Source organism: Leeuwenhoekiella sp. MAR_2009_132, from assembly GCF_000687915.1.
In the GTDB taxonomy this organism is placed as follows: Bacteria; Bacteroidota; Bacteroidia; order Flavobacteriales; family Flavobacteriaceae; genus Leeuwenhoekiella.
In genome coordinates, this window is sequence record NZ_JHZY01000002.1 from 1,038,086 (window position 1) to 1,905,000 (window position 866,915).

The 866,915-nt window shown below is 36.2% G+C and carries 718 protein-coding genes, 4 tRNA genes and 8 pseudogenes (2 of these 730 running past the window's edge); 313 read left to right on the forward strand and 417 right to left on the reverse strand.

Annotated elements, in window-relative coordinates:
- The 3 genes from P164_RS04490 to P164_RS04505 form a co-directional block, all read right to left on the reverse strand.
- Positions 1-500, reverse strand: the 5' portion of a protein-coding gene (locus tag P164_RS04490) for a membrane protein (RefSeq protein ID WP_028375273.1). Its footprint begins 16 nt before the window's first position; 500 of the gene's 516 nt are visible here — the first part of the coding sequence; it begins with the start codon at positions 498-500; the stop codon falls past the left edge of the window.
- Between the two features lie 174 nt (positions 501-674).
- On the reverse strand, positions 675-1,169 hold the full coding sequence (locus tag P164_RS04495) for a peptide-methionine (S)-S-oxide reductase (RefSeq protein WP_028375274.1): 495 nt from the start codon (positions 1,167-1,169) through the stop codon (positions 675-677).
- A gap of 271 nt (positions 1,170-1,440) precedes the next feature.
- Positions 1,441-3,003: a protein adenylyltransferase SelO gene (locus P164_RS04505; RefSeq protein WP_028375276.1), complete on the reverse strand. Its 1,563-nt coding sequence runs from the start codon at positions 3,001-3,003 to the stop codon at positions 1,441-1,443.
- 295 nt (positions 3,004-3,298) lie between these two features.
- Between P164_RS04505 and P164_RS04510 the strand changes: the two genes are divergently transcribed.
- Positions 3,299-3,571, forward strand: coding sequence for a hypothetical protein (locus P164_RS04510; RefSeq protein WP_035899340.1), 273 nt, complete (start codon positions 3,299-3,301; stop codon positions 3,569-3,571).
- 147 nt (positions 3,572-3,718) lie between these two features.
- Positions 3,719-4,618 carry a DUF6268 family outer membrane beta-barrel protein gene (locus P164_RS04515; RefSeq protein WP_028375277.1) on the forward strand — a complete coding sequence of 300 codons (900 nt, stop codon included), beginning with the start codon at positions 3,719-3,721 and terminating at the stop codon, positions 4,616-4,618.
- Here the strand turns inward: P164_RS04515 and lpxD (P164_RS04520) are convergent.
- The 6 genes from lpxD (P164_RS04520) to P164_RS04545 form a co-directional block, all read right to left on the reverse strand.
- Positions 4,615-5,607, reverse strand: a complete 993-nt coding sequence (gene lpxD, locus P164_RS04520; protein ID WP_028375278.1) for a UDP-3-O-(3-hydroxymyristoyl)glucosamine N-acyltransferase — start codon at positions 5,605-5,607, stop codon at positions 4,615-4,617. The two genes, P164_RS04515 and lpxD (P164_RS04520), sit on opposite strands and share 4 nt — an antisense overlap.
- Before the next feature lie 195 nt (positions 5,608-5,802).
- Positions 5,803-8,112, reverse strand: a complete 2,310-nt coding sequence (locus P164_RS04525; RefSeq protein WP_051621197.1) for a beta-glucosidase — start codon at positions 8,110-8,112, stop codon at positions 5,803-5,805.
- 77 nt (positions 8,113-8,189) lie between these two features.
- Complete coding sequence (locus P164_RS04530) at positions 8,190-8,756, reverse strand: Crp/Fnr family transcriptional regulator (RefSeq protein ID WP_028375280.1); 567 nt, start codon at positions 8,754-8,756, stop codon at positions 8,190-8,192.
- 38 nt (positions 8,757-8,794) lie between these two features.
- Positions 8,795-9,019: a VF530 family DNA-binding protein gene (locus P164_RS04535; protein ID WP_035899341.1), complete on the reverse strand. Its 225-nt coding sequence runs from the start codon at positions 9,017-9,019 to the stop codon at positions 8,795-8,797.
- A 3-nt stretch (positions 9,020-9,022) separates the two neighbouring features.
- On the reverse strand, positions 9,023-10,573 hold the full coding sequence (locus P164_RS04540) for an SDR family NAD(P)-dependent oxidoreductase (RefSeq protein WP_028375282.1): 1,551 nt from the start codon (positions 10,571-10,573) through the stop codon (positions 9,023-9,025).
- 123 nt (positions 10,574-10,696) lie between these two features.
- Positions 10,697-10,891, reverse strand: coding sequence for a cold-shock protein (locus P164_RS04545; protein ID WP_028375283.1), 195 nt, complete (start codon positions 10,889-10,891; stop codon positions 10,697-10,699).
- 512 nt (positions 10,892-11,403) lie between these two features.
- Here P164_RS04545 and treS point away from each other — a divergent pair.
- Positions 11,404-14,715, forward strand: coding sequence for a maltose alpha-D-glucosyltransferase (treS, locus tag P164_RS04550; protein ID WP_028375284.1), 3,312 nt, complete (start codon positions 11,404-11,406; stop codon positions 14,713-14,715).
- 76 nt (positions 14,716-14,791) lie between these two features.
- Here the strand turns inward: treS and P164_RS04555 are convergent, their stop codons facing one another.
- The 5 genes from P164_RS04555 to P164_RS04575 form a co-directional block, all read right to left on the reverse strand.
- Positions 14,792-15,847, reverse strand: coding sequence for an NAD(P)-dependent alcohol dehydrogenase (locus P164_RS04555; protein WP_028375285.1), 1,056 nt, complete (start codon positions 15,845-15,847; stop codon positions 14,792-14,794).
- Positions 15,848-15,975: 128 nt separating this feature from the next.
- Complete coding sequence (locus tag P164_RS04560) at positions 15,976-16,830, reverse strand: DMT family transporter (RefSeq protein WP_028375286.1); 855 nt, start codon at positions 16,828-16,830, stop codon at positions 15,976-15,978.
- Between the two features lie 16 nt (positions 16,831-16,846).
- A complete protein-coding gene (locus P164_RS04565) occupies positions 16,847-17,296 on the reverse strand; it encodes a KTSC domain-containing protein (protein WP_028375287.1) in 450 nt (149 codons plus the stop codon).
- 190 nt (positions 17,297-17,486) lie between these two features.
- A complete protein-coding gene (locus P164_RS04570) occupies positions 17,487-18,536 on the reverse strand; it encodes an MBL fold metallo-hydrolase (RefSeq protein ID WP_028375288.1) in 1,050 nt (349 codons plus the stop codon).
- Positions 18,537-18,543: 7 nt separating this feature from the next.
- Positions 18,544-19,113 (reverse strand): PepSY-associated TM helix domain-containing protein, encoded by a 570-nt coding sequence (locus P164_RS04575; RefSeq protein WP_028375289.1) that lies wholly within the window; start codon positions 19,111-19,113, stop codon positions 18,544-18,546.
- A 145-nt stretch (positions 19,114-19,258) separates the two neighbouring features.
- Between P164_RS04575 and P164_RS04580 the strand changes: the two genes are divergently transcribed.
- Complete coding sequence (locus P164_RS04580; RefSeq protein ID WP_117434297.1) at positions 19,259-19,837, forward strand: pseudouridine synthase; 579 nt, start codon at positions 19,259-19,261, stop codon at positions 19,835-19,837.
- Between the two features lie 155 nt (positions 19,838-19,992).
- Here the strand turns inward: P164_RS04580 and P164_RS04585 are convergent, their stop codons facing one another.
- The 4 genes from P164_RS04585 to P164_RS04600 all read right to left on the reverse strand — a co-directional run bounded on the left by P164_RS04585 (position 19,993) and on the right by P164_RS04600 (position 24,491).
- Positions 19,993-20,871 (reverse strand): GIY-YIG nuclease family protein, encoded by an 879-nt coding sequence (locus P164_RS04585; protein ID WP_028375290.1) that lies wholly within the window; start codon positions 20,869-20,871, stop codon positions 19,993-19,995.
- Between the two features lie 2 nt (positions 20,872-20,873).
- Complete coding sequence (locus P164_RS04590) at positions 20,874-22,583, reverse strand: GMC oxidoreductase (protein WP_028375291.1); 1,710 nt, start codon at positions 22,581-22,583, stop codon at positions 20,874-20,876.
- Positions 22,580-23,152 carry a gluconate 2-dehydrogenase subunit 3 family protein gene (locus P164_RS04595; protein ID WP_081817313.1) on the reverse strand — a complete coding sequence of 191 codons (573 nt, stop codon included), beginning with the start codon at positions 23,150-23,152 and terminating at the stop codon, positions 22,580-22,582. Before P164_RS04595 ends, P164_RS04590 begins: the two co-directional genes overlap by 4 nt.
- 79 nt (positions 23,153-23,231) lie before the next feature.
- A complete protein-coding gene (locus tag P164_RS04600; protein WP_028375293.1) occupies positions 23,232-24,491 on the reverse strand; it encodes an NAD(P)/FAD-dependent oxidoreductase in 1,260 nt (419 codons plus the stop codon).
- Positions 24,492-24,692: 201 nt separating this feature from the next.
- Here P164_RS04600 and P164_RS04605 point away from each other — a divergent pair, with 201 nt between their 5' ends.
- The 3 genes from P164_RS04605 to P164_RS04615 are packed head-to-tail and all read left to right on the forward strand — an operon-like array spanning position 24,693 to position 25,758.
- A complete protein-coding gene (locus P164_RS04605; protein WP_028375294.1) occupies positions 24,693-25,040 on the forward strand; it encodes a DoxX family protein in 348 nt (115 codons plus the stop codon).
- Positions 25,040-25,384 (forward strand): DoxX family protein, encoded by a 345-nt coding sequence (locus tag P164_RS04610; RefSeq protein ID WP_035899346.1) that lies wholly within the window; start codon positions 25,040-25,042, stop codon positions 25,382-25,384. Before P164_RS04605 ends, P164_RS04610 begins: the two co-directional genes overlap by 1 nt.
- A gap of 14 nt (positions 25,385-25,398) precedes the next feature.
- The gene (locus P164_RS04615; RefSeq protein ID WP_028375296.1) at positions 25,399-25,758 is read left to right on the forward strand and encodes a DUF2237 family protein; all 360 of its coding nucleotides are present in this window, start codon (positions 25,399-25,401) and stop codon (positions 25,756-25,758) included.
- 6 nt (positions 25,759-25,764) lie between these two features.
- On the opposite strand, the gene P164_RS04620 is transcribed toward P164_RS04615, so the two are convergent.
- The 3 genes from P164_RS04620 to P164_RS04630 all read right to left on the reverse strand — a co-directional run bounded on the left by P164_RS04620 (position 25,765) and on the right by P164_RS04630 (position 29,127).
- Positions 25,765-27,111, reverse strand: a complete 1,347-nt coding sequence (locus P164_RS04620) for a DEAD/DEAH box helicase (RefSeq protein WP_028375297.1) — start codon at positions 27,109-27,111, stop codon at positions 25,765-25,767.
- Between the two features lie 88 nt (positions 27,112-27,199).
- Positions 27,200-28,237 (reverse strand): agmatine/peptidylarginine deiminase, encoded by a 1,038-nt coding sequence (locus tag P164_RS04625; RefSeq protein ID WP_028375298.1) that lies wholly within the window; start codon positions 28,235-28,237, stop codon positions 27,200-27,202.
- 2 nt (positions 28,238-28,239) lie between these two features.
- Positions 28,240-29,127 (reverse strand): carbon-nitrogen hydrolase, encoded by an 888-nt coding sequence (locus P164_RS04630; protein ID WP_028375299.1) that lies wholly within the window; start codon positions 29,125-29,127, stop codon positions 28,240-28,242.
- Positions 29,128-29,369: 242 nt separating this feature from the next.
- Here P164_RS04630 and recQ point away from each other — a divergent pair, with 242 nt between their 5' ends.
- Positions 29,370-31,487: a DNA helicase RecQ gene (gene recQ, locus P164_RS04635; RefSeq protein ID WP_028375300.1), complete on the forward strand. Its 2,118-nt coding sequence runs from the start codon at positions 29,370-29,372 to the stop codon at positions 31,485-31,487.
- Here recQ and P164_RS04640 read toward each other — a convergent pair.
- Positions 31,484-32,155 carry a hypothetical protein gene (locus P164_RS04640; RefSeq protein WP_028375301.1) on the reverse strand — a complete coding sequence of 224 codons (672 nt, stop codon included), beginning with the start codon at positions 32,153-32,155 and terminating at the stop codon, positions 31,484-31,486. The two genes, recQ and P164_RS04640, sit on opposite strands and share 4 nt — an antisense overlap.
- 464 nt (positions 32,156-32,619) lie before the next feature.
- On the opposite strand from P164_RS04640, the gene P164_RS04645 reads away from it, so the two are divergent.
- Complete coding sequence (locus P164_RS04645) at positions 32,620-33,129, forward strand: peroxiredoxin-like family protein (RefSeq protein WP_028375302.1); 510 nt, start codon at positions 32,620-32,622, stop codon at positions 33,127-33,129.
- Positions 33,130-33,208: 79 nt separating this feature from the next.
- Here P164_RS04645 and hisIE read toward each other — a convergent pair whose 3' ends face one another.
- The 9 genes from hisIE to hisG are packed head-to-tail and all read right to left on the reverse strand — an operon-like array spanning position 33,209 to position 40,851.
- Positions 33,209-33,832: a bifunctional phosphoribosyl-AMP cyclohydrolase/phosphoribosyl-ATP diphosphatase HisIE gene (gene hisIE, locus P164_RS04650; protein WP_262490362.1), complete on the reverse strand. Its 624-nt coding sequence runs from the start codon at positions 33,830-33,832 to the stop codon at positions 33,209-33,211.
- Between the two features lie 6 nt (positions 33,833-33,838).
- Positions 33,839-34,594, reverse strand: coding sequence for an imidazole glycerol phosphate synthase subunit HisF (gene hisF / locus P164_RS04655; RefSeq protein WP_028375304.1), 756 nt, complete (start codon positions 34,592-34,594; stop codon positions 33,839-33,841).
- Between the two features lie 54 nt (positions 34,595-34,648).
- The gene (hisA, locus tag P164_RS04660) at positions 34,649-35,374 is read right to left on the reverse strand and encodes a 1-(5-phosphoribosyl)-5-[(5-phosphoribosylamino)methylideneamino]imidazole-4-carboxamide isomerase (protein ID WP_028375305.1); all 726 of its coding nucleotides are present in this window, start codon (positions 35,372-35,374) and stop codon (positions 34,649-34,651) included.
- Between the two features lie 51 nt (positions 35,375-35,425).
- A complete protein-coding gene (locus P164_RS04665) occupies positions 35,426-35,818 on the reverse strand; it encodes a four helix bundle protein (protein ID WP_028375306.1) in 393 nt (130 codons plus the stop codon).
- Positions 35,819-35,848: 30 nt separating this feature from the next.
- Complete coding sequence (hisH, locus tag P164_RS04670) at positions 35,849-36,430, reverse strand: imidazole glycerol phosphate synthase subunit HisH (RefSeq protein ID WP_028375307.1); 582 nt, start codon at positions 36,428-36,430, stop codon at positions 35,849-35,851.
- A gap of 26 nt (positions 36,431-36,456) precedes the next feature.
- The gene (hisB, locus tag P164_RS04675; protein ID WP_028375308.1) at positions 36,457-37,614 is read right to left on the reverse strand and encodes a bifunctional histidinol-phosphatase/imidazoleglycerol-phosphate dehydratase HisB; all 1,158 of its coding nucleotides are present in this window, start codon (positions 37,612-37,614) and stop codon (positions 36,457-36,459) included.
- A gap of 9 nt (positions 37,615-37,623) precedes the next feature.
- Positions 37,624-38,676: a histidinol-phosphate transaminase gene (hisC, locus tag P164_RS04680; protein WP_028375309.1), complete on the reverse strand. Its 1,053-nt coding sequence runs from the start codon at positions 38,674-38,676 to the stop codon at positions 37,624-37,626.
- Entirely contained in the window at positions 38,676-39,968 is a 1,293-nt protein-coding gene (gene hisD / locus P164_RS04685; protein WP_028375310.1) for a histidinol dehydrogenase, read from the reverse strand. Before hisD ends, hisC begins: the two co-directional genes overlap by 1 nt.
- A gap of 22 nt (positions 39,969-39,990) precedes the next feature.
- Positions 39,991-40,851, reverse strand: coding sequence for an ATP phosphoribosyltransferase (gene hisG / locus P164_RS04690; protein WP_028375311.1), 861 nt, complete (start codon positions 40,849-40,851; stop codon positions 39,991-39,993).
- 268 nt (positions 40,852-41,119) lie between these two features.
- Between hisG and P164_RS04695 the strand changes: the two genes are divergently transcribed.
- Positions 41,120-41,833, forward strand: coding sequence for an OmpA family protein (locus P164_RS04695; RefSeq protein ID WP_028375312.1), 714 nt, complete (start codon positions 41,120-41,122; stop codon positions 41,831-41,833).
- Between the two features lie 35 nt (positions 41,834-41,868).
- Positions 41,869-42,441 (forward strand): hypothetical protein, encoded by a 573-nt coding sequence (locus P164_RS04700; protein WP_125411749.1) that lies wholly within the window; start codon positions 41,869-41,871, stop codon positions 42,439-42,441.
- A 49-nt stretch (positions 42,442-42,490) separates the two neighbouring features.
- On the opposite strand, the gene P164_RS04705 is transcribed toward P164_RS04700, so the two are convergent.
- From P164_RS04705 to P164_RS04755, 11 genes are all read right to left on the reverse strand, one after another.
- A complete protein-coding gene (locus P164_RS04705) occupies positions 42,491-43,306 on the reverse strand; it encodes a prohibitin family protein (protein ID WP_028375313.1) in 816 nt (271 codons plus the stop codon).
- 17 nt (positions 43,307-43,323) lie between these two features.
- The gene (locus tag P164_RS04710) at positions 43,324-45,363 is read right to left on the reverse strand and encodes a hypothetical protein (RefSeq protein WP_028375314.1); all 2,040 of its coding nucleotides are present in this window, start codon (positions 45,361-45,363) and stop codon (positions 43,324-43,326) included.
- A gap of 25 nt (positions 45,364-45,388) precedes the next feature.
- Positions 45,389-46,135: a 3-oxoacyl-[acyl-carrier-protein] reductase gene (gene fabG, locus P164_RS04715; protein ID WP_028375315.1), complete on the reverse strand. Its 747-nt coding sequence runs from the start codon at positions 46,133-46,135 to the stop codon at positions 45,389-45,391.
- Positions 46,136-46,253: 118 nt separating this feature from the next.
- A complete protein-coding gene (gene sucD / locus P164_RS04720; protein WP_028375316.1) occupies positions 46,254-47,126 on the reverse strand; it encodes a succinate--CoA ligase subunit alpha in 873 nt (290 codons plus the stop codon).
- 59 nt (positions 47,127-47,185) lie between these two features.
- Positions 47,186-47,599, reverse strand: coding sequence for a hypothetical protein (locus P164_RS04725; protein ID WP_028375317.1), 414 nt, complete (start codon positions 47,597-47,599; stop codon positions 47,186-47,188).
- Between the two features lies 1 nt (position 47,600).
- A complete protein-coding gene (locus P164_RS04730) occupies positions 47,601-48,533 on the reverse strand; it encodes a UDP-3-O-(3-hydroxymyristoyl)glucosamine N-acyltransferase (RefSeq protein ID WP_028375318.1) in 933 nt (310 codons plus the stop codon).
- A gap of 2 nt (positions 48,534-48,535) precedes the next feature.
- Positions 48,536-49,102 carry an elongation factor P gene (gene efp / locus P164_RS04735; protein ID WP_028375319.1) on the reverse strand — a complete coding sequence of 189 codons (567 nt, stop codon included), beginning with the start codon at positions 49,100-49,102 and terminating at the stop codon, positions 48,536-48,538.
- 40 nt (positions 49,103-49,142) lie between these two features.
- Complete coding sequence (gene lpxA, locus P164_RS04740) at positions 49,143-49,928, reverse strand: acyl-ACP--UDP-N-acetylglucosamine O-acyltransferase (protein WP_028375320.1); 786 nt, start codon at positions 49,926-49,928, stop codon at positions 49,143-49,145.
- 4 nt (positions 49,929-49,932) lie between these two features.
- Positions 49,933-51,342, reverse strand: a complete 1,410-nt coding sequence (locus P164_RS04745; protein ID WP_035899347.1) for a bifunctional UDP-3-O-[3-hydroxymyristoyl] N-acetylglucosamine deacetylase/3-hydroxyacyl-ACP dehydratase — start codon at positions 51,340-51,342, stop codon at positions 49,933-49,935.
- Complete coding sequence (gene lpxD / locus P164_RS04750; protein ID WP_028375322.1) at positions 51,332-52,360, reverse strand: UDP-3-O-(3-hydroxymyristoyl)glucosamine N-acyltransferase; 1,029 nt, start codon at positions 52,358-52,360, stop codon at positions 51,332-51,334. Before lpxD (P164_RS04750) ends, P164_RS04745 begins: the two co-directional genes overlap by 11 nt.
- A gap of 24 nt (positions 52,361-52,384) precedes the next feature.
- The gene (locus tag P164_RS04755) at positions 52,385-53,614 is read right to left on the reverse strand and encodes an HD domain-containing protein (RefSeq protein ID WP_028375323.1); all 1,230 of its coding nucleotides are present in this window, start codon (positions 53,612-53,614) and stop codon (positions 52,385-52,387) included.
- Between the two features lie 82 nt (positions 53,615-53,696).
- On the opposite strand from P164_RS04755, the gene P164_RS04760 reads away from it, so the two are divergent.
- The 6 genes from P164_RS04760 to P164_RS04780 all read left to right on the forward strand — a co-directional run bounded on the left by P164_RS04760 (position 53,697) and on the right by P164_RS04780 (position 58,270).
- Positions 53,697-55,247, forward strand: a complete 1,551-nt coding sequence (locus tag P164_RS04760; RefSeq protein WP_028375324.1) for a PglZ domain-containing protein — start codon at positions 53,697-53,699, stop codon at positions 55,245-55,247.
- Between the two features lie 26 nt (positions 55,248-55,273).
- Positions 55,274-55,681 (forward strand): tRNA (adenosine(37)-N6)-threonylcarbamoyltransferase complex ATPase subunit type 1 TsaE, encoded by a 408-nt coding sequence (tsaE, locus tag P164_RS04765; protein WP_028375325.1) that lies wholly within the window; start codon positions 55,274-55,276, stop codon positions 55,679-55,681.
- Between the two features lie 255 nt (positions 55,682-55,936).
- Entirely contained in the window at positions 55,937-56,074 is a 138-nt protein-coding gene (locus P164_RS18790) for a hypothetical protein (protein ID WP_199907769.1), read from the forward strand.
- Complete coding sequence (locus tag P164_RS04770; protein ID WP_028375326.1) at positions 56,022-56,585, forward strand: hypothetical protein; 564 nt, start codon at positions 56,022-56,024, stop codon at positions 56,583-56,585. The genes P164_RS18790 and P164_RS04770 overlap by 53 nt, the downstream gene beginning before the upstream one ends.
- An 85-nt stretch (positions 56,586-56,670) precedes the next feature.
- On the forward strand, positions 56,671-57,867 hold the full coding sequence (locus tag P164_RS04775) for an alanine dehydrogenase (protein WP_028375327.1): 1,197 nt from the start codon (positions 56,671-56,673) through the stop codon (positions 57,865-57,867).
- A 19-nt stretch (positions 57,868-57,886) separates the two neighbouring features.
- Positions 57,887-58,270 carry a hypothetical protein gene (locus P164_RS04780; RefSeq protein ID WP_028375328.1) on the forward strand — a complete coding sequence of 128 codons (384 nt, stop codon included), beginning with the start codon at positions 57,887-57,889 and terminating at the stop codon, positions 58,268-58,270.
- Between the two features lie 57 nt (positions 58,271-58,327).
- On the opposite strand, the gene P164_RS04785 is transcribed toward P164_RS04780, so the two are convergent.
- The gene (locus tag P164_RS04785; RefSeq protein WP_028375329.1) at positions 58,328-59,500 is read right to left on the reverse strand and encodes a proline dehydrogenase family protein; all 1,173 of its coding nucleotides are present in this window, start codon (positions 59,498-59,500) and stop codon (positions 58,328-58,330) included.
- A gap of 88 nt (positions 59,501-59,588) precedes the next feature.
- Here P164_RS04785 and aroB point away from each other — a divergent pair, with 88 nt between their 5' ends.
- Together aroB and P164_RS04795 are read left to right on the forward strand one after the other, a co-directional pair.
- Entirely contained in the window at positions 59,589-60,668 is a 1,080-nt protein-coding gene (gene aroB, locus P164_RS04790) for a 3-dehydroquinate synthase (RefSeq protein WP_028375330.1), read from the forward strand.
- A gap of 75 nt (positions 60,669-60,743) precedes the next feature.
- Positions 60,744-61,088 (forward strand): hypothetical protein, encoded by a 345-nt coding sequence (locus P164_RS04795; RefSeq protein ID WP_035899348.1) that lies wholly within the window; start codon positions 60,744-60,746, stop codon positions 61,086-61,088.
- A gap of 80 nt (positions 61,089-61,168) precedes the next feature.
- Here the strand turns inward: P164_RS04795 and trxB are convergent, their stop codons facing one another.
- A complete protein-coding gene (trxB, locus tag P164_RS04800) occupies positions 61,169-62,125 on the reverse strand; it encodes a thioredoxin-disulfide reductase (RefSeq protein WP_028375331.1) in 957 nt (318 codons plus the stop codon).
- A 159-nt stretch (positions 62,126-62,284) separates the two neighbouring features.
- Here trxB and P164_RS04805 point away from each other — a divergent pair, with 159 nt between their 5' ends.
- Both P164_RS04805 and P164_RS04810 read left to right on the forward strand, forming a co-directional pair.
- Entirely contained in the window at positions 62,285-63,412 is a 1,128-nt protein-coding gene (locus P164_RS04805) for a PQQ-dependent sugar dehydrogenase (RefSeq protein ID WP_028375332.1), read from the forward strand.
- Positions 63,409-63,855 carry a c-type cytochrome gene (locus P164_RS04810; RefSeq protein ID WP_028375333.1) on the forward strand — a complete coding sequence of 149 codons (447 nt, stop codon included), beginning with the start codon at positions 63,409-63,411 and terminating at the stop codon, positions 63,853-63,855. Before P164_RS04805 ends, P164_RS04810 begins: the two co-directional genes overlap by 4 nt.
- 1 nt (position 63,856) lies before the next feature.
- Here P164_RS04810 and P164_RS04815 read toward each other — a convergent pair whose 3' ends face one another.
- Positions 63,857-64,306 carry a hypothetical protein gene (locus P164_RS04815; protein WP_028375334.1) on the reverse strand — a complete coding sequence of 150 codons (450 nt, stop codon included), beginning with the start codon at positions 64,304-64,306 and terminating at the stop codon, positions 63,857-63,859.
- 258 nt (positions 64,307-64,564) lie between these two features.
- On the opposite strand from P164_RS04815, the gene P164_RS04820 reads away from it, so the two are divergent.
- Both P164_RS04820 and P164_RS04825 read left to right on the forward strand, forming a co-directional pair.
- Positions 64,565-64,639 (forward strand) — tRNA-Pro (locus P164_RS04820).
- A gap of 245 nt (positions 64,640-64,884) precedes the next feature.
- Positions 64,885-66,093: a site-specific integrase gene (locus tag P164_RS04825; RefSeq protein ID WP_028375335.1), complete on the forward strand. Its 1,209-nt coding sequence runs from the start codon at positions 64,885-64,887 to the stop codon at positions 66,091-66,093.
- 512 nt (positions 66,094-66,605) lie between these two features.
- Here the strand turns inward: P164_RS04825 and P164_RS04830 are convergent.
- From P164_RS04830 to P164_RS04925, 20 genes and pseudogenes are all read right to left on the reverse strand, one after another.
- On the reverse strand, positions 66,606-68,726 hold the full coding sequence (locus P164_RS04830) for a TIM-barrel domain-containing protein (protein WP_028375336.1): 2,121 nt from the start codon (positions 68,724-68,726) through the stop codon (positions 66,606-66,608).
- Positions 68,727-68,735: 9 nt separating this feature from the next.
- A complete protein-coding gene (locus P164_RS04835) occupies positions 68,736-70,583 on the reverse strand; it encodes a glycoside hydrolase family 13 protein (protein WP_028375337.1) in 1,848 nt (615 codons plus the stop codon).
- Between the two features lie 70 nt (positions 70,584-70,653).
- Positions 70,654-72,096, reverse strand: a complete 1,443-nt coding sequence (locus P164_RS04840; protein WP_028375338.1) for an alpha-amylase — start codon at positions 72,094-72,096, stop codon at positions 70,654-70,656.
- 42 nt (positions 72,097-72,138) lie between these two features.
- Positions 72,139-73,281: a SusE domain-containing protein gene (locus P164_RS04845; RefSeq protein WP_028375339.1), complete on the reverse strand. Its 1,143-nt coding sequence runs from the start codon at positions 73,279-73,281 to the stop codon at positions 72,139-72,141.
- A gap of 15 nt (positions 73,282-73,296) precedes the next feature.
- Positions 73,297-74,921, reverse strand: a pseudogene (locus P164_RS04850) (RagB/SusD family nutrient uptake outer membrane protein).
- Between the two features lie 4 nt (positions 74,922-74,925).
- Positions 74,926-77,868, reverse strand: coding sequence for a SusC/RagA family TonB-linked outer membrane protein (locus tag P164_RS04855; RefSeq protein ID WP_234405816.1), 2,943 nt, complete (start codon positions 77,866-77,868; stop codon positions 74,926-74,928).
- 311 nt (positions 77,869-78,179) lie between these two features.
- Positions 78,180-79,862 (reverse strand): DUF6377 domain-containing protein, encoded by a 1,683-nt coding sequence (locus tag P164_RS04860; protein WP_028375341.1) that lies wholly within the window; start codon positions 79,860-79,862, stop codon positions 78,180-78,182.
- A gap of 458 nt (positions 79,863-80,320) precedes the next feature.
- Positions 80,321-81,238 (reverse strand): helix-turn-helix domain-containing protein, encoded by a 918-nt coding sequence (locus tag P164_RS04865; protein WP_028375342.1) that lies wholly within the window; start codon positions 81,236-81,238, stop codon positions 80,321-80,323.
- Positions 81,239-81,331: 93 nt separating this feature from the next.
- A complete protein-coding gene (locus tag P164_RS04870) occupies positions 81,332-82,054 on the reverse strand; it encodes an SDR family oxidoreductase (protein ID WP_028375343.1) in 723 nt (240 codons plus the stop codon).
- 129 nt (positions 82,055-82,183) lie between these two features.
- Positions 82,184-83,080, reverse strand: coding sequence for an NmrA family NAD(P)-binding protein (locus tag P164_RS04875; RefSeq protein ID WP_028375344.1), 897 nt, complete (start codon positions 83,078-83,080; stop codon positions 82,184-82,186).
- A 17-nt stretch (positions 83,081-83,097) separates the two neighbouring features.
- Entirely contained in the window at positions 83,098-84,018 is a 921-nt protein-coding gene (locus P164_RS04880; protein ID WP_028375345.1) for an alpha/beta fold hydrolase, read from the reverse strand.
- 71 nt (positions 84,019-84,089) lie between these two features.
- Positions 84,090-84,653: a Crp/Fnr family transcriptional regulator gene (locus P164_RS04885; RefSeq protein WP_028375346.1), complete on the reverse strand. Its 564-nt coding sequence runs from the start codon at positions 84,651-84,653 to the stop codon at positions 84,090-84,092.
- 607 nt (positions 84,654-85,260) lie between these two features.
- Positions 85,261-85,440: a hypothetical protein gene (locus P164_RS04890; protein WP_028375347.1), complete on the reverse strand. Its 180-nt coding sequence runs from the start codon at positions 85,438-85,440 to the stop codon at positions 85,261-85,263.
- A gap of 76 nt (positions 85,441-85,516) precedes the next feature.
- On the reverse strand, positions 85,517-85,648 hold the full coding sequence (locus tag P164_RS19085) for a hypothetical protein (protein WP_262490353.1): 132 nt from the start codon (positions 85,646-85,648) through the stop codon (positions 85,517-85,519).
- A gap of 133 nt (positions 85,649-85,781) precedes the next feature.
- Entirely contained in the window at positions 85,782-86,579 is a 798-nt protein-coding gene (locus tag P164_RS04895) for an HNH endonuclease domain-containing protein (RefSeq protein WP_125411750.1), read from the reverse strand.
- A 480-nt stretch (positions 86,580-87,059) separates the two neighbouring features.
- Positions 87,060-87,821 (reverse strand): hypothetical protein, encoded by a 762-nt coding sequence (locus P164_RS04905; RefSeq protein ID WP_028375350.1) that lies wholly within the window; start codon positions 87,819-87,821, stop codon positions 87,060-87,062.
- A 192-nt stretch (positions 87,822-88,013) separates the two neighbouring features.
- Positions 88,014-92,648: an NACHT domain-containing protein gene (locus P164_RS04910; RefSeq protein WP_028375351.1), complete on the reverse strand. Its 4,635-nt coding sequence runs from the start codon at positions 92,646-92,648 to the stop codon at positions 88,014-88,016.
- A 281-nt stretch (positions 92,649-92,929) separates the two neighbouring features.
- Entirely contained in the window at positions 92,930-93,637 is a 708-nt protein-coding gene (locus P164_RS04915) for a hypothetical protein (protein WP_028375352.1), read from the reverse strand.
- Positions 93,638-94,541: 904 nt separating this feature from the next.
- Positions 94,542-96,020, reverse strand: coding sequence for an AAA family ATPase (locus P164_RS04920; RefSeq protein WP_028375353.1), 1,479 nt, complete (start codon positions 96,018-96,020; stop codon positions 94,542-94,544).
- Between the two features lie 309 nt (positions 96,021-96,329).
- Complete coding sequence (locus tag P164_RS04925) at positions 96,330-96,938, reverse strand: hypothetical protein (RefSeq protein WP_028375354.1); 609 nt, start codon at positions 96,936-96,938, stop codon at positions 96,330-96,332.
- 285 nt (positions 96,939-97,223) lie between these two features.
- On the opposite strand from P164_RS04925, the gene P164_RS04930 reads away from it, so the two are divergent.
- A complete protein-coding gene (locus tag P164_RS04930) occupies positions 97,224-97,682 on the forward strand; it encodes a hypothetical protein (protein ID WP_028375355.1) in 459 nt (152 codons plus the stop codon).
- 11 nt (positions 97,683-97,693) lie between these two features.
- On the opposite strand, the gene P164_RS04935 is transcribed toward P164_RS04930, so the two are convergent.
- Positions 97,694-98,014 carry a hypothetical protein gene (locus P164_RS04935; RefSeq protein ID WP_028375356.1) on the reverse strand — a complete coding sequence of 107 codons (321 nt, stop codon included), beginning with the start codon at positions 98,012-98,014 and terminating at the stop codon, positions 97,694-97,696.
- Positions 98,015-98,773: 759 nt separating this feature from the next.
- Here P164_RS04935 and P164_RS04940 point away from each other — a divergent pair.
- The 3 genes from P164_RS04940 to P164_RS04950 are packed head-to-tail and all read left to right on the forward strand — an operon-like array spanning position 98,774 to position 105,781.
- Positions 98,774-101,776, forward strand: a complete 3,003-nt coding sequence (locus P164_RS04940; protein ID WP_028375357.1) for a SusC/RagA family TonB-linked outer membrane protein — start codon at positions 98,774-98,776, stop codon at positions 101,774-101,776.
- An 18-nt stretch (positions 101,777-101,794) separates the two neighbouring features.
- On the forward strand, positions 101,795-103,222 hold the full coding sequence (locus tag P164_RS04945) for a RagB/SusD family nutrient uptake outer membrane protein (protein ID WP_035899350.1): 1,428 nt from the start codon (positions 101,795-101,797) through the stop codon (positions 103,220-103,222).
- Between the two features lie 9 nt (positions 103,223-103,231).
- Positions 103,232-105,781 carry a prolyl oligopeptidase family serine peptidase gene (locus tag P164_RS04950; RefSeq protein ID WP_028375359.1) on the forward strand — a complete coding sequence of 850 codons (2,550 nt, stop codon included), beginning with the start codon at positions 103,232-103,234 and terminating at the stop codon, positions 105,779-105,781.
- Between the two features lie 72 nt (positions 105,782-105,853).
- On the opposite strand, the gene P164_RS04955 is transcribed toward P164_RS04950, so the two are convergent.
- The 4 genes from P164_RS04955 to P164_RS04970 form a co-directional block, all read right to left on the reverse strand.
- Entirely contained in the window at positions 105,854-106,138 is a 285-nt protein-coding gene (locus tag P164_RS04955) for a DUF6520 family protein (protein WP_028375360.1), read from the reverse strand.
- A 77-nt stretch (positions 106,139-106,215) separates the two neighbouring features.
- Positions 106,216-107,709, reverse strand: coding sequence for a MauE/DoxX family redox-associated membrane protein (locus tag P164_RS04960; RefSeq protein WP_051621202.1), 1,494 nt, complete (start codon positions 107,707-107,709; stop codon positions 106,216-106,218).
- A gap of 84 nt (positions 107,710-107,793) precedes the next feature.
- Positions 107,794-108,705 carry a helix-turn-helix transcriptional regulator gene (locus tag P164_RS04965; protein WP_028375362.1) on the reverse strand — a complete coding sequence of 304 codons (912 nt, stop codon included), beginning with the start codon at positions 108,703-108,705 and terminating at the stop codon, positions 107,794-107,796.
- A gap of 27 nt (positions 108,706-108,732) precedes the next feature.
- Positions 108,733-109,101, reverse strand: a complete 369-nt coding sequence (locus P164_RS04970) for a hypothetical protein (RefSeq protein WP_035899352.1) — start codon at positions 109,099-109,101, stop codon at positions 108,733-108,735.
- A gap of 232 nt (positions 109,102-109,333) precedes the next feature.
- Between P164_RS04970 and P164_RS04975 the strand changes: the two genes are divergently transcribed.
- The 5 genes from P164_RS04975 to P164_RS04995 all read left to right on the forward strand — a co-directional run bounded on the left by P164_RS04975 (position 109,334) and on the right by P164_RS04995 (position 114,546).
- On the forward strand, positions 109,334-111,739 hold the full coding sequence (locus P164_RS04975; RefSeq protein ID WP_028375364.1) for an aminotransferase class I/II-fold pyridoxal phosphate-dependent enzyme: 2,406 nt from the start codon (positions 109,334-109,336) through the stop codon (positions 111,737-111,739).
- Between the two features lie 56 nt (positions 111,740-111,795).
- Entirely contained in the window at positions 111,796-112,677 is an 882-nt protein-coding gene (locus tag P164_RS04980; protein ID WP_081817315.1) for an RteC domain-containing protein, read from the forward strand.
- A gap of 284 nt (positions 112,678-112,961) precedes the next feature.
- Complete coding sequence (locus P164_RS04985) at positions 112,962-113,231, forward strand: helix-turn-helix domain-containing protein (protein ID WP_028375366.1); 270 nt, start codon at positions 112,962-112,964, stop codon at positions 113,229-113,231.
- 9 nt (positions 113,232-113,240) lie between these two features.
- On the forward strand, positions 113,241-113,906 hold the full coding sequence (locus P164_RS04990; RefSeq protein ID WP_028375367.1) for a hypothetical protein: 666 nt from the start codon (positions 113,241-113,243) through the stop codon (positions 113,904-113,906).
- Positions 113,890-114,546, forward strand: coding sequence for an ATP-binding protein (locus P164_RS04995; RefSeq protein ID WP_028375368.1), 657 nt, complete (start codon positions 113,890-113,892; stop codon positions 114,544-114,546). The genes P164_RS04990 and P164_RS04995 overlap by 17 nt, the downstream gene beginning before the upstream one ends.
- A gap of 258 nt (positions 114,547-114,804) precedes the next feature.
- Here the strand turns inward: P164_RS04995 and P164_RS05005 are convergent, their stop codons facing one another.
- The 7 genes from P164_RS05005 to P164_RS05035 all read right to left on the reverse strand — a co-directional run bounded on the left by P164_RS05005 (position 114,805) and on the right by P164_RS05035 (position 123,418).
- Positions 114,805-114,939 carry an N-acetylmuramoyl-L-alanine amidase gene (locus tag P164_RS05005; protein WP_081817317.1) on the reverse strand — a complete coding sequence of 45 codons (135 nt, stop codon included), beginning with the start codon at positions 114,937-114,939 and terminating at the stop codon, positions 114,805-114,807.
- A 187-nt stretch (positions 114,940-115,126) separates the two neighbouring features.
- Entirely contained in the window at positions 115,127-116,452 is a 1,326-nt protein-coding gene (locus tag P164_RS05010) for an alkaline phosphatase family protein (RefSeq protein WP_028375369.1), read from the reverse strand.
- 13 nt (positions 116,453-116,465) lie between these two features.
- The gene (locus P164_RS05015; RefSeq protein ID WP_051621206.1) at positions 116,466-117,869 is read right to left on the reverse strand and encodes a hypothetical protein; all 1,404 of its coding nucleotides are present in this window, start codon (positions 117,867-117,869) and stop codon (positions 116,466-116,468) included.
- An 11-nt stretch (positions 117,870-117,880) separates the two neighbouring features.
- On the reverse strand, positions 117,881-121,045 hold the full coding sequence (locus P164_RS05020) for a TonB-dependent receptor domain-containing protein (RefSeq protein ID WP_028375371.1): 3,165 nt from the start codon (positions 121,043-121,045) through the stop codon (positions 117,881-117,883).
- A gap of 73 nt (positions 121,046-121,118) precedes the next feature.
- Entirely contained in the window at positions 121,119-121,712 is a 594-nt protein-coding gene (locus P164_RS05025) for an RNA polymerase sigma factor (RefSeq protein ID WP_051621208.1), read from the reverse strand.
- The gene (locus tag P164_RS05030) at positions 121,705-122,664 is read right to left on the reverse strand and encodes a FecR family protein (protein WP_125411751.1); all 960 of its coding nucleotides are present in this window, start codon (positions 122,662-122,664) and stop codon (positions 121,705-121,707) included. The genes P164_RS05025 and P164_RS05030 overlap by 8 nt, the downstream gene beginning before the upstream one ends.
- A 184-nt stretch (positions 122,665-122,848) precedes the next feature.
- Positions 122,849-123,418 carry an N-acetylmuramoyl-L-alanine amidase gene (locus P164_RS05035; protein ID WP_081817319.1) on the reverse strand — a complete coding sequence of 190 codons (570 nt, stop codon included), beginning with the start codon at positions 123,416-123,418 and terminating at the stop codon, positions 122,849-122,851.
- Positions 123,419-123,612: 194 nt separating this feature from the next.
- On the opposite strand from P164_RS05035, the gene P164_RS05040 reads away from it, so the two are divergent.
- The 7 genes from P164_RS05040 to P164_RS05075 all read left to right on the forward strand — a co-directional run bounded on the left by P164_RS05040 (position 123,613) and on the right by P164_RS05075 (position 130,476).
- The gene (locus tag P164_RS05040; RefSeq protein WP_028375373.1) at positions 123,613-123,900 is read left to right on the forward strand and encodes a hypothetical protein; all 288 of its coding nucleotides are present in this window, start codon (positions 123,613-123,615) and stop codon (positions 123,898-123,900) included.
- Positions 123,901-124,208: 308 nt separating this feature from the next.
- Entirely contained in the window at positions 124,209-126,614 is a 2,406-nt protein-coding gene (locus P164_RS05050; protein ID WP_028375375.1) for a TraG family conjugative transposon ATPase, read from the forward strand.
- 41 nt (positions 126,615-126,655) lie between these two features.
- Positions 126,656-127,198: a conjugal transfer protein gene (locus tag P164_RS05055; RefSeq protein WP_035899537.1), complete on the forward strand. Its 543-nt coding sequence runs from the start codon at positions 126,656-126,658 to the stop codon at positions 127,196-127,198.
- A 2-nt stretch (positions 127,199-127,200) separates the two neighbouring features.
- Positions 127,201-128,043, forward strand: coding sequence for a hypothetical protein (locus P164_RS05060; RefSeq protein WP_028375377.1), 843 nt, complete (start codon positions 127,201-127,203; stop codon positions 128,041-128,043).
- 10 nt (positions 128,044-128,053) lie between these two features.
- Positions 128,054-128,671 carry a conjugal transfer protein TraK gene (locus P164_RS05065; protein ID WP_028375378.1) on the forward strand — a complete coding sequence of 206 codons (618 nt, stop codon included), beginning with the start codon at positions 128,054-128,056 and terminating at the stop codon, positions 128,669-128,671.
- Positions 128,672-128,693: 22 nt separating this feature from the next.
- Positions 128,694-129,614, forward strand: a complete 921-nt coding sequence (traM, locus tag P164_RS05070; RefSeq protein WP_028375379.1) for a conjugative transposon protein TraM — start codon at positions 128,694-128,696, stop codon at positions 129,612-129,614.
- A gap of 10 nt (positions 129,615-129,624) precedes the next feature.
- Positions 129,625-130,476 (forward strand): DUF4138 domain-containing protein, encoded by an 852-nt coding sequence (locus P164_RS05075; protein ID WP_028375380.1) that lies wholly within the window; start codon positions 129,625-129,627, stop codon positions 130,474-130,476.
- Positions 130,477-130,499: 23 nt separating this feature from the next.
- On the opposite strand, the gene P164_RS05080 is transcribed toward P164_RS05075, so the two are convergent.
- From P164_RS05080 to P164_RS05120, 9 genes are all read right to left on the reverse strand, one after another.
- Positions 130,500-131,753 carry a type II toxin-antitoxin system HipA family toxin gene (locus P164_RS05080; RefSeq protein ID WP_028375381.1) on the reverse strand — a complete coding sequence of 418 codons (1,254 nt, stop codon included), beginning with the start codon at positions 131,751-131,753 and terminating at the stop codon, positions 130,500-130,502.
- A gap of 5 nt (positions 131,754-131,758) precedes the next feature.
- Positions 131,759-132,046: a helix-turn-helix domain-containing protein gene (locus tag P164_RS05085; protein ID WP_026753008.1), complete on the reverse strand. Its 288-nt coding sequence runs from the start codon at positions 132,044-132,046 to the stop codon at positions 131,759-131,761.
- Between the two features lie 74 nt (positions 132,047-132,120).
- Positions 132,121-133,701, reverse strand: coding sequence for a type IV secretory system conjugative DNA transfer family protein (locus tag P164_RS05090; RefSeq protein ID WP_028375382.1), 1,581 nt, complete (start codon positions 133,699-133,701; stop codon positions 132,121-132,123).
- Between the two features lie 10 nt (positions 133,702-133,711).
- A complete protein-coding gene (gene mobB / locus P164_RS05095; RefSeq protein ID WP_028375383.1) occupies positions 133,712-134,743 on the reverse strand; it encodes a MobB family relaxase in 1,032 nt (343 codons plus the stop codon).
- An 11-nt stretch (positions 134,744-134,754) separates the two neighbouring features.
- A complete protein-coding gene (locus P164_RS05100) occupies positions 134,755-135,135 on the reverse strand; it encodes a BfmA/BtgA family mobilization protein (RefSeq protein WP_028375384.1) in 381 nt (126 codons plus the stop codon).
- A gap of 438 nt (positions 135,136-135,573) precedes the next feature.
- Positions 135,574-136,023 carry a RadC family protein gene (locus P164_RS05105; protein WP_028375385.1) on the reverse strand — a complete coding sequence of 150 codons (450 nt, stop codon included), beginning with the start codon at positions 136,021-136,023 and terminating at the stop codon, positions 135,574-135,576.
- 16 nt (positions 136,024-136,039) lie between these two features.
- Positions 136,040-136,420 (reverse strand): DUF6876 family protein, encoded by a 381-nt coding sequence (locus P164_RS05110; RefSeq protein ID WP_028375386.1) that lies wholly within the window; start codon positions 136,418-136,420, stop codon positions 136,040-136,042.
- A gap of 70 nt (positions 136,421-136,490) precedes the next feature.
- Complete coding sequence (locus P164_RS05115; RefSeq protein WP_028375387.1) at positions 136,491-136,835, reverse strand: single-stranded DNA-binding protein; 345 nt, start codon at positions 136,833-136,835, stop codon at positions 136,491-136,493.
- 1,051 nt (positions 136,836-137,886) lie between these two features.
- Positions 137,887-138,255: a hypothetical protein gene (locus P164_RS05120; RefSeq protein WP_028375388.1), complete on the reverse strand. Its 369-nt coding sequence runs from the start codon at positions 138,253-138,255 to the stop codon at positions 137,887-137,889.
- A 73-nt stretch (positions 138,256-138,328) separates the two neighbouring features.
- Between P164_RS05120 and xerA the strand changes: the two genes are divergently transcribed.
- The 17 genes from xerA (at position 138,329) to P164_RS05205 (ending at position 152,701) form a co-directional block, all read left to right on the forward strand.
- On the forward strand, positions 138,329-139,456 hold the full coding sequence (gene xerA / locus P164_RS05125) for a site-specific tyrosine recombinase/integron integrase (RefSeq protein ID WP_199907770.1): 1,128 nt from the start codon (positions 138,329-138,331) through the stop codon (positions 139,454-139,456).
- Positions 139,457-139,539: 83 nt separating this feature from the next.
- Complete coding sequence (locus P164_RS05130) at positions 139,540-140,091, forward strand: hypothetical protein (RefSeq protein ID WP_028375390.1); 552 nt, start codon at positions 139,540-139,542, stop codon at positions 140,089-140,091.
- Positions 140,092-140,423: 332 nt separating this feature from the next.
- Positions 140,424-140,795 carry an ArsR/SmtB family transcription factor gene (locus P164_RS05135; RefSeq protein ID WP_009780794.1) on the forward strand — a complete coding sequence of 124 codons (372 nt, stop codon included), beginning with the start codon at positions 140,424-140,426 and terminating at the stop codon, positions 140,793-140,795.
- An 11-nt stretch (positions 140,796-140,806) separates the two neighbouring features.
- Positions 140,807-141,403, forward strand: a complete 597-nt coding sequence (merTP, locus tag P164_RS05140) for a mercuric transport protein MerTP (RefSeq protein ID WP_009780795.1) — start codon at positions 140,807-140,809, stop codon at positions 141,401-141,403.
- Between the two features lie 11 nt (positions 141,404-141,414).
- The gene (locus tag P164_RS05145) at positions 141,415-141,765 is read left to right on the forward strand and encodes a heavy-metal-associated domain-containing protein (RefSeq protein ID WP_009780796.1); all 351 of its coding nucleotides are present in this window, start codon (positions 141,415-141,417) and stop codon (positions 141,763-141,765) included.
- A gap of 87 nt (positions 141,766-141,852) precedes the next feature.
- Positions 141,853-142,080, forward strand: a complete 228-nt coding sequence (locus P164_RS05150; RefSeq protein WP_028375391.1) for a hypothetical protein — start codon at positions 141,853-141,855, stop codon at positions 142,078-142,080.
- Positions 142,081-142,102: 22 nt separating this feature from the next.
- Positions 142,103-142,504 (forward strand): hypothetical protein, encoded by a 402-nt coding sequence (locus tag P164_RS05155; RefSeq protein ID WP_125411752.1) that lies wholly within the window; start codon positions 142,103-142,105, stop codon positions 142,502-142,504.
- Positions 142,505-142,524: 20 nt separating this feature from the next.
- On the forward strand, positions 142,525-143,493 hold the full coding sequence (locus P164_RS05160) for a hypothetical protein (protein ID WP_028375392.1): 969 nt from the start codon (positions 142,525-142,527) through the stop codon (positions 143,491-143,493).
- Positions 143,494-143,609: 116 nt separating this feature from the next.
- Positions 143,610-144,239, forward strand: a complete 630-nt coding sequence (locus P164_RS05165; protein WP_051621212.1) for a DUF2652 domain-containing protein — start codon at positions 143,610-143,612, stop codon at positions 144,237-144,239.
- 60 nt (positions 144,240-144,299) lie between these two features.
- Positions 144,300-144,908, forward strand: coding sequence for an organomercurial lyase (gene merB / locus P164_RS05170; RefSeq protein ID WP_026775753.1), 609 nt, complete (start codon positions 144,300-144,302; stop codon positions 144,906-144,908).
- A 52-nt stretch (positions 144,909-144,960) separates the two neighbouring features.
- Positions 144,961-146,694, forward strand: coding sequence for a mercury(II) reductase (gene merA, locus P164_RS05175; protein ID WP_051437537.1), 1,734 nt, complete (start codon positions 144,961-144,963; stop codon positions 146,692-146,694).
- 342 nt (positions 146,695-147,036) lie between these two features.
- Positions 147,037-147,417 carry a helix-turn-helix domain-containing protein gene (locus P164_RS05180; protein WP_028375393.1) on the forward strand — a complete coding sequence of 127 codons (381 nt, stop codon included), beginning with the start codon at positions 147,037-147,039 and terminating at the stop codon, positions 147,415-147,417.
- Positions 147,414-148,277 (forward strand): IS3 family transposase, encoded by an 864-nt coding sequence (locus tag P164_RS05185; RefSeq protein ID WP_028375394.1) that lies wholly within the window; start codon positions 147,414-147,416, stop codon positions 148,275-148,277. The genes P164_RS05180 and P164_RS05185 overlap by 4 nt, the downstream gene beginning before the upstream one ends.
- A gap of 54 nt (positions 148,278-148,331) precedes the next feature.
- Entirely contained in the window at positions 148,332-148,937 is a 606-nt protein-coding gene (locus P164_RS05190; RefSeq protein ID WP_051621214.1) for a hypothetical protein, read from the forward strand.
- 217 nt (positions 148,938-149,154) lie between these two features.
- Positions 149,155-150,090 carry a hypothetical protein gene (locus tag P164_RS05195; protein ID WP_125411753.1) on the forward strand — a complete coding sequence of 312 codons (936 nt, stop codon included), beginning with the start codon at positions 149,155-149,157 and terminating at the stop codon, positions 150,088-150,090.
- A 1,324-nt stretch (positions 150,091-151,414) separates the two neighbouring features.
- Entirely contained in the window at positions 151,415-152,023 is a 609-nt protein-coding gene (locus P164_RS05200) for a hypothetical protein (RefSeq protein WP_028375397.1), read from the forward strand.
- A gap of 213 nt (positions 152,024-152,236) precedes the next feature.
- A complete protein-coding gene (locus P164_RS05205; RefSeq protein WP_028375398.1) occupies positions 152,237-152,701 on the forward strand; it encodes a hypothetical protein in 465 nt (154 codons plus the stop codon).
- Positions 152,702-152,838: 137 nt separating this feature from the next.
- Here P164_RS05205 and P164_RS05210 read toward each other — a convergent pair.
- A pseudogene (locus tag P164_RS05210) lies at positions 152,839-153,801 on the reverse strand (IS110 family transposase).
- A gap of 450 nt (positions 153,802-154,251) precedes the next feature.
- Between P164_RS05210 and P164_RS05215 the strand changes: the two are divergent.
- The 3 genes from P164_RS05215 to P164_RS05225 all read left to right on the forward strand — a co-directional run bounded on the left by P164_RS05215 (position 154,252) and on the right by P164_RS05225 (position 158,181).
- On the forward strand, positions 154,252-155,277 hold the full coding sequence (locus P164_RS05215; protein ID WP_028375399.1) for a S41 family peptidase: 1,026 nt from the start codon (positions 154,252-154,254) through the stop codon (positions 155,275-155,277).
- A gap of 176 nt (positions 155,278-155,453) precedes the next feature.
- A complete protein-coding gene (locus P164_RS05220; RefSeq protein WP_028375400.1) occupies positions 155,454-156,920 on the forward strand; it encodes a S41 family peptidase in 1,467 nt (488 codons plus the stop codon).
- A gap of 220 nt (positions 156,921-157,140) precedes the next feature.
- A complete protein-coding gene (locus tag P164_RS05225) occupies positions 157,141-158,181 on the forward strand; it encodes an IS30 family transposase (protein WP_051621218.1) in 1,041 nt (346 codons plus the stop codon).
- A 217-nt stretch (positions 158,182-158,398) separates the two neighbouring features.
- Here P164_RS05225 and P164_RS05230 read toward each other — a convergent pair whose 3' ends face one another.
- Positions 158,399-158,755, reverse strand: a complete 357-nt coding sequence (locus P164_RS05230) for a winged helix-turn-helix transcriptional regulator (RefSeq protein ID WP_028375401.1) — start codon at positions 158,753-158,755, stop codon at positions 158,399-158,401.
- A 93-nt stretch (positions 158,756-158,848) separates the two neighbouring features.
- On the opposite strand from P164_RS05230, the gene P164_RS05235 reads away from it, so the two are divergent.
- The 5 genes and pseudogenes from P164_RS05235 to P164_RS05255 all read left to right on the forward strand — a co-directional run bounded on the left by P164_RS05235 (position 158,849) and on the right by P164_RS05255 (position 162,076).
- Complete coding sequence (locus P164_RS05235; RefSeq protein WP_051621219.1) at positions 158,849-159,634, forward strand: alpha/beta hydrolase; 786 nt, start codon at positions 158,849-158,851, stop codon at positions 159,632-159,634.
- A pseudogene (locus P164_RS18925) lies at positions 159,633-159,761 on the forward strand (short-chain dehydrogenase); the annotation flags it as partial. The gene P164_RS05235 and the pseudogene P164_RS18925, both read left to right, overlap by 2 nt.
- A 277-nt stretch (positions 159,762-160,038) precedes the next feature.
- Positions 160,039-160,884: an SDR family oxidoreductase gene (locus tag P164_RS05245; protein WP_028375403.1), complete on the forward strand. Its 846-nt coding sequence runs from the start codon at positions 160,039-160,041 to the stop codon at positions 160,882-160,884.
- A gap of 3 nt (positions 160,885-160,887) precedes the next feature.
- Positions 160,888-161,145 carry an Atu4866 domain-containing protein gene (locus tag P164_RS05250; RefSeq protein ID WP_028375404.1) on the forward strand — a complete coding sequence of 86 codons (258 nt, stop codon included), beginning with the start codon at positions 160,888-160,890 and terminating at the stop codon, positions 161,143-161,145.
- A 16-nt stretch (positions 161,146-161,161) separates the two neighbouring features.
- Positions 161,162-162,076: a helix-turn-helix domain-containing protein gene (locus tag P164_RS05255; RefSeq protein ID WP_028375405.1), complete on the forward strand. Its 915-nt coding sequence runs from the start codon at positions 161,162-161,164 to the stop codon at positions 162,074-162,076.
- A gap of 541 nt (positions 162,077-162,617) precedes the next feature.
- On the opposite strand, the gene P164_RS05260 is transcribed toward P164_RS05255, so the two are convergent.
- From P164_RS05260 to P164_RS05335, 18 genes and pseudogenes are all read right to left on the reverse strand, one after another.
- Positions 162,618-163,466 carry a universal stress protein gene (locus P164_RS05260; protein WP_028375406.1) on the reverse strand — a complete coding sequence of 283 codons (849 nt, stop codon included), beginning with the start codon at positions 163,464-163,466 and terminating at the stop codon, positions 162,618-162,620.
- 11 nt (positions 163,467-163,477) lie between these two features.
- Positions 163,478-164,326 (reverse strand): universal stress protein, encoded by an 849-nt coding sequence (locus tag P164_RS05265; RefSeq protein WP_028375407.1) that lies wholly within the window; start codon positions 164,324-164,326, stop codon positions 163,478-163,480.
- Between the two features lie 183 nt (positions 164,327-164,509).
- Positions 164,510-165,343 carry a universal stress protein gene (locus P164_RS05270; RefSeq protein WP_028375408.1) on the reverse strand — a complete coding sequence of 278 codons (834 nt, stop codon included), beginning with the start codon at positions 165,341-165,343 and terminating at the stop codon, positions 164,510-164,512.
- A 205-nt stretch (positions 165,344-165,548) separates the two neighbouring features.
- Positions 165,549-166,649 (reverse strand): cation-translocating P-type ATPase, encoded by a 1,101-nt coding sequence (locus tag P164_RS19130; RefSeq protein WP_316930197.1) that lies wholly within the window; start codon positions 166,647-166,649, stop codon positions 165,549-165,551.
- Positions 166,550-168,085 carry an HAD-IC family P-type ATPase gene (locus tag P164_RS19135; protein WP_316930183.1) on the reverse strand — a complete coding sequence of 512 codons (1,536 nt, stop codon included), beginning with the start codon at positions 168,083-168,085 and terminating at the stop codon, positions 166,550-166,552. The genes P164_RS19130 and P164_RS19135 overlap by 100 nt, the downstream gene beginning before the upstream one ends.
- A gap of 211 nt (positions 168,086-168,296) precedes the next feature.
- Positions 168,297-170,684, reverse strand: coding sequence for a phosphoketolase (locus P164_RS05280; RefSeq protein ID WP_051621221.1), 2,388 nt, complete (start codon positions 170,682-170,684; stop codon positions 168,297-168,299).
- Positions 170,685-170,808: 124 nt separating this feature from the next.
- Positions 170,809-171,465, reverse strand: a pseudogene (locus tag P164_RS05285) (F0F1 ATP synthase subunit gamma); the annotation flags it as partial.
- Positions 171,466-171,476: 11 nt separating this feature from the next.
- Positions 171,477-171,689, reverse strand: a complete 213-nt coding sequence (locus P164_RS18795; RefSeq protein WP_199907771.1) for a F0F1 ATP synthase subunit gamma — start codon at positions 171,687-171,689, stop codon at positions 171,477-171,479.
- On the reverse strand, positions 171,689-173,206 hold the full coding sequence (locus P164_RS05290; protein WP_028375410.1) for an alternate F1F0 ATPase, F1 subunit alpha: 1,518 nt from the start codon (positions 173,204-173,206) through the stop codon (positions 171,689-171,691). Before P164_RS05290 ends, P164_RS18795 begins: the two co-directional genes overlap by 1 nt.
- A gap of 1 nt (position 173,207) precedes the next feature.
- Positions 173,208-174,005, reverse strand: a complete 798-nt coding sequence (locus P164_RS05295) for a hypothetical protein (protein WP_035899357.1) — start codon at positions 174,003-174,005, stop codon at positions 173,208-173,210.
- 2 nt (positions 174,006-174,007) lie between these two features.
- Positions 174,008-174,277 (reverse strand): F0F1 ATP synthase subunit C, encoded by a 270-nt coding sequence (locus P164_RS05300; protein ID WP_028375411.1) that lies wholly within the window; start codon positions 174,275-174,277, stop codon positions 174,008-174,010.
- A 10-nt stretch (positions 174,278-174,287) separates the two neighbouring features.
- The gene (locus P164_RS05305; protein ID WP_028375412.1) at positions 174,288-174,989 is read right to left on the reverse strand and encodes a F0F1 ATP synthase subunit A; all 702 of its coding nucleotides are present in this window, start codon (positions 174,987-174,989) and stop codon (positions 174,288-174,290) included.
- Complete coding sequence (locus P164_RS05310) at positions 174,979-175,296, reverse strand: ATP synthase subunit I (protein WP_199907772.1); 318 nt, start codon at positions 175,294-175,296, stop codon at positions 174,979-174,981. Before P164_RS05310 ends, P164_RS05305 begins: the two co-directional genes overlap by 11 nt.
- Positions 175,286-175,645, reverse strand: coding sequence for an AtpZ/AtpI family protein (locus P164_RS05315; RefSeq protein ID WP_234405818.1), 360 nt, complete (start codon positions 175,643-175,645; stop codon positions 175,286-175,288). Before P164_RS05315 ends, P164_RS05310 begins: the two co-directional genes overlap by 11 nt.
- A complete protein-coding gene (locus P164_RS05320) occupies positions 175,611-176,000 on the reverse strand; it encodes a F0F1 ATP synthase subunit epsilon (RefSeq protein WP_028375415.1) in 390 nt (129 codons plus the stop codon). Before P164_RS05320 ends, P164_RS05315 begins: the two co-directional genes overlap by 35 nt.
- A 13-nt stretch (positions 176,001-176,013) precedes the next feature.
- A complete protein-coding gene (gene atpD / locus P164_RS05325; RefSeq protein ID WP_035899359.1) occupies positions 176,014-177,528 on the reverse strand; it encodes a F0F1 ATP synthase subunit beta in 1,515 nt (504 codons plus the stop codon).
- 23 nt (positions 177,529-177,551) lie between these two features.
- A complete protein-coding gene (locus tag P164_RS05330) occupies positions 177,552-177,764 on the reverse strand; it encodes an SHOCT domain-containing protein (RefSeq protein WP_028375417.1) in 213 nt (70 codons plus the stop codon).
- 297 nt (positions 177,765-178,061) lie between these two features.
- The gene (locus P164_RS05335; RefSeq protein ID WP_028375418.1) at positions 178,062-178,622 is read right to left on the reverse strand and encodes a helix-turn-helix domain-containing protein; all 561 of its coding nucleotides are present in this window, start codon (positions 178,620-178,622) and stop codon (positions 178,062-178,064) included.
- Between the two features lie 267 nt (positions 178,623-178,889).
- Between P164_RS05335 and P164_RS05340 the strand changes: the two genes are divergently transcribed.
- Positions 178,890-180,350 (forward strand): glycoside hydrolase family 130 protein, encoded by a 1,461-nt coding sequence (locus P164_RS05340; protein WP_028375419.1) that lies wholly within the window; start codon positions 178,890-178,892, stop codon positions 180,348-180,350.
- A gap of 49 nt (positions 180,351-180,399) precedes the next feature.
- On the opposite strand, the gene P164_RS19170 is transcribed toward P164_RS05340, so the two are convergent.
- The 21 genes from P164_RS19170 to P164_RS05440 form a co-directional block, all read right to left on the reverse strand.
- Positions 180,400-180,660, reverse strand: a complete 261-nt coding sequence (locus P164_RS19170; protein ID WP_199907785.1) for a glycosyltransferase — start codon at positions 180,658-180,660, stop codon at positions 180,400-180,402.
- Positions 180,661-180,960: 300 nt separating this feature from the next.
- Positions 180,961-183,243 (reverse strand): glycosyltransferase family 4 protein, encoded by a 2,283-nt coding sequence (locus P164_RS05350; protein ID WP_028375421.1) that lies wholly within the window; start codon positions 183,241-183,243, stop codon positions 180,961-180,963.
- Between the two features lie 9 nt (positions 183,244-183,252).
- Positions 183,253-183,381, reverse strand: coding sequence for a hypothetical protein (locus P164_RS19090; protein WP_262490354.1), 129 nt, complete (start codon positions 183,379-183,381; stop codon positions 183,253-183,255).
- A gap of 172 nt (positions 183,382-183,553) precedes the next feature.
- Positions 183,554-184,078 carry a hypothetical protein gene (locus P164_RS18805; RefSeq protein WP_199907773.1) on the reverse strand — a complete coding sequence of 175 codons (525 nt, stop codon included), beginning with the start codon at positions 184,076-184,078 and terminating at the stop codon, positions 183,554-183,556.
- Positions 184,079-184,182: 104 nt separating this feature from the next.
- Positions 184,183-184,893 carry a rubrerythrin family protein gene (locus P164_RS05360; protein WP_051621223.1) on the reverse strand — a complete coding sequence of 237 codons (711 nt, stop codon included), beginning with the start codon at positions 184,891-184,893 and terminating at the stop codon, positions 184,183-184,185.
- A 94-nt stretch (positions 184,894-184,987) separates the two neighbouring features.
- A complete protein-coding gene (locus tag P164_RS05365; protein WP_028375423.1) occupies positions 184,988-185,443 on the reverse strand; it encodes a DUF2231 domain-containing protein in 456 nt (151 codons plus the stop codon).
- 53 nt (positions 185,444-185,496) lie between these two features.
- The gene (locus P164_RS05370; protein ID WP_028375424.1) at positions 185,497-185,877 is read right to left on the reverse strand and encodes a hypothetical protein; all 381 of its coding nucleotides are present in this window, start codon (positions 185,875-185,877) and stop codon (positions 185,497-185,499) included.
- An 80-nt stretch (positions 185,878-185,957) separates the two neighbouring features.
- Positions 185,958-186,425, reverse strand: coding sequence for an OsmC family protein (locus P164_RS05375; protein WP_028375425.1), 468 nt, complete (start codon positions 186,423-186,425; stop codon positions 185,958-185,960).
- A gap of 26 nt (positions 186,426-186,451) precedes the next feature.
- A complete protein-coding gene (locus P164_RS19175) occupies positions 186,452-186,580 on the reverse strand; it encodes a DUF2892 domain-containing protein (RefSeq protein ID WP_117434298.1) in 129 nt (42 codons plus the stop codon).
- 278 nt (positions 186,581-186,858) lie between these two features.
- On the reverse strand, positions 186,859-187,398 hold the full coding sequence (locus tag P164_RS05385; protein WP_028375426.1) for a helix-turn-helix domain-containing protein: 540 nt from the start codon (positions 187,396-187,398) through the stop codon (positions 186,859-186,861).
- Between the two features lie 227 nt (positions 187,399-187,625).
- Positions 187,626-188,498 (reverse strand): shikimate dehydrogenase, encoded by an 873-nt coding sequence (gene aroE / locus P164_RS05390; RefSeq protein WP_028375427.1) that lies wholly within the window; start codon positions 188,496-188,498, stop codon positions 187,626-187,628.
- A gap of 34 nt (positions 188,499-188,532) precedes the next feature.
- Complete coding sequence (locus P164_RS05395; protein ID WP_234405819.1) at positions 188,533-189,387, reverse strand: sugar phosphate isomerase/epimerase family protein; 855 nt, start codon at positions 189,385-189,387, stop codon at positions 188,533-188,535.
- Between the two features lie 17 nt (positions 189,388-189,404).
- Positions 189,405-190,808: a carbohydrate porin gene (locus P164_RS05400; protein WP_028375429.1), complete on the reverse strand. Its 1,404-nt coding sequence runs from the start codon at positions 190,806-190,808 to the stop codon at positions 189,405-189,407.
- Positions 190,805-192,151: an L-fucose:H+ symporter permease gene (gene fucP / locus P164_RS05405; RefSeq protein WP_028375430.1), complete on the reverse strand. Its 1,347-nt coding sequence runs from the start codon at positions 192,149-192,151 to the stop codon at positions 190,805-190,807. The genes P164_RS05400 and fucP overlap by 4 nt, the downstream gene beginning before the upstream one ends.
- Positions 192,152-192,189: 38 nt before the next feature.
- On the reverse strand, positions 192,190-193,101 hold the full coding sequence (locus P164_RS05410) for a carbohydrate kinase family protein (RefSeq protein ID WP_028375431.1): 912 nt from the start codon (positions 193,099-193,101) through the stop codon (positions 192,190-192,192).
- A gap of 225 nt (positions 193,102-193,326) precedes the next feature.
- Entirely contained in the window at positions 193,327-194,334 is a 1,008-nt protein-coding gene (locus P164_RS05415; RefSeq protein WP_028375432.1) for a LacI family DNA-binding transcriptional regulator, read from the reverse strand.
- Between the two features lie 186 nt (positions 194,335-194,520).
- Positions 194,521-195,402, reverse strand: a complete 882-nt coding sequence (locus tag P164_RS05420; protein ID WP_028375433.1) for a Brp/Blh family beta-carotene 15,15'-dioxygenase — start codon at positions 195,400-195,402, stop codon at positions 194,521-194,523.
- 1 nt (position 195,403) lies between these two features.
- The gene (locus P164_RS05425) at positions 195,404-196,564 is read right to left on the reverse strand and encodes a DUF2254 domain-containing protein (protein WP_028375434.1); all 1,161 of its coding nucleotides are present in this window, start codon (positions 196,562-196,564) and stop codon (positions 195,404-195,406) included.
- A gap of 6 nt (positions 196,565-196,570) precedes the next feature.
- Entirely contained in the window at positions 196,571-197,398 is an 828-nt protein-coding gene (locus P164_RS05430; RefSeq protein WP_051621225.1) for a bacteriorhodopsin, read from the reverse strand.
- 183 nt (positions 197,399-197,581) lie between these two features.
- Entirely contained in the window at positions 197,582-198,985 is a 1,404-nt protein-coding gene (locus P164_RS05435) for a DASH family cryptochrome (RefSeq protein WP_028375435.1), read from the reverse strand.
- A gap of 128 nt (positions 198,986-199,113) precedes the next feature.
- Positions 199,114-200,442 carry a hypothetical protein gene (locus P164_RS05440; protein WP_028375436.1) on the reverse strand — a complete coding sequence of 443 codons (1,329 nt, stop codon included), beginning with the start codon at positions 200,440-200,442 and terminating at the stop codon, positions 199,114-199,116.
- Positions 200,443-200,498: 56 nt separating this feature from the next.
- Between P164_RS05440 and P164_RS05445 the strand changes: the two genes are divergently transcribed.
- From P164_RS05445 to P164_RS05465, 5 genes are all read left to right on the forward strand, one after another.
- On the forward strand, positions 200,499-202,562 hold the full coding sequence (locus tag P164_RS05445; protein WP_028375437.1) for an ATP-dependent helicase: 2,064 nt from the start codon (positions 200,499-200,501) through the stop codon (positions 202,560-202,562).
- A gap of 147 nt (positions 202,563-202,709) precedes the next feature.
- On the forward strand, positions 202,710-203,378 hold the full coding sequence (gene gntA, locus P164_RS05450; RefSeq protein WP_051621227.1) for a guanitoxin biosynthesis heme-dependent pre-guanitoxin N-hydroxylase GntA: 669 nt from the start codon (positions 202,710-202,712) through the stop codon (positions 203,376-203,378).
- Between the two features lie 6 nt (positions 203,379-203,384).
- A complete protein-coding gene (locus tag P164_RS05455) occupies positions 203,385-203,972 on the forward strand; it encodes a DUF1989 domain-containing protein (RefSeq protein WP_028375438.1) in 588 nt (195 codons plus the stop codon).
- Positions 203,973-203,974: 2 nt separating this feature from the next.
- Positions 203,975-204,238 (forward strand): SemiSWEET family sugar transporter, encoded by a 264-nt coding sequence (locus tag P164_RS05460; RefSeq protein WP_028375439.1) that lies wholly within the window; start codon positions 203,975-203,977, stop codon positions 204,236-204,238.
- An 8-nt stretch (positions 204,239-204,246) separates the two neighbouring features.
- Positions 204,247-204,789 (forward strand): hypothetical protein, encoded by a 543-nt coding sequence (locus P164_RS05465; RefSeq protein WP_028375440.1) that lies wholly within the window; start codon positions 204,247-204,249, stop codon positions 204,787-204,789.
- A gap of 77 nt (positions 204,790-204,866) precedes the next feature.
- Here the strand turns inward: P164_RS05465 and P164_RS19095 are convergent, their stop codons facing one another.
- The 10 genes from P164_RS19095 to P164_RS05510 form a co-directional block, all read right to left on the reverse strand.
- Positions 204,867-204,992, reverse strand: a complete 126-nt coding sequence (locus tag P164_RS19095) for a hypothetical protein (protein ID WP_262490355.1) — start codon at positions 204,990-204,992, stop codon at positions 204,867-204,869.
- Positions 204,993-205,022: 30 nt separating this feature from the next.
- Positions 205,023-205,337 (reverse strand): hypothetical protein, encoded by a 315-nt coding sequence (locus P164_RS05470; protein ID WP_028375441.1) that lies wholly within the window; start codon positions 205,335-205,337, stop codon positions 205,023-205,025.
- Positions 205,338-205,735: 398 nt separating this feature from the next.
- Complete coding sequence (gene uxuA, locus P164_RS05475) at positions 205,736-206,917, reverse strand: mannonate dehydratase (RefSeq protein ID WP_051621229.1); 1,182 nt, start codon at positions 206,915-206,917, stop codon at positions 205,736-205,738.
- Between the two features lie 13 nt (positions 206,918-206,930).
- Positions 206,931-207,671 carry an SDR family NAD(P)-dependent oxidoreductase gene (locus P164_RS05480; protein ID WP_028375443.1) on the reverse strand — a complete coding sequence of 247 codons (741 nt, stop codon included), beginning with the start codon at positions 207,669-207,671 and terminating at the stop codon, positions 206,931-206,933.
- A 31-nt stretch (positions 207,672-207,702) separates the two neighbouring features.
- Positions 207,703-210,522 (reverse strand): glycosyl hydrolase 115 family protein, encoded by a 2,820-nt coding sequence (locus tag P164_RS05485; protein ID WP_117434309.1) that lies wholly within the window; start codon positions 210,520-210,522, stop codon positions 207,703-207,705.
- Positions 210,523-210,619: 97 nt separating this feature from the next.
- Positions 210,620-212,293, reverse strand: a complete 1,674-nt coding sequence (locus tag P164_RS05490) for a RagB/SusD family nutrient uptake outer membrane protein (RefSeq protein WP_028375445.1) — start codon at positions 212,291-212,293, stop codon at positions 210,620-210,622.
- Positions 212,294-212,304: 11 nt separating this feature from the next.
- On the reverse strand, positions 212,305-215,358 hold the full coding sequence (locus P164_RS05495) for a SusC/RagA family TonB-linked outer membrane protein (protein ID WP_028375446.1): 3,054 nt from the start codon (positions 215,356-215,358) through the stop codon (positions 212,305-212,307).
- Positions 215,359-215,650: 292 nt separating this feature from the next.
- The gene (locus P164_RS05500; RefSeq protein WP_028375447.1) at positions 215,651-216,682 is read right to left on the reverse strand and encodes a LacI family DNA-binding transcriptional regulator; all 1,032 of its coding nucleotides are present in this window, start codon (positions 216,680-216,682) and stop codon (positions 215,651-215,653) included.
- Between the two features lie 153 nt (positions 216,683-216,835).
- Complete coding sequence (locus P164_RS05505) at positions 216,836-219,376, reverse strand: ABC transporter permease (RefSeq protein WP_028375448.1); 2,541 nt, start codon at positions 219,374-219,376, stop codon at positions 216,836-216,838.
- Complete coding sequence (locus tag P164_RS05510; protein WP_028375449.1) at positions 219,369-220,058, reverse strand: ABC transporter ATP-binding protein; 690 nt, start codon at positions 220,056-220,058, stop codon at positions 219,369-219,371. The genes P164_RS05505 and P164_RS05510 overlap by 8 nt, the downstream gene beginning before the upstream one ends.
- A gap of 184 nt (positions 220,059-220,242) precedes the next feature.
- Here P164_RS05510 and P164_RS05515 point away from each other — a divergent pair, with 184 nt between their 5' ends.
- The 4 genes from P164_RS05515 to P164_RS05530 all read left to right on the forward strand — a co-directional run bounded on the left by P164_RS05515 (position 220,243) and on the right by P164_RS05530 (position 223,669).
- Entirely contained in the window at positions 220,243-220,914 is a 672-nt protein-coding gene (locus P164_RS05515) for an arylesterase (protein ID WP_234405820.1), read from the forward strand.
- Between the two features lie 86 nt (positions 220,915-221,000).
- Entirely contained in the window at positions 221,001-222,314 is a 1,314-nt protein-coding gene (locus tag P164_RS05520; protein ID WP_028375450.1) for an MFS transporter, read from the forward strand.
- A 55-nt stretch (positions 222,315-222,369) separates the two neighbouring features.
- Complete coding sequence (locus P164_RS18650; protein WP_159106005.1) at positions 222,370-222,519, forward strand: hypothetical protein; 150 nt, start codon at positions 222,370-222,372, stop codon at positions 222,517-222,519.
- Between the two features lie 316 nt (positions 222,520-222,835).
- On the forward strand, positions 222,836-223,669 hold the full coding sequence (locus tag P164_RS05530; protein ID WP_028375451.1) for an alpha/beta hydrolase: 834 nt from the start codon (positions 222,836-222,838) through the stop codon (positions 223,667-223,669).
- Between the two features lie 33 nt (positions 223,670-223,702).
- Here P164_RS05530 and P164_RS05535 read toward each other — a convergent pair whose 3' ends face one another.
- Complete coding sequence (locus tag P164_RS05535; RefSeq protein WP_028375452.1) at positions 223,703-224,998, reverse strand: NAD(P)/FAD-dependent oxidoreductase; 1,296 nt, start codon at positions 224,996-224,998, stop codon at positions 223,703-223,705.
- A gap of 122 nt (positions 224,999-225,120) precedes the next feature.
- Here P164_RS05535 and P164_RS05540 point away from each other — a divergent pair, with 122 nt between their 5' ends.
- The 6 genes from P164_RS05540 to P164_RS05565 all read left to right on the forward strand — a co-directional run bounded on the left by P164_RS05540 (position 225,121) and on the right by P164_RS05565 (position 234,898).
- Positions 225,121-225,615 carry an RNA polymerase sigma factor gene (locus P164_RS05540; RefSeq protein ID WP_028375453.1) on the forward strand — a complete coding sequence of 165 codons (495 nt, stop codon included), beginning with the start codon at positions 225,121-225,123 and terminating at the stop codon, positions 225,613-225,615.
- 6 nt (positions 225,616-225,621) lie between these two features.
- On the forward strand, positions 225,622-226,263 hold the full coding sequence (locus tag P164_RS05545) for a hypothetical protein (protein WP_028375454.1): 642 nt from the start codon (positions 225,622-225,624) through the stop codon (positions 226,261-226,263).
- A 179-nt stretch (positions 226,264-226,442) separates the two neighbouring features.
- Positions 226,443-229,349 carry a PEP/pyruvate-binding domain-containing protein gene (locus P164_RS05550; protein ID WP_028375455.1) on the forward strand — a complete coding sequence of 969 codons (2,907 nt, stop codon included), beginning with the start codon at positions 226,443-226,445 and terminating at the stop codon, positions 229,347-229,349.
- Between the two features lie 77 nt (positions 229,350-229,426).
- Positions 229,427-230,701 carry a serine hydrolase gene (locus P164_RS05555; RefSeq protein WP_028375456.1) on the forward strand — a complete coding sequence of 425 codons (1,275 nt, stop codon included), beginning with the start codon at positions 229,427-229,429 and terminating at the stop codon, positions 230,699-230,701.
- Between the two features lie 367 nt (positions 230,702-231,068).
- On the forward strand, positions 231,069-234,479 hold the full coding sequence (locus tag P164_RS05560; RefSeq protein WP_028375457.1) for a PAS domain S-box protein: 3,411 nt from the start codon (positions 231,069-231,071) through the stop codon (positions 234,477-234,479).
- A 2-nt stretch (positions 234,480-234,481) separates the two neighbouring features.
- Entirely contained in the window at positions 234,482-234,898 is a 417-nt protein-coding gene (locus P164_RS05565) for a response regulator (protein WP_028375458.1), read from the forward strand.
- A 108-nt stretch (positions 234,899-235,006) separates the two neighbouring features.
- On the opposite strand, the gene P164_RS05570 is transcribed toward P164_RS05565, so the two are convergent.
- A complete protein-coding gene (locus P164_RS05570) occupies positions 235,007-237,322 on the reverse strand; it encodes an FdhF/YdeP family oxidoreductase (protein ID WP_028375459.1) in 2,316 nt (771 codons plus the stop codon).
- A 363-nt stretch (positions 237,323-237,685) separates the two neighbouring features.
- Between P164_RS05570 and glp the strand changes: the two genes are divergently transcribed.
- The 8 genes from glp to moaA all read left to right on the forward strand — a co-directional run bounded on the left by glp (position 237,686) and on the right by moaA (position 243,506).
- Positions 237,686-238,861 (forward strand): gephyrin-like molybdotransferase Glp, encoded by a 1,176-nt coding sequence (glp, locus tag P164_RS05575; protein ID WP_028375460.1) that lies wholly within the window; start codon positions 237,686-237,688, stop codon positions 238,859-238,861.
- A gap of 2 nt (positions 238,862-238,863) precedes the next feature.
- Entirely contained in the window at positions 238,864-239,196 is a 333-nt protein-coding gene (locus P164_RS05580; protein WP_028375461.1) for a winged helix-turn-helix domain-containing protein, read from the forward strand.
- A 17-nt stretch (positions 239,197-239,213) separates the two neighbouring features.
- On the forward strand, positions 239,214-239,807 hold the full coding sequence (locus P164_RS05585; protein ID WP_028375462.1) for a molybdenum cofactor guanylyltransferase: 594 nt from the start codon (positions 239,214-239,216) through the stop codon (positions 239,805-239,807).
- Positions 239,791-240,030 carry a MoaD/ThiS family protein gene (locus P164_RS05590; protein ID WP_028375463.1) on the forward strand — a complete coding sequence of 80 codons (240 nt, stop codon included), beginning with the start codon at positions 239,791-239,793 and terminating at the stop codon, positions 240,028-240,030. Before P164_RS05585 ends, P164_RS05590 begins: the two co-directional genes overlap by 17 nt.
- Positions 240,031-240,039: 9 nt before the next feature.
- Positions 240,040-241,086 carry a HesA/MoeB/ThiF family protein gene (locus P164_RS05595; protein WP_028375464.1) on the forward strand — a complete coding sequence of 349 codons (1,047 nt, stop codon included), beginning with the start codon at positions 240,040-240,042 and terminating at the stop codon, positions 241,084-241,086.
- A 7-nt stretch (positions 241,087-241,093) separates the two neighbouring features.
- Complete coding sequence (locus P164_RS05600; protein WP_028375465.1) at positions 241,094-241,522, forward strand: molybdenum cofactor biosynthesis protein MoaE; 429 nt, start codon at positions 241,094-241,096, stop codon at positions 241,520-241,522.
- Positions 241,523-241,588: 66 nt separating this feature from the next.
- Positions 241,589-242,506 carry a bifunctional molybdenum cofactor biosynthesis protein MoaC/MoaB gene (gene moaCB, locus P164_RS05605; protein ID WP_028375466.1) on the forward strand — a complete coding sequence of 306 codons (918 nt, stop codon included), beginning with the start codon at positions 241,589-241,591 and terminating at the stop codon, positions 242,504-242,506.
- Positions 242,499-243,506 (forward strand): GTP 3',8-cyclase MoaA, encoded by a 1,008-nt coding sequence (moaA, locus tag P164_RS05610; RefSeq protein WP_028375467.1) that lies wholly within the window; start codon positions 242,499-242,501, stop codon positions 243,504-243,506. Before moaCB ends, moaA begins: the two co-directional genes overlap by 8 nt.
- A 17-nt stretch (positions 243,507-243,523) precedes the next feature.
- Here moaA and P164_RS05615 read toward each other — a convergent pair whose 3' ends face one another.
- The 3 genes from P164_RS05615 to P164_RS05625 form a co-directional block, all read right to left on the reverse strand.
- Positions 243,524-244,129, reverse strand: a complete 606-nt coding sequence (locus P164_RS05615) for a hypothetical protein (RefSeq protein WP_125411755.1) — start codon at positions 244,127-244,129, stop codon at positions 243,524-243,526.
- A gap of 93 nt (positions 244,130-244,222) precedes the next feature.
- A complete protein-coding gene (locus P164_RS05620) occupies positions 244,223-244,816 on the reverse strand; it encodes a DUF4202 domain-containing protein (protein WP_234405821.1) in 594 nt (197 codons plus the stop codon).
- Between the two features lie 114 nt (positions 244,817-244,930).
- On the reverse strand, positions 244,931-246,469 hold the full coding sequence (locus tag P164_RS05625) for a glycogen synthase (RefSeq protein ID WP_028375470.1): 1,539 nt from the start codon (positions 246,467-246,469) through the stop codon (positions 244,931-244,933).
- Positions 246,470-246,899: 430 nt separating this feature from the next.
- Here P164_RS05625 and P164_RS05630 point away from each other — a divergent pair, with 430 nt between their 5' ends.
- The gene (locus P164_RS05630; protein ID WP_028375471.1) at positions 246,900-248,645 is read left to right on the forward strand and encodes a mechanosensitive ion channel family protein; all 1,746 of its coding nucleotides are present in this window, start codon (positions 246,900-246,902) and stop codon (positions 248,643-248,645) included.
- A gap of 33 nt (positions 248,646-248,678) precedes the next feature.
- Positions 248,679-249,314, forward strand: a complete 636-nt coding sequence (locus P164_RS05635; RefSeq protein ID WP_028375472.1) for a Crp/Fnr family transcriptional regulator — start codon at positions 248,679-248,681, stop codon at positions 249,312-249,314.
- Here P164_RS05635 and P164_RS05640 read toward each other — a convergent pair.
- Positions 249,311-250,606: an anthranilate synthase component I family protein gene (locus P164_RS05640; protein ID WP_028375473.1), complete on the reverse strand. Its 1,296-nt coding sequence runs from the start codon at positions 250,604-250,606 to the stop codon at positions 249,311-249,313. The genes P164_RS05635 and P164_RS05640 overlap by 4 nt on opposite strands.
- A gap of 78 nt (positions 250,607-250,684) precedes the next feature.
- Complete coding sequence (locus tag P164_RS05645; protein ID WP_028375474.1) at positions 250,685-250,870, reverse strand: CsbD family protein; 186 nt, start codon at positions 250,868-250,870, stop codon at positions 250,685-250,687.
- Positions 250,871-250,988: 118 nt separating this feature from the next.
- On the opposite strand from P164_RS05645, the gene P164_RS05650 reads away from it, so the two are divergent.
- On the forward strand, positions 250,989-251,534 hold the full coding sequence (locus P164_RS05650) for a histidine phosphatase family protein (protein ID WP_035899361.1): 546 nt from the start codon (positions 250,989-250,991) through the stop codon (positions 251,532-251,534).
- Here P164_RS05650 and P164_RS05655 read toward each other — a convergent pair.
- Positions 251,512-252,264, reverse strand: a complete 753-nt coding sequence (locus P164_RS05655) for a DUF6503 family protein (protein WP_028375475.1) — start codon at positions 252,262-252,264, stop codon at positions 251,512-251,514. The two genes, P164_RS05650 and P164_RS05655, sit on opposite strands and share 23 nt — an antisense overlap.
- An 82-nt stretch (positions 252,265-252,346) precedes the next feature.
- Here P164_RS05655 and smpB point away from each other — a divergent pair, with 82 nt between their 5' ends.
- The 5 genes from smpB (at position 252,347) to P164_RS05680 (ending at position 257,808) form a co-directional block, all read left to right on the forward strand.
- Positions 252,347-252,811 (forward strand): SsrA-binding protein SmpB, encoded by a 465-nt coding sequence (gene smpB, locus P164_RS05660; RefSeq protein ID WP_028375476.1) that lies wholly within the window; start codon positions 252,347-252,349, stop codon positions 252,809-252,811.
- A 48-nt stretch (positions 252,812-252,859) separates the two neighbouring features.
- The gene (locus P164_RS05665; protein WP_028375477.1) at positions 252,860-255,319 is read left to right on the forward strand and encodes a DUF5686 and carboxypeptidase regulatory-like domain-containing protein; all 2,460 of its coding nucleotides are present in this window, start codon (positions 252,860-252,862) and stop codon (positions 255,317-255,319) included.
- Positions 255,320-255,363: 44 nt separating this feature from the next.
- The gene (locus P164_RS05670; protein WP_125411756.1) at positions 255,364-255,750 is read left to right on the forward strand and encodes a hypothetical protein; all 387 of its coding nucleotides are present in this window, start codon (positions 255,364-255,366) and stop codon (positions 255,748-255,750) included.
- An 11-nt stretch (positions 255,751-255,761) separates the two neighbouring features.
- Positions 255,762-256,277, forward strand: a complete 516-nt coding sequence (locus tag P164_RS05675) for a DinB family protein (protein WP_035899362.1) — start codon at positions 255,762-255,764, stop codon at positions 256,275-256,277.
- Positions 256,278-256,377: 100 nt separating this feature from the next.
- Entirely contained in the window at positions 256,378-257,808 is a 1,431-nt protein-coding gene (locus tag P164_RS05680) for an aldehyde dehydrogenase (protein ID WP_234405822.1), read from the forward strand.
- Here the strand turns inward: P164_RS05680 and P164_RS05685 are convergent.
- From P164_RS05685 to P164_RS05720, 8 genes are all read right to left on the reverse strand, one after another.
- The gene (locus P164_RS05685; RefSeq protein WP_028375481.1) at positions 257,805-258,452 is read right to left on the reverse strand and encodes a response regulator transcription factor; all 648 of its coding nucleotides are present in this window, start codon (positions 258,450-258,452) and stop codon (positions 257,805-257,807) included. The genes P164_RS05680 and P164_RS05685 overlap by 4 nt on opposite strands.
- Positions 258,453-258,512: 60 nt before the next feature.
- Positions 258,513-259,307 (reverse strand): sensor histidine kinase, encoded by a 795-nt coding sequence (locus P164_RS05690; RefSeq protein WP_051621231.1) that lies wholly within the window; start codon positions 259,305-259,307, stop codon positions 258,513-258,515.
- 140 nt (positions 259,308-259,447) lie between these two features.
- The gene (locus P164_RS05695; RefSeq protein WP_028375483.1) at positions 259,448-260,113 is read right to left on the reverse strand and encodes a hypothetical protein; all 666 of its coding nucleotides are present in this window, start codon (positions 260,111-260,113) and stop codon (positions 259,448-259,450) included.
- 12 nt (positions 260,114-260,125) lie between these two features.
- Positions 260,126-260,623: a hypothetical protein gene (locus P164_RS05700; RefSeq protein ID WP_035899364.1), complete on the reverse strand. Its 498-nt coding sequence runs from the start codon at positions 260,621-260,623 to the stop codon at positions 260,126-260,128.
- A gap of 177 nt (positions 260,624-260,800) precedes the next feature.
- On the reverse strand, positions 260,801-261,655 hold the full coding sequence (locus tag P164_RS05705; protein ID WP_028375485.1) for a biotin-dependent carboxyltransferase family protein: 855 nt from the start codon (positions 261,653-261,655) through the stop codon (positions 260,801-260,803).
- A complete protein-coding gene (gene pxpB / locus P164_RS05710; RefSeq protein ID WP_028375486.1) occupies positions 261,648-262,376 on the reverse strand; it encodes a 5-oxoprolinase subunit PxpB in 729 nt (242 codons plus the stop codon). The genes P164_RS05705 and pxpB overlap by 8 nt, the downstream gene beginning before the upstream one ends.
- On the reverse strand, positions 262,373-263,125 hold the full coding sequence (pxpA, locus tag P164_RS05715; RefSeq protein WP_035899365.1) for a 5-oxoprolinase subunit PxpA: 753 nt from the start codon (positions 263,123-263,125) through the stop codon (positions 262,373-262,375). Before pxpA ends, pxpB begins: the two co-directional genes overlap by 4 nt.
- Positions 263,122-264,345, reverse strand: coding sequence for an Nramp family divalent metal transporter (locus P164_RS05720; RefSeq protein WP_028375488.1), 1,224 nt, complete (start codon positions 264,343-264,345; stop codon positions 263,122-263,124). Before P164_RS05720 ends, pxpA begins: the two co-directional genes overlap by 4 nt.
- 140 nt (positions 264,346-264,485) lie before the next feature.
- On the opposite strand from P164_RS05720, the gene P164_RS05725 reads away from it, so the two are divergent.
- Both P164_RS05725 and P164_RS05730 read left to right on the forward strand, forming a co-directional pair.
- On the forward strand, positions 264,486-265,223 hold the full coding sequence (locus P164_RS05725) for a hypothetical protein (RefSeq protein ID WP_035899367.1): 738 nt from the start codon (positions 264,486-264,488) through the stop codon (positions 265,221-265,223).
- A 77-nt stretch (positions 265,224-265,300) separates the two neighbouring features.
- Positions 265,301-266,125, forward strand: a complete 825-nt coding sequence (locus P164_RS05730; protein WP_028375490.1) for a hypothetical protein — start codon at positions 265,301-265,303, stop codon at positions 266,123-266,125.
- Positions 266,126-266,198: 73 nt separating this feature from the next.
- Here the strand turns inward: P164_RS05730 and P164_RS05735 are convergent, their stop codons facing one another.
- Entirely contained in the window at positions 266,199-269,069 is a 2,871-nt protein-coding gene (locus P164_RS05735) for a M16 family metallopeptidase (protein ID WP_035899560.1), read from the reverse strand.
- A 400-nt stretch (positions 269,070-269,469) separates the two neighbouring features.
- Here P164_RS05735 and P164_RS05740 point away from each other — a divergent pair, with 400 nt between their 5' ends.
- The gene (locus tag P164_RS05740) at positions 269,470-270,195 is read left to right on the forward strand and encodes an SOS response-associated peptidase (RefSeq protein ID WP_028375492.1); all 726 of its coding nucleotides are present in this window, start codon (positions 269,470-269,472) and stop codon (positions 270,193-270,195) included.
- A 174-nt stretch (positions 270,196-270,369) separates the two neighbouring features.
- On the opposite strand, the gene P164_RS05745 is transcribed toward P164_RS05740, so the two are convergent.
- Positions 270,370-271,908, reverse strand: coding sequence for a YifB family Mg chelatase-like AAA ATPase (locus P164_RS05745; RefSeq protein ID WP_028375493.1), 1,539 nt, complete (start codon positions 271,906-271,908; stop codon positions 270,370-270,372).
- A 248-nt stretch (positions 271,909-272,156) separates the two neighbouring features.
- Here P164_RS05745 and P164_RS05750 point away from each other — a divergent pair, with 248 nt between their 5' ends.
- On the forward strand, positions 272,157-272,618 hold the full coding sequence (locus P164_RS05750) for a hypothetical protein (protein ID WP_051621233.1): 462 nt from the start codon (positions 272,157-272,159) through the stop codon (positions 272,616-272,618).
- Position 272,619: 1 nt separating this feature from the next.
- Here P164_RS05750 and P164_RS05755 read toward each other — a convergent pair whose 3' ends face one another.
- Positions 272,620-274,371, reverse strand: coding sequence for an FAD/NAD(P)-binding protein (locus P164_RS05755; RefSeq protein ID WP_028375495.1), 1,752 nt, complete (start codon positions 274,369-274,371; stop codon positions 272,620-272,622).
- 283 nt (positions 274,372-274,654) lie between these two features.
- Here P164_RS05755 and P164_RS05760 point away from each other — a divergent pair, with 283 nt between their 5' ends.
- Positions 274,655-275,458: an MIP/aquaporin family protein gene (locus tag P164_RS05760; protein ID WP_028375496.1), complete on the forward strand. Its 804-nt coding sequence runs from the start codon at positions 274,655-274,657 to the stop codon at positions 275,456-275,458.
- Here the strand turns inward: P164_RS05760 and P164_RS05765 are convergent.
- Together P164_RS05765 and P164_RS05770 are read right to left on the reverse strand one after the other, a co-directional pair.
- Entirely contained in the window at positions 275,455-277,332 is a 1,878-nt protein-coding gene (locus P164_RS05765) for an alpha-amylase family protein (RefSeq protein WP_028375497.1), read from the reverse strand. The genes P164_RS05760 and P164_RS05765 overlap by 4 nt on opposite strands.
- 100 nt (positions 277,333-277,432) lie before the next feature.
- The gene (locus tag P164_RS05770) at positions 277,433-278,449 is read right to left on the reverse strand and encodes a LacI family DNA-binding transcriptional regulator (RefSeq protein WP_028375498.1); all 1,017 of its coding nucleotides are present in this window, start codon (positions 278,447-278,449) and stop codon (positions 277,433-277,435) included.
- A 223-nt stretch (positions 278,450-278,672) separates the two neighbouring features.
- On the opposite strand from P164_RS05770, the gene P164_RS05775 reads away from it, so the two are divergent.
- The 5 genes from P164_RS05775 to P164_RS05795 all read left to right on the forward strand — a co-directional run bounded on the left by P164_RS05775 (position 278,673) and on the right by P164_RS05795 (position 288,597).
- Positions 278,673-281,591, forward strand: a complete 2,919-nt coding sequence (locus tag P164_RS05775; RefSeq protein ID WP_028375499.1) for a SusC/RagA family TonB-linked outer membrane protein — start codon at positions 278,673-278,675, stop codon at positions 281,589-281,591.
- Between the two features lie 10 nt (positions 281,592-281,601).
- A complete protein-coding gene (locus P164_RS05780) occupies positions 281,602-283,206 on the forward strand; it encodes a RagB/SusD family nutrient uptake outer membrane protein (protein WP_035899562.1) in 1,605 nt (534 codons plus the stop codon).
- Between the two features lie 19 nt (positions 283,207-283,225).
- Complete coding sequence (locus tag P164_RS05785) at positions 283,226-284,296, forward strand: SusE domain-containing protein (protein WP_028375501.1); 1,071 nt, start codon at positions 283,226-283,228, stop codon at positions 284,294-284,296.
- A 5-nt stretch (positions 284,297-284,301) separates the two neighbouring features.
- Complete coding sequence (locus P164_RS05790) at positions 284,302-285,747, forward strand: SusE domain-containing protein (RefSeq protein WP_051621235.1); 1,446 nt, start codon at positions 284,302-284,304, stop codon at positions 285,745-285,747.
- A gap of 63 nt (positions 285,748-285,810) precedes the next feature.
- Positions 285,811-288,597 carry an alpha-amylase family glycosyl hydrolase gene (locus P164_RS05795; protein ID WP_028375502.1) on the forward strand — a complete coding sequence of 929 codons (2,787 nt, stop codon included), beginning with the start codon at positions 285,811-285,813 and terminating at the stop codon, positions 288,595-288,597.
- A 1,109-nt stretch (positions 288,598-289,706) separates the two neighbouring features.
- On the opposite strand, the gene P164_RS05800 is transcribed toward P164_RS05795, so the two are convergent.
- Genes P164_RS05800 through tilS form a run of 4 tightly spaced genes read right to left on the reverse strand, consistent with a single transcriptional unit; the run spans position 289,707 to position 296,743 of the window.
- Entirely contained in the window at positions 289,707-291,530 is a 1,824-nt protein-coding gene (locus P164_RS05800; protein WP_028375503.1) for a DUF885 domain-containing protein, read from the reverse strand.
- 5 nt (positions 291,531-291,535) lie between these two features.
- Entirely contained in the window at positions 291,536-293,380 is a 1,845-nt protein-coding gene (locus P164_RS05805; protein WP_028375504.1) for a CocE/NonD family hydrolase, read from the reverse strand.
- A 56-nt stretch (positions 293,381-293,436) separates the two neighbouring features.
- Complete coding sequence (locus P164_RS05810) at positions 293,437-295,437, reverse strand: protein-disulfide reductase DsbD family protein (protein WP_028375505.1); 2,001 nt, start codon at positions 295,435-295,437, stop codon at positions 293,437-293,439.
- Positions 295,430-296,743, reverse strand: coding sequence for a tRNA lysidine(34) synthetase TilS (gene tilS / locus P164_RS05815; RefSeq protein ID WP_028375506.1), 1,314 nt, complete (start codon positions 296,741-296,743; stop codon positions 295,430-295,432). The genes P164_RS05810 and tilS overlap by 8 nt, the downstream gene beginning before the upstream one ends.
- Positions 296,744-296,982: 239 nt before the next feature.
- Between tilS and P164_RS05820 the strand changes: the two genes are divergently transcribed.
- Positions 296,983-298,698, forward strand: a complete 1,716-nt coding sequence (locus P164_RS05820) for a SulP family inorganic anion transporter (RefSeq protein ID WP_028375507.1) — start codon at positions 296,983-296,985, stop codon at positions 298,696-298,698.
- A gap of 1 nt (position 298,699) precedes the next feature.
- Here the strand turns inward: P164_RS05820 and P164_RS05825 are convergent, their stop codons facing one another.
- Positions 298,700-299,650, reverse strand: a complete 951-nt coding sequence (locus P164_RS05825; protein ID WP_410503382.1) for a lipid A-modifier LpxR family protein — start codon at positions 299,648-299,650, stop codon at positions 298,700-298,702.
- 177 nt (positions 299,651-299,827) lie between these two features.
- Here P164_RS05825 and P164_RS05830 point away from each other — a divergent pair, with 177 nt between their 5' ends.
- Positions 299,828-300,793 carry a tRNA dihydrouridine synthase gene (locus P164_RS05830; protein WP_028375509.1) on the forward strand — a complete coding sequence of 322 codons (966 nt, stop codon included), beginning with the start codon at positions 299,828-299,830 and terminating at the stop codon, positions 300,791-300,793.
- A 39-nt stretch (positions 300,794-300,832) separates the two neighbouring features.
- On the opposite strand, the gene P164_RS05835 is transcribed toward P164_RS05830, so the two are convergent.
- The 4 genes from P164_RS05835 to P164_RS05850 form a co-directional block, all read right to left on the reverse strand.
- The gene (locus tag P164_RS05835) at positions 300,833-303,667 is read right to left on the reverse strand and encodes an Npt1/Npt2 family nucleotide transporter (protein ID WP_028375510.1); all 2,835 of its coding nucleotides are present in this window, start codon (positions 303,665-303,667) and stop codon (positions 300,833-300,835) included.
- Complete coding sequence (locus P164_RS05840) at positions 303,660-304,598, reverse strand: serine hydrolase (protein ID WP_028375511.1); 939 nt, start codon at positions 304,596-304,598, stop codon at positions 303,660-303,662. Before P164_RS05840 ends, P164_RS05835 begins: the two co-directional genes overlap by 8 nt.
- A gap of 160 nt (positions 304,599-304,758) precedes the next feature.
- Entirely contained in the window at positions 304,759-305,562 is an 804-nt protein-coding gene (locus P164_RS05845) for a lysophospholipid acyltransferase family protein (RefSeq protein ID WP_028375512.1), read from the reverse strand.
- A 67-nt stretch (positions 305,563-305,629) separates the two neighbouring features.
- On the reverse strand, positions 305,630-306,274 hold the full coding sequence (locus P164_RS05850) for an NUDIX hydrolase (protein WP_028375513.1): 645 nt from the start codon (positions 306,272-306,274) through the stop codon (positions 305,630-305,632).
- Between the two features lie 2 nt (positions 306,275-306,276).
- Between P164_RS05850 and P164_RS05855 the strand changes: the two genes are divergently transcribed.
- Positions 306,277-307,005 (forward strand): peptidylprolyl isomerase, encoded by a 729-nt coding sequence (locus P164_RS05855; RefSeq protein ID WP_028375514.1) that lies wholly within the window; start codon positions 306,277-306,279, stop codon positions 307,003-307,005.
- A 253-nt stretch (positions 307,006-307,258) separates the two neighbouring features.
- Here P164_RS05855 and P164_RS05860 read toward each other — a convergent pair whose 3' ends face one another.
- The 4 genes from P164_RS05860 to P164_RS05875 form a co-directional block, all read right to left on the reverse strand.
- Positions 307,259-308,362 carry an erythromycin esterase family protein gene (locus P164_RS05860; protein ID WP_051621240.1) on the reverse strand — a complete coding sequence of 368 codons (1,104 nt, stop codon included), beginning with the start codon at positions 308,360-308,362 and terminating at the stop codon, positions 307,259-307,261.
- Between the two features lie 65 nt (positions 308,363-308,427).
- On the reverse strand, positions 308,428-308,970 hold the full coding sequence (locus tag P164_RS05865; RefSeq protein WP_028375515.1) for a pyridoxamine 5'-phosphate oxidase family protein: 543 nt from the start codon (positions 308,968-308,970) through the stop codon (positions 308,428-308,430).
- Positions 308,971-308,993: 23 nt separating this feature from the next.
- The gene (locus tag P164_RS05870; protein ID WP_028375516.1) at positions 308,994-309,626 is read right to left on the reverse strand and encodes a trimeric intracellular cation channel family protein; all 633 of its coding nucleotides are present in this window, start codon (positions 309,624-309,626) and stop codon (positions 308,994-308,996) included.
- Positions 309,627-310,349 (reverse strand): RDD family protein, encoded by a 723-nt coding sequence (locus P164_RS05875; RefSeq protein ID WP_028375517.1) that lies wholly within the window; start codon positions 310,347-310,349, stop codon positions 309,627-309,629.
- Between the two features lie 156 nt (positions 310,350-310,505).
- On the opposite strand from P164_RS05875, the gene P164_RS05880 reads away from it, so the two are divergent.
- The 10 genes from P164_RS05880 to rplT all read left to right on the forward strand — a co-directional run bounded on the left by P164_RS05880 (position 310,506) and on the right by rplT (position 320,105).
- Entirely contained in the window at positions 310,506-311,474 is a 969-nt protein-coding gene (locus P164_RS05880) for a stage II sporulation protein M (RefSeq protein ID WP_028375518.1), read from the forward strand.
- Positions 311,471-312,385 (forward strand): hypothetical protein, encoded by a 915-nt coding sequence (locus P164_RS05885; protein ID WP_028375519.1) that lies wholly within the window; start codon positions 311,471-311,473, stop codon positions 312,383-312,385. Before P164_RS05880 ends, P164_RS05885 begins: the two co-directional genes overlap by 4 nt.
- Positions 312,385-313,131: a DUF4129 domain-containing protein gene (locus P164_RS05890; RefSeq protein ID WP_028375520.1), complete on the forward strand. Its 747-nt coding sequence runs from the start codon at positions 312,385-312,387 to the stop codon at positions 313,129-313,131. The genes P164_RS05885 and P164_RS05890 overlap by 1 nt, the downstream gene beginning before the upstream one ends.
- Complete coding sequence (locus tag P164_RS05895; protein ID WP_028375521.1) at positions 313,128-314,360, forward strand: DUF4350 domain-containing protein; 1,233 nt, start codon at positions 313,128-313,130, stop codon at positions 314,358-314,360. Before P164_RS05890 ends, P164_RS05895 begins: the two co-directional genes overlap by 4 nt.
- Positions 314,344-315,393 (forward strand): AAA family ATPase, encoded by a 1,050-nt coding sequence (locus tag P164_RS05900; RefSeq protein WP_028375522.1) that lies wholly within the window; start codon positions 314,344-314,346, stop codon positions 315,391-315,393. Before P164_RS05895 ends, P164_RS05900 begins: the two co-directional genes overlap by 17 nt.
- Before the next feature lie 5 nt (positions 315,394-315,398).
- The gene (locus tag P164_RS05905) at positions 315,399-316,733 is read left to right on the forward strand and encodes a DUF58 domain-containing protein (RefSeq protein ID WP_028375523.1); all 1,335 of its coding nucleotides are present in this window, start codon (positions 315,399-315,401) and stop codon (positions 316,731-316,733) included.
- A gap of 83 nt (positions 316,734-316,816) precedes the next feature.
- Positions 316,817-318,763, forward strand: a complete 1,947-nt coding sequence (gene thrS, locus P164_RS05910; RefSeq protein ID WP_028375524.1) for a threonine--tRNA ligase — start codon at positions 316,817-316,819, stop codon at positions 318,761-318,763.
- 49 nt (positions 318,764-318,812) lie between these two features.
- On the forward strand, positions 318,813-319,340 hold the full coding sequence (gene infC, locus P164_RS05915; RefSeq protein ID WP_051621242.1) for a translation initiation factor IF-3: 528 nt from the start codon (positions 318,813-318,815) through the stop codon (positions 319,338-319,340).
- A gap of 113 nt (positions 319,341-319,453) precedes the next feature.
- Positions 319,454-319,651 (forward strand): 50S ribosomal protein L35, encoded by a 198-nt coding sequence (gene rpmI / locus P164_RS05920; protein ID WP_028375526.1) that lies wholly within the window; start codon positions 319,454-319,456, stop codon positions 319,649-319,651.
- A 109-nt stretch (positions 319,652-319,760) separates the two neighbouring features.
- Positions 319,761-320,105: a 50S ribosomal protein L20 gene (gene rplT, locus P164_RS05925; protein ID WP_028375527.1), complete on the forward strand. Its 345-nt coding sequence runs from the start codon at positions 319,761-319,763 to the stop codon at positions 320,103-320,105.
- 331 nt (positions 320,106-320,436) lie between these two features.
- Here rplT and P164_RS05930 read toward each other — a convergent pair whose 3' ends face one another.
- Complete coding sequence (locus tag P164_RS05930) at positions 320,437-322,422, reverse strand: LysM peptidoglycan-binding domain-containing protein (RefSeq protein ID WP_028375528.1); 1,986 nt, start codon at positions 322,420-322,422, stop codon at positions 320,437-320,439.
- A 193-nt stretch (positions 322,423-322,615) separates the two neighbouring features.
- Entirely contained in the window at positions 322,616-324,148 is a 1,533-nt protein-coding gene (guaA, locus tag P164_RS05935; protein WP_028375529.1) for a glutamine-hydrolyzing GMP synthase, read from the reverse strand.
- A 412-nt stretch (positions 324,149-324,560) separates the two neighbouring features.
- Between guaA and P164_RS05940 the strand changes: the two genes are divergently transcribed.
- Complete coding sequence (locus P164_RS05940; RefSeq protein ID WP_028375530.1) at positions 324,561-325,295, forward strand: XRE family transcriptional regulator; 735 nt, start codon at positions 324,561-324,563, stop codon at positions 325,293-325,295.
- 79 nt (positions 325,296-325,374) lie between these two features.
- Here P164_RS05940 and P164_RS05945 read toward each other — a convergent pair whose 3' ends face one another.
- The 5 genes from P164_RS05945 to P164_RS05965 form a co-directional block, all read right to left on the reverse strand.
- Positions 325,375-326,256, reverse strand: a complete 882-nt coding sequence (locus tag P164_RS05945) for an anti-sigma factor (protein ID WP_028375531.1) — start codon at positions 326,254-326,256, stop codon at positions 325,375-325,377.
- A 117-nt stretch (positions 326,257-326,373) separates the two neighbouring features.
- Positions 326,374-328,638 (reverse strand): aconitate hydratase, encoded by a 2,265-nt coding sequence (locus P164_RS05950; RefSeq protein WP_028375532.1) that lies wholly within the window; start codon positions 328,636-328,638, stop codon positions 326,374-326,376.
- A 246-nt stretch (positions 328,639-328,884) separates the two neighbouring features.
- Positions 328,885-329,838, reverse strand: coding sequence for an AAA family ATPase (locus tag P164_RS05955; protein ID WP_028375533.1), 954 nt, complete (start codon positions 329,836-329,838; stop codon positions 328,885-328,887).
- A 4-nt stretch (positions 329,839-329,842) separates the two neighbouring features.
- A complete protein-coding gene (locus P164_RS05960; RefSeq protein WP_316930186.1) occupies positions 329,843-331,273 on the reverse strand; it encodes a peptidylprolyl isomerase in 1,431 nt (476 codons plus the stop codon).
- Positions 331,257-332,123, reverse strand: a complete 867-nt coding sequence (locus P164_RS05965; RefSeq protein WP_028375535.1) for a hypothetical protein — start codon at positions 332,121-332,123, stop codon at positions 331,257-331,259. Before P164_RS05965 ends, P164_RS05960 begins: the two co-directional genes overlap by 17 nt.
- A 202-nt stretch (positions 332,124-332,325) precedes the next feature.
- Between P164_RS05965 and P164_RS05970 the strand changes: the two genes are divergently transcribed.
- The 3 genes from P164_RS05970 to P164_RS05980 all read left to right on the forward strand — a co-directional run bounded on the left by P164_RS05970 (position 332,326) and on the right by P164_RS05980 (position 333,666).
- Positions 332,326-332,769, forward strand: a complete 444-nt coding sequence (locus P164_RS05970; protein WP_028375536.1) for an SRPBCC family protein — start codon at positions 332,326-332,328, stop codon at positions 332,767-332,769.
- A gap of 38 nt (positions 332,770-332,807) precedes the next feature.
- Positions 332,808-333,044, forward strand: a complete 237-nt coding sequence (locus P164_RS05975) for a hypothetical protein (RefSeq protein ID WP_028375537.1) — start codon at positions 332,808-332,810, stop codon at positions 333,042-333,044.
- A 112-nt stretch (positions 333,045-333,156) separates the two neighbouring features.
- Positions 333,157-333,666, forward strand: coding sequence for an OmpH family outer membrane protein (locus tag P164_RS05980; RefSeq protein ID WP_028375538.1), 510 nt, complete (start codon positions 333,157-333,159; stop codon positions 333,664-333,666).
- 77 nt (positions 333,667-333,743) lie between these two features.
- Here P164_RS05980 and guaB read toward each other — a convergent pair whose 3' ends face one another.
- Positions 333,744-335,216 (reverse strand): IMP dehydrogenase, encoded by a 1,473-nt coding sequence (guaB, locus tag P164_RS05985; protein ID WP_028375539.1) that lies wholly within the window; start codon positions 335,214-335,216, stop codon positions 333,744-333,746.
- A gap of 182 nt (positions 335,217-335,398) precedes the next feature.
- Between guaB and P164_RS05990 the strand changes: the two genes are divergently transcribed.
- Positions 335,399-337,618 (forward strand): TonB-dependent receptor family protein, encoded by a 2,220-nt coding sequence (locus P164_RS05990; protein ID WP_028375540.1) that lies wholly within the window; start codon positions 335,399-335,401, stop codon positions 337,616-337,618.
- Between the two features lie 51 nt (positions 337,619-337,669).
- On the opposite strand, the gene P164_RS05995 is transcribed toward P164_RS05990, so the two are convergent.
- Genes P164_RS05995 through P164_RS06005 form a run of 3 tightly spaced genes read right to left on the reverse strand, consistent with a single transcriptional unit; the run spans position 337,670 to position 341,617 of the window.
- Positions 337,670-338,536: a hydroxymethylglutaryl-CoA lyase gene (locus P164_RS05995; RefSeq protein ID WP_028375541.1), complete on the reverse strand. Its 867-nt coding sequence runs from the start codon at positions 338,534-338,536 to the stop codon at positions 337,670-337,672.
- A gap of 57 nt (positions 338,537-338,593) precedes the next feature.
- Positions 338,594-340,540, reverse strand: coding sequence for an ATP-binding protein (locus P164_RS06000; protein ID WP_028375542.1), 1,947 nt, complete (start codon positions 340,538-340,540; stop codon positions 338,594-338,596).
- 57 nt (positions 340,541-340,597) lie between these two features.
- Entirely contained in the window at positions 340,598-341,617 is a 1,020-nt protein-coding gene (locus P164_RS06005) for a quinone-dependent dihydroorotate dehydrogenase (RefSeq protein WP_028375543.1), read from the reverse strand.
- A gap of 325 nt (positions 341,618-341,942) precedes the next feature.
- On the opposite strand from P164_RS06005, the gene pepT reads away from it, so the two are divergent.
- The gene (gene pepT, locus P164_RS06010; RefSeq protein ID WP_028375544.1) at positions 341,943-343,178 is read left to right on the forward strand and encodes a peptidase T; all 1,236 of its coding nucleotides are present in this window, start codon (positions 341,943-341,945) and stop codon (positions 343,176-343,178) included.
- Positions 343,179-343,235: 57 nt separating this feature from the next.
- On the opposite strand, the gene P164_RS06015 is transcribed toward pepT, so the two are convergent.
- Entirely contained in the window at positions 343,236-343,778 is a 543-nt protein-coding gene (locus tag P164_RS06015; RefSeq protein ID WP_028375545.1) for a DUF421 domain-containing protein, read from the reverse strand.
- 203 nt (positions 343,779-343,981) lie between these two features.
- Between P164_RS06015 and sbnA the strand changes: the two genes are divergently transcribed.
- From sbnA to P164_RS06040, 5 genes are all read left to right on the forward strand, one after another.
- The gene (sbnA, locus tag P164_RS06020; protein WP_035899369.1) at positions 343,982-344,959 is read left to right on the forward strand and encodes a 2,3-diaminopropionate biosynthesis protein SbnA; all 978 of its coding nucleotides are present in this window, start codon (positions 343,982-343,984) and stop codon (positions 344,957-344,959) included.
- The gene (locus P164_RS06025) at positions 344,959-346,719 is read left to right on the forward strand and encodes an FAD/NAD(P)-binding protein (protein ID WP_028375547.1); all 1,761 of its coding nucleotides are present in this window, start codon (positions 344,959-344,961) and stop codon (positions 346,717-346,719) included. The genes sbnA and P164_RS06025 overlap by 1 nt, the downstream gene beginning before the upstream one ends.
- Position 346,720: 1 nt before the next feature.
- Positions 346,721-348,139: a Y4yA family PLP-dependent enzyme gene (locus P164_RS06030; protein ID WP_028375548.1), complete on the forward strand. Its 1,419-nt coding sequence runs from the start codon at positions 346,721-346,723 to the stop codon at positions 348,137-348,139.
- A 67-nt stretch (positions 348,140-348,206) separates the two neighbouring features.
- Entirely contained in the window at positions 348,207-348,626 is a 420-nt protein-coding gene (locus P164_RS06035) for a hypothetical protein (protein ID WP_028375549.1), read from the forward strand.
- Between the two features lie 277 nt (positions 348,627-348,903).
- Positions 348,904-351,045, forward strand: a complete 2,142-nt coding sequence (locus P164_RS06040) for a catalase (RefSeq protein ID WP_028375550.1) — start codon at positions 348,904-348,906, stop codon at positions 351,043-351,045.
- Between the two features lie 60 nt (positions 351,046-351,105).
- Here P164_RS06040 and P164_RS18655 read toward each other — a convergent pair whose 3' ends face one another.
- The 3 genes from P164_RS18655 to P164_RS06050 form a co-directional block, all read right to left on the reverse strand.
- A complete protein-coding gene (locus P164_RS18655) occupies positions 351,106-351,243 on the reverse strand; it encodes a hypothetical protein (RefSeq protein ID WP_159106006.1) in 138 nt (45 codons plus the stop codon).
- 134 nt (positions 351,244-351,377) lie between these two features.
- Entirely contained in the window at positions 351,378-351,761 is a 384-nt protein-coding gene (locus tag P164_RS06045; RefSeq protein ID WP_028375551.1) for a response regulator, read from the reverse strand.
- 11 nt (positions 351,762-351,772) lie between these two features.
- Positions 351,773-353,659 (reverse strand): PAS domain S-box protein, encoded by a 1,887-nt coding sequence (locus P164_RS06050; RefSeq protein ID WP_028375552.1) that lies wholly within the window; start codon positions 353,657-353,659, stop codon positions 351,773-351,775.
- Positions 353,660-354,272: 613 nt separating this feature from the next.
- Between P164_RS06050 and P164_RS06055 the strand changes: the two genes are divergently transcribed.
- Positions 354,273-358,391 carry a hybrid sensor histidine kinase/response regulator transcription factor gene (locus P164_RS06055; protein WP_028375553.1) on the forward strand — a complete coding sequence of 1,373 codons (4,119 nt, stop codon included), beginning with the start codon at positions 354,273-354,275 and terminating at the stop codon, positions 358,389-358,391.
- Between the two features lie 191 nt (positions 358,392-358,582).
- Here P164_RS06055 and P164_RS06060 read toward each other — a convergent pair whose 3' ends face one another.
- The 5 genes from P164_RS06060 to P164_RS06080 all read right to left on the reverse strand — a co-directional run bounded on the left by P164_RS06060 (position 358,583) and on the right by P164_RS06080 (position 369,528).
- Entirely contained in the window at positions 358,583-360,766 is a 2,184-nt protein-coding gene (locus tag P164_RS06060) for an endo-1,4-beta-xylanase (protein WP_028375554.1), read from the reverse strand.
- Between the two features lie 16 nt (positions 360,767-360,782).
- Entirely contained in the window at positions 360,783-362,147 is a 1,365-nt protein-coding gene (locus P164_RS06065; protein ID WP_028375555.1) for a glycan-binding surface protein, read from the reverse strand.
- Positions 362,148-362,178: 31 nt separating this feature from the next.
- Positions 362,179-363,813, reverse strand: coding sequence for a RagB/SusD family nutrient uptake outer membrane protein (locus P164_RS06070; RefSeq protein ID WP_028375556.1), 1,635 nt, complete (start codon positions 363,811-363,813; stop codon positions 362,179-362,181).
- A 10-nt stretch (positions 363,814-363,823) separates the two neighbouring features.
- A complete protein-coding gene (locus P164_RS06075; RefSeq protein ID WP_051621244.1) occupies positions 363,824-366,991 on the reverse strand; it encodes a SusC/RagA family TonB-linked outer membrane protein in 3,168 nt (1,055 codons plus the stop codon).
- Between the two features lie 599 nt (positions 366,992-367,590).
- Positions 367,591-369,528 carry a sialate O-acetylesterase gene (locus P164_RS06080; RefSeq protein WP_081817322.1) on the reverse strand — a complete coding sequence of 646 codons (1,938 nt, stop codon included), beginning with the start codon at positions 369,526-369,528 and terminating at the stop codon, positions 367,591-367,593.
- Between the two features lie 247 nt (positions 369,529-369,775).
- Here P164_RS06080 and P164_RS06085 point away from each other — a divergent pair, with 247 nt between their 5' ends.
- Both P164_RS06085 and P164_RS06090 read left to right on the forward strand, forming a co-directional pair.
- Positions 369,776-371,926 carry an alpha-glucuronidase family glycosyl hydrolase gene (locus P164_RS06085; protein WP_028375559.1) on the forward strand — a complete coding sequence of 717 codons (2,151 nt, stop codon included), beginning with the start codon at positions 369,776-369,778 and terminating at the stop codon, positions 371,924-371,926.
- Between the two features lie 23 nt (positions 371,927-371,949).
- Complete coding sequence (locus tag P164_RS06090; RefSeq protein ID WP_028375560.1) at positions 371,950-374,751, forward strand: glycosyl hydrolase 115 family protein; 2,802 nt, start codon at positions 371,950-371,952, stop codon at positions 374,749-374,751.
- A gap of 63 nt (positions 374,752-374,814) precedes the next feature.
- Here P164_RS06090 and P164_RS06095 read toward each other — a convergent pair whose 3' ends face one another.
- The 3 genes from P164_RS06095 to P164_RS06105 are packed head-to-tail and all read right to left on the reverse strand — an operon-like array spanning position 374,815 to position 378,786.
- Positions 374,815-375,777 (reverse strand): glycoside hydrolase family 43 protein, encoded by a 963-nt coding sequence (locus P164_RS06095; RefSeq protein ID WP_028375561.1) that lies wholly within the window; start codon positions 375,775-375,777, stop codon positions 374,815-374,817.
- A 46-nt stretch (positions 375,778-375,823) separates the two neighbouring features.
- Positions 375,824-377,557 (reverse strand): glycoside hydrolase family 43 protein, encoded by a 1,734-nt coding sequence (locus P164_RS06100; protein ID WP_028375562.1) that lies wholly within the window; start codon positions 377,555-377,557, stop codon positions 375,824-375,826.
- 59 nt (positions 377,558-377,616) lie between these two features.
- On the reverse strand, positions 377,617-378,786 hold the full coding sequence (locus tag P164_RS06105; protein ID WP_028375563.1) for an endo-1,4-beta-xylanase: 1,170 nt from the start codon (positions 378,784-378,786) through the stop codon (positions 377,617-377,619).
- Positions 378,787-379,226: 440 nt separating this feature from the next.
- Between P164_RS06105 and P164_RS06110 the strand changes: the two genes are divergently transcribed.
- Entirely contained in the window at positions 379,227-380,654 is a 1,428-nt protein-coding gene (locus tag P164_RS06110) for a DUF1593 domain-containing protein (protein WP_028375564.1), read from the forward strand.
- A gap of 31 nt (positions 380,655-380,685) precedes the next feature.
- On the opposite strand, the gene P164_RS06115 is transcribed toward P164_RS06110, so the two are convergent.
- From P164_RS06115 to P164_RS06155, 9 genes are all read right to left on the reverse strand, one after another.
- Complete coding sequence (locus tag P164_RS06115) at positions 380,686-384,732, reverse strand: hybrid sensor histidine kinase/response regulator transcription factor (protein WP_028375565.1); 4,047 nt, start codon at positions 384,730-384,732, stop codon at positions 380,686-380,688.
- A gap of 13 nt (positions 384,733-384,745) precedes the next feature.
- The gene (locus P164_RS06120) at positions 384,746-386,596 is read right to left on the reverse strand and encodes a metallophosphoesterase family protein (protein WP_028375566.1); all 1,851 of its coding nucleotides are present in this window, start codon (positions 386,594-386,596) and stop codon (positions 384,746-384,748) included.
- A 3-nt stretch (positions 386,597-386,599) separates the two neighbouring features.
- A complete protein-coding gene (locus P164_RS06125; protein ID WP_035899372.1) occupies positions 386,600-389,560 on the reverse strand; it encodes a glycosyl hydrolase 115 family protein in 2,961 nt (986 codons plus the stop codon).
- Positions 389,561-389,566: 6 nt separating this feature from the next.
- Positions 389,567-390,706: an acyltransferase family protein gene (locus P164_RS06130; protein ID WP_028375568.1), complete on the reverse strand. Its 1,140-nt coding sequence runs from the start codon at positions 390,704-390,706 to the stop codon at positions 389,567-389,569.
- Positions 390,707-390,711: 5 nt separating this feature from the next.
- The gene (locus tag P164_RS06135; protein ID WP_028375569.1) at positions 390,712-392,949 is read right to left on the reverse strand and encodes an alpha-N-acetylglucosaminidase; all 2,238 of its coding nucleotides are present in this window, start codon (positions 392,947-392,949) and stop codon (positions 390,712-390,714) included.
- A 23-nt stretch (positions 392,950-392,972) separates the two neighbouring features.
- Entirely contained in the window at positions 392,973-394,535 is a 1,563-nt protein-coding gene (locus tag P164_RS06140) for a glycoside hydrolase family 28 protein (RefSeq protein WP_028375570.1), read from the reverse strand.
- Positions 394,525-396,882, reverse strand: a complete 2,358-nt coding sequence (locus P164_RS06145) for a GH92 family glycosyl hydrolase (RefSeq protein WP_051621246.1) — start codon at positions 396,880-396,882, stop codon at positions 394,525-394,527. The genes P164_RS06140 and P164_RS06145 overlap by 11 nt, the downstream gene beginning before the upstream one ends.
- Before the next feature lie 142 nt (positions 396,883-397,024).
- Positions 397,025-398,632: a RagB/SusD family nutrient uptake outer membrane protein gene (locus P164_RS06150; protein ID WP_035899373.1), complete on the reverse strand. Its 1,608-nt coding sequence runs from the start codon at positions 398,630-398,632 to the stop codon at positions 397,025-397,027.
- A 27-nt stretch (positions 398,633-398,659) separates the two neighbouring features.
- Positions 398,660-401,719, reverse strand: a complete 3,060-nt coding sequence (locus P164_RS06155) for a SusC/RagA family TonB-linked outer membrane protein (RefSeq protein WP_028375572.1) — start codon at positions 401,717-401,719, stop codon at positions 398,660-398,662.
- 719 nt (positions 401,720-402,438) lie between these two features.
- Here P164_RS06155 and P164_RS06160 point away from each other — a divergent pair.
- The 3 genes from P164_RS06160 to P164_RS06170 all read left to right on the forward strand — a co-directional run bounded on the left by P164_RS06160 (position 402,439) and on the right by P164_RS06170 (position 410,769).
- Complete coding sequence (locus P164_RS06160; protein WP_081817346.1) at positions 402,439-405,528, forward strand: SusC/RagA family TonB-linked outer membrane protein; 3,090 nt, start codon at positions 402,439-402,441, stop codon at positions 405,526-405,528.
- Between the two features lie 17 nt (positions 405,529-405,545).
- The gene (locus P164_RS06165; protein WP_028375574.1) at positions 405,546-407,135 is read left to right on the forward strand and encodes a RagB/SusD family nutrient uptake outer membrane protein; all 1,590 of its coding nucleotides are present in this window, start codon (positions 405,546-405,548) and stop codon (positions 407,133-407,135) included.
- Between the two features lie 97 nt (positions 407,136-407,232).
- On the forward strand, positions 407,233-410,769 hold the full coding sequence (locus P164_RS06170; RefSeq protein WP_028375575.1) for a VCBS repeat-containing protein: 3,537 nt from the start codon (positions 407,233-407,235) through the stop codon (positions 410,767-410,769).
- 713 nt (positions 410,770-411,482) lie between these two features.
- Here P164_RS06170 and P164_RS06175 read toward each other — a convergent pair.
- Complete coding sequence (locus P164_RS06175) at positions 411,483-411,773, reverse strand: DUF4172 domain-containing protein (RefSeq protein ID WP_028375576.1); 291 nt, start codon at positions 411,771-411,773, stop codon at positions 411,483-411,485.
- A gap of 304 nt (positions 411,774-412,077) precedes the next feature.
- Between P164_RS06175 and P164_RS06180 the strand changes: the two genes are divergently transcribed.
- Positions 412,078-414,312 carry a xanthine dehydrogenase family protein molybdopterin-binding subunit gene (locus P164_RS06180; RefSeq protein ID WP_028375577.1) on the forward strand — a complete coding sequence of 745 codons (2,235 nt, stop codon included), beginning with the start codon at positions 412,078-412,080 and terminating at the stop codon, positions 414,310-414,312.
- Positions 414,313-414,413: 101 nt separating this feature from the next.
- Here P164_RS06180 and P164_RS06185 read toward each other — a convergent pair whose 3' ends face one another.
- From P164_RS06185 to P164_RS18940, 8 genes are all read right to left on the reverse strand, one after another.
- Positions 414,414-415,058: a hypothetical protein gene (locus tag P164_RS06185; protein ID WP_051621250.1), complete on the reverse strand. Its 645-nt coding sequence runs from the start codon at positions 415,056-415,058 to the stop codon at positions 414,414-414,416.
- A 20-nt stretch (positions 415,059-415,078) separates the two neighbouring features.
- Positions 415,079-415,543: a (2Fe-2S)-binding protein gene (locus tag P164_RS06190; RefSeq protein ID WP_028375578.1), complete on the reverse strand. Its 465-nt coding sequence runs from the start codon at positions 415,541-415,543 to the stop codon at positions 415,079-415,081.
- Positions 415,544-415,598: 55 nt separating this feature from the next.
- A complete protein-coding gene (locus P164_RS06195) occupies positions 415,599-416,750 on the reverse strand; it encodes a carboxymuconolactone decarboxylase family protein (RefSeq protein WP_028375579.1) in 1,152 nt (383 codons plus the stop codon).
- A gap of 11 nt (positions 416,751-416,761) precedes the next feature.
- On the reverse strand, positions 416,762-417,367 hold the full coding sequence (locus tag P164_RS06200) for a flavodoxin family protein (RefSeq protein WP_028375580.1): 606 nt from the start codon (positions 417,365-417,367) through the stop codon (positions 416,762-416,764).
- A gap of 7 nt (positions 417,368-417,374) precedes the next feature.
- Positions 417,375-417,830, reverse strand: a complete 456-nt coding sequence (locus tag P164_RS06205) for a nuclear transport factor 2 family protein (protein WP_035899375.1) — start codon at positions 417,828-417,830, stop codon at positions 417,375-417,377.
- A gap of 11 nt (positions 417,831-417,841) precedes the next feature.
- The gene (locus P164_RS06210) at positions 417,842-418,297 is read right to left on the reverse strand and encodes a nuclear transport factor 2 family protein (RefSeq protein WP_028375582.1); all 456 of its coding nucleotides are present in this window, start codon (positions 418,295-418,297) and stop codon (positions 417,842-417,844) included.
- A gap of 84 nt (positions 418,298-418,381) precedes the next feature.
- The gene (locus P164_RS18935) at positions 418,382-418,969 is read right to left on the reverse strand and encodes an aldo/keto reductase (RefSeq protein WP_410503383.1); all 588 of its coding nucleotides are present in this window, start codon (positions 418,967-418,969) and stop codon (positions 418,382-418,384) included.
- A 149-nt stretch (positions 418,970-419,118) separates the two neighbouring features.
- Positions 419,119-419,301 carry a hypothetical protein gene (locus tag P164_RS18940; RefSeq protein ID WP_234405824.1) on the reverse strand — a complete coding sequence of 61 codons (183 nt, stop codon included), beginning with the start codon at positions 419,299-419,301 and terminating at the stop codon, positions 419,119-419,121.
- A 157-nt stretch (positions 419,302-419,458) separates the two neighbouring features.
- Here P164_RS18940 and P164_RS06220 point away from each other — a divergent pair, with 157 nt between their 5' ends.
- On the forward strand, positions 419,459-420,352 hold the full coding sequence (locus P164_RS06220) for a helix-turn-helix domain-containing protein (protein WP_028375583.1): 894 nt from the start codon (positions 419,459-419,461) through the stop codon (positions 420,350-420,352).
- Between the two features lie 90 nt (positions 420,353-420,442).
- Here P164_RS06220 and P164_RS06225 read toward each other — a convergent pair whose 3' ends face one another.
- The 4 genes from P164_RS06225 to P164_RS06240 all read right to left on the reverse strand — a co-directional run bounded on the left by P164_RS06225 (position 420,443) and on the right by P164_RS06240 (position 426,001).
- On the reverse strand, positions 420,443-421,012 hold the full coding sequence (locus P164_RS06225) for a site-specific integrase (protein WP_117434300.1): 570 nt from the start codon (positions 421,010-421,012) through the stop codon (positions 420,443-420,445).
- Positions 421,005-421,634 (reverse strand): hypothetical protein, encoded by a 630-nt coding sequence (locus tag P164_RS06230; RefSeq protein ID WP_159106007.1) that lies wholly within the window; start codon positions 421,632-421,634, stop codon positions 421,005-421,007. Before P164_RS06230 ends, P164_RS06225 begins: the two co-directional genes overlap by 8 nt.
- Positions 421,635-421,853: 219 nt before the next feature.
- On the reverse strand, positions 421,854-423,560 hold the full coding sequence (locus P164_RS06235) for a helix-turn-helix domain-containing protein (protein ID WP_028375584.1): 1,707 nt from the start codon (positions 423,558-423,560) through the stop codon (positions 421,854-421,856).
- Between the two features lie 11 nt (positions 423,561-423,571).
- Complete coding sequence (locus P164_RS06240) at positions 423,572-426,001, reverse strand: aminotransferase class I/II-fold pyridoxal phosphate-dependent enzyme (RefSeq protein ID WP_028375585.1); 2,430 nt, start codon at positions 425,999-426,001, stop codon at positions 423,572-423,574.
- A gap of 225 nt (positions 426,002-426,226) precedes the next feature.
- Between P164_RS06240 and P164_RS06245 the strand changes: the two genes are divergently transcribed.
- The 4 genes from P164_RS06245 (at position 426,227) to P164_RS06260 (ending at position 428,459) form a co-directional block, all read left to right on the forward strand.
- The gene (locus P164_RS06245) at positions 426,227-426,601 is read left to right on the forward strand and encodes a hypothetical protein (RefSeq protein WP_035899377.1); all 375 of its coding nucleotides are present in this window, start codon (positions 426,227-426,229) and stop codon (positions 426,599-426,601) included.
- Positions 426,602-426,645: 44 nt separating this feature from the next.
- Positions 426,646-427,584, forward strand: coding sequence for a helix-turn-helix domain-containing protein (locus P164_RS06250; RefSeq protein ID WP_028375587.1), 939 nt, complete (start codon positions 426,646-426,648; stop codon positions 427,582-427,584).
- Positions 427,585-427,658: 74 nt separating this feature from the next.
- The gene (locus P164_RS06255) at positions 427,659-428,099 is read left to right on the forward strand and encodes a MauE/DoxX family redox-associated membrane protein (RefSeq protein WP_051621252.1); all 441 of its coding nucleotides are present in this window, start codon (positions 427,659-427,661) and stop codon (positions 428,097-428,099) included.
- 81 nt (positions 428,100-428,180) lie between these two features.
- On the forward strand, positions 428,181-428,459 hold the full coding sequence (locus P164_RS06260) for a DUF6520 family protein (protein WP_028375589.1): 279 nt from the start codon (positions 428,181-428,183) through the stop codon (positions 428,457-428,459).
- Between the two features lie 54 nt (positions 428,460-428,513).
- Here the strand turns inward: P164_RS06260 and P164_RS06265 are convergent, their stop codons facing one another.
- The 3 genes from P164_RS06265 to P164_RS06275 are packed head-to-tail and all read right to left on the reverse strand — an operon-like array spanning position 428,514 to position 435,712.
- Positions 428,514-431,333, reverse strand: coding sequence for a M16 family metallopeptidase (locus tag P164_RS06265; RefSeq protein WP_028375590.1), 2,820 nt, complete (start codon positions 431,331-431,333; stop codon positions 428,514-428,516).
- Entirely contained in the window at positions 431,320-432,714 is a 1,395-nt protein-coding gene (locus P164_RS06270; protein WP_028375591.1) for a RagB/SusD family nutrient uptake outer membrane protein, read from the reverse strand. The genes P164_RS06265 and P164_RS06270 overlap by 14 nt, the downstream gene beginning before the upstream one ends.
- A 4-nt stretch (positions 432,715-432,718) precedes the next feature.
- Complete coding sequence (locus P164_RS06275; protein WP_028375592.1) at positions 432,719-435,712, reverse strand: SusC/RagA family TonB-linked outer membrane protein; 2,994 nt, start codon at positions 435,710-435,712, stop codon at positions 432,719-432,721.
- 764 nt (positions 435,713-436,476) lie between these two features.
- On the opposite strand from P164_RS06275, the gene P164_RS06280 reads away from it, so the two are divergent.
- The 15 genes and pseudogenes from P164_RS06280 to dctP all read left to right on the forward strand — a co-directional run bounded on the left by P164_RS06280 (position 436,477) and on the right by dctP (position 453,689).
- Positions 436,477-436,701 (forward strand): helix-turn-helix domain-containing protein, encoded by a 225-nt coding sequence (locus P164_RS06280; RefSeq protein ID WP_028375593.1) that lies wholly within the window; start codon positions 436,477-436,479, stop codon positions 436,699-436,701.
- Between the two features lie 396 nt (positions 436,702-437,097).
- A complete protein-coding gene (locus P164_RS06285) occupies positions 437,098-438,711 on the forward strand; it encodes a type I restriction-modification system subunit M (protein WP_028375594.1) in 1,614 nt (537 codons plus the stop codon).
- Positions 438,712-438,827: 116 nt separating this feature from the next.
- The gene (locus tag P164_RS06290; RefSeq protein ID WP_028375595.1) at positions 438,828-439,799 is read left to right on the forward strand and encodes a TIR domain-containing protein; all 972 of its coding nucleotides are present in this window, start codon (positions 438,828-438,830) and stop codon (positions 439,797-439,799) included.
- A gap of 8 nt (positions 439,800-439,807) precedes the next feature.
- Entirely contained in the window at positions 439,808-443,050 is a 3,243-nt protein-coding gene (locus P164_RS06295; protein WP_028375596.1) for a DEAD/DEAH box helicase, read from the forward strand.
- Positions 443,051-443,187: 137 nt separating this feature from the next.
- Positions 443,188-443,982, forward strand: a complete 795-nt coding sequence (locus P164_RS06300) for a DUF5677 domain-containing protein (protein ID WP_028375597.1) — start codon at positions 443,188-443,190, stop codon at positions 443,980-443,982.
- A gap of 114 nt (positions 443,983-444,096) precedes the next feature.
- Positions 444,097-445,365 carry a restriction endonuclease subunit S gene (locus P164_RS06305; protein WP_035899378.1) on the forward strand — a complete coding sequence of 423 codons (1,269 nt, stop codon included), beginning with the start codon at positions 444,097-444,099 and terminating at the stop codon, positions 445,363-445,365.
- Positions 445,362-448,364, forward strand: a complete 3,003-nt coding sequence (locus P164_RS06310) for a type I restriction endonuclease subunit R (protein WP_028375598.1) — start codon at positions 445,362-445,364, stop codon at positions 448,362-448,364. Before P164_RS06305 ends, P164_RS06310 begins: the two co-directional genes overlap by 4 nt.
- Positions 448,365-448,386: 22 nt before the next feature.
- Positions 448,387-448,776, forward strand: a complete 390-nt coding sequence (locus tag P164_RS06315) for a hypothetical protein (protein ID WP_028375599.1) — start codon at positions 448,387-448,389, stop codon at positions 448,774-448,776.
- A 779-nt stretch (positions 448,777-449,555) separates the two neighbouring features.
- Positions 449,556-449,861, forward strand: a complete 306-nt coding sequence (locus P164_RS06320; RefSeq protein ID WP_028375600.1) for a hypothetical protein — start codon at positions 449,556-449,558, stop codon at positions 449,859-449,861.
- On the forward strand, positions 449,848-450,219 hold the full coding sequence (locus P164_RS06325) for a hypothetical protein (RefSeq protein ID WP_028375601.1): 372 nt from the start codon (positions 449,848-449,850) through the stop codon (positions 450,217-450,219). Before P164_RS06320 ends, P164_RS06325 begins: the two co-directional genes overlap by 14 nt.
- A gap of 100 nt (positions 450,220-450,319) precedes the next feature.
- Positions 450,320-450,538 carry a helix-turn-helix domain-containing protein gene (locus tag P164_RS18945; RefSeq protein ID WP_234405825.1) on the forward strand — a complete coding sequence of 73 codons (219 nt, stop codon included), beginning with the start codon at positions 450,320-450,322 and terminating at the stop codon, positions 450,536-450,538.
- Positions 450,539-450,813: 275 nt separating this feature from the next.
- On the forward strand, positions 450,814-451,053 hold the full coding sequence (locus P164_RS18660) for a hypothetical protein (protein WP_159106008.1): 240 nt from the start codon (positions 450,814-450,816) through the stop codon (positions 451,051-451,053).
- Between the two features lie 17 nt (positions 451,054-451,070).
- A pseudogene (locus tag P164_RS06335) lies at positions 451,071-451,541 on the forward strand (transposase); the annotation flags it as partial.
- Between the two features lie 171 nt (positions 451,542-451,712).
- Positions 451,713-452,627: a helix-turn-helix domain-containing protein gene (locus tag P164_RS06340; protein WP_028375602.1), complete on the forward strand. Its 915-nt coding sequence runs from the start codon at positions 451,713-451,715 to the stop codon at positions 452,625-452,627.
- 12 nt (positions 452,628-452,639) lie between these two features.
- Complete coding sequence (gene dctP, locus P164_RS06345) at positions 452,640-453,689, forward strand: TRAP transporter substrate-binding protein DctP (RefSeq protein WP_035899379.1); 1,050 nt, start codon at positions 452,640-452,642, stop codon at positions 453,687-453,689.
- Between the two features lie 167 nt (positions 453,690-453,856).
- Here dctP and P164_RS06350 read toward each other — a convergent pair.
- Positions 453,857-454,306: pseudogene (locus tag P164_RS06350) on the reverse strand (transposase); the annotation flags it as partial.
- A 92-nt stretch (positions 454,307-454,398) separates the two neighbouring features.
- Between P164_RS06350 and P164_RS18810 the strand changes: the two are divergent.
- The 3 genes from P164_RS18810 (at position 454,399) to P164_RS06360 (ending at position 455,965) form a co-directional block, all read left to right on the forward strand.
- Positions 454,399-454,692 carry a transposase gene (locus P164_RS18810; protein WP_051621258.1) on the forward strand — a complete coding sequence of 98 codons (294 nt, stop codon included), beginning with the start codon at positions 454,399-454,401 and terminating at the stop codon, positions 454,690-454,692.
- Between the two features lie 7 nt (positions 454,693-454,699).
- Positions 454,700-455,542 (forward strand): IS3 family transposase, encoded by an 843-nt coding sequence (locus tag P164_RS06355; protein ID WP_234405838.1) that lies wholly within the window; start codon positions 454,700-454,702, stop codon positions 455,540-455,542.
- A gap of 156 nt (positions 455,543-455,698) precedes the next feature.
- The gene (locus tag P164_RS06360; protein WP_035899380.1) at positions 455,699-455,965 is read left to right on the forward strand and encodes a CBU_0592 family membrane protein; all 267 of its coding nucleotides are present in this window, start codon (positions 455,699-455,701) and stop codon (positions 455,963-455,965) included.
- Here the strand turns inward: P164_RS06360 and P164_RS06365 are convergent.
- Positions 455,939-456,541, reverse strand: coding sequence for a TetR family transcriptional regulator (locus P164_RS06365; RefSeq protein WP_028375605.1), 603 nt, complete (start codon positions 456,539-456,541; stop codon positions 455,939-455,941). The genes P164_RS06360 and P164_RS06365 overlap by 27 nt on opposite strands.
- Positions 456,542-456,700: 159 nt before the next feature.
- Here P164_RS06365 and P164_RS06370 point away from each other — a divergent pair, with 159 nt between their 5' ends.
- The 11 genes from P164_RS06370 (at position 456,701) to P164_RS06420 (ending at position 471,619) form a co-directional block, all read left to right on the forward strand.
- Positions 456,701-457,945, forward strand: coding sequence for an alkaline phosphatase family protein (locus P164_RS06370; protein ID WP_035899381.1), 1,245 nt, complete (start codon positions 456,701-456,703; stop codon positions 457,943-457,945).
- Between the two features lie 28 nt (positions 457,946-457,973).
- Positions 457,974-461,066: a SusC/RagA family TonB-linked outer membrane protein gene (locus tag P164_RS06375; protein WP_028375607.1), complete on the forward strand. Its 3,093-nt coding sequence runs from the start codon at positions 457,974-457,976 to the stop codon at positions 461,064-461,066.
- Between the two features lie 19 nt (positions 461,067-461,085).
- The gene (locus tag P164_RS06380; RefSeq protein ID WP_028375608.1) at positions 461,086-462,525 is read left to right on the forward strand and encodes a SusD/RagB family nutrient-binding outer membrane lipoprotein; all 1,440 of its coding nucleotides are present in this window, start codon (positions 461,086-461,088) and stop codon (positions 462,523-462,525) included.
- Positions 462,526-462,789: 264 nt separating this feature from the next.
- Positions 462,790-463,611, forward strand: coding sequence for an RteC domain-containing protein (locus tag P164_RS06385; protein ID WP_035899383.1), 822 nt, complete (start codon positions 462,790-462,792; stop codon positions 463,609-463,611).
- A 257-nt stretch (positions 463,612-463,868) separates the two neighbouring features.
- The gene (locus P164_RS06390; protein WP_028375609.1) at positions 463,869-464,150 is read left to right on the forward strand and encodes a helix-turn-helix domain-containing protein; all 282 of its coding nucleotides are present in this window, start codon (positions 463,869-463,871) and stop codon (positions 464,148-464,150) included.
- A gap of 164 nt (positions 464,151-464,314) precedes the next feature.
- On the forward strand, positions 464,315-464,827 hold the full coding sequence (locus P164_RS06395) for a hypothetical protein (RefSeq protein ID WP_316930189.1): 513 nt from the start codon (positions 464,315-464,317) through the stop codon (positions 464,825-464,827).
- A complete protein-coding gene (locus P164_RS06400; protein ID WP_028375611.1) occupies positions 464,811-465,473 on the forward strand; it encodes an ATPase in 663 nt (220 codons plus the stop codon). The genes P164_RS06395 and P164_RS06400 overlap by 17 nt, the downstream gene beginning before the upstream one ends.
- A 1-nt stretch (position 465,474) precedes the next feature.
- Positions 465,475-466,596 (forward strand): hypothetical protein, encoded by a 1,122-nt coding sequence (locus P164_RS06405; protein WP_028375612.1) that lies wholly within the window; start codon positions 465,475-465,477, stop codon positions 466,594-466,596.
- A 158-nt stretch (positions 466,597-466,754) separates the two neighbouring features.
- Positions 466,755-469,721: a class I SAM-dependent DNA methyltransferase gene (locus P164_RS06410; protein WP_028375613.1), complete on the forward strand. Its 2,967-nt coding sequence runs from the start codon at positions 466,755-466,757 to the stop codon at positions 469,719-469,721.
- Between the two features lie 2 nt (positions 469,722-469,723).
- A complete protein-coding gene (locus tag P164_RS06415; RefSeq protein WP_028375614.1) occupies positions 469,724-470,395 on the forward strand; it encodes a hypothetical protein in 672 nt (223 codons plus the stop codon).
- A gap of 54 nt (positions 470,396-470,449) precedes the next feature.
- Positions 470,450-471,619 carry a HEPN-associated N-terminal domain-containing protein gene (locus tag P164_RS06420; RefSeq protein WP_028375615.1) on the forward strand — a complete coding sequence of 390 codons (1,170 nt, stop codon included), beginning with the start codon at positions 470,450-470,452 and terminating at the stop codon, positions 471,617-471,619.
- 47 nt (positions 471,620-471,666) lie between these two features.
- Here the strand turns inward: P164_RS06420 and P164_RS06425 are convergent, their stop codons facing one another.
- Positions 471,667-472,314, reverse strand: coding sequence for an N-acetylmuramoyl-L-alanine amidase (locus tag P164_RS06425; protein WP_028375616.1), 648 nt, complete (start codon positions 472,312-472,314; stop codon positions 471,667-471,669).
- Positions 472,315-472,486: 172 nt separating this feature from the next.
- Between P164_RS06425 and P164_RS06430 the strand changes: the two genes are divergently transcribed.
- The 9 genes and pseudogenes from P164_RS06430 to P164_RS06470 all read left to right on the forward strand — a co-directional run bounded on the left by P164_RS06430 (position 472,487) and on the right by P164_RS06470 (position 479,738).
- Positions 472,487-472,774 carry a hypothetical protein gene (locus P164_RS06430; RefSeq protein WP_028375617.1) on the forward strand — a complete coding sequence of 96 codons (288 nt, stop codon included), beginning with the start codon at positions 472,487-472,489 and terminating at the stop codon, positions 472,772-472,774.
- A gap of 37 nt (positions 472,775-472,811) precedes the next feature.
- Positions 472,812-473,105, forward strand: coding sequence for a hypothetical protein (locus P164_RS06435; RefSeq protein WP_028375618.1), 294 nt, complete (start codon positions 472,812-472,814; stop codon positions 473,103-473,105).
- Positions 473,083-475,484 (forward strand): annotated as a pseudogene (locus P164_RS06440) (TraG family conjugative transposon ATPase). The gene P164_RS06435 and the pseudogene P164_RS06440 overlap by 23 nt, the downstream one beginning before the upstream one ends.
- 4 nt (positions 475,485-475,488) lie before the next feature.
- Entirely contained in the window at positions 475,489-476,109 is a 621-nt protein-coding gene (locus P164_RS06445) for a hypothetical protein (protein WP_051621259.1), read from the forward strand.
- Positions 476,110-476,129: 20 nt separating this feature from the next.
- Positions 476,130-476,954: a hypothetical protein gene (locus tag P164_RS06450; protein ID WP_035899385.1), complete on the forward strand. Its 825-nt coding sequence runs from the start codon at positions 476,130-476,132 to the stop codon at positions 476,952-476,954.
- 9 nt (positions 476,955-476,963) lie between these two features.
- Complete coding sequence (locus P164_RS06455) at positions 476,964-477,578, forward strand: conjugal transfer protein TraK (protein WP_028375621.1); 615 nt, start codon at positions 476,964-476,966, stop codon at positions 477,576-477,578.
- Positions 477,579-477,605: 27 nt separating this feature from the next.
- Positions 477,606-478,535, forward strand: a complete 930-nt coding sequence (gene traM, locus P164_RS06460) for a conjugative transposon protein TraM (protein ID WP_028375622.1) — start codon at positions 477,606-477,608, stop codon at positions 478,533-478,535.
- Positions 478,532-479,365: a DUF4138 domain-containing protein gene (locus P164_RS06465; protein WP_028375623.1), complete on the forward strand. Its 834-nt coding sequence runs from the start codon at positions 478,532-478,534 to the stop codon at positions 479,363-479,365. Before traM (P164_RS06460) ends, P164_RS06465 begins: the two co-directional genes overlap by 4 nt.
- Positions 479,366-479,372: 7 nt before the next feature.
- Positions 479,373-479,738: a hypothetical protein gene (locus tag P164_RS06470; protein WP_028375624.1), complete on the forward strand. Its 366-nt coding sequence runs from the start codon at positions 479,373-479,375 to the stop codon at positions 479,736-479,738.
- 18 nt (positions 479,739-479,756) lie between these two features.
- Here P164_RS06470 and P164_RS06475 read toward each other — a convergent pair whose 3' ends face one another.
- Entirely contained in the window at positions 479,757-480,482 is a 726-nt protein-coding gene (locus tag P164_RS06475) for an SOS response-associated peptidase (protein WP_028375625.1), read from the reverse strand.
- A 97-nt stretch (positions 480,483-480,579) separates the two neighbouring features.
- On the opposite strand from P164_RS06475, the gene P164_RS06480 reads away from it, so the two are divergent.
- Genes P164_RS06480 through P164_RS06490 form a run of 3 tightly spaced genes read left to right on the forward strand, consistent with a single transcriptional unit; the run spans position 480,580 to position 482,519 of the window.
- The gene (locus P164_RS06480) at positions 480,580-480,789 is read left to right on the forward strand and encodes a hypothetical protein (RefSeq protein ID WP_028375626.1); all 210 of its coding nucleotides are present in this window, start codon (positions 480,580-480,582) and stop codon (positions 480,787-480,789) included.
- Between the two features lie 49 nt (positions 480,790-480,838).
- Positions 480,839-481,258, forward strand: a complete 420-nt coding sequence (locus P164_RS06485) for a LexA family protein (protein ID WP_035899386.1) — start codon at positions 480,839-480,841, stop codon at positions 481,256-481,258.
- A 1-nt stretch (position 481,259) separates the two neighbouring features.
- The gene (locus P164_RS06490; protein WP_028375628.1) at positions 481,260-482,519 is read left to right on the forward strand and encodes a Y-family DNA polymerase; all 1,260 of its coding nucleotides are present in this window, start codon (positions 481,260-481,262) and stop codon (positions 482,517-482,519) included.
- A 31-nt stretch (positions 482,520-482,550) separates the two neighbouring features.
- Here the strand turns inward: P164_RS06490 and P164_RS06495 are convergent, their stop codons facing one another.
- The 23 genes from P164_RS06495 to P164_RS06600 all read right to left on the reverse strand — a co-directional run bounded on the left by P164_RS06495 (position 482,551) and on the right by P164_RS06600 (position 518,410).
- The gene (locus P164_RS06495; RefSeq protein WP_028375629.1) at positions 482,551-484,131 is read right to left on the reverse strand and encodes a type IV secretory system conjugative DNA transfer family protein; all 1,581 of its coding nucleotides are present in this window, start codon (positions 484,129-484,131) and stop codon (positions 482,551-482,553) included.
- 6 nt (positions 484,132-484,137) lie between these two features.
- Complete coding sequence (mobB, locus tag P164_RS06500) at positions 484,138-485,169, reverse strand: MobB family relaxase (RefSeq protein ID WP_028375630.1); 1,032 nt, start codon at positions 485,167-485,169, stop codon at positions 484,138-484,140.
- 40 nt (positions 485,170-485,209) lie between these two features.
- Positions 485,210-485,626: a BfmA/BtgA family mobilization protein gene (locus P164_RS06505; protein WP_028375631.1), complete on the reverse strand. Its 417-nt coding sequence runs from the start codon at positions 485,624-485,626 to the stop codon at positions 485,210-485,212.
- A gap of 456 nt (positions 485,627-486,082) precedes the next feature.
- The gene (locus P164_RS06510) at positions 486,083-486,463 is read right to left on the reverse strand and encodes a DUF6876 family protein (RefSeq protein ID WP_028375632.1); all 381 of its coding nucleotides are present in this window, start codon (positions 486,461-486,463) and stop codon (positions 486,083-486,085) included.
- A gap of 92 nt (positions 486,464-486,555) precedes the next feature.
- Entirely contained in the window at positions 486,556-486,894 is a 339-nt protein-coding gene (locus P164_RS06515) for a single-stranded DNA-binding protein (RefSeq protein ID WP_028375633.1), read from the reverse strand.
- 18 nt (positions 486,895-486,912) lie between these two features.
- Positions 486,913-487,215, reverse strand: a complete 303-nt coding sequence (locus tag P164_RS06520) for a hypothetical protein (protein WP_125411757.1) — start codon at positions 487,213-487,215, stop codon at positions 486,913-486,915.
- 1,046 nt (positions 487,216-488,261) lie between these two features.
- Complete coding sequence (locus P164_RS18950) at positions 488,262-488,912, reverse strand: SUMF1/EgtB/PvdO family nonheme iron enzyme (RefSeq protein WP_234405826.1); 651 nt, start codon at positions 488,910-488,912, stop codon at positions 488,262-488,264.
- A gap of 23 nt (positions 488,913-488,935) precedes the next feature.
- The gene (locus P164_RS18955) at positions 488,936-489,385 is read right to left on the reverse strand and encodes a formylglycine-generating enzyme family protein (RefSeq protein WP_234405827.1); all 450 of its coding nucleotides are present in this window, start codon (positions 489,383-489,385) and stop codon (positions 488,936-488,938) included.
- A 65-nt stretch (positions 489,386-489,450) separates the two neighbouring features.
- Positions 489,451-490,923 carry a sulfatase gene (locus P164_RS06530; RefSeq protein WP_051621260.1) on the reverse strand — a complete coding sequence of 491 codons (1,473 nt, stop codon included), beginning with the start codon at positions 490,921-490,923 and terminating at the stop codon, positions 489,451-489,453.
- A 10-nt stretch (positions 490,924-490,933) separates the two neighbouring features.
- A complete protein-coding gene (locus P164_RS06535; RefSeq protein ID WP_081817329.1) occupies positions 490,934-493,732 on the reverse strand; it encodes a sugar-binding domain-containing protein in 2,799 nt (932 codons plus the stop codon).
- A gap of 3 nt (positions 493,733-493,735) precedes the next feature.
- Positions 493,736-495,259, reverse strand: coding sequence for a sulfatase family protein (locus P164_RS06540; protein WP_117434301.1), 1,524 nt, complete (start codon positions 495,257-495,259; stop codon positions 493,736-493,738).
- A gap of 23 nt (positions 495,260-495,282) precedes the next feature.
- Positions 495,283-497,277, reverse strand: a complete 1,995-nt coding sequence (locus tag P164_RS06545) for a sulfatase (RefSeq protein ID WP_081817330.1) — start codon at positions 497,275-497,277, stop codon at positions 495,283-495,285.
- Between the two features lie 2 nt (positions 497,278-497,279).
- The gene (locus P164_RS06550) at positions 497,280-500,591 is read right to left on the reverse strand and encodes a DUF5107 domain-containing protein (RefSeq protein WP_028375637.1); all 3,312 of its coding nucleotides are present in this window, start codon (positions 500,589-500,591) and stop codon (positions 497,280-497,282) included.
- Between the two features lie 50 nt (positions 500,592-500,641).
- Positions 500,642-503,488 (reverse strand): sugar-binding domain-containing protein, encoded by a 2,847-nt coding sequence (locus P164_RS06555; protein WP_035899388.1) that lies wholly within the window; start codon positions 503,486-503,488, stop codon positions 500,642-500,644.
- Between the two features lie 10 nt (positions 503,489-503,498).
- On the reverse strand, positions 503,499-504,212 hold the full coding sequence (locus tag P164_RS06560; RefSeq protein WP_028375639.1) for an SGNH/GDSL hydrolase family protein: 714 nt from the start codon (positions 504,210-504,212) through the stop codon (positions 503,499-503,501).
- Entirely contained in the window at positions 504,202-505,611 is a 1,410-nt protein-coding gene (locus tag P164_RS06565) for a sugar porter family MFS transporter (protein WP_028375640.1), read from the reverse strand. Before P164_RS06565 ends, P164_RS06560 begins: the two co-directional genes overlap by 11 nt.
- Before the next feature lie 18 nt (positions 505,612-505,629).
- The gene (locus P164_RS06570) at positions 505,630-507,255 is read right to left on the reverse strand and encodes a glycoside hydrolase family 30 protein (RefSeq protein WP_035899389.1); all 1,626 of its coding nucleotides are present in this window, start codon (positions 507,253-507,255) and stop codon (positions 505,630-505,632) included.
- 4 nt (positions 507,256-507,259) lie between these two features.
- Positions 507,260-508,855, reverse strand: coding sequence for a sulfatase (locus tag P164_RS06575; protein ID WP_028375642.1), 1,596 nt, complete (start codon positions 508,853-508,855; stop codon positions 507,260-507,262).
- Positions 508,856-509,188: 333 nt separating this feature from the next.
- The gene (locus tag P164_RS06580; protein ID WP_028375643.1) at positions 509,189-510,832 is read right to left on the reverse strand and encodes a glycoside hydrolase; all 1,644 of its coding nucleotides are present in this window, start codon (positions 510,830-510,832) and stop codon (positions 509,189-509,191) included.
- 37 nt (positions 510,833-510,869) lie between these two features.
- Entirely contained in the window at positions 510,870-512,348 is a 1,479-nt protein-coding gene (locus P164_RS06585; RefSeq protein WP_028375644.1) for a hypothetical protein, read from the reverse strand.
- On the reverse strand, positions 512,348-513,928 hold the full coding sequence (locus P164_RS06590; RefSeq protein ID WP_028375645.1) for a RagB/SusD family nutrient uptake outer membrane protein: 1,581 nt from the start codon (positions 513,926-513,928) through the stop codon (positions 512,348-512,350). The genes P164_RS06585 and P164_RS06590 overlap by 1 nt, the downstream gene beginning before the upstream one ends.
- A gap of 4 nt (positions 513,929-513,932) precedes the next feature.
- The gene (locus tag P164_RS06595) at positions 513,933-516,950 is read right to left on the reverse strand and encodes a SusC/RagA family TonB-linked outer membrane protein (RefSeq protein ID WP_051621262.1); all 3,018 of its coding nucleotides are present in this window, start codon (positions 516,948-516,950) and stop codon (positions 513,933-513,935) included.
- Positions 516,951-517,012: 62 nt separating this feature from the next.
- Entirely contained in the window at positions 517,013-518,410 is a 1,398-nt protein-coding gene (locus P164_RS06600) for a hypothetical protein (RefSeq protein WP_028375647.1), read from the reverse strand.
- A 297-nt stretch (positions 518,411-518,707) separates the two neighbouring features.
- Here P164_RS06600 and P164_RS06605 point away from each other — a divergent pair, with 297 nt between their 5' ends.
- Positions 518,708-519,619 carry an AraC family transcriptional regulator gene (locus tag P164_RS06605; RefSeq protein ID WP_028375648.1) on the forward strand — a complete coding sequence of 304 codons (912 nt, stop codon included), beginning with the start codon at positions 518,708-518,710 and terminating at the stop codon, positions 519,617-519,619.
- 22 nt (positions 519,620-519,641) lie between these two features.
- Here the strand turns inward: P164_RS06605 and P164_RS06610 are convergent, their stop codons facing one another.
- The 8 genes from P164_RS06610 to P164_RS06645 all read right to left on the reverse strand — a co-directional run bounded on the left by P164_RS06610 (position 519,642) and on the right by P164_RS06645 (position 532,708).
- Positions 519,642-520,973: a sulfatase-like hydrolase/transferase gene (locus P164_RS06610; protein ID WP_159106009.1), complete on the reverse strand. Its 1,332-nt coding sequence runs from the start codon at positions 520,971-520,973 to the stop codon at positions 519,642-519,644.
- 442 nt (positions 520,974-521,415) lie between these two features.
- Positions 521,416-522,642, reverse strand: a complete 1,227-nt coding sequence (locus P164_RS06615) for a DUF4998 domain-containing protein (RefSeq protein ID WP_028375649.1) — start codon at positions 522,640-522,642, stop codon at positions 521,416-521,418.
- Positions 522,643-522,667: 25 nt separating this feature from the next.
- Positions 522,668-523,867 (reverse strand): DUF5000 domain-containing lipoprotein, encoded by a 1,200-nt coding sequence (locus P164_RS06620; protein WP_028375650.1) that lies wholly within the window; start codon positions 523,865-523,867, stop codon positions 522,668-522,670.
- Between the two features lie 35 nt (positions 523,868-523,902).
- Complete coding sequence (locus tag P164_RS06625; RefSeq protein WP_028375651.1) at positions 523,903-525,840, reverse strand: RagB/SusD family nutrient uptake outer membrane protein; 1,938 nt, start codon at positions 525,838-525,840, stop codon at positions 523,903-523,905.
- A 32-nt stretch (positions 525,841-525,872) separates the two neighbouring features.
- Complete coding sequence (locus P164_RS06630) at positions 525,873-529,091, reverse strand: SusC/RagA family TonB-linked outer membrane protein (RefSeq protein ID WP_081817332.1); 3,219 nt, start codon at positions 529,089-529,091, stop codon at positions 525,873-525,875.
- 1,136 nt (positions 529,092-530,227) lie between these two features.
- Positions 530,228-531,451 (reverse strand): site-specific integrase, encoded by a 1,224-nt coding sequence (locus tag P164_RS06635; protein WP_028375653.1) that lies wholly within the window; start codon positions 531,449-531,451, stop codon positions 530,228-530,230.
- Between the two features lie 231 nt (positions 531,452-531,682).
- Positions 531,683-531,756 (reverse strand) — tRNA-Arg (locus P164_RS06640).
- 133 nt (positions 531,757-531,889) lie between these two features.
- Entirely contained in the window at positions 531,890-532,708 is an 819-nt protein-coding gene (locus P164_RS06645) for a dolichyl-phosphate beta-glucosyltransferase (protein WP_028375654.1), read from the reverse strand.
- A gap of 186 nt (positions 532,709-532,894) precedes the next feature.
- Here P164_RS06645 and P164_RS06650 point away from each other — a divergent pair, with 186 nt between their 5' ends.
- From P164_RS06650 to P164_RS06665, 4 genes are all read left to right on the forward strand, one after another.
- Positions 532,895-535,996 (forward strand): membrane protein, encoded by a 3,102-nt coding sequence (locus tag P164_RS06650; protein WP_028375655.1) that lies wholly within the window; start codon positions 532,895-532,897, stop codon positions 535,994-535,996.
- 41 nt (positions 535,997-536,037) lie between these two features.
- On the forward strand, positions 536,038-537,225 hold the full coding sequence (locus tag P164_RS06655; RefSeq protein WP_125411758.1) for a hypothetical protein: 1,188 nt from the start codon (positions 536,038-536,040) through the stop codon (positions 537,223-537,225).
- A complete protein-coding gene (locus tag P164_RS06660) occupies positions 537,222-538,754 on the forward strand; it encodes a cellulase family glycosylhydrolase (protein ID WP_028375657.1) in 1,533 nt (510 codons plus the stop codon). The genes P164_RS06655 and P164_RS06660 overlap by 4 nt, the downstream gene beginning before the upstream one ends.
- A gap of 82 nt (positions 538,755-538,836) precedes the next feature.
- On the forward strand, positions 538,837-539,445 hold the full coding sequence (locus tag P164_RS06665; RefSeq protein WP_028375658.1) for an alpha-ketoglutarate-dependent dioxygenase AlkB family protein: 609 nt from the start codon (positions 538,837-538,839) through the stop codon (positions 539,443-539,445).
- A 69-nt stretch (positions 539,446-539,514) separates the two neighbouring features.
- On the opposite strand, the gene P164_RS06670 is transcribed toward P164_RS06665, so the two are convergent.
- The 3 genes from P164_RS06670 to P164_RS06680 all read right to left on the reverse strand — a co-directional run bounded on the left by P164_RS06670 (position 539,515) and on the right by P164_RS06680 (position 542,855).
- Positions 539,515-540,729, reverse strand: a complete 1,215-nt coding sequence (locus tag P164_RS06670; RefSeq protein WP_028375659.1) for a glycosyltransferase — start codon at positions 540,727-540,729, stop codon at positions 539,515-539,517.
- Positions 540,730-541,153: 424 nt separating this feature from the next.
- Positions 541,154-541,462, reverse strand: a complete 309-nt coding sequence (locus P164_RS06675) for a hypothetical protein (RefSeq protein ID WP_028375660.1) — start codon at positions 541,460-541,462, stop codon at positions 541,154-541,156.
- A gap of 136 nt (positions 541,463-541,598) precedes the next feature.
- Positions 541,599-542,855, reverse strand: coding sequence for a sugar isomerase (locus P164_RS06680; RefSeq protein WP_028375661.1), 1,257 nt, complete (start codon positions 542,853-542,855; stop codon positions 541,599-541,601).
- Between the two features lie 330 nt (positions 542,856-543,185).
- On the opposite strand from P164_RS06680, the gene P164_RS06685 reads away from it, so the two are divergent.
- Together P164_RS06685 and P164_RS06690 are read left to right on the forward strand one after the other, a co-directional pair.
- Positions 543,186-545,234: a tetratricopeptide repeat protein gene (locus P164_RS06685; RefSeq protein ID WP_035899391.1), complete on the forward strand. Its 2,049-nt coding sequence runs from the start codon at positions 543,186-543,188 to the stop codon at positions 545,232-545,234.
- Positions 545,235-545,574: 340 nt separating this feature from the next.
- Positions 545,575-545,799, forward strand: a complete 225-nt coding sequence (locus P164_RS06690) for a hypothetical protein (protein WP_028375663.1) — start codon at positions 545,575-545,577, stop codon at positions 545,797-545,799.
- Between the two features lie 396 nt (positions 545,800-546,195).
- On the opposite strand, the gene P164_RS06695 is transcribed toward P164_RS06690, so the two are convergent.
- From P164_RS06695 to P164_RS06740, 10 genes are all read right to left on the reverse strand, one after another.
- Positions 546,196-546,924, reverse strand: a complete 729-nt coding sequence (locus P164_RS06695; RefSeq protein WP_028375664.1) for a LytR/AlgR family response regulator transcription factor — start codon at positions 546,922-546,924, stop codon at positions 546,196-546,198.
- An 11-nt stretch (positions 546,925-546,935) separates the two neighbouring features.
- Positions 546,936-547,256: an Hpt domain-containing protein gene (locus P164_RS06700; protein WP_125411759.1), complete on the reverse strand. Its 321-nt coding sequence runs from the start codon at positions 547,254-547,256 to the stop codon at positions 546,936-546,938.
- A complete protein-coding gene (locus P164_RS06705) occupies positions 547,240-548,322 on the reverse strand; it encodes a sensor histidine kinase (RefSeq protein WP_028375666.1) in 1,083 nt (360 codons plus the stop codon). Before P164_RS06705 ends, P164_RS06700 begins: the two co-directional genes overlap by 17 nt.
- Entirely contained in the window at positions 548,323-549,456 is a 1,134-nt protein-coding gene (locus P164_RS06710; RefSeq protein ID WP_028375667.1) for an FIST signal transduction protein, read from the reverse strand.
- Between the two features lie 2 nt (positions 549,457-549,458).
- The gene (locus P164_RS06715; protein WP_028375668.1) at positions 549,459-551,822 is read right to left on the reverse strand and encodes a PAS domain-containing sensor histidine kinase; all 2,364 of its coding nucleotides are present in this window, start codon (positions 551,820-551,822) and stop codon (positions 549,459-549,461) included.
- Entirely contained in the window at positions 551,794-552,360 is a 567-nt protein-coding gene (locus P164_RS06720; RefSeq protein WP_028375669.1) for a heme NO-binding domain-containing protein, read from the reverse strand. Before P164_RS06720 ends, P164_RS06715 begins: the two co-directional genes overlap by 29 nt.
- A complete protein-coding gene (locus P164_RS06725; RefSeq protein WP_028375670.1) occupies positions 552,360-552,776 on the reverse strand; it encodes a response regulator in 417 nt (138 codons plus the stop codon). The genes P164_RS06720 and P164_RS06725 overlap by 1 nt, the downstream gene beginning before the upstream one ends.
- Positions 552,777-552,982: 206 nt before the next feature.
- A complete protein-coding gene (locus P164_RS06730) occupies positions 552,983-554,353 on the reverse strand; it encodes an alanine/glycine:cation symporter family protein (protein ID WP_028375671.1) in 1,371 nt (456 codons plus the stop codon).
- 72 nt (positions 554,354-554,425) lie between these two features.
- Entirely contained in the window at positions 554,426-555,379 is a 954-nt protein-coding gene (locus tag P164_RS06735; protein ID WP_028375672.1) for a phosphoribosylaminoimidazolesuccinocarboxamide synthase, read from the reverse strand.
- A 19-nt stretch (positions 555,380-555,398) separates the two neighbouring features.
- Positions 555,399-556,352, reverse strand: a complete 954-nt coding sequence (locus tag P164_RS06740; RefSeq protein WP_028375673.1) for a PhoH family protein — start codon at positions 556,350-556,352, stop codon at positions 555,399-555,401.
- Between the two features lie 109 nt (positions 556,353-556,461).
- Between P164_RS06740 and P164_RS06745 the strand changes: the two genes are divergently transcribed.
- The 8 genes from P164_RS06745 to miaA all read left to right on the forward strand — a co-directional run bounded on the left by P164_RS06745 (position 556,462) and on the right by miaA (position 563,047).
- Entirely contained in the window at positions 556,462-557,292 is an 831-nt protein-coding gene (locus P164_RS06745; RefSeq protein ID WP_028375674.1) for an S-adenosyl-l-methionine hydroxide adenosyltransferase family protein, read from the forward strand.
- A gap of 16 nt (positions 557,293-557,308) precedes the next feature.
- Positions 557,309-557,605: a putative quinol monooxygenase gene (locus P164_RS06750; protein WP_028375675.1), complete on the forward strand. Its 297-nt coding sequence runs from the start codon at positions 557,309-557,311 to the stop codon at positions 557,603-557,605.
- A 90-nt stretch (positions 557,606-557,695) separates the two neighbouring features.
- The gene (locus tag P164_RS06755) at positions 557,696-558,583 is read left to right on the forward strand and encodes a 3-hydroxyacyl-CoA dehydrogenase family protein (protein ID WP_028375676.1); all 888 of its coding nucleotides are present in this window, start codon (positions 557,696-557,698) and stop codon (positions 558,581-558,583) included.
- A gap of 249 nt (positions 558,584-558,832) precedes the next feature.
- Positions 558,833-559,495, forward strand: coding sequence for a YggS family pyridoxal phosphate-dependent enzyme (locus tag P164_RS06760; RefSeq protein WP_028375677.1), 663 nt, complete (start codon positions 558,833-558,835; stop codon positions 559,493-559,495).
- A gap of 40 nt (positions 559,496-559,535) precedes the next feature.
- Positions 559,536-560,903: an exonuclease domain-containing protein gene (locus tag P164_RS06765; RefSeq protein ID WP_028375678.1), complete on the forward strand. Its 1,368-nt coding sequence runs from the start codon at positions 559,536-559,538 to the stop codon at positions 560,901-560,903.
- Positions 560,904-561,284: a hypothetical protein gene (locus P164_RS06770; RefSeq protein WP_028375679.1), complete on the forward strand. Its 381-nt coding sequence runs from the start codon at positions 560,904-560,906 to the stop codon at positions 561,282-561,284.
- A 13-nt stretch (positions 561,285-561,297) separates the two neighbouring features.
- Entirely contained in the window at positions 561,298-562,143 is an 846-nt protein-coding gene (locus P164_RS06775) for an ion transporter (protein ID WP_028375680.1), read from the forward strand.
- A complete protein-coding gene (gene miaA, locus P164_RS06780) occupies positions 562,136-563,047 on the forward strand; it encodes a tRNA (adenosine(37)-N6)-dimethylallyltransferase MiaA (protein ID WP_028375681.1) in 912 nt (303 codons plus the stop codon). The genes P164_RS06775 and miaA overlap by 8 nt, the downstream gene beginning before the upstream one ends.
- 20 nt (positions 563,048-563,067) lie before the next feature.
- On the opposite strand, the gene P164_RS06785 is transcribed toward miaA, so the two are convergent.
- From P164_RS06785 to P164_RS06845, 13 genes are all read right to left on the reverse strand, one after another.
- On the reverse strand, positions 563,068-563,787 hold the full coding sequence (locus tag P164_RS06785) for a response regulator transcription factor (protein WP_028375682.1): 720 nt from the start codon (positions 563,785-563,787) through the stop codon (positions 563,068-563,070).
- 3 nt (positions 563,788-563,790) lie between these two features.
- Positions 563,791-565,362, reverse strand: a complete 1,572-nt coding sequence (locus tag P164_RS06790; RefSeq protein WP_028375683.1) for a sensor histidine kinase — start codon at positions 565,360-565,362, stop codon at positions 563,791-563,793.
- A gap of 66 nt (positions 565,363-565,428) precedes the next feature.
- On the reverse strand, positions 565,429-566,022 hold the full coding sequence (coaE, locus tag P164_RS06795) for a dephospho-CoA kinase (RefSeq protein WP_028375684.1): 594 nt from the start codon (positions 566,020-566,022) through the stop codon (positions 565,429-565,431).
- Entirely contained in the window at positions 566,019-566,963 is a 945-nt protein-coding gene (locus P164_RS06800; RefSeq protein WP_028375685.1) for a CdaR family protein, read from the reverse strand. Before P164_RS06800 ends, coaE begins: the two co-directional genes overlap by 4 nt.
- Before the next feature lie 22 nt (positions 566,964-566,985).
- Positions 566,986-567,984 carry a glycosyltransferase gene (locus P164_RS06805; RefSeq protein WP_028375686.1) on the reverse strand — a complete coding sequence of 333 codons (999 nt, stop codon included), beginning with the start codon at positions 567,982-567,984 and terminating at the stop codon, positions 566,986-566,988.
- Between the two features lie 103 nt (positions 567,985-568,087).
- Entirely contained in the window at positions 568,088-568,909 is an 822-nt protein-coding gene (locus tag P164_RS06810; RefSeq protein ID WP_028375687.1) for an enoyl-ACP reductase, read from the reverse strand.
- Positions 568,910-568,948: 39 nt separating this feature from the next.
- Positions 568,949-570,601, reverse strand: a complete 1,653-nt coding sequence (gene recN, locus P164_RS06815; RefSeq protein ID WP_028375688.1) for a DNA repair protein RecN — start codon at positions 570,599-570,601, stop codon at positions 568,949-568,951.
- An 87-nt stretch (positions 570,602-570,688) separates the two neighbouring features.
- The gene (locus tag P164_RS06820) at positions 570,689-571,573 is read right to left on the reverse strand and encodes a DUF4835 family protein (RefSeq protein ID WP_028375689.1); all 885 of its coding nucleotides are present in this window, start codon (positions 571,571-571,573) and stop codon (positions 570,689-570,691) included.
- Positions 571,566-572,777, reverse strand: coding sequence for a bifunctional phosphopantothenoylcysteine decarboxylase/phosphopantothenate--cysteine ligase CoaBC (gene coaBC / locus P164_RS06825; RefSeq protein ID WP_028375690.1), 1,212 nt, complete (start codon positions 572,775-572,777; stop codon positions 571,566-571,568). The genes P164_RS06820 and coaBC overlap by 8 nt, the downstream gene beginning before the upstream one ends.
- 2 nt (positions 572,778-572,779) lie before the next feature.
- Positions 572,780-573,106, reverse strand: coding sequence for a DNA-directed RNA polymerase subunit omega (locus P164_RS06830; protein ID WP_028375691.1), 327 nt, complete (start codon positions 573,104-573,106; stop codon positions 572,780-572,782).
- A gap of 18 nt (positions 573,107-573,124) precedes the next feature.
- Positions 573,125-573,931, reverse strand: coding sequence for an outer membrane protein assembly factor BamD (locus P164_RS06835; RefSeq protein ID WP_028375692.1), 807 nt, complete (start codon positions 573,929-573,931; stop codon positions 573,125-573,127).
- Positions 573,932-573,967: 36 nt separating this feature from the next.
- A complete protein-coding gene (gene dapA, locus P164_RS06840; RefSeq protein ID WP_028375693.1) occupies positions 573,968-574,849 on the reverse strand; it encodes a 4-hydroxy-tetrahydrodipicolinate synthase in 882 nt (293 codons plus the stop codon).
- A gap of 1 nt (position 574,850) precedes the next feature.
- A complete protein-coding gene (locus tag P164_RS06845) occupies positions 574,851-575,366 on the reverse strand; it encodes a DUF6913 domain-containing protein (RefSeq protein ID WP_051621265.1) in 516 nt (171 codons plus the stop codon).
- Positions 575,367-575,432: 66 nt separating this feature from the next.
- Between P164_RS06845 and P164_RS06850 the strand changes: the two genes are divergently transcribed.
- Positions 575,433-576,182 (forward strand): 5'-nucleotidase C-terminal domain-containing protein, encoded by a 750-nt coding sequence (locus P164_RS06850; RefSeq protein ID WP_028375694.1) that lies wholly within the window; start codon positions 575,433-575,435, stop codon positions 576,180-576,182.
- Positions 576,183-576,187: 5 nt separating this feature from the next.
- Positions 576,188-577,096 carry a metallophosphatase gene (locus P164_RS06855; RefSeq protein ID WP_028375695.1) on the forward strand — a complete coding sequence of 303 codons (909 nt, stop codon included), beginning with the start codon at positions 576,188-576,190 and terminating at the stop codon, positions 577,094-577,096.
- A 3-nt stretch (positions 577,097-577,099) separates the two neighbouring features.
- Here P164_RS06855 and P164_RS06860 read toward each other — a convergent pair whose 3' ends face one another.
- The 6 genes from P164_RS06860 to P164_RS06885 form a co-directional block, all read right to left on the reverse strand.
- A complete protein-coding gene (locus P164_RS06860; protein ID WP_125411760.1) occupies positions 577,100-577,624 on the reverse strand; it encodes a hypothetical protein in 525 nt (174 codons plus the stop codon).
- 301 nt (positions 577,625-577,925) lie between these two features.
- The gene (locus tag P164_RS06865; protein ID WP_028375697.1) at positions 577,926-578,615 is read right to left on the reverse strand and encodes a hypothetical protein; all 690 of its coding nucleotides are present in this window, start codon (positions 578,613-578,615) and stop codon (positions 577,926-577,928) included.
- 96 nt (positions 578,616-578,711) lie between these two features.
- The gene (gene ligA, locus P164_RS06870) at positions 578,712-580,703 is read right to left on the reverse strand and encodes an NAD-dependent DNA ligase LigA (RefSeq protein WP_028375698.1); all 1,992 of its coding nucleotides are present in this window, start codon (positions 580,701-580,703) and stop codon (positions 578,712-578,714) included.
- Between the two features lie 53 nt (positions 580,704-580,756).
- The gene (locus P164_RS06875) at positions 580,757-581,347 is read right to left on the reverse strand and encodes a TIGR00730 family Rossman fold protein (RefSeq protein ID WP_028375699.1); all 591 of its coding nucleotides are present in this window, start codon (positions 581,345-581,347) and stop codon (positions 580,757-580,759) included.
- Positions 581,347-582,195: a peptide chain release factor N(5)-glutamine methyltransferase gene (gene prmC, locus P164_RS06880; RefSeq protein WP_028375700.1), complete on the reverse strand. Its 849-nt coding sequence runs from the start codon at positions 582,193-582,195 to the stop codon at positions 581,347-581,349. The genes P164_RS06875 and prmC overlap by 1 nt, the downstream gene beginning before the upstream one ends.
- Positions 582,196-582,675, reverse strand: coding sequence for a GNAT family N-acetyltransferase (locus P164_RS06885; protein ID WP_028375701.1), 480 nt, complete (start codon positions 582,673-582,675; stop codon positions 582,196-582,198).
- 34 nt (positions 582,676-582,709) lie between these two features.
- Between P164_RS06885 and ribD the strand changes: the two genes are divergently transcribed.
- From ribD to P164_RS06905, 4 genes are read left to right on the forward strand one after another with little or no spacing between them, the layout of a single operon-like run.
- The gene (ribD, locus tag P164_RS06890; protein WP_028375702.1) at positions 582,710-583,762 is read left to right on the forward strand and encodes a bifunctional diaminohydroxyphosphoribosylaminopyrimidine deaminase/5-amino-6-(5-phosphoribosylamino)uracil reductase RibD; all 1,053 of its coding nucleotides are present in this window, start codon (positions 582,710-582,712) and stop codon (positions 583,760-583,762) included.
- Complete coding sequence (locus tag P164_RS06895; protein ID WP_028375703.1) at positions 583,755-584,369, forward strand: HAD family hydrolase; 615 nt, start codon at positions 583,755-583,757, stop codon at positions 584,367-584,369. The genes ribD and P164_RS06895 overlap by 8 nt, the downstream gene beginning before the upstream one ends.
- Positions 584,366-585,238: a membrane protein gene (locus P164_RS06900; RefSeq protein ID WP_028375704.1), complete on the forward strand. Its 873-nt coding sequence runs from the start codon at positions 584,366-584,368 to the stop codon at positions 585,236-585,238. Before P164_RS06895 ends, P164_RS06900 begins: the two co-directional genes overlap by 4 nt.
- 2 nt (positions 585,239-585,240) lie before the next feature.
- Complete coding sequence (locus P164_RS06905; RefSeq protein ID WP_028375705.1) at positions 585,241-585,858, forward strand: IMPACT family protein; 618 nt, start codon at positions 585,241-585,243, stop codon at positions 585,856-585,858.
- Here the strand turns inward: P164_RS06905 and P164_RS06910 are convergent.
- Positions 585,855-586,253, reverse strand: a complete 399-nt coding sequence (locus tag P164_RS06910; protein ID WP_028375706.1) for an acyl-CoA thioesterase — start codon at positions 586,251-586,253, stop codon at positions 585,855-585,857. The two genes, P164_RS06905 and P164_RS06910, sit on opposite strands and share 4 nt — an antisense overlap.
- A gap of 200 nt (positions 586,254-586,453) precedes the next feature.
- Here P164_RS06910 and dnaA point away from each other — a divergent pair, with 200 nt between their 5' ends.
- From dnaA to P164_RS06925, 3 genes are all read left to right on the forward strand, one after another.
- Positions 586,454-587,884 (forward strand): chromosomal replication initiator protein DnaA, encoded by a 1,431-nt coding sequence (dnaA, locus tag P164_RS06915; RefSeq protein WP_028375707.1) that lies wholly within the window; start codon positions 586,454-586,456, stop codon positions 587,882-587,884.
- A 76-nt stretch (positions 587,885-587,960) separates the two neighbouring features.
- Positions 587,961-588,416, forward strand: a complete 456-nt coding sequence (locus tag P164_RS06920) for a low molecular weight protein-tyrosine-phosphatase (protein WP_028375708.1) — start codon at positions 587,961-587,963, stop codon at positions 588,414-588,416.
- A gap of 18 nt (positions 588,417-588,434) precedes the next feature.
- Positions 588,435-589,154, forward strand: coding sequence for an SAM-dependent methyltransferase (locus tag P164_RS06925; RefSeq protein ID WP_028375709.1), 720 nt, complete (start codon positions 588,435-588,437; stop codon positions 589,152-589,154).
- Between the two features lie 53 nt (positions 589,155-589,207).
- Here P164_RS06925 and P164_RS06930 read toward each other — a convergent pair whose 3' ends face one another.
- The 4 genes from P164_RS06930 to dapF all read right to left on the reverse strand — a co-directional run bounded on the left by P164_RS06930 (position 589,208) and on the right by dapF (position 592,436).
- A complete protein-coding gene (locus P164_RS06930; protein WP_028375710.1) occupies positions 589,208-589,864 on the reverse strand; it encodes a hypothetical protein in 657 nt (218 codons plus the stop codon).
- A gap of 231 nt (positions 589,865-590,095) precedes the next feature.
- Positions 590,096-591,139 (reverse strand): endolytic transglycosylase MltG, encoded by a 1,044-nt coding sequence (mltG, locus tag P164_RS06935; protein ID WP_028375711.1) that lies wholly within the window; start codon positions 591,137-591,139, stop codon positions 590,096-590,098.
- Complete coding sequence (locus tag P164_RS06940; RefSeq protein ID WP_028375712.1) at positions 591,139-591,672, reverse strand: GNAT family N-acetyltransferase; 534 nt, start codon at positions 591,670-591,672, stop codon at positions 591,139-591,141. Before P164_RS06940 ends, mltG begins: the two co-directional genes overlap by 1 nt.
- On the reverse strand, positions 591,660-592,436 hold the full coding sequence (dapF, locus tag P164_RS06945; RefSeq protein WP_028375713.1) for a diaminopimelate epimerase: 777 nt from the start codon (positions 592,434-592,436) through the stop codon (positions 591,660-591,662). The genes P164_RS06940 and dapF overlap by 13 nt, the downstream gene beginning before the upstream one ends.
- 132 nt (positions 592,437-592,568) lie before the next feature.
- On the opposite strand from dapF, the gene P164_RS06950 reads away from it, so the two are divergent.
- The 9 genes from P164_RS06950 (at position 592,569) to P164_RS06990 (ending at position 603,403) form a co-directional block, all read left to right on the forward strand.
- Complete coding sequence (locus P164_RS06950) at positions 592,569-593,966, forward strand: trypsin-like peptidase domain-containing protein (RefSeq protein ID WP_028375714.1); 1,398 nt, start codon at positions 592,569-592,571, stop codon at positions 593,964-593,966.
- A 308-nt stretch (positions 593,967-594,274) separates the two neighbouring features.
- On the forward strand, positions 594,275-594,889 hold the full coding sequence (locus P164_RS06955; protein WP_028375715.1) for a hypothetical protein: 615 nt from the start codon (positions 594,275-594,277) through the stop codon (positions 594,887-594,889).
- Between the two features lie 54 nt (positions 594,890-594,943).
- Complete coding sequence (trmD, locus tag P164_RS06960; RefSeq protein ID WP_028375716.1) at positions 594,944-595,621, forward strand: tRNA (guanosine(37)-N1)-methyltransferase TrmD; 678 nt, start codon at positions 594,944-594,946, stop codon at positions 595,619-595,621.
- Positions 595,622-595,754: 133 nt separating this feature from the next.
- Positions 595,755-596,105, forward strand: a complete 351-nt coding sequence (rplS, locus tag P164_RS06965) for a 50S ribosomal protein L19 (RefSeq protein WP_028375717.1) — start codon at positions 595,755-595,757, stop codon at positions 596,103-596,105.
- A gap of 635 nt (positions 596,106-596,740) precedes the next feature.
- Positions 596,741-598,966: an NADP-dependent isocitrate dehydrogenase gene (locus P164_RS06970; protein ID WP_028375718.1), complete on the forward strand. Its 2,226-nt coding sequence runs from the start codon at positions 596,741-596,743 to the stop codon at positions 598,964-598,966.
- A gap of 172 nt (positions 598,967-599,138) precedes the next feature.
- On the forward strand, positions 599,139-601,505 hold the full coding sequence (locus tag P164_RS06975) for a TonB-dependent receptor (protein ID WP_234405828.1): 2,367 nt from the start codon (positions 599,139-599,141) through the stop codon (positions 601,503-601,505).
- On the forward strand, positions 601,505-602,314 hold the full coding sequence (locus P164_RS06980) for a DUF4249 family protein (protein ID WP_028375720.1): 810 nt from the start codon (positions 601,505-601,507) through the stop codon (positions 602,312-602,314). The genes P164_RS06975 and P164_RS06980 overlap by 1 nt, the downstream gene beginning before the upstream one ends.
- A gap of 52 nt (positions 602,315-602,366) precedes the next feature.
- The gene (gene murQ, locus P164_RS06985) at positions 602,367-603,179 is read left to right on the forward strand and encodes an N-acetylmuramic acid 6-phosphate etherase (protein ID WP_028375721.1); all 813 of its coding nucleotides are present in this window, start codon (positions 602,367-602,369) and stop codon (positions 603,177-603,179) included.
- On the forward strand, positions 603,179-603,403 hold the full coding sequence (locus P164_RS06990) for a DUF6095 family protein (protein WP_028375722.1): 225 nt from the start codon (positions 603,179-603,181) through the stop codon (positions 603,401-603,403). The genes murQ and P164_RS06990 overlap by 1 nt, the downstream gene beginning before the upstream one ends.
- 96 nt (positions 603,404-603,499) lie before the next feature.
- Here the strand turns inward: P164_RS06990 and P164_RS06995 are convergent, their stop codons facing one another.
- Complete coding sequence (locus P164_RS06995; protein ID WP_028375723.1) at positions 603,500-603,751, reverse strand: type B 50S ribosomal protein L31; 252 nt, start codon at positions 603,749-603,751, stop codon at positions 603,500-603,502.
- A 208-nt stretch (positions 603,752-603,959) separates the two neighbouring features.
- Here P164_RS06995 and P164_RS07000 point away from each other — a divergent pair, with 208 nt between their 5' ends.
- From P164_RS07000 to P164_RS07035, 8 genes are all read left to right on the forward strand, one after another.
- Positions 603,960-604,490, forward strand: coding sequence for a DUF4199 domain-containing protein (locus P164_RS07000; protein WP_028375724.1), 531 nt, complete (start codon positions 603,960-603,962; stop codon positions 604,488-604,490).
- A gap of 6 nt (positions 604,491-604,496) precedes the next feature.
- Positions 604,497-605,444 carry a glycosyltransferase family 2 protein gene (locus P164_RS07005; protein ID WP_028375725.1) on the forward strand — a complete coding sequence of 316 codons (948 nt, stop codon included), beginning with the start codon at positions 604,497-604,499 and terminating at the stop codon, positions 605,442-605,444.
- Positions 605,445-605,504: 60 nt separating this feature from the next.
- Positions 605,505-607,223, forward strand: coding sequence for a phospho-sugar mutase (locus P164_RS07010; protein ID WP_028375726.1), 1,719 nt, complete (start codon positions 605,505-605,507; stop codon positions 607,221-607,223).
- 112 nt (positions 607,224-607,335) lie between these two features.
- Positions 607,336-609,159: an ABC transporter ATP-binding protein gene (locus P164_RS07015; protein ID WP_028375727.1), complete on the forward strand. Its 1,824-nt coding sequence runs from the start codon at positions 607,336-607,338 to the stop codon at positions 609,157-609,159.
- 217 nt (positions 609,160-609,376) lie between these two features.
- Positions 609,377-609,874, forward strand: a complete 498-nt coding sequence (locus P164_RS07020) for a hypothetical protein (protein ID WP_028375728.1) — start codon at positions 609,377-609,379, stop codon at positions 609,872-609,874.
- 497 nt (positions 609,875-610,371) lie between these two features.
- Positions 610,372-611,118 (forward strand): hypothetical protein, encoded by a 747-nt coding sequence (locus P164_RS07025; protein ID WP_028375729.1) that lies wholly within the window; start codon positions 610,372-610,374, stop codon positions 611,116-611,118.
- A gap of 56 nt (positions 611,119-611,174) precedes the next feature.
- On the forward strand, positions 611,175-612,206 hold the full coding sequence (locus P164_RS07030; protein WP_028375730.1) for a sensor histidine kinase: 1,032 nt from the start codon (positions 611,175-611,177) through the stop codon (positions 612,204-612,206).
- Positions 612,203-612,967, forward strand: a complete 765-nt coding sequence (locus P164_RS07035) for a LytR/AlgR family response regulator transcription factor (RefSeq protein WP_028375731.1) — start codon at positions 612,203-612,205, stop codon at positions 612,965-612,967. The genes P164_RS07030 and P164_RS07035 overlap by 4 nt, the downstream gene beginning before the upstream one ends.
- A 239-nt stretch (positions 612,968-613,206) precedes the next feature.
- Here P164_RS07035 and dnaK read toward each other — a convergent pair whose 3' ends face one another.
- Complete coding sequence (dnaK, locus tag P164_RS07040) at positions 613,207-615,114, reverse strand: molecular chaperone DnaK (RefSeq protein WP_028375732.1); 1,908 nt, start codon at positions 615,112-615,114, stop codon at positions 613,207-613,209.
- 240 nt (positions 615,115-615,354) lie between these two features.
- Between dnaK and P164_RS07045 the strand changes: the two genes are divergently transcribed.
- The gene (locus tag P164_RS07045; RefSeq protein WP_028375733.1) at positions 615,355-616,035 is read left to right on the forward strand and encodes a CPBP family intramembrane glutamic endopeptidase; all 681 of its coding nucleotides are present in this window, start codon (positions 615,355-615,357) and stop codon (positions 616,033-616,035) included.
- A 23-nt stretch (positions 616,036-616,058) separates the two neighbouring features.
- Here P164_RS07045 and P164_RS07050 read toward each other — a convergent pair whose 3' ends face one another.
- Entirely contained in the window at positions 616,059-617,306 is a 1,248-nt protein-coding gene (locus P164_RS07050; protein ID WP_028375734.1) for a cystathionine gamma-synthase family protein, read from the reverse strand.
- Between the two features lie 158 nt (positions 617,307-617,464).
- On the opposite strand from P164_RS07050, the gene P164_RS07055 reads away from it, so the two are divergent.
- Positions 617,465-617,929: an Lrp/AsnC family transcriptional regulator gene (locus P164_RS07055; protein ID WP_028375735.1), complete on the forward strand. Its 465-nt coding sequence runs from the start codon at positions 617,465-617,467 to the stop codon at positions 617,927-617,929.
- Between the two features lie 45 nt (positions 617,930-617,974).
- Here the strand turns inward: P164_RS07055 and P164_RS07060 are convergent, their stop codons facing one another.
- Both P164_RS07060 and P164_RS07065 read right to left on the reverse strand, forming a co-directional pair.
- Complete coding sequence (locus P164_RS07060) at positions 617,975-619,255, reverse strand: Y-family DNA polymerase (RefSeq protein WP_028375736.1); 1,281 nt, start codon at positions 619,253-619,255, stop codon at positions 617,975-617,977.
- Positions 619,255-619,623: a S24 family peptidase gene (locus P164_RS07065; RefSeq protein WP_035899395.1), complete on the reverse strand. Its 369-nt coding sequence runs from the start codon at positions 619,621-619,623 to the stop codon at positions 619,255-619,257. The genes P164_RS07060 and P164_RS07065 overlap by 1 nt, the downstream gene beginning before the upstream one ends.
- 116 nt (positions 619,624-619,739) lie before the next feature.
- Between P164_RS07065 and P164_RS07070 the strand changes: the two genes are divergently transcribed.
- Entirely contained in the window at positions 619,740-621,173 is a 1,434-nt protein-coding gene (locus P164_RS07070; RefSeq protein WP_028375738.1) for an L-serine ammonia-lyase, read from the forward strand.
- Here P164_RS07070 and P164_RS07075 read toward each other — a convergent pair.
- Both P164_RS07075 and P164_RS07080 read right to left on the reverse strand, forming a co-directional pair.
- A complete protein-coding gene (locus P164_RS07075; RefSeq protein ID WP_028375739.1) occupies positions 621,170-624,544 on the reverse strand; it encodes an ankyrin repeat domain-containing protein in 3,375 nt (1,124 codons plus the stop codon). The genes P164_RS07070 and P164_RS07075 overlap by 4 nt on opposite strands.
- Positions 624,545-624,646: 102 nt before the next feature.
- Positions 624,647-625,096, reverse strand: coding sequence for a 3-methyl-2-oxobutanoate hydroxymethyltransferase (locus P164_RS07080; RefSeq protein ID WP_028375740.1), 450 nt, complete (start codon positions 625,094-625,096; stop codon positions 624,647-624,649).
- Between the two features lie 73 nt (positions 625,097-625,169).
- On the opposite strand from P164_RS07080, the gene panB reads away from it, so the two are divergent.
- Together panB and P164_RS07090 are read left to right on the forward strand one after the other, a co-directional pair.
- Entirely contained in the window at positions 625,170-625,988 is an 819-nt protein-coding gene (gene panB / locus P164_RS07085) for a 3-methyl-2-oxobutanoate hydroxymethyltransferase (RefSeq protein ID WP_028375741.1), read from the forward strand.
- A 46-nt stretch (positions 625,989-626,034) separates the two neighbouring features.
- Complete coding sequence (locus P164_RS07090) at positions 626,035-626,739, forward strand: RluA family pseudouridine synthase (RefSeq protein ID WP_028375742.1); 705 nt, start codon at positions 626,035-626,037, stop codon at positions 626,737-626,739.
- Between the two features lie 53 nt (positions 626,740-626,792).
- Here P164_RS07090 and P164_RS07095 read toward each other — a convergent pair whose 3' ends face one another.
- On the reverse strand, positions 626,793-627,665 hold the full coding sequence (locus P164_RS07095) for a DMT family transporter (protein ID WP_028375743.1): 873 nt from the start codon (positions 627,663-627,665) through the stop codon (positions 626,793-626,795).
- Between the two features lie 116 nt (positions 627,666-627,781).
- A complete protein-coding gene (locus P164_RS07100; RefSeq protein ID WP_028375744.1) occupies positions 627,782-629,344 on the reverse strand; it encodes a hypothetical protein in 1,563 nt (520 codons plus the stop codon).
- 128 nt (positions 629,345-629,472) lie between these two features.
- Here P164_RS07100 and P164_RS07105 point away from each other — a divergent pair, with 128 nt between their 5' ends.
- From P164_RS07105 to leuB, 4 genes are all read left to right on the forward strand, one after another.
- Positions 629,473-630,645, forward strand: a complete 1,173-nt coding sequence (locus P164_RS07105) for a 2-isopropylmalate synthase (protein WP_081817335.1) — start codon at positions 629,473-629,475, stop codon at positions 630,643-630,645.
- Between the two features lie 161 nt (positions 630,646-630,806).
- Positions 630,807-632,192: a 3-isopropylmalate dehydratase large subunit gene (gene leuC / locus P164_RS07110; RefSeq protein ID WP_028375745.1), complete on the forward strand. Its 1,386-nt coding sequence runs from the start codon at positions 630,807-630,809 to the stop codon at positions 632,190-632,192.
- 1 nt (position 632,193) lies between these two features.
- Positions 632,194-632,778 (forward strand): 3-isopropylmalate dehydratase small subunit, encoded by a 585-nt coding sequence (leuD, locus tag P164_RS07115; protein ID WP_028375746.1) that lies wholly within the window; start codon positions 632,194-632,196, stop codon positions 632,776-632,778.
- Positions 632,779-633,034: 256 nt separating this feature from the next.
- Entirely contained in the window at positions 633,035-634,150 is a 1,116-nt protein-coding gene (gene leuB, locus P164_RS07120; protein WP_028375747.1) for a 3-isopropylmalate dehydrogenase, read from the forward strand.
- 205 nt (positions 634,151-634,355) lie between these two features.
- On the opposite strand, the gene P164_RS07125 is transcribed toward leuB, so the two are convergent.
- From P164_RS07125 to ilvD, 20 genes are all read right to left on the reverse strand, one after another.
- Positions 634,356-635,801 (reverse strand): TolC family protein, encoded by a 1,446-nt coding sequence (locus P164_RS07125; protein ID WP_410503384.1) that lies wholly within the window; start codon positions 635,799-635,801, stop codon positions 634,356-634,358.
- On the reverse strand, positions 635,779-638,985 hold the full coding sequence (locus P164_RS07130; protein WP_028375749.1) for an efflux RND transporter permease subunit: 3,207 nt from the start codon (positions 638,983-638,985) through the stop codon (positions 635,779-635,781). The genes P164_RS07125 and P164_RS07130 overlap by 23 nt, the downstream gene beginning before the upstream one ends.
- Before the next feature lie 23 nt (positions 638,986-639,008).
- Positions 639,009-640,091: an efflux RND transporter periplasmic adaptor subunit gene (locus tag P164_RS07135; RefSeq protein ID WP_028375750.1), complete on the reverse strand. Its 1,083-nt coding sequence runs from the start codon at positions 640,089-640,091 to the stop codon at positions 639,009-639,011.
- A gap of 153 nt (positions 640,092-640,244) precedes the next feature.
- A complete protein-coding gene (locus P164_RS07140; protein ID WP_028375751.1) occupies positions 640,245-640,628 on the reverse strand; it encodes a hypothetical protein in 384 nt (127 codons plus the stop codon).
- 310 nt (positions 640,629-640,938) lie between these two features.
- Positions 640,939-642,237, reverse strand: coding sequence for an argininosuccinate lyase (gene argH, locus P164_RS07145; RefSeq protein WP_028375752.1), 1,299 nt, complete (start codon positions 642,235-642,237; stop codon positions 640,939-640,941).
- A 127-nt stretch (positions 642,238-642,364) separates the two neighbouring features.
- The gene (locus tag P164_RS07150) at positions 642,365-643,429 is read right to left on the reverse strand and encodes a M20/M25/M40 family metallo-hydrolase (protein WP_028375753.1); all 1,065 of its coding nucleotides are present in this window, start codon (positions 643,427-643,429) and stop codon (positions 642,365-642,367) included.
- The gene (gene argB, locus P164_RS07155) at positions 643,429-644,205 is read right to left on the reverse strand and encodes an acetylglutamate kinase (RefSeq protein WP_028375754.1); all 777 of its coding nucleotides are present in this window, start codon (positions 644,203-644,205) and stop codon (positions 643,429-643,431) included. Before argB ends, P164_RS07150 begins: the two co-directional genes overlap by 1 nt.
- Before the next feature lie 9 nt (positions 644,206-644,214).
- Positions 644,215-645,165 (reverse strand): N-acetylornithine carbamoyltransferase, encoded by a 951-nt coding sequence (locus tag P164_RS07160; protein ID WP_028375755.1) that lies wholly within the window; start codon positions 645,163-645,165, stop codon positions 644,215-644,217.
- A gap of 55 nt (positions 645,166-645,220) precedes the next feature.
- On the reverse strand, positions 645,221-646,354 hold the full coding sequence (locus tag P164_RS07165; RefSeq protein WP_028375756.1) for an aspartate aminotransferase family protein: 1,134 nt from the start codon (positions 646,352-646,354) through the stop codon (positions 645,221-645,223).
- Positions 646,354-647,154, reverse strand: coding sequence for a pyrroline-5-carboxylate reductase (proC, locus tag P164_RS07170; RefSeq protein WP_028375757.1), 801 nt, complete (start codon positions 647,152-647,154; stop codon positions 646,354-646,356). The genes P164_RS07165 and proC overlap by 1 nt, the downstream gene beginning before the upstream one ends.
- Before the next feature lie 136 nt (positions 647,155-647,290).
- Entirely contained in the window at positions 647,291-648,268 is a 978-nt protein-coding gene (argC, locus tag P164_RS07175) for an N-acetyl-gamma-glutamyl-phosphate reductase (RefSeq protein WP_028375758.1), read from the reverse strand.
- Positions 648,265-649,452, reverse strand: a complete 1,188-nt coding sequence (gene argG, locus P164_RS07180; protein ID WP_028375759.1) for an argininosuccinate synthase — start codon at positions 649,450-649,452, stop codon at positions 648,265-648,267. Before argG ends, argC begins: the two co-directional genes overlap by 4 nt.
- A gap of 44 nt (positions 649,453-649,496) precedes the next feature.
- On the reverse strand, positions 649,497-650,141 hold the full coding sequence (locus P164_RS07185; protein WP_028375760.1) for a GNAT family N-acetyltransferase: 645 nt from the start codon (positions 650,139-650,141) through the stop codon (positions 649,497-649,499).
- Positions 650,142-650,230: 89 nt separating this feature from the next.
- The gene (locus P164_RS19100; RefSeq protein ID WP_262490358.1) at positions 650,231-650,365 is read right to left on the reverse strand and encodes a hypothetical protein; all 135 of its coding nucleotides are present in this window, start codon (positions 650,363-650,365) and stop codon (positions 650,231-650,233) included.
- Between the two features lie 152 nt (positions 650,366-650,517).
- On the reverse strand, positions 650,518-652,113 hold the full coding sequence (locus P164_RS07190) for an NADP-dependent glyceraldehyde-3-phosphate dehydrogenase (protein WP_028375761.1): 1,596 nt from the start codon (positions 652,111-652,113) through the stop codon (positions 650,518-650,520).
- Between the two features lie 54 nt (positions 652,114-652,167).
- Positions 652,168-653,433, reverse strand: a complete 1,266-nt coding sequence (gene ilvA, locus P164_RS07195; protein ID WP_028375762.1) for a threonine ammonia-lyase IlvA — start codon at positions 653,431-653,433, stop codon at positions 652,168-652,170.
- Between the two features lie 89 nt (positions 653,434-653,522).
- A complete protein-coding gene (ilvC, locus tag P164_RS07200) occupies positions 653,523-655,022 on the reverse strand; it encodes a ketol-acid reductoisomerase (protein WP_028375763.1) in 1,500 nt (499 codons plus the stop codon).
- Between the two features lie 33 nt (positions 655,023-655,055).
- A complete protein-coding gene (ilvN, locus tag P164_RS07205) occupies positions 655,056-655,583 on the reverse strand; it encodes an acetolactate synthase small subunit (RefSeq protein WP_028375764.1) in 528 nt (175 codons plus the stop codon).
- A gap of 2 nt (positions 655,584-655,585) precedes the next feature.
- Positions 655,586-657,319: a biosynthetic-type acetolactate synthase large subunit gene (gene ilvB, locus P164_RS07210; RefSeq protein WP_028375765.1), complete on the reverse strand. Its 1,734-nt coding sequence runs from the start codon at positions 657,317-657,319 to the stop codon at positions 655,586-655,588.
- A 10-nt stretch (positions 657,320-657,329) separates the two neighbouring features.
- Positions 657,330-659,012, reverse strand: a complete 1,683-nt coding sequence (gene ilvD, locus P164_RS07215) for a dihydroxy-acid dehydratase (RefSeq protein ID WP_028375766.1) — start codon at positions 659,010-659,012, stop codon at positions 657,330-657,332.
- Between the two features lie 497 nt (positions 659,013-659,509).
- Between ilvD and P164_RS07220 the strand changes: the two genes are divergently transcribed.
- A complete protein-coding gene (locus tag P164_RS07220) occupies positions 659,510-660,496 on the forward strand; it encodes an aldo/keto reductase (protein WP_028375767.1) in 987 nt (328 codons plus the stop codon).
- Positions 660,497-660,623: 127 nt separating this feature from the next.
- Here the strand turns inward: P164_RS07220 and P164_RS07225 are convergent, their stop codons facing one another.
- A complete protein-coding gene (locus tag P164_RS07225; RefSeq protein ID WP_028375768.1) occupies positions 660,624-661,097 on the reverse strand; it encodes a GNAT family N-acetyltransferase in 474 nt (157 codons plus the stop codon).
- Positions 661,098-661,268: 171 nt separating this feature from the next.
- Positions 661,269-662,627 (reverse strand): NAD-dependent succinate-semialdehyde dehydrogenase, encoded by a 1,359-nt coding sequence (locus P164_RS07230; RefSeq protein WP_028375769.1) that lies wholly within the window; start codon positions 662,625-662,627, stop codon positions 661,269-661,271.
- Positions 662,628-662,877: 250 nt separating this feature from the next.
- Between P164_RS07230 and P164_RS07235 the strand changes: the two genes are divergently transcribed.
- Positions 662,878-663,285 carry a hypothetical protein gene (locus P164_RS07235; RefSeq protein WP_028375770.1) on the forward strand — a complete coding sequence of 136 codons (408 nt, stop codon included), beginning with the start codon at positions 662,878-662,880 and terminating at the stop codon, positions 663,283-663,285.
- A 132-nt stretch (positions 663,286-663,417) separates the two neighbouring features.
- Here the strand turns inward: P164_RS07235 and ychF are convergent, their stop codons facing one another.
- Positions 663,418-664,512 (reverse strand): redox-regulated ATPase YchF, encoded by a 1,095-nt coding sequence (gene ychF, locus P164_RS07240; protein ID WP_028375771.1) that lies wholly within the window; start codon positions 664,510-664,512, stop codon positions 663,418-663,420.
- Positions 664,513-664,836: 324 nt separating this feature from the next.
- Here ychF and P164_RS07245 point away from each other — a divergent pair, with 324 nt between their 5' ends.
- Positions 664,837-667,521 (forward strand): TonB-dependent receptor, encoded by a 2,685-nt coding sequence (locus tag P164_RS07245; RefSeq protein ID WP_028375772.1) that lies wholly within the window; start codon positions 664,837-664,839, stop codon positions 667,519-667,521.
- A gap of 70 nt (positions 667,522-667,591) precedes the next feature.
- Here the strand turns inward: P164_RS07245 and P164_RS07250 are convergent, their stop codons facing one another.
- Positions 667,592-667,942 carry a 4Fe-4S dicluster domain-containing protein gene (locus tag P164_RS07250; RefSeq protein ID WP_028375773.1) on the reverse strand — a complete coding sequence of 117 codons (351 nt, stop codon included), beginning with the start codon at positions 667,940-667,942 and terminating at the stop codon, positions 667,592-667,594.
- A gap of 169 nt (positions 667,943-668,111) precedes the next feature.
- Between P164_RS07250 and P164_RS07255 the strand changes: the two genes are divergently transcribed.
- From P164_RS07255 to P164_RS07280, 6 genes are all read left to right on the forward strand, one after another.
- Positions 668,112-669,173, forward strand: a complete 1,062-nt coding sequence (locus P164_RS07255; protein ID WP_028375774.1) for an acyl-CoA reductase — start codon at positions 668,112-668,114, stop codon at positions 669,171-669,173.
- Between the two features lie 186 nt (positions 669,174-669,359).
- Positions 669,360-670,424, forward strand: coding sequence for a 3-phosphoserine/phosphohydroxythreonine transaminase (gene serC / locus P164_RS07260; protein ID WP_028375775.1), 1,065 nt, complete (start codon positions 669,360-669,362; stop codon positions 670,422-670,424).
- Between the two features lie 103 nt (positions 670,425-670,527).
- Positions 670,528-671,481: a D-2-hydroxyacid dehydrogenase gene (locus P164_RS07265; protein ID WP_028375776.1), complete on the forward strand. Its 954-nt coding sequence runs from the start codon at positions 670,528-670,530 to the stop codon at positions 671,479-671,481.
- A 132-nt stretch (positions 671,482-671,613) separates the two neighbouring features.
- Positions 671,614-672,246, forward strand: a complete 633-nt coding sequence (locus tag P164_RS07270) for a DUF937 domain-containing protein (protein ID WP_028375777.1) — start codon at positions 671,614-671,616, stop codon at positions 672,244-672,246.
- Positions 672,247-672,340: 94 nt separating this feature from the next.
- A complete protein-coding gene (locus P164_RS07275) occupies positions 672,341-672,772 on the forward strand; it encodes a DUF6146 family protein (protein ID WP_028375778.1) in 432 nt (143 codons plus the stop codon).
- 42 nt (positions 672,773-672,814) lie between these two features.
- Complete coding sequence (locus P164_RS07280) at positions 672,815-673,330, forward strand: DUF6787 family protein (protein WP_028375779.1); 516 nt, start codon at positions 672,815-672,817, stop codon at positions 673,328-673,330.
- Between the two features lie 91 nt (positions 673,331-673,421).
- Here P164_RS07280 and P164_RS07285 read toward each other — a convergent pair whose 3' ends face one another.
- Complete coding sequence (locus P164_RS07285) at positions 673,422-674,951, reverse strand: bifunctional ADP-dependent NAD(P)H-hydrate dehydratase/NAD(P)H-hydrate epimerase (RefSeq protein ID WP_028375780.1); 1,530 nt, start codon at positions 674,949-674,951, stop codon at positions 673,422-673,424.
- Positions 674,952-675,284: 333 nt separating this feature from the next.
- Between P164_RS07285 and thrA the strand changes: the two genes are divergently transcribed.
- The 8 genes and pseudogenes from thrA (at position 675,285) to P164_RS07325 (ending at position 687,576) form a co-directional block, all read left to right on the forward strand.
- Positions 675,285-677,723, forward strand: a complete 2,439-nt coding sequence (gene thrA / locus P164_RS07290) for a bifunctional aspartate kinase/homoserine dehydrogenase I (protein WP_028375781.1) — start codon at positions 675,285-675,287, stop codon at positions 677,721-677,723.
- Between the two features lie 98 nt (positions 677,724-677,821).
- A complete protein-coding gene (locus P164_RS07295) occupies positions 677,822-678,751 on the forward strand; it encodes a homoserine kinase (RefSeq protein ID WP_028375782.1) in 930 nt (309 codons plus the stop codon).
- An 86-nt stretch (positions 678,752-678,837) separates the two neighbouring features.
- A pseudogene (gene thrC, locus P164_RS07300) lies at positions 678,838-680,135 on the forward strand (threonine synthase).
- Positions 680,136-680,188: 53 nt separating this feature from the next.
- Entirely contained in the window at positions 680,189-681,271 is a 1,083-nt protein-coding gene (gcvT, locus tag P164_RS07305) for a glycine cleavage system aminomethyltransferase GcvT (RefSeq protein WP_028375783.1), read from the forward strand.
- A 35-nt stretch (positions 681,272-681,306) separates the two neighbouring features.
- Positions 681,307-682,116 carry a sugar nucleotide-binding protein gene (locus tag P164_RS07310; protein WP_051621267.1) on the forward strand — a complete coding sequence of 270 codons (810 nt, stop codon included), beginning with the start codon at positions 681,307-681,309 and terminating at the stop codon, positions 682,114-682,116.
- Positions 682,117-682,127: 11 nt separating this feature from the next.
- Positions 682,128-683,201, forward strand: a complete 1,074-nt coding sequence (locus P164_RS07315; RefSeq protein WP_028375785.1) for a DUF3810 domain-containing protein — start codon at positions 682,128-682,130, stop codon at positions 683,199-683,201.
- An 89-nt stretch (positions 683,202-683,290) separates the two neighbouring features.
- Positions 683,291-686,275: an amidohydrolase family protein gene (locus P164_RS07320; RefSeq protein ID WP_028375786.1), complete on the forward strand. Its 2,985-nt coding sequence runs from the start codon at positions 683,291-683,293 to the stop codon at positions 686,273-686,275.
- 2 nt (positions 686,276-686,277) lie between these two features.
- Entirely contained in the window at positions 686,278-687,576 is a 1,299-nt protein-coding gene (locus P164_RS07325) for an amidohydrolase family protein (protein ID WP_028375787.1), read from the forward strand.
- Positions 687,577-687,902: 326 nt separating this feature from the next.
- On the opposite strand, the gene P164_RS07330 is transcribed toward P164_RS07325, so the two are convergent.
- Both P164_RS07330 and gyrA read right to left on the reverse strand, forming a co-directional pair.
- Positions 687,903-689,171 carry a tetratricopeptide repeat protein gene (locus tag P164_RS07330; protein ID WP_028375788.1) on the reverse strand — a complete coding sequence of 423 codons (1,269 nt, stop codon included), beginning with the start codon at positions 689,169-689,171 and terminating at the stop codon, positions 687,903-687,905.
- A gap of 29 nt (positions 689,172-689,200) precedes the next feature.
- A complete protein-coding gene (gene gyrA / locus P164_RS07335; RefSeq protein ID WP_028375789.1) occupies positions 689,201-691,750 on the reverse strand; it encodes a DNA gyrase subunit A in 2,550 nt (849 codons plus the stop codon).
- A 246-nt stretch (positions 691,751-691,996) separates the two neighbouring features.
- On the opposite strand from gyrA, the gene P164_RS07340 reads away from it, so the two are divergent.
- Positions 691,997-694,543 carry an ATP-dependent Clp protease ATP-binding subunit gene (locus tag P164_RS07340; RefSeq protein ID WP_028375790.1) on the forward strand — a complete coding sequence of 849 codons (2,547 nt, stop codon included), beginning with the start codon at positions 691,997-691,999 and terminating at the stop codon, positions 694,541-694,543.
- Positions 694,544-694,651: 108 nt separating this feature from the next.
- A complete protein-coding gene (locus P164_RS07345) occupies positions 694,652-695,044 on the forward strand; it encodes a hypothetical protein (protein WP_051621268.1) in 393 nt (130 codons plus the stop codon).
- Positions 695,045-695,073: 29 nt separating this feature from the next.
- Here P164_RS07345 and P164_RS07350 read toward each other — a convergent pair whose 3' ends face one another.
- Genes P164_RS07350 through msrA form a run of 3 tightly spaced genes read right to left on the reverse strand, consistent with a single transcriptional unit; the run spans position 695,074 to position 696,597 of the window.
- A complete protein-coding gene (locus P164_RS07350) occupies positions 695,074-695,385 on the reverse strand; it encodes a hypothetical protein (protein WP_028375791.1) in 312 nt (103 codons plus the stop codon).
- 43 nt (positions 695,386-695,428) lie between these two features.
- Complete coding sequence (folE, locus tag P164_RS07355) at positions 695,429-696,028, reverse strand: GTP cyclohydrolase I FolE (protein WP_028375792.1); 600 nt, start codon at positions 696,026-696,028, stop codon at positions 695,429-695,431.
- Positions 696,029-696,045: 17 nt separating this feature from the next.
- On the reverse strand, positions 696,046-696,597 hold the full coding sequence (gene msrA / locus P164_RS07360) for a peptide-methionine (S)-S-oxide reductase MsrA (RefSeq protein ID WP_028375793.1): 552 nt from the start codon (positions 696,595-696,597) through the stop codon (positions 696,046-696,048).
- 229 nt (positions 696,598-696,826) lie between these two features.
- Here msrA and P164_RS07365 point away from each other — a divergent pair, with 229 nt between their 5' ends.
- The 8 genes from P164_RS07365 (at position 696,827) to P164_RS07400 (ending at position 705,098) form a co-directional block, all read left to right on the forward strand.
- The gene (locus P164_RS07365; protein ID WP_028375794.1) at positions 696,827-697,489 is read left to right on the forward strand and encodes an ABC transporter ATP-binding protein; all 663 of its coding nucleotides are present in this window, start codon (positions 696,827-696,829) and stop codon (positions 697,487-697,489) included.
- Positions 697,470-698,261 (forward strand): TIGR02757 family protein, encoded by a 792-nt coding sequence (locus tag P164_RS07370; protein ID WP_028375795.1) that lies wholly within the window; start codon positions 697,470-697,472, stop codon positions 698,259-698,261. Before P164_RS07365 ends, P164_RS07370 begins: the two co-directional genes overlap by 20 nt.
- 109 nt (positions 698,262-698,370) lie before the next feature.
- A complete protein-coding gene (locus P164_RS07375; RefSeq protein ID WP_028375796.1) occupies positions 698,371-699,582 on the forward strand; it encodes a GAF domain-containing sensor histidine kinase in 1,212 nt (403 codons plus the stop codon).
- A 45-nt stretch (positions 699,583-699,627) separates the two neighbouring features.
- Positions 699,628-700,866, forward strand: coding sequence for a GAF domain-containing sensor histidine kinase (locus P164_RS07380; RefSeq protein WP_316930198.1), 1,239 nt, complete (start codon positions 699,628-699,630; stop codon positions 700,864-700,866).
- Between the two features lie 73 nt (positions 700,867-700,939).
- Positions 700,940-702,859: a BatA domain-containing protein gene (locus tag P164_RS07385; RefSeq protein ID WP_028375798.1), complete on the forward strand. Its 1,920-nt coding sequence runs from the start codon at positions 700,940-700,942 to the stop codon at positions 702,857-702,859.
- The gene (locus tag P164_RS07390) at positions 702,856-704,109 is read left to right on the forward strand and encodes a dihydroorotase (protein WP_028375799.1); all 1,254 of its coding nucleotides are present in this window, start codon (positions 702,856-702,858) and stop codon (positions 704,107-704,109) included. The genes P164_RS07385 and P164_RS07390 overlap by 4 nt, the downstream gene beginning before the upstream one ends.
- Positions 704,110-704,113: 4 nt before the next feature.
- On the forward strand, positions 704,114-704,443 hold the full coding sequence (locus P164_RS07395; protein WP_028375800.1) for a membrane protein: 330 nt from the start codon (positions 704,114-704,116) through the stop codon (positions 704,441-704,443).
- A gap of 1 nt (position 704,444) precedes the next feature.
- Complete coding sequence (locus tag P164_RS07400) at positions 704,445-705,098, forward strand: alpha/beta hydrolase (protein ID WP_028375801.1); 654 nt, start codon at positions 704,445-704,447, stop codon at positions 705,096-705,098.
- 2 nt (positions 705,099-705,100) lie between these two features.
- On the opposite strand, the gene P164_RS07405 is transcribed toward P164_RS07400, so the two are convergent.
- Together P164_RS07405 and P164_RS07410 are read right to left on the reverse strand one after the other, a co-directional pair.
- Complete coding sequence (locus P164_RS07405) at positions 705,101-705,589, reverse strand: hypothetical protein (protein WP_028375802.1); 489 nt, start codon at positions 705,587-705,589, stop codon at positions 705,101-705,103.
- A 4-nt stretch (positions 705,590-705,593) separates the two neighbouring features.
- On the reverse strand, positions 705,594-706,358 hold the full coding sequence (locus P164_RS07410) for an MBL fold metallo-hydrolase (protein ID WP_028375803.1): 765 nt from the start codon (positions 706,356-706,358) through the stop codon (positions 705,594-705,596).
- 108 nt (positions 706,359-706,466) lie between these two features.
- Here P164_RS07410 and P164_RS07415 point away from each other — a divergent pair, with 108 nt between their 5' ends.
- Positions 706,467-707,921 (forward strand): hypothetical protein, encoded by a 1,455-nt coding sequence (locus P164_RS07415; protein ID WP_035899403.1) that lies wholly within the window; start codon positions 706,467-706,469, stop codon positions 707,919-707,921.
- A 70-nt stretch (positions 707,922-707,991) separates the two neighbouring features.
- On the opposite strand, the gene hisS is transcribed toward P164_RS07415, so the two are convergent.
- A complete protein-coding gene (gene hisS / locus P164_RS07420) occupies positions 707,992-709,362 on the reverse strand; it encodes a histidine--tRNA ligase (protein WP_028375805.1) in 1,371 nt (456 codons plus the stop codon).
- Positions 709,363-709,531: 169 nt separating this feature from the next.
- Here hisS and P164_RS07425 point away from each other — a divergent pair, with 169 nt between their 5' ends.
- Positions 709,532-710,773 (forward strand): ABC transporter permease, encoded by a 1,242-nt coding sequence (locus P164_RS07425; RefSeq protein ID WP_028375806.1) that lies wholly within the window; start codon positions 709,532-709,534, stop codon positions 710,771-710,773.
- A 54-nt stretch (positions 710,774-710,827) separates the two neighbouring features.
- On the opposite strand, the gene P164_RS07430 is transcribed toward P164_RS07425, so the two are convergent.
- From P164_RS07430 to rpsF, 4 genes are all read right to left on the reverse strand, one after another.
- The gene (locus P164_RS07430; protein ID WP_028375807.1) at positions 710,828-711,304 is read right to left on the reverse strand and encodes a DUF6495 family protein; all 477 of its coding nucleotides are present in this window, start codon (positions 711,302-711,304) and stop codon (positions 710,828-710,830) included.
- 67 nt (positions 711,305-711,371) lie between these two features.
- Positions 711,372-711,821 carry a 50S ribosomal protein L9 gene (rplI, locus tag P164_RS07435; protein ID WP_028375808.1) on the reverse strand — a complete coding sequence of 150 codons (450 nt, stop codon included), beginning with the start codon at positions 711,819-711,821 and terminating at the stop codon, positions 711,372-711,374.
- Positions 711,822-711,833: 12 nt separating this feature from the next.
- Positions 711,834-712,133, reverse strand: coding sequence for a 30S ribosomal protein S18 (gene rpsR / locus P164_RS07440; protein ID WP_028375809.1), 300 nt, complete (start codon positions 712,131-712,133; stop codon positions 711,834-711,836).
- Positions 712,134-712,135: 2 nt separating this feature from the next.
- Positions 712,136-712,474 carry a 30S ribosomal protein S6 gene (gene rpsF, locus P164_RS07445; RefSeq protein WP_028375810.1) on the reverse strand — a complete coding sequence of 113 codons (339 nt, stop codon included), beginning with the start codon at positions 712,472-712,474 and terminating at the stop codon, positions 712,136-712,138.
- A 211-nt stretch (positions 712,475-712,685) separates the two neighbouring features.
- Here rpsF and P164_RS07450 point away from each other — a divergent pair, with 211 nt between their 5' ends.
- Positions 712,686-713,387, forward strand: coding sequence for a LytR/AlgR family response regulator transcription factor (locus P164_RS07450; protein WP_028375811.1), 702 nt, complete (start codon positions 712,686-712,688; stop codon positions 713,385-713,387).
- 56 nt (positions 713,388-713,443) lie between these two features.
- On the opposite strand, the gene priA is transcribed toward P164_RS07450, so the two are convergent.
- The 4 genes from priA to nadC all read right to left on the reverse strand — a co-directional run bounded on the left by priA (position 713,444) and on the right by nadC (position 718,282).
- On the reverse strand, positions 713,444-715,900 hold the full coding sequence (priA, locus tag P164_RS07455; RefSeq protein ID WP_028375812.1) for a primosomal protein N': 2,457 nt from the start codon (positions 715,898-715,900) through the stop codon (positions 713,444-713,446).
- A 67-nt stretch (positions 715,901-715,967) separates the two neighbouring features.
- Positions 715,968-716,396 (reverse strand): DUF2147 domain-containing protein, encoded by a 429-nt coding sequence (locus P164_RS07460; RefSeq protein ID WP_028375813.1) that lies wholly within the window; start codon positions 716,394-716,396, stop codon positions 715,968-715,970.
- A gap of 89 nt (positions 716,397-716,485) precedes the next feature.
- The gene (locus P164_RS07465; RefSeq protein ID WP_028375814.1) at positions 716,486-717,424 is read right to left on the reverse strand and encodes a YihY/virulence factor BrkB family protein; all 939 of its coding nucleotides are present in this window, start codon (positions 717,422-717,424) and stop codon (positions 716,486-716,488) included.
- The gene (gene nadC / locus P164_RS07470) at positions 717,425-718,282 is read right to left on the reverse strand and encodes a carboxylating nicotinate-nucleotide diphosphorylase (protein WP_028375815.1); all 858 of its coding nucleotides are present in this window, start codon (positions 718,280-718,282) and stop codon (positions 717,425-717,427) included. It abuts the gene before it with no gap.
- 125 nt (positions 718,283-718,407) lie between these two features.
- Between nadC and rlmH the strand changes: the two genes are divergently transcribed.
- Positions 718,408-718,881 carry a 23S rRNA (pseudouridine(1915)-N(3))-methyltransferase RlmH gene (rlmH, locus tag P164_RS07475; RefSeq protein ID WP_028375816.1) on the forward strand — a complete coding sequence of 158 codons (474 nt, stop codon included), beginning with the start codon at positions 718,408-718,410 and terminating at the stop codon, positions 718,879-718,881.
- Positions 718,882-718,924: 43 nt separating this feature from the next.
- Here rlmH and P164_RS07480 read toward each other — a convergent pair whose 3' ends face one another.
- The 6 genes from P164_RS07480 to P164_RS07505 all read right to left on the reverse strand — a co-directional run bounded on the left by P164_RS07480 (position 718,925) and on the right by P164_RS07505 (position 728,661).
- Positions 718,925-719,410 carry a GyrI-like domain-containing protein gene (locus P164_RS07480; protein WP_028375817.1) on the reverse strand — a complete coding sequence of 162 codons (486 nt, stop codon included), beginning with the start codon at positions 719,408-719,410 and terminating at the stop codon, positions 718,925-718,927.
- A 256-nt stretch (positions 719,411-719,666) separates the two neighbouring features.
- Positions 719,667-724,577, reverse strand: a complete 4,911-nt coding sequence (locus tag P164_RS07485; RefSeq protein WP_028375818.1) for a DNA repair ATPase — start codon at positions 724,575-724,577, stop codon at positions 719,667-719,669.
- A gap of 158 nt (positions 724,578-724,735) precedes the next feature.
- Entirely contained in the window at positions 724,736-726,802 is a 2,067-nt protein-coding gene (locus P164_RS07490) for an SPFH domain-containing protein (RefSeq protein ID WP_028375819.1), read from the reverse strand.
- A 15-nt stretch (positions 726,803-726,817) separates the two neighbouring features.
- Positions 726,818-727,534, reverse strand: a complete 717-nt coding sequence (locus P164_RS07495; protein WP_035899406.1) for a hypothetical protein — start codon at positions 727,532-727,534, stop codon at positions 726,818-726,820.
- Positions 727,534-728,253: a PspA/IM30 family protein gene (locus P164_RS07500; RefSeq protein WP_028375821.1), complete on the reverse strand. Its 720-nt coding sequence runs from the start codon at positions 728,251-728,253 to the stop codon at positions 727,534-727,536. Before P164_RS07500 ends, P164_RS07495 begins: the two co-directional genes overlap by 1 nt.
- Positions 728,254-728,265: 12 nt before the next feature.
- Positions 728,266-728,661: a hypothetical protein gene (locus tag P164_RS07505; protein ID WP_028375822.1), complete on the reverse strand. Its 396-nt coding sequence runs from the start codon at positions 728,659-728,661 to the stop codon at positions 728,266-728,268.
- Between the two features lie 277 nt (positions 728,662-728,938).
- Here P164_RS07505 and P164_RS07510 point away from each other — a divergent pair, with 277 nt between their 5' ends.
- Positions 728,939-729,694, forward strand: coding sequence for a helix-turn-helix domain-containing protein (locus tag P164_RS07510; RefSeq protein WP_028375823.1), 756 nt, complete (start codon positions 728,939-728,941; stop codon positions 729,692-729,694).
- A 2-nt stretch (positions 729,695-729,696) separates the two neighbouring features.
- Here P164_RS07510 and P164_RS07515 read toward each other — a convergent pair whose 3' ends face one another.
- From P164_RS07515 to ruvX, 5 genes are all read right to left on the reverse strand, one after another.
- A complete protein-coding gene (locus tag P164_RS07515; RefSeq protein WP_028375824.1) occupies positions 729,697-730,644 on the reverse strand; it encodes a sterol desaturase family protein in 948 nt (315 codons plus the stop codon).
- A 76-nt stretch (positions 730,645-730,720) separates the two neighbouring features.
- Positions 730,721-731,506: a nucleoside triphosphate pyrophosphohydrolase gene (gene mazG / locus P164_RS07520; protein WP_028375825.1), complete on the reverse strand. Its 786-nt coding sequence runs from the start codon at positions 731,504-731,506 to the stop codon at positions 730,721-730,723.
- Positions 731,507-731,582: 76 nt separating this feature from the next.
- On the reverse strand, positions 731,583-732,131 hold the full coding sequence (locus P164_RS07525; RefSeq protein ID WP_028375826.1) for a DUF5606 domain-containing protein: 549 nt from the start codon (positions 732,129-732,131) through the stop codon (positions 731,583-731,585).
- Positions 732,132-732,253: 122 nt separating this feature from the next.
- Entirely contained in the window at positions 732,254-732,841 is a 588-nt protein-coding gene (def, locus tag P164_RS07530; protein ID WP_028375827.1) for a peptide deformylase, read from the reverse strand.
- Positions 732,842-732,884: 43 nt separating this feature from the next.
- Positions 732,885-733,292 (reverse strand): Holliday junction resolvase RuvX, encoded by a 408-nt coding sequence (ruvX, locus tag P164_RS07535; protein WP_028375828.1) that lies wholly within the window; start codon positions 733,290-733,292, stop codon positions 732,885-732,887.
- 134 nt (positions 733,293-733,426) lie between these two features.
- On the opposite strand from ruvX, the gene P164_RS07540 reads away from it, so the two are divergent.
- Genes P164_RS07540 through P164_RS18960 form a run of 3 tightly spaced genes read left to right on the forward strand, consistent with a single transcriptional unit; the run spans position 733,427 to position 737,147 of the window.
- Entirely contained in the window at positions 733,427-734,242 is an 816-nt protein-coding gene (locus P164_RS07540) for a 2,3,4,5-tetrahydropyridine-2,6-dicarboxylate N-succinyltransferase (RefSeq protein WP_028375829.1), read from the forward strand.
- 9 nt (positions 734,243-734,251) lie between these two features.
- Positions 734,252-735,325, forward strand: coding sequence for a glycosyltransferase family 9 protein (locus P164_RS07545; protein WP_028375830.1), 1,074 nt, complete (start codon positions 734,252-734,254; stop codon positions 735,323-735,325).
- Positions 735,315-737,147: a glycosyltransferase gene (locus P164_RS18960; RefSeq protein WP_234405831.1), complete on the forward strand. Its 1,833-nt coding sequence runs from the start codon at positions 735,315-735,317 to the stop codon at positions 737,145-737,147. The genes P164_RS07545 and P164_RS18960 overlap by 11 nt, the downstream gene beginning before the upstream one ends.
- A 4-nt stretch (positions 737,148-737,151) precedes the next feature.
- Here the strand turns inward: P164_RS18960 and P164_RS07555 are convergent, their stop codons facing one another.
- A complete protein-coding gene (locus P164_RS07555) occupies positions 737,152-737,910 on the reverse strand; it encodes a lipopolysaccharide kinase InaA family protein (RefSeq protein WP_028375831.1) in 759 nt (252 codons plus the stop codon).
- A gap of 87 nt (positions 737,911-737,997) precedes the next feature.
- On the opposite strand from P164_RS07555, the gene P164_RS07560 reads away from it, so the two are divergent.
- On the forward strand, positions 737,998-738,945 hold the full coding sequence (locus P164_RS07560; RefSeq protein ID WP_028375832.1) for a hypothetical protein: 948 nt from the start codon (positions 737,998-738,000) through the stop codon (positions 738,943-738,945).
- 13 nt (positions 738,946-738,958) lie between these two features.
- Here P164_RS07560 and P164_RS07565 read toward each other — a convergent pair whose 3' ends face one another.
- A complete protein-coding gene (locus P164_RS07565) occupies positions 738,959-739,738 on the reverse strand; it encodes a glycosyltransferase family 2 protein (protein WP_028375833.1) in 780 nt (259 codons plus the stop codon).
- A gap of 116 nt (positions 739,739-739,854) precedes the next feature.
- Here P164_RS07565 and P164_RS07570 point away from each other — a divergent pair, with 116 nt between their 5' ends.
- The 5 genes from P164_RS07570 (at position 739,855) to P164_RS07590 (ending at position 744,709) form a co-directional block, all read left to right on the forward strand.
- Positions 739,855-740,442, forward strand: coding sequence for an L-threonylcarbamoyladenylate synthase (locus P164_RS07570; RefSeq protein WP_035899410.1), 588 nt, complete (start codon positions 739,855-739,857; stop codon positions 740,440-740,442).
- 6 nt (positions 740,443-740,448) lie between these two features.
- Complete coding sequence (locus P164_RS07575; RefSeq protein ID WP_028375835.1) at positions 740,449-741,879, forward strand: CCA tRNA nucleotidyltransferase; 1,431 nt, start codon at positions 740,449-740,451, stop codon at positions 741,877-741,879.
- Positions 741,880-741,889: 10 nt separating this feature from the next.
- Positions 741,890-742,903: a COX15/CtaA family protein gene (locus P164_RS07580; RefSeq protein ID WP_028375836.1), complete on the forward strand. Its 1,014-nt coding sequence runs from the start codon at positions 741,890-741,892 to the stop codon at positions 742,901-742,903.
- Between the two features lie 138 nt (positions 742,904-743,041).
- Positions 743,042-743,569, forward strand: a complete 528-nt coding sequence (locus P164_RS07585) for an IS1096 element passenger TnpR family protein (protein WP_028375837.1) — start codon at positions 743,042-743,044, stop codon at positions 743,567-743,569.
- Positions 743,570-743,650: 81 nt separating this feature from the next.
- Positions 743,651-744,709 (forward strand): nucleoid-associated protein, encoded by a 1,059-nt coding sequence (locus tag P164_RS07590; RefSeq protein ID WP_028375838.1) that lies wholly within the window; start codon positions 743,651-743,653, stop codon positions 744,707-744,709.
- Between the two features lie 62 nt (positions 744,710-744,771).
- Here the strand turns inward: P164_RS07590 and uvrB are convergent, their stop codons facing one another.
- The 4 genes from uvrB to P164_RS07610 form a co-directional block, all read right to left on the reverse strand.
- Positions 744,772-746,772, reverse strand: coding sequence for an excinuclease ABC subunit UvrB (uvrB, locus tag P164_RS07595; protein ID WP_028375839.1), 2,001 nt, complete (start codon positions 746,770-746,772; stop codon positions 744,772-744,774).
- Positions 746,773-746,960: 188 nt separating this feature from the next.
- Positions 746,961-749,690 carry a T9SS type B sorting domain-containing protein gene (locus tag P164_RS07600; RefSeq protein WP_035899414.1) on the reverse strand — a complete coding sequence of 910 codons (2,730 nt, stop codon included), beginning with the start codon at positions 749,688-749,690 and terminating at the stop codon, positions 746,961-746,963.
- A 95-nt stretch (positions 749,691-749,785) separates the two neighbouring features.
- A complete protein-coding gene (locus P164_RS07605; RefSeq protein ID WP_028375841.1) occupies positions 749,786-750,616 on the reverse strand; it encodes an ABC transporter permease in 831 nt (276 codons plus the stop codon).
- A gap of 8 nt (positions 750,617-750,624) precedes the next feature.
- Complete coding sequence (locus tag P164_RS07610) at positions 750,625-751,524, reverse strand: ABC transporter ATP-binding protein (RefSeq protein ID WP_028375842.1); 900 nt, start codon at positions 751,522-751,524, stop codon at positions 750,625-750,627.
- A gap of 94 nt (positions 751,525-751,618) precedes the next feature.
- Here P164_RS07610 and P164_RS07615 point away from each other — a divergent pair, with 94 nt between their 5' ends.
- Positions 751,619-752,692 carry a hypothetical protein gene (locus P164_RS07615; RefSeq protein ID WP_028375843.1) on the forward strand — a complete coding sequence of 358 codons (1,074 nt, stop codon included), beginning with the start codon at positions 751,619-751,621 and terminating at the stop codon, positions 752,690-752,692.
- Between the two features lie 50 nt (positions 752,693-752,742).
- Here the strand turns inward: P164_RS07615 and P164_RS07620 are convergent, their stop codons facing one another.
- Complete coding sequence (locus tag P164_RS07620; RefSeq protein WP_028375844.1) at positions 752,743-754,542, reverse strand: glycoside hydrolase family 15 protein; 1,800 nt, start codon at positions 754,540-754,542, stop codon at positions 752,743-752,745.
- 105 nt (positions 754,543-754,647) lie between these two features.
- Here P164_RS07620 and P164_RS07625 point away from each other — a divergent pair, with 105 nt between their 5' ends.
- The 4 genes from P164_RS07625 to P164_RS07640 all read left to right on the forward strand — a co-directional run bounded on the left by P164_RS07625 (position 754,648) and on the right by P164_RS07640 (position 760,585).
- Positions 754,648-756,855, forward strand: a complete 2,208-nt coding sequence (locus tag P164_RS07625; RefSeq protein WP_028375845.1) for a bifunctional alpha,alpha-trehalose-phosphate synthase (UDP-forming)/trehalose-phosphatase — start codon at positions 754,648-754,650, stop codon at positions 756,853-756,855.
- Between the two features lie 21 nt (positions 756,856-756,876).
- Positions 756,877-758,226 carry a M28 family peptidase gene (locus tag P164_RS07630; protein ID WP_028375846.1) on the forward strand — a complete coding sequence of 450 codons (1,350 nt, stop codon included), beginning with the start codon at positions 756,877-756,879 and terminating at the stop codon, positions 758,224-758,226.
- A 162-nt stretch (positions 758,227-758,388) separates the two neighbouring features.
- A complete protein-coding gene (locus P164_RS07635) occupies positions 758,389-760,014 on the forward strand; it encodes a M1 family metallopeptidase (RefSeq protein WP_035899602.1) in 1,626 nt (541 codons plus the stop codon).
- A gap of 1 nt (position 760,015) precedes the next feature.
- On the forward strand, positions 760,016-760,585 hold the full coding sequence (locus tag P164_RS07640; protein WP_028375848.1) for a YdeI/OmpD-associated family protein: 570 nt from the start codon (positions 760,016-760,018) through the stop codon (positions 760,583-760,585).
- A 66-nt stretch (positions 760,586-760,651) separates the two neighbouring features.
- Here P164_RS07640 and P164_RS07645 read toward each other — a convergent pair whose 3' ends face one another.
- The 8 genes from P164_RS07645 to P164_RS07680 form a co-directional block, all read right to left on the reverse strand.
- A complete protein-coding gene (locus tag P164_RS07645) occupies positions 760,652-761,830 on the reverse strand; it encodes an aldose epimerase family protein (RefSeq protein ID WP_028375849.1) in 1,179 nt (392 codons plus the stop codon).
- 20 nt (positions 761,831-761,850) lie between these two features.
- A complete protein-coding gene (araA, locus tag P164_RS07650) occupies positions 761,851-763,362 on the reverse strand; it encodes an L-arabinose isomerase (protein ID WP_028375850.1) in 1,512 nt (503 codons plus the stop codon).
- 31 nt (positions 763,363-763,393) lie between these two features.
- Positions 763,394-765,043 carry a solute:sodium symporter family transporter gene (locus tag P164_RS07655; RefSeq protein ID WP_028375851.1) on the reverse strand — a complete coding sequence of 550 codons (1,650 nt, stop codon included), beginning with the start codon at positions 765,041-765,043 and terminating at the stop codon, positions 763,394-763,396.
- A 33-nt stretch (positions 765,044-765,076) separates the two neighbouring features.
- Positions 765,077-765,775 carry an L-ribulose-5-phosphate 4-epimerase gene (locus tag P164_RS07660; RefSeq protein WP_028375852.1) on the reverse strand — a complete coding sequence of 233 codons (699 nt, stop codon included), beginning with the start codon at positions 765,773-765,775 and terminating at the stop codon, positions 765,077-765,079.
- A complete protein-coding gene (locus tag P164_RS07665; RefSeq protein ID WP_028375853.1) occupies positions 765,768-767,465 on the reverse strand; it encodes a ribulokinase in 1,698 nt (565 codons plus the stop codon). The genes P164_RS07660 and P164_RS07665 overlap by 8 nt, the downstream gene beginning before the upstream one ends.
- Positions 767,466-767,610: 145 nt before the next feature.
- Positions 767,611-769,986 (reverse strand): glycoside hydrolase family 127 protein, encoded by a 2,376-nt coding sequence (locus tag P164_RS07670; protein ID WP_234405832.1) that lies wholly within the window; start codon positions 769,984-769,986, stop codon positions 767,611-767,613.
- 12 nt (positions 769,987-769,998) lie between these two features.
- Complete coding sequence (locus P164_RS07675) at positions 769,999-771,003, reverse strand: glycoside hydrolase family 43 protein (RefSeq protein WP_234405833.1); 1,005 nt, start codon at positions 771,001-771,003, stop codon at positions 769,999-770,001.
- A 2-nt stretch (positions 771,004-771,005) separates the two neighbouring features.
- On the reverse strand, positions 771,006-772,559 hold the full coding sequence (locus P164_RS07680) for an alpha-L-arabinofuranosidase C-terminal domain-containing protein (protein WP_028375856.1): 1,554 nt from the start codon (positions 772,557-772,559) through the stop codon (positions 771,006-771,008).
- 228 nt (positions 772,560-772,787) lie between these two features.
- On the opposite strand from P164_RS07680, the gene P164_RS07685 reads away from it, so the two are divergent.
- From P164_RS07685 to P164_RS07710, 6 genes are all read left to right on the forward strand, one after another.
- A complete protein-coding gene (locus tag P164_RS07685) occupies positions 772,788-773,477 on the forward strand; it encodes an NUDIX hydrolase (protein WP_028375857.1) in 690 nt (229 codons plus the stop codon).
- A gap of 204 nt (positions 773,478-773,681) precedes the next feature.
- A complete protein-coding gene (locus P164_RS07690; protein ID WP_028375858.1) occupies positions 773,682-774,584 on the forward strand; it encodes a MerR family transcriptional regulator in 903 nt (300 codons plus the stop codon).
- Between the two features lie 9 nt (positions 774,585-774,593).
- Positions 774,594-776,054, forward strand: a complete 1,461-nt coding sequence (locus P164_RS07695) for a phytoene desaturase family protein (protein ID WP_028375859.1) — start codon at positions 774,594-774,596, stop codon at positions 776,052-776,054.
- 7 nt (positions 776,055-776,061) lie between these two features.
- Entirely contained in the window at positions 776,062-776,901 is an 840-nt protein-coding gene (locus tag P164_RS07700) for a phytoene/squalene synthase family protein (RefSeq protein ID WP_028375860.1), read from the forward strand.
- 1 nt (position 776,902) lies between these two features.
- Entirely contained in the window at positions 776,903-777,352 is a 450-nt protein-coding gene (locus P164_RS07705) for a sterol desaturase family protein (protein ID WP_028375861.1), read from the forward strand.
- Entirely contained in the window at positions 777,353-778,066 is a 714-nt protein-coding gene (locus P164_RS07710; RefSeq protein ID WP_028375862.1) for a YqjF family protein, read from the forward strand.
- Here the strand turns inward: P164_RS07710 and bshC are convergent.
- Complete coding sequence (gene bshC / locus P164_RS07715; RefSeq protein WP_028375863.1) at positions 778,056-779,660, reverse strand: bacillithiol biosynthesis cysteine-adding enzyme BshC; 1,605 nt, start codon at positions 779,658-779,660, stop codon at positions 778,056-778,058. The two genes, P164_RS07710 and bshC, sit on opposite strands and share 11 nt — an antisense overlap.
- A 125-nt stretch (positions 779,661-779,785) precedes the next feature.
- Between bshC and P164_RS07720 the strand changes: the two genes are divergently transcribed.
- The 4 genes from P164_RS07720 (at position 779,786) to P164_RS07735 (ending at position 786,775) form a co-directional block, all read left to right on the forward strand.
- Positions 779,786-782,266, forward strand: a complete 2,481-nt coding sequence (locus P164_RS07720) for a M14 family metallopeptidase (RefSeq protein WP_028375864.1) — start codon at positions 779,786-779,788, stop codon at positions 782,264-782,266.
- A gap of 94 nt (positions 782,267-782,360) precedes the next feature.
- Positions 782,361-782,849, forward strand: coding sequence for a mechanosensitive ion channel domain-containing protein (locus P164_RS07725; protein ID WP_159106010.1), 489 nt, complete (start codon positions 782,361-782,363; stop codon positions 782,847-782,849).
- A gap of 3 nt (positions 782,850-782,852) precedes the next feature.
- Positions 782,853-785,708, forward strand: a complete 2,856-nt coding sequence (locus tag P164_RS07730) for a M16 family metallopeptidase (RefSeq protein WP_028375865.1) — start codon at positions 782,853-782,855, stop codon at positions 785,706-785,708.
- Positions 785,709-785,776: 68 nt separating this feature from the next.
- The gene (locus P164_RS07735; RefSeq protein ID WP_028375866.1) at positions 785,777-786,775 is read left to right on the forward strand and encodes a carboxypeptidase-like regulatory domain-containing protein; all 999 of its coding nucleotides are present in this window, start codon (positions 785,777-785,779) and stop codon (positions 786,773-786,775) included.
- Between the two features lie 23 nt (positions 786,776-786,798).
- Here the strand turns inward: P164_RS07735 and rimO are convergent, their stop codons facing one another.
- A complete protein-coding gene (gene rimO, locus P164_RS07740) occupies positions 786,799-788,106 on the reverse strand; it encodes a 30S ribosomal protein S12 methylthiotransferase RimO (protein WP_028375867.1) in 1,308 nt (435 codons plus the stop codon).
- An 85-nt stretch (positions 788,107-788,191) separates the two neighbouring features.
- Here rimO and P164_RS07745 point away from each other — a divergent pair, with 85 nt between their 5' ends.
- Positions 788,192-789,265 carry a serine hydrolase domain-containing protein gene (locus P164_RS07745; protein WP_028375868.1) on the forward strand — a complete coding sequence of 358 codons (1,074 nt, stop codon included), beginning with the start codon at positions 788,192-788,194 and terminating at the stop codon, positions 789,263-789,265.
- A gap of 17 nt (positions 789,266-789,282) precedes the next feature.
- On the opposite strand, the gene P164_RS07750 is transcribed toward P164_RS07745, so the two are convergent.
- From P164_RS07750 to P164_RS07845, 20 genes are all read right to left on the reverse strand, one after another.
- The gene (locus tag P164_RS07750; RefSeq protein WP_028375869.1) at positions 789,283-790,929 is read right to left on the reverse strand and encodes an amidase family protein; all 1,647 of its coding nucleotides are present in this window, start codon (positions 790,927-790,929) and stop codon (positions 789,283-789,285) included.
- Between the two features lie 86 nt (positions 790,930-791,015).
- On the reverse strand, positions 791,016-791,969 hold the full coding sequence (ftsY, locus tag P164_RS07755) for a signal recognition particle-docking protein FtsY (RefSeq protein ID WP_028375870.1): 954 nt from the start codon (positions 791,967-791,969) through the stop codon (positions 791,016-791,018).
- A gap of 128 nt (positions 791,970-792,097) precedes the next feature.
- Positions 792,098-792,250 carry a DUF4295 domain-containing protein gene (locus P164_RS07760; protein ID WP_081817337.1) on the reverse strand — a complete coding sequence of 51 codons (153 nt, stop codon included), beginning with the start codon at positions 792,248-792,250 and terminating at the stop codon, positions 792,098-792,100.
- Between the two features lie 3 nt (positions 792,251-792,253).
- Complete coding sequence (rpmG, locus tag P164_RS07765; RefSeq protein WP_028375871.1) at positions 792,254-792,436, reverse strand: 50S ribosomal protein L33; 183 nt, start codon at positions 792,434-792,436, stop codon at positions 792,254-792,256.
- A 23-nt stretch (positions 792,437-792,459) separates the two neighbouring features.
- A complete protein-coding gene (rpmB, locus tag P164_RS07770) occupies positions 792,460-792,699 on the reverse strand; it encodes a 50S ribosomal protein L28 (RefSeq protein ID WP_028375872.1) in 240 nt (79 codons plus the stop codon).
- Positions 792,700-792,779: 80 nt separating this feature from the next.
- Positions 792,780-794,027 (reverse strand): competence/damage-inducible protein A, encoded by a 1,248-nt coding sequence (locus P164_RS07775; RefSeq protein ID WP_028375873.1) that lies wholly within the window; start codon positions 794,025-794,027, stop codon positions 792,780-792,782.
- Positions 794,027-794,368 carry an Hpt domain-containing protein gene (locus P164_RS07780; protein ID WP_028375874.1) on the reverse strand — a complete coding sequence of 114 codons (342 nt, stop codon included), beginning with the start codon at positions 794,366-794,368 and terminating at the stop codon, positions 794,027-794,029. Before P164_RS07780 ends, P164_RS07775 begins: the two co-directional genes overlap by 1 nt.
- Before the next feature lie 2 nt (positions 794,369-794,370).
- Positions 794,371-794,982, reverse strand: coding sequence for a fumarylacetoacetate hydrolase family protein (locus P164_RS07785; RefSeq protein ID WP_028375875.1), 612 nt, complete (start codon positions 794,980-794,982; stop codon positions 794,371-794,373).
- A gap of 3 nt (positions 794,983-794,985) precedes the next feature.
- The gene (locus tag P164_RS07790) at positions 794,986-795,936 is read right to left on the reverse strand and encodes a carboxypeptidase-like regulatory domain-containing protein (RefSeq protein WP_028375876.1); all 951 of its coding nucleotides are present in this window, start codon (positions 795,934-795,936) and stop codon (positions 794,986-794,988) included.
- Between the two features lie 4 nt (positions 795,937-795,940).
- A complete protein-coding gene (locus P164_RS07795) occupies positions 795,941-796,717 on the reverse strand; it encodes a 3'-5' exonuclease (RefSeq protein WP_028375877.1) in 777 nt (258 codons plus the stop codon).
- A gap of 188 nt (positions 796,718-796,905) precedes the next feature.
- The gene (locus tag P164_RS07800) at positions 796,906-798,270 is read right to left on the reverse strand and encodes a dihydrolipoamide acetyltransferase family protein (RefSeq protein ID WP_028375878.1); all 1,365 of its coding nucleotides are present in this window, start codon (positions 798,268-798,270) and stop codon (positions 796,906-796,908) included.
- Between the two features lie 84 nt (positions 798,271-798,354).
- Positions 798,355-799,473 (reverse strand): glycosyltransferase family 2 protein, encoded by a 1,119-nt coding sequence (locus P164_RS07805; RefSeq protein WP_028375879.1) that lies wholly within the window; start codon positions 799,471-799,473, stop codon positions 798,355-798,357.
- 3 nt (positions 799,474-799,476) lie between these two features.
- On the reverse strand, positions 799,477-800,094 hold the full coding sequence (recR, locus tag P164_RS07810) for a recombination mediator RecR (protein ID WP_028375880.1): 618 nt from the start codon (positions 800,092-800,094) through the stop codon (positions 799,477-799,479).
- A gap of 53 nt (positions 800,095-800,147) precedes the next feature.
- On the reverse strand, positions 800,148-800,996 hold the full coding sequence (rfbD, locus tag P164_RS07815) for a dTDP-4-dehydrorhamnose reductase (RefSeq protein WP_035899419.1): 849 nt from the start codon (positions 800,994-800,996) through the stop codon (positions 800,148-800,150).
- Positions 800,989-801,543 (reverse strand): dTDP-4-dehydrorhamnose 3,5-epimerase, encoded by a 555-nt coding sequence (rfbC, locus tag P164_RS07820; RefSeq protein WP_028375882.1) that lies wholly within the window; start codon positions 801,541-801,543, stop codon positions 800,989-800,991. The genes rfbD and rfbC overlap by 8 nt, the downstream gene beginning before the upstream one ends.
- Positions 801,543-802,400 (reverse strand): glucose-1-phosphate thymidylyltransferase RfbA, encoded by an 858-nt coding sequence (gene rfbA, locus P164_RS07825; protein ID WP_028375883.1) that lies wholly within the window; start codon positions 802,398-802,400, stop codon positions 801,543-801,545. The genes rfbC and rfbA overlap by 1 nt, the downstream gene beginning before the upstream one ends.
- A 9-nt stretch (positions 802,401-802,409) precedes the next feature.
- The gene (rfbB, locus tag P164_RS07830) at positions 802,410-803,459 is read right to left on the reverse strand and encodes a dTDP-glucose 4,6-dehydratase (protein ID WP_028375884.1); all 1,050 of its coding nucleotides are present in this window, start codon (positions 803,457-803,459) and stop codon (positions 802,410-802,412) included.
- Entirely contained in the window at positions 803,456-804,583 is a 1,128-nt protein-coding gene (gene wecB, locus P164_RS07835; RefSeq protein WP_028375885.1) for a non-hydrolyzing UDP-N-acetylglucosamine 2-epimerase, read from the reverse strand. Before wecB ends, rfbB begins: the two co-directional genes overlap by 4 nt.
- Entirely contained in the window at positions 804,570-805,841 is a 1,272-nt protein-coding gene (locus P164_RS07840; RefSeq protein ID WP_028375886.1) for a nucleotide sugar dehydrogenase, read from the reverse strand. The genes wecB and P164_RS07840 overlap by 14 nt, the downstream gene beginning before the upstream one ends.
- A gap of 6 nt (positions 805,842-805,847) precedes the next feature.
- Positions 805,848-806,849, reverse strand: coding sequence for an SDR family oxidoreductase (locus tag P164_RS07845; RefSeq protein WP_028375887.1), 1,002 nt, complete (start codon positions 806,847-806,849; stop codon positions 805,848-805,850).
- Between the two features lie 212 nt (positions 806,850-807,061).
- Here P164_RS07845 and P164_RS07850 point away from each other — a divergent pair, with 212 nt between their 5' ends.
- From P164_RS07850 to P164_RS07865, 4 genes are all read left to right on the forward strand, one after another.
- Complete coding sequence (locus tag P164_RS07850; protein WP_028375888.1) at positions 807,062-807,553, forward strand: Dps family protein; 492 nt, start codon at positions 807,062-807,064, stop codon at positions 807,551-807,553.
- Positions 807,554-807,580: 27 nt separating this feature from the next.
- Positions 807,581-808,528 carry a mechanosensitive ion channel family protein gene (locus P164_RS07855; RefSeq protein WP_028375889.1) on the forward strand — a complete coding sequence of 316 codons (948 nt, stop codon included), beginning with the start codon at positions 807,581-807,583 and terminating at the stop codon, positions 808,526-808,528.
- On the forward strand, positions 808,528-809,397 hold the full coding sequence (locus P164_RS07860; protein WP_028375890.1) for a hypothetical protein: 870 nt from the start codon (positions 808,528-808,530) through the stop codon (positions 809,395-809,397). The genes P164_RS07855 and P164_RS07860 overlap by 1 nt, the downstream gene beginning before the upstream one ends.
- A 92-nt stretch (positions 809,398-809,489) precedes the next feature.
- Positions 809,490-810,632, forward strand: coding sequence for a pentapeptide repeat-containing protein (locus tag P164_RS07865; RefSeq protein ID WP_028375891.1), 1,143 nt, complete (start codon positions 809,490-809,492; stop codon positions 810,630-810,632).
- Between the two features lie 52 nt (positions 810,633-810,684).
- Here P164_RS07865 and P164_RS07870 read toward each other — a convergent pair whose 3' ends face one another.
- Both P164_RS07870 and P164_RS07875 read right to left on the reverse strand, forming a co-directional pair.
- Positions 810,685-812,247, reverse strand: coding sequence for a bifunctional GNAT family N-acetyltransferase/carbon-nitrogen hydrolase family protein (locus P164_RS07870; RefSeq protein ID WP_035899422.1), 1,563 nt, complete (start codon positions 812,245-812,247; stop codon positions 810,685-810,687).
- A 33-nt stretch (positions 812,248-812,280) separates the two neighbouring features.
- A complete protein-coding gene (locus P164_RS07875; protein ID WP_028375893.1) occupies positions 812,281-815,991 on the reverse strand; it encodes a metallophosphoesterase in 3,711 nt (1,236 codons plus the stop codon).
- Positions 815,992-816,050: 59 nt separating this feature from the next.
- Between P164_RS07875 and P164_RS07880 the strand changes: the two genes are divergently transcribed.
- Positions 816,051-817,256, forward strand: a complete 1,206-nt coding sequence (locus P164_RS07880) for a Pycsar system effector family protein (RefSeq protein ID WP_035899425.1) — start codon at positions 816,051-816,053, stop codon at positions 817,254-817,256.
- Here P164_RS07880 and P164_RS07885 read toward each other — a convergent pair.
- A complete protein-coding gene (locus tag P164_RS07885) occupies positions 817,248-819,620 on the reverse strand; it encodes a cell surface protein (protein WP_028375895.1) in 2,373 nt (790 codons plus the stop codon). The two genes, P164_RS07880 and P164_RS07885, sit on opposite strands and share 9 nt — an antisense overlap.
- A gap of 195 nt (positions 819,621-819,815) precedes the next feature.
- On the opposite strand from P164_RS07885, the gene P164_RS07890 reads away from it, so the two are divergent.
- The gene (locus P164_RS07890; protein WP_028375896.1) at positions 819,816-820,958 is read left to right on the forward strand and encodes a TlpA disulfide reductase family protein; all 1,143 of its coding nucleotides are present in this window, start codon (positions 819,816-819,818) and stop codon (positions 820,956-820,958) included.
- A gap of 88 nt (positions 820,959-821,046) precedes the next feature.
- On the opposite strand, the gene P164_RS07895 is transcribed toward P164_RS07890, so the two are convergent.
- The 5 genes from P164_RS07895 to P164_RS07915 all read right to left on the reverse strand — a co-directional run bounded on the left by P164_RS07895 (position 821,047) and on the right by P164_RS07915 (position 830,831).
- Complete coding sequence (locus tag P164_RS07895) at positions 821,047-822,615, reverse strand: SusD/RagB family nutrient-binding outer membrane lipoprotein (RefSeq protein ID WP_028375897.1); 1,569 nt, start codon at positions 822,613-822,615, stop codon at positions 821,047-821,049.
- A gap of 12 nt (positions 822,616-822,627) precedes the next feature.
- Positions 822,628-825,720, reverse strand: a complete 3,093-nt coding sequence (locus P164_RS07900) for a SusC/RagA family TonB-linked outer membrane protein (RefSeq protein WP_028375898.1) — start codon at positions 825,718-825,720, stop codon at positions 822,628-822,630.
- Between the two features lie 539 nt (positions 825,721-826,259).
- On the reverse strand, positions 826,260-827,519 hold the full coding sequence (locus P164_RS07905; protein WP_028375899.1) for an aminotransferase class I/II-fold pyridoxal phosphate-dependent enzyme: 1,260 nt from the start codon (positions 827,517-827,519) through the stop codon (positions 826,260-826,262).
- A 127-nt stretch (positions 827,520-827,646) separates the two neighbouring features.
- Positions 827,647-828,687, reverse strand: a complete 1,041-nt coding sequence (locus tag P164_RS07910) for a PLP-dependent cysteine synthase family protein (protein ID WP_028375900.1) — start codon at positions 828,685-828,687, stop codon at positions 827,647-827,649.
- 83 nt (positions 828,688-828,770) lie between these two features.
- A complete protein-coding gene (locus P164_RS07915; protein ID WP_028375901.1) occupies positions 828,771-830,831 on the reverse strand; it encodes a S9 family peptidase in 2,061 nt (686 codons plus the stop codon).
- Positions 830,832-830,964: 133 nt separating this feature from the next.
- Between P164_RS07915 and P164_RS07920 the strand changes: the two genes are divergently transcribed.
- From P164_RS07920 to P164_RS07930, 3 genes are read left to right on the forward strand one after another with little or no spacing between them, the layout of a single operon-like run.
- Complete coding sequence (locus P164_RS07920) at positions 830,965-831,288, forward strand: YbaB/EbfC family nucleoid-associated protein (protein WP_028375902.1); 324 nt, start codon at positions 830,965-830,967, stop codon at positions 831,286-831,288.
- Between the two features lie 3 nt (positions 831,289-831,291).
- Entirely contained in the window at positions 831,292-831,600 is a 309-nt protein-coding gene (locus tag P164_RS07925) for a DUF6122 family protein (protein WP_028375903.1), read from the forward strand.
- An 18-nt stretch (positions 831,601-831,618) separates the two neighbouring features.
- Positions 831,619-832,002, forward strand: coding sequence for a VOC family protein (locus P164_RS07930; RefSeq protein ID WP_028375904.1), 384 nt, complete (start codon positions 831,619-831,621; stop codon positions 832,000-832,002).
- Here P164_RS07930 and P164_RS07935 read toward each other — a convergent pair.
- Positions 831,999-833,030, reverse strand: coding sequence for an LLM class flavin-dependent oxidoreductase (locus P164_RS07935; protein ID WP_028375905.1), 1,032 nt, complete (start codon positions 833,028-833,030; stop codon positions 831,999-832,001). The genes P164_RS07930 and P164_RS07935 overlap by 4 nt on opposite strands.
- Positions 833,031-833,225: 195 nt before the next feature.
- Here P164_RS07935 and P164_RS07940 point away from each other — a divergent pair, with 195 nt between their 5' ends.
- Together P164_RS07940 and P164_RS07945 are read left to right on the forward strand one after the other, a co-directional pair.
- The gene (locus P164_RS07940) at positions 833,226-833,609 is read left to right on the forward strand and encodes a hypothetical protein (RefSeq protein WP_125411761.1); all 384 of its coding nucleotides are present in this window, start codon (positions 833,226-833,228) and stop codon (positions 833,607-833,609) included.
- Between the two features lie 225 nt (positions 833,610-833,834).
- The gene (locus P164_RS07945) at positions 833,835-834,875 is read left to right on the forward strand and encodes a LacI family DNA-binding transcriptional regulator (RefSeq protein ID WP_028375906.1); all 1,041 of its coding nucleotides are present in this window, start codon (positions 833,835-833,837) and stop codon (positions 834,873-834,875) included.
- Positions 834,876-834,881: 6 nt separating this feature from the next.
- On the opposite strand, the gene P164_RS07950 is transcribed toward P164_RS07945, so the two are convergent.
- Positions 834,882-835,994: a GAF domain-containing protein gene (locus tag P164_RS07950; RefSeq protein ID WP_051621271.1), complete on the reverse strand. Its 1,113-nt coding sequence runs from the start codon at positions 835,992-835,994 to the stop codon at positions 834,882-834,884.
- Between the two features lie 263 nt (positions 835,995-836,257).
- Here P164_RS07950 and P164_RS07955 point away from each other — a divergent pair, with 263 nt between their 5' ends.
- From P164_RS07955 to P164_RS07980, 6 genes are all read left to right on the forward strand, one after another.
- Positions 836,258-836,623, forward strand: coding sequence for a hypothetical protein (locus P164_RS07955; protein ID WP_125411762.1), 366 nt, complete (start codon positions 836,258-836,260; stop codon positions 836,621-836,623).
- Positions 836,624-836,663: 40 nt separating this feature from the next.
- Positions 836,664-837,092, forward strand: a complete 429-nt coding sequence (locus tag P164_RS07960) for a hypothetical protein (protein WP_028375907.1) — start codon at positions 836,664-836,666, stop codon at positions 837,090-837,092.
- 9 nt (positions 837,093-837,101) lie between these two features.
- Positions 837,102-837,476, forward strand: coding sequence for a hypothetical protein (locus tag P164_RS18575; RefSeq protein ID WP_125411763.1), 375 nt, complete (start codon positions 837,102-837,104; stop codon positions 837,474-837,476).
- Positions 837,477-837,605: 129 nt separating this feature from the next.
- Positions 837,606-838,412, forward strand: coding sequence for an MbnP family protein (locus P164_RS07970; RefSeq protein ID WP_035899427.1), 807 nt, complete (start codon positions 837,606-837,608; stop codon positions 838,410-838,412).
- Between the two features lie 49 nt (positions 838,413-838,461).
- Positions 838,462-839,517: a cytochrome-c peroxidase gene (locus P164_RS07975; protein WP_035899428.1), complete on the forward strand. Its 1,056-nt coding sequence runs from the start codon at positions 838,462-838,464 to the stop codon at positions 839,515-839,517.
- A gap of 9 nt (positions 839,518-839,526) precedes the next feature.
- A complete protein-coding gene (locus P164_RS07980; RefSeq protein WP_117434302.1) occupies positions 839,527-840,528 on the forward strand; it encodes a transporter in 1,002 nt (333 codons plus the stop codon).
- A gap of 539 nt (positions 840,529-841,067) precedes the next feature.
- On the opposite strand, the gene P164_RS07985 is transcribed toward P164_RS07980, so the two are convergent.
- The 13 genes from P164_RS07985 to P164_RS08045 form a co-directional block, all read right to left on the reverse strand.
- The gene (locus tag P164_RS07985) at positions 841,068-841,736 is read right to left on the reverse strand and encodes a bifunctional 4-hydroxy-2-oxoglutarate aldolase/2-dehydro-3-deoxy-phosphogluconate aldolase (RefSeq protein WP_028375912.1); all 669 of its coding nucleotides are present in this window, start codon (positions 841,734-841,736) and stop codon (positions 841,068-841,070) included.
- Positions 841,737-841,749: 13 nt separating this feature from the next.
- The gene (locus P164_RS07990; protein WP_028375913.1) at positions 841,750-842,760 is read right to left on the reverse strand and encodes a sugar kinase; all 1,011 of its coding nucleotides are present in this window, start codon (positions 842,758-842,760) and stop codon (positions 841,750-841,752) included.
- Positions 842,761-842,812: 52 nt separating this feature from the next.
- Complete coding sequence (locus P164_RS07995; protein WP_028375914.1) at positions 842,813-843,574, reverse strand: SDR family NAD(P)-dependent oxidoreductase; 762 nt, start codon at positions 843,572-843,574, stop codon at positions 842,813-842,815.
- Between the two features lie 24 nt (positions 843,575-843,598).
- Complete coding sequence (locus P164_RS08000; RefSeq protein WP_028375915.1) at positions 843,599-844,876, reverse strand: MFS transporter; 1,278 nt, start codon at positions 844,874-844,876, stop codon at positions 843,599-843,601.
- Between the two features lie 151 nt (positions 844,877-845,027).
- Positions 845,028-845,735, reverse strand: a complete 708-nt coding sequence (locus P164_RS08005; RefSeq protein ID WP_028375916.1) for a FadR/GntR family transcriptional regulator — start codon at positions 845,733-845,735, stop codon at positions 845,028-845,030.
- A 185-nt stretch (positions 845,736-845,920) separates the two neighbouring features.
- Positions 845,921-846,823 carry a polysaccharide lyase family 7 protein gene (locus P164_RS08010; protein ID WP_035899429.1) on the reverse strand — a complete coding sequence of 301 codons (903 nt, stop codon included), beginning with the start codon at positions 846,821-846,823 and terminating at the stop codon, positions 845,921-845,923.
- Positions 846,824-846,837: 14 nt separating this feature from the next.
- Positions 846,838-847,710: a PKD domain-containing protein gene (locus tag P164_RS08015; RefSeq protein WP_051621272.1), complete on the reverse strand. Its 873-nt coding sequence runs from the start codon at positions 847,708-847,710 to the stop codon at positions 846,838-846,840.
- A gap of 19 nt (positions 847,711-847,729) precedes the next feature.
- Entirely contained in the window at positions 847,730-849,151 is a 1,422-nt protein-coding gene (locus P164_RS08020; protein ID WP_028375919.1) for a RagB/SusD family nutrient uptake outer membrane protein, read from the reverse strand.
- 28 nt (positions 849,152-849,179) lie between these two features.
- Complete coding sequence (locus P164_RS08025; protein WP_028375920.1) at positions 849,180-852,233, reverse strand: SusC/RagA family TonB-linked outer membrane protein; 3,054 nt, start codon at positions 852,231-852,233, stop codon at positions 849,180-849,182.
- 289 nt (positions 852,234-852,522) lie between these two features.
- The gene (locus P164_RS08030; RefSeq protein WP_028375921.1) at positions 852,523-852,867 is read right to left on the reverse strand and encodes a cupin domain-containing protein; all 345 of its coding nucleotides are present in this window, start codon (positions 852,865-852,867) and stop codon (positions 852,523-852,525) included.
- A gap of 10 nt (positions 852,868-852,877) precedes the next feature.
- Positions 852,878-855,145: an alginate lyase family protein gene (locus P164_RS08035; protein ID WP_035899430.1), complete on the reverse strand. Its 2,268-nt coding sequence runs from the start codon at positions 855,143-855,145 to the stop codon at positions 852,878-852,880.
- A 178-nt stretch (positions 855,146-855,323) separates the two neighbouring features.
- Positions 855,324-855,737 carry a hypothetical protein gene (locus P164_RS08040; RefSeq protein WP_028375923.1) on the reverse strand — a complete coding sequence of 138 codons (414 nt, stop codon included), beginning with the start codon at positions 855,735-855,737 and terminating at the stop codon, positions 855,324-855,326.
- A 9-nt stretch (positions 855,738-855,746) separates the two neighbouring features.
- Positions 855,747-858,056: a chondroitinase-B domain-containing protein gene (locus P164_RS08045; protein WP_028375924.1), complete on the reverse strand. Its 2,310-nt coding sequence runs from the start codon at positions 858,054-858,056 to the stop codon at positions 855,747-855,749.
- A 103-nt stretch (positions 858,057-858,159) separates the two neighbouring features.
- On the opposite strand from P164_RS08045, the gene P164_RS08050 reads away from it, so the two are divergent.
- Together P164_RS08050 and fbp are read left to right on the forward strand one after the other, a co-directional pair.
- Positions 858,160-858,879: a ribonuclease activity regulator RraA gene (locus P164_RS08050; RefSeq protein WP_035899618.1), complete on the forward strand. Its 720-nt coding sequence runs from the start codon at positions 858,160-858,162 to the stop codon at positions 858,877-858,879.
- 4 nt (positions 858,880-858,883) lie between these two features.
- On the forward strand, positions 858,884-859,882 hold the full coding sequence (gene fbp / locus P164_RS08055; RefSeq protein WP_028375926.1) for a class 1 fructose-bisphosphatase: 999 nt from the start codon (positions 858,884-858,886) through the stop codon (positions 859,880-859,882).
- Between the two features lie 96 nt (positions 859,883-859,978).
- On the opposite strand, the gene P164_RS18665 is transcribed toward fbp, so the two are convergent.
- The 4 genes from P164_RS18665 to P164_RS08070 all read right to left on the reverse strand — a co-directional run bounded on the left by P164_RS18665 (position 859,979) and on the right by P164_RS08070 (position 862,760).
- Complete coding sequence (locus P164_RS18665) at positions 859,979-860,131, reverse strand: hypothetical protein (RefSeq protein ID WP_159106011.1); 153 nt, start codon at positions 860,129-860,131, stop codon at positions 859,979-859,981.
- 260 nt (positions 860,132-860,391) lie between these two features.
- Positions 860,392-860,466 (reverse strand) — tRNA-Pro (locus tag P164_RS08060).
- A gap of 23 nt (positions 860,467-860,489) precedes the next feature.
- Positions 860,490-860,573 (reverse strand) — tRNA-Ser (locus P164_RS08065).
- A gap of 141 nt (positions 860,574-860,714) precedes the next feature.
- Positions 860,715-862,760: an HD family phosphohydrolase gene (locus P164_RS08070; RefSeq protein ID WP_028375927.1), complete on the reverse strand. Its 2,046-nt coding sequence runs from the start codon at positions 862,758-862,760 to the stop codon at positions 860,715-860,717.
- Between the two features lie 254 nt (positions 862,761-863,014).
- Here P164_RS08070 and P164_RS08075 point away from each other — a divergent pair, with 254 nt between their 5' ends.
- Together P164_RS08075 and P164_RS08080 are read left to right on the forward strand one after the other, a co-directional pair.
- Complete coding sequence (locus P164_RS08075; RefSeq protein ID WP_028375928.1) at positions 863,015-864,190, forward strand: acetyl-CoA C-acyltransferase; 1,176 nt, start codon at positions 863,015-863,017, stop codon at positions 864,188-864,190.
- Positions 864,191-864,278: 88 nt separating this feature from the next.
- The gene (locus P164_RS08080; RefSeq protein WP_028375929.1) at positions 864,279-865,028 is read left to right on the forward strand and encodes a C40 family peptidase; all 750 of its coding nucleotides are present in this window, start codon (positions 864,279-864,281) and stop codon (positions 865,026-865,028) included.
- A gap of 64 nt (positions 865,029-865,092) precedes the next feature.
- On the opposite strand, the gene P164_RS08085 is transcribed toward P164_RS08080, so the two are convergent.
- Positions 865,093-866,259, reverse strand: a complete 1,167-nt coding sequence (locus P164_RS08085) for a class I SAM-dependent RNA methyltransferase (RefSeq protein ID WP_028375930.1) — start codon at positions 866,257-866,259, stop codon at positions 865,093-865,095.
- Between the two features lie 75 nt (positions 866,260-866,334).
- Here P164_RS08085 and P164_RS08090 point away from each other — a divergent pair, with 75 nt between their 5' ends.
- Positions 866,335-866,915, forward strand: partial view of a ZIP family metal transporter gene (locus tag P164_RS08090; RefSeq protein WP_028375931.1) — the 5' portion only. It continues 88 nt past the right edge of the window; 581 of the gene's 669 nt are visible here — the first part of the coding sequence; its start codon is at positions 866,335-866,337; its stop codon lies beyond the right edge, outside the window.

Consider the following 866,915-nt stretch of genomic DNA (forward strand, 5'->3'; position numbering starts at 1 on the left):
ATAACAGTTAAGACAATTCCCGCCGCTGCAAAATACATTCCTTTTCTAAAAATACTGGTTTTAGGTAAAAACATATAGAATGACGAAATCACAAAAAACAGCAAAGAAACTCCGAAAAATATATTCATAAAGAACAACGGGTCACCCGATTTTGCTTTGTGAAAGTTGGTCATATTTTTTAAAATAGAAGGTAACTCTGCTTTTGTATATTCAGCCTCTCCTGTTTTTGAATTGTAATTTCCACCTTTAAAATAATAAGTACCGTTTTCTTCTTTATCAATTTTAAGATTGCGCAGACCCAGTGGTTTTGCTATTTCGGTGGTGCTTAGGTTTGCAGCTATAGTTTTTGTTTCTATAGTTTTAATCTTCAGAAAATCTGAATCTCTAAAAATTAATACGATACCACTTATAGAATAAACAGCCATTATACCGGCCAGGAAAAAACCTAAGTAACGGTGGTATTCTCGCATTTTTAAAGAAAGTTCACGTTTTGAAATCATAGTTTAAATTAGATTAATTGTAATGTGTTCAATTAGACGCTATCAGTTACTCCAGGTTTAAATACCTAAAAATTTTTGATATAATCTGATATTTAATGCCTTTTAAATATTGATTTAATATATCCCCGCACTCTTTTTGAACGATTGCTTTTTAAAAATTAGAAATAATTGCAATTATACAGAAGTTCTTGAACTAAATTTCTCTTTTAGAAGTTTAAGTTTTGGTTGTATGTAGCGTTTGCAAAAAGGTTTATCAGGATCTTTTAGATAATAATCGTGTAGACTTTCACGCGAAGCCTCAAAACTTGCAAAGGGAAGTATTTGAGTAATAAGCTGTTCTTTAAACAGAGGCTGTAAATCGATTTTTATTTGAGAAATAATCGCTTCTTGATATTCTGAAAAATAATAAACCGCAGATCTGTATTTAGTTCTAAAACTATGATCTGAAGTACTTTTATGTGTGTAAAGATGTATTTCTATAAGCACCGCTAATGGAATGATATCAGGATTATAATGCACGATTACCGCTTCAGAATAATCCGTATAGAATCCCGTTGATGCAACATAGCCCTGATCTACTTTAAGAACACCATTTAATGATTGAAACACGGCTTCTGTGCACCAGTGACACCCGCCACCTAAAGCTATTTTTGAAATAGATTTGCGCATCAACTTTTAATTTTTTTTTCAGTAATAAGTATACTTTCTTTTAAAAATGCAATAACTTTTTCTTTTGGCATTTCGCAAGGTTTTAGAAGTGTGCCATTAGTGGTTATATAGTAGTTAAGGCTTATAAAGTCTGTGCCGCCTAGCTCTTTGGCAAAGATTTTTATGCTTTTTCCGTTGTTAAAATCAGTACGGGTTACGCCGTATTTTTTAGCGAAATACTTGACTTCAGAATAACCGATAGGAATTTTATTAATATACTTTAAAACGCTCACTACGAACTGCACGAAAGCATGGAACAGCCTACTTTATCTCGCGCCCAGTCTGGCCGCTTCGCAAACCATTGTTGGTATTCCAGTTGCTCATCGTAAGGTTTTTTTAGCATTTTATAAAACGTATCAATAAGCGTATAATCTCCTTGATCTGCAGCATCTATTGCCAGTTGCGCCATATAATTGCGTAAGACATATTTAGGATTTACCGCATTCATAGCAGTTTTACGCTCAGCATCAGACCGCGAGTCTTGCTGTAAACGCTTTGAGTAGCTTAAAAACCAGTCATTCCATTGTTTTTGAATATCATCACCTGGTGTTTCTTTTGTGTACAATGCAGGGGTAATTAACTCAAATCCTTCGGCAGGCTTTTCTTTTTTAAAGTCAGCAAGATTTCTGAAGATTATAGTCATATCGGTCTCCACAAGCTGTAGACATGTTTCAAAATTTGCAATTAATTCTAAATCTGCTTCTGTGGCTTTTACAATACCTAACTTGTCTGCCATCATTTTAAGAGACTTCACGGCATACTCCTTTTTATAAATATCTAATATTTCTTCAAAACCTTCTGAGGCTTCCACAAGTGGATATAAAGCATTAGCGAGCTGGTATAAATTCCACAAACCTATATTGGGTTGGTTGCCATAACGATAGCGCTTATGTTGACGATCTGTCGTGTTGGGTGTCCATCCCCAATCAAAACCCTCTAACCAGCCATATGGACCATAGTCTATCGTAAGTCCCAAAATAGACATATTATCGGTATTCATTACCCCATGTACAAATCCTACGCGCTGCCAATTTATAATCATAGCTAAAGTGCGCTCTGAAACTTCGGCAAAAAATTTTAAGTAATTTTCTTTGGAAGGTTTACCCAGGTAGGAGAAAAAATAAGTGATGGTATAGTCTACCAGTTTTTGAAGACTCTCTTTATCATTTCTGTCTGTAAAAATCTGATAATTACCAAAACGTAAAAAGGATTCAGCCACCCTACTTACAACGGCACCTTTTTCATAATCAGGATTACCATCATACATCATATCCCGTAAAACTTGATCACCTGTTAATGAAAGTGAAAGTGCACGTGTGGTAGAAATACCTAAATGATGCATCGCCTCACTCATTAAATACTCGCGTATAGAAGAGCGTAAAACGGCAAGCCCATCTGCAGATCTCGAGTACGGCGTCTCCCCCGCTCCTTTAAGTTGTAGTGCCCAGTGGTTACCCTTATGATCTGTTTCAAATAAATTTATTGCTCTACCGTCTCCCAATTGCCCGGCCCAGTTTCCAAACTGATGCCCACCATATAGCATAGCATAAGGTTTAGTTTGGGGTAAAACGCTATTACCAGTTACCATTTTTAAAAATTCCTCAGATTGCGCTTCTTCCTGCGAAATGCCTAATTCTTCAAGCATTTTTTCAGAAACATGAATCAATTGCGGATTTGCGGTGGCCTTAGGTTCTACAAATGAATAGAACCCTTCAGTTACCTCCCTGCGCGCATTCTCTGTAATGGGATCTGCCGGAAGATTATCTGTAAAGAGGTTATTAAACTTAAACTGCATCTGATTTATTTTAGATTTTGGCTTACGCCGAAGGCACTACAAAGGTACAGATGATGAGTCGGTTTAGGTACTAAAACCTGTCAGTTAAAAAACTTATGAATTTTATGACAGAGCTTTCATTTTATTTAAAGTTTAAGAATATGATTTCTAAGATTATGGATTTGAGTTAGGTATACAGGCATTACGACGTATTTCTAAGATCACAGTATTAAACTTATATTAAAGTATACTGACAATCAGAATAATGGAATATACTTTGCACCTATAAATTTGAACAATTAAAACCTTTGAAAATATGAATTCATCTAACAAAAAAACAGGATTAGTAGCACTTTTAGGACTTGCCGGTGGTCTTTTTGCCTGGTATAAATACAAAACAGCAACTCCTGAAGAGAAAGAAAAAATCAAAAATAAAATTAGTGAAGCCGGTACTAAATTGAAAGAAACGTATCAGGAAGCTGAAGCTCGTATTAAAGATACCTATACAGAGGTTGAAGATACCGTTGCAGACAACTACGCTAAGTTGAAAAATAACGTTAAAAATGAAGCTGATAAAATTTCAGGATAATTTTTAATCACCTTATTATAAGCGCGATCTTTATAGTTCGCGCTTTTTTTATGCCCAATTTTTTAGAGATGTGATTACATAATTTAATTTATTTTCTGAATTAATAAGGAAAATCCAACCTATTCTTAATTTAGCTATATTCGTTTGATGAATATTAGAAACCTCTTAGTAGCCTTGCTGGTAACAATCACCTCGCAGGCACAAAACTATATAGATCTGGCAAATCTTTCCTATTCTACAACACCTCAAAATGATTTTGAAAATTCTGAAGAATCAACGGCTGTAAATGAGCTTGAATTTCAATTTACGTTTCCGAAGGTTTTAGACCAAAAAAACACATTTATATCTAATGTAATGATAGAATCTAATGCATTACGCTTAGATCCTACTTACCGTAAGAAAACTACATTAGCCTCTCTTAGTTTAGCTCTGGGCTTAAATCATAAGTATTCAGACCGTTTAGCGATAACGTATTTAATAATTCCTAAAATAGCCTCAGACCTTGATTTAATAACTTCAGATGGTTTTCAATTAGGAGGTTTGGCGTTGGCTACGTTAAAGAAGAATGAAAATTTTAGCTGGAAAATGGGTTTATATGCAAACACAGAAGAATTTGGTCTATTTCTGGTACCCTATGCAGGATTTTACTATTTGAGCCCTAGCAAACGTTTTGAAGCCTATATAACTACGATTAACGGAGATATCAATTTTATGCTTACCAATAAAATAAATATAGGTGGCGATGTAAACGGACTAACATCTAGCTATGCCTTGTCAGATCCCTATTTTGGTTCTACAACCGAATATTTTGCAAAAAATACAACCGAGTTTTTTGCATACCTACGCTATCCCCTATATAAAGGATTGTATTTAAAAGCCAAAGCTGGCTACTCAATAACCCGAACTTATAAAGTCTTTAAAGAAAGTGATCAGGTAGATTTAGGATTGAGCCTTTTCTATCTGGGTGACGACCGAAATCAACTGAACACACCTTTAGCTAAAGGTGCGTTGTTTAAATTAGAATTACTCTATAGATTTAATCTTTAGCTTCTACCCAGTTTACGTACTGCAGCCCATTCTCTCAGCTTATCGCGAGATTCTGTTGCAGGGTAGCCCAGCATAGTTTTACCTGCAGCGACATCACCCATTACACCAGATCCGGCAGCAATTACAGCTCCAGAATGAATTGTTGTATGGTCTTTAATTGAAGCGCTTCCGCCAATTATAACGCCATCGCCTAGGGTAACAGAACCGGCTAAACCACTATGACCTGCCATTATACAGCATTTACCTAAAATACAGTTGTGTCCTATTTGTACCAGATTATCTATTTTACAGCCATCGCCAATAATGGTAGAATCAAATTTTGCACGATCTACACAAGAATTAGCGCCTATCTCTACCCCATTACCAAGAATTACATTACCTATATGTACAATTTTAATTAGACCACGACCGTCTTCACTAGGTCTGTAACCAAAACCATCTGCACCTATGCTAACATTGTTATGTAAAATACAATATGCGCCTATTTGAGAACGCTCTCTTATTACTGTACCCGGCCAAATTATAGTTTTAGTACCTATTGTAGAATCATCTAGTATCGTCACATTAGGATAAATCACTACTTCATCCCCAATTATAACGTTAGCGCCTATATAACAGCCTGCCCCTATAGATGCATCTTTTCCTATTGTAGCAGAATGATGTACGGTCGCAAGCGGATGTATATCAGCCTCGATATAAGGTGCATCGGGTTCAAATAAAGACAATAATTTTGCCATTGCCAGATCTGCATTAGGTACGACTAATAAAGGAATTTCACCAGAAACCAGGTGTGCCAGGTTTTCACTAATTACAATCGCACCTGCTTTTGAATTGTTGTATAATTTTGCGTATTTACTAGATCCTATAAAACTTATCTGATCATTTGATGCTTTCTCTAAATGGTTAAGCCCGGTAAACTGTTGGCTAGAATTACCTAATTGTTTGGCAGAAAGTAAAGTGCTAATTTGCTCTAATGAGAAGTTGATCATTATACGTTTTAAGTTAGTTTGTAATAATTTTTTGACACTACCAAGAGGAATTATCCTATTAAAAGCAGTGGAAGATACTTATAAAAATTAACTCCTAGATTATTGAAAACTTTATAGAGCGCTATTTTCTATAAAAAAAGCAGCTTACCTGTAGTTAGTAAGCTGCTCGCTGTAAAATATAAGGGGAATAGTTTATTAATTTCTTGATAGATTAGAAATCTCCTTTGTTGGAGCCAACAATTTTTTAGTTTGGCGCACAACCGAAGCATTAATTTTTAATTCGGCTTTCAGATTAATAGTTTTTGAATCTGTAGCAACGAGAATTTTGTAAATACCCTCATCTAATTTCCAGGCATTAGTTGTACTGTCGTAGGAAGCTAATTCTTCAGGAGCTAACGCAAAGCTAATAATTTGTGATTCGCCGGCAGCCAATTCCTCTGTTTTAGCGAAAGCCTTTAATTCTTTATTTGGCTTTTCCAGACCGGTAGCGGGTGCGGCTACATAGAGTTGTGCAACCTCCTTCCCTGCTCTATCGCCGGTATTAGTAACCTTAAAACTTACATTGATTCCATCTTCATTTGTTACTTTTAAATCAGAATAGGTAAACGTACTGTAGGATTTCCCAAAACCAAAAGGAAACGAAACCGGTACCTCAAAACTATCAAAATAACGATATCCCACATAAATATCTTCTTGATATAGTTCTTCTGAAGGCACGCCCTGCATTATATTCTGGGGCTTAGGAGCATTTGGATCAAGTACAGTTCCCGGAAAATTCTTGCTAGATGAAACATCTGCTATTTGAATGGGGAATGTAACCGGTAATTTCCCGGAAGGATTAGATTTTCCGCTTAAGATATCGGCAATGGCATTACCAGCTTCCTGACCCGGCTGCCATGTTAATAAAATAGCATCTGCATAATCTTTCCAGGAAGCTGTTTCAATAACACCACCTATATTCAGAATTACAATAAATGATTTTCCCTGAGCGTTAAAAGCGTACTTAATATTTTGAATTAAATCTTTTTCTAGTGTTGTTAAACTAAAATCACCTTCATCTGTACGATCTTGAAATTCTCCCGAAGTACGTCCTAACGTAAAAATGGCAACATCATTTTCTTTAGCAATTTCTGAAAGTTCTTCCTTAGTCCAGCTCTTTTCAGGGACTAATTCATCTTTTAGAAAAAACATTGCTTTTGGTGGAATTTTAGCACGTTCTTCTTTCATATATATAGAATACGCAGAGGTCAAATGCTCATCAAGTTTAAGATTAGCATTTTGTAAACCTTCTAAAAGCGATACACTGTAGGCCTTATTTACATCACCACTTCCAGTACCTCCTGCAATGGTCTCATAGGAAGACGAACCAAACAAAGCTATTTTTACATCTGCAGCTAATGGAAGTACAGCCTCATTTTTTAATAAAACCATTCCCTCTGTAGCTGCATTGCGGGCAATTAGTTTATGACCTTCTAGATCTGTTTTTCCCGAAGGATTGTATCCTTTAAATGCAAAAGTGTTTTTGTATGCATTTAAAATGGCAATAACATTTCGGTCTAAAATAGCTACATCCAATTCTCCATTTTCTACAGCCTCTTTAATTGTATTTGCCTGGAGGTCTGTTCCCGGCATAAGCAAATCATTACCAGCTATCATTTGTGCAACAGGATTAGTACCTGCAAACCAGTCGGTCATCACAAAACCATCATATCCCCATTCTTCTCGTAAAAGCTGATTAAGTAACTCTTCATTTTCAGAAGCATAAGTACCGTTTATTTTGTTGTAAGACGACATTACTGCCATAGGATTACTTTTGTCTATTGCAATTTTGAATCCTTTAAGGTAGATTTCACGAAGTGCGCGCTCACTTACAACAGTATTTAATGCAGTTCGGTTAGTCTCTGAGTTATTAGCTACAAAATGTTTAATAGTAGCACCTAAACCTTCAGCCTGAACCCCATTTACAAAACCTGCTGCAATATTTCCTGACAAAACAGGATCTTCTGAGTAATATTCAAAATTTCTTCCGCCTAAAGGGTTTCGTTGAATGTTAAGTGCCGGTGCCAATAGCACATCTACCCCATAATCACGACCTTCAATACCAAAAGCTTTTCCTATTTGTTGCGCTAAGTCGACATTCCAGGAAGATGATAAACTACTCGCTGTAGGAAAACCGGTAGCATAAAACGTTTGATCTGGACTATCTGGACGAGTAGGACTAATACGAATTCCCGCCGGGCCGTCTGCGAATACAACTGCCGGAAAGTTAAATTTTTTAATGGGATAACTTGTTCCCGCAGCACCTGCAACTTTATCTTGGGTAGCGCCTACAATTGCTTGCGGAGCTTCTGCCCCTTTGGGAACACCAGGAACATTCATACCGGTTCCTATTACTAAATAAATTTTTTCTTCGAGGCTCAATTGAGCTACTTGTTCTGCTGTAGTTTGCTGTGCAATAGCACTACTACAAATCAAGAGTAAAAACGCAAAAGACTTTAATTTCATAATTAGAATATTAATTAGATTCTAAATATGTAAAATTTAATAGCCAAAACCTTTGACAATTATCAAATAATCAAATGCTATATTTTTGATCTGATACGACTTAACGTTTCCTGAGTAATTCCTAAAAAGGAAGCAATGTGTGAGAGTGGTACTTTGTGAAGGATTTTAGGTTGTTGCTCAATGAGGTATAAGTAACGTTCTTTTGCACTTTGAAAATGGATACTTTCCATACGTCGCTGAGATGCGATTAGTGAATTAGAAAAGAAGTTTGTAGCCAACCGGGAGATTTCTATATTATTTTTATCTAGGCCCATAAGACCTTCTTTAGAAAGAAAAATAACTTTTGAAGGCTCAAGGGCCTCAATAATTAAATTACTGGGCGTATCATTAAAATAACTCTCAATTGAAAAACAAAAACTTCCGGTACCCGCAAACCATTCAGTGACATCCTTGCCTTTTTTAAAATAGTATTCTCTGGCAAATCCGCTTTGTATATAAAAGAGATCTCGACAAATTTCTTCCTGCTTTAATATAAAATCACCTTTTTCAAAAAATTTGATACTTATAAACGGTTTAAGCAAATCTCGTGTGGAATCACTTAAATAGCTTAGGCTGCTCAATTTATTGAGAAATTGATCTATCATAAAACCAGTATTTAAAAATAGATTTAACTAAACTTAATTTAAGAGTCGCTAATATTTTTAGTCTTTAAATATAAGTTTTCTACTTTATTTCTAGCCCAGTCTGTCTTTCTCAAAAACTTTAAACTAGAGTTTATTGAGGGATTTGTCTTAAAACTATTTATTTTAATGCGATCTGCTAATTCTTCCCAGCCATAATGAGCAACAAGACGTTCAAGTATAACTTTTAGAGTTAAACCGTGTAAGGGATTATTGGGTTGTTCCATAATTTACCAGTCTATGGGGAAATAATCTTTTAAAAATTTACCGCTCCAGTGTTTACCGGTATTAATACCATCAAACAACGGGTCAATTACACGGGCAGCACCATCTACAATATCAAGTGGCGGTTGAAAATCGTGTTCTTCAATTTTACGCTTTGCCAATTCTGCAGGGTCTTCATCTGTTACCCAGCCTGTATCTACAGCGTTTATAAAAATACCTTCTTTAGCAAGACTCCCGGCAGCAGTATGTGTCAACATATTCAAGGCTGCTTTAGCCATGTTAGTATGTGGGTGACGATCTTCTTTAAAAAAGCGATGAAATTTACCTTCCATAGCAGATACATTTATGATGTGCTTTTTGCCAGTATTTTCTTTCTTCATTAGTTCTGAAAGACGGTTACACAAAACAAATGGAGCGACTGAATTAACCAGTTGTACCTCAATCATTTCTGTAGTTTCTATCTCTCCCAGCTTTAAGCGCCAGCTATTTGTCTTACGCAAATCTACCTGCTGTAAATCTGCATCTAGTTTACCTTCAGGAAACACTTCTGAAGCTTGCAACGAGTTGTCAAAACTATAGGGTATCTGCGATAATTTTGCTGAAGCCCGTATTCCTATTCCCGGTTCAGGACCATGCCAGGTTACAGGCATATTTCGGTTTGCACTTGCTGTAGTCCCCAAGGACTTAAGTTCATCAAGACATTCTATATGATCCTCTAGAGTTTGTCTAATAAATTTAGGTAGTTCTGCTAATGGTTTTTCTTCATTAGGCATTAAATGCTGATAGAATCCTGCAGGTCTTCGCACAGTTTGTGCTGCATTATTTATAAGAATGTCCAGACGGTCATAGCGCTGCTCTATATAATTACAGAAAATTTCAACACTGGGAATATGACGTAAATCAAGCCCGTGTATTTTTAAACGATCTGCCCAGACGTGGTAATCATCTTCTTTAGAAAAACGTATTGCAGAATCTACTGGAAACCGTGTGGTTGCAACAACTGTTGCCCCTGCACGTAATAACATTAATGTGATGTGATAGCCTATTTTAAGACGCGATCCGGTAATTATAGCTACCTGCCCAGTCAAGTCCGCATTTTGAAAACGCTTGGCGTAATTAAAATCTCCGCATTCGGTGCACATAGTATCGTAGAAGTGGTGCAATTTTGTGAATTCAGTTTTACAAACATAGCAATTGCGAGGTGTCTGTAATTCTTGAGTTTCTATAGCACTAAGATCTGCTGCAGCAAGAAGTTTAGGAGCCGTAAATATTGAAGCCTCACGAGCGCTGCGAATACCGGTTTCTTTGCGAGCCGCTTTATCTCGTGCAGCCTGTTTGCGCTTTTGCGCTTTTTTAGCATCTTTTTTTCTACGTGAAAACTCGTCACGGTTAGGCCTTGACAATTTTCCTGTAGACTTTAAAAGTGCAATACGCTGCTCTTTAGGTAATTCAAAAATGAGGTTTGTATTGGTATTTAGATGTTCTAAAACTTCAATACATTTAGCAATATCTTCTGCAGAATATGCATTAGATAATTCTGATTCTTGTTGTGACATTGGCATTATAGGGTACTAATAAAATTTCAAAATTAACTGAAATTATCGGGTATTGTAAACAAAATAAGGCATAAAAAAAGCCCTCATAAAGAAGGCTTTTTAGCATTTTAATTGTCTATATGATTAGTCAATCACACGTACATTAATCGCGTTGATTCCTTTTTTACCTCTTTCGGTTTCAAATTCTACACGGTCGTTTTCGCGTACTTCGTCAATAAGACCACTTGCGTGTACAAAAACATCCTCGTCAGACCCTTCAGGTTTAATAAATCCAAAACCTTTAGCGTTATTAAAAAATTTTACTGTTCCTTCTTTCATTACGTTTACTCTATTATTAATTAATTTATTTACAAATCGTTGTATTGCATTCATACTTAAAAATTACAATTAAAACCTATATATGCTTTCTGGTCTTAATTTTTATTTTACAGGGATTTTAAAAGGTTCTGATGTATTTAGAACTATGGAAGAAGTAGTATTTGAATCTCATAAATGAAGAAAGATCTTCACCCGTATTTAAATTGAAACTTGCCTCGAGAGCTTTTATTTACTTATAAAATATGTACTGCACTATTGCTATTAAAAGATTTATTTGCAGTTTTAAATTGTCACTTAAATAATTTAACGATACAAATATAGTCTAAATATACTACACACAACAATTAATTCTATTTATCTGTTTTTTAATACACAAAAGAAATTTTAAGATTCTAATTATTCCCTTTTAAGCCTGCTCACTGGTACGCTTTAGTTATTATTTAACGACTTCTTTAAAGTCACTTCTTTAACTTTATCAACTTATTAAAGAATTTTAAATTAAAAAACCTCACATGGCAAACATACTCACCGAAAAAGATCAAAAAAACTGGTATAAAGATGCAATCATATATGAGTTACATATAAAAGCTTTTTTTGATAGCAACGGTGATGGCATTGGTGATTTTGAAGGCTTGTTACAGAAGTTAGATTATCTTGAAGATTTAGGGGTAACAGCAATTTGGTTACTCCCATTCTACCCCTCTCCACTACGTGATGACGGTTATGATATTGCAGATTACTACACCATTAATAAATCATATGGTGAGATTGATGACTTTAAACGCTTTATAGAAGAAGCTCACAATAGAGGATTAAAGGTAATTACAGAACTTGTTATCAATCATACATCAGATCAACATGAGTGGTTTAAATTATCACGACAAGCCGAAAAAGGTTCTAAATACAGAGATTATTATGTGTGGAGTGATTCAGTAGAAAAATACAAAGACGCACGTATCATTTTTACAGATACAGAACCCTCAAACTGGACCTGGGATGCCGAAGCAAATGCATATTATTGGCATCGTTTCTTCTCGCATCAACCTGATTTAAATTTTGATAATCCCGATGTACAGGAAGAGGTTTTTAATATTATGGATTACTGGTGTGAACTGGGTGTAGATGGTTTTAGACTGGATGCGGTTCCTTATCTATTTGAGCGAGACGGTACTAATTGTGAAAATTTACCCGAAACGCATGTTTTTCTAAAAAAACTAAGAGCACGTATAGATGCTAAATATGATGGTAAATTACTGCTTGCTGAAGCTAATATGTGGCCAGAGGATTCTGCTGCCTATTTTGGTGATGGTGATGAGTGCCATATGAATTATCACTTTCCTATTATGCCACGTATGTTTATGTCGGTTAAGATGGAAGACCGCTACCCTATTATAGACATTATAGATCAAACCCCAGAAATACCCGAAGCTTGCCAATGGGCAATTTTCTTAAGAAATCATGATGAGCTAACCTTAGAAATGGTTACCGATGAGGAACGGGATTATATGTATAAAGTATATTCTCAAGACCCTAAGGCAAAAATAAATGTGGGTATTAGAAGACGACTAGCTCCCTTACTCGATAATAACCGTAGCAAAATAGAATTGATGAATGTGCTGCTGTTTTCATTACCGGGAACACCGGTTCTCTATTATGGTGATGAGATTGGGATGGGTGACAATTTTTATTTAGGTGATCGCGACGGTGTGCGCACGCCCATGCAGTGGACTGCAGATCGTAATGCCGGATTTTCAATGGCAAATCCTCAGAAACTGTATTTACCTACTATTATTGATCCGCAGTATCGTGCAGAATCAGTTAACGTAGAAGCTCAGCAAATGAATCCATCTTCCCTCTTGTGGTGGATGAAGCGCATTATGAATATGCGAAAAAATTTCAAAGCATTTGGGCGTGGGGATATTCAGTTTTTAGCCCCTTCAAATGCCAAAATCCTTACATTTACACGTACTTACGAGGATGAAACGATTCTTGTAGTTGCCAATTTATCTCGTTTCTCACAAGCAGTAGAATTAGAACTTGAAGACTATAAAGATTACATACCGGTTGAAGTTTTTAGCCGAAATAAATTTCCGAAGATAACCGCTAACCCTTACCTATTCACGTTGGCTCCTCACGGGTATTATTGGTTCTCTTTAAGTAAACCCGAGGCAGAACATCAGGATAGACCGCTATCGCAATTAAAAACAAAAAATTGGGATACGTTATTCAATACCAAAAACAGAAAATACCTAGAAGAACAGCTACTTCCCGGCTATTTTAAAGGTAAATATTGGTTCGGTGATCGGGAGCGTACCATTCAATCTATGCATATCACTAATTTTTTTGATTTACCTGTGGAAAATTTACAGGTTAAAAATCTAATTGTTGAAGTGATTTTTAATGAAGGCTTACCTGAAATTTATCAATTACCGGTTTGCTTTATTGAAAATATACACGAGAGTTTATTAGAAGCTGTTCCTCAAAATGGAATTCTGGCAGAACTAATACTAGATTCAGCAGAAGGCCTGTTTGTAGATGCGGTGTATATTGAGCCATTTAGATCCTATTTATTTTACAGTTTGCAACACGGTAAAACGCTCAAATTAGACAAAGAAGCTCTTCTGTTTGAGAAAGGTACAATTACTCCTGATGCAGATATAGAGCACGTAGGGTCGCGACTTATAGAAACTAAACAAAGTAATACTTCTATAATTTATGATCACCGTTACTTTTTAAAATTATATAGAAGATTAGACAGTACCATAAATCCCGATGCTGAAATCGCTCGATATCTTACGGAAGTCGTAAAATTTGAATATACCCCAGATTATATGGGTAGCTTGATTTACGCAACAAAACATAAAAACAGAGCCGTTTTAGGAATGATGCAGGATTTGGTTAGTAACACCGGTACTGGTTGGGAAAATACGACAGATGCGGCCCACAGGTATATGGAGCGAGTTGAGACTCAGGAACATCCACAGACACCAGAACTTGATGTTTCTAAACGCACGAAGGTGCTTGTTTTTGAAGATTTGAATGAACAGGACCAACTCTTAATAGATAATATTATTCCTGAAAGGCTGAGTTTATTAGGTAAGCGTAGTGCAGAAATGCATATTGCGCTTTCAAATTTAAAAGGATTTATGGGCGTTGAGCAAGAAGAATTTTCTTTACACTACCAGCGATCATTGTATTCTGCTTTGCAGAGCCTTACGCGAGAGGCCTTTGAAAAATTGAAAAAAGCAATACCAACACTTCCGGAAGCTATAAAACAGGAAGCAAAAGTAGTTTTTGCTCGCAAAGGCGAGGTGCTTTCTTGTTTTAAACGTGTTTTTGATCACAAAATAGATACGTTTAAAATACGTACTCACGGTGATTTTCAGCTTCAGAATTTATTATGGACCGGGAAAGATTTTATCATCATCAATTTTGAAGGTGATCCTTCAAAAGCTTTTAGTGAGCGTCGTATACTTAGATCAGGCTTACGCGATGTCGCTTCAATGATTCGCTCATTACATTATGCTGCGTATTCGCCAATTTTAGAACAAAATTATATAGACTCGTACACTCCTTCAGATTTGGAGAAATGGGCCGAAGCATGGTATTATCATACGACCCGTTTTTATTTAAATGGTTATAATGAAACCATGCAAGATTCGCAATTAATACCGCAAAATGAAACTGACTATAAGGTGGTGCTCAACACTTTTTTACTAGAGAAATCACTTATAGAACTTACTACCGAATTAGAAAATAGACCACACTGGTCTCTGGTAGCATTACGCGGTATTCTGGCAGTTTTAGATAGCTGTAAAAATTAGTTAAACCAGAATTAAAGAACAAAAAACCCCCGATTCTCAAAAGAATCGGGGGTTTTTAAATTTACTTGAAGGATAATTATTCCGCTTTACGCAAAGATTCCATATCAATTACAAAACGATATTTTACATCACCCTTAATAACGCGTTCGTAAGCTTCATTAATAGTGTTCATATCGATTATCTCAATATCACTTACAATATTGTGTTTTCCACAGAAATCAAGCATTTCCTGAGTTTCTTTTATTCCACCTATTAGCGATCCTGCAATACTTTTACGTCCTAAAATTAAGTTACCTCCATGCATAGGCTCGAGCGGCTCTACAGCTCCTACCATACACATTGTAGAATCAATTTTAAGTAAATTTAAATACGGGTTGGTATCGTGTCCTACAGGTACAGTATTTAATAAGAAGTCAAAAGTACCGTTATGTTGCTTCATTGCTTCGGCATCCTTAGAAATCAACACTTCATCAGCACCTAAACGTTTTGCATCTTTACCTTTTTCAGGACTTGTGGTAATCATCACAACATGTGCTCCCATAGCGTGGGCAAATTTGATACCCATATGTCCTAAACCACCTAAACCTATAACGCCTACTTTATCTCCTTTTTTCACATTCCAGTGATTTAGTGGAGAAAATGTGGTAATACCAGCACATAATAAGGGTGCTACGGCTTTTTCGTCTAGATTTTCAGGAACGCTTAAAACGTAATAGTTATCTACAATGATTTCTTCAGAATAACCACCAAAGGTATGCCCTCCTAGATGCTTATCTTTGCCGTTATAAGTACCTACCATTCCCTGCTCACAAAATTGCTCTAAATCGTGTTTGCATGGTTCGCACTCACGGCAAGAATCTACCATACATCCTACACCTACCGTGTCACCTACTTTAATGTTAGTAACCTCGTTTCCTACTTCAAGTACTTTACCTATAATTTCGTGCCCGGGAACTACAGGGTATTTTGAACCACCCCAATCGTTACGTACCGTATGTATATCACTGTGGCAAACACCACAATATGTAATTTTAATTTTAACGTCACGAGGCTTTACGTCTCTACGTTCAATTATTATTTGTTTTAATTCCGCTTTGGCATCTGCTGCGCCATATGCTTTTACTTCGCTCATACTAATATTTATTTTAAGTAAAATAACGCTATTACAAAGCGAAAATTAAAATGAATAGATCTATTTAAATTAAGTTTAACGCATATACCTAACCTAGGTTAATAAACCAGGTTATTGTAAGTTATTTTTTAGGAAGTAACCTTTCGGTTGAGACGGGAAATAAAGAAACTACTTATTAAAATTAAACTTCCTCCTAGGTAGGTATTCCACGTTAGTTTCTCATCTAAAACTAAAAAACTTAGAATCACAGCACTTAAAACTTCTAGATACATTAATGAAGTTGCTGTTGTGGCGTTTAAATGTTTTAAACCAAAGAAAAACAAACTAAAAACAACGATACCAATGAGTAATGCATAAAAAACTGCAATTCCTAATTGTGCCGGTACGGGTGTTTCCATAGTAAACAAAAAGGGTAGAAATAATAAGGCTCCACCTAAATTTTGAAAGAAAAGTAATTGTTTTTTATTATAGTTTGGGGTCTGTCGTTTAAAAATACAAACAAAAAAAGCATAACCTACAGCAGACATAATAGATGCCATCATCCCTACAAAATCATTAGATTCAAAACTAAATGGCTTGTTGAGATAGGTAATAGCTATGCCCACAAAGGCGAGAACCATTAAATATATCTGAGTTCTTTTTATTGGAGATTTATAAACTAAAGTTTCAATAAGCGTAACAAATAATGGGTAGACATAAAAGAGAACCACCGCATTACCAATTGAGGTATAAATAAAGGCAACTAGGTAAAAATATAGGCGTACAGCATTAATCACTGTCGCAAGAATGAGCATTTTATAATCTCCTGTAATCTTAATTTCTCTGTTGTAAATAAGAGAGGGAAGTAAAAAAAGAACGGGTACCCCAACTCTAAACCAGCCGATGGTACCCGTTGTTAAACTAGGCATTGCTTTTATAAGTATACCATTAAAACCTGCAATACAGGCCGCTATTACCACTGCGAATATTGCTTTTTTAGTCACTTATAAAATATATAGATTATGCTTCCTGCAATTCGCGTTTAGATTTGCGATAGGTATAGCTTGTGTAAATATTACGTTTTGCAAAACGCACTTGATTACCTGCATTGTGAAACTTTAAAAAGACATTACGCGGTACACCAAAATACTCATAGGTACTGCCATCTGTAAAGGTAATTTCAAGAAGAACTCCCTTATGCTGATAATCAACAATACCTTCAGAATTAATTACTGCTGTATAATTTTCTAAATTGGCAGCTGTAGTTTCTGGAGCGATACTTACTAAAAAGTGATATCCATCTATAATCTCCCGACTTTTTAACTCTGCTTCTTCTTTTAGTACGTCACCATCCTGAAATTTATCTGGATGCCATTCTTTTACAAGATTCCGGTAAGCCGTTTTAAGTTGCTTAAGATCAGCATTCTTATCTGTGTTAAATAATTTTCGGTAGGCTGTAATACGTTTCATTGCGTCATTTTTTAGAAGCCGCAAATCTAAGCTTTTTAAATCACGTAAAACATAGGTGTCATTATTATTCCCAAAGAGTTTATTTAAAACGATTAATGATGCTTATCAATTTAAGTTCAAATAGTTAACGTTGCCTAATCTATAAAGTATTTATGATTAATGAATAGCACATAATAAAAGGCTGTTGGGTCTAGTCTAAATCTTTCCACCACATATGAGTTTGACAGGTATTATTTAGATGCATAAGCTGTCCCAGTCTGGGTAATGTGTAGTTTAAATTATTTTCTATCGCATACCTTACAAACAAATCAGCTGGTTCTGTCCAACTGTGAAAGGCTAATTTAAATCCTGCCCAATGATAAGGCGTGGCAATTTTTACTTTTGCGTCTATTGCAGCTATAACACTTTCTCTAGGAAACATATGAATCTGGCTCCATTTCTCTCCGTATTGACCGCATTCAATAAATCCAAAATCAAAAGGTCCTAATTTCTCTCCTATATCTTTAAAATGAGCTCCAAATCCCCCATCACCAGAATGAAACAGGTTTTGGGTAGCTGTCTTAAAAACCCAACCACCCCAAAGAGATTTAGCACGATCCCGTAAACCCCGTCCCGAAAAGTGTCGGCTTGGGGTAAACGTAATTTTAATACCACTAAAAATTGAAACATCCCACCAGTCAAATTCTGTGATTTTATGATTAGGAACACCCCAGGCTTCCAGGTGTCGCCCACAACCCAGGGCGACATAATAGGATTTAATCTTTGGGATAAGTTTTCTAATACTGGCTAAATCTAAATGATCATAGTGGTCGTGCGTTAACAGCATCAGATCTATTTCGGGGAAATCATCAATTAGGTCTAGTGGATTTGCCGAAAAACGTCGTGTTTTCGCCGGAGAGATAGGTGAAGAATCCGGTCCTAGCATAGGATCTATTAAAAGTGTTTTGTTATTTATACGCATTAGATAAACCCCGTGCCCATACCAAATATATTTTATATCGTCTGAAGGTTTTAAGAATGCATCTAAATCAAAACTTTCAATTGCTAAATCTTGATTAGGAGCAGCCTGAGGGTCTTTCTCAAAGAATAATTTATATAACAGTCCAGGCATTTCAGTAATACCTACATCCATTGAAGTTTCTTCTAAATTTTGAAAGCTGCCATTGCGCCAATTTGGAGACTTCTCGTATCTGGCTTTTAATTCTGCAGTAATTTTACCACCAAATTGTTTAAACATCATTTTAAATTTAAGATCTGGATTTTCGCATACGTTTAGGACCATACCATAACCAGAAGCCGGTAATGGTAAATAAAATTAAAGAGAGACTCATAATAAGCGTATAAATAAGTTTTACATATCCGCCGGTACCTAAATAACTATCAATTATAGAGCCGTCGTGAATATTTTCTACCACATCAGATCTACGCTTTCCTATGCTTAAAACAGCTCCCGTGGCGCCATCTAATTGAATACCGTAATAGTGATTGGCAAAGATAAATTTGACAATACCTTTTTCATTCCGCACATCTATCCTATCTAATTCTTGAGATAATTCTGGTGATATTGATTCTCTTAGTACAGTCATTGCTTTTTCTTTTAGCTCTGATAATGGTAACCAGCGACTTAAATCTGAAGTAGTGCCCGTTTGAGTTTTAGGTAGTAATACATCTCCGCTATTCTTTTTAACACCTAAAAGTAATCCTGAAACTGAAATAATAAAAAAGAATACAAACAACACCGCTCCCATTGCTCTATGTACAGCGCGAAATTGCCTGAGTATCTTAGCCTGATTCTTTCTTTTTTGTTGTGAAGGCATACTTAAAAAAACACTTTTTATAATTTAGAAAAATCAAAAATAAATCATTGGTACAAGCCAGATTCCTAGTTCGTGTTAAACATCTGTACTATTCTGATTAATCTTAATTAGATTACTTTCGTAAAGCGAAAAAACACGTATTACATTGACAGATCATTCTCATTACTTACTTTTTAAACCTTACGGATATATTAGCCAAATAAGCAGTAATGATGAGCGTCAGGCTCGCAAAAAAAAATTTCTCGCAGAACTATATCATTGGCCTGATGGTATTATGCCCATTGGCCGTCTAGACGAGAAATCTGAAGGTTTATTGTTGATGACTACAGACGGTAAACTAAGTGATTACATAAACCGAAGCGGCATTGAAAAGGAATATTATGCGCTTGTAGATGGTGATCCTAGCGAAGAAACACTTGATTTATTACGCAGGGGCATTGAAATAGGTTTTGACGGAAAAAAATATACGACAAAACCGGCGGCTGTTAGGCGTCTTCAGGAAAAACCAAATTTTCCGGAACGCACAAAGAAAATACGCGATGCGCGCCACGGCCCTACAACCTGGTTAAGTATCACCATAAAAGAAGGAAAATTTAGACAGGTGCGTAAAATGACATCGGCTATAGATTGTCCTACATTACGCCTGGTACGCGTGCGCGTAGGTGATTTAAAATTAGAGAATATGAAGCCCGGTGTAGTTTTGATTTGGGATGGGGAAATATAGTTAAATGTAATACTATTATTTCTCTCAAATTAAGTACTAAAATATTTTAGGTATATTAAAAAACTTATTAACTATACAGATGAAACTATTAAGGTAGAGACTATTCATTTAGTGATGAATAGTCAGCGTTTTAATTACAAAATTCAAAGCTGAAATTAAATGTTTATTTTTTCTTGAATATCTTTAAATGACTCGCCAGTATTAGTTATCCATTCTGTCAAGCCGTTTGAATTTCTACCTAAAATCATATTGGATGCAGCGCTAGGACTATTAAAGACTGTGTCTTCTGTAAAGATTAGTTTATCTTCATAGTTGATTAATACATTAGTTTCCAAAAGTCTCTTCCTCATATTTCTATATGTTTCAGTACAAGATGGTGAAAGTTCTTTTTTGGCCACACTTCCCTTCTCTACTATAAACCCTTGATCCGTTTCTTTCATAATTGCAGAGTAGCTACTAGATTTAATTTTATAACTCTCGTGAACTTCAGGTTTATTATATTGTTCGAGAACAGTATTTGACTTTACAGTTGATGATATTAAAAATTTAAAACCCATTACTGGGAGTATTAGTTTCATTTGTTCTAAAAAATATTCCATATCAGAAATATCGGCCTCGTGAAGTGTAGGTATGCTAGGCGAATTTCCATTATCTATTTGAGCAGTTTTTGCATCAATAGCTAATTGAACTAGTCTTGATTCTAAGTATCTAATTTGTGTTTTGGTTAAAAGTTCATCTTTACTTATAAAAAATATTAGTTCTTTAAAATCCTTAGTACCGTCACCTAGGTGCTGTTTCAATCTTGATTTTACATTTTCAGCTTCACCTATATAAATTTTTTCATCAAATGCCTCGTCGGTAGGATCACCTTTAAGACAATAAATTCCAGGATTATTGAACTCATCACGATTAATTATTTTATTTATTGATGCTCGCGAACAATAAATTGCTTTTCCAACCCAATTACCTATTTCAGCTAGCCGTGGTCCATATGCTGTTCCATCAATCATAAAAACAGTTAGTTTTTTTCCCATATTTACAATTTCCCTGCTTCTATTTGTTTATGTGCATAATCAACTGCTCGCGCCGTTAATGCCATATAGGTAATACTAGGATTTTGGGTTCCGCTGCTGGTCATGCACGCACCATCGGTTACAAATACGTTAGGCACAGCGTGAATTTGATTCCATTTGTTAAGTACACTGGTCTTAGGATCATTACCCATACGAGCCGTTCCCATCTCGTGAATGCAAGCTCCGGGAGCCGTTACATTATTGTAATAGCTAATATCTTTACAACCTGCCGCTTCAAGCATTTCTACAGCGCATTTAACGCCATCCTCTCGCAATTTCATTTCATTGTCACGCAATTTTGCATCAAAAGTTATTATCGGGAGGCCGTGTTGATCTTTTTTATCGTGATTTAAAAACATACGATTCTCGTGGTAGGGTAGCATCTCGGCAAAACAAGCTACATTTATCTTATAAGGCCCCGGTTTAAAGATTTCAGCTTTTAGCGCTTCTCCTATTTGTTCTGGTGCAATATCAGTTTGTCTGGCAACCTGACCCTGATACCCAAACCCTCGTAAATATTCTTTTTGTTCTGTTTCTTTATCAATATTTCTAAATCGCGGAATATAGAATCCGTTAGGTTTACGGCCTTGATAATACGTATCTTCAAAACCTTCAAAGGTAGCGCTGGCTCCCATACCGTAATGATGATCCATAAGATTATGACCCAATTCACCACTATCATTGCCTAAACCGTTAGGAAAACGCTCAGAACGGCTGTTTAACAATAAAGCCGTGGTACCTATAGTGCTCGCGTTACAAAATATAATTTTTGCGTTGTATATAAATTCTTCTCCTGTATTTGCATCAAATACACGTACGCCGGTTGCACGCTCTGTATTGGGGTCATAAATTACTTCTGCTGCAATACTATCTGGACGTATGGTAAGATTTCCGGTCTCTTTAGCTACGGGTAATGTAGCTGACTGACTACTAAAATAAGCTCCAAACGGACAACCTCGCCAGCAACGATTGCGCGTTTGACATTGTCCTCGTGTTCCTAAATGTATTTCGGGATTGTATTCAGATAAATTAGCAACACGCCCCGGAGTAATAATACGCTCAGGATATTTTTCTTTTACCTTTTCTCTAAATGATTGCTCTGCACAGTTTAACTCAAAAGGCTTTAAAAATACACCGTCAGGAACCTGCTTTAAGCCTTCGGCCTGCCCGCTTACTCCTACAAATGTTTCTACTTGAGTATACCAGGGTTCAATATCTGCATAGCGTATAGGCCAGTCTACCCCAATGCCTTCTTTAGCATTTGCTTCAAAATCTATATCACTCCAGCGGTAGCAATGACGCCCCCACATAAGTGAACGACCACCTAAATGATGACCGCGAATCCAGTCAAAACGCTCTATCTCATCATAAGGATAATCGCTGTCTTTATTTATAAATGGTTTATTGTCTTGATTTACCCACCAGTTTAAGCGGTTTTGTTTAGTATAATGATCGTTAATCTCCTCTACCGGTACGCGCCCGTTATAAGGTAATTCCCAATTATCTTTATGTGCAGTATCATAATCTGTTATGTGTTCTATATTGCGACCACGCTCCAGAACTAGTGTTTTGTAACCTTTTTTACACAACTCCATTGCTGCATAACCGCCGCTGATACCAGATCCTACAACGATTGCATCATAAGTTGTAGGTACGTCTTTTTGAGTACTCATATTGCCCAGGCTTTTCCGTTAAGTTCTTCTAAGGATACACACGGCAAATAAGGACCGGGAACCGGAAGATAATTTAAATTATTTTTAGCTACTTTTTCTGTATTTAAATAGTAGTTAATTGATTGATTTTTAATATTATAAAACGACTCACGCGCAGTTTTAGTTGAAGTGTTTTTTTCTGAAAGTAAAGCGGTAACAATTAACTTTTGATCCTCAGGTTTTAAATCAATAAAATTTGAATCCTTTGCTGAATTTAAATAGGATTTTAAATCTGAAAATTGTGAATTAAATACATCTTGTTGCTTAGAATCATAAACTCCTGCAATCATATGGTCTATCATAGTATCTACCCCTACTGTAGATGCAGCCGGACTATCTTCACTTTCGGGAATAATAATATCTACCAGAACAGATACGATTGCAAAATCTTCTTCAGAGAAAAATTCAAGATTTGCATATTTTGGCTTTGTTTCTGTCTTACAACCTACTAGAAGATTGCTCACTAAAGGTGTAACAAAAAAGGCTCCTGTGCCCAAAGCCATTAATTTAATTGTATTCCTACGTTTCATAATTTACTTAAGATTCTAAACAGATTAAAAAGTACAAATATTAATTGGAAACCAATGAATAGGTGAAAATTAAAAATGGTTAATCTACTAAACCACCTTCTAGAACTTTAATTGCTCCTAATGCTGCTCGTTCTCCACTTATCATGGCTGCATTAAGCGAACCATTAAGCTGCTGATCTCCGGCTAAAAATATATTACTACTTAATCTGGTTTCAGTAGTTGCCATACTATAGCGCAAGTTAGATAGTTTAGGTAAGGCCTTAGTAATGCGGTAACGTTTTAAAAATCTACAATTCTCTATTTTGGCTTGTTGACTAAGCTCTTTTTTTATAGCATTTACGAGCTCTTGTTCAGAAAATTGATGCTCTTTAACCACCGACACCGAAAGTAAAGTCTTTGTCCCTTTAGATTGTGTTGCTATTGCTGTAGGATAGAAAATATTATTAATCAAACTATTTTCTTCTTGAAATAAACCAATTATAGGTTTTTCTAAAACCATTGTATCTACTTCAAAATATAAATTATCTACGCCTTTCCATTCAATTTGTTGGTTACTCAAATTGGCAATGAGAGGGCTTGCCTCGGTCGCAATAATAGTGCTGTCTGAATTAAGTAGACTACCATCTTCAAGAATTATAGACTCATTAGTTATCTGTTTAACTTTTGTATTAAATTTAAACGTTGTGTTCTTTAAGTTCGATTTTAATTGCTCTGAAATCGCTCCTATGCCCGCCTTAGGAATCACAGCAAGACCTTCACCAAACATTTTATATACAAACTCAAACATACGGCTTGAGGTCTGTAAATTTACTTCTAGAAAAATACCGCTAAAAAAAGGCTTGAAGAATGTATTAATTATGCGATTTGAAAAACCAAAATTTTGTAAATATTCTAAAGTGGTTTGCTCATTTGTACTAAATATTTCTTCCAGACTTTTAGCTGCAAGGTCATAATTGAGTTTTAATATTTTTATTTTATCTCGTATACTCCCTGCTGAAGCTAAAACTGTAGGTATTGCAAGACTTAATGCTCGTAAAGGATCGCCTAAGGTTTGTGAAGTACCATTTTTAAAAATTACTGCACCCGGCAATAATTTTTGTAAATCAAGTTTCTCATAATCTAAATATTCTTTGGCTTTAGGATATGCTTCTAGCATAACTTGAAAACCGTGATCTAATTGGTATCCTTCAATAATATCTGTCTTAACCCGCCCACCTACACGGTCTGTAGCTTCTAAAATTATAGGTAAATAACCGTGATTTTCTAGAATTTGAGCAGCAATTAAACCACTTATTCCTGCACCTACTATATAAATATTAATTTGATTTTTACTTTTCATAAAATGTGTGAGCTCTTTTTTTCTTGGGGTAAGCAACTAATAATTAAAGACCAATTTAACAATCAAAATCCGATTTTGATATCAAAAATGTATAGAAATAAATATTCATTCATTTTATTTGAAAGTCTTTTAACTAAAGATTAATCCTAACTTATTGACCATTAGAAAACATATCAATAATTTCATCAAAAATTATAACTTATGGATTTACTTGCTACTATTGCACAAATTGTTATCGCCGTTTCAATTGTTATCGTTTGGGTTTTTAGATGGGATAATATAGTAAAAGAGTTTAAGCAATATGGTTTATCAGACCTCACTCGTAATTGTGTAGGAGCATCTAAAATCGCATTATCTACTTTATTAATTGCGGGCATTTGGTATGAAGATTTAGCCGGAGTTCCTGCTTTGTTAATGGCCCTTTTAATGGTATGTGCTCAATTTGCGCATATTAAAGTGAAAAATCCTTTTCATAAATACATACCATCTCTTTTTCTTCTAATTCTAAGTCTATTTGTAGCTGCAGTACACTTAAACGTAATTAACTAGTGATCGTATATCAAGGTTTAGCATTAATTTCCGGTTTTAGTTTTTTAATTTATGGTATAAGCTGTTTGAGCACAGAGCAAATGAAAAATGAATTCATTCGCTTTAAACTTGCGAAATGGCGTACGCTCGTAGGTTTATTGCAAATTTTAGGAGGTCTGGGTCTTATTATCGGGGTTTTCATAAGCAATACACTCGTAGTGATTAGTGCCGGCGGGCTTGCTCTACTAATGCTTATGGGTTTTGTAACTCGCCTGTATATTAAAGATAGCGTGATTGCTTCATCCCCAGCTTTTATTTTTATGATTATCAATAGCCTGTTAGTTTTTGCATTTTCAACAACCTAAAAGAATTTAAGTTAATGAAAACACTTAATATTTACGGAAAACCATTACAGGCCTGTTGTTTCAATCCTAAAACAGGTTACTTTAGAGATGGTTACTGTAGAACTATTGAAGAAGATTATGGTACACACATACTTTGTGCAGTTGTCACTGAAGAGTTTTTGACATATTCTGCGTCTAAAGGAAATGACCTTATGACACCTATACCACATTGGGATTTTCCCGGTTTAAAACCCGGTGATTCCTGGTGTTTATGTATTAGCAGATGGCTTGAAGCAGAAAAGAAGGGAGTAGCTCCCAGATTAAATCTGGAAGCCTGTCACCAGGATGCTTTAAACTACACTACGCTAGCTAAATTAGAAGCGTATGCTATTTAACTAAAATTATTTTTTATTCCGGCGGTTGTAGTTTTTATCACCACGGGTCTTTGGCTTTTTATACTTTTTAGCGATTTCCCTGCGGTAGCTTCCACCCTGATTAACTTTCTTGTTTTTTTCACTTTTCTCGTGAAAACTTGCACCTCGCTCGTCATTGCGTTTTGAAGGATTATTAATTTCAACATATTCTGGCTCCTCTTCAGGTAGCAGACGTATTGAAGTTTCTAGATCTTCAGGCAACTCATATTGGGTAATTTTCATTCCCATTAATGCTTCAATCTCTTCTCGTTTTTCAAGCTCTGAAGGAGTACCCATCAGAATACTTTTTCCGGTCTCTCCAGCCCTACCGGTACGACCTATACGGTGCATATAATTTTCAGGAAAACGAGGTACATCCATATTAAATACGTGGGTAACCTGATCTAAATCAAGACCACGAGCCATCACATCTGTCGTCACCAGAATTCGGTAACTTCCTGCATCAAATTGCCCAATTGCATTTATACGGTAGTTTTGAGTTTTATTTGCGTGTATTACTCCTACTTCGCTTCCGTAGACCTCTTGTAGAACGGTGTATAGTCTATCTGCGTGCTTTTTATTAGAAACAAAGACAAGGTTTTTAGAATATTCTTGTTTGTCTTTTAAAAGCTTTATAAGCAGATTTGCTTTTGTGTAAAAGTTGGTCAATTCATAATATCGTTGCTCAATAGATTCTAGTGGAGTACCACTTAACGCTACCTGAATACGTTCTGGAGCCGTAAAAAAAGTGTCCATTAGTTCATCAACTTCATCAGTCATGGTTGCAGAAAACATGATATTTTGTCTGCGCGGAGGCATTAGATCAAAAATATTAACCAGTTGATATCTAAAACCAAGATCAAGCATTACGTCTACTTCATCTATAATAAGCTGTTTAACAGACTTAAGTTCTAGATTACGACTTACAACAAGATCATATAAACGCCCTGGTGTGGCAACTACGATATCACAACCCTGCGCCACCTCTTGCCTTTGTATATTAATATTTGCACCACCATAAATACCTAAAACTCGAATTGAGCTGTATTTACCATAGCTTTCTATCTGCTCCACAACCTGTATAACCAGTTCACGAGTGGGAACCATTATTAAGACACGCGGATTAACTTGCTTTGAAAATTTTAAACCTTCAAGTATAGGTAGCATGTAAGCAAAAGTCTTACCAGTACCTGTTTGAGCAATACCTACAACATCGCGTCCAGAGCGCACAACAGAAAAGGCTTCTTGTTGTATAGGAGTGGGTTGTGTAAAGCCAAGATCTTCTATGGCGTATCGTAATTGCTTATTTATTTTAAAATCTTCAAAAGACTGCATGTAAGTAATTTTGCCGCAAAGGTACGTTTTTAAACCTGTAGGTTTTTCCAGAATTTAAAACCCATTTATCGCTAAAGCAGAAACTAGCCTAAGAAGGAATCTGTTGACTCAAACAATGTAAGGTTCCCAGTCCCCAAATAAGGTCAAGTGCGCCAATGCCTATTATCTTTTTATCTGGAAAGATTTCTGCAAGCGTATTTAACGCAATTCGGTCATTAGGGTCATTAAATGTAGGGACCAAAACAGAATTGTTAAGTATCAAAAAATTAGCATAACTCGCCGGAAGCCTTAATTTATCATAATCTATTCGTTTAGGCATAGGCAATGTTATGATTGTAGGACTGCTTCCATCCTCAAGCTTTGCCTCTTTTAAACGTATGAGATTTTCTTGTAATGGAGCGTAATTAGCATCTGAAGGATCTTCCTCTACCACAGCTACAATAGTTGTAGCATTAACAAATCTGCAAATGTCATCTATATGGCCGTGTGTATCATCACCTGCAATACCTTTATTTAACCAGATGGTATTTGTAATCCCAAAGTAGGTATTAAAAATAGCCTCATAATCTTCTTTAGTGAAATCGGCATTACGCACTTGAATCTCAGTATCGAGCAGGCATTCTTCAGTAGTGATTAATGTTCCTCTACCATTTGTGTCTATTGCGCCGCCTTCAAGAATTACAGATTTACCGTTATAAACTACAGGTGTTAGTGGTATTCCTAAAAATTCTGAAACCCGCTTCGGTATTTGCTTATCAAGGCGGTAATTTCCATACTTTGCCCACCCATTAAAGTTGAAGTTTAAAGCTTCACGTTCTCTATTATTTTTAACTATAATAGGGCCGCTATCGCGCATCCAGCTTCGGTTTGTTTTTTGTACAATAAATGTAACCTTACTTAAATTAGCGTGTGCAGCCTCGAGAAGTTCGACAACCTTAGCCTTAAGGTTTTCACTCTTTACAATTAGAAAAACTGTTTCAGTCTCTGCTATTTTTTTAATAAAATCTGCAAACACAAACTGAATGGTTTGATATTTACCCGGCCAGTCGTCTCCATTGCTAGGAAAACACAATAAAATTCCTTGCTGATTTTCCCATTCTGCCGGTAAACGTCTGGTGTTTTTCATATTTAATCGAGTGCTCGCTTAGTTATTTCTCCGTAAAAATCTATTCTTCGATCTCTAAAGAATGGCCAGTTTTGGCGCACATTTTCTTGTAAATCAAGATCTATTTCAGCCATTAAAATCTCTTCTTTATCTGCAGAAGCCTGTGCTAAAATTTCACCCTGGGGCCCACAAATAAATGATTGCCCCCAAAACTCAATACCCTTTGTACCCGGTACATATTGCTCTAGACCTATGCGATTTGCTGCCGCTACATATACCCCATTTGCAACGGCGTGACCTTTCATAACATTCATCCATGCTCCGTGTTGATTAACCCCGTACTGTTCTTTTTCTTGCGGATGCCAGCCAATTGCTGTGGGATAAAATAAAACTTCAGCCCCTTGAAGTGCGGTTAGTCGAGCCGCTTCCGGGTACCACTGATCCCAACATATTAAGGTACCCAGATCGGCCTTTTTAGTTTTTATAGTTTTAAAACCCAGATCTCCCGGTGTGAAATAAAATTTCTCATAAAAATGAGGATCATCGGGAATATGCATCTTTCGGTATAACCCTGCCTCGGTACCATCTGTATCAATTATATAGGCACTATTGTGGTAAATACCACTCATTCTCTTTTCAAAAAAAGGGACAATTAACACTACTCCCAGTTCTTTAGCAAGCGCACTAAATGCTGTAAATGAAATATCATAAAGAGGTTCTGCATATTTAAAATTTGCTACATCCTCATCCTGACAAAAATAATGGCTGCTATACAACTCTGGTAAGCTAATAACTTCAGCCCCTTTAGCCGCAGCATCACGCACCCACGATTTACACTTTTCAAGGTTATTTTCTGGAGTGTTATTTAAGTTCAATTGCAATACTGCAATCGTATATTTTCTAGCTTTCATATGAAACAAGTTTACTAATTAATTTGATTCTCAACTCAAGATAAATATTGAATATTAAGGCTCTGTGCAATAATTATTTTATTATTATTTAAACGCAGTAAAAATGCAAAATGTTTAAAAAGAAACAACTGTTTTTAACTAATCTACACTTCAAAACATGACCTGATGATTTTGAAATGTATTTCAAAGTCAAAAAGAATGCGGTCTGCAGAAAAATACCGTTTTTTACAAAAAAAGTTTTTATGCAATCCCAGATAGATAAAACCACACTTTTAACCACGCTAAAGACCTATTTTGGTTACGATAGTTTTAGAAATCAACAGGCTGAAATTATACAAACGGTACTTGATGGGAAAGACGCTATCGTTATTATGCCTACTGGTGGTGGAAAATCTATTTGTTTTCAGCTGCCTGCATTGTTATTTAAAGGTTTTACGCTGGTAATATCTCCATTAATCGCGCTGATGAAAGATCAGGTTGATGGGTTAAAAGCTAATGGTATTGAGGCAGACTTTTACAACAGTAGCCAGACTGCACAAGAACAGCAAGATATTATTGCACGTGCTGCAGAGGGTAAACTGAAGCTTTTGTATGTAGCTCCAGAAAGTTTATCTGGTTTAACACCATTATTAAGTGAAACCTACATAAGTATGATTGCCATAGATGAAGCACATTGTATTTCTTCCTGGGGACACGATTTTAGGCCTTCATATCAGCAATTGGGTTTTTTAAAGAAATCCTTACCAAATACGCCGGTAATCGCTTTAACGGCTACAGCAGATAAAGCAACACGACGTGATATTGCAGACCAACTTACGATCTCCAATGCGCAGCAATTCTTAAGCTCTTTTGACCGTCCTAACATAGAATTAGAAGTACGCGCAGCAGATAAGCGTTTAGATCAAATCAAACAATTTTTAAAAAAGCGACCCAACACCAGCGGTATAATTTATTGCCTAAGTAGAAAAACCACCGAGAGCGTATCAGACTCGCTAAATGCTATAGGTATAAAATCTACTTCATATCACGCAGGTCTAGATTTTGAAGAGCGCACTAGTGTACAGGAAGACTTTATTTATGACAAAACTCAGGTAGTCTGTGCAACTGTAGCCTTTGGTATGGGTATCGATAAATCTAACGTTAGGTGGGTTATACATTATAATATGCCTAAAAACCTTGAGGGATATTATCAGGAAATTGGACGAGCAGGACGTGATGGTTTAAAGTCAAACGCACTGCTTTTTCACAGTTATGCAGATGTTTTACAATTAAAGCGATTTACGCAGGGTGCAGCTAATGAAGAAGTACAAAATGCAAAGTTAGACCGTATGAAGCAATATGCTGAAGCTACAACTTGCAGAAGAAAAATTTTATTGAGTTATTTTGGTCAGTTTTTAGAAGAAGATTGTGGCAATTGTGATGTATGTAAAAATCCGCCTCAATTTTTTGACGGTACCGTAATTGCACAAAAAGCATTGTCAACTATCGCCAGAGCTAAAGAAACTCAACCTATAGGAACCTTAATAGATGTGCTTAGAGGAGCTAAAAATGCAGCTGTATTGGATAAAGAATTAGACACATTAAGTACTTACGGTATAGGTGCAGATATATCGTGGAAAGATTGGCAACATTATTTTTTACAATTAATAAATCAGGGATATTGCGAGATAGCCTTTCATTTGCGTAACAGTTTACATCTTACTACATCTAGTAAAGCCGTTTTATTTGAAGGAAAAAAAGTAAGACTCACGGAACCGGTTGATAATCCTACTCCAGAAGTAATCACCTCAGATAAACCAAAGACTAAAAAGGCTAATGCCCTGTTTGAAAAGTTACGCATGCTTCGGGCGGAAATTGCCAAAGAAGAAAATATTCCTGCATATCTTGTTTTTAGCGATAAAACACTTCAGGAAATGGAGCGTGCACGACCTACTACTGAAATGGAACTTTTAGAAATAAGTGGTGTTGGCCAGCGTAAATTAGAAGTTTATGGTGATGAATTTATTAAAGCAATTTTAAAATTTCAGTCTGAAAAACTAAAGAAAAAGGGAAGTAAAACCGCTACCCATCAGGTCACTTATAATCTTCTTAAAGAAGGCCTTTCTATTGAAGAAATCTCCAAAAAGCGTGACTTAAAAGACACAACCATTTATTCACATATTGCTAAATTAGCTTTGGATGGAGAACCTATTGATTTGTTTCAATTTGTAAGCAATACTGAAGTAGAACAAATTAAAAAAGCAAAAATTGCCCTTGAAAATCCTGAAACCTTAAAGGCCTATTATGAATATTTTGAAGAAAAGATTGAATATTATAAGATAAGATTGGGGTTATCTATTTTAGAAATGTCTAACCTTTAACGCACCTGTTCTATAGTACAAAACGAGTCGTAGCCTGCTGCAGCACCCGCAATACTCACATTCACTAATGAGTATAACCTAAAATCTATTTTTTCACCGGCGGTCAGTTGTACCAAGGTAGATACAGAACGTGTAGGTGGTGAGACATTAGTTAAAACCACTGAAACATTAACAAAACGCTCTTCGGCTATTTTTGTTGAACTTGTGCCGGCAGAATTAGTTTTATAAATAGCCAAACCCAAATCACCCACACTAAGGCTTGAGGTTTTTATCTGTGCAGCGACACGATATATGCCCGCATCGGTTGCTGTAAAAACACCTGTTGTAGCATTAAATTCATCTTTAATATCAAAATCTTCAGAATTAAAAACAATCGGAATATATGATAATAGAGCTACAGCAAAATTTGACGTTAATTTTGCTTTTACGAGCGATTTTTCAACATTAGCTAATATTTTTTTTGCTGCCACACGATGTAATACACCCCTCCCATCAAAAACAGCTATAGAATCTTTAGCTGCAAAATCATTACCTTCATTATAATTGCGCACTCGTAGTGCACCATTCACATCAAGCATAACATCTGGATGAGGCACAGTCGTTCCGATTCCTACTTGAGAAAAAAGTGAGGCAGAATACAGAGTAAATAGTATTAATATTTTACGCATAATAGCAGTATTTAATAACTACTCTAAATTCTCAATAAATGCGTTTAAAAGCAAATAATACAGTTTAAGTGCTTTATTGATTCAAAAATGATTAACTAAAACATTTTACTAAACACGTCTAGCATTTGAGATTTTCCGAGTTAAATTGGGAGTTCCCTGTTTGTACAAGTATTAATTTAGATTTGTAGGCATATTCTTTCGTTAATAATTCATAAAAAACGCAATTTTGAATATTTTACTTGTAATTACCTATGAATTTTTAGACTTTCCCTAATTTGTATGGAATTGGCCTAATTTTTATACTACTCCACTACTCTTGACTCAATTTTATGCTTATTTAAAATCGGATTCTGCCGTAAATCGCAAAATGTGATTGTTTAATTTTAAGATTACTTAACGGAGTTTTAGCAAATAATTGACTCTGCTAAGATTTTGCATGAATTACTTTTAGAAAAAATAGACAAATGATAAAGCCAGATACACAAGTACCCGAATTAGAAATTGACTTAATTAATGACACTACCTGGAAATTAAGCGCACAGAAACCTGAAAAATATACATTAATTGTATTTTACAGAGGTCTGCACTGTCCTATATGCAAAAAACAACTTCAGGATTTAACTTCTAAAACAGAAGATTTTAAATCTAGAGGTGTAAACATTATTGCAATAAGTATGGATACCCAGAAAAGAGCCAAACTTTCTCAAGAAAAATGGGAAACCGATAACTTACCAATAGGCTATGGATTAAGTGAAGATAAAGCTCGTGAATGGGGATTATACATTTCACACGCCGTTAAAGATGCCGAACCCGATGTATTTTCAGAACCCGGTATGTTCTTAGTTCGTACCGATGGCACACTATATTTTTCTTCTATACAAACCATGCCTTTTGCAAGACCAGATTTAGAAGCCGTTTTAAAATCCATAGATTTTGTTGAAAAAGAAGATTATCCTGCTCGCGGAGGAAAATAGAAGATGTTTTTATAAAATAAAAAGCCCTGTAAATATGATTTACGGGGCTTTTTTAGTTTTACAATAAACTTTTCTTGGTTTACTTCTTTCTATTTAACAGTACCTGTTCAATATCATTGAGACCAAAACCTTTTGCCTTAAGAAGTATTAAATAATGAAAAAGCAAATCTGCACTTTCATTAAGAAATAAATTATCGTCATTATCTTTCGCCTCGATAACTACTTCTACGGCTTCTTCTCCCACCTTCTGAGCTATTTTATTGATTCCTTTTCTAAACAAATCTGCAACATAGCTTTTCTCGTTATCCTGGTTGGCTTTACGTTCTGCAATGGTTTTTTCAAGATCGCTAAAGAACCCAAAATCTTGTGTATTTGTATCACCCCAGCAATTATCTGTACCTGTATGACAAGTAGGTCCTTGTGGATTTACAGTGATTAATAAAGTATCATTATCACAATCATTTTTTATAGAAACAAGATGTAAAAAATTACCACTTTCTTCACCTTTTGTCCATAAGCGTTGCTTACTGCGGCTAAAAAAAGTAACCTTCTTAGTCTCATTTGTTTTGAGATAGGCCTCCTCGTTCATATAACCTAACATCAATACCGTTTTGGTTTTGGCATCTTGTATAATTGCAGGAACTAAACCCTTCTCATTGTATGTAATTTTCATAATACTGGTATTATTTCGCCGCTGCGAAATTTCTAGTTATATCCTTACCGGAATATTTTTATTTTTTAATTCGAGTTTTAACTCGGGAATATCAATCTCGTGAAAATGAAATACACTTGCAGCCAGGGCTGCATCAGCTTTCCCATTTATAAATGTATCTGTAAAGTGTTGCATATTTCCTGCACCACCCGAAGCGATAATTGGAATGTTAAGCAAATCGCTCAATTTTGCCAGCGCATCATCTGCAAATCCATTTTTTGTACCGTCGTGGTCCATCGAAGTAAATAAAATCTCCCCGGCTCCACGCATTTCAACTTCTTGTGCCCACTCAAAAAGATCTAATTCTGTTGGCACTTTACCGCCTACTAGATGCACCGTCCATTTACCTTCAATCTGTTTTGCATCAATGGCTACAACAACACATTGCGAACCAAACTTAGCCGCAAGATCATTGATTAACTGCGGATTTTTAACTGCGGAAGAGTTAATAGAAACTTTATCTGCACCATTCTGAAGCAAAATATCTACATCCGCTACAGAAGAGATACCACCACCTACTGTAAACGGTATATTTATTTTTTCAGCAACTCGCAAAACCAAATCTGCTAATGTTTTACGACGCTCCTCAGTTGCCGAAATATCGAGAAAAACGAGTTCGTCTGCACCTGTTTCAGCATACTTCGCAGCCAGTTCTACCGGATCACCGGCATCGCGTAAATCGACGAAATTAACCCCTTTTACAGTTCTGCCGTTTTTAATATCTAAACAGGGTATGATACGTTTTGTAAGCATTTTATATCTATTCTTTAATTTCCGCTTGGGCGGAAAACTCATTTCTAACCGTAATTATTTATTCAGAATAAAACCTTCCAATTGCTTCATTGAGATTCTACCCTCATAAATAGCTTTTCCTATTATGGTTCCTTCGCAGCCCAGTTCTGCAAGTTTAGGAAGTTCATCAAATGTAGAAATTCCTCCTGAGGCGATAAGTTTTAAATTTTCAGTTTCTTCTAAAATACGCTTATATAAATCAAAAGAAGGTCCTTCTAACATCCCGTCTTTACTGATGTCTGTGCAAATTACATAAGAAACACCTTCTAACTGATAGCCTTGTATAAAAGGAATCAATTCTTCTTTTGATTCTTCTAACCAGCCACTTACCGCAACTTTTTCATCTTTAGCATCTGCTCCCAAAATTATTTTTTGATTTCCAAATTTTGACAACCAACTCTTAAAAGTCTCCCGATCTTTAACGGCAATGCTTCCACCGGTAATTTGGTTTGCTCCACTTTCAAAAGCCACTCGTAAATCATCATCAGTCTTTAAACCGCCACCAAAATCGATTTTAAGGCTGGTTTGCGACGCTATTTGCTCTAAAACCTTATGGTTTACAATATGCTTGCTTTTAGCACCATCAAGGTCTACCAAGTGTAAATACTGTATTCCGTGGGCTTCAAATTCCTTTGCTACTTCAAGCGGATGTTCATTGTATATTTTCTTGGTATCATAGTCGCCTTTAGAAAGACGCACGCATTTACCATCTATGATATCTATTGCCGGGATTAATCTCATTCTATAATCTATAATTCATTATTTATTGTTTCTAATTCAAAGTGTTAGGCTCTAACGTTTAAACTTTGAACCTTTAAATTCAGAATTCTTGAGGTAATTCATAAAACCACCTATTTTATTTTGTAATTCTTGGCATTTAGAGCTGCATTCATCAAACTGATTTTTCGAAATTAATGCTTTATCAGAAGATCTATAAAGTTGAGATTTCAATTCTCCGGCACTACCTTTTGAGTAACTTAAAAAAACAATAAACTCTCTGTTTCCATCACGATCAAAACCTTCGGCTATATTATCCATAATTGAACCTGAACTTCTTTCCATTTGATTTCTAAGCGAATAATTTTTTCCTAAATCAGTATTTAAAAAAAGCTGCTCTATATCAATACATATTAAACGTGCAAGTTGCCATATTTCTAAATCCTCAAAGCGTTTAATCGTACCCATTTTTTAATAACAAATTAGAAATAATAAATTCTAAATATTTAAAAAATTCTTCAAAATCTGTTCTCCTACAACACCTGACTTCTCGGGGTGAAATTGCACGCCGTAAAAGTTATCTTTTTGTAATGCGGAAGCATAATCTACCTCATAATGCGTTGTCGCGATCATCTCCTTGCATTTTGGTGCATAAAAACTATGAACCAAATACATATGCGCATTCTCAGAAATATCTTTAAATAATTGACTTTCTAAACTCGAAATTTCATTCCATCCTATTTGCGGTACTTTGACACTTTTTGAAAATTTAATAACTTCTGTATCAAATATTCCTAAACCACTTGTATCTCCTTCTGTAGAATGTTTACACATTAATTGCATACCCAGGCAAATACCTAAAACAGGTTGCTTTAAAGTTGGTATTAATTTATCTAATCCGGTAGATCGCAGTTTTGCCATTGCACTACTCGCCTCTCCTACTCCCGGGAAAATCACCTTATCGGCTGCTTTAATTTCTTCAGCATCATCAGATAGAACTGCTTCAATACCCAACCGCTGAAAAGCAAACTTGATACTTTGTATGTTTCCGGCACCGTAGTTTATAATTACTAATTTCATTTTTAAATCTTAGGTTTTGCTTCTGCTTACAACATCCCTTTAGTGCTGGGTAATATCATTTTTTCTGAGTCACGTTTTACAGCCACTTTTATTGCTTTCGCGAAAGCTTTAAATATCGCTTCAATCTTGTGATGCTCATTGGTTCCTTCTGCCTTTATATTAAGGTTTGCTCGTGCACCATCTGTAAACGATTTAAAAAAGTGGTAAAACATTTCAGTAGGCATTTCACCTATTTTCTCTCTGTTAAAATCTGCTTCCCAAACCAACCAGTTGCGACCACCGAAGTCTATCGCTACCTGCGCTAAGCAGTCATCCATAGGTAAACAAAAACCATAGCGCTCAATGCCCAGTTTATTTCCTAACGCTTTAGCAAACACCTCTCCCAGCGCAATTGCTGTGTCTTCTATCGTGTGGTGTTCATCAACTTCCAGATCACCATCTACGTAAATTTTAAGATCCATAGAACCGTGACGTGCAAGCTGATCTAGCATATGATCAAAAAAGGCCAGACCGGTTTTAATATCGCTCTTTCCTGTTCCGTCAAGGTTTAATTCGATTTCAATAGCCGTTTCATTTGTTTTTCTTGAAATTGAAGCGGTACGCGCTTCTAATTTTAAAAACTCATAAATCTTTTGCCAGTCATTACTCTCAAGTGCAATTACTGCGTCGAGTTCGTCACGTTTTACGGTTATTTCTCCTGTGCCTAATTCGGTATTATCGTTGATAAAAATCCCTTTAGCACCCAGGTTTTTGGCTAATTCTATATCTGTAAGACGATCTCCAATAACAAAGCTATTAGCAAGATCATACTCTTCAGAAAAGTACTGCGTTAGCATTCCTGTTCCCGGTTTGCGGGTATTTGCATTCTCGTGCGGAAACGTACGATCTAAATAAACTGCATCAAAAACAACCCCTTCATTTTCGAAGGATTTCATAATAAAATTATGCACCGGCCAGAAGGTATCTTCGGGAAAAGAGTCGGTACCCAGACCATCTTGATTCGTAATCATAACCAACTCGTAGTCGAGCTCCTGAGCAATTTTACTCATATAGGTAAAAGCTTTGGGGTAGAAAATCATCTTTTCAAAAGCGTCTATTTGTTCGTCTACAGTTTCTTTAATTAAAGTTCCGTCACGATCTATAAATAAGACTTTACGGCCGGTATTGTATGGGTTAGAATTCATTATTGTATTTTATGCAAGTTCTTTAAGAGCAGCTATTAATTTTTTGTTTTCTTCTGATGTTCCCACGGTAAATCGCAAGGTGTTCTCACACAATGCCTGCGTACTTCTATTGCGAACGACAATTCCTTTTTGTATCAATTGATCATATCTTTTGTTAGCATCGTCTACACGTGCCAGCACAAAATTGGCTTCAGAAGGAAACACAACTTTTACAAAATCTACTTCAAGTAATACTTTAGATAACTCATCTCTTTCTATTAAAATTGAGTTGATTTCTTTTTCTACATTATCAGTATCCAGAATACGCTCTAAGGCTCTTTTCTGAGTAAGTTCGTTAACATTATACGGTGGTTTTATTTTATTAAGTACTGCTATAATTTCTGCGGAAGCATAACAAATACCAAGTCGAATTCCTGCTAAACCGTATGCTTTAGACAGGGTTTGAATAATTACCAAATTAGGATATTCATGGAGTTGAGTTGACCAGCTTTCGCCTTCTGCAAAATCTACATAAGCTTCATCTACAATTACGAGTCCTTTAAAAGATTCTAACAGTGTTTTTATAGCTGCTGCTTCAAAGCTATTTGCTGTAGGATTATTAGGCGAACATAAAAAAATCATTTTTGTCTGATGATCTACCTGATCTAAAATCTTAGTAACATCTGGCTGAAAATCGTGAGTGAGTAGTACTTCTCTGTTTGCTATGGCATTTGTAGCCGCTAAAACACCATACATTCCGTATGTGGGAGGTAATGTAATCACATTATCTACATTAGGCTCGCAGAAAGCTCTAAATAGCAAATCAAGCACTTCGTCACTACCATTACCTAACAAAATTTGATCTACGGGAACACGTTTTGCGGTAGACAAATGCTGCTTTAAAGTGACCTGCTGAGGATCTGGGTACCTGTTTACTCCATTATTATAGGGGTTCTCATTTGCATCTAAAAACACCATATCATCGTGAAAATCCTTAAACTCATCTCGAGCCGAGGAATAGGGCTTCAATTTAGCTACATTATCACGTACCAATTTTTCTAAATAGAATGTTTGATTGGGCATTAGTTCTCTTGTTTAAGTTTATTTAAACGCAGCGTAACAGCATTCTTATGAGCTTGTAAACCTTCGGCAGCTGCCATAAGTTCTATTGCGTTACCTATATTTTGTATTCCTTCTGGCGACAATTCCTGAAAGGTCATATTTTTCATAAAACTATCCAGATTTACACCGCTGTATTGTTTTGCATAGCCATTAGTGGGTAAGGTATGATTAGTCCCCGAGGCATAATCACCGGCGCTTTCAGGTGTGTAATTACCAATAAAAACAGAACCTGCATTGGCAATATTATCTACATAATACGCGTTATCATCTGTTGCTACTATAAAGTGTTCAGGACCATACTCATCTATAAGTTCAAGTGCAATTTTATGCGTTTTAACAAAAATTAATTTGCTGCTAGCAATGGCCTTTTCTGCTATTGCTTTTCGAGGAAGCACTTCAAGTTGTTTTTCCAGTTCTTTTTCTACGGAACTAATTAGATTTTTTGAAGTAGAAACTAAAATTACCTGACTATCAACTCCGTGTTCTGCCTGGCTCAGTAAATCTGAAGCTACAAAAGAAGCATCTGCAGTATCATCTGCAACTACGAGCAATTCGGAAGGGCCGGCTGGCATATCTATACTTACATTATATTTCGTAGCCATTTGCTTAGCAACCGTTACAAATTGATTACCCGGGCCAAAAATCTTATATACTTTAGAAATGGTTTGAGTTCCAAAGGTCATCGCGCCAATGGCTTGAATGCCTCCTACTTTATAAATTTTGTCTATACCACATAAGTGTGCGGTAAATAAAATCGCCGGATTAATATTCCCTTCTTTATCTGGTGGGGTGCATAATACAATCTCTTTACAGCCCGCTATTTTAGCAGGGATTGCAAGCATTAAAATTGTAGAAAATAAAGGCGCTGTACCGCCTGGAATATAAAGACCAACTTTTTGTATAGGTCTCTTTTCTTGCCAGCAGTTTACACCAGCAGTAGTTTCTACACGTACCGGAGCAGTTTTTTGAGCTTCATGAAATCTTTCAATATTACCCTTAGCTAAACGTATCGCCTCTTTTAAATCAGAATCTAAATTTGTTACGGCAGCTTCAATTTCAACAGCAGATACTTCAAAATTGTTTATTTCAATACCGTCAAATTTTTTAGTATAAAAATTTACAGCCTTGTCTCCTTCTGCCTGTATCGCTTTAAAAACTTCAAGAACAGTACCTTCTATCTGATCATAGGTTTGAGTAGGTCTTTCTAGTATAGTGGCCCACGTTGATCGTTCTGGATTATCTATTTTAATCATAGCAATTGATTTTCAAAATAAATTATAAGACCATTTTTTCAATATCGCTAACCAAAATACCCTGTGCACCGGCATCTTTAAGATTATCTATTACCTCCCAGAATGCCTGTTTGTCAATTACAGAATGAACACTACTCCAGCCTTTTTCGGCAAGAGGTAATACGGTAGGACTTTTCATTCCCGGAAGCATTTTTATGATATCATCAAGACGTTCATTAGGTGCATTGAGCAATACGTATTTGTAATCACGCCCTTTTAAAACTGCTTGAATTCTAAATAAAAGTTTATCTAAAATTACCTGACGCTCTGTATCTATCTTAGGAGAAACAGCAAGTACTGCCTCAGATTTCAACATTACTTCTACTTCCTTGAGATTGTTCTTAAATAGCGTACTTCCACTTGAAACAATATCACAAATCGCATCTGCAAGGCCAATATTAGGTGCAATTTCTACCGAACCATTAATGATGTGTAAGTCTGCTTTCACCCCAAATTGTGATAAATAATTAATTACAGTATTGGGATAGGAAGTTGCTATTTTCTTTCCGTCAAAATCTTTAACCGAATCATATTTTGTGCCTTTAGGCACAGCAAGTGAAACGCGACATTTTGAAAAACCTAATTTTTGTGCGATTGAAATATCTTCCCCTTTTTCAAACAATACATTTTCTCCAAGAATAGCGATATCTACTACCCCATCTCTTAAATATTGCGGAATATCCCCATTTCTTAAGTAAAAAACCTCTAGAGGAAAATTTGCAGCACTTGCCTTAAGTTGATCGCGGCCATTATCTATAGAAACTCCGCAGTCTTTTAAGATTTGTAAAGATTCTTCATTAAGTCGACCCGACTTTTGAATAGCAATTCTAATTTTTTGTGTCATTTTTTCTTTATTATGCTTAAGCTATTCAAACAGAAAACCCGTTTGAATGACTCAAACGGGTTACTGTTATTTATAAGCTAGCTATACACAACATTTCTACCTCGCCTGAACGCGTGAATAAAAATGATGATGATGTAAAGCTGTTCTTTTCATATAGGAATGCGAATTTATAAAAAAAAAGAATAAACCTATATATGATTCGGATTGTTTTTAGAAGTAAAGTAAATTATTTAGTGTAAAGTATTATTTTTGAATAAATTCAATAAGGATGAAGAATTTTTCTATTGCTTTTTTAGTGTTTTTAGGGTGGTGTGCTATAGGCTTTTACTTTTTAAAAGCAAGCGATGCATTAAACAGAAGAAGTATCTTTAGCAATTATTTGCCACCTTCGCAAAATTCAGGTGTTAATTTTAATCAATTAGATAGTTTAGAAAGTCAAAAAACACTAATTAAGCAAGAACTTGAAGATTCTAATATCAATTCTTTTGTAGAAAGCAATTTAGCCCGTGGGAATGAGCAGCTTATAGAAACATTAAGTAAAAGCATAGAGGCAAAAACCCGTGCTATAGAAAAAGATAAAGAACGTTTAAGAGAAGCAAAATTAAATGCTGAATCGCGCAAAAAAAACACTGTACCGCGACGTGTAGATTATACATTTTATCCCGAATTTTCTATAGGTGGTAGAGTTGTGGATGATTATTCTTCTCAGGAGTTTTTAGACTATATTAAAATAAGACTTGAGAAAAAGCCGAACGCAAAAATTAAAATAATAGGGTACACAGATTACGTGGGTAGTGATATAGATAATTATAAAGTAGCCTTTAAAGAGGCAATTCAAGTTAGAAATTATATCTTAGTACGACTAAAAATACCTGAAAATCAAGTTTTTGCATATTCTAAAGGTGAAAATGATCCTATTGTTTTAAATACAAATGAATCTGAGAGAAAGAAAAATAATAGAATAGAAGTAATTATAGAATGACCCATTATATACTTTTTATCCAGAAAAATTCAGATATGATTTCAATTCCATTGATTTACATTGAGGTCTTCTTTTTAATGTTAACCTCTTTTTTAATTGGTTATTTTTTCGCATTTTTTTATCAGAAATCAAAATATCTTAGAAAATTAAATAAGCTTCAACGCCTAGTAAATCTTGATAAAACGGAAGACGATTTTGCACAAGCTCCTATTAGCGAAGAAGACCATCTTGAAAAGTTTCGTAAAGTTGCTAAACTTAAACAATTAGGTAAAAGCAAAAAGAGTCACGTAAAAGAGAAGACTGTTTCTGTTGTTAATGATGGTGAATTAGATTTTGAGAGAATTGGTAAAGCAGATGAGACCGATGCTGATAATCTTCAAAAAATAATAGGTATTGGTCCCTTTACGGAAGAAAAATTAAACGATATAGGTATTTATACGTTTGAACAAATAAGTAAGTTTAATTCTAATGATATAGAGATTGTTACAGAGCTCATACAGTTTTTCCCAGATCGAATTATAAATGATCACTGGGTTTCTAAAGCTAAAATGCTAGCCGAAAGCAAACGTAGAACGTTTAAGGAACCTATACGTATGAAAAAAGCATAAAAAAAGCCCCGAATTTTTTCCGGGGCTTTTTTTATACTAGAATTTAGGTTTAATCATTTCCTAATATAATAGGCAAACCACCATCACCAGCGCCTATAACAATAACTTTAGAGTTATTAGATTTAGCAAGCATTAACGTTGCTTCTATACCTTTATCTTTTAAAATTTGATCATTTAAAGACTGACTCAAAATACGGTTTGCATCAGATTTACCTTGCGCTTCAATAACTTGTCTCTGTGCCTCTTTTTGTGCAGATATTAGTCTAAACTCGTACTCAAGAGATTCTTGTTCCTGCTTTAATTTGCGTTCAATAGCTTCTTTAATTGTAGCAGGTAATGTCACATCACGTACAAGAACTTCATCTAACTGAATGTATTGATTTTTAATTATCTTTTTGGTCTCATCAAAAATTTCAGCCTGTATAGCATCTCTTTTAGATGAATACAATTGTTCTGGTGTATATCTACCTACAACCGAACGTGCTGCAGAACGTATTGTAGGTAACAAAATCCTATTTAAATAATCACCGCCTATTTCCTGATGTAATTTACCCAGATTTTTAGCCTCGGGCTGATACCATACTGATGCTTCTAACTTTATATCTAGACCATTAGATGATAAAACATTCATAATCTCTTTTAATTCCTGTCTACGTACTTCATATATAAAAACTTTATTCCAGGGTGCAACAACGTGAAAACCTTCTCCTAATGGAGGAGCATCTGTTACGACACCACCACTAAAAGGTTGATACAGTACACCTGCTTCACCAGAATCAATGGTAACCGCAGATTTAGCAATTATGATGACGAGAATAATTATTCCTATAATTATAGGTATTCCTACTTTTGGTAATCTATCCATATATTTAAAATTTCAATTTATATTAATCCGTTGTATTTTCTGAGAAACCACTCTGCTGTAAGACTAGAAATAATAAGAGCCAGCAGGTAAATGAAGTTGACTAAAGGTACGCTTTTTTCCACGGCTCGCTGAATGGGTATAAAACGATCATCATTAATAAGTTGATTTACTAATTCATCAACATTATCTAAAGTATTTATATATCCATTTGTCTCCGTAGTTACCACTTGCATCTTCGCAAAGTCAGCGTTCAGATTTTGGCGCTCTAGATTAAAAGGAATTAATGTAAAAGCTCCAGAAGTTTTAATGCCGCTAGATAACTCGCTAATAATAAAACTATATTCGCCAGCTTCTAAATTTGTAAGGTTTGATTGATAATCATTCCCCTTAACAACCATAGGAGCTTCATAAGTATATTCAGAATTCTTATTTTGCAATTTAATTTGTAATTGAGCACCGGGATCAAATACATAATTCTGATCAAAATAACGAGCATTAAGTTTGATAGCGTTTCCACCGTAATAAAAACGCTCATAATCCACTAGTAACCGATCTCGTTTTTGATTTGAAGCAGCATATTGAACAAGTTTATCTATCAAATTATCAAAATCTTCAAAATTAGAATTGTTTAAAAAACTTTGAATACGCCATTGAAAAACACCCATTCCAAACAAAATAATCTCTCTTCTACCATCAGTTTCTGTTACAGCTAATAAGGGGTTTTTAGTAGAAACACCATTAACGCGTTGATAAAATAATACATCGCTATTACCGGCAATTTTAGAAGTTCCAAATTGTGTTTTTACAGGAGGATAATTTGAAAAATCCAAATCGTCTAATTGAAATGAAGTAAAGGATTTGTTTAGCAGTGGTTGAGATTCTTCAGTTTGATTATTTAACGGTAGGGAAAATGACTTCTGAATACTATTTGTATAAGTACGATTGGTTACTGTACCAATTATCGTAAATCTATTTTTATTCAGTTTATTTAATTCAGCATATACACTTTTAAATTTAGTATCGGGTTCAAATAAAATCACCAGATCTGATTCATTTATGTCTTCTGATTTGATGTTGAATACTTCTTTTAATTCTACAGAACGTAATTGATTGCTTTCAATACTTTTTTTTAGTGTACCTAAATCAGGGTGCAACACCGAATAGACTATCAAAACTTTAGAGCGTTGATCAATCACTTCAACAGCAAAATTCTTTGTATTGTTTTCTGTGTTTTTTTCATTAGAAATCGCGCCTATAGTAACAGCATAATTCTGAACACCTATTGCGTTGGCCTTTAGAAATAAATTAAAGCGTTGTGTATTTTGCGAGGCAGAAAACTGTTTGTTTTCTTTAAAAGCTACAGAACCATTTTTTGTAATGGAGAGTTGCGCATTTATTTCATTGTCACCCTGATATTCAGCTATAATCTCAACTGGAAATTCATTATCTAAGTAAGCATATTTATTTACATTAGTACGTATGATTCTTAAATCTTCGTATTGCGTGGTGTCCCCCACAACTAGAAAATTTACAGCTGTATTCTTTATGTCTGTTGAAATATAACGGTAGTTGCCTCCTAAATTAGCGTTACCATCTGAAATGAGCAGCGGCGTGTATGTTTGATCTTTATATATTTTATTTAAGGTCTGAAGGGCTTTTGATATGTTTGTCTGCTCATCTGTAAAATTAATACTATCAAGTGGTTTAATATTTGCACCAAAAATATATTGATCTATATCAAAGCGTTTGTTTAGTTGCTCATTAGTAACTAATTTTTGAACCGTATTATTTACATCTTTTGAAAAACCTAAATAATCTATAGAATTAGAATTATCTACAGCTAGAGCCAGATTAGGTTTAACAGTTGTGTAGGTTACCTGTTTAAATTCAGGATTTAATAATAGTAGAAGTACCGAAAACAAGGTAATAAAGCGTAAGCTACTTAAAATAAGCCTAAGCTTTTTTGAGCGTTCCGGTTTGTAGAAATAAAAAAATATGGCAGTAACCAATGCTATTATCCCAATAAGGATAATGTATAGAATAGTGGATACTGCCATAAATTAGTACATTTTATTTTTGAATTTAGGTAAGCATACCTCCGTCTACCTGTAGTACTTGTCCTGTTACATAAGCACTCATATCACTTCCAAGAAATACACAAGCATTTGCAATATCTTCTGTGGTACCACCTCTTTTAAGTGGAATTGCTTCGCGCCATCCTGCAACGGTTTTCTCATCAAGTTTTGCCGTCATTTCGGTTTCTATAAAACCGGGAGCCACTACGTTTGTACGTATATTACGTGAACCTAATTCCAAAGCCATAGATTTAGAAAAACCTATAATACCTGCTTTAGACGCTGCATAGTTTGCTTGGCCGGCATTACCTTTTACACCTACTACAGAACTCATATTTATAATGCTACCTGAACGCTGCTTAAGCATGGTACGCTGTACTGCTTTAGTCATATTAAAAATGGACTTCAGGTTAACTTCAATAACCTGATCAAAGTCTGCCTCGCTCATACGCATGAGTAAATTATCTTTTGTAATTCCCGCATTATTTACAAGAATATCAATAGAATCAAAATCTTCTGATATCTGCTTAATTAACTCTTGACAATCGTCAAATGAAGCAGCATTAGATTTATAAGCTTTTGCTTTTACTCCTAAGGCTGTAAGTTCTTTTTCAAGTTCTTCTGCGGGTCCTGCAGAAGAGCTGTATGTAAATGCAACGTTAGCTCCGTTTTGAGCAAACACCTTTGCGATACCATTACCTATTCCGCGGCTGGCACCGGTTATAATTGTATTTTTTCCTTCTAAAAGTTTCATTCTAAATTTGTTGAATGGTTAGTTTCGACGAACGAGAGTAAATATAGCAAACTTGAAGAGTTTGCGCATAAAAAAACCGACACATTACGTGTCGGTTTTAACGTATTTGAAAAAAAGCTTATGCTAAAAGTTCAGCAACTTTTTTACCTATTTCTGCAGGAGAATCAACAACGTGTACTCCACACTCTCTTAATATTTTTTTCTTATCTGCAGCAGACTCACCTTCACCAGAAACAATAGCACCGGCGTGACCCATTGTTCTTCCAGCGGGAGCAGTTTCACCAGCGATAAAACCTATTACCGGTTTTTTAGTTCCACTAGCTTTAATCCATCGTGCAGCTTCTGCTTCTAATTGACCACCTATTTCACCTATCATTACAACAGCATCTGTATCGGGATCATTAATTAGTAACTCTACAGCTTCTTTTGTAGTCGTACCTATGATTGGATCTCCACCAATACCTATAGCAGTAGTGATACCTAAACCTTGTTTTACAACTTGATCTGCAGCTTCATAAGTTAGGGTTCCTGATTTAGAAACGATACCCACTTTACCTTTTTTGAAAACAAAACCTGGCATAATACCTACTTTTGCTTCACCCGGAGTAATGACACCAGGACAGTTAGGGCCAATTAACCTACAGTCTATATTTTTTATATAATTAGAAGCCTTGATCATATCTGAAACCGGAATACCTTCAGTAATTGTGATAATTACTTTAATACCTGCATCAGCAGATTCCATTATAGCATCTGCAGCAAATGCAGGCGGTACAAAAATAATAGAAACATCAGCTCCTGTTTCTTTTACTGCTTCAGAAACAGTATTAAATACAGGCTTGTCAAGATGTTTTTGACCTCCTTTACCGGGAGTTACACCACCAACTACATTAGTGCCATAATCTATCATTTGACCTGCGTGAAATGTACCTTCACTACCGGTAAAACCTTGTACAATAATTTTGGAATCTTTATTTACTAAAACGCTCATGTGTTGTTTAAATTTTGTGGTACAAAAGTAATTTTTTAAAGGAGAAACCTAAAGGAATTTTAGGACTTTATGCGTATGTGTGCATCTAAATTTTGAGGGTCCTGATCACTAGGCTGACTTATTTGATAGCCTTTATAGAGTAAACTATCCTTTAGTTCCCAGATAGCCATAAAATGAATAATGCCTACCTCTTCTTCAGGATTTTCTACAGTTTTTATATAATATGTAAGGCGTATACTTACCTGATTTTTATCTGCTAAAAGATGTGTTATCGAAGATCTTAAAGATATAAACGATTTGCCCATCTCCGAAGACATTTCTGTGATGTCCTTGTAGGTCATTTTAGAAAAACCTGTAGATGCGTTCCAATACAATTCTGCATCTTTATGCAAATATTGCTTTAAAACACTTGAATCATTAAAAAAGTCTGACTCATATAAACCTCTTACGAGATCTTTAGCTGATTTACTCATTTTACTTTTTTATTTGTTCTAAAATATATGGTATTTGACGAATTGATGCCAATTCTCTAAATTTTTTCTTGCTGTCTTCTGCGGGTGATCCCAGGTAAGACTTACCTCCTTCTAAGGTTCTTCCTACACCACTTTGTCCAAAAATAACAGCCTTTTCTTTAATAGTAACCCCACTAGCTATACCTACCTGACCCCAAATTACAACATCATTTTCTACAATCACGCAACCGGCAATACCTGTTTGAGCTGCAATTAGCACGCGCTCCCCTACTTGCGTATCGTGACCTATATGAACCTGATTATCTAACTTAGAACCCCAACCGATTATTGTATCTCCAGACACACCTTTATCTATTGTGCAGGCAGCACCTATATCTACGTGATCGTGTATAACAACTCTACCGCCAGAAAGCAGTTTATCAAAACCAGTCTCGCGCTTTTTATAATAAAAGGCATCTGCACCTAAAATGGCACCTGAATGAATGGTCACATTATTCCCAATTATAGTGTTGTCATAAAGAGTAACACCAGAGTGTATTAAACAATTATCACCAATTTTTACATTGTTTCCTATAAAACAGTTGGGTTGAATAATAGTATTGATGCCAATTGAAGCTGTTTCAGCAATAGCATTAACCGCCTTTTCAAAAGGTTTAAAAAATTTAGTTAACTTATTAAAGTCGCGAAAAGGATCATCAGAAATAAGCAAAGCCTTTCCACTAGGACAATCAACTCGTTTATTAATTAGAATAATTGTTGCTGCAGACTCTAAAGCTTTATCATAATATTTAGGATGATCTACAAAAACGATATCACCGGGCTCAACAACATGAATTTCATTAAGACCAAAAACCGGAAATTCTGAATCGCCTACATATTCTATATTTAGAATAGTAGCAATTTGTTCTAGTGTATGTTTCTGCGGAAATTTCACAATTATTCTTTAATTCGCTCTTTGTACGTTCCTTTTTCAGTCTCAACCTTAATCTTATCCCCTTCGTTAATAAATAAGGGAACATTAACTTCTGCTCCTGTTTCTACAGTGGCAGGTTTTGTTGCATTAGTTGCAGTATTACCTTTAAGACCAGGTTCTGTAGCAGTTACCGTAAGTATTACGTGTGCCGGCATGTCTACCGAAAGTGGCATATTATCTTCAGTATTAATTGCAATAGTTACTACTTCACCTTCTTTTAATAATCCCGGTTGATCTAATGCTGATTCTAATAAGCGTATTTGTGTATAATCTTCAGTATTCATAAAATGAAACCATTCGCCATCATTATATAAAAACTGATAGCCTTTAGTTTCTACACGTACTTCTTCAATTTTATGTCCTGCAGAAAATGTATTGTCCAATACTTTTCCGTTAGTTACACTCTTTAACTTGGTACGCACAAAAGCTGGACCTTTACCCGGTTTTACGTGCAAAAATTCTATAATTTTATAAATATCGTGATTGTAATGAATACACATTCCGTTACGAATATCTGAGGTAGTTGCCATAATTTTAATTATTTCTTAAGTTTTCGCCAAGGCGAAATTTTTAATTAGTTGTAAAATATCCTTTCATAATACCACGCTGCGAATTGCGTATAAATTGAAGAATCTCATCACGCTCTGGTGTGGCTTCCATCTCTACTTCAATAATATTAACAGCTTGTGTATTATTATAATTTTTCTGGTATAATATTCTATAAATATCCTGAATTTCTCTAATCTTTTCAGTTGTAAAACCTCTTCTTCTAAGACCTATCGAGTTAATGCCCACATAAGATAAGGGTTCTCTACCGGCTTTCACATAAGGTGGTACGTCTTTACGCACTAAAGATCCTCCCGTTACAAAAGCGTGATTACCTATTGTACAAAATTGTTGCACAGCTGCCATACCGGCAAGAACAACATAATCGCCTACTGTTATATGTCCTGCAAGAGTACTGTTATTTGAAAAAATACAATTATCTCCTACGATACAGTCGTGAGCAATATGGCAATATGCCATAATCCAGCAGTTTTCACCTATTTGTGTTTTCATACGGTCAGAAGTACCTCTATTTATTGTAACACACTCTCTAATCGTTGTGTTATCACCTATAATAGTAACTGTATCTTCATCTTCAAACTTTTTATCCTGAGGAACCGCAGAGATTACTGCACCGGGAAAAATATTTACATTTTTACCTATTCTGGCACCTTCCATTATGGTCACATTCGATCCTATCCAGCTGCCTTCACCTATTACTACGTTATTATTAATAGTTGTGAATGGCTCAATTACTACGTTTTTGGCAATTTTAGCTCCAGGATGAACGTATGCTAAGGGTTGATTCATAAATCTAATCTTTCTTTACTTTAACTATCTGAGCCATAAGCTCAGCTTCAGAAACTAATTTTCCATTAACATAAGCGCTACCCTGCATATGGCAAATTCCTCTGCGTATAGGAGAGAGTAAATCTAATTTAAAAATTAGTGTATCTCCCGGTAGAACCTGTTGTTTAAATCTAACATTATCTATTTTCATAAAATAAGTAAGATAATTCTCAGGATCTGGCACGGTACTTAAAACAAGAATACCTCCTGTTTGAGCCATTGCCTCAACCTGCAAAACTCCTGGCATTACTGGTGCGCCCGGAAAGTGACCTACAAAAAATGGTTCGTTCATAGTCACATTTTTTAAACCGATTACCTGAGTGTCTGTAATTTCTAAAATTTTATCTACCAATAAAAACGGAGGTCGATGTGGCAACATAGCCATTATTTGATTCACATCCTTAACAGGAGGTTTATTAAGATCAAAAACAGGGAGATTGTTCCTTTTCTCAGTCTTGATAATTTTCTTTAATTTTTTTGCAAACTGTGTATTTACATAGTGTCCCGGTTTGTTTGCAATAACCTTACCTTTTATAGGCATTCCTACAAGAGCTAAATCACCTATTACATCTAGTAATTTATGGCGTGCCGCTTCGTTAGGATGGTTTAAGGTAAGATTATCAAGTATCCCATTAGATTTAACAGAGATAGATTCTTTATTAAAGGCTTTTCTCAATTTAGCCATTGTTTCTTCAGATAATTCTTTATCTACATAAACAATTGCATTATTTAAATCACCTCCTTTAATAAGACCGTGCTCGAGAAGCATCTCTATCTCATGTAAAAAACTAAAGGTTCTAGAATCTGATATTTCATCTTTAAATTCTGTAATACTCTTAATGCTCGCATTTTGAGTACCTAATATTTTTGTTCCGAAGTCAACCATAGTGGTCAACTGGTATTCATCTGCAGGCATAAGTATAATCTCACTACCAGATTTTTCATCGAGATAGCTAATTACTTCTGTAACAACAAATTCTTCTCTACAGGCTTCTTGTTCTACAAGGCCTACTTTCTCTAATGCTTCTACAAAGAATTTTGAAGAACCATCCATAATAGGTGGCTCTGGAGAATCTATTTCTAAACAAATATTATCAATTCCTAAACCTACGCAAGCTGCAAGAACGTGCTCGCTGGTTTGAATATGAACTCCCAACTTCTCTAAATTAGTGCCACGTTGCGTGTTAACAACGTAATCTGCATTGGCTTCGATGATAGGTTGCCCTTCAATATCAACACGTTTAAAATACATTCCTGTATTTTCTTCTGAGGGTTTGAATGTAAGTGTAACATTCTTACCCGTATGTAAACCAACGCCGGTCAAGGAAACCTCACCGGCGATTGTTTTTTGCTTTCCTATAGCTTTACTTATCATTGGATTTTTGTTTTTCCAAATTATTTATTTGTTGAACCAGACTTGGTAAATTTTTAAAATGAACATACGATTTGTTGTAATCGCTATAGGCTAACGCAGGAGAACCCTGCACTGCCTCATCATCCTTTAAATTACGACCTATACCTGATTGTGCTTGTATTTTTACGCGATCTCCTATAATTAGATGTCCTACAATGCCTACCTGACCACCTATACGGCAGTACTTTCCTATTTTAGTAGAGCCTGCAATACCTGTTTGAGCCGCTATAGCAGTATGTTCTCCTATTTCAACATTATGAGCAATTTGAATCTGGTTATCAAGTTTAACTCCTTTTCTAATAATGGTAGATCCTAATGTTGCCCTGTCAATCGTGGTGCCTGCGCCTATATCTACATTGTCTTCTATTATAACGTTTCCTATTTGTGGTACACGACTGAAGCTTCCTGACTCATCTGGAGAAAAACCAAAGCCATCTGCACCTATTACAACCCCGCTATGGGCGTAAACTGTATTGCCGAGTATGCAATCTGAATATATTTTTACTCCAGAAAATAAAACGCAATTATCACCTATTACACAATTGTCACCAATATATACATTAGGATAAATCTTCACATTATTTCCTATACGCACATTTTCTCCTATGTGAGCAAAAGCTCCCAGATAAATGTTTTCCCCATAAGTAGCACTATCTGAAATGTAAACAGGACTTTCAACACCAGATTTATTTAATTTTACCTGATTGTAATATTCTAAAAGTTTAGAGAATGATGAGTAAGCATTTTCAACCCGTATGAGTGTAAGAGTTAACTCATGTTCTGGTTGAAAATCGTGATCAACTATAGCGATTGTAGCTTTAGTCTTATATATAAATGGAGTGTATTTAGGATTAGCTAAAAATGTTAGCGACCCTTCTGTTCCTTCTTCAATCTTCGAAAGTCTAGAAACTTCAACATTAGGGTCTCCATCAACAGAGCCTTCTAAAATTCCTGCAATCTGTTCAGCGGTAAATTTCATCTTGACAAAAATAGAAAAAAAGCCTTAATTTAAATGCTTAGGGTAACATATATAGTTTTTGGTGATCACCTTAGATAAAGCTTTTAAACTTAGTTGATCACTGGCAGAAACCACATCTATTACCTTTCCTTTTCGGGTTAAAATAGTTATCGCTTCCTTTTTAAGAGTATAAGCCTGGTTTGTAATTGTACCTGTAAAAACAAAATAATTCACTTCATGATCATTCAAACCGCACATCTGTTTAACCCTATTTTTCTCTGCTTTCACAAAATCTTTATCAAAAGGTTTCTTTTTAATTTTGATTCTGGGAAGGTTGCGGTAAATTATAATTTGAGACAATCTGCTTAACACGTAATCGTCGTGATCACACCATGCTTTCATTGCAGCTATAATATCATAATCATCAAGAGACGAGAAAATATCTAAGGCTTGGGTATCAAAAATACCTTCTGCATTTTTCTTTTTAAGAAAAAATGCGAGTGACTTGCTGGCTTCAAGCTCTATACCAGCATTAGTAAGTTCTTTAGCTCGCTTGAGAACACGCACTAAAACCTGCTCTGCAACTAAACTTGTTTTATGCAAATAGACCTGCCAATACATTAATCTTCGCGCTACGAGAAACTTTTCAATGGTATAAATCCCTTTTTCTTCAATCATCAAAACATCATCCTTTACATTTAGCATTGCTAAAATGCGATCTGTATTGATATTTCCTTCCGCCATGCCGGTATAAAAACTATCTCTTTTAAGATAGTCTGTACGATCCATATCAAGTTGCCCAGAAACCAGTTGATGTAAAAAAGGTCTGGGGTAACTTCCTTTAAAAATATTTAGGGCAAGGGTTAAACTTCCGTTAAACTCTCTATTAAGTGTCTCCATAAACTGGAGCGAAATTTGCTCGTGATGTACATCTTCAACAATACTGTTTTCCATAGCATGAGAAAAAGGACCGTGTCCTATATCATGCAGCAATATTGCAATCATTGTCGCTTCTTTTTCCTCTTTTGATATCTTAACACCTTTCTCATCAAGCTTTTCAAGCGCTTTTTGCATAATATGCAAACATCCTATTGCATGATGAAATCTTGTATGATGTGCTCCCGGATAAACAAGATAAGACAATCCCATTTGAGAAATACGGCGCAAACGCTGAAAGTACCTGTGTTGTATCAGGTCAAAGATGAGACCCTTGGGTATAGTAATAAACCCATATATAGGGTCGTTAATTATTGTAAGTTTGTGGCTGGTCTGCAAACAGAAATCCTTTTTAGTTTTTATAAATACTTCACGTATTAAAATTGGGGTTTTAGACCAATTATTTAACAAATATACTATTATGAATACTATAAAAATACTTTGGGTAGATGATGAAATTGATTTACTCAAACCACATATACTTTTTCTAGAAAAGAAAAATTACGAAGTTTCGACCTGTCAAAGTGGTACAGAGGCTATTGAACTTGTTGAAGAAGAAAATTTTGATATAGTTTTTTTAGATGAAAACATGCCGGGCTTAACAGGATTAGAAACCCTAAGTGAAATTAAAGCCAAGCGCGACACCTTACCGGTAATTATGATTACTAAAAGTGAAGAGGAGTACATAATGGAAGAAGCAATAGGTTCTAAAATTGCAGATTACCTTATAAAACCGGTGAATCCTCATCAAATTTTGTTGAGTTTAAAAAAGAACTTAGATACAAGTAGATTAGTTTCAGAAAAGACTACACTCAATTATCAACAAGAATTTAGAAAAATAGCTATGGACATGGCTCAGGTTAATTCTTTTGAAGAATGGTCTGAGTTGTATCAAAAACTTATTTACTGGGAGTTAGAGCTTGAAGGGATTGAAGACCAAAGTATGCAGGAGATTTTAGAATCTCAAAAGACCGAAGCTAACAATCAATTTTTCAAATTTATAGAGCGCAATTATGAAGACTGGTTTACAGACGAGGAAAAACCTACAATGTCTCATACACTTTTTAAAGAAAAAATTGCTCCGCATTTGGCAACCACAGAAGCTCCAGTTCTTTTAATTGTAATAGATAACCTAAGGTACGATCAATGGAAATCTTTTGAACCTATTATTAACAACTATTATAAAAAAGAAAGTGAAAGTACTTATTACAGTATACTTCCTACAGCTACACAATATGCACGTAACTCTATATTCTCTGGCTTAATGCCTAGCGAGATGGAGAAAAAACATCCTGATTTGTGGTTAAATGATACTGAAGAAGGTGGTAAAAATATGAATGAAGACAAATTTCTGGAAGCTCAACTAAAGCGATTGGGATTGAATCTGAAATGGGAATATCATAAAATCACCAACTTAAAAAGTGGAAAAAAATTAGTCGAAAATTTTAACTCACTAAAAAACAATGATTTAACAGTTTTAGTTTATAACTTTGTAGATATGTTAAGTCATTCTAAAACCGAGATGGAAGTTATAAAAGAACTTGCTTCTAATGATAAATCATACCGTTCATTGACAGAAAGCTGGTTTAAAAATTCACCATTGCTTGAAATGATTCAAAAATCTCAGCAATTAGGATTTAAAATAATTCTTACTACCGATCATGGTACTATAAATGTAAAGAATCCTTCAAAAGTTATTGGAGATAAAAATACAAGTCTCAACCTACGTTATAAAACGGGTCGAAGTCTTACCTATGAAGAGAAAGATGTACTGTCTGCAAAAGACCCTAAGGCAATACACTTACCCTCGATAAATATGAGCAGCTCATTTATTTTTGCAAAAGGTGATTTGTTTTTTGCATATCCTAATAATTACAATCACTACGTGAGCTATTACCGTAATTCATATCAACATGGGGGAGTTTCACTTGAAGAAATGATTATTCCTTTTGTGGTTTTAAATCCGAGATAGAATTAATTACGTAAATAATTAAAAATATGGAAATAACGTATGATCTGTCTGCCATTAATGATGTGGCAAAACAGCTTATAGAATCAGCTACTCACAAAATCATTCTATTTTATGGCGATTTGGGAGCCGGTAAAACAACGTTAATAAAGTCATTAGTAGAACAATTAGGTTCTAATGACACTGTATCGAGTCCTACATTTTCAATTTTAAATGAATATTTGGGAAAGAATGAGGAATCAATATTACATTTTGATTTATATAGATTAAAAACCGAAGATGAAGCTTATGATTTAGGAATTGAAGAATATCTGCAACGCGATTGTTGGAAATTTATTGAATGGCCTGAAAGAATTAACATTTTTGATCAATATGACGTCCATTCAGCGAAAATAATTTCGTTGAATGAAAACAGTCGTTGCCTATATTTTATTTAAAATGTTAAAATTTAAAAAATATATAAATTCGGTTTTGTAAGATTTTACTTACTTACATTCTTTTTTTAAAGTTGGAATGATTTTTTTTTCTGTTAAAACTATAATTGTTAACTTGGTTGAAATTTATAAGCTGTTTTAAATATTTTAATGTATTCTAAACACTTGCGAAAGTAGGCATTATTTTGAATTATGTATTGTGTTCTGTGTTGAGCATCTTTGTATCAACAAATCATTAACACTCAAACACATTACATTATGAAAATTAAAGCTTTACTCCTAGGCCTTTTAATTGCAGGTGCAACAGCAGTTACTTACACGGTACAAAACGACAATGCAGATTATGCAGCAAAAAAAATCGAAAAAAGTAGAATCATTGTCCCTACTCACGGGTAGTTTCATTGCGGCTATATTAGTCTCATCACCCTACTTTTTTTATTTATATGAAGGCTTCCCAGATGTCAAAATTTGGGAAGCTTCTTTTTTTGGATTTCACCTTAAATATGATAGTGCTCATTACCAGAGCATTTATGTTGTTGCTTGGACACTAACGGGAAAAGTTGTACCGTTAGTATTTATGCTTATTTGGTTTTTTACGTGTAAACATTGGTGGTATCACGCTATTTTAATTCCCATTATAATGTTATCACTCCAAATCTATTATACTCTAAATGATGATTTATCATTTGTTGATAGTAATGAAATTTTCATATTAGCGCCCTTAATTTTAATAATGCTAATATTTAGTTACGGTATTAGAATGAAAATTTTTGATCGCATTCACAATATTGACTTATCTGAACTTGAACGCGTAACTATTAAAGGAGAAATCAAAGACGAAAACCTAAAAAGTTTCCAAAATGAGGACATTGACGATGACGATGATGAGCCTTTATTTATGGGCTAATTCAATTAAAATATCCTTTCCTTAGGTCTTTTTTCCTTATTATATTTATCCGTATTTTGAAAAGTAGAATACGATAAACTCTCAGATGATATCAAACAGTCCGTTTACTCGCGAAGAATTACTTCCTCAAGAAGAAAAACTCGAAATAGAACAGCGTAAAGGCTCACTTTTTATTGGGATTCCTAAAGAAAATCACTTTCAAGAAAAACGTGTTTGTTTAACACCAGACGCTGTAGGAGCTCTTGTTGCACACGGCCATCGTGTACTTATGGAAACGAATGCCGGTGAAGACGCTCGGTTTTCTGATCACGACTATTCTGAAGCTGGGGCAGAAATTACTTCCGATAAGGCAAAAGTTTTTGGATGCCCTATGGTTCTTAAAGTAGAACCTCCTTCTCTTGAAGAATTAGAATTAATAAACCCACAGACGGTTCTAATTTCTGCATTACAATTAAAAACACAGAAAAAAGAATACTTTAAAGTCTTAGCTACAAAGCGAATTACTGCTTTAGCATTTGAATTTATTAAAGATGCTGATGGCACCTACCCTGCCGTTCGGGCTTTAAGCGAAATTGCAGGAACTGCTTCTATTCTATTAGCTTCTGAGCTTATGTCAAGACAAAATCAGGGAAATGGTCTTATGTTTGGCAATATAAGTGGCGTCCCTCCTACTGAAGTCGTTATTGTAGGTGCAGGAACCGTAGGTGAATTTGCAACGCGCTCTGCATTGGGATTAGGAGCAAATGTAAAGGTGTTTGATAACTCCCTCACAAAATTAAGAAGTTTACAAGTAAACGTAGGTAGACCTATTTACACCTCTACCATTCAGCCTAAAAATCTTTTAAAAGCCTTAAGACGCTGTGATGTGGCCATTGGTGCCGTTCGTGGTAAAGACAGATCACCAGTCATTGTTACAGAAACGATGATTGAGTATATGAAACCAGGTTCTATAATTATTGATGTAAGCATTGATATGGGTGGCTGTTTTGAAACCAGTGAAGTTACAACACATGATAAACCTACTTTTATCAAGCACGGAGTTATTCACTATTGTGTACCCAACATACCTTCGCGATACGCACGAACTTCTTCAATATCAATAAGTAATATTTTTACACCGTATTTACTTGAAATAGGCGAACACGGAGGATTAGAAAATAGCCTGCGTATGAACAAGGGTTTAAAAAATGGATTGTATTTTTACCGCGGAATCTTAACCAGTAAATCTGTTGCAGAATGGTTTGATTTACCCTTTAGAGATATCAATCTCTTGTTTTTCTAAATTCTATTTAAACTTACGTATGAGAGTTCTACATCGCACCGGTTATTATTTAGGTGGTTTTTCTATTGGTCTAATCTTGCTCGCTTTTTTTGTAAAAGGCAGCGGTGTCGAACTTCCGTCTTGTGACTATATGCCAAATGCACGTGTTTTAAAGACTATAAGAAATAACGGATATTCGCTATCTGAGAATGCCGAAAAAGAACTCCAGGCATTACAATTAGACACAACAGATTTAAATGTATTATTTCTTCAAGGAGAGGTAGACTTTAGTAAAAGTGACACCCGCAGAGAGCCTTGTGGTTTTTACAGTATTTATTCTCAAGAATCTGTAAAAATACCTATTACAGCAACTCTAGAAAATTGTGATGAAAAATTTACAGTGCTTAGCGTAGAAAAAAAATAGACTGTTTAGGTTGCTATCTAAACAGTCTATAAAATTTTTTAAGAAATATTTTATTTATTAAATATCTCTTCTTTTACGCTCTTGCTTTAATAAACTTAATTCCCGGTTAGTTTGACCAGCCACAGATGTATTTTCTTCCGCTCTGCGTATTAAATAAGGCATAACATCTTTAACAGGCCCAAATGGAACATATTTAGCTACATTATAACCATTTTCGGCAAGATTAAAACTAATATGATCACTCATACCGTAGAGTTGTCCAAACCATATACGGGGGTCTTCATGAACAATTCCTTTTTGTTCCATAATTTCTATGGCCAAATAGTTGCTCTCTTCATTATGTGAACCTACAAAAGCCCAGATATCATCTAGATTATCTAAAACATATACGAGCATCGCATTAAAATGTGCATCTGTTTCGGGTTTATCTTTACAAATAGGAGATTCATATCCTTTCTCTTCTGCACGAGCTCGCTCTTTTTCCATATAAGCCCCACGTACAATTTTCATTCCCAGTTTATATCCTTTCTCAATAGAATCTAAATGCAATTCTTTTAAATAAGCAAGACGATCCCAGCGATAACATTGTAACGTATTAAATACAATAGGTTTTTCTGTATTGTATTTACGCATCATACTTAAGACCAAATCATCTGCAGCACCCTGCATCCAGCTCTCTTCAGCATCTACAAGCAATTTTATATCACATTCCTTAGCAATCTTACATATGCTATCAAAACGAGCTACAATACGTTCCCATTCTTGTTGTTCTGCAGATGTAAGTTCTTCTTTTTCGGTAACTTTTCTAAAGACTTCAAATCTTCCAAAGCCGGTAGGTTTAAATACCGAAAATGGCATACCCGGCTTATCCTTAGCAAAACGAATAAGACTAATAACACGATCTAAGGCCTCATCAAATAAATTTTCGGTCTCTTTACCCTCAACTGAAAAATCTAAAACAGAGTGAACACCTTTGTCATACATCTTTTCAATAACTGAAACACAATCTTTTTCACTTACACCACCACAAAAATGATCAAAAACAGTTGCCCGTATAAGACCTTCTACAGGAAGATTTGCATTAAGAGCAAAACGCGTAACAGCGGTCCCAATTTTTACAAGAGGTTGCTTTGAGATCATCTTAAAAAGAAAATAAGCACGCTCTAGCTCACTATCTGTTTTTAAAGAAAATGCATTTTTTGTATTATCAAATATCTTTTGTTCTAACATAATTCAACTTTAGGCGCCAAATATAATCACAATCGCAAACCTAGTTTTACAAAAAGATACTAATTTCACATTTTTAAAGTACTTTAACATGCAAGCTATAAAAGCAAAAAACTACGATGTAGTTTTTACAGATTCCGGTTATCAAAATTTAAATACGCTACTAAAGAAAAAAGAATATAGTATCCTCTTTATATTAGTAGACAGTAACACGCATGAAAGTTGTCTTGCACATTTTTTACAGCGGGTTGAAACCTCACAAACAATTGAAATTATAGAAATTGAGCCGGGTGAAGAATTTAAAAATCTAGAAACTTGTGAAGGCGTATGGAGTGCATTATCAGAGCTTAATGCAGACCGCCAGAGTCTACTTATAAATTTAGGTGGTGGCGTTGTTACAGACTTGGGTGGATTTGTTGCGTGTTGCTTTAAAAGAGGCATAGACTTTATAAATGTACCTACTACCCTACTTGCAATGGTTGACGCTTCCGTAGGAGGAAAAACCGGAGTAGATCTTGGTGCTTTAAAAAATCAAATTGGGGTGATTAGTAACCCTCAGTTAGTACTCGTAGATTTTACTTTTTTAAATACATTGCCCGTAGAAGAACTACGTAGTGGTTATGCAGAGATGCTCAAGCACGGTTTAATTAATTCTGAATTGTATTGGAATGCTGTCAAATCTGCTACCTATTCAGATATTGATAGTTTAGCAGAACTTGTTTATCAATCTATTAATATTAAGAATGAAGTTGTATTAGAAGATCCTTTCGAAAAAGGAATTCGTAAAAGTCTTAATTACGGTCATACACTGGGTCACGCCATAGAATCTTATTTTATGGAGTCTATAGATAAAACCAGATTATTGCATGGAGAGGCCATTGCCATAGGTATGATTTTAGCTAATTATCTTTCTACGCAGTTAACAGGATTTGACACACAAAAAGCTTTAGAATTATCTAAATCAATTTTAAGTTTTTACGAGCCCGTGTCTTTTAACGATTCTGATATTGAAGCAATCATTACTTTGCTTAAATATGATAAAAAAAATAGCCACGGAAATATCTATTTTGTTCTTCTGGAAGAAATAGGTAAACCAAGATTAAATCAAATAGCTTCTAATGATTTGATTTTCAATGCTTTTGATTATTATAAAAATTTAAGTAATAAATAATACAATTGTGTTGTCTATGCAAAACGTTTTTTTTTACATTTAACCTCAAATAGGAATAACTTTTAAATACTATATATGCGACGCGTTATCGTTGATTATAAAAAGCTTACACCAGAAATACTTGCTCTCTTAGTAGATAAGTATCCTTACGGATATGATGATGATCAGATCATCTCTTTTAAAAATGCTAAAAATGAGCTAATAGAGTGTGTTGAAGTTCGTACAGCTGATACAATTTACCTCGTGAAGGTGAGTAAAAAATTAGAAACATCTATGGAGAATTATGATGTAGATGATTATGATGTTGATGATTTAAATGAACCCATTGTTGATTTACCAGAAAAGATAGTTAATGATGACGATGATGATATCGTTGAACCTATTGATGAGGATATTGATGATGAAGATGACATTGATTAATTTCATTTGAATAAGATTCATAAAAAAAGCTCCCAATATTTTAAATATTGGGAGCTTTTTTATTTAACCTGATTCGAAGATTAAGCCTCCACAGGTTTTTCTATATCAGATAAATAACGCTCGGCATCAAGAGCGGCCATACACCCGCTGCCCGCTGCTGTTATTGCTTGTCTATAATCTTTATCCTGTACATCACCACTGGCGAATACACCAGGTTTTCCGGTTTTAGTTGATTTAGGTTCGGTTATAATATAACCAGTCTCATCCATCTCTAATTGACCTTTAAAAATGTCTGTATTTGGTTTGTGTCCTATCGCAATAAATAAGCCGGTAATTTCTATTTGAGTAGTTTCTTTAGTCTCATTATTAATCATTTTGAGACCTTCAACAACTTGTTCTCCTAGAACTTCTTCAACTTCAGTATTATATAGAACTGTGATGTTTTTACGAGAATTTACACGGTGTTGCATCGCTTTTGAAGCGCGCATCTCATCTTTACGTACCAGCATGGTAACGTGCTCACAGATATTAGCTAAATAAGTTGCCTCTTCTGCTGCTGTATCACCACCACCTACAATTGCTACGCGTTGATTGCGGTAGAAAAACCCATCACAAACTGCACAGGCAGATACGCCCCCACCACGTAGTCGCTGCTCACTAGGCAAGCCGAGGTAACGAGCTGTTGCACCAGTAGAAATTATTACTGATTCTGCTTCTATTTCAGTTGTATTATCAACAACGGCTTTATGAATTCCGCCTACTTCCTGAGATAATTCAATTTTAGTTATCATACCTATACGTACTTCAGTACCAAAACGCTCTGCTTGCTTTTGCAACTGCATCATCATGGTAGGGCCATCAATTCCGTCAGGATAACCGGGAAAATTATCAACTTCAGTAGTTGTTGTTAATTGCCCTCCGGGTTCCATCCCGGTATACATTATAGGTTTTAAATCTGCTCTTGACGCATAAATTGCTGCGGTATATCCCGCCGGGCCAGAGCCTATAATTAAACATTTAATTCGTTCTACTGCCATTATATATTTTTTAAACTCTTACAAAAGTACCCTTTTAAAAACACTTTCTAAAAAGTACGTTCATCCTTTTGTAAGTCGTTATTAACACTATTTATTTACAAATTTTAGCCAATTACACTAAAAGTAACTTTGTACTTATTTATATTTAAACAAAAAACTATGAAAGTATTTACACTCTTCTCCTTTGTATTTCTCTGTACGTTTATAGCATGCGCTCAAAATCCGAAAGAGACTAAAGCCAATGATATAGAAATTAAGGTTTCTAATAGTTACAGTTACGAAGTACTGGTCCCCGATCTTATCAACCCCTGGGGAATGGCATTTCTTCCAGATGGAAGTTTATTGATTACTGAAAAAGAAGGAAAACTTATTCATTTTAAAAATGAGACGAAAACCGAAATTGAAGGTATTCCTGAAGTATACAATCGAGGTCAGGGTGGTTTATTAGATTTAAAATTAAGTCCAAATTATACTAATGATGGCTATATCTATATTACCTATGCTTCTACACAAGGTGAGGGAAAAGGTGGTAATACTGCCTTGATGCGCGCTAAGATCACCGGGAATACGCTTACTGCTCAAGAAGTTTTATATAAAGCATCTCCTAATACTACAAAGGGACAACATTTTGGCAGTAGAATAGCTTTTGATACAGATGGGCATGTATTTTTTAGTGCAGGAGAACGTGGCGAACGCGATATAAATCCGCAAGATATCACCCGTGATAACGGCAAGGTTTACCGTCTCAATTTAGATGGTAGTATTCCTAATGACAATCCGTTTGTAAATAAAAGCAATGCTAAAACTGCAATTTGGTCGTATGGTCACCGTAATCCACAGGGAATGATTTTTAATTCTCAAACTAATGAAATCTGGGTAAATGAGCACGGACCTCGTGGTGGCGACGAAATCAACATCATTAAAAAAGGAGCAAATTATGGATGGCCAGTTATAACTTATGGCATTAATTATAGCGGAACAGATATTACAGAGGAGACTAAAAAAGAAGGGATGGAACAACCCTTGTATTATTGGGTTCCCTCTATCGCTCCCAGCGGTATGGCTTTAGTAACGAGTGATAATTATCCTGAATTAAAAGGTAGCTTACTCGTAGGCTCACTAAAGTTTGTGTATCTGGAAGCTCTTTATCTCGACAATAATAAGGTTGTCAAACGCGAAAAGCTACTAGACGGTATTGGTAGAGTGCGCAATGTAATACAAGCAGCAGACGGCTTTATTTATGCTGGCGTTGAAGGAGTAGGAATAGTAAAACTTGTGAAAAATTGAAAACAACAGTACTCATAACAGGAGCGATTACATTAATAACTCTATTGAATTTAAAAGAAAATAAACTCAAATTTTCTGAAAAATCTCAAGTAAACCAAACCATCATTGATACTGTGCTTACAAATAGTATAAAACGAGGTGCTGTACTTTATGAAGATTTCTGTATGCAATGTCATATGGCACAGGGTGAAGGTATAAAAGGAACCTTCCCACCTTTAGCACAGGCAGATTATTTACTTAAAAACAGACAGGCAAGTATAAGTGCCGTTAAATATGGTTTGAACGGAAAAATAATAGTTAATGGAACTCCTTACAACAGCATCATGCCTGGTTTAGGGTTGTATGATGATGAGGTCGCAGACGTTATGAATTTTGTCTTTAATAGCTGGGGCAATACTGGAACCCGTGTTACCGAAGAAGAAGTAAAGAAAATTTCAAAATAATTTATTCAATACGTATATAATTTTCTGAAAATATGCGGTTACCTTCAGCATCTGTACTTATTTGGCTATACTCATTTTGTGAGAGTTGAAGCTCAAATGTAAATATTCTTAAAGTATCTAAAACTTCCATCATACTTTCAGATCCGTATTCGAGAGTTTCAATCAATTTATCTTGTTGAACACTATACGTTCCGTAGCCAAACCATTCTACTGAGTCTTTTGGTACATAACGTGTCCACATAACTCGATTTTTAGTATACATTTTAATCTGGCGGTAACCATCTGTAGCTCCTACAGTATCTATGATTATATTGTTATCATAATAATAAAAGTTTTTTAGTTCCCAGGTTCCCTGAATACTTGGTTCAATCTCATTTTTAATTGTTGGAAAAACTAATGTAATTGATGATAGTAAGACTCCGGCGATGATACTTAGAATATAGGGTTTCATAATGTAAGTGTTTAGTAATTAGCACTATTAAGTTACGTAAAATAAATATCCATTTAACGAAAACGTTATAATTAATTACTCCTTTAAAATTTCTATTAAACTATGTTATATAATAATGTCATTTTTACCAGCTACCTGTTTTGAGAATAGAATCAATAAATTTAAAATAGTCACGGTTTCTTCTACAATTTCACTTTGTGGTCTTCTGCATTTATTTATATTTGCACTCCTTTAAAATGTAGCTGATTTATAAGAATTCGGGATGTAGCTTAGTCCGGTTAAAGTGCGCGTCTGGGGGGCGCGAGAGCGGAGGTTCGAATCCTCTCATCCCGACGAACTGTTAAAGTAAATTTAACACAAATCAAAGGTAATTATATGAAAATCATATAATTACCTTTTTTTATGACGCTAATTTAACACAAAGAATGTTAAGGAAATCGTGAGCTAATCGTGAGTTATTTGCCTTAATAGTGAGTTAATCGTGAGTTCTTTTTTTGTAAATTAGTGGTATATCTCCTAGAGATAAATCTTGTTTGACTTTCGTAATTCAATCAATGTTTAATTAAACAGAATTGGTTATGCGCAGCAAGCAAACATTTTCAATTTCATTTTTTGTTCGAAAAAAGAAAAACCAACCAGAAAAAGCGTTACTCTATACAAGAATAACAATCAACGGAAGAAGTAGAGAAATAAGTTTAAAACGAGAAGTACCCACAGACAGATGGAATACTTCAGGATCCAGAATGATGGGTAGTAACATAGAAAGCCAGCAGATAAATCGCAAGGTTGATGATGTTCGTTCAAAACTATACCAATCCTACGATGATTTAAAAAAGGAAAACCAAATCATAACCATTGATGCACTTAAAAATCGTTTTTTAGGTAATGATATTAAAAACATCACTTTAATAGAATTGCTAAATTATCACCAGTGTAAAATGGAAAAGGTTCTAAAATATGGTACTTTAAAAAACTATAGCACCACAAAAAAATATTTAATAGAATTTCTGAAAGTGGAACTCCGAATCGATGATATTTACCTAAAACAAATCGATTATAAATTCATTCTAAATTTTGAAGGTTTTCTAAGAGTAAAACCAGGACTTCACAATAACGGAGTCATGAAGCACATGGAGCGTTTCAAAAAATTAATGCGTCTGGCACTAGACCTTGATTGGATTGATAAGAATCCAGCCGCTAGATTTAGATTAAATTTTAAATCTGTGGATATGATTTACTTGAGTAAATCAGACCTTAAACGTATTGAAGAAACGACTTTTGAAACAGAAAAATTAAATCTTGTAAAAGATATATTTCTCTTTGCGTGCTACACGGGCCTGGCTTATGTCGACGTTAAAACCTTAACCAAAGATCACCTTAAAATTGGTATAGATGGTAAGAAGTGGATCTTTAAAAGAAGAGTGAAAACAAACACCCCAATTAGAATCCCTCTTCTTAAACAGGCGGATTTGATACTTCAAAAGTATTCAAACCATATAAAAATTTTGGATTCTGATATACTATTACCTGTTTATTCCAATCAAAAAATAAACAGCTATTTAAAAGAAATTGCAGCAGAATTAAATATAAATAAGAGATTAAGCTTTCACGCAGCCAGACATACGTTTGCTACAACAGTAACTTTATCAAATGGTGTTCCCATTGAAACAGTTTCAAAACTTTTAGGACATCATAATATTACTACTACACAAATTTATGCTAGGGTTATTGATTCGAAAGTTTCTAGTGATATAGATTCTTTAAGAGAAAAATTAAATCAATTATAAATATCACAACAAATATTAATGCTCTGGAATTAAAACAAACCTTCCCTCCTATTAGGATCGATACATCCTCTAAGAACAATTACCATTATCTAATGGGGTCTCAATCGGTCAGTAAAATGCTCGATCATAAAACGGGATAACACCTCATTATTATACGTAAATATGAGCTGAAAATCAGATGAAGATATATTTACTTTGCAAAAAAAAAATCAAATTGATGAATGAGTTTGAATTTTAAATGTCGTTAGAGTTCGTACAAAACGGCTTTAATCATACTCAGAGTTATAAAATAAAAGAGGCTATACCTAACTAGATCATTGATAACTAATTTTATTTCCTGTCACCTATGTTTATTTTTATAATGGAAATTTATGCACCTGTTAATTTCGACGCAAAAAATTTATTTATTGAGAGTTTTGTAAGTATTAGTAATATAAAAAAACCTTAAAATAAATTCAATAAGAAAGGCTTCCATACTAGAAGCCTTTACTTTTTTACTAAAATGTGATTGTTTATTTTAAATCTATTTTAATAGTATCTTTTGACGACCAGTCTGAATAATTGACTTTACCATCTTTTACTAAACCAATTCGGTATTCGTGTGCAGTTTTACGAGTACCTTCAGTTTGTTTTACGCTTACTTCTAAGGTGTTTTTAGCATTTTTAGAAGCTGAAAAATCTAAGATTGCATAATCTCCTTCTTGATAGCCAAAACCTTCACCGGCATCGTCATACAGACTTCCGGAAGCATTTCCCATTTCATCGGGGTTTATCAATAATGTCAGTTTTGCAGTACCGTAATCTTCAGTGCTTTGAATCACTGGTCCTACAGGAACAATCGCTCCATCACGTAATTTTACTATCGCCTGATAGTTATCATCACTTTCCTCAAAGGCTATATTTTGCCAGTCTCCTTCAGGCATTTTTAAATCTTTTGCCCAACGTGGAACGATCAATAGATTTTCACCTAACAGAAAACTTTGTTGTTCTTGACGAAGCTTTACATCTTGAACATCGGCAAAAAAGGTAGGTCGCATAATCGGCATTCCTGTAGTTGCTGCTTCGTGAAACAAAGTATATAAATAGGGCATCAAACGGTACCTGCGGTTGATCGCTGTTCTCGACACGTTTTCGATCTCTTTGCCAAAAGCCCATGGCTCTTGACCTTCGGTTTCATTAGAGGTGTGATTTCTAGAAAACGGGTAATACGCTCCCAAAGCAATCCAGTTTCCGAATAAATCTGCACTCGGACTTTTGGTAAATCCACCAATATCAGGACCGTTAAACGGCTGACCTGAAAGACTAAGGTTTATTGACATCGGGATAGACATTTTTAAATTGTCCCAAGTTGCAGAATTGTCACCTGTCCAGGTGGCAGCATAGCGTTGCCCGCCAATATAGTTTGCTCTGGAGAGTACAAAAGGACGCTTCTCAGGATTCACTTCCATTATACCCTCACGGCTAGAACGCACCATTAAAAGTCCGTATACATTGTGATAGCGCAAATGCACATCTTGCGGCAAATCACCTCCACCTCGGTGAATATTGTTATCTGGCATAGAACCTCCCGGACCGTCAAAAACTGCCGGTTCGTTCATATCATTCCATACCCCGTCGATTCCCAGATTCATAAAATCAGTATATAAAGAAGCCCACCATTTTTGAGTTTCAGGTCTAGTATAATCAGGAAAAGCAACCTGACCCGGCCACACTTCGCCGTTATATTCATTCCCTAAAGAATCTTGAACCCAGTGATTACCGGCTTTTCCTTCTTGATAAACCGAATAGAGTGAATCTTGCTTTACACCCGGGTCTATCATAAATACCGACTTGAAGTCTCTGGCGTGTAAATAGTCATTCAATCCTTTTGGATCCGGAAAGCCTTTAGGATCAAAGGTGAATACCCGGAAACCTTCCATATAATCAATATCCATCCAGATCACATCTGCCGGTATTTTTCGATCTCTAAACTCGTCTGCAAGTTCCTGTACATTCGTGTCCGGAAAATAAGAATAACGCGACTGCTGATACCCCAAAGCCCATAGTGGCGGCATTGCCATCGTACCGGTAAGTTCGCCAAGTGCTACCATAATCTCCTGCGGAGTTTCCTTCTCGATAACAATAACCCTAAAAGAAGGTCCTTCACTGACTATATCAACTCCGTTTTCTAAACGAATTTCCTGTCTCCAAGAGTTATCTGCTAAAATACCAAAAGAGCTTCCGTCTGCACGTACGCCCAAAACCCAAGGGTGTGCCTGATACAATTGTTTTCCTTCAAATTTACCGTACTCGTAATTATCGGTATTCCATAACGTAACATCAGAGCCGTTGCGGCGTAAATCGCCTATAACTTCTCCGGTTCCATATAAATCTGTTTCTGGATTTAAGTCGAAATGAACCGAGCTCTTTCCATCCATCTGAATGAATTTTGGCTTCACCCTCCAGGCTGCAGGAAGCGAATCGCGCTTTGGTAAATCTTTAATAACTGCCAGAGAAGGAAGCGTATGAATCGAGTCAAAATCTTTTGGATAAAACACAGCAACGCCTGGTTCTGCTAGACTTGCCGATTGAGCAAAAACAGTTTGTAATCCTGCCGTTAATGCTAAAATATATAGTAATGTGATTTTCTTCATTTTAAAAAACTAGTTTAATTGAATGATCAATGGTGTTTTTGCCGCTACCGTAAGTGTTTTGTTTAGCGTAATATTTTGAGAGGTAATGATATCTGTTCCGTTTGTGGTTTTAAGATCTGCCGCAAAACGAGCAAGATCTAATGTTTGATCGGCTTCATTATTGTTCAAAACCACCATCACTTTATCTGCACCTAAACTTCTGAAATAGACATAGACATTATTCTCCGGAATATACTGAGTAAGTTCTCCCGTGTGCACAGCTTTTGATGATTTTCTCCAGTTTAAAACCTTCTTGGTAAAATCAAAAAAAACTTTTTGTTGCACTGTTCTTCCTGAAGCGCTAAAAGCATTTTGCGCGTCGGCTTCCCAGCCCCCGGGAAATTCCTGGCGAATTGCGCCGTCGCCTTTAGACTTATCTCCACGCATCCCTATTTCTGAACCATAATACAACTGCGGAATTCCTCGGGTGGTCGCAATAAGCGTAAGACCTAATTTATAAGCACTCAGGTTTTTATCGTAAATATCATTGAATCTACGCGTATCATGATTCTCTAAAAAGACTAAAAGATTATCTGGATTTGGGTATAGAAAATCATTTACAAAATTGTCGTAAGCTTTCATAATACCACTTCCCCAGCCACCACCTTCGGCAAACATGTGTTCTACAGCATTATGCAAGGTAAAATCCATTACAGAAGGCAAATAGGTATTGTAATTTTGAATCGCTCCGATCTTACTGTCTTTTTGCCAATAAGCGATCTGTGCTTGGTTGTGCAACCATACCTCACCTACAATGTTGAAGTCAGAATATTCATCCATAATGGCTTTGGTCCACGTAGCTATACCTTCTTTATCATTATAACTATAAGTGTCTACACGCAAGCCGTCAAGGTCTGCATATTCAATCCACCAGATTGCATTTTGAATAAGATAATTCAACACTAACGGGTTTTTCTGGTTGAGATCCGGCATGGTTTTTACAAACCAGCCGTCAACGCAGTATTTAAAATCGCTATCTGATTTATGTGGGTCAAATTGGGTTTCCATGCGGTAGTTAGATTGCTCATAACCTGGAAACTGATTGATCCAATTGTAACTGGGTAAATCTTTAATCATCCAGTGTTGTGCTCCCCAGTGATTGGTCACGTAATCCATAATGAGCTTCATATCGCGTTTATGCAATTCTGAAGCTAGATTTTTATAATCTACATTGCTTCCGTAGCGGGGATCAATTTTATAAACATCGCTCTGCGCATACGTGTGGTACGAATACGCGGGATCATTATCTTCAAGAAGTGGGGTACTCCAGATAGCCGTAACGCCCAACTCCTCTAAATAATCCAGATGATCTATAATCCCCGTGATATCACCACCGTGTCTTCCACCGCTTTTGCTTCGGTCTAACTTATCTTCTAAACCTTTTACAGAATCATTATTAGGGTCTCCGTTAGCAAAACGGTCTGGCATCAGCAAATAGATCACATCGCTGCTGGTATAACCTTTGCGATCTGCAGAATTTTCAGCTCGCTCCTTTAGCTCATATTCTCTTGTAAACTGCAACTTTCCTTTTTTCTTAAATTGAAAATGAATAGTTCCGGCTGCTACATTTTGAGTTTCGATACTTACAAAAATGTAATTGGGATTTTCGGTTTTTACCACTCCGGTAACCAGAATTTCTTCTTGTACCGAAACACTAAAATCTGCAATATTGGTTCCGTAGAACATCACCTGTATTTCAGACTTTTCCATTCCTGCCCACCAAAACGGTGGTTCTACTTTTTCTAGTTGCGCGTAAGTGCCGTAATTAAACACACAACTAATTGCCAGCAGCATAAAATATCTTAATGTACTTCTCATAATTCTTGCTGTAAATGCAGCCTCTTGTTTTTAAAAAATGAGAGACTGCATAATATTTTTCTGTCCTGAATTATTGCATAACAGACCATACCGCATAACCATTTGCAGGGGCTTCTAACTGTGCGCCGCCATCTTCACCAGTGATTGGTGAGTAGGTTGAGTTTTCAGAATAGTCCATCAACTGTACATCATTCCATCCTGTAGCGATTGTACGTCTTTTTGTACTGCTGTTAGACGTGATATATACAATCAAACCGGGATTGTCTCCTGTTCCTTTTCGCTTTGCGATATACTCATCTTCATCTGTGTACAAAACTTCAAGATCTCCGGTTGCTAAAGTATTGTGAATTAAAATAAGCTTATTCAATTGCTCCTTAAAAGCTTCGTTCTCATAATCCAGATAAAAAACCGTAGGATAACCGGGATGCGTCATTATAAAAGCATAGGCCTTTAATTTGTTTGAAGACTCAATGTAGTTATCGATGTTTCCATCTTTCTCTGTATCGTGATTTGCTGTAAAGGTCACCGCTTTGTCAGGGTGCGTTTGCCATACCTGATCTCTGGTCAAATAGGTTAAATCATCATTACGGTCAAAGGCTTGCTCCATTCTGTAAAAAGCTGAAAAATCAAAAGCATTACTCCCGGTAGCTTCTATGTGCTCACGGATAAGATCTGGATCTCCATCCCACAATTCACTTACTGAAAAACCACCAACTTCTGCCAGCCAATCTTTGATCACAAAAGATTCAAAACCTAATACATAATCAAATCTCCAACCGTCAAAGCCCATTACGTTTTTATAATATTTAGCTACGGAATTGTCCTGTTTCCACAACCAGTTTTGAACGCGTTCTCTGTGGTGATCTAAATTGGTTTCTGCATAAAACAAACTACCCGGATCATAATTACTCACGCTATTGGGGTAAAAATCTTCATAGTTTCTATTGAACATTCCCGAAGCATTGCCATGGGTTTCATCAAACAAGCTATACGTTTCTTTGTCGCGATACGGATTGTATTCCAAACCACCACCTGAATTGTGATTGAGTACAATATCTGCAATAACCTCAAGGTTATTTTCGTGAGCTGTAGCGATCAAATTCTCCAGATCTTCGCGAGTCCCAAAACGGGTTGGAGTTGTTCCGTGTTGCTCAAAATTCCCGAAATCAAAATAATCTGAAACATCATAGCCCATAGAATAACCACCTGATTGTCCTTTTGTAGCGGGCGGCAACCAGATACGGTTAATACCGGCTTCACTCCAGTCGGCAACTTTACCTGATAAAGTATTCCACCATTCAAAACGGGGCTCAACATCCCAGTAAAAAGCCTGCATCATTACACGACTACCGTTATCGTAGTCCATCAAATTAAGAGCTGTAAATTCTACAGGGTTTGTAACTCCACCATCGTCATCAGTTGTAACATCGGTGCCTTCATCTGATAGACATCCTACATTAAAGAGCAAGATTAACAGATAAAGCAACGGGTTTTTTAATACGTTTTGTTTCATATTTTCTGTTTTAAAAAGGCTGCACTGGGCAGCCTTTTATAATTAGTTTTTAGATATAGAATACTTGTATTGTCTTGGGTTGCTCAAATCTAAAGTGATCGTATAGTTCCCATCTGCCGGGACACCGATATTTTGATCCGTATTAAATTCTAAGCTACCATCTGCATCAGTATCACCAAAATTGATCTCCCAAGCATCGTTAGCTCTAAATTTGATACCGTTATTTGGAGCTTCTTGCTCTGTAAGGTCAAGAGTTACACTCCATATTTTGGTTTTTGAATCATAAACCATATCGGTATCGCTATCCCAACCAGTAGGTGTAGCATTACCTATCACACCCCAGCTAGTTTCAGTAAGGTCATAAGTCAATGCATTAGTATCTACATTTACTAAGTAATAACCCCCAGTTCCATCTGGAGTGCCCGCGTTTACTTCACCTTCTTGCTCAATAGTCCCCGAGAACGTACCGTTGTCTGCTCCGGTATCCCCATAATCCCCATCAAAAGCTTCGTTTGTAGGTAAAAATTTAAATTCTGGCGTAGCCGAATTGATAAATACAAAACCTTCATAATCTGTATTTCCTTCAGCAGAAGCTGCAAGTGGCACTGCATCAGCCGGTGTCCAGTCTGATCCGTAACCGCCAAGTGATAAGAAATTACCCACAACAAATAGTTTAGGTAGATCTAAATTCTCTTCAGCCTCTTCTGGTAAGGTTACAGAAATTGTAAGCACTTCAGAAAGCTGTTCTACAACATTACCTGCATCTGCTCCTACATAAGCACGCACTCTAAAGTAAACAGAACCCGTGTTTGGCTCTGCCGTAGTAGGATCGTTATCTAGACCGACCTCTTTAGCCAGTGCCAACATATTTGCCACAGTAACAGCCTGATTGGTTTGAGTACCTACCCCTATTACAGAAAAACTCTCAAAAGTCTCAACAGAAGATCCTTGAACTTCGTAGTTTACTGGAGTTTGTACATTAAAATTAGCGGCATTCCACACAAAGCGTTCTGCAATATTAGCGGAATTTGAAGCTGTTAAATTATAAGTTTCTAAGGTTGAATTTGTAAACGCAATACCTTCAGGATCTGGCTTTGCTGTAAAGGTAAAACCATCATCGTCTGAACAAGCAGTAAAATTAATTAGTGCGATAAATGCTATGAATACTAAAGTTATTTTTTTCATTGTAGTTCGTATTTATTAATAACCTGTATTTTGAGTCAGGTTAGGATTAATCAAAATGATGTTACTAGGTAATGGGAATAATTTTCTGAAATCATCAACAGCAGTTCCTGATTTTGAACCGCCTTTAAATGGCCACAGGTAATTACCGGTAGTATAGTCGTTGAAGCGAATCAAATCTGTTCTGCGTTGCCCTTCCCAATACAACTCTCTTGAGCGTTCATCTAAAATAAAATCAAGGTCTAGATCTCCGGAAGAAATATTACCTGCTGTAGAACCAAATGCACGGGCTCTCAACTCATTTATATAACTGGTAGCTGTATTGAGATCACCACCAGAACCTCCTCTTAGTAAGGCCTCTGCATAGTTTAAATAGATCTCTGCAAGTCTGATGACCGGCAGATCTGTATCAACAAAGTCACCCCCTTCATCTACACCGGCGGCACCGTTAGAATCAACATTTTTAAACTTAGTAACCGCATAACCATCTGTAAAGGTGTTTGCGATAGTATTAATCTCAAAGCTTTGCCCGTCTGTATAAAACAAGGCTCTGCTATCTTCCCATTCAATAGGGTTACCGTCTGCATCTGTATTGGTAATTGAGTAATCAAACTTATTCACCAAAGCTTTTGTGGTACGTAAACCACTCCAACCCCCATTTACGCCAAAGTTGAAGGCATCCATTGCCCCCCTATTGCAGCGTGAACCAAAAAGGTTGTACCCCCGTAGGTTCGGGAATTGTTTCCGTCAAAATTGAGTGTAAAAATAAATTCGTTCTGTGCTCCGTTACTGTTATTATCAGCTAAGAAGAGTTCGTCATAAGCAGACCCGTTTCCGTTAGCATCAGTCGTGTTGATGCTGTACGAAGAATTGATCGTAAGGTTTGAGAACGTAATCGCATCCGTATACCGATCTTCACCCGTGAATACTTCAGCATTCAAATACAACTTAGAAAGTAAAGCCCATGCCGCAACACGATCAACCCGACCGTATTCATTGGCGCCGCTATCTTTAAGCAGATCTTGAATTGCTAACAATTCAGACTCCACAAAATTGAAGATCTCTGCTTTTGTGTTTTGCTCAGGCAAGTCTGTAGAAACTACAGTGACTAAAGGTACTTCACCGTACAAATCTAAAAGATTATAATAGGCAAATGCACGTAAAAAACGAGCTTCAGCTATGTAGGCTTCTACTTCTACATTTTCATTAAGCGCCGACGCGTTTTCTATAAATGAATTGGTAAAAGATACTTCTTGAGCCAAACGGTAATACATACCTGTGGTAAAGTCATTGCCCGCACCCCAGTTCATTGCGTGTAGATTAGGCAATCCCGGATCCCCCCATCCTATTACAGCATGGTCTGTTGTGAGTTCATTTAAGCTAAAAAGCAAACGGGAGTATTGAGAAGTACCTTCATCAATTCCGGTGATATCGGGTTGTCCCGAAGGTCCCTGCTGACCGGTTAAAGCTAGGCTCGCATAGAGTTTTGCCAAAGCTCCTTTAGCTTCGTCAGCATTCGCAAAAACATTGGTTTCCGTAAAACTGTCTGGATCTATAGGGGATTGATCTAAATCATCATGGCAAGACACAATTAGGAGCGTTGGAATAACGAAAAGTAATTTTTTTATATAATTCATGTTCATTTTTTTAGAAGTTTAGATTTACACCAAAAGTGAAAATTTGCGGTCTTGGATAAAAATTGTTATCTATACCGCCATTGATTTCCGGGTCTAAACCTTCATAATCAGTAATGGTAAACACGTTTTGTGCAGAACCGTATAGTCTAAGATCTGAATCTTTAAATACCTGAGCAAAGGTGTATCCTAACGTGATGTTATCTAGTCTGAAGAAGGAAGCATCTTGAATATAGTAATCACTTTGTAAACTGGTTTCTGTTATAGACTGAAAACCTGTATTGAAATAATCCCTGTGAAGGTTGGTCAAAATACTATTTTCGGTAGCACGCACTTCATAAGACTTACTTGAAGCCATGTTGTTGTAAGCATAATTCCCTAAGCTAGCTCGAGATACGATTGCCAGATCCCAATTCTTATAATTAAGATTTGTATTTAGACCCATCGTTACGTCTGCAAACGGACTCTTATACAAATAGCGGTCGTCATCATTAATCTGACCATCCCCGTTGCGATCTACAAATGCACCTTCAATAGGTCTGCCAGATTCATCATAAACTTGTTTATACACCCAGTAGCTAAACGGGGAGTAGCCTTCCTTATGGAGTTGTACATTGTTACCAGTACCCCCAGAAATACCTCCCACTTCTACCTGATCAGGTAGATTAGTAATCGTGTTATCGTTATACGCTATGTTATATCCTATTCTCCAGGTGAAGTTCTCAGTCTGAACAGGCGTTACGTTTAATTCAAATTCAATTCCTTTGTTCTCCATATCACCAATATTTTTATTGATCTTGTTAGAGAAATTAGTAAATGGATCAACCGTTACAAAACTGATTAAGTCTTCTGTTTTCTTTAGATAGGCATTAATAGATCCGCTAACTCGGCTATTAAACAAAGCATAATCAATACCCGCATTAAACGTCTTTCCCACTTCCCAGCGTAAGTCTTCATTATAAGCATCCGGGCGATAGGTCTGGTAATACGTATTTCCAAACTGATAGTTCGCATTAGAACGACTGCCGGTATAGTTGGTCAAGAATAAATAATCACCCAGACCATTCACGTTTGCAATCTCACCATAACCCACACGCAACTTAAGCTGATTAATTGTTTTGGAATTGAAGAAATCTTCGTTATTAATATTCCACCCGACAGCAAAAGAAGGGAAATAACCCCAGCGATCATCTGGATTTAATTTTGAAGAAGCATCCGCTCTCACGGTAGCGGTTAACAGATAGCGGTCGTCATAATTGTAATTTGCTCTTCCAAAGTAAGAAAGTAAGGTACTGCGCCATTTATCAATGAATTCTGCATCGTTTCCTTCTTCTTGTGCCTCGCTGTCAAAACTATAATTATCATACTCAAAGCTTTGATACGAATACCCCAAAACAGCGTTTAAAGAACTCTTACCGAAGTCTTTGTCATACGTAAGGTAGGCATCAAAAAGCTTATTGGTAGCTTGATTGATGTAGTTAGAATAAGAGCCGTTCCAGTCCAACTGAGAAGAAGGCATCTGGTCAGAAAGAATCGTTCTTCCGTGGCTGTTTGTTTTGTCCATTCCTACATTTACCGTAGCTGTTAGATCTGGAAAGAAGTGCAATTTGTAATCTACTTTTGCATTACCAATAAATCTTCTAATTTCTGCAGAATCGTTTTTCTCGTTAAGTAATGCAATAGGGTTTGTAGGTGCAAGGCTATTTTGAATAAACCGGTCTGCATCTGCGCTATATACATACCAACCGTTGTAGTTCGAAAACGGAGAGTCGTCAGTGTAAACACTTTTAGTAGGGTCAAAATCTACCGAGGATCCAATAGCATCCCGGTTAGCAAATGTATTTTCGGTATACATCCCTCTCCCATTGATTTCTACTTTAAGATGACCGTCCATAAACGTAGGTCTTAAACTTACAGAACCTGTAGTTCTAGAGAAATTATCTCCTCTTAGAATACCGTCTTGATCCGTGTGACCTACCGAAGCTCTTACTGGCATAAAACCGCCAATACTTCCAGTAGCACTCAAGTTATGCTCAGAACCAAAAGCCTCTGTATAAATCAATTGTTGCCAGTCTGTAGAAGCAGTCCCTAAACGGGAAATTGCAGCATCAGAACCTACATTGGTAACTAAAGATCTAAACTCATCCCCGCTCATCACGTCTACATAATTAGTAGGACGATAAGTCGTTGTAGCACCCGAATAGTTGAATTTAAATTCTTTTCCTTTTCCCTTCTTGGTTGTAATCAGAATTACACCGTTTGCGGCTCTAGAACCGTAAATAGCAGCAGAAGAAGCATCTTTTAAAACCGTCATGGTCTCAATGTCTGCAGGGTTGATAAAGTCTAACGGGTTTCTGGACCCCCCCACATTAGTATTATCTAACGGAATACCATCTACTACATACAAGGGCGAACTATTTAATGAAATAGAACCAATACCACGTATGTTGATGTTTTGACCTTCTCCAGGAGCACCGCCCCCAGAGGTTACCGTTACCCCTGCAATTTTACCGGTAATCAACTGCGTAGCCGTATTAACCTGACCTTTATTAAAGTCTTCTGTAGAAACCTGATTAACTGCACCTGTCGCATCTTTTTTAGTCACAGTTCCGTAACCGATTACAACAACCGCATCAAGACTGGTTTGGCTCTCTTCTAACGCTACATCAACAGTAGGCTGACCAGCGTAAGCAATCTCAACTTCTTTAAAACCAAGAAAAGAGAACATTAACACATCTCCTTCTTTTACATTGTTAATAGTATAATTACCATCAAAATCTGTTGTAGAACCGTTGCTCGTTCCTTTTAAAATAATGTTTGCTCCTGGTATAGGAATGCCGGTAGCACTTTCGGTCACTGTACCCTTCACAACATTCTGGGCAAAAAAGCTCATAGGCAGTATGAAGAATAAGAGCCGTAAGCTTTTAAATAATTCTCTCATAAATTTCTTAATCATTTAATGAATTTTAAAATTGTTTTTACCCCAAATAGACCTTGCAAACGTTTGCGCTATGTAGATCAATAGCTCGTGATTTTTTACAAAAGCACAAGTTGTTTAAAGTGAATACTGAGATGGAAAATGTATTTGATTAAATTAATAATCAACTTACACCACAAAAATGAAGAAATAAGATGCTCTTAAAACTGCTCTAAAATATCATATAGAAAAAAGAAGGATTTTTTTTAATTAAAATATTGAATATCAATTATTTATTAATATAAAGAACCTTTTTTTATATAGAAATTTATACCATGAAATGTGCTTTTTTAGAACTTAAGGCGGGTTTTTTCGAGAAGCATTTGGTCAAAATCTTTCTTATCTAAGAATGATTTATTCCTAATTTTTGTTTTATAGGCATAAATAGAATTTACAGAATAGCCTAAAACCTGGGCTATAATTTCATTATGTTTAATTCCCAAACGAATTAAAGCGAATATGCGGAGCTCTTTATTTAATAATTGCCCTTTTTTGATTTCTATTTGTTCTTCTTCTTTTAAAAGGGAATTGAATTCATTTATGAAATCAGGAAATAATTTAATAAAAGCTTCATCGAAACTCTGCAAAAGTTTCTTTTTTTCTTTCTTAAGGTCATAAGCCTTAGAAAGGTATTTTATACCTTCCAGATTGTTGCTTTTGAGGTTGTGGTCAATACGCGTTTTGAACTCTTTAAACTTCTCAAAAATATCTGCATCCTGAGTGAAAAAGAAGCCTATATACTCTTCTTTAATCTTATTTGCCTCCAGTAGCAAATCATTCACTCTGTTTAGTTCTCCATTTTTATTATTTATGGTCTCGTTGACCTCAACAATTCGCTCATTTTTGACTTGAAGATCTTTATGCGCTACTAAAAGTGCTCTTCTTGCAAGTTTCAATCTGCGTAATTGAATATAGGTTACAATTGCTAGCATTAATAAAATAGCCAGTAAAACACTCAGCATTATGTTTTGTTGTGATAACCTTTCTCGTTGTTTTTCTACTTGATTAATTATTTGCTCTTCAATGAGCGGTAAGATTGCGCCCACTCTTATTTTTCGTTGCTGAGCTCCATAAGCTTCGGCATCTTCATTAGCTTTTTTGATAAATACGGAAGCTAATTTTACATCTCCTTTTTGGAATAGAAATTCTGCCAGTTGAATCATAGACAGATTCTCTTTCGCAGAGGATTTGATATCTGCTATTGAAGATTGTGAAAGGTATTTTATAGCTTTTTCACGATCTCCTAATTGTACATAAATATCTCCTAAAACCGAATTCACTACAGCCTGTGATCGGAGGTCCTGACGCATATCTAATGATGGAATAAGGTCTTCAAGTGCTTTTTGAAGTTTTCCATATTTATAATTTAGATAGCCTCTCAGCATAATATAATCCCAAGTATCTGGAGTTGCCAGTTCTAAAGACTTCTGATGGTATTCTTTAGCCTTTTTTCTGTAAAGATTAGAGAAGTAAGTTATAGTACTGTAATCTGCCATATCACTATAACAGCGCCCTAATAGTCCATATAAGGAAAAACGTATATCTTCTGGAATGTTGACAAGATCTGTACCATTTAAGTAAGCTAAAGCTTCGCTAAACGCACCGGCAGATACACAAACATTAGCAAGATCTAAAGTTGTCTCTGCTATGAGCCGCTTATCTCCTAATTTTTGAGCTAGATTTTTTGATTGTATACCATATTTAAAAGCAGAGTCTTGTTTAAATATTCGGTATTCAAAAAAAAGGGACCTATTCAGGTCAAACCTGTTTTGTAAAGCTCCAGCTCTTTGTGAAACAAGTTGATGATATAAAGAATCTATTCGTTCTACTTTAATAGCATCGTATTCAGCAGACTTTTCAATATGCACTAGTAGTTCTGCTAGATCCTCGTTTTGTTGACTAAACCCTATCCAAGACTGAAAAAAGAAAAACAAAACTAAATTCTGTAAAAATAATTTTCTAGTAATGTTCATATAAATGGAGTCTCATTAAAATTCAAAACAATATAACAAAAATGCTTTCTAAAAATTACGTTGAAGTATTATGGGCTTCAATAACACCTAACCATCGTTCAAAGTAAATTAGGTTTGGGTATTAAACTAATTTGAATTATGTTAAAAAAAATCCAAGATTAGAGCTAAAATACACGGCTTGTCTTTGGAATTAAAAACAGTATTAAAGGACTTCATAAATCTATTTTAACAAACCTAAGAGTGCTATGAGACAAATTAGATGACTTAAGAAGTGAAATATCGTCGTAGGCACTAAACTGTTTTATACAAACCGCTTTTAAAGGCAATAGGCCTTTAAAACGATCTATTCTAGAATCCTAAATAGAGTTTGCAGATGCAGCTCAATAAGTTGTGTCGCAGCTGAATTGACATTATACTTCATATAAACAATCCTTAGAAAGTCCCGCCATCGGTGGTATTTATTGAATAAAAGATTTTCTAAATTGAAGCGGAGATAATTCTGTTTTTCTTTTGAAGAGCTTATTAAACGATTGAGGATGTGCGAATCCTAAATTATAGGCTATTTCATTTACTGATTCTTCTGTGCTTGATAGTTTGAATTTTGCGAGTTCAACTACCTTTTCTTGAATATGTTGCTGAGGACTTTGTCCTGTAATTCCTTTTAAAAGCTTACTTAAATATTTAGGCGTAATATGAAGCTGTTCAGCTAAAGACTGAACACTAGGCAGACCATTTTTCAGCGAGACATCTGAGTTAAAATAATCTAATATCAGATATTCAAATCGCTCGACAAGTTTACTATTAATGACTTTTCGGGAAGTAAATTGGCGTTGATAAAAGCGTTCTGAATACTGAAGTAAAGTTTCTATGTGAGCCGTAATAATATTTTGACTAAATTGATCAATATCAGTTTGATATTCTTTCTTTATTCCATTTAAAATGGGTTCGAATGTTTCTTCCTCTTCTTCTGAAAGAAATAAAGCTTCATTTATTGAATAATCAAAAAAATCATATTTAGATATTGTTTTAGCCAGAGAAGTATTCCAAATAAAATCAGGGTGAATTAATAACATCCATCCTGATCTATCCTCATTAGGACTTGGGTCTGGCTGAATACGAAAAACTTGTTTAGGTGCCACAAAAAACATAATACCCTCGTCGCAATCATACTCCTGCTGACCGTAATACATTTTCCCCTGCAGACCACGTTTAATGGCAACAAGATAGAATTCAAGCATCCATCTAGAATCTCGTTCTTTTTGGGAGATGGTCAAACCAGAATAATTAATAATACTTACCAAAGGATGTTTCGGCGACTCCAGCCCCGATAAAAAATGAAATTCTTCTATCGTTTTTACCTTGCAAATGTTTTGCATCTGTATACTATTCTTTTTTTAGGATAAAGAGTAAATCTACACATCTAATTTTTACTATTCATAAAAATCAAATCGGGATCCATACAAATTAATTTACCAGCTAACTTCCCCTTGTTCTCCATAAAATTTTCCGGAAGTAAAACGCGATGATTCAGTCGCTATTATAACAATAGGGGTAGCGCCTTCTTCTACAGTTTTTGTTCCCTGATGATCATTAAGATCTGTTGCTGTATATCCTGGTGTTACACTAAAAATTTTGAATTTACTACCTTCTAATTCATTTGCAAGCATTACGGTAAAAGCATTAACTGCTGTTTTTGATGCTCCGTAAGCACTCCAAATTTCTAAGTTAGGATCTTTACCTGATGACGAATGAATTTCTAAAGATCCAACTTCACTAGAAACATTGATAATGATGGGCTGTTTTGCTTTTTCTAATAATGGTAAGAATTGTTGCGTTACTTCAACAGTACCAAAGAAATTAGTATCAAATAGATTTCGTAGGGTTTCAATATTAGGTGTAGAAAACTTTTGGGGTTGAACGCCGCTTATACCAGCATTATTGATTAATAGATCTAGAGAATCGATTTTGGAGGCTAGTTGCGTTTTGGCCTGTTTAATTGATTGGCTGTTTGTCACATCAAGCACGATCCAATTTATACATTTCAAGCCTAACTTTTCAAGCTTCTCTACAGCTTCCTGTCCCTTACTCTTGGTTCTACAACCTATATAAACCTTGTAACCCAGTTCACCCAGCTGCTTAGCTGTTTCAAATCCGATCCCTTTATTTCCTCCTGTAATTAATACTGTTTTCATTTTTTGATAAATCTTTAAATTGATTTGCAAATTTATCCGGTATGAAATGCTTAAAAGTAGTTCAACAGCTCAAGTTTGTAGCCCAATGTAACTTATATGGGTTTGCTATTAACGTGTAAGAGCAAAATCCTATCTCAAAAAAGATTGTAAATAAGTTAAAGCTGAAGTCCAGGTAAGGTTTTCATACCGCCGGTAAGCTAAGTGCTGATGCTGAGTTGAAAACATTGAATACATATATTGACTTTGCTGCCATTTAGCGTACAATTCCATTTCCCCGGCAGGATTATCTGCTCTTTGTTTTTTAATGAACACCGCGAAATTTTCCATACTCGATAGTAGCCTAAGATTAAAACTTTTGCCTGTTAGTTCTTTTACAGAATCCTGCAGCATATTAGGGCTTATTTGAAAACTTGCAATCTGCAAGTCTCTGGGAGCCTCATCGTCCAATGCTACTTCCGCAGTAAATGCAGCGGTATCATCCATCGTAGTAAAGTCCAGTTTCCAGTCGGCTTTCTCCCCCCAATAACCAATGCTTAGTTCCTTCCGGTTTAATACCGGAGTATCGTATTGAAGTATATCTGCAAAAGCACCGTTAAACACGGAAGATGCCTGAATGGAAGTGCTGTCCAGATAGGTTCTGAATACTCGTCTTAGATCAAAGTTCCGGTTTTTGCCCGGTAATAAATCCGTATAATTGGTACAAAAATCAGAAGGAATAAATCGCTTCACTTTTGCTTTTAGGGCAGCATCTAAGATTCTTTTTTGTAAATCAACAATCACATCCTCGAGGCCTGACAAAGCGGAAACAACCAGATCTTTCCCTTCGCACGCATCGGCTATTTCTTCGGTACTATTGAGGTCTACCTTTTGAATAAGTACACCCATTTTGGAAAGTGCTTCTATTTTTTGAGGGGCGGTCGTGGGACGTACTATAGCAGTCACGATGGCCTCTCTGTTTAACAGTTCCCGGCATATTCTCATTCCTAAATTACCGGTAGCACCTGCTACTAAAATTGATTTGTTCATAATATATCTTCTTATTTTTAATTTTCAGTTAAGAAGTTTACCACCGCTTGAATAACCTGCTCCGGCTGTTCCTCGTACATATAATGGCCGCTATCCAGAATTCCTATAACTTTTAAATTGTTTGCTACGTATGGCAAAGCCATCTTCATATAATTATAGCTTACATAACTGCCGATGCCTAATACGGGCATTTCCAGTTGCTGATAGGATTTGGAATCGTCTATATCTTTTGCAAAAGTCTGATACCAGGCATTAGATGCTCTAATGCTCTCGGGATCGTTGTAAACGGCAGCATAAATTTCACGCTCAAATGAACTCATTTTCGTTCCATCTATCATCACATATTCAAAAAGGTAATCAAGCAAAAATTGAAAACGTCCTTCCAATAATTTTTCGGGCAACCCTTTAACCTGATTAAACGCCATCCACCAGGGGTAGGGCATTTTTGCATCCATCTTACTCGCAAAAGTACCTTTGGCCGGTATCAGTGGCATATGCAGCATTCCCTCGCCGGGATGTGCTCCATCCAATACGATAAGCTTATCACAAAATTCAGGATAGTTAAAAGCGAAACTCATGGCTACCATTCCGCCTATGTCATGCCCCATCAGATTTACTTTACCAAAACCTAGATGCTTTACCAATGCTAAAATATCGGTCGCCATAGATTTTTTATCATAACCCGATTCCGGTTTCTCAGAGCTTCCCATTCCTCTAATGTCCACGACAATTACCTGAAACGATTCTGAGAGTTTCTGGGCAACAGGACGGTAAGAATACCAGGTTTGCGGCCATCCGGGCAGGCAAATCAGCGGTTTTCCCTCACCTCCTGTTACATAGTGGAGTTGTACCCCGTTTACGGTAGCATAGTTATTGACAAAGCCAGGCCAATTTTTTATGAGCTCAGCATCCGCATATTGATTTTGCATATTCATCATTTGTAATTTTAAATTTTTACAAATGTATAACGGTAAAATCCTGTAAAAACTACCAAATGGTAGGTAATGAATCACTTGATTTCTTTGCGGATTCTGCTAAGTGCATTTGGAGTGATACCCAGGATAGAGGCTAACTGCTTGATGGGTATTTTTTTTACAAAATCAGAATTTTTGAGTAGTTCGAGGTAGATCTGTTTGGCAGATAAGGTTTGATAATTCAGGTTTTGATCTACCTGTCTGATACACATCTCTTCCCAAATTTTTCTTCCGAACTCCTGCCAAACCGGAAGCTTCTCGTATAGCTGATCCATATCAGCCTTACTGATTACCAAAAGTTCTGTGTTTTCTATCGCCTCAATGTTGAAACGCGAAGGTACTTGAGCGTGTAAACTCGATATATCGGTAAAAAAGTCATTTTCAAAAAATACCCAGGACGTATGTTGCTCCTCAAATGCTCCGTAATGAAGTCGCAACCCACCAGATTTTATAAAAAAGTATTGATTGGCAATTTGTCCTTTTCTTAATACAAGCCCCCCTTTCTTAACTGTTGTATTCTTAAACTTTGAGAGAACTCGTGTTAGGTCGGCTTGGCTAATATGCACCCGGGATTTTATAAAGCCTGAAAACTCTTCCATTTATATTTCTTAGAGCTAAACTTGATAATTTAAAAACGGGATTTTAACCGCTAATGAGACCTTGTCTAAAACCACCTGTGTATTCTTAAAGTTATTGTAGTCGCGAAGCTATCCTATTATATTTAATTACGGAAAGTCTACAAACTTTTTTGAGGTCCTTAAATATTTATACCATCCCAAACCTCAAAACCTCGGGTTTCAATCAGGTAATTACAGCTATTTTGTAATTGTGAAATACCCTATCGTTTCCAGGTGTCAGAGTCATGATTTCCCAGTAGTACGATCTGAATTTCTTATTCAAAGCGTTGTTGATGATCTCGTGCAGCATTTCTTAATACTCAAGTACAGATGGTTTCTGACGCTATAAGGTCAGCAAATGTGATCTTATCGCGTTTCTGAGATTTACCTTGACTACTGAAGGCAAAAGGTTCCAGAGATCTTTATTTTTCCAAACCGCTTCGCTATCCCATCCTCCACATCCAGTGCTGCTGCCTATGCTTTTTTTACTAAATACCACAAAAAAAACTGGGCCTGCCCTAAAAAATTAGAGCTTTGTAAATTTCATAACTATTCTAAAATTTAAGCTAGCTCAAAACCTAAAGATTCCTTAATCCTTATGATTGTTTCGCTTTCGTTTCCAAATGATGTAACCTGCAATAAGAAGTACGGGTAGTATAACATATACAATTAAATCAAAGGGATCTTTGAAATCCACAGGAAGATTATCATCCGGATTTTGAGTGCCCGGAGGTAATTGAAGAATTGCTAAAAAGATTTTAATCAACATAAGTTTAAATTAAATATTTTCAAAATACCGTAGTACTAAAGAAAACACAAACTTAAAAAGAGAAGCTCAAATAAAACTAATCTCCTTTCTTATGATTATGTTTCTTTAGCGACGGAGTATTTCCTGGAGTGCTTTTATTATCGCGTTGTCGTCGGTCTGGTTTGCCTGTTGAATCGGCAATACGCTTAGGTCCTGGTTTGATTCCCATGATGGTTTTATTTAAGTTATAACATGACCCTATTTAAGGCTTTATTTAAATATACAAAGAGAGAAATTCACAAATAACTAAAAAACAAACACTTACCAACAAACATATTAACACTAGAATAGTTTAAATGCCTTCAAGGTTTTCTTATATCCCACTCCTCAAAACCTCGGGTTTCAATCAGATACTTGCAACTGTTTTGTAATTGGGAAATACCCTTTTGTTTCCAGGTGTCAAACCCATGATTCCCTAAAAGAGCCACCTGAATCTCTTTTTGAAAGCGCTGTTCCTGATTGTGATAAAGCAGTTCCCAATACTCGAGTATATGTTCTTTCTGACGCGCTATAAGGTCAGGAGATGGAATCTTATCCCGTTTCTGAGCATTCACCTTGCCCGCTGAAGGCAACAGGTTCCAGAGGTCGTTATTTTTCCACACCGAAAATGGAATGACGTGATCTATAGCATAGCTGGTGATACGTTTCCCGGTCCATACGCAATATACCTGACCTTGGGTGTTGAGTATATCTTGATACAGTTTTTTAGACTCTGCAATATGACGTGCGGTTATCGGACTTTTTAAAACTTCGTTTAGTACACGATTTACAGAAAGTTCCTGTCCCGAAGCTGTAACCGAAAACTCCGCCCATTTAAACAATATAGCATCTTGCCCACCAATAAAACTACCCAATACCTTAAATGCCTCGTAATACTCCAAGGGAATGGTAAAAGAACCGAATTCCGTAATCAGGTACTCCAAATCCAGATGTTGCGATTTTCTCAGCGGTTTATTTTGATACTCAAATAGGGAATAGTATTCATTAGTGATCGACCGGCCTATATATTTCATAGGCATCTTAGTCACCGTATCCCGTATTTTTTTAATTAGTTTGAAGAATACATCCTGTAAATCTTCTGGAATCCCTGTAATCTTCAAGTCGTTGTAAAATGCAGAAAAACCACCTCAAGAACAATAGCCCTCAATCAATTTCTTAAAGGGTTCACTAAAGGCCAGATTCGCACTCCCGTTAATCTGCGGGATGCTGGTATCTGATTCTAAAATAGTATAATAATACAAAAGCCACTTTTCGATAAGTAAGCCTGTAGGGATTTGTACTCGGTCGCCGCTTACAAGAAGATAGGGAGAGTTTTCCTGTATGAGATCAATCACCCCCCGTAAAGTGCAAACTTATACGTTGTACTTTTACTATCCCGGGCTATAATTTTGCTGATGTTGTAAAAGGTCTGATTGTCCAAAAAAAAGTCTCTGTGGTTAATGGATTGATAATTCTATAATAGAATTTTTAATCCTTAATTATTAATGTCAATTCCCATTCATTCTTGAATTAAAACCAATTACTAATTTTCCTTAGAGATCTACGAACTGTTTATAAATGAATAGTTTGTTTTCAGCTTCTTATTTTAGCCTCTCAAGCTTATCTATATACTCATCTATAGAAATATTTGGATTTTCTTTAAATAGGTTAATAGCCTCTTCGGTACCACCACTAAAAAAAACTTTCATTTGCACTTCAATCATTTCCTTAAAATCGGAAGTTTTTGATAGCTCCATAAAGTCTTTAAAATTTGGCACATATTCATTTTTGGGAATTAAGGAAATAAATATTTCGTAATACTTTTTATCAATTTCTCTTAGAACCTCCGTAAAATCTTTCTGGAGGTAAACATCGATATAATTATTTATTTCTTTTGCCGTTTTTTTACTTATCTGTTTAGCAACAATTCTTAAATACTCTTCAATATCTTTTAAAATCTCATCGATTAAAACTTCAGATCCTGTGTTTAAAACTTGATCTTCAAAATTAGGGGTTTTAAAAAAAGGAAGTAAAAATTGTTTTCTTAGAGAATCTAATCTTTTTCCTACCCCTTCTAATTGATAGTAGGTAATTGGATCATATTTTTTGAGTTGATTATTTGCTTCATCTAAATCTTTAAAACAATCATCATTTATAAATTCAGTATTTAGTATTAAGCCAGGTAAATATTTTTTAGGGAGAATTGTTTCTATTTTATCATCAGAAAAAATCCTGCTTAGAGATTCAAGCTTTGTTAGATAATGCCATACATTTAAGAGGTTGGAAAGGATTGTATTCAATTCCTTTTCTTTCTCAATGTCAATATCCTTTCTCTTGCTTTTTATACCTAAAAAATAAGTCAAAAAAGCAGCTATAAAAGGGCCAATAAGTGCAACAATTTTAAATGTAGTTTCGATCGTTTTTATTTTTTTAAATATTAAGACTCGCTTTCTAAATCAGAAATACTTTAAACCTATTATTCTTGAATTTTTTTAATTAAATGCCTAATAAACAGAATGGCTACAGGTTATTTGCTAAATTCCATTATCTAATAACTATTTTTCAACCTGATCAATCACTTTGTTTGCCGCACCTCTGAATTTTTGAGTTTTGAGCATTTTATCGAATAGAGCTATGGTTTTGTTTAGGTACTTTGGATTCTTTACTTCTAAACTAGATAGTGAGTTGTAAATTCCGATCAGGACTTTAACAGGTTCGTCATCATAATAGCCTGCTTGAGAAATATCCGGTTTGTCGTAGGTGTTCACGTGTCCTAGAATTTCAAGACATTCAACTGGATGTTTTTTGGCACATTTAAGCAGATATTCGAAATAGTAGTGCGGCTCTTTTCTGGCGACATTTGATCGGGCGTATTTTTTAAGCAATGGGTAAACCTCTAAGAACATTTCTGGCGTAAGGTCGAAAAATGTAGACGAATACTCTTGTATTACTCTTTGATCGGTGGAGTGACGAAACCTCAGAAAGATTTGGCGGCATTTTGCCCGAACACTTTCTTTTTTATCTGCAAGATTTTTGACGGCCATATCGACCAGCTTTGCTTTTGCTTCATCACTGATTTTAAGCAGTGAGTTTAAAAGTTGATAGCTTCCTTTTTTTTCTTTCAACCATGCTCCGCCCAAAACAACGGCAATTGAACCGTGTATGGACTCTATTTTTATTGCTCGTTGGAAGTAGTCGCTAAGCTTATCGAAATTGTTGTTGATTAAGTATTGAACCGACCAGATGGAATGCTTCATGATTTCTGGCTCGTTGGTGTTTACCAGTTTTAGAAATATTTCTAGCGTTTTTTGCTCATTGAGGTGCATAAGCATCGCAAGACGTGGCATTATTGCAACGCGAACACTAAGATTTGGGTCCTCTGCTATTTGGTTAAGTGCTTCAAAAACAAGGTTTTCAAAAGTGGGGTTGAAATAGACCTCACTGATTCTCCCTGCGGCTGATCCGCGTACACTATTTGCGCCATCCATTAATACGTCATTGCGTATGGTGTTCCCTTCCGGGTCAGGGTGATTCTTGGCAATTTCGATCAAGTATTTCAGTACTTGCTGATCCAGAATTTTGGCTTCTATGAAGTATGAGGATACCCAAACGAAGTAAAGCGTGTATTCCCGATCAAATGGAATGGACATGGCTTTTTTGTAAATGCGCTGCACTTCGGTGGGGTTGTATTTCGAATCTTTTAAACCCGTAAGGCCTGCGATTATATATTGGTAGGGTACTTCGTTCTCGTCAATCAGTTCTTCGATGAAAGGAAAGAAATGTGACCCCTTATTTTGTACCTCTGCCTGAAATGCTCGGGAGTGCTCTGAAAGTGACCCTCTGGAAGATGCTAACTCGGCTTTATATTCTGCATTATATTTTTTAAATGTTTGCTCCCATTGATCGAATGTCATCTTATCATATGCCGAACTGTCCATTGGCGGACCAACGCCATATGTTTTAATCTTATTTGGTTCTTCATCCATGACAGTCTTAAACTTTCTTTGAAGTTCTTGGAAGCTTTTTTTTAGTATTGGTTTTGCCATCACTTCGCTTAGTGGTAAGGAAGTTAAATAGAGGAATTGATGGTAACCGTACCACTTTAGCCTATGATGTTTTTTCCCGTTTTCATCCTGATAAATATCCAGTTCATATTTTGATTTAATAGAAAGCAGAATCCTGTCTATTTGATCTTTCTGAGAGTTATCAAAATGTGGATAAACTGTAGTTAATACCTGCCGGAACTGGAATTGAATCTTATCGTCACCATCCAGTCCATCTTTTTGATGAAATAGCTCCATTAGCTGAAATATATCGTTTACGTAATGGGCGGGGTTTGCCGATAACCCGTAGAACAATAATCTTAATATGGTAATGGAATTACTGTTCAGATGATCAGCAAAAAACTGGTCGAACCACGGAGTAGTCTGTTGTGCTTGCTCTTGCACTTTATCTACAAGCAGATGATATATAGCGTCGTATCCATGAGAACGGCCATTAAGCTCATAGTTGAACAACCAAAAGCTAAAGTCAATGTATAGTTTTGATTTATCTTCGCCACTTGTCTTTGCTATAATCTGATTGATAATGTCCAGAGTCAAGTCAAGCGTTTTATTAGTGTCAACCTCGAACATCCTTTTTAATAGTTTTTCGTCTTGATGTTCAAAATTGGGTTTGTCTTTTCGATCCTTGATTGCTTGAATTTTTTTAAGGCAAATATCCTTGTACTTCTGTTTGACCCAATCAAAATCAAATTTTAATGCATCCTTGAGTATATTATAGTAACCAAAACTATCAAAACCAGCTTTGACATCATTTTTTTCAAAGAGCTGGAAAGCCGCTGGAATATCCCACTCTTTAACGTGATAGAGCAAACGTGAAACGAATCTCGCTTTTCCTTTAAATTCAGGACAGTTCAATAGAAAGTCACAAACAGATTGTCTGCTTTTTGGTAATTGTTTAACTAAAATCTGCCACAACAGGTTTATCTGTGCATCCCATTTTTCAGAGGTATTTTTATAGTGTACAAGGGTTTTGATTTTGTCCACAACCTTATTCGCTTTTCCCCAATCGCGTTCAGCGAGTTTGTTGTGCCAGCCAATCTTTTGAGTAATCAGCTTATTCAGTTCTCCTTCTCTAATAAGGAATGAAAACCAACTATTGCCTGCAACCGATTCTAAAAAAGGCAGTTTCAGCTCTTTGCTTGGTAGAATTCGCGATTTCACAAGCTGCTTTTCCTCTAACGTTGGGGCTTCTTCAAAACCAAGCAAGTTTAACAGCATTAGCTTAATATGGAAGCGATACTTTGAGGAAAATAGGATAGCATTAAGGGCTTTTATAAATTGAGCGTGATCCTCTTCGCGCAGAAAACCCAAGATCATTTTCAGGCTGGACCGAATGAAAAGACCTTGATGGTTTTCAAGTATATATCTTGTTACTGAATTTCCATTCTGAACGAACTGCTTCGCAAAGACAAAATCAAAAAATGTTTGATGGAAAAACTGGACTTCCTTATCCGTTTCGGTTATGATCCCATTGCTTCTTAAATAGTCGAACTCGTCTTTGAAAGACAAAGAAAATTGCTTTGCGGGGGTGCTAATTCTCTGCTCTTTGTGCATCTGATCCGCGATGGCAAAGACTAGGCTTGTGCACTTGTCAGAACAGGTTGGTGATGTAATTGTAACCGTAGTTATTTGTTGAACCCAAAGACTTTCGTACAGGTCATGCAGCGTGGTTATTGATTGAAGGTTCGTTTGGGAGTCGTACACCTTGCAAAACACATTTAGATGATGTGGCGTTTGCAGAAGGTTGAGCAATTGCCCGGGTAGTTCATTCTCTCTTATTCCGAGCTTTGCAAGCACTTGCTTAACATCACCCACATTTAATAAATCAACTTTAAAGCTTTTTTGATTTTTATAGAACTTTAGCTCGTTGTCATAATAGAGATCGTAAGCTCTAACGGAAATAACCACTCTTACTCGATCAATATCAATGAGCTTCCTTACAAGAAGATTGTAGGCATCGAGAAATTCCCTTTTAGCTGATAATGATTGCGAAAGCGCATCTATCTGGTCAATTAGCACAACTACCCGTTCGCTGGCTTCGCTTAGAGTTCGAACTACTTTTTCAAATGAGTCTCCGAGATCAATTTTATTTTGCAGTTCATTAATACTTTCAGCATAAAGCCTATCAGCTTTTAAGGCAATTGTAGGTATGCCGGTTTCCTTAAGTCTCAGAAACACATCCTTTATAATAACCGTTTTTCCACTTCCAGCACTGCCAACCAGTAAAACTACAGCTTTCTCTTTTTCTCCCAATGGTGATTTAATCCAGTGAAGCAAATCATTCGTTTCTTTTCTTTTAATGTGCGAATTAGCTACCCCTTCAAAAGAGCTGTTGTAATCCGTTAGGTAGTGGGAGGCATGATCAAATTTTTGCAGAATAACCTGAACTGGAATATTGGAAGTGTTTTGGTATTTGCTCTGCTTTTTTAGTTCTTCCATTAGCTTTTCTACTGGCTCCGACTCAACTACCATTTTAACCTCGAAAAAGGTTTTGATTATTGATTGGAAACCGTTAGAGTTTAGCAACGTGTCTAGGTCTTGTGGAATAACCTTCTTAATTGCTATTGACGCGAGTACTGTTTTTAATTCCTGTTCAATGTCGTTGTATTTGAGGTGTTTAAGTTCTTCATTGGCATTTATTACAGTTTCTGTCCAGTCTTTTAGTTCTGTCTGTTTTAGTATCTCTCTGTTGAAGTCATCCAGTAAATCTTTAGCCTTTTCATTGAAACCGTATGAGACGGCAAACCAGTATGTAAAATTCTTAGGGTTGTAAATCAACCGCTTGTCCAAAAGATAATGCAGCACAAACTTGATGATCTCCCTTGCACATTCTGGCCTCGAAATTCTGTTGCCGCTATCAATACTATGCTTGCACTGAATCAGCCCAAGTGAGTTGCCATTCAAATGCAAACTACAATCTCGCCCTCGTTCTCGAACTCCTTGCAGAAGGTTGATTTCGTCATACTTATCTTTCCAGTCTTTTTCAAGTCGCAGTTTGCCAATTGAGTATAGCAGTTCTTCAAACCTTCGGTGGTCAAGGGCAGAATAAGGGTAGCCTTTATTGGAGGAAGTAGCAGGCCTATTTTTTGCTTCACTTATTTCTGGTTGATTGTAAGATAAGGCCATAGAGAAAGCTACATGTTTTTTTTAGCTACTATCAGAAGGTTATTAAAATAATGACAATTGATTATTTCCCGATAATCTACCTAATTTTTCAGGTAATTCGGAACTTGTATTCCTATTTATTAATTGATAACACTAAAATACCACATCCCTACAAACCATATTAGGTTTACTTTAATAATTTATAAAGTAAGCCTAATCTAACAGTCGATTAAGTTAACACGGCGTTCATGCTAGGTCGTACCGACCGCACGAACGCTAGTTATTGTGAGCAGTTTTTTTCGCTATGAATTGAAACCAATCGATACAAGTTTATGTTCAATACAATCACTTTCAGGTATTACATTATTCATTTTTAATATTAACTTGAAAATTTGCTCTTGTAATAAAATTGATTTTTCAAAATCCAATGAGTTGGCTGAATTCAAAGTTAAATCGATTATTACCTTATTCTTATTAATAACCGAACTTGCGTCGTTAATTATTAATTGTTGGTCAGGTTTTGATTGAAATCCCATATTGTGTATGGTATTTCTTAAGTAGCAATAAAAGTCAAAAAGTTCTTTGTCCTTAATATTCAAATTTGAGAAAAATAAGGTTTTATTTGAATTCATTAAATTTTTAAAAGTTGTTGATATTGAGTCAACTTTAATTTTGTTTGTTGAACTTTCGTAAAATTCAGCAATCTGTCGAATATGGTTTTCTGCCAATGCAAAAAGTTTAATAAAAAATGAATCTTTCAAAAATCCGTCGAACACATATTCGAGTACAGGCAAATAAGAATCATCTATGGCAGGATTAATCTTTTCCTTGCAATATTGTAAATCGGAAAGATTTTCAGATAAAATCAGACCTATCATAAAGCTTTCACTTATTTGGTAAAATGAATAAGCAGTTACACTTCTAATATCGTCTTGATTCTGATAATTATCATTCTCTTGAATAAAGGTTATCAGTTCTCTTACCAATTTAGTTTTTGATTCCAAATCCATTTTTTACTTGTTACGGTTTTTGTTCAAAATTGTTCACAACTTGTAATATCAGGTATATCCCCACAAAATCCACAGGATATCAATCTTTTAGCGGTTTGTTTATAAAAATAGGCCATTGTCTTAAAACTATTTTACAGAATCCTGTATTCCCCTCATTCAAACTAAAAAAAAGGGGATAAATCCCATAAAACACCTTTCGTTCAATACTACTTCCAGTTTCCTTCGGGTGTTGTTCGAGAAACACCCCCTTTTACCGAAGCCCTCTCGAAGGAGACCCGAACTAGACTCGAAGCAAACCCCTCTAAAAATCGAATTGCTATGCGGGAGGAGGCAGTAGTATGTAAAAGGATGCTCCAATATGCAAGACCGTGCAATTGCGTGCAAGAGCATGCATTTAAAATAGCTTATCGTATTGGGAATTTTAGAAATTGTATTTCTTAAAAAGGTAGCATTACATCCACAACTATTGGATGAGAACCGCTACCCTGCCGTTCCCATAGCGTTAGGGTACCGTTACCCTGCCTTTGCTATGCTTTATCCTTGGGTGAAACACCGGTGAACCTCGGGTGAACTTCGGGTGAACGGAGTTCTGGGAATGTTTAAAATGGAATACTTACAGCACGGTGTGCTCTTGGCAGGTAATTGGGTAAGCTCGTCGTGAAGAACCAACTTTCCCCCTACCCTACTGCGTGCTGGTTAAGCGAAAGGCATCTTTATCTTACATTTGCTAATATAGCGTATTTATAAGGCCTTGTCAAGAGGTATAGCCCATAGGCTAAATATATTTTTTTAACTAGCAGCGTTAACTCAAACGCTGCATATCTGCCGGAGCGTTAGGGTTCCCGTTATGCAACGGGACCGGCTGTACCGACCGTACGAACGCTAGTTATTAGGCAATCGGTTTTTATATTTTTTGAATTAGATTTAATGTCATATTTACATATATCTTTAATTCTTCGTCATTGATTAAATCTCCCCACGGATTAGTTGGGTCACTATGATGAAAGGACTTAGAATAATCGTTAATATCAATTAATTCATCTAAAACTGGCCTTAGTCTATACATTGCATCTGTCTCTGAAGATTCTCTAATTTTCTTGATAGCATCTCCTAGCCATTCATTATGTTTTATATGCGTGAAAAACTTAATTCTAATTATTCCTTCAATTATTGGACGAATACACCTAATAACATCTCTTTTTTGAATATTTGAATCAACTCCATTTTCGATATAGTTTTTTAAGATACTAATATCTTTAAATATACCAGAAAGGGTTTCTTCTTCTATGTCTTGTTTTGTGATGACACTTGAATCTTTTGATTTAACTATTTTTAGATTCAGTACATTCTTGCTTCCAAACCTACTGGATAAAGTTTTTGCGAAATTAATATCGTGTGTTAATACAATAATTTGATTACACTTTTCTCCAAGTCTTTTTAGATGATTTATTGTTGCATTTCTTCTTGAGTAGTCAAAACTTGATATTGGATCATCAAAAATGATAATTTTTTTCTCAAGGTTACCAGAGATATTTAATTTAGCTAAGAAAAACGAAAATGCCAAGGCACTTTTATCTCCTTCGCTTAATGTATATTTTACTGAAGAATAGGTTTTTTTGTCCTTTTCAAAGCCAACGCTGAAACCACTAACATTAAGATAATAAGAGAGAAGTTGTTTCCCGTGTCTATTGTTACCTGTGAACTTTTTTATTTGTAGATACGGTGTAAAAAAAAGTAATTGCTTATTGATTTCTTCAATATGATTACTGAATATATCTTTTGTGGATTCTCCAATTTTCTTATTTAGGTCTCTTATTTTCAGACCTCTTTTTTTTACTTCCTCTTTGATAAAGTTTAATTGAATTTTTATTTCAGAAATGTCATCACCTGTAAGTTCCTGCTTTTTAAATTTCAATTTATTATTTAATGATTTTCTCTTTTTTTGAAATGTTTTTTGTTCTTGAATTAAGCTAAGAGCTTCTTTCTTCAATTTAATACCTTCTTCTCCAACAACTATTTCAAATAAATTTGACCTGCTTGAATCTGGTAAAAGAGAACCCGTGATTAAGTTATCCTCAACGTAGTGAATATCGAAAACCTCAATATTTTTGTTGGATTTATTCCATTTTCCATCTTTAAATTGAATAATTCCCTCGTCGCTTAATATTTTAATTTTTTGTTCTTCTTCTGTTCCAAATGTTTGTTTCTTTTTAATAAGTTCATTATTACCTCGTAAAGATTTTAGAATTAAAGATAGAGTAGTCTTTCCATTTCCGTTATTTCCGTAAATAACAGTATTGTTGGATAATTCACTAAATGTATTATCAGCATTATAATTTTTATATCTACCAACATTTTTAATTTGAATTATCTTTTTTATCATTTTTGTTATTCTTTGCTAGCTTTTTATATCAACACAAAATATATACTTACCCCTTCAAAATTTACAGAATATCAATACTTTAGAGCTGTATTTATAAAAATAGACATCTAGATTAAAAGAAGTCTACAGAATCCCGTAAACCCACCCGTTCTTATAAATAATCATACAATCTAAAATTTAAGGCTAAATTCATCTTTTCTCAGCAACCTTAACTCAAACGCTACTTATTTGCCGGAGCGTTAGAGTTAACGTTATACAACGGGATAGGTTGTAACGTCCGCAAAGAATCTTAGTTATTAGCCGCGGTATTTATTCAGGTTTCACCTCTGTAATTTTAACACTTGCTCCTTTTCCCTCAATTTTTGCAATAAATTTATTCTCTAAAACATCTTTATACTTTACCTCAATTTGGTAAGTAGCATCATTTATAGATTTCCCATTTACGGCTCTACCGAATATAAATCTTTCCTTCCCCTTTTCAAGTTCATAGGGTAGGTGTTTACTATGTAACTCTATTTGGCCTGCAATCAAATTAAAATCAGTTAAAATTGCTGTCTCTCCTTTATTGTTAAGCCAAATTTTTAATTCGCCAGTCATACCCATAGTGGTCGCTCCGTTTAGCCATAAATTTGGTCTTACAGATAATTTCATCTTCTTTTCCTCAATCTCCTTTAATTCTTGATAGGCCTGGTCATTTTGTTCTGTTAAAAGAGATGTATTTCTAAAAATATCTATTTGTTGACTTAATAAATCATTTTGTTTGTTCAGAGATTCAGCTTGATTTTCGAGAACAGCAGCTATTGATGTCAACTTATTTATTTGAACCTCTTTATTCTTGTCTCTTTTGAATAACATTAGGAACGCGCCGAATGTTGCAAGAGAACCAATTGCTGCACATATTTGAAGAAATAGCTCCATAGTTTATTTTTTAGTTTGAGTGTATTTGTATTGCTGCGAACTAGTTATATCAACATTACGTTATAAAATATAACCTCATTATTTTCTGAATTTTAACATTTTATATTTATAAAAATAGACCTTTATCTTAGAAGTAGTTTACAGAATCTCGTAAACCATAAAAATAAAGGCAAAACCCTCTCAAATCCCCAGAATAGGATATAAAGAGTCCATGAAAACTAATTTTAAAAAACGTATTCAAAAATTTATTAAATTACTGAATATTAATGCGTTAATAATTTTAGTATGATTAAAGAACTAACGATGTCCTGTTTATTTATTTTTATAAGTATCAGTACTACATTTAGCCAATATCAGGCTAAAACAGATTTAAAAAATAGAGGTATTGCTAAAATCATAGAGAATGATCAGGTTTTAGCAAAATCATTTAGAGAAGAAGCTGTCTATACTATTGAATACTTGAACCAGCTAGAGTTAGAATTAAAAGGCTATGCCAGTTTTTCGTTTGAAGAGAAAGGGAGTACAGCTGAAAAGATTTATAAATTAGTAAGTGGTAGATTCAAAGAAAAGTCTCCACAACCGGTCTCCTTTACTACACTTAAAGGAGTAATTAGGTTTGAGTATGGTCTATCAGAAGCAGACTCCATTGTGGTAAGATTAGCACAATACAACCTAAATAAAACTATAGAAGCATATTCGATATATCTTACAAAAGCTAATTTAAAACAACTTTTTGATCAGTAGTTAAATAGATTTTATTTTTGATTTTTATAAGCCTGCTTTACTAGTTTACCTTTCCTTTCTTCTTTATATTTTAAAATCTGATTTTCCTCCTCAACGAGTTTAAAAAATTCTGAAAGAGATATTTCAAGAAAATCGCAAATAGCAAACAACTTACTGCACGTAACATTATGATCAGTAGAAGTATATCTTTCTAATCCTAAACTTTTACCTATCTCAGTGTAATAGCTATTATTAAGTTCTAGAAGAGCTTGTTCACCTTTATTTTTGTATAGCCTAGTTATCACTGCTGAGATTGCAGTAGTGAGTTCTGGTATTTTTATTTGTTTACCCATTAAAACAAATGGACTAATAAAAAATAACTACCACAATTACACATGTGTAATTGAATTTTATTATATTTGATTTAGAATTATATATTTGCGAAACTTCTTAGTATAAAATATTAGAAGCATTCGCTTTGAATCTCGCATTAGAAAACTGGTAATTTTAATAGTGTACGAGAGGATAAGCATGAATGCCTACGACCCGGGCGTAGGTTCATGGCTTATTTGTACACAGGTATACCAGTACCTCTAATGCAGTAAGTTGAGCCACGCCCTTTTTTGTATTCAGGGATTTGCAACACTTCAACTTCCATTTTCAAAGTCGTATTCTTCTCTAAAAGCTTCGTAAAAAAGCATTCCCCCCTACTTTAAAAAGACCATAATGGTCGCCGCTCGTTGTAGCGTAATGTAAAATTGGGTATGCCTTAGCATCCTTAAATTAAATAAAGTATGACAAACGTGCTAACGGGAGCACACCATTCCGCTAATGCACCCGTGGGTTATGGGTTGCTTCTCTAGGAAGTAATCTGTAATTGGGTTGGGAGCCGCCGCTGTCTTTGGTCAGTAGCGCGGGCTTATACCGGGTACGGTTTAAGCGCACCGGTGAATTAGCCATAAAAAAAAAGCTGCAGACCTTACGGTCTGTGAAGAAGAGAAACACCCGGTTGTACGGGTATTAAGCTCAAAAACCTTCCCCTACGAGTGGAATCCCGGGGAAGGCGTGAGCTTAAATAAAACGATTGTTTCATTTATTAACACGACGAAGATATGAAAATTTTGACTACGCGCCTTACGGGGGCTGCGTGGATACTTGTTACCCTATTTTGGGCAACAGGAAATCTACTCTGGGCAGCAATGCCTCAACAACCAATACGCGGTACCGTTACCGATACGCAGCGAAATCCCATACCGGGCGTGAGCATCCGACTGCTCAACAGCAACACGGGTACGCAAACCGATCTACAAGGGGTCTTTAGCATTCAAGCACAACCTACTGATACCTTAAGCATCAGTTACCTTGGTTTTAAAACCTTGACCCTGCCGGTGGGGAATCAAACCACATTTACTATAGCATTGCAACAAGACGTTACCGCTTTAGGCGAAGTGACCATCAATGCGGGGTATTACAACACCACCCGTCGCGAGCAAACGGGGAGTATCGCCCGGGTAACAGCCGAGGAGATCGAGCGGCAACCGGTGACCAATCCGCTGGCCGCCTTGCAAGGCAGAATGCCGGGGGTATTTATAACACAGAATACCGGAGTTCCCGGTGGAGCATTCCAGATACAAATACGCGGACAGAACAGTCTGCGAGCAGAGGGTAATGCTCCTTTGTATATTATAGATGGGGTTCCTATTTCTAGTGACGACCTGGGTGACAGCCGTACAGCCGTCGCATTCCCTGGTGGCGTGAGCCCACTAAATAGTATTGACCCTAATGCAATAGCCAGCATTGAGGTGCTTAAAGATGCCGATGCTACGGCTATTTATGGCTCTCGTGGTGCTAATGGTGTCGTGCTTATTACGACAAAAAAAGGGAGTTCCGGTTCAACACAATTCAATTTGGGATACCGCTATGGGATTGGTACGGTTCAGAGCCACTTAGAGCTCTTAAATACCCAGCAATACCTTGAAGTACGACGGGAAGCTTATGCTAATGATGGCATTACCGAGTACCCCGCCAATGCGTATGACGTAAACGGCACCTGGGATCCCAACCGGTATACAGACTGGCAGGAGGTCATAATTGGTAATAAAGCCAAGTATCTGGATATTAATGGATCGCTATCGGGAGGAACGGAGCACTTACAATTCAGACTCGGTGGTAATTATCACAGAGAAACCACGGTGTATCCCGGTGATTATGCCTATAACAAAATAGGTATTCAAACCCGTACCAGTTATATCAGCAAGGATAACAAATTCAACGCCAGTCTTTCCGGGAATTTTACGTATCAGACTAACAACCTACCGGAGATGGCAACGTTGATGACAAACATTTATCAATTGCCTCCCAATGCACCGGCCTTATATAAGGCAGATGGAAGCCTTAACTGGGAGGGTGGCACGTGGCAAAATCCATTTGCTTTACTCGAAAACAACTATAATTCGGATAGTTATAACTTGATAATGAACACCCAGTTGTCCTATCAACTTGTAAAAGGTTTAGAATTAAAGACCAGTTTAGGATATACCAATACGTATTTTTTGGATCAATATATACAACCCTCCACGAGTGCAAATCCTGCCTTTGGGTACACTCCTGCTCAATCTAGTATTCGCAAAAACCAGCTTATACGCAATTCTTGGATACTCGAACCTCAGCTATCCTATACCCTTAATTTCAACGATTTTAAAATTCAAAGTTTAGTAGGAAGCACCTTTCAAAGCAATACGGCTTCTCAACTGCACTTATTTGGTCTAGGCTTCTCTAGCAATCGTCTTATTGAAAATTTAAGCGCCGCAGACCGCCAATTCATCAGCACAGACACAGAGACCAACTATAAATACATCGCTATATTTGGACGCGTTAACTTTTCCTTACGTAACCGCTATTTTTTAAATCTAACAGCACGAAGAGATGGCTCCAGCCGCTTTGGACCGGGCAAGCAATTCTCAAATTTTGGAGCTGTGGGTGCTTCTTGGATTTTCTCATCCGAAAATGGAATCAGGGATTTAGCGTTTTTGAGCTTTGGAAAATTAAGAGGAAGCTACGGCATAACCGGTAATGATCAGATTGGAGATTATCAATACCTCGATACCTACTCCTTGAGTGCTTCCAGTTATAATGAGACCACTGTACTAGAACCTTCCCGATTATTCAATCCCGATTTCAGTTGGGAGATGAATAAAAAACTGGAATTAGCCTTAGAGACCGGTTTCTTTAAAGACAGGTTGCTTCTTACTGCAGCCTGGTACCGAAACAGGTCTTCTAATCAATTAGTGGGAATCCCTTTGGCCGGGACCACCGGGTTTTCATCAATTCAGGCCAACTTAGATGCTACCATTGAGAATCGTGGATGGGAATTTACACTCCAGTCTAAAACTATAAATAAAGCTGATTTCTCTTGGGAAAGTACCTTTAACCTGAGTATCTCCAGAAATGAGTTACTGGCATTTCCTGATCTAGAGAGCTCTACCTATTCAAACAGATACGTTATTGGCGAGCCGCTGAATATTCGAAAGACCTATAATTATGAAGGCCTGGATCCTGAAACAGGCTTGTATCAATTCACAGATTATAATGAGGATGGCCAATTGACTTTTCAAGATGACCGAGAAGGAATTACAGATCTCAATCCCGTCTATTACGGAGGATTCCAAAATAGTCTTCGTTATAAAGGATTTACTCTTGATTTTCTTTTTCAGTTTGTCAAACAGCAAAACTATAATGCGTTGTACTCCCTGGGACAGCCGGGTAGGATGGGTAATACAATTCCCGAAGCTTTTGATCGCTGGCAACAGCCCGGTGATCAGTCTACCTATCAGGCCTTTTCAACAGGCGCTAACCGCCCCTTGTATTTACGGTACCTCAATTACAATCAAAGTAATGCGATGATTACTGATGCTTCGTATATACGGCTTAAAACCCTGGCCTTATCCTACAGCCTGCCTGAAAACCTGATACCGGGGGTTAACTGCAGTATTACCGTACAAGGTCAAAATCTGCTCACCATTACCGATTATAAAGGTTTTGATCCGGAATCTATTTACCCCAACAGCTTACCTCCTTTGCAGGTATTTACTACGGGGGTTCAATTAAACTTTTAATTTCTAAACTATAATTTGATGACCACACCTATATCTAAAATTATTCGGAACAAATTACGAGAATTCTCTACCAGTAGTATGGCTTTTACAGTCGGTTTGGTTTTGATGCTGAATCTATTAAGTTCTTGTGAACAATTTATTGAAGTAGACCTTCCGAATTCACAATTAACGACAGAAGCTGTTTTTACCGAAAAGGCTACTGCAGAGGCTGCATTGCTGGCCATTTATGCACAGATGCGGGACAGGGGTATTTTGAGAGACCTCTATTACGAAATGGGTCTATATACAGATGAGCTTGAATTTTACGGAAGCTCAACCTCCAGTAAAGAGGCCTTTCATAAAAACAACTTGATTCCCTCCCACCCTACAGTTAGCAGCTGGTGGAACACTACGTATACCCAAATCTATGGAGCTAATGCATTGCTCAAAGGACTGGAAGAATCAGCATTAGATGAAGCGTTTAAAAAGCAGCTTAATGGAGAAGCTCTATTTATTAGAGGTTTAAATCAGTTTTACCTCACCGTTCTCTATGGCGAAGTACCTTATGTTACATCTACAGATTATCAGCAAAATACGGTACTGTCAAAAATCCCGATACAAGAAGTTTTCAAAAAGGTTGAAGCGGACTTGACACAGGCCATTGCCCTGCTTGATTGGGAATATTCCACGGCAGACCGCACACGGGCAACTAAAGGGGTCGCCTTGGCAGCACTAGCACGGGTATCTCTTTACACGGGTGATTGGCAACAGGCGGTTGATGCCACAACTGCGATTATCAACCATTCTGATTTGTATGAATGGGAAACCGATTTGAACAAGGTTTTTCTGAAGGAAAGCAGGTCTACGCTGTGGCAGTTTTCGCCTAGAGGAGCCGGAGTCAATACCCCGGAAGCAATCTCTTTTATTTTTAATACAGCTCCCCCACCTACGGTTGCCTTAACCCCTAACTTGGTCTCTAGTTTTAAGGATGCTGACCAACGCTTAGCACAATGGATTCAGGAGGTGTCTAATGGTTCGCAATCCTATTACCATCCTTTTAAATACAAAACCCGGGGAAATACCAGTAGTTCTGTAGAGTATTCCATTCTATTTCGAATGGCCGAAGTCTATTTGATTCGCAGTGAGGCCTATGCGCGCCTGGACCAATTGGAACTTGCTAGCCTCGATTTGAATATCGTACGCGGGCGTGCAGGCTTGACTGATGTGGAGTATAGCACTAAAGAAGAACTGTTAGAACAAATACTAATCGAGCGCAGGCACGAACTTTTTACCGAAGCAGGACAGCGCTTTTTTGATCTGAAACGAAGCAATCGTTTAGATGCTGTTTTAGAGCCTTTAAAAGCGGGTTGGAAACCCACTAACCAACTCCTGCCGCTTCCTGAAAACGAATTGATTATCAACCCAAACCTGGCACCTCAAAACCCAGGCTATCAGTCCGGCAATTAGTCTTAAACTATGCAATTTAAACAGGCACTACTATACATACAGCCAGCAATCCTGATTATCGTTTCAGGATATTCCCTGTGGGCACAGCAGCCCAAAAGATCTATTCCTCGGGAGGATTATAAACGCTGGTACACGCTGAGTTCGACTTCTTTCTCGGATAATGGCGAATGGATAGGGTATACCAAGTATTATGATGAGCAGGAAGATACGCTTGTGATACAAGATACTTATTTAAAGCGCAGGTATAGCTTTGCGGCCGCATCTCTTGGAGGATTCATAAGTTCAAAAGCGGTAATGATCAATAGTGGTGATCATTCTCTACACGTTGATTTGGAGACCGGAAAGACCATTATACTACCCAATAAGGCGAAGCTTGTGGACGCGATGCCAACAGGTTGGTATGCCATTTATTATAAAGGTCTCGGAAAATTGATCATTACGAGCACGACTTCAGCCGAAAACTTAACTATTGACGGGCTTATAGCTTACGAATACGCACCCACTGCACGGTCGTTTTTAATTACCCGTCAAGTAGACGGTTCGCAACTACTGGAATTAATTTTACTAGATCGATTACAGGAAGTTGTTCCAATTCAAGACCTCAAAGGTTATAAACTGATGGAAACCACTTGGCAGGACAACGGCGAGCGTCTGGCCTATACCCTAGTACCCAAAACAGAGGATTCAGATCCTGTAGTTTTTGGAAGACTAGCCGTCTACACCTTAAAAACCGGGCAAAAAAAGTGGTTGCCACAGAAATTAGATTCAGCAGAGTTTAAAGGTTATCAACTTAAACAGGAGTGGCAAAATCCTTTACACTTGGCTTCAGACGGCACTAAAGTAGCCTTTAGCTATAGACGAAAACCCCTACTAGAATCTGATGAAATCCCGGAAATCTGGCACAGTACAGATCCCTATTTAGTAGCAGGAATGCGCTACCGCATGGGGGGTGCCAACTTAAACCGGGTGGCATTATGGGATTTAAGCACAAACGAAATTACAGCAGTTACGAATGATCGCTTTACGGAAGTGGTTTTTGATCCCGGTTTAAACTATGCAGTAGTATACGATCCCAGCTCCTACCGCCCCAGTGTGCTACAAGAACCACCGATTGACCTCTATTTAAAGAACCTTAAAACCGGAAGCACACAGTTACTGGAAACGTCCTACACGGGGCATAAACTGGATATTGCATTTAGTCATCAGGGAAGGTATCTGGCTTACCCGAGCAAAGGAAAAGTAAATATCTATGATCTTTCTGTACGGCAAGATGAGATGCCTGGTCTCTGTATTGCTCCAGACCAAAACGATTTAGGAACTAGCGAGCTGGTTGCGTGGTATTTGAATGAAGAGTCGGTGCTTTTACAGGGTAAGTTTGACCTTTGGAAACTAAATCTAAAAACTCAAGAGCTCAAGGCATTAACTCAGGGTAGAACCTCTGGAATTGTTCACAAACTGATTAAACCCAATCGGGAATGGATGCCAGAAAAAGACGATCCACTTTTCTTGGAAATGAGCCGGGACTATGCTCAGGGTTATACGGTAATTAATCCCGGGAAGGAGCCTAAACTGATTACCTTCGGAGCAGATTATGTAAAATGGCCTAAGATATCACCTGATTCCAAAACCCTGATTTATTTGTCTGAAGCTTATAATCGCCCTAAGGCTTTGGAGGTATTTCACTTAGGAGCATCTAAACCACAGCGCATCTTTCAAAGCAATCCGCAGTATAGGGACTACGAACTTCCGAGGCAAGAACTCATCCACTACACGAATGCGCAAGGTGATAGCCTTCAAGGGATTTTACGCTATCCTACCGGTTATAATGAAAATAAACACTACCCCATGGTAGTTTATGTGTATGAAAAGCAGAGTCAAACCTTTAATCACTATACCAACCCGGGATTTAACACCACTATTGGATTTAATCCGGCCAATATGGTCAACCGGGGGTATTTTGTATTACAACCCGATATTGCATATAAGCCCGGAGAAACCGCTTTTTCAGCAACGGATTGTATTCTCGCAGGTACACATAAAGCCTTGCAACAAGTTCAGTCCATCGACCCGCAACGTTTAGGCCTTATAGGGCATTCGTTTGGCGGTTTTGAAACCGGTTTTACCGTGACCCAAACTGATCTGTTTACCACGGCTATTTCCGGAGCAGGCATTTACGACAACCCTTCTTTTTACTTATTTGTACAAGATCATACTAGTCCTGCTTATTATCAATATGAAGAAGGTCAATTGCGTATGCCCAAAAATCTATTTAATGATTATCAAGGGTATCTGGAAAATTCAGCACTCTATCATGCACGAGATATGAATACTCCCCTACTCTTATGGTCTGGCCGGGAAGATCATCATGTTGATTTTAACCAGACAATTGATTTTTATATGGGGTTGAAGCGCCTTCAAAAATCGGTAACCATGTTGCTGTATCCCGGGATGGGTCATTCTGCAAATAAGCCAGAGGACCAAAAGGATCTCAGTCTAAAAGTAGAACACTGGTTTGATCATTATCTTAAAGGTATTCCTGCCGAAGATTGGATGCGTTAAGTAGTAAGTAATATAAATTAGAAAGGTGAACCAAGAGGTTCACCTTTCTTTTTACACAATCAGTTTATAAATCTACTGATTGGGACGATACAGAACTACTGTACATCTTTGCGCCTCATCTAAACCAAAAATTTGGGCATTAGCAGGATCAAGATCTACCGTACACAGATTTCCTGTGTTGATCGTGGTACAGATGTCGTGAGGTTCACATTCCATCTGGTTTCCGTTTACGCGCTCATAACCTTGCTGGTCTGTCGCAAGTTCAGAACGTTCAGCCATTGCCTGTGTGGCAAAGGCACCGGTTAGGGCTACTACAACAGCAAGTGCTCCTAAACGTTTTTTTACTTGAATTTTCATAATACTAAAATATTAATTAATGATCTACTCTATATTTTAGCAGGTTTTCGATCTTACCCCTGCAATCATGATTATCGTTAGTGGGTGACATTCAGTAATGGGTTGAGATCATAAACGACCAGATGCTCTCCAGAAAATCCGTAAAACGCTTTATCGCTTACAAAAAAGCGGGTCAGTCGCTGCTCCTTTTCCGGGTAAACATAAAAGCTGCTGCGGTAACTGCCGTCTTTCAGACTATACACATCAATGGTTTCGGTCTGCTCCCAGGGTTTGGTCGGTTCATACCTTCCCTTAACTTTAGAGAGTATATACAATAGGTTATTATGACTGTAGGTAGTTGCATTAACAAGCAAGGAACCGGTAAGTTTATGCTGCCCGGGTTTAGAGATGGAGTCTATACGCAGTTGCGCTTGTTCCAGTGTATCAAGTGTATGACCCGTATACTGCAGATTTACATCCTGATCCAATACCTGGAAACTGTTGCGGTAATTGTAGGTATATACCCAGTGCTCCGTAACGGAGTCATAATTCAAATGCCCGTCTACATCAAAATAGCCATCAACTTGTTTTTCTAAGATTCCCGTTAGGAACTGATAGGGTAAAGAATCCTTCAGTTGGATTGATAATAAATCCTGTTGGAGGGTTTGAGGATGATAAGCTCTTGCAACTATTGCCGTGGTATCCCGAAGTACATACTCATTAAAAGAAATTTTACCATTAAAGTGTTGGTAGCTTTTCCACGCTCCTACATCCCCTCTTAGTACCTGTGAGATTTGTCCGTCAATCAAATAAAAATAAGGTGGGTTTATCCGCAACTGTACCGCTGTAGAAGGTAAATCGGCTTCGGGAACTTCAATGGTTTTCACCATCAGACTATCGGTTACCCGGTTTAATAACCCAATTCTAAGGGGGGTGCGGTAATTACCCAGATAGAAAAATGCAGAATCCTTGCCGGCTAAGTAATAAGATGCACTTTTTAAATCAATGCTTTTCATTTTTTTAACACCGTGAGAATACCGGCGTATAAATGGGTTTTCGGTGTGCATCAACTGTTCTGAATTCCAAAACAACAGCAGGACGCTACTCGTTGATAGCAGCATAATACCTAAAGACAGGGAGATTGAAGTGATACGAGTTCTACTACTCGTTCTGTCGCCTTTACACACCAGAGCGATCAGGACCAATACAACACAAACCCCATTAAAGATTAAATGTTCCGTCCATCCCAGAGATTCCAAAATTCCCCCGCATGAGCAAGGAACAAAATCAGCATAGTTGAGGATGATCACTATATAAGCTGTAAAAGCGCTCATCAAACCCAAACTTCCGTATAAACCTACTTTACGTAAACTGGAAAATAGCAACATACTACCTAGCACATATTCACTAAGCGGTACTAGCCAAGCCAGCACTCCGGCATAGGCACTTAATAGCGGAGATTGCGCCAGTTGCACCTGAAACTGCTCACAGTCTATAAGCTTACTCGTTGCCGCATAGACAAAGAGCAGGATATAGAAGTAACAAACCAGATCAATAAAAATGTGTGAATAGTTAGTTTTTTGAGTGCTCATCCTAATTAGTATTAGGTCTCAAAGTTCTAAATACTTGTTGGTTATGGGGTTGCCCCATACGGCCTCAAAATAGTCTAAATAGCCCTATTTTAAATTAGTGGAACGAAACAGACGTGGGGAACTCGAATAAAACTCTTTAAATTTTCTTGAAAAATGGGCTAGGCTTTTATAACCACATTGATTGGAAATAACACTTATAGGGAGTTCTGTCGTTTTTAATAACAATGCAGCCCGTTCTAAACGTTTTTTATTATGAAATTGATGAATGGTTAATCCATAGGCATTTTTGAATTCCGACTTGAGTTTCGTTTGATTGGTTTGGTGTAGCAGACCTATTTGTTTTAAAGCGGGTAAAGGTTTATTTAGGTTACGTAAAACGTAAAGTCTTACATTTTTAACCAGAATACGATTTGAAGCACTTTTTGATTTTAAGGATTTATAATTTAATTCACCTTGATGCGTATTTGATTTGAGGCTTTGATTTTTAAAATCCTCATATATACTCAGTACATAGGCTTTCTTTTTATTCTTTTTAAAAAGGATTCCTAGTGTACAATTTGCTCTTAGAATACGATTGTCGGCAGTTTTAAAATCAAGTGAAAAAAGGTCCTGATTTAATGGTTCACTCATACTACTTTGCAGTTCTTTCTGGAGTAAGGGTATTGAATATTCCGTTAAAAGCTGATTGATGGAAGTATTGATGTTTTTACGTAATTTTTTATGTCCCAACCTATCTAAAAAGGCAAATGAATAGTTGCTAATTTTACCTTCTTGATCAAAAACCACAAGTACGGGTCTCGTGTTTGTAGCTAATTGGGATACATTTTCGTAATTGAAATAGGCAACTTCTTCCGCCATTATATTTAATAACTCCCCTAAGGTATCAAGTGCATCCCTACGTCCAGAAATTTTATGGCGGTATTCAAAATTCCCTCCAGCGATTTCAATAATTTGCTCAAATAGCTGATTAAAGCGTTCCTTGTCATTGCGTTCCATAAAATGTAAAAACTAAAGTGAATACCATCACTTGAATTTTTTCAAGAATTCAAGAGCCTCTATTTTATTCATAAAAATTTGTGTTGGGATTTTCACTGTGGTAGTATGCAGATACATTCTTAAGATCAATAAAGAATGTTCATCTTTCACTAAAAAAGCCAAGGCTTTAGTCATCAATGAACCTTCTAATGCCAGATAATCTCTAGCTTCCTTTTGTGCGCTATGGACTTCTCGTAAATCACAGAAAATAGGATAAGCTATTTCATTCTGTAATTCTAAACGCTGATGCACTAAAACTTTAGCGCGTTTAATATCAATTAAACATACAGGCTTATAGACGAAAAATAATATTCCGTCTACAATCCACATTTTCGCAAATTCTCCATCCACTACCATCCCGCTAAAGTTTTGGATTACTCGAATTTATAAAATTCTATTTAATATCAATTTGATCTAAAAGTCATCATACTTCTTCAAAAAGACTTTTTGCTAATTTAATTTGCGAGATTTTGATTCTATTTGACTTATTGGTCTTAAAACTTGTCTCAAAAGACCAACTTATAAAAGCTTAACGCACTGCTTGTGAAATAATATTTAGCTTCAATTAGACAATCTAAAACCTATTAAAATGGCTAAAATAAAACACAACAATTTTTTGGACACCGTAGATAATGTTATTGCGGATGCCAAATCGGCTGGAATTATACATCTGCATGCGGAAGACTCCAGGTTAAGTGGAAGGTATATTACAATCAATGGAATTCAATGCTATCATTTTGGTACCACGGGATATTTAGGTTTAGAGCAGGACAGCCGAATTAAAACAGCTGCGGTACAAGCCATATTAAGGTATGGCACGCAGTTTCCACTTTCTAAGACCTATATCGCTCATCCACTGTATGCCCAATTGGAAGAAAAATTAGAGCTGCTTTTCAATAACCCGGTTATCGTAACCAAAAACAGTACGTTAGGGCACCTGGCCGTGATTCCAACTGTTGTTCGGGATGAGGATGCTGTTCTTTTAGATCATCAGGTTCACTGGAGTGTTCAAAACGCAGCTCAACTTTTAAAAGTCCGAGGAATTCCCGTTCATCTCATTCGGCATAACAATTTGGAAATGTTAGAATCGCTGCTGAAAAAACTCTCTTCCAAAGTTTCTAAAATCTGGTATATGGCAGACGGGGTTTATTCTATGTATGGCGATTATGCTCCGGTTAAAGAACTTTTAGCACTTTCTATAAAATACCCCCAACTCCACCTCTACTTCGATGATGTGCATGGAATGAGCTGGAAGGGAAAAAATGGAATGGGTTATGTGATGAGCCAATTGGAAAGTCTTCCGGAACATGTACTTGTTTTTGGCACCTTGAGTAAAACCTTTGGTGCTTCTGGTTCCGTCTTAGTATGTTCCAACAAAAAATTATACAATCAGATTAAAAATTTTGGAGGCCCTCTAACCTTCTCGGCACAATTAGAACCCAGTGCTGTAGGTGCTGCTATCGCTTCAGCTGCTATTCATTTATCGGATGAAATTTATTCTTTACAAGACGAATTAAAACAACGTATTGATTACTTCAACAGGTTGCTATCCAAGACTAAATTACCGCTGATCGCTACAAATGACTCTCCTGTATTTTATATCGGAACGGGTCTGCCTGCAACCGGATACCAATTGGTAAAGCGCTTGATGGATGGCGGTTTTTTTGTCAATTTAGGGCTGTTTCCTGCTGTACCTGTTAAAAATACCGGAGTGCGCATTACCATTTCCACTCATAATCGTTTTGAAGATATTAAACTTCTTACAGAAGCATTAGTTATTCATTACGATAAGGCCTTAGCCGATACGGGCAATTCAACCACCCGAGTAGGCAAGGCGTTTCGAATGAACTTTCAAGAAACACCGCCACTTCCCATAAAACACGAGGTATTGAGGCTTGAAGAATTTACTCGTATTTCTGAGGTAGATAAATCCCTTTGGAATGATACAGTAGGTAAAAACAATATGATGGACTGGGACGGGCTGCAGTTTCTGGAAAATACGTTTCAGGGCCAAGCAGCTCAAGAACACAATTGGAACTTTAAGTACCTACAAATTATGGACGACTTGAATCAACCGGTTTTAATGGGTTTTGTGACAGAAAGTTTATGGAAAAACGATATGTTATCCCCACCTGCAGTTTCGAAAAAACTGGAAGAACAACGCGAACAAAACCCTTATGCACAAACTTCCCGAGTTTTGGCCTTGGGTTGTTTATTTACAGAAGGAGAACACCTCTATGTTAATTCAAAACATCCACAGGTAAACGAAGCGCTTGCCTGCTTTTTAGAATACCTAGAGGCCTTAAGTCAAAAGCTGGAAGTATCCCTTACGGTATTACGGGATTTTGATACGGGTTCAATCTGGTCTAAAACCTTTCAAAATCAAGGATATATTCCTATTGATATGCCCGACTCGTGTGTCGTATTTGAGTTGGATCAAAAAAACGATGCAGCCTATTCGAACTACCTCTCTAAACGCTCTCAAAAACACTTTAAAAAAGATATTCAGCCCTATGAAGAGCTTATTAAAATGCAAATCATATCAGCTCCAGGTACTAAAACGATTCAACTCTTTTATGGACTTTACAAGCAGGTAAAAGCTAAAAATTTTGGTTTGAATACGTTTACCTATCCTTTGGCTGTTTTTCAAAATATGTCCAAACATCCCAATTGGGAGTTTATCGTTTTAAAAGCGAAATCTGATGATCGGATTCTGGGAGTGATGTTTTGTTATAAAAATTATTCGGGGACCTATGTGACCAGTTTGATTGGAATGGATTACAGCTATCTTGAGGCGTTTCAAACCTATCGCCAACTGCTCTATCAATCGATTCTAAGGGCACGACAACTGAAATTTACACAGATTGATTTTGGGGTAAGTGCCAGCTTTGAAAAAAGAAAACTGGGAGCTACTCTTATCCCCAAACAGGCATTCCTGCAAACCGACGATAACTTTCTTTTGGAACAATTGGAAATGATGAGAACAAGTAACTAAGTGAATGTAGCGTTGAAAAAGTCAACGTGTTTGATTGTCAACTAATCCATTGCTCTTTGAACATACTTCTCCCTCATTATTTATTAACCCGCCTAGTTAATAATACGATGTTTGACACTGAAATACACAACTTTCACACGATGCTAAATACACAGGTATTGTGTATTATAGACCCGTTAAAAAAGGCAGATGCAGGTATAGAGATTGCTAATACCTCCCTGTCCAAATTAAAAGAACTGGTGGAACAGGAAGATTTTGAAAACGTTCCTGAAGAAATTGATTTTTTTAAAAATATCAAGCCTTGTCCGATGAGTTATCTCATCTATTTCTCAGAGATGCGTTCGTGTGAATCGCGAAAACCAAAAGCCGGAGAAAGCTTTCAACTTCGATTTTTTGAAAAAGAACTGCGCAAGATCAATAAATTTTTTTACCGAAATAATGATTTCGTTCAATATATGGAACAGGGGCATTCCTATATGGACCATCAACTTTTTACACGCAATCACCGCAAAAATTTCCCATTTACTCCAACTATCAATTATTACCAGTATCCCGAGTTTTCGAGTTCTCATGATATGCTCTGGGCAAAAATACAAGCGATGTATCGTTTGATCCATTATATCCGGGAAGCTATAGCATCTTTAAAGCCCGGGATGATTGAAAATTTTGCTTCGCAACAACATCCCGTACTCTTATGGTCAGGCTCCAAAACAGCTTTGGTCGAATTAATCTATGCATTATATGCCTCTGGAGATCTCAATCACGGTACCTCAGAAATAAGTAGTATCGCAGCTTCTTTCGAAGACTTCTTCAACATCAAACTCGACAACATTTACAAAACCTATTCAGAAATCAAAGCACGTAAAAACAGACGTTCAAAATATCTTGAAAATCTCATAGTGAATTTAGAAGCGAAGATGAATAAGGATGATGAGTAGGCATATTAAAAAAATCCCACCGGTTCGTAACTACGAAAAATAATTGTTTTATAATATTCCTTAATTTCTGAGGTTAAGAGGATATTTCTAGATACTAACCCCCTGTAAAACCATTCAAATTTCAGGATTTTTAAAAATGTTAATTTTTTTCCCACTACGAAAGCCCTTGTGAATAATTCCAATCAAAACCCATCAATTTCGAAGAACGAAAGTCAAACCTTGATGGGGACTATCAAACAAAATAACTGAATTCAGATAGTCCCCTTCTTTTAAACCGATGTCTTATGCCAGCAACACTTATTACCACAGACGATCTTCGCGAATTCAAAATGGAATTACTGGAAGATCTTAAAGCCCTTCTTTCCAATCAAGCTCCCGGAAAACTCAAAAAGTATTTAAAGAGTGCTGAAGTAATGAAGTTACTTCAAGTAAGTCCTGGAACCTTGCAAAACTTGCGCATCAACGGGACACTACCCTATACCAAAGTAGGCGGAATCATTTACTATGATGCTCAGGAAATTCAACACGTGATGGATACCAATCGTGTTCAATAAAAAGTTCTTATGAATTACATCAAACATCTAAATGCTGTCTTTCAGGCTTTTTATACCGATAATCGGTTGAATACGGCACACATTAGTCTGTATATGGCAGCATTTCAATTTTGGAACGTAAGTCGGTTTTCACCTCAATTTTATGTCAATCGAGAGGAACTGCGGCGGATGGCTAAAATAGGATCCAATCGCACGTATCTGAAATGTATGAGAGATCTTCATACGTGGAAGTATCTCAAATACACCCCTTCCCATAATCCTTTTAAAGGAAGCGAAATTAAGATGTACACTTTTGCACCAACTGCTACACCAAGTAGTGCACCAACAACTACACAAACTGGTAGTACAGTAGAGCACCAAGAAGTGAACCCTTATATAAAACATGATAAAACAGATAAAAACGATTTAAACAAACCTAAACATGCCAAGGCGGTTTTTGATTTTTTTAAATCTAAAAAATATCCTGTAGAAGAAGCAGCAGCTTTTTTATTACACTACGATCAGGCAGATTGGTTAACCTCAGGAGGTGAACCAATCCGAAACTGGGAGGCTATTGCGGTACACTGGATGGCTCAAAGTAAAACTGCTGATGAAAGAAAAAAAAGAAAGCCAGACGTAAACTTTAACGATCCATTACAGGTCAACAATTTCAAAAACTATGGAGAACCCTTGTAAAATAACCGAAGGTGGAATTACGTATGAGCTTGGAAAAATGCAAGGCAAGAAAATTATTTATGATTTTCAAAAAATGCTCTTGTTTTTAGATGCCAAAGGAAAACTGCTCTTTGGAGATCACTTTAAAATTTTTGAGCAAGACCATCCCCTTTTATTCAAACTCTGTAATTATTATATCGCGGATAAAACCAATTGTGAAGCACTGCATATCGACCCTAAAAAGGGGTTGATTCTTTCGGGTCCTGTTGGTTGTGGCAAAACCAGTCTTATGAAATTGCTCCGTTATTTGGTGCCTCATCAACGCCAATACGAAGTAATACCTTGCCGAAATATCACTTTCAGCTTTAATCATTTGGGCTACAAAGTTATCCAAGAGCATGGGGATGGCCATTTTTATTGCTTTGACGATCTGGGAACTGAAGCTATTGGCAGGCATTATGGTAAAGATTGCAATGTGCTTGGAGAAATCATCTGCAATCGCTACGAGCTTTTTCTAAAAACAAGAATCAAAACGCATATCACAACCAATTTAAATGCCAGTGAACTGGAACAACGCTATGGTTTAAGGGTACGCAGTAGAATGCGGGAGTTATTTAATCTGGTAAATTTTGAAGAGGGTACTCCAGACAAAAGAATTTAATCCTCCCATCCGCAAATTCCCCTACCCATTTCTTTAGCTTTCCCTCTTGTCACTTCGCTAATAGCAGTAGAGCAGTTACTTAAACCCCTACAATTCTTTTTCAAATGATACTTCTTACTGCTTTTGCCTTTGCAAATATAAACAGTATCCGTAGTTAAAGAGACCGCGCTTAACGAGCAGACAACTGTAATACCTAAGAGGAAGGATTTCATTTGATTCTAATTGATCGGAAAGATATAGTATTTATTCTAGTATACTTCAATTAGATACAAAACCTAATTCCACCAAAACTGCTGGACAAAAATCCTGTAAATCTCTTAGTACTTGAAAATTTGCAAACTTGACTCCCCTACTTTTTTGATGGGTTAATTGTATGAATTTCTGTTCTATCATAGGTACTTACTCTTGTACACTAAGATTGACAAGAACATAAATCATCTTTCAATGTCTTATATGATAGGCACTAAAAACGAGGGTTATTTGACCTAGACGCTTAAAGATAATACTCGAGTTAGCCTATATATAAAAAAGGCTGCCTGAATTAACAGGGCAGCCTAAAAAAACTAAATAAACAAACTTACTAGTGCTTTAATAAACCGGGATAAACAGTTCCTGAAGAATCTTTTAATTCCAAGTTTAATAATTTTGCCACAAGTGGTGCTATATCTTCAAGTTGCATATGTTTAATTTCAATACCACTTTTAAAACCAGCTCCATAGCCAACAAAACCAGTATATATATTATAAAAGTCTGGAAAATAGCCGTGCTTACCTCCTACTTTACTTTTCAATAATTCACCATCAGTATCATTATCAAAAGAGAAACCTTCGTTAGCAGAGATAGCTAACTTAACACGGGGATCACTCTGCATTTCTCTTAATTGTGACTCTTCAATAATGCGAAACATATTCCGTTGTGCTAAAGGTAAACTGTCTAAAACGGAATGTATCTTCTCTAATATTTTTGGAGAATTCCCATTTTTCAAATGTAAAAAAGCAGATCCTCCAGTAGAAAAGAAAAAGGCTTTATCTGACAAGCCATGTTCTTTTAACCACAAATTAGCAGAAATACTGGTATGAGTAGTTACAAACCCATGATCACCTGTAACTAGGATAGCCGTTTTTTCAGCTATCCCTGCACGTAAAACGGCATCATAAATTTGCCCCACTACTTGATCTGCTCCTGCAATCGCCCGTTCAACCTCAACACCCTCTCGTCCTACACTGTGCTGTGCTCCATCTGTATTAGGCAAATGAATGGTCAATAAATTAGGCTGATACTTTTCAATAAGATAAGTAGCCATTCTACCTAAATTTTGGTCCATACGCAGACTACTCAAATTGTATTCCTCCTTTTCCAAAGTTCCTGTTATTTGTGAAGTAATTTCCTCGAACAAACCCTTAGGATTTGCTGCTTTTGAAGTTGCTCCTCTTCGATCTGAAGCATCTTCAAAAGACCAAATTTCAGGTATATTGTAATCGATATACGGATTATTCATGGTGATAGGCCAAGAGATCGAAGCTGTAGAAAGATTTTTTGACTTTGCAACTTCCCAAATAGTTTTACTAGTTATTTGGTTATAGTCGTAAACCCATCCACTTGGTTGTCCATCATCTCCAATAGTCGTATTATAATAAATCCCATGTTTTTCAGGAAAAACCCCAGTTACGAGGGTTGTATGCGAAGGATAAGTTACTGAAGGAAAAATGGTTCGTACCTCATCGGCAAACACGCCCTCTTTAGCAAGCATTTTTATGTTAGGTGTAGGCCATTTAGCATCGGTATAAAAGTCAGGTCTAAAACCATCTATGCTAATAAGAATTACGTGTTCTACTTCCTGCGCATTAACCGTTCTCATGCTCGTAATTGCTAGTAGCAACAAAACATATTTTATCGTATTAATCATAATTATTTTGTGTTTAAAAGAAGGGAATAACAAAAGGAGAGGTTTTATTTGCAACTAGGACTATATTTAGATCTACGTCAATAATTACATTTCCTGATTCATCGATTACAAAATTGTCAAGCTTACCACTACCACTAATAAAATCTGGTAGTTGTGATTTTGTAAAATTGGCTGTTACATTAGGGTTATTTTCTTGCTCTATTTGAGAAATAGGATATTTAATTCCTAAGTCGGTTACTCTTCGACCTTCACTCATAAAAATTTCCTGCCTTAATCGGTAAACCAAATACAATAGTTCATCAACCGTCTCTTTATTAGAAATGTCAACAGCTTTAACAAGAGTACCTGAAATAGTATGTGCCTTTATAGGTCCTTCTTGTCTATTCAATACATAACCGTCTTTAAACTCATCATTAGCATCAAATTTGATTTTAACTATAGTTAATGGGTAATCAGTGCGGTTTCCACCATTTCTAGTTTCATTACTATCATCGATTTCCACTACCGGTCGTGTTGCCACCAAGTCAAGCAAATCAGTTAAAGCTTGTTTGGCTTGTGTTACCTTATTTTGAGACAGGTAAGCTTCTGCCAGAATAAGATAAGCTTCTTCCGCTTTAACTAGAGTAACAGGCTTCTGATTGGTTTCTGGTGTACCTACGGAATAATATTTAGGGTCTAGAAAATCTAACCTTGGCAAGGGCGCCAGACGATTAGGTAACGCGTCGAATGTTGCTGTCTGCATAGTGTTAGATATGCCATTCTGACCATCAAATTCAACCTGATAAACCAACTGTGGTGTTTTCAAAGCATCTGTCGCTAGATTTATTGCATTAGTTACATCTCCCAAATCATAATAAACCCGTGCTTGTAACAGTTTGTAAGCTGCTTGTTTAGCACTTGAAGTTTCTAAAGCATATGCACTCTCAAGATTTGTTAAGGCTAATTGAAACATTTCTTCAGAAGTAATTACCGTTCCAAGATTAGAAGCCGGTAATCCCGTAAAAAGCTCCCCTCCTAAAACATTGGCATATCCCAAACAGAAATACAGATAAGCCTCATCCTCAGCTGTTGCTGATTCATCTGAGGGTAGGATCGTTTCAATACCATAAGTAGCCATTTCCCGTAAGGCTTGTACATCGGCCTGTAAGGTATTTACATCAACATCTATATAGGAGATTTGAAGCGCATCAAAGACTTTACTGTACTGTGTGTAATTATTAAAATAGTTATCTGAAGTAATGGCAACGTTTATATTTACCGTATTTGTTGTAATAGCGAGTTGCCGTTTTAGGCCTGTTACCCAGCTACTAGTCGCATTTGGATTTCCTAAATATACCTCCTCTGTTACGTTTGGATTCTCGACACAGGACGTAAATAAGAAAGCACATAAAATGGTGTTAATTATGTATTTTTTCATTTTGGTGAGTTTTAAAAATTAATTTTTACTGATCCTAAGAATTGTCTCGGTGCAGAATATGTAGCATACGAAATACCTCCGGTACTTGCTCCTCCCTGTCCTTGAGCTGCACCACTTATAGTTGCTTCCGGATCAAAAGTAGAAGAGGTTATATTTATTGGATTTAGAGCTGAAATACTAAACACGATACTTTTATAAAAGCTAGGGCCACTAGGAATCAGGGTATAGCTAGCTCCAATAGTCCTAATTTTTAAGAAGTCTGTTTTCTCAACAAATTTGTTTGTAAAGTTGAGCCAATTAGATCTGCCGTTTGCATCAATCTCTCCCTGGGGTATAAAATCTTCAGAAGCCCCATAATAAAATCGAAACTGTGCATCCCAGTTATGTGCATAACCTCCAGCTTGATAAGATCCGTTTGTGAATAGATTAAAATGCTTGTACGAGAAATTTAGACCTACATTTCCAAAAACGTCAGGAATAGTTGATCCTAAAAAAGACTGAGGTGTTGTTTTTTCCAAGGTACCATTTGTATTAAAGGTTCCTAAATTACCTCTTAAAAAACCGATAGGATACCCTTCCTGTACCACGGTCTGAAGTGTTCTAGAACTAAACCCGTTAATATTAAAAGCAGGAGCCCCTCCAGAATCAATAACCTCGTTGTGTAAGGTATTAAAGGAAGCGTTTATACTTAGGGAAATATCATTAGTTTGAATAGGCACAAAAGTGGTACTTAGTTCAAGACCATAATTTTCGATCTCTCCAATATTATAAAGTTGGCTTACCGAATATCCACTAGAAGGAGCTGAAGGAACGTAGAAGAGCGCATCGCTGGTTAAAGATCTATAATATCCGGCAGAAAATTTAATCCGATTATTTAACAAGGCTAAGTCCACCCCACCCTCAAAGGTTGTTGTTTTTTCAGGTTTCAAATTAGCGTTACCAGGTTGTCCAAAGTAAGCTGCTTGATCACCAAGATATCCGTCAAATTGAACCGTCTTTTCATTAGCAAATGCTGGAGGCAAATTTCCAGCTCTACCAAAACTACCTCTTAATCGAAGGGAGTTTACGAATTCAGAACTATACCAAGGTTCTGAGGAAAGCATATACGATACTCCGGCTTTTGGGTAATATTGAGTCCCTATATTATCACCAAAAGAGGGGTTTCTATCTCCTCGAATTCCTAGATCTAAAAACAATTTATCTTTATAGCCTAGATTCTCCTGAACATAAACACCATAATTAAGTACTTGAGCTAAATACTCATCACTATCTTTTACCGCAGCATCACTTATCGTTTGGGCACCATCTCTTATGTTTGAACCACTGTATAAAATTTGATGGTCATTTGTTCTGAAAAATTGCCCCCCTACAGTAGTTATAAAAGAGAAATCATCCACCTCATAGGTATGTTGAGCTGTTAATTCTAAAGTAATTCCAAGATAATTTCTTTGCACATTTTGTATACTTCCTTCATCAATAACTGCTGTTCCTCTCGTTGCAGATAAATATTCGTTGGTTACTACCACACTTTGATCTTGGGCTCTATAATCTATACCTCCTGTAAAACGTATAGATAAGCTTTCGATAGGCTTGTATTTAAAAATTTGGGAAGTCGTAAACCTATTGACAACGATTTGATTGTCCTGTAAAGATTCTGCATTGGTTACAAACTTTTTAATTACTTCAAATTCCTCTGGAGAAAGTTCATCCAACCTGTTATTAAATCCTGGGCCTGTAATTTTAGAAGCTCCATCTTCAGCAAACCAGAGTCCTGTGTAACCTCCCTGATTCCCATTTCTATTCCGTTTATATTCGTTATGCACATAAATAAAAGAACTCTCATAATCAATTTTATCTGTAAGGGATGCTTTGAAACCAGTGCTAAAGTCTGCCTTTAGGTTATTATTCTGATCTTGAATTTGAACACCCGTACTGTTTCTATAACTACCGGAAAACGTATATCTGAAACCAGATTCACTCTTTCCATTTAAGTTTACACGGTATTTTTGATAGAGTCCATTTCTAAATAACAAGTCTTTTGTTTTTTTGAAATGAAAAAAATCTGCCGTCGGAGTCTCAATGCCGCTTTGTGCCTCTACGGTTACACTCGTACCTCTACTACCTCCTTTTTTAGTAAATATTTGAATCACTCCGTTGGCTGCATCTGAACCATATAATGTTGTTGCCGCTCCCCCATTTATATACTCTATTTTATCAATATTATCCATCGGAATATCTGCTATAGCGCTTATAGCAGCACCTTGGGAAGTTCCTCCTAACTGCATCTGAGTATTTAAATTATCCATCCTAACACCATCTAGATAAATGATAGGTGTGGAACTTAAAAAAGCTGAATTAACCCCCCTGGCTCTAATGATAGATGTAGCTCCTGCCTGACCTCCTGTTAAGTTAATTTGGGCATTCGGCAATTTTGCTGCTAATTGTTGATCGATACGTTGTGAAGGGATTTTTTCTAATTCTTCGCTGTCTATTGTAGTGACTTGAGTAGGTAATCGTTTCTTTCTAATATCTGCGCCCTGCCCGGTAATTACGACCTCGTTTAAACTTTCTGTATTTAGAACAAGTGTAATCTCCAGTTCTTTAGCCAAATCAACAACATCTACAAGTTTAGTTTCATAACCCAAATAAGAAATTTTAAGCGTTATTGGGAGGTCTGTAGCAGAAACTTTAAGGCTGAATTTACCATCAAAATCTGAGACAGTACCCTTAGCATGTTGAGTATCTAAAATGGTAGCTCCGGGAACAGGATTACCACTATCGTCTATCACAAATCCAGAGAGACTAACTTCTTGTTGACTGGAACTCCTTAATTCAGAGGCTATTTCTTTTACAAGGATCCCATTTTTAGTTACTTTAAAATCTAAGTTAACTTGATTTTTGAGACGTACCAGAACCTCTTCCAAACTGGCATTAGTTACATTAATCGTGATTATTTTTTTAAAAATATCGCTATCAGATCTATAAATGAATTTTTTATCTACTTGCTGTTCTATCAGCTCAAAGACCTGTTTTACTTTTGTGTTTTTTAATTGTAAGTTGATTTTTTGATAACTACTGGAGCTTTCTACAAAGGCTTTATAGCTACCTTTATTAGGCGAAGCGCTTAGCCCAAAAAGACAGCATAGACTAAATGCTAGGATTACTATTTTTTTCATAAAGAGTTATTTTAAAACGTGTTTAGTTTGACCAACTCATTTGGAGAGGTCTCTTCTTTACTATTTTTTAGTTTTATAAATTTAGGGTTATGACTTTTTTACTGATAAGTCGGAGTGCAGTAGCAATATGATTTTCAACAGTTCGGGGAGAGATTCCCTTTAGTTCTGATATTTCTTTATATTTCAAACCGTCTACGCGACTCATTTCAAAAATCTCTCTGGATTTTTTAGGGATCTCCTTCAGGATTTGGGATAAGGCTCGTTGATATACTATCTTTTGCTCCTGATCGATTACCTCTTCTTCAAAGCTTGGGTGCACTTTAAAGACTAATTGATTTTCGTTTTTATCTTCTAAATAGTGTTTGTGTTTTACATACGTACTCTTTTTAATTAGTTGGTTTCGGGCTATTACATACATGTAGGATTTAGGATTATTAATAGTTCTAAGCGTTTCTCGTTTATTCCACAAGAGCATGAATACATCAGAAATTTGCTCTTCAATGATCATTTGATCCTTTTCAAAGAGGTTCCCGAAAACACACAAACGATCATAGTATTTATTGAATAAAAGTTCTAAGGCTTTATACTCATTTTGACTTATTCGTTCAAACAAATGCCGATCTTCGGATAGGGATTTATCATCTGCCTTATTTTTCAAATCAATCATTCTGTATAGACTTAATTAAATAGCTTTCACTAGCCTTATGGAAGGTCACCTGAACATTGGTAATGAATTCTAAAGAGGTAATAAACTCTTCTAACTTTTGGTCTTTGAACGCTCCGGTAATACGCTGGTGCTCAATCTGAGGATCCTCTATTACAAAATGAACACCATAAAAGCTGTTGATTTTTGATAAAGCCTCCTTAAAGGTTAGATTCTCTAATATGAGCAAGTTATCAATCCAAGAAAATTCATTTTCCACATTGAAATTGCGCTTTATTACCTTATTATTTGAAGTGTCTAGAAGTAATTGTTCCTTAGGATAAAGCGTAATTTTATCGTTATTTTCGTTGAGTAACACTTCTACCTTTCCTTCCTTAAGAGATATTTTCTTTTGATCGGTGCGGGTATTGACACAAAAAGATGTTCCTAGAACTTTTACATCAAACCCATTATTATGAACTATAAAAGGATGATCTGCATCTTTAGCAACTTTGAAATACGCCTCTCCTTTTAAAGTCACTTCTCTAACCTCCCCAAAAGTTATTGGATATTCAATGCTGCTTTCAGCATTCAGAATGACTTCACTACTATCAGGGAGCATCACCCGTACGCGTTCATTCTTTGCTGCAATGATTTGGTTGGTATATAAAAAACTGTTTTCATAATAGAAAAAGCACCCTATTAAAACCAATAATATAGCAGCAGTGCTAAGAATAACTTTTCCAATTCTTAAAGTTTTAATTCGATCTGATAGTGAATTTTGAGGCGGTTTAGTTACATTATAACAAGTATTTTCAATAGGATATAAACTCCAAATTTTCTTATAATTTTCGAATAGAAGAAGTAGCTCTTCGTCTAAAGAGAGTTCTATCTCAAATACAAGCCTATCCTCAGGCCCCATCTCCCCGGTAAGGTATCGTGTACATTTAAGTTCCTTTTGGGTATTCTCATTCATATAAAGACTGCCTTTATTATAAAGAGTAGTAAAAAGAAAAAATCCCCTATTCAGAGATGTCACCAAATTGTAAAATAAAAATCAACCTGCTTAACATACATTTAATACGCACTAAGGAACTTGAATAAAGAGAGGTTACTAAGTCTACAAATCATAGGTTTCAAAAAGATACTTAACCTCAATTTTAGTGGATACTAGATATACTACAGGTGTCTATAAAACCCAATTCCACCAAAACTGCCGGACAAACCTCTTTTAGATCTCGCAATACCTGAAAGTTTGCAAATTTGACACCTCTACTTTTTTGATTGGTTAAAGAAACTATCCGCTGTTCCAATAGGTGACCCAGCCAAATGGATTGTTTTAAATATGGGTTTTCTTGGTTATACGCATATACCTCTACTCCGCTTGCTTTTTTATCAGGTGCATCATTAAAATGCAAAGAGATAAATAAATCTGCTTGAAGTCTTTTGGTTAATCGGGTACGAGCTCCCAGGGACATCAAGGTATCTGTATATCGGGTTAAGAAGTATTCTGCCGGTCTACCGTCATAACTTGATTTTGAGTGTGCCAGAAGCTTACCCAACTCCAATACTAAATCTTTTTCTAAAATGCCGTTTGTACCCACCGCACCGCTATCGCTTCCTCCGTGCCCAGGATCAATTACAATTCGTAGAGGTCTCTGGTTTTCCTGAGCAAAAAACAAGCAAAATTTAAATAGCAGAAAGAGAAATAGGACGGTTTGGAGCTTCATTTTGGATTCTTGTTTTAGAGTTATCAACAGCATCTCATTGAAATTCAATAGGATTTGGAGCTTTTTAATTTCAAATAAATACAATACTATTTAAATAATATTTTATTCACAATATACTGATTATCAATTATATATAACCAAATATATGTATTTTTCAGAGAGTTCAATCAGTCATTAATTAAAAACAAACTCTTATGAAAAAATCAAGCTACTTCGCAGGGATGCTTCTATTAGTTTCCACCTCACTCTTTGCACAAATTGGAGGTATTGAAGACTCTGTAAATGATGTTTCTGAAACAATCAGAAATGTATTTCCCATAATACTAGGGATAATCTTTCTGGTAGGTTTCCTGTTTAATGCGGGACATTTTTTTGGAGAAAATGCCGATCTCAAAAAAGGGATTACCCGGGTACTGGTCTTTGTACTTATAGCAGGAGGTGTCGTAGGCATCTTTACCTACCTCATAGGCATTGTAGTATAAGTCGGTAAGCGACCTTGATCAATTAATAATCAAGTTTATGAAGAAGTATGGAATCTATAAAAATATTAGGAAAAGGGCGGTCATTTTTGGACTGCCTATTTCCTTGTTTGCATTATTGATGTGTGTGGTGATCTGTTCGCTGTTGGTACTTATTTTTTCCTTCAGCTTTGCACTAGTTATCGGAGTGTTTTTCGCTAATGCAGTACTCTATTTCGCTTTAACCCGCATCGCTTCTAAAGCATTACTTCTTCCGTTTAAAAGTTCTTTTCCTTCTCTTATCAGTAACAAAAGAAATTCCAATCTCAATTATGGAAACGATTAACCTTTCACTAAAAAACCCCATAATGGCCATTGATGGGCACCTCCTTTTTAGTAGCAACGGCAATGTCATACTTTGCTATGAAACTGCGTTGCCTGAAATCTATTCCCTTTCAGAAAACGACTTTGAAGACTTGCATTCAGCTTGGTTTCAAGCATTAAAATCCTTACCTACCGGATGTGTAGTTCATAAGCAAGATGTCTATCAAAAAAAAATCTACGACTCCGATCAGCTCTCCCGTTCCACGTTTCTAGAAAAAGCAACCCACAAACATTTTAAAGGCAGGGAGTATCTGCAGCATACGAGCTATTTGTTTTTCATTCTTACCAAAAACCGAACCCATGGAAAATACGTCAACCCTTTTAAAAAAATCAGCAAAACCCTTCCTACAACTCTGGATGATGCTGTACGCTCTTTTAGCGCAGCTGTTGAAGATGCTGTTTCGTATATAAATAACACTCGTAAAATAGCGCTCAACCCCCTAACCCCAAATCAAATTGCCCAGCTTACGAATTCCTATTTTAATGGTTTTAATAATATTATGGATACCGATATCCTCCTTGACAAAAATCAAGTAAAAATTGGAAAATACTATTTTGATGCCCTAGCCGTCAACAGTGAACTCTGCTTTGGTCAACATGTGCAGAGTAGTAAAATTAATGAGCGCTTTACAAGCGACGATTTTAAGTTTCATCAAGGGTTCATCGATGGCTTGGGATTAACACTCCATGAAAATCACATCGTCAATCAGATTCTCTATCTGGATGATAAACACAAATGGCGCAAAATACTAGACAAGAAAGTGGAAGAACTCCACAAGAGCTCCAATTTTGGATCTCAAAATAAGGTGGTACTGGGTAAAGTTCAGCAGATCCTCGAGCAGATCAATACCGATGAAAATTCCCGGGTTATTCGTGGACATCTCAATGTGATTTATTGGGATCAAGAGCAGCGTAAGCTTGATCAGATCGCCTCTAAAATCAAAACTGAATTCAAAGAGTTGGATATCACACCCTACTACCCTGGAGGAGAAGAACGCAAACATTACCTTCTCAATAGTTATTGTGGCTATTCTTCACATTTCTCAGATGCAGATCTCTATGTAACTGATTTAAAACACGCGCTTTGTTTACTAATTAACAATACGAATTACCAATCGGACACGACCGGAATCATCTTCAATGATCGCGAGCATAATATTCCGGTTTTAAAAGATGTTTGGGATGAAAAAAAGAAACGAATCAAGGCGCGTAATTTTGCAATTTTCGCACCTACCGGTGAAGGAAAATCCTTTTTAGCTAATAATATTTTACGGCAATATTTTGAATCTGGTGTTCGTCTGGTCATTATCGATTTGGGGGGATCCTATACCAAGTTTGCTAAACTCTATCCCGATACACATACGGTATTGCGCTATGAAAGCGGTAAAAATTTAGGTATTAATCCCTTTTACATTAGCAATTCAAAAGATCTCACTACGGAACGTCTGGAAGATCTTTCCGTATTCCTTTTTGAATTGATGGCTTCTGGTTTAAAAGTGACCAAAGCACAATCGGTATCGTTGAAAAAGATACTGGTTTACTACTACAACTGCATCTCCATAAACCATTCGCTCGATAGCTTTTATTCCTTTATAGAGCAGCATCAAAAGGAGCTTTTAGAGCACCTAAAGATCCATCCGGACTACTTCAACATTACGGGTTTTTTACATGTGATGTCGGAGTATGTTGGAGAGGGGCTCTACAGTTATTTATTTGAGCTATCGGAAGACCAGACGTACAAGATAGAAGACAAACGGCTCCTTATTTTTGAGCTCGATGAGGTGAAAGATAATAAAGAACTCCTGTCGGTGATGCTTAAGCTGATCAAAACAGCCATTCAACGAACCATCTGGAGAAACAAAGCTGAAAAAGGAATTATTCTCTTCGATGAGTTTGCCAAACAACTGAAGTTTGAGAATGTATTGGAAAGTGTTGAATTCTACTATCAAGCTATTCGCAAGCAAAATGGCGCTATCGGCATCATCCTGCAGTCGATCAATCAACTTCCTGATACTGCCACATCTTCTAGCATACTTGAAAACACGCAGGTTATCTATAGTTTGAATAATGAAAAGGGTTATAGCGAACTAGTCAAAAGACTCCACCTTTCCAGCCATGATTTAAACCAGCTAAAATCCATAAAGAATAACTTAAGTGGCGCGCGCAAGTACACCGAAATCTTCATCAAAATAGGAAAAGAGAGTAACATTTTCAGGTTGGAAGTTCCTCCAGAAGTCTATGCCGCTTACCTGACGGACGGATCCGAAAATGAAGCCATAATGAGCCTTTATCAAAAGACCCAGAATATGGAAGAAACCATTAAACAATTCATCAATCTAAATCGAACCTTATGAAAACAACAATCCGAACCTTATTCTTTGCTTTACCGATTACCATGAGCCTTTTAATGCCTGCAGGCGCTGTCTGCCAGGGGATGCCAGTTTATGACAACACCAATTTTGTAAGCCTGGTAAAATCCCTTGTAGAATCTGCAAAGCAAACCACCCAACTTCTCAAGACCGTGGAGTTTCTGAAACAGCAGAAAGAAAATTTAGAAAAAGTAACTAACGTCGTCAAACAACTAAAGGCGGTTAAAGAAATAGGACGTAACAACTCCAGACTTATTCAGGTAATGCAGACCGATCTAAAAGCCATTTTAGACTCACCGTATATTAAACCTGAAGAAGTAACCCGGGTTACAAACTCCTTCAACAGTATCGTTGAAAATTCACTAGCCACGATGGACTTTATCGATGAGATCCTTTCCAGCAATTATTTAAAAATGTCTGATGCAGACCGGGCGCGTATTCTCAAAGAAAAAGAAGCGCAATCCAATGAAATGGTAGCGGAGATCAATCTAAAGACCAAACGGTATCGGGATATCATTTCCTTTCGAAAAATGCAGGATAAGATCAATAATCGAGAAACAGGGTATTAGTAATGACTAGTCAGATACTATTAGGAATCGGTTTGGAGTATGTGGATACTATTTTTGAAACCATCAAATACAGTGAATTTTCACGGTATACCTTAACGGGAATGAAAACCCTTGCGGTACTGTTCTTTCTGGTAAACGTTCTTAAAAAATACAATGAAGGAATTGCAGATCGCGATGGATATACCTGGGGATTAAGTCCCGGAGCGTTGGCCATGAATTTTGCGGTGGTACTTCTGGTGATTTTTTCAACTCAGGTTCTAGGATTCTTTGACAACCTATTGGTCGCCGTAGAATCTCAATACCGAGATACTGCTCCTGCCCTGCTCCCTTTACAAATGCAGGATATTCCTATTGAAGAAGAAGTAGGTATGTTTGAAGCTGCCAAAGCCGCTATGGCTTTGTTATATGAAGCCCTGGTCACACCGCTGTTTGGGTTTAAAATCTTTGCCTTTATCGGAAGTATACTACTCTGGATTCTCGACCTATTCATTTACCCGTTGTTTCTGGCAGAGCGTTTCTTTTTGCTTGGGATCATGCAGGCCTTTTTCCCCTTGATTATCAGCCTTTCGGTATTTGAGAAGTTTCGCAGCTTGGCGTATACCTTTTTTAAACTGTACGCTGCGGTCTATATGCTGGTACCGGCATTTTTTCTGGTCAATGTATTTGTCAATGCTATCTATACCGAGATAAATGACCATATCTGGGTCAACCTGTTTGGAACTGATTATGGTCAGGGATTTTTCGCTCCGGTGGTTCAATTGGGCTCTGTAGGGTTTATAGTATTTCTCAAATTCAAACTCTACCGCCGGGCCACTTCCTTTACGATCCGACTATTCACCGCCTAATTTAAAAACTATGAAAACACCCTATACCACTATCTATTCGGTTTTAAAACTCAACAGGTTTATTGTCCTTGCTGTTATTGTTTTTGCTACCCTATCGAGCGTCTTTTCTGGTTGGGTGGCTTATAACATCCACCAGAAATCCCTGAACACCGCATTCGCCATAAGCACTACAGGAGAAGTCATTCCTTTAAAACTTGTTTCCCAGAAGGAAAACTTTAAAGTAGAAGCTCTGGCACATCTGGAGCTTTTCCACACCTACTTCTACAATATTGATGCAAGTAATTACGAGCGCAACTTAAAAAAGGCGCTTTGGCTAGGGAACAGCTCTGTAGATAATATTTATAGACAGAAAAGAGCTGACGGGGTTTATAATCGCTTGATTCAATATTCTCTGGTTCAAAAAGTGTTACGTATTGAATCTACACTTGATCTGGACACCAAACCGAATCGATTTAAAACAACGGTCTTCTTTGAAATCAACCGCGGATCAATAATCGACACCTATGAATTAACGACCACCGGAAACCTGATCGAGGTTGACCGCAACTTCCCCAACAATCCCCATGGGCTGCTGATTACAGATTACTTTGAAAACAGCCTTCGAAAAATCACTAATGAAAGCCTGTAACGGGCATTTAAAACAAGCACCCATGAAAGTTGAAAAAAATAAAATCGTATTTGCTGCAGTACTTGCGGTAATCCTTCTTTTTCTAATCTCGTATGCTATGCTGCTTACGGATAAAAGTTCTGAAGAAAAACAACTGAAAGAAACGTTAATTCCAGAGCTACAAACAGACCAAAAACAATACAATTCCAAGCTTGATGCATTAAATGATTTAAAGGAAGTTCGTGAAACTACGGCTCCGAGTATTTATGATGAAAGGCTTTTGGATTCCTTAGGCTATTTTGATTCGGATTATCCGGAGAAAGAAAAAAGGCGCATTGTGGATAGTATTTATGCAACAAGTAGCGTGGCCTCTTCTTCAAAAACGCCAACAAAGAGCACTCCTGCGGAACATACTGAAACGCTACCTTCCATTGATTCTACCACCAGAGATCAAGAACGAAAAGTAGCTGTTCAGGAACTCGGATTAGCACACCAGCTATTCTTTGCTGCCAATCCTACAGTAAACCCCAATTTCGTTACTGATTCTCCAAATTCGCATATTATTGCAGTAGTTGATGGTACTCAAGTAGTCAAAGCAAATTCCAGACTTCAGATGCGACTATCGGAAGATGCTTATATCTCAGGGAAAACCATCCTTAAGAATACACCTGTGTATGGTTTTGTAAGCTTCCAAGCCAACCGGGCGATGATTGCTATTGAAACCATCAACCACGCTCCTACCTCATTAAAAGCCTATGATTTTCAAGATGGAAATGAAGGAATCTATATCGAAAATAATTTTAGAGCGGAGGCGACCCGTGAAGTCTTTGATGATGTGATACAGGACATCAATATTCCCAGTCTCCCTCAAGTGAGTGGAATCACTCAGGTACTTAGGCGTACGAATCGAAACGTAAAAGTTACGGTACTCAATAATTATAAACTGCTTTTAAAAGCGAACTAATCCAAACGTTATGAAAACGCTATTTATTTTTTTCAATACCCTCTTCGTACTTCATTTTGGAGTTGTAAACGCTAAAGATCATTCATCAGGCGCTGCATTTGTTTTGGATACCATTTATGCCAATGATTATACTAATGTCGCCTTATTTTTCCCCAAACCCATCCGTCAGGGAATTACCGGTTCGGAACATTTTATTTTTACGTTCAATCGGGAGCGTGGTCAGCCCTTGGGACTGTTGCAAGCCAAACCCGGTACCGAAAGTAACTTGCTAGTTATCACCACCGATGGATTGATTTACTCCTATATTATTAAATACAAATCAGAACTTACCAGACTCAATTATTTTGTTAAACCTGAAGCAAGTATAGGTAATGAGCTGCAATCTCGAGAACTTCTTACACCCATAGCCGTAGATCCTGTTCCGGAAGTTAGGCTTTCCCGTTTTGAACGTATAAGCGCAAAATTACTCCAACGAAAACAGCGCTTAGGGCATTTAAAACAGCGTCGGTATGGTATGCTATTAAGCGTTAAAAATATCGTGTTTAAGGATGAAGAATTGTATTTCGTGATGGAGCTTGAAACTAAATCCGGATTGGATTATGATGTCAATTTTCTAAATATTACGGTAGAATCCCGTAGTAAAGGCAAGCGTAAATCCTCACAGCGTGTTTTAAAAAAACCAAAACTAACCTATCAATTACCTGAAAAAATCAAAAAAGGAGAGCAAGCACACTTTGTTTACGTTTTGCCCAAATTCTCTTTGAGTTCTGATCAAAGGATATTGGTTCAACTCAATGAAAAAAATGGAGAACGCAATTTAGAACTGAAGATTTCACATCGGTTTATTAATAATCCTAATTGATACATTTTCCTCCTGATGAAAGACTAGTCAAGGTTGAAAGCACCAGCCATTAATTCGATTTCCGGGTTTTTGATTCCTATTTTATGTGCTATACTTTTCCAATCCTTCACTACACCGAGCACTTCCTCAAGAATGGTATTCATTTCATTTTCGCTTAAGCGAAAATATTCCCCAACACTTTTAGCTAAATCAAAGTCTAAGGAATTATCATCCATATCTATATTTAGTGATAGGCCATCTTTTTCAATAGAAGGATTTAAATCATAAGCAGGAGCTAAAACCCATCCTTTTTGAGTCAATATAAAACCGTGATTTCGCAAATGATCATCCGTATTAGAAATTGCTATGTTAAATACGATACGCCTCCATAGCTGATGTAAATTAGCCTTTACATCAGTACCATAATTTTCTATAAACTCTACAATTTCAAGATAACTCGGTGCTGATACTCTAATGATATCTTCTGTATTTCCAGTCATCGTCATCGCTGAAGCAAAATGAATACGCTTTCCATTAGCTCTATCAAATCGTTTGGTAAGAAATGTATGATATTCACCATTAATTTTTTCTATTTTAGAATCTGCCATGTGTATCCCAGAAGCAATGGCTAGTTGATAGGCTAAAAACTCCCAAGCGGCTTTATCGATGGTATCTGTTTTTGAAGGAAATTTAGCGATCCATAAACTCTTTTGAGCATCAAGTATATTAGCTTTTGGTCTTGCGCCTCCTAAAGAGGAACCAGGTGCAATTAAGATTGCTATCCACTTTCGAATGACATCACTTTGTTCCTCATTCTCTAACTGATTTACTGCTTCCTGTAGCTCGCCAAGCGATGACCACGGTGGTGTTGGGCTGAAGGTATCATTATCTAAGAAATCACCATCTAATTCCGTTTTAAAGCGTAACGCACCCATTCGACTTTCATCAAAAACTCCAAGTAAATAATCTATTTCGTAAAGTGTTCTGGCTTTTTCGTTATTCGCTCTAGCATCTTGAGCAGCTCTTCGTTTCATCAACGTCTTACCCCAGGTATCTGGCATACTATCCAAAAATATCCCGAAATTCTCTTTGTTCGCTGGATACTGTGGCCCGGAATAAAAAGCGATGTCTGGATCTAATATGCGTTGGTCGTCTGTTTTTAACCAATCCTTGTCATATTCAAAACTGAATGCTTTTTTTCCTTTGGCAAAGTGAGCAGAAAGTACACCAACTAAGGTTGGTTTCCCTAAAGACTTCCAATCTGCAAATACGTATATATCAAATTTTCCGGTTGCCATAGTCTTTATAATAAATCAAGATCCTGCAGTTTCCTTCCGAATTCATCATCCACTGCCAGTTTCAAAAAATCATCTTGAAGATTGAGTACCCTAAATACATTGAAATACAAACCAATCGCCACCGCAGGATCCCCTTTTTCAATTCGATACAGGGTAGCCCTATGAATACCCGCACGTTCAGAAACTTGCTCGGTAGTAAGCTTTCTTCGCTTACGGGCAAGCTTTACATTTTCCCCGATTTGCTCAAAAATCTTAAGATATTTCGGAAGAACTATAGCCTTCTTAGAATTCATAATGTTGCTTATTTACGACAAATATATCATTTTAGATATAAATAAGCGACAATATCTGTTAATTACTGTATGTACTAATTAAATATAGCCCTTGCTTCCTCATAAATACGTTCAAAATTAGCCTTTAAATCAGATTCAGAAAATGCATTCATTTGTTCTGGAAGCTCGCGCTGAATCTTTGCCAATTGAAACTGCACTTTTTTATCCGTTCCATCGGCATAGGTAATAAACTCCCCTTGCTTCAATCGAAAGAAAACATCCGCTCTAATTTTAGGGATTTCCTTTTCTCCCGTGGTAACTCGAGTGTCAAAATCAAGATTACGTCCACGGCTCACACTTTTTGTAGGATCCTTGATAATCTCAAAAAAGCGCTCGTAATATTTTGCGGTGTCTGGGTCATTGACCTTTCCAAAAAACTGATAGGATAAATTACTCAATATCGCCTTGCTGGCCTTATCTCCGTACATCATATCGTTTTGAATTTTATCCTGCATCACGTAAACTGTGGACACATTATAGCTGCGAAGTGTCGCTGGAATACGATGCATATTCAACAAGCGTAGGGTAGGTGCTTCTTCCATCAACAGAAAAGAAGGTTCTGAATTCCGGACACTCATTTGTTTGATTATAGTGTGTATTATAGTGGCAATAACTGGTGCATAGGAAGTCTCAAATTTCGGATTGTTCACTACCGAAATCACACACGGATTTTCTTTATTATTGATATTGAGTGGCACGTCATCTGCAGACAGTGCCATAAAAACCCGCTGGGTACTGATGCGTTTTAGGGCATTGGCCAAGGTGCTTTTCACACCAGCAGTTTGCCGTTCTGAATCTTTACCACTAATAAAAGCATCTGCCATAGCTCTGGATGTCGTATTGGTCTCCAAAAACTGAATCAGACTATCTGTATCCAGATATTGGTAAATGGCAATCAAATGGGGAAGCGTACAAAATTGGGGGTAGGTAGTTTTGAGTTTCCAGATTAGCCCACCGATCAACCCTTCTGCTGCATCATTGAAAAATTTAGTCGTTCCGGTTGTACCCGATTCCCGTTGCTCTAGTAGATTTTCAATCAATACCCGAGATACCTCGTTTACGCTCTCCTCATGCTCCAAATACCTAGGCGCAATAGGATTGACCCTGTGGATGATGCTATCGAAGGAAATAACTTTAAATGGGATTAAACTACTCTTAAAAAGTGGATACGCCATTTCGGTTAATTCAAAGTCTTTATAATCGTGAATGATGCCGCAAAACCCTTCTTTGCGGAAGTGCTTTAAGAATCCGTACACGACGCTTTCGGTTTTTCCGCTTCCTGCAGAGCCAATGACCGATGCACCCCGCTTGATGTTGTCAAGCTTAAAATTTCCTTTGGTAGTTTTGAAATTAACTTGATAGCGTCCTTCACTATTTTTTGGAGCTTCTGTTTTATGTAAGAAAACGTACAACGCCGTATTGATCAGTAGTAGTGGGCAGACCGCATGCAGCACCACTAAAACCAAATCGTTCCATTGCAGTAAAAAATACGCCAGTATACACAACACAATACTATTTAGAGCAAATGCATACCGTGATATTTGGTAGCATCCATAAAATAACATGCTGGTTAAACCAATGATAAAAAGAGCGGTAAAAAGGGCATCTATGTACATCCTATTTGTCTTAAATACCGATTGAACTTGATTTGATAGCCACCTCTAAACCCTTTCGGAGTCGGTTAAAAATTTTCATAGCCAGTTGAGCTTGCGTGACTGGAATGCTTGGCAGCATGGGAACACCGCTTTCTTTTATCATTTTAAAAGCAATTGCCTTTTCATTGGTAGGCAGTTTCATCAGCGTGGCAAAATAGATTTTGGGATTCTTTATAAAGTTTTTCCGGGCTTTGTAGGTCTCCGCGAAGTTTCGTTGATAGCCAAACGTTTTGTCAAAGGTCTTTTCTGCACGTTCAAAAAACAGGTCCCGGTCAAAGCCTCTTTTTACGGTCTTACCGTGCATCTCTACTTGCGATGCCTTGTGCTTACTCCCGGGAGAAAGACTAAAGGTATTGGACGCATCCTTTCTACTTACAATGATGTGAATATGACTTTGGTTTCCTGCCTTGGGCATCCCCTGAACAATTCGCTTCCCATCTTGCTGGTGTGGAGCTTCCCTTTCCAATTGCTCCAGTTTATTCCGTAGTAACTTAATGTTACCTTCCCTAATGCCTTCTTGAATCCTTCTGATTTCTGTATTGAGCTGGAGTATTTTGGTAGCATAAGGCTGGTTGGCTTTAATCTGCCAATCCGTCCCCTTGAACGTTCTTTGGTGTTCGATTTTCGCATAATATTTAATAGCATCAATGGTAATCTGCTTGCCATTGATCTCCCGATTGAAGGAGGCCACATAATCCTTCATCAGTTCACGCGTGTATTTTTTTAAATCTTCACTACTGTTCTGTAAACGGCTCAGTTCGTATTTAGAAGGACTGACTGTAATCGAATAGAACTTAGGCTCCGTCTTTTTTAGTTTAGCTCCGTTGTTATCGATTTCGGTGGTGACTTCTTCGGCAGTTATTTTATCAGCATATTGATTAAAAAAGTACTCATGGTCTTGTAGATTCAACCCTTGATTTTCCTTCTCCAGATAGCCCACAAAATCCCCTGAACTTTGCGAATAGTTGTTTCCTAATTTTTGAGGGGTGATGGTTATGTACATAGCTCAAAAAATTAGCGTTCGTTATTCCCTTTTTCCTTTTCAACAAAACGTACTTGCTTCTTTTCCTCGCTGTTTTTCTTTTCTAAAATCAAGGGTTTCTTTTGGGGTTGCTCTACTTGAAAAAGCGATTCTAACATGGCTACCGTTGGTTTGGATTGCGTCTTTTCAATATCCCGCATTATGGCAATAACGGCATTGATGCGTTTCTTTAAATTTGCTTCGATAGTTCTTCCTGTAGGTCCCAGTCTTTCCTTTGGAGAGATCTCATTGTAGAAAAAAAAATCAAGCATTGAATCCATAGCCTGAGTATGTGTTTTGAAATGCGCTTTTGAAAATTTCTGAAACCGTTTGGCTGTGGCTCGTTTAAGACGGATGGTGATAAAAGTGTCCATTTGACTTTCCTTTTTAGTGAGTTTGACGTAAATCCATCCCTATTTACAGGCATTACAAAGGCATTTGACGTAAATCGCAACTATTCAGTTGATTTTCATATTTATAAAACACTGATGTGTAGTATTTTATAAATAGTATAAGGACCATAACAGCGCGTAGCGTGTTACCCTCTTGCTAGTCCTTTTCGTTCGCCCCGGGCGAACAAAAATTCCATACAAGCTGACCTAAAGTCAATTGCCTTTTTCAGGGATTTTTATCCCTTTGCTTAAATAAATGATGGATACAGCTACCAGCGAAAGTCAAAAATAAGGATAGCTATATGTATTTTAATCGCTGTAATTCAGCATTCTAAAGATACACTTTTTTGGATAAAATCTAATTTTTAGCCAAAAAAAAGACCTCTGCTTTAGAGGTCCTTTCAATTGTATATTTTGAGTTTATAAAATTCCTTCATCTGCAAAACTGTAGTATTCCCCATCGGGATTCAGGATTAAATGATCTAAAATTTTAAGGTCTAAAACTTCTGCTGCCGTTTTAATTTTACGGGTAATGTTTCGATCTGCCTGACTCGGTTTTAAGGTACCACTAGGATGGTTGTGCGCTAAAATTAACGCCACAGATAAGGACTTTAAAGCCACTGCAAAAAGCAAGCGCATGTCTACCAAAGTACCGGTGATTCCTCCCTGTGAAATTTGATAAATCCCTTTGATTTGATTGCTGTTATTTAACAGTAGAATTTTAAATGATTCATACACTGCAATGGTGTCGTTATTCCAGTTTTCAAAGAGTACTTCTGCAGCGGTACGTGAAGAACTCACCCTGGGCCAATTTACAGCCTTAACCCGATGCACATAGCTTATTTTTATTTCGTTGATACCTGATTCCATAGTACTGATTTTAGTATTAATATTCACTGGGAAGCATCAACGTATCCTGTACAAAGAACAGCCGAAGTTCATCCAATGGCAAGTCTGTAAATTCATAATCCTGTTGATACAGTATGGTTCCATTTCCATCACCATAGGTGATTTGTGCTTCTGTATTTTGTTTTTGCTGCAGCTCTTCTGATAAGCGATTAAAATAGATTACCAAGAACGAACTTTTAGAACGTAGCCTTTTAGCGATCACCATCACATCGGTTACTAACCAATAGCAGTTGGCAGCTTCGGCTAAATACTTAACGCCTTCGGTATATCTGGTCTTAAACATCGGGATCGTATATAAGATTTCACTTCCACAAAATCTGTGTAGCTGTTCTATAATTTGATTACTTTGTGTGCTCATTTTATTAAAATTTAAAGTGGATTTAAGAGGGCGCTACTTCTCAAGGGAACGCCCTCTTTTTTAATTAGTTTTACGCATTGGATTTAGATCCCAGCAAGAGAATTTCACTGGCTTCTACTTCGGTTACATAGCGTTTGATGCCGTCTTTATCCTCATAGCTTCGGGATTTAAGTTTACCGCTTAAGGCGAGCTCTTTACCTTTTGGAGCGTAGCTTTCGATGAGTTCTGCAGTCTTTCCCCAGGCTACAACCGTATGCCATTGGGTGTCCTGGACCTTCTCCCCTTTTTCACTTTTGTAGTATTCATTGGTAGCCAATGAAAAACGAGCTACTTTTTTTCCGCTCTCTAGCGTGGTTAGGGTAGGTTCCTGTCCTACGTTTCCAATTAACTGAACTTGATTTCTAATCGTACTCATAACAGTAGTATTTAAAGATTAATTAAAATGCTGCCTAAACTATTCAGACAGTTGACCTGTATCTTTTTAAAAATTGATTTACTTATTTTATCCTGAGCGTTTTCCTTTTTTGTTTTAGATCGTTTTGATCCCGCTTCTTTTTGGATGTTTTGAATTGAGTTCATAGTGCTTTATTTTGATTTACTTCCCTTAGTGCCTATCGCTGTTCCCTTTTTTTGTTGCTGATACATCTTCAAGAGTTTGAATTAGGTAGGACATATAAAAGCGCGTATGCAAGCGGTTATGCTGTCCGTCTAACTTCAAACTATTGGTATTTTGCTTTCAAAAAAAGAGAAGGATAGCGATGCTACCTTGAGGGAATTCAAAGGGAGAGATGGGAAGTTTTAAAACTCAAGAAGTGGGAACAAATACTAAATGAAAATCCCCCTAAAGCAGACTTCATTTACAATTTAACGATACAATGAAGCGCATCTTACCTGTCCAGAAGTTTATGGACGGGTAACATAAACGTATTGGAGATTGTGTCCAAGGCCTGCCTAGGGAAGCTCTTTTCCCGTAATGAAGCTTTCGCGAAATGTAGTGGGAATGTGCTTGCCGGGATTACGGTAGAGAATCATTTTAGATTAGTAGAATTTAAAGCGGACTTGACTTTGAAGGTGTAGCTTAAAATGAAATTTGGCCGCTTCTCAATTTTTATTGGGATAAAGCGGTCAAGTGAAATGGAAAATGGAAGCTTTGAAGTTTTGTCCAAGATCTGCCTAGAGAAGCTCTTTTCCGGTAATGAAGCTTTTGCGAAATGCAGAGGGAAATTGCTGACCGGATTATGATTGAGGATCATTTTAGTTTAGTAGAATTTAAAGCGGACTTGACTTTAAAGGTGTAGCTTGAAATAGAGTTTGGACGCTTCTCAATTTTTATTGGGATAAAGCGGTCAAGTGAAATGGAAAACGGAATCTTTGAAATTGTGTCCAAGACCTTAGTCGGGAATCTTTTTTCCCGCAATGAAGCTTTTGTGTAATGTAGTGGAAATGGGATGAGTGATTAGTACTACTTACCTTCTCATATATTCCTGCCACTGAACAATAAGGTATTTGTCTTTACCTGACTTTTTAAGATCTAAGAATCCATAATCGTAAACAAATAGATACACGTCCCCTTTTGAATTCTTCCAGTAATGGGTGAAAAAATTCGGATTAAACCCATCATTTAAAAGTGCTGCTTTTTGAACCGTAGTAAATCCTTGATAGTTATAGGTTTTTAATAGTTTACGATTGGTCTTCAGCTGTCGGTCTACTTCCATGTAAAAAATCTCTTTTTCCTGCCTAATTTCGTACTGATTAATCGACTTGCATTTAGTAGAACAAAACTTCTTATCTGATCTTCCTTTTATTGGAGATTCACAAACGGGACACATTTTCATATTAAGCACCTCTAAACGTATATTATACGACTAATATACCTCTTATATTCTGATTCCGTTGTAGTATTGAATTATGAGTTCGCCTAAAAATATTACGCTATACAATCTTATGATTAATGATCAGAAAATGATTGGTATTAAGTTTGCGCCAGATAAGGTTATACAAGCGCTTATAAAAAGCCTCGATACACCAAAATGGAGTTCAAAACACAATTTAGCTTATATCCCCAATACCAAAGACAATCTAGCCCAAGTCTACAATACGTTTAAAGGAGTTGCCTGGATCAATTACAATCGGTTTTTAACCAATAAACCTATTAACACAAGTAATGAAAAAGTAGATGTGGATTGGTTTCGTAAGAGAACGCTTCCTGAAAATTATCGTCGTTGTCCTGAAGAATACTTACTCAAGTTAGAACTTAAGAGATATGCCAAAAATACGGTGCGTACCTATGTGCTTTTTTTTGAACACTTTATAAATTACCACAACGATAAAGATTTGCATGCGTTAAATGAGACGCATATTCGCGCGTACTTACAAAGACTCATTCGTCAGGATAAGTCAAACTCCTACCTCAATCAGGTCATTAACTCCATAAAGTTTTATTATGAAGTTGTATTAGGTATGCCCAACCGATTTTATGAAATAGAACGTCCTAGAAAAGAACATAAACTCCCCCAAGTCATTTCAAAAGAAGAAGTCATATCTCTAATAGCTCACACTAATAATTTAAAACATAAATGTATTGTAGAATTAATCTATGGTTCTGGTTTACGAAGAAGTGAGTTATTGAATTTAAAGATTGAAGATATAGACAGCAAACGAATGCTTGTAAGGGTAAAACAGGCTAAAGGAAGTAAGGATAGGCTAACCCTATTATCTCAGAATGCATTATTAGATTTGCGAAACTATTATAAAAGCTGGAAACCTAAAGAGTATCTTTTTGAAGGTCAAAGAGGAGGTCAATATAGCGGACAAGCCGTTGTCAATATTGTAAAAAATGCTTCTTTAAAAGCTCGAATTAAGGTTTCTGTAACCCCGCATACGTTGAGACATAGCTTTGCTACACATCTACTTGAAGCCGGTGTTGATCTGAGACAGATACAAGTATTATTAGGACATCAATCAACCAAAACCACCGAAATTTACACGCACGTGGCCACAAATACTTTTAAAACAATAAAAAATCCCTTAGATTAGTACTTTAACTAAAATGGATATAACACAACTTGTTGTGTTATCCGTACGTTGTACGTAATATTAAAACTGACTAATATTTTACTATGAGTATAAAATTTGAAGTATATAATAGAGAAACTGAGAAAATACTTTATTTAAAAAATAATTCAAATCAAAATATAGGAAGAATAAGTCCAAAATATATTAATTGGAGTTTTAAGAATACTGATTATTTAATATATTCAGAAATGGTTGCAAAAGCTTTATTTATTGGTGAAGAATATATTTTAATTCAACATAGAGGAAAAACTTTTCGTCCGAATATAGATTATATTAATTTATATGACTTTTATTGTAATATAAAGTACAAAATTGAACCTCCAATATTGAAAACTAAAGAGTTAAATCCTGATAATAAAAACTTTAAGAGCAGTTTTAGCGGATTTAATAGATTAGAGAGAAAAAATGAAAATTCACCATATGAAATTTCAATTGATGATCAAGATTATGTTTTAGTTTGCTTATATGATGATATTCACTGTTCTCATTCGCCAGAATTAGATGACCGAGGTGGAAAATTACACGAACTTCAAGCACTAAATATTAGAACAGGGAAGTTCCACGACAGCTGGTGTAAATTCTATGGTAGGCTATAAAATACTACGTACAACAACGTATAACAACAATTGCGGCTTTGTGTCCTGCGGACACAACCGCGCAAGCATAAAAGTCGATAATTTTAGCTATCTTAGTTTTCAACCAATCCGCAACTGATTGTTATACAATACCGTTACCCACAAGCTGAAAACCAGCCGCATATTTTAGCACTTTCGGTTTTTCCCAACACATAAATCCAACGCTCTAAAAACCAAAAGAGCTAAAACTTTCCCAAAATTCGTAATTATGTATTTAAGTATTTGCTTATATACGTAATTAATTATATGTTTGTACGACAAAGCAAATAACTTTAATAAAAATATATACACAAATGAAATTAGAAATAACCTGTACAAGAGCGGAAGCCAACCATAAGCAGTTACAAAACTGTATGGAGGCATTGGATAATATGGAAGGGAGTTTTCAAAAAATGACAAAACTTTTATCAATTGCAGGAAGCGATGTAAGATTGAGAATTCTTTATTTATTGAATTTAGAAAATGAACTATGTCCTTGTGATTTAGCTGATATACTAAAAATGAGTGTTCCTGCGATCTCACAACATATACGTAAAATCAAAGATGCAGGAATAATCAATTCAAGACGAGATGGTCAAACACTTTATTATTCATTAAATAAAGATGAAACAGAGATATTTATTAGCATTTTTAAATCTATCGAATTAATTAGAAAAACAGCATAATTTATAAAGAAATGAAAACAGAAAAAACATCAAAAAATGCAGCATACACAGGTTTATTTGCTGCTGTAGCAGCATCATCTTGTTGCATACCACCTGTTATAGCATTAATAGCTGGCGTTGGAGGAAGTGCATCTGCACTATCTTGGATGGAACCTTTTAGACCCTATTTAATAGGTTTAGCTGTAATAGCTATTGGCTATGCTTGGTATGCTTACTTAAAACCCAAAAAAGCCGATGACTGTTGCGAAGTTGATGCAAAACCAAAATGGTATCAAACCAAAGGCTTTTTAATAGGCATTACATTGTTTGCAGCTATTTCAATTAGCTTTCCTTATTATTCTCATATATTTTATCCAGATAACAAAAAAGAGGTTATTGTCGTAAATCAATCAGACATTCAAACTGTAAATTTTGATGTAAAAGGTATGACTTGCGCTTCTTGTGAAGAACACGTTAAGCACGCTGTTAACGAATTAGAAGGTATTGTTAATGTAGCTGCTTCTTATGAGAAAGCTAATGCCGAAGTGGAGTTTGACAATACAAAAACATCTAAAGAAGATATAGAAAAAGCTATAAATTCAACGGGTTATAAAGTTATTAATAAATAAAAATAAATCTTATGAAAAAATTATTAGTTATATCAGGATTATTCCTTTTATTATTTTCATTTAATGCACAAGCACAATCGTGTTGTTTGCCGAAAAATGACAAAAAGGTAGAGAAAGCCAATATCAATATGCAAGAAACTAAAACAGTTACTTTAAAAGTTACAGGCATGACTTGTATGTCTTGTTCAAACCATGTAATGAAGGCTTTAGAAAAAGTAGAGGGAGTTATAGAACCGTTGGTCGAGTATAAAGAGGATAGAGCGGTTGTGACTTTCAATCCAAAGTTAACTACAGTAGAAGCCATTATTGAAGCCATTAATAAAACACCTTATAAGGCAAGTTTGATGGAGCCAAAAAGCTAGGGAAACTAAAGTCGCAAAAAAAGTTGGGGTATAATACCTCAATTTTTTTCAAACTGTATTTAAGTATTTAATTAAATAATTGTTCTAATGAAACAGTCAAAGAAGGAAGTTTTCAATCCGGACCACTTGGATTGTTGCATAGAGATTGGCGATTGCGAATTGCAAAATCCGCCACAGGAACTGATAGATAAACTAATTGGACAGCCTATTAGTGATTGTAAGAAAATTATTGAAGAGTTTCTTAAACCTAAAGAAAAATTAGTTATAAAATTTAAAAAGAAAATAGGTTTTGAAACCAAAAATGATAATAGATAATGTTAATCTAAATCTAAAAATCATGAAAAAATTAATAATCTTATTCGTAGTCATAACGTTAGTATCAGCTTTCACTGTTGGTTGTACAATTTATGATGACGAACAGATTCAAGAACAAGCTATTGATGAAAATGGAAATGATAACGGGGATGATAACCCAAACTCAACAATTGAATATACAAGCTTAATAGCAGATGAAACAACCTTACCTACTGGGGAGAGTACACTTATTACAGCAACTGCTACAGGAGAAGGACTTGAGTATTATTGGTCTGCCAGCCTTGGTGATATTGTTGGTAGCGGTGAGCAAATAACTTATACAGCTGCCATTTGTTGTTCGGGGAGCAATACTATAACATGCTCTATTAGAGATAGTCTGAATACTTGGAAGCACAAATCAGTGACTATTGAAGTTAGTTTTTAGTGACTATTACAGTTAATTAAATGAAGAAATTAATTTTTATACTTATAAGTTTATTGTTTATGTACCAAAGTGTCAATGCTCAATGTTGTTCCGCAGGAATACCTGTTGGAGGTAGTACAAATATTGGTATACTTGAAAAGAATAATTTTCGATTCACTTCTTATTTTAGTTATAGTGAATCTGCGGGCTATTTATCTGGTAATGATAAGTCTAAATTTAATCTCGTAAAAAGGGCTAGTTATCAATATGCTGGAACTATTTTGTCTTATGGACTATTTAATAAGCTCACAGTAGAAACAGAGTTTGGGTATTATTTAGATAAAACACAAATTTATGATTTTCAATCTGATGTAAACATCAAAAACCAAGGCATTAGCAATGGTATAATTTCGGCAAAGTATAATGTTTTAGCAAATTTAACCAATCCTTTTGAGTGGACTATTTCAACAGGTGTTAAGTTCCCTTTTATTTTAGATTATGCAAGAGAAAACAATGTAGTATTGCCAAGGGATGTTCAAACATCATCACACGCATTGGGAATTATTGGTCAATCTTTTTTATACAAAGGCTATCCCATTAATGGCATTCAATTATTCTTAATTAATAGAATAGAGATTAATTACAAAGATTATAAAGATTATAAATTTGGACCCGCATTGATTTCAGCATTCTTTTTTTCTTATAATTTGGAACAATCCAATTATACGGGAATTGCCCAGATAAGACACGAATTTAGAGGAAAAGATGCGTTTGAAGACAGAAAGCTCGATGCCACAGGAGGTCATTTGGTTTTCCTGTCACCGCAGTTAAATTATTCAATAGAAAAATGGAATTTTTCACTGCTTGTTGATATCCCTGTTTACAGATATTATAATGGCACACAACTGGGAAACACTTTTACGGCATCGTTTTACGTTACAAAAGATTTCGATTTGGCTTCTAACAAAGCCGAATTGCCATTTTTAAACAATAATACTGCTAAAAATTAATTTGAATGAGGCAAATAAACGATGGTTAAGAATTGAAGCTTATGTAGCCAGTCTTTCAATTAAACTTTATCGGTATAGTCATTTAACTTTTAAATAAATTAAAACATTTCGCCAAAATGGAAGTTTGTCACACAAATAAACAATCTCTAATTCTTATTCCGGACATCAGCGGATTCACAAAGTACGTTGCTTCGTGTAATATAGAACATAGCCAAGATAAAATTGCATTGCTGTTGGAATCCTTATTGGAAAACAATTCCCTGAAATTTAAAATTTCTGAAATTGAAGGCGATGCTATTTTATTTTACAGTTATGATTTTCCATTTTCCGCAGCGGAAATAATTAGTCAATGTCAATTGATGTTCGACAAATTTCATCAAAGAATAGATGAATTTAAACGATCGAAATGTATGTGTGAGTCTTGCCAAAATCTATATAACCTTTCACTAAAATTTGTGCTTCATTTTGGACAACTTGGCTCTGTAATGGTAAAAGACTATTGTAAACTCTTTGGTAAAGATTTAATAATAGCACATCGGCTTCTTAAAAACAAAATTAGCTCAAATGAGTACATACTTTTCACGGAAAATTTTAGCAATCAATTTCCACTTATAGGCACTCATCTTGATAACCATACGGAATTGGTCAACGACATTTTCAATTTAGAAGACATCGGTGATATTGGTATTACTTATTTCGATTTGAAGGCATTAAGTTTAAAGAACAGACAAGGTACGACTTGTTAAAATGATCAGCATTTTCTTCGTGCGGAAAATGAAATAAACATAATCTAAATTATATACAAAATGAAAACAGCAAAGCAATATTTGGGCAAACAATTAAACACCATGTTATCTGAAATTCAACTTGATGATAATAATTTTATCGTGAATGTCCAAAGGGAATTACTTAAAGGCAATCCACTGCCAAAAACAACATTTTATGCACTTATCGATGCAACTAAAGAGAAAGCTGATTCACTGTTGGAATTATTAGGAGAGCTAAATGAAAATAACCAAATTACAGCCTTTTCTGGTTTGTCGATTACACCTACCAACCACAAGTTTATAGTGCAAGGCAAAACACTTTATACTTGGTGTGCATTAGACGCTATATTGTTTACCGAATGGCTGGATGTTTCGTCCCAAATTATATCTCAAGACCCAATTGACAATTCTATAATTGAGTTGAATATTGAATGCGATCATTTGATATCATCTAATCCATATCCAATATTTCTCTCTTTGATTGAAAAAATGGACTCTTGCAATATCAGAGGTTCCTTTTGCAATCACGTCTTTTTTTTTGCAAGCGAACAAACCGCAAAACAATGGCTTGACAGCAATGTAAATGGCAAGATATTAACCATGGAAGATTTATTTGAATCGAATAAAATTGGCTTAAAATGTTGTTAAAAATAATCACCTATATTTATTAAGCACCACATAAAAACAAATCATTTTTAATATGAAGAATTTATTTAAAAAGAAAAACGAGTTATCTCAAAAAACAGAAACTGTTTCATTACAGATAGAAGGAATGACCTGTAGTGGCTGTTCATTACATATCGAAAAGGATATCAATAAAAAAGATGGTATTCTAATCAGTTCTGTGAACCACGAAACTGGTAAAGGAGAATTTACTTTTGATACTGCCAAGTTGAATAAAGAGGAATTGATTAACGCTGTAAATAGCATTGGTAAGTATACGGTTGTTAAAGGCAATGAAAAAGAGGATTGTTGTGATTCAATTTCGGATAGCACGACAGATAAAGCGTCCAACAAAGGAAAAAATCAATTCGATTTAATCGTAATTGGAGGTGGTTCTGCTGCATTTTCAGCAGCCATAAAAGCCGAAAGTTTAGGGCTTACCACGCTTATGGTAAATGGTGGTTTAGATTTTGGTGGCACTTGTGTTAATGTAGGTTGTGTACCTTCTAAAAATCTAATTCGAGCTGCCGAAACAGCTTACCACGCTACACATTCTAATTTTGCAGGAATAAAACCAAAAGGCGTTGACATTGATTTCGCACAAGTTATCAAGGATAAAAAAGCTTTAGTTGCTGCATTACAACAACAAAAATATATGGATGTGGTCAGTGATTTTAAAGGCTTGACCATGCTCAAGGGATGGGCAGAGTTTGTGGATACTAAAACCATTCTTGTAGATGGAAAAGACAAGTTCACTGCAACCAATATTATAATAGCCACGGGAGCAACCACCAACATACCTAATATCGAAGGATTAAATGAAGTTGGGTATTTAACTAATGTGTCTTTGTTCGATTTAGAAGAAAAACCAGAAAGCCTAACCATTATGGGCGCAGGTTACATAGGGTTGGAAATAGCAATGGCCTATAATCGTTTAGGTGTAAAAGTGCGCATCATAGAATTTACCGATAGGCCTTTACGAAGTCAAACCGAAGACATTACTGGTGTTTTAGTTGAACAAATGAAAAGTGAAGGCATTGAAATTCTTCCAAATTTTAGAGCCTTTAAATTTGAAAAAGAGGGCAACAATACTATTATTCATTGTAACTGTCCTGATGGTTCTACAACACAAATTGTTGAAAAAGGACATATTGTTGTTGCTACAGGAACCACGCCAAACACGTCTAAATTAGGTCTAAAAAAAATAGACCTAAAATTATCAGAAAGAGGGCATATTGTGGTTAATGAAAAAATGGAAACTAATATTTCCAATATTTATGCAGCTGGTGATGTCACTAATACACCGCCATTTGTGTATACAGCAGCAACCGAAGGCAGTACAGCCGTTAATAATGCATTTTCATTATCAAAACAAAGTGTAGATTATGCATCATTACCTTGGGTAGTATTTACAGACCCTCAAATTGCGGGAGCAGGTATGGATGAAATTGAAGCTGAATCAAGAGGCATTCCTTTTGAAGTATCAAAATTAGATCTAACACATGTACCAAGAGCTTTAGCTGCACAAGATACCAGAGGATTTATAAAGTTGATTCGTAATACGGAAACGGATAAATTAATTGGAGCAAGAGTAATAGCACCAGAAGGTGGTGAACTCATCCAACAATTAAGTATGGCTATTAAATTTGGAATTACAGTAAAAGATTTGGCTGAAAGTTTTTATCCATATTTGACACTTGGAGAAGGAATCAAATTAGCAGCAATTACTTTTGGAAAAGATGTTTCTAAATTGAGTTGTTGTGCAAGTTAATCCCTACTAAAAGCCATACACATTTGCAATTCGCTCAAAGCCACCACGCCATCAAAAATTGCAAAAGAGTATGTCTTGCCAACGCTCAATCCGAACATTTAAGAAAATATCGGAATTGAAAAGCAGAACGGAATAAAGCCAGTGGGTAACAACGTATATAAAAAATAGCAGTTAAGAGCTAAACTAAAAGTTTGGTTCTTTTCTGCTATCTTTGTTTTCAACTGAAAAATTGCACATACAAATCTGCTACTTTTCATATACAAGACCGTTGTGCGCAATTAAAAAAACCGTCATTTCCTGAAATAGGTTGACTAAAAATCAATCATTTAATTCAGGATCAAGATGAAAGACAACAAACCTCCCTGCCCAAAAAAACAGTATCAAAAAGTAAGCTTTGAACTCAAACTAATGATCATTGACCAAATCCAAAATGGTCAGATCTCCGTTAATTATGCTGCTAAATCCTACAACGTTTCAAGATCTTCTATTGACTATTGGCTAAAAAAATACAGTACCTTAGAACAAAAGAAACGTGGTATGAGTAAACAAGATGAAATCAAAAAGCTAAAAGATAAAATTAAAGAACTGGAGTTTGTAAAAGAGTTTCAAAGGGATTACATCGCTAATCTCGAGAACTTATCAGGACTTGATCTAGCAAAAAAGCATTTGCCCGAAGCATTGGCCAAAGAGATAGAAAAACGCAAAAGAGACCTTTTAAAATGAAATGGGTTTATCAATGTTTCGGGATATCTAAACAAGCTTTTTACAAGCGTCTGGCAACACATCAAAAGTCCAACAAGCAAGAACTGGCAATTCTTGATCTTATTGAACAGGTCAGAAAAGAAATGCCCAAAACAGGCGGTTTAAAACTATATAAATCAATCAAACCGGCTCTTGTTGAAAAGAATATTAAAATGGGCAGAGATCGCTTCTATTCACTTCTTAGAAGACATCGACTGCTCATACCCAGAACCAAAAGAGCACATATCACAACAAACTCTAAACATCACTTTTATAAATATCCTAATTTAGTTAAAGACTTCATTCCCCAAGCTGCAGAGCAGCTGTGGGTAAGTGATATCACCTATATCAAAACAGATGGTGGTAATGCATATCTGGCACTGGTAACAGATGCCTATTCTAAAAAAATAATGGGTTATAAAATTGATGATCATATGAAAACAAGTCTTTGCATCGATGCATTACGAATGGCCTTAGCACAACGAGAATATCCAGACCAAAAGCTAATTCATCACTCCGACCGCGGTTTGCAATACTGTAACCCTACCTATACTAACTTCGCAGAGAGAAACGGAATCAACATCAGTATGACTCAGCAATACGACCCTTATGAGAATGCCGTAGCCGAACGAATAAACGGAATATTAAAACAGGAATTTGGATTGGGTAAAACAATTGTGAGTCTGAAATTAGCTCAGAAAATGGTTAAAAAAGCAGTCAAAATCTATAACTCAAAACGAATGCATTACAGCCTGGAGTTTAGAACTCCGGAATTTGCTCACAGTAATCAAAATCATAATTACAGACAATACAGAAAAATACCGATATTAGTAACTCAATAAAAACAAAATAGTAAACCGACAACTGGTCAACCTATTTCAGTATAAGACAAACTTATGGGAATTCATTATCAGCAGTCAAATATTCATTGGAATTACTTCTTATCTATTGAAAGAGATTTTGAGAATTTATCCAGATATATAGAATTTACTGAATCGAACAACAATACTTTTTCGATTGAATTAGCTCGACTTTTAATGACAGCAACACAAGAAGTTGATGTTATTATGAAAGACTTGTGTAAACTCGTAGATGAAAACTCTACTGCTGACTCTATCGGTGGATATAAAGCCATAATTAATGAGAGAATTCCGGAATTTAATAATGAGAACGTTTACATACCGAGATTCGGAATGAATAGCAAACCTTGGAGCGAATGGAAAGAAGCAAATAATCATCCTATTTGGTGGACTGCTAATAACAAAATCAAACATCATCGAACTGAATTCTTTGAACGAGCGAATTTTAAAAATACTTTTAACGCTATTGGTGGTTTATTACTTACTACCTTATATTTCTACAAAAAGAAAGCAGAAAAAGAAAATGGAGCAGAAATGGATTGGATGGAATTAACTGGAATGTTATTACCTAAAACAAGTCTATACAAACTGAACGATGATTACTATTATGGAGAAGTTGTGGCTGGAAGAAATGAGTGGTAAATAACTGCGCACAACAACGTATATATCTCATAGCTAGTCAGTTGCTTAATAGAAGTTAAAGCATATTTGCTAGTCCGCCAAATTTTTTAATTTGGCTTATTGAGAAAAAATAATAAGAAAAATTTAAAAATTTGGCTCGTGCTTAATCCGAAAATAATCGATTATTTCACGCTACGAGCCATATACAAGACCGTTACAGGCAATTCAAACCAAACTTATGAGAATGCTAATTATTATTGGAGTTTTACTACTAACAAGCTGTAAAAACGAAAGACAAAAGGCGGAAATAGTAAATAAGAAAAGTAGTGATTTAGAAAGGTACGATAAGCTAAAGTGGAGCGGAATGTTGCATTACAAAGATGATGAATATCAACTTGCTCTATCCAATTTCCAAGATGCTTTTAAAATTATCCCTGACGAATCAACAAACGACTACTTTTATGCTACAGCGGCTGCGTTGAATTTAGGTCAAGATGATAAGGCTGAGCAACTTTTAATTGATGCAATCGAAAAAACAAATGCATCAGAAAGTTACTTTCTAAGATTTGAAGAATTTAATAGTTTCAGAAACAAAGAATTATTTAAAAAAATTAAGAAAGATTACAATAAATACAAAAAAGTCTTCTTTGACAATCTCGAACATCCAGAGATTTATTATGAAGTTGAGAATTTAATAACAAAAGACCAAGAAGTAAGAACTGGAGATTATTCGACAGAGAAAATGCAAGAGGTTGACTCATTAAATATGACACGACTGATTGAAATCAATAAGGAATATGGCTGGCAAGAAAAGCAATGGTTACTTCTTTGGCATCAAAGAGGGTATCACCGAGAAGATAATTATATTTGGAACTATTTCAGACCTTATATAAATAAAAAGATAGAAAAAGGCGAGCTGCGAAAAAGTTTTTGGGCAAGGTTCAGTGACGAGCATTCAATGTTCGTTGGAAATGGTAATCAAATTTATGGCACCTATTGGAACAATTATGATCAATTCCCAATTGACGAAATAGCGAAGGTCGATAGTCTGAGAGAAACTGTTGGACTTCCACCATTAGCTTATTTAAAAAAAGTTTATGGAACAGTTCCACCAAAAAAATATGATAAAGAACTGCCTGTAACAATGTATATAAAAAATAGCGCAAATGATTGATAAAACGAAGGTTCGAGCACTTTTTTGAGATCGCCAAATTTTCAAATTTGGCTATTTGAGAAAAGAAAGATAAATTTAAAAATTCTGCTCGAGTTTAACCGAATGGATAGCGCCCTTTTTTAGCGCAACTTTTCATATACTCGACCGTTACTACACATTTGATCGGCTAGAAATTAAAGCCACTTCCCTCCTGCTAATTCCTTCTAATCCCAAAGATAAGGTCTCAAAAAACGGACAGTTTAAAGTCGGTGCTTATTAAAATCTATTCGTTATTTCCGCTTTTAAAGTAAATCTACTAGAGCTTGTCGACGGAATTTTTCACGCCAAATTTTCTGTAAGTTTTCTAGATATCCTGGCTCGCTCGGTGTAAAAAAAGCGTAGACTCGTTGAGGGATTCGGCTGTAAAAATACGGGTTAACCTCGCTTTTTTCTTTCTTGGCCTTCTTGCAAATTCTGGCTCGCTGTCAATGAAAACGTGCAGTAACAGAGGGTATAAGGCATTGCTTCGGATTTTTCTGCCGAAAAATCAACCATTTTACTATCTTCGAGTAGCGCGGAATTGTCCTGCGGACAGATTCCGCAACGACTTATACCCTAAGCGTTGGCAACAATATTTATAAAATGAAAACAATTAATTATGAAAAAAATATCTAAAAAAACATTAGCCATAATTTTGATTTCCATTAGTTTATGGATAATAGGTAGCTTCCTTTTATACCCAGAAAAAAATGGAAAAACTACAATAATGATTATATCAATCATAATAATCGGCGGCTTGTATTCTCAAATTAAAAAGGATAGAAAAGCATATTCAAAACTTTAAAATAAAATTTTATTGTCTTCCTTTGAGATGATATTTGAATAAAACGTAAAAAATATAACGGAAAGGAACTCTATATATTCCTTACATAAAAAGTGATTTATAATTGATGAATAAAATTAGGATTTTAGGATTGTTGTTATTAATAACTGGATTAACAATAATGTACATATATGATAATAGTGGTTTAGATTTTATTTCAGGTATTCTTGTCGGAGCGGGCTTAATTTGGACAATTACAGGTCAAATTAAATTCAGAAAAGATGGAAGATAGATTCTGAATAATAAATACATAAAAAACCTATAGCGGAGAGAGAGATAAAACTGACAAGGAACATAAAAAAATATGAAGAACAATAAATACAGTTGCCAACAACGGTTATCACAAATAACGGGTTTTATCGGAAAAGTGTAATTTAGTATCCTAACAAGAAAACAACTAAGCCGACAAGTTCGCGTCCCTACTCCCGCAACTTGTGTTAACCGAGACCGTTGCCATACATTTTGAAAAAAATCTTACTCATATTAATAATCCTTTTAATAATCAGTTGTCAGGAAAAGACGACCGAAATTCGATTTTATCCAACATATCCGGTTTCACCACAAGATTCGATTGAAAAAATGGACTTGGACAAATCAAATATGGATTTTAAAGATCTTACCAATTGGATCAGCAAAAATCAATACCACGATACAAGGTCAATTATTGAATTTAAAGATGGTGGAATTTTAAAAAAAATAATCCCTTACGTTCGTGGCAACGGATTAATCAAAGAACGAAGTATTTTAAGTATTACATCTGATTCAATCCTCATTGACGATGGATATCCAATAAGCGCACTAAAATGGGTACTCAAACGACACTATACAAACAATGGAAAAGATTTTCGTTATCCTGATTCCCCAGAACGTGCTGGTGTCGAAATTACCTTAGACACCAACAAAACTGCATACGTCCTAAAACAATGTTTAATAAATCTAACACGAATATTTGACGAGGTTAATAGCGAAGTAAAAGACACACTTCAATTAAGGTTTATTTTCGATTATTTTAGGCAAATTCCTCCTCCACCGCCGCCGCCAATACCAAATGAAATTCAAAGCGTGGAATAAAAAACGTATGGCAACAATATATATAAAAATTAGGTCAAATCTTTGATTTTTAGAGTATTAAGGTGTATTTGGGAAGTCCGCCATATTTTTTGATTTGGCAACTAAAAAGAAAAAGTAGTCACAAAATGCAAAAAATATGGCTTGTGCTTTGTTCAAAGGTAATTGCTTATTTCTGCCCTACTTTTCATATACCGAACGTTGCCAGTAATTTGAATGAAACACACACAAATAAAAATATTGCTATTTCCAATAATCGCTTTAATAATTTCTTGCTCGACAAATAAAGGGCTGATTAAAAGAGACAAATCGGATCACGGAACTTTGAAATACTATGTGCAAACAGACTTGAATGACGAAAACTATAAAAAACGAATAATAATAAAAGTTGCGGATTCTGTTTATTACAGTTTGTATTCAGACGGAATTAATAAGCTTACGAAAAAGAACAAGAATTCGGTCTATCGATTATTTTATGGCGAAATACCAAAAGAAATGGATGCCCAGATTGCGTATCAAAAATTATCGGAATTGGATTCATTGGTATTATCTAAATCGGACAAAATATTAGACTCGCTGAAATGGAATGATTTTAAACGTTGGAACGGAGCGTCAGCTTTTGAAATAGAAGTCGTTTATTATCACGGATTTCCTAAAAATGGAAAATTTGAACCCTATTAAACGGAATAAAAAACTACTGCCAACAAAGAACTGAGGTAAAAAACAACTCTTTTCTACATTAAATTTGTAGACCTATTTATCCTTTGCTAAAATCTGTAACTACAGATCTTAACTTTTTCATTTATTCCTTTTTTGACCTATCCTTTGGCTAGAACAGATACATAATTTTCATCGTAGGGTAATCCAGATATAGCAATGGCAAAGGCCTGTTTTAAAAGGGTATTAGCTACCGCGATCAATGCCAGTTTCTTACTCTTGCCCTTGGCTACTATTCGTTCATAGATTTCCCTGCAGCCCTTGTTGTGTTTACAAGCATTAAACGCACATAAAAACAACAGATTTCTGAGTTTCTTGTCACCCACTTTACTAATCCTACTTCTACCCCTTACACTACTCCCCGATTCCCGTATCGTTGGGGTGATCCCTACATAACTGCACAGCTGTGAAGCCTTGTCAAACTTAGAGAAGCCATCTGTTATCACAACTAAAAACAAAGCCGTCTTGATCCCTATTCCAGGTATACTGGTTAGTAAAGTTAGTTGCTGCTGTTGATCCTGTTTTACAAGCTCTAGCAGACGATCTTCGATCCCTTTTACCTCTTTGTTTAAATGTTTGAGATCACGCTTTAAAGACCTGTAAACATACTTCGAAGGGAGGCCAAGTACTTCTTCTCCATGAAGTTTATTCTTTGTGGCCGTGCGCTTCTTTAGGTAACTATCCATAAGCCTGAACAGCTGCAGGCATTCTGCCTGTACATCGCTAAGAGCATTATACAATGGGACTTCGTTAGACAACACATAATTACAAATAGCTTTGGAATCGCTCTTATCGGTCTTTACCTTAGCTAGTTTCATCTATATGAAACGCTTGACTGACAAAGGGTTTACTACAGATACAGTAATACCATTTTTGTAAAGAAACTGTGCAAGTCGATAGTGGTAATAGCCGGTGGCTTCCATAACTACCAAAGAGTCTGCAGCTAATGTTTTGACAAATAATTTAAATCCCTTCTCATCATTCTTAAATTGAGAATGACCACATTCACTACCATATACATCCTTACTGATATCAACTCCAAAAGTTTCTTTATATTTATTCATAAGAACTGATTTTATGAAAGAGCATACTACCTTAATCACAACAACTTGAAAACGAGGTCTAACCTCACAGAACTGAACGTGCTTGAAGTAGTAAAAGAGAGGGGATTATCAATGTTGTCGAAGTCGTAAGCTTCACCGTATATAGTAACCTTAATCCTCTCTTTGTTCTTTCTGATTATACTATCAATTTAAAGAGAATCAAACTTAAGTTGTATATAAAAAATTGCTGGTGCAAGCCTACTTACGAAAATCCTCGTGGATTTTCTATTCAGCTTGTATTTGTTAAGCTAGGTGCTTAAAACACGCCACTATTTAGCAAATAAAAACCGTTGTACGCAATTAAAAAAATCCTGCCCGCACTCAAAAATTGACTTATAAAAATTATTAGCGAGGCAACCTTTTATGAAAATTTTACGTCTTTATTATATAAGGCTAATTTAAAAATTCAAAATGAAAAAAATCTTTATAATTATTTGTTTACTTTTTTTTTCGGTTAATATAACCGCTCAAAATAACCTAAAAAGTAAAGATAGTATTGCTACGTTTTATGACGAATTAGTTTCGATTATGAAAGCTGAATATTTCTTTAAAGACCAAGTAGATTGGACTCAAATAGAAACTGAATTAAACGAAAGGCTTTATGATTCTAAAGGTTTTAAAAATTCACTTGATGAAGTAACTTTCCTTTTTGATAAACTCAACGCCTCCCATTGCTCTGTGCATTTTGAAGAAAATATTTACAAAGATTCCAATAAAGGTCCAACTTCTTCTGATTTTAGTGAGAAATGGTTGAAAAAATATGCAACAAATCCAAACTTCGAAGTAAAGGTAATTGATAATCAATATGGATATATTTTGATGCCAGGTATAAATATTTTAAATGATAAAGAAAGTCATAAAATAGCACAACCAATGTATAATCAAATCAATGAGCTAAAAAATTCTAAGACCATAAAAGGTTGGATTATTGATTTACGGTTTAATACAGGTGGTGCTGTTACGCCTATGCTTTTAGCATTATATGATTTTTTAGGTGATAATGATGTTTGGGGCGTACTTGATATTGACAAAAAAAGAACTGACATAATAGAACTCTCAGAGGGTAACTACAAATATAACTCTAAAAAATCATCTTATATAAACCCTAAAGGAGAGCTATTAGATAAGGTAAAAGTTGCAGTTATTACTAATATTGCCACAGCTAGTTCTGGAGAAATAACTGCACTATCTTTCAAGGGAAGAGAAAACACTATTTTTATCGGTGAAAAAACTTATGGAGCGACGACATCGAATGTTATAAGAAATCTACCTTTTGGAGCATATATGGCATTAACTGTTGGTTATGATTGTGATAGAAATGGGAAATTCTATAAAAAAATAATTCCAGATATTAAAATTGCTGGAAAGGACGATTTTGATAATTTACTTTTAGACGGCAAAATACAAGAGGGAATCAAATATTTTAACGAAAAATAACTACGCACAACATTATATAAAACAATGCCAAATTAGTTCTTGAATTGAAACTTTTTGCGTCTTTGCAATGCTTGATTACCTCGGAAAAATCATCGCTTACAAGCTCGCACAGTTTTTATAACAGACGCTGGGAACAAGCAAAGTGCAAGAATTAATAAAAAAAATCAACTACAAGAATGAAAACAATTTTAAAATCGGTACTCACTGCCTTTTTTGCTTTAGGCGGAATTTATTCTCTACAAGCGCAGGATTGCCAGTGTATTGAAGCGTTTGACAAGGCTACAGACGCCTATGAGAAAAATTATTCGCTATTTATCTACAAGGTTACAGACGACAACAGAGCCTTATATAACGCCCATAAAGAAATTATTAGGGACAAAGCAATTCAAACGACTGATTTAACTGCATGTCAAACGTTGCTCGAGCAATATCTTGAATTCTTTAGAGATGGACATACGTATATTATAGCTTCTGATAGCCCAACAAGGGAAACTTCTATCGAGCAACTGGAGATAAATGAAAATCAATTCAAAGAAGATTACAAAAAAAATGCGTACGATCTAAATCCACTTTTAGGAATTTGGAAAAGAGGCAGCTATACGGTGGCGATCACACCAGATCTAAACACCGGTGAAACAGAACGCGATTTTGTAGGCGTAGTGCTAGAAAGTAGTAATCCCAATTGGAAGAAAGGCCAGGTTAAATTTGAACTGTATTCAAATTTTGGCACCTCATATGAAATAAACCATATGATGGGTGATCACAGCGCTCAGAAAACCTCCGGAGATCAAATAAGTATCGGCGTACTCAATATCCAAGAGATAGGCGAATGGGAAAAACTGTGGCCAGAGGTTGAAAACAAGAAACATCCAAGTGAGATAGAACGCAAATACGATGAATTTCATCTGAGTTACATCGATGAGATACCGTATCTAAGATTACCCGATTTTTATTCGGTAGAACCAAATCATGTAGATAGCATCATGAAAGCAAACCACGATAAGATTCTAGAATCTGATTTTATGGTGGTTGATATACGCGGAAATACCGGCGGAAGCGATGCGACGTATTTTCCGGTTCTTCCCTACCTCTTAGATGGTCCTATCACCTTACCATCCAATGGCTTTTGGCTTAGTGAGGATAACACCGAATATCTAATCAATGCATTTGCAGCCTCTAATGATTTAACTGTTGAAGAATATGCAAAACAAGAGAAAGAAGAATATGAGATGTTTATTAAAAATAAAGGAACCGCATATTTTAAAGGAGCCGAAACCGGAAACACATCCTGGACCTTTGCTACAGACACCATTTACCCAGGCCCTAAAAAGGTTATTGTATTAACTGACGAAGAAGTATATAGCTCTGGCGAAACCTTTGTATACCGTGTGAATCAAAGCGATAAAGTCGTAGTCTACGGGGAAAATACGGCTGGCGTTGTAGATGGCTTTAATGGATTTCCTTTAGATCTGGGATGTTTTACAGCATTCTTCCCTACTTCCTATCGCGCGCCCGATATAAAAGAAAACCCTATTGATCCTTACGGTATTGCACCAGATGTTTATGTAAATGAGAAAGAAGATGTTTTGGCTTATGCTATTAAACATATGACACAATTGCTTAAAAAGGATAGCCGAAAATAGAAACAATAAAGCCAGTAGCCAACAATCTCTATTGCCTATAAGTAATGGCTTGTTCTTGTCTACCTTGAAATTCCTGCTGAATTTCGAACTTGGTTTCTGCCTGAAAAGTTAATCGCTAAACCACGCAACTACTCATAGCCGAAACCGTTGTAGCACATTTGATAAAAACGTCCCGAATTCAAGAACTTAACGCAACAAATCAAAATTTTAGATTTGTTGTATGCCTATCAAAAACTATAATCGATTAAGCCTAAAAGAGAGAGTCATATTACAGACCCTTTTAGAAGAGAATAAGTCTAAATCATTTATTGCAAAAAAGCTTTCCAGATCAAGATCTACCATTACCCGTGAGATCAAGAAATGGATCATTAAACCCGGAGATAAATACGATGCTTCACTATCGGATTGGAATGCCAAAGATGACTATCTAAACAAAAGAAACAAGGATAAAATAAGCACCCTTCCCAGACTTAAAATCTATGTCTATAAAGGACTTTTAAAAGGGTGGTCTCCAGAACAAATAGCAGGAAGGATTAAGAAAGATCATCCCAAAGATCCTGGGATGACCATTTCCTATGAAGCTATTTATACACATATCTATTCACACAGACAAGCAAGGCTAAACAAGAAGCTTATCAAGCTCCTACCCTATCAAAAATCACTGCGAAGAAGAGCCTGTGCAAGTACAAAAAGAGGCTCTAAAATCAAAGATCAGGTAAGTATTGAGCAAAGACCCTTGCACATTGAAAACAGGCAGGAAATAGGTCACTGGGAAGGTGATTTGGTGATTGGAAAAGCACAGAAAAGCGCTATAGGAACTATCGTAGAAAGAAAATCAAGATACACCTGTATTGTAAAACTAAAAGATCGTAAATCAGCTACAGTAAGAAAGCAATTTGTAAAAGAGTTCAAAGCTTTTGATAAACAGCTTACAAAGACACTTACCTATGATAATGGCGTAGAAATGGCTCAGCACGCAACACTTACTAAACAGACAGGAATGCCCGTTTATTTTGCTCATCCATACGCATCTTGGGAACGCGGAACAAACGAGAATACTAATGGCCTAATCAGACGGTATTTTCCTAAAGGAACTGATTTTTCTAAGGTATCAGAAAAACAACTCAAAAGTATCCAGATAGCACTTAATAACAGACCCAGGAAAATCCTTAATTACAGTACTCCCATTGAAGCTTTAAAACTAGAACCTTGTGATTTTTTGAGTTCAAAAAATCAAGCACTTTTAAAAAGAAAAAAGTAAATTGAATAACCTAATAATAGTAACACTTGTTGCGCTAGAACCTTGAATGCACCCGTCCCGAATTCAAGAACCTAACGCGATAAATGAGAATCAACTGCCGAAAATGCAGACATTCAAATATTGACTAATAAGATCGAACTCAAACCTACTGCAAAATAAGTTGACAGCACTATTTTAAAAACTGAACTTATAATCAATTTAGTGTTATTGACCACATTTAATTTTCCCACTTTTCACCCCAGCTGTTTAGTGCCAATATTATCTCAATAAGATCTTTACCTTTATCGGTAGCTGAATATTTCAATTGTTGGGGGTTGGTGCCTGGTATCTCACTTTTGCAGATCAATCCCTCATCCTGCAATTCAGCGATTCGTTTGGCCAGTACCTGATCGGATATAGTCGGAAAAACTTTCTTTAGTTTGCTAAATTGGTAGACCTCTTCTGAGATACAATATAACAACTGCATTTTCCAACGTAAGCCTATTCTTTTTAAAATACTATTGACATTGCAATATTCTGCCAAAATTTTCAAGTTCTCATAATTTGTCGACTGTAATTTGAGTTCGCTCGCCATGGTATCTTTTATCTGTGTGCCTTTCTAACTCACTTTCGGGTGAGATATTGACCTTTCTATTTGTTAAAACTAATTTTGTCAAAAACTAATATAATGAAAAATACAAAGAGAGTACTTCTGTTTTTAATCCTAGCCTTTACTGTTCAAATAAATTTTGCACAATCAAAAAGCGATGATCCTACCTTTGTTCTAATACACGGTGCATGGCACGGCGGATGGTGCTGGAAAGACGTCAAAGAAAATTTAATTAAGGAGAATTTTGCGACTTATACTCCCAGCTTGAGTGGTATGGGCGAGAACAGGCATAATCTAAATGATAGTATAAGTTTGAAAACCCATATCCTCGACATCATTAGCTTGATAGTGATGGAGGATTTGGAGAATGTTGTTTTAGTGGGCCATAGCTATGCTGGTTCTGTAATTACCGGTGTAGCCGATAGCATACCTGAAAGACTGAATAAATTGATCTTTCTGGATGCCATGCTCGTACATGATGGAGAGAGCCCGATAACTTCAGAACCTAGATCAGAACAGCTCAAAAAGAAGAAAATTTTTGACAAAAAGGAACATTTCGACCCTATATCTTCAACATATTTTGGCGTTTCTGATATTGAAAAGGTTGAATGGGTCAATGCAAGGTTAACCCCTCAACCTTATATGACCTTTGGCCAACCATTACAGCTACAGCACGCTTTTGGCAACGGGCTCCCAATGGTTTACATCGCCTGTAAAAATCCTCAACTTTCGGTTTTAAAAGATAGAAGTGACAAGCTCAAAAATGAACCAGGTTGGAAATATTTAACATTGAATACAGGTCATGATGCCATGATTACCATGCCCAACGAGCTTTCTGTAATGCTTATGGAGTTGGCTAAATAGAACAAACGTAATTGCACCTGGAGCAATTGAAACCGATTTTGGTGCTGTAGTGGCTTTTTTATGTACAGAAGATGCAGAATGGATAAATGCTAAACGAATTGAAATTTCAGGCGGGCAAACGATTTAACGAAATATGTAGCGGATTAAAACACACCACAACATCGGTCAAGTGCAAATAGTGGGCATTCTGATGAAAAGTGTTATTTAAGATACCAAGAAACAAACAACTAAGCCGACAAGAAAGCGTCCCTACTCCACGCTACTTGCCTTAATCTAGACCGTTATTGTTAATATAAACTCAAGCTCAACCCAAAAGTAGATTTGACTATGCTCTTCTTAGATATGGAAAAGTAAATACTTATCCATTAAACCAACTTTGTATCCTAATTTAAATCTAAAGAAAAATGAATACAAAAAAAGTATGGTTTGTTACAGGAGCTTCCAAAGGCCTGGGGTTAACACTAACTAGAAAATTACTCGCTCAAGGTTTTAGGGTAGCTGCTACTTCAAGAAGTAAGAAATCCCTTATTGAAGAAATTGGAGAAGAAAATGAAAATTTCTTATCTATCGAAATGGATCTGACCAATAACCAAAACGTTAAAGAAGGTATAGATGCTACCATCAGTCATTTTGGTAGCATTGATGTTCTGGTTAACAATGCGGGCTATAGTCAAATTGGAACTTTAGAAGAACTTTCTGAAAAGGAAGTAGAGACTAATTTTAAGGTGAATGTATTTGGCTCTCTAAATGTGATTCGAAATGCTTCTCAATACTTACGAAAGCAAAAATCAGGACATGTTTTTAACATTTCTTCAATAGGTGGCTATACCGGAAACTTTGCAGGTTTTGGTATTTATTGTTCTACTAAATTTGCAGTAGCTGGATTTACAGAAGCTTTGGCAGAAGAAATGAAGCCATTTGGAGTGAACACCACTTTAGTGTACCCTGGTTATTTTAGAACAAATTTTTTATCAGAAGGCTCGGTTCAAACTCCAGTTAATCGCATTGAAGATTACAAAGCTGCTAGGGAAATGGAACAAGCCCATATAAATGATATCAATGGCAATCAACCCAATGACCCAGAAAAGGCAGCAGACGCATTTATCGCTTTAAGTCAACAAGAAAATCCTCCTGTACATTTCTTTATGGGAGAAGATGCATACCATTATGCAAATCTAAAAATTGAAACCGTCCAAAAAGCGATGAAAGCAAACCAAATTTTAGGAACATCAACAGGTTTTACCAATTAGTTTATGGAACAAGAAAAAATCGAAGCATCAAAAGAATATATTGGAATGTGGGTTACAAAAGACGGCAATATTCGCCACGAATTATTGCCCAATAAACGATATGATGAAGCAAGAGGTACTAGAAAAAGTGCTTATCAAGGAGATTATAACATAACCGATAATCATATTGATTATAAAGATGACAAGGGTTTTACAGCTGATGGAGATTTTAAAAACGGAATTCTATATCACGCAGGTATGGTGCTTTACAAAGAAAACTAATTATTAATTTTAAAGAATGAAAACAATATTTCGATTTAAATCTCTTGGTGAATTTCATAGTTATAGTAATTTAACTAAACCAGAGCACCCATTAATTAGTCTGGTAGATTATAGTAAAGTGAACTATCCAACAGATGCCAATGAAATTAAATGGGTGCAGGATTTTTATTCCATTGGTTTGAAACGAAATGTAAGCGAAAAGTTCAATTACGGACAACAAAATTATGATTTTGACGAAGGGGTGTTGTCTTTTGTTGCACCCCAGCAAACCCTGAACATTCAAATAAATCAAAATGTAAAAGTGAAAGCTTCTGGGTGGTTATTATTGATCCACCCAGATTTTTTATGGAATACAGCCTTAGCGAAATCCATTAAAAAGTATGATTTCTTTGGTTATGCCGTTAACGAAGCCCTTTTTTTATCAGAAAAAGAAGAAAATAATTTAGTAGAACTATTCAAAAACATTCAAAGAGAATATCAATCTAATATTGATAAATTCAGTCAGAACATCATCATTTCGCAGATTGAGCTTTTATTGAATTTTGCTGAACGTTATTATGAAAGACAATTTATTACAAGGAAAATTACCAATCACCAAATCCTCATCAAATTGGAAGAACGTTTAAACTACTATTTTAATAATCCAGAAATTTTAGCGAATGGAATTCCCACTGTTATTCAAATTGCAAATGATTTAAATTTTTCACCTAATTACTTAAGCAGTGCGCTGAAAACTAGTAGCGGTCAGAGCACCCAACAACGCATACATCATAAACTAATTGAAAAGGCTAAAGAAAAATTATCGACCACAGAATTAAGTATAAGTGAAATAGCCTACGAACTTGGCTTTGAATATCCTGCATCATTCAGTAAATTATTTAAGAGTAAAACCAATAGTTCTCCTATTGAATTTAGACAATCTTTTAATTGATAAATACTAACGCTAACAACATATAACGCAAATGACGGGTTTTTTAGAAAATAATTAAATTAGATTGAATAAATACAATATCATTAAGCCGACAAATCAGCATCCATAACTCCGCACCATTTGTCGTTATATGATAACGATGGTAATAGTACAGTCCGAACGCAAAATTAAATTTTGATACCTAACAAAAAGTAACTTTAATACAAGACGTGCTTTAAAATAAAGTTTGAGATGGTCAAACTTGACTTGAAAAATTCTTTTAATTTCTATTTAATATTTATCTTTAAATAATAGAAAGTATCAAACAACATCAAATCGTTCTAAATATACTGTGAGTTAATCGTGAGTTCTAAAATTAATAAAACTCCGTAAGCCCTGTAATTACTGGGGGTTGAAAGCGCATCAAGCGTTCTCTCATCCCGACAAAGCTTTGAGAAATAAAAAACCTGCTAATCTAAAGAATAGCAGGTTTTTGCATTTAAAATTAGCCTACTTATTATAAAACATTAATTTCAGTGGTTTTAGAGTTTATATCCCAGACTTATTGTCTTTCTAATGATGGAATAACTAAGAATGGAACGTTTGTTTTATATACAATTTGATTTATAACCGGTTTGAAAAGTAAATTTTCAAAAAAGTTATGCTTGTTATGTATCATAACCAATAAGTGAATTTTTGATTGAAGCTCAGATTCATCAATTGCTTCAAGTACGTCTTTACCATCTGCAATATGAAATAGGTGCGCACTATTTTTAAAAAAAGTGTCTAAAAATGTTTTAAGAGCAGCCTGATCTGTAGATAGCTCAACTCCAAAATAGGAGTTTAATATATGAAGCCGTGATTGATGCATTTTACATATCTCACGTATTAATCCTAGATAATTATTTTTGCGTTCTACATAATAATCGGTAGGAAACAGAATTTCTTTAGGGTCTTCATACACATATCCCGAAGGCACTGCGAGTACTGGTATTTTAAGACGTTTTATAGCATACATTGTATTTGTACCTAAAAAAATCATTTTAGCACCTGTAGCTCCCTGTGTTCCCATAATCACAAGGTTTATGCTTTCTTTTTCAGCAATATCGCACATTTCAGGTATAAGCAGATTAAAAGACACGATACTGGTAAATGTGTGCTTTTCATTTATAAATTCATTTTCAATTTTAATCTTAAAGCGGTTAAGTTCTTCTATAGCATTGTTTTCTGCAATTTTCTGAATATCCCAAACAGACGAACTATCAAGAATCGTTCGGGTACTAATCATAGGTGGTGTATAGGTATAGAGTAGAAAGAACTCACAAACCACGTTCTTCATGAGGCTCAACGCGTAGTGAATGGCATTTAATGAATTTTCAGAGAAATCTGTAGGTAGTAAAATACGTTTCATAATACTTGTTTTTAATAGCGTTGTATATTTTGAAGTACCAAAAAGGGAATTTTTATGTGAAGTCCTATTTTTTCTATCGTCGAAGTATATAGAAGATTTTCTAGGTAAGAATGACGTGAATTAACCATCACTAAAAAATCTACTTTATAATCTATAAGCGCTTTGTTAATGGTTTCTGTTATATCGTTTCCTTTTGCGGTAATAAATAAAGTCTCATTCTTTTTAAATTCAAACTTTAGAAAATTCATATTATCCTGTTGTCTAACAGACTGGTTTTCAAAATCAGAAATATGTAAACTCGTGATTATAGCCGTAATGCGTTGTGCAAGTGTAGCGACAAGCTTTAATTCTCGTTTTTTATAAGGCAGCATATAATCTGAAACAAACAGTATATTTTTAGGATGAATCTCTTTATACAAATTTGGAACCACTAAAACCGGACACTTTATATACCGTATAACTTGCAGCGTATTGCTGCCATACGTGATTTGCCTATTATTTGTTTCTCCCAGTGTTCCCATAGCAACCAGATCTATATTCTCGCTTTCTACTAAATCATTAACCGCATCTACTAAAAAGCCAAATACCGAAAGGACGTGAATCTCATGTTTAGGATTATGAAAATGAGTGACCAGTACAGATTTAAATTCTTTTAATTGTGTATCTGATTTTCTTTTAAATGCATCTTTATGCTCGTCGAATGTTAGGTTTTCATTAGATTCAATGCTTGCGTATGCTTTCTCTGCAAAGGCGTGAACAAAATAAAGCTCGCAAGTAAAAAACTTAAAAAGTTCTAACGTGTATTTTGCTGCATTAAGCGCATTTTCTGAAAAGTCTGTGGGAATTAATATTTTTCTCATCCTTGTTTACATTAATAATTAAATGTAACAGGATCTCTTTACAAGTAAAATGACATTTATCAGGTTATCAGATTATATTTATTCTTCGTGTAATTAGGTCTATACGATTTCAATTTTTAGACCTGAATAAAATCAGGAAGAATGCATTTTTCCTGACCTATACACTTAATTTTTAGAGTTTAGCTATACCTTAAAAGTCATAATAGGAAAGTTACTGTGGTTTACAAAGGCATCACTATAGTTTTCTGAAAAGAAGTGAGCCAGGCCTTTTCTGCCGTGCGTGGGTATAGCAATCATATCTGCTTCTACTTGATTACAATAAGTATAAATACCTTCTTCTAAACTATAATCGTTATAATAAACAACTTTATCAAAAACACGGGTATTCTCTAAATCACTGTGAAGCATAAATTTAAGAGCCCGACCTTCCATCTCCTGACTGCTTAAAAATTTCTTGGGAGTATTAATAAATACAACTTGAAATTCTATTTCTAAATTTTTAAAAAAATTAACGGCACGCTTAAAGGGCTCTACAAAATCAATATCAAAATCACAAGCAAAGACCACTTTTTTGAGATTAAATTCATTAATATTTTTTTTAATAACAAGTACGGGTATATCTACTGTACGTACTACTTTTTCGGTATTAGAACCTACAAAAACCTCATCAAGACCACTTACACCATGAGAGCCCATAACTATTAAATCTGCATTAAACTCTTGAGCGACATCATTAATTTTATATAAATTATCAAAGTTTTGTACGGTGGTCTCAACCTCAAGTCCCTTTAGATAATCCCGGGTTAAAAATTCTTTAAACTTTTTTGCAGCAAGCTTCACATAAAACATTCCCTCCAATTGTTCTTCAGACTCATTTTTAGATAAAATAGCTTTTGATAAACCAATCATATGTAAAACTACAAGCGAGGCTTTGTATTTTTTAGCAAGAATCGCAGCGGTTCTAAGGGCATATTCTGAGTGCTCAGAAAAGTCTATAGGAATGAGTATTTTTTTCATGGTGAAAGTGTTTTAGTTATTAATTTAAAAGTTCTCATTGGTTATAAGAACTTAAAATTAAAGATCAACACAGAGATGAACTATGATAAAAGTCATCTAATAAAACTAGACCTAATGGAGCTTTTTCTATGTAATTCTTTAAAAGTAAAACCTTATTAATTGAAAACACAAATCGTTTCTTCCATTGAAAAAACTCGTATATTAATTAGAGTAAATGAATTTTTTCTAAGGCAGCTGCTTTTCGATTTTCTTTTACACGTTTCTGCCACTTCACAAGTTCATACCAGATTACGGAAAGAATACCTGCTGCACAGCACATAGATAGCTGTTGTAATTCCAGCGTTTCAAATTGAAAGAAAGACGATATAGGTTTAACGTAAAGTAAAATTCCCGTTATGCTAATCGTAACTCCAACTATAAGAAATACCAGATCATTTTTATATTTAGAAGTGGTTAAAATCGAAAAGAAAAAAGATCTGTTAACTAGAGTCAATACGATGTTTGCTGTAATGAGAACTGTAAAAACCATAGTTCTGGTAAGTGCCTCACTATAACCTTGATCTACTGCGTAAGTATAAATAAGTAAACTTCCTAAGGTGATAACTAAGCCCTGAATGATACTTGTTGCAAGTTCATTTATATTGAAAAAAGTACTGCTAAAAGGACGCGGCTTTTGAAACATACTGTTTTTTTCAATAGGCTCATTTTCATAGATAATAGAACAGGTAGGCCCCATAATTAGTTCCATAAAAATAATATGTATAGGAGAAAAAATATTAGGATAAATCCACCCCAGAGCAAGCGGAAGAAAAACGGTTAAAATTATGGGTATATGAATAGAAATAATGTATTGGATTGCCTTTTTAAGATTTGCGTAAATTCGGCGCCCCATTGCTACGGCATCTACCATTTTAGAAAGATCATCATCTTTAAGAATTAAAGAGGCTGCCTGTTTAGCAATCTCAGTACCTTTGGTCCCCATAGCAATGCCTATATGAGCTGCTTTAAGCGCAGGACCGTCATTGACACCATCACCCACCATCGCAACGATCTCACCATTACTTTTAAACGCTTCAATCACCTTTAACTTTGCCTCCGGAAACATGCGGGTATAAACATTGGTATCTTTAACGATTTTTAGAATTTCACCGTCAGATAACTTCAGTAATTCTAAACCTGAAATACTTTTCTCAAAACCTCTAAATCCTATTTGTTTAGCAATGGCAGCCGTGGTTGTTGCATTATCACCTGTAATAATTTTAACAGCGATCCCCGCTGTATAAAAGGCTTCCAGTACATTTGATATGTTTTTCTTTGGCGGATCGTAAAATGCCACAATACCTTTAAATGTAAACTGAAACTCTTGTTGCTTACAGGATAATTAGTTCCTTCAAAGTGAGCTTCCCCTACTCCTAATACTCTAAAACCCTCTGCTGTTATAATTGCTAGTGCTTCTTCAATTTGTTTTTTATCAGCATCTTTTAATGTAGCAACCTGCATCATAGCTTCGGGAGCGCCTTTTGCAGCTACTATTCGGTTTCCGGAAGCATCTTCAAAAATGTGTGTCATCATAGGAGGTTTACCTCCTAACGGATATTCATGAACCATCTTAAACGAAGTGCGTTCATCTATAGAAGTTGTTTCTTTATAAACCTTGTGAAGTGCAATTTCCATAGGGTCAAAAGGAATAGGCTCACTAGCCCACATAGCTAATCGTATGAGTTCTTTCGCATCGTCTGTAGTGATTTTATTGGGATCAGATAGTTTGCCCGAAGCGAGGGTAAACAGTTTTGCCAGACTCATTTTATTCTGGGTAATCGTTCCGGTTTTGTCAGTACATATTACAGTAGCGCTGCCTAAAGTTTCTACTGTTTTCATCTGTTTTACAATAATTCCCATTTTCATCAGACGCCAGGCGCCAAGGGCCATAAATGTGGTAAATGCTACGGGAATTTCTTCCGGTAGTATACTCATTGCCAGAGTTAAGGCTTTTAATAAGCTTGAAGAAAAACTATGAGAATCGAGATAATTAATTACCCAAACAATAAGAAAAATAAGCGCACCCGCAATAACCATTTTCTTTACAAAACTGTTAATCTGTCGTTCGAGTGGTGTTTTTTCTTCGGTTATATTTTCAAGACTCTTACCTATTTTACCCAGCCTGGTTGCGTTTCCAATAGCAGTGATTTTTATAATTGCTAACCCACTGATTACAGTGGTGCCTCTAAAAACCAGGTTTTTATCTTCACCAGTATCTTTACTTACAGATAACGATTCTCCAGTAAGAATAGACTCGTCTACCGTAAAGTCATTTGAGTGTATAATTTTACCATCTGCAGCCACGGCAGTGCCTTCTTCTATGATGAGACAATCACCTAAAACAAGATCTTCACTTTTAACTTCCTGAGTCTCCCCGTTACGTATAACGTTGCAGGTGGGTTGTGTAAGATCTTTTAATTTTTCAAGTGCATTTCTACTTCGGGAATCCTGATACAATGATATGCCGGCAACTAAAATAATAGCTGCGGCCATAAAGATACCATCGCCCGTATTACCGCTAATAAAATAGATAGAAGATGTCGCGAGTAGCAAAATAATCATGGGTTCTTTTACGATGCTTTTTACGGCATCAACAAAGCCATTTTCTTTCCTATATGCTAATCGGTTATTTCCACTATTCTTGCGGGATTCAAGAACCTCATAATCTGATAAACCTTTAATATTAAAATTATTAGTAAGCATACATAAAGTTATACCTTAATTTTTGTGAACTCTTAATATTTTAAATTTTTTGAATGTTCTACACAAAAAATTTGACCAATTGAGATTAAATGGAAGTTTTCAAATATGCCTTCTCGTATTCAAATCTTAGTCTTAGGATATTATGTTATAGATTCCTTGTGTTTGCTACCGGCGAAGAGTAATCGTATTGTCTTCTTTATATACAAATTGTCTAGTTCTTTTTCCATTTCCAATTGCGGATTTCAGGTAAGTCTTCCCCGTGTTCAATAATATAGGCGCTGTGCTTAACCAGTTTTTCCTGTAACATCATTTTTAAGGCTTCCCCTTTTTCACCCAACTCAGGCAAACGATCTACCACGTCGATAGCCAGATGAAACCGGTCTAAATCGTTAGCCACTAGATTGTCAAAAAATGTCGTGATAGTACCTTCTTCTTTATACCCTCTTACATGCATATTGGCATGGTTTGTACGGCGATAGGTAAGTGTATGTACGAGTTTAGGATAGCCGTGAAAAGCAAACACAATAGGTTTGTCTGCAGTAAAATAGCCATCAAACTCCTTATCAGTCAATCCGTGAGGATGCTCGGTATTTGACTCTAATTTCATCAAATCGACTATGTTTACCACTCTTACATTGACCTCAGGCAAGTACTCTCTCAAAATAGAAACAGCTGCAAGCGACTCTAGTGTGGGCACATCCCCACAGCTTGCCATCACCACATCAGGATTTGTACCGTGGTAGGTACTCGCCCACGTCCAAACGCTGATACCGCGCGTACAATGTGCTATAGCGTCTTCCATATTTAACCACTGCGGAGCCAGATATTTACCTGCAATAATCACATTTACATAGTGACGGCTTCTTAAGCAATGATCGGTTACAGAAAGTAAGCAGTTTGCATCAGGCGGAAGATATACCCTTGCTATTGATGCTTTTTTATTGACCACATGGTCAATAAAACCGGGATCCTGATGGGTATCTCCATTATGTGCTTGCTGCCACACATGTGAGGCCAGCAAGTAGTTTAAGGAAGCTATTTTCTTTCTCCAAGGGATTCGTGCACTCACTTTTAACCACTTTGCGTGCTGATTAAACATGGAATCAACTATATGAATAAAGGCTTCATAACTCGTAAATAGCCCGTGTCTTCCGGTAAGTAAATAGCCCTCTAACCAACCTTCACATTGATGTTCGCTTAGCATTTCCATCGCGCTCCCCTGTAAAGCAAGAAACTCATCATTTGCTTTGGTTTCTGATTCCCATTGCCGGTCTGTTTCTTGAAAAACAGCGTTCAATCGGTTTGAAAGAATTTCATCTGGTCCAAAAATCCGGAAATTCCGTTGCTCCTGATTGTGTTTAACTATATCTCTCAAAAAGATCCCCATTTGGTGCGTATCTGAAGCTTTTACAGATCCCGGGGTGTGCGTTTCAACCGCATATTTTCTAAAATCTGGCATGACCAGTTTGCGCAATAATTTTCCTCCATTTGTATGTGGATTTGCACCCATTCTACGTTCGCCTCTTGGTGCAAGCGCAGCTAACTCAGGTACAAGTTTCCCTTCTTCTGTAAAGAGTTCTTCAGGTTTGTAACTTTTCATCCACTCTTCGAGTACACTCAGATGTTGCGGATGCTCCCGATCTACCTGTAACGGTATTTGATGGGCTCTAAAGGTTCCTTCTATTTTATAACCGTCTACTACTTTAGGGCCGGTCCATCCTTTGGGAGATTTGAGTACAATCATTGGCCAGCGTGGTCTTTTGGTCGCTCCTTTACTGCGAGCATCAGTTCGAATTTGCTGAATTTCTTTCACCACCTCATCCAGAACTTCAGCCATCATCTGATGCATCAATTCGGGATTATCGCCTTCTACGAAATAAGGTTTCCAACCATAACCTTTAAGCAACTGCTTCAATTCTTTATGTGGAATTCTCGCTAGTATCGTTGGGCTGGCAATTTTATATCCGTTTAAATGCAGAATGGGTAAAACAGCACCATCTGTAACGGGATTCAGAAATTTATTGGAGTGCCATGCGGTCGCTAACGGGCCGGTTTCTGCCTCACCATCCCCTATAATACAAGACACGATAAGTTTAGGGTTGTCAAAGGCTGCGCCGAAAGCATGGCTTAAGGAATAGCCCAGTTCTCCTCCTTCGTGAATCGAACCCGGACAATCAGGAGATACATGACTTGGGATTCCTCCGGGATACGAAAACTGTGTAAATAGTTTTCTGAGTCCGGCCTCATCCTGACTAATATCCGGATAAACCTCAGTATACGTTCCTTCCAGATAGGTGTTTCCCACCAAAGCAGGACCCCCGTGACCGGGACCAGCAATGTAAAACATATCAAGATCGTATTCTTTTATAATTCTATTGAGATACACGTAGATAAAATTCTGACCGGGTGTGGTTCCCCAGTGACCCAGCAACATTTTTTTTACGTGAGCAAGTTCTAAGGGTTTTCTTAATAACGGATTCTCCCGTAAATAAAGTTGGCCTACAGAAAGGTAATTGGCAGCCCGCCAATACGCATTTATCTTACTTAGAAGTTCGGGAGACAATACTCCGGTTGCTGTATTAATCAATTCTGCTTCCATAGTTTATTGTTGAATATTAATGTTTTTAAGAATAAAAAAAGGTACCCTTTAAAAGTACCTGCGCTCTTATTCTATTTCGGCTAAACCTTGCATAAATCACACATCTGCACGTTGAAGGGAATTATTACTTTTTCAATGCTTCAAAGCCTGAAATCACATCAAACAATTCTTCGTCAATCGAGCTTTGGCGCAGGCGATGGTATTTTTTGTTAAGATCCTCGAGCAGATCACTGATGTTTTTTTCTGCGCGTTGCATCGCTTCTAACCGGCTTGCATTTTCACTAGCCAATGATTCTACACAAGCCTTGAATAACGAAGTAAATAGATAGCTTTTAATTAAAGCTGCAAGTGTGGGTTGTGCCGCTCCTGCAAGTTGCGGAAGTAATTTTGTAGGCCATTCGGTTTGCTGTAAGTTGTCCTTCCATTGTTGATCTAGCGGAAGAAAACGCTGCATTACCGGAGTATAACCTGAATCTGTTTTGGGTTTATTGTGGAAAATATAAAAGGCTGAAACATTCTCGTTATCCTGACTTTCCCGGCTTTGGTTTAAAATTTCAGTAATTAAAGGGGTAACCGCATTAATATCATTAGGAACTGGATAGATTTTTGAAGTATTGAAGCCCTCATCAGCCAACAACAGTTGCACCCGCTCACCCACTACCCAAATCTCTTTTTTACCCGGTAAATTCTCTAGGGATTCAGAAACAAATTTTGCCATAGAATCATTAAACTGCCCCACCAATCCCTGATCAGATCCAAAAACAATGGCGCAGATTTCTTCTTCTTTATTTTTTAGCCCTTTTGTTTTTCAATTGCCGCAATCTGCTCGGCTTTAAAATACCCAACAATCCCGAGAGCTATAGTATGGTAATAATCTGCAAGCGAACTTACAGCGGTCTCGTATTGAATAATATTTGAACCTGCCATCGCTTTCATCGCACTCACAACCGACTTTAAATCTTTGGCGCCTTCGGTCTTGTCGCGGAGGTTTTCTAACGTATCCATTAGGCTTCCGGTGTATCTAAAAAGGATTTCAATAGCGTTTTAGCAATTTTGAGAATCGCCTGGCTGTCTTCCTCGCTCAACTTTTCGTTAGAAGTAATGCGTTGTATAATTTCCTTCGGAAACGAATCCATATTATTCAGTAATACCTGCTCTGCTTCTTGAATCCTTTCGATGGCTATCGTATCTAAAAGTCCTGCTTTCAACGAAAGTAAAATCACGATTTGTTCAGAGACCGTCAATTGCTGAAGCTCTGGTTGTTTCAAACATTCACGAATGCGTTTCCCGTGGGCGATTGTCTTTTTAGTGCTCTCATCAAGTCGGGTTCCAAAGCGGGCGAAGGTTTCCAATTCTTCAAACTGAGCATACTCCAGTTTTAGTTTCGCGATAGCACTGTAGGCTGCCAATTGGGCCTTACCACCTACCCGGGAAACCGATTTACCCACATCTACCGCGGGCAACATACCCAACTCAAACAGCTTTGGCGATAAATAGATTTGCCCATCTGTTATCGAAATCAAATTCGTGGGAATGTATGCCGAAATATTCTGAGCTTCGGTTTCTATTATGGGCAAAGCCGTAAGCGAACCGCCTTTTAAATCAGCACTCAAATGCGTTGACCGCTCTAACAATCTGGAGTGGATGTAAAAAATATCACCCGGAAACGCTTCCCGTCCCGGAGGTCTTCTTAGTAATAAAGACAGTTCGCGATACGCGCGTGCATGATGCGTAAGGTCATCATAAACGATAAGCACATCGCGGCCTGCCTCCATAAAATATTCTGCAATACTGGTCGCTGCGTAAGGAGCGATATAGGAGATTCCGGGAGCATTATTCCCTTCTGCAACCACAACCACCGTGTATTCCATCGCACCATTTTCCTGCAGATTGGCAATCACTTTTGCGACAGCAGAAGCTCTTTGGCCGATAGCGCAATAAATACACAATACATCTTTATCATGCTGATTAAGGATCGTATCAATCGCAATGGCCGTCTTCCCGGTCTGGCGGTCGCCCACGATCAATTCGCGCTGGCCGCGGCCAATGGGAATCAACGCATCAATCACCTTAATACCTGTCTGTAACGGTACCGAAACCGCACTCCGATCCATTATCGCATGTGCCGGGCGCTCAATAGGCAAGCGTTGACTAAATCGCACCGCGCCTTTATCATCTACAGGCAGCCCCAGCGGATCAATCACTCTTCCTATAAATCCATCACCCACAGGAACATCCATCACGCGGCCGGTACGCTCGACCTCATCACCGGCTTTGAGTAACGAATCTTTACCTAAAAGAATCACGCCGATCTCGTCTTCATCAAGATTGTACGCAATACCAAAAATTCCGTTTTTAAATTTTAGCAATTCTTCAAAACCCACATTGGGTAAGCCGGAAACCGTGGCGATACCGGTAGACACGCTTGTCACCTTCCCAATTTCACGTGGCGTCAGCGGGAATTTGAAGTTCTCCATTCCTTCGGTAAACTGATCGGGTTGATTAAGGGTTTTGGTTTCCATATTAGTTAGGGATCGTTGCTGCTTTTTCCAATTCCGGTTTTGGCTTTGCTTTCGATGTTTCAGCAGTATGTTCTTCCAAAGCATGTATGTATTCCGAAAAACTCCACGCCAGTTTATAGCCGTTTGTAGAAAGTTCGATGCCGCTAATCAATTCGGGAGCCGTTTTAAATTCCAGTTTCGTTTCGGTATTCAAAACTTCATTAACTATCCTCTTTATGCTTGCCCGTTGCTCTTCAGCAAGATCAAAAGCAGAACACACTAAAAGCGAATCCTCTTTAGACTGAAACGCATCACGCAGTTGCTTTTTTTCGTCTTCTGTAGCCGATTTTAACCGTTGGATAAAGCTGTTTGCTGCCTGCTCTTCTAAGCTTACCGAAGCCATAGCAGTAAGGGCTTTACGCGTCATTGCAAAAACCTGATTTTGATTGTCGTGAGCGCGAGCCGTACGCTTTTTTTGCTGATCTTCTTGCGCTGCCTTTTCCATAGTCGTTCGCAGCGCATTGGCTTCGGTCTTGGCCGCAGTTATAAGCTGCTCTTTTTGAGTAGCGGCATCAGCCACTGCCTCTGCCATCAGGTTTTTCTTATGGGTATCAAAATCGTCATTCTTCTTTTTGAAATCGTCTTTCTCAAGTTGTGCAGACGCTTTTTGAGCATCGGCATCTTTCAGCTCATCAGTAATTTTTTTCTCCCGTGTATCTATGGCATTCAGTATGGGTTGGTACAAAAATTTCTTAAGTAACCACACTAAAATGAGGAAATTGAGTACTTGTGCTGCTACCGTAAACCAGTTGATTTTCATAATTAATTCGCGATAATATGATTCCAGAATGGGTTTGCAAACAAAAGAATCATCGCGACTACAAAGCAGTAAATCGCAGTAGACTCGATCATTGCAAGCCCTACAAAAAGAGTCCTGGTAATCGTTGAAGCTGCATCGGGCTGTTGGGCAATTGAGCTCAATGCCGTAGAAACGGCCTTGCCTTCACCCAGTGCCGGCATCATACACCCAACAGCAGTTGTGAGACCGGCAGTAATAATTGACGCAATGGCTATTGAAGTTGTACTGTCCATTTTTATAGATTTAGTTAGCGGTTAGTGTTTTTGGTGTCTTTTCTTTTTTGGTGTTCTGAACAGCCGCAGCGATGTAAACGGTAGCCAGAATACTGAAAATGTACGCTTGCACCGTGCCGGTGAGTAAGCCCAGCGCATTCATAATCACCGGGAAAATAAAGGGCGAAATGCTTAATAAAATGGCCACAATCATCCCGCCGCTCATAATATTCCCAAACAAGCGCACCGCAAGTGCCAGCGTGCGCGATACTTCACTTATGAGATTAAACGGAAGCATAATCCACGTGGGTTGCAAGTAGGATTTGAGATAGCCCAGAATTCCGGTCTTGCTGATCCCGTAAAACGGAACCGCCAAAAACACACACGCAGCCAAAGCTGCTGTGGTAGAAAGGGATGCCGTGGGCGGCGTATATCCCGGAAAAATAATACACACATTCGAAACACCAATAAACAAAAACAAAGTGCCTATAAAACCAATGTATTCCTGTGGGTTCTTCAACCCCACTTCTTCAATCTGATCGTTAATATTCGTTACAATCATTTCGACAAAACATTGCCAGCGCGAGATTTGAAGTCCGGTTTTTAATTTCCGTGTTACTAAAACCGAAGAACCTATCAAAAACAACATAATGCCCCAGGTCGTAACCAGCGTGAGGTTGATGGTGATAAAGCCATACTCCCAGAAAATCGTTTGATCGGGACTAAGCTCCATGGGTTTCTTCTTTTTCTAAAATTTCATGTTTGGCATCCCAGTTTTTGGTTGCGCGCATCACCAGATATCTGGCGGTTATAAATCCCAATAAGCACAATACCAGTCGTTGCCACGAGGTGCCACTCACAAAATAAAATCCGACTAAGGTTATGCTAGTGCGTAAAATAAAACTTCCAAAAATCCATAACTCCGGGATTCTCGCGTTAATCGATTTTCTAATGGTTAACCAGAGTCCACCAAAAAACAGCACGCCCAGCACCAACCCTGCGGTAAAACATAAAATCAGTATCAAGGTTTCATTCATCATCAACGTTTTTATCGTTATGTATTTCGCTATCTTCTTTTTGCACCCAGTACCAAGCAATGATGCCGCCGGTTATGACTCCAATAAACAGAAGCGTAAGCGTCCAGGAGAAAGATTGCGTATAATTTTTATCAAGCCACAATCCCAGAGCAGCCCCAATCACCGCAGGAACCGCAACAGACCAGCCGACCATCCCCATCATTCCCAAACCCGACCAAACACTGTTTTTCTTGTGCTGCGCCTTGAGCTTCCGCTTTTCTTTCTTAGCGATTTCTTCGCTAAAGGACTTGCGTTCACTACCCGGTTTGGTGCCCACTTTAATGATTTCTGAATTTATCAAAGCTGTATACAAAGCCCCGCTCCAGTTTGGCGATTACCGTTTGTGCTTCGCGTTGCTCCTCTTCTTTTTTGTTAAACTGCGATTTTATAAAATCGCCCAATGTTCCCAGATCAGTACCTCCAAAAGCATTGCGCACCGAAATCAAAACCTCATTTCCCGCTTTAACCATTACCCCTTCATCAACAGCCACATAATTCACTTTTCGGGTGGCCGTCTCATACGTCAAAATTCCCGGGATTAATGCTGCCACACAATCCAGACGGTTGGGTAACAACCCGTAGGCACCCTCACCGGTTTCCATCACGATGCTGCTTACATTTTGAATGTCTGCAAATAATTTATACGGAAGCAGGATTTTTAGGTTCATCTGTTTTAAGTTTTTATGCGTTTGCTACGGCTTCTTTTTCCATAGTTGACTTCTTCTTTTCCTCGTCTTTTTCTAAATCTTTAGGTTTATTTTCAGCATTCTCCCCGGGTTTAGGTTCCTCTTCCTTTTCAGGCATTTTAGCCTCATCGATAGTACCGATCATATAAAAAGCACTTTCCGGATAATCTTTAAATTCGTCTGCCAGAATACGCTCACAACCGTCTAAAGCATCTTGTAAAGGCACCTGCTTGCCTTGAATCCCACTGAATTGTTCTGTAGCTGAAAAAGGTTGGGTTAGAAAACGCTCCAATCTTCTCGCTCTATTCACCACCAAGCGGTCTTTAACCGACAATTGTTCCATCCCAAGCATCGAGATGATGTCTTTTAATTCTTCATACTGCGCCAGAGTTTCCCGTATTTGTTGCGAGAGATCATAATGTTTTTGACCTATAATGCCTGGGCTGGTCATCTTAGAATTGGACTGCAGTAAGTCAATCGACGGGTACAATCCTTCACTGGCTTTTTTTCGCGAAAGCGCAATAGATGCCGAAAGGTGTGAAAAGGTATGCACTGCCGCAGGATCTGTTAAGTCATCTGCCGGCACATAAACCGCCTGTATTGAGGTAATCGCACCAGTATTAGTATACGCGATCCGCTCTTCTAATTCGGCTAGCTCGGTACCCATTGTGGGTTGGTATCCCAATCGGGAAGGCATCTGCCCCATCAAACCGGAGACTTCCATCCCCGCCTGTATAAATCGAAAAATATTATCAATGAGCAACAACACATCACGTTTCTCCTCATCCCGAAAATATTCGGCCATGGTCAACGCGGCGTGCCCCACCCGGAAACGTGCCCCGGGCGGTTCATTCATCTGCCCAAAAAGCATTACCATATCTTTTAAAAGATCGGCCTCTTTCATCGCGTTGTACAACTCGTTTCCCTCGCGGCAACGTTCGCCAATACCGCAAAACATACTCAAGCCATGGTTATGCCCTACCATATTGTGAATGATTTCGGTCAACAAAATAGTTTTACCCACGCCCGCTCCGCCAAAAAGTCCGGCTTTGCCACCCCGTTCTAAAGGCACCAAAACATCAATCGCCTTAATTCCGGTTTCAAAAATTTCTGCCTTCACTGCTCTTTTTGAAAGTGGCGGTGGCGGCTGATGCACCTTGCGACGTTCGCCATCTTCAAGCGGATCAAGATGATCTATCGTGTTCCCAAAAACGTCAAACATTCTACCCAGAATGTGATTACCAATGGGTACAGTTAGTTCGCTTCCATCGGTTTGTACGCGCATGCCACGGGCAAGTCCCTGAGTGGGATTTAGCGCAATCCCCCGCACCGTAAATTCATCTAGTTGTGCTAAAACTTCAATGACAATCTCCTGTTCTTTTCCCGAATACAAAACCGTATACACGGCAGGTAAATTTGTTTCAAACCGCACATCAACCACACTCCCACGCACCGATCGAATCGTGCCGTATTGCATTTTTTCTGCGGAAGTGTTTGTGTTTTTATTCATTGCTGTTGCAAGATTGTGATTGATTACTGCAGGTGTTCTCTTAATTCTTCAAACTCTGCAATAGTAATTTCTCCCGATGCAAAGCGTTTTTTCAAAACATCAAGTGGAGTATCTTTTCGGCTGCGTTGACCAGGGACTTGGTAAGGTGTGGCAAACATCCACAGAAGTAGAATGATCCAGATAAACCACCAGATGACGTGCATTCCCCAAAAATAATAACCTTCGTACATATCCATAACAAGCTGTTTGAAGTTAAAATTGACTATATAAATTTCACTAATAAAGAGGATTTTGCAGTTACATAGTTTTGATAGAGAGTTACATGTATCCCACTTTTAAATAGTATTGCTCTAATTATTTTAAAAATATATTTAGATTTTTAAAATCATAAATAATTAGATAAATCGAATCAAAAAAAAACGGTGAGTGTTTTGGGCACTCACCGATTAAACCCAACATTATAACAGTGTTCATAACAGACTGTTAAATTTTTAATGCTCCAGCAAGCACTGTGTTTACTATTATTTATACCATTATTCGTGATTTAGATTCTCACGCTCTAGCGTAGTAAGAGATTTATAAAATGTAGGTGTCAAACCGGTTATCTGCTTAAATTGCTTAGAAAGGTGTGCTACCCCACAATAGTTCATTTTGTAAGAGATTTCAGTAAGGTTTAACTCATTGTAAACAAGCAGTTCTTTGATGCGTTCTACTTTATGAACTATAATAAAATGCTCAAGTGTGACACCTTTCATTTTTGAAAACAATAAAGCCATCTTATGATAGTCGAGTTGCATCTTTTCACTTAAAAATTTAGAAAAATTTACCTGCGGTAATTCATCAGAATAATTGACCATCTCAATTACCACTTTGATTATTTTTTCAATTAGAAGTGCTTTTTTATCATAAATAACCTCTAACCCAGATTTATGTAATTCTTCTTTTAATTTTAGCTTTAAAGCAGGCGTAATAGGTCTTACAAAATGCACTTCTCCCAGTTCTACAGAGGTATATGCAATACCAAGCCCATCAAGTACAGACTCAACCCTAATTTTACAGCGAAGACTTACCATATTTTGAATACGTACTTTCATGTTTTACAGTTTTTATAGGTTTACAATAGTATAAGTTTAAAGACACCTCAGGAAAACATTAGGGGGTAAGAGTTTAGTTAATAACTAGTTTCTCTACTCCTTCAGGATATTTTTAAAGTTGCACATTACAGATTAAAAAACCCTTGTATAACCTGTTAGAATACTTACATATATCACAGATTTTAGGCCTTTTTTCTTCTATAATTTACTTGATGTAACGGCACTTCCCGTGCAAATAGGCGTACCTTATAATCTATAAATAAGCCTATGAGAGTTTCTGTAGAACGTAAACGAATTAATTTTATGCCCGACTCTAGCCGGGTTGTCGCCCGTTTTTTTATGAATGGAGAATTACGTACTCAAAATTTAATAACGCGTATTCTGAAAATGAGCGATGATCAGGTACAGCAAGCTTTAGAACAAGTACTTCGAGAATTTGCAACCAGACATCGTAATATCTCGCAACTTTTTTTTAAACATTGTAATAGAGTACGTGGGATTATTGAAGGCATGGAAATTGATTTTGAAGCCCTCTCAGAAGATCAAAAACTCCTTATAGGTTCCTATTGTACTATGGAATATTCGCTAGAATCTGCGGCATTCTTTAATCCTTCAATTATCGAAGATTTTGATCAGTCTTATTTACAAAAGGGAGAAAAGCGGGTGATTATCTCATTTAGAGCTACCGGTGAAGGACATATCTCTTCGTTGGTTTTCCGTAGAGCGATAATAGATTCAAATCACGATATGCATCTCACTAAAATAGGAGACTATATAGATTTGGCTGAGATTTCTCATAAAAAGCTTTTTGATAAAAAACACTTTATAAAAAGACTGAAAGAAATGCATATTGATGAACAGCATTCAAGAAGTATCATGAATAGCCTTCCGAATAGATTTGAGTATTCTGCACTAAAAAATTCGATTTGCAGTTTGCTCGAAGATGATCAACTAAGTGCAGAACAACGCACAGCCTTTGAAGAAATGAAATGGCTTGTGGAGTCTTTTTACGATTTACAATTTCATAAAGATTCTGATATTACAGAACGTGTAATTTTTCCTATTGCAGAGTCTGAAAGCAATGGTATAGAAGATGCACGCCTTGTACGTTTTTGTGAAGATGATGAGACCACCGTTGTTTACGCTACGTATACTGCATATAACGGTCATACGATATTGCCTAAACTTATCGCTACCGAAGATTTTTACACCTTTCGCATTATGCCTCTGCGTGGCAATGATGCTCAGGGTAAAAACCTGGCCATGTTTCCTAAAAAAATCAATGGAAAATATGCCATGTTATCTAGAATTGACGGCGTAAATAATTACCTAATGTATTCTGAAAGTCCCATTTTGTGGAACAATCCACAATTAATTCAAGAACCCAAATTTCCCTGGGAATTTACACAAATTGGAAATTGTGGCTCCCCATTATGGACCGAAAAAGGATGGCTTATAATAACTCATGGTGTTGGCCCAATGCGTCGCTACAGTATAGGTGTTTCTATATTTAAACTCGAAGATCCTTCTATAGAACTAGGCAGGCTCGAAGAACCTTTAATGATGCCACTTGAAGAAGAGCGTAATGGGTATGTACCCAATGTGGTTTATTCCTGCGGGTCTATGATTCATAACAACAAACTCATTTTACCGTATGCGGTTTCAGATTATTCTTCAACCTACGCGGTGGTTGATCTTGAAGAATTATTTTCGGCTTTGCTGGATTAACTATAAGGCTCTTCAAGTATTTCTTTATAAGCAGCTTTATACGAAGTAATTATTTTCTAAGACTAAAATGAGTTACTGCGTGCGTTCTACAGCTTTTAGAATCTCGCGTATTTAAATTATTAATGGCGTCAACCGCTTCTGATACTGTAGTTACTAAAAATCCCGAAATGCCATCTGCAATAAGCTTGAGCATACTACCCAGATTAAATACAATGACCGGAGTACCACACAACATCGCTTCTACAATACTTAGACCAAAGCGTTCTTCAAAAGAAATAGGATGTAGTAATGCTTTGGCGATACCTGAAATATATAGTGCTCTAGAGGAAGAAAATCAAAATGGTGGTTAATACTATCAAAATCTGCTGCCTGCTCCATAAGGTTATTTATATGCAAACACTCTAATATCTTAGGATTAATAGTTTTGTCATTCTAATAGGGCAACTCACAAACCCAATTGAGTTGTGCAGAAGTAATAGAATTACTGGAGACAAAAAAGTAACCTGATGACCGCGATTTACCAGACCTTGAGTAATTGTAGATGACACCTGCTCTCACGGCCCATAATTCTCTATAGATGTACGCCATGTGGGAGCGAGAATGGCAATTTTTATACTAATTGCATTTTTGTTTGTCTTTGCGTCGCTTCATTGACAACGGCATCAGACTTATAGAACTCCTCGTATGCCTGCAACACAGTTAGATGGGAAATTAAATATGCTAACGAACTTTCTGCCCCTTGATTTCTGTTGATTCCGTAGTTTTCAAAACCATCGCAGCATCCTTTAGTTTCAAAATCATACAAGGTCATGCGCAAGTCATTTTCACCTAAAAACCACATAAACGAATCAAAAAGCTTGTTTAAATATGCTTTATCGCCGGTAAGTTTAAAAGCCTGATGAAACATTAAAACCATTGCCATAGCATCTATAGGTTGCTGTGCAAAAAACGAGCGTTCCCCATCTTTAGCAAACCACTTATCATTACCTATAACCGAGAGTATGCCGTCTTTTAGTGTATGTTCTTCCAGAAAATGCATGGTATTCATTGCGACCTCGATAATGCGTTTATCAGGTAATATTTGTGCAGCATGAAGCAGCGCAAGTGGTAAAATTCCGTTATCATAAGCAAGTAAATGTTCAAACCACTTCCAGTCTTCAGAGTGGCTCACTTCATACTGATGAATGAGTTTATGGGTAAGATTTTTTAAAACATCAAGCATTTGCTCGTCTGCTGAATTTGTTTTTAAATAATAACAAATCCCAATTATAGTATTGGCTATGCTTCGTATCGATTTTAAATGTTCAAAATTAGGTAAGGCATCAAAAAATACCAGCTTTCCCGTTTGATAATAGGCGTCATTAGGTGCATTACCTATTAAATAGCCTAGTGACCAGATGGTTCTTCCGAAAGAATCTTCTGAACCTACTTCATCTAAGAAATTACGGTTAAAACTTAGAAAGTTTCTAAAGCTGCCATCTTTATTCTGCATATAGTGAATATAGCTTAGGTAAATAGGCATAAATTCAAGTGCTAACTGATCTTTCTTTTGCTTGTAGGTCATTAAAACCATTAAAAGCGCGCGCGCATTATCGTCTAAGCAATAGCCCTCCTTAAGATTAGGAATTCCAAATTTTGCGTGCTGAATAATCCCGGTGTCGTCTGTAAGGCGTTTGATGTGCGTTAAAGAAAATGGAGGGAGCAAGAGCAGATCAATAACGCTTTCTTTTTTCTCAATCTGTTGCTTAGGAAAAGAGAGTAAACTGTTAGAAAGATACAGGTACTTTTTACCTATTTTAGGCCAGGTCACATTTTTGCCATAGGCATAAGCATTAGTTTGTATTTGTTTTAATAATTCTGGTTCATCTAGCAAGTGGTTTAGCACTTCTGAAAGTTCTTTATGTTTATTAAAATTAAAAAGCCTCCCACGGTCTTCTGTAAGTAATTCTGCAGCATGCCAGTAGGGTGTTGAAACCACTGCGCACCCGGCTCCCATAGCATAAGAGAGCGTGCCGCTGGTTATTTGAGCTTCATTGAGATAGGGTGTTATATAAATATCACAGGCACTTAAATATTTAAAAAGTTCGACCTCTCCTATAAATTCATTAAGCATTAAAACATGCGCCTGAAGATTTAAATTTTTAATAAGAAGTTGCAGAAAATTTCGGTATTCTTCACCTTCATGCCGCAACACATTAGGATGTGTTTTGCCTAATACAATGTAAAGTACTTCGGGGTGTGTTTTAATAATTTCGGGTAGCGCTTTAATTACGGTTTCTATCCCTTTGTTACGACCTATAAAGCCAAAAGTGAGAATTAATTTTTTCTTAGTAAGTTTAAATTCGGCCTTAGAATCTGCTCTGTTAAAATGAATATCAGGTACGCCGTGTTCTATCAAAACAATTTTCTCATCAGGAACATAATAGAAATTGGTTAGAAAGGATATTGCTTTATGACTCATCACAACCACTTTATCTGCCATCTTACAGATTTCCTTTAAAATTGCTTTTTCGTTATAAGAAGGTGCATTAAGAATGGTATGCAGAGTTACAATACACGGTATTTCAAGCCGGTGTAATAGAGGCAGAATATACACCCCACTTTGCCCACCATAAATCCCAAACTCGTGCTCAAGAATACACACATCTGCCCCACTTAGGTTAATAAAATTTGCTGCCTCAATATAGTCTGTTTGCTGTTCTTGACTAATCTGCAATTTTACTTCTTTGGGATACGTATAATTTTCGGTGCCATCATCCATAGCAACAACAAATACTTCGTTTTGAGCAATCCCCTGTTCATCAAGATCTAACATTGATTTAGTTAAATTTTGCGTAAACGTACCTATACCGCACTCGCGCGGTGGATAAGTCCCTATGTAGGCTAATTTCATAGTATTTGATTAGAGATCGGTTCCGCGATTTGCCTTTTTAATTTTACTCTTTGCCGCCTTTGCTTTTCGCTTTTCTTTAAGATTTAAGACTGGTTTAGTCTTATCTGTTTTTGGGGTATCTTTATTACCTTTTGACATAATCGCTTGTATTAAATTAATAAGTTTGTATACAATAAGATACCCTAAATCAGCTGTTTAAAAATTATACAATTAAATAATGCTCTTACATAAATCACACATCACTCATCTTTTATATTGAGTTATTCAAAAATATTCACAGCCACGTTTAAACTGTTTCAGTAGGAGTTAACTATCCCAGATCTTCTTCAAGGTTATTATGATTATCACCGCCTATACTGTAATAGTTGTTTTCCTCATCCTCACTGCCCAGTCGTTCTTGTTGATCGTCTAATTCTGAACCGGGAACGTCTAAATCATCACCCGACTTATCATTCTGAAACTCTTTTTCATTGAATGTACCTTTAACCGTATTTGATGTTTTCTTTTTTAAAGGATTTTCCGGATCCAGATCTTTTTCTTCCTGCGCTTTATTATAAATATCTTCTGAAGAAGGATACGTGGGATATCCTCTAAATTTCATAGCCTTAGAATTCTCTTTTTCTTTTTGAGTCTGGTGTGTTTTAGCGTATTCTAATAATACCTCTTGTAACGAATTGTAATATTCTTTAAAGTTCTTTACACTCATCTGTTCTGAGTGAATACCCGATTCCTTTTCGGGTATCTCTGTAATGTATTTAGACAATTCTGGAAATTTGTCGTGAATTGTCATTGTGATATCTATTATGTCACGTTCTAATTGAGCTTTCTTTTTCATCGTATAATGTTCTATTAGTTTATTAAAAAATTAAATGCTCAACTTCTTTTATATAGGTAGGAGTTGAGCATTTTTTGTAACTAGTTTACTTCGCTAAATATTCGTTACAAACCTGTTACTTTAATAAAAAGTTTTGAGTCTGTCATTGATATTTCACAACGTGCAGGTGCTACCGTTGCATACGTATTTCCGCAGGTAGGACATAAGAAATAAAGTTTAGCAAGAGAATCGTCTGTTCCTTTTTCTAATGCTGCCAATGCTTCAATATAAAAATCCCGGTGTTTTTGTTCTACTTTATACGCATAGGTAAGACTTATCTGAGCCATGTAATTTCCTGCATCATTTGCATTTTTAATGAATTCAGGATACATCGTATTAAACTCATAACTTTCTCCTTCAATAGCCTCTTTTAAATTTTCGGCAGTTGATTTAACTGTAAATTCCGGAATGATTTTCGGTATAGCTTCTCCCATACGTTGTAAAACGACTTTATGATTACCCGCGTGAATGAGTTCGGCGCCAGAAGCTGCTTTAAATAACAATGCAATTTCGGGATGTCCTTCTTCATCGGCCTTTTGGCTGTATGCGGCATATTTAAAATGAGCCGTGGTCTCTCCTTTGTAAGCATCTTGCATATTTTTAATAGTCAATTGCTGTGGGTCTTGCGCAGCTGTTATTGAACTTGTTGTCCCTTCTGTGTTCAGTTCTTCAGTTGCAGTAACTTCACCAGAATCTGTTGCGTTTTCTTTACAGGACTGAAAAAGCGTTCCTAATGAAACTATTCCTAAAGCGCATACTAAAATTGATTTTTTCATCTTCTTTCGATTTTAAAATTTCTGCATAATTATATTAGCTACCCCTACGGTTGCTATCTGTAGTTATTAATTTTTAAAAGATTTTATCTGCAGGTCATTCTTGAAAATCTGGTAAGGCTAACTCAATACCTGCACCGTGTTTAAAGACTAACTGCCCACCCAGATAGCCGGTTCTGGCAACAAAACCTACCAGTATGGCAAATAGGAAAAAACTCGCCCATTGTGCCCAAAGTTTTTGATAATTGAAGAAATGCATTGCAACGCGTATAAGGGCAGTGATAATTGCCAACCAAAGCATTATAGTTGCAGACTCTTCATGTAATTCTAAAGGTGCCTGAAGTATACCATCTGTCATCCCATCACCTGCATAACTGCCGCTTATATAAGCTACTATAGCACCTAATGAACCTAGTAAAAGCAAGTACAATGAAGATTTTTTAAAGAATTCATTTCTGCTAAAAACAGTAATGAGATCAGATAAAAATCCTACACATAATAAGGCTATAGGAAAATGAATAACCAATGCATGAAGATGTGGTGCTGTTATCATAATTATTATTTTTTAGATAAGTTCTACACGTATATCATTTTAACGCAAGTTTTCTACAGTACCTTAAAATGGTTTTTTACAAAAGCATCTTTTTCTGGGTCTGTCATCTTATCTGTGGGCTCCACATCAATTTTAATATCTTTAAAATGTAAATCTGTACTTAAATAATTAAACAACTCTGTCTTTGCATTTGTAGGTCCAAATAAGAGCACGTGATTGTAGTTTAAAATTACATCTGCTATCTCTTTGTAAAAAGCTTCCTGCATTTGTTGCCTTTTATTATGCATACTTTTTTCACTTCGGTTAAGTGCCTCCTCTTTTGTACTGAAGGTGAATTTTGAAGAAATAGAATAGTTATTTTTTACTTTATTTAAATCCATTAGATTGGCATTTGAATGATCCATCCAGATACCCAGGTTTTTATGTACTTCCATTGTTTAATTATTTTATATGGTTAGATAAAGTTTTTAATTTTTAAATTTTGTTGCGTTGCATCAACTGTAATGAGGTTTAATTATTCGCTTTCAATTAAGACCGGGTTAACGTGCACACCTACTTCCATACTAATTACAGATTTTATAGAATGAGCTATTAGACAGGCATTTTCAGCCTTTTTAACTATACGCAGTGCCTTATTTCTAAAGCTTTCATTTGTAATAAATACATTAGGTTTTAAAAGGATTTCACTTATTTGCAGCTTGCCCTCCAGGAGTTCTAACTTTCCTTTTGCAGAACAATTAAAACTTGTAAACTCAAGTGTAGAATTCTCGGCAATTGCTAAAAAAGTGGTCATTAAACAACCGCTAACGGCCGCTATAAACAAATGCTCTGGAGACCAAATTCCGGGTATACCTTTTGGAAATTCTGGAGGTGTTGCTACTTCAATACAAATTCCTTTTTCTTTATTCAATTCTGGAGAACAAAGTATTCCCTTACGGTCGTTTTTCCAGTTTATATCAACAGTGTAATAATGCGTTTCCATAAGTAAATTGTTTAATGAGTTGAAGATTAAAACCTGTTCTTATTTTTTGTATTGATCCTAAACGGAATATAGACAGGACAAATACTAAAAAAACGGGTGACTAATAGAATGTCTGCCAAGATTAACAATACAAGTAAAAAGGGCCCGTGATCAATTGAAAGACATACGTAGCGAAAATTATAATACTAGTATATAACGGATACTCGTATCAACTATACCCTATTTAGTTTTAGCTGTAATTTTCTCATTTTACGAGCAATTCTAATCTTTTTTATTATTACTAAAGGTCAGAATATAAAAAGGATGAGGTATTGCATAATTTGTTTAAATCATTGCATATCTCCCACATTTTACCAGAGAACTAACATGTAGAAAGAGTAGTTCTAGAAAAGTAAATGAAATTGTTTGTAAGGTAAAAACCTCAATAAACAGATTAAAAATCTTCCAGATTATTCATCCGTTTATTTTTTAATTGTTTGTAAAATGTAGGTGTGAGACCGGTAACTTTTTTAAACTGATTTGATAAATGAGCAGGACTGCTATAATGCAACTTATAGGAAATCTCGCATAAATTTAATTCCCCGTAGATAAGGAGTTCTTTAGCTTTTTCGATCTTATGCATTATGATAAACTGTTGAATAGTGATTCCCTTTACTTCAGAAAATATATTAGCCAAATAGGTGTAATCATAATTCATTTTTTCACTTATATAATCTGAATAATTTACTTTCGGAATTTCATCAGTATAGTGAATCATCTCAATGATGATTGTCTTTATTTTTTCAATTAAAATACTTCGCTTATCGTCAAGTAATTCGAGTCCAGATTTTTTAAGGCTTGATTTTAGTTGGTTTTTTTGAAACAGACTTATATTTTCAAGAATTTCAACAAAACCTAAGTCTATTATGACATAGTGAAGCCCCAGCTTATTGAGTTCTTCTTTAACCATCATTTTACATCGCAAACTAACCATATACTTAATAAAGAGAATCGTACTCATGCTTAGTGTTTGAATTTGAAAAGAACTCTTGTAATTCTATAAGGTAGTCATAAGCCCGTCATTAACGTGTTTAATATTGAAATCTTTTAAGTTGAAAGCAAACTTGCAAATCAGATGTTGCTATTCGCGTTATTTTACCGCATAAAAAAAGGAAGACTTTTATAAAATCTTCCTTTCTCTAAATATTTAACTATGCTGTTTTAATTTATATTAAACACCTCATTTAATTTAGCGTGCATTACCTGCGCATCAACATCAACACCGGTCCAGTATTTTATACCTATTACACCTTGATTAACGAGCATTTGAATACCATTTACGGTTTTGCACCCTTTATCTTTAGCCGTTTTCAACAAGTGCGTTTCCGGCGGATTGTGGATGCCATCAGCAACAACCATATTAGGATGTATGCTATCAAAATCTATATTTAATTGCTGATCTACATTAGGATAAAGTCCCACACTGGTTGCATTTATTACAATTTGAGTCTTAGGGTCTATAGTGTACCTGTTCTCCCACGAATTGTAAACCGCCTGAGTGGGAGTATTATCATTTAATAATGTTACTACCTCTTCTGCCCGGTCGCTACTTCTATTTACAAGAGTTATTGTTTTTGCCCCTGCAAGAGCAAGTTCTACAGCGACTGCACGAGCTGCACCACCAGCACCAAAAAGTGTAATATGCTTTTGTGCAGGATCTATAATCTGTTTAAGTGCCTGCACAAAACCTTTTCCGTCTGTGTTCTCACCTATCCATTTATCGTCACGTTTTACAATGGTATTTACTGCCCCTATGAGTTTTGCAGATTCACCAAGACCATCTAGATATTTAATTACAGCAACCTTGTGCGGTATCGAACAATTAAAACCAGACCATCCTAACGCTTTAGCGCCTTGTATCGCAGTTTCCAGATTTTCTGGACTCACTTCACAATTGATGTATCTAAAATACAAACCGTGGTGTTTATAGGCTGCTTCAACCATTGCAACAGTTGGGTTTTCTGCCGCAGGTTGGGCAAATGAACCGGTTAGCTGTGGTAAAAAATCTTTTGCTTTATTATCATGTGCATTCATGAACTTAAAATTTTGAAATTAATAGGTAGTTGTTCTAGATATTGAATTGTTTTACTTTGTTTTTCATAAATGCTAAACTTCCCTCAGCAAGCTCCTGAGCAGAAAATGGTGATTTTTGCCACAGGGAAACAGCTTGTTGCATACCCGATACTTCTGATGAGAAGTTCTCTAAAACCAGATTGCCTTCAAAGTTTATGGTATTTAATGCTTCAAATAGCTCATCCCAATTCACGGTTCCATCACCGGGCATTCCGCGATGACTTTCTGTGATATGCAGGTGTTTTAATCTATTACCGGCTCTTAAAATTGGATCTTTAAAATTAGCTTCCTCAATATTCATATGAAAGGTATCCAAATGTAAAGCCAGATTGGGCATTCCGGTTTTTTCAATGAGTTCTAATACATTTTCAGCCGTATTGCATACATAACTTTCATAGCGGTTTATAGGTTCTATCCCTATAGTAATACCGCGTTCTAATGCATATAAAGCAGCTTCACCCCATACATTTACAACCGTATCTTTCTCTGCTTCTGTTACAGGGTTTCCTGTAAAACAACCTATCGCAGAGTGCAATACACCACCCATAAAATCTGCATCTAAAGCCGCTGTGCGATCTAATGATTTTTTTATAAGTGCTAATGCTTGCTTAGGATGCGCAGGTAGATGTGTTTCTACGGAAAAATTAAGCGAGCAAACCGCTGAAATACCGTGTTTATTTAAATGTTTTTTAACTGCCGGTGCATCAAAATCTGCGGTGTGTGGCAAGAGAATTTCGAGCAGTTCAAAACCAGTTTCGGCTGTTTTCTCAATAGCATATAAGCCAGATTCGTGCGTCCAGTCTGGAGTAGTCCAGGAAAGTAACGAGGCTCCATATTTAATATTCATCATAATCTTATATTCTTTTTTTAAAAAATCCACCATTCTGATCGTACCCCAAAATATGTCCCAAAGCGTTTAGACCCCGCTTGCTGTAAAAATGGAGAAGCCAGACTATTTTGTGCAAAATCATTATATCGTGCTACTGAAGCTATAAACCGAATATGCGGTCGTGCCCAAGCACTGCGCTCTGCCGTGGGTACAATCGTAGGTGCTAGCGTAAATTTAACCATTCCCGCAGTAGGATCGTTTCCATTTTTACGACTGGTGTAATGCAATTCTGTTAATATATGAAACCAGTCTTTAGCATAATACAAAAACCTGCTTCCTAGTGCTACATCTGTTTTTCGGTTATAAATACTGCGACCGTAAAAATCTGTTGCTTTATCAGCTGATTTTGCGCCACCTTTACTTTTAGTAAAAACCGCATACGGATTTATACTCCATCTTTTATTCAAATTAAATAACATATGCTCAACTACAGTAAAAGAATAAGCTCCTGCATATGTACCGTCTTCTACCTGTGGCGCTCCGTACGTACGCCAGGTTTGTGTATTGCCGTTATCGCCACCATTAGCAATACCAGTACCATATCTAACCGCAAACTGATTAAATGAACCCGGAAGTGTTGTTTTTAAATCAGAGTTTAGTTTAGCTCCTATCACATAGCCGTTATCTGCAGGATAAGTTGTATCTGTATTATCTGAAATATTAGGAACGGTATGATATTCTGCAAGTAATTTAAGACGGTGATTCTCTTTAAAATTTACCGTGTGCTCCAGAACCATAACCTCCCGCTGACGATACGTAAGGTTCTGGTTTCCATCTATTATGTTTGTATAGGAATACGGTGTGGTATTAGTAGACGAGGTGTCAATTACCGCAGGAAAAAACATCGAAAATGAGGTGTTTTTATATTTAATACCGAAACCTTCAGCAGAATGATCGTCAAAATAAAAATAGTCTGTTATATGCACATCATCATAACGCATATATCGTGCTCCAGCCCACACACTCCATTCACTACCTACTATGTTTTTTGCTTCTACAAAAGCCTCCGGCAAACTGGTTACAATTCCATTTATTGAGCCCGAGCTCACGTTACCTAAAAAAGTATTATTAGTAGAGTAAAAAGCTAATCGCGCCTGAAAATCTATTACCGTGCTGTCTTTATTTGCGTTTACTGGTGTAAAATGAAAAGCCGGTAATAAATCTATATAATCTCCCTGATCCATTCTACCTCCTAAGGAACCTTGCCCCGATAAGTTGAGCTGACGACCGGTATGTCCTTCTATTCCGGGAGAATACCCAAAACCTATACGACCGGTTGTGCCAAAAGAGAAGTTCTTATTGGTAATCTGTATTTGCGCATTTCCTACGTATATACTCAGCATTAGGATAATCAGAAAATATCCTTGAAATTTAGTCATCATACCGCAAGTGCTTCAGAAGAAACTGCATTACTTGCCTCGTGTTTACTTGAAATATAGAAGCCGTACCAGCTGATGTAAACAAAACATAATAAGGGTAAAATAAACGAAAAGTTGACTTCGGCTACGCCTAAAATCTGAATATCGGAAACCCCAGTACCTCCTGCATCGATAATCATTCCTTGTAATTTTGGCATTAATGCACCACCTACAATAGCCATAACTAAACCTGCAGAGCCTACTTTAGATTGTTCTTCGGTTAAATCTTCGAGAGTAATCCCATAAATTGTAGGAAACATGAGTGACATACAAAATGAAATACCTACCAGACAATACAACCCAAATTCTCCTGAACTGGTAATAACACCTATTACAAAGGCAACGGCTAACACTGCAAAACTTGCAAGTAACTTTCCCGAGCTTATAAAGCGTAATAAATAAGTTCCCAGAATACGTCCTACAGTAAACACTATAAACGCAACAATCTGATAATAACCCGCGGTAACACCATCTATCCCCTTAGCTTCTGCATATTGATAGATATACGTCCAACACATAATCTGAGCGCCTATGTATAGAATTTGAGCGATTACACCTAGTACATATTTTTTGTTTTTTCCTAAATCTGAAAAGGTTTTAGAAATGCCTGGCATCGCTTCCTGTTCTTTAGATTGAGGCATTTTTATAGCCAGAAACAATACAAATACCACAATAAGTACCAGGCCTAAAATCACATACGGGTTACGAATTGCCATTAAATCTGAAGTACGAACTAATGCTTTAGCGGCTTCATCCATCGCGCTAAAATTGTTGATATCGTCAGACTTAATATTTTTAAGAATGAATTGTTGTGCAATAAAAAGACCGGCTACTAAACCCACAGGATTTACCGCCTGCGCTAAATTTAATCGTAAAGTTGCCGTTTCTTTAGGTCCCATTGCTAACACATAAGGGTTGGCCGCTGTTTCTAAAAATGCAAGTCCAAAGGTTAAGACATACAGCGCAATACAGAAAAACCAAAAATGCTGAGTTACAGCCGCAGGATAGAACAGTAATGCCCCTATTGCATACAATCCTAAACCGATTAAAATTCCTGTCTTATAGGAGTATTTACGCATAAATAAAGCAGCCGGTAGCGCCATACAAAAATATCCTCCATAAAATGCCATCTGTACCCACGCAGCTTGAGAATTAGATAATTCTAAAACCTTCTTAAAGGCCTGTACCATTGGATCTGTGATTGCATTTGCAAAACCCCATAAGGCAAATAATAGGGTTACTAATAAAAAGGGGACCAATACATTTTTAGGTATTACGGCCGCTTTTTTTTCGGTTTTAGTATTCATTTTACAAGTACGTTAAATTAATAAGTGAATGATTTGATTTATGAAAATGCAAGTTCACTTTCGCAGAATTCCTGAAAGTCTTTAAATACATATTCTGGGCAGGCTCCTGCATTTGAAGTTATAAATGCGCCTAAAGAAACAGCTTGCTTCATCGCTTCTACAGGAGAACCACCGCTAAGTTTTTTTGATACAAACCCTGCCAGAAATGCATCACCACTACCTACCGTATCTTTTACGGTAACTGGCCTTGCAGGAAAATTATATTTGAGAGTATCTTCATAGTACAATGCACCCTTACTTCCCATAGTAATAATCACTCCAGAAATATTGAAGCGTTCTTTTATATAGTTTACACAATCATCATCTGTGGTGTAGGCTTGACCTAACAACTGAGTAATGGTTTGTAATTCGGTTTCATTCATTTTAACCAAATCACATTTAGCTAACAACGTTTTAGCTACATCAATAGAGAAATAAGGTTCTCTTATATTTACGTCAAATACTTTATAAGGAGCCAATTCTAGAAGTTCTAATAATGTATTGTAAGAAGTAGTATTTCTGGCAATAAGGCTACCAAAAATTAATGCATCTGCATTCTTTATTTGCTCTTTATAGTCTTCCCGAAGCTCAATAAAATCCCAGGCCACATTAGTAACGATTTCGTAATTAGCCTCATTATTAGAATCTATTGTTGCAGTTACCGTTCCCGTAGGATTGGCTGTATCAAGTTGTAAATCTTCTACAGGAAGATCCCATCCTTTTATTTTAGTAATTAATTTGTCGCCCAGGTCATCTGCTCCTACTCTGCTAATCATATGCGTATCTATGCCCATACGTTTTAAATTGTATGCTACATTAAAAGGCGCTCCGCCTGCTTGTTTACCTTCCGGAAAAATGTCCCAAAGTACTTCCCCATAACAAAAAACGGTGGGTTGATTTATTTTACTCATAACTAATTAATTCTTGTTAAACGTTTAACTAATTTATTTTTAAAACTTTGATCTAGTATGTCTTCGATTGTTATTACGAAATCGTTTGCTTATAAAAATGGCCCTCCCCCTAAACAGAAACAACCATCTATTAAGTTGAAAGCAATAGATTTTCAACCTTATAAAAAACGTTAATATTAAATTTCATATTTAGTTAAACGTTTAACTAAATATTCAAAAAAATAATTATCCCATACTTGATTCTTTAATGATTAACTCTGCCTTTAAAACTGTGGCTTCTTTTAAAGTTTCAATATTCCGTATTTGATTATCTACAGTTGCTATAGCCAGCTTCCCTATTTCTTTCAAAGGCTGGCGAATTATCGAAATTGGTACACTAAATAATTCGTAAGCCTCAGTTTCATCAAACGCTAAAACTGCAAATTTTTCAGGAACTGGTATTTTTAGTGTTCTCAATTGCTTAAGTCCTGAAATAGCTAATCTGTTACTACTAAAAAATAGCGCATCTACTTTACTCTCGGCAGTTAAAATAGATTCAATCCCCAGTTTAATATCCCGATCTATGTGGTCTTTATCAATTCCTAAAATTTTAGAATCTGCTTCTTTATTTTCTTCTATCGAAGCTTTAAATCCCCTCTCCCGTTCTATAAGACTTTCTAATTTTGAAGTATAGTTTACAAAACAAATATTGCGTCTTCCCTGTTCTAATAAATGTTCTGTTGCCGTATATGATACCTCATAATTATTAATTTCTACCGAAGGGGCATCTACACCCGGCATATTTCTATCAATAAGAACAAATGGTATTTTACTCTTTTGTAATCTTTTTAAATAGGCTCCACTATTTTCAACCGGCGCCATGATTAATCCGTCTACCTGTCGTTCTCTAAATGTATCTATAAGACTCTCAAACTTTACCTTATCTTCATCACAGCTTCCTATAATTAGGGTACAGTCTATTTTTCTGGCTTCATCTTCAATTATACGTGCCAATTCTGAGAAATATGGGTTTGAAATATCTGCCACGATAAGTCCCAGTGTAAATGTGCGTTGCGTTTTTAGGCTTTTAGCGATTTTATTAGGTCTGTAATTCAGATCTGCTACTGCCTTTTGAACTCGCTTAATGGTATCTTCACCTATGCGCCCCTCTGCCCTATCATTTAAAACATAGGACACCGAGGCTATGGAAACACCTGCTTCTTTGGCAACATCTTTTATTGAAATACGCTTCACTACATCGTTATATTTGATAAATATACTAAAGTTAAACGTTTAACCAAATAAAAATTAAATTAAATTATTTTGAGATTTACGCAAATAATAGGCTTCATAATTGTAAACCCTTTTATTTACTACACTTTATACGCATCTATTGTGAAAAAAAAACCATAATCAAATTATACTACTAATTGAGAGTAATTATCTTCTATACATTCCCGCGATTGAGAGAATATGCGGTATTGTAATAGCGATAGCCACACAGAGTAATATATTAAGCATAAGTGATGTGCTTTCAATCAAAAAAAATATTGAAAACAAGGTCGTAAGCGCTATTAAATAAATACCCCCACTTTGAAGCGCTATTGCTTTAAACCGCTGCTTACTAAATTTAGTTTTAATCAAAATATACTGTGATTTTAAGGATGGGATACTGTGCCAAAATATAAAATAAGTGGTGAAGCCTATAAGCAAATTAGTAGTTGCAAATAACGCGGCTATTAACAGTAACTCAAGCTGCATGAGTATAAAACTTTTAAAGGAAATGATCTGTAAAGTGGCTAAAGACAAGAGCATCATAAACTGCATAATGAGACTGCCTACACACAAAATTACAAATGTTTGCTGTTGTATTGCCGGCAACTGAAGTTCATTTAAAAAACGCAGTGTTTCTATATAATTAAAAGTAAAAAGCAATAATAATATGCAGTTTCCGAAAACAAAATAAAGTAATCGGTTCCATTTAAAATCTGTAAAAATTCGTTCTTCAAGTTGTTCTTCACCAAAATGATAAGCACTAAATACTACAAAAGACACCAGGCAAATTTGCGCAGACAACAGATATAGAAGTATAAATACACCTACCAACCCTAAGTATAAAATTAATCGGCTTATTAAGCTAAAGTGCTTTAAGGTTGGGTTGAGCCGGTGAAGATGAAGATCGTTACAACCGTGTATAATCCCAAAAGTAGCAATTAAGAACAAGGCTATTTTTAGAACTAAATCGGTCGCCAATAGTTCTTCAGCAAAATTACCAATAACAATTAGCAGTATAGATAAACTAATGGCAGTAATTTTTATCATATTAAAGTTTTGCGTCCAGCATATGAATTTGAAGCCTGGTTAAACCCTCTAGCGCATTTACGATTTCTAAAGAATTGAGCAAATGTGCGCGTACTATAGGGTCTTCTTTAATATAACGATACAACTCGAGATAGCAATAATCACGTAACAGCTCTATCTCAACTATTTTAAAATGGAAGTTGTTATTGTTTTCCGTTTTAAAAAGGTTGAAGGTTTTTAATTGAGAACGGTCTATAAATAGCTGGGTAATGTAATCTATTATAGTAATAGCCGTACCGGGATCGTTAATCGCGGGAGACATAGCCTTCACTCCTATTTCAACTAGATGTTTAAAACCTGTCTCAATCGCGTCCATAGGTACTGTATGATCTATTGGAAAGAGCTTATAAATAGATTGCTGTACTTCAGGTGATACAGACTTAGATAGCGAAATTAATTGCTCGTTTTTCCGAATAAATGCACCCGGATGTTTGTGTAAAGAAATAGAAACCTGATGCTTATCTAAAATGCGTTCTACCTGACCTAAATCTGGCATTTTTAGATAACCCACTTCCACTGAAACGATATCTATCGAAGAATTAAATTTCTCATCTGTTTTTTGAAGTTTAGACTCATACTTCTTTAAACCTTTAATAGTATTATACGATTCTACGTATGCCTCTTTTACGATATAATTTATATGAATACTGCGGGACACACTATGAATAAAATAGATAAACAGCAAAACACTTATGATACCAAAAAACACACCTAATGGTGCAGCAATACCGGGAAATTCCGGACTATTTTTTGCATTCAAAGCAATTGAAAGCGTCATTGCATATATAATCGTACCACTAGTAAAGCCTAATATAATTTGATGATGTTTTTCGCTTAAAATCATAGGAATTAAGCGCGGCGAATAATTATTTATATTTCTATTCAAAACATTCATAACCATAGTATAACTAAATATGGTAAGTGTAAAAATGCCTCCAATTAAGAAAGCTAATACAAACTGAACATCTTCTTTATCATTAAATACTAGCTTCTTTAGGAATGCGATCTCATCGTAGTTAATATCTATTGAGATAATAAGTACGGCCAATACAAAAAAGCAAAGCGCCAGCACCGAAGGTACTAACGCTATACTTTGAAGTATTTTCTTTAAAACTTTAAGCATATAAAACTAATTTCTTAAATCTGTTTCTGTGCCTATAGCTACTCGTCCTAAAACTTTTTGAGCCGGTAAGTAACCTGCTTTAGCACTTTGATCAAGAGCAATATAGGTAATCATTAATCCATAAATAACCTTAGATGAAATATCTGCAACTGTAAATAATGCCTGTCTTAAAACAACACCGTCTGCACTGTTCATAAATACGGGTACTAAATAAGCAATAGAATATAACGTCCAGGCAAACATCATTAACCAAAATACATTCATTACACGTCCTGAAGTTCGGGCATCCATTGTTTTTTTACCTTCTGCGATTGCTTTACCTACAATAAAATTCATGATGATAAAGAATACAGTACTAATTGCACCCCAAATCATAAGTTTGCTAGTATCTTCTACTTCGTATAATTGTCCTATATATCCTGTAATAATCATTCCCCAGGCTGAAAGAATTAACCAGGTCGCTTTTGATTTTAATGCAGACCCTCTAAAATTAAGAATAATTAGAAGCTGAGTCAATAAGCACGGTATGGTGACCATCCAGTTTACGTATCTAAATCCATTACTAAACGTAAGATTTGTTAATGAATAGTTTGTACCATTAAACTTAAAAGCATCTGTCCATAAACCGGCTTGGCTCACTAGAATAAGACCGGCAGAAACCATGACTATACACGATAATGCTGTTGCAACACGATATTTAGGAGCAACAAATTGTGACATTATTAAAAAGAAAACTAAGGCTGCAAGATGTGCTCCCACTCCCATAGTTAATAAGTGGTCAATTGCTTCAAACTGACCTACTGAGTACTCAAATAAATTTTCAATGTTTTTCATAGCTGATTAATTAGTTGATAGTAATTTTTTTTACGAATCTATTTCAATCAGCAATTTGATATTGTTAACGTTAATACAAATAGGAATTTGTTATCAAAGAATTGTGAGAAATTGTGAAATATCAAGGCAATACAGCTAAATAACGGTTTCTATTTCGTTAGCATTTTCTCAATATTGAAAATCTCAATCCAACAATTTTAGAATTTTGGTCTCTGCTCTTGCCCACTTAGAATAGACTTCTATGGGTTTTGGATATTTCAGTTTGTACTCTTCTATTTTCCACGGAATATGTATCAATTCGTTGTCAACAGCTGCAAGTTCAGGAATCCATTTTTTAATATAATCTGCAACTTTATATTTTATAGATTGATTTACAGGATTTGTGTACCAGATCTCATAGGCCTGCATATGCCAATTCATCCAATTAGATGAAACGTCATAATCAATTAGTTTACTTTCAAAATAGGCTGCTCCCCACGTCCAATCTATTTTTAAATCGTGTACAAAATAACTTGCGCAGTTCACTCTACCCCGATTGCTCATATATCCAGTTTCATTCAATTGGCGCATATGCGCATCTATAAAAGGAATTCCTGTGGTTCCCGCACACCAGCGTTCAAAATATTCAGTATTATTCTCAAAGGGAACTTCTTTATTTTTATATCCTTCGGTTTTAAAAATTGAATTCCCCATACGCATTCCTTTAAATGTAAAAAAGTCACGCCATACCACTTCAAATATGAGCCACCAGGTACTTATATTTTTCTTGATATTCTTTTCATACGCTTTAACCGCATAGTAAATTGTTCTGGGTGAGATGGCTCCCACAGCTAAATAAGGCGAAAGTTTACTGCTATAATCTAGACCTAATGATTTATTACGGGTCCATTTATAAGAGGTAAGTAATTCCGTTTCTACCGTGTAATAATTAAGTCGTTCTAAGGCTAAATCTTCTCCTCCTTTTACATATAGATTTTCCTTTTGATCATCTAAAACTTCAAAATTAAACTGAGTTGCTTCTGGTAAAGTTCCCCAATCGTTAAGAGAAAGGATTTCAATTTTCTTCGGAATATCAAATGTTTCCCGTACCTCTGCTTTCTTAGTTGTATTTATTCTAAATGCTTTACTGGTTAATGGTATTTTATCAATTGAATACGGAATATCATCAATATGATACAGCGTTTTCCCCCATATAAAATAACAAGTTATTTCTTCAGAAAGCTGTTGCTTAACAGCATCGACTATTTTTAATTCTTCTGAAGCATATTCCTGTTCTGCAAACAGCTTTGTGATGTTATATTTTTTAATAAGTTCTGGGATGAGCTCTTCGGGATGACCAATTTCAACTAATAAGTTTGCTCCTAAACTTTGAAGATTTGTTCGCAAAACGTCAACAGTTTGTTTTAAAAATTCAAATCTATTCAATCCGGCCTTGGGAAAATTATATGCTGTATTCGCAAATAACCTGGGATCAAAAATATAAACCGGTAAAATACTAGTACAAGAATTTACGGCTCTGCATAATGTCTCATTATCTAATAAACGGAGATCATTTTTAAACCAAAGTAAGCCTTTCTCTTTTGCCATAATACGAACCTTAAAATCATATAAAATAGTTACACGAATTTTGATTTGAAATTAATGGCATAATTCATTTTAATCTAAAAGCTTATGAGTATTTAACGTGTATGCGTTATAAAATTGTAAAAAAGCAACTAGATCAAATCAAATTTAGAAACTCCTTTAGTATTGAGGTATTGTAGTATACTTCGGTTTGTAAAATATGTGTTTTCCTGCCGCTCTATAAAGGCTTCAAAATCTTCAATAGACTTTACAGGATATTCTAGAGGAATAAAGCCAAAACCCATATAAATACCATCGCGTACAAGCACAAAGGCTTCTTCATAAAGTGTACGACCGGTTAGCTTTAAGAAATAGGATTCTCTTTTTGCGCTTAATGTTTCAAATGCTTTTTTTGCTCTTAGATTATAAACTTCTTTGTCTTCAAGACCTTTACAAACACCTTTGCATAAAGGGCTGCTGCAACTTCCTGAGCTTCGTTCTAAACCTGCAAAACGGTAGCATAAACTAAATTGCAAAGCAAGGTTTTTAAGCTTCACCAAAACTGAATCTCGGTTAAATGAAATACTGTGTTGATTGTCTGAGTAGTTTTTCTCTTTAGGCGTTAATCTAAAAATACCTTTTTTATCAATTCGTGATTCTATCGTCCACGGTAAAATAGAATCTATCTGCTGCGTATTGTAAAGCGGTTTAAGTCTGGATATATCTGCAGATTCAAGAAGTAATGATATGAGTTCGTTACCGGTTTCTTTATATTCTAATGAGAACGTGGCAGCGGTAAGTTCTACTTCAAAAGGGAGTTTACTAAAGAAATGGGCCTTTACCCGCTCTTTTAGATTTACTGCTTTCCCTACATAAATCACTGTTTTTTGATGATCTAAAAAATAATAAACTCCGGGCCTGGCAGGTAAATCATCTAAGTTTAAAACTGTTGAAAACTCCGCTAGATTTTTACGTTGAGTGCTTGCTGTATCTGCCGGAGATAGTTCTAATAGCTCATAAATAGCTAGTAGGGCTTCCGCATTGAGACCTTGTTTTTCAGGTTTGTATTCTAGAGAGAGTTTCTCTAAAGTTTCCACCAGGTCGAGCTTTTTAGCGACTATACCCCTTTGTAAAAGTAGTTCCTGAAGTATATTCTGAGACTTATTTAGAGGAAGTCCTACTTCTCGTAATGATTTGCGCCAGATCATTTCAGAAAATTTATCGAAAAAGTATACTTCTGCTCCTTCAAGCAATGCTATGGCCTGCGGTAGACAATCTGCAAAACACAGCTTATTACGTAATTCAGCATTAGTATGGCCGGCCCACTTTTCCTCTTTTTCGCTTAAAGCAAATACGGGTTTTATCTCAGTTTTTAATTGCTCGACAATACGGCCATCATCTACCAAGACAATTGAAAATGCAAGAATTTCTGCATATTTATAATTATTAGTAGTTGCTTGTATATCTATGAATGCTATCATTAATCGAGCCTATCGGAAAAATTCCAAAATTATGAAATATTTCCTACATTTGCAGCGTGATTGAGAAAAGTAACAATTCAGAAAATTATAACCAGAAACAGCGCGAAGCGATTGAGTTTTCAGGCAAACATCTATTACTTCTCGCCGGTGCCGGTACAGGTAAAACGAAGACGATTGTAGGTAGAGCAGAATATTTAATAAATAACGGTTTTAGACCCGAAAAAATACAGATTCTTACTTTTACCAAACGAGCTGCAAGTGAGATTGTAGAACGCGTAAAAGCAGGAATTGCCGACCAGGACGTGCGGTCGCTTAACGGTTCTACTTTTCACAGTTGGTGTAATCAACTTATCATAAAATTCCCCAATCTTTTTGGAGCAGCTAATTATACGGTAATTGATCCTGATGATCAATTGAGTTTGATGAAAATGGCTTGTGGCACTGCAAAAGAAGATTATGGTAAAACCAGACTAAAGCCTCAACAGCTTTTAGACTTGTTTTCATTTGCGAGAAATACCCGTATTAACCTAACTGAAACCCTTCGGAAAATCATTTTTAAAGGGAAAGATGATTTACAAACCACAGAAGACATCAATGCGCTAAAGCCACAGGTAGAATTGCTTATCAAAGAATATCAAAGTCAAAAAATGCGCCAGCAGTATTTAGATTACGATGATCTTCTTTTAGTAGTTGCAAACAGGCTCAATAAGGATGAAGAAGCACGACAGATTCTTGCCAAGGCATACGATCATATTTTAATTGATGAGATGCAGGATACAAACCCCTTACAGTGGTATTTACTTAAACCTTTTGAGCACATATGCAATTTGTTTTGTGTAGGTGATGATGCCCAATCTATTTACAGTTTTAGAGGTGCAGATTTTAAAAATGTGCATTTGTTTACAGAGCGTATAAAAGATTCTGAAATTAAGGTTTTAGACAAAAATTACAGATCTACGCAAGAGATTTTAGATATCTCAAACTGGCTTCTGGAGACCTCTCCCATTAATTACAATAAAAAACTAACGGCGAGTCGTGGTCCCGGAAAACTACCCACTATACTCAATGTTGCCAACCAGTTTGAAGAAGCAAATTATATCGCAAATCATATATTAGAAAGTTTCTCTGAAGGTGGAAATTCGTTTTCAGAGTTTTTGATTCTTAGCAGATCGCAATATTATACGCGCCCATTGCAGGCTGTATTTTTACAAAAGAAAATACCTTATCAAACCTTTGGCGGAAGAAAATTTCTAGAAGCCGCTCACATTAAAGATTTAGTTTCGGTATTGCGCGTTATAAACAATCCTCTAGATGAAATTGCCTGGATACGGTTTTTTACATTTATACACGGTATAGGTGCGGTAAAGGCCACAAATTATATGTCTGAAGTAATGCGTATAGACCGGGAGAATGTAGATGTGGTTGATCTTACCACCATCATTCCCGGTAAAGAAGGTCTTAAAGCTAAAAGTTATTACGATGCGGCTTACGAGAATAAAGGCAACGTAAAACAAGCTATTAAAGACCTGTATAAGACCATGGAGTTTGATCTGGCTATGAAGTACAGCAAAGACTGGTACGAGAAACGTAAAGGTGATTTCCCGGTGCTAGAAATTTTATCTGAGAATTACTCGACGCTGGGTGAATTTATTTCTGAAGGTATTCTTGACAATTCGGCAAATGTCGCAGGAAGTAATACGCTGGGTGGCTCAAAAATTAATACCGCAGAACTTAAAGATCACGTGACGATCTCAACCGTACATTCCGCTAAAGGTCTCGAGGCAGATGTATGCTTTGTACTTAATGTTTCTCCTAAAAACTACCCATCTGCCTATAGTTTAGGAAATAGTGATGAAGTTGAAGAAGACCGTCGCGTTTTATATGTGGCATTAACGCGCGCTAAAAATGATCTTATTATTACGCGTTCTAAAGAATCTATTAATGCGTATCATCATCAGACCAATGCAGAAGAAGATGACACATCAAAAAGCGCCTATTTTTTAGAAGGACTTCCAGAGCATTTAGCACATCAAACTTCACCAAAAAGTTTTACGGCCACCGTTGAAGATGCGAAGAAAGTCAAGCCTATTGATTTAGATTTAGGAATGGATTTTAGCTAATCATCTTAAGTTTTTATTAGTATCGATTTATGTATTATTTATAACTATTTAATATTTCGTTACAAGATATGCCTGTTTCATAGTACTACTTTTATAAAATCTTTCTAGGATAATAAATTCGAATAGAAAGACTAACATAAAAGGACTATGAAATCACTTAAAAGTAACAATAACGACCACTTCTCCGGCTTAAATAATCTGGAAGATTTTATAGTAGAAAGCGATCATCCCTGTGTAATGGCACAAACGGTTTTTAAAACAAAAGCAGTTAGTCATTTTAAGTTTGACAATATTGAAAATCCGTCAAATGATCATATCATACTTCATAGATTAAAAAGGTATATTGATGCCTATGATTTTAATTCTAAGAAATTTCAAACCTTTATAATAGAATTCACAGACGATTATTGTAAAACTGAAATAGAATTTGAAACTGATTTGTGGAACTTTCTAGGTCGTCTTAAAAAACATGATAAACACGAATGGGACCCTGCTGTAAGTGCAGATATTACCGATGCTAACTTTAGTTATAGCTTATTAGGAAAAGCATTTTATATAATAGGTATGCACCCTAACAGTTCTAGAAATGCACGAAAAACAAAAAACGTAACTTTAGTTTTCAATTTGCATCATCAATTTGAAATTTTAAGAAATATGGGCGTTTACGGCAATGTACGCGACCGCATACGTAAAAGAGATCTAGAAAAAAACGGATCGATAAATCCTATGCTAGCAGATTTCGGGAATAGTTCTGAAGCTTTACAATATAGCGGCAGACAGGTTACTGAAAAATGGGAATGTCCTTTTAAACACTAAACAACCATGTTAAAAACAATACCAATACAATCTGGAGATTCATTTACTTTAAAAAAAGGCCAATTTTTAAAAGTTATAGATGTAAAAGGGGAGCAAGTAAGTGATCTTGTAGTCTTCAATGCAAACGATTATAACGAAAAAATTTCTGCCGGTAAGAGTATGGATTTTGAAGAATCAATTCTGTTGACTACCGGCAATTTTATTTGGAGTAATCTGGGGCATAAATTATTAAAAATAATAGAAGATACAAATGGTCGTAATGATTTCTTATTAGCGCCTTGTTCGCAAGAAACATTCGAAATTATGTATGGTATAAATGAAGATCACCCCAGCTGTTTTAATAATCTTACGAATGCTCTTAAAAAATTTGATATTCCCTATTACGACATTCCTACAGCATTCAATGTTTTTATGAATGTTCAATTTGATCAGGCTGGAAAAATTTCAGTCTTACCTCCTACTTCTAAAGCGGGAGATTATGTGATTTTTGAAGCACAAATAGATTTAGTAGGTGCCTTAACTGCCTGCTCCGCCAGCGATAGTAATGGTGGATCATTTAAGCCTATACAGTTTGAAATCTTAGATACAATTTAAAAATGGAGTCTTTATTAATAACTGTACTAGGAATCATTGCAGGCGTATTTACAACTATAGCAGTTCTTCCTCAGGTTTTTAAAGTTATTAAAACAAAATCTGCAGAAGATATTTCTATCTGGATGTTTGTATGCTTACTAATAGGTGTAGGATCCTGGACGCTTTACGGTATTGTAAAAGAAGACTGGCCTATTATAATTACTAATGGATTATCCGTTTTATTTAATGGTATTATGGTTTATATAAAACTGAAATATTCTAAATAAATCAGATTATGAATGATTTTTTCAAAAAAAATAAACTATCAATTTACGGCGGTTTTCTAACTTTTATATTTTTAGGAATAGGTGTGTTTTTTCTGGGAGATATGAGTGGTTACAAAGCTAAAGAGCTTATTGAAGCTTCTCTGTCTGGTATAAATATGTTATGCAATACCATAGTTTTAGGATCTGCCACTATTCTAGCATTACTTCTAACTTTACTGGGAATTAGCACAAGCTCCAATTCAAAATTGAAAAAAGCCCATTATAAACAAGTATTAAACATTGCAAAAATTGATACTATTTTATTTATTTCTGCCTTGATCATGTTTCAAATGTTCAATATTCCTATTACGGAATCTGATAATATGCCTACCGTATGGTTTAAGTATTTATACTGGGTCACCTTATTCTTTTCATCACTCTTAAGCGGAATGATGGTAACCGTAATTCTTTTGCTATATACAACTGTCACTAATATAATTACAATTGTAGGACTTGGTAAGGATCATTATTTAATCTCTGAAGATGAAATTGAAGAGGAAGAGCAGGATTAAATTTTAAAATAGTTAATTGTATTAATTCAAATAGAAAAAAAAGGTAACCGCCCGGTTACCTTTTTTATTAGTTTTTTTTATGCCTTTCGCTTTTTCTTTTTATCATCCTGGTCACCATATTGATTAATATGTTTGTCTTTTAAAGGACCTTTATCAATACTTTTTTTATCTTCTTTCTTATCATTTTTTGTCTTATCACTCATATTCTTAAAATTTAAATAAATTACTAATTATTAATATTTACTTCTTAAAGTTGCAAGATTTATATTTAGATTATAATTAGAAGTATTAGGCAAGAGCAGCATCATTCTGGATTTTGAAGCCTTCACATCAAAATAATAAACACGCAGTTTAAAAGTTTCTGAAGATTCTAAATCTGTAAATTCTCCGTCGCATTTTTTAAAACCTCCATTATCTGTGTAAGATAAACTCAAAATGGTTGCGGTATTTAAAAGCGCTATTTTGTCAAGTTCTGCCTCTGTACATGTGTAACGTTCTAAAAGATCATTTAAAGTTTTATGATAGTGATTTTGGTTAGATAAATACATAGCTGTAATATTTTCATTAGTTATATTTTAAATTTAGTAACTTAAATTCAAACGTTATTTCCGAAATATTATAATTGTGCAAAATTTAATATTATTATATAATAAATTGTTAATCTGAAAATGGTTAATCATCTGTAAAACACTCCATTCTAATTTAGATATAAAATATAGAACAATGGTTATCATCTAATTAGATGCTATACACGTTTTAATTCATAAAAATTATATTGAATTTGATATGTATTGTCTGTAAAGCTTGATGTTGAACTAAAACTAAAATTCTCTGCAAAAAAGAAGACTTTATTATCCTTAACTATATTAAAAAAGCGCTTCAAACTAAGGTAGTTTGAGAAGCGCTTTTTAAAATTTTTGAAGTAATTAGAAATATTCCTAAATCGTTACGATTGTAAATTATGTAATATTCCTTCCTCTAGTCCACGAAGTTCTGCAAGGCCTTTAAGACGACCTATAAGTGAGTAACCGGGATATTGCTCTTTACCCAATTCTAAGGAATGCAAAAAACCGTGATCAGGTCGTAAAGGCAGATTTACTTCACGCGTTTGCATCAGGTTTACTAATTTTTGCATAATTGCAGCAATAGGATTATCACCGTCAAGGTGTGCAGATTCCTGAAAAATATTTTCATCTGTACGTATAATATTCCGAAGGTGTAAAAAGTGAATGCGATCTGCACAATCATCAACTATTTGTAATAAATCATTAGTAGGTTCTGCACCCAGTGATCCTGTACAATAACATAATCCATTTGCGGTAAGTGGTACTGCGTCAAAAATCTGCTTCAAATCGGCCTGTGTACATACCACGCGCGGAAGACCCATTACCGAAAATGGAGGGTCATCAGGATGAATAGCGAGCTTTACATTATATTCTTCTGCTACCGGTGCAACTTCCTGTAGAAAATAAATTAGATGTTTACGCAGCTTTTCATCATCAATGTCTTTATAGTTTTCGAGCAAGGTCAAAATTTGTTCGGCGGTAAAATGTCCTTTACTTCCGGGTAGTCCTAAAAGAATGTTTTTAAACAATGTTTTTTTCTCAACTTCACTCAAATTTGTACCGTACTTTAAAGCATCTTTTAATTGTTGCTCAGAATAATCGAGTTCACTACCGGGCCGATTTAAAAGATATACATCAAAAAATATGAATGCCGTGTGATTGTATAATAATGCCTGAGTAAGATCCTGGTTTACGTGATTGTGATGTGTGCGTACCCAATCGAGAATAGGCATAAAATTATAAGTGATTACGTATATCCCACAGGCTGCTAAATTTGCAATGCTCGTCTTGTAATTTGCTATATGTGTTTTATAATTTCCATTTTGTTTTTTTATGTCTTCACTTACCGGCAAACTTTCGACCACTGTCCATTCTAATCCTTCTTTCTCGAGCAGAGCCTGTCGCTCCTGAATAGCCTCAATACTCCAAACTTCACCTACCGGAATTTCGTGCAACGCAGTTACAATACCGGTTACTCCGCACTGTCTAATGTCGCGAAGTGCAATAGCATCACCGGGTCCAAACCAGCGCATAGTCTGTTGTGTTCTAAATTGTGTTTTCATAAGGGAATATATCTTAAAAACCAATTGAATTACCACCATCTACACACATCACAACTCCGGTAACAAACTTAGCTTCATTTCCTGCAAAGTAAAATACGGCATCTGCAATATCTGAAGGTTGCCCCATTTTGCCCATAGGCGTTCTGGAAAACACTTTATCTTTACGCTGTTGATCACTGTTTAAAGCTTTTGCTGTCATAGGTGTTTCAATAAAACCGGGAGCGATACAGTTTACCCGTATGTTAAACTGTGCCAGATCTACCGCCATTGCACGCGTCATCCCTTCTATTGCAGTTTTACTGGCTGAGTATGCGATTACCTTAGGAATACCGTATTGAGCTGCCATAGAGCTTATATTTACAATATTTCCGCCTCCATTATTTTGCATAACCTTTACCACTTCTCTGCTTATAGCAAATACACTTTTTACATTAGTATGTATGATTTTATCGAAGTCTGCATCGGTAACCTCAGTAAATTCTTTCTTCATATTTATACCAGCATTATTTACTAAAACATCTATGGTAGTTGATTCTTTAGCAATGTCTGCGATCAATTGCGGTATAGCATCCAGATTATCTAAATCAAATACTACCGGAATTGCATTTGTACCCATCTCACTACAGGCATTTCGTGTTTTTTTGTCGTTACGACCTATTACGTAGGTACGATAGCCTGCATTGCAGAATTTTAATGCGGTCGCGTAACCCAATCCTGAATTACCACCTGTAACTATTGCCGTTTTTAAGCTCATTAACTCTTTATATTTTAATTTATAAATATCTTTATTTTTTAAAAGTAGGATCAGGTCCCATATAAGAATCTTTAAGACCTCCAAAATCAATAACTACTTTTTGAATTACCATACCGGGATTACCACCTATTAACTTGAGGGTATGCTTGCCCGGTTTATCTAATAAAATTTTGCTTGAATTTATTGTCGCATTGCGTATTACATTCTGCTTCCAATTAAATGAATATTCAGCTGAAGCAGTCTGCTCCCAACTAACACGACTGTTATCAATTTGTACACCATAAGCGGTACCCGTATTATCGTCTTTACCAAAAACCGGAAGTGCGTAGGTTTGTATAGTTACATAACCAGCTTTATCTGCATAGAAATCATATTCGGTGCTTGTATTAGCCCAACCTTTATCAATTATAGAACCTAATTGCACACTTGCTCCTGCATAGCCCAACTGATCGATTATCTGAACTTTTGAGCCATTTTTTTCAGTTTTTCTTGAAAATTTAGATGGATCTACAACCACAACTCCGTTGTCTTCAACATACAGTACATCGTTAGCAGCCTCATCCTTTTTAGAATTAATTGATAGATAAATACGCTGCTCTTTCCCTTCGGAAATAATTTTAATCACTTCTTCACTGTTAGCTTTCTCAGGAACTTTAGACCAGTCAATACTAACTTCTACAAGATCTTGAGTATTTGTTTTACCGTTAGATTTACTCAATTTGATGCAGGGTTTTGATGCTTCAGCTTTCCAGCTTAATGCCGTGTTACCTTTGTTGTAAATTTCAAATGAATGCGATTTTTGAGTATATATTGAAAACTTCGGAAGCACAAAAACACCAGAAGAAATAGTTGAGCTAGGGATAAATATTCCCATTTCAGCTTTCTTTATATTGTCAATTGTTACAGTAGGTGGTAATTGCAATTCTGGCAGTCTGCCGGGAGCAGTCATAATACCTTTCCACTTGCCATTTTCAAGATTGTTATATGTTGCGGTTATTTCCGAGAGGCGTTCGTCAAGCATTTTAACTTCTGCAACTAAATCATTTGTTGCGGCTCTACCTTGTTTTGCATACCATCTGTTTTTTTGTGCTGTGAGCATTTTTACATTCTCTAAATATGCACCCACCAACGGATAATAAACTAACTGATAATAAGCTGATTTTTGAGCCTCTGGAAGTTTTTTATAGATCGCTTCAGCTTTGTTAGCAATTGTGGTATAATCTAGAATTCGGGTTTCAGCTTCGTTATAATTAGCAAATGAAAACTCAGTATCTATAATGTTTTCTTTAGCATCTAAGCTATTCCATCTCCAGTCCCACCCCATATATTCAGGTTTACGCTCAAAGCCTAAATGAAAATAGGTATTGTAAATTTCCTGAAATTCTTCAGTGTATTGTTCACCAAAAATTGACGATAAGAATTCGGCATTGTACCTGGGCAAAGATTCATAAGTGATAGAATTTATATCCCAGGCAAGATCTAGAAAAAATTGCATACCTAACTCTCCGGGTTTAATATCGCCTACATTTAAAAGCCAATATCTATCTGCACCATTTTGATATGCTTTGTACATCTCTTCATACATTAGAGCCGGTGGTGTGGTGTTTAACCATAGATAATCATTGGGTTCACCTAAATATGAAATATGATAGTATACTCCTGCTCCACCACTTCGCTGCGCCTCTTTAGGATCGCTTAATTTTTTAATATACCCAAAATTATCATCAGGCCATACCAGCGTTACATCTTCGGGCAGCTCCATACCACTACGATAAATGTCTAGTACTTCTTTATAAGGAACAAATATCTGCGGTATGGAATCTGCGGGCTTTTCTATATACTTTGATAAAATCACACGCTCTTCCTCAATTACCTGTTCGAGAACATTAGCTTTAGTATATCCTTCCGGAACATCTTTCATACCGGTATCGTGTATACCTCGCATACCCACTGTATAAATATTTTCATAAGGAGCCGCTTCTTGAACCCGCTTGTCGAGTACATTTAAAACACCCTTTTTATTAGTTACATAATCCCAATCACCATCAACATCGTGATCCCATTCTGTAGTATTGTTATATAAAAGAGGCTCTGCGTGACTACTGGTCATCATTATGGCATATTTATCTGCCACTACTTTATTTTCGGGATATTTAAAAAATGCACCGGTAACTTCGTGCATCGCCGGAGCAAGCATATTTGCTTTTAAACGCAATAACAATTCGCACACTTTAGCATAGGTGTTGGGGCCTATATCCTTGATTTCAGGATCCATTAACTTAGATGCCCAGGGCTTTAATCCCCAATCTTCATCGTTAAGAAATACACCTCTGTATTTTACAGAAGGTGCTTTTGATGTAAAATTAGTTTGAGTGAGCATTAACTCTTTTCGCTTTACAACCGGAACATCTGCCCACCAATACCAGGGAGAAACTCCTATTGTTTTTGAAAGTTCAAACACGCCGTAAGCAGTACCTCTACGGTCACTACCAGCGATCACAAGTAGTTCATCTACCCCTGTAAATGGTTTCTTAATGGTTTGTATCGTATAGCGTTCCCAACCGTTTTTAAGATCTTTTGCATCTAATTTGCCTTCTCGTACCAGTTGTTGCAATAAAATATTAGTATCTAAAGATCCTATAAGGATACCATTAGTTACAGGCAAGTCTGAAATTACCTTTGGTTTACTATCTGTAACACGTTCTATATCTTCAGCGAGTAGATTTGCAGCGATCTCAACAACATCTGCATCTGCACGATCATAATATATAGTTGCAGCCCGGCCTGCATTTACTATAGAAAAAGCCTCTTTAGAAGAGGCTTTTTCAGCAAGACTTAGCTGTCCATACATGCTTTTAATACAAAAAACAAAAATTAAACAGGCGAATGCATTTTTCAATTTAATAGTATTCATTTTAATTTAGGATTTATAAGTCTGCATTTGTGTTTTAATTATATCCCGGATTTTGCTGAAGTTCAGCTCCACGGTTTCCTTCTATCTCATCTGCAGGTATTGGCCAAAGATTGAAGTGTTCCTGCATTCCCTGCTGTACATAGAATGGATTATTTTCTATAACGCGATCGTACAACTGACCTGTACGCATTAATGTAAGTCTTCTTTTTTCTTCTAATCCTAATTCACGGGCACGCTCATCTAAAATATAATCTATATTCATTTGACTAGATGTTGCTAAAGAGGCATTGGCTCTACTACGCACAACATTAACATCTGCAGCAGCTAATGCTGGCTGGCTATTTGCTAAGTAAGCTTCTGCTCGCAGCAAATAGGTTTCTGCTAAACGTAACATATATTGATCTGTATACGTACCTCCTGCAGACGAAGTTAATGCAAATGGCACACTCCCAGGTCTTAGCAAACCGTCAGGGTGATTATAGGGAGTAGTGATTTTTGAAGGATATGCATAAAACTCTCTTCTACGTGGTTGAGTTTCTGTTGACCAGATTGTATCACGACCTATATCATTAGCTAGAATACCTAATGCACTTGAATTATCACGATTATAAACTCTCACAAAATTGTGATTTGCATTTCTAATATCATTAGTAAAATCTGGGTTAGAAGCATCTCCACCCCAAATTTGGTTAGAATAGAACTCAGTTGTAATACCCCATCCAATACCACGACCACCGGTATAGTCTCCTACTGGCCAAGAATTAAACGGTCTAAATCTTAATAATGGTGCAAAATGTCTTTCAAAGGCGTAAGAACCACCTCTATTTCCAGATTGTAAACCACCACCTTGAACATCTAATTCAAACTGAATAACCCATAAACTTTCTTTATTACCGCTAGTTCTGTTTTGATTATTCTTTCTGTATAAATCCCAAAAAACATCTCCAGGAGTTTCGGTAGATCTAGAACCAAAACGTGTACGCATTAAATCTGTATTAGAATCATCTATAACCATAGACGCAGCAGTTATCGCTTCTGTATTCTTACCTAATGCTAAGTATGTTTCAGCCAAATAATGATAAGCAACTAAATTATTTATACGACCGTCTGTAGCTTCTGTTATTGAAGGCAAATTTTGAGATGCAAATGTTAAATCTTCAACTACCTGATTTAATACATCTTCTTTAGATGCTCTAACAAAATCTATCTTAGGAGCTGTTACCTCTTCTGTAACTAACGGTACGCCTCCGTATAATGTAACTAAAACACGATATGCAAATCCTCTAAAAAAACGAGCTTGAGATATTATATCTTTTGCTTCTGCCTCAGACATTTCAGATGCAGGAGCTCTACCTATAACGGTATTTGCTTCGGCAATAGTCTTGTATAACAAATTCCAGTGTGTAGTAGCTATATCACCGTCGGGTCTATAGGCCTGCTCCATGTTTCCGTGTCTTTGAGAACCTCCCGGTTCACCATCATAAACGAGGTCTGTCCCATAAATGAAATCAAAAGGACGGTTCTCATCACGATCATAAAATTGTCTTCTTACTAAGAAATACAAATTATTAACTGAGGCTGTAAAATCTGCATAATTTGTGTACGCATTTGCAGAACTCAAAAAGTCCTCTGGTTTCTCATCTAAAAATTCTTCCTCGCACGACCAGAATAGAGAAACTAATACTAAAAATATTATTGTTTTTTTCATGTCTTTTTTTTTTAAAATGATATGTTCACTCCTAAGGAATAGCCTCTCATTAATGGTCTACCACCGTTTCCTAATCCTACACCATAAATGTTTCTATTAGTATCTTGAAATTCTGGATCCCAACCATTCCAATCTGTCCAGGTAATTAAGTTCTTACCGCTAACAAAAATGCTTAAGCCTGCTATAGAAAGCTTATCTAAGAATTCGCTATCAAAATTATATTTTAGGTTAACATCCTGCAGGCGTACAAAACTTCTACTTTCAAGTCTTGCACCGGTAATCCCAGAACTGTTTGATGATAAAGCATTCAATCCATCAGGGTTTGATGGTGACCAATAGCTTATACCACTTAATCTGTTTTGATAAAGTGTATTTGCATTTCTAAATACCGAATTATCATTATAGTTTAAATAATTATCATTACCTCCTTGAATTGAATTGATAAATACACTTAAGCTCAATCCTTTATAGCTAAACGTATTTAAAATTGAAAATCTGTAGGCCGGATCTCTGGTACCTAAAATCTTACGATCATCAGCTTGAGTAATTTCACCATCTCCGTTTTGATCAACTATTCTATATCTTCCTGGGCGATATCCTTCAGGAATATTCTCTTCGCCTAGTTGATAAATACCATTAACTTCATAACCGTAAATTGCATTTATAGATTCTCCTATAAATAATCCACTTTGTATAAGGTCATCTTCAACACCATCTCCATCTGCGTCTTCACCGGTTAGTGCTAAGATTTCATTTTTATTAGTAGAGAAGTTACCCGTCATAGACCACGTGAAATTTTGAGTACGTATAATATCACCAGTTAATGATATCTCAAGACCCTTGTTTTGAAGCTTACCTACATTTGTTTGAATACGATTAAATCCTGTTAAATAAGGTATACGTATCGCAAATAGTAGATCATCTGTAATATTATCATACACGTCGATATTACCTGTTAATCTATTAGAAAATAATGCGAAATCAACACCTAAATTCAAACCGGCTGTTTTTTCCCATCTAAGATTAGGGTTAGCCAGAGAGTTTAACTCTTGTCCAAAAGCAGGACCAGAACCATCTCCAAAAACATATGCAGCACGAGTACCTATACGAGCTAAAGATGTATATCGTGGAGTTTGATTACCACTTACACCATAACCTACTCTAAGTTTTAAGTTATTTACCCAATCTACGTTCTGCATAAAAGATTCATTCGAAACACTCCAACCAAAAGCACCTGATGGAAAGTATGCCGTCTTTTCATTATCTGCAAACCCCGAAAAACCATCCCTACGTATTGTTCCTGTTAAAATATAACGGTCATCAAACTTGTAGTTTGCTCTAAACATTTGATAATTTAAACGCTCTGTATATGCAGAAGACCCTACAAACTGAAGAGCACCTACACTAAGATCATTATAGCCTAATGATAATCTATCAAAACCTGAAGCATATGCATTTGTAGTTTCGTCCCTACGCTCTACTGCACCGTATAATAAGGTTGCTCCTATATCGTGTTTTCTAAAAACCTTGTTGTAAGACAATATGTTGTCTAAAGTGTAATCTTTGTAAAAACGTATAAATTTACCAGCATCACCAGTTTGACCTGCGGCGTAGATACTTGAACCGTAAGCCTTATCAATTCTATAATTATTACCAAAATTGATTCTATACTTCAGACCATCTATAAATGGTAAACTAATTTCAGAATATAAATTAGCAAAAAAGTAGTCGTGACGCTCATAATCCTGAGTATTTGATCCTAAAAAAGGGTTAGGCTCAATAGTACCTGCAGGGTTAGGTATTAAGTCACCATTCTCATCACGTGGCACTAATAACGGCGACATATTTACTAACTGAGATAGGCTTGGCTCATCACCGTCTTGCTTAACAAATGATCCAAAGGTTTGAACACCTACTTTCCACCAGTCAGTTGCATCTGCATCAAGATTCACACGCACACTCTTTCGGGAGAAATTATCATTTTTAATATAACCTTCCTGCTCTGTCAAACCTACAGACATTAAGTAACTAATGCGGTCAGAACCACCGGTTACATTAATTTTATTTTCCTGCACAAAACCTGTCTGAGTACCTTCTTCCCACCAGTCATAATCTGTAGTTTTAAATTGACCTGGATTGTCTGGGTCTTCTAGTTCAAAATTAGGATTGATTCCGTTCCCATTTCCAAAATAACCTGTAAAATCTGGATTAGGCGTTGTAAAGTCTGGACCTAAAAATGCGATATCATACAATTGGGTATTTATAAAATCAAGATATTCGGTTCTTCGCATAGGTCTAAGATCTTCTGAAGGTCCTTGAGTTGCGTATGATGAAGAAATCGTTATTCTTGGTTTTTGATTACGTTTTCCTGTTTTACTGGTAATTAAAATAACTCCATTAGCTGCCTGAGCACCATAAACCGCAGTAGAACTTGCATCTTTCAAAACGTCTATAGATGCAATATCGTTAGGGTTTAATGCAGAAAGAGAACCATTATACTGAATACCATCTAAAATAATTAGTACATCACGATTACCACCTAGCGTACTTGTACCCCTAATTGAAATTTCTGGTGTAGAACCTGCACTGTTTACCTGACCAATATTTAAACCAGGAACCGTACCTTGTAAGCTTTGTGCTATGTTTGTATTAGGGGCGTCTTCAAAAGCTTCTAAGTTTGCACTTGCAACCGCACCGGTTACATCACTACGTTTTTGAGTACCATACCCAACAACCACAACTTCATCTAAAGATGCTACATCATCCTGCAAGGCGACCTCAATAGTTGTTTTTCCGTTTAATGAAATCGTTTGCGTTTTAAAACCAATAGAAGAAAATACCAGTTCTGCAGTAGCTTTATTTTGTACTTCTAAAGAAAAATTACCGTCAATATCAGAAATAGCACCGTTAGATGCACCTTTCTCAATTACGTTCACATAAGGAATAGGTAACTTATTAGCATCAGTCACTTTACCTTTAATTACATCCTGAGCTTGCAGTCCTAATGCAAAGCCCAAATAAATAAAAATCGAAAGAATTCGATTTATGGGTATTTGTTGTTTCATAAAAATTAAATTTTAATTGGTTTTGAACTCGTACTCATTTATCTGAATTCCAAAATTAACAAAATATTTGGACTACACAATCGATTGCGTAAATAAAATGTGTTTTTTACATTTTAAATGAATTCTTCAAGCTAACCTAGATGAAAAATTTAATTACTCCTTAGAAACAAAGTACAGAGCATTCAATACCAGCACCCTAAAATTTTAATTTTAAAGTCTGAATTTTTTTATTCTTTAAATATCAATATTAAAAGCTACACAACCGATTGTTGCGTAAATGAAGTCTGAAGTATTAGATTTTTATTGAAGATTGTCTACTTATTAAATCGGTTTCTAAAATCGTTACCTGTGTAAGTGTGGTATCAATTTCTGTATGTTCAAGATGATTTAAAATACATTTTGCAGATAACTTGCCCATCTTAGAGGCAGGATGTGTAATCGATGAAAGACCCGGTTCTATTATTGAACAAACAGGATCATTATTAAAACCAATGATAGCGAGATCTTCAGGAATTTTTATTTGATTCTTTTTTGCGTATTGGATGGCACTTACAGCTGCAGTATCATTTGAAGAAAAAATACCATCTGGCGGATTTTCTAGACTCATCAACTGTTTTGTTGCTTTCTTACCTTCTTTAGCACTTAAGGTTTCAAATTGAATGATCAACTCTTCAAATACCGGTAAGTCATATGCTCTTAACGCATCTTCATATCCTCTTCTGCGCTCTTTGTAAATATTTCGATTTTGAGAACCAGCAAAATGTGCAATTCGTTTACATCCATTTTTAATTAAATGCTCTGTAGCTTTATAACCCGACGCATAATTGTCTATTACAATATTGTAGGACGGAAAAGATTCTGGTACGCGATCAACAAATACTATAGGTATTTGTTGATGTAAAAAAGGCTCAAAATGACTATAATCAACTGTCTCCATAGATAGTGAAGTAATTATACCTGATATACGCATATCATAAAGCGTTCTCGCATTTTGTACCTCGCTTTCATAACTATCATTACATTGGATTATAATAACAGTATAACCTGCTTTTTTGGCCTCGTCTTCTATCCCACTAATTAGCGAAGACATAAAGGGTCTGTTAATGCGCGATATAAGTACCCCTATAGTTTTACTCCGGTTATTACGTAAACCTGCAGCAAGAGAATTTGGCCTGTACCCCATCTTCTCTGCTTCTTTCTTAATAAGCTCTTTTGTAGATTTTCCTATAGAATGATGATCGCGTAAAGCTCTGGAAATTGTAGAAGTAGAATATTTTAACTTCTTGGCTATGTCATAAATGGTAATTTCCTTTTTTTGCTTCATCTTTTCAACGTGATCGAGGTCATTCTACAATTTTGATGTATTGAGTTTTTCGTAAAAATAGAAAAGTTTTATAAACATAAGTGTATAATCAACATTATACCTTCTGCCAAAATTGATATTTAAATAATGTAAAAAGATTGATTTAGATTATCCTTAAGCTTTCCGCAGTACTTCGAGTGGCGAACTTTTAATAACACTTCTACTGTTACTGAGGCCTATCGCTAAAACTAAAAGTGTGATTCCCGGTAGTAAAACAAAAAATGGAATCCACGAGGGAACAAAGCTGGTATCAAAAACAAAATATGCCAGTAACAAACTGCCTATTAAGGATAAAAGTATACCCGACAAAGAACCTATAATACCTAAATATAAATATTCTAAGCCCTGTATTTTTAATATTTGACGACCCTTTGCTCCCATCGTACGTAAAAGAACACTTTCTCGTATACGCTGAAATTTACTGGTACGTACCGCTCCTAAAAGGACAATGATACCTATTAGAATACTAAAAAATGCCATAAAATTAATAATGTAGCTAATTTTAGTAAGCAATTCTTCAATAACATTAAGTACCTGTCGTAAATCTAAAATTGATAACGTAGGATATTTTGTCACTAACACACGCTGTATAGCTGCGGAAGCTTTATCATTAGCCACATTTGTAGTAATTACACCAAATTGTGGCGCATTTTCTAAAACTCCTGCCGGGAATACTATTGAAAAATTTAATTGCATTCTACTCCAGTCGACGGTACGTATACTGCCTATTGTTGTAGTTATTAATTTGCCCTGCACATTAAAAACAACTTCATCTCCAAGTGCTACCTGAGCATCTTGTGCAAAATTATCACTCACCGAAATAGGAGTTTTTTTAAGTTGAGGAGTCATTCGCGCTGTAAATGTTCCTTCTTGCAAAACCTCTGAAGAGATTAGCGAATCCCTATATGTGGTTCTAAATTCGTGATTAAGAATCCATCTGTTTATTTGGCTTGTACTATCTAGTTTAAGATCTGTATTGGTTCTACCATTAATACTTTGAACCCGCATTGTTACGATGGGTATTTGATCTAAAGCATCTAAACCGTTGTTTTCTAAAGTAGTTACCAACTGTGCCATTTGGTCTTTTTGCACATCGAGCAAAATCATATTAGCACTTTCGGTATTACCATCTAAAGCGGCCTGAGCTAATAAAATGTCTTTTGTAAAATAGAGCGTACTTATTAAAAAAGAACCCACGCCAATAGCTAGAATAAGAATAACTGTTTGATTTTTTGGCCTGAATAAATTACGTAAACTTTGTCTCGAGGTAAAGCTCCACGAAGTGGGAAAATAACGACGAAGTGCACGCATAAATACACGTGCTATTCCTGCCAGAATACTAAAGGTGACTAAAATACCTGCCAAAAATCCTAAGGCATACCTCCAGTCTTGCAATAGCCAAAGTGCAAATAAGAATACAAATACAAGGATTGCAAGGGTTACGCCCAGTGCTGTTTTACGCGATAGTGTACCCGTTTCTGTTACTCGTAATGCCTGAAGCGGAGAAACCTGTAAGGTGTTTAGCAATGGGTATAACGCAAAAAGTACAGACATAAAAACACCGGTTACGATTCCCATTACAATAACCAGCCACGAGAACGTTAATGTTACATCTACAGGGAGTAAATCTTTTAATAGTAGCGGAAATAGCTGCTGTAAAAACAAACCGGCAAGTGTTCCTAAAATACCACCCACAAGACCTAAAACGGCTATTTGTATTAGATAGATAAGAAAAGCCTGTTTATTTGAAGCGCCCAGACATTTAAGAACGGCTACAGATTTTAATTTCTCACGTATATAGATCGTAGTGGCGCTGGCAATCCCTACACAGCCTAAGAGCAAAGCAATAAAACCTACCAGATTTAAAAACTTACCAAAATTAGCATAGCGATTTCCCAATCGTTCACTTGTTGCTAAATGGGTGTCGAGATCTGCCTCTACTGCGTCTAAACGATCTGATACAGCTAATTCTAATTTAGTCAAATCAGTTTGAGGTGATTTAAAATAATATTCATAATCAATACGACTTCCCACCTGCACAAGTCCGGTTTCTGCAATTACCTCATAAGGAATCACGACCGGTGGTGCTATTGCACTGAATACTGCATTACTTCCAGGAATGGCTTTTAATGCTCCTAATACCGGCAAGGTTACAGCCCCTAGTTTTATACTATCGCCGGTTTTAATATTTAATTGTAACATCACGGTAGCATCAATTAATGCTCCTCGTTGCTCCTCATAATTTATAGCAGCTGATTCCGGTGTGGTTTCTAATTTTCCGTAGAAAGGAAACCCTTTAGAAATACCACGTACCTGAACGAGTTTTGTAGCTTCATTGGCAGGAAACAATGCCATAGAAGCAAACGTAATTTCTTTTGCGTCTGCACCTCCCAGAGAATCTACGATAAATAAAGCTTCATCTGTAAGTTCGCTGTCGCTATCTATTTTAAAATCTGCACCCATTAAACCTTTAGACTGCAGCGCAATATTTGTTTTTAACGTTTCTCCAAAAGACTGAATAGAAACGATAGCGGCGATACCCAGAACAATTGAAAGCATAAACAGACTTAACTTTCCTGCACTTGCCCTAAAATCTCTCCAGGCCATTTTAAATAACCAGTAGGTTCCTGCCTGATTCTTAATAGATTTAGACATGGACTGTATTTGTTAAGCTTGCTATTTTACCCCCTTTTATAGTAAGAATGTTCTGTGTTTTTTTTGCCAAATCCATATCGTGAGTAACCAACACAAGGGTGGTACCTAATTCTTTATTGAGTTCAAAAAGTAATTCTACTACCTTTTCACCGGTTTCTGCATCGAGATTTCCGGTAGGCTCATCTGCAAATAATATTTTAGGATCGTTTGCAAATGCTCGAGCCAGTGCAACACGTTGCTGCTCACCTCCAGATAATTGAGAGGGATAATGGTTTCCCCGATCTCCTAAACCTACTTTCTCTAAAAGCGTTTTTGCTTTAGATAATGCATTTTTAGAACCTTGTAATTCTAACGGAATTGCAATATTTTCTAATGCTGTTAGCGTTGCCAAAAGCTGAAAATCCTGAAAAACAAAACCTACGTATTTGTTACGCAGCGCTGCTCGTTCATCTTCAGAAAGACTACTAAGTACAGTACCATTTAACGTTACCGTGCCCGAATCTGGCTTATCGAGGCCTGCACAAATACCTAAAAGCGTTGTTTTACCACTTCCTGATGGGCCAACGATAGAAAAAGTCTCTTTTTCTGTTATACTAAAGTTAATATCTTCAAGTACAGTGAGCTTTTTAGAGCCACTAGTATAGCTTTTTTCTAAATTTGAAATCTTTAATATGGAAGTCATTGCGTGATTGTTTGTAACAAAGAATTATTTTGACCAACTATTAGTCTGAAACCTTACAGAAACTAACAAAATACGTTGATTTCTGTTTCTTAAATTCCGCTTTGCGGAAAATAACCAATTGCAATTAATTAAAAATTAGATCACTTTGAAAACCTTGTTAATGTTTTGTTGTTTTTTGCTATTTATGGCATCAACATCTTGTAAAAATACAAATGAATCCCAGCCTGAAACACAATCAGATAGTATTAGCACTACTGAATCTAATGGTGTAGAAAAAGATACGACACTCAAAACAATTTTATTTTTTGGAGACAGTCTTACCGCAGGTTATGGGCTTGACGACCCTGACGATGCCTTCCCGGGATTAATACAAGACAAAATAGATAGTCTGGGTATTTCATATCAAGTAGTAAATGCGGGTATTAGTGGGGAAACCACCTCTGGGGGTAAAAACAGATTAGACTGGATTTTAGAAACAAACATTGATATTTTTGTCTTAGAATTAGGCGCTAATGATGGTTTGCGTGGTATTCCTGTTGCTGAAACTAAAGCAAATCTACAATACATTATAGATGAGGTGAAAGCTCAAAAACCTACTGCAAAAATTGTACTTACCGGTATGCAACTACCTCCTAATTTAGGTACAGAATACACTGCAGATTTTAAAGCTCTTTTTTATGACTTAGCAGAACAAAACAATATAGCGCTAGTGCCATTTTTACTAGAAAATGTAGGCGGTATAGCACGTTTAAATCAGGCTGACGGAATACACCCTACCGCAGAAGGACATAAAATACTTGCAGCTAATGTTTTTCCGGTTTTAAGACCGCTATTAAAATCAAATTCAACTGATTAAATTCACCAGATCTTTAATTTTTTTGCGAATACTAGTTCTAGCTTTAAGCTGTTATAAATCCCTTATAGACTTATTTTAAAACCTCAATGAATTCTAAAGAATCTAATCTTGAGCAGCTCTACGATTATCTAAACGACGAAGAAGATGCAAGAACGTGTAAGGCCATAGACGACAAGGCTTGTAAGGAGACTCCTAAAAATTATTTTTTATTGCTTGTAAGTAATATGCTTACCTCACTTGGCGATACGCTAAGTAACCCTAAAACAGTTCTAACCTGGGTGATGAGTTATGTTAATGCTCCCGTTATGCTTATAAGTTTTATCGTACCCATACGAGAATCAGGCTCTATGCTTCCGCAGTTATTTATAGCGCACTATATTAGACAAAAACCGGTGCGCAAATATGTTTGGGTTTTGGGTTCTGTATTGCAATTTATAGCAATTGCCGGTATAGGCTTTGTCGCTTTATCCTTTGAAGGTAGCGCAGCCGGTTGGCTCATTATAGTTTGTTTAGTAGCCTTTAGTCTGGCACGCGGCCTCTGTTCTATTGCATTTAAAGATGTTTTAGGGAAAACAATCCCCAAGCAAAAGCGTGGAAAATTAAAGGGGTATACTGCGTCAGTAAGTGGAATTTTAGTTCTTGCTGCCGGACTTTTTATTCTTTATAAATCAAAAGAAAATGTGGGCATTGAATTTTACAGTTATCTCATCTTTTTCGCCTCAGCGTTATGGCTAATTGCAGCGCTTATTTATGCAAATATTAAAGAATTTCCCGGTGAGACTGAAGGAGGTAAAAACGGTTTTAAGGAAGCATTAAGCAGATTAAGTCTTTTAAAAGAAGATAAACAATTCCGCAATTTTGTAATTACAAGATCTTTATTGCTGTGCTCTGCTCTCACCGCTCCCTTCTATGTGCTATTAGCGCAACGTTATGTGGGTAAAGAAGCGTATTTACTCGGTTTGTTTATAATTGCTAATGGGGTCGCATCTATCATAAGTGCTCCAGTTTGGGGCAAAATGGCTGATAAATCAAGTAAAAAAGTAATGACCTATTCTGCGATTCTTACCGCAAGTTTAGGCTTACTAATTGTTGGAATTATTCAGTTTATACCTGCCTGGCGTGATGAGGTATGGCTCTACCCCGTAGCCTTTTTTATTTTAGGCATTGCACATCAAGGCGTACGACTGGGTAGAAAAACTTATATCGTAGATATGGCTGAAGGCAATCGCCGTACAGATTACGTTGCAGTAAGCAATACACTTATAGGTTTTATTCTTTTAATAACCGGTGGTATTAGCGCTTTAGCTGCATTGATTTCGGTAGAAGGTATAATCGCAATTCTTTCTGGTTTAGGTATTTTAGGTGCTATAAAAAGTGCCACATTGCCTAACGTAGAATAAAAAAACGCCGGCTTTTAGGCGGCGTTTAATTTTAATTATATCGGCTGCATCCTGGATGCCCTTAGATATTAAAGATTACTTCTTTTTAGAAGCAGTCTTCACCGGCTTTACAGCAGCAGGCTTAGTAGCCTGTTTAGCTGGAGCAGCCTTTTTAGATGACTTATTTGTTGCCATTGTAATCGTATTTAATACCACTAATGTATAACGAATTTCAATCCCTTTTTCATAAAAATTAATGCTTAAGCGTTAAAATTATAGTTAAAAATTAAGCTGAATTTCTAATCCTTATAAATAGTAAAACAGCGATATAATAAATTCAAATTCAGCATGTTAAAATATAGACTTAAAATAGTCTGCAAAGTTGATTTTAAAGACTTTGATAATTATTTTAAAAACCTGAAAGCGCTATATTAATTTATTTTAAACCAATCTAAATTTTGAAAGTTAATAGGCGTTAAAACTGGCTGAATCTATTCGGTTAATTACGTAATTTGAACTTTTAAGAAATTTACCTTCTAGATATGAAATCGATTCGATTAGCCGCATCACTTGTAGTCGCAGTTTTTGTTACCAGTTGTTCTTCAGTAAAACATACTGATATAAATTACTTAAAGTCTAAATATTCAGCTTCAACTGAAGAACCTACCCTTAATATTTTTCAGCCTAAAGATTCAACAAAGCAGCACGACGTACTAATTTTTGTACACGGCGGCAATTGGAATAGCGGTTCAAAAAATACCTACTCTGTATTAGGTCGTAATTTTGCCAAAAACGACTACGTAACCGTAATTCCCGGTTATACCCTGAGTCCTTTTGCTAACTACGACACAATGACCCAACAAATTACCGAAGCTATTTTATGGACGAAAGAAAATATTACTAACTATGGGGGTAATCCAGATCGCATTTTTCTAATGGGACATTCTGCCGGAGGTCATTTAATCGCTTTAGCGACTATGAATCCAAAATATTTAAATGATGATTCACTTGTAAAGGGCCTTATTTTTGACGATGCCGCTGCACTTGATCAGTTTAAATATCTACAGGAAAATCCGCCTACAGGTGAAGATTACTATGACGTGACCTGGACTAAAAATCCTGAAGAATGGCGTAATGCTTCACCCTATTATTTTCTCGATGAGAACACCCCTCCTATTCTAACCTATTTAGGAACTAAGACCATCCCCTCATTATATTATTATAATGATCTTTTTCATCAAAAACTTCTAGAATTTCAGCCGCAGGCTAAACTCATTACGCTAAATAAAAAACACGTACCTATGGTGACTCAGTTTTTCTGGCCTTTAAGTACGCGTTTTAAAGAAATTAAAGAATTTACAGAGGGTATTAAATAAAACATACAATTACTCTGAAATAGATAGGAGTGTCTAATCTTCTTCCGCAATAATTTTATTCTGTTTAAAAGGTCTTATGATTAAACGTGCAGCTTTGTCAAAGTTGATGTAGCTGTACGTCCAGTTAAAAAAGGTCACTACACGGTTTCTAAAACCAACTAAAAACCACAGGTGAATAAACATCCAGATAAACCAGGCGAAGAAGCCTCCAAAATGTATTTTACCTATATCTACAACGGCTTTATTACGACCTATAGTTGCCATAGACCCTTTATCAAAATAACTGAAGGGTTTTAACTCCTTATTCTTCAGCATATTTTTAAAGTTTGTCGCTAAATTTTTTCCTTGCTGAATTGCGGGCTGTGCTACTTGAGGATGCCCTTTAGGGAAAGCTTCAGTTTCCATAAGTGCAATATCTCCTATTGCATAAATATCTTTAAATCCTGCAATTTTGTTATAACGGTCAACTTTATAACGATTAAGTTTAGGCAGTAATGCAGTTTCCTCAAAGCCGGAAATAGAAGCACCTGTAACCCCGGCAGACCAGATAAATGTTGCTGTGTCTAAAATTAAATCACCCTTGGTGGTAACGCGGTTATTTTCATAATTAGCAACAAACGTCTCTAGATGAATAGTTACGCCCATATTCTCAAGAAACTTATGCGCTTTCTTTGATGAGTATTCACTAAACGGTGGTAACACTCGGTTTGCACCTTCAATAAGATGTATTTCAATCTCACTGGTATCCATATCAGGATAATCTGCCTGTAATACATTAGAGCGTAATTCTGCTAAGGCTCCACTCAATTCAACACCGGTGGGTCCTGCTCCTGCAATTACAAAACGTAATAATTCCTTTCGTTTTACGGGATCTTCAGTACGATTTGCACGCTCCAGATTTTCAAACATTAAACTACGTATGTTTAATGCCTGCGGAAGGCTTTTCATCCAGATTGCATTATCCTCGATGGTTTTATTTCCGAAGAAATTTGTACGCGTTCCCGTGGCAATTACGAGATGATCATAACTTAAATCACCTATATCTGTACGTATTTTTTTAAGAGTAGTATCTATATGGTTTACTTCCGCAAGGCGGAAATGCATATTTTTTTGATTGCGTATAAGTTTACGTAAGGGATATGCGATAGATTCGGGCTCCAGACCCGATGTAGAAACCTGATACAAAAGCGGTTGAAAGGTGTGAAAATTTCGCTTGTCAAGTAAAACTACCTGGTATTTTGTTTTCTTGAGTTTTTTTATAAGATTAATCCCTCCAAAACCTCCGCCTATAATTACTATACGTGGTTCCTGAGTTTTAGGAATATTCATAGTTGCTAGTTTTAGTAAAGTTACTTAACAGATGCTAAACCGTTTAATCTTTATTATTTATTTAGCTTTAGTTGTAACATATTACCCGCTATCAATACAAATAGGCAACTAACAATTAGCTTTTGGATCCAAAACTTGAAAAAGAATTTGTAACCCAGCTTGAAGCAAACCAAAATATCGTACATAAAATCTGTAGATTATATACGCACGATCAGGAGTCACATAACGATTTGTTTCAGGAGATTACAATACAATTATTTAAGGCGTACCCTAAATTTAGAGGAGACTCAAAATTTAGTACCTGGATGTACCGGGTGGGACTCAATACCTCAATAACTCTTTATCGTAAATCAAAACGTAGTGTACGTACACAGGATTATGACAGTGTTATGTTTAAGATTGCGAGTACAGAATATGATAATACCGTAGAAGAACAATTAAAACTTATGTATTCAGCAATACGCCAGCTTAGCGATATAGACAAAGCGCTGGTTTTTTTATATCTCGAAGATAAACCCTACAGCGAGATTTCAGAAACTTTAGGTATAACCGAAGTAAATGCAAGGGTTAAAATGAATCGTGTAAAAGGCAAGTTGAAAGACTTATTAAATGTGTAGCAGCAGATGGACGAACTTGAATTTTTAAAACAAGACTGGAAACGGCAGGAGGCCGACCTTCCTAAAGTGAATATAGAATCTATTTATAAAATGATTCATAAACGGTCTTCTTCTATTATGAAGTGGATTTTATATATCTCAATAATTGAATTCCTATTTTGGACCGTAATTAATGCGTTTACGATTAATACTAAAAGCTTAAACTCACTTAAAGAGTTGCATCTGTATGAATTTGAAATAATAGCAACACTCGTTCATTATTGTATTTTAATATATTTCATCTACATATTTTACAAAAACTATAAAGAAGTACAAACCACCGAGAATACAAGTAAACTTATGAAGCGTATTTTAAAAGTACGCAAAACCGTAAATTACTATGTAATCTATAATCTGGTAATGGCTTTTGTCATAGGGGTAATTGTCTTCGTCGCTTCTGCAATTTATAGCCCAAAAATTCAAGAAATTTATGTACAAGGTGAAGATGGTACTCAGACATTACCATTAAGTTTTATACTTACTTTTATTGGTATGTTTTTACTAATAATAGGTTTATTCTGGTTGTTCTATAAATTGCTTTATGGTATTTTATTACGTAGGTTATACCGTAACTATAAAGAATTGAATAAACTAGAGTTGCGCAATTAAATAGATTTTCTTTTAGAATTACAAATCCTACCAGTTTCTGGTGGGATTTGTTGTTTAAGATTAATACAATCTTAGAACTCTATAATTCTTAAAAAGAATTATAATTTAAGTAAATCATAGTCTTTTTTTAAGGGTTAATTAACACCTATAACCCCTATTTTTGTGTGAAACAACCTTTTATGCAAAAAATCTTACGTTTTGCTCTTGTTTTATCGCTATTAACAGCAATTACAACAAGCGCACAAGAATATTCTACCGCCAGTATAGAAAAGACAATTAGTGAATTTAAAAATGACGCCAGAGGTCCTTATTTGCGTATACGCTGGTTCTGTGAAGATGGCACAATGCGCGAACCTAAAGACCCGTGTCCTGATGGTGTAGATGGGGTGCAGCACGCCAGTTATAAAGAAATCACTAAAAACCTAGCAGAACGCAATCAACTGTATTTTGCTGAAATTCTCGCAGCCGCAGACCCTAAAAAGTTTTGGGATGCTTCAAATAATCACAGTCGTTTAAAACAATATCAACTGGGTAAATATTTACAAAGTGTTGATGATGGGTGGATTTTACAAAGAGCTCAATACTATCGCGGTGCAATACAATCTGAAGATGAAGAAGCCTGGGGAATAGATTTTTATAAAAATTTATTAAAGCAGGATGATGCTGTTGAAGCTAACTATTATCTCATACGCCAATCTTTAAAAGATATACCACACTCAGGTGATGATAATATCGCACAGCGTATGCGTAGTGAATCTAAAGTTATCGCAGAGTTATTTCCCAAGTTTATGGATGCCCGCGTAAAAATACACGGCCAGCCAGATGTAAGTGATATTGCATTAGTACAACAATTTCAGCAAAAATATCAAGATCAGCTATCACCTAAGATTAACACAGAGTTTGATAATTTGCTTGTTACACTTAATGAGTACTATGCTCCTATCAATTTACAGAGTTTAAAAAATCAAATCTCGAGCTTAAAAAGTGAGCCCGAAGTAAAGAAGCAATTGTTACAATTTACTACAACAATAACAAACGATACTCCTGCAGAAAAAGTAATTCCTGAAATAAGTGATTTATTGTGCAACATACGTACGCAAATTACTCAGATTAAAAGATCAGAAGACCGTCTAACCATTTTAGACATTTCTTTAAAATTAGAAGAAATGCTTCTTAAGAAAGCGCCATCTTGGGAGCCTAAAGATTTACGTGGTCTACTAGACAAAATATATCATTTATCTTATGCAACTGCGGGAACAGGCCTAACTGAAGTATGGGAATGGGAAGAAATTGCCGCAACATTAGCGCCCATAAAATATACAAATGTTTCACTGGCTGAATTGAATACTATGCTTAACACAAGCCGCAATGTCGTACAGTGGAGCGCCGCAATGGTAAAAGCAACCTATGATAGTGATGTAGAAAAATATACCGCATTTGAGCCACTGGCAGCAGGTTTTATAGACGATCGCGTGCGTTCTTCTATTGCGCTACCTTTAGGTAAAGCAGTAAGCGAATTGGGAGATTTAGTCTCTCAAAAATCTAATCTGGAGAACAAAGTAATGCGCATTGAAAACCAAAGCGCTATTCACGGTTTAAATCCCGGTTATGCAATGGGCGAACTTGTCGTTGTACCCGGTAACCCGGATGCTGTAGAAGTTTCTAGTAAAAAAATATACATTTTTAAAAGACCACCATCAGATCTTAAACCGGTTGCAGGTATTGCCACTGTAGATGAAGGAAATCTGGTTTCACACGTACAATTACTTGCACGTAATCTGGGTATTCCTAACGCAGCACTTATAGATTCTAATCTAGAGGCATTGCAAGAATTTAATGGTAAAGAAGTTTTTTATGCCGTTTCTAATAAAGGAACTGTGATTTTAAAACTTGCTGAAGATATGTCTAAGGAAGAAAAGCAACTTTTCTCTCAAGAAGAGCGTAAGCAGACTAAAATTGCCGTGCCTGTTGAAAAAATTAGACTTGATCTCAAGAATATACTCAATATGCGCGACATTGACGCTTCTGCAAGCGGAAAGTTAGCAGGACCAAAAGCAGCAAATTTAGGAGAACTTAAAAAAATGTTTCCCGAGCATGTGGTTGAAGGTCTGGTAATTCCATTTGGGATTTTTAGAGATCATATGGATTTGCCAATGCCGGGTCAAAGTGTAAGCTACTGGGAGTTTCTTACCGATATGTTTGCTTCCGCAGAAAAACAACGAACTGCAGGCACTTCAGAAAGTCAGGTTGAAGCTTTTCAGCTAAAACAATTGGCAACGCTACGCACCGCTATTGCAGAAATGAAATTGAAACCCTCTTTTATCACCGAATTGCGAAACTCATTTGTAACGAACTTTGGTAAACCTATAGGTCAAACTCCGGTGTTTTTGCGTAGCGATACTAATATGGAAGATCTTAAAGAGTTTACAGGAGCGGGCTTAAACCTGACGTTGTTTAATGTGGTTGAAGAACAAAAGATTCTAGACGGAATAAAATCAGTCTGGGCTTCCCCCTATACCGAACGTAGTTTTAAATGGAGACAGGTTTATTTATCTAATCCTGAGAATGTATTTCCTTCTATATTAGTAATACCCAGTGTAGATGTTGATTATTCTGGTGTAATGATCACTAAAGGAATTAATGAAGGTGTTGATGAAGATTTAACGGTGGCGTTTAGTCGTGGTGCTGGTGGTGCAGTAGATGGCCAGGCGGCAGAAACCCGTTTAGTTACTGACAAAGACAATCGCCTTCTAGCTCCTGCGCGTCAACCCGATTATATACGATTACCATCAACCGGAGCTACAAAAAAGTACATGACTACATTTGAAAACCCTATACTCAATTCTCAAAATATTGAAAGTTTGCGTGAAGTTGCTAACGAGATTCGCTCGAAAACTCCGCAGGAGACGGGTTCAGATTATGTAGGGGCTTATGATGTAGAATTAGGATTTCAGGATAATAAATTGTGGCTGTTTCAGATACGTCCTTTTGTAGAAAATAAAAATGCCTTAAGCAACGGGTATCTTGATTCGATATCGCCTAAAACAAATGAAGAAGCCTTTATAGATCTCGACACCCAATTATAAATTTAATGCTTCTCTAATTTGCTAAAAAGCAATTTGAGTTAAGAAATTAATACCCATAACTATTTTAAAAGTTAATTATGAAAAAATTACTCCTTTTAATACCGGTACTCGCTCTGGTACTCGCCTTTACAGTACCTTCCTTCTATCCTATTGACGGGTATGAGCGTACCGGGATAGATCGCCTAGCATATCTACAAAAAATTGTACGTGACAGTGTGAAGTACACTCGTATTCCAGCAGGTGCATATCTAGCTACAGCTGATATAAAATTACGATTAACTTCAAAAAAAGACAGCGCTATCACCTATATGACTGAAGATCCTGCATTGCAGAAAAAAATATCAAGCCTGTTTTATGGTCTTGATGCCAGTTATTCAATTTCGGTATTAGATATGACAGACACAACTAATCTAAAATATGCCGCGCGTAATGAAACACGAGGTTATCAACCGGGAAGTGTAGGAAAACTTGCGATACTGCTAGCGATGTTTGATCAATTAGAAAAACTATGTCCTAACGACTGGGGTGCTCGTGAGAGTCTTTTAAAACATAAGCGTGTTAAAGGCGGTCCATTTGCAGTATACGATCATCATACCATTCCGCTATACGACATTGAGCAAGATAAATTAACGCGCAGAACGGCTCGTGAAGATGATGTTTTTAGTCTGTACGAGTGGATAGATCATATGGTTGCCGTAAGCAATAATGGTGCTGCGAGTGTTGTGTATCGCGAAGCTTTATTACTTAAAGTTTTTGGAGAAAAATATTTTGACCTTACCGATGAAGAAGCGATGCAGTGGTTTAAAGATACGAGTCGTAAGGAGATTTCAGATCTAGCATTTGAAGTTGTGAATCAACCTTTACGTGATTTAGGAATTAGTGAAGATGAGTGGCGTCTGGGAGGTTTCTTTACTAACGGTGCAGAACGTTATGTAAGCAGACAAGGTGGTAGTATAGGCTCTCCTAAAGGGCTGATGAAGTTTCTCGTAAATATTGAACAGGGGAAAGCCGTAGATTCACTTTCTAGCTTAGAAATGAAACGCATTATGTATCAGACAGAACGTCGTATTAGGTATGCCCAATCAAAAACGCTTGACTCTGCTGCGGTATATTTCAAAAGTGGAAGTTTTTATAAATGTGATCGCTCTAAAGGGGCCTGTGGTGACTACGCCGGTAATGTTTTTAACTATATGAATTCAGTAATTATTGTAGAGCATCCTGATAATGGTTCTAAATATATCGTGTGCTTAATGACGAATGTATTACGTAAAAATTCAGCCTCAGATCACATGTACCTCGCCGGAAGAATTGACAAAGCAATAGAAGAAGAGATCGCAGCTGCAGGCCAGTAAGGTGTATCCTATTTTGATATTTAAAAAGTCCCTTCAATTAAATTTGAAGGGACTTTTTTGATTATAAACTTAGACCCAAATAAGAATTAAATCATAAGTACGCCCTATACCTATTTTATAAGTTATATTTTCATACTGTAACGAAATAATAGCACTATTTTAAGCGCTTTATACTTGTAATATTTGATTGTTTATACACCATTATGTAAATATTTACGTAACAGATATACATTATTTTAAAAATTCGTATAAATAACCTTGTTTTAAATTTTAAGTTATTTTTGTGAACATACACAATTGATAATTAGCAGCTAGCAAATAAGTTATTTTAAACAACTTGTAGGTTAAGAAAGTTAGCAAAAACAAAATGTCAGAAAATAGAGAATCCTATAATAAAATCTTTATTGAGCAAGCCCCAATTGCTATTGCAATGCTTGATAAAAATATGTGTTACTTATCTGTCTCTAAAAAATGGGTGGCAGATTATAAAATGGAAGGCAGGCAAATTATAGGCCGTTCTCATTATGACCTTTTTCCTGAAATAGGCGACGACTGGAAAGCCAATCATCAAAAGTGTCTTAATGGTGCTATTGATGTTTGTGATGAAGCTCCTTTTATTCGAGGAGACGGCTCTGTACAGTGGATTTATTGGGATGTGCGCCCCTGGTATATTTCTGAAAATGAGATTGGCGGTTTAATCATGCACACCGGCGATATTACTCATATAAAGAATAATGATGAAGAACGAAAGAAAATTGAAAAAATATTAGAGAATACAAATGAGATTGCTCGTATAGGAATTTGGGAAGTTAATCTCATTACTAATGAAGTTTATTGGAGTAAGGTTGTATATGAAATTCATGAAGTTTCTGATGGCTTCATTCCTCAAGTAGAGACTAATATAAAATTTTATAAAGAAGGAAAAAATAGAGACCTCATTTTAAAAGCCATGAAAGAGGCTGTTGAAGATGGTATTCCCTTTGATTTAGAAGTAGAAATTGAGACAGCAACAGGAAAAACAATATGGGCACGCTCTATAGGTCAGCCCGAAATGGTAGATGGTAAATGCGTACGCCTGGCAGGAATGTTTCAGGATATAAATAAAATGAAAGTATCGCAATTGGCTTTAAATAAAGCTAATGTTGAAATGAATGCAATTTTAAATTCAGGCTCTGTTGCTATTATTTCTACAGACAATAATGGGATAATTAATCACTTTAATAAAGGAGCTGAAGAGTTATTAGGTTATTCGGCATTAGAAGTTATAGGCATTCATTCTCCTGTTATCTTTCACCTCAAAGACGAGATTGATAGCTTTCAAAAGAATTTGAGCAAATTGCCTGATAATTCTATTTATCAACAGGACTCAACTAACCTATTAAATAATTTAGATTTTACAGGTACTCGTGAATGGACTTATCGTAGAAAAAATGACTCAACCTTACCTGTTGAATTGACTGTTACAGCAATTACCAATGATAACGGAGAACGAATAGGTTTTCTTGGAATATCCTCTGATATCACAGAACGAAAAAAAGCTCAAAACGAATTAATAAGAAAAAACCAGTTATTAAACTTTGCAGAAGAAATTACTAAAATAGGACACTGGCAATGGGATATTGTAAATGATAGGATAAAATGGTCTAATAATTTGTTTAATATATTTGAAATAGATAATACCACTTCAAATTTAAAATTTGATACCTATCTTAATTTTGTACATCCTGATGATAAAGTTCTTGTCACCACTAATTTTCAGAACGCAATTAATAATAATGGATTTGAGAATTTTAATCATCGAATTAAAACAAATGGTAAAACAAAAACAATACAACTTATAGGTAAAGTTTTTAAAAATGAAAAAGGAATAGTTACAGAAATGATAGGTACCTGTCAGGATGTAACAGAGCAAAAAATGGCCGAAAATAAATTTAGAGGCCTTTTAGAATCTGCTCCCGATGCGATGGTAATTGTAAATGAAAAAGGTTGCATTCAACTTATAAATAAACAGGCAGAAAAACTTTTTGGCTATACTCTTGATGAAATTTTTGACAAACCTGTAGAAATTTTAATTCCAAAACGTTTTACCGGCAATAATGCACATATAGGATTACGCGATAGTTTTTTTGCTAAGCCAAAAGTAAAAGCTTTTGGTATGGGTAATGATAAAGAATTATTTGGGGTTAATAAGGCGGGTAAAGAAATTCCTATACAGATAAGTTTAGGTCCCCTTGAGACTGAAGAAGGTCTTTTGGTTTCTGCCGCAATACGGGATATTACTGCTCAAAAATTAGCTGAAAATGAATTATTAAGGAACAATCAGCTCTTAAACTTCGCCGAAGAAATTACCTTAATGGGCAACTGGCAATGGGATTTAAAAACCAATAAACTGAAGTGGTCAAAAAATATGTACAAAATCTTTGATGTAGATAGATCTGCAGATTTAGAAATTAAAACATATTTAGATTTTATACACCCCGAAGATCGAGCAAATGTAGATCAAAAGATTTCTGAATCTTTAGGTGGTCTCGCCTTTAATAAGGTGATACATCGCATTATTTTAAACGATGGCACGATAAAAATAATTCAACTTTTAGGAGTAATCGCTGCAAATCATCAAGGTAATGTTACAGAAATGGTAGGGACATGTCAGGATATTACGGCTCCTAAAATGGCAGAGAATAAATTTAGGGGCCTGTTAGAGTCTGCTCCTGATGCAATGGTTATAGTTAATGAAAAGGGACGCATACAACTTATAAATAAACAGGCAGAAAAGCTGTTTAAATATACACAGGAAGAATTATACGATAAACCTGTAGAAATACTTATACCCCAACGCTTTACCGGCAACAATGCCCATATAGGTTTACGGGATGGTTTTTTTGCTAAGCCTAAAGTAAAAGCTTTTGGTGTGGGAAGTGGTAAAGATTTATTTGGAGTAAATAAAGAAGGAAAAGAAATTCCTATTCAAATAAGTTTGAGTCCACTACAAACTGAAGAAGGTCTTCTTGTTTCTGCAGCAATTCGGGATATTACGACTCAAAAATTAGCCTCACGTAAAATTTTAGAGGCTAAAGAAAACCTCGAAGTTTTGGCTAATAAACTTACTGCGCAAAATACTCAGCTCGCAGATTTTGTACATATTACATCTCATAATTTAAGAGCCCCGGTAAGCAATTTAAACTCGCTATTAGAATTTTATAATACATCTGAAAGTGAAGAAGAAAAGGAAATTTTATTTGAGAAGTTTGAAAAGGTTATCAATCATCTTACGTTAACGTTAAACACCCTGATAGAGGCATTAAGAACTAAAAGTGATTCCGCTCAAGATGTAGAACAAGTTTCGTTTTCTGAAGTTATGCATAAAACCCAGGAAATTCTTAGTGGTGAAATCTTAGAATCGGGTATCGTCATCATCACAGATTTCTCACAGGTGGCAACAATTACTTATAATACTGTTTATTTAGAAAGTATTTTCCTTAATTTGGTTAGTAATGCCATTAAGTATAGAGCCAAAGACAAAACACCCGAAATTTTTATCAAGTCAGAAATTATTGATAAAAAGATTATCTTGAGTTTTAAAGACAATGGTTTAGGAATAGATTTGATGCGTAATGGTCATAAATTATTTGGCTTAAATAAAGTATTTCACAGACATCCAGATGCTAAAGGAGTAGGTTTGTTTATGACAAAAATCCAGGTCGAAGCAATGGGCGGTACTATTGCTGCAAAAAGTAAAGTGAATGAAGGTTCTACCTTTACGATCAATTTTAATTAAGTATGAGAGACCCTTTTAATATCTGTATAGTTGATGATGATGACATCTATCAATTCACAATGATAAAAACTCTTGAGTCGTTAAAACTATCTAAGAAAATTATTTCATTTTCAGACGGTGAAGAGGCGCTCGATTTTATGATAAGTAACCTTAATAAGCAAAAGGAGCTTCCAGACGTTATATTTCTAGATGTTAATATGCCTATTATGGATGGCTTTCAGTTTATGGAAGAGTACATAAAAATAAAGCCAGAAGTGAGTAAAAAAATTATCATTTATATGGTTTCTTCTTCAGTAGATCCTGTAGATATAGAGCGCGCTAAAGGTCTTTGTGAAATTTCAGACTACATCATAAAACCTATACGACCCGGTGAACTAACCTGTATTATTAAAGATTTAGAAGAACACGGTAAATTATAATGGGTAAAAAGAATTAAACTCTGTTTCTAATAATTTAAGGGATTAAAAAAACCATTGATAAATTCAATGGTTTTTTGTTTTTAAATTTTTGAAATAGAACAAGAAGACTTAGCTAGCAATAGGTTCTACTTCCCGCTTATAAATGCGTACTCTTACAGATTTACTGATAGGCGTATTGCTGCGCTCTGCAAAGTGATTATAGGGCACCAGCATATTCGTTTCAGGGAAATAGGCAGCCACATTACCCTGCGGAATATTATAAGGTATCATCAAAAATTTATGTGCTTCTCGTACTATACCATCATAGGTACTGGTAAGATCTACAACATCTAACTTTTTTAATCCTTTTAATTCCATGTCTTTCGGATTCATAAAGACTACTCTCCGTTCATTATAAACTCCCCGATATCTATCATCCAAACCATAAATAGTAGTATTAAACTGATCGTGCGACCGTATAGTCATCATCATAAATTCATCTGCTTCAAGCGTATGCTCAGGTAATTTATTAACCGTTATCTGGGCTTTACCACCGGGCAACATGCTAAAATCAAGATTACGTACATTATTTGGCAAGTAATAGCCGTGACCTTTAGATTGTTCTGCTGTTTTTTCAAAACCTTTTGCAACAAGATCTATGTAGTTTCTAATAATCTCATAATCCTCCCCCATTAGCTTCCAGTCTAAGGGATGCGAATCAAAATAGGCATCTGCCATCTCAGCAATTATCTGCGGTTCTGAACGCACATTGTCTGAAGCCGGTTTCAAAATCCCTTTAGACTGACTTATTTTACCCATACTATTTTCTACCGTAAAATATCGGCGCTGGCCATTTTGTTCGTCTTTTTCAGACCTTCCCAATGTGGGTAGTATAAGACCTGTTTTACCGGTAACCAAATGTGTTCGATTTAGTTTAGTACTTATTTGTACGGTAAGATCGCAGTTCTGTAAAGCTTCGGCGGTATATTTTGTGTCAGAGGCAGCCATTAGAAAGTTTCCGCCTAGACAGAAAAAAGCTTTTGCTTTACCATCATGCATTGCCTGCATAGACTCAACAGTATCAAGACCTCGCTCTGCTGGTGGTGTAAAGTGCATATATTTTTCAATACGCGCATTCATATCCTTATCTACAAAATGCTGAATTCCTACACTACGATCACCCTGTACATTACTATGACCACGTACAGGACAGGTACCTGCACCCGGTTTGCCTAATGCTCCTTTTAAAAGTAACAGATTTACAAACTCGCGTATGTTTTCTACACCGTTTTTATGCTGCGTAAGCCCCATTGCCCAACACACAATAATTTTTGTAGAATGGCGCAATAACGCCACAGTTTTATTAATTGCAGACTCATCTACGCCGGTTCTCGATAGTAAATCTTTCTCATCGTAAGACATTAAATCTGCAATAAGCGCGTCATAACCACTGGTATACTTTTCAATAAAAACGTGATCAAAAACAGTTTTATCTACTGAATCTAATATTGCAAGTTTCTTTAGAATCAATTTTATAAGCGGAATATCCTGATTGATGTTTACCGGCAAATGCACATTTGCCATATCTACACCACTCCCTATAACACCGCTTAAATGCTGCGGATTTTTAAAATTTACCAAACCAGATTCTTCCAGTGGATTGATACTAATAATTTTTCCGCCGTTATTCTTGCACTTCTCTAGTGCAGACATCATTCTGGGGTGATTTGTACCCGGGTTCTGCCCTGCTATAATTATAACTTCAGCCTCATATAAATCTTCAAGAACCGTTGAGCCTTTTCCTATGCCAAGAGTTTCACCTAAGGCAACACCACTCGACTCGTGACACATATTTGAGCAATCTGGCATATTATTAGTGCCAAAAGCACGTGCAAAGGTTCCATATAAAAATGCAGCTTCATTACTAGATCTCCCTGATGTATAAAATATGGCTTCGTTAGGATCATTAAGCTTTTTCAACTCTTCAGCAATAAGCGCATATGCAGCATCCCAGCTTATGGGTTCATAATGTAAACTTCCCGGTCTTAAAACCAATGGTTCTACGAGACGACCAAATTTATTGAGCTCATAATCTGATAAATGTGACAGTTCTTCAACAGACCATTTTTTAAACATGTCTGCTCCTATTTTATCCGTAGTCGCCTCATCTGCCAGTGCTTTTGCTCCGTTTTCACAATATTCTGCAACAGGAGATCGCTGTTCGGGATCTGGCCAGGCACAACTGGGACAATCAAAACCGTCTTTCTGGTTCATCTTTAATAATGCACCCATAGAGCGTAAAACACCCATTTCTTTAAAGCCATGTTTAAGTGCTTCTTTAACTCCTAACATACCCGCCGCATCGCGTACAGGTTCTCCTAATTTAATATTGGTAAACTCCTCTGCACCCGTTAAAGACACGTTGCGTTTAAAAGACTGAGACATTTTAATTGATTTTTTTAATTAATGTGGCAATAGCAATCTAAAGCTAATTCACTTGAGATCTTTTATATAAACTACTGAAGTGCAAAAAATGTGGCATTACCGTAACACAGCTACTTTGCCTGTTCAATTTAAACAATATTTAAAGCCCGAAGTATTAAGAAAAAACTAAAAACAGAAGAGATATTACCACAATTCAAGATTAAAATGAAAAGATCTATAATGAGTTTGTATCAGAACCTTTTAAATTTTTTAAGACTGATCAATATCTACTGTACAAACGTCAAAATGCTGTTAAACCTCACCCATTGTACCAGAGAAAACAAGCAACTATCGTTATATTCGCTAGGACATAACGCTTAACTTATGATATCGGTTTTAGAGGCTCAAGAATTTGTTTTAAAAAATGCAGAAAAACTGCCGGTAATATCTCTAAAATTAGAAGATAGTTTAGGGTATAATTTGGCTGAAAATTGCCAGGCTCCCTTATCGCTTCCATCTTTTAGACAATCTGCGATGGACGGTTATGCGTTTATACATACTAATGAAACCCGCTTAAAAGTAACCGGTCAAATACAAGCAGGAGATTTATCCACACCTCATTTAAAACCTGGAGAAGCTGTACGTATTTTTACGGGTGCTCCGGTTCCTGAAACTGCAGATACGGTTGTTATTCAAGAGCACACAACCCGAGAAGGTGATACTTTAATTATTGAAAAGCTACCCCTACCTAAAGCTAACGTTCGTCCTATTGGCGAGCAATTAACGGCAGGAACTCAAGTTTTAGATCGCGGGCATCAGATAAATGAAGCCTCTATTGGTTTTATGGCAGGTTTAGGTTTAACTGAAGTTAAAGTGTATGCTAAACCGAAGGTTTGCATCATAACCACAGGTAACGAACTGCAAGAGCGCGGTACACCGCTAAAACCCAATCATATTTATGAAAGTAATGGCATTATGTTGCAGAATGCCTTAAAGCGTCTGGGTATTTTAAATATTCAATTATTAAAAGCTGAAGATACACTTGATGCAACTTCTAAAGCTGTACATCAAGCGTTAGAAAATGCAGATGTTTTAATCGTTTCTGGCGGAATATCTGTTGGTGATTTTGATTTTGTTCAGCAGGCATTTCAGGATAATGGAATTGAGGAACACTTTTATAAAGTGAATCAAAAACCCGGAAAACCTTTGTGGTTTGGTATAAAAGACGATAAATCAGTTTTTGGGTTGCCGGGTAATCCGGCTTCAAGTTTAACCTGTTTTTATGCTTATGTGCTTCCGCATTTAAGATCAAGAATGGGTAGTATAAATCCGTTATTAAATAAGCGTTCGGCAATATTGAGTGAAACCATAACAAATATTCACGGTAAAACCCTCTTTCTAAAAGCAGGAGTTAATGGTAATACGATTACACCCTTTACAGGGCAGGCAAGCTCAATGTTAAACACGTATGCATTGAGTAATGCACTCTTACTGATTCCGGAAGATACAGAACAGTTAAATGCCGGTGATGCTGTGACGTATATAGATCTTAATTTTTAATTATGAGAGCTATTAAAAGTCGTATTTGGATCGAACAGGAAGGTGAAGTCTTTCTAGGTTATGGGCGTGTTGAATTACTTAAAAAAGTAGCTGAAACACATTCAATAAGTGCTGCTGCAAAAGAAATAAATATGTCGTATAAAAAAGCCTGGAAGCTTATAAATACTATGAATGCAAATTCTAGACAGCCACTAGTAATTACAAATACTGGAGGTAAAGACGGTGGAGGAACCACATTGACTACCTACGGAAAACAAATGATTGAGCAATTTGAAACTTTAAACACTGCTTGTGAGCATTTTTTAAATGATCAATTTAAGGCGTTAAATCAATAATAGTCAAAACTTAGTTTATGAAGTCACTCAACCACATACCGGCATACATTCTTTGTGGTGGAAAAAGCACCCGAATGTTATCTGAAAAAGGTTTAGTAGAACTTCAAGACAAGACCTTTGTTGAACACATAATCAATACATTACAAAAAATAAAATTATCTATTTTTCTAGTAACAGAAAATCCTTCATATACCTATTTAGGTATTCCTACGATGCCCGATATATATAAAGAAAAAGGTCCTTTAGGAGGGATATATGCAGCACTTAAACATACAGATGCTGCTCAAATTTTAATTCTGAGTTGTGATATTCCGCTACTTTCTATGGAAACTTTACAAACACTTTTAAGCAGCGATTTTACAAATTATGAGATAACGTTTGCATCTGCAGAAGGTAGATGGCATCCTTTAATAGGAATTTATTCTAGAACACTATTACCAGATATAGAACAGGCTCTTCAAGAAAATAAATTGAAACTCACTGATTTTATAAAAGATCATAAGTATAAACAAATAGCCATTGCAAATGCTCGGTCACTTGTGAATATTAATACACCCGAAGCTTTGGCAGAACTCGAAAACAGTTTAAAATATTATGAAAATCACGCTTAAATATTTTGGCCAACTCGTTGACGTTATAGGCGCTCCTGAGGAAACCCAAACTACCTCATTTAAAGATTCGGCACAGCTTTTAAAACATCTAAAGGAAACTCATGCAATTAGTCATATACCATTTCAATTAGCGGTTAATCAAAAATTAATTGATGCTGATGAAGCCGTTAGCTTAAATGAAGGTGATGTAGTCGCTTTACTTCCTCCTTTTGCAGGAGGTTAATTAATACTTATGAGCAAATATCAACGTCAATTAATTTTACCTCAAATAGGAAGAAGCGGTCAGCAAAAACTGGCGAATGCCAGTGTACTTGTTATCGGAGCCGGTGGTTTGGGCTGTGCCCTTCTGCCCTACCTAACAGCTTCCGGCATTGGTACTTTAGGTATGGTAGATGGCGATCGTATTGAAGAAAGTAATCTGCACCGGCAAATTTTGTATACGCCAGATGCTGTAGGGAAATTTAAAGTAGATGTGGCTAAAGCCTTTTTAAAAAAGCAGCAACCCGATGCTCAAATCATTACGTATTCTGAATATTTAAATGGTTCAAATGCAGTTTCATTATTTAAGAATTACGATATAATTGTTGATGCTACAGACCGAATTGACGTTAGGTATTTAATTAATGACGCAGCTGTATTAACCGGTAAGCCTTTCGTGTACGGCAGCATTCATCGCTTTGAAGGTCAGATTTCTGTATTTAATTATAAAAACGGACCTACATATCGCTGTTTGTTTCCTAAAGCTACTGAAGTACCTAGTTGTGCAGAAGCTGGTGTTTTAGGAACCAGCGTAGGTGTTATAGGTATGCTACAGGCGCAGGAAGTGATGAAAATGATTTTAGAAATTGGTGATGTACTTTCTGGAGAATTACTTATTTACAATACGCTTACCGCAAGTCAGCAAAAGTTTCAGTTTACAAAAAATGAAACCATAGCGATAACGCATTCATTTTACCAAAAAACACATCTAAAAACTAAAAGTAAAACAGTATCCTTCAATAGCGAAATGCTTAAAAGCAGCGTTTTTATAGATGTTCGTGAATTCAATGAACAACCTAGGTTAGATTTTCAGAATTTAAAAGAAATACCACTTTTTAAATTGGAAAAACAATCTGAAGAACTTGATAAGACAGGTACTTACTATCTGTTTTGTCAAAGTGGCAAACGTGCTCAACTTGCGGCAGAACTATTAAAAAATATGGGTTTTGTAAATAGTTGTGCAATCGAGGAAGGAGCTGAGGATCTAAAAAAAATCGAACAAATCGTAGTATTTAAATAAAATATCAATGAAAAAAGTATTTATAGAAGGCCCCATAAGCAGCGAATTTATAGGAACCTCTATCGCAAAACATCAAAGTAAAACAAGCATAGGTGCTCACAATATATTTTTAGGTCAGGTACGTGCAGATGAAGTTGATTCTAAAGTGGTAACAGCTATTGAATATACCTGCTATGAGGAGTTAGCTAATGAGAAATTAAATGAAATACGCGAAGAGGCTTTTGAGAAATTCGATTTAATATGTATGCATATTTACCACAGTTTGGGCACGATTAAAGTTGGCGAAGTTTGCTTTTTTGTATTTGTTTCGGCTAAGCGCAGAAAAGAAGTTTATGCCGCTACAGAATGGATTGTTAATCAGGTAAAAGACCGCACTCCTATTTTTGGAAAAGAGATTTTTGAAGATAACAGCCATCAGTGGAAAGTGAATAGTTAATTGAGTTTTAAATCTAAGTTAGGCGGTTTCAGTCTTAAATAAATACAAGTAATACCTATACTAAATATGGTAGATATAACACATAAAATAACAACCTTACGTACAGCAACAGCTCAGGCGACGGTTACCGTGAGTAAGCCCGAAACTATTGAGGCTTTGCAAAAAAACACCGTACCCAAAGGAAACGTTTTTGAAATGGCAAAAACAGCAGGACTATTTGCTGTAAAAAACACACATACCACAATACCAGATTGTCACCCGTTACCTATTGAATATACGGCTGTAGAGTACACGATAGATGGTCTTTCAGTTCATATAGCAATTACCGTAAAAACGGTTTACAAAACCGGCGTTGAAGTTGAGGCGATGCATGGAGCTTCGGTGATTGCATTGACCATGTATGATATGCTTAAACCTATAGACAAAGGTATTGAGATTAACAATGTTAAATTAGTCAACAAAAAAGGCGGTAAAAGCAGTTTTAAAGATCAGAATCCGTCGAGATTGAGTGCGCATATCATCGTATGCTCTGATTCTATTTCCGAAGGAAAAAAAGAAGATCTGGCGGGTAAAGCTATTATAGAAAAACTTCAGGGATTTGATGTTCAAATTCAGGGTTACGAGATTATACCAGACGATCTGGAAACCATACGCAGCAAGGCTTTTGAATTGTCTGATACTGTAAATCTTTTAATTTATACCGGTGGTACCGGACTCAGTATGCGCGATGTAACTCCCGAAGCGCTAGAACCCATTCTAGAACGTCGCATCCCCGGGGTTGAAGAAGCCATACGCAATTATGGTCAGGATCGTATGCCGTACGCAATGCTTTCGCGCAGCGTAGCCGGTACATTAGGCAATTGCCTAATACTTGCCCTACCTGGCTCTACAAATGGCGCTAAAGAGTCTATAGATGCTGTTTTTCCGCATTTATTACACGTTTTTAAAATATTAAGAGGCGCTCAACACAATGCTAATGACTAAAGTCACAAACCTATTAACCGATTCTCATCAGCGCAAACACAACTATTTGCGTATTTCACTCAGTGAAAAATGCAATTTAAGGTGTACCTACTGTATGCCTCACGACGGCATCGCGCTTAGTCCTAGAGCACATTTAATGACCGCAGATGAGATTGAAGCTATTGCCACCATATTTGTTAAGAATGGCGTAGATAAAATACGCTTAACCGGCGGCGAACCTTTAGTACGCAAAGATTTTAGCTTAATTCTAGAGAAACTTGCTAAACTTCATGTTAAGCTCTCTATCACAACAAATGCGCTGCTCACCCACCGTTTTATTGATGATTTTAAACGGTTTGGTTTACAAGATATTAATGTAAGTCTAGACAGTCTTGATGCCGAAAAATTTAAGTTTATTACACGTAGAGATCAGTTTAAACTGGCGTATGATAATATTAACCAACTCATCGCTGAAGGCTTTAATGTAAAAATTAATGCGGTTTTGATGAAAGGTTTTAATGAAGATGAAATAACTGACTTCATAAAACTCACTAAAGATCAAAACATTAATGTTCGTTTTATCGAGTTTATGCCTTTTGACGGCAATGAGTGGAATAAAAATAAACTCGTAAGTCAGGCTGAAATTTTAAATCGGGTTACCGATTATTTTGGAGTTGAAGCGTTAAAACCCTTACTAAATGAAACGAATTTTACAGCACGTAATTTTAGAATTGAAGGATTTAAAGGAAGTTTTGGAATCATCAGTTCGGTTACAAACCCCTTTTGCGACAGTTGCAACCGGGTACGACTTACCGCAGACGGAAAACTCAAAAATTGCCTATTCTCAAATGAGGAAACAAATCTGTTAACTGGATATCGTTCTGGTGCAAATCTTGAAGATTTAATTGATGCTGCTTTAAATAAGAAAAAAGCAGTACGCGCCGGTATGACCGATTTTGACCAACTTACCAATCCCGATTTACATAACAACAACCGCAGTATGATTGCTATTGGCGGGTAAAATAAATAGCAGGTTTCTTACTCCCTGTTAACATCAATTATTTCTCCCTGGTCATACATGCGCTTAATCTCCTCACGGGATAGGCTGTATTCATCAAGGGAGTAATTCTCGGTTTTTTCAATGTCGCGTATTCCGCTTATCTTTTGAGTTTCATAATCATTCAGTCTAAAAATGACAGAGTCTTTGGTTATTTCTGTCAGCATTAATGTAGAATAAAAATTGGATTGTGTTTTAAACTCGTAGATATCGCCGGCTTGTGGAGTAGTTATGTAATCTAAATTAAGACGCTTATTTTCTTGTCCTGAATAGATTAACCAACTAATTAAAATAGCGATAAGTCCCAAACCACTATATTGCCAAATAGGCGCTTTTACTTCAGTTTTAAGCAATCTTCCTTCCTGCTTAAATTCTTCAGGCATTTTTCTAAACTTCAATGCGTGATTGCAATTTTCGCAAAGGGAGTAAATGGGTTTTCGATACGGAAATAATGGAATCCAGAAAACGTGTGCGTGCTGACTTGATACACTAAAAAGTGTGGTTGCTTTTTCTGAACAATAAGGACATATAACCTTATTTGATTTAATAGATTTTAAGAAGACATTCTTCCAGCCGTAAATTACCATTCTTGAGAATTAAGGCTTCAGAAAGCCGGTTTAAAGTCCCTAAAATAACTATTTTCTTTAATAAAGTAAATAACACTAGTAACTAAAACATTTTTATGCCAGTGCTTTATTAATAAGTTCTAACGAAGTATCGCTAAGAGGAAGTGTCAAAGCGGTATCGTGCCCTTTATCAGACATCTTAGCCCAGGTTTTTTGAACAATATCTATCACTTTTTCCTCTTCATGTTTAGCTGCAAAATCTTCAAAATAAAACTCTAAAAACACAAGGCAAATCACATCTTCCAGCGTTTGAGATTCTAAATCTTTTTTAATAAGCTTTTTCTTAATTAAAAACTGAACACGATCTATGAAAGTTTCGGTGTAATGAAATTCTTTTAAAATTGTTCCCGTGAGTTCGGCGTGCATTTTTTTTAAGTCTTCACGCCATTTTAAATAGCCTACACGATTCATTGAGTAATCTTCACGAGGGCTTTTCCATCTGCAAATATGTTGTGCACGTGCAGCGATTTTAAGTTCTTGAGAAGCTTCGTTTTCAAAACGTTCTAACTGTCTCGTCATACGCTGAGAATACAATAATTCTTTTGGAAATTGCTCTCCATCTACAATTACGTAATTTGGGTCCTGGGCATTTAGCGCATCTATAGCTGCGATAACTTTATTAAAAGGAGTCTTTATTTTTTTATCCAAAATTTAGAAATTGGTTACTAGGCTGTTTATAGAATATTCTTCTTAAAATCTAATATAAACTATTAACACTGTTTAGACATCTAAATTTGGTACTAAAACACAAGTGTTGCAAGGTTAAGAGTAAGTATAGAGATACTTGTAATATTCTTTCACAGCATTTTCCCAGGAAAAACGAGCTGCTTTTGCCTTTTTACTCATTTTTTTCCATTTTGATTTATCGTTGAAGAAAGTATCTAAGGTAGTGTCAAAAGCAAGTACCATATTTTCAATTTTATCATCAACGGTATTTCCATCAAATGCAAAACCATTTACACCAGCCTTTACTGTATCTATAAGGCCACCGGTATGGTGTACCAGGCACAATACCCCATTGCGCATTGCAAGCATTTGACTAATACCGCAAGGCTCAAATAAACTGGGCATAAAATATAAATCTGACTCCAGATAAATAGAGTCTATTATATCTTCAGACTGGCCGTTAATAAAAATAAAATTAGGATGCTCATAGCTAATATCGCGCATAAGCGCCTCGTACTCGGGCTCGCCGGTACCCAGTAATATAAAAATACCATTACGCGCTTCCAGTTTCTCTAATATAGCTTTGAGCGCCTGCGGATTTCGTTTAAAGAAATAGAATTTCTGCTCGGTCATTCGAGCTACACTAGAAGCAACAAAACTGGGTGGATTTTCAAGCAAACACACCACTTTTTCACCGGTGTAGGCGAGTATATCTGATTTGTATTTTTTAGATTCTTCCTGAATCCATTTAAACAATTGTCTTAATACATTAGGATATAAATTACCCTTCTCTGCCACCCGAATATTTTTGTAATTAACCCCGTTAAGAATACCATAAAGACGCCCGGCATCATTGGCTTTATTGAGGTCTTCTTCTAAGCTTTCGCCTCCTATAAATTCCGGTTTATGACTGGGTTTAAGAATATCTAATTTGTATGACGGACTCACGGTGTGCACGCGATCTGCTAACCGAATTCCCAAAGCCATTAGATTAATACAATCTTCATAACGATCGTCTTTGACCATCTCATAATCATATCCCAATTGGGGGAAAAAATTGTTTACGGAAGCAAAGTTATTATTTAAAGGTCTGATACCCTGTAAGCTCAGATTGTGTATACTATACACAAACCAACTTTCTCTTAATATCTGGTATTCAGGATTAAATTGTTTATGAAACAACAAAAGTGCTGTGTGCCAATCGTGTAAATGCACTACATCTACATGATCAAATAAATTCTGTTTAATAGCCTGAGCAACAGCTGTATTAAAAATAAAATACTTTACAGCATCAGTAAAAAAAGGTTCAGTAGGATCATCATTATAAATATGAGCAATATTACCTTCAATAATTTCAGGATGGTGAATTACATAATGCGTAATACCTTCAAAATGTTTTTTAGGCTGTACTTCATATAAATAAGCAATAGACTCATCCCCACGTATGTTTATTTTTAGATCACTTATAAAAGTTCCCCCTAAATGCAGCCTATTGTAAGCGGGTACAATCACGTGAACGTGATCGCCATTTGCTGCTAATTGTCTTGGCACATCTCGAACCACATCTGCCATTCCCCCTGCTTTACAATGAGCAATTGCATCATTTTCTGCGGAAACAAATAAAAAATTTTTCATCTCTAATTAACAATGGTTTGAGATCATTAAATCAAACCTTTTTATATCGTGAACTCTAAGGCTGTATAACCTCACTTTTTAAATAACCAAATTACTATTTCATTTATAGTATTGTCTTAAATAATATTTAAAACCGAATTAAATTTATGATAGATATTAAACACATAATTTGCTTAATACTGGGATCTAAAAATATTGCTTTTCATATTAACCCTACATTAATTCAGCATCAAATAATAGAGAACCTTTAATTTTTAATAATTATATAATTATTTGATTTACAATTGATAATTCAATAAATCTAATGTGTTAGTTTAATAAACTCGGAGTCACTTTAATTTCATAAAAAGTTCTTAAAATTAAACTGCTAAGGACAGTTTTAACGCTTTTATAATAATGAAACTTAACTATTGAGCGTATTTTTCAAATTATGCGATTTAACCACTTCTCCACCATTTTTAGCCTAGTAATTCTATTCTCCTTAGCTCAGGTATATTGCCAGGATTTAACAACCAGTAAGGCAGGCGATTCTTTACCCGAAAGTAACTCTTCAGTTCCAGAAGACGGCGATTTTATGCCAAATGCAATTCGGGAATATAACGAGGCTTACTACATATTAAGCAGACTTAATACCTCTACCGGCTTGCCACCAAATGAGTTTAATTTTCAATCTCCACAAGCTACCTTAGAGCATTTTGTCTATAATGCGCGTAGTGGTGATTTTAAAAATGCGAGCTATGCCTTAAACTTTAATCTCTTGCCTGATGATATTACTCAAGAACAGGCCGCTACCCTTGCAGAAAAATTATTCTTCGTTTTAAATCAACGTATAAAAATTGATTGGAGTGGCTTATCAGATCGGCCAGATGGTCAAATTGATATGAGTACAAGCACAAATCAGGCAATTGCAGGTAAACCTATGCGCAGCGTGGTTTTTGGAGAAATAGATCTTGAAGGTAGGGATATTGTCTTAAGAATGCAACGTATTAAATACAAAGATTATGGAGCATTTTGGCTTATTTCAGCAAATACTGTAGAAAATATTGATAGTCTATATGAGGTTTACGGGCCCCGTGAACTCGATAGAATGATGCCAGATTGGGCACGTATTCAGTTTTTAAATATGCCTATCTGGAAATTTATTGGAACTTTTATTCTTATTCTTTTTAGCTATTTACTAGGCAAACTCAGTTTATACATCTTTAGAAAAATATTTAAAAAATCTGATAAAATCTGGGTAAACACGATAGCAAAACGACTAGCAACCCCTGCGGGTTGGGCAATAGGCGTATTGTTTTTTTACATCTCTTTGAATAAACTTATTTCCTTTGGCGGAACATTTGCAAGTACACTTTATGCAATCTTATTAATTGCCGTTATAGGTACAATTACGTGGTTTATTATGCGATTTATAGATTCATTTATGGTCTATGTTGCCGAAACAAAAATAGGAGACACCAATCCCGAAGAAAATAATGAGGCTCGCATGATGCTAACGTATATCTCTGTAGCAAGACGGGTTATAACATTTATAGTCATCATAGTAGGTTTTTCAGTAATCTTATCTCAGTTTAGATCATTAGAAAAGTTAGGAATATCTTTAATAGCCTCTGCCGGTCTCGCTACTGTGGTTCTGGGTGTTGCCGCCCAAAGTACTTTAGGCAATATTATCGCAGGTATTCAAATAGCATTAACCAGACCTGCACGTATAGGAGACACAGTAATTATTGATGATGACTGGGGATATGTTGAAGATATACGGTTTACCTATATGGTAGTACGCACCTGGGATGAGCGACGTTTAATCGTACCCTTAAAAGAAATTATATCTAAAACCTTTGAAAACTGGTCTATGACCAGTGCTCATCAAATACGGCCAATAACTTTACACGTAGATTATAAAACTGATGTTAATTTAATACGCCAAAAGTTTAGCGAATTACTGGAACAAGAAGAAAATTGGGACAAAAATCACCCGCCGGTTGTACAGGTGGTAGACATGAGTGAGAAAACGATGCAGGTACGCGCATTATGTAGTGCTAAAGATGCTTCCTCTACCTGGGATTTACACTGTACACTTCGAGAAAAATTAATTGCTTACATAAGTAAGTTAGATAGCGGTCAGCATTTATCTAAATCTCGAATTCGTATTCAAAATAATCTAAATAATGATTAACCTGTTTAAGGAGTTAAAGTTTAATTTTGAAATATGAACGAATTGTTAAACTTAAACTACGGTCACCTTTTTGAAGCGGAATTACTAAAAGAAATTTCAGAAATAGGTATTCTAAAAGAAGTAAAGGAAGGTGATAAACTTATGGAAATTGGCCAGTATATAACGGCAATGCCCTTACTTATTTCGGGAGCTATTAAAATACTACGTGAAGATTCTGAAGGTAATGAACTGCTACTCTATTTTTTAGAAAAAGGAGATACCTGTGCACTTACCTTATCTTTTAATCGGGGCCAACGTAAAAGTGAAATACGTGCCATCGCAGAGCTTGATACCGTTCTCATTATGATTCCCATACAAAAAATGGAAGAATGGAGCTCAACCTATAAATCCTGGAGAAATTTTATTTTTGACAGCTATCAAAATAGACTACAGGAAATGCTTGATACGCTAGATAGCATTGCTTTTATGCGTATGGATGAGCGTTTGCTTAAGTATTTGAGAGATAAGCAAAAACTTACTCAAAGCAACGAACTTCAAAGTACGCATCAGGAAATTGCCTATGAGATGCATACCTCTCGTGTTGTTATTTCAAGATTGCTTAAAAAGCTAGAATTAGAAGGTCGTATTAAGATTTTACGTAATAAAATAGAATTACTCAATTTAATTTAAGCTTCAAGCGTTTCTCGCATAGCTTTCGCTTTAAGTAAACATTCTTCGTATTCTTTTTCTGGAATTGCCTGAGCAGTTATAGCGCTTCCTACCGTAAAAGACACATAGGGTTTTTCTGCATCATACAATAAACTGCGTATAACAACATTAAAATCAAAATCACCGTTAGGTTCAAAATAACCTATTGAGCCGCTATACAAACCGCGTTTAGAATTTTCTAAATCTTCAATAATCTGCATTGCTGAAAGCTTTGGCGCCCCGGTCATACTTCCCATGGGATACGTATTTTTAATACAGGTTATAGGGTCTGTATCGGGGTCAATGTTAGCTGTAATCGTAGAAATCATCTGGTGCACCTGTTTAAAAGAATAAACCTTGCATAGTTCTTCTACACGCACACTTCCTTTTAGCGCCAGCTTAGAAAGATCATTACGCACGAGGTCTGTAATCATGATATTTTCTGAGCGTTCTTTAGGATCCTGAGCAAGTGCCCGGGCAAGTTTTAAATCTTCAATAGCATTATTACTTCTGCGGGCTGTGCCTTTTATAGGCTGACTAATCAATTTTGTTTTCCGCTTGCATAAATACCGTTCTGGAGAAGAACACAGCGCATATTTAGAACCTATTTTTAAAAATGCTGCAAACGGAGCTTTTGAAATCTCATTTAAATGCAGAAAACTCTTTAAAGGATCAATTTTAGATTCCGCATAAAATTCCTGGCAAAAATTAGCCTCATAAATATCGCCGCGGTAAATGTGATCGAGCATTTTATCTACCTGAGCGCAATACGCGTCTTTATTAAAACGAACTTTAACCTTAGGTGTAGTATAGTTTTCAACTACTTTTTCTTTTTCTTCGGAAGAATTAAATATCAACTCAAAATCCTTCTCAATATCTGCTGCTACTTCAGGGAGGTATAAAAATTCTATAGTATTACCTATAATGCGTATCAGTTTTAAAGGCTGAAAGAAATACAAATCAGGAAAATCTAACCCATCAAGGTTTGCAGACTGAAGATTTTCAACTTCATTTTTTAAATCATAGGTCATAAAACCTAGTAACCAGTCCTGTACTTGAGCTCTGTACTTAGAAAGTTCAGAAAATGCATGGTTTGATTTTATATGAATTGATGTTTTGGCACCAACACCTAACAAAATATCAAACTTTCCATAAGGATCTGTATGCCCATTTGAGGTTAGCAAACAACTCGTAGAATCTGGCTTTGCCCAATCTAACAAATGCTTTAGGAGATTTGTTTTATCTGGAATTGATTTTGATTTTATGATGCGCATAGATTTGTAAAATTACAGTTTAGCGCATAAAAAAACCGTCAATAAAATCGACGGTTTTAAATAAATTTTAGATATAAACTATTGCTTATCGATCCAGTCTTTAATCTCTTCTTTGGTTTTTCCGGTTTTTTCTTGAAGTTTTCCAAGCATTTGGTCAAATTTACCTTCTGCGTGAGTGGTATCGTCATCTGTAAGATCACCATACTCCTCTTTAAATTTACCTTTAACTTGTTTCCACTTTCCTTCTATCTGATCATTATTCATAATTTTGGATTTTTAATTATTAGTAATATTTAAAATTACTGCTAAGAATAAACTATTTACCCCAACAAAACGCTAATCTTTAAAAGGCAAGCGTTAATTTTACTTAAAATTTAAAACAATGCAGAAACTCTTATTTTCCCTGTTTATATTAATCATTTTTAGTGCGTGTAATAATAAAACTAAAACTCTGGCAAGTGCAGATACAGCACGTGTTACTGATGCTACTTACTATTTTGTGAGACACGCAGATAAAGTACGGGCTCCAAATATAGGAAATAACCCGCCACTAAACGCCAACGGTAAGGCACGTGCTAAATTCTGGGCAAAACAATTAAAAGATGTTGATTTTGACGCCGTTTACAGTACAAATTTTAAGCGAACGCGCAGTACAGCGCTGCCCACTGCAAAACAGAATAAACTAGAAATTAAAATTTACGAACCTTCTGAAGATTTCTATGTTAATTTTAAAGATACTCATGTGGGCAAAAATGTATTGGTAGTGGGACATAGTAATACCATACCTGCCTTTGTTAATGCTGTTCTAGGGGAGCAAAAATACAATGAGATAGATGATTCTACTTTTGGAAATCTTTACATTGTACGGGTAAAAGATGGTGTTGCTGAAGCCGAATTAAAAGATTTTAACAGCTGGAGCAAGCAGTAACTTCAATATTTTCTAATTCAATTTTAGATAACAACCTAAGTTTGCCATTTTCAAAAAGACTATCAAGACTTTGCAAAGGTGGAAACTGCTCTAAAGGCTCATAATTGTTATAATCAACAAAGCGAACACCATTTACCTCTCTAATATTATAGGCTTCTCTAAAACGCGTACCGCCTTCATTAACATGGTAATTGTATGCTAAATAATCTACTGTAAAATCTTCAGTATCGATCCAGTACATATAATTGTCTTCAAAATCTTCACCCCCACCTTCTTCAGCAAATCGCACTTCAATCTTATAATAGGTTTTTCCTTTAATAGTAGCTTCTCCAATCTTTTTAGATTTTACTGCTTCCGCATTTAAACCATACGGCAACACCGAAAAATAATGTACCGAGTTTACACCCCCTGCAAGATTACTTATCAAAGAATCTTCCAAATTGATGGTTTTACCCTTTACAAATCGTTTAAAATCTGAATTTGTTAATTGATCTAAAGTATCTTTACAAGCCTCGTCAGAACAACGCTCCAGACTGAAATTTCCGTAATTACGTGATGCTTTATAAAATTTATCTCTGAAGGTAAATGTGATTGTTGATGTATCTATAGTTGAACCGCCAGCACGTGCTATGGTTTGAGCTATAATGGCTTTAGAGTCGAGATTTTTAATTTCTTTCTTACATGCTGTTAAACAAATTAGAAGGAATGTAAGTGGCAATATTTTTTTCATTATCTAGCATTTAGGAACTGCAAAATTAAAGTAATTGCAGGCAATAGCAGTCCATTTGATAAATTAGTACTTTTGCAATCTTATGAAACAAGAAAATACAATTAATATTAAAAATAAGAAGGCTCGTTTTGAATATGAGATTCTTGATAAATATATAGCCGGTATTAAACTGGCGGGTACCGAAATTAAATCTATACGCGAAGGAAAAGCATCTATTGCAGAAAGTTTTTGTGAGTTTGAAGGTAATGAGCTTTTTGTGATAAATATGACCATTCAAGAATATTCACACGCTACCTATTTTAACCATCAGCCTAAGAGTAGTCGCAAGCTATTACTTAATCGAAGAGAACTCAATAAGCTTTTAAAAGAAGTCAAAAATAGCGGTCTAACCATCGTACCTCTTAGATTGTTTATTAATGAGAGAGGACTGGCAAAAATGCAGATCGCGCTGGCAAAAGGTAAAAAATTATACGACAAACGAGAAGTTATTAAAGACCGGGATTCTAAAAAACGTTTAGGACAAATTAAGAAGGCATTTAATAATTAGTGCAACAGGTAGAAAATAATTTAAGTCTTTTAAATTAAATTATACCACATGCTAAAAAAAATACTCTTCGCTGTTATCGTATTGGTTTGCATCCAGGTACAGAGTCAGATTACAGGCTCGGTTACTAATGCGCAAAATGAGCCATTACCCTATGTAAATATCTATTTAAAAAATGCAACAACCGGCACGACTACAAATGGTGACGGCCTGTATAGTCTTAATTTTAATCAGACCGGTACCTATACGATAACTTTTCAGTTTTTAGGTTATACTACAAAGAATGTAGAAGTTACAATTACCGAGTTTCCATTTAAATTAAATGCTGTTTTAGAAGAAGAAACGACATCACTAGACGAGGTGGTTTTAGATTCTAAAATAAATCCCGCAGACCGAATTATACGAGAAGTTCTTAAGGAAAAACCACAAACTTTATCTAAACAAAAAGCATATACCGCAGATTTTTATTCCCGTGGCTTATGGCGTGTAGAAAACGCTCCTGAAAAGTTTTTTGGGCAGGAATTGGGAGATTTAGGTGGAGGTCTTGATTCTACACGAACCGGTATTGTATATTTAAGTGAGACGATTTCTAAAATTGCATATCAGGAACCTAATGATTTTAACGAAATTATTACAGCCAGTAAGGTTAGTGGTAACAGTAATGGATTTAGCTTTAACAGTGCGCAGGAAGCAGATTTTTCATTCTATAATAATACCTTAGAGATACAGGCGCAAGTTGTATCGCCTATTGCAGATAATGCCTTCAATTACTACACTTACAAATTAGTGGGTACGTTTAAAGAAGGTGATAAACTCATCAATAAAATACAGGTAACACCTAAACGTAAAAATGATCGTGTTTTTAATGGTATATTATATATTGTTGAAGACGACTGGCAGCTTTATGGCGCAGATTTAAATACAAGTGGTGCTGCGATACAAGTACCGTTTGTAGATTCATTAGTATTTAAACACAGTTTTAAATACAATGCTGCACAAAAACTTTGGGTTAAAATTTCTCAAAGTATCGACTTTAGCTTTAAGCTATTTGGTTTTGGTGGTAATGGAAGATTTTCTGCAGTCTATAGCAATTATGATTTTAAACCTCAATTTGATCGTAAGAGTTTTTCAAATGAAGTATTGAGTTTTAAACCCGAAGCCAATAAAAAAGACAGTTTGTTTTGGCAGCAAATACGCCCGATTCCGCTTACTATTGAAGAACGTACAGATTATATTAAAAAAGACAGTTTACAAGAAATTCGGGACTCTAGACCTTATAAAGATTCAGTAGATAGTGCACGTAATGCATTTAAATTTACAGACGTACTTATGGGATACAGTTATCAAAATACTTATGATAAGTGGCGCTTAAGCTATGATGCAATTTTACCTACGATCTCCTATAATACAGTTCAAGGCTTTAATGCAACAGGAGGAATAAGTTATTCTAAATGGACCGAAGATTATATACAAGCAACAACACTAAGCTTAAAAGCAAATTATGGGATTGACGATGAGCGTTTGCGTTTTACAGGAAGAATTGCAAAACGATTTGACCGTATAAAAAATACAACAGTCATCCTAGAAGGAGGCTCTCAAACGCAGCAATTTAATTCTGAAGAACCTATTTCTGGTGTAATAAACAGCCTGGCAACTCTCGTATGGAAAAAAAACTTTGCTAAATACTATGAATTAAATTTTGCGCGAGCGACGTTCTCTCAAGAACTATTTAATGGGTTTCAGTTAACTGCACAGGCGGGTTATGAGAAACGAATGCCGCTATTTAATACCACAGATCAAACGTTATTCAACAGAGATTTTGCTTATACTTCAAACAATCCTTTAAACCCTCAGGATTATAATACTGCAGCAATACAACCTCACAATCTGGGAAAAGTAAATGTACAGGCGATGATTAATTTTGATCAGAAATATATGAGCTATCCTGACGGAAAGTTTAAAGTTGATGATTCTAAATATCCAACGCTTTATGTTACTGCTGAGCAAAGCTTTGCAGCTAGTGATGCTAACTACAATTTTACAGAACTTAAAGCAGAACTGCGTCAGGAACTTACTCTGGGTAATAAAGGAAACTTTGGGTATGGCTTTACAGGAGGTACTTTTTTGAATGGAGACAACATCAGTTTTGTAGACTATCAGCATTTTAATGGTAATCAAACCTATGTTAATTTTAGAAATCTGCGTCTTACTGGTTTTAATAATCTACCCTACTACGATTATAGCACTAAAGAAAGTTTCTTTGAAGCGCATATAGAACACAATTTTAAAGGCTTTATTCTAGGAAAAATTCCCGGTATAAGAGCCTTAAATCTCAATCTAGTTACCGGTGTACATTCCTTATTAACACAAGAAAACAAACCTTATACTGAATTTAATATAGGTGTTGATAACCTTGGCTTCGGAAAATTAAAGTTTCTGCGTGTTGATTATGTGCGCTCTTTTAGTGGTCCTAATCAAAAAGGAGCTTTTGTTTTTGGTCTCAGTTTTTAGAACAGATTTCTTTGTAATTTAGATTCTGAAAAACCGTTAAATTTATGCGCTTCCTTATATTATTTTGCATATTGCTAGGCGTTCTGAGTTGCACAGCAGACAAAAAATTAGAACTCTCAAAAATTGAAGGTTTTCCTTCTCAAATTATAGGCTGTAGTTGCTATTATGCAATGAGCGAAGAAGATTTTTCTGCACAAAAATTTATCTATATTGATAAATATGGTGAAGAACCCGGGATGATTAATGTAAATGGAAATCTAATAGCCGTAGACCCTAAAAATAAAGATCCTAAAAATTATCAAATTAAAATTGACATTGAACAGGAGATTCAGTTAGATCAGGAATTGTACCATAAAGAAGGAGTACTTACAGTATTAGCACCAGATGGTGCGGTGTTTACCTCTTCTATTTATGGGGAATGCGGCTGCTAAATAAGTGTATAATGAAAAAACTACAGCAACCTGAAGTTTGGCTGCGAGGGCCTTTAAAAAATATTCCACCTTATTTACAACCGGCAGCACATGCTTTAAAACAAACTGAGGAAGATCTCGACTATTGGTTAACAGATTTTGAAGATATACACCTCTGGAATAATCCGGCGGGTAGAGCAAGTGTAGGATTTCATTTGCAACACATTACCGGTGTTTTAGACCGTATGATAACCTATTCAAAAGCACAAAAGTTATCTCAAGTACAATTTGACTATTTAAAACAGGAAGGAGTTCAAAATTACGACGTTACCACAGCCCAACTTAAAGCTGCATACTCAAATAAGTTAGATGAGGCATTCTTATACTTTAGTACATTAAAAGAGGTTGATTTACTTCAAAAGCGAAGTGTAGGCCACAAAGAACTTCCATCAACTGTTTTAGGTCTTCTTTTTCATGCTGCAGAACACAGCCAAAGGCATTTAGGCCAATTATTGGTAACGACAAGTATTTTAAAAACTTTAAAGTAAATAGCATTGTTTTATATTCATTATTCTCTTTTAATGAAATAAAACCAATTCATAAAGAATTTCGTATTTTCAGTTAAATAACCCTATTAAATCGTAATTCTTGATATCTAAAACCGAGTTCCCTACCTCAGTTGAGCAAATTGAAGAAATTCATAAAGCACAGCAACTTTTTTATAAGACTAAGGCTACTCTTTCTGTAGCTACCCGGCGAGAGAAACTGCAATTGCTTAAGGAGGTTTTATTAAAATATGAAGTAGAAATTTGCGATGCGCTCTATGCAGACTTTAAGAAGCCTTTATTTGAAAGTCAGATAACCGAATATATTTTAGTGTTGCGTGAAGTTAAACGCGCACTAGATAAGCTCAATACCTGGACAAAGCCAAAACGTGTTCGCTCAAGTATTGTAAACTTTCCATCTCGTTCTAAAATTATTTTTGACCCTTATGGCAATACACTCATAATCGCTCCGTGGAATTATCCATTTCAACTTATAATGGCACCATTAATAGCGGCTGTAGCGGCTGGGAATACGGTAACCTTAAAGCCTAGCGAACTTACTCCGAACACATCAAAACTGATAGCTCAACTAATTTCTGAAGTTTTTGAGTCCAAATATGTGGCTGTAGTACAAGGTGGTGTTGAGCAATCTCAAAAACTTTTGAATCTAAGATGGGACTATATCTTTTTTACCGGAAGTCCTAAAGTGGGTCAAATTGTGTATGAAGCTGCTGCAAAATACCTCACTCCTGTAACTTTAGAATTGGGCGGTAAAAATCCGTGTATTGTAGATAATACTACTCCCTTAAAATTGGCTGCAAAGCGCATCGTTTGGGGAAAATTTGTAAATGCGGGTCAAACGTGTATAGCTCCAGATTATCTACTCGTAAATGAAACGGTAAAAGCTGAATTTCTAACCTATCTTAAAGATGAAATCATACGTGCCTACGGACAAAACGCACAGGAATCTCCAGATTTTCCACGTATAATAAATGAATCTAATTTTGAGCGTCTCGAAAAATTGATAGATAAAGACTGTATTGTACATGGTGGGTATGTAGATAAAACAGATTTGTTTATTGCGCCTACCGTATTAGATTTTAGTAAAATAATAAGTAATCAAGATCTTCAGGACCTGCCTAATGCGATGCAAGATGAGATTTTTGGACCTGTGTTGCCTGTAATAGGGTATTCTAATATTTCAGAGCTTAATGATTGGATTGAAAAATTTGAAAAGCCGCTGGCACTCTACATATTTTCAAAAAACAATCAATTAATAAATCATATTTTAACATCATACTCTTTTGGAGGTGGTGCTTTAAATGATGTAGTCATACAATTTACAAACGACAGATTACCCTTTGGAGGCGTGGGTAAAAGCGGTATAGGAGCCTATCATGGGTATAAATCTTTTGAAACCTTTTCGCATAAAAAATCTATAGTAACCCGTGGTACCTGGTTAGATATACCGTTTCGGTATGCGCCGTATTTGGGCAAAACAAAATGGATCAAGAAATTAAATAACTGGCTTTAATTATTGACAATTTTGTTTTTTAGAGCATATAAGACAAGCCCTATTCTACTGCGCACTTCTAATTTTTTAAATAAAGTATCTCGGTAATTATCTATGGTTTTGGGACTTAAACACATATCACTCGCGATTTCTTTATAGGTTTTATCTGAGCAAGCCAATACCATAAACTCCAATTCACGCTCAGAAAAATTAACGTGATCTTCATCATTTTGCTTGTTAGAATATCCTTTTAACAGCGCTGTAGTCACATTATCTGTATAATAATGCCCCTTTTTCGCCACTTCAGTTAATGCATGATTTAAAGTATCTGGGTGTATGTCTTTTAGCAAATAACCTTTACTCCCAGCCTTTAACATTTTAATGATGGTTTCCTCATCATCATCCATAGATAAAGCGATGGTTTTGATATTTGGTTTATGTTCATTAAGCCAATTTATAGTTTCAAATCCATTCATAACCGGCATATTAATATCAAGTAATATGATATCAGGATCTTGTTTTGCCGTATCTAGTTTATTAATGAGGTCATTACCATTACGCGCCATAAAAGAAACGCTAAAACCTTCAAAACTATTTATCAACCCCTGAAGCGATTGGGCAAAAAGTATATGGTCATCTACAACTCCCACTACACAGTTATTCATAATTTAAGGAATATGATAGGTTAAATTTTCAATTTTAAAATTAAGCAAATAAAATGAATATTATTTTTTTAGGTACCTGATATTGAGAATCGTACCACTTCCTTTTTCTGAAAATAAATCAAAATGTGCGTTTAGTAAAGCTGCTCTGCTTTTCATATTTATTAATCCCGAACTGGTGTGCCCTTCTGCCAAATCAAAACCTACCCCGTTATCTGATGCCTGCACGTGTAACTCACTCGGTAAATATTTAAATATAAATTTTAGACTGTCTGCCTTAGCGTGTTTAATTACATTAGTTGTAAACTCCTGTATAATTCTAAAAAGAATTAAATTATCGTCTTGCGGTAAATCCCAGCATTCACCACTAACTTCGAGGCTGGTTTTAAGAATACCTAATTTTTCAAGGCGCGTAAGTTCGTTTTCGGTGCTCTTAATAATACCCAATTGGTTAATTACTTCTTTATTGAGACTACGTGAAAGTTCCCGAATCTCTTGTAATGATTTTGCGACCAAACTTTGTATTTCTGAAACGATTGCCGTCTCTTCTGGCTCCTGTTTTTTAAGTAATACATTAAGCTCAAGGTTCGCTACAGATAGTAATTGTCCTATATTATCGTGAAGTTCCCAACTAACATTTTTAAGTGTCATTTCTTGAATTTCAAGCTGGGTACGAGCAACTTCTTCAAGATATTGTAATTCGGCATTATTACGTTCTGTAATGAGTTTAATTTTTCGTTTTTGAAATAATGTAAATAGGATAATTACAAGAATAAACAGGGTAAGTAACACGGCAGAGCACACAATTATAAGTACTTCAAAGGACTCGCGAAATTGCTCTTGCTCAAAAACTTGCATTTGATTTACATTAAGTGACTCAATCGTAAAATGAAATAAATTTAGAAATAAAAAAGCCAGTAAAAATAAGTAAACAACTTCAAATGAGACATTTGAAGTAAAAATTCAATAAACCTATACTTAGGTGGTCTCAATATATTTTAATGGCCTTCTTTAGATATTGGGTGCTCTATAGCATTTCGGTCTGCACGTATAAAAGCAATAGAAAAACAACAATACTGTATACAATTAATTAGAAATAACATAACACTAAGTATTATAGGATTTTCTTTAGACAAAAAAAATAGTGCGATGTAAAATGGTAAATAGGTAATGCAGTACACCAGAATACCGAATGATACCCAGAAATAAGGCGATAAGGTTATATGCAGTACTACTTCACGATTTAGCAATTCTATAAAATAAAATGCCACGGTAATGATTAATAAAAAGGTTCCTAAGGCAAAAGAATAAGTCGCATTTATTAAAACCAATCCCTCGAGAACAGATACATCAACAATCCAAAAAAATACATAAACGATAAAAAATACTTTTACAATTTGCCTCCTGAGTTTAGAAATCAATAAATAATGGTACCAACCTAAGAAAAATGCGAAGTGTATGAGCACATAAATATTATACAAAAGAATATTAGGTATTTTAAAGAATTCATAAGATATGCCTGCTACAAATTCATTTAAAACCACATAAATTAAAAAATACAGGATATACTTAAACTGAAAATTTTTAAATTCTTTGTACTTCACAATACCTATAGCTACAGCTATAAGTTCTAGGTATTGCGAATAAGAGCCCAACTCATCCATACAAATTCTAGTTTAGTAATTTGATGCCGGTGGAGTTCTTGCGTGGCCCATATTGAGAGGAGCGATTTCTAAATCATCTCCACCTTGTATAGGTGCCAGATTTATTAAAATTGTTCCTTCTTTTGCCGAACTCGTTCCTGTGGGAACTATAAATAGCGTGCCTAAACCTGCTCGTTTTCTATCACCATAATTACTAGGGTATGCACCCTGATATATACGCAAACCCTGTACTGTCATACCTTTCTCATTAGCCTGAGATTTTGCATAAGCGATATAGGCTTCTATATCTTCTATAGACCACCAGCTCGATCTGCTTTCTTCCATCCCTAAAGCATTTTCAAGTACACGCTGTCGCGTTTCGGTATAGGTTTTATCAAGCAGTTTTGCCTCTTCAATTGAGATTACCCCGCTAGGCGGTTTTACCATACTCATTGAATTATCTGTGCAACTTGAATACATTGCTAATAAAAATGTAATTGGTAAACCTATTTTAAATAGCTGCTTTCTCATTATTTATAATTTTAATACCTACTTCTAAAGTATGTCTTTAAAAGCTCACATAAATAAAAAGAAAGCAAATAGGGGGAAATTCCCCCTTAAAATGAGGTCTTTATAGCAAAATTAGCTTGTGATAGAAATATCTTAAATATTATACAAGTATAATTTAAAATAATAAATATTTTTATGCTACGCTGAAGTTAACGTAAAGCGCACACCCATTCCCGGAGTTTTCTGTGAAAGTCTACATAAACCTATTTCCTGAATTTGTAGGACTCTGGGATAACCTCCTGTAACCTGACAATCTCGCATTAAAGCTATAAGGCTTCCTCCAGGAGTTAGTTGAATTGTTCCAGGCAGAACAGGACCCGTAAGTATGCCTTTTAAGGTATTTGGTAGGCGCTCTTTAAATGGAATTGCCATTCTGTTTCCCGCTGGAGTTAGGGTATAATCAATTGTAAATAAGCGCCCTTGTAGAGCTTGAGGAAGTAAATCAAATTCCGGTCCCTTATAAACCGGTATCTCCTTAGAAAAAAGCTGCTCGCTATCAACTACAACACGAGCACCAGCACTATCTTTTGAAGTTGCTGCAGATAATAGCAATAAATCATCTTTTTGCAAACGTGAGGTATTTGTAATCCCAGCATAAAAGCTACAACTTCCTAATACCTTCTTAGACTTGAAGCCTCCCCATACTGCTAAATACGCTCTAAAGCCTTTTTTAAGAGCCTTAAAACTTAATATTGCATTCTTTGACACATAATATGCTTTAGCATTAGAAATAGGCTTATTGTCAAGATAAACCTCAAACTCTGCTCCACAAATACAAATCTGTGTTGCCTCTTTAAAGTGAAGTTCGGGACCGGTCATCGTAATTTCTAAAACTGCCGCATTTTTAGAATTATTGAGCAATAAATTTGCCCGAGCTGCAGAAAGACTATCCATAACTCCACTTACGGGAACGCCATAATGTGAAAAGCCTCGCCTACCTAAATCTTGAATACTTGTATAAAATCCAGGTTTGATTACGCGTACTTCATTCATCGATCTCACATTTTAACTGAAAGTTTCCACTTCGTATTGCATCTTTTATGTGATGGTATTCCGGTTTTGAAATGGCATAAAACTGAATGCGATCACCAGCTTCAAAAATGCTTGGCTTTTCAGCTTCTACTTCGAATAAATTAATGGGTGAATTGCCTATAATTTGCCATCCTGCAGGGCTGCTATTCGGGTATATCCCGGTTTGATTTTCAGCTATACCAACAGCTCCTTTCATTACCGCTTTTCGAGGTTCATATTTTCGCGAGGTAGCGAGTCGGTTATCCATTCCACCCAGGTATAAAAAACCGGGTAAAAATCCCATAAAATAGAGTGTATAAATAGGTGCTGTATGCAACTGAATTACTTCGTTTACTGTTAACGATTTTAGAGCTGACAAAGCCTCCAGATCAAGGCCAAATTCGAGATCATAACATACCGGTATTTTGAATAAATTTCCTTTATAAACTTTAGACTCAACGCTGCTAAAATCAATAGTCTGAAGTGCTTTTAAATCATCATAGATATATTCTATTGAATTATTATAACTTACTAATAATGAATTATATGTATTATTTACATAAACCGTTGATTTAATTATGTTTTCAACCAAATAATCTTTTACACCCAGGAGCCAAAACAAGTTTTCAGGAGCTATCTTAAAATCCCATTGCAGCAGAATACTACACTCTCCAAATCTGTTTATTTTAGGTTTTAAATTCAAATTACGGTTTGTATTTTAATAGCATTCGTATTTAGTTCTTTGTTTAAAAGCTTTACGATTTCTACGGCTTTTGGTGTATCACCGTGCACGCAAATAGTATCAATCTTTGCGCTTATAAATTCGCCAGAAAACGTTCTTATTTTATGGTTTAAAACCATATTTAAAACGTGTTCTACAACATCGATTTTTGCTGTAATAATAGCATCATTTTTTGACCTCGAAACTAAACTTCCGTCGGGCTCATAATTACGATCTGCAAAAGCTTCATAAATCACTTTAATTCTTCCTTCTGCAACGCGACTCATCATAGAATTAAAAGGAGCATAAACCGGAATTGAAGGGTACAATTCTTCGATTAAATCTATTACCAATTCAGCATAACGTTTATCTTTTGCACATAAATTATAAAGTGCGCCGTGGGTTTTGATATGATGCAATGCTACGTCCTGTTCTTTGCAAGCTATGGCAACCTTTTCTATTTGTTTCCGTAGTGAAATGCCTAATTCTTTAAAAGATAATGGCATAATTATTCTTCCAAAATTAGCCCGATCAGGAAAGGAAGGATGCGCCCCTACTCCAACATTATGCTTTTTTGCAAGTGCAACTACGCGATTTATGGTTTCTACATCTCCGGCATGTACACCACAGGCAAGATTGCACGAACTTATATAAGGCATCAACGCAGCCTCATTACCTATGCCCTCACCCAGATCGCAATTAATATCTATAAAATGAGTTTCTAATTTCATAAAATTCCTAATACACTTAAAATTGCACGCGTTCCTAAAATGACAGTAATTAAGAGTATAACAAGACTTGCAGCATTTTTAAATTTTGAATTTCGGTAAGATCCTAATAATTCAGTTCGATTTGCCAGCCAGATTAGAATACCCGCAATTACGGGTAATAAGATACCATTTGCGATTTGTGCAAATTGTATGATTTGTATGGGTTTAATACCAAATGCGGCCAGAGTGACTCCAAGAATCAAAATAATCATCCACGTTATTCTAAAATAACGCGATTTAAGCCCTTCTTCCAGGTTTAAACACCCTTGTGCAACATATGCTGCTGCAAGTGGTGCAGTGATCGCAGAAGTGATTCCTGCAGCAAAGAGTCCTAACCCAATACAGTAACGGGCAGCACTTCCGTAAAGAGGTTCTAGACTTTGAGCAAGACTTGTGGCGCTGTTTACATTTTCACCGCTTAAGGAACTGGCTGCTATTATCACGCACATAGATACCAAGCCTCCCAAAATTACAGCTACTATTGTATCTCTTCTGGCTGCAGGTAGGTCTGCCTTGTTTTTCCATTTTTGATTTACCAGCGAGGCGTGTAGAAATAAGTTATACGGTACAACGGTTGTGCCTACTAAAGCGACGATCATTAAAATGCTTCCATCAGGAAATGAAGGAACAAAACTATTTTTTAGTAATTCAAAAACGTCTGGTTTAGTTAAAACTGCAGTAATCACAAACGATAAGCTCATTAAAATTACTAATATCAGAAATACCTTTTCAAGCACTTTATAATTGCCTATATACAATAAAATAAATGCAATACCCCCTATTAAAAAACTATACCCGTTTACCGAAATTCCTTTTAAAACAAATACTCCGCTTTTTCCTAAAGCCTGTAGCCCCAGAACTCCGCCGCTTATATTACCGCCTTCGTAGGCTGCATTACCTAATACAATTGCTGCTAATACGAGGCCTAAAATAAATTTACGCAGTATACCGTGCGGTAATTGTGTACGTAATACCTGAGAAAGTCCCATTTGAGAAACTAGACCTATACGCGCTGCGGTTTCCTGTAAAATTACGGTCGCTACAATAGAAAGCGTCATTGCCCACAATAACGTAAACCCAAATTGCACTCCGGCAAGTGTACAAACGGTTACCGTGCCGGGACCTATAAAGGCAGCAGCAATTAAGGCTCCGGGTCCTATATTTTTAAAAGGATTTCGCATAAATGAATCGTAAGTTTTAAATATAAAAATAATGCCGCGTTACAAGAAACGATACGGATACAAAAACAGATTGAAGTATACGCGTAACTAAAATGATTAAAATCTTAATTTAGAGGTGTTAAGCTAATATTTATACCGTCATGAACTCCAGAAAACCGAATAAAATATACAAATCACTCCATTTAAATTACAATACTGATAATGGAGTCTGGCTGCATCAAGGCAAAACCCTGCGTAAAATTGTAGGCACGGCAGGAATGCTTCTCCCCATTTTATTACTAGCAATATCCTTAACCTTTTTTGAACTTCACGGTCCTTTAGAATCTATTAGTCATTATTATTTTACAAGAGCCTCTACCCTTTTTACCGTAATAGTAAGTCTTATAGGAATTTTCTTAATCGTTTATAGCGGTGAAGAACGTATAGACTTTTGGGTTTCTAATATAGCAGGTTTTTTTGCACTCTGTGTTGCATTTTTTCCTACTACAAACTTGGCAACAACCTGTTGTGATGTCACTTTACCCTATGCAGTAACATATTTTGAAGAACAGACCGAAGGATGGAGCTCCCTGTTTCATTATTTTTCTGCTGCTGTTTTTTTACTTGCCCTGGCCTTTATGTCGCTATTTCTATTTGTAAAATCTGATACGCCAAAAGGAAAACGCTGTATTGAAAAAGTACGCCGTAATCGGGTTTATCGCATCTGCGGAATTCTAATGCTGGCAGCTATAGTGGTTATTTTGTTAGGCACATTAAATTTAATTAATGAGGAATTTTACGATAATTATAAACTTACCTTCTGGATGGAAGCTCTTGCGGTAGAATGCTTTGGCTTTAGCTGGCTGGTTAAGGGAGAAGCTTTAATGGGTGACAAATAAAACTTAAAATTTTATGCCTACTGAAAAGAGAATGCATTTAAATAGTACTTTTCGTCTAAAATTTAAGACCTCTTATTATGAACCTAAAAGCATTGTATTTTCTTGCTTTACTTCCTTTGGCGATCACATCTTGCGACACTGCAAGCTCTGATGATGAAAATCCTGAAACGCAAAATCCTGCACTCCGTGTGCAAATAACTACTAACACCGCTACTCCATTTATAGATTATATACTCGAAGCTGAAATTAAAACCTCTAATTCTATCAAAGAAGTTGAAGTTACAGATGATGGAGGAGCTTCGTATACGGCAAGAGAATCTAGTGAACCAGACGGACAGGGTACTCAGGTAAAATTATATTTCAGTTATGCCACTTTAGGAACCCGTAAATTAGAGTTTAAAGTCACAGACATTTACGGTCAGGTGGTGCCGTTTAGTGAAACCATAACCGTAACCCGTGGCAATGCAGTACGTATTCTTTCTGCGGAAGTGATTTCGTTTTATAAAAAAGATCAAACCTGGGACCCAGAGTTTGCAGATACAGATGTAAACAGACTTGCAGATGTAGGGATTGGTCTTCTAAAATCAAAACTTAACGACCGCTTTGGAGGTACTGACTACACAATGTACCGGTGGTACATTTCAGAATCCCGTCAAAATCAATCTAATCTGTTTTTTGATTTAACTGATGAAGATTTGTACATCGATTTAAATAAAGAAATTAGAATAGGTCTTGCTGATGACGATGGTGGAAATATCGCGCAATCTTTAATTCCTGATTTTCCGGATTATCGGATTGTAGATCTTAAAACCTATGCTACAACACGGCCCAAAGTCATTACACTTAAGGATGATTCTATAGATCTTGAAATTAAGTTTACCGTAGAATGGCCTCAGGGATAATCTGATTTTAAAATATAGAAAACCCGCTAAACAATAAGTTTAGCGGGTTTTTAGTTTAGACCGTTTTGATCGTCTATTTTTTTATTTCTTCAAGTTTAACTTCTTTACCATCTTTATCAAGTAGTACAACTTCATCAAAACCCATATTTTTAAATTGCTGGTATTGTGTTGCTGCATCACCTACAACCAGGTAAGCCATTTTAGACTCATCCAGATATTTATTGGCCAATTGTTTGTGCTGCTCTAAAGTCATATTATTAATAGTTGACTCTTCTTTCTCAATATAATTAGCATCAAGACCATATGCACTGCGCTCTTGTAACATTCCTAATAACGAACCTTGAGTTTCAAAACGACGCGCATTTGACTTAATCAGGGCATTTTTAGTAAAATCAAGATCTTCTTGAGAAATGCCAGATTTATACTTGGCAATCTCATCTTTAAAAATACCTACAGACTCTCCGGTGGTATTAGTACGCACACTTGATGATGCAGTAAAGGTTCCCGGTATTTTGGTTCCGCTAAAGCCCGAACGTGCTCCATAGGTATATCCTTTCTCTTCACGTAAAACAAGGTTCACATTACCAGAGAAGGAGCCTCCCAGCTTATAATTCATAACCTCAGCAGCATAAAAATCTGCATCTGTACGCGGCATTGCGATGTATCCTATATTTATAACAGATTGCTTAGCATTAGGTACGTCTACAAAATAAAGAGAGGCTTTATCTCTGTTATTAGCAATAGGAAATTCTGGAATTGTAACCTCTTTTGCTTCCCAATTTTTCTTAAGTCCGTCAAGCGCTGCAAGTGCCTTATTTTCTGAAATATCACCTACAATATGAAATTTACTAACCGAAGGTGAGAAATAGGCATTATAGTAATTCTTAAGATCCTGAATCGTAATCGCTTCAACAGATGCCACTGTTCCTGAGGTAGGTTGTGCTAGTGGGTGATTTTCACCATAAAGCATTTTATTATATACGCGGTTAGCAATTACTTCAGGATTTGCATCAGAACGTTTAATCCCATTAATAGTGCTTGTTTTAATACGCTCAAATTCTTTCTCATCCCAACGGGGCTGTAATAAAATCTCTTCTACGAGCGCCATCGTTTTCTCATAATTACGAGCTAATGTATTTCCGCGTATAACAATAGATTCATTTGTCGTGTACATATAAATACTAGCCCCCAGGCGATCTATCGCTTCTTCTAATTCAAGTGGCGTTTTAGTAGCAGTACCTTCCATTAAAATATCGGTCATAAGGTTTGCTACACCATTCTTTTGAGGATCGTCCAGTAAATGTCCACCATCTATTACAAGACTGAAATTTACTAGAGGTAACTCATTTTGAACAATACCATACACTTCCATCTGGTTTGGCAAATTAGCGGTCCAGGAATCTGGGATATTTAATTTTGGAGTTTCACCCATTGCCGGTGGTACAGATCGATCAAATTTTGAAGGTGTTTTTTCAATAACTTTATCAGATTCTACGATTTCTGTCTTTACATTTTCAGTAATTTCTTCCTCAACAACTTCAGCTTTTTCAGAATTTTCTGCAATGAGCTCAAGTTGGCCTTTAGGAACAAAACTGGTTAAAATAAATGGTTTACCTTTTATATATTTCTCATAAACACGCATTACATCTGCTGCAGTGACCTCTTTAATATTCTGAATGTCTTGTTCGATAAAGTTAGGGTCACCTGCAAAAACATCATATTGTGCAAGCTGAAATGATTTACCCAGTACACTACTAATACCGTTATAAAATTCGGTTTCCTGCCCTGCTTTAATTCGCTCAATATCACTTTCTTTAACGCCTTCTTTTTCAAACAGAGCAAAAGCTTTATTGATACCGGTTTCTACACTATCCAGGTCAACACCAGAATTAGCAGTTACTGAAATTCTAAACTTTCCGGCAATTTGGTCTGCTCCATTCCAGGCATAGGGTTGTGATGTCACCTCCATATCTTCCACCAAAACACGATATAAGGGTGCGTTTTTTCCGTCTGATAATATTTCGCCTAAAAAATCAAGCGCATATGCATCATCTGTATACTGCTCAACTGCCGGCCATACCATATTAAGCTGAGGTGCCGTTGCAAAATTATCTTCATGATATAAACGTTTTGTAGCGGCTAATGAAACATTTTGAACTTCTAGAGGTGCAACTTCCTGGCGTTTTTTAATTTCCCCAAAATACTTTTCTACAAGCTCTTTTGCTTTAGCATTGTCAAAATCTCCTGCAATTACCAATGTGGCATTATTAGGACCGTAATACTTGTCGTAAAACTCTTTAACATCTGCTACGGTAGCATTTTGTAAATCTTCTAGTTCACCAATAACCTGCCAGCTGTATGGATGGCCGTCTGGAAATAAATTTTTATCAATTACCCAACTTGTGTGACCGTACGGATTGTTATCTACGCGCTGACGCTTTTCGTTTTGAACCACCTCCTGCTGGTTTGCAAATGCAGATTCTGTAACGGTATTAATTAAGAATCCCATACGATCTGATTCTAACCATAAAACGGTTTCTAATGCATTGTTAGGTACAACTTCATAATAAACCGTACCATCTTGCCATGTACCCCCATTTAGGGTCCCTCCGGCATCTTGTATGGTTTTAAAAAATTGATCCTGAGGTACATTTTCTGACTCTTGAAAAAGCATATGCTCAAATAAATGAGCAAAACCGGTACGCCCTTTTTTCTCACGGTTAGACCCCACACCATATTGAATTGCTACAGAAACAATGGGATCACTGGTGTCTTGATGTAAAACAACGTTTAAGCCATTTTCAAGTTCGTACTTCTCATAATCGATAGATAACTTCGCCTCTGCAATATCCTCATTTTTTTCTGCTTTATCATCGCAGGAAACAAGTGAAACCACAAACAGAGACAACATTAATGCTATCGGTGTCCATTTAGTTTTGATCATAGATATTCGTTTTTGATTAATAAAATTTAAAGAGATCATTTTAATTTGTTATAAATGACGCATTTAACGATGTTAAGTTACAAAATCCTTAAACTATTTATAACAAAATATCAAAAAGACTAAATTTTATGTAAAATCAAAACCATATTGCCTGCGCTATTCTTGCCTCATCATCAAAGAACTTTTAAATTGCTTTGTTTTATTAAGTTTCTAAACAATTAACCCTTCTGGCAATCTTAAAAATCAAACTATTGACGTCTGCCGGAAGAATACATTATTGCTGAGCGCAAAATGGGAGCTTTAAATCATCATATTCAGAAATTTCAATCTTAATATTTGCTATATGATTTGTAATTTACTTGTATCAATTGAAAACTTTAAATGATTAAAATATCGTGATATGTGTAACGCTACGGCATTAACCAAAACAAAAAAACGTATTGAAGAAGTTTTAGATAAAACTTTTGAAATACCCTTAGAATATCAACCCTATTATCATTTAAATGGCTTTAGTCACGGAAATCTGCAAATAATTAGGATGGATGAAAATGAAAAAATTTATCCTGCAATGTGGGGTCTAATTCCAGCTTACGGTTTAAATAATATCCCTGAATTTCAGAAAAAATACAATACGCTTAATGCGAGAAGCGAATCAATATTTAAATCAAATACCTTCAAACATTCTATATTAGAAAAACGCTGTTTAATACTGGCTGATGGTTTTTTTGAACCTCATCATATAAACGGAAAGCCCACTCCCTATTTTTGTTATCAACCCTCTGATGAAGAGGGTGATGATAGCCGAAAATTATTCTTGTTTGCTGGGCTATATTCAGAAATAGATAATGAAACCCACAGTTGTACTATTATAACAACTAATGCAAATGATTTTTTTGCTGAAGTACACAATAAGAAAAAAAGAATGCCTCTAGTGCTAGATTCTGAATTATATACCGATTGGTTAAGTGATTCTCACAACGAAAAAACACTGAAGGATTTATTAAATGATGGCTTTACCAGAACGAAATTTGATGCCTACCCGGTAAGTAATACAATATATCATAAGAATGTTGATTCTAACGTAGCCAGAGCAATACAACCCGTTGAAAAAACAACCTTATTTTGATTTGAAGGATAAAAAATTTAAGATAAATACACCCTTTAAAAGGTTGATAGTGTTACTTATAAAAAATTTATAAATGACTTAATGACCTTAATTTAATTGAATACTGAATATTTTCTTAAGCTGATAAGACCGGTGATGATTAATTTTACAGTAAAATAATTAATACGTGTAGTATTACCCCAACCATCCCTCGCGATCCAGACTTCTGTATTGAATCGCTTCACTAATATGGTGACTTTCTATATGCTCAGATGCTTCTAAATCTGCTATTGTTCTAGACACTTTTAAAATACGGTCATAAGCACGAGCCGAAAGATTGAGTTTTTCCATAGCCGATTTCAGTAAATTTTTGGAGTTTTCATCAAGTGCACAGTAGGTTCTTATTTGTTTAACACTCATTTGTGCGTTGTAATGTACACTACTATTCTCTTTAAACCGTTTTGTTTGTAACTCGCGTGCTGCGGTTACCCGTTTTCTAATATCTACACTACTTTCTGCTCTACGCTCATCTGAAAGTTTATCAAAAGGTACGGGTGTTACTTCTATATGAATATCTATACGGTCTAAAAGCGGACCGCTTACTTTACTTAAATAGCGCTGCATTTCTGCGGGAGTACTGGTTACCGGTGCACTGGGATCATTAAAATACCCTCCCGGACTTGGGTTCATACTCGCTACCAGCATAAAACTACTGGGATAGGTTACGGTAAATTTTGCTCTTGAAATCGTGACTTCACGGTCTTCAAGAGGTTGTCGCATTACCTCAAGAACGGTGCGTTTAAATTCGGGTAACTCGTCAAGAAACAAAACACCATTATGCGATAAGGAAATTTCGCCGGGTTGCGGGTAGGCTCCACCACCTACTAATGCGACATCTGAAATCGTATGATGCGGACTGCGAAACGGCCGTTGCGCCATAAGTCCTACGTTTTCTCGCATTCTTCCGGAAACGCTATGAATTTTTGTTGTTTCTAAAGCCTCCCTTAAAGTCATAGGCGGTAGTATAGATGGCAAACGTTTTGCCAACATCGTTTTACCTGCTCCCGGCGGACCTATTAAAATTATATTATGTCCTCCTGCTGCAGCAATTTCCATACAGCGTTTAATAGATTCCTGGCCTTTCACATCAGCAAAGTCAAAATCAGGATGTTCTAAGGCATTAAAGAATTCACTGCGGGTATCTACAATAGTGCATTCTAGTTCTGCACCCGTATCAAAATGGTCTATTACCTGAGAAATAGAATCGATGCCATAGACTTCAAGATCTTTAACGATAGCGGCCTCACGGGCATTCTGGCTGGGTAATAGAAATTTTTTAAAACCTTCTTCCTGTGCTTTAATCGCAATAGGCAATGCTCCACGTATGGGTTGTAAGCTTCCGTCTAATGACAGCTCTCCCATAATAATGTATTCATCCAGATGTTCAGCATTAATCTGTCCGCTAGCAGCAAGAATACCTATGGCTAATGTAAGATCGTAGGCACTACCTTCTTTACGCATATCTGCAGGAGCCATATTGAGTGTAATTTTCTTTCCGGGAATTTTAAGATTATTGTTTTGCAGGGCTGCGGCGATTCGGTAATTACTCTCTTTAATCGCATTATCGGGGAGTCCTACCAGATGATAACCTATTCCTTTATCTATGTGTACCTCGACCGTTATTGTTGTCGCTTCTACACCGAAAACTGCTGATCCATAAACCTTTGTGAGCATAACTTTAAGTTGGTTTTCTAAAGAAACAACATAATTTTTAACTATACCAACCTAATTTTCAACAAAATAAAATCTAAATTATAAAGTTTATGCAATATTCAACATTATCATAAAAAGACTTAAAACTCATAATTACATTATAAATCAATAATCTATTATACATAAAGTTATCTACGACAATTAAAGACTTTTACGTATCTTAAGAATTCGCCAACTAGCATATATAATTTAACCAAAAGCCTTCTCTAATGACTCAACCTGCCACATTCACTACACTTATTTTATTCTCGCTTTTTTCTAGTTTTTCTGGCAATGGGCAACAACTAACAGAAGCTGAGTATGCAGAAAAAGGAAAATACATATGGGAACATTTTGTACCACAATCGGGGCAGGCAAAATTTGTACAGGGAGAGTTGTTACGAGCAATAGAAAAGCTACGAGATGAAGCACAGCGCAATGGTAACGGTAATTTTAATAATCAATGTCATGGTTTGCTTGTTGATTATTTAAGAAGTAAATTAACAGACCCAACTCTTTTTTCCGAGGAAAAAATACAGGGAATTAATGCTGAGTTAGATTTATTAAATAATGCACAGGCTCCTTATACACACGATGCACCCTATGATTACATCACAAATAGAATTATAGACTGGTTTATGCATTATGGAGAATCATTAGAACACACTCCCAATCCTAATCTAAATTGTTAACTTAAATTTCTTTTTTTGCTGTGCGATTTAGAACGCCCTCAGCCCATTTTTTTGCCGGCTCGCCAAAACACTCAATTAGATCATCTACTCCTATTACACTGCCTTTTGCGAGTCTTCCTAAAAGTGCGATATGTTGATTTGAATTTCCTGCACTACTAATTATTCTGCCATCTTGAAGTGTGTGCAAACCTAATTTATAACTTACAGCGTCTACTTTACGATCATCTAGTAAATGTTGTATTACGGGACTATTAACTGCAATTAATTGTGGTGGATCTATCACCGAATTAACCATAACATTTGCAGTACTTGCTTTACCATTTTTAAATATTTGCCATCCCTGTGGAGTCAATTTGATTTCAGGATTTTTAACAAAATCTAAATTTAGAATCCCGGCCTCTGCCACTGCTATCAGTTGCTGCAAGCTTTCTACCGGCGGGCCGTAAGAATAGCGTTTACTAGCCTCTATATAGCTTACAATGTCTATCATCGCAACATCAGAAATATCGAGATGCGTATAATCGTGATACAAAATGCCTAGAGCATAACGCCAAACCTGTCCCAAACAATAATCGAGACTTATTTTCTGTTTACCAAAAGCCATCTCTAACAGCATTTGCATTTGATCTAGAGCTGGAAGATTTTGGTCTAAGACAAGTGAATGTCTCGTTTCCGGTTTCCGTATAATGGTTTCCACCAGCGATTCTAAATAGGTCTCATCACTAGAATAATATCGTGCCTTGTGCGCCAAACGTTTAAATACTGAAGCTGTAAGCGTTACTAAAGCTTTTATTAAAAATGTAGCATCTTTAATGAGTTCTGGGTTTTTTAAGGCAGAATCTAATTCATCTCTAAAATGCGTAATTTCATCAACAGTGGGCTCAAACCAGTTGTCAATAGCAGAATTTACCGGTTTTGGTGCCGGTGGTAATCCATCTAATGAAAATACAATTAGCTTTTTAGGAGCTGTTGCTGAAGGATGATATTTAAATTTCAAACCATTTTCAGAATTTGTAAAGGAGCCTTCAAAACCCAGAGTTAATGCCCGTACCTGATCTACCATAGACAACCCAAAACCTCTAAGCGCTACAACCGCATCTGGTGTTATAGTTTCGGTTTCTAGTGCTCCCACGGGGTAAGGGTCTTTATATAACTTCAAATGAGAAAATTCTTTGGTATGCTTTTCCCAGGCTTTGAGTTGGTCTGATAGTTGTGTAGCCTGATGTCCTATAGTTAAAACAACCTCATCTGCGTAATGTGTTTTTTGAGCTGCATCAGTTATCAAACAACCCGTTGCGGTGGTTTCTACGTGAGTTACGTTATTAGTAATTAGCGTAATACAATCTGCGCCCAACAACGCGTTTTTAATCGACTCAAAACGTGCGTTTAAATAAGCACCTAACTTCGCACGTGGTGGAAAATAATCTACCGCAGCAGTTTTAATTTCATCAGCATCAGTGGTAATCCATTCCTGATAACCAGGAAAGCTCGCAATATATAAATTGTCAAATCGTATTTCTGGTCTACCGTGCAAACCGGCGCTAAGATGGCGTTCACTTATATTCGATAAATTTGTAACTACTTGCTGCGGACTCCAAATTTTACCGGCGCCGGGATACGCAGCCTCTTCAAACAAGAGAACATTTAGTTTAGTTTTTAAAGCTTTCTCTTGTTTAGCAATATACAGGGCTTCAAGTGCTGCAAGACCGCGAGGTCCTATTCCTATAATTGCAATAGTTTTGATATTTGACACGCTAAATGTTTAAATCATTAATTCTTTTCAATTGCAAAAGCAATTGCTTAAAAGTACAATACTATCAACCGGTTTAGGGCTAAGAAATTGGTCAGTAATGCTAAGATTTTACTAATAATCCCGTGTTTCTATTATTCATGGAATTTTCAGTTCTATAAATAATTTTTAAATATTTTAAATAATTAAAAACCTATTAACTAATAATTTCCGTAAATAAAACAATGTCTTAAGGAACTAATATTAAATTAGCTCTTAGAACTACATACAACCAACAAACCAATAGATGATTAATAAAAGAGAAATTTTAGGCGAAGTTTTAGGAACTTTTGTAATGGTATTATTCGGTATTGGGTCTGTAGCTGTGGCTGTACTTTTTAACGGGTATCAAAGTATATTACAAATTGCCATCGCCTGGGGAATTTCAGTAATGCTGGCAATTTACTTAACCAGACATTTATCTAATGCGCACTTAAATCCTGCGGTAACACTGGCAATGGTGATTAGTAAGCGTATGCCGTCAAGAAAACTTATTCCTTATGTAATTGCTCAAGTTTTAGGTGCTTTTGCAGCAGGTTGGGTTTTATTTCTCTTATTTAATCCCTCTATAGAGGCTTTTGAAGCGGCGAATACTATTGTGCGAGGCAGTGCCGAAAGCTGGCAAACTGCAAAGATGTTTGGAGAATTTTATAGTGTTCCCGGTGGTGCTACAGTGAGTATGCCCTTAGCAATTTTTACAGAAGGCTTTGGAACTTTTTTACTGATGTTATTTATATTCGGTTTTACCGAAGGTTCAAATATAGGAAGACCTCACGATACCCTTGCTCCTGTTTTTATAGGTTTAACCGTTACCATAATCATATGCCTTATCGCTCATTTAACACAAGCAGGTATTAATCCCGCCCGTGATTTTGGGCCGCGAATGGTAGCTTACTTAACAGGATGGGGAGATGCTGCATTTCCCGATGATTCCTTTGGGTTCTTTTGGGTTTACATATTAGCTCCCTGTTTAGGAAGTACTGCAGCAGCATTTTTCTTTTGCAAAGTAGTTGATCCTATTATGAAACATGACCAACCTAATACTCTTTAATTCAGCTTAAAAACAAACGATTCTAAAGGTTTTATATCAACACGCATTGTTGCACGCTCATTAGTAACTTTTAAAATCCCTTTTTGAGTACTGTACAGTTGATCTGTCATCTCATATTCGCCTTCATTTAATCCCCAGATTTCTATAATATTCTTCGGAAGCTGAAGCTCAAACCCAAAGCTATCCTGAGCATCAAAATTGGTTACCACAACCAATTTATCAGTATCAGACCAGCGTACAAATGAATGCACTCTATCATTGTACCATTCGGTATATTGTCTGTTGTGGGCGTGAATATCTGCATATTCACCTGTTATAGCAGAATTAGTTGTACTGAAATTCAATAGGCGCTTATAAAAATCACGCAATTGGCGCTCATCATCTGTAGATTGCCCACCATCAAATTTTTTATTGTTAACCCAGCGTACTACCGACGGTACACTTCCGTAATCAAAAATTGAAGTTCGTGAAGGGTCACCAAAACCTAAATCTTCTGCGGCTGGTTCTCCCAGTTCCTGTCCAAAATAAACCATTGTAGGTGATGTACTAATCAATGTAGAAACAACCATTGCAGGCTTCCCTTTTTCTGCGTTACCTGCAAACTCAGGACTTGCAATACGCTGCTCGTCATGGTTTTCAAGAAAGTGCAACATATTAAGAGCGATATCTTTCTGCTCATTTAAAATGGGGGCAATATGATCTGTACTTCCGTGACCTTGCATAATATGCTTTATCGTATCATACAATTCTACTTTATCATAGAGGTAATCCATTTTTCCTTTAAAAATGTAATCTCTGTATAATGACGGATTGTAAACTTCAGCAAGTAAAAATGCATTAGGGTTTTTAGTCTTTATTGCAGAATTCATATAGCTCCAGAATTCTACCGGCACCATTTCGGCCATATCAAACCTAAAACCATCAATTCCTTTTTCAGTCCAAAAAAGTGCGATTTCTTTAAACTTAACCCAGCTAGAAGGTACGTCCTTATTTTTCCAGAATTCCTGATGTTGAGCGATATCCCAGTGCCCTGCATCTTCAGGAAGCGGTTCAAAATCGATTCCACCATCGGGCCAAATTCCGTAGTTAATTTTTACAGTCTCATACCAATCATTTTGATCGGGTTGAGCAGCACGGCTTCCGTTACCGGTCCATTTTGCTGGAGATTCATTAAATTTCCTATCTGCAAGACTATATTGCTCGCCACCTAAAGGCAAATAATCATGCTGCCAGTTAGGAACTTTAAAATCTTCACCGGGTATGTAATAAAAATCATTATCACGTTTGTAAGACATGCTTGTATCATCGTCAGTTCCAAAAGCTGAAGTATGCATTGGCGTATTTAAACTTTCGTACTTGCGGGCAACATGATTGGGAACGATATCGATGATAACTTTTAAGCCGGCCTTATGCGTACGTTTTACAAGAGCTTCAAATTCTTCTAATCGTTTTAAAGGATTTACAGCCATATCAGGATCTACCTGATAATAATCTTTTACTGCATACGGTGAACCTGCTCTACCCTTAACTACATCAGGATCATCATTAGAAATACCGTAAGCAGTATAATCTGTAATTACCGCGTGATGCGGTACTCCTGTGTACCAAATGTAAGTCGCGCCCAGATCCTTTATTTCATTGAGCGCTTTAGTATCAAAATCATTAAATTTCCCTACCCCGTTTTCTTCAAGTGTTCCCCAGGGTTTGTTTGTGGTATTGGTATTTCCAAAAAGGCGTGTAAATACGTGGTAAACAACTTCTTTTTGAGGTGTATTTTTGGTTTTCATGGTTGCGTCAGATTGTACACTAGTTTCAGTTTTACAACTAAAAAATAAGGTCAAGATAAGTATAAGAAGTAGTGAATTTCGAATCATTTTAGAATAATCTACTATTTAAGTTCATTTTTACTGAAATTACAGTGCGGGTCAAACTCTTCTGAAGGTTATACATATAGAATACATAGCATAATACAGTTTAAGTTGACTCCCGCTCAATTAATGTGGTTGTAATTACAGTTGTTTTGTAATTCTCTGCTTCCTTGTCACACTCCAACCGGTCTATAAGCATTTGTGCTGCGGCCTTGCCCATCTCATCACCGTGCTGATTTACCGCCGTTATTGCCGGTGTTGCGTATTGCAATAATTTTCCGTCAGAAAAACCTATAATCGCTACATCTTCGGGAATACGTTTACCTTGATTCTGTAACAGTTTCATAGTAATTACCGCAAAAAATTCGTTTACACCAAGTACAGCATCAAAACTGGTAGTGTCTATAAAATTCTGAATTATGGTATCTGCTTTATCTATATCATCAATTGTAAGTATGAGGCGGTCGTCTAATACAATATCGTGATCTGCCAGTGCTTTTTTATATCCTTTAGTACGCAAAGAGCCAACACTTATATAATCTTCGGTTGTGATCAAAGCTATACGCCTACGCCCTTGATTTATTAAATGACTTATTGCCGTGTACGATCCCCGCATATCGTCAACAATTACCTTATCTGAAATTACTTTATCTGTAATTCTATCGATCATAACCAGCGGCATACCTTGATTCTCTATTTCAATAAGGTGATTGTAATCTTCTTTGAGCTGCGTTTCTTTAGATAACGAAATTATAAAGCCATCAACAATACCGCCGCGTGCAAACATTTCCATACTCAATACTTCCTTCTCAAAAGACTCATTAGATACACATACTAATACATTATAGCCGTTCTTATGAGCAACCTCCTCGACTCCTTTTAACACTGTTGTAAAAAAATCGTGTACGATTTCGGGTATAAAAAGAGCTATATGCTTGGTTCTGCTATTTTGAAGACTTACTGCAATGTTATTCGGTTTGTAATTATAGAGTTTTGCAAAAGCCTGTACTTTATCTCGGGTATCCTGCCCTATCTCAGAACTATTTTTCAACGCTTTTGACACGGTAGAGATAGAAACATCAAGTTCTTTAGCAATATCTTTAAGGGTAATTTTTCTTTTCATTTTACAAGCACTTCTGCTCAAATTTGCGGTTTATTTAAAATTCTGAACAATAGTTAACTTCTTTTGGCATAAAAAACTTGTCAACACGAAAACGTTAGAGTGATTAGTATTAACATTTAGCGGTACAATATTAACATCCTACTTTAGGTAAGTTTGTCGTGTTAAATAATAAAAGTAAAGCAAACTCTATTCAAAAAAACTAAAGATCAATTCAAACAATTTTATGAAAATGTTATTTAAAAGAACACTTTTTCTCTTACTATTATTGCCCATTACAACGATTGCGCAATCTATAGTAAGTGGAACTGTAGTTGACGCAACACTGCAACAACCGGTACCCGGTGTAAATGTCATTGTAGAAGGCACTACAAACGGTACCACAACAGATTTTGATGGTAAATTCACCCTATCTGGTGTAAACCAGGGATCCAAAATTAGCTTCTCATACCTAGGCTTTAGAACGCAAACGATACCGTTTACGGGTCAGGGTACCATAGATGTATCCCTTACTGAAGATGCTTCAGAACTTGATGCTGTGGTGGTTGTAGGGTATGGTACTACTACTAAAAAAGATCTTACGGGATCTGTAGCTCTTATAGGTGAAGATGATTTCAATAAGGGAAATAATGTAACGGCAGAAAACTTACTTAACGGTAGAGTTGCCGGTCTTACGGTAAATACAGGAGGATCACCGGGATCAAATTCCGAAATTAGAATACGTGGAGGAGCATCGTTAAATGCTTCAAATGATCCATTAATTGTAATTGATGGTTTGCCGGTAAGCAATGTTGCCAACGGTACACGATCTATCATTTCCTCTATTAACCCGGCAGATATAGAATCGTTTTCGGTTTTAAAAGATGCTTCTGCAGCGGCTATTTATGGTAACCGTGGTGCAAATGGGGTTATTATTATTACTACTAAAAAAGGAAAGCAAGGCTTAAAAGTAAACTTTGACAGCCAGGCAAGTGTATCACGTCTAACCGATAAGATTGATGTATTTAATGCATCAGAATTCCGTAGTTTAGTTACAGAACGCTTCCCAGACCGTGTAGGTTTATTAGGTAATGCAAACACAGACTGGCAAGATGCTATTTATCGTGATGCATTTTCTTCACAGCATAACCTATCAGTAAGTGGGAGTCTTGCAGATAATTTACCAGCACGTCTTTCGGTAGGTTATGCAGATCAAGAAGGTTTGCGTAAAACCTCCTCTTTTGAGCGTACGACTACTTCTCTTTCTTTAAACCCACGTTTTTTTGACGGAGATTTAAAAATTGATTTTAATGCGAACTTAAACTTTGAGCGCAATCAATTTGCTCCGGGTATTGAAGGTAATGCATTACAGTTTAACCCTACTCAACCTATTTACGATCCTAACTCTCAGTATGGCGGATTTTACGAGTACACTGGTGCAAACGGGCGTATTTTAGGAAATGTACCCCGTAACCCGGTTGCACAATTAATGCAAACACAAGATGTGGCGAGTGTGCGTCGTTACTACGGAAACTTTAAAGTTGATTACAGACTTCCATTCTATGAGCCTCTACGTGCTGTAGTAAATTTAGGTTTAGATGAGAGTCAATCAGACCGTTTCTTTGAAATAGACCGTAACAGTGCATTAGGTACTAATGCTGAAGAAGGAGAAACCTTAGGACAACGTTCTGATACCGATTTTAAATCTTCTAACCGTTTATTTGATGCATATTTGGTGCATACCAAAGCTTTTGGAGATTTCAACACAGAAATTACAGGAGGATACTCGTACCAAATATTTGAGAACGAAAATTTCACAACAAACAATGTACGCGACCCTAATGCGGCACCTCCGGAAAACACCATAGATCCTGATGTAGTTTTATTAGCTTATTTTTTACGCGGTAACTTCAATTACAAGAGTAAGTATTTCTTAAGTGCTTCTATACGTCGTGATGGTACTTCTCGTTTTGGACCAGAAGAGCGTTTTGGATATTTCCCGGCAGTATCTGGTGCTTGGCAGATTTCTGATGAAGATTTCTTAAAAGAATCTAAGACGTTAAGTTTATTGAAATTACGTTTGGGTTATGGTATTACCGGTCAACAGGATATCTCATCTCAATATGACTACCTGTCTCGTTATGGCTTAGGAGATAGCAGATCTCAATATCAGTTTGGCAATCAGTTTTTTACGATAGGACAGCCTTTCTTTAGAAATGCAGGTATTAAATGGGAAGAAATTACAGAATACAACGCAGGTCTTGACTATGGTTTTTTCAACGGAAAACTTAATGGTTCTCTTGATTTCTTCCGTAAAGAATCTAATGACTTACTTTCATCGGCTCCTGTTCCAGATGGTGTGAACTTTTCCAATCAAGGTTTTCAAAATATCGGAAAATTCACAACTCAGGGTATTGAATTTGTGATAGACTACAATGTCGTTTCTAACGATAATTTTAACTGGAATGTAAACTACAATGCAACTTACATAGACCGTGAGATAAATCGTTTGGCCTTTGGTCAGGATATTTTAACTCAAGGTATATCTGGTGGTACAGGTAATACAATACAGGTACAACGCGAAGGCTTTGCTCCTAACTCATTCTTTGTTTACAGACAATTATACGATACTGCAGGTGATCCTATAGAAGGTGCTTATGTAGATGTAAACAGTGATGGTATTCTTAATGATGCAGATAAATACATCGCAGGTAATGGCCGTGCAGATGTTACAATGGGCTTCCAATCTACTATGAATTATAAAGATTGGGATTTCAGTTTTAACCTGCGTGCAAGTTTAGGAAATGACATTTACAACAACGTCAATTCGGGTAACGCACAATACGGTAATGTTTTTAGAACAGTTTTAAACAACGTACCTACACAGGTTTTAGAAACCAACTTTGTAAACACACCAGATGTTATTTTATCTGATTATTATCTGGAAGATGCAGATTTCTTACGTATGGATAACATTACATTAGGCTACACTTTTGACGCTGATAAGCTAGGTAAAGGCACACTAAGACTTTGGACGGGTGTTCAGAATGTATTTGTTATTACTGACTACTCGGGTCTTGACCCTGAAATTACTAATAATGGTGTGGACAATACAATTTTCCCAAGAGGACGCACTTTCTTATTCGGACTGAATTATGGATTTTAATATTAAAAATATGCTACAATTAAGAACATTCGCTTTAATGCTACTCCTGGGCGGAGTATTCATTGCCTGCGAATCTGATCTGGATGTAACTCCAGAAGATGATGATGAGCTTTTAGCAGACGGCTTTTTTGAAAATGAAGGAGCCTATAAGCAAGCACTTGCTGGTGTTTATGCAAACTTAAGTTTAACCAGTATTAATGATCCGGGAGGTTCTAACATCGCCGGTCTTGATGCAGGTACAGGTCAATACATACGTGGGTTATTCAATCTTCAAAACCTTTCTACAGATGAAGTAATCTGGACGTATGAGAATGACCCGGGTTTACGCGGAATGCAACGCAACAGCTGGAGCTCAGACAACCCACTAATTTTGGGAGTATTTGCACGAGCCTCTTATGAAATTGCACTGGCTAATGAGTTTTTAAGACAAACTACTCCTGAGGCTTTAAGCGGAAGAGGCGAAAGCACAGAGCTTATTGCTACCGTACAAACGTACCGCGCAGAAGCACGGGTATTGCGTGCATTAGCAAACTACCATTTGTTAGATATGTTTGGCAAGGCACCTTCAGTAACAGAAAATGATGCTGTAGGATTTGATCAGGTTCCTGAAATAGTAGGAGCAGATTTATTCAATTATATTGAAACTGAACTTACTGCTGCCCTACCCGATCTAATCGCTGCGAGACAAAATGAATATGCCCGTGTAGATCAGGGTGTGGCTAATATGTTACTTGCAAAATTATATTTAAATGCAGAAGTATATACCGATACTCCGCGTTATGCAGATTGTGTTGCGGTATGTGAGACATTAATAAGCAGTGGCTATAGTTTGACTTCTAATTATTTGTTCAATTTTATGGCAGATAACGACACTAACGGAGCGCAGAACGAAATCATATTTCCCATTGCTAATGATGGTACTAATACGCAAAACTTTGGTGGTACAACTATAATTATTCAAGGTGAAGTGGGTGTTCCTGAAAATAACGGTGAAAGCCTGGGTGTTAATGCTACCGGTTTTGGTGGTTTATTTAGAGTACGACCAGATTTTTCAAGACTTTTTACAGCCAATCCTATTTATCAAAATGATGCGCGTAATACCTTAATTACGGCAGATCGTACGATGGAAATAGATAATGTGGGCAACACGGCACAAGGGTATTTAATAACTAAATTCTCAAACCGTACCTCTACAGGAGGCTTTGGTAGTGACCGTACTTTTACAGATACAGATTACCCACTTTTTAGATATGCAGACGTATTACTTATGTATGCTGAAGCAACTCTACGTGGTGGCGGTGGTTCTACTGCTCTGGCTCTGGAGTATGTTAACGATTTGAGAGAACGCGCTTTTGGCAATACCTCAGGAAACATCACTCAGGCACAGCTTACATTAGACTTTTTACTAGATGAGCGTTCTAGAGAATTGTATTGGGAAAGTCACAGAAGACAAGACCTTATACGTTTTGGAGTATACACCGGTAGCGACTATTTATGGTCTTACAAAGGTGGTCCGCAAGCGGGTACTTCTATTCCAGAATTTAGAAAGTTGTTTCCTATACCTAATCAAAGTTTATCATCAAATGCTAACCTGACTCAAAACGCAGGTTACTAGAATTTAAAAATCGAAAACTATGATATCAAAATTTAAACAGTTTGTATTCTTAATTGCAGTGGTTGTGGCAGCCGCTTGCAGTGAAGAAGATGAGAAACTAACCGTAGCGGTAGAAGATGCTCCGCTACTTGCTCAACTCGATATTAATCGGGTTGCATTAGATCAGACAAACCCGGGGAATCCTGCAGTAACTATAAGCTGGAACAAAGCGAGCTATGGTTTACCTACGTTAGTAACGTATGTTGTTGAGTTTGCAACAGAAGATTCTTTTGAAAATCCGGTAAATGCGTTAACTACTTCAAATACCGAAGCGACCTTATCTGTTAGTGCATTAAACAATACCGCAAACGCACTGGGGTTTGTTCCTTTTGAGTGGCAACAGGCATATATACGCATCAAGTCTTCAATAGGCACGCAAACTTCAAATGTGAGTTATTCAGAACCTATTGAGATTAGCATTAATCCGTATTTCTCCTACCCATATGACGATTATTATTTGGTAGGAGCTGCAACAGCTGCAGACTGGAACAATGACAATAACAATCCGCTTTTATTTAGAAATGCATTTAATGAAAATGAATATACCTATACCGGTAGATTTCTTGCAGATGCTTTTAAAATATTAATTAACCGTGGCGCCTGGGCTCCGCAATACGGCCAGGATGGTGGTTCATTGGTTTTAAGAGCTACAGATGACGATCCTGATCCTCCGGTAATTACTTCTGAAACTGCCGGTTACCGAACGTTTACTGTAAATTTTGCTACGGGTGCATTCTCATTTGAAGATGTTGCTGCAGTTGGTGATGCTTTTACTTCAGTTTCTGTTACAGGAGACAACGGTAGCTCAGTTGAACTGACTCCACTGTCGTTTGACCCACACATCTGGTATGTGCGCTCTACACAGTTACAAGCGGGTTCTATTTCTTTTTTAGCTAATGGAAGTACAACTTACGGAGGCTCAACAGAGTTTTCAGGAGTAGCTACTGTCGATGGCGGAAACATTCCGGTACCGGTAAAAGATGATTACGAAATCTGGTTTAATGATATCACCGGCGACTACGCGATGATACCTCTTAACTTTTCTAAATAAAAAGTATGAACACACTATTAAAATATTCAATCTTTAGCCTTTTCGCTTTAGCTACCCTAACAGGTTGCGATAATACTGAAGATCTGATACTTGAAGATCCACAATCATCTTTTGATGTAAACAGCACTAATTTTTCAAATCTGGTTTTAAACGCTTCGTTTCCTGAAAACGCTGCGCTTACTATTAGCTGGAAAGATGAGCTAGATGCTGCTTCAACCTATGAAGTTGTTATGGCAACTGATGAAGAGTTTACTAATGAAATAGCTCTTGGAACCAGTGATGATACTAATTTTACAATTACAGTCGCTGCTTTAAACCAGCTGTTATTAAATGCCGGTGCAGAACCCTACAAAATGTTCCCTATCTACGTGCGTATTAATAACGGTGCTCAAGCTACTTCTGCACTGAGTTATAATGTGATGCCTTATGCTGTTGATGCTCCCGTAATTGTAAATCCGGCTGCAGATTCAAGTATAGTTTTAGATAACGAAAATCCTGATGCAGCTGCACTTGAAATGATGTGGACCGATTTTTCTACAGAAGGCACTACCGTTTCTGTTGTTTACAGTTTACAATTAGCCGTAGCAGGAAATGAATTTGAAACGTTTCAGACTGTAGCACAGGTAACAGACTTAAATGAATACACCATAACAAACTCACAACTTAACGCTTTGGCCTTAACATTAGGCGCAGAAGAAGAAGTTTCTATTGCTCTGGAGACACGTATTCTGGCAACTATTACCAGTGATACCGGCGTAGATGAACGTCTTTCTACACCGGTTGCATTTAATGTTACTACCTATAGTACTGCCGTAACTAATTTATTTTTAGTGGGTAGTGCAACAGCTGCAGAGTGGAATAACAACAACAATAATGCTCCTATCATTCGGGATCCTAATAACAAGAATGTGTACTCGTACACGGCTAAATTTTTAGGAGGAGGCGATTTCGCTTTTAAATTGTTAGAAAAACGAGGTCAATGGCAACCACAATGGGGAGTTACAAATAATGTTTTTGTAAGTAACGAAATACTGGGTCAGGAGCCGGGTGTACTAAGCGTAGCCACTACAGGTTATTATAAACTTGATGTAAATACAAAAACTGGTGCTTACAGCATTACTCCATATGATGCAAGCGCTGCCCCAAGCTACACGACTATAGGATACATTGGGTCTTCACGTACCGGTAATGGTGACGGCTGGAATGAGCCCGATGCAAACCTTACGCAATCTACTTTTGACCCGCATATCTGGTATGCAAATAATGTAACCTTATTTGACGGCGAATTAAAATTTAGAGCAAATGACTCCTGGGGAGTTAACTGGGGAGGATCTACCGAAATCAGTGGTTTTGGAGTTCGAGATTCATCTAATATCCCGGTGTCTGCAGGAACCTATGATATTTGGTTTAATGACTTGACCGCAGGATATATTCTTATTCCTAACGAATAAAACACCATCTATTACCTCTAAGGCCGTGCTCGCACGGCCTTTTTTAATCTTAAAAATTTGAGAATGAAAACAAAACTACTGCTACTTTTTCTCCTCGCTTTGCCTATAAGATTTATAGCGCAGACTATTACCATTACTCCAGATCCTTTTGCCGAAGCGGAAACAATAACAATTACCGCCTCTAATGTACCCTGGACAACAGGTGTTTACCTATGGTCCTGGCATTATGATTCTACTGAGACTCAAATAAATAATCCTGAAGCTGTAGGAACGGATTTTAGCAATTCTCCGGAAAGTGCACGTTTTACTGATAATGGCAACGGCACGTATTCCTATACCTTAAAACCTACCGAATTTTACAACAATACCGGTATAAGCCGTATCGGATTATTAATAAAAAATAAAAACGGATCGCAACAAAGTAGTGATTTAATAAAAAATGTAGGAGCATTTAATCTTAACCTAACGGCTCCTAGTGCCACAAGCACCAGTATAACCGGTGGCTCTGTCTTTGATATTGCTGCTAATGCCAGTGTAAATGCAGACTTTAAGTTGTATGCTAATGGAAATCTAATAGATACTCAAAATAATAAAACGACCTATTCTTTTACGACCAGTCCTAATCTCAATACCAACTATCGCTTAGAAGCTTTACAAACCGGAACATCTAATCTGGTTGTGCGTAGTTTTAAAACTTTAGTAAAACCTACTCCAGCAACTATAGCAGTACCCACCGGTATGAAAGATGGTTTTAACTACGATAAAACAAAGCCCAATGAGGCTACTTTAGTGTTCTATGCACCCGGTAAAGATTTTATTCACGTTATAGGAAATTTTAATGCAAATAACTGGTCACTTGACGATACGTATTTAATGAATTATGATGCCACTGCAGACCGTCACTGGATTAAATTAGATCTTACAAATATCCCAAAAACAGATTTACTGTATCAATATGTAGTAGAATATGCGATAACTGTAGCAGACCCCTACTCTACGCTCATTTTAGATGAGTTTAATGATCAATATATTGAATCAGCTACCTTTTCTAACATACCGCCTTATCCTTCGGGAAAGACTTCTAATGCGATTTCTTATGTTCAGTTAAATGAAAGTGATTATAATTGGCAGATTACAGATTTTAAGCCGGCTAAACGTGAGGATTTAGTAATCTACGAAATACTAATTCGTGATTTTGATGATGCACATAGTTTTCAAAGTGTAATAGATCGTTTAGTTTATTTAGAGGGATTAGGAGTAAACACTATTGAGTTAATGCCCGTTCAGGAATTTGACGGAAATATAAGCTGGGGTTACAACCCCGCTTTTCATATGGCTTTAGATAAATATTATGGCACGCGTAATGCTTTTAAAGCCTTGATAGATGCAGCACACGCCAAAGGTATCGCCGTCATTATAGATGTAGTTTACAACCACGCCAGCGGTCAAAATCCCTATTATCGTATGTACAACACCAGCAATGGCGGCACCGGTGGTCAGGCAAGTGCAGATAATCCGTTTTTTAATCAAACGGCTACACATTCTTATAGCGTTTTTAATGATTTTAATCACAATAAAGAAGCTACTAAGAATTACGTAAAGCGCACTGCCGAATATTGGATAGATGAATTTAAAATTGATGGCTTCCGTTGGGATCTAACTAAAGGCTTTACACAAAACTGTACCGCTGCTGATGAATCGTGTACAAACGCTTTTCAACAAGATCGAGTAACTGTTCTTAAGGAATATGCAGATATTCAATGGGCAGCAGATCCTGATTTTATGATCATTTTTGAACATTTAGGCGGTATCGCCGAAGAAAAGCAATGGGCAGATTACCGTTTAAATGAGGGCAAAGGTATTATGCTTTGGAATAAACAAACAAACGCGTATAATCAAACCACGATGGGCTACAGCTCAGAATCAAACTTTAACGGGGCATCCTATAGACAAAAAGGTTTTGACAATCCTGCTGCTGTAACCTATATGGAAAGTCACGATGAAGAACGCTTAATGTATAAGAATTTGGCCTTTGGCAATACCAGCGGATCATATACTACTAAAAATTTAAATACCGCATTAAACCGAATGAAAGCAGCCGGCGCAGTATTTTTTACGATTCCGGGGCCTAAAATGATCTGGCAGTTTGGAGAACTGGGTTATGACATCAGTATATTTACGTGTGAAGACGGCAGTAATCCCGGAGACGATAGTTGCAAACTAAGCCCAAAACCACACGGATGGGATTTATTAAATACTACACAGCGTCTTGAATTACGAGACAGTTGGGTGCAAATGATTCAGCTTAAAAAAGACTTGCCTATTTTTGAAACCTCTACTTTTACGGTTGAAGCAGGAGCAACCAATCTTACTAAAAAAATACATCTTACCAGCACTACAGCCGCTGAAGGTGAAATTAATTTTGTAACTGTACTTGCAAATCTTGGACTTACAGTACAAACTATAATTCCAGATTTTCAGGAGACCGGTACGTGGTATAATTTAATGAATAATGAAAGTTATGAAGTAAGTAGTACTACAGCCCCTATAAGTCTCGAGCCTGGTGATTATAGGATTTTTGCTAACAAAAGTGCTAATCTGTCTTTAAAATCTTTTGATACTCAAAATCAACTCACCGTATATCCTAACCCTGCCACTCAGCATTTTAAATTAACTCAACGGGTAGATTCAGTTTCTGTTTATACAATTGATGGTACGCTCATTAAAAAGCTAATCTTTAAAGATTCTGAAAACCAGGAAGTAGATGTTAGCGATTTGAATACAGGCTTATATCTTGTAAAAACGAGAAGAGGAACAGCTTCTCAAACTTTAAAACTGCTTGTTAAATAATAATAAAGTTTTGCACGGAAATTACATTGAAACCTGGTAATTGTATATCTTCTTATAATATAGTTTATTGATAATTATACTTGTATTATATTAAATATTTTTTATGCTGAAAATCAGTTATTTAGTTAGACTTATGATAAAAAAAGGTGTTTTTCCCCTTTTGAGGAAGTCTACTTTTGGATAGTTTTACTATGTATTAATCAATGATTTATACCGTTTTTTATTTAATTAATAGGGGAATTAAATTTAAAATGTATTAATGATTTAGGGGTGAAAGGCACTTTGCGAAAGCAAGGTGTTTTTCTTTTTTATACATATCTGTAATTAAATGAAGGTAATATTTAGATTTACTTCAATTTTTGTCTGAAATATTGTTAATTAAATCGTAAATTTACGTTGTCATTAATAATTTAGGGGTGAAAGGCACTTTGCGCAAGCAAGGTGTTTTTCTTTTTTAAAGAGCTTTGTAAAAGCTTCTTAGGACGTAAAAAAATTAATCTTTTTATTCTTTAAAGTCTATGCATTTCAAATACATCTCGCACGTTTTGAAGAGCAGATTTTTATTCTAAAGTGTTTTTATTGGGATGTTTGAAGTCTAGATTAAAACGATCTCTTCGTATTAAGACGCGCTTTCTAAATATTAAAAAAATAAGATAGCCCAGCCAGCTAAAAATACCAACTATAAAAAGCCACATAAACAATTCTTTAGTTGATTTAAATTTTTGATATCGCAATTCAAGGAGTAGTAATACGATAAAAAGAATGCGTAAGTAAATCAAGATTTTTTGGAATTTTATGCGGACTATTAATCCCTAAAATTACTAATTAAAGCCTGATAGGACAGAAAGTTTCAGCCAAATAAATTTAATTTTTTTTTTAATATTGAAAATGTCTCTTCCGTATTGAAAATTGATTTATAACTAAAAACTCCATATTATACAGACCATACTTTATTAAAATGCCTAAGATCCACTGAAGTATCTTTATAAGATTAAATAACTAATTCCCTAATAAGTAAATAGCAACACTACACTAACGGTAACCTAATCTATTAAAACAAAAAAAGCAGACCATTAAAGGTCTGCTTTTTAAAATACTTAATTGAGTATTTATTTTTTCTGAGTTGCGATATAATTTATTACCTCTTCTTCTAAAACGGAAAGTGGTAAAGCACCCTGCCCTAGAATAACCTCGTGAAATTCTTTAATATCAAAGGTATCTCCTAATGCAGTTTCTGCTTTTGCGCGTAGTTCTAAAATTTTATTCATACCTACTTTGTAAGCCGTTGCCTGTCCCGGCATTACAATATGCCGTTCTACCATTTTAATGCAATCACTCTCGGCATTCGGTGTGTTTTCTTTATAATAAGCAACGCCCTCTTCGCGTGTCCATTTTTTATCGTGAATACCGGTATCAACAACCAGTCTACACGCACGCCAAAGCTCCATTGCTAATCTTCCGAAGTCTGAATACGGGTCTTTATACATTCCCATTTCTTTAGGCACATACTCACAATACAACCCCCAGCCCTCGATATAAGGAGTGTAACCACCAAATTTTCTAAACTTGGGTAAACTGTCTAATTCCTGAGCTATTGCAAGTTGCATATGGTGACCGGGTATTCCCTCATGATAAGCTAATGCCTGCATTTGATATTTTGGCATGGCCTTAATGTCAAACAAGTTTGCATAATAAATTCCAGGTCTGGAGCCATCTGGAGCCGGAGAATTATAAAAAGCCTTCCCGGCACTTTTTTCTCTAAAAGCTTCAACCTGTTTAACAACAATTTCTGCTTTAGGCTTAGTAATAAAAAGTTCGTCAAGATGACCACGCATATTATCTATAATAGCCTTAGCTTCTTTCATATAAGCAGCACGACCTTCATCAGAATCTTCATAATAAAACTGATTATCAACACGCATAAACTCAAAGAAGTCTTGCAAACTGCCTTCAAATTTTACTTGCTTCATAATCTCCTTCATCTCAACGTGAATACGTTCAACCTCATTAAGGCCTAATTTGTGAATCTCTTCTGCCGTCATCGAAGTTGTGGTCGCTCTATTTAAAGCAATAGCATAAAAAGCATCACCTCTAGGAAATTTCCACACCCCATCGTCTGTTGTAGCTCGTATTTTTTGGTTTTCAACAAAACTTATCAATTCATTGTATGCAGGCTGTAAACTATCTACAAGGGCTTTTGTAGCATCTGCCATTAATTTTTCTTGTACTGCTGTATCTAATTTCAGTTTATTAAGCTTCGACTCAAAATCTGCTAAAATTGGCATTTGTTCTTGAGAATCGTCAAAAGGGCTTCCTTTTAAGATATTTCTACTATCATCTAAAACACGATCTAAGACAAATTTAGGTGCGATAATCTGATTGCTCTCCCGAATACCCAACTGGTTTCTCAGCTCAGTAAATAAAGGTTTTACACCAAGTATACGTGCAATGTATGCTTCGGCATCTGCAACGCTGTCTATACGATGCTTATTAATTAAAAATGCGGGAACACTTGCGTGTAAGCCAAACATTTGATTAACCGGGTAATTGTAAAAACGATACTCGTAATCTTCGATTTCGTTTTTCATATTCAGTTTATAAAGTGCGTAACTTATAGCTGTTACAGAGTCTAAAGCTGCTACATTTATTTCCTGCTCTAAATAGTTTAATCGCTCTTTTGCATTATTAAAATTTATGAGCATCTGGTCTGAAGATATATCATCCCATTTATCATAATTCGTTTTATAACCTAAATCTGTTTGCCATTGCGGAGACATTGCGACGTCTGCTTCAAACTGCTTTTCAAACCAGGTATTCAACGCTGCGCTTGCTTCAGCTATTTGGGCCTTACTAAAAGATTCATCAGTTTCGTTTTTACACGAACTTGTAATTATAAAGATGCTGAAAAGTATCAGACTTAATTTAATCTTCATATGTCCTATTTTATAACTGTAAATTGAATTTCTGAATCGCCATAAACTGTATGGGTTTCTTTAGTAAAATCTTCGGCTTTTGCCTTGTATATGTTTGGCACATACGTTTGCGGATTGCGATCTATAAACGGAAACCATGTGCTTTGTATTTGAATTTGAAGTTTGTGTCCCTTTAAAAATGTATGATTTATTCCCTGTAAGGTAAGATCTACTTCGGTTTTTGTATTAGCTTCAAATGGTTTAGGATCACTGAAGCTGTCGCGAAAACGACCACGCATTACCTCACTACGCACCATCATATGATAATTACCCATTTTAAGATAGGCCTGTGTTTCTGGATAATCTTCTGCATCTGGAGGGTAAACATCTATTACCTTAACAACCCAGTCTGCAGCAGTACTTGTAGTCGCTACTTGTAGCTTAGCCAGAATTTCTCCGCTTAAGGTCATATCTTCGGTTAAAACAGCTGTTTCATAAACCAAAACATCTGGTCTTCTCGCAGCAAAACGCTGATCGTCTGTCATATACTTACGAGGTGTAAACACCATTTTAATGTCTTCAGAATACGGTACCGGCTTTTGAGGATCACTTATAAATGTATTTTCAAATTCTGGTGCTGCAGCTTCAGTTAGCTTTTGATTTGCACCTAAGTAATAACTCTTTTTCTGGGCTTCTTTTGCCGGCCAGCTTGTATAAGAATTCCATTCACGAGCTCCACTATCATACATTGAAGCTTCGGGTAGATTAAGTTCACCTTTACCATTATTTTTTAAGAAATGATTGAAAAACACCGTCTCGTAATTCTTTTGAAAATCACGTGATAAATTATCTCCAAAATAAACATTCCCTATTGCCTGGCGTTCTGTTTGACGGGCCCAGTCGCCGTGACTCCAGGGACCAAAAACTACGATATTGTAATTGTCACTATTTTGCTCAATTTCCTTATAAGTATTAAACGGACCGTATAAATCTTCGGCGTCAAAAAGACCACCTACAACCATAACCGCCGGTTTAATATTTTTTAAATGCTGAAGAATTCCGCGGCTTTTCCAAAACTCGTCGTAGTTAGGATGCTCTTTAAACTGCTCCCAGAATACATTATCTTCCTTATAATACGTATCTAGATTGGTCAAAGGGCCTTGATCTAAGAAAAACTGGTATTGATCTTCTGAAGGTAATTCGGGAAATTTATACCACGCTTCTGTTGTAGGCTCGGTTTTCATGTACCCAAAAACCGAAATTGCTCTCCAGTAACTTTCTAAAAAAGCCCCATTATGGTGAAAATCATCAAAGAAGAAATCTGAAATACAGGCTTGAGGAGAAACGGCTTTTAATGCAGGATGTTCGCTCAGCAAGGAATACGTTGCATAAAAACCGGGATAGGAGATTCCCCAAGTTCCTACATTACCGTTATTATTAGCCACATTTTTTACAAGCCAGTCTATGGTATCATAGGTATCACTGGCTTCATCTACCTGTTTTTTCTTTTTATTCGGAATATAAGCCCGCATATTATCATAAACTCCTTCACTATTCCAGCGCCCACGCACATCCTGGTGTACAAAAATATTGCCTTCTTCAACCAGATACTGATTAGGACCTATTCTACCTTTAAAATTTTCCTCTCCGTATGGAGCGCAGCTATATGGCGTGCGCATCATTAGCATAGGGTATTTCTGCGATTTGTCTTTAGGAGAATAAATTGTGGTGTGCAATAGAATACCATCACGCATTTTAATTTTCACTTCTTGTTTATCGTAATGCTCTTTTACGTATTCTTCTGTTTGTGCCTGTAAGCCGGAAACCAGCAACAAGAACAAACCTACTAAGGCAATTTTAAAGTGTTTCATTTAGGATTTAAATTAGTGTTAAGGCAAATATTAATGTTCTTTAAATTTAATAAAGTTTATTTATTAAAGGCGGCAATGCCTTCTTCGAGCCAGGCTTCAAATTCATCAACCTCTGGCGTATACCCTATAGGGGTATTTAATTCGTTTCCGTCTGGTGTAAGTAAAACGTAATAAGGCTGAGCGTTTATCTGGTATTTTTTAATCTGAAAATCGCTCCATTTATTACCTACTGTTTGAATGCGTTTACCGGTGGTTTCGCTTACATACTGTGCTGCTTCGGGTAGTTTTTCTTTTAAATCTACAAACAATGAAATTAGAACGACATCATTCTGAAGTTTACTTAAAATCTGAGGTTCACCCCAAACGCGCTCCTCCATTTTACGGCAATTCACACAAGCTTTACCCGTAAAATCTAATAGTACGGGTTTATTTTCCGCTTTAGCGAAAGCCATACCTGCATCATAGTCCGTAAATGTTATGAGTTGGTATGGTCCTAACTCCGCTTCTTCAGGCATTTCAGAAGTTGTAGCGCCTGTACCTCCCTTCATATAGCCTACTCCATAGGGAGATTCGCTATAATTCATAGGTGGAGGGAAACCACTAATTAACTTAAGCGGCGCGCCCCATAAACCGGGAATTAAATAAATTGTAAAAGCCATAACAAAAAGTCCGAAAACCAATCTTCCCGAAGAAATATGATCTATAGGCGTATCGTGAGACAATCGTATTTTACCAAATAAATACAGTGCCAAAGCTCCAAAAATAGCAATCCAAATAGCCAGAAAGACTTCGCGTTCTAACAAATGCGCTTGCAATACGAGGTCTGCGTTTGAAAGAAATTTAAATGCCAAAGCCAGCTCTAGAAATCCTAAAACCACTTTAACCGAATTTAACCAACCACCAGACTTAGGTAGCGAATTCATTAAGCCCGGGAACAATGCAAACAAAGCAAATGGTATTGCAATTGCCAGAGAGAATCCTAGCATTCCCAGTATAGGAGCAAGACCACCTTCTGAAGCTGCCTGAACCAGTAATGTACCTACAATAGGCCCGGTACAACTAAAGGATACGATAGCAAGCGCTAATGCCATAAAAAAGATACCAAACACGCCTCCTCTATCTGCTTTACGATCTACAGCATTTGCCCAGGAGTTAGGTAACATAATCTCAAAGGCTCCAAAAAAAGAAATAGCAAAAACGACCAGTAAGACGAAGAAAATAATATTAAACCATACGTTTGTTGATAAGGCATTCAATGCATCTGCACCAAAAATAGCCGTAACCAGTGTTCCCAGCAAGACGTAAATAATAACGATAAAAAAACCGTATAAAATAGCGTTACGACGACCGGTAGCAGCATTTTTACTCTGTTTTGTAAAAAAACTTACTGTCATAGGGATCATTGGGAAAACGCAAGGTGTTAACAGCGCCAGAAATCCTGAAGCAAAAGCAAGAAAGAAAATCGTCCATAAACCTTGTTTTTCTTCAAGTTTAATCTCTTCTTGTACAGGGGTTATCTTTTCTACGTTCCGCTCAATCGTATCATAATCTTTAAATGCATTAAAGTCCTCCAGAACTAATCCTTTACCTGCCTTAAGATCGAAAACTATATACTTCTCTTCGTTGATACAAACCTCTTTACAAACCTGGTATTTGAGTATCAATTTAACCACACTTAAATCTTCTTTCGTGATTTTAATATTTTGCGTAAGGGTAGCGTCGTCTGTAAAAAAAGTTTCATCAACTTCAAAAACATCACTGTACTCGGTATGGGTTTCACTTTCTTTAGTAGGACCTTCTAACGTAAAATCTGCTGCCACATTTAAAAACTCAAGTTCTATAGGTAATGAACCATCAGGATCTGTAAACTGAGAATATACATGCCAGTCTTTCTCAATATCTGCATTAAGAATTAAGGCGTACGTCGCATCGTCAAGCTTTTGTACTTCGGCTTGCCACTGCACGGGGTTTTTAGTTGTATCTGATTGCCCGAATACCTGAGCATTTCCTGTAACTGTAAATAAAAAAAGTACAAGAAGAAAACCATATTTAATCATACACTGCTGTAATTTTAACAAGCTTAGTCGCCTGCGAATTTATTTTATACCGATTGTCTGTGCGCTCACCTACAATCCATATTATATCTGTACCCGAACACAATAACCACGCGGACTCCTTATCTAGTGCCGAGTATTTTAAATCTTTAAAGTATTTACTCACTTTCTTTTTACCGCGCATACCATAAGGATAAAAAGAATCGCCTTCCTCCCATTTGCGTACATAAAGCGGAAAATTTAATTGCGCTTCATCAAAAACGGCTTCGTTCTTTTTTAAAATATCTAAGCTAGAAATTGATTCTTTTAGCAATTTTAAGTTGGGTAGTTTAACTTCAGAATCTATTTTATCAAAGATGTATTTATCTTTAGGCTGTGATTTATGTGCGCTTAAAATCAATACATCGCGATCTTTAATTAGCCGATAATTTTCTGAAAGTACTTGCTTGCCAGACTGTGCCTGTAACAAATCATAAATATTATCCCAGGCCGTAAACCCAAAACCTTTTAATAGTTGATACAAAACCGCTTTAGTATTAGGTACTTCGCGTAATTGGATTATGCTCAACTCATAACCTTGAAACGATTCTGTAACGATTTTAGAGAATAGAAATGCCGTGTAATCTTCTAATAAATCTGCAGCTTCCTGTAAATGTTTTTGTGTTTTTTTAAACTGAATTAAAAAATCTGGTGCTGCTTGAGATAAAGCCGGTATTGCGTGGTGTCTAAAATGATTGCGCAGGTAATTATCAGTCTCATTACTGCTGTCTTCACGCCAGACTATATTATTTTCTTTTGCGTAAGCCAGAATTTCTTCACGGCTAAAGGGAAGTAAAGGTCGTAAAATATGTTCGCTCGCTTCGGTCATACCTTTTAAGCCTTCAAGACCACTGGCGCGATTTATATTTATTAAAAACGTCTCAAGATCATCCTGAGCGTGATGCGCGGTAAGGGTATGCGTTAAATTGAATTGATTACACAATTCATTAAACCAGGCGTACCGTAACTCACGAGCCGCCATTTGTGTAGATACTTTGTGTGCAGCTGCAAATGCTTTAGTATTAAACTTCTGAAGGTGAAATTTCATATTGAGTTGTTGAGCCAACTCCCTGACAAATACTGCTTCTGCATCACTTTCACTTCCGCGTAGCGAAAAATTACAATGCGCAATTTCAAAATCTAATTCTGCTCGTTTTAATAGGTGTGCTAATACGACGCTGTCAATCCCACCGCTAACAGCAAGTAAAACAGAACGCTCTTTTAGAAACGGAAACCGGGCTGTGATGTGCTTTAAAAAGGCATGAAACATAGTAGTCAAATATACAATTTTAGCGTGCAGCAGCTTTTAAATCTTTAAAGATGTCTAATGCTTTCTTGTTTTAAAAATGCTTATCAATTCGTTTCTAAAGGAATAGCGCTTGCATATATGAATTAACAATCTAAGTAAAATAAGCTAAACTTAAATTGTACTTTTAATATCAGGCTTTGTAACACGTGTTACTTCAAAATTTATTGAACCCATTTATATTTACGCCTTAAAATAAAACATTGAAAAGGTACTTCCCCATTCTAAGTTGGTTACCCGCCTATAAAAAGGCCTATTTATCTGGTGATATTTTTGCCGGAATTACCGTAGGTGTAATGCTTATACCTCAAGGTATGGCCTATGCGATGATTGCAGGTTTGCCACCGGTTTTTGGCTTATACGCAGCATTAGTTCCGCAGGTGATCTATGCCATTACAGGCACAAGCAGGCAGCTCGCAATAGGACCGGTAGCGATGGATTCTTTATTAATAGCTTCGGGCTTGGGTGCTTTGTCTATTTCAGGCATTGATGAATATATCTCGATGGCGATATTTTTATCCCTTTTTATAGGAACGATACAGGTTGCAATGGGTTTTTTGAAGATGGGCTTTCTGGTTAATTTTCTATCAAAACCAGTAATTAACGGGTTTACATCCGCGGCAGCGCTAATTATAGGAATAAGCCAACTCAAACATTTATTAGGTATTGAAATAACCAGCAACAAAACTCTTCAAATATTAAAACAAACCGCTTTACAACTGGATCAAATTAACCCATACGCAGTTGTAGTAGGACTTTGCGGTATAGGTGTTATGCTTTTAATAAAGAAAATACACAGCCAGATACCGGCAGCTATTGTAGTTGTTATTTTAGGAATCTCACTGGCCTATTTTACTCCACTGCCGGAGTATGGTCTCAAACTTGTAGGTAAAATTCCTGAAGGACTACCCGGTTTTAAAATTCCTGAAATTCCCTGGGCAAATCTGGGAGATTTATTTACCATAGCCCTGGCTATGTCGCTAATTGCTTTTATGGAAGTAATTTCTATAGGTAAAGCACTTGACGAAAAAGTAAATGCCAATACCATCGTACCTAATCAAGAATTAATTGCATTAGGAGCTGGTAATATTATGGGTTCTTTATTTCAAAGTTACCCTACGACAGCCGGGTTTAGCAGAACCGCCGTTAATTTTCAGGCAGGTGCAAAAACAGGAGTTGCAGCTTTTATAAGTGCCGCGCTTGTTGCTCTAACCTTACTTTTTTTGACACCGTTATTCTATTATTTGCCTAACGCGATTCTGGCCTCGATAATAATGCTGGCAATTACCAGTCTCATTGATTTTAGATACCCTCAAGAACTGTATAAATATCAAAAAGACGAATTTGTTTTATTGATGGCTACTTTCCTAATAACTCTTTTTGTAGGCATACAAGAAGGTATCATTCTAGGTGTATTGTTTTCGTTATTACTTATGGTTTACCGAACTTCTAAGCCTCATATGGCAGTTTTAGGCCAAATTAAAGGAACTACTTATTTTAAAAATATTTCGCGTTTTGCGCCAGATATTATAGATCGTAAAGACATTCTGGTACTGCGTTTTGATGCTCAGTTATTTTTTGGCAATAAAGACTATTTCTACAAGCAGTTAAAGCGTCATAAAATTGCAAAAGGCCCCGACTTAAAGGTTATCATTATAAATGCCGAAGCTATAAATTATGTAGACAGCAGTGCGACTTACATCATAAAACATCTTATTCTCGAACTTAAAGAACAACAGATTCAATTAATGATTGCCGGTGCTACAGGACCTACACGCGATATTTTATTTAAAACAGGAGTTGTAGATTTATTAGGCCGTGAAAACCTCTTTGTACGTGTGGTGGAAGCCGTTGAATATGTAGATGGAATACACCCCAGAACAGAAATTGAAGATCGTATCTCGCATCAAAATTACTAAGTTAATTAAATCGGAAACTCCCTTTTAAAACAAGGTATCTGTGCGGCTTATTGCCTTTAATTTCACCGTCTGTATAATTCCATTTCAAACCTAATGAATAGCGTTTTAGAGAAATAAAAGCGCCTAATGAAGCATTAATATAAAAGTGATTAACAAGGCTGTCTGGTACTAATACCGTTCCGTTTGCATCTGCATCTTCTATTGTAGCATTATAAATTGAATATTTTGCAGCTAGCGATCCTTCAAAAAAGAACTCTTGAGATCCTTTAGCAAAAAGTGTATTTCTTTGCGAATTTGTTTTAGAAACTGTTTCAAATTTACCCAATCGTAGGTGAAGTGCGGGTTCTACGAAAGTAAAAATCGTTCCTACCGAAGCGTCTACTTTCCCGTAAATACCCACCCATTTAGTATTAAAAACTTCTGAAGCATAAGAAGTATTTAGGTTTACTCCTAATTTATTAGGGATTTGATCGTCCCATTGATTAACTAAAATATCATACGACACATACTGATGTATAAAATTTTGTATTTCACCGGCTTGTACCGCCGGCCCTAAAATTCCCAGGTCTAACTTCAGTTTAAAAAAGGATTGTTTAAACGCGTAGGTAGCTTCAAAATCTGCATACCCCCAACCGGCATAGGGTTGCCGTATGTTTACAAGTTGCCGTGTAATTGAATAATCTGGTGTATAGGCCTGTATGTGCAAGCCCGCGCGCTGCATATACCCTTCTTTAGAAGTAAATAGACGAGATAGAACTGTTTCCTTTTCTGGAAGCCAGGCTATGTCTAGATGAATTCCGTACGTATAATGCCAATCTGTACGTGTCCCAAAAACCGTAAAATCATTATCGTGCCCTATCGTTAATTCGTACTTATAGCCGTTATTCTGTGCGTGAAGTACAGCACAAAAAAACATTAAAAAAGAAATACATAGCCTATTAAACACCTTCACATTTGAAAGCTACTTCCTTTTTATTAAAACTCAAAACCCAAATTGAAAGAAGCTATTTATTAGCTTCAATAATTAGTTTTGAATAAATGGTTAGTTACCTATCGAGTACAATTCGTGACGTTACAGGGGTAAAAAGCATCAACCAATTGTTCTATCTTTACAGCACTAAATATTAAGATGGCTTTTACCCTACTTTCATCACCTTTACAAGGTTTTACAGATTTCAGATTTCGCAATGCATTCAACCATTATTTTGGCGGAATTGATACCTTTTACTCACCCTACATACGATTAAACGGAAAGCTGAAAATTAAACAGTCGTATCAAAATGATTTATTGCTTGAAAATAATACGACACTAGAAGTCATTCCGCAAATAATTACTAACGACCCTGATGAGTTTATATTTGTAGCCAAATATGTGCGTAGTTTGGGATATAAAGAACTCAACTGGAATTTAGGCTGCCCGTATCCTATGGTTACAAAATCGGGTATGGGGTCTGGTTTAATTTGCAATCCTCAACGTATAAATGAAGTGTTGCACCGCGCACATAATGAGACCGATATTCTGGTTTCTATGAAAATGAGAATGGGATATGAGCACGCCGAAGAAATTTTAGATGCCTTCCCTATTCTAGACAATTACCCGCTTAAGAGTATTGCCATACACGCTCGCATAGGAAAGCAACTTTACAAAGGCCCGGTTGATTTAGACGCATTTGAAAAATGCATAAGCAGCACTAAACATAAATTGTATTACAACGGAGACATTACCAGTGTTGCTGCATTTAAAGATATCGAGGAACGTTTTCCTAGTATAGATCATTTTATGATAGGTCGCGGATTAATTGCTGATCCGTTTTTACCGGCGATGATTAAAAATAACACCACAGAATATCCTAAAAACAGGTGGTCTATTTTTTCAGAATTTCACGATACGATTTACAAAGACTATGATGAGTATTTATCTGGCCCCACACCAATTAAAATGAAAATGTTGGGATTCTGGGAATTCTTCTCGCAATCTACTTCAAACCCGCAAAAGGTTTATAAAGCCATAAAAAAAGCTTCTAATCCCATAAAATATAAACAAGCTGTTGCTCAAATACTCAATGCTGAAATAAAACTGGAGAATTCAATTTAAAAACTATATTGTGAAGTAAATAAACCGTCGTGTTAGAGTTTATTTTGAAGCTGCTAGTAGTGAAGGTTGTAATTTTTTAAGTGCCAAAGCAGCGAATGAGCGTACTTCGTGATTTTTTGCTGTAATCTGTAATCCTGCTAAAAGCGGTAAGAAACTGGTATCTCCTAAATACTGAATTAAATAAATTACAGGTAAACGCAAGTTACCATCACCTACTTCTATTAGCTGTATTAATGCCTTATTAAAACTTATATCTGAATCCTCAAGAATTTCATCATACATATCCTGATCTTCAATAATCGTTAATTCTAATAAAGGCAACAAGGTATGTTTCAGTTTTGGGGAGAGAATGTTATCTAAAAATTCTATTGCATTTGCACGGGTGTCTCTATCCTGACTAATAAATCCTTTGTAGGCTACATCAAGATCTCTTCGGTCGTAATAAACTGCAAGCAATTTAAATATAGTTTCAATACGGGTTTGCAATTGCAGTTCAAGAACTTCTAAAAGCCCCTCTCGGGCTGTACTCAATTCGGTTTGATCATCAAGAGACAATCCTGCATATTGCTCGCGTTTAAAATTGCCGGTAATCACTTTTTTACTGCTTATGATATCGCGATACTCAAAACTTAAATTAAGCAATTCTTTAAAAATAGTTTTTGGAAAAAAATTAAGTTTAGACTCTTTTCGCTTAAGCTTATATAAAGATTTAGCCGAAGCTTTCCGAATCAGATTGTCTTTACTTTTTAATAATCTCAATAAAATACGTACCGATGCCTGTGTTTCAAAAGTTTGTATTACAGCCGGAATATGCTTTTTTACGTTATTTTTTAAAGACTTATTTGCTTCCCGCGCCAGTAGATTTTCGCTAATAGCTTCCCCATAAGAACGCAAGGCTTCTATAGCATCCTGACGGTATTCTTTTATAGTTAAAAATTCGATTAGAGCGTCTATAAACATAGGCTCTTGAGAAATACCCGCTGCAATAATTGCGTGACGCACAATATGCGAATCTCTGTTATTAAAATTTACGGAGATAAAAGAATAAAACTGCGGAAGCTTAGCGTACCCAATCGACTGTAGTAAAAATGATAATTCTTCTGGCCGGTGTATACTATTAGGCAACTCTAATTCTGCAAGCCATAACTCAATGCGCAGCTCGAGATTATAACGAGATGCTATTTTTTTATTAGTAGCAGATTCTTTAGCAAGACATAATAATGCTGCGTGTGCGATATAATCACTACTGTGATTAAGGTATGAGTCAAAAATACGGCTGTCATTAAGCGAAGTATGTAAAATGAGGTAATTCATCGCTGCATAGACTACTTCATCATCTTTAAAATAAACGAGTTTTTGAATTATCTCTACAGCCGTTCCTTCAGGATAATGATACAATTGATTAATCGCAGCAATTTTTACATCATTATCCTCATGTTCTAATAACCGAAGAATTTTTGGCATCAAAATTTTAGCATTACGACCCGATAATTGATCGAGATACATGCGTATTTGCTCAGGCTCACCCGTTGCAAGTATGCGCTTACCTAATTCTAGTGGTGACTTACGCTTACGCACCGGAACACCGTCTGATATGGCAACAGCGTCACGTAAACTTTTTCTAAAACTCTTAAAGTAAGTGTCGCGCACTTTAAAAATACCTACAATCCAGACCAGAATTAAGAAGATAATAATAACAGTCACATAATTTGTGGGTAAAGACAAACCTTTAATTATAAAAATTAATAGAAAACCTGCAATACCGGTAGCTACGCTATCAACAACAACATCTATAAAAGATTTGGTGCGGTTCTTTATTTCTAGAGAAATAGGGACCATGGCAAGCTCTGTAGCAGCTTTATTAATAGATTGTTTTAAGCTTCCATCAAGCCCCTTAATGATAATCAACACCCATAACTCGGGAAATGTTAGAAACAGAAGTGAACCTAAAGCAATACCTAAAGGAAGTATTAATAGCGAACTATTTACACCTAGTTTTTCTACTACTCTATTTGTAAGAAATAGTTGAATTCCTAATGAGAACAAGTTAAATGTAGAAAACCAAAATCCAAAAAACGAAGCCAGTTCATCTGCATCAGTAATGGCTCTACTGGCAAAGTCACTAAACTGAAAATCAACCAATTTTGCAATGATAACACTCAGACCTATTATTAGGGCGAGATAGGTTAAATGTTTGGACTTCAGTAATAATTTAAATGCAGAATCATCTAGAGCATTACGCACATCTGTAGAACGGGAAGTTCTACCCACATAGCCTTTTTTATAAATCTGCAATAGGATGGGAATACACGATAGAATAAAAACGGAAGCGATGAGAAGCATATTTCCGTTTCCTATAAAAGGTGCTAAAATGGTTGTAAGATAACCTCCAAAAATACCTCCTGCAATAGCACCAGCGCCTATAAAACCAAATAACCGCTTAGCTTCGCGCGCATTAAATACCATATTAGCCAGTAACCAAAACTGACTCGTAGTTAAAACTGCAAAAATGCCACTTATTACGTAATAAATATATAAAGTAGCTGCACTTATAACTTTAAGCTTGTATAAAACACTTAGTATTATAAAGGCTAACGCAAAGAAAGTAAGAGAGAAAATTATAATACGCTTTAAAGAATACACTCTTACAGCACGGTTATAAAAATAAGATGTAACGACTGCTATACCTGCAATTAATAAATAGGCAAACGCCAGATTATCTGCTCCTAAACCCTTAAGGAAAAGAGCATTTACTGTAGGCTTTACAATAAGCAGTATGGTAATAATTAGAAAGACGTATAACTGCATTAAAAAAGAGATGGTGATCTCACCATCTCTTATATTAAACGTCTTTTTCAGAAATTTTCTAATCACCTATACGACCAGCACCTTTTGTAGCGCTTGCCAGTAAAGTTCGAGATTTTTGTAAAGCTTTCTCAACTGGAAATACTAAATTTCTAATAATTTGTTCACCATTAGGATCTTCAACAAGAGCCACAAGAATATACTTACGACCATTTTCTCCCCAAACCAGAATAGAATCTGAGTGGTAATTTTGCCAGGATCCTGATTTTCTAAATAAACGTGCTGTAGGAGCAATACGCTCTAGCGTGTTTACAAATTTGTGATGTAATGAAGGATTTTCCATAATATCTAACATGGCTTTAGAACGCTCTGGGCTTACTAAGGTTCCTGTTACTAATTTATAGTAGAAACGACAAACCTGCTCTGCTGTAGCTGCGTGACTAAGTCCCTTTAAAGGATCTGGTCTGCGCTCACCGGCAGCGGCGTAGCGTTTACCTACCCATAAACCACCGCCATTTTTCTTATCGTATAATTTGTATTTGTCGCTGGTAAGAACGCTAGATATTTTATCATAACCCAGCCTATCAATCATACGGGTACTTGCCTGGTTGTTAGATTTGCTAATCATTAACCACATATCTTGTTTAATCTCTGCGGTTTCTTTCATTTCGCCTTTTTCAATAGCATCCATTGCGGCTAATAAAATGGCAATTTTAGGTAAACTCGCAGCATACATCATTTCTTCACCATTAATACCTGCGTATTGAATGGCGTTAGGATCGTCTAAGCTTACGATACCAACAGACATCTTCTTATTAGCAATTAAACTTTTAAGTTTAGGATCTTGAGAAATTTGATTATAAAGTTGGGTAGTTAAGATTTTACTGTTGAAATTTTCTAGGGGTGCATCAATACAGCTTTTTAAAGGTAATTCTTGAGCTGAAATATTTGAAGATATTGCTACTACAAGCAATACAATTAGCAATTTTATTTTTTTCATAAACAATTTTTAACTTGTGCGTTTGGGGTTTAACGAACTGTTTACATCAATAGTATGCAAAGGTTAACGAAAAATTACCACAAACATGAGATTTAACATTTATAATCGTTTAAGCGCAATTACGATACCAAAATACTGTTAAAATAATTATTTATGATTTTTAATAATCCCAACGACGCGTTTGATTCAATTCTTCTTCTTTCTTAAGTTCTTCAGTAGGAATAACTTTAAGAAAAGAAGGATGTTGTTCTATAGCGTACTCAATCATTTCTACAATATCCTCAACAGAATCATTCTCATAATCAATATCAAGCGGCTTTTTAATTTCCATAGTTTGAAGAATCCCTCGCTTTTTTATACGTATTCCTTTCTTATCAAAAGACCTTCTAAAACCATCAATAACAATAGGTACCACAACAGGTTTATATTGCTTAATGATATGAGCGGTACCTTTTCGAATAGGTTTCCAGGGTTTTGTTGTTCCCTGTGGAAACGTGATAACCCAACCATCATGTAAGGCGATACCTATATTTTCGGTATCACTTAAATTTACAGGACGCTCTACCTCCTGTCCTTTTTCCCGCCAGGTTCTGCTAACCGAAACAGCACCGGCATACGCCATAATACGCGGTAATAAACCACTACGCATAGTCTCACTTGCCGCCACGTAATAAATATTGAGTTTGGGATCCCACAAATAGCCCACATTTTTAATTGAATCTACTCTACCGCTTAAGCTGGCATTGAATACGTGAAACATGGCTACAACATCTGCAAAGTAGGTTTGATGATTAGAAACAAAAAGAACATTAGTGTCGGGAAGTTCTGTTATAATTTCAGAACCATCTATTTGTAGTGCATTAAATCCCCTATAGCGTCTATGAGACATAACTCCCATAATACGTATCAACCATTTTTTAATGATTAAGTAGTGTCCAAAAGGATTGGTTTTAAAAAGACCCATAATTTGTTATAACTCGTACAGCGATTTGTGAAATATAAAATTAATACTTTAAAATATATACCTTATCTCAAGCTAATTGTTGTAATGCCCACTTTACTTCACTAAGCATCATGGCTGTTGCACCCCATACCACCTTCTCTGTAAGCAAAAAAGCTGGGACATCTACCATCTTACCATATGAAGTATCAACTGTTTGTGATATTATACTGGTTTCTGAAAGAAATTCGGCAAGTGGTACTTCTAGAATAGCTTCTACTTCAGAATCTTCTTTTACAAATTTTGGTGTATGTCTAACTATCCCAATAAATGGCTGTACCCAGAAATTACTAGGCGGAATATAAACCTTTGTGAGTTTTTTAAAAACCTCAATGCTGGTTCGGTCTACTCCTATTTCTTCTTCAGTTTCCCGTAAAGCCGTCTCCTGTATATTTTCATCAAAATCTTCTGCCTTCCCACCGGGAAATCCTACTTGATTGCTATGAACACCCTTATAAGTTTTGCGTAGAATAAGTACAAGCATGGTCTCGCCACTCACTTTATGCGGATAGAATAATGACATAACACCCGCCCATCTGGGTTTACGAGCTTCAATATCGAGTTCATTTAATGCCTCAATTCGTTCTGTAGGCGCCATCAGGTAATGAGCCTTTTGTCCCAATAATTCTAAATTGCTTATTTTTGGCAACCTTTCTATAAATTCTTCAAACTGCATATATGCGTATTCGTATTTCTATTTTATTAAGTGCATTACTTCTCACCGGTACCGGTTGTGAAGATAAAAAATCAATGGCAAAAGACATCCCAACTCAAACCACTGAAAAGAAAGCAGATAGTACCGAAGCAGAGAAAAACAAGGCTCAAAATGAGAAATTAAAAACCAAGGCAGGCTCCATAATAGAATCTCAGGCAGAACTTATTCCATTCTTAACAGAATACGGAAAAAAAAATCAAGAAACCCGTGTACGTATCTTAACAGAATATGGTGACATTGAAATTGAACTCTTTAAAGATACACCTCTTCATCGTGCAAACTTTATTTTGTTGGTTAAACAGAACTATTTTGAAAACACAATGATACATCGCAATTCTCCCGGTTTTGTGGTTCAGGGAGGTAATAGTGACGGTTACGAGACTCCAAAAAAAAGACAGCATATAGGCAATTATTTAATACCTAACGAAGCCAGTGTAAACCATCCACACGTGCGTGGTGCCTTTTCTGCAGCTAAATATTTAGAACAAAATATTAGTGATGCATCTTCTCCTTTTGAGTGGTTTATTGTACGACCAGAGCGTGGCGCACATCATCTTGACGGTGAACACACCGTTTTTGGGCGTGTAACAAAAGGAATGAATGTAGTAGATGAAATTAATAAAGTGGCCGTAGATGAAAATGAGTGGCCTATTAAGAATATTTATTTAGAAAAGGTTGAAATAATTGACTAATATAATTGAAATATCCTTATGCTTATAAAGGTTATAAGTACGTTCTTTTACTAAGCTCAATTATGTATCCCTTTTTAAAAAGAATTTGTTGGGTTTATTACTTTAATGAAAATTAAACCATCAAATGTTTCGGAATATTTTTTAGGTATTAGTGATATACGTTTCGGATTATAACCAGGCCCACCTAGTAATAATTGCTTTTTCTTATCACTAAAAAAAGCAGCTATATCACTGTTTGAGGCCTTTTGCATGTCTACAAAGTAAATATCATTCTGGGCTTTAATAAGTGTTTCTGCATAGGTTTTTTGAATGGCTTCTTAATTTCATAAACCTCCCAATGATTGGGTTTACCTTTCTTAAATACATTTCCTTTTAATTTACCTTTCCCAAAGTCAAAATATACACTGTAGTAATCGTCTTTGTAAAAATCTTTTAAATGTCTTCCTAAATTAATCAAACCACTCCCATAGGATAAAAATTCTTTGTTATTAATGTGTTGATTGTGAGCCCAAATAAATACTTTACCATTCTCGGTTTCATTATCAATTATATTATTGACACTTTTAAACATTCCAAGATCTCTAATTTCACTTTTTGAATCTTGAACGTAGTGGGTATAATTAATTAAAGATTTAATTGCTCTAATTAGTGATTTAAAGTCTCTGTTATTTTCAAGTTTATTAATTTTTTGGAAGTCTGATACAATACTCTCTATTTTAAGAAGATTAGGATTTTGAATGTCTGCCCAGTCATTTTTCTTACCATATTCTACTCGTTTTTCTACACATGCATCGGCTATTAAAAGAAGTTCTTCGCTAACAGGGATATTAAACTTTTTTACTAATTCTCGTAATTCTAGATTGATATTTTTCACATTCTGAATATCCATTCCATAATAACGAATTTGTTCATTTTCAGGTTTACCGAGATTGTAATTTCGCATCCATTCTAAAAGATTAACTACCTCTTTTGTGTACCAAATGTAAGTACTGAAATTTTCAGCGATAGTTTCAACACTTCCAGTTCCTCCGCTTATCCATTCATTGATACCGCTCTCTGAAGGGTACGAATCCTCCATTATAAATATCTTTACATTTTGAGTTTCTACTAAATATTTGAAAAATTTAGCTTTAATATCGAAAAATTCCTTTCCGTGATGTGTGGCTTCTCCAAATCCAAAAATTCTGGCATTAGCAAATTTCTGTGGAATATTTTCATTGAAGATTGAAAGCTTTGTGTCTGGATCTACATCTTCTATTTTAATCGAATTCTCATTAATCCAATTTACCACATTAGCATTCTGACTATATATTTGAATTGAAAAAAAATGTAGTAGAGCTACAATTAAATGTCTCATTCACATTCACTTTAAATAATTTATAAATACTTAATCGGTTATTTTTAAAATCAGAATTATAGGAATTATTCAAAAATCCCGGTATCAAAACCATCAAGACTGGTTTGATTTTTCTCGGTCCAGTATTCTTTAATTCCACTTTCACCTTTATGTTCTGCCCACACTTTTAATGTGTCACGCTCTCCTTTATAGTCCATAAAAGGGACTCCAAAGCCACACGATGATTGTACTAGGTCTATAGATAATTTAAAAATTTGACGGGCTCCGGTAGTTTCTTCAAAATACCTCATATATTCAGAAAATACAGCATCACGCTCGTGATACACTTCAGCCGTACCATATAACCTTAATATAAGTGGATTTTTATCAAAAGAGCAAAACATAACCGTCATACGTGCATCTTTAAGAATGTGAGCTGCGGTCTCATTACCACTACCTGTCATATTTAACCACAACACTTCCTGTGAGTTCAGAATATAAAAAGTTGACATTCCTTTTGGAGAGACATTTACAAAACCACTGTCTGCTGCAGTGCCTACAAAAAATATCTTTTGCTCTTTTATAAACTCTTGTAACTGTGGAGTTAGGTCAGGACGTTTTTTACCCATACTACTAAAAATTATGTTTAAATCTAATTTTCTGGCGCTGCCTCATTATTATAAATAGATGGTAACTGAAGTTTAAATACTACAGCAAGCGTACGTATTAGAATTACCAGAAACCCCGATATTACCGAATTGATTACTGTGTTAACATCAAAATGATCTAAAAGTACATACATACTCCCTCCCACAATACAAGCGCTCGCATAAATTTCTTTTCTAAAAATCACCGGGATTTCGGTGCATAGAATATCACGCAATACACCACCAAAACAAGCTGTAATCGTACCCAAAGCTATGCAAATTACAGGCGCTAAACCTATTAAAATTCCCATTTGAACACCTGTGACCGTATACAATGCGATACCTATTGTATCAAATAAAAATAATGATTTACGCACGTAGCGTAATTGTCTCCTAAAAATAATCGCAAAAACGGTCGCTATAAAAATAAGATAAACAAAAGAGGTGTTTAGAATCCATGTTACAGGAGATTTACCTATTAATAAGTCTCGTAAAGTACCACCACCTACTGAAGTTACGGTCGCAATAATGAGAATGCCAAACAGATCCATTCTCTTTTTTGTAGCGGTAATAACTCCCGAAATCGCAAAAGCTATAGTTCCTAAAATATCAATAATATCTGCTGCAACACTTTCCATCTATAATTGTGTATAGTAGTTATAATCTTTAAGCACACGATCTACAAATTGAAGAGGCTTCTCGTCTGGTGTAATTTGCATTGTGGCAGCTAACTTATCACTAAGCTTAACAATAACATTGTGTTTTCCGCTAAATCGAGATTGGTTATATATTGTTTTAATTTTTTGAATATCTGCATCACTAAATACAGTCACCTGTGGGTATTTTGGCACATAATCTACAGGGATATCTTCAAGTAATGTTTGACTTAAACTCACTTTTTTATTTTCATTAATAACTGTCGTACCCGCTGCAATATCTCCTAATCGTTGCCCTTTTCCATTTAATAAAATAGTAAATACGGCAATACCGCCGCTGGTTAGTGAGATATCAATGGTGCGCATAATCCACCTTACAAAATAACTTCCAAAACCGGGCTTTGAGCCATCAATTTTAACTACTCTCAAGTTTAAAGCTGCTTTACCAAACGTACGACCGTTCCAGAAGGCTTCAAGAAATAGAAAATATAAAAAAGCCGGTATGCTAATTATCATAAAAAAAATAGCCACAGATGCCGTAGAGTTACTATCTATACCAAATGAGGCCAATATAAAAATGGTTAGTACAAAATAAGCAATCAGAATTAGCAAGTCTATTAAATAAGCAAGTATACGCTCGCCAATTCCCGCAACGTTTTGTTGAATGCTTACATTTTGGGCAGTTTCAATTTGAAAGTTATCCATTTATTCTTTTCTTTACTCCTTAAGTTAGATCTGGCAGTAACCCTTACAGATTAAAACTATGTATTAATTGCTTCAGAGATCACTCTGAATATTAATTTTTTTAAACTAGTTTTCACAAACTATCTTGTCAAAACCGATACTACTAATACTCATTTTATGCGTGAAGCAGCTTTTGTGAAGCAAAATAAGGATAAATGGTTAAGATTTGAAAACGTTATGGTAGGTAATCAAAATGATTTATCACCAGATGAACTTTCGGCCTTATATCTAGAAGTGACAGATCATTTGAGTTTTGCAAAAACCTTTTATCCGCAGAGTAAAACCACGCAGTATCTCAATCATTTAGCATCCCAATCGCACCAGAAAATTTATAAAACCAAGCGGGAGTCAAGCAAAAGATTCATCACTTTTTTTACAGATGAATTCCCCTTGCTAATGCACCACTATCAAAAGCATTTACTCCTATCCTTTGCAACATTTATACTTTTTGCGATTATAGGTGCCTATAGTGCGGCTACAGATGGGGCTTATGTACGCAGCATTTTAGGCGATGGTTATGTAAATATGACCTTAGAAAATATTGCAAATAATGACCCGATGCGGGTTTACAAAGAAATGAATGAAACCGAAATGTTTTTAGGCATCACCATAAACAATATTAAAGTTGCGCTGATGGCTTTTATCTTCGGAATTTTATTTTGTGTAGGCTCACTTTTTATGATGATGAAAAACGGCGTTATGCTGGGTTCTTTTCAGTATTTCTTTTATGAAAAAGGAGTTTTATGGGAATCTGTACGTACCATCTGGATTCATGGTACTATAGAAATTTCAGTAATTATTATTGCAGGTGCTGCAGGATTAGTACTTGGTAGCGGAATCCTGTTTCCCGGAACCTATACCCGTTTAGAATCTTTTAAACGCAGCATGAAAGATGGTTTAAAAATCGTGGTGAGTACCATTCCTTTTTTTATTGTCGCAGGATTTCTGGAAGGTTTTGTAACCCGCCATACCGAAATGCCAGACTGGCTCGCTATCGCAATTATTAGTATTTCTCTGTTACTAATTCTATTTTACTACGTCCTATATCCTCACATCGTTTATAAAAAAACGCTTAACACATTATGAAAGAATTAATCCACTTTAAAAAGCAACGTGAACTTGGTGATATCCTGTCTGATACCTTTAAATTTTTACGTTTAGAATACAAACCTCTTTTTAAAGCATTGATGCGTAATGCAGCAATACCATTTATAATTTTAATAGCTATTTCTGCTTATTTTACAAGTATTTCTGCAGATATTTCATTTTTAAATTTTGAAACCATCAATGCTACAGATATTATATTACCAATAATTGCGATACTTATTGCTGTTTTATTTTACTACGGTGTGCTTTACGGAACCATTTTAAACTACATAAAACTATATATTCAGAATGAAGGAGTTGTAGACCAAAACGAATTGAAAAGTGCTGTGAAATCACAATTAGGAGGTTTAACAGGTTTAAGTTTTGGCTTATTTTTTACCATTTTGTTTACCTTTATTATCTTAATTGCACCTTCAATGGCTATTAATTATATATTTGGAGGTTTAATTTTATTTTTTTTATTTTTTGCTTTTATTTACTTTTCGACAACTGTATCTCTTAGTTTCCCTGTAAAAGTTTTCAAAGAAACCAATATTGTTAATTCAGTAAAAGATAGTTTCAGATTAATTAAGGGCGAGTGGTGGATGACATTTGCCACTATTTTAGTTATGGGGTTATTAGTCTATGTTGCCAACATTGTATTTTCGGTACCCGTTATTATCTATTCACTTGTAAAAACATTTACTTCTGCAGATCAAATTTCTCAGGGAGATGTATCGGGTATGATCGACTGGGTTTACATCACATTAAATGCTATATCTACTGCTATTCAATACATTTTAGCAGGTATTTATGCTATAGCTATTGCATTTATTTATTTCAATCTAAATGAAAAAATAAATCAAACCGGGACTTTTGAAACTATAGACAGTATAGGATCTGACCTTTAATGCAAAACTCATTTTACATAGTAATTCTCTTTTTTTGTGTCTTTAGTTTCAGTTTAAAAGCTGAAATTTTAGATTCAACACAGGTTTCAAAAGATATTAGGTATGATGATAGCGTCATTAGCGTACAGCAATTTAATGCTCAAACTCTTGAAAATATCAAACTGGAGGAGGCATTTAACTATGAAGAATTAATACCGCCAGATAATTTGTGGACGCGTTTCAAAACCTGGCTAGATGATTTGTGGGATACCTTTATAAATTGGATTCTTCAAGGCAATGAAGCAACAGGTCTGTTAGGCCTTATAGTACGGGCACTACCCTATTTACTATTACTGGGTGTTCTAGCTCTACTGGTCTGGCTATTTCTAAAAATTGATATGGGTGGTTCTGGCCTAAAAAACGGCAGCTTAAATAAAGTGATTCTTACAGACGAGCAACAGATTATAGAGACTCAAAATATTCAGGAACTCATAGATGATGCCTTGCTTCAAAAAAATTACCAGTTGGCCGTGCGCTATTATTATTTATTGCTTTTACAAAAATTAGCAAATAAAGACATTATAGATTGGCAGGTGCAAAAAACAAATGCCGATTATGTATATGAAATCAAAAATAAAGAGTTGCGTATTGAATTTACTAAGCTTACCCGTATCTATGATTTTATCTGGTATGGTAATTTTGAAGTGAGTGAATCTGCCTTTAATAAAGCTGAACAAGAATTTAAAAAAACAACCGCAACTTTATGACCACCCGTTATAAAATACTCGCGGGTATACTTATCCTATGTGTGGCGCTTCTTATCGCGGCAGAAGCTTCAAAACCTGAACCTATTAACTGGTTTCCGGCTTACGGTAAACTTGACAAAATCCCGTTTGGTACGTATGTTTTTTATGACCAGTTAAATACAGTTATAGACGAAGAAAGAATTCAGGAAGTTAATGTACCTCCATTTGAATTCCTGTTAGACAGCACTGTTTCCGGCACCTACTTTTTTCTAAATAGTTCGGTATATAATGATGAGGCAGAAGCAAATAAATTACTTAATTGGGTTGCAAAAGGCAATACGCTTTTTATTGCTGCCAATGCGGTTAGTGAAACAATTTTAGATACGTTAAATCTCAACACGAGTTATTATACCGAAACCGAAGTTCTTGAAAAACGCCCTGTGGTTTATTTGAGTAACCCGAAATTAAATATAAAGACTGCTTACCTTTTAGATAAAGATATAAGTACGGTTTTCTTTGATGAGATAGACACGCTACAAACAACAGTTTTAGGCGTTTTTCATCTAGCAAATAGCACGAGAAATAAACTCTTGCCTAAACCTAAAATTAACTTTATAAAAACACCTTATAAAAAGGGAACCGTAATTATAAATACATTTCCAGAAGCATACACGAATGTATTTATGCTAGATAGCATAAATGCAGAATATACTGCAAAGACACTCGCCTATTTACCTGCAGAGGGAAATTTATATCTAGATCAGCATTACAAAAACAGTAAAGCAGTTGCCGTTTCTCCCTTATTTATAATTTTAAACAACAAATACCTAAAATGGTCGTGGTACACATTACTAATTACCGCACTCATTTGGGTTTATTTTGAAGGAAAACGCAATCAGCGCAGTATAGCTGTGATTAAACCGCTTTCTAATAAAACGCTTGATTATACCAGAACGATCGCCGGGATGTATCTTGATAAGAAAGACAACAGGCAAATTGCAATGCATCAGATTAATCATTTTATGGAGTATATACGAAGTACATTTATACTTGCCACAGATAAAAAAGATCTTGCATTTATCGAAAATCTCGCTGCAAAAAGTAATGTTTCCGTAGTAGAAATTAAAAATACCATTGACTATATCATAAGCCTCAAGCAGAAAGCAGAGATTACTGAAGACGAATTGATACAGTTAAACACTTATATTGAAAACTTTAAAAAACACCATCAGGATGGACGAATCAACTAATTTATCTGATAACATAAACAACGAGGCTGCACCTAAAACGGGCAATCAAAACGACAATTCAGAAAATTTAGAATTTACAAACCGAATTCCTCTTGAAGGACTTCGTGATGCAGTTGATCAATTAAAAGCTGAGCTGGCAAAAGTGATTATAGGCCAGCATGAATTTATAGAATTACTAATCATTGCGTTACTCTCTGAAGGTCACGTATTGATTGAAGGGGTTCCCGGTATTGCAAAAACAGTTACCGCTAAGCTTTTTGCAAAAACACTAAGCACCGCATTTAGTCGAATTCAATTCACTCCAGACCTGATGCCCAGTGATGTATTGGGAACTTCTGTATTGAATATGAGTACCAGCAATTTTGAATTTAAGCACGGTCCTATATTCTCAAACATTGTACTTATAGACGAGATAAACAGAGCTCCTGCAAAAACACAGGCTGCCCTTTTTGAAGTGATGGAGGAGCGCCAAATCACTATAGATGGTCAACAATTCCAGTTAGATAAACCCTTTATGGTACTAGCTACCCAAAATCCTATTGAGCAGGAAGGAACCTATGCTTTACCCGAAGCACAATTAGATCGTTTTCTGTTTAAAATAAAAGTAGAATACCCTGATCTTACCGATGAGATCGCAATTCTTAAAAGCCATAACGAACGCCACACCAGCCAGGAAGCTGTGATCAATGCGGTACTTTCTCCAGAAAAGCTTGAAGCGTATAGAAAACAAATTCATCATATACGCATTGAAGAAAAGATTCTAAACTACATCGCATCTATTACAGTAAAATCGCGTACTCATCCGCATTTATATTTAGGAGGATCTCCTCGTGCTTCATTAGCCATAATGAACGCTTCAAAAGCATTTGCCGCAATTAATGGAAGGGATTTTGTGACTCCGGAAGATGTTAAAAAAACGGTCACTCCGGTTCTAAGACATCGGGTAATTTTATCGCCAGAACGCGAGATGGAAGGTATGACCCCTGAAACGGTAATAGATATGCTTGTTCAATCTGTAGAAGTACCCCGCTAGTGCGCATTATTAAATTTATACAAAGTCTTTATTTAGGAACACGGGTGTTCTATGTTTTAGCAGCACTTGTTCTACTCTTCTTGTTCTCCTATTGGGTACACGCTTTATACCCTATTGCGCTTATAGGTTTGTGGCTGGTTTTGCTTATTGTTGTATTTGATATTTTGACTTTGTATAAAAAGAAGGAAGGAATTTTTGCTACCCGGCAGCTACCCGAAAAGTTTTCGAACAGCGATCTCAATGAAGTACCGCTTACCATACAGAACAAATACAATTTTAAAATTTCATTTTCTGTGATTGATGAGATTCCTGTTCAGTTTCAAAAAAGAGATTTTTTAAAAATAGGTAGTATTCCTTCCCGCGATCAGGTTTCTATAAGTTATGGTTTACGACCCGTAGATCGCGGTATTTACAATTTTGGAAAACTTAATATCTATGTGAGTTCTCCCCTTAAAATAGTGAAGCGTAGATATACGTTTAATAATGGTCAAACGGTAAAGGTGTACCCGTCTTTTATTCAAATGAAAAAATATGCCTTTCTGGCTATTGATAATAAATTGACACAATTCGGTTTAAAAAAAATACGCCGCATTGGTCACACGATGGAATTTGAACAGATAAAAGATTATGTCATAGGCGATGATATACGCACTATCAACTGGAAAGCTACTGCAAAACGTGGCGCTTTAATGATTAATCAGTTTCAGGATGAGAAATCACAACCTGTTTATTCGTTGATTGATGCCAGTCGCGTGATGAAAATGCCTTTTAAGGGCCTTACCCTTTTAGACTATGCAATAAACAGCACTTTAGCTTTTAGTAATATCGCGCTAAAAAAGAATGACAAAACCGGTTTACTAACGTTTAGTAATACCATTCAAAATCATCTCGCAGTAAGTAATAAAAAGACACATTTAAATACAATACTTGAAGTACTGTATGCTATAAATACACAGTTTTTAGATAGTGATTTTAGCAGGTTATACGCCGAAGTAAAACGAAAAATAACGCACAGAAGTTTATTATTGCTTTACACAAATTTTGAGCACATAAGTAGTTTACAACGCCAACTACCCTATCTTAAAGGTTTAGCTAAAAAACATGTTCTAGTCGTTATCTTTTTTGAGAATACAGAGTTAGATGACTTAATTACTAAAAAAGCAACTAGCACTGCAGAAATTTACCACAAGACCATTGCTCAAAAGATGGAATATGATAAAAAACTTATGGTAAAGGAGCTTGAAAAACACGGAATACAAACCGTCCTGACAAAACCCGAAGACCTTTCTGTAAACACAATCAATAAATATTTAGAGATAAAAGCCCGCGGAATTCTTTGAGTTAAAAAGTATTCTCAAACTTTGAATTTGAAGTTTTCAATTTTGACGGGAAAGCCCTTATCTTTACAGCTTAAATTTTAATTATGATCCAGGTTACTTTGCCAGATGGCAGTGTAAAAGAATTTGAAAGCGGCGTAACACCTTTTGATGTCGCAAACAGCATCAGTGCAGGTCTTGCACGTAATGTTATTTCAGCAAAATATAATACTACCACGGTAGAGACTACAACACCCTTAACAGAGGATGGTTCTTTAGTTCTTTACACCTGGAATGATGACGAAGGTAAGACAGCATTCTGGCATTCTTCCGCACACATTTTAGCGCAGGCATTAGAAGAGCTCTACCCGGGCGTAAAGTTAACCATAGGCCCTGCTATAGATAAAGGTTTTTACTATGATGTAGATCTTGGAGCTCAAACTTTAGGAGAAGGTGATTTTAAGAAGATTGAAGATAAAATGCTTGACATTGCCCGCGGAAAACATGAGTTTTCAATGCGTAGTGTTTCAAAAGCAGATGCTCTAGAATTATATAAAAAACAAAACAACCCCTATAAGGTTGAACTTATAGAAAATCTCGAAGACGGTACAATTACTTTTTGTGATCACGACAGCTTTACAGATTTATGCCGCGGGGGACATTTACCCAATACCGGTTTTGTTAAAGCAGTAAAATTGATGAGCGTTGCCGGCGCTTATTGGAGAGGTGATGAAAAAAACAACCAGTTAACTCGTATTTATGGTATTTCTTTTCCGAAGCAAAAAGATCTAAAAGAATACTTAGAACTTCTTGAAGAAGCTAAAAAACGAGATCATAGAAAATTAGGTAAAGAATTACAATTATTTACATTTTCTCAAAAAGTAGGACAAGGTCTGCCATTATGGCTGCCTAAAGGTGCCGCTTTGCGTGAGCGTCTTGAAAACTTTTTAAAGGCTGCACAGAAAAAAGCTGGTTACGAAATGGTGGTTACACCGCATATAGGTCAAAAAGAACTGTATGTAACTTCTGGTCACTATGCAAAATATGGTGCAGATAGTTTTCAACCTATTACCACACCTGCAGAAGGAGAAGAATTTCTACTAAAGCCGATGAATTGTCCACATCACTGTGAAATTTATAACTCTATACAGTGGAGTTATAGAGATTTACCAAAGCGCTTTGCAGAATTTGGCACCGTTTACCGTTATGAGCAAAGTGGTGAATTACACGGTCTTACACGTGTTAGAGGTTTTACACAGGATGACGCACACATCTTTTGTACTCCAGATCAATTGGATGAAGAGTTTATGAAAGTTATAGATCTGGTACTATATGTATTTGGATCTTTAGGCTTTGAAAACTTTACCGCACAGGTATCTTTAAGAGATCCTGAAAACAAAGAAAAATACATAGGTTCTGATGAGAACTGGGCTAAAGCAGAAACTGCTATTATAAATGCAGCAAAAGCAAAAGGTCTTAACTATGTTATAGAAACCGGAGAAGCAGCGTTTTACGGCCCTAAACTTGACTTTATGGTTAAAGATGCATTAGGGCGCAGCTGGCAGCTGGGAACCATTCAGGTAGATTACAATCTGCCAGAACGTTTTGAACTTACTTATAAAGGCAGTGATAATGAAGAGCACCGTCCGGTAATGATACACCGTGCTCCTTTTGGAAGTATGGAACGTTTTATAGCAATTTTATTAGAGCATACAGGGGGTAATTTCCCACTTTGGTTGATGCCACAACAGGCTATCGTTTTAACACTCAGTGAGAATTACGAGAAATACGCCGAAAATGTTTTAGAATTGTTAGAAAATCACGAAATTCGCGCCACGGTAGATGACCGCGGAGAGACTATGGGTCGTAAGATTCGGGAAGCGGAAATGCAAAAACTACCTTTCATGTTGATTATTGGTGAGAAAGAAGCTAATGATGGTACGGTTTCTGTACGTAAACATGGTGGTGAGGATTTAGGAACGATGACAGTTGCAGAATTTGCAGAAGTTGTTAATACCGAAATCAACAAAACACTAAAGAAATTTGAAGTTTAATTAAAAATATATAGCCATAGCAATACGTAGAAAAAGATCAAAAGGACCCATGAGGGTTCAGAAGACAGACCAACACCTTATCAATCAAAAGATACGTGCTCGTGAAGTACGTCTTGTAGGAGATAATGTAGAAATGGGGGTTTATCCCACCAGTAAGGCACAAGAAATCGCAGATGAGCAGGAATTAGATTTGGTTGAAATATCACCAAATGCAGAACCTCCTGTTTGTAAAGTGATGGATTATAAAAAGTTCGTTTACGAGCAGAAGAAACGTGAGAAGGTCATGAAGGCCAAAGCGTCAAAAGTAGTCGTAAAGGAAATCAGATTTGGGCCTAATACAGATGATCATGACTACGAGTTTAAAAAGAAACACGCAATAAAATTCCTTGAAGAAGGTTCTAAATTAAAAGCGTATGTTTTCTTTAAAGGTCGCTCAATAATCTATAAAGATCAGGGTCAAATACTGCTCTTACGTCTCGCTCAGGAACTTGAAGATTACGGCAAAGTAGAACAGATGCCTAAATTAGAAGGTAAACGAATGATTATGTTCTTAGCTCCTAAGAAAGCAAGTAAATAAGCAGTCATTAAGACACATTAAAATAAAATCCCGACCTGAGAAGGCCGGGATTGTTTTGATATTAAAAGATCAGGACAAAAAAATAAGCGGATTAATTAAATAAACTAGGAATTATGCCTAAAATGAAAACAAAAGGCAGTGCTAAAAAGCGTTTTAAGCTTACCGGTACTGGTAAAATCAAAAGAAAGCATGCGTTTAAGAGTCACATCTTGACTAAAAAGTCTAAGAAACGTAAGCTTGCATTAACTCACGATACTATCGTTCACAAAGCTGACGAGAACAACGTGAAAATTATGTTACGTCTTAAATAAGAACGTAACCGGTTCAATTATTTTATAAACCCTGGAGTTAGGCAAAGCACTAAATAAAATGTTTTAAAAGTGGTATTAATTACCCGCCTGCTACAAAAACAATTAAATTATGCCAAGATCAGTAAATTCAGTTGCTTCTAGAGCCCGAAGAAAAAAGGTATTGAAGCAAGCCAAAGGTTACTTTGGAAGACGTAAAAACGTCTACACAGTTGCAAAAAATGCGGTTGACAAAGCAATGCTATATGCATACCGCGACCGTCGCCAAAAGAAAAGAAATTTCCGTGCTTTATGGATTACTCGTATTAATGCGGGTGTACGTTTACACGGTATGTCTTATTCTCAGTTTATGGGCAAAGTGAAGTCTGCAAACATCGAGCTTAACCGTAAGGTTTTAGCAGATTTAGCGATGAATCACCCAGAAGCTTTTGAAGCAATCGTAAATAAAGTAAAATAAGGCTAACGCCTAATTAACAATATTCCGCTTATAACGAAAAAGCCCAATCAGTAATGATTGGGCTTTTTTAGGTTTAAATACTTCTCGTAATTTTAAAAATTTAAATCGGCTAGAATATACCGTCTTTAGAATTAGTCCCATATCACAAGATTTATATACTTAGGTTATACGTGTAAAATTCACATTAAACCTGTTAGAATCATTGACACAGTTGAGGATTCTCTTTTCATTTATTGTCTAAAGGTGCCTATGCAACACATATAAATCAGAATTTAAATGATGGCAACTTTTGCGTAAGCTAGCTAAATAGACACTTTGCTTTTTGCCTTGTTTAATTCTTCAATACTCCTGAAGTATTTTTCATATCATTAGAAACTTCCACGACAATCTCTTCTAAATCCTTTCCGTATTTAATTATATATGAAGCTTTATTATAATATCCTGAAGAAATAGGATCCTGCACATAATTGAACTTATTTTCTACATACTGAGTGATGTACCCTGCATCTGCAGCACTGTACAGACTCTCTGCTGCTGCTAAACGCAATAAGGTGTCAAATGTAATGTCATAACCTCTCACCGCATAACTGCTGGGCGCATAACCGTATTTTGAAATATACGCATTTATGAAATCCTTATGTTTAAAATCATATTCTCTGTCAACAGACGGAAAATGAAAGTTTAACTTCATCAATGTAATATTAGATACATCATCGCTCTCGTATGCAGAACCTTTATCTGTTGTTAATAACGTAATTGCGCTATTAGAAAGCTGTGTACTTAATGTTGTTGTAATATTGCTAATAAGCGCAATGTCATTAGATTCAAGAATTACCCAATTTTCTATAGTACGTGAAAGTTTAGATACTAAATCACTAGATCTTATGTAGTAACCATTACCACTACTTCTGGGAGAAACGATTTTAGCATCAGGGTACAGAGAAAGAATGCGCTCTTTTGTATTTAAATTTTTAGAGTCTGCAACTATAATAATATTTTTGCCTTTGCCATCCTGCTTTATAAAACCAAGCATTTGCTCTTTTAATATTTTGTCATCAGGACGTGATTGAAACAAATTTGCACTCATAGTTAAAGAAGGCACAATGGGTGAAACAACGGGAATAGCTCTCGCTCGTAATAATGAAGACGTTTTTTCAACGTTTGAGGTAAGTAAGGGCCCTATAACAGCGTTCATCTTATCAAAATCTTTACGGTTCACTATTTCCTCAATCTTGCGATCATTACTTGCCTTACCTGCTGAACGTGAATATTCGGTATCATAAACATATAGATTAGAAGATATACCCAAAGCCTTAGCTGAATCTACAGCCATTAATGACCCACTGTAGAAATCTAACGCTATATTCATAACACGGTCAGATTTTAAAGCGCTTTTATTCAATTCTTCAGAGTCTACCTGTGCACTTCCTAAATTAAATGGAAGCATAACAGCAATATTTTTTACAGACAAGTTCTTTAAGTTATTCGCTAAATTTATAGCTCCACCCGTTGTAGTAACCTGTACCTCATTTGTGAGTTTAGATTTTGGTAAAGTCAATACCATACCACTCTTAAGACCATCTTTTAATGAAGGATTTAGGGTAGTAAGTTGTTCCTCGGTCATACCCCATCTTTGGGTTAACCTGAATAATGTTTCTTTAGGCTTTACTTCATAAAAACCATATTTACTGTCTTCTATAACCGCATCATTTGTATAGGCTTTATCTGGCACATTAACGATGTCCCCTATTTGTAAACCATCCACAATATCCGGATTCAGGTTTTCTAATTCTGCTACCGAAATACCATACATCGATGCCAAACCGTATTTAGTTTCCTTGGGTTTTACAATATGTTTTCTATTTGTAGAAGTTGGTTTTGAAATTTCAGTAACAGCAGAAGTACCTGAGCCGGGTTTTAAAATTTTAATCGTCTCCCCGTTTCTTAGTTCTGCACTGTATAAATGCTGATTGTACCGCTTAATTGTAGATTCTGCAACTTCATATTTTTTTGAGAGATTGTAAAGAGTCTCCCCTTTTTGTACGGTATGAAAAATAAATTTCTCATTCTCACTGCTATTTGATGCCGTGGTATTAGCGTTTCCGCCAGGTAAAATTAAAACCAAACCCGGGTACAATTGATTTTTTGCTTCCGGATTAAGACGGTAAATCTCGTACACGGTAACATTGTATTTATTTGCAATACTAGATACTGTTTCTCCTTGTACTACACGGTGACTTGAGTAGGTTTGCTGACCTATACTTGAACAACTGAATACAACGAAAATGAAAATAAATAATATGGTTACATTTCTCATTAGTGAGCTTTATTATAAATGGGATTTTAAGTTAAAACTCAAAATCCCATTTTTGATTTAAATTTAAAATATAAGTCTCTGATAATTTGAATATTAAAAAATATAATTTGAACAGAAGTTCATTTTTCAACACTATAAACAAAGACCTTCTTTACTATAATTTATGCTAACTATTTAATGAAATAACTTTTGGTTATTCCCACTCAATAGTTGCAGGTGGTTTAGAGCTGATGTCATAGACTACTCTATTAACGCCCTTAACCTTATTTATTATATCATTAGAGACCTTTTGTAAAAAATTATAAGGTAGGTTAACCCAGTCCGCTGTCATACCATCTGTGCTTTCTACAGCGCGTAATGCTACACACTTCTCGTAGGTACGCTCATCGCCCATTACCCCTACCGAATCTACCGGCAATAAAATTGCACCGGCCTGCCACACTTTATCATATAAATCCCATTCTCGTAGACTATTAATAAAAACAGCATCAACCTCTTGTAAAATTCTAACCTTCTCAGGAGTAATGTCTCCTAAAATACGTATTGCTAAACCAGGCCCCGGAAAAGGATGTCTTCCTAATAAGGCAGGACTCATATCCATACTGGCACCCACTCTGCGCACTTCATCTTTAAAAAGCATTCGCAACGGTTCTACAACTTGAAGCTTCATAAAATCTGGCAAACCGCCTACATTATGATGTGATTTTATAGTTGCCGATGGTCCACCTGTTGCAGATACCGACTCAATTACATCTGGATATATAGTGCCCTGAGCAAGCCATTTTGCATTCTCTACCTGATGCGATTCATCATCAAAAACGTCAATAAAAACACGCCCTATAGTTTTTCTTTTTTCTTCAGGATCACTTTTACCGGCTAACGCTTCAAGAAATCGGTCTGAAGCATCAACTCCTTTTACGTTTAGTCCCATACCTTCATATTGTTTCAATACATCTTGAAACTCATTTTTACGAAGCAGACCGTTATTTACAAATATACAGTGCAGGTTAACTCCTATGGCCTTATGCAAAAGCATAGCAGCAACAGAACTATCTACACCACCAGAAAGACCAAGTATCACTTTATCTGACCCTATTTTCTTTTGAAGTTGTTCGACAGTACTTTCTACAAAACTATCTGGTGTCCAGCTTTGCTCAACCTGAGCGATATTTACGAGAAAATTTTCTAAAATTTGTTTTCCGTCTGTAGAGTGATAAACCTCCGGGTGAAATTGAATGGCGTAAGTATCCTCATCTTTTAACTTATATGCGGCGTTCTCAACATCGTGCGTACTTGCTAATAAAACAGCTCCTTCGGGCAAACGTTTTATAGTATCACTGTGGCTCATCCAAACCTGGCTACCTATTGTAACACCTTCAAAAAAAGCTTCATCCTCTTTAATCATAGAAAGATTAGCCCGGCCGTATTCACGTGTATTTGACTGCCCCACTTCTCCACCATGAAAATGTGCGAGATATTGAGCACCGTAACAAACCCCAAGAAGTGGTTTTTTACCGCGAATATTAGTCAAATCAGGGTGAGGCGCATCTGCTGCCCTAACTGAAGATGGTGAGCCAGATAGTATGACAGCCTTGTAGCTGCTCAAGTCTTCCGGTAATTTATTGAAAGGTTTGATTTCGCAGAAAATATTGAGTTCACGTATGCGTCTAGCAATAAGTTGTGTATACTGCGAACCGAAATCTAAAATGAGTACGTTATTTTGCATAGGCAAAAATAGTATTTCTATCTATTTTGACTACTTCAATTTATATTCAAATTTGAGATAAAATAGACATGTTATAAAACTTTATAAATTAAGGAGTAATTGAATACTTATGTGTAGATCGTTGTATTTATGTTCTTAGGAAGAATCTTAATACTTAAGTTTATAAGCAGATGAAAATTAAGTAATTATCGTTAAAACCAATTCTTTTCATAAAATTAAATCTGAAAATTCATTATACTTTTTTGCAATATTATTAGGATAATTCCTATTTAAAAGAATAAAATTATATAATATTGGTTTTTAGACGTTAAAAATCAATATATCACTAAAAATATAACTAAAAACAATACAAAGGATATAAATCATATCTTTACAGTATCTATTTAATTTAAGTTCCCTAAACCTTAATAAAATGTCTATATCTAAACAACTAAAACTACTAAGAGAACGTTCTGCTTTATCACAAAAAAAAGTAGCTACTGAGCTTGGTATTACGCAAGGAGCCTATTCTTTAATTGAAAACGGGCAAAACTCAATAACTACAGAACATCTTCTAACTCTTAGTAAACTTTACAGTGTCCCTACAGATCGTATATTAAAAGGATCTCATAATTCTATTATGATGAGTTCTTCTAACGGTTTTGTTCCACTCATTAACGTAGAAGCTCGCGCTGGTTTTATTGAAAATAGAGATAATGAGCAATGGATGTCTACGCTAGACATGTTTAAGCTACCAGGTTATGAACCTGCTGAAGGACAAAAGCTCTTTGAAGTTGAAGGCGACAGTATGATGCCTACCTTAATGCACGGTGACATTCTAATCACACAGCATGCAGATGATTTAACTGAAATTCTTGATGGCTCTGTTGCAGTTATTGTAACGGCAAAATCTGTACTTACCAAACGTATTAAAAAAGATCTAGCTAACGACGCTGTAATTTTAATAAGTGATAATAGTAAGTATGAAAGTATAAGCTACGAGCTAAGCAATATTCTTGAAATACTGGTTGTGCGTGGTAAAATAACAAGCTCACTAAATGTAATTGATATGGACGCTAACAAACGTGTACAACATTTAGAAAGCCAGGTAGATAAACTACAGAGTGATATGAGTAAGCTTATAGAGAAAATAAGTAAAATCGTATAATTATATTTATACGAGTTATTTCAAATAAAAAAACCGGTCTATGACCGGTTTTTTTATTCTATTAAAATGCATTTATAGATTAATATACAACTCTACCCTCGGGCAAAGATCCTGTATTTAATCCCATTGTATTAATATTTGGTCTAACCCCATTATTTGCCGTACCACTTAAAGGTTGTAAGAAAAATGGAGTATTTAAATCATTATCATCAGCTGGTTCAATTGATATAAAAACTCTTTTAGATATTAAGTTTGGTTCAACATTAATATTATAAGCTAATGCTAAAAGACCCGTATCTAGAAAATCTTCTCCGGGAAAATTAGGATCTGCCAATGGTCCTCCAAAACGTGAAGTTTCATCAGTAGTATTAGTTCTTGTAAATTTACCGGTAGATAAATTTTTCATTTCTCCAGAAGCATTAGGCACAGTAACCCAACCTTCATATTTCCAGCCCGCTGGTAAAGTAGGTAGATTTAAACCTGCAGTCCCATTAGTCGCATTAAAAAAGTAAACTCCACTCTGCTCATTATTTGCATTGCTATCTGTTGGGGTTTGTAACGTAAATACACCTGAAGAACCTACGAAATCACCTATTCCTTCTTTAGAATTTAAAGAAGCAGAATTACCTCCAAAGGTTCCGCTCAGAATAATCGAATTACTTATTTCAGGACTATCTCCAGTACTTTTTTCTACACTAATTTTAAATTTTGTGGCAGAAGTTATTTGAGATGTGGGAGCAGAAAAACTTTTAGGCACATTAACATCTGTGAATCTTCCTAAAGAAATATCCTGACCATCTACTGTAATCCAAGCCTGATATTCTGCGTTTGTTCCTAATCTTTCAAGGCCTGTAAGCGATGTTATAGTGATGTCTGATCGTTGTACTGAATCATCATCACCTGAACATGAAGCTAATAATGCTGCTGCGGTTAATAGTCCTAGAAATTTAATTTTTTTCATATCTATGTTTATGTTTTAAGTTGTTTTTATGGTAACGCAAATAGCGTACAAAAATTTCAATAAAAAAACCAAACCGCCATAAAGCGGTTTGGTTTTAATAAATATTTAATAAAATGATTAAGCGTTTTGCTTTTTAATAAGATTAAGTGCAGAACCCTCACGATACCAGGCTATTTGAGCATCATTGTACGTGTGGTTTGCAATAATTGTATCTTTGCTTCCATCTGCGTGAGTAACTTCAATAGTTAAAGGCTTGTCTGGTGCAAATGACTCGATATCAACAAAGCTAAATGTATCATCTTCCTGTATTAAATCATAATCACTTTCATTAGCAAATGTTAAACCTAACATACCTTGTTTCTTAAGGTTTGTCTCGTGAATACGAGCAAAAGATTTAACTAATACAGCTGCAACACCTAAGAAGCGGGGCTCCATAGCTGCGTGCTCACGAGAAGAGCCTTCACCGTAGTTGTGATCACCCACAACAATAGTTTTAATCCCTTTTGCCTTATATTCTCTTTGTGTATCAGGTACTCCACCATACTCGTTAGTAAGTTGGTTTTTCACAAAGTTTGTTTTCTTATTATACGCATTAACTGCTCCTATTAAACAGTTATTAGAAATGTTATCTAAATGACCTCTGTAGCGTAACCAAGGGCCCGCCATAGAAATGTGGTCTGTAGTACATTTACCAAATGCTTTGATAAGTAATTTAACCTCTTTTAATTCAGAATCCTGAATAGGTGTAAAAGGTTCTAATAATTGTAAACGCTCGCTATCTTCTGCAACTTTCACACTTACAGAGCTGCCATCTTCAGTAGGCGCAAGATATCCATTTTCATCTACAGCAAATCCTTTTGGAGGAAGCTCTAAACCTACTGGAATATCTAATTTCACCTGTTCGCCATCTTCATTTAATAGCGTATCATTCATAGGATCAAAATCTAATCTCCCTGAAATTGCAATAGCTGCAACCATCTCTGGCGAACCTACAAATGCGTGGGTATTAGGATTTCCGTCAGCACGTTTTGAGAAGTTACGGTTAAATGAATGTACAATGGTATTTTTTTCTTCGCCTTTACGATCACTACGATCCCATTGACCAATACAAGGACCACAAGCATTTGTAAATATTGTTGCTCCTAAATTTTCAAAAACCTGAAGTAAACCATCGCGTTCTGCAGTAAAACGAATTTGCTCAGAACCTGGGTTTATACCAAAATCACTCTTTGGTTTCAGTTTTTTATCTATCGCCTGTTGTGCAATTGAAGCCGCTCTTGATAAATCTTCGTAAGAAGAGTTTGTACAAGAACCTATAAGTCCCCAATCTACTTTAAGAGGCCAGTCATTTTTCTTTGCTTTTTCTCCTAACTCACCTACCGGAGTAGCTAAATCTGGAGTAAAAGGACCATTAAGGTGTGGTCTTAATTCTGAAAGATTAATTTCAATTACTTCATCAAAATATTGTTCAGGATTTGCATAAACTTCATCATCCCCTGTTAAGTATTCTCTTATTTCATTAGCTGCATCAGCAACATCAGCACGATCTGTAGCACGTAAAAAACGCTCCATAGAATCATCATAGCCAAATGTTGAAGTAGTAGCACCTATCTCTGCACCCATGTTACAAATTGTACCTTTACCTGTTGCAGAAAGGTTTTTAGCACCTGGGCCAAAATATTCTACAATAGCACCAGTACCACCTTTAACAGTAAGGATACCTGCTACTTTAAGTATAACATCTTTAGAGGCTGTCCATCCGTTTAACTCACCGGTTAATTTAACCCCGATAAGTTTTGGGAATTTAAGCTCCCAGGCCATTCCAGCCATTACATCAACAGCATCTGCACCACCTACACCTATAGCAACCATACCCAGACCACCGGCATTTACCGTGTGACTATCTGTACCGATCATCATACCTCCGGGGAATGCATAATTTTCTAGAACTACCTGGTGAATAATACCTGCACCTGGTTTCCAGAAACCTATACCATATTTATTTGAAACAGATTCTAAGAAGTCAAAAACTTCATTACTTGTTTCGTTAGCACGTTTTAAATCTTTTTTTGCACCTTGTTTAGCCTGTATAAGGTGATCACAATGTACTGTTGTAGGAACTGCTACATTTTTCTTTCCGGCTTGCATAAATTGCAATAATGCCATTTGAGCAGTAGCATCCTGGCAAGCGATACGATCTGGAGCAAAATCTACGTAATCTTTACCACGCACAAATGCCTTCTCAGTTTTACCGTCCCAAAGGTGAGAGTATAATATTTTTTCTGCCAATGTTAAAGGCTTACCGGTAAGTTCACGAGCTGCATCTACGCGCTCCTTTACATTACTGTAAACCGATTTGATCATATCAATATCAAATGCCATATCTAAATTTTAGTTAAATGAATATGTATAAAAATTACGCTTGAAAGCGGAAGGAAAAATACGAAAAAGCCAGCAAAATAAGAAGCATTTCAACAGATTAAGCCGCATTGAATAAATATCAGAAATATTTCAATTTTGATAAATATATAACGATATCGTTGATTGATTTTAAGAATTAGGTAGTTACACGGATGAAGTCTTCAATACCTACCTGATTTCGTCTATTTAGAGTGAATCTATATTATATTACAACAGCGAATTAATGATTGCATTTAAGGTAACCCCTTCTGCTTCGGCCTTATAATTTTTAATAAGTCTGTGTCCTAAAATGCCCTGTGCCACAGCCTGTACATTTTCGATATCTGGTGAATACTTTCCTTGCATTGCAGCGTGGGTTTTTGCAGCCAGGATTAAATTTTGAGAAGCACGAGGTCCGGCTCCCCAATCTATATAATCTTTTACAATTTGTGGGGCTGCATTAGAATCAGGTCTTGTTTTAGCTACCAGTTTTACAGCGTATTCAATAACATTGTCTGCAACAGGAATACGGCGTAATAAATGCTGATAACCCACAATATCCTCTGCAGTAAAAAGCGCATTTATAGAGACTTTATGATCTGCTGTAGTCGCTTTTACGATAGCGACTTCTTCTTCATAAGTAGGATACGCTAAATTTATTGCAAACATAAAACGGTCTAATTGCGCTTCGGGTAAGGGGTATGTACCCTCTTGCTCTATCGGGTTTTGAGTTGCCAATACAAAGTAAGGAGCATCCAGAGCGTATTGCTTACCTGCAACGGTCACCGCTTTTTCTTGCATGGCCTCAAGTAACGCCGCCTGTGTTTTAGGTGGTGTTCTGTTAATCTCATCTGCCAGAATAATATTTGAGAAAACAGGACCTTTTAAAAACTTAAAAGTTCGGTTTTCATCAAGTATTTCAGAACCTACAATATCACTAGGCATTAAATCTGGAGTAAACTGAATACGTTTAAAATCTAATCCTAGTGCCTGGGCGACCGTATTTACCATTAAGGTCTTTGCCAGTCCCGGAACACCAATTAACAATGCGTGGCCTCCGGAAAAAATAGAAATTATAATTTGCTCTACAACTTCATCCTGACCTATAATAACTCTACTTATTTCCTTTTTTAAATCTTTAAAACGAACAACAAGCGTATCTATCGCCTTTACATCAGACATAAATCTATTTTTTTAACCAGTTGCTGCTATAATCGCAGTTTCTGTAGTCTCCGTTTAGTTTAATATAAGTCTCTGCAATCTTCTCATTTTGCCATTTTTCAATAGCTTTTATCCGTTTTGCCTGTAAAGCGAAATCTTTAATTTTCACATAATCCAATGCAAAATCTGCCTTGTGTTCTTCTACGCGGTCTGAAACTGTATAGATCTCATAACGAGTTTTCCCGGTACGTGTAGGATTGTTAAAGGCTATCGAAATCTCACCTTCTTTTAAATTCTGAACTTTAGGATATAAATCTGGTGGCAGGTTTTTTAATTCAAACATACGATCCTGAGTAACCGGATTAATCATTATACCTCCGTCACTTGCTGTTTCTTTTTCGTTAGAAAATTCTTTTGCAGCTTCAGCAAAGGTTAATTCACCTGCTTCAATACGTTTTTTAATCTTTTCAATTTTATCTTTTGCAGCAGCTTCTGAAGCTGAAGTAACTTTAGGAATACGCAGAATATGTCTTAAGTCAATTTTCTGACCTCGTATTTTTTCAACTTTTATAATATGATAACCAAATTCAGTTTCAAAAGGTTTACTCACTTCACCTTCTTCTAGGCTAAAAGCAACATCTCTAAATTCTTTAACAAACTGCGACTTACGGTCAACATCTTTGATTAAACCACCATCACCACGGCTCGACTCATCTTCAGACCATAAAACAGCCTTGGTTGCAAAACTACTTCCGTTTTCAAGAATATCTTTGCGGTAGCCATTGAGCTCATCAATTACTTTTTGCTTCTCTTCTTGCGGTACTTCAGGCTCAATCATAATTTTTGAAACCTCTAACTCAATACCAAACTGCGGTAAACCATCACGCTCAAGACCTTTATAATAATCACGTATTTCTTCTGGAGTAACTTCTACATCTTCAACAATTTTTTGCTGCATAGCTTTAGCCAATTCCTGATTCTTATTTAAGTCAAAAAGTTCTTTTTGAAGATCACTCATTTTATCTTTTCGGTAGAACTTTAAAAGGCGTTCTTCTGAACCTCCAAATTGATTTAAGAAATAATCTATCTGTTGCTGAGTAAATGATCTTACCTGATCTTCAGAAATAGAAACGCTATCTACAACCGCGTGATGCGCATATAACTTATCTTCCATCAGCTTGTCTAGCACTTTACAGTCTGAAAGACCTTCTGCCTCGACTTTTTGTTGTTTTAAAGATTCTATTGCCTGCTTGATGTCACTGTCTAAAATTACAAACTCCCCTACCACTGCAGCTACCCCATCTACTTTAAAGGTAGTACCGGTAGTTAAAGATTTAGTTTCTACCTGAGCGGTATCAGCATTTTCTAATTCTTCAATAATTTCCTGTGCACTTAACGCACTACCAGAAAGTGTGCAAATAAGAAGCAGTATATAAAGGCTAATTGTAGAGTTCAAATTCTTTATTTTTAATTGCATCTTTAGTAATATCTTTTTCTAATTGTTTAATAAATTCTAATTTCCTTCTATTTAGAAGTATTTGTTTAACCGTAGGCAGAACATATTCTAAAGGCGCATCTGCATTGCGATTAAGCTTGTCTTTTACAGCGATCAAATATAATCCTAATGAATCACGCAGCTGTAAAAATTCAGTTTTATTTAGTAGGCGGTCACTATTTTCAACCGAAACCGGAGGAATAATAGCGATAACTTTATCTCTTCTAATCCACGTAGAATCGTTTAAGTATTGTGCCTTAAATTGTACAGAGATCGAGTCTAAATATTTTTTATCCTCCTTATTAAATCGAGTAAATCTCTTTTTAATTTCCTCAATATTATAGTCTGTATCTGCCATTTTAATATAACGCAGCTTCAACAGCTCTTCATTCAGCTTAAAGTTAGATTTGTTCTCCTTATAAAAACTTTTTGCTTCGGCGTCTGTAATTGTACTATCTAAATTACGTTCTACCAGTGCATCTTTATAAGCCTGTGCATACAACTCAGACCGGTACTGATTTACTAAATTATTTAAACGCTCCTGCTCTTCAGCTAAAATATTACGTTGAGCACCGTTCATTAATAATTTTTGAGTTGCCCAGCGGGTGATAAAACTTGATACGACCAGAGCACTATCTTCTTGTGTCATCTCTGCTGTGACTAAATTTGCAATATCTTCAGTATACAAATAACTATCTCCTACACGTGCTACAGGAATTCCTGCGGGTGCTTTAGATTCTAATAAATCACAAGCAACAAGTACAAATGTACAGGCGATAACAAAGACGACCCTTTTTATTAAGTGTGACATAATTTTAATCAAAAAAATAAAGATTTAGATTTATAAATGCAGTAACTAAAAATAAACCTTTTAAATTCAATGTTAACTCCTTTAAAATCCTGCAAAATTAAACATTAAATATTAGATGGTAGAGAACTCTATTTAATCAAATAGTAACTCAAATAAAGAATCATTACTTTTCAAACTTTAAATTTGCAACAAAAGAAAGAAAATGAAGTATTCTCATAAAATCATCATTGATTTACCGCTTGATGAAACAATCAAGAAAATGGACAGTCTTGATAATTTGAAGAAATGGCAGAAGGGTTTAACCGAGGCGCGAGTTACATCAGGAAAATTTGGTGAAAAAGGAACTCAAACTGAATTGAAATATGACTTCGGAAATAGAAAAATGACCCTAACTGAGACTATTCTTGAAACCAATATGCCGCATAGCCTAGTTGCAGAATATAAAACAAAAGGTGTTTTAAATATTCAGAATAACACATTTACTTCTACTGAAGATGGTAAAACTATCTGGAAATCTGATAGCGAGTTTAGATTTGAAGGCTTTGGTATGAAAATGTTAGGACTACTAGTACCGGGAACATTCAAAAAACAATCGCTAAAATATATGCGTGACTTTAAAAAGTTTGCCGAATCTAAAAATGTGTAGACAACTATTTTGGCACGAGAATTGAAATATCAAATTAAATGGATAGAAAAATTAAACTAATTTGGGATTTTAGAGGACCAGACTCTCAAAAAATTGCAGAACATCACGTAATACATCTTAATGATTATAGTGCTTCAAGTAATTTAAAGGAACACACCACAGGTGTTGAAGTATTAAGCAAATCGTACAGTATAGCATATATAATCGTATATAAGTCTGAAATGTTACCTGTAAGAGATTCTTTAAAACCACACCGCGGTGAATTTGTTGATTAACTAATAAAAAACTTTTTTAGCTCACCCGCTTTTTTATCTTTGTCCGTAAAATTTTTAAAAAAATCAATTATTAATATAACTATTTCCTCATAAGAGGCTCAAAATTAAAAGAATGAAAAAAATATTTATCCCCTTAGCAGCGTTTCTTATTAGTGTAAGTGCTTTTGCTCAATCAAAAGTAGGTACTATAGATAGCGACCTTGTAATCGCAAGTTTAAATGAAATCACACAGGTTCAGAAAGATTTAGAAACTTACGGTGCAGATCTTGACAAACAGTTTAAAGACCTGGTGTCTAAATATCAAACATCAGTTACTGCATATCAGAATGCTGAAGCTACCGCTACTGAAGAAGATAAAAAAACCAAGCAAGAAGAGATTGTAAGTATGGAGCAAGATATTCAACGTTTCCGTCAAAACTCTCAAGGTCTTATACAAATAAAACAAAACGAGTTAATGCAACCTTTGTATCAGAAAGTAGGACAGGCTTTAGATGCTGTTGCTAAAGAACAGCAATACTCGCAGGTATTAACGCTAAATGCAGGAGTTGCTTACTTTGACCCGGCATTAGATCTTACAGAGGCTGTTGCAAAAAAATTAGGTGTTACTTTAAAAACAGAGTAATTATCTCTAAAATAGAAGTATAAAAAAGGGAGCAAATTGCTCCCTTTTTTTTATGCTTGATAGCGTACAAAACTTAATTATCTACTGTAGTTAGGAGATTCTTTAGTTATCGTAACATCGTGGGGATGACTTTCATTAATTCCGCTTGCGGTAATCTTAACAAAACGACCATTTTCTTTAAGTGTTGCAATATCTTTTGCTCCACAGTATCCCATACCGGCTCTTAAGCCACCTATAAACTGGTGAACACTCTCGTAAAGTTCACCTTTATAGGGTACGCGACCTACAATACCCTCTGGCACTAATTTTTTAATATCATCTTCTACATCCTGAAAATAACGGTCTTTAGAACCTGTTTTCATTGCTTCAACAGAACCCATACCGCGATATGTTTTAAACTTACGCCCTTCGTAAATTATGGTTTCTCCCGGAGATTCTTTTGTTCCTGCAAGTAAAGAGCCTAACATAACACAGTCTGCACCTGCTGCGATTGCTTTAGGTATATCACCTGTATAGCGTATTCCCCCATCTGCAATAACAGGAACACCCGTTCCTTTTAAAGCAGCTCCCACTTCTAAAACAGCACTAAACTGAGGGAAACCTACACCAGCAACAATACGGGTTGTACAAATAGACCCCGGTCCTATACCTACCTTAACCGCGTCTGCTCCTGCTTCGACAAGGTAACGCGCTGCATCTGCGGTTGCAATATTACCTACAACAACATCTAGATTGGGATATTTAGCTTTTACAAGCTGAAGAACACGCACAACTCCTTGTGTATGACCGTGCGCTGTATCAATAACAATTGCATCGACACCCGCATTTACTAACGCTTCAACACGATCTACAGCATCACCTGTTACACCTACAGCGGCGGCAACGCGAAGTCTTCCGAAGGTATCTTTATTAGCAATAGGCTTTTGAGTAAGTTTTGTAATATCTCTAAAGGTAATTAGCCCTATAAGTTTATTGTCATCTGTTACTACAGGAAGCTTTTCGATCTTCTTTTCCTGAAGAATAACTTCTGCCTCTCCTAAAGAAGTACCTTCGGCTGTTGTTATAAGATTTTCGCTTGTCATTACCTCAATAATCGCGCGGTCATTATTTTTTTCAAACCGTAAATCTCTGTTGGTAACAATTCCCTTTAAATGGCCGGCATCATCAGTTATAGGTATACCCCCTATACTATGTTCTGCCATTAAACGCTTTGCATCCTTAACTTTAGCATCAAGACCTAAAGTTACGGGATCGATAATCATTCCACTTTCAGCACGTTTTACACGACGCACTTTTACCGCTTGTTCTTCAATACTCATATTCTTATGCAAAACGCCAATACCGCCTTCACGTGCAATAGCAATAGCCATACGCGATTCGGTAACCGTATCCATCGCTGCAGAAACGATAGGTACATTGAGCGTGATATTTCTAGAAAATTTAGATTGAATATTTACTTCTCGAGGAAGTACTTCAGAATATGCGGGAACTAAGAGTACGTCATCATAAGTTAGACCTTCTCCTACTATTTTAGTTTCGTGTGCCGTCATTGCAATTAAGATTTAATTGCGTGCAAAGTTACTGTTTAAATCTTAATTACAGGATATAAAGTCTTCTTAGTATTAGAATTGAACCTATTTTGATATTATAATTTTAAATAAGTCTAAATAAGCTTGCTATTTATAAATGTCTCTTATATTTTTGCGCAAAAAAAAGAAATAATAGAATTGTTATGAAAAAAACATTACCCTATTTACTACTAATGCTTGTTTCAGTAGGCATTTATGCACAACAAGAGCAAAAAAGTGACACCCTCACACGCCAGGAGTTAAAAGAAATTTTACTGTCTAATAATATTCTAGGTAGCAAATTTGAAGTTAAAAATAGAACCGGTTCTGCTTATTATATATCTCCTCAAGATCTTGAACAATTTGAATATACAGATGTAAACAAAGTTTTACGTGCTGTACCAGGAATTTCAATATACGAAGAAGACGGTTTTGGTCTAAGACCAAACATAAGTCTTAGAGGTACTTCACCAGAGCGAAGTGCGCGTATTACATTAATGGAAGACGGCGTATTAATTGCTCCTGCACCATATAGTGCCTCATCTGCATACTATTTTCCTACAATAGGTAGAATGCAGGCTGTAGAAGTTTTAAAAGGAAGCAGTCAAATTCAATATGGGCCTTATACGACCGGTGGTGCTATTAATATGATTTCTAAAGAGATTCCAAATTCTTTTTCTGGTAATGCTCGTTTTACAATTGGCAACTACAATACGAGAACAGTTGAGGCAAATGTGGGTGACAGCTATGAAAACTTTGGTTGGAACACCGAATACTATAATTACAATTCTGACGGATTTAAATCACTAGACGGTGGTGGAAATACAGGATTTGACAAAAGTGATTATGTAGGTAAATTTAGATGGAACACGTCTGCTGAAAATAAAACATTTCAAGCTATTACAGCAAAAATTCAATATTCTGAAGAGACTTCTAATGAGACTTATTTAGGTCTAACAGATACCGATTTTGATATTGATCCATTTCGTCGCTATGCTGCTTCTCAAGAAGATCAAATGAATGCAGACCACAGCCAGTTTCAATTGAATCATCTTTTAAAACTACAATCTGGTTTTAAATTAAATACCACTATTTACCGCAATAATTTTAAAAGAAACTGGTATAAATTAGATAATGTACAGCTGGAAAATACTGTTTCTATAAGCAATGTACTTGCAGATCCCTTAACTTATGAAGCTGAATATCGCTCGCTTTTAGGAACTACAGATACGCCTAATGATGCTTTTGGAGTTAAGGCTAATAATCGTAAATATTATGCACAGGGTATTCAAACCATAGGTACTTTTTTATGGGGAAGTAAAAATTTGCAAACCTTAGAACTTGGGTTGCGTTTTCATCAGGATGAAGAAGATCGTTTTCAATGGGAAGACCGGTATGCAATTCAAAATGGTGAAATGATACGTACCACTGTTGCAGAAAAAGGAACAGATGCTAATCGTATTGCAAGTGCAGATGCACTTGCCGCGCATGTATTATATAAAATAACCTTAGGTGATTTAACGCTTACCCCGGGATTGCGCTATGAAAATATAACCTTAAAGCGAAAAGATTACGGTACAAATGATACCGCTAGAACAGGAATAGATCTTTCTACGCGTGAGAATAAAGTTGATGTTTGGATACCAGGAATTGGTGCAAACTATAAACTAGCTCAAAACCTTAGTTTCTTTGGAGGGGTTCACAAAGGTTTTGCACCTCCCGGCAGTTCAGAAGGACAGAAACCTGAAGAGAGTATAAATTTTGAGTTAGGTTCTCGCTTTTTTCTGGGCGGCTTTAATGGTGAAATAGTAGGTTTCTACAATGACTATAGTAATTTATTAGGTAGCGATCTTGCAGCATCTGGTGGTACCGGAACTTTAGATCAATTTAATGCAGGAGCCGTTACCGTTAATGGTTTAGAACTCTTATTGAATTATAATATTTTACAAAATACAGGTAGTTCACTACAACTACCTATAACTTTTGCCTACACGTTAACGAATAGTGAATTTAACTCCAGTTTTGAAAGTAGTGATGCTATTTATGGTGATGTTACTGACGGAGACGAAATACCATATATTGCAAGAAATCAATTTAATATCACTGCGTCTCTAGATCATAAAAGTTTCAATATAAGTTTAAGCGGAAGATATACAGACGCATTTAGAACACAAGCCGGTAGTGGTTCAATTCCAGAACAATTTAAAGTGCCCAGTAATTTTATAGTTGATTTTGCTACACGTTATTATGTTAGCAAAAATGTTACTCTCTCCGGAAACATTAATAATTTGTTTGACACTACGTATGCTGTATCAAGAGTTCCATCAGGATTGAGACCGGGAATGCCTTTTAGTATAAATACCGGAATAGCTTATAAGTTTTAAAAGCATTTATTTTATAGCGAAAATGGCATTGGTTACAATGCCATTTTTCGTTTAATGATATTTGAGAAATATTTTAGAAGCTTCATTATAGGCAGATTCAAAACTCATAGGGCGCACCCCAGAATCTTCTTTTACACTGGTAAAATAAGAGAGCATTTTTTCTGTAGGCATATTGCCCGTTAAGTCATCTTTAGCCATAGGGCACCCGCCAAAACCCTGTATTGCCCCATCAAACCTGCGACAGCCGGCTTTATAAGCAGCATCTACCTTTTCAAACCATTTTGTAGGCGTGGTATGTAAATGAGCCCCAAACTCAATCTCAGGATATTTAGGTATAAGATTACTAAATAAATAATCTATCGTTTCGGCATCAGAAGTCCCTACAGTATCAGATAGCGACAAAATAGAAACACCCATATTAGAGAGTTTTTCCGTCCACTCTCCTACTATATCTACATTCCAGGGGTCTCCATACGGATTTCCGAAACCCATAGAAATATAAGTTACCACTTTTTTATTATGTGTATCTGCGAGGTTTAAAATTTCTTGTAACAGATTAACAGATTCTGCTATAGTCTTATGCGTATTACGCATTTGAAAGTTTTCAGAAATACTGAATGGGTAACCCAGATAATCTATTTCGCTATGTTGAACGGCGCTTTCTGCACCACGAAGATTAGCAACAATTGCAAGTAATTTTGTAGAAGTTCTGCTCAAATCTAATTTACTTAGAACTTCTGCTGTATCTACCATTTGCGGTATTGCTTTAGGAGATACAAAACTCCCAAAATCTAGTGTATCAAACCCACATCGTAGTAAAGATTGCAAATACTGCACTTTAGAGGCGGTAGGTATAAAATCTTTTATACCCTGCATCGCATCTCTGGGACATTCTATTATTTTAAGCGCTCGGCTCATTGAGATTTTTTAAATAACAGGATAAATATACGATATATACAAATCGTGTATAACCATCTATCTAGTTGTAATGTCTGAAGGAATAACCAAAGTAAATGTGGAACCCTCACCCAGAACACTTTGAGCCTCTATACGCCCCCCTATTTTTCCTGCAATTTCCTGACATAAAATTAAGCCTATACCATTACCAGGCTCATTTGCCGTTCCTTTTAAGGTGTGTCGCTCTTGGTCAATTAGCACTTTTTTAATCATTTCTACAGTCATTCCCTGCCCGGTATCGGTAATGTGAATATTACAAAAACCTTCTGTAAATGAATTACTGAATCTTATCTGCCCAGCAACAGGTGTAAACTTAACTGCGTTATTAATTAGATTACGCAACAACACTCTCAAAACCTGAGGATCTGTATATATAACTGCATCTTTAGAAATATGATTAACTACCGTTATTTTCTTTCTCGCGATAAAAATCGATTCAATTTCAAGAGTTTCTTCAATAAATTCATTAATAACTAATTCTTTAAAATTGAATCTAAATCCATTCATTTGGGACTTGGCCCAGACTAAAACATTTTCAATCAAATAGTATAAGTCTGATGTTTGCTTTTTTAGTTCTTTATAAAGTTGTTGAATCTCAGGTTCAGAAAAATTATTATGATCTTCATTTAGCAGAGTTATGCTGTTAAGTATCGCTGCCACCGGACTTTTTACATCGTGTGCTACAATAGAAAAAAGATTGTCTTTTTGACGGTTTATAGCTTCAAGATCTTGATTACTCGCATTCAACACTTCTTGTTTTTCCTTGAGAATCTGATTGTTTTCAGACTTAAATTTATAAAGGCGGTATAATATAAATATGAGTATTAATAAAAGACCAGCTATTATAATTACTGCATAGATGGTATACTTTTGTCGTTCTATCTGCAATGCCTGAATCTCAGATTCATTACGCAACAATTCATTTTCAAACACACGTTCTTCCTGTGCATATTTTGCTTTTATATTCTGAAAAATATTAGACTGTTCTCTATTGTGTACCTCTTTATTAAGTTCTATATATTTTTTTGAATACTCTAAAGCGTTACCATCTTGATTCAAAATCTCGTAGATAGCCTGTTTCGTTTCAAAATAAATTAGCGTTAAATAGTGATCATTAAGTGATATAATTTGTTCTTCAAGACCGGCTATTTCATTTTCAGATCTTGCAGGTTGATTTAAATCTAAATATACTTTAGCCCTGTAACATTTTGCCAATAGTTTAAATTGCAGCGGAATGTTTTCTTGATTTAGTGAAGCATTTAAATTTATAAGAGCCTCTTCAGGATTATTAATAAGATATTGAGCAGTTCCCATATTAAAATGAGCTACCGATAGAAAACGCTTGTCAGAAAGTTTTTTTGAAAATTGAATACCTCGCCTGGCATAGTACACTGCGCTATCCAGATTCTTTTTTTCTCTGTGTGCAGCACTTAAATTAAGTGTCTCTTTAGTGTACTGATCAAATTGATTTACGGTGTCTAAAAGTTTTATAGACAAATGAAAATTTTCAAGTGCTGCATCAAAATCTTTTAAGTAAAAATCTAGAGATGCAAGGTTTCCATATGTTAAACTTAAACCAGAGATATCACCGGTTTTTTGATAAAACTGCAGTGCTTTCTGAAATTCTAATATGGCCTCTGTATATTGTGAAGTAACAACATAATATGTACCTCTTCTGTTATGTGCTTTTGCAATTCCTGATAACCACTTGTTTTTTTCTGCAAGTTGAAGAGCCTTATTCACATAAATCAGGGTAGAATCTGGCTTGTAATATAAATATTGATAGGCTATTTGCTCATTTATATCACTGCGAACGGTATCTGACTTTGCTTCTTTTAAAAGTTGAGAAAGGGAGTCTATTTTTTTACTTTGAGCAAAAGCCTGAGATACCGCAAAAAACGAAATACAACTACATAGCACAGAAATGTACTGCATCTTTATTGTAAAGTAGCTTACGTTTGACATTGTAAAAAATTAGATTTGAGGTAATCTAATGTAATTTAAGTAGTTTTTTTAATCAAACTACAATCCTCTTCTTAAAATTTCTTTATTTATGCTTTTTATGACCTGCGGTCCTTCATATATAAAACCGGTATAAAGCTGAATTAAAGACGCGCCTGCTTCTAATTTTTCAATGGCATCTGCTGCACTGTGAATACCTCCAACTCCTATTATTGGAAAAGCATTTTTACTTTCCTGAGCTAAAAACCGAATAACTTCAGTAGAACGATCACGCAAAGGTTTACCGCTAAGACCGCCTTGTTCTGCTTTATTTGCTGAAGTTAAACCTGCTCTGCTAATAGTTGTATTTGTTGCGATTACACCCGCTATATGCGTAATATTTACGATATCAATTATATCTAGTAATTGATCATTAGTAAGATCTGGAGCTAATTTAAGTAATATAGGTTTAGGTTTATTTTTCTTAGAATTCAAATCTTGCAGGCCAGAAAGTAATTGAGTAAGAGGTTCTTTATCCTGCAGTGCTCTTAAATTAGGCGTATTTGGCGAACTTACATTTACCACAAAATAATCTACGTAGTCAAAAAGAGCTTCAAAACAAATCTGATAATCACTATAGGCATCTTCATTAGGAGTAACTTTATTTTTACCAATATTCCCTCCTATTAAAACACTTTTATTTTTCTTCAATCTTTTGACAGCATCTTCAACACCGCCATTATTAAACCCCATTCGGTTAATAATCGCCTCATCTTCTTTTAGACGGAATAAGCGCTTTTTTGGATTTCCGGGTTGGGGTTTTGGAGTTAGTGTACCTATTTCAATAAAACCAAAACCAAAATCTGACAGCTCTTTATACAACTTCGCATCTTTATCAAAACCCGCGGCAAGTCCTACCGGATTTTTAAATTTAAGACCAAAAACTTCACGCTCTAACCGCTTATCTTCGATATTAAAAATGGGTCTCAGCAGTTTTGTTATTCCTAACCTACTCAATAATCGAATACTTTTAAAACTGAAATGGTGTACCGCTTCAGGATCAAATTTAAAAAGTAACGGTCGTATAAAAGATTTGTACATAGCGTGATAGTAAGTGCGCCCAAAAATACACTCGCTAATGGGAAATCAAAAAGAAAACTGAACATAAAAAACCTCTCTCAAGAGGTTTCTTCTAAAATTAGAAGTCTTAAATGCATTAAGTCTTGTGTATGTTTAAACTCTATTTTGTTAGCTAACTTCCTAAACAAAATATATAAGTGACGGTGTATTGTTTAAGTATAGTGCTAATTTTACAAAGAGTTTAGTAGGACCCTAAATAAATAGGCGTATTATTTATAACATTACTATTTATAATTAATAAAAATAGAGCCTTCAACCAATTCAATTTTAAAATTATTGTCAAAAAATGTTACACAAAGACAACCTTATTAAACGTTTTACGAGCTACGTCACTATAGACACACAAAGCGATGAAAACAGTATAACCACACCAAGTACTTCAAAACAATGGGACCTGGCAAACAAACTGCACCAGGAACTTTTAGAGATGGGCCTTACTGACGTATCTATAGATGACTATGGTTATATTATGGCTACGTTACCTGCAACAACCACCGCAGAAGATCCTACCATAGGTTTTATTTCACATTATGATACCACTCCAGACTTCTCGGGTACAAATGTTAAGCCACAAATTATTGAAAAATATGACGGGAAAGATATTGTACTCAATGCAGAATTAGACATTATTTTGTCTCCAGATGATTTTGATGACCTTTTACAATATGAAGGTCAAACATTGATTACAACAGACGGTACTACCCTGCTTGGTGCAGATGATAAAGCGGGTATTACTGAAATAATGGAGGCTGTGCAATACCTTAAAAATCATCCTGAAATTGAACACGGAACAATACGTGTAGGTTTTACGCCAGATGAAGAGATAGGTCGCGGTGCGCATAAGTTTGACGTTGCAAAATTTGGTGCTGACTGGGCCTATACGATGGATGGTAGCCAGATAGGTGAATTGGAGTTTGAAAATTTTAACGCAGCAGGTGTAAAAGTTTTTATAAACGGAAAAAGTGTACATCCCGGCTATGCAAAAGGTAAAATGATAAACAGCATTTATATTGCTCAGGATTTTATCAATTCGCTTCCCAGATTAGAAACACCAGAACATACTTCAGACCGTGAAGGATTTTTTCATCTAAACGGAATCAAAGGGGATGTTGAGCAAACCGTTCTTGAATATATTATTAGAGATCATGATCGTGGCCATTTTGAAGCCCGTAAAGAAGTACTAAGTAATCTAGCTAATGAGATTAATAGTCAATATGAACTTGAATTGATCACATTAGAAATTAAAGACCAATACTTTAATATGCGTGAAAAGATTGAACCGGTAATGCACATTGTAGAACTTGCAGAAAAAGCAATGCGTGCTGTAAATGTAAAACCTATTATTAAGCCAATACGTGGTGGTACAGATGGTTCTCAACTTTCATTTATGGGGCTTCCCTGTCCTAACATATTTGCCGGGGGACATAACTTCCATGGCAGGTTTGAGTATGTACCGGTAGAGAGTATGATTAAAGCTACCGAGGTGATTATTAAAATCGCCGAACTTGCAGCTAAAAAATAAAAAAAAACCTGACTCAAACGAGTCAGGTTTTTTTTTGAAAAGTACTTTCAAAAATGATTAGATTTTGGCGTATTCGGGAATACCTACGACTCCCTGCAAAATCTTCTTATCTAATGTCGACTTCTCTGAGCTGTGCAATACAGACATATCGCCGGTAGATTCTAAAATTACGGCACGCACTTCAGACAACTGTAAGGCATTTGATTCGCGTAATTTTGCAATAAGATCATCTTCTCCTACATTGGTTTTATTTAAATTCTCATACAGTATTTTCCCTTCATACATAAGCATCATAGGGGCATTAGTCAATAGCTTATTCATCACTTTTGACTTTCGAATTACAAAAGAGAAAAAGGTTTGAAAGAGAATTATTCCACCTAAGGCAATTGCACCTTTTAAGAGTGACTGGTTCGTATTCATAACCACAGTTGCCAGAATAGAACCTATTGCGATAGTTGACGCAAAATCAAAGCTAGACATTTTGGCAAAGGTTCTAAGTCCACTAATTCTTGTTATTAAAATTATGATTGAAAAAATTACCAGCAGTGAGATAATGACTTTAATAAGTATTGATGCTGAAGCAAATGTCCAGGTTTCCATAGGTTGAATGTTTTTTTATTGGTTAGTTTTTTGTCAAATTAAAATAATGAAAATGAGTAAGGCGTATTTCTCCACAAATTTTTAAAATATTTAACTAGTGGCTGTTAAATATTGTTATAGTAAATAAACCAAAATTGATAATCATATAGATTTGATTTAAAACTTAATCAATTAGTATTTATAAACCACTATTCTCAACCATTATGAATGCGACGATCACTTCTCCTAAACCTATAAGTCATCAATTTGATTCTATATTAGAAACTGTAGGTAATACGCCTTTAGTTCATTTAAAACAACTATCTACTCTCACAGGAGTTGATGTTTACGGAAAGTTAGAAATGGCAAATCCCGGCGGTAGTATAAAAGATCGTACTTCTTTAAGTATTATAGAAGAAGGGATTAAAAAAGGTGATATAACCCCTAGCACGACGCTTATTGAAAGTAGCAGCGGTAATATGGCCATAGGGCTGGCTCAGGTTTGTGGTTATTACAATATTCCGCTGGTTATTGTGGTAGATCCTAAAGCAAACGGACACACCCTAAAAATATTAAAAGCCTATGGTGTAAAAGTTGATATTGTTGAAAAACCCTCTGCCGATGGTGGATATTTAGGAGCTCGTTTAAATCGCGTACAAGAGCTTTTAATAGAAATTAAAGATTCTGTATGGACAAATCAATACGGAAATAAAGCAAACCCAAAGGCTCACTTTCAGACAATGTCTGAGATTGCACATACTTTACCTGATGCAGATTATGTGTTTTCTGCAACAAGCACCTGCGGTACCTTAATGGGTTGTGCTGCTTATATTAAAGAGAAAAACCTTCCAACAAAACTCATCGCGGTTGATGCTCAGGGCAGCGTGATTTTTGGTACTAAGCCAAAAGAGCGTTATATACCAGGGCACGGAGCAGGACTACCCTCTCAATTTTTAGATAAAAATCTTGTTGATGATGTGTTTCACATTTCAGATATGGAATGCGTAACAGGTTGTAAAAAATTATTGGAAACCGAAAGTATTATGGCAGGCGGTTCTTCTGGAGCAGTAACATCTGCATTTTTAAAATTAGTGCCTAGCCTTCCAAAAAACAGCAAATGCGTATTGATATTATGTGATCGTGGGGAACGCTATGTAGATACAATTTATAATGAAGAGTGGGTTGCTAAAAAACTCGGCTAATGGCTCACTCTAATTTTAATATAGGTATTGTAGGTTTTGGTCCAAAAGGTTTTTACGGGTTTGAGCGGCTTATCGCGACTTTACACGAACAGCCCGAAATTCCTCAGATAACCATTCATCTATTTAATGAATCTGAGGCATTTGCCACGGGCTGGGTTTATGATGTAGAGCAACCAGATTATTTATTGATGAATTATCCTAATCAATATATTTCACTGAAACCTTTTACAAACCCCGCTCCTATTTTACCTATTTGTACTTTTACCGAATGGCGCTCTAAACAAACTGGCAATTCTGAAGCGTTTGAAAATACACAAATTGCACCGCGAAAAGAAGTGGGTTTATATCTAAACTATTTCTTTGATGAACTTTGTAGATTATCTGATTCTCGAATTACCATAAAAAAGCACATTACGAAAGTTGAGAATATTGAGGAAAAAGATTCTAGGTTTTTGCTGCATACAAATGGCACTCCTTTAAACAATATTCTACTTGACGCTCTCCTTATTACGACAGGGCATTCTCCTGCGATTTCGAGTAAATTACAAAGCGCAAAAGCAGATGAATTTACAATACCGTTTGTGTACCCTTTTGCCGAAAAATTAAAGCATATTCAGTCGCAATCTACTGTGGCTTTAAAAGGGATAGGGCTTACTGCGATTGATACCATTTTAGGTCTTACCGAAGGACGTTCAGGGTATTTTAAACAAACTAACGCAAACCAACTAACCTATTTTAAAAGCGGCCTTGAACCCAAAACTATTTTTCCTTTTTCTCGATCTGGCGTACCTATAATACCGCGTGGAGAACAAACAACCAGGCTTAAACAAACCAGTTTCTATCTAAAGGAATTTGTTGAAAAGAGCAAATCAAATAACCACCAGTTTGATTTTGAATCTGAAGTTCTACCAATAATAAAACAGGATATTGTAGCTGCTTTTTACCACAGTTTTTTTGAATTAAATAATTTTAAGTTTGATGCAGCTATAAAGTACGCTCAATTAGAACAGATCATAGAAGATTTTCACAATTTGTATCCTGAACTAGACAAGTTTACTGCGGAAGCGTTATTATATCCTCAATTAAATTCAAATAAAGGGCAACATCTAGCGGCAAAAAATTATTGGGAATTTTGGATACGCGAAAACCAAAAAGAAAATAGTCCGTTTGTTGCCGCAGCTGCTTCGTGGCGTTTTCTGTCTGAAGATTTTAATTATTTATACATTAGAAACAGGCTTACGAAAGCTTCTAAGACTGCGTTTCAGCAAACCTATTTTGGCTTGTTTAATCGGGTTTCTTACGGCCCACCTGTTACAAATATTGCTAAAATGATTGCGCTCGCAGATGCTGGTATTTTAGATTTTTCGTTCTCGCAAAGTCCATCTGTTGACCGAATAACTAAAAATGTAACCCTCTCTATTCCAAATAAAAAAATAGATATTCAGTATTTGGTAGATGCCAGACTTCCGCGAGGATTTTCCAGTAATTCTTCAGTAGTATTTAATTCAAACACTTCTACAAATTTATTCTCTTTTGAGAAAAAATCTGAGATTTATAACGAACTCAAATGCACTCAGGAAGGGCATCCCATAGATTCTTCAGGAGCAGCAATAAAATCGATTGTACTTTACGGTACGCCCACAGAAGAAACGCTTTTTGATAACGACACACTTTCACGAAAACATAATGATACAGCCACGCAATGGGCAAAAAATACAGTTGCACAACTTACAAAATCAAACAACTGCATAACTTTATAAAATGAAAAATAGCTTACCAAAATTAGAGCCTGTAACTTCAGAATGGATGTTTAAAATTATTAATGATTTTAACCTTCAGGAATCGTTATTTGAAACGTATAATTCGCCTATAAATATTCACGATTTACCTTCTTTTGGCGCTAATATTAAGGAGTATCAGGATATTTTAAGCACCTATAAATTTAAAAGCAGAATCTTTTTTGCGCGTAAGGCAAATAAATTTCAGAATCTTATACAAGCTGCTGTCGAGAACGGAATTGGTATAGATACTGCCAGTTTGCAAGAATTGCAACAGTGTTTAGAACTTAATGTAGATCCTACCAAGTTAATTTCAACTGCGGCTATAAAAAATACAAAACTTTTAGAGGTAGCTATTAAAAATCAGGTTCTTTTAGTTATTGACAATAAAGACGAGCTCGATCAAGTCGCACAAATTGCTGAAAAATTAAATATACAGGCCCTAATAGGAATCCGTATTTCGGGATTTGAATATGAAGGCAAGAAATTAATGAGTAGGTTTGGGTTTGACATAGATCAGGTTAACGATTTAATGGTATCATATTTTAATGAAGATGATAAACACCTTTTTAAAATTGCCGGTTTTCACTTTCATTTAGATGGGTACAGCACGGCACAACGTGGAGAAGCATTGCACCAGACCCTCGATTTAGTAGCATTATTAAAAAATCATTTTCCACTTTCATTTATTGATATAGGTGGTGGTATTTTAATGAATTACCTAAAACATCAAAATGAATGGAATGCCTTTAAAGAAGAACTTAAGGAGGCTGTTTTAGAAAAAAGGGATGCAATTACCTACAATAATGACGGACTTGGTTTTACAAATAGAAATGGAGTTATAGAAGGACAATTAGCAACATATCCGTATTATAATGAAAACTCAAAAGCGAGCTTTTTAAAAGAAATTCTTGATGTAGCAAATGCCGAGAACAAAACTGTTTATCAACGCCTGGAAACACTAGACATAGAATTGCGTTTAGAACCTGGCAGAAGCTTACTCAATCAGGTAGGTATAACCTCGGCTCGTGTAGCGCATCGTAAGATAGACGCACGTGGAAATCACTTGATAGGTCTAGAGATGAATATGTCTCAATTAAAAAGTTCGAGTGCAGATTTTCTTTTAGATCCTTTTGCTACTTTTAAAAACCCCGATTCTAATGCAAAGCCTGTTGCTGTTTATTTTACAGGAGCTTATTGTCTGGAGCGTGATGTTCTTTTAAAACGTAAAATAGAATTACCACAGTTACCAGAGATAGGTGACACCATAACATTTGTAAATACTGCGGGATATATGATGCACTTTTTTGAAACAGAAGCGCATCTCTTTGAACGGGCAAAAAACCTATCTATTTCTGAAAATAAGGAGCATTTTACGGTTGATGATTTTAAAGAAGAATAAACACTAGTACATTAGTGCCTGCCGTATAACTTTTAACATTAAAGTTGATTTATTAAAACCAATCATTATGCATATAATTAGTGTTTTGAAAATTGCCTTAATCAGTACAATCACGATGACCGCATTTAGTTATTTGGTAACGCTATTGGTCAAAAAAAATCTTATTGAACCCTATTGGCTGAATGTTGTTTTATTTAAATCTAAAATGGCATTTAGACCATTAGGATGGGTATTACACTACTTCACCGGTATAGGCTTCTTGTACCTCCAACTATTTATTTTAAAATTACTCTCAGAAGGTTTCCTCATTAATGGTTTTATAATAGGTGTCTTAGAAGGCTTTCTAGGTATTTTGATGTGGCATATTTTATTTAAAATATGTTTTAAGCCGAAAGAACTTAAATTAAGTTGGTACTATTTAAATCTTTTAGGTGCACACCTGGTATTTTGTTATACAGCACTCTATTGTATAAATACACTATTTTAATATTATTTAAAATAATACAACTGAAGTCAGCTTATTTTTCTTAATTAAGCCAAAGTGAATTATAATCAATTATTTTATGTGAAAAATCTATGTTTATTTATAAATTTTGAATAAAATAGATTACTATTCCTCAACTAACCTTTAAAGCTAAAACATCCTTTAAATATAATTTAAGATTATTTTAATTTATCTTAAGATATACTTTAACCTTTCCTTTGAATTATTATTGGGCTTACATAGTAACTTTAAGTTTCTAAACTAACCTAATATTTTCATCATGGCCAAACAACCAAAAGAAGAACAAGGTACTTCTAAAAAAATCGATCAACTTGCTGAGCATACCAAAGAAATGAAGGGTACAACCCTAACAACCAACCAAGGTTTAAAAGTAAATGACACCAATAATTCATTAAAAGCAGGCGAACGCGGAGCTACATTGCTTGAAGATTTTCTGTTACGTGAGAAAATAACCAGTTTTGATCACGAGCGCATTCCAGAGCGTATAGTTCACGCACGAGGTAGCGCTGCTCACGGTTACTTCGAATTGTATAAGAGTATCGAAAATTATACTAAAGCAGGACTGTTTACAGATACAAAAAGAAAGACACCTGTATTTGTTCGTTTTTCTACCGTTGCAGGTTCAAAAGGTTCTCCTGACCTTGCACGCGACGTACGTGGCTTTGCAGTTAAATTTTACAACGAAGAAGGAACCTGGGATCTCGTAGGTAATAATATGCCTATATTTTTTATACAGGATGCGATGAAATTCCCTGATTTAATACATTCTGTAAAACCAGAACCTAATAAAGAAATACCACAGGCGGCTTCTGCTCACGACACGTTTTATGATTTTGTATCGCACGCTACAGAAACTCTTCACAACCATATCTGGGTGATGAGCGACCGCGCTATACCACGTAGTTTACGTATGATGGAAGGTTTTGGAATACATACGTTCAGATTTATTAATAAAGAAGGTAAATCGCATTTTGTAAAATTCCATTGGAAACCGGTTTTGGGAGTACATTCGGTAACCTGGGATGAGGCGGTTAAAATTAATGGTGCAGATGCAGATTTTCACCGAAGAGATTTATGGGATGCTATTGAAGCAGGTCATTTCCCAGAGTGGGAATTTGGTATACAGGTTGTTCCTGAAGAAGATGAACATAAATATGATTTTGACTTATTAGATCCTACCAAGTTAATTCCTGAAGATATGGTGCCTGTTGAGATCATTGGTAAAATGACACTCAATAAAAACCCTGATAACTTCTTTGCAGAAACAGAGCAGGTTGCATTTCTACCGGGTCATATTGTTCCGGGTATAGATTTTACTAACGATCCGCTTTTGCAAGGTCGCTTATTCTCTTACAGAGATACCCAACTTTCTCGTTTAGGAAGTCCTAATTTTCATCAAATTCCTATTAACAGACCTATTGTACCTTCTCACAACAACCAGCGTGACGGGCATATGCAAACAGAAATACCAAAAGGTCAAACCGCATATTTTCCAAATTCATTAACAATGGGTTGCCCGCATCTTGCAAAAATGGCAGATGGCGGTTTTACCTCGTATGAAGAGCGTATAGATGCTCGTAAAATACGCTCGCGTAGTGAAAGTTTTAGTGACCATTTTTCTCAACCGGCTTTATTTTATAGAAGTTTAGCAACCTGGGAAAAAGAACACGTTGCTGATGCCTATACTTTTGAATTGGGTAAATGTGAACACCAGTATATAAAAGAACGTATGCTGTGGTTAATTAATCAAATAGATTCTGATTTAGCGAAAAAAGTAGCTGATGGATTAGGGTTAGAAATTCCTAAGAAAATTGAGCAACCTATCAATCAGGCTATTGGTGCAGATGCAGAAGTTGAAAACTTTCAGCCAAAAGCAAAAAAAGAATATTTAAAAGAAGATAAGGCCCTAAGTCAGGCAAATACAAAATTTGATAGTATCGCTACAAGACAGATTGCTGTTTTAGCGGCAGATGGTTTTTCTATGAAAGATTTTAAACCCTATAAAGATGCTTTAGAAAAAGGTGGTGCTATGGTTAAAATTATTGCGCCACACGGCGGAAAAATTAAATGCGATGAACAAATGGAACACGATGTTGCTGCCGCTATAATGACTACAGAAAGTGTACTTTTTGATGCAATATTTGTACCAGGTGGTAAAAAGTCTTTAGAAACGATTTTAAAAACCGGAAAATACGGTAAGTTTATTAGTGAAGCTTTTAAACATTGTAAAGCCATTGCAGTTTGTAATGAAGGTGAAGAGCTTATTAAAAACAGTTACATTAAAGAATATAAAGATGATAAAGCTGTTTTTGTAAATGCTAAACCTGAAGATTTTATAAAAGCCATTGCACATCATAGAAACTGGGATCGTATGGAGGTTGCCGCCAGCATACCGGTATAGTATATACATAATAAAAAAAGGCTGCCAAATGGCAGCCTTCTTTTTTATCGCTTATAATTATTAAGCGCCACGTTTCTTATCTTTATTATCATCTTGGTTGCCATATTGATTGACATGCTTATCCTTTAAAGGGCCTTTATCAATATTACTTTTTTTCTCTTTTTTATCATTCTTAGTTTCCTTATCATCTTTGCTCATAATGGTAATTTTAGAATTATTAGTAAGGCTAAAAATTTAAACGTCTAGCGATAACTATCTCATTTAAACTCCCTAAAAGTTACACGATTAGCATTACAATCTTCTTAATTCTTTCCTATAATTTTTACTTAATTTTATATGAAATCTGTGTTGGCTTTTAGCGAAGTTAATTTAACCTTAGTTAATGGTTTTTCGATGTAACCTTTTACACAGGCGAATTTATCAGCCCTCTTTTTATCAAAAATATCTACTGAAGATGTAACTATTACCACAGAAAACCGCTCCTTATAATCAAACTTCTCAAGTTCTTTTAAAAAAGCCCAACCACTCATTACCGGCATATTGATGTCAAGAAAAATTAGCGCTTTGAAATCTGATGTTTGTTTAGCAAAAAATTCTAAAGCGTTTCTGGCATCGAGATAAATAGCAGGTTCCTGCTTATAAACCAGATTTATAACATATTTGTGAAGTAAACAAATGGTTTTATCATCATCAATTGCAAAAATCTCAAACTTCATGAAGAGTTCTTTTAATTATTTTTTAATTGAGCAATATTATCTGCTATTGATCTAACAATTTGATCAAACTCTGTTGCAGAGTTTAATATTTCATTTAAAAATATTCGGTTTTCTTCTGCTGTTAAATTCACATTTGCATTAACAAGCTCGACAATTCCCATTATTTTAGCTAAAGGAGCCCGTACAACGTGTGATTGTATTCTTGCAATTTCCTGTAAGGTTGAATTTTGATTCTCAATCTCTTCGATATACTTTTGAGTTTCAGAAATATTTACCGCCATTACCACGCGATACAGTGCATTATCTCTGTACAATCTATTGCTATGTACTTCTACATTAAATATGCTGCCGTTTTTTCGTTTGTGTAAATAGCCTCCTATTTTATAAGATTTCACATTATTCTTTGTATGCGCTATAACTTCCATCAATTTATTAATCTCTTCAACAGGACGTAAATCTTTTAAAGTTAAATTCAAAAACTCTTCTCTGCTATAGCCATAGTCTTTAAGTGCTGCTTTATTGACCTCGATTATTTTTAAGGTATTGAGATCATAAACCCAGGAAGGAATGGGCATCATCTGAAATAAATTACTATATCGCCTTTCAGATTCAACTAGAGAAACTTCTAGTTTTTTATAAGACGTTATGTCTTGAAAAGTACCTTCTATGCGATTAGTATCATTAGTACTCAGCATTTTACTACCTCGTACCCACTTAATTTTGTGCTTATTAATTACAATTCTGAACTCAAATGTTGTGTTAACATCTATACCTTCTTCAAAAATTTTGTTCTTAACCATGATTACATCTTCCGGATGAATCATAGCAGTTAAATCATCTATATCAAATTTTTCATCGGGATTGTCTACTTCCCAAATCTCATAGATTTGATCTGACCAAAAAGCAGTGTTTTTAAGTTTATTTATCTCATAATAGCCCAATTTGGCAATTTTCTGAGCTATTTTAAGCCTCTTATTAGAATTTACAAGTCGCATAGATGCAACTTTACGTAAGGTAACGTCAGTATGTGTACCAAACATTAAAAGAGGTTGCCCTTTCTGGTCCCACGCTACAGCTTTACCTCTATCTAAGATCCAAACCCAATTACCATTTTTATGTCTAATACGATATTCGCACGTGAAATAATTTATAGCTCCATCAAAGTAATCTGATAGTTGTTTTTCGCAATTAATCCGATCATTTTCGTGCATTCTACTTAAAAAAGTGTCTTTAGTTGCCGGTTGTAACTCATCAAGACTATAACCAAGGATAGCAGCCGTTTTTTCATTATAGTATACATGCCCAGTTTCTAAATTCCATTCCCAGGTGCCTATGTTAGATGCCTCTATAATATTTTCAAAACGTTCTGACTTTTCTTTAAAAAGTTTTCTGCTTATTTTAAGGTCGTTACTTTTTTTCTGTAGTTCAAAAATTTGTAGAATTTGATTTACAAGGCAGTGTAAACCTTCAACCTGTTCATTAGATAAATTACGCGGTTTGTGATCAACGACACAGAGAGTACCTAAAACATGGTTCTCATCATTAATTAGAGGAAAACCAGCATAAAACCGAATATGAGGATAGCCTGTAACATATTTATTATTAACAAAGCGGTCATCTAATAAAGCATCTGTTACAATTAAAGGTTCTGAATGATCTTGTAATAAGACTTCGCAAAATGTCTCTTCTCGGGGTACTGCATCCAGATCAATACCATAATGGGATATAAAAAGCTGTTCACATTCCTCCATTAGACTTATAAGAACAACCGGGACATTACAAAGTATAGCCGCAATTCGCGCTAGTTTATTAAAATCTTGCTTTGCTGAATCATGTATTAACCGGTAAGATCTTACAGATTTAAGGCGTTCTTGCTCGATATTTTTTAAACTTAACATAAATAGAATTTCATTAAACCAGCTATAACATCAACTCGTATATAATAGCTCGACACAGTAATTATTTCTTTCTAACAGAAAATCAATTGACTGGCGTAAAACTAAATACAGATTGATTTAAATCGTATTTCAAAAAAATATTGGAACAAATATTCACTATAATATATTACTATAAATAGTAAATCTTATAATTTAACGATGATAGACTGTATGTATAGTCGTTAAATTACTATAAATGAATACCTTGTATTTAAAATACATTTGTATTCAAATGGGGAGGTTTAAGTGGTTCTTCTTAAAATTAATATTTATTCTGATTATTTTCTGTTATTTATTTAAAAAATACTTTCACGATCAAATAGTATCTTTGACTATAATCATCTAAAAAATTAGTGTTTTAAAATAATTTGAGCTTCATTTTAAACATTTAAGTGGTACCATTTTTAATTGTAAAGTGGCGTAATTAGATGTTTTTAATGATTTTAATGAACTAACATTCAATCTTGATTTTGTAAATTAAAGGCATAAAATAAAGGTTTAAAATTCGTTTAACGTTTAATCAAAGTTTGATACTAATTCAGCTTTATTTTATATTAAAACAGACATTCTAAAATTGAAAAATAAACTACTCCTCTATTATTTAGCTCTTTTTTTTGGTACCACCGCCATTTGTTTCTCGCAAAATAAAAGCTATCCTCCCTATAATTTTACTCAGCTTCAAAATAACATCACACAACGGGCAGTTTCTACAATTACTCAGGACCAACAAGGGTTTATCTGGTTAGGAACTAATGGCTTGGGATTAAATAAATACAACGGTATAGACTATACACCATATCAATTTAGCTCACAAGATTCTACAAGTCTAAGTAATTCGCTTATACACGCCACCTATGTAGATCGTCAAAACAACGTCTGGGTAGCTACAGAAACCGGCCTCAATGTATATGACAGAAATCAGGATAATTTTAAACGCATAGCTTTGGTTGAAGCAACCGATAATTCTACTATTTCGGTGCAAGCGATTTTAGAACATAAAAACGGGTCTATTCTGGTAGGTACGCATCAACACGGCCTTTTTGAAATAAATCCTGAAAATTACACAGGTAAAGCATTTAAAACTGCAGGTTTAAAACAAATAAATAATTTACTCATAAACAGTCTTGCTTATTTTGACAATCGCTACTTAATAGGAACTAATCTGGGGATTTTTGAGTTGGACAACGCCAGTCAACTTATAAAACCATTCTCTTTTAAAACGATAAAAGGAAAGATAACAGTAAAAAATTCTATCAAGACGATGCAGATAGACCATAAAGGAAATATCTGGCTGGGTACAAATAATCAAGGCTTAATAAAAATTGATAAAAATCAAAACGGAAGATTTGCAATTAAAGAATTTCCCATTACATCAAAACGCGTTTTATCCTTATTGAGTACGCCACGCAACACCATTTTATGTGGAACCGAAAATGATGGACTATTTGAACTCAATACTAATGGTGAATTACTTAACCATTATTACAATACAAAGTTTAATGATAACGGTATTAAATCAAATTCAATCTGGTCCTTGTTTCTCGATAATCAACAACGTATCTGGATAGGTTATTACAACAACGGTGTGGGAATATTTGACCGCTTTTACGATAAATTTAAAGATCTAGAAAGTAAACCCAATTACCCAAATTCTTTACAGTCGAGCTCTGTTACCGGTATTCAAAAAGATGAGTTAGACAGATTGTGGCTAGGTATAGATGGCGGTGGTATAGATGTTTACGATGCAAAAAACAATAAGTTTACGCATTTATTAAATACCGAAAATGACATAGCTACCGGCCTTAACTCTCCAGATGTACAAACTTTGTTTAAGGATAGTAAAGGAACTCTATGGGTAGGAACCTGGGATTATGGTATTTATGTTTTAGAAAAAGATTCTAATAAATTCATCAATTACACAGTTTCCAATACTGACGGTAAACTAAGTTCCAATAGAGTTTCAAGCTTTTCTGAAGATTCTAACGGCACCATTTGGATAGGTACATTCTCGCACGGAATTCATTCTTTTAATCCCAATACGAAAGAGTTTTCGAATTACAACCAGAAAATATTTAAGGAAAATAATCTGAATTATAGCGACGTTCGTAAAGTCTACGTTGACAGTGAAGATTACCTATGGATTGGCGGCAATGCAGGTTTATATAAATTTAAAACTACAGACAGTCACTTCAGCTTAGAAAATCTTACCACACAGTTTTATCAGGACGATAGCGCCAAAAACCCTAAAAGCCTAATTATTGAAATCTATGAAGACTCTTCTAAAAATATCTGGATAGGTACAGATGTAGCTGGTTTGAGTAAATATGAGATGAAAAGTAATACCTTCTCGTGGGTAGAACCGGGTAAGGGTTTCAATAAAATAACAGTTACTGCAATTATCGAAGATGAGTCTGGCTATTTATGGGTTGCCGGTAACAACGGTTTAACCCGTATAGATAAAGATAAAAACATTCTAAAAAGTTACTCGACTACAGATGGTTTGTTAGCTAATGATTTTAATAGTGCAGCTTATAAAGATAAAAATGGTCAAATTTACTTTGGTTCGTTTGAGGGTGTTAATTATTTTAATCCAAAAGAATTACCCGTTAATAAAAACACGCCATCAGTTTACTTAAGTGATTTAAAACTTTTTAATGTTTCGGTAAAACCAGGTACAAAAAAATCGGTTTTAGATAAGGTAATTTCTCAAACAAAAAAGATTACCCTCAATCACGAGCAATCTGTTTTTACAATAGACTATGCGGCCATAGACTTTACAAGACCCGAAAATATTCAGTTTGCATATTACTTAGAAGGTTTTGAAGATAACTGGAATTACGTTCAAAATACGAGAAGCGCTACCTATACAAATCTTCCGTCAGGAGATTATACTTTTAATGTAAAAGCAGCAAATAGTGACGGTATTTGGAGTGATGATACTGTTAAGCTTAAAATTACGTTACTACGCCCCTGGTGGTTCAGTAATTTGGCATTTGTATCTTATTTGTTTTTAATAATTGCAATCACTTACATCATTTATCACTTCATTGATGCGCGATTAAAATCTAAACGTGCTATTGAGCAGGAACGCGAAAATCACCTGCAGGAAGAAGCTCTTAACGCAAAAAAAATACAGTTTTTTACAAATATATCTCACGAGTTTAGAACTCCGCTAACGCTTATATTAAGTCCGTTAGACGCTATTTTAAAAGATGCTTCTGTTCCCGAAAAACTAAAAAATAAACACCGCATAATTCATAAGAATACAACACGTTTAAAACGACTTATTGACGAGTTGATGGATTTTAGAAAGCTTCAGTTTAATAAAATCCCCCTACACGTTTCAGAATTTAATATCAACACATTAGTTACCGAAATACTCGATTATTTTCAAGAAGAGGCAAATCAACGCAATATTGTGTTATCGCTAGAAATTAGAAAAAACTTAAAATCTATTTGGGCTGATAAAAATAAACTCGAAAAAATAATTTTCAATATTCTGTCAAACGCGTTTAAGAGTACTTCTAATAATGGTATTATAACAGTTCATGTGGGCCTAAAAAAACAATATAATTTTAAGCTAATTCCTAATACTTCTGCAGAAGCTCTTGAAATAAGTATAGAAGACACCGGTAAAGGAATTGCTGCAGATGAACTGGAAAAAATCTTTAACCGATTTTATCAAATAAAAGAATTAAACGAGCAATATTTTGGTGGAACCGGCATAGGGCTTGAAGTTGTGAGCAGTTTTGTAAATCTTCATAGAGGCGAAATTTATGTAGAAAGTGAAATAGGTGTAGGTACAAAATTCAGAATTTTAATTCCCATACGTGAGGAGCATTATGATTCTACAGATCGCATTGAATTTCCCTTTGGTAACGCCAAACTTACAAATCAGATTCAGGAAGCCGCTCCTACTGTTGAAGTAGAAAGTGATACTAATAAGAAAACTCTATTAATTGTAGAAGACAATCTCGAACTCAGAAACTATTTAGTTTCCGAACTTTCTGAAAACTATACTATTCTCGAGGCTGAAGATGGTGAAGAAGGCTTAAAAATAGCTATTGAAACCACTCCAGATATTATAATAACCGATGTGATTATGCCAAAGATGAACGGCGTAACCTTATGCTCACATCTAAAAAGCGATCTTAAAACCAGTCATATACCGGTGCTTATGCTCACCGCAAAGGCAATGGCAGATGACTGGATAGAAGGTTTAGATTCTGGCGCAGATGCTTACCTCAACAAACCCTTTAATATGGAGGTCTTGCAATCGCACCTCAAACAATTGGTTAAAAACAGAGAATTACTGTTTAAAAAATTTATTGGCAATGTAGCACCGGTAAAACCAGCTACAAATCCGGTTTCTCTAGATCAACAGTTTATATTAAAAATAATCGCTTACATACAGGAAAACATTCATGAGTCTGAACTCAATGTTGAAAAACTGGCAGATGAATTTAGCCTAAGTAGAAGTCAGCTCTACCGAAAAATAAAAGCACTTACCGGTTTAACTGCAAATGAATTTATACGCAATTTGCGTCTCGAACGTGCTAAAAAGTTAATTGAAGAGAGCAACACTGCTATAAGTGAAATCAGTTTTAATGTAGGCTTCTCGTCTCCTTCCTATTTCTCAAAATGCTTCAAAGCACACTTTGGAATACTTCCTACTGAAATCAAAAAGGATTAAAACATATTATAAATAAATAAACTCAAAGGGGTAAAATTTATATACCCCTAGAAGCTAATTTAACTACATAAAACTAACACATAGCACGATTGCATACAGCCGAACGATTTACCGTTTAATAGTATATATAACAAAAAAATGAGGGCTTTCGCCCTCATTTTCGTTGCTAATTGTAAATTCAGATAAATGAGTTAATCTACAAGTTCGCCACTAAAATCTTCACTTACATCTCTCCCTGCAAGGCCATCTGCCACACCCTTATACGCCGGCTTTCTACCGAAGTTGGTGTCAAATACGTTAGGAGATTCCTCGGGTAGCCAGAACTCATGTTCATTAGCTTTATCAGATAAATTCCACAAAGTAATCCCATATTGCTGAGATGCAGGTATAATTTCACGGAAAGAATCTACTACAAATTGATACATAGCAGACTGGTCTAATAACTGTTGCATAGTGGGTGATGCGGTGCCTAATCGCACGTCTAGTTCGCTAACCTTAATCAGTTTACCACTGGCCGCTAACTTTTGAAACATCTGTACAATATTATCTCTGCTTGTATTTAAAGAAATATGCATTTGGGTACCTATACCATCAACCTCAGCACCCTTACTTTCTATGTAATTTGTATACTCAATAAGACCATCTAATTTTGCTAAACTAGACTCTAAATTATAATCGTTTATAAACAGAACATCATCAGGATTACCATATTGTCTTGCCAATTTAAAAGCTGTTACAGCATAGTCTTTTCCTAAATATTTTACCCAATAAAAATCATCATTTGCAGGATCTGTTACATTACCATCACGCAAACTACCTCCTTCTTTCATAGGTTCATTTACAACATCCCACGCGTGAACATCACTTTTATAGTGAGTAAGCATTTGAGACATCCAGTCTTCCATAGCAGCACCTATTAACTCTGCTTTTTCTTCGTCTGTTTTTTCTATAATTATAGTTTCTGAACCTGCCGCAACTTCTCCTGTGGTAAGTACTATATCATCAATATAAAATGTTGCCGCAGAAGCCCCAAAATCAAATATAAACTTCTTACGATCTGTTTTACTTGGGGTAAGGGTGCGTACCACTTGCGTCCAGTTTGTAGTCGTATTAATAGCTCCCGAATAATCTGCAGAATAATCTGGACTTTGCAACTCTACTTCTAAAGATGCTGCTACATCAGATTTTATGTAGAAAGAGATGGTATGTGCTACTCCACTCTCTAAAGCTGTCGGAAATTCAAAAACCTGCTGAGCTGAGTACGAATTAGCAACCACAGGATTTGTTAATACCATCGCATAATCACTGCTATACCCTGCTCCCTGTGCAGATACAGAACGGGACGATCCGTTGCCATAACCACTCCATGGGTTTAAAGTGGCATTTTCAAAATCACTATTGGTTATTAAATTTACAACTTCAGTTTCTGCATCAAGATCTACAAGACTCAACGTATTTACATCTACATAATAATTAACATTAGACTCATACCCGAAATTAAAATCTATTCCAAAAGGTTGTAATTGGCCACCTTCAGTTTTAAAATCACTTACTGTAAATTTTACTTGTTTCCATTCTGAGGTTGTTGCAAAATTATCTGAGGCGCCAGAACCATACCAATCTTTATAAGGGTAATTATTGTCTAAGCCTCTAAAGGTAATTTTACCGTTTCCGCTATTATCTGATCGCACATAAAAAGAAATCTCATACGTATGCCCGGCTATAATACCGGTATTTAATGGAGATCTAAACTGTAAATCGTAATAATTAGCCGGAGTTGCCGCTTCAAACTTTACTGCTTGTGATCCTGCTGCAAGCCCTTCGTCTGCTGCAACTGTAACAGTGCCATTTTTTCCCCAGCCGGTAAGACTTCCATCTTTTAGAGTAGATAGATCTAGAATATTACCTCCACTGGTTCCGGGAATTATGGTGGGTGCTATGAGACTATTAAGATAATTTGCATTTTGATTTGCATGCCATACAAGGGTATGCCCATACACATCAAGACCGGCTTGATTAGTCAATGCGATAAAATTATCTACCGGTCCAAAATTAATTTGCCCTTGATTGTTAACCATCGCGCCATGTTTCATCGCATAACCTACCGTTGCATCATCATAATTCTCATTTACCAGAGCTCTATAAGCCGCGTCATTAACATATAAATCCATAACGATACCTACACCTAAAACAACATCTGTATAGGTTTTAAGCGGCTCATAGCGACTTATTTTTTCAGCAAGTTCAAGTGGTAATTCTGCTGTGGTGACTTGATTCTCTTCCGGTACTTCTTCCCAGTCCATTATAGTATCCTCACAAGAAGACATCAATCCTACAAAAATTAGGAATACCGGTATTAATTTAAAGTTTTTCATCGCTCAATTTTTTATGTTATTCAGGAAAATCTGTAACTGTAGGTACTTCTAATGATACAATTCTCCAATTATCTGTGTATATATCTACATCTGTAGGGGTGGCAGCAAATTCTACATCACTGGGACTTCTGGTTACGTTACTCAACAAAACATCTGTGTTATTAAAAAACATTCCAAAATTTTTATATGTAGCCGCTTCACGGAATGCCAGCAGGTCTGCGAAGGTGAATTCTGTATCTTCAGCTTCAAAATTGTAAAAGTCTGTAAACGGTATGGTAACCGTCGTCCAGCCTTCAGTCATAAAAAGTTCTCGCTCCTCATCTACAATCCACGGTACATAGTTATAGGTTCCGCCACTCCATTCACCACCATTAAAATTATTGATGAGTAAAATTTGTAAAACCCCGGTGTTCCAGGCTTTAGGAACATAAATATCAAATTGAAAAGCCAGCTCTTCTAATGGTGTAGTTGTTGGGAAAAAGGGTGTGAACTGCGTGCGCCAGCTTTCGCTACCTGTTGTAAATACCTCAGATAAACGATTTGAACCTGCCGGGAACGTTCCTTTTCCTTCAGGACGATGCGGTACATAAGTACCTTGTGACGTATTACCTTCACCTATTACTTGAGATTCTAATTGAGATGTGCGAATGGTGTTTCCAAATTCACCAATACCTCCCATACCATCAAAGTTGAGAATCACACCTTCTTTAAAATTGAAATATGCCGGAGAATAGGCTGCGCCATTTGCAGATTCTATATAAATAGAACCTCCTGAGGTCGCTACTCCTTCGGGCATTGTAACCGTAAAAAACTTACCGTCAACTTCGTCAAATGTTATTCCGCTCGTAACCTCCACGTCTCCCGGAAAAACTACCCTGGTAACTTCAATTAAACCAGAACCATATACCGTGATTTCTTCACCGGGCTTGGGCATAGTGTGTGAAATACGGGTTATTTGAGGTGCAGATGATCTAATTTCAAATTCAATAATCTTTTCTGAATTGTCTTTTACAAAACGTATCGTATTGCGTACCTCATCAGCTGCTTCTACCGTAGGGGTATCACCCGAAACCCGAATAAGCATCGAGGTATCTGATACATAAACCGGATTGAAACCGGTTTGATAACCATTTATAAATACGCGTTTAAGCCCTGTAAACCCAGAACCTTCTATGCGTAATAATTGTCCTAATCTTACAAATTCTACCTGACGGTCTGGTACTGTAGAATTTACATCTTGAAGAAAAACCGCATTTACGGTTATCTCTCCTCCCGTTGCATCGTCATCATTAGAACAACCTGCAAGAATTAAAAAGAACAAGAATGCCCCAAAAAACCGGACTATGCTCCTGTTCAAGTTTTTTAATAATATGTCTTTCATCTGTAAACTAGTTTTAGTTATTTCTTATGTATTATTCAAATAAGTCTGTAATGCGTTCTTCAGTAAATTCATAAGGAACAGCAGCTTCTCTCAATAGCGGATTTTGAACCACTTCAGATTCAGGATATGGTAATAAAAAAATGCCTTCATCAACCACACCTATAGCACGAGATTCCGGGTCACGCGTATCATCTATATTTGCTTCGTTCTTTTCTTCATCATATGTAAATGGTACAACTACATCACGATCCTGAGCACTTATATAGTTGATCATTTCTTGCTCTTTATAATAGGCTCTACGCACGATATCATACCAGAATTGCCCTTCCATACACAGTTCAACCCTACGCTCGTGAAACAAATCATTATATGTTAATGATGTTTTTGAGGAGAGACCCGCTCTGGTACGTAATGCATTTACATACATTAAAGCAGTTGCATCTGTAGTTGAAGCACTGTTGCCTAATGCAGCTTCTGCATAATTTAAATACACCTCACCCAGGCGCAACATATAGGTATTTAAAGCAGAATTTTGTCGTGAAATACTAGGATTATCTTTAGTAGAACCTACAACTCCTTTTTTTACATTCACGTAAGTATTCTCGTGATCTACAAGATACCCACCATTAGCTTTGCTCAACTCGGGATAAAAATCTCCATCTGCCATCCAGGTTGCTTTGCGACGCAAATCTCTAGCTTCATACTCTTCTAATACATCATAAGACGCTCGAGTAAAAAAACCATAAGCAGCATCATCGCCGGTAATTTCTGAACCTAAGGCAAAGAATGCCTGATGCGGATTATTTACACCATACTCTCCGTTAGGAACCCATTGCAATGCAAAAAGTGATTCCGAATTATTATTATTTTCGACTTTAAAGAGATCTTCATAGTCATCTAATAAGGTATACGGTCCTTCTTCAATTACTTTTGCCGCAGCCTGTTTAGCCAGGTCAAGTAGTTGTTGATTTCTGTTTCCACTATTTGCATTGTCGCTTAGACCTGCATAAGACAGATATAAACGCGATAACATCCCAAAGGCACTGTATTTTGTTACTCTTCCGGCTTGACCGGCTTGTTCTGGTAAAAACTTAGCAGCATACTCCATATCGCGTATTGCAAACTCGTACACATCAGAACGCGGACTTTTATTCACAATAGGATTGCTAATGATATCTGCCTGACTGGTAGCAATAATAGCATCACCCCACAACGAGGCGATATACCAGTATGCAGCGCCCCTCATAAAACGAGCTTCGGCGATATACTGCGTTTTTAATTCTTCTTCAACACTACTGCCTTCTATGGCTTCAATCGTATTATTGGACTGCTGTATTACAATATAAAATGATCTCCAGGCTTCAACTAAAGGTCCGGTTAGTCCTGTTTCAGTTAAATCGCTAAACGGATAGATATAATCTGAAAATGGCGCATAAAGATTATAAGAACGCCCGTCTCCCAAACCAAAATAGAATTTATCATTAAATGAAAACCAAACGCGATTGTATAAGGGTGCAGTAGCAGCTCTAAAATCTTCTTCAGACTGAAAGAAATTTTCTTTTGCAATCTGATCATTAGGTTCTATCTCCAGATCATCGCTACAGCCAGAAATACTAAGTGCCAGAGCGGTAATTAAAAACGTATAAATTAAGGTATGTGTTCGCATAGTATTTTTATTAAAAATTGACATTTAGACCCAGTGTATAAATACGAGGTGATGGATAACGACCATTATCAATACCTGTTAATAGTGCATCCTGATTAAGGGAGCCCACTTCAGGATCGTAACCAGAGTACTTCGTGAATGTGTAAACATTCTGAAGGTTTGTAAATATTTTAAAATTGAGTAAACCGAATTTTTCTATAAAATCTCTAGGAAGACTGTATCCAAAAGAAATATTTTGAATTCTTAAATAAGAGCCATCTTCCAGAAAACGGTTACTATATCTAAAGTTTGAGGTTGATGCCGCCGATGATGCCGCAATTCTAGGCATATACCGGTCGCCGCCTACAATCTGCACGTTTCGGTAATCATTAGGACCCTCAGGATTGATTAAGCCTAGTTCTGCATAACCTAAAGCAGTATGTAATAGGTTTGTATTACCTCTTGGGTTTTCTAAGAAACGTCTTTGATAATTAACAATTTCGTTCCCATATTGCCCAGATAGCTGTACGTTAAGATCAAAACCTTTATAGCTAAACGAGTTTCCTATACCATAACTAAAATCTGGTAATGGGTTTCCTATATAATCCCGATCCTGCTCATTAATTACGCCATCGTTATTGATATCTTCAAATTTGTAATCTCCTATCCATACGCCATTTTCACTTATGGTTAAGCCTTCGGGTAATGCAGTAGGAACAACTTCTCCGGCTTCATTTCGGTAATAAAAATCTGTAGCATCTTCAAAACGACCTATCACTTTATAACCATAAAACTGCCCTATAGGTTTTCCTACAGCTGTACGCGTTACAATCGTAATATCTGAGCCTTGCTGAAGTGTTCTATTTAAAATTCCGGTTTCCGTAGCCAGACCTAAAACTTTATTTCTGTTTAATGTAAATATGAGGTTTGACTTCCATTGAAAATTGCCGTTGTCAATATTTACCGTATTTAAAGTAAGCTCCAGACCTTTATTCTCAAGCGACCCAATGTTTACATAAGGTGCTGAAGTTGCTCCTACTCCGCTTGTACCTGCATAATCAGGATAGGGAGCCAGTAACAGAAGGTCTTTAGTTTTCTTATAATAAATGTCTGCGATAAATTCTAGGCGGTTATTAAACATATTAAGGTCAAGACCTAAATTGCTTGAATAGGTAGTTTCCCATTGCAAATCTGCATTTGCGGTATTTGCAGCTAATAAACCGGCGCCAAAAGGTGTAGGAGAAGCGGCATAAATAGATGTGTATGCATAGTTAGGAACACTTTGATTCCCTACCGCTCCATATCCCAGACGTAGTTTAAGATTGTTTATATAATCATTTTCTTTTAGGAAATCTTCGTTTGAAACCTTCCAGGCTAATGCTGCAGAAGGAAACCAACCCCATCTGTTTTCTCTTGAAAATTTTGAAGAACCGTCATACCGTATGGTTGCCGTTAAAAGATATTTGTCATCAAATGAATAAAAGGCTCTTGCGAAATACGAATTAAGAGAACTTTTAAAACTGGCATTAGAATTACGAGCTGTAGTAGCATCTCCTGCATTTAAATCTGTAGCTCCATTTGTTAAATAGCCAGATCTATACCCGAATAAATTTTCAAAATAAGATTCTTGATATTCCTGTCCCAGAATTGCATTTATACTATGCACCCCAAACGAGCGATCATAGGTTAATACGTTTCGGATGTTGTAATATTTATTATATCCTTTAGTACGCGTTCCCTCTCTGTTTGTGTTAGAAACACTTTCACTAAAAAAATACGACGGGTTAAATGTGTAGGCATTTTGAAAACCGTAATCAATAGAATATTCCGTTCTTAAACTAAGTCCTTCAACAAATTCGATCTCAGCAAAAGTATTGGCTCTTATACCCGTATTTTCGGCACGATTATCACGAAGAAAAGCTAAACCTACCGGGTTACTCTGCGGAAACTCTTCATTTACCGGACCCGAAAAATCGCCATCTGCATTACGTACAGCGACATTAGGTGTTTGTCTTAAGGCCGTAAGAATTAAAGATTGATCTGAAAAGGTTGTATTTTGATTAATGGTATTGAACGCAAAATTGATTCCCATTTTCACATAATCTTTTACCTGAGAATCAAATACACCACGCATCGTAAAACGCTCAAAAGAAGAACCCAGCGCAATACCTTCCTGATCTAAGTAACCTATACTCATATTATAAGTACTTTTCTCATTTCCGCCAGAGACAGAAAGGTTATGATTTTTCATCATCGCCCGGTCAAACATCGCATCCTGCCAGTCTGTACCTTCACCTAACAAATCTGGTCTTATAAAGTCTGCATCCCGCTGTACGATACCCAGATCTGCTCTGTTATTTTTATGAATAGCATATTCTCTTAGGTTTAATAACTCTAATTGTTTGGGAATTTCCTGATAACCTATGTAATTGGAATACGTGATTGTAGCCGCACCATTTTTTCCTCGTTTAGTAGTGATAAGAATAACTCCGTTTGCTGCACGCGAACCGTAAATAGCCGTTGCCGAAGCATCCTTTAAAATATCTACAGAAACAATGTCTGATGGGTTAATAGAGGCAAATGCATTTTGACCACCCTGACCTGTATTGCTGTCTACGATCACCCCGTCTATAACAAAAATAGGTTCATTAGAACCCGTGATTGAGCTCACCCCTCTAATACGTATAGAAGAACTTGCACCGGGAGCACCACTATTTTGTTGAATTTGAACACCTGCAGCTCTACCCTGTAAAACCTGATCTAAAGTGGTAGGTATCGATTTTTCTATCGCTTCGCTAGAAACTGAAACCACGGCTCCGGTAACATCAGAACGTTTCATTTTACCATAACCGATTACCACCACTTCATCTAAAGATGATACATCAACCTCGAGAGTAAGATTTATAGTTGTTTGGTTATTTACAGGTACTTGTTTTGTCTGAAATCCTACATAACTGAAGACCAGTACGCCATCTGCAGGAACATTACTAATCGAATAATTTCCGTCAAAATCGGTTACGACACCGTTTTGGGTTCCTTTTAGTAAAACAGAAACACCGGGTATAGGTGCAGTATCGTCAGATACTGTACCGGTAATTGTAGATTGAGCGAATCCCGCAAGCGAAATCAGACTCACCAGTAGCGTGAGATACACACCACTAAACTTCGGTTTGAGTTTGTTAAGTAAATGTTTTGTCATTGTCATAGATAGTTTAATAACGAGTTTAAAGATGATTAAGCAACTGCTTTACTATATCGATTGAATTTATGTGCATTCTATTATTTTTTAGAATTTGCTCAATCAAACGAAAACGATTGAAGTAAATAAGACGTTGATTATTTTTTGATGACTTCTAACAAATATATCGGCAGAATCAAGAATTGTGTAAAAGATTTGTAGCAAGCCAACCGTAATTTTGAAGCATTACCTGTATACACTGGGCTAACGCCAATTTTTTTAACAAAAATCGCTTTATTTTTAGGCGAAAAACACGCTTTTATGACCAATTTTCATATAGTTTTTGGTGAAAATTTCGCGCAAAAACGACAACTTGTAGTCAAAATGACTATAATTTTGAAATTTTTACGCTTTCAAAATTATTAATGTATTTTTTACATTCTTCGAAGAAGGATATAATTTGTATCGCACACAAAAATTGCTCATAACACGCATTTAATTTGATCTGGAATAACACACACTCCAAAAAAAATACCCCGGAATAACGTCTCGGGGTATTTTTAATATTTTACTAGATTATTCTAACTAAAGCTATAAGTATCAGGTAAAAGCACTCATCGCTATTTATCAGTTCTAAATGGCAATGCAGGTAATCCTTGAGTATTAAATACATTTGCAGTATCAGGATTATCTGCCCACGCATACCGCACATACAATGGTTTTGAGACTTGCTCACTTGTTAATACAATCGTGTTTCCTACAACCTGAGCTTCCGCCCAATAAAATTTACCATCTGCTCCTGCTACAGCAAATCCCTGGGGTTTAGCCCCCTGTATTTGAATTGAAGATTTAAATAAGTCATAATGAACGATTGCTTTATTATCTTCAATTTTTAAAGATTTAAATCGGGGTCCGCTGCTCACAACATCTTTGTGATAGACCAGTTTTTTAGCTCCTAAGGCAAGCCGATGACCTACATCCTTTTTATTCAAAGGGTGAATATCATTCCACTCCCCCACATCTATTAAAACGGCCATAGCCGTATTTTTTAAATCCAGCACAGCTTCCTGCGATTCGCGCATCTTGGCCCAGTCACTCTCTGTAGGTTCTTCATAAGATTTAAGAAAATTAGCGAGTTGCACCAATAAGAAAGGTGTATCCCCTTGCCCCCATTTAGAACGCCAGTCAGTAACTAAAATTTTTATCAACTCATCGTATTCATCTGCATTGCTCACATTAGACTCACCCTGATACCAGAGCATACCGGCTATTTTATAATTTAACAATGGGTTTATCATGGCGTTGTACAATCCGGTAGGTTTCCACCTAATAAAAGTAGGAGAAGCTAACGGCTCTTGGATTGCTCCCAGTTTAGACTGCCACGTGCCTTTAAGGTCTATTACTGTATCCTCAAAACGAATTTCATAGTCTTTATCTTCAACAAAACCCCCACGTCCCTGCTCATTAATTACCCGAACTACAAGTTGGTTTTTTTCTTTTAAAATACCTTTTGGAATCTCATAACGTCTTGGTGGATATTGATAAGTTGTGTTTCCTATAAATATCCCATTAATAAACACCGAATCTGCATCTACAATCCTGCCCATTTCTAGATGCGCTTCTTTTCCTATGAGTTCTTTAGGAAGATTAACTGTCTTTGTAAACCAAACAACACCATTAAGAGCGCCTAGATTAGTTTCTGCCCAATAGCCGGGTATTTGCATCGAATCCCAATTTGAAATCTCAAATTCTCCAGATTTCCAGTTATTCTTTAAGCCGGTATCAGCGTTATTTAATTTTGAATACCAGTCTTGCTGCCGTTTTGTATCGCTAGTTGCTATACTATCTCTATAACTTTGACTTTTAAATTTTTGAGCTGAAGCTTGTGCTCCGGGAAATGATTTTAGTGCATCATAATCTAACCAGGATTCTATAGGAGAACCCCCTAAACTGGCGTTAATAATCCCCACAGGAACATTTTGATCTAAATGAATTTCTTTAGAAAAAAAATAGGCAACTGCAGAAATATCTTCAATAGTTGCGCTATTTACCGCAACCCATTTACCGCCCGGTAAATCTAATTGAGGGCCTGAAAAATCATATACTTTCGGAACTTCAAAATAACGAATATCAGGAAAATTTGCTGTGGCGATTTCCTCTTCATAAAGAGGTTTTACACGCGACATAGGCAACTCCATATTTGACTGTCCTGAGCATAGATAGACATCGCCTACCAGTACGTTGTCTAAAGTAAGCGTTTCTGAGGCAGATGTTATGGTAATTGAGGATGCTTCTGCTTGATTAGGAGTTTTAAATGTTGTGATCCAGATTCCTGCTTCATTAGTTTTCACTTTTTTGTGCTTTCCTAAAAAAGACACCATTACAGGCGCACCGGCATCTGCATAACCCCAAATATTGATTTCAGTATTGCGCTGTACGACCATTCCTTCACTTACGAGCTTAGGTAGTTTTAGCTGAGCTTCAACCCGAGGTATTGAAAATAACATGAACAGACAAACTAAAATACTGTTTGTGCTTTTATATATATATGTATTCATAGTCCCTACTTTTATTTAAAAAAATGATGTTTTGGCTTATGTGAACGTGTTATTCTAATATCGTAAAGACCACTAATAATTAAAATTATGATATGGTCATTATTACTATATGTGGTTAAATTTAATTAAATTTGATTGATCACCTCTTAATTCGTGTTATTAAATTTAAAATCATGCAATCGATTTCGTTTAAAAGTAGCCTACAGCTCATTTTAAAGCGACTTACTCACATTCAGAACAGTATACAATGAAAAAACTTTTATTCTTAATAATGCTTTGCGTTTCTATGCATTCTTACAGTCAGGATGCATACAATTTATGGTTACAATACCATCCAATTCAAAATGAAACCCTGTCAAAAGAATATACCGCGATTCTTAATACTGTAGAACTTCGTAGTACTACACCCACTTCAGCTGTTATAAAAAACGAATTAAATATAGCTGTACCAGCTATGCTTAGTATCAACCCCAATTTTGCTACCTCCTCGCCTTCACTGCTTATCTCTAAAGTAGCAGATCTTTCTGAAGCAGAATCAGAACAACTCAGCGGCACTCAGGAAATAGGTTCAGAAGGTTTTTATATTAAACCTATTCAAGTCAATAAAAAGAAGTTTCTTCTTATAACGGCAACAACAGATAAGGGACTTTTATACGGAACTTATTATCTGTTAAACCAAATGCAGCAAAATAATTCCCTAAAAAGCATAGATGTACTTGAAAATCCGCAATTACAAAAAAGACTTTTAAATCATTGGGATAATTTAGATCGCACCGTAGAGCGCGGTTATGCCGGTTTTTCTATCTGGGATTGGCACCTATTGCCAGAGGTTATTAAAAAAGAATATATAGATTATGCACGAGCTAACGCCTCAATAGGAATTAATGGTACTGTTTTAAATAATGTAAACGCAAGTGCCGAAATTCTAGAACCCTTTTACTTGGAAAAGGTAAAAGCACTCGCAGATGCTTTTCGCCCTTATGGCATACAGGTATATCTCACTGCACGCTTTTCTGCTCCTATTGAAATAGGCGGTCTGGAAACAGCAGACCCATTAAATAAAGAGGTGCGTAACTGGTGGAACCAAAAAGTAAGCGAGATTTACACGCAGATACCTGATTTTGGTGGTTTTCTGGTCAAAGCAAATTCTGAGGGCCAACCGGGTCCTAATAATTATGGGCGTTCGCACGTAGATGGTGCAAATATGCTGGCTGAAGCCCTTCAACCTCATAACGGTATTGTAATGTGGCGGGCATTTGTATATTCAGACGAAAAACCAGACGACCGGGCAAAACAAGCCTATACCGAATTTGTACCTTTTGATGGAACCTTTAAAGATAATGTACTCGTTCAGGTAAAAAATGGAGCCATCGATTTTCAGCCCAGAGAGCCGTTTCATCCGCTTTTTGGCGCTATGCCCAATTCCTCTTTAATGATCGAATTTCAAATCACTCAGGAGTATTTAGGAGGCATTTCACATCTAACCTTCTTGCCTAAATTATTTGAAGAAACCCTGCAGGAAGACACGTTTAGCCAGGGAGCAGGTAGTACGGTGGCTAAAGTCATTGATGGGTCATTAAGTTCTAAAAAACTTACCGGTATTGCAGGAGTATCTAATATAGGAACCGCCCATAATTGGACGGGACACCCATTTGCACAAGCCAATTGGTATGGCTATGGCAGACTCGCGTGGAATCCCAATTTAAAAGCTGAAAATATTGCGAAAGAATGGCTTAAAATGACCTTTACTTCAAACCCTAAGTTTGTAGAACCGATGACCAGGATTCTTCTAAATTCGCGGGAAGCTGCCGTAGATTATAGAACTCCATTAGGATTGCATCATATTATGGCAGCGGGTCATCACCAAGGTCCGGGACCGTGGGTAGATTATCTGGGGAGAGCAGACTGGAATTCGGTCTATTATCACAAAGCAGATAAAAACGGCATTGGGTTTGACCGAACTAAAACGGGTAGTAATGCGCTAGAACAATATGCGCAAGAGCTTCAGGAACGCTATAATGACCCAAAAACAACACCTGAGAACTACCTACTTTGGTTTCATCATTTACCCTGGGATTATACCATGAACAATGGCAATACGCTATGGTATAATCTTGCGCAGCACTATCAAAACGGTGTTGAAGCTGTTGAAAATATGAGTACTACCTGGCAGCAAATGAAACCCTATGTAGGAACTGATATTTTTACAGAAACCGAAATGCTTTTAAAACTTCAGCTTAAAGAAGCACAATGGTGGCGTGACGCGTGTTTGCTGTATTTTCAGGAATTTTCGCAATTAGAAATGCCCGCATTTATTCCTAAAGCGCCCCACACGCTTGAGTATTACAAAAATTTTAGAAATAGGTATGCACCCGGAATCAATCCCTCATGGGATTAATAAAATAGATTTTATTATCAGTTATGAATACTAATACAATGAATCGAAAGCGCTTAAATTTCACGTTGGTGTTGCTTCTTTTAAACTGCATGCTATTTGCACAGCAAAAATTAATTTCAACTGATTTTGTAGCTGGGAGTTTTACCCTTGTATCTTCTAATGACACAGCACCTGTTGTTGTAGACTCCAGCGATTTTGAAGGTGTTCTGCTGGCCGCAGATAACTTTATTAAGGATATCGAGCGGGTAACAAGTAAAAGCAGTTCTAAACGCTATGACGTCGAAAAAAATGGCTCCATTGTTATAGGTACTATTGGTAAAAACAGCTTTATAGACAATCTTATTGAAGAAGGAAATCTCGATGTAGACTCAATCAGAAATTCCTGGGAAGCTTTTACAATTCAACAAATAGATGGAAACCTAATCATTGCCGGAAGCGATAAACGCGGCACGATTTACGGAGTTTATACTCTTTCTGAAGCGATGGGCGTTTCTCCCTGGTACTGGTGGGCAGATGTACCCGTAGCGAAGGCATCTGAATTGTATTTTACTGAAAAAATGTACGTCAACCCGGGACCTAAAGTACAGTATCGGGGAATATTTATAAATGATGAAGCGCCCGCACTATCTGGTTGGGCTGAGGAAAAATTTGGTGGATTTAACCACCAGTTCTACGCACACGTATTTGAACTTATTTTAAGACTAAAAGGTAACTACCTGTGGCCTGCAATGTGGGGTAAATCTTTTAATGATGACGATCCTCAAAACCCTATTTTGGCAGATAAATACGGGATTGTAATGGGAACTTCTCATCACGAACCCTTAATGCGAGCACAGTCTGAATGGAAAAAATATGGAAGCGGTGAATGGAATTTTAATACCAATGCAGAAAAACTAAAAGAATTCTGGAAAACAGGAATTGAGCGTATGGGTGCTCAGGAAAGTATTGTAACTGTTGGGATGCGGGGAGATGGCGACGAACCGATGACCGAAGGAACAGCCATTTCACTGCTTGAAACTATTGTAAACGAGCAACGTAAAATCATTGCCTCAGTGACGCAAAAACCGGCAGAAGAGACGCCACAGCTCTGGGCATTATATAAAGAAGTACAGGATTATTACGACCAGGGAATGCGCGTCCCTGAAGATATTACGCTGCTTCTGGCAGACGACAACTGGGGAAATATTAGAAAGCTGCCGCCTTTAGATGAGGGCAACCGTAAAGGGGGTTACGGTATTTATTATCATTTTGATTATGTGGGCGGTCCACGCAGTTATAAGTGGCTAAACACAACACAAATAAGCCGGGTGTATGAGCAAATGTCACTAGCTTATGCCTACAACGCTCAAAAAATATGGCTTGTAAATGTTGGCGATATCAAGCCCATGGAATACCCAACCAGCTTTTTCCTAGAATACGCCTGGGATCCTGAAGCTTTTACGCTGAGTGACTTAAAGGCCTATCCTCAAAAATGGGCTGCCTGCCAATTTGGTGACACCTGCTCAGCTGAAATTGCTGAGTTGCTGCAAACGTATTCAACATTGGCAAGTAGACGTAAACCCGAATTATTAGATTCAGAAACCTATAGTGTAGATAATTTTGAGGAAGCGGATTCGGTTTTGAAGGAGTATGCAAATCTTGAAGATCTGGCTCTAGCTCTTCAGCAAAAAATACCCGAAACTCATCAAGCTGCATACTATCAATTGGTTTTATTTCCCATTCAAGCACTGGCTAATCTTAACCGTATGTATATCGCTTCCGCGAAAAATAAACGCTACGCAAAACAAGGCAGATTATCAACGGCTGACTATGGTAAACAGGTTGAGGAGTATTTTGAAAAAGATAAAAAACTTACTGAAAAATACCACCAGCTCAACGATTCTAAATGGAATCATATGATGTCTCAAACCCATATAGGATATACCTACTGGCAACAACCCGAAGAAAATACAATGCCATCAATTGCATCAATAGTTGTCCCTGAAACGGGAAGTCTGGGAGTTTCTACTGCGGGAAGCACCGATTTTTTCCCTGAAAAAGACGCCTTAAATATATTAGCCTTTGACAAATACCATAGTCAACAGACCATAACTTTATTTAACCGCGGAAAAAAACAGATTACTTATAACGTAAAAAATCTTCCAGAATGGCTTAGTATTTCGAGCAAAAAAGGAGCATTAACAAAAGATCTTCAGCTTACACTTCAATTGAAAAAGGATAAAATTCCAAACGCTAAAACAGCTGCAGAATTTACTATCTCACAAGGTAATTCTAAAGCCATACTTCACGTAGTTTATGAGCCAATTATAGTAGAAACTACAGGACATCTTGAATATAATGGTATAGTAAGTATTCCGGCAACGGCGTTTACAACTCAAACTGGTTGGGAACTTCTACCCGATTTAGGACTCCTAAATAGCGCAATAAGACCTATACATAAATTTAGTAGAGACATCAACCCGGAAAATACTGTGATTACCTATGACTTTACGATTAAAGAAGATTTTGAAGGTAATCTTGAGTTTTTGTTATCTCCTACCCTAGACTTTCTTAATCAGGGAGGTCTAGAATTTAGCTATTCACTAGATCATGATGAGATTAAGATACTCAATTTAGAGAATGATGGTTTGCAGGATTGGGATGAAGTATTACGTACTAATAGAAATCGTATTAAAACTTATTTACGTTTAAAAGCGGGAAAACATACACTCAATATCTATGGTAAAGATCCCGGTATTGTACTTCAGCATATAGTTTTAAAAGCTTCCTCAAATAAACAAGAACCATATCTAGTTCCTCCAGAAAGTTTGGTTATTGAGAAGTAAACATCAAGTAATAAAATAAAAAGAGAGGCATTCGCCTCTCTTTTTTTGCTCTTAATTCTGCATTTACAAACCTTCTAAGGTTTTTATACTGCCGTCTGATTCATATTCAAGCTCCACCACTTTCATACTACGCAACCAGGTTTTACCTCCGGAAGGTTTTGAGTCGTGGTAAAATAAATACCACTTACCTTCAAACTCGAGTATAGAATGATGGGTTGTCCAGCCTATGACTGGTGTCATTATAACTCCTTGATACGTAAACGGCCCATAGGGGCTGTCTCCTGTGGCATAGCATAACTTATGCGTATTTCCTGTAGAGTATGAAAAATAATACGTGTCGTTGTATTTATGAACCCACGAAGCTTCAAAAAAGCGTCTGTCGTGATCGCCTGCTGTTAATGGCTTGCCATCTTCATCTAAAATTACAATAGGCTTTGATTCTTCTGCAAACTCAAGCATATCATCAGAAAGCTTTGCTATGCGAGATGGCAAAGCTGGTTCGTCATCTGCAGGCTCAGACGGATTCTCAATGGCTTTACCATCACGGTAGCGTTGCAATTGACCGCCCCATAAACCTCCAAAATACATATAGTAATTTCCGTTATCTTCAAATATGCAGGGATCTATAGAAAAACTCCCTTTCATAGGTGCATCCCTGGGTATAAAAGGACCTTCTGGTTTATCACTGGTTGCCACACCAATTCTAAAAATATCTGTTTTATCTTTTAGCGGAAAGTATAGGTAATAAGTACCGTTTTTAAAAGCGATATCACAATCCCAAAGTTGTCTTCCACCCCATGGGATATCGCTCACGTGTAAGGCCTCACCGTGATCAGTTACTGCACCGTCAATCTTTTCCATAGAAAATACGTGATAATCGCGCATATCAAAATGGTCGCCATTATCATTTTCGGCAATACCCGATTCTACATCGTGAGACGGATAAATGTAAATTTTTCCATTAAAAACGTGTGCAGAAGGATCTGCCATATACGCGTGATCGACTAGATATCTTGGTTCTTTCATGAATAATGTATTTGTGTATTTCTAATTTAATGCGGTCTTCAATAATCTATTTAGTGAGAATAGTGTCATTAGCAGTTGTTGCATATAAGCCTATTAGCGCTCCTGTAAAACCACCGGCATTGTTTGTAGATAATATATCTCCAGACACAGTACCTCCCAGATTTATAAAATTGTTACTATTTTCTTCGGAAAAACTAAAGCGATATGCATCGCCCTGAGCTTCTACTTTAAGATTTAAATTGGTTGTATTTTCAATCGCAACGGAAGCTATAAGAGTAGATTTTCCATTTTCTGTTCGCTCAAGAAGTAGGTGATTTTTATTACCCTTTTTGGTAACTCCGAAAACATAATTAAACCCTTCATTCTGTAGACATACAAGTCCTGCCAGCTCCTTTTCCGATTTAGGATTGAAGGTAAGCGTCGTTGTAAACGAGAAGTTTTTATGTTGTTGCCTGTGAAATAAAGTTGATGTGGGCTTCTTCTCTTTTATAGAAACTGCAAAGGGTTTAATTTCTAAACCTGCTTTTGTTTGTTTTATAAAATCTTCACGCGGTCCTCTTAATCCAATCCAGCGGTAATCAAGCGTGTCACTTTTAAAATTTTCTGTGTAGGTAAAATTTCCGTTAGGAAAATATCCCGCTTTACCTGTTTGATTAACCACACCCGCAGGCATTTCTAATTTAGGTTTTAAGGGCACTAAGCCGTTCTCAAATACCGGAAATTCTCCAGACCAGTCCACCGGTAACATAAAGGTTTCTCTACCTGTATTTACACGATCCTGCTCGTTTGGTCGCACTCCTAAAAACACACCATAGTATGTATCATTAGGACCCTGTATCAAATCTGCATGACCCGCCCAGTCTACTTTGTTTTTACGGTCTTTAGGAAAATGACGCTGTGTTAAAATAGGATTTGATGGCGCAGGCGTGTAAGGTCCCGTGGGCTTATCGCTCACAAAAATCACTTCACTGTGCCAATCGCCAGTCCCGCCTTCGGCACACATTAAATAATATAAACCGTTCTTTTTATAAATATGCGGACCTTCAATCCATATAGGATTGTCGGCAAGATTAACACCGCCGTTAACGATAATTTGATCTGAACCCGGTATAATTTTATCGGTCTCTACATCGTATTCCCAAATTTTAATTACGCGATGTCCATTGTATAGCGGTTCGCCATCTGGAGCATCATTATGCACCACATAAGCTTTGCCATTATCATCAAAAAACAAACCGGGATCGATCCCACCAAAATCTAGTTTTATAGGATCACTCCAACCCTTTTTAGGATCTTTAGTTTTTACAACCATGTTGCCAATACCGCTAGCAATTTGCGTTGTAATCATATAGAATGTGTCGTTATTGGGGTTATAGGTAATTCCTGGTGCATAAATACCTTCGCTAATACCAGAGTTTTCAACTTTCAATTGAGATTTACGATCTAAGACGTGACCCAGCTGCGTCCAGTTTACTAAATCTTTAGAATGAAATATAGGAACTCCCGGAACCATCGCGAAGGAAGAACAAACCATATAATAATCATCTCCTTTACGTGTAATAGCAGGGTCAGGATAACAACCTTGCAATATAGGGTTGTAAAACTCTCCTTCAGCTAGAGGATAATTTTGGTATACCTCATCTTTTCCTTCATAAATAGCTTGTTTAAATACCGGGTTACGAGTTGCCGGTATCTTAGGCTCACTAAATTTATTTTGTACTAAAAACGAACTAAAAAGTAGTACTGAACTAACTAATACAATAGATATACGTGTATTCATAAAGACATATTTAATGCTGAAGATTCAACTATGCTACCGGAACTGTACACACCGTTTAGCTAATTTTTAAGTGCCAGTTTAATTATAGAATCAACTACCGGTTTTGCTTTATTTTCTCTATCAAATAGTAAAGGATAATCTGTACGACCGGCTATAGGCCAGTCATTTCTCCACGAATTTCCATCATTAACACCCCAAAAAGTAATTTTTTCCATCTTATCCTGATGCTTTAAAAACACTTTAAAAAAGTCGAGATAGCGGTTAGTAAACTTTACATTTAGAGAATCTGGGATTCCATTAATATACGGGTTCATCTCCTCTTTATACTCGGCATTATTGCTTACTTCTGCCCCATCTAAGTTTTTAGGAAATGGCAATACGGTTATGTCAAATTCGGTAACTGCAACCTTTAATCCTAAATCTGCAAAAGCCGTAATACTTTTTTCAAATTCAGCAATCGTAGGTTTATCTACACCTACGTGACCCTGCATTCCCATACCATCTAGCTGCACACCCTCACTTTGAAGTTTTGAAAGCATTTTTATAATTCCTGCTCTTTTTTCTGGGTATGAAGTGTTATAGTCGTTATAATACAATTCTGCTTCGGGATCTGCCTGGTGAGCAAATTCAAAAGCCAGCTTTAAGTAAGAGTCTCCCAAAATTTCATAAAATTTACTTTTACGCAATTCACCGTTATCTAATACCGCTTCATTTACCACATCCCACGATTTCACTCTGCCCTTATAGCGTCCTACAACAGTACTTATGTGACTCTTCATCCGTTCGGTAAGTGCTACTTTATCTATTTGATTACCTAAACTATCTTTAAAAAACCACTCCGGAAGTTGTGAATGCCAGATAAGCGTATGCCCATGTACCACCATATTATTGTCTTCACCAAATTTTACGAAAGCATCTGCTGCCGTAAAATCGTAAGTACCTTGTGCTGTAAATAAGTTTTCACTCTTCATACAGTTTTCAGCAACAATAGAATTAAACTGCTCTTTTATGAGTGCGATGTCACTAGTTGCACGACCTTCTATCTGATTTAGATTTAGTGCAGTACCTATTAAAAACTTACCTTTAAACGCATCTTTTAACGAAAGCATTTTTTCAGCAACAACTTCATCCTGCTCCTCTGAATTATTGGTTTTACAACTCAAAAAAACAAACGAAATCAAACCTACAAGAACGATGTTTTTAAAAATGGAATTCTGTAACCTATACATAATTTTTAATTTTTGAAGTTTATAATTTAATCTATCGTAATTCACCATTTTTATTCACTCTAAAGTGACCAAAAACTTCTACGTATATCGATTTCGTAAAATGAAAATCATATAATAATTAACAAGACTATTCTTCTATTCTTTCAATTTACGCAAAGCCATTATGTAGATTATTAAAAAAATTGCTTCTACAAAAAATGTAAACAACTAAAATATTTACTACTTTTAAATAGTTATAGTTTATTTGACTACAAGTATAGTATTATTAATTGATATTTACAGGCTATTATTAAATATTGATATAAATATATTTTTAACTTACTGTAAAACAGCATTAAAAGAACAGTTTAGTAATCTCAAAATCTTAACTCTAATCGAACATAAATTTTTGGTAACTCAAAGATGTACCTGATTTGCGCCTTCATTTATAAAAATTAATTATGAAAAAATTTTTAGTTGTTTTAATCTTTTTAATAAATGTCTCGCTGGTTTTAGCCCAAGACGTAACTAAACACCGGGTTATTATTTTATCAGATATTGAAGCTGATCCAGATGATACACAATCTTTTATTCGTTTGTTTTTATATGCTAATGAAATTGACTTAAAAGGTCTTATTGCCACAACTTCTGTTTGGCATAAAACAGAAATCAATCCCGAGTCTATTCATAAAATAATTAATGCGTATGCTAGAGTTCAGCCGAGTCTTTTAAAACACGCAAAGGGTTTTCCCGAAGCTTCTACTCTGTCCTCTTTAGTTAAAAAAGGGCCGTCTGTCTATGGAATGTTAGGCGTAGGTGCAGGAAAAGAAAGTGAAGGTTCTAAGTGGATTATTCAGGAACTAGAAAAAGAAGATTCCCGCCCGTTATGGATACCTGTTTGGGGAGGTGTAAATACTTTAGCACAGGCCTTATTTACTATTAAAAATACACGCACTGCTACTGAAGCAAAACGCCTTATTGCAAAACTTAGAGTATATACTATTTCAGATCAGGATGATAGCGGCGTCTGGATACGTAAAAATTTTCCCGATCTATTTTATATTGTAAGTCCCGGGGACGATTACGGTAGTGCAACCTGGATTACCATTAACAGTGTAATTCAGGGAATTGATAATTCGCAAATAAGTAATACGTGGTTAGCAGAAAACATTCAGCAAAATCACGGTCCTTTAGGTGCTGCTTATCCTGATGTTGCGTGGGGAGTTGAAGGTGATACTCCCTCTTTTCTATCTTTAATCCCTAACGGTCTAAATGTTCCTGAACATCCCGAATGGGGCGGCTGGGGTGGCCGCTATGAATTGTATAAACCCGATTTTTCAAAACAAAAAAAAGGAAATTCTGGAGTGCCTTTTGAAGCAGAAACGCGTCCTATTTATACAGATGCCATAGACACGTATAAACCCTACAAGCCTAATGAATATGGCAGAAGTGTAAAGGTCGACACCACTATCACCTATGCTGATAATAAAGCAACGTTATGGCGCTGGAGAGCAGATTTTCAGAATGATTTTGCAGCGCGTATAGATTGGTCTGTAAAAAGCTACGCCGATGCTAATCACAATCCGATAATAAAATTGAGTCACTCTGATCGCTTAACGGTAAAGTCTGGTGAAGGTTTTGCTTTAGATGCCTTTGAAACTATAGATCCTGATGGCGATAATCTTAGTTTTTTATGGTTTAATTATCCTGAAGCCGGTTCTTATAAAAAGCTAATTAAAGTAGATGGGGCAGAAAATGTACACAATGCATATGTGATTGCACCTCGTGTTACAAAGCCAGAAACCGCTCATTTTATACTCAAAGTAACCGATAAGGGAGAACCGGCATTGTCTAGTTATAAACGTGTAATAGTAACCATTAAACCCTAGGTTTAAGGGTATATCAAAATAAAACCTAATTCTATTTAAGTAAGGAGCTGGGAGACCTGCCAAACTGCTTTTTAAAACAGCGACTAAAATATAAAGGATCATTAAAGCCTACTAAATTAGCAACTTCAGAGACGTTGTAGTTTTTTGTCTTTAATAACTGTACAGATTTTTTAAGTCGAATGGTTCGTATAAATTCATTTGGAGATAAATCTGTAAGCTGGGTGATTTTACGATATAGCTTTGACGAACTCATTGCCATTGCATCACTTAAAAAGCCGGGAGTGAGCTCCGGGTTATTGATGTTTGTATCTATGATTTCTTTAATCGTTGAGATAAGATCTATATCTATTTGCGAATGTGCCAGCTTGAGTACATCACCTTCTTCTTCTCCCGAAAATTTCTGTTTCAGATCAAAATGAATTTTAATGATGTTGTCTATCCGTGTCTTTAAAAGCGACGGATCAAACGGTTTAACTAAATACCCATCTACTCCTATTTTATAACCTTTTATTCGGTTTTCATTTTCAGCTAAAGCGGTTAGCATCACTACAGCAGTATGACTAATATTAGCATCTGCTTTTAGTTCTTCTACAAATTCAAACCCATCCATAACGGGCATCATAACGTCTGCCACACAAAGTACCGGTTTTTCCTTACGGCAGATTTCAAGCCCTTCTTTTCCATTTTCGGCTTCAAACACTTTGTAATAGCCAGACAGGTATTCTACAATATAATTACGTAACTCGGTATTATCATCAATTACCAGAATTTTATGCTTTATATTGGTGTTTCCAGGAACAGATTTTACAGCAGTTAGGGTATTTTCTAAATGCTTTATGGGTACTAACTCTTCAATACTTTTAGGATCCGGTTTGTAATCAAAAATTTCTTCGCGTTTGTAGGCCTTTTTATTTACCGGCAATTCTATGGTAAAAACACTCCCACTATCGGGATTACTACTTACTCGAATTTCTCCCTTGTGAATTTCTACTAAAGCCTTTACCAGTGACAAGCCAATACCGGTGCCGGTGGTATTATCTTTACTGTTCTGAGCCTGATAAAATCTTGAAAAAATCTTTTCCTGACTTTCTACAGGAATTCCTATTCCGTCATCGCTAACTTCAATAACCAATATTTTTTTATTCCCGTCTTTAAAACCTAAATACAGATCTACATTACCAAATGTATTTGTAAACTTCATCGCATTAGAAAGCAAATTATAAAGGATTTTATTGTACTTATCCATATCAATCCAGCACATAAGATGTTCCTTTTCAATATTTAGATTAAGATTTATATTTTTAGAATGGGCCAGTTCTATAAAACTGTTGAATATATTTTTTGTGCTTACTAAAATTTCAGTTTTAGAAACCCGAAGCTTCAATTCGCCGGTTTCTGCTCTTCTAAAATCAAGAATTTGATTTACCAGACGCAGCAATCTATTTGCATTTTGATAAATTAAATCTGCACGACTGCGTGCATAATCTGTAGTATTATCAAGCTCCAGTAATTGCTTTACAGGACCCAGAATTAGTGTTAGCGGAGTTCTTAATTCGTGTGAGATATTTGTAAAAAAACGCAGCTTATCGTTATTTAATTTCTCATCTTTCTCTCGTTTTACTTTTTCCAGAAGTAATTCCTGTTTTAATGCCAGTCGTATTTTGAGTTGTTTTCTAAGGATATAAAATAGAATACCCACAAAAAGCAGTATTAAGAGAACACCTTTATAGCTTAGCCAAAATGAGGGTAATATCTCTATTTGATAAGAAGCGGTTTCACTCCATACGCCATCACTATTTGCTGCTCTTAATTTAAATACATAGGTTCTGGGATATAAATTTGTGTATTGCACTGTACGTGAATCGCTGGTAGTTTCTATCCAATCTTTATCAAAACCTTCTAATTTATACTGAAATTTATTTAGACGTTCGTTCGTGTACGTAGGTGTAGAAAACTGTATCGAAAAATTGCGATTTGCATAATTGAGCGTAACGCTTCTGCTGTGGTTTATATCCTCTTCAAAGGGTACTTGTCCATTTACAGTTGTTCCCGGTAATATTTCTTTATTCTGAACTTTAAACTCGGTAATTATGGGTTTAGGAGCGTAGGTATTTTCGGTAATTGCATAAGGCGAAAAATATAGAACACCGTCTTTTCCAGCCAAATATATCGTAGCATCATCAAAATTGTAAAATCCGCTAGAACTAAAAATATCCAGACGATTACCACTCATAACATTATAAATGTTAGCAGTTTTAGTATTTATATCGTACTTGGCAATACTATTATTATTCATATTGAGCCACATATTGCCTCGCTTATCTAAAGCTATATCTGTAATCCATTTATTTTTTAGAATTTTTGGCTCCTCTACGAATTTAAAGCGATCTGTTGTTTTATCATAAGCAGACAAACCCAGACGCGTGGCTGCCCATATTTTATTGTGTAATGTATCTATATAAATATCACTAATGTTGTCTTGCGGAAGTTCAAAATTTTCTGATTTTGAATGTCGGTATTCCCGTGTATTTTGAGTAGATACATCATAGGTTAACACTCCGGTTTCCGTAGCAATCCATAAGGTATTTTCTAGTTTTTTAATAGTATTTATTTCGTAGCCCGAAAATAAATTACCGTGATCATCTTTAGGTTGCAACGTCTCTAAATCGAGAATACGCAGACCCTCACCAAAAGACCCTGCAATCAAAGTGTTAGCATCATATTTTAATACAGATAGTAACGCCGAGTTTGTAAAACCAATATCTACAACCTTCCCGGTGTTATCCTTATAATTATAAACCAGTAAATCGCCATTCCAAAGGCCACAGTAAAAAGTGATACCATCATCAGAATAAATACTAGCAATATTTTCCTTAAAATCCTGTAGTGGTTTTATGTGATTGTTAGCATATAAAAAAAGCCCGTTATGCCAGGTCGCAACGATTAAATCACCAGTATAGGTTTGTGCAAAACCCCGAATTCTGGGAGCCTGATTGTCTATAAATGTTGAAATATCTTTATTGAGCTTAAACTCATTTTCATAGGGATCGTATTTATCGAGACCATCTTCGGTGCCTATCCATAATACTCCGGAAGCATCAAAATACAACGCTGAAATTAAATTATCTATCAGCGAGGTATCGTCAGAAAGTATGGCATAATACCACGTAAAATTACCTGATTGAATATCTTCTAATTGATCACAAACTATAAGTCCGCCAAGAGTTCCTAACCAGTATTTACCATCTGGAGCTTTTGCTATAGATAGAATATACGGTCCTAAATTTTCTCGTATCGTCTCGTCTTCAATATATAAATCGGTGAATGTATTGGTACTTCTGTCTAGTTTAAAAAGACCTTTGCGGGTTCCAGCGAACAATTCACCCTGAGTATTTTCAAATATAAAATTGAGATACGGATTTGTTTCTGTAGAATTATGTATAGCCAGGTTGTAGGTTGTTATTTCTTGAATCGCATTGACCGAATTCAATGTGATTTTAGCAACTCCTACCTTACCAAAACTTCCTATCCAAATATTACCTTGAGAATCTTCAAAAATCTCTTTAACATAACTAACATCTGGAAGATCAATTTTTTTGAAAATTTGATTTTCTGAATCAAATAAATAAAGACCGGCATTCTTTGTACCTACCCAAACGCGCTTATTTTTGTCTATTAAAACTGCCCGTATCTCCTCGTCGGGCAGGCTACCAGACTTAGAAGAATCTGATAAGTAGGTCGTAAATTTTTGTATATCTGTTTGAAAAAGGGTGAGCCCTTTTCGGGTACCTATCCATAAATTATGAGAATCTGCATCAAGTTCGAGTGCTGTTATGTCGTCATTCTGTAGCCTGTTTGAATCTTCTGTAGTACTCAAATACGATTTAAATTGATACCCGTCAAATCTGTTAAGACCGCCAAAGGTTCCTAACCACAAAAATCCCTGATCATCCTGCACAATATGCCGCACCGAATTGTGAGACAAACCATAGGTGTCATTATAATGCTCAAACTTGATATTTTGAGCAGAAATACCTGTTAAGACAAAAAGAAAAATATAAAATGCGGTATGCTTCATAATTTTAAAAGGCTCAATTGAGATCTTTTATGGTGTTTGAATTTAAATCTATTATAAAATGGGTAGCCGGTAAACCGGTGCTAATTTTACTAAATATTGCTCCCCAGAGTTGAAGTTGGGAATTGTCTGTCTTTTGCAAGTGCTCACAAACCATAAGGTATTCATTAAAACGGGATTTACCAATATCAGAAAGTGCGAGTTTATCGGCATTTTTTAATTTATAAAAATCCTGAATCATATCATAACCGGTCCAGCGTGCCAAATCTTTTTCTGAGATTTTAATAGTGTTTTCAGCTTTGTAAACTTCATATTCCTCTTGCGTTTTAAAAGTCATTTTTAGCAAATCTAAACCCGATTTATTCACCAGTAAATCCTTTAATTCTGCCGACCAATCTTGTTCTAAAAAACGCAAGCCTACCAACTCTTCCAGATGCTTTAAAACAAATTCTTTGTACGTTTTTGCATTAAGAATTTCAGCATTCCAGGCAGCTGTTTCTCCTTTAGTTTCTAAATATTTTTTCTCTAGCGCATAAAGCGGAAACAAATCGTCAAAATCAGGAACCTTATCTAGCGTTACGGTTTCTATTTCGAAGATAGAATTGTCTTTAATTGTCGCAATTTTATAGCCCGGAATATACGCTGCCAGCGACGGAACCTGAATATTAAATAAAGTTCTGGATGCATCTAAATCATATCTTCCTGTATCGTTAATATGCATATGACCTGCAAAATGAAGTTGCACTCCTGCTTCTGCTAAAGCCTTTGACACTTCTTCTGTAGGAACCCGATACAATTGCATTTTGTTTTCACCAAAAAGTTGACCCATCAAATCTGAAGAATCATCGTTAAATTCTACACTGGGAAAATGACTAAAAACGATTAATTGTTTATTTAATACTTTGGCACGTTTTGTAACTGAAGCAATCCAGGATAACAAGTGTTTTTTATGCGTCAACACATTTTTATAACCTGTTCCTGCTCCTTCAAATTCTACAGATTCTCCAGCTTCTTTTTCTACTTTAGATTTAGGGATATATACATTAGCATCTATGGCCAGAAACCAAATATTATCTCCTTTTTCGACCAAATAACTCAAATCGGGTACTTCTAAATCTGTGTTGGGTAAGGTATAATTACGTGCTACAATCCCTTCAGCATTTGAAGCTTTTTGATAGGTGTAGTTTTTATAATTATAGTTTGTAAATGGAGTTTCCCAATAGGTATCCTGAGGTTTTGGGTAAAAACCAAAATCTTTTAATTCATCAAGAATACCTTCATAACCTAATTGCGCAATGTCTTGTGTGATGATAACCGGTAAATCCTCACCAGTCTTATTTTTAAACAAACCTTCTTTACTATAAATAGGCTGCTGCTTCCCTCCTGCTCCCATAAAATCTGCCTTACCAGCATCTGTTATAAAGGGTTTTACAGGATCGTGATTTCCGGTGGTGAGCATAAAATGAATGCCGTATTGAGCTGTATACTCCTCTAAAATTTTCCGTAAGCCGCGTAAGTTAAACTGTTGCCCGTCATCACTAAAATCTCCCGGAAACACCACATATTTTATTCCTCGGGCAACCACATCATCTAATGCAGCAAGAAATGCGAAGTAATTTTCATTAAATAAGCGCGTAGAATGCAACTGCGCCTGCATCGTTCTTAAAATTGTGTTCTTGCTTGTTTTAGGATTTAAAACTCCCGTATAGTTAGAATCTGAAAATTCACCGTAAATATCAGTGAGATGTACATCAGATAAGAATGCTACCTGAACGGGTTTTTGGGTATTTTGTAAGGGTTTACAGGCACAAAAAAGAAAAATGCCAAGCAGTAATCCTAAATGTTTTACGTGCTTATTATTACTCATAAATTAGTTTTTAGTCTCTTCGGGAAATGCATAAGCATCCTTTAATCCACCCAAATCTATCACAATTTGATCAAGCATTACACCGGGATCTACCATATAAACTTTTAGCGAATGTTTACCCGGTTTATTTACAATTTGAGAGACGCTTTGTACGCTTCGGTTTTTGAGTACGTTTTCTTTCCAGGACTCACTGCGACCTTCAGTCTGAAAGTCTATTATTTGCGGTGTCGCACCATCAATCGATACTGCGCAACGCACCCCTTTTCCGGGATAAACAGCGTGTGTAGGTAATGCGCTTACCTTAACGTCAACGGTTCCAAAATTAAACGTATAAAAATCATATTCCAGCACAGGAGCGTTTTTCAGTAGTGCCTCTGGTGTCGTTTCTGAGGCTGCGGTAAATGGTTCTGCACGCATTACGCTATTGCTGTAACCGAGTCGGTTTATGATTTTCCAAGATGCTTCTTTTCCTTTTTGTACTGCGGAAGGATTTTCAGCATTAATCACCACAAAACCTTTATCCTCAACAAAACCGTTAAAATTTTTCAACGCTTCAAACTGCGGATTGAACACCGAAACCCCAACTGTTTTTTCTGAGGTTCCGGTTTTAAAATCTATCTTAGAATTCACTTTATAACTGGGCGGTATCAATTGATGATCGTGGCCTAACGGTGCTTCTTTTTTATTGGTTCCCTTCGGAACCTGATTCCAATTTATGGTAATCCAAACACGCTCTTCCGGATTTTCTAAAGAGAGTTTGCCCGAAGTTGTAGAGAGTTCTATCCACGATTCCGCAGGTGTAGCAGACCAGGTTTGCGGTTCGCTTCCTTTTAAAAATACATCTATATAATATCTGTTTTTTGTATAAGCATTAAAAACCGGTAAAACATCTGCAAATGAATTGGTCGTGTCGTTGTTATATTCCATTTCATAGCCTTCTAAAGCGAGACCTACACCAGATTCTTTAGAGTTTACAAGCGAGACTACTGGTTTTGAAAATACGGGTAGATTACGCGGTGCTTTATTCATAATATGCTGCCATTTGCCGTCTTGTATCGTATCATTAAAATAGCGGGTAAGTCGCTCTATTGCATCATACGATTCACCAGATTTTTGTGCATAGGCTGCTGTACTAGCTCGGCCTTGAGTTGCCACGTGTTTATTTTTATACGCATATAACCACATCTGATTAAGCTGTGCTGCTCCCATTACCGGATAGTAAACCAATTCAAAAAACGCATCTTTTCGATTTGCTGAAATAGTTGGTTTTAATGCTTCCACTTCTTCTATTAAAGTTTGATAGGCATCAATACGTTTGCTTACTTCATCGCCATAATGTATTTGTGTTAACTGCGTCTCACCACTTTTTGTAACCGGCTCTACGGCACTCCACGCCATAAATTCGGGTCTGCGTTGTAAAGCCAACTGGTAATAAGTGTCTAAAACAGCATCAATTTGGGTGGCATTTGCTTTACCAAATTCTCGTGCTGCCCAATCGAATTGATGCTTTGCAACCGCCTCGCTTGTTTCAAATTTTGACATATCCCAGGCCATATCCATAAACAACTCAGTATTGTATTCGTGGGGTTTGATATCTCCGGCGTTTAAAATCCAGATATCTTCTGCCTTGAAGCTATAAGCTTTTGAAAGTTCTTCCCACATTAAAACCGGATGCGTCGAGTTTAACCACAGGTAATCGTGCGGTCTTCCCCAGTATGAAGTGTGGTAATAAATACCCGCCCCACCGCTGCGTTTTTGTTCTTCCAGATTGCTCAATTGGCGTAAGTACCCATAGTTGTCATCGGTCCATACCAGAGTTACATCTTCAGGTAATTTTAAACCGTTTTGATAGTAATGCAGCACCTCTTTATATGGCACAAATGCCTGCGGAACTTGAGCTAAATCCTGCTTGGTTTCTTTTAAAATTTCCCGTTGATCGGTAATTACCTGCTCTAATAATTTTACCTGAGAAGGCGTGTCATCATCTCCTACAATCATTGGCGAATCGTGCTCTCCACGCATTCCTAAAGTATAAATACCTTCATAATCTGCAGTTTCTCTGGCTCGCTTTTTAAACAATTCTTTGATTTCTCCTGCATTGACATCATAGCGGTAATCACCCATCGTATCGTGATCCCATTCAGCATTTATATTGCATAACATGGGTTCTGCGTGCGAACTGCCAACGACTATCGCATAATCATCTGCGACTACTTTATTTTTGGGATAATGGTAAAAAGCTTTGGTACAGGTATGCATAGCCGGCCAAATGGTATTTGCCCGTAAACGCAATAATAATTCAAAAACCTTAGCATAGGTTTTAGGACCGATATCACCCGTTTTTGGCTCAAAATTTAAAGCGGCCCAGCGCTGCAAGCCCCAATCTTCATCCTTTAAAAATATCCCTCTATATTTTACCGAAGGTTCACCATATACTTGAGGCGTTATAGTTAAGCTTAGTTGTTCTTTTTTATCGGGAATAACATCTGCCCACCATTCCCACGGAGAAACGCCTATACGTCTTGAGATTTCCAATAATCCGTATGCTGTTGCACGACGGTCTGATCCTAGAATTACTAAAGCCTGACTAAGATCTTTAGTAGGATTTTCTATTACTTGAATTGAATAAGTTTCCCATTTACCACTCAGCTGTGTAGTATCGATTTTTTTTGCAGCTACGAGATCATTTATAAAAGAACTCGTACCTAAAGTTCCTGCAAGTATAGCCGTTGACGTGTTATTAGTTGTTTTTGTTCCTAATCGCTTTCCGGTGATTTTAAACACGTCATCGTTAAGCATTGCAGCCGCAATATGAACCACCTTTGGTTCGCTTTTATCAATAATTACACTGGTGTTTTCTTTAGAATCTACCAACTTAAATGGTGTCTGCGCAGTGCTATTTGTAATCCCACCTAAAGTAAGGATAATTGCAAAGAACAAATAGATTTGAGGTGAACTCTTCATAAACACTTAAATTTTAATGTAAATTGATTTCTTATCTAAGATATATCCTAAAAACCAGCATAGCAGCATAAATACAAATGCGGTAAGTAGTGCTCCAAAACTACCCGAAGCTAATTTTTGAAAAACTTCCTGACTTACCCAATCAAAAACCGACAATCCCGACGGGGTTTTTATCAGTCCTAAAATCACAAAAAACAACTCTGAAAACAGGTAAATAAACAACGGATTCTTCCCAAAAACTGTAAAAAAATACGTTCCGGTTTTGAGTTGCTTTAATTCAATACTGAAGATTAATAACGCAATTATGCACAGGTCTATTCCCACCGTATAAAGGACAAAAGAGCTGGTCCATAATTTTTTACTTAGCGGAAAACTCCCCTCCCAAATCAATGCCAATGCATAAAGCACAACACCGGCGATTAAAAGCTGTGCAATGGTTTTATAACTTTTACCAGATTTAATTATAAATACACCCGCAAGGTAACCGCCTACTACATTTACTACCGCAGGTAATGTGCTTAAAAGTCCTTCGGGATCAAATGAAATACGGTCTTTTTTATACATATGGCTTTCGCCAAAAATGGTCTGATCAAGCCAGGTAATTCCATTTGTTGCCATCTCTAATTCGTGTCCGTTAGTTCCTAACAAATAAAGCAATGCCCAGTACACCATTAATATTCCACCAGAGATTATAAGAATCCATTTTGTTTTAAAATAGTGAACCAGAATAGCCGTAAAAAAGTAGCACAGCGCAATACGCTGCAACACCCCCATAATTCGGGTTTCTGAGATGAGTTTTAGCTGTAATCCACCGTCTGTACCGTACTCAAAAAATGGAAACCAGTACATTAGATATCCTATTAAAAAAATAATAAGGGAGCGCTTAATTATTTTTTTCCAAAATGCCGCAGAAGTACCATTTTTAAATCTGGGCATCGAGAAACTCATTGCATTACCCATAGCAAATAGAAACGACGGAAAAACCAAATCTGCTAAGGTAAACCCGAACCAGGAAGCATGCGTAAACGCAGTATAAAATTTTGCGCCAGATCCCGGAGTGTTTACTACAATCATTAAACAGATGGTTAATCCCCTAAATACATCAAGAGATAAAAAGCGTTTTGATTGTTTTAATGCAGATGCCATAGCCATTAGTAATCGTACGTTATAGGTTGCATCTTCTCGATTAGCGGCTCTATTTTACTGCGGTATTTATCGTGCAATTCTTTTGCAACTTCTATTGCATTTCCGCTGGCCTCAACAGGAAAAGACTTTTCGGTTGTTACCCAATTCCATTCCCAGGTTTTAATGGCTTCATCAAACTGGTTTTGATCAAAATCGCTCCAGTTGTTTTGCACTTCGGCGAAAAATTGTTCCCAACGAGGTTTGTAAAAATCGGTCATTAAGCCACTCCACTGTCTATTGCTGTATTCATGAAGTCTATTGTCAGCTCCTCCCCATAATGTGATTAAATCGCGTGCATTTTGCTCATAGAGTGCTTTTTCATCTGGTGTTGTTCCCCAACTTCTCGCATCTGCAATCCATGGGCCTAATAAGAAATCTTTTCGCGTAGCTAATAGACGGTCTAAATCATCTATAAGCTCTATAAATTCGCCGGAATACATTTTAAAAGCTTCCTGATCTCCATTTTTATAGGCGTATGAAATTTGCTGCTGCAACGGCAACGCATAATTTGCCAGTACCTGCCGCGTAACATCAACTACATCATATTTAAAACCGTCTGAATGTTCAAACTCTGAAGAAACCTCAACAAATAAATCCCAGGCAGGCAGTAAATCTTCTGCCGAATAATTGAGCTTTGTACGTGCCCATCTGCGATAGCCCTCAAAAGTAGGGCGCGCTACAATAATAGATTCGGCGCCATCGCGTATGGTTTGTCCATTGTAAACCGTTTGCACCAAAATATCCCAGGCCTCAAGCAATTTAAAATTTACAGCCCCATAGCGGTTAAGATTGTAACTTTTCAGCCAGTTATTAAGTTCAATGGGCTCGGTATTCCAGGTATTATCGGTCATCAACTCATATAAAACCGGATTTTGTTCTATAGCTTCCATTGTAAGACCAATGCCTTTCAATTTACCTGAAGTGCTGTCTTGTAAAGCAGCTGCAGGTTGGGTTGCCACAGTTTCAATACGCCCAAACATACTGATGTTTCCACCAAAATTATGCAGCATATTCCAAATCCATTTTTTACCATAAAATGCTTCGGTACGTTTCCACACCGGTTCAATTTCCGTAGCCAAATCGAGAATGATCATGTTATCATCAGGTACCGCATCAAGCAAACCTTTTATTTGCGGAGCTTCCCAAAAATCACGATGACTGTAAAACAACCAGCCCTGCATCACCCACACCGCTTCTTCATCTGCAGAACGCATTCCCTCATACACTTGTTTACTCAAGTTTGATAAATACTCAGGATCGTTAGAAGGTGGTGTATTTTCATTAAAGGTATCTGCAGAATACAGATGGTCTGTACCGTAAATTTTGGTTTGTTCTTCCAGAAAGCGTTTACCGATTTCAGCAAAAAGCGGATCGTCGCAATCGAGAATATAGGTATCTTCAAAATCATTACCCCAATTGGTTTGCTTCAGTTTTGCATTAGGAAAAATACGTTTAAATGATGCCGGAACGTGCCCTGTAAATGCCGGTAAAACCGGAGTCATCCCCAACTCGCGTGCTCGATTAAGAATTTTAATTTGAAGATCGCGGTGGCTCTCTTTCCAGCTTTGTGGTAATGGACCACCCCAGCCGTCCAAATTTCCCATCCAGAACCAGGAGAAATACGACGGACCACTAAAAAAGCCACTCAGATCTTCTTCTGTAAAACCATAGGATTTATATACGTTATCCCAGATAAACTCTTCACCGGTAATGGCAAGCGGCATATTTATACCGTGTAACGCCATCCAGTCTAACTCTTTTTCCCAGCGTTTCCAATCCCACCAACTCATTGAATAATTAAAGGTGCAATAGTTTAAATAATACCGGTATTCGTAAGGTGTTTTTTTAATTATTTTTTCGCTTAGCAGCGGAAGTGTTTCAGGAAAATCAAGATTGGTTCCATTCCAGGTGATTTGCCCATGAACTATATTTTTTATGTAATAATATAATGCCGAAGCTACCGAAACGCCGTTGTTTCCGCGTAAGCGTATTTTATCATTATGCGAGTCAATCTCAAACCAATCTTCTTGAACAGTACTGTCTAATTCTATTATAAATTGATCTGCGTGGTTGGGTAAGGTGCGTTTTAATAACGCATATTCCGGAGTATCTACAGATTCTGTAAGCTCTTTAGTTTGCTGAGAAGTACAACTGCATATAAGCAAGAATACAAGATAACCGGCATATGTATTAAGAAGTCGCATATGTTCAATTTTAGGTTGTGGTATTACTGTTCTATAACAAGAAAATGTTTTTTAATACTATCGGTTACTTCCGGCTTAGGACTTACATTTTTTAATGCAATTTGTTGTGTGAGGTTATATGGTAACTTTATACTTTCTAATTGTAATTGACTTACATCATCAAAAACAAAAGCCGGTCTAAAATCTGTTTTAGCTAGCGCGAAATTGATATTCTTAAGTTTCAGGTTTTTTGCGTGACGCACATACAACCCCCAGGCAGGCAATTCACCAAACATCGAAAACTCAGGATAACCTGCGCGTTCTTCGGGAACTGCCTCAAGCCTACTCAACGGAATATACCCCATTCCTTTTGTAGCATTACCGGGATAGAGAACGGTGATATTCTCAAGCTTTACATTTTCAATTACAGCATCTTCAAGACCTACAATAGACGCAGGAAAAGGATTGTGAAAAAAATCAACTTCGGGCCCGCGTAAATCATAATCTATATCGGGTCTGCCAAAAGGGACCTCAACAAGCATATTTTTTATACTCACATTCTTAACCGAACCCGGTTGCTCACCAGAACGATTTCCTAATCGTATAAACAGCGCATTGCCTGTGTTTTTTGCCGTAATATTAGATATCTGGATATTATCAATTGCTGCACCATCTACCGATTCTAAAGCAATGGCAGAGCGGAACGTGTCATAAACCTGTATGCTGTCTATGGTTACATTTTTAAAACCTCCATAAGAAGCAGAACCAAATTTTATAGCACTGGCGCTTGATCGTATGGTACAGTTTTTAATTAAAATTCCATCATTTGCGTAATCAGGGTAATACGATTTTAGACAGATCCCGTCATCGGCAGTATTTAAATTACAATTGGTAATGCTCACATTTTTGCAATCTGTGATATCAATTCCGTCATTATTCCAATAAGCGCGGTTTACTATTTTAAGATTGTCTAAAATCAAATTTTCGGTCAACTCAAACGAAAGTCCCCAGCAAGCTGCTGCACCCAGAGATAAATCGGTAATGCTTACCTCTTCACATTGTGAAAACCGAATTAATTTGGGACGTTTGGTTTCGTTAGGACGATTACGTCTGTAATTGTATTGGGTATCAATATCAATTCCTGCGTGGTGTAAACTATCTATTGCTAAGGCTAGTTTTAATCCCTGACCATCAACTTTACCTTTACCAGTTATTTTTATATTTTTCGCTTTATGCGCTAAAAGTAAAGCCAGTTGTGAGTTATCATCCTTTTTAGGAAATACCGGTCTTCCCGGCATATCAAGTTTTTTATAATCCTGTGGTGAAGTACTTCCTAATAAAACTCCACCTTCTTCAATTTCTAGATGCACGTTACTTTTAAGAACCAGACTTCCGGTTAAGAACGTTCCTTTAGGAAAAACAACCGTGCCTCCATTTTGTTCAAAAGCCTTATCAATCGCTGCCTGAATGGCGGCTGTATTGAGGGTTTTACCATCTGCAACGGCACCAAAATCTAAAATAGAAAACTCCCGCGTAGCTGTATCCTGAGCAAAAATAATTGCCTGAAAAATTAGTAATACACCTAAAAGTTTGTTTTTAATTTTCATCACTTTTTGCTTTTACTGCTTCGGTTTCTAGTGGTTTGTGTGCTTCGCTCGTCATTTGTAACTTCAATACACCACCAGCGGTGATATTACTGTGTTTTAAGTTTAAATCCTGTAGCGGTTTATCATTAAAATCTGCTTTGTTTATAAAAACGTTGGTCTCCGAATTATTCTGAGCGTCTATAATAAACGTTTTCCCACTATAGTAATCGGGATTGAGATGTATGGTAATTTTATTGAATAGTGGACTTCCTAATTGATATTCAGGATCAGCCTCGGTACCGCCATTCATTTGAAACAATCCCGTTTTCATCAATACTGCTAGACTCCCCATAAGCCCTTGATCTTCGTCCCCGTTATATCCCCTAGCTGGCGATAAATCTGAAAATACACGATCTACCACTTTACGTGACCAATATTGTGAACGCTGTGGAGCACCCAACTTATTAAATACAAATGCGGTTTGTATAGAAGGTTGATTACCATAATTTATAGGAATTCTACTGTATTCCGGATGCAGTTCTGCATCGTGAGAAGTTCCTGAGGTAAAGCCCATTTTTTCGGCTTGTTCAAATTGGGATTCAAGTTTAGCTATTGCTAAATCGTTGCCTCCCATTAGCGCTGCGAGCCCCTCTAATTCATGAGGGACAAACCAGGTTGCCTGTGCAGCATTGGCCTCAACAAAACCGTGCTCATATTGATATGGATCAAAATCTTTATTAAAACTTAAGTCTACACTTCTCGCAGACATCCAGCCGGTTTTTGTATCAAAAACGTTTTTATAATTTTTTGATCTACGTATAAAATAATTGAATTCATCTTTCTTATTTAACTTTTCAGCTAACTGTGCCAGTGTATAATCCTGATATGCGTATTCTAAAGTCTGACTAGAACCATCTTTGTGTATCCCATACTCATCTTCCGGCACTGGAAGTGGATGCGGTACAAAACCATTTTCTATATAATATTCTAAACCACCACCTTTATTTGTGTAATGTTCATAACCTGCTTTGCTCATCGCACCACCGGGCATATGATTTTTTTTAAGCGCTGCATAAATAGTATCTAAATTTTCTGTAACAATGCCCTTTTGAATTGCACTTACAATAAAGGGTGTAGACGATGCTCCGGTCATTACATAGGTGTAATTTCCTCCCGAAGGACCCCGCGGAATGTAGCCGCCATCTTTATAATATTGTAATAATGATGAAGTAAACTCATCCATTATCTCTGGGTAAACAAGTCCCCAAAGTGTATTTATCGTCCATTGTGCACCCCAAAAGGAATCTGAATTGTAATGATTAAACAAGGGTTTTCCTGCATCATCAAGGGGTAACTGTCCTATTCTAAACTCTGTTCCTGTATTATCAGGATAATTACCGTTAAAATCGCTTATAGTACGTCTCCCCTGAAGTGCGTGCCATAAATCTGTATAAAAACGTTTCTGTTGTTTTTCACTTCCTCCTTCAATTTCTATTCTTCCCAGCATTGCATTCCACGCTGTTCTTGATTCTGAAACCACTTGATCAAAATCCCAATGAGGCAATTCTTGCTGTATATTATTTTCGGCATTTGCCAAAGAGGTATATGAGATACCTACTTTCATTAATACCTCATCTGAGGTAGTATTAAGTTTTATAAGATAATTTCCTGTCTCTTCATCTTTAATTAGAGAAGTAACCGGGGTGTTTAATTTTATTTTAAAATACGTAGTAAGTGGTTTTGGTCTGCGTGTAGTTGGAGTCATTATAAAACTTCCTGAAAGCTCCTGTTTACCATTTAGTTCAAGCACACCCAATCTGTTTTCACAAGGTCCTAACAGGGTATTGAGATTGAATAAGATTGCCCGTTCCTGATCTTTATTAAACGTATAATTATGAAAACCTACCCGTTTTGTACTGGTTAACTGAGCATTAATACCATAACGCTCTAACACTAACTTATGGTAACCGGGATGAATTATTTCTTTATCGTGATCAAATTTGGAATAAAAATCTGTGAAAATTGTTTTTTGAGATATTGAATCTAAACTTACAGGCATTACCGAAAGACCTGCCATTTGCCACGCGTGTACGTGACTAAAGCTTTTAATCGTATCTGTCTTATATCGATAACCGCTACCCCACGCCCCATTAGTTTGGGTATCTGGACTAAGATTTACCATACCAAAAGGTCTGCTTGCTGAGGAAAAGAAAAACCACCTCGAATTTTCGGTATCTAATAGTGGGTATACCTTATCTACGAGTTCTTCTGAAGTTGTGACTTTGGGTTCTTCTGCTTTACAAGCCAGTATAAGGGTTACTAATACGAGAAGTAATGCTTGGTGAAGTTTAATTTTTTTCACGCTCATATTGATTAGGGCTGAAACGTCATTTTGCAGCAATATAGCTCAAAACGAACCATATTAACCTGGGTATAAAAAATAGATGCAGGCAATTGCTTGCCTGCAATCTATTTAGATACACACAATTTTCGGCAAATTAATTTTATGATTAGTATCCTGGATTTTGAGTGATTAAACCACCTGTATTATCTATTTCAGATTGTGGTATAGGTCTTAATAAATGTTTCTCTTGAAGTGCTTTGTTTAAAGCAGCATGTGGGTTGTTTGCAAGAACCCGTTCAATAAGTCTTCCGGTACGCTTAAGATCCATCCAGCGGTTTACTTCACCTACCAACTCACGGGCGCGCTCGTCAAGTATAAGATCTATTGTAACATCTGATGCAACAAGTGGAGTTGTAATACCTGCTCTAGAGCGTAAAGTATTAAGTCTGGCCGCTGCATCTCCTGCGTTTTCTAATTGAAGGTACGCTTCAGCAGCAAATAAATAAGCTTCACCAGAGCGCATAACTACCATATCACGCTCCCCTTGAGAAGGCTGATCTGGTTGCGTAAATGGAACGCTAGGATCGTCAAATTTTTTAAACATTGGGTAATGAACCGGCGTGGTACCATCATTTTTAAAATAAGTTCCGGGATTGATTACTGCATATTCCTTAGAATCTATCTCTTCCTGAGTCCATACCGTTTTAGGAAAAAATATTGCGGTATCACCAATAGCGATAGGCGCCTCATTTTCGGTAGCGTATAACACGCGTGCATACGTTGCTTGAGCTCGCTCATCTTCTTCAGAAAATAAACTGTAGAAAAACGGTGTAGGCATAGGTCCTAATCCCTTTACAGATCGTGATAAACCTTTGTAATCAAAAAATCTAAATTTGTACAGCATATGTCTTGAGTTACCCCATCCTCGAGAAACTGAATTGCTTCCGAATAGAAAAGAGAAAACAACTTCAGAATTTCTCTGATTTGTAATGCTCACTAAATCGCTAAACGAAGGAACTAACTGGTGTTTGCTGATAACTGTTTCTGCTAAAGCTGCTGCCTGAGTAAAATCTGCATCAGAACCAAAAGATTTATAACCTTTAGTAAGTAATACTTTAGAAGTAAAATGTCTAACAGCATCCTTTGTTAGACGACCGTAAGTATTTACGGTTTCGGGTATTCCTGCCAGAGCATCTTGTAAATCTGTAAGAATCTGAGCATATACATCAGCCTCAGAACTGCGCGCATATTCTGTACTTGAAGTACTTACTTGATTAAGTACTAATGGTACACCTCCGTAGTTTTCTACCAATCTAAAATAAGCGTATGCTCTAAAGAATTTAGCTTCTGCAATACCTTTAGTCTTAACATCATCTGGCACATTTTGAATAATGTCTGCATTATCTATGGCTAGATTTGAAGCTGCAATGATTCTATATTGATTATCCCAATACACATCAATTGCATAATTTAAAGAATTGAAGTTAACATAATCATTAAGATCACTGGTTCCTGTTATAGGAGCATCACGGGTAACGATATCTGTACCTAAATCTTCTAACGCATAATACAAATTAGATGTGTAATAGGTACTGGTCTCTCGGGAACGCTCATAAACAGAAGCGACTAATTGATTAAACGTTTCCGGATCATTATTTGCGTTCTCAATACTTATAGATGTATTATTCTCTTCTTCTAAATAACTGTCGCAACTAGAGCTAAGTGCTCCCAGTGCTAAGAACCCAACAATTAGTTTATAATTTATATAGTTCATTTTATAATATTTTAGATTATTTCGTAATTAAAAAGTAAGGTTGAGCCCGGTCATAAACGTACGGGTCATAAAAGCCGCACCATACTGATCTCTACCTGCACTTTCTGGATCCCAACCATCATATTTTGTAAATACAAACGGGTTTTGAACTGTTGCATAAACGCGTAAGTTTCTAATTTTAATCTTATCAAGCATATTTGCCGGTAAGGTATATCCCAGTGTCATAAAACCTACTTTTACGTAAGACACATCCATATACAGAATGGCATCTCTATATTGACCAGGGTTACCCGGCTGAAACCAATCATTAGTAGGATTTTCTGGAGTCCAGTAATCTGTTTTATAACCATTAAATAAACGAGAAGGCTCATTATCATACCCCCAGGCATAGTTACTGTGGAAAACACTTTTATAGGTATTGCCCTGACTGAAGTTTAATAAGAATGAAAAATCAAAATTCTGATAGTTCATCGTACTCGTGATACCACCGGTCCATTTTGGAGTAACCTGCCCTATCACTTTACGATCTTCACCTGGAGTGATTAGACCATCACCGTTTACATCTGTAACACGTACCTGACCAGGACGCTGGTTAAATGCTGCAGCTTCTTCAACTTCATCTAATTGCCAGATACCAGCATACTCGTAATCATAAACGGCACCTATAGGCTCACCTACTCTATGTATAAGATTTGTACCATTTACGTTAAAAATGATCTCATCTAAATCTCCATATAATTTATCAAGTGTATTTTTATTAGAAGCGAAGTTGAAATTAGTCGTCCATCTAAAATTACCATTATCAATATTAGTAGTGTTTAAAGAAACTTCGATACCTTGATTTGTAGATTCTCCTACGTTATCATAGGTTCCTCCAAAACCGGTTACATTAGGTAATGGAGTGAAGAAAATAATATCTGTGTTTTTTCTTCTATACACATCTACAGAACCAGAAATTCTATTATTTAAAAATCCGAAGTCTACTCCCAGGTTTATTTCTGTAGTACGTTCCCAGGTTAAGTTTTCATTTGCAATACCTGTTAAAAATGCTGTAGAAACCGAAGAGTCTCCTAGGTTAGTAGCGCCAGAACCTAAAAGAGATTGAGATGCAAGAGGCCCTAAGCCACCACCCTGACCATTGTTACCGGTCTGGCCATAACTTAAACGTAATTTTGCATTGGATAAAACTTCTTGATCAGCTAAGAAATCCTCATCAATAACTTGCCAGGCAAATGCTGCAGATGGGAAAAATGCCCATTTATTTTTATCTGAAAGTATTGAAGAACCATCGTATCTACCTGTTAGAGTAAATAAATATTTATCGGCAAGGGTATAATTTACTCTACCTGTATAAGATTCTAAAGTTTGTTTAGAAAAACCACTTCCTAGGTTTCTAATACTTAAACCCGCTCCTAAATTATAGAACGTAAAAGCGTCTGTAGTAAAATTACGTACTTCATTATCATAATTCTCTCTGCGTTCCATAAAACGTGAAACTACCCCTGTAAAGTTTAGGGCGTGTACACCGGTCTCTAAACTGTAGTTTAAAATGTTATCCCAGGCATAGGAGAAATAATTTGAGTTTGAAGTTACCGCCCTACGGTTAGCGGGATTACCACTTGTACTTTTAGTAAATAAACCTCTGTATTCTCCATAACGTTGGTATTTTATATTTGGAGAAAATTTTGACGTGACCGTTAAGTTTTCAATAGGTTCTACTTTTAAAGCTATGTCACCTATATACTGTAAGAATTTTTGCTCACGTGTAATGTTCTGTAGATCAAATAATGGGTTTGTTATTTGAGTTTCTTTATCTATAGGCGTAAACCGAAGGCTACCATCTTCATTATACGGGCTACCGATAGGCTTAAGACGATAGGCACTTCTAAATGCTTCAAGTGTACCTATATTTTGAGTAGCTGTGGTTATATAATTACTTATATTAATATTTAACCAGTCTTTCAAATCACTGTTTAAACTTCCTCTTATATTGTATCTTTTAAAATCTTCACCGGCAAAGTTTCCTTTATCAAGCGTATAAGCCAAACCGGCAGCGTAAGTTGTCTTTTCGGTACCACCACTTAAACTTATGGTGTGATTTGTTTGAAAACCCTTTTCTAAAAGTAAATCAACCCAATCTGTACTAACCCCATCTGCAATATTTTGCAATTCCTGCTCGTCTAAATAATCTGCAATACTTACATCGCCACGTCGCGTATTTAGATCACCATCTGTGCTGTTAAACACCTGTCCTAATGCAACATCTCTCAATAACTCTACATAGCCGGGGCCATCGTATATATCTGGCAAATTATAAGCCTCCTTATACCCCACATAATTGCTATAATCTATTTTTAATTCACCGGTTTTACCACGTTTGGTTTCAATCAAAACTACACCATTACTACCACGAGAACCATAAACCGCTGTTGCAGAGGCATCTTTTAAGATGTCCATTCTACTAATATCTGCCGGGTTTAAGAACGAAATATCATCAACGAAAATCCCATCAACAATAAATAATGGATTTTGCCCGGGATTAAATCCACCATTTGAAGCAGTTTGGTTTGAATTAATCGTACTTGCACCCCGTATACGAATATTAAAACCGCCTCCACCGGGCTTATTATCGGTACGCTGAATAACAACACCAGGCGCCTGACCTTGCAAAGCAGATATTGCGTCTACTTTATTTGCCTGCTCAATGTCTTTAGATCCTACTGAAACTACAGAACCTGTTAAATCTTTACGTTTTACAGTACCGTAACCAATTACTACTACTTCATCAAGTTCTGCACTATTCTCTTCAAGCTTAACATTTATTGTAGCCTGACCTGTATAGGTGCGTTTTGCTGTAGTATATCCTACATAAGTAAATACTAATACATCGTTTGCGTTAACCGAAAGTGAATAATTTCCATCAAAATCGGTAACTGCTCCATTTGATGTTCCTTCTACTACAATATTTACCCCAGGTACGGGCATATTATTAGCATCTGTGACTACCCCTGATACATTTTTTTGTGCCCAGGAACTGGATACAAAACAAAGTGTTAGGATTATTAATGAAAGTCTAAGTTTCTCCATTATTGTTTGTTTGGTTAATAGTTAAATTCTTGTGAAAAAATCACAGAATGAAATTACCCAGACAGCTTGTTCATTAAATGGATATATCACTCAAAAACATAGAGGAATCACTTAAAACTACAACGATGTAAATTTTAGAAACTAATCATTAATCAAACCTTAAATATTTAATATTTAGCTATTTATAAATTTTTATGAATAGAAAATCCTTACTCTTGATGTATTCATCTATATACCTATAGGGTTACCTATACTCTTTAAGTTAATTTATACCGCATAGAATTTCATCAAGAAATAATAATTTTAGTCCTAATCATTTAATGTACATTATAAGAGATCAATAACTTCAATTTTAAAGAACGTGTAATTGATTTTAATTAAGTGAAGAACACTATAGGCTAAACCTAATTTCACAGATATACTTAAATTGAGAATTACAATTCGAATTTAAAATTGAATTTCTGGCATAAGTATATTAGGGGGAAGTCTTGAAAGAACTGCTTAAGAATTGTAGAAAGTTCTTATTGAATATTTTTATCCCTAAAATTTACTAAAATTTAAAAATTGTCATATTCACACTTATTAGCTTAGATTTTAAGTTATATATAATAGATTAAAAAAATACTTTGCAAATTTTTAAAATACTTGTAAAAATATTAAAAGTATTTTATACCTTTATTCCGTATTACATTTTAACTAAATCAATTAATCAAATTCTTATGAAGAAAATCTACTCAAGTTTTCATCACCGATTTGTACTTATTGCTGTAATTCTTTTTTCGGGTGCTTTTATGCAGGCACAGACAAAAATTACAGGAACAGTTACAGACGCTAACAATGCAGAACCCCTACCCGGGGTAAATGTTATAGCCGGAACCGCAGGTGCTATTACAGATTTTGACGGAAAGTATGAAGTAACCGTACCAGCCGGTACAACACAGCTTACTTTTTCTACCTTAGGTTATGCTACGCAAACGATTTCGATAAATGGTAGAAGCGTAATAGACTTAGTTCTAGCTTCAAAATCTGAAGATCTCGATGAGGTAATTGTAGTAGGATATGGTACGGTTAAGAAAAGTGACCTTACCGGCTCTGTCTCTACTATAGACGGGGATGCTTTTAAAGAATTACCAGTAACCTCTGTAGATCAAGCTATTCAGGCAAGAGCTCCAGGTGTACAGGTAACTCAAAGTTCTGGTGCGCCAGGTGGTGGTGTATCTGTACGTATACGTGGTTCTAACTCTATTAATAGTGGTAGTGAACCTTTATATGTTATAGACGGATTTCCTATTTACCCAGATAACAGCGCCTATGGTGCAGGTGGTAACAGGCAGCCTACAAACGTAATGGCTTCTATTAACCCTAATGACATTGAATCTATTGAGGTACTTAAAGATGCTTCTGCAACTTCAATTTATGGTTCTAGAGGTTCTAATGGTGTAGTACTTATTACAACAAAACGTGGTAAAGCAGGAAAAACTAAAATTAGCTACGACGGGTCTTTTTCTACCCAGACAATAAGCAACTCTATAGATGTATTAAATGGTACTCAATTTGCTCAGTACATCAATATTTTAGAGCAAAGCGCTGGTGGTAACCCGGTTTATACCCAGGAACAAATAGATTCCTTTGGAGCAGGTACTAACTGGATTGATGAAGTAACTAGAACTGGAATCATTCAGAATCACCAGTTAACATTTTCCGGAGGTAGTGAAAATAACAGATTTGCACTTACCGGTAACTACCACGATAACAATGGTATTATTAAAGAAACCAATTACAAACGTTACGGTATACGTATAAATGTTGATAACAAGGCACTTAATGATTTTATAGATGTTTCATCTAGCTGGACTTATAACCGTGCAATATCAAATAACGCACCTACAGATGGTGGTGGACCAGGTGGTATTATTATTACTGCTTTAGGACTAGATCCTACAGTACCGGTACGCAATGAAGATGGTTCATATGCCCTAGCGTCATACGATGGTCGTTTTGCAATAAACCCGTTACAAGAATTAGACTTTGTTACAGATCGTGACATTACAAATCGTGTGTTAGGAACAACCAGTCTTACTTTTAATCTTAGCGATTCCTTTAAGTTTAAAACGAGTTTAGGAGCAGATATATTAAACGTATCTCGAACTACGTTTTATCCTTCTGGAAATTCACGTTTAGGTAGAGAAAATTCTGGTGAATTAACACTCGCAAATCGTGATGTAGGTAATATTTTAAATGAAAATATCTTTACCTATACTAAGAAATTTGGTGAAAAACATAATATTGACGCAGTTGCAGGTTACACCTATCAAAAAGAGGTTAACAAATATATGCAGGCGACAACCCGTGGTATTACTGCATCAAATGTTGATCAGGCAACTTTACAAGGCGGTCCAGATGTTTTAACGCCATTTTCAGGTAGAAGAGAATGGTTATTAGAATCTCTTTTAGGTCGTGTAAACTATAACTACGATAGTAAATACTTATTTACTTTTACCTTTAGACGTGATGGTTCTTCTCGTTTTGGAAGCGAAAATAAATGGGCTAATTTTCCTTCTGTAGCATTAGGTTGGAATCTTGCAAATGAATCTTTTTACGAAGAATCTAGCATCGCTAACGTGATGAACAAGTTTAAACTTAGAGGTAGTTTAGGTCTTACCGGAAACTCAGAAATTCCTGTATATAACTCTCTTGCAAACCTTAGTGAGTTTAATTACGTATTTAATGGTGGTAACGCTCTTGGTCTTGCAGACGGAAGATTAGGAAATCCAGATTTAAAGTGGGAATCTACAACGATGAGAAACATAGGTCTTGATGCATCATTCTTTAATGATAAATTAAATTTAACACTTGATTACTTCAGCAATACTACAGAAGATTTATTGCTATTTGTATCTATCCCAAGTAGTTTAGGTTTTGAATCTATCCTAAAAAATTCAGGCTCTTTAGAAAATAAAGGATTTGAAATAGGTTTAGATGGTTATGTGGTAAACACTGAAGATTTTAAATGGAACATCGCAGGTAACATATCATTCCTAAGAAATAAACTTACCAGTCTTGGTGACAGTACTCCATTTTTCTCTCAAACTACAAGTGGTCACTTAGGTGTTGACGGTAGCTGGGTAGAAGCAGGAAATCCTATTGGTGTATGGAGAGGTTATGACTATGTAGGTATTTTTCAATCTGAAGATGAAATCGCTAATAATGCTTCCAGATCTGGTGATAAACCAGGTTACCCAAGATACCGCGATGCTAACGGAGATGGTGAGATTACACCAGACGATTACGTAATAATAGGTGATCCTAATCCAGATTTTACCTGGGGTCTTAACTCTACTTTAAATTATAAGAATTTTGATTTAGGTATCTTCTTTAGAGGCTCACAAGGTTTTGATGTACGTAACTTACAGGCATCAGAATTAGGTGACGGTGTACAACGTATCAATCAGTTAAGCACAATTTTAACAGACTCCTGGACACCTACAAATACAGATGCTTCACGTCCTATAATTGATGCAAGTAGAGATTTTGCAAACTCATACAGAGATTCTGATTACTTTATTGAAGACGGTTCTTTTATACGTTTACAAAACTTATCGTTAGGATATACATTACCTAACTTTAATGAAAATATAAGCAAACTACGTTTCTATGTAAGTGGTCAAAACTTACTTACCATTACTAATTATAGCGGATTTGATCCTGAGGTAAACAACCGCGGTCAAAACAACCTAAATAGAGGTGATGATTATGATGCTTACCCACGCTCAAGTACATTTACAATGGGTGTTAACTTAGAATTTTAATTTAAAATTGCTGAACTATGAAAAACAATTCAAAATTTAAACCTTTAAAATTGCTCTACGCTTTTGTAGTGGCGACAGCTTTGGTTAGCTGTACAGACCTTGAAGAGAATCCAGATTTTACAACTCAGGAAAACTTTTTTCAAACAGCAGATCAGCTTGAACTTGGTGTTAATGCTGTATATGATGGTATAGGTACCGGTAGAGACTGGGAAAATCACTACTACAATAGATTTGTATTTGAATGTTTAGTAGGGTATCAAGTAGGCTATGAAAAAGGCCCACTAGCCTATCAAACCGGAAACGTAGATCCTGCAGATTTCTACATAGGTAGATACTGGAGAATTTCTTATGAAAACATCAATAGAGCAAACACGCTTATTGAAAAAGCAGATGAGCTTAAAGAAGCGGGTGTGCCAGATGTTGCAAAGATAGATCGTGTAAAAGCTGAAGCTTTGTTTCTAAGAGCTTTTTACTACTACAATCTTGTACGTTACTTTGATGATATTCCTGTTAAGACTTCAAGATCTATTGATGATAAAGATTTACCATCTAATGAAAATGGTAAGCGTCTAGCTTTAGACCTAATACAATCAGATTTGATGATGGCTGCAGAAATATTACCAGAATCCTATACTGGCGAAGATTCAGGAAGAGCAACTAAATGGGCAGCGATGGCTTTACTGGTTAAGGCTTATTTACAGGATGAAAAATGGGGTCCTGCTTACACAACCGCTCAGACTATTATTGATGAGTCTGGTATAAGTCTATTTACAGACTTCGCAGATAACTTTGCGGTTGCAACAGAAAACAGCGGAGAACGTATTTTTGAAGCACAAGTTTCTGCTAGTGCAAATCCTAATGAATATCAAAATTACCATGCACACTTTGTACCTAGAGATTTACCTAATGATTTAGGTGGTGTGGGCTGGCATTGGCTTAATAGCACACGAGCTTTTCGTGAGCGCTATGATGTAAATGATAAGCGTATAGCTGGTACTTTTATTAGTGAATATCCTTCAACAAGACCTGCTTTAAATGCAGCCGGTGAGCGCCCAGTTGTAAGATGGAGCAAAGATGCACCTTATAATTTAGGAGTAACTGGTGGTCTTGTTCCTGTAGATGCAGATCCTAATAATCCTGACGAATTAATTTTCTCAAGTGGTTTCTCTGCTAAATACACAGAAATAGGTCTAACTAACCCTTATGCAAATGAGAAAAACATCGTTTATTTGAGATATGCTGATGTTCTTTTAGGTCATTCTGAAGCAGCTAACGAGAGTGGCACAGGCGATCCTTACTACGGAATTAACTTAGTACGTGAGCGTGCAGGTCTTCCATTTTTATCAGGTTTAGGACAGGCAGCGTTGAGAGATGCAATTGTAAACGAGCGTGTACTTGAGTTTGCTATGGAAAATGAAACCTATCCTGAACTTAAGCGTAAAAGTACCTTTGGTGGTGCTCAGGATTACTTAGGAGATTATATTCAAAGTTTTATTGATCAATACAATGTTGATCGTACCTTAAAAGCTAAAGATTACGTTTTACCACTTCCTTTAAATGAAGTTTTGGGTAATCCCAACGTAACTCAAAATCCTCTATATCAGTAATTATTTTTTTTAATTGTTCTGTAAGAAAACCTGCCAGCAATGGCAGGTTTTTTAATGACCTATTTCTATCTTTAGTTTTCTTATCTAAATCTAACTAATGCATCGTTTTTCTTCATACTTTAAATCAATACTGCTCATATTAGGTGTTGCTTCGTGTACTTCACCTAAAACCGATGAAGCCATAACCGAAAGCAGCTTATTTAAGTTACACACTTCAAAAGAAACAGGAGTTGACTTTACAAATACCATTGTAGAAAATGCCGATTTTAATATGGTCGATTATTTTTATGTCTATAATGGTGGTGGCGTTGCGATAGGTGACATTAATAATGATGGTCTGACCGATATTTATTTTACAGGCAATTTTGTCGATGATAAATTATATCTCAATCTAGGTGACTTCAAGTTTAAAGACATTACCATTTCCGCGGGGATTAATAAACCCGGATGGTCTACCGGTGTAACCATGATAGATATTAACCACGATGGTTTACTTGATATATATGTAAGTAGATCTGGAAATTATATCCCAGAAAAACGTGCAAACCTACTCTATATAAATCAGGGAAATACCACATTTAAAGAACAAGCAGCGACTTATGGTTTAGCCGATACCAGCTACTCTACTCAGGCTGCATTTTTAGATTATGATCACGACGGGGATCTAGATATGTACTTACTTAATCACAGTAACGAGATACGCGATCCTAATAATGTAAAGGCATTAACAAAAGACGGCAGCGGTCTCGCAAATGACCGGTTCTATAAAAATATGGAAGTTGAGACCGGCAACATCAGCTTTACAGATGTTACCCTCGAGGCAGGAATTCTCTACGATGGTATGGGCCTGGGCATAGGTACTGCAGACGTGAATAATGACGGCTGGGATGATATTTTTATAACAAACGATTTTATAGCAAATGACTATCTCTACCTAAATAATCAAGACGGAACCTTCACAGAGCAAGCACATGCATTTCTGGGACATAACAGCCATTTTAGTATGGGTAATGACCTTGCAGATTTTAATAATGATGGCCTGGTTGATATCGTAACTGCAGATATGCTCCCTCCAGATAATTTTCAGGAGAAAAAAATGTCTGGCCCCTTAAATAATGATTTATTTCAATACACGCTTCAAGAAGGCTACTTACCTCAATATATGCGTAACAATTTGCAAATAAACACCGGCGGTACTTCTACAAACGAACAAAGTTTTTCTGAAGTAGGTCAACTTGTAGGTATAGATGCTACAAGCTGGAGCTGGGCGCCGCTTTTTGCAGATTTTGACAACGACGGTCTCAAAGACTTATACATTACTAATGGTTATTTACGCGATATAACCGACCTTGATTTTATAAACTACACCAGCACCCTTTCTGGTAATCCTACACTAAAAACTTTAGATTCCATTTTAAAAAATAAAGCTAAAACGATGCCTGCGCTGAAGTTGGCAAATTATATGTTTAAAAATACAGATTCGCTTCGTTTTGAAAACGTTTCTAACCCGTGGGGATTAAGCGAACCTTCGCTATCTAATGGTGCGGCTTATGCAGATCTTGATAATGATGGTGATCTTGATCTGGTTATAAATAATATTAATGCGGAAGCTTTTATCTATGAGAATAAAATAAATAACGGTAATTACTTACGTGTTTCCTTAACCGGCGATTCATTAAATACTTTTGCCTTCGGAAGCGAAATATCTCTTTTTCAAGATGGGAAAATTCAAAAAGTAAAGCAAAGTGTTACCCGTGGGTATCAATCTTCTGTTGATCCCATTTTACATTTTGGGCTAACCTCACAAAAAATAGATAGCCTTATCATTTCCTGGCCTACCGGGAAGATGGGAATTTTAAAAAACGTTAAAGCAAATCAATTACTGAAGCTTTCAGAAAATGATTTAGCTGAATATATTCCAAATGCTAAATCAAAACCGGAACAATTTATGGTTGAGGTAAGCCAAAAAAGTTCTGTTAATTATCTGCACACAGATCCTTTTTATAACGATTTTAATCGCCAATTTTTACTACCGCATAAACACTCGTTTCAAGGTCCTGGCATAGCTGTAGGAGATATTAATAATGATGGCTATGAAGACTTTTTTATAGGTGGTGCCTACAATCAAAGTGGTCAGATTTTTAAAGGTTCTAAAAACGGCACATTTACTCAAACAGCGCTTGTAGCAAATGAGAAAGAAAAATTTGAAGAAGACACCGGTGTTTTACTTTTTGATGCCGATAATGATGGTGATCTCGATTTATATATAGCATCAGGGAGTAATGAATTTTATCCTGATTCTGAGTTTTATCAAGATCGCTTATATATAAACGATGGGCGCGGTAATTTTAAATTGAATCCCTACGCATTACCTCAAATTACTGCTAGCGGTTCTTGTGTACGCGCAGCTGACTTTGATAAAGATGGTGATCTCGATTTGTTTGTAGGCGGAAGATTGTCTGCACTTAAATATCCTTTACCGGGACAAAGTTATTTACTGGTAAACGAAAATGGTGTTTTTAAAGACAAAACAAAAAGTCTAGCTCCTTCCATATCTAAATTAGGAATGGTAACCGATGCTTTATGGAGCGATTATGACAATGATGGAGATACAGACCTGGTGGTTGTAGGTGAGTTTATGGCAATTCAATTTATAAAAAATGAAAACGGAATTTTTGAGAATAAAACGGCAACCACAGGACTTAACAAAACTTCAGGTTGGTGGAACTCTATAAATGCCGGTGATTTTGATAATGACGGCGATATAGATTATGTGGTAGGAAATCTAGGATTAAATACAAAATACCAGGTTTCTTCAGAAGAGCCAATGACCGTTTATGCTTTAGATTATGATAACAACGGAAGCTTAGATCCTATTCTAGCCACTTATAAAAATGGTGTTCAGGTACTTGTGCACTCTAGAGATGATTTGATCAAGCAGATACCTGCTATGAAGAAAAAATTCCCCAATTATGCCAGTTATGCTAATGCAAGCTTAAACGAGGTGCTTACTACGCAAGAAAAAAGCCGCGCGTACAGTGCCCGGGCATTTACATTTGCCTCTTCCGTATTAATGAATAATGGAGACGGCACCTTTGCAATACACTCCTTACCTACTGCAGCACAATTAGGCCCCATCTACAGCATACTGGTTGATGATGTAAATAACGATAGCTTCTTAGATCTAATCGTGAGTGGTAACGATTTTGGGACAAGTGTTGATGCCGGGAGATACGATGCCTTAAAAGGGCTAATATTAAGCGGAGACGGCACAGGAGGCTTTCAGCCAATGGGCATTTATGAAGATGGTTTAAATTTAGAGGGACAGGTACGTGGTTCTGCGGTTCTTGCAGGAAATCAAAGTTCACGCTATATATTTGGTCGTAATTCTGATTCGCTCACAATCTATGAACCTTCAAATGCAAAAGCCTTTAAAACGCTGCAAATAGACGCGGCTGCAGCAAAAGGTATAATTACATATAAAAATGGAAAGAAGCGAGCTCTCGAGTTTTATTACGGCTCCTCCTATTTATCTCAATCTACCAGATCAATTAAAATTGATGAAACGATAGCTAAGATTGAAGTTGAGAATTTTAAAGGAGAGAAGAGCATTGTGTTTGAAAACAAACTCTGAAAAATTAAGCCTTTTAAAATTTTTAGTTCAAAATCTTATAAATAAAAAAAGCCTCAGTAAAACTGAGGCTTTGAAGAAGTGATCGCGACAGGATTCGAACCGAATTCTGAAACCTTTATGATTACTTACCTTTCAAAGCAAAAACCTAAACGAGTTAACCGAATTGTAAACGTTTTTCAATACTATTTGACTTTCATCTTTGCCAAAATTAGGAAAAATTAATTTTAAATAGAAAACTATTAATTTGATTTTAAATTATTTATGTATTATAACTTATATCAAGTTTAATTTAGGTACCATATTCTCTCATTTCTTTTAAATATTGTGAAGGTTTCTCACCTACTTTTCGTTCAAAAACTTTAGAAAAAGAACAGGCTCTTTTAAATCCAACTTCTTGTCACCAAGCCTGTATCTTATAAAACTGAAGCTGTGGATCATCTTCCAGCTTTTCTAGTAAATATTGTACACGTAATTCATAAATGTAATTAGAGAAATTAACCTCTTTAACCTTATTGATTACCCGTGATAAATACGCTGAATTGGTATTCAAATCTTTAGCCAGACCAGAAAGATTTAAGTCAGGATTTAAAAAATGTAACTTACAGGAATATTAATGCGTTTAGCTTTCTCTAATAGCGTTCTGTGCCATTCGAATAATGCCAGATCTGTCAAAGGTTCTGCAAAATTTTGCCTAACCCGCACCATCAACTCTCCTACACTCCGCGCCATTGGATCTTTAACGGATTTTGAGTTACCGTAGCCCAAATTGTTCCGTATGGAGACATCACATCTTCCTGGCTCAGATACTCTCCCTCAATTTCTGAAGTTTTCACTGCCTCAGCAACCATTAGCGATAAGATAGCTTCCATTTGCATCGTATCTGAAAGTCCTTCCAATATACCATTAACGCGACCAGCCCTTTGGCTGAATTTAAAGAGCTTCTCTTCAATTTCAGTTATTGTATACTTAAAATTTGGCCAGTCTTCGTATTGCCAATTATACATGATGAGCTGATTAAACTAATTAATTGGCTCAAGTATAGTAAAAATTTGAGCCGATTAGCACTTATAATCGGCTCAAAGCTTTATTATGGGTTGTCTATTTTATAAGAAACCGCTTATGAGTTTAGATTTGAAGTATCTATAGTTAAGATCCTGTCCTAATATATTAAACTTAAACAATTAACTTAATTATTCTACGGCATTGCTAACCCTTTTTACTGGTTTGCATATCAAGAGGTTTCAGATAGTATTTTAATTCACTAAATTGGTTAGCATTTCTGAACTTCAGAAATTTAAACAGAAAATTATGAGTACAATAAAAACTTCCGTAAATCGTCGTTCTTTTCTTAAAACCTCAGCTTTAGCCAGTGGCGGAATGCTATTAAGTTTCAATTGGCTCTTGCATTCTAACACCAATGCGATTACTGAAGAACAAATTCCTGAAGGATGGTTTGAAATGAATGCCTATTTAAAAATAGCTACAGATGGGACAGTAACAATAATGGCTCCCAATCCAGAATTTGGTCAAAATGTATTAACATCCTTACCTATGATTGTTGCTGAGGAATTAGACGTCGACTGGGATCAAGTTGTTGTAAAGCAAGCACCTTTTCGTACCGATTTATATACGAGACAATTTGCTGGCGGCAGTCAATCTATACGGCAAGGTTATAATGCCCTACGTACAGCCGGAGCAACAGCACGCCAGATGCTAATTAATGCCTCTGCCAAAGTCTGGAATGTTTCAGCTTCAGAAATTACAACCACAAAAGGCTTTTTAAAACATACATCTGGTAAAAAAAGTACTTATGGCGAAATGGCTGAAGCAGCATCGCAAGAAAAAGTCCCGGAGTCTGTAGAATTAAAAAATACCGAGGATTTTACGATCATAAGCAGCTCTAAAAAGAATGTTGCTTTACCAGACATTGTAAGCGGAAAACCCTTATTTGGAATGGATTATAAGGTTCCGGGAATGAAATATGCTACCATAGCACATCCTCCTGCATTTGGACTTAAATTGAAATCTTACGACGGTACGGAAGCTTTAAAAATGCCCGGCATAACTGCTATTTTTGATATTGATATTTACAATGAAGGCTATGAGTTAAACATCTTTGATACCGCTACCTTTCCCAATCTAGTGGTAGTGGTAGGTGATTCTACCTGGCAGGTTATGCAAGCAAAAAAAGCATTAAAACTGGAGTGGGAACCCTTTGAAGAACATACGCTTAAACTCAATGTCTTTGGCAATAAATCGACACAGGTAGTTCCAGCAGGATTGGAGAGTTCTGAGGATCACTGGGAACAGATGGATGCTAAATCTAAAGAACCGGGTACTGTAGTACGCAAAGATGGCGATCCCGAAACAGCTTTTAAAAATGCCGCTAAGATTATTGAAAGTACGTATACCGCTCCTTTTTTGGCACATAATGCCATGGAACCTGTAAACTTTTTTGCTCACGTAACTGATGATAAAGCAATATTAGCCGGTCCTTTACAGGCGCCCGAACTTACAGAGCCTACGGTTGCCGCACGGCTAGGAATGAGTAAAGATCAAATTGAAATTATTATGACCCGTATGGGTGGTGGTTTTGGCAGACGGGCATATTCTCACGAAGTCGTTGAAGCTGCTGTAATTTCTCAAAAAATAAAAAAACCGGTAAAACTGGTGTATACCCGTGAGGACGATATGACTTACGGCATTTACCGTCCTGCCTACCACGCTACTTTTAGAGCAGCTTTGGATGAAAATAATAAAATGGTTGCCTACCACATAAAAACAGGCGGTATACCTGAAAGTCCGCTGCATGCAAACCGTTTCCCGGCAGGAGCGGTTGACAATTATCTAGCTGAAAGCTGGCAAATTAATTCAAATATTACCATCGGAGCTTTTAGAGCTCCGAGATCTAATTTTATGGGAGGTTCTGAACAGGCATTTTTAGATGAAGTTGCTGTTGCTGCTGGTAAAGATCCTATTGCATTTAGATTAGAATTGTTTGAAAAAGCAAAAATAAGTCCGGTAGGTGTAAACAATGATTATGAAGCAGATCGTTTTATTGCGCTACTTGAATTGTTACGTAACAAATCAAATTGGGAGTCTTCAAAACCCGACATTCATCGAGGGGTTGCAGCCTATTATTGTCATAACAGTTATGTAGGTCATGTTGTTGACTTGAAGAATGACAATGGGAAATTAGTCTTTGATAAAGTATACAGTGCCGTAGACTGTGGCATTGTTATCAATAAGGATGCTGCACGAAATATGGTGGAAGGCGCAGTAACCGATGGTTTGGGAAATGCGATGTTTGGCAAAATGACTTTTAAGGATGGTGTTCCTCAAAAAAGTAATTTTTACAATTACCGATTGATTCGTATGCCCGAATCTCCTAAAGATATTGAAGTGCATTTTGTTGAAAATGGTAAAAACCCAACAGGATTAGGTGAACCTCCTTTCCCTCCTATTTTTGCGGCGTATACTAATGCATTGTCTCGTGCAAAAAATAAACGCTTTTACAACCATCCTATTCTGGAAGAAGTATAAAATCATAAACGTGTTTAAACAAAAAGAGCCGCTAAATTAGCGGCTCTTTCTTTAGTATAAAACTTATCGTACAGCACTTAAAGTTGTGTTGGAGTTATATTTTAGTTTGCTTCTTCCGGAGCATACGCACCGGTTTTAAGCCAGGTTATCCACGCCTCCTTAAACTCCGCGTGACTCATTGGCGGCAATGATAGCCCTTCAGCGGGATGCCAACCAGCCTTTACTAAAGTATCTTCAGCATGTGCAATTAAATCTTTAATGGATTTATTTCCATTTTTAGATTTGTCAATTAATTGTTTAGCCAATTCATTAGCGGTTCTTCCTTGAAAGATCATTTTCATATCCGCGGGTGGCAAATGCCATTCGGGATTTCCCGGGGGAGCATGTTTACCGGGTGTATTTTCATTTTGATGGCAATTGGCACATTTCATCGCATACACCCCTTTTCCGTCTTCACCGCGTTGTGGTGACATGCCATGTAGATGACTGTCATCACCCTGTAGCGGAATATCTCCCGAAGGATGACAGTTCATACAGCGTGGATGCATCAATACAGAGTAGACTTTCTTAAAGGCTTCCTTAGAAACTACACTGTCTTTTTTAAGGCTTGAAAGTTCTATATAGTCTTCAGTTGAAAAATTCTTTTCAGACATTCCTACTGAAATGCCTACTACCAAAAGAATTAGAAAAACCCCTCCTACAGTACTTAAAATTTTTCCTTGATTTTTAGGTTTAAATGGATTCATAATTTCTAATTGAACGATTATTAAGTACTGCTTTTATTAATTTCTGCGGCAACATGAATCGCCTTACGAATTCTGGAATAGGTTCCACAACGGCAAATATTACCTGCCATCGCCAGATCTATATCCTCATCGGTTGGATTGGGATTTTCTTTTAACAATACAGCTGCAGACATAATCTGACCGCTATGACAATACCCACATTGCGGCACATCGATTTCGGTCCAAGCCAGTTGTACCGGATGATCGTGATTTTCTGCTAAACCCTCGATGGTCACTATTTTCTTATTTTCAGCGCGCTTAACTTTTGTAACACAAGAGCGCACGGCTTCGCCCTCCAGATGTACAACACATGCCCCACACTGTGCCACACCACATCCATACTTTGTACCCGGCAGATCTAAATGATCTCGCAATACCCATAGAAGAGGTGTTTCGGGATCAACATCTACCTGCAGATCTTTTTCGTTAACGTGTAGTGAAATCATAGTGCATATTTTTAAGCTGTTCAATTCTATTAAAGATACTAAATACCTCTATATATTATTTTTGTGATAAATAGGTTTCTTTTGTAACTACATCAAACCACTGAGTAGACCCTTCAGACCTATCTGTAATTGCAATCTGAACAAAAGCTTCGGTATCACTTGCGCCGTGCCAATGCGGCGTATTTGGAGGGCATTTCACGGTATCCCCTTTTTTTAAGATGCGTTTAGGACTTCCTTTTTCCTGATAAAAACCGGTACCAGAAATTGAAATAATGATCTGACCCGTAGGATGCTGGTGCCAAAAAGTACGTGCACCAGGTTCAAAAGTCACTACGCCCGCAGCAGTTGTATTCACCTCATCTGCTGTTATTAGCGAATTGAGATAAGCCTTACCTGTAAATACAGGATTGTCTAATTTTTCTCCTCTGAGGAATATTAAATTTTCGATTTCGCTTAATGCGGAAGAAGGCGTCGGCTCCTTGCTATCGGTAAGTGCTGCTAGAAGCAATTTACCTATATAAGCCTTTTCCGGTCCTGCTTGAGTTTCTACCATCTCAATAATTTTGTTCATTTGAGCTTCAGTAACTCCCTGGTGCATCGCAATACCTATATGTCCGCGTGCCATAGGGTCGAGGTCGCCCATTGTTAACAATGCACCTACTGTTGCAATTTCACGCTCCTTGTAATTAAGTACTCCTCGTTTAAAGATATCTGCAAAAAGATGTTCTTTAAGAAAAACCTCAATCACAGGAACTGTTTTAGCGTAGCCCGCCATAGGTCTGTTATTAATTCCAGTTAAATCAGCAAGAACTTCTTTCCCTATTTCATATTTATTTCCCGCATTCAAATCAGTTGCTGCCGGCCCCTCCTGATCCTGAATACCTTTATTTATTCGATCTTGAAGAACTTCAGTCAATGTATTTATAGCCATTAGGCTTCTGGGAAAACCACAATAAGCGTAGAGGTGTACTAATTCCTCCTTTACCTGATTTACCGTCATTCCAGCGTCGAGACCCGCGTGTAATGAGGCATTAAGCAATTGCGTATCGCCCTTTGCTGTAGCGATTGCTATTGAAGCAATCCCTTGTTCTACAGGGCTCAGTTCATCTTTAGATTGTGCAGATGCAGAACCAAATGATAAGCTGTAAAAGGTTAGCATACTTATTACGATTAAAAGGGTTGACTGTTTTACATTAAACTTTTTCATAATTCTATATTTTAGAAGTCGATTTTAGCCAGCCAATCATCTAACTTTTCTTCTACTTGTTCTGCTTTTTCTCCTTCCATAACAAAGAGGATCCCGTCCCGTTCTATACCGCCTTCAACTGAAAATGCTTCAAGTACTTTAGAATCAGAACACAATTTATTGATTGTTTTAATCGTGCTTCCCAAACCATAACCTGCATTGGTGTTAAAAGGTATTACGGTTTTACCGCTAAGGTTATTTGTAGTCAAAAAACTTTTTATAGGTGGTGGGAGTTGCATTCCCCAGGTGGGAAACCCTATAAAAACCGTATCATAATGATCCAGATTATTAATTTTAGTTTGTAAAGGAGGTAAAAAACCGGTTTCGTTTTCTTCTGCTACCTGAGCTACAATTTCCTGATAGTTCTCAGGGTAAGGGTCTTGTAGTTCTATAGCAGTCATTTCACCACCGGTTTTTTTCTGTATCATTTGAGCTACCGCCCGGGTATTATTTGTACGCGACACATAAACTATCAAAATAGGCTGCGCCTTATTTTCAGTTGAATGCTGCATAGTTTTTTCTGCCTGACCTTGACAGGAAAGGGTAAATACGAGCATAAGTAACACTAAATACTTCATCTAATTTCTATTTGCCTGGAGGCCCCGTTAGTAGTTTTACAAATGATAAATTTGCCAGTTTCCAGCCATCGTCTTCATTCACATAAACCTCGGTCACCATAAAACGATTTGTCACTTCATTGCCTCCTACTTCAGCTAAAAGAGTGATTTCATTCAAAAGAATTGCCGTCTCACCGATTACATCAACAGATATAGTATGGACGTCTGCTTTTTTATACCAGATTCCTCCACTACCTATAATTGCTAATTCGCGATCTGTACCCCAACTGCCGCCCATATGTACAAACTGAGCTTGAGGATGAAAAAAATCTTTAAGTTCATTTACATTTTTATCTGCCATCCATTGCCATTTGTTTGCGGATAGCTCTTTAATTTTAGATTCGGTATCCTGCGCATGTAATTGAATGGTCATTAAAACCATTAAGACCAAAACCACATTCTTTACAAATTTTTGGTGTTTCATAATTTTAATTTTTAATGAACGATTTTATGAGTATCACGAACGCTACTAAACGTTAAGTCAAGCAGCTTCCAGGCATCATTCTGCATTTGATAAACTTCAGTTACTGTAAACTCGGTTGAAACATCATCGCCTCGCACATGCGCCACTAGTGTAATTCGATTCCATACGATTACAGTTTCTCCAAATTCTTTTACAACAGTATCATGCACATTAGCTTGCTTGTACCAAATACTGCCACTTTCTATTATCTCTAATTCCCGGCTCTTATCCCAGGAGCCACTCATATGTACAAAGCGAGCATCTTCATCAAATAAGTCCTTGAGCTTATCTACATCCTTATCTGCCATCCACTGCCATTTATTCATTGAAAGTTCTTTAACCTGTTTTGTTACATCACTATCCTGAGTAAAGCCAACCTGAGTAAAGAGGAGCATAAAAAATCCTACTATTTTATATATGTTTTTCATTCGATTGTATTTTAAAATTCAATTAATTCTCTATCATTTTTTGCATTTGCTCTGGGTAGCGCGCACCCTGAATATCAATTGTATTCAGAGCATTTTCAATTTTTTATAAATGCTTGTTTCTAATTTAAAGGCTTCACTCCCTATATTTTCTTTCAATTGGTGCAATTTTGTCGTACCCAGAATGGGTACGATCCTAGGTTTTTGCTCAAGCAGCCAGACAAGAGCTATTTGTGCAGAAGTAGCTTCTTTTTCTGTTGCGATTTTTCCTAATAATTCTACTAAAGCCTGATTGGCTTTTCTATTTTCTTCATTAAACCACGGAACACTATTTCTAAAGTCGTTATCACTAAACTTCATTTTATCATCAATTTTTCCGGTTAGAAAACCCTTTCCTGGAGGACTAAAAGGAACTAAACAAATACCCAATTCATTTAAGATAGGAATAATTTCTTGCTCAGGTTCTCGCCACCAAAGAGAGTATTGACTTTGTAAAGCAGCAACCGGTTGAACGGCATGTTCTTTCCTGATGGTATTCGCTCCTGCTTCAAACAAACCAAAATGTTTCACTTTTCCTTCTGTAATAAGATCTTTAACGGTACCAGCCACCTCTTCGATAGGCACATTAGGATCTACACGGTGCTGATAAAATAGATCAATCACATCTGTATTCAATCTTTTTAAAGAAGCTTCAGCAACTTGGCGTTTACGTTCTGGACGGCTGTCTAATCCCTTACCTGCGACACCCTACTTAAAACCAAATTTTGTTGCGATTATCACCTCCTCACGGAAGGGTTTTAGAGCTTCACCCAACAGTTTTTCATTTACAAATGGCCATAAGCTTCTGCTGTATCAAAAAACGTAACAACTTTATTATAAGCATCTCGTATCAATTTTAGAGCAAGACATTTTTCAGTGGCAGGGCCGTAACCAAAACTAAGTCCCATACATCCCAATCCTAAAGCCGAAACTTCTAAACCACTTTTTCCTAGTTCTTTATTTTTCATAGCTCTTTATTTTGTTCCTTACAAAGTTCAATTACTTTACCGCTCCTATTTGTATATGAATTACTGCCTTTATTACCATTTTTACCGTTTGCACTGTGAGCTCCAAAATTCTTAAAACCAGTTCGGTATATTTGCTGGTATACAAAAGCATTTGGTTATGAAGGACATTCTAAAAGTAGAAACGATATCACAATACAATACATTAAAGGAAATCGCTAACAGACATCCGTTAATCACGTGTTTTGATAGTGCCGATGCAAAACCCTTACAAAGCGGAAAATTTAACTTTGGTTTTTATGCCATTTTTCTAAAAGGTGTAAACTGTGGAGAATTACAATACGGTCGCAACACCTATGATTATGAAGCGGGCACTTTAGTCTTTATGGGGCCGGGACAAGCGGTTGAGATCAAAACTCAAAAGGATTACAATCCTAAAGGCAATGCCTTACTCTTTCACGCTGATTTTATCAAAGGAACTCCCCTTGCCTCGAAAATTCATACCTACACATTTTTTTCTTATGAACTTAACGAAGCGCTTCACCTTTCTGAAAAAGAGCAACATATCGTAAAGGATCTCTTTTCTAAAATAGATTATGAACTAGAACAGTCTATAGATAAACACAGTAAACAGATCGTATGTAATACCATAGAGTTACTTCTAAATTATTGTGAGCGCTTTTATGAGCGCCAGTTTATCACCCGAGAAGTTTTAAGCCAAGGTGTTGTTTCAAACTTTGAACGCATGCTTCATGCTTACTTCAATTCTGAAAAGCCACAAAAAATCGGACTTCCTTCTGTATCTTATTTTGCTGAAGAATTGAATTTATCTGCAAATTATCTGGGTGATCTCATCAAAAAAGAAACCGGAAAATCTGCTATAGATCACATTCACTTAAAATTAATTGACCTCGCAAAAGACCGCATTTTTGATGGTGATAAATCTATAAGTCAAGTCGCTTATGAACTGGGGTTTAAATATCCACAGCATTTTAATAGGTTATTTAAGAAAAATACCGGATATACACCTAGCGCTTATAGGAATTTAAATTAATAGGTTTTAATCTAATGCATTAAATTCCTTAAAAACTATTATTCCTGAATTTCAGATCTAATTGAACTAAAAACGAAATTTAAAATCTTATTATCCCAACTTTTCCCTCAATACATCTATATCATTTGAAATTTTAGAATCTATGACTCTGGCATAAATCTGTGTTGTAGCTATTTTGTGATGCCCTAAGATTTTAGAAACAGTTTCTATTGGAACTCCATTTGCCAGAGTTACTGTCGTTGCAAAAGTGTGCCTGGCCGTATGAAAACTTAGTTTCTTTTTGATTTTCAGTTTAATAGCTATCTCTTTCAAATATTGATTTATTTTCTGATTAGAATAGACGGGTAATAGTAAATCACTATTAATAACTCTTGGATGATTTTTATAGAAATCTAAAATGATCTCAGCCTCATTCAAGAGCGGTATTCTTACTTGAGTATTGGTTTTTAATCGTCGGGTATAAATCCACTTTTTACCATCTATACCTATTTGTAAATTATCCTTTTTTAATGATTTTGTATCTGCAAAGGCTAAACCTGTGTAGCAAGCAAATACAAAAATGTCTCTAGTGGTGGTGTGTGTTACTTTATTAAAAGTTGCATTTTTCAACTTACTCAAGTCTTGCTTGTTGAGATAAATCATATCTACCTTATCAATCATCAGGCAACCAACTGATTCCTAAAAAAGAATCCGGCCACGCGTTTTTCAAGACTTCAGAATACTGGTAATTCTTTTCAATATCGAGAATTATGATTTCTGATATTTCATAACCCGAATGGGTTAAAGCCACAGCTACTTTATCCCCCTTCCAACTGGGTTTAAAATAGCTAACCGTATACGCTTCTAAAGTATCATAAGTCCCGGGATCAAACAACGCTATCTCTTCAGCCTCATACGAATCTTGATAGTATAACTTAGCATATTGTTCACCTGCCTTACGCTTTAAATAAAAATACCTTCCACTCTCAACAATTTTAGCATCTGACACTTGGTCTGCAGCCCGGTTTCCATATTCTGTAAACTTATCCATCAACAGCTTACGTCCAGAAATTTGGTTTAGTACTTTATCTGCAAGCTTTGCCTGTGTATCATACCAGACTTTGATATCTTCCTTAATCAAATCTTCCAAATTGCGGTAGGGATCCGATACTTCGATTCCAAAATGGGTTTCAATAACTTCACGCTTTGTTAATTTAGGATACTGCAGATCGGGTTGTCCCAAATTTTGAGCACTCAAACAGAGCGGGAAATACAGTATACTAATCATCCATATATACTTCATAAGTTCCAAATTTAGAAGCCCCATTTGCATGGGGCCTTATAAAAATTAAATTTAAAGACCGTGCTTGGGTGCTTTAATTTTATCCCTTCTAATGGGACCTTTGTCATACCCTCCAGTGATTACCCGGGGGTTTTTCAATCTGAACTTTTCGAACGCTTTTAAGTTGGGTGTTTTCATATGTAAAGTATTAAATTAGTATTCCTACAAACCAATAGCTTGCTAGTTGTCAACCGATCTCAGTTGTTTCAAATACTGGGAAGGTTTCTCCCCCACTTTTCGTTCAAAAGCTTTAGAAAATGAATAAGCCCTTTTAAAACCTACTTCTTCTCCCAAAGCCTGGATTTTATAGTACTGAAGTTGGGTGTCACCTGCTAATTTTTTTATCAAGTATTCAATGCGCAACTCATTGATATAACTCGAGAAATTCATTTTTTTAGTTTCATTAATGACCCTTGAGAGATATGCTGAATTGGTATTTAAATCCTTAGCGAGACTAAAAAGACTTAGCTCGGCATCTAAATACTGCTTTCGGTCTTCAAAGTTCTGGAGCCTTCGTAGCAGGACAATTTTTATTTCCTCGGTAAGAACTGGCTCAGCAGGATCATCATCATCATCATCATCAATTTCCCTGACCTTTAGAGGTTCTGAAGCGTTACATGAGAATTTCTTAACTCTTTTGAATTTGGATTTTAAATAAATACCCGAAAATACAAGGGCCAAGGCTACTAAACTGAATTGCAAAAATTGCTTCATATACCGCCATTTATAAGCTTGCTTTTCAGAATCCAATTCCTCCAAAAGTCTTGGCTTTTCTACCTGATTGAGATAACTGGAATTTAAATAGAGTTTGTTTGAATTAATGACGGAATCAACCGCTATTGCCCTACGTGTATAATAGAGCTCTTCTTCAGAATCTGGCAGGTTTTTACTGTATGTAATCAAATTATCGTACACTTTTTTTAATTCTGGGTAGACCTCCTGATTTAGCGTGTAAATCGAATCAATCTTTTTAAAATAGTCATTGGCCAGAGATACGTCACCCATTTTTTTAGCAATTTGTCCCAGATAGTAATACGATACTGAAACTACAGATAGATCTTCAGAGATTTCTGGTAGCGCCTCGTTTAATAGCTTTTCGGCTGTTTGATACGCATCCAACCAATAAGCATTAACTCCTTTTGAGTGTAAGAAATCGTAAAAGAACAATCGGTCGGAAGTTTTTAATGTTTCTTCCAGTCCGATTTCAATAAATTGGGCTGCCTGCTCGTAATTACCCGCTCGCTGATATGCCAGTTGCAGATTGTGAAGCGTGATTAAATAATCCTCAAGATAAACTGCTTCAAAATCAGGTAATGTTTTCAAGTAGTCCAAGTGATTCTCGTAAATTTCAATAGCCTTGGTGTAATCTCCCCATCTATTTTGAAAAGCTCCCAAGACCTGGCTTATCTCGATTTCCTGTTCTTTATTCTGATTCAGCCGTGCCAAATCGTAAGCATTATAATAGGCTTTCAGGGATTCTTCATAAGCTCCAAGTTCGTAGTGATAATAGCCTTTCAGCATATAGCCCAATGCCGGATAAGTATAGTTGTAACAATTTTGAGAATACCGTATAATACTGTCGCTGTATTTTAAATTGGTTTGCGTATCATACAGACGGGCTGCAAAGTCAAAAGCTCTGGCGATTTCAAAACTGTCTTTAGCTTTCCTAGCCTTGTTTAGGTAAGCTTCAGTAATCAGCCGTTGCTGACTCAGGCTTACCTCACGTTCATCATAAGCCATCCTAAGTTCAGGAATACTTAGACCTTCTAGGTACTTTCGATAATAGGTATTGTGAACACCTTCCTGACCTAGCCTATTTGTATTAGAAATTTCCTGCTGTGGAACCCCTGAAATAGAAACCAATATCCATAAACTGAGCACTAACATACGTTTTCAATTTAGAGTAATTTCTTATTTGATCCCTGCAAGATGCCAAGCGATTCCAGTTTGTAATTGTCTTTCACCTGAATGTAACTTACATTTTCAATGATCTCAGCTCCCAATTTCCGTTTCTCAAAACCAGCAGTCATCCCAAAGTCTATTCGACTCAATCCCAATTTTTTAGCTCTTAAAATCGTCTGATACAATAATTGCCGATATGTTTGATACTGGTTTACATATTCATAATCAAGCCCTACCAGGTTTGGTACATAGGTTTTGGCTGATTTATAGCAAAACATCACTCCAAGAATTAACCTGTCTTTGTCAATCTCGTTATTACAAAGCACGATGAATTCATAACCACTATTTGTATTCATATTCTGGAATAGCTGGATGGGATACATAAATGTGTTAAGTCCGAGGTTTGCCTGCTTGACATTTTTATAAAGCTGATAGTAACGTTCTAAATCTGCTTCGTTTAATGACGAGCATATCTCAATCCGAACTTTTTCCCGATACGGCGCGATATCCTTTCTAAAATGAACTCTTGATTTTTTACTAAGGTTACTGATATATTCTGCTTCATTCTCCCATTCAAAATTTTTGTATTGGGCAGATTCCGGCATATCAATTCGTACATAGCCTTGTAAATTGAATGTTTTATGTAGAAAGGAATCACTTCTGAAGTCCCGCAAAACGATCATCTCTGCTTGAAATTCGCGTTCTAAATCTTCAAGAATCCTGAAAAACAGGTCTAATACTTCTTGCCAATTCTTGGAATCAAAATCTATGTAAAGATGATCCCCTTCTGTAATTAACGAACCTACACTTAAAACTTTTGAAGTGAAATAGTACGGATTGGTTTTACGCTCTAATTCTAAATAGGCTGAGACTTCATTTTTAGAAAATAAATCATCTTTCCAAATGGAGCTGGTTAGGAAGGTTATTAAAACAGGTTTTGTGTTATCTGAAATAATCAGATATCTAAAATCCCAATTGTTTTCTATTGCAGTATGACCGGTGAATGACTGCTCTAAAACCTGTAAACCCTCCCAATCGTAAATGCTCTTCCCTCCCATATGGGTATTCCAAAGATCCTTATCGATATTGGTTATGGTTGATTCCAGGCTGACCTGAAACCTGCCAAAATATTTTGAAGGATCACGATTATTAGATGCCTTAGCTTCGGGTAGTTTAAAAGCCCTGCGTACCCGTTGCAGAGAAGTATGCGTATGCTCGAGCGCCAGCTTGTAGTTTATGGACAAGGCGTCCACCAGGCCGGATATATCTTCCAATTCATTATGGGTGGAAATGGTGATGCGTACTCCGGTATTCTTAACAGGTACTGCAGGAAAAATACCCAGATTGGTATAAAATCCATCCTTCATCATCAATTTTACTAATTCGTATCCAGTCGCAGGAGTTCCTGTGCCTATAAAGTGTACCGGAGACTCATTGTGGTCTATTACTGGTAAATCAGTCTGAGAAAGAAGTGTATTGAAATGGGTTATCCGATTTTGTAAATCCTGCTGTCGTTCATAAATTTCATCCGATAAATGAATTCGAGATGAGGCTATTGCTGCAGCCACTGATGCCGGTTCCAGTTGGGCTGAAAACGTAAGGGGACCTCCAAAATTCTTAATTTGGGCATAGAGCTTTTTATCAGAAGTTATGACCGTCGCTCCACTGGCTCCAAAAGTTTTACTCAATGTTCCTATAAGCAAAACTTGTTTAGGTACTTCCTTTAATACACTCATCACGTAACCACTACCATGTTTCCCTTTCCAACTCATTCCGTGCACATCGTCAAAATATAGATGCAATTGCGGGTATTTTCTAGCCAGATTCATCAAGTCTTCAATCGGAGCAAAATCCCCATACATCGAATACACTCCATCTGCCAGGTACCAAACTTTTTTAGCAGTTCTACCTAATTGCATCACTTTATCTTCAAGCATATCTAAATTATTGTGCCTGATCATTTCAACAGGAATGGAACGTGTTTTAAGAATTTCAGTAGCTTGATGTACACTCCAATGCACCTGATGATCCAGAATTACCGCATCTTCATCCCGAACAGCTGTAGGTAATACAGCAAGGTGACCGAGGGTACTGTTTTTAGTGATAATAACTGGGGTATTATAAATTACCGCCATATTCTGCTCCAATTCTTCATAGAGCGGATGCGAGATGTAGGATTTGGAAAGCGGAAATTGAGTCCCGCAGTCCCGAATAGCCTGAATGGCTGCTTCTTTTAGGCGCCGATCCTGCTCAAGGCCTAGATATCCCGTAGTACCAAAGTGATAGTGTTTGTTACCCTTAATCTCAAGATATCTGCCACTAAGCTTACTACCGCTGGCATATAAATGAAGTACCCCTTCTTCTTTGGCGCGTACCATCACATCATCAACTGAATCCAAAAAATTATTGTGCTTAATCTTTGCCATGAAGTCTTGATTTTAAATTCAAACCTTAAACTATGTAAATATTTATATACTAACCTATTAGACGATTTGCTCCTGGATCTCTCTATCCCTTAAAGACAACTTTTTATCCCTGAGAGACAAAAATCTTTATGAAAACACTACAATTGATTACAAAATCCCTTAAATGCAACTGACTTAAAAATTGATAAAAATTATTTTTTTTAATTTGTAGTAGTATTCTTTATTATGCACGAAGTACTAGAAACAGATTATGCCATTTTCTGGATTGAAGACTCAATCCTTTTTTGTTCATACAAAGCGATTGTAGTTAAAGGTTACGATATGGCAAAACGTATCGTAGCCGATCGGCTATCGTTTCAAAATGAACGCCCCTATCCTATTTTATGCGATGTTAGAAGAATAGTAGATTCCGATAAAATTGCCAGAGACTTTTTAGCACGCGAAGGATCCACTTTTGCTAAAGCGATTAGTTTTTTAGTACAGCCCTTAAAAAGCCAGGCACAAGCAGAATTTTTTATTCAAAATAATAAACCTCTGGTACCAACCGGAATTTTTACAAATCAAACAAAAGCTATAGCGTTTTTGATGCCTTATAAATAGTTTTTCTAATCTCTTCCCCTACTTAAATTTAATAATCTGTAACTATGGATCGACAATTAGAAGGTGAAGATATTAAACGCGTAATGCGTATCAATCGCATGATTATTGAAATGGCCAGTGGGAATTTTAATTTTAGAATTCCGAGCTCATCGCACAATGATGAACTGGAAACGATCACGATGCTATTAAATATGATGGCTGAGGAACTCCAGGAATCCTACAAGAGTTTGTATCTAATCCATACGCGTCAAAGCCAAGAACACGTTGCAGATATCGTATTTGTGCTAGATTCTGATTTAAAGATTAAACATTTTTCATCTTCAACTCATGAATTTCCTTTATTAAACTCAAAAACAATCATTGGTACTGATTTTGTAAAATGCCTCGATAAAAAATCAAGAACATTGTGGAATTCACAAATGATTGACCCTCTTAACTACCCTCCAAAAATTAATCTTCAACTGAAAGTAGCGCAGAAACTAAGCTTACCTGTCAGTTTTTTTCTCAATCAGTTGGAATTCACCAAATCTAATGTCTATTTAATGCTTACAGGAGTACGAACGGTCAATATTCTGAAACAGAATGAAAAAAATCTTAATTCCATTGCACGAATCAAAAACGGAGAAGGAATACCCAAACAAGCTAAATCTGTTTTGAAACGGGAGGTTGATGTGCGTATTATGAAAGAAATACATAATTACATTCAATCTCACCTTGATCAATCCTTAATATCTCTAAGGGATTTAGCACATACGTTTGGAACTAACGAATACAAATTGAAAAAGGGTTTTAAAGAGTTGTATGGGACGACCGTTTATAAATTTCAAATGGAAGAACGTTTAAAAAAAGCCGTGCTACTACTTGAGTCTACTAAAATCCAAATCAAAGTTATTTCAAAACTCGTTGGTTTTAGTGATGTTGCTCATTTTTCAAGATCGTTTAAGAAAAGATACGGCTATAGTCCCAGTCAACTTAGAAAATAAGATAAATCCTTCTAGTACAAATCGCTTTACTATTTGCAAATTATTGTTGCTGACCTTGCATACAAATATTTGATATGTATCCCAAGTCAGCTTATAATTCAAATTTACTTTTAGTGATCTGTACCGCTTTGGTATTTCTCTGGATATACGCTGCAACGGGAAAACTTATCGAATTCGAGCAATTTACAGTTCAAATGAAACAGGTGCCCGTTCTCAAACCTGTTGCTGAATTATTAACCTGGGCAGTGCCTGTAAGTGAATATGTGCTAAGTGCATTACTTCTAATACCTAAAACACGCCGGCTTGGGTTATTAAGTTCTGCAGTATTGATGAGCGTATTTACAATGTATATAGCCGGAATGATACTATTCAGTCCAGAACTACCCTGCTCCTGTGGCGGAATCATTAATGATTTAACCTGGAGTCAGCATTTGCTCTTCAACCTGGTTTTTACGGCTCTGGCTATTTATGGCAGCTATCTGTTTTCCCGTTTTACTAAAAATAACGCCTTATAAAATTAGTCGTGCGCACGATGATGCAGGAGCAGCCGAAAACCTGTAAAACAGAGTAGGCAAAACTTTTTAATACTTTTTATTATGAAAAAATCTAAAATAATGATCCCGGTAATGACACTGGGGCTTGCAGTAGGTTTGGCATTTGCCAATACAACAACAGTAGTAAGTGGTTGGATAGACCTTGATGGCATCCCTACGCAATTAGACTCAGAGCCCTGCCAGGGTACAGGTGAAATTTGCCATGTGAAATTTGACAACGATCCACAGGAGCGGGAATTTCCGGTATATACAGATATGTCACTAACTACCCTTAAGGATAGTAATACGACAGTTCCGTATCAATTACCTGCATTACCTTAATTTAAAAACAGGTAGTAAAAACATCCCCATAGCACACACTATGGGGATGTCATATTAATTTTCATATGCACCTGCGATGAAGACGGAACGATGTTCTGGCACCAGTTTTTGTTGAAACAGTTGTTGCACATCCTGCGGTGAAATTTGATTCAAGTAGCTTTGCACTTCTTCCAACTCGGGCAATCGCATATCCCATTTATAATACCGGTAAGCTTTTTCGAGTACAGACTTTCCCACGATACCTCGCAGATATACCCGCTTCTTAAGCTGCTTCAATTCCTGCTCAGCTAGAGGTCGATTAGTAAACCCTTTCAAAAGCTCCTCCACATCGTGTAGTAAAACAGCTTCCATTCCACCTACTGTGGGAAGGCTTATTGACATATTTCCCTGTTGCAAATCGTAGTTTACATAACTCGCCACACTGTTTACATAAAGCCCCCGCTTTTTTAGAAATCGCAATTCGGGTATCTTACTTTTCAAAACCTGATGCATCAGCTGTAAAGCAACCTGCTCTTTCCAGTCCTTCCGGGCTATTGGCAGGTTATATTCTATTTTAAGTTTTAGTGTTGCGGGTTGCATATGGGGCATCCTATACCGTTTACACACTGATGCCTTAGCTAAGTTATCCTTCATTTGACAGTTCGTATTTACGCGCAGATTTTCTTCTGGTAAATTTCCAAAGTACTTCTTCAATAGCGGAATAATAGTGACCTCCTTAAAATCTCCGCTTATTAAAAAGGTAAACTCCTGCGGCTTTTGAAACAGACTTTTATATACACGGTCCAGTTCAGCCCTATTCGTGTTTTGTACCGCCTTATAGCGCTCCAGAGCTGTAATACCTGCATCGGGATCATCCTTATCCCGCTTACTCAATACATTAAAATCATAATCCTCCTTTCCATATGGCGGATTGTTATATAAAAGAACTTCTTCCTCCTGCCAATAGGTAAAGGCTTTGGGATGTTCCGTTACAGCAGTTAAATACAAATAGGTTAATTGCAACAGTTCTTCCAGCCCTGCCGGTGACGCCTTTAAACGTATTCCACATTCGTGGTCATCTACATACAAAGCCCGGCCATAGATCATACCCTTCTTTTGTAGCAAATCTTGTAATTCAAAAGAGGTAAACCCTCCCACTCCACTTTGATGTACCCAGACTGGTACCAGATAGCCCTTTCTAGTTAGTTCGGCATCCAGGCTTCCGGCACCCACCTTGCGGAATCCGTGTATAGCTAATGGAGCTCCTTTTAGTTGATACAGTATTACCCGAACCCCGTTGTCAAGCCGCAGCTCCATTCCCCCCAATGCATCAAAACCGGCAAGTCTATGACCCACTTCAGAAAGCGCAGCGGCTTCATCTTCTGTAAGGAGTGGGTTAACCCGGGTAGTAGTATATGCCCCTATGTCACTTTGCGTAGTTTCAAACCAACTACGAAACTGGTCTTCAGTCAACGTGAGTACAGATGCACCCTTAGGAGCTACTACTGCTATATCCTTTGGGCCGCCCTGTAAAAATGCTTTCAATGCCGTATTCACCCTTTCATAACTCAATGCTGCCAGCCACTGCTTTTTTAAAGAATCCAGATTAATTTCTAAGGGTTTATGATCCAGGATCCGCTGTCCATAAGCCTTAAAAACAGCTTGTAATGACGAGGTATCCCGTTGCTCGATATGGGTATCCAGCTGCTCTTTGTACTGCTCATAATCCGATTCCGCAATACCATTTTGTTTAAGCCAATTCACCTCGCCCATAACTTCCTGAATACTGGGTTGCTCTCTTCCGGTAAAACAGCTAATTCGTAGACCCAGAGCCGGTAACTCCCCCTCTTTATCTATCCCCAACTCATAGTGCGTAGTATAATCAGTGCGCGTCTGGCGGAGGCTTTTTTCCAATAAGGTATAGACCAGTTCGTTCATCCATTGCTGTCGCAATGCCTGCTCGTTATCTACAGCCGGCATGGGGTTTCTCCAGTATAAATAGATTGTAGTTTGTCCGGGTATAGCTCCATGCTGCTCCCACTGTTCCAGTTTTACAAACTGCCTAGAACGCCCTAAATAATCGTTTTTATAACTTACATATCCATCAGCACCTCCAGGTTTTAAACTTCCAAAATACCTTTTGATATCTTCCGTTACTGCATCCAGATCTTCCACAGCCCCTGCAAGGAGTAAGGTTGTGCGTTGGGGTTGATACCAGTCTTTAAAAAAATCAGAAACCTGCTTCCCGTCAAAATCTTTGATGTGCTTATAATACGCATCGGGGTTTACCGGAGCAGGATAGGCATTAGATAGTAATGCAAGCACACGTGACTCGTCATACGTTCTGTATCCCTTACGATACAGGTATTCTTGATAAAAGCTTTCCTGCTCCGAGTTCAAAAGCGCAGCAGAGGGTTGCAATTTACCTCCGATCAGGCGGCTGAACAAATCCATCCCGGCAGTATACACTTCAGATCCTACACGATCAAATTCATAATTATAAACCGTATGCTCCAGATAGGTTCCGGCTTGTAAAGGCAATCGCTGTGTGCGTATAGCCTTCTGTACAGCTCCCGACTTTGCTGCGGCTTCCTCTCGCAAGATGCTAAAAGGTAAATGCTCAACATAATGAGAAAGATCGCGTTGTCCTTCGGCTTCCATACTATGGCCGGTACCTACATACACATTCATCAAAACAGGTTGTCCTTCCCACGCTGCATTAGATAGAATAACATAACGCATTCCGTTATCCAGTGTTCCGCTGCGCATACTTGTTGCTCGATTACTACCAGCATCCTCCTGCCCATAGGTATATAAACCACAAAGCATAAAGCCCAGTACCATACCCGGTGTCAAAAACCAATGGGTAATTCGCAATAAGTTAATATCCTGCATTTTGAGTAAGATTTGGGTTTTTTAAGATTTCATCCTCGGGGATAGGGTATAGCAAATCGGTTTCCTCGATACCTTCCAGTACATCCTGTGCTCGTCCCGTACGCTTTAAATCCAACCAGCGATGTCCCCATTCACCAAAGAGTTCGTGAGAACGCTCTTCCAGCACCGCTTCAATCAGGCTTTCCTGAGAAAGGGATGTGTTAAACTCCAAAGTCTCCAGACCGGCACGCTCCCGTATAACATTGAGGTCGGCTACTGCCAGCTCCAGTTTACCCTGCCGGGTACGGGCTTCTGCCCGTATGAGATACTGCTCGGCCAGTCGCATAACCATCGAGTATTCGGTATAATCCCCTCCACTGGCATCGTATTGTATTTTGTATTTATTAGGGTAGTAATAGGTTTGTGCGGCCGTTATAAAACTGCCTACCCAATCCTCCCGCCGTTGGTCTCCAGATTCCCAGCTTTGCAGCAAATCCGCACTTAGTTCGACCGGACTTCCGGTGGGAGTAATCCGTAGGAGCAGATTACCGTCTCGTGTATGAATAAAGCTGTTCCCCCAGCCCTCAGGAGATACCTGCCACAAGGCCTCCCGACTATTGGCCAAAAACACACTGTTTAGATCTTCAGGCAATTCATAAAGTTCATCAGCTTCCAGTACTTCACTGCTGTAAGCTTCGGCTAGTTCCCAATTTTCCAAATACAGTTGCACCCGCGCCAGTAAGCCCAGTGCTGTAAAACGGTTCGCCCGGGTACGCTCGTTATCGGGATAGTCATTATCCAGCAATGCAACCGCACGGGTTAAGTCTTCAAGAATAAGATTGTAAATATCAGTTTGCAGACTTCGGGGTTGTAGAGCATTTACCGTATAATTCGTTTGGGTGATTAAGGGTACATCCCCATACAAATTGGTCAACTCAAAGTAGGTAAATGCCCGAATAAAACGTGCCTGGCCTTCCAGTGCTTCACGGGTATCAGCGCTTAGGGCATTGTTCTCTGCAACTCCTTCTATAAGGGCATTACACATATAAATCATGTTGTATGCTCCAGACCACAAATTCAGGTTCAGGCCATTAGAAGCTTCCAGCTGATACCCGGCAAATGCTTCCATATCAGGAACAGCACTTGTGAGACTATAGGTACCTGCACTAAGCCCACCTAAAAAACTTACACTGGCATTACCCCCTGCTGCAAAGGCTGTATTGAATAATTGTATATACATCCCATCCAGAGCTGCCCGGGCTGTGGCGTCATCGCCATATACTGTAGTACTGGTAATACGGTCATTCGGCACCTCTAGAGCTACAAAGGATTCACATCCACTCAGTAAAAATGCCACCAGTAAAGCGGCTACTGCTCTTGGGTATTTTATAATGATTTTCATAAGCTTAAAAATTAAGTTTGAGACCTGCAGTAAGCATTTGCAAAGCAGGTAGGTTAGTGCCGGGAGATTGCGCATCTAGCCCCCGGTATCTGGTAAACGTGAGTAGGTTTTGTCCCTGTAAAAACAGAACACATGAATTAAGTCCCCAGTTTTCTGCAGGGAGCTCATAGCTAAGACCCACTGTTTTAAGTCTTAAAAAAGAGGTGTTGGTATACACCCCAGCACTGGTAAGCAATCGGTTATACGCACGTGAGGCATCTATAGTTTGTGAAGCTTTTTGAACTTCTGCCACGTCCCCGGGGTTCTGCCAGCGGCGCTCATAATCTTCCTGAAGTATAGCACCCAGTCTGCCTGGAGCAATGCCGGGGTAATATTGCTGCCCCTCCTGCAGTACAAACTCCCATAAAAAATCAAGACGTACCCGCCCGTAACTAAGCTCATTGCGCAAACCGCCAAAAAGACTGCGGGTAAGATCTTTTACCCGTACGCGGTCGTCAAAGTTGTACACCCCGTCTTCGTTTATATCTTTAAACGTATACAACCCCGTCTCCGAATCTACCCCGGTATAATCATAGAGAAACTGAATGTTAAGTGATTCTCCCTCTTTGTAGATGTTGGCATACGAACTCTCTTCAATCCCGGGAAAGGCAATCAGGCGATTTTGAGGTATACTCGCGTTAAGTGAAGCCTGCCAGTTAAAGCGACCGGCACGCAAATTTGTAGAAGCTTCAAACTCCCAGCCGGTGTTCTCCACCGTAGCATCCAGGTTGGCCTGTATGCTGGTAAATCCGGTAATAGCAGGCAGGTTGTAACCTACCAGTTGATTAGACGAGCGGTTGCGGTACCAACTGCTACTCAACCGTAACTGATCTTTAAAAAAACCGAGATCAAGCGCTAGCTCCAGCTTGCGGTTACGCTCCCACGAGTAGATAGGGTTAGTAAGTTGGGTGGGATATAGCCCTCCCCCACCCGGAGTGGCAGAATAGGTGTCTAAATACCCATAATCGCCTACCTGATCACTTCCCGTAGAACCATAGCTTCCACGTAATTTAGTAAACGATAAAAAGGTCTTTAAACCTTGCATCCAGCCCTCTTCACTTACAATCCAGGCTGCACCCACTGCTCCAAAACTCGCAAAGCGGCGCGAGGGTCCAAAACGACTGCTCCCATCCCGTCTTCCGGTAAGATTGAGGTAGTATTTACGGGCGTAGTTGATCCCCACACGTCCAAAACCTGCAGCATAGGCATATTCCTGAGTGGTATTATCGGTAACAAATAATTGTTCGGCAGCTGCAAGATTCCCTAGTAGCTGGTCATTAGCATAGCCTATCCCCACCATATTCAGCCCTGTATTTTTACGATGTTGAAAGGTTGATCCTAGCAGCGCATCCAGGTTAAACTTCCCCCAGCTGTTGCGGTAGATAAGCTGCGGCTCGACAATCCACGACTCCCGCTGGCCCCCTACGTGTAACGAACGGGAGTTTATAAAACTCCAAAGTGTAGGATTGTAAAACGTTAAGGGCTGCTTCACCAGTTCATTACTGTGCAGTAACGTATAGCCGCTATTGAGGCGCGCTTCCAGATTAGGGGTTATCGCATACGAGAGACTCAGGCTGCTTATAAGTTGCTGCACCCGGGCTTCACTCTCCCGGTATAGGGTTGAGAAAGGATTGGTCCAGCTTGAGTCTTCCCAGTTGAGTTCCCCAGCATCCCCATACACTTCAGGTGCATTGGGAGCTAGAGATAATCCTGTGCTTACAAAGCTGCTGCCGTCAAACTGCCGGTTGCGATCACTGCCAAAGCTGGTATTAAACTGCAAGCTAAAGCGATCATCACGGCTGTTATGACTGAGGTTCAAATTTGCCGTAAACTTGTTGTATAAATAGTCCCCGGGAAATACAGCGGTCTCTCGTTGATAACCCAGCCCCAGATTAAATCGCATGGTCTCACTACCCCCACTAATTCCCAGATTAACCCCGGTGGTTTGTGCCGTACCTCCAAAAAGTTTTTCCTGCCAGTCGGTATACCGCTGCGAGTCCCAAAGTACCAGATCAGGAGCATTGGTCTGCGTAGGGGTTGCTCCGTCATTGGCAAAGGCTTCCTGCCTTAGGCTAATGTAATCCACTGTTGTAATCAAATCCAGTTTACGGGGTACAACACCGGCACCGGTATATACCTGCGCATTAAAACGGGTCTTTTGCTTCCCGCCTGTTCCTTTTTTTGTCGTGATCAGGATTACCCCGTTTGCTCCACGCGAACCGTAGATCGCCGTGGCATCAGCATCTTTTAAGATTTCGATGCTTTCAATATTGGCGGGGTTCAACGTATTGAGCGGGTCTATCCCTGCGATGTTGGGACTGGTAAGTCCGCTAAAGCTGTTAAGCGGGGCACTGTCTATGGGCACCCCGTTTATGATGTAGAGCGGCAGGTTGCCCGAATTACCAAAACCGCTGCGCAAACTATTTTGCCCCCGTATTTGTACGCTAGGCGCATTACCCGGCACCCCACTGCGCTGCACCACAGAGACTCCTGCCATCCGCCCCTGCAAAGCCGTTAGCACATTGGTTACCGGCTGTCGCTCCAGTTCTTCTGCCGTAACCCGCGCGATGCTGCCCGTTTGCTCCCGGCGGGTGGTATTGTAATAGCCTGCATTGATGGTCACCTCACCCAGATCGGTGATGTCCTGCTCCAATACAATGCTAAAACGCATCTGCGTTCCCACAGGTATGCGTAGGGATTTAAATCCGAGGTAGGCAATACGTAAGGTATCCGTCGCTTGTGCATTCAGGCTAAATGCCCCTTGCAAATCGGTTTGTGTACCCCTGCTGCTGTTCGTTAAGGTGATACTAACCCCGGGAATGGGGTTGTCATTCGTATCGGTAACCCTACCGGATACGACTTGTTGGGGCAATGCTGCCCAAAGTAGATTTCCTGTTGCCCAAAATACGGCAACAAGTATCCACGCAACCCCCGTAAGGCGCGTAGCTTTATTTTTCATAACTTCGTCGTGTTAATAAGTAAAACAATCGTTTTATTTAAGCTCACGCCTTCCCCGCAGATTCCACTCACAGGGGAAGGCTTTTTTGCTTAATGCGGCTTTTTAAAAGCCTCTTTTCTCTTTTTTACAGACCTTGCGGTCTGCAGCTTTTTTTTTAGGCTAATTCACCGGTGTGCTTAAACCGAACATGGTAAAAGCCCGTGCCACTTGTTCAACAAGGACAACCCCCACCCAACTAGAGGATGCTTCGTAGGGAAACAACCCATAACCCACGGGTGATTAGCACGAAGTAACATGTACCCGTAAACACGTTGCGTTGTTCATAAGCAGTTGTGCTTTAAAAGTTGATACTAACAGCCCATAAGGGATGTTGACCATTTTGGCCTGTTTGATTGTAGGGGAAAAAAGGGTGCGAAGCTTTATAGAGAAGAATGCGACTTTGAAAATGGTAGCTGAGGATTGTAAAATGCCCTAATACAAAAAGGGCGTGAACACTCAACTTATGCTATCGCGGTACTGGTATACCGTTGGAACAATAAGTGAGATGAACACGCCCGGGTCGTGAACATCCTAGCTTATCCTCTCGTTCCATAAAATTACCAGTTTTCGATAGCGAGATTCAAAGCGAATGCTTCTAATATTTTATGCCAAGAAGTTTCGCAAATATATAATTATGAAGTAAATATAAATAAAATATTTATTATGTCCTATAGGACATAATTTTTTATGTGCTTTTTGTTTCCTTTTGATCTATGCATGAGTCATTGGAGGAAATAGAAAAGTACATTATTCTAAAGGTTAAAAAGATTCGGGAAAGTAAAGGTGTCAATCAGGAAAACCTTTCAATGGCTATTGGAAAAAACATAAGTTTTATTTCTCAGATTGAGGCTCCCTCTAAAAAATCTAAGTACAATATTATTCATTTAAATCTTATTGCAAAAGTTCTTGAATGCTCTCCTAAAGATTTTTGGCCTGATGAACCGTTATAGTATTCGGCTCCTAAATTTATTTAATTTCTAGCCTTTTATCTAAACTCATTTTCATACACTCTTCATACTCTATCCTAGGCTTTGAGTGGGGGTTGCCTATAGTATGCTATACTGCTATCTCTACTTATTTTAGGAATCGTATTTCAATATCTTCTCGAGAGATTTAGAACTAAAGTCAAATATTTCCATCAAATCCTCAAAAGCATGATTGGAAATTCTATTCCGTTATCCCTATCGTTTAAAGTTTCTACAAAAACGATACTGCTATTCTAATTACTTTAAACAATACAATACTATGAAGATCAACATTTCTTAAAAAATTTAACTAACTTTCCGTTTCGGTTCTTCCCCTACAACGATCCATTAGTTACTTAAAAAAATTACCATTTATTATAAATGATCAAAGCAGATATTGATTTTGAAAAAGAACTCTGGGATGCAGCGAACGAATTGCGTGGCGCGGTATCAGAGAATAACTATAAAAACTACATCCTTCCCCTTGTTTTCGTAAAGCACCTTAGCGAACGCTATGAGGTGGTGCGCGAGGAACTGAAGGAGCAGCTTAATGATCCTGAATCTGATTATTACACTACAGATAAGGAGGAGATCAATTACGTCCTGGAAGACCGGGATGAATACCGCTCCCGGAATACCTTTAAAATTCCGGAAACCGCTTCTTGGCAGTATTTGAAAGACAATGCTGAGCAGGATGATATCAAGGTGAAGGTAGATGATGCTTTTGACGTGATCCAAGAACTTTTAACGGGCTATAACCCGCAGCTGGTAAATATTTTGCCGCGGATCTTTGTGCGGAGTGAACTATCTCCCAAACAAACCGGCGGAATCATCAACCTCCTCTCCCATCCTAAGTTTTCTGAAAAGGAAAATCCCGAAAGCGATATCCTTGGCCGTATCTATGAATATTACATTGGCCGCTTCGCCATGGCTGAAGGTTCGGGTGCGGGGCAGTTTTTTACACCCGGAAGTATCGTAAGATTACTGGTGGAAATCCTGGAACCTTATAAAGGCCGTATTTTTGATCCGGCTTGTGGGAGTGGCGGTATGTTCGTGCAGAGTTTGAAATTCATCAAAGAACACGGCGGAAACAAAAAAGACATCGCGATCTACGGCCAGGAAATGACCGCACAGACTTTACGGTTATGCCTGATGAACCTGATGCTGCGGGATCTTTCTTTTGATATCAAACTGGGAAATTCCTTGCTTGACGACAAATTCCCCAACCTGAAAGCCGACTATATTATTGCCAATCCGCCATTTAATGTGAGCAACTGGCATCCTGAAGATCTACCAGATGGTGATCCCCGATTGTTTGGCCCCAAAGAAGAATTCACTACAGATGGCAGCGCCAATTATATGTGGATGCAAACCTTCTGGCTGCATTTAAGCGACACGGGTACTGCCGGAATTGTAATGGCAAACGGCGCAATGACCTCCAACAACAAAGGCGAGAAAAATGTGCGGCAGCATATGGTAGACCATTCTATGATAGATGCCATCGTGCGCCTGCCCGATAAGCTGTTCCTCACCACCGGGATCCCCGCCTGCCTTTTCATCCTGAGCAAGAACCGCGACGGCAAATACGGCAGCCACCGCGAACGCAATAACGAGATTCTGTTCCTGGACGCCTCCAAAATGGGCACCATGGCCAGCCGGAAACTGCGGGTCTTTAGTGATGATGATATTAATAAAATAGCTGAAACCTACCACAAATGGCGCAATGTCAGCCCGAGCACCTCGACTTCGCTCGGCACAGGCTCCGTCGAAGGGTATGTCGATGTGGAAGGTTTCTCCAAAGCAGCCACCCTAGCCAATGTTCAAAAGCAGGATTACAAACTCACCCCGGGTATTTATGTAGGCACCGAAGCTGAAGAAGATGATGGAATTCCTTTTGAGGAAAAGATGGAGGGTCTCAAGGCACAGTTGTTAGAGCAGTTTGAAAAAGGTGAAGAATTAAAGGAAAAGATTAAAGGCAGTTTTGAGAAGATTTAAAGAAAAATTTAAAGTCGTCTTTTTACTAGAGAAGTAATGGTTAGTGCAATTAACCATTGGGAGTTAATTTTTTTTTTAAATGCATTGTTGGACAACATTAAAGTAAACTAAACTCTATGGCGAGAATTTACATTTTACATTCGAGAGAGGAAGATAATTTTGTTAGGTCTTTAATGAAGAACCTCACCGATTTAGGTCACGACTTAATATTAAGTGATTTTGAAGTTGGCCACGATATAAATTTGTCTCTCAAAAATGCAATGCAGAGTGCTGATATTCAAGTTGCAATTATATCGGACAATGCAATTAGTTCCAGTTACTTTATGAATGAGATGATGCAACTTCGGAATTATTCAGTGCATACAAATCTTCGAAAATTATTTATTCCAATATTTTATCCAAACGTTTCTTTTAATGAATTACCTAGTTCAATAAGAAATATTCAAGGTATAATGTTGAATGGTACGACCGAAAAAGATTCTAAAACAGTTGCTCGAGAAATGGATATTGCCATTAACTCATTTTATGGAAAACAGATAGCAATTGAGGAAGAAGAAAAGGAAGTTAAAGACAAAATTGAGTCTACTGCACCTGAATATATTCAACAGACATTAAGTGACTTAAAGTCTAAAGAAAGTAATATGAAAATGTATGCGGTGGTATGGTATACTATAGGTTTTATAGCACTTCTTGCAGGAGTGGCTGCAACTATATGGTTATCCGATTCAGGTCTGGACAATTTCGGAGAAAAGGAAAATTGGAGTAAAACAATTTTCTTTGCGATAAAGAGTGCCCTTATTATTATACTCTTGATAGCATCATCTAAATACTCTTTCAATTTAGGTAAATCCTATATGAATGAAACAATGAAAATTGCGGACAGGATCCACGCAATTTCCTTTGGAAAGTTTTATTTACAGGTTTTCAACAAGCGTATTGAAGCAGAGGAACTTAAGGACATCTTCCGCGATTGGAACATAAGCACTCAATCATCTTTTTTGGGTTCGAAAAGTGAAGAATTTGATCCCAAAATATTAGAAAAGTTTTCTCAAATAATTGATAAAATTAAGGGAACGGAACCTAAATAAGAAAATTAATGACATTAACTCTACCCAAAGTATTAAAACTTGTTGATGAAATCAGCTCAAATCAGATATGGCAACTTTTGGGAGAGCAAACGACAATTGACAATGTTCAAATAGTAAGTATCAATCCTTTTGTAATACAATCAGAAGGAGTAAAGTACTTATTGACAAGTAACAAAGATTATCAAGACAATACAATTGATTATATTCTTCTTACTTCCAAAATTCCTAAAAGAGCTGATTTTAACGCAGGAAGGATAAAAATTCAACGTTGGCTCAAACACCCAGTTTTTCAAAATTTCACACCAGAAGAAGTTGTAACCAGTTGGATTGACAATTTCAAATTCATAAAGGAAAACGAGGAACAAAATATAAAAGGACTAAGACCGCCACAGATTGGTGCATTGCATTCAATTTTAGCTCACCTTCACAACGCAGACGACAAAGCAATTGTAGTAATGCCTACAGGGACAGGTAAAACTGAAACTATGTTGGCGACATTAATTTCCAATGGTTGCAAAAAACTTCTTGTTTCTGTCCCGTCAGACTCTCTGAGGACTCAGGTAGCTCAAAAATTTATTTCGCTTGGCTTACTCAAAGAATTTGGTATTGTTGACACCTCCTGCCTGAATCCAATAGTTGGTATTGTCAATAGTGGTTTTGAGACCACACAAGACCTACAAAATTTCATTCAGAAGTGTAATGTGGTTGTATCTACAATGACCTTGTTAACAGGTTTTTCAACACAACAAAAAGAAATACTAAACAATACTTTCTCTCATTTTTTTGTTGATGAAGCTCATCATTCAGAGGCAAAAACCTGGAAACGACTTATCAATAGGTTTGATAAGGAAAAAGTTTTTCTATTTACAGCGACCCCTTTCCGAAATGACGGACAAAATTTACAAGGAAAGCAAATTTTTAATTTTTCACTTAGAAAAGCACAAGAACAGAAGTACTACAAACAAATCAATTACTTACCAATCAGAGAATACAATAAAAATTTAGCTGATAAAAAAATTGCAGAAAAGGCAGTTGAACAATTGAGAGCGGACCGTGCCGAAGGTTTTAACCATTTTATTATGGCAAGGTGCAAAGATAAAGTACGTGCGAAAGAAGTTTTTGAACATTATAAAGAATATACTGACTTAAACCCAGTGTTAGTTCATACAGGTATTGCAGGCATAAAAAATAAAATTGAAGCAATAAAACGCGGGGTCCACTTTATAATTGTGTGTGTAAATATGTTAGGCGAAGGGTTCGACCTACCTAATCTCAAAATTGCTGCAATTCACGATGAACGCCAAAGTTTACCAATTACGCTTCAATTTATCGGACGATTTACAAGAACGTCCTATGAACAATTAGGAAATGCAAGTTTTATTACTAATATTGCTTACCCACCTATACACGAAGAATTAGATCAGCTTTATGCACGTAATTCAGATTGGAATTTACTTCTTCCCCGGTTAAGTGATAATGCAACTCAAAAGGAACTTGATATTAAAGCATTTTTGGACGGCTTTGATAATCTTACCGATTCAATTATTCCTTTTCAGCAAATTAATCCTGCAATGAGCACGGTAATTTTTCAATGCGCCGTTGATACTTGGCATCCTTCTAATTGGGAAACAGGCTTTCCAGGAATAAATAATTTTGAACACGTTTTCAGCCGTCATAGTAATGAAACGTTGGTGATCATTTTAGGAAAAATTGAAAAAGTGGAATGGGGAAGATTTGAAACCGTTCAAAATTTACAATGGCATCTAATAGTAGTACATTGGGATTTAAGACCTAACGTAAATAGAGTTTTCTTAAACTCTTCGATAAAAGGGTTTTCAGGAACATCTTTATTGGAAGCCATTTTTGGAGTAGGCAGTACAACCCAAATCACCGGTATGAATGTATTCCGAATATTCCACAACGTAAATAGACTTTCACTTTTTAATGTTGGAACAAGAAGAGGAATTGGACAAGACGTGACCTTTCAATCCTATTATGGAAAAGGAGTTCAGGACGGTATCAGAGAACTTGAGCAAGGAACTCTAATTAAAAATAACATTTTTGGAGTTGGCTATAAGGAAGGAGAAAAAATATCTCTTGGTTGTTCTGTAAAAGGAAAAATTTGGTCATATCAGAGAGGTAACTTAGATGAACTTACCAAATGGTGTGAAAATATTGGAGATATAGTTACAGACGATGAAATCGATCCCAATATTGTTCTACAGCACACATTAGCAATTGAGAAATTACATCAAAGACCTAATGTTATGCCAATTTTGATTGATTGGAATCCTGAAATGTATGAGAATAGCGAAAGTAGATATATTATCAATGTCAATGGTGCATCTTATGATCTTGCATTTACAGAGTTAAATTTATTGGATCCAAGCCTAGATGTTAATCACAGCCTAAAATTTGCATTAGAAACAGAGGTGGACTCTATTCACTTTGAAATGGTATTAGGTCTTAGTCAAAAAACAAATGAACCCTATTACAAAATCAATAAACTTACAAATCACACCTGCACAATACAATATGGCAATAAGAACGAAAGTTTAGTGAATTTTTTTCAAGACACTACCCCAACAATTTGGTTTGCTGATGGCTCTCAGTTGTTTGGAAATCATTTTGTAAAATTAAAGGTTCAACCAGGTCTTTTTTCCAGTGATTCAATTATTACAGACAATTGGACAGGTATAGATATTAGAAAAGAATCTCAAGACATAGCACCATATATTAAGGATTCAATTCAGTATTATTTTATTGAAAAAATAAAAGATGACTTTCAAATTATCTACGATGATGATGGAAAAGGAGAGATAGCAGACATTATTGGTATAAACGATTCAGATACAGTAATTGATATCCATTTGTATCACCTTAAATATGCTAAAAAGGGTGTGGTAAACAATAACATTGATAACTTCTATCAAGTTTGCGGACAAGCAGAAAAATCTTTAAAGTGGAAACATAAATCTGGTAGAGAATTTTTTAATCACCTATTTAAGCGAAAAACAAAAACACTTGGAGGCAATAGTTGCAGTAGAATTGTAAAAGGGACAGAAGACGATTTAGAAAATTTATTAAATCAAGCTAAATGGACTAAGGCAATGCGCTTTCATATTTACATTGTTCAACCATCATTGAGTAAGGCAAACCCATCAAAAGATATTCTATTGTTGCTGGGTAACGTTCAACATTATCTTGCTACCGTTGGAAACGTGGAATTGAAAGTTTACTCAAGTCCATAAAGAGGTAATCAAAAAATGAAAATAATAGCAGCTGCCAATATCACCTATACCCAAGCTGAGGTTTCGTTCTTCAAAAGACAAGATACTGGAAAAATCCTTGCCTTCGTATAGCTGCAAAAGATAGATGTACTTTAAAAATGAAGGAAGAATTTGATAAATACATAGCTCAGAAACGAAAACTCGGAAGAATCCTAACCTTAGGTACAGAAATGTCTCAAAAAGTTGCTGGTAGAATTGAAAATCATACTAAAGCCTATGCAACAATTCTGTTTACCAGAATGTGTGCCACATCAGTTAGTATGATGAAACTGGGTCCAGAAAGTATAGAGTCGCATTGGGAGTGTACATCATTGTTTTCTCTGACTCGAAATTTAATAGAAAATTACCACACTTTGTTCTATTTTTCTATTGATAAAATAAGTGAGGATGAACGAGAATTAAGAAAGTTATTTTTTGATCTTCACGAAACTAAAAGCAGAGCCGATATGCTCTTTTATTTAGCTAAAGAAGATAAGAATCAAGGAGTAAAAATTGAGAAAGAAATAAAAGATCGGATAAGGAATAATAAAATTTTTAAAGAGCTTCATCAGAAAAAACAAAAAAACCTTATAAAAGGAAGCTCATCTTTTATAATTACCAGGGAAGAAATAGAAGAAAGAATAGGAAACAGTAAGGAAAAGTATAAAGGTTTATATAAGTTCTTGTCTAACCAAGTACATAGTTTCCCTATGTCATTTACAAGAATGACTGAACAACAAAAAGGTAGAGGAATAGCAAGTGAAGTAGAAATCAACTATTCTAATATGGCTTTTGAACTAAGTGCAAATTATTATTTAGAAGGCTGTCTAAATATGGTTCAATTGTTTCCTGAGTTAAAATCTGATTATGAACAAAAACTTTTGAATGAAAAACAGAAACAGCATAACGCCTAAGAATCAATTATACAAACTGGGGAATACCTCACAATGCAATGGTTAACTGTAAAATAGAAGTTCCTAAGCCGAAACTTGCATTATTCGAGAAGTTAAAAACACAAACAACAACTAATGCCAGAAAACTGGAAAACATATAAACTTTCAGAAGCCTTTGAAATAATTGGTGGAGGAACGCCAAAAACCAAAATTAAAGAATACTGGAATGGTAACATCCCGTGGTTATCTGTAGTTGATTTCAATGATGATCAGAGGACGGTTTTTTCTACAGAGAAATCTATTACTGAACTCGGCCTTAAAAAAAGTAGTACCAAAATTTTGTCTGAGGGCCAACTAATAATTTCTGCACGAGGTACCGTTGGACAAATTGCCCAATTGGGAAGAGATATGGCATTTAACCAATCCTGCTACGGCCTATCTGGGAAGGAAAATATTTTATTAAATGATTTCGGCTATTACTTAATAAAATCTTCTATAACAAACATCCAAGCCAATTCTCACGGTTCCGTATTTGACACTATCACGAGAAATACCTTTGACAATATTGAAGTTGGTATACCTCCTCTCCCAGAACAAAAATCCATCGCCTCCATCCTTTCTGCTTTAGACGATAAGATCGAACTCAATCTCCAAATGAACAAAACCCTGGAACAAATGGCAATGGTTTTATACAAGCACTGGTTTGTTGATTTTGGGCCTTTTCAGGATGGGGAATTTGTGTACTCTGAACTGGGAGAAATTCCGAAGGGATGGGAAGTGAAAAAATTAGGAGATGTTGCCGAAGTTGGCTCCAGTAAAAGAATTTTTCGTAACGAATATGTAGAGAACGGAATTCCGTTTTTCCGAGGAAAAGAAGTAATTCAACTTAGTCAAGGAAAAAGTATTTCCACTGAACTATTTATAAAGGCTGATAAATATCATTTAATAAAAGAGAAATTCGGAGTGCCTAAAAAAGATGATATTTTGATATCTTCTGTGGGCACTATAGGAGTTTCCTGGTTAGTTGAAAACAACAATCCTTTTTATTTTAAAGATGGAAATTTAACCTGGATAAAAAATTATAAACCAGAAGTGAATGGCCATTTTATTTCTCAGTGGTTAAAATCACCGTCCACCCAGGATCAAATCAAAGGTGAAACAATAGGAAGTACTCAACAAGCTTTAACTATTTCTGCTTTGAGAACTTTAAAAATAGCTCTTCCTAAAGATGAATCTTATGTTGAAGATATATCTAAAAAATTAAAACTTTGGAATACAGCTTTAGTTGCAAATAAAAAGGAAATAGAATTACTAACCCAACTCCGTGACACCTTATTGCCAAAAGTCATCAGCGGGGAAGTCCGCGTGAAAGATGCGGAGCAAATCGTAACAGAAGTCTTATGACACAAATGATCGAGATCACGGTGCAAAAGGCTGCCATAGCCTGCCTTCAGGAGTTGGGGTACACCTATAAAGAAGGCAATTCCCTGCAGCGGGATCTCAAAAAAGTGGTTTTGGAGGAGGATCTTCGGGAATTTTTAGTGAGCTCCTACCCCGGCGTACCTGGCACCGCCATTAACGAAGCCCTTTCAGCTTTTACGCAGCACCAGGGAATGGATCTCGATCACCGCAACCGCGATTTTCATCTTAAAATGACCCAGGGGGTTTCCATTACCTGGAAAGATGCTTCGGGCAAAGAACAGGCCCGGCACCTCTACCCTATCAATTACCTGGAGCCTAAGAAAAATACCTTTGTGTGTGCAGATGAAGTAAAGATCATGGGCAAGAACAGCCGCCGCACAGATCTGCTCGTTTTCATCAACGGACTTCCGCTCATCGTTTTTGAATTCAAGAATATGTTTGATCCCGAGGTGGGCGTGGAAAACGCGCACCGGCAAATTGGGCATTACGTTCAGGATATTCCGCAGCTGTTTGATTACAATGCCATCACGGTAGTTTCAGATGGGCTGGAAACCCTACACGGGATGTACAACTCATCGCTAAAGTGGTTTGCTCCGTGGAAAAGCGTTCACGGGGATGACCTTCAGCAGAAACAGGAACTTCAGCTGGAGACCTTGCTGAAGGGATTATTTCCGAAGAAAACCCTATTAAACTACCTTCAAAACTTCATTTTCCACGAAGACCATAACGGGAAAATAATCAAGAAAGGCGCAAAATACCACCAGTACTGGGGCATCAAAAAAGCGGTGGACAGTGCCGTAGGAAATATAAAACCCAACGGTGACGGCCGGCTGGGAGTGATCTGGCACACGCAGGGATCGGGTAAAAGCATCTCGATGGCCATCCTTACCGGGATCCTGCGGCAAATGCCCGAAATGAAAAACCCCACCATCCTCATACAGGTAGACCGTAATGACCTGGACCAGCAACTCTATGAGAATTTTGTGCTGTGCAAAGACCTGGTGGGCCACGTACAACACGCCGATACCACCGATGAGCTTCGGGCCCTGCTGAGTACCGATGGCGGCGGGGTGATCTTTACCACCATTGAGAAATTCCGCTTAAAAGAACTGGCTTCGGGAAAAGAGCTCTCCCACCCCGTTCTTTCTGAACGGTACAACCTGATCGTGATGGCCGATGAAGCTCACCGCACCCAGTACGGCTTTCATAGCGGCGGCTTTGCGCAGAACATCAGACGCGCGTTGCCCAATGCCTCCTTTATAGGATTCACCGGAACTCCCGTAGATGGCAAAGATGCCGATACCCAACAGGTATTTGGCCCCACAATTCACACCTACGATATCAAACAGGCCGTGGAAGACGGTGCCACGGTGCCCATTTATTACGAACCAAAAATGGTTCCGCTCAACATCAAAGCCAAATATGACAGGGAGCTGGATGAAATGGAAGAAGATGCCGATGAGGAGAACAATGCCGTTTGGGCCGCGATAGAAGATGCCGCCGGGGCTGCAGACCGGGTAGATAGAGTTGCCAAAGACATCCTCACCCATTTTAAAGCCAGGGCCGAAAGCTTAGAAGGCAAAGCGATGATCGTGTGTATGAGCCGCAAGAACTGCGTAAAAATGTATAATGCGCTCACTGCACTTGAAGGTTACCCTGAAATAGCCGTGATTATGACCGGAAACATCAGCAAAGATCCTACGGCCTGGAATCCGCATATACGCACTAAAGATGCAATGGAAGCGATAAAAAAACGTTTCCGTACACCTGAAGATCCGCTTAAAATTGTAGTCGTTCGTGATATGTGGCTTACGGGATTTGACGCGCCCTGCGCCCATACGATGTATGTGGATAAAATTATGAAAGGTCATAACCTGATGCAGGCCATTGCAAGAGTGAACCGCGTTTTTCAAGACAAACCCAACGGACTCGTAGTAGATTTTATAGGCATTTCCGGCTTTCTTGCCGAGGCCACCAAAAAATACACTGCCGGGGGTGGGGAAGGAAAACCCACTCTGGATCTTGAAGCCGCGGTAGAAATTTGCCTGGAGCAATTTGAGAAAGTGAAAGATCTTATAGGTGATTTTTCTGCGGAAAGCATCAATGCAATGACCGATATGGACAAAATGAAATGGTCTAGCAGTGTAGTGAATAGCCTTTTAAAATCTGATGCCGTTACCGATGCATTTTTGCTCGAAGAGCGCAAGTTGGCCGAACTGGTGGCTATGACGAGTTCAGATCCGCGGGTTTGGGAGATTCAGGAAGAGCTTGCGATCATTCAGAAGATCAGACAGCTCATCAGAAAAATAAAATTCCCTCCCGGTTCGCGTAGGGAAAAGAATGAAAAGATAAAAGACCTGATAAGCAAATCCCTGGAATCACAGGAGATTGTAGATCTGGCAAAAATGTACAACCTGGACAAGATCGATATTTCCATAGTAGACGATCGCTTCCAGGCCATTGTAAAGGAAAAAGGCGACGAGAACATCAAAGTAGAATTGCTGCGCCGGATCATCAATGACGAGATACGGGTGCGCATGCCTAAAAACATCCGCAGGATGCGAAAACTGAAAGACGAGTTAGAAAAAGTGCTTGGTAACTACCATAAAAATTCTTTGGATTCCATCGCCGCCATCAAGCATTTGCTGGACATCGCGAATGAATTTCAGCAGGATGACATCCGAACCAAACAACTAGGTTTAACCGAAGACGAACTCGCTTTTTACGATCTGTTATCGGCTAACGAAAAGTTACTGAACCAATCTGGCCCCATCCAGGACCTGGCACATAAAGTTGTGGACTCCGTTAAGAAAAATCTCCAACTAGACTGGGCGCGAAATGAGAATGCAAAAGCCGCTATTCGACTGGCCGTAAAAAAAGAATTACGAGGCAAGGTACCCTTTTCTGAACTGGATAATTTGCTGAAGGAAGTTATAGAACAAGCCGAGGGGCAGTATAGAGATTGGCCTCTAGAGGCTTGATAACACAGAAATTCTAATTAATATGAAGAAATATATTTTATTCCTTGCCTTTTTATCTCTTTCCTGTAAAGAGAATAAACCTGGCAATAACCCCTATAATAATTCACAAGAGGAGAAGCAATATTATTATGAAGATGAAGAAGTTGAAGATGGATATTATAATGAAGATGAAATTGACGGCTATCAGGATGGTACTTATTCAGCAACTGTTTACTATAACAATCCGGAAACCTCTTATTCTGCAACTTACACCCTTGATGTAGAGGTAGAGGATAACGAAGTAACCGTAATCTATTTTCCTAATGATGGTTATCTCGATTATGACCATATATGGCCAGATGAATTAGATGATTATGGATATGTCATAATTTCTGGAGAAGAAGGAAAAACTTATGAAATTCAAATTGATTGAGAATGAAACAATATTCATTTGTAAACTCCATCGTTTCGCAATAGTTTGTTTAACAACAGTATTCTTACTTAGCTAATGAATACAAGTACCTGATAGGTTCTAATACTAAAATCAATTATTAAACTGGTGCCGGGAAAGCTTTTGTAGCTTACATTCAATCATACCACGAGAATTTCGATTCTAGCCCAGATTTAGGGTAATAAAATAGAAACATACCCTCGCCGCCATTCGCTCAGCAGTGAAAAATAAATCACGGGGCAAAGTTCCATTTACTGAACTGGATAATTTGCTGAAGGAAGTAATCGAACAAGCTGAGGGGCAATATAAGGATTGGCCGTTGGAGGCTTAGAAGATTTACTTCAGGAAGTAATAAATAAATGGATAAGATTGAAACTAACTAAGAGTTAATAAAGGATAAATTTTCTAATTCAATTATTTACCCATTTAGAATCTACTCCACATCAATTTCAATCACATAGCTACCTAATTCGTCTACAAGTTGAAACGTGGTTCTACATTTCAATTTTTCTTTAAATATTTAAGTTTCTTTTCAATACTACTTACAGAATAATGCTATTTGTAGGCTTCCCTAAAAAAGGGGAAGCCTACACGATCAATGCTAATTTCTTACTCTTGCCCTTGACTATACTTAACTTATTATAAAAATAAGAGGCTACATTTTTGGTTATTAAGATTAAATGCTTCTGATTTATATTTGATATACATTTGTTAAATACTTTAATAATCAAACACTAAATTGTTTAAGTTGAAATTTCAATATGAAAACTTATATCTCCGAAATCATTCCAAAGATTAAAAGGTATTCTAAGAAGTTAGACGATCTTACACTATTAACAAATCAACATTGGGTTGTAATTGATGAAATTAAAAATTCTAAGAATGTATATATATTTAGATCAAATGGTGGTTTATTGATTTCACAAAATGGCAGAGTTGAACTGGCTAACTGGGAATATTTAGGGAACAATTCTTTATTGATCCATAGGAAATCAGAAATATATTTATTTAAACATGGTTTCTTTGATGAGAACTTACTTGCCTTGCAAGTAGATGGGAGTAAATGAATATGCTTTTTTAATTAATGAAAATAAATATGATGGAGAAATAAATTCAATAGAAAAGGTTCTTGATTTTCTAACAAGTAATTACCTTGAAAACAGAACAGCTTCAAAAATTAATATCATTAACGATAGCCATAAATCTGGAATGGTCAAGTTAGAGGAAATAGGATTTAATATAGTTAAATTAAAAACAGATTTTGGTGTATTAAAAATTAAAACTAAGCTTGATAAAGGATTTACTCGAGGGGATGAAGCATATAATATTGCAGGGGAAAAGGCTAAAGACGGCAAATATATTATTGGTTGGCCAGCTATGTGGAACTATATTATTATAAAAGATGGAAAGGTTGATATACTTTAATCATCAAATAAGGATCATTCCTAATAAGTAGTAGCCTTCTATAATAGTCATTTTATAAAATATATTGACCTAAAAATCAATTATTGAATTTAGGATCAAGATGAAAGACAACAAACCTCCCTGCACAAAAAAAGAGTGCCAAAAAGTAAGTTTTGAACTCAAATTAATGATCATTGACCAAATCCAGAATGGTCAAATCTCCGTTAACCACGCTGCCAAATCCTATAACGTTTCAAGATCTTCTATTGACTATTGGCTAAAAAAATACAGTACCATAGAACAAAAGAAACGAGGTATGAGTGAACAAGATGAAATATAAAAGCTAAAAGTGAAGAACTGGAGTTTGTAAAAGAATTTCAAAGGGATTACATCGCTAATCTCGAGAATTTATCAGGACTCGATCTAGCAAAAAGGCATTGCCCGAAGCATTAGCCAAAGAGATAGAAAAATGCAAAAGAGACCTTTTAAAATGAATGGGTCTACCAATGTTTCGGGATATCTAAACAAGCTTTTTACAAGCGTCTGGCAATACATCAAAAGTCTAACCAGCAAGAACAAGCTATACTTAACCTTGTTGAACAGGTCAGAAAGGAAATGCCAAAAACGGGCAGTTTAAAGCTGTATAAATCAATCAAGCCGGCTCTTGTTGAAAAGAATATTAAAATGGGCAGAGATCGCTTCTATCTACTTCTTAGAAGACATCGCCTGCTCATACCCAAAACCAAAAGAGCACACATCACAACAAACTCAAAACATCACTTTTATAAATATCCAAATCTAGTTAAGGACTTCATTCCTACAGCTGCAGAGCAGCTGCAGAGCAGCTGTAGGTAAGTGATGGTGGTAATGCATATCTTGCGCTGGTAACAGACGCCTATTCTAAAAAAATAATGGGTTACAAAATCGATGATCATATGAAAACGAGCCTCTGTATTGATGCGCTCAAAATGGCTTTAAAACAAAGAAAATACCCCCACCAAAAGCTCATTCATCACTCTGACCGCGGTCTGCAGTACTGTAACCCTACCTACACTAACTTCGCGGAGAGAAACGGGATCAACACCAGTATGACCCAGCAATACGACCCCTATGAGAATGCCGTAGCCGAACGAATAAACGGAATACTAAAACAGGAATATGGATTGGGTAAAACAATTGTGAATCTTAAACTAGCTCAGAAAATGGTTAAAAAAGCAGTCAAAATCTACAATTCAAAACGAATGCACTACAGCCTGGAATTTAAAACTCCAGACTTTGCTCACAGTAATCAAAATCATAGTTACAGACAGTACAGAAAAATACCGATATTAGTAACCGAATGAAAACAAAATAGTAAACCGGCAACTGGTCAACCTATTTCAGTATAAGACAAATCGAGCAGAATTAAAAAATCTTTAAATTTCGACTACAACAAAGCTAGATTTGGTTATATAATCAAGAAATGTGTTTTCTAATTTTGTATTAGTAAGTAAGATAGTTTAAAACTTATTTATATGAAAAATCAGGAAATAAAAAGAGTTAAATCAATATCTCAATACCATAAGTTAAAAGGGCTTTCTAGTCCAGAACATCCATTAATTAGTGTGATTGATTTTGCTGCAATTAATAATTCAACAAACGAAGATGATTATTCTTTAGTTTTTGATTTATATGCCATTGCTATGAAGCGTGGTTTTAAAGGTAAAATGAAATATGGTCAACAAGAATATGACTTTGATGAAGGCGTACTTTCTTTTATTTCGCCTGAACAAATATTTTCGTTTGATGCAAAAATTAATAATAATCTTTCTGGTTTTTTGATACTTTTTCATCCCGATTTTTTGTGGAATACGCCTTTAGCCACAGACATTAAGAGTTTTGAATTTTTCAATTATTCTGTAAATGAAGCCTTGTTTCTTTCAGAAAAAGAAGAAAAATTGTTAACCAATATAAAAGATATTATTCTGCAAGAGTATAGCTCAAACATTGATAAATTCAGCCACGATCTAATAATATCCCAACTTCAATCATTTCTTATTTATTCTGACCGTTATTACAATAGACAATTTTTAACGCGAAAAAAGAGCAGTCATTTAATTATTAATCAAGTAGAAAAAATCCTTAATGACTATTTAAACAGTAACCTGATTATCGATAACGGAATACCAACAGTAAAGTATCTTTCTGATTCGTTAAATGTGTCTTCCAACTATTTGAGCAGGTTATTAAAAACTATAACGGGCAAAACTACACAGCAACATATACACGATAAGTTAATCGATTTGGCAAAAACCAAATTATCAACCACAAGCTTATCTGTTGGAGAAATAGCATTAGAGTTGGGCTTTGAACATTCACAATCCTTTAGTAAGTTATTTAAGGCAAAAACCCAATTTTCCCCTTTAGAATTTAGACAAACTTTTAATTAAAATTTAATAGCAATGAGCATTTTAAACACCAAATTATTAAAGCTTCTGACTTTAATGGTCACATTATTTTTGTATTCAAATAATTCATCGGCACAGAGAGTACTGACATATTCTGACCATCAATCTTCAAGTGAAATGCGTACCAAATTTTTAAAGGAAGTTTTTTTTCCGGCAATAGAAAAAGAATCTAATGGTCGATTAAGAATTGAAGCGCATTGGGATGGAGAACTCGCCATAGCTTATGAAGCATTAGGTGCTGTAAAAAGAGGGGACACTGTGGACATTGCAACTGTTGTACCTGAATACACTGCCGAAGAATTACCACTTCATCAGATTTTTAAAGGCTTTCCTGTGGGACCATCAGGACAAAGTCAAATATCATTCTTTAGAAAGGCGTATTCTGATGTACCAGAATTTTCAGCAGAATTAGACAACAACAACATTATACAAATATTTCTTGGAACTGGATATCCTGTTGGTTTCTTCAGTAGAGAGCCATTAAATAACTTAAATGAAATTAAAGAAAACAAATGGCGTTCTGCAAGTTTCTGGCATATAGACTTTTTGCAGAATTCAGGAGCTATTCCAGTTAGAATGCATTGGGGAAAAGAAGTTTATGATGCTTTAGAAGAAGGAGCTTTGGATGGAATTATGGTAAATGTGGATAGTGGTTATAACTTAAAAGTTTATGAACACGCACCCAATTTATTGGCATCTAAAAATCTATGGTTAGGACACCTCTATATTGTGGCTATCAATAAAGATACTTGGAATGGACTTGCAGAAGAAGATAAAGAAGCCATACAACGTGCTGCCAAAACTTCTTATGAATCTTTAGGTAATGTGATGAACAATAGTTTTGATGTTCAAATGGAAACCTTAAGTAAAGAAGGTACAAATGTTCGAATTCTCAATGATGAAGAAGTTGATGAATTTGAAACTGCAACAAGGTTTCAGGAAGTTCAAGAACTATGGGCAAAAGAACAAAGAGAAAAAGGAGTACAAGATGTTGAGTTGGTTTTGGAAAAAGTAATGAAACTATTAAACGAAACAATGAAATAGAAATAACCTGACTTAACTCTGAATTGAAAAAAAAAACCAAAGTACTGTTGGCAACAAAGAACTGAGGTAAAAAACAACTCTTTTCTATATTAAATTTGAGACATAAGAATCCTTTGCTAAAATCTGTAACTACAGATCTTAACTGTTTCACTTATTTCATCTTGGAGCTATCCTTTATGTAGAACAGACACATAATTTTCATCGTAGGGCAATCCTGATTTAGCGATAGCAAAAGCCTGCTTTAAAAGTTTATTAGCCACTGCAATCAATGCCAGTTTTTTACTCTTACCCTTAGCTACGATTCGATCGTAAATTTCCTTGCAACCTTTGTTGTATTTACACGCATTGAACGCGCATAAAAACAATAGGTTCCTTAGCTTTTTGTTTCCCATCTTACTGATCCTGCTTCTGCCTCTTACGCTACTCCCAGATTCCCGTATTGTCGGGGTGACCCCTACATAACTGCACAGTTGAGAGGCCTTCTCAAACTTAGAGAAGCCATCTGTTATCACAACTAAAAATAAGGCCGTTTTAATACCGATACCAGGTATACTAGTTAATAAAGTTAGTTGTTGCTGTTGATCTTGTTTAACAAGCTCTAATAAACGATCTTCAATACCTTTTGTAGGCTTCCCTAAAAATGTAGGCTTCCCTAAAAACAGGACAGTTGTTAATTCGAATTTACTAATTTTAAATTCACACTGTCACGATGAAAAACAGCAAATTTAGCGAGAGCCAAATAATTAAAGCTCTTAAAGAGAATGAACAAGGAAGATCTGTGGGCGATCTATCCAGAGAATTAGGTATTGACAAGAGTACCTTTTATTACTGGCGTAAAAAGTATGGAGGAATGGAGCAGCAACACCTTAAGCGTTTAAAGGAGCTCGAGGAAGAAAATAACAGGCTCAAGCAAATGTATGCAGATGTAAGCCTGGACAACAAAATGCTCAAGGACGTTTATCAAAAAAGTTCTAAGACCTTCCGACAAAAGAGTTCGAGTTAAGTATCTCATTAAAGAGTATTTAGTACCGGTTGTACGAGCCTGTAATGTTGTAGGGCTTACCAGATCAATGTGGTACTACCAGAGTAAAAAGGACGATAGCCAAGTCATTGATAAGTTGACTCAACTAGCAGAAGCCTATCCTACTCGAGGTTTTGATGAATATTATTATAAAATCCGTCGAGAAGGTCTAAAATGGAACAGAAAGCGTGTATTGCGAGTTTATCGAGAGATGAAGCTCAGTCTTAGGCGTAAACATAAGAAGCGTTTAATAAAACGCGTAAAACAGCCTTTAGAAATGCCTTCTGTTCTCAATGAATGTTGGAGTATAGATTTTATGAGTGATGCACTTACCGATGCTAGAAAAGTACGGGTGTTTAATGTAATTGATGATTGTAACCGAGAGGCTCTTGCTATTGAGGCAGGACTTTCCTATCCTGCCAGAGCTGTAGTAGAGACCCTAATCAATTTAAAAGAAGAGCTTGGAACTCCTAGATATATTAGATGCGATAATGGGCCAGAGTTTATCTCCAAAACATTTACAAAATGGTGTGAGAAAAACTTTATTGAAATCAAATACACACAACCTGGTAAACCAATGCAAAATGGGTACATAGAACGCTTTAATCGCTTCTTCAGAGAAGACATCTTGGATGCGTATTACTTCAATGATATTCATCAACTTCAAAAGATAAGCGACAACTGGAGGGAGGATTATAATTTTAATCACCCTCATAAATCTTTAGGGAATAAATCCCCAAAAGAATATATGCCTAGGTTTGATGAAGAATTTAAATTCTTCATCAAACCTGAACTAAATAATAACTATTTATCGAATTTTAAGGTGTCCTAAAAAGGGGAAGCCTACAAAAAGGAGAAGCCTACAATAGTACACATTCTACAAATCAGTTTGTACAAAATAAAATTTATTTACAGGCTTTAAAAATTTGATTTCTTAGAATTGTAGTCGAAAGTTCAAATCAATTTAATAGAATTTAAAATAGTCAAAATGGCATACGTTGGATGGCTAGGCGCCGTAATTTTTATAGTAGCCTATTTACTTTTGAGTTTAGAATTTATTTCTGCAAAAAAATACCTCTACCATATACTGAATGCACTTGGCGCCATTTGCTTGGTATTAAATGCTATTGTAATTGATGACTACCCCAATATATTTGTTAATGGAATTTGGGGCCTCATAGCTCTATTTGCCGTTTACAAGCGATTTGATCATTTAAGAAAAAAATCTTTAACTTCTAAATTCAAGAAGCTTTAAACTATGTTTTACGTAGAGCGCCACTTTCTCACGGTATAGAACTTCAGACTCTTCAAACATGCCTAAATAATAATAAGCTCCGTCTATTAAAGCGAAGATAACTTCAGTTACCTCCTTTAGGTTTGTGTTTACGATAACCCCATGAGTAGATGCCAGCTTTAATTTTTCCAATAACACCTGATGAAGTTTAAGCAGGTAAGATTTAAAACTTTCTTTAAATTCGGGTATCCTGTAAATCATGGCGTAACAGCTGTAGAAAACCCCATCATCAAAATAATCATTCCACGCTCTAGTAAAAAGATTTTCAATAAAGGAGATAACATTTTCTTTACAATCCAGAGCTACCCTATCTTCAGAAATCATTACACGCAAGTGCTGTTCTAAGATATATTCGTTTAAACCTAACAGCAATTCTTCTCGATTTTTAAAGTAGTGCAATACAAGCCCTTTACTGATCTTCATATGCTGGGCGAGCTTAGCTATAGAAGCATTTTCTAGGCCTAAGTCCCGTGCTACTTCGTAAAACGAAACGATAATCTCTTTGCGCCTTTGTGTACTTAGATTCTTTCTACCCATTCTGAAAATTTATCAAAAATAGAGTTTTCAAAATACTATGAAAGGTGATTTTATCAAATAACGTAAAGGCAACATTTATGTAATCATTATTTAATTGAACGATTGGTCAATCTATTTTTCAATCCACATACTTTTGATGCGAATTTAAAAATCCAATGTATGTATCCTTTTAAACGCCTTTTATTGTCAGCACTGCTCGTTTGTGCTTTTGGTCTCAATGCACAGCAAAAATCTCTTAAAAAAAAGGTTGTCTTTATTATAGTAGATGGCATAGCTACCGATATGCTTAAAAACAATCCCTCCCCACGTATTGATGAAATTGCAAATGCCGGTGCGTATAGTGATGCGTATGTAGGTGGTTTAAAAGACGGATATTCTGAAACGCCAACCATTTCTGCTGTAGGATATAATAGCCTCTTAACAGGAGTATGGGCCAATAAACATAACGTTTGGGGTAATGGTATAAAAGATCCCAACTACAACTACCCTACGATTTTTAGACTATATAAAGACCGTTACCCCGACGGCAAAACGGCCGTATTCTCAACCTGGTTAGACAACCGCACTAAGCTTATAGGTGAAGACCTACCACAAACTAAAAACGTTCAGGTAGATTACGCCTTTGATGGTTTTGAGTTGGATACGATTCGTTTTCCGCACGATCAAAAACGCGAATACATTAAAAATATAGACGCACTCGTAGCTGCCGAGGCAGCAAATTACATTAAAACAGAAGCACCTGATCTCTCCTGGGTGTATCTGGAATTTTCAGACGATATGGGCCACGGGTATGGCGATAGTCCGCAGCTTACCGCAGCCATAAAGTACGAAGACAGCTTAATCGGTAAAATTTACGATGCGGTCAAATTGCGCGAAAAAAATTATGAGGAAGATTGGTTATTTTTAGTGACTACAGATCACGGTCGCTCTGCAAAAGACGGTAAACACCACGGAGGTCAATCGGACCGCGAACGCAGTACCTGGATTGTTACAAATACTACGCAAACCAATGACTATTTCAAAAATGAAACTCCGGCGATAGTTGATCTGCTTCCTACTATGGCAGACTTTCTAGAGCTTTCAGTTCCTGAGAAAATTAGTGCCGAATGGGACGGGGTTTCACTTATCAGTCCGGTAGCAATTACGCAACCCAAAGCGGTTATTGAAGATGGATTATTAAACGTAAGTTGGAAAAATTTATCAGAAAAAAATTCTTCCATAACCATTTTGGCAAGCAGCACCAATGACTTTAAAACCGGAAAAACTGATAGCTATACAAAAGTGGTTTCTGCAAAAAGCAAGCAAGAATCCGTTCAGCTTAAGCTCAAAAAAGGACAACCTGCTCCGGTTAAAATTCTCATCCAATCATCTAAAACCACTCTCAACACCTGGGTGATTCAATAATTTTTTATCTAACAAATCAAACTCAAAAATGAACAAACTCCTACCTTTTTTAGTTTTCCTGCTTTCAATCGTCGGCTTTGCCCAGCAGCAAGTAAACGGAATCGTAAAAGACCCTAACGGAATTCCTCTGGGCGGTGTAACCGTAATGATACCCGAAACATCACGCGGTACTGTAACCGATTTTGATGGGAATTTCTCTATTGAAGTAGCTCCTGGGGAGGTCCTCCAATTCTCCTACATCGGCTTTGCTAAGCAGAGTATTACGATAACCAATCAAACCAATCTGATGGTCACTTTAAATGAAGATGCAGAAGCACTTAATGCTGTGGTTGTGACTGCTTTGGGCATTAGAAAAGAAGTAAAAGCTCTGGGTTACGCTGTTCAGGAAGTTGAAGGCACAACACTGGAAAAAGCAAAAGAACCTAATTTTATCAACCAGCTTTCAGGTCGTGTGGCCGGTTTAAACATTAAAAACTCCACAGACCTTTTTCAAAACCCTACCATTCAATTACGGGGTGCAACGCCACTTTTAGTGATAGATGGTATCCCAGACCGCACACTTGATATCTGGAAGGTAAACTCAGATGATATTGAAAGTATAAGTGTGCTTAAAGGGGCTACGGCCTCTGCTCTTTATGGCTCTGTGGGACGAAATGGTGCGATAATGATAACAACAAAACGCGGTAAAGAAGGAAAACTGAGCGTTAGTTTTAACAATTCGACTTTGTTTCAAACCGATTTTATACGCGTTCCCGATGTACAAACAACCTATGGAAACGGAAACCGCGGTGTTTATGCTTACAGAAACGGTAGCGGCTCAGGTACTGAAGGTGGCGGCTGGATCTGGGGTCCCCGCCTGGACCAGGCAGATCCTGCAACAGCCAGTGGTTTTTTTGAAACAACACAGTACAACAGTCCTATAGATCCCGCAACCGGAGAACTAATCCCAATACCCTATATATCAAGAGGAAAAGACAACATAAAAAACTTTTTTGAGACGGGTATTGTACAATCTAACAATGTGAGTGTAGGTTGGGGAAATGATAAGGCAGACGTACGCATGTCGCTTTCTAATAATTACCAGAAAGGAATTGTACCCAGTACCGATTTGAAAAACACCTCTTTTAACGTAGCCGGTACCATTAGACCTTCAGACCGTTTGACCATTAATGGAACATTAACGTATAACAAACAATTTACCAGCAACTTCCCTGAAGTAGGTTACGGCCCCACCAATTACCTATACAACCTCATTTTATGGACGGGAACCGATGTTGACGTTCAGGATTTAAAAAATTACTGGAGACCCGGTCAGGAAGGGATTCAACAGCGTCACTTCAACATCTCGTATTACAACAACCCGTATTTTCAGGCGTATGAATATTTAAGAGGATACAACAAAACCAATGTTTACGGGAATGCTTCTTTTAACTATGATATTACAGACGGTCTGAGTCTAAAAGGAAGAACAGGAATAAATGAATACAGTTTGTACCGCGATTATAAAGAACCCAAAAGTTACATTGGTTACGGCGCAAAATCACGCGGGAATTTCTCCATCGCACAAACTGAATATTTTGACATCACATCTGATCTCGGTCTGCATTACGAGAAAAAACTTTCAGACAATTTTGGTTTAACTGCAGAAGCTGCTTACGTAAATTATTACCGCAACTCAAAAAACACCTCGCAATCTACAGATGGGCTGAATGTTCCGGGTTTTTACAATCTGGCAAATAACGCAGGGGCTACCCTGTTTGGCTCTAACCGTGAAGAAAAAGAGACCATAAACAGTTTTTACGGCTTTGTAGATCTTGAATTTTACAATGCATTTTACCTGTCGCTAACCGGTCGTAACGATAAAGTCTCTACACTTCCTGATGGCAACAACTCCTTCTTTTACCCCTCAGCATCTGCTTCCTTGGTATTTAATAGCCTTTTTGATTTGCCAGAATGGGTAAGCTTTGCAAAATTGAGAGGTTCCTGGTCGCGTGTTTCTGAAGGAAAAATAGGAAATGATCCCTACAATTATATTTTAGCTTACGAAAAGGGAACCACCTGGAATGGAACGCCATCAACCTACTTTGGTACTAATTTACTAGCTCCCAACTTAGAGCCTGAAACTTCAGATACCTGGGAAATAGGTGCGAATTTTAGAGTTCTTAAGAATCGTTTAGGTCTTGATCTGGCCTATTATGAGGCTCGTGATTACAACAACCTTATCTACAGTCCTATTTCTGATGCTTCGGGATATTCAAGTATTCTTTTAAATGGGAATGAATTTAAACGAAAAGGTATTGAAGCTACGCTTGATGCAACTCCTGTAAAAACAGAAAACTTCAGTTGGTCAACCCAAATAAACCTCAGTCATTACCGCAGGTATCAGGAAGAAATTTACGGAGATCGGGAACAGACTGAAGGCTATATCAAAGTTGGTGACCGTACCGATAAAATCTATTATGGCGTTTACCAAACCAACGCAGACGGTCAGGTTATTTTTGAAAACGGTCTGCCCGTTTCAGATCCTTATGATCGTTTTATTGGTTATGATGAACCCGATTTGACCTATGGTATTTCAAATACGCTGAACTATAAAAACCTATCGCTTTCCTTGCTATTTGACGGTCGTTTGGGTGGATTAATGTACTCAACTACCAATCAAAAAATGTGGTGGGGTGGTACTTCAAAAGGAACGGTAAACCAGTTTAGAGAAGATGCTGTTAATGGTGAAAACACCTATGTAGGCGAGGGCGTGGTAGTAACCGGAGGTGCTGTGAGTTATGATGTAAACGGAAACATCACCGAAGATACCCGCACCTATGCGCCTAATGATGTACCGGCGAACTACATCAGTTTTATGCAGACCACCAGCAATTATCAGAATAAGAACTATCATTTCTACAAAGAGACGTTTATCAAATTGAGAGAGGTAACACTTACGTACCAGTTTAAAGAGGCCTTTCTAGAACGTACGCCTTTCAAAGCGCTTGATGTGTCTCTGGTAGGTCGTAATCTTTGGCTTGCTTCAAAAATACCAAATGTTGACCCCGATTCTGGCGTAGATAATCTTCAGGCACCAGCAACCCGAAATTTGGGTTTCAACATCAATGCAAAATTCTAATTTCAAAAAACTAAAGAACATGAAAAAATACATCCTTATTCTTTCTCTACTGATTTTAGCAAGTTGCTCTCAGGTAGAAGATTTACAAGATGATCCCAACCGGGCAACACAGGTAAGTCCTGATTTATTACTGACCAATATAGAAACTTCAGCCTTTAATACTGTAAGTCTTAACGCGGCACTGGCCAGTAGGCAACTTACTTTTACAGATGGTACAGATCCATATCAATATTACAACTGGCAACGGGCAGGTTTTGGTAATTATGACAACCTCAAGCAGGTACAAAAAATGGTTGAAGAATCGAAACGCAGTGACATTGAAGTCTATCAAATTCTAGCTAAATTCTTTAATGCGTATTACACTGTAGAACTCACACGCGTTTTTGGCGATGTACCTTTCTCTGAAGCTGTACAAGCTGAAGACGGTTTATATATGCCGGTTTACGACAATCAGGAGTCTATATACAAAGCTATTCTAGATTCTTTAAAAAGTGCTTCACTGGAGTTGGCTCAAAATGATGAGGCGATACGCGGGGATATCATCTATGGGGGTGATAAACTCAAATGGCACAAACTCATAAACAGTTATAGTCTAAGAGTTTTGATGAGTCTTTCTAAGAAAACAACAAATCCAAATTTAGAAGTGATTACCCGTTTTAATGAGATCGTAAACAATCCGGGGCAGTATCCTATTTTTGAATCAAATGCTGATAATGCCGCATTGGTGTATGTAGATATTCAGAATAACAGGTACCCCCTATTCAATAGTAACTCGTTACAAACTGCTTATTATATGGAGCAATCGTTTGTAGAGCGTTTGCAAAATTTTGAGGATCCGCGCTTATTTACATTCGCAGATAAAAAACCCAACGCCTCTGCAGCAGCTGATAGTGATTTTACGGCCTATGGAGGTCTTTACGGAAGTGCACCTCTAAGTGATAACGGTGCAAAAGCAGTTAGCGGTGAAGCTTCGAGAATTAATCCCCGCTATTACAATACGCCTACCAATGAACCTTCCTTATTAATGGGTTATGCAGAATTGCAATTTACGCTAGCAGAAGCTGCAGCACGTGGTTGGGTCACCACTCCTACAGAAACCTATTATAAAGCAGGTATAGAAGCCTCCATGAATTATTATGGAATTACAAATACTGCAGCTTATCTGGCTAAACCTGGTATTCAATTGCAAAGTAACAACGATGTGGCCAGTATTTTAACCCAAAAACACATTGCATTATTTCTAAATACCGGATGGCAAATTTTTTATGACCAGCGCAGAACCGGTTTTCCAGAGTTTAATGTTGATGGTGGCGGAATTTTAAATAACGGCCTTATCCCAAAACGTTTTATGTATCCCCAAAATGAAACTGTAAACAATCCCACAAACCTAAACGATGCGATCAACCGTCAGTTTTCCAATGGGGATAATATTAACGAGGTGATGTGGTTAATTGAATAAATCTTAAGCCTTAAATCAATTAGTGAAAGGCTGTCCTTTTTTGAAGTTTCAACTACACCCCTAAAACTAAATTTAAATTTTAGTTAGCAAGCAGGTCAACTCTAGGGGGTTGGCCTGTTTTTTTATTTACCCCTTTTGGAGATTCAATTTTATAAATATATACTACCTAAAGACTTCATATTTATAAATGGATGTAACAACCATTCTCAAAATCCTTTAAATCTCATCAAATCCTATTAATTTCTAGTTCTAAAGGGAGAAGTTATGGTATGCGACAAGCATTTAGAAGAATTTAAGAAAAAATTAAAAAAGCTTCAAAAGCAATACGCCTATCAGAAGGAACTTAACCAAATCTGTTTATCCTATGTTTCCGAATTTTTCAATCAATTAGAGCAGGACTTTAAAAGTAGACCTGATCTGGAGGAAGCAGAAGAGATCTACTTTTTTAAACATATAAAGCCCGTTGCTTTGGGTTATCATCTGTATTATCGATACCTTATTCAATTGGAACACGAAAAGCCGGTAAATACCCTTAAAACTCTAAAACGATATTACAAAGAGCTTTTGGATACACAGCATCAGTTTAAACTGCGTCATATAGGATTTGCTTATTATTTGAAATCAAAGCAGACCCATTTGGACCACATCTACTTTTTACGCCGGCAACCCCTCCCTTTTGATCCAGATGATCTTAGTGCGCACCTCAGTAGAAACTACAATACGCCCCGCGATTATTTAACTGCAAAGTTACGCAGCACTGACTTAATATCTGATTACCTCAGCGCCAGGCTTGATAAATTAACCCATACCCCTACTTCCTATGCTGACTCCCCGCATTTGAATTGGAGCGGCTCGCGTACCGATCTTATCGAACTCATTTATGCGCTCTACCATACCAAGGTCATTCATAAGGGTACAGCCGATATCATCGAAATAGCCCGGGCACTGGGAAGCTTTTTTGAACTAGATCCCGGTGATGTCTATAAGACCTTTTCCGAAATCAAATCCCGTAAAAAAAGCAGAACCAAATTCCTGGACGAGCTAGCCATGAATTTAAACTATGCGATGGACAAAGACGATCTCTAAATACCCCACTCCTGTTTACACCCGGAAAAATAAATTAGACCCTTTCTTGTGCTCTATATTTTTAGAGATTTCCTCAAATTAGTCTTTAAATAGTTGATTTTAAAGACTGTTAAAGTTTGACCGGAGCTCCGGTTTCCTTGGGAACAATCCTGCACAAATCCCCCCAAATTCGTAGAACGAAAGTCAAACCTTGATTGGGACTATCAATCAAAATGAGTTAATCCTGATAGTCCCTTTCTTTTAAAACACGTTCTACTATGCCAGCTACTATTATTACCTCAGATGATCTTAGGGAATTCAAACTTGAATTACTCGATGCCATTAAAAACTTACTATCAGAACAGTCAAAAGGAACACTTAAAAAATACCTCAAATCTTCAGAAGTGATGGATTTGCTTCAAGTAAGCCCCGGAACCTTACAAAACCTAAGAGTTAATAGAACCCTACCCTTTACCAAAGTTGGAGGAATTATTTACTACGATGCCGAAGAAATTCAAGCTGTACTAACAGCCAATCGAGTTGATCTCAAAACCGATTAGTATCTATGAACTACATAAGACACCTCAATGCTGTCTTCCAGCAATTTTCGATGGATTCCAGGTTGAACCCCACTCATATAAGCCTTTACGTAGCCTTATTTCAGTATTGGAACATCAACCGCTTTCGTGAAGTGTTTTTTATTAATCGTGAAGACGTCATGTCTATGGCTAAAATAGGCTCAAAAGCAACCTATCACCGTTGCCTAAAACAATTGCATCATTGGAAATACATATTCTATTTGCCTTCCCATAATCCTTATAAGGGCAGCCAGATAAAGATGCTCAAATTCAGTACAAGTACTGATATGACTTCTGATCCAAGTACTGGCACGAGTGATGAACAACTTTTGGGACAAGCATTAGTACCTAATACAAACAGTAAAAAACAAAAAGAAAACTATAGTAAACCTAAGCTACCCAAAAATGAAAATGAGGTTTTAGATTTTTTTAAAAACAAACATTGGTCACTGCTTGAGGGAAGTAAATTTTTCAATCATTATACCGCGATTGGATGGAAGATAGGAGGCAAAATAAAAATTGTGGATTGGAAGGCATCAGCCGAAAACTGGATGCTTAAAGCCGATGAAATAAAAAAAGAACAAAAAGTGACTGAAGTGTCTCAAAATCGGGACAACCTCAAAACCATTAACACTAAAAATTATGGACAACCCCTCTAAAATTATTGAAGGTGGCGTGGAATACTCGCTTGGGACGTTTGACGGGCAAAACGTGTATTACGATTTTGACAAGGTTCTGATTTATTTAAATGCCAAAGGCAAACTGCTTTTTAGTAATAAATTCAAAATCTATGATGAGGACACAAAAGTGATTCTTAAGCTTTGCCATTACTTCATCAAAGACAAAGAAAACTGCAGGAAAAACGGAATTGATCCGGATAAAGGAGTCTTGCTTTCGGGTCCCATAGGTTGTGGTAAAACCAGCCTAATGAAGCTATTAAAATACCTCGTTCCCTTGCAGCCTCCCTATTTAATAGCCCCTTGTCGCAACGTTGTATTTGGTTTTAACCATTTGGGTTATAAAACCATCGAGGATTTCGGTGATAGTGGCGCTGTGTGCTTTGACGATCTGGGTGTTGAACCTTTAGGTAGTCATTACAGTAGGGATTGTAACGTGATGGGCGAAGTGTTACTGTCTCGTTATGAGCTTTACCTAAAAACAAAATCAAAGATAAAAACCCACGCCACAACAAATCTAAATGCCGAGGAGCTTGAAGAACGTTACGGAAGCAGGGTGCGCAGCAGAATGCGGGAACTCTTTAACCTAATCCCTTTTGATAAAAACACAAACGATAAACGCAAATAACATGAAACTAGCCACTTTTAATATTCAAAACCTATTTCACAGAGATCGAAGCGCGATCCAAAAATCGTACAGTAAATGTGTTTCAGATTGGGTTGCTGAACTGGATTCGTTAATCAGAAAAAAAGATTACAGTTATAGTGATACCAATCGTATGCGCGAACTTTCCTTTTTGCTCGGTTTTGATAAATCGTATCAAACCCCTTATGCTGTGATGCGCAAAAGAGCAGGCTTTTTATTTTTAAAAGGAATGAATTATTCTAAAGAATTACAGTCCTGCGAATTGACCGATTGGAATGGATGGGTTGCCCTACAAACCATTCCCATTACTTCTGCAGCGATCAACCATAAGGCTCGGGTAATAGCAGAAGTTGATCCTGATATACTCGTATTACAAGAGATTGAAGACAAAGCTTCGCTGTCAGAATTCAATAGCCAACTACTGCCCGAATTCAATTGTAAACCCTTTGATGAATTGTTCGTTATTCAGGGGAATGATAAGACCGGAAAGGAGACGGGAATACTGACTAAAAATGGCTACAAAATCCTATCTGTAAAAAGTCATCAATACGACAGAGAATCTAACGGGGAATTACTGTTTCAAAATGACTTCTTAGAATATGAAATTCAAACCCCTGCAAAAAATAAAATCTATCTATTAGTTGCGCATTTGCAAGGCGACGCTAAAGACAAAGATTTTGCAGACCTAAAACGTAAAAAGCAAGCGCAACGCGTAGCTGAAGTCTATAACGTACACCGTTCAGAAGGAAAAAAAGATGTTGTCATTATGGGAACGCTCAACGCACCTTCCTATTGTCACTCCCTGGCTCCCCTTTTGGTAGATACCGACTTAAAAGACATCACCAAACACAGTCGCTTTAATGTGGATGTAGACAAAGGAACAGATGCTGCCTATTTTAGTTTAGGAGCCTATCGTATGGGCGTCAACATAAAACAAAAAGACTACCTCCTGCTCTCTCCTAATTTATTCTCTAAAGCAACATCTGGAGGGCTTAGTCGTAAAGCGGTATGGCCAGAAAAAAAACCGATGTGGTCAACCTATTCTACTATGCAAAATGCTAATGAGGCTGCTAGTGAGCATCCGGTGGTTTGGGGAGAATTATAATATTTATATTAAATTAATTATTGTCTCGCTTGCTACGGAGTATCCATTTTCATAATTAATTTTTTAGAGTTCATTTAATATGTACATAATAAATAGAACAGTTTTATTATCACAAATGCAGCGCTAAATTTTATCTTTGCAAGAAAATAAAAACTTTTTTGCAACTATCTCAAACTTTTAAAGAAGGTCTCGATTCTCTCGGTTTTAACCAAGAAAACAACGATTGTTTTTTTCTTACAGATGAATACAAGCAAATAGGTGATTTATCGGTAAAACTTCAACTTGAAAAAGCAATTAAGTTCGAGGCCTCGGCAGTTTTTTTTAGAAATGAAATTAATAAGCTTAAGGCTCAAATTTATATTTACGACTTTACTCATTGCGATACCGATGAGAACCATATGAGTAACATCCAAACAATGGTATGGAGTAATGGGGCTGTACCTATAGTATGTATCTTTTTTCGGACGGAAATAAAAATTCTCGATTGTACACAACATATTCAAGAAGACAATAAGCCCGTTTACCTAGCTAGTTTAAAGAATGTGGCCAAGGCACATCAACTTTATAATGAAAATTTTGCGGTTAAGATAAAAACAGGTACGTTTTGGGAAGAATCTAGTGTTAAAAGTAAATTTAAATTCAACGCTTCTTCTTATGATATCCTAATCCGATGGATAAGAGAAATAGCGAAACAAATTGCGTTATCAAATTACAAAGCAGATGAGCGAATAATAAAAAAAATTATTATTCAGTCAATAATGATTAAATATCTGGAGGAAAGAAAAGACCCAGACGGGAATAGCTCATTTAACCAAAAATATTTTCAAAAATATGGCAGTTGCCAAGAATTTGTTGACGTTTTATCTAATGGGAATTTTGTTGGTCTGTTAGATGATTTACAGCACGATCTAAATGGTAATCTTTTTGAGTGGAATTCTGAAGAAAAAAATCTCATTCCTACATTGAATTTAAACGGTCTTGTAGAAGCTTTAAAGGCTTATAAAAGACCAGAAGAGAGCCATAACCAAATTCTGGAACTTATTAGATATTACGAATTCAGCTATATTCCCGTAGAATTGATAAGTCGTATTTATGAAGAGTTTTTAGCAGGTGGCGATGATACTTTATTTAGCCAAAAAGAGAAAAAACAAAAAGATGGTATTTTTTACACACCGTCCCATCTTGCGCAGTTATTAGTTGATGAGATTATGCCATTAAATCAATATGGCAGTATTGACATCAAGACATTTACTATTTTGGACCCAGCTTGTGGGTCTGGAATTTTCCTTGTATTGGCATTTAAAAGGTTGGTGCAATGGTGGCGCTTACAGAACGACCTTAAACAACCAAATATTATAACCTTAAAGACTATTTTAGACTGTCTTTATGGCGTTGATAAAGAGTACCAGGCTACCAAACTTGCAGCCTTTAGTCTTTGTCTCGCACTTTGTGATGAACTTTCTCCTAAACAGATTATCAACGAATTAAAATTTAGTGACCTTACAGAAAATCAGATTTTACACTCTGACTTTTTTATAGAGCACTTATTAGTTAATGAAGATAAAGATTCTGAACAAAGAGCTGCCTTTAAGAAAATAAGTAAGAAGAAGTTTTCAAGAATTATTGGTAATCCACCTTTTGACCGTGGAGCTCTCAACTTATATAACAAAAAGTGGGAAAAAGAAAACATAGATGTTCCGCAAGGTCAAATTGCATTGAAGTTTTTATCTGAAGCTTTAGAATTTTTAGAGCCTGGTGGATTGCAATGTCTAATAATCAAATCTTCTAGTCTTCTTTACAATACAAGTTCAACGGAATTCAAGGAAAGGTTATTTTCAAATTATAATGTGCTTCAAGTACTTGATTTTACCCCTCTGGGGCGTAACAATAGTTTGTGGGATGGCGCTGATGTGGCTAGTGCAGCTATATTTCTACGTAATGAAAAACCTGATTTCAGTAAAAATATCTTGCATTTAATCTTTAGAAGAACTAAAGCAGTAAAAGAGCGTATCGTTTTTGAAGTAGATGAATATGATTTTCATTTTGTTAATAGGAACGATGCGATAAACAACCCATTCATTTGGAAAATTAACTTATTAGGTGGTGGTAGAATTGCAAGCTTGATAGCTAAATCAAAAGTGCTAAATACATTTGGAGAATATCTCAAAACAGAAGATTGTGTTTCGATGGAAGGCTATCAAAAGGGGTCTCGTGGCAAAATGCAACCAGACTATATGTACGAATTTAACACTTTGCCTACATCAGCTATTACATCAGGTGGAATTGATTATAAACAATTAGAATCAATTTCTGAAACTACGGTTTTTTCAAAAGTTCCTCCTAGGATGTTTTTTGAATATCCTAATGTAATTCTATGGGAAAATATGGGCACAGAAAAGCTGCCTGTTTTTTTGAACACCCAAAAGTCTTTTTCGTTTAAAGACAAAATAATATCCCTAAAATCTGAAACAAATAACTTAAAAGTTTTGCGGAGTATTGTTAAGAATTTCGAAAGAAACTCTGATTTCTATCGTTTTTTTATATTCTGTACAAGTAGTCAAGTATTAGTAAATCTAAATTCCGCAATACTGAAAAAGGACTATATGACTTTGCCATATGTTGAGTACAGGAAGGAGTTTTTCAGCCAAATAGATCTGAATATCATAGATGATGTTAACACTTATTATCAAGACTTTTTACGTCACGGTGAGCGTTCTGTAATCTTGGATAAACTTGAAGGTGAGGAATTTAAAAGTACAATTGAGTCATATGGTTTGGAATACTGTAAACTTCTTAATGATACACAGAATAACCAAATTCAAACTTTCAAAATGGATGAAGTCTGCGAGCTGTACGACAATACTTATATATGTGTAGTCTTTAAATATATCCCATCATCTTCAAAAAATGAGATAAGTTGGAAAAAAGATGTGTTTGAAGAGATTGAGTCGCTATCTAATTTCCAAATTTCTAATAGATTAAATTCCCAAAGGATTGTTCGGTACTATCATTCCGACAATACGATAGTTATAGTTAAACCAAATCAAAAAAGGTATTGGCTTTCTCACAAAGCCTATAGAGATGCTGATAAGACCTTATTTGATTTAGTAAAAAATCAAAATTAAGAATGGTAGTCGATGATTTTCCTGAAGAAAGCGCCAAAGCTTATTTTAGTATAGACCTATCTACGGAAGATATTCGTCGTAAGATTTTGGATAGTATTTCTAATACTGCAAAACCATTCGTTCATTCTATACATACACATAAAAATACCGATTGGAATGAGGATAGTTTAACCCAAGTTTTCATAGCACAAAACACAGTTCAATTACAAAAGCTTTCCACATCTTTAATGGTTGGTGCGCAATACAGAGATATCTATCATAAAACTAAAGGTATTCCTGACGTATTTTATTCGATGATTGAAGAAGGAAAAGACCATAAACCTTCTTTTGTAATGGAAGCTAAACGCTTGCCAACACCCTCAAGTACTCGTGAAAAAGAGTACGTTGTAGGTAAAACGGCAACAGGAAATCCCAATGGGGGAATCGAACGATTTAAATTAGGAAAACACGGTGCAGGTCATTCTCATTGTGGAATGTTAGCCTTTATAGAAAAAGAAGAATATCAATATTGGTTAAAAAACATTAATTCTTGGATAGCAGAATTATACCCTGTCTGGATTGAAAGTGAGTTGCTAAAACTACAAAAAAATTATACCCATCATTGTCAATACAAGTCAAAAGCGAAAAGGAAAAAAGATGAAGTTATTCTCGACCATTTTTGGATAAAAATCTAGAACAATGTGTTTGCACTTTAATCATTTAGTAATATTAAAAGATCCAAATTTAATATGACTTGGACAAAACGATTTCTTAACCCTGGTGACCCTGAAGAAGGGTATTATTTTGACATTGGAACTTTTGTCTGTCAAAACCACTTTTATGATGATTATTTAAATAACCATATACGGGAAAATGGTAAAAAAAATCAATGTTCCTATTGTGGTAAAAAGAGGATCGTCATAGAGTTGGAATCAGTTCTTGAAATATTAGCGAATGGTCTAGACTACATTTACGAAGACCCAGCTAATAGCCGATTTTTAGAGAAAGAGTCAGAATATGGTTATGGTGGGAATATAATGCCGTTTAGCGAGGTCTGGTGGGATGACCCCTTTGATTTAAGAATTGACGACGACCAACTACTTGAAGATGTTTATAGTCAATTAGAAACTGACCAATTGTATTGTAAAAGAGACGAATTTGGTTCTCAAGAGGATTTCCTTCACGACCTATGGAATCATTTTAAATTTGTTTTGAAACATAAAGCTCGCTTTGCCTTTCATTTTCCCAATTCATTCAAACAATGGAATTTATCTGACCCGGCAGATATACTTCATCAGGTTCAGTATGCTATTTTAAAGAATGATATGATAATTGAGCTTCCAGAAAACTCAAAGCTATATAGAACAAGACAGCATCAATTAAAAAATGACGTAACTGAAGCTTTGGATATTGCCTCATTGCCAAACTTTATGAATAAAACATCGGGTAGAATGAATGCCGCGGGAATCTCTTTATTTTATTGTAGCCAAAATAAAGAATTAACCATAAAAGAAGTAGTAAGTAAAAGGCGCACCTCATGCCCTTACTATACAACTGCAATATTCAAAAACAATATGAAATTGCGGCTTGTAGACCTAACAAGACTTCCTGATATACCTTCAATTTTCGATACAGAAAACAATCGATTTAGAGATATTATATTTTTTATGAAAACCTTTATGGAAGAAATTAGCCAACCCATAAAAAGTAAAAATTCTGTTCTTGAATATTTGCCTACGCAAGTAATAACAGAATATATGCGATATAATGCAGATTTAGATGTTCAAGGTATGGTATATTGGTCTTCCAAAAGTACTCTCAAAAAAAATATTGTTCTTTTTTATGATCACGAAGAATCCTTAAAAAAATTGAGTTTTGATGATTCCAGTATAAAGACTTATCTAGTTCGAGATTTATAAATGTTCTATACACTTTAATTAAAGTGTCTTTTAAAAATTTAACAATTTCAATCACTAACTCTCTCATAACCTTTTAAACTTTCCAATGTAACTAAAGCTAAAGCTTTTATTGATTCTGGCATTTGGTAATATTTGTAATTTTTCCAATTACTCAAAAACCCAATTTCCAGCAATACCGCCGGACAATAATCTACCGTCTCGCGAAGCACCTGAAAATTCGCAAATTTCACCCCTCTACTCTTATAACCAATTTGCTCCCTGAGCCCTTTCTGAAGTTGATACCCCAGAAAAATAGATTGCCTAATATGCTTACCATTATTTGCCACATATACTTCTATACCCCGGGCATTGGGGTTGCTGGAGTGATTGCAGTGCAACGAAATAAAAATATTAGCCCGAAGCTTCTTTGCCAGTACTCCCCTATCCTTTAATGAAATCAGTGTATCCGTATAGCGGGTTAAGTAGATCTCGTAAGTATTACTATATAGTTTTTTGTTCAGCCTTACCAGTTCTTTAGCGATATTGAGCACTACATCCTTCTCTTGAATTCCGTTAACTCCTAGTGCTCCAGAGTCACTCCCTCCGTGGCCGGGGTCAATAACAACTATGCTCTTATTAGAACCTTTCAACTGTCCATAACTAAATATTGGAACTACTAAAAGCATTAAGAACATCACCTCTTTTAATCGTTTCATATTCTTCTATTTGAATACAAATTTTTCAAAGAAACCAGACATTAAATAGGAATACGCTAAGGTTTAACAGGATTTCTCGTTAAAGTTTAGGGATATTCTGCCTGCTGCTTGTTTTCCTAATAGATTTCGCAAAACATTTTTACTAACCGCAGTTAAAGCAAAATCTATTCTTATGAAAAAATTTATTCTACTAGCAGTCGCAATGCTCCTGATCACCGTACCCAGCTTTGCGCAAATCGGAGGAATCGAAGATTCTGTTGATGACGTATCCAGTACCATCCGCACCGTATTCCCAATCATACTGGGAGTTATTTTTTTAGTCGGTTTCCTGTTCAATGCCGGGCATTTTTTTGGAGAAAATGCAGATCTCAAAAAGGGCATCACGCGCGTACTCGTCTTTGTTCTAATTGCAGGCGCGGTTGTGGGAATCTTCACCTACCTCATTGGTATTGTAGTCTAAGTCGCTAAGCGACGCTTGGCAATTAATACTTGGATTTATGAAAAAGTATGAAATCTATAAAAACATCAGGAAACGGGCGGTCATTTTCGGTCTGCCTGTTTCCTTATTTGCCTTAATGATGGCTTCAATAGTGATCTCACTTCTGGTCATCATCTTTTCCTTCAGCTTTGTAATGATCATCGGCATCATGATATTCAATGTTGTCTTATATGCCGCACTGACTCAAATCCTTCGAAATCCACAGCTGTTTCAAAAGCAAAACACGTTTCCAAAAATCATTAGTAACAAAAGAAACACCGACTTTGATTATGAAGAAGATTACTATTTCTAACCCGCAACCTATTGCAGATATTCAGGACCATGTTCTTTTTGCCAATACTGGTAACGTAGTGCTTTGTTATAAAGGGACACTCCCTGAAATCTATTCGCTTTCAGAAAAAGACTTTGAAGATCTGCATAGTGCCTGGTTTCAGGCCTTGAAATCACTTCCTGTAGGTACTGTCGTTCATAAACAGGATATCTATCTTAAAAAATCCTTTTCTTCAAAAGAATTACCCAATAATACATTCCTGGCAAAGGCTACTCACGATCATTTTAAAGGTCGGGAGTTTATTGAACACCGCTGTTTTTTATTCTTCACATTGACTAAAAACAAAGCTTTCAACAATCCTAAGTACGTCAATCCATTTCGAGATGTTTCTAAAAACAGGGTCCGGAAATTAGATGATGATCTTCAACATTTCATCAGTGCCGTAAGCGATTCGGTTTCCTTTATCAATAACAGTCGAAAGATGGAATTTATTCCACTTCAGGCACCAGAAATTCAGGACTTAACAACGCAGTATTTCAACGGGTTTAATGAAGGTTTTGAAACTGACATTCTTTTAGAAAAATCAGCTATAACTATTGGCGAAAATTACTTTGATACACTTGCTATAAATAGTGAGTTATGCTTTGGTGACACTGTTCAAAGCAGTAAAACCAATGAGCGCTTTACTTCAGATGATTTTGTTTTCCACCAGGGCTTTATCGATGGCCTGGGGCTAAATCTGAACGAGAACCACATCGTCAATCAAATACTATATCTCGATGACAAACAAAAATGGCGCAAGCTGCTTGATAAAAAAATTGAAGAACTCAACAAAAGTTCCAGTTTTGGCTCTCAAAATAAAGTAGTCCTTACCAAAATACAGCACATCCTAGATCAAATCAATGCTGACGATAATGCACGGGTAATACGTGGTCATTTCAATGTTATTTATTGGTCAAAAGATTCTAAAAAGCTTGATAGCATTACTTCAAAGATTAAGACCGAGTTTAAGGAACTCGATATTGTTCCCTATTACCCGCGTGGCGAAGAACGAAAAAATTACATCCTAAACAGCTTCTGTTGTTTTTCATCAAACTTTTCCAATCAGGATTTATATGTAACCGATTTAAAACACGCGCTCTGCTTATTTATAAATAATACCAATTATAAAAGCGATGACACCGGGATCATCTTTAACGACCGGGAACATAATATTCCGGTTCTGAAAGATGTGTGGGATGAACGTAAAAAGCGCATAAAAGCTAGAAACTTTGCCATCTTCGCCCTACCGGAGAAGGCAAATCTTTCTTAGCTAATAATATTTTGCGTCAATATTTTGAAGATGGTGTTCGATTGGTCATTATAGATCTCGGTGGATCGTATACTAAGTTTGCTAAGCTCTATCCTGAAAAGTATACGGTGCTTCGCTATGAAACCGGAAAGAATCTCGGCATCAATCCCTTTTACATAACTAATCAAAACGATCTAACCCCAGAACGCCTGGAAGATCTGGCTGTATTTCTGTTTGAATTGTTTGCTTCAGATAAAAAAATCACCAAGGCACAGTCGGTTTCGGTTAAAAAAATCTTGCGCCATTACTATGAGAACACTCCCGAAAATCATTCCCTAAACGGATTTTACGCCTATATAGAAGCGCACCAAAAAAACCTTTTGAGCTTGCTTAAAATCCATCCCGATTACTTTAATGTGACGCGCTTTTTGCATGTGATGTCAGAGTATGTCGGCGATGGTCTATATAGTTTTCTTTTTGAGGTCAGCGAAGATCAGACTTACAAAATCGAAGATAAACGCCTGATTGTTTTTGAACTGGATGAAGTCAAGGATAATAAAGAAATACTTTCCGTGATGTTGAAGCTGATTAAATCAGCTATTCAAAGAACCATTTGGAAAAACAGAGCTGAAAAAGGCATCATTCTCTTTGATGAGTTTGCCAAGCAATTAAAGTTTGAAAACGTACTGGAAAGCGTAGAGTTTTATTATCAAGCTATTCGGAAACAAAACGGGGCTATTGGAATTATTTTACAATCTATCAATCAACTGCCCCATAATGCTACATCGGCTAGCATACTCGAAAATACGCAAGTTATCTACAGTCTGAATAACGAAAAAGGGTATGAAGAATTAGTCAAGAGACTCAACCTATCGAGCCACGATCTGAACCAATTAAAATCTATTAAAAACAATCTTTTAGGACCTCGTAAATACACGGAGATGTTCATCAAGATCGGTAAGGAAAGTAACATTTTTCGTCTTGAGGTACCCAAGGAAGTGTATGCAGCATATCTAACTGACGGGAAAGAAAATGAGGTCATTATGGCTATTTACGAAAAGACCAAGGATATGGAATTGGCAATTAAGGAATTCACATTTAAAACCTAAAACTATGAAATCGAATATTCACGAATACCAAAAAAAGTATACCGCAAGAAGTAAAACAAACATTTTAGTAATTGCTGTGGTATTAACCTTTTTAATACCTGCACGTGGTATGTGTCAAGGGATGCCGGTATATGATAACACCAATTTTGTGAGCCTGGTAAAATCGCTACTTGAATCTGCCAAGCAAACCAGTCAGCTTCTAAAAACTGTCGAATTTCTTAAAAAGCAAAAAGAGAATCTTGAAAAAGTAAATCAAGTAGTTAAGCAATTAAAGGCAGTACGCGAAATTGGTAGAAATTACAACCGCCTCATCCGGGTTATTGAAACTGATTTGAGAGCTATTCTAGACTCGCCATACATTAAACCCCAAGAGGTTACCAAAGTATCCCAGTCATTTAATGCAATTGTGGAGCAATCCTTAGAAACTATGAATTACATCGATGAGATCTTATCGAGCGATTATTTGAAAATGTCTGATGCAGACCGGGCACAAGTGCTTCAAGCAAGAGAGCAGCAATCTCAGGAAATGGTTTCAAACATCACCATTAGAACCAAAAGGTATAAAGACATTATTTCCTTCAGAAAAATGCAGGACAAAGTCAATAACCGGGAAACGAATTATTAAACGATAGCGCCATCATTGCAATGGGTATAGGATTAGAATATATCGACACACTTTTTCAAACGATCCAAAACAGCGCGTTCTCTCAATATACTATTGGAGGAATGAAAACACTTGCAGTTCTGTTTTTTCTGGTAAACATACTTAAAAAGTACAATGAGGGTATTGCAGATAAGGACGGCTATTCGTGGGGATTGAGCCCGGGTGAACTGGCTAAAAACTTCGCGGTCATACTTATCGTTATTTTCTCAACTCAAATCTTAGGCTTCTTTGATGCCATACTTGTTGCTGTAGAAAGTCAGTATCGGGATACGGCTCCTGCCCTGCTTCCATTGCAAATGCAGGAATTACCACTTGAAGAAGACGTAAGCCTATTAGATGCCGCCAGTAGGGCTATGACCTTGCTTTACGAGGCATTGATTACCCCACTTTACGGGTTTAAAATCTTTGCCTTTGTAATAAGCATATTTCTGTGGATTCTTGATTTGTTTATTTATCCGCTATTCCTTGCAGAACGCTTTTTCCTTTTAGGAATCATGCAGGCCTTTTTTCCACTGGTGATCAGCCTGGCAGTATTTGAAAAGTTTCGTTCTCTGGCCTATAATTTTTTCAAGTTGTACGCTGCCGTGTATATGCTTGTTCCTGCTTTCTTTTTAGTCAATGTCTTTGTAAATGCAATTTACACCGAGATCAATACCAATTTTTGGACAAACCTTTTCGGTACTGAATTCGGTCAGGGATTTTTTGCTCCGGTTGTTCAGCTCGGCTCTGTAGGCTTTATTGTCTTTCTCAAATTCAAACTTTATAGAAAAGCGATCTCTTTCACGCTTCGATTATTCACCAATTAAAACTATAAAATGAAAACACCATACTCCAGTATTTATAAAGTCCTTCATTTAAACCGGCTCGTTGTTATCGCATTAATTGTGTTTGCGACACTATCCAGTTGCTTTTCGGTTTGGATTGCTCACAACATTAATAACAAAGCATTGAACAGTGCTTTTGCAATTAACACAGACGGCTCCATAATCCCACTGAAACTTGTCAATCAAAAAGAGAATTTTAAAGTCGAAGCCCTGGCACATTTAGAATTGTTTCATTCCTATTTCTATAACATCGATGCCAGTAATTATGAAAAGAATTTAGAAAAGGCATTGTGGCTGGGTAACAATTCTGTAGATAATCTGTACCGTCAGAAAAAAGCGGACGGCGTTTATAATCGCCTAATTCAGTATTCCCTTGTACAACGGGTTTTAAGCATAGATTCTCAAATAGACGAACAAAATGGAGAACAAACATTTAGAACGGTAACGGTTTTTGAAATTAATCGAGGATCAACTATTGACACCTATGAACTGGTTTCAACCGGTAATCTAATTCTTGTAGACCGCAACTTTCCCAAAAATCCACACGGACTTTTAATTACCAATTATTTTGAAAAATCGCTTAAAAAACTAACTGATAAAAATTAATAACCGGCATTACTAAAAATAACAATTATGAAAGTAGAAAAAAACAAAATTGTAGTTGCCGCGGTACTTGCCACGGTAATTCTATTCCTGATTTCCTATTCTGTTATGATACTGGGCGCTGATGATACGGAGACCGAAAACCTCAAACAAACATTGATACCCAAGCTAGATGAACAACAGAAAGAATATAAATCTAAGCTCGATGCCATTAATGATCTAAAAGAAGTACGAGAGACCAATGCTCCCAGTATTTATGATGAAAAAAATATTGACTCTCTGGGTTTTTATGATGCCGATCTTCCTGAAAAAGAAAAGGAACGAATCATCGACAGTATCTACACCGCCGGGCGTATCAACTATTCAGAAAACACTTTTGAAAATCTAGGAACACGAAAAAAAGAGGGTCCAAAAATTTTAAAACTGGATTCTATAGAATTTAAAGCCGAACGTAAAATAGAAACCAAAGAGATGGGATTAGAACACCAGCTGTTCTTCGCATCTGCTCCACAACAAAGTCAAGCTACAACGTCAGGCAATACCGATTTAACGATCTACGCTGTAGTTGACGGAGATCAAGTTGTTAAGGCCAATTCCCGATTGCGTATGCGATTGACTCAAGATGCAGCCATCAACGGAACGGTAATTCCTAAAAACACTCCTCTTTTTGGCTTTATCAGCTTTCAACCCAACCGGGCCCTGATTACTATCGAAAACATTGATCATCAATCAACAAATTTACAAGCCTTCGATTTTCAAGATGGCAGCGCAGGAATCTATGTTGAAAATAATTTTAGAGCAGAGGCCACAAACGAAGTATTAGATAATATCCTACAGGACATTAATATCCCCAGTGTTCCTCAAGTAGGTGGTATTAGCCAGATCCTACGACGAAATAATAGAAACGTCAAGGTCACTATTTTAAATAATTACAAACTAATTCTAAAGCCAAAACGATGAAAACTTTACCCGTACTAATTGCCTTATTAATTTCATTCTTCTGCAGTGCTCAACAACAGCCTTTAACGCTGGATACCATATATGCGAACGATCAAAAAAATGTAGCCTTATTTTTCCCGTCTCCCATACGTCAAGGGATTACAGGTTCAGAGAATTTTGTATTCACCTACAATCGAGAAAAACAACAGTATTTTGGTCTGCTGCAAGCAAAGCCTGGCATCGAAAGTAATCTACTGGTATTCAGCAGTACAGGTTCTATTTTTTCGTATATTGTATGTTATAAAAAGGAACTCAATAAGCTTACGTATTTTATTAAAGAATCCAGCAGTATAGGAAATGAAAACCCAAAATTTTTAGATTCGCTTGATTTAATTAAGCCCGAAAATCCTGTAGCAGACAACGATGCTTATTATAGAAGAGCTTGCTCCTACTTGTTAAATCAAGATGTCAAAATTGGAAGAATTAAAAATCGTAATGCAGGTATTCGTCTTAGTGTAGAAAATATAGTGTTTGATAAAGAAGAGCTCTATTTCGTGATCCAGATTGAAAACAAATCTTCATTAGATTATGATTTAAATTTTTTAAAGTTGGCAATTCAAACACGACAAAAAGGAACCAGAAAATCAGTACAACGCTCGTATAAGGAACCGCTATTTATCTGTAAGCTACCGGAGCGGATAGCAGCAAATGAAACCGTAAAACTGGTTTATGTGATGCCTAAATTCTCCTTAAGCGACGACCGCAAAGTCCTCTTATCGCTTAATGAGCAAAATGGGGAGCGAAACGTAGAACTTGTTGTTTCTCACAAATACATTAATAATCCAAACTAAAACCCTTATGAAAAATCTAATCGTTTATACATTCCTACTGCTGTTTTTAAGTTGTGGGATCAACGAGGAATCTAAACCTTCAAAAACTGCTCAAATTGTTGCCGAAAGCTTTTATCAAGGTGATGAAACTACGCTTAAAGAATATACTACTGAAGAAGGCTATGCTAACTTTAAAATCCTAATAGCTATGTTCGCCAAAAGCAAGAATACCGACTCTGATTTTAAAGTACTTGAAGAAACTGTAGAAGGCCAAGTAGCCTGGGTAAAGTACTCCACTTCCTACGATAAAACACCTGGTATTTTTAAACTGTTAAATGAAAATGGAGTTTGGAAAGTTACAGCTAGAAGGCCTGGGGAGAAGCTTCCTTTTTAATTGTAGTATTTATGTATATTAAAATAAAGATGGTCTATTTTCGTCTAGTTCAGGATCTATAGGCGTCACAGGTTTAAGTATTTCGGGATTGTCAGTATCTACACCGCGTTTGTAAATAGCATTAGACACCGGGAACGTTTTAAAAGTGGAATTAGTAAATCCTGTTTTCATCAACTCATTAACCTGATTTTGATTGAGAGTAGGATCGATCCAGTTTTCAGTAAATTGATCGTCCAGAACTAATGGCATTCTTTTCTTCTCATTGTGAATCTTCTCAAACAAGTCATTTGCCGGAACAGTTATGATCGTAGTAGTGAAAAGTTCGTCATCTATCGGAGTGAATAAACCCGCAAACATAAATAGCTTATGCCCTTCTAAAGTACAGTAATACGGTTGAGATTTTTTATTATAGTGATGTGGCTCAAAAAAACCATCTGCCAATATGAGACATCGCATTGATTCTGCACTCTCTTTGTAGGTGTTGCTTTTAAAAATACTTTCACTACGCGCGTTAAGTGTGTTGTATTTAAAACCTGCTTGATCATCAAAAGCAAACCTTGGAATTAGCCCCCAATTAGCAGGGTATATAAGTTTTGGATCATCCTGAGTAATTATATGCAAATTCGTTTGGCCGAAATCACTTATAGAATAGTACTTTTGATATTCTAAGGGAATAGCAAACTCACACTTAGTTACTTTTTGAATTTCGATTCCTGATTTGGTTAGGATTGTTACGGAGCACATAACGCAATACATTTATATCTAAACTTATTAAATTGAATCTATTATAAGCGATACAAGTAGTTAGTAGCATTATAATTTGGCTAACAACTACTACTTAATGGCAGAAATTAGACTAATAGAAGGTGATATTAGTTTTAAGGTTTATGAAATCAACTATAAAGATTCTTACTATTTAATTTGTATTTGTGATCGCAATCATAACTATAAGGGTGACGCTCATCAATTTGTCTTCAGAAATAAATCTAAAAAATTTGCATTAAATCTTTGTTGGAAAAAACTGATTGAACCGAGTCTAGCCAACTCTTAAATCTTGTAATTTTGGACAAATTCCTATTAAATGGAAAATATCCAATTTTATGATTTTAAATATTTTTACTCCATTACTAAAACTTTCTCTCAAAATTCCTTTTATAGCAGGTCTTTCTTGCGGTTTTCCCTCTCCTGCAGATGATCACTTAGACGAAGGAATCGATTTAAATTCAGCTTATATAAAAAATAAAGATGCTACTTTTTTCGGGCGTGTAAAAGGAGATTCTATGAGTGGTGCTGGTCTATCTGATGGTGATCTATTAATTATCAATAAGAGTCTCGAGCCTAGAGATGGTAAAATAGCCGTATGCTTTATTGATGGTGAATTTACGGTCAAGCGTATTAAAATTCAAAAAGATATCATCTGGCTAATCGCAGAAAATGAAAAGTATAAACCAATTAAGGTTACGGCAGATAATGAATTCTTAATTTGGGGAGTTGTGACTAATGTGATTAAAGATCTTTGATATGTTTGCATTAGTTGACTGTAATAACTTTTACGCTAGCTGTGAACGTGTTTTCAAACCCGATCTCAATTACAAACCCCTTGTAGTTCTTTCTAATAATGACGGATGCGTAATAGCCAGAAGTAACGAGGCTAAAGCTTTGGGGATTCCTATGGGTGCACCAGCTTTTCAAATTAAGCAGGATATTCTTAAACATAAGGTTCACGTGTATTCCTCAAATTACGCAATGTACGGAGATATGAGTGCTCGTGTAATGAATATACTTTCCGATTTTTCTCCGGAAATGGAAGTTTATTCTATTGATGAAATATTTCTAAAACTTTCAGGTTTTGACCGCTTTGATTTGACTACTTACGGTATCCAAATGATTGATGTTGTTAAACGCAGTACCGGCATACCCATAAGCGTGGGGATTGCTCCTACGAAATCTTTAGCTAAAGTTGCAAATAAGATTGCTAAAAAGTTCCCAGAGCGCACTAAAGGCACGTATGTGATAGACAACAATGAAAAAATAGAAAAAGCTCTTAAGTGGACGAAAATTGGAGATGTCTGGGGCATTGGGAGACAGTACCAAAAGAAGCTCCAAAATATACAGATTTTAAATGCCTGGCAATTTACGCAGCTTCCAAATGAGTATGTACGTAAAGAAATGAGTATTGTGGGGCTTAGACTTCAAAGAGACCTTTCTGGTGAATCCACTTTAGATTTGGAGGAAGTAGCTAAAAAGAAAAATATAGCGGTAACTCGATCATTTGAAAAAATGTATTCGGACTATGAAGATATACAGGAACGTCTTGCGACTTATGCCGGAAAAATAAGTTACAAATTACGCAAACAAAAAAGCAATTGTAACGTTGCCTATATCTTCTTAAACACAAACAGACACCGAGACGACTTACCTCAATATGGAAATGGAATAACTGTACAAATGCCCTATGAGACCAATTCCACCTTTGTAATTACAAAAGCGGTAATGACGGGTTTGAAACGAATCTACAAGAACGGTTTTCAATATAAAAAAGCTGGAATCATCGTGATGGGATTAACTCCCGATACGCAAAAGCAACTCTCTTTTTTCTATCACGAAGATCCCAGACATAAAATCTTAATGCAAACTATAGACCGATTAAATAAAAATTGTTTTGATCAGGTTAAGTTTGGTGCTCAAGATTTAAAAAAGGTCTGGAAGATGCAGCAGAATCATTTGTCCAAACGGTATACTACAAGGTTAAGTGAGGTAATTGAGGTAAAGTGTTTATAACCTATTATTTAAGGAATGAATTGTATTAATTTTAGTTAAATATCGATTGAATATCTAAATAAATTTTTTCAAAATTTTCCTCTAAATCGGCTTTAGAAAACTCCCTGGATTCTTGAGGAATAGTCCTTTCAATCTTCGATAATTTAAACTGTACTTTTTTGTCCGTTCCATCCGCATAGGTCACAAACTCACCCTGTTTTAAACGAAAGAATACATCGGCTCTAATTTTAGGGATTTCTTTCTCTCCTGTAGTAATTTGGGTATCAAAATCAAGATTGTGCCCACGGCTAACGCTTTTGGTTGGGTCTTTAATAATTTCAAAAAAGCGTTCGTAATATTTGGCGGTATCCGGGTCATTTACCTTGCCAAAAAATTGATAAGACAGATTACTCAATATCGCTTTACTCGCCTTGTCACCATACATCATATCGTTCTGTATCTTATCCTGCATCACATAAACTGTTGAGATATTATAACTGCGCAATGTTGCCGGAATACGGTGCATATTCAATAAGCGAATGGTGGGTGCTTCTTCCATTAAGAGAAAGGAAGGCTTTGAATTGCGAACACTCATTTGTTTTGTTATGGTATGAATAATTGTGGCTATTACAGGAGAATACGAAGTCTCAAATTTGGGGTTATTCACCACGGATATCACCGCAGGATTCTCAGCAGAATTAATATTTAAAGGCACTTCATCTGCAGACAAAACCATAAAAATGCGTTGGGTACTGATGCGTTTTAAGGCATTTGCTAAAGTGCTTTTTACACCAGCAGTTTGCCTTTCAGAATCTTTACCGCTAATAAACGCATCTGCCATAGCTCTGGATGTCATATTGGTCTCCAGAAACTGAACCAGACTATCCGTATCGAGATATTGATAAATAGCGATTAAATGCGGGAGTGTACAAAACTGGGGATACGAAGTTTTTAACTTCCAAATCAATCCACCAATCAATCCTTCGGCGGCATCTGTAAAGAATTTGGTTGTTCCCGTAGCACCGGATTCTCGTTGTTCTAAAAGGTTTTCAATCAATACCCGTGACACCTCGTTTACGCTTTCCTCGTTCTCTAAATAGCCTGGTGCGATAGGATTTACCCTATGAATAATTTTATCGAAGGAAATGACTTTAAATGGGATCTCACTATTTTTGAAAAGCGGGTATGCCATTTCGGTGATTTCAAAATCTTTATAGTCGTGAATCACTCCACAGAAATTATACTTCTCAAAATGTTTTAGAAAACCATAAACTACGCTTTCGGTCTTTCCACTTCCTGCAGAACCAATGATGGATGCTCCCCGTTTAATATTATCAATCTTAAAATTACCGGTATTTGTTTTGAAATTGACCTGATATTCCACATCTGCTCTTTTAACCCCATTAACCTTGTGTAGAAAAACATATAAAACCGTATTTATTAATAGTAAAGGGCATATCAAATAAAGTAAACCTGGTATTAATTGGTTAGCATTTAAAATCAATATTGATAGCGAAATAATGCCAAGTAGATTTAAGATAAAGGCATATTTGGTAAGTCGATTTAGGATATAAAAAACAAAGCTGATTAAAAAGATAAAAAATAGGATGTGATACAGATTGTAGATTTCCATAGCGATTTAAATTCCTATTGAACTCGATTTGATGGCCACGTCTACCCCTTGTCGTAACCTTTTAAAAATTCGTAGCGCCAACTGTGCCTGACTTATAGGAATATTAGGAATAACCGGTATTCCCGTTTGATGCATCAATTTGAATGCTAGTGCTTTTTCATTAGCTGGTAATTTCATTAGAGCAGCAAAGTATGCATTCGGATTTTTAATAAACTCCTTTCTGGCTTTGTAGGTTTCGGCAAAATTTCGGTTGTACTCAAAGGATTTATCAAAGGTTTTTTCGGCTGCTTCAAAGAATCTATCACGGTCAAATCCCCTACCCACTTTTATACCATGCATCTCAACTTCAGATGCTTTGTACTTACTTCCCGGCGAAAGGCTCACGGAGTTAGATGCATCCTTTCGGCTTACGATGATGTGAATGTGGCTTTGATTCCCTGCCTTCTGCATTCCCTGAACAATCCGAATACCGTCTTGTTGATGCGGTGCTTCCTTTTCCAGTTTGTCTATTTTTATTTTCAGAAAGTCAATTTTTCCTTGCGCTTCACCGCGTTCTAATTTTCGTACTTCATGCTGTAGCTGAAGTATTTTACTCGCATAAGGTTGATTTTCTCTAACCTGTATATCTGTTCCTTTGAAGCTTCGCTGATGCTCAATTTTTGCGTAGTACTTTATATCATTTACGGTGACTGCCCTGCCATTAATTTCACGGTTAAAAGATTTTACATATTCTTTCATCAACTCACGCGTATACCTTTTCAGGTCGGCTGTGTTGTTTTCCAGTCGTTTCAATTCATACTTAGATGGGCTAACCGTGATGGAATAAAACTTAGGCTCCTTACTTTTAAGCTTAGCCGTATTTCCATCAATTTCTTTGATCACATCTTCGGCAGAAATTTCATCTCCATATTGATTAAAAAAATGTTCTATCTCTTCTAGTTCGAGACCTTGGTTTTCTTTTTCCAAATAGGCAACAAAACCTGCTGAGCTCTTACCGTAAGATTTACCTAATTTCTGAGGTGTAATTGTGATATACATAATGATCCACATTTTAAAATTCAATAACTGAAATTTGCGTTTACTGCTTTGCTCTCCCTTCGTTCATGAATCTTGTAGAGTCGATTTCGCGAAAGCGTACTTCTTTCTTTTCCTTCGAATTTTCCTTTTCTAGAATCAATGGTTTTTTCTTCGGCTCTGCCTCTTTGAAAAGTGTTTCCATCATCGCTACAGTAGGTTTGGTTTGGTTCTTTTCAATATCCTTTAAAATGGCAATTACCCCATTAATTCGTTTTTTAATTACGTGTTCCAAAGTTTGCATTTTAGGTCCGATAGCTTCCGTTGGAGAAATACCATTATCTTCAAAAAACTCAAGCATCAACAATAAGGTCATTGATTGAGATTTAGAAAAGTGATTACAAAAACGCCTGAATTTCTTAACCACTGAAGTCTTGATGCTCAGACTCTCAAAACGTTCTTTTTCATATCCTTTATCCATTTTTCCGTGAAAAATTTGATGTTTTTACTGGGCTTACACGGTTTTTCCGTGAAAAATAATATCGATTTTTAAAAATCTTTCAATCGCAAATACTCAAAACACTGTTTATGAGTAAGTTAAAAACGAAAAGGAATGCTTAACATCGCGTAGCGTGTTACCCTCTTGCTATTCCTTTTCGTCAGCCGCAGGCTGACAAAAATCCATACCATTATAAAAAGATAATGGCCTTTGGTTACGAGTGAAAACAAAGCTGACTTTTTAAGAAGTAGACATTCGATGTATAAAATTATTCGCATTGAAAATTGAGAACTATTGCAGATACTCTAATTAAGAACGCTTTCAAAATGAAAAAGACCCTTGAAATTTCAAAGGTCTTTTAATACGTATACACCGGTTCTAAATGTTGAGAATGAAGTTGCCACCATCAAGATTCTGTAGAGCTTCTCCCTCAAAATTTTAATATTCCCCGGGGAGCATCAACGTATCATCTACAAAAAATAATCGCAGTTCATCAAGCGGAAAATCAGTCGAATAATAGGCTTGTTTAAAAAGTATGTTGTCATTTCCATCACTATAAATTAGTTCTGCTTCTTTAGAATTTAAATGCTGCTCATCTTCAGAAAGCCGTTTAAAATCTATGGTTATAAAATAGCTTTTAGACTGTAAACTTTTTGCCATTATCGATGCATCTGTTACTAGCCAAAAGCAATTAGCCGTCTCTGCTAAATATTTAATACCATCAGTAAATCGTGTTTTAAGCATCGCTATACTATAGAATGTTTCGGTACCACAAAAATTTTGCAGCTGTTCTGTGAGTTGATTACTATCAATTTTCATAACATTACATATTAAGTTATTCTTATCCCTATAAGGAATAATAAGAGGGCGCTACTTCTCACGGGAACGCCCTCTTTTAATTTGTTTTTGTCCTAAGATTTAGAACCCATTAGAAGAATTTCACTGGCTTCCACTTCCGTCACATATCTTTTGACCCCTTCATTATCTTCATAATTCCGAGTTTTCAATTTTCCGACAACGGCGATCTCTTTGCCCTTACCTGTATAATTCTCAATGATTTCTGCAGTCTTACCCCAGGCTACTATTGAATGCCACTCGGTAGTCTGAACTCTTTCGCCATTTTCTTTCTTGTAATACTCATTGGTAGCTAGGGATAAGCGGGCTTCTTTTTTACCGCTTTCGAGGTTCGTAATGGTTGGTTCCTGACCAACGTTTCCAATTAACTGTACGTGATTTCTTAAAGTACTCATGATAAAAATATTTAGATATTAATTAAAAATGCTGCCTGATCCTTTCAGACAGTTTTCTTTTAGTTCAAAGGATTTACTTATTATATCCAGAGCGTTTTCCTGTTTTTGTTTTTTTAACTTTTGTGTCGCTTCTTTTTTATGGATACGGTATGATTTCATAAGATTCATTTTAGATTTACTTCCCATAGTGCCTTCGCTGTTACCTTTTTTGTTGCTTAGTGTTGTACAATATTTAGATTTGGAAAGGCGTATAAAAAGTGAAGTGAAACGGGAGCGGTTTATGCCGCCGTCCAAAAATGAATGTTGTTGTTTTGCCTTCAAAAAAGTGTAAAAATGCAGAGGTTCAATAAGTAATTCTAAAGGCTTTTGGAAAATGCGTTATTCAAAGAAGGGGCATAAATCGTAAAATTAAAATCAGATAAAGCGGACTTGACTTGAAAGGTGTAGTTTGAAATGGAGTTTGACCGCGTCCTAATTTTTATTAGGATATAGCAGTCAAGTGAAATGAAAAACGGAAGCTTTGAAGTTGTGTCCAAGACCTGAGTAGGAAAGCTTTTTTCCCCGTAATGAAGCTTTTGCGAAATGTAGTGGGAATGTGCTGACCGGGTTACGATAGAGGATTATTTTTGTTTAGAAGAATTTAAAGCGGACTTGACTTTAAAGTTGTAGTTTGAAATAGAGTTTGGCCGCTTCTCAATTTTTATTGGGATTAAGCGGACAAGCGAAATGGAAAATGGAAACTTTGAAGTTGTGTCCAAGACCTGCCTAGGGAAGCTCTTTTCCTGTAATGGAGCTTTCGCGAAATGCAGTGGAAATGTGCTGACCGGGTTACAATAGAGAATTATTTTAGATTAGCAGAATTTAAAGCGGACTTAAACACAAAGATGTAGCTTGAAATGGAGTTTGGCCGCTTCCCAAATTTTTATTGAGATAAAGCGGTTAAGCGAAATGGAAAATGGAAGCTTTGAAGTTGTGTTCAATACCTGCCTAGGGAAGCTCTTTTCCTGTAATGGAGCTTTCGCGAAATGCAGTGGAAATGTGCTGACCGGGTTATGATCGAGGATCATTTTCGTTTAGAAGAATTTAAAGCGGACTTAAATACAAAGATGTAGCTTGAAATGGAGTTTGGCCGCTTCCCAAATTTTTATTGAGATAAAGCGGTTAAGCGAAATGGAAAACGGAAGCTTTGAAGTTGTGTTCAAGACCTGCCTAGGGAAGCTCTTTTCCTGTAATGGAGCTTTCGCGAAATGCAGTGGAAATGTGCTGATCCGTTTTATGTTACTTGAATTATTATATAATCCTACAATTAAATAATAGTAAATAAAGCACTTGAATTCACCTGTAACAAATTATTACGAATTTAAATATTATTCAAGCATATCTACGGTAGCAACAGTTCTAAAACCGGTATGGTCTGATGAAGAATCTAGACTTTGTCCCATTCGGGCTGAAATGCGGTAACTTGCGCAGTATGAAGCGTCACATAAAAAGGAACCTCCTTTAATTACTTTTTCCTGCTGGAAAGGGTTTTCTGGATTATACGACTCTAATGGTCCCTGAGGGTTTCTAATTTCACCGCTGCCCGCAATATCTTGATAGTATTTTACAGAAAAGTAATCCTGAGTAAGTTCCCACACGTTACCCGCCATATCGTAAATACCTAATGAGTTTGAATCAAAAGAAGCTACAGGAGCAATATAAGCAAAACCGTCTTCAACTAAATTTTTATTAGGAAAATCTCCTTGCCAGGTATTGGCCTTTTTTGTTAATTCTGCACTATCTTCTCCCCAGGTATAAACTCCACCATTTAATTTACCGTGTGCCGCTGCTTCCCATTGCGTTTCTGTAGGAAGTTTGCGGTTTGCCCACTTACAATAGGCTAAGGCGTCTTTGTATGAGATGTGTACTACAGGGTAATTATCTTTACCTTCAATAGTGCTTTCCGGGCCTTGAGGGTGTTGCCAGTTTGCACCGGTTTTCCACTCCCACCATTGCGCGTAATTACGCAGATCGGCCACATTTTCTACATTTCGGTTAAAAATTAACGAGCCCGGCTGCAGAATGCTGTCTGCCGGTTTTTGAGTTCCTGGGGCAGATCTTTTTTCATCTCCTCCCAGTCTATAGGTTGCTCTGCAACGGTACGATATCCTGTAGCTGCAACAAACTTTTTAAATTGGGCATTAGTAACTTCGGTTTTATCTATAAAAAAACCATCAACAGCTACAGGATGAGCTGGTTTCTCACGGGGCAGAGCTGCCTCATCACCGTTTGATGCTCCCTGTGTAAAATGAACCCCAGAAACCCAGACCATTCCGTCAGGAACTGTAAGGCTTTCTGGTTGCTCTACAAGTAGTTCTTTGATATCTGGCTGTTTAATTACCTCTGCTTGTTGATTTTTTGTCGATTTATTTTCTGAATGTTCTCCACAAGAGATTAAAAACGCTATTGCTCCTAAACTTAACACTACGGCGTATCCGCTTTTTTTAATCAAACTCAATTTCAAAATCATATATTAAATTGCCTTTTTCAAATTTAATTCAAAAATAAGGGAGTTTCCTATTTATCTAATTTTTCAGGCCTTTTTACAGGATATGATGCATTTATTTTTTCTAAATGCTGAAACAATTCATACTTGAGTTCTTTTACTAACTGTGGGTTTGCTTTAGCTATGTTGTTTTTTTCACCGATATCTTTTTTAAGATTATACAATTCATCCTCATTACTTTCATAAAAATGAATAAGCTTAAAATCTCCTTTTCTAATCGCTGATCCTGGTTTTCCTTTCTGTGGACTGTAATGCGGATAATGCCAAAAAATACTTTCTCTAGCTACCGTATTATTAGAAAGCAACGGCTTTAAACTTACCCCTTCAAGATTTTGATTTTTAGGTTTTTCTAGATTTGCAATATCGAGTAACGTAGGGTAAAAATCATAGCTAATCACAGGTTCTGCAACAACACTGCCTTTGTGATTTGAGGTTAATGGATCATATCGAATAATAAGTGGTTCTCTAATACCACCTTCATATAGAAAACCTTTACCGCCTCTAAGTGGTAAATTAGAAGTTACACCATAACCAGGGCTAGACAGGCCGCCATTATCTGAGAAAAATACGATAGCAGTTTCTTTAGTTAAATTTAATTCGTCTAACTTATCCTGTACCATACCCACAACAGAATCCATAGCCCAGATCATAGCAGCATATGTCGGGTCACTTTGATTTGTTCTGCTCTCTACACCTTCATCTAATTTATAGGTACCTTTTTTTGACAACTTTAATTGGTCGCGTCTCTTTTCAAAGCGGGCAACTAAATCTTTAGGCGCTTCAATGGGTGTATGTACATTATACATAGATAAAAATAAAAAGAAAGGATCTTTCTCTTTAGCACTTTGTTCTATAAAAGATACCGCCTCATTTCCTAATCTATACGGCAAATACTCCCCATCAGGACCATCAGAAATTCTTGGGTTGTTATACGGTGCAAAAAAACTACCGGGGTTACCTCGTGACCATCCCGCTATATTATCATCAAAACCTTGTTTTTCAGGCCAAAACTCTTCGGTTTCTCCCAGGTGCCATTTTCCAATAAACTGCGTAGTATAGCCTTGCTGTTGAAAAGCTTCTGCCATAGTTATTTCTTCTAATGGTAAATGATCTCCCACACCGGGTTGTATCAAAGCTTGATTAGTTCTTTTCTCATACAACTGAGCACCTATCCAGTTACTAATATTAACAGAAACATCTGCAGGATCTTTACCACTCATAATACTAGCTCGTGTAGGACTACATACAGGGTTTGCAGCATATGCATCTGTAAAACGTAATCCATTTGATGCCAGCTCATCTACCCGTGGTGTCTGATAAAAGGTGCTTCCCTGCACTCCCAGATCCATCCAACCTAAATCATCTACCAGAATAAACACAACATTAGGCTTAAATTCATCTATTTTTAATTGTGCCTTTAATTGAATACTAGAGCATACTAGTAATGCAAAAAGGACACTATGTTTTACAACTTTGAAATTCATAACTATTCTTTTATTTTTTAAAACGATTAAGGTCTTGAGTGGTCAATTTATTTTGTGGCTTAAAGTTATCTGAAGCCATATAATTTAATAAGCTTGATCGCAATTGTCGCGCTGCAGGTCTGTTTTTTAAGTCTGAAGAAAGATCTATAGATGAGAACATTAATTTTCCTGCTCCAACCTGAGCTTCAAACAAGTTTCCTAAATCACGATTTGATACAAAATTATCTATGACACGTACGATAGGCTTCACATTAAGATCGTCTAAGACTACAGATTTAGAGTTTATACATAAATCCCACCATTGCCATTGGGTATGACGTGCTGTAGGAAAGTCTGATAATGCTTCACTATCTGCATCTACTAATAATCCCATTGTTCCCGGCTGATTAGGAAAATGCACAGGACTCCAAAATACCGGTACAAAACGCCCTTTTACACCTTCTAAGTCTGCCACATCAGGATTAAAAAATACCGTTTTGCCAGCATTAAGTAATTTAATAGCTTCATCAAAAGATTGAGTTGTATTAATATTTTTACTTACCTCAGCGTATTGTGTAGGGTATACCCATACAGACCAGCTGTTGACAAATTGAGTTCCTTCAAGGCTTAATTCTAACGTCCAGACATCTGCTTTATTAACCTTAACTTTAGTTTCTAGAACCCCTAAATTCACATTATTCCCTATGGAAAGATTTAGGTTTTCAATAGATTTTTCTGCAACGACTTTACCCTTACTATCTTTTAGTGTAGCCTGTAATTTTTGATTTTTAAGTTCTTTATAAAAATTAGCTACTTCTAGCTGAGCTTCAAAAGATTCTCCATTTTCATAAATCGCTTTTTCAAAGCGCACTAAAGGGACTAGTTCACTGTTAAACCTTTTAAATTCTTCACCGGTAATTATTCCTTTAGACTCCCAGAAAGCATTTAGCAAGCCTACTAGTGCAGTACCCTGCCCTGGGAAATCCTGCAATTGTAACAATTGAAAACCGTCAAAACTAGGTGTTTTTAAAGCGCGCTCTATCTCTTCTTTGTAAAGCATCGCAGCCAGTTTGCCCGAAGCCTGTGTAAAATCTGAAGCAAGATCTATAAGCCCTTTCTGTTCTAAATCATTTTTAACCGCTATAAAGTTCAGAGGTGCCAGTACACCGGTATATTTCTCGATCTCACTTAAATCTGGGTAAACAGAATATTGACCAATCTCATGTGCAACAAGAGGTACTTCTATGTGTGCACTGTTTGCAGTAAAATCTTTATTAAAATTAGGAGCTATATCGTTAAATACACCTTGCCCGCGTATCCAGCCTTTATCTGTCCACTGTGCAATAAAAAACTCATCTTCTGGTTCAGGACGTGTACCTGCCGGTTTCTGAAATGAAAAACTTGTAGTAGCATATAAATGTCTCGTATCTATTTGCTTAAGATCATTTACCATTTTGTTTAATACCGAAAAATCACCTTCTAACTCATTACCCATAGAAAAGAACAAGAATGAAGGGTGGTGCCCATAGTCTTTTATAATTTTAGCCGCTTCTTGCTCTAAAAATGCAGTTGTAGCAGCATCTTCTCCCACTTTTAAACTCCAGTGCGGCAACTCTACCTGTAAGTACATTCCTGCTTTATCACCTGCTATAAAGGCTGCTTCTGGCGGACACCAACTGTGAAAACGTATGTGATTTAACCCATAATTTTTTGCTTGCTCAAACAAGGTAGCCCATTCTTCTACCTGCATAGGCGGATATCCTGTAAGTGGAAAAATAACACACTCTAAGTTTCCACGTAAAAATATTCTGTGGTCATTTAATTGTAATTGCGCATCTTCTATTGCTACCGTTCTGTAACCAAAATCCTGAGTAATTTGTTCTTTTTCAGTTTTTAAAACCGCCTTATACATCACAGGGTTAAACTCATCCCAGTGTTCTAAGGTTTCTGGTTTTTTGATCGTGATATTAACAAGATTACCGTTTCTTTTTGAATCGCTTATTTCTTGCGAAAAAAGTACACTTCCGTCAGCTTTTAAAATTTCTAAACTTAAGTTTAGAAGATTATTTTGAGTCGTCTCAAAATCAAAATCAAGCATTTCATTTTTTGTATCTGAATACACCTGAAGATTAGCGATCGTTGCTTTATCTGAAGCGGTTAATGAAATATCTCCTAGAATACCATTCCATTTTATCTGTGTATGATTTGTATAAGCGTGTGCCATCTCCTGATTAACTTCAATAGGATAGCGATCACCCGTCACATTAATTTTTGGGTAAAAATCTGAGTTGTCTATGATCACGGTAAGAGTATGACTTCCCGGTGTTAGATAAGAAGTTAAATCATAGTCGTGCGATCCTATAAGACTCTGTCTGCTTTCTACTTTTTTATCATCAATAAATACAGTTGATTGCCATAACACACGTTCAAGTGTTAGCTCAATTTCTTTACCGTCCCAGTTTTTAGGTATATTTATCTCACGCTGATACCAGGCTTTACCTATATATTGATGTTTACGAGCCAGACTAGATAATACATAATTATTTAGTGCAGGTGTAAGCGTATCTGCGGTACCTATACTGGCATCATCAAGTGTTCCCGGTAATTGTATATCCTGGCCTTCTAAGCTGTTTGAAAACCACTGCTGCTGCTCACCAGTATTAAGAGAATCTAATTTAACCTGCCATGTACCCGACAAATCTATTCTGTTTTGAGTTAGCGAGTTCTCATCAGTTGCGTTAATAGTTTCAGCTTGATGTTTACAAGAGTTAGCTATTAAGAGTATACAGAATACCCAGTAATTTTTTAGTATTTTTTTTAATAGGGACATTGCTTATTTATTTTTTAAAATTTTACTTAATCTGTTTTCCATCTCTTTCACAATCTCGGGATGAGCTTCACTTAAATTTTTAGTTTCTCCTGGGTCTAACTTTAAATTATAAAGCTGAGGCACTGTACTAAAGCCGGGATCTACATATTTTAAACGTATCCATTGCGGTATAGTCGCATCTTTCTTAGGTTGTATGTACTTAAAATCTCCTTTGCGTAATGCATAGGTATAACCTTCCTCAAGCATAAAGGTGCGTGCTTTACTAGATTTACCTATCCAGGCGTTCCAGTGATTTTCACTATCTGGCGCTTCATTCTTTTTAAGTTTTTGATGTGTTAGCGCTGCAAAACTTGCATACAAGTCTACTTGTGACAACAAAGCGTTTGATGTGCCAGGCTTAACTTTTGCCGGCCAGTGTAAAATGGTAGGCATACGCGTTCCAGCTTCAAATACCGAATATTTAGAACCTTTATATGCTCCTCCGGGTTTATGTTCTCCTACAAGTTCACGAGCATAATCTACATACCCATCGTCCAGAATGGGACCGTTGTCACTGGTAAATATGATTATTGTGTTATTAAGAAGACCAGATTTCTCAAGCTTATCAACTATTGCGCCCACACTCCAATCCATCTGCGCGATGACATCTCCACGAGGGCCCATTGTACTAGACTCTATAAACTTTACGTTAGCTACACGCGGTTGATGAATATCATGAAACGAATAAAACAGAAAAAAAGGCTGTTCTTTATTATCTTCAATGAAAGCAGTTGCTTTATCATTCAATACAAAAGGAATTTCTTCATCTACCCATAAAGCATCAGTCCCTCCTTTCATATTACCTATTCTACTAATGCCATTTGTAATTGCGCTCAAGTGATAGTTATCTGTATATTGTTTTAAAAGTTCAGGGTGTTCACGTCCTGTAGGATACCCACCTTCAATAGCCTTACCATATCGTACAGTAATGGGATCTTTAGGGTCTAGATTAGCCACATATTGATTTTCTAGAAAAACCGTAGGCACACGATCACCCGTAGCTGGTATTAAAAAACTATAATCAAAGCCTACTTCTGCCGGTCCTGGCGATACACGGGTGTTCCAATCTACATTGCCATTGCCCAGACCTAGATGCCATTTTCCTACTACTCCTGTTTTATAGCCTGCATCTTTAAGCATACCCGGTAGCGTACGTATCGTAGTATCTATTAACAAAGGCGCATCACCTTCAAGAATTTCTGCTTCTTTTCTAAACGCATAACTCCCAGTTAGCAGCGAATAGCGCGAAGGTGTACAGGTAGCAGCGGCACTATGTGCATCTGTAAAGTTTATACCATTTTCTGCAAGCTTATCTATATTAGGTGTTTTAACTCCTATTGCCCCATTAACACCAATATCACCATAGCCTAAGTCGTCTATGTAGATTAAAACAATGTTTGGTTTATCTGCTGATGTTTGCGAATATAAAGTCGCAGAGCTCATTGCTAAAAAAGACAGTATAATGATATGTATTAGATTCTTTACCATTCTCATTTAATTTTATCTTCTACTTAATTTATAGCTTCTTCAAGATTTAAAAAATCTAAACAAGCTGCTTTAACCTTATAGGGTGCATCAGTATTATTTAATAGCGTCACATCCCTTAAGAATGGTGATCTATTTTTAATATAGAGTAGGTAATTAATTGCCATCAGACTTGTTTCTGCATTTTTAACACTAATCGCATTTTTTAAGATTTCTAATGCGTCATTGTTGTTTTCTCTATCATAAAGGGCGGCTGCTAGTGTTATTTGAGCGGGTTTGTAAGTTTCATTCAGCTTGCTTTTAATCTGTATTAATGTTTTTCTGCTTAATGAATTACGCTCACTATAAAGACCCAATGCTGCCCAATAGCGCACGAATTTATTCTTGTGATCTAAACCTTCCATTTTATTCTGAATACTTTGCTCATCAGCAGAACCTACATTCAACGCCATATTTAAAATTTCAGAAATCGGATAATAGGCTCTATGGCTTTTTTCTGTATATGCAGAACCAGTATCAAAATCGCGATTAAGCTCATACTCCGGCATAAAATTTACATCTCTTCGCTCCTTAATATTTTCAATTAATGCCTTACGCATTTTTCTAACAATAGAATCATACTGTGTATTAGTTGCTAGGTTCTTAATTTCCCAGGTATCATTCTTCAAATCGTAAAGTGTTTCTAAAGGACGTCTGTTAAAAATTGACTTTTGAGTTTCGTTTAGCTTATTATCTTTAAAATCTTCACGCATATGTGCTGTTATCTCACCTTGCTCGATATAGTGTATATACTTCAATTCTGGATAGAAAGGCATAAAGTTGCGAGAATACATGTAGCGACCATCAGTAACAGAACGTACTAAATCTGGCCCGTTATCTGCCCGATCTGAAGCTAAAAACAGATATTCTGGGGCTTTCTCAGGCTCACCTCCTAGAAAGTTTCTACCCTTTAAATATTCTGGTTTTGATACATTTGCAAGTTTTAAAACTGTAGGAGCGAGATCTTCAAAACTCACTAATTCTTCAGTCACAACCCCTGTTTTTCCATTAGGCGCGAGATGTTTATAACGTTCGGGAAACCATACGACGAAAGGCACCCGGTATCCCAGACCTATACCGTTTGTCTTCATTCGTGGCATTCCTTCGCCGTGGTCTGCAAAAATAAAGATGATGGTATTTTCCATAAATCCTTCAGATTGAAGTCTCTCAAGAAGTTTTCCCATTTTAATATCTGTTAGCTTGAGCGAATTGTAAACCCGAGCCATTTGCTTACGCATATTGGGACTGTCTCTATAAAAAGGAGGCATAGCAAATGCGGTGTCACTTATATGATGCATTTTATGCAGCGAAGTAAAATCTATTTTACCTTCAGAAAATTGAGGTATTGCTTGTTGTGAATGTTCAGCGGCATCGTCTAATTTATTGTTTGCATTTTTAACCGCAACCGGAAGATAATTAAGTACATTTTGCTCATACCACTCATAACTCATAGACATTGTACGTGACTGGTGCGAATCTGCAATATTAAATACCGCGAAAAAAGGCTTACTTTCCTCTTTGTTCCACCACCCTGCGGTGTTAGAACTTTCATTCCATGTCTCTGCAATAAAGTCTTTTTCATTTTTAACATTATAGTCGGTCTTGCTGTTATTAGTCACGTAATACCCCGCATCTTTCAAGTATTTGGGAAATCCTTTTATAAAATCTGGTATCGCATAATTGCTACGGTGATTACCTGTACCCAGCTCATAGGTAGGCACTCCTGTAATTATGGAAGTGCGACTGGGAGAACAAACTGTATTTGTCGAAAAAGCATTTGTGTAACGCACCCCTTGCGATGCCATCCTATCAAAAACCGGAGTTTCTGCATCAGAATTATCATAACTACCCATAAATTGCGGTGAAGTGTCTTCAAAAGTTATCCATAAAATATTAGGACGCTCTTGAGCAAAATAGGGTAAACAAACCCCGCAAAGCAGGGTTGTTAGCATACCAGTTATATACTGTTTTAAATGCATCATTTTTATTTGATACTTAATTCAGAATTAGAAATCATCAAATGATGTAACTGCGCGGGCAGGTGGTATAAATCCTGATTTAAAACTGCAGTTAGGGCTTTTTCGGCAGCTGCTAAATTATCTAAACCTAAAGCGCCTAAACCTATAAGATAGTCACAGTGAATACGGTTACGCACTTGCAAATTTTCTTCCCAGATCAATAAATCGGGTAATGAGATTGCAAAATAATCAAGCTTAACAGCATCTTCTTTATGTGCCTCTCCATAATTTTTTAGGTTTTCAAAACGCTTTTCGGCTTCGGCCTGCTCCCCTAATTTTAGTAAAGCGAGACCCTGATAAAATATTTTATCTGGCTGCTGATCGTTGTAAAATATCGCCGGGCTAGGGTCACTTAGTCCTTCAGACGCTTTTTGCCACGCTTCTTTTGCAGATTGTGTTTTGCCTAATTGCTCATAGGCACAACCTAGCCAATAAAATATATCATTTTCCTGTGAGCCAAAGAGTTTGCCTTCTCCTAAATTGTGAGGGTATTCCTGAGCGGCTTCCAGATGAATTATTGCATCCTCTGCCTTGTCATTACTTAAAAGTTTTTTTGCTAATTCTACGTGAGTATTTATGTGCTGAAAAGGAACTTTCCCCTCACCACCTTCCCACGGGTGAAACTGTCGTGATTCTATCAATTCTAAAGCTTTCTCGTGATCACCTTTAAAGTTATATAAAGCAATACGCTCTAAATACAAATCATCTCGAGATTGCGTTAAGCTTAAGTTTTGCTCTAAAAGTTCTAAACGCTCTTCTACGGAAACATTTATTTTTTTGTACAACTGATCCAGCTCCATCAACAAACGTGCGTCTGTAGGATCTAGTTTAAATGCCTGTTCTAGATGCTTACGTGCTAAATCTTTTTGATTAGTTTTATTGTAATACAATAAAGAAAGGTTACGGTGACAAATAGCATTGTTCTCATCAAGTCTTATTGACGCTTCCCAGCAATTTTGCGCCTCTTTGTATTGACGAGAAGCATACCAGAAATTACCCAAATAATAAGAAGCTTTAGCATCTGTAGAATCAAAGTCAAAAGCCGCCTGCAATGCAATTACCTCTTCTAAACGGTTTGGAAAACAGTAATCTTGCGACAGATCCTGAGCCTTTTTAAACCATTCTGAAGCATTAGTGTTATCTTCTTTTTGCTGATAGAAATATCCTATAAAATAACCCACTAGCGGATACACTTGCTCTCCCTGAGCTATCTCTTTAAGCAATGCAATTGCCTCTTCATATTGTCCTGCCTGTGCATAATCGAGTGCAAACTCTATATAATTATGCTGGTAGCCTCGCAATAATTCTTTAAGTGTTACTAAATCTTCTTGATCACCGGTTAGCAGAAAGCGCTCATAACGTACTCCAAAATTAAAACGGTCTATCTGAAGTGAATCTTCTATAAGCTGAAGTGCCTCATCTTTGTTTCCTGTTTTTCTTAAGATAATCGCCTTTAAATGTCTTGCCTTGTGATTGTGCCAGTTACTTATTAAAGCCTTATCTACTAACTCTAATGCCTTATCAAAATCTGCTCGTTCACAATCTATTTGTGCGAGATTAAAATAGCCGGCAGCTTGCCAGGCAGCATTCCAACAGGATTTGAAAAAAGCGGCGTATGCCTCATCTTTTCTACCTAGATAGTTGAGAACAACACCCTTATTAAAATAAGGTTCCCCGTTATAGGGATTGGGGTTCCTATTTGTAAGTGTTTCTATAGCAGAATTAAAATATGCAAGCGCCTCTTCAAATTTACCATGCTTCATCTTCCACAACCCCATAGCGTTATTACAGCGTACATCACCGGGAGCGCGCTCTAAAGCTTCAAGATAATAAGCCGTCGCATCAAAGGTTGCGTGACGGTATTGCTCAAGATGCAACCCATTTAAAAATAATTGCTCTACTGTATCTATGTCCTGAGGTTCTTTTGCCGCCTTTGCCGCTTCAGGAATTTCATCTACGCTATCATCACCGGGCGACCAGCTTACCAGCACTTTACCGTTAGCATTAGTAAGCGTTGCTTTTAAATCTTTATAGTCTGCAGTTGCCGTATCTATTAAGGTATCAAAACCGGTTGCAGGATCAAGGTCAAGCGTTTCTTCAAGATAAACATAGTCTGCAGCGGTTAAAGTTACTTTTGCATTCTCATAGATACCCGTAACATAAATTTTTAATCTTGCCTTTCCATTTTCTATTTCCAAATTAAGTAAGGCTTCTTTAGTAGCATTTTTTACCACACCTACGTTGTAATACGGCATAAAATACTGCTTAAAACTTTTCTCTTCATACGGATGCATCCACGAGAAATCTGGCTGATTGTCTGTGTAAACGCCACACATAAGCTCAATATACGGTCCGTCTTCATCTGTTAAGTTACGATCCCAGGCCTGACCAAAATCACCATTACCCCACGTCCACTGTTTTTTACCCGGCGACACATTATGGTCTGCTACGTGTAATAATCCGCCTTTACTATCATTCTCATAGCCGCCTACAAAATCGTATTTTGAAGTAATTGCCATATAAGATGTAGGTACAGGAATATTCTTGTATCTAGATATATCGGTGCCCGGTGCGTAATCTACTTTGTAATATTCTCCTTTTGCGATAGGAAATTCAGACACATCACGCTTACCGTGATCAAAAACCGCGTTTACATCTGGAGGAAAAACAGACTGATACTCATCATTAACAGCTACTGCAGGATTTGCCCACCATAAAAACGTTTGCGGGTGAGGTGTACGGTTATATAACTGTGCTTTTATTTCTAGATAAGCTTTATCAGGGTGTAGTGTAAAACCTGCCATACCCTTTGTGCGGAACATACGCTCGAGTTCACTAACCCAAACAGTTATGCTTCCATCTTTATTTTCTTCAATATAGGAATCTGTAGGATCATATGTACTAGGTCTGTGGTGTTGCGGCCAGTTGAATTCTATACCACCAGAAATCCACGGACCGGTTAATCCTACCAGTGCAGGTTTTATAACATGATTGTAATACACAAAATCACGCTGACGTATTTTATCATAAGCACGCTGTATTCTTCCTCCTAGAGCTGGGAGAATCATTAGCTGAATGTAGTCATTTTCTATAAAAATAACATCCCATTCTTTGTCTACTTTCTCGTCACTTATCTGCTCAATTACCGGGTGCGGATACACAGAACCCGTACTGGCCTGATACACTCGCTTTTCTAAAAATACAGGATATTTTTCTGGTGTTCCTACTTCATACGTAGGGATTACTACGGTTTCTCTCCAAGCTTTAACTTTACTCATTGTTCTATTTCTTAGGTCCTTTAAAAGAAAGGTTTGTTTTACTTTATATTTTAATTAGTGGCGTATAACCCTTTTATAAGTTGCATATCTAACTCTTGAGCAGGATTAAATTGATTACTACTCATGTATTTTTTTAAACTATACAGCAGTTGCTGCGCTTCTATACGCTTGTCAATACCTGTGTGTAGATCTATTCCAGAAATCAGAAGTTTCCCTTTACCTACGCGAGTCTCAAATAATAACCCCAGACTTCGGTTTTCAAACCAGTCGTCAATTACCCGCACTATAGGTTTTAAGTCTGTACTAAACTCATCAAGAATTATAGCGTTGCTGTGAGACATTGCGTCCCACCATTGCCAGTTAGAATGGTATTGTGTTGGAAAATCTGCTAATGCAGGATGATTGGGGTCACATAAAATTCCTAATGTATGGGGCTTTTGACCATTTGTCCACGAGGTATTCCAGAAAATACTGGAGAAACCTATGCCAATATCGCCACCTTTATCTGCGGCAACAGCACCTTTTTTAGTACTTAATAAAACAGACCCACCTTGTTTTAGAAATGCAATTGTAGCAGCATCTAATTGTGTTACAACTCGCGGTTCATTATTAATTTCTTTATTTTTTGCAGGATATACCCAAACATCCCAGCTATTCTCAAATTCGCCAACCGCTACACTTAGCGTTAATTGTTGTGCAGCCTTTATACTATTTAGCGGAAGTGAAATTTTGCCCAGAGCGATACCGTTGCCTATCTCAAAATCACCTTGCGGAAAGGTCCCACTTGACACTTGATCTCCAGACTTATTGATCAGTTTCCAGGCAGGTGTTACACCTTTAAGTGGCTTCGCACCGTAATGCGCCAGTTCTATAGAAGCATTTAAAGTATCTGTATTTAAGAATGTGCGTTGTTTTAATCGAGCCAGCGGGACAGTCTCACCACTAAAGGCTTTAAATTCTGCCGGGCTCACATACCCTTTTTCTTCCCAGAATGCGTCTAACACCCCTATTAAAGCGGTTCCCTGACCAGGAAAATCATGTAAATCTAATAGTTGAAATCCTGCAAAACCTTTTGTACGTAATGCAGCTTCAATATCTGCTTTGTAGCATAGTGTTTGTAGTTTGCCTGATGCGAGCATTAAACTATCTGCAAGATGACCTAAATGATTGTTTTCTAAGGTCTCTTTAAAAATTTCTAAATTCTTAGGTTTTAAAACCCCTGTATATTTTGAAATTTCGTTGAAATTAGGGTATACACACCATTGCCCTATTTCGTGACTTACCACCGGCATAGGTGTATTATCTATAATACTTTGAAAGTCAAATAGCGTCTGTGGTTCTTCTGCATTGATAATGCTGTTTAAGTTTTGATTCCATTGCTGAATACGTGGCTTTGGGGTATTAAAGTAATCTGCATTATCAATTAATGGCCATCCCGCAGCACTTGTGTACATCTTAGTACTATCTAGGGCTTTAAAGTGAGTTACATAATCTATTAAATACTGCTTGTGATTTTTACCACTAGGCTCATTACCATAAGCCATCATTACAAAAGATGGGTGGTTTCCATAAGCTTCTAATATGGCTTCTCCTTCTTTATAAAGCCATTTATCTACAGGAGCGCCATCTCCTATTGTAGCCCAGGCAGAAGCTTCTACCTGTAAGTAAACTCCCATCTCATCTGCAGCGTCAAATGCAGCTTCTGGGGGACACCACGAGTGAAAACGCATATGATTAAGACCGTGATTTTTTATAGTGGTAAATATTGATTTCCAAGAATCAATTTCTGTAGGTGGATACCCCGTTAACGGAAAAATAGAGCACTCTAAAGTGCCTCTCAAGAAAACCGGACGATCGTTAATAACAAAATGCTTATCTGAGGCTTTAAACTCCCGCATTCCAAATTTTTCTGTTGTAAAATGCACACCCGCATCTGAATCTAATGTCAAGTTGAGCTCATACAGATTAGTATCAAACTCATCCCACAATGCAGGATTATCACCCATTGTATAGTCAAAACTCAATTCATTATCCCCAGATTTTAATTCTAAATCTTCTGTCAAGCTTTTTACTGTTGCAACATGTTGATTTGTTCCTTTAGCTTCAAGCTTTATTTGCGCAGTATTTACTGTACCGGTAGTGTTTTCTATTGTAAGTTTTATTAGCGCCTTTTTATTATTTACATCGGGAACAATTTTTATACTTTTAATAAAGACTTTGGGTGTAGCTGTAAGACTTAATTCACCCACAAGACCATTCCAGTTAGATTGGGTATTGTCTGATATGCTGTGTGCGTCTAGCCCAACATTTATATCACGCACACGATTATCCATCCTTACTGTTAGTATATGCTCTCCTGGCTTAAGATCTTTAAGAAGGTAGCGATGTGCAGTACCTAATGTATTTTCTGATCCTATTTTTTGATCATCAACCCAGACTGTAGATTCCCAGTGGGCACGCTCAATATTAAACGTTACCACCTGATCTTTCCAGTTTTCTGGTATTGTAATTGTTTTCTGATACCAGGCAGCACCGTAATATTTTTTTTCAGGCTGCAGCCAAAAGGAAACTTTTATATTATCATCTTTTCGGTATTTCTCGTACTTAGGGCTTTTGTACCACAAGCTGTCATTCCATAAATTACCAGTCCACTTAGTTTCTAAATCTACATCATACCCCTTACCATTTTCTACCATAGATCCAGGAAGCTGTACCGTTTCCTCTAAGGCTTCAGTATACCATTTTTTATCTTCTCCCTGATCTAGTGAGTCTATTTGAAATTTCCAATCTCCCGAAAGATCTATACTCACTTCTTGAGACTGCTCACAGCTCAAGCCAAGTGTTAACACACTTAGAATACAAATGCTAAACCCGATATGTTTAAAAGTTTTTATCATTTCTTATGGTTTATTGTTTGAAGTTGAAATGGGTATCAAAAATTAATTGAGAAACGAGCTGATGTCCTTTTTGATTGATGTGATTGTTTTGAGACATAAACCCTTCTAAATCTGTTTTAACCGCGAGATTTTTAAAAAGTGCATAGCTGTCAACCAATCCTATTTTATATTTAGCAGCTAATTCACGTATCTGTGCACTATGCATAGCAAGCTGTGTATCTTCTGAAGTAATATCTTCTCGTAAATCTGGAGTAGGTGTAAGCAGAATTAATTTAATATCCTGTTCTAAAATCTGCTTTATCATCAATTCCCACGCAACCTTAGCGCGTTCTAACCCTATTCCTCTATCGTTAAGTGCATAGTCTATGAAAATAACGTCTGGCTTGTGCGTAAATACATCCTGCATACGCTTAGCTCCTTGCTCTGCCTGCTCACCACCTATCGAAGTAGTTATGGTATTTATAACAGAATAGGGATAATGATCATTAACCGCCTTTAAAGTCTGTAAAGGATAGGAATGCATACGATCTAACACTCCTTTTGTGGTATATCCTGTAGGTACAGAATGCCCGTGAAATACAAGATTAATAGTTCGATTATTAGGCCATTTGACCTTAAGTTCTTGTTTTAAAGAATCTAGATAATCTGGGCCTGCAACTTGAGCTTTACAACTTAGAGTAAATGTGATTGCAAGCAGAATTAAAAAATGTATTTTATTTTTCATCGGTTCTATTTGTAAGTTCAAATTCAATTTCTTCAAGACTTTTCCCTTTAGTTTCGGGTAATTTGCTTTTTATAAACAAATACCCTAGAATACAAATACCACTATACACCCAGAACGTACCATAAGAACCTAAAAGATCATTTAAGATAGGAAAGGTGAAGGTTAGAATAAATGAAGCTATCCATAGTGAGAATGTAGCAATAGACATAGCAACTCCTCTTAATCGATTAGGAAAAATCTCTGATAACACTACCCAGGTTATAGGCGCAAGAGACATAGAATATATAGCGATAGCTACAATCACTAAGATTAAAACCGGTAAGCCTTTAAACTCAAAATAATACGCTCCTCCTAATAATGCATATACAAGAGCAAGACCAATAGAACCAAAAATCATTAATTTTCTGCGACCCCAGCTGTCAACCGTACGCATTGCAACAAAAGTAAATATGAGGTTTACGCTTCCTGTAATAATGATATTAAAAAGCATATCTCCTACACTATAACCAGCAGCGGTAAATATCTCTTCGGCATAGTTAAATATGATATTAATACCGCACCATTGCTGAAAAAATGCCAATACAATACCTATAGTTAAAATGGGAAGTACTTTTTTGCTTCGTAACTCAGATAGCTTAATTTTTTGCTTACCTCCTTCTTTAAGAGTAAGCTTCATATTTTCTAATTCGCTGTTAGCATAACGTGATCCACCTATACGCTTAAGCACATCTAAGGCAGCACTGTCTTCATTAATTTTAGCTAAGAATCGCGGACTCTTAGGTACTAAAAACATAAGTATAAAGAATAAACCTGCTGGGATTAATTCTGCCCAGAACATCCATCTCCATCCTGTTTGCCCGTTCCAGGAAGCCAGCATTTGATCATCATTAAGACCATCAGGTATTGTATCTGCAATAAGAAAGTTTGCTATTTGTGCAGCAAGAATACCTATTACAATCGTTAGTTGATTGATGGCTACAAACTGCCCTCTGTATTTTGCAGGTGCTATCTCTGCAATATACATAGGCGATAAAGTAGAGGCTAAACCAATACCTAACCCTCCAATAAGTCTGTACACTATAAACGGTGTAAAATCATCAACATAACCCGTACCAAAAGCAGAAAGCGTAAATAGAGCTGCAGCTAAAATAAGCGGAATTTTACGACCATACTTATCTGCCACCAATCCTGAAATTACCGCTCCAAAAATACAACCTACCAGTGCGCTACTCATAGCCCACCCTTGTAAAGAAGGCATTTCATTTATACTAAAATAGAGCTCATAAAAAGGTTTTGCCCCACCTATAACTACCCAATCATAACCAAAAAGAAATCCCCCCATTGCAGATACAAGCGCAAGGAAAAGCAAGTATTTAAAATTGAATTTTGTGTTTTGCATTTAAATGATTTTAATAAATTATAAATTGGTATTTGTAAGCGTTGTAATACTTCTCGCTGCTAGTGTAACGTGATTACTCGATAGTGTACGATGTTCCAGATTTTTGTCTTCTGAAGTTTCATAAGCGTGCAAAAATTTAGTATCTGAAGTATTAATCTTTATTTGCTGATCTGCGTCTGCATAATTAATTAATACAACAACCTGATCACCGGTATCTGGATTCTTATATGCGGAAATCATTAAATCCTGATATTGATCTTCAAGACTTTTAGAATTATTATAGCTCGCCGCTATCCGCTGAAAACCCGGACGAATAAATCTGGAGTAATTTCCTAAGGCCCACAATAATTTTGAATCGTGAAATTCACCGTCGGTTTTAAGAGCGGTTTTATTGTACATATCCTCAGGGTTACCGGTATCTAAATAGATTAACCCATCTTTAAAATCTGCAATTGTTATAGCCGTCCACCATTGCCAGGATTTTGCATTAGCTAAAGTGAGATCTGCGTGAATAACACGAGCGACATACAATGCTGTTGCTATACCTAAATCACGATTTTGACCACCACCTATATCTTTTGAATCTTCAAGTATACAAAACTCACTTTGCCAGTAATCAATGTTATTTTGTATAAGTTCTTGATTAAGCTTTTGCCGTATCTGTATTAAATCCTGAACCGGCCAGGTGGTAAAATAACTATGTCCTGAAACGGTAGGTATTACATTACTCAAATCTTTTATATATGTGTCTATTTTTCTAGAAGTATCAGCATAAAACTCTTTAATCTGCTCTGATCTCTCGGGTTTATTATGTTCTGAGTATAGAAAACGTAAATCTGCTGCTTCGGCTAAAACTAGTTTAGCACCTAACTTTTTCTCTTCAATACCTGCATTCAATAACCGGGTAAGTTGTGCTATATTGTTATTTGTGGCCGGCGTACCCTCTTGTGTAGGCTTCTCCCAATCCCACTGCGGTTCATTAATGGGGCTCAAATAATCAAACGGAAGACCTTCTGCCTCAAAATGTTTCAAAACCTCAACCATAAAGCTGGCATAAGCTTCATAAAAAATAGGCTTAAGATTCATTTGGCCGTTTTTTGTAGCTGCATAGCCTTTCTGATTAAATGACCAGAACGTAGGTGCCGCAATAGAAAATGCCAAATATTTTTCTACTCCTGCATCTTTCGCTTTGCGTAAAAACCATTGTTGCCCTGCTTGCTTGGACCAATCGTAGTTTCCTGCTGCATCAATAAAAGACTCTCCACGACGCCATTCGTTTTTAATGTCTGAATCATCACCCTGCTCTGTAGTGCCTGCACTTATATAGAAGCGCCATAGTGACAATCCTATACCCTTTGGATTACCATTAGCATCAAGCTCCTGACTAAAAAGCCAATCTGCCATTTGCTGTTTTTTTGCTGTAGGCCAATTTGCTCCTACAAACTGACAGCGCCATGCATCTGAAGCTCCAAAACCATCAATGACTTGAAATTTTTTATTAGCGTCAACTTCAAGCTCTAGTACCTGAGCTTTTACAGGTATTGAGAAAAGTAAGATAAAGGCCATTAGAAGTAAGCAATTCAACACCATCTTAATTTGGCACAGTAGCTTTGCTTCTTTGTATAGGAACTTTTGATTTCGCATAAATCTAGTCTTTAGTTACTTTACTGTCCCACCAGGTTGCGTTAGGCTCATAATCTTTTGAAAGCATATTTTTACGCTCAGCTTCTAATCTGGGCAATAATCTATTTTTACGATCTTGATAAAGTTGTTTGGCTTTAGCAGCATCAAATTTTGGGTTTGCTATTGGTTTGTTTGCTCCTACTTCATCCAGATATTTTAAAAGCTCTTCTTGAAGTTGAGCAGTAAGCTCAACGTTTGCACTAGCAATATCATTTTGCTCAGATGGGTCACTTGATAGATTGTACAACTCACTTCTATTATTTTCCCAGTAGTAAATTAATTTGTAATCACCTTTTCTTATCATCGAGGAAGGTTCTCCTCCCTGATTACCATAATGCGGATAATGCCAAAATAAAGGACGCTCACTAAGTTTTTCTCCAGCAAACAAGGGCTTCAAACTAACGCCGTCTTTAGATTGATTTGATTTTTGAGGAAGTCCTGCTAAATCTAGCAAAGTAGGATAGAAATCTGCTCCTGTAACCGGATAGTCTATTTCTTTGGGTGCCGCTTTTACATAAGGAACTTTAATGAAATAGGGCTCACGAATACCACCCTCCCATTGATATCCTTTACCACCACGAAGAGGTAAATTAGAAGTAGAAAATGCATCTCCTGAAGCTACACCTCCATTATCTGAAGTAAAAACAATTATCGTATTATCTGCAATCCCTAGTTCTTCAAGTTTATCTAAAACAATCCCTACAGCTTTATCCATTTGCTCAACAAGTCCTGCATAAACAGGGTTATCTTGTTTAGTTCTAATAGGTAAAATGCGCTCCATCTCAAAACCTGCATCAGCTATACCTTGTTCTTCTGCCTTATCTCTGTATTTACTCCAAGCCTCTTCACTGGTTTGTATGGGACCGTGAACCGCATAGAATGATAACATCGCAAAAAATGGTGCTCCATCTTGCTTCTCAATAAATTGGTTAGTTTCTTTTGCCAGACGCATTGATAAATTCTCACCTGCTTCTTTATTAGGTAATTTTGGGTTTACCCAGGGAGAAAAATAACCACCCTTAGGACTTCCTACTTCCCAGCCACCTATATTTATGTCATACCCATTGTTTTCTGGAGTTGAAGGTGTGTCCCCCAGATGCCATTTGCCCGCAAAAAATGTGATGTAGCCATTTTCTTTAAATGCCTCAGGCAATGTGATTGCGTTAGCGTCTAGTTTATGGTTATAAGATGCCGGCATAATTTTATTATTGCCTTTCCAGTCTGTGCCAGATGCAGCTCCAATCCAATCTGTAACCCCATGACGTGCGGTAGATTGACCAGTCATTATACTCGCTCTAGAGGGACTGCAAACCTGACTGGCAGCATATCCTTGAGTAAATATGGTACCTTCTTTTGCTATACGATCTATATTAGGAGTCTCATAATAATTACTTCCGCTAACACTTAAGTCATGTACACCTAAATCATCAGCCAGAATAAATACTATATTAGGTCTTACTGGATTCTCATCTGCAATTACATTTTTCTCTTGTTTTGAGCCACACGAAATCATGCCTAAAAAAAGAATTAGTGAAACTGTCAACATACCAGACTTTACCATACTATTATATTTTGAAAGTTTAAAAACCAACTGCATTGTTCTTTCTCAAATTTATTCTATCTGTAGGGTGTTTAAAATGGACTTATCAATTCAAAAAATGGATAATTTTACGAAATGGTTTTATAATTCGTTCAATTCTTCACAAAAAGGCTCTTAAACCCCTTTTTACTTAATGTTTCAAGTTTAAATTTAAGTGTTCTATTCCTACTGCATTTGATAACGACAGCAGTAGTGGCTATAAAAAAACGTTTGAAATTTTAGTAAACCGTAAAATTTTACAAAAAAAAAGATCTCTAGAGAGAGATCTTATAAATAACTAAAATTTCAAAAGAATTAATTAAGTGGAGCACGCAAGGTAACAATAGATTTTGCGGGTATTGTTATCTCTTCTGCATTAGTAGTTGATTTTCTTAAATTAGCTGTTGCGGAGGTTGTGTACATTTCAAAAGTATCACCTACAACTGAAAACCTTTCTGCATATCCATCTAAAGCCAGATTTCTGGTATCCTCTGTAGCGTTTATCAATACCAAAACTATCTCTTTAGTTGTTGGATTTGTAAATCCAGATATCATAAAATTTTCTATTGAGGCTACATCATTTGTGTAATCGGGATCTACAATAGCAAAACGAACCATACCCGGTTTTACAAATCTGCTGTAATTACCTAGTGCCCATAATAGTTTATTTTCCCGTAACGTACCATCTGTATTTGATGGTCCATCTACATTAGGAGTATACAATATTAAATTAAAACGATTAGGGTGATCTCCAAATTGAGATTGATTAAAAGCTGTCCAGAAGCTCCAACCAGTCGCATTTCCATAAACCAAATCAGTGTGAATAATACGGGCAAGCCAAAGAGCATAATCTATATCCTCTAAAGTATTTACATCCCTATTTTGCTGATAGGCAGCGCCAAGTAAACTATACTCTGTTTGCCAGTAATCAAGATTTTGAGGATTACTTTGTAATTTAGAATTTAGTGTTTTACGCTGTCGAAGTGATTCTTCAGTGGTGTTGTTACTAAAATAACTGTGACCGGCGACATGCTGGGAAAGGTTATTAAGATCACCAATATAGTTTGCACTAGATTCCTCCCAAAATTCTTCAATTTGATTTTCGGTATTAGTAGTCCCTTCAAAGAGATATTTTAATTGTGCAGCTTCCGGTATCATAATTTTAGCATTCACACCTTTCTCTGTAAATACTTCATCCATAATACGTGTAACTGCTGCAACTTCTGCATTAGTCGCTCGTGTACCTGATTGTGAAGCCTCACCTATCACAGCATTCCATTCATATTGTGATTCATTAAATGCACAAATAGTTACAAAATTTAAACCTGCTTCCTCGTAGTGATTCATAACGGTTGCTAAAAAATTTGAATAGGCTTTATAATTGCTTTCAGGAGCATTAAATGTGGCCACATCACTAGTGCTAAACGTATAGCCGTTTTTTGTCATAAAATATGGAGGCGTGGTTGCCCAGGCTGAAAATTTATTAACTCCATATTCCCGCGCTTTAGCCAAAAACCATTGCTCTCCTTCTTGCTTTGACCAATCGTAAGTACCATCTGGACTCAGAAAGCATTCTGTCTCTCTAAACCAGGAATTAGATCGAAAACCACTATTAGATTGATCTGCAGCACCATCACCAATAACGGTTCTCCATAAGCTAAGGCCTATGCCTTCAGGGTTACCCTGAGCATCATTTTGATTACTAAATAATAATTTAGCAGCAGCTTCTCGCTTTGCATCGGGCCATTTACCTACCCATTGATCTTGAAAACCTCCTGAGGCTCCAAAATGATCTATTGTTTGAAAAGTACTTTCAAGATTTATAGAAACGCCTTGAAATTCTGCATCAAATTTGGGATCATTAGGATCTGTAAAATTGTCTTTATCACAGCCTCCCATTATAATGATTATAAGAGAAACGCTTACAATTAGAAAAACTTTACTTGCTAGTTTAATCATTATATACTTTTAGATGAGAGAGATCTTAAGTTATAGATTAGTTAGATACTTTAAGAACTAGTTTATAAATCGTGTAAAGACTCTCTTCATTAATATTAAATACAATTGAATTGTCTTTTTTAAAATATGGCACTTCATTTATTAAAGTCATTGGCGTAGCTTCTGCTGTATCTACTAAGTTACCCGGTTGCCAGATTTGAGCAGAAACCACCTCACTTATTTCGGTATCCAAATTTAATGTTACCGTTGTAAATGGAGTTTCCTTACCGATAACATAAACAACCATAGTACCATCTTCTTGCAATGCTGCTGCAGCTCGTACAGTACCATCTGTAACATTTAAAACTTCTCCTCTGAAATCACTGGCCATATCTCCAAAAAGCTGAGCAGTAGGATATGCCAGGGTAAGTTGAAAATTAAAAAGACCCAGACCGGGGATTGCAGGATTTGTAGGAGGCCAGAATGCAGCTTCATCTGCTTCTGCTAAGGCGTGCTCATACATTTGTTCTACAAGCAGATTAGCACCCTGAGCATAAATTTTACCATTGTTATAGGCTTTTGAAGGAGCCCATTCAGAAAGAGATAGGTAGCTCTTGCCCAGGTTTGTTTGACAAGCATCTATATTTGCCTGCAATTGACGTATATCGTGTGATTCTGAATCATAACCTGTATAAGTATGCAGTATAAGACCATCTATATCGTCAAGCGCTGTTCCAAAAATTTGATTTAATTCTGTAAACTCGTCAGGCTGCGTGTAATCACCATTCACTAAAACCTTAAATGAAGCATCAGGAAATTTCTCATTAATGTGTCTTGCCAGACGTTTTGCAATCTCTCCATATTTTTTGAGTTTATCTTCGCGTTCAACTCCCTGGCCGGCAAACTGTAGCCACCACTCGTTTCCTAATTCTACACTAAGAATATTGTTTGCTCCTGTACGCGTTATGGCTTCTTCTGCCTCATTTTTAAGAAGTTCAACAGCTGCCTCCCAGTTAGATGAAAAAAGAGTTTCCAACATCGCAAGGCGTATAGGCACCACAATACTTATTGCATTAGGATTTGATGCTTTAACCGTCTCAATAGTTGCTCCCTGCTGTGCAGGACTATTAGGCCAACCCGGAGTTGTGTTCTCACTCCAGTCATAAAATTCAGATTCAAAACCTCCCGGAAAGCGAATCAATTCATAATTAATTTGTTCTAATGCTGCCTGAAATGCAGGATACATACCATTTTTGATTCTACGCCAGTCATTATTAACACCGTAAATACGTGGATTAATAGCTTTGCCATCAACGGTGCTTACACTAATTTCTGTAGTAAGATTTGAAGTTGCAAAATCAGGAACCTGATCTTCGGGAGTTTGACCTGTTGCATCAGAGGTGTCAACAACAGAGCCAAATCTTGGGTCATTGGGGTCTGTAAAATTATCACGCTCACAGCTCGATAAAAAAACGAGTATACTAACGAAAGTCAAAAATTTGAGTTTTCTAAAATTTTTCATTTTAATTTTATTCATTAGTAACCCGGGTTTTGCGTAATGTTTCCTCTTGATAATTGAATTTCTTCTGGCGGTATAGGCCACAATAAGTGAACACTAGGGTCAAACAAAGCTCCTTTGTCTTGAGGTTCTCCCAGATTTGTGGTTTCAAAAGGATCTGTACTCACTTCTGTGTTATACTTTACAAAAGATCCGTTAGGTCCTAAAATAGTTGCGATTCTTGGGGTACCATTTACTTTTTGCCTTCTAAGGTCAAATAAGCGTTGCTGCTCTAAAGCAAGTTCTAATCTTCTTTCTTTCCAGATTGCATCTCTTAAATTTGTACCGGTCAAACTCATATTTGTTTCTAATTCAACACGGTCTCGTATTTTTTTAAGTGATGTTAAAGCCGCACTCTCATCACCGGCAAAATAGGCAGCCTCTGCATGAACTAATAGTAAGTCTGCATATCTAAATCGTATAACAGGAAGCGGATGTTGCCCTCTTACATATGGGTCTTCACGATCTGCCAGTGGTATATACACCTTACGGTTAGTTCTTCCTGATTTATTACGGTCTGGAGCTGCATTAAAAGAAGTAACCTGAGGATCACCGTAAACGGGCTCTCCATGTTTCATAATTGTAGAACGTAATCGTATTTCGTCTCCTTCACTTAAGAATGCATTTTCAAGATCACTACTTGGCATACACCACCCAAAACCTTGATCTACCCGAGTCCCGGCTGTTGTACTAATTTGCCCTCCTATATTTGCAAATTGAGGATTTGTGATCATATCTACTTCAAAAATAGATTCTACACCGTGATGGTTATAAACCGAGAAAATATCTTCAAACTTTGGCTCTAATTGATACTGCCCTAATTGGATAACATCTTCTGCAACATCCTGAGCCAACGACCATTTTTCGCGATATAAATAGGTTTTAGCTAAAAGCGTTTGTGCAGCTCCTTTTGTAATTCTTCCTAAATCTTTTGTAGCATACTCACTTTTAAGTGGTAAATCTTTAATCGCTAAAAGAAGCTCACTCTCTACAAAATCATAAACTTCATCTACCGAAGACCGCACTTTATCGTTTATAGCTGGTTCTAGTAATTCTGTATAGGTAGTTACAATAGGTACACCACCATAATTACGTACTAAATCGTAATAATACCAGGCTCTTAAAAACCGTGCTTCGGCTAGTAAGCGAGACTTTAAAGTCTCGTCCATTTCTACCTCAGGAATACGCTCTAAAGCAATGTTTGCACGCGTAATCCCTATATAGGTGTTTTCCCAAAAAGCATTAATATAAAACGATCCTGCAAAAACATTATAAGCTGCAATACCAGAAATATCTGGTCGTGGTTGCTCTGTATTTCCTGCCCAGTTATCATCTGTAGACATCTCACAGATTTGTCTAAAAAATTCTATTTGAAACCAGCTTTCACCATTAACTTTTGCATATACTGAGTTTACAAAAAGCTCTGCATTCTCTGGTGAAGAAAAGAAGTCGTCTAATTGCTGTCTTCCTCTAAGCGGTTGATCAAGAAATTCTTCTTTACTGCAGCCGCTGATGGCTACAGTAAGAATTAAACTAAATAGTATTAATATCTTTTTCATAATCTTAAAAAGTTAAATTAAGTCCTAGTAAATATGTTTTTGAAACAGGATAACGTGCATAGTCAACACCAAAATCATTAATGATGTCTCCTCCTGCTCCCACTTCAGGATCGAATCCTGAGTAGTCTGATATGGTAATAAGATTTTGTCCTGAAATGAAAATTCTTAATTTCTGAAAATTAGGTATATCGAAGTTATACCCTAATTGAACATTTCTTAATCTCAAATACGATGCATCTTCAATAAAAAGACTAGAAGGCCTTTGATAGTTACCGTTACGGTCTAGCAGAGTAAGTCTAGGAAATTCTGCATTAGGATTTTCTGGAGTCCATACTCTTCCTATAGTACCGGCTCCCACATTTACATCCTGGGTTCCTGCATTTATAAACGTTCTTGTATAATTAAAAACTTCATTACCGTAGGTGCCATACCACTGCATTGAAAAATCTAAATTTTTGTAACTAAAATTTCCTGTAAAACCACCATAAAAATCAGGAAAAGGGTTTCCTATAGTTGTTAAGTCGTTATCGTTAAGTACCCCGTCTTTATTAGTATCTACAAACTTTAAATCACCGGGTTGTGCATTAGGTTGTATAAGTTGACCTGTTTCAGATGAATGTGCATTAATCTCTGTTTGATTTTGAAAAATTCCATCGGTTTCAAAACCATAGAATAAACCTACTCGCTCTCCTAATTCTGTAATTTTTATAAATCTATTACCCAGATCAGATCTATTTTGACCAAAAAGTTGCTCGTTACCCGGAGCTAACTCTACTGCACGGCTTTCATTTGTAGAAACATTCACGTTAAGATCCATCTTAAAATCACCCCAGGTTTTATTATATCCTACTTGAATATCCCATCCTTTAGATTCAAAACTCCCTACGTTCTGAGAAACAAGACCGGGAATACCGGTATAATTAGGAAGCTCTACATTAAAGAGCAAGTCTTTTGAGGTTTTCTCATAGTATTCTACCGAAAAATCGAATGCACTATCAAAAAGCGTTGCAGTAAGGCCAAAGTTTTTATCCTCAACGGTTTCCCACTTCAACCCAGGATTTCCAAACTGTGATAAAAAGTTAGTTACTACACGGTCACCGCCAAAAACATAATTACCGGTACCTATTGCAAAAAATTGTCCGTTACGGTTAATATTTTGATTACCTATCTGCCCGTAACCTGCTTTAAGTCTAAGGTTACTTATAAAGTCTACATCAAAAAATGATTCTGAATCTATATCCCAGGCTACAGACACGCTAGGAAAAACACCTAACCTGTTTCCTTTTGCAAATTTTGAAGATTCATCTGCACGTATAGTACCTGTAAAGAAGTATTTATTATCGTAGCTATATATACCTCTAAATATACCTGAGAAAATGGTTTCTACAGCCTCATTACCTCCCACAGAAATACCCTCACCTGTCGCCGCATCGAGGTATCTTAAATCTGGGTTTTCATCATCTGGAATGTCTTCTCTAAATGCTGAAACATAATTGAACGTTTGAGAATCAAATAAAACACCACCTAAAAGGTTTACGTAATGCTTTCCGAAATCTTGCGTGTAATTAATTGTATTATTAAAAACGTAATCAAAATTCTCATTTACACGTCTAGATACGTTATTTATTTCCTGCTGCTGGTTAGGAGTTGTAAAATATCTAGGGTTAAAAATATCTTGTCTAGAATGATTAATATTTAACCCTAACTGAGAATTAAAAGTAAGCTCTGGAGTGATTTCATAATTTAACTGTGTATTAGATATTAAAGCAAAAAACTTAGTTTCATTAAACAGTCTTGCAACGCTACCTACTGGGTTAGGAACTTGATTATTACTAGGTGCATAAATACTAAAACTGTTACCTACACGCTCATCCTGAGGTAAATAAACATCTGTAAGCGGGTCTATTCTTAATATGCTATAAAGCAAATTAGGTGAGCTTTCAAAATTTTCAATTCTAGGGTTTAAATCTTGCTTTAACGTGATTTTATCAGACAACTTAAAGTCAACATTAAAACGAGCTGTTATTTTCTCATAATATCCTTTATCATAATTAGACTCTTGATTAAAATAGCTCATACTTGCCGCGTATTTAACTTTTTCTGAACCCCCAGAAGCACGTAAGTTAAAATTAGTAACCGGTGCAAAATTCTCTATAGTCTCATCCCACCAGTCTGTGTCTGTAGTAAAATCTTCTGCATTGTATAGTGGTGCACTACCATCATTTGTACGTCTTAAATTCATTACCTGAATATACTCATCTGCACCTGCCAGGTTTATTTTTTCAAGCCTCTGGTAACCCTGAGAGAAATCTAAGTTGATAATAGTCTTCCCCTCTTTACCCCTTTTTGTTGTTATAAGTACCACACCATTAGAAGCTCTCGAACCATAGATAGCAGAAGCTGATGCATCTTTTAAGATTTGAAAATTCTTAATATCTGCAGGGTTTAGTAAATTAAGTGAAGTACCCTGTGGTTGCGGCACACCATCTAATACAATGAGTGGAGATGTACCATTATTAGAAGTTACCCCACGTATAAGGATTTGTGGAGATGCACCAGGATTACCTCCTCCCGAGAGCACCTGTACACCAGCTGCTTTACCTTGCAAACTTTCTGCAGGATTACTTGCAGTTATTTTAGTTAATTCTTCTCCTTCAACAGTAGATATAGAACTTGAGATTTTATCTCTGTCTACAGCCCCATACCCTATAACCACAACTTCATCTAAAGCTTGCTGGTCATTTTGAAGCGTAACATTTATAGCGGTCTTATTTTCTACAGATACTTCCTGACTTTGAAATCCTAAGAAACTAAAGATCAAAATAGCATCGTTAGCAGTTTCTATTTCATAAACTCCGTCAAAATCGCTTACCGCTCCATTATTTGTACCTTTTTCAATTACATTAACTCCCGGTAAAACAGTCCCATTCTCATCTGTTACCACCCCACTAACCGATTTTTGCGCATATAAAGATGTATTGCAAAAAAGTATCAGAACAACTAATTTTTTTATAAAATTCATTTTTTAAACTTTTACATTATTTAAAATTACCTTCGTTATCAAACCCTTAAAAATCCTGGGATTTACACTTTTACAATTGACATTGTATTTAAAAATATATCTACTGTTAATTTGTAAGTTCCTTCATATTGCTGACTAAATGCAGCATTTGAACCTCCCTGAGGTACAAGGGTATTTGCGGCTTCTATATCACCACTATTTAATCTCCAGAAAATGCTATAATTTGTCTGGTTTCCTATAAATATAAACTGTCCAGTTTCTGTTGTAAATTCAATATCTGCAGAATATCTATATTGAAAATCAGGATCCACATTTAAAGGAGCAGATGATTGAGAGGGATTAAATCTTGTCAACGTTATATCACCTACCTTAAGACCAGGCCCAGTTACATATACACCGGTAAAACCAGAAGCTATAGTTGCAGGTGCAGTAGCATCTATAGAAGTTATGGTATACGATAAATCTCTTAGATCCATCTTGATATCATAATATCCTGGTTCAGAAATAATTATTGGAGAAACTGAAGCATCTGAGCCAATAACTAAATTTCCGGGATTATTAGCATCGCCCCCAAATGTAAATGGACCAAAACCAGATTCTTGAGCAACAAAACGAACTTCTTTATTAGCACTGTCAGCAAAATATTTAATTGTAAATACAAAACCCTCTTCTCCGCTCACGGTACTCGTGTCTGCCACATAAGGATATCCCGATATTGCATTATCAAAAGCACTAGGCTCTGCTTGATCTGCCAAAAACATTTGAAGAAAATTTAATTCATCTACAACATTTACAGATCGTGTTGAAGTCGTTGTATTACCTGCTTTATCAGTTAATGTTACATTAAAAACATACAGACCGGGCTCTTCAATATTTATAGATTTTTTATAGTTAGAAGATTTATCTGAAAGTATTACAGTCTCATTAAGTATTGAACTTTCGATCTTCAATTCACCTAAAATTTTATTATCTGTAAGGTTTATATCTAATAGAATCTCGTCTCCTTCTCCTATTTGTACTGTACTGGCATTTGCAGGACTTACAAAAGCTATTTGCGGTGCTGTAAAATCTGCATCTAAACTAACTACAACTTCACGCTGTGCCGTAACTCCTCCCGCATTCTCTGCAGTGATAATTATAGTATGTGAAGAATCATCAAGTGCGTCCTGAGGTATTTTAAAAGCATAATTTAAAGTATAGTTTGTGGGTAATGAATCTTTTTGAATAGTCTTGTCTAAAAACCAGGGCTCATACTGTAGGCGTATAGATTTAATTCCTGCAGGATCATTAATTACAGCTTCTAAATTAAATATTTGCCCCGGTAATGAAGATATTTCACTTATTAAGTTTGCGAATTCTGGAGTAGAATCTACATTGACATTATCATCGTCACTGCAGCCCATTAAAATAGCAAGTGCTAAGTAAGACACTAAAAAATAGAACTGTTTAATTGTTTTCATAATGTTTGATTTTTATGATTTGAACTGGGACTGAATTATATCCTGGTAAAATATTATCAAAGAATTAAAATAAATTCGGAAACAAATATATCGTTTTCGTTAGCCAGCAAAATGGAGGAAAATATTGTTTTAATGGATTATTTTACTGTTACAAAGAATCAATCTGATTTAAATGTTAATTCTCTATCTATATCCCCAAAGCCCCCTGTATTTTTAAGTAAAATGTTTTATTTAATTATCTTGCTGAAAATTAAATAAAAACTACAACGTTATTGTTGCAGCATATTAATAAGGTATATGGATTATTCTTCGAAAAATTTTAAAATAAAGGAAGGTTTTATTGGGCAACGGATGATAACGATCCCACCCAATGTTTTAAATGAAATTAAAGACAATAATTTTATTAAAGATTTCTATACAAGCGCTATAGGATTTTATCCCCAAGCTATTTATCACGACCGAAAAAGAAAATCTGGAAGCAGAGAATATATATTGCTTTATTGTATAGAAGGTAAAGGATCTATAGAAATAGAAAATACTAAATACAGTTTAGTCCCTAATTCTTATATTATAATCCCCCCTTATGTAGGACATCATTATCAAAGCTCAACAGAATATCCCTGGACGATTTATTGGAGTCATTTTTTAGGCTCAAAAGCAGACTTTTTATATAAATATTATCAAGAAAATATAGAAGATAATCAAGTAAAGACAATTGCTAGAAGCGAAAGAAGACAGAAAGATTTTATAAAAATAATGACCGTATTAGAAAACGGATTTGAAACTACAAGTTTAGAATTTGCGAATACTAGCTTACTTAATTTGCTAATGCAAATGATTTATGCCGAAGAGATAAATCCCTCAGAACTGAAGACTGACATTATTACCAAATCAATTGAGTATTTGAATAGTAATCTAAATCGTAATTTTAAAGTTGAAGAAATTGCCAATCAACAAAATTTATCTGTATCCCGGTATTCTGAACTTTTTAAGAAAAAGACAGGTTATTCACCTGTGCAATATTTTAATAAACTAAAAATTCAAAAATCGTGTCAGTATCTTTATTTTACAGATATGGGAATAAAAGAAATTTGCCAAAAAATTGGTTATGAAGACCCCTATTATTATTCAAGAGCATTTAAAAAATTAATGGGAATGCCTCCTTCAAGATATAGAAAAGAGTATAAGAGTCAGAATCGTAAAAATTAAGACTAATTTTCATAAGCCGAATTTATTTATTATTATCTTTCAAATAGATAGGACTCCAAATATCTTTATACAAAACCTTTTCGTTTAGCATCAATTGTTTGTGTATATAAAAACAAACATTTTCCCAATCTTTGCCTTCACCCCAGAGCGGTTTACTCATTTGTGCTTGCCAAGCAAAATAGGCTTTTTGTAATCTTAAAAAATCAACTTTATTTTTTTGAGATATATCCTCAGTTTCACTTACATTATTTTTTAAATTGTACATTACACTGCCGTACCCTTCTAGGGTTATAGACTTAAAATCTCCTATCCTTACGGCAGATTTATCTAGTTTTTTCCAGAATAATTGATCATGTGGATTTCCTGTCTTATTTTGAGTTAAATAAGGTAATAAATTAACTCCATCTAGTATTAAATCTGATGGCTTTATAATTCCTGCAGCAGCGATAGACGTTGCAAATATATCTAATGATGATGTCAAGCCATAAAAAGAATTACCTCCTTTGAACGCTTTAGGATAACTAACTACAAAAGGAACTCGATGCCCTCCTTCATATTCGTTGCCCTTCCAACCTTTAAGAACTCCTCCCTTTGATTGATTGTTATGAGCCCCGCCATTGTCACTTAAAAAATAAATTAAAGTATTATCTCTTAAATTTAAGTCTTCAAGTTTGTCAATAAGCTTACCTACATTCTCATCTAAAGACCACGTCATTGCAGCAAGTTTTTGACGTTTATGCTTATTATATTTTTTTAAATCTTTTTCTTTAGCCTCCATTGGTGTGTGTACAGCATTATAAGCTAAATACATGAAAAAAGGTTTATCACCATTCTCCTGAATATATTTTATAGATTGATCTCCTAAAACATCTGTCATATACCCTTCAAAGAATACCCGTTCTCCATTATTCTGTAACATATTTTCTTCTGTAGCATTTTGTATAGGAAAATATGATCTACTACCCGCTAGAAAACCATAAAACTGATCAAAACCACGTTGATTAGGTTGATCTGAATAAGCACTTCCCAGATGCCATTTACCTAAAGCATATGTATTATAACCGTGATCTTTAAATACATCTGCCATTGTTACAACAGCATCACTAAGACCTATACCTCCTGTCCCATTTGCTTCAAAACCAAATCGCTGTTGATATATTCCTGTTAATAATCCCGCCCTCGAGGGCGCACATACGGTTGCACTAACATGAGCATCTTTAAAAATAGTACCACTCTCTGCTAGCTCATCTATACGTGGCGTATCTAGGTCTTCACTTCCCATAAACCCAAAGTCTATATACCCAGCATCATCAATTAGAATAACAATAACATTGGGTTGAACTTTTTCAATCATAGTTATTTTAGCTAACTTATTTTGGTATGACTTGGGTTTACAACTGATAAGCAGCACCAGAAAAGTAAAAAGAGGTAATATATTTTCGGTTTTCATTTCTATTTATTAATTGGTTTCAAAAACCGTAGATTATGATTAATCTTATATAAATAATATCCTATTTTACAAATTTTTTTATTGTAATTCTCTGTATGTCTTTATATGTATTACCTTGTAGTTTTAGTCCTAATAACACTGGGAAGCAATAAAATACAATTAATTGTATATATCTAATTTCAGGTCGGGGCTATTTGACTAAAGAATTTAGCGTTTTAAAAATCTGTTTAAGAAGCTTAAGCATAATTCAAATTACCTAAACCAATAAGAGAATGTACTAAGAGCTAAAATTTAAAATCATTTGCAGAACTAAATTTAAAAACTAAATAGAGAATAATTTTATAGCTTATTGTTTTTCCCATAAAAACTCCGTTATGGGCATATATTTTTGAGTTCCGGGATCATTTGTAATTGCTAAACCTACTGAGACCTCAGTAACTTCTTCAACTGTAAATATCATTGTATATAAATAATTTTGAGTTACACCTACAGCTTGGGTAATACGCTTGTAAGCCAAGGTATTTTCAGAACTTTCTACATCAACTACATTGGGCAGGGTATTTCCTAAAGCAGCAAGAGCATAAACTTTATCTTCTAAATTAAAATTACCAGCTCTTGTTTGTACTTTAAAGATATAAGTACCGGGATCTATCGTGGCAGTCTGATACATTAAACCATTAATAATATCAGGTTCTCCACCATAGCCACTTACAACATTCATAAAGTAATTATTACCATTACTATCTACCATACCATAAGTATTGCCGTGATGACTTAAAGCTCCTGCATTATGTATCCAGTTTGCTGCCGTAGAATATCGAAGACCTGAGTTGTCTGAAATTTCAAATGGCATAATATTGTTAAGTAATAAAGGTGGCGTAGGCTTAAAAGTTTGATAATTTGTATAAAATACATCTAGACTTGTTGAGTCAGGTTTAAAAGCAGACCTGTATTTAACGGTATCACCTGCTTTAAAATCTGGTAAAATAACATCAGTTTGAGAAATAGGAACTATTGCTGTCTGTAACTCATTGTTAATATTTACATATTCAATCTCTGATTGAAAAATACCTGATGTTGCATCAACACTCGCAAATTTTAAAATAGCTACATTATCAATGGCTTTAGACTCTAAAATAGGTCTGTTTATTAATGCATTCTGATAACGGTCTCCATAAACTTTACCTGTTGCAAATACCGGTACAGAACTAAACCCGTCACTATCCATGGTTCTAATTTCAAAATTGTATATATTCTCAGGTAGATTTTCAATTATTTGTGAAATTTTATCGTTATCTCGATCTTTACTTACTGAAAATACAACACTGTCACTCTTATTTGCCCAATAAATTTTATACGAAGTAATTTTAGGATCTCCACTTAGATTGCCCTCAATAAGCACCCGGTTGCGCCCGGAAAATACTTTAACAGAATCCATTTTACCCGTATACAAGATTTCTCCGTTTTCTGCATATTTTAAATACTCATTTTCATCTGTACACGACTGTGTTGCAGCGATACTCACGACTATAATAAATGCAAATAGAAATTTAGCTATTCTGTATTTTTTCATTTTTAAATATTTTATATGACTTTGATTATCGTGTATCTCCATAAACCCGTAACTCAGCAATTGCAATTCTGCCAGAACCTCCCCAGTTTTCTAGATTATTAATTCTCAAATAGCGATATTTTGGAGCTGTAATGGGTATAGACCAGTTGAACCCGTCTTGAGCAAATTCTATATCTTCATTATTTTGCTGACCTAATGGAAGACCAGATGGTTTTACAACCTCATAATCACCTAATTTATCCCAACTATTAAAACTACCATCTGAAGTAGGGTTATTAGATCCCCAAATTTCAAATTTTCTCATATTAAATTGCCAATAATAGAAAAACCCGGAACTTGTACCCTGAGGGTAATCCCAAACTTTAATTCGACTTATTTTCACTTCTGCACCTAAGTCTATTGTAAATGAATGAGGTGCCGGGGCAGCTGCATCTGTAATATAAATTCGTGGCCAATTTCTAAAATCATTATCAAACATTCTCGAAATAGGAAATGGAAATTCTGTAGTTGGTGCATCTCCTGGTAATGGATAGCCCGAGTACTGTGTACGTGGTATTTCGGTCTCATAAATAGGCTTTATGGTTTTAAACAATGTATCTGAAGTGTTTAAAAACCGATCTCTTATGGTAAAGGCTAAGTCATAGTTAATGGTATCCAGACCACGTATCGTTCTAAAAATACTATCTGTTGAAGTATATATACTGTTGCCAGAAGTTTCCCAGTCACCTTCGTCATTTTTTTCCATTAATAAAAGTGCTAGATCTATACGCTTCTCATTTTTTGCGCGTATAAAGACACCACCAAAATCTGGTCCTACTTCTAAACTTCTAAATACTTCATATAATGATGACTCTTTAGGATTAATAGTTACCGTAACGGGAGCAGACTCTACTTCGCTACGATTTACAGTTGTAATTTCGATATCGCGTTCTCCAGCTTTAGCAAAACCTTCAATCCATAAAGATTTGTTGTAATAAGAAGACTTCACTTCCATTTCTCTTCCACTATCTAACATATAGGTCGCTTTGACATATAGTAAATTAGGATCTTCTGGTAATTGATATTTTATTTGTGCTTTCCCTGAAAGATTTACCACTTCAATGTTAGTGATTTGACCAGGTGCAGAAGAATCTTTTGTTAACGGTACATTGTCATTTTCATCACTTGCGCACCCTAGAGATACTAATCCTAAAAGTGATAGTAACAAGCTAAATTTTCGCATCATTTTAATCATAATTTTCTTATTAAAGTTAGAAGGGACTACCACCCAGGATTTTGAATTAGATTAGGGTTTTGTAATAATGTAAATTCTGCTAATGGCCATAAATAATCTCGCGGAGCTACAAATCGCTGTTGAAATACATTACGTAACTGGTAATATTCTGAAGTCTCCTCACCTAGATAATTCCAGCCGGTTATATCTTTATTAAACTCTTCTGTTGCCTTTTTCCATCTTCTCAAATCCCAATATCTCTTACCTTCAAAGGCAAACTCTATCAGACGTTCTCTATGTATTATTTCACGCATACCCTCTTTGGTTGCAAACTTATTTGGGTTTATAGAAAAGTTTGTCCAGGAATCCACGACTCCTGCTAAACCTGCGCGTTCTCGTATCCTGTCAACATAATTCATAACTTCTATAGTAGGACCTTCAGCTTCATTAAGCGCTTCTGCATAAATCAGATAGAGATCTGATAGGCGTAGCATAGGCCAAGCGTAATCTCGATAAGGTGTACCCGTTGTACTGGTCATTCTCCAGTCTACCAGTTTTTTTATATAATATCCGGTTACATTGTAAAGTACTCCTGCATTACTACCTCCGTAATCATTATATTTAGCTCGTATGACCCAAGTATCTTCATCAGATCTGGATGGTGAATCCTGTTTGTAGAAAGTACTACCGTCAAAACCTAAACTTGCATAAAAACGATACTCTCTGTCAAAATTAAGTCTTGCTGTAGTAAAACCTGTAGCGATGTTATACCTATCGTCAACACTAGCTGTTTTTAATGCAGTTTCGTCATTAAAATTCAAAGTTTTGTCTTCAACAATAGGTACCCCATTTTTTGTATGGTACATCTTAGCTATTTTTAAGGTTGGAGATAAAATCTTTTGACATAGCGTGTGCGTATATTCTGAACTTACTGGTACCATGCAGTATTGTTGCAAAAGACTTGTTCTACTACTAGGATTTGCCCAAATGATTTCAGGATTCCAGCGTTCTGTAAATGCCTGGCTATAACTTAATTTTATTAATGTAGTATCTGATAGATCAAATTGATTTTGATTAAATTCATATAAAGCTGCACCGTTAGCTTCAGCCACATCTATGGCTGCTTTTGCTGCATCTGCTGCCAACCGCCATTTTTCAACTTCGAAAACAGTACTAATTAATTGTTTGCCTTCATTATCTACAAACCCAGCATAGTCAGAGTTTCCGTTAAAAAGAGGACTTGCTGAAAGCATTAAAACTTCAGCTTTCACTCCCAGAGCTATTACTTTTGTAATTCTTCCTAATTCATTTGCAGGATCTAAAATAGTTTCTGGTAGCGCTTCAGCACTTTCATCTAGAAGATTAACGATAAATGCTACAACTTCATTTAGTGGAGCACGTTTAACATTAATAGCTTCTGTTGATGCTTCAATTGGTATATTTTTATCTACAATTGGTATGGGGCCATACATTCTCATCAAATAATAATGGTAATATGCTTTGAGAAATTTCGCCTCAGCGATCCAACGTGCACGTTCAAATTCTTGCAAATCCTGTACTTTACTTTCATCTTCAAGGTTTTCTATAAAAATATTACAGTTACGTATGCCTTGAAACAACTTATAATTGTTTCCTGGCCCCCCACCAAATCGAGAACCATCCCAGACATTGTAGAAAGGATTACCCGCATTTTGATTACCTTTTGCAATTTCAAAATTAGCCGTATTAGCAAGTATCAAATCATTTTTCCATATCTCATCTCCTGCAAGCATACCTATATTAAAGTTCACATCGCCTTCTCGTGGTAAGTAAGAATAACAGGTGAAAAGATATTTTTCTGCCTCGTTGCGTAATGTAAATGCGTTATCTATTGTGGCCACATTATCAGGAACAACATCAAGAAACTCACCACCACAGGATTGAAGTAAACTTCCTAAAACTATAGAAGAAACCAGAATGCTAATTCTTTTGTAAAATATTTTCATAGAATATCAGATTATAATAAAATCGTAATTAATTAAAGTCTTGCGGTTATACCTAAGTTATATACAGATTGAATTGGATATCCAAGACCATTAGCACCTTGTTCTGGATCCCAAAGGTCAAACGAACTCCAAACCGCCAGATTAATACCACTTGCATACAAGCGAAGACTTTTTAATCCTATTTTATCTGTAAATTTTGAAGGAGCATTGTAGCCAATCTCTATATTTTTAAACCGCAAGAAAGCACCATTACGCATCCACCAAGTAGAGGGTTGATTGTTGTTTTCTTCCTGATCTGTACTCAAACGAGGCCAAAATGCGTAGACATCACGATTTTCTTCAGACCAATGGCTTTCTGCTATAGCTTTTAACAAACCACTCTCTGAACTACCATTAATATAAAATGGTTGTATAAGAGCAGGATTTATAAAAAAGCTAGATCGTGCAGAACCCTGGAAGAATACACTTAAATCAAAAGCTTTATACCCTAAACTACCTCCAAAGCCATATATTATCTCCGGAGTTGTTGGAAGTCCTATAGGCACACGATCTGAATTGCTAATTACACCATCTCCATTAATATCTCGATATTTTATATCACCACCTCGAACCTCACCAAATTGAGTAGGTGAGTTTGTCACCTCTTTATCATCTACAAAAAGGCGCTCTGCCACAAGCCCATACTGTTGTCCTATAGAGTTACCTTTTCTAAAAAGATAAGAAAGTTCATCAGGATAGTCTATTTCTGCAAATTGAAGAATCTCGCTTGTAGAATACGTCATATTAGCTCGTAAACTTGTCCACCAATTATTACCAAATTGATCGTTATAATCTATAGAAAGATCTACACCCTTACTTTCTACTTCTCCGAAGTTAGTTGAAGGTGTACTTTGCAGCCCCAGTGTTGAACTTACATCTGTTCTAGGTTGAAGTATATTGAAACGACGCTGCTTAAATGCATCGGTTATAATATTTATTTTATTAAATAGCTCCAAGTCCAAGCCTAAGTTTACTTGCTCAGATTTTTCCCAAGTTATAAGACTATTTGCATAACGTTCAATTGAAACACCCGGTCTGGTTCTGGAAAATTCTTCACCAAAGGTAAAACCGTAGGTCCCATTATTTAAATTAACATTAGATAAATAGAAAAAACGATCTTGAGCACTTCCTATCTCATCATTACCCACAAAACCATAAGTAGCTCTTACTTTTAAATCTGTGATTATATCCTTTTCTTTTATTTTTTCAAAAAACTTCTCATTTGATATACGATAAGCTACACCAAATGATGGAAAAAATCCATATCTATTACCCTGCGAAAATTTTTCAGAACCGTTGTAACCAAAATTTATTTCTGCCAGATAACGCTTATCATAGGCGTAAGTAAACCTGCCGGAAAGACCATGATTTCTGCTAGCAAGTGAAGATTGAACAGAGCCCGCGTTTCCTGTTTGATAGCTCGATAACAGGTTCAGTAATAACCCTGAAACCTCATGAACCTCGTTAAACGTTCTATTGTAATTAATTGCGGTTTCTAAATAAATACGAGAGTCTAAACGTTTATCTCCCGGGTTATAATCTAAAAATTCGGTCCCCGTTGTGCCTATAGATGATTCACTACCATCATTAAAAACATTTAAAATAATTTCACCTGTTTCTTGATTTCTTCGGGAACCATAGTAAAATGGATTATAAGATCTTGACACATCAAAAAATGAAAATCTACGTATATATCCCATAGCACGAGCACTAAGTCCTTCAGTCCAGAAATTTAAATCCTGTTTCAATTCAATTTGAGCTTGAATAGTAGAGTTTTTATAGACTTGGTAGCCCCTAACCATTTCTGCATACGGATTTACAGCAAGGACTCCACTACCTGGACGGGTTTCTGCACCACCAAAAAGCGGATGTGTTGTGAACGGTCTTAATTCATTTGGATAAACATCTGGGAATAAAACAGGGTTTGAATATAGTGCTAAATTAAATATACGCTGACCTCCGTTAACTAAGTTACCTTGAGCATTTCTGCTTCCTATAGGTCCTGTATAATCATCAAACTGCCCATAAACTCGTATAATACCTTCTGTTGTTGGAGTCAAATCAATATTAATATTACTACGTATAGAATAGTTGTACAGTTTTATATTATTATTAAAATCGTTGATCCCATTAACTTTTAAGAGACCATTATCAATATTCATAGTTCCAGCGATATAATATCTGGCACGTTCACCACCACCACTTGCGCTAAGATTTATTCCTTGATTCCAGCTATAATTTTTTATTAATTTCTCTATCCAATTATTGTTAGGATAAAGCAGTAAATTATCACCTGCTGCAGTGCGGTCTATTTTATTTTGAGAATATGGTAACGGTGCAAGAGGATCTCTGGTAAGTGTAGCCTCGTTAGCCAATTGCATGTAGGTAATATTATCTGCTAACTTGAAATTATCTGTATTAGAAGAAAAACGATTTTCTACTCTAAAATCAAATTTTACGTCGCCTAATATACCACTCTTAGTAGCTACCAGAATTACACCGTTTGCCCCTCTTGCACCATAAATTGAGGCGGCAGCAGCATCCTTTAAAACCGAAAATGAATCAATATCATCGGGTTGTAAACGGGCAAGATCTGTTGTTGAAGACTCTATACCATCTATAAGTATTAACGGGTTACGTTTACCGGCTCCAAATGTACCTAAGCCTCGTATAAAAAAGTCCGAGTTATCTGCACCTGGCTCACCAGAACGCTGATACCCTATTAATCCTGAAACTCTACCCGCTAGTACATTGGTAAGGTTGCTCGTGGGTGTTTTAAGTTCACCCGGAGAAATGGTTGTAATACTACTTACAAGACTTTCTTTCTTTTGGGTACCAAAACCAACAATAACAAGCTCATCTAAAGACTCTGTACTTGTTTCTAAAAGTACATCTATTTCATTTAAATCTCGAACCCTTACTTCTTTAGTAATAAAACCTAAGTATGAAAATACTAAAACAGCATCAGGACCGGTTACTGTCAGTTGGAACAAACCATCAAAATCAGTATCAACTCCATTAGAAGTACCTTTTTCTAAAACGGAAACTCCTGGAATGGGCGTTCCGGCATCTGCAGATTTAACAGTACCTCTAATCTGCTGCTGATAATTATCAAACGTATTTAGTGTGATATGAACCTCATTTAAGGAAGAAGCTCTGAGGCTGTACGTACTTAATATAGTAAGCACAAAAAATAGTAATTTTTTTATCATTTATTTGAGTTTAATATTTATAATATCAGATAATATATTATCTGATAAATTTTGAATTTTATTAACAAATAGTATTAGAGTAATCGCTAATACTGAAAAAAAACAAATTATTAACTCAAAAGTATTTAGAACACAAGATGTAAAAAATGGATATATTTAGCAAATAGATGGATTATTTTACATTATATATGGTTTAAAAATTCTTAATCCATAATTTTTTTAATTTCTTCGACAATCTCATAAAATACTATACATATCACACAATCTAATACTTAGAATATCAAATACAAAACTGCACATAATCACTATATCGATTTCTTGAAAATATGCTAACTCAGTCTCAATATGGATTATTTTATTAACACATAAAATTTTCCTAAATTATTGAACAAATAATTTGAAGATTGAAACTAATAAAGCAGTAATAATAAATTAGAATTAGTAATTGAGAATACTTAAACATTCACATATAATATTTAAAGAATGATAAACTATGCTAAAGCTTATTAATGAAAATGATCGCTTTAACCGCACGCGTCAAATTATTTAGGTAATAGTAGACCTGGAATATTTATGTCTGGTTAGCCCGCTAGCTAAATTTCGGGTATTATTACACAAAATATAATACTGAATAAGATTTACTACGAACAAATCAAGGAGAAACAATTTATATACTTTACGATCTTTCTATAATGGCGCACCCATAAGAAAATTGTAGAATTGTAAGTGTTAATAACAAAATGTTTAATGCGGCATCACGGTTACTATAATAGAATATGATGCGCAATTTACTGCAAGAGATTAATTTATTAATATATACCCTTGAGCCGTTAAAAAAGGAAATGCTATTGTGGGTTTATGTTCATCAGCAAAAGGCGGAAAAACAAAAAAAAGCAAATTTGCGGTATACTAAAACCGAAAATTAATTGACAAAACTTATCTAACTATTAGGTTGAAAAATGAGAATTTGTAGAACATACTTTTAAAATCCTTCTCATTTTATTAAAAGGTTTGTAAATGGTTCCGCTATATTGTTTTTTTTTGCAAAAAAATATAGGATATAATATAAATTTTAAGATTATTAAACTAAATTAAAAAAATTGACTACATAAAATCAGTATACAGTAAGATTATACCTAATTTTCTAGTTTCTCATTTAGCAAGGCCATATCCTCATTTACTTTTTTATCTATAACTCTGGCATAAATTTGTGTAGTAGCCAATTTTGTATGGCCTAATAATTTAGAAACGGTTTCAATAGGAACTCCGTTGGTTAAAGTAATAGTCGTTGCAAATGTGTGACGTGCTACGTGAAAAGTAAGATTCTTTTTTATTCCACATAAATCTGCAATTTCTTTCAGGTAACTATTAATTTTTTGATTGGAATAATGTGGCATCAATGTACCAGAAATAGTTGTTCTAGGGTGTCCTTGGTACTTTTTTAATAATAATTTCGCTTGATTTAACAAAGGTATTTTTAAGGAGATTTTTGTCTTTTGTCTTTTAGTATTTATCCATTGATTTCCATCTAAGTCAAAACCTATATTTTCCATTGTCAATTTAGTAATATCTATATAAGATAGACCAGTATAACAACTAAAAAGGAAAAGGTCTTTTACAATACTAAGTCTATCTAACGAAGTGTTGAAATCTTCAATTGATTGTAATTCTTCTTTAGTTAAGTACTCTCTCCTATTCTTTTCAAATGAAGTTTTGAATCTTATGAAAGGATCTTTAGGAATCCACTCATGATGATAAGCCATTGTTACCATCTTACGCAATCTCTGTAAATGCTTCATAGCCGTATTATGTGCCATTTTTCTTTGATGATCATGAGGCTGAAAGGATTTGATAAAAAACTCAAAATCTATTATAAATGAATAATTTAAATCAATTAAACGTACATCATCGGTTTTATGCTTTTCATTAATAAACTTCGTTAAATAACCTTGAGTAACCTTATAATGGCGAATTGTATGAGAAGAAAGAGATTGTTTAGAAACTTCATTATGGTAATCGAAAAGCTCATTTAAAGTTTTAAACAGCTTGTCCGCTCCTAAGAATCTTGATTTAATTGTCTGAGCCGTTATGAATTTATTTTCACTGAATAAATCTTCATAAGCTTGATAAACTTTAGAGCGAACTTGTTCTAAATACTTATTCATTAGTCTGGATTGCTGTCTTGTCCCCTTAACTATTCCACGTTCAGAATCCCAATCAGAAAGTTCTATGCGTCTTTGTAAACTAAAATTTGCTCGTTTACCATCTACAGTAATTCTGGCGTAAATAGGAACTTTATCATTTTTAATACGTGAAGAATTAACCCAAAAGATCAGGCTAAATGTTGACCGAGTTTTCATAATTATCGTCTTTAATTAAACATTTTTTAAGACGAAAGTCAAAACATAACAATCTAAATATAAGTATTTTAAAGGCTTATTCGGTTAACACTTTTTATTTTTTCAAACTGTTGACCGAATTGGTGTCATTTAATACTAATTCAGATCAAATTATATGAAGTCTATAAAAACATAAAACCCTGTAAATCATATAGTTTACAGGGTTTTGACCTCATTTGAAAAACGAAGAAGTGATCGCGACAGGATTCGAACCTGTGACCGTCTGCTTAGAAGGCAGATGCTCTATCCAACTGAGCTACGCGACCCTTTTTGCGGGTGCAAATATAATGCTTTAACTAAAAAGTTAAAGTATTAGTTGAAAAAAAATCAATATTATTTTAAAAATAAAAGCCAGATCACTATAAATCTGGCTTTTACCGTTGTAATTAATATAAAAAATTATGCAGCCATTGGGAAACTAGCAATTTCTGTAAACGCTTCTGCTTCCTCACTAGTACTTAAATTACCTACGGTAGATAATACATTGTAATTAAACCAGATCACTATTAATCGTAAAGGTATTTCTAAAGAGTCTTTTAAGCCTAATTTAGAATCATCAACGTGTACCCATCTATTTAATGCCTGTTCTTGTATAACCTGCATAACGGCGTTTTTTCCACCCATATATTTTTTTAATCGTATAAACATTTCTACGTCAAATAACCACTTGCTTAAAAAGCTGGTTGCATAGATAACAGGTATTAATTCTTTTCTAAAAACTTTAGCTCCACATTGCGTATCTTCTATAGGAAGACCTAAAATTAAAAAAACACACATTTTTATAATTTTAGAGAATATGGCGCGCAAAGGGTCTTTTTGAATACCATCCCCATCATTGTCTTTTGCTCGCGATCCAAAAACCATTTTTAATGTACTATTGCGTTTCAATGTATCGTCTAATGCGATAAAGTCTTCAAAATCTGTAGAAAGGTCTGCATCTATAAAACCTACATTAGCAATATCTTCTCTGTTATATAAATAACGGGCACCGGCTCTAACTGCAGCAGCTTTACCAGAATTACGTTTCATATCAATAACAGTTACTTTATTCTCATCTATTCTTTGAATACTCTTTAAAACTTTAAGAGTTTCGTCTTTACTACCATCATTTACAAAACATAAATGGTAATTTTCAGATTCTTTGATAAAGCTTTCAAAAGCAGCTTTATTGATTCGGTTTGCTTCGTTGTAACAAGGTATTATAATTGCAGTTTTCATAGTGTTTGGTTTTACTAAATCGATTAATTACACTACAAACATACCGTGGTTACGAGGGGTAAATTGTTGATTTTCGATGGCTAAACCTTCACTTTAGATGAAAACCATTCATCGACAGACGAGCCATTCATCGAAAGTCTTATCTTAGCTTTGTAAGAAATAAGAAACCAGTAGTTACCCATATAAATGAAGAGTACTCCAAACAGATATTTAATCATTGCCCTACTTATTGGGGTCGTCTTTCACGGCTTTGGAATCTTTTTTACTTTAGAAGGAACCTACGATGCATTAATACACCTCTTCTTTGCAGATCATTATGCTACGCACTGGTTTGAACCGTGGAATTATAGCTGGTACACCGGCTTTACGGTTATGGGGTATCCGCCGCTGGTGCATCAGGCAATTGCCGTTTTATCGCTTGTAGGCGGACTAAAATTTGGAATGTTTACCGTGGCTTTAATCGGTGTTATCCTTTTTATTACCGGGGTCTATCGATTTGCATTACTCATTACAGCTAATGCAAATGCTGCCGGTTATGCTGCTATCGTAGCTGTATTCTCTTCTTCTTTTGTTGAAACACTCCATGTTTTTGGTCAGCTGCCTAGTATAATTGGTGTTTCTATACTTATGCATTGTCTTCTGGAAATTTATATGTGGCTTATTACTGGTCGAAAAAAATACTTTATCACCTCCTTATCCTTATTAGCGGTTACCGTCTGTTCGCACCACGTAACTCCTATATTTGGAATGGTCTTTTTTATATTCCCGTTAATTGGTATGGCGGTTATGGATCAAGCCAGATCGCAGGTAAATTCTATGAAAGAGATTACTTTCAAGGTATTTTTAAAAGCATTTTTTAAATTGCTGAAGCGTATGATAGCCTTCGGTGTTTCAGCGCTGTTTCTTATTATCACCTGTATTCTTCCGTATTGGGTAAATACTAAAAATAACCCCATAACTCAGGTTCCTATTCCGCATGGGTCTCGAGATAATTTTTTAGAAATAACCTCCAGCGGTCTCGTTTTCTTTTTGATTCCCTGGGGTATTTTATTGCTGCTCATGCCCTATTTTTTCTACCGGTATTATAGCAAACGTTATTTATTTTTTGGGCTTTCGCTTACGATGCTTACCATTTTAGGAACCGGAGGCACGACTCCTATTCCTAAAATTATTTTGGGTGATAATGCATTTAATATCTTAACCTTAGACCGCTTTACCTTATGGGGAAGTATCATGGTTTTACCCCTTTTTGGAGAATTTGTCTATCGTTTTGCTGAAGGGGATTATAAAACCTTTTTAAGTACAAAACTAGGAGGCCTGTACCATCGTATTCTTGCCGGGTTTATGGCAGCAGTCTTTTTAGGAACTACAATTTTTACGATGACCCTAAGTAACTTTAGGCCTTCACAGCCTAAACCTATAAAAATGCTGCCTATAGTAAACTTCCTCAATCAGGATATGCATTATAAATGGCGTTTTTTACCCTTAGGTTTTGGCGATCAAATTGCGTGGCTTTCTGCGCAAACAGATGCGATGACTGTTGACGGAAATTACCATTCTGCACGCAGATTGCCAGAATTGACTACACGAGCTATTGAACGTCTTGAAAATTCAAAATTTAGAGGTGTAGAAGGTATTGGTTCGCTTCAGCAGTTTTTAACTGTTCCTGAAAAATACAATCTCAAATATGTATTTTCAAACGATAAGTTTTACGATCCTATTTTATATTTCGCCGGCTGGCAACGGCTGGGTTTGCTAGAAAATGGTATTATGGTTTGGGAAAAATTAGGCGTACCGCCTCTTGCCGAAATTTTACCCAAAGATGATATTCCGCTCTTTCTTATTTTAATGTGGGGAATTATTCCGCTGTTAACAGTGCTAGTCGCCTTTATTATAAACATTCAATCTATTTGGGTACGTGCACTTCGGTCTAAAAAACCCAAAAAACCGCCCTACATGTTATGGAAGATTGATTTTTCCGCGACTGCGAAAACCTCTCAAAAACGCACAAAATTATTATTTAGCATTGCGCATTTTTATGGATTCATCGTTGTTTGCTGTTTTGCTTTTGGGGTGTACACCTTTTATCTTAAGAATGCAGACCAGATTGCTCCAAAAAATGTTCTGGAGGCATATTTTGACGCATTAGACTTTAAAGAGCTAGAACGGGCATATTCTTATTTTGATCCGCAAAGTGACAAATCGCTTGATCAATTTATGCTCGAGTTTGCCGTTACAGATGGCCTGTTAAACAGTTACGCAAAACTAGATGCGATTGCTATCACACTAAATAAAGAAACCGATAGCAGCGCGCTGGCTACTGCAAAAGCAAAATGGATTACGCCACTAGAACTTATAGATACTGAAGAAGATTTTGAATTGATTATAAGAAAAGGAAAATGGTATATAAAACCTAAAAAACCCGAATTAGATCTTCCGCCAGACCAGTTAATCACCGTAAATGAAACCGATTTTTATAACCACGGAAGACGTCGTATCACTTCTGAACAAACCTATCACGAGGATATATTGAAGCAACCGGTGCTCGAGGTTCTTACCGCCAGATTATTAAAAGTAGAGAATGACTATATCATCGTTGGTGAAATTCAAAATGTAGACAATGTACCCGCAGATGTCTCTGTAAAAGGAACGTTGTATGATGAGCAAAATCAAGAGTTAGCTACCTATAATGCCAAGTATGAGATGAAGCATAAACTAATGCCAAAAGAGATTACTTCATTTAAAATAGAATTTGAAGGTACAGCCTGGATTAATCAGGATGATCACGCCCCGCTTACCTTCAACCCAGATCAATTTACCCCGGTAGAACTTGCGGGAAAACCAGTAAATTTTGACCTTCACGTTTCGGCAAATGTCGCAAATACAGATCTTTATAAAAGAGTAACAATAAACAGCCTTGAAATCATTAAAGATACGCTTACCACTACCCTCTTTAATACCGGTACGCAGCAAGCAACAATACCGCAATTGCTCTTGTCGTATTACAATGCAGATGATGAGTTACAATGGGTATCACATTATTTTTTACAAGAAGGGGTTCGCCAGCAACGTAAACAACGTCTTACCCTGACCTTAGACAATATCAAAACCCAACTAATTAGTGAATCGATGCAGGCTATTTTTGTAAATGGGCTTCCTAACACAGAAATAGCGCGTAAAGTGGTTCCTAACCGAAATAAAAACCAGGAAAGTGCTTCAAAAGTCAAGCTTTCTAATGGTGGTTTTCTTAAAGTAGAAATCAATAGTTATCTTGGTAATCCGCGATGATTCAGAAATTCTCAACACATATATGGGTAATTTGCTGCCTTTTGCTATTAGGTTTTTCGATAAAACCTCAAGATACCGTTGAGTCTGCTAGCATAGAACTACTTACAACCCAAAATCAATTTGAAGCCGGAAAACCCATACAGCTACGATTTAAAGGAAATGCTGAAAATTTAAATCTTATTATTTCCACGGCACTCGCTACGGTAATTATAGAGCCAGATTCTACAGATATAAACGAGCAAATTAAATTTACAATCGGAAGTCCGTTAAACAGGATGAGCGGTATTTTAAACTGGGTTTTAGTGAGTAATTCTGAAAAAATAAGTGATGGAATCTTAAATATCACTACAAATCCTGAAGCTGTTGCAAAACTAGAGTCCTACCTGGGTCCACAGCGCATTGCTGCGGGCGGCGATGATTTTGCTCAGCTTACACTACTGCCTACAGATCAATTTGATAATCCCTTACCAGATCATACAATAGTTACGTTAACTACTGCTATTGAAACTATAGAAAAGCAGGAGGAGTTGAAGGTTCAGAATTTTATAAGTTGGAAAAATATCTATTCCACTACTAAATCGGGTCGCCTATTTACAGCAGCTAATAGCAACAATATTACTTCAAAACTACAGACTATTTATATAGACGCGAATTTGGCTACACCATTTAAAATAAACTATTCGCGACCAAACAGTTTTGCAGATAGTGATCAGATTACCACCTTTGAATCAAGTATTATAAAAGACACCTACGGAAATATAATTCCGGATGCTACTCTGGTAAATTTTGTGGTGCATACCAGTAGCGGTGATGTTTTACAAACCTCTGGAAATACAATAAATGGTCGTGCACAAGCTCGATTATTACATCCTGCAAAATCAGAAATCTGGCAAGTTACCGCCTACATTACCGGTATTGCTCAAAGCAACACAATAAACATTACGTATGAACCCGCGTTGACAGAAATTATAACCAACTGGGATTCTAACACTAGAATTTTAAAAGTAGGACCCTTAAAAGGACGTCTTAATCAAATACTCGCAGAAGGGACTTTGGTTACTTTAAACATCATGGGGCCAGACGGTAAAGCAGATACTGTTGCTAAAAAAACAGAATCAGGTACTGTTACATTTGAGCTTAAAAAAGATTTTTATAAATCTGGTAATTATACACTTACTATCGAAGTTTTAGGAGTTACTCACAAATTAGAAGCTGTAGAACTGTTGTGAAAAATCAAACTAAAAACATATACAGAGCACTGCTAATTTTAACCTTTATAGGGTTAAATCTTTTAATCGTTTCAGCGATTAGTCAGGTCATTACCTACTTAAATACAGGAGCAGACAAAAGTAAAATGCTCAACCTATCTCTCAAGAGTGAAAGCGTATACAAGCCGCATTTAATATGGAGTGATACACTAAACCCTAGCAGACCTTTAGAAAAACCTACTCAGAAAAGAGTAGCACAAGATTATCTTAATGCGTGGTATGTACGGGAAGTAGCATTTAATAGCGGTGAACAAAAAGGACTTGAAGATTATTATACAGAAAATGCCAAACAAAAACTTGACACCCTCATTAATATAAACAATTCTGTAAATACGCGTATTGAAGCGACAACATTAAGTCACGATCTCAAACTAGAGTTTTACAGCGCAGATGGTCAATTAATAGGTTTTACAGATAATAATGTCGTAGAGGTAAAGCGTGTGTTTAAAGAAGAAAAATTACTTCTAGAAGAAAAAACAAGCGCAAGCTACCGTGTGGTAATGCTTTTAGAAGATGGTTTTTGGCGCATCAGACAATTTGTGAAAATTCCATCAAAAACTAGTGCCTCTATTACTAAAAGAATAGCAGTTAATAAACAAACCAAACACCATAATGGACTTAATTATTATCCTGAAAATAGTCCCTGGGACACTTTTGGGGAAACCTTTGATCAAAACACGTTGCGTGTAGATTTTAAGAAAATTAGATCTCTAGGTTTTAATACGATTCGGGTTTTTGTAGGCTATAAAGATTTTGGAGAAGCAGATATAAAAACTGAAAAATTAGAAAAACTAAAAATTCTGATGGATGTTGCTCAGCAAGAACAGCTTCAGGTCATCGTTACCTTATTTGATTTTTATGGAGATTATTCTGTAATCGACTGGTCAAATACCTTTAAGCATTCCAGAAAAATTGTAAACGCTTTAAAGGGACACCCAGCACTCGTTTGTTGGGATATAAAAAATGAACCTAATCTTGATTTTGATTCGCGAGGTGAACAACTGGTGCAGTTTTGGTTAAAAAGTCATTTAGCACATATAAAACAGCTTGATCCTCAAACAGATCTTACCATAGGCTGGTCTAATCTAAAATCGGCTCACTTGCTGCTTGAGTCTGTAGATCTCGTTTCTTTTCACTCCTATCAAAGTTTTGAAAGTTTTAAAAGCGAATTTCAGGAATTGAAGTCAAAAACGAATAAGCCTTTAATGTTACAGGAATTTGGGCTCTCTACCTATTCAGGAATCTGGAATCCGCTGGGCGCAAGTGAGCAAAAACAAGCTGATTATTATACAGATTTTTTAAGCTTTGCTAATCAAAATAAATTGAGTTACACACTCTGGACGTTGTATGATTTTACAGAAATCCCTACTTCTGTCGTGGGTAGACTGCCCTGGCGTAAAGCCCAGCAAAAACATTTTGGTCTTTATAAAGAAAATGGCGAAGCTAAAAAAGCTGTTGAAGTTATTAAGCAACACACTAAAGCTCCTTAATTTTTAAATAGAAAACGCAACTTTTTATTTAAATGTGCTACTCAAAAATAGCTGGAAATCGTATATTTTTCAAAAAAGGAAAATGAAACTATTCGATATTGAACCAGACGCAACAAAAAATTTACTACCCCGGGATGGTACTGTAAATTATTACGGAAAGCTCATAGACGAAAAAGCTGCTAACGATTATTTAAATAAACTCTTAACTACAATTGAATGGCGTAATGATGAAGCCTTAATTTTTGGTAAAAAAATTATTACAAAACGTAAAGTTGCCTGGTATGGTGATAAACCATTTGAGTATACCTACTCTAAAACAACCAAGTCTGCCTTACCCTGGACAGCAGAATTACTAGAGTTAAAAGAAAAAACAGAACAACGAACCGGAGAAACATTTAACTCATGCTTATTAAATCTTTATCACGATGGCAATGAGGGAATGGGCTGGCACAGTGATGCTGAGAAAGATCTCCAAAAACACGGAGCAATCGCTTCAATAAGTCTTGGCGCTGGTCGAAAATTTGCCTTCAAACACAAAGATACTAAAGAGCGAATTGATGTATTTCTGGAGCATGGAAGCCTACTTATAATGAAAGACCAAACGCAAGACCACTGGTTACATAGATTACCTCCCACTAAGCGAGTTACTGAACCGCGTGTAAATCTAACATTTAGGACTATTAATCATTAAAATCAAAAGAACTCCAAACGCTCTAGGGAAAGCGAAAGGAGTTCAACCAAATCAATTGGGGGCGAAAGACTACCGAACGATAATTAAATCATTACTTGCTTTTTGTTCTTTACGGCTGATGATTTGTTTGAAAACTTCAATATATTTTTGGGCAATAGCATCCATAGGTAATGCCGTAGCAGCTTTATAATTTGCCTGCCCCATACGGGTTCTATAATTTTGATCTACAAGAACTTCACTCAAAGCTTTTGCAAGATCGTTTACATTGTTTGGCTCAAAAAAGCGAGCTTCATACCCCTCTTCCCGAGAAAGTATTCCTAAGTCTCCTAAATCTGGCATAACCACTGCTTTACCGTAGCTACCCGCCTGATGCAGCACACCACTACTTCCTGTTGTAGAAGTATATGGAAACACAACAACAGCACTCTCTTCAAAAAGTTTAGGAACATCTTCTTCGGCGACGTAACCTGTAAAAACTAATTGTTTTACGTGCGCATAACGTTTTTGTACACCATCTAAATAGCCTTTCACATTAGGATTATCTGTACCAGCCACAACAATTTCGATATCAAGATCTACAACCTTACGAAGGTGTTCTACCGCTTCAATAAGCATTTCTACTTTTTTGTACGTTCCAAATTTTCCGAAAGTCATTACACGTAAAGGCCCTGCAGGAAGTTCATAGCTAGGCTCTGCAGGTAATTCTAGCGTTCCGTGCGGTATAAGACCTACATTACTGGCCGTATATTTTTCTTGAAGAATACTAACATATTTACTTATGGTAAGGGCAACAAAATCTGCTTTTAGAATCATTTTAGTAAGCTGGGTGCCTATAAAATTATAAGCGCGCTGCATAAATTTATTTGCTGTAAAACCCGCTTCATTAAGATCTACCTGCTCCATAATATTGTGTAACAATACGACTGTAGGCAATCCCATAAGCTTACAAATTCCCGGCAATGCAAGACCTAATGCTGCTGGTATTTTCTTATCTCCAAACTTCATAAACTGAAGATTAAATAGAACCGCGTCTGGCTTTGTTTCTTTTAATGCGCGCACTACAGATACAATATTTGAATAGCTATTGAAACTCCAGCACGATTTTACAGTCACTTGACAACCTTCTACATCTAAATGTGTATTAGCAATTTCTGAAGACACATCTGTAAGAAGAACCAGTTCTGATACTTCTTGATTAGCTCTAAATGCTTTTACAAGGTAATAGGCATATTCATTTAAAGTCACTTTACTTGGAGGGAATGCAGTAACAATTGCTAATTTCATCTGATTTGTTTTTTAATTCTGATACAAATTTGCAACTAAGCAGAAAAGTTTTCGGTTAAAAAACGTTAGCACGTAATACTATGTAGACGAGTGGTATTTTAAAGGCGTTTAATGGAATTTTAATCAGCTGGACTGAGAATGCTTGTTTCACTTGAAGAAAGTGATAGATAGTATACTAATAGGTATAAAATGAAAAACCCGTGCTTGCGCAACGGGCCTTTCTCCCAACTTAAATTCTTAATAATCTATTACGATTTGGGGTAATCGCTGTAATTGTTTTTTAAATTACACACTTGATTTGGGGTTCTGTGAGTGTTATTAATTTAAAATTAGGGGATTGTTGTAATTGTAATAATCTATTATAATTTGGGTTAAGAATTTATTTTGGGTTCACTATGATTTGGGGATCACTGGCTAATTTATATTATGCTGTTTTAATATGCGATTTTAAGGTTGAAAGTTCTAAGGGTGAACGAGTATAAATAATTTCACCTCTAAATTTTACTTTTTTAAGATCGTGTAATCGTAATACAGCATCAGGTAATTCTGACGCAATATCTTTAGAAACTTTTAAATCATTATTTATGGAATCTACCCGTACCTCATCAGACTTAACGATTTCTTGTACAGCGTATTTGTTATTTTTTTTTGAAGTAATGCCCGTTTCAGATGTATTTGCAAAACTCAATGAGCACACAAATAAAAATAAGATTACAGAAAATATTTTAGACATAAGTGGGTTTGTTTTGTATTACACCGTAAATATAACGCCGTTAACCTTTAACTAGCAATTATATTCGATGAAATACATATTAATTTATTTATTTTAACATTTTCTTACAGAATTAAAGTCTTTTACTTATTATTTCCTACAACCGTGTAAAAGAATTTTTAGTTCTGTTGAATAATAAGAAATAGACAACTTGAGCACTTACAAGAAATACCATAGCAGCATTTTGAGCGATCACTACCTCGAGTAAACTATCGTGAAAAAATACTATAAAAGATATTTGAAAGATTCCTCCTACAAGACCAATAAATACAGGCACGTATTTTCCAAGAGAAAGAAAATAGTATGCAAATAGGTTTGCGATTGCAAATAAACCCGTCGCTAAAGCATAAGGACCTAGTAATGATGCGACTTCTATATACGCTTCTCCAAATAACAGATTTACGATAAGTTCTGGTGCTGCAAAACAGATAAGAATAATTGAAACTGCTAGAATAGTTATATAACCTACATATTTTAAAAGTATCGCTTTAGTATCTTCTCCTTTTTTGTGCTTCTCTACTACTACCGGTAACAAAACCATAACAAACATCCAGGCTACAAAATAAACAACGCGTCCTATAAGTGCTAAAGAGGCATATAAACCGGCTTCATAACTATCAAAGTAATGCTTCACCATAAGGATATCACTATTGTTAATGAGTATTTGAGTACCTTCATAAAATGCAGTTATTAAAAAGAACCGTAACACTTCAGCTTTTAAATCTGTATCAAGTTTTGTAGCCTTTGCGGTAACTTGTTTTTGTTTACTTTTAGGAAACTGAGCGATAAATAACGAAAGCCCCACGCCTACCGCCACCCCAATAGCGGGGTTTTCTTTAAATATTAAAATACACAGCAATGTAAGTACCAGTCTGCTCCACATCTCAAATTGATACGTTTTTGCAAGCGACAACATATCCTGGTTTCCCTGAAAAATTCCACGGTTAATACTCATAATAAAATACAGAGGGACCGCAACTCCAAATACGATAAACATCGCTTTAGATTCCGTTTGAAAAAGCACCTGTAGATTTTCAGCAAAAACAATAAATAAAGCTCCCAGAACCAGACCTACCCGCAACCCCCATTTATTTATAGTATTTAAAAATGAAATTTTATCCTGATTCTCTAATAGAACCATATACCGCGCTGTGCCTAATTGAAAAGTCATCGCTGCAAATGATAACACTAACAGTAACGTTATAATTATCGCCGCATCTGCAAAGGCTGCAGGGCCTAATAATCTACCTAAGACTAAATTATAAACATAGTTTCCTGCATTTACTATAAGCGCGCTCAACATAAAAAGTTGTTGAGGTGTAATTTTTTTCTGTACAAAAGGAATTGCGATCATTTTTATAGGTCGTTTCTAAATAAGCTGCGGCTTATATTTTATGATGCAAATTTCTATAAGGAAGGGATTTAAATTTGAGGATTTTCGGTAGATGGTGATTTACTGTAGTTGAATGGTGGCTAAACTTCGTTATACAATAAAAATTCTAAAAAACGATTCTTAACTACTAAAAGCTAATAACTTAGCCTAAATAAAGCTGTAGTTTTGATTTAACAAGAACGCTGATATGCACAAATACCGTGAGTGGCAGATAAGTATAGATGAATGGTTATACGCTATAGATTAAAATTGGCAATTATACCCCTAAATTGCATCAACCAAATCGAAGTCATGAAATTTACAATTACACTCGTTATTCTTTTTTTTACAATCTTTACTACCACTGCACAAGACATGCAGGAAGGCTTTACTTATTTAGAGGAAGGCAAAAATGCCGAAGCACAAGTTTTCTTTGCCCAACTATTAAAACAATACCCCGATAATAAAACCGCACAATTGTGTTATGCACGTGCCTTAGGTTTAGGAAGTAATCCTGCAGAAGCATTATCACTTTTTGAAAAAATGCTTGTTGAATTTCCTAATGATTTAGAAATAGAATTAAATTATGCTGAAGCCTTATTATGGAACTCAAAATTTGAGGAAGCTGCTCCTTACTATAAAAATTTAGTTGTAAAAAATCCCACAAACTTTGGAGCCCTACTTGGTTATGCAAACACACTTTCTAACTTAAAAAAATACGACCCGGCATTAGATTATATAAAGCGTGCGCTTGAGGTAAGTCCCGGCAATCCTAACGCTTTGGTTTCCCGTAAATATATACGGCTGGGAAAAGCCGGAGAACTAGCTAAACAAGGTGCTACTGCATCTGCACTTGCTCTACTCGATTCTAATCTGGTAGATTTTCCTAGAGATCGCGATACACAGCTTAATCAGCTTAATATTTATTTGAAAGAAAAGAATTTTGCAGATGCTACTGCTATCTATACTGGTTTTACAGGATCTAAAAAAGATAGCATAACAGGTAAGATTGGAATCTCACTGTTACATCACCTTGCTGAAAATGAAAAATCGGCTTTGAGTACTGCCACTGGGGCCTATAAAATGGCACAGGAATTCAAAAATGATTCTCTGGTATTTATTCCTGCGGCAGAACGCTATATGCAAGCTTTAATATGGAATGCTAAATACAAGGAGGCTCAATCTAAAATTGAAAATTTAGTAACTCAATATCCTACTAATAAATCTATACTGGCTTTAAAGGCTATGCTGGGTATGTACACAGGAGATTTTAAAACATCAATTACAACCTATCAAACTATTTTAGCTCAGGATACAACATCTTTTGATGGGAATTTAGGAATTGCAAACGCGTATCGCGCAAACGACGAACCTTTAAAATCTTATGCTTATGCAAATAAGACCTTAGAATTTTATGAAGGTCAGACAGATGCTAAGGGATTAGTTAAAACCTTAGATCTTACCTACGCACCGGTTCTGGGAGCACGTGCTTCAATCACTAAAGACAACGGGGAAAATACAGCATACAGTTATGGTTTTAACGCAGCATTACCGCTGTCAACATCCTTTCAAACCGAAGCTAATTATGGCTATCGCATAACAAAAAATGGCATTAGTGGTCAGGAAGCTCAAGCCTACGAAATGGGACTTAAACTAAATTATCAATTTGCTCCCGGTTATGATTTACAAACGAGTGCTGGTTTAATTAAAGCACTTACATTTGACCGGGATTATACAGACTGGCAAGCAAGTATTAGTCTTAAAACAAAACCGTTTATACGTCAAAATTTAGAAATAGGCTACAAACGTGAATTACAAAATTTTAACGCCCAGTTGATTGAAGAAAAAATTGCATTAAACAACTATTTACTTAATTACAATTGGGGTATAACAACCCGCCTGGGATGGTACACTTCAATGATTTATACGGCTCAGTCTGACAAAAACAACCGTAATCTTTTATTTACATCACTATACTACGGCTTAACAAAAAAACCTGCATTAAAAATGGGTTTTAACTACCAGTATTTAGGCTATAAGGAACAGATTAATGAATTGTATTTTAGTCCGTCAAAATACCAGGCAACAGAGATTTTTGCAGACTTAATGCTTCAGAAAATAAACAAATTCAATATTCACGCAATTGCTGCCGGTGGATATCAATTTGTAGAAGATTTAAAAAGTACTTCACTTTTTAGAGCAGAACTAAACCTCACTTATGCAGCATCGTCGCAGTTGCAAATTTCAGCATACGGCAAGTACAGTAATATCGCTTCTGAACTCGCAAGTGGATTTGAATTTGGCGAAGTAGGTCTACTCGTTCGCTGGTTACCATTTGACAAACCCATATTTAAGAAATAAACTTTCTAAAATAGCCGTTTAAATTGAATTAATGTCTAGAATCTAAAAAGCCTGTTGTTTCCTCTTCTAGAAAACAACAGGCTTTTTACTTTAATAGAAAAAAATATTAGAGACTAAAGTTCAGATTCTTTTATTATAATTTAGCTAAAAGAAACGAAAATTTAGAGCATGTGCATTGACTGTAAAGCCTACAGTGAGGTACTAGAACAGACTTGATGTCTATAATATAAAGTGCTCTACCCATAAGGTTTTGATTTAAGCTCAATTTTTTTAAAAAACCCTATTACCTTAATAATAAACGCTTAATGATTAAATTCTTATATTTATCTAAACTAAAAATATGGGTTCGATCTGGATTGTAATATTGGCAGTAGCTATTTTCTTAGTTGTCACTGTACTTTATTGGAAAATTATAAGCACTTATAACATAAATATTCTAGGAGCTAAAAATCACAAACAATGGGGTTCTAGACTTTATTTCTGGCAGGGATCTATTTTTGTGAGTACGGTGGTTACGTTATTAATACTATATACTTTAAACTATTTAGCTATCCTAAATTATTAATTATAGACATAAAAAAAGCAGCGCCTCTCCAAACGCTGCTTAAAAAAACAAACCAACTAACTAAACTATAAAATCAAAATCATCAGATAAAGCTGAATGATTACATTTTGTAATTGTATTTACTACGGAATATTTTCCGTGAATAAATAGGAACCCGAATTAAAATTCTGAATCCATATACCATCTCCTAAAGTCTTCAAAGTCTTACTTTAGAAATTATAAAACTATCTAAGCAACAGCGTTTTGCCGCGTTATTGAATAGCGTGTTTAAGAATATGACAAGAGATTGTGTTCTCATAATCTGGTATTTAATCCAAATTTAGAGAAGATTCAAAATTGAAATTCAAGAATTCGTTAGATGGTTTTTAAGTGTAGACCAGTGGTAGGTTTTACTCTTTAAAGTAAATTAAGACGTTTCATAAGTATCGGCCTGTTAGAACGGCTAATGGGTATGACATCCTTAGCGATTAAAACGCTATTGTCTTCTATATCTATAATCTTATGAAAGTTAATTACAAACGACCTGTGTATCTTTAAGAATTTACTATCTGGTAGTTTATCCTCAATTTTCTTCAATGTAGAATGAACGGTGTAGTTTTTTGTTTCTGTTTTTATAAGTATATAATCGCCTTTTGCTTCAATAATTAGAATACTATCAAAGTTGATTTTTATTAATCTACGGTCAATATTTACATACAAGTCTGAACCTTCTTCACTTTTAGATTCTTTAGCACTAGACTGCGGCTGTTCTATAGCAGTTGATGCAACAGCTGCCTGTACCTGCCTAGATTTCTCAACCGCCTTTAAAAAACGAGGGAGTTCTACCGGTTTTACTAAATAATCTACAATACACTCGTACTCAAAAGCCTCAATTGCAAAGTTGCGGTCTGAAGTAGTCAAAATTATTTTAGGCGGATTTTTTAATGTTTGTATAAAATCAAAACCCGTAAAATCTGGCATATGAATATCTAGAAATATTAAATCTACAGTATGTTGATTTAGATATTTTATAGCTGCAATGGCATTATCAAATTCTGAAACTATATTAAGATCTTCGGCTTTTAAGCAGTGACTGCTTATGATCGCTCGTGCTAATGCCTCATCATCTATTATAATACAATTCATAAAATATGCTTTTAAAATTTTTCTATAAACTGCGTCATTGCTGTAAGAACATTCTCAAAGACAAGCGCAGATTCAGCATTACCGGCACGCAATTCATTTTCATATGCAATTGCCAGCTCATATCCCAAACTTAGATTCAATATACTTATTTTATGTTTTAATTTGTGTACATCTTCGGCAGATTTTAAATAATCCTTATGTTCAAGATGTGTTTTGTAAAGTTTTATTTCCTGCGGAAGTTCTTCTTTTATAATTGCGATAAATTGCTGTACGAGTTCATCGCTATCACCTGCTATTTGCTTTATTTTCTCTAAATCAGGCTTTTCCATCATAATGTTTCGGTAAGGTAAAATAGAACGTCGTTCCCGTGTTTAATTCAGATTCAAGCCAAATACTACCCTTATAAAATTTAATAATTTTTAAAACTATAGATAAACCTATACCTTTTGACTTAAAATCATTTTCTAATGTTTGAAAGGGCTGAAAAATTTTATCAAAATAATTAGCTTCAATGCCTATACCATTATCTGCTATACTAAATTGAAAATTTGTATCTAGTTCTATAAAATCAATTGATATCGTACCAGATTCTTTGTCGTTGTATTTTATTGCGTTTTGAATTAAATTCTGAAACAGTTGTTGGAAACGGTAGGAGTTACCGGTAACCACAGGAAGTTTACTATTTACAGTAATAGTAAAGTGGTCTGGTATACTCATATTTGTGATTAAACGCATCAACATTTCATTCAAATCTACCTCATAAGATTCTCCCTGATTTTTATCTATACTTGAATACTCCAGGACACCTTCAATCAAACTATTCATATGCTCAACGTGTTCTAAAATTAAATTTAAATTTATTCCACAGTTATCATCATAAATACCTTTATAATCTTCAATAATCCAGCTTGTTAGCGCATTTATGCTATTTAAAGGTGATTTTAGATCGTGAGAAACAATATGTGCATAATCATTAAGCTCTTTATTTTGTCGTTCTAACTCTTCCAGCAATTTATCGCGTTGTTCATTAGAAGCAATAATCTCACGTGTTTGATTATCTATAACACGAGCAAGCTCCAGACCATCATTTTCTACATCTACATTATCTGCTACATTTACGGGAGTGTCGTTATTACCATATTTATGAAGTGTAGCAATAGTTTTAGTTAGACTTTGTATAATTTCTTGTTGCTGGCTCATCTCTTTTTTAAGACTAAGATTAGCAGCAGAAAGTTCGTCTGAACTTAAAGACATGGCGCGTTGTACCATAACCAACTGCTCTTCATAATTCGTGTATGAGCTGTCAACTGCACTTAAAAATGAATTAAGCTCTGCGTTAACTTCAATTCCCTTACTTAATAAGTGCTTACGTATTTGCCTGTTTAAGAGTGTGTTCATTTATTCACTTATTAAGGTTAACGTCATCGTCTGGTTATGTAACTCACATTGATTATTATCTGAGAACGGCGCCATCTCCCCATAACTATAAAAACCGCTTACAACTGCCTGTTTACCTATAACCTCAATAACTTCTTCTACCTCTTCTTCTACTCGCTGATGCATCACCAGTTTACGACCTACACAGCTAACGAGTATCGCTAACTGGGCGTCTGTCTTCCGGTTTTTAGTGGCTTCTTTTGCTGCTTCACAAGCCCCATCAATTATACCGTCTACGGTAGCCATCATTAATTTAACCTTAGAACCTTCGGGAACATCTCCCGCTAGAATCATCGTATTCTCGGCTTCATCAATTGTTAAAATGGTACGCACTAATGGTCTTTCTTTTAATTGAGATTGCACACTTAGAGGATAGAATAAAGAAGATGTGGGCAACTCTGCGGCTTTATCACCCAGATAGGATTTGTAAAGATCTAATGCCGGTTTATGATCTAATTCATAAAGAACATTGCCTTTAGACTTAGTTATAATACGTTCTGGACCAAAAGGAAACCAACCCCCATAATTGGCGAAGCTTATTTCTAAACTTTGACCGTAAAGCGCAATACCTATAATTTCTCCTTCAGCCGCCGGCTTATTGTATCCTGCAAGTGTTCTGTTAAATCGTGCATCATCACCACAAAGTCCGCCCGTTATAGCGACCTCATCTGGTAAAACACTTTCTATACCTTTAATTAGCTCACTACCGTTTACAAAGCTTCCCTCAGAAATTACAAAAATATGCTTGAGACCCTCTTTATTTACTTTGAGACCTAAAGCCTTACCGGCTGCAACCGCATCTTTACTATGATTGAGTATGTTTTCTGAAAGTATATTGAATGACGACTTCTCAAATTCAATAGCTGTGTATGCAAGTCCGCCATCGTTTACTTGAGAACCTAATATTTCTCCAGCTGTAGATCCAAAAATTAAATGCCCGTCGGGAAATAGATCGCGCATTATATTAAATATTGCTTCGTCTTCGAGAACGTATCTGTTAGCAAAAATAAGAACCAGCGGATTTTTTAATAAAACATCGCTGTTTAAATGACTCCAATTCCCCTCGCTGTCTAAACTTCCCTGTTGAATATGCATCGCTAACTTTTTTTAAGGCTGAAGTAAAAAGTACTACCTACAGTAGGTGTGCTTTCAACCCATATTCTACCTTGATATAGATTGACAATTTTTTTAACAATAGATAGACCAATTCCTGTTGATTCTTTGTGATCTGTAAGTGATTGAAAAATATTAAATATTTTTTCGTGATACTTCTCTTCAATACCAATACCGTTATCCTTAACAGAAAATATATAATATTCTGCATCTTCCTGATAACCTATTTCAATAATACCTTCTTCTTTATCACTATATCTAATGGCATTGCCTATTAAATTTTGAAAAACCTGCTGAAGCCTTGTTCTATCAACATTTATAGTAGGTAAATTTGTAGCTGTAATAATGTTAATGTGATCTGGTACAAAAATTAATTCTTGAATATCCTTAATAATTACATTTACATCTGTATCCTCATCTTTTATATTCTCAATTTGAATACTGCTATAATTTAAAATTCCTGAAATTAGATTTTCCATCTTTTCCAGTGTGCTTTCCAGAATATCAAAATTCTCTAAACTTTGAGCATCAAGAATAGCTGCATTGTCTTCTTTTATCCAACTTGCTAATGCATTGATACTGCGCAACGGACTTTTTAAATCGTGCGAGACCACGTGTGCGTATTCTTCTAATTCCTGATTGCTTTTTTCAAGTGTTTTTAGAAGGGACTCTTTCTGTTGCTCGAGGTTTTTTAAATCTGTAATATCAAGATGTATACCTATACTTCCTATAAGTTTACCATTAATATCAAAATTAGGAGCGCCACTAATTAACCAGTTTCGACGTTCTCCGTTTTTAATGATCGCTTCTACCTCATACGAGTCAGATACACCATTAGAACGCACAGCATGTTTTTCTTTAATTACAGTGGCACTATCTTCATTGAGAAATATTTGAGCTGCTTGTTTTCCTAAAAGTTCTTCTTCACTATAGCCGCTAAGTTCACAAAAACTTTGGTTTGCCATTAAAATTCGATCTTCAATATCAACTTCAAGAAGCCCCAGGTTCATATTTGCAATAATACTACTGTACTTTTCTTTTTGTTTTTGAAGATTATCTTTATAGCGTCTGTTAAGTGTAACATCTGTATAACTCCAAAGATGACCCTTATATTTTTCGTTAGAATAAACGGGAACAAAATCTCTAGAAAATATTCTACCGTCTTTGAGAACCAGTTCGTCTCCAGTTACTAATTGCCGATTTTCTAATATTTCAGCTATGCGATTAATAAAATCCTGGGGGTTAATAAATAAATCTTTGGCTTGTTCTGCAGCATTTTGACAATCTAAACCTATCATAGCTTCAGGTGTCATAGGTACTCCGAACATTTCACAAAACATAGGGTTTGTGAGCACTACTTTTCTATTTTCGTCTTCCAGTAAAATCCCACTTTGTAACTTAAGAATGAGTGCAGAAAGCCTATTTTCAGACTCTTTAAGTTTTTCTTGGGCTAAGAGTTCTTTTGTAACATCTTCAATAGTAACCACCTCCTGACGTAATCTCAGATCATTATGATCTTTAACACTACTTACATTAATTTTTGTGGTTATGATCTCACCTAAATTAGTGATGTATTTAATGGTGGTTGAAAAAGAATCTAAATCTCCTTGATGTAGTAAAGCGCTCTTCTCTTCATAATCAGATTGTTCTGCAGCTACAGTAATAGATTTTAGACTTTTTCCTTTTATATATTCTTCGGAATAACCAAGTATACGGGTAAAACTGGCATTGCAATGATCTATTAGACCGTTTGTAGTTAGTGCAATACCTAGCGGAGAGCTGTTAACAATAAACTCTAATTGGCGCTTTTGTTCTTTAATTATTTGGGCCTTTTTTTCTTCTGAAGTAATATCTCTCACAATACCCTGTGCAGCAACGATATTACCATTTTCATCACAAATTACACTTGCATTTATATGTACCAAACAGTTTTTTTGCTCTTTAGTAACGATAGTAATCTTAAAGTCTGTGATGTTACCGGACTTGATTAAATCTTTAAAACCTGTAGCAACTTTATCTTTCTCGCTTGCAGGAACTAAATTAGGTAAGAAAACAGTTTCAAGAGTTGCATCATAACCTAGAAGTTTTACAGCCGCACTATTCATCTTAAGTACATAACCTTCTAAGTCTATTACAACATAGGCATCAACAAGACTTTCAAATAATCCTTTTAACTCTGAATTTTTTTGATAAATAGAGGATTGTAAGCGATCATTAGATTTTTTAAGTTCCTGAGAAATCGAATACAATTCAGACGATTTTGCCTCAAGAATACTTTCGGCCATTTTTCGAGCTGCACGCTCTCTTTCGATAATGCGCTTATAGACTTCTAGATTTACTGTATCCATTTTTTCTTTCAATAAAAAATCTTACGTGTGTACCGTCTTCTTTTAGTTTCTCTAATCGAATATTAAAATCTATATTGAAAAATTTAAAGGTTTCGTGCATTAGACCTAACCCAAAACTATACATGGCACGACTAGATAGATAATCTAAAGTTAATGTATTTTCTGACTTTTCTAGTGTTTTAAATGTAGGTAATTGCGCATCAGGATAAATTTTAAGCACTTCAACGTGTATATGATCTTCTATAGAAGATAGCATCTCTATAGGATCTGAATAACTCTCTAAAAAACCAGGATAACTTGATTTTATTACGGTGAAAAAATGCTGTGCATAGGTATAGAGCAAATCATCAATAGATAATTGGGTTCTATTGCTCAATTGGGTAAGTAGGCTAACCATCTCACCAAATTTGTAGGTTCCTACTGCGGTATAAGCTCCTCCAGATTCCAGGTCTGAAGCAGTGATGATGTCATCTACCATCTGCATACCAAACTTTATTTCGACAAGTTCTAAGAACTCAGTAAAAACTACACCTTTCATTAAATATGTATAAGTTCATTTACACTCCAATACGCTAATAAACTCTCTATTTTCTCTACGTAGTCTTCGTATTTTAAGGGTTTTAAAACGTAACCGGCAATACCAATCTCATAACATTCTTTTACATCATTATGATTATTAGAAGTTGTTAAAATAACAGTAGGAATATATTTAAGGTAAGAGTCGTTTTTTAAAATCTTTAAAAACTCAATACCGTTAATCTTCGGCATATTGAGATCTAAAAGAATAATATCTGGCAAATTGCTTTTGTCCTGTAATATAGTCAACGCTTCCTCTCCATTTTTTGCTTCAACTAAGTGATGTTTTAAATCACTTTTGCTCAAAACACGTTTTAGCTTCATGACTTCAATACGGTCATCTTCAATAAGTAATATAGATAAAACTCGTTTTTTCATTAGATAGCTATAAGATGGGAAATTGTTATCGGGTAAAGTTGCAAAAAACTTAACCTTGAATCATGTAAAAAACGTTAACCTGACGTTTTAATGTAGACGAATGACGTTTAACTATAGTTGAGTGGTTATTACTTGTACATTTCTACAATGGTCAAAGCTATAAAAATTGCAGTGTTAAAGCTTAAATGCTATACGCTTCCAATAGATTATACCCTTACCTTTTTAAAATACTCTCGGGCGCGAACCATAACTTTAGGAGCTAAAATAAGTGTAGTAAGCATCGTAGGAATCGCCATTAATGCAAAAAATGTATCGATAAGATTAATCATTAAACTTAATGATGTAGTCGCACCTAATAATATACTACCTATGTAAAAGTAATTATAAAGGTATTTATACTTCGTACCAAATATAAAAGAAAGGCATTTTGTACCATAATACGAGTAAGAAAATAACGAACTTATACTAAAAACAGCTATACAGATTAATAATACGTACGCTCCAAAACCAGGCATAGCATCAGAAAATGCCTTTGCGGTTAAACTTACGCCATTTGCCTCACTAGTCTGCCAGACACCAGTTACTAAAATACTTAATGCCGTAAGTGTACAAACAATAATGGTGTCTATAAATGGGCCTAACATTGCTACCAAACCCTCACGTATAGGTTCATTTGTTTTTGCTGCACCGTGAGCCATAGGAGCCGTACCTATACCTGCTTCATTAGAAAATGCACCTCTGCGAATTCCTAGCACAATTAATGCTCCCACAACACCACCAAACATAGGATCTCCTGTGTAGTTATTAGCCGCAAAAGCATCTGTAAAGATGAGCTTAAAATATAATGGCACTTCCGAAGCATTAATAAATAAAATTGCGAGAACAGCAATAAAATAGAGACCTACCATTACAGGTACTATACGCGATGCAGTTTTACTTATTCGGTTTAAGCCACCTAAAACCACAACGCCGGTAATTACCGCAAGTACAATACCTATAGTTAAATCTGTAGAAAAACTTTTAGCAAATCCATTAGGAACGAGCAGAATATCGTTTATCGCCTGGGTGAGCTGGTTTACGTTAAAAACCGGTAAGGCACCTACCAGACCTGCAACACTAAATAATATGGCGAGTGGTTTCCAGGCTTTGCCTAGACCTTCCATAATAAAATACATAGGACCACCCTGAAGTTCTCCTGCATCGTCTTTACCTCTATATAAGATAGCAAGCGTACAGGTAAAAAACTTAGTACTCATTCCTACAATTGCACTTACCCACATCCAGAAAACAGCTCCCGGACCTCCTATGGCTATGGCTACTGCAACACCGGCAATATTACCCATGCCTATAGTAGAAGAAAGTGCCGTCATTAAAGCCTGAAAATGACTTATCTCACCGGGATCATCAGGATTATCATACTTACCCCGCAAAACATTAATTGCGTGAACAAAATATTTAAAAGGAAGAAAACGCGAATAAATAAGTAAATAGGTGCCACCACCTATTAATAAAATCAAAAGCGGAAGTCCCCATATAAAAGATGCCGCTTCTGAAAAAAAATTATTAAGTTCTACCATATTCCAAATAAAAAAACCGAAAAGGAAAATACGCTTTTCGGTTCATTAAATTTTTTGTTTATCTACTAAAAATCAACCGTTAAGATAACTTAAAACATTATCTTCTATACGTTTATCTATATTAGAGAGGTCTGCTTTAACAAATGGTTCTCCAGTAATATTCTCATACAACTCAATATAGCGCTCAGAAACCGTCTCTATATAAGCATCGCTCATTACGGGAAGCTTCTGCCCTTCTAGCCCTTGAAAACCATTACTAATTAACCATTGGCGTACAAACTCTTTAGAAAGTTGCTTTTGTGCTTCTCCCTTTATTTGACGTTCTTCATATCCTTCAGCATAGAAATAACGTGAAGAGTCTGGTGTGTGTATCTCGTCAATTAATACAATTTTTCCATCTGTAGTTTTCCCAAATTCATACTTAGTATCTACTAATATAAGTCCGCGATCAGCGGCAATTTCGGTACCGCGCTGAAATAATTTATAGGTATAATCTTCTAGAACTGCATAATCATCTGCCGATACAATACCGCGTTTAATTATATCTTCTTTGGAGATATCTTCATCGTGATCTCCCATTTCGGCTTTAGTTGCCGGTGTGATAATAGGAGTAGGAAATTTATCATTCTCGTGTAAACCTTCAGGAAGTGCAACACCGCAAAGCATGCGCTTACCAGCTTTGTATTCACGAGCAGCGTGACCACTCATATATCCGCGAATAACCATTTCAACTTTAAAAGGTTCGCATTTTTTACCTACAGCAACATTCGGGTCTGGTGTTGCTTCTAACCAATTAGGAACGATATCCTGAGTATCGCGCATCATTTTTGTGGCGATTTGATTTAAAATCTGACCTTTATACGGTATTCCCTTTGGCATAACTACATCAAAGGCACTCAGCCGATCTGTAGCGACCATTATTAATTGATCATTTTCAAGACTGTAAACTTCCCGTACTTTCCCTTTATAGACGTGTGTCTGACCGGGAAAATTATAATTGGTATCGGTGATGGTTTTATTTGACATGGAGTATAAGTCGTCTATATTAATCTCTATTTTCTATGGCTTTATAAGCTGCTATAACCTCTTTTACAAGACGGTGGCGTATTACATCTTTATCATCTAAATAAATCATACCCACACCATTAACATCTTTAAGCACCAGTAATGCTTCTTTTAATCCACTAATCACACGTCTGGGTAAATCTATCTGACCAGGATCACCGGTAATCATAAATTTTGCGTGTTTGCCCATACGAGTTAAAAACATCTTCATCTGGGCGTGCGTGGTGTTTTGTGCTTCATCTAAGATCACATAGGCATTGTCAAGTGTGCGTCCTCTCATAAATGCCATAGGTGCAATTTGTATTACTCCTTTTTCAATAAAGCTCTCTAATTTTTCGTGTGGAATCATATCACGAAGCGCATCATATAAGGGTTGCATATAGGGGTCTAACTTTTCTTTTAAATCCCCCGGTAAGAAACCTAGATTTTCACCTGCTTCTACTGCTGGTCTTGTAAGAATAATACGTTTTACCTGCTTCTCTTTAAGCGCTTTTACTGCAAGAGCTACAGCTGTATAAGTTTTACCGGTACCAGCGGGTCCTATCGCAAAAACCATATCGTTTTTACGTGTAAGGTCTACCATTTTACGCTGGTTTGCTGTTTGTGCTTTAATAAGCTTACCACCTACCCCGTGCACAAGAATCTCACCACTTGCCGGTGAAGTTTCATAATCTGCACGGCTTTCACTGGTTAAAACGCGTTCTATTGAGTTTTCATCAAGTTTATTATACTTGGCAAAATGCTCGAGAAGCATCGTCATGCGTTTATCAAACTCTTCTAAAAGATCTTCATCGCCGTAAGCTTTTATATTATTACCTCTGGCAACAATTTTTAATTTTGGAAAGTACCTCTTAAGTAGCTCAATATTAATATTATTTTCACCAAAAAAATCTCTTGGCGTAATCTCTGAAAGTTCAATGATAAGTTCGTTCAAAAGCGGAAGAATTTTATAAAGAAACTAGTTAATTATCTTTAGTTTTGTGTTTAACAAATGTAACTAATTTAAGTTACTCTACCCTTTAAAAATATCAACAAAACCGCCTATGCCCATTATAACATTAACCACAGACTTCGGCTTAAAAGACCATTTTGCCGGTGCGGTTAAAGGCGCTATTTATACTGAAATGGCTGATGCCAGAATTGTTGATATCTCACATAATGTGTCACCTTTTCATATAACAGAAGCCGCATATATTATACAAAATGCCTATCGTAATTTTCCCGACGGCACCATTCATATTATAGGTATAGACTCTGAGCAAACACCAGAAAATAAACACATTGCAGTAAAACTAGACGGTCACTATTTTATATGTGCAAATAATGGGATTATGTCTATGATTACACGCACCATCGTTCCTGAAGAAGTTGTTGAAATTAATATACACGACCGTATTAAGACAAATTTCACAGAACTTGATGTTTTTGTACAGGTCGCCTGTCACATTGCGCGAGGTGGTACTTTAGGTGTTATTGGCAAACCTATTAAAGAAATACGCGCAATTACCGGACTGATGCCTGTTATTAATAATGAACAAAAGCAGATTATAGGTAATGTCATTTATGTAGATAACTACGGAAATGTAATCACAAATATTACACGCCGTTTATTTGATGAAGTAGGTAAAAGCCGCGTTTTTACAATTCAGGCGCGCCGTGCTCATTTTAAAAAAATCTACGATAAATACAGTGATGCTATAAATTTTGACATCGAAAAAACAAAACGCGAAGAAGACGGTAAAAAAATAGCGCTATTCAATTCTTCCGGTTACCTGGAACTAGCAATATACAAGAGTAACCCCAGCACGGTGGGCAGCGCTTCTACCCTTTTTGGTCTGGATTACCGAGATACGATAACCGTAAATTTTGAATAATTCTAGTCTGCTAATTATGATAGTACGTCTTGTTAAAATGGAATTTAAACCTGAAGAAATTGAGAATTTTAAAATTCTTTTTGATGAGGTTAAAGAACACATACGCAAATTTGAGGGTTGTGAATTTCTAGAGCTTTTAAATGGTATCGAAAATGAAAACATATTTTTCACCCATAGCTATTGGAGCAGCACTGAAGCACTTGAAGTCTATCGAAACAGTGAACTTTTTAAAACTACCTGGGCCAAGACTAAAGTTCTTTTTAATGCAAAACCTGAAGCCTGGAGCGTTGAAAAATTCGTAACTTTACAGTAATACCATTATGGTATTCAACACAATTTATAAATTACTTTAGCTAATTACAGGAATCCTGCAATTTTTAGCTAATTTGAAAAAACTTATTTAATGAAGAATATTGCTGTAATAGGTGCCGGCACAATGGGCAATGGCATTGCACATACATTTGCCCAAAATGGCTTTAAAGTCAACCTGATTGATATTTCTGAAGACTCTTTAAAAAATGGAATTCAAACCATAACAAAAAATCTTGACAGACAGGTTTCTAAAGAACTTATTGATGAAGCTAAGAAAAACGAAACGCTTTTAAATATAGTGCCTTTAACGCAACTTAAAGAGGGCGTTAAAGATGCAGATCTAGTTGTAGAAGCAGCAAGTGAAAACCTTACCATCAAGCTTGATATTTTTAAAAAACTTGAAGAATTTTGTAAGCCAGCTACAATTCTGGCAAGTAATACGTCTTCAATATCAATTACGCAGATCGCTGCAGCGACTAAGCGTCCTTCACAGGTTATAGGAATGCATTTTATGAATCCTGTGCCGGTAATGAAATTAGTAGAGATTATTAGCGGCTACAGCACATCTAAAGAAACTCTGAGTACTATCACAAAATTATCTGAACAGCTGGGTAAAAATCCGGTATCGGTGAATGACTATCCGGGATTTGTAGCAAATCGTATTTTAATGCCTATGCTTAATGAAGCTATAGAAACACTTTACAATGATGTTGCGGGGGTGGCAGAAATTGACACCGTTATGAAACTAGGTATGGCACATCCTATGGGACCGTTACAATTAGCAGATTTTATTGGTCTTGACGTTTGTTTATCTATTCTTGAAGTGATGTATGACGGTTTTAAAAACCCTAAATATGCGCCTTGCCCCTTACTTGTTAATATGGTACGTGCAGGTAAATTAGGTATCAAATCTGGTGAAGGCTTTTATGATTATAGTGAAAGCAGAAAGGCAGAAATGGTTTCAGCACAGTTTGTATAAATTAAAAGCTTAGAATCCTTAATTAGCCTAATTTAAAATTCATTAAAGAGAAGCCTCATAAATTCTTTATGGGGCTTCTGCAATTTAAGATGGATTCAAAATTGATTTAGCTTATTTTCCTTTTAAAAAATTTAATTTTTAATAAAGTGAAGTAACTGCTTGCTATAAATGGCATTTTGAATTTGCAAATGCTAACAATGCGCTCCCAAGGCAATTGCTTACCTTTACACAAAATAATTACAGATATATATGCCTTCCATTTCTGAAAATTTAAAAACTATAAAACAAAGTTTACCCGAAAATGTTACGTTAGTTGCTGTCTCTAAAACAAAGCCTAATGCAGATTTACAACAAGCTTATGATGCAGGACAACGTGTTTTTGGAGAAAATAAAATTCAGGAAATGACCGATAAATGGGATTCGCTTCCTAAAGATATAGACTGGCATATGATAGGTCATGTACAAACCAATAAGGTAAAGTATATGGCACCATACGTGGGTTTAATACACAGCGCAGACCGTTTAAAGTTGTTTAAAGAAATAGACAAAGAGGCTGCAAAGAACGACCGAACTATACGTGTTTTGCTTCAAATTAAAATAGCTGAAGAAGACAGTAAATTTGGTATGAAACCTACTGAAGCTATAGAACTATTAACCGGTGATAAATTAAAGACTAATTATCCTAATGTAGAAGTTATAGGTCTTATGGGAATGGCTTCTTTTGTTGATGACGAAAACCAACTCAAACGTGAATTTTCAGTATTAGAAAAAATCTATGAGCAATTTAAAACTAAGCACGGCTTTAATACCCTTTCTATGGGAATGAGCGGTGATTATAAATTAGCTATTAGCCACGGCAGTACGATGGTACGCATAGGAAGTGCTATTTTTGGAGAACGTAATTATAATTAAGGAATTACTGAAATACAGTTTTTAAGATAGAAGGCAATTTATGTATGCAATACTCGATTTAGAGACCACAGGAGGAAAATATAATGAAGAGGGAGTTACCGAGGTTGCTATCTATAAATATGACGGGCATCAGGTTGTAGATCAATTTATAAGTCTTGTAAATCCTGAGCGTCCTATACAAGCTTTTGTAGTAGGTCTCACCGGCATTAATAATGAGATGTTGCGCAATGCACCTAAGTTTTATGAAGTTGCTAAACGCATCATTGAGATTACTCAGGATTGCATTATCGTTGCCCACAATGCTCAATTTGATTATAGAATCTTACAGCTTGAATTTGATCGTCTGGGATATGATTATCAACGTAAAAGTTTATGTACTGTAGAATTAGCTCAAAGCCTACTACCTGATCAGGAAAGTTATAGTTTAGGAAAGCTGGTGAGAAACCTGGGTATACCTATCACAGATCGTCATCGTGCTAGTGGAGATGCATTAGCCACCGTAAAACTTTTTAAATTATTATTAGCAAAAGACAGTCAAAAAATAATCATTCAGGAAGCTATAAAGCTTAATCCTAAAAAGAAAATAGACACTAAACTACGGGATCTAATAGCAGAAACACCCAGTACAACCGGTGTTTTTTATATGCATAATACAAATGGTAAAATTATTTTAATTGGCAAAAGCCGAAACATAAAAAAACGGGTTACCCAGCATTTTTCAAATGATAATCGCAAATCAAAACAGATTCAGGAAGATGTACAGGCGATTAGTTATGAAGAAACCGGCAGCGAACTTATCGCTCTTTTAAAGGAAAACGAGGAGGTTAAAAAAAACAAACCGCTTCACAATCGCACGTATCGCAGATTAAAATTTAAAGCCCAATTAGTAAGTTTTACAGACGATAAAGGTTACATAAATCTGAGCATAGAAAAGGCAGACGCACGCAAAGACAGTATTGCAACATTTGCGACTGCTCACGTAGCTAAAACAAATTTGGAGCGCATCATAGAAGAATATAATTTATGCGCAGCAAAAACAAATCTCAATACGCAAAAAGACAGATGCACAGATAAAAGCTGCAGTGGAGCCTGCTTTGAAGAAGAAAGTTTTGAAGATTATAATAAACGTGTTGACGAATTTATAAATTCAATCAGTTTTAAAAATCGTAGTGTTGCACTTATTGATCGGGGTAGAACTTCAGATGAGCGCAGTCTTATCTTAATTGAAGATGGTAAGTTTATGGGAATAGGTTTCTATAATTTAAATTTTCAGCTGAATAATCCTGAAATTTTACATCGCATAATCACACCTATGCAAGATAATCTTGACGCTAAACACATCATTCAAAGCTATCTACGTGTTAAAAAAATAATCAAAACAGTTGATTTAAACCAACTTATAAATTAGATGAAAGCACTTACTTATATTTTATTTACCATTAGTTTAAGCACTTTAACATTATTTGCTCAGGAAGCGCAAAAGACAGAAAATTCTAATATCTTAAAAAAAGATTCTATTATTAATTTATGTCGGGTTTCTGCTCATATTCATACGAACCGTCCTTTAATTGTCTTAATTGCTAATGACCAAAAATATAATATTACAGAAAATGGTTTTCAACAATTAAAGTCAGAATGGGTTAAGTCGATCAGAATTTTGAAACCTAAAAAAGAGATCTCTAAGTACGGAGATTTAGGAGATTACGGGGTTATAGAACTAGAATTTGAATCAGAGGCATTTAACGAATTTTCTACAGAAAATCTGGAAGTTATAACAACTACCTACTAAAATCTTTTCATTTTTGACACAACCTGCTAAACATACCTGGAAATCAAAAATACACGAGGTTATATACGAGGCAGACACACCTGCGGGAAAAATTTTTGACGTAATTCTTCTAATACTTATTTTATTAAGTGTGGCTTTGGTAATGCTAGAAAGCGTTGCTAATATGCAAATTAAGTATGGCACTTATTTCTATATTGGAGAATGGGTGATTACGATTTTCTTTACAGTAGAATATATTTTACGAGTAATATCAATAAAAAAACCCTCAGCTTATATTTTTAGCTTTTATGGTCTTATAGATTTTATTTCTACAATTCCACTTTACCTGTCATTTTTTATTGTAGGTACAAACGCTTTACTTACCATACGTGCCTTGAGACTGTTACGCGTATTTAGAATACTTAAAATTACAAGATATATTGGTGAAGGGAATAAATTAACCAAAGCCTTGAAAGACAGCCGACCTAAAATTTTGGTCTTTCTATTTGCGGTGATGATATTATCGGTGATTGCGGGCACATTAATGTATATCGTTGAAGGTCCTGAACATGGCTTTAAAAGCATTCCTGTGAGTGTTTATTGGTGTATTGTGACCTTGACCACCGTTGGTTTTGGAGATATAGCGCCGGTTACGGCTTTAGGACAGTTTATAGCTATGGTTATTATGGTTTTAGGTTATGGCATTATTGCGGTACCTACCGGTATTGTAAGTGCCGAAATGGCTAAAAAAGATACTGTAGAACCTGATCAAAAAGGTTTACGTCTAAACACTCAGGTTTGTCACAACTGTGGAGCCCGAAAACATCAGGACGAAGCGCAATATTGCCACAAATGCGGAAGTAGCTTGCATTATGACTAAAACATTAATAGCTGTTGTAGGGCCCACAGCAATAGGCAAGACTGCCTTATCTATTAAACTGGCTCAATATTTCAATACTGAAATATTTTCGGCAGATTCAAGACAATTTTTTAAAGAAATGACCTTAGGTACTGCAGTACCTGACCCTCACGAACTCGCAGCAGCTAAACACCATTTTATTCAGCATATTTCTATACAAGATACTTACAATGTAGGTCTGTTTGAACAGGAATGTATTACACAGTTAAACAATTTCTACACTACACATAACGCTGCTATTTTAGTGGGTGGCTCTGGTTTGTATGTAGATGCTGTACTTAATGGTTTAGATCACTTTCCTGAGGTTGATATTCAAATACGACCAGAATTAATACAGCTTTTAGAAGATAAAGGTATTGAAGCTTTGCAGGAAGAGCTTTTGCTACGTGACCCTAAGCACTATGCTTCTATAGATTTAAATAACAAGCAACGTCTTATAAGAGCCTTAGAAATATGTAGAGGCACCTCAAAACCATACTCTTCATTCTTAGCTAAGAATACGATAAGTAGAAATTTTCAATCTTTAAGAATAGGATTGAATGCAGATCGAGAAATTATATACGATCGTATAAATCAGCGCGTAGATCTGATGATTGCAAATGGTCTGGTGGAAGAAGCTCAAAATCTATACCCACTCAAAGACCTCAATGCTTTGCAAACTGTAGGTTATAAAGAAATATTCAACTTCTTTGAGGGTAACTACGATCTAGCTACCGCCATTGAAGAAATTAAAAAAAATACGAGACGTTTTGCTAAAAGACAATTAACGTGGTATCGCAGAGATAAATCTGTGTTATGGTTTGATTACAAAACACCTGTAGAAGAAATTATAGATGTTATAAAAGATAAAACGCCTCTTCACTAAGAGGCGTTTTACAAATACCACTATTTTTTCTCTTCGTCACTCTTAACCACAAGGCGGAAACCTTCACCGTGTATGTTAAGTATTTCTACTGTATCGTCACGCTTTAAATACTTACGTAATTTAGCGATATAAACATCCATACTTCTAGAAGTAAAGTAGTTATCATCTCTCCATATTTTTGTAAGTGCTAATTCGCGAGGCATTAAGTCATTCTCGTGTAAAGCTAAAAGACGTAATAATTCATTCTCTTTAGGAGAAAGCTTTATTTGCTCATCTTCTTTATAAGTAAGGAAACGTAATTTTGAATTTAAGAAGAAACCACCTATTTGAAATTCAAACTGCTTACTATCTGCTACAGAATCTGTTGCCTTACGCATCATGATTGCTTTAATTTTCATTAAAAGCACTTCACTATCAAAAGGTTTATTTAAATAATCATCTGCACCTACTTTATAGCCTTTAAGAACATCTTCTTTCATCGCTTTAGCAGTCAGGAAAATAATAGGCACATCCTCGTTTTTTTCGCGAATTTCTTTTGCAAGAGTAAAACCATCTTTATACGGCATCATCACATCTAGAATACAAAGATCAAAGTCGTCCTTTTTGAACTTCTCAAATCCTTCCATTCCATTTTTTGCATGAGTTACATCGTAGTCATTCATTGAAAGGTAATCTTTCAATACCGTCCCAAAGTTCGGATCGTCCTCTACGAGTAAGATTTTTTTGTTTTCAGTTTCCATTGTTTAAGATATTAGTGGTAGTTTAATAATAAAGGTACTGCCTTTGCCTTTTTCGCTCTGTACCCAGATTTCACCTGCGTGATCTTCTACCATACGTTTTGCGTATGCAAGACCCAGACCGTGCCCTTTTACATTATGTATATCGCCAGTGTGCTCGCGATAGAATTTATCAAATATTTTCTTTTGAACTTGTTTTGTCATCCCGTCACCCTGATCTTTTATTTTAATCAAAATGAAGTTCTTAAGGTTTTCTGTATAAATATCTATTTTAGGTACATCTGTAGAATATTTTACAGCATTATCAAGAATATTTACCAGCACATTTGTAAAATGTGACTCATTTGCGAGAACAGAACTTTTTAATGCACCCAGATGGGTCTTTATATACCCCTGTCGATCTTCAACTATTAACTCAATATGCATAATTGCATCTTCAATTAAATCGTGAAGTTTTAGCCGTTCTTTTTTAATATCAAGCTCGTTCTTCTCAAGTTTTGATATACGAAGTACGTTCTCTACCTGAGCGTGCATTCTTTTATTCTCTTCCCTAATCATACCCATATATCGGGTTAATGCTTCAGGATTTCCATTTATTTTAGGATTCTTTATTGCGTCAAGCGCTAAATTTATTGTAGCTATTGGCGTTTTAAACTCGTGCGTCATGTTGTTGATGAAATCGGTTTTGATTTCTGAAATCTGACGCTGTTTTACTAACTGCTGAAGTGCACTACTGTAAGCGATTACTATAATTAAAGTAAATAAGATACTTAAGCCGCCCATACCTATCACAGAAGATACGACATACTTTTTCTCTCCCGGAAAATTAGCAACTAGTTGATAATCACTATTTCCTTCATTATCTGCAAAAAGCGGAACACTAAAATTTTGATCTGGTGATTGAATATCAAAATCTTCAGAACGTACATTAGTAACTAAATTATTACTGTATATGGCATATTCAAAATTAGTCTCCATATCGCGTTCAGCAAGTTCCATTGTGAGTAAACGCTCTAATTCTTTAGTATCTACACGTTTGTGAATAGGAATTTTACGGGTAATATACATAACCGCCTGTTCAATATTGTAACGTTCGATGTCACTTAAATCAGACATTCTGGTAAAAATCGTAGTACGGTCTACCTCTGCCTTATCCAGATCATTTTTATCAATAATCTCTGTGTATTGTCTTTGAAGATATTTTTTAAACTTGATACTATCTACTTCATAATCGAGAATAGGAGCACTCAATTTGTAATCCTGCTCTACAATACTATTTCTAAAAACATACGACTCGTTAGTAATTGAATCTTCTTCTTTATAAATAAGATCATATAAACTAACATCGTCTGGAATTCCCAGACTGTCACGCATTTTTAAAACAGGATTATACCAGGTATTTACTTCCTTAATCTGTATGTCACGAGCCACAGTATTAAGCACTTGCTTGGCATTAAAACCAAATTGCCCTCGTTTTGCTTCTATACTATTTGAAATCCAGTAACCCTGCACAAATATAATGCCTATGAGGGACAAGCTCATCAACACAACAAGTAGCACAAAGAGTTTTTTATTCATATGCCCAAATGTATGATTTTAACATTTAGGGGATTATTGGTTTAACCAAATGTTAACAAGAATAAGCTATGTATTTAAAGGGGTTGCCAAGAGTTGAAGGTGTATTTCTAAAACCTTTTTTTTACTAATCTCCAGATCTATGTTCTCAATAACAAAATCTGCCAGTGGAATCTTTTTAAAATCATCCCACTGTTTATCTATTCTATTCTTAATTTCTTTTACACTGGTATGATCTCTATCAAGAACACGTTGAATTCGTACATCTTCTGGAGCTGTAACTAAAATGACAAAATCACACGAAGTATGCGTTCCATTTTCAAAAAGAATAGCCGCTTCTTTAAGAACATAAGGTGCTTCTTGAACGACACTCCATTCTTCAAAATGCACTTTTACTGCAGGATGTACAATTTTATTAAGTTGCTCTAGTAATTTTGAATCTTTAAAAACTTTTGACGCTACATATTTACGGTCGAGGATATTGTTTTCATATGCTTTATCACCTAGAAGATTGATGATCTGATTTCTTAATGCATCAGTTTGCATAAGTGCTTTAGCTTCAGTATCTGCATAATAAACCGGAATATCAAATCGTTCATTAAAATAACGAGCTATGGTGGTTTTGCCACTTCCTATACCTCCTGTAATTCCTACAATTTTCATTTTACTAGAAGATATTGAACTGTACTTTCACTTATACGCACATCCCTTACAAATTCTGGTATTTCAACAACCTGCGGTGTCAGGGAGGTTGAAAGGCTATCTGCCTCATCAAAGTCTACAACTACTTTAAAATCTGAAGACTTTACCCGGTCATAATTGGTAACATTTACATTAAAAATTACATTTATACGCTTCGGAAAGACCTTTGCAGACACATGCGGCGGTACATTTATTAATTGAAGCGGAACAGACACAGAACCTTCAGTAAATTTATCTACATGTAAATTATAAGCGATTGTATTAGGCAGTAATTCTACGTTGGGTATTTTTTTAAACAAATGCAATGAAATATTACCTTCTTTAGATGCTCTAATATCCTCAAAAACTTCTGCACTCGTATATACCTTGGTAATAGTATCTACCTCAGACTCGGGACCTCTTACTGTAATACTGTCTGGTTTGATTTCCATTCCCTGAAAACTTCCATAACCCGGAGCATAGCTTATTTCAAAATTAGAAATTACAGGAACGCGTTTATCATAATTTCTATCTAAAGTAAAATAAACAGTATCGGGTTCAAATTCTGTTATTTCACTACCACTTAGACTTCCTTTTAACGCATCACTTTCCGCAGTAAAAACATAGTAAGATCTGCTACCGTTTTTAGGTAGATTTGATAGGTCTATAGGAAATGCCTGAGAGAAAAATCTATATTTAAAATAATCATACCCACTTGCTTTACCCGTTACTTTAACAGAGGTTGTAGAGCTTTTCTTGAGTATGTAATCTTCAGACAGATTCTGAAAAGTTAATGGTATTTTAACCGTAAAACTAAAATTACGATTCAACTTAATCATAATCGAAATAGCAGCAACCACTAAAAAAATGGTTAGAAAAACCCGAAGGTTTGAATTTTTGCTGCGCTTCTTTTTATCTGACATGAAAATGTTATTGATGCTAAAATTACTCAAAAAATAAGTGAGGATACTTTTTGCGAGGATCCTTTTTGAGATATCGTATATAATAGGTAGACTCTGCAAATGCAAAACCATATCCCGTAAATTGTACAAGAACAGCCCAAACAGAAAGTAAACCTACCGTTATATTTTTATTTTTAATTGTAGAATCTAAAACTATAAACACAAAATACAAAGCTACCAGACAAACTGGTATATAGAAACCTATTAGCGCTAAAATAAATGCCGTAATCAATCCTAAAGTAAAAAGACTGGGAAACCAAAACGTAAGTTTAGAACTTTGTGGATGCCAAGTCGTGAGGATGGGTCTAACTAATCCAAATTTGCGTACCTGCTTGTAAAACTTAGCCCACGATATACGACGCTTGTGATATACAAAAGCTCCTGTAATTAATTGAGATTTAAAACCCAGATCCCATAACCTAATCGTTAAATCGGGATCTTCACCGGGATGTATTTTACCAAAACCCCCTGAAGCCTCAAAAGCTTTTTTAGAAATACCCATATTAAAACTACGTGGTTCAAAACTGGAAGAAGCTTCTTTTCTACCCCGTATACCTCCTGTAGTCAATAAAGAGGTCATCACATAGTTAATGGCTTTTTGAAGAATCGTAAAATTTTCTTCAGCTGCATCTGGACCTCCAAAAAAGTCTGAAAACTTTTTAGTCAGACTGTCATCTACGCGCTTCAGATAACTTTCTGGCAAGACGCAATCACTATCTAAAATTAGAAAATAATTGCCTGTGGCACGCTGCATTCCATAATTGCGGGAATCACCGGGACCTGTATTCTCTTTTATAAAATAAGTGATGTTTAAATCTGAATATTCTTCAATAACATCCTCAGAAGTTTCTATAGAACCATCTTCAACAATTACAATTTCAAAAGGTTTTCTAAAAGTTTGTGCCCTTAAACTTTGCAACAACTCCCGTACTTCCTGAGGTCTGTTATATACCGGTATAATTATTGAAAAAACTAAGTTCATCAATTTAAGTTTTTATAAAAAAAGATGCTATTATCGAAAATAAACGATATAAAAAATGCCCGAAAGTGTTGCTTCGGGCATTTTCTATAAGGGTAATTAAAATTTATTTTTGCTCGTTAACAAACGCTTCCATTACTTCATTACTTACACCCATATTGCTAAATCCACCATCGTGGAATAAGTTTTGAAGTGTAACTTTTTTAGTAAGGTCAGAAAATAATGTAATCGTATAATCTGCACACTCCTGAGCTGTAGCGTTACCTAACGGACTCATTTTTTCTGCATATGCAATAAAACCGTCAAAACCTTTTACGCCCTGGCCAGCTGTTGTAGGTGTAGGTGATTGTGAAATTGTGTTTACACGTACTTTTTTATCACGTCCAAAGAAATAACCGAAACTACGCGCAATACTTTCTAAATAGGCTTTGTTATCTGCCATGTCATTATAATCTGGGAAAACACGTTGTGCAGCCATATAAGTTAGTGCAACAATACTCCCCCACTCATTCATAGCATCTTGCTTATATAGAACCTGCATTGTTTTATGAAAAGACATTGCACTCACATCTGTACCTTTTTGAGTCCAGTCGTAATTCTGATCTGTATAATGACGCCCCTTACGTACATTTATAGACATACCTATGCTGTGTAAAACGAAATCGAGTTTACCACCTAATTCTTCGACTGCTCCCGCTACAAGTTTCTCAAGATCTTCAACAGACGTAGCGTCTGCAGGTATGATTTTAGAACCTGTTTTTTCTGCTAACTTGTTAATGCTTCCCATACGCATTGCAATGGGTGCATTTGTTAAGACAAAAGTTCCACCTTCTTCGTGAACGCGCTCAGCTGTCTTCCATGCGATTGAATTTTCATCAAGCGCTCCAAAAATGATTCCTCGTTTTCCTTTTAATAAATTATAGGACATAATCGTTGTTTAATTTAAGTGGTCAAATATACTATTTTATTAATTGAGTAGTTGTCTTGCGTGGTCAAAAGCAGCATCAGAAGATGCTTTTCCACCCAGCATTTCAGCCAACTCTGCAATGCGTTGATCCCGGTCTAATACTTTGATCCCCGTTGTTGTTTTTTGTTGCTTATCTTCTTTATAAACTTTAAAGTGATGTGCTCCCTGCCCGGCTATCTGCGGTAAATGGGTAATACTTATGAGCTGCATGCGATTGCCCATCGCCTTCATGATATAGCCCATTTTTAAAGCGACTTCTCCACTTACCCCGGTATCAATCTCATCAAAAATTAGTGTAGGTAAATGTGCATAATCACTAAGAACAGATTTTATAGCGAGCATAATACGTGATAATTCTCCTCCAGAAGCTGCTTTTTTAAGTTCCTGAGCGCGCATTCCCTTATTTGCTGTAAAAAGAAAATGAAGTAGATCTTTACCATTATCTAAAAATGACGGACTATCTGTTAGACTTACCTCAAAACGTGCATTAGGCATCCCCAGGTTAGCAAGTATACTCTGAAGCTTTTCAGTTAATGGTTTTATAGTTTTTGTACGCTTACTTGTAAGTTGTACCGCAAGTTTTTCTAACTCAATTTTAGCCTGAGCAATCTCCCGCTCTAATTTTGTGATATTTTGATCTAAATTATTAAGCGACTGTACTTCTTCGTCAAGCGCATCTCGTATCTCAATAAGACCTTCAACACTATCCACCTGATGCTTTTTCTGAAGATCAAAAAACAACTTCAATCTGCTTTCTAGTCGGGCTAATTCTGTAGGATCACCCTCTGTGTCTGCAGCAAGATCATTTATACTTTCTGAAACATCATCAAGCTCTATGGTTACAGCCTCAAGTCGCTCCCATAATTCTTTAAGTTTAGGGCTAAACCCAGACAATTTAGACAATCGTACTTTAGCAGAAAGCAACATTTCATTAACGCCTACTTCTTCCCTGCTCAAAATCTGATAAGCTTCTGCCAGACCTTCCGTAATTTGTTCTACATTATTTAGCGTATCGTGTGCTGTTTCAATGATTTCCTGCTCACCTGCTTTTAAATTTGCAGCAAGTAATTCTTCCAGCAAAAATGATTTATACTCTTCTTCTTTTTGAACTTCCTCTTTTTGCTTTACTAGTTTCTTCAACTGGTTTTCTTTTTTCCTGAAAGCAGCATAAAGCTCTGAGTATGTAGTTAAGTTTTTTCCATTTTCAGCAAATGCATCTAAAACTTGAAACTGAAAATCAACATCTGTCACTTCCATTGTTTGATGTTGACTGTGAATATCTACAAGACGTAATCCTAAAGCTGACAACTGGTTTAGAGTTACAGGCGTGTCATTTATAAAGGCCCTGCTTTTGCCACTAGCCAGAATCTCTCTACGTATAATAGTCTGTGGCTCAAAATCGAGGTTTTCTGTAGCAAAAAGAGCTTCTAAATTATAGGTAGTAATATCAAAATGTGCTTCAATTACACATTTCTCGTCAGGGTTACCTATACTACCTATATCTGCCCGTTTCCCCAAAATAAGACCTAAAGCCCCCAAAAGTATAGATTTACCGGCTCCCGTCTCACCAGTAATTACCGTAAACCCATCATTAAAATTGAGATTTACCTCTTCAATTAATGCGTAGTTTTTTATGTGTATTGAATTGAGCAATTAAAGTTTTATTTAATTTTTAAACTGAAAATTTATAGGTAAATATAGGAGAGAAAATCACCACAATCAAAGAATTTAAGATGTCTCTTATAATTTGATTTGTTGCCAGTATGACGATTTCGTTGGAGCTACTTTATTTAAAATGGTTACAAGATTACTCACATTAACTTGCGGCCCGCCAGAAAACATACTAGCAATCTCTTCTGCCTTAGTATCAAAAAAAACACGAGACAAAAAATTATTAGGTCTGTTTGCATACAGTTGATTAAAGAGTTGCAAGGTAACTGCTATAGATTGCTTTGCTTCTTTAGTATTATCTGCCATATAATCTAGACCGTTTTTATGATAAGCATATAGCGCATCTGAAAACTCTCTAAAATTAGGAGATAATAAATCTTGATTTAGTCTGTATCTTGATTGCGTGCCACTTTGAGCAGACCAGCCATCACTAACCTGTTGTTGTGCGGTATTTACAATACGCTTTGCCTCTTCAAAATAAGGCTCCCCACCACCTAACTCGTAAGTACTCGCGTCAAGACCTATAATAGTGTAGGCATAAAAAGAAAGCACTGAAATAAGGTTTGAATCAAAATTGTTAGGATTGTAGTTTAAAGGCTGAAACTCTGTATATCTAAAATTAAACTGCTTGTCATTAAAATTAAAAACCGGCGTATTATATGTTGAATTATAAACCGGTCTTGAGGATTGTATTTGAACCGAAGCTGTGAATGAGTCTGAATTTATATTAGAAACGATTATTACAAGACTACAATCTATACGCTCCTGTTGCTTTACATTAAGATCTGTCCACGTGGTGTTATTCATAAACTCGGTAAGCTCACTTTTTAAAGTTCTAAAAACCTGAAGATTGCTTTGCCCCGTTTGTTCTGCATTAATTGTAACCGAACAATTAAGCTCCTGTGCATGTAAACCAATGCCGCAAAAGAGAAAAATAACAATCAGTTTATACATGAATTTCTTTTAGAATTAAATTAAGTAAGTCTTCTGCCACCTCGGTTTTTGTTTTTAAATTCTGAGGCAAAGAAGTACCATCCTGTTTTATGAAAGTTACTTTATTTGTTTCGGTTTTAAACCCTGCTCCGGTATCATTTAACGAATTCAAAACAATTAAGTTTAAATTTTTTCTTTGCAGTTTCCCTTTAGCATTATCAACTTCATTTTCGGTCTCTAATGCAAACCCAACCAGAAATTGATTTTTTTTAACCGAACCCATATATGCTAAAATATCTTGAGTAGGTTCCAGATTAATTACCAGCGCACTTTCTTTTTTCTTAATTTTTTGATCTGCCACACTTGAAGGTCTGTAATCTGCCACTGCAGCTGCCGCGATAGCAATATCAACCTGATCAAATTTATTAGCCACAGCATCAAACATTTCACCTGCTGAAGTAACCCGAATAGTAGTAATCAACTTGCTTTTTGTTTGCAGGTGTGTGGGTCCGGTAATCAAAAAAACTTCTGCACCTTGTCGTGCTGAAGCTTCTGCTATCTCAAAGCCCATTTTACCACTACTATGATTTCCAATAAATCGAACAGGATCTATAGCTTCATAAGTAGGACCGGCAGTAATAAGCAGTTTTTTTCCTTTTAAAGGTAATTTACTTAAGATATCATCTTCAATAAATCGCACGATATCTTCAGGCTCAGCCATTCTACCCTGTCCCTCCAATCCACTGGCAAGTTCACCACTTGTCGCAGGAATCATAATATTTCCGTAGCTTGTTAAGGCTTCAAAAGAGTGATGCGTACTGGGATGTTTGTACATGTCAAGATCCATTGCCGGGGCGAAATATACAGGACACTTAGCAGATAAATACGTAGCAAGTAAAAGATTGTCACTTGCTCCTGAAGTCATTTTAGAAAGGGTATTTGCTGTGGCCGGGGCTATAACAAAGAAATCGGCCCAAAGGCCGAGTTCTACGTGATTATTCCATACCGCATTCTCGTTGTCATCGCTGACAAACGTTGAATACACCTCATTTTTTGATAGCGTAGAAAGCGTTAAGGGTGTTACAAAATCTTTAGCCTCAGGAGTCATAATGACCCGTACCTCTGCCCCAGCTTTGATAAAACCTCTAACCAAAATAGCTGCTTTATAGGCAGCTATTCCGGCGGTTACACCAAGTAAAACCTTTTTTCCGCTTAATACAGACATGACTACTCTGTTGGTGCAGTCGTATCGCGGAAGTATATCTTATCATCTAACCATTCTTGAACTGCCATCGCATGAGCTTTAGGCAAACGCTCGTAGAATTTAGATACTTCTATTTGTTCTTTATTTTCAAAAATCTCTTCTAAGCTATCGCTATAGGTAGCAAACTCATCAAGCTTTTCTAATAATTCTTTTTTAATCTCCGTGTTGATTTGAGTAGCACGTTTTGCTATAATCGAGATTGCTTCGTAAATATTTCCTGTAGGAGCGTCAATTTCACTTCTATTTAGAGTTATTGTATTTACTGGTGCTTCCATATTTTTAACGTCCATAATAATTTATTAATTTAATTAGGAATAATTTTCTAATATTTTATCAATATCCATTTTGATCTCATCTGCCTGAGCTCTGTATTCTCCTTCCGGAAAATAACGTATTAATGTCTCATACATTGCAATCGCTTCTTCTAAACGCGGTTTTACAAGAACATTTATACTATTTGAGCCATACTGGTATTGAGAATCTAACTTATAAAAGAATGCTGCTTCACGAAATGGTGAACCTGGATAATCTGAAATAAAATCATCTAAAGATGAAATAGCGGTAGGATAGTCCATAATTTTATGCCAACCTTTTGCAATTTCGTAAGCCTTTTTCTGCATCTTAACACTTAAGTCTTTAATACGCTCACCAGCCTCTTCAGCATATTCAGATTCTGGATAGTTTGCAATAAATTGCTGCAACTGGTCAAGACCTTTTTGAGTCTCAGATTGATCTAATTGATAGTTAGGTGATAATTCAGCGTAACTTAAAGCTGCTTTGTATTGTGCCTCTTCTGCTTTTTCTGAATCTGGGTAAGCAGAAACAAAACGATCAAATTGATAACCTGCGAGATAGTAATCTGCTACCTGATAATGCGCATCTGCATACAAATACATAATACGCTCTGCCTGTGGCTTACCTCTGTAGCTCGGAACTATTTGCTCCCAAAGTTTTAAAGATTTGCGATATTTACCAGAGTCATACAATGAGTCTGCCATGGCATATTTCTTACCCATATCTTCAGACTTCAATACCTGTTGATATTCACTACAAGAAGCCAGACTTACTGCTGCAACTGCTACTATAATTATTTTCTTACTTATACTTGAAAACATCGTGCAAAAATAGGTTTTTTCTATAGATTAAAAAACTTAAAGACCTGAGTCATTTAAGTATGTTGCAATATTGTTTTTCAAAGTATCGCTAGCAGCTACTAATGGTAGGCGCACCGTATCTAAACACAGGCTTTTGTGAGCCAATAATGCTTTAATTCCTGCAGGATTTCCTTCAGCAAAAATTAAATCTGTAGCTAGCATAAGGTCATAATGCGTTGCGTACGCCTCCTTAAACTCTCCTGCCAGACCTTGATTTATCATTATTGAAAAGGGTTTGGGAAGACCCTGACCTAATACAGAAATAACGCCGTCACCTCCCGCACTAATTGTAGGAAGCGCAAGCATATCATCTCCAGAAATGACTAAAAAGTTTTCTGGACGATCTTTTATGATTCGCATCATTTGTGTTATATCTCCTGCTGCTTCTTTAACGCCAATAATGTTAGAAAAATCGTTAGCAAGTTTTATAATGGTTTCCGGAAGAACATTACTGCCTGTACGTCCCGGTACATTATAAAGAATAATAGGAAGTTTTGTAGCTTCCGCAATTGCTTTATAATGTGCATAAATACCTGTCTGACTGGGTCTGTTATAATAAGGAGATACAGATAAGATTGCGGTAAACGCACTTAAATCTTTGGTTTGAAGCTCTTCAACAATTTGAGCTGTATTATTACCTCCTACACCTAAAACAAGTGGTAATCTACCTGCATTCACTGCTATTGACTTAGCTATAACTTCTTTCTTTTCAGCCTCTGTTAGCGTAGCATTTTCTGCGGTAGTACCCATAATTACGAGGTAATCTACCCCGCCAGAAATACAATGCTCAATTACACGACTTAGACCATCAAAGTCTACACTAAAATCTTTATTAAAAGGAGTAACCAGCGCTACTCCTGTTCCTTTTAATTCTTGCATGCTATTCTATGCGGTTTAATATTTTCAAATACTTAACTAACTCTTGTTCAAACAATTTAACATCAGCTAAATCTGTTTTAATGATTAAATCATTTACAGTACTGTTTTTAACAGGTAATCCTGCCTTAAAATCAGCTTTAGACTGAGATGTAACAAACTCCAAAAATACATTTTCTCTGTGGTAATAACTTATTAAGATCTTAAAAGGTTTATCTATAAAAGTATTTAATTTTTCGTTTTTAATTGCTCCCAAGACTGTAAAATCTTTTTTAGAAAAAACTTCACTAACACTAAAATTACTTTGATTTTGATTCTCTAAATACACAAATAAAGAGATTTCTGAAGTTGCAGAAACACATTTTGCTAACGCTTCTAACTGTTTTTCATCCTGAAAATCTCGTGAATCGAACAAAACACCCACTCCTTCCCCAATTTTATTTTGAGAATTTTGGATGGGTTTTAGACTTTTTTGAAGTTTACTTTTAAGCGAATATTGTTTCCAACCGTCCAAAAACATTTACCTTTGTTTTGCGGCAAATGTAGACAATTATACCTCAATGCACACCGCTAATTTTTATACCAAATGATTAGATTATATTCTCTTGCACTTTTAGGCTTTCTTCTAGTCGCCTGCAAGCAATCACAAGCTACGCTTACTAGTATTCAAGGAAAACAAATAAACATTACAGACAGTATCGCTTCAGATCTTTCGGTTATAGAGTATATAGCTCCTTATAAAAAGCGCATAGATGAAGAGATGAATGCAATACTCGCCTATGCTCCTGAAAGTCTTTCTAAGTCAGACGGACCATACAATACTGCTATAGGAAATATGATGGCAGACGCTGTTTTAGAATTTTGTGATCCTGTATTTTTTAAACGATCTGGCAAACACATTGACGGTGTTGTTTTAAATCACGGCGGTATTCGCTCTGTTTTACGTGCAGGCAATGTTACAATGGGCACAGCTTATGAAATTATGCCTTTTGAAAATAGTATAGTGGTTGTTGAAATATCAAGTGATGAGGCTCGTGCTATGTTTCAATATTTAAAATCTGGCAAAGCACATCCTATTGCTAATATGCAACTCATTCTTAATGCTAACGATGATATTGATTCTGCCTTGATAAATGGGAAACCTATAGAAAATGGTAAAACTTATTTTATAGCTACAAACGATTATTTACAACAAGGTGGTGACGGTATGGTTTTCTTTACTAATCCTAAAACTATTGAGATTTTAGATTATAAAATGAGAACTATATTAATTGATCATTTTAAAAAACAAGATACTATTGCACCAAAGCGTGACACCCGTTTCATTAAAAAATAAGTCCTATGGAAAGAAGAAAGTTTTTAATTCAGACAGGAGCTGCTACCGCTTTACTAAGTGCTACACCTGGCCTCAACCTTTTTGCAGGTACAAAAAATTCGCGCAAGATCACAATTTTACATACTAATGATGTGCACAGTCATATAGAACCCTTTCCTGCAGAAGATCCTTCTTTTGCAAATCAAGGTGGGGTAGCAAGACGTCTTACGCTTATTCAAAACATACGTAAAGAAAACCCAAATACGCTCGTTCTTGATGCCGGTGACATCTTTCAAGGGACGCCCTATTTTAACTTTTATGGCGGTGAGCTTGAGTTTAAACTTATGAGTATGATGGGTTATGACGCCGCTACTATAGGCAATCATGACTTTGACAACGGCGTAGGTGGTCTGGCAGCTCAAATGCCTAATGCTTCTTTTAAAATGATAAGTTCTAATTATGACTTCACAAATACGGTGATGGAAGGACTTACAAAACCGTATGAGATTTTTATTAAAGACGGAATAAAAATTGGTGTTTTTGGATTAGGTATACAACTACAAGGTTTAGTAACCGAAGCATTATCAAAAGAGACTAAATATTTAGATCCGCTTGAAATCACCCAGGATATGACGCGTATTTTAAAAGAAGAGCACAAATGCGACTTAATTATCTGTCTGTCTCATCTAGGATATGAATACAAATTTGATAAAATATCAGATCTGTCGCTTGCTGCAAAAAGCAGAAATATAGACTTAATAATAGGTGGTCATACACACACGTTTCTTCCGAAGCCTGAAATTGTTACTAATCTAGATCAAAAAAATGTTTTAGTCAATCAAGTAGGTTGGGCCGGTATAAATGTAGGTAGGATTGACTTTGAGTTTGACGCTACCGGAAATAAATCAAGTACAGCTACTGTTATTCAAGTTTAAAAATTATATATATTCTTTCTCGTCATTTAGTGCATTATGCACATCTACAAAATAAGATGTTGCGGCCGTTTTATGAAAGCATATGGCGATGTTGAGTAATGATAAAATTATAGGTATACTCAAACTATAATAATAAATAAAACCTGTGATGCACTCTATCAATAGTGCTGCAGCTATGATATAGGTTTTATAATTATGAGGACTTCTGTGCCTTAAAGGTATTAATGAGCAAATTGCGGTAAAAATAAATAATAAAATTCCGCCGATTAGAAAGAGCGGTTTATTAGGTACGCTCTCATAAAAAACCGCTAAAAGATGTATTATTAAATAGGCAGCAAACAGAACGCCGAGCACCGGCTCAAGCAGCATTTCTTTAGTTATTTTTTGAGATCTTATTTTTAAAATAGGCGCAAAAAATAAAAACATTGCAAAAACTGCAATCATATAGAAATAAAGAACCTCATCAAAAAATAGATTAAGATCTAATAGAAAAAAAATTTCGGCAATTAAGGAGGAAAGGTGAAACACAATTAGGGTAATATTATGCTTCTTAGTGGAAGAATAGTAATAAGCATAAAAAAAAATAAAATAGACCGGTTTTAGATAAAATCCCCATTCGATTTTTAATTCTGAAACCAAAATATAGCACAAACAACTAACTATTGCCAGATACCAATATTTTATTGGCTTTAAAGAAAGGCTAATTGTTTTATTCACAGCTAAGGGAAATTAGTTATTATATTTAATAATTTATCTGTAAAATAACAAAAAATACAGATATCATATTAATAAAAAATTACCGAAGCTCATTTTATGAATGAATTTTCTTTCAGAAATAAGATTCCTTTGAGTTGAGAATGCCATCTAACTTAATTAAATACCACACCATACAAATTTTTAAGAGCATCATAGAAAGCAAACACAAAATTAATACGGGAACATAACTCCATAAAAATGTATAAATAAACATCGTAGGAGCCATTACAGCCATAGATCCGCCCATAAGATATAATAGAAAATTGTCTGGATGCCTGTTTCTAATAGGTATGATTGAACAAAAGAATATCCATGATATGAGAGCTGCCAATGCCGGAAAGAAAATAACATTATCGGGTAAATTATCAAAAACCAGTAGCGTTAACTCCCAAAAAGCATAAAGAATCCCCGTAAGTCCTAATATGGTTTTAAACAAAGCATCTCTATCTAGGGTAAAACCTACCTTTTTAAAAACAGGCCATAAATGATAAATCATCGTAAATGTAGCTAATACATAACCGCCTAGCACTAATGAAAAATAGCGTTCAAAGTTAATTAAGAAAAAAGTCTCGTTAATTAACTCACAACTTAAATAGATTATAAAATATAAATTATGTCTCTGTGAGTTGAAATAATAAAACGCGTAAATTAATATCGCAGATAGGGGTCGTAAAATTATAGAATTATCAATTTCTAATGAAACCAATATTATTTCGGTAAAACCTAGAATTAAGAATAAGAATAATAAAATTTTTAATCTCATTTATGAGTTCTTAAAAATTGAGTGGTACTAAATAAAATATTCATTTATAACTACGCAAATTTCTTAGTTTAAGTTCTTAAGTTATTGAATATAAACCTATATCATAGCTAGAAATTCACTTTCAGTAATGATAGGCACATTCAATTTTTCGGCTTTTTCACGTTTACTTGGCCCCATATTCTCACCAGCCACCAGATAATTTGTTTTTGAAGAAATACTTCCCGAAGCTTTACCTCCGTTATCTTCAATCATTTTTTTGAGCTCGGTGCGTGAGACCTGTGTAAACACTCCAGAAATTACAAAAATACTTCCTTTCAACTTTTCGGTTTGATTCTCAAGTACTGCAGCATCAAGCTCTAATTGTACGCCTTGATTTTTAAGTTTATCTATTAAAACCTTATTTTCTTCGGAAGCAAAAAACTCAACAACACTTTGCGCAATACGCTCCCCAATCTCATCTACGGCTATCAACTCGTCAAAAGAGGCCTGAGCTAAAACTTCGATGCTTTTAAATTGTTTGGCAAGTTTACGAGCAACAGTCTCGCCCACAAATCGAATTCCTAGCCCAAAAAGCACGCGCTCAAAAGGAATATTTTTAGAAGACTCAACGCCTTTTACTAAATTAACAGCAGATTTTTCTGCCATTCTATCTAAGGGTAAAATATCTTCCTTTCTTAAATCATAAAGGTCTGCATAGTTTTTTATTAGTCCATTATTTACAAGCAATGCTACCGTCTCGCCTCCAAGACCTTCTATATCCAAGGCTTTTCTAGAAATGTAATGTTGTATTCTTCCTATAATTTGAGGAGGGCAACCACTTGCGTTAGGGCAATAATGCTGTGCTTCACCAGGCTGTCTTACAAGCGTAGTATCACACTCAGGACAACTCGTAATATATTGCGTGGGAGTTGAGTCTGAACTTCGTTTTTCAAAATCTACACCTACAATTTTCGGTATTATTTCACCACCCTTTTCTACATAAACCGTGTCACCTTCCCGGATATCTAATTTTTCAATTTGATCTGCATTGTGTAGAGAAGCGCGTTTAACTATTGTTCCTGCAAGTTGTACTGCATTTAAATTTGCCACGGGTGTAATTGCACCGGTACGCCCTACCTGGTAAGTTATTTTTTCTAATACGGTTTCAGCTTGCTCGGTTTTAAATTTGTAAGCCATAGCCCAACGTGGTGCTTTTGCAGTAAAACCAAGTTCTTCCTGTTGCTGAAAATTATTTACTTTAATAACCACACCATCAGTCTCGTAGGGTAACTCGTGACGGTGTACATCCCAATAATCTAAAAATTTAAAAGTCTCATCTGTTGAAGCGGTAAGTTTTGCAACTTCAGGCACTTTAAAACCCCAGGAACGGGCTTTTTCTAAACTTTCAAATTGCGATTTTATATTTAAATTTTCACCTACAATACTATACAACAAACACTCTAAAGGTCTTTTGGCCACTTCTGCACTATCTTGCAATTTAAGACTCCCCGATGCCGTATTCCGCGGATTGCTATAAGGCTCTTCACCGGCTTCAACGCGCTCTGCATTCATAGCAGCAAAACCAGCTAAAGGAAGTACAATCTCTCCCCGAATATCAAATTTTTCAGGAAAATCGCCTTTTAATTTTAAGGGTACTGTGCGTATGGTTTTAATATTATTTGTGACATCATCACCTTGTACCCCATCGCCACGGGTAACCGCACGTATTAATTCACCTTTCTCATAAGTCAAGCTTATAGAAGCACCATCGTATTTAAGTTCGCAGACATACTCAACCTCCCCATCTACCATTTTCTTTATACGCTTTTCCCAATCTTCTAAATCTTCAAGCGAATAACTATTATCTAAAGAATACATACGCGTCTCATGTTTAACGGTATTAAAATTCTTAGTGATTTGCCCACCTACCCGAAGCGATGGAGAATTTGCATCAAAATATTCTGGATGAGCCTGCTCTAAGGCTTGTAACTCTTTTAGTTTTTGATCAAATGTAAAATCATCTATTTCCGGCTTATCAAGCACATAATAATTATAATTATGCTGGCGCAATTCTTCGCGTAGTGTTTGTATTTTTTGCTGAGTATCCATTAAAACTAGATAGAAGTAGTGTAATTATTTTTAAACGAAAATTTTGATACGTATTAGGTATTTTCGGGCTTTAGCCATTTTGAAGTTAAATCAGGTACAAAGTGCTCCATCTTATTCAACAGACTATCAACATCTGTATCTTCTATGAGTAAAGCTCTGTTTTCAGCTTTAAGAAAACCTCTGTTTACCATCTCGTCTAGCATAGCTATTAAATGATCGTAAAAGCCATTTGTATTTAAAATCCCTATAGGTTTATGATGTAATCCTAACTGACTCCAGGTAATAATTTCAAAAAGCTCTTCAAACGTCCCAAAACCTCCCGGAAGTGTTATAAACCCATCACTCATTTCTTGCATTTTGAGCTTACGCTCGTGCATGTTTTCTGTAGTAACAAGCTCATCAAGACCTTCGTGTACAATTTCTTTTGTTTTTAAAAAACCAGGGATAATGCCTATAGCTTTTCCTTTATTACCAAGGCAGGCTATAGCTACCCTGCCCATTATGCCCATTTTAGAACCACCATAAATTAGCGTGATATCGCGCTCTGCCATTTTAGCGCCAAGCAATTCTGACTCTTTTATGATTGCCGAATCTGTACCTTCACTGCTTCCGCAAAAAACACAGATAGATTTTAAATTATTCATTAGCGTTTTGCTTTTATCATTCTAGGTTTTCCTGCAAAATCATTTCGCAATTCTACAGTTTTAAAACCTGCTTCTTTTACAAGGTTTACCGTCTCATCCCCAAGATACTGATTGATTTCGAAATATAAAACTCCATCAACTTCTAAACTTTCATAAGCCAATTCACTTATTTTTTTATAAAATATAAGCGGATTATCATCATCTACAAATAAAGCTAAATCCGGTTCATGACGCAGCACATTCTGATGCATTTCAGCTTTTTCGAGATTACGTACATAAGGCGGATTTGATACAATTACAGTATACTTTTGAGGCAATTCTGCCATCTCTAATATGTTAGACTTAACAAATTGTACAGTAACCTTATTTAATTCGGCATTATGCTCAGCAAGTTGCAATGCTTTATCAGAAACATCAAGAGCTGTTATTTTTGCATCTGTATTTATAGCCAGACTAACAGCTATACATCCAGAGCCGGTTCCTATATCTAAAATTTTTAATTGAGAAGTTTCATTGTCTTTTAGATCTAATAGAATCCATTCTACTAGTTCTTCTGTTTCGGGCCTGGGAATAAGTACATCTGGTGTAACTGTAAAGTTATAGCCGTAAAATTCTGTTTCACCTATAATATATTGCAGCGGTTCATTATTAAACAGACGTTCTCTAGCTGCTAAAAGAAGCTCTAACTCTTTAATCTTAATGTTTTTGTCAGGATTTAAAACAAGGTCTACAGGCTGAATTCCCAGGTATTTCTGAATTAATATTTTAAAAAAAGCAGTGATTTCGCTCTGCGGAAAATTAGGCGCTAATCGCTTAAAAAACTGCGCTTTAAACTTTACTAATTTCATCTACAGATCTTTTAACATATAAACCGGACAGGCACTATGTCCCGTATTACCCAAAGGAGCATCTATATAATAAAAACCTGCTTTCACATACAATTTTTGAGCATCTTTCATATACGGCATAGTCTCCAAATAAACCTGTCTAAAACCTGCCCCTTTTGCAAAGTCAAGACACCTTTGCATCATTTGCAAACCAAAACCCTTTCCCCGTATTTCTGAAAGAAAATACATTTTTTGTAACTCACAAACAGGACCCTCATAATTGGCTAACGGTGCGATTCCTGCCCCGCCCAGAAGCCTATTTTGATCCTCTATGACAAAATATTCCTTATTTGCAGCATTATATGTCTCATACATACAATCTAGAGCTTCATCTGCATATGCAGTCCCTACTTTAGGAACTCCCATTTCAATTAAAACCGCTCGTATGGTTTTTGCTAAAGCTAAATTATCGTTGAGTTCTACAGGTCTAATAAGAGGCATTCGTATCTTAGTTTTAATTGGTATTTTTGAGCTTGTGAAGATACACGAAAAATACATGGTTCGCTGCGTGCAACTGGCTAAAAACGGACTGAGCACCACCTATCCTAACCCTATGGTAGGAAGTGTAATTGTGCATAACAATAAAATTATAGGTGAAGGCTGGCATAAGAAATCTGGTGAACCACATGCCGAAGTAAACGCTATTAATAGTGTGATGAATAAGGAACTTCTGGCAGAATCAACTATTTATGTAAGCTTAGAACCGTGCAGTCACTACGGAAAAACTCCTCCATGCAGCGATTTAATTATAGCTAAGGGAATTAAAAAAGTAATTATAGGCACCGTAGATCCTTTTGCCGAAGTTTCGGGAAGAGGTATAAAAAAATTACTCGAGGCAGGTTGCGAAGTACAGGTGGGGATTTTAGAAGGTTTGTGCCAGGACCTAAACCAACGCTTTTTTACTTTCCACAATAAAAAACGACCTTATATTATCTTAAAATGGGCAGAAAGCGCAGATAATTTTATTGCGCCCGATAGTAGTAGAAGAGACAAAAAAGAACCCTATTGGATAACCAATTCTGTAAGCAAACAGCTTGTTCATAAATGGCGATCAGAAGAACAAAGTATACTTGTAGGATCTACTACTGCAAAAACAGACAATCCCAGTCTTACAACTCGAGAATGGTATGGCAACTCTCCCACTCGTATTGTAATCGATAAAAACTTAAGCCTTAGTAATGAGAGTCATTTGCTTGATGCAAGTACTGCTACATTAATTATAACCGAAACTGAGGCAATCAATTCAGAAAACAAAAAATATTGCAAGGCAGATTTTAATTCTAATTTGCCTAAGCAGATTTGCGACATCTTACATACGGAAGGTTTACAGTCTGTAATTATAGAGGGTGGTACACAAACCTTACAGCATTTTATAAATGCAGGTTTATGGGACGAAGCCAGAGTATTTAAAGGAAACTTAGATTTTAAAAGTGGCATTCAATCTCCGCAATTAAAGGCATTTAAAAAATTAAAAACTACAGCTTATACCGGTGATCTCTTAACCTATTATATAAATACGAATGATTAAAAATTTACTTTTTGACTTTGGCGATGTTTTTATAAACCTTGACAAAAAAGCCCCCGAACAAGCCTTAGCCAAAATGGGTATTCGTGAGATCGACAATGATATGGTTGACTGGCATAATACTTATGAGAAGGGACTAATTACTACAGAAGAGTTAACTAAATACTATCTGGATAAATTTCCGTCATTAACTAGAATCTCTTTTACTAATGCCTGGAATAGTATAATTCTAGATTTTCCGCAGCATCGCCTAGACTGGATTTTAAAACTCAAAGAGGAAGGTAAATACAAATTATTATTATTAAGCAATACAAATGATTTACACATTGAGCAGGTAATCAAAAACATGGGAGCACTTAGATACTCTAAGTTTCAAAACTGTTTTGAACGTTTTTATCTATCACAACAAATTAATCTGCGTAAACCTGATCTTGATATTTACGATTATGTACTTACAAACGATAATTTAATTGCTGAAGAAACCCTGTTTATAGATGATACAGTCCTAAATACAGCCGCTGCCGCTTCAATGAATATTAGAACCTGGCACCTTGAACCAGGTATTGAAGATGTAACGCAATTGTTTAAAATAAAACAGGAGCTCTTTTGATCTATTTATTGCTTAGCATACTCGCTTCAAGTATTATCTTTCTTGTATTTAAACTTTTTGAGGGGTTTAAAATAAACACATTTCAGGCTATTGTAGTTAATTATTTCATTGCCTGCGTTTCTGGTCTTGTTGCTTATGGACAACCTATAGATTTAATAAACATTCAGCAATACGCCTGGTTTCCCGGCACTATCTTCTTAGGGTTTTTATTTATTGTTATTTTCAATCTTATGGCAATAACCACGCAACGCAGTGGACTCTCGGTAGTATCTGTTTCTACCAAAATGAGTGTTGTTATACCTATATGCTTTGGTCTCTTTTATTATCAGGAAGCTGCAGGATTTTTAAAACTTACAGGAATAGGTCTGGCTCTTATAGCAGTATATCTGGTTTCTCTTAAAAAAACAACGGCTAAAACTATATCAAAAAACGATTTGTTGTTTCCTATTTTGGTTTTTGTTGGAAGCGGTATCATTGATACAACTATCAAGTTTTTAGAAGCAAGTTTTGTTGCAAAAGAAGATGTCCCCTTATTCTCTGCTGTAATATTTGCGACCGCCTTTACCTTAGGCATTCTAGTGTTTATTTTTCAGTTATATAATAGACAACAAAAACTTCAGATTAAAAATATATTAGGAGGAATCGCGTTAGGTGTTCCCAATTATTTCTCGATTTATTTTCTGGTTCAAGCGCTCAGAAATCCTAATTTAGAAAGTTCAGTAGTATTTACACTAAATAATGTGGGTATATTAATGCTGGCAACACTTTTAGGAATTGTGTTCTTTAAAGAAAAACTTTCAACAAAAAACTGGATCGGGTTTGGTCTTGCTGTTTTTAGTATCATTCTAATAGCTATTGTTAAAGCCTAGTTATGAGTACAACTTCAGACATCTATAAAACAATTGCAAAAAAAAGCTCCGAAAGTTTATTTAAAGATCGCGGAAGCAAATTTATTGGTCAGGCACATCCCGTCAAAGATGAAGCTGAAATTGAACGCATTCTAACTGAATTAAAAAATAAACACAGTAAAGCATCACATATATGCTATGCCTGGCAACTGGGTAAAAATTATGAGCACTATAGGGCAAATGATGATGGTGAACCCAATAATTCTGCAGGTTTACCCATTTACGGCCAGCTACAATCTTTTGAAGTTACCCAAATATTAGTTACCGTGATACGCTACTATGGTGGGACAAATCTTGGTGTAGGCGGTCTTATACAAGCCTATAAAACAGCCGCACAATTAGCTTTAGAAACCGCAAAAATAAAAACAGCTGTTATTACTGAAGCTTTACAAATAGACTTTGAGTATCCATTGCTTCATACGGTTATGCGCATAATTAAAGAAGAGCAATTAACTATCTCCTCGCAAGAAATGGAATTGAGTTGCTCAATTACCCTAGCCATACGGAAAAAGGATCTAAAAAGAATTAAAAAACGTTTTGATGCTGTTTTTGGCTTAACCGTAAATACTCAAAAATCTTAATTTTCTAAAAGCTCTAATATGTAATCTGGGCAACGCGTAGGTCTGTTTGTTTTCATATCTACAAAGACCAGAGTGGTTTGTGCTTTTGTAATCAATTTTTGATCTTGATTTGTGATTTCATAATCAAAAACAATGCTTGCACGCGGCATTTTTTTAAGACTTGTTTTTATCGTTAAAGTATCGTCAAAAAAGGCCGGACTTAGAAAAGAAAAATGCATATCATAAACAGGTAGCATTACACCTTCTTTCTCCATTTCTTTGTAAGAAATTCCGATATCGTTTAACCATTCAATACGAGCAAGTTCCAGGTAAATAGGGTAGTTAGCGTGATGTACAACACCCATTTGATCGGTTTCTGCGTATCTTACTTTAACATTAGTTGAGCTTGTTTTCATAGACTTATTAACATATAAAAAAGGCTAGTTTATAATATGCAGAGTATGCGATAAAAATTCTACAAAACCAATGTAATTTTCTTTTTTTATTACATATTTTGTTCACATATTTGCCCCGCACTGAAAGAAACGAAGATCTCTACATTTTCTCACTTTTCAAGTGATCTAAATTAGAAATAACTTAAAATTTAATCATTAGAATGAGTATGACTGCGCAAACAGTTTGGGATAATTGCCTCTTGTTTATTCAAGACAATATAACCCCGCAGGCTTACAAAACCTGGTTCGAACCTATTAAAGCGGTTAAACTTACAGATAATGCTTTAAGTATACAGGTACCGAGTAAATTTTTCTACGAGTGGCTTGAAGAACATTATGTTAAACTTCTAAAAGTGTCACTTACCAAAGAGCTGGGGGAAAGTGCTAAACTGGTTTATGTTATACGTATGGAAAACACCTACGGCAACAGACAGCCATTTACTGAAAAAATACCTAGTACAAATCGCCCTTCTACGATGAAGTCTCAGGAGGTTGATGCACCTTTTAAAAATAAAAATCCAGAACTAAAGAATCCATTTATAATTCCTGGAATACGTAATCTTCAGATAGAGTCTCAATTAAACCCTAATTACAATTTTGATAATTTTCTTGAGGGTGACTCTAACCGCCTCGCGCGATCTGCAGGTATGGCTGTTGCTAATAAGCCGGGTGGTACATCATTTAACCCTTTACTGATTTTTGGAGGAGTAGGTCTTGGTAAAACTCACTTAGCCCACGCTATAGGTATTCAAATTAAAGACAGATATCCAGAAAAAACGGTTCTTTATATTTCTGCGGAAAAATTTACGCAACAATATATTGAGTCTGTTAAGAAGAATAATCGCAATGATTTTATTCACTTTTATCAGGTTATAGATGTCCTTATTGTTGATGATATTCAATTATTATCAGGCAAGGCAGGTACTCAGGATGTATTTTTCCACATTTTTAATCATTTGCACCAGAATGGAAAACAGGTCGTTCTAACAAGTGATAAAGCTCCTGTAGATATGCAGGATATTGAGCAACGCTTACTTTCACGTTTTAAATGGGGTCTTTCTGCAGAATTGCAACAGCCCGGTTTTGAAACACGTGTATCAATCATAAAAAACAAACTCTATCAGGATGGTGTTGAAATGCCTGAAGATATTGTAGAGTTTTTAGCAAACAACATCAAAACTAACATTAGAGAACTTGAGGGTGCTATTATTTCGTTAATTGCGCATTCTTCTTTTAATAGAAAAGAGATTAACCTTGATCTCGCTAAAAAGATTGTAGATAATTACGTGAAACACACTAAACGTGAGGTTTCTATAGAATACATTCAGAAGGTTGTAAGTGATTATTTTCAGATGGATGTAGATACACTTCAGTCTAAAACACGTAAAAGACATATTGTACAAGCACGCCAATTAGCTATGTTTTTTGCTAAAAAACTTACTAAGGCTTCTTTAGCCAGTATAGGTTCTCAAATAGGAAAACGCGATCACGCAACAGTGCTGCACGCTTGTAAAACGGTAGATAACCTTTCTGCAACAGACAAGCAGTTTAGAAAATACGTAGAAGATTTAAACAAAAAACTTACGATGTAAGTTTTTTGTTTAAAATCTGAAACGCTATTCCGTATTTTCAAGAACAAAATATACACTTTCATAAAAAATACGTGAGATGAAAACACGCATTCTAATGGTCTGTTTAGGTAATATTTGCAGATCTCCACTTGCCGAAGGTTTATTAAAATCTAAGCTAGACCCTAATAAATTTGAAGTTGACTCTGCCGGTACAGGTTCCTGGCATATAGGAAGCTTGCCAGACTCCAGAAGCATCTCTGTAGCACAAAAAAACGGAATAGATATTACAGATCAGCGCGGTATGCAGTTTAAACCTGCATTTTTTGATGTATATGATCATATTTTTGTAATGGATACTTATAATTATGAAGATGTGATAAATCTGGCACGCACTGAAGCAGATAAAGAAAAAGTTAGTCTTATTTTAGATGAACTTTTCCCTGGAGAGAAGGTTGATGTACCAGACCCTTACAATGATAGCCTAAGAGGCTTTGATAATGTCTTTGAAATGCTTAATGAAGCAATTACTAAATTAGCAGAACGTCTTAAGTAATCTCTAAAATCTACAGTTATGCACATCAACCCTCGATTAGGCAAACTTTACTTAATACCTACAACATTGGGTGATACTGCACCGCTAGAGGTTATGCCTGGTATGGTTCAGAGAATAGTAGATGATCTTGATGAATTTGTGGTTGAGAATGAAAAAACTGCGCGCAGGTTTATCAAACAACTATGCAAAGATAAATCGCAACCCAGTCTTATACTACACCCTTTAAATAAGCACACAGACAGCAGCGAGATTCCCGCATATCTTAATTCATGCTTATCAGGTAAATCTGTTGGCCTTATGTCTGAAGCCGGCGTTCCCGGGATTGCAGATCCCGGTGCAGAAGTGGTACGCTTAGCCCACGAAAAAGGAATACAGGTGGTTCCTTTAGTTGGCCCCTCCTCTATTTTAATGGCAATGATGAGTAGCGGAATGAATGGTCAAAACTTTGCGTTTAATGGCTATTTACCAATAGATCAAAAGGAAAAACGCCAGGAATTAAAACGCTTAGAAAATATATCTAGAGACCACGGGCAATCTCAGCTTTTTATAGAAACGCCTTATCGGAATAACAAACTTATAGAAGAGCTATGCAGCACGTTAAGCCCTGCTACCCGACTTTGTATTGCCTGCGACATTACTTTAGCCTCAGAATTTATTGTGACAAAGCCCATTTCTGTATGGAAAACTAAACAACCCGATATACATAAAAGGCCGGCGTTATTTATAATTCAGGCATAAAAAAAACGACCAGGATTGGTCGTTTTATTATTTTATGGTTATTAAAATTAACTTTATAAATTAACTTTTGCATTCTTATCAGGCACAATAAAAGAGACATCATAGCCTCCAAATTTTTTAAGGTAACTGTGAACCGAAGTACCGAAAGCATCTCTAAAACCATCAACACCACCTGAGCGAAGATAATTTTTAACACTACCCGGTCCTGCTAGGTGTGCCGCAGCTAAAATTCCCGATTCGGTTATAGTAATACCATTCATAGTTTTACCTGCAAAACGCTTAATATCTTTGCGTAAAACCCATTTATTGCGTGATGCATTAGCTACAAAAGCTTTTTCTTGTAAAACAGGATTTTCTAAGAATTCATCAGTATCTGAAATACCTAATAACAATAATGTACTTCTACCAAATTGATATTTTCCTAGATAGCCAAACTGATTTATACGTTTGTAATCGTTTTGTGACTCTTTAAAGCCTAAAGCTTCTTTAAAACCGGTAAAAGATTTTCCGGTAGTTGCTAAGCTTGAATTTTTTGTCTCATCAAAAATAGTAGAAGAATCTAACTCGTCTGCCTGAGGAACTGTGTAAAAAAGTTCTAACCCATCTGTAGAGTTATCGAGAGGCATTTCTGCATCTTTTATAGACATACTAAGTGCTACAAGACCAAATACAGAAGGGAGCGCTGCTAATTTTACTATGTTTCTTGTCATAAATAATTTTTCAGACCGGTAGTAAAACGCTACTAATACACCTGTCTATATTACCCGGCAAATATACAACTTGTAATTAAGTTACTGATAATGAATTGGTTAAGGTTTTTATAAATTTAAGGTTTTCGCGATTATTCGTTGCTTTTCCTTAGATTTAAATGATTATGTTGGCATTTTTAACAAATTAATGCTAATCTATTACACAAACATCAAACATTTAACGTTTTTCAATTATCTGTTAATTCCTTGATTATTAATCCAGTCTATATATTGCTTTCTATTTGCATTATGCTGTGCTATCGTTTTTGCAAATAAATGATAGCCAGGTTTAGAAACGTTTGCAACAAAGAAATAGTATTCATGGTTTTCAGGATTTAAAACCGCGTTGATTGCAGAAAGATCTGGCATAATAATAGGCCCCGGCGGTAAACCCGCATATTTATAGGTATTGTAAGGTGAAACCGTTTCAAGATCTTTATACAAAACACGCTTAATGACCTGATCAAAATTATTTGATTCTTTCTTTACTGCATAAATAACTGTAGGATCTGCGTCTAGTGTCCAATTGTTGTGTAAACGATTTAAATACACTCCCGCAACACGTGGTCGCTCATCATTTTTTGCGGTTTCTTTTTGAACTATAGAAGCTAAAGTATATACCTCTACTGGCGTCAAACCCTGCTTTTCTGCTTTTTGAAGACGTTCTTCTGTCCAGAATCGCTGATATTCTTTCAACATTCTGTCACGGTATTCCTCTGCATTAGTATTCCAGTAAAATTCATACGTATTAGGTAAATACATACTTAAAGCCGTTTCTTCAGTAAACTTATTATTTTTAAGAAACTGAGGATCTGTAAATGCTTTTATTAAAGAAATACTATCTGCTTCAATTTGCTGAGAAATACGCCCCGCAAGATTTTCTAATCGCTCCTGATTGTTAAAGGAAATTTTTATAGGAATGTTTCCGCTACGTATAGCATTTACAATTTCATTATTATTACTTCCTCTCTTTATAATAAAATGCCCAGCTTTAATATTTCCTATATAACCTTTACGTTGGGCTACTTCATCAAAAGATGTGTGATCTTTCAAAAGAGGCTCCAATTCTGATCTCACATCTTGATAGGTCGCATTAGTTGGAATATATACGTGTGCTTCCTCATTATTAAATGAAGTATTAGGTGTTAAAAATTTTCCGTAGATGCTATAGGCAAAAAAACCTGCTATGATAAGTCCTATTACTGCTGTTGCAGCTACAATACGCTTTATATACATTACTTTTTTATTAATTGATATAGATATTCATTTTCAAAATTACCGGCTATACGTATCCAATCTTTTTTTAACCCAACTTGTGTAAAGCCCTGGTTTTCGAATAAACTTATACTGCCGGTATTAGTTTCTAATATATTTGCATATAACTGGTGTAACTCAAGTCTCTTAAAACTGTATTGAATAATTAATTGTAAAGCCTCGGCGCCAAAACCTTTTCTTCGCTGATTATCTTCAAAAATTAAAATTCCGAGTCCTGCTCTATGATGCTTAGGCTCATAATCAAATAAATCAATAAGTCCCAGAGGTTCATTAGTGTCACTCTTACAAATAACCAGGCGAAGTTGCTTAACTTCAAAAATATCTCGATGTGAATTTTTAAGGTACTGTTTAAGTAGAAAACGGGAGAAGGGAGTTATTGTAGAAGTTAGCTCCCACATATTCTCATCATTTTCTATTTTAAAGATAAGATCGAGATCTTCTGGCTCAAGAGCCCTTAAATAAACGAGACTTCCTTTTAATGTTAAACCGGCCATACCCCTTCAAAAACTTGCTGTGCAGGACCAATTAAATATATGTCAGTGTATCCCTCTGCTGTAGGTTTAAAATCTACCTGCAACTCACCTCCTTCTACCTGTAACGGTACACTATTTAAGGTCGTCTTCCCTAACTTGTGAATTGCAAGAGCAACTGCAGTAGCTCCCGTACCGCAGCTTAGCGTCTCATCTTCAACACCTCGCTCATACGTACGCATTCTAAAGCCTGCTTCAGTTTGCTGCACAAAATTGATATTACTTCCGGCTTTGCCATATAAATCGCTATATCGTAACGCCGCTCCCTGTTTTTTTACATCATAAGATGCTATGTCAGCAACCCAGGTTACGTGATGTGGTGATCCTGTATCTAGAAAAAGATGCGAGTCAAATTTTTGAATAGAAACTACATCCTGCATTTTTAGATGCACTAAGTCATCTTTAATAATTGCTTCGTGAACTCCATCTACAGCTTCAAAAGTGGTGGTCTTATCAATAACACCCATTGCTTTTGCGAATGCTACAAGGCATCGCCCCCCATTACCACACATAGAACTAGGGTTCCCATCTGCATTGTAGTAAACCATTGTAAAATCTAGCGTATCGTGTTTTTCAAGCAGCATCAAACCATCGGCACCTATGCCAAATTTTCGGTCACACATTTCCCTGACAAGTTTGGTATTGTTTTTGGAAAAAACATTTTGACGATTGTCAATAATTACAAAATCGTTGCCGGTACCCTGGTATTTATAAAATAATAAAGCCATAACTGGTTTTTAATAAGCTTTGCAAAAATACACAAAGCAAGAATTCTAGAGCTTGTTAAAGACTAGTTAAATACTGCAACATCAAATACGTACAATCGTACTTATAATGTTATTTAAAAAGAAAAACGAATTATGAAAAAATTTGCAAGCTTACTGTTTGTTGCCATCTTAGGTGGTGGTATTACTTTAGGAGCATATAAACTCCTGGAAGAAAACATTCAACATGACGTGACAAGCGTTACAACTTCTTCAAAATTTAGTCCGGTTACATATAATGGTACGCCTTTAACCAGTACCAATGCAGATTTCACAGAAGCTGCAGACCGTACGGTACACGCAGTTGTACACGTTAAAAATGTACAGATATCGAGACAACCTCGTAGTCTTCAGGATTTATTTTATGGTGGTGGCGAGATGAAAAAAGGACTCGTAGGTGCTGGTAGTGGCGTTATTATTTCTGCAGATGGCTATATCGTCACTAATAACCACGTAATTGATGGCGCTACAGAACTTGAAGTCTCACTTAATGATAATCGCACCTTTAATGCTGAAGTTATAGGCGCAGACCCTAAAGCAGATATTGCATTAATTAAAATTGATGCAGATGGTGAGTTGCCCTATCTTCCTTTTGGAAATTCTGATAATGTGCGCATAGGAGAATGGGCCCTTGCCGTAGGTAACCCGTTTAATTTAACCAGTACGGTAACAGCTGGTATCATCTCAGCAAAGGCTAGAGATTTTAATGAACTGGATGGTAACCCACAATCCTTTTTACAAACAGATGCTGCGATTAATCCCGGTAATAGCGGTGGTGCATTAGTTAATATTAATGGTGAGCTGATAGGTATAAATACTGCTATAACCTCTCAAACAGGAAGCTATGTTGGTTATGCTTTTGCTGTGCCCTCAAACAATGCCCGTAAGATTGTTGAAGACATTATGGAATATGGCGATGTTCAACGCGGTATTTTAGGGATTTCCGGAGGAAGTTTAAACCCGAACCTTGCTAATGATTTGAGTATTGACACCGTAGAAGGTGTATATGTAGGTGATGTAGAAATAGATGGAGGCGCTGATAAAGCCGGACTAAAAAAAGGTGATATAATTACAAAAATTGACAATGTCGTCATTAGAAAATTTTCAGATCTTACTGGCTATTTAGGATCTAAACGTCCTAATGATGTTGTAGAAGTTACCTATACCCGAGGCAGCGACACTAAAACAGCTTCAGTAAAACTTCTTAAATATTCTTCTTTTGTTATTCAAAAACCAGGTTTAGAAGTTCGTGAAATTTCAAAAGAAGCATTAAAAGAATATGGCGTTAAAGAGGGCGTAGTTATAGCACAGGCAACTAATGATCAATTAAAGCGATATGATTTAAGCGGTATTGTTATTACTGCCATTGATGACAAAGTTGTTAAAACAATTGATGATGTGAAACGTGCAGTATCAAATAAGGCACCTAACGAGGCGATAAGTATTAGTTTTGTTAGTAAAGGTGGTGAGAGAAAACAAATTATATTTCAATAAAAGCATAAGTAATTATTAGTTTTAAAAGCTCTTCTTAACAGGAAGAGCTTTTTTTTTGACTCAGAAATTATCTTTTATATATCTAGTTTATTTAAATAATAAGTTAAACATCCTATAGTAGGGACCTATCATTTACTATTACAAATAAAATAGTACCTACCTTAAATGTGATAGACATCTTATTTAATATGCTCAATTATTAAAATCAAATACGTCTTTACACAGGTAATTGATTATTTTTGCGGATAAAATATACTAAGAAGGAAAGCATCTCGTTTTCCCAGAAACAGAAAAACGATTAGCCAAAAATGAATAAATTAAGACTTAGTCTAGTATTTGCATTTGTTGCATTCTCAGGCCTAACTGCTCAAGAAGTAGAAACTACTGAAGTTCAGGGACCTAAAATAAATACAATAAATCAACAATTTGAAGATTTATATAATGATTCAAATAGTTGGGAAGATTACAAAAACATCAAAAAAGGTGATTTTATAAAATTGCAGAAAAATGCAGTGGATAGTATTTCAAATTTAAAAACTGAAATTGCGAGTCTGCAGGCAAATATAGATTCTCAAAAATCTGAGGTAAATCAATTGAATGATTCCTTAGTGGAAACAAAGAGCACATTAGCTTCAACCATTGAGGAGAAAGATTCTATTTTCTTCTTTGGAATACCTATGAGTAAAGTAGGTTATATGACAATGATGTGGGCTATTGTAGGGGTTCTTGCTTTGGGTCTGGTACTATTTATTTATAAATACAAAGGTAGTAACGCACATACTCAGGAAGCTCGCAAGAAACTAAATGAAACAGAATTAGAATACGATGAGTATCGTAAAAAAGCACTAGAAAAAGAACAAAAAATGGGCAGAATGCTGCAAGATGAGCGCAACAAAGCTTTAAAAAATACTAAAAACAATTAGTGCTTCTTCGACCTATTTTATTTTTAATTTAAAAGTTTAGACCTACTGTAAATTATGCGCATAGATATTATTACCGTAGTTCCCGATCTTTTAAAGAGTCCTTTTGAAGCTTCTATAATGCAACGCTCAATTGCAAAAGGCCTTGTAGAAGTTCATTTTCATAATTTACGTGATTATACAGACAGTTCCTATAAACAGATAGATGATTATCAATTTGGCGGTGGAGCCGGTATGGTTATGATGATTGAGCCTATAGACAAATGCATAAGTGCATTAAAAGAAGCTCGTGATTATGATGAAATCATATATATGACTCCAGACGGTGAAACTTTAAATCAGGGTATTGCCAATCAAGTCTCACTGCTTAATAATGTTATAATACTTTGTGGTCATTATAAGGGCGTAGATCAGCGTGTACGAGATCAATTTATAACCCGTGAGATTTCTATAGGTGATTATGTTTTAAGTGGTGGTGAATTAGGTGCTTTAATACTATGCGATGCAGTAATACGGTTAATACCCGGAGTATTAGGCAATGAGACTTCAGCCTTAACAGACTCTTTTCAAGATGATTTATTAGCTCCACCAGTTTATACGCGACCGGCCGAATATAAAGGATGGAAGGTTCCAGATATTTTAACCTCTGGGAATACCCCTAAAATAGAAGAATGGAGAGAAGAACAAGCCTATAAACATACTCTTAAGCGCAGACCAGACCTTTTGAAAGACTAGTAGTTTTACTTTCAAAAAAATACACCTATAAGATTGTGAGATTTAAAATTAATCTTAAATTTGCAACCTGTTAAGAATAACCTCTGGCGATGTACGTGAATGTTGCTTTTATAAAATTTAAAAAATCTTAAAAATGGAAGATTTAATCAGTTTTGTACAAAACGAATTTGTAGAGAAAAAAGAATTCCCAGAATTTGGAGCTGGAGACACCATCACTGTGTATTATGAAATACGTGAAGGAGAAAAGAAACGTACACAGTTCTTTAGAGGAGTTGTTATTCAAGTACGTGGTACTGGAGTAACCCGCACTTTTACTATTAGAAAAATGTCTGGTACTGTAGGTGTTGAGCGTATATTCCCAATCAACTTACCTGCACTTCAAAAAATCGAAATAAATAAGCAAGGTAAAGTACGTAGATCTCGTATTTACTACTTTAGAGGTCTTACTGGTAAGAAAGCTAGAATTAAAGAAGTTAGAAAATAATTCTAACTCCTGTATATTTACAAAAATGCCTCTATATATAGAGGCATTTTTTTATACCTTCATTTCAGAAATTAACAAAAGTTAAAAACCTATGTTCATAAGATGTTCATAATAAATATCTAGCAATACTATATCGATATCGGAATTTTATAGTATCTTAGTATAAGTTTAAAATTTAGTAATGCCTTTGCTTATTCTGAAAAGCATTATTTGTTGCCTATATAGTTATGAAGCACTTAAAACGTGTTCAGAATTTAAAAAATTTATAAATGTATAGGATCGGGATTAATTAATTAATTCCTATGTATTGATTTACGGTGCAAGTACTAATATTCTTGCTAAAGAACTTAAAGGGTTCACCGGTAAAAAGTCAAGCCATTTGAAGCTCTATTAAGATTATTTTAATCTTAATAGAGCTTTTTTATTAAAAAACAATTAATCTAGATTATAATCTTTATTCCCTATATCAGTGGCATTAAGAACAAATTAGGTGTTAAAATCTGCTATAAAATTCTATATTTGCAGACCGAAAAAATTATTAAAATCTATTTGAGATTTTTAAATATTATATAGAGGATTAATTCTTAATTAGTGATGTAATCCTAAAACCAAGATTTATAAAAAAGAAAATTTCTATGTCAACCAAAACGTCTACAATAGCATACACAAAAACAGACGAAGCACCGGCTTTAGCTACACACTCTCTATTACCCATTATTAGAAAATTTGCCAAGGCTGCAAATATCGAATTAGAAGTTAAAGACATCTCTTTAGCAGCTAGGCTATTAGCAACATTTCCAGATTATCTTAGTGATGATCAAAAAGTAGAAGATGCCCTAGCTGTATTAGGTGAACTGGCCAAAAGTCCTGATGCAAATATTATTAAGCTTCCTAATATTAGTGCTTCTGTACCTCAGTTAACTGAAGTTATTAAAGAATTACAAGCCAAGGGCTTTTCAGTACCAAGTTATCCTGAAGACGCAAAGACCGAAGAGCAAAAGGCATTAAGACAACGTTTTGCAAAAGTATTAGGGAGTGCGGTAAATCCTGTTTTACGAGAAGGTAATTCAGACAGACGAGCTCCTAAACCGGTGAAAGAATACGCTAAAAAAAATCCTCACAGTATGGGCGCCTGGAGCAACGACAGCAAATCGCACGTTGCTACTATGTCTGAAGGTGACTTTAAATCTAATGAAAAGTCACTTACACTGCAGGAAGCTACTGAGGTTAACATAATACATACTGATACAAACGGTACAAAAACAAACTTAAAAGCAAATTTACCACTCAAAGCAGGTGAGGTTATAGACGCTACTGTAATGAGTAAAAAGTCACTTTTAGCATTTTTAAGTGAACAAATAAATGATGCTAAAGCAAAAGATATTTTGCTCTCTATACATCTTAAAGCAACTATGATGAAGGTTTCAGACCCTATCATATTTGGTCACGCACTTCGTGTTTATTTTAAGGATGTTTTTGAAAAATATGGCGAAGATTTAAAATCTATAGGTGTAGATGCTAAAAATGGCTTAGCCGTTTTATTAAATGATATTAAAAAATTACCGGCAGATAAGCAACAGGAAATTGAAAAGGCAATAGCAGACACACTTAATAATCGTGCAGATCTTGCTATGGTAAATTCTGATAAAGGAATTACCAATCTTCATGTACCCAGCGATATTATCATTGATGCCTCTATGCCTGCGATGATTAGAAACAGTGGTCAGATGTGGAATGCGGCTGGTAAATCTCAAGATACAAAAGCTGTAATCCCAGATAGTAGCTACGCGGGTATATACCAGGAAACTATAGATTTTTGCAAAAAGCACGGTGCTTTTGACCCCAGAACAATGGGTACAGTTCCTAACATAGGCTTAATGGCTCAAAAAGCTGAAGAATATGGTTCTCATGATAAGACTTTTGAAATTCCGTTAGATGGAAATGTTCAGGTTGTTGATGCTCTAGGTAATGTACTTTTAGAACATACTGTAGAAGCCGGAGATATCTGGAGAATGTGTCAAACTAAAGATGCTCCTATTCAAGACTGGGTTAAGCTCGCAGTAAACAGAGCTCGTGCAACAGGTACTCCTACTCTATTCTGGTTAGATGAGAATCGTGCACACGATGCAGAATTAATAACCAAAGTAACTCTGTATTTAAAAGATCACGATACTGAAGGTTTAGATATACAAATAATGTCTCCTGAGCTTGCAACCCGCTTTACACTTAAGAGAATGAAAGCAGGCGAAGATACGATCTCTGTAACCGGAAACGTTTTACGTGACTACAATACAGACCTGTTCCCAATTCTTGAAGTAGGAACCAGTGCAAAAATGCTTTCTATCGTTCCTTTAATGAATGGTGGTGGCTTATTTGAAACCGGTGCAGGTGGTTCTGCTCCAAAACACGTTCAGCAATTTGTAGAAGAAGGTCATCTTCGTTGGGATTCTTTAGGCGAATTTCTTGCTTTAGCTGTTTCATTAGAACACGAGGCTGAAGCTAACGGTAATTCAAAAGCATTAGTTTTAGCAGAAGCTTTAGACAATGCTACTATTAAATTCTTAGATAATAACAGATCTCCTTCACGTAACGTTAATGAGCTTGACAACCGCGGTAGCCACTTTTATCTAGCACTATACTGGGCACAAGCTCTAGCCTCTCAAGATAAGGATACTGAGTTAAAAGTTCATTTTGCAGAAATTGCAAGCGAATTAGAAACAAACGAAGCTAAGATTCTTTCAGAATTACTAGAAGCACAAGGATCTCCTGTAGATTTAGGTGGCTACTACTTTCCTGATGAAGATAAATCAGAAAAGGCAATGCGACCAAGTGCTACTTTAAATGCAATAATAAATTCATAACTGCATTTTATAATCTAAATAAAACGGGTTTTGAAGTAACTTCAAAACCCGTTTTTTATTGATCTCAATTTTAATTTTTACAAACGGATAATGTCTATTTAAATTAAAGTAAGGCTTCTCTCAAAAAACTTGTGATTTAATGCCTTAAGTCTCTTATTTTTGAAAAAAAAACTTGATCAAGAATTCTTTTATTTTATTCCTGTTATTAGGAATAATATCCGTCAGCTGGAGTCAGAATAACCATACCTTAAGCGGTATTATTACTGCAGCTTCATCTAATGAAACATTAATAGGTGTTAACGTTTTGGTGCCCGAATTAAATACCGGAGCTGTCACTAATGAATATGGCTTCTACTCGATCACCTTGCCAGAAGGGTCGTACGACATTCAAATTAGTTTTATAGGTTTTAATTCAATTTCAAAAGCAATTAATCTTTCTGAAAATACAAAGTTAAACTTCAGCTTAGCAGAAGCTACTGAAACTTTAGATGAGATAATAATTGAAGAAAACATTGAGAAACTAAGCATCAGAAAACCTCAAATGAGTGTAAATGCATTAACGGCATCAACGATTAAACAAATTCCTGTTGTTTTTGGTGAGGCAGACGTTATAAAATCTATTCTACTTTTACCGGGAGTCACAAGTGCCGGCGAGGGCGCAAGTGGCTTTAATGTAAGAGGAGGCGCTGTAGATCAAAACCTTATACTTTTAGACGAGGCTATAATTTTTAACTCCTCTCATTTATTTGGTTTCTTTTCTGTGTTTAATCCAGATGCGATTAAAGATTTAAAACTTTATAAAGGTGGTATTCCTGCTCGTTATGGCGGCAGAGTATCTTCAGTGCTCGATATTTATCAGAAAGAAGGAAACAGTAAAGAGTTTCACGCTAATGGTGGTATTGGTGCTATTGCAAGTAGACTACTGGTTGAAGGTCCTATCGTAAAAGACAAATCTGCCTTTTTAATAGGTGGTAGAGCCTCCTATGCGCACCTTTTTTTACCCCTTTTTGATTTAGATAATAAGGCGTATTTCTATGATTTAAATGCAAAACTGAATTATAAACTAAACGAAACTAACAATTTTTACTTATCTGGCTATTTTGGTAGAGACCTTTTTAGCGTCAATGAAAGTTTTGTAAATGTTTATGGTAATGCTACTATAAATTTAAGATGGAATCATATTTTCTCAGACAAGCTATTTTCTAATCTTTCACTCATCTACTCCGACTATTATTATGGTCTTGAGCTTGATTTTGTAGGATTTCAATATGACTCGGGTATTCGTAATTTTAATTTAAAGTATGATTTTCAGCATTATTTAAATAACAATCTAAAATTAAGCTACGGTATAAATAATATATATTACCGCTTTAATCCTGCTACTATTGAGCCTAATAGACCAGACTCTGGCATTGTACCGTCACAGCTTACCCATAAATTTGCAAATGAATTTTCGGCATATATTGAAGCAGAGCAAGATATTACAAGCAATCTAACCTTAAGATATGGGGTAAGACTGAGTCATTTTACAAGACTTGGTCAAGATTCTTTTTCTAGATACGCAGATGATAGTCCACTTATTTACAATGATAATCTAAAGATTTATCAACCGGCAACTCCTACAGAAATAGAAACCAATACCGGCACTTTAGCCACGTTTACAAACCTAGAGCCGCGTGCTTCGTTATCTTATACATTGAACAATTCAAGTTCTGTAAAAGCGAGTTATAATAGAATGGCTCAGTATCTACATTTAATATCAAATACAAATTCTCCTACTCCACTTGATGTTTATGCTCCTAGCGGACCTTACTTAAAGCCACAAATTCTTGATCAGTATGCATTAGGCTATTTTAAAGAACTAGCTGATGGCGATTATTCTATAGAGACTGAAGTGTTTTACAAAGACGTGCAAAACAGACTTGATTATAGAAATGGTGCGCAGCTTATCGCTAACGATGCTATTGAAGGCGAAGTTCTTGTAGGTAAAGCCCGCGCCTATGGGTTAGAATTTTTAGCACGAAAAAATGAAGGTGACTTCACCGGCTGGTTAGCTTATACATTGTCACGTAGTGAACAGCAAACTCCCGGTCGTTTACCCGGTGAAGTAGGAATTAATAATGGAAATTGGTATGCTTCAGCTTATGACAAAACCCACGATATAAGTGCTTATCTAAATTACAAGGCGAGTAAAAAATGGAACTTTAATGCAAATTTTGTCTTTCAAACCGGGCAACCTACAAATTATCCCGTAAGTCAATCTAGCTTTCAAGGTTTGATTACTTCAAATTATGGCATGCGTAATCAGGAACGGCTACCATCTTATAATCGATTAGATATTTCGGCTACACTTACACCTTCTAGAAATATTGATCGAAAGGTACAAGGAGAATGGGTATTTAGTATTTATAATGTGTATAACCGTATGAATGCTGCATCAATTAACTTTAGACAAAATGAAGATACAGGAGTTAATGAAGCCGTTAAAACCTCAATCTTCGGAATTTTACCTTCTGTAACATATAATTTTAAATTTTAATGCGCACCTTTATAAAATACACAGCAATTGCAATTTTTACAGGGCTTATAACCGGTTGCCAGGAGACGATAGATGTAGATTTACCACAAACGGAAGAGCGACTGGTGGTAGATGCATTAATGCGCATTCCTCAATCTAATTCTAATTTTGTAAGAGCTTATTTGCGACTCACCTTGACTACTGGTTTTTTTGAGGATACGATACCTACCGTAAATGATGCAATTATTAATTTAAGAAGCAACACAGAAACCTTTAGACTTAATTTAGATGGAAATGGGTATTATAGCGCGATGGTTCCGCGAGATCAAATTACTAACGATGAGATGACGCTTACCATCTTTTACAAAGATGAGATTTACAGATCTAATACCCGTTTCATTGCTTCGGTACCTTTGGACAATTTATCTCAAGGAGATGGCAGTTTGTTTTCTGGTGACGAAACTGAAGTTGTGGTAACTTATACAGATACTCCAGACCAAGATAATTATTATCTTTTTGATCTCGATCAAGGGCAGTATTTAACTAGTGAAGATACTTTTTACAAAAATCAGCAGTTTTCTTTTTCTTATTTTTACGATGAAGTTAAACCGCAGGATACCCTTAATGTTGAGCTTATAGGCATTACTAAACCTTTTTTTGATTATATGAGCATAGTTATTAATCAGTCGGGTTCTGCTTCGGGCAATCCTTTTGCTGCACCACCTTCAGAAATAAGAGGAAATGTCATTAACGATACAGACGAAGCTCATTATCCTCTAGGTTATTTTGCTATAGGTGAAAGCTTCAGTGATCAAATAATTATAGAATAGACTTTTACAAATTTTTCGGCATTAATATAAACAGAAATTAATAGCATTTTAAATGAATTTCACTAAAGTTACAGAGCAAGACTCCACATATAGAAATTTGGAAAAAATGAGTATTTCTGAAGTATTAACCTCCATTAATACAGAAGATAAAACTGTACCTCTTGCTGTTGAAAAAGCTATGCCGCTAATTGAAAAATTAGTCAGCAAAGTAGTCGATCAACTTAAAGCAGGTGGGAGACTTTTTTATATGGGAGCAGGTACCAGCGGAAGATTAGGAGTTGTGGATGCCTCAGAATGCCCGCCTACTTTTGGGGTTCCGCACGAGTTAGTTGTGGGGTTAATTGCAGGAGGAGAAGCCGCTATTCGCAAAGCCGTTGAATTTGCCGAAGACAGTACAATACAAGGTTGGTCAGATTTACAAAACTACGATATAACATCTAAAGATTTTGTCATAGGCATTGCAGCTTCAGGCACGACGCCTTATGTATTACACGCATTAAAAGCGTGCAATGAACGTAATATACCCACAGGGAGCATAACGTGTAATGCCAACTGCCCTATTTCATTAGAAGCAAAATACCCTATTGAAGTAATTGTAGGTCCAGAATTTGTTACCGGAAGCAGTAGAATGAAAGCGGGTACTGCCCAAAAACTAGTGCTTAATATGATTTCTACGACTACTATGATACAGTTAGGTAAAGTAAAAGGCAACAAAATGGTAGATATGCAATTGAGTAATGACAAGCTTGTAGATCGTGGTATACGTATGATACAGGCAGAGCTAGACATAGATGCAAAAAATGCCGCGCAATTATTAGAAGAATACGGCTCTGTACGTGCAGCCATAACTAATTATGTAAAATAATGGGAACTGACAAAGAAGCTTTAGTAAAAGGTGTACAAACTATGGCAATGTCGCTGCTGTTTATGTTTTTAGGACCCGGTCTTATATATCAGGCTTTTAAAAATCAAGAGCATCCACTTTATATTCCTGTATTAATTTTAGGAGGTGTAGCCGCAATACTAGCTATCTACTTTGGGTTTAAAGGTATAAACCGAATAATGGATTCTATGTTTGGTAAAAAGTAAATATCTGTAAAAGTCTAAGAACATTTTTATAGATGGAAACATAAAAAAAGCCTTTGCGATTAGCAAAGGCTTTTTTATATATACTATTGAAAACGCTTATTTAGCGAATTTCTTGTACTTGTTCTTGAACTTATCTATACGACCAGCTGTATCTACTAATTTAGATTTACCGGTGTAGAATGGATGTGATGATCTAGAAATCTCCAGTTTTACCAACGGGTAAACTTCACCTTCTACTTCTATCGTTTCTTTTGTATTAGCAGTAGATTTAGTTAAAAACACATCATCGTTAGACATGTCTTTAAATGCTACTACTCTAAAATTTTCTGGATGTATCTCTTTTTTCATCGTAAAATGCTTTAAAATCTGCTGAATTTTGAGGTGCAAATTTAGAAATAAATTATTACCTAACAAGGCTATTCGCAATAATATTTAACTTTTATTCAAAAAAGAAAATAAATGTAACATAATGTCCCTTATCTCTACTTATGTATTACTAAAAATATAGGTGTATTTATACCTAAAACGTACTTTTACAAACTAAATCTTAACTAAGATGAAAGAACAACAACAAACCACAGGAAAAGTAGCATTAACTTACGGGACACTATTAGGTGTACTTTCTATTACTCAAGCTGTAATCCTATATATTACAAACAGCTTATTAGATCAAAACTGGGTTACTGCAGTGGTAGGTTTTGCCATTATGATCGGGATGATTGTATATGGTCAAATGGTTTTCAAAAAGGGCAATGGTGGTTATATGAACTTTAAAGAAGCGCTTAAAGTAGGTGTAGGTATTGCCATTACTGGTGCTCTTATTGCTGCTTTGTATAACTTTATATTTCTAACGTTTATTGAGCCAGGATTTGTTGATCTTATAGTAGAAAAACAACGTGAAGCAATGATTGAACAATCTCCTAATATGACCGAGGCTCAAATCGAGCAAGGTTTAGCCATGGCCGGTCAATTTGCTCGCCCTTGGGTACAAGCTTCTTTTCAAATCGTAGGCGGAATATTTTTTGGTTTTATCATATCACTTATAAGCGGTCTTATTCTTAAAACAGAAAACCCGTACCAAGATTAATACAGTATGCAACTATCGGTAGTTATACCTCTTCTTAACGAAAAAGAATCTATACAAGAACTTTACAACTGGCTTCTACAAGTTATTACTTCAGAACAATTAACGTATGAGCTTTTATTTATAGATGATGGTAGTACAGATGGTTCTTGGCAGCTAATAGAACACCTTGCAGAAAGTAATCCTAATATTAAAGGATTACGCTTTAATAGAAATTACGGCAAAAGCCAGGCATTAAATGCCGGCTTTCTTGCTGTACAGGGCGATGTGGTTATCACTATGGATGCAGATCTGCAGGACAGTCCAGACGAGATACCAGAACTTTACAGACTCATCACAGAAGAAGGCTTTGACCTGGTTTCAGGATGGAAAAAGAAACGATACGATTCGGTCTTATCAAAAAACCTTCCGTCTAAATTATTTAATGCTGCAGCACGTAAAACCAGCGGACTGAAATTACACGATTTTAATTGTGGCTTAAAAGCTTACCGAAATGAAGTTGTAAAAAATATAGATGTGTATGGCGATATGCACCGCTATATTCCCTTACTTGCTAAAAATGCGGGCTTCGCTAATATCACCGAAAAAACAGTACAGCATCAGGCTCGCAAATATGGCCAGACAAAATTTGGCGCAGACCGCTTCATCAAAGGATTTCTAGACCTTTTGACAATATGGTTTGTCACGCACTTCGCAAAAAGACCTATGCACTTATTTGGCACTTTAGGTGCTATTATGTTTATGATAGGTTTTGGTCTTGCTGCTTATTTAGGCATAGACAAATTGTTTATAAATCCTACAGCTCGTTTACTAACACAGCGTCCTCAGTTTTATATTGCTCTTACCAGTATGATTATAGGAATGCAACTCTTTATAGCCGGTTTTCTTGGCGAACTCTTGCAGCGTACAAAACATGAAAGACCTAGATATCTTATTAAAGATAAAAAGGGTTTTTAAGTAAAGTGTACGTTAACCGAAATGACTATTTTTGAATTTAAACTTATATAATTGCGCACTATGAATCCTGAAATTACTGCAAAAGCGGAGGCCTGGTTGTCTCCTACCTTTGATACAACCACTCAAGAGGAAGTTAAAAAGTTACTTGCAAACAATACAGAAGATCTAAACGAAAGTTTCTATAAAAATCTTGAGTTTGGTACCGGTGGAATGCGCGGTATAATGGGCGTAGGCACAAACCGAATCAATAAATATACCTTAGGTAAAAACACCCAGGGTTTATCTGAATATCTTAAAAAATCATTTCCGGGAGAGTCTGTAAAAGTTGCTATCGCTTATGATTGCCGAAACAACAGTAAAGAACTGGCTCAGGTTGTTGCAGATGTATTTTCTGCAAATGACATAAACGTATTTTTATTTAGTGATTTAAGACCTACACCAGAACTTAGTTTTGCTGTAAAACATCTAGATTGCCATTGTGGTATTGTACTCACTGCAAGTCACAATCCACCGGAATATAACGGCTATAAAGTATACTGGCAAGATGGTGGTCAACTCGTACCACCACAAGATTCTGAAATAGTAGCCCTAATAGAACAGCTTGACTATAACGCTATTAATTTTAATGCTAAAAAAGAGCACATTACCTATATAGATACTGAAGTTGATGCCGCATTTTTAAAAGCTTCATTAGAAAATGGAAGCTTTTCTGAATTAGCAAAACACCGCGATGATGTAACAATCGTTTTTACACCACTTCACGGAACATCAGTAACTGTGATTCCTGATGTTTTAGAGCAAGCAGGGTATAAAAATGTACATATAGTTGAAGAGCAACGTAAGCCAAATGGTAATTTCCCAACGGTAAAATCTCCCAATCCTGAAGAACCCGAAGCTCTTAAAATGGCTATGGCTCTTGCTGAAGAAAAAAACGCAGATATTGTTATAGGTACAGATCCTGATTGTGATCGCCTTGGGATAGCTGTACGTGATAACTCCGGTAAACTAGTGCTTTTAAATGGTAACCAGACTATGGTTGTTATGACCGATTTCTTACTGGATAATTACTTTGAAAACAATAAAGCAGACGGGACTGAATTTATAGGCTCTACTATTGTATCTACCCCTATGATGGAGGTTTTAGCTAAATCCTATGACGTAGAATGCAAACTAGGCCTTACCGGTTTTAAATGGATTGCCAAAATGATTAAAGATCACCCTAGCCAGTATTTTATAGGTGGTGGTGAAGAGAGTTTTGGTTATATGGTAGGTGACTTTGTACGTGATAAAGATGCGGTAACCGCTACTCTACTTGCCTGTGAGATTGTAACTAAAGCAAAAAGTGAAGGTTCGTCGTTTTATAAAAAATTACAAGATCTTTATGTAAAACATGGTTTTTTCAAAGAAGACCTAACTTCACTTGTAAAGAAAGGAATTTCTGGAGCTGAAGAGATTAAGCAAACAATGATTAATCTGCGTGAAAACCCATTGACCTCTATCATTGGCGAACGTATTGTTCAAATAGATGACTATGCAAGTTCAAAATCTTTAAAGGTAAATACAGGAAGTTCTAGCGATATTGAAATTCCAAAATCTAATGTTCTTATTTACCATACAGATAAAGGCTCTCGTATAGCTGCACGACCAAGCGGCACCGAACCTAAGATAAAATTTTACATCAGTGTTAATGATACCGCAGATAGTCTTGCAGATCTTGAGGACACCGAGAAAAAACTAGATGAGAAAATAGCAGGTATTCGTAAAGAATTAGGTCTGTAATTAGAAACACCTCATTTAGTAATAATACCTATAAATCCACCAGTATATAAAACACTGGTGGATTTATACTTAAGTAGAGTACTCTATTAAATTTTACAAGCGCTTAGGCCTTATGAATTACTTCAAACAAATATTACAATTTGCAATTCCTTATAAGAAATACGCAATTCTCAACATCATTTGTAATATTCTATACGCTGTTTTCAGCACGCTATCATTTTTAGCCTTAATACCGGTCATTGAGATTTTATTTGATAAGAGTAAACGTATTTCAGAATTACCTGTTTGGGAAGGATGGCCTAATGTAAAGCAATATGCTGTAGATTATTTTTATTATAATGTAAGCCAGCGTGTAGCAGAAGATGAGCTTTCAGCACTTGTTTTTATCTGTATAATAGTTGTCATTCTATTTTTTCTCAAAAATATTTTTGGATACTTAGCTACCTATTTTATTACCTTCTTGCGGAATGGAGTAATGCGCGATGTACGTGATGCTATTTATGATAAATTAATTGAATTGCCTATCTCCTATTTTTCAGAAAAACGAAAAGGAGATACCATTTCCCGAATTACAGCCGACGTTAACGAAGTAGAACGCTCCTTTCTTTCTATATTAGAAATGGTGGTGCGCGAGCCGTTAACCATAATTTTTACCATCATTGCTATGGTTTTAATGAGCGCCAAGCTTACCTTATTTGTATTTATATTTTTACCCATTTCTGGTTTAGTCATTTCGAGAATCGGAAAGTCTTTAAAGCGACAATCTAGTCAGGCTCAGGAAGAAAATAGTACGTTTTTATCTATTGTAGAAGAGACCTTATCAAGTCTTAAAATCATTAAAGGATTTAATGGGGAAGAGCAGTTTAGAACTAAATTCAGATCGAGTACAAATCGATTGAATACCGTATTAAACAGCTTGCTTAACCGTCAAAATCTAGCCTCTCCTGCAAGTGAATTTTTAGGGATTTTTGTAATTGTAATCATCCTCTGGTTCGGTGGTCAAATGGTACTTGTAGACGGTACACTTTCTGCAGCTACATTTATCGCATTTTTAGGCTTATCTTATAATATTCTAACACCGGCAAAACAGATTAGTAAAGCTTCATACAGTGTAAAAAAAGGAGATGCCGCTGCAGAGCGTATTCTTTCGGTTTTAAATACGGAAACCACTATAAAAGATAAGGCAGATGCTAAAGTTGCAGCAACTTTCTCAGATTCGGTACGTATTGAAAATATCACGTTTAGTTATGAAGATGAGCAGGTACTCTCAAACTTTAGTGCGGTTATTCCTAAAGGTAAAACTGTTGCCTTAGTAGGTCAAAGCGGAAGCGGTAAAAGTACTATTGCAAATCTGGTCACGCGCTTCTATGATGTTAATGAAGGTGCTATCAAATTAGATGGGATCAATTTAAAAGATCTTACTAAAAATTCGGTACGGGCGCAGATGGGATTAGTCACTCAGGACTCAATTCTCTTTAACGATACGGTACGTAACAATATTTTATTAGGAAAGCCAGAGGCTAGCGATGATGAAGTAATAGAAGCGCTTAAAATCGCAAATGCCTGGGAGTTTGTATCAGACTTGCCTTTAAAACTTGATACTAACATAGGAGACAGCGGAAACAAACTAAGTGGCGGTCAAAAGCAACGTCTTTCTATTGCGCGGGCAGTTTTAAAAAACCCGCCAATTATGATCTTAGATGAGGCTACTTCTGCTTTAGATACCGAAAGTGAGCGCCTGGTACAAAAAGCTTTAGAAAATATGATGATGAATCGTACTTCTATTGTAATTGCACACCGCTTATCTACTATTCAAAATGCAGATCAAATCATTGTAATGCACAAAGGAAAAATTGTTGAGCAAGGCAAACATCAAGAACTTTTAAGTTTAAATGGTACTTATAAAAAGCTGGTAGATATGCAGTCTTTTGATTAGTTAAAACTATATATTATTTAAAAGAAGCCTCAACAATTAAATACTGTTGAGGCTTCTTTTTTTAAGGCTTTAATAGAAAACTGTAAAGATATTAAGTTCTTAAAGAGTATTTTAGAGAAGCGAATTACTTCTAGATAAAAACTATTTAAAAGAGTTTGAAAATAACTTAAATACGGATAGTATGCGAATGTTGTGTTATCCGGGAGTTGTAAAACATATGAAAAGAACAGTATTATTAACATTAGTATTTTTACCTCTGATTTTAACTGGACAAAATTCAGAGAGTTTTTTTCCGATTGAAATTGGAAAAGAAAAAACCCTAACTTGGTATAAAGACAAATACGTGGAGTCTTTTACTGATTCAACAGAAATTGGCGGAGAAAAATATTATTTGTATTCCCAGAAATTTAAAAATAACTTAATGGAAATGCAAATCCGAATAAGTAACGATACTGTATATCATTGGAATGATGTTAAAAAAAAGCATCAAGTGTTTTTCGGAGTAAACCCAAAAGTTGGTGTAACAATTGGCAACGGAACAATTAAAAAAGTTGGAGCAAAACTAAAAACACCTAAAGGAAAACTTACGGATTTATTAGTAATCGAAATGAATTATTCAAACGGAATGTCTGACACAAGATATTACCAAAAAGGACTTGGACTCGTTGCTGTGAAAAATAATAGAGGATTAATCTGTTATTATATTCCTGATTAAAAAATACGTTTTACAACAACGATAACCGTTGCACAAGCCTTTAATTTTTAGAAAATATCACTTATTTAAACCGCTTTTAAGCGGTTTTCTAGTTTTATATCGTTTGTAAATTAGCAGAATGAAGTCTCTTTAAAATGGACTTATACTCTTGATTTAACGTCATTGTGAACTTTAAAAACAAGCCGAGCATCCCTACTCCACTTTTTATGCGCTTTTCAATAAACTTAATTTATATTTTGAGGTTGTAGGCGATGTCAAAGTGCTGCATACATTTATTGGCCTATTTTAAGCTATTAGTAATTACTTTACTTGGCCCTATAATCCCGCTAGCCCTTGACTTGGTTTCTATCTAAATTTTGTAATTCGCATCAGACAGCTTAAACCTAATTTTCCTTAGTTTATCACTAATTTTCCTTGACTCATACTTATGTTATTGAACGCCAATTGCCTTTAAGATAGGTTTGCAGCATCAAATCTAAACACTAAAACAATATATTATGAACAGAGAATTAGTCTTCTTGAGAACTTTTGCAGTTGCTACTGTGGGAATAATGGTTTTTCTAACCACTGCTGCGTTTAAAAAAAATGGTAATCAAAGATTCAGCGAAATAGATGTTGAACGAATTAATATCGTAGAAGCAGACGGTACCGTAAAAATGATTATTACAAATGTGGAACGCTTTCCTAACGGAACTGATAAAATTAATACAAGACCTACAAATGAAGAACGTAAAAAACGATCTGGAATGTTGTTTTACAATGAGGATGGGATAGAATGTGGTGGATTTATCTATGATGGTCAAGAAAATGAGAATGGTCACAGTTCAGGACTATCATTAACATACGACCAGTATGACGGAGATCAGGTAATGCAGTTACTTACACAGGATTATCAAAAAGGTGATAAAAGATTTGTAAGCAGTAGTCTTGCATTCAATGATCGACCAAGTAAAGAGTCTCAATCTAAAACAGCTGAAATTATGAAAGAATTAGAGGAGCTTAGAAAAAAAGATCCTGATGCTATGAGACTCAAACAAAAAGAATATGAAGAACAAGGTTTAATAGGCGGTGTACCCCGAGTAATGCTTGGTAAAACCAGAAGTCAGAATAATGGTTTATTTCTTTTTGACGACAAAGGGATGCCCAAGGCGATGTTTTACGTAGACAAAGAAAACAATGCTAAACTTGACTTCTTTGACGAAAAAGGAAATACAATTGCATCATTTCCGGAAAACAAAAAATAATGAATATTTAAAAATAGCATTATAGAGATATAATGCTATTTTTATTTTTTGACACCATGAAAAGACTGCTTTATACTTTTTACGCTAATCGTTATTTTTTTCTATTCATTTTACTGTTTGCATATTTTCAATCTATTTATACCCGTATCATAGTAAGAGGTAATGTTGATGCCTATATTTTTACGCCAGATGCAGCAATCGCTACGCTCATTTCAGTAAGTATCCTTTACCTTATTATGCTCTTTTTCATCAGAAAAATGATTAACCCTGATGTATTTGGAGTACAGGAAATGATAAAAATTTTTAGTGACTCGCTCGTTATTTTTGTAATAGCTACATATTTAATTGGCTTTGTGATAGCCTTTTCTTTTAATACTATAGAACGAAACTTTAATCAACAAACGCTTATATTATCTACGCTTTCCAATTTTTTAGACGGTATAATCTACGGTAGCTTTTTTCTGGCATATTACTACTTTCAACAAAATACTAAAAAACAGAAGCAATTAATTAGTTACAATCAGGCGATTTCAGAAAGTAAAATCAACCAACTTAAAACACAACTTAACCCTCATTTTCTATTTAATAATCTCAATGTTTTAGATCAGCTTATCGATGAAGATAAAAATAAAGCGTCTGAGTTTTTAAATGAATTTGCAGATATTTACAGATATGTACTACAGGCTTCAGACAAAAAATTTGTGACCATTGAAGATGAGTTGATTTTTGCTGAACACTATTTTAAATTGATAGCACATAAATACGGCAACGCTTATCAGCTAGCCCTTACAAATAAAAACAATCACGGTTATATCATACCACTCGCCTTACAATTGCTACTTGAAAATGCAGTTCAACATAATTTAGGAACGGCTAAAAACCCTGTTTCTATACAAATACATATAGATAATACAATTAGAGTCACTAACAACTATATTCCTAAAAAGAATGCAAAAACAACTTCAGGAAGAGGGTTAAATAACCTAAGAGAGCAATACAAATTGCTAACCAAAACTCCTATTGAAATTCAAAACCACGACAGCACATTTTCTGTAAGCATTCCTATAATTCATAAATTAGAACAGTGATAAAAATACTCATCATTGAAGACGAAATTCCTGCTAGAAAAAAACTAAAAAGATTTTTAGACACATTAGACACTAAAATCGAAATAGTAGCAGAGATTGACACTGTAGAAACTGCAATCGAATTTCTAAATACCTCAAGTGTAGATTTAATATTCTCAGATATTGAATTGTTAGACGGTAATGCTTTTGAAATCTATAATCGGGTTAAAATTGCGTGCCCAATTATTTTTACTACAGCTTATGATCAATTTTTAATGAATGCTTTTGAAAGCAATGGAATAGCCTATTTATTAAAACCATTTTCAAAAGAACGTTTTGAACTAGCCTGGAATAAATTTCTGTTATTCAGAAATTCAACCTCTTCTGATCAACAACTAAACAATCTCACAAAACTTATTCAACAGAACTTCGCTAAAGGCTCTTATAAAAAACGTTTTACGATTAATACGCATCAGGGAATTTACTTCATAGACACTGAGAACATTACTTTTTTTGAAGCTAGTGAAAGTGTAATTTTCGCTTTTGACCAAAGTGGTAAAAAGCATTTAGTGAACAATCTAAGTCTGAAAGAAATAGAAGAACAACTCAATCCTGAATATTTCTTTAAGATAAACCGCAGTATGCTCATCAATAAGCAACATGTGGAGAAAATAGAGCGATACTCTAAAAATGTATTATCTGTAAAAATAAAAGCTTGTAAAAACTATCTTAAAACTAGTCAAAGTAAAACAGCCTCTTTTCGAGAATGGATTGAACAGTAATGTGTTTACATACAGTGCCTGTAATAAAATTTGAAAAGAATGTTAACAAGAAAAGTTATTGATCAATTTTTGAATTTTCCGTAGAATTAACTTACATAACTGAGATTTAAAATTATTTGTAACCTATTTGAGCATACGTACAAAACTGGAAATAAAAAAACCCGATGCTATTAGCATCGGGTTTTTAAGTATTAATAACCAGATAAAACTCTGGAGTTATTCACTATTAAGGTTGTGTATTACTTAACCTCTTCAAAGTCTACATCTTCTACATCACTTGCAGAACCTTCAGTGCTTTCGCCTGCTGGCTGACCTGCGTCAGGACCCGGCTGTGCACCACCTTCTGCCTGAGCTTTGTAAATCTCTTCAGAAGCAGATTTCCAGATCTCATTTAAATTATCTAATGCAGGAGTAACTTGCTCTAATTCACCAGTAGCGTGAGCTTTTTTCAACTCTTCTAAAGCACCTTCAATTTTAGTTTTGTTATCTGCAGATAATTTATCACCAGAATCTTTCAACAATTTCTCAGTTTGGAAAACCATCTGGTCTGCCTCATTCAATTTGTCAACTTTTTCTTTTGCTTTCTTATCAGACTCTGCATTTGCTTCAGCATCTGCTTTCATCTTTTTAATTTCCTCTTCAGTAAGACCAGAAGAAGCTTCGATACGAATATCTTGTTTCTTACCAGTTGCTTTATCTTCAGCACTTACTTTAATGATACCGTTAGCATCAATATCGAAAATAACTTCAATTTGAGGAGTTCCTCTCTGCGCTGGTGGAATACCATCTAAGTGAAAACGACCAATTGTCTTGTTATCAGTTGCCATTGGGCGCTCTCCCTGTAGAACGTGAATCTCAACACTTGGTTGATTATCTGCTGCAGTAGAGAATACCTGGGATTTCTTAGTAGGGATAGTTGTGTTAGACTCAATTAATTTAGTCATTACACCACCCATAGTCTCAATACCTAATGAAAGTGGAGTTACATCTAATAAAAGTACATCTTTAACATCTCCTGTTAGTACACCACCTTGTATAGCAGCACCTACAGCAACAACCTCATCAGGATTTACACCTTTACTTGGTTTCTTTCCGAAGAACTTTTCAACAGCTTCCTGTACAGCAGGAATACGAGTTGAACCACCTACTAAAATGATCTCGTCGATGTCACTCTTAGAAAGACCAGCAGCTTTAAGTGCAGTCTCGCAAGGAGCTATAGTTCTTTTTACTAGATCGTCTATTAACTGCTCAAACTTAGAACGGGTTAATGTACGTACTAAATGCTTAGGTCCGCTAGCGGTAGCTGTAACGTAAGGTAAGTTGATTTCAGTCTGATTTGAAGAAGATAATTCAATCTTAGCTTTCTCAGCAGCTTCTTTTAAACGTTGAAGCGCCATAGGATCTTTACGAAGGTCCATGTCTTCTTCAGACTTAAATTCTTCAGCTAACCAGTTAATGATTTTGCTATCTACGTCATCACCACCTAAGTGTGTATCACCATCTGTAGAAAGTACTTCAAATACACCATCTCCTAATTCTAATATAGAAACGTCATGCGTACCACCACCAAAATCAAATACTACGATCTTTTGATCTGTACTCTTTTTATCAAGACCGTAAGCTAATGCAGCCGCTGTAGGCTCATTAATAATACGCTCTACTTTAAGACCTGCGATTTCACCAGCTTCTTTAGTTGCCTGACGCTGAGAATCATTAAAATAAGCAGGTACTGTAATTACAGCTCCTGTTACCTCTTGCCCTAAATAATCTTCAGCAGTTTTCTTCATTTTTTGAAGAATCATTGCAGATAATTCTTGTGGAGTATAAAGACGACCGTCAATATCTACACGTGGAGTATCGTTATCACCTTTTTTTACACCGTAAGCAACATTTTCTAATTCTCTGTTAGACTCAGAAAACTTGTTACCCATAAAACGCTTAATAGAAGATATCGTTTTGGTTGGGTTTGTTACAGCTTGTCTTTTTGCAGGATCACCTACTTTAATTTCACCGCCTTCAACAAATGCTATCACAGAAGGAGTTGTTCTTTTACCTTCTGCATTAGGTATAACAACAGGCTCGTTACCTTCCATCACGGCAACACAGGAGTTTGTTGTACCTAAATCAATTCCTATGATCTTACTCATTATATATAATTTTAAGTGTTATTAATTTTTTGTTCGGTCTGTTTAAGACAATCTTTGTGCCACCAGAACAACACTGCCAACCTGTCATATATTTTAAGAGCAAGAACGTAACTTTGCCAAAGCAAGCGTTATTGTCTGTCTATACGCTGCAATTTGTCGCAAAAATAACGACAGTATTTACACTACTATCCCTGTAGCAAAAAACCTGCTACCTTTAAAAAATGTAACTTTAATTAAAAATTGAAGTTTTATACACGCATTGATCCCAAGACCCAACTCTTTATAAAATCGGCTTCACTCCTATTTACCTTGTATTTGCTTTGGGCCCTTCTAAAATCTCTACTGATACAGCAGTTTCCTCAGATTGGGGTATCAGAATATACCCAGAGTAATCTCTTTGAGATGCTTGCAAATAATCCTTTTAAGGCATTTGTTATGGTACTCGTAATTGCTCCCGTTCTAGAAGAAATTATGTTTAGAACTCTTCTAAAACCATCTCACATAGACTTTGTACTCTTCATAGTGGCCTGGCCAACTTATTATATAGCTTATTACGTGATTCCCCCAGACGTAAATTGGTTTATGCGGCTCGTATTTATTGCTGTGTTTTTAGGTAGTTTTACCTATATAGGTATTCAATTGCTTACACCACTCAAAGGAAGACATTTGAGGGCATGGCTATCTCGACACCATATAAAAGTCTGGTTGATTACTTCTAGTGTCTTTGCACTCTTACATATTAATAATTATGTAGATACTTTTATGATTAACCTACCTTTACTAATGCTGGTAATTCCCAGATTTTTAGCAGGGCTTTTCTTCGGATATATAAAGATTAAAAACAAACATTTAAGTTGGTCTATAGGGATGCATATGCTTAATAATGCTATACCTATAAGCATTTTACTAATTACCCGTTAATTAAGAATTTGTTTATAAGACTACTACACACATTCTAAACCGGCTTCAAGATCTGTAATAAGATCTTCGTGGTTTTCTACCCCTACAGATAATCGTATTAAACTTGAAGTAATACCCATGCGTTTTTTTAATTCAGGATTTACTCCTGCGTGCGTCATGGTATCAGGATGCTGTACCAGACTTTCTGTACTTCCTAAACTAACAGCCAATTTAATTAAGTTGAGTTTGTTAAGTAATCTAAACGCTTCTGCTTCTGCTCCCTTTATATCAAAAGCAATCATTGCTCCGGGTGACGTATATTGACGTTTATAAATACTATAAGCTTCGGTTGACTCTTTTAAAGTACCCAGATAATATACTTGAGACACTTTAGGATGCTTCTCTAAAAATAACGCGATTTCCTGAGCGCTTCTCGCTTGCTGTTCCATACGTACTTTAAGCGTTTCAAGACTTCGTAACAGTAACCAGCACGTATGCGGACTCGCCATATTTCCTAAAAAAGTTCGCAAGACCTTTACACGTTGCATAATCTCATTTGAGCCTAATACTGCTCCTGCTATAAGATCACTATGTCCGCCTATATATTTAGTAGCTGAATAAATTACCAGATCTGCACCATGTTTTAATGGGCTGCACCAAATAGGTCCCATATAGGTATTATCTACAGCCAGATAAACTGCTTTTTCTGCCGTGCTATAGCGCGTTGCTAAGGCTTTGCACATCGCAATATCTATCAACTCATTAGTTGGGTTTGCAGGGGTTTCTATATAAATTAATGCCAGATTTTTTGCGAGACCACTTGCTTCAAGCAATTGAATAATTTCTTCCTGAGTTTGGTCTGGTCTAAAACCTAATGCATGTACACCCACACTCTGCAGATAGTGGGTAATAAAATGATCTGTGCCTCCATACGTAGGCATACTATACAACAATAAATCCCCGGGTTTTAAAAACTCGAGAAGTACCGTACTTATGGCAGACATACCGCTTTCAAAAACGGCACATTGATCTGCCTCATCCCATAAGCAAAGACGCTCTTCAAATATTTGAAGATTGGGATTATTTATACGGCTGTAAATAAGTCCTGTTTCTTCGTCTTGATCTTGTGCTCGCAAACCATAAGCCACCTCAAAAAAGGCTTTTCCGGCTTCTGCGGAATCAAATGCAAATGTTGAAGTTTGAAAAACCGGAGGTTTAATTGCTCCTTCAGATAATTCGGGCTTATAGCCGTGTGACATCATTAAACTTTCAGGATGCATTTTAGATTTCATAGCTGCGTTTTTAGGTCTCAATTACTACAAATGTAATTTTTTAAGGAAACCATTTTATCATGCGTCTATTTTTACCTAAATATTCCTTTAATAGTTTTAAATACAGGAATAATTTATATTTTTCAATAAATATTCATATTTAAAACGGAAAACTTCCTATGTACACCTTAGATAAAACAGATAAGCAGTTACTCGAAATCTTACAACATAATAGTAAAACGCAGGTTAAAGAAATTACCGAAACGGTAAACCTCACTAAAACGCCTATTTACGATCGTATAAAGCGTTATGAGCAGGAAGGTATTATCAAAAAATATGTTGCAGTTCTCGACACTCATAAAATTGAAACGGCAATGGTAGTTTTTTGCTCGGTCTCTCTAGACAGTCAACAAATAGATGGTATTAATGCGTTTAGCAAAGCACTTGCAGATATCCCTGAGGTTATTGAATGTTATTTACTGGGTGGTGCAAATGATTTTTTACTCAAAGTTGTTGTTAAAGACCTTCAGGCCTATCACGAGTTTTCTTCAGGCAAGTTGGCCGCCCTGCCCAATGTGTCTCAAATAAAAAGCAGCTTTGTTTTAAATGAAATCAAACGCTCAACTGTAATTCCTCTGTTTTAAGGGAAACTCTAGCTAATAAATTCAATCTAGACTTCTACGTTTTGTCTAAGTCCAGGTTGAATCAATCGTTAACAACTCACTCCACTGCGTGGTATATCGTGGACTTCGGTCTTTTTTAATCAATTCCCATTGTTTCTGCCGGTTACCTACCAGACCCGAATTTACAGTTGATTTACCATACTTCTCATTCAGCTTATCTACCGTACGCATTAATGCTGAGCGGCCTTCTGGGTTTGCAGCCTCAAACAGATTCATTTGTACAAATTCCTGCGGAATGAGTCCGCTTAAATTCACACCTACTTTTTTATAACGGTAACCCGGTTTATAAATAGTTTTTAAGGCCTTTGTAGCTTCACGGGTTAAAATAAACGTATCATTAGTAGCTGTAGAGAGTGTCACGGTAACACTATTAGAATATTGTGCATCACGATCGCTATGATAATTAGTTTGCAAAAACACCTGAATAAATTGAGCACAAGAGTTTTGTTTACGTAGTACCTCACTCACTTCACTAATATAAAAAGCACAAGCTTCTTCAATCAATCCCAAATCAGTAAGTTTTGATCCAAACGACTTTGCAGTACCTATTGCTTTTTTAGCTTTTGGCAACATCTCAAGACTCAAACACGATTCACCGCGCAGCTCACGCCAAATGCGCTCGCCCACTACAGTCATATGTTTACGCACCCAATCTAAAGATACTTCATAAGCAAATTGATACGCGGTAAAAACACCTCTGTTATTTAGACGCTGGCAATGCTTCTTTCCTATTCCCCAAACGTCTTTAATGACCGCATCTTTAAGTGCTTGTATACAGCGCTCTTCGGTATCTAATACACACACGTGGTTGTAACCTGGGATTTTTTTTGACATTCGGTTTGCTAATTTAGCAAGTACTTTTGTAGGCGCGACCCCAACTCCTACGGGTAAACCTGTATTTCTTAATATCGTATTTTTTATAAGATGACCATGAGTATTAAGATCTACAAACTTCATATTAGCGAGATCTATAAAAGACTCATCAATACTATATATTTCTACATTAGGTGAAAATTGCTTTAGCGTGTTCATAACACGTTGAGACATCTCGCCATACAGCGTATAATTAGAAGAAAAGAATTCTACGTGGTGATCTACCAGCAGTTTTTTTATCTTAAAAACCGGCTCAAACATAGGAATCTGGGTTAATGCCTTTGCCTCTTTATTTGCAGCAATAATACAACCGTCATTATTACTTAAAACCACAACCGGTTTTCCCCATAAATCGGGTCTGAATACTTGCTCACACGAAGCATAAAAACTATTACAATCTACCAGAGCAATCATTACAACGCATGAATTATATAGGTTATAACTCCCCACAGCATAACCTCGCTATCTTTTTCAGTTAATTTAGTGATACGCTCTACTTTAAAATCACCGTCACGCACTACTACAGCAAGTTTGCCCACAGTCGCATGGAGCGAACGGTCAATAATCAATACGTCCTGATCACGTATCGTGTGTTCACTCCAGCCATTACCTTTTACGCGAATAAAAAATGTAGCATCTCTGTTTTTAGTAAGAATTAAATTAAGATCGAGCGTGCTTTCAAGATAATGCGTCGCCGGACTCGGAAATCCGGTTTGTTCAGAACTTCCCGCTTTATGGGTCTGCTCTGGTCTTTTTATTTTATGTAACTCATCTAATTCCATAGATGACAAAACTATGGAATATTTCCAATAAATCGGATTTTATCCTGTTAAATTAGAAGGAGAATAGAAATTTTGAAGCTGTTTTAAAAATTATATATTTAGCCCAAAATCGAGTTATGCGTAAAATTGAGAGTATCAGTGTTTTTGACATGCTAAAAGTAGGCGTTGGTCCGTCAAGCTCACATACTTTAGGTCCCTGGCGTGCTGCCGTGCGATGGATTCAAAAATTGAAAGCCAACAATAGATTTGATAGCGTAACCCAAATTACGGTAGAATTATACGGCTCCTTAACGCTTACCGGAAAAGGCCACGCTACCGATATTGCGGTTCTCTTAGGGCTCGAAGGTTTAGACCCTACAACATTTCCTATTGCTGAAATCACAACAGTAATAAATCGTATTACCACTCAAGAACAGCTGCACTTCAACAGGGAACGCACAATAGGTTTTACACCAAAAAAAGACATAATATTCAATAGAAAATTTAAAGAATTTCATCCTAACGGAATAACCTTTAGAGCTCAATTAACCTCGGGCAAAAAGACTTCAGATACTTATTATTCTATAGGTGGTGGTTTTGTGGTTCAGGAAGAGCGTAAACGATCAAAAATTAAACAACAACAATTAAAGGCATTTCCCTTTCCTGTTGAATCAGGCTTAGAACTTCTCGCCTATTGCAGTGCTGAAAATAAAAAAATATCAGAAATCGTCTGGGAAAACGAGAAATCACTAGCGACTGAAGAAACTATCAATCACGGGCTGCATCAAATTTGGGAAGTAATGCTCGACTCCATGTATACAGGATGTCATACCGAAGGTATTTTACCGGGAGGCCTCAATGTACGCCGAAGAGCTTTTGACACGCATAAGACACTCATAGGTGAAAGCAAATACAGTAATGCACACGAGTGGATTGAGTGCATACGCGGCACAGAAGTAAAATTTAGACAAATCCTAAAATGGGTATCCTGTTTTGCTCTGGCGGTAAATGAAGTGAATGCATCGTTAGGTCGCGTGGTTACCGCACCTACTAACGGGAGTGCAGGCGTTATCCCTGCGGTGATGATGTATTATTTAGTGATTGAAAATCACGATGCCAATTTTGATGACATTAAACAATTTATGCTGGTCGCTGCCGAAATAGGAAGCTTGTTTAAAAAAGGCGCAACCATATCTGCTGCAATGGGTGGTTGCCAGGCAGAAATAGGCGTATCTAGTGCAATGGCTGCGGGTGCCCTTACCGAACTTATGGGTGGTTCTCCTGAACAGGTATTAATGGCAAGTGAGATCGCGATGGAGCATCACCTGGGCTTAACTTGTGACCCTATTGGGGGATTAGTACAAATACCGTGTATAGAACGCAATGCAATGGGCGCAATTAAAGCAATTAACGCGTGTGAGATGGCTCTTGACACCGACGCTAAGAATGCAAAAGTTCCGCTAGATAAGGTTATTGAAACGATGTGGCAAACAGCTAAAGATATGAATTCAAAGTATAAAGAGACCAGTGAAGGTGGTCTTGCTGTAAATGTTGCTTTAAGCGACTGCTAACGCAGTTCTAATCGCTTTAATAACTGCCGTATTTCTTTAGACGCAGCGTAATCTGCTACAGATTTATTGGCAACCGTTTCAGCTTCGGGTAAAGCACCATTGCGTATTAATTTTGTTATTATAATTTCATTGTCAACCCCTCCCTTCACGGCCCAGTGTAATGGGGTTTCGCCCAGATTATTTTTAGCATTTACATTTACTCCCGCTTTAAAGAGTTCATCCAATAAGACCTCATCATCTTCTTCATAAGTTGCTGCTATTAAATGTAATACCGTATTACCTTCAGCATCAGTTACGGTAACAGATAAGTCCTGACCAATAAGTATAGGTATCGCAGCGTTAAAATGAGTATTTGCTGCTTTCAATAAGTCCTCAGCGTGAGCTAAGGCACCTCTTCGCAATGCAAGAATTAACGCTGTTTCATTCTTATATTGAAAAGCAGCTTCAAATGCCAAATCAGGTTTATCAAGTTGACCTATCAAATAATCTACAGCTACATTTTTTTCACTTTTAATAGCATTTATGAGAAAACGTTCTTCTAAAATATCAGGATTTGATTGTTCTAAGAGCTGTAATACAATAGGTTGGTTTTCCAAAGCAATTGAAAGATCTAAGGCTTCTTGAGTAACCTGGACCCCTTGCCTAATTGCCATTGTAACAAGCTCCGGATTTTGAAGTTTAATTAAATCAAGCACCACCAGGTTTACATCTATTTGCCCGGTCTCTAGCAATCGTCTTACCAAATCCTCATTACCCAGCGCGACTGCTTTCTGAATAAGACTGGCATCTTGAGCGATAGCTCCAGCTTCAATCAAATATTGAGTCAGCGCAGTATTGCCAACACTAACGGCTTCTACGAGTGCAGTCTGGGGTTTTCCTCCCATAGAAATCAATAATGCTAGTAGTTCTTGATTATCATTTTTAACAGCTTGTATCATCTGAGAATCAGCATCAAGCACTACGCCTTTTTTACTGAAGGTATAGCGTGCAAATTCAAGTTCATTTAAAGCTACCGCAGTATTCAAACCCGTTTGAGGGTCTCCTTCATACGTGTCTAATACGTCTTTAAATAACTCAAAATCCTTCTGCCGCACAGCATATTCAAAAACGGAATTGGCATTTGCTCCTTTTGATAAACTCAACCGCACCGCATTTGTATTTTTTGATTTTAAGGCTTGTGAAAGAGCAAATTCTGCAGATCCTCCAGAATCTAAAGCTTTGTTTAGAATATCAAGATTATTGTTTGCAATAGCCGTACTTAAAACCTCATCGGTTATTTCAACGGCTCCCTGAGTAATAAAATAATCAAATAATTGCGTATTATCAGAAGTAGCTACAACCTCAATGACCCTAGCCGAATTTTTTGATACTGCTTTTACCAGGTCAAGCACTTCCTGATTTTTGGTATCTATAGCAAGCTTTAATATTTCAGGATTTGACACCGCACCATAACCTATAAATTTTTCGGTTAACTCTTTATCTGCATTGGCTACTGCTAGTGCCAGCATATTTTCTTCGGCTACAAAACCGTTATAATCTAAGGACATCAAAGCCTTAATAACCTTATAATTCTGCAGTTTAGCAGCAAAGGCAACATCATTATTAACCGAGGTTGCTCCTTCTCTCAACAATGCATAAACGACTTCGGGCTCCTGATAGGCTACCGCTTTGTAAATCATATTATTTTTAGGTTTAGCACCCCGTTCTAAAAGGGCAATTGCTTTTGCTTTGGTGAAATAATCTGGATCAAAAGCCAGGTCCAGATCCTCTGTGGTAGGTTTTACTCCAAAATCAAATACCTGATTCAATAAATAGGCATCATCAAAATTCTGAATTAATGCTTTGACCACGCCATTTGTGCGCCGTGAAGCTCCTTCAAAATAGAGCTGCTCCAGATCCTGCATTGAACCACTTGCCGCGGCAGCTACAACTTCAGAATCTAATGAGTAGTCATAGCCAGTACTAAAAGACTGTAAAGCTTTTTTAGTTTTTACCAGTTCAAGGCTATACGCCACTTTAAATACATCATTATCTATGGTTGTGATGGTAACCTCTTTGTACACCGGTTTAACAAGTGCCTCCTTAAAATAAGTATGCGCGTCTGTTGTTCCTGAAACAAATAAGGTAGTTCGCTTCTCCCCTTTTACCAGTTTTTGAGTGTCATCCCAAACGCTAACATATGCATTTTTTAGTTCTTCAGGTGAAATGATAAAATCAAGCATTTTATTCACATTAATCTCTTCATCTGTAAGTAATGTGTTTAAATCTAAACCGTTGTAATCTATGAGTGCGGTGGTTTTCATAGGTTCGCCGTGCTCATTAAAACTGCCAAAAAACAAATCACCTATATAGCTTTTTGTGTCTTGCTCTTCTGTGCCTACACTCTGCTTAATTAGCTTACCTATCTTTTGCGTAAACTGTAATGAATATTTTTTAAAAAATTCTGAAGAGCGTTCTTTTGCCTGCCAGGAAACCGATTTTTTAATGGCGGCATCAATCGCTTCCTGCAGCATAAAACGCTTGTCTTGGAGATTTTCTAATTCTGGAAAATTTTTAGTCGAAAGTAAATTGGTAAGCGCTACCAGATTGGCGTCAATAACTACAGCATTAGCTGTATTAACAGTTTGCTCCCAGCGCTCATCCCACGCTTCTGCAGTCTCGCCCCCAATTGTATAATATTGTGCAGGAGCAAGATGTATATAAGGATCTGTTATTGGCGAATTTTGCTGTTGTTGTGCTATAGATTTTAAAACGGCAGCTCTAAATTCGTTTTCAGAATAGGGAGACTCAATGTAGTCTTGCCTGCGTATCGCATTTTTACTTATAAAAGTACCACCATAAGTAAGATGCTCTGCGTAATGAGTACCAAATTTTGATATAAAACCTTGCGGAGTTAAATCTCTACCCAGTCTAAAAACTGCATCTCTAAAGTTTTCAGAAAGTGTAGTTTCTAATAAACGGCGCTCATAAAGGGGTTTCTGTCGTAAACAAAAAACGACTAAAAATTCGTCTGATTTATCTAAAGCATCATTAGCATTATATACCGAAGAAAATCGTGATGAATAAGCTCTAGCAGAAGTATCTACTTTTAAAATATGCTTCTCAAATTCATAAGCTGAATTAACAAACTCGTAGTTAAGTTGTGATTTCCGGGTAGTTTTAAGCTTTGAAGTTTCCTTTAAATTTTCAGTATTAAAAATTGAATTACTATCACCCGATACAACTGAATTCTTATTAAAATTCAACGGATCTACAAATCGAATGTCTACAGAAAAACCGGGGTTTAAGGCAGATTCCCCAGCTTTTTGCTGTGCAGAGATACGTAAGATACCAAGAAATATGATGAAATAGAAAAACCTGAAATTAATCAAAACCTTAATTTTTTATTTTAGTTAATAAAATTAGATCAAGGGGATGACTACGAAATTAAGGGATTGAAAAGATAGGCAATTACTTGTAATCTAATTTAAAAACTAGTTACAATCTTCTGTTTTTCGGGTATCTACGATATAAAAAATTTTCCACTGCTTTTCTATAAACAAAAGCTGAAAATTATTTACACCACAATGGCTGCGTTTATAATCTACATAAAACTCATAAGGTGTCCATACATTTGCCATAACTCCATCTGAGGTTACTTTATAATCTAAAATGCGCTCCTGAAACACGGTAGTTTCTGGTATGGAGGCTATAGATTTTAAAAAATCATTAAAGTTTGAAGTTGTAAGTGTAGGTACTCCCGTTTTACTTTTAGCAATTGACTGCATTCTTACTCTAGGGTGTACTAGGTTTCTTAAAGCAACGGTATCCTGTTGATGAAAAGCATTAAAAAATGCAATAATGGTTTCTTCTGGTTTAGGCTGATCCTGAGCACACAAGATGCAGCTCACGCAAAAAGAAATAAGAAGAATTAAGGTTTTCATAAGTGTGAGATAAGCATAAGGTAGTTAATGCCTCAGTAATTTACTACTTTTACGCGCACTAAAAACTGTTACGATGTCTGCAATCAAAAAAGAATATAAACGTATAACCGTAAAATCACTTACTGAGATGAAGTCTCAGGGTGAAAAAATTGCAATGCTTACGGCATACGATTACACTATGGCCACTATTGTTGATCGCGCCGGTATAGATGTGATACTCGTAGGAGATTCTGCATCTAATGTGATGGCAGGTCACGAGACCACATTACCTATAACATTAGACCAGATGATCTATCACGCGTCTTCTGTGGTACGTGCAATTAAACGCGCACTGGTTGTTGTAGACTTACCTTTTGGGAGTTATCAAAGTGATCCTAAAGAGGCGTTGCGCTCTGCTATACGTATTATGAAAGAGAGCGGCGGACACGCAGTTAAATTAGAAGGTGGTACCGAAATTAAAGAATCGGTAAAACGTATTCTTCATGCAGGAATTCCTGTAATGGGACACCTAGGATTAACACCACAATCTATTTATAAATTCGGGACCTATACCGTACGAGCTAAAGAAGAAGAAGAAGCTCAAAAGCTGAAAGAAGACGCACTGCTTCTAGAACGATTAGGATGTTTTGCAGTGGTACTGGAGAAAGTACCTAACCAGCTTGCCCGTGAAGTGGCAGAGAGTCTTACGATACCTGTGATAGGAATAGGTGCCGGTAACGGGGTTGATGGTCAGGTTCTGGTTATGCACGATATGCTGGGAATGAGTCAGGAATTTAGTCCGAGGTTTTTAAGACGTTATCTGGACTTACACACGCAAATGACGGGTGCTTTTGAGCAATACATTACCGATGTAAAGTCACTAGACTTTCCTAACGATGATGAGCAATACTAAAAAAATGCGAAAGTAGAAATACAAAACCGCGATAGAGCCTTTACTATTGAATCTAGAATCTACACATAGCACAAAAGACAATCTTCAGGTACTTTTTGAAGACAATCATATCATTGTAGTCAACAAACGTCCCGGTGATATTGTACAGGGAGATAAAACCGGTGATAAACCGTTAAGCGAAGTTGTTAAAAGTTATATTGCTGAAAAGTATAACAAGCCGGGAGCGGTATATCTGGGAGTTGTGCATCGCCTGGACAGGCCTACGAGTGGTATTGTTATATTTTCAAGAACCTCTAAAGCCTTGCCCCGATTAAATAAATTATTTGCCGAAAAAGAGGCTAAAAAAACCTATTGGGCTGTAGTAAAAAATCTACCTCCTAAGTCAGAAGATACCCTGGTACATTACCTCAAACGCAATCCCAAACAAAATAAATCATACAGCAACATAAAAGAAGTTCCCGATAGTAAAAAGGGGATTTTAGACTACCGTATTATTCAGGAATTAAACAACTATTATCTTTTAGAAATAGATTTGCATACCGGGCGGCACCATCAAATACGCTCCCAATTAGCAGCTATAGGCTGCCCTATAAAAGGGGATTTAAAATATGGTTTTGACCGAAGCAATCCTGATGGTAGTATTCACCTGCACTCCAGAAAATTAAGCCTTACACACCCTGTAACTAAAGAAGAACTATCTTTTGTAGCTCCGCCACCCGCTGAAGATGCGATCTGGAAGGCCTGTGTTTAGTTAGCACTTAGAAGAAATTCTAGTTGCCATAAAACTATTGAAAACCTTAGGTACTACTTTTTGTTTCGGGCAGTTCTTAAACTCTCAATGACTACCGCACTTAGAATTAAAAGTCCACCAAAAATAGTTGCTAATTTAGGTACCTCTCCCAGTAGCAACACACCCAGCAAAATACCATACACCGGCTGCACACTACTAATGATACTAGCCGTAGTTATTGAAAAGTAACGGAATGTTAGTAAAAATAAAGTATGCCCTATAGCTGTCGTCAAAAGTGCTAGTGCGAGAATGAAGAACAAATTATCCTGTAACGCTTCCGCAGAAGTTTGAAAACTAAGCGGAATAAGTATAATACCAACGATTACCACCTGATACCACATTAATAAACTTCCGTGGTATTTAGACACTTGTTTTTTCATTAAAATATTACGTAACGCATAAGCTAATGCAGACCCTATACCAAAAGCAACAGCCTGTGTGTATTCATTTTCAAAATCTAAATCGGGTATTAAAAAAGCGATTCCTGCCAAGACGAGAAGGCCCAGGAAGAAATGTATCTTCTGAAAAGGTAAGCGTAGAATTAAGGGCTCAAAAATACTGGTTAAAGCCGGATAGGTAAAAATCGTAAGCATACCTATTGCAACGTTGCTTAGCTGTAAGGCCTTGAAATAAGCAACCCAGTGAATGCCCATTAAAATACCACCTAATAAAACCTGAACGCGATCTTCCTTATAAATTTTAAGGTTTATCTTTTTCCATCTTAAAAACAGAAATAAAAAACCCGCAGCCAATAAGGCGCGCCAACCTATGGTAACTACAGGAGACATTGTCACTGCTCTGCCTAAAACACCACTGGTGCTTACTAAGAGCATTGCTAGATTGAGTTGTAATATGTTTTTTATAAACGTATTGGGTGCTGTTGACAAACTATTAGATTTGGGTATTTGTTATTTGATGTTTGTCACGTATTAAATTAATTTCTTTACAAACATCTTTTTTTCTTTTATAGCAATTCTTAGATTTCTTGTCTTCTGTCTAACTGCTATCGATTTAAAACCTGAGCTTTTTCTTTAATGATTTCAGCTACAGGACGATTTTGAATTCTACTGTCTAACCAACTTAAAATATCAAGGTATAAAAAGGCGCGACGCTCATACGGGTCTTCTTCATAAACCTCGAGACGTTCTCTCAGTTTTTTGAATTCGTTTTTAATTTCGCCGGGAAATACTTCTCCCAGATTTCTTAAAAATTTAATCATTTCTTTCTGTACTTCGTGTAAATCATCCATCTTGATTAAAAACTTAAACGTGCTTTTTAATAAGGTTTCCAGATGATAATCCATACCGGCTTCATAGTGGGCCACCAAATTTAGAATTCGGGCAAAACACATCAAATCTTCTCGCATCTTTAGCGATTTATTATTGATGATGCGTCCCAGATACTCAATACACTTTTTATTTTGGCCGGAGCCAAAATATAAACTTGCAATTTTATAATAGAACACCATAATATGATGCTCATCCATACGCTGGCGCGATTGTTTTAGGTATTTTTCAATCGTATTAATCAAGCCATCGTCTGTTGTAAAATCGCCCACCATAAACTTTAAATTCAGTTTATGAGAATATACATATAAGAATTCTAAAATTTCTAAATTGTCGCTACGCGGAAAATCTTCAGTTTCTAATCTGTTTTCAAGTCCTTCAAGAACTTCTTTAAACTTAGTATGGTGTTTTAGATAAAAAAGAGACTCTAATAAGTAATGGTTTCCTTTTAAATAAAAAACAGGGTTTCTGCTTATCATTGAAGGGTTTTCTTCAAAAAGCTCAACAAAACGGGTTGCATATTTATAACACGAGACAAAATCCTGTATAAGAAAACTATACCACAAAAATGCCTTATACAACCACAGTTTCTCTCTAAAACCTAGCGTGCTCAAATCATAATTAGGCATTGCGTTGTTGAAGTAGGCGGTAATTTCTTGCTTTTCCTCATCACTACGCACATATCCTGTTTTAAGCATAATCCCGTACAGCTGCAATGATAAATTAGACAATTTACTGGTCATCAAATTTTGTTCACTTAAATCTTCTGCTTCTTTTGCAAGCTCTTCTGCACGCGTGCTCATACTGCGTGTGATGTATTGAGTTTCTATTACCTTTTCTAATTCTACAATCTCATATGCTACATTTTTCTCTTCATTGTCTATCGCCATATGTTTGGCTTTCTCCAGAAGTTTTAGCGATTGTTGATATAAGCCTTTTTGATACAAAACGGTTGCAAAGTCTAGCTGTTCGCGTATTTGTACACGTATATTTTGATGCGCAGGACTTAACCGCAGCGAGATAAGAATTTGCTTATACAAATGTGCTTTGAGGTTTGAGAGCTGCTGTTTTTTTACAATGTTATTCTTGAAAATTTCAGTTTCCTCATATGTATTCATCTTATCGAGAAGATTAAATAATTGCAAGTATTTAGAATCTGCATTTCCATCAAGACGGCCTACATAAAGTTTAAATTGTCTCTTTTCAGACTTCGACAATGACTTAATAAGCACATAAAGAGAATCTTTTGAATCATTTGCTGTTGTAATGATTTTACGCATAATTATTTGATTTTCAATAATTTAAATAACCCAAAAATTACTTAAACATCGTAGGGTATTCACCAAAGAGAATATCAAAAGTACCACCATTCTCTATATTCACAATTAAATTGAGAAAAAATCCACTTATGAGTGATAACAAAGTCCAAATTTTTGACACCACCTTGAGAGACGGGGAACAAGTTCCCGGATGCAAATTAGATACCAATCAGAAATTGATTATAGCTGAGCGTCTCGATCTTCTGGGGGTTGATGTTATTGAAGCCGGCTTTCCTATATCGAGTCCCGGAGATTTTATATCTGTTGAGGAAATCTCAAAACTGGTAAAGAACGCCACAGTTTGTGGTCTTACCCGTGCGGTTAAAAAAGATATTGAGGTTGCCGCTCAAGCGCTTAAATATGCTGTAAAACCACGTATACATACGGGTATAGGTACCAGTGATTCACACATTTTACATAAATTTAAATCCACTCGTGAAGAGATATTAAAGCGTGCTTATGAGGCTGTCGCCTATGCTAAAACTTTTGTTGAGGATGTTGAGTTTTATGCAGAAGATGCAGGCCGTACCGATAATGAATATTTAGCTCGTGTTTGTGAAGCTGCCATAAAAGCGGGTGCAACCGTTTTAAATATACCTGACACTACAGGATATTGTCTTCCTGAAGAGTACGGAGCAAAAATTAAATACCTTAAAGAAAATGTAAAAGGTATTGAAAAGGCAATACTTTCCTGTCACTGCCACAACGACCTTGGGCTTGCAACAGCAAACTCTATTGCTGGTGTAATTAATGGTGCACGACAAATAGAATGTACTATTAACGGTATAGGTGAGCGTGCAGGAAACACCTCTCTTGAAGAGGTTGTAATGATCTTGCGTCAACATCCTACTCTAGGTTTAGACACAGGCATTAATTCCCGTTTATTATACGATACCAGTAGAATGGTAAGTGAAAAAATGGGTATGCCGGTGCAACCAAATAAAGCTATTGTAGGATCTAACGCATTTGCTCACAGCAGCGGTATTCACCAGGATGGCGTTATTAAAAACCGGGAGACCTATGAGATTATGGATCCTGAAGAGGTAGGCGTTACCGAAAGTGCTATAGTACTTACCGCGCGCAGTGGTCGTGCTGCTTTAGCTTACCGTTCTAAAAAGGTGGGTTATGAATTAACTAAACTACAGTTAGACGAAGTCTATGATGTCTTTCTTACCTTTGCAGACAAGAAAAAAGAAATTGTAGATGAAGATATTCATGAGATTATGAAAGTTGTGAAAATTGAAATTCCGGCGGAAGTTTAATTCACTATAAATAAATACATTAAATAAGGATTCTGCTTTTAGAATCCTTATTTTTTACAATTTACTCCCATAACAAAATTCAATCCACGCAAATAAGTAATTGCTTGATTAAGAATAAATTATAAATAAATTAAGTTCTTATTGAACTAATTAAAATAACAATGGCAGGAAAAACATTATTTGACAAAGTTTGGGATGCACACGTAGTAGATACGGTGCCTAACGGACCGCAAGTACTTTATATAGACAAACACCTTATTCACGAAGTTACCAGTCCACAGGCATTTTCAGAATTAGAAGAGCGCGGCATACCTGTAGCACGACCAGATCAGATTGTTGCAACAGCAGATCACAATACTCCTACCGTAGATCAACATTTACCGGTGCGAGATTTGTTATCCCGTAACCAGTTGAAACAGCTCACAGACAATTGTGAGAAACACGGGATTACCCTGTATGGTTTAGGGCACGAGTACAATGGTATTGTGCACGTAATGGCTCCAGAACTTGGAATTACCCAACCGGGTATGACAATGGTTTGTGGGGATAGCCATACCTCTACACACGGTGCATTTGGTACAATCGCATTTGGTATAGGAACCAGCCAGGTAGCTCAGGTTTTTGCCAGCCAGTGTTTATTATTAACAAAACCGAAAAGTTTACGGGTCAATGTAACCGGTAAATTAAAACCGAATGTTTTACCTAAAGATGTTATTTTATATGTAATCTCACAATTAGGAACTAACGCAGGTACAGGTTATTTCTGTGAATATGCCGGAAACGTTTTTGAAGAAATGTCTATGGAAGGTCGTATGACCGTTTGCAACATGAGTATTGAAATGGGTGCTCGTGGTGGAATGATCGCTCCAGACCAGACAACTTTTGATTATGTACAAGGTCGCAAGTTTGCACCTCAAAGCGCAGAATGGGATAAAAAATTAGCCTACTGGAAAACTCTTCCTACAGATGCTGATGCTGTTTTTGACAAAGAATATTCTTTTGACGCAGCAGACATTGAGCCTATGGTAACTTATGGCACAAATCCCGGAATGGGAATCAAAGTAACCGGAAACATCCCAGATAAGGATGACGTGAATCTGGAAAAGGCTTTGGCATATATGAACTTCAAAAAGGGAGAAAGTCTAATTGATAAGCCTATTAATTATGTGTTCATAGGAAGTTGTACCAATTCTCGAATAGAAGATTTTCGCATTGCGGCAGATTTTGTAAAAGGCAAGCAAAAAGCACCTAATGTTAACGCCTGGTTAGTTCCCGGCTCACAGCAGGTTGCAAAACAACTGGTTGAAGAAGGTCTTGATAAAATATTTACCGAAGCAGGATTTGCATTGAGACAACCGGGTTGCTCTGCATGTTTAGCGATGAACGATGATAAAATTCCCGAAGGAGAATATTGTGTTTCTACTTCTAACCGAAATTTTGAAGGAAGACAGGGACAAGGTGCTCGTACCATTTTAGCGAGTCCGCTTATGGCAGCGGCCACCGCAGTTGCCGGAAAAATTACAGACATTACCAAACAATTAAATTAAGATGGAAAAGTTTATCAAGCTTACCGATACAGCAGTTCCTTTACCTATAGAGAATATAGATACAGATCAGATTATACCTGCTCGATTTTTAAAGTCTACAGACAAACAAGGTTTTGGAGATAATGTTTTCAGAGATTGGCGTTACGATCACGAAGGCAATAAAAACACTGACTTTGTATTAAATGATCCTACCTACGGCGGTACTATTCTCGTTGCAGGCGACAACTTTGGCTGTGGTTCTAGTAGAGAACATGCTGCCTGGGCAATTGCAGGATATGGTTTTAAAGTAGTTATAAGTAGTTTTTTTGCAGATATCTTTAGAGGTAACGCACTAAATAACGGAATTTTACCCATTCAGGTAACTCCAGCATATTTAAAAGAATTGCTTCAAACTATAAAAGACAAACCAGAAACCCAACTTACCATCAATCTGGAAGATCAGGTTTTAAGTTCGCCTGCAGGAGAATTAGAATTTGACATCGATCCTTATAAAAAAGTGTGTATGATTAATGGGTATGATGATATTGATTTTTTAATTAGTAAAAAAGAAGCGATAGAAGCTTTTGAACGCGAACAGGCGTATTAAGTTTATTAATTCAATAGATAATTGCATTTTAATAAAGATGTAGTCCTTAAAATAAATCAAAAGGAAATTAACCGTAAACCACTGGTTAGTTTAATCTGAATTATCGATTAAATTCAATACTTTTATCAATCAATACACTGACCTACAATAACTAATAGAATAAGGAAGCACAATTTTGCTTCGTTAAATATTTTTAAAAACAATCAAACCTCACTTGTTAATGTTACTCGTGAGGTTTTGAAATAAAATACAAATAATGAAATTTAACATCGCAGTTTTAGCCGGAGACGGTATCGGACCAGAAGTAACAGAACAGGCAATCAAAGCATTAGATGCGATTGCAGATGTATTTGATCACTCCTTTGTTTATAAAAATGCGTTAGTAGGAGCTTGCGCAATAGATGAAACAGGCAACCCTTTACCTGACGAGACCATCACGATTTGTAAAGAAAGTGATGCTGTTCTTTTTGGTGCTATAGGTCATCCTAAATATGACAATGATCCTACAGCTCAAGTACGACCAGAACAAGGCTTATTAAAACTTAGAAAATCGCTTGGTTTGTTTTGTAACATCAGACCTGTAAAAGCATTTGAGCGTTTAATTGAAAATTCTCCGCTTAAAAGAGAAATTATTTCAGGTACAGATATTTCAATATATCGTGAATTAACCGGTGGTATTTACTTTGGTGATAAGCATCTTAGTGATGACGGTCAGGTTGCTACAGATGGTTGTTCATATTCGGTAGAAGAGATTAGTAGGATTACACATCTTGCATTTAAGGAAGCTCAGAACCGCAGAAAAAAATTAACCCTTGTTGATAAAGCTAACGTTTTAGAAACATCTCGGCTTTGGCGTAAAACGGTAACCGAGATTGCAAAAGACTATGCAGATGTTGAGTTAGATTTCTTATTTGTAGATAATGCGGCGATGCAAATGATTTTAAACCCAAGTCAGTTTGATGTAATTCTTACTGAAAATTTATTTGGAGATATCATTTCTGACGAAGCATCAGTAATAGGTGGTTCTATTGGTCTTTTAGCTTCAGCTTCAGTAGGAAGCACTGTAGGTATGTTTGAGCCTATTCACGGTTCTTTTCCGCAGGCCACAGGTAAAAATATTGCTAACCCATTAGCTTCTATTTTATCTGCTGCGATGATGTTGCGCCATTTAGGATTGCATAAAGAAGCGGCAGCTATAGAAAATGCTGTTGAAAAATCATTAGAACTAGGAATCACTACCGGTGACATCAATCCTAAAAAACCATTTACAACCACAAAAGTAGGTGACTTTATCGCAGATTTCTTAACCCACCCTGAAGATACGAACCGTAACTTCAAAAATATTCATATGGGACAGAGTACAATTATCTAAAAGAAATTAGACTAGAGATTTTAGATAAGAGATAGAAAAAGCGACGTAATTTAGGTCGCTTTTTCTATTCAAATTAATAATTAGAAACCAAATTATCCTAAAATGAAAAACCGCCCGGGAAATCAACTCCGGGCGGTTTCTGGTTTGTGATGATTATTAATTTAGGGGTAATTCACCACAAACTGCATCAACACTAACTAAATCCTTAATTCCAGCCGCCACCTAGCGCCTGGTACATATGCACATACGCATTCATTTGATCCATCTTTGTTTCTATAAGATCAAAGTTTGATTCTAAAGCATCACGCTGGGTCATTAAAACTTCCATATAATCTGCACGCGCAGAACTAAATAACTTGTTAGAAATATCAATAGAACGGTTTAACGCAGCTACTTCCTGAGCTTTTAAATCATAACTTTTTGCAAGATTGGCCACTTTAGAAAGTTGGTTAGCCACCTCGATATATGCATTAAGTACGGTACGCTCATAATCATACACCGCCTGTACCTGTTTAGCATTTGCGGTCATATACGCCGCCTTAATCTCATTTCTGTTGATTAAAGGCGCAGTTAATTCTCCTGCTATAGTATATAAAAGGGACTCAGGACTGTTTAATAAATACTTAGGATTAAAGGCCTCATAGCCTATTCCGGCACGAATTCCTAACGAGGGGTAAAAACGTGCCTTAGCAACTTTTACATCTAATTTAGCTGCAGCAAGAGCCAGTTCTGCCTGTTTAACATCGGTGCGGTTTTCTAATAACTGAGCAGGAATTCCGGCTTTTATAGCTTCAGGAACGAGATCAATCAACTTGGTGGTGCTGCGTTCTACTTTTTGCGGAAAGCGACCTGTAAGAAAGTTAATTCGATTTTCGGTTTCTACAATACGCTGCTGAATATCAAACTGCAAACTTTTTGTGTGCAATACTTCAGCCTCAAATCGCGAAACAGCAAGACCAGTTACTCGTGCAGCTTCCTTTTGAAGTTTAATAATCTCAAAAGCATTGTTACGTATCTCAATATTTCGGTTTACTATTTCTAACTGATTGTCTAAAGCCAGTAACTCATAATAGGATTCTGCTAGCTCACCCACGAGTTGCGTAACCATAAAATTTCGACCTTCAACACTAGACAGATAATTAAATACCGCTGCTTTCTTAGAATTACGAAGCTTTCCCCAGATATCTAATTCCCAGCTCGCCTGAAGTCCGAATCTGTAGTTTGGCAACGGCTCGGGAAATTCAACTCCTTCTCTAATTTCAGTATTTGCATCATTAGCTCCCTGACTGGTATATCTTCCTACTTTTTCGGTTTCACTAGAAGCACCAAAGCCTACAAAAGGCAGGTACTCCCCTTTTTTAGCTTTGATTTCGGCCTTAGAGATAGAAATCTCCTGAAGCATAATGTTTAATTCCTGATTGTTTTGCAATGCAGTATCAATCAAGCTACTTAAATAGGGATCTGTAAAATAATCTTTCCAGTTAACACGAGCAGTCTGTGCGGTATCTGCAGTTGCAGCAAATGTTTTAGGAAGTTTAAGTTCTACATCCCGTTCTACCAGACCGGGTGCTTTACAGGCTGAGAACGAGAGTAGTAGAACCACTACTCCCGTATATAATATTTTGGTTTTATTTATCATGGCTCTCATCATCTTTTAGTTTTGAAAAACGGTCTATTTCGTGCACAAATCCTTCAGATAAAGAATGGTCCTCCTCATCTTTAATCAACTTTCTTCCGTCTGCAAGGGTTGCAAAAATGTAATACAGTCCAGGGATTATGACTACCCCAAATAGGGTTCCGAATAACATTCCACCTAAAGAAGAAGCACCTATGGTACGGTTACCAATAGCACCTGCACCGGTAGCGATAATTAATGGAATAAGACCTGCAACAAATGCAAATGAAGTCATTAAAATAGGTCTAAAACGTACTCGGGCTCCTTCAATTGCAGCTTCATAAATGGTGGCTCCCTCACTTCGCTTTAAGACCGCAAACTCTACGATAAGAACGGCATTTTTACCCAGGAGTCCTACCAGCATTATGAGTCCTATTTGTGCATAAATATCATTTTGAAGCCCCATTAATTGAAGCATTACAAACGATCCTAAAAGTCCTATAGGTATAGAAAAAATTATAGCAAGCGGAATTATAAAACTCTCATACTGCGCCGCAAGTACGAAGTATACGAAGGCGAGAACGATTCCAAAAATATACAGGGCTTCATTACCTCTGCCTGCCTCGTCATAGGACAATCCTTCCCAGGCAATATCATAGCCTTTAGGTAAGGTTGTTGCTGCAACTTCGCGCACGGCTGCAATTGCATCTGCTGTAGTATAACCTTTTGCAGGCTGACCTTGTATAGCCGCAGAATTGTACATGTTGTAACGCGTTACCTCATTAGGTCCCTGCGTTTTCTTAAGCTTCATAAAAGCTGAATACGGCACCATCTCACCGGTATCATTCTTCACATACAAATTCAAAATATCTGAAGGTAATTTTCTATACTGAGGGTCTGATTGTACATACACTTTAAAGAAACGGCCAAACTTGATGAACCCCTGCTCATAGGTACTACCTATCATAATGTTTAAGTTTTCCATAGCCTTACCTATAGAAACCCCTTTTTGCATCGCCAGATCATTATTGATCTCAAGTTCATACTGTGGGTAATTTGCAGCAAAAAAGGTAAACAAACCGGCTAGCTCTTTACGCTTGCCCAACTCATCCATAAAATTTTGATTTATTTTATCAAAATCCTGATAATCTGTGTCTGTCGTTTTATCTAGTAAACGCATAGAAAAACCTCCTGAAGATCCAAAACCGGGAATAGCCGGTGGCTCAAAATACTCAATGACCGCCCCCAGATTTTTAGACTTTTCTTCCAGCTCTTCCATAATTTCGGTAACGGTATGCTTTCTATCTCCCCAGGATTTTAAGTTAATCAAACAAGTACCTGCGTTAGAACCCCTACCTTCGGTCATAATTTCATAACCCGCTAAAGACGAAACCGACTCTACGCCTTCTACTTCTTCACAAATCTTCTGAAGCTCGAGTGATACTTTGTTTGTACGCTCTAATGTTGCTCCTGGCGGAGTTTGAATTATCGCGTAGATTGTTCCTTGATCTTCACTAGGTATAAACCCAGAAGGTAAAATTTGATTTTCAAAAAATATCAATGCACAAACGGCGATAAGAATTCCAAACGTAAGTATACGTCTGCTAACAATAGTTTTAAGCAAGCGTACATACCTACCGGTAAGCCTGTCAAACCAATTATTAAAACCATCTAGTGCTTTTGTAAGAATGTTACCTTTTTTCTCTTTTCCGTGATTATTTTTTAAGAGCATCGCACAGAGAACCGGGGTAAGCGTAAGGGCTACAATTGCAGAAATCACAATAGAACTTGCCATTGTAATTGAAAATTGTCTGTAGAAAGTTCCTACCGGTCCAGACATAAATGTAATAGGCAGGAATACCGAAACCATAACAGCGGTAATCGCTATGATCGCTCCCGAAATTTCACCAAGAACCAGTTTAACAGCTTTGTATGGCGTGATATCTGGAAACTCGTGAAACTTGGCATGTACAGCCTCAACCACTACAATAGCATCATCTACCACAATACCAATTGCAAGAACTAATGCAAATAAAGTAACCAGGTTAATTGACATCCCAAACAGCTGAATTACGAAAAATGCACCTACTAAAGAAACCGGAACGGCTATAATAGGGATCAACGTAGAACGCCAGTCACCTAAGAAAATAAATACCACAAAAGCGACTAATAAAAATGCATCTCTAAGCGTATCAATAACTTGCTCTATGGAAGCATCTAAGAAATTAGAAACGTCATAACTAATTTTATAATCCATTCCCGGAGGGAAATCAGCCTTCATCTCTTCAAGCTTTTCCTTTACCCCATCAATTACATCACTTGCGTTACTCCCGTAGTTTTGTTTTAATACAATTGCGGCAGAAGGATGCCCGTCAAGATTGGAATAAATATCAAAGAATTCACTACCTAATTCTACTTTACCAATGTCCTTTAAATGAATACTTTCCCCATCTGCATTGGCCCTGATAATTACATTCTCATATTCTTCGGGCTCATTAAATCTACCTTTATAGGTTAAGACATATTCTAAAGATTGTGCGGTAATACCAGAACTCTGTCCCAATCTACCGGGTCTTCCTATAATGCTTTGTTCCTGCAAAGACTCCATCACTTCTTCTACAGAGACATTATAAGCACGCATACGCTCAGGGTTTAGCCACACACGCATAGCATATCTGCGACTCCCTAGTATTTGAGAACGTGCAACACCTTTAAGACGGTTGATCTCGGGTATCATCTTTACATCGGCATAATTGTATAGAAATTTCTCATCCATACTTTTATCCTTTGAATAGAGGTTTACGTACATCAACATACTGGGTTGAACTGGTGTAATCACGACACCTTCCCGTTGTACCAACTCCGGTAAGAGCGGCATAACCTGGTCTACCCGGGTTTTAACGCGCACTACGGCATCATTAGGATCAACTCCCGGTTCAAATATGATACGTAGTGTTGCTTCACCGGCACTGGTTGCATCAGTGGCCATATAACGCATATCTTCTACACCGTTAATAGCATTTTCAAGTGTAATTAAGGTTGATTTCACCAATACATCTGCACTGGCACCGGGATACGCGATAAAGATGTTTACGGTAGTAGGTGCTATCTGAGGAAACTGCGATATAGGCAGCTGCTTGATAGCAAGCGAACCTATAAACAAGATAATAATCGAAATTACTATCGCAAAAACGGGTCTTTTTATAAATTGACTAAACATGTTTTTTCTGTTTTATGATTTGATTACTCTGCATACAAATCAAGATTAGAAATTACAGACTTAGCATCTTTAACCTCGTACTCTATTTTATCATTTTCACGTACCAGACGTAAACCTTCTAATAAAATCTTATCATTTTCAGATAAACCTTTTGAAACCACATAAAGATGTGGCATCTCATTTAAAATGGTAATCTCACGAGATTTTACGCGATTGTCTTTGTCAATTACATAAACATATTTTTTGTCAAGAACTTCAAAAGTGGCTTTCTGCGGAATTAATAATGCTCCTGTAATAGGTATAGTAACATGAATATTACCAGTCTCTCCATGTCGTAATAATCCTTCTGGATTAGGGAAGGTTGCTCTAAAAGGAATGTTACCGGTCTCGTTATTAAAATCTGCTTCAATAGTTTCTACAACACCGGGGTGTTGAAAGTATTTATTGTTAGCCATAAGTAAGTTTACCTGTGGCTTGTCTGCAGTCTTTAGATTTGTCTGATAATCGAGATATTCTGCTTCGGGCACATTATAATACACCCACATAGTGGCATTATCAGATAAATTTGTGAGCAACTCACCTTCATCTACAAGGCTTCCCAAGCGCACGTGAAAACGGTCTACAATACCGTCAAAAGGAGCTCGTATTTGAGTGAAACCCAGATGTACGTTAGCGAGTGACAATTCTGCGTTAGCCTTATCCATTTTAGCCTTTGTCATTGCCAGTTCGTTTTTAGAAACAACATCACTGTCTGCGAGTAACTTAGTATTCTCGTATTCTATTTTGGCAACTTCAGCTTCAGCTTTTGATTTTTGAACTTCCGCTTCATAGATTCTGGGTAGAATTTGAAACAGCAGCTGTCCTTCCTTTACAAATTGTCCTTCATCTACGTATATTTTCTGAAGGTAGCCGCGTTCCTGGGCGCGTAATTCTATGTGGCGACTTGATTGAATTTGTGACACGTAGTCTTTTGTGAGAATCGTGTCTTTACGAATGGGGTTTGTAACTAAGAATTTTACTTCTTCTTCTTTTTCGTGGTGTTCTGACTTACAGCTTACATGGAACAATAGTGCCCCAAAGCCTAACATCATGAGCATTCTTTTCATGGTGATTTTCTTTACAAATAGTTAGATTAATGTGGGTGTTTTCCTGAACAGGAAAGACACAGATATTCTGCTTAGTTTTTGAACTAAATGCGTTAAGATCAATAAACAGAATAAGCGATTAGCCTATTGAGATACAGGCTGAAAGAAGTTAAATCAAAGTCTGAATACCTGAAAAAGAAGGTATGACTTAACAGAAGCACGAACAGGAGTGATCGTTTCTGAATCTAAATAATTGTATTTGTAGGTATAAAAATGCTTGATTACAGTAGCCGGAAGGCCAAAGAAAGGAATACTGGCAATGTGCTTTTCTTTTGAGAATGTATTACTCTCTTCAATCTCAAATTCTGCAACCGTAATTTCAGGTGCGGTACCCGGCCAGTTAAAATCAATGTGGTGCTGATCCTGAGATTTCAGTATAAAATCTTCAAATGAGGATTGAAAATCAGCTGTGTTTATATCTGCTTGAAAAGCAGCAACACCAGATAGATTTACAAAACCCGTAAAAAGTATAATAAAAAATGAAAGCAGAAACTTCATATATCTTTTTCGGAAAAGCTGAGCAAATGTAAAATAAGACCCTCGTAACCACAAAATTTGAAGCTATAATTTTCGTAGAAAATAGGTCATTGCGCAATATTTAGAAAAACAGAGATTTAACCTGTTTTCTAATAGCAATACCTCATTTTTTGAGACGTTTAATTAAAAATTTAGCATAAGAATTATTTTTCCTGCCGCTCTCATTTCTGAGAAATTTAGAAAAATTGAAAAATTAATGCTTCTTAAACAGCGTTCTGTTTAAAATGTCTTCTTTATTAAACTCGGTTGAATCAAAAAAAGAGAAATTCTTTTAACTAATATCTAAAGCGGTAGAAACTTTGCGCATTTTCTCCTTAATCTCAGCAAATCCCGGATTATGAATACTTCCCAAATGGGTATGTTTTCTACCTTCATCTGGTTTATAGGTTCCGGCCTGCACCTCTCCTCCTACTGTTTTATACGCCTCACGAAAAGATTTACCTTCTACAACAAGATTATTAATACTGTCTACTGTAAATATGTATTTGTATTTATCTTCAGTAAGATCTATGTCTTTCACTACGATTTGAGCAATGCTGTACTCAAAAATTTCAAGAATATCTTTAATATTTTCAATCGCATTGATGGTATTTTCCTTTAGCAATTGATAATCTCTGTGGTAACCACTAGGCAGGTTATTGGTAATTAAAATCATTTCGGTACTCAAGGCCTGAATTTTATTACACTTACCACGTATCAATTCAAAAACATCAGGATTTTTTTTGTGGGGCATAATACTGCTGCCCGTTGTTAATTGTTCCGGGAAGCTTATAAATCCAAAATTTTGACTCATATACAAGCAGATATCCATCGCAAAGCGAGAGAGCGTGTTTGCAAGACTTCCTAAAGTAGAAGCTAGCGTACGTTCACTTTTACCTCGAGACATTTGTGCGGCAACTACATTAAATTTTAAGGTGGCAAAACCCATCTCTTTGGTCGTAAGATTTCGGTCTATAGGAAACGAACTTCCATAACCTGCTGCAGATCCTAACGGATTCTGATCTACAATTTGCAGTGTTGCATTGAGTAAAGTAAGATCGTCTATTAATAACTCTGCATACGCAGAAAACCACAACCCAAAACTACTGGGCATAGCTACCTGCAAATGTGTATACCCGGGAAGTAACTTGTGTTGATGCTTTTCGGCAAGTTTCATCAAGGTATCAAAAAGCGCAACAGTGCGCACCCGTATTTGCTGTAACTGATCTTTGTAATACAGATGTAATGCTACCAGAACCTGATCATTTCGGGAACGTGCAGTGTGTACTTTTTTACCGGTTTCGCCTAAAATAAGAGTTAATTCTGCTTCTATCTTACTATGAATATCTTCATATTCTGGCTCAATAAAAAAATCTGGATTCTGTGTATGAGCCTCAAGAATTTCTAATTGCGGTAACAAATTTTCTAATTCGTGAGCAGTAATAATCCCTACTTTTTGAAGCATAATCACGTGAGCACGTGTTGCCTGTACATCATATTTTGCAATATGCGTATCTATCTCACGATCATTACCTACCGTAAATTTGATGATTTTGTCATCTATGTTTGCGCCTTTATCCCAAAGTTTCATTGTCCTCCCCTGACCCCTCCAAAGAAGGGAACCTTTATTTGTACTTATAATCGCAAAGCGATTAAATAATATATTAATTAAACGTGTTATTTTCCCCTTATCAATTTCCCCTTCGGGGATTAGGGATTTACAGTATACTTTTAAGCAAATCTATGTAAATCTGAATACCTTCTTCAATTTCCTGTACATAAATAAACTCATTAGCGCTATGTGAACGTGTGCTGTCTCCCGGACCTAATTTTAGAGACGGACACGTCAAAACTGCCTGATCACTTAATGTAGGAGAACCATATGTACTTCTACCCAACGCGATACCAGCTTTTACCAGATCGTGATCTTTAGGAATAGAAGATGAGTTTAAACGCAAACTACGCGCTACAATAGAATCACAAGGAGCTCTATCTTTTAGTAACTGAGCAATTTCCTGATTGCTATATTGATCATTTACACGTACATCTACAACAAGATCAACATCTGCAGGCACCGCATTGTGCTGTTTCCCGCCATTAATCTGTGTAACGGTCATTTTAACTTCTCCTAAAGCTTCAGAAACTTTTTCAAACTTAAAATCGTGAAACCACTGCAATACCGGAATACAATTGTAAATGGCATTATTATCATTAGGGTGTGCAGCGTGAGATGGTTTTCCTAATACTTTAGCATCAAAAACAACCAAACCCTTTTCTGCAATTGCTAAATTCATCAAGGTAGGCTCCCCCACTATAGCCACATCAATATGCGGTATTACCTCAAGCATACTGTTTAAACCGTTAGGACCGCTGCTTTCTTCCTCACCACTCGCTACGATAACCAGGTTGTATTTGGGGTTCTCGTGAGCATAGAAATAGGTAAAGGTTGCTATTAAAGAAACCAAACAACCGCCCGCATCATTACTTCCTAAACCATATAATTTACCATCTTCAATATCTGGCGAGTACGGGTCGCGTGTATAGCCATTATTAGGTTGAACCGTGTCGTGATGACTATTTAACAGTAATGTGGTTTTACCTTCTTCAAAGTTTTTATTAGTTGCCCAAATATTATTTGCCTGACGGCGAAAGGGTATCTCATGTGCCTTAAACCAATTTTCAATAAAAGCCGCGGTACCTTCTTCTTCTGAAGAAAAAGATTGCGTAGAAATCAAATTCTTCAATAATTCTAGCGCCTCTTGCGTAAGTTTTTCTATGTTCATTACAGTCTTAAGGTTGTAAAATTAGTAGTGGTATTTTGAAGCATTTGCGGTTTTCCCAATTGAACTTTGCTTACTCCGTTTTTTAGAGCGTAAAAACAATTTTCTAACTTCGGAAGCATCCCATCTGCGATAACCTGATCTTTTAGTAATTCTGAATATTTAGAAGTATCTATTTCCTTTACTACTGAAGTCTCATCATTTATATCTAACAACACTCCGGCTTTCTCAAAGCAATAATTGAGCGTTACCTCATATTCTTTTGAAAGACCAATTGCGAGTTCGCACGCAATCGTATCTGCATTGGTATTAAGTAACTGTCCTTTACCATCGTGCGTAATTGCACAAAACACTGGAGTTATATCTAGACTCAATAATTTATCTATCAATTCTGAATTTACGCCTACAACATCACCCACGAAGCCAAAATCAACGTCTTTAACCGGGCGCTTTATAGAACGTATGCTATTACCGTCTGCTCCTGAAAACCCAATCGCATTGCAGTTTCTGGCTTGCAAACCGGCCACAATAGATTTATTAACCTTACCTCCATAAACCATTGTAATTACTTCTACGGTTTCGGCATCTGTAATTCTCCGGCCGTTTGTCATTTTAACCGGTATTCCTAACCGTTCTGCTAATTGACTCGCAAGTTTCCCACCACCGTGAACTAAGATTTTAGGTGCTGATAAAGCTGCAAAAGCATCTAAAAAAGCTTGAAGATCTTCTCCACTTTCTATAATGTTTCCGCCTACTTTAACAATATTCAGGTTTTTCATAACTTGAGTTTAATTCAGATTTTCTAAAATCTTTTTTAAAACAACCTGAGCGGAGTATGTGCGGTTATTGGCCTGCTCAATGACCACAGAATTCTTTCCATCTAAAACACCATCTGTAACAATAACATTACGCCTCACCGGCAGGCAATGCATAAATTTAGCGTCGCCTAGTTTTTCTTCTGTAATGGTCCAACTACTGTGAGAATCTGTGGTCGCAAGAACTTTTCCGTAGTTCTCATAATTACTCCAGTTTTTCACATAGACAAAATCTGCATCTTTTAAAGCTGCATTCTGATCGTATTCTACCGTAGAATCTTTTATAACAGCATCACTTAATTCATAACCTTTAGGATGTGTTATGGTAAAATCTACATCCATTTTTTGCATCATTCCTATAAACGAGTTTGCCACTGCATGAGGCAACGCTTTAGGATGTGGAGCCCAACTTAAAACAACTTTTGGTTTCTTTTTCTGTGACAATTCGGTAATAGTAATTGCGTCTGCAAGTGCCTGTAGCGGGTGTGCCGTAGCACTTTCCATATTTATAACAGGCACAGATGCATACTTCACAAAGTTGGAAATCACATACTCTGACTCATCTTTAGCTTTATCGGTAAGAGTAGGAAAAGCACGTACCGCAATTATATCGCCATATTGCGAGATTACCTGTGCAGCTTCCTTAATATGCTCTGAGGTATCTGTATTCATAACAGTGCCATCCTCAAACTCGAGCTTCCAGGCATCACTATTAAAATTCATCACCGTGACATCCATTCCTAAATTACAGGCTGCTTTTTCGGTACTCAAGCGCGTGCGTAAGCTTGAATTAAAAAATAGCATTACCAGGCGCTTACGCTTACCCAATTGCTCATAAGAATACGGATTATTTTTAAGTTCGCGCGCTTGCGCAATAAGTTCCTGTAGATCTGTAATGTCGTCTAAACTGGTGTATTTTTTCATTAGTTGATTCCTGTCAAAATGGATTTAGCAGCCGAAATCTCTGCGTTATTTATAATTATAATTTTTCTAATTCTATTTTTAGTGCATCAAAAAACTGATCAATATGCTCATTCTGCACGGTAAGTGGCGGAAGTATACGTATCAGATTTTTATTTTTTGCGCTTCCTGTAAAAATATGCTGATCGTAAATAAGCTTTTTACGCAACGCTGCGGTGTCAAATTCAAACTCAAGACCTAGCATTAAACCGCGGCCTTTCACTCCTTTTATCTGCGGAATATCTAAGGTTTTTGCCTTAAAGTGATCAGAAACACGCAGAGCATGTTCCATAAGTTTTTCTTCTTCTAAAACATCGAGTACGGTTAAAGCTGCGACACAAGACAGATGATTGCCTCCAAAGGTGGTTCCCAGCATCCCGTATTCTGCTTTAATCGTAGGATGAATTAAAATACCTCCTACCGGGAAGCCATTACCCATACCTTTTGCCATTGAAATCACCTCTGGCTCCACATCGTATTCCTGAAATGCAAAGAATCTTCCGGTACGTCCAAAACCGGCCTGTACTTCATCTGCAATTAAGATCGTCCCGGTCTGCTTACAAAGCTTATCAACGCCTTCATAAAATTCTTTAGTGCTGATGTCTAAACCACCTACGCCCTGAATAAATTCTACAATCACGGCACAAACATCGCCCTTAGCTAATATTCCAGCTAGAGCGTCAAGATCTCCCAAAGGTAAAAATTCTACCTCCTGTTGTGCATTTATAGGAGCAACAATTTTAGGGTTATCGGTCGCTGCAACAGCCGCAGATGTTCTTCCGTGGAAACTGTTGTTAAACGCAACAATCTTTTTTCTGCCGGTTACAAATGATGCCATTTTAAGTGCATTCTCATTAGCTTCTGCACCACTGCTGCACATAAACAGCTGGTAACCGGGACAATTAGCTTGAATAGGTAAACGTTCTCCTAAAGCCTCTTGCAACGGGTTGTGCACCGCATTGCTGTAAAAGCCTATATCCCCCAGTTGTTTAGTTAAATTGTCAACATATTTAGGATGCGAGTGTCCTATAGAAATCACAGCATGACCGCCATATAAATCAAGATATTTTGTAGGTTTTGCATCATAAACCCACACATCCTGAGCCTTTATAGGCGTTACATCATATAAGGGGTAAACATCAAATAAACTCATTATTTCTGATCGGTTTTAATCACATTAATTTTATTAAAAGAAGCTACCATTCCCTGTATTAAAGACGAACTCAAACCTTTATGTTCCATCTCGTTTAGTCCTTCTATGGTACAGCCTTTTGGGGTAGTCACCCGGTCTATTTCTTCCTCAGGATGATTTCCCGATTCAATAAGCAGTTTTGAAGCTCCATTACACGTATGCATTGCAAGCTCTTGCGCTTCTTTTGCATCAAAACCTAATTGAATAGCTGCTTGCGTAGTTGCCCGTATTAAACGCATCCAGAATGCTATACCACTTGCACAAACCACTGTCGCCGCCTGCATTTGACTCTCAGGAATTACAAGACTATTTCCTAATCGATTAAAAATCGCTTCAGCAATTTTTATGCGCTTCATCCCTTTTTCATTACTGGCTAAACACGTCATAGAAGCACCTACAGCTATAGCAGTATTAGGCATTGCTCGTATGATAAATTGATCTGTACCTACAATCGCTTCAATCTGTGAAATTTGATATCCTGTAATTGTAGAAATCAATACATGCTTATCGGTAAGTTCTCCTTTAATATCGTTTAAAATAGCACTCAATTGAGCCGGCTGAACTGCAAATATGATAATATCAGATTTCTGTACAGCTTCAATATTATTTGAAGTTACATACACATTCTTATATTCTGCATATGATTCTATCCCAACCGGATTCCGGCGGGTCATGTATAACGAGGTAATGGCGTTATTTGTAATAAGACCTTTAGCTATAGCCAGCCCAAGGTTTCCGGTTCCTATAATTGCTATTTTCATAATCCTCACCCCCAACCCCTCTCCAAAAGAGAGGGGAGTTGGATTTATTTTTTTATTATTTTTTTCATTTCCGCAAAGGCGGAAATATATTCTGTGCTCGCATCGCCAAGCCTATTTCGGCAAGAGAGAGGTTCTATTAGAAATAACTACCTTTTAAATTAAGACCTTCAGTTTGCGGAAGTCCAAAAATAAGATTCATATTTTCTACTGCCTGCCCTGAAGCTCCTTTTAAAAGATTGTCTATACAGCTCGTAATTAGCAATTGATTTCCCTGTTTGTGTAGATGAATCAGACATTTATTTGTGTTCACCACCTGTTTCATATGCACATCTGCATCAGAAATAAATGTGAAAGGTGTATCAGCATAATAATCTTGATACACTTTTTTAATCCCATCTAAATCACCATCAAATCTAGTATATGCAGTAGCAAAAATTCCTCTTGAAAAATTACCTCGGTTGGGCAAAAAGAAAATCTCATTATCAAAATTAGATTGTAACTGTGATACCGTCTGATTAATTTCACCCATATGTTGATGGGTAAAAGGCTTATAGTATGAGAAGTTATTATCTCTCCACGTGTAATGTGTAGTTGCAGAAAGTGAGGTCCCTGCGCCAGTTGCTCCCGTTACCGCGTTAACATGAATATCTGCTGTAATCTTTTTGGAATCAGCGAGCGGTAATAAGGCCAATTGAATTGCTGTTGCAAAGCAACCCGGATTTGCAATAGATCCTGCTTGTTTAATACTGTCTCTATTTAATTCTGTTAAGCCGTATATAAATTCGCGACCTTGAAATTCTGCATCTGGTTTTAGGCGAAAATCATTACTTAGGTCTATTATAATAGTACGCTCTTCAAACACATGCGCATCTAAAAATGCCTTTGAATTACCGTGACCCAAACACAGAAAAACCACATCAACCGAAAAATCAACTGCATCAGCAAATCGCAGTGCTGTGCTGCCTAATAAATCCTGATGCACATCGCTAAGGAGATTACCTGCGTTTGAGGTGCTGTAAACAAAACTCAGTTCAACTTGTGAGTGATTTAGCAAAATACGCAGCAGTTCGCCTGCCGTATATCCTGCTCCACCTACGATTCCTGCTTTGATCATGAGTTTCCGTTTACGTGATTGTAAATCTTGTTTTGGTTACCTGTAATTTTTATAAAACCTTTAGCGTCATCAGCAGTCCATCCTTTATTCATTTCGCCATAAGCTCCAAAAGATGCATTCATCAAATCGTGATCAGACTTAATACCTTCTAGCGTAAAACGATATGGATGTAAGGTTACATAAACTTCACCACTAACATTTTTTTGACTGTCTTCTAAAAACGCTTCTATATTACGCATCGCCGGGTCCAGGTATTGACCTTCATGCAAATGCATACCATAAAAGTTAGCCAGATAATCTTTGTGCTGCATTTGCCATTTTGTTAGCGTATGCTTTTCTAATAAGTGGTGTGCTTTTATAATAATTACCGGTGCTGCGGCTTCAAAACCTACTCGACCTTTAATCCCTATAATAGTATCTCCCACGTGAATATCACGACCTATACCAAAGGTTGCTGCCAGCTTTTGCAGTTTTTCTATATTCTCTACTGCTCCTGCAGACTTACCATTTACAGCGGTTAATTCTCCTTTGGTAAAGGTTAAGGTTACCTGCTCTGCTTCTGTTTTTTCTACCTGTGACGGGAATGCAGATTCCGGAAGTCCCTGATGTGAGGTTAGGGTTTCGCTTCCTCCTACACTGGTCCCCCAAAGACCACGGTTTACTGAATATTTAGCCTTTTCCCAGGCCATTTCAATACCATGACTTTTTAAGTAATCTATCTCTGCCTGTCTAGAAAGTTGCAGGTCTCGTATAGGCGTTATGATCTCAATTTCTGGAGCTAATGTTTGAAAAATCATATCAAAACGCACCTGATCATTACCGGCACCGGTACTCCCGTGAGCAACATATTGGGCATCTATAGATTTGGCATAATTGATAATTTCAACTGCCTGAATAATACGTTCAGCACTTACCGAAAGAGGATAGGTATTATTTTTTAAAACATTACCATAGATAAGATTTTTAACTACTTTATCGTAAAAACGATCTACAGCCTGAATATTCTTATAGGATTTAGCTCCTATTTTTAGAGCTTTAGATTCAATTTCATCTATTCCTTCCTGGCTAAAACCACCGGTATTTATACTTACCGCGTGAACTTCAAAGCCTTTTTCTTCAGAAAGGTATTTTGCGCAATAACTGGTGTCGAGACCACCACTGTAGGCGAGAACTAATTTTTTCATGCTATTCTGTTTTGTCTTAGATGCTACTGAAGCATTCTAAGCATTTAATCTTGTTTTTTTTTATCTTTCTTGAGAAACAAATGTTCTTTAATACTTTTTAAACGTGTAAAAGCCTTAGGATTCATTTCTTTCTTTACTTCGGTTTCTGCCGCCTTCTTTTTTTCCTCTTTTACAGGATCGTACAACATCCCTGTACATAAGCACATTTTTTGCTCAGTACGCTGCAGAATATCATAATTGCGACATGTTTGACACCCTTTCCAGAACGTAGGATCATCTGTAAGTTCAGAGAATGTAACTGGTCTGTATCCTAAATCTGAATTGATTTTCATCACAGCAAGACCTGTAGTAATACCAAAAACTTTAGCATCAGGATATTTAAATCGGGAATGCTTAAAAATGGCTTCTTTAATTTGTCTGGCAAGACCGCTGCCTCTGTAATCAGGGTGTACGATAAGACCGCTATTGGCAACAAATTTACCGTGACCCCAGGCTTCTATATAACAGAAACCTGCAAATTTCTCACCATCAAGTGCAATAACGGCATTTCCGTTTTCCATCTTAGTGATTACATACTCAGGTGTACGTTTTGCAATACCGGTACCGCGAACTTTTGCTGATTCTGCGATAGTATCGCATATGTATTGTGCATATCCCGCATGGGATTTATTTGCAATAATAATTTCCATATTCTTTTGAATTGGAAGTTAGAAAAAAAGTGAAATTGAAATTGAAGACGGAACCGGACTCACCTAAGTTCCCAAGAAAACTACACCCACTAGGGGCGGCGACGCTCATAACGGCGTACAGGAATGGTAACCAACGTAGTGTGGGTTTCAACCGGGTATAATGATAAAAGCACAGTTTTTACTGCTTGCTTTACTTCATTTATATGTTGATGTATTCCTTTCATTTGTTATGCTAAAGTACAAAGTAGATTTAAATGACAGACCATTTTACCTGGTAAATGTCAAATAAATCTACTTTTTTATGATTTCTTCAAGTTTCAGGTAAAAAATAAATTTTCACTGCTGTATTTTTAACTAAACTACCCTTTATTAGCTATTATAACAAGTAATCGGTACTTACAAAATTAGATTTCTTAGTATCTAATAACTCATTTAAGATTGCGTTATTGTAGTCATTATCTTTTGAAGCTACAAATGTACGTATTGAAAAGGAGCGCAATGCATCATGAACACTTAACGTACCTACCGCAGAATCTTTTCTACCCGTAAAAGGATATACATCTGGACCTCGCTGACATGAGCTATTTAAATTAACACGACACACTAAATTTACTAGAGTATCTATCAAGGGTGCCAAGGCTTTTACATCTTTACCAAACAAACTTACCTGCTGCCCATAATTTGATTCTGCCATATCATCAAGAGGTTCGTCTATATGCTTAAAGGTAAGCACAGGAACTACAGGACCAAATTGCTCCTCTTTATATACCTGCATTTCTTTAGTTACCGGAAACAAAACTGCAGGCCAAATGAAATTCTCAGAATGATCGCCACCTTTTTCATTTAAGATAGAAGCGCCTTTAGCTATAGCATCATCTATTAATTCTTGAATATATGCCGGTTTAGAAGGTTCTGGTAAGGGTGTTAATTTCACACCATCTTCCCAGGGTAAGCCAAACTTTAACGCATCTACAGCCTCTGCATACTTACGATTAAACGTCTCTGCAATATTTTCGTGAACATAAATAACTTTTAATGCCGTACAACGTTGCCCGTTAAAAGATAATGTACCCGCAATACACTCTGCTACTGCCAGATCTAAATCTGCATCTGGTAATACAATAGCCGGGTTTTTAGCTTCAAGACCTAAAACCAGTCTCAAACGGTTTTGCTTGGGATGTAACTTTTGCAAAGCATTTGCAGAAGAACTGTGGCCTATAAGTGCCAGCACATCTATTTTTCCGGTTTCCATTGCTGGAGAGGCAATCTCTCTACCTCTACCAAAAACTACATTTACAACACCGGCTGGAAAACTTTCCTGAAATGCTTCTAGTAACGGAGCTATTAATAAAACACCGTGTTTAGCAGGTTTAAAAACTGCTGTATTCCCCATAATTAAAGCGGGAATTAGCAAACAAAAAGTTTCGTTTAGCGGATAGTTATAAGGGCCCAGACACAATACAACTCCCAATGGACCACGACGTATATGAGCGTGAATACCATCGTGCTTATAGAATTTTGCACTATCGCGATCCATATCTTTATAATCTGCGATGGTATCATTTATATACTCAACAGTACGATCAAATTCTTTCTGGCTGTCTGGATAATTTTTACAAATCTCCCACATCAAAAGTTTAACAATAAGCTCGCGCTTAGTTTTCATTTTTTCTACGAAAGTTTCCATACACTTAATACGGTCTGCAACTTTCATTGTAGGCCACAACCCCTGTCCTCTATCATAGGCTTTATGAGCCGCATCAACTGCCAGTAGTGCTTCAGTTTTACCCAGATTAGGTGTAGATCCCAGTCGGGTGGGCTTTCGTTCTCCTCCAGTTTCGGTATGAATGCTTGAGAACACATCGGCAGTTTTACCTTCCCAATTTAAAAGCTTTCCGTCTATTAAATAGGTTTTCTGCTCTATGGGTGCTACTTTAAATTGTTCTGGTATTTCTGTAGTAAGTTGTTTCATGGCTCGTTTTATGTATTCTGAATTGGTTTTAGCTGAATGCAAAAAATCGCATAATCAAATAAGGAATTCAAATAAATCAGGTTTATCATTTAAATACTCTCCGAAGAACTTTCTGCTCTTCATACGAGCAATGAGTGGGTTTAAGCTCGCAGGATCTTTTATTTCGATACCTACCACTGCCGGCCCATCTTCCCGGCTGGTTTTTTTCTTATACTCAAAAAAGGTTATATCGTCGTCTGGCCCCAATATTTCATTTAAAAATTCACGCAAAGCACCTGCACGCTGCGGAAACCGAATTATGAAATAATGCTTTAATCCCCTGTAAAGCAAGGCGCGCTCTTTAATCTCGGCAGTTCTAGTAATATCGTTGTTGCTTCCGCTAACGATGCATACCACATTTTTACCTTTAATCTCGTCTGCAAATTGATCGAGAACTGCGAGTGTAAGTGCACCTGCCGGCTCAACAACAATTGCATCTTTATTGTATAAATCTAAAATAGTTTGGCAAACCTTACCTTCAGGAACGGTTACCATTTGATGTAAATATTCTTTACAAATCGCAAAATTGCGATCACCTACGCGCTGTACCGCTGCACCGTCAACAAACTTTTCGATTAAAGAAAGGGTCGTATTTTCCTGATTAAAAATAGAAGTTGTCATTGATGGTGCGCCTTCGGGCTCTACCCCAATCACTTTTGTATTTGGAGACAACAGGTGAAAAACAGTACTCAGACCTGAAGCTAAACCACCTCCACCTACCGGTACAAATACATAATCAATCTCTTCAGATGCTTGTTCTATTATTTCTAATCCTACGGTAGCCTGCCCTTCTATGATTTTCTCATCATCAAAAGGATGAACAAATATTTTACCCAGCGCATCACAATCAATTTTTGCTGCTTTGTAGGCATCATCAAAGGTGTCACCGGTTAATACAATAGTCGCATAATCCCCACCAAACATTTTTACCTGTTCTGTTTTCTGATTAGGCGTAGGCGCAGGCATAAAAATGGTGCCGTTAATATTAAGTTTGGCACACGCATAAGCAACACCCTGAGCGTGATTACCTGCACTGGCACAAACAATACCTTTATCCCGATCTTCTTGAGATAACGAACTTATTTTATTGAATGCTCCTCTAATTTTATACGAGCGCACCTGCTGCAAATCTTCTCTTTTTAAAAGAATATTTGCACCTAAACTACGTGAATAGCTTAAGCTAGGTAGCAAAGGAGTTAAGGCTGCAATGCCTTTTAAGGTATCTGCAGCCTTTTTTACATTTTCTAAATTTGGAAAATATGTGGTTTTTAAGTCGCTCAAAATTGGAACTATTTTGATTGACTAAACGTATTCACATACCCATTATGAGCGCAAATACGTTTAGTTTAAACAGTGAATTTGAAAAGTTATTAAGCTGTAACTGCTTCTTCTGAAGAAACCGTCTTAATATCTTTCATTGCAGTCATAGACTCTCTCAACCACGCACCTACTGCTTCTACTTCGTGAGAACGTATTGCGTCATTTACTGCTATTAATGCTTTATTATCTACACCATTATCTGTAGCGTAAGCTTTACCAATTACGTTTGTATCTATGTTCTTCATAAAATCTGTCAACATAGGTTTACACGCGTGATCAAATAAATAGCAACCGTATTCTGCAGTATCAGAAATCACACGATTCATTTCGAATAACTTTTTACGGGCAATCGTATTTGCGATTAGTGGCGTTTCGTGAAGCGACTCATAATAAGCAGATTCTTCAATAATACCTGCTTCTGTCATGGTTTCAAAAGCAAGCTCTACACCCGCTTTTACCATAGCAACCATCAACACCCCGTGATCAAAATATTCTTGCTCGCTAATTTCCTGACTACCTGCAGGTGTTTTTTCAAAAGCAGTTTCTCCCGTTTCTGCTCTCCATTTATGAAGATTTACATCATCATTAGCCCAGTCTTCCATCATTGTTTTAGAAAAATGACCAGAGATAATATCATCCATATGTTTGTGAAACAATGGACGCGTAATTTCTTTAATTTCTTCAGCTAATTCAAAGGCTTTAATCTTGGAAGGATTGTTAAGACGATCCATCATATTGGTAATACCTCCGTGCTTAAGCGCTTCGGTAATTGTTTCCCAACCGTACTGAATCAGTTTTGAAGCGTATCCTTTATCTATTCCTTTTTCAATCATTTTATCAAAACAAAGAATAGAACCTGTTTGAAGCATACCACATAAAATAGTTTGCTCACCCATCAAGTCACTTTTAACCTCAGCAACAAAAGAAGATTCTAACACACCTGCTCTGTTTCCACCAGTTGCAACCGCATATGCTTTTGCCTGATCTAAACCGTGACCCTGCGGATCATTTTCAGGATGCACTGCGATTAGAGTAGGTACTCCAAAACCACGTTTATATTCTTCACGCACTTCAGATCCCGGGCATTTAGGTGCGCACATAATTACGGTAAGGTCCTTACGTATTTGCATCCCTTCTTCTACGATATTAAAACCGTGACTGTATGCTAAAGTCGCACCCTCTTTCATCAAGGGCATAATTGCATTAACTACAGAAGTATGCTGCTTATCTGGTGTAAGGTTACAAACCAGATCTGCAGTAGGAATCAACTCTTCGTAAGTACCTACATTAAACCCATTTTCAACAGCATTTTTATACGAAGCTCTTTTTTCTTTAATAGCACTTTCACGAAGTGTGTAAGAAATATCTAAACCGCTGTCACGCATATTTAAACCCTGGTTTAAACCTTGTGCACCGCAACCCACGATTACTACTTTCTTATCGCGTAAGGCTTCTATTCCGTTAGAAAACTCATCAGACTCCATAAATCGACATTTTGCCAGCTGAGCTAACTGATCTCTTAAGGATAGTGTATTAAAGTAATTTGACATTTTACTATGTTTTATTGATTATGATTAGTTGTTTTATTCTGCAAATTCTGCAAGCATGGTAGAGATTTTCATCTCATCTTTTGTAACTGCAATGCGCCCTGAGCGTACAAATTGCATAATCCCAAAAGCACTAAGCTCTCTGTAAAGCAACTCGATCTCTGAGCGACGTCCCGCTTTCTCAAGCACAAAAAATTCTTTGTTTACGGTAACAATCTGCGCGTTGCTTTCCTTAATAATATTCTGAATCTGGCGTTCTTCAAACAACAGATCTGATTTAATTTTAAATAGACAGGTTTCTAAGAAAATGGTCTGCTCATCGGTATGATAAAAAGCTTTAATAACCTCTACTTGTTTTTCTAACTGCCCGATGATTTTTTTGATTTGCTCTTCAGTTACATTAATAACAATTACAAATCTTGATACTCCTTCAATCTCAGACATCGAAGTATTTAAGCTCTCGATGTTTATTTTTCTACGCTGAAATATTGCCGAAATACGATTTAATAAACCGATGTTATTTTCGGTATAAATAGATACGGTGAATGTTTTTATTTCGCTCATAATTATTCTAATCTAATGTCTGAAACTGATGCTCCTGATGGAATCATAGGGAACACATTATCTTCTTTTTCTACTTTTACCTCTAAAAAGTAAGGACCATCTGAAGCTAGCATTGTTTCTATTGCACCTGCTAATTCTTCGCGCTTTGTTACTTTCTGGGCATCTATAAAGTAACCTTTTGCAATGGCTACAAAATCTGGATTCACCATTTCTGTTGAAGCGTAACGACGGTCAAAAAACAGTTGCTGCCACTGGCGCACCATTCCTAAAAAGTCATTATTTAATACCACAATTTTCACGGGTACTTTAGTTTGAAAAATGGTACCTAATTCCTGAATTGTCATTTGGTAACCACCATCACCTATAATTGCCACGACAGGACGATCTGGAGCTCCCATCTGCGCACCTATAGCCGCCGGAAGCGCAAAACCCATTGTACCTAAACCACCTGAAGTAATGTTGCTTTTTGATTTATTAAATTTTGCATAGCGGCAGGCTATCATCTGATGCTGCCCCACGTCAGAAACAATTACTGCTTCTCCTTTAGTTACTGTATTTATACCTTCTAAGACCTCACCCATGGTAAGTCCTTCTTTTGTAGGATGTATATCGTCGTTTATGATTTTATCATATTCTATGGTGTACATATCCTTAAAGCGCTGATGCCACTCTGTGTGTGACTTTTCTTCAAGTAATGGAAGTAAAGCAGCAAGGCTTTCTTTACTATTTCCTAAAACCGCAACATCTGCTGTAACATTTTTATTTACTTCAGCAGGATCTATCTCGAAGTGAATTACCTGAGCTTGCTTGGCATAAGTATTTAAGTCACCGGTAACACGATCATCAAATCGCATTCCTATAGCAATTAATACATCACATTCATTAGTTAACATGTTAGGAGCATAATTCCCGTGCATCCCAACCATACCCACATTAAGCGGGTGGTCTGTAGGTATAGCAGAAGCTCCTAAAATGGTCCAGGCTGCTGGTATTCCCGACTTCTCGACCACATTTTTAAATTCTTCTTCAGCTTTACCAAGAATAACTCCCTGACCCCAAACAATTAATGGTTTTTTTGCTGCATTAATAATTTTTGCTGCTGCCGCTACTTCGTCAAGGTTTAATTGTGGAACCGGCTTGTAACTACGTATAGCCGTGCACTTTTTATATTTAAAATCAAACTCTTCAAACTGAGCATCTTTTGTAATATCTATTAATACAGGACCGGGACGACCACTGCGTGCAATGTAAAAAGCCTTAGCAATGACTTCCGGTATTTCAGAGGCTTTAGTCACCTGGCAATTCCATTTTGTAACCGGTGTAGAAATACCAATGATATCTGTCTCCTGAAACGCATCACTACCTAATAAGTGAGATGCCACCTGACCTGTAATACACACCATTGGCGTAGAATCTATCTGTGCATCTGCAATACCTGTAATTAGATTTGTAGCCCCGGGACCTGAAGTTGCTATTGCCACTCCTACTCGTCCACTTACACGGGCATATCCCTGTGCAGCGTGAGTTGCTCCCTGCTCGTGACGCGTAAGAATATGATTAATCTGATCTTGATATTTATACAATTCGTCATATACCGGCATAATTGCTCCTCCGGGATAGCCGTAAATAGTATCGACCCCTTCGGCAAGTAAACATCTTATGATGGCTTCTTTACCTGTGATTCGCTCTGTTGCCTGCGAGTCTGTGGCCTGTAATTTAATAGTTTGTGTTTCCATAAGCCTACTGCTACATTTCGTCTGTCACACACCCTTCAGATGCAGAAGACACTGTTTTTGCATATTTATAAAGTACCCCGCGCTCAAATTTAAGTTTTGGAGCAGTCCATTTTGATCGTCTTTTTTCCAACTCTTCGTCAGAAATTTCAATATTGATTGTATTCTTAACCGCGTCTATGGCAATAATATCACCATTTTCAACAAGTGCGATGTTACCGCCTACCTGAGCTTCGGGCGATACGTGACCCACTACAAAACCGTGAGATCCCCCTGAGAAACGTCCATCGGTAATCAATGCAACGTCTTTACCTAAACCTGCTCCCATAATTGAAGAGGTAGGTTTTAGCATTTCGGGCATACCGGGTCCACCTTTAGGACCTTCATAGCGAATGATTACCACATCACCTTTCTTTACTTTCCCGTTTTTAATTCCTTCATTTACGGCTGCTTCACTGTCAAACACATTAGCAGTACCTCTAAATTCAAGCCCTTCTTTTCCGGTTATTTTTGCCACTGCACCTTCAGTAGCGAGGTTTCCAAATAAAATACGTATATGACCACTGTCTTTAATGGGCTTATCTAAGGTGCGTACGATGTCCTGACCGTCTATTAGATTAGCTACGTCTTTAAGATTTTCTGCCAGAGTTTTTCCGGTAACTGTAAGGCAATCGCCGTGTAACATATTCTTTTCAAGCATATACTTGAGAACACCTGGAATTCCACCTACTTTATGCAAATCTTCCATAGAATATCTTCCGCTTGGCTTTAAGTCAGCTAGAAGTGGTGTGTTATCGCTAATTTTCTGAAAATCTTTTAGCGTAAATTCTACCTGTGCAGCTTTGGCTATTGCCAAAAAGTGCAACACAGCATTAGTAGAACCACCTAAAACTGTTACCAGTTTAAACGCATTTTCTAGCGATTTACGAGTTACAATATCTGAAGGCTTAATATCTTTTTCTAATAAATATTTAAGGGCCTCCCCAGCTTTTACACATTCCTGCGCTTTAATATTGCTGTCTGTAACAGCAGGATTAGATGAGTTAAAAGGTAATGACATGCCCAAAGCCTCTATCGCCGAAGCCATCGTATTAGCCGTGTACATACCACCACAAGCTCCCGCCCCGGGGCAGGCTTTGTGTACCACTTCTTTATATTCATTCTCGTCTATCGTACCAGCTACCTTCTGGCCATAAGCCTCAAAAGCCGAAATGATATCAAGTTTTTTACCATTATGACAACCCGAAGCAATCGTACCTCCATAAACCAAAATCGAAGGACGGTTTAAACGCAACTGTGCCATCAACGCACCCGGCATATTTTTATCACAACCTACAACAGTCACCAGACCGTCATAGCTCATTGCCTGCATCACGGTTTCAATTGAGTCTGCAATAATATCCCGAGATGGTAAAGAAAATCGCATACCGGGAGTACCATTTGAGATCCCATCGCTTACGCCTATTGTATTAAAAATTAAGCCCACCATATCTGCTTGCTCTGTACCTTTCTTAACGTGTGTCGCCAGATCATTAAGATGCATATTGCAGGGATTGCCTTCATATCCGGTACTTGCGATACCTATAAAGGGTTTTTTTAAATCTTCATCGGTGAGGCCGATAGCGTGTAACATTGCCTGTGCTGCCGGCAAAGTGGGATCCTGAGTAACCGTTTTACTGTATTTGTTTAATTCCATTTTTTTAAATCTGTACCGAAATTAATTAATCCTGTTTTCAACTATTCTTTAACAAAAAAGCTTTGAATATATCAGACCTACACAAAAACTTACTAAAATATTGAAAATCAATATTTTAACCTAATAATACTACTATGTTCAACTCCTAAAATCAATATGATTTTTATTGAATTAAACTATTTTTGAGTTTGTTATACATTAGAATCGTGATTTTTAATCCAAAAAAAAACCTTCCTGAATACGGAAGGTTTACTATATGATACACCGACCTGCATTAAGGTTTCTTAATGACGATAGAACGTACACGAATTATTTGCTTTCTCATTACAGACCAAAAGTATTGAATTTTAAAGCAAACAGGCAACCTACCAACTCTTAATGAACACTAAGGTCTCATTTTTAAATAAACCGAATTTTAGGAAGGGTTTAAGGGTTTTTAGTTATGAGAAGAACAGCGCTTTTGTATTTTTATTAAAAATTATTAAATGCATTTATAGATGAATTATAGAAAATTAGGCAAAACAGGCTTTAAAGTCTCTGAAATCGCACTTGGAACCTGGCAGGTAGGCGGAAAATGGGGTTCAGGTTTTGACGCTGCAAATGCAGATACCATTTTAAATACAGCTATAGATGAAGGTATCAATTTTATTGACACCGCAGATGTTTACGAAAATGGTTTAAGTGAAGCTGCCGTAGGACGTGTTGTAAAATCCCGATCTGAACAGGTATATGTTGCCACAAAATGTGGCAGACAAATAAACCCGCATGTTGACGCAGGCTATTCAGTAAAAGCTTTGAGAAGTTTTGTTGAAGCAAGTTTAAAAAATACAGGATTAGAACGCCTTGATCTTATACAATTGCACTGCCCTCCTACTGATACCTATTACAGACCAGAGATTTTTGGTCTTTTTGAAGATCTTAAACAAGAAGGTAAAATTGCAAATCTAGGTGTGAGTGTTGAAAAAGTTGAAGAAGGCCTTAAAGCAATGCAATACGATAATGTAACTACAGTTCAAATCATTTTTAATCTGTTTAGACAACGTCCTGCTGAGCTATTTTTTAGCGAGGCGGAAAAGAATAACATCGGCGTAATTGTACGGGTACCATTAGCTAGCGGTTTGTTAACCGGAAAGTTTGATACAAATACTTCTTTTGACAAAGAAGATCACCGAAACTTTAACCGCAATGGAGAAGCATTTGATAAAGGAGAGACCTTCTCTGGCGTTAATTTTGAAAACGGACTCAAAGCAGTAAAGGAGTTAAAGAGCATATTTCCTGATGCAGGAAACCTGGCACCTATTGCATTGCAATGGATTTTAAATCATTCCACGGTAAGTACTGTAATTCCTGGAGCTTCTAAAGCTGAGCATCTACAATCTAATCTTTCAATTTATAATCGTGAAAAGTTAAGTTCAGACCAAATCAAAAAAATGAATGCGATTTATAAAGAATACATCAAACCAAATGTACATCAGCGGTGGTAAATGGAAGTTGAAGGTTAGTGGATAAATGTTAATCGTGGAATCAAGAAAAACTAATATTTTTCTTCCTCCTCCTTACTTTACATTTATCAGAAACTAGTTTGTATTCTGATATTGTATTTCCGATTTTTTAATCTAAGATTTTTCCATATTTGGTTAAATCTGGTGTAAACCCTAATGAAGAATAAAGTTTTCTAGCCTTTTTATTATCATCAAAAACATTTAAAGTTAGTAAACTATAGCCACAGTCTTTTGTCCATTCTTCAGCTTTACTCATTAGCATTTTTCCTATGCCGCGACCTCGAGCATTTGGTGAAACGATAATGTCTGCAATATGACCGTGTGGCTCTCTGTGATAGTAATCGGTTCCTATTTCTAAAAATATAAATCCCAGTTGCTGCTTAGTTTCTTCATCTTCCGCAATAAAAATGGCGTTATCCTTATTTCCGTCCAGAATTTCAGCTTTAATAATGCGCTGATCAATATCGAGCATTACATTAGGATCACGCCAATGTGGTAACTCAGGATCTGTAAGGCTGGGAAGTAATTCCAAAATAAAGTTAGTATCTCTTTTTTCTACGCTTCTAATGTTTACTGAAGGCATATTTGAAAATAAATATTAATGATTACACATTTTTAAAAGCACACCCAATTATAAAAACTGTGAAAAATATTTTAACTCCCAGTCTTCTCTCTTATAGTTTATCATTAAAGACTAGGAGCTAATTTTAGGTATGTTCTAAATTATAACAAACTATTCTTGACAATTAAGAATCTAAAATTTATTGAAATACACCGTTTTTTTATTTACAAACTCCTGAATTCCATCTGAAGAAAGTTCGCGGCCATAACCCGAAATTTTTGTACCTCCAAAAGGCAATCTAGGATCGCTTTTAACAAGATCATTTACAAAAACGGCACCGTCATCATATTGCGGAACCAGTCGTTTTGCACGCGCTTTATCTTCTGTAAATAGTGAAATTCCAAGTCCAAAAATTGACTGATTTACCAAATCAACAGCTTCTTTTTCAGTCTTAAAAGTTGTGATACCTATTACCGGTCCAAATGTTTCTTCTTCAAATAACGTCATATCTGATGTTACATCACCCACAATTGTCGGCTCAAAATAGGCCTTATTGCGTTTCCCTCCCAGCAGTAACTTACCTCCTGCTTTAAGGGTTTTATTAAGTTGTTCTTCTAATTCTTCAGCAAGATCCTCACGCGCCATTACACCTATATAGGTATCTTCATTCATAGGATCACCGCTTTTTAAATCTTTAACTGCTGCAACAAACTTTTCAGTAAATTCCGCAACGATATCCTCGTGCACGATTAAACGTTTACCGGCGATACAACTCTGTCCTGTATTTTGAAAACGAGCTGTAACTGTTTTTTTAAGCGTTTCTTCAAGATTACAATCCTCAAAAAGAACCAGCGCGTTACTACCGCCTAATTCTAAAACCGATTTTTTAATCTCACTCCCTGCGGTAGAAGCAACAGCCTTTCCGGCGGGTGTGCTTCCTGTAAGTGTCACCGCTTTAACTTTAGGATTTTTAATTACATCTTCTATTTTTGAACTGCTTAACGGTAAATGCGTAAAGCAATTTTTAGGAAAACCTGCACGCTCAAAAACCTTCTGTATATTGTCTGCACTACGCATCACATTACTTGCGTGTTTCAAAATGCCAATATTACCCGCCATTAATGCTGGTGCCGCGAAGCGAAACACTTGCCAAAACGGATAATTCCACGGCATAACAGCAAGTACAACCCCTATAGGCTCATAACTTACGTAACTTTCTTCTGCGTCTGTCTCTATGGTTTTAGGTGCTAATTGATCTGCTGCATTATCTGCATAAAAATCACAAACCCATGCGCACTTTTCAATTTCGGCAATTGCCTGAGTGATGGGTTTTCCCATCTCTAAGGTCATCGTTTCTGCATATTCCTGCTTATTCTTCCTGAGCTCTACAGCCGCAGCTTTCATCAATTTACTGCGTTCTGCATATGATGTTTTTCGCCAGGATAAGAATCTATCGTGTGCTTGATCTATAGCACTTTTAGTTTCTTCGATTGTTAATTCTTTAGTTTCGAATACAACCTTTTGATTGTATGGATTTATGGATTGAATCATCAGAATATGTTTAGTTCTTTCGAATTATTTTTCAAAGTTAGAAAGCGTTATTCAAAGCCGTTGGCCGATTAAGAGCACTTTAACGTAAGGAAGTTGGGAATGCAAATTTGAAAACCTGCAAAAAGTAAATTAGCCTTAAAAACCACTTTTTAAAAAAAATCAAACCGAAGTGTTTATAAGTCGTTTACAACTCTTTTGGCCTTATTCTTGAAGCCTATATATTATAATTAATTTTAGAAAACTTCTTACTATGAAAACCCGAGATACCCAACTCATCGACATAAGACCAGAAATACCTTCAGCCAGAGTTAATGATCAAATGAGTGCCGAAGAACATTTTCAAAATGCGACACTTAGACCGGTCGCCAAACTTCAGAATGATTTACTAGTTGAAGCGTTTAGAAATTACATCGCTAAGCATAAGAATGTGTACTACAATCTAACAGTAGAAAAACGCTTGGCTTATATTGAAAATGCAATACAGAAGGATATTAAATTTAGAAATAGTCTAAAAGGTATGCTTATAGGTCAATTTACACTTGAGGAGTACCGAACTTATATTAAAAACTCTTCGGCATTAAATAAGCGTATGATGAATTTGGTGCGTGAACGCATACAGAGCAATATTCAATTGCTTGAAAAAGAAATGGCAGTTTAGTTTTTTATTGGTATTCTTAAAATAAAAATATATAGATAGCTCTTCAATCTTTATTAATAAAAAATCCCTCTAGAACAATATCCAGAGGGATTTTTAATATTATAAACTACTTATAGCTGCTGCAGCTACGTTTTAAACGTTAAATAAGAAGTGCATCACATCGCCATCTTTAACGATATAATTTTTTCCTTCAACACCCATTTTACCGGCTTCTTTCACTTTAGCTTCGCTACCAAATTTTACAAAATCTTCGTAGCCTATAACCTCTGCACGTATAAATCCTTTTTCAAAATCGGTATGAATTACACCCGCTGCCTGTGGTGCGGTAGAACCTATGTTAATTGTCCAGGCGCGTACTTCTTTTACACCTGCTGTAAAGTAAGTTTGTTGCTTTAACAATTTATAAGCAGCACGTATTAGTTTTGCAGATCCCGGCTCATCCAGGCCTATATCCTGTAAAAACATTTGGCGCTCTTCATAATCATCAAGTTCTGTAATATCTGCTTCGGTACCAACAGCCAATACTAGAACTTCTGCCTTTTCATCTTTTACTGCTTCGCGTACTTGCTCTACATATGCATTGCCATTTACGGCAGAGCCTTCATCTACATTACATACATACATTACCGGTTTATCTGTAATAAATTGTAATGGCTTTACATATTCCGCGTAATCTTCATCAGAAAATTCGATAGCACGTATAGAAATACCCTGCTCTAACGAACTTTTTATTTTAAGTAAAACAGTTTCTTCTTTTTGAGCATCTTTATTACCCGTACGAGAAGCTTTTTTTACTTTCTCAAGCTTCTTATCTACCGTCTCAAGATCTTTAAGCTGTAACTCAATATCTATAGTTTCTTTATCTCTAACCGGATTCACGCTGTTGTCAACGTGCACAATATTATCATTATCAAAACATCTCAATACATGCAAAATCGCATCGGTCTCTCTAATGTTTCCTAAAAACTGGTTTCCTAAACCTTCTCCTTTACTTGCACCTTTAACTAATCCTGCAATATCTACAATATCTACAGTAGCAGGCACTACACGTTCTGGATTAACCAATTCTTCAAGCTTTAAAAGTCTTGGATCTGGTACATTAACCACACCTACATTAGGCTCTATGGTACAAAAAGGAAAGTTTGCACTTTGCGCCTTAGCATTTGACAAACAATTAAAAAGAGTTGATTTACCCACATTTGGCAATCCTACGATACCTGCTTTCATTACTATAATTTTTGGAGGCGCAAATATAGGAAGCTTCTATAGATTTTAAGACTATAGACACAAACAATAATTAGCAGATGTTTGAGACAACAATCTTGTCGTTACTTTTATAGGTAAACACAGAGGTTTTGCCCAATATTAGATTTTCACTTGATAATTTAACTTTTAAATAATTCTCAATATAAAGCCCTCATTTTGAGATATTAAAAATTTTAATACTTCTTATTTATTAATCAAATAAAATGTTAATTCATTATATTTATTTCAACTTAAAATGACATTCCTTTGAATACTTTTGAATAATCAACTCTTAAACAATCTAATATGAAATTAAAAATTACATTATTTTTTAGTGTGTTTTGCAGCATCGTCTGGGCTCAAAATACCGTTACGGGTACCATAACAGACGCTGAAGGCACATTACTCCCGGGTGTAAATATTGTACAAAAGGGAACTATAAAAGGTGCTACTTCAGACTTTGACGGAAAATACACTATTGATGTAAGTGACGATGCAACATTAATATTCTCGTATATAGGATTTGAACAGCAAGAAATCGCTGTAAACGGAAAAACTCAAATTGATGTCACAATGACGAGCGGTGTGCAACTTAGCGAAGTTCAAATTGTTGGTTCACGTAGTCCCAAACGTACTTCTACAGATACTCCTGTTGCTATTGATATTATAGACGTTGCTGAAGTAAGCACTCAAAGTGGACAACTTGAGGTAAATCAATTATTGCAGTATGCTGCTCCTTCTTTTAACGCAAACAAACAGTCTGGCTCTGATGGGGCAGATCACATTGACCCCGCTTCATTGCGTGGTTTAGGACCAGACCAGACATTAGTCTTAATAAACGGTAAACGCCGCCACCAATCTTCTTTGATAAATATATTTGGAACGCGCGGACGAGGAAATACGGGTACAGATTTAAATGCAATTCCCGTAACATCAATTAAGCGTATCGAAGTTTTAAGGGACGGTGCTTCGGCGCAATACGGCTCTGATGCAATTGCAGGTGTGATTAATATTGTTTTAAAAGATAAAACAGACGCAGTTGAGGGTAATGTAAGCTATGGTTTTTATAATACAGATGCTCAGGGAGATTTTGGCACAGATCCTTATGGGTTATGGAATACCGATGGATATCGCTTAGATACGGAGCGTGATGGCAATGCCATAGGAAAAGATAAATCCTTTGACGGAGGTTCTGTAAAAGTAGGTGTTAACTATGGAGTGGCACTTGGCGACAACGGCGGTTACGCAAACTTCACGACCGAGTACATCAATAAAAATAAGACGCTTCGTCCCGGTTTTGAATTTAGAAAAGGTTTTGGAGAAGCTGCGATTGAAGGGTTAAACCTTTTTGCAAATATTGCATATCCGGTTTCTGATAAGACTGAAATTTATGCTTTTGGTGGTCGTAATTACCGCGATACAGACGCTTTTGCATTTACACGAAATAATGGAGCCCGCGTGGTAACTTCAATCTTTCCTAATGGTTTTACACCACGTATCACGTCTATCATTACAGATAACTCGGTTTCAGTAGGCGTACGTACTAAGTCTGATTCTGGTTGGAATATGGATTTGAGCAATACCTACGGAAAAAACTTCTTCCATTACTATATAAAAGGTACTCTTAATGCTAGTTTAGAAGATCTTTCTCCAACAGATTTTGACGCCGGTGGTCACAGTTTAGACCAGAATACTATAAATCTCGATTTTTCTAAATATTATGACGACATCCTTTCGGGGATGAATATCGCTTTTGGTGCAGAATACCGTACTGAAAACTTTATAATTTTTGCTGGTGAAGAGGGGTCTTACGGCACCTACGACACTACCGGAAGATTAATCATAGATCCTGCCTCACAGACACAGCCTATAGATGCTGTTTCTGGCGACCCACGCCCAGGAGGTTCTCAGGGATTCCCGGGGTACAGTCCTGCTAACGAAGTAGATCGAAGCAGATCTAACGTATCTTTATATGCAGATACCGAGTTTGACCTAACGGAAGCCCTTCTTTTAAGTGCTGCAGCTCGTTTTGAGAATTACAGCGACTTTGGAAGCACCATTAATGGGAAACTGGCTTCACGTCTAAAAATAAGTGATAATTTAAATCTGCGTGGTTCTGTGAGTACTGGCTTTAGAGCTCCATCTTTGGCACAGATTTACTACAATCTGCGTTTTACAAACTTTGTAGGTGGTGACGCTTTAGAATCTGTATTGTCACCTAACAATAGCCCCGTTACTGCATCTTTTGGTATAGGCCCTTTAAAAGAAGAAACCGCTTTAAATGCTGCTTTAGGTTTTACGGCTAATATAGGTGCGTTCTCAGCTACGATAGATGGGTATTATATTAGTGTAAAAGATCGTATTGTACTTACCGGTAATTTTGATGCTACAGACATTCCCGGTGTTGAAGCTGCACAGTTTTTTGCAAACGGAGCAGATACCCGCACAAAAGGTCTGGATGTAGTTTTAAGCTACAAAAAGCGTATTAATGAAAATGTGTTTAGTGCCACCTTTACCGGCAACTTTAACGATATGGAAATTACAGACGTTAAAAATGGCGCATTAGATGAGCAAACCTTCTTTGGAGAACGCGATAAAGCCTTTTTATTAGCATCTGCTCCAGACAGCAAAATGAGTTTAAATTTAAACTATGAACGTAACTGGTTTAGCACAGGACTTTCATTTACACGCTTTAGCGAAATAAGCTTGTTAGATTTTCAGGTTTTTGAAACACCTGCAGATTTAGGTTACGCAGATAATGATGCTTTATTAGCAGGTGCTACAGATTACTACAGCCCAAAAGTAATTACAGATCTTGTTTTTGGTTTTGATCTTTCAGACCATTTAAGACTTCAGGTAGGTAGTACAAACCTGTTTAATGTATATCCTGATCAGCAAGATGACTGGACCGAAGCTGGTGGTTACTGGGATTCTGTACAGATGGGTTTTAGTGGAGCCTATTATTATACCCGCTTATCTTTCAATTTCTAGTTTACAAAATCAAATACATAAAAAAGCCCGGCAACTTGCCGGGCTTTTTCTTTATATAAAATTATCAATGCTATTTATGGTGCATAAAAGCTTGCTTCGCCAATAAAGTTTCTTCAGACTCTACATGGTTATCATCAGGCACACAACAGTCTACAGGGCAAACAGCAGCGCACTGTGGCTCCTCGTGAAAGCCCATACATTCTGTACATTTATCTGGTGCGATGTAATAAACCTCATCACTTATAGGCTCCTGAGTTTCATCTGCATCTACTTCTTTCCCGTCAGGTAAAACAACTTTACCTTCAAGGTCTGTCCCGTCTGCATAGCGCCAGTCATCAGCACCTTCATAAATTGCGGTGTTTGGACATTCTGGCTCACAAGCCCCGCAGTTAATACATTCATCAGTTATTATAATTGCCATAGTATAATCGTTTTCTTATCCGTAATTTTGCCCTAAAGTGGACTTTTGATAATTAAATTCTGCTAAAACTAAATTAAAGTTTAACGTTAATACCCATTTGATATGGCGTATTACTTTTTAATATCAACGTACAAAATTAAGGTCTGCCCTTAACTCTACCAAACCATTTATGGATTTAAACCAAAGAATTACTGCATTCTCAAAGCTGGGTCTTTTTTTAAATGATTTTTTGTCGAACACTACAAAAAGTGAAATGACATTAGCTGATACGCAAACTTTACAAATTGAGTTTGCAGAAGTATTAAAAACTGCAACTCGTGAAAATGCCTGGTTTACCCCAGAACATCTGCAAATGGCACTTAGCAGCTGGTCAGAATCACTTACTGAAACTTCTCTAAAAAACTGGACTAGTGCCTATAACTTTGATATCAATTTAGAGTCAAAACGTGTTGCCGTTATTATGGCAGGCAATCTTCCGCTGGTAGGTTTTCATGATTTTTTAAGTGTTCTTATTAGTGGGCATTCGATACTGGCAAAACTATCATCAGACGATAAGTTAATACTTCCGTATTTAGCTAAGGTATTAATCGCAATAGAACCACTCTTTGAAAACAAAATAGAATTCACTGAAGGTAAATTGGCTGCTTTTGATGCAGTAATTGCTACTGGTAGTAATAACACTGCACGGTATTTTGAATATTACTTTAAAACCAAGCCCCACATCATACGTAAAAACCGAAATGCGGTAGCGGTTTTAACAGGTAATGAATCTACAGAACAACTTGAATTACTAGGTGATGACATCTTTAGATATTTTGGAATGGGTTGCCGCAGTGTGTCAAAACTTTTTGTTCCGCAAGATTATAACTTTGACTCTTTTTATAAGGCAATGTTTAATTACAAAGACCTGCTAAACCATCATAAATACGCTAACAATTATGATTATAATAAAGCGGTTTATTTAATGAGTTTGTTTCCCATACTCGATAATGGGTTTTTAGTCTTAAAAGAAGAAGAAAGCTTCTCTTCCCCTATTTCTGTTGTATTTTATGAGCGCTATGATAATCTAGAGACTCTTAAAACTTATTTAGACGAAAAAACAGACCAGATACAATGTATTGTTGCTTCGGGATTTGATCAAAAAGAAGTAGGCTTCGGGCAGGCTCAAAAGCCGAATCTTAGTGATTATGCTGATGGTGTAGATACCATTGCATTTTTACTAAAAATATAAAGGTTTGCATCCTATAAATTATTAATTATTTAAGGTCTTTTGTTAAGCTTTTAGGCATCTTTGCATTGCTTTTTAAAATAACAATACCGTGTTGAGAATCGCAGTAGTTTCTTATGTATTGTATTTTAAAATCCGTAATTTTTCGACTTCTAAAAATAAAGATTAAGCAGATCAAATATTCAATCCATGAAAAAACATAATTTCAGTGCCGGACCAAGTATTCTTCCTCAAGAAGTGCTTAAACAGGCCTCTGACGCCGTATTAAATTTCAACAATTCAGGTTTATCACTTATAGAAATTTCTCATCGTAGTAAAGACTTCGTTGATGTGATGGAAGAAGCTCGTGAGCTTGCACTGCAACTTTTAGGTCTTGAAGGTAAAGGCTATAAAGCACTATTTCTTCAGGGAGGTGCTAGTATGCAGTTTGTTATGGCAGCATACAACTTACTAGAAAATAAAGCAGGATACTTAAACACAGGGACCTGGAGTGATAAGGCAATTAAAGAAGCAAAGATTTTTGGAGATGTTGTTGAAGTAGCTAGTTCTAAGGATAAAAATTTTAATTATATACCTAAAGATTATTCAATTCCTTCAGGTTTAGATTACCTACACGTTACTACAAACAATACTATTTTTGGGACACAACTTAAAAACATACCTGCTTTAGACATTCCGCTAGTGGCAGATATGAGTAGTGATATTTTCTCTAGACAATTAGATTTTACCAAGTTTGATCTTATTTATGCAGGAGCTCAGAAAAATATGGGGCCAGCAGGTACAACGCTCGTAGTGGTACGTGAAGATATTTTAGGTAAAGTAACACGTCAGGTACCGGCGATGTTAGATTATACACAACATATTTCTAAAGGTAGTATGTACAATACACCTCCTGTATTTGCCGTTTACACTTCTTTATTAACCTTAAGATGGTTAAAGAATAATGGTGGTATTAAAGGTGCAGAAGAAAATAACGATAAAAAAGCTACTCTTATTTATTCTGAAATAGATTTAAATCCGCTATTTACAGGATTTGCAGCCGTAGAAGATCGCTCTACTATGAATGCCACATTTAACCTTACAGAAGATAATCTAAAGGAAACTTTTGATACGATGCTTAAAGAAGCTGGTATTAGCGGGGTAAATGGTCACCGCAGTGTAGGTGGCTACCGTGCCTCTATGTACAATGCATTGTCACTTCAGAGCGTAGGAACTCTGGTTGATGTTATGAGTGAATTAGAGCGTAAAGCCTAATCTCTTTAAATTAATCAGTAGTACAACAACAAATGGAAACTGTAAAATGGGGTTAACCTCCTATTATTAACACTCGCAAAGCGGGTAAATTTAAATATAAAAGATGAAAGTTTTAGCAAACGATGGCATTTCACAATCTGGAGTAGACGCTCTAAAAGCTGCCGGTTTTGAGATCATCACCACTAAAGTTGCTCAAGAGCAATTAGAAAACTATATCAACGAAAATCAAATAGACGCGCTACTTGTACGTAGTGCGACTAAAGTGCGCAAAGAACTTATAGATGCCTGTCCTAGCCTTAAATTAATAGGTCGTGGTGGTGTAGGTATGGATAACATTGATGTTCAATATGCAAAGGATAAAGGACTAAGCGTAATAAACACTCCGGCATCTTCATCTGCATCTGTAGCAGAATTGGTTTTTGCACATTTATATGGTGGTGTACGTTTCTTATATGACGCTAACCGCAATATGCCTTTAGAGGGAGAATCAAAATTTGGTGATCTTAAAAAAGCATATGCAAATGGTGTAGAATTAAGAGGAAAAACCTTAGGTGTTATCGGTTTTGGTCGTATTGGCCAGGCTACCGCAAAAGTTGCATTAGGGGCAGGAATGAAAGTTATTTATTCTGACCCTTATATGGAAAAAGCCGAAGTGAAGCTTGACTTTTTTGATGGGCAGGAAGTAACATTTAAGTTTGAAAGCAAATCTAAAGAAGATGTTCTTAAAGAAGCAGATTTTATTACCTTACACGTACCAGCTCAAAAAGAGTATGTTATAGGTAAAGCTGAATTAGAAATGATGAAAGATGGTGCTGCACTTATTAATGCTGCACGTGGTGGTGTTGTAGACGAGATCGCTTTAATAGATGCCTTAGACTCTGGTAAATTAGCATTTGCAGGATTAGATGTTTTTGAAAGCGAACCTAAGCCAGAAATCAGAATTCTTATGCATCCTAAAATCACATTGTCTCCGCACATTGGTGCTGCTACAAATGAAGCTCAGGATCGTATAGGTACTGAACTTGCAGAACAAATAGATGCTATTTTAAAGAAATAAATAGATCTAAGCATCCTAAATTCAAAAGCCGAAAGAGATTTCGGCTTTTTTTGTGGGCAACAATCCTTAATAAATTGTTAAAATATTTAAAAACTTCTTATCTTTAAAGTCTAACATTAATAATTAATTAAAATGGCAGGGTTATTAGACTTATTAAATAGTGATTTAGGAAAACAGCTTATTAGTGGAGCAAGTGCACAAACTGGCGCTTCAGAAAGCAAAACTGCAGATGTGTTAAGCATGGCATTACCCGTACTACTAGGTGCAATGAAAAAAAATGCACAAACCCAAGAGGGTGCTTCCGGTTTATTAGGCGCTTTAAGTAACAAACATGATGGCAGCATTTTAGATAATTTAGGAAGTCTCTTAGGTGGTGGCAGTGTTGATCAAAATGTTATAAGCGATGGTGCAGGTATTTTAAGTCACGTTTTAGGAGGTAAGCAACCTGTTGTAGAAAATACACTAAGTCAAAAATCTGGCCTTGACGCCGGTACCGTAGCTCAAATTTTAAAAATAGCAGCTCCTATTCTTCTAGGTGTTATAGGTAAAGAAACTAAACAAAATAACGTAAATGATTCTAGCGCACTCTCCGGAATATTAGGAAGTATGTTAGGAGGCCAGCCCAAAGGAAATCAAAGTCTTATCGAAAGCTTAATAGATGCAGACGGTGACGGCAGCGTTTTAGATGATGTTGCCGGTATGGTTTTAGGATCTAATAAAAAAGGTGGCCTTGGCGGAATGCTAGGTGGTCTTTTTGGAAAATAGTTTTCATTGCTTAAGTGATTAGTAAGCCGCTTTTTAAGCGGCTTTTATTTTGCATTAAATTTGGCAGGAGTTTTGTAGCTTTAAAAGAAAAAGTATGAAACCATTTATTTACTTCTTTGTCGCCCTGGGTCTTATTTACGGTTGTGCCAGTACTCAAACCAATAAAAAATTGACAGGGAATAATGCTACGACCACTGCAAATGATACCGTACGTATCGCAAATGACAGCCTAGAATATGAGATCCTAATTATAGAACCCGGATTCAATACCTTTTTAGTTTCTATTGCACGACCAGAAGGCTATTACACACAAAATTACTTAGAAAACAAAAATAGGTTTCTGGTTATTGAATATAATCAAAGAGTAAATCAACCCTTTACTTTTGATCCTAATCTATACCCACAGCAAATTAATTATGACAACAATGTAGATTATGGTTATGAAGTAAATTATAAACTATATAATTATTTTGTATTTTTTAGTAGGCAATACAATCAGCGATTTAGCGTACCTACCCGAATTTAAATCATTGCCACTTTTTTAAATACGGAATACTATATTTGCGCCGTGAAAAAATTTAAGGAAAACTGGGAAATCACCCAAAACTGGCAATTAATTTATCCCTTTTTAGGAATAGTGCTCGCATTAGGATCAGGATTGCTTATAGCATATCGATTTAATGATTATTTTGAATCTGGAAGTGTAACTCAACTTCTATTTTTAGGCATTGCTACTCTCCTACTTGCGTATCTCTTTGTTAAAATTAGTTTGTTTTTTTTTGAAAAACTTAAAAATCGCTGGATTTTAGAATACCGCTGGCAATTTATTGCGGTTTTTATTGTATTTGCAATCACCGGTTCTACTGCCGGGAGAATATCAAGTCCGGTAATGAATTTGATAGGACTCGATTATGATTCTACTTCGGGATGGCTCTATTGGCCATTGCGTATAGTACTTATATTTCCGCTTTACCAAATTTTGCTTTTAGCTGTAGCCTGGATTTTTGGTCAATATAAATTTTTCTATCAGTTTGAAAAGAAAATGCTTTCCCGTATGGGCCTTGGGTTTCTGTTTACTAAGTAGCAGAAAATCCTGGAATAAAATTCAATAAAAAACCTTCAGAACCGTCTTTAAACAGCGCTGAAGGTTTTTTTATGTCTTCTACATTGAAAAACTAATTCTTGTTTTTCTCAGGTTCTGAAAACAAATCTAGATAGGCCTGTCCTAAAAATTCAATAATCACACCAGCCGTCAGGCCTTCATAACCTGTATGATTTATAGCGATATCTGCAGCTCTGCCATGCATATATACGCCAAATATTGCTGCCGTAAGCGGATTGTAATTCTGAGCTATAAGCCCTGTAATCACACCCGTTAACACATCACCGCTCCCACCGGTTGCCATACCCGGGTTACCACTATTGTTTACATAGTATTTCCCCTCAAAGACTACAATCGTATGGGCATCTTTTAATACCAAAATACAATTATACTTTTCAGAAAAAGCTTCTGCTTTTGCAAGTTTATCAAAGTCATCATCCCAGCTACCTATAAGACGTTCTAACTCCTTGGGATGCGGAGTTAATACCGAATATTTAGGTAATAAATCAAGTAATTCTTTATGTTCTGAAAGCATATTTAGTGCATCAGCATCAAGAACAAGCTGTGTTTTATTCTGTTCTAAAAAGGTTTTAAATGCAGAGACGGTTGATTTTGCCATTCCCAATCCGGGTCCTATACCTATAACATCTGGCTGCAGATCAAACTTTATTTCTTCTAGATAATCACCATTGTGACGGTCTGTTACAACCATAACTTCGGGTACAGCTGTTTGTAAAATAGATAAGCCCTGTCTGGTAACGTAAGTTGTTACAAGACCGCTACCACTACTTAAAGCTGCCTTACTACACAATACTGCTGCCCCCATTTTACCATAACTTCCGGCAATTAAAAGACTATGACCATAAGTACCTTTATGACTAAATTTTGCTCGGGGTTTATACATGTGTTGCGCTTCAGCCTTACCTATAAGCTGCGCTTTTGTTTCTACCGAGTTTAAATAATTACGGTCAAGACCTATATCTAAAACTTCCCAACTGTTTATATATTTTCCGCCTTGCGGAAGAAAAAATACCAGTTTAGGAGTTTGAAAAGTGAGTACTACCGTAGGTCGTACTACTTCCTCATTTTTAAGTAATCGATCAATAGCCATCCCAGAAGGAACGTCTATAGCTAAGATATAAGCACGGCTCTCGTTAATTTTTTTAAACAAATTTTGAACCCAGGTTTCTGCCGGTCTATTAATACCTATACCAAAAATACAGTCTATAATCAGATCCTCTTTAGCCAGTTCCGGAAAGTCATTTTCAGACTTTATTAAAAGTGGCCAGTTTTTAGTTTTGCTTTTTAGCGCATCTAATGCATCTAAAAAGTCTTTTGATCGATTCTCACTATAATTAACAACATAGGTGGTTACATTATATCCATTCTCAATTAAATTACGTGCAATTACAAGACCATCACCCCCGTTATTACCCGTACCACAAAATATTTTAATTGCTACAGGTTGATTTTGTAAGCGCTGGTGCAAATAATGAAATGCATAACCACCGGCACGTTCCATAAGATTAAAAGATGGGATGTTTTCTGCCTGTTCTGTTGCTTTATCTGCTGCGTATATTTGATCTTTACTAAGTATCTTCATAAGAGATTCTGATATCTATTAAAAAATTCGTAAGGATTTAGTGATTTTAAAGGTATAATTAGTAAAAAAGCTTTTTAAAATCTAATGGCTGATAAATCCTCAAAAATGCCCTTTCAGCCTTGCTCTTCAAGGTAAAAATAATACTTTTGAATACAACAGTTTGACGCTATGAAAGCAATTAATACAATTATAACTTCCTCTTGTACGACCATTATGGGTCTTACAATTGCTTTCATTATTACCCCTAGGGGTATTGTATAAACATATAACTTCGCCACTGCTCGTGTTTACACGAAAACAACTCATTTTTAAATCATTTCAAACACAAAAGCCATGCGTGTTTTAAAATTTGGCGGTACTTCGGTAGGAAGTGTTGCAAACATAAATCAAGTAATCAACATCGTCTCTAAAGGCGCTCAGGATCAAAATATTGCCGTTGTAGTTTCTGCATTAGGTGGTGTCACAGATCTTCTGATGCAATGTGGGTCACAAGCCAGTAAAAAGGAAGAATATTCAGCTATTTATGCTGAAATAGAATCTAAGCATTTAGAATTTATTTCAGCATTAGTTAAAAATGATCAGGAAGCTGTTGATGAAATTCAGGGATTACTAAATGATCTAAAATCACTGCTTCAGGGCATTTATTTAATTAATGAACTGTCTCCTAAAACTATAGATAAACTACTTGCCTTTGGTGAGATTTTATCATCTACGATCATTACCAGAGCAATGTACGCACAAGGTCTTGACGCTGTACGTAAAGACAGTAGAGATTTGATTACCACAAACGATAAGCATACCAAAGCTGCTGTAAACTACAAGGTCACTAACAGTCAACTAGAGTATTATTTTGCTAAAGCGAAACAAAAAATTACAGTACTGCCTGGCTTTATTGCTAGTTGTGCTTCTGGAGAAACAACTACATTAGGCCGCGGCGGATCAGACTTTACAGCGGCAATTGTAGCTGCCGCTCTTAACGTGGATCAAGTAGAAATTTACACAGATGTTAGCGGTATGTACACTGCAAACCCTAAACTTGTGAAACAGGCAAAACCTATAGATACGATCTCGTATCACGAGGCGATGGAGCTTTCGCATTTTGGCGCAAAAGTGCTTTACCCGCCTACTATCGTTCCTGTTATGAGTAAAAATATTCCTATTCGTATCAAAAATACGTTACATCCTGAAGATGCAGGTACACTCATACAAAATCAGGAAGGTATAAGCGAAAATCCTATTAAAGGACTTAGCAACATCAATAATATCGCACTTCTTACTTTAGAAGGCGGTGGTATGGTAGGTATTCCTGGAATAAGTAAACGCCTTTTTGAAACGTTGAGCAATCAAGGCATCAACATTATTCTAATTACACAGGCATCAAGCGAACATAGTATTTGCTTAGGTGTTATGGAAGAAGATGCAGGCCGTGCAAAAATTGCTATTGATGAAGAATTTGAATATGAAATTTCACTAAACAAAATAGACCCACTTACTATGGAAATAGGACTTAGCATCATCGCCCTTGTAGGCGACCAGATGAAAAGTCATCAGGGTATTAGTGGTAAAATGTTTAGTACACTAGGTAAAAACAACGTTAATATAAGAGCTATCGCACAAGGTGCAAGTGAAAAGAACATATCTGCCGTTATTGCACAAAAAGACGTTAAGAAGGCTTTAAACAGCTTGCACGAGCGTTTCTTTGAAGCACAACGCAAACAATTAAACCTTTTCATTACTGGGGTTGGTAATGTAGGTGAGCGTTTACTAAAGCAGATTGAACAGCAACAAGACTATTTAAAAAAGCAACTTAATATCAATATGCGTGTGCTGGGACTAAGCAACTCTCGTAAAATGCTTATTGATGAGAATGGTATTGATCTTACAAACTGGAAAGCACTTTTAGAAGAAGGTGAGCCTGTAACACTTGATCGTTTTCACGAAGCAGTGGTTGAGTTGAATCAGCGTAACAGTATTTTTGTAGATATTACCGCAAATGCAGACGTTGCTGCTATGTATGGTAAATATCTAAAACAAAGCATTGCTGTAGTTGCCTGTAATAAAATTGCCTGTTCTTCAGACTTCGCAAAATATAGCGAACTGAAACATTTAAGCAAAACTTACAATGCACCTCTTTTATTTGAAACCAATGTGGGTGCAGGATTACCCATTATTGATACCCTAAACAACCTAATCGCTTCAGGAGATCGTGTTAACCGTATTCAGGCAGTATTATCGGGAAGTTTAAACTTTGTTTTTAATAACTTCAAATCTGGGGACAGCTTTTACGATGTGGTGCAAGCCGCAAAAGCAGAGGGCTATACAGAGCCAGATCCTCGTATTGATTTAAGCGGAGTCGATGTAGCACGTAAGATTTTGATTTTAGCCCGTGAAAGCGGACTTAAAATAAATCTGGAAGACATCGACAATGATCCGTTCCTGACTAAAAATAACCTGGAAAGTAAAGACGTTCCACATTTCTTTGAAACGTTGAAAGAAGACGCTGCCCATTTTGAAAAACTGGTTGCAGATGCCGAAGCAAAAAATCACCGCTTAAAATACGTTGCACAGTTAGATAACGGTAAAGCAAGCGTTGGACTTCAAAGCGTACCCGAAGGTCATCCATTTTATGATCTTAAAGGCTCAGACAATATCGTATTGTTCTTTACAGATCGTTACCCTGAGCAACCTATGCAAATTAAAGGTGCAGGAGCCGGTGGCGATGTAACAGCCTCAGGTCTTTTTGCTGATATCATTAGAACCGCAACTTTTTAAATCTGAAAACCGAAATTAGAAATACGAAGTCGAACTCCTAAAGCAGCGCATATTAGTTGCTGCTTTAGGAAGTTTGATTATTCAATCTTGAATTACTAATGAACGAAATACGTGTTTTTTCACCGGCAACGGTAGCCAATGTAAACTGCGGTTTTGATGTTTTGGGTTTTGCCCTTGACGGTCTTGGCGATGAAATGGTCATACGCAAAGTCGCAGAAAAGGGAATTAAAATCTCACAGATTACGGGTGCAGATTTACCTTATGAAGCAAAAAAAAATGTAGTGGGAGTTGCAGGTTTAGCGATGGTAAATTCATTGAATTTAGACTATGGTTTTGAGATAGAAATTCATAAAAAAATACGTTTAGGAAGTGGTGTTGGAAGCAGTGCCGCAAGTGCTGCAGGAATTGTTTTTGGTATCAATCAGTTTTTAGAAAAACCGTTATCAAATTTAGAACTTACGGCTTTTGGGATGAAAGGTGAAGCGGTTGCAAGTGGCAATGAGCACGCAGATAATGTTGCTCCATGTTTGTATGGAGGCTTCACATTAATCACGGGATATTCACCTTTAAAAATCGTTTCGTTACCCGTTCCGGAAGAACTTTATGTGACGGTAATTCACCCACAGATTACGATTAAAACCAAAGAAGCTCGAGCTATTTTACCAGAGCAGGTTTCACTTCAAAATGCCATTAAACAGACGGGTAATTTAGCCGGATTAATCGCTGGTCTTTACACGAGCGATTATGACTTAATCGCATCAAGCACTCAGGATGTTTTAGTAGAAACTTACCGAAAAAACCTGATTCCTGATTTTGATTTTTATAAGCAAACAGCCCTAGAAAATGGCGGATTAGCCTTTGGAATAAGCGGTTCTGGACCTTCAATGTTTACCTTATGTAAAGGTGCTCAAAACGCTGGTTTAGTTGAAATTGCATTAAAAAAAGCTTTAGACCTTAAAAAGATGAAAGGAGATAGTTATATCTCACCCATTTCGAGACACGGCAATCGCATTTTAGAACAAAAATAATACGGTTAAAAACGCTACTTGGAATATTTCCTAGCTGTAGGAAAAAATATTTTAACCAAAATAACAACCTAGAATATCTTAGAAAAATGATCTATTACAGTTTAAACGGAAAGGCCCCGAAGTAGGATTAGAAGAAGCTGTTGTGCGCGGTATTGCACCCGACAAAGGTTTGTATTTTCCGCAGGAAATTAAACCACTTCCCTCCTCTTTTTTTGAAAATATAGAAACCCTTTCTAACAACGAGATTGCCTTTGAAGCAATCAAGCAATTTGTGGAAGGTGTTATTCCCGATGAAGCTTTAAAAGACATCATTGAAGATGTACTTTCATTTGATTTCCCGGTTGTGGAGATTGAAGAAAATATAGGAACGCTAGAATTATTTCACGGTCCTACCATGGCATTTAAAGATGTAGGTGCTCGTTTTATGGCACGTTGTCTTGGCTACTTTTCTGCACAAAAAGAAACGCAAGAACCGGTAACAGTTTTAGTCGCTACAAGTGGTGATACAGGAGGTGCTGTTGCACGTGGTTTTTTAAATGTTGAAGGGGTTGATGTGGTCATACTTTACCCTACCGGAAAAGTGAGTGATATACAAGAAAAACAACTTACAACTCTGGGAGCAAATATTACGGCTCTAGAAGTTGATGGTGTTTTTGACGACTGCCAGGCAATGGTTAAAACCGCCTTTTTAGATGAAGAAATCACATCTAAACGTAAACTAACTTCTGCTAACTCAATTAATATTGCACGCTGGATTCCGCAGTTATTTTACTTCTTGTTTGCTTACAAACAAGCTAAATCAAAAGGAAAAGAATTGGTTTTCTCTGTACCTAGCGGAAACTTCGGGAATATCTGCGCCGGTATGGTTGCTCATAAATTAGGGATGCCGGTCAAGCATTTTGTTGCCGCTGTAAATCGTAACGATATTGTTCCTGAGTTTTTAAAAATAGGCATTTATAAACCCAAACCATCGGTAGCTACAATTAGTAATGCTATGGATGTGGGGGACCCTTCAAACTTTATACGTATTCAAAAGTTATTCAATAACGATCTTGAAGCGCTTTCGCAAAAGTTATCGTCTTTCTCGTACACAGATGAGCAGACTAAAGAAGCGATGCAGCGCATTTACAAAGAAACCGGCTATATAGCAGACCCGCATGGAGCGGTGGGGTATTTAGGACTTAAAGACTATTTAAAAGACCATCCTCAAGCTTACGGAATATTCTTAGAAACCGCACATCCTGTTAAATTTTTACCGGTTGTCAATCCGGTAATTGACGCAGAGATTGCAATTCCACCTCAAATTGAGAGTGTTATGCACAAAGAAAAACAAGCTATCGCAATTAAAAATTACGATCAGTTCAAGGCGTTTTTGTTGAAATAGACCGTGTACTTTTCTCTGTAGTTTTGATACATTTGTGTTCTTAAAATTTACAGATGAAATCTACTGCACTTACTAAAATACACGAAAGTCTTGGAGCTAAAATGGTTCCTTTTGCAGGCTATAATATGCCCGTTTCTTATGAAGGAATCAATATAGAACACGAGACCGTGCGCAACGGTGTAGGTGTTTTTGATGTATCGCATATGGGTGAGTTTCTTGCCATAGGCGATAGAGCTTTAGACTTATTACAAAAGGTATGTAGTAACGACATTTCAAAAATTCAAATAGGTGGTGCTCAATACAACTGTCTTCCTAATCTTGAAGGCGGTATTGTAGATGATTTGATTGTGTATCGCATCAGAGAACATGAATATCTGCTTGTAGTAAACGCTTCTAATATAGACAAAGACTGGGAATGGATTAGCCGTCACAATGATCTGGGCGTTGAGCTTAAGAACATATCAGATAACTTTTCACTTCTAGCTATACAAGGGCCTAAAGCGATTGAGGCGATGCAATCTCTTACTGATACAGATCTTTCTGCTATTAAATTTTACAATTTTGAAGTTGCTCCTTTTGCAGGAATAGACCACGTGATTATTAGCGCAACAGGATATACAGGCAGTGGTGGTTTTGAAATTTACTGCCACAATGAGTTTGCAGAACAACTGTGGGCTAAAGTTTTTGAAGCCGGAAATGAATTTGGTATTAAACCTATAGGTCTTGCTGCCCGCGATACCTTACGCCTTGAAATGGGATATTGTTTGTATGGTAATGATATTAACGATTCTACATCTCCTATTGAAGCCGGCTTGGGATGGATTACAAAGTTTTCTAAAGACTTTATAAATTCTGAAGCTTTAAAGGCTGAAAAAGAAGCCGGTGCCGCACGTAAACTGGTAGGTTTTGAGTTGCTGGAACGTGGTATTCCGCGTCACGATTATGAGATTGTAGATGCTAACAACGGTGTTATAGGTATTGTGACCTCAGGAACAATGTCTCCTTCACTTTCGAAAGGAATTGGTCTGGGTTACGTCAAAACAGAATACAGCAAACCAGATACTGAACTTTTTATAAAAGTGCGCAATAAAAACATTAAGGCTAAGGTTGTAAAACTTCCTTTTTATAAGGGCTAAAACCATAAGTTATCCCAAATCAAAATACACATAGAATACTCATTTTAGGAGCCAGTGGGTTTCTTGGTGGTGCCTTGTATAAAGAATTACATAGGTATTACGATACCTATGGTACCTACCATACCGGTAAAATCTATTCAGATAACAAGCACTTTATTCATTTTGATGTAGTACAGGATAGTATTTATGAAGTTCTTAATCATGTGAGACCTAATATCGTTATCTCTGCAATACGCGGTGATTTTGATGGTCAGGTAGAAGCACACGAAGACCTGTGTGATTACGCTAAACGTACCGGTATATTTGTTATTTATTTATCTTCGGCAAATGTTTTTGATGCCTTTACAAACTACCCAAGTTATGAACTTGATAAAACTTTATCTGAAAGTAAGTTTGGGAAGCTCAAAATACGCTGCGAGAACTTTTTTTTAAACTACCTACCCGAAGAGCAGTATGCAATTATAAGACTGCCAATGGTATTTGGTATGAATTCGCCGCGAGTAAGGGAAATAAAGAACGCTATCTTACTGCAGGAGCAAGTTGAAGTATTTCCTCATTTGATAATGAATACAAATACAGATAAAAAGCTCTCACAACAGATACACTATATCATAAACAGAAAGCGTTTTGGTATTTTTCATCTGGGAAGCAATGATCTCATACACCATCAGGAGTTTATAAATGAAATTATCGCAAAACTAGACCTAAAGATAAAACCGAATTTCAAATTAGTTTACACCTCTAATTTTGATCGTTATCTGGCGGTTTTGCCTAAAGACAATAAATTACCAAAACATCTGAGTATTACTAACGAAGAAGTCGCTTCAGAATCGCAAGCCTACTAATTGCTTAATTTATGAAATTTAAAAAACTGCTTATCTACACGGCTTTGCTCCTTCTACAGATAGCAGCTTTAAAATTTATCGCGCAGTTTCCGCAGTTTATAGAAACTTATTATAGTAATGGTATTTACCCATACAGCTCTAGAATATTTAGGTATGCTTTAGGTTGGATTCCATTTTCATTTGGTGATGTGCTTTACGCCGTTGTAATTATTTACCTATTAATTTCGGTCTATAAACTCTTTAAAAACCGATTTAGAAATGGCTTAAAATTTATTACCGAAGGACTATTAGTTGCCAATATCATTTATTTCAGTTTTCATCTATTATGGGGTCTCAACTATTACAGACTTCCACTACACGAATCGTTATCAATAGAAAAAGACTACACAACCGAAGCGTTAATTAGCCTAACTCAACGACTTATCAAAGAGTCAAATGCACTTCACAAGCAACTGCAACCGGCAGATAGTTTACCGGTGGTATTCGATTTTGCATTGTCTGAAGTTTTTAGAAAAACTCCAGACGGGTATGCGATTGTCGAAGACAATTTTCCTCAACTCGATTATCACCCTATAAGTATTAAAAATTCTCTTTTTAGATTACCACTCACCTACATGGGCTTTGGAGGATATTTGAATCCCATAACTCAGGAAGCACAAATAAACGGGTTGATGCCGGCACATCGCTGGCCATTGGTAAGTTGTCATGAAGAAGCACACCAACTGGGTTTTGCTAAAGAAAACGAAGCTAATTTCATCGCGGTTATGGCCACTACAAATAATCCTGATCCATATTTTAAATATTCAGGATATATTTTTGCGCTGAGATACTGTTTAGGCGAAGTTTATAATCGAAATCCAAATGTAGGAGAGGTTTTAAGTACACAAATAGCTCCCGGAATCATTGCAAATTATAGGGAATCTCAAGCATTCTGGGAGGCTTATGAAAATCCTATAGAACCCATCTTAGAGGTTTTTTACGGTAATTATCTCAAGGTTAATAATCAACCTTCTGGTATGCAAAGCTACAGCTATGTAGTTGCGCTCCTTGTCAATTATTTTGAGAATAAAACGTCATTGCCTTAAAAACGTTAAATTATTCCTAATTAATTATAAAAAAGGCTTAACAAACTGTGCAAAAAGTATCTTTAAGAAACTCTAAACAATTTGTTAAAATGAAAAAAAAGCTATTCTTCTCCGGATGCTTTTTACTCCTTTGCTGCTTTCTATCTGCACAAGAGTATTTTCCGGTAAATGATGGTGTTAAAACCACTAACACAAACTACACACTATTTAAAAATGCTACGCTCCACCCTACTCCAGGAGAAACTGTAGCTAATGGAAATTTACTTATTAAGGATGGTAAGATTGTATCGGTAGGCAAATCTGTAAATGCGCCTAAAAATGCTGTTGTAATAGATTTGATGGGTAAACATGTCTATCCTTCTTTTATAGAAATGTATTCCTCTTTTGGGGTTGAAACACCCTCAAGAGAACGCAATGGCCGCAGTCCACAATATGAATCTACCCGTAACGGCTACTACTGGAACGATCACGTGCGTGCAGAAACAAACGCACTTAATGATTTTAAATACGATTCTAAAGCTGCAAAAGATTTAATTGAAGCCGGTTTTGGAGTTGTAAACACACACAAGGCAGATGCTATTGCTCGTGGAAATGGTATTCTGGTAGCTTTAAATAAAGACGGTGATGCTTCAGAACGTTTAATAGAAACTCGTTCTGCTCAGTTTTTCTCGTTTAGCAAAAGCAACCTTTCTCCTCAGTCGTACCCAAGTTCAATTATGGGAGCAACTGCTCTTATTAGACAATTGTTTGAAGATGCAAAATGGTATAAAGGGGGTAATGTGCCAACCCGCGACTTAGCACTTGAAGCATTAAATAAGAATATGGATTTACCTCAGATTTTCTATGGTGACAATCTTTATGATGATTTACGTATTGCTAAACTTTCTAAAGAGGTTAACGTACCTTTTATTATTGTAGGAGGCGGCGATGAGTACAAGCGTATTGATGAGATTAAGGCAACTGGCGCTTCGTATATAATTCCTGTTAATTTCCCTGAGGCCTATGATGTAGAAGATCCTTTTCAGGCAGATTATGTAAGCTTAAGTCAAATGCTAGAATGGAATCAGGCACCTACTAATCTTGCTAAACTTCAGGATAATGGGTTGACCTTTGCCATTACAACTACAGACTTAAAGTCTCCAGATAAATTAATGCCTATGCTTCGTAAAGCATTTAAATATGGCCTGAAAGAAGAAACTGCGTTACAGGCATTAACTACAGTACCTGCAAAATTATTAGGCAAAAGCAATGAACTGGGTACTTTAACTACAGGAGCCTGGGCAAACCTTCTAATTACTTCAGGACCTGTTTTTGATGAGAAAACAATTATCTACGAAAACTGGGTACAGGGCGCTCAGAACGTTATTAAAGATGCGAGTATTATCGACATTGACGGTAGTTACACAGTGAATGTAAATGGCAAATCTTATGAGATGACCATTTCAAAGTCTACAGAAAAACCCTCAGTAGTTGTTAAAAGTGGCGATACTAAATTAGGTTCTAAGATTGCTTACACAGACGGTTGGTTAAACGTGATGTTTACAGGAGAAAATTCCGAAGTAAAAGAATATACCCGTCTAATGACACAAGTTAACCCTCAAACAAGCTGGAGTGGTAATGCGATTTTACCTAACGGAAAAGAAACTGGTTTCACTGCTACTAAAAAGGAAGCAGCCGAAGCAGAAGACACTGAGGCTAAAGATAAAGAAGATGCAGACAAAGAGGAAGATGCGGTTGAAGTAATGCCCATGACCTACCCCAACATTGCTTATGGGTATACTCAAAAACCAAAAGCACAAACGATATTGTTTAAAAATGCGACGGTTTGGACTAATGAAGAAGCAGGAATACTTAAAGAAACAGATGTTCTGGTTAAAAATGGTAAAATCGCTGCAGTTGGCAAAGGCTTAAGTGCTAGTGGTGCACAGGTTGTAGATGCAACCGGCAAACATTTAACAAGCGGAATCATAGATGAGCACTCGCATATCGCTGCTTTTGATATCAATGAATCTGGTCAAAACTCATCTGCCGAAGTGCGTATGAGAGATGCTGTAAATCCTGACGATATAGATATCTACCGTGATCTTGCAGGTGGTGTTACTACCATACAATTACTTCACGGATCGGCAAACCCTATAGGCGGCCAATCTGCTGTTATGAAACTTAAATGGGGTTCTAGCATAGACGAGATGGTGCTTGACGATATTAAGTTTATCAAATTTGCTTTAGGTGAAAATGTAAAACAATCAAACTGGGGAAGTTTTAGTCGTTTTCCTCAAACGCGAATGGGCGTTCAGCAGATGTTTACAGATTACTTTCAGCGCGCACGTGAGTACGAAGTAAAAAAGAAAAGTGGTAAACCTTATCGCAAAGATTATGAGATGGAAACTCTTGTTGATATTTTAAATAGTGAGCGATTTATATCTTCTCACTCCTATGTTCAAAGTGAGATTAATATGCTTATGAAAGTAGCTGAAGATTTTGACTTTAGAATAAACACATTTACACACATTCTTGAAGGATATAAGGTAGCAGATAAAATGGCAGAGCACGGTGTTGCCGGTTCTACATTTAGTGACTGGTGGGCGTATAAATATGAAGTTAATGATGCCATCCCGTATAATGCTGCAATTATGTGGAGCGCCGGTGTATTAACCGGTATCAACAGCGATGATGCCGAAATGAGTCGCAGATTGAATCAGGAAGCTGCAAAAACAATGAAATATGGCGGTGTGCCAGAAGAAGAAGCCTGGAAGTTTGTGACACTTAATCCTGCAAAAATGTTACATATTGACAATCGTACCGGTAGTATCAAAGAAGGTAAAGATGCAGATTTAGTTTTATGGTCAACTTACCCAATGTCTGTAAGCGCAGTTGCAGAAAAAACCTTGATTGAAGGCGCGGTTTATTTTGATATTGAAAAAGACAAACAGTTACGTGAGACTGTTAAAACTGAAAAAAATAAGCTTACAACACTAATGCTAACTGCTAAAAATAAAGGGCTAAAAACACAACCCGCTAAGAAAGAAGAAAAGCAGCGATTAGATTGTGACACTTTAGAAACACTTGAATAATTATGAAGACGCTAAATAAACTATTTATAGTGCTGCTTCTTGCGACTTTTACAGTACAAGCTCAGCAAACTCCAGCTCAAAAACAAACAGGAGAAATAACCCTAACCGGCGGCACAGCACATATTGGTAATGGTACGGTTATAGAAAAAAGCCTAATTTTTATTAAAGACGGAAAGATTACAGGTGTTTACGACGCCTTAACTACTAAGATGCCTTTACGCGGGGAAATCATAAACATAGAGGGTCAACACATCTACCCAGGCTTTATTGCCCCTGACACCACATTAGGTCTGGTTGAAATTGAAGCTGTGAGAGCTACTGAAGATCAGGACGAAATAGGAGAATACAACCCGCATATTGAAGCTATTGTGGCTTATAATGCAGAATCTAAAGTTGTAGAAAGTATGAGACCAAATGGGATTCTTATCGCACAGGCGGTTCCGCAGGGTGGTACGATTTCTGGACAATCATCTGTAGTACAATTAGATGCCTGGAACTGGGAAGATGCTGTGGTAAAACGCGGTGATGGAATTCATTTAAATTGGCCAAACAGTTATAAGAGAGGCCGCTGGTGGGAAGGTGAAGATCCCGGATACAGCCCTAATAAAGATTACAAATCTGATATTTTAGAGATTGAAGACTTTATTGCGCAATCCCGTGCATTCACTTCTGGCGATTCCTCTATTAAGAATCTACCCTATGCAGCAATGCAGGGAATAATTAATGGAACACAGAATTTATACATTCATGTAGATTCTGATAAAGAAATTCTTGATGTGTTAAAGTTTAAAGAAGACTTGAAGATTGAAAAACTTGTACTTGTAGGAGCTTACAGAGGTTACAAAGTTGCAGATCAAATCGCTAAAGCCAATGTTCCTGTAATTCTGGCCAGAGTACACAGTTTACCAGATGCAGAAGATGATGATTACAATATCTCTTTTAAAATGGTAAAAGATCTTATAGATGCTAAGGTAACTGTAGCTTTAGGAAATAGTGGTGAATACTGGCAATCCCGTAACATTCCATTTTATGCCGGTCAAACTACGGCTCATGGTTTAAGCTTTGAAGATGCTTTACAACTTATCACAAAAAACCCGGCAATCATTCTTGGAGTTTCTGATCAATTAGGAACTTTAGAAGCAGGAAAAGATGCTACATTATTTGTTAGTAAAGGAAATGCTCTTGAAATGCAAGGCAATACTATTACAAGAGCAATGATTTCAGGTAGATCTATAAGTTTAGAAAGTCATCAAACTAAGCTATATAAACGTTATATGGATAAATACAGTAGAACTGAATAACATTTATCATAAATTAAAAGTTAAAAGGTTCGGGTTTTTAACCCGAACCTTTTTTGTTCCTATAAGTATCTAACATAAAACAATATTGAATAAAAGTTTAAATGGCTCTATTCAGCATTGTTATTTTCTCCCCAGTTTAAAATTTTAGCAATTAAAAAATCGCCAGTAACTATTTTTTTAAGATTAAGACATTACTAAATTACAACTTCTTTTCGCGCTTTCTAATAGCCTAAAAGAACACTCAAAGAATGAAACTATATAAAATATGATATAAAAAAAGCCCGATCAGAGATCGGGCTTTTTATTATTTAATCGGAAAAAAAGAATTACTTAGTTTCTAATTTATCTAATTGAGCTTTATATTTATCAGCTTCGGCAGTATTACCTAATTGAACATGTATATTATACAATGTACGTACTGCTTCAATATTTACTTCTTCACCAGCGATAGCTTTTTCTAAATAAGGAACGGCATCGCTATATAAAGCTAAGCGCTTTTTCTTTAGCTCACTGTATTTAGCATTATCTGCCTTACTGTTTCCTAAAGTATTCATTTGCTCAATGATTTCCTTATCCTTACCTAGCATTAATGCGGCAATATTTAAGTTAGCTGCACTATAGTTAGGATCTATTTCTAAAGCTTTTGTGTAATAACTCATTGCTTTATCATCATTCCCAGCTTTAGATGCTCCTACTCCAAGGTTAAAATAAAGACCAGGATTATTAGGATCTTTAGCAATAACCTTATTCATAGCTGCTTCATATTCAGCTGTCATATCCATTTTTAGGTAAACATCTGCCGCAGAACGTAGAAGTGCATCATCGTCTGGGTTTTCAGCAAGTGCATCATCAATAGCAGAAATTGCCTTTTCATTTTCACCTTCCTGAACATAGATTAAAGCGATATTTTTTGCTATTTCTCCAGCGCGAGATTCGGTAACTTCTGTTTTTGGATCTTCGTGAGAACCTGATTTCACAAAAAGATCACGTTGTTGTTTTGAGTTAAAACTCTCTACCTGACCGTTTTCTTTATTTTTTGCTGTAAACTTAGTTTCAATACCAGTATATCCTAAATCTTTTAGCTGCGTGTAATAATCTAAAGCAGTGTCATAATTTTGACCATTAACAGCATTTGATGCAGCAAAATATAGATATGATGTATCTTTTGGGCTTAATGTATAAAGTGTATATAATTTAGTTGCAGCCGCATCATATTTTTCAGCATTTTGATCATCTACAGCTGAAGAAATAACTGCGTTCATCGCTTGTTGCTTAAACTGTGTAGCTTCCTGACCGTACTTGCTACCTCCATTAAACTCGCTAACTTTTGTAAAAGCTTCCATTGCTTTTAAAAGATCGTCTGCTTTTTTATTATCGTCTGCTCCTAAATAAGCTCTACCTTTTATGAAGTAATAATATTCTTTTTCTTTTTCATCCATCTGGCCCATCATACTTTCAAGACCACTTATTTCAGTTTGTGCCTGCACATAACTACCGGCATCAACTGTTTTTTCCGCAGATTTTATCTCTTTCTTCTGCGCAAAAGTTAAAGCGGTAAATGATAGTGCCGCTAATAATAAAGATTTCGTTTTCATTATTTTATTAATTTAATATTCAACTTTGGTTATTCTTCTTCGTCAGAAGAAGGTTTTTCATTATTTATATGTTCATCTTTAGTTGCAGACGTTTCTAAAGTTTCATCACGATCTTCTAAATCATCATCGTCAATTGCATCTTCATCTTTCTTAACTTTAGTAACTGCTGCAATGGTATCCCCATTTTTTAAATTAATTAAACGTACACCTTGAGTAGCTCTACCCATTACGCGTAATTCTGAAACAGCCATTCTAATCGCAATTCCAGATTTATTAATGATCATTAAATCATCTTCATCTGTTACGTTATTAATAGCTACTAGGTTACCTGTCTTTTCTGTAATAGAAATTGTTTTAACCCCTTTACCACCACGATTTGTAACGCGGTAATCTTCTACTAGAGATCGTTTACCATAACCATTTTCTGAGACTACAAGTATATTAGACTCTGCATCATTAACAGCTACCATTCCTATTACTTCATCATTATCATCTGCAAGAGTTATGCCACGCACTCCAGAAGCGTTTCTTCCCATAGGTCTGGTTTTCTCTTCTTCGAAGCGAATGGCCTTGCCAGACTTGATTGCCAGCACAACCTGGCTATCTCCTGTAGTAAGTTTAGCAGAAAGTAATTCATCATCATCTTTAATGGTAATTGCATTAATACCATTAGTACGTGGTCGTGAATATTGTTCTAGCGATGTTTTTTTAACCTGCCCTTTTTTAGTCACCATTATGACATAATGACTGTTGATGTACTCTTCATCTTTAAGATCATTTGTACATATAAAGGTCATTACCTTATCATCTGGCTCAATATTTATGAGGTTTTGAATGGCGCGGCCTTTAGAAGTTTTACTTCCTTCAGGAATTTCAAACACACGCATCCAATAGCATTTACCTTTTTGAGTAAAGAAAATCAAATATTGGTGGTTTGTACCCACAAATAGATGTTCTAAGAAATCTTCATTACGAGTTGTAGAACCTTTTTGACCTACTCCACCTCTATTCTGAGTTTTATATTCTAATAATGAAGTACGTTTAATGTAACCCGCGTGAGAAATGGTTAATACAACCTTCTCATCAGGAATTAAATCTGTTATACTAACATCACCACCCGCAAAATCTATTGTAGTGCGACGCTCATCACCATACTTATCTTTGATCTCGAGTAACTCTTCTTTAATGATCTCCATTCTACGATCCTTGCTTGCAAGAATACCCTTAAGATCTTCAATAGTCTTAATTATATCTGCATACTCATCTCTTAACTTGTCTTGCTCCAGACCCGTTAATTGACGCAAACGCATCTCTACTATAGCTCTAGCCTGAATTTCTGAAAGCTCAAAACGCTCCATCAATTTAGTACGTGCTTCTTCAGCATTACTACTTGCACGTATTATTGCTATAACCTCATCTATATTGTCTGATGCTATTATAAGCCCTTCTAAAATATGTGCACGTTCTTCAGCCTTATTTAATAAAAACTGAGTACGACGTACCACAACTTCGTGACGATGCTCAACAAAATGATGAATCATATCCTTTAGATTCAACATTTCTGGTCTTCCATTAACTAATGCAATATTATTAACACTAAAAGAAGACTGTAAAGCGGTATACTTATATAAGGTATTAAGAACGATATTAGGTATTGCATCACGTTTTAATACGTAAACAATACGCATACCATTACGGTTAGATTCGTCACGTATTGAAGCGATACCGTCTATCTTCTTCTCATTAACAAGATCTGCGGTTTTCTTAATCATATCGGCTTTATTAACCTGATATGGTATTTCTGTGACGATAATACACTCGCGACCTTTAACTTCTTCAATTACAGCTTTTGCTCTTAGAACAACACGCCCACGACCCGTCTTAAAAGCCTCACGTACACCCTCGTAACCGTAAATTGTACCTCCTGTAGGAAAGTCTGGGGCAGTGACATGAGTTATTAATTCATTTATTTCGATATCGTTATTTTCGATATATGCTGAAATTCCGTTAATAACTTCGGTTAAATTGTGCGGCGGCATGTTTGTCGCCATACCCACAGCAATACCAGAAGCACCATTAACTAAAAGACCCGGAATTCGGGTGGGTAATACTTTTGGCTCTTTTAACGTATCATCAAAGTTAAGTTGATGATCTACAGTATCTTTATCTATATCCGCAAGCATCTCCTCAGAGATTTTGCGCATACGAGCCTCTGTATATCGCATTGCAGCCGGGCTGTCACCATCTACAGAACCAAAGTTACCCTGACCATCTACAAGCATATAGCGCAATGACCATTCCTGAGCCATACGCACCATAGTATCATAAACAGATGTATCGCCGTGCGGGTGATATTTACCTAGAACCTCACCTACTATTCTAGCAGATTTTTTATGTGCAGTGTTAGATCTAACACCTAACTCGTGCATACCAAATAAAACGCGTCTGTGTACAGGTTTTAAACCGTCTCGTACATCTGGAAGTGCACGTGACACGATGACCGACATTGAATAGTCAATGTAGGCTGATTTCATCTCATCTTCAATGTTGATAGGAATTAACTTCTCTCCTTCAGCCATATGTATTTATCTTTAAATTTTTGGTTTAAACAGTAAGGGGCAATATACGTTTTTCTCCTGTGTTATCAGTATTTAGCCCACTGCTCTATATTGCTTTTTATTAACAAAAATATGTTTCCCTTTTTAATAAGTATGCTTAACTTCCATTGTCTCTTTGAAAGTAATTTTGTCAATTTACTTAAAGTGATATCAACGGAACGGTTTTTGAATTGTTATTTAAAAACTTAGAAAAAGATAGGAGTGTTTATGGATGATAATTTTTCACCACGAGTTAAGGATGTAATTGCGTACAGCAAGGAAGAAGCTTTACGACTAGGTCATGACTTTATTGGAACCGAGCATCTTATGCTGGGATTACTACGTGACGGAAGCGGAAAAGCTATAGAAATTCTTCAGGCATTAGATGTTGACCTGAGCCATTTAAGGCGTAAAGTTGAAATTTTAAGCCCGGCCAACCCAAGTACAGAACTGGGCAGCAGCGAGAAGCAAAATCTACATCTTACGCGACAGGCAGAGCGCGCATTAAAAACAACTTTTTTAGAAGCTAAACTTTTTCAAAGTTCTTCTATTAACACAGCGCATCTTTTACTTTGTGTATTACGCAATGAGAATGATCCTACAACCAAGTTGCTAAACAAACTCAAAGTAGATTATGATAATGTAAAAGATCAATTTAAACTTATGATGACCAGCGATGACGATTATATAGAGCCAATTAAAAGTGAATCTTTTAGTGATGATGATACTGCTTCAGAATCTTCAAAAGAAAATCCTTTTAATGCTCCCGGAAATAAAACCAACAAAAAATCCAAGACTCCTGTTTTAGATAATTTTGGGCGCGACTTGACAGCAATGGCTGAAGAAAACAAGCTAGATCCTGTTGTAGGCCGCGAGAAAGAAATTGAACGTGTTTCTCAAATTTTGAGTAGACGTAAAAAAAATAACCCGTTACTTATAGGTGAGCCTGGTGTGGGTAAATCTGCTATTGCAGAGGGACTTGCATTGCGTATTGTAAAACGTAAAGTATCACGTATACTTTTTGACAAACGCGTTGTAACTCTTGACCTTGCGAGTTTAGTTGCGGGCACTAAATACAGAGGTCAGTTTGAAGAGCGCATGAAAGCGGTAATGAACGAGCTTGAAAAGAATACTGATATTATTCTTTTTATAGACGAAATACATACAATTGTAGGCGCAGGTGGTGCAACAGGTTCACTTGACGCGAGCAATATGTTTAAACCGGCCTTAGCACGTGGCGAACTGCAATGCATAGGAGCAACTACTCTTGATGAATACAGACAGTATATCGAGAAAGATGGTGCACTAGAAAGACGCTTTCAAAAAGTTATTGTAGAACCAACAAATGAGGAAGAAACTATTGAGATTCTTAATAATATTAAAGATAAATATGAAGATCATCACAATGTAGTGTATACTCCTGAAGCCATTAAAGCCTGTGTTACTTTAACGAGCAGGTATATGACAGATCGTTTCCTACCCGATAAGGCAATAGATGCTTTAGATGAAGCCGGCTCTAGAGTACACATCATCAATATAGACGTACCTAAGAAAATAATTGATTTAGAACGTCAACTGGAAGAAGTACGCGAACGCAAAAACTCTGTGGTTAAAAAACAAAAATATGAGGAAGCTGCAAAGTTACGTGATGATGAGAAAAATATTGAAAAAGATTTAGCAGCTGCTCAATTAGCCTGGGAAGAAGATTCTAAACAGCATAAAGAAACCGTTACTGAAGATAATGTTGCTGATGTAGTTTCTATGATGTCTGGTATTCCAGTTACGAGAATTGCTAAAACAGAGAGTAATAAACTTGCTGAATTACCTAAGTCTATTAAAAATAAAGTTATAGGTCAGGATGAGGCTGTTGCTAAAGTTGCTAAAGCTATACAACGCAATAGAGCAGGATTAAAAGATCCTAACAAACCTATTGGATCCTTTATTTTCTTAGGTCAAACCGGTGTTGGTAAGACTCAATTAGCGAAAATTCTAGCTACAGAATTGTTTGACAATGAAGATGCATTAGTACGTATAGATATGAGTGAGTATATGGAGAAATTTGCCGTATCTCGCTTAATTGGTGCACCTCCTGGTTATGTAGGATATGAAGAAGGTGGTCAGCTTACTGAAAAAATACGCAGAAAACCTTACGCAGTAGTACTTCTTGATGAGATTGAAAAAGCGCATCCAGATGTGTTTAATATGCTGCTTCAAGTATTAGATGATGGGTATCTAACAGATTCATTGGGTCGTAAAATCGACTTTAAGAATACGGTTATTATTATGACATCAAACATTGGCGCACGTAAAATAAAAGATTTTGGCCAGGGTGTAGGTTTTGGAACCGCAGCCAGAAAAGATCAGGCAGATGAAAATGCTAAAGGAATTATTCAAAATGCCTTGAAAAAGGCTTTTGCACCAGAATTCCTGAATCGTGTAGATGATGTTATTGTCTTTAATGCTTTAGACCGTAAAGAAATACACCAAATTATTGATATCGAATTGAAAAAATTATTCAATCGCATACAATCTTTAGGTTACAATTTGCAACTTAGTGAGAAAGCAAAAGATTTTATCAGTGAGAAAGGTTTTGATAAAGAATATGGTGCAAGACCATTAAAAAGAGCAATTCAGAAATATATTGAAGATGCTCTTGCAGAAGAAATCATTACTGCAAAAATTGCTGAAGGAGATAATATCTTTATGGATATCGAAGACGGTAAAGATGAGTTATCAATTAAAATTGAAAAGGCTGAAAATTCTGCTCAATCTTAAGCATTTCAGAACATTAAACCATAAAAAAAAAGAACCACAAATGTGGTTCTTTTTTTATTTATAACATTTTCTTAAACTCTTCTATTTACAATTTAATTATATTTAATTATGGGATTAACAAGAAAGCTAATACAACTTAAAGCAGGTATCATAGAATTTACAGATTTCTATGCCCTGGGTATTGTAAATCCTGATATAAATTTTGATGAGAATGATCGTAAAGCATTTTTAAATGCCTGCCTTGATTATTTTAATGATCAACCCTTCGGTTATATCTCTGTACGTAATCACTCTTACAGTATTAATCCGTTAATATATTTAGAACTTAATAAAATAGATAATTTGCGAGCCTTTGCAATAGTTAGCCGCACGTCAATAGGAAGAGGTAATGCCAAAATTGAAGGTCAGTTTTTTAATAAACCGTTCGGAATATTTGAAACGAAACGTGACGCAGAAAAATGGATAAATGCAGAGGTTAAAAAATCAATAGATACAAATTAAAAAAGGTGCTTGAGCACCTTTTTTAATTCTTATTTATTTACTCGTATAGGTATTACTTTACCCCTATTAGATTTAGGTTCAATATTTATTAAAAAGGTATAAACCCACATTAAGGTAAATGAAGGGATGATATCTGTAAAAGGAAGTAATTCTTCTATAAAAACAAGAACAGAAGCAAACTTTCCATTACGACCAGGATACATTTTTTGCATTTGTTTAGCAGCTACAGGAGCCCAAGCTAAATCTAGAAAAGGCCCAACTACAGGAATTGCCATACTTAGCATACCTACAGCATCAAAGAAAATGCCTTTCATCAATAAATTATAGTCTAAAGTCTTCATAACTATTTGTTTTTATAAATATAAAGCAAATAACCTGCCAGAGTTACCTTAAATCTGAACTAATAAGCTTTAAAAATTCATTGCGTGTTTCAATCTTTTCAAATTGTCCTCTAAAGCCAGATGTTGTAGTTGTTGAATTTTGTTTTTGAATACCCCGCATCATCATGCACATATGAGAAGCTTCAATCACTACTGCCACTCCCTGAGGTTTTAAAGTGTCATTTATGCATTCTAAAATATTGTGAGTTAAACGTTCCTGAACCTGTAACCTACGTGCAAATACATCTACAATACGTGGTATTTTGCTTAATCCTACAATATGTCCGTTAGGTATGTAAGCAATATGTGCTTTACCAAAAAAAGGTAACAAGTGGTGTTCGCAGAGAGAATATAATTCTATATTTTTTACAATAACCATCTCATTGTAATCTTCTTTAAACATAGCCCCTTTCAAAATAGCCGCAGGATCTATATCATTACCACTCGTTAGATACATCATTGCTTTTGCTGCTCGCTCAGGTGTTTTTAAAATACCTTCACGAGAAGTATCTTCACCCAGTCCTCTAATTATAGCCTCATAATTGTTCTTTATTTCATCTTTAACGGTAATGTTATACTCTTCAAACTTTTTGTAGGGTGACATAAGCAATTTTTTTGTTTTTAAAGATAGGCCTCTTGCAATTTATCCTGAAAAAGCTTCTTAATCTTGTTAATTTTAGGATCTATAATAAACTGGCAATAACCTTGTTGTTTGTTGTTATTGTAATATGAACTATGTTCTTCTTCCGCTAAGTAAAAAGGCATTGCTTCGGTTACCTCGGTGACGATTTTAGAATCAAATATCTTTTCTTCCTCTAAAAGAGCGATAAATTTTTGAGCTTCTAAAAATTGCGCTTGAGAATGATAATAAATTGCACTACGATATTGTGTTCCCACATCGTTGCCCTGGCGATTTAATGTTGTAGGATCGTGTGTAGTGAAAAATATTTGAAGCAACTCTAGATAGGAAATTACAGCAGGATCGTATTCAAACTGAATAGCTTCAGCGTGGCCAGTTCTACCCTGACACACTTCACGATAGGGTGGATTTTTTATGGCTCCGCCCGTGTAACCGCTGCGTACATTATAAATTCCGTTAAAACGTTGAAAAACAGCCTCAGTACACCAGAAACATCCGTTTGCAAAGGTTGCAGTCATTAAATTAGTATTCATAGCATCGCAAATTTAGACTCTAAGTATATCTTAGAATTTAGTTTAACTTTTTGTTAATACTTTTCTTTAAATCGTTAAACAAAACGATAAAAAACAATGTTATCGATTATTATTATAAAGGGTGCTTTATCTTTGTGACCTTAATAAAACACTGTTTTTTCTAAAATAAAAGTGGTTAAAATAGTCGCTTTAGTTGATCTTAAATTACATTAAATCACGCACTGCCTTTATGATTAAAGCTGAATCTATTTTTAAATCCTATGGAGACGTACAAGTCTTAAAAGGTGTTGACTTGTTAATTGAAGATGGTGAGGTTGTTTCTATTGTTGGAGCAAGTGGTGCGGGAAAAACAACACTTTTGCAAATTCTGGGAACATTAGATCGCGCAGATAAAATACCTAATACACATCTATCTATAAATGATATTGAAATCTCAACGCTTAACGAAAAAGAACTTAGCCGATTTAGAAATTTAAATATTGGTTTTATCTTTCAGTTTCATCAATTATTACCTGAGTTTACGGCGCTTGAGAATGTTTGTATTCCTGCATTTATTGCAAAAAAAGACAAACATGAAGCTGAGAAAAAAGCTAAAGAATTGCTTGAGTTTTTAGGTCTGGGCCATCGTATACATCACAAACCAAATCAACTTTCTGGTGGTGAGCAACAACGTGTAGCTGTAGCTCGCTCACTTGTTAACGAGCCTGCTTTAATTCTGGCAGATGAACCTTCTGGTAATCTTGATAGTGAGTCTGCAGAAAACCTTCACAAACTATTTTTTAAACTTCGGGACACCTACAATCAAACCTTTGTAATTGTAACCCACAACGAAGATCTGGCTGCAATGGCAGATCGTAAATTAACTATGGTAGATGGCAAAATCATCTCTTAAGCTCAAAAAGAGCGAACTCAAAGAATTTTTAGATGAAAAGGCTGCTCTTTATGAAAGTCCAAAATTTATAGGCACAGACCCTATACAAATTCCACATCAATTTACTAAAAAAGAAGATATTGAAATTATAGGTTTTCTGGTGGCTACCATTGCCTGGGGAAACCGAAAAAGCATCATTAACAATGGTAATAAACTTATAGAATTACAAGGTAATGCGCCTTACGATTTTATAAAAAATCATTCTTCTGAAGATTTAAAGACGCTTCAGAATTTTGTGCACCGCACCTTTAACGGCACAGATTTAATTACGTTTATTACAAGTTTAAAGAATATATACACTCATCACAAAGGATTAGAATACGCCTTTAGTATTCATGCCTCAAATTCTGGCATGCAACCTGCAATTAGTGAGTTTAAGAAGCTGTTTTTTGAGATACCCCATTTAAACCGAACTCAAAAACACGTTAGCGATCCCATAAAAAATTCTGCGGCAAAACGTATCAATATGTTCTTAAGATGGATGGTTAGACCAGCCCTGGCTGGTGTGGATTTTGGAATATGGCAACGTATCACACCCGCACAACTCTCCTGCCCTCTTGACGTACATAGCGGTAGAGTTGCCCGACAATTGGGGTTATTGAAGCGCTCACAAAACGATGCAAAAGCAGTAGAAGAGCTTGATCAATATCTTAGAGTATTAGATCCTCTAGATCCTGTGAAATATGACTTTGCACTTTTTGGTTTAAGTGCTTTTGAAAAGGACTTATTTTAATTTTTAGAAATTGTAATTTTGCATTTCTTTAACAGTCTATTATTTAACGAAATTAGGATACTCATTTTTTATTTCAGAGTAGGCTTAATTAATGTAATTAATATCCATCATGCAAGTACCTGATTTCCCAAAAAATGAACAAAGCCGAATTTTACAATTGGAGCAATTACAGTTACTTGAGAGTGCGTCAGATCCTAATTTTGATATTATTACGAGGCTTGCTTCGGTAATCTGTGATGTTCCTGTAGCCTTAATTTCACTGGTTAGTGAAGATAAACAATGGTTTAAATCTAAAATTGGATGGGATTTGTGTGAGAGTGATCGGGAGATTTCGTTTTGTGCACACGCAATTTTAAAGCCTAAGACAATTACGATTGTACCTGACTCTAGATTAGATGACCGCTTTAAAGACAACCCCTTAATTTCAGCAGATTTTCCTGTAATTTTTTATGCAGGAGTACCACTACTAACACCCACAGGTGAGGCTTTAGGAACGCTTTGTGTGATAGATAAAAAACCCAAAAAGCTTTCTGATGTTCAAATTAATTCTCTTAAAGACCTTGCTACTCAAGTTGAAAATCTATTTGAGTTGAGACGTAATAATATTAGTCTGGTTAAAATTGAAAAGTTGCTGCACGCAAAAAATGATCAATTAAAAACTTTTGCAGGCACTGTATCTCACGATATGAAAATGCCCCTTGCAAATATGATCATCACAACAGATATTCTTAAAGCTAAATATGGAAATCATTTTGATATACAAGGCAATGAATATTTGGCTTACCTCAAACAATCGTCGTTTTCCTTAAGTGATTATATAGATAATCTACTCGCCTACTATGAAAGTGAAGATTTAACCATTCAAAATGTAGAAGAATTTAACCTAAATGATCTTCTTGAAGATCTTATAGATCTTTTAAATATTAATGAAGATTACATCATTAATCTTCCCGAAAACAGTTTAGACCTGAAAACTAATAAAGCTGCGGTAAATCAAATTCTTATAAATCTAATCACCAATAGTCTAAAATATAATGATAAAGAAACAGGTGTTATAGATTTTAGATGTATTGAAGATCAAGCGTATTATTATGTTCAGATACGTGATAATGGCCGAGGAATTCCAAAAGAAAAACAACAGACAATTTTTGATTTATTTACAGTAGCTTCAGAGACCGATAATAAGGGTAAAAAAGGTAATGGTATAGGACTCTCTACAGTAAAAAACCTAGTAAACTCACTTGGCGGAATTATCACTGTAGATAGCGATGGAGAGAACGGGACTACGTTTGACTTTACAATTAAAAAGGTGCTTTCTTAAGAATATTTGTTTGACTATCTTTAAACCTAATTAAAACTGGTAGTTCTGAACGAAAGAAAAAGACAAGAGGCTGTAGATTCTTATAAGTTAGTAGGAACGCTTCCTGAAAGAAGTTATGATGATATTACGCAGATTGCAGCTTATATCTGTGACGCTCCTATTGCATTAATTACGATGCTTGACTATAATCGTAATTTTTTAAAATCACATTACGGTGTTCCTTTTTCTGAATCTCCCCGTCAAATATCATTTTGTACACATGCTATACAATCACCTGAGGCTATTTTTGTGATTCCAGATGCACGTAAAGATGACCGTTTTAAAGACAACCCCTTAGTTAAAGGCGATATGAAGGCTATATTTTATGCTGGAGTACCCTTAATTGATAAAGGAGGCCACGCACTGGGTACGCTTTGTGTTTTTGATCACGAGCCGAGAACTATAAGTGAGCGCCAGCAATCAACTCTTATAGCACTTGCTAATCAAGTAATAAATCTCTTTGAACTGCACCGTCAGAACTTAGAAAACAAAGCTTTACAAAAAAACCTGCTTAAAAAAAATAGCCTTTTAAAAGACTTTGCGGGTGTTGTATCTCACGATATGAAAATGCCTTTGGCCAATATCATTACCACAACAGATTTATTAAAAGCTAAATACAAAGAGCTTTTAGACGATAAAGGTCTTGACTATCTCAATTATCTTAAAAGCTCATCATTCTCTCTTTCAGAATATATTAATGGTATTTTATTGCATTATGAAAGCGACAACCTTACTATAAATCAACGCCAGGTATTTGACCTTCAGGATTTATTAGAAGAGTTGGAAGATCTGCTAAATACAGATTATAAATGTGTTATTCACCTGCCCGAAGCAAATCACTCTTTAAATTGTAACCGTGTTGCTTTAAATCAAATTTTTCTAAATTTAATAGGTAACAGTTTAAAATATACAGATAAAGAACATCCTGAAATTACCATTAGTTTTGATGAAAATGAGGATTTCTATTTGTTTGAAATTACAGACAATGGTATAGGTATATCTAAAGACAAATTAGATGAGATATTTGATCTGTTTACCGTTGCGACAGATACAGACAAAAACGGAAACCGCGGTAATGGTATTGGCTTATCAACAGTAAAGAAACTGGTTACTAATCTAGGCGGAAAAATTAAGGTAACCTCTACTGTAGGAGAGGGAACAACATTTAAGTTTACTGCGCGTAAAGAAGATATTCCTACTCAGTTAAGCGGTCCGGAATATGACCTTTCTAAACGTATAAACTAAAATAAAGACTTTGTTTATGCATGCTATTTCTTATAAATCTTTTAATTTCGTCTAGCACATTTAGCGCTTCAATATGCAGTTTAAAAACCCCGAAATTCTCTATGCTCTTTTTCTGCTGCTTATTCCTATTCTTATTCATCTCTTTCAATTAAGAAGGTATAAGAAAACACCATTTACCAATGTCGCTTTTCTACAAAATCTTGTTCAAAATACCCGTAAAAGCAGTTCTTTAAAAAAATGGCTTGTTCTTGCCACTCGACTAACAGCTTTAACGTGTTTAATATTTGCCTTTGCGCAACCCTATTTCCCGGTATCTCAAAAAGCCACTTTGGCTAAAGAAACCGTTGTTTTTATTGACAATTCTTTTAGTATGCAGGCTACTGGTAAAAAGGGAACTTTACTTACTGAAGCGACTCAGGATTTATTAGAAAACTTACCCACTAATGAACGCATCACGATTGCAACCTGGGATGATACTTTTAAAGATTTTGATGCTCAGACAGATCGAAATACGTTGTTAGATATCAATTTCTCGCCACGCACTTCAGATTCTCAGAGCCTTCTTCTTAAATTAAATACACTATTTTCAACTCATAAAAACACAGTTAAACAGCTGGTATTACTTTCAGATTTTCAAAATTTTAATATAGAAAACACGCTTGATACAAATACGATACAACAATATCCTGTCGTACTGAAGCCGGTAAGTATTGAGAATTTTTCAATAGACAGTATAAGTGTTAGCAGAAATGCAGAATTGTATAATTTGCACGTTATGCTTTCAAGCACAGCGCCAAGCGATGCCGAATTGCCGGTTTCTCTTTATAATGACGATAAACTTATCGCTAAAGCTTCAGTTAAATTTGCATCTAAAGATACCGCTTCCTTAAAATTTCAAATTCCAACAAATAAAGCGATCAACGGAAAAGTAAGTATCTCAGATGCGTTTTTAAAATATGACAATTCGTTCTACTTCAGTATTAATAAACAAGAACCTTTAAAAGTACTCGCTATTTCAAATAATGACGCTGATTTTTTAAAAAGACTCTTTCGTTCTGAAAATTTTGAATTTACATCAATCTCAGAAAAAGAACTAGACTATACACTTCTGCAAGATCAAAATATGATTGTTCTTAATGAACTTACAAACATATCGGGTTCATTAGTAAATGTATTAAAAGCCCACACTCAAAAAGGAGGTATTGTAGTGCTTATACCGGCTATGCAGAATCGAGTAGATAGTTATACTGAAATTCTGGCAGCGTACGGCTTTCAGGCTTTTTCTGAAAAGGTTGAAGCTCCTAATCTTATAAGCCAGATAAATTATGACCACCCACTCTATAAAAACGTTTTTACAGGAAGGTCTTCAAATTTACAATCACATCTGGTCGAATCCTATTTTAAATTACCTTCTGGCAGCCCTATTCTTAGTCTAGAAAATGGAGATCCCTTCTTAACGGGTAGTGCTAATTTGTATGTGTTTACAGGCGCTTTGGCACCAGTAAATAGTAACTTCATCAATGGGCAGCTTATTGTACCTACTTTTGATAAGATGGCATTAGCCGCTTTGTCCCTTCCGCAGGTTTATTATACGATAGGAAACAATACAAAATTTGACATTAACGCTGCACTTACAACTGATGCAGCTTTAGTTATTGAACAAAATGGCAATCAATTTATTCCTTTACAAGAAAGGCAAGGCAATAAAATAGCAATTTCTACTGCAGAAGGTATTTTTTCAGATGGACTTTATGCTGTAAAATATAAGCAAGATACCCTTGCGATTGTCGCATTTAACCACGACCGAGCAGAAAGTAGATTACAGAATTTAAACACACAGTCTAGTGCAGATTTATCATATACGACAGACATAAAAACATTGTTTAATAAACTAGAACACGATTCAGATCTTAATTTATTTTACAAATGGTTTGTTATTTTTGCACTACTCGCATTTCTTGCTGAAATGCTTCTACTAAAATTTCTTAAATGAACGCACGCATCACACAGGCAACTCTTCTTGATGAGAGTAATGAGCATCACGGTAAACAGGTAGACATACGCATAAAAGATGGGATTGTAACAGAAATTGCCCCCAGCCTTAAAGCGACTAAAGGTGAAGAGCTAATTAACTTTGAAAACTTAATGGTTTCTCCGGGTTGGTTTGATAGCAGCGTAAGCATAGGAGAACCGGGATTTGAGGAACGAGAAACTATAAAAAACGGACTAATAGTCGCTGCAAAAAGTGGTTTTACAGCTGTAGCGGTAAATCCAAATACTTATCCTGTAATTGATACAAATTCAGGTGTTTCTTTTTTAAAAAATAAAGCTGCCGGCAGTGCGGTAAGCCTCTACCCTATAGGTGCTTTAACCCGAAAATCTGAAGGTGTAGATCTAGCTGAATTGTATGATATGAAACAAGCCGGGGCTATTGCCTTTGGTGATTATCAAAACGCTGTTAGCAATCCTAACCTGCTTAAAATTGCTTTACAATACACCCAGGGTTTTGATGGTTTAGTATTATCCTTTCCGCAGGAAAATGATTTAGTAATAAAAGGAATGGCAAACGAAGGGGAAACTGCTATTAAACTGGGCTTAAAAGGAATTCCTGCCCTTGCCGAACATTTGCAGATCGCACGTGATCTTTATATTTTAGAATATACAGGTGGGAAATTGCACATACCTACAGTATCTACCGCTCAAAGTGTAAAACTAATTAAAGAAGCAAAAGCTAAAGGTCTCGATGTAACCTGCAGTGTTGCTATTGCAAATCTTTTTTATACAGATCAAGAGTTAGAAGAATTTGATACCCGCTATAAACTACTTCCTCCTTTAAGAGCCGAGGAAGACCGCAAAGCCTTAGTTGCAGGAGTTAAAGATGGCAGTATTGATATGGTTACCAGTGACCACAATCCGCTAGATATTGAGCAAAAGAAACTTGAATTTGATCACGCAAAATTCGGCACTATAGCACAGGAAGCAACGTTAGGAGCTCTGCTTACTTTAGTTTCTGAACGTAAAGCGGTACAACTACTTACAGCAGGAGCACTACGATTTACAGGTAAAAAAGCAACAATAGCACTTAATGAACCGGCAAATCTTACGTTATTTACTTCAAAAGGCACAAGCACTTTTACTAAAGAAGCGATTCTAGCTAAATCTAAAAATGCAGCTTTTTTAGGAGCTAAGTTAAAGGGAAGTGTTTACGGCATTATTGCTAACAATCAATTTATAGCATCATAATTAAATGAATAACCAACTAATTAAAGAAGGTAAAACAACAGCCATAATTGCTTATCTAAGTATGATAGGAACAGTTATCGCAATTTTTATGAATTCAGATTCTGAAAATACATTTGCCCGCTTTCACATCAGACAAGCTTTCGGCATTTTTTTAACCTTTTTTGCGTTGGGCTTTTTAGTTTCATTTCTAAACAGTTGGCCTGCATCAATAGGCTTTTATATTTTTATCATTGTACTTTGGGGTTATGGTATTACCAGCGCTTTTCAAGGTACATTCACCCCTGTACCACTTTTAGGAAAACAATTTCAAAAGTGGTTCACCTTTATACAATAATATGAGTACGCTTTCACTTGAGCATTTAATACAAAGACCAAAAACTACAACAACTTCAAAATCTCCGCTTATACTATTACTTCACGGTTATGGTAGTAATGAAGAAGATTTATTTTCATTTGCGCCAGAATTACCTGATAACTATTTTGTTATATCTGCAAAAGCACCAAGACCTATGCAACCTTCAGGTAATGCGTGGTACACCATACATTGGGATGCAACAGATGGGAAATGGTCTGACGATGAAGAAGCTATAGAGTCGCGAGAACTTATTGCAAAATTTATTGACGAGGCAGTCGCAACCTACGACTTAGATGCTGCTAACGTTACGCTACTTGGCTTTAGTCAGGGATGCATACTAAGTTATGCGGTTGCATTAACGTATCCTGAAAAGGTAAAAAACATTATAGGACTTAGTGGCTATGTAAATGCAGATATCACCAATGCAAAAACCGACCTAAGTGCATACAGTCATTTATCTGTATTTAGTTCACACGGTAGTGTAGATCAGGTAATCCCTGTAACTGCAGCTCGCCAAATTCCTGCATATTTAGAGAAGTTAGGAATTGCTGCAAAATTGAATGAGTACCCTGTAGGACACGGTGTAGCACCTCAGAATTTTTACGATTTAAAAGACTGGTTACTAAAACACTAAAGTTATGGATAAAGGACACTCTGAAGCGTTTCAAAAGAAATGCTTCCGTCCTTTGCCACATCATAAAGTAAAATAAGTTCACCCCAGCGTTTGCCGTCGCTAAAATCTGCGATAACCCATTTGTGATTAAGAACTTCTATTTTATTTATTTGAAAAACGTTTTCGGCTGCACTATCATATGTTACCAGAGGATTTCCTGAAGTCCCGTTTTGGCTTATGAGAGCAGATTCTATTCGTGCTTCTAAATCTGTGTAATCAACCCCAAAGCTTTCAAAATAGGAATAAGCATTATCATTGTTGGCCAATTTAAAATAACGTGCCGATTGATCTCCCTGAATATTTTCAGACACCGAATCTGCTTTCTGCAATTTTTCCTCAAGCCTGGCGATTTGAGCTTCTTGATTTTCATAAATTTTAGTGGAGTTTACATATTGAAAAACAACCCATAAAGAGACAAATAAGAATAAGTACAAAAATATATTACGACGCATAATTTTAAATTTCTAATGTTAAGCCATCATAAGCTAAATGAACATTTTCTGGAAGCTTCTCTTCTACTTCTGCGTGAAAACCCAGCAAATGGCTAATGTGAGTAAAATAGGTTTGTTTAGGATTTACTTCAGCTACAAACGCGAGCGCTTCCTCTAGATTAAAATGAGTATAATGCGGTTCTTCTCGAAGTGCATTTACAACCAAAACATCAAGATTTTTAAGTTTTTCTTTCTCTTCAGGAGAAATAGTTTTTACATCGGTTAAGTAAGCAAACTTGTCAAATCGGTACCCAAATACCTGAAGATTACCGTGCATTACATTTACCGGCTCTATTTTAAGATCATTAATTTTAAAAGGTACGTTGTTAACGACTTCATTAATTGCTACTGCAGGAGCACCAGGATATCTATTTTCAGTCTCAAAAATATAATCAAAACGTCTTTTAAGTTCGCCAATTACACGCTTATGCGCATAAAGCGGAATATCTCCCTGCCTAAAGAAAAATGGTCGTATATCATCTAAACCGGCGGTATGATCTGCATGTTCATGTGTAAACAATAAAGCTTCAAGATGCGTCACGTTTTCACGTAACATTTGCTGCCTAAAATCGGGCCCACAATCAATTACATAATTCGCATTATTGTAGTTAATTAAAACAGAAACACGCAACCTTTTATCACGTATATCGCGACTTTGACAAACGGGATGCGTACTGCCTATAATGGGGATGCCCTGTGATGTTCCTGTGCCTAAAAAGGTAACTTTCAAACCTGTGAAATTTAGAACAAAACTACACTTAATTTTTTGTAAGCCCTACCATTTTGTTACCTTTAACCCCTAAAGGAACTATCCTATATTTACCCAAAACTTAGCACAATGCCTATAACAATTCAAGGTGACAAAGAGTTTGAAAACATACCTTCCCTAATCAACAAAGCACTACGCATTAATCTTAATGAAAACATCTACGGGACGTTTGCAGAGATTGGTGCAGGACAAGAAACAGTAAGGCATTTTTTTAGAGCAGGAGGAGCTAGTGGTACTATCGCAAAAGCGATGTCTGCTTATGATAAAGACTTTAGTGATGCCGTTTATGGTGTAGAAGAAGACCACCGTTATGTTACCGAAGCGCGATTAAAAAAGATGCTTACTCACGAGACGAACTTACTTGAGAATAGGATTTCGCGTGAAAAACACCCTAACAAAATTTATTTTACCTACGCTAACACCGTTGCTACTATAGATTTTGCTAAAAAATATAAAGGTCACGGTTGGGTAGGCATAAAATACCAGACAGAGCCACAAGCTGAGTTTAATGAGATTATTTTACACGTGCGTTTTCACGAGACCGATGCACGTTTACAACAGCTAACATTAGGTACTCTAGGAGTAAATCTAATTTACGGCGCCTACTATAAATATGACTCTCCTAAAAAATTACTACGCTACTTATACGACCATATAGATAAAGATCAGATAGAAATTGATATGATCAATTTCTCCGGTCCGCAGTTTGAGCGTGTAGATAATCGCTTAATGAGTTTGCAATTGGTCAAAAATGGGTTTACAGACTCGGTAATGTTTGGACCTGACGGTAACAATGTACTAGCCGCAAAAATACTCTATAAGAAAAATATTTTAGCGCTTCGCGGAAGTTTTAGACCCGTGACTAAAGTGAATACCGATATGTATCGTAAATCACTTGAAATTTTCTTAAATGAAAACAGGGTAAAAGAAGAAAACACCGAAGTTATTTTTGAAATCACCCTTTCTAACCTACGTGCCGAAGGTGAAATTGATGAGGAAGATTTTATGGCACGTGCTCGATTGCTTTGTAATCTGGGTCATACGGTAATGATTTCTAACTTTCAGGAATATTATCGTCTTGTTGAATACTTCTCACGCTATACCAAAGAACGTATGGGACTTGCAATGGGGGTAAACAACCTAATTGATATATTTGATGAGTCGTATTACAGACACTTAAGTGGTGGTATACTTGAAGCCTTTGGAAAATTATTTTTTAAAGATTTACGAGTGTATTTATATCCTATGCGCGATCCTGAAACCGGCGAATTCTTTACCAGCGAGAACTTAAAAGTTCATCCACGTATGAAAGAGCTGTACAAATTCTTTAAATACAACGGTCGTGTTGTAGATATTGAAGACTACAATCCAGACATTCTTAATGTATTTTCGAGACAGGTACTTAAAATGATCAATAATAATGAAGAAGGATGGGAAGCGATGCTTCCTAAGGGAATTGCAGATCAAATTAAAGAACAGCGTCTTTTTGATTATACACCACCGTCAGAATTATTAGAAAATTAATAGAGCCAAAAAATAAAAGCCAAAAAAATCCCGAACTATTTAGCTCGGGATTTTTTTAGTTTAAGCAATACTATGAGATTGCTGATATTAAATCTGTAAGATTTAATCGCTGTTGATCTCCAGTTTTCATATTCTTTAAGGTGAAAACATTTTCTTCCATCTCTTGAGTTCCGGCAAGAACAACAAACTTGATATTGCGTTTATCTGCGTGAGACATCTGTTTTTTCATTTTTGCAGAATCAGGATATAACTCTGCCGTTATACCTGCCTCTCGCAATGCCTGCACCGCCTTTAAGCAATACAGTGATTCGTTTTCACCAAAATTTATAAAAAGCAATCGTGTTCCTTTTAATGCCTGTTCGGGAAAGAGGTTCAATTCTTCAATGACCAGATAAATACGATCAAGACCAAATGAAATTCCTACACCACTCATATCTTTCAATCCAAAAATACCGGTAAGATCATCATAACGACCGCCACCGCCTATACTTCCCATAGCTACCCCCTTAGGTGCAGCAACTTCAAAAATCGCCCCGGTGTAATAATTAAGCCCGCGAGCTAAAGTAACATCAAGGTCTAGCTCTATAGATTTAAGTCCTAAAGCTTCAATCTTGGTGTGTATATATTCTAACTCTTCAATTCCTTTTTTACCAATTTCAGAATCGGTTAATAGTGCTTTTAATAAAATTAGTTTATCAGCAAAATTACCATGAACTCTAAAAATAGGCTTCACACGCTCAATGGCTTTTTCAGAAATACCTTTTTCAAGCATTTCTTTTATAACACCTTCCTCACCTATTTTATCTAGTTTATCTAAGGCTACTGTAAAATCTATCAACTTATCGGCTTCGCCTATAGTTTCGGCAAGGCCGGAAAGAATTTTACGGTTATTCATTTTTACCGTTGCGCCTTTCAGCCCTAAATCGGTAAAAACCGCATCATAAAGCTGAATAAATGCAACTTCTTGCAGTAGACTATCTGATCCCACTGCATCTGCGTCACATTGAAAAAACTCTCTAAAACGGCCTTTCTGAGGACGATCTGCCCTCCAAACCGGTTGAATCTGATACCGTTTAAATGGGAATTCTATCTCATTTTGATGCTGAACCACGTAGCGTGCAAATGGTACTGTTAAATCATAGCGTAATGCTTTTTCTGAGATTTCTGAAGTAAGTGCAGTACTGTTTTTTGAAGATAAATTCTCTTCAGAAGCTTTATTTAAGTAATCGCCACTATTTAATATTTTAAAAATAAGACGATCACCTTCTTCACCGTATTTACCCATTAAGGTGCTGCTGTTTTCAAAAGATGGCGTCTCTATAGGCTGAAAACCAAATAGCTCAAAATTATGTCGTAACGTACTTATAATATAATTACGTTTTGAAACTTCTTCAGGAGAAAAATCTCGGGTTCCTTTAGGTATACTTGGTTTTTGGGCCATTTTTAATATCTGTTCAAAGCAGTAAATGCTTAATTTTAATTTATAAAGGCATCTATAAAGATGCGCGGCTGCAAATATCTTAAAAAATTGAGGGTTTGCCACTTCTTATTTTTTTAAAACGGTAACTTTTTAGCACTTTAGCAGACTTATAGTTTCAAATCTTAATTTTATGTTCTCACTTTTTAGGGAAAATCTACGTATCGCTTTTGATGCGATACGCAGTCAGCTTTTAAGAACCATACTTACTGTAGTGATTATTGCTATAGGTATAACTGCTTTGGTTGCTATTTTAAGCCTTGTAAAAGCACTTGAAAATACAATTAGTAGTGATTTCTCTTCTATGGGATCAAACACCTTTAACATACAGCGCTATGAGTTTACAACCCAAAGACGTGGTAGTGGTGAGACTCAAAAAGTAAATCCTACCATTCGATATACCCAGGTTCGCGATTTTGAAGAACGCTATACCTACCCGATGACGCACGTTGCAGTATCTTTTACAGGTACAGCCAATGCAGAGGTTAAATATGAGAATCAAGATACAGATCCTGAAGTAACCGTTCTTGGGACTAATGAAAATTTTCTTGAGAATTCTGGACTAGAATTGGCGCAGGGCCGTAATTTTAATCAGTTTGATGTAGAAAATAACAACAACGTATGTATTTTGGGAAGTGATTTTAGAAACGGACTTCTTAAAAATTTAGATCCTATTGATAAGACAATAAGCATACGCGGAACAAAATTTAAAGTAATAGGCATTTTGGAAGAGAAAGGCTCCACCTTTGGAAACAGCCAGGATCTACGTGTTCTTATACCTATACAGATTGCACGCTCTATGTTTACCGCTCCTAATATAAATTATAATGTTAGCGTTAAAGTAGACGACAAACAATTGCTTGACGGCGCTCTGGATGAAGCTGTGATTACCTTTAGAAATATTAGAAAATTAGCTCCTGTTGAAGAAAATGACTTCGGAATAGGGAGAAGTGACGACTTAATAAATCAAATTTCCCAAATTAGCGGATATCTTTCTATGGCGGCATGGATCATTAGTATGATTACCGTTTTAGGATCTTCTATAGCTTTGATGAATATCATGTTAGTTTCAGTTACCGAACGCACACGGGAGATAGGTGTTAGAAAAGCTTTAGGTGCCAAAAAGTCAATTATTGCCGGTCAATTTTTAATGGAAACTATAATCATTGGGCAATTTGGAGGTATACTAGGCATTATACTGGGGATCTCTATAGGATTGCTCATTTCTACAGTTGCCAATTTTAATTTTACCACTCCGTGGATGGCAATGCTTTCTGCTACCGCTATAACTATTATTGTGGCAATTGTCGCAGGTTTATTCCCCGCTATAAAAGCTGCTAAACTAGACCCGATAGAATCGTTACGTTATGAATAAAAAAAAGCCTGTCTGATTTAAGATCAGACAGGCTTTTTTAATATAACCAAATCACTATTCAACCTCTACAAATTTCTCAAACCAGGCAAATAAATCTCCTTGAGTTATTGAAGCTCCCTGTCGTATTAAAACGAAAATATCATTGTTACGATCTTCAGATAAGAGCTTACTCGAAGTATACAAGTTAACTTCATCTTTCATAAAGTTACTCTGTAACCATTTGTAGCCGGCTGGTGTAGTAATATCTATTTCTTTATTTTCAACTTCAACAGAAATCATACTAATTTTTACATCTCCTACTTTAAAAAGAAACATATGCTGAGCAGAAAAATGCTCAAGATATTCAACTTTACTAAGTACGCCTTCCCAAACTAAATCGCTAAATACATCAAGTTCTTGTTCTGCAACTTCGGGTTTATCTTTTTTAATAGATTCCCACTCCTCTGCAGTTATAGATTGTGCTGCTAAAAAGTTGATAAACTCTTTATGCATCTCTTCTAATTGCTCTTTTGTAAGTCTGATATACTTCATTGCCTATTTTTTTAAAATAAAAAAGCTCCCGCGGTTAGCGGAAGCTTTGATTTATAACTTGAATGTCTTAAGCTTCTGCTACAACATCAAATGTAAGAGTAGCAACAACTTCACGGTGAAAACGAAGACTAGCTTCATATTGACCTAAACGTTTAATGTTACCACCTGCAATTGTAATATATTTTCTGTCTATCTCTACACCATTTTTAGCAAGAGCAGCTGCAAGATCTGCATCTGTAATAGAACCGAATAATTTATCTGCCTCACCTGCTTTAGCTGTAAGTTTAATATCTAAACCGTTTAATTTTTCAGCCTGAGTTTTAGCAGCATCTACAATCTTCTTATCTTTATAAGCACGTTGCTTTAAGTTTTCAGCTAAAACCTTCTTAGCAGAAGGAGTTGCTAAAATTGCGTAACCCTGTGGGATAAGAAAATTTCTTCCATAACCGTTTTTCACAGTTAAAAGATCATCAGTAAATCCTAGATTTTCGACGTCTTTCTTTAAAATAACTTCCATCTTATCTAGTTTTTATTTGTATAAATCAGTTACATAAGGCATAAGTGCAAGATGTCTTGCTCTTTTAACTGCTACACTTACTTTACGCTGATACTTCAAAGAAGTTCCTGTAAGGCGACGTGGTAACAATTTACCTTGCTCATTTACGAAAGAAGCTAACCAATCTGCATCTTTGTAATCAATATATTTAATACCAGAACGCTTAAAACGACAGTATTTTTTTGTTTTAGAGGTTTCAATATTTAACGGAGTTAAATATCTGATTTCCCCATCTTTCTTAGCTTTTGCTTGTTGCTCTATAGATGATGCCATAACTATGCTTTTTCTTTGTTACGTTTTCTACGCTTTTCAGCCCACTCGATCGCGTGCTTGTCTAAGCTTACAGTTAAGAAACGCATAACACGTTCGTCACGTCTAAACTCTAGTTCAAAACTCTTGATAACCTCTCCAGGTACCGTGAATTCAAAAAGATGGTAGAAACCACTTTTTTTGTTTTGGATTGCGTAAGCTAATTTTTTTAGCCCCCAATCTTCTTTGGATATCATCTTGGCACCGTTAGAAACAAGAAAATCTTCAAATTTCTTTACTGTTTCCTTTACCTGGTCATCAGATAAAACGGGATTCAAGATGAAAACAGTTTCGTAATGATTCATAAAAAATGTTTATTTATATAAAAATGAGTGCAAAAGTAATGTTATTTTTCCACTTAACAAACTCTGTTTATACATAATTTTAAAATGAATTTATACTCATTTAATTCAGCCAATTAAGATATCAAAAAATATATCGATGAAATACACAAAGTAATTGGTAAATACTTATATTGCAGTAAGATTTGTTACTAATGTTATCTCATTAAATATTTTGGAAGAACTCATACTAGACTGTGCTGTAGTAGATGACTCAAGCTTGCAGCGTCTTGCCATTGTTAAAATGATCAAAGATCATCCTAACCTGCGTTTGGCAGCACAATACAATAACGCAATCGAAACTAAAAACGGTCTGTTAGAAACTAAGGTTGACCTTATTTTTCTAGATATAGAAATGCCTATTCTTACAGGGTTTGACTTGCTTGACGACTTGGTTCACAAGCCTCAGATAATTTTTGTTACAGGTAAAACTAAATATGCATATAAAGCATTTAATTACAATGCTATAGACTATTTACGTAAACCACTTACTAAAGATCGTTTCTTAAATGCTGTACATAAAGCCATTAATTTACACCGCCTTAAAACGGAAGGGAGTGTTGAAGATGATGACTATATCTTTGTAAAAAGCAATCTTAAAAAGAAGAAAGTATTTCTTAATGACCTTAAGTTTATCGAGGCTTTAGGAGACTATGTGAAGCTTGTTACTTACAATGAGCCTATTATTGTACTTTCTACAATGAAAGCTTTTGAAGAGCAGTTGCCTTCAGAACGTTTTATGAGAATTCATAAGTCTTATATTATTAATCTGGACAAAGTTGAGAAATACAACAGTCGTAATATTGAGATTGAAGGAGATAAGATACCTTTAAGTAGACATAAGAAGACAAAGCTTATGGAAGCCTTATCTAACTAATACCACAAACACATTTATATTTAAAATCCCGATTAAATAATCGGGATTTTTTATACTTAATAGTTATCTACATTAATAACCACCTTAACGCTTCTAAATTGCGAAACACTCAAAAAACTTGTTCGCACTCTTAAAATCGCTTTTTTCGTTTTTGCGAGGCTTTGCTTTCGCGGAATCTTGATCAGAATATTTCGATAATATTCATTACGTATTCTGGAAACCGGAGGAGGCTCAGGTCCTAAAACCTCTTCTTTAAAGATATTCTTCAATGCCTGCCCCATCCATTGTGAAGATTCTTCAATTTTCTGAAAATCCCGGTGTTTCAATGTTATTTTAATCAATCTGCAAAACGGCGGATATTTATATTGATGGCGCTCTTCTAGCTGTTCACGATACATCGCATCATAGTCATTCATAGAAACCTGTTGCAATATTTGATGATGCGGATTGTAGCTTTGTATTAAAACGGTTCCCCTTTTTTCTGTACGCCCTGCCCTACCTGATACCTGCTGTATCAATTGAAAACTACGCTCGTGCGCTCTAAAGTCTGGAATATTCAGCATATTATCTGCATTTAATATTCCTACAAGGGTCACGTTTCTAAAATCAAGTCCTTTAGTAAGCATTTGTGTTCCAACTAAAATATCTAGTTCTCCTTGCTCAAATGCTGTTATTATCTTTTCAAAACCAAATTTACCACGTGTCGTATCAGAATCCATTCGACCTATGGAATGCTCCGGGTAAAGTGCTTTTAATTCTGTTTCTATTTGTTCTGTACCAAAACCTTTAGTATCTAATTCTACACTACCGCAAGCCATACATTTTTTAAGCATGGCAATATGATAACCGCAATAATGACAACGCAGTTGCTCGCGGTGCTTGTGATAGGTTAAACTTACATCACAATTGGGACATTGTGGTGCGTGACCACAGGTTTTACATTCAAGTATAGGCGAGTATCCTCTTCTATTTTGAAATAAAATCACCTGTTCCCCAAGCGCTAAAGCATCTGTAATTGCACGCAACAAATCATCGCTAAAGTGGCCGGTCATACGTTTCTTACGTTGCCGATCTTGAATATCTATTATCGTATTTTCGGGCATTAGAATGTTTCCATAGCGCTCTTTCATCGTTACTAAACCATATTTACCGCTACTGGCATTATAAAACGTTTCTAATGAAGGTGTTGCCGACCCAAGTAAAATCTTAGCCTTTTGTAAACTCGCTAAAACGATACCCGCATCTCGTGCCTGATATCGTGGCGCAGGATCATATTGTTTATAGCTACTCTCGTGCTCCTCATCTACAACCACAAGACCTAAGTTATTAAACGGAAGAAAAAGAGCACTGCGCGCCCCTAAAATAAGCTGAGCTTTTGATTCTTTATTCAGTACATTATTCCATACTTCTACACGCTCATGAACTGAGTATTTAGAATGATACACAGAAAGTTGATTACCAAAATATTCTTGTAAACGCGCTACTAGCTGAGTGGTTAGGGCAATTTCTGGTAATAAATAAAGAACTTGTTTGCCGGCATCGAGATATGATTTAATTAGATTAACATATACTTCTGTCTTACCCGAGGCCGTTACTCCGTGCAATAGGCAAACTTCATGATTTTTATAAGATTCATTAATCTCCCTTAATGCCCGCTCTTGTTGACTATTTAATTCTTTTATGTGTGAATCTTTATTCCCTGAATAGGCTATTCGATCTTTTTGAATTTTGTAAGTTTCAAAAATACCCTTAGCGACCAAAGCTTTTAATTGAGCTGCACTTGCGCTACTGGCATCTTGCAAATCTTTAGATTTAATAGGTTTCTTAGATCGTGCCTGTAATGAAAAATACGTAAGTAATAGTTCACGCTGCTTAGGTGCATTGTCTAAATCATCTAATGCCTGATGCATCTTCTCTTCTTGTTCAAACTCCTTAGTTAATCGAACATACGTAATCAACTTAGGCTTGTAACTTTCATAGATTTCCTGGTCTAGCACAACCAGATCAAGATCTATAAGACTTTTAATACTGGGCAGAACTTTCTTTTTACCCAGTAATTGCATTACCTCACTTATGCGCAAAATAGGTTTATTCTCAAAAGCCTGAAGAATCATCTCCCCATCTTCATCTAAGACATCTAAATGTGGAGTACTATCATTTTTAACCAGTCGTTTTATGATAGTCTCACTTTCTAACAAAAAAGCACCGGGCAAGGCTGCACGCATCACTTCTCCTAAAGTACACATATAATATTCTGCCATCCATTTCCAGAAGGTGAGTTGTTCAGGATGAACAATAGGTGTCTCATCTAAGATTTGCTCTATCTCTTTAGCTTCATAAATGCGTGGCTCATTTTGATGTACAGCAATAGCCATTGAGGTATAAATCTTACTTTTACCAAAGGGTACAGCGAGACGCATCCCAGGTTTAATAAAGGAATACTCAGCTTCACTTATACGATAAGTGAATGCATTTTCAACAGGAATAGGTAAGATTACATCTACAAAATACACAGGGTAAAGATAAAAAAAAGGCTGTCTCTAGATTTAGAAACAGCCTTAGATTATGGGTTATAAATTTTTAGTTTACGCGAGTCCAGTATTGCGTTCTTCCTAATAAAGAAAAGCCTACATAACCTCTAACTTTAAGTTTATTTGCACCTTCTAATTCTATTAGACATTTATACAGTTTACCACTTTGAGGATCAAGTATTTTACCATCTGCATACTCATCACCATCTTTTTCTAATCCTTTTATGATGACAAGACCGTTTACAGGCTTACCTTTATCAGAACCAGGGCAATCTACACATTTAGCGTCCTGACGGTCTTTATTTAAAATTTCAACAATTTTACCGTAAACTTTTCCATCTTTTTTATAGATCTCAACTATAGATTTTGCATCTCCTGTCTCATCGTCAATGGTTTTCCATTTACCGGTTACATCCTGAGCAAAAACTCCTGCTGAACAAATAAGTGCTACAACTAAAAACGCATATACTTTTTTCATAATTCTAAATTAAGGGGTTGTTTATTTAAGTTATTCGTTAAATCTACATTAATATTCAATATTATTAACAAGAACAATACTCTTTTTTTCTAATTTTTTCGTAGTTCGTGACTTCTTTTCAATCTATACATTGTGGCATTTAATTCAAACCCCAGCAACAACAAATTTGAATTTAACCAGATGTACACCATCATTATTAATAAGGCGCCTATTGAACCATAAAGCTGGTTGTACGTAGCAAAATTATTAATGTAAATCCCAAAGAAATAGGTTGTTACCACAAACAATATCGTTGTAAGTGTTGCTCCTATTGAAAAAAACCTGGCGTTTTTTCCTTCTTTAGTACCAAAATAATAAAGCGTTGCCACCACACCATAAATCAAAATTAATAAAGCACTAAAACTTCCCAATTGAGAAAAAAGTTTTAAGGTATTTTCATCTACTATATCTCTGCTTTTCAGATCAATAATAATATATTGAAAGTACAATACGGCTACAACAATTGAAAGCAACAACAGTGCCAACATTAACGAAACACCTAGAGCAATAAAATATTGACGTACGATAGGCCTGTTAGTTATACTATGAAAACTGTACTCAAACCCGGTAAATATGGCATTTACTCCATTTGCCATTAAAAAAATTGCAAAAATTAATGTAAATGAAAGTAAACCACCGCGTGGGTTAGCTGCAATATCTAATAAAATAGGATCAAAAAATTCTTGTGTCTGCGGCGGAAGAATTGTGTTTATAAAAGCTAAAAATTCAGTTTGGAAACCGTCTATAGGTACGTAGGGAATAAGGTTTAAAATAAATAAAAAGAATGGAAACAGCGCCATAAAAAAGCTAAAAGCAATTGCGCTTGCACGTGTTGCGAAAGTTCCCTTAAGAATACCTACCGCATACATTTCCCAGAAATCATGAAGTGATAGTCCTTCAAAACCGGGTAAAATTACGCCCTTAGCCCATTTTACTACCGGCAACAGAAATTTTATGGTTAATAGTTTCTCATTGAACTCTTTATCCATTTATACAGCTTTAAGACTCAAATCCATATTATAAACAGAATGTGTTAATGCCCCACTAGAAATATAATCTACTCCGCACTTCGCATACTCAACAAGCGTTTCTTCATTAATCCCTCCAGAAGATTCGGTTAAACACTGATCTCCTATAATTTCTACAGCTTTACGAGTGGTTTCATAATTAAAATTATCAAGTAATATACGATAAACACCACCTGCCGCTAAAATCTCTTTAACTTCAGTAAGATCTCGTGCCTCAACAATTATCTTGAGATCAAGATTATTTTCGGCTAAAAATTTTTGTGTTTTTTGAATAGCTAAAGTTATTCCGCCTGCAAAATCGATGTGATTATCTTTCAACATCACCATATCGTATAATGCAAAGCGATGATTTTCGCCACCTCCTATTTTTACAGCTATTTTTTCTAGGGCTCTAAATCCAGGAGTGGTTTTACGCGTATCTAAAATTTTTGTTTTTGTGCCTTCAAGTAAGTTTGCATAGTGCTTAGTTTTTGTAGCAATAGCACTCATACGCTGCATTGCGTTTAGAACAAGACGCTCCGCTTTCAAAATACTTTGAGAATTTCCACTTACATAAAATACGATGTCACCCACCTTAACTTCTGCTGCATCTTTAATCAGTATTTCTACATCTAACGAAGGATCTACATAATTAAAAACATTGCAGGCAAACGATACACCGGCTATAATGCCCGCTTCTTTAACCAAAAGCTTTGCCTTTCCGGTAGCATCACTTGGGATACAGGATAACGAACTATAATCACCGGGGCCTACATCTTCGCGGATAGCATTTTCAATAATTAAATCTATCTCTTTATTGAGTTTAGCTTGTGAAATCATAAATTTTATCGGTTTGTGCTAAGTTAGAAAAACAACCTGCCAATTTACAATTCCCATTTGCAATTATTCTAAAGTAGCCCGTGTTTTATTATGCCCTCAACTATGAAAAATATTATTTTTGAATTATGAATATTAAACTTCTTTGCATAGGCAAAACTGATGATGCTCATTTAGACGCACTTATTGCGATTTATACTAAACGACTAAAGCATTATGTAAATTTTGAATTGGAGATTATACCCGATCTCAAGAAGACAAAAAACCTGTCTGAAGAACAACAGAAAGAGAAAGAAGGCGAATTGATTCTGTCAAAACTGAATCCTCAGGACGAATTGATTCTTTTAGATGAAAATGGAAAAGAGTTTAGCAGTGAGAAGTTTGCTGTGTATCTTCAGAAAAAAATGAACAGCGGTATCAAAACTTTGGTGTTTGTTATTGGCGGTCCCTATGGATTTTCTGCGGAAGTTTATGCAAAAGCTATAGGCAAAGTGTCCCTTTCAAAAATGACCTTTTCACATCAGATGATTCGGCTATTTATGACCGAGCAGGTTTACAGAGCTTTCACTATTTTACGAAATGAACCTTATCATCATCGTTAGATGTTAGATGTTAGATGTTAGATGTTAGATGAATTTAAAACTTTTACTTCAACTGAACAGGCAACCATATCTCCTCTTCAGAATCAGGATGTTCTGGACCATAATAGTTTTCTCCAAGCAGTTCAAAGTGCGCGCGATCATCTAGTTTATATTTAGTTTGCGGTAACCAGCTTCCGTAGATATAATTGGAAGTTTCTACAAATTTCTTAACCGGACCTACATGCTTAAATACAGCATATAATCCGCCGGCAAGAGTTTTAGTTTGCATTCCTTCTGGGACTTCTTCATACGATTCTACTTCAACTGCTGCCCAGCGTTCAAATTTAGTTTCTCTCGTAAATTCTTCCGGATTAAAACCAAAAGGATACACTTGTATTGAATAAAAACTCGACCCTATTCGGTTTTTAATTTCCTTATGCCGTGACATAAATTCCTTCCACAAGACAGCGGTATCATCAAATGAAAGTGTAGTTGTAAGACATTTACCCACTAATTTCCGGGATTCAATTTCTAGTATTTTTGGACTCATAATTTTTGGGTATTGAAAATACAAAACTATACTTAGACCTCAATTATAGGAGTTCTTTAACCCTATATGCGGTATTAAACTGCTATTATTAGTATTCTAAAATAGAAATTATGAAACCCAGAAAACTTATAAGCCGTTTTTTCCTATTCACAACTGCTATGCAAATTGGCTATTACGCAGTAATATTTGCCGACAGAAATAAAAATGCCATTAAAAAAAACTACAAAAAACTTAAATCCAGGAACTCATAGTTTCTTTAATTTTTATTCAAACCTGTTTGCAAAACCTGTTTGATGCCTTCCAAATTATCTGAGAATTGCATCATCTGGGCTAAAACCTGAGCCATCTCATTTGCATTACCAAAACCTTTGAGCTTGTTGTTTTTTACAAAGGTTTCTTTGATAGATGCCCATCGGGCTTGTTCTTCATTTGAAATCGAATCAATTAATTCTTTGTATTTCAACAAGTTTGCTTCTGCAGAACCCGTGAGCGTTTGCGCTTCACTTTCATAATGCGCTAGTAATAGCGTTTGCAGCTCTTTATCATTCATAATGGGCACTACCTTAGCGACCAGCTTATTCATATCTCTGTAAGATCCTTGTAATTTAAAGGAGGGTTCTGTACGATAGGCATCTTCCATCGCAGCAGATTTTATATATGCTGTATTTACTGCAAGTACCGTATTTCTAATTTTTAGAACTTTTTCTAGAACAGATTGATATTCTTCTATCTCGCGGTTACTGTGATTACCTTTTAACTGTAATTCTTGATTTCCTGATTCTAAACGTTCTAGAAGCGTATAAACATCCTCAAAATTCTTACTACCTAATTGCTGTAAAACAGGATTTGCAGTAAGAGAATTTTCAATCAAACTCAGTTCAAATAAATCTGCGGTATCACCTATTATATCTCCCAGGTTGTAAATGTCAGCCCGGTTTGCGAGCATATCTGGAATCTGGAATTTTGCACCGCTTTCGGTATAAGGGTTACCAGCCATTATCACACAGAATTTCTTTCCGCGAAGATCGTAGGTTTTAGGTTTTTCTTTATAAACACCTTCTATTTTTCGGGTTCCGTCTGAGAGCGAAATAAACTTCTGTAAAAACTCTGGATTGCAATGCTGAATATCATCCAGATACAGCATCACGTTATTACCCATTTCAAAAGCCAGGTTCAACTTTTTTAATTCTTCACGAGAAGCCGAATTGGTCGCTGCTGCGGGGTCTACTGAAGTCACCTCGTGCCCTATCGCCGGACCGTTTATTTTCATAAAAACCAGTCCCAGGCGATTGGCGATATATTCCATCAGGGTGGTTTTACCGTAACCCGGCGGCGAGATTAACAGTAACATTCCCATACGATCTGTACGTGTGGTGTCTCCCACAGTTCCTAATTGCTTTGCAAGATTGTCTCCAAAAAGAGGGAAGTATACCTGATCTATTAATTTATTTCGTACAAACGAAGTCAAAACTTTCGGTTTAAACTCTTCAAGTTTCAGGTCTTCTTTCAGGGTTTGTGTGACTTCATGTTTCGCCTGGCGAAAAGCCTCAAAAGTGGGTACATCTTGAGTTACAAAAGCAGATAAAGTCGTCACAAACTCGTGATAGTTAAAATTGAACGTACCGTTAGATAACGTTTTGTGATCGCCACTTAAATTCGTTATTACTTCATTAGGTGAAATTGCATTAACCTTGGAAACCGAATCATCCTCAAATAGAATTAAACAAACAACCTCATCTGCATACTGCAATTGCTGCAGCTGCTCATTTACTTGAGAAACACGACTACTTTTAATAAACGCCGAAATCCACTGTCTAACAAGCCTTATTTTAGAGGCATAATCTATTTGCGACTCGTAACTATTTTTAAACTTAAGATCTGCCTGCTGTTCTTTTAAATGAATTATAAAGTCATCTTTTATTGAAACCGCTAAAGCGCTATTTATAAACGATTCGTCACTTTGCAATTCTTTAAAAAGGTATGCTGCAATAGTTGCGCTATGTTCTTTAGGAAATAAAACGGTCTCCTCTGCGAAAACACTCAGTTTAGCAATTAATATGTTTACCACAAACTCATAATCAGGATTATCAGGAAAATATTGAAGCACCTCTCCTGAAGACTTTATTTGGGTATTTAGTTGCTTTTTGTCAGTTTCATCTAAGTAATTCCAAAAATACTGAGCATTTGCACGTATTTGTGGCTGATAGATTAACAAGCCTAAATCATTGTGTTTTTGTACAAGTACACGCAAAATATTGGCTGCATCAACATCGTGAACACCCTTCACGTAGCCTTCGCTATACTTATTGCTACTCGCCTCCTGTACAATTTTTAAGAGCTCTTCGTCTGAAGCCTGTTGTAAAAGATGCGTAGCTGTAGTTTCAAAAATTGAGTAAGCCAAGTATGCAGAACGGTAAACAAACTCATTTTCTGAAACATATTCCTGATCCCAAATCTGACGGGAGTTCAATAAAATCGGGTGATTAAGCTCCTGATAAAAATCTGTGCCGGTAAGGTGATATGCAAGAACGCCATCTTTTAAAACAATAGTTAAATCAAGTGCCTGACGGTTTACCCCAAATTTATGTTTTCCTAAACGTATGATGTTCTCACCATCTTCATACAGATCAAGTTTATCTTTGAGTTTGCGTAGCGCATCTTCACGTGCAACTTTTAAAGCGGTTTCTAACTCTTCTGCCTTACCACTATCATCTAAATCATTAAGCTGCTTGATAATGTCGCGCACCTTATTTATCATCAAATCTGCAGCAAAATACCCGTTGATTTCATCTACAGAACCCAGACTTTGAGCTCGCTTTTCAACACCTTTTAATATACGTTCTGAAGCATTTTTAAGAGATAATGCTTTTTTATTTCGTTTCTCAACCAACGCGTTTTTCCGTGCTTCAAAAGCAGCATAAACTTCTTCGCGCTTTTCCAAAATAAGGGAAATAAATTCTTCAAAATCTGCAAATTTACCTTCTAATTCTTCAAGTTGAATTGAAATCTTATTTTGAAACTCGTCGCATTTTTCCGGCGTAGCCGCAATATCCAGGTAGTTGATGATACTTTGATCAATCAATTTAAGTTGCGCGGCAAAATCTGCTTGTGCTTCTGCACTTCCTAAACTTTTTTTCTTGTTCTTGAGTGCAGCTTTGAGCTGATTTATAGTTGCGAAAATCAACGAAATAGCATCGACAATCTGTGTTGCGTGTGAGGTATCTTCTATCTCAAGATTGGTTACAATATCAATCAATAACTCTAAATCTGCCGCAATCTGATTTACTTCCTCTTCAAGCTTTTTAGCATTGATAACCTTTTCAATTTCATCTAACGCTGTTTTTTTCTCAGATACTTTATCGTGATAGGGTTGTAACGCTTTAGGATCTAACAAGAACTGAACACAACGCTCAGAAATTTTTTGAGATTGTCCTGCAATATCTTCCTCTAACTTTTTTAGAAAAGCTGTATCAACATAACGTACTTCATAAAGACTAATAACTTTTCCGCGTAAAGCACGCAATTGAGTCAACAGCTCTACAAATTCATTAATAGACTTAAACGAGGTGCTTTTTATTTTACTAAAAACCTGCTCTGCGTCTTCCCGTATTTCTTTAGTTTGCTTCTTTGCATTTTGACGCAGTTGAGTAACCTTTTCAAATTCGTCGATTGCGGCATTTGCGGCTTTATTTATTTCCGCAAGCGGAAGATCTAAACGTTGCGTTTGTTCATCGGTAAGCCAATAATAAGCATCTTTAATATCTTTAGCAGACTTTGCTATATCTGCATAAAGACCATCATAATTATCTTCTTTATTTAGCAGCGTAATTAAGGCTTGTGACTCTGCCATCGCCTTAACGATGTCTTTGTTACCTATTTTATAGAGTATAGAATCTGTATACTGAGAAGGCATATAATCGCCCTGCAGATAAGGCGTTTGCCAGATTTGTACCGTATGATGTTTAGTTTGATTTTCTTCGGAATTAAAATAACAGAGTTCGCCATTTTCTAAAACCGTAAAACCACTACAAACAATAGGCGTAATAATTTCCTGACTAATGATGTTATAGGACATCAATTTGTACAAGCCCTTTTTAGGCTCATAAAACACATACATAAAATCCTCCCCATTAGGCGAAGCAATTTTCTGTTGAAATTTTAAATCAATGATTCCGTCATCAAAAACATGGTATTCACCGGTTTGCAAATAATAGCCATTCGGGAAAATTATACCCTGATCGTCTGGCAGTAAGACAGCTGCTTTACCTATGCTTTCAATCTTATGAACTTCTTTTATTTTATGATTGTATACAAAGTATCTGGGCGGTTCCTGAAAGGGTTTTATTTCAATCGCGATTAAGTTTCCTAAATCGGCAAAGCGATATTGACCATCATCAAGCGTCTGGTCTAAATGTGCTACAGGTTCAGATAAAATACCTTTACCATCTTCGGTGTTGTCTTCAATTTTAATAGTTAAATCACCCCCTATAGTCTCTACAAAAACACGATCTAAGATCGAAACATGCGAGTGTACACCATAACGGTGCATATCGCGGGTAACTTCTAACCATTTAAACTCATGCTGCGCCGGGAAACGATACTCGTGGTCACTACGGTTATCTATATACTCAAGTCTATTTTCTTTTATTAACCACTTAAAAGTTTTAATATCAGTCACACTTTCGCTCAGCTGAAACACCATATGCAGGTAGTTTCCTATGATGGCAAAACGTGAAAAAATGGTATTGCGGTAGTATTTATAAAGATTGGAAAAATCGGTTTTGAAGGTATTATCTTCCAATAAATCAAGAGAAATTGCTTCAAATCGATTTTCAGTAAAACGATACATACTAAACACATCTGAAAGTAAAATTTCTGTACGCAGTCCAAAATGAACATTATAACCAAAAATACAGGTTTCTCCCAGTGAAACGATATCTCGCGCAATACAGTTATTTTCTGTATTGATACGGTCATTAGCAATAAGTTTAGTCTCTAACGATCCAAAAACCGTCTTACGATCTTCATTTAGTTTTCCTAATTTATCCTGAAGCTCCTGCTTATGCTTTTGCAAACGCCCACGTATGATCGCATAGGTGCCTCCATCAAGAGTATCCTGAGTAGGAGTTTCTATAGGGTTATTTATTGATTTTGACGTTTCTGCCATTTTAAATCTTACTTTTTTAAGTAATTATAGTAACTAACTGAATAGGTCTTCGACAAGCTTAGACTTGCATCTCTCTGAATTACTTTTCTTAAAGTAATCGACAAACTCAGACTGACACCACAACGTCACACTGAGCCTGTCGAAGTGCTTATTTAATTTTACTTCAGCTTCTTATCAGATAAGCCTAAACCTTTTGCAAGATTAAAAAGATTACCAAATAAACTCTGCTCTTCACTGTCGTGAGATTGCTCTTTGAGATGCATTAACAGGTTTGCTATCGTAAGATTTTTAATATCTTCTGAAGAAACGCCGTATTTGTCTGCAAACTCTTTTACTTTTTCAAGCAAATTACCTTTGACATCGTCGCTGCCCAAAATTGCATTCTTTACATCCTGAATATTAGTGCTGTTAGCTACCAGACGATCGTAACCTTTTGCTCTGGTAATCTGACCGATAATCTGATCAAAGAACATGGTCTCGCCACCTACAATATCAATTTTAGCTGCTTTCAACGCATCGCCTATTACCTGAGCCTGAGCATCAGCAATATCTTTTTGAATGTTTATATGAGCCAGATCAACTTGCAATTCTTTATCTAAACGCAGTTTAAACTCTTCGTGCTCTTTACCTACACCGTCAAGTTTCTTCATTGCGTTTGCTTTTTCTTCGATACCTGCTGCATCTGCAAGTGCTTTACCTTTTATTACATCTGCTTCTGCCATACCATCTTTGCGCTTGGCATCTGCTTTTGCTTCCATACCGGCTGCTTCTGCTTTTGCTTTCTTCTCTATAATAGAGGCTTCAACAACACCCTGGCGCTCGTGCGCATCTGCTTTTGCGTGCATTACCTGTGCTTCAGACATACCTACAGTCGCTTCTTCTTTAGCTTGTGCTTCTGCTAAAATTTTACGTGCCTGCGCTTCTTTCTCTGAAGCTTCTTTATGAGCAAGCGCTTCGATATTGATTTCTTCCGCTTTTTGTTTAGCAGCTTCTTTTTGAGCTTCGGCAGCTTTAATCGTTTTAATTAATGATTCTTCTGCATTAGCTTCAGCTATGGTAATTTTAACCTGCTTATCTCGATCTGCCGTTTTAAATGCCTGAATATCTTTCATATTCTCCTGCTCGGCCACCACACCTTTTTCAAGAATAACACGATCGCGTATCACATCCTGAATATTTTTCTTCTCAACTTCTACAACTTTCTCTTTCTCAATTTGAGCTAGTGTTACCACACGTTCTCTTTCAGTTGCTTCCAGTAAACGATCTTTTTCAACACGTTCTGTTTCTACAGCATCGGTGCGTTGTTTATTTTTTGCAGCGACAATAATCTGACGCTCCATATTTTCTTCTGCAACCTTAACTTTTTCCTGTGTTGCAATACGCGCTGTTTCAGACTTAAGGCGTTCTTCTTCTGCAACCTTCATCGTCTCTGCTTCCTCTCGTGCTTTAATATTAGCAATCTCTCGTTTCTGCTGTTCTTCTTTTTCAGCAAGCTGTTTGTCTAACTCTAGTATCGCCTCGCGAGCTTCAACATCCTGCTTGCGAATGGTTTTCTCCTCATCTCTCTTAATAAGGTTTGCTTTTACATTCTGAATTGCGGTAAGCTCTGTAATTTTCTTAATCCCTTCGGCATCCAGAATATTATCGGCTTTTAAATGTATAACCGGAGTTTGCTCTAAAAAGTCAATCGCACAATCTTCTAGCGTATACCCATTAAGATCTGTACCAATGATGTCTACGATCTCATCACGAAACTCGCGACGCGCCTCATACAATTCAATAAACTGAAATTTCTTCCCAACAGTTTTAAGAGCTTCAGAGAATTTAGCTTCAAAAAGATCTTCAAGGGTTTCTATACGAGAAGCACGAGCAACACCAATAGTCTGCGCCACTTTTTTAATATAGGCAACATCATTATTTACTCTAACGAAGAACGCCACTTTAATATCTGCGCGCATGTTGTCTTTACAAATAAGACCTTCTACTCCAAGTCTTTCAATCTGGATTTTCTTAACCGAAACATCCATGATTTCTACTCTGTGGAATACCGGAACTACATACAAACCTTTATCTGTAGCTACTTTAGTCCCACCAAAACCGGTACGTATAAGTGCCTGTCCCTGATGTACTTTTTTGTAAAACATCGCGATGATCGCGAAATAAACGATGACCAGGAACAAGAGAATTCCCAATCCAATTCCAATAATTGGTAAAATTTGATTCATATTTGATTGATTTATTTAGTCGTTATAATTTTGTACTAAGTAATAGGTCTGATCTGGTGAGTGTTTAATAATCAACACCGAACTTCCATAAATTAGTGGTTCACCCGTAAGTGATTTTACATAAATAGACATGGAGTTGCCGTCTGCAACAACTTCTGCATTGCCCATTTTTTCGCCTGAAATATTTGAAAGCAAAGTTGCTTTTCTACCCAAATAATCTACTGCTACATCACCGTCTTTGTTGAGGTGAGTAAAAAAACCTTTAAAAGGAGTCGTAAATATTTTATTTACAAATAGTGCCGGAATACACGTAATTAACATAATTGCAAAGCCAAATACATTATCGTAAGTAAATGTAAGCGCAGTAGTTATACTGGTCATTAACCACCAGATAAAAATCCAGCAGGTAAAGGTGAACATAAACGGAAGTCCAACAAAGTTGAAGTAGATTAGGAAAATCTGCCAACCTTTTAAGGGTTTACGGCGTTTCCCTATTACATTCTCTTTTGTTACTTCAACATTAGACACATCTTCAAAGTCCATATTACCGCCTTCCAGGCCGGTGTCAAGATCTACATCTGCATCAATATCTACATCGACATCAATGTCCAGATCAAAATCAAGCCCTCCTATCATGGTGACAATCCAGTATAAAATAAGGATGATCAACAATATGGATAGAACCATATTTACGGGTGAAAAAAGGACTTCTGTTAATGTTGCGTTCACCATTATGCCTGGTTTTTAGAATCGTTAAAACCTAATTGCGATTTTAATTTTTCAAGTTCGTCTTCTGCTTTTTCAGTTGTAAGATCTGCTGCTTTATCCAGTTCGTCATCAATAGACTTTTTTGAACTGGCGATATCTCCATACGCTTCTGCTAAAGCTTCTTCCTGAGCAACTTTTTCTTTCATACGCTCAAGCATAGAAACAGTACCAGTACTATCTAATTCAGCCATTTGTTTATTTAGGCTTTTAGTAGCATTGCTCACTTTAACTCGAGCTTTAAGCGTTTTGAGTTCGTTTTCCCACTTACTGATATTTGCTTTTATATTCTGAATATTTTTTTGCAATTGCGCTACGTTACCGTCAAATTTCTCAGATTCAACTTTAGCCTGCTCTACTTGTTTCTGCGCTTCTTCTTTCTTTAATAAAGCTTCTTTAGCCAGGCGGTCTGCTTCTGCAGCATCCATCTGCTCGTTGTGCGCTTTTTTAAGAATAATTATAGCTTTACTCTGATACTCTTCTGCTTTATTTTGATATTCATCCTGATCGTTTTTAGCTCTAATAGCCAAAGCTTTTACTTGCGCTAAAGCCTCCAGACTTTTATCAAGATCCTGCTTCATATCACGAATTCCCTGCTCTGTTAATTTGATAGGGTCTTCCATATTATCAATTGCCGAATTTGCTTCAGCCTCTCCTATTTTAAAAAGTCGTCTAAAAATGTTCATGGTTTCTAAGGTTTAATATTTTGAAAATTCAATAATTTTATCTGAGTACTCACTCATTAAAAGGCTTAAGGAGTTTAAAGAACCTTCCAATTCATTAATATCCATATTCTCAATCTGAAGCGTATCTCTAAATATCACTTTCTCACCAGATTCGTTTATCACAAATGCGCCGTGAATGATATCTCTGTTTTTCTGCAACAAGCTTTTAAATATCTTTTCAGACTGATTGTTAATCTTAAAAATAAATTGCTCTAGTATTAAAATAGGCGGTGCAACTCCCAGAATAAGATTTCGTATAACAGAACTCTCTTTTTGCACAACAATGATCCCATCTTCAGGATTCTCAAATGTTATATTAAAATCGAGTTCTAGTAGAAAGGTTTTTGTAATTAAAAAATGATCTTTCATCGGTTAGTACTTGGTGAAATGTTAAATTTTTCTAAAGTTTAATAATACAAAAAACTGTGCTTTAAATCTTCAGACAGCGGTAAATATTGTTGTTAATAATGTGTAAATAAGCATTCCCATAACGTTTGATTTTTGATTGATGAATAAATTATTTGAAAATAACGCCAACTAATACTTCAGTAATACTAAAAAAATTAGCTGATTGTTGATTTATTAGCTAATATTGTTAGGTAAATATAAGTAAATATTTATCAATTGCAAATATAATTAGCAAATTATGTCTTTTTTCGGAAAAAATATTAGAAAAATTCGCAGCGTTAAAACTTTAAGTCAACAGGCGTTCGCAGAGCTATTCGACTTAAAACGAGGCACTTTAGGTGCTTACGAAGAAGGTCGAAGTGAACCCAAGATTGAAACTTTAATAAAAATTGCTAATTATTTTAGCATTCCTATAGGTGATTTACTAACACGCGAATTAACTGTAAACGAACTTTTAAAATTTAAAGGAGAGTTGACTGAGCAATTTGAAGCGATTAATAAAGAACGTTTTACCGCAATACCCTGCATTACAGAAAAAAATAGCGCAGATTATATAAACTACTTTGATAAGAATAGTTTTGTTGCAGATATGGTTCACGTTGAAGTACCCATTGATATCAAAACACCCTTGCGCGCCTACATTATCACAAACCTGGAAATGAGTAGTCAGGATCAGGGTTTGTTTCCTAAAGACTGGGTCATAGGAGAATTTGTACCTCAGGATAACTATACAAAATTGAGCAATGGCACACTCGTGCTAGTTTTAGCGATGAACCAACTTATACTACGCAGACTTTATATCGTAAATGATCAATTCATTTTAAGAGCAGATCACAAGAGTATAGATGAGATAACTGTGGCGGTATCTGATGTTAAAGAGATGTGGTGTATAACCGCTGTTTTTCAAAGACGTGTTAGTGAAGTTTCAAGCGGTATTGAAGAAAAGTTAATCATGCTCGAGCAGGAATTTGCTAAGTTAAGAGGAAGATTATAAATCTACTCCGCAAGTTCAAAATTACCTAACTTTTCTTCCTCGCGCAGTAGTCTGCGTTGTTGCTTAATCGTTAATGTACTCCCATCATGACTCCAACCCGGAGGCCCAAAAATGTACATGAACTTATCATAAAGTTTTGGAGACTTTTTAGTATCTAACCAAATGTCTTTATACTCGTGTGTAAGTATGACAAAAGGGTTGTATGAGTCTGGCGCATGTGTTACACCATATTCGATATCAATCTCCTCGTCAAGTTCTTTAAAAGTTCCAAAAATACGATCGAAGGTATTTAAGAACCCGCCATGGTTCTTATCCATATATTCCAGGTTTCTGGCGTGATGTACTTGATGCATCGTATGGGTATTAAATACTTTATCTATAATACCCAGCTTTGGTATATATTGAGAATGTAATTGAAATTGCCATAATGCTTCAATGCCTAAACAAACGACTAACATTTCTGGCGGAAAGCCTATAGCGACAATCCATACATAAAACAAAGGTTTGTAAAATATGGTAAACCAACCGTTACGCACAGCAGTACCTAAATTAAAATTATCTGAAGAATGGTGAACAATGTGCGCAGCCCAGAAAAAACGCACCATATGATTTTGTCTGTGAAACCAATAATAGGAGAAATCATCTGCCAGTTGACATAAAATCCAAATATACCAGGCATAACCAAAAGAAGTCCAGCCCATAATATTTGTTCGTACTCCATCAATCTCAGGATTGAAGAGGTCATAAACCCAGTTAAAGAGTAAAATAACAGTGACTGTTTTAACTAAAGGGGCTATTATAGAAGAACCAACACCCATCACGAGGCTGGCCGTTAAATCTTTCCAGTGATAAAGTTCTTTTCTTTCTGAGTGTTTGCTGTAGGTAAGTTCAACGAGTATTAATCCTAAAAAGCAGGGAACGCCGTATATTAACGGGTTAGTAAAGTCCATAAAGTTGGTTTAATCCCAAAAATAGACTTTGCAAAGCACAATTCAATAGTTTTAATGCTAAAGCTCTAATTTTTAATTAATTCGCAATTTTAGATTTTTTAGCTTCTTCCCAAAATACATCCATCTCTCTCAGAGTCATATCTCGCAAATCTTTATTTTTTTCTTTTGCTTTAGTTTCTAAATACTGAAAGCGCTTAATAAATTTCTTATTAGTACGCTCAAGTGCACTTTCAGGGTCTATTTTTAAAAATCGTGCATAGTTAATCATCGAAAATAAAACATCTCCAAACTCAGCTTCCATTTTAACCTGATCTTTAGCATCTACCTCAACCTGTAGTTCGGCCAATTCTTCCTGTAGTTTTTCAAAAACCTGTTCGGGCTTTTCCCAGTCAAAACCCACTCCGGCAACTTTATCCTGAATACGGCTTGCCTTAACTAATGCTGGCAATGATTTTGGCACACCTTCTAATACCGAAATTTTACCTTCTTTCAGTTTTAAATTTTCCCAGTTACGCTTTACATCTTCCTCATTTTCAACCTTTACACCACCGTAAATATGCGGATGCCGCGAAATTAGTTTTTCACAAATTCCATTAGCAACGTCGGCAATATCAAAATCAGATGTTTCACTACCTATTTTTGCATAGAACACAATGTGTAATAATAAATCACCCAACTCTTTTTTAACTTCCTCGAGGTCATTATCAAGAATAGCATCTCCTAGTTCGTAAGTCTCTTCAATGGTAAGATGCCTAAGACTTTCAAGTGTTTGTTTACGATCCCACGGGCATTGCTCACGCAACTCATTCATAATAGTTAGTAAACGATCTATTGCTTTTAACTGCTCTTCTCTACTATTCATAACGGTATGTGTATAAACTAAAAAACCACAATCTGATTTCAATCAAATTGTGGTTAAATTATAAAAACTAAACTGTTTATTTTTTACGGGCTGCTGTGCTTTTTGCACTTGCACCTTTTTTAGCCGAAGATGATTTACCACCTTTAGGCTGTGTATTTGCAGTTGTCTGTGCTTTAGGAGCAGCTTTAGCTGCTACTTTAGATTTACCTTCTTCAGAAGCATCATCTGCCGTTTCTTTTTGAGCTTCTCCTAAAAGGTTATTTTTCTGTAATAAATTATACCATTGAATTACCTTTTTGATATCACTTGCATAAACGCGATCTTCATCAAAATTTGGTAAAATCTCAAAGAAATAAGCTTCGAGCTCATCTTTAGAACCTTTGTGATCTATGGCGCTACCTCCATTTTCTTTCTCTGCTATTTTAGCAAAAACTTCACGCAATGGAGACTCCCCATCTAAAGTATAAATAGAGATTTCTGATAGCACACTCACATTATGTCTTAAACCTACAGGCATTTTCTTACCATCGGCCAGTGATTCTGCAATAAAACCAGATCGCGTTTGTGCGCGAAGGTGATATAATCCCGGTTTTCCTGAAATTGAAACTATTTTATCTAAACTCATAATATATTTTTATCCGCAAGAGCGGGTTTGATTTCTTTAATTATAGCTCATTAAGAGGCTGGCAAATATCTAGGCTCTTTTTCAATTTTCAAAATTTATTAGAAGCCTAAATGCAAAATTAATTAACGCATTTTTTTATCGGGAAAACGCATACGATATTCAGCATTGGTTTTTCCTTTACTTATAGCTGCTAACTTACTTTTAATTATACGTTTTTTTAAACTGCTGAGTTTATCTGTAAATAAAATTCCTTCAATGTGGTCATACTCGTGTTGAATCACACGTGCTAATAATCCATCAAAGTCTTCAATATACTCGTTAAACTCAAGATCCTGATACTTGATCTTGACATTAGGACATCTAAAGACATCTTCATTAACGCCGGGAATACTCAAGCAGCCTTCATTAAAAGCCCATTCGTCACCTGTTTCTTCTACAATTTCAGGATTAATAAATGCTTTCTTAAATGTTTTTAAACGTGCTTGTTCTTCTTCAGTTAAATCGTCATCATCTGCAAATGGTGTTGCATCTACGACAAATAGACGAATTGCTTTTCCTATTTGAGGTGCAGCAAGCCCTACTCCACTAGCCGCGTACATAGTATCAAACATATTATCAACCAGTTTATCTAAATCTGGAAAATCTTTAGCAATAGGAGCTGCTTTTTTTCTTAATACGGGATCTCCGTATGCAACTATAGGTAAAATCATGAGTTCTAATTTCTATATAATAATTCTCAAATATTCAGCAAGCTTACAAATTATATAAGTATGACTGTAAAATGATTGTCGCACTTATTTCATCTAAGAGTGCTTTATTCTGTCTTTTCTTCTTCTTTACACCACCGGTTATAAGGGTTTGAGCAGCCATTTTTGATGTAAAGCGCTCGTCTACCCGTTGTATAGGTATTGATGTAATTTTTTCTAGGCTTTCGCGAAATTTACTTATCTCTACTTCTACCTGAGAGGCACTGTAATCCATACGTTTAGGTTCTCCTAAAAGTATAAGCTCTACATTTTCTTTTGCCAGATACTCTTTTAAAAAGCCCATTAAAACTTTAGTATCTACAGTAGTTAAGCCAGAAGCTATAAGCTGCAACTCATCAGTAACTGCAATACCTGTGCGCTTTGTACCATAATCTAATGCGAGAATACGAGCCATATTATTTTTTGGCAAAAATAAGGCTTTAAAACTTATAGCGGGTATCTTGGTTTTTTTATTGTGCCTAAACTATCTTTAAACCCTGAATCTATTTAAACGATTCTCTTATTTTATATAACCGGAAATCTTATTAAATGAAACAAGTACAAAATGTAATTGAAGCAGCCTGGGAAGATCGTTCTCTTTTAAGTGAGAAAGTGACTCAAGATGCAATACGTGAAATTATTGAACTTCTAGATAATGGTACCTTAAGAGTTGCAGAACCAGATGGTGATGGCTGGAAGGTGAATGAGTGGGTTAAAAAAGCCGTAGTGCTTTATTTCCCTATTCAAAAAATGGAAAAATTAGAAGTAGGTATCTTTGAATACCACGATAAAATGCCTCTTAAAAAAGGATATCAGGATAAAGGAATACGTGTTGTGCCTAATGCAGTTGCACGTCACGGTGCATATATCTCTAAAGGTGTAATTCTAATGCCAAGTTATGTAAATATAGGAGCATATGTAGATGAAGGTACCATGGTAGATACATGGGCAACCGTAGGTAGTTGTGCTCAAATAGGTAAAAATGTACACCTAAGTGGTGGTGTAGGCATAGGTGGTGTTTTAGAACCTTTACAAGCAGCTCCTGTTATCATTGAAGATAACGCATTTATAGGCTCTCGCTGCATTGTTGTTGAAGGCGTACATGTAGGTAAAGAAGCTGTTCTGGGTGCAAATGTTGTATTAACCGCTTCTACAAAGATTATTGATGTTACCGGTGATACTCCTGTTGAGACTAAAGGGTATGTACCCCCACGTTCTGTAGTAATTCCTGGTAGTTATACTAAGAAATTTGCTGCAGGAGAATACAATGTTCCTTGTGCATTGATTATAGGTACCCGTAAAGAAAGTACCAACAAGAAGACTTCATTAAATGATGCACTTCGCGAATATGATGTAGCGGTTTAAAGATTTTTAATGAAAATTCTCATTATACAACAGAAGATGATAGGTGACGTACTTACGTCATCTATCCTTTTTAAAGCCCTACGAGAATTATATCCTGAAGCAGAACTTCATTACCTCATTAAAAAACATACGTTTGCGGTTGTTGAAAATAACCCGATGATTGATAAAATTATTTTTGATCAGGAAGATTTTGAGGGTGCTGAAATTTCTTTCTTAAAATTTGCACACTTACTTAGAGCTCAAAACTATACCGCAGTTATTGATGCATACTCTAAAATAGGTTCTGCCCTCTTATCTTTTTATAGCGGTGCTAAAATACGTTCCGGAAGAGCCAAATGGTATACCCGGGCTTTCTACACCAGGAGTTCTACCTACGAAAGTACTCAAGTAAATAAAGCCGGACTCGCTATACAGTTTAGGCTGAAATTAGCAGCATGCCTGGGTTTAGATCAAAGCATATCCTATCAACCTAAAATTTATTTAAGTGATCTTGAGATTACTGAGGCAAAAGAATTTCTAAAGAGTTTTGAAATAGATCTTTCTAAACCTCTTATAATGATAGGTGTTTTAGGAAGCAATCCTCAAAAGACCTATCCGCTTTCTTATCTTGCAGAACTTTTAGAAACACTCATTGCTACCTCAGATGCACAATTATTATTTAACTATATCCCCAGTCAGCTCGCTGAAGTTAAAGAACTATACAAATTGTGCTCTCCTAAGGTTCAGGCTAAGATATTTTTAAATTGCTATGCTAAAAGCCTTCGGAAATTTATCGCGATATGCCATCATTGCGATGCGCTTGTAGGTAATGAAGGTGGCGCCATACACATGGCCAAAGCAGTAGGCACGCGTACATTTGCGATTTACGCTCCACAAATAGAAACAAAAGCCTGGAGTTTTGAGGAAGATAAAAATCACAGCAGTGCTCATTTACAACATTTCAAACCCCAACTCTTTGAACATTTAAAATCTCAAAAAGAAATCCTGGCAGAAAACCATAATTTATATCAGAACTTTACTCCAGATTTAATTAAACCTGATTTGATGCGTTTTTTAAAAAACTTAGCTCCTTATGAAGTATAGATTTCTCATCTATATCTCGCACACCTATGGTATTCCTATCGGTGAACCTTTAGAAGAAGAAATCAAAAGGCTGGGCTTTGAGGTAAAATGGTTTGCTGACCTGGAGTATACACAAAAAGCGATATCTGGAAAAGAGGTTTGTAATACTGTTGAAGAGGCTATATACTACCACCCACATATTGTTTTAACGGCTACAGACAGCGTTGCTTATTTCATACCCGGCATTAAAGTACAGATCTTTCACGGTTTTCTGGCAAATAAGCACAGTATGCGAAAGGGACACTTTAGGATACGTAGTTTCTTTGATTTATACTGCACACAAGGTCCTTCTACTACATCTGTTTTTAATGAAAAGAAAAAGAAACTCGGCTTTTTTGAAGTTGTAGAAACAGGATGGAGTAAAGTAGATCCTTTATTTCCATTAGTACCAAAACCGGTTACCAAAAAACCAGTGATTTTTATCGCTTCAACATTTTCACCTAAATACAGTCTTGCGTATCAAGAAAGTATGATACAAGAAATAAAAAGACTTTCAGAAACAGGACGGTACAGGTTTTTGTGCGTTTTACATCCTAAGTTACCAGAACATATAATAAACCAGTTTAAACAGCTGGAAGGACCTGATTTTACATATTACAATACGACAGATCTCATGCCACTTTTCAAGAAAGCAGACTTGATGCTGGCCGATACAACATCTGCAATTACTGAATTTATTTTACAGGAAAAACCGGTAATTACATTTAACAATTCTAAACCCGGACCTCACTTTATTAATATTAAGAAAGCTGAGGATTTAGAAACAGCAATAATAAAAGCGGTAGAAAAACCAGCAGGGTTAATGACTGCTATAAAAAATTATATACAGATAACACACCCTTACTTTGATGGGAAATCGAGCAAGCGGGTCATCGAGGCTACGATAGACTTTTTACATAAGGATAAATCTTATTTAAAAAAGAAACCACTCAATCTCGTACGCAAATATAAAATGCGTAAGCTTCTCAATTACGAACCCCTTAAGTGGAGCTCTGCCGTACCAACGCTTCCTAAAATTGAGAACCGTAAAAAGCTTTCAGTACTCATTCCTACATTTAATGAAGAGGCTAATCTTGAGCAAGCATTACAATCTGTAGATTTTGCTGATGAAATTATTATAGTTGATTCATTTAGTACAGATAAAACTCTAGAAATTGCGAAGCGTTATTCTGCAACTATTCTACAACGTAACTATGAGAATTCCGCATCTCAGAAAAATTGGGCAATTCCTCAAGCTACGCATAAATGGGTTTTGATTATTGATGCAGACGAGCGAATTACTCCGTCCTTGAAAGACGAAATTCTAATCACCTTACAAAATCCTGATCCTGAACTTGCTGGTTATTGGATTTATCGCCGCAATCATTTTAAAAATAAAGTAATCTCTTATAGTGGTTGGCAAAACGATAAAGTAATCCGTTTATTTAGGCGTGATCAATGCAAGTATGAAAATAAATCTGTTCACGCTGAAATAAAATGCACCAATAAAATAGGAATACTCCAGAACAAAATAGATCATTTCAGTTTTAAATCTGAAAAACAATATGTTGATAAGCTTAGAACATATGCATTCTGGCAAGCCAAAGACTATGATAAGATTACCGGAAAATTAACTGCCTATCATTTTATACTTAAACCGTGCTGGCGTTTTTTTAAACATTATGTTCTGCAACAAGGGTTTAGAGATGGGTTGCCAGGTTATACTATAAGCAAACTACAGGCATACGCCGTGAGAATGCGCTATATTGAGCTTCGACATTTGAGAAATACCAAGAAAAATTAATATTCTATTTTTTCCAGAATTTAATTTTCTTTTTTAAGGCACGCTTCTTTTTAAAACGCTCTTGAAAATTTACCGTTTCCTGCCACATAGCATCTTCGGTTTCTTTAGGATCATAATTTGCTAAACGTGCATATTCCTGCGCCATAATGGCAACCGTTTCCCGGTGTGGAGTAAGGCGTGAAAAGTTGTGCATTCGGGTTTTAAAAGACATTGGTTTAAACTCCATTCTATTAAGGTCTACCAGATAAAAATCATAACCGGCTTCCGTTTTTTTAATTAATGTATTTCCTGCAGAATGGTCTAGAAAATGAATTCCCTTTTCGTGTAATTCAAAGGTAAAGGCAGTAAAATCTACTAGAATCTTTCTCCAATCTGGATAATTTTTATCGTGAACTAAAGTCCTGTAAGTTAAATCTGCATTTAAATTTTTGCATATATAATAACTCCTACCAAAAAGCAATCCTGAATCTTCAACCGCATAAGCGATAGGGTCTGGAGTTTTTATATGTAAACTCAATAACTTCTGCGCATACTCAAACGAGCGATGCGCTTTAGATTTTCTGAAGTACTTGTAAACAACTCTATTTATAAAATTAGGAATTCCAAAGGCTTTAATAGCCACCTCGTCACCGTCTAACTGGAAAATTTTTATCTGATTGCGTGTACCATCAGAAAGCATTGTACCATCTGTATCAAAATTTTTGATTAAGGCTTCTAGTTGAAAAAGACTATTTTTAAAAACGTTTGCTGTGAATATTTTCATACTGAAAATTTAATTTGTAAAATTAAGTTTTATAATGCTTTCAGTTTGAAATTATAGGCGCTAACTCAACTCCTTTTTAAAATATCTATGAAAATTCTAATTGTATCCAGCTATATTTTTGGCTATATGGAATATCTAAAACCTGCGCTTGAATCAAAAGGTATTACTGCAGAATTTGTATATCACGGCAAGGCTCCACTCGATTTTAAATATAAAAGTAAATGGCATCATCTCGTAGCTTTTATAAAGAAAACGGTAGGATTTAACACTAAAATGGAGTTTAGAGATCGGGCTCTCAAAAGTCATCTATCTCATAAAAGTTTTGATTCGATTTTGGTGATACATCCCCAATATTTAGCAAATCAAACTCACGTATTTTTAAAATCTATCACCAATAAGTACATTACCTTTCTTTTTGACAGTCTTGCAAAAATGCCTCGTCAGATGAGTGTATTACATCATTTTGATACGGTTTTCTCTTATGAAAAATCAGATTGTGAAAAACACGATTTTAAATTCTTAACTAATTTTATACCGGTTTCAGAAAAACCTACAACTTTAGTAAAACCGCGTTACGACTTTTTTAATATTTCAACACGTGATGAGCGTTTTCCTAAACTTCTTAACATCGCTAAATATCTAAAAGAAAACAGCATTAAGTATGAATTTTTAGTTCACACTAAAAATTCAAAAGAAATAGAATACGTTAAAACAATTAAAAGAAAAATTGAAAGCCAGGAAGTAAATTGTGAAATTTCTCAAAGTTTAGGAATGGTAGACATTCAACGTGAAGATCAAACTGGTCTGAGCTTTAGAGTAATGGAAAGTTTAGGTTTTGAGAAAAAATTATTAACTACAAATAAAGATGTGATTAATTATGACTTTTACAACCCAAACAATATTCTGGTTGTAGATCTGCAAAACATACTTATTCCTGAACAGTTTTTAAAAACTCCTTATCAAAAATTACCGCCTGAGATTTACAATAAATACACTACCACAGCTTGGGTCAATACCGTATTCTTAGAAAATTAATAAAAATCCTTTTTTATTTCACTGCTCCAACACCAGGAAGAATTCGTTTTTCTGAAAGTACATTCTCGTAATACGAATTATTTATTTCCAGATTATCTTTAGATTTCTCCTGATGCCAAATATGATAAACAATTCCAGCATAGCGTATACGCTTTCCAGCAACTCCACTATGTAATAATCTTGCGGCAAAATCAGAATCTTCCCTACCCCAACCTGTATAAAGCTCATCATAGCCATTAACGTTCATCGCATCTGCTCTCCAGTAAGAAAAATTACAACCTCTTGTTTTAGTTGATAATTCTAGAGAAGATTTATAAAAGCCACATAATACAGGAAATCTCAGTGTGCGTGTTCGTTTTTTTATTCCCTTTGAAAAGAAGTTAAAGTCAATCTCCTTTTTTGAGAAAAGTAATTTTAAATACCCTTTTTGAATATTTACTCTACTTCCATATAGAAACGTGTTTTTTGCTGAAAATCGCTTGTGATCTTCAATAAAACTGCGATGCATAATGCAGTCGCCATCTATCTGTATCACGTAATCAGATACACATTTAAGCAGTGCTTTATTTAGAATTTCCGATTTTCTAAAGCCTCTATCTTCATGCCAAAAATGATGAACCGGTTTTTCAAAACGTTTTTTAAAATCTTCAATAATCTGTTTGGTTTCAGAAGATGAGCCATCATCAGCAATTAAGACCTCATCAGGTAAAACAGTTTGGTTTTCTAAACTTGCTAAAACAAGTTGTAAAGCCTGAGGCCAATTATAAGTAGGTATTAGTATGGCAGCAGTCATAAGATGATAGAATAATAAAATAAAACAGGCATTGATCTCAATTTATTTGCAAGATAAGTTTTCCTATTATTTATACACAAAGCGATAACTTTGAACAAAATTTCAGGTTAAAAATTATGGCGGCTAAACGATACGAACAAAATATTATTGACGAGGTAAATGAATCTATAACCGTATTAAAACGAGGTGGACTACTACTCTACCCTACAGATACCGTTTGGGGAATAGGTTGCGATGCTACTAACGCTGATGCTGTTGATAAAATTTTCGCACTCAAAAAACGTGCAGAAAGCAAATCATTAATCTGCCTGGTAAGTGATTTTAAGATGCTTAACCAATACATAGAAAACATACCGGAGATCGCTTACAGCATTTTAAAATACGCAGAACAACCCACTACTATAATTTATGACGATCCCATACGTGTTGCCGAAAATCTGATTGCAGAAGACAATACCCTGGGAATACGTGTAGTTGAAGATGGTTTCTGCAAGGCCCTGATAAAAAAATTAGGTAAACCACTGGTTTCTACCTCGGCAAATATAAGTGGTGAAAAAACTCCTATGCGTTTCCCAGAAATAAGCGAGCCAATTTTGGAAGGAGTAGACTATATCGTAAATTTGCAGCGCAAACATAAATCGACCAAATCCTCAACGATAATTAAGTTGAAAAATAACGGTCAAGTTGAGATTTTACGAAAATAATACCTCATGTCAATCCCCAAATATCCGGAAGCACTAAAGCCTAAAATCTTTGATGTAATTACCCGGGCTTCTGAAGAATTAGCATTAGAAAGCTACGTGATAGGTGGTTATGTGCGTGATTATTTATTAAAACGTGGTTCTGCTAAAGATATAGATATTGTTGCAGTAGGCAGTGGTATTGAGCTTGCTCAAAAAGTGGCTTCGCTTCTTAAACACAAACCTAAAGTGCAGGTATTTAAAACATACGGCACCGCAATGCTCCGTGATGGTGATATTGAAATTGAATTTGTTGGTGCCCGCAAAGAGTCCTACTCTGAAAATAGTCGAAATCCCGTCGTAGAAAATGGTAGTTTAGAAGACGATCAAAACAGACGCGACTTTACTATTAATGCTTTGGCATTAAGTCTTAACGAGGCTACTCGTGGTAATCTGGTTGATTCTTTTAATGGTATTGTAGATTTAGAGCGCGAGATTATAAGAACGCCTTTAAATCCTGATATTACCTATAGCGATGATCCTTTACGTATGATGCGTGCAATACGGTTTGCTACGCAGTTAGATTTTACAATAGAACGTACTTCTCTAGAAGCAATTAGCGCAAATAAAGAGCGTATTGAGATTATTACTAATGAGCGTATAGTAGATGAGCTTAACAAAATAATGCTGAGTAAAAAACCTTCTAAGGGATTTCTTTTACTTGAAAAAACCGGATTACTTCCGCTGATCTTACCCGAACTTACCGCTCTAAAAGGTATCGAAGAAAAAGAAGGACAAAAACATAAAGACAATTTTTATCACACACTTGAGGTGGTTGATAATATTTCAGAAAACACAGATGATGTATGGCTTAGATGGGCAGCACTTCTACACGATATAGGTAAAGCACCTACTAAGCGTTTTGATAAAAAAATAGGATGGACCTTTCACGGTCACGAGTTTGTGGGCGCTAAAATGGTTTATAAACTTTTCAAAAGGCTAAAAATGCCCCTTAATGAAAAGATGAAACTTGTTCAGAAATTGGTTTTAATGAGTTCGCGTCCTATCGTAATTGCCGAAGATTTTGTGACAGACAGTGCTGTACGACGCCTTATTTTTGATGCAGGTGAAAATCTCGAGGAGTTAATGACGCTTTGTGAAGCAGACATCACCACAAAAAATCCAAAACGCTTTAAGAGATACCATAATAACTTTAAAACAGTACGATCAAAGATTGAAGAGGTTGAAGAGCGGGATCACTTGCGTAACTTTCAACCACCGGTAAGTGGCGAAGAGATTATGAAAACTTTTTCCCTTAAACCGTCACGAGAAATTGGTCTTATAAAAGAGGCGATTAAAGAGGCTATTTTAGAGGGAGAAATCCCAAATGAATACCATGCAGCGCACGAATTTATGCTTCAGAAAGGAGCAGAATTGGGCCTGGAAGCTATAAGTAACTAATTCAACTAAGGTGTATAAAAAATCAATAATAGTATCGCTAATTCTGGTTTATCTTGTGATAATTGCAGGTGCAGTTGTACGTATGACCGGCAGTGGAATGGGATGTCCCGACTGGCCTAAGTGTTTCGGATATATTATACCGCCTACAGAACAGAGTCAGTTAGATTGGCACGCAGATCAATCTTATAAAAAAGGGCAGGTTATTATTTATGAAGAGAGCCTGCGTATAGCTAAAGAAGATTTTAATACCGGTTCTGTATTTAATGCACAAAACTGGAATGGTTATGACAAGCACGATTATGCAATTTTTAATCCATGGCATACGTGGATTGAATATATTAACCGCCTCTTAGGAGCTCTGGCGGGTCTTGCTTTTCTGGTTATGCTAGGTGCTGCAATTTTTAAAGAACGTAATAGAAAACGCATTCTTTTATCCCTAAGCGCTGTAATTCTTATAGGATTTCAAGGATGGATAGGCGCTACTGTTGTTTACTCGGTTCTTTCACCGGTACGCATTACTATTCATATGGTTATTGCACTCTTCATTGTTGCCTTGCTAATTTATATGCTTTACGAGGCTACAAAGAAAACAGCGACTTATAAATTTGACAAGGCACTTAAAGTGGGTATGTTATTTGCTTTAATTCTTACACTCATACAAATTATATTAGGAACTCAGGTTAGACAACATATAGATGACACCATAGATGTGGTAGGATATGCTGCTAAATCACTTTGGTTAGAAAAGCCGGAACTCACTTTCTATATTCATCGCTCATTTTCAATAATCGTGTTTCTGTTAAATGCGTGGTTATTTTATAGAAATAAATCTTTAGTATTGGGACATCGCTCTTTTAAATGGGTGGTCAATTTAATTTCTTTAGAAATAATCACAGGTATTTTAATGTACTACTTTGACTTTCCATTTTTAACGCAACCGCTACACCTGGTAATAGCTTCTATTTTATTCGGAATTCAATTCTATATACTACTAACTGCGTTTAAAGAAAAAACAAACGTCTAGACAGCAACTGTTGTCTAAATTGTATCTTTACCCTCAACTTTTTTAAAAGGATGAGGGTAAACCTCAAAACTAAAAAATTCACTAATTCAGACTGAAAAGAGCAAGTTTAAAACCTTGTTCTGTTTTAAATTTAATGTTATGATTTACCGTTTTCGCATCATTCTCGATACCGAAGAAGATATTTTTAGAGATATAGAAATTGAACAATCTGCTACTTTTGAAGATTTGCACAACAGCATAACTCAAAGTTTTGGATTTGATGGTACAGAAATGGCTTCCTTTTATGTGAGTGATGATGAGTGGACGCAAGGTGAAGAAATTGCTTTATTTGATATGAGCGATGCAGAAATACCTCTGCGCACTATGCAGGATACTACACTAGAACAAATGCTTAATACAGATCAAAGACGTATGATTTACGTGTATGACTTCTTTAATCTATGGACGTTCTTTGTTGAGCTTGCTGAAATTACCGAAGCTGATGACAGCACCCTATATCCTAATTTAATGTATGTTTTTGGGCAAATTCCGGCACAAGCTCCAGAAACCGATTTTTCCGGAGATGAGAAAGATGCAGACGACGAGTTTGATGAAGATGATCCCTTTGATGATGATTATGACATCGAAGATTATGAAGGTCTCGACTTTGACGAAAACTGGAATTAAAAATAGACTTCAGATTGCAGACGCTAGAATTTAGGGAATCTGTCTAACTTCTAATATCTCAAATCTAAATACAAAAAAATAATGATCAATTTATATTCTACGCAGATAGAGTCACTCTCTATCCACCGTATTGGTAACAAAAGTCGTGGTGAAGGTGCTTTTTTATCTAAAGAGCGTTATGCTTTAAACGATGAGATTACACCGCTTTTAAAAGAATTTTTCTTTAAACCGTTTCGGGAGAAAGAAGAGAATTATTATCAATTTGTACACGAGTCTGATCTTGAATTTCACTCCCTTTCAAATTTAATTGCAGCGCTTTTTGCAGACCCAAGTAAATCTCACGAGATCTCTACTGAAATTGCAAAATTATTGTATGAGCAATCAAGCCACCCGCATATAAAGCCGGGTGAGGTCTACGTTGCGCATTTAGAAAATGTGATGCTAGACAATGAGAAAGTAGATGCTATAGGCATATTTAAGTCTGAATTAAAACAAGACTTTCTACAATTTGAAGAAGCCGAAAGCAATCTTAAAATGCAACTCGAGCAAGGCGTTAGCCTAAGTAAACTTGACAAGGGCTGCCTTATTTTTAACAAGAATGCAGATAATGGTTATAAAATATTATCTAGCGACTCAAACCGTTACGATACTAAATACTGGTTAGAAAATTTCTTAGGGGTTGATATGCTTGCAGATGAAAATTTCTACACCAAAAAATACCTTAAATTCTGTCAGGATTTTGCTAAAGATGTCGTGCTTCCTGCAGAAGATAAAAAGGAAGAAGTAATGTTTATGAATCGTGCCGTAAATCACTTTGCAAAAAACGACGAATTTGTAGAGCAGAATTTCATGAACGAAGTAATGGAAAATCCTGCACTCATTCCCGAGTTCAACAATTATAAACTAGAGAAAGCGCCTAAATATAAAATTGAAGACCTTACGACCTTCCCTATAGCAAATACCGCTGTAACTGCCGCTCGTAAAAAGATTAAAAGTGTTATTGAATTAGACACCCACATACAGATAAAGCTAGACTTTATTAATCCTGAAAGTGCCGAGAAATTTGTAGAAAAAGGATGGGATGAAGAACGCCAGATGTATTATTATCTGGTATATTTCAACAAAGAGCAGAAGTCTTAACACCTTTTAAAAAACACAAAACCCGAATCTTATTTAGATTCGGGTTTTGTGTTTTATAGACTTTATGCAAGTTCCTTAACCTGCTCCTGATAAGTTTTAATACGGTCACGCAGTTTTGCCGCTTCCATAAAGTCGAGCTCTTTTGCAGCAGATTCCATTTGTTTACGAGTGTCTCGTATGAGCTGCTCAAGTTTCGGCTTACTCATATAAGCAGTTTCCGGCTCTGCCGCCATATTTAATAATTCCTGAGCCTCTTGTTTAAATTTATCAGTTTTTGCCAATGCACTATCTAAAGATTTTTTGATTGCTACAGGCTTTAAACCATGTTCCTCATTAAAATTAATTTGTTTCTGGCGTCTGTAATTAGAATCATCTATAGTCTCCTGCATACTTCGTGTAATCTTATCAGCATACATAATAGCAAGACCATTAATATTACGCGCAGCACGACCTATAGTCTGCGTTAGCGAGCGGTTGCTTCTTAAAAACCCTTCTTTATCGGCATCTAAAATAGCTACAAGAGAAACCTCAGGTAAATCGAGACCTTCCCGAAGTAAGTTTACACCAACTAAAACATCAAATATACCTTTACGCAAATCAGACATTATCTCTACGCGCTCTAAGGTATCAACATCAGAGTGAATATAACGTGTTCTAATATTTACACGCGTAAAGTATTTGGTTAACTCCTCTGCCATACGCTTAGTAAGCGTAGTAACCAGTGTACGCTCATCTTTATCTACCCGCTTATTAATTTCTTCAATTAAATCATCTATCTGATTTAAACTGGGGCGTACCTCAACCACCGGATCTAATAATCCTGTAGGTCGTATAATCTGCTCAACATAGGTTCCTTCAGACTTTTGTAATTCATAATCTGCAGGTGTTGCACTCACATATATCACCTGATTCTGCAATTGCTCAAATTCTTCAAACTTTAGCGGACGGTTGTCCATTGCTGCGGGTAGTCTAAAACCGTACTCCACGAGATTTTCTTTACGACTGCGGTCACCGCCGTACATAGCACTAACTTGAGAAACGGTTACGTGACTCTCATCAACTACCATTAAATAATCATCTGGGAAGTAATCTAATAAACAGAATGGTCGTGTACCGGGCTCTCTTCCATCTAAATACCTCGAATAGTTTTCTATACCGCTACAGTAGCCTAGTTCTCGTATCATTTCCAAATCAAAATTGGTACGCTCTTCCAGACGCTTTGCTTCCAGATGTTTTCCTATTTCCTTGAAATAATCAACCTGCTTCACCATATCAGATCCTATTTGATTAATGGCACCCTGTAATCGGTCAGGACTGGTCACAAACATATTTGCAGGATAAATATTAAGACGGTCGTATTTTTCTAAAATCTCATTGGTTGTAACATCAAACGCTTCAATCTCTTCAATCTCATCTCCAAAAAAATGAACTCTAAAGGCGTGATCATCATATCCCGGAAATATATCTACGGTATCTCCCTTAATTCGGAAATTTCCGCGGTTAAAATCACCTGTAGTCCTACTGTATAAACTTTGAACTAATCGCTTCAGCAATTGCGTTCTGGAGATTACCATATCCTTTTCAATACTGATAACGTTCTTCTGAAATTCGACCGGGTTACCTATACCATACAAACAAGAAACCGAAGCTACCACAATGATATCCCGTCTTCCTGATAGTAAAGAAGAAGTTGTACTTAAACGTAATTTTTCGATCTCCTCATTAATGGAAAGGTCCTTTTCTATATACGTCCCAGAACTGGGTATGTAGGCTTCGGGCTGATAGTAATCGTAATAGGAAACAAAATACTCGACCGCGTTTTCAGGAAAAAAAGCTTTAAACTCACTATAAAGCTGTGCCGCAAGTGTTTTATTATGTGCAAGCACCAGTGTAGGTTTTTGAACCTCCTGTACCACATTTGCAACGGTAAATGTTTTACCACTACCGGTAACTCCTAACAAGGTCTGATACTGTTCACCGGCATCGATACCGTTAACCAGTTGCTTTATAGCTTCAGGTTGATCTCCTGCAGGCTTAAATTCTGAATGTATATTGAATTTCAAAGTATAGCAATTTTTCGCATCATCTGCGAGTTAAAATGGACGCCACATAGAACTTAAAAGCTTATCAGTTTTAATATTAACTGAAAGACGACTGCTCTATTTTAAACGCACTACAAAATTAAACTATTTGAGATTCAGCTAAAAGGATGTAAATCTTAGGAGAAACTTAAAGTTTTGCCCAAAATAGGTTAGCGTTTTAAGGTAAAATGGGATTTAAACACTCTGCCATCTTCTAAAACAACATCAAACCAGTAATCATCTGCTGGTGAGTTTACGCCTCTAACCGTACCATCCCAGCCTTCTCCCAGTGGATTGATTTCTTTTAATAGCTTACCGTACCGGTTAAATACCCGAATTACCGTACCGGGCTGAACCAGTTCACTAATTCCCTGAACTTGCCATGTATCGTGATATCCATCACCATTTGGTGTAAAGTACTTCATAAATCCTATAATACTAAACTCCTGCTCCACAATACCACAACCTTCTTTAGATCGCACATAAACCGTATGAAACCCGGGCAATAATCCTGTAAAAGTCGAGCTATCCTGATAGGGCCCTATAGCATCATCTAGCGTAAATTCAAAGTTACCATCCCCAGAGATTGTGATAACCGCTGTATTATTTTCGCTGGCGTCAGTTACTTCAATATTTTCAATAATTGCTAATTCCTTTTCTTCAATAGTAAAGGTTTCCTCTCTAAAACAACCCGTTAAAACATCTGTAACCCGCAAAGTATGCTCACCCGGTAAATTGGTTTGTAATTCTGGTGTGGTTTGCCCTTCTGGCAACCATAGATACGCATAGGTTCTCGATGTGTCCAGAAATGAATTGTCTGGCACATAAGTCTCTAATTCCGGAAAAACTGAAGCACAATAAAAAGCTTCCTCAGGAAGCGTAAAATCTGGTCTGGGATTTACCCGCAGTTCAAGTTGGCTTATTGCAAAACAAGCATTGTTGTTTTCTACGCGTGCGAATACAATTTGATTATAGGCTGTACTATTTGTGTATGCTACCGGTAAAAGTTCATTTGCATCTTCTAGCAACGCTCCGCGTTCTGTTAAGTAATAATGTATATCAGGAGTACCCGTACTGGCTCCAGACACTTGAGAATCTGCGTCACGCAGATTAAACGTAACAAAACCGGTATCATCAATATCACACTCCTCTAGAAGCCCTGTTGATGCTGCTGTACTGCTCACAACAAGATTTAAGGGGGCAGCTACAGCGCATCCTGCAGGATTAACTATACGTGCGTATAAAGTTTCAGAAGGTCTTTTATTTTCATATCCTACTGGCTCTATGGGATCAATATCTAATAGTGCCTGAGTTAAACTGGGGTGATACGTCACGCTCAAGTTAGGATCTGCGAGAGTAAAATCTGAATTTGCTTCATTTAGGTTAAATATACTTAAGCCATCAGCCGTTACAGAATCTTCACACTGAACCAATCGTGCCCCTGTAGATGCCTGTGGAAAAGCATAGTACGTAACCTCTGCATACCCTATTTTTTCACAACTGCCGTCATTAGGGTCGAGTCTAAATTCGTAATTTTCTGTGTATGGCAATGTAACACCGGCTGGTTGTCTAATATTTAATTCAAAGGTTGTCTCACGGGGTATAAGATTATCATTTAAATACCAGCTGTACGTGGCACCAGGAACTGCTTCATATTTTAACGTATACGTATCGCCGTCACAAAGTGCTAACTTTTTAGAATCTGTACTGTTTTGAATGATATCTAACTCATTAAACAACGATTGATTAAAAGGTGGTAAGCCTTGAAAACTAATGCCGCTTCCCAGATTTATTGCGCGATCTCTATAATTTGCAGCAACACCGGCGGCATTAGGATTATCTATAACTCCTAAATATGGTAAGCCTACTGAGTAAGCTAAACTCAACGTACGGTAAATTTTACCATCAGGAGCTAACTGAAGGCTGCCGCGGTAACTCCCTTGCTGATCTAATATAACCTGACTGGCACTTATATCTGCGGCTTCTGTATCGTATTGAATTAGCGATGAAAAGTGATTACCTACTTCAGGTTCATCTGAACCGTTAGAACTATGAACATACAGATATTTATTATTAGGTGAAAACTCAACACCGTATGATGCCTTATTTGGCCCATCTATTGACAATTGCTGAAGATTGCTTGCCATACCGGTTGCAGAGTCAAAATCTGTAAGATATAAACCAAAAAACATATTAGCTATCGCCAGTTGCTTCCCGTCTGGAGAAAATTTCATGTTTCCTCTACGATCTTCAATTGCCAGAGAAAGATTTGATTTAACAGGAGTTAATTGAATGCCAGAATCATTTAATTCATAAGCATACAGCGTACTTATAACCTCTTCATTTCCGCTTGAAGAAGAGAATGCCACCATCCACACACTATTAGTAACACAACTTTTAATAACAGCACTTAATTTTTCTGAAGCAAAATTTAAGAGTTTTCTGTTTTTAACGGTGACTTCTCCCTGAGGATTAGAATTAAAATTGACAATACTATAATTTAATCCATCGTCTTTATCAGTCTCGCGTAAACGGGTGTCTATAGTAAAAATATAATAAATACCCGGGGTATTAGGTTGTGGTATTATAATAGCAGACTGCGTGCTTGAGGCATTACCAAACAGGCCTGTGCCATTAATCATAACAGTATGGTTAGCCGTATAAACTGTCTGACCATCAGTATAGAAAAGCAAACTGCCATTATCATCTGAGATGGTCGCACAACCTTCTAAGGTATCTAATTGACCATCAGTTAATACCTGTGGAGTTGAGTTATTAAAATTAAGACCTGCGCCTTTGCCAAAATACCAGTTATTAGCCTGGCTTTGAGCATTTAATTGTACAACAAAGAGTAGGAAAAGAATGTAAAGAACATTCTGTTTTAGCGTATTTTTTTTCAACTGCACTTATTTTTCGTACAATTTAAACCTTTAAAATCATAAATAAAAAAACTATCGCTCACAAGATTTTTATTGCGATTAAAGGGAACTAATTGCTACAAATCCCGCTTTTTAAGCAGTGCATAAGCGCCATAAATAAAAATGAAGATCCATACCGAAACAATAACTACTTCATACCAGTGTACTGCGTAATCTATACTTATATCTGCCTGTAATTGTGTGGCTGCGGCTTCAATAAAATTGAGCCGTTGAAAAGGAAGATTAATTAAATTTTTCATCGCTTCAAGCGGAAAAAACTGAACAATTCCATCTGCTAACTCGGCACTGGTTTTCCACCTTAAAATTCCGTAGATGATGTTTTCAAAAATCCACCAGACAAACAAAAAGCCCAGAGCAAAAGCAGAACGCTTTACTAAAACGCCCAGAAATAAACAGAAAGAAAAGAAACCTACAAGTTTTAAAAAGTAAGCGACCAGAAATTCCATCTCGCGGGTAACAATACTAAACTCGGTATAATCTGAAAAAGAATACCCTAAAATTAGCGTCATTACAAAGATGAAAAATGTAGAAAGTAATGCAAAAGCAACAACGGTATAAAATTTAGAAAGCATAAATTCTTTCTTACTCAACCCATCAATTAGGTTTTGCTTTAACGTTCTGTTACTATATTCATTAGAAATCATCGAGACAATTACAATCGCCAAAAAGAATTTTAATGTTGCCGCAACCCAGGTATTAAAATGCCAAATAAACGGAAAATTGAAAATACCCTGATCTGCTATACGTATTTGAAAGTCACCCAAGTTAAATTCAATAGAGGCGATAAGTGCAATGAATGAAAGAATTACAAAATAGGCGATACTCAATACTTTTGAGGACCTGCTGTGTTTTAATTTGTAAAATTCTATGGTAAGTAATCGTAGCATGTAGGTGCTTAGTTTAGTTTGGCTGTAAGTTGTAAAAATTGCTCTTCAAGGCTTTCTTTGCGCATCACCAGATGGGAAAGAACAATATGTTTTTCAAATAAATAGCTGTTTAAAGCTTCCGCAGAAAGTGGATTTTTGAGAAATGCGGTTATTAAACCATTCTCTTCTTTTAAAGATGCAAAATCAGGATGTGTTTCTAAGGCTAAAATAAGATCTTGTTGTCGCTCACAGCGCAATTCAAAAAAGCCGTGACTGGCGTTTAATTCATCTACAGGACCAGCGTATAATTTAATTCCGTTTCTAATTATGACCACATGCGAACATACCTTTTCAACCTCATCAAGTAAATGGGATGCAAGAAGAATGGTGGTTCCGCCAGAAGCGATATTCTTTATAATCTCTCGTATTTGATGAATTCCCTGTGGGTCAAGACCATTCGTTGGTTCGTCTAAAATTAAAATTTCAGGATCATTTAATAAAGCTGAAGCAATAGCGAGTCGCTGCTTCATACCTAAAGAAAAGGTGCTAAACTTACTATCCTTACGATCTAAGAGATGTACGATTTCTAATTTTTCGTCAATCTTTGAAGGATCTACATCTTTAATGGTGCATACTAACTTAAGATTTTGTGCAGCCGTCATATAGGGGTAAAAGTTAGGACGCTCTATTATTGCTCCTACTTTTTTTAAGGCGTTATGGGTTGTATCACTACCATCAAACCACCTAAAATCTCCAGACGTGGCATTTACAACATTGAGTACCATACCCAGCGTGGTGGACTTACCACTACCGTTAGGTCCTAAAATGCCGTAAACATTTCCCTTTTCAATAGTGAAACTCAGATCGTTTACAGCTTTAACTTTACCGTAATGCTTTGTGAGGTTTTTAAGAGTAAGAATTGTATCCAAAAGCGTAATTTTAAGATTAGCGTTCTTTAACAAGACGAGCACAAACCTGTTTTGTTACAGCACTTAATTACCTTTGTACAAATCCCTTTTGACTATGGAAGACAAATTAATGTCACGTAAAAAACCTACTTACCCTATTAATGATACACTCAAAGAGTATTTGACTAAGTATAATAGGGAAATTAAAATACCTGTATTTTACGAAGATCTTCTCCGTTTTTCTGGCGGAATAAATATTTATGACAAGAACGATAATGATACTTTATGGATAAGTGTTTATTATTCTGAATTTGAACGCGAGGAACTTGAAGAAAGTTTAAAACGGGTATATACCATTCTACATTCAGATGGTAGTGAAAGCATGTTGCCTTTCTTAAAAGTTGCTGCGATTGACTATTGCACGTTTGGAAACTCAAAACCCTTCCGTATCAAAATAAATAATATCTATAATGATAACTATACCTACTTCTATGTTAAAAAGGCAGACGCCAGTAGAGTTTATGGTCTAGACCTCGAACACATTTTATCTCCTAACCGTATTAACTTTTTGGTTTATAAAGACACGTTGATTGAAGAGCATATAGTAGGAATTCCCGGTGATGTTTTTATTTCTGAATATTTAGACAAATGTGATGATGTGGGCAAAGCCCAACTTGCAAAAGAATTTGTAAAATTTAACGAGCGTTGCATGATACTACTTTTGGGTGATATGCGCTCGTATAATTATGTGGTTATTCCTACTCATGATTTTGATCATATTAAATATAAAATACGTGCTATAGATTTTGACCAGCAGTGTTTTGAAGGAAATTATAAAGTATACAAACCTCATATTTTTAAAGAAAACTTTAAAATGGTTGATCTCGTATCTAACCGTCTGCGTGATAAATCTATAGAGCAATACCGTGAGGAAGAGCGCGCAGTATTGGCTAAACGTATTATAACATCAAAAAACAGATTGCGTAGACTTCTTAAATGTATGAGTCAGGATACCATCTCTACCGAAGAAAACTTACACAACCTTCGTGGTCAATTGTACGAGTACACTATGGATATGAAATTTAAAAGAGCCCAATCTATGGGGCAAATTGTAAAAACAGCTCTTGCCTTTGTAAAACGTAATTATGAAGATGTGAGTATGAAGCGAATTATGCAAGCACGATATTAAATAAAAAAACCGGTCAAACGACCGGTTTTTTTATGCTTAAGCATTACACTTTAATAAACGATAGGTTTAAAGTGTTCTTTATTAGTGCTGTGTTTAGAAAAATTAGCTGCGGTTTCTATAAGCGCTAAATGAGAGTAAGCCTGCGGAAAATTACCCAGCAAACGCTTTGTTTTAAAATCTATATCTTCACTAAATAAGCCTAAATGATTGCTATATGAGAGTAGCTGATCAAAATAACGAATTGCTTTTTCCTCTTCTCCTATTTTATATAAACTATCAATTAGCCAAAACGTACAAATGGTAAAAGATGAATTAGGCTCCCCAAAATCGTCATTGTTTTTATAACGATACATCAAACCGTCTTTACATAACTCCCGCTCTGTAGCCTGTACAGTCGAGATATACCGCGGGTCTTTTGCTTCTAAAAAGCCATATTGCTCCATAAGTAAAGTTGAAGCGTCTAAATCTTCAGAACCGTACGACTGCGTGTAAGCCTGCTTTTCCTCGTTCCAGGCATTTGCGCAAATATCATCGTGTATTTCTTTACGCAGATCTTCCCATTCTCCAAGATTACCGCGTTCTAAAACACAGGCTATTTTTATAGCTCGGTCTATAGCTACCCAGCATAACAGTTTTGAGAAAGTAAAATGACGGTCCTCGGTACGCAGTTCCCAGATTCCTTTATCTGCCTCTTTCCAATGTTGTTTTACAATTTTTACAATCCCCAGAATGATCATCCACAATTCTTCACTATTGTCTAGTGTAGTCTCAAACTGAACAAATTGCTGATAGATGACCTCCATCAAAATTCCGTAGATATCATTTTGTTTTTGAACATACGCGGCATTACCTATACGTACCGGAGCAGAATTTTTATATCCAGACAGGTGGTCTAAGGTTTCTTCGGTAAGTGTTTTTTCACCGTTAATACCATACATAATCTGCATTTTCTCATCTTTGTCTGGCAGTGTATCTATGATAAATTGTAAAAATTTACGAGCAGATTTTGTGTGTCCAAGACTAGAAATTACGCGTATTACCATAGAGGCGTCCCGCACCCAGCAAAAACGGTAATCCCAGTTGCGCACTTCCCCAATAGTTTCCGGTAATGAGGTGGTAGCCGCAGCGAGTACAGCCCCAGACTTTTCAAACGTAAGAGCTTTTAGCGTGAGCGCACTTCGCATAATTTCCTTTTGATACAAACTGTATTTTGTGGTTTTATCAGACCAGTTCATCCAGTAAACTTTTGTACGCTGAAATTTTAAATACGCTCTATCCAGCGACTGTTCCATCAATTTCTCGTGATAAGACATCAAAATAAAAGCGTTGCTTTCTAATGAAATCTTAGCTCCTTCTAATATAGAACTGTGATCTATATCTGTATATAAGTATAGTGAGTCATACTTGCCTTCTTCGGTGTAACTCTCTATATAATTTGTTTTATCAACTGTTATAGTCTTATTCTTAGCATATTCTAGTTTAGGGTCGTAATTACATACAAACGAGGGTTTCCCTTTTACCAGACGAATAAAACGAATTATATCTGGTGGAGCGTAAAACTTACCATCTGCTTTCTCATAACGGGGCATAAAATCAAAAACCTCAAAAGCATCATCGCCATTGTCATACATGGTACGCAAAATGTTAGTATCCCACATGTATTTTTGGGTAATTGTATAGTCATCAGTTACATCAAAACTTTGAAATCCTCCTTTCTCTTCGTCAAGTAATTTTGCAAATACAGAGGGAGAATCAAAAATGGGTAAACAACACCAGTCTATTGAACCTTTGTCAGATATCAAAGCTGCACTTCTACAATTTCCTATTATTCCATAATTTAAATTATCCATAAAATATTTAAAGTTCTAAAGTTCTATTAAACGGGTAGCCTAGAAGCTATTGTTTTCCGAAATTTAAGCATTAACAAAAAAATTAATCCGCTATCTCCTGTTTTTATGAGTAAAACTATCATTATATCAAATCGACTACCCTTACAATTACAAATTGATAACAAAACAATTAATGCGACTCCAAGTGTAGGTGGTTTAGCTACCGGAATGAAGTCTGTGCACAGAGACAGCAACGGAGTTTGGATAGGCTGGACCGGTCTAACTGAAGAAGAAATACCGGCAAATCTGCTTGATGATGTTATCGAAGCAACTATTAAAGAACAATGTATTCCTGTATCACTTACTAAAGAAGATATAGACGGCTTCTATTACGGCTTCTCCAACCGTACCATCTGGCCGCTATTTCATTATTTTATGGAATATACTGAATTTGAAAAACAAAGTTGGCAGAGTTATGTTACCGTAAATGAAAAATACGCAGAAGTTGTTTTAGACAATATAGAAGAAGGAGATACCGTGTGGGTGCACGATTACCAGTTAATGTTGCTTCCGGCAATGATTAAAAAGAAACGCCCTGATGTGCAAATAGGCTTTTTTCTGCATATACCCTTCCCATCTTATGAAGTATTTAGAACACTTCCGTGGAGAGAGGAAATTCTTAAAGGTTTATTAGGTTCAGACTTAATAGGCTTTCACACCTATGATTATCAGCGTCATTTTTTAAGTTCGGTGTCCCGTATTTTAAGACATGAAGTAGGGTTTAATGAGATTACTTTAAAAGATCGCATTGTTACCGTAAACTCATTCCCTATGGGTATTGATTATAACAAATTTGCTGAAGCAGCGGCAAAACACGATGCTACTAAAAATCAGTCAGAATTACAACGTAGACTTGATCTGCATATAGATACAACCCCAGACGCTAAAATGATTCTATCTATAGACCGTCTGGATTATAGTAAAGGTATTGCCAATCGTCTTAGAGCTTACGAGTATTTTTTAGAAAAGTACCCCGAGTTTAAAGAGAAAGTTCGTCTTGTAATGCTAGCAGTTCCCTCCCGCTCTAATGTTCCACAATATCAATTGCTGAAAAAAGAAATTGACGAACTCGTAGGTCGTATCAACGGAAAATTTGCATCGGTAAGCTGGACGCCTATCTGGTATTTCTATCGTTCAATGCCTTTTGAAAATCTCATTGACTTGTATACTACTTGTGAAGTAGCACTGTTAACGCCTATACGTGATGGTATGAATCTGGTTGCTAAAGAATATATTGCAACCCGCACAAATCAAACTGGTGTGCTTATTTTGAGTGAAATGGCAGGTGCTGCACAAGAAATGAGTGAAGCTTTGATTATTAACCCTAATAATTTTGAAGAAATAGCAGATGCTTTAAAGCAGGCTATAGAAATGCCCGAAGCAGAACAGGTAAAACGCAATAAATTTTTACAAAAAAGACTAAAACGTTACAATGTAGAAAAATGGGCAGATGATTTTATGACAATCCTCAACGACACAAAACATAAATCTGATATTGTGAAAGCTATACGTATGACTGAAAATCAAGAAAATGAAATGCTTGCTGCTTATAAAGATTCTGAGAAGCGCATCCTATTTTTAGATTATGACGGCACCTTGAGAGCTTTTGTAAACAATCCCGAAGATGCAAGCCCTGATGATGATCTACTCGAATTAGTAAATACCATTCAAGCCAAACCCAATACAGAAGTGGTAATCATTAGCGGCCGGGATCGCCACACCTTAGGAACCTGGTGGCAGGATATCCCAATTACGCTAATTGCTGAGCACGGCGTCTGGAAGAGACCTACAGGAGGCGAATGGGCAGTAACAGAGAATCTAAAAAACGATTGGATGGATACCGTGCGACCTATTTTAGAAAAGTTTGTAGACCGTACTGCAGGTACATTTATTGAAGAAAAAAACTACAGTCTGGCCTGGCATTATCGCAATGCAGATCCTGATTTAGGTGAAATTAGAGCAAGTGAGCTTTCTTCAGTTTTAAAAGAACTTTCTGCTAATAATGATTTGGGAGTTTTAGACGGAAACAAAGTTCTTGAAATTAAAAACAGTACCATTCATAAAGGAAAAGCGGTGACAAAGCATATTTTTGAAAAAGACTATACCTTTCAGTTTGCAATAGGTGATGACTGGACAGATGAGTATATGTTTCAGGATTTGCCCAACGAGGCCTACACCATAAAAGTAGGTTTACAAAAAACAGCTGCAAAATATTATGTAGATGATACCGATCGTGTACGCGATTTATTAAAGAAATTTGCTGCTCAAGACTAAAAAAAAAAGTAAAATATAACCATGAAAAACGCTTACACTTTTGCATTCCTTTTGTGTTTTGGGTCTTTATTAGCCCAAAATAATGTTCCGTCACAAACAGATTTACGTATCTACGGAATCATTGACGCAGTCTCTGCTACTAATATTGAAAAAGATGTGCGTGCGCTCGCAGATTTTGGCACACGTAACACGTTTAGCGATACTCTTAGTGACACGCGCGGTATAGGTGCTGCCCGAAGATATATTAAAGCAGAATTTGAGAAAACCTCTAAAAACTGCAACTCGTGTCTTGAGGTTTTTTACCAGAAGGATTTAGTTACTCCAGAAATGGGAAATCGCATTCCTAAAGAAACCTATGTTGTAAATGTAGTTGCCATTCAGCGCGGAACTAAATATCCCAATCGTTATGTGATAATGAGCGGCGATATCGATTCGCGCGCTAGCAATACGATGGACTTTGAAACAGATGCTCCCGGAGCTAATGACAATGCCAGCGGTATGGCCGGCACTTTAGAAGCAGCTCGCGTTCTCTCTAAATATAAGTTTGAGAACAGCATAATTTATGTTGGACTTTCTGGTGAAGAACAGGGCCTTTTTGGTGGGAAAGGTCTTGCTGATTATGCAAAACGTAAAGGCTGGGATATCATCGGAATTTTAAATAATGACATGATAGGTAATATTGAGGGTGTTGACGGTGTAATTAGCAATCGTGATTTTAGAATTTTTTCAGAGCCCGTTCCCGCTAATGAAACTGAAAAACAACGCAATGCTCGCAGATTTTACGGCGGTGAAGTTGATGGTATTTCACGTCAGTTAGCACGTTATATTCATAAAAATGTATCTAATTACATGCCAGAAATGAACCCGATGATGATTTATCGTTTAGATCGTTTTGGGAGAGGTGGTCACCATAGGCCTTTTAATGATTTAGGTTTCGCTGGAATACGTATTATGGAAGCTCACGAAAATTACACACAACAACATCAAGACATTCGTATCGAAGACGGTATTGAATTTGGGGATACAGTAGAACACGTAAACTTTCCTTATGCAGCAAAGCTTACCGCAGTTAACGCGATAAATTTGGCAAGTCTTGCCTGGGCTCCTCCATCGCCCCAAACTGTTGAAATAGGTGGTATTGTTGAGGCCGATGTAAAACTTAAATGGTCTAAAGTTGATGGTGCTGCAGGCTATAAAATCTATTGGAGAGACACTACCTCACCTACCTGGGATCATAGCAGGTTTGTAGGTGATGTTTCTGAAGCAACATTAGATGGTATTGTAATAGATAATTCATTCTTTGGTGTGGCTGCCGTTGGTGCAAATGGCCACGAAAGTCTGGTTGTTTTTCCTAATGCGATACTCCGATAGAAATCTTTAAATAGATAAGTACTTTTACTTTTGAGAATGCTTTTAAAAATGGCTAATTCAAAAATCAATAAAGTCTAGCACATAAATTATTAGATGCTCATTTTATATTTCAAATCAAAAAACGCTACGCTCTTGTTTAAAACTTTTAGTATTAAAAATTTAATGTCAGCGCTGTTAATAATCTTACTTTTTAGCAGTTGCGCAGAGGCTCAGGCAATACAAAATAAATATACTCGTGCAGACACGCTGCGAGGAAGTATAACTCCAGAACGCGAATGGTGGGATGTAACTCATTATGATTTAGCCGTAACTATTGAACCTGATAAAGAATTTATTTCCGGAGTAAATACAGTCAGTTATGAGGTATTAAAACCTAATCAGACACTTCAAATTGATCTGCAAAAACCTATGAAGTTAACACACGCGGCTCAAGATGGTAAGACCTTATCTTTTACCAATGAAGGTGCTGCACATTTTATAACGCTTTTAAAAAAACAAAAGAAAGGTGCAAAAAACACATTAGAACTTACTTTTGAAGGTATTCCTGTTGTTGGAGCCAGACTTCCCTGGGATGGCGGCTGGACCTGGCAAAAAGATGCCAATGGAAAAACTTTTGCAGCCAATGCAAATCAAGGGATTGGATCCTCTATTTGGTGGCCCAATAAAGATATTCCGTATGATGAGGTTAGTGGTTTAGACTTGCACTTAACCGTACCAAAGGGACTTATGGCTATAGGAAACGGTACACTTATTGATTCTACATCTACTAATGAAACGACAACCTATAACTGGAAGGTTAAAAACCCAATCAATAGTTATGGAGTAAGTGCAAATATTGCTGATTACGCCCATTTTTCTGAAACATATACTGGCGAAAAAGGCGTATTAGATTTAAACTATTATGTATTAAAAGAAAATCTAGAAAAGGCAAAAAAGCAATTTAAACAGGTGCCTATGATGCTCAAAGCTTTTGAGCATTGGTTTGGTCCTTATCCTTTCTACGAGGATGGCTACAAACTGGTTGAAGTGCCCTATTTAGGTATGGAGCATCAAAGTAATGTAACCTACGGAAACCGCTATGAGAATGGCTATTTAGGTCGCGATCTTTCCGGGTCTGGATGGGGATTAAAATTTGATTTTATAATTATCCACGAGTCTGGTCACGAGTGGTTTGCAAACAATATAACTAATAAGGATGTAGCAGATATGTGGGTTCACGAAGGGTTTACTGCGTACTCAGAAAATCTATATGTTGATTATTATTTTGGAAAGGAAGCTTCTGCAGAATATGTAATAGGTACTCGTTTTGCAATTAGCAATGACCGCCCTATTATAGGAACCTATGGGGTAGATCAGGAAGGTAGTGGTGATATGTATTATAAAGGTGCTAATATCTTGCACACATTGCGTCAACTCATTGAAGATGACGAAAAATGGCGCCAAATTTTGAGAGGATTAAATACCGAATTCTATCACCAGACGGTTACCTCTGCTCAGGTTGAAAATTATATAAGTAAAGAAAGTGGGATTAATCTAACCCAGTTTTGGGATCAGTATTTACGCACTATATTAATTCCTGAATTACAATATAAAATCAAAGAAAACACACTAGAATTTAGATATGTTGATATCGTGGAAGGTTTTGATATGCCGGTTCAGGTCAACGTAAATGGTATAGAAAAATGGATCACTCCAACTGCAGAATGGCAATCTGAATCATTTGAAAAAACTATTACCGATTTTAAAGTAGATCCTGATTTTTATATTGAATCAAGAGAAATAAAATAACATGTCTAATCTACCGCTACTTTATTTCAAAAATGCTGAAGCATGGCGAGCGTGGTTACATTTAAATCACGATTCTAGCTCAGGAGTAGAATTAATTTTCTATAAAGTAACCTGTGAAGAAGAAAGTATGCGATGGGAAGAGGCTGTAAAAGTTGCGATCTGTTACGGATGGATTGACAGCACGGTACGCAAACTGGATGATAAAAGACGCAAGCAGTATTTCTGCAAACGCAAGCCAAAAAGCGTCTGGAGTGCCGTTAACAAGGGCTATGTAGAAGAACTATATAATAATGATTTAATTCATCCCAGCGGACATAAGGCTATTATAACTGCAAAAGAAAATGGTTCGTGGACAGCTCTTGACAATGTAGAAGAAGGCATTATACCTGAAGATCTACAGGTTGCATTCACTCATAACCCAGAAGCTTTTGACAATTATCAAAATTTTGCAAAGGGATATCAAAAAAGTTATCTCTACTGGCTTAATCAGGCTAAACGTCAGGATACTCGAAACAAACGCATAAACGAAATTATTAATTTATGCTTCAAAAATAAAAAGCAACGATCTTAATAGTTAGGTTATAAAAAAGCCCAGTACAAATGTATTGGGCTTTTTTACATTTAAGTTCATTAAAAATTACTTCACTGAAAATTTAAATGAAGTTTGGGTTTTATAGGTTTCTCCCGGTTTTAATACAGTGCTAGGAAACTCAGGTTGATTAGGTGAATCCGGGTAATGCTGGGTTTCTAAGCAAAATCCGCTTCGGTATGCATACGTACTTGTACCACCTTTTTGAGTTAGCGTTCCATCTAAGAAATTACCGGTGTAAAACTGTATAGCAGGCTCTGTGGTTTCCACTTCAAGAAAACGTCCACTTTCAGAATCGTAGGCAGTTGCCGCAAGTCGCATTTGACCGTCTTCCCCATTTAGTATCCAACAATGATCGTAACCTTTACCTTTTGCTAACTGATCATTCTCAGCATCAATATCAGTCTTAATAAGTTTTGGTGTATTAAAATCAAATGGTGTCCCTTCTACTGTAGCTAATTCACCTGTTGGAATAAGCGTCTCATCTACCGGAAGGTATTGATCTGCATTAAGCATCACTTCGGTATCTAAAATGGTATTATTAAAATCTCCAGAAAGATTAAAATAAGTGTGTTGTGTTAAATTAACCACCGTAGTCTTGTCTGTTTGTGCCTCGTAATCTATTAATAATGTATTATCTGAAAGCAATGTATACGTGACAATTGTCTGCAAATTACCGGGATACCCCTGATCACCGTCTTTACTCAAATAGGTGAGCTTCAAGCCTACAGTATCGCCATCTTTTACTTCTTCTGCAGTCCAGATCACTTTATCAAAACCCGCTCCACCGTGTAAACTATTAGGACCATCGTTTGTAGGTAACTGATATTCTGTACCATCAAGACTAAATTTTCCTTTTGCGATTCGGTTTCCATAACGGCCTATAATAGCTCCAAAAAATGGCGGATTTCCGCTCGTATATTGAGCTAAATTATCAAAGCCTAAAACCACATCTTGAAAGGTACTGTCTTTACCAGGTGCTTTTAAACTTGTTATAATGCCTCCATAGGTAATGATGTCAACCTCCATTCCATTTACATTAACTAGCTTGTATTTATCTACTGTGATACTGTCTAATTTGCCAAACTCAGTTTTAGTAATAGAAGCTTCGGGCATTTCGGCAACAACTGCCGTTTCTTCTTTCTTGGTATTATTTTTACAATTTACCAGCGAAAGTGTCATTGCCAGCACTACCGGAACGACTAAAAAATTCTTATATATTTTCATAATTCTAATAGTTTAGAAACTTACATCCCGTGTTGAAACAGGTGGTAATAAGCCTCGTTAGCGTTAATGGTATCTTTAAACTCGCGTACACGAGTACGTTCGTCAATCACTAAAAGCTCAATACCGGCAATATCAGCAAAATCTTCCATAAATTCTGTTGTTACTGCCTGGCTGTACACGGTGTGGTGCGCTCCCCCGGCAAGAATCCAGCTGGTGGCTGCAATATCAAGATTGGGTTTGCAATCCCAAAGCACACGAGCTACGGGTAGATGCGGCAAATCTGCTTCCGGTTTAACAGCTTCAACTTCGTTAACAATTAATCTAAAGCGATTCCCCATATCTACTAATGATGCATTTATTGCAGGACCTTCAGGAGAATTGAAAACAAGACGCGCAGGATCTTCTTTACCGCCTATTCCTAGAGGATGCACCTCACAACTAGCTTTACCATCTGCAATAGAAGGGCAAATTTCGAGCATATGTGAACCTAAAACGTAAGAACCTTGTGGCGTAAAGTGATAGGTATAATCTTCCATAAATGAGGTACCGCCTTCCATACCAATCGCCATAACTTTCATCGCACGGGTAAGGGCTGCAGTTTTCCAGTCTCCTTCTCCACCAAAACCATAACCATCTGCCATTAAACGTTGTGTGGCAATACCCGGCAATTGCTTCAGTTCTCCTAGATTTTCAAATGTATCTGTAAAAGCTCCAAAACCTCCTTCTTCTAAAAAGGCACGAAGTCCCAGTTCAATTTTAGCAGCTTCTACTAAAGACTGGCGTTGTTCTCCTCCTTCTTTAATTGTTTCGGCTAAATTATATTGCGTTTCATACGTTTTAAGTAATGCATCAAGATCTTCCTGTTTGATCTCATTAATTTTAGCCACGATATCTGAAGAATCAAAACCATTTACGGTAAAACCAAAACGCATTTGCGCTTCTACCTTGTCTCCTTCAGTTACGGCTACTTCCCGCATATTGTCTCCAATACGAGCCACTTTTAAGTTCTGAAATTCATTCCACCCTAATGCTACACGGGTAAAAATACCCAGTTTTGCCTGTACTTTTTTATCTTCCCAGTGTCCTACAACCACTTTGCGTTTTTTACGCATACGTGACATTATAAAACCAAATTCGCGATCCCCATGTGCAGACTGGTTTAGGTTCATAAAGTCCATATCAATTTCTCCCCACGGAATAGCAGCATTAAATTGCGTGTGCAGGTGGCAAATGGGTTTTTTAAGCAGGCTTAAGCCCTTAATCCACATTTTTGCAGGTGAAAAGGTATGCATCCACAAAATAAGTCCGATGCAGTTTTTAGTTCCGTTTGCCTCAAGACATAAGTCTGTAATCTCGTTAGGTGTTTTTACTAAATCTTTATAAATGATTTTAACCGGTATTGCAGCAGAAGCACTTAGACCTTTTGCAATTTCCTGAGAATGTGCTGCTACTTGTTTAAGTGTTTCTTCGCCGTATAAGTGTTGCGTTCCTGTCACAAACCAAACTTCGTATTGATCAATATTATAATTCATGTAATGCTTCTTCTGTTATTAAATAAAATCGTTATGAGAAATAAATGTAAATGCTAACCACAGCAAGACAAATAAATATACCTGCAGGTTTTAAATGTTTCCAAGGTGTGATATCTACCTGACGTGTATATTCTTCTTGATATTCGGTTTCTCTTGGGTAGAACTTACTCACTCCAAATAATATGGCTAGTACGAGCACAAAAATAATTCCCATAATATGTAAGAAACTCGGGAAGGCTTCAGCAGCGATTAAGCTCAATTGATCTACATCTGTAATACCTGCTAGTTCTGCATCAGAAACTGCAGCTCCTGTGATGATAGGTTTAATCACATAAAGGGTAACTAAATAAGTTACTACAGCAAATACAATGGCAATGTTTGCAGATTTTCCTGAAACCCGTTTAGAAAAAATACCCACTAATATAATTGCTAAAATAGGTACACTAAATGAGCCGTTAAGTTCTTGCAGGTAATTAAAAATCCCACCTTCTACTCCATAAAGTAAAGGCGCGATAGCCATTGAGAAAATTGCTAGAAACACACCAAAGGTCTTACCGGCACGCACAACTTGTTTTTCTGAAGCGTTGCTATTAAAATATTGCTTGTATAAATCAAGACCAAACAAGGTAACAGAACTGTTTAGCGCCGAGTTAAACGAACTTAAAATCGCACCAAACAAAACCGCAGCAAAAAACCCTACAAAAGCCGTAGGCAATACTGCTTTAACAAGCATAGGATACGCCTCATCTGCATTTTCTAATTCACCATTAAAATATTGAAACGCAATAATCCCCGGAAGTACAACGATAATAGGACCTAATATTTTAACAAAGGCAGCAAGACAAAGCCCCTTTTGACCTTCAGCTAGATTTTTTGCTCCTAGAGCCCGCTGTATAATGGCCTGGTTTGTTCCCCAGTAATAAAAATTTACAATAAGCATCCCGGTAAATAAAGTTGTCCACGGCACCGAAGAATTAGGTCCTCCCAAAATTTCAAATTTTTCGGGAAGGTTTGTAGTAAGTACACTCATACCATTTATGATACTGCCGTCTCCAATGGCCATCAAACCAAAAATAGGAATGAGCAAGCCTCCTATTATAAGCCCCACAGCATTAATAGAATCTGAAACTGCTACAGCTTTAAGACCCCCAAAAATCGCATAAATACTCCCTATTAAACCAATAATCCATACCGTAACCCACAATGCACTTTCTGGACTTAATCCCATACGCTCTGGGATATCAAACATAGTATTAATCGCTAACGCTCCAGAATATAATACTGTAGGCAACATAGATATGGCATATGCCATCAGGAATAAAATAGATACAATGGTCTTGGTTAGTTTTCCGTAGCGCGTCTCTAAAAACTGCGGAATGGTAGATATACCGCCTTTTAAATACTTAGGAAGCAAAACAAATGCCGTGAAAACCATTGCGATTGCAGCAATTACCTCATAAGCTGCGATTAAAATACCTTCGCTAAAACCTACTCCGTTTGTACCTATAATTTGCTCGGTAGAAAGGTTAGTAAGCAATAAAGAACCTGCAATTACGGGTCCTGTTAGACTTCGACCGCCTAAGAAATAACCATCAGAGGTAGTTTCATCTGTTTTCCGCGAAGCGAAATACGCAATAACCGCTACTAATAGTGTAAACGCGGCAAAAGTAATTAGTCCCATAAATAAATTTGTAAATGATTAATTATAAAATTATTAGCAACCCTGACCGTAATAAGCATCCTTACCATGTTTACGCTCGTAGTGTTTTTTAATAAGTGAATCTTTCAGTCTTGGAGCATTGGGGTTTATCTGAAGTGTTAATTGCGCCATACGCGCTATTTCTTCGAGCACTTTACTATTATAAACCGCTTTTGCAGCTGTCTCTCCCCAGGCAAACGGACCGTGATTTCCTAAAAGTACCATATTGACCTCCTCGTAATCAAGACCTTTATTTTTAAAACAATCTAATATCTGAATACCGGTATTGTGCTCGTAATTCCCCGCAATTAAATCATCATGCATAGGTGGTGCACACGGGATATCTGCTGTTAAATGGTCTGCATGTGTTGTTCCAAAAACAGGAATATCTAGCTGTGCCTGAGCCCAGGCAACAGAATAGGTGGCGTGGGTATGCGCAATACCACCTACTTTTTCCCAATGCTTATACAAATAAGCATGAGTTTTTGTATCTGAAGAAGGTCTCTTCTTCCCTTCTACTATCGCATTATCATAATCAACGATAACGATGTCTTGAGGTTTTAAAAGTTCGTAAGGAACTCCGCTGGGCTTAATGGCAAATACTGCATTTTTACGATCTACTGCACTAACATTTCCGAAGGTATAAATAACCAGACCCAAAGCATCTAGCTCCATATTTGCTTCGTAGCATTCTTCTTTTAAGGATTTATACATGCTGTTCTTTCTTCTTTTTAGGTTTAGTTATCTCTTTTTCTACAAAGGCACTCAGCGTTTCATAACGCTCCATCAAATTAGCAAAAGATTCTAAATGCTCGGGTTGCGGGTGGTATTCTGCCTCGTAATCGCTTCCCAATTTCTGACTGGCTTCTATTACATTTGCATAAATACCTGCTGCAACTGCTGCGTAAACTGCTGCTCCTAAAGCCGGCGCCTGATCTGAAGCTGCAACTTTAATGGGCACATTTAAGGTGTTAGCAAGCGATTGCATAATAAATGTTGATTTACGAGCAACCCCTCCAATCCCAACAACCGTTTTAATCTCTATACCTTCATCGGCAAAGCGATCCATTATTTTTTTAGAACCGAAACAAATCGCGTTTACTAGAGCTTTAAAAATATGTGGAGCTCTGGTTCCCATATTCAAGTTCGTTACCGCAGCTTCCAGTTCCTGATTGGCATCAGGAGTCCTGCGACCATTAATCCAGTCTAGTGCAACCGGTATAGCCTCATTGTTAGGTATAGCTGCTGCATCATCAGATAATTTTCTGATAAAGTCAGATTCTATTTCGGCTTTTAGTTTTTCTTTTTGTTTTTCGGAAAGTATGCTGGATTGCATCACTAAATTTTCGATTGGCCAACTCAATACGTCTTTAAACCAGGCCAGTAAATCTCCAAAAGCAGACTGACCGGCTTCCAAACCTACAAACCCTGGGATCACAGAACCATCAACCTGCCCGCAAATACCTCTTACGGTTTTGTTTGCAGTAACTTCTGGAGAAGAAACGCTTATGTCACAGGTAGAAGTTCCCATCACACGTACCAGCGTATGCTCTTCTACCTTTGCTCCCACTGCTCCGGCGTGTGCATCAAAAGTACCTACAGCAATCACCGTATCTGTTGTCAAACCTAATTTTGCTGCCCAGGCTGCACTAAGTGTACCGGCAACCTCATCTGAAGTATAGGTTTCAGTATAGAGCCGGTCTCTTAAATTTGCCAAATACGGATCTAATTGTCCTAAAAATTCTTCCGGTGGAAGTCCGCCCCAGCTCTCGTGCCACATTGCTTTGTGACCCGCAGCACAGCGGCTGCGCTTAAAATCTGCTAAAGAAGTATTTTCTAATAGCGTAAACGTCATCCAGTCGCAATGCTCCATCCAGGAATAGGCTGCTTTCTTAACTGCAGCATCTTCCCGAGCTACGTGTAGAATTTTAGCCCAAAACCATTCTGAAGAATAAATTCCACCTTCATATTTGGTAAAATCTTCTCCACCCCAGGTGCGTGCTAAATGGTTAATTTCATTCGCTTCATCAATAGATGTATGGTCTTTCCACAACACCATCATCGCATTAGGATTTTCTTCAAAACCTGCTGTAAGTGATAAAGGAATACCTTCTTTATTTACCGGAATAGGTGAAGAACCGGTAGTATCTATACAAATTCCTTTTACAGCATTTGCAGGAACTCCACTTCTAGAAACCACCGCTTTAATAGTATTTTCAAGACCTTCTAAATGATCTAAAGGATGCTGTCGAAATCGATTTTCTGAAGGTTTACAAAAAAGACCTTCTTTCCATCGTTTGTAATAGCTGACTTCGGTCTCTATCTCAGCTCCTGTTGCTGCATCTATTAAAACCGCTCTTACAGAATCTGAGCCATAATCTAGCCCGATAACATATTCTTTCATAAACTTAAATCTAACTATCTAACAAATCTACTATAAAGAATTTTAAAAATGTATATATGACACTTAACTTTTTTAGATTTTTTTAAGAACTTATAAGGACCTATAAAAAAATTTATTCATCAAACTGTAAAGATATTTATGCTTTTTAAGGAGTATTTTTAATTAAACGAACTCCATAAATACCAGCTGTTTTATGAGGGGATATTGCCTCAAAACGAACGTTTATGACCTTCCCCATCGTTAAAACTGTATCTGGAATTTTGTAATCTACATTTATAAATATATCCTCTTCTTCACCATTTAAAACTGTGGTAGTGAGCAATTCTCCATTAACTAAAATATTAAATTCACGATCTTCATCATTACCATAATAAGTTATGCGTAAGGATTTTGCCTTTAAATCCTTGTTCTCTAAATCATAAGCAAACCAGCCTTCAGCATCGCGCCAATGCTTATTTTTATGAACTCCGGTATTTGATCGCTCAAATTCAATATGATGATCTGACTCAGATTGCTGCTCGCCCGGGACTATATAATCTACCGTAATTGCACGCAAATGAGCTTCTATCCTTTGTTGCTCTTCTAATTTTTGCTGTATAGCTTTTAAACCTTGAGGGGTTTCTTGTTTAAAATAAATTGAATACCGTTTCTCGTGTATTTGATAAAATGGCTGAAGGGTAAGGTTTTTAAATTTTTCAGGATAAAATAAACCCCCGTTTTTAAATTCTAGAGGTTTACCTGCAATCGGTTTTAACTGATCTAGAATTGAACTTCCAGATTCTAAAACAAACATAGGAGCTTCCGTTAGCGGTAAAAAAGGCCCATCTGCTATATGACCTCCTCTACTGTCATCTGCAAACATACCCTCCTGATTATCATCACCGGTAATCGCTGCAAGTACTATAGGGCCATATTTTACCGAAACATAACCCGATTGATCTGGAATTTCTTCCAAACTTAAATGCATAGGCAATTCCATAGTAATTTTATCACAATTTTTCCAGTTACGCTCAAGCGGAATGTAAGACCCCGGACTTGCAGTAATATCCTGAAGTTTTCCGTTTATATACACCTTCAATGCTCCTGCATTTACCCATTCTGGATATCTCAAGTGCACCGTTGCTTTTGTTTTCTTTCGGCTTTGCCAAATCAATTCTGTTATCGCTTCTTCAGGAAAATTAGTTTTTTGTATAAGCTTTGCATTTTTCTCTTCCCACTTCACTTCTGACGGAATGAATAAATTCACATACAGAGCATCTTTCTTTTTAACATAAATAAGTTCGTTGTACTTGGTATGATTTTCCATTCCCGATCCCACACAGCACCAAAAGCTAGTTTCGGGTTGCGAATACACCCGGTAATGCCCGGGACGCATCGGGGTAAAATAGACAAAACCACCATCAGGATTTTGAGAAGAAAGAATGTGATTATACAAGCCGCGCTCGTAAAAATCGATATAAGCCTCATCAGCAGTATCTTCAAAAAGCAGTTTACTCAACTTGAGCATATTGTAGGTATTGCAGGTTTCAGGACCTTGCTCGCTGCTTAAGATTTCAGAAAAATCTGCTATGGGGTTAAAATGCTCACGCACACTATTACCTCCTATACTTAATGAACGCTTTTGGGTTACATTTTTATAAAAATTTGACGCTGCTTCATGGTAGTGCTTAGCGCCTCCTAACTGACTGATGCGTTCAAAACCAATAAATTTTGGAATCTGTGTATTGGCATGCATTCCCGTGAGAATATCCTCGTTTGCCGCTAAAGGTTCTAACACTGATTTCTGCGAAAAATCTTCCGCTAGTTTTAAATATTTTTTATCCTTAGTTATGCTGTAAATCTCAGCAAAAACCTCATTAAGGCCGCCGTGCTCAGACCGAAGCATATCTTGTATTTGAGCCTCACTTAAGTCTCTTGTGATTTCAATAAACCAATCTGTTAACTCGAGTAACATCGTTTTTGCCAACGGTATTTCTGCATGAATCCAGGCATCTTTGAGACCGTTAAACGTCTTATGAATGTTGTAAAGCGGCACCCATTTCTCATTTAGGCTGAAACTTCCTGCGTTAATTTTTCCGGTTTTAATCTCAGCCCAAAGTATAGCACTACCGGGAATTCCGCCTATGTAGCCATTTCCATTTGCTTTCTGAACCTTATTTAATTCAGACAAAGTATAATCAAGCAGTTCTTTGGCTTTTATATCTCCGGTTGACGTATAATACATAGCTAATGCAGAAATATAATGCCCTAAGGTATGCCCATCAAGACCCGTATTTTCCCAATTAGTATACGATTCAGCTTTAGGTTCAAGTCCTGCCTCTCGTAGAAACGGAGCTAATAGTCGATCTGGATTGAGCTGCTGTATATATTTAAAATCGGTAAGTGCTGCTTCTTTAAAAATGCCTGTAGTTACCGAAACCTGATTTAATGAAAATAATTCTATATGCTGTTGCCCTAACAAAGTAGACGAACTAGCGAGCAGAAGACCGAAGAGAAAAATTTTCATATTAATAAAATGCATAGGATTATCAATTTACTCTTTGAGTTGAATACCTTCTGAAGTCATTACAATGGGTTTTATTGTTCCATCTTCATTATAATATAACCGATCTACACAAACCGAACGGTGAAAACTACTGCCGTGGGTAGGTATGCTTCCGTTGTGATAAATAAAATACCAGGTATCTTTATACTCAATAATAGATTGATGGTTGGTATTGCTATTGCCCGCAACTTCGTTAATAATCCCTTTAAATTCCCAGGGCCCGTTAAGCGATTTGGACATTGCATAAGCTATCTTTTCGGGGAAATCGTAAGCATAGGACAGATAATACCAATCCCCACGCTTATGGATGTAAGGAGCTTCGGTAAATTTTGGAAGGTCAACTGCGTGAATAGGACCATCAATCTCAATCATATTATCTTTTAGTTTTACATATTTACAAACCTGATTTCCCCAGTATAAATAAGGTGTACCATCATCATCAATAAATATCGTAGGGTCTATGTCGTCCCAACTAATATCGACCTGAGTAGTCATATCATTTGTAATTAATGCCTCCCCTAATGCATCTTTAAAAGGACCTAACGGAGAGTCTGCAACGGCAACACCTATGGCTTTACCATAATTTAACTCGTCGTGTTGTACGGTGACATACCAATAAAATTTACCCTCTTTTTCGATAACCTGTGCAGCCCACGCATCGCCTCGTGCCCATTTAAAATCTGTAGGCTTTAAGGGTACAGGGTGCTCCTGCCAATTGACCATGTCATCAGAAGAATAAACAAGCCACTCATTCATAATATAGCGTTCTTCATTATCAGGAGCCTGGTCGTGACCGGCATAAATATATACCTTACCATCGTAAACTAATGCTGCAGGATCTGCCGTGTATTTATCTGTTATTATAGGATTATTGTATGACTGCTCTAAATCTTCAAAAAGTTGAATCCCACGTTCAACATTAACTTCTTGAGCTCTAGTTTTAAAAGAAACTAATGCCAGTACTAGCATTCCTACATACAATGTTCTACTCATAATTAGTTACCTTCAAGAACAACTATTGAAAATGCTGGTATTTTTATCTCTAATACCCCCTTTTTAAATTTAAAATCATTAAAACTTTTAGGTTGAATTTTATTCGGGTTATCAAATGAATTATGATCCTGTAGTTTGTCTGAACTCAAAATGGTAGCCGTAAAGTCTTTAATATTCAATTTGCTTAAATCTACAGTAACCATGTTTTCTTTTTTAGCATCAATATTTACCAAAGAAATATGTGTTTTACCTGCAGCATCTTTAGAAGCTGAAGCAGATATAGCAGGCAGTTTATCTCCGTTTAATGTGTAGTCTGGCGTCTTTAATTCTATAGGTAAAAGCGTGGCATCATGGTGTACCGTGTACATTTTTAATACATAATAAGTAGGCGTTAAAATCATCTGATCTCCTTTGGTAAGTGCCACCGCCTGAAGCACATTAACCGTTTGCGCAAGATTTGCCATTTTTACACGGTTGCTATGGTTGTTAAATATATTGAGGCTAGCCCCTGCAATCATCGCATCACGCATCGTATTTTGCTGATATAAAAAACCGGGATTTGTACCTTCCTGTACCTCATACCAACCTCCCCACTCATCAACAATAAGGTCGATCTCATTCTGGGGATCATATTTATCCATGATGGCTACGTGCTTATTAATCAACTCATCCATAAACAGAGCAGATTTCATTGTTGTAAAGTATTGTTCTTCGGTAAAGGCAACATCAGACCCTTTGTTATTCCAATCGATTACAGAATAATGATGCAAGGCAACTCCTTCAAGTAAATTTTTAGGGATATTCTTCATCAATACTTCGGTCCAGTTATAATCTGACCCATTAGCCCCTGAAGCAATGCGATATAAACCGGCCTTATTATCCCAGGCACTCATAAAGGTGGCGTACTGTCTATATAAATTAGCATAATACTCTGGCGTCATGTTGCCGCCACATCCCCACATTTCATTACCCACTCCCCAATAGGTAACTTCCCAGGGATTTTCTCGACCATTTTCGCGTCTTAAATCGGCCATGGGGCTTGTACCATTATGGTTTACATATTGTACCCAATCTGACAATTCCTTAACCGTACCACTACCTACGTTTCCTGCTAAATAAGGTTCTGTACCTAAAGCCTCACAGAGATTTAAAAAATTATGAGTTCCAAAGCTGTTATCTTCGGTAACACCTCCCCACCATGTATTAACGATTGCGGGTCTGTCTTCTTGTGCTCCTATCCCATCCATCCAGTGATAGGTATCCGCAAAGCAGCCTCCGGGCCAGCGTAAATTGGGTATTTTAATCGCTTTCAACGCTTCAATCAAATCATTTCGAACCCCATCTGTATTGGGTATAGTACTTTCTTTACCCACATAAAAACCATCATATATGGAACGCCCAAGGTGTTCTGCAAAATGACCGTAAATGTGTTTACTAATTATTGGAGCATCATCTGTAGGCTTTACCTGAATGTTCGCCTGTGAATTTTGTGCCTGTATGGGCTGCATACAAAATAATGTAACAATTAAACTTCCCAAAAAATAGATTTTGTTCATAGCAGATAAATTAAAAATTCCATTAAAAATATTAAGTGTTTTTAATACATTTACAATATACTTAAAGTTATCAATTAGAATTACAGATTTTTAAAAAAATGAACTCTATTTTATAATACCATCAGGTGATTGTCTGTAGAGAGCTATTTTTATTATTGTATATCTTGCGATTACTATACTTTTGCCTTATAAAATAAAAATTAAACATTTCCCATAAAAAATAATAGTATGCTAAATAGTTACAATACTGACGACAAAATACTTCTTGCGGTAGATTGTATCATATTTGGATTTGATCAAGAGCAATTAAAAATTCTTCTTATCAAACGTAACTTTGAACCGGAAATGGGAAAATGGTCATTGATAGGTGGTTTTCTAAAAAAATCGGAAACGCTTGACGATGCTGCAAACCGTATTTTATTTGCCTTAACCGGCATTAGCAATATTTATATGGAGCAGCTCTACACCTTTAGCGAAATAGATCGCGATCCTCAAGAGCGTACGTTGTCTTCGGCATATTACGCGCTGATTAATATTGAAGATAGTGATGAAGATTCTAGCGCACTATATACAGCAAAATGGTTTAATGTTAATGAAGCACCCCGTTTAATCTTTGATCACCAGCAAATGGTAGATCGCGCTATCAAACGACTTCGCAGACGTGCTATAAGTAAACCTATAGGTTTTGAACTTTTACCTGAAAAATTTACAATGCTTCAGTTACAGCATTTGTACGAAGCTATTTTAAACCAAAAGCTTGATAAGCGTAATTTTATTAATAAAATCAACGGACTTGATATTTTAGTAAAACTAGAAGAGAAAGATATGACCTCGTCCAGAAAAGGTTCATTTCTGTATCAATTTGATAAAGAAAAATACGATCAAAACGTAGAAGAAGGATTTATTTTTAAAATTTAGATCATTTTATCTATCTCGTTTTCTCCTATTTCATAACCTAGGGTGTCTACTATTTTTAATATTTAGTTTAAAACACCTAATTTCTACCCGTATTGTTGATGCGAATTCTTAACGGAATGCTAAAGTCATTTCTTTGTTTAATAAAAATGTATTTCTTTTAAACAAAACTGTAAATTTGCTTAGCCCTATTAGGCTTTTATATCTATGAATGCAGTCAAAACATCGTTTAGCATAAAAGACTTAGAAAATCTGAGCGGTATAAAAGCTCATACCATACGTATATGGGAGCGTAGATATAACCTCCTGGAACCAGATCGTTCTGAGACTAATATTCGTAACTATACGTTACCAGATCTACAAAAATTACTCAATGTTGTCTATTTACTAGATCACGACTATAAGATTTCTAAAATTGCAAAAAACTCAAGTGCTGAAATTGCATCTATAGTTGCCTCTATTGTAGAAAATAGCAAGTTGGGATCTAATAGTAACGCCCGCAATTCGTTTAAAATTGCAATGATGAATTTTGATCAAAAATTATTCACAAAAACATATACCGATCTTTTAGAGCACCACAGTTTCAGAGAAATTTTCTTTCAAATATTTATACCTTTTCTAGAGGAAATAGGGCTTTTATGGCAGGCAGGAGTTGTAAATCCTGCACACGAGCATTTTATTAGTAGTTTAATTAAACAGAAAATTTTGCTTCTAATAGAACATCACGATATTAATGAAGCTACCACTGCAGATAAAACATTTATTTTATTTCTTCCTGAAAATGAAATACATGATTTAGGATTGATGTATCTCAATTATGAAATTGTATCTCACGGTTATAAAAGCATTTATTTAGGACAAAGCATACCTAATGAAAGTTTAAAATATCTGGCAAATAATCAAACCAACGCAAATTTTGTTTCGTATCTAACTGTAAAACCTAGCGATATTAGTGTAACACAATTTGCTCACGATTTTTATAAGGATATTCAAAATAATGAAGTTTCGTTATTTCTTTTGGGTAGATTGGTTCAAAATGAAGAAACTACTAATTTACCACCTAACGTACAACTAATTAAAACAGTAGAAGCCTTTAGAGCGCTTCTTTAAATTATAACTATGCCCAAAAAAATTGTCATATTAGGTTCGGGATTTTCTTCACTTGCAGCTGCCTGTTATTTGGCAAAAGAAGGTCATGAAGTTAGCGTATACGAAAAGAACAGTACATTGGGTGGCCGTGCGCGTCAACTTAAAAGAGAAGGTTTCACCTTTGACATGGGACCGTCCTGGTACTGGATGCCAGACGTGTTTGATCGGTTTTTTGCAGACTTCGGAAAGAAAACATCTGATTACTATTCATTAGAAAAATTAGGACCTGCTTATAGTGTGTATTTTGGTAAAGGAGACTATATCACTATTGAAGATACCCTAGAAAAAATAAAAAAAACTTTTGAAGCGTTAGAGCCCGGTAGCGCTATAAAACTTCAGGAGTTTATAGACGATGCCGGTAAAAACTATGACATCGCTATTAAAGATGTCGTTTACAGACCTGGTATTTCTCCATTTGAACTGGTAACACCCGCAACAATAAAAAAAATAGGTTCATTCTTTAGTACCATTAGTAAAGAAGTTCGCAAGTCATTCAAAAACAAACGTCTTATAGAAATTTTAGAATTTCCCGTATTGTTTTTAGGAGCAAAAGCCACTAATACTCCTGCATTTTACAGTTTTATGAATTATGCTGATTTCGGTATTGGCACATTTCATCCTAAAAATGGAATGTTTGCTGTGGTTACGGCTATGATTGATTTAGCTAAGGAGCTTGGTGTAAACTTCAATACAGATTGTGAAGTGAGCCGCATTAGAACGGAAGGTAATCAGGCTACTGGTATAGTTGTAAATGGTAAAAATATAGAAGCTGACGTGGTTTTAAGCGGTGCAGACTACCATCATACAGAAACGTTACTCCCTAAAAATCTAAGACAGTATTCTGAAGACTACTGGGAGAATAAGGTTTTCGCTCCTTCGTCTCTTCTTTTTTATGTGGGATTTGATAAAAAGATTGAAAACGTAAATCACCATACTCTGTTTTTTGATGTAGATTTTGAAAAACACGCTAAAGATATTTACGATGTTCCAGAATGGCCAGACGACCCGCTGTTTTACGCTAATTTTCCTTCTATAACAGATAGCAGCATGGCGCCTAAAGGTAAAGAGGCAGGCTTCTTTTTAATTCCTCTTGCACCGGGATTACACGATACCCCAGAGTTACGAAACCTGTATTTTGATAAAATTATAGACCGCCTGGAAGATTTGACTAATCAAGAGGTTAAAAAAAATATTATATTTAAAGAATCCTTCTGTGTAAATGACTTTGTAGAAGAATATCACTCCTACAAAGGGAATGCATACGGTATGGCAAACACCTTATTACAAACAGCATTTTTAAGACCAAAACTCAAAAGTAAAAAAGTTGCTAATCTTTACTTTACTGGGCAACTTACCGTACCGGGACCGGGTGTACCACCGTCATTAATTTCAGGTAAGTTAGTTGCAGGATTGATTACAAAAAAAGAATAAGAAAAGAATGAAAGAGATTTTTGACCAAGTTTCATTAGCCTGTTCGCAAACAGTTACAAAAATGTACAGCACGTCGTTTTCGACAGCTACCAGAATGCTTGCGCCCAGTATTAGAAAAGATATTCATAATATTTACGGCTTTGTTCGGTTTGCAGATGAGATTGTAGATTCGTTTCACGATTATGATAAACAAACCTTATTTACAAGGTTTGAAAATGATCTTGAATTTGCTCTTACCGATAAAATAAGTCTAAATCCCATTCTTAATTCTTTTCAAAAAACATTTCATCAATATAAGATTGAAAGACATCTTGTTGACTCTTTTATGAGTAGTATGCGACTTGACTTAAGCAAAAGCAAGTATCTTACTGAAGAAGAGTACAAAAACTATATATACGGTTCTGCAGATGTGGTAGGTCTTATGTGTTTAACTGTTTTTGTACAGGGAGATCGCAAAAAATACGATGAGTTAAAAGAATGTGCTATGAGCCTTGGTTCTGCATTTCAAAAAGTAAATTTTCTTAGAGATTTAAAAGCAGATCACGAGGAATTGAGTAGAACCTATTTCCCAAACACAAATCTTAATGAACTTGATGAAATTTCAAAAGAGCAAATAATAGCAGATATTGAAGCCGATTTCGCAAAGGGATTATCGGGAATTTGTAAGCTTCCTGTAGAAGCTAAATTTGGTGTATACACGGCGTATCGCTACTACAGAAAATTATTGAGTAAACTAAAAGAAACACCCTCATTAGAAATTAAAAATGCACGTATACGTGTGCCTAACTATGTAAAAGCTTCTTTATTAGCGCGTAGTTATGTAAAATATAGATTAAACCTTATTTAAAATGCAAGCACTTCTTTGGATATTAGTTTTTATGCTAACCTTCGGAATAATGGAATTTATGGCCTGGGCAACACACAAATATGTGATGCACGGTTTTTTATGGTCACTACACAGAGACCACCATCATAAAGATCACGGCTCGTGGTGGGAACGCAATGATTTCTTTTTTATATTTTATGCTCTCGTAAGTATCGGTTGTTTTTTACTTTGGCAGTATGAAAACGTATGGATAGGACTTCCCATAGGATTGGGGATTTTCGCTTATGGTATTGCCTACTTCATGATTCACGATATTTTTATTCATCAGCGATTTAAACTCTTTCGCAATGCTAATAACTGGTATGCAAAAGGTATACGCAGAGCACATAAAATACATCACAAACATTTAGGTAAAGGTGATGGAGAATGTTTTGGTATGCTCGTACCACCATTAAAATACTTCAAAAAATAAATGAGTTTCTTAACCGCCTCTTGGAAAAAACTGTGCTTTGCCAATTATGCGGTAGATCCCTCAATTTTAAAACCCTATTTACCTGCTCATACAGAGCTGGATTTTTACCAGGGTAAGTGTTACGTTAGTCTGGTAGGTTTTCTTTTTGATAATGTTAAACTAAAAGGCATTACCGTACCCTTTCACAAACGTTTTGAAGAAGTAAATTTGCGATTTTACGTAAAATATTTCGACGGAAAAATTTGGAAAAGAGGTACTGTTTTTATTTCTGAAATAGTAAATAAACCTGCAATAGCCTGGGTTGCAAATACCCTGTATAATGAAAAGTACAGTGTATATAAAATGCATTATAAACACGATTTAACTACTGATGAAAATTTCTTTAGCTACGGGGTTTATTATGAAAATAATTGGCAACTTCTTCAGGTAGCCACTTCACCTCAACCAAAAACCTATACCCCAGGAGGTATAATAGGTTTTATCACAGAACATTTTTGGGGTTATAGTAAAAAAGATGAAAAACAGACCTGGGAGTATGAAGTTACACATCCGCTTTGGAAAGCTTATGATGTATTAGATTATGAAGTGATTTTTGATTTTGGCGCAATCTACGGAAATCAATTTGATGACTTATCGCATCGTGATCCCGACTCTATACAATGCATGGATGGCTCTGCGATAACCATTGAAGGCAAAAAACTTCTTAAAAAGTAATTACTGTAAATCTGAAGTCTAAAGGATCTAAAGACTCAAACAACTTTGGAATTAAGGCTTCACCATATTCTAAATAAAACTCAGAAAAATTCATCACGCGCTCCTGTAAATTCTCAGCCGGGAATAAATCATTTTGAATAGCTGTAAATCGCTGTATATGATCTCCTAATTTTTTCTTTTGAGCAGTTAATAAGCGCTTTTCTAAATTTTCTAAGCCTTTTAGCTGTTTAACTTCCTGGGCTTTTACAGCACCTAAAAAAGAAGCATCAGTTTGCTCTGCAATACTATATAACTCTTCAAACTGCTTAACTAAATGTTCTTTTTGTTTAGAAAAATCTACATCTATGTTTGATATTTTTCTAATTTTTCTATTTACAAGATCATTCTGCTTTAAGAAAATATCATCTATACTTAAATCAAGATTCGATAACTTTTGGGATTGCTTTTCGGTGATTAATAATGCAGAATTGCGCAACATTAATATCGGGAATTCAACACCTACTTTATCAAAAAATGATTTTAACTCCAGCCAATATGCAAGCTCTCCGCCACCACCTATATAGGCCAAGTTAGGCAAAATCACTTCCTGATACAATGGTCGCATAATCACATTAGGGCTAAATTGCTCTGGTGATTCTTCCAGTTTTTGCAATAGTTCTTCCTTAGAAAAAGTAAGTGCGGTATTATTCACATAAAAACTCCCATTCTTTTCTAAAATACGCTCTCTGGAATCTTTAGACATGTAGAACAGATTAATTTCCCGTGCATTTACCTGTACCGGATATCCCTTATGTTCTAGTGCTTCAGCTTGTTTGGTGACGTATTTAAAAGAATGCTGCTCGAGTAGCTCCTGTTTCATAAAAGGTGCAAAAACCCGCTTTAAAGCACTATCGTTTCCATCTACGATAACCAGACCGTAGTCTCCAAAAAGACTGTGTGCCAGATAACGGGTAGCATCAGCAAGATTATCGTGCTTTATATATGCCTCTTCAAACAAATCACAAAGCTCCTTTGCCAGTTTAGTGGTACCCAATTCTGCGCAAATAAGTCCTAAAATAGTATCAAGGCCTTCCGTATTAAAGACTCCTACCGCTCCTTTATCATTATCCTGAGTATCCTCGCGATTCCATTGAATTTTTTTCCCGTGTAATCTAAAATAATTGATCTCATCAAAATCGTGATCTTCAGTCGCCATCCAATAAACCGGAACAAAATCTGATGTAGGATACTGCTCTTTTAACTTCCGCGAAAGCGAAATTGTACTTATAATTTTATATAAAAAATAAAGTGGCCCGGTAAACAGATTAAGTTGGTGCCCCGTAGTTACTGTGTAAGTTTGCTCTTGACCGAGTAAATCTAATGCGCGATCAACAGATTCTGTAAGTTCTAAATGTGCATATTGTTGCCTTAAAGAGGAAACAAGAACGGCCCTGTTAGCTGCAGAAAATTGCTTGTTTTTAAGTTGCTTCTCAAAATTTTCTATCGTAGGAAAATTTGAATAGAAGTCATTTACAGCCTCGTTCTCATCGAGATAATCGCAAATAAGTTTTGAAAAATAACCGGTTTCTTTATAGGGAAGGTAATGAGTAGACATTGAGTTTTATTTACGAAGCAAATTTAAAGGTATAGATGTGTTAAGCCCGCTAAAGTTACGTTAATTAGAAGATATGACTTTATATCTATTTTAGTAGATTTACGAATCAATAATGCTACGATCTTATGAGAATTAAATCACTTATTCTTTCCTTTTTAATTACCTCTATCTGTTTTTCTCAAACTATTAAATCTCCTGAAGAATTTCTTGGTTATAAAATAGGTACTCAGTTTTCAAGACACGCAGATGTAGTAGCTTATTTTAATTATGTTGCTTCAAATTCAGACTGGGTAACCTTTAAAGAATATGGTAAAACAAATGAACGCAGACCACTTACCTATGCCGTAGTTACAACACCAGAAAATCAAACTAATATTGAAGCCATACGTACTAACCAGCTTAAAAATGCAGGTATTCAAGAAGGTACTGCAAAAGCTGATAAAGCTATAGTGTGGTTAAGCTATAATGTACACGGTAATGAAGCAAGCAGCACAGAAGCTGCTATGCTTACGCTATATGAATTAATCACAGCAAAGAAAGAGTGGCTTACCAATACGGTGGTTTTAATAGATCCATGTATCAATCCAGATGGTCGAGACCGTTATGCTAACTGGTATAATAAAGTAAAAGCTACACCTTATGACACGAATCCCGATGCTGCAGAACACAACGAGCCATGGCCGGGTGGAAGAGCAAATCATTATCTCTTTGATTTAAATCGTGATTGGGCCTGGGCTACTCAGGTTGAAACCCGCCAGCGATTAAAAGTATATAACAGCTGGATGCCCCATATACATGTAGATTTTCATGAACAGGGAATCAATGAACCTTATTATTTTGCCCCGGCAGCAGAACCTTTTCACGATATTATCACCCCATTTCAAAGGGACTTTCAAACTCAGATAGGTACCAATCACGCCAAATATTTTGATAAAAATGGGTGGTTGTTTTTTACCCGTGAACGTTTTGACTTATTATATCCCAGCTATGGAGACACCTACCCTACTTATACCGGTTCTATAGGGATGACTTACGAGCAAGCCGGAGGTGGAGCTGCAGGACTAGGTATACTAAAGGCTGATGGTTCTATTCTTACTTTAGTAGATCGTGTAGCTCACCATTTTACAACAGGAATTTCTACAGTAGAAATGGCTTCCGCTAATATTGAAAAATTAAATACGGAGTTTGCAAAATACTTTAGCAATTCTAACGTGGCTTACAAAAGTTTTACTGTCACCGGTGAAGAAGATCATCTAAAAGCGCTGGCAGATTTACTAGAGGTTCATACGATTAAATACAGGTATATAGGTGAAGGCAAGTCCACGGGTTATAACTATACCTCCGGAAAACAAGAAACCCTAAATTATAAACGTGCAATACAAATAACTACAGATCAACCTAAAGGTAAACTGGTTCACGTACTTTTTGAACCCGAAGCTGCATTATCAACTCCATTAACCTATGACATTACCGCGTGGAGTTTACCCTATGCATACGGCTTAAGTGCTGTAGGTAGTACAAAAGTATTAGCTAGCAGTACTGCAAATTCAATTTTAGCTGTGCAAAATGTAGCAGTGAAAAATGCTGCCGGATACCTTACAAAATGGAATAGTATGGCTGATGCAAAATTTTTAAGTGCATTAATACAGGCATCTATTAAAGTGCGCTATTCTGAAAAAGCCTTTACTATTGAATCTGTAGATTATCCCGCAGGGACACTTATTATTACCAGAAGTGATAACAGAGGTCTAACAGATTTTGACAACACACTTATCGAAATTGCAAATAAATACAGTCGCATTTTAAAACCTGCAACTACAAGCTTTGCCTCTGCCGGGCCCGATTTTGGCTCGCCAGACGTTAAACTAATAAATAACGTAAAAGTGGCTGTTTTAACCGGAGATCAAACATCTTCTTTAAGTTATGGTGCTACCTGGCAGTTTTTTGAACAACAATTGCAGTATCCTGTAACCTCAATAGATGTGTCAGATATAGATCGCATAAATTGGTCAGAATATGATGTTTTGGTGATGCCTAACGGGCGCTATAGAATTTCTGAATCTTCTCTTTTAAATATAAAAGAATGGGTTCGTAAAGGTGGAAATTTAATTGCTATAGATGGCGCTTTGAAAGTGTTTGCAGGAGAAGAAGGTTTTGGACTTAAAGAATTTGAAGCAGACACTAAAAAAGAAACCGACTCATTAGCTGCAAAACTAATACCTTATGCAAACCGTGAAATGGAAAGTTCAAAAAATCTAATTAGTGGTAGTATATTTAAAACTAATGTAGATCAGACCCATCCCTTGGCATTTGGCTATGCTGACACCTATTACAGTCTTAAAATAGGTGACGATGCTTACGCACTTCTTGACAACGGATACAATGTAGCTTATCTAGGAGACAATCCTGTAAGCACATCTGGTTTTGCAGGAAAAGATGCGCTGTCAAAATTAAAGAATAGCCTGATTTTTGGGGTTGAGCCCATAGGTCGTGGTAGCATTACCTATATGGTAGATGACCCGCTATTTAGAGCTTTCTGGGAAAATGGAAAGCTGTTTTTTGTAAATGCACTATTTATTAATAATCCTAATAACTACCGTAACTAAATTGATACTTTCAACCTTAGAGCTTAAAATACTGGAGAGTTTAATTCTCCTGGCCGTGCTACTACTAATAAGATACACCGTTTCTAAACTTGTGGTGAGGCGATATCTCCGTGCTAACTTTGACATAACCCGTAAGCAAATAACCATTAAACTCTTAAACACCCTGTTCTTTGTAGTTCTTGGTTTTTGTCTTGCTGTAATCTGGGGGCTTTCAGGAGCAGATGTTATTGCAGGCATTGGTTCTGTAGTTACGATTTTAGGAGTTGCCTTTTTTGCACAGTGGTCATTGTTAAGCAATATCACATCAGGATTGATTCTATTTTTTAACCACCCGCTAAAAATTGGTGATTATGTTGAGATTGTAGATAAAGATTTCCCAATGGCAGGGCGTGTAGAGAATATAACCTTATTCTTTTTACACCTGCGGAATAAAGACAATCATGTATACACCCTTGCAAATACAATTGTAGCTCAAAAAACAATGCGTATTATGAAACCCGAAGAATACTTTGAGGAAATGGAACAACTTGAAGAGGAAAAGGAAAACAAAAACAGACCCGGAGAAGAATCTGCTATAGACTAATTTATGAAAAAATACCTTATTTGTTTAAGCCTGATAACACTAGCTTTAGCTTCGTGTGACACTAAAAAAACCGAAGTTACTAACACTCAGGAATCAACACAATTTCAAGTTGATTATGAGTCTTATACCTTAGAAAATGGTCTTACTGTAATTTTACATAAAGACTCATCAGATCCTGTAGTGGCTGTAGCTTTAACAGCTCACGTGGGCTCTGCTCGAGAGAAAGAAGGGCGTACCGGTTTTGCACATTTATTTGAGCACTTACTGTTTCTTGAATCTGAGAACCTTGGAAAAGGCGGCCTTGATAAAATGAGTGCGCGCGTAGGTGGTAGTGGTGCAAACGGATCTACAAATAGAGACCGTACAAACTATTTTCAGACAGTTCCTAATGATGCACTGGAGAAAATGATTTGGGCAGAAGCAGACAAGTTGGGCTATTTTATAAATACGGTAACTGAGCCGGTATTGGCCAAAGAAAAGCAAGTCGTTAAGAATGAAAAACGACAGAGTTATGATAACCGTCCGTACGGACATCAGAGTTATGTGATTCATAAAAATTTATATCCAAAAGATCATCCGTACAACTGGCAGGTGATAGGTTCTCTTGAAGATTTGCAAAATGCAACTTTAGCAGATGTAAAAGAGTTTTATAATCGCTGGTATGTACCTAACAATGTAACCTTAACCATTGCCGGGGACTTTGATACCGCTGAAGCAAAAGAATGGATTAATAAATATTTTGGAGAAATTCCTAAAGGTGAAGAGGTAACACCTATTGAAAAACGTATTCCTGTATTAACCGAAACTAAGAATCTCTATTACGAAGATAACTTTGCAAGACTTCCACAACTTACGATGACGTGGCCTGCCGCTGCAGAATACACTAAAGATTCTTATGCGTTAGAGGTATTAGCCAATTATTTATCTAACGGAAAAAAGGCACCCCTAAACACGGTTTTAGTAGATGACCTGCAGATCGCTTCTAATCCTTCTTTACGCTACTCTGGTTCTGAGCTTTCGGGAGAAATCACATTAAGTGTACGAGCAAATGCTGGTGTTGATCTTGATTCTGTACAAATAGGAATCGAAAAAGCATTCTCAGAATTTGAAAAGAATGGAATAGCAGACCTCGATTTAGAACGCATTAAAGCAACCCAGGAAACCCGTTTTTATAACAGCTTAAGTAGTGTTTTAGGAAAAGGATTTCAACTTGCTCAATATCAAATTTTTGCTGGTAACCCCGGCTATATAAACGATGACCTTAAACAAATTCAGTCTGTAACTGTAGAAGATGTAAAGGCTGTTTATAAAACTTATATTAAAAACAAAAACTATATAACAACCAGCTTTGTACCTAAAGGTGAAGCTGTTTTGGCGCTTGCAAATGCAATTCCTGCTGAAGTTGAAGAAGAACAAATCGTAAATGGTGCAGAAGAAACGTTTGACCCTTCATTGGTTGCTGAGTATGATCGTACACCATCTTCTTTTGATCGCAGCATAGAGCCGGAATATGGCAAAACGCCACAACTTAAAGTTCCTGATGTTTGGATGGATGACTTAGAGAATGGTCTTAAAATTTATGGTATTGAAAATACAGAAGTACCACTTGTAAATTTTTCATTTACTATAGAAGGCGGTCTGTTGACTGAGGCTTCAACTAAAGGCGGTGTCGCTAATTTAACGGCGGGATTACTTACAAAAGGAACGCAGTCTAAAACCACAGCAGAATTAGAAGAAGCCCTCGATTTATTAGGCGCATCTATTTTTCTAAGAACGGGACAGGAAGCGACAACGCTAACCGGTATTACCCTAGCACGTAATTTTGATAAAACGATGTCACTGGTTTCTGAAATTCTTGTACAACCCCGTTGGGATTCTACTGAATTTGAACTGGAAAAAAAGAAAATTCTCACCCGCCTTGAACAACAAAAAGGAGATCCCGGGAGTATTGCAGATCTGGTATTTGCTAAAGCAGTTTATGGTAAAGATCACGTGCTTGCTAAAAATAATTTAGGAACTACAGAATCTGTAAAAGCGCTTCAACTTAAAGATTTAAAAGATTATTACGCAACTCTTGTTCCTAACCTAACACGCATTGAAGTTGTAGGAAATCTGGGTAAGGCTAAAATCGTAGCTACTTTAGATAAAGTTTTGCAAAACTGGAAATCTAAAGAAATTACCATCTCAAAACCGCAAATAAATCAGCATATAGAGAAACCCATTATCTATTTTCTTGATGTACCTAATGCAAAACAATCGCAGTTGCGTTTTGGGTATTTGGCATTGGCTGCTAATGACCCCGATTATTTACCGGCTCAAATGATGAATTATCGTCTGGGTGGTGGTGGCTTTGCTAGTGAACTCACCCAAATGTTACGCGAAACTAAAGGATACACCTATGGGGTTCGCTCTCGTTTTGAAGGATCTGCCTTACCGGGTCCATTTATGATTTCTAGCGGTGTACGAAGTAATGTAACTGCAGAAAGTACACAACTCGTTCGTAATATTATGAATGCTTATGCCGAAGATTTTAATGAGAAAGACCTTGAGCTTACTAAAGGCTATTTTCTTAAAAGCGGTGCGCGTAACTTTGAAACCCCTTCAGCTAAATTGGTTTATTTAGATGAAATCGCTACGCTTAATTTTAAACCTGATTATATTTTAAAACAGCAGGAAACAATAAAAAACATCACACTACCCGAAATTAAAGCATTGGCCAAAGAATATGCAGATCCTTCAAAACTAATTTATGTGATTGTAGGTGATGCAAAAACACAGCTTAAAAAAGTACAGGATATGGGACTTGAGGTACAGCTTGTAGATGAAAACCTGGAACTACAAATGCCTTTAAAAAAATAGTTTCAAGAAACATATACTTTTGAAAACTATTATTGTAGTTTTATAACTATAATAATAGTTTTTATTTAATGAAGGTTTTTTGGTTTTTAGTCCTACTTGTTTCAGTTACAGGTTTTAGTCAGTCGAGATTAAGCGGCTCTGTCTATAGCGCTAAAGACTCCACTGCTCTGGAAGCGGTTTCAATCTACTTTGACGGTACCACTTTGGGCACCATCACAAATAAAGAAGGTCATTACGCTATTTCAATTGAAGCAGGCATAAAAAGTCCGTTAGTGATTAGTATGATAGGTTATGCACCTGTTTATGTATCTGATTACTTTAATACAAATGGAAGCATTCCTGCTATTTATTTAATTGAGAATACAGAACAGCTTGATGCTGTTTATTTAGAGAATGATGACTGGTCTCGTAAACGCAAGCTCAATGTATTTAGAAAAGAATTTTTAGGCAACTCTCCGGAAGCGCTTCAATGTAAAATACTTAATGAAGATGCGATACGATTACATTACAGCAAATCGAACATGCAATTAACTGCCTGGTCTAATGAACCCTTAACTATTCAGAATAAATTTTTAGGATATACCGTTCAATATACGTTAACTGATTTCTCTGTAGATTTTGAGAAAAGCCTTACTTCCGGGATTCAATATGTAACTCTCGTATATGCTGAAGGATTCACTTTTTATAGAGAATTAAAAAACCGACCCAAGCGCAGGTATTTAAAAAATAGAGAAAATTCATATTCCGGATCTACCCTACATTTTATGCGATCTTTAGCTCAGGAGCAGCTTGTAGAAAATAAGTTTAAAATGTTCTATAAAAGCTTTGAGATTCCTCCCTACTCGCGTATTAATCTTAAAAAAGAAGGTGAGTTTATGCAGGTAGCACTTTCCGTAGAAAAACTGAGTATTTTATTTGATAATGAAGAGCAGTCTTTTATTCAAGCAAAAACGCCTTTTATAATTGATGCTTTTGGTAATCATTCTCCGGCAACAGCTATAACTATGGGTGGAGCTATGTCCCAACAAAGATTTGCTTTTATGCTTCCGCTAGATTATAAATTATAAAAGCCATTAATTTTGTAACCAATTTACCTGGTTACCGGTTCTGCATATAAATCAAAATCTTCTGCTTCGGTAATCTTAACCCAGGTATATTCTCCGGTTTTTAAATAATGTGCCGTCGCATCAATCAAAACCTCATTATCTACATCTGGCGAATCAAATTCAGTACGGCCTACAAAGTAATTACCTTCTTTTCGGTCAATTACAATACGGTACTCCTTCCCTATTTTAGCTTGATTTAATTCCCAGCTTATTTGTGACTGCAATGCCATAATCTCGTTAGCGCGCTCCATCTTAACTTCTTCAGGCACGTCATCTACCAGATTATAAGCGTGTGTATTTTCTTCGTGAGAATAGGTAAAACAACCTAAACGCTCAAAACGCATTTCTTTAACCCAGTCGCGTAATAATTCAAAATCTTCTTGCGTTTCACCCGGATAACCTACAATTAACGTAGTTCTAATGGTCATTTGCGGTACTTTCTCTCTAAAGGTCTTGAGAAGCGCATTGGTCTTTTCATACGTTGTGCCACGACGCATAGACTTTAACAATTTAGTCGAAATGTGTTGTAATGGGATATCTATATAATTGCAAACCTTAGGTTCTTCAAGCATAACATCAAGCACATCTTCCGGGAAACCGGTGGGAAACGCATAATGCAGACGTATCCACTCAATACCTTCAACCTTTACTAACTCACGAAGCAATTTTGCTAAAGCGCGTTCCTTGTACAAATCAAGGCCGTAATAGGTTAAATCCTGTGCGATTAAGATTAACTCTTTAATTCCTTTTGCTGCAAGCTTTTCTGCTTCTATAACCAGATTCTCTATAGGCGTACTTTTATGACCACCACGCATTAATGGGATTGCACAAAATGAACACGGTCTGTCACACCCTTCAGCGATTTTTAAATAAGCGTAGTTTTTTGGAGTCGTAGTTAAACGTTCTCCTATTAATTCGTGCTTATAATCTGCACCTAACGCTTTTAAAAGTCCGGGAAGTTCAGTGGTTCCAAAATATTGATCAACATTGGGAATTTCCTTTTGCAAATCTGGTTTGTAGCGCTCAGATAAACATCCCGTCACAAAAACCTTATCAACAATACCGTCTTCCTTTTTCTGTACATACTCTAAAATGGTATTTACAGACTCTTCTTTTGCGTTTGCAATAAACCCGCAGGTGTTAATAACCACAACATTACCTTCCTCCTCGTGTACTACTTCCTTATTGTTGGCACGCAGTTGTCCCATCAATACTTCACTGTCATAAACGTTCTTAGAGCAGCCCAGGGTTACTACGTTTATTTTGTTCTTCTTTAGGGTTTTAGTACGCATAAGGTTATTTATTTCGGGGCGCAAAGATAAGATATTTTAAACCTTTTTAGTCTTAAATTGCTCTAATCTTAAATTCTGTTGATTTATGAAATTTATAGTCGCTTTAATAGGACTGTCGTTACTTTGGTCGTGTTCCTCAGAAACAGATAACATTTATAGGCCAGAAATTGAAGAAAATCTATACTTTCCACCCATAACCGGCTCATCCTGGGAAACTTTAAATCCTGTTAATTTAGGTTGGAATGCCGCCGGAATCACCGAATTAGAAACTTTTCTTCAACAAACAAATACAGAAGCTTTTATAATTCTCGTAAATGGAAAAATTGCTTTTGAATCCTATTATAATGGAAGTGCTGCAACAGATTTATTCACCTGGAATTCTGCCGGAAAAACACTGACTGCATTTACAGTAGGTATAGCCCAGCAACAAGGTCATCTCGATCTCAAAGATAAAACAACTGATCATTTAGGTCGTGGATGGACGTCAATGACTGCTGAACAAGAAGACGCAATTACACTAAGCAACCAACTTACAATGACTTCCGGTGGAGATTTTACCGCAGGCGATACCGGTTGTTATGATGCAAATTGTCTCAATTATCGTTCTGCACCAGGCACCGAATGGTATTATTACAACGCCTATTACACCCTATTACAACCGGTTTTAGATGCAACAACTCCCGCAGGGTTTAACTCCTTTTTTACAACTGAATTAAAAGACAAAATAGGATTAGATGGTCGCTGGATAACTTTAGGCTATAACAATATCTATTTTAGTACGGCACGTGGAATGGCGCGTTTTGGTCTGCTTAATTTAAATAAAGGAAACTGGGATTCTACTGAAATTTTAAATCTTGAATATTGGGAAAAGATGACTTCAACCTCTCAAGAACTCAATCCCAGTTACGGCTATCTCTGGTGGCTCAACGGGAAGTCAGGTTATAAACTTCCCGGTTCTACCCAGACCTTCACCGGTAAACTAATTCCTAATGCTCCCGATGATCTTATTGCAGGGCTGGGCGCCAATGATAAAAAACTTTACGTAATCCCCAGTAAAAATATGGTGATTGTACGATTAGGACCAGCAGCAAATGAAGAAGATCTGAGACCAACTTCTTACGATAATGACCTATGGGAAAAGCTAAATAAAGTTTTTTAAAAATTTATAATTAATTACTATTCCTCATAATCCACAGGAGTTTTTCTCATATTAGAAATGGTCTCATAAGCATACGCCAGTTCCAGAAGTTTTGCTTCAGACAGCGTTGGTGCAATAAAGGTAAGTCCCATTGGCTGATTGGTTTCTTTATACCCCATAGGAACTGTAATCGCAGGATACTTCGCCACGGCAGCAAAACCAGCCATATAGTTATTTATAGAAAGTACTGCATCGAGGTTATTTGCTTTAATGGGTTCATCAAAAAACTGTCTTCCGTTGCGTTCTAAAATATCTTTAATCGCCGTGAATTCTTCAGTAGAGGCAGAATCGGCAAGTACTCCGTAAAGTAGTTCTTGACCGTACGGCATACGGATTAGAGAATCTTCTTTGTTATACGCGGTAATGTCGTTCAAATCTTTTACAGCTAGGGTTTTCGCTCCGTATTTAGAAATATAATCCGGTAAGTCTTTTTGCATATCGAGATTCAATAACCGTAAAAACTGAGGTAAATCAATTTCTGAGCGTTCAAGTTCAATTAAAGTGGCACCGGCATCTTTTAAAGCATTTACTGCCTGAACATACAACGTATCTTCATAACTCTTATAATAACCCAGTCGCTTTCCTTTTAAATATTCAGAAGCATTAAGGTTCTTTAATGCCAAAACATAATCTGTTTTTGGAGCCTTTAAAGAAACTGCTTTAGCATCTTCATCATCAAAACCTGTCATCGCCTGTAGCAAAATTGCATTATCAATAACCGAGCGTGTCATTGGCCCGGGAGTGTCTAGCGTACTGGATATAGGAACGATTCCGCCACGAGAAAGCAAGCCAATCGTAGGTTTTAAACCTACAACCGAATTTGAACTGGAAGGTGAAAGTATAGAGCCACTGGTTTCTGAACCTACTGCAGCTACCGCAAAATTTGCTGCCATAGAAACTCCACTCCCAGAGCTTGAACCACCGGTATCATGAATTTTCCGGCCGTAAGGGTTTAAGGTTTGGCCACCAATAGCCGAATACCCACTTGGGCAATCGTTACAAAAGAAATACGCCCACTCACTTAAGTTTGCCTTTCCTAAAATTAGCGCTCCGTTTGCTTTAAGTTGTTTGGTTATAAAGGCATCTTCAGCGTTGTTATTTTCAAAAACAACTGCTCCGGCTGTAGTGGGCATTCCCGATGCATTGATATTATCTTTCAACAAAATTGGCATTCCGTGAATAGAATACATATCTACCAAAAGCTTTTCCTGTAAATCAAGCGTTCTAGCCTCTGCAACCACATTAGGATTTAATGCGATAACCGAATTTAAAGATAGGTCATTATTACGATCGTATTTTTTAATTCGGCTTAAATAAAATAAAACCAAATCTTCATAACTCAATTTGCCATCTACTATAGCTCGCTGAATTTCAGGTATTGTTCTTTCAAAAGCTAACATTTTTACTCTGGCATAATCCGCATCAGTAAATTGAGCTAAGTCTTCGTTGAAAGGCTCCCAAAGTTTATCAAAGTTTAAAACCTTAGAGTCTAAAACTGCAAATTCGCGTTCTTTAACTGTTGTATCATTTACAGTTTCTGTAATTGCAGCTGAAGTGCTAGAATTTGAACTTTCTTTACACGAGACCATTGCACAAAGTGCTAGTAGAAGTAGTATTCTTTTCATATAATTTTTCAATTTTCAACTAAAATACAAAAAGGCATCTCACAAATGTGGATGCCTTTTAAAATTTTATAAGTGTACTTAAAGTTTTAAACTCTAAAAAATGAATCTACAAATTCAATCTTATTAAAAACCTGTAAATCTTCAATACCTTCTCCCACACCTATATATTTTACGGGAATCTGAAATTGATCACTTATCCCGATAACAACACCCCCTTTTGCTGTTCCGTCTAATTTAGTAACTGCAAGTGCAGTAACCTCAGTAGCTGCTGTAAACTGCTTAGCCTGTTCAAAAGCATTCTGACCGGTAGAACCATCTAAAACCAATAATACTTCATCTGGAGCATCATTAATCACTTTTTGCATCACCCGTTTAACTTTAGTCAACTCATTCATTAAGTTAACCTTATTATGTAAACGACCTGCTGTATCAATAATAACGACATCTGCGTCCATTTTTACAGCACTCTGCACAGTATCAAAAGCTACTGAAGCAGGATCACTACCCATTTGTTGCTTTACAATAGGTACATCTACACGATCTGCCCAAATTTGAAGTTGATCAATTGCAGCTGCTCTAAAGGTATCGCCGGCACCTAAAACCACTTTAAGACCTTTTTTCTTAAACTGGTAGGCGAGCTTTCCTATTGTCGTAGTTTTACCTACACCATTAACGCCAACAACCATAATAACATACGGTTTTTTTGCAGGAACTGAAAAGTCTGTAGCATCACCGCTGTTAGTCTCACTCATTAACCCGGCAATCTCTTCTCTAAGAATAGCGTTTAACTCATCGGTACCTAAGTATTTATCTCTTGAAACACGGGCTTCAATACGATTTATAATCTTAATCGTAGTAGCTACACCCACATCGCTAGAAACCAGCACATCTTCTAGATTATCTAAAACATCATCATCAACCTTATTCTTACCGGCTACAGCTTTACCTAACTTACTTAAAAAGTTAGTATTTGTTTTCTCCAGACCTTTGTCTAGCGTTTCTTTTTTTTCTTTGGAAAATATTTTCTTTAAAAAACTCATCGTATTCAGGATGCATTTGTTAGCACTGCAAAGGTATTCTCTTTAAGACTATTTAGAAACCTCAAAAATAAAAAATAAAAAAGCCGTCACGCATAGCGTAACGGCTTTGAAGATATCTATAAAAGATATTATTTTTTATCTAAAAACTCACCTACAGCTTCTGGAGCCATAACAGCTTCAACGAATGTGTAAGCACCTGTTTTAGGAGATTTCACCATTTTAATGGCTTTGGTCAAACGTTTAGACCCTGTCTGTAATGTTGCTACTGATTTCTTTGCCATGTCTTATTTTATTTCTTTGTGAACAGTCATTTTATTCAAGATAGGATTGAATTTTTTCAATTCCATTCTATCTGGGGTATTCTTTTTGTTCTTAGTGGTAATATAACGAGAAGTTCCTGGTTTACCAGAAGCCTTATGCTCTGTGCACTCTAAAATTACCTGTACTCTATTGCCTTTCTTTGCCATAATTGCTGGTCGTTATACTGTTATTACTTTTTAAGAAAGCCTTTAGCGCGTGCTTCTTTAAGCACTGCAGTAATCCCCTTCTTATTTATATTTTTAAGAGCGGCAGTAGAAATTTTTAATGTTACCCACTTATCCTCCTCCGGAATGTAAAAACGTTTTTTGATTAAATTGGCATCAAATTTACGCTTTGTCTTATTCATCGCGTGAGAAACATTATTCCCTACCATTGCTTTTTTGCCCGTAAGCTCACAAACTCTTGACATGATTCTAAAACTTTATATTGTGTTACTGAAAAACAGGGTGCAAATTTACACAACTTAAACAAGTTGAACAACTTTAAACACTAGTTTTTTAAAATTTCTTTTTGAATAAGCTCAAAAGCTTTGTTCACACTCTTTGAAATCACACGCTCGCGATGATTTCCCATTTTAAATTCGACTGAAAAAACTTTTTCGGGAGTAGCTATTCCTATGAAAACGGTACCTACTTCTGCGTCTGAATCTCCTTTTAAAGGTCCTGCATTACCGGTTGTTGAAATTGCATAGTCAGATTTATACCAGTTACGCACTGCTACCGCCATGGCTTCTGCAACTTCTGCACTTACTACAGAGTGTTTATCTATAAGCTCCTGATCTATTTTTAAAAGCTCAACTTTTGAATGCGTTGCATAGGTTACCATACCTCCTTTAAAATATGCCGACGCCCCGGGAATTGCGGTAATTGCAGCTGCAATTTGACCACCAGTACAACTTTCTGCAACAGCTAATGTTTTATTTTTTAATTTAAATAAATCTGCAACTACTGCTTCAATAGATTCTGCATCGTCATAGCCAATGATGATATCGCCTATAAGTTCATTTAGTAAAGCAATCTGTTTATCTAGATTCTCAATCAAGACTGCTTTATCTGCTCCCTTAGTTGACAATCGTAACCGCACCTTACCCAAAGCTGGCAAATAGGCTAATTTGATGTCTGAAGGCAGGTTGTTCTCCCATTCTTCAATCGTATTTGCAATCTCGCTTTCACCTACTCCATACGTCTGCAGAGTACGGTGCACAATAAAGGGTCTGTTAAATTCTTTTTGTAACCTCGGGATTATCTCTTCAGTCAAAATTGACTTCATTTCAAAAGGTACACCGGGCATAGATATAAATACGGTGTTGCCAGACTGCAACCACATTCCCGGAGCAGTACCGTAAGTATTTTTTAAAACCGAGGCCTTACTGGGAATCATAGCCTGACTGCGATTTGCCGGTAATATAGGTCGGTTAACGTGATGCTTAAATAGGTGTTCGACATGCTCTAAAACCTCAGCATTTTCAACCAGTATATCCTCAAAATACTCGCACAGCGTATGTTTTGTAATATCATCTTTAGTTGGCCCAAGCCCCCCGGTTAGAATAACGAGATCTACAGTTTTTTCGGCAGCTGCAAGACTATCTAGAATATGCTGCCTATCATCAGATATTGATGACATTTGATATACTTCTATACCTATTTTATCAAGCTCTTTTGCTATAAATGCGGAATTTGTATCTACAATTTGCCCTATAAGAATTTCATCTCCTATGGTAATGATATGTGCCCGCATTACATCTTCCAATCTTTGCGCATTTCTACAATCGCATTATTTGTTAATTCTATAATAGTATCTAATTGAGGACGTATTACCGAAGTAGGTTTTCCGCTATCTGCCCAGCGCTCCATCGCTGAAATTTCACGTATAAGATCTATCCCGAACATTTCGAGATTAGGTTTCATCTTATGTGCAAATTGATAGGCCATTTTATGATTATCATTATCAATGGCCATTTTCATACTTTCTAAATCTGGCGGGATTTCAGAAAGAAAAGCCTCTACAACCGTTTTCATAAATTCTTTGTCACCACCAGACATATCTTCTAGCTGGTATAAGTCATAATGTGTAGGCATGGTTATTTAATATTTAGGGTGAATGATTCTTGGGAGTTTAGGTATCCGGTTAATTTATCATCTATAGCAACAGGCCCAACTCCTGCAGGGGTTCCTGTAAATAGGATATCTCCTATTTTTAAAGTCATATATTGAGAAACATATGCGATTAACGTATCAATATCATAGACCATATCCGCAGTGTTTCCTGATTGTACAATTTTATCATTTTTTTTCAAATGAAAATCTATATCGCGTAAATCTTTAAAATTTTCTTTATTAATCCACTCGCCTATTACAGCAGAGCCATCAAAAGCCTTAGCTTTTTCCCAGGGATGTCCTTTAGCTTTGCACTCTCGTTGTAAATCTCTTGCTGTAAAATCTATGCCTAAACCAATTTCATTATAATACTTATGAGCAAATTTAGGCGCTATATATTTCCCAAGCCTGTTTATACGCACTAATACTTCAACTTCATAATGTACCTCATTTGTAAATTCAGGGATCACAAAGGGATGTTTATTAAGTAGGACAGCAGAATCAGGTTTTAAATAAAACAGAGGCTCTTTAGGGGTTTCGCTGTTTAACTCTTTAATGTGTTCGCTATAATTCTGCCCTATACATATAATTTTCATAAACTAATCTGTAAATATTAATTTAAAAGCAGGTGCCGGAAATTTTCCATTTAAAGCACTGCCTTCGGTATTTAAAAGATCTATAGATTTCCACCCATTTATACTTTTATAAAAACATCGGGTAATTGTATTGTTACTGCTCGTTTCGATACCCTTAAAAATTGGTGCGTACCTATCAACCTTATATTCGCGGTAACCGCTGGTGTCATTAACTTTTAATGTGTACGATTCTGAAAATTTATTTTCTTCAATAAAAATATGTTCTACGGAAACAAAAAAACCAGCCTCAGGCACATTAACCTTATAGGCGCTTAAATCGAAAGTCAACTTTTGATTTCCTTCCGGCTTAGTAATAATAATATCGCTATCTAATAAATCTCTTCCAGGTTTTCCATCTTGAGAAACATCTAAGATGCGTAATCTAAAAGTGGCCTGCTGACTAGACTTTCCTAAAATTCTATAAAACTGAATCTCAATTTCTTTAATAAAGCAAGCATCTTCAAAGCCACGGGGACGTTCATAATACCGCGCTAATGCTGAAGGATATGCACCACCACTAAAATTACCCAATCCTACAATTTGCTTCCCTCTAAATGAGTTGATACGCTTCTGCTTTTCTAATCTCATTTTATAGAGGGTAACCTCAGAAAGTTCGTTTGTTTTTTGAGTTAATGAAATAGGTTTCTCATTTAATTCATGAGCTTTTACCACTTCTTCATTATACCCTACACAACTTACAAGAACGGTTTCATTTTTTAACTTCTCGCTAATTGTAAATTTAAAATCTCCTTTAGCATTTGCTGAAGTACCTATTTTATAATTTGAGAAAATTAAATTAGCGAAAGGTATTTTTTGCTGTGTTTTGGCATCAATTACACTTCCCTCCAAAGTAATGCTTTGAGCTGCTAATGTTCCGGTAAATAGTACCAGAAAAAGTATAGCGACTCTAATCATTACTCTAAAAAAGTTTTGTATTGAGTTTACGCAATTTAATCGCGGTAAGTACTTTTTTAGTATAAAGCGGAAAATCTGCATTTTGAATCCATCCAAAATAACCCGGCTCATTATCTAAAACGTCTTCTACCTTTTTACCTTTATGCTTTCCGAAGGAAAAAATCTCCTCATCTTCTTTGTTATAGGCTATAAAGCCGGCAAAATCTGCAAAGCGCTTACGAGCACTAAATTCGGCAAGACTCTTCATATTATTTTCAAGATCTTCATAGCGATCTAATTGTGCTTTTAAAACCTCATATGTAGCGATAGTGTCTGCTTCTGCACTGTGCGCGTCATCTAGATTCTGATTGCAGTAAAACTTTAGCGCGGCTGAGAGGGTGCGTTGCTCCATTTTATGAAAGATGGTTTGCACATCTACCGCGTGCCTGTTTTTCATATCAAAATCAACATCTGCGCGCAGCATTTCTTCGGCTAAGAGCGGTATATCAAACCGGTTTGAATTATACCCGGCAAGATCTGAATCTTTTATTAGATTGTTAATTTCGTTTGCCAACTCTTTAAAGGTGGGTTTATCTGCTACGTCCTCATCTTTTATACCATGAACCGCTGTAGTTTCTGCAGGTATGGGTATCGTAGGATTAACCAGCCACGTATGTTTCTCTTCTTTCCCATTAGGAAATACCTTTAAAATAGATATTTCAACAATTCGATCCTGAGCTACGTTTATACCGGTAGTCTCCAGATCAAAAAAACAAATAGGCCTTGTTAAATTAAGATTCATTCTTTATTAATTTAAACGCAAAAGTAAGACTTAGTATTTTTAGTGCAGATAAAATTTAAAGTATTTCAAAATTATACCATCAATGCCCATCACAAGATAAAGACCCTATATAGATAACCTTTAAACATTAAAATGCCAGAGTATTTACTCTGGCATTTACATTTCTATGTTTTATGCAAAAGATATATCTAGACTTCTCTAGAACTATCCCAAGCTTCTAAATATTGAGCTACACGTTGTACGAATTGACCACCCAAAGCTCCGTTTATAACACGGTGATCATAAGAATGTGATAAGAACATTTTATGTCTAATTCCTATAAAATCACCTTCTGGTGTTTCAATAACCGCTGGGACTTTACGTATTGCTCCTAATGCTAAAATCGCAACTTGGGGCTGATTAATAATAGGTGTACCCATAATGCTTCCGAAGGTACCTACATTAGTAACTGTATAGGTCCCGCCTTGCGTATCGTCTGGTTTTAGCTTACCCATACGCGCTCTATTAGCAAGGTCATTTACCGCCTTAGCCATACCTACAAGATTTAACTGGTCTGCATTTTGTATTACCGGTACGATTAGATTGCCATCAGGTAAAGCTGCTGCCATACCCAGATTTATATTTTTACGTTTTATGATTGTATCGCCATCAACCGAAATATTAATCATTGGGAAATCACGTATAGCTTTAGCTACCGCCTCCATAAAAATTGGAGTAAAGGTTAACTTCTCTCCTTCTCGCTTTTGAAAACTATCTTTAACACGCGCTCTCCAATTCCAGATATTGGTTACATCAACTTCGATAAATGATTGCACGTGAGCAGAGGTTTGCACAGAGGCAACCATATGCTTTGAAATCATTTTACCCATTCGGGTCATCTGAATAATCTCATCACCCCCATTAACAGAAACCGGTGTAGCAACTTTTGATGAAGATGCTGAAGGAGAAACTTTATCTTGCTTTTGAGGTTCCGCCTTTTCTTTTGAAGGAGACACTGATTGCTTTTTGCCATTTTTAGCAGCCTCTACGTAGTTTAAAATATCATCTTTAGTAACACGGCCTTCAAGACCAGTCCCTTTTATTTGATCTAATTCTTCCTGAGCAATACCCTCTTGTTGCGCTATATTTTTAACTAAGGGAGAATAAAAACGATCTCCATCATTAGAAATAGCAACTGCTGGTGACGTAGTTGTTTTTGCCTCTTCTACACGTGCAGCTGCCTCATTAGTGGCAGCATCTTCATTTACACTTTCTAAAAGATCTGTATCGTTGTTATCAGAATCATCAGAATTTGATGTCCCCGCACTTTCTGAAGAAGTTTCTATAATTGCAATAGTTTGCCCTACCTGAACAACATCATCAGGACCAAATAGTTTTTCTACAAGAATACCTTCTACTTCACTAGGCACCTCACTATCTACTTTATCAGTCGCAATTTCAACCACTGGTTCATCAAGCTCAATGCTATCACCTACTTCTTTGAGCCAGTTTGTTACCGTAGCTTCTGCAACGCTCTCTCCCATTTTCGGTAACTTAAGTTCAAATTTTGCCATATTCGTAATAAATAGATTAGTGTGCTTTATTTTTTGCGAATTTAATAAAAAATTATATTCTAAAATTAGAAAATAATTATTCGCCTACCAGATTTGAATTTCGCCGCGATCTGTGGAGGAATCGCTGCCTGCGATAAAATTACAATTTGAAGGTCGTATGCGAAACCTATTTTGATTGTTTTTTAACAAAGTCATTGCATTAATAATAGCTGTTGTTGACAGACTTTTTAGATCAAATACAATGAGTGAGTTTGAGACTAAAGCCAGCCTAACCTGCGCTAAGCTTATGACCTTCAACTCCTTTTCTAAATTTAAGCGCATTGTATCTACTGACTTTACATCCTCACAAACTAAATAAAAGTTTGAGATTGGAGGTATAATTTTTTTTTTAGACCTAGGTAAGCTGTACGAAAATGAAAGAATTTTTAAAAAAAAAGCCATAAACCAACTGCTAATTAACCCTTTTGAAAAATGCTTTTTATGAAATATATGCATAGCGCCAAAAAAACGTTGTGCATAAATTTTATCCTTAGAACTGCTTTCTCCTTTAAAATGTATTGCTGTTAGTTTACCATAGTAGAAGTTAGTGTACCCTTTTTTATGCAGCGTATAGCTGAGATCTATATCCTCACCATACATAAAATAATCTTCATCAAAACCTCCTGTATCTAGATAAACCTGCCTTTTGATAAACATAAATGCTCCTACTAAAACCGATACCTTACCTACTTCATCCTGTGCTAATTGATTTGCATAGTAGGCCGAAGTATTTCCTATTATTTTAAGGGCTGAAACTTTTATCGTTGGCAGATTGCGTTTACTTTCGGGAAGGTAATTACCGGTACCATCTATAAGTCGAATGCCTACAGCTCCCATATCTATTTGATTTTGAGAAAATTCGAGTAAGGTTGAGAAGCAATTTTCAGGAATTACGGTATCTGGATTTAAAATACAGATATACTCCCCTTTAGCTTGAGCAACACCTTGGTTATTAGCTTTAGAAAAACCGCTGTTTGTAGTATTTGCAATGAGTTTAACATCAGGAAAATACTGCTGTACCATCGTAACACTAGAATCTTCTGAAGCATTGTCAACCACAATAATTTCAGAATCAATATCTAAAAGCGCGCGCGTTACACTCTGCAAACAAAGTTGCAAAAAATAAGGAACCTTGTAATTGAGAATGATAACCGAAAGCTTCACCGGCTAGTTTTTTAATGAATTTTCAAAAGGAATTCTATGTAAAATACTGCGCCCTAAAGTGACCTCATCTGCAAATTCCAGCTCATCTCCTACAGCGATACCACGTGCAATTGTTGATGTTTTTATATTAAATTCTTCAAGCTGTCTGTATATGTAGAAGTTTGTCGTATCTCCCTCCATAGTTGAGCTTAATGCAAAAATCACCTCATCAACAGAACCCGATTTTACTTTTTCAATTAGCGAATATATTGTCAAATCCTGCGGACCTACACCATCTAGAGGTGATATTTTACCCCCTAAAACGTGATATTGTCCTCGATATTGGCTCGTGTTTTCTATCGCCATAACATCTCTAACATCTTCAACAACACAGACTATAGATGCATCTCGATTAGGATTTGCACAAATCTCACAAATTTCTACATCAGAAATATTGTGGCAGTTTTTACAAAATTTTATCTCGGTACGTAGTTTTACAAGAGCCTGTGCTAATAGTTGTGTCTGATTTTCAGACTGGCGTAGTAAATGAAGTACTAAACGAAGCGCTGTACGCTTACCTATTCCCGGCAATTGCGACATCTCATAAACAGCCTGCTCTAATAATTTAGATGAAAATTCCATAAGCGGTAAAGTTAGCAAACATTTAGAGTAATCAAATCGCTAATAGGTTTTCCTTAACCTAAAGCATCACGCCAATTCTTAATCTGAAAACCGAAGGTATCTGCAATTTTTGAAGAATCTAATACGCTATAGCCAGGTCTCACAGCTGTAGTAGGAAATTCTGCAGATGTCACGGGTATAACTTTAGTTTGCAGGTTGTGTTTCTCTACTATGGCCTTTGCAAAATCAAACCATGTGCAACTGCCTGTATTACTAAAATGATAAATTCCTTTTGAAGATGAAGTTAACTGCGGAAGACATTTAAGTAAAAAAAAAGCCAGTTCTTCTGCCCGCGTAGGAGAACCCACCTGGTCATTTACTACGCGTAAAGTCTCTAACTTAACCGCCAGATTCTGAATAGTTTTATAAAAATTTTTACCAAATTCACTATAGAGCCAGGAAGTTCTAATAATCCAATATGCGCCAATATTAGACTGAAGAATCATTTGCTCACCGGCTAATTTTGAAGCCCCATAAACCGTAGTCGGTGCGGTATGAGCATCAACCTGATAAGGTTTTGAGTCCTGCCCATTAAATACGTAATCTGTTGAAATATGAATAAGTTTTACATCATATTTTTCGCAATAGGTAGTGAGGTTCTGAACACCATCTCTGTTTATCAAATAAGCATTTTCCTGCTCACTTTCAGCTAAATCTACGTGTGTATATGCAGCTGTATTAATGATCACATCTGGGTTAAAACGCTGAAGATATCTTTGTAAGCTTTTAGCATCTGTAATATCTAATGCTTGACGATCTGCGTAGTGCATCACATAATTAAAATCTACTGAAGCTTGCTGTATACACTCTCCCAACTGACCAGAAGCACCTGTAACTAGAACCTTTAGTGATTTATTAGACATACATTTTATCTATTACAGATCGAAAATCAAGACCTTGAGTATCTTTATCGGAAAGGTTAAATGCTATATTTTCTGGCCAATTATTAACAAAGTTAGGATCGTCAAATTTTAAAGTAAGTTCAAACTGCGGATTGTAATAATTATCACAACTGTAGGTAAATAACGTATCTTCTTCTAAAACTAAAAAGCCGTGTGCAAAATTGCGCGGTACAAATAATTGTCTTTGGTTGCTTTCATTAAGTTCTATCGCATAACTTTTGCCAAATGTAGGCTCCTCTTTTCTCAAATCTACAACCATATCAAGAACACTTCCCTGAATGACGCGTATTAACTTTGCCTGACTGTAATCTCCAGTTTGCAAATGCATACCTCTCAAAACATTTTTCTGAGATTTTGATTGATTTTGCTGTACAAAATTGGGTTTTAAGCCTGTATGTTCTAAAAAGGTATTCGCATTAAAGGCCTCAAAAAAATAGCCTCTGGAATCCCCAAAAACTTTTGGCTCCATTAACCAAAGGTCTTTAAACCCTGTCTCTATAAATTGCATTAAACTAATGTTTTTAAATAAGCACCGTAAGCAGATTTGCCGTAATTAGAAGCTATTGCAGCCACTTGTTCTTTAGTTATAAAATTCATCAACAAAGCTACCTCTTCTATACAACCTATTTTGTATTGCTGACGATGTTCTATTGCCTTTACAAAGTCTGTTGCTTCATTCAACGAGTCTATAGTGCCCGTGTCAAACCAAGTCATACCCCGAATCATTATCGCCACCTGAAGCTCTTCTAATTCAAGATATCGATTTTGAATACTTGTTATTTCTACCTCTCCCCGTTTTGATGGTTTTACCTCTTTAGCAAAAGCGACTGCTCTGTTATCAAAGAAATACAAACCCGGAATAGCATACTTAGACTTAGGCAGTTCGGGCTTTTCTTCAATCGAAAGTACTTTACCTTGCTCATCAAATTCTACAATTCCGTATCTGTTAGGATCTTTTACCGGATATGCAAAAATAGCACCGCCTTTAATCTGAGTTTGGTCTTGTAATAGTTTACTGAGTCCGCTTCCGTAGAAAATATTATCTCCTAAAATAAGAGCTACAGAATCACCTCCTATAAAATCTGCTCCTATTATAAATGCTTCTGCTAAACCATTAGGTTGTTCTTGTATGGCATACTCAAATTGGCATCCTAAAGATGAACCATCCCCTAACAGATTTTTAAATGCTGCCTGATCTTGCGGTGTAGTAATGATTAATATTTCCTGAATTCCGGCTAACATTAAAGTGGAAAGCGGATAATAGATCATAGGCTTATCATAAACGGGAAGTAATTGCTTACTAACAGCGACGGTAAGTGGATATAAACGAGTTCCGGAGCCTCCGGCTAATATAATTCCTTTCATAAAATCTTATTAGGCGTTTAAATAATGGGCATCATAATACTGCTGATAATTACCACTGGTCACATTTTCTAACCAGCTGGAATTGGAAAGATACCAATCTACAGTTAAACGCAAACCTTCTTCAAAAGTTACCGAAGGCTCCCAATCTAACGCCTCTTTAATTTTAGTTGCATCAATGGCATAGCGTTTATCATGTCCCGGTCTATCTTTAACGTAGGTAATGAGCTGTTCACTAGTACCGGCGGGATTATTTAACTTCTCATCCATTATTTTGCAAAGTAATTTTACAAGATCTATATTTTTCCACTCATTAAAACCGCCTATATTATAGGTTTCTTTTAATGTTCCGTTAGTAAAAACCTGTTCTATAGCTAATGCGTGATCTACCACATAAAGCCAATCTCGTGTGTAATCGCCATCACCATAAACGGGTAAAGCTTTTTTATGTATACAGTTATTAATAAATAACGGAATCAATTTTTCTGGAAACTGATTTTGACCATAATTATTACTACAATTCGTTATAATATACGGTAAATTATAGGTTTCCCCATAGGCCCGTACAAAATGGTCTGAACCTGCTTTTGAAGCACTATAGGGTGAATTAGGATCGTAGGCTGTAGTCTCTGTAAATAAGCCTTCTGCGCCTAAAGAACCATAAACCTCATCTGTACTAATATGATAAAATAGATTTTCAGTAAACGGAGCCTGCCAAAACTTGAGACAGGTATTAAGCAAATTTACGGTGCCTATTATATTCGTTTTTACAAATATTAAAGGATCTTTAATAGAGCGATCTACGTGAGACTCTGCTGCCAGATGAATTACCCTGTCAAATTTATAGGTTGCAAATAAAGCATCTAGATTTTCTAAATCATTAATATCTGCCTTAATAAAGGTGTAATTAGGAGCATTTTCTATATCCCTCAAATTCTCAAGATTGCCCGCATAGGTAAGTGCATCAAGATTATAAATATGATCCTGAGGTCTATTATTTACAAAAAGTCTAACTACGTGCGAGCCAATAAAACCTGCGCCTCCAGTGACTAAAATATTCATAATCGCTCTTTTACTAATTGAAAAATTCGTTGTGCCGCCTTGCCATCTCCGTAAGGATTATGTGCCTGACTCATTTGGTTATAGACGGTCTTGTTGTTTAGCAAAGTTAGAATTCCTTCTTTTAATTTTTCAGGATCTGTACCTACTAACAATACGGTGCCGGCTGTTACGGCTTCGGGACGCTCTGTCGTATCACGAGTTACTAAAACCGGCTTACCCAATCCCGGCGCTTCTTCCTGCACGCCGCCACTATCTGTAACAATAAAATGAGCCTTATTCATAAGCCAAACAAAGTCAGGATAAGCTAAGGGGTTTATTAATGAAATATTAGCAATACCACTTAGGACTTCAGACACCACACTTTGTACATTAGGATTTAAATGTACCGGGTAAACCAGATGAATATCTGTCCTGCTTAATGCTATTTCTTTAAATACTTCGCAAATACTGCGCATTCCCGATCCAAAATTCTCGCGACGATGTCCTGTAATTACAATTAGTTTCTTGTCTAAAAACGGAATATCTTTTGCAAATGATGGCGTCTCTTGTTCTACTTTACGCACGGTAGTATGCAGAGCATCAATAACAGTATTACCGGTTACAAAGATGTTTTCTTCTTTTATATTTTCGGCTAGTAAATTTGATTTTGAAAGTTGCGTAGGTGCAAAATGAAAGTCGGTAAGTCTGCCGGTAATTTGGCGGTTCATTTCTTCGGGAAACGGAGAATGTTTATTAAACGTACGTAATCCCGCCTCAATGTGTCCCACTTTTGCCCCCGCATAGAAAGCAGCCAGACTTGCCGCCATTGTAGTCGTAGTGTCACCGTGTACAAAAACAAGATTCGGTTTAAAATCTTCTAATGGGTTTTTAAGCGATTCTAAAACTCTGGAAGTTAAACTGTATAAATCCTGATTTTTTCGCATTAAATCCAAATCATAATCGGGTACAATTTCAAAAAAATCAAGAACCTGATCCAGCATTTCCCGATGCTGAGCGGTAATACACACTTTAGTTTTAAAAAACGCTGCATTCTTAAAAGCTGCAATTACCGGAGCCATTTTTATAGCTTCGGGTCTGGTGCCAAAAACAAAAAGAACGCGTTTTTTATCCTTAGAGTCTTCCATCTACTCCCTCTTTTAAAAAGCCTTTAACATCATACACCACGGCGTTATCTGCTTTTAGGACTTCGATATCCAGACTTTCAAATTCGGTATGTCCTACCGCAAGAACAATAGCTTGAAAACGTTTATTTGGTAACTCCTTTAAAAGTTCAAAACCGTATTCTTTTTTAACTAAATGCGCATCTGCCTGTGGGTCAAACACCGAAACATTTGCACCATATTCCTTTAAATCCTTTATAATATCTATTACGCGCGTATTGCGTACATCTGGGCAATTTTCTTTAAATGTAATTCCTAAAATAAGAATCTCGCTGTTTTTTAATTTGATATCCTTCTGAGCCATCAATTTGACAACCTGCGAAGCTACATAAGGCCCCATACTATCATTAAGCTTACGCCCCGCGAGTATAATTTCTGGGTGATACCCTACCTGCATTGCTTTTTGAGCCAAATAATAGGGATCAACCCCTATACAATGACCACCTACAAGACCAGGCTTAAACGGAAGAAAATTCCATTTTGTACCGGCAGCTTCTAAAACCTCTTGCGTATCTATATTGAGAAGATTAAAAATTTTAGCAAGTTCATTTACAAATGCGATATTAATATCCCGTTGTGAGTTTTCAATAACCTTAGCAGCTTCTGCAACTTTAATAGAGGCTGCTTTAAAAGTACCTGCAGTAATGACCGAGGCATATAGCGCATCAATTTTACTGGCGATTTCTTCAGTAGAGCCCGAAGTTACCTTTCTTATTTTATCAACGGTATGAGTTTTATCACCGGGATTTATACGCTCTGGAGAATAACCTGCATAAAAATGCTCATTATATCTTAAGCCCGATATTTTCTCAAGTATTGGAATACAAATCTCTTCTGTTACACCAGGATAAACTGTAGATTCATAAATGACGATGTCATCTTCCTTTAAAAAAGTTGCGACAAGTTCGCTGGCTTTAATTAACGGGGTTAAATCTGGAGTGTTATTTTGATCAATTGGTGTAGGTACGGTAACTATAAATACAGAGACATTGGCAAGGTCATCTGGTGACGCGGTACAGTAAAGACCACATTCTTCAGTATTTGTTTGTTTTAAAACTGAAGTAAGCACGTACGCATCAAGTTCACCGGTATGATCATAGCCGGTTTTTAAAGCTTCGATACGTGATGTGTTTATATCAAAACCCACTACAGAATAACGGGTCGCAAACAAACGAGCTAATGGAAGCCCTACATACCCCAACCCAATAATACCAAGTCTCATTATTCTTTATGATTTCAAATTTTTTATATACCATTCAACCGTTATGTCTAAGCCTTGTGCCAGACTGTACTCGGGATTATAACCAAATAAGTTGCGCGCTTTTGTAATAGAAGCAAGTGAGTGAGGTACATCTCCTGCACGTTCTGGTCCAAAAACAGGCTGTAAATCCTGTATTGTAGTATCGTAATTGAGCAATCTGTGTTTTAATAAATTTACCAGTTCTATAAGAGAAGTCTGTGCCGCACAAGCCACATTATAAATCTCATTTAAAACACAGTCGCTGGTTGCTGCCAAAGCTAGCAAATTTGCCTGAACGACATTCTCTATAAAGGTATAATCACGAGAAAATGATCCGTCACCATTAATTACAGGAGCTTGATGATTAATTAAAGCCTGAAGAAATTTTGGAATTACTGCAGCATATGAACCGTTTATGTCCTGCTTCGGACCAAAAACATTAAAGTATCTTAACCCAATGCTATTAAAATCATAGGTTCTCTTATAAACTGCGGCATATTTTTCATTACCTAGTTTCGTCAAGGCGTAAGGAGAAAGCGGCTCTCCAAATTCACTTTCTATCTTAGGCAATGCATTTGAACTTCCGTAGGTTGAAGAGCTAGCTGCATAAACAAAGTTTTTTACTTTAGCTTTTCGTGCGGCATCAATAACATTTAAAAAACCTGTACTATTTACTGCGTGTGTAAGTAGAGGGTTTTCGATACTACGGGGAACAGATCCCAACGCAGCCTGATGGCTTACAAAATCACAATCTGCAGTTGCAGCAAGACACGTTTCATAATCTCTTATATCTCCTTCAATCAATTCAAACAATGGATTTTGTTTAAATTCTAAAATGTTTTCTAGCTTTCCTGTTGAAAAGTTATCGAGACACCGCACGCGTGCACCCAAATTGAGAAGGGTTTCTACTAAATGAGAACCAATAAATCCTGCACCGCCAGTTACCAGGACCAACTTATCTTCAAAATTAAAAACGTCTGAATAGATCATAAGGGGGATGATTTTGTCATCTACGAATATAGACTTTGTCCAGCCTATATTCAAACTTAACATTTATTAACATAAGGTTGTAGTTACCAATTACTTGGGAAGATTTAACATATTTATCCTGACGTCGTTAAATTTATATTAAACGGTAACTACTGCTATTTTATAGGGGTTAACAATGGTAAATTTGACTGAAACAAAAAATACATAATACTATGAATTATCTCAATCTAGATACAGCTAAAACGAAAAAAACCGTTAATGAGTTAAACATATTACTCGCTGATTATCACCTATATTACCAGAAATTAAGAAATTTTCATTGGAATATTATTGGTGAAAATTTCTTTGATCTGCATATTAAATTTGAAGAAATGTATAACGATACATTAATAAAAATTGATGAAGTTGCTGAGCGCATTCTTACGCTAAGATTTCAACCGGTAAGCAATTTGAGCGATTATATTAAAATGTCTGAAATTAAAGAATCGCCGAGTGAAATTAAGGATAGTGAAATGATTGAAGTTTTACTCGAAGACCACGGCACTTTACTTGTTCAAATGCGCAAAACTGTCGAAACTGCAGATGCCGGCGGTGATGAAGGAACTATAGACTTGTTAGGCGCCTACATTAGAGAATTGGAAAAAACAAGCTGGATGTTAGATACTTGGAAAATGAACAAAACTTCAAACCACAAAAAATCGTAAATTATTAAACAACACTAAAAACACTATATGTATATTTTACAAGAAGCAGGTGACAAGGATTGGGTATTTGCCGGATTTGATTTTCATAAACTAGTAGATAAATTACAGGGATGGGGTGAGAGCTTTATTTTAAGACTTCCTAATTTTGTAATAGCCGTTTTGGTTTTTATCGCCTTTTGGATTCTTGCTAAATATGTTTCAAAATTTGTGCGCAGAATCTTAATGCGCACAGTTAAGCAAGATTCTATACGCGTAATGGCGGGTAAAACTTCTTTTGCGGTTACTGTTCTTGTAGGCTTCTTTGTTGCATTAGGTATAATGGATCTGGATAAAGTTCTTACCTCTGTACTGGCCGGTGCCGGTGTTGTAGGTCTTGCCATAGGTCTAGCCTTACAGGGAACGCTTAACAATACATTTAGTGGTGTTATACTTAGCTTTATGCCCAGACTACAACTGGGTGATTGGGTAGAATCTAACGATTATTCAGGATTCGTAGATGAGATTACCTTACGTAATGTCACACTAAAGCAGTCTGACAATAATTATGTTATTATACCTAACTCTAACATCGTTGATTCTCCTTTTAAAAACTGGAGTCAGACTGCACGATCACGTGTTTTTATAAATTGTGGTGTGGGTTATGAGTCTGATCTAGAGCAAGTAAAAAAATTAACCTTAGAGACGTTAGCAGCAGAATTTGAGCAATCTCCCGGCGAGGAAATAGAATTTTTCTATGAAGAGTTTGGAGACAGTTCTATAAACTTTGTTGCGCGTTTTTGGTTTCCTGTTACTAAGCGTAGAGATATGCTGGTAGCACAGGATAGAGCTATTATTGCCATTAAAAAAGCGTTTGATGCTAATGATATTAATATACCATTCCCAATACGTACATTAGATTTTGGTAAAAATAAATTTAGGTCTGAAACTATAAACATTTCAAACGCTAATGGTTCAGATTTTAGCCAGGAAAGCTAATGATCAATATCAAGTATATACTCGTAACTTTATTATTGGTAAGCTTTACTAGTTGCCAAAATTATGGCGAGTTAACTAAAATAGGTAGTCTCACCCGAGATCTTGCTGAGGTTTCGGGTATTGCTACATTTAGCAATGATTCACTTATTTATGCTATCGCAGATCACGGAAATCCTAATAGTATTTATGGCATTACTAAAACCGGTGAAATTAGACGTGAAATCGTAATTAAAAATGCACCTAATGAAGATTGGGAAGATTTAGCTACAGATTATGCTGGTAACCTCTATATCTCAGATACAGGCAATAATGAAAATGACCGTAAAGATCAATTCATTTACATTCTAGACAACTTTAAAAATTCAATAAAAAATTCTGATACACTTAGTGCATCTAAAATTGTTTTCACACTTTCTGATCAGAAAGAATACCCACCTAATTTAAGAGACCTTAATTTTGATATTGAAGCGCTTATTTATAAAGATGCTTATCTCTATATGTTCACCCGTAATAGAAGTCGCAATTTTGATGGTATTACTAAATTATATAAGTTACCGGCACGAGAAGGCGCCTATGAGGCTCAACTTATAGCAAAATACACCGTTTGTGATAATTTAGAAACCTGCGCAATTACAGGAGCTGCTTTATCTCCTAATGGAAAAACCCTGATTCTTTTAACATCAAGTAAAGTGATTAAATTTTCAGGATTTAAGAATGATAATTTTTTCTCCGGCTACGTGGAATCTATTCCCTTCGGAAATACTTCAAGAAAAGAAGGTGTTACGTTTAAAAATGATTCTACGCTATATGTAGTTGATGAGATAAGAGCTCAAACGGGTGGAAATCTATATGAATTTAATTTATATTAGATTTCAAATTTCAGTTTAAGTTGAATTAGCACTTACAACAATCTTCTTTCAATTCCGTTTTATAGTATTTTAGCACAAAAGCATGCTATACTATGACTCCTGAGCAAATAGAATCTTTAAAGGCTGAAAATGAAAAACTAAAATCCATACTTGGTGAGCAAGAGAAACGAAAGAAAAAACGCCGAAGTCTGGGCTGGAATTTTCTGAAAAGATCTTCCGGTTACGTACTGGGTTCCCAGCTTAAACAAAGTATAGAACGTTTTCTCGAGGAGATGGCAGAACAGCAACGCGTCTCTAGAGATACGCTTTCAGACTTACTAACAAGCATAATAATACGGCTTACTCGTGTAGGTTTTTTGCTGGTAATTACAGCAATTCTCCCTTCTATTCTTCTTATTTTTCAAACTTATTACCTTGCCAAACAAAACACGCTAATTACAGGACAAAGCGAAATGTTTAGACAGCAAAATAACCGTCTTGATCAACAAACTTATTTACAGGAAGCAGACCGTCGTGGACAAACGCTTTTGTTAATGGATAATATGCTGAAAGAAATTAATGATGAAGTTGCTCGTGACCCACAGAATAAGTTGAATGATGCCACGGCCGGCAGATTAATTGCTTTGAGTAAAATATTAAAACCTTATCGCTATCTCGAAAATGACAGTTTAACCAAAAACATTGTAAGCCCAGAACGCGGCTATCTGTTAATCTCACTTCTCGAAACAGGAATAAATTTAAGAAATAGCGCCAGATCACGAGCTAATGGAATTCTACTTGAGCGACTCGATTTTACCTATTCTGAATTGCGTAATATCGCACTTAAGAAGGCAGATTTAATTGAAATAGACCTTTCTTTTGCAGATTTGAGAAACTCAAGTTTTAACGGTACAGATTTTGAAAAAGCAACGCTGCACAAGGCTGCAATGTCTGACACAGACTTAAGTTATGTAAGTTTTAAAAATGCAGATTTGAGTAATTCAGATTTACAAAATGCTATATTGGACCACGGCAATCTTCAAAAAGCAAATCTGGCCACAACAGATTTACGTAACGTAAGTCTTTCTAAAACCACTTTGAAAGGCGCCGATTTTACAAATGCACGTGTGCACAAAACATTTGAAAGAGATGCGAAAATGCAATTGAATGAAGACCAAAGTTCCTGGCTTTTTAATACTTACAAGGTTGAAGAAGTAGATGATGACCATTATCAATTACTTCCTATAAGAAACTAAAAAAGAGCGTATTCTAGGGAATACACTCTTTTTTAAGTCTTGAATTTTAATATTATTTTTTCTTTAAAAGTTTCAGCTGAAATAAATCTTTACGACGGTCATTAAGATTGTGCACGCTTCCAAATTGATTCAATTCTTTTAGTAAATCTAGATCTACATCTGCAACAAGAATCATTTCTGCATTAGGTGTAGCTTCTGCTTTTACCCCATTAGTAGGAAACTGAAAATCGCAAGGAGTAAGTACCATACTTTGTGCGAACTGCATATCCATATTATGTACTTTAGGTATATTACCTACGCTACCTGCAATCGCAACATAGCATTCGTTCTCAATCGCTCGTGCCTGTGCGCAATGACGTACCCGGCTGTATCCGTTTTGGGTATCTGTAAGAAAAGGAACAAAAAGAATATCCATTCCTTCATCTGCAAGAATTCTACTCAATTCAGGGAACTCAACATCATAACAAATTAGTATTCCTATTTTACCACAGTCTGTATTAAATGTTTTTAAAGCATCACCACCAGTCATACCCCAAACTTTAGCCTCATCTGGTGTAACGTGGAGTTTGTAAAATTTCTCAACAGTACCATCGCGCTTGCATAAGAAGCCTACATTGTATAGCGTACCATTTTCTATATACGGCATACTACCGGTAATAATATTTATGTTATAACTCACAGAAAGTTCAGAAAAACGATCGCGTATGCGCTCTGTGTACTTTGCCAACTCACGTATCGCATCGGGTTCAGAAAGATGGTTGTATGCGGCCATAAGCGGCGCATTAAAAAACTCTGGGAACAATGCAAAATCTGAGCGATAACCCGAAATAGTATCTATAAAATACTCTGCCTGCTCAATAAGCTCTTCAAAGTTTTTATAGGTACGCATTTGCCATTGCACCAGACCTAACCGCACTACTGTTTTAATAGCATTCGGTTTTTTTATGGGCTTTTGATAGTAAATATTATCCCATTCAAGCAAAGCTGCATAATCTTTAGACTGCCTGTCCCCTTCCAGGTAATTCGTAATTATTCGTTTTACGTGAAAATCATTACTCAATTGAAAATCAAGCACGGGATCATTAATTTCCCGCGTGCGTACTTTTTCTATGTATTGTTTGGGGGTAAGGTCTTTTGCATACTGATGGTAATTAGGCAATCTACCTCCAAAAACGATACGTTCCAGATTCAGGTTTTCGCACAATTCTTTACGGTAATCATAAAGTCTGCGACCTATACGCATCCCTCTGTACTGGTGTGCAATAAATATGTCTATACCATAAAGTACATTTCCTTTAGGTGTGTGTGTACTAAAGGATTCGTTGCCTGTAATCTGGGCGTAGGTATGCGAGTCTTTAAACTTCTCATAATCAACAATAATTGACAATGCACACCCGGCAATCTCGCCATTTACTTTAACTACAACCTGACCTTCCGGAAAAATGGATATTAGTTTTTGCAATTCTTTCTTCTTCCAGTAAGGGTCTGGTATATTAGGATATACCGCAATCATTATTTCCTTTAGTTCTTCAAAATCTTTCAATTTTAAATACTCAAGGTTAATCGTATCTACGCGATCTGGCTTATCCACGTTATCTATATCAATATTTTCCATAATTAGTTATATGCCTTTCGGCGAAATTTTCAATTAAAAATTAAATCCAAATCCAAAAGAAACCCGGAAGCCTTCTTCAGATCTAAAAAGATTAAAGGTACCACTTAACGCATCTGCGCTGTTTACCCAAAATCCTATACCATAGGAATCGTGCCAAATCTTAGAATTCATATCATATTCTGACCACACTCTACCTACATCATATCCTGCAAAGATGCCTACCTGTAGAGGTAAGAAACCGGTTTTAAACGTATCAAACGCATATCTTAAATCACCCGAAGCAGAAAATGAACGCTCGCCATTAAATCGCTGAAAACGATACCCACGCAATCCTGTATTTTGACCTAAAACCGCTGCCTGATAAAACTCTGTATTATCACCAAATCTAAATTGACCCCGCGCCGTAGATTTTAAGACCAATTTTCTATTTGCGCTTATCGCATTATAAAAACCAAGACTTGGATTTAAATATGCAAAACGTCTACCTGTTTCGGTTAGACTGTTTGTCAGACCACCATTCAAAATAAAATCCATACCACGGGAAGGCGCAAGTGCATTATCTTTACTATGGTACTCATAACTTGCGTCTAAAGTCGCAAAAATTTTACGTTCATCTTTTATGACCTCATCTACCGTATCTACAAATCTTAGCTCATTATCTGCAATTTCAACACCTTGAAATAATGCACGTACTGAAAAAGTACTACCATAGTCTGAATTTTTAAGTAATCCTACCGAAGCTTCCACCTGACTTAAACGCACCCGATTATAATCAAGACCGAGTTCGTCATCAAAATTTTCAGTCTGATTGCCATAACCGAAGAAATTCAAAGCAAAGTTAGGAGTGGTATAACGCCCTCCTAAAATTAAGTTCCAGTTGTTTAGTATACCTGCAAACTCTCCTTCATAGCTCAAATCAAACCCGCTGGTTGCAAAAAAATACCCAGCTTTAAAACGGTGTTGTTGTGAAAAAGGATTTTGGTTAAATCCCTGAACCGTATACACATCAGATAAACCAAGGCTTATCCCGTTATCAGGATTGTATCCAAAAGCCGGTGTGATGATGTTTGTGCGTAAAATTTGCTTTTTATAATTGTAGGTATTGTAATCGTAAACGTCTGTGAGTCTAAAATTAGCACCACCTTTTTCTTCGATGGTATTGGGTAGACTCTCGTGGTCATAAACCTTTAAATGCTTACCATTTTTAATGTTATACACATCATTATTTTGACCGCCTATAATTCTCATAAAAATAGGATCTCTGCCTGTCCCTACTACTTCAAAAACATCATCATCGTCAAGACCGTAAATCCATAATTGTTTAGTTTCACTAGTTAAATACGTACGATTCTTAATCAATTCTTCTTTTTTCCCATCTATAATTCTCCACACCTTTACGGTTGTCTGGTCATTCTCTCGTGTAATTTCAAAATAGTCATCTTTATCTGTACCGGTAACCATTTGCAATTCTGCAAGAAAATCATAAAATGTATTTGCTATATCAACCAGATTATCGCGGCGTCCTTTAAGACTGGTTTTTATTTGATCTATAGATTTTCCAGAACGCACTTCTGCAGGAAGATCATTAAAAGCATCTTCTATCACTGCATCTGTAATATGTTCTTTAATATATGCTGCCTCTGCAACCCATTCTGCGCGGTCTGTCTGTTGTGCTAGTGCTCTATCTAGTTTAACCCCTGCATTATTAAACCATTTTATATCATTAAGATTCTCATCATAGACCTGAAACTGGCGTGCTGCACCAAAAAGAGTACGTGCAATATCTAAAATAGCTCCATCAAAATTTGTAAAAACCTGATCCCGATCACGAGGAATAGGCACATAAACGTCTTTACCATTTTTGTCTTTAAATTCTGCCCAGCGCCACTGATCGTTATGGCGGTCCCAGTCACCTATAAGCATATCAAACATACGCGCACGTACGTAAGCCGGCTCGTCGATAATATTATCTTCGTCACTGCGTAGTTTATTAAGAATATCATCTGTGCTCTCTATATCATCAGGGTAATTAAAAACAGCACCATCAAATTCTTCTGTAGGTCGCTCAACAATCATATAAAGCTGATCGCCGTAATCTTCGTTATATTCCTTTAAAGCAGGTTGCTTAGGCACGTAAAACAGCCTGGGGTTTGTATTTAAAACATTAACTGCACTACTTAAACGTGGTATTGCAAAAGCTCCGTAAGGATGTGCCGCTGTATAAAAATCCTGTATTAAAGATTCTGGTAATGTATTTGCTAAATCTTCTTCTACATCTGCGTTTTGTTTTAAAACAACCTTTTGTAAGAATTGAACGGCACTTTTCCGCAAAGCGCGCATATTGTATTCTTTACCACTTTTATCCTGAAGTCTTAACGAAATTGTCTGGTGACCACCACCTTGTCGTACGACTTTAAGACCGCCATATAATGTATCTAAAAGCGCTACAGGCGCAGTAACTTTTTTACCATACACATCTCGATAATGCTCTCCCCAGATTTTATCAAAAACATCAGACTTATCTGTATCCTCCACATTATAAACCGAAGCCTGCACAGTTTTAGGAAATTGAGTTGTTAAACCTGAATAATCATTTATTTCTGTAGGTGGAAAAACTTCTTTCTGAAAAATTAGCTCCAACTTTCCTGTATCTGCATTTGGACCAAAAAACCGAACCCAGGATGAGCCATCCTTAAATACCGTAAATACGGAAAAACCTTCATAGTCTGAACTAAACAAACCGTCATTACCTAAATATGCGTAAGACGATTTAGAACCAGATCCTGAAACTATTTGACGCACCTCCTCGTGTTCTATATATTGAAGTCCGTGCTCATGACCTGAAGCAAATAAGAGTTTAGGACTGCTTTGGCTCAATACCCGAATCCTTTTCATCAATTCATTATACTTCTCATTAAAACGATCTTGCTTAGAAACCCCGCCCTGTGTGCGTATTTGTGTTACCAGAGATGCTAATATAGGAAGTGGTATTTTTTGTTGTGAGGGGTATAAATGCTTGTCTAAAGCAAACTTACCTCCGTGCACCCCGTTAGTATACATAGGATGATGCATTACTATAAGTGTCGTTTTCTGTTGGTTCTTTTTTATTTCACTTTCTAACTCAACAAAAAGCTTCTCACGATCTTTTATGTTATCACACTTCGTATTTATTTTAGGGTTTTTATCCCAATCCTCAAGATACCACTGCGTATCTAAAATGATCATATGCACCTTATCATTGAGATCGTAGCTCATTAAAGGGCATCCATTTTTAGGTAAAAAAATATCTTCGTTATTTGTAATTTCCTTTAGATAATCTTCTTCTCTATTTAGGCCATTTAAACCATCATTATACCAGTCGTGATTTCCGGGAATAAAAATTGCCTTGCCCTCATACTCTGTTAATGATTCTACCTGAGCATCTAGTCTGTGTTGTGCAAGAGCTCTACCGGCATCAGACTTAGGTGGCATTCCTACAGGATAAATATTATCACCTAAAAAGATGGCAAAAGTTCCTTTAGTTTTTTCAGTCTTCAAATAATTTCTAAATAACTCCAGACCTACTGTACTTTCTCCTAATTCTGCATCACCTGCATCGCCAATTAGATAGAAGGTATTTTCTATTTCTTTAGAAGAAGGAAAAAGACCCTGCTCAACATCTGCTTTATATCTTGTCGTATAAGTCGCACACGCTGATAAAACAAGGGATGCAAGAAGTGTTAGAACTATGTTATTTTTTGTCATGAAAATATTATTGGAAATTCTTTTTTGTACTTTTCCTTCACTTTAATATGTATAAATATATGCCTGAATCTGAAGAAAATATTTCGAAATCTATCTCAAAAGCAGATCAATTTGTTTTAGAACTTTTTAAGGAAAAGCTTCCTAATAGCTACTTGTATCACAATTATAATCATACCGCAAGAGTTGTTAAAAGTACTAAAGAAATCGTCGAAAATTCTCAAATTAATGTTAAACAGAAAGAGGCATTATTACTAGCCGCATGGATGCATGATACTGGTTATGTTGAGAACAGAGAAAATCATGAAGATGCCAGTATTGAGATTGCAAAAAGGTTCATGACTTCAGAAGAGATCGACTCTGAGGTACAAACTATGGTAGTAGAATTAATTGCTTCTACAAAAATGGGTGTTGAACCTAAAAATGACCTGGAGCGTATTCTAAAGGATGCAGATGCTTCTCATTTTGCTAAAGATTATTATGCACAAACCAGTGAATTTTTGAGACAAGAATTAATACTTACTAATACTCAAAAATTCTCTCCAGATGAATGGCGCGAAGAAAATATACAGATGTTTACAAACAAACATCGTTTTTATACAGATTATGCAGCACGCAACTGGAAAAGCCAAAAAGATGAAAACCTAATTGATCTTCTTAAAAAGGTTAAAAAGAAACGAAAGAAGTATAAAAAAGAAGAAATCAAAGCAAAGCTAAAAGCTAAATATAAAGATGAAAGCCCAGATAGAGGTGTACAAACGCTTTATAGAACAACCTTACGGAACCATATAAAATTAAGTGACATTGCAGATACGAAGGCAAACATACTACTTTCTGTAAATGCGATTATTATTTCGCTCGCACTGTCTAATATGATTCCTAAATTGGACGCACCAAGTAACCGTCATTTACTAATACCAACTTTAATTCTTGTTGTTTTTAGTGTAGCATCTATAATAATGTCTATCCTTTCTACACGCCCTAATGTGACTAGCGGTGAATTTACACGTGAGCAGGTAAAGAAAAAACAGGTAAATATTCTATTCTTTGGAAATTTTCATAAAATGAAGTACGATCAATACCAATGGGCGATTAATGAAATCATCTATGATAAAGACTACATCTATGAGGCCCTTACTAAAGATTTATATCTATTAGGCGTCGTGCTTAATAAAAAATATATGCTTCTGAGAAAAACCTACACCGTGTTTATGGTAGGTATTATTGTATCTGTAATCAGTTTTATAATGGCGTTCTGGTTAATCTAGAATTTCCATTAAATCTTCATACGTAATTGTCTCTTCAGCTCCCTTTCGAGGGAGCTTTGACGTATATAAAACCTCAACACGTATCGCTTTTAATCCTACAACTCCCTGAACATCCTCTAGCTCTACATATTCTATTTGTGGGCCCAGATATTCTTTACGTTGCAGGTACTTAATATAACGCGTGTATTCTTCAGCATCAGAATCCTGAGAATAAATAATCGCAATCTGTCCCTTCTGAGTAACGCGTTGATTTGTACCTTTTACTAAAGCTTTATCAATACGTTTTTTGATAATTTCATAACGTGCATTGTACGTTCCGTCCACATCAAATTTCTTTTCATCCATTCTATATCTTATAGACAGGGTCGTACTAAAAACCAGAATTAAAGATGCTGCATCAAGTTGCAACTCTGCTCCTTCCTGTTTGTGATAGAAATTGTTTTCCATCTCGCACATCGTGCACAATTGCCATAATCTCAAATTATACAAATAAACCTTATTAAACTTATTATTAGGTGTCATTGATGCACCTATGTAAATGTTATGATCTACACCGTCTGTCTTATAACGCTCAAAATAATGCGGAAAAATAAGCTGTGCTTCCTGTTGCCTGCGATCTAAGAAAGTTGCCATATTCTGGTTAATCAACTGTACCGTATCATCGTAGTTTTTTCGGTTTCTATAAATCAAACCGGTTTCTGTATTTATAGCTTCTTTGTAGGTGTTAATTGCTTCTTTTAATTCGGGGATATTAGTATTTAAATGATTTAAGAGTGGATTTACTTCAGACTGAAGTAAAGTAAAAACCTCATTCTCTGCACTTGCGTTTAAAGACTTCTCTATATTAAGGGTAAACTCTTCTATTCTAAATTTTACCTGCTCATAAATAGGCATAGGCGCTACTTCTAAAGCAAGATTTAATATAGAATCTACCATATTAAGCTGAATCAAAATATCTTTCTGAATTGATTTATTGCGCTCATCTGAAGATCCTACAATATCTATTTGCCCGTATAAAGGATATACATCTTCAAAAGAAATATCTTTAAATGAAGCAAATTTACCATCGTCTTGATTGGCTATAAAACGCTTAGCTTCTTCTTCAAAAACCCAGAGAACACTGGGGTGAATACTGGTGCACTCACTTTGAATTACAGCTTTTATTCTATTTTCTAAATCAAAACGCTTGCGCTCAAGAGTTGATACTATAAATGGCATTACCTCATCAAGCTTTGTTGCATTTAAACTGTGTAATTTATTACGCTCGTCTGATGCTAATTCTAGAATACCCAGTAGTTTGTTTCCTTTAGCTATAGGAGCTAAAATACAGCTTTGAATATTTTGACTAAGCAGATTTTCAGCAAGTAAACTATGTTCACTTTTATCTGCATACTTTTCAGTATCTGGTATTACAAAGTATTTTTTATCACGTACTAAGGCATTATAAGACCCCTCACACATACAATTATTACACTTGCTATTAAGCTCATCATTCAAAATAAAACTTTCGGCAAGATTACCATCCATTTTGACAAAACTGTCATTTTCAGAATTGAATTCAGTAAAGCCTACCCGTAGGTTGGGAATATTAAAAATGGACTGAAATATTTCAGTAAAATGCTTTACACTACCTTCTTTAAAAGATTTATCAGAAAGCAAGGTGCTTTTTAAATCAGATATAGAATCATCTATAGTTACATCTGTAAGACTTAAAATTGCAATTCCCTTCATCTTCCAACTTTGCGGTGGAAAATACTTCTCCCACATCTCAAAATCATCTACATTGGTAATTAATTCTTCTGCTATTTCCTGAGTGATTTCAACAGCATTTTCGGTAGGTTCCAGATATATAAAATCTGCATTCATCGTCGCCCGGTAGCTTCTCCATATTCCATTTTTATCAGGAATATCATAATACATAGGCTTGATAAAATCTATATCATAATTATAGTATGTATTCAAAATGATTACACAACCCATTAGATATAACGACTCTTGATCTAGATTACGCAACTCAAAATTAAAATCTGGACCTGCATTTTTTAATATAGAAGAGAATCGCTTTGTAGGATTGAACAAAACATTATGAAAAGGAATAGAGGCAGACTTAATTTCATTGCGCGTTAATACAGCAGGAAACAAATTATCGAGCAATATAGTCGTGGCTTCCTGATATTGATCAAGATTATCAAAATCATCAATACCTTCAATAAGTTCTGGGTAGGAAGCAGCGTAATCAATAATTGACTGCAGATAATTTTTTGTAATTGTGCTCTTAGATTGTTCCATACGTTTCTCGAGCATCTCTAAAACCTTAGAAAAACTCAATTCAACAATAAATGGAAAATTCTTTAAATCATTCATGTTCAGCACAATTTAGTATATAAAGTAGTCAAAAATCTAATGATAATGACTCTTGAGTTAGTCTTTAACAAACAATTAAACTTACAAATACTATCTTATTAATATTCAAAAGCTGTACGTATATGAAAACCCCGACAAGACCTCTATAAAATTACAAAATCCCGTATATTGCAGCCTAAATTAAAAAAATAACAAATGAATAAATTTTGTTTAGTACTAGCAACTGCGCTTTTACTTATATCTTGTTCTAAAGAAGCTGATTTTAAGATTGTTGGCACAACTCCAGATATTAAAAACGGCACCAATGTATTTCTTCAAAAAATAGATGAAAATAACAGACTTGCAAATGTTGATACCACTGTAGTTAAGGAAGGTAAATTCAGTTTTGATCCCGATCAGGTAACTAGCCCAGAAATGCTAATTCTAAGTTTTGAAAACTTACAGGGTAATATTATTCTTATTGCTGAAAATTTAGAAATTACTGTTGATGCGTATAAAGACAGTTTATATACGTCTAAAATTAAAGGTGGTGCAGAGAATGATTTTTTTAAAGTTTACTATGATGATGTAGTTAGCTCAAATAAAGAAAAGCAAAAACTACAACAAGAAGGATCTATGGCCATGCAAAGTGGGGACACCTCTAAAGTTGCAGTAATACGTAACGAATTTGAAGCTATAAACAATGCAGATAAACGCAGACGTATAAAATTAGTAGAAGAGCATCCTGGTGAGTTTGTAAGTGTAATTATCTTATCTGACCTGGTAGGCACACGTATCATTGAGGCTACTGAAGCTGAGCGCCTTTTTAACAGTCTTGATAAAGGGCTTCAGGAAGCAGACAAAGGTGTAAAATTAAGCGAAATGATTGCGCAGCTGAAGGCAGCAGAAACCGCAGCTGCTCAGGCAGAAGTAGGCAACAAAGCGCCAGATTTTACAGCTCCCACCCCAGAAGGTTCTCAATTATCTTTAACTGAAGCAATGGGTAAAAAATATACAATTATAGATTTCTGGGCTAGCTGGTGTAAACCATGTCGCGAAGAAAATCCTAATGTTGTTGCAGTATATAACAAATACCACGATAAAGGATTAAATATTATTAGCGTTTCTCTAGATCGCGCAGAAGCTAAAGAAAAATGGTTAACCGCTATTGAAAATGATCAAATGGATTGGTATCACGTTTCTAATTTAATGGAGTGGCAAGATCCTGTAGCTCGCAAATATGGAGTAAGTGCAATACCGGCAACTTATTTAATTGACGAGAACGGTATTATCATCGAAAAAAATCTTAGAGGAGAAGCACTTCAAACCAAAATGCAAGAGCTTTTGGGTCAAAGTTAATAGCTTAATTTGTGATAAATAAAAACGCCTTAATCTATGATTAAGGCGTTTTAGTTTTAAATATAATTGGCTAATAAAATTTCAATTTTTAATTGACATCCCACCAAAGTTTTGTTCCTCCAGTATCAGGACCTTTTAGCAAATTAACAGCTTCATTGACAGCCTCTCGATTTGAAGAAATCTCGTTAGTTACATAAATCACTCGTTTCATTAAATCTGTCCCTACACCAGCATCTTGATTGTCTGTATTTAATAATGGGTAAATTACAGTCTCGTCTGTTCTTCTTAAATCTGCCCAGGATTCCCAAGATTCTGGAAATAATGCCAGGTATTTTTGAACTGCTATTTGTGTGCGTTGATTAGCTTCATTATCAGACCAGGCTACAGGTTGAGAAACAGGAGGTGTATCTAAGTCTAGATCAGGATACGTATTCTTAATAACAGGAACTACCGGAGTAGAAGTACCACTTATATAATCCTGAATAGCTTGAGCATCGTCAATATCCCACTGGTTCATAGATAAGCGAATACCTTCTTCATAAAGATCTTGCGCATTACCATTCATATTCCAACCATTAAGCGCACCTTCTGCTCTATTAAAGTAAGATTCTGAGGCCATAATAATCTCAATATCTTTAGTCTCCTGGTAATCATTCCCCAATACAGCATCATTAAATTTTGAAAATGGTGTAGTACCAAACTGGTCGTTTAATCCACCTGCTGGCTGACCTCTATATTCACCATCTGTAGCAGGTACAAACCATACTGATAGTCTTGGATCATTGTATCCCTTTAATAAACTTTCCATAGATGCTGTCATAACATAACCCCAGCTATTAACAATCATGTTTAAGTTATTTGGAGTTATATTACTCACTTCAAAATAAGCACTCTCAGAATTGTTTAACATTACACCATTTGCAACTGCCAATTCTGCCTGAGTTTTTGCTTTATCTGGCTGTACATCAGATATTCTCAATGCTAGACGTAGTCGTAAACTATTTCCAAAGACATTCCACTTCTCAATATTACCATCATATATTCTATCTGAAACCTGAAATAAAGCAGCTGTTGAATTGGTAGAAGCACTTAGTGTTGCATTTGCCTCATCAAGAAGATTAAAGAAATCTTCATACATAGATTCTTGAGAATCGTAAGGAACAAACTCTTTACCCGATCCTGCTTCTGTATATGGAATAGGACCATAATGGTCTGTCATTTGATTAAACATAAACACTTTCCATATTTTTAAAATCGCCAGAGCCTCTTCATCACCTGCTGCAGCTTTAAATGCATTATTGAGTGCAGGAACTGCAACTGTGTAAAATCTTAACCATCCACGAGATTCAAAACCTCCAAAAGCATTACGATCTGTACTAAAACCTGCATTAAGGTACTGCACAAAGGTTGACGACATAATACCCGTAGCTATACCCCAGGTACCTTGATCATCTACTCCCGGTGAAGAATACGATCCATTATGAATTCCACTATATTGAGCAGCGGCAAAGGCTGCACCGGCAAGACTTGCGTCTAACTGATCTTCAGTTAGCGCATTGTCGTTAGTATTAATTTCATCAAAATCTTCTGTACAACCATAAGCTACAGTGGCTAAAATGGCGACAGCAATTGCTTTAAATTTTATATATTTTCTCATCGTATATTTTTATTAAAATCCAAATTTCACACTTACTCCATAATCCCTTGTAGATGGGATATTAAAGGATTCTATACCTTGTAAATTACCAGTACCTGCTCCTTGCTCTGGGTCAAAAAATTCTGCCTCATTAAGTAAGAAGAATAAATTTCTACCTACTAGAGAAAAGTTAACGCTCTTAAATGGAGAATTTTCTAACATACGTTGTGGCATTGCATAACCAAGAACCAACTCTCTTAAACGAATGTTTGTAGCATCATATACAAAAGGCTCTGCAATAGGAGTTCTCTGACCTATAGCAGTCCAGTATTGCTCTGCGCTTATATTTGTTGTGTTTTCAGAAAAAGAACCATCATCATTTGCTACTACACCATCTACAACAAGACCATTCTCACGACCTGCTAGTGTAAGGCTATTTACTCCCAGACCTGCTTGTCTAGCTTGAGTATAAGAAATTACCTCACCACCTATTCTTAAATCAATAAGAAAGCTCAAAGAGAAATCTTTGTATCTAAAACTGTTCTTTAAACCACCCGTCCAGTCTGGATTAAAGTTACCAGCCAATACATCAAAACTGTTTGTTGCTAAAGGAATACCTGCAGAATTTACTATAATCTCTCCAGCGTCATTTCTTTGAAAACCTTTAATATATAAATCTCCATATTGGCCGCCTTTAACAACTTTACTTCTTACCAATCTACCTTCTCCTAAAACCAGCTCTTCTCTATCTTCAAATATTGATATAATTTCAGAATTGTAAGAAGCATAATTTGCCAGTATATCCCAGGAGAAATTTTCTGTTTCTATAGGGGTTGCATTTAGCGTAATCTCTATACCACTATTTTGTATCTCACCTCCATTAACAACTGCTTTAGAATAACCTGAAGATTCTGGTGTGTTGATACTAAAAATTTGATTTTTGGTATTGGTTTTAAAGTAAGTAAAATCTAATCCCAATCGGTTACTTAAGAATCTAAAATCTGCACCAAATTCTACTGAATTTGAAATTTCTGGTTTAAGATTAGGATTTGCAGCTGTAGTTTGCCCATAAAGCATACCACCATTTCCACCTATATACGATAATTGTGGACTTAATTGATAAGGATCGGTATCATTACCTACTTCAGCATAAGAAGCTCTTACTTTTGCATAGGTAATAAATTCTGGCAACTCCACCATTTCAGAAATCACACCTGAAAGACCTACAGAAGGATAAAAGAATGATCTGTTTGCTTCTGGTAGTGTAGACGACCAGTCGTTACGAGCTGTAACATCTAAGAATAATCGATTTCTATATCCTAGTTGAGCAAAACTATATAAAGAGTTGATTTGCTTTTCTCTTTTAGCAGAAGTCGCGTTTAAAGATTCTACATTAAGCAATGCAAAAAAGTTACGCTTACTTAATACACCGCCAGAAGTTAAAGAAGTACTTTCTTGCTTTAATATGTTTGCACCTGCATTTAAACTTAAACTAAAATCTCCAAAATCTGTATTATACGATAAAAGTGCATCAGAGTTTAACTCACGTACAGTCTCATAATATTCAGAGTAAGAGCCTAAATTATTATTAAATGCATTTGTAGCATATCTATTTCTAAAGGTTTTACCGGTAGACTGATCTATACCAGTACGCACTTGCAAACTTAATTTATCAGTAAAATCATACTTTAACGAAGTAAGACCTATAAATCTATTGGTTTTGTCTGTACGGTCGTCATCACGTAAAGCTGACCAATATGGATTTCCTCCCGGAGCACCTACCTCATCTAAAAAGTAATTGGTTTGCAATAGACCTGCAGCATCAACATATTCAAAGTCTTTATATTGATCAAAAGGTAAACTACGTGGTAATAAATATGCTGAAGTACCTACAGACTCTTCACCTGTTCTTAATAAATTATCTATATCCTGTATGATATAATTGGTTTTAACATCAAGTGAAAGCTTATCGGTAAGCTTACTGTTTAAACGTAAATTGGCATTATGTCTATTTAGTTTGTTTCCCCCTACAATTCCTTCGGCAGTAGTATTTGTATAAGAGAAATAAGCTTGAGTTTTTTCTGTACCCGTAGTTACAGATACTGTATTTGCAAGATTATAACCAGTCTGAAAAAAATCTATAACATTATCTGGCTGCGGCCTGTAAGCATAGGTAGCAGGGCCATCATAATTAGGATTTCTAACAAGTTGCCAAGCTTCAACCTGACTACCATCTAACCTACCACCCCAGCTAGAGCTTGAATTTGCAACATAAACACCATTGGTTCCCTGACCATATCCGTTTTGTAAATCAAGTAAGTTATATGCAGAAGAAGCCATAAAGTTAGAAGATACCGTAATACGTGTACCTTGAGATCCTGTACCAGATTTAGTTGTAATTACAATAACACCATTACTAGCTCTAGTACCATAAAGAGCAGCTGCAGAAGGACCTTTTAATACACTAATGCTTGCAATATCATCAGGATTAATATTTGCAATACCACTAGGCTGGGTGGTTCCACCTGTATCAATGTTAGGATCACGAGCATCTGCTCCACTACTTATAGGCACACCATCAACTACATACAATGGCTGATTATTTCCTGTAAGTGATCGGTTACCACGTAAAGTGATTCTCGAAGCACTACCTACACCATTAGAAGTAGTAGAAAAGTTAAGACCTGCAACTTTACCAGAAAGTGAGTTTGCAACGTTTAATGATCTCGCTTCAGATACCTCATCTACTTCAATATTCTGAGCAGAGTAAGTTATAGCTTTCTTTTCTCTCTTAATCCCCAGCGCTGTTACTACCACCTCTCCCAGTTGTTGTGCATCTTCTTCCATCTGCACATTAATAGTCTGTTGACTATTCACTGTAATATCTTTTGATACAAAGCCTAAAGAAGAGAATGTTAGTACGGCGTTCTCAGTTGTTAGGTTAATAGTGTAATTTCCATCAAAATCTGTAGAAGCACCATTACTTGTACCCTTCTCGATCACATTTGCACCCGGAAGCGGCATACCGGTATTGTCTGTTACCGTACCGGTAACGGTTTGTGCAACTACCCCTTGTATAAAGAGTAGCAAAACAAACCCAAGCATGTACTTTAGCTTTATATTCATCTTGTTTAAGTTTGAGTTAATTAATTATTAAAATTTTAATTCACAATAAAGTTGTTTATAAATCAATGTTGAGAGAAAGAATTTCGACATATAACATCTGCGGATAGGCTAATGACGTGACAATTGAAATTAAAAGGGTTGAAAATGATAAAACGCTTAATAGACATAGCGTTAAAAGAGCTTTCTGAAGTTATTTATAGACTGAATTTGTTAAATAATTGATTTTTATTTAACAAATCGAGAAATATAGAAAGTAGTGTTTAAGTAATTGCTTCAATTGCTCTGAAGAAAATTTAGAGCTTCTATAATTATTTTAACAGGAATCTTACAAGCATAAGATGTCAAATTTAAATTCAGGTCTTGCTTTTCTCAAACTTGTTTTGAAAAGGTTTAAATCTGATTTGTGTTTTGTGTCATTTTTAAAAGCAGAAGTAAAACAAAAAGAATTTAAAACGCATACGGTAAATTAATTCTTAAATCTAAAAAAACCCGAGTCATTACTGAATCGGGTTCTATATATTGTTTCTTACAGGAATTGTTTATGCTTCCATTGAAGCTTGTACTCCTGCAGATAACCTTTTGTATGTTCCATTCTCAAGACGCTCTCTAATAGCATCAAATGCAACTAAAGTTTCTTCAACATCCTCTAATGTATGAGAAGCTGTAGGTATTAATCTTAGTAAGATTAATCCTTTAGGTATAACAGGATAAACTACTATAGAACAAAAAATACCATGGTTTTCACGAAGATCTTTTACTAATGCCATTGCTTCAGGTATACTACCTTTTAAATATACAGGAGTCACACAACTTTGAGTAGTACCTATATCAAATCCGCGTTTTTTAAGACCGCTTTGTAAAGCATTTACATTCTCCCACAACTTACTGCGTAGTTCTGGCATAGAACGTAACATATCTAAACGTTTTAATGCACCCACAACTAACTGCATCTGCAATGATTTTGCAAACATCTGAGAACGTAAGTTGTACTTTAAATAATCTATTATTTCTTTATCTGCAGCAATGAAGGCTCCAGTACTTGCCATAGACTTAGCAAATGTTGCAAAATAGACATCTATTTTATCCTGTATCCCTTGCTCTTCTCCTGCTCCGGCACCTGTTGCACCTAAAGTACCAAAACCGTGTGCATCGTCAACAAACAGTCTAAAATTGTATTTTTCTTTAAGCTCAACAATTTCTTTTAAACGACCTTGTTCACCACGCATTCCAAAAACACCCTCTGAAATAAGAAGGATTCCTCCACCAGTTTGCTCAGCAAGTTTTGTTGCACGTTGTAAATTCTTTTCGATACTTTCAATATCGTTGTGCTTGTAGGTAAAACGTTTACCCATATGCAGGCGTACACCATCTATAATACAGGCGTGTGCATCAACATCGTAAACGATAATATCATCTTTAGAAACTAAAGCATCTATGGTAGAAACCATACCCTGATAACCAAAATTTAAAAGGTAGGCCGCTTCCTTATTTACAAATGCAGCAAGTTCTGTCTGCAATTGCTCGTGTAATGTAGTGTGACCGCTCATCATACGTGCTCCCATTGGATACGCCGAACCGTAATCTGCAGCTGCTTCAGCATCTACTTTACGTACTTCTGGATGGTTTGCAAGACCCAAGTAGTCATTAATACTCCAGGTAATCACATCTTTACCTCTAAATTTCATTCTGTTAGAAATAGGCCCTTCTAATTTTGGGAACACAAAATATCCCTCTGCTTGCTCTGCCCATTTACCTAAAGGACCTTTGTCCTTATAAATTTTGTCAAATAAGTCTCTCATACATCAATATTCCTACAATAACACATTGCTATGCTTCTTGTAATTCATTCTAATTTCTTATCAATTTAAGGATTATGTATTTACAATGTCGCCTAAAACAAACCTATAAATAATGTGCGAAAATACACTATTTTACAAATTCAATCTTATCAACAGCAATTTCGTTTTGACTATCAAAAAAGCCCTGTTCATTCATCCAATCGTCGCTATAAATTTTACTCATATAACTTCTACCATGATCAGGAAAAATAATAACTACTTTACTATTTTCATCAAATTCTCCTTGTTCTGCCATTTGTAGTGTTCCCTGCAAAGCAGCACCACTTGTATAACCTACAAATAACCCTTCAGTTCTTGCTATTCTACGTGCAGTATGTGCACTATCTTCATCAGAAACTTTTTCAAAATAATCTATAGCATCAAAATCTGTAGCAGACGGAATTAGATTTTTACCCAGTCCTTCTATACGGTACGGGTAAATTTCATTTGTATCTAACTCTTTAGTCTCGTGATATTTTTTAAGTACGCTTCCAAAAGCGTCAATCCCTAAAATGCGAATGTTTGGGTTTTGTTCTTTAAGGTAACGTGCTGTACCAGATATCGTTCCACCTGTACCACTGCACGCAACTAAATGTGTTATTTTACCCTCTGTTTGTTCCCAAATTTCGGGGCCGGAAGATTTATAATGTGCTTCGGCATTTAATTTATTAAAATACTGGTTTATATAGACTGAACCTTCGGTCTCACTATGTATACGTTTTGCTACCTGGTAATATGACCTGGGATCATCTGCTGCAACATTTGCAGGGCAAACGTATACTTTAGCTCCCATTGTACGCAATGCATCAATTTTGTCTTTTGAAGATTTTGAACTTACAGCCAGTATGCATTTATATCCTTTAATGATACTTACCATTGCAATACTAAAGCCGGTGTTACCAGATGTAGTTTCTATAATTGTGTCTCCAGGTTTTAAAATACCTTTACGCTCTGCATCTTCTATTATGTATAATGCTATACGATCTTTTGAAGAATTACCCGGATTGTATGCTTCTACCTTAGCAAAATAAGAACCCGGAAGGTCTTTAGTAATTCTGTTTAATCGTATTAGGGGAGTGTTCCCTATCAACTTCAAGACGTCATTATAAACGTTAAGGTGTTCTTTCATAGAAGAATAATCGTTTCGAGTGCTCTTTTAGTATTTCCTAAAACCGTTATTTAAACCTTGCAAATTTACAGGAAATATTTGAATTACTTTGATTTTCCTGCTAAATCAATTAAAAATGCATAATCCTGCGCTGTCTCCTTCAAGGCTTCAAAACGTCCTGAGGCGCCACCGTGTCCTGCATCCATATTTGTATTGAAGTAAATTTTTGTATCTGCAGTGTTCTTATCCCGCAGACGAGCAACCCATTTTGCCGGTTCCCAATATTGTACCTGGCTATCGTGATAACCTGTCGTCACCAGGATATTAGGGTATTCCTGAACTTTAACCTGATCATACGGTGAATACGATTTCATATAATCATAATACTCCTTATCATTGGGATTTCCCCACTCATCATATTCTGATGTGGTAAGTGGTATACTATCATCAAGCATTGTAGTTACTACATCTACAAAAGGTACTGCTGCAATAATACCGTTGTATAAGTGCGGTGCCATATTTATTACAGCTCCCATAAGCAAACCTCCGGCAGAACCACCATAAGCATACAAATTGTCATTACTCGTATATCCTTCTGCTATTAGATATTCTGAGCACGCTATAAAATCTGTAAACGTGTTCATTTTACGTAATAATTTACCATCTTCATACCAGTGCCTTCCCATATACTCTTCGCCGCGTATATGCGCAATTGCAAATATAAAACCAGCATCAAGCAAACTCAGACGTGATGTAGAAAATGAGGGATCTGTTGTGATACCATAACTTCCGTAGGCATATTGTAGAAGAGGATTCTTTCCATCTAACTGAATTCCTTTTTTATAAACTAACGAAATTGGCACTTTTACGCCATCTTTAGCTGTAGCCCATATTCGCTTAGACTCATAATTTTCTTTTTTAAACGTACCCCCTAAAACTTCAATTTCCTTTAAAACTTCTTTCTCTTTTGTAACCATATTAAAAGAGATTACTGATGGAGGCGTATCTAAAGAATTGAATGAGTAACGTAAAAAGTGCGTATCAAAATCTGGATTAATACCCGTGTAAGCAGTATAGGTCTCACTATCAAAAGGCAGATAATAATCTTCTTTACCATCCCAGCGCTTTATATTTATTTTATTCAACCCATCGTTACGCTCTTCTACAACCAGAAAATCTTCAAAAATCTCAACATCTTCCAGTAAGGTATCTTCTCGATGTGGTATTACATCAACCCAATTCTCTTTTGAAGTTTGAGAAACGGGTGTTTTCATTAATTTAAAATTTGTCGCATTGTCTTTGTTAGTGACTAAATAAAAATAATCTTCAAAATGCGAGACACTATATTCTAATCCTCTAGTACGTTTTTGTAAAATTTTAAATTCAAAATTAGGACCTTTAGCTTCTGCATATAAATACTCTGTGGTAAGCGTACTTGAAGATCCTATAAACAAATATTCCCTAGATTTAGATTTAAATACACCTACATCAAAAGTTTCATCTTTTTCTTCAAAAACTAAAATATCTTCAGAAGCTTCTGTACCTAAAACATGTTTAAATATCTGACTATTTCTCAAGGTTTGCGGATCTTTACGCGTATAAAAAATAGTTTTATTATCACCGGCCCATACCGCTCTTCCTGTAGTATTCTCAATACGTTCAGAATACAGTTCGCCGGTACTTAAATTTTTAAATTGAAGCGTGTATTGTCTTCGGCTCACAGTATCAATACCAAATACGGCGATTTCATTATTTTCTGAAATTGAGTATCCTGCCTGATTAAAATATGAGAAGCCCTCAGCCATCTCGTTATTATCAAACATTATTTCCTCTGGCGCCAGCATCAATTCTTTTCTTCGGCAATAGAGTGGGTAGTTCTTCCCCTTTTCGTATTTCGTGTAATACCAATACCCATTATATTTAAAAGGCACACTCTCGTCATCCTCCTTAATACGGGCTTTCATTTCCTCAAACAACTTTTGCTGTAAAGGTTTTGTATGCGCCGTCATCTCTTCGTAATATTTATTTTCGGCTTCTAAATAGGCAATGACTTCTGGGGCATCGCGCTCATTCATCCAGTAATATTCATCTATACGTATGTCACCATGCTTTTCTAATTCGTATGGAATTTGCTTAGCATCTGGTGGTAAAATGAGATTTTTCAATGTTTTTTCTGTTTATTAGAGAGTTGGCAAAAGTAAAGGTAATCCTAGATATCTTATGCATATTTTAAATATTCTTACCTTCAAGTTAGCCTGCTAAATTTGTATTTTTGAAACTTAACTTTAAAAGAATATTATGTTTGGAGATATGATGGGTATGATGGGCAAAATCAAAGAAGCTCAGCAAAAAGCCGAAGACACAAAAAAACGCTTAGAAACGGTTTATATTGATGAGAAAAGTAGTGATAACCTCATGGCAGTAACCGTAAGTGTTGCTGGAGCTGTCAAAAAAATAGATATAAATGATGAGCTTCTAAGCGATAAAGAACAATTAGAAGACTATCTGATTTTAACTCTAAATAAAGCTCTAGCACGTGCAAAATCTAGTTATGATCAAGAATTAGCTGCTGTTGCTAAAGAAGGAATGCCAGCTATTCCCGGTCTAGATATGTTTAAATAAGAAATGCTGCAAACTGTAATACATTACAGCTTACATTTTATAGCACCCGGGTTAATTGCCTGGGTGTTTTTTAGTAAAAACTGGAGAAAAGCCTGGCTGATTATGCTTTTAACAATGGCTGTAGATCTTGATCATCTATTAGCTAACCCTATCTTTGCCCCAGATCGCTGCAGTATTAATTTTCACCCCCTACATACCTACTGGGCCATTGCAATTTATCTGGTTCTCCTTATTCCCCCTAAAACCCGCGTGGTTGCCACAGGACTTCTATTTCATATGGTCACAGATTATCAGGACTGCCTGTGGCTTTAGCGTTATCTTCTTTAAATTATGATTAAAAACATACATCACACTGCCATAATTTGCTCAGACTATAAAAAGTCTAAACATTTTTATACTGAAGTTTTAAATCTTGAAATCATCAAAGAAACGTATCGCGCAGAGCGAAAATCTTACAAATTAGATCTCGCCCTTAACGGAAACTATATTATTGAATTATTTTCTTTTGAAAACACACCTAAACGCATTTCAAGACCAGAAGCTTGCGGACTAAGACACCTCGCATTTTCAGTAGAAAATATTGAATCTGCAGTTGAAGAACTTCAAGCTAAGACAATACCTACTGAGCCTATACGTATAGACCCTATAACCGGAAAACGTTTTACCTTTTTCTCAGACCCAGATGATCTCCCTTTAGAATTATATGAGATTTAAACTGCTATTTCTTGTGTCTTGAATAATTCTCCAACCAGCTCATACGATTTTAATCGTGCTGCGTGATCATAGATATGGGAAATCACCATAATCTCGTCTATTTGAGTTTCTTTTTTAAACTGCTCAAGCTCCCTGGCTACCTTTTCTTGTGAACCTATAAAACTGTAATGCATCATTTGTTCAATTTGCATTTTTTCAAGTTCACTCCATTCTCCTTCCATGCTATCTACTGGTGGCGATAGTGGCTTTCTGGTATTTCTAATAACGCCCAGCATAAATCGTTTAGCACTGGTCGCTAAACGCTCTGCTTCTTCATCTGTATCTGCTGCAATTACATTAACGCAAGCCATCGTATAAGACTCATTTAATTGTGCTGAAGGCTCAAAATTTTGATGATATAACCGTAGTGCATCGTGTAAATGGGTAGGTGCAAAATGACTGGCAAAAGCATAAGGCAAACCCTTTTTACCTGCTAACTCTGCACTAAAGGTACTTGATCCTAAAAGATAGATTGGTATATCTAAACCCTCTCCAGGGGTAGCGCGCACCGGCGCTGTTGCATTCTCAATCGAGAAATAGGTTTGCAGTTCATTAATATTGTTAGGAAAATCCTGTACGGTTTCCTGTCTATACCTGCGTAGAGCCATTGCCGTACGTTGATCTGTTCCGGGAGCTCTTCCTAAACCCAAATCTATGCGTCCGGGATATATAGTCTCAAGTGTGCCAAATTGTTCAGCAACAACTAACGGAGCATGATTAGGAAGCATAACGCCTCCAGAACCAACTCTAATTTTCTTAGTGTTTCCTGCGATATGCCCAATTAATAATGTGGGTGCAGAGCTTGCAAGACTCTCCATATTATGATGTTCTGAAATCCAAAAGCGAGTATAACCTAAATTTTCGGTATGTTGAGCAAGGTCAACACTACGATTTATAGCTTCAGATGTAGAGGCACCCTGTACTATAGGCACTAAATCTAAAACTGAAAATTTAGTATTTTCTAATATGTTGTGTGCATTATTTTTCATTGCTAATGAGTCGGAATTACAAGAAATACCTTACTAGAATCAATACTTCATCGTCATATATTCACGTATAAAAAGTTAATTTAGTGGTCTCGCTAGCGTAGACTAGTTAAATTAATATTTTTTGAAACAGCCAACATGAAATCAGTGTATTTGCTAATAATCGTTTTGTTTTTTAATAATTGTAAACAAAATGAGGTGTCTAATCAAAAGCATATAGAGGAATTAAAATTAGTAGCAGGATGTTATGGATATGATAGAGAAGGCACTACCATAACATTTAGAATTTTACGCGTAGATCCGCTGGTACAAGGAACACTAATTTATAACTGGGCTGAAAAAGACCGAAACTCTGGAAGTTTTGAAGGAACGCTAGATGATGACATCATTTTAGGAACGTATACGTTTATTTCTGAAGGAATAGAAAGCACACGTGAAGTAGCATTTAAGATTGATGATAATGTTTTACTAGAAGGTTTTGGAGAAGTTACTAACGTAGGTACAACTACAGTTTTTAGGGATAAGGCAAGTTTAAAATTTATCGAAACGATTCCTCTTGAATTAGGAAAGTGTCTAAACTAAAACCGAATACTAAATAATTTACCAGCATATATCCATAAAATTAATTTGATGGACTTAATTTATACTAGTAAATTGTAATTGTAATCGATTAACGATATGAATTAGTCTTCAAAATACTAGTATTGGTTACAATTCTGAATTATTTTTACAGAAAAAAAGCGTTTAAAAATCAACACGTTAAACAAAATTTTATACCTAAGCCCAACACATATTCAAAAAAAATAAATGAAAAAGAAGAGACCCTCTCTAAAAGATATTGCCGAAGTTTTACAAGTTTCAACAACGACTGTTTCTTTTGTGCTTAACGGAAAAGGAGAAGAAAAAAAGATTTCTAAACAACTTATTGCCCGAGTAGAAAATTACCTTAAAGAAATAAATTACAAGCCTAATCTTGTTGCAAGAAGTTTACGTACAGGTAGCTCGAGAGTTATTGTTTTTATGGTTGAGGATATAAGTAATTACTTTTTCTCTAAAATAGGTAGAATTATTGAAGACATCGCATACACTAATGATTATAGAGTTCTTTTCTGTAGCACCGAAAATGACACTAAACGTGCTCAGGATTTAATTCAATTATTCCAAGAACGACAGGTAGACGGCTTTATAATTGTCCCTCCTACAGGTATTGAAACAGAAATACAAAATCTTATAGAAAATGATATTCCTGTTGTACTTTTTGATAGAAAAATAGACACTCTAGATGTTGACTCTGTAACCTTAAATAACTATGAGGGTGCTACCCAAATTACAGAACACTTAATTGAAGAGGGCTATAATAACATTGCCTTTATCACCATAGATCTTGATCTTATACAAATGGATGACAGGCGTAAAGGTTATTTATTTGCAATGGAAGAAAACAATCTAAAACCAAACATTTTAGAAATACCCTACGAAATGGCAAATGCTGATAAATGTAATGTAGCAATTTCCCAATTTCTATCTGATAATCCGCAAATTGACAGTATCTTTTTTGCGACTAACTATCTTGCCCAGAATGGTCTAAAAACAATGTCAAGACTTGATGATAAGTTGATTAAAGCATTAGGTTTAGCTTGTTTTGATGACAATATCTTTTTTGAAATGTATTCGCCTTCAATAACAACTTTCGCACAGCCCATTGAGCAAATGGGAGCTCAATTAATGAAGATTATGCTGGGACACTTAGAAGATAAAGAAAAAATCAAAACAAAGAAAGCCCATATACTCGAAGGAAAACTTATAAAAAGAGAGTCTTCTTTAAGACGAGAAACTATTAAATTATAAGGTTATTCAAATGCTTTTTTTTTGAAAGTTGGCTTTCTTTTGTTCATAAATCGTATTAAGACCCCTGGTGAAGGTGTCTAATTCAAGAGAAACTGTTTGTATATAATGGCTATACTCCCTTAATTTATAATCTGTTAAACATTCTTTTTCGTTTTCGATTAGATTAGCTAATCCCAATAAATTTGTAACCGGGCTTCTTAAAATATGTGATATATCAAAGCTTATTTGCTCCATCGCACGTTGATATTCTAATTGCTGCGTAATATTTTGAAAAGAGCCAAACCAGCCATTTTTTTGACCATTAAAATAACAAGGATTACCCTTAGCTAAATACCACTGAATTTCACCCTTGTCATTTAAAATTCTGAACTCAAATTCAAACGATGATTGATTTAAACAAGCCTTTTTAAGCTCTGCCTGAAATAAAACACGATCTGAAGGATATACATACTTTAAAAAAGCTTCTGGCTTCTTAATTATTAATTCGGGCTCTATGTCTTTATGCAGATTTTTTATTCCCTTACTTACAAATTGAAAGTTAAATGTAGATCTACTTAATTCAAATTGAAATAACACTCCCGGTGCATAATCTGTAATTTGCCTTAGATATTTTGCGTCATAATTAATTTTACTCTGCTGCTCTATAAGCAATTTACGGGAGTTGAAATGATTCATCACTTTTCTAGAGAGAAGTTTTAAAGATTTAATTTTATCATCGTTGAGTTGCCCGGGTTTAGTATCAAATACGCAAATAGTACCCAATACAAAACCTTTAGGAGTTATTAAGGGAGCGCCAGCATAAAAACGTATTTTGGGGCCACCTACAACCATTGGGTTCTCTTGAAATCTCGAATCTTTTGTCGTATCGTTAATCACTAAAACTTCATCGGGTTTTTCTAGGGTATATTGACAAAAAGAGATATCACGTGGAGAATCTACGATATCGACTCCTACTTTGGCTTTAAACCAATTACGATCTTTATCTAACAAGCCTATTAACGCTATAGGCTTGTCACAAATTACAGAAGCTAAAAATGCCAAATCATCAAATACTTCTTCTTTAGGAGTATCTAAAATGTGGTAGTTTAAGAGCTCTTTTAATCTCTCTATCTCATTCATACAATTACAATTTAAGGCTTCCTTAAAGTTATACTTAATAGGTACTTATACCAATTTTGATTAAGACTAAATGGATTTTATAGATGAAATAGAACTTAAAAAGTAAGATTTAACAAGTAAATTTTATAACCCTCATTCAAGAACAGCAAGTATTAAAAATTCCGTGAAAAATGAAGTTTGTAGTTTAACATTACAATTATTTAACACAAGAAAATATCCCATTTTGGGAGCTATAATTTTTACTTAAGACTTATTTTTGCAACGTGAAAAATATAATCCTCTTATTTGCTTTCCTAATGGTACTGCGTCCTGCATTTCCATTTATGGAGTATATTATTGATTATGATTATATAAGTACCATTCTTTGTGAAAACAAAGAAGTTCCCGAAATGAACTGTAATGGTAAGTGTTACTTAATGAAATCTCTTGCTGAAGTTTCAGAAAAAGAATCTACTCAAAAAAAGAAAAATAATTCTGCTTCCGTAGAGCTTCTGCCATTTGTTGTTGCAGATTCTAGTTTTGATCTTTCAACAGATTATTTAGAGAATACATCTGTTCAATTTCCTGTTGTTTCAGAATTTTTAATGTCTCAAACCTCTACTTCCCTTTTTCGTCCTCCTATCATTTAATTTGAAATACACGTTTTTTTCTAATTAAATAATATACTCCATGAGCATTTTAAAAAAATCGCTTGTAGTCATATCTATTATTATTACAGCAATATCTTGTAATAATAATACAGAACTGCAAGATCAATACAACTCCTTATTTAAAGAAGTTATTGCCGTGCATGATGAGATCATGCCAAAGATGAATGAGCTTACTCAGTTACAAGAACAAATTAAAAACGATACTACCGCTTCGCCAAAATTAAAAAATGAAGCCTTAAAAAAACTACAAGAATCTGATGACCGCATGATGTCCTGGATGCACAGTTTTACAGACTCATATGTAAAACAACGCATTCCTGTGTCAAAAATGTCTACTCAAGAGCTTGAAAGTGGTATTAAAGGCCTTCAAACAGAACTTGAAGAAGTAACCAATCTTAAAGAGTTTACCTACGAGAGTTTAGAAACAGCAAAAAAACTAACTAACTAGTAAGTCCTCTTGAAATACATTTGGCCTCTTTTTGCTGCATTACTTATAATGCGGCCTGTCATACCTGTATTAAACTATATAGTCAATTATGATTATATAGTAGATGAGTTATGCGTTAATAGAGACAAACCAGAACTTAGTTGCAATGGTAGGTGCTACTTAATGCAAGCTCTTGCAGATGAAGCTTCAAAGAAAAAAGATGCTGAAGAGCGGGGCGCCAAAAACAACCTAAATCTTATAATAACCTATTTTATTAATCAAACTTTAAATTGGGAGTTTGACCTAATAATCCGTGAAGCAAATAGTATAGCCATAGACACCTATGTACTGCACTACTCTTCACAATTTAATAATAAACCCATCAAACCACCCATAACCTTCTAGATTATATATAAATATTCACCACTCAATTCTTTTTTAAACTTAAAAACTTGAATAGAGTGATTTATCCATTTGAATTTAAAATCAAATGTGTCCTGTTATGGACACTATTTAATCCTATATAATTTTGGAATGAAAACTATAAACACATTTAAATTTCTGGTTTTAGCGCTGGGCCTTATTCTAACTTCCTGCGCATCTGACGATGATACTACAGAAAACCTTTCGGGTACAAACAACCTAATTATAGAATTTGATAATAGCGTAAGTGGAGATGATTTATTACTCAACTCTACGAGTTATACTAATAGTAACAGCGAAATAATAACTATTAACCGTTTTAATTATATCGTTAGCAACTTCGTACTTATTGATGCTGCCGGTAATGAATTTACCTATCCTAAAGATGAGAGCTATTTTATAGTGAGTGAAGAGATTAATCTTAATGAAATAGAGCTGAAAAATATACCTGCCGGAGCGTATGTCGCAATACGATTTGGTATAGGCGTTGATCAGGAAAAATATCTACAAGGAGCAGAAGGTCAGGGAGATTTTTTACAACTGGCAGAAACCACAAATATGATGTGGTCATGGCAGGCTGGTTATAAATTTTTAAATTTTGAAGGTACATTCACATCATCTACAATTACTGAAGCGAAAGACTTTAAAATACATATGGGTAGTCATGGAAGCAGTCTTGACAACTATAGAGAACTTACTGTAAGCTTACCTACAAATGCTCTTGTAAGTAGTAATCTAAGCCCAATTATTCACCTTGAAGTAGATGCCAATCAAATTTTAGATGGTCAAAATAAAATCTCACTTTCAGAAAAATCTGTTGTGATGGTTGATGAAGTGAAGAGTCCGCAGATTGCCGTGAATGCTGCTACCATGTTTCGTGTAGATCACGTGCATAATGGTGAAAATCACGATCATTAATTAATACTCTAAGTGCGGTGTGTAATGCACCGCACTTAATATATAAATTATGAGAATATTAATTAAGTATACTTCAGTGTTGCTGGGCGTTTTACTTTTCATGTCCTGCACTGCAAATGACGATTCAGATTATAGTGCATTAGATGAAAACCTTAAAGTTACTATTCCTGCTAATTTTCCTGAAATGAGTTATAACCTTGCTTCAAATCCTCCAACTAAAAATGGATTTGAATTGGGTAAAAAATTATTCTATGACGGAAATTTATCTGCAAATGGTTTTATATCCTGTGGCTTTTGCCACGAGCAACGTTCTGCATTTACGCACCACGGTCATCAATTTAGCCACGGTATAAATGATCTTGAAGGTACGCGCAACGCTCCTGCAATTCAAAATATGGCTTTTCAAACTGAATTTGCCTGGGATGGTGCCACTTCACACTTAGACTTGTTTCCTATCATACCTATTACAAATGAAGTAGAAATGGGCGAAACGCTTTCTAATGTGTTGTTTAAAATAAGTAGTGATAGCGAGTACAAGCGTCTATTTGCTTCAGCTTTTGAAAATGGTGAAGTAAATAACGAGAATTTTCTCAAAGCACTATCGCAATTTATGGTTATGATGATTTCAGCAAATTCTAAATATGACAAGTTTGTGCGTAATGAAGAGGGCGGTGAATTTTCGGCATTAGAAAAAAAAGGTCTTGCTCTTTTTGAATCTAAATGTGCGCATTGTCATAAAACCGATTTATTTACAGACAATACCTTTAGAAATAATGGACTCCCACCCTACCCAGGTCTAAATGATTTAGGACGTGCTGAAGTAAGTGGACGTATTTCTGACAATTACAAATTTAAAGTACCTAGTCTGCGTAATGTTGCTTTAACTGCTCCCTATATGCACGATGGGCGTTTCGGAAGTTTGCAATCTGTTCTTAATTTTTACACAAACGGTGTAAAAGATTCTGAAACCTTAGATCTGGTTTTAAAACAAAATGGGAAACTAGGTATCGCTCTAAATGCAGATGATCAAGAGGCATTAATTGCTTTTTTGGAAACACTAACAGATACCGATTACATAAACGATAAGCGTTTTTCAGAATATTAAAAATACAACATGAACTTACATTTATATAAAATACTAGTACTGAGTTTACTCTTAATGATAACATCTTCCGCGATAGCAAAATCAACTATCACATTAGATTCACTAAATATAGATACAAACCCGTTTTATACATACAACTTAGAAGAGTGTGACTTTTGCGGCTGCGGAAGTTCTGGTGGCGGTATGGGATACGGTACTGTGGGCAATGAAAATTTTATAGGCGTGAGATATATCTATCAACAGTATCAATCACGTGACGGAATTTTTAATAATTCGCCTTGGGTAGAAGAAAATTTTAACACACTCCAATTATGGGGAAAAATCCCTATTACAAAAAAATTGAGTTTGACCGCAATTCTACCGTACCACTTTCATAACCGCAATTTTGCAGATAACACATCACAAAATATTGAAGGCTTAGGAGATTTAAGCATTTTGGGATTCTATTCATTAATATCCCCGGTACCCGATGGTTTATTTGAAAATCAACAGTCAAAATACAAACACAGTCTAGAAGTGGGTGGTGGTATAAAATTACCTACAGGAGCGTATAATCGATCTAATAATGAAGGTAGTGTAAATCCAAGTTTCCAGGTAGGCACCGGAAGTTTTGATTACATCCTTGCAGCTAATTACTCGGTAGGATATAAAAATTGGGGATTAGGCTTAATGACGAATTATACTATAAAAACCGAAAATAAAGAGGATTATCATTTTGGTGATCAATTTATTTATGGCTTAAATGTGTCTAAAGTGTACAACACTTTAAAGATTGATAAAATCATACCTTTTATAGGTCTGGCAGGTGAAGTATATTCTGAGAATAAAAGTTTTGGATTGAGAGTGCCAGATACCGAAGGATCTGTTCTATTTGGCAGAGTAGGCACTGAAGTGACTCTTAAAAAATTGAGTACAGGGATAAATGTAATGCTTCCGATGAGTCAGAATTTAAATGCAGGTAAAGTAGAAGCTGAATACAGGCTGGGAATTCACTTAAATTACACATTATAATAGTCAAAAAACTTAGAAACTAATTAGAACTTTAAAAGCCTTGATACAGTTTTACAACCGAATTAAGGCTTTTTAATAATTCTTAAAAATTCTAATACTGAATAAAGCTTATACAGAGTCATAAATTTATAGATACTGCTAAAGACTAATTTTGCATTAATAGGATGTAATTAAGTTGTCACGTTGGCATTAAAATCTTCATTCTTATTTTAAGGAGCTTTTTCCTTACCATTAAATTTATTTAGGACTAGTTTGGTAAAAATCGAAGTGATTCAACAAATTGAAATATAATGCCGACCCTTTTAAAATTGATATCCTCCCAATTCTCCTAGTACCAAAACGTTACTTATTTGGCAACAGATACTAAAATCTTGATGAAATAAAAACATTTTAAAGTTTGAGATGAACGCTTAAACAGTAAACCCTATTTCTCAAAGTAAAACCTGTTTAGGCAAAATTCGGAAAAACATATTGGGAGGAAATTGTTTTAGAAATACTTATTCAATAGAACGAGAGAATTTAAAAACCTTTTCAAGTTATTAAGATCGGATGGTTTTTAATAACGTAACAACGTCTTTCACATTAGCTTCAATCGCTTTATAATCATAGCTCCCGTCTGAAGATTTACCAATTAGTTGAGAGCCTAATCCAACACAGGTAACACCTGCATCAAACCAGGATTTTAAATTCTCTTGAGTAGGAATTACACCACCAGTAGGCATAATTGACGTCCACGGTTGCGGACCTTTAACTGCTTTTACAAACTCAGGACCATAAATAGATCCCGGAAATAATTTTATAATCTCACAACCCAGTGCTTCGGCATCATTAATCTCTTTAACAGAACCACAGCCGGGTAGCCATAAAACTTTACGACGGTTACAAACTTCTGCAATATCTTCTCGCAAAGCAGGGGTCACAATAAAATCTGCTCCCAATTGCATATATAAAGAAGCTGCAGCGGCATCTGTTATAGAACCCACACCCAGAAACATATCTGAATAATTAGTTTTTATAAATTTTGATACTTCATAAAAAACTTCGTGCGCAAAATCACCCCGAGCAGTAAATTCTAAAATGCGTGCTCCGCCGATGTAACAGGCTGTTACTAATTGCCTACAACGATTTATATCCTCATCATAAAATAAAGGAACAAAGCCATTAGATTGTAGGGCTAAAGCGACTTCTATACGGTTATGTTTACTCATTTATTATACTAATTTAGCGTTGTACATCGCCTCCACCAGCGATTAGCTGCTCAACTTCAGCAACACAAGCTCGATTTAAATCTCCGGGAATTGTATGCTTTAAAACACAGGCTGCAGTAGCAAACTCTATGGCCTGTTGTAGTGGTAATTCATTTAAGCCATATATTAAACCTGCCATAAAAGCATCACCACTTCCCACGCGATCTACCACATAATTCACATCATAGTTATTTGCGGTGAGCAGTTGCTCCTTTGTACATAAAATACCTCCTATACGTTGATGTGATGTATTTATAGATTTACGTAAACTCGTTGCTATATATTCAAGATCGGGACAGGCTTTAAACAGAGGATGATATAGATTAGGTAAGATATCTGTTTTAGTGTAATCTGGATTTATACGATCTTGCCCCATCATAAAATAAGCCGTGTCAATATCACCCAAAATTACCTTGCTATAGGCTAACAATTGGGGCATAACCTTACTCGGCGCTTTCCCGTATTTCCAAAGTTTAGAGCGATAATTAAGATCGCATGAGACGTTAACACCTTTACTTTTAGCTACTTTAAGCGCTTCTAAAGTTACGTCAGCAGCGTTTTGCGATAACCCAGGTGTCACACCACTCCAATGAAACCAGGTTGCGTTTTCAAAAATTGCATCCCAATCAAATGTACCTGGTGTAGCGGTTGCCAAAGAACTATTAGCCCGGTCATAAACAACACTGCTAGGTCGTAAACCCGCACCTTGTTCTAAAAAATACACACCCAATCTCTCACCTCCAATAACACTATAATCTGAGTTAACTTTAAACCGATTAACTTCTTCTAAAGCACTTTTTCCTAAATCGTTATCAGGAAATCGGGAAACAAATTGAGTATGCATCCCATAATTAGATAGGGATACTGCAACATTAAATTCGCCTCCACCATAGGTTACTCCCAGTGAACGCGCCTGGCCAAATCGCTCATTATGTTGAGTAGCAAGGCGCATCATAAGTTCTCCAAAGGTTACAACCCTTTTCATAAAGTTTTTTTAATTGAATTGGTGTTAATGCAATTTTTTATAGCTATAAACTTTAGATTCCTAACGCCTGACCACCGCCTATCTGAATGGTTTCTGCTGTAATGAATGCAGCACCTTCACCTGCTAAAAAAGCAACTACTGAAGCCACATCTTCAGGCTGACCTAATCTTCCTAAAAGAATATTGTTTTTCCATGAAGCAAAAACTTCTGGCTTTGTAGATTTAATTTGAGAATGAAAAGGCGTATCTATCGTTCCCGGAGAAACAGCATTTACGCGTATACCATATTCCGCTAGATCTTTAGCAAGTGCGCGCGTAATAGCGTGAACTCCTGCTTTAGATGTGCCATACACTCCCGCGCCAGGCCCACCAGCATTCCAGGCGGCATTAGATGTGTAATTTATAATACTTGCATGCTCTCCTTTTTTAAGAAATGGTATTGCCGCGCGAGATGCAAAGAAAACTGAATCTAAATTCAGCGCCATGACTGATCTGTAAAACTCTGTAGTCATTTCTTCAAAACGAGATCTTCCGCCCAGGCCACCTGCATTATTTACCAGGACATCAATCTTTCCGTATTTTTCTCCTACAGCCTTAATATTTGAAGTTACCTCATCTTCATTAGTAACATCAAAACCATAATATTCTGCTTCTATATTTTCGGCTTTAAGTTCTTGTACACGGGCTGCTCCAGCCTCATCATCAATACCATTTAAGATTATCGTAAAACCATTCTGGCCTAATTTTCTTGCGACTGCAAACCCGATGCCTCCTGTGGCACCTGTAATTACTGCAACTTTACTTTTTGTACTCATCCTTGTTATAATTTAATTATCGTATTATTCTATTTCAACCGGCCTTACCTTTCGTATCAACACTAAAATTGATAAAACCGCCAGTGGTGCTAAAACAGCTATTAATATAAAAGCCGGGGTATAAGATTTTAGGGTTATCTGCGGAATTAGCCAGTTCATAATAATTACTGAAACTGCGCCTACGCTTCCTGCTAATCCTGCTAATGTACCTACTGAAGGCCCTCTAAATAGATCGCTTGATAAGGTTTGGATATTTCCTATTGCAAACTGAAACCCAAACAAAACGATTCCTGTTATGTAGATAAATGACATAGGGCTATCTGGCTGAACAAAGAATATAATTCCCAGAAGTCCTAAAAATATCAAAGCACCACCTATGGTTATAGTAATTTTGCGGGCAGCATCTGTGGTTTTAGTTTCCATAAGCTTGCCGCAATACCATCCTCCCACAAGACTACCGGCCATACCGCCCAAGTACGAGATCCAGATTGTAGAACCTATTTGTTCAATACTAAAACCGTATTCAGAATGTAAATAAAGTGGCATCCATCCTACAAATAACCACCAGATAGGCTCAATAAAAAACCGTGCAGATAGCACTCCCCAAGATTCTTTATAGCTCAAGATTTTCATCAAGCTTAATCCTTTTTCTCGCTTATCATCTTCATCAAAAACATTTTCCAGGCTTCCCTGAGAGATAAACTTTTTCTCTTCATCGGTAATCCACGGGTGCTTTCTAGGTTTTGCTTTATTGATGAATAACCAGGGAATAATCCAGATTAGACCCAAAAAACCTATAATTATAAATGTAGTTCTCCAACCAAATTTTCCATATAAAAAAGCAATTAAAACCGGCGCAATAACACTTCCTAAAGAAGCACCTGCATTAAATATACCTTGAGCTACCGCACGCTGTTTTACCGGAAACCACTCTCCATTACTCTTTACCGCTCCTGGCCAATTGCCGGCTTCTCCAAGACCTAATAAAGCTCTAAAAAGTGTTAACGAAACCAGCCCTCGTGCTACCGCGTGAAATACAGAAGCGATAGACCATACTGCGATAGAAACTACAAATCCCATACGCGTACCTATAATATCGTACAATTTGCCCGAGAGAAATTTACCCGCAGCATACGTGATCATAAACACATTTAGCATAATGGCATAATCTGCCTCATCCATCCCCAGGTCTTTCCCCATTTCGGGCCACATCACTCCAAAAGCTGTACGATCTATATAGTTAATAACTGTTGCTAAACAGATCAACCCAATAACCCACCACCGTAATCCTTTTACTTTCATAGTTACTTGTTTCTATCTGATTATTTCACCTTAATTTTAGGCAAAATAATACCTGCTGAATTTTTAATGATTTTTAAAAATTCAGTATTAATTTCTAATAAATTAAGTGCTTAAAGCTGCAGCTAACCGGCTGCTTAAAACTTAAAGACTCCTATAAATCTACATTATAGCAATACTTATACAGGCTTTTAAAATGTATTTTCATAAGCTCTTTACTCCCCTGAACATCTTTATTTTTAATTGCTTCAAAAATTGCCTTATGTTCTTCTATACCTCTAAAAGTTTGATCATCATCACAAACGTGATATTTCTCAAAATTGGTTATAATTTCAGGCGTTATTATTAGCATAAGTGTATTTAAACTTGAGTTGCCACTGGCTTTAGCTATCGCCAGATGAAAAAGTAAATCTTCCTGAACCGCATCCTCACCTAATAATGCTTTTTTTGTATATGCATCTAGCGCCTGTTTCATATGTACTAATTGCTCTTCAGTACGGCGCTGTGCTGCTAATCTTACCGTTTTTAACTCTAACAAAATACGCGTTTCTACGAGTGACTTAAAATCTGGATCTTCTAGATTAAGTATTTCATTTATCATCCCATTTAACGCTGTTACACCTAGTTGCGCAACAAAGGTTCCGCTTTGCGGAATAGATTCTAATATACCATAAAACTCTAATGTCTGTATCGCCTCTCTAATCGTACTGCGGCTAACCTCAAATTTTTCTGAAAGCATACGCTCTGAAGGCAGCTTATCGCCAGGCTCTAAATTCTTATAATTTATATGATCCCGTATTTTTGAAATAATAGCATTACGCAACCCTTTATTATCTGTTTTTGTTAAAGCTTCTATCTTCATAACACATTAAATGTTTCTGATTAAACTGGTTTACCAGATTGGTTTATCAAATTTAAGGAATTTTATTTTAGTAAAAAAGTAAAACTTAATCCATTAACCTAGCCTCAACTATGCAGTAGATGAGGCTAAGTACAGGACCTCGAAAACCTAACGAAACTTAAACAAACAATTGACTCTTAATACTTTTAATGACTTACTTCTAGTTTATAAAACTTAACACTTGCATGTGCTCCCTTGTCACGAGTCTGAAAGTAATTTCCTGCTTTAAAATAATTTTCAAACACACCCCATTTTTTAATATTTACGTCATCATAAACAGCAAATTCTGTATTATTTAAACTCACAATCATTTCCCCATCTGAAACTTTAACCTCAATATCAAACTTTTTAAAACCTACTTCCTGCTCAAAAGTGTGTCCCTCGTCATCTCCCCAGGCCTCTTCATGCAAAATACCTTCTTCTGAAACAGCGGTATTCTTTAGCACTTTTGTTTTTACCCTAATCTGCCCATTTTGCCAATAAATCTTCAAAATAGGTGGTGCATTATTATCATCCTGACCTATCAATTCTTTTTGAGAATTTGTAAGTCTGCCGTGAATTTGAAGAATGATAACCCGATGGTATTTACCTTCATCATCTTTAGTAACATCTTCCATCGCAATACGGGCTTTTAATTTCCCTCCCTGAGCAAATGTCCAGTTTACATTATCATCGCCAGGTACCATCTGCTCCCGAAGTTCTGATCTGCTGTACTTCGTATTTGCCGTTGTAGCTTCTGATGGATATGCGTGAAAAACCAATGCCCCTGCAGTAGAATCATTATACATAAATGGTTTTAAAACCGGATTTGTAGCGTATTTTAAAATGGCAGGTGGCTCAACACTAATAGCTCCTCCTTTACCAGAACCTTCGGGGATTGTAACCTTCCAGTGCGATAAATCTATATTGGGTAATTTTACACGATCAACTTCAGCTTGCACAACGGTCTCCGCTTCATCTTCAACCATGGGCCCATGTTCCTGAGAGCAGGCTGTAGAAGTAGCAAGTTGCAGCGCAATCGCTACTATACCTAGTTTATTTATAAACATTATTTTTATTTTTATTATTCCGCAGGTATTATAGATACATCATCTAAATACGATTCACTTGCATTTGCACCTGAATCAAATAGAATAGAAATATTACCGTTTGCTCCAGTTTCAAATTCAACAATAAGTCGATTAAAATTACCCTTACCATCGTTAGTTGTCCCAGCTGTCTGTCCCAGTTGAGGAGCGTTAGCAAACTCACTAAAATTATTTAATTGACCATCTATTACGGTAGCTCGTACGCTATCACCGTCTGATTGAATAGCATAATACGCCGTTAAAATATATTTTGTATTTGCAGAAACAGTTACTGCCTGGTAAGAAACCCGTGGACTATTGGAACTTGCAGTTGTAAATTTTGCACCACGTGTACCATTACGCCCATCAGAGGTAGTTTGATGTATACTGCCACCACTAATTCTCCAGCAATCTCTACTGTCTCCAGTACCGCAAATACCGGCTGCATCTTGAAATTCTGCAGCACCTATTTCTGGAGTTATAGCTGTAGGAACTGGTGGTTCTACAATTGTAATTTCTGTCGTAAAAGTATCTGTTTTACCAAGCGCGTCTGAAGCGGTTAAAGACACCGTGTAAGTACCTTCATCTGGATAGGTATTTATAGCATCACGCGTATTAGCTGTATTACCATCCCCAAAGTCCCAGGCATAAGTAGTTGCGCTTCCTGAAAAATTTGCAAAACTATAGGTCAAAAAATCAGTATCACTTTGTGAGGCTGTAAAATTAGCCTCTGGTGGTGTAAGATCTTCTATAGAACCTTCTTCTGGCAAGTCATATTCAAAATCGCAAGCAATTAAACTGAATATCATACAAGCTGAAAACAAGAACTTAAAAAAATGTAAACCGGCTATTTGTTTTATCGTGTTCATCGTAATTGTTTTTTAATTTTTAGTAACCCGGGTTTTGAGTCATCACACCATTACTTAGGTTAATTTCTCGTTGTGGTATAGGCAATAACAAATCTGTTGCATTAAAGCTGTATCCATTTACATCTGAAAAAGCAGATAGCACTTCTTGTGCTACGCCAAAACGTACCAGATCAAAAAAGCGCTGATTCTCAAATGCTAATTCTACTCTTCGCTCTGCCAGCAAATCTTCTTTTGTAATTGTAGTTATAGGAGTTGTAAGTCCTGCTCTGTCTCTTACCTTTTGAAATGAATTTAACGCAGCTGTTGCTGAAGTTTGTTGACCTCCTGCCAAGATTGCTTCTACGTGCATAAGCAATACATCTGCGTAACGAATAACAATCCAGTCATTACCGGCAAGTTCAGGATTACTTGCGGTAGCCGCAATGCCTAAATTTGCATCGCCGTTAGGGATATATTTTGCTACCTGATATTGTGTAGGCTGTGCAGCATCTTGTCTATAGGAGTAGAGCGTTCTGTTGCCTCCTAAATTGTCTAAAACTTCGCGAGCATCTGAAGTTACATAGTTGACCCCGCTGGTGCGTCCTACAGAATTTAACCATTCTGCAGAAATATTTTGACTGTCTGATGTAAGATCTGATGTATAACCTACAGCAAATATGACTTCATTATTATCTTCAGTATAAAAAACATCTTTAAAATTAGGCTCAAGACTAAAACTACCAGACATAACGCTCTCGAGTAAGGTTTGCGCTTCTGAGTAGTTAGAACCTTGTGTTAAGTAAACTTTTGCAAGTAAAGCCTGAGCCGCAGCTTTTGATGCTCTGTTTCTATAGGTATTATCTAAACCTGCAACAGCAGTCTGTAAATCTGTAACAATTAAATCATAAATACTGCTGGTTGCTACACGTGTAAAAGCGATCTCACGCTCTAATGGTCCTGTAAGTCTATCTATTAGCGGAATATCGCCATACAAACGTACCAGGTTAAAATAAGCATACGCTCTTACAAACTTTGCTTCAGCTTCAAAAGCAGGAGCTTTATCTGCTGATGCCGCTTCAAGACTAGATAACACCAGATTTGCTCTATAAATAATCTCGTAAAAGCTATTGTAATAATTACTTACAATACCGTTACTGGGAGTTACCGTATAACTCTCAAACTGTGCTGCCTCACCTTCACTCGATTTAGTGCGGGTATTATCGCTGCGCATTTCAGTTAAGTAATATTCTCTTTGAATACTAAAGTTTTCATCAAGATCATTTGAATTGACACCTTGTATCGCATCATACATACCAATAACACCGGTTAGTATCTCATCGTCATTTTTAAAATAACCCTCTGAAGATACCGCAGATTCAGGTAAAGGCTCCAGAAAATCTTCTCCGCAGGAAACCATGATCCCGGTAAGAAGCAGTACAATAATTGGAAATACTTTTTTCATAATTATGTTCGTTTTGCTTTTCATATTCTTAAAAATCAGCATTAATACCAAAAGATATAGTTCTGAATATAGGTGAACCACCACGCTGATAACCATAGGTTGTAGGTGATGTATCGTCTATTGATTCTGGATTAAAACCGGTATAATTATCTGCTGTCAAATACATAAGATTTTGTCCTGCAGCATACACTCTAAATCCTGTTAATCCTACTTTTGAAGTTAGTGTCTTGGGGAAGTTGTACCCAAGATTCACATTACGCAAAGCGATATAAGATGCATCCTGAACAATAGAATTAGTAAAGATTTTTTCTTTAATAAAGCCCTGATTAGGCGTAGTTTGTACATTAAAATCCTGACCGCTGTTAAAGTGGTTAAAAATGTATTGATCTCCCATATTACGCACTTCTGCACCGTGGCTTCCTTGAAATAAGAAACTTATATCTACATTTCCTATTTTAAAATCATTAGAAATACTCCATACTAAATCTGGATACGGGCTACCTAATATCGTTTTATCATCATCATCAATTAAACCATCACCATTTAAATCTTTTACATACACGTCCTGCGCCTGCCCACCTATTGGAAAATATGGTTGTTGTAAGTTTTCTAAAGCAATCTCTTCATCTACCACCCAACCATAAAATGAAGATATAGGTTGACCTTCCAGGTTTATCCATTCTGAAGCCCGTTTGTCATCTGTTATCTGAATTTGACCATTAGAATCTGCAAAGTCAGTTAATTCATTATCATTCATTGAGGCTAAAATTGTAGTGCTCCACTGAAATTTTGGTGTTGAAATGTTGCGAGTACGCAGCTCAATCTCGATACCACTGTTTACAACCTCTCCTATATTTACAAGTGCATTTCTAAAACCTGTTGTTGAACTTACAGGATTAAATAATAGCAATTGATCACTAGTACGCTTGTAATAATCTACAGATCCAGTAATGCGATTGTTTAAAAAGCCAAAATCAACACCAGGATTGTATTCTCTAGAACGCTCCCATTGTAAATCTGGGTTAGCAATGTTAAGCGCAATATATGCTGCTTGCAAACTACCATCTATAGTTGCCGAAGAAGGTCCTAATAAAGGTAATGATGGGTATAAATCTATAATATCACTCCCAGTATCTAAATCTTTGTTTCCGGTAAAACCATAACTAAATCTAAACTTAAGGGTACTCAGTGTATTACTTTCTTTTAAGAAATCTTCCTGCGCAATATCCCAACCTACAGACACTGCAGGGAAATCACCGTATTTATTATCTGAACCAAAAACTGAACTACCATCTCTACGGAAACTTAATGAAGCTAAATACTTGTTAGCATATGCATAATTTACTCTGGCAAAATAAGACTGAAAACGCTCAGCAAATTTATAGGAGTCAATATCTGTTAACACAGTTGCCGCTGTTAAGGTGCGTATTAAATCTGAAGTGTAACCCGTACCTAATGAACTTTCTCCTGAATAATCCCATTTTTCAAAAGCGATACCTGCAAGCACATCAAACTCGTGCTCTCCAATCTCTTTATTGTATGTTAAATAACTTTCTGAAGCGATGTGAATTTGCGTTTCATTAGATACTTCATAACTCGCATCTGCAGCACCGTTTCTACTGGATAAAACACCTTGCCATCTGTCACGTTTTGTACTTTGATAATCTCCAGAAAGTGTACTTCTCAATTTTAGATTGTCATAAATCTCATACTCTCCGTAAAAGTTTCCGTTAAGTTTAAATTTATAATCATTTCGGTCACGCTCGATAACTTTTGCTGCCGGGTTTGTATTTGAAGTATCACTAATGTCAATCAATGTTCCGTTACCAAATAAATCGTAATTATCAAAATGTCTTTGCACAGCATAATCACCTATCTGAACATCAGGATAAACTGAACGATCTACGTATTGTATAGTATTTGCATCATGATATACAGGTAACCAGGCCGGCTGGCGTAATATATCGTGAGTAGACCCATCAAACCTACGTGTATTTGTATATGAAGGTGCCAGGTTACCTCCTATTTTAAATTTATTGCTAACTTTAGAATCTAACTTTAGACGTAAGTTATAACGCTTATAATCGTCTGTTAATAGCACACCCTCATCGTGTAAATATCCTAATGAGATGCTAAACTTTGTATTCTCGTTACCTCCACGGGCGCTAAGTGAATGGTTTTCGATCATACCACCATCAAATATGATGTCTTGCCAGTCTCTGTCTATACCTATTTGCTGTATGTACTGCGTTCTGTTAGACAAGCTTCCTGTAGCAGCTAATTCTGCCGCAGCAGTCTTTGCTACAGAAAAGTAATAGGCATCACTCTGTCTCGCTTCTTTAAACCCGGTATATCCCTGGTAACTGAATACAGTTTTACCTTCTTTACCTTGTTTTGTAGTAATTAGAATTACACCATTACCTCCACGAGAACCATATATAGCAGCAGATGCAGCATCCTTTAATACATCAAAAGATTCTACCTCGCTCATATCTAAACTCCCTAAAAAGTCATTATCTACAACTAGACCATCTACAACAATCAACGGGTCTGAACTCCCGGTAAGTGATCCTGTACCTCTAATACGTATTGTAGGCGCAGAACCAGCTTCTCCATTAGTCGCCTGTACGTTAACACCAGATATTTGACCTACTAATGCATCATCTACACGTGAAACCGGCAATTGATCCAGATCTTCATTTACCACACTCGACACCGCACCGGTTAAGTGACTCTTTTTACGTGTACCATAACCTACCACAACGACCTCGTCTAGGTTTTGAGCATCATCAGATAATGACACATTTAATTCTTCTTTTCCCGCAACCGATAACGTTTGCGTAACAAAGCCAACATAAGAAAATATAAGTTTTGAATCACTAGAAACCGTAATTTCATAATTACCATCAAAATCTGTCACTACGCCAGAGGTAGTTCCTAACACCAAAACATTTACTCCCGGTATGGGACTATTGTCTGATGCAGCTGTTACTGTACCGCGTATTGTATAATTCTCCTGTGCAATTAATAGAAACTGACAGAGAAACATAATAAACACAGTCGTTATAGTTTTAACATTCATACGAAAAAAGGTTTATTCTTTTAATTTATTACTACTTGAAAGTATGATGTAAATCTCACACTTATATTGGTATTCCAAACTGGTTTACCAATTTGGTTTTCCAAATATATACAATATAAAACCATAAAAAAAAATTAATAATGTTAAAATAGTTGTTGATTATTAATTTATTATACTGTGAATTATTGATTCATAATAAAAGTGGCTGTCTTTTAATAAGACAGCCACTTTGAGCCAATTCTTTTTAGAGTCCAGATCTATAATTAATTTTGATATTTATACTGAAATATTACATAAAATCCTCACGTATGGGACTAAATACATCTATAAGCATACCATCTTCTGTACATAAAGCGCCGTGCAATACATGTGGTGGAATATAAAATGAATCTCCGCTTTTCAAAGTCTTTGTCTCCCCTCCTATCGTAACATCAAAACTCCCCTTCACGACATAAGTAACTTGTGCGTGATGATGCTCGTGCATAGGACCAATACTTCCTTTTTTAAAATCTACCTGTACCATCATTATTGTGTCGTCGTATCCTTTAATTTTGCGTTTTACTCCATCGCCCACAGTTTCCCAGGCGATCTCATCTCCTAATAAAAATTCTTTACTTGCTCCAAATGTTTTCATTGTATTCTTTTTATCGATTTGTAAAATAATACGGTCCATCCCAAGTATATGTGGTTCCGTTAAGTGTTAATTTGTGTTTTTCTTGAGTGCTAGACTTTAGATTTGCAATGATTAATATATACGATGAATCGTTAATCAAATCTACTTTTACAGCTGTATATGCTTCAGTATCTACTACTATATCAATATTTTTTACGGCAGATTCTGTATTTTCAGCTCTTTCATTTACCGTATTGTAAGTACCGTGTGATTCTAATATATTAACGAAGAGCGTGTTTTTGACTTTAGCTTTTCGAAACAAAATACCCGCTTCTCTTCTAAGATTAAATTCTGGATCGTTAGCACCCTGTCTTACAAATAATATGCTATCTCCTACAGTAGTTTTACTACTCAAAGTATAAAATAAATCTTTGTTAAGCCACGTAATCTGTGTGAACTCTGTATCTGCTTTTGCCGTGGCTTCTTTCCAAAGATGCTGATATCCATTTGAAAGACCTAGAGGTTCAAGGTTGTTCTCTGCACTGGGTTTTATTGAAATGTCTATAAGCTGACCCTTATAGTAAAAAGGTAAATCATATTGATTTTCTACATCAGCCTGTACTTTTAATATATCGAGAAGTAGTGGCTTTGAGTTATTTTTCTGTGGAAGCATTGCCAGTGTACGCTGCATTGCAGTTCCCGGGTATGCGTTATTTTCTTTAGCGCTTACAATTTGTAGATTGTCATTATTTATGTCTTGAAAATAAAGCTCAGAATGGTACTCACTACCGGTTTTGAAGTCACCGTTATAGTGAGAGACTTCATTTTGAACAAGCGTATTATGGGCGATAGTCTGTTTTGCCCAGGTGGTGTTCTCTTTTAAGTAACCACCGCCATTCTTTGCGTTTATATTTACAAAACGCGCTAATCCATAATCGGGTAAAACCTCATACCCATTCTCATAAACAGAATAGGAGAGTTTATCGTAATGCCCATGACTGTTACCTTGCGCGCTGTATTTAAATACCAGTTCTAGATCACTTCCTGGCTTAGAACGCAAAATAGTAAGGCCTCCCTGTTTTCCGTCAGGACCATCTGTTAAACTGAGTGATTTTTTCTTGAAAGGCTCAATCTCCTGTTCTTTTAAAGCAAAAGCAACTGCGAGTCCTGCGTCATCTAAGGTTACTTCGTTTTGTGTTTTTGCAAGGGCAAGTAGTTGCCTATCCTGATGCCCATAATGATATGCGATATCAACACTATTTATTAATGCTGAGTTGTAATAAGACATCCCTTTCTGGGCATCGTTTAGCGGAAAAAAATCACCGTTTGAGTCGGTTAAATTTAATAATGCATAAACCGCCTTAAGCTGCACATTATCTTTATACTGTAACACTTCTAGTTGCGGTAATGTATTTTCTAGAGCTGCTGAAAAGGCCAAAAAGGGATACATCGCATATCGCTGATAATAGGGACCTTCTGTATAATAACCATCTGGCGAAAAAGCTTCTTCAATATTTGCTAAAAACCCCGCATCCTGACCAGGCTTCTTTATTAGCCCACCATCATTATCTACAGCATTTTCATCAATGCTGTCTTCGGGCAATCCATAAAGTGCATAATTAATTAATTCACTATCGCGCATTGCGAGTCCCATCATACCTACTGCGGCATTTCCCCATGTACTGTGATTGTGTATGCGATTAAAAAATTGGGGATTTTCTACTGAAAGAAACATTGCAAAAGGTCTAAATAATTGACGCTCCAATTTCTTTCGATCTTTTGGAGATAACCAGTCGTAAATTGCATCATACGCCTGGCTCATATTTACAAGCCAATTTGCATCGTTAAGACATTGCCAAAATAATTTACCTCTTGAGTACGATCGTGTTTCAGGATGTAAGGGTAATGTGGGATATATGCGTGCATATTCCATAAAAACCGCTTTGATATAATTAGCATACTTTTCATCACCATAAATCTGAAATAAAACACCCGCTTTCTGCAACACTACATAATTCTCTTTGTGTTGCATATGCGTATAACCGCCGGCCATATCTTTAGGAACAGGAACTTCTATTTTCTGGCTTAGTATAGAATCTATTTCTCTTTTTGTTTGTTCTAGCGTATTATCAAAAAGCGGTAAGCTCCCCAAATTAGCTTTTATTGCAGACAGACCTTCTTTTGAAATTAGCAACCCGTGATGCTCTTTATCTTTAAAGGTATAAGATTGTTTATTCTGCTGACTAAAAGCGGTGCAAAAAAAACACAATAGCAAAACGTGTAAAAATATTTTATTCATAATCTTAATATTGTTTTGTCAAATCAATGCTATAGGATGCTCCCATATCTAGCGTTTTGATTTGAGAAGCTTTGGTATCAGCTAAACTTTTGTGTATTTGCAACCCGTTTAACAAACGGTACCCAGTTTAAATTCTTTATAAGTGCCATTACCACTCTCTAGAGTTTTAAATTCATTGTTAAACCATTTTATGCTGACGTCCTAAATGTCTTAAAGCATAAACATCTACTGCTTCTCCATTTTTATAATTAAAGGGTAATTTCCTCTTAGTCCTACTTTCATATTTACTTTGATGATCGAGAGCTCTAGCGTGGTGAGCAGCTTCCACATCATATAGAGAAGTATAGTTTGCAAAACGTTTATCATTATTATGCCAGTCGTAAAAAAAATCTTTAGAAAACTGCACTCTGTAAAAGGCAGCTAGCTCTGCTACAGATATATTTTTAGAAGTATCGTCAAGCGTATCTCTAATAGTGGTCTTTAAAAATTGCAGAAGTTCTTCAATATCAAGAACCCGATTTTCAGGAATATGCTGGCCTAAAATTTCCTGCGGAAAAGAACCAATTATTAAAAAGAGAAGTATATAACGCATAGCCCCTATTTAATACATTAATTTTTGCTCCAGATTTTCTACAATCTTAAAATCTCCAGAATTTATAACGGTATTATCTACCGGTTTTTGTCCTTTCTCGCCCCATAGAATCGCTATAAATTCTACCGAATTGTTTTTAAATACATTCTTAGATATTGTTACGTGTACAATACCCCTATTTTTAATAAGCAGCTTTGCCTCATCAGATTTACCCGATTGTTTAATCGTATTTTTTGTAAAAATTAAGTTCCCGCCAATGGTTGACTCGTCGTACCCTCCTCTATAATAATCAATCACAGATTCAGAAATATTTTCAAAATTTGAATCTTCAATTATCACAAATTCTGCATTATACTCACCCGTATCATCTTTTTCCTGAGCGATTTGAATACCATTCTCAAAATTTAAAAAACTTGAATTATGTATTTGAATCGTGTCTGCAAATGAAGATTTTGATGTTTTTAAAATAGATTTAAAGTTCTCTAGTTTAGAATTTTTGATAAGTACATTATATGCACTAGACATATTTGTATCTAATGTACGTATCGCGTCCTGCTTATAAGTACCTGTAATAGACAATCCATCAAGTATTAGGTTACCGTTAGGATGCATTCTAAATGCCGGATTCTCCCCTGAGTTAAAATTAAGTCGCACCAGACTTCCCGCCTTTTTCGCCTTAAAAGTTAATTTCTTATCAATGTCGAGCGATTCGGTACACGTGTAATCTCCTTTTTCTAAAAGAAATAATGAACCAGACTCTGCATCTTTTATTGCTTGTATAAGATCTTTAGCATTAGAAATTGAAATAGGTTTTAAATTTTTATTCCCCTTTACCGGTTTAAACCAATCTGCCCCATATTGTGAATAATCAACTAATGGCACATCTGTTTCAGCTGAATTTATAACGGCACCAGCTTGTTTAAGATTTTCTCTAGAATTACCAAATAAATCTGTTTGTATAATTTCAAAATCAAAACCCTTATACACATCATCAAACTTTTCTTTGGGTGTATAGAAATAATCGCCTTTTTTTTCAATCGTTATCGTAGCAAGATCAATTCCGGAAGTTTTTAATGTGTTTTTAATATTTTCATTGAAATAGTTATTCTCAAATTTAACTCCGTCGATAGAATCATATAATTTTAAAATAGGTATTTGCTCCTCACTATAAATCAAATTATTAGCCAGTAGCATACGTTCTGCTCGTGCAGACCTAATCTCAGAAGCAGGCAAAACCTCTCGCTGATCTATGTTTGAGCCTACTCCAAAATTCCACGGAGTACCACAATACATCCAGGTATTGTAAGCCACAACTACATCGGTCACTTGATTATAACGATTGAGTGGAGATTTAGGAATACCATTCATTACTGCGAGTGGAGCTCTAAACTCTTCTCCTTTTAATTTATAGAAATAATTATTAGTAATCCAATGCCCTGTATTTATAACGCGAATCCCGCCAATGTTTTCTGAATTATCGTTACCTATAAAAACATTAGCATCTATTGTAGCATAGTTTCCGTGGCGCAAAACTAACGAACCTTCAGATTCAAAAAATACATTGTTTGAGAATGTATTAAAGTTAGATTTACTTGAAATAATTTCTACCTCCCCATTACATCGATCAAAAAGATTATTAGAGACATTTGTATACGATGGGGTCATTGAAGTATAACTATCTCCTATTTGTAAGGTCTCTCCGTGAGGGCCACCCTTTCTGGGGCGCGGTCCAAAATGATTATTTACAATCTGATGTCTGTTCTTTATGTGTTCGTTTCCTTTTAGAAAAACTCGTATAGTAGGACCTGTGTTTGATTTACCAGCGATATAACATTGCTTTAAAGTATTATTACGACCCCAGAATTCTACCCAATGATCATCTGCGTCTCTATCTGGCTGGGTAAAATTTTCAATAACACAGTTAATTACTTTAGAGTTATTGGCAATCAAATCATCAGAAATTTTAAACTGAATAACTGAATTTTTAGGAGTATACCCATCCTTAAAGTATAACCCATCAACTATTAAATAATTACCTCCTAATTTTAAATACGAAGTTCCCGTTATAAAAACCTCTCCTGCTTTTTCAGCTTTTAAAACGATAGGCTTATCTACTGTACCCTCTCCTTTAAATTCTAATTGCAAATTTTCCCACCTACCATTTTTCATCACAATGACAGAGCCAGGCTGAGAATTATCTATAGCTGCCTGAAGTTCTTTTATATTAGAAACTAATGTTTCTTTCTGGTAAGCAGCAGCGTACTCAGAATTAAAAACTAGTGCAAGTAACAATATTAAAAAATAAAATAGTTTGCTCATATTTATTGGTTTACCAAATTGGTTTACCAAATATATGTATATTTACGCATACCTCAAAAGATTAGTGGTTAAACTCCTGTTTTCTTTTATAAATCCTCAGTTTATGAGTAATCATTCAATAGATTATAGTAATGACTTTAAAGATATTAGTACAGCTACACTAGCGACTGCATTGTTTAAACGTGGTTTTAAAAATCAGTGTATTCAAAATATATCACCGTTACATACCTCTGGTAGAAAATTAATAGGTACGGCCTTTACCTTGCGTTATATACCCGCTCGTGAAGATCTTAATACTATTGAAGTATTTAAAAATCCTGAGCACCCTCAGCGTGTGGCTATAGAAACCTGTCCAGAAAATTCAGTATTAGTAATTGATAGTCGTAAGGATGCTCGAGCAGCTTCTGCAGGTTCTATACTCATTACGAGGTTACATATGCGCGGTTGTGCGGGTATTGTTACCGATGGTGGCTTTAGGGACAGTGCGGAAATCGCGGCTCTTGATTTTCCATCCTATCATAACAGACCTTCTGCGCCTACAAATCTTACGTTGCATCAGGCTATTGGAATTAACGAACCCATAAGCTGTGGAGATGTTGCAGTGTTTCCGGGAGATTTACTAGTGGGAGATGCAGATGGGGTTATTGTAATACCGCAACATCTTATAGCTGAACTTGCAATAGAATGTCTAGAAATGACCCACTTTGAAGATTTTGTAATGCAGGAAATGATAACTGGCGCAAGCACTCGCGGTCTTTACCCTCCTACAAACCCAAAAACTTTAGAGCGTTTTAATAATTGGAAAAAACTCAGAACCACATAAAATGATGAACAGACACATAACATTAGGAGAATTTATTGTTGAAAATCAAAAAGACTTTCCTTACGCAAAAGGAGAACTCAGTGCTTTATTGAGTTCAATACGTCTGGCAGGAAAAATGGTTAATCAAGCAATTAACAAGGCAGGCCTCTCTGAAATTTTAGGTAAAATGGGCAATCAAAATATACAAGGCGAAGAGCAGGCTAAGCTTGATGTAATGGCAAACGATGTCTTTATAAGCACTCTCAAAAGTCGTGGAGAAATTTGCGGAATTGCCTCTGAAGAATTAGATGATTTTTTAGTTTTTGATGAGCCAAAACATCAAAATGCAAAATATGTTATACTCATAGACCCGCTAGACGGATCCTCAAATATTGATGTTGATATCACAGTAGGCACCATATTTAGTATATATAGACGTATTTCACCAGTAGGCACACCAGCTACCTTTGAAGATTTTTTACAACCGGGTAACGCTCAGGTAGCTGCAGGATATCTTATCTATGGTACTTCTACCATACTCGTATATACATCGGGTAATGGGGTTAACGGCTTTACTTTTGACCCTGGAATAGGTTCCTTTTTTCTCTCACATCCAGATATTAAAATTCCGAAAGTAGGTAAGATTTATTCTGTAAATGAAGGTAATTACATTCACTTTCCAGGTGGTGTAAAAAAAATAATTAGGTGGATGCAGGAAATTGATCAAGCGGAGGGACGTCCTTTTACATCGCGTTATACGGGGTCTCTCGTGGCAGATTTTCATCGTAATATGCTTCTTGGTGGAATCTATTTTTATCCCGAAGGGACAACAGCTCCTAAAGGTAAATTACGACTTTTGTATGAGTGCAATCCCATCGCATTTATAACAGAACAAGCCGGTGGAATGTGTACAAATGGCACAGAAAGAATTTTGAATTTGAAACCAACCGAATTGCATCAACGTGTACCCTTTTACTGCGGAAGTGAGAATTTAATGTTGCAGGCTCATTCTTTCTTAAACTAAATAGAAAACCCCTCATTTTTCAATCATGAGTTTTCTGCTATATTAAATTATTTAGCCCATTCAAAATTTCAAAAGCCTTATCAAGCGGAGTTGGAGCTATATGTTTTGTATGCTTATCACTTTTTGAGATAATCCTAAAATGATATCGAGCAGAGTTTGTTGTGTATAACCGCCACTATATAATGCCTGTATTTCTTCTTCAGAAATAACCTCGAGATTACGGGTTAACGCTAATGTTGTCTCGTGCAATACCTGTAGTATTTTTTAGTAGGTAATGAATTGCGATCTCTATGTTCATTTATAATAGCGCCATCAACCTTCATTACTTTTGCTATACAAGTGTGTGCAGGTACACAATAATGGCACTCAAGCGCTACTTATTGGTTTGCCATAACACTGTAAGTTCGTTGATTTGAACCTCTTTAGCTTGATATTATAGCATGTAAAACAAAAAAAACCTGTTAATCAATAGATTAACAGGTTTTTGATACCCACTATAAAGTGGTTTGTCGGGGTGGCAGGATTCGAACCTGCGACCTCCTGCTCCCAAAGCAGGCGCGATGACCGGGCTACGCTACACCCCGAGGTGTATATTTAAAAAGTTTTGCGGAGAGACAGGGACTCGAACCCTGGCGACAGTTACCCGTCGACAGATTAGCAATCTGCTCCATTACCACTCTGGCACCTCTCCTTAAGAACGAAGCGTCTCTCTCAAAACGCGGGTGCAAATATATATCTAACTTTTAAATCAACCAAAGGTTTTGAAAGAATTTATTGCTTTTTTTTTGACTCTTTTTTTAATAGCCTGAAAACAAGATTATCACCACAAATATTATTCTGGATATTCTATACGCAGATGGTATATATTATTCAATTTTGACTTTAAAACCTTCTTTATCGTTTGTATTTCTTTAAACGTAATGTTGGCATTTAAAAACTGATTATCGTCCATCTGCTTATTAACAATTTTCTCTACAAAAGAATCTATTAATACTGATGTAGGATTTTTTAAACTCTTACTCGCAGCTTCAACACTATCTGCCATCATTAAAATAGCAGTTTCTTTACTAAATGGTAAAGGACCTGGATATCTAAAATCTTCAATCTTTACATCATCATCCTGTTCCTGCGCTTTCTTATAAAAATAATAAACGGTGCTGGTACCGTGGTGCGTACGTATAAAATCAATAACGCGATCTGGCAGGTTATTTTTACGAGCTATTTCAATACCATTAATTACGTGATCTATAATAATGCGAGCACTTTCATAGGGAGATAAATCTTCATGGGTATTAATACCTGTAGATTGATTTTCTGTAAAATCTGTAGGATTAGCCATCTTGCCTATATCATGATATAACGCACCTACTCGCGTAAGCATTGAGTTAGCTCCTATTTCATTTGCAGCGGCTTCGGCAAGGTTTGCCACATTTAAACTGTGATGAAACGTTCCAGGGGCTTTATTTGCTAAATCCTTAAGTAATTTCGAGTTGGTATCTGTTAACTCAAGAAGAGAAAGATCACTTACCAGACCGAATATCTTCTCATATGCATATATTAAAGGTTGCACAAAGAGTGTTGCAAGCCCTGTAATAATAAACATACTAAATGTCTCCCATTCGAGATTGTCTACCGTTCCTTCATGAATAATGTGAAATGCAAAATAACCTAATATATAGATAAAGGTTATTTGTCCTACCGAAATGAATAAGTTAGCCCTCTTATACAATTCTGAAACGGTAAGAATAGTGACAATTCCGGCAATTACCTGCAGAAACATATATTCTGAAGTGTTAGGCACAATAAAGCCTAATAAAAGAATAGCTATTACGTGTGTAAACAAACCCAATCTAGCATCAAAGAATGCCTTTATAACCAGCGGAAGAATACAAAGTGGTACGACATAAACGTAATTTGCGTCATACTTTACAATAATAGTGGTTAACAAAACCATTAAAATTATATTGAAAAATATGAAAGTCACTTTTGTATTGTTTTCAAAAACGGCTTCTCTGTAATTACGTATAAACAGCAATAGCATGGTAAGTGCTACCGAAACTAAAAGAACATACCCAAATACTACCCAATTGTACTTGCTCGCCGTCCAGGTCTGAGACTCATATTCTGCCTGTAGAGACTTCAAAATTTGATAGGTGTTTTGTTCTACAATCTCTCCCTTGGCAACAATGCGACTTCCTTTATTAACGACTCCTTTAGTAGGTGCTATTTTACTAAGTTCTGCGCTTAACTCCTTATTAGTAAGCTTTTCGTCATAAACAACATTAGGTTGTACTACATCAAAAAATAATTCTTTAAATCTATTTACAGCTTGTACGTAAGGTCCGTTTACTAATCGCCTATTGATTAAAACAGTAATTTCTGCAGTAGTATTTAAATTCTCAATAGAAGTCTCTTCAATTTCATTACCACGTCGCAGATATACTTTTCTTCCATCTTCAAAAGAAGCAATGTCACTTATAACTCCGTATTTATAAATATCCTCCAGAATTTTAGAACCAAAAGCCTTTAACTCTTTCTGTCGGTCTCTAAATATTGAATCTGTAAACACAGATGCAAACTGGTTTTCATAAGCCGCTTTAGATTCATTTGCTATATCCTGATCATAAATAAAATAAGGAATGATATTATTTTCAGCTTCAGAACGCTCACGCTCTAACTGATCTTCACTTTTTAAGATAGCAAAATCCACTGGTGCATATAAATTATCGTACTGCCAGGGTTTATTCTGTTGAAAATCAAACTGAAACTTTCCGCTCTTCGGAAAAAGATATACAATAAGAATAGTGCTCACAATACATAACAAAATCTTGTATAGCGATCCTTGATTTTTGTAAAACCTATTTAAAATATCTTTCATATTATTAATGAAAACAATAGTATTTATAGTGTGAAGCTAGAAAAAACATTTTAAGCCAATCCATAAGTCAAAATGCTCTTTTTGAAAACTGCGAGCATTAAGATTAGGTACTTTTTCAACTCAAATTCAAGAGTAAAAGTACTAAAATTAAATGGTTGAGATTATATACAGGGCTGTTGTCCAATGATAACGTTTTCGTAATAAAATGCCTAAATTTACGCAGCTTAAAATTTTAAATAAAAAAATCAATTATTATGCATAAAGAAGTTGTCATTGTATCTGCTGTTCGTACACCTATAGGGAGTTTTTTAGGAAGTTTATCATCCTTAACTGCTGTAAATTTAGGTGCAGCAGCAATTAAAGGTGCATTGTCTAGAATTAATTTAGACCCAACCCTGGTTACTGAAGTTTTTATGGGTAATGTGGTACAAGCTGGCGTAGGGCAAGCTCCTGCTCGACAGGCTGCCTTAAATGCAGGAATACCAGACACTGTCCCATGTACAACTATTAATAAAGTGTGTGCTTCTGGGATGAAAGCAGTAATCCTTGCAGCGCAATCAATTGCACTTGGAGATAATGAGATTGTTATTGCCGGTGGTATGGAGAGTATGAGTCAAATTCCTCATTATGTTCATATGCGCAACGGAAACAAATTTGGCCCGGCAACACTTATAGATGGAATGCAAAAAGATGGTCTTGTAGATGCTTATGATGGTAATGCAATGGGAGTATGTGCAGACCTATGCGCTAAAGAATATAAATTTTCTAGAGAAGATCAAGATGCGTTTGCAATAGAAAGCTACAAGCGCTCTGCTGCCGCCTGGGAAGCCGGTAAATTTAAAGACGAGGTAATACCTGTAGAAGTTCCGCAGCGTCGCGGCGAACCTATTATTGTTAATGAAGATGAAGAGTTTAAAAATGTAAGAATAGATAAAATTGCTGGTTTACGCCCCGCCTTTTCAAAAGATGGCACTGTAACTGCAGCTAACGCTTCTACCATAAATGATGGTGCCGGTGCGGTAGTTGTTATGAGCAAAGAAAAGGCAACTGAATTAGGCCTTGAAGTCTTGTGCACAATAAAAGGATATGCTGATGCAGCACACGAGCCAGAATGGTTTACAACGGCGCCTTCAAAAGCTTTACCTAAAGCTTTAGCTAAGGCAGGAGTTAATCAGGATGAGATTGATTTCTTTGAATTTAATGAGGCGTTTTCTGTTGTAGGTTTAGCGAATATGAAAATTTTAGGCTTAACTGCAGACAATGTAAATATTAATGGTGGCGCTGTATCACTTGGTCATCCTTTAGGTTGCAGTGGGGTGCGTATTTTAATTACACTAATTAATGTCTTAAAACAAAATAATGCTAAACTAGGTGCTGCAGCTATTTGTAATGGTGGTGGTGGTGCTTCGGCGATGGTAATTTCCAGGTAGTAATTTACAATTTAGTTCAGATGTTAATAATCTCATTGGTGGGTAAAAAGCATTTGAATTACTTTTACAAAAATTTCAAAACCGCCTGATGAATTACGGCATTTGCCCATTAAGTATTGTTCCTATGCGTTTAGAGCCTGCAGACCAGGCTGAGATGATTAACCAAGTACTTTATGGTGAACATTTTAAAGTACTCGAAATTCGTAAAAAATGGAGTCGCATTCGCCTTGCTCACGATAAGTATGAAGGATGGATAGATAATAAGCAGTATAAAGAGATTTCTGAAGATAATTATGCTGCCGCGGAAGATAAACAGCCGGTACTTGCCAGCGATTTATTACAAATGGCAACATCTTCAGACTCTCATATTCTTAGCATTCCATTGGGAGCTCAATTAGCAAATCTTGATCTAACAGGAGATTTGTATGAAGGTAATATGGCAGGTTCTGTAAATGATAAGTCGTCTTTCATAAATACAGCATTACTCTATCTAAAAAGCCCCTATCTGTGGGGAGGAAGAACTCCTTTTGGTTTAGACTGTAGCGGGTTTACACAAATGGTTTATAGACTTAATGGCCATGCATTATTACGAGATGCCTCTCAGCAAGCTGCACAGGGAGAAGCCTTAAGTTTTATTGAAGAAAGCGAGCCGGGCGATCTTGCTTTTTTTGATAATGATGAAGGCCGAATTGTGCATGTAGGTATAATGCTTCAAGATAATTACATCATACATTGCCACGGGGAGGTACGCATAGATCGTATAGATCATACCGGTATTTATAATGCAGAAAAACGCACGCATACTCACAAACTGAGAGTTATTAAAAGGATAGTTTAAACATAAAAACGGGCAACTTATCAGTATTAAGTTGCCCGTTTTTATATAAAGTGTATTCAGAGGATTACTCTTCTTCTTTCTGAAATTTTGCCTTTTTTGATCCTGCATAAATATCATACTTTACTAATCGTGATTCTAGTGAACCATTGTAAAGTTTAATTTTACGTGAGGTACGTAAGCCTACATGTTTAAGAGATTCAAGATTAGAAGTAATAAACCAGGCTTCTGTATCTTTATAATTTTGTTTTAAGGTATCGCCTATACTTTTATAAAAGGGCTCCATATCAATTTCAAGACGTTCACCATAAGGGGGATTAAATACCATATGTAAATGACGTTCCTTTTCTTTTTCAGTCTTAAAGAAATCTGCCTGTTTGATAGTAATAAATTCGCTTAATTCAGCATTTCTTACGTTCTCAATAGCTTTTTCAACAGCTGAAGGCGCCTTGTCATATCCTGAGATGGTGAAATGAAATTCACGTATTTTCTTTAGGGCAGACTCTTCAATAACATCAAACAAATCTGGATCCCAATCGTGCCAATTTTCAAAACCAAATTGCTTTCTATTTAAATTAGGTGGAATATTACAAGCGATCATTGCAGCCTCAATCAACATTGTTCCACTACCACACATAGGATCTAAGAAATCACTGTGTCCTTTCCAACCTGCAAGCATTAAACATCCTGCAGCAAGAACTTCGTTAATAGGTGCTATATTAGTGGCCAGACGATAACCTCGTTGATGTAGAGACACTCCACTACTATCAAGTGATATATTACAGGTATTGTTACGTATATGAATATCTATACTTAAACTAGGGAATTTTAGATCTACATCTGGACGCTCACCAGTGTTTTCTCTAAATTGATCTACAACTGCATCTTTTGCTTTTTGAGCAACAAATAAGGAGTGTGTAAACTCCTCGCCACTAATAGTAGCATTTATAGCAAACGTGTCATTAACACGCATATATTGACTCCAGTCTATGCTTTTAACTGCATCATACAGGGCATTCTCATCCTTAATAGTAAATGTCTTAAGTGGTTTAAGAATTTTAATAGCTGTTCTGCAGCACAGGTTTGCCTTATACATAAATCCCTTATCCCCACTAAAAGAAACACTTCTAGTACCTATTTCTACATCTCCTGCACCTAATTCTCGTAATTCTCGAGCTAGTAATTCTTCAAAACCAAACATTGTTTTGGCCAGCATTTTAAAGTTCCCTTCCATTGTAAAAATTTAGATTGCAAAAATAGGTTAATTTTATCGGTCAATTACGACTAACGCAACCAAGCCAATAATTCTATGATATTTATACTACCCGTTGCAGCAGTTTTGCTGGGATTTATACTTGCTTTACTCTTCAAACCTACCATTAATAACGCAGTTAAGTTGCTTTTAGCCTTTAGCGGAGCATTTTTACTTTCAATAACAATTTTTGAATTTCTTCCAGAATTATACGCCTCAGGTTCTAAAAATATAGGCTTATTTATAATGGCGGGATTACTACTTCAAATACTCCTTGAATTTTTATCTAGAGGTGCAGAACACGGTCATTTGCACTTAGAGGAAAATACAAAAACAATTCCATGGCTACTTTTAGCAAGTTTATGTGTACATTCTGCCTTTGAAGGTTTTCCACTTTCTCAAAATCAAGATTTAGTTTACGGCATAGTAGTACATAAAATACCTATAGCAATAATTATAAGTTCATTTTTACTGGCATCGAATATTAGCAGAATGCAAATTTTATTTTTTCTCTTATTATTTGCACTAATGACACCGTTGGGGAGTTACTTAGCAACCTTAGATTTTTGGTCAGAAAGTATTAGGAATGATATAAACGCGCTCGTAGTAGGCGTATTACTTCACGTCTCAACAACAAT

Excerpts from the sequence above, each read along its gene's own strand:
- P164_RS04495 (WP_028375274.1), bottom strand. The coding sequence starts at position 1,169 with ATGCGCAAATCTATTTCAAAAATAGCTTTAGGTGGCGGGTGTCACTGG.
- P164_RS04505 (WP_028375276.1), bottom strand. The coding sequence starts at position 3,003 with ATGCAGTTTAAGTTTAATAACCTCTTTACAGATAATCTTCCGGCAGAT.
- P164_RS04510 (WP_035899340.1), top strand. The coding sequence starts at position 3,299 with ATGAATTCATCTAACAAAAAAACAGGATTAGTAGCACTTTTAGGACTT.
- P164_RS04515 (WP_028375277.1), top strand. The coding sequence starts at position 3,719 with ATGAATATTAGAAACCTCTTAGTAGCCTTGCTGGTAACAATCACCTCG.
- lpxD (WP_028375278.1), bottom strand. The coding sequence starts at position 5,607 with ATGATCAACTTCTCATTAGAGCAAATTAGCACTTTACTTTCTGCCAAA.
- P164_RS04525 (WP_051621197.1), bottom strand. The coding sequence starts at position 8,112 with ATGAAATTAAAGTCTTTTGCGTTTTTACTCTTGATTTGTAGTAGTGCT.
- P164_RS04530 (WP_028375280.1), bottom strand. The coding sequence starts at position 8,756 with ATGATAGATCAATTTCTCAATAAATTGAGCAGCCTAAGCTATTTAAGT.
- P164_RS04535 (WP_035899341.1), bottom strand. The coding sequence starts at position 9,019 with ATGGAACAACCCAATAATCCCTTACACGGTTTAACTCTAAAAGTTATA.
- P164_RS04540 (WP_028375282.1), bottom strand. The coding sequence starts at position 10,573 with ATGTCACAACAAGAATCAGAATTATCTAATGCATATTCTGCAGAAGAT.
- P164_RS04545 (WP_028375283.1), bottom strand. The coding sequence starts at position 10,891 with ATGAAAGAAGGAACAGTAAAATTTTTTAATAACGCTAAAGGTTTTGGA.
- treS (WP_028375284.1), top strand. The coding sequence starts at position 11,404 with ATGGCAAACATACTCACCGAAAAAGATCAAAAAAACTGGTATAAAGAT.
- P164_RS04555 (WP_028375285.1), bottom strand. The coding sequence starts at position 15,847 with ATGAGCGAAGTAAAAGCATATGGCGCAGCAGATGCCAAAGCGGAATTA.
- P164_RS04565 (WP_028375287.1), bottom strand. The coding sequence starts at position 17,296 with ATGAAACGTATTACAGCCTACCGAAAATTATTTAACACAGATAAGAAT.
- P164_RS04570 (WP_028375288.1), bottom strand. The coding sequence starts at position 18,536 with ATGATGTTTAAACAATTTGGTGGTAAAATTACTGCAGAATTAAAAGCC.
- P164_RS04575 (WP_028375289.1), bottom strand. The coding sequence starts at position 19,113 with ATGCCTTCACAACAAAAAAGAAAGAATCAGGCTAAGATACTCAGGCAA.
- P164_RS04585 (WP_028375290.1), bottom strand. The coding sequence starts at position 20,871 with ATGGGAAAAAAACTAACTGTTTTTATGATTGATGGAACAGCATATGGA.
- P164_RS04590 (WP_028375291.1), bottom strand. The coding sequence starts at position 22,583 with ATGAGTACTCAAAAAGACGTACCTACAACTTATGATGCAATCGTTGTA.
- P164_RS04595 (WP_081817313.1), bottom strand. The coding sequence starts at position 23,152 with ATGAAACGTAGGAATACAATTAAATTAATGGCTTTGGGCACAGGAGCC.
- P164_RS04600 (WP_028375293.1), bottom strand. The coding sequence starts at position 24,491 with ATGAAAAGTAAAAATCAAATTAATATTTATATAGTAGGTGCAGGAATA.
- P164_RS04605 (WP_028375294.1), top strand. The coding sequence starts at position 24,693 with ATGGATTTACTTGCTACTATTGCACAAATTGTTATCGCCGTTTCAATT.
- P164_RS04615 (WP_028375296.1), top strand. The coding sequence starts at position 25,399 with ATGAAAACACTTAATATTTACGGAAAACCATTACAGGCCTGTTGTTTC.
- P164_RS04620 (WP_028375297.1), bottom strand. The coding sequence starts at position 27,111 with ATGCAGTCTTTTGAAGATTTTAAAATAAATAAGCAATTACGATACGCC.
- P164_RS04625 (WP_028375298.1), bottom strand. The coding sequence starts at position 28,237 with ATGAAAAACACCAGACGTTTACCGGCAGAATGGGAAAATCAGCAAGGA.
- P164_RS04630 (WP_028375299.1), bottom strand. The coding sequence starts at position 29,127 with ATGAAAGCTAGAAAATATACGATTGCAGTATTGCAATTGAACTTAAAT.
- recQ (WP_028375300.1), top strand. The coding sequence starts at position 29,370 with ATGCAATCCCAGATAGATAAAACCACACTTTTAACCACGCTAAAGACC.
- P164_RS04640 (WP_028375301.1), bottom strand. The coding sequence starts at position 32,155 with ATGCGTAAAATATTAATACTATTTACTCTGTATTCTGCCTCACTTTTT.
- P164_RS04645 (WP_028375302.1), top strand. The coding sequence starts at position 32,620 with ATGATAAAGCCAGATACACAAGTACCCGAATTAGAAATTGACTTAATT.
- hisF (WP_028375304.1), bottom strand. The coding sequence starts at position 34,594 with ATGCTTACAAAACGTATCATACCCTGTTTAGATATTAAAAACGGCAGA.
- hisA (WP_028375305.1), bottom strand. The coding sequence starts at position 35,374 with ATGAGATTAATCCCGGCAATAGATATCATAGATGGTAAATGCGTGCGT.
- P164_RS04665 (WP_028375306.1), bottom strand. The coding sequence starts at position 35,818 with ATGGGTACGATTAAACGCTTTGAGGATTTAGAAATATGGCAACTTGCA.
- hisH (WP_028375307.1), bottom strand. The coding sequence starts at position 36,430 with ATGAAATTAGTAATTATAAACTACGGTGCCGGAAACATACAAAGTATC.
- hisB (WP_028375308.1), bottom strand. The coding sequence starts at position 37,614 with ATGAATTCTAACCCATACAATACCGGCCGTAAAGTCTTATTTATAGAT.
- hisC (WP_028375309.1), bottom strand. The coding sequence starts at position 38,676 with ATGCCCAATCAAACATTCTATTTAGAAAAATTGGTACGTGATAATGTA.
- hisD (WP_028375310.1), bottom strand. The coding sequence starts at position 39,968 with ATGATTAAAATAGATAATCCAGAACGATCAACGTGGGCCACTATACTA.
- hisG (WP_028375311.1), bottom strand. The coding sequence starts at position 40,851 with ATGACACAAAAAATTAGAATTGCTATTCAAAAGTCGGGTCGACTTAAT.
- P164_RS04695 (WP_028375312.1), top strand. The coding sequence starts at position 41,120 with ATGAAGAATTTTTCTATTGCTTTTTTAGTGTTTTTAGGGTGGTGTGCT.
- P164_RS04700 (WP_125411749.1), top strand. The coding sequence starts at position 41,869 with ATGATTTCAATTCCATTGATTTACATTGAGGTCTTCTTTTTAATGTTA.
- P164_RS04705 (WP_028375313.1), bottom strand. The coding sequence starts at position 43,306 with ATGGATAGATTACCAAAAGTAGGAATACCTATAATTATAGGAATAATT.
- P164_RS04710 (WP_028375314.1), bottom strand. The coding sequence starts at position 45,363 with ATGGCAGTATCCACTATTCTATACATTATCCTTATTGGGATAATAGCA.
- fabG (WP_028375315.1), bottom strand. The coding sequence starts at position 46,135 with ATGAAACTTTTAGAAGGAAAAAATACAATTATAACCGGTGCCAGCCGC.
- sucD (WP_028375316.1), bottom strand. The coding sequence starts at position 47,126 with ATGAGCGTTTTAGTAAATAAAGATTCCAAAATTATTGTACAAGGTTTT.
- P164_RS04725 (WP_028375317.1), bottom strand. The coding sequence starts at position 47,599 with ATGAGTAAATCAGCTAAAGATCTCGTAAGAGGTTTATATGAGTCAGAC.
- efp (WP_028375319.1), bottom strand. The coding sequence starts at position 49,102 with ATGGCAACTACCTCAGATATTCGTAACGGAATGTGTATTCATTACAAT.
- lpxA (WP_028375320.1), bottom strand. The coding sequence starts at position 49,928 with ATGAATCAACCCTTAGCATACGTTCATCCTGGAGCTAAAATTGCCAAA.
- P164_RS04745 (WP_035899347.1), bottom strand. The coding sequence starts at position 51,342 with ATGATAAGTAAAGCTATAGGAAAGCAAAAAACAATCGCCGGTGAGGTT.
- lpxD (WP_028375322.1), bottom strand. The coding sequence starts at position 52,360 with ATGAAATTTACCGCTGAACAGATTGCAGGAATTTTAGAAGGCTCTGTT.
- P164_RS04760 (WP_028375324.1), top strand. The coding sequence starts at position 53,697 with ATGAATACTATAAAAATACTTTGGGTAGATGATGAAATTGATTTACTC.
- tsaE (WP_028375325.1), top strand. The coding sequence starts at position 55,274 with ATGGAAATAACGTATGATCTGTCTGCCATTAATGATGTGGCAAAACAG.
- P164_RS18790 (WP_199907769.1), top strand. The coding sequence starts at position 55,937 with ATGAAAATTAAAGCTTTACTCCTAGGCCTTTTAATTGCAGGTGCAACA.
- P164_RS04770 (WP_028375326.1), top strand. The coding sequence starts at position 56,022 with ATGCAGCAAAAAAAATCGAAAAAAGTAGAATCATTGTCCCTACTCACG.
- P164_RS04775 (WP_028375327.1), top strand. The coding sequence starts at position 56,671 with ATGATATCAAACAGTCCGTTTACTCGCGAAGAATTACTTCCTCAAGAA.
- P164_RS04780 (WP_028375328.1), top strand. The coding sequence starts at position 57,887 with ATGAGAGTTCTACATCGCACCGGTTATTATTTAGGTGGTTTTTCTATT.
- P164_RS04785 (WP_028375329.1), bottom strand. The coding sequence starts at position 59,500 with ATGTTAGAACAAAAGATATTTGATAATACAAAAAATGCATTTTCTTTA.
- aroB (WP_028375330.1), top strand. The coding sequence starts at position 59,589 with ATGCAAGCTATAAAAGCAAAAAACTACGATGTAGTTTTTACAGATTCC.
- P164_RS04795 (WP_035899348.1), top strand. The coding sequence starts at position 60,744 with ATGCGACGCGTTATCGTTGATTATAAAAAGCTTACACCAGAAATACTT.
- trxB (WP_028375331.1), bottom strand. The coding sequence starts at position 62,125 with ATGGCAGTAGAACGAATTAAATGTTTAATTATAGGCTCTGGCCCGGCG.
- P164_RS04805 (WP_028375332.1), top strand. The coding sequence starts at position 62,285 with ATGAAAGTATTTACACTCTTCTCCTTTGTATTTCTCTGTACGTTTATA.
- P164_RS04815 (WP_028375334.1), bottom strand. The coding sequence starts at position 64,306 with ATGAAACCCTATATTCTAAGTATCATCGCCGGAGTCTTACTATCATCA.
- P164_RS04825 (WP_028375335.1), top strand. The coding sequence starts at position 64,885 with ATGCGCAGCAAGCAAACATTTTCAATTTCATTTTTTGTTCGAAAAAAG.
- P164_RS04830 (WP_028375336.1), bottom strand. The coding sequence starts at position 68,726 with ATGAAGAAAATCACATTACTATATATTTTAGCATTAACGGCAGGATTA.
- P164_RS04835 (WP_028375337.1), bottom strand. The coding sequence starts at position 70,583 with ATGAGAAGTACATTAAGATATTTTATGCTGCTGGCAATTAGTTGTGTG.
- P164_RS04840 (WP_028375338.1), bottom strand. The coding sequence starts at position 72,096 with ATGAAACAAAACGTATTAAAAAACCCGTTGCTTTATCTGTTAATCTTG.
- P164_RS04845 (WP_028375339.1), bottom strand. The coding sequence starts at position 73,281 with ATGAAAAAAATAACTTTAGTATTCATAGCATTTATCGCACTAATTAAT.
- P164_RS04855 (WP_234405816.1), bottom strand. The coding sequence starts at position 77,868 with ATGATTAAGAAATTTATGAGAGAATTATTTAAAAGCTTACGGCTCTTA.
- P164_RS04860 (WP_028375341.1), bottom strand. The coding sequence starts at position 79,862 with ATGAACATTACTAGAAAATTATTTTTACAGAATTTAGTTTTGTTTTTC.
- P164_RS04865 (WP_028375342.1), bottom strand. The coding sequence starts at position 81,238 with ATGCAAAACATTTGCAAGGTAAAAACGATAGAAGAATTTCATTTTTTA.
- P164_RS04870 (WP_028375343.1), bottom strand. The coding sequence starts at position 82,054 with ATGAAAACAGTATTAATTACAGGAGGAAATAAAGGGATCGGATTTGAA.
- P164_RS04875 (WP_028375344.1), bottom strand. The coding sequence starts at position 83,080 with ATGAACAAATCAATTTTAGTAGCAGGTGCTACCGGTAATTTAGGAATG.
- P164_RS04880 (WP_028375345.1), bottom strand. The coding sequence starts at position 84,018 with ATGATGAATATGCAAAATCAATATGCGGATGCTGAGCTCATAAAAAAT.
- P164_RS04885 (WP_028375346.1), bottom strand. The coding sequence starts at position 84,653 with ATGGAAGAGTTTTCAGGCTTTATAAAATCCCGGGTGCATATTAGCCAA.
- P164_RS04890 (WP_028375347.1), bottom strand. The coding sequence starts at position 85,440 with ATGTTGATTAAAATCTTTTTAGCAATTCTTCAATTACCTCCGGGCACT.
- P164_RS19085 (WP_262490353.1), bottom strand. The coding sequence starts at position 85,648 with ATGGGAATCAAACCAGGACCTAAGCGTATTGCCGATTCAACAGGCAAA.
- P164_RS04910 (WP_028375351.1), bottom strand. The coding sequence starts at position 92,648 with ATGGCCTTATCTTACAATCAACCAGAAATAAGTGAAGCAAAAAATAGG.
- P164_RS04915 (WP_028375352.1), bottom strand. The coding sequence starts at position 93,637 with ATGGATTTGGAATCAAAAACTAAATTGGTAAGAGAACTGATAACCTTT.
- P164_RS04920 (WP_028375353.1), bottom strand. The coding sequence starts at position 96,020 with ATGATAAAAAAGATAATTCAAATTAAAAATGTTGGTAGATATAAAAAT.
- P164_RS04925 (WP_028375354.1), bottom strand. The coding sequence starts at position 96,938 with ATGGAGCTATTTCTTCAAATATGTGCAGCAATTGGTTCTCTTGCAACA.
- P164_RS04930 (WP_028375355.1), top strand. The coding sequence starts at position 97,224 with ATGATTAAAGAACTAACGATGTCCTGTTTATTTATTTTTATAAGTATC.
- P164_RS04935 (WP_028375356.1), bottom strand. The coding sequence starts at position 98,014 with ATGGGTAAACAAATAAAAATACCAGAACTCACTACTGCAATCTCAGCA.
- P164_RS04940 (WP_028375357.1), top strand. The coding sequence starts at position 98,774 with ATGAAAATTTTGACTACGCGCCTTACGGGGGCTGCGTGGATACTTGTT.
- P164_RS04945 (WP_035899350.1), top strand. The coding sequence starts at position 101,795 with ATGACCACACCTATATCTAAAATTATTCGGAACAAATTACGAGAATTC.
- P164_RS04950 (WP_028375359.1), top strand. The coding sequence starts at position 103,232 with ATGCAATTTAAACAGGCACTACTATACATACAGCCAGCAATCCTGATT.
- P164_RS04955 (WP_028375360.1), bottom strand. The coding sequence starts at position 106,138 with ATGAAAATTCAAGTAAAAAAACGTTTAGGAGCACTTGCTGTTGTAGTA.
- P164_RS04960 (WP_051621202.1), bottom strand. The coding sequence starts at position 107,709 with ATGAGCACTCAAAAAACTAACTATTCACACATTTTTATTGATCTGGTT.
- P164_RS04965 (WP_028375362.1), bottom strand. The coding sequence starts at position 108,705 with ATGGAACGCAATGACAAGGAACGCTTTAATCAGCTATTTGAGCAAATT.
- P164_RS04970 (WP_035899352.1), bottom strand. The coding sequence starts at position 109,101 with ATGGTAGTGGATGGAGAATTTGCGAAAATGTGGATTGTAGACGGAATA.
- P164_RS04975 (WP_028375364.1), top strand. The coding sequence starts at position 109,334 with ATGGCTAAAATAAAACACAACAATTTTTTGGACACCGTAGATAATGTT.
- P164_RS04985 (WP_028375366.1), top strand. The coding sequence starts at position 112,962 with ATGCCAGCAACACTTATTACCACAGACGATCTTCGCGAATTCAAAATG.
- P164_RS04990 (WP_028375367.1), top strand. The coding sequence starts at position 113,241 with ATGAATTACATCAAACATCTAAATGCTGTCTTTCAGGCTTTTTATACC.
- P164_RS04995 (WP_028375368.1), top strand. The coding sequence starts at position 113,890 with ATGGAGAACCCTTGTAAAATAACCGAAGGTGGAATTACGTATGAGCTT.
- P164_RS05005 (WP_081817317.1), bottom strand. The coding sequence starts at position 114,939 with ATGATAGAACAGAAATTCATACAATTAACCCATCAAAAAAGTAGGGGA.
- P164_RS05010 (WP_028375369.1), bottom strand. The coding sequence starts at position 116,452 with ATGATTAATACGATAAAATATGTTTTGTTGCTACTAGCAATTACGAGC.
- P164_RS05015 (WP_051621206.1), bottom strand. The coding sequence starts at position 117,869 with ATGAAAAAATACATAATTAACACCATTTTATGTGCTTTCTTATTTACG.
- P164_RS05020 (WP_028375371.1), bottom strand. The coding sequence starts at position 121,045 with ATGAAAAAAATAGTAATCCTAGCATTTAGTCTATGCTGTCTTTTTGGG.
- P164_RS05025 (WP_051621208.1), bottom strand. The coding sequence starts at position 121,712 with ATGATTGATTTGAAAAATAAGGCAGATGATAAATCCCTATCCGAAGAT.
- P164_RS05030 (WP_125411751.1), bottom strand. The coding sequence starts at position 122,664 with ATGAATGAGAATACCCAAAAGGAACTTAAATGTACACGATACCTTACC.
- P164_RS05035 (WP_081817319.1), bottom strand. The coding sequence starts at position 123,418 with ATGAAGCTCCAAACCGTCCTATTTCTCTTTCTGCTATTTAAATTTTGC.
- P164_RS05040 (WP_028375373.1), top strand. The coding sequence starts at position 123,613 with ATGAAAAAATCAAGCTACTTCGCAGGGATGCTTCTATTAGTTTCCACC.
- P164_RS05050 (WP_028375375.1), top strand. The coding sequence starts at position 124,209 with ATGGAAACGATTAACCTTTCACTAAAAAACCCCATAATGGCCATTGAT.
- P164_RS05055 (WP_035899537.1), top strand. The coding sequence starts at position 126,656 with ATGAGCCTTTTAATGCCTGCAGGCGCTGTCTGCCAGGGGATGCCAGTT.
- P164_RS05060 (WP_028375377.1), top strand. The coding sequence starts at position 127,201 with ATGACTAGTCAGATACTATTAGGAATCGGTTTGGAGTATGTGGATACT.
- P164_RS05065 (WP_028375378.1), top strand. The coding sequence starts at position 128,054 with ATGAAAACACCCTATACCACTATCTATTCGGTTTTAAAACTCAACAGG.
- traM (WP_028375379.1), top strand. The coding sequence starts at position 128,694 with ATGAAAGTTGAAAAAAATAAAATCGTATTTGCTGCAGTACTTGCGGTA.
- P164_RS05075 (WP_028375380.1), top strand. The coding sequence starts at position 129,625 with ATGAAAACGCTATTTATTTTTTTCAATACCCTCTTCGTACTTCATTTT.
- P164_RS05080 (WP_028375381.1), bottom strand. The coding sequence starts at position 131,753 with ATGGCAACCGGAAAATTTGATATATACGTATTTGCAGATTGGAAGTCT.
- P164_RS05085 (WP_026753008.1), bottom strand. The coding sequence starts at position 132,046 with ATGAATTCTAAGAAGGCTATAGTTCTTCCGAAATATCTTAAGATTTTT.
- P164_RS05090 (WP_028375382.1), bottom strand. The coding sequence starts at position 133,701 with ATGTACATAGATGCCCTTTTTACCGCTCTTTTTATCATTGGTTTAACC.
- mobB (WP_028375383.1), bottom strand. The coding sequence starts at position 134,743 with ATGTACATAACCATCACCCCTCAAAAATTAGGAAACAACTATTCGCAA.
- P164_RS05100 (WP_028375384.1), bottom strand. The coding sequence starts at position 135,135 with ATGGACACTTTTATCACCATCCGTCTTAAACGAGCCACAGCCAAACGG.
- P164_RS05105 (WP_028375385.1), bottom strand. The coding sequence starts at position 136,023 with ATGGAATCAGGTATCAACGAAATAAAAATAAGCTATGTGCATCGGGTT.
- P164_RS05110 (WP_028375386.1), bottom strand. The coding sequence starts at position 136,420 with ATGAGCACACAAAGTAATCAAATTATAGAACAGCTACACAGATTTTGT.
- P164_RS05115 (WP_028375387.1), bottom strand. The coding sequence starts at position 136,835 with ATGAGTACGATTAGAAATCAAGTTCAGTTAATTGGAAACGTAGGACAG.
- P164_RS05120 (WP_028375388.1), bottom strand. The coding sequence starts at position 138,255 with ATGAAAATGTGTCCCGTTTGTGAATCTCCAATAAAAGGAAGATCAGAT.
- xerA (WP_199907770.1), top strand. The coding sequence starts at position 138,329 with ATGAGTTCGCCTAAAAATATTACGCTATACAATCTTATGATTAATGAT.
- P164_RS05130 (WP_028375390.1), top strand. The coding sequence starts at position 139,540 with ATGAGTATAAAATTTGAAGTATATAATAGAGAAACTGAGAAAATACTT.
- P164_RS05135 (WP_009780794.1), top strand. The coding sequence starts at position 140,424 with ATGAAATTAGAAATAACCTGTACAAGAGCGGAAGCCAACCATAAGCAG.
- merTP (WP_009780795.1), top strand. The coding sequence starts at position 140,807 with ATGAAAACAGAAAAAACATCAAAAAATGCAGCATACACAGGTTTATTT.
- P164_RS05145 (WP_009780796.1), top strand. The coding sequence starts at position 141,415 with ATGAAAAAATTATTAGTTATATCAGGATTATTCCTTTTATTATTTTCA.
- P164_RS05150 (WP_028375391.1), top strand. The coding sequence starts at position 141,853 with ATGAAACAGTCAAAGAAGGAAGTTTTCAATCCGGACCACTTGGATTGT.
- P164_RS05155 (WP_125411752.1), top strand. The coding sequence starts at position 142,103 with ATGAAAAAATTAATAATCTTATTCGTAGTCATAACGTTAGTATCAGCT.
- P164_RS05160 (WP_028375392.1), top strand. The coding sequence starts at position 142,525 with ATGAAGAAATTAATTTTTATACTTATAAGTTTATTGTTTATGTACCAA.
- P164_RS05165 (WP_051621212.1), top strand. The coding sequence starts at position 143,610 with ATGGAAGTTTGTCACACAAATAAACAATCTCTAATTCTTATTCCGGAC.
- merB (WP_026775753.1), top strand. The coding sequence starts at position 144,300 with ATGAAAACAGCAAAGCAATATTTGGGCAAACAATTAAACACCATGTTA.
- merA (WP_051437537.1), top strand. The coding sequence starts at position 144,961 with ATGAAGAATTTATTTAAAAAGAAAAACGAGTTATCTCAAAAAACAGAA.
- P164_RS05180 (WP_028375393.1), top strand. The coding sequence starts at position 147,037 with ATGAAAGACAACAAACCTCCCTGCCCAAAAAAACAGTATCAAAAAGTA.
- P164_RS05185 (WP_028375394.1), top strand. The coding sequence starts at position 147,414 with ATGAAATGGGTTTATCAATGTTTCGGGATATCTAAACAAGCTTTTTAC.
- P164_RS05190 (WP_051621214.1), top strand. The coding sequence starts at position 148,332 with ATGGGAATTCATTATCAGCAGTCAAATATTCATTGGAATTACTTCTTA.
- P164_RS05195 (WP_125411753.1), top strand. The coding sequence starts at position 149,155 with ATGAGAATGCTAATTATTATTGGAGTTTTACTACTAACAAGCTGTAAA.
- P164_RS05205 (WP_028375398.1), top strand. The coding sequence starts at position 152,237 with ATGAAACACACACAAATAAAAATATTGCTATTTCCAATAATCGCTTTA.
- P164_RS05215 (WP_028375399.1), top strand. The coding sequence starts at position 154,252 with ATGAAAAAAATCTTTATAATTATTTGTTTACTTTTTTTTTCGGTTAAT.
- P164_RS05220 (WP_028375400.1), top strand. The coding sequence starts at position 155,454 with ATGAAAACAATTTTAAAATCGGTACTCACTGCCTTTTTTGCTTTAGGC.
- P164_RS05225 (WP_051621218.1), top strand. The coding sequence starts at position 157,141 with ATGCCTATCAAAAACTATAATCGATTAAGCCTAAAAGAGAGAGTCATA.
- P164_RS05230 (WP_028375401.1), bottom strand. The coding sequence starts at position 158,755 with ATGGCGAGCGAACTCAAATTACAGTCGACAAATTATGAGAACTTGAAA.
- P164_RS05235 (WP_051621219.1), top strand. The coding sequence starts at position 158,849 with ATGAAAAATACAAAGAGAGTACTTCTGTTTTTAATCCTAGCCTTTACT.
- P164_RS05245 (WP_028375403.1), top strand. The coding sequence starts at position 160,039 with ATGAATACAAAAAAAGTATGGTTTGTTACAGGAGCTTCCAAAGGCCTG.
- P164_RS05250 (WP_028375404.1), top strand. The coding sequence starts at position 160,888 with ATGGAACAAGAAAAAATCGAAGCATCAAAAGAATATATTGGAATGTGG.
- P164_RS05255 (WP_028375405.1), top strand. The coding sequence starts at position 161,162 with ATGAAAACAATATTTCGATTTAAATCTCTTGGTGAATTTCATAGTTAT.
- P164_RS05260 (WP_028375406.1), bottom strand. The coding sequence starts at position 163,466 with ATGAAACGTATTTTACTACCTACAGATTTCTCTGAAAATTCATTAAAT.
- P164_RS05265 (WP_028375407.1), bottom strand. The coding sequence starts at position 164,326 with ATGAGAAAAATATTAATTCCCACAGACTTTTCAGAAAATGCGCTTAAT.
- P164_RS05270 (WP_028375408.1), bottom strand. The coding sequence starts at position 165,343 with ATGAAAAAAATACTCATTCCTATAGACTTTTCTGAGCACTCAGAATAT.
- P164_RS19135 (WP_316930183.1), bottom strand. The coding sequence starts at position 168,085 with ATGCTTACTAATAATTTTAATATTAAAGGTTTATCAGATTATGAGGTT.
- P164_RS05280 (WP_051621221.1), bottom strand. The coding sequence starts at position 170,684 with ATGGAAGCAGAATTGATTAATACAGCAACCGGAGTATTGTCTCCCGAA.
- P164_RS18795 (WP_199907771.1), bottom strand. The coding sequence starts at position 171,689 with ATGGATACGTTAGAAAACCTCCGCGACAAGACCGAAGGCGCCAAAGAT.
- P164_RS05290 (WP_028375410.1), bottom strand. The coding sequence starts at position 173,206 with ATGGAAACCAAAACCCTTAATCAACCCGATCAGTTTACCGAAGGAATG.
- P164_RS05295 (WP_035899357.1), bottom strand. The coding sequence starts at position 174,005 with ATGAAAATCAACTGGTTTACGGTAGCAGCACAAGTACTCAATTTCCTC.
- P164_RS05300 (WP_028375411.1), bottom strand. The coding sequence starts at position 174,277 with ATGGACAGTACAACTTCAATAGCCATTGCGTCAATTATTACTGCCGGT.
- P164_RS05305 (WP_028375412.1), bottom strand. The coding sequence starts at position 174,989 with ATGGAGCTTAGTCCCGATCAAACGATTTTCTGGGAGTATGGCTTTATC.
- P164_RS05310 (WP_199907772.1), bottom strand. The coding sequence starts at position 175,296 with ATGATGAATGAAACCTTGATACTGATTTTATGTTTTACCGCAGGGTTG.
- P164_RS05320 (WP_028375415.1), bottom strand. The coding sequence starts at position 176,000 with ATGAACCTAAAAATCCTGCTTCCGTATAAATTATTTGCAGACATTCAA.
- atpD (WP_035899359.1), bottom strand. The coding sequence starts at position 177,528 with ATGAATAAAAACACAAACACTTCCGCAGAAAAAATGCAATACGGCACG.
- P164_RS05330 (WP_028375417.1), bottom strand. The coding sequence starts at position 177,764 with ATGGATATGTACGAAGGTTATTATTTTTGGGGAATGCACGTCATCTGG.
- P164_RS05335 (WP_028375418.1), bottom strand. The coding sequence starts at position 178,622 with ATGAAAGTACGTATTCAAAATATGGTAAGTCTTCGCTGTAAAATTAGG.
- P164_RS05340 (WP_028375419.1), top strand. The coding sequence starts at position 178,890 with ATGAGAGTTTCTGTAGAACGTAAACGAATTAATTTTATGCCCGACTCT.
- P164_RS05350 (WP_028375421.1), bottom strand. The coding sequence starts at position 183,243 with ATGAAATTAGCCTACATAGGGACTTATCCACCGCGCGAGTGCGGTATA.
- P164_RS19090 (WP_262490354.1), bottom strand. The coding sequence starts at position 183,381 with ATGTCAAAAGGTAATAAAGATACCCCAAAAACAGATAAGACTAAACCA.
- P164_RS18805 (WP_199907773.1), bottom strand. The coding sequence starts at position 184,078 with ATGAAAAAGAAAGCTCAATTAGAACGTGACATAATAGATATCACAATG.
- P164_RS05360 (WP_051621223.1), bottom strand. The coding sequence starts at position 184,893 with ATGAAAAAATCAATTTTAGTATGCGCTTTAGGAATAGTTTCATTAGGA.
- P164_RS05365 (WP_028375423.1), bottom strand. The coding sequence starts at position 185,443 with ATGATAACAGCACCACATCTTCATGCATTGGTTATTCATTTTCCTATA.
- P164_RS05370 (WP_028375424.1), bottom strand. The coding sequence starts at position 185,877 with ATGGAAGTACATAAAAACCTGGGTATCTGGATGGATCATTCAAATGCC.
- P164_RS05375 (WP_028375425.1), bottom strand. The coding sequence starts at position 186,425 with ATGGAAACGCATTATTACACTGTTGATATAAACTGGAAAAACGACCGT.
- P164_RS05385 (WP_028375426.1), bottom strand. The coding sequence starts at position 187,398 with ATGGTTAGTTTGCGATGTAAAATGATGGTTAAAGAAGAACTCAATAAG.
- aroE (WP_028375427.1), bottom strand. The coding sequence starts at position 188,498 with ATGAATGCACATGATAATAAAGCAAAAGATTTTTTACCACAGCTAACC.
- P164_RS05395 (WP_234405819.1), bottom strand. The coding sequence starts at position 189,387 with ATGATGAATATTAAATATGGAGCCTCGTTACTTTCCTGGACTACTCCA.
- P164_RS05400 (WP_028375429.1), bottom strand. The coding sequence starts at position 190,808 with ATGATGACTAAATTTCAAGGATATTTTCTGATTATCCTAATGCTGAGT.
- fucP (WP_028375430.1), bottom strand. The coding sequence starts at position 192,151 with ATGAATACTAAAACCGAAAAAAAAGCGGCCGTAATACCTAAAAATGTA.
- P164_RS05410 (WP_028375431.1), bottom strand. The coding sequence starts at position 193,101 with ATGAGTAAAATAAATCAACCCACCGTTTTTTGTTATGGGGAAGTACTT.
- P164_RS05420 (WP_028375433.1), bottom strand. The coding sequence starts at position 195,402 with ATGATAAAAATTACTGCCATTAGTTTATCTATACTGCTAATTGTTATT.
- P164_RS05425 (WP_028375434.1), bottom strand. The coding sequence starts at position 196,564 with ATGCTTAAAGTTTTAAAGAAAATACTTCAAAGTATAGCGTTAGTACCT.
- P164_RS05430 (WP_051621225.1), bottom strand. The coding sequence starts at position 197,398 with ATGAAAAACATTGAAAATTTATTTGAGTACTCAGTAGGTCAGTTTGAA.
- P164_RS05435 (WP_028375435.1), bottom strand. The coding sequence starts at position 198,985 with ATGGCAAAAGAGAAAGGCTTACTTTGGTTTAAAAATGATCTCCGTTTA.
- P164_RS05440 (WP_028375436.1), bottom strand. The coding sequence starts at position 200,442 with ATGATAGCATTCATAGATATACAAGCAACTACTAATAATTATAAATAT.
- gntA (WP_051621227.1), top strand. The coding sequence starts at position 202,710 with ATGAAATCACTTAAAAGTAACAATAACGACCACTTCTCCGGCTTAAAT.
- P164_RS05455 (WP_028375438.1), top strand. The coding sequence starts at position 203,385 with ATGTTAAAAACAATACCAATACAATCTGGAGATTCATTTACTTTAAAA.
- P164_RS05460 (WP_028375439.1), top strand. The coding sequence starts at position 203,975 with ATGGAGTCTTTATTAATAACTGTACTAGGAATCATTGCAGGCGTATTT.
- P164_RS05465 (WP_028375440.1), top strand. The coding sequence starts at position 204,247 with ATGAATGATTTTTTCAAAAAAAATAAACTATCAATTTACGGCGGTTTT.
- P164_RS19095 (WP_262490355.1), bottom strand. The coding sequence starts at position 204,992 with ATGAGTGATAAGACAAAAAATGATAAGAAAGAAGATAAAAAAAGTATT.
- P164_RS05470 (WP_028375441.1), bottom strand. The coding sequence starts at position 205,337 with ATGTATTTATCTAACCAAAATCACTATCATAAAACTTTAAATGATCTT.
- uxuA (WP_051621229.1), bottom strand. The coding sequence starts at position 206,917 with ATGAAAACACAATTTAGAACACAACAGACTATGCGCTGGTTTGGACCC.
- P164_RS05480 (WP_028375443.1), bottom strand. The coding sequence starts at position 207,671 with ATGAGCTTAAAAACGGCAATAGTTACAGGTGGTAATTCAGGATTGGGT.
- P164_RS05485 (WP_117434309.1), bottom strand. The coding sequence starts at position 210,522 with ATGTATGGACAGCTAAGTCTTGCTGAAAAAGCCTCTTCTAAAGAGGCT.
- P164_RS05490 (WP_028375445.1), bottom strand. The coding sequence starts at position 212,293 with ATGAAAAAAACAATAATATTTTTAGTATTAGTTTCTCTATTCTGGTCG.
- P164_RS05495 (WP_028375446.1), bottom strand. The coding sequence starts at position 215,358 with ATGAAACAACAAATACCCATAAATCGAATTCTTTCGATTTTTATTTAT.
- P164_RS05500 (WP_028375447.1), bottom strand. The coding sequence starts at position 216,682 with ATGAAGCAAAAAAAGGAAATTACCATTTATGACATAGCCAAGAAGTTA.
- P164_RS05505 (WP_028375448.1), bottom strand. The coding sequence starts at position 219,376 with ATGTCTAAATCTATTAAGAATCAGGCAGGAACCTACTGGTTATTTAAA.
- P164_RS05510 (WP_028375449.1), bottom strand. The coding sequence starts at position 220,058 with ATGACTTCCATATTAAAGATTTCAAATTTAGAAAAAAGCTATACTAGT.
- P164_RS05515 (WP_234405820.1), top strand. The coding sequence starts at position 220,243 with ATGGCATCAACATCTTGTAAAAATACAAATGAATCCCAGCCTGAAACA.
- P164_RS05520 (WP_028375450.1), top strand. The coding sequence starts at position 221,001 with ATGAATTCTAAAGAATCTAATCTTGAGCAGCTCTACGATTATCTAAAC.
- P164_RS18650 (WP_159106005.1), top strand. The coding sequence starts at position 222,370 with ATGCCCTTAGATATTAAAGATTACTTCTTTTTAGAAGCAGTCTTCACC.
- P164_RS05530 (WP_028375451.1), top strand. The coding sequence starts at position 222,836 with ATGAAATCGATTCGATTAGCCGCATCACTTGTAGTCGCAGTTTTTGTT.
- P164_RS05535 (WP_028375452.1), bottom strand. The coding sequence starts at position 224,998 with ATGAATATTCCTAAAACTCAGGAACCACGTATAGTAATTATAGGCGGA.
- P164_RS05545 (WP_028375454.1), top strand. The coding sequence starts at position 225,622 with ATGGACGAACTTGAATTTTTAAAACAAGACTGGAAACGGCAGGAGGCC.
- P164_RS05550 (WP_028375455.1), top strand. The coding sequence starts at position 226,443 with ATGCAAAAAATCTTACGTTTTGCTCTTGTTTTATCGCTATTAACAGCA.
- P164_RS05555 (WP_028375456.1), top strand. The coding sequence starts at position 229,427 with ATGAAAAAATTACTCCTTTTAATACCGGTACTCGCTCTGGTACTCGCC.
- P164_RS05560 (WP_028375457.1), top strand. The coding sequence starts at position 231,069 with ATGTCAGAAAATAGAGAATCCTATAATAAAATCTTTATTGAGCAAGCC.
- P164_RS05565 (WP_028375458.1), top strand. The coding sequence starts at position 234,482 with ATGAGAGACCCTTTTAATATCTGTATAGTTGATGATGATGACATCTAT.
- P164_RS05570 (WP_028375459.1), bottom strand. The coding sequence starts at position 237,322 with ATGTCTCAGTCTTTTAAACGCAACGTGTCTTTAACGGGTGCAGAGGAG.
- glp (WP_028375460.1), top strand. The coding sequence starts at position 237,686 with ATGATATCGGTTTTAGAGGCTCAAGAATTTGTTTTAAAAAATGCAGAA.
- P164_RS05580 (WP_028375461.1), top strand. The coding sequence starts at position 238,864 with ATGAGAGCTATTAAAAGTCGTATTTGGATCGAACAGGAAGGTGAAGTC.
- P164_RS05585 (WP_028375462.1), top strand. The coding sequence starts at position 239,214 with ATGAAGTCACTCAACCACATACCGGCATACATTCTTTGTGGTGGAAAA.
- P164_RS05590 (WP_028375463.1), top strand. The coding sequence starts at position 239,791 with ATGAAAATCACGCTTAAATATTTTGGCCAACTCGTTGACGTTATAGGC.
- P164_RS05595 (WP_028375464.1), top strand. The coding sequence starts at position 240,040 with ATGAGCAAATATCAACGTCAATTAATTTTACCTCAAATAGGAAGAAGC.
- P164_RS05600 (WP_028375465.1), top strand. The coding sequence starts at position 241,094 with ATGAAAAAAGTATTTATAGAAGGCCCCATAAGCAGCGAATTTATAGGA.
- moaCB (WP_028375466.1), top strand. The coding sequence starts at position 241,589 with ATGGTAGATATAACACATAAAATAACAACCTTACGTACAGCAACAGCT.
- moaA (WP_028375467.1), top strand. The coding sequence starts at position 242,499 with ATGACTAAAGTCACAAACCTATTAACCGATTCTCATCAGCGCAAACAC.
- P164_RS05615 (WP_125411755.1), bottom strand. The coding sequence starts at position 244,129 with ATGGTAATTTACGGCTGGAAGAATGTCTTCTTAAAATCTATTAAATCA.
- P164_RS05625 (WP_028375470.1), bottom strand. The coding sequence starts at position 246,469 with ATGAAAAATTTTTTATTTGTTTCCGCAGAAAATGATGCAATTGCTCAT.
- P164_RS05630 (WP_028375471.1), top strand. The coding sequence starts at position 246,900 with ATGCGATTTAACCACTTCTCCACCATTTTTAGCCTAGTAATTCTATTC.
- P164_RS05635 (WP_028375472.1), top strand. The coding sequence starts at position 248,679 with ATGAACGAATTGTTAAACTTAAACTACGGTCACCTTTTTGAAGCGGAA.
- P164_RS05640 (WP_028375473.1), bottom strand. The coding sequence starts at position 250,606 with ATGCGCATCATAAAATCAAAATCAATTCCAGATAAAACAAATCTCCTA.
- P164_RS05645 (WP_028375474.1), bottom strand. The coding sequence starts at position 250,870 with ATGAATAATGATCAGATAGAAGGAAAGTGGAAACAAGTTAAAGGTAAA.
- P164_RS05650 (WP_035899361.1), top strand. The coding sequence starts at position 250,989 with ATGCAGAAACTCTTATTTTCCCTGTTTATATTAATCATTTTTAGTGCG.
- P164_RS05655 (WP_028375475.1), bottom strand. The coding sequence starts at position 252,264 with ATGAAAAAAATATTGCCACTTACATTCCTTCTAATTTGTTTAACAGCA.
- smpB (WP_028375476.1), top strand. The coding sequence starts at position 252,347 with ATGAAACAAGAAAATACAATTAATATTAAAAATAAGAAGGCTCGTTTT.
- P164_RS05665 (WP_028375477.1), top strand. The coding sequence starts at position 252,860 with ATGCTAAAAAAAATACTCTTCGCTGTTATCGTATTGGTTTGCATCCAG.
- P164_RS05670 (WP_125411756.1), top strand. The coding sequence starts at position 255,364 with ATGCGCTTCCTTATATTATTTTGCATATTGCTAGGCGTTCTGAGTTGC.
- P164_RS05675 (WP_035899362.1), top strand. The coding sequence starts at position 255,762 with ATGAAAAAACTACAGCAACCTGAAGTTTGGCTGCGAGGGCCTTTAAAA.
- P164_RS05685 (WP_028375481.1), bottom strand. The coding sequence starts at position 258,452 with ATGAATAACTGTGTAGTGGGAGTTGTAGATGACCATATACTTTTTGCC.
- P164_RS05690 (WP_051621231.1), bottom strand. The coding sequence starts at position 259,307 with ATGCAAGTTTTTGAGCAAGAGCAATTTCGCGAGTCCTTTGAAGTACTT.
- P164_RS05695 (WP_028375483.1), bottom strand. The coding sequence starts at position 260,113 with ATGGATGAGTTGGGCTCTTATTCGCAATACCTAGAACTTATAGCTGTA.
- P164_RS05700 (WP_035899364.1), bottom strand. The coding sequence starts at position 260,623 with ATGAGAAAGCAGCTATTTAAAATAGGTTTACCAATTACATTTTTATTA.
- P164_RS05705 (WP_028375485.1), bottom strand. The coding sequence starts at position 261,655 with ATGAATGAAGTACGCGTAATCAAACCTGGATTTTATACAAGTATTCAA.
- pxpA (WP_035899365.1), bottom strand. The coding sequence starts at position 263,125 with ATGAAATTAGAAACTCATTTTATAGATATTAATTGCGATCTGGGTGAG.
- P164_RS05720 (WP_028375488.1), bottom strand. The coding sequence starts at position 264,345 with ATGCGAAATCCTTTTAAAAATATAGGACCCGGAGCCTTAATTGCTGCT.
- P164_RS05725 (WP_035899367.1), top strand. The coding sequence starts at position 264,486 with ATGAACTCCAGAAAACCGAATAAAATATACAAATCACTCCATTTAAAT.
- P164_RS05730 (WP_028375490.1), top strand. The coding sequence starts at position 265,301 with ATGAACCTAAAAGCATTGTATTTTCTTGCTTTACTTCCTTTGGCGATC.
- P164_RS05735 (WP_035899560.1), bottom strand. The coding sequence starts at position 269,069 with ATGATCAAAACTAAATGGACACCGATAGCATTAATGTTGTCTCTGTTT.
- P164_RS05740 (WP_028375492.1), top strand. The coding sequence starts at position 269,470 with ATGTGTAACGCTACGGCATTAACCAAAACAAAAAAACGTATTGAAGAA.
- P164_RS05745 (WP_028375493.1), bottom strand. The coding sequence starts at position 271,908 with ATGCTCACAAAGGTTTATGGATCAGCAGTTTTCGGTGTAGAAGCGACA.
- P164_RS05750 (WP_051621233.1), top strand. The coding sequence starts at position 272,157 with ATGACTCAACCTGCCACATTCACTACACTTATTTTATTCTCGCTTTTT.
- P164_RS05760 (WP_028375496.1), top strand. The coding sequence starts at position 274,655 with ATGATTAATAAAAGAGAAATTTTAGGCGAAGTTTTAGGAACTTTTGTA.
- P164_RS05765 (WP_028375497.1), bottom strand. The coding sequence starts at position 277,332 with ATGATTCGAAATTCACTACTTCTTATACTTATCTTGACCTTATTTTTT.
- P164_RS05770 (WP_028375498.1), bottom strand. The coding sequence starts at position 278,449 with ATGAAAAGAAAAATTACCCTTAAAGATATTGCTAAAGAACTTGATGTT.
- P164_RS05775 (WP_028375499.1), top strand. The coding sequence starts at position 278,673 with ATGAAAATGTTATTTAAAAGAACACTTTTTCTCTTACTATTATTGCCC.
- P164_RS05780 (WP_035899562.1), top strand. The coding sequence starts at position 281,602 with ATGCTACAATTAAGAACATTCGCTTTAATGCTACTCCTGGGCGGAGTA.
- P164_RS05785 (WP_028375501.1), top strand. The coding sequence starts at position 283,226 with ATGATATCAAAATTTAAACAGTTTGTATTCTTAATTGCAGTGGTTGTG.
- P164_RS05790 (WP_051621235.1), top strand. The coding sequence starts at position 284,302 with ATGAACACACTATTAAAATATTCAATCTTTAGCCTTTTCGCTTTAGCT.
- P164_RS05795 (WP_028375502.1), top strand. The coding sequence starts at position 285,811 with ATGAAAACAAAACTACTGCTACTTTTTCTCCTCGCTTTGCCTATAAGA.
- P164_RS05800 (WP_028375503.1), bottom strand. The coding sequence starts at position 291,530 with ATGAAGATTAAATTAAGTCTGATACTTTTCAGCATCTTTATAATTACA.
- P164_RS05805 (WP_028375504.1), bottom strand. The coding sequence starts at position 293,380 with ATGAAACACTTTAAAATTGCCTTAGTAGGTTTGTTCTTGTTGCTGGTT.
- P164_RS05810 (WP_028375505.1), bottom strand. The coding sequence starts at position 295,437 with ATGATTAAATATGGTTTTCTTCTTGTACTTTTTTTATTTACAGTTACA.
- tilS (WP_028375506.1), bottom strand. The coding sequence starts at position 296,743 with ATGTTTCATGCCTTTTTAAAGCACATCACAGCCCGGTTTCCGTTTCTA.
- P164_RS05830 (WP_028375509.1), top strand. The coding sequence starts at position 299,828 with ATGGCTTTTACCCTACTTTCATCACCTTTACAAGGTTTTACAGATTTC.
- P164_RS05840 (WP_028375511.1), bottom strand. The coding sequence starts at position 304,598 with ATGAAAAAAATAAAATTGCTAATTGTATTGCTTGTAGTAGCAATATCT.
- P164_RS05845 (WP_028375512.1), bottom strand. The coding sequence starts at position 305,562 with ATGGGTCTTTTTAAAACCAATCCTTTTGGACACTACTTAATCATTAAA.
- P164_RS05850 (WP_028375513.1), bottom strand. The coding sequence starts at position 306,274 with ATGCAGTTTGAAGAATTTATAGAAAGGTTGCCAAAAATAAGCAATTTA.
- P164_RS05855 (WP_028375514.1), top strand. The coding sequence starts at position 306,277 with ATGCGTATTCGTATTTCTATTTTATTAAGTGCATTACTTCTCACCGGT.
- P164_RS05860 (WP_051621240.1), bottom strand. The coding sequence starts at position 308,362 with ATGAGACATTTAATTGTAGCTCTACTACATTTTTTTTCAATTCAAATA.
- P164_RS05865 (WP_028375515.1), bottom strand. The coding sequence starts at position 308,970 with ATGGGTAAAAAACGTCCTGACCTAACTCCACAGTTACAAGAGTTTATA.
- P164_RS05870 (WP_028375516.1), bottom strand. The coding sequence starts at position 309,626 with ATGGAAAGTGTTGCAGCAGATATTATTGATATTTTAGGAACTATAGCT.
- P164_RS05875 (WP_028375517.1), bottom strand. The coding sequence starts at position 310,349 with ATGGATAACTTTCAAATTGAAACTGCCCAAAATGTAAGCATTCAACAA.
- P164_RS05880 (WP_028375518.1), top strand. The coding sequence starts at position 310,506 with ATGCGTGAAGCAGCTTTTGTGAAGCAAAATAAGGATAAATGGTTAAGA.
- P164_RS05885 (WP_028375519.1), top strand. The coding sequence starts at position 311,471 with ATGAAAGAATTAATCCACTTTAAAAAGCAACGTGAACTTGGTGATATC.
- P164_RS05890 (WP_028375520.1), top strand. The coding sequence starts at position 312,385 with ATGCAAAACTCATTTTACATAGTAATTCTCTTTTTTTGTGTCTTTAGT.
- P164_RS05895 (WP_028375521.1), top strand. The coding sequence starts at position 313,128 with ATGACCACCCGTTATAAAATACTCGCGGGTATACTTATCCTATGTGTG.
- P164_RS05900 (WP_028375522.1), top strand. The coding sequence starts at position 314,344 with ATGGACGAATCAACTAATTTATCTGATAACATAAACAACGAGGCTGCA.
- thrS (WP_028375524.1), top strand. The coding sequence starts at position 316,817 with ATGATCCAGGTTACTTTGCCAGATGGCAGTGTAAAAGAATTTGAAAGC.
- infC (WP_051621242.1), top strand. The coding sequence starts at position 318,813 with ATGAGGGTTCAGAAGACAGACCAACACCTTATCAATCAAAAGATACGT.
- rpmI (WP_028375526.1), top strand. The coding sequence starts at position 319,454 with ATGCCTAAAATGAAAACAAAAGGCAGTGCTAAAAAGCGTTTTAAGCTT.
- rplT (WP_028375527.1), top strand. The coding sequence starts at position 319,761 with ATGCCAAGATCAGTAAATTCAGTTGCTTCTAGAGCCCGAAGAAAAAAG.
- P164_RS05930 (WP_028375528.1), bottom strand. The coding sequence starts at position 322,422 with ATGAGAAATGTAACCATATTATTTATTTTCATTTTCGTTGTATTCAGT.
- guaA (WP_028375529.1), bottom strand. The coding sequence starts at position 324,148 with ATGCAAAATAACGTACTCATTTTAGATTTCGGTTCGCAGTATACACAA.
- P164_RS05940 (WP_028375530.1), top strand. The coding sequence starts at position 324,561 with ATGTCTATATCTAAACAACTAAAACTACTAAGAGAACGTTCTGCTTTA.
- P164_RS05945 (WP_028375531.1), bottom strand. The coding sequence starts at position 326,256 with ATGAAAAAAATTAAATTTCTAGGACTATTAACCGCAGCAGCATTATTA.
- P164_RS05950 (WP_028375532.1), bottom strand. The coding sequence starts at position 328,638 with ATGGCATTTGATATTGATATGATCAAATCGGTTTACAGTAATGTAAAG.
- P164_RS05955 (WP_028375533.1), bottom strand. The coding sequence starts at position 329,838 with ATGTCTGATGTAAAGGCGATAGATACGCTTGTTGTTCGTTTTAAAGAT.
- P164_RS05965 (WP_028375535.1), bottom strand. The coding sequence starts at position 332,123 with ATGTCACACTTAATAAAAAGGGTCGTCTTTGTTATCGCCTGTACATTT.
- P164_RS05970 (WP_028375536.1), top strand. The coding sequence starts at position 332,326 with ATGAAGTATTCTCATAAAATCATCATTGATTTACCGCTTGATGAAACA.
- P164_RS05975 (WP_028375537.1), top strand. The coding sequence starts at position 332,808 with ATGGATAGAAAAATTAAACTAATTTGGGATTTTAGAGGACCAGACTCT.
- P164_RS05980 (WP_028375538.1), top strand. The coding sequence starts at position 333,157 with ATGAAAAAAATATTTATCCCCTTAGCAGCGTTTCTTATTAGTGTAAGT.
- guaB (WP_028375539.1), bottom strand. The coding sequence starts at position 335,216 with ATGACGGCACACGAAACTAAAATAGTAGGAGAAGGTCTAACTTATGAT.
- P164_RS05990 (WP_028375540.1), top strand. The coding sequence starts at position 335,399 with ATGAAAAAAACATTACCCTATTTACTACTAATGCTTGTTTCAGTAGGC.
- P164_RS05995 (WP_028375541.1), bottom strand. The coding sequence starts at position 338,536 with ATGAGCCGAGCGCTTAAAATAATAGAATGTCCCAGAGATGCGATGCAG.
- P164_RS06000 (WP_028375542.1), bottom strand. The coding sequence starts at position 340,540 with ATGTCAAACGTAAGCTACTTTACAATAAAGATGCAGTACATTTCTGTG.
- P164_RS06005 (WP_028375543.1), bottom strand. The coding sequence starts at position 341,617 with ATGTACAAATCTTTTATACGACCGTTACTTTTTAAATTTGATCCTGAA.
- pepT (WP_028375544.1), top strand. The coding sequence starts at position 341,943 with ATGTTACACAAAGACAACCTTATTAAACGTTTTACGAGCTACGTCACT.
- P164_RS06015 (WP_028375545.1), bottom strand. The coding sequence starts at position 343,778 with ATGGAAACCTGGACATTTGCTTCAGCATCAATACTTATTAAAGTCATT.
- sbnA (WP_035899369.1), top strand. The coding sequence starts at position 343,982 with ATGAATGCGACGATCACTTCTCCTAAACCTATAAGTCATCAATTTGAT.
- P164_RS06025 (WP_028375547.1), top strand. The coding sequence starts at position 344,959 with ATGGCTCACTCTAATTTTAATATAGGTATTGTAGGTTTTGGTCCAAAA.
- P164_RS06030 (WP_028375548.1), top strand. The coding sequence starts at position 346,721 with ATGAAAAATAGCTTACCAAAATTAGAGCCTGTAACTTCAGAATGGATG.
- P164_RS06035 (WP_028375549.1), top strand. The coding sequence starts at position 348,207 with ATGCATATAATTAGTGTTTTGAAAATTGCCTTAATCAGTACAATCACG.
- P164_RS06040 (WP_028375550.1), top strand. The coding sequence starts at position 348,904 with ATGGCCAAACAACCAAAAGAAGAACAAGGTACTTCTAAAAAAATCGAT.
- P164_RS18655 (WP_159106006.1), bottom strand. The coding sequence starts at position 351,243 with ATGAGCAAAGATGATAAGGAAACTAAGAATGATAAAAAAGAGAAAAAA.
- P164_RS06045 (WP_028375551.1), bottom strand. The coding sequence starts at position 351,761 with ATGAAGTTTGAGATTTTTGCAATTGATGATGATAAAACCATTTGTTTA.
- P164_RS06050 (WP_028375552.1), bottom strand. The coding sequence starts at position 353,659 with ATGTTAAGTTTAAAAAATATCGAGCAAGAACGCCTTAAATCTGTAAGA.
- P164_RS06060 (WP_028375554.1), bottom strand. The coding sequence starts at position 360,766 with ATGAAAAACTTTAAATTAATACCGGTATTCCTAATTTTTGTAGGATTG.
- P164_RS06065 (WP_028375555.1), bottom strand. The coding sequence starts at position 362,147 with ATGAAAGACATATTATTAAAAAACTTGAACAGGAGCATAGTCCGGTTT.
- P164_RS06070 (WP_028375556.1), bottom strand. The coding sequence starts at position 363,813 with ATGCGAACACATACCTTAATTTATACGTTTTTAATTACCGCTCTGGCA.
- P164_RS06075 (WP_051621244.1), bottom strand. The coding sequence starts at position 366,991 with ATGACAAAACATTTACTTAACAAACTCAAACCGAAGTTTAGTGGTGTG.
- P164_RS06080 (WP_081817322.1), bottom strand. The coding sequence starts at position 369,528 with ATGAATACATATATATATAAAAGCACAAACAGTATTTTAGTTTGTCTG.
- P164_RS06085 (WP_028375559.1), top strand. The coding sequence starts at position 369,776 with ATGAAAAAACTTTTATTCTTAATAATGCTTTGCGTTTCTATGCATTCT.
- P164_RS06090 (WP_028375560.1), top strand. The coding sequence starts at position 371,950 with ATGAATACTAATACAATGAATCGAAAGCGCTTAAATTTCACGTTGGTG.
- P164_RS06095 (WP_028375561.1), bottom strand. The coding sequence starts at position 375,777 with ATGAAAGAACCAAGATATCTAGTCGATCACGCGTATATGGCAGATCCT.
- P164_RS06100 (WP_028375562.1), bottom strand. The coding sequence starts at position 377,557 with ATGAATACACGTATATCTATTGTATTAGTTAGTTCAGTACTACTTTTT.
- P164_RS06105 (WP_028375563.1), bottom strand. The coding sequence starts at position 378,786 with ATGTATAGGTTACAGAATTCCATTTTTAAAAACATCGTTCTTGTAGGT.
- P164_RS06110 (WP_028375564.1), top strand. The coding sequence starts at position 379,227 with ATGAAAAAATTTTTAGTTGTTTTAATCTTTTTAATAAATGTCTCGCTG.
- P164_RS06115 (WP_028375565.1), bottom strand. The coding sequence starts at position 384,732 with ATGAAGCATACCGCATTTTATATTTTTCTTTTTGTCTTAACAGGTATT.
- P164_RS06120 (WP_028375566.1), bottom strand. The coding sequence starts at position 386,596 with ATGAGTAATAATAAGCACGTAAAACATTTAGGATTACTGCTTGGCATT.
- P164_RS06125 (WP_035899372.1), bottom strand. The coding sequence starts at position 389,560 with ATGAAGAGTTCACCTCAAATCTATTTGTTCTTTGCAATTATCCTTACT.
- P164_RS06130 (WP_028375568.1), bottom strand. The coding sequence starts at position 390,706 with ATGGCATCTGCATTAAAACAATCAAAACGCTTTTTATCTCTTGATGTA.
- P164_RS06135 (WP_028375569.1), bottom strand. The coding sequence starts at position 392,949 with ATGCGACTTCTTAATACATATGCCGGTTATCTTGTATTCTTGCTTATA.
- P164_RS06140 (WP_028375570.1), bottom strand. The coding sequence starts at position 394,535 with ATGAAAATTAAAAACAAACTTTTAGGTGTATTACTAATTTTTCAGGCA.
- P164_RS06145 (WP_051621246.1), bottom strand. The coding sequence starts at position 396,882 with ATGAGCGTGAAAAAAATTAAACTTCACCAAGCATTACTTCTCGTATTA.
- P164_RS06150 (WP_035899373.1), bottom strand. The coding sequence starts at position 398,632 with ATGAACTATATAAATTATAAACTAATTGTTGGGTTCTTAGCACTGGGA.
- P164_RS06155 (WP_028375572.1), bottom strand. The coding sequence starts at position 401,719 with ATGGAGAAACTTAGACTTTCATTAATAATCCTAACACTTTGTTTTGTA.
- P164_RS06160 (WP_081817346.1), top strand. The coding sequence starts at position 402,439 with ATGAAGAAAATCTACTCAAGTTTTCATCACCGATTTGTACTTATTGCT.
- P164_RS06165 (WP_028375574.1), top strand. The coding sequence starts at position 405,546 with ATGAAAAACAATTCAAAATTTAAACCTTTAAAATTGCTCTACGCTTTT.
- P164_RS06170 (WP_028375575.1), top strand. The coding sequence starts at position 407,233 with ATGCATCGTTTTTCTTCATACTTTAAATCAATACTGCTCATATTAGGT.
- P164_RS06175 (WP_028375576.1), bottom strand. The coding sequence starts at position 411,773 with ATGTATAATTGGCAATACGAAGACTGGCCAAATTTTAAGTATACAATA.
- P164_RS06180 (WP_028375577.1), top strand. The coding sequence starts at position 412,078 with ATGAGTACAATAAAAACTTCCGTAAATCGTCGTTCTTTTCTTAAAACC.
- P164_RS06185 (WP_051621250.1), bottom strand. The coding sequence starts at position 415,058 with ATGAATCCATTTAAACCTAAAAATCAAGGAAAAATTTTAAGTACTGTA.
- P164_RS06190 (WP_028375578.1), bottom strand. The coding sequence starts at position 415,543 with ATGATTTCACTACACGTTAACGAAAAAGATCTGCAGGTAGATGTTGAT.
- P164_RS06195 (WP_028375579.1), bottom strand. The coding sequence starts at position 416,750 with ATGAAAAAGTTTAATGTAAAACAGTCAACCCTTTTAATCGTAATAAGT.
- P164_RS06200 (WP_028375580.1), bottom strand. The coding sequence starts at position 417,367 with ATGAAGTATTTAGTGTTACTTATGCTCGTATTTACCCTTTCCTGTCAA.
- P164_RS06205 (WP_035899375.1), bottom strand. The coding sequence starts at position 417,830 with ATGAAACACCAAAAATTTGTAAAGAATGTGGTTTTGGTCTTAATGGTT.
- P164_RS06210 (WP_028375582.1), bottom strand. The coding sequence starts at position 418,297 with ATGAAAAACATATATAAAATAGTAGGATTTTTTATGCTCCTCTTTACT.
- P164_RS18940 (WP_234405824.1), bottom strand. The coding sequence starts at position 419,301 with ATGAAAAATAAAGAACTAGGAAAAAGTGGTTTAGAAGTTTCGGCTTTA.
- P164_RS06220 (WP_028375583.1), top strand. The coding sequence starts at position 419,459 with ATGAAGGACATTCTAAAAGTAGAAACGATATCACAATACAATACATTA.
- P164_RS06225 (WP_117434300.1), bottom strand. The coding sequence starts at position 421,012 with ATGATTGATAAGGTAGATATGATTTATCTCAACAAGCAAGACTTGAGT.
- P164_RS06230 (WP_159106007.1), bottom strand. The coding sequence starts at position 421,634 with ATGAAGTATATATGGATGATTAGTATACTGTATTTCCCGCTCTGTTTG.
- P164_RS06235 (WP_028375584.1), bottom strand. The coding sequence starts at position 423,560 with ATGTTAGTGCTCAGTTTATGGATATTGGTTTCTATTTCAGGGGTTCCA.
- P164_RS06240 (WP_028375585.1), bottom strand. The coding sequence starts at position 426,001 with ATGGCAAAGATTAAGCACAATAATTTTTTGGATTCAGTTGATGATGTG.
- P164_RS06245 (WP_035899377.1), top strand. The coding sequence starts at position 426,227 with ATGCACGAAGTACTAGAAACAGATTATGCCATTTTCTGGATTGAAGAC.
- P164_RS06250 (WP_028375587.1), top strand. The coding sequence starts at position 426,646 with ATGGATCGACAATTAGAAGGTGAAGATATTAAACGCGTAATGCGTATC.
- P164_RS06255 (WP_051621252.1), top strand. The coding sequence starts at position 427,659 with ATGTATCCCAAGTCAGCTTATAATTCAAATTTACTTTTAGTGATCTGT.
- P164_RS06260 (WP_028375589.1), top strand. The coding sequence starts at position 428,181 with ATGAAAAAATCTAAAATAATGATCCCGGTAATGACACTGGGGCTTGCA.
- P164_RS06265 (WP_028375590.1), bottom strand. The coding sequence starts at position 431,333 with ATGCAGGATATTAACTTATTGCGAATTACCCATTGGTTTTTGACACCG.
- P164_RS06270 (WP_028375591.1), bottom strand. The coding sequence starts at position 432,714 with ATGAAAATCATTATAAAATACCCAAGAGCAGTAGCCGCTTTACTGGTG.
- P164_RS06275 (WP_028375592.1), bottom strand. The coding sequence starts at position 435,712 with ATGAAAAATAAAGCTACGCGCCTTACGGGGGTTGCGTGGATACTTGTT.
- P164_RS06285 (WP_028375594.1), top strand. The coding sequence starts at position 437,098 with ATGATCAAAGCAGATATTGATTTTGAAAAAGAACTCTGGGATGCAGCG.
- P164_RS06290 (WP_028375595.1), top strand. The coding sequence starts at position 438,828 with ATGGCGAGAATTTACATTTTACATTCGAGAGAGGAAGATAATTTTGTT.
- P164_RS06295 (WP_028375596.1), top strand. The coding sequence starts at position 439,808 with ATGACATTAACTCTACCCAAAGTATTAAAACTTGTTGATGAAATCAGC.
- P164_RS06300 (WP_028375597.1), top strand. The coding sequence starts at position 443,188 with ATGAAGGAAGAATTTGATAAATACATAGCTCAGAAACGAAAACTCGGA.
- P164_RS06305 (WP_035899378.1), top strand. The coding sequence starts at position 444,097 with ATGCCAGAAAACTGGAAAACATATAAACTTTCAGAAGCCTTTGAAATA.
- P164_RS06310 (WP_028375598.1), top strand. The coding sequence starts at position 445,362 with ATGACACAAATGATCGAGATCACGGTGCAAAAGGCTGCCATAGCCTGC.
- P164_RS06315 (WP_028375599.1), top strand. The coding sequence starts at position 448,387 with ATGAAGAAATATATTTTATTCCTTGCCTTTTTATCTCTTTCCTGTAAA.
- P164_RS06320 (WP_028375600.1), top strand. The coding sequence starts at position 449,556 with ATGAAAACTTATATCTCCGAAATCATTCCAAAGATTAAAAGGTATTCT.
- P164_RS06325 (WP_028375601.1), top strand. The coding sequence starts at position 449,848 with ATGGGAGTAAATGAATATGCTTTTTTAATTAATGAAAATAAATATGAT.
- P164_RS18945 (WP_234405825.1), top strand. The coding sequence starts at position 450,320 with ATGAAAGACAACAAACCTCCCTGCACAAAAAAAGAGTGCCAAAAAGTA.
- P164_RS18660 (WP_159106008.1), top strand. The coding sequence starts at position 450,814 with ATGCCAAAAACGGGCAGTTTAAAGCTGTATAAATCAATCAAGCCGGCT.
- P164_RS06340 (WP_028375602.1), top strand. The coding sequence starts at position 451,713 with ATGAAAAATCAGGAAATAAAAAGAGTTAAATCAATATCTCAATACCAT.
- dctP (WP_035899379.1), top strand. The coding sequence starts at position 452,640 with ATGAGCATTTTAAACACCAAATTATTAAAGCTTCTGACTTTAATGGTC.
- P164_RS18810 (WP_051621258.1), top strand. The coding sequence starts at position 454,399 with ATGAAAAACAGCAAATTTAGCGAGAGCCAAATAATTAAAGCTCTTAAA.
- P164_RS06360 (WP_035899380.1), top strand. The coding sequence starts at position 455,699 with ATGGCATACGTTGGATGGCTAGGCGCCGTAATTTTTATAGTAGCCTAT.
- P164_RS06365 (WP_028375605.1), bottom strand. The coding sequence starts at position 456,541 with ATGGGTAGAAAGAATCTAAGTACACAAAGGCGCAAAGAGATTATCGTT.
- P164_RS06370 (WP_035899381.1), top strand. The coding sequence starts at position 456,701 with ATGTATCCTTTTAAACGCCTTTTATTGTCAGCACTGCTCGTTTGTGCT.
- P164_RS06375 (WP_028375607.1), top strand. The coding sequence starts at position 457,974 with ATGAACAAACTCCTACCTTTTTTAGTTTTCCTGCTTTCAATCGTCGGC.
- P164_RS06380 (WP_028375608.1), top strand. The coding sequence starts at position 461,086 with ATGAAAAAATACATCCTTATTCTTTCTCTACTGATTTTAGCAAGTTGC.
- P164_RS06385 (WP_035899383.1), top strand. The coding sequence starts at position 462,790 with ATGGTATGCGACAAGCATTTAGAAGAATTTAAGAAAAAATTAAAAAAG.
- P164_RS06390 (WP_028375609.1), top strand. The coding sequence starts at position 463,869 with ATGCCAGCTACTATTATTACCTCAGATGATCTTAGGGAATTCAAACTT.
- P164_RS06395 (WP_316930189.1), top strand. The coding sequence starts at position 464,315 with ATGGCTAAAATAGGCTCAAAAGCAACCTATCACCGTTGCCTAAAACAA.
- P164_RS06400 (WP_028375611.1), top strand. The coding sequence starts at position 464,811 with ATGGACAACCCCTCTAAAATTATTGAAGGTGGCGTGGAATACTCGCTT.
- P164_RS06405 (WP_028375612.1), top strand. The coding sequence starts at position 465,475 with ATGAAACTAGCCACTTTTAATATTCAAAACCTATTTCACAGAGATCGA.
- P164_RS06415 (WP_028375614.1), top strand. The coding sequence starts at position 469,724 with ATGGTAGTCGATGATTTTCCTGAAGAAAGCGCCAAAGCTTATTTTAGT.
- P164_RS06420 (WP_028375615.1), top strand. The coding sequence starts at position 470,450 with ATGACTTGGACAAAACGATTTCTTAACCCTGGTGACCCTGAAGAAGGG.
- P164_RS06425 (WP_028375616.1), bottom strand. The coding sequence starts at position 472,314 with ATGAAACGATTAAAAGAGGTGATGTTCTTAATGCTTTTAGTAGTTCCA.
- P164_RS06430 (WP_028375617.1), top strand. The coding sequence starts at position 472,487 with ATGAAAAAATTTATTCTACTAGCAGTCGCAATGCTCCTGATCACCGTA.
- P164_RS06435 (WP_028375618.1), top strand. The coding sequence starts at position 472,812 with ATGAAAAAGTATGAAATCTATAAAAACATCAGGAAACGGGCGGTCATT.
- P164_RS06445 (WP_051621259.1), top strand. The coding sequence starts at position 475,489 with ATGAAATCGAATATTCACGAATACCAAAAAAAGTATACCGCAAGAAGT.
- P164_RS06450 (WP_035899385.1), top strand. The coding sequence starts at position 476,130 with ATGGGTATAGGATTAGAATATATCGACACACTTTTTCAAACGATCCAA.
- P164_RS06455 (WP_028375621.1), top strand. The coding sequence starts at position 476,964 with ATGAAAACACCATACTCCAGTATTTATAAAGTCCTTCATTTAAACCGG.
- traM (WP_028375622.1), top strand. The coding sequence starts at position 477,606 with ATGAAAGTAGAAAAAAACAAAATTGTAGTTGCCGCGGTACTTGCCACG.
- P164_RS06465 (WP_028375623.1), top strand. The coding sequence starts at position 478,532 with ATGAAAACTTTACCCGTACTAATTGCCTTATTAATTTCATTCTTCTGC.
- P164_RS06470 (WP_028375624.1), top strand. The coding sequence starts at position 479,373 with ATGAAAAATCTAATCGTTTATACATTCCTACTGCTGTTTTTAAGTTGT.
- P164_RS06475 (WP_028375625.1), bottom strand. The coding sequence starts at position 480,482 with ATGTGCTCCGTAACAATCCTAACCAAATCAGGAATCGAAATTCAAAAA.
- P164_RS06480 (WP_028375626.1), top strand. The coding sequence starts at position 480,580 with ATGGCAGAAATTAGACTAATAGAAGGTGATATTAGTTTTAAGGTTTAT.
- P164_RS06485 (WP_035899386.1), top strand. The coding sequence starts at position 480,839 with ATGATTTTAAATATTTTTACTCCATTACTAAAACTTTCTCTCAAAATT.
- P164_RS06490 (WP_028375628.1), top strand. The coding sequence starts at position 481,260 with ATGTTTGCATTAGTTGACTGTAATAACTTTTACGCTAGCTGTGAACGT.
- P164_RS06495 (WP_028375629.1), bottom strand. The coding sequence starts at position 484,131 with ATGGAAATCTACAATCTGTATCACATCCTATTTTTTATCTTTTTAATC.
- mobB (WP_028375630.1), bottom strand. The coding sequence starts at position 485,169 with ATGTATATCACAATTACACCTCAGAAATTAGGTAAATCTTACGGTAAG.
- P164_RS06505 (WP_028375631.1), bottom strand. The coding sequence starts at position 485,626 with ATGGATAAAGGATATGAAAAAGAACGTTTTGAGAGTCTGAGCATCAAG.
- P164_RS06510 (WP_028375632.1), bottom strand. The coding sequence starts at position 486,463 with ATGAAAATTGATAGTAATCAACTCACAGAACAGCTGCAAAATTTTTGT.
- P164_RS06515 (WP_028375633.1), bottom strand. The coding sequence starts at position 486,894 with ATGAGTACTTTAAGAAATCACGTACAGTTAATTGGAAACGTTGGTCAG.
- P164_RS06530 (WP_051621260.1), bottom strand. The coding sequence starts at position 490,923 with ATGAATTTCAAAGTTGTAAAACATAGTGTCCTTTTTGCATTACTAGTA.
- P164_RS06535 (WP_081817329.1), bottom strand. The coding sequence starts at position 493,732 with ATGTCCCTATTAAAAAAAATACTAAAAAATTACTGGGTATTCTGTATA.
- P164_RS06540 (WP_117434301.1), bottom strand. The coding sequence starts at position 495,259 with ATGGTAAAGAATCTAATACATATCATTATACTGTCTTTTTTAGCAATG.
- P164_RS06545 (WP_081817330.1), bottom strand. The coding sequence starts at position 497,277 with ATGATGCATTTAAAACAGTATATAACTGGTATGCTAACAACCCTGCTT.
- P164_RS06550 (WP_028375637.1), bottom strand. The coding sequence starts at position 500,591 with ATGAGTAAAGTTAAAGCTTGGAGAGAAACCGTAGTAATCCCTACGTAT.
- P164_RS06555 (WP_035899388.1), bottom strand. The coding sequence starts at position 503,488 with ATGATAAAAACTTTTAAACATATCGGGTTTAGCATTTGTATTCTAAGT.
- P164_RS06560 (WP_028375639.1), bottom strand. The coding sequence starts at position 504,212 with ATGAAAAATAAAATACATTTTTTAATTCTGCTTGCAATCACATTTACT.
- P164_RS06565 (WP_028375640.1), bottom strand. The coding sequence starts at position 505,611 with ATGCAAAACACAAAATTCAATTTTAAATACTTGCTTTTCCTTGCGCTT.
- P164_RS06570 (WP_035899389.1), bottom strand. The coding sequence starts at position 507,255 with ATGCGAAATCAAAAGTTCCTATACAAAGAAGCAAAGCTACTGTGCCAA.
- P164_RS06575 (WP_028375642.1), bottom strand. The coding sequence starts at position 508,855 with ATGGTAAAGTCTGGTATGTTGACAGTTTCACTAATTCTTTTTTTAGGC.
- P164_RS06580 (WP_028375643.1), bottom strand. The coding sequence starts at position 510,832 with ATGATTAAACTAGCAAGTAAAGTTTTTCTAATTGTAAGCGTTTCTCTT.
- P164_RS06585 (WP_028375644.1), bottom strand. The coding sequence starts at position 512,348 with ATGAATAAAATTAAAATGAAAAATTTTAGAAAACTCAAATTTTTGACT.
- P164_RS06590 (WP_028375645.1), bottom strand. The coding sequence starts at position 513,928 with ATGAAAAAGATATTAATACTATTTAGTTTAATTCTTACTGTAGCCATC.
- P164_RS06595 (WP_051621262.1), bottom strand. The coding sequence starts at position 516,950 with ATGAATTTTATAAAAAAATTAGTTGTTCTGATACTTTTTTGCAATACA.
- P164_RS06600 (WP_028375647.1), bottom strand. The coding sequence starts at position 518,410 with ATGAAAACAATTAAACAGTTCTATTTTTTAGTGTCTTACTTAGCACTT.
- P164_RS06605 (WP_028375648.1), top strand. The coding sequence starts at position 518,708 with ATGGATTATTCTTCGAAAAATTTTAAAATAAAGGAAGGTTTTATTGGG.
- P164_RS06610 (WP_159106009.1), bottom strand. The coding sequence starts at position 520,973 with ATGATTGAAAAAGTTCAACCCAATGTTATTGTTATTCTAATTGATGAT.
- P164_RS06615 (WP_028375649.1), bottom strand. The coding sequence starts at position 522,642 with ATGAAAAAATACAGAATAGCTAAATTTCTATTTGCATTTATTATAGTC.
- P164_RS06620 (WP_028375650.1), bottom strand. The coding sequence starts at position 523,867 with ATGATGCGAAAATTTAGCTTGTTACTATCACTTTTAGGATTAGTATCT.
- P164_RS06625 (WP_028375651.1), bottom strand. The coding sequence starts at position 525,840 with ATGAAAATATTTTACAAAAGAATTAGCATTCTGGTTTCTTCTATAGTT.
- P164_RS06630 (WP_081817332.1), bottom strand. The coding sequence starts at position 529,091 with ATGATAAAAAAATTACTATTTTTTGTGCTTACTATATTAAGTACGTAC.
- P164_RS06635 (WP_028375653.1), bottom strand. The coding sequence starts at position 531,451 with ATGAAAACTCGGTCAACATTTAGCCTGATCTTTTGGGTTAATTCTTCA.
- P164_RS06645 (WP_028375654.1), bottom strand. The coding sequence starts at position 532,708 with ATGAAAACTGCAATTATAATACCTTGTTACAACGAAGCAAACCGAATC.
- P164_RS06650 (WP_028375655.1), top strand. The coding sequence starts at position 532,895 with ATGAAGAGTACTCCAAACAGATATTTAATCATTGCCCTACTTATTGGG.
- P164_RS06665 (WP_028375658.1), top strand. The coding sequence starts at position 538,837 with ATGAAACTATTCGATATTGAACCAGACGCAACAAAAAATTTACTACCC.
- P164_RS06670 (WP_028375659.1), bottom strand. The coding sequence starts at position 540,729 with ATGAAATTAGCAATTGTTACTGCATTCCCTCCAAGTAAAGTGACTTTA.
- P164_RS06675 (WP_028375660.1), bottom strand. The coding sequence starts at position 541,462 with ATGTCTAAAATATTTTCTGTAATCTTATTTTTATTTGTGTGCTCATTG.
- P164_RS06680 (WP_028375661.1), bottom strand. The coding sequence starts at position 542,855 with ATGATCGCAATTCCTTTTGTACAGAAAAAAATTACACCTCAACAACTT.
- P164_RS06685 (WP_035899391.1), top strand. The coding sequence starts at position 543,186 with ATGAAATTTACAATTACACTCGTTATTCTTTTTTTTACAATCTTTACT.
- P164_RS06690 (WP_028375663.1), top strand. The coding sequence starts at position 545,575 with ATGGGTTCGATCTGGATTGTAATATTGGCAGTAGCTATTTTCTTAGTT.
- P164_RS06695 (WP_028375664.1), bottom strand. The coding sequence starts at position 546,924 with ATGAATTGTATTATAATAGATGATGAGGCATTAGCACGAGCGATCATA.
- P164_RS06700 (WP_125411759.1), bottom strand. The coding sequence starts at position 547,256 with ATGATGGAAAAGCCTGATTTAGAGAAAATAAAGCAAATAGCAGGTGAT.
- P164_RS06705 (WP_028375666.1), bottom strand. The coding sequence starts at position 548,322 with ATGAACACACTCTTAAACAGGCAAATACGTAAGCACTTATTAAGTAAG.
- P164_RS06710 (WP_028375667.1), bottom strand. The coding sequence starts at position 549,456 with ATGCATATTCAACAGGGAAGTTTAGACAGCGAGGGGAATTGGAGTCAT.
- P164_RS06715 (WP_028375668.1), bottom strand. The coding sequence starts at position 551,822 with ATGGATACAGTAAATCTAGAAGTCTATAAGCGCATTATCGAAAGAGAG.
- P164_RS06720 (WP_028375669.1), bottom strand. The coding sequence starts at position 552,360 with ATGAAAGGTGTAGTTTTTACTGAGTTCTTAGAACTTGTCGAAATAAAG.
- P164_RS06725 (WP_028375670.1), bottom strand. The coding sequence starts at position 552,776 with ATGAAAAAACGAGTTTTATCTATATTACTTATTGAAGATGACCGTATT.
- P164_RS06730 (WP_028375671.1), bottom strand. The coding sequence starts at position 554,353 with ATGGTAGAACTTAATAATTTTTTTTCAGAAGCGGCATCTTTTATATGG.
- P164_RS06735 (WP_028375672.1), bottom strand. The coding sequence starts at position 555,379 with ATGTCAAATAAAACCATCACCGATACCAATTATAATTTTCCCGGTCAG.
- P164_RS06745 (WP_028375674.1), top strand. The coding sequence starts at position 556,462 with ATGCCCATTATAACATTAACCACAGACTTCGGCTTAAAAGACCATTTT.
- P164_RS06750 (WP_028375675.1), top strand. The coding sequence starts at position 557,309 with ATGATAGTACGTCTTGTTAAAATGGAATTTAAACCTGAAGAAATTGAG.
- P164_RS06755 (WP_028375676.1), top strand. The coding sequence starts at position 557,696 with ATGAAGAATATTGCTGTAATAGGTGCCGGCACAATGGGCAATGGCATT.
- P164_RS06760 (WP_028375677.1), top strand. The coding sequence starts at position 558,833 with ATGCCTTCCATTTCTGAAAATTTAAAAACTATAAAACAAAGTTTACCC.
- P164_RS06765 (WP_028375678.1), top strand. The coding sequence starts at position 559,536 with ATGTATGCAATACTCGATTTAGAGACCACAGGAGGAAAATATAATGAA.
- P164_RS06770 (WP_028375679.1), top strand. The coding sequence starts at position 560,904 with ATGAAAGCACTTACTTATATTTTATTTACCATTAGTTTAAGCACTTTA.
- miaA (WP_028375681.1), top strand. The coding sequence starts at position 562,136 with ATGACTAAAACATTAATAGCTGTTGTAGGGCCCACAGCAATAGGCAAG.
- P164_RS06785 (WP_028375682.1), bottom strand. The coding sequence starts at position 563,787 with ATGGAAACTGAAAACAAAAAAATCTTACTCGTAGAGGACGATCCGAAC.
- P164_RS06790 (WP_028375683.1), bottom strand. The coding sequence starts at position 565,362 with ATGAATAAAAAACTCTTTGTGCTACTTGTTGTGTTGATGAGCTTGTCC.
- coaE (WP_028375684.1), bottom strand. The coding sequence starts at position 566,022 with ATGAAAATTGTAGGAATTACAGGAGGTATAGGAAGTGGCAAAACCACC.
- P164_RS06800 (WP_028375685.1), bottom strand. The coding sequence starts at position 566,963 with ATGTCAGATAAAAAGAAGCGCAGCAAAAATTCAAACCTTCGGGTTTTT.
- P164_RS06805 (WP_028375686.1), bottom strand. The coding sequence starts at position 567,984 with ATGAACTTAGTTTTTTCAATAATTATACCGGTATATAACAGACCTCAG.
- P164_RS06810 (WP_028375687.1), bottom strand. The coding sequence starts at position 568,909 with ATGTCCTATAATTTATTAAAAGGAAAACGAGGAATCATTTTTGGAGCG.
- P164_RS06820 (WP_028375689.1), bottom strand. The coding sequence starts at position 571,573 with ATGTATAAACTGATTGTTATTTTTCTCTTTTGCGGCATTGGTTTACAT.
- coaBC (WP_028375690.1), bottom strand. The coding sequence starts at position 572,777 with ATGTCTGTATTAAGCGGAAAAAAGGTTTTACTTGGTGTAACCGCCGGA.
- P164_RS06830 (WP_028375691.1), bottom strand. The coding sequence starts at position 573,106 with ATGGACGTTAAAAATATGGAAGCACCAGTAAATACAATAACTCTAAAT.
- P164_RS06835 (WP_028375692.1), bottom strand. The coding sequence starts at position 573,931 with ATGTTTTCAAGTATAAGTAAGAAAATAATTATAGTAGCAGTTGCAGCA.
- dapA (WP_028375693.1), bottom strand. The coding sequence starts at position 574,849 with ATGCAAGAATTAAAAGGAACAGGAGTAGCGCTGGTTACTCCTTTTAAT.
- P164_RS06845 (WP_051621265.1), bottom strand. The coding sequence starts at position 575,366 with ATGTTTTTGGACGGTTGGAAACAATATTCGCTTAAAAGTAAACTTCAA.
- P164_RS06850 (WP_028375694.1), top strand. The coding sequence starts at position 575,433 with ATGATTAGATTATATTCTCTTGCACTTTTAGGCTTTCTTCTAGTCGCC.
- P164_RS06855 (WP_028375695.1), top strand. The coding sequence starts at position 576,188 with ATGGAAAGAAGAAAGTTTTTAATTCAGACAGGAGCTGCTACCGCTTTA.
- P164_RS06865 (WP_028375697.1), bottom strand. The coding sequence starts at position 578,615 with ATGAGATTAAAAATTTTATTATTCTTATTCTTAATTCTAGGTTTTACC.
- ligA (WP_028375698.1), bottom strand. The coding sequence starts at position 580,703 with ATGGATACTCAGCAAAAAATACAAACACTACGCGAAGAATTGCGCCAG.
- P164_RS06875 (WP_028375699.1), bottom strand. The coding sequence starts at position 581,347 with ATGAATAATTTAAAATCTATCTGTGTTTTTTGCGGAAGCAGTGAAGGT.
- prmC (WP_028375700.1), bottom strand. The coding sequence starts at position 582,195 with ATGAAATTAGTAAAGTTTAAAGCGCAGTTTTTTAAGCGATTAGCGCCT.
- P164_RS06885 (WP_028375701.1), bottom strand. The coding sequence starts at position 582,675 with ATGCCTCTTATTAGACCTGTAGAACTCAACGATAATTTAGCTTTAGCA.
- P164_RS06895 (WP_028375703.1), top strand. The coding sequence starts at position 583,755 with ATGATTAAAAATTTACTTTTTGACTTTGGCGATGTTTTTATAAACCTT.
- P164_RS06905 (WP_028375705.1), top strand. The coding sequence starts at position 585,241 with ATGAGTACAACTTCAGACATCTATAAAACAATTGCAAAAAAAAGCTCC.
- P164_RS06910 (WP_028375706.1), bottom strand. The coding sequence starts at position 586,253 with ATGAAAACAAGCTCAACTAATGTTAAAGTAAGATACGCAGAAACCGAT.
- dnaA (WP_028375707.1), top strand. The coding sequence starts at position 586,454 with ATGAGTATGACTGCGCAAACAGTTTGGGATAATTGCCTCTTGTTTATT.
- P164_RS06920 (WP_028375708.1), top strand. The coding sequence starts at position 587,961 with ATGAAAACACGCATTCTAATGGTCTGTTTAGGTAATATTTGCAGATCT.
- P164_RS06925 (WP_028375709.1), top strand. The coding sequence starts at position 588,435 with ATGCACATCAACCCTCGATTAGGCAAACTTTACTTAATACCTACAACA.
- P164_RS06930 (WP_028375710.1), bottom strand. The coding sequence starts at position 589,864 with ATGACAAGAAACATAGTAAAATTAGCAGCGCTCCCTTCTGTATTTGGT.
- mltG (WP_028375711.1), bottom strand. The coding sequence starts at position 591,139 with ATGTATATAAAGCGTATTGTAGCTGCAACAGCAGTAATAGGACTTATC.
- P164_RS06940 (WP_028375712.1), bottom strand. The coding sequence starts at position 591,672 with ATGGCCGGTTTAACATTAAAAGGAAGTCTCGTTTATTTAAGGGCTCTT.
- dapF (WP_028375713.1), bottom strand. The coding sequence starts at position 592,436 with ATGGCTTTATTATTTTATAAATACCAGGGTACCGGCAACGATTTTGTA.
- P164_RS06950 (WP_028375714.1), top strand. The coding sequence starts at position 592,569 with ATGAAAAAATTTGCAAGCTTACTGTTTGTTGCCATCTTAGGTGGTGGT.
- P164_RS06955 (WP_028375715.1), top strand. The coding sequence starts at position 594,275 with ATGAATAAATTAAGACTTAGTCTAGTATTTGCATTTGTTGCATTCTCA.
- trmD (WP_028375716.1), top strand. The coding sequence starts at position 594,944 with ATGCGCATAGATATTATTACCGTAGTTCCCGATCTTTTAAAGAGTCCT.
- rplS (WP_028375717.1), top strand. The coding sequence starts at position 595,755 with ATGGAAGATTTAATCAGTTTTGTACAAAACGAATTTGTAGAGAAAAAA.
- P164_RS06970 (WP_028375718.1), top strand. The coding sequence starts at position 596,741 with ATGTCAACCAAAACGTCTACAATAGCATACACAAAAACAGACGAAGCA.
- P164_RS06980 (WP_028375720.1), top strand. The coding sequence starts at position 601,505 with ATGCGCACCTTTATAAAATACACAGCAATTGCAATTTTTACAGGGCTT.
- murQ (WP_028375721.1), top strand. The coding sequence starts at position 602,367 with ATGAATTTCACTAAAGTTACAGAGCAAGACTCCACATATAGAAATTTG.
- P164_RS06990 (WP_028375722.1), top strand. The coding sequence starts at position 603,179 with ATGGGAACTGACAAAGAAGCTTTAGTAAAAGGTGTACAAACTATGGCA.
- P164_RS06995 (WP_028375723.1), bottom strand. The coding sequence starts at position 603,751 with ATGAAAAAAGAGATACATCCAGAAAATTTTAGAGTAGTAGCATTTAAA.
- P164_RS07000 (WP_028375724.1), top strand. The coding sequence starts at position 603,960 with ATGAAAGAACAACAACAAACCACAGGAAAAGTAGCATTAACTTACGGG.
- P164_RS07005 (WP_028375725.1), top strand. The coding sequence starts at position 604,497 with ATGCAACTATCGGTAGTTATACCTCTTCTTAACGAAAAAGAATCTATA.
- P164_RS07010 (WP_028375726.1), top strand. The coding sequence starts at position 605,505 with ATGAATCCTGAAATTACTGCAAAAGCGGAGGCCTGGTTGTCTCCTACC.
- P164_RS07015 (WP_028375727.1), top strand. The coding sequence starts at position 607,336 with ATGAATTACTTCAAACAAATATTACAATTTGCAATTCCTTATAAGAAA.
- P164_RS07020 (WP_028375728.1), top strand. The coding sequence starts at position 609,377 with ATGAAAAGAACAGTATTATTAACATTAGTATTTTTACCTCTGATTTTA.
- P164_RS07025 (WP_028375729.1), top strand. The coding sequence starts at position 610,372 with ATGAACAGAGAATTAGTCTTCTTGAGAACTTTTGCAGTTGCTACTGTG.
- P164_RS07030 (WP_028375730.1), top strand. The coding sequence starts at position 611,175 with ATGAAAAGACTGCTTTATACTTTTTACGCTAATCGTTATTTTTTTCTA.
- dnaK (WP_028375732.1), bottom strand. The coding sequence starts at position 615,114 with ATGAGTAAGATCATAGGAATTGATTTAGGTACAACAAACTCCTGTGTT.
- P164_RS07050 (WP_028375734.1), bottom strand. The coding sequence starts at position 617,306 with ATGAAATCTAAAATGCATCCTGAAAGTTTAATGATGTCACACGGCTAT.
- P164_RS07055 (WP_028375735.1), top strand. The coding sequence starts at position 617,465 with ATGTACACCTTAGATAAAACAGATAAGCAGTTACTCGAAATCTTACAA.
- P164_RS07060 (WP_028375736.1), bottom strand. The coding sequence starts at position 619,255 with ATGATTGCTCTGGTAGATTGTAATAGTTTTTATGCTTCGTGTGAGCAA.
- P164_RS07065 (WP_035899395.1), bottom strand. The coding sequence starts at position 619,623 with ATGGAATTAGATGAGTTACATAAAATAAAAAGACCAGAGCAGACCCAT.
- P164_RS07070 (WP_028375738.1), top strand. The coding sequence starts at position 619,740 with ATGCGTAAAATTGAGAGTATCAGTGTTTTTGACATGCTAAAAGTAGGC.
- P164_RS07080 (WP_028375740.1), bottom strand. The coding sequence starts at position 625,096 with ATGAAAACCTTAATTCTTCTTATTTCTTTTTGCGTGAGCTGCATCTTG.
- panB (WP_028375741.1), top strand. The coding sequence starts at position 625,170 with ATGTCTGCAATCAAAAAAGAATATAAACGTATAACCGTAAAATCACTT.
- P164_RS07100 (WP_028375744.1), bottom strand. The coding sequence starts at position 629,344 with ATGCGTAAAATCATTACAACAGCAAATGATTCAAAAGATTCTCTTTAT.
- P164_RS07105 (WP_081817335.1), top strand. The coding sequence starts at position 629,473 with ATGAGTGATAACAAAGTCCAAATTTTTGACACCACCTTGAGAGACGGG.
- leuC (WP_028375745.1), top strand. The coding sequence starts at position 630,807 with ATGGCAGGAAAAACATTATTTGACAAAGTTTGGGATGCACACGTAGTA.
- leuD (WP_028375746.1), top strand. The coding sequence starts at position 632,194 with ATGGAAAAGTTTATCAAGCTTACCGATACAGCAGTTCCTTTACCTATA.
- leuB (WP_028375747.1), top strand. The coding sequence starts at position 633,035 with ATGAAATTTAACATCGCAGTTTTAGCCGGAGACGGTATCGGACCAGAA.
- P164_RS07125 (WP_410503384.1), bottom strand. The coding sequence starts at position 635,801 with ATGATGAGAGCCATGATAAATAAAACCAAAATATTATATACGGGAGTA.
- P164_RS07130 (WP_028375749.1), bottom strand. The coding sequence starts at position 638,985 with ATGTTTAGTCAATTTATAAAAAGACCCGTTTTTGCGATAGTAATTTCG.
- P164_RS07135 (WP_028375750.1), bottom strand. The coding sequence starts at position 640,091 with ATGAAAAGAATGCTCATGATGTTAGGCTTTGGGGCACTATTGTTCCAT.
- P164_RS07140 (WP_028375751.1), bottom strand. The coding sequence starts at position 640,628 with ATGAAGTTTCTGCTTTCATTTTTTATTATACTTTTTACGGGTTTTGTA.
- argH (WP_028375752.1), bottom strand. The coding sequence starts at position 642,237 with ATGAAACTTTGGGATAAAGGCGCAAACATAGATGACAAAATCATCAAA.
- P164_RS07150 (WP_028375753.1), bottom strand. The coding sequence starts at position 643,429 with ATGAACATAGAAAAACTTACGCAAGAGGCGCTAGAATTATTGAAGAAT.
- argB (WP_028375754.1), bottom strand. The coding sequence starts at position 644,205 with ATGAAAAACCTGAATATTGTTAAAGTAGGCGGAAACATTATAGAAAGT.
- P164_RS07160 (WP_028375755.1), bottom strand. The coding sequence starts at position 645,165 with ATGAAAAAATACACCAGTTTAGACGACATTACAGATCTACAGGAACTT.
- P164_RS07165 (WP_028375756.1), bottom strand. The coding sequence starts at position 646,354 with ATGAGTTTATTTGATGTTTACCCCTTATATGATGTAACGCCTATAAAG.
- proC (WP_028375757.1), bottom strand. The coding sequence starts at position 647,154 with ATGAAAATAGCAATTATAGGAACCGGAAACCTTGGGCTGGCTATAGCT.
- argC (WP_028375758.1), bottom strand. The coding sequence starts at position 648,268 with ATGATCAAAGCAGGAATCGTAGGTGGAGCAGGATATACGGCAGGCGAA.
- argG (WP_028375759.1), bottom strand. The coding sequence starts at position 649,452 with ATGAAAAAATTAGTTCTCGCCTACAGTGGTGGTCTCGACACCAGTTAT.
- P164_RS07185 (WP_028375760.1), bottom strand. The coding sequence starts at position 650,141 with ATGGAAATTATTATTGCAAATAAATCCCATGCGGGATATGCACAATAC.
- P164_RS19100 (WP_262490358.1), bottom strand. The coding sequence starts at position 650,365 with ATGAAAGGAATACATCAACATATAAATGAAGTAAAGCAAGCAGTAAAA.
- P164_RS07190 (WP_028375761.1), bottom strand. The coding sequence starts at position 652,113 with ATGAAACAACTTACTACAGAAATACCAGAACAATTTAAAGTAGCACCC.
- ilvC (WP_028375763.1), bottom strand. The coding sequence starts at position 655,022 with ATGTCAAATTACTTTAATACACTATCCTTAAGAGATCAGTTAGCTCAG.
- ilvN (WP_028375764.1), bottom strand. The coding sequence starts at position 655,583 with ATGAGCGAAATAAAAACATTCACCGTATCTATTTATACCGAAAATAAC.
- ilvB (WP_028375765.1), bottom strand. The coding sequence starts at position 657,319 with ATGGAAACACAAACTATTAAATTACAGGCCACAGACTCGCAGGCAACA.
- ilvD (WP_028375766.1), bottom strand. The coding sequence starts at position 659,012 with ATGGAATTAAACAAATACAGTAAAACGGTTACTCAGGATCCCACTTTG.
- P164_RS07220 (WP_028375767.1), top strand. The coding sequence starts at position 659,510 with ATGAATTATAGAAAATTAGGCAAAACAGGCTTTAAAGTCTCTGAAATC.
- P164_RS07225 (WP_028375768.1), bottom strand. The coding sequence starts at position 661,097 with ATGCCTTCAGTAAACATTAGAAGCGTAGAAAAAAGAGATACTAACTTT.
- P164_RS07230 (WP_028375769.1), bottom strand. The coding sequence starts at position 662,627 with ATGATTCAATCCATAAATCCATACAATCAAAAGGTTGTATTCGAAACT.
- P164_RS07235 (WP_028375770.1), top strand. The coding sequence starts at position 662,878 with ATGAAAACCCGAGATACCCAACTCATCGACATAAGACCAGAAATACCT.
- ychF (WP_028375771.1), bottom strand. The coding sequence starts at position 664,512 with ATGAAAGCAGGTATCGTAGGATTGCCAAATGTGGGTAAATCAACTCTT.
- P164_RS07245 (WP_028375772.1), top strand. The coding sequence starts at position 664,837 with ATGAAATTAAAAATTACATTATTTTTTAGTGTGTTTTGCAGCATCGTC.
- P164_RS07250 (WP_028375773.1), bottom strand. The coding sequence starts at position 667,942 with ATGGCAATTATAATAACTGATGAATGTATTAACTGCGGGGCTTGTGAG.
- P164_RS07255 (WP_028375774.1), top strand. The coding sequence starts at position 668,112 with ATGGATTTAAACCAAAGAATTACTGCATTCTCAAAGCTGGGTCTTTTT.
- serC (WP_028375775.1), top strand. The coding sequence starts at position 669,360 with ATGAAAAAACATAATTTCAGTGCCGGACCAAGTATTCTTCCTCAAGAA.
- P164_RS07265 (WP_028375776.1), top strand. The coding sequence starts at position 670,528 with ATGAAAGTTTTAGCAAACGATGGCATTTCACAATCTGGAGTAGACGCT.
- P164_RS07270 (WP_028375777.1), top strand. The coding sequence starts at position 671,614 with ATGGCAGGGTTATTAGACTTATTAAATAGTGATTTAGGAAAACAGCTT.
- P164_RS07275 (WP_028375778.1), top strand. The coding sequence starts at position 672,341 with ATGAAACCATTTATTTACTTCTTTGTCGCCCTGGGTCTTATTTACGGT.
- P164_RS07285 (WP_028375780.1), bottom strand. The coding sequence starts at position 674,951 with ATGAAGATACTTAGTAAAGATCAAATATACGCAGCAGATAAAGCAACA.
- thrA (WP_028375781.1), top strand. The coding sequence starts at position 675,285 with ATGCGTGTTTTAAAATTTGGCGGTACTTCGGTAGGAAGTGTTGCAAAC.
- P164_RS07295 (WP_028375782.1), top strand. The coding sequence starts at position 677,822 with ATGAACGAAATACGTGTTTTTTCACCGGCAACGGTAGCCAATGTAAAC.
- gcvT (WP_028375783.1), top strand. The coding sequence starts at position 680,189 with ATGAAATCTACTGCACTTACTAAAATACACGAAAGTCTTGGAGCTAAA.
- P164_RS07315 (WP_028375785.1), top strand. The coding sequence starts at position 682,128 with ATGAAATTTAAAAAACTGCTTATCTACACGGCTTTGCTCCTTCTACAG.
- P164_RS07320 (WP_028375786.1), top strand. The coding sequence starts at position 683,291 with ATGAAAAAAAAGCTATTCTTCTCCGGATGCTTTTTACTCCTTTGCTGC.
- P164_RS07325 (WP_028375787.1), top strand. The coding sequence starts at position 686,278 with ATGAAGACGCTAAATAAACTATTTATAGTGCTGCTTCTTGCGACTTTT.
- P164_RS07330 (WP_028375788.1), bottom strand. The coding sequence starts at position 689,171 with ATGAAAACGAAATCTTTATTATTAGCGGCACTATCATTTACCGCTTTA.
- gyrA (WP_028375789.1), bottom strand. The coding sequence starts at position 691,750 with ATGGCTGAAGGAGAGAAGTTAATTCCTATCAACATTGAAGATGAGATG.
- P164_RS07340 (WP_028375790.1), top strand. The coding sequence starts at position 691,997 with ATGGATGATAATTTTTCACCACGAGTTAAGGATGTAATTGCGTACAGC.
- P164_RS07345 (WP_051621268.1), top strand. The coding sequence starts at position 694,652 with ATGGGATTAACAAGAAAGCTAATACAACTTAAAGCAGGTATCATAGAA.
- P164_RS07350 (WP_028375791.1), bottom strand. The coding sequence starts at position 695,385 with ATGAAGACTTTAGACTATAATTTATTGATGAAAGGCATTTTCTTTGAT.
- folE (WP_028375792.1), bottom strand. The coding sequence starts at position 696,028 with ATGTCACCCTACAAAAAGTTTGAAGAGTATAACATTACCGTTAAAGAT.
- msrA (WP_028375793.1), bottom strand. The coding sequence starts at position 696,597 with ATGAATACTAATTTAATGACTGCAACCTTTGCAAACGGATGTTTCTGG.
- P164_RS07365 (WP_028375794.1), top strand. The coding sequence starts at position 696,827 with ATGATTAAAGCTGAATCTATTTTTAAATCCTATGGAGACGTACAAGTC.
- P164_RS07370 (WP_028375795.1), top strand. The coding sequence starts at position 697,470 with ATGGCAAAATCATCTCTTAAGCTCAAAAAGAGCGAACTCAAAGAATTT.
- P164_RS07375 (WP_028375796.1), top strand. The coding sequence starts at position 698,371 with ATGCAAGTACCTGATTTCCCAAAAAATGAACAAAGCCGAATTTTACAA.
- P164_RS07385 (WP_028375798.1), top strand. The coding sequence starts at position 700,940 with ATGCAGTTTAAAAACCCCGAAATTCTCTATGCTCTTTTTCTGCTGCTT.
- P164_RS07390 (WP_028375799.1), top strand. The coding sequence starts at position 702,856 with ATGAACGCACGCATCACACAGGCAACTCTTCTTGATGAGAGTAATGAG.
- P164_RS07395 (WP_028375800.1), top strand. The coding sequence starts at position 704,114 with ATGAATAACCAACTAATTAAAGAAGGTAAAACAACAGCCATAATTGCT.
- P164_RS07400 (WP_028375801.1), top strand. The coding sequence starts at position 704,445 with ATGAGTACGCTTTCACTTGAGCATTTAATACAAAGACCAAAAACTACA.
- P164_RS07405 (WP_028375802.1), bottom strand. The coding sequence starts at position 705,589 with ATGCGTCGTAATATATTTTTGTACTTATTCTTATTTGTCTCTTTATGG.
- P164_RS07415 (WP_035899403.1), top strand. The coding sequence starts at position 706,467 with ATGCCTATAACAATTCAAGGTGACAAAGAGTTTGAAAACATACCTTCC.
- hisS (WP_028375805.1), bottom strand. The coding sequence starts at position 709,362 with ATGGCCCAAAAACCAAGTATACCTAAAGGAACCCGAGATTTTTCTCCT.
- P164_RS07425 (WP_028375806.1), top strand. The coding sequence starts at position 709,532 with ATGTTCTCACTTTTTAGGGAAAATCTACGTATCGCTTTTGATGCGATA.
- P164_RS07430 (WP_028375807.1), bottom strand. The coding sequence starts at position 711,304 with ATGAAGTATATCAGACTTACAAAAGAGCAATTAGAAGAGATGCATAAA.
- rplI (WP_028375808.1), bottom strand. The coding sequence starts at position 711,821 with ATGGAAGTTATTTTAAAGAAAGACGTCGAAAATCTAGGATTTACTGAT.
- rpsR (WP_028375809.1), bottom strand. The coding sequence starts at position 712,133 with ATGGCATCATCTATAGAGCAACAAGCAAAAGCTAAGAAAGATGGGGAA.
- rpsF (WP_028375810.1), bottom strand. The coding sequence starts at position 712,474 with ATGAATCATTACGAAACTGTTTTCATCTTGAATCCCGTTTTATCTGAT.
- P164_RS07460 (WP_028375813.1), bottom strand. The coding sequence starts at position 716,396 with ATGAAAAAAGTATATGCGTTTTTAGTTGTAGCACTTATTTGTTCAGCA.
- P164_RS07465 (WP_028375814.1), bottom strand. The coding sequence starts at position 717,424 with ATGGATAAAGAGTTCAATGAGAAACTATTAACCATAAAATTTCTGTTG.
- nadC (WP_028375815.1), bottom strand. The coding sequence starts at position 718,282 with ATGATTTCACAAGCTAAACTCAATAAAGAGATAGATTTAATTATTGAA.
- rlmH (WP_028375816.1), top strand. The coding sequence starts at position 718,408 with ATGAATATTAAACTTCTTTGCATAGGCAAAACTGATGATGCTCATTTA.
- P164_RS07480 (WP_028375817.1), bottom strand. The coding sequence starts at position 719,410 with ATGAGTCCAAAAATACTAGAAATTGAATCCCGGAAATTAGTGGGTAAA.
- P164_RS07485 (WP_028375818.1), bottom strand. The coding sequence starts at position 724,577 with ATGGCAGAAACGTCAAAATCAATAAATAACCCTATAGAAACTCCTACT.
- P164_RS07490 (WP_028375819.1), bottom strand. The coding sequence starts at position 726,802 with ATGAATCAAATTTTACCAATTATTGGAATTGGATTGGGAATTCTCTTG.
- P164_RS07495 (WP_035899406.1), bottom strand. The coding sequence starts at position 727,534 with ATGGTGAACGCAACATTAACAGAAGTCCTTTTTTCACCCGTAAATATG.
- P164_RS07500 (WP_028375821.1), bottom strand. The coding sequence starts at position 728,253 with ATGAACATTTTTAGACGACTTTTTAAAATAGGAGAGGCTGAAGCAAAT.
- P164_RS07505 (WP_028375822.1), bottom strand. The coding sequence starts at position 728,661 with ATGAAAGATCATTTTTTAATTACAAAAACCTTTCTACTAGAACTCGAT.
- P164_RS07510 (WP_028375823.1), top strand. The coding sequence starts at position 728,939 with ATGTCTTTTTTCGGAAAAAATATTAGAAAAATTCGCAGCGTTAAAACT.
- P164_RS07515 (WP_028375824.1), bottom strand. The coding sequence starts at position 730,644 with ATGGACTTTACTAACCCGTTAATATACGGCGTTCCCTGCTTTTTAGGA.
- mazG (WP_028375825.1), bottom strand. The coding sequence starts at position 731,506 with ATGAATAGTAGAGAAGAGCAGTTAAAAGCAATAGATCGTTTACTAACT.
- P164_RS07525 (WP_028375826.1), bottom strand. The coding sequence starts at position 732,131 with ATGAGTTTAGATAAAATAGTTTCAATTTCAGGAAAACCGGGATTATAT.
- def (WP_028375827.1), bottom strand. The coding sequence starts at position 732,841 with ATGATTTTACCTATAGTTGCATACGGAGATCCCGTATTAAGAAAAAAA.
- ruvX (WP_028375828.1), bottom strand. The coding sequence starts at position 733,292 with ATGGCTCGTATTCTCGCATTAGATTATGGTACAAAGCGCACAGGTATT.
- P164_RS07540 (WP_028375829.1), top strand. The coding sequence starts at position 733,427 with ATGAAACAAGTACAAAATGTAATTGAAGCAGCCTGGGAAGATCGTTCT.
- P164_RS07545 (WP_028375830.1), top strand. The coding sequence starts at position 734,252 with ATGAAAATTCTCATTATACAACAGAAGATGATAGGTGACGTACTTACG.
- P164_RS18960 (WP_234405831.1), top strand. The coding sequence starts at position 735,315 with ATGAAGTATAGATTTCTCATCTATATCTCGCACACCTATGGTATTCCT.
- P164_RS07555 (WP_028375831.1), bottom strand. The coding sequence starts at position 737,910 with ATGAAAATATTCACAGCAAACGTTTTTAAAAATAGTCTTTTTCAACTA.
- P164_RS07560 (WP_028375832.1), top strand. The coding sequence starts at position 737,998 with ATGAAAATTCTAATTGTATCCAGCTATATTTTTGGCTATATGGAATAT.
- P164_RS07565 (WP_028375833.1), bottom strand. The coding sequence starts at position 739,738 with ATGACTGCTGCCATACTAATACCTACTTATAATTGGCCTCAGGCTTTA.
- P164_RS07570 (WP_035899410.1), top strand. The coding sequence starts at position 739,855 with ATGGCGGCTAAACGATACGAACAAAATATTATTGACGAGGTAAATGAA.
- P164_RS07575 (WP_028375835.1), top strand. The coding sequence starts at position 740,449 with ATGTCAATCCCCAAATATCCGGAAGCACTAAAGCCTAAAATCTTTGAT.
- P164_RS07585 (WP_028375837.1), top strand. The coding sequence starts at position 743,042 with ATGATTTACCGTTTTCGCATCATTCTCGATACCGAAGAAGATATTTTT.
- P164_RS07590 (WP_028375838.1), top strand. The coding sequence starts at position 743,651 with ATGATCAATTTATATTCTACGCAGATAGAGTCACTCTCTATCCACCGT.
- P164_RS07605 (WP_028375841.1), bottom strand. The coding sequence starts at position 750,616 with ATGCTACGATTACTTACCATAGAATTTTACAAATTAAAACACAGCAGG.
- P164_RS07615 (WP_028375843.1), top strand. The coding sequence starts at position 751,619 with ATGGAAGACAAATTAATGTCACGTAAAAAACCTACTTACCCTATTAAT.
- P164_RS07620 (WP_028375844.1), bottom strand. The coding sequence starts at position 754,542 with ATGGATAATTTAAATTATGGAATAATAGGAAATTGTAGAAGTGCAGCT.
- P164_RS07625 (WP_028375845.1), top strand. The coding sequence starts at position 754,648 with ATGAGTAAAACTATCATTATATCAAATCGACTACCCTTACAATTACAA.
- P164_RS07630 (WP_028375846.1), top strand. The coding sequence starts at position 756,877 with ATGAAAAACGCTTACACTTTTGCATTCCTTTTGTGTTTTGGGTCTTTA.
- P164_RS07635 (WP_035899602.1), top strand. The coding sequence starts at position 758,389 with ATGTCAGCGCTGTTAATAATCTTACTTTTTAGCAGTTGCGCAGAGGCT.
- P164_RS07640 (WP_028375848.1), top strand. The coding sequence starts at position 760,016 with ATGTCTAATCTACCGCTACTTTATTTCAAAAATGCTGAAGCATGGCGA.
- P164_RS07645 (WP_028375849.1), bottom strand. The coding sequence starts at position 761,830 with ATGAAAATATATAAGAATTTTTTAGTCGTTCCGGTAGTGCTGGCAATG.
- araA (WP_028375850.1), bottom strand. The coding sequence starts at position 763,362 with ATGAATTATAATATTGATCAATACGAAGTTTGGTTTGTGACAGGAACG.
- P164_RS07655 (WP_028375851.1), bottom strand. The coding sequence starts at position 765,043 with ATGGGACTAATTACTTTTGCCGCGTTTACACTATTAGTAGCGGTTATT.
- P164_RS07660 (WP_028375852.1), bottom strand. The coding sequence starts at position 765,775 with ATGTATAAATCCTTAAAAGAAGAATGCTACGAAGCAAATATGGAGCTA.
- P164_RS07665 (WP_028375853.1), bottom strand. The coding sequence starts at position 767,465 with ATGAAAGAATATGTTATCGGGCTAGATTATGGCTCAGATTCTGTAAGA.
- P164_RS07670 (WP_234405832.1), bottom strand. The coding sequence starts at position 769,986 with ATGCATTTTATTAATATGAAAATTTTTCTCTTCGGTCTTCTGCTCGCT.
- P164_RS07675 (WP_234405833.1), bottom strand. The coding sequence starts at position 771,003 with ATGAGTAGAACATTGTATGTAGGAATGCTAGTACTGGCATTAGTTTCT.
- P164_RS07680 (WP_028375856.1), bottom strand. The coding sequence starts at position 772,559 with ATGAACAAAATCTATTTTTTGGGAAGTTTAATTGTTACATTATTTTGT.
- P164_RS07685 (WP_028375857.1), top strand. The coding sequence starts at position 772,788 with ATGCTAAATAGTTACAATACTGACGACAAAATACTTCTTGCGGTAGAT.
- P164_RS07690 (WP_028375858.1), top strand. The coding sequence starts at position 773,682 with ATGAATGCAGTCAAAACATCGTTTAGCATAAAAGACTTAGAAAATCTG.
- P164_RS07695 (WP_028375859.1), top strand. The coding sequence starts at position 774,594 with ATGCCCAAAAAAATTGTCATATTAGGTTCGGGATTTTCTTCACTTGCA.
- P164_RS07700 (WP_028375860.1), top strand. The coding sequence starts at position 776,062 with ATGAAAGAGATTTTTGACCAAGTTTCATTAGCCTGTTCGCAAACAGTT.
- P164_RS07705 (WP_028375861.1), top strand. The coding sequence starts at position 776,903 with ATGCAAGCACTTCTTTGGATATTAGTTTTTATGCTAACCTTCGGAATA.
- P164_RS07710 (WP_028375862.1), top strand. The coding sequence starts at position 777,353 with ATGAGTTTCTTAACCGCCTCTTGGAAAAAACTGTGCTTTGCCAATTAT.
- bshC (WP_028375863.1), bottom strand. The coding sequence starts at position 779,660 with ATGTCTACTCATTACCTTCCCTATAAAGAAACCGGTTATTTTTCAAAA.
- P164_RS07720 (WP_028375864.1), top strand. The coding sequence starts at position 779,786 with ATGAGAATTAAATCACTTATTCTTTCCTTTTTAATTACCTCTATCTGT.
- P164_RS07730 (WP_028375865.1), top strand. The coding sequence starts at position 782,853 with ATGAAAAAATACCTTATTTGTTTAAGCCTGATAACACTAGCTTTAGCT.
- P164_RS07735 (WP_028375866.1), top strand. The coding sequence starts at position 785,777 with ATGAAGGTTTTTTGGTTTTTAGTCCTACTTGTTTCAGTTACAGGTTTT.
- rimO (WP_028375867.1), bottom strand. The coding sequence starts at position 788,106 with ATGCGTACTAAAACCCTAAAGAAGAACAAAATAAACGTAGTAACCCTG.
- P164_RS07745 (WP_028375868.1), top strand. The coding sequence starts at position 788,192 with ATGAAATTTATAGTCGCTTTAATAGGACTGTCGTTACTTTGGTCGTGT.
- P164_RS07750 (WP_028375869.1), bottom strand. The coding sequence starts at position 790,929 with ATGAAAAGAATACTACTTCTACTAGCACTTTGTGCAATGGTCTCGTGT.
- ftsY (WP_028375870.1), bottom strand. The coding sequence starts at position 791,969 with ATGAGTTTTTTAAAGAAAATATTTTCCAAAGAAAAAAAAGAAACGCTA.
- P164_RS07760 (WP_081817337.1), bottom strand. The coding sequence starts at position 792,250 with ATGGCAAAGAAATCAGTAGCAACATTACAGACAGGGTCTAAACGTTTG.
- rpmG (WP_028375871.1), bottom strand. The coding sequence starts at position 792,436 with ATGGCAAAGAAAGGCAATAGAGTACAGGTAATTTTAGAGTGCACAGAG.
- rpmB (WP_028375872.1), bottom strand. The coding sequence starts at position 792,699 with ATGTCAAGAGTTTGTGAGCTTACGGGCAAAAAAGCAATGGTAGGGAAT.
- P164_RS07775 (WP_028375873.1), bottom strand. The coding sequence starts at position 794,027 with ATGCGGGCACATATCATTACCATAGGAGATGAAATTCTTATAGGGCAA.
- P164_RS07780 (WP_028375874.1), bottom strand. The coding sequence starts at position 794,368 with ATGCCTACACATTATGACTTATACCAGCTAGAAGATATGTCTGGTGGT.
- P164_RS07785 (WP_028375875.1), bottom strand. The coding sequence starts at position 794,982 with ATGAAAATTATATGTATAGGGCAGAATTATAGCGAACACATTAAAGAG.
- P164_RS07790 (WP_028375876.1), bottom strand. The coding sequence starts at position 795,936 with ATGATTAGAGTCGCTATACTTTTTCTGGTACTATTTACCGGAACATTA.
- P164_RS07795 (WP_028375877.1), bottom strand. The coding sequence starts at position 796,717 with ATGAATCTTAATTTAACAAGGCCTATTTGTTTTTTTGATCTGGAGACT.
- P164_RS07800 (WP_028375878.1), bottom strand. The coding sequence starts at position 798,270 with ATGGCAAAATTTGAACTTAAGTTACCGAAAATGGGAGAGAGCGTTGCA.
- recR (WP_028375880.1), bottom strand. The coding sequence starts at position 800,094 with ATGGAATTTTCATCTAAATTATTAGAGCAGGCTGTTTATGAGATGTCG.
- rfbD (WP_035899419.1), bottom strand. The coding sequence starts at position 800,996 with ATGTCTAATAAATCACTAAAGGTTCTAGTTACAGGTGCTTCTGGTCAG.
- rfbC (WP_028375882.1), bottom strand. The coding sequence starts at position 801,543 with ATGCAATTTATAGAGACAGGGTTTAAAGACCTTTGGTTAATGGAGCCA.
- rfbA (WP_028375883.1), bottom strand. The coding sequence starts at position 802,400 with ATGAAAGGAATTATATTAGCCGGAGGCTCCGGAACTCGTTTATATCCA.
- rfbB (WP_028375884.1), bottom strand. The coding sequence starts at position 803,459 with ATGAATATTTTAGTCACTGGAGGCGCAGGTTTTATTGGCTCGCACGTA.
- wecB (WP_028375885.1), bottom strand. The coding sequence starts at position 804,583 with ATGGAAGACTCTAAGGATAAAAAACGCGTTCTTTTTGTTTTTGGCACC.
- P164_RS07840 (WP_028375886.1), bottom strand. The coding sequence starts at position 805,841 with ATGAGACTTGGTATTATTGGGTTGGGGTATGTAGGGCTTCCATTAGCT.
- P164_RS07845 (WP_028375887.1), bottom strand. The coding sequence starts at position 806,849 with ATGATCTATTCAGACGTTTTTAATTTTGAAGATAAGTTGGTCCTGGTA.
- P164_RS07850 (WP_028375888.1), top strand. The coding sequence starts at position 807,062 with ATGAATTATCTCAATCTAGATACAGCTAAAACGAAAAAAACCGTTAAT.
- P164_RS07855 (WP_028375889.1), top strand. The coding sequence starts at position 807,581 with ATGTATATTTTACAAGAAGCAGGTGACAAGGATTGGGTATTTGCCGGA.
- P164_RS07860 (WP_028375890.1), top strand. The coding sequence starts at position 808,528 with ATGATCAATATCAAGTATATACTCGTAACTTTATTATTGGTAAGCTTT.
- P164_RS07865 (WP_028375891.1), top strand. The coding sequence starts at position 809,490 with ATGACTCCTGAGCAAATAGAATCTTTAAAGGCTGAAAATGAAAAACTA.
- P164_RS07870 (WP_035899422.1), bottom strand. The coding sequence starts at position 812,247 with ATGGAAAATATTGATATAGATAACGTGGATAAGCCAGATCGCGTAGAT.
- P164_RS07875 (WP_028375893.1), bottom strand. The coding sequence starts at position 815,991 with ATGACAAAAAATAACATAGTTCTAACACTTCTTGCATCCCTTGTTTTA.
- P164_RS07880 (WP_035899425.1), top strand. The coding sequence starts at position 816,051 with ATGCCTGAATCTGAAGAAAATATTTCGAAATCTATCTCAAAAGCAGAT.
- P164_RS07885 (WP_028375895.1), bottom strand. The coding sequence starts at position 819,620 with ATGAATGATTTAAAGAATTTTCCATTTATTGTTGAATTGAGTTTTTCT.
- P164_RS07890 (WP_028375896.1), top strand. The coding sequence starts at position 819,816 with ATGAATAAATTTTGTTTAGTACTAGCAACTGCGCTTTTACTTATATCT.
- P164_RS07895 (WP_028375897.1), bottom strand. The coding sequence starts at position 822,615 with ATGAGAAAATATATAAAATTTAAAGCAATTGCTGTCGCCATTTTAGCC.
- P164_RS07900 (WP_028375898.1), bottom strand. The coding sequence starts at position 825,720 with ATGAATATAAAGCTAAAGTACATGCTTGGGTTTGTTTTGCTACTCTTT.
- P164_RS07905 (WP_028375899.1), bottom strand. The coding sequence starts at position 827,519 with ATGAGAGACTTATTTGACAAAATTTATAAGGACAAAGGTCCTTTAGGT.
- P164_RS07910 (WP_028375900.1), bottom strand. The coding sequence starts at position 828,687 with ATGAAAGAACACCTTAACGTTTATAATGACGTCTTGAAGTTGATAGGG.
- P164_RS07920 (WP_028375902.1), top strand. The coding sequence starts at position 830,965 with ATGTTTGGAGATATGATGGGTATGATGGGCAAAATCAAAGAAGCTCAG.
- P164_RS07925 (WP_028375903.1), top strand. The coding sequence starts at position 831,292 with ATGCTGCAAACTGTAATACATTACAGCTTACATTTTATAGCACCCGGG.
- P164_RS07930 (WP_028375904.1), top strand. The coding sequence starts at position 831,619 with ATGATTAAAAACATACATCACACTGCCATAATTTGCTCAGACTATAAA.
- P164_RS07935 (WP_028375905.1), bottom strand. The coding sequence starts at position 833,030 with ATGAAAAATAATGCACACAACATATTAGAAAATACTAAATTTTCAGTT.
- P164_RS07945 (WP_028375906.1), top strand. The coding sequence starts at position 833,835 with ATGAAAAAGAAGAGACCCTCTCTAAAAGATATTGCCGAAGTTTTACAA.
- P164_RS07950 (WP_051621271.1), bottom strand. The coding sequence starts at position 835,994 with ATGAATGAGATAGAGAGATTAAAAGAGCTCTTAAACTACCACATTTTA.
- P164_RS07960 (WP_028375907.1), top strand. The coding sequence starts at position 836,664 with ATGAGCATTTTAAAAAAATCGCTTGTAGTCATATCTATTATTATTACA.
- P164_RS07970 (WP_035899427.1), top strand. The coding sequence starts at position 837,606 with ATGAAAACTATAAACACATTTAAATTTCTGGTTTTAGCGCTGGGCCTT.
- P164_RS07975 (WP_035899428.1), top strand. The coding sequence starts at position 838,462 with ATGAGAATATTAATTAAGTATACTTCAGTGTTGCTGGGCGTTTTACTT.
- P164_RS07980 (WP_117434302.1), top strand. The coding sequence starts at position 839,527 with ATGAACTTACATTTATATAAAATACTAGTACTGAGTTTACTCTTAATG.
- P164_RS07985 (WP_028375912.1), bottom strand. The coding sequence starts at position 841,736 with ATGAGTAAACATAACCGTATAGAAGTCGCTTTAGCCCTACAATCTAAT.
- P164_RS07990 (WP_028375913.1), bottom strand. The coding sequence starts at position 842,760 with ATGAAAAGGGTTGTAACCTTTGGAGAACTTATGATGCGCCTTGCTACT.
- P164_RS07995 (WP_028375914.1), bottom strand. The coding sequence starts at position 843,574 with ATGAGTACAAAAAGTAAAGTTGCAGTAATTACAGGTGCCACAGGAGGC.
- P164_RS08000 (WP_028375915.1), bottom strand. The coding sequence starts at position 844,876 with ATGAAAGTAAAAGGATTACGGTGGTGGGTTATTGGGTTGATCTGTTTA.
- P164_RS08005 (WP_028375916.1), bottom strand. The coding sequence starts at position 845,735 with ATGAAGATAGAAGCTTTAACAAAAACAGATAATAAAGGGTTGCGTAAT.
- P164_RS08010 (WP_035899429.1), bottom strand. The coding sequence starts at position 846,823 with ATGTTTATAAATAAACTAGGTATAGTAGCGATTGCGCTGCAACTTGCT.
- P164_RS08015 (WP_051621272.1), bottom strand. The coding sequence starts at position 847,710 with ATGAACACGATAAAACAAATAGCCGGTTTACATTTTTTTAAGTTCTTG.
- P164_RS08020 (WP_028375919.1), bottom strand. The coding sequence starts at position 849,151 with ATGAAAAAAGTATTTCCAATTATTGTACTGCTTCTTACCGGGATCATG.
- P164_RS08025 (WP_028375920.1), bottom strand. The coding sequence starts at position 852,233 with ATGAATGTTAAAACTATAACGACTGTGTTTATTATGTTTCTCTGTCAG.
- P164_RS08030 (WP_028375921.1), bottom strand. The coding sequence starts at position 852,867 with ATGAAAACATTTGGAGCAAGTAAAGAATTTTTATTAGGAGATGAGATC.
- P164_RS08035 (WP_035899430.1), bottom strand. The coding sequence starts at position 855,145 with ATGAATAAAATATTTTTACACGTTTTGCTATTGTGTTTTTTTTGCACC.
- P164_RS08040 (WP_028375923.1), bottom strand. The coding sequence starts at position 855,737 with ATGCGTTATATACTTCTCTTTTTAATAATTGGTTCTTTTCCGCAGGAA.
- P164_RS08045 (WP_028375924.1), bottom strand. The coding sequence starts at position 858,056 with ATGAGCAAACTATTTTATTTTTTAATATTGTTACTTGCACTAGTTTTT.
- P164_RS08050 (WP_035899618.1), top strand. The coding sequence starts at position 858,160 with ATGAGTAATCATTCAATAGATTATAGTAATGACTTTAAAGATATTAGT.
- fbp (WP_028375926.1), top strand. The coding sequence starts at position 858,884 with ATGAACAGACACATAACATTAGGAGAATTTATTGTTGAAAATCAAAAA.
- P164_RS08070 (WP_028375927.1), bottom strand. The coding sequence starts at position 862,760 with ATGAAAGATATTTTAAATAGGTTTTACAAAAATCAAGGATCGCTATAC.
- P164_RS08075 (WP_028375928.1), top strand. The coding sequence starts at position 863,015 with ATGCATAAAGAAGTTGTCATTGTATCTGCTGTTCGTACACCTATAGGG.
- P164_RS08080 (WP_028375929.1), top strand. The coding sequence starts at position 864,279 with ATGAATTACGGCATTTGCCCATTAAGTATTGTTCCTATGCGTTTAGAG.
- P164_RS08085 (WP_028375930.1), bottom strand. The coding sequence starts at position 866,259 with ATGGAAGGGAACTTTAAAATGCTGGCCAAAACAATGTTTGGTTTTGAA.